Raw genomic sequence first — 922,746 nt, 5'->3', positions numbered from 1 at the left:
GAGCGCGGCGCGTTCGCCGCGCGCCGCATGCCTCCTGTATCGCATCGCGATCGTGCGGCCGCTCAGCGCGCCGCGGTCGGCAGTTCGTCCCAGACCTTGGGATCTTCGGCGCCCAGCACCCAGCAGCTGAAGCCTTCCAGGCCGTATTGCTTGGTCAGCTCGTAGCGGGCGCGGAAGCTGCGCGCGTCCGGGCGGAACACCCATTCGCGCATGTCGTCGCGGTAGAAGTAGAACCACGATTCCTGCTCCACCGGGTCCCATTGCACGGTGGCGTTCTGTTCCACCGCCAGTGGGAACGACTCGTCGGCGTCGATGTAGTCGGCGGTGATGTTGGAGGCTTCGGTGCCGTCGGGCTTGACCGGATTGCCGGTGTACCAGCGGTAGCCGTAGGTGGCGATGCCCAGCGACAGCTTGTCCTTCGGCACCTGGGTCAGCGCATAGTCCAGGTGCTTCTTCATCCACAACATGCCGTCGACCGGGCCGGGCGCGGTCCAGCGGGTGTGCTGGTCGTAGGTCATCAGGCTGATCAGGTCGGCCGAGGCGCTCAGCGCCTTGAGGTCGTAGGCGCCGCGCCAGTACTCCCACATCCACTTGGCGAACGCGCCGCCTTCGGCATAGCCGGGCGCGTTCGGCACCACCGCCACCGACAGCTTGAAGCCGGCCTTGTGCAGCGCCTCGGCGGTCTGCTTGACCATCAGCGAGTAGGCGTCGCGGTCGGTCCAGGCGATGCTCTCGAAATCGAACTGGAAGCCGTAGTAGCCGTGCTTGCGGCCGTGGATCAGCAGCGCCTGAATCATGCGCTGCTTGGCGTCCTCGTCGTGCAGCAGCTTGTGGAAGCCCTCGCGGCCGGCGGTCATCGACAGGATCGGCATGACCCGCAGCTTGTGCTGCTTGGCGATCTCGTACAGGTACATGTTCGGGGTGCCGTTGACCAGGCCGCTCTGGTCCACGCCGTACCAGGTCGGCACCACCACGTCGATCTTGTCGACATGCGCCAGGAACGAATTGGTCGATTTCTGCGTGTTCATCAGATAGAACAGCGCGGTCGGGTTCTTGGCCATGGCCGGCCCGCAGGCCAGGGCGAGGGCGAGGGCGAACAGCAGCCCTGCGAAACGCTTCATCATCGGGAGGGATCCGTTGGCGGAGTGGGGGAGGTCAGGTCGATGCGGAACACATAGGCGTGGTCGCCCACCGGCTTGGCCGGCAGGCGCAGGTGCAGGCCGTCGGCACGCTGCTCGAACGGCACCGGCTTGCCGCTGGCGAGCAGGGTGACGCCGCGCACGCCATCGGCCGGTTTCAGCGAGCGGATCAACGCCTGGCCGTCGGCCGGCCAGCCCAGCTCGATCGCATACAGTGCGCCATGGCCGATGGTGAAGCGGAAATCCTCGGCCGTGTACGGCTTGGTCTTGGTGTCCTGGAAGGTGCCGCCGACCACCTCCGTCGGGCCTTCGCCGTAGGTGCGCCACGGCGTGCTGTCGTAGATCGCCTCGCCGTTGGTCTTGAGCCACTTGCCGATCGACAGCAGGATCGCGCGTTCGGTGTCCGGGATCGAACCGTCGGCGCGCGGGCCGATGTTGAGCATCAGGTTGCCGTTCTTGCTGACCACGTCCACCAGCATGTGGATGATGAAGGTCGGGGTCTTGTAGGTGTCGTTCTCGACATAGCCCCACGAGGCATTGCTGACCGAGGTGTCGGTCTGCCAGTGGGTGGGATGGATGCCGGTGAGCTGGCCGCGCTCGATATCGAGCGTGCCGGCACCTTCGGCGAAGGCACCGAGCTTGTAGTTCACCACCACGCCGCCCTTGGCCGCGCCGTGGTTGTAGTAGTACGAGAGCATCGTCGGCAGGGTGCCGCGGAAGGTCGGGTGCGCGATCCACCAGTCGAAATAGATCAGGTCCGGGTCGTAGCGGTCGATCAGTTCGGTGGTGCGCGCCAGCCAGTCGTCCAGCCAGGCCTGCGACACCGGGGTCCAGTCGTTGGTGACGTCGGCGTCGTCCTTGCCCGGCAGGCGCACCTGCGCCGGGCCGTACAGGCCGGCGTAGCGCGGGTCGTTGACGTCCGAGTCGAACTGGCGGCCGCCGTCGAAGAACCAGTCGTGCTCGGCGCGGTGCGAGGACAGGCCGAAATGCAGGCCCTGTGCGCGGATCGCCTTGGACAGCTCGCCGAGCACGTCGCGCTTGGGTCCCATCTTGACCGCGGTCCAGTCCGACAGTTGCGAGTCGTACATCGCGAAGCCGTCGTGGTGTTCGGCCACCGGCACCACGTAGCGTGCGCCGGCGTCGCGGAACAGCGCGGCCCAGGCCTGCGGATCGAACTTGGGCGCGGTGAACAGCGGGATCAGGTCCTTGTAGCCGAAGCGCGACTGCGGGCCGTAGGTCTCGCGGTGGTGCAGGTAGTCCTTGCTGCCCTGCTGGTACATGTTGCGCGAATACCACTCGTTGCCGAAGGCCGGCACCGAGAACACGCCCCAGTGGATGAAGATGCCGAACTTGGCGTTGTCGTACCAGGACGGCGAGCGGTACTGCTTGAGCGAGGTCCAGTCGGGTCGGAACGGACCGCCGCGCGCGCCGTCTTTGGCTTCGCGCACCAGCCGCGCGCGTTCGGGCGCGTACTTGGCGGTGGCCTGCAGCCACTGCTGGTCGATCTGTTCCGGACTGAGGGTGGTGGCGGTGGGCGCGGTCGGCGACGGCGCATCCGCGGCGCCTGCCGGCAGGGCCGTCAGCGCGAGCATGAGGGCCAGCGCGCTGGCCAGGGTCTGGCGTGCGGCTCCGGCGTGGCGGGATCGGTCCGCACGGGGGCGGGTCTCGAACGTCATGGAACGGCACTCCTTGTTGCGGAAGACGATGCCGGCGCCGCCGCGCCGGACACGAAAAAGCGCGCCACCGTGGAGGGACGGTGGCGCGCCGGTGCTACATCAGAACTTGAAGTTCAGCTGCGCTTGGTAGCCGCGGCCGTTCTTGTACATGCCGATCGGCGCGTACTTGACTTCGTTGTACCAGTAGTAGGTCGAGTCGAGCAGGTTGGTCGCGCTGAAGCTCACGCTCATCCAGTCGTTGACCTCGTACGAGGCGGTCAGGTCCAGCTGCTTGTACTCGTCGGTGAACACCTGCGAGTTCAGGCGGCCGACCTGGGTGAAGTACTTGGAACGGTAGCTGTAGTTCAGGCGCACCATCCACGGACCGTTTTCCCAGTAGGGGATCACGTTGTAGGTGTTCTTCGACAGGTACGGCAGGTTCAGGCCGGTGCTGGCGTCGGCGGTGGCGTAGGTGTAGTTCGCCTGCAGACCGAAGCCGTAGCCGAAGGCCTGCTGGTAGTTCAGCGAGGCGCCCTTGACCTTGGCGTCGGAAGCGTTGATCGGCGAGCTCACCGAGTACAGGCCGCTCACCCCGGACACCGCGTCGGTCAGCTGCTGCTGCGTGGTGGTGGTGACGATGTACGAGCTGATGTCGCGGTAGAACAGTTCCGCCGACAGCATGCTGGACGGCGCGAAGTACCACTCGGCGGCCAGATCGTAGTTGGTCGACTCGTAGGGCTTCAGGTCCGGGTTGCCGCCGCTGGCGGTCAGGTTGCCGTTGCTGCTGTTGATGGTGAACGAACCGGCCAGGTCGCCGTAGCGCGGACGTGCCATCACCTTGGCCACGGAGAAGCGCAGCACCTTGTCGGTGTCCAGATCGTAGGCCAGGTTGAAGCTCGGCAGCGGCTTGTAGTACTGCTTGGTCACCTGCGTCTGATTGTAGGTGGCGCCGCCGTCATTGCTCTGCCAGTACAGCGACTTGTCCTTGGTGTCCACATAGCGCACACCCAGGTTGCCGCGCCACGCGCCCGACTCGAAGTTCAACTGCGCGTACAGGTCGCTGGTGATCTCCTTGACGTCGAACGAGGAGCCGTAGTCGATCTTGTACGGACCCTGCGGCTGGCCGCGCAGGTAGCTGATCACCGAGTTGAGGTTGGCGGTCGACCAGTTGGTCAGGTCGCCGCTGGCGCCCAGGCCGTCGTACAGGCCGCTCGGGGTGGTGCCGGGGCTGAAGTCGGTCAGCGAGATCGCATCGGTGGTGTTGATGCGGTTGCCGCGGGCGTCGACGCCGTTGTCGTGATTGATGTACTTGTAGCCGACCTGCAGCTTGTTCAGCGGACCCCAGTCCAGATCGCGCGCGGCATCGAACTGGAAGTACTTCTCCTTGTCCGTGCTCTTGGCGTAGTAGATGCCGCCGGCCTGCATCGCCGACGCATCGGTGGAGCCAGCGGCCAGGCCGGCCGGCGAACCGACCAGGCCCCAGTTGGCGGCGCTGCCGTTGTCGTAGTTGACGTCGGTGTGGCTGCCGTCGTAACCGAAGTTGTAGCCGCCGTCCTTCAGCAGGAACTTCATCAGGTACTCGGGGTTCTTGCCGCCGGTGGCCTCGGTGGTGCCGGCCTGGGTGGTGAACACCCACTTGTCGCCATAGAAGTCGTGGCGCAGGTTCAGGCTCTTGGTGGTGACGGTGCTTTCGCGGTAGTTGGTGTCCAGCTGCGCATACGGCTGCTTGCCGTTGCCGGCGCCGTCGGTGACCGTGGCCTGGGTGATGTAGCCGTTCTGCACCGTGGCGCTGGTGATCTTGTCCTGGTCGCCGCAGCCCGGGCAGACGTAGCGCGATTCGCTGAAGTTGTTGTACTTGCCCTTGATGTAGATGCCGGTCAGGTTGAACTCGTTCTGATCGTTCGGCTTCCACTGCAGCGCGCCCTGCAGGCCGTTGCGCTCGCGGGTCTGCTGGAAGAAGGAACTGTTGATGCCCACCGGGATCTTGGCGGTCGCGACGTTACCACCGTCGCCGGAGATGTTGGCGGTCGGCGAGATGCCCGAGCCAGTGTTGTAGCCGAAGAACTCGATGCCGGCGCGCGACAGGTCCTGCTTGTCGTGGGTGGCGGAGATCAACGCACCGAAGGTCTCGTCGTCGTTCTTCCAGCTCCACAGCGCCGAGCCGCGCGGATTGCCTTCTTCCGAACGGTCGTTGTAGTTGTAGCCGATCGAGCCGCGGATGGTGTTCTTCGGCAGGTCCAGCGGCTTGCGGGTGTGCACGATCACGGTGCCGCCGATCGAGCCTTCGTCGATGCGCGCTTCCGGGGTCTTGTAGACCTCCATCAGGCCGATGATTTCCGGCGACAGCAGGGTGTAGTTGAAGGTGCGGCCGCTGGTGTCGGTCGGGTTGCCGCCCCAGTCGCCCGAGGCGATGGTCTGGCCATTGAGCAACACGCGGTTCAGCGCCGGGTCGGTGCCGTTGATGCTGACCTTCTCGCCTTCGCCGAACTGGCGGTCCACGCTGATGCCCGGCAGGTGCGCCAGCGACTCGGCGGCGTTGGTGTCCGGGAACTTGCCGATGTCCTCGGCGCTGATCGCATCGACGATGGAGTTGGCCGAGCGCTTCACCGACTGGCTCTTCTCCAGCGACGCGCGGTAGCCGGTGACGGTGATGGCGTCCAACTGCTGGACGTTCTTGGAATCCGCGCTGGCGGAAGCGGGCGCTTCCTGCGCGGCGGCGTTACCGGACAGGTACAGCGCGGCCATGATGCTGATGGCTAGGGTAGTGGTGCGGCTATTCATTGGCTAAACCTCTGGGTGAGTACTTGGGCATGAGGTGCCAACCGATGTTCCGGTGTGCTGGCCGCTGCCCGGCCTTGTGGATGGCGCCGCGCCTGGTGGCGCTGCGCGGATCGCATCTCGATGCGCGTCGTCCGGTCGCTGACGCGGAAGTTAGCCAACCGGCGGCATCGAGGGCGCCGGTCCTTCCTGTGTTCCTGCAGGTAACAACCAAGTCCAGCAATACAGCAGTGCACCTTGTGGCCTGATCCGCACGCCGCTGCGTTCGGGCCCGGCTTGGGGCGTGGTCTCGTCGGTTCGGGGATGCCGGTCGCAGCGTCAGCGTGCGTCCTGCCACTTGGCGCGGGAGGAGCGGCAATGCGTCGCTGTTTCTGAATCCCCTGAACGTGGCATGTCTTGAATTTGTAAAACTTGTGTGAGCCGAGTCTGTCGTAGCGCTGACAGCGTTGTCAACACCCGTTTCACACACTTTTGACGATTGCCGTCAAGCCTTGCCTGGGCATCTTTCCGGAGCCTTTCCGGTCCCGCCGCAGACCCGGGCTAGGTGCTTGTCTACAAAAGAAAACATGGTGGAGGAGGGCGGCGGCGTGGGCATGGCGGCCGGGAGGCCCCGGTGCGGCAGGCGCTGCCGGCGTGACAGGCGTACGGCAAAAATTTGTGCGATGCGGCGAAATTTTGCGACGGGTGTTCACCAATGCAACGCGCCCTCGCGATCGACGCTCCGCGCCGACAGGCGACGCGCCGATGACGTCGGGGTGGTGAAGACAAAACGACAAACGGATGAAATTCATCTTGACAACGTTGTCAAGGTGGTCCGACACTCGATCGATCAATCTGCCGAATCGGCGTGCGCCTGCTCTGGCGCAACGGGAGAAGATGTGTCCGCAAGCAGTTCATCAGTGGCAGCGGCCGTGCCGCGCGCCGAGCCCTTCATTGCTGCCGATGTCGGCGGAACTCATGTCCGGATCGGCCTGGTCGCGCGCGCTGCCGATGTCGGCCCGGCGCCGTCGGTCGACGTGCTGGACTATCGCAAGTATCGCTGCGCCGACTATCCCGGCCTGGCCGAGATCATTGGCGAATTCCTCGAGCAGGTGCAGGGGCCGAAGCCGACCCGCGGGGTGATCGCCAGCGCCGGTTACGCGCTCGAGGATGGCCGCGTCATCACCACCAATCTGCCGTGGACGCTGTCGCCGCCGGAGATTCGCGAGCGTCTGGGTCTGAAGGCGCTGCATCTGGTCAACGATTTCGAAGCGGTGGCATATGCGGCCGCGTCGATGGACGCCAGCGAAGTGCTGCATCTGACCGGGCCGCGCAAGGCGCAGCGCGGGCCGGCGCTGGTGATCGGTCCCGGCACCGGCCTGGGTGCGGCGGTGTGGATTCCGACCCACGGCGGCGCGGTGGTGTTGGCGACCGAGGCCGGCCATGCCGCGTTGCCGGTCGGCAACGACCTGGAACTGGCGCTGGCGCAGCGCCTGTTGCGCGACCGTCCGTATGTGCCGATGGAACATTTCCTGTCCGGCCCGGGGCTGCTCAATCTCTATTGCGCGTTGTGCGACCTGCGTGGCGCCACGCCCGCGCTCGCCGCGCCGAGCGACATCACCGCGGCCGCGCTGGCCGGCGGCGACCCGCTGGCGCACGAAGCGCTGTCCGCCTTCTGCGGCCTGCTAGGCAGCGTGATTGGCGACATGGCGCTGCTGTACGGCGTGCAGGGCGGCGTCTATCTGGCCGGCGGCTTCCTGCCGCAGATCGGCGCGTTCCTGTCCGCCAGCAGTTTCGTCGAGCGCTACTTGAACAAGGGCGCGATGCGTCCGGCGCTGGAGCAGATCCCGGTGAAGCTGGTCGAGCACGGTCAGCTCGGGGTGATCGGCGCGGCGAACTGGTTCCTGCAGCAGCGCCACTGAGCGGCCCGGCGCGGCGATGGCCGCGCCGATGGGCGGCGTCCTGCGACGCGGACGCGGCGCGCCTGGCGTGCCGAGCGCGTCGACACATATATATGTCTATGCCATCAGCGCCTGCGTGGTGACGCCGCTGTCTGCAGCGTCATCGCGTGCGCGAACTCACAGGTCGCCGTGATGCGCCTGCAGCGCCGCGATCGCGGCCAGGCCGGCGGTTTCGGTGCGCAGGATGCGCGGCCCCAGGCGCAGGCCGACGAAGCCGGCCGCCTCCAGCGTGGCGCGGTCGCGCGGCGACCAGCCGCCTTCCGGGCCGATCGCGATCGTGGCCGCATCGCCGCCGATGGCCAGCGAACGCAGGCGCTGTTCGCCCTGCGGATCGAGGATCAGCCGGCAGGGGCTGTCCGCCGCGGCGCGTGCCGCATCGGCCAGCGCCAGCGGCGCGCTCAGTTGCGGCACGCGCGCGCGACCGGACTGTTCGCAGGCCGCGATCACCACGCTGCGCCAATGCGCCACGCGTTTGTCCACCCGCGCCGCATCCAGCTTCACTTCGGTGCGCTCGGCCCACACCGGCACGATCGCGGCGACGCCGAGTTCGGTGGCCTTCTGCAGGATCAGGTCCATCTTCTCGCCGCGCGCCACGCCCTGCAGCAGGGTGATCGCCAGCGGCGATTCGTTGTCCGCTGGCCGCGCCGCACCGATGCGCACGCTGGCGTTGCGCTTGCCGGCCTGCAGCAGTTCGGCGTCGTAGTCGCAGCCGTCGCCGTTGAACAGCACGCACGGGTCGCCCTCGCGCAGCCGCAGCACGCGCAGCAGGTGGTTGGCGACGTCCTCCGGTAGCGCCACTTCGGCGCCGGCATGCAGCGGCAGCTCCACGTGGCAGCGGGTCAGGCGCATGCCACGGCCTCGTCGATCGCCGCCAGCGTGGTCTCGGCCAGCAGCGCCAGTTGCGCGGCGTCCACGCAGTACGGCGGCATCCAGTACAGCACGTCGCCCAACGGACGCAGCACCACCCCGCGTTGCAACGCGGCACGATAGGCGTGCAGGCCGACGCGTGCCGATGCAGGGAAGGGCGTGCGCTTGTCGCCGTTGCGGGTCAGTTCGAACGCGACCACCATGCCGGCCTGGCGCACATCGGCCACGTGCGCATGCTCGGCGAACGGCGCCGACAGCGCGCGCATGGTTTCGGCGGTGCTGCGGTTGCGCGCGATCACGTCGTCCTCCTGCAGGATCCGCAGCGATGCCAGTGCCGCCGCGCAGGCCAGCGGGTTGCCGGTGTAGCTGTGCGAATGCAGGAAGGCGCGATCGCGGCTGTCGTCGAGGAAGGCGTCGTACAGATGCTGGGTGGCCAGCACCGCCGACAGCGGCAGGAAGCCGCCGGTCAGGCCCTTGGACAGGCACAGCAGGTCCGGCATCACCCCGGCCTGTTCGCAGGCGAACAGGGTGCCGGTGCGGCCGAAGCCGGTGGCGATCTCGTCGGCGATCAGGAACGCGCCGTTGGCGTCGCACAGCTCGCGCGCCCGGCGCAGATAGGCCGGATCGTGCATGCGCATGCCGCCGGCGCATTGCAGGCGCGGCTCCAGGATCACCGCGCAGATCTCGCCGGGATGGCGGTCGAACAGGTCGGCCAGCGCATCGGCGGCGGCATCGGCGCGTTCGCGCGCGCTCTGTCCCGGCTCGGCCTGGTAGGCATCGGGCGAGGGCGCGAACAGCGCCTCGGCCAGCAGCGGCGCGTACACCCGCCGATACAGCGGAATGTCGCCGACCGCCAGCGCGCCGATGGTCTCGCCGTGATAGCCGTTCTCCAGCGCGACGAAGCGGGTGCGCCCGGGTTCACCGCGGTTCTGGAAATAATGGAAGGCCATCTTCAGCGCCACTTCCACGCCGGCCGATCCGTTGTCGGCATAGAACACCTTGGCCAGCGGCGCGCGGCCGTCCTGGCGCGGCGCCAGCGCAAGCAACTGCTCGGCCAGCAGCACCGCCGGTTCGTGGCTGAAGCCGGCCAGCATCACCTGCTCCAGTTGCGTGGCCTGGGCGGCGATGGCCGCGGCGATGCGCGGTTCGCCGTGGCCGAACAGGTTGGTCCACCAACTGCTCACCGCATCCAGGTAGCGGCGGCCGCCGTGGTCGATCAGCCAGGCGCCTTCGCCGCGCGCGATCGGGACCAGGGGCAGGGTGTCGGGGTGCTCGCGCATCTGCGTGCACGGGTGCCAGAGCACGGCGAGGTCGCGCTGGCGCCACGCGTCGGCCATCTGTGCTGCGGTCAGGTCTGATAGCATTTCGCGCTCATGAACAGGTTCTTCGCTCCGCGCATTCTATCGACCGACGCCGCCCGGCGCCGCAGGGTGCCGGCGTGACCCGTCCGTTGCCGATCATCCACGCCGTGCGCGAGCGCAGCGAATCGGCCGCCGAGCGCCGGGTCGAGGAACTGGACCTGGAGTTCAGCAACGGCGAACGCCGCGTGTTCCACCGGCTCAAGGCGCCCGGCCACGGCGCGGTGGTGGTGGTGCCGATGCTGGATGTGCAGACCGTGCTGCTGGTGCGCGAATACGCCGCCGGCGTGCACCGCTACGAGCTGGGCCTGGTCAAGGGCCGCATCGACGCCGGCGAGACCCCGCTGCAGGCGGCCGACCGCGAACTCAAGGAAGAGGCCGGTTACGGTGCGCGGCAATTGCGCGTGCTGCGCGCGATGACCCTGGCGCCCACCTACATGAGCCACCAGTCGTGGCTGGTGCTGGCGCAAGATCTCTATCCCGAACGACTAGCCGGCGACGAGCCGGAGGAATTGGAAGTGGTGCCCTGGAAACTGGCTGAACTGGATCAACTGATGTTGCGTGAAGATTTTTCCGAGGGGCGTTCGCTGGCGGCGCTGTTCATTGCCCGCGAGTGGCTGGGTCGCGCCGAATGATCCGTCTCACCAGTGATTTGCGCGAAACCGTGATCGCCATCGCCATCGATGCCGCCGCGGCGATCATGTCCGTCTACGCCACCGGCTTCGAGGTGGAGCACAAGGCCGATACCAGCCCGTTGACCCAGGCCGACCTGGCGGCGCACCAGATCATCGTCGAGGGCCTGGAACGGCTGACCCCGGACCTGCCGGTGCTGTCCGAGGAATCGGCGCAGATTCCGTGGGAGGTGCGCGAGCACTGGACCACCTATTGGCTGGTCGACCCGCTCGACGGCACCCGCGAGTTCGTCAAGCGCAACGGCGAATTCAGCGTCAACATCGCGCTGATCCACCAGGGTGCGCCGGTGTTCGGGGTGGTCCAGGCGCCGGTGGACGGCCGCGTCTGGCACGCGGTGCGTGGCGAGCAGGCGTACCGCCGCGAAGGCTTTCGCGATACCGCGTTGAACACCCGGCGGCCGGCCACCGCGCCGCTGCGGGTGGCGGCGAGCCGCTCGCACCGTGATGCGCGCACCGACGCGCTGCTGCAACGCATGGGCGAGATCGAACTGGTCGCGCAGGGCTCCTCGCTGAAGTTCTGCCGCATCGCCGACGGCGACCTGGACGTCTACCCGCGTTTCGGCCCGACCTCCGAGTGGGACACCGCCGCCGGGCAGTGCGTACTGCAGGCCGCCGGCGGCGCGCTGCTGGCCGCCGCGACCGGCAAGCCGTTCCGCTACAACCGCCGCGAATCGCTGCTCAACGGCGATTTCGTGGCGCTGGGCGATCCGGCGCTGCCCTGGCGCGACTGGCTGGGCTGAGCCGCACCGCGAGCGCGCGCCGCACGGCGCGCGCTCTGCCACACTAGGCGGTGGCGGCAGCGGTGCCGTCGCACCGGAACCCGCCCGTGACTCCCACTCGCTACGATCTTCCCGCCCTGCTCGACATCATGGCGCGCCTGCGCGATCCCGCGCATGGCTGTCCCTGGGACCTGGAGCAGGATTTCGCCAGCATCGCCGCGTACACGATCGAAGAGGCCTACGAAGTGGCCGACGCGATCGACCGCCAGGATCTGGCCGGGTTGAAGGACGAGCTCGGCGATCTGCTGCTGCAGGTGGTGTTCCATGCGCAGATGGCACGCGAGCAGGGCGCGTTCGGCTTCGACGACGTGGTCGCGGCGATCTGCGACAAGATGGTGCGCCGCCATCCGCACGTGTTCGGCGACAGCCAGGTGGCCGATGCCGAGCAGCAGACGCTGAAGTGGGAAGAGATCAAGCGCGCCGAGCGCGCCGCCGCCGGCGAGCGCGATGCCTCGGCGCTGGCCGGCATCGCGCGCGGCCTGCCGGAATGGCAGCGCGCGCTGAAGCTGCAGTCGCGCGCGGCGCGGGTCGGCTTCGACTGGCCCGGCCCCGCGCCGGTGCTGGACAAGGTGCAGGAAGAGCTGGAGGAAGTGCGCGCGGAACTGGCGCATGGCGCTGCAGTCGATCCGGCACGGCTGCAGGACGAGATCGGCGACCTGCTGTTCGTTTGCGCCAACCTGGCGCGGCATGCCAAGGTCGATGTCGGTGCGGCGCTGCGCCATGCCAACCTCAAGTTCGAGCGTCGCTTCCGCGCGATGGAGCGGTTGGCGCAGCAGGACGGCGGCGCGCTCGACGGCCTGTCGCTGGCGCAGCAGGAGGCATACTGGCAGCGCGCCAAGGACGAAGAGCGCGCCGCGGCCGGATGAAGACGCTGCTGCTGTTCGTGCTGACCGCCGTCGCGGAAATCGTCGGCTGCTACCTGCCTTATCTGTGGTTGCGCGAACAGCGCAGCGCCTGGCTGCTGGTGCCCGCCGCGGGCAGCCTGGCGGCCTTCGTCTGGCTGCTGACCCTGCATCCCGCCGCCAGCGGCCGCGTCTATGCCGCCTACGGCGGCGTCTATGTCGCCGTCGCGTTGCTGTGGCTGTGGACGGTGCAGGGTATGCGCCCCACGCGCTGGGACCTGCTCGGCGCCGGCCTGTGCCTGGCCGGCATGGCGGTGATCATGTTCGCGCCGCGGCAGAGCTGATGCCGCTCCCACAGGCGCTTGCGGCGAACTCGGCAGGTGCACTGTGGGAGGGACTTCAGTCCCGACGCATTGCACCATCGGAGCCGCGCCACGTTGTGTGTTTTGGCCGCATGACCCCTGCGTGTCGCGTCCGTACGCAGCGCGCCACGCCCGCGCTGCCTGCGTATGCTGGATGCCTGCGTCGCCTCGGGAGGGCCATCGCATGCGCCGCTTCGCCAATTTCCGCGAGTTCTATCCGTTCTATCTGAGTGAGCACCGCCATCCGCTGTCGCGGCGGCTGCATTTCGTCGGCAGCCTCGGCGTGCTGGCGAGCCTGCTGCTGGCGCTGTGCACCGGCCAGCCGCGTTGGCTGTGGGCCGCGCCGGTCTGCGGCTACGACTGCGCCTGGATCGGTCATTTCGTGTTCGAGAAGAACCGTCCCGCCACCTTCAAGCACCCGCTGTACTCGCTTGCCGGCGACTGGGTGATGTTCAAGGACATGCTGCTGGGCCGCATCCGCTGGTAACCGGCGCCCGCGGCGGCGCTCGTTATACTGCGGATTCGATTTCTTTCTGGTTAATGGAGCAACCTGATGCCGTCCACGTTCTTCTTCGCGGTGGTGCTGCTGGCCGCCGGCGTGATCATTCTGTTCAAGACTGTGCGCATGGTGCCGCAGGGATTCCAGTGGACGGTGGAGCGCTTCGGTCGCTACACCCACACCCTGTCGCCCGGCCTGCATTTCCTGATTCCGGTGGTGTACGGGGTGGGCCGCAAGGTCAACATGATGGAACAGGTGTTGGACGTGCCCAGCCAGGACGTCATCACCAAGGACAACGCGGTGGTGCGCGTGGACGGGGTGGTGTTCTTCCAGGTCCTGGACGCCGCCAAGGCGGCGTATGAGGTGTCGAATCTGGAGATCGCCACCATCGCCCTGGTGCAGACCAACATCCGCACCGTGATCGGTTCGATGGACCTGGACGAATCGCTGAGCCAGCGCGAAACCATCAATGCGCAGCTGCTGAACGTGGTCGACCATGCCACCAATCCGTGGGGCATCAAGGTCACCCGCATCGAGATCCGCGACATCCAGCCGCCGCGCGACCTGGTCGATGCGATGGCCCGGCAGATGAAGGCCGAGCGCGAGAAGCGCGCGCAGATCCTCGAGGCGGAGGGCTCGCGACAGTCGGAGATCCTGCGCGCCGATGGCGAGAAGCAGGCCGCGGTGCTGGAGGCCGAAGGCCGCAAGGAGGCCGCGTTCCGCGACGCCGAGGCGCGCGAGCGCCTGGCCGAGGCCGAAGCGCGGGCGACGGCGATGGTGTCCAAGGCCATCGCCGAGGGCGATGTGCAGGCGATCAACTACTTCATTGCGCAGAAGTACGTGGAGGCGTTCAAGGAACTGGCCACGGCGCCGAACCAGAAGTTCGTGCTGATGCCGATGGAGTCCAGCGGCATCATCGGCTCGATCGCCGGCATCGCCGAACTGGCGCGCGAGGCGCTGAACAAGCAGGGCACGCCGCCGGCGGTACCGCGCGTTCCGCCGCGCAGCGGAGTCTGACCCATGCGCATCGAGGTGATGGCCTGGGGTGCCCTGACCTTGTTGCTGTTCGCGGCCGAAGCGCTGGCGCCGGGCGCCTTCATGCTGTGGATGGGCTTCGCTGCCGCGGCGGTCTTCCTGGCCGTGCTGGTGGTTCCGGACATGCCATTGCTGTTGCAGGTCGGCGCGTTCGTGGTGTTGAGCTTCGTCTCGATCCAGGTGTACCGCACCTGGTTCCGCAACCGTGGTCGCGCCAGCGACCAGCCGCTGCTGAACCGTCGCGCCGAGCAACTGATCGGCCGCGTGGTGACGCTCGACCAGCCGATCCACGGCGGCCGCGGCCGCGCCAAGGTCGACGACGCCTTCTGGGTCGTCGGCGGCCCCGACCTGCCGGTCGGCAGCACGGTGCGCATCGTCGGCGTGGACGGGATGACGCTGCTGGTCCAGGCGGCTTGAAAGCCGGGATTGGGGATTGGGGATTGGGGATTCGTAGGAGCGGCTTCAGCCGCGACCTGGGGCCGATGACGGGTCGCGGCTGAAGCCGCTCCTTGTATCTGGACATGTCGCCCCTAAACAGGCGTCATGTCTTCCGACTGATCATCGGAGGAGGTGTGGGAGGTCCAGTCGCTCCTTGTATCTGGACATGTCGCCCCTAAACAGGCGTCATGTCTTCCGACTGATCATCGGAGGAGGTGTGGGAGGTCCAGTCGCTCCTAAAGCTTCGAGCTTGCATCGTAGATCGGCTCCGCCCTCTACATGCTGGCCCTTGTGTGTCCGAACGGTATCCAGAGTCCGCCCCCGGGCGTGAACTCGCATCGACAAGGCAGGACCGGGCCCAGCGCCGATCATGACCCTGACACGATGGAGGAATCGCGTATGTCTCCCGTCATCGGCATCGACGTCGCCAAACGCAGTTTCGATGTGGCCATCGATCTGACCAATGGCAAGCACCGTACCAAGGCCAAGTTGTCCAACGATGCCAAGGGCTTCCAGGCCCTGCAGGCATGGCTGCAGACGCATGCGCAGCCCGATAGCTGGATCGCCATGGAGGCCACCGGCACCTACCACCAGGCGCTGGCCGAGTTCCTCCACGCACGCGGCTATCGGGTGTGCGTGCTCAACCCGGCGCAGACGGCCGCGTACGCACGCAGCCAGCTCAGCCGGGTCAAGACTGATCGCAGCGATGCCAAGCTGATCGCCAGCTATGCCTTGCGTCACCGCGAACAGTTACGCCGTTGGCACCCTGATCCGCCGGCGCTCAAGCAGCTCAAAGCGCTGGTGCGCCGGCGCCAGGACCTGCAACAGATGCTGCAGATGGAGCGCAACCGGCTGGAGGTCGCTCCGGCCCAGGTAAAGGACTCGATCCAGGTCCATCTGGCCGATCTGCAACACCACATCGCCCAGATCGAGCAGGCCATCGATGACCATATCGACCAGGATCCGACCTTGCGTGGGCAGCGCGAGTTGCTGGTGAGCATCCAGGGGATTGCCGACACCAGCGCGGCCTTGATGCTGGCCGAACTTGGCGATGTGAGGCGCTTCGCCGATGCCTCGGCGGTGACCGCCTTCGCGGGCCTGAATCCGTGCCTGCAGCAGTCGGGCGAGCGCAAAGGCCACGCCTGCATCTCGCGCACCGGCTCGCCCCGCCTGCGCGCGGGCCTGTTCATGCCGGCCCTGGTGGCCATGACCCACAACCCGATCATCCGGACGCTGAAACAGCGACTGAGCGAACGCGGCAAAGCCGGCAAGCAGATCGTGTGCGCCGCCATGCGCAAGCTCCTGCACCTGGCCTACGGGGTTCTCAAGTCGGGCACGGCGTTCGATCCGAAAAGGGGCCTTGCCTGCTAGGGGGTAAGACGGTATCTACGGCACTGCGCGATCAAGCGCCAACGTTTCGGCTCAAGACGGCCGCTCCTGCGAATCCCCAATCCCGACTCTCCAATCCCCGCCCCACCCAGCGATAATGGGGGACTTTTCTCACGGACCCGCGCCATGACCCAGAAGACCATCCTCAACGACAGCCACCGCGCCCTCGGCGCCAAGATGGTCGACTTCGGCGGCTGGGACATGCCGATCCACTACGGCTCGCAGATCGATGAGCACCACCAGGTGCGTCGCGACGCCGGCATGTTCGACGTCAGCCACATGACCGTGGTCGATCTGCACGGCGAGCAGGTCCGCGCGTTCCTGCGCCACCTGCTGGCCAATTCGGTGGACAAGCTGAAGGCGCCGGGCAAGGCGCTGTACACCTGCATGCTCAACCCGCAGGGCGGGGTGATCGACGATCTCATCGTCTATTACATGTCCGAGACGTTCTTCCGCCTGGTGGTCAACGCCGCCACCCGCGCCAAGGACCTGGCCTGGATCGGCGAGCAGGCGCAGGCCTTCGGCGTGCAGGTGCGCGAGCGCGACGACTTCGCGATGATCGCGGTGCAGGGGCCGAACGCGCGCACCAAGGCGATCGGCCTGCTGCGCGAGGAAGACCGCGCCGCCGCCCAGAAGCTCGGCCGCTTCGCCGCGATCGAGGCGACCTCGATCGACGGCGTGCCGCTGTTCGTCGCGCGCACCGGCTACACCGGCGAGGACGGCTTCGAGATCGTGCTGCCGCAGCAGCAGGCGCCGGCGTTCTGGGAGGCGTTGATCAGCGCCGGGGTCAAGCCGGCCGGCCTGGGTGCGCGCGACACGCTGCGCCTGGAGGCGGGCATGAACCTGTATGGCCAGGACATGGACGACAGCGTCTCGCCCTACGAGGCCGCGCTGGCCTGGACCGTCACCCTCGACGAGGGCCGCGACTTCATCGGCCGCGCCGTGCTGGAAGCGCAGAAGGCCGGCGGCGCGCCACGGCAGATGATCGGCCTGGTGATGGACGAGAAGGGCGTGCTGCGCCACGGGCAGAAGGTGCTGACCGCCAACGGCGACGGCGAGATCCTGTCCGGTACCTTCTCGCCGACGCTGGGCAAGGCGATCGCCTTCGCGCGGGTGCCGGCCGGCGAGCCGGGCGCGGTGCGCGTGGACATCCGTGGCAAGGAAGTGCCGGTGCGCGTGGTCAAGTTCCCGTTCGTGCGCGAAGGCCAGGTCCAGCCCGGCGTGCTCGGCTGAGTTCCATTCGCCGCGCGCGCGACTTCTTCCCCACGCGCGCGGTTCGCTACACTAGCCTCCCATCCTCGATACCGTCTTCTTCCGGAGCAGCCCCATGAGCGAGATCCCTGGCGACCTCAAATTCCTCAAGTCCCACGAGTGGGCCCGCGTCGAGGGCAACGGTCGCGTGACCATCGGCATCTCCGATCATGCCCAGGGCCTGCTGGGCGACCTGGTCTACGTCGAACTGCCGAACGTCGGCGATCACGTCGAGGCCGGCAACGGCGTGGCGGTGGTCGAGTCGGTCAAGGCCGCCTCCGACGTGTACAGCCCGCTCAGCGGCAAGGTGGTCGAGGTCAACACCGCGCTGAGCGACAAGCCGGAAACCATCAATGAAGACGCCTACGGCGAAGGCTGGATCCTGGTGCTGGAAGCGGACGACGCCGAGCAGTTGAACGAACTGCTCTCGCCGGACGAGTACGCCGAACTGCTCGAGGAAGACGGCCACTGAGCCGACCGCCCCGTCGCGACACCCGAACCGGCCGCCCAGTGCGGCCGGTTTCTTTTTGGGCAGCGCGCAGCGACCACGTCGTTCCGCATCGGCGTCGCCCTCCTCGGCATGGCCGTTGCGGCAACCCGTGTCGCAAGCGTCGCGCCGTGTGTTGATGCGAAGACGGCGTGAGGTTGTCGCCGGACTGCACTTCGAGCGCAGCGTGGTTGCCGCGTGGCGGTGTCCGATGCATTCGACGCGCATGCCCGGCGGCGCCGGTTTTCCGACGCGGCACAGGGTGCGGTGCGGTGTGGGGCGCGAGGAACAGCAGCGGCGACGCGGCGTGCGTCGCGCACGTCGTCGCAGCGCGCCGGAGCGGTGCGTGCCGGCGCCAGCCGGCGACCTGTGCGATCCGTGTCGGTCGATGTACCCGCGCGAAGCTGTCGGTGGCGGCATGGCGTGGAGGTGGGCGAGGTGGTCGCCTGCGTTGTGGCGTGGCGACGAGGTGAGTGCAGGTCGCGTCGCAGTGGCGCGATGCGCCTCGTCTCGACGACGCCTGGCGCGATGCATCGCGTGCGTCGCGACCGGCGCACGACGCAAAAAAGTTTGCGCACTTTTGCGCATTTGCACTTGTGCGATGCCGGAACCGCACGCGGTCGCGAAACTTTTTTTCAGCTAGCGGACAGCCTGGCGTGTGCTCCCGCGATTGCTGCCGACGCGTTGTCGCGACCCGTCCGCAACGCGATGGCCGCGTCGTGTCGTTACAGAAAACACGGAAATTTCCCTGCTTTTTTTGCGCGCGCCGTTTTCCCTGTGGTGCCGGCATCGGCGATCGGTGGCGTCGGCAAGGCGGCTGGCGCGGCATGCGGCGGTCGTGGAGTGCGCGCCAGCGAAAAAAAAATTGCGCGGAAGTGTTGACAGTAAAAAAAACCGTGATTAGGTTTCGCCCAGCAGACGTTGCTGCGCAAGCGAGTGAATCGGATCGACATCAAAACGCGAAGCACAACTTGGACATCCGCCAGGAACCCGAAGATGGTGGAGTTGGAGTCGCTTCCCTCCGAGAAACGCAACGTCTCCCCTGGCATCGCACCCGTATCGCTATCCGGTACGGGTGTTTCTGTATCCGATCCGGCCCGCAGCGCGCGCCGGCGGTTCCCGCAGGCGGAGCATCGCCGCGAGGTTGCTTTAACTGGGCATTTTCAATCCATAGTTCACTGACGAGGAGCCATCCCATGGCCACGAAAAAAGCTGCGAAAAAGCCGGCCGCTAAGAAGGCGGTCAAGAAGACTGCCGCCAAGAAGCCGGCAGCGAAGAAGGTTTCGGTAAAGAAGGCGGTCAAGAAGGTCGCCAAGAAGGTGGCCAAGAAGGTCGCCAAGGTGAAGAAGGCGGTCAAGAAGGCCGTTGCCAAGAAGGCAGTGAAGAAGACGGCGAAGAAGGCCGCCACCAAGAAGACCGCGAAGAAGGCCGTCGCCAAGAAGGCCGTAAAGAAGACCGCGAAGAAGGCTGCGACCAAGAAGACCGCTGCCAAGAAGACGGTGAAGAAGTCGGCTGCCAAGAAGCCGGCCGCGAAGAAGGCAACTGCGAAGAAGGCCACCGCCAAGAAGACCGTGGCGAAGAAGAAGCCGGCCGCTCGCAAGAAGAAGGCCGCTCCGGTCGCGCTGCCGGCCACGCCCGCGCCGCTGATCTGATCCATCCCGATCGCTGTTCCTAGACTCTCTCCCCGGTGCCCAGCGGGGAGGGAGTTTTTTATGTGCGGCATCCTGCCGCGCGCGATCGCAGCGCACCTCTCTGCCTGACGATGCCGGTGGCGTTCGTGTTCTCGACCTTCGAAGACTGCGCTCTGCGTCCAGCGTGCCAGGTCGCGACGTGCACATCGTGCCGGTGTGTCTCGCCCCACTGACTGGCGGCCGCCCGCCACGCCCGCCTGTTTCCAACCCACGTCGACTGTCCTCTTTGCCCCGACCGTCAGGTCGGCACCCAGGGATCTGCCTGTGTGTCTCGCATTGGAGCAGCCTGCATGGTGGGACCACCGCTCCGCGATCGGGTGCCTGCGGCGATGGCTGCGCATCCATCCGGTCTTCCCGACTGCGTTTGTCGCCCTGCCGATCACGCGCGCAGCACGCCTTGCCCGACGATCCACAGCGCATCGCTGTTTCCGCGCATTGCGTGGGCCGTAGGGAATATCGGATCACCTGCTTGGTCCCGCTCAGGCCGAATGCCGCATGCGCCGTAGGAGCGGCTTCAGCCGCGATGGGCTTTACCCAGAATGCGCGTCGCGGCTGATCCCCGAAAAGGGGACAAGAGTCGCTCCTACAGGATGTGTCTTGCCCTGCAGGTGCGGCTGCGCGCCGCTCAGCGCTCTTGTGCGACAGCGTGTCGAATCGCCAGCACGCCAGCCACGGTGTGCGGCGACGTGGCGTGACTGTCCACGGGGAGATCGTGGACGGCGGCGAGAACGTGCGCTGCGTTCCTTGTGCGCGATCCGTGGACGCGACGATGAGCGCCATCGGCGGGCGCTCCGGGCGCGCGCTGCTGTCGGGGCGAGGCGGGCGCTGACATTCCTTGGCGCGCTAGCTCGGCCGTTGCCGAGGCACCCGGGCGAGGCAATCGCGTCGTCGCATCGCTACGCGGTCACAACCGCGACAAGGCCGCATCGCCGCGACGGGGCAGCGTGACCGCACAACGCAGCGCAGGTCAGCGCCGCAGACAGCAGAAAGGCGGCTTGCGCCGCCTTCTGCGAGGGTGCTGCTGCTCGAAGACCGCGCTCAGTGCGGTGAGGCCACCGACTTGGACGAGGACGCGCCCTTCTTGTCCTTCGGGTCCGGACGTTCGGCCATCAGGTTGTCGCTGCCGAAGTCGGTGTCCACGTCCAGCCAGCGCTGCGCTGGCAGGCCGATGGCGCGGTCGAGCACGGTCGGCAGCAGGCCAGAGGGCAGGCCGCTTTCGCCGTTCCACAGGATCGCCACGGCGAAGTCGCGTTCCGGCACCAGCGCGATCAGGCCGCGGTAGCCCTGCACCGCGCCGGCGTGGAAGATCACCTGGTGGCCGGAGTAGTCGAACACGCGCCAGCCCAGCGCGTAGCTGGCCGAGTTGACGCGGGCGCGGCGCCAGCCCGAGCGCATCTCGCCCGGGGTGAGGATCAGCGGCGCGTGCAGGGTCGCCAGCAACGGCTCCGGCAACACGTCCGGGCGATGCCCGGTCTGCGCGATCAGCCACTGCGCCATGTCGCTGATGCTGGCATTGACGCCGGCGGCGGGCGCCAGGCGGTAGTAGGTCGGCTTGGGCGTCAGCGAGACCCAGCCGTTGCGGCTGCGCACGTGCGGGCGCGCCCAGCGCGGGCTGGCCTGGATGCCGGCCAGGCCCATGCTGGCGTCGTTCATGCCCAGCGGCTTGAAGATGCGCCGTTCCACCGACTGCTCGTAGAAGCTGCCGGACGCGGCGAACACCACGTCGCCGATCAGGCTGAAGGCGACGTTCTGGTAGGCGTAGCACTCGCCCGGCGCGCACTTCAGCGGCGCATAGGCCAGCTTGTGGCTGAGGGTGTAGTAGTCGAGGTTGGATTCGACGTCGCGGTCGTAGGCGTTGTAGGTCAGGCCGACGCGGTGGCTGAGCAGGTCGGCGACATTCAACTGGCGCGTGGCCACAGGATCGCTGAGCTGGAAGCCCGGAACGTAGTCGACGACCTTGCTGTCCCAGCGCAGGGTGCCGTCGGTGACCAGCAGGCCGGCCATGGTGCCGGCGAAGGCCTTGGACAGCGAGGCCAGGCGGAACACGGTATGCGCATCGACCGGCTCTGGGCGGTTGACGTCGGTGACGCCGTAGCCGCGCGCGCTGAGCACCTGGCCGTTGTGCACGATGGCCATCGCCAGGCCGGGCACACGCTCGCCGTAGGTGAGCTGTTCGGCTGCCGACTCCAGTGCGGCCACGTCGAAGTCCCTAGCCAGCGGCAGCACCTGGCTCTGCGTCAGCGAGGCGCGGTAGGGCAGCGGCTGGGTCGGCGAGGTGTAGCGCGTGGCTTCGGTGTGCAGCGGCGGCGGCAGCGGTTGTGCGGGCGCCGGCGTCTGTGCGGTGGAGGACATCGCAAAGGGCAGCAATGCCCCGAGCAACCCGGTTGCCACCGGTCGAAGGAGCCGGTGCCTGCTGTTCTGTGTCATTGCGCCTGAGGCCTGTGAGGTGCTGCCGGCAACGATTCTAGCGCCGGATTTCTCGAATGCACAAACTGGGAGAAGATGAATAGGCATCGCCTTGATCCTGCTGGGGATTTCCCGCGTCGGACGGTGGTGTGCAGGCCTGCCGGCGGAGCGGTGGCGAGGACTGCGGCGGATGCCCACGGACATGCAATCGCCGTGCCGCGCACGGCTTGCCTAGCCCCTCTCCCCCCGGGAGAGGGGTTGGGGTGAGGGTAGGTCACGCAGCAGCGGATCTACCGCCGCGATACTCGTGCGCTCGCCCCCTCCGCGCAGCGGCGCGCATCCGCCGCCTCACCCCTCCCGCAGCACAGCCCGCCCACGGATCAGATCCGCAGCACGCTCGGCGATCATCATCGTTGGCCCGTTGGTATTGCCGCTGACCAGGCGCGGCATCACCGAGGCGTCGACCACGCGCAGCCCGTCGAGGCCGCGCAGGCGCAGTTGCGGGTCGACCACCGCCTGCGCGTCGCTGCCCATGCGGCAGGTGCCGATCGGGTGATAGATGGTTTCGGCCTTGGCGCGGATGAAGGCGACCAGCCCGGCCTCGTCCAGGTCCTCGCGCGCCGGCAGCAGCGGCGCGCCGCGCCATGCATCGAACGCCGGCTGCCGGAGGATGTGCCGCGCCAGTCGCGCGCATTCCACCAGCATGCGCAGGTCGAAGCCGTCGGGATCGCTGAGGTAGTTGGCTTGGATCCGCGCCGGCGTGCGCGGGTCGGCGTCGTTGAGCGCGATGCGGCCACGGCTGCGCGGCTGCAGGTGGCAGGCGTGCAGGGTGAAACCGTCGCCGGGCAGGCGGTTGCGGCCGTGGTCGTCGAGCATGGCCGGCACGAAGTGCAACTGGATGTCGGCGCGCGCGTCCGGTGCCAGCGGCGAGCGGATGAAGCCGCCGGCCTCGGCGATGTTGCTGCTGCCGGCGCCGCGGTGCCCGCGCAGGAAATAATCGAAGGCGATCTTGGCCTGGTTGCGGCGGTCGTAGCTGATGCCGGGGCGGGTGCGGTACAGCGTGCACACGTCCAGGTGATCCTGCAGGTTGGCGCCGACCTGCGGCTGGTCCAGGTGCACCGCGATGCCGTGGCGGCGCAGCGCATCGGCCGGGCCGATGCCCGAGAGCATCAGCAACTGCGGCGAGTTCACCGCGCCGGCGCTGAGCAGCACCTCGCGCGCGGCGCGCGCCTGCACCTCGCGGCCGTCCTGCGCGTAGGCGACGCCGACCACGCGCCCGCCCTCGATCAGCAGGCGCAGGACCAGCGCGTCGGTGACGAGCTGCAGGTTGTCCCGCGCGCGCGCCGGCGCCAGATAGGCCACCGCCGCCGAGCAGCGTGCGCCGTCCTTCTGGGTGACCTGGTACAGGCCCACGCCTTGTTGCTGCGGGCCATTGAAATCGGAGTTGTGCGGGAAACCCGCTTCCTGCGCGGCCGCGATGAACACGTCCGAGAGCGGGTTGTGGTAGCGCAGGTCGGAGACGTGCAGCGGGCCGTCGCCGCCATGTAGCGCATCGCCGCCGCGGCTGTTGCATTCGCTGCGGCGGAAGTAGGGCAGCACGCCGCGCCAGTCCCAGCCGTCGGCGCCATCGGCCGACCAGTCGTCGTAGTCGGCGGGCACGCCGCGCACGTAGCACATCGCATTGATCGAACTGGAGCCGCCCAGCACCTTGCCGCGCGGCCACCACAGGCGGCGGTCGTTCAAGGCCGGCTCGGCCTCGGTCAGGTAGTTCCAGTTGATGCGGCGATTGGTGGCCAGGCGCGCCAGGCCCGCGGGCATGTGGATGAAGGGATTGCGGTCGCGCGGCCCGGCCTCGATCAGCAGCACCTTGCAGTCGCGGTCCTCGCTCAGGCGGTTGGCGAGCACGCAGCCGGCCGAGCCTGCGCCGATGATGATGTAGTCGTACACCCGCGGTGTCCCCTGAGTTCCTGGCGCCGACGCTAGTCGCCGAGGATAGAGCATATGCTCGGCGCGGCCGCCGCCGGGCGCGACGCGCGTACGGCGCGGGCTGCGGATCGCGCACGCGCTGGCGGTGTTGCGGTGCATCAGCTACCGTGCGCGTTTTCCGCCCCCCGAAAATCGCCATGTCCCGTTCCTGCGCCAGGGTCCGCCGCCGATGAGCGCCACCCCGCATGCCCCCGGCGCGCTGGCGCGGCTGCGTGGCGCCCTGCGCGATTCGCCGCCGCTGGCGTGGGCGTTCCTGTACTTCTTCTCGCTGCTCAGCGGCTACTACGTGCTGCGGCCGGTGCGCGAGGCGATGGGCGCCTCCGCCGACGTGGCCGCGGTGTTCCCGCCAGCGATGATCGCGTTCTTCGCGGCGCACGGCATGCCGCTGAAGGAGTTCGCGTTGCAGGTGCTGTTCACCTGCACCTTCCTGATCATGCTGTTGCTGCAGCCGATCTACGGCGCGCTGGTCAGCCGCTATCCGCGGCGGGTGTTCCTGCCGGTGGTGTACGGTTTCTTCATCGCCACGCTGCTGCTGTTCTACGTGCTGTTCGACAGCGGCGTGCCCGGGCGCGGCATGGCCTTCTTCCTGTGGATCTCGGTGTTCAACCTGTTCGCGGTGGCGGTGTTCTGGAGCTTCATGGCCGATGTCTTCAGCAACGCCGAAGCGCGCGCCTGTTACGGCTACATCGGCGCCGCCGGCACGCTCGGCGCGTTCCTGGGGCCGGTGATCGCCAGCAGCCTGGTCGAGCGTGTCGGCATCGCCAACCTGATGCTGGTGTCGGCCGGCTTCCTGGTGGTCAGCGTGGTGTGCCTGCTGCGCCTGCGGCTGTGGGCGGTCGCCCGCGAACGCGAGCGCGGCGTGGTCGGCGGCGAGGCGCCGATGGGCGGCGACGTGCTGGCCGGGCTGAAGCTGATCGCGCGCGAACCGTTGCTGCGCTGGCTGGCGCTGATGTCGGTGTTCGGCGTGGGCGTGGGCACCCTGCTGTACAACGAACAGGCGGCGATCGTGCGCCGCCTGTACACCGATGCGGCGGCCAGTACCGCCTTCTACGCCAACATCGACCTGGCGGTGAACGCGGTGACCCTGGTGATGCAACTGCTGGTCACCCGCGCGCTGCTGTCGCGCTTCGGCATCGGACCGGCGCTGCTGATTCCCGGCTGCGCGATCCTGCTCGGCTATTCGGTGCTGGCGGTGTCGCCGCTGCCGATGCTGGTGGCGGTGGTGCAGGTGGTGACCCGCGCCGGCGAGTTCTCCCTGGCCAAGCCAGCGCGCGAGACCCTGTACACCCGGGTCGGCCGCGAATGGCGCTACAAGGCCGGCGCGGCGATCGATACGGTGATCTATCGTGGCAGCGACCTCAGCTTCGCCTGGCTGTACAAGCTGCTGTCGGGGTTCGGCTCGCAGGTGGTGTTCGTCGCGGGCCTGCTGGCCGCCTCCGGCATGACCCTGGGCGCGTGGCGGCTGCTGCGCGAGGCGGCCAAGCTGCCGCCGGAACGCACGCCGCCGTCGCGCTGAGCCGTCGCCGCGCGGCCGAGGACTGGCCGCCCATCGGGACGCTGGCTATGCTGGCGCCCTGTCTCCTGTGCCGGATAGCACGATGATCCTGTTGGCTTCGATCCTGGTCGGCGCGGTCGCGCTGCTGCACCTGTACATCCTGGTGCTGGAAATGGTCCTGTGGACGCGTCCGCTGGGCATGAAGGTGTTTCGCAACAGCCCGGAGAAGGCCCAGGCAACGCGCGTGCTGGCGGCCAACCAGGGGCTGTACAACGGCTTCCTCGCCGCCGGCCTGGCCTGGGGCCTGGTCGCGCAGCGGGTCGACGTGATGCTGTTCTTCCTCGGCTGCGTAGTCGTGGCCGGCCTGTACGGCGGCTGGAGCGTCAGCCGCCGCATCGTGTTCGTGCAGGCGCTGCCGGCGGCGCTGGCGATCGCGGCGGTGCTACTGGCGTACTGACCGCACCCGCGCTGCAGACATGCAGCGCGGCGATCAGGCGGTGCTCGGCATGCGTGGCGACACCCACATGGCGATGCGCGCGACGCACACCACCTGTCCGCGCGTATCGCGGATCTCCACGCTGACCGGCAGGTCGTAGCCGCGCTCGGCGGCGACGATTGCCACGTCCGGCGTGGCCACCGCATGCATCGGACCCACCGCCTTGCTGCGGTATTCCACCTGCATGCCCTTGGGAATCCAGCGCATCGAGGGCGGCAGGCTGGCGTCGACCATGAGGCCGCCGGCCAGTTCCGCCAGGTTGCACAGGGCGATCGCATGCACGGTGCCGATGTGGTTATTGACCCGCCGCCGGTGCGCGATGCGCGCCTCGCAGCGGCCTGGCTGCAGGACGGTGATGCGCGGGGCGATACTGGCGAAGTAGGGCGCCTTGAAACACACCGCGCGCGCGAACAGCCATGAGCCGGCCGGCCAGCGTTGCATGCGGCGATAGAGCGAAAGCAGTTGGCTCATGACTGTGTCCTCAAACGCACGACGGCGGACCGAAGTCCGCCGTCGTGGGTGCCGCATGACCAGAAGGATCAGGCCGCTTCGCGCGAATGCCCGTCGTCGGCCGCGGCCGCTGCGCGCTGGTAGTAGCTGGCAGAGCGCAGTTCGTCGGTGTCGAAGTCGTCGACGCTGATCGTGTCCATGGTGATCTCGCGCAGCTCCTCCAACTGACGGCGCTCGTCGGCCGACAGCACGCCCTGGCGCACCGCCTCGTCCAGCTGCGAGGCGAAGTCCAGCGCCTCGATGCCCTTGCTCTTGAGCGCCTTCAGGAACTTGCGCTCCACCGGTTCGGCCAGCACCGCCTTGGTCAGGTAGCTGGCGATGCGGCCGCCGGGGTTGTTCTCGCACGGGGTCAGGAACACGCCCTGGCCCAGGCGATCACGGGCTTCGTTGGGGGTCATCAGCAGTGCGGCGACGCGGTGGCCCAGGCGGTCGCCCGGCGCCTCGGCACGGCGGCCCCACGGGAAGATCAGTGCCCACATCAACCAGCCGACCGGACGGATCGGGAAGTTGCGCAGCGCCGCCGACAGCGCCAGCTCGATCTTGTGCACGCTGTCGTGGAAGGCCCAGGCCAGCAGCGGCTGATCGGTGGCCGGCGCGCCGTCGTCGTGGTAGCGCTTGAGCATCGCGCTGGTCATGTAGATGTGGCTCAGCACGTCGCCCAGGCGCCCGGACAGCGACTCCTTGAACTTCAGCTTGCCGCCGAGCATCAGCATCGACACGTCGGCCATCAGCGCCAGGTTCGCCGAGTAGCGATCCAGCTTGCGGAAGTAGCGGCGGGTGTAGGCATCGCCCGGCGCGGCGCCAATGCGTGCGGCGGTCAGGCCGAACCACAGCGAACGCACCGCGTTGGAGATGGCGAAGCCGATGTGGCCGAACAGGTTGCGATCGAACTCGTCGACGCCGGCCTTGTGGTCCGGATTGCCGGCGGCCTTCATCTCCTTCATCACCCACGGATGGCACAGGATCGCGCCCTGGCCGAAGATCAGCAGGCTGCGGGTCATGATGTTGGCGCCTTCCACGGTGATCGCGATCGGCGCGGCCTGCCAGCTGCGGCCGGCGAAGTTGCGCGGGCCGAGGATGATGCCCTTGCCGCCGACCACGTCCATCACGTCGCTGATGACCTCGCGGCTCATCGTGGTGCAGTGGTACTTGGCGATCGCCGACGGCACCGACGGCACGTCGCCGCGGTCCACCGCCGCGGCGGTGGCCTGCGACAGCGCGCTGATCGCATAGGCCTTGCCGCCGATGCGCGCCAGCGCCTCTTCCACGCCTTCGAAGCGGCCGACCGACAGGCCGAACTGCTTGCGGATGCGCGCATACGCGCCGGTGACGACCGCGCCGAACTTGGCGCCGCCGCTGGCGGTGGAGGGCAGGGTGATCGAACGGCCCACGGCCAGGCACTCGTTGAGCATGTTCCAGCCCTTGCCGACCATCTCCACGCCGCCGATCAACTGGCTCAGCGGGATGAACACTTCGCGGCCGTGGATCGGGCCGTTCTGGAACGGCGAGTTCAGCGGGAAGTGGCGGCGGCCGATCTCGACCCCCGGGGTCTCGCGCGGCAACAGCGCCAGGGTGATGCCGATGTCCTTGGTGTCGCCGATCAGGCCCTCCGGGTCGTACATGCGGAACGCCAGGCCGACCAGGGTCGCCACCGGGGCCAGGGTGATGTAGCGCTTGTCGAAGGTCAGCTTGACGCCGAGCACGTTGGCGCCGTTCCACTCGCCCTTGCAGACGATGCCGTAGTCGGGGATCGAGGTGGCATCGGAGCCGGCGAATGGACCGGTCAGGCCGAAGCAGGGGACTTCCTGGCCCACCGCCAGGCGCGGCAGGTAGTAATCCTTCTGCTCCTTGGAGCCGTAGTGCAGCAGCAGTTCGCCCGGGCCCAGCGAGTTGGGCACGCCGACGGTGGAGCTGACCACGCTCGACACCGAGGCGATCTTCTGGATCACCTTGTGGTGGGCCAGCGCGGAGAAGCCGAGGCCGCCGTATTCCTTCGGAATGATCATGCCGAAGAACTTGTTCTTCTTGATGAAGCTCCACAGTTCCGGCGGCAGGTCGGCATGGACGTGGGTGATGTCCCAGTCGTTGGTCATCCGGCACAGTTCTTCCACCGGGCCATCGAGGAAGGCCTGCTCTTCGGCCGTTAGCTGCGGCTTGGGATAGTTCAGCAGCTTCTGCCAGTCCGGATCGCCGGTGAACAGTTCGCCTTCGAAGCCGACCGAGCCGGTTTCCAGGGCGATGCGCTCGGTCTGCGACAGCGGCGGCAGCACCTTGCGGAACACCTTCAGCATCGGCGCGGTGAGCAGCGGCTTGCGCACGAACGGCAACAGCAGCGGCACCGCGACCACCGCCAGCACGACGGCCGCGACGATGGTGGCGACGTGGTTGGCGCCGAGCAGCCAGCACGCGACCAGCAGCGTGGCGCTCAACGCGGCCCAGACGGCGAGCCGCATGCGGTGATAGGCGGCGAACGCGCCGGCCAGCAACAACACGAGGAAGGGGGCAATGATGCTCATGGGCGTGCTCCGGGGAGGTACTCGGTGACGGCGGACGATGCGCCGGCGCAGGCCGGTGGCAGGGCGTCCAGGTAGTGCAACACAGTGGCGGTAAATGCGGCGTTGTCGTCGCCGGCCAGCATATGCGTGGCCTCGGGCAGATGCGCATGCTGCGCATGCGGCACCAGCGACAGGAATTCTTCGATGGTCTGCGGCGTGACCAGGTCGCTGCGGCCGCCGCTGATCAGCAGCAGCGGACACTGCACGTGCGCGGCGGCCTGCGCGATCGCGCCCTGGTGCTGGTCGCTGTCGCGCGCCAGCTCTTCGACCAGACGCGGATCCCAGTGCCAGTACCAGCGGCCGTCGGCGTGCTGGCGCAGGACGCTGCGCAAGGCCTCGGGCGACTTGCGCGCGCGCTGCGGCAGGTAGGCGGCGATCGCGTCGCCGGCCTCGTCCAGGCTGGCGAAGCCCTGCGGATGCGCGGTCATGAAAGCGAGGATGCGTTCGACCCCGGCCGGTTGCCAGCGCGGGGTGATATCCACCAGCACCATGGCGCGAAACAGGCCCGGCCAGCGCGACTCGGCGATCAGCCCGAACAGTCCGCCCATCGACGCGGCAACCAGCACCGGCGGTGGCGACATCTCGCCGGCGACCACGATCAGATCGTCGGTGAACTGCTCGCCGCGATAGGGCAGATCCGCCGGGTTGCGTGCGGAGTCGCCATGGCCGCGCGCGTCGTAGGCGACGCTGCGGTAGCCGTGCGCCTGCAGCGCCGCGGCGGTTGCCGACCACGCGTGCCGGGTCTGGCCGAAGCCATGCGCGAACAGCACCGAGCCGGCCTCGCCGGGACCGGTGACGGTCGCAGCCAGCGCCAGCTCGCCGGCACCCGAGAGGGTGGCCGGGGCGGACTGCGCGACAGTGGCGGAAGCAGAAACCATACGAGATAGTATGGTCGCCCGGTGCGGCATGTCAATACGATGCAGTATGGGTACGAAAAGCCAATGCTGCCGGGCGTTTGCGCCCACCGCGCGAAGGCCACATACTGCAACCGACGTCCCCGTATGGTTAAATCCACGGATGAATACCGCGCCCGCTTCTTCCTCTGACGACGGCGCCGCTTCCGGCGGTGGCCGCAACAACCGGCTCAGTGCCGAAGACTGGGCGCAGGCCGCCCTGGACCTGATCGCCGAACAGGGCGTGAGCGCGGTGGCGGTGGAGCCGCTGGCGCGGCGCCTGGGCGTCACCAAGGGCAGCTTCTACTGGCATTTCCCCTCGCGCGATGCGCTGCTGCAGGCCGCGCTGGAGCGCTGGGAACTGGTCGAGCAGCAACAGGTGTTCGGCAGCCTGGAAGAAGTGCCGGATCCGCGCACGCGGCTGCGCGCGCTGTTCCAACTGGTCGCGCACGAGGTCAAGCCGCACGTCATCTACAGCGAGCTGCTGAAGGCGCTCGACCACCCCGCGGTGCGGCCGGTGATCGACCGGGTCTCGCAGCGGCGCATGGAGTACCTGATCGCCTCGTTCCGCCAGGCCGGGCTCAGCCGCACCGACGCCCAGCATCGCGCACGCCTGGCCTATGCCGCCTACGTCGGCTTCCTGCAGCTGTCGTTGCAACTGCACCAGCCCAAGCAGGCGCGCGAGGACTTCGAGGCCTACGTCGAGCACGTCATCGTGACCTTGATTCCCGGCTGATGGCGCAGGTGTCGGCCGCTGCCGAGGCGCTGGAAGCCGTGCAGCGGCACGTGGCCGACGGCGACTATCGCGCGGCGGATGCGCTGTGCGAGCGGGCCCTGGACGCGGCGCCTGCCGATCTGGCGTTGCGCCGCGCGCATGCGATGCTGCTGATGGACAGCGGCGCGTTCGCGCGCGCCGCACATGCCTGGGCGCTGGTGGCCGCCGCCGCCCCCAGCGTGGAGGCGTGGAGCCGCAGCGCGATCTGCCTGGCCCGGCTCGGCGAGCATGCGCAGGCGCTGCCTGCGTTCGAACACGCCTTGCAGTTGGCCGCCGACGCGTTCCTGGTGCGGTTGTGGTACGCCGAAAGCCTGGATGCGCTGGGCCGCCACGACGACGCGCTGCCGATGTACTTCGCGGCAGTACGCACGGCGCAGGCCAAGGGACGCTGGCTCGATCAGGATACGACCGCGCCCGAATTGCGGGCGCGCGTGGTCGCTGCGATGCGGCGGATCGACCAGGGGCGACACGCCGTGTTCGTCGCCGCGATCCAGCCGTTGCTCGATCGTTTCGGCGAGGCCGCGTTGCGCCGGGTGATGGCGGCATTGCGCATCTATCTCGGGCTGCAGCCACGGCCGGCGGACGATGGCCAGCATCCGACCTTCCTGTACATCCCGGAGCTGGACCCGTCGCCCTATCTGGGTGCCGCGCGATTCCCCTGGTACGACCACTTGCAGGACGCTGCCGCCGGGATCGTCGAAGAGGCGCACCAGGTGCTGGCGTCGCGGCAGTCGGTGCAACCGTTCCTGGATTTCAGCAACGGCGCGTCGCCGCAGGACTATCTCGTCGGCCAGCGGGGCGACGGCGCCTGGGATGCCTATTTCTTCTTCCGGCACGGGCAAGACTACCCGGAGAACCTGCAGCGCTGCCCGCGCACGGCAGCCGCGTTGGCGCAGGTGCCGCTGACCCGGATCGAGGGGCACGCACCGGAAGTGTTGTTCTCGATCCTGGCGCCCGGCACCACGATCAAGCCGCATTACGGCGTGACCAACGCGCGCGTCGTGACCCACTTGCCGTTGATCGTGCCGCCGGACTGCGCGCTCGAAGTCGCCGGCATTGCCCATGCCTGGGAGGTCGGTCGCCTGGTGACGTTCAACGACACCTGCCTGCACCACGCCTGGAACCACAGCGACCGGGTGCGGGTGGTGACGATCCTGGACACCTGGCACCCGGATCTGGACGAGGCCGAGACGCTGGCGCTGCGGCAACTGGTGGAGACGATCGGCGCGTTCAATCTGCGCGCCGGCGTCTGAGCCGCGCCTGCCGCGGCCTGCGCCCTGCAGTTCGCGGCGACGCTCAGCGCTTGAACATCAGGTAGGTCGACAGGATGTACTTGTCGTTGGACACCGGCGGCTCGCCGACGTGCTGGTACATCCAGTAGGGCGGGAACATCAGCAGCCGGCCGGCGCGTGGTGCGGTTTCCACGTCGAGGTCGCAGAAGCGGGTGGTGCCGCCTTCGCCGACGTCGTTGAGATACCACAGGAACACCAGGTAGCGTTCCGAGACCGCGTCGACCGCGTCGAAGTGCGGCTGGAAGCGATCGACACCGCCCACCTGGTATTTCTTCAGGATCAGCCGGTCGATGGTCGGTCGGTACGGAATGGGCAGGGTCAGGCCCAGCTCCTGGTTGTAGCAGGCCAGGTAGTGTTCGATCCGGTCCAGGAAGAAGCCCAGGAAGGCCGGATCGGCCAGTTTGCCGATGTCCAGTTCGGTCCAGTTGCTCTCGCTCAGCGCGGCGTGCAGCGTGCTACCGTTGCGCAGGTGATGCGCGCGGGACGCTTCGAATCCTTCGATCAACTGCTGGCAGAACGCGACGGGTAGGGCGTCGTCGTAGGTGCGGATGTAGTCGCTCAGCGCTTTCATGGGGTAGCGGCATCCAGGTCGTAGCCCCAGTGCGTGGCCACCGGCTGCAGGATCGGTAGCGCGTCGGCCAGCCAGGGTGCGTAGGGATGCCAGCGACCCACGGCGCGTTGGTTCACCGGCTCCACCACTTGCGCGTAGCTGGGGGTGCTGATGTAGCCCTTGCGTGCGGCATGCTGCGCGAAATCGGCCAGGAATCCGGCCTGGTCGATGCCCAGGAAGTCGCCGATGCGTTGCACTTGCGTGGGGAAATCGCGCACCGTTTCCTCGTACTTGAGGATCAGCAACTGCGGTTGCAGCAGCGCCTGATGGTGGATCCAGAAGCGCATCGCGTTCACGTAACTCTTTGCAAGGCGCTCGAGCGTGGAGCACAGCACCATGAAGGCCGGCGAGCGGAAGTTCTGCATGTAGCAGCTCAACAGCACGTCGCAGGGATGGCGCAGTGCGAGGATGATCTTGGCGTCGGGGAACATGCGCATGATCACCGGCAGGCGCAGCATGTTCAGCGGGTTCTTGTCGACCAGTTGCTGGCCTGTGGCCAGGGCCACGACCTTGGCGACCTCCGCCCAGTACACCTGGCGCATCGCCTCGACCTGGGCGTGGTCCAGCGCGTCCAGGTCGTACGGATAACGCTTGCCCTGCGCTTCCATCCATTCGATGCAACGCTGCAGGATCGCGCGCTCGTCCATCGACGCGTAGCGCGGATGCGCATCGAGCATCTGTTCCAGCATGGTGGTGCCTGAGCGGGGAAAGCCGACGATGAACACCGGTGACGCGTCGCTGTCCGGCGCCGTGGCGTGCGGGTCCACCGCGAACGGGGTTTCCAGCCACAGGCTGGAGATCTGCAGCGGTTCTTCGCCGGAGTGGGCGATGTCCGGCATGGTCTCTGCGGCGAGCTTGAACTGCAGGGCGTGCGCCTTTGCCAGCATGGCCATCGCCGCGGCAGGCTCGCCTTGCTTGTCATCGATGCCTGCCAGCGCAAAATAGGCGTTGGCTTCGATCTGCACCTGCGGCCGCAGGGCGAGCAATTCGGTATTGGCGCCGCGTGCGGCGGTGTAGTCCTTGCGGCGCAGTGCCAGCGCCGCCTGCAGTTGCAGCAGGTCGATGCGGGTCTGCCTGTCGTCCTGCACGGCGATGGCGCTCGCCTGCTGCCACAGCGCCTCCGCCTCGGGGATGCGGTTGGTGCGTTCGTGCAGTTGCGCCAGGCGGATCAGGTTGGAGAGCGACGGCGCCTGGCCGTGCTGGGTCTGCGACAGCAACGCCTCGGCTTCGTCGGTTCTACCGACCTGGATCAGTGCACCGGCCAAGTCCTCGCGCAGGTCGTCGGGCAGGTGCGGCCACACGGCGGGTGGTGGGAGCAGGGCGGCGGCGCGTTGCGCATCGCCGCACTCGAAGCAGGCGATCGCGGCGTGGATGCGCGCTTCCGGTTGCGCCGGATCCAGGTCGACCGCGTCGAGCAGGCGGTGTCGCGCGCGCGCGATGTCGCCCATGTCCAGCAACAGCAGGCCATGGTCGACGAGATAGTGATAGGTCTGCGGCGCCAGAGCGAGGGCCTGGCGGTAGGCCTGGTCGGCGTCGGCATGCTCGCCCAGGGTGCGCAGCGTCATGCCCAGATTGGCCCAGTGCGCCGACTCCTGCGGCTGCAGGCGGGTCAGGGTGCGGTAGTGCGTGGCGGCGCCGGCCACGTCGCCGCGCTGCTGTAGCGCCATCGCCAGCAGCGTGTGCCAGTTGGGATCGTGCGGCGTGGCGGCCAGTGCCTGCTGGCACAGCTCGGCGGCGGTTTCCGCGTTGCCTTGTTCGATGAGATAGATCGCGTGTTGCAGCTGTGGTGCGTTCATTCCGGTCTGCCAAAAAAGAGGGCCGCGCGAATGCGTCGCGCGGCCCTCGTCGTCACGTCAGGAGCGGACTGAGCGAACTCAGAAGCTCATGCTGTAGCGAGCCCACAGGTAGCGGCCAACGGTGTCGAAGCTGTTCACGTCCGTGTTGGCGTTCAGCACGTTGTTCTGATACAGCATGGGCGGCTGCTTGTCGAACACGTTGTCCAGGCCCACTTCCACCTTCGAATTGAACCACGGCAGCGCGTAGTTCACGCTGACGCTGTGCAGGAAGTAGGAACCGTAGGGGACCACCACGTTCGGATAGCCGGCGTCGGCGCTGCGGTTCTGCGCCGGATCGGCGCTGCCGACGTCGAACGGACCGACGTAGCGGATGCGCCAGCTGGCGCCGAGGTCGCCCTTCTGCCAGTTCACGAACAGGCGGCCGCGGACACGCGAGTACAGGCCGTAGCTCTTGTTGTACGTGCCAGCCACGTGGGTGACCACGCCCGCCGGATCGTCCGGGTTGGTCTTGTTGTCGTAGCGCGCGATGTAGGTGCCGTCCAGGCCGAAGGTGTAGCTACCCCAGGCGGTGTCGGGCAGACGGTAGCGCAGCGCCAGGTCCCAGCCCTTGGTGTCGAGGCGGCCCAGGTTGACGATCGGCTCGCGGATGAAGTTCACCTGGCCATCGGTATAGCGGTTGATGAAGCCGCAGAACGGGCTGTTGTTGTCGCTGTAGCAGATGTCGGCCACGGTCTGCGCATCGGCGCGGTTGATCGTGTCGTTCAGGTACAGGCGCCAGTAGTCCAGGCTGGCCGAGAAGCCCGGCAGCCATTCCGGGTCATAGACCACGCCCCAGTCGAACGACTTGCCCTGTTCCGGCTTCAGGTCGAAGCCCGCAGCGACCGAGCCCGACCACACGCCGGTGGTCTGCGACATGCCGCTCGGGGTGATGCCGGTGGCGCCCGGGATGGCGGTCGCGCCCGCGCCCGCGCCGCACGCCGCTTCATGGTCGCGCGGGGTGCCGGTGCGGCCGTAGCCGATGCAGGGATCGGCGAAGTTCGGCGCATCGCCGCTGGCGCCCGAGTACAGGTTCTCGATGGTCGGAGCGCGGAACACCTCGGCGACCGTGCCGCGCAGCAGCAGGTTCTGGATCGGACGCCATTCCAGCTGGACCTTGCTGTTGGTGGTGTTGCCGAAGGTGTTGTAGTCCGAATAGCGCGAGCCCAGGGTCAGCGCCAGCAGGTGCGCGAACGGGACCTCGGACAGCAGCGGCACGTACAGTTCGGCGTACAGCTCCTTCACGTTGTACTTGCCGCTCAGCGGGGTGCCGCAGGCTTCCTGCGAGATGAAGCAGTTGCCGTTCGCATTGGCGATGGCGATGTAGTCGACCGCGTTCTTCTGGTACTCCTCGCGCCAGGACACGCCCACCGCCAGCTGCGAGGCGCCGGCCGGCAGCGTGAACAGCTCGCCGTTGGCGTTGGCTTCGAAGCTGCGCATCTGGTAGGTGTTGGAGTAGGTCGGACGCGCCTCGTACTTGCCGAGGGTCGCGATCGTCTGCGGGTCGTTGATGTTGAAGATGTTCAACGGGGTGCAGCCGGCGATCACCGCACCGGCGCTGCCGCACTTGATCACGCCGTCGGTGTCGCGGAACGACGGGCCCAGCGCATCGCGCAGGCCGGCGTAGTACACGTAGCCGTAGCTGGTGTTCTCGCGGGTGTAGTGGCCGTAGTTCATGGCCGCGTCCCACTTCCAGGTGCTGTCGCCGACGAAGCCTTCCAGGCCCGCCACGACCTGGTCGGTCACGGTGCTGTAGTAGGAACGGCGCTGGCCGAGCGAGGTGAAGCGGGTCAGCAACTGGTTGTACTGGTTGCCGGCTTCATCGGCGCCGAAGTTGGTGCCGAACGGGTTGTAGAAGTTGTTGGCGGAGATCACCACCTTGTCGCCACGGGCGTCGAACGGCAGCGGCGCGATCGCGAAGTTGGAGCTGGTCTTGTTGTGGTAGACCTGGGCGAAGGCGTTGATGCTGTCGGTGATCTGATAGTTGGCCAGGAAGAACGCGTTGGTGCGCTCCTGCGGCGTCATGATCAGGTTGGTGGCCTGGTAGTTGAAGGAGTCGGTCGCGCCGGAGTAGCAGCGATAGTCGCCCTGCGAGGCGCCGGTCGCGCCGGGCTTCAGGGTGACGGTGGAGCAGCCGCCGTACTGGGGACGCAGGGCGGTCGGCACGGTGATGCGGCCGCGCGGGTTGCGGCTGGAGCCGAGCACGGTGACCGCGCCGCTGTACAGGTAGGTCGCGTCCTTGGAGTACTTGCGGTCGGCGGAGGAAATGCCGTCGAACTTGTTGTAGTTCAGGCCGACCATGATGTTGCCGCGATCGCCGACCTGACCGAAGGTCAGCGAGCCGCCGCTACGCGCACCGTCGCTCAGGTGGGTCGCCTGACCGTAGTCGACGCTGACCGCCAGGCCTTCGAAGTCCTTGCGTAGGATGAAGTTGACCACGCCGGCCACGGCATCGGAGCCGTACACGGCCGAGGCGCCGCTGGTCAGCACTTCGATGCGCTCCACGGCGCTGGCGGGGATCGAGTTGACGTCGTTGTTGACGACGCGACGGCCGTTGACCAGCAGCAGGGTGCGCTCGTCGCCGAGGCCGCGCAGGTCGACCGAGGACTTGCCGTCGCCGCCGCCGTTGTTGACCGCCGGGGTGGACGGCGCGCCGGACATCGCCGGCAGTTCCTGCACCAGGTCGCCGAGGGTCAGCTTGCCGGTCTGCTCGATCGCGGCGCGATCGATCACGACCACCGGACTGGCGGTTTCGGTTTCAACGCGGGCAACGCGCGAGCCGGTGACCTGGATGGTGTCCAGGGTCTTGGACGCATCGTTGGAGGAGCTGTCCTGGGCCGCGGCCGCGCCGGTGCTGAGCAGCGCGGTGGTGCCGGCAGCGAGTGCGAACGCGATCGCATCGCGCAAGCGGTGGGTCTTGCAATTCATTGGCTCTCTCTCCGAAAGGTGTATGTCAGCTGAAGTTCGCCTGCGGAGGCGCCGAAATGCGATGCCAAAAACCGCGGGGTAAGCCGATGTTAACTTTGTCTTCAGAGAAATTAAAGAGTCGTTAATGGCGTTGCAATTTGCGTGATGTATATCACCATTTGCCAGGCAACAAAAAAGCCTCCGCGGGGAGGCTTTTTCTTTGCGGAACAACGTGTTGCTGCAGGTCGCTAGAGGTCCTGCTCGTACCGTACGTAGGGGATGGTCCCCTCTTCGGTGCTGATGTTGTTCGGCGAGAACGGGTTCTTGCCGCGGGTGATGACGTTCTCGGCACCCACGGTCAGCTGGCCGCTCCACGGCGTGCGCCAGGTCAGGCCTACGCCCAGGCCGGTCCACTTGCCGGGCTGGCCGGGGGCGTCGACGACGCGGCCGATGACGTTGGCGCTGAACGAGCCGTAGCCGCCGCCGATGCTCAGGCTCTTGCTGTCCCAACGGTCGAGCATGGCCGGGGTGGCGTCGGCGATCGGCACCAGACGCGCCTTGGCGTAGGTGCCGCCGATCGAGACGAAACCCTCGCGGCCGATGTTCTGCTGCGCGAAGACGGTCAGGTCGTTCTGCTCCATCCGCATCGACGGCGTCTTGTTGGCGCCGGCCAGCCAGGCGGGGAGGTTCTCGCGGCCGGTGCCGGCCGACAGCGACAGGCGCCCGCCGGGGCGGTTGAAGGTGGTGGTGGCGGCGACGTGGTGGCCGGTGGTGCCGTCGTCGTCGCCCAGGCTGGCCAGCATGCAGTGGCTGGCCAGCCCGCTGATGCTGCTGCCGCTGGCGCTGTTGCACAGCAGGCCCAGCGAGTCGCCGGAGGACAGGCCGAACGCGGCATCCAGCGAGTTGCGGCCGAAATGCCAGCGCGCGCCCACGGCCTGTTCGCCGGTGGGTTCCAGATACAGCAGCGCCTCGACCTTGCCGCTGCCCTTGTTCCAGACCGGCAGCACGGTGCGGTCCTGGCCGTTGACCGGCTTGCTCTGCGCGTGCGCGCCCGTGCTCGCCGCAAGGGCGATCAACAGGGCGAGCGGTAGGCGCAGGAAGGGTCGCATCAGCAATCTGAGACTTGGGGCGGGAACGAAAGTTCCCGCCGGGCAGGGTGGTCGATGCTAGTGGGTTTATGTTTCTTTAACAAGTCGGACTCCCCGGTCGCGACGCGCATTTCAGCTAGTGCAAGCGCTCCGAGGATGCCGGTTCAGCCTGCGTTACGGCAAACAATACTCCGAATTCCGTCAAGGGGAAGTCATAGTGCCGGCCGCAGAACTCGCAACGGATCTCAACTTGGCCGGTGGCCTCAGCGGCGGCCCGCGCTTCTTCCTCGCCAAGCGAGCGCAGCATCGCCGCCACCCGCTCGCGCGAGCACGAGCAGCCGAAGCGCAGCGGGCGGTCGCCGAGCAGTTCCGGGGTCTCCTCGTGGAACAGCCGGTGCAGCAGGGTCTCGGCCGGCGTGGCCAGCAATTCGGCCTCGCCGACGGTCTCGAACAGCGCGCCGGCACGGTTCCAGCCGTCCTCGTCGCCGGCGTCGCCGGGCAGCTTCTGCAGCAGCAGGCCGGCGGCGTGCGTACCGTCGGCGGCCAGGATCAGCCGTGTCGGCAACTGCTCGGACTGGCGGAAGTAGTCCTCGAAGGCCTCGTCCAGCTCGGCCGAGGACATCGCCACCAGGCTCTGGTAGCGCTGCGGTTCGCGCGGATCCAGACCGGGGTTCTCGATGGTGATCGCCAGCAGGGCGTCGTCGCCGAGCGCGCGCAGGTCGCGCGGCGCGTCCTTTCCCTCGCCCAGCTGGACGATGCCGCGCAGCGTGCCGGCGGCGGTGCATTCGGCGAACAGGGTGCGCAGCGCGCCCTGGCTGCGCAACTGCACCGACAGGCGCCCGTCGACCTTGGTGTGGCCGGTGAACAGGGCCGCGGCGACGCAGGCCTCGCCCAGCAGTTCGGTGGCCGCGGCGGGATAGCTGGCCGGCGCCAGGATCTCGCGCCAGGTGTCGTGCAGGCGCACGTGCACGCCGCGCACGCCGGCGCCGGGGAGCAGGAAGCGGGTCAGACGATCATCGGAAGAATGCATTGCGGCCTCGCTGCGCATGGGAAGATGGCGACCGCACGAACGTGGATCGTCATGGTGGACCAGATCGAAGAAAGCATAGGAATGGGGGCGGGGCGTCGCGATGCAAGTGTCGCCGCATCGCCGCGTCCACGGGCCAGGCGCTGGCGCCGCTGGCTGCTGCTGGCGCCGTTGCTGTTCGTGCTGGCCAGCGTGTCGCAGGTGCTGCTGCTGCGCTTCGTCGATCCGCCGTTCTCGGCGATGATGCTGGAGCGCCAGCTCGGTGCCTGGGCCAGCGGCGACTGGTCGTACCGCATCGCCTACAACTGGCGCGATTCTGCGCAGATCGCGCCGAGCCTGCCGATCTCGCTGGTCGCCGCGGAAGACCAGCGTTTCCCCAGCCACCATGGCTTCGACCTGGATGCGATCGAGAAGGCGCGCGACCACAACGCCCGCGGCGGGCGCCTGCGCGGCGCCAGCACGATCAGCCAGCAGGTCGCCAAGAATCTGTTCCTGTGGCAGGGCCGCAGCTGGCTGCGCAAGGGGCTGGAGGCCTGGTACACGGTGTTGATCGAGGCGCTGTGGTCGAAGCAACGCATTCTCGAGGTGTACGCCAACGTCGCCGAGTTCGGCGACGGCGTGTACGGCGCCCAGGCGGCCGCGCGCAGCTTCTGGAACAAGGACGCGGCGCAGCTGACGCCGGCGCAGAGCGCGCTGCTGGCGGCGGTGCTGCCGGCGCCGCAGCGCTACAACGCCACGCGTCCCGGCCCTTACGTGCAGGGCCGCGCCAACTGGATCCAACGCCAGACCCGGCAACTGGGCGGCCCGGCCTACCTGCAGGCACCGTAGGCTTGAAGCCCCTCTCCCCCCGGGAGAGGGGTTGGGGTGAGGGTACGGCCGGCACGTGAGCGTGGTGGGGTTCGGCGGCAGACGTACCCTCATCCGCCCCTATGGGGCACCTTCTCCCAGTGGGAGAAGGAACTCAAAGCCCCTCTCCCGCCGGGAGATGGGTTGGGGTGAGGGTACGGCCGGCACATGTGCGTGGTGGGGTTCGGCGGCAGGCGCACCCTCATCCGCCCCTGCGGGGCACCTTCTCCCAGTGGGAGAAGGGAGGAGCTACCGCTTTTGCCAGGCGATACGCCCGCCGCTGGTGAACGTGCAGGCCGCTCCGTACCATCCGCCGATGGAATCCGAACGTCTCACCGTCGTCGTCACTGCGTTCAACGAGGCGCAGACCCTGCCGCTGCTGCACCCGCGCATCCTCGCCGCGCTCGACGCCGTGCCGGGGCTGGAGGGGCGGGTGCTGTACGTGGACGACGGCAGCCGCGATACCACCTGGGAGACGATCCAGGCGCTGGCCGCGTCCGATCCGCGGGTCGGTGCGCTGCGCCTGTCGCGCAATTTCGGCAAGGAACTGGCGCTGACCGCCGGGCTGGACTGCGTCGAGCGCGGCGCGGCGATGCTGCTGGACGCCGATGGACAGGATCCGCCGGAACTGATCGGACAGTTCGTCGCGCACTGGCGCGCCGGCTACGACGACATCTACGGCACGCGCCTGGTGCGCGAAGGCGAGGGCTGGCTCAAGCGCGGCACCGCAGCGCTGTTCTACCGGGTGATCGGGCGCCTGTCGAAGACGCCGATCCCGGCCGATACCGGCGATTTCCGCCTGCTGTCGCCGCGCGCGCTGGCCGCGCTGCGGCAATTGCGCGAGCGCCACCGCTTCATGAAAGGATTGTTCGGCTGGATCGGTTTCCGGCGCCTGGCGGTGCCGTACAACCGTGCGCCGCGGCTGGCCGGGCGCAGCAAGTTCAGCCTGTGGCGGCTGTGGAACTTCGCCCTGGACGGCATCACCGGATTCTCCACCGCGCCGTTGCGGGTGGCCACCTATCTCGGGCTGGCGACCGCGGTCGGTGCCTTCCTGTTCGCGATCTGGGTGGTGGTCAAGGCGGCGCTATGGGGCGATCCGGTGGCGGGCTGGCCGACGATGATGGCGGTCATCCTGTTCCTGGGCGGCGTGCAGTTGATCGCGCTGGGCCTGATCGGCGAATACCTGGGCCGGCTGTACGAGGAATCCAAACAGCGACCGCTGTACTTGGTGGAGACCTGGCGTGCACCCGGCGAAGGAGTATGCTCGGCCGTGCGATCCAGCGAACCGGGAGGCAGCGATGCGCACGGTACGGCAGGTCTTGAACGAAAAGGGCAATGAGATCCACGCGGTCGGGCCGGACACGGCGGTGATCGAGGCGCTGCGGCTGATGGCCGCCAAGGGTATCGGCGCGGTGCTGGTGATGCAGGACGGACAGCTGTCCGGGATCCTGTCCGAGCGCGACTATGCACGCAAGGTGGTCCTGCAGGACCGCTCCTCGGCGACCACGCCGGTGCGCGACATCATGAGCAGCAAGGTGCACACCGTGGATCCGGCGCAGAGCGTGCAGCAGTGCATGGAACTGATGACCGGGCAGCGCATCCGCCACCTGCCGGTGGTGGACGCCGGCCGCGTGATCGGCGTGATCTCGATCGGCGACCTGGTCAAGGCGGTGATCGAAGAGCAGCGCGAGGAGCTGGATCAGTTGCAGGAGTACATCAGGAGCTGAGATTCGGGAGTCGGGATTGGGGATTCGTAAGAGCGGGGCACGCGTGCGCCGGTTGCGCCGCGTGAATCACCCATCCGGATTTGGCGGTGATCCGGCCGCCTGCTTTTGCGAATCCCCAATCCCCGATCCCGAATCCCGCGGCTACTTGCCGCCGCACTGAATATCCTTGCCCGGCCCGGTCTCGATGGTCGCCAGCAGGGCGGCCGGCGGGGCGATGCTGCCGAGGGCGACGGCGATGGCGCCGCGCAGGCCCAGGGCCTTGAAGTCGGGGCGGAAGTTGGGGTCCTTGAAGGTGCCGCCGACGCGCAGCGGCGAGCGCAGGGCGAGGATGCTATGGTCCTTGGGTTGCGCCTTCAGCAGCAGGTCCAGGCGTTCCTGGCTCAGGTCGATGGTGCCGCTGCCGACCAGCAGGGTGTCGGTGCTGTCGAAGGCCAGGCCGCGCGAGGTCATCACCCCGTGCTGGACACTGAAGTCGCCGAACGCACAGCGCACCGGGATCTCGCGGTCCTTGGTCACCAGGTACTTCAGCGATTCGGCGATATCCAGGCCGGCCAGTTCCATCACCAGATTGCTGATGCGACCCTTTCCCATGCCGACGGCGACGCTGCCGTCGGCGCTGCCCAGCATCTGCGCGATCGAGTTGCCGCTGCCCGCCAACGCAATCTCGCCGCCGATCGCGCCCGCCGCTTCCTTGGCCAGTTTGCCGTCGGGGAACAGCTTGCCCAGTTGCACGCCGCGGATCGACACCTGCGCGCGGGTGAACAGCGTGGGCTTGCGCGCGTCCATGCGGATGTCCGAACGCAGGTCGCCACCGGCCACGCCGAAGTTCAGCGGTTGCATGAGCAGCACCCCGTCGTCGAGCTTCAGATGCGCATCCATGTCGTCCAGCGGCAGCGACGGCGCATTGATGCGTTGCGCTTTCCAGCGCACGTCGGCATCCATCGCGCGCAGCTTGCCCAGGTCGTACGGCGTGGACGGCAGCACCTTGTCGGTGGCCGCGAGCTTGGCTGCCTGCGCCTTCTGCTCGGCGTTGGCGGTCTCGCCGGCGCCGGTGCGCGGCGGCGCGCCGACGAAGCCGGCCAGGTCGTCGAAATCCAGCCGCTGCGAACGCAGGTCCGCGCGCAGGAACGGGCGTTGTCCGGCGGTATCGATCTGCACGGTGCCGGCCAGGTCGCTGTCGCCGGCACGGCCGCGGAAGTCCTGGTAGCGCCAGCGATCGCCGTCGCGCTGCAGGCGCCCATCCAGTTGGTAGGGCGGGGTGGAGGGAATGGCGATGCCCAGCAGCGGATACAGGTGCGCCATGTCGGTGCCGGCCAGTTGCAGTTGCAGGTCGAACACGCGCAACTGGAACGGGTTGGTCAGGGTGCCGCGCATGTGCGCGCGGGTGCTGCCGGCGCTGCCGCGCAGGTCGACGCGGAACGGATGGTCGCTCTCGCTCAGTTCCAGCGGCGAGGCGGTATTGCCCTTGAGGGTGAAGGGGTTGCCGCGCCAGCGGCCATCGCCGCTGACCGCGATCGGCGGTGCGGCATCACCGCGGCGGCGTTGTCCGACCTGGCTGTCGACGGCGATATCGATCTCGGTGCGCCCGACCGGATCCTGGAAGCGCAGGTGTCCCTGCTGCACCAGCAAGGCGCCCAGGACCGCCGGCTTGCCGCCGTCGTCGGACTGGCCGAACGCCCAGTTGCCGGGCTGTCCAGCCGGGCCGGTCTCCAGCAGCAGATCGGGCTTGGTCAGGCGGATCTCGGGGATGCGCACGCGGCCGCGCAGCAGCGGCCACAGCGCGATATCCAGCTCGGCGCGGTCGGCGCTGGCCATCTGCGGCTGCTTCGACCAATCGGCATTGGCGAAGCGCAGGCGATCGCCGCGCACGGTGATGATGCGGCCCAGGTCCACGTCGAGGTTGCCGTCGATATGGAAGGCGCGCCCGGTGCGTGCCTGCACCGCGCGTTCGACCGGTGCCTTGAACCAGTTCCAGTCGAAGATCAGGATGATGATGAGCAGGAGCAGCACCAGCGCGCCGAGCACGAACGGCCAGCGCCGCAGGCGGCCGTCGTTGCGCCGCCAGGGCCAGGAGCGGCGGCGTGCGCCGGATGCGGAAACGGGGTCGCGAGCCATGCGGCCATCCTAGGCCGCTGCTGTGCACGGGGTGCGAAAGCGGAAGGGATGGCGGGCCCGATGGGCGTTGTCCGCGTCCACACCGGGGATGCATGATGCCTGTGGGCTGGCCGCGGGATCAGACGCTGCCGCTCATGAGTCAGAGATCGCTGGCTGCGGTTCCAAGCTGCTGGATGTTGAAGGTGGCGTTCTGGTCGCCTATTGCATCGCAGTGCATCACCCTTGGTTCCGGTCAATCAGCGGTCGTCAGTGTTTTGACAGGGGGTGGGTGTGAGAAAGTCGGCCAAGCGCCTCGGCAGGTTTGCACCCGCCGTAGCTGCATTTTGTCTGGTGTCGTCGGTGAGTAGTGCGATTCAAGGGGATGTAGATCCGGCGCAGGTTGTGAGCATCGACGTCGGGAACGTCGATCCGATTGAAGTGGGCATTCTGACGCCGAGCGGAAGATTCCTTGTTCTGATGGACAGCGAGACCCAGTGCGAGGGCGTTTCGGCAACCGGTGGGCGCGTGGTTATTACGCCTGCCATCTCGGCCGGGATGTATTGGGATGCGGAAGGCAAGGAGCACGTGGTCGCCGCATTCTCGGAGGTTGGAACCTTCAGGATCTATGTCTCCGACAACCTCGAAACCGAACAGGATGGTGCGCTCGCGACGAAGCACCGCTATGTCAAGCAGCATCCATCGCACATGGTCGTCTCTGCTGGAGCGTGTCAGAAGCGCAAGAGCTGATCGCAGGTGCTACGGGCGAAGTCCATGCGCTCGACATTCCAAGCGAATGCCTGGGTAGGCGTTGCGATCGCAGAGCGGTCCGTCATGCCGCCCTGGGAGGGCGGGTGTTCGGGACGCCGGCGAACGGCCGATGGTCTGCCTACAGCACCTGGCCGGTCACCGCCACGAAGTGGCAGACGCTGCCGGCGAGGACGAACAGATGCCAGATGGCGTGGAAGTAGCGCACGGTGTCGCGCTGGTAGAAATATGTGCCCAGGGTGTAGAACAGGCCGCCGGCCAGCAGCCAGCCCAGGGTCCAGGCATCGATGGACCGCAGCAGCGGTTCGATCGCCACCACGATCAGCCAGCCCATGGCGATGTACAGGATGGTCGACAACAGGCGGAAGCGGCCGGTGAAGAACAGCTTGAAGATCACGCCGGCCACGGCGATGGTCCAGATCGCCGCGAACAGGCCCCAGCCCCACGGGCCGCGCAGGCCGATCAGGGTGAACGGCGTGTAGGTACCGGCGATCAGCAGGTAGATCGCGCAGTGGTCGAAGATCTGCAGGCGCGCCTTGGCCCCGGGATGCGGGATGGCGTGGTACAGCGTCGAGGCCACGTACAGCAGCAGCAAAGTGACGCTGAACACGATCGCGGTGGCGAGCTGCCAGCCGTCGCCGTAGATCGCGGCGAGAGTGATCAGCACCGAGCCGCCGGCCAGCGCGGCGATGGCGCCGAGGCCGTGGGTCAGGGCGCTGGCCAGTTCGTCGCGCCAGTCCGTGGAAGGCTGCGCGTCGGCGTTCGAGTAGGCGGGCGACCGGTCTGCATCCATGGGTCCGCACGGTAGCGCAATTGCGAGCGGTTCGCATCCGCTGCGGCGCCGCACTGCGACGCCGGTTGGGCGTGCGCTCAGCCGGCGCACGCCCGTGGTCACATGACGGTCATTCCACCGCCACGCTGTGCGCGTGTTCGCGGGTGGCGGCGAAGCGCACGTCCGGCGCGCGTTCCTGCGCCAGTTGCAGGTTGACGCGGGTCGGCGCCAGGTAGACCAGTTCGCCGGCGGCGTCGATGCCCAGGTTCATCGCGTTCTTCTCGCGGAACTCTTCCAGCTTCTTGGGGTTGTCGCAGTGCACCCAGCGCGCGGTGACCACGCCCACCGGTTCGAAGCTGGCGTCCACCCCGTACTCGTCCTTCAGCCGGTAGGCGACCACGTCGAACTGCAGCGTGCCGACCGCACCGAGGATCAGGTCGTTGCTCATCAGCGGGCGGAAGAACTGGGTGGCGCCTTCCTCGGACAGCTGCGCCAGGCCCTTCTGCAACTGCTTGAGCTTGAGCGGGTCGCGCAGGCGTGCGCGGCGGAACAGTTCCGGGGCGAAATTGGGGATGCCGGTGAACGACAGCGATTCGCCCTCGGTGAAGGTGTCGCCGATGGAGATGGTGCCGTGGTTGTGGATGCCGATGACGTCGCCAGGATAGGCCTCGGCGGCGATCTCGCGATCGCTGGCCATGAAGGTCAGCGCGTTGGCCAGCTTGACCTCCTTGCCGGTGCGCACGTGCAGGGTCTTCATGCCGGCGGCGAAGCGGCCGGAGCAGATGCGCATGAAGGCGACGCGGTCGCGGTGCTGCGGATCCATGTTGGCCTGGATCTTGAACACGAAGCCGGTGAGCTTGTCCTCGCCGGCCTGCACCTGGCGGCCGGTGGTGGCGCGCGGCTGCGGCGGCGGCGCGTGCTCGGCGAAGAAGTCCAGCAGCGGCTGCACGCCGAAGTTGTTGACGCCGGAGCCGAAGAACACTGGGGTCTGCCTGCCGGCGCGGTAGGCGTCCAGGTCGAAGGCGTGGCTGGCGCCCTGCACCAGTTCCAGTTCCTCGCGCAGTTCGGCCAGCATCTGTTCGCCGATCTTCTCGGCCAGGCCGGGCGCGTCCAGCGACGGGAAGATGGTCGAGTCCTGGCGGGTGAAGTTGCGGCCGGGCTCGTACAAGTGCACTTCGCCGGTCACCAGGTGCACCACGCCCTTGAGGCGCTGGCCCATGCCGATCGGCCAGGTCACCGGCGCGCATTCGATGCCCAGCACCGTCTCCACCTCGTCGAGCAGGTCGATCGGATCCTTGCCCTCGCGGTCGAGCTTGTTGATGAAGGTCATGATCGGCGTGTCGCGCAGCCGGCACACCTCCATCAGCTTGATGGTGCGCTCTTCCACGCCCTTGGCCACGTCGATCACCATCAGCGCCGAGTCCACCGCGGTGAGCACGCGGTAGGTGTCCTCGCCGAAGTCGGCGTGGCCGGGGGTGTCGAGCAGGTTGATGATCTTGCCTTCGTACGGGAACTGCATCACCGACGAGGTCACCGAGATGCCGCGTTCCTTTTCCAGCGCCATCCAGTCCGAGGTGGCGTGGCGTGCGGCCTTGCGGCCCTTCACCGAGCCGGCCATCTGGATCGCCCCGCCGAACAGCAGCAGCTTTTCGGTCAGCGTGGTCTTGCCGGCGTCGGGATGGGAAATGATGGCGAAGGTGCGGCGGCGCGCAGCTTCGGTGGCGACTTCGGACATGGGCGGCACGCCCGCAAGGGGCGTCATCGGCAACGGAGGAAGCCGCCGATTATAGCGGGCTTCCCGCAAGGGCCGTTCAGTTGAGCAGCCAGGGATGCGGGCGTTTGCTGGACTGGCGGGCCACCAGGTTGTAGGCGACGACCATGCTGAGCAGCAGCAGGCTCCAGGCCGGCGCCAGCCAGTGCGGCGCCACCGCGCCGGGCAGGCCGACCTGGCCGATGCTGATTCCGCCGAGCATGGCCAGGACGAACTGGGTCACGGTCAGCAACAGCGCGCCGCGCGGCCAGCGCATGCAGGCCAACAGCAGACTGCTGGCGGCGAGCGTCGCGGTCAGGGTGATCGACACGGTCAGCGGGTAATAGGCCGCCGGCGCATGCTTGAGCGCGCCTAGCAGCCAGGACAGGCCCAGCCAGGGCAGCATCGCCGCGAGCGCGCGCTTCAGGATCACCTGGTTGAACAGCTTGCCCGCCTGCCCGGGAGCGCCCAGGCCCGGCAGCAGCGCGCTTTCCATCATTCCCAGGTTGCCGTGCTTGCGCCATAGCCACAGCCGTTGCAGGAACTTCACGCTGGACAGATTGGCCATGACGTTGGCCATGACCAACGGCAGCGTCGGCGATTGCGCGCGCAGCAACAGGGGCGTCCACAGCAGCAGGAGCAGCGCCGGCGTGACCAGTGCGGCCAGGAAGGTGCCGGCGGCGTTGCCGGGGGCGAAGCCCGGGCCGAGGGCATAGCGCATGGCGCGTTCCGGTTGATGACGCAGATCGGTGGGAAAGGCGGGACGCGCGATGCCCTGGATCCAGCCCAGGCGCCCGCTCTGCGATTCGACGGCCTGCTTGGTGGTGCCGTCGCCGGGCTGGCGCTGCTGCAGGCCGATCCACATCGGGCGCGACCATGCCGACAGCGCATCGGCCGGGCGACCACGCAAGTATCGGTACGACCACAGGCTGATCAGCGCGCAGGCGAGCGCAGCGAGCAGCAGGCTGGCGCGTGGATGCAGGATCAGCGGCACGAAACTGGCCTTGGGCAAAAAGCCGCCGAATGTCCCCGGCAAGATGCCGATCAAGGGCGCACACCAGGCCGGCAGGGTGGCGACCAACATGCCGAAGCTTGCGCTGAGCAGCAGGACCGACAGGGACAGGCCAGGCTCGACGCCGCGCACGGCGAACAGCAGCGTCGGCAGCAGCACCGTCAAGGCCAGTGCGGCGCCGAACAGGTTGACGAAGCGCGCTGCCATGGACGGCAGACGTAGTTGGCGTCCTTGTTCCAGCAGACCCAGCAGGCGAGCGCCGAGCAACATCCACACGAACATCGCCAGGATCGCGGTGAGGACCAGCGGCAGCAGGTTGGTGGCTTTTTCAGGCAGCCAGGTGCAGGCGAAGGCGGCGGCGAGGGTGGGCGGATACAGCCATCCGGTCACGCCCGATGCGCGGCAGAGCAGGCGCAGATCTGCAGGAAGGCGGTTCATCCGACCACCTCGATGAACAGGTCTTCCAGGCCCAGCCGGTCGATGCGGATGCCGGGGACGGTCAAGAGCGCGGACGGCAGCTCGTCGGCATGCAGCACCACCACGACACCGCCGTCGGCGGCGTGGCGGCGCGCCAGTTCGCCGCGCAACGGCGCGTCCAGCGTCGCTGCTGCCGGCGCCGGGATGCCGATGCGCAGGACCCGGTCCTTGAGTTCGTCCAGCGGCTGGTCCAGCAACAGCCGGCCCTGGTGCAGGAAGGCCACGCGCGAGGCCACGCGTTCCAGGTCGCTGACGATGTGGCTGGAGAACAGCACGGTGGTGCCGGCGTCGCAGGTTTCGGTGACGATCTCGCGCATCAGGTCGCGGCGCGCCACCGGGTCCAGCGCCGAGGCCGGTTCGTCCAGCACCAGCAGCGCCGGCCGTGCGGCCAGCGCGCGCACCAGGGCCAGGCGCTGGGCCTGGCCGGGCGAGAGCGTGTCGATGCGCTGGCGGCGGTCCAGTTCCCAGCGCCGCAGCAGCGTGTCGGCACGCGGTGCGTCCCAGTGGGGGTAGAGCTGCGCGGCGAAGGCGAGCAGTTCCTCCACGCGCATCCAGCCGAAGGCCTGCGGCTGCTGCGGCACGAAGCCCAACTGCGCCTTGCGCGCATCGTCCAGGCGCAAAGCCGGGCCGCCGAACACCCGCGCCTTGCCGCGCTGCGGTTGCAGCAGGCCGAGCAGGCAGGCCAGCAGGGTGCTCTTGCCAGCGCCATTGCGTCCGATCAGGCCGACCACCTCGCCGCGCGCCACCTGCAGGTCAATGCCCTGCAGCACCGAGCCGGCGCCGAAAGCCAGGTGCAGGTCGTGCGCCGCCAGCGGCAGGTCCATGTCCAGGTCGGCCTGGATTGCGCTCTGCAGTACCACGCTACTCATCGCCAGGTTCTCCAAACAACTGTTCAAGACGTTCGATCACGGGAGGCGACGGCAGGCCCAGTTCCCGGCAATGCCGGACCAGTTCCTGCAGGCGCGGTTCGATCAACTCCAGGCGCTGCCCTTGCCGCTGTGGTGCGGCGGCGGTCGCGGCGATGGCCATGCCGCGGCCGCGCAGGCGTTCCAGCACGCCCTCGGCCTCGAGCTGGCTGTAGGCGCGCGAGACCGTCATCGGGTTGACCGCGTGGGTGGCGGCGACCTCGCGTACCGAGGGGAGACCATCGCCTGGGCGCAATTGCCCGGCGGCGACCAGGCGGCGGATCTGCTCGGCGATCTGCCGGTAGATCGGCTCGGGGGCGCTGGGCTGGACGTGGAGGTGGGTTGCATCCATGTGTATTAATACATCAATACACTTGGCAGATGTCAATGCGTCTGCCGACGAACGGTAGGCGCGCTCAGGGTGGGGCGGGATGGGCGAAGCGCAGTTCGCCCAGCGGGCCGGCCATCCGGAAAGGCACCGCTTCCAGGTGCAGGCCGCGATTGAGCTGGACGGCGAAATGCAGGTGCGGGCCACTGCTCAGGCCGGTGTTGCCGGACAGACCGAGGCGCTCGCCGCGCCGCACAGCCTGGCCGACCCGCACCTGCACGCCGCCGGCGGCCAGGTGCGCGTAGATCGCCATGCTGCCGTCGGCGTGCAGTACCCGCACCAGGTTGGCGGCCTGGCCCAGGCGCGGGTCGGTGCCGGACTCGCGGAAGTCGTCGCGCACCTCCATCACCACGCCCTCGCGTGCGGCCAGCACCGGCGTGCCTTCGGGCAGGGCGAAGTCCAGGGCATAGGCGTTGGCGGGATCGCGATGGCTGAAGGCGCCGCCGAAGCCTTGGTCGATGCGCACCGTGCGATCGGCGAAGGGCAGGGCATACAGCACCGCGTCGGCATGGGCGCGCGGCGAACCAGGCACCGCCTCGATGCGCAGCCGGGCGTCGCCAGCGTCGGTCTCGGCCAGGTCGCCGGACGGATACAGACGCGCAACCACACGGCGCTCGCCGGCGGCCAGTTCCACGGTCAGCGGCAGCGCGGGCACGGCAGTGAAGCCGGCGCGGTCGCCCAGCAGGCGGATCTGCACCGGGCCGCCGAGCGGATTGCCCAATGCGACCTCGCGCAGCCCGCTGTCGCGGGTGATCACCTGCAGCCACGCTGGCGGTGGTTGTGGTTCGAGTCGCGGGGCATTCCAGCGCAGCAGCGGCTGCGCGGGCGCACCGGTCGCCAGTGCGAACGACAGGACCACGGCAAGCCAGCGGCGGGGGCTGCGTCGGCGCACGGACAGGGGCAGCGATGGGGGAAGCGGAGTATGGCCGAGGCCAGGGATCGAAAAATCATATCGCTTCATCCGAATAAAGAGATTGACATTGCGGAAAATCGCTGGCATCGTGGCTCCACCATCGAGACCGGCGGAGGGACAGGCCCTTTGATGCCGGGGCAGCCAGCGGACGCGCAAGCGCCCGTGTAGGTGCCAAATCCTGCGGGGACCCACGCGTCCGCCGAAAGATGGTTCGATCCATGCCTTCTGCATGGCGAACGCGAGCTCCGCGAAGCTCGATGGCCGTTCCTCCCTGGATACCGCCATGCGCCTCGTGAACTCGCCTGATCGCCCCACCTCCGCCATTCCGTCCCACGACCGCGTTGCCGCGCCGGCCGACGGCGTGCACGCGATGCGTGGCGAGATCGCCGTCGCCTTGCCGCTGCGCCATGCCGGCGTGCAACTGCTGCGCCTGCGCTACGAACTGAGCGGCCCGGCTGCCGCGCCGGTGGTGTTCGTCGCCGGCGGCATCTCCGCGCACCGCCATCTCGCCGCCAACGCCAGCTTCCCCGAGAAGGGCTGGGCCGAAGGCCTGGTCGGGGCGGGGCGGGCGCTGGACCCCACCCAGCGGCGGCTGCTGGCGTTCGATTTCGTCGGCGCCGATGGCAGCCTGGACGCGCCGATCGACAGCGCCGACCAGGCCGATGCCATCGCCGCGCTGCTGGACGCGCTGGACATCGCGCAACTGCAGGGGTTCGTCGGCTATTCCTACGGCGCGCTGGTCGGCCTGCAACTGGCGGTGCGGCATCCGCAACGCGTGCAGAAGCTGATCGCGGTCAGCGGCGCGCACCGCGCACATCCGTACGCCGCGGCCTGGCGCGCGCTGCAGCGTCGCGCGGTGGCGCTGGGCCAACTGCAGTGCGCCGAGAGCCATGGGCTGTCGCTGGCGCGGCAGTTCGCGATGCTCAGCTACCGCACGCCCGAGGAATTCGGCGAACGCTTCGACGCGGCGCCGGAAGTGATCAACGGCCGCGTCCGCGTCGCCGCCGAAGACTACCTGGACGCCGCCGGCGCGCAGTACGTGGCGCGCACCCAGGTCAACGCCTACCTGCGCCTGTCCGAATCCATCGACCTGCACCGCATCGATCCGGCCGCCGTCGCCGTGCCCACGGTGGTGGTGGCGGTCGAAGGCGACCGCCTGGTGCCGCTGTCGGACCTGGTCACCCTGGTCGAAGGCCTCGGCCCGCGCGGCAGCCTGCGCGTGCTGCGTTCGCCCTACGGCCACGACGCCTTCCTGAAAGAAACCGATCGCATCGACGCGATTCTCGCCACCGCCCTTCGCCCCACCGGAGTTGCCGCATGAGCACTGCCCACGACACCGATCTGCCCTGTAGCGCCGCCACCGCCGCGGTCCGCGCCGGCATCGACCGCGACACCGCCTACGGCGCGGTGACCCCGCCGATCGTGCTGTCGTCGAACTTCAGCTTCGACGGCTTCGGCAACAAGCGCCAGTACGACTACACCCGCAGCGGCAACCCCACCCGCGACCTGCTCGGCGAAGCGCTGGCGGAACTGGAAGGCGGCGCCGGCGGCGTGATCACCGCTACCGGCATGGGCGCGATCAACCTGGTGCTGAACGCCCTGCTGCAGCCCGGCGACAAGCTGGTGGTGCCGCACGATGCGTACGGCGGCAGCTGGCGGCTGTTCAACGCGCTGGCCAAGAAGGGCCACTTCGAGCTGATCACCGCCGACCTGACCGATCCGCGCTCCCTGGCCGATGCGCTGGCGCAGGCGCCGAAGCTGGTGCTGATCGAGACCCCGTCCAACCCGCTGCTGCGCATCACCGACCTGCGTTTCGTCATCGACGCCACGCACAAGGCCGGCGCGCTGGCGGTGGTCGACAACACCTTCCTGTCGCCGGCGCTGCAGACCCCGATCGCCTTCGGTGCCGACCTGGTGATCCACTCCACCACCAAGTACGTCAACGGCCACAGCGACGTGGTCGGTGGCGCGGTGATCGCGGCCACTGCCGAACTGCACCAGCAGCTGGTGTGGTGGGCCAATGCGCTGGGCCTGACCGGCTCGCCGTTCGACGCGTTCCTGACCCTGCGCGGTCTGCGCACGCTGGACGCGCGCCTGCGCGCGCACCAGGAAAACGCGCAGGCGGTGGTGGAGCTGCTGACCACGCACGCCGCGGTGCGCCAGGTGTACTACCCCGGCCTGGCCTCGCATCCGGGCCACGCGGTGGCTGCGCGGCAGCAGCGCGGCTTCGGCGCGATGATCAGTTTCGAACTGGCCGGTGGCGAGGCCGAGGTGCGCGCCTTCGTCGATGGCCTGCGCTACTTCACCTTGGCCGAATCGCTGGGCGGCGTGGAGAGCCTGGTCGCGCATCCGGCGACCATGACGCATGCGGCGATGACCGCCGAGGCGCGCGCCAAGGCCGGGATTTCCGATGGCCTGTTGCGTCTGTCGGTGGGCATCGAATCCAGTGCGGATCTGGTCGCCGACCTGCAGGCGGGCCTGCAGCGCGCGCAGCGCGCCGGCGAGGCGCTGGCACGCAAACGGGTGGACGCGTGAGCAGCGGCCTGGCCGATGCGCCATTGGCGCCGCTGCGTGCGGCGCCCGTCGCGGCCACCGCGCGGCTGGGCCTGCTCGGCACCGGCACCGTCGGCCGCGCCTTCGTCGCGCGCTACCAGGCGCTGCAGCAGCGCCGCCCCGGCCTGCCGACCTTCGCCTGGCTGGCCAATTCGCGCACCGTTGCCGATTGCGCGGTGACGCCGGCGCAGGCGCTGGCCGCGGCCAATGCCGCCGCGCGCACGGCGCAGGCGGTGACGTTGCCGGAGGACCTGGGCTGTGGCGACATCGTGGTCGACGCCACCGCCAGCGAGGCGGTGGCGCAGCGCCATGCCGAATGGCTGCGGCGCGGCGTGCACGTGGTCACCGCCAACAAGCTCGGCCAGGGCGCCGCGCTGGCGCGGGCCGAACAGATCCAGGCCGCCCGCCATGCCGCCAGCACCCACTACGGCGACAGCGCCACGGTCGGCGCCGGGCTGCCGTTGCTGAGCAGCCTGCGCGCGCTGGTTGCCGGCGGCGACCATATCCACGCGGTGGAAGGCGTGCTGTCCGGCTCCCTGGCCTGGTTGCTGCATCGCTACGACGGCCGCCGTGCCTTCTCCGCGTGCGTGCGCGAGGCCGCGGCCGCCGGCTACACCGAGCCCGATCCGCGCGAGGACCTGTCCGGCGAGGACGTGCGGCGCAAGTTGCTGATCCTGGCCCGTGCCGCCGGCCTGCCGTTGCGTGCCGAGCAGGTGCAGGTGGAGTCGCTGGTGCCGGCCGCGCTGGCCACGGTGCCGCTGGCGCAACTGGATGCCGCACTCGAACAACTGGACGCGCCGCTGGCGGCGCGCCTGGCGCAGGCGCAGGCCGCCGGTGCCTGTCTGCGCTTCGTCGGTCGCTTCGATGCAAATGGCGCATCGGTGGGTCTGCGCGCGCTGCCGCTGACGCATCCGCTGGCCAGCGGCGCCGGCACCGACAACCGCGTCGCCATTCACAGCGACCGCTACCTGCAGCAGCCGCTGCTGATCCAGGGGCCGGGCGCGGGCGCCGATGTCACCGCGGCGGCCTTGCTCGACGACGTGCTGCGGATCGCGGTGCGCTGAGCGAAGCCAACGACGCCCGCCATCACGTGCGGGCGTCGCGTTTCGGACTGGGGCGATACCGACGGGCGGTCGGCGTGTGCGCGACGCTGCCTGCACGCCGATGCGTGCGGGTCACGCGGCGCGGCCGTCGCGCGTTGCACGTTGCGCGGCGGCCGGCGCCTCAGCTCATTGCAGACCTTGGCCCATGGTCTTCAGCAACTCGCCCTGGTAGTCGCCGCTGAATTCCCAGAAGAACGCGCCGCCCAGGCCCTGGGTCTTGACATAGTTCATCTTCTCGGTGACCAGCGCCGGGTTGTCGTAGCTCCAGAAGGTGCTGCCGTCGTACTTCCAGTGTGCGTGCGCCTGGGCGTCGACGTAGCTGGTGCCGGCGCGGCCGCGCAACACCTTGTAGTCCTCGATGCCGGCTTCGTAGGTGCCTGCCGCGGCGCTGCCGCTCTGGTACAGGCCGTGGTTGACGTTGGGCACGTTGGTCCAGCCGCGCCCGTAGAAGCCGATGCCGAGGTTGAGCTTGGCGGCGGGCACGCCACGGTCGAGGAAGGCCTGGATGGCGTCGTTGCTGTTGTAGTAGCGCTGGTCGCCGCTGGACGGATCGGCCGACGACTCGAACAGGGCGGAGTGGTGGTTGGTCTGCGGATCCCAGGCGCCGTGGAAGTCGTAGGTCATGACGTTGAGGTAGTCCAGGTACTGCGCGTACAGGTTCGGGTCGGTGACCCGGATCTTGTCGATGCCGGCGCCGACCGCCACGGTCAGCAGCAGCCCCGGCCGCACCTGGTCGAGTTGGCGGCGGAATTCGGCCAGCAGCGCGGTGAAGTTCTGCCGGTCCTCGGCGCTGCCGCAGGCGATGCCGCACGCCACCGGGTACTCCCAGTCGATGTCGATGCCGTCGAACACGCCGGCCGCGGCCGCTGCGCCGCCGGCGCCGTCGGTGACCGGCAGGTTGCCGCGGATGTAGGCGTCGATGCACGAGGCGACGAAGGCCTGGCGATTCTCGGCGCGCGCGGCGCTGGAGAAGCCGCGCGACCAGGTCCAGCCACCCAGCGAAATCAGCACCTTCATTCCCGGGTGTGCGGCCTTGAGCTTCTTCAACTGGTTCCAGTTGCCGCGCAGCGGCTGGTCCCAGGTGTCGCCCACGCCGTCCACGCTCTGCGCGGCGGAGAACGCCTTGGTGTAGTCGGCGAAGGCGTCGCCGCCGGCGCCGGTGCTGCTGTCCGACGGCTGGGTCACGCCGACTTCGCAGCGGTTGTTGCGGACGTTGCCGAAGGCGTAGTTGATGTGGGTCAGGTAGCCGGCGGCGCCGCTGGTCTGGATGTCGCGGACCTGGTAGTTGCGGCCGTAGATGCCCCACTGGGTGAAGTAGCCGATCACGCGCTTGCCGCCGCCGGCACTGGCGGGCAGGGTACGCACGTTCAGCGTGGCGCTGCTGGCCGAGACGTTGCCGGCATTGTCGCGGGCGCGCACCGCGTAGGCGTACGCGGTGTCGGCGCTCAGCGCCGAATCGGTGTAAGCGGTGGTGGTGGACGTGCCCACGCGATTGCCGTCGCGGACGATGTCGTAGCCGGCCAGGCCGCTGCCGCCGGCGTTGTCGGAGGCCGCGTTCCAGCTCAGGGTGATGGCGTTGCTGGCGCGCGTGGCCGCGGCCAGGCCGGTCGGCACGCTCGGCGCGGTGGTGTCGGTCGACGCCGCCGAGATACTGATTGCGACGACGGCCGAGGTGGTGCGGGCGCCGGCGTTGTCGGTTGCCACGGCGGTGAGGCTGTAGTCGCCGGCCGCTGCGCCGCTCCAGGACAGCGTGTACGGCGCGCCGCTGACGCTGCCGAGCGAGGTGCTGCCGCGGAAGAATTCGACCCGCGCCACGCTGCCGTCGGGATCGCTGGCCGACGCCTGCAAGCTGATGGTGGTGCCGACCACGAAGCGGGTGCCGCTCGTGGGCGCGGTCAGCGCCACGCTCGGCGGCTGATTGCTGGTGTTGCCGTCGCAGGTGCCCAGGTCCTGGTACCAGCCGCAACTGGTGCAGTAGGTCGGCGCGGTGTTCCAGATCGGACCATTGGCGCGGTACAGGTGGCCGGCGTAGGTCATGGTGTCGCCGGCGGCGTAGATGGTGGCCGGGTTCCAGGCGGCGACACCGCTGCACGCGGCGGCCGAGGCCTGGCCGGGCGCGAGGCCGGCGAGGACGAGACAACAGAACAGCAACCACGATCCAGCGGATTTTGTGTTCATGGTGACGCCTCCGATGCGGTAGGTAACGCGACTGAGGAGCGGCGGTTCGCCGCTGTCTGGTTCCTTGGATCCGATCACCCGGGAGCGCTTGGCGCCGACGTCGTGTGGCGTTCGTGCGCGGACCGGGCAGGCGCAGGGTTCTGGTCAGAAGACAACGTTGTCAACAGACAATTCGAGCGAATGCGAGATGTATCCAGAATCACTGCGATGACAACGTTTTCATGGACGGCCGATGCTGCAGCGCAATGACTGCAGCGTCGGGTGCATTCGCGTTTGCGCGGCGCGGGGCTGCTACGGCGCATGGCGGCCAGGTTCGTGCAGCGCCCTGGCGACGTGCTGTCGCCGCCGGCACGTCGCCCGATCACCCAGGCTGCGCGACAAGACGCGTTCGTGCCGCCGTGCAGGCACGACTGGCGTGGCGCCTGGGATCAGGGCGTCTTGCCCAGCGCCTCGAGCAGCGCGGCGTTGAAGCGCTGCGGCGCTTCCACCTGCGGCGAATGGCCGAGGTCGTCGAAGGCGACCAGATGCGCGCCGGGAATCGCCGCGGCCGCGCGCTTGCCCAGGGCCGGGTAGTCGCCCAGGGTCGCCGCCAGCGCCGGCGGTGCCAGGTCCTTGCCGATCGCGGTCCGGTCGCGCTGGCCGATGAACAGCGTGGTCGGCACGCGCAGTTGCGGGAAGCGCTGCACCACTGGCTGGTTGAACACCATGTCCGAGGTCAGCGCCTGGTTCCAGGCCACGCGATCGCCGCCGGGGCCGGCGTACAGGCCGGCCTGCATGCTCACCCAGCGGTCGTACTCGGGCTTCCACTGTCCGCCGTAGTAGGCGTTCAACTGGTACTGCTTGATCGAGGCCGCATCGGTCTTGCGCTCCTTGGCATACCAGTCATCGACGCTGCGCCACGGCACGCCGGCGGCCTTCCAGTCCTCCAGCCCGATCGGGTTCACCAGCAGCAGCTGGCTCACGTCCTGCGGGTACTGCAGCGCGTAGTGCGCGGCGAGCATGCCGCCCATCGAATGGCCGACGATCGCGGCGCGGCGCACGCCGGCCTGCTGCAGCAATGCATGGGTATTGGCCGCCAGTTGCGCGAAGGTGAACTGGTAGGCCTGCGGCTTGCTCGACTTGCAGAAGCCGATCTGGTCCGGCGCCAGCACCCGGTAGCCCTGTGCCACCAGCGCGGCGATGGTCGATTCCCAGGTCGCGGCGCAGAAGTTCTTGCCGTGCAGCAGCACCACCGTGCGGCCGTTCGGCGTGCCGGTCGGGGCCACGTCCATGTACGCCATCTGCAGCGGCTGGCGCTGCGAATCGAAGCGGTACCAGTGCACCGGGTAGGGATAGGCGAAGCCTTCCAGTTGCGCGCCGTAGCGCGGCGGTGCGTCGGTGGCGGAGGCGAGCGGCGACAGGGCGAGGGCGGCGAGCAGCAGGCAATGGCGCATGGGAGCGGGACGGCAGACGTGAAGGAGCACGACCTTAGCCCGGCGCGCGCTTGCCAGGCGTCAACGCGTCACGCGGGTGGCGGCAGGCTGCCGCCGTTGTGCACCAGGGTCAGGCAGGCGTGCCGCTCCATCTGCGCCAGCGGCTCCTGCAGCGCCGCCAGCACCTGTTCGGCCTGCGCGCCCAGCACCGGCCGGTACGCGGCCCAGCCGTTGCGGCCCTTGGCCTTGGCCTGGTACAGCGCGCGGTCGGCCAGCACCAGCAACTGCTCCCAGCCGAGCAGATTGTCGGGGTCGTGCACGAACGGGAATTCGGCCAGCCCGATCGAGCAGGTGACCCGGCCCTGGCGCCCGTGGTCGAACACGAACGGGTGCGCGGCGACCGAGCGGCACAGCCGTTCGGCGGCCATGGTGAGGTTCTCGCGCGGCGCCGAGCGCAGCACCAGCAGGAATTCCTCGCCGCCCCAGCGCACCACGTAGTCGCTCTCGCGGGTCAGCCGCACCAGCAACTGCGCCATCTGCTGCAGCACCGCGTCGCCGGTGTGGTGTCCGCCGCTGTCGTTGATCGACTTGAAATGGTCGATGTCGATCAGCGCGAACAGCATGCCCGAGGACAGCATGTCCTCGTCGTTGGCGGCCATGCGCCGGTACAGCGCGATGTCGCTGGGGATGTGCAGCGACAGGTAGCGGCGGTTGCGCAACTGGGTCAGCTCGTCGGTGAAGCTGGCCTCCTGCAGGCGCTGGTTGGCCGCCTGCAATGCCTGGGTGCGCTCGCGCACCTGGCGTTCGAGGATGTCGCGCTGGCGCCGGTTGTGCAGCCGTGCCAGGGCCACCGCGCACAGCAGCAGGGCGAACGCGCCCAGCGTCAGCAGCAGCTTGTAGAACGGCGTTTCCTGGAAGCGCAACGCGATCCGCAGCGGCAACTGCGCCGGCGCTGCCGCCCACACGCCGGCGTTGTTGCTGCCGGTGACTTCGAAGACGTAGTCGCCGCCGGGCAGGTTGGTGTAGCTGACCGAGCGCTGGCGGATGTCGTCGAGGGTGCGCCAGCCGCGGTCGTAGCCGCGCAGGCGGTAGCGCAGTTCGACGTTCTGCGGCGCCTGGAACGAGGCGGCGGTGAACTCGAAGTCGAGGTCGCGCGCGGCTTCCGGCAGCGGGGTGGGCAGCGCCTGCGGCGTCAGCCACAGGCCCAGCGCACGTACCCGCTCCACCACCGGCTGCGGCGCCACCGGATTCTTGACGATGCCGGCGGTGTCCAGCGCGACCACCCCATCGCGGCTGGGCAGCCACAGCGTGCCGTGCTCGATGAAGCCCTTGCCGTTGCCGGCGCCGTTGCAGCACATGCCCTGCACGCCGCCGTGGCGCTGCGCGCGCTCGGTGAGCATCAGTTCGGCATTCAGCGGCGCTTGCGGCGACGCCGCGTGGCGCTGCAGGTCGGCCAGGCGCACGCGGTAGACCCCGCGCAGCCCGGCCACCCAGATCGCGCCGCGGCCGTCGTCGGCGATGAAGAACGCGGCGTTCACCGGCAGCCCGTCCTGCTCGCCGAACGCGTACCAGTGCGTGCCGTCGAACAGCCACAACTGCTCGTTGAGGGTGCCGACCAGCCATTGCCCGCCGGGCAGTTCGTGGATCGCGGTGATGTCGGCGCTGGCCAGCGCCGAACCCGGCGGAGCCAGTGCCACCAGGCGCTCGCCGCGCAGTGCGTACAGGCCCGACTGCGCGCCGATCAACAGGCGCCCGTCGCGGGTCTCGTGGATCAGCCGCACGCGCGGATCGCGCAGGCCCTCGGCCGTGCCGTAGCGGCGCAGCCGCGTGCCGTCGACGCGGAACAGGCCGTCGGTGCTGGCGAACCACAGCCGCTGCGCGCGATCGCGGACGATCCCGCTGATCTGCAGGTCGCGCAGCGGTGCCAGCCAGTCCGGCTGGCCGAGCCGGCCGTCGCGGTACAGGGCGGCGCCGTGGCGGGTGCCGATCCACAGCTGTCCGGGCTCGGCCAGCAAGGTGTAGGGCGCTTCGTTGTGCAATTGCGCCAGCGTCAGCACCTGCTGGTAGCGGCCATCGCGCAGCTGCGACAGGCCGCTGTCGGTGCCGGCCCACAGCGATCCGTCCGGATCGCGCGCCAGGGTCCACACCAGCGCATCGTCCAGGCCCTCGTGCGTGCTGTAGCGACGCGTCCAGCCATTCCACAGCCGCGTGGCGCCGTTCCAACTGCTGCCCAGCCACAGGTTGCGCTCGCGATCCTCGAAGATCGCGTTGACACCGACGTTCGGCTTGTTTTCCGGGGTGCGTTCGACGATGGCGCCATCGCGCACGCGCAGCAGCGCGCCGGGCTGTCCCACCCACAGGTTCCGGTCGCTGTCCTCGAACAGGGCCAGCACGGCGCGCCGGCTGATCCCGTCTGCATCGGGCAGCCATTGCCAGCGCCCGTCGCGGCGCTGCAGCAGGCCGTCGCGGGTGCCGGCCCACAGCGTGCCTTGCGCCTCCAGCAGATGCTGCACCGACACCGCGGCGGCCTCCTGCGGCAACGGCAGCGACACCGGCGCGTCCTGGCCGGCGACGAAGCGCAGCACTTCGCCGCGCGTGCCCACCCACAGCGCGTCGGCGCGCGGCAACAGCGCAGAGGCGCCGCTGGCGATGCGGTGGCGCAGTTGCAGGCGATCGCCCTGTACCGCGTACACGCCATCCTGCGCCGCGACCAGCACGGTGCCGTGCGCATCGGTCGCGATCGCCTCGATGTTGAGCAGTGGCGCCTGCGGATCCTGTGGCAGCAGCGTGCTGAAGCGCCCGTCGCGGTAGCGCGACAGGCCGCGGTAGGTGCCGATCCACAGCGTGCCGGCGGGGTCGATGTGCAGCGCCTTGATCAGGTTGCCGGGCAGGTGCGCCGGCGCGCCCTCGTTGAACGAGGTCATGCGCACGCCGTCGAAGCGGGTCAGCCCGCCCATCGTGCCGATCCACAGATAGCCCTGGCGGTCCTGCGCGAACGCCTGCACGCTCAGCTGCGGCAGGCCCTGGTCTAGCCCCCAGCCTTCGCGCTCGTAGTGGTTGAACTGCTTGTCCGGCTGCAATGCCCGCGCCTGCGGCACACACGCGCTCCACGCTGTCGAGAGCATGGCCAGCTGTAGCGCCAGCAGGCGCCAGGAGGCGTATGGAAACCGCAAGAGCATGCCAATGCCGGATCGGCCGACGTCTTTGTCGTTAGCGGCAACGCCGCGCGGATCTTGATGCGCGCGGCAGTCAGGACGCTGGTGATCGGGTGGGCCAGCGTCCATCGGGGTGGCTCAGCACTCGATGACGTTCACCGCCAGCCCGCCGCGGCTGGTTTCCTTGTACTTGTCCTGCATGTCGCGGCCGGTGTCGCGCATGGTGCGGATCACCTTGTCCAGCGACACCTTGTGCTTGCCGTCGCCGCGCATCGCCATGCGGCTGGCGTTGATCGCCTTGACCGCGCCCATCGCGTTGCGCTCGATGCACGGGATCTGCACCAGGCCGCCGATCGGGTCGCAGGTCAGGCCGAGGTTGTGCTCCATGCCGATCTCGGCCGCGTTCTCGATCTGCCCCGGCTTGCCGCCGAGCGCAGCGACCAGGCCGCCGGCCGCCATCGAGCAGGCCACGCCGACCTCGCCCTGGCAGCCGACTTCTGCGCCGGAGATCGAGGCGTTTTCCTTGTACAGGATGCCGATCGCCGCGGCGGTGAGCAGGAAGTCGAATACGCGCTGTTCGTCGGCGCCGGGGCAGAAGCGGTCGAAGTAGTGCAGCACTGCCGGAATGATGCCCGCCGCGCCGTTGGTGGGCGCGGTGACCACGCGGCCTCCGGCGGCGTTCTCTTCGTTGACCGCCAGCGCGTACAGGTTGACCCAGTCCAGCGTGGTCAGCGGATCGCGCATCGCCGCTTCCGGCTTGGACGACAGCTCGCGGTACAGCGCCGGCGCGCGCCGCGACACGTGCAGGCCGCCGGGCAGCGTGCCTTCCTCGCGGATGCCGCGCGTCACGCAGGCCTGCATCGCGCCCCAGATCTCGCGCAGGCCGGCGCGGATCTCGTCCTCGCTGCGCCAGCACTTCTCGTTCTCGAACATCAGCGCGGCGATGCTCAGGCCGCTGCGCGCGGCCTGCGCCAGCAGCTCGTCGCCGCTCTTGAACGGGTAGGGCAGCGGCGTCTCGTCGGCGACGATGCGGTCGTCGGCGGCGTCGTCCTGGTTGACCACGAAGCCGCCGCCGACCGAGTAGTAGTCGCGCGTGGCGACGACTTCGTCGTTGGCCGCGTAGGCGGTGAAGCGCATGCCGTTGGTGTGGTACGGCAGCTTCTGCCGCTTGTTCATCGCCAGGTCGCGCTTCTCGTCGAAGGCGATCTCGTGCTGGCCGAGCAGGTTGATGCGCTTGCTGCCGCGGATGCGCTCCAGCGCGCCGGGGATGATGTCCGGGTCGATCAGGTTCGGGCGCTGGCCTTCCAGGCCCAGCAGCACCGCCTTGTCGGTGCCGTGGCCGCGCCCGGTCAGGGCCAGCGAGCCGAACACTTCGGCACGCACCCGCACCACGTCCTGCAGGCGGCCCTGGTCGAACAGCCAGCGGTGCACGAAGCGTTCGGCGGCGCGCATCGGCCCCACGGTGTGCGAGGAACTCGGCCCGATGCCGATCTTGAACAGGTCGAAGGTACTGACAGCCATGCGCGTGCCGAAGGGTGGGCGAAAGACCGTCTATTCTATGCTTCCGGCGCGCGGCACAGGTCCGCAGCGCAACATTGGACGCGAGCATGTCCTTGACCCTGTACCAGCGCGACGACTGCCATCTGTGCGACCAGGCCCTGCAGGTGCTGGCGCAGGCGCGCGTGGCCGACCTGGAAAGCGTTTTCATCGATGACGACGACGCGCTGGAGGCGCGCTATGGCGTGCGCGTGCCGGTGCTGCGCGCCGCCGACGGGCGCGAACTGGACTGGCCGTTCGATGCGGACGGCGTGCGCGCCTGGTTGGCGGCCGCGGCCGAACGCGTGTAAGACGCGCATAAAAAAAGCGGCGGACCCGACGAGGAAATCCGCCGCTCAGCGGCCGCGCGCCCGCGGCCTGTGGCGAATCACTTCGCCTTGAACACCACCTTGGTGCTGATCGCGGTTTCGTTGGGAATGGTCTTGGTATCGGCCCAGTCGCCGCCGCCCACGCCGAAGTCCAGGCGCTTGACCGTGGCCTTGCCGGCCAGCACCGGCTGCGCGCCCGGGGTCCAAGTGAAGGTCAGGGTCACCGGCTTGGACACGCCGCGCAGTTCCAGGGTGCCGTCGGCGGCGAACTGGTTGTTGCCCAGCGCGCGGAACTTGTCGGCGCGGTAGTGCGCGGTGGCGAACTTGGCCACGTCGAAGAAATCCGCGCCCTGCAGGGTGGAGTCGCGGTCGGTGTTGCCGCTCTTGGCGCCGGCCAGCGGGATGGTCACGTCGAGCTTGGCGCCGGCCAGGTTGGCCGGGTCGAAGCTGAGCTTGGTGTCGAAGCCGGGGAACTGGCCGGTGAACACTTCGCCGTCGTACTTGCTGGCGAACACCAGGGTGGAGCCGGGGGCCTGCACATAGTCGGCGGCCCGCACCGCGGGGGCGGCGGCGAGCAGGGCCACCAGGCTGGCGGCAACGGCGGCGGGGGACGCGAAACGGGTGGACATCGAAACAGCTCCTCAGGACTTGGGGGTGAGCCAGCCGCGCGGCAGCATCCGCGCCAGGGTGGCATCGCGTTGGAACAGGTGGTGGTAGAAGGCGGCGCCGGCATGCGCCAGGACCACCGCGATCAGCAGCCAGAAGCCCCATTCGTGCACCGTGTGCGACAGGTCGCGCAGGTGCTCGTTCGGGGCGCTGAGCTTGGGCACGGCGACCAGGCCGAACCAGCGGAACGGGCGCAGGCCGCTGGCCGAGTCGTACAGCCAGCCGGACAGCGGGATGGCGAAGATCATCACGTACAGCAAGGCGTGGGTGCCGTCGGCGATGCGCTCCTGCCAGCCGGGCGTGCCCGGCACCGGCTTGGGCGCGCCGGCGTACAGGCGCCAGCCCAGCCGCGCGATCACCAGCGCCAGCACGGTCAGGCCCAGCGACTTGTGCGCGGTGTAGACCCAGAAATACTTGGGCGTCTTCGGCAGCTCGCCCATGGTCAGGCCGACCACGCCGAGCAGCAGGATCAGCGCGGCGATCAGCCAGTGCAGGGTCTGGCTGACGCTGCCCCAGCGGTCGCGGGTATTGCGGGCGCTCATGGCGTGCCGTCCTGCGCATTCGGCGCGGTGGTGGTGTCGGTGGGAGCGGCGGGCGCGGTGCCCGGTGCCGGATCCGGCTCGGCCTTGGCGCCGCCTTCGCGGGTGGCCTCGGCCTCGATGCGCAGCTCCACCGTGCCGCCGATCACCGACGGCCAGGCACTGATGCCGAAGTCGGCGCGCTGCAGGGTCGTGGTGGCGGAGAAGCCGGCGGTGCGGCGGAACGGCGGCAGCGGATGGCGCTTGACCGCGTTCAGGGTCACGTCCAGTGTCACCTCGCGGGTGACGCCGTGCAGGGTCAACTGCCCGATCACCTTGGCGTGCTGAGCGTCGATGGGTTCGACGCGGGTGGAGACGAACTGCGCCTCCGGGTAGCGCTCGCCGTCGAGCAGGTTGTGCGCCAGCGCGGCGCGGTTCCACTTGGCATCGCCCAGATCCAGACGCTGCAACGGCACCCGCGCCTGCAGCCGCGCGCTGCGCCAGTCGTCCGGGTCGAACACCAGGGTGCCGGTGCTGCCGGACACGGTACCCAGCGCCTTGGAGAAGCCGGCGTGCTCGATCGCGAACAGCACCCGCGTGTGTACCGGGTCCAGCGCGTACTGTGCCGGCGCGGCCAGGGCGGCGCCCGGCAAGGCCAGCAGGAGTGCCACGAGAGAGGGTTTGAGCATGAAGCGGGCCGCGCTGGGAGGGTCGCCGGATTCTAGTCACAGTCCGGCCCGGCTGCGCACCTGCGCCACGTAACGGTTCGTTGCACGCCGCGACAGGTGTGATTTTTCCGCGGCCGCGCGGTATAAGAACGCTGCCGCGGCGAGCGGCACACGGAGCGGCCGCCCCGCGCGTCCGGCCCCGGCAGTGCGCCGGTGTTCATCCGCCGACGTCCTTTGCCGGAGCCGATGTCCATGCCCATCCCGCATCCCCCACGCCGGTGGCGCTGCTGGGGGCTGGCCTGCCTGTTGGCGTTGGCCGGCGTCTGCGCCGACGCCTGGGCCGGGGTGCCGCAACTGCCGCGCTTTCGGGTGTTCTCCAGCGAGCAGGGGCTGCCGTCCAGCGACATCTCCGGGCTGCAGCTGGACCGCGACGGGTATCTGTGGATCGCCAGTGGCGATGGCCTGGCCCGCTACGACGGGCGCGAGTTCCGGGTCTGGCGCCACGACCCGGCCGATCCGGCGTCGCTGCGCTGCAATTACGTGCAGGACCTGCACATCGACGCGCGCGACCGCATCTGGGTGGCCTGCGAGGGCGGTGGCCTCAGCATGCTCGGCGCGGACCGGCGCGGCTTCCGTCACTTCAACATGGCCACGCAGCCGGCGATGCGCAGCGACGAGGTGTTCGCTATCGCCAGCCGCGGCGATGCGGTGTTCTTCGGCACCTACCGCGGTGGCCTGTACCGGCTGGGCGACGATGGCCGGGTGCAGCGCATCCGTGCCGGCGACCCGAAGGTGGACGCGCTGCTCGACAGCGCGGTGCTGACCCTGGCCTTCGACGACGCCGGGGTGTTGTGGGTGGGCACCTTCAAGGGCCTGGTGCGCTACGACGGCCGCCACGCCAGCGCCTACCGCATCGACGACGGCATGCCGCAGGAGGAGCAGGTGATCATGTCGATCACCCGGCTCAGCGATGGCCTGTGGTTCAGCGGCAACACCGGCCTGTTCCGGCGCGACCGTGCCGGGCGCTGGTTGCGCGCGGACTGGATCGGCGCGCTGCACCGCGCCGCCAACGCGATCGCCGAGGACGGCGCCGGCGGCTACTGGCTCGGCAATGGCGAAGGCCTGTGGCACAAGCCAGCCGACGGGCCGGCGCGGCGGGTGGACACCGGCGGCGCGGCGGTGTCCGGCGCCAGCGTGGTGGAGACCCTGCTGCGCGATCGCGAGGGCGGCCTGTGGGTGCCGCTGCCGACCCGCGGCCTGGGCTACCTGCGTCCGGACTGGCGCCGGCTGGCGGTGCTGGGCACCGCGCAGGGCCTGCCCGCCGACCAGTACGTCGGCCTGGCGCCGGCGCGCGCGGGCGGGGTGTGGCTGCTAGGCGCCGGCGCCAGCGTGTTCCGCCTCGATACCACCAGCGGTGCGCTGAGCGCGCCGCACTGGTCCAACGGCGCGCCCAGCGGACGCACGCTGTCGGTGCTGGACGACCCGCGCGGCGCGCTGTGGATCGGCGGCAGCAGCGTGCTGTTGCGTGGCCCGCTGGACGGCGGCCCGCTGCAGCGCTGGACCCGCGCCGCCGGCGAGGCCGATGCGATCCCGGACGGCACGCTCGCCTGGCTGCAACTGGACGCGCGCCAGCGGCTGTGGATCGGCGCACCGGGCTATGGCGTGCAGGTGCGCGATGGCGACGGCCGCGTGCTGCAGAACATTCCCGGCGGCCAGCACGGCCTGGCCGGCACCGACATCGCGGCGTTGGCGATGGCGCCGGACGGCACGCCGTGGGTGGCCGCCGAACAGTTCCAGCAGTGGGACGACGCGGCCGGCCAGTTCCGCACGCCGCCGGAACTGGCCGGCGAGAAAGTGCAGTCGTTCGCCTTCGCCGACGCGCGCACGCTGTGGGTGCACCGGCTGTCCGGGCTGGAACTGTGGCGGCGCACCGGCGGCAGGTGGCAGCGCAGCCAGCGCTACGCGGTGGCCGACGGGCTGCCGGCCACCGAGTCCAGCGCACTGGTCGCCGATCCGCAGGGGCGCGCGTGGCTGGGCATGCGCCGCGGCCTGTTCCGGGTCGATCCGCGGCGCACCCCGGCGGTGCGCGCGTTCGGCACCCGCGACGGGCTCGGCAGCCAGGAACTGGTCCGGCGCGGCCTGCTGATGACCGCCGACGGGGTACTGGTGGCCGCGGCCGCCGACGGCAGCGTGGCGCTGCTGGACACCCAGCAGCCGGATCCGGTGCCGGTGCCGCTGGCGCTGAGCATGGAGAGCGTGCAGGTGCGGCGCGGCCCGCGCCTGCTGAGCCTGCCGACGCGCGGCGACTTCACCTTGCGCTCGGACGATCGCGACCTGCGCGTGGCGGTGCGGTTGCTGTCGTACATCGATCCCGAACACATCGTCTACCGGTTCCGCCTGCCGGGCTACGACCGCGACTGGGTCAGCACCGGCGCCAGCGGCGAACGCACCCTGCCGCAACTGCCCGACGGCGCGCAGGTGCTGGAGATCCAGGCGCGCACCCGCAATGGCGCGTGGTCGCCGACGCTGCGCCTGCCGTTCCAGGTGCAGCCGCCGTGGTGGCGCAGCGTCTGGGGCATCGTCGGGTTGCTCGCCGCGGCCGGCCTGCTGCTGCTGGTGTCGCTGCGCGCCTACCGGCGCCGCCTGGGCCGCCAGCACGCCTGGGAACTGGCCCTGCACAAGCAGGAACTGGCCGAACAGGCCTCGCTGGCCAAGACCCGCTTCCTGGCCACGCTGGGCCACGAGGTGCGCACGCCGCTGACCGGGGTGCTGGGCATGAGCGAACTGCTGCTGGCCACGCCGCTGGACCCCAAGCAGCGCGGCTACACCGAGTCGATCCGCCGCGCCGGCACGCACCTGCTGCACCTGGTCAACGACGCGCTGGACCTGGCGCGGATCGAGGCCGGGCGCCTGCGCCTGGAGTCGCAGCCGTTCGCATTGCAGGCGCTGATCGCCGAAGTGGTCAACCTGATGGCGCCGCTGGCGCAGGCGCGCGGGCTGCGCTTCGATCTGCACGACGCCATGCCCGGCCCGACCACGGTGGAGGGCGATGCGCTGCGGGTGCGGCAGATCCTGCTGAACCTGCTCGGCAACGCGATCAAGTTCACCAGCAGCGGTTCGGTTGCGCTGACGGTCGCGCCGACGCAGGACGGCCACGGGCTGTGCATCGAGGTCGCCGACACCGGCCCGGGCATCGGCGTCGAACAACAGGCGCGGCTGTTCCAGCGCTTCGAGCAGGGCGACGGGCCGCGCACCGCGGTGCGCCAGGGCGGTAGCGGCCTGGGCCTGGCGATCAGCCAGGAACTGGCGATGGCGATGGGCGGGCGCATCCAGGTCGAGAGCCGGCTCGGGCATGGCGCGCGTTTCCGCGTGGGCCTGCCGCTGCGCTGGCGCCTGGCGCAGGAGCCGGCGGCGCCGGCGGTGGCGCCGCGGGCGCGCACTGCGCTGCGCATCCTGCTGGTCGAGGACGAACCGACCGTGGCGCAGGTGATGATCGAGTTGCTGCGGGGCCGCGGCCACCAAGTGGCCTGGGCCGCGCACGGCCTGGAAGCGCTCACCGAAGCCAGCCAGGGCAGCTTCGACATCGGCTTGCTCGACCTGGACCTGCCGGCGCTCGACGGCCTGGCGCTGGCGCGGCAGTTGCGTGCGCTGGGCCATGGCTTCCCGCTGGTGGCGGTGACTGCGCGCTCCGACGGTGAGGCCGAGGCCGCCGCGCGCGCTGCCGGATTCGCCGGATTCGTGCGCAAGCCGGTCACCGGGCAGATGCTGGAAGCGGCCATCGACGCGGTGCTGGACGGCGCGCCACCGCCGGTCTGAGCCGATGCATGCCGCGGTTGCCAGCGCTGGCGTTTATCGCCGACGATGGCGCCGGTGACGCGGGACGGATGCCCGTCGGGGGGAGACAGAGGCGATGCGGTCGAGACGGATCTTGGGATGGCTGCTGCTGGCGTGGTCCGCGGTCGCCGGCGCGGCAGTGCCGCCGACGCCGCAGCCGCGCCAGCTGACCGTGGCCGACGGCCTGCCGTCCAACAGCATCAATGGCTTCGCCGAGGATAAGCTCGGCTATCTGTGGCTGGCCAGCGGTGACGGCCTGGCGCGCTTCGACGGACGCGGCTACCGCATCTGGCGGATCGAGGACGGCCTGCACGCCAACAAGATCTGGTCGGTGCACGTCGATGCGCAGAACCGGGTCTGGTTCGGTACCGACGGTGCCGGCCTGGGCACGCTCTCCGCCGATCGCCGCCAGTTCCGCTACTACGATCGCAGCACCTATCCGCAGATCGGCTCCACCACCGTGTGGGCCATCGCGTCCACGCCGGACGGCAGCGTCTGGTTCGGGACCGCCGCTGGTGGCCTGCACCAGTTGCAGCCGGACGGCCGCCTGCGCCGCTTCATGCCGATCCCCGGCGACGCGCACAGCCTGCCTTCGGCCAGCGTCACCCATCTGGCGACCACGCCGGACGGCACCCTGTGGGTGGGCACCCGCGGTGGTCTGGCGCGCTGGACCGGGCACGATTTCCAGCGACTCGATGCTGCCGCGCTGCCGCGGCCGGAGGTGCAGGGGCTGACCCCCGAACGCGATGGCACGGTGTGGGTCGCCACCACCGGCGGGGCGCGCCTGGTGCGCGCCGACGCCAGCGTGGTGGAGCCGTACTGGCGCAACATGCCCAGCGACAGCGTGCTGGGCATGCTGGTCCACGACCGCCACGGCACGCGCTGGTTCGACACCATGGACGGGCTGGGCCGCGAAAGCGAGTCCGGCGTGATCCGCAACGTGCCGCTGTACAGCAACTCCGCGCACGGATTGGTCAAGCCGAACTGGTCGCTGGCCTTCGAGGACCGCGAGGGCGGCCTGTGGTTCGCCAGCGGCAATGCCGGCCTGTGGCACTTGCCGGCCAACTGGCAGCAGTTCTCGGTGCTGTCCTACCGGGTGGACGACCCGGAGTCGATGGGCAATCCCTACGTGCTGGCCACCGCCGCTTCCCGCGACGGCGGCGTGTGGCTGGCGGGCACGCGCGGGGTGCTGGACAAGCTCGACCCGGCCACCGGTGCCGTGCGTCGGCACATGCGCGCGCTGTTCGGTCTGGACTGGACGCGGGCGATCGCCGAGGACCCGCAGGGCCGGCTGTGGGCGGCGGCCGCCGGAGGCGTGTTGCGCTACGACCCGGCCAGCGGCGAGGTCCGGCGCTGGGGCAAGGACGCCGGTGCCGATGCGCCGATGATGGAGCAGGTGGACCGGATCGTCTTCAGCAGCGACCGCCACCTCTGGATCTTCAGCGACATCAGCGGCGTGCAGGTGCGCGACCTCGATGGCCACGTGCTGCGCACCATGGCGCCGGGAAACGCCGGCCTGCCTGCGGATCTGACCGTGCAGGAGGCCAGCCTCGGGCCGCAGGGCCAGCCCTGGTTGCTGGGGCAGCACGGGCTGCTCGCCTGGAGCCCGGAGCGCGCGCGATTCGAAGCGGTGCCTGGCGCACCGCAGCGCCCGCTGAGCGCGCTGGCGATCAGCGACGGCAACGTGGTCTGGCTGGCCAGCGTCGGCTGCCTGGAGCGTTATCTGTGGGATGGCAGCCGGCTGAGCCTGCTCGACCGCATCGATGCCGAGCAGGAGTTCCCGGCGCTGGCGCCGAACGGCCTGGTGGTCGATGCCAGCGGCGTGGCCTGGCTGAGCAGCATGCGCGGCCTGATCCGGGTCGATCCGGCGAGCAAGGCGATCCGTTCCTATGGCGTGCACGACGGCCTGCCCAACCAGGAGTTCCAGACCCGCAGCCTGGTGCAGGCGCGCAGCGGGCAGATCCTCGGCGGCACCCCGGACGGGGTGGTGCTGTTCGAGCCGTCGCAGGTGGTGCCGTCGCAGCGGCAGCCGCCGCTGGTGATCGAGCACATCGGCGTGCGCCGCGGCGAGCGTGGGCTGGATCTGTTGCACGCCGACCACATCGTGCTGCAGGAAGGCGACCGCGATCTGCATGTGGTCGCGCGCCTGCTGTCGTTCTCCGACACCGACGCCAACACCTACCGCTTCCGCCTCAGCGGCTACGACCCGGACTGGGTCGACGTGGGCGCCAGCGGCGAGCGCCTGTTCTCGCGGCTGCCGTCGGGCCACTACACCCTGGAGATGCAGGCGCGTACTGCCGACAAGGTGTGGTCGAAGGTGGTGACGCTGCGCTTCCGCGTGCTGCCGCCGTGGTGGCGCAGCCCCTGGGGCCTGGCCGGGCTGGCGGCGCTGGCCGCCCTGGCGCTGTGGCTGCTCGCCTACCTGTACCGGCGGCGTTTGCGCCGCCGCGCTGCCTGGCAACTGGCCGTGCACAAGCAGGAGGTGGCCGAGCAGGCCTCGCTGGCCAAGACCCGCTTCCTGGCCACGCTCGGCCACGAGGTGCGCACGCCGATGACCGGCGTGTTGGGCATGAGCGAACTGCTGCTGGCCACCTCGCTGGATGCCAAGCAGCGCCGTTACACCGAGTCGATCCACGACGCCGGCTCGCACCTACTGCGTCTGGTCAACGATGCGCTGGACCTGGCGCGGATCGAGGCCGGGCGCCTGGAACTGGAGCAGCAGCCGTTCGACCTGGGCCGGCTGATCGCCGAACTGGAGGCGATGATGGGGCCGATGGCGCGCAGCCGCGGGCTGCTCTTCGCCCTGGACAACGCCATGCCGCCGCAGGTCACCGCGCGCGGCGACGCCACGCGGGTGCGGCAGATCCTGCTGAACCTGCTCAACAACGCCATCAAGTTCACCGAGCACGGCAGCGTGCAATTGCGGGTGGCGCCGTTGCAGCCGCAGCAGGGCGTGCGTTTCGAGGTCGCCGATACCGGGCCGGGCATCAATGCCGAACAGCAGGCGCGATTGTTCCAGCGCTTCGAGCAGGCCGACGGGCCGCGCACCGCCGCGCGCTACGGCGGCAGCGGCCTGGGCCTGGCGATCAGCCAGGAACTGGCGGTGGCGATGGGCGGGCGCATCGACCTGAGCAGCCGGCTTGGTGCCGGCACGCGCTTCGTGGTCGACCTGCCGTTGCCGTGGGCGCCGGTGCCGCTGCCGCAGGCACCGCGCGACGCCAGCGCGTCCGCCGGCGCCGCAGCGCCGCGGCGGATCCTGCTGGTCGAAGACGACCCGACCGTGGCCGAGGTGGTCGGCGGCCTGCTGCGCGCGCGCGGCCACCACGTCACCCACGCCGCGCACGCGCTGGCCGCGCTGACCGAAGCGGCGGCCGGCCCCTTCGACATCGCCCTGCTGGACCTGGATCTGCCCGGCCTGGACGGCCTGGCGCTGGCGCGGCAGTTGCGCGCCTTCGGCTACGTCATGCCGCTGATCGCAGTCACCGCCCGTGCCGACGCCGACGCCGAACCGCAGGCGCGTGCCGCCGGTTTCAGCGGATTCCTGCGCAAGCCGGTGACGGGCGAGATGTTGGCGAGGGCGGTGGAGGGTGAGCCGGGCCCGGAAGAAACACCGCAACCGGGGAAGCACGGCAGCGACGATCGCCCTTAGCGCGTTCGCCCCGCCACTGCCACCGTCGTAGGAGCGGCTTCAGCCGCGACCGGGCATTGCCGAGAACATCCGGTCGCGGCTGAAGCCGCTCCCACGCGTTTCAACGGATCCGGCAGGCCGCGATATCGCCGCCGTTGCGAATCCCCAATCCCGGCTCCCCAATCCCTGCTTTTCGGCTACTCCGCCACTTCCTCTACCTGCTTCGGCGACGGCCGGGTGTCCGGCAACTGCCAGAAGATCAGGGTCGAGGTCAGGGTGATCGCGCCGACGCAGACGAAGGTCGCATGCAGCGCCGCGGTGGCCCCGTGGGTATCGCCGAGGTGGGTGTTGAACGCGGCCAGCAGGCTGCCCGCGGCCGCGGCGCCGAAGCCGGTGGCCAGCATCATCACCATCGACAGCAGGCTGTTGCCCGCGCTGGCCTGGTCGCGGTCCAGGTCGCGCAGGGTCACGGTGTTCATGACGGTGAACTGCAGCGAGTTGACCGCGCCGAACAGGGCCAGCTGCAGCAGCCGCCAGCCCAGTGGCTGGCCGGCGTCGAACAGCAGGAAGCTGGCCATCGCCGTGCCGACCAGCACGGTGTTGGTCATCAGTACGCGGCGGTAGCCGAAGCGCTCCACCAGTTTCACCGCCGCGCGCTTGGAGGCCATGCCGGCCAGCGCCACCGGGATCATCATCAGCCCGGCGTTCATCGGACTCATGCCCAGGCCCACCTGCAGCAGCAGCGGGATCAGGAACGGCATGCTGCCGCTGCCCACGCGCGAGAACAGATTGCCGAGGATGCCGATGCGGAAGCTGGTGACCTTGAACAGATGCAGCGGGAACAGCGGCGCCGCCGCGTTGGCCGCGTGCAGCCAGTAGCCGATCAGTGCCGCCAGCCCGGCGATCGCCAGCAGCATCACGAAGGCGTGGCGCAGGCCCAGCTCGGAGATGCCGTCCAGCGCCAGCGACAGCGCGACCATGCCGAAGGCAAGCATCGCGTAGCCGATCAGGTCGAAGCGGGTGCGCTGCTCGCCGTAGAAGTCCGGCATGATCTTCAGCGCGGCGGCGAAGCCGATCGCACCGATCGGCAGGTTGATCAGGAACACCCAGTGCCAGGACGCCACCTGCACCAGCCAGCCGCCCAGGGTCGGTCCGACCAGCGGCCCGATCAGCGCGGGGATGGCGATGAAGCTCATCGCGCTGAGGAACTGCGCGCGCGACACCGAGCGCATCACCGCCAGCCGGCCCACCGGCAGCAGCATCGCGCCGCCGATGCCCTGCAGCACCCGCGCGGCCACCAGATACGGCAGCCGCGGCGCCGCCGCGCACAGCAGCGAGCCGAGGGTGAACAGCACGATCGCGGTCAGGAAGGTGCGGCGCGTGCCGTAGCGGTCAGCGATCCAGCCGGAGGCGGGGATGAACATCGCCACCGCCAGCGCATAGCTGAAGACCACCGACTGCATCTGCAGCGGGCTCTCGCCCAGGCTGCGCGCCATCGCCGGCAACGCGGTGTTGACGATGGTGGCATCGAGCATCTGCATGAAGATGGCCAGCGAGACCAGCCACAGCAGCGGACGGAAACTGCGCGCGTTGGGAACGGCGATCGGATCGGAGGAGGGCGCGGACATCGGCACGCAGGGTGACGCGGGGGGAGCACTAGGATCGCGCAGATCGCGTCGCCGTGTCGTGCAGTCGCGCGCGTTGCGCGCTTGCGATGCAGCGCGCGCTCAGCGATCAGCGCTGTCAACGCAGGGGTGGACGGCGCCTTGCAGGCGCCCACGTAGGAGCGGCTTCAGCCGCGACGGGCATTCCCAAAACGTCCTGTCGCGGCTGAAGCCGCTCCTACGCAAAAGCGCAGAAGATCGAGCGCACGGTCAGATCGCCGACCGTGCGCGAGACTGCAATCCCGAATCCCGGCGTTCAACCACGCCGACTATGCCGCTGCACCGCCTCCACCAGCGCGCCGACATGCTCGGGCTGCATGTCCGGCGACAGGCCGTGGCCGAGGTTGAACACGTGGCCGTCCAGCGAGCCGCCGTTGCCGTCGGCATAGCTGCGCAGCACGCGCTGCACTTCGCGGTCGATCGCCTCCGGCGCGCCGTACAGCATCGCCGGGTCCAGGTTGCCCTGCAGGGCGACGCGGCCGCCGGTGCGGCGCGCGGCGTCGGCCAGGTCGATGGTCCAGTCCACGCCCACGCCTTCCGCACCGGAGCCGGCCAGCTCTTCCAGGTAGGGCGCATTGCCCTTGCCGAACAGGATCAGCGGGGTGCGCTCGGCGCCGTCGCCGCGCGCCAGTTCGCGGGCGATGCGCTGCAGGTAGGGCAGGGAGAACTCGCGGTACATCGCCGGGCTCAGCACGCCGCCCCAGGTGTCGAACACCTGCAGCGCCTGCGCGCCGGCCGCGCGCTGCGCCGCCAGGTAGGCGATCACCGCGTCGGTGTTGACCGACAGCAGCGTGTGCAGCGCCGCGGGGTCGTTCAGCGCCAGCGCCTTGATCCGCGCGTAGTTGTCGCTGCCGCCGCCCTCGACCATGTAGCAGGCCAGGGTCCAGGGGCTGCCGGAGAAGCCGATCAGCGGCACGCTGCCGTCCAGTTCGCGGCGGATCACCCGCACCGCGTCCATCACGTAGCGCAGCTCGGTCTCCATGTCCGGCACGCCGAGCCTGGCGATCGCCGCGGCATCGCGCACGGGGTGGCGGAACTTGGGGCCTTCGCCTTCGACGAAGTACAACTCCAGGCCCATCGCATCGGGAATGGTGAGGATGTCCGAGAACAGGATCGCCGCGTCCAGCGGGAACCGCGCCAGCGGCTGCAGGGTCACCTCGCAGGCCAGTTCCGGGGTCTTGGCCATGGCCAGGAAGCTGCCGGCGCGGGCGCGGGTGGCGCGGTACTCGGGCAGGTAGCGCCCGGCCTGGCGCATCAGCCACACGGGGGTCTGGTCCACGGGCTGGCGGCGCAGCGCGCGCAGCAGGCGGTCGTTCTTGAGCATGGGGATTCCTTAGCGCGGCGCGTCGGCGCCACGGGTGAACATGACCTGGAAGCCGCGCTTGAGCTGGGCGTCGCGGGCTTTCTCGAAGGCGGCGTTGGCGTCTTCCTGCTGCAGGTAGAGCTCGCGCCGCAGCTGCGCACGGCCACCGATCTGGCCGCTCTCGCGCAACAGTTCCCAGCCGCCGAGCAGGTCCGGCTGCAGGGTCAGCTGCAGGTAGCGTGGCGGCTCGTTGCCGTCGGGGCGTTGCTGGAGGAAGACGCGCATGCGCCGATTGTAGCGGGTGCCGGTGCAGGCGACGTGGCCCGGTCGGCGGAACGCTGCGGCCGCTCAGCCGGCACGGAAGCCGCGGCGATACGCCGACGGCGGCAACCCCAGGTCGCGCGTGAACTGCAGGCGCAGCGCGCCGGCGCTGCCGAAGCCGCAGTCGGCCGCGATGCGCTCCAGCGCCAGGTCGGTGCGCTCCAGCAACTGCTGGGCGCGCACCAGCCGCTGGTGCGCCAGCCACTGCACCACGGTGGTCCCGGTCACCTGGCGGAACTGCCGGGTGAAGCTGCGCCGGCTCATCCGCGCGTGCGCGGCCAGCGCATCCAGCCGTTGGGGCTGGTCCAGGCGCTGCAGCATCCAGTCCAGGGTCGGGCCGAGCTGGGCGTCGCGGCGGCTGACCGGCAACGGTTGTTCGATGTACTGCGCCTGCCCGCCCTGGCGGTGCGGCGCCACCACCAGGCGCCGGGCGATGCGGTTGGCGACGTCGGCGCCGTGGCGGCGCCGCACCAGGTGCAGGCAGCAATCGATGCCGGCCACGGTGCCGGCCGAGGTCAGCACGTCGCCGTCGTCCACGTACAGCACGTCCGGTTGCAGCCGCACCTGCGGATGGCGCTGCGCGAAGCGCGCCAGCGCCGCCCAGTGGGTGGTGGCGGGGCGGCCGTCGAGCAGGCCGGCATCGGCCAGCACGAAGGTGCCCAGGCACAGCCCGACCACCTGCGCGCCGGCGGCGTGGGCGCGGCGCAGCGCCTGGCACAGCACCTCCGGTGCCGGCTCGGCAGCATCGCGCCAGGACGGCACGATCACCGTGTCGGCGCCCTCCAGCGCCTTCAGGCTGTGCTGCACGTGGATGGCGAAGCCGGCGTCGGTGCGCAATGGGCCCGGGTCGACCGCACAGACCCGCAGGTCGAAGGCCGGCAGGTCGGGGTCGGGCCGCGCTTCGAACACCTGGCAGGGCACCGCCAGGTGGAAGGGGCTGATGCGGTCGAAGGCGACCACGGCGATGCGATGCGGCGACATGGCCCGATTTTAGCGAAAACGGTGTTTCGGGCCACTCGTCGGCGCGGGTGCGGCCACCGACACTGGCTGCCCCTCGCCTCGGAGCCACCGCATGTCCTCTCCCCGCCGCGCCCTGCTGGTCATCGATGTCCAGAACGAGTATTTCGATGGCGCGCTGCCCATCGCCCATCCGCCGGTGGCGCAGTCGCTGCCCAACATCCTGCAGGCGATGGACGCGGCGCAGGCGCACGGCGTGCCGGTGCTGGTGGTGCAGCACACCGCGCCGGCGCAGTCACCGGTGTTCGCCGATGGCAGCGCCGGTTGGGCACTGCACCCGCAGGTCGCCGCGCGGCCGCATGCGCGTCTGCTGCGCAAGGCCCGGCCGAGCGTGTTCGCCGATACCGAGCTGGCCGACTGGCTGCAGCAGCACGCGATCGACACGCTGACCGTGGCCGGCTACATGACCCACAACTGCAATGCCTCCACCGTGTACGAGGCGTTCCACCGCGGGCTGGCGGTGGAAGTGCTGGGCGACGCCAGCGGCGCGCTGCCGTATGCCAACGCCGCCGGCCAGGCCAGCGCCGAGGAGATCCACCGGGTGTTCGGGGTGGTGTTCCACAGCAACTTCGCCGCGGTCGCCGACACCGCGCAGTGGATCGCGGCAGTGCAGGCAGGGCAGCCGCTGCCGCGCGACAACGTGCTGCAGTCCAACCGCCGCGCGCGGGGCCTGGCATGAGCGGCGTGCCGCGGGTGCTGCGTGCGCGCGAGTTCACCGGCAGCCGTGCCTGGGAGGCGCTGCCGGTGGCGTTGCTGGACGGGATCGGCGTGCGCATCCACTGGACTGATCAGCCATACGTTTGGCACGTCAACGACGGGGCGGAAGTATTCGTGGTGCTGGACGGGCAGGTGCAGATGCGCTGGCGCGTGCACGGCACCGAGCAGGCGGCGCTGCTGCAGGCCGGCGACGTGTTCCATGCGCCGGAGGGCACCGAGCACGTGGCGCACCCGCAGGGCGCGACGCGGGTGCTGGTGGTGGAGTGCGACGGCAGTCCGTGAGCGTTCGGGCGCACCGCTGGCCGGCCTGCGCCACCGTCCTCGCCCACGCGGTGGGCGGAGACATGGGTCCGTCGATGACGTGTGCACAGCGCGGCGCACACCGCACCTAAGCATGTGCGTTCTATCACGGAGCCATCACTGTCGATCTGGCGTCATTGGAACAGGCTATGCCGCAGCGTGCGCACAGAGATCCTGGTGTCACGGCATCGCCAATCACCACGAGTGCGGACGCGGCCGGCATGCGAAGCCAGAGCGATGGGCGGTTCCCTGGGCAGCACCCAAAGGTCGGCGCGGAACGCGATCACGCCGCGCGCCACGTTGCCATCCATGATGACAGTGCGGCGCCGCGCACAACACGCCGGCGCTGGGTGGGGTATGCGATGCCACAGACTGCGCGCGGCATGGGCCGGGTGGCGCTGCTGGCCGGACTGGCCGCGCTCAGCCTGCTGATCCTCGGCGTGTGGGTCTGGCGCGCACATCGCCAGCAGCCCGCGCCGGCGCCCGAACCCTTGCGCGTGCAGACCATGACGGTCGCGCCGCACCGGGTGCCGGACATCATCGAGACCTCCGGCACCCTGCTGTCGCCGCAGACCGTGGAGGTGCGCGCGCAGGCCGACGGGGTGCTGCAGTCGGTGCTGATCCATGACGGAGAACAGGTCCACGCCGGGCAACTGCTGTTCACCATCGACCCGCGGCCGCTGCGCGCGGCGTTGGCGCAGGCGCGCGCCACCCTGGCCCGCGACCAGGCACTAGCCGCGGATGCGGCCGATACCGAGGCGCGCTACGCCAAGCTGTCCAGGACCGGCGCGGTCGATCCCAAGACCTACACCACGGCGGCCGACACGCTGCGCTCGCTGCGCGGCACCGTCGCCGCCGACCAGGCGCAGGTCGAGCAGACCCTGCTGTCGCTGGCCTACACCCAGGTCCGTGCGCCCATCGACGGCCGCGCCGGCGCCATCGCGGTCAAGCCGGGCAACCTGGTGTCCAGCGGGTCCAGCACCGCGCTGGTCACGCTCAACGTCAGCACCCCGATCGAAGTGCGTTTCGCGCTGGCGCATGTACAGGTCGATGCCGTGCGCGCCGCGCCGCTGGGGCACCAGGGCCTGGGGCTGCCGGTGCTGGCGCTGGATGCGGTGAGCGGCACGCTGCTCGAGCGCGGCGAGGTGGCGTTCCTCGACAACGCCTTCGACACCAGCAGCGGCACGCTGGAGCTGCGCGCACGCTTCGCCAACGCCGGCGCCACGCTGTGGCCTGGGCAGTTCGTCACCGTGCGGGTGATCCTGGCAGAGGACCCGCAGGCGCTGTCGGTCCCCGAGAGCGCCCTGCAGCAGGGACAGCAGGGGCCGTACGTGTACTGCGTGGTCGATGGCCACGCCGCGGCTCGGCCGCTCACGGTGGCGCGGATGGTCGACGGGCAGGCGGTGATCGCCAAGGGCCTGCGCGCGGGCGACCGCGTCATCCTCACCGTGCCCAACGAACTGCGCGACGGCAGCGCCGTGCAATCCGGCAACCAGCACGCCACGCCAAACGCGGCGGCGACCGGACGGCCTGCGTGAACCTGTCGGCGCTGTTCATCCGCCGCGCGGTGATGACCTCGGTGCTGATGATCGGGCTGGTGTTGGCCGGCGGCATGGCCTACTTCGCGCTGCCGGTGAGCGAGCTGCCCGATGTCAGCTTCCCGACCATCACCGTCAACATGTCGCTGCCCGGCGCCAATCCCGAGACCATGGCCGCGGCGGTGGCGACGCCGCTGGAGCGCCAGTTCAGCGGTCTGCCCGGGCTGGACACGATGAGCTCGACCAGCAGCGTCGGCAGCACCCGCATCGTGTTGCAGTTCGCGTTGAGCCGCAATGTCGATGCCGCGGCGCAGGACGTGCAGAACGCGGTGTCGCAGGCGGCCGGCCTGTTGCCGCGCGAGATCAATCCGGCGCAGATCCAGAAGGAGGATCCCAGCGCCGCGCCGATCATGCACCTGATCCTGCGCTCCAAGACCATCGCGCTGCCGCTGCTCAACCAGTTCGCCAAGGACCGCGTGGCGCTGCGCCTGGCCTCGGTGCCGGGCGCCGGCCAGATCGACGTCAACGGCGCGCAGAAGTACGCGGTGCGCCTGTTCGTCAATCCGCACCTGCTCGCCGCCCGCCACCTGGGTTTCGACCAGGTGGTGTCGGCAGTGCAGGCGGGCAACAGCAATGCGCCGGCCGGCACGCTGATGGGGCGCGCGCGGTCCTACACCGTGCGTGCCGACGGGCAGCTCAAGCGCGCGGCCGATTTCGATGCCATGGTGCTGAGCTATGCGGACGGTGCGCCGGTGCGCCTGCGCGACGTCGGCCATGCCGAGGACAGCGTCGAGAACCTGCAGACCGCGGCCTCGCTCAACGGCCAGCGCGCGATCGAGATCAACATCCACCGCCAGCCGGGCGCCAACACGCTGTCGGTGACCCAGGGCATCCAGTCGGCGCTGCCGGGGATTCGCGCGCAGTTGCCCGGCGACGCCCAGCTCGACGTGCTCTACGACCGCGGCGACTACATCGGCGCATCGGTGGAGGACGTGGAGTGGACCCTGGTCGGCTCGCTGGTGCTGGTGATCGTGGTGATCCTGCTGTTCCTGCGCAGCTGGATGGCGACCCTGATCGTGGCGCTGGTGCTGCCGACCTCGCTGATCGGCACCTTCGCGGTGATGCGCCTGCTGCACTTCAGCCTGGACAACATCTCGATGCTGGCGCTGACCCTGTCGGTCGGCTTCGTCGTCGACGACGCCATCGTGGTGATCGAGAACATCGTCCGGCATGCCGAGCAGGGCGCCAGTCGGATGGACGCGGCCATCGCCGCCTCGCGCGAGATCGGCTTCACCGTGCTGTCGATGACGGTGTCGCTGTCGGCGGTGTTCCTGCCGATCGTGTTCATGGGCGGGCTGGTGGGGCGGCTGTTCTCCGAGTTCGGCATGGTGATCGCGATCGCGGTGATCCTGTCCGGCATCGTCTCGCTGACCCTCACCCCGATGCTCGCCAGCCGCTGGCTGGACCCGAAGAAGAGCACGGGCTGGGTGTTCGAGCGCTTCGACCGGCTGGTCGACGCCAGCGAACGCGGCTACGCGCGCTCGCTGGCCTGGGCGACCGAGCGCATCGGTCTGATGTGCGTCATCGGCGTGGCCACCCTGGTCGGCACCGCCGGCGTCTATGCCGTGGTCGAGAAGGGCTTCATCCCGCAGGTGGATTCGGGAAAGATCGACGGCGACACCCGCGTGCCGGAGGGCACCGCCTTCGCCGACTTCGTCGCCAAGCAGGCGGCGGTGGTGAAGATCATCCAGCGCAATCCCAACGTGGCCAACGTCGAATCGGTGATCGGTTCGGACAACTCGCTCAGCAACAGCGGGCGCCTGCTGATCGGGCTCAAGCCGCTGTCCGAGCGCAGCGGCAGCGCCGAGGAGGTGATCCAGGACGTGCGCAAGCAGGTCGCCGCAATCCAGGGCATCACCCTCAACATGCGCAATCCGCCGGCGATCGACATGGGGCCGACCGCCTCGAACGGATCGCTGCAGTACGTGCTGCAGTCCACCGACCAGAAGGCGCTGTACGCCCAGTCCGACACCATCCTGCAGCGCCTGCGGCAACTGCGCGACGTGCAGGATCCGCAGAGCGACCTGCAGCTCAAGAACCCGGAGATCGAGGTGGTGCTGCACCGCGAGCAGGCCGCCGCGCTGGGCGTCACCGCCGCCGGCCTGCAGGACACCCTGGCCAGCGCCTACGGCGGCCGCAAGATCAGCACCATCTACGGCGACACCGATCAGTACGAAGTGCTGCTGCAGGTCGATCCCGCGGCGCAGGCCGACCTCAACGGCCTGGATGCGCTGTCGTTCAACGGCAACCAGAATCCCGGCATCACCGCGATCGGCACGCAGACCTCCAACAGCAGCTCCGGCACCAGCGCGGTGCTGACCGCCGCCGGCGGCCCGATGGTGCCGCTGCGCGCGGTGGCCGACGTGCGCATGGGCGTGGGGCCGGTGGCGATCAACCATTACGCCGGCCTGCCGGCGGTGACCCTGTCGATGAACCTGGCGCCGGGCGTGTCGCTGGGCGAGGCCGCCGCCGGCATCGGCAACCTGATGGCGCAGACCCTGGGCAAGGACGACGCCCGCGCCATCAGCGGCCAGTTCGCCGGCTCGGCGCAGGCCTTCGAGAATTCGATGAAGACGCTGCCGATGCTGCTGCTGATCACCGTGCTGCTGATCTATGGCGTGCTGGCGATCCTGTACGAGAACGCGCTGCACCCGATCACCATCCTGACCTCGCTGCCGCTGGCCGGGTTCGGCGCCATCCTGATGCTGGTGCTGTTCCGCCAGGAGCTCAATCTCTTCAGTTTCGTCGGCCTGATCCTGCTGGTCGGGCTTGTCAAGAAGAACGGCATCATGATGGTGGACTACGCGCTGGACCTGGAGCGCTCGGGCGAGGAACGCTGGCAGCAGCCGCGTGCGGCGATGCTGGAAGCGGCCACGGTGCGCTTCCGCCCGATCATGATGACCACCCTGGCAGCGGTGCTGGGGTCGTTGCCGATCGCGCTGGGGTTCGGCGCCGGCGCCGAGGCACGGCGCCCGCTCGGCATCGCCGTGGTCGGCGGCCTGCTGTTCTCGCAGGCGTTGACCCTGTACCTGACGCCGGCCTTCCACATCGCGGTGGCCGAGTGGCTGGCGCGCCGCCGCGCACGTCGCAACGGCGCCGCGCCGCCGTCGGCGCCGACGCTGCCGGAGCCGGCCTGATGCGCGCGCTCACGTTCGGCGCCGTGTGCCTGCTGTCGGCGTGCAGCTTGACGCCGGCCTACGTGCGTCCCACCGCACCGATCCCGCCGTCGTGGCCGGTGGGCGACGCCTATCTGGCGCAGCACGAGGCCACGCTGCCGTCGCTGAGCTACCGGCAGGTGTTCGGCGACCCGCGGCTGCAGGCGCTCGTCGCGCAGGCGCTGGACCATAATCGCGACCTGCGGATCGCCCTCGCCGATATCGCTCAGGCGCGGGCGCAGTACCGGATCCAGCGCGCGGCCCTGCTGCCGGAGGTGGGGACCAGCGCGACCTACACGCGCTCCTATCGCGGCAAGGGCGCGGCCCCGGGCAACGACACGACCCAGGGCGGCAACGCAGCGGCTGCTCCGGCTGCCGGTTATGCCAGCAACTACGACCTGGGCTTAGGCGTCACCGCCTTCGAACTCGACTTGTTCGGCCGGCTGCGCGCGCTGAGCACGGCCGCGCAGCAGCGCTACCTGGAACAGGAAGCCGCGGCCCGGGCCACGCGCCTGACCCTGGTCGGCGACATCGCCACGACCTGGCTGACCTACGCCAGCGACCGCAGCCTGCTGACGCTCGCGCAGGACACCGTGCGCAGCGCCGGCGCCAGCGTGGCGCTGACCGCACAGCGGGTGGATGGCGGCATCGTGCCGCATTCGGATCTGGACCAGGCCAACCAGGTGCTGCATGCCGCGCAGGCCGACCTGGCCACGCAGACCACGGCGCTGGCGCAGGACGTCAATGCGCTGCAGTTGCTGGTGGGCGCTCCGGTCGATCCGGCACTGTTGCCGGGTTCGATCAAGGAGGTCGCGGCCAGCATCGGCGATCCGCCGGCCGGCCTGGACACCAGCGTGCTGTTGCGGCGGCCCGACGTGGTGCAGGCCGAATACGAATTGCGCGCGGTCAACGCCCAGATCGGTGCGGCGCGCGCCGCGTTGTTTCCCAGCATCAGCCTGAGCGGCCTGCTGGGCCTGAACAGCACCGCGCTGTCGCAGCTGTTCACCCACGACGCGCGCACCGCGTCGGTGGGCGCCGGCGTCGCCTACACCGTGTTCGATGGCGGCGCGGCGCGCGCCAATGTGCGCTACACCGAGGCGCAGCGCGATGCCGCGCTGGCCGGCTACGAAAAGACCGTGCAGACCGCCTTCAGTGAAGTGGCCGATGCCCTGGCCCGGCGCGGCACCATCGATGCGCAGCTGCAGGCGCAGCGCGCGCTCCTCGCCGATGCCGCCAACACCTACGACGCCAGCGCGCAGCGCTATCGCGAGGGTGTGGAAAGCGCGCTGTCCAACCTGGATGCGCAGCGCAGCTACTACGCCGCGCAGCGCAGTCTGGTGGCGGTGGAACTGACCGCGGCCACCAATCGGGTGGCGCTGTACCGCACCTTGGGCGGGGATGCGTCGCTGGAGGTGGCCCAGCCCTGAGTGCGCTCGGCGCGGGTGGGCGGCACGCTGCAGCCGGGAGCGCTGCAGGGCGTGCCGCCCAATGTGCGCTTACTTCAGGTGCTCGCGCAGGCCGTCGCCCGCCTGCTGGATGGCGGTCCGCACCGCAGGCACGTCGCGCAGGGCATTGAGCAGGCCGAAGTCATGGATCAGCCCGTTGTAGCGGGTCACCGTGACCGTCACCCCTGCCTGGTCCAGCTTGCGGCCGAAGGCTTCGCCCTCGTCGCGCAGCACGTCCAGTTCCGCGGTCTGGATGAGCGTCGGCGGCAGGCCGGCCAGTTGCGCCGGGGTGGCGCGCAGCGGCGAGGCGGTGATCTCGGCGCGGGCCTTGGGGTCGGTGGTGTAGTTGTCCCAGAACCAGGTCATCATGTTGCGGGTGAGGAAGTAGCCGCTCTGGAACTGCTGGTACGAGCCATCGTCGAAGCGGGCGTCGGTCACCGGCCACAGCATCAGGTCGTAGCGCAGCGCCGGTGTCCCCGCGGCCTTGGCCTGCAGCGCCACGGCCGCGACCATGTTGCCGCCGACGCTGTTGCCCGCCAGCGCCAGGCGCTTGCCGTCAACGCCGATCTGCGCGCCGTGCTCGGCGACCCAGCGGGTGGCGGCGTAGGCCTGGTGGATGGCGACCGGATACTGCGCTTCCGGCGACGGCGTGTAGTCCACATAGACGGCCACCGCGCCGGAGGCGTTGACCAGGTCGCGGATCAGGCGTTCGTGGGTCGGGAAGTCGCCCAGCACCCAGCCGCCGCCGTGGAAGAACATGAAGGCCGGCAACACCTGGCCGTCCGTGTGCGGTGGCCGCACGATCACCAGGTTCAGCGGCTTGCCGTCGGCCTGGATGGTGGTGCGGCTGACCTCGGCCGGCGGCAATGGCGTATTGGCCTGGGCATCGCGCAGCACCTGCCGCGCCTGCGCCGGCGTGAGCTGCTCGATCGGCTTGCCGCCGCTGCCGTTGAGCGCGGCGAGGAACGTCGCGACCGGGCGCAGCGGCGCGGGCTGGTCGGCCGGCGTCGCTGCGGTGGCGGTGCCGATCGCACCGGCCAGCAGCGAGGTGGCGAGCAAGGGAAGCAGGGTCTTCATGGCGGTTTCCTGGGGCATGCCGGGCGGTGTGCCGGCGACAGGAGTGACTTTGCGCGTCAAGGCGATACGATAGGTGGCGAATCGTCCATAAAACTTTCCCTGGAGTCCTAAATGGCCGACCGCTTGGCCGCCTTGCTGACCCACTTCTCGGTCAGCGCCGAGGTCTTCCACGCTGGCACGCTGTGCGGGCTGCACCGGCTCGACGACGGCGACCGCGGGCAACTGCACCTGCTGCGCCAGGGCAGCGTGGTCGTCCACAACGGTGACGGGACCGTGCTGCGGATCGACCGGCCGAGCCTGCTGCTGTACCCGCAGGCCATGCCGCACCGCTTCGAGACCGATGCGCAACGCGGCGCGGATTTCGCCTGCGCGCACCTGCGCTTCGGTGGCGGTGCGGCCAATCCGCTGGTGCGCGCCTTGCCGGCCTGCATCTGCCTGCCGCTGGACGCGCTGCGCCAGGGGGAGACGCTGCTGCAACTGCTGTTCGAGGAAGCGTTCGCGCAGCATTGCGGGCGCCAGGCGGTGTTGAACCGCTTGTTCGAGGTGGTGCTGGTGCACGTGATCCGCGAACTGATGGAGCAGGGGCTCGCCGACGGCGGCATGCTCGCCGGCATGGCCGATGCGCGGCTGCGGCTGGCATTGACCGGTATCCACGACGCCCCGGCGCAGCCGTGGACGCTGGAGAGCCTGGCCGCGTGTGCCGGCATGTCGCGCAGCGCGTTCGCGCGCAGTTTTCGCGAGACGCTCGGCTGCACCCCGGGCCAGTACCTGCAGGACTGGCGCATCGCCCTGGTGCAGCGCGGCCTGCGCGAAGGACGGCCGCTGAAGCAGCTTGCCGACGAGGTGGGTTATGGCAGCGAGGCCGCGGTGTCGCGTGTGTTCAAGGCGCAGGTCGGGCAGAGCCCGCGCGCGTGGCGGCAGGCACGCTGAGCGGGTGCAGTCGCGGGTGGCCGGGCGCGCGCGGACACGCGCTCGGCGGCCTGCTCGCTCAGCCGGCGGCGGCCAGCACCGCCAGCACTTCGGCCTCGTCCACGTCGGGCACGATCTCGGCGTGGCCGATGCCGCGCCACAGCACCAGCCGCAGACGTCCGGCCAGATTCTTCTTGTCCAGGCGCATGCGCGCCAGCAGCGCCTCCGGCGCCAGCCCGGCCGGCAGCGCGGTGGGCAGGCCGAAGTCCTGCAGCAGCGCGCGCAGTTTCTCCGTGTCCTGCGCGCTGGCCATGCCCAGCCGGGCCGACAGTTCCGCGGCCAGCACCATGCCCACCGCTACCGCTTCGCCGTGGTTGAGGTTGGCGTTGTCCGGAGCGCCGTAGCCCTGTTCGGTCTCGATGGCGTGGCCGAAGGTGTGGCCGAGGTTGAGCAGGGCGCGCTCGCCTTTCTCCAGTGGGTCGCGGGCGACGATCTCGGCCTTGTGCTCGCAACTGCGCGCGATCGCCTGCGCCAGCGCCGCCGGCTCGCCGGCCAGCAGCGCGCGGCGTTCGGCGTGCAGCCATTCGAAGAACAGCGGGTCGCGAATGGCGCCGTACTTGATCACCTCGGCCAGGCCGGCGCGCAGTTCGCGCGGCGGCAGGCTGCGCAGCGTGGCGGTGTCGGCCAGCACCGCGCGCGGCGGATGGAAGGCGCCGACCAGGTTCTTGCCCTGCGGGATGTCCACCGCGGTCTTGCCGCCGACCGAGGAATCGACCATCGCCAGCAGCGTGGTCGGCAGTTGCACGCAGTCCACGCCGCGCATCCAGCAGGCGGCGGCAAACCCGGCCAGGTCGCCGACCACGCCGCCGCCCAGGGCCAGCACGCAGGCGTCGCGGGTGGCGCCCAGCGCCGCCAGCGCGGCGATCGCCGCGGCGAAGTTGTCCAGGGTCTTGGAGGCCTCGCCGGCGGGAATCACGAACGCGCCGATCTGCAATTCCGGGCGTGCCGCCAGCAGCGCGCTGCGGACCTGCGCGGCGTACAGCGGCGCCACCTGACTGTCGCTGAGCAGCAGCACGTGGCGGCCGCGCACCTGCGCGGCGAGGGCGGTGCCGTCGTCGAGCAGGCCGGGGCCGATGCGGATGGTGTAGGCCGGGTCGCCAGCGACCTCGACCGTGCGCGATGTTGCGGTCATGCAGTGGGTTCCGGAAGTTTCCACGACGCGGCCAGGCGCACGACCAGTTGCGCGGTGGCCTCGGCCGGGGTGAGGTGGTCGGTGTCCAGGATCAGGTCGGCGACCTCGCGGTACAGCGGTTCGCGCACCGCGTGCAGGTCGCGCAGGACCTGCTCGCGGTCGCCACGCTGCAGCAGCGGGCGGCTGCGGTCGCGGTGCAGGCGCTGCAGTTGCGCGGCCACGCCGACCCGCAGGTACACCACGAAGCCGTGCTCGCGCATCTCGCGGCGGCTGTCGGCGTTGAGCACGGCGCCGCCGCCGGTGGAGATCAGGTGGCCGGGCGTGCTCAGGATGCTTTCCAGCACCGCGCGCTCGTGCTCGCGGAAACCGGCCTCGCCGGCGTGCTCGAACAGCGAGGCGATGCTGGCGCCGGTGCGCTCGACGATGGTCTGGTCGCTGTCGACGAAGACCAGGCCGAAGCGCTCGGCCAGGCGGCGACCGATGACGCTCTTGCCGGCGCCCATCGGGCCGACCAGCACCAGGTTGGGGGCGGGATTCATCCGCCGATGCTAGCAGACACCGACGCCGCCCCGCGCGCCGCGCAGGCGCGTGCGCGCGGCCTTGCGCGGCGAAGCGTGCGTCGCGCGGTGCATGGCGCGACAATGGCGCATCGTCCGCCGAGTGCCTGTCGCCATGCCCGATCTCTACGCCGAAGCCCTGTCCACGTTCGCCGACCTGTTCGCCGAGGCGCGCACCAGCGACGAGGCCGAATACAACGCCATGGTCGTGTCCTCGGCCACGCTGGAGGCGCGCCCGTCGTCGCGGGTGGTGCTGCTGAAGGCATACGACGCGCGCGGTTTCGTGTTCTACACCCACCTGGACAGCCAGAAGGGCCGCGAGCTGCAGGCCAATCCGCAGGCCTCGCTGCTGTTCTTGTGGCGGCGCATGCGCGAGGACGGGGTGCAGGTGCGCATCGACGGTGAGGTGCAGCTGGTCGCCGCGGCCGAGGCCGACGCCTATTTCGCCTCGCGCCCGCGCATGAGCCAGATCGGCGCCTGGGCCTCGGCGCAGTCGCGCACGCTGGCCTCGCGCGAGGAATTCGAGGAACGCGTGGCCAAGGCCGAGGCCACCTTCGAGGGCCGCGAGGTGCCGCGCCCGGACGGCTGGGGCGGGTTCCGCGTGGTGCCGCGCAGTTTCGAGTTCTGGTACGGCGCCAAGTACCGCCTGCACGAGCGCTGGCGCTACGAAGCCGACCCCGCCGGCCACTGGAGCAAGCGGATGCTGTTCCCGTGAGCGGTGCCGGCCCGGCCTGCCGCGGCGCTGCCGCCGCGGTCGACCCGTGCCCGCACGGGGCGCGGTGAGCATGGGCCCGCGGCGCATCGTCTGCCTGACCGAAGAGCCGACCGAAACGCTGTACGCGCTCGGCGAGCAGCAGCGCATCGTCGGCATCAGCGGCTTCACCGTGCGCCCGCCGCAGGCGCGCCGCGACAAGCCCAAGGTCAGCGCCTTCACCAGCGCCAAGATCGGCGAGATCCTGAAGCTGCAGCCGGACCTGGCGATCGGCTTCTCCGACATCCAGGCCGATATCGCCGCCGACCTGGTGCGGCACGGCGTGGAGGTGTGGATCGCCAACCATCGCAGCGTCGACGGCATCCTCGACTACGTGCGCCGGCTCGGCGCGCTGGTCGGCGCCGGGCCGCGCGCTGATGCCTACGCCGACGAGTTGCAGCGCGGCCTCGACGCCATCGCCGCACAGGCCGCCACCTTGCCGCGGCGGCCGCGCGTGTACCTGGAGGAGTGGGACGAGCCGATCATCACCGGCATCCGCTGGGTGGCCGAACTGGTGGGCATCGCCGGCGGCGAGGACGTGTTCCCGGAACTGTCGGTGCAGCCGCTGGCCAAGGCGCGGATCATGGCCAATGGCGACGAGGTGGTGCGGCGCGCGCCGGACATCATCCTCGGCTCCTGGTGCGGCAAGCGCTTCCGCCCCGAGCGCGTCGCCGCGCGGCCTGGCTGGTCGGCGATTCCGGCGGTGCGCGACGGGCAACTGTTCGAGATCAAGTCGCCGCTGATCCTGCAGCCGGGGCCGGCCGCGCTCACCGACGGCGTGCGCGCCATCGCCGACATCATCCAGGCATGGGCCAGGGGCGTGGGCGCGCGCTAGGGCGGGGCTGCCAGGCCACCATCCGAACGGGCGCAACGCGCATCCATGGCCGCGTCATCGTGCGGCCATGGACGGATCGCCACTTCCGCGATCCTTCTTGTCGCGCACGCCACCACGCCGCGGCAGGCGCCACACGCGGCGATTCCGTTAGCCAGGCGTGGGCTGGGTACGGCCGGCGATGCCCAGGCCGAGCAGCGCCATGAGCGCGGCGACGGCGAAGGTCGACAGGTAAGCCGCATTGGCCGAGTACGCCAGCAGCGCGGCGAACAGCGAACCGCCGACCGCCAGCGTGGTCGCCACCGCGATCGCCTCGCTCAACTGCAGCGCCGAACTGTTGCGGCCCTGCCGCGCCGGCGGCGACAGGGTCAGGGTCAGCACCGCCAGGGACGGATAGATCAGTCCCATGCCCAGGCCGGTAGCGGTCCAGCCGCCGATCGCCAGCGCGGCGGGCACCGCTGGCAGCAGTGCCAGCGTGGTGGTCGCGATGCCCAGCGCCATCAGCGTGCAGCCCAGGCGCAGCCGCCGCAGCCGGGTCGCGTCGCGGCCGTAGTGGCCCTGGTACCAGGAGCCGGCGAACCAGCCCAGCGCGCCGGCGCTCAGCGCCACGCCCGCCCACACCGGCGACAGCCCGCGTTCGCGCGACAGCAGCAGCGGCAGGAACGCCTCGCAGCCGAAGAACGCCGACCCGGCGACGCCACGCAGCGCGATCACGCTGGGCAGGCCGCGCGCGGCGCGTAGAGTGCCCGCAGGCAGCAGCCGCCAGGTGCACAGCACCAGCAGCGCCAATGCCGATGGCAACAGCAGTGCCGCCCACAGCCCGCGTTGCTGGCCACCCAGGTAGAGCAGACAGACACCGGCCGCCGCGCCCAGCGACCACAGCCGCGACGCGCCGCTGCTGCCGTCCGCGCTGGCGGCGGGCGGCAGGCGCCGCAATGCCGGCCACAGCAGCGCCGCCGCCGGCAGCGCCAGCAGCGGCACCGCCAGGAACACCCAGCGCCAGCCGACGTGTTCGACGATCAGCCCGCTGATGCTGGGGCCGATCAGCGACGGCACCACCCAGCCGGCGGAGAACGCGGCGAACATGCGCGGGCGGATCGCCTGCGGATACAGCCGCGCGACCAGCACGTACAGCACCACCGAGATCGCACCGGCGCCCAGGCCCTGCACCAGCCGGCCGGCCAGCAGGACGTCCATCGACGGAGCGAAGCCGGCCAGCAGCAGGCCGCAGACGAAGCAGGCCAGGCCGGCCCAGAGCGGCGCCGCCGGCCCGTGCAGGTCGCTCCAGCGCCCGGCCACGGTCATGCCGATCACACTGGTGGCCAGAGTGCCGCCGAAGGCCAGCGCGTACAGCCGCAGGCCATCCAGTTCGCGCGCCACGGTCGGCATCGCCGCGGCCACCGCCAGCGCTTCGAAGGCGATCAACGACACCAGCGCGACCATGCCGATGGTGGTGGCGCGATAAGCCGGCGCCAGCACGGAGCCGGCAGTGACAGGGGCGGGCGGGGCAGCGGCGGCGGTGGCGTGGTCTTGCATCGGGATACCTGGAAAAGCGGTTGGACGGCTGCCGGTGGCGACTTGCGTGGGCGCCTGCAGGCCATGCAGCATGCAACCTCAACCGGACTCGAGGTCAAGCGATGCAGGAAGAACTGAGCGTGGGGCAGGTCGCCGCGCGCAGCGGCGTGGCCGTGTCGGCGCTGCATTTCTACGAGAGCAAGGGCCTGATCCGCAGCATGCGCACCGCCGGCAACCAGCGCCGCTATACGCGAGACGTGCTGCGCCGGCTGGCGGTGATCCGCGTGGCGCAACGCGTCGGCGTGCCGCTGGACAGCGTCAAGGCCGCCTTCGCGCAGTTGCCCGACGCGCGCACGCCCACCCGCGCCGAGTGGGCACGGATGTCGGCGGTGTGGCGCGAGGAACTGGACGCACGCATCCTGCAGCTGACCCGCCTGCGCCACCAGCTCACCGACTGCATCGGCTGCGGCTGCCTGTCGCTGCGCCGCTGCCGGCTGAGCAACCCGGCCGACACCCTGGCCGCGCACGGCGACGGCCCGCAGCGCTGGGCGGAGGAGTGAGCGCTGTGTCCGCGCGCAGCAGCCGCGTGCAATGCCGCCACGTCCACCGTTACCGCGTCGGGACTGAAGTCCCTCCCACAATGGACCGCGCTCGCTGTGCGCCGGTCGGTCTGTCCAGCTTTCCGTAGGAGCGGCTTCAGCCGCGACGGGCTTTCCCGATAACGCCAGGTCGCGGCTGATCCCAAACGGGGGACAAGAGCCGCTCCTACGGCGGTTTGTGTTGCCTGCGCAGCGTGGGCGCGCGCTAGAAATTACGGGTGAAGCGCACCGTGCCGCTGCCGTCGGCGCTGCGCACCTGCACCACGAAGCGCAACTGGTCGTGGGCGCTGCTGCGCACGGTGCCGACGTAGTCGGTGTAGGCGTCGGTGCGGACCGCGCGCAGCGCCACCGGCTGGCGCTGGCCGCTGAGGTCGGTCGCCACCGCCTCCACCGTGCCCACCGCCGGCGCTTCCTCGCCACCGTGCAGCGTACGCAGCGCGATCATCACCAGGGCGGTGTCGGCTTCGCGGGCGATGCCGTAGCGGCGCGCCACGTCGTCGCTCATCGCCAATGTGGGCAAGGCGTTGTAGTGCACGCGCAGCGCGCCGAAATCGGCCTGCGCCGGGGTGGCGGCGAGCAGTGTCGCCGGACGTGGGGTGTCCTGGTCCGAGCAGGCGGCCAGGGCCAGGCACAGCAGCGCAGCGGGCAGGACACGCATCGGCGTTCTCCGGATCAGTCGTCGTTGGCGGCGGACAGGGCACGGCCGCGCGCGGCCGCCGCAGCGATCGCGGCGGCGGTCAGCGCCTCGAAGCCGCCGTGCTGGAAGGTCTCGATCGCGGCCTGGGTGGTGCCGTTGGGCGAGGTCACGCGGCGGCGCAGTTCGCTCGGCGCCTCGCCGGACTCGGTGAGCATGCGCGCCGCGCCGAGCACGGTCTGCAGGGTCAGGGTGCGCGCGGTGTCGGCGGGCAGGCCCTGGGCGATGCCCGCCGCTTCCATCGCCTCGGCGAGCAGGAACACGTAGGCGGGGCCGCTGCCGGAGACCGCGGTGACCGCATCGATCAGCGCCTCGTCCTCGACCCACACGGTGACGCCGGCGGCGGCCAGCACGCGCTCGGCGTGGGCGCGTTGGCCGGCATCGACGCCGGCGCTGGCCAACAGGCCGGTGACGCCGGCGCCGAGCAGGGCAGGGGTATTGGGCATCGCGCGGACCAGGGCGTGGCCGCCGCCGAGCCAGCGGTCCAGTTGCGCGGTGGTGATGCCGGCGGCGATGGACACCAGCAGTGGCCGCTGCGCCTGCGCCAACGCGGCCAGTTCGTTGCAGACACCGCGCAGCACCTGCGGCTTGACCGCGAACATCCACAGCGCCGCGCCGTCGGCGGCCTCGGCCGCGGAGGCGACCGCGTGGACGCCGTAGTCGGCGACCAGCGCCTCGCGCAGCGCCGCCACCGGCTCGGCCACGCGGATGCGGTGCGGATCGGTGCCTTGCCGGACCAGCCCGGCGATCAGGCTGCGCGCCATGTTGCCGCCGCCGATGAAGGCGATATCGGCCGCGTGGGAATCGGGAGAAGCGGAAGCCATGTGCGCACCGTCGCGAAGAGGGAGCGCCATGGTAGCGGCTGCGCCGCGCCGCGTTGCTGCGGTGCGGCGCGGCCCGGATCACGCTGCGGAAGAACGCGCCGGCCGCCATGCGGACCGGCGCGACGACTCAGTTGGACTCGGTGAAGGTGATCGACGGCGTGCTGCCGCCGGCCGTCGAGCAGCTGCCCAGGTTGAGGTTGTTGGTCTCGCCGGTGCTGCCGGCGTTGGCCGCGCAGGTCGGGGCGGCGGTGGAGCCGTTGGTGGCGGCCACCTTCACCGTGATCGACGAGCCGGAGTTGAAGTTGGCGCTGGAACCGCCGGCGTTGCCGACCACGTTGAACTCGGCGTCCTTCCACACCGTGGCCAGCTTGACCACGCTGTCCTTGGCGCTGACGCTGTAGGCGGTGCCGTTGTTGGTGAAGGTGATGGTGTCGTTGCCGTTGGCGGTGGCCGAACCGGTCAGCTTGAGGTTGGCCAGCTGCGTGGCCGGCACGTCCGGCGCGCTGACCGCGTTGCTGTTGCGGTAGCAGTCCGAGCCGCCGCCGCTCATCCAGCCGCTCGGGCAGCTGCTGCCGTAGCCGATCAGCCAGTACTGCATGAACACCGCGGCCTGGCCCTGGGTCTCGTAGTCGGTGGCGTAGACGAACTGCTGCCACACGGTGCAGCCGGAGCGGCCGCCGCAGACGCTGGTGGTGGCGTCGTAGTTGGAGTTGATCTGCAGCGAATACTCGTTCGGGCCGAGGATGCCGCCGCCGCCGAAGGCCGCCACGCCGACGCCTTTCTCCGACGTCACGCCGGTGACCTGCGGGAAGCTGCCCACGGCCTTGCTGATCAGGGTGCTGGAGCGCAGCGCGTAGTCGTAGCCGTTGCCGGTGGTTTCGGTGGCGCCGAAGCGGATCTTGTGCGGCACCGGATGCAGGTGGCGGGTCAGGGTTTTGCAGACGTCCGTTTGCCACTGCGTATCGGGGTAGCTGGCATGGAAGCAGCCTTCCGCCGGCGTCGGTTGATGCGCCATGGTTTCGCGCCAGGCGGTGCGCGCCTGGACTTCCGCCGGCGACATCATCGCTTCTTCGTTGGTCCAGGCCGGCGTCGCCGTCGGCGCGGCCATGGCCGCGGGGACGTGCAGCAGACCGATGAAGCAGGAAGCGAACAGCAATCGGGTGGATGCTTGCATCTGTGACCTCGTTCGAGCCGAGCGCATTCGGCGATGGACTGCGGAGGACCCGCGGTCGGCCGCCATGTGAAGCGAAGCGCCTACGTCTGAAACGTGACTGAATTAACGGTTCGCAACCGTGTCGCATGGTTCAGGAAGCACTGTCGGCGCGAACCTTTCATTCATCCTGAAACTCTATGCTTTTCAAGCAGATCGGCTACGACAGAATTCCGATGTTGGTGAATCGTTTTTGAAGGTGTCGTAGACAAATCATCACGATGTCACGGGCGATGCGGTAATGCGGCGCGGCAGCAGCCGGTTCAGCCGGAAACGCGCGGGCCGCGTGCGCCGAACAAGGCCGTACCGACCCGCACCATGGTGGCGCCGGCGGCGATGGCGTCGGCGAAGTCGCCGCTCATGCCCATCGACAAGGTGTCGACCTGCGGATGCGCGTCGCGCAGCCGCACGAACAGCGCATGCATGCGCGCGAATGCGTCGATGCGGCGCTCGGCCTCCGGCCACGGCGCGGGAATGGCCATCAGCCCGCGCAGGGCCAGCGCTGGCTGTGCGGCGATGGCCGCGGCCAGGGCGTCCACGGCGTCGGGCTGGCAGCCATGCTTGCTGGCCTCGTCGTCGATGTTGACCTGGATCAACACGTTCAGCGGCGCGCGCGCCGGCGCAGCCGCACGGCCCTTGGCCAGGGCGGCGATCAGCTTGGGCCGGTCCACCGTCTGCACCCAGTCGAACAGCGTCGCCGCCTGTTCGGCCTTGTTCGACTGCAGGTGCCCGATCAGATGCCACTCCAGTCCGGCCTCGGCCAGCGCGGCGATCTTGGCCGCCGCTTCCTGCACGTAGTTCTCGCCGAAGGCGCGCTGCCCCTGTGCGGCCAGCGCCGCCACGGCCTCGGCCGGCTGGGTCTTGGACACCGCCAGCAAGCGCGCGTGCGGGCGCCCTGCGGCGTCGGCGGCGCGGTCCATGTCCAGGCGGATCTGTTGCAGCGGCGAGAGGGGCACAGGCGGCGTTCCGGCAAAGGGAAGGGCGCTATACTGCCGGCCGGGGATTCATCCTTCCAGTCGCAGCCCAAGGGGAAAAGCAGCGTATGGATATCGCTGAACTATTGGCGTTCTCGGTCAAGAACAAGGCGTCCGACCTGCACCTGTCCGCGGGCCTGCCGCCGATGATCCGGGTCGATGGCGACGTCCGCCGCATCAACATTCCGGCGCTGGACCACAAGCAGGTGCACGCGCTTGTCTACGACATCATGTCGGACAAACAACGCCGCGACTACGAGGAATTCCTCGAGGTCGACTTCTCCTTCGAGATTCCCAGCCTGGCGCGCTTCCGCGTCAACGCGTTCAACCAGAACCGCGGCGCCGGCGCGGTGTTCCGCACCATTCCCTCGGAAGTGCTGACCCTGGAAGACCTCGGCTGCCCGCCGATCTTCCGCCAGCTGATCGACCAGCCGCAGGGCCTGATCCTGGTCACCGGGCCGACCGGCTCGGGCAAGTCGACCACGCTCGCCGGCATGATCGACTACATCAACAAGAACGAATACGGCCACATCCTCACCGTCGAGGATCCGATCGAATTCGTGCACACCTCGCAGAAGTGCCTGATCAACCAGCGCGAGGTGCACCGCGACACCCACGGCTTCAACGAGGCGCTGCGTTCGGCGCTGCGCGAAGACCCGGACATCATCCTGGTCGGCGAATTGCGCGACCTGGAAACCATCCGGCTGGCGCTGACCGCGGCGGAGACCGGCCACCTGGTGTTCGGCACCCTGCACACCAGTTCGGCGGCCAAGACCATCGACCGCATCATCGACGTGTTCCCCGCCGGCGAAAAGCCGATGGTGCGCTCGATGCTGTCCGAATCGCTGCGCGCGGTGATCTCGCAGGCGCTGCTGAAGAAGGTCGGCGGCGGCCGCACCGCGGCCTGGGAAATCATGGTCGGCACCCCCGCCATCCGCAACCTGATCCGCGAGGACAAGGTGGCGCAGATGTACTCGGCGATCCAGACCGGCCAGCAGAACGGCATGCAGACCCTGGACCAGCACCTGCAGGACCTGGTCAAGCGCAGCCTGATCACCCGCAACCAGGCCCGCGAATACGCCAAGGACAAGCGGTTGTTCGAGTGAGGCCGGGAATCGGGAATAGGGAATCGGGAATGGGAAGAGCAACGGCCCCATCCTTCCCGCTTCCGGATGCCCGCTGTTGCGATTCCCGATTCTCCATTCCCGATTCTCAGCTCCGAAGGAGCCGACCATGAGCACCATCGACTTCACCTCCTTCCTGAAACTGATGGCGCACCAGAAGGCGTCGGACCTGTTCATCACCTCGGGCATGCCGCCGGCAATCAAGGTGCACGGCAAGATCACGCCGATCACGCAGACGCCGCTGACGCCGCAGCAGAGCCGCGACCTGGTGCTGAACGTGATGACGCCGGCGCAGCGCGAGGAGTTCGAGAAGACCCACGAGTGCAACTTCGCCATCGGCGTGGCCGGGGTCGGGCGCTTCCGCGTCAGTTGCTTCTACCAGCGCAACCAGGTCGGCATGGTGCTGCGCCGGATCGAGACGCGCATTCCCAGCGTGGACGAGCTGAACCTGCCGCCGGTCATCAAGACTTTGGCGATGACCAAGCGCGGCATCATCATCTTCGTCGGCGCCACCGGCACCGGCAAGTCGACCTCGCTGGCGGCGATGATCGGCTACCGCAACCAGAACTCCACCGGGCACATCATCACCATCGAGGACCCGATCGAGTTCGTGCACAAGCACGAGGGCTGCATCATCACCCAGCGCGAGGTCGGCATCGACACCGACAGCTGGGAGAACGCGCTGAAGAACACCCTGCGCCAGGCGCCGGACGTGATCATGATCGGCGAGGTGCGCACCCGCGAGGGCATGGACCACGCCATCTCCTTCGCCGAGACCGGCCACCTGGTGCTGTGCACCCTGCACGCCAACAACGCCAACCAGGCGATGGACCGCGTGATCAACTTCTTCCCCGAAGACCGCCGCAGCCAGTTGCTGATGGATCTGTCGCTGAACCTGCGCGGCGTGGTCGCGCAGCAGCTGATCCCGACCCCGGACGGCAAGGGCCGCCGCGTGGCCATGGAGATCATGCTCGGCACGCCGCTGGTGCAGGACTACATCCGCGAGGGCGAGATCCACAAGCTCAAGGACGTGATGAAGGAGTCCACCAACCTGGGCATGAAGACCTTCGACCAGAGCCTGTTCGAGCTGTACCAGGCCGGCGAGATCAGCTACGAGGATGCGCTGCGCCACGCCGATTCGCAGAACGAGGTGCGCCTGCGCATCAAGCTGGCCCAGGGCGGCGACGCGCGCACCCTGGCGCAGGGCCTGGACGGGGTCGAGATCGCCGAGGTGCGCTGAGCCGTCCGGCAGGCGCGCGCAAGCGGGCGCTCGGCGTCGGTCACGGGTGTCGTGTTTCAGTCCAGCGTCTGCTTTCCGTCGATGGAGGACGGACGCTTCAGCCGAAGGGAGAAAGCCGCGATGAACGACGTGCCTGAACTGCTCTGGTCGACCCAGCCGCATGCCGGCTACTACATCAACTCGGTGGCGGTGTCCGACGATGGCAATGTCATCGTCGCCGGCACCTTTTTCCACCAGTACGGCAGCGTGTCGCAGATTCCCGGGCTGGAGGCGGTGCCGGTCGAGCAGCGCAAGATCTTCGAGCGCATCGCGCCTGCGGCCACGCGCAGCGACGTGGGCGGCAACCAGCAGGGCTGCTTCGGCACCTATGCCTGGGACCGCGCCGGCAACCGTCTGCTGACGAAGGAGTTCGACGGCTGGCAGGGCGTGTACTGGGTCGACGTGGCGGCGGACGGCGGCACCATGGCCAGCTGCGGCTGGAAGAGCCAGTCGCCGTATGCGGGCTTCGTCGGTGCCTGGGCGGTTCCCGGCGGCGACGAGCTGCTGTCCTTTGCGCTCCCCGTCCGCGGCAACATGGTGGCGCTGGACGCGGGCGGGCGGACCTTGCTGGCCGGCGCCGAGCAGGGCTATCTGTTCTACCGCGAGGGCGATGCGGTGTTCTCCGCCACGCCCGCGTGCATCGCGCTGACCGCCGGGGGCACCGGCGACAGCGCCGACAGCGTCATCGCCACCGGCATCGCCGCCGATGGCACGATCGGGCTGGTGGCCAGCGCGCAGGGCGAGATCATCCTGTTCCCGATCGCCGCGGGACAACCGGGGACGCTGACGCGCTGGCAGTTGCCCAAGCAGGCCCGCGTGCATGCCGCGGCGCTGTCGAGCGATGGGCGCCGGGCCTACGCCGGTGCCAGCGACGGCACGCTGTACGCGTTCGACGTGGCGGCGTTCCAGAAAACCCCTGGGCCGGCCTGGACCCAGACGGTGCCCGAAGGCGCCACGACCATCTACGGGGTGGCCTGCGATCGTGCCGGCGACAAGGTCGCGATCGCCGGCAATCTCAGCGGCGGTGGCATCGTCGCCGTGTACGCCGATGCCGGCACCGCCGCGACGCTGCAGTGGACCGCGCACAGCGCGCACTCGCCCAACGACCTGGCGTTCGACCCGGACGGACAGTGGCTGGGGCTGGCCGATGGCCATCCCGACGGCACGCCCGGCGCGTTCACGCTCTGGAACGCGGGCGACGGCACCCAGCAATGGTCCTATGGCACGGACGACATGAGCTGGCCGATCCGTCTGAACAGCGGTGCCACGGTGGTGGTGGGCGGCAGCGACGACAGCACGGTCACCGCCTTCGTTGGCCCCGGTTCGGCCATCGGCCGTGGCCGCGCGGAGTCGGATGGATGACAGGCAGGGACGCCGAGGCGCCGTTTCGCACGCGCGCCGCGGCGCCGCGCCGCCCTGGCGCGCTGGTGCTGCTGTCGGCGGTGCTGGTGGTGGCGTGGCTGGCGGTCTTCGACCTGGCGCGGGTGCTGGGTTATCAGCCGCACACCAGCCTGTGGTTCCCGCCGGTCGCGGTGACGCTGGCCACGTTCATGGTGTTGGGCTGGCGCGGCGCGCCGGCGATCGCCACGGCCTGCGTGCTGGCTACGCTGCTCAGTTTCTATCGTGCGAGCGACCACGCGGCCGTCCCCGACCGTGCGGTGCTGGCCTATGCGCTGCTGTTCACCGCGCAACAGTTCTGCATCTGGGGTGGGCTGGCCTGGCTGCTGCGCCGGGTCGGCCGTGGCGTGTCCTCGACCAGCCTGCCGCGCGTGGTCACCTCCTTCATCCTGGGTGGCGGCGTGGCCGCGCTGCTGTCCGCCTGCCTGGGCGGGGCCGGGCTGGCCGTCACCGGCGCCATCGATCTGCCGACCCTGCTTGCCCAGTCGATCCCATGGGCGATCGGCGACTACGCCGGCCTGCTGGCGCTCGGCCCGCTGGCGATCGTCGCGGTGCTGCGCCTGGCCGAGGCGCTGCGGATCGTGCCGCAGCCGGGCATCCCGCGCTTCTCGGGGATGATCGCGCCCACCGGCAGCGTGTCGGGCTATCTGGTCAAGCTGGCGCTGCTGCTCGGCGTCACCCTGGCGGTGATGGGGTTGGCCGCCGCGTTGCCGCGGCAGCCGGCGGTGGTGTTCGCGCTGTTCGTGGTGGTGGTGATCCAGTTGTGGATCGTGCATACCCACGGGATGCTGCAGGCGCTGGTGGCGATCGCCGCCTTCAGCCTGCTGATCGCCCTGGCCACGCCCTTGCTGCGGCTTGAGGCGCAGGCGCTGGCGCTGCAGTTCGCCATGATCAGCCTGGCGGCGAACAGCTACTTCGGACTCGCGGTCCCGGGGCTCTACGCCGACAACACGCGGCTGCGCCATGCGCTGGTACGCGATCCGGTGACCGGGGCGCTGTCGCGGACCGGATTCCTGGAGCAGGTACTCAACGATCTGCAAGTGGCCGCGCAGGACCCGCGTCCGCTGGCGGTGATCGTCGCCGACATGGACAACCTCAAGGCGATCAACGACCAGTTCGGACATGCCGCCGGCGATGCCGCCCTGCGCGCCTTCGTCAAACGCTGCCGGCGCTGCCTGCGGCCGGGCCAGTTGCTGGGGCGCCGCGGGGGCGACGAATTCGCGCTGTACCTGCCGCTGACCACGCCGGAGCGGGCGGACGCGCTGATCGACGCGTTGCGTGGGGCGCTGGCCAAACCCGGCGACGACGACGGCTTCGCCACCGCCCTGTCGGCCAGCTTCGGCCTGGCGCTGTGCAGCCTGCGGGATCTGGATGCGGAAGCGCTGGAGGAACTGCTCGCCCGCGCGGATGCGGAGATGTACGCGGACAAGCGGCAGCGCCGCGCCGTGGCGGTGCGCTGACGGTTCCGCTTGTCCCGTCTGGAGAAGGTGCCCCGGCAGGGCGGATGAGGGGTGGGGCGGAGCCTCGTGGTCTTGGTTCGGCGGGACGCTTCGCGCCGTACCCTCACCCCAACCCTTCTCCCGAGGGGAGAGGGGCTTTAGCCGTTCCTTCTCCCCTCGGGAGAAGGTGCCCCAAAGGGGCCGATGAGGGTACGGGCGGAGCCTCGTGCGTCCTGGCGCTGCGAGACGCTTCGCGCCTTACCCTCACCCCAACCCCTCTCCCGAGGGGAGAGGGGCTTTAGCCGTTCCTTCTCCCGCCGGGAGAAGGTGCCCCGAAGGGGCGGATGAGGGTGCGGGCGAAGCCTCGTGCGTCCTGGCGCTGCGAGACGCTTCGCGCCGTACCCTCACCCCAACCCCTCTCCCGAGGGGAGAGGGGCTTTGCCGTTCCTTCTCCCCTCGGGAGAAGGTGCCCCGAAGGGGCGGATGAGGGTACGGTGAGCCAGAATGTCATCCATGCAAACAGACAACCCCTACGCCGCTCCCGTCGCCACGCTGCCCGACACCGAGAGCGCTGCGGCGACCGCCGACCCTCTGTCCATGCTGTTCGCGCCTTCGACGGCCAAGCTGGCGTTGCTGTGCGCGACCAGCTTCGGCTGGTATGCGCTGTACTGGTTCTACCGCAACTGGCGCGCCTTGCGCCTGCTGTCCGGGCGCCGGCGCATCTCGCCGGTGTGGCGTTCGGTGTTCTCGTTGATCTGGGTGTTCGCCTGCTTTCGCGGGCTTGAACGCACCATCGGCGCGCAGCGCGGCGTGCTGGTCGGCTGGCTCGGGCCAGCGTTGGCCTATGTCTGCCTGAGCCTGCTGGGCGCGTGGCCGTCGGCGCTGTCGCTGTTGACGCTGCTGACGTGGACGCCGCTCCTGCTGGTCAACCAGCGCCTGGCGCGGTTCAAGCAGGCGCGCGGCCTGCCGCGCAGCGCCGCCGAACGCTTCACTGCCTGGACGTGGACGTGGCTGGCCATCGCCGGGCCGGTGGCGCTGCTGGTGGTGGTGGGAATGGTGATGGCGATCGTGGGGTCGCCGCATCACATCGAGGTCGACTTGCCGGCTCGCTAGGACGGCAGTGGGCCCGGCGAGGGCTGGCTGCGCGTTCGTCCATTCCTCTGCAGTCGTGCAGGTCGCCATCAAAGTTTCATGTGCAACCACTGCCTGGCTGGTGTCTAATACCGCCCCCCACGCTGTGCCCCTCCCGTGAGCCTTCCCGATTCCGATCTGCGTCCGGACTTGGACTTGGACCCATTGCCCGACGACGGCACCGTCGTCACCGCTGGACCGCTGACGCCGCCGCCGGATTCGGCCGGCACCGTGCAGGATGCGCGCGCGCTGCGCCACAGCGTGGCTGAGGACGTGCAGGGGATGGTGCTGGCGACCCTGGTGGCCTCGCTGGGGCTGGCGGTGTTCGCCCATGGCGGCCTGATGATCGGCGGCATGGCCGGCGTGGCCTTCCTGCTGCACTACGCGCTGGGCTGGAACTTCGGCCTGATGTTCGTGCTGGTCAACCTGCCGTTCTATTGGCTGGCGGTGCGGCGCATGGGCTGGGAATTCACCCTCAAGACCTTCGTCGCGGTCGCCGCCTGCGGCCTGCTGACCGATCTGCTGCCGCGCTGGGCGCAGTGGGCGAGGATGACGCCGCTGTTCTCGGCGCTGGTCGGCGGCGCGCTGGTCGGGCTCGGCATCCTGTTCTTCATCCGCCACCGCGCCAGCCTGGGCGGCGTCGGCATCCTTGCGGTCTACCTGCAGCGCAGCCGCGGCTGGAGCGCGGGCAAGGTGCAGATGAGCTTCGACGCGGCGCTGATGGCGGTGGCGTTCTGGCTGCTGGCGCCGCAACAGGTGCTGTACTCGGCGATCGGCGCGGTGGTGCTGAGCCTGGTGCTGATGTTCAACCATCGCGCCGGGCGCTACATGGGCGTGTGAGTCCACGGCCGGTCGCCGTCGCGCGATCGGCGACGTGCGCATCGCCGCACGCAGGTGTTCCTCACGGAGGCGCGAACGTCTCGCGATCTGCACGCACCGCATCTGGTTACGCATGACCTGCATGCACTGGCTGCAGGCCAACGACGCACCGTCGCGCCTTGCTGCGCGCGACAGTCGCCGCGCAGCACGGCAACTGTCTACGGAATCTCCGCGGTGTCTACGGAATTGTCTTGCTGTCCAAGTGTGACGCAGCGCATGCTGATGTCGAAGAAAGGGTGAGTGCGCACAGACGGCGCATGCGATCGCGGGGAGCGCGATCCACCTGCACGACATGACCACGATGTTCGACGCCGCGCCTGCGCGGCGGCGCGGTGCCGCCTGTCCGGTGCACTGCGGCGGATGCCGGCGCCTACAGCTTTTCCACGGAACGAGGACAGTGCGATGAAACGTGCGATGGGATTCGCGGCATTGGTCTGTGTGGTGGTCGCGGCATGTTCTGCCGTGAATCCGGGGTCCGGGCCGAAGCCCGGCAGCGGTGTCGGTACGCCCACGCCGGGGCCCGCGCCAGGGCCGGCGCCGAGCGCAGCGGCGTGCGCGCCACCGGCGGCGCCAGCGCCATCATGGTTTCCACATGCGCAGACGCCGGCACCGGATTCGGCGGGCTTCCAGTCCAGCAGCAACTGCGCCTTCCATCAGTGGTCGTGGAACGCTTTCCTGTGGTTGACCCAGGACGTGGGCGGGCAGCCGCGTTTCCTGACCATGCCCAGCGACGGCATCGGCGGCGTCGCCAACGGCGTGCTCGATCCGCTGATCGGTCGCTCGCAGCAGGCGCGCACGGTGGAGCTGATCGATCAGGCAGGCCCGGATGGCGTGCTGGTGGACCGGCATGGGCGCGCGGTCTATTACTCGATCCATTCCAACGACGTGTTCGGCCAGTTCATGGCCAGCAATCACCTGCAGGATCCCAAGGCGTTGCGTGCCTTCGATCCGAAGACGCCCTTCCCGGTCGGCAGCATGACCCTGAAGGCGGCATGGAAGGTGGTGCAGCCGGGCGAGGACGTGTCCACGTTCTATACCCGACAGGCCACGATCGCCAAGCTGGGCATGCGCAAGGGCAAGATCGTCGCCACCAGCGATACCGAGACCCAGACCGTGGCGCTGGTCGGCTTCCACATCGGCGGTACGGTCAACGGCCATCCGGAGATGATCTGGGCCACGTTCGAGCACCAGGACAACGCGCCGGACCTGCCGAAGCCGGCGGAGGAAATGCTGCCCAACGACGTCGTTTCCGCAAAGGACTGGACGTTCTACCAGGCAGGCACGCCGATGAAGCAATGCAACGTCAACGCGGCCGGTGCCGGTGCGCTGACCTTGAACGCGCAGACGCAGACCCTGAGCCCGGTCACGCAGGTGTGCCGCATGGTGCCGTTTGGCGGGCAGAAGCCGTGCCCGAGCGGTCAGGACTGCAACATCGCCAACATCCAGTCGATCAACGCGTCGGTGCAGGGCCAGTTGAACGACGTGTGGAAGAACTACTTCGAGGTCGGCGCGATCTGGTTCGTCGCCGAGGATGCCTTGGCGCCCAACTGCACGTTCCAACCGGGTTCGGCCCTGGAATGCATTCCCACGCCGACACCCGCAGGTGCGCCGCCGCTGCTCACCGGCTCGATCAAGCTGTCCAACTCCACCATCGAGACCTTCACCCAGGTGCAGAGTACGCAGAACAACTGCTTCGCCTGCCACAACACCACCCAGGTGATCTCGCCCGATCCGCGCGCGCAGTCGTTGCCGGGGCTGAACGTCAACATCAGCCACGTGGTGATCAACGACTACTTCCAGGCGCAGTTGCCGCAGAAGGCACCGCCGGCGGCGCGGCCGGCCACGCCGCGCTGAGGCGCGTCCCTCTCACCCGGATCAGGAGCAAGTCACCATGACCAGCAACGTGTTTCGCGTGCATCCGGCGATCGGCATCGGCCGCGTCGGCGACAGCCAGGAGTTCTATCTCGCGCCGGTCACCGCGGCCGGTACCCGCGATGCCGACGGCCGGTTCGGCGGACTGCCGGTGCAGCCGGAGACCGAATCCACGCCGATCACCGCCGCGCAATTCCGCGACGCCGACGGCAACGTCAAGCGCCAGGCCGCGCGCTTCCACATCTACGCCTACCCCAGCGGCAGTTCCGGCACCTATCCCAACGGCGGCGGCGTGCGCGTGGACGTGGGCAGCACGATCGACGGCAAGACGGTCAAGGACATCGTCTGGACCGTGCACCTGGCCAACAAGAAGCTCAACAACTATTCGACGGTGAGCCAGGGCGGCCAGTTCCGCGGCATCGGTGCCTACGAGGAGCCCGGCTTGCTGGAACTGCGCAACCCGAACTATCCCGATGCGGCCAATCCGGCCGATCCCAACGATCCGACGCGGTTGCGGCAGTTGGTGATCGATGCTGGCCCGCGCGCACTCAGCGCCGCCGCCGCGGGCAGCAGCGTGGTCGCCTTCGACATGACCACCACCGCCAGCTACGCCGATGCCGGCGGCACGATCCAGCAGCAGCCGGCCTATCCGGTCAGCTTCCCCTCGATGTTCCATACGCTGCACGAACCGCTCGGCAAGCTCGATTCGTTGGGCGACATGCGCGTGGAGGCCAACGGCGCGCTGATCGTGGCCGGCGGCTTCGCCCGGACCTCGGCGGTGATCGGGGCCGACGGCAAGTATCCGGAGTTGGGCGACCCGACCGAGAACGGCCTGTGGTACGACGATGCCGCCGATGGCCCGGTCAATGCCGTGTTGCTCTTCACCGACGGCAGCACCGCCAGCGTGCAGGGCGCGTGGTATGTCACCGGCGATCCGGGCTATGCGCCGCAGACCCGCAACGTGGTGTCCACCTGGGACGACGTCTACGACGTGTGGGTACGTACACTGGGCCTGGTGCCGTCGCTGTACGCCAACGGCGGGTTCCTGCCGACCTATAAGCCGTCCTTCAGCGACGACATCCAGCCGATCTTCCACGCGGCGATGCTGCAGCGGTGGAACACCAATCTGCCGTCGGGGGCGATCAAGGGCCACGACACGATCGGGCAGATCCAGCCCACCGACGATCCGGGCGCCAAGATTCCCAACCTGAAGACGCTGATCCGCGATCCGGCTTCCGCTGCGGACACCGAGACCGGCTCGCCGATGATGCCGCTGTCGCTGGGCGATGCGCAGAAGAGTTTCCTCAGCGTCAGTTCCACCCAGTACTTCCTGCTGAGCCAGTGGCACGGCAACAACTACGTGCAGGTGGGCGCGCCGACGCTGGGGCCGGGCGAAGCGCTGGATCGCGCCACGCTGCAGAACTGCCTGGGCGGCCGCTACAGCCCCGGCATCGAGGTGTCGTTCCCGATCCGCGACGTCAACCTCTACGTGCAGGACTGGCAGGCCAAGGACTGTGGTCCGTTCCGCATCAACCAGGCGCCGCTGGACTACGGCAAGGCGAGCAAGGACAGCGCGTTCCTGAGCTTCGGCTATGTGCCGCTGCAAACGCATCCGGTGGAGCCGGGCGATCTGTCCAAATTCATGTCGGTGCCCTGGCATACCGACTACAACTCCTGCGCCACCCATCTGCCCGATCCCAATCCCGGGCAGCAGACGGTCAATCCGAACAATACCCTGTTCTGGTCGTGGCCGGCGGAGCGGCCATTCGCCGTGTACCCGGCGGCGCTGTGCCAGGTCGATCCGGACGACGACACCTGGTACCTGGGGTCACAGGTCTACTCGGTGCGCGGCGCCGGCACCGACAGCGACTATCCGGCGCAGGCCGGGCGCTTCCAGTGCTACGAGGATTTCGTCGCCAACTGGGCCAAGGTCGGCTTCCTGATCAGCGGCAACCAGATCGCCGCACCGAACGGCATGCCCGACTATCCGCCGGATATGTTCCTGGAAGTGGCGAGCGGGTTCGACCCGGGCAAGGAATTCGTGGCGCCCTGGCCGATGGCGGACGTACCCGCCTTCACGTCCGCGGCGAAGCCGAAGTGCCCCAGTACCGAGGCCGAAGGGCTTGCTTCGTCCGGGTGACGCGGTTGCCGGCGACGCTCGCCACGCCGTGGTGATCGTCGGCGGCGGCGCCGCCGGCTGCGCCACCGCGCTGGCGCTGGCCGCGCGCGGGGTCGAGGACGTGGTCGTGGTGGACATGGGTCGCGCGGCGGGCTGGCGGCTGGGCGAGGCGCTGGCGCCGACCGCCAGCGCGGCGCTGCAGCGGCTGGGCGTGTGGGAGGCGTTCCTGGCGCAGCGGCCGCTGGCCTCGGCCGGCAGTTGCGCCAGTTGGGGCCGGCCGGAGTTGGGCTACAACGATTTCATCGTCGCCGGCCAGGGCAAGGGCTGGCACGTGGACCGCGCCGCCTTCGACGCGATGCTGGCCGCGGCGGTGCCAGCGCAGGGCGGCAGGCTGTTGCGCGGCCTGCGCCTGGGCGCGGTCGGCCGCGCCGCCGATGGCGATCACGTGCTGGAGCTGCAAGGCGAGCAGGGCGACGTGCGCCGACTGCGCGCCGGGTTCCTGGTGGATGCCAGCGGTATCGCCGCCGCAGCCGTGCGGCGGCTGGGCGTTGCCCGCAACGAGGTGGACTGCCTGGCCTTCGTCGCCGGCGTGTTCGCGCTGGAGCAGGCCGAGGCGATTCCGTCGCAGGCCTTGCTGGAGGCCTGCGCCGACGGCTGGTGGTATGCGGCGAAGTTGCCGGACCAGCGGCTGATGCTGGCCCTGGCGCTGGAGCCGCGCCGGCAACGGCACTTCCTGGACCGCGACGTGTGGCTGGCGGCGGCGCAGCAGACCCGGCATGTCGCGCAGTGGTTGGCGCAGGGCGCGGCGCGCGCGCCCGAGGCTGATGGCCTGATCGCGGCGCTGGGGCCGTCGGCGATTCTCAGTCGCGTGGTGGGCGCCGACTGGCTGGCGGTGGGCGACGCGGCCAGCGCCTACGATCCGCTGACCGCCCACGGCATCGTCAAGGCCTTGCAGGACGGCGAGGCGGCCGCGCATGCGCTGGCGGCGCATCTGCAAGGCGCTGGCCCGGCACCGCTGGCGGCGTACCAGGACGGCGTGTTCGCGCGCTTCCGCGCCTACCTGCGCGAACGCGGGGCCTTGTACGCGCGCGAGCGGCGCTGGGCGCAGGCGCCGTTCTGGCAGGCGCGGCTGGCGGGCTGATGCGGCGGCACTGGAGCACGGCGCCTGGCCCGCCCAGTGCGTCGGCAGCGCGTCTTTGAACACGATGGAAGAGGCAGGCACGTGCAGGCGTGACGTCCGCGATTCTTTCATCACGACGAAAGGCAGTGCGCAGGAGCGGCTTCAGCCGCGACGGGCACGGCCGGTAACACCGCGTCGCGGCTGAAGCCGCTCCTACGCGATAGCGGTCGGACAGCGCCCTGGCGTGACGTGCAGTTCCGACACAGCGGGCCGCTCAATCCTCGCTGTCGCTGTCGCTGTCGCTGTCGCCGCGCGCCGGGCACGGCGTCGGCACGCCCAGCCGTTGCGCCAGGCGCCGCGCGTCGAACGGCGCGTGTACCTTCATGTCGTTGTCGAAATAGCAGTACACGTCGCGGCGCACCCGCGTCGGGGCGCGAGGACCGACTCGCTGTGCGTCGGCCGGCTCGCCGCCGCGGTGCCAGGCGTCGATGCGCCTGGCCCAGGCGTCGAGCGCCTTGTCGTCGTAGCCGCTGGCATAGAGTTGCGCATCGCCGTGCAGGCGCAGGTACAGGAAATCGGCGGTCACGTCTTCCAGATACGGCCACTTGCCGGCGGTGTCGGCCTGCACCAGCGCCACCCGATGTTTCCGAAGCAAGGCCACCGCCTCCGGCGTGGCGAAGCTGGGGTGGCGCACTTCCAGCGCATGGCGCAGGCGCCGGTTGCGGTCGATCCGCAGCACGCTGCGTTCGCGCATGCGCGCAGTGTCGCGCTTGCGCGCCAGCGCCAGGGCGGCCTCGCTGGTGCGCGGCAGCAGCGTCAGGAAGGCATCCAGCAGGTCGTGATCGAAGGCCAGCGACGGCGGCAGTTGCCACAGCAGCGGACCCAGCTTCGGGCCCAATGCGAGCAGGCCGGAGGCGAAGAAATTGGCCAGCGGCTGCTCGCAGTCGCGCAGCCGCTTCAGGTGGGTGACGAAGCGCGGCCCCTTGACCGCGAACACGAAGCCGCGTGGCGTGGCGTCATGCCAGGCGGTGTAGCTCTTCGGGGTCTGCAGCGAATAGAACGAGCCGTTGAGTTCCACCGAGCGGAAGCATCGCGCGGCATATTCCAGCTCCCGCCGCTGGGTCAGCTCGGACGGGTAGAAGACGCCGCGCCAGCGCGGGTAGCGCCAGCCGGAAATGCCGATGCGCAAAGCCATGCGCCGACCATGCCGTCGCTGTCGTGCAGTTCTCGTGCAGGCCGCGCCAAGGCGGCGTCGTGCCGACTCTCGCGTGCCGTCGGCCTCAGCCGGCGCGCATCCACGGCGGATCCAACTGCGCGATGCGCGCGAACGCCGGACAGTCTTCGCGGTGCGCGCCGGGCAGGTAGCCCAGGCTCATCAGGAACTCGCCGGTGATCTCGCCGCCGGTGAAGCGGAAGGTGCGCTTGAACAGCTTGATCCACTCCGCCTTGCTGCGCGGATGCTGAGCGTCCAGCCACGCGGCGAAGCTGCCGTGGCTGGCCCGCAGCCCCTGGATCACCTGCGCGTTGTGGATCGCCGCCTGCACCTTGAGCCGGTTGCGGATGATGCCGGCATCGCCGAGCAGGCGCAGCACGTCGGCCTCGCCGAAGGCCGCCACCGTGTCCACGTCGAAGCCGGCGTAGGCGGCGCGGAAACCCGCGCGCTTCTTCAGCATCAGCTCCCAGCTCAGCCCGGCCTGGTTGATCTCCAGCACCAGCCGCTCGAACAGGTCGGCTTCGGTGCGTTGCGGCACGCCATACTCGTGGTCGTGGTAGTGGCCATGCACCGGATGGCCAGGGGCGATATCGCAATAGCTGCTCATGCGGCGGGTGTCCGTCAGTCGGTCTGGTCGTTGGGGTCGGCGGGGTACAGCTCGGTCCGCTGGGTGCCGGGAAGTTGCAGGTCGGGCCAGCGCCGCGGCAGCACCTGCAGCTTGCCGTCGCGCAGCGCCTGGTACAGCGCCTCGGCGTTGTCGCCATGACGCGGGAAGAAATGGGTCCGCGCCACGTCGCGCCAGCCGCTGCCCGGGTCGGTGTGGATGCGGCATTCGACGCCATAGCCGACGCTGGCATTGCACAGCAGCACGTCCTCGTGTCCATCGCCGTCCAGGTCGCGGCGTAGCGCCACGCAGTGCGCGTACGCGCGCCGACAGTTGGCGTCCTCGATGCGCCCGGCCAGCAGCGCCTGCCACCATGCGGCGTCGGGATCCGCGCTGCCGGCGGCCAGCACGATGCGCTGGCGCACCTGCAGCGGATCGTCGCTGCGCGGCGTTTCGTCGTCCTCGTCGCCCCAGCGCTTCTGGCGCTGCAGCATCCGCTGCAGGCGCTCGCGCTGCACCGGATCGTCGGCAAACGCGGGCACCTCGCGCAGCGCCTGCACCGCGCGGTAGCCACGGCGGCCGCTGTCGAAGCGCAGGTAGGCCAGGTCCAGTTGCGCGGCGCTGGTGCGGCCATCGGCCAGGCGCTGCAGTTGGTCGCCGACGACCAGGCGGTAGGGGTCCAGCAGCGGCGAACTGGTCGCCAGCGCCAGGCCGATCACCACCCACGACAACACCCGGTTCACCGGCGCCAGCGGCTGCAGCCAGCGTGCGCCCGGGCGCAGCACCGCCCAGGCATAACCGCATGCGTAGCCGCAGGCGACCACCGCGACCAGCACGCCGGCAAAGCGCTCGATACTCCAGCCGTACTGCGCGATGCGCAGCCACAGCGCGTACAGCGCGAGCCCCGCGTACAGCGGCAGGCTCAACAGCCCGGCGTCGATCACCCGTTGCAGCCAGGCCGGGTAGGGCGCGTCGGCGGTGCCGTCCTGGTACACCGCATTGACGAACACCACCAGCGTGACCACTACGGCGGCCAGGATGCTGGCTGCCGCACGGGTTTCCCACAGCGGCTGCAGGCCGGTGAACGGCAGGCTCAGCGCGAACAGCACCGCCACGAATGCCAGCAGCGGCAGCAGCCCGGTGCAGATCGCGAACAGGATCTGCCGCATCACCTGCACCGCGCGCTGCTGGGTGCGGCCGATCAGGATGCCCAGGCCGAACATGGTGCCGGTGGCCAGATAGACGAAGGCGGTCTGCCGAAACAGGTCGCGGAACAGGGTCAGCTTGACCAGCGTGAACAGCGCGCCCCACAGCCACAGCACCAGCCAGCAGATCCCCAAGAACAGCAGCGCCAGCGCCAGGGTCAGCGCGTTCTGCCAGGCGTGCTCGAACAGGTCGCGGTACGGCGCCTGCCAGCGCCCGTGCTGCAGCCGGCACTGCAGCCACGGCAGCAGCACGAACATCGCCAGCGCCAGGGTCGCGCCGAACGGGCCCAGCACCTCGCTGGCGCGCAGGCCGGGCGCGCCGGTGGCGTTCCACACCGCCCAGGCGGACAGGGCCGCCACCAGCACCGCCACTGCGATGGTGTGCTGCCACAGGCGCAGCGCGCCCAGGTGCCGCACCGACAGCAGGGTCATGGTCGGCACGGTCAGCACCAGGGTGTACCAGCACACCTGTCCGCCCAGCGAGCCGAACGGCCACAGGCCGCTCTCGGCGCCGCGCTGCGCCAGGTACAGCAGCGCGCCCTGCAGCAGGGCCACCAGCACGATGAAGGCGCGGGTCTGGCGTGGCAGGTCGGGGGGCGTGTCCATGCGTGCGAGCTCCTGAGCGACCGGTCGCGGCCGCGGTCGGGCGGATTATGGCAGCCCGCCGTCGCCCGGGCAGCGCGCACGCGGGAGGGACGATAGAATGGGGCCATGTCCGCTTTGCCCACGCCTCTGGCCAACCAACTGCTGATCGCGCTGCCGGCGCTGTCCGATCCCAACTTCGCCCGCAGCGTGGCGCTGATCTGTCAGCACGACGAAAACGGCGCGATGGGCGTGGTGGTCAACCGCGCCTCCGAATACACACTGGGCGAAGTGCTGGAGCAGATGGGCATCGAGACCATCGACGCCACGCTGCGTGAGCAGGTGGTGCTCAGCGGCGGCCCGGTGCATCCGGAGCGCGGCTTCGTCATCCACGACGGCGCGCACGGCTGGGATTCCAGCCTGGCGTTCGCCGACGGCCTGTACCTGACCACCTCGCGCGACGTGCTCGAGGCGATGGCGCGCGGCGAGGGCCCGCGCAACGCGGTGGTCGCGCTGGGCTGCGCCGGCTGGGGCGCCGGCCAACTGGAGTACGAACTGGGCGAGAACAGCTGGCTGACCGCACCGGCCGATGCCGAACTGCTGTTCGAGCTGCCGCTGGAGCGGCGCTGGCAGACCGCGGCCGGGCGCATCGGCGTGGACCTGTTCCGCCTCACCGACTACAGCGGGCATGCCTGAGTCCGGCCTGCCTGAGCCTGGTGCGCCGGCGCCCGCGACGATCCGCCGCGACGGCACAGTGCTCGGTTTCGACGTCGGCCACCGCCGCATCGGCGTGGCGGTCGGCAGCCCGTTCGGCACCGGCGCGCGCGCGCTGGCGGTGATCGACGTGCACGCGCAGGGGCCGGACTGGCCGGCACTGGACCGCCTGCACGCCGAATGGCGGCCGCACGGCCTGGTGGTCGGCGACCCGCTCACCCTCGACGGCGCCGACCAGCCCAACCGCAAGCGTGCGCACGCCTTCGCCCGCGAGCTCGGCACGCGCTACCGCCTGCCGGTGGTGCTGGTCGACGAACGCTCCAGTTCGGTCGAGGCCGCGCAACGCTTCGCGGTGGACCGCGCCGCCGGCCGCAAGCGCCGCCGCGACGCCGCCGCGCTGGACGCGGTGGCCGCCGCGGTGATCGTGGAGCGCTGGCTGGCCGCGCCCGACGACGCCATTCCCCTTTCCTGATCCATAGCCCGGACCCGCCATGACTGATCCGCAACTCGATTCGAACGGGCGCCTGCGCCACCTGCTGACCCTGGAAGGGCTGCCGCGGGCGACCCTGCTGCAACTGCTGGACCGCGCCGGGCAGATCCGCGACGCGGCGGTGGGCCGGGTCGGCAAGCGCAACGTGCTGGCCGGCACCGCGGTGTGCACGCTGTTCTTCGAGCCGTCCACGCGCACCCGCAGCTCGTTCCACTTGGCCGCGCAGCGGCTCGGCGCCGACGTGCTGAACTTCGACGCTTCCACCTCGTCCACGCGCAAGGGCGAGACCGCGCGCGACACGCTGAAGAACCTGGAAGCGATGGGCGTGCGCGGCTTCGTCGTGCGTCACCCCGAGGACGGCGCGGTGGAGCGCCTGGCCGAGGCGGCGGGCGAGGGCACCGCGCTGATCAACGCCGGCGACGGCCGCAGCGCACATCCCACCCAGGGTCTGCTCGACATGCTGACCCTGCGCCACGCCAAGGGCGGCGATTTCTCCAAGCTCAAGCTGGTTATCGTCGGCGACGTCAAGCACTCGCGGGTGGCGCGTTCGGACCTGCACGCGCTGCGTACCCTCGGTGCCGGCGAAGTGCGCGTCTGCGGCCCGCGTGCGCTGCTGCCCGACGACGGCACCCTGGACGGCTGCGTGGTCGGCGAGGACTTCGACGCCATGCTCGACGGCGTGGACGCGGTGATGATGCTGCGCCTGCAGCGCGAGCGCATGGAGGAAGGCCTGGTGTCCTCGCTGGAGGACTACCACGGCCAGTACGGCCTCACCGCCGAGCGGCTGCGCCGTGCGTCGAAGGACGCGGTGGTGCTGCATCCGGGCCCGATCAACCGTGGCGTGGAGATCACCGACGAAGTCGCCGACGGCGCGCAGTCGTGCATCCTGCGCCAGGTCGCCAACGGCGTGGCGGTGCGCATGGCGGTGCTGGAGACGCTGCTGGGCTGAGCCCGGCGCGCGCGTCTCCCTGCCGTCGTAGGAGCGGCTTCAGCCGCGACGGGCTTTACCGGGAATGCCCATCGCGGCTGAAGCCGCTCCTACCCCGTCCCGCCAGGTATCCGCTGCCGAAGATGGCGATCGGCACATCCGCGCCATCCCGATTCGGCCTACCATCGGTAGCGATCCTCCCCACGGACGCCACCATGATCCTTGTCCTGCGCCGTGCTGCGTTCGCCGCGGCCTGTGTTTCCCTTGTCGTCGCCGCCCAGGCCGACGCCGCCACTGCTGCTACGGCTGCCGCGGACAGTGCCGGCACCTACGATCCGCAGGCGCTGTTCGCACCGCTGCAGTTGCCGCAGCCGGCCAACGCCTACCGCAGCGGCGGCGGCGTGCCCGGCCCGCAGTACTGGCAGAACCGCGCCGACTACGACCTGCACGCCACCCTGGAACCGGCCACGCACACGCTGCGCGGCCAGGAGACCATCACCTACAGCAACCGCAGCCCGGACACGCTGGACGTGCTGTGGCTGCAGCTGGACCAGAACCTGTACCGCGCCGACGCGCGCGCTCGCACCCTGCGCGCCGCGCGTGCCGACCGGCCTGCACCGCCAACGACCGACGGCTACCGCATCGCCAAGGTCGAACTGGAGCAGGGCGGCAAGCGCGTGCCGGCCACCTTCCTGATCGACGACACGCGCATGCGCGTGGACCTGCCGCAGCCGCTGGCCAGCGGCAAGGCGCTGAAGCTGCACATCGACTACGCCTACACCGTGCCCGGTACCTGGGGCGGCCGGACCGCGGTCACGCCCACCGCCGATGGCGACATCTACGAGATCGCGCAGTGGTATCCGCGCATGGCGGTGTACGACGACCTGCGCGGCTGGGACACGCAGCCCTATCTGGGCGCGGAGTTCTACCTGGAGTACGGCGATTTCGACTACGCGGTGACGGTGCCGTGGGACTACCTGGTCGCCGGGTCCGGCGAACTGGCGAATCCGGCGCAGGTGCTCACCGCCACCCAGCGCCAGCGCCTGGCGCAGGCGGCCGCCAGCGACAGCACCGTGACCATCCGCGGCGCCGATGAGGTGGGTACGCCGGCCAGCCGGCCCAGCGCCAGCGGCACCCAGACCTGGCGCTTCCACATGGACCACACCCGCGACGTCGCCTTCGCCGCCTCGCCGGCCTTCGTCTGGGATGCGGCGCGGATCAACCTGCCCGAAGGCAAGCATGCGCTGGCGATGTCGGTGTATCCGCGCAGCGCGGTCGGCAGCGCCAAGTGGGGCCGCTCCACCGAGTTCGTGAAGGCCTCGATCGAGCACTTCTCGCAGTGGTATCCGTACCCGTGGCCGGCGGCGGTGAACCTGGGCGGCCACGGCGCCGGCATGGAGTACCCGGGCATCGTCTTCGACGACATGGAGGACGGCGGCAAGCAACTGTTCTGGATCACCGCGCACGAACTGGGCCACGGCTGGTTCCCGATGATCGTCGGCTCCAACGAGCGCCGGCATGCGTTCATGGACGAGGGCTTCAACACCTTCATCGACGTCTACGCCTCCGACGCGATCAATCACGGCGAATTCGCGCCCAAGCGCGACGGCGAGTACGCGCCCGGCGGCGGCAACCCGGTGGACGAGATCCTGCCGCTGCTGGCCGACGCGAAAGCGCCGACCCTGCTCGATCGCGCCGACGCCACCAGCGAGACCTACCGGCATCCGCTGACCTACTTCAAGGGCGCGCTGGGCCTGGTGCTGCTGCGCGAACAGATCCTCGGGCCGGCGCGCTTCGATCCGGCGTTCCGCAAGTACATCGCCACCTGGGCCTACAAGCACCCGACGCCGTCGGACTTCTTCCGGCTGATGGAGAGCGAATCGGGCGAGGACCTGAGCTGGTGGTGGCGCGGCTGGTATTTCAACAACTGGCAGCTGGACATGGGCGTGCGCGCGGCCGCCTACGTCGACCACGACCCGGCCAAGGGCCTGCTGGTGACCCTGCGCAGCCGCCAGAAGCTGGTGATGCCGGCGACCCTGCGCATCGACTTCGCCGACGGCAGCCACCTGGACCAGCGCGTGCCGGTGGAGACCTGGATGCAGCAGACCCAGCCGCAGATCCGCGTGCCGAGCACGCAGAAGGTGCTGCACGTGACCCTGGATCCGGACCACGTGCTGCCCGACGCCGACCGCAGCGACAACCGCCTCGATACGGTGAGCTGAGCCGCGCGCGGCGGTCCGCAGTACCGCCGCGCCCGCGCAAACGTGCTGCGGCCGCAACATTCGCGGCCGCCCGCCATCGGCGCGCGCCTGTCCCTGTTCGCCGCGCCGTTGGTGTTGGCGGCGCGTGCGATGCGCGTGCGTTCGCCGTCGTTGCCGGCGGCCGGCGCCCACCGTGGCGCGCGTGCAGACGGCCTGTCTCCGCCTGTCGCTGTCTGTCTCCTGCGGACCGTGCGTGTCCGCTTGTCCTGTCCTGTGCGGCGAACGGAGCGTGGGATTCCAGTTCGGCGTCGCGGCGATTGCGTGGGCCGCCGCGCGCATTCCAAGAATGCGCCGGCCCCCACGCCCCCGTGCCGGCGCATGCGCGCACTGCCATGCGGCCTGCACTCATTGCGACAGATGGGAGAGAGATCATGCAGCAGCAGTTCCGCAAGGGCGCATTGGCGCTCGCTCTGGCCTTGTGCGCCGCTCCGGCCTTCGCCGGCCCGGTCGGTTATGGGGCCAACACCACCGGCGGCGGCAGTGCCATCCCGGTCAACGTCGCCACGATGGAAGCGATGCAGGCGGCGATCGACAACTACGCCGGCTCCGGCGGCCTGGTGCTCAACTACACCGGCAGCTTCAACTTCGCCAGCATCACCGACGTGTGCACGCAATGGAAGCTGCCGGCCAAGACCGTGCAGATCAAGAACAAGCGCGACATCACCATCAAGGGCGCGAATGGCTCGTCGGCGAACTTCGGCGTGCGCGTGGTCGGCAACGCGCACAACGTCATCATCCGCAACATGACCATCGGCCTGCTGCCCGGCGGCGAGGATGCCGATTCGATCGCGCTGGAAGGCAATTCCAGCGGCCAGCCGTCCAACATCTGGGTGGACCACAACACCATCTTCGCCTCGCTGACCAAGTGCGCAGGCGCCGGCGACGCCTCCTTCGACGGCGGCATCGACATGAAGAAGGGCGTCAACCACGTCACCGTGTCCTACAACTACATCCACGATTACCAGAAGGTCGCGCTCAACGGCTACAGCGACAGCGACACCCAGAACGCCGCCGCGCGCACCACCTATCACCACAACCGCTTCGAGAACGTGGAATCGCGCCTGCCGCTGCAGCGGCGCGGCTTGAGCCACATCTACAACAACTACTTCAACAACGTCTTCACCTCCGGCATCAACGTGCGCATGGGCGGCGTGGCGCTGATCGAGGCCAACTACTTCGAGAACATCAAGAACCCGGTCACCTCGCGCGACAGCAGCGAAATCGGCTACTGGGACCTGATCAACAACTACGTCGGCAGCGGCATCACCTGGACCGTGCCGGAGAGCACCAGCAAGCCCTACGCCAACGCCACCACCTGGATTTCGTCCAAGACCTACCCGGAGCCGCTGGGCTATCTGTACACGGCGATTCCCGCCGCGCAGGTCAAGGCCAAGGTCATCGCCACCGCCGGTGCCGGCACCAATCTGGCCGAGTGAAACACACGGCCTCCGCTTGCCGTAGCGAGCGGAGGCCGTCGCTGGACGCGTCATGAAGATGTCGTATTTGTGCCGTTTGCAGCATCTTATGCTTCTAACCGAAATCCCCAAATTGGTGCGTGGTTGTGGGGCGGTTGCACCGGAAGGCGCCAAATTTATCGTTGTTTCACATGAGTTTGACGCGATCAGCGGCTTTCGCTGTGCGCGCGCAGCATCGTGCACGCCATGGTCACGATGCTGAGGAGGTCCTGAAGAGTGTGCTTAGTTACGCATCAAGAACGGCACGCCGCCGCCGTTATTTGAAACGAGTACCCGCAGGTGACATCCCCGATGCGGTCGGGGCTGGAAGTGGTTTCGTCTTCCTCTCCGTCGCATTGCGTCGGGCCACAGGCCTGCCGCTGTCTTGCGCGATCCCGGTCGTGGCGCGGGCTCCTCTCCTTTCCTTACTTGGTGGCCCCTCATGATCGGATTCCTTCAGCGCTACAACGTCGGGACGCGGCTCGCGTCCGCCTTCGGCGTCCTCATCCTGCTGTCCTGTGCGCTCGTGGTCGCCGGCTTGCTGACGTTGAAACAGGCACGCGCAATGATGGATACCATCGTCAATCGGCGCATGCAGATCCTCGATTACACCGGCGAAATGCGTAACGCCAGCGCGCAGGTGGCGGTCAATCTGCGCAACATCGTGCTGCCGACCACGCAGGAAGAGAACGAGCAGTTCGCCAAGGTCGTCGACCAGCAGCGCCGCTACTACGGCGAGATCCACGACAAGCTCTACGCGATTCCGGTCAGCGACGCCACCGGCGCGCAGATGCGCAAGGCCATCGACGACGCCTACGAACGGACCCGCCTCGCCAACCAGAAGGTCCTGGACCTGGGCATGGCCAACAAGGCCGATGAGGCATTGAAAGTGCTGATGACGGAGGCCGGGCCGGCGACCCAGCAGTGGCAGGAGGCGATCAATACCTATGCCAACCGCCAGCGCACGCGCGGCGCGCAGGCCTACGCCAGCGCCAACGTGGCAATGGACCGCGGCCGCAGCCTGCTGGTGGCCGGTGGCGTGCTGGTGGTGCTGGCCAGCGGCCTGCTGGCGTGGCTGATCACCCGCAGCCTGACCGTGCCGCTGACCCGTGCCACGCGCGTCGCCGAGGCCATCGCCAGCGGCAAGCTGGACAACGACGTGCGCACCGATGCCCGCGACGAGACCGGGCGCCTGCTGGTCGCGATGCAAGGCATGCAGCAGCAGGTCAGCAACCTGATCGGCGCGCAGCTGGAGATGGCCAAGCGCCACGACGCGGGCGAAGTCAGCCATCGCATCGAAGCGCAGGCCTTCCCTGGCGACTACGGCCGCATGGCCGCCGAGACCAACGCGCTGGTCGCCTCGCACTTGGCGGTGAAGACGCGCCTGGCGCAGATCATGGGCCGCTACGCGATCGGCGACCTGTCGCAGGACATGGACCGCCTGCCGGGCGAAGAAGCGGTGCTGAGCCAGACCATGGACGAGGTCAAGGCCAACCTGTCGGCGATGAACGGGCAGATCAAGCAACTCGCCACCTCCGCCGCGGACGGCGATTTCAGCGCGCGCGGCGACGCCGAGCGCTTCCAGTACGACTTCCGGGTGATGGTGGAGAGCCTGAACCAGCTGATGGCTACCGCCGACGGCAATCTGCAGGCGCTGTCGACGCTGCTGCAGGCGATCGCCGCGGGCGACCTGACCGCGCGCATGCACGGCGACTTCCGCGGCGTGTTCGCGCAGATGCGCGACGACGCCAACGCCACCGCCGAACAACTGGCCGGCATCGTCGGCCGCATCAAGCATTCGGCGGTGTCGATCAATGCCGCGGCCACCGAGATCGCCGCCGGCAACGACGACCTGTCGCGCCGCACCGAACAGCAGGCCGCCAGCCTGGAAGAAACCGCTGCCTCCATGGAGGAGTTGACCTCCACCGTGCGCCAGAACGCCGAGCATGCCCGCCAGGCCAATCAACTGGCGGTGGGCGCCGCCTCGGTCGCCTCGCAGGGCGGAGCGGTGGTCGGCCAGGTGGTGACCACCATGAGCGGGATCGAGGATGCATCGCGGCGCATCGCCGACATCATCTCGGTGATCGACGGCATCGCCTTCCAGACCAATATCCTGGCCTTGAACGCTGCGGTGGAAGCGGCGCGCGCCGGCGACCAGGGCCGCGGCTTCGCCGTCGTGGCCAGCGAGGTGCGCACCCTGGCGCAACGCTCGGCCAGCGCTGCCAAGGAGATCAAGGGCCTGATCGACGACTCGGTGAGCCGTGTCGCGGAGGGCTCGGCGCTGGTCGACCAGGCCGGCAAGACCATGACCGAGATCGTGAGCTCGGTGCAGCGCGTCACCGACATCATGGGCGAGATTTCCGCGGCTTCGCAGGAGCAATCCGCCGGCATCGAGCAGGTCAACCAGACCGTGACGCAGATGGACGAGAGCACCCAGCAGAACGCGGCATTGGTGGAAGAGGCCAGTGCGGCGGCGCGCTCGATGGAGCAGCAGGCGGTGGAACTGAGCCAGGCCGTGGCGCTGTTCAAGCTGGACGCCTCGGCAGCCACGCCGGTGGTCCAGGCGCCGCGTCAGCACGCCGCCCCGGCGCCCGCAGGCAAGCGCAGCGTCGGTCCGGCAGTCGTGAAGGCCTTGCCGGCACGACGTGCGGCACAGCCGGCAGCGGCGATGGCGCTGGACAAGGACTGGCAGGAGTTCTGAGCCGCACGAGGTGTGTCATCGGGCGGGGGGCGCAGTGCGCGCCGCTCGCTCTGTCGAATGCCGGCGGCCCTGGTGCCGCCGGCGTCGTATCCAGTCGATCCGGGCGCCGCGTGCGGCAGCCGAGCGACCGCACCCTGGTCGATGCGGCGACTGGCCGGAGGGCATCCCCACCGCGTGCCTCTGCGCCGTGCATCGCCGTCACGTTGCGCCCTGTGCAAGTGCGCGCGCAGCCTGCTCATGCGTCGCCCTCATCCGTGCATCCATCGCGTGTCACCGTCGACGTGCCTCCATGTCGCGCACGCGCTGAGCGCCGTCGCGCAACTCATCGTCTCCGACTGGTGCGGCAATGCGAACGCGATCGCATTCTTCGCCTGTGCCGCGCATCCGGATGGGGGCGTGCGCCATCGGATCGCTCCATTTTCCATTGGCCGCGCGTGTGTGCTGCATGCAAACGTCATGCCGCTTGTTGCAACAAGAAATGCACGCGCCTTTCACGCAAAACTGCCGGTCCGCGCGTCGCGCGCATGGGCTCTCCACACCCCTGTCATATGCCTGAGGGTGTTCAATAAATTGTCTGCAATCGCCTCTCAAGTCCGGCTACGGGGGGCCGTTACATCGCCCGCACATTGAGCGGGATGCGTCATCAAGCGTTTGATTCGAAACGATTTTTCACGATTTCTTCATCCCTTGCTCGATGCGGGCGCACACGACGGCCATTGCGTCGTCGTGCGTGATCCGGGGCGATCCGTCGCCTCTTTCATTCCCCCAGACAGGCCATTCCATGATTGCATTCCTTCAGCGCTACAACGTCGGTGCCCGGCTCGCCACCGCGTTTGGCCTCCTCATCCTGTTGTCCTCGGCGCTGGTCGTCGCCGGGCTGTTCACCCTGTTCCAGGCACGCGAGCGGCTGGACGGCATCGTCCAGCGCAACATCGCCGCGATCCGTGCTTCCAGCGAGATGCTCAACGCGAGCTCTGCCGTGGCGATCAATGTCCGCAACATCGTGTTGCCGACCTCCCAGGAAGACAACATCCGCTTCGCCAAGGTCATCACCGAGCAGCGCGCGCGCTACCAGGAGGCGCGCAAGCGGGCGGGCGCCATTCCCAGCGGTGCGCAGAGCCAGGCCGTGCTGGAGGAGGTCGATCGCGCCCGCGCGCTGACCGTGGACGTCAACAACCGCGTCATCGACCTGGGCATGCACTACAAGCCGGATGAGGCGCTGGCCCTGCTGATGGGGAAGTCTGCCCCGCTGACACAGAAATGGCAGGATGCGATCGCCCGCTACGCCGATCTGCAGGCTACCCGCAGCAACGAGGCCTATGCGGCGGCGACGGCGGCGATGGCGCGTGGGCGCGCCATGCTCATCGCCGGCGGCCTGGCGGTGGTGCTGGTCAGCAGCGTGCTGGCCTGGCTGATCACCCGCAGCCTGACCGTGCCGCTGAATCGCGCCACCCTTGCCGCCGAGGCCATCGCAGCCGGCCACCTGGACAACGACGTGGCCACCGACGCGCGCGACGAACCTGGCCGCCTGCTGCTGGCGATGAACGGGATGCAGATGCAGTTGCAGCGCTTCTCCCGCGAAACCGCGTTGATGATCGAACTGCATGCGGACAAGGACATCAGCCACCGCATGCCGCAGGACTTCCCGGGCGTGTACGGCGAGCTGAGCAAGGGCATCAACACCATGATGTTCGAGCACCTGGATGCCATCGTCGAGGCGGTGGAGATCCTCAACGAGTACGCCAACGGCGACTTGCGCCGCGACGCGCGTCGCCTGCCCGGCAGCCGTGCGGTGCTGCACGAGTCGATGGACGCGGCCAAGGCCAGCCTGCTGGCGATCAATACCGAGATCAAGCGTCTGGCGGCGGCGGCCGCGGCCGGCGACTTCAGTGCCCGCGGCGATGCGGCCAGTTTCCAGCACGACTTCCGGCTGATGGTGCAGGACCTCAACGCGATGATGGAGGTCAGCGATCGCAATCTCGGCAAACTGTCGGCGCTGCTGCAGGCCATCGCCGCCGGCGATCTCACCGCGCGCATGCACGGCGAGTTCCAGGGGGTGTTCGCGCGGATGCGCGACGACGCCAACGCCACCGCCGACCAGTTGACCGGCATCGTCGGCCGCATCCAGACCGCGGCGGTCAGCATCAATGCCGCGGCCACCGAGATCGCCACCGGCAACGACGATCTGTCGCGTCGCACCGAGCAGCAGGCTGCCAGCCTCGAAGAGACTGCAGCCTCGATGGAAGAGTTGACCTCCACCGTCAAGCAGAACGCCGAACACGCGCGTCAGGCCAACCAGCTCGCCAGCGGCGCGGCGTCGGTCGCCTCGCAGGGCGGCGTGGTGGTGGGCCAGGTGGTCGAGACCATGAGCGGGATCGAGGCGTCCTCGAAGAAGATCGCCGACATCATCGGCGTCATCGACGGCATCGCGTTCCAGACCAATATCCTGGCGCTCAACGCCGCAGTGGAAGCGGCACGTGCCGGCGAGCAGGGCCGCGGTTTCGCGGTGGTCGCCAGCGAAGTGCGCACCCTGGCGCAGCGTTCGGCCAACGCCGCCAAGGAGATCAAGACGCTGATCGACGACTCGGTGACCCGCGTTGCCGAGGGCTCGGCGCTGGTCGATCGCGCCGGCAGCACCATGCAGGAGATCGTCGCCTCGGTGCAGCGCGTCACTGACATCATGGGCGAGATCTCCGCGGCCTCGCAGGAGCAGTCGGCCGGCATCGAGCAGGTCAACCAGACCGTCACCCAGATGGACGAAAGCACGCAGCAGAATGCGGCGCTGGTGGAAGAAGCCACCGCGGCCGCGCGTTCGATGGAGCAGCAATCGGTGGAGCTGACCCAGGCGGTGGCGCTGTTCAAGCTGGACGGCGCACCCGTTGCCGCGCCGTCGCCAGCACCGGTGCAGGCGCGTGCCAGGACTGCCGTGCCGACGGCCGTGCGCAGCCCGCGCCCGCTGGCCGCGGCCGCACCGGCACGACGCGCGCCGGCGTTCGCCGCGGCGGTGGCGCTGGACAAGGACTGGCAGGAGTTCTGAGCCGACGCGGTCCGGTGTCCCGGACCGCTGGTGTGCGGCCGTCTTCCTCGGAAGGCGGCCGCTTGCGTTTGTGCATCGCTGCGCGATGTGCGCGATTCGGCTGCTGTGTGCGAGCAGGCGGCGGCTGGTGCGGAGACGTGTGGGGCGAAGCTTCGGCTCGCCCGTGGCCAATGTCCCCCTGCGCAAGAGGGAGCAGCGCGAATGCAGAAGGCATCGCCCTCGCCGGGCGCTGCAGTGCCGGTCCTGATCGGGCGGCCAGGTCATCGACGGCCACAGTCAAATCGCGCTGCGGCCGCAGTGGGCGGCCGCAGCGCGTAAGCGGCACTTACTGCGGCGGCTTGGTCTGCGGGGTCTTGATCACGTACGAGGTGATGTACTCGCCGTTGGAGCCGTAGACCACCACGATGGTGGTGGTGGCGTCGCGGTAGACCACGGTGGCGTTGCACGGGCAGCTGGCCGCGGCGGTGACCATGCCCAGCGGCTGGTTCTTCGCGTCGTTGACCGCGATCATCTGCTCCTCGGCGGCGCTGCCGATCGGCAGCCGCGTGTCGGTGCCGGGCGTGGCGCTGAGCACGGTGATGACCTCGTCCTGCAGCGAGTTGATCTGCACGAAGCGCAGGCCGGCCTTCTCGAACGTGTAGACCTTGAACAGCGGCGACAGGCTGACGTTCTGCTTGCCGATGGGCAGGCGTTCGCCCATGCCCTGGATCGCGTCGGCGGCGTTGAGCGGCGCGCGCTGGGCGGCCTGCAGGCAGGGCGCGGCCAGCGCGGCCGCCAGCATGGTGAGGGTCAGCAGCGGTTTGATCATGGTGTCTCTCCTTGTCTGGATGTACGGACCTGTACGCCATGGGACGAGCGACAGCCGTGGTCCTTTCCGGCCGGGGCGCCCGCAACGGGCCGTCTCCCGGTCCGTCGTCGCCTGCGGTCCTCCCGGCTCCGCGTTCGCCCTCATCGGCTGGTGCGGAAATAGGAGACTTTGCAGGCGTCGAGTTCAGTATTTCTGACGTTAGTAGCGCTGTCAACAAGCAGAATCAACCATGTAAGCGAAAATGGCGTTGGTGTCTGATGTAAGGAGATACCGTACATTGGCAGGGTTGGGCCGTTCCGCCGTGTCGTTTGCAGCGAAAGGCGGCCGTCGGCATCCCGCGCGGTGTCGCTGGCAACCGCGTGCGCGGATCCGCGCTGCGTTGCAGCAGCCACCCCGCTGCGGCGCGCCGATCCGCGCTAGCAAGCGGCCAAACACGCGTGCAGCCGCACCTCTCGGCCTTCAGCCTGTATCGTGTCGCGTTTTCCGCACCCGACCGAGCCGATGCCGCATCCGTCCGCGCCTGTCCCGTCCGCCGCCGCTCCCGCCCTGCGCCACGCGCTGAAACCACGGCAACTGATCATGATGGGCTTGGGCAGCGCGATCGGCGCCGGCCTGTTCCTGGGCTCCGGCGTCGGCGTGCACGCGGCAGGGCCGGCGGTGTTGATCTCCTACCTGGTCGCCGGCGCGCTGGTGATCATCGTGATGAACGCGCTGGGCGAGATGGCGGCGGCCAAGCCGGCCAGCGGCGCGTTCTCGGTCTATGCCACCGACGCGATGGGGCCGACCGCCGGCGCCACCGTGGGCTGGCTGTGGTGGCTGCAACTGGTGATCGTGATCGCCGCCGAGGCGGTGGGCGCGGCCGGCCTGCTGGCGACGGTGTGGCCGGGCTTGCCGGTGCCGGCGGCCGCGATCGCGTTCATGGCCGCGTTCACCGCGATCAACCTGCTGGGCGTGCGCAACTTCGGCGAGTTCGAGTTCTGGTTCGCCATCCTCAAGGTAGCGGCGATCGTCGGTTTCATCCTGGTCGGCATCGCCTTGCTGGCCGGCTGGCTGCCTGGTGTCCCCTCGCCGGGCCTGTCCAACGTCACCGGCAACGGCGGCTTCGCGCCGAAGGGCCTGGCCGGCATCGGCGCGGCGCTGCTGGTGGTGGTGTTCGCCTTCGGCGGTACCGAGATCGTGGCGGTGGCCGCGGCCGAGACCGCCGATCCGGAGCGCAGCATCGCCCGTGCCATCCGTACCGTCGCCTGGCGCATCCTGGTGTTCTACATCGGCTCGCTGAGCGTGATCATCGCGGTGGTGCCATGGCAGAGCAAGGCGCTGAGTTCGCCGTTCGCCGCGGTGCTGCAGGTGGCCAACATCCCCGGCGCCGCCACCGGCATCACCCTGATCGCGGTGATCGCGTTGCTGTCGGCGCTCAACGCCAATCTGTACGGCGCTTCGCGGATGATCTTCTCGCTGGCCCAGCGCGGCGAAGCGCCGCGCGCGCTGGCCGCGTCCAGCCGCCAGCAGGTGCCGTGGCTGGCGGTGCTGGCCAGCGTGCTGTTCGGCTTCGTCGCTGCGGTGCTGGAGCTGCTGTATCCCAACCGGGTGCTGCCGGTGCTGCTGAACATCGTCGGCGCCACCTGCCTGCTGGTGTGGACGATCTCGCTGCTGTCGCAACTGATCCTGCGCGCGCGCGCCGACCGCGCCGGCACCCGCCTGCCGTTCCGCATGCGCGGCTATCCGCTGCTCACCGTGCTGGCGCTGGCGATCCTGGCGCTGATCTTCGGCCTGCTGGTGGCCTCGCCGGACACCCGCACGCAGTTCCTGTCGATGGCGGCGCTGACCGCGGTGATCGCCGTGGTCAGCGGCGTGGCGCGGCGGCTGCGCGCGGGGTAGGGCGCGCGCTCCAGCGGTGGCGGCATGCCGTTGTGGGAGGGACTTCAGTTTCGACGCGTGAGGGTATCGGACGGCGTTTGCTTCGTTCGTCGCGGCTGCATGACAGCGCTTTGCGCGCGTCATGTGTGTCGCCGCAGCGGTCGCGCGTGTTGCTTTTCATGGAGCAACCGCGACAGGTGTCGCGGCAAGGCCTGTCGCGGCTGAAGCCGCTCCTGCGACGGCACCGACAGCTCGCGGACCTGCCTCTTGTAGGAGCGGCTTCAGCCGCGACGCGTTGCGATGGAAACCACCGCGGCCGAATCCACGACGTGCACGCGCGCCGCTCAGCCCAGCAGCAGGCGTGCGCCCAGGGCGCACAGCAGCGCCGGCGGCATCACCAGCGCGCCGACCTTGAGGAAGCGCCAGAAGCCCACGTCCTCGCCTTCGCGGCGGATCGCGGTCAGCCACAGGATGGTCGCCAGCGAGCCGGTGATCGACAGGTTCGGCCCCAGATCCACGCCGATCAGCAGCGCGTCCACCACCAGCTGCGGCGGCTGCGCCTGAGCGACGGTGGTGCTGGCGATCAGGCCGGCCGGCAGGTTGTTCATCAGGTTGGAGCCGAACGCCAGCAGGGTGCCGGCGACGCCGGCGGTGGCCTGCGGCGAGTGCGCGGCAGCGTCGGCCAGGGTGCGCGCGAGCAGGCCGATCACGCCGGTGCGCGACAGCGCCTCCACCAGCACGAACAGGCCGGCCACCAACGGCAGCACCGACCACGACACCGCCTTGGCCATCGGCAGCGGCGACTGCCGGCCGCCCAGGCAGACCACGCCCAGCGTCGCCAGGCCGGCCAGGCAGGTCGGCAGGCCCAGGTCCAGGCCCAGCGCGGAGACGCCGACCAGCAGCACCGCGGTGGCGAGGATGCCGACCAGGGCGAAGGTGCCGCCGCGGGTCAGCGGCACCGTGTCCACGCGCGCGGCGCAATGGCCGGTCAGGTCCTTGCGCTCGGCCCAGCGCAGCATCACGAAGGTCACCCCGATCGCCAGCAGCGACGGCAGCGCGAACGCGGCCATCCACGCGCCCAGGGTCGGCATCTTGCCGCCGTACAGCACCAGGTTGGCGGGGTTGGAGATCGGCAGCACGAAGCTGGCGGCGTTGGCGATCAGCGCGCAGGCGAACAGCAGCGGCAGCGGCTTGGCGCCGGCCTTGCGCGCGGCCGCGTACACCGCCGGGGTCAGCACCACCGCGGTGGCGTCGTTGGACAGGAACGCGGTGACCACGATGCCGACGCCGAACACCAATGCGAACAGGCGCTGGGTCGAGCCCTTGGCCAGGTTCACCGCATGCATCGCCACCCAGTCGAACAGGCCTTCGGCGCGTGCGGTCTCCGACAGCAGCATCATGCCGATCAGGAACAGGTACACGTCCAGGCCCTTGAGTACCGCCTGCCACGCCTCGCCGCCGGGCATCAGCCCCAGCACCATCAGCAGCAGCGCGCCGCCCACCGCCCAGCACGCCTCGGGCAGCTTGAACGGCCGCGCGATCACGCCGGCGGTGGCCAGCGCGCAGATGCTCCAGGTGGCGAGATTGGCCGTATGCGCGACGGGCATGCTCATGCCGCCGCTGCCGTGGCACGGGCGCCGAGGCACGCGCGCGAAGAGGCCGCTGGAACGAGGCAGGGGAGGGCGATGGTGGAGGGCACGGGCATGGGGCGGCGGGCAGCGCAGTCCGAGGGGCGTGCAGGATAGCAGCGGGGCAGGTGCAGGCCGGGCCGACATGGGCGCTCCGGCGCCCGCGGTTTAGTTTGCGTAGACACGCGTCGCGGGGCTGCCCGCACATCCCTGCACGCCAGGGCCGCGCGGCACCGCGGTGCCGCTACCCCAGATGGCGTGCGATCCACCCTTGCACGAACGCCACCGGTCCGGTCCGTGGCGGCGGCGTCAGCCCGGCGCTGCGCACGAAGCCGGTGGCGGCCTGGGCCAGTGACTGGTTGGCGCGACGCACGGCCTGCTGCGCGGCCGCCTGCTGCTGGCGCAACTGCACCAGGTGCAGCGACGGCCGCCCGGGCGGGGCGAACTTCTGGTCGCGACGCAGCGCATCGGCGGACAGGCGGCTGGCCTGCGCGGCCTGGTGCAGGGCGTCCAGTGCGTCCAGCACCTGCAACAGCCAGCGTCCGCTGTCGCTGAGCTGCAGGGCCGAGGGGGCGTCGCATGCCGGCACCAGCAGCGGTGGAATCACCGTGCCGGCGATCGCCGCCACGCTCGGGTCCAGGCCGCGCAGGCGGGCCTGGAACGCGGTCTGTGATGAGGAAAGGGCGGCGACCATGCCTAACCTATGCGCGACGAAAGCGCGGACTGTACGCGGTTTGGCTGGGCGCTGCGCAGGCAGCGACAACGCGTCGGCGCGGATCGCCGTGGAGGCCCCTGTCGGCGAACGCTGAGCCTGGCGTCGGTGCGGCCCAGCTCGCGCAGCCTGGCGTCGGGCCCACGCCGTGTCGCACGCCGCGCTCGATGGGCTTTTTTGTGGGAGGGACTTCAGTCCCGACGCGGTGAGGGTGGGGCGTCGGGACTGAAGTTCCTTCCTGGAGACGGCTTACTTCTCGGCGGTGGTCTCGTTGCCGGCGTCGCTGCGCTTCTGCGCGAACAGCCACTGCCACATCTTCGGATCGCGGTAGGTGGCATCCCAAGCGTTGTGGTTGCCCTGCGGGTATTCGGTGTAGCGCACGTCGGCGTCGAGGTTCTTGAACGCACGCACGATCTTGCGGTCGTCGTGCGGCAGCACCACGTCGTCCTGGGCGCCGTGGAAGATCCACACCGGCACGTGCCGCAGGCGCTGCGCCAGCGCGCTGTAGGGATCGGCCAGATAGGCCACCGGCGTCACCACCAGGTATTCGCGGTCCTCGTGCGGGGACAGGATCGCGCCGCAGATCGGCACCAGCGCGGCGAAGCGCTGCGGCTGCTTCAGGGCAATCTCCCAGGTGCCGTAGCCACCCATCGACATGCCGGTCAGATAGGTGCGTTGCGGGTCGCCGTTGAACTCGGCGCTGCTGTCGTCCAGCGCCTGCAGCGCCATGGTCGCGTTGGCGCCGTTCCATTCCTCGCCGTCGGGCGCCTGCGGCATCACCACCAGGGCCGGGAAATCGGCCAGGTGGCGGCGCAGGTAGGGGCCCAGGCCGGACGTGGTCTGGTCGCGGCCGTCGTCGCCGCGCTCGCCAGAGCCGTGCAGGAACAGCACGACCGGCACCGGGCCCTGGCGATGCGCCGGCGCCGGCACGAACACCTGGTAGCGGTAGATGCGTCCATCGAGGGTGAGCTGGCGGCTGACGAAGTGGCCGGTGGCCGGGTCGCTGGGCAAACTGCTGCAGCCGACCATCGACAGGCACAGCAGAAGCAGCAACGAACGCATCGACATGGCTGGCCCTCGGGTGGTGAGCCCGCAGTATCGTGGCCTTGGCGTCTTTCCGACAACCCGGGCAGCGGCGGCGGACATGCGCCAGTCAGCCGGCGGCCAAGGCGCGTGCCGGCGCGTCGTGCGCGTCGTGCCGGGGTGGTTGCGGCGACGCGTGCAGTCGCCGCGCACGCGCACGTTCTACAGCAGAACCAGGGTGGCCAGGCCGAGGAAGCTGAGGAAGCCCATCACGTCGGTCAGCGTGGTCAGGATCACCCCGCCGGCCAGGGCCGGGTCGAAGCCCAGGCGCTTGAGCGTCAGGGGCACCAGCACGCCGCCCAGCGCGGCGGTGAGCAGGTTGATGGTCAGGGCCGAGCCGATCACCAGTGACAGCAGCGGCTGCTTGAACCACAGCAGCACGATCAGGCCCAGGCCGATGCCCAGCGCCAGGCCGTTGATCAGCGCCACCGACAGCTCCTTGCGCAGCAGCACGATCACGTTGGAGGCGCCGATCTGGCCCAGGGCCAGGCCGCGCACCATCAGCGCCAGCACCTGGGTGCCGGCGTTGCCGCCCATGCCGGCCACGATCGGCATCAACGCGGCCAGCGCCACCAGCTTGGCGATGGTGCCTTCGAACTGGCCGACCACGCTGGAGGCGATGAAGGCAGTGCCGAGGTTGATCGTCAGCCACAGCAGGCGGCGCCGGAACGCGCGCCGCACCGGGCTGAACAGGTCTTCGTCCTCGTCCAGGCCGGCCGCGCTCATCGCCTGGTGCTCGGCCTGGTCGCGGATGATGTCGACCACGTCGTCGATGGTGATGCGGCCGAGCAGGATGTTGTTGTCGTCCACCACCGGCGCGGAGATCCAGTCGTGGTCGGAGAACTGCCGCGCGACCTCGTCGGCGCCTTCGCCGACGTCGATGGCCGGCTGCTCGTCGTCGATCAGCCGGTTGATCGGGGTGGAGTCCTCGTGGGTGACCAGTGCCGCCAGCGACACCCGCCCCAGATACTGGTGGCGGCGGCTGACCACGAACAGGTGGTCGGTGTGGTCCGGCAATTCGCCGCGCAGGCGCAGGTAGCGCAGCACCACGTCGACATTGACATCGGCGCGCACGGTGACCACGTCCGGGTTCATCAGGCGCCCGGCGCTGTCCTCGGGATACGACAGCACCTGCTCGAGCCGCTCGCGGTTCTCGCGGTCCATCGACTTGAGCACTTCGTCGATGACCGTGTCCGGCAGGTCCTCGACCAGGTTGGCGAGGTCGTCGATGTCCAGGTCTTCGACCGCGGCGACGATTTCGTCCGGGTCCATGTCCGCGAGCAGGCTCTCGCGCACTTCCTCGCCGACGTGGACCAGCACCTCGCCGTCGTCCTCCGGATCGACCAGCCCCCACACCACCTCGCGCTTGCCCGGCGGCAACGACTCCAGCAGGTTGCCGATCTCGGCCGGCGCCAGCGTATTGACCAGGCGCCGCACCGGGCCGAGGCGCCCGCTGTCCAGCGCGTCGGACAGCATGCGCAGCTGCCGCGCGGTCTTGTCGTGGCGGACGGCGTCGGCCATGCGCTGCTCCCTTCGGGTGAGGCCGCGCTCCGGAGAAACGCGGTCGGTCAGATGTTCATCCCAACATTATCGCCTGCATGTTGCGGGAAGCACAGTGTTGGTGGAGCCGGGAGTGGGGAATTGGGAATCGGGAATCGCAAGTGCAGAGCGGAGCCGGGGCAGTGCGCTCGGAGAGAAGCGACGGGGGTAGCAAGCGAAAAACTGCTCTTGGGGAAGCGGGCGAGAGGCAAAGGGCAGGGGGCAGGAACAGGGGAGCAGGGGAATAGGTAGCACCGAGAAGGAAGCAGAGAGCAGTGCAGAAGCCAGGAAAAAAGAAGGCAGAAAGCCAGGGAGAGGAATGTCGATGGGAGTGACGCATCTACGCCGGCACGCGGGCGACGGTTTTTTTGTGGGAGGGACTTCAGTCCCGACGCGATAAGGGTTCGGGCGTCGGGACTGAAGTCCCTCCCACAAGGTGGCAACGTTGATTGGCCCCGGCCTGCGCGCGCGGCGGGCCGGTTTTCTGTAGGAGCGGCTTCAGCCGCGACGGCGGTACCGATCAGGTTTGTCGCGGCTGAAGCCGCTCCTACGAGAGCCAACGCAGCGCACGCACGGGAACTACCCGATCGCGCAGCCCAGCCAACGCTCGATGCCCTTGCGGTCGCGGGCCTGCAGCAGTTTGGCGCCGCGCTGGCGCAGGGCCTGCAGGTCGGTGTCGCGGATCACCTGGCGCACTTCCAGCATCGTCGCCGGGTGCAGGCTGAACTCGCGCAATCCCAGCGCCAGCAGCATCGGCGTCAGCGCCGGGTCGCCGGCGATCTCGCCGCACACCGCCACCGGTTTGCCGTGGGCTTGGCCGGTGGCGATCACCTGCGCGATCAGGCGCAGCACCGCCGGATGCAGCGGCGAATACAGCTCGGCCACCGCCTCGTTGTTGCGGTCGGCGGCAAGCAGGTATTGCACCAGGTCGTTGGTGCCGATCGACAGGAAGTCGATGACGTCGATGAAAGTGTCCAGGGCGAGCGCCGCCGCCGGTACCTCGATCATCGCACCGAGTTGCACCTGCTCGGCGATGGCGTGGCCGTCGCGGCGCAACTGCGCGGCGATGCGCTTGAGATGGCGGCGCATCGCCAGCAGTTCCTCGCGCGCGCTGACCATCGGCACCAGCACCCGCACCGGCCCGTACGCGGAGGCGCGCAGCAGCGCACGCAGCTGCGTGTCGGAGACCTTAGGCCGGGCCAGCGACAGGCGCACGCCGCGCAGCCCCAGTGCCGGGTTTTCTTCGTTGCTCATGGTCAGGCCGGTGCGATCGGCCTTGTCCGCGCCCAGGTCCAGGGTGCGGATGGTGACCGGCCGCCCGCTCATGCCCAGCACCGCGTCGCGGTAGGTGTGGAACTGTTCTTCCTCGTCGGGCAGGGCGTCGCGCTGCAGGAACAGGAATTCGGTGCGGTACAGGCCCAGGCCGTCGGCGCCCAGCGCATGCGCGCGGGTGACGTCGTCGCGCGACTCGGCGTTGGCCAGCAAGGTGATGTCCACGCCGTCGCGGGTGCGGCTGGGCTTGGAGCGCAGCTTGCTCAGGCCGCGCTGCAGCCTGGCCTGCTCGCGCACGCGGCTGCGGTAGTCGCGCAGGTCGTCCGGGGTCGGGTCGACCAGCACCGCGCCCTGGGTGCCGTCGACGATCAGCACGTCGCCGTCGTTGATCTTCTGCAGCGCGTCGGCGACGCCGACCACCAGGGGCAGGTGCAGGCTGCGCGCCAGGATCGCGCTGTGCGACAAGGTGCTGCCGGCGCTGGTGACGATGCCGACCACGCCTTGCGCCTGCAGTTGCGCCAGTTCCGACGGCGCCACGTTCTCGCACACCAGGATCTCGCCGGCCAGGCCTTCGCTGTCCGGTTGGCGTTTCTGCAGGAACGCATGGATCCGCCCGATCACATGGTCCAGATCATCCATGCGGCTCTTGAGGTAGGCGTCCTCCATGTCGTCGAACACGGTCGCCAGGCGGTCGCGCTGCAGACGCAGCGCGTAGTCGGCGCTGTATCGGCCGGTGCGGATCAGTTCGTCCAGGCCGTGCAGCAGTTCCGGGTCGTCGAGCAGCAGCGCGTGCAGGTCGAGGAATTCGCCGACCTCCTTGGCCAGGGCGCCGTGCAGGCGCTGGCGCAGGCCGTGCATCTCCTCGCGCGCGGCGTCCACCGCGCGGTGCAGGCGATCGAGTTCTTCGGGGATCTGCGCGGCGCCGATGCGTTGCTCGGCCACCTCCAGCGCATGCGGCAGGCGCACCCGCGCCCGGCCCAGGGCATTGCCGCGCGAGGCGCCATGGCCGGCGATGCGCACGCTCACCGCGCGTGCCCCGTGCGGCGGCACCGCGTCCCTGCCTGCGGCCGCCGGCGGCGCATGCTCAGCTGTCCTCGTCGAAGCGCCGCTCGAACAGGTCGACCACGGCCTTGAGCGCCTCGGCTTCGTCGGCGCCGTCCACCCGCACCGTCACCGGCGTGCCTTGCGCGGCGGCCAGCAGCATCACGCCCATGATGCTCTTGGCGTTGACCTCGCGGCCCTTGGCCGCCAGCGTGGCATTGCAGCGGAACGAAGACAGCGTCTGCACCAGCTTGGCAGTGGCGCGGGCATGCAGGCCGAGGCGGTTGGAGACCAGCAGTTCGCGTTCAAGCATCGTCGATCACCACGCCGTTGCGCGAGCCGGCGGCGGCGGTCGCGGGCAACTGCTCCAGTCCTTGTTCGGGGTAGTTCATGATCCGCAGCAGCATCGGCAGGCTCAATGCCGAGACGCGCCGCACCGGCGTGCCCAGGCGCGCCAGCCGCGCGGCGAGATTGCTCGGGCTGGCCCCGTACAGATCCGTCACCACCAGCACGCCATCGCCATCGTCCACCCGCCGCAACGCCGCAGACGCCTGCGGCAGCAGCGCGTCGAGGTCGGCATCGAACGGCACGTCGAACGCTTCGGTTTTCAGCGGCAATTGCCGCAACAGCCGGGTCGCCACGCTCAGCAGCGCGGCGCCGATCCCGGGGTGGGTGATGAGGAGAATGCCACAGGCCATGGGAGAACGTTAACAGGTCAGGCAGGGCGCAGGGAATGCCTGTGGGGAGCTGGGATTGGGGATTCGGGATTGGGGATTCGCAAGAGCCAGAGCAATGCCGCTTCTGCCAATCCCGAATCCCCAATCACCAATCCCGGCTTTTCGATCAATCCTGCTCGCGATGGAAGGTTGCCACTTCCGGCCAGCCCTGTTCGCGGGCGTGGCGGGCCAGGCGTTCGGCCAGGTACACCGAGCGGTGCTTGCCGCCGGTGCAGCCGAAGGCGATGGTCACGTAGCTGCGGGTGTCGTTGCGCAGCCGCGGCAGCCAGGTGTCGAGGAAGTCGATCAGCTGCGCGGTGTAGCGCTGCACGTCCGGTTGCGCGTCCAGGTACTCGCGCACGCCGCTGTCGCGGCCGGTCATCGGGCGCAGCTCCGGGTCCCAGTGCGGATTCGGCAGCACCCGCGCATCGAACACGAAATCCGCCTCGGCCGGCACCCCGCGCTTGTAGGCGAAGGACTCGAACAGCAGCGACAAGGTGTTCTCGGCGGACAGCGCAAACTCGGTGGTGACCCGCCGGCGCAACTGGTGCACGTTGAGCGTGCTGGTGTCTATCACCGCATCGGCCGCCTCGCGCAGCGGCTCGGTCAGGGCGCGCTCGCGCTCGATCGCCTCCGGCAGCGACAGGCCCTGGTGCGACAGCGGATGACGCCGGCGGGTGTCGGCGTAGCGCTTGATCAGCGCCTCGTCGTTGGCGTCGAAGAACAGCAGCCGCGCATCCAGGCCGAACTGCGCCACCGCCTCGCGCCAGCGCGAGAGCTGGGTCAGGTCGCTGTGGCGGCTGCGCACGTCGATGCCCACCGCCAGCTTGCTGGGGCCGGCGTCCTCGCGCACCAGGCTCTTGACGAAGGCCGGCAGCAATTCCACCGGCAGGTTGTCGACGCAGTAGTAGTCCAGGTCCTCGAAGGTCTTCAGCGCCACCGACTTGCCGGAGCCGGACAGGCCGCTGACGATGACCAGGGTGGAGGTGTTGGCACCGGCGGTCATGGATTGCGCCGCTCCAGCAGGTTGCTGTGGCGGGCGATGAACATCGCCGCCGGATCGATGCCCTTGGTGCGCAGGATGTGCAGGCGCGTGGCGGCCTCGGTCAGCACCGCCAGGTTGCGGCCGGGCATCACCGGCAGGGTGATCAGCGGCACGTCCAGGTCCAGCACGTGGCGGGTGCCGGAATCGCCGGTGAGGCGCTCGTAGCCGTGGGGCGTGGGCTCGGTCATGGGCCGGGTCAGGTGCACGATGAGCCGAAGGTACTTGTTCTTCTTTACAGCCGTGTCGCCGAACATCTCGCGCACGTTGAGCACGCCCAGCCCGCGCACTTCCAGCAGGTCCTGCAGCAGTTCCGGGCAGGTGCCGTCGAGCACGTCGGGGGCGATCTGGGTGAATTCCGGGGCGTCGTCGGCGACCAGACGGTGGCCGCGGCTGAGCAGTTCCAGCGCCAGTTCGCTCTTGCCCGAGCCGGCCTCGCCGGTGATCAGCACGCCGATCGAGTAGATCTCCATGAACACGCCATGCAGGATCACCCGCGGCGCCAGCGTGCGGGCCAGGTGGTAGGAGAGGTGATTGAGCAGCTCGTGGCCGCGCTTGGGCGAGACCCACAGCGGCGTATCGGATTCGTCGGCGGCCGCGCGCAGGTCCTCCGGGCACGACTGGTTCTTGGTGACCACCAGCGCCAGCGGCCGCACCTGCACGATCTTCTCGATGGTCTCCCAGCGCTGGCGCGCGTCCAGCGAGTCCAGCCAGGCCAGTTCCTCGGTGCCGAGGATCTGCACCTTGTTGGGGTAGATGGTGTTGAGGTAGCCGGCCAGCGACGGCCGCCGCGAGACCGCATTGCCGGCCTCCAGCACCCGGTGTTCGCCCTTGTGCCCGGCCAGCCAGCGCAGGCCCAGGCGGTCGCGCTGCTGGTCGAACAGTTCGCGTGCGTCGATGCTGGTGTTCATGCGGCGGCCCGTGGCGCGCCGCCGAGCAGCGCATACAGTGCGGCGGCGTCCGGCGCACTGCGCAGGGCGTCGCGGAATTCCTCGATGGAGAACTGCTCGGCCAGTTCGGACAGCAGCATCAGGTGTTGGTGGGTGTAGTGCGCCGGGACCGCCATGGCGAAGATCAGGTCGACCAGGGTGCCCTGGCCGTCGAAATCGATCGGCTGTTGCAGGCGCAGCAGTGCGCCGCGTGGGGCGTCCAGGTCCGGCGCACGGCCGTGCGGGATGGCGATCCCATGGCCGATGGCGGTGCTGCCGAGCTGTTCGCGCTCGCGCAGGCTGGCGAAGAGTTCATCGGCGCCGGCCTGCTGGCAGGCCAGCAGACCGGCGGCGGTGTGCAGCAGGGTGTCGCGATCGGCGGCCGGAAGCACCTGGGTGCTGACGGCCGCCATCAGATCGGTCAAGGGCATGGCGGCGCAACGTGGGGAGGATCACGCGAGATTGTCGCGCACCTCGGCCGCATGATGGTCGTGCTTCTTTTCCTTGTGCTTGATGATCAGCCGGTCCAGCTTGTCGGCGAGCAGGTCGATCGCCGCGTACATGGTCTGCGCGCTGGCGTCGGCGTGCAGGGTGCGGCCGGGGACATTGACGGTGGCCTCGACGTGGTGGTCGGGCTTGCGCAGCGCCAGTTGGGCGCGGACCTCGATGGTTTCTTCGTAGTGTCGCTTCAGCCGTTGCAGCTTGGTCTCCACATACTCGCGCAGGGCGGGGGTGACTTCGATCTGCTGGCCGTAGGTCTCGATACGCATCGGATACTCCTTGGTTCGGGTTTCACACCTATGACCCATCGCCGCCGCCGCTAGCCGATTCGAACGCGTTCGTGGGAGGCGGAAATGTTCATGGCCTCACGATACTTCGCCACGGTGCGGCGCGCTACAGGCACGCCGGCACTTTTCAGCAGGTCGGCCAGCTTGGCGTCAGAAAGCGGCTTGCGCGGATTTTCCGCCTCGATCAGCCGCCGGATCATCGCCTGGATCGCCGTGCTGGACGCCTCGCCGCCGCTGTCGGTGTCGATGCCCGAGGCAAAGAAGGCGCGCAGCGGGATGGTGCCGCGCGGGGTGCGCACGTACTTGCGGGCGATGGCGCGCGAGATGGTGCTTTCGTGCAGGCCCAGTTCGCCGGCGATCTCGCGCAGGGTCAGCGGCCGCAGCGCCTGCTCGCCGAACTCCAGGAAGCCGGCCTGCTGCTTGAGCAGGCACCGGGTCACCTTGAGCAGGGTCTCGCCGCGTGCCTCCAGGCTCTTCAGCAGCCAGCGCGCTTCCTGCAGTTGCCCGCGCAGGTAGCCGGCGTCGCTTTCGCCGCACTGGCGGATCAGCCGCTCGTAGCCGCGGTGGATGGTGACCTTGGGCTGGGCGTGCGCCGACAGCGCCGCATGCCACACCCCGCGCTGACGCCAGACCACGCAGTCCGGCACCACGTAGGTGTCGCTGCCCAACTCGCCGATCTGCTTGCCCGGGCGCGGGTCCAGCGAGCGCAGCAGCGCGACCGCGGTGTCGACCTCCGCCGCCGGGCGCTTGAGTTCGTGGGCCAGCCCGGCCACGCCGCTGCGCGGCAACCGCTCCAGCGGACCGTTGGCGATGATGCGGGCCAGCGCCAGGCCCGGCGTGTCCTCGGGCAGGGTGTCCAACTGCAGAGTCAGGCACTCGCCCAGGCTGCGCGCGGCGATGCCGGCCGGGTCGAAGCGCTGGATCTGGTGCAGCACGGTGAGGATCTCGTCCTCCTCGGCGGCGATGTCCGGGCGCAGGGTCTCGGCGATCGCGGCCAGCGGCTCGCGCAGGTAGCCGTCGTCGTCGAGCGCGTCGATCAGCGCCGCGCCGATGCTGCGGTCGCGCGCCGACAGCGGCGACAGGTGCAACTGCCACAGCAGGTGGTCGATCAGGGTGTCCGGCTCGGCCACGCGCTCGGCCGCGCTGCCCAGGTCGTCGTCGTCGAACGAACCGCCGCTGCCGCCGGCCCAGGCCGGTTCGGCATCGGCCCAGTCGGCGCCGTCGCTGGCCGGCGCGGATTCGCCGCGGTCGCCATCGCCGTCGTTGCGCGTCTCGGACGTTGCGTGGTCGTGGTCGTGGCCATGGTCGGCGCTATCGCCGCGTTCGAACGCGGGTGCAGCGTCCTCGGACCATTCCAGCAGCGGATTGCTCTCCACCGCCTCGGCGATCTCCACTTCCAGCTCGGCGCTGGACATCTGCAACAGCTTGATCGCCTGCCGCAACTGCGGCGTCATGACCAGGTGCTGTCCCAGCGATGTCTGCAGCCGTGCTTTCATCCTTCGTGTGTACTCAGCAGTGAAGCGGTTCTGAATCTTAGCGTTGTCTCGGAGAAGTTACTTGCGCTCGGCGGCAGGGCCCCGCTGTAACGGTGTTTGACATTTGTGTTGACGTTGAATTGATTGGTGTGATATGTATCACGAGCGTCAGCTTTGCAATGGAGCTTTCGCGGATAACCAATAGGCTAATACAAAAAGGAGTTTGTTATCATGGCCGTACCAGCTTTTGCTAAGAAATTCGCTGGAGTGTTATTGCTTGCGGTCACAACGGCCGCATTCGCAGATTCGGTTACTATTAATGGGGTAAACTACAGCTGTACTAATAGTTGTGTCGTTACTATTAGTGGTGGAAGTTTTCAAGTCGCTGATTGTTGCGGCGGCCAAGTCACTATGAGATTTAGTACTCCCGGCACTCCCAAGCCCGGAAATTGATATAACGGTAATTGCGCTTCCGAATGAGGCGTCAATACAAATGTTCTAATTGGGGGTGCGATGAAAAAGGTGCTTTTTATTTTCTGTTCCATCGCACTTCTTTTTGTGGTGGCTTTTTATTTTTTTGGGTCCTCTCGCATCGGAAAGATGGTTGGTAGAGATGAGGATGGGGGCGTTGCGCTGCCCGCTGATAAGGACAAGGTGGCGGAAAATAATTCCGCTAGATCGGTGGCTAACGCTTCTGATGACTCTTTAGTCAAGGGCGATGTGCTTGCTGATGCTGATGGTGCGAATAAGGTGAGTGGAGCTGAAGCTCCGATCGGGGAGAGTTCTTTACTCTCTGGCGATGCTCTGTCTTTAAGCAAGGCCAAGAAGCTTCTCGATAGAGATAATTTTCCGGCTCTACTCCGTGGTTTCGCGGGTAAGTATGCCGGCGATCCGGAGGCTCAGGAGTTAAAGAAAATTTATCTATCTGCGATGAAAGAGAAGCTTGCAGCGCGCAATGATGTCAGTGGTATCGATTTTGAGTGTGGCACATCTGTCTGCGTTGGTAAGGTAAATATGTCTGGAAATAAGGATGATGAGGGTCTTGTTTCTGGAATTTTTGGTCCTCCTACTCCGGCTTATGGGTTGTTGGAAACGTCTGAGGTCGTTGGGGGAGGGGTGGAAAAAAGGTTTGTTTTTTCCACCGATCCTAAAGTCAATGCGATATCCTCAAACTAACATCAAAGTTTGAATGTTTCTCCGAGGTAAACTCTTCTCACCTCTGAGTTCGCAAGAAGCATTTCCGGGGAGCCCTGCGCCAACACGCTGCCCTCGTTGAGGATATACGCCCGGTCGCAGATTCCCAAGGTTTCGCGCACGTTGTGGTCGGTGATCAACACGCCGATGCCGCGCTGCTTGAGGTGGGTGACGATGCGCTGGATTTCGCCGACCGAGATCGGGTCGACGCCGGCGAAGGGCTCGTCGAGCAGCATCAGCCGCGGCTTGGCCGCCAGCGCGCGGGCGATCTCGCAACGGCGGCGTTCGCCGCCGGAGAGGCTGGCGCCGAGCTGGTCGGCGACGTGGCTGATCTGCAGTTCGTCCAGCAGCGCCACCAGTTCGCGTTCCTGCCCGGCGGCGTCCAGGTCCTCGCGCAGTTCCAGCACCAGGCGGATGTTGTCGGCGACGCTGAGCTTGCGGAACACGGACGGTTCCTGCGGCAGGTAGCCGACGCCGAGCTTGGCGCGCTTGTACATCGGCAGCGCGGTGATGTCGTTGCCGTCGAGCACGATGCGCCCGGCATCGGCGTCGACCAGGCCGACGATCATGTAGAAGCAGGTGGTCTTGCCGGCGCCGTTGGGGCCGAGCAGGCCGACCACTTCGCCGGCCTCCAGGGTCAGCGCGAAGTCGCGCACCACTTCGCGCTGCTTGTAGCGCTTGCGCAGGCCTTCGGCGAGTAGCATCACTGGCCTCCTTGCTTGGCCGGCTTGGCGGGTGCCGCGGCCGGCTTGGCGGCGGGCTTGGCGCCGTTGGCAGGCGTGGCGCCCGGAGCAGCGCCGGCGTTCTTCGGCTGGATCACCGTGTGCACGCGCGTGCCGTCACCACCGCCCTGCATGTCGCCGGTCTTGGTGTTGTAGACCATGCGCTGGCCGGCATTGGTGCCCTTGGGCGATGTCATGCGGTAATTGCCGGTGAGGATCACCGTGTCGGTGGGCACCTTGTAGTCGATGTTGTCCGCGACCGCGTCCATCGGCGAGCCGTCGTCCAGTTCCTGCTTCAGGGTGGCCTGCTTGCCGGTCAGCACGACGCGATCGATGTCGCCGTTCTTGCGGAACAGGTCGGCGGTATCGGCATGGATCTCCAGCGTGCCCTGGATGATGACGACATTGCCGAAGAAACGGACCTTGCCGTCGTCGGCCATCATGTTGCCGTCCTGCGCGTCGGACTTGATGTCCATCGGCTGGTTGCGGTCGGTCGACTTGGCCAGCGCCAGGGTCGGCAGCAGCAGGGCGAGCAGGGCGAGCTTAGCGGGCAGCATTCGGTTCATAACGGGACTTGACCTGTGAAAGGAGCTTGTACTGCCGGGATTTCAGGTCGACCTGGAAGCCGACGCCGGTCTGCATCATACCGGGCCGGGTCATCGTGACCGGGTCGGCGGTGCGCGCGCTGTTGGTCTGCGGGAAGACGTCCAGGCTCTGGGTACGGAAGGTGGTGGGCGGGATGCTGGGCACCTTGGGGCTGTCGCCGGCGACGTCGCCGCGCAGGCGCAGTTCGTCGCCGTCGGCGCTGACCCAGCCGGTCTTGCTGCGCATTTCCCAGTGCTGGCCGTTGGCATCCGGCAGCAGGAACAGCGGGGTCACGATCGCCATCGTCTGGTCGGCGCGGCTGCGTTCCATCTGCGGCGCGCGCAGGGTCATCGCTTCCTTGCCCTGCTTGTCCAGGCTGACGATCTCGAAGTCGCGGGCGATGTAGTCCACGCTGGCTTCGTCGGAAGGATTGCGGCTCGGCTTGCTGCGCTGGTTCCAGGCCGACCAGCCGCTGATCAGCGCCCCGACCAGCAGCAGGCCGCCGAGAGTGGTGCGCCAGTTCATGCGCCGTGCTCCTGCAGCAGTGAGGGGACATGGCCCTGTGCGGCCAGCAGGACGTCGCACAGTTCGCGCGCGGCGCCTTCGCCGCCGCGGGCGCGGGTGGTCCAGTGCACGTGTTCGGCGGTCCAGGGGTGGGCGTTGGCCGGGGCGACGGCCAGGCCGACCACGCGCAGCGGCGCCAGGTCGGGCAGGTCGTCGCCCATGAAGCAGACCTGCTCCAGGCCGATGCCGCGCTCGTCGCACAGGGCCTGCACGCCGGCACGCTTGTCCTTGACCCCGATCTGCACCAGCAGGCCCAGCTCCTGGCCGCGCTTCTCCGCGGCCAGGCTCGGCCGCGCGGTGATCAGCGCCACGTTGATGCCGTGCCGGCGCAGCTGCACCAGGCCCTGGCCGTCGAGCACGTTGAAGGCCTTGCTCTCGTTGCCGTCGCGGTCGTAATACAGGCGGCCGTCGGTCAGCGTGCCGTCGACGTCGAAGCACGCCAGGCGGATCCGGGCGGCGCGGTCGATCAGGTCGGCGGGAAGGTCGGCCAGCGGGGAATAGGGCATGTTCGGGATATCGGGGCGGGGAGGCCGGCTTTCCAGCGGCCAGGGCCAGCGGCGTGAGGCACCGCGGGCAGTGAACGGGTTCAGCCTGTTAAACCACTCTGGCGCGCAACAGGTCGTGAATGTTGAGCGCGCCGACCGCGCGGCCGGCCGCATCGACCACGATCAGGCCGTTGATCTGGTGGGTCTCCATCAGCCGTGCGGCCTCGGCGGCGAGCTGGTCGGCGCCGATGGTGCGCGGCTTCCGGGTCATCACCTCGGCGATGCGGGTCTGGCGCACGTCCAGCGCGCTGTCCAGGGCGCGGCGCAGGTCGCCGTCGGTGAACAGCCCGAGCAGGCGGTCGTCGGCGTCCACCACCGCGGTCATGCCCAGGCGCTTGCGGCTCATTTCCACCAGCGCCTCGCTGAGGCTGGCGTCCTCGCGCACCTTGGGCAGTTCGTCGCCGCGGTGCATGACGTCGGTGATGTGCAGCAGCAGGCGGCGGCCGAGGCTGCCGGCCGGGTGCGAGCGGGCGAAGTCGTCGGCGGTGAAGCCGCGTGCGTCCAGCAGCGCCACTGCCAGCGCATCGCCCAGCGCCAGCGAGGCGGTGGTGCTGGAGGTCGGCGCCAGGTCCAGCGGGCAGGCCTCGGCCGGCACGCTGACGTCCAGGTGCAGGTCGGCTTCGCGCGCCAGCGTGGACTGCGCGCGCCCGGTCATCGCGATCACCGCATTGCCTTGGCGCTTGAGCACCGGCAGCAGCATCAGGATCTCGTCGGACTCGCCGGAGTAGGACAGCGCCAGCACCACGTCGGCGTCGGTGATCATGCCCAGGTCGCCGTGCCCGGCCTCGCCCGGGTGCACGAAGAACGCCGGGGTGCCGGTGGAGGCGAGGGTGGCGGCGATCTTGCGCGCCACATGGCCGGACTTGCCCATGCCGGTGGCGACCACGCGCCCGCGCGAGCCCAGGATCAGCCGGCAGGCGGCCGCGAACTCGGCACCGATGCGGGCGCCGACCGCCGCCAGCGCGGCCTGTTCGATCTCGACCACGCGACGGCCGCTGGCGACCAGGCCGGCGTCGTCGGGCATCGTGGGAGACAGGGGCGATACATCCATGCGGGTGCCGGTCGGAGGGTAGAATGGCCGATCATTTTATTAGGAAAGCCCGGTGGACGCCGAAACCATCCGTAAACTCATCGAGGCCGGCCTGCCGGACGCGCAGGTGCAGGTGCAGGGCGACGACGGCGTGCACTTCGAGGCCACCGTGGTCAGCGCCGCCTTCGCCGGCAAGCTGCCGCTGGCCCGCCACCGCATGGTCTACGCCACCCTGGGCGAGCTGATGGGCGGGGCGATCCACGCGCTGGCCCTGAATACCCTGACCCCCGAGCAGGCCGAGCGCGCCGCCGGCTGAGCCGCCGCGCGCCCGTTTCTCCCCTTTCAATTCCCCCACGAGACCCATGGCCAAAATCGTAGTGACCGGCGGCAACGCGCTGCACGGAGAAGTGAACATTTCCGGCGCCAAGAACGCCGTGCTGCCGATCCTCTGCGCGACCCTGCTGGCCGATGCGCCGGTGGAGATCACCAACGTGCCGCAACTGCACGACGTGATCACCACGGTGAAGCTGCTCGGCGAACTGGGCGCGGAAGTCACCATCGACGAGGGCACGCTGTCGCGCGGTAGCGCGATCACCGTCGACCCGCGCAAGGTCCACCAGCACGTCGCCCCGTACGAGCTGGTGCGCACCATGCGCGCCTCGATCCTGGTGCTGGGACCGCTGCTGGCCAAGTTCGGCGCGGCCGAAGTGTCGCTGCCGGGCGGTTGCGCGATCGGCTCGCGGCCGGTCGACCAGCACATCAAGGGCCTGCAGGCGCTGGGCGCGGAGATCAGCGTCGAGAACGGCTACATCAAGGCCAGCAGCAACGGCCGGCTCAAGGGCGGCCGCTACGTGTTCGACATGGTCAGCGTCACCGGCACCGAGAACGTGCTGATGGCCGCGGCCCTGGCCGACGGCACCACCGTGCTGGAGAACGCGGCGATGGAGCCGGAGGTCAGCGACCTGGCCGACTGCCTGATCGCGCTGGGCGCGAAGATCGAAGGCGCCGGCACCTCGCGCATCGTCGTGCACGGCGTGGAGCGCCTGTCCGGCGGCCGTCACGCGGTGCTGCCGGACCGCATCGAGACCGGCACCTTCTTGGTCGCCGCGGCGATGACCGGCGGCAGCGTCACCGTGCGCCGCGCGCGCGCCGATACCCTCGACGCGGTGCTGGACAAGCTCACCGAGGCCGGCGCCAGCATCGAGACCGGCGAAGACTGGATCCGCCTGGACATGCACGGCAAGCGCCCGCGCGCGGTCAGCCTGACCACCGCGCCGTACCCGGCGTTCCCCACCGACATGCAGGCGCAGTTCATGGCGCTCAACTGCGTGGCCGACGGCGTCGGCGTGATCAACGAAACGATCTTCGAGAACCGTTTCATGCACGTCAACGAACTGCTGCGGCTGGGCGCGGACATCCAGATCGAAGGGCACACCGCGATCGTGCGCGGCGCCGAGCGGCTCAGCGGCGCGCCGGTGATGGCCACCGACCTGCGCGCCTCGGCCTCGCTGATCCTGGCTGGCCTGGTCGCCGACGGCGACACCACCATCGACCGCATCTACCACCTGGACCGGGGGTACGAGAACATCGAGGAGAAGCTGGGGGCGCTGGGCGCGTCCATCCGGCGCGTCGCATGATCCTCAGCGGCCGCTTCAGCCGCCGGCGCAAGGTGTTGCTGGCGATCGTGGTGGTGCTGCTGGCCTGGGTCGGCTATGCCTGGTACACCGGCATCGCCATCACCCAGGGCATCGAAGAGCGCGACATGGACTGGAACGGCGACGGCCAAGTCACCCGCGACGAGATCTGGCAGTCGTTCTACGCGGTCGGCGTCAGCCGCACCCAGAACGGCCCGCGCGAGTGCAGCACGTTCTACTGGCGCAGCACCGGCGCGCAGATCCGCGTGGATTGCCGCACCACCTTCAAGGCCGCACCGGCGGAGAAGAAGTAACGGCGTGGGGCAGGGCGCCGCCCAGTCGGCGCCCGCGTGGGGAGTGCTGCAGAGAAAGGCCCGTCGGTCGTCACGGTCCATGTGCCGTGGATAGGAGTCGACGCGCGCCGCTTGGGGTCTGCCGCAAGTCGCTAGCGGTTTCCGCAAGACGATTCGCATCCGCGCGTCGGGGCTGAAGCCCCTCCCACATGGGAAGCACCACGGGCAGGGAATTGCTATTGCGATTCCCGAATCCCAAATTCCGGCTCACCGCGTCGCGGCTGAAGCCGCTCCTACATGGGAAAAATCCCGGCGGGGAGCCGCTGTTGCGATTCCCAATCCCGGCTCCCCAATCCCAGCCCTCACACGGGAACGATCACGCCCAGGGAACCGCTTTCACGATTCCCCAATCCCCATTCCCCAATCCCGGCTTCTCAGCGCAACGCCTTGATCGTCAGGTCCAGCGCGTCCTGGCCGTTCTCGCGTTGCAGGATGCGCACCGGCACCGGCATGTCCGGCACGATCCAGGCCACGATTTCCTTGGAGCCGTCGGTGCGGCTGACCTTGGTCGCCTGTTCGGTCTTGCCGTTGACGGTGACCGCTTCCTTGCCGGCGATGCGGTAGGTCATCGGCTTGGCGCGGCCCTCGTCGACCATGCGGTAGCTCGGGGTCTTGCCGGCGTTGACGTCGCGCGCGATCGCCAGGTTGATCAGCAGCGCGTCCATGTCGCCCGGCTGCAGTTTCACCGGGCCGCGGCGGTCGGCCTTGAGGTCGCCGCCCCAGGTCGCCTGGCCGGTACTCCAGTCGTAGTTGGCGGTCACCGCCTTCTTCTTGATCAGGAACACCGAGCGGTCGTCGCTGCTGAGCGGACGCAACTGCCCGCCCTTCTCCTCGAACACGGTGCTCTGGCTGAGGTCGGCGACCTGGTTCTTGATCGCCAGGCTGTAGCGCCAGCGGTCGCCGCCTTGCTTGGCCAGGGTCATCACGCCGTTGGCCTGCATGCCCATGTAGCTGGCTTGGTAGTCCGCGGTGAACGGCTCCAGGGCCAGGGCGGGCAGGCTGGCGGTGGCCAGCAGGGCAGCGGCGAGGGCGGTCAGCGGGCGGGCGATGCGGGTCATGGTCAGGCTCCTTGGTATTCGGTCAGGCGCAGGTCGATGCGGTCTTCGCCGTCTTCGCGCTGCAGGATGCGCACCGGCGTCGGCACGCCGTTGGCGATCCACAGGATGGTCTCATTGCGGCCGCCGTTGGTGCGCGACACCCGCAATGCGTCGTAGCTGATGTCGCCGACCTGCACGGTCTCGGTCTGGTCAGCGGCGCGGTACACATGTTCGCGTACCCGGCCGACGTCGACAAAACGATAGGTCATGGTCTTGCCGGGTTGCGCGTCGCGCATCAGCGAGAGGTTGAGCAGCAGCGCGCTCTGGTCGCCGGGCTGCAGCGGGATCGGCGCCTGCCGGTCCTTCTTCAGGTCGCCGTCCCAGCGCGCCACGCCCTGCTTCCAGTCGTACACGCCGGTGACCTTCTTGCCGAAGAACACCGCCTTCTTGACCGTGCTCTGGCTCTGCGGGACGTAGCGGCCGTCCTGCACGGTGAACACCGTGCTCTGCTCGATGTTCAGGCCAAGGATGCTGGCGAAGCCGCTGCGGCCGTGCACGCCCAGGTCGACCCGCCACTGGTCGCCGCCGGTATGCACCACGTCCATGCGCGCGTCGCCGGCCGGCTTGCCCTTGTACAGGGCATCGTAGGTGGCGACGAAGGGCTGCAGCGGCGGCGGTGTCCAGGCCTCGGCAGGCAGCGCCGGCGCCGCTGCGGCGGACGGCGCGGGCGTGGCGGTTGCGGGCGTGGTCGGAGCAGGAGCGGTCTGCGGCGCCGGCTGCGCGGCCGGCGCCGGCGCGACCTGCGCAGCGACGATGGGCGCCAGCAGGCCGAGGCCGGACGCGACGAGGAGGGCGAACGGACGCGGAGCGAGCTTCATGGGATCGGCTGGCGTGAGCGGAAGGGAAGAAGGGGGAGGGGCCGCGGACAGGTGCGGCAGCGCATTCAGGGAAGCAGCACGTCGTCGCAATCTAGGCGCAGCGGACTAAACCGGCACTGACCGTCCAGCCACACCTTGCCGTCCCGTTCAGCCAGGCGGCCCGCGGCCGCCAGCCGCAGCACCGCGCACAGCAGCCGGTGCTCGCGCGGCAGCAGGCGCCGCGCCAGGTCGTCCGGGCCTTCGCCGGCCTGCACCGGCACCCGTACCTGCGCGATCACCGCGCCGGCATCCAGTTCCGGCACCACGAAATGCACGCTGGCGCCGTGCTCGGCGTCGCCTGCCGCCAAGGCCTGGGCGTGGGTGTGCAACCCGCGGTACTTGGGCAGCAGCGAGGGGTGGATGTTGAGCAGGCGTCCGCCGAAACGCTGCACGATGCCGGCGCCGAGGATGCGCATGTAGCCGGCGCAGACCACCCAGTCCGGCTGCGCCGCGGCGACGGCGTCGCCCAGCGCCTGGTCGAACGCAGCGCGGTCGGGGAAGGTCTTGGGCTGGGCCGCCCAGCGGCGGTCCGGCGCCACCATCGCCAGCGCCGGCGCTTCGGGGCGATCGCCGAACACGCCGACCACCTCGGCATCCAGGGTGCCGGCGGCGATCGCGGCGAGGATGGCCTGCAGGTTGGAGCCGCGGCCGGAAGCGAGCACGGCGAGGCGAAGCGTCATCGGACAGGGTTCCGGAACAGGGCGCCCACCGCGGGGCGTTGCAGCGTCAGCAAGGTGGCGATGCCCAGCGCAGTGCCCAGCGGGAAGCCGAAGCAGGTGATCGCGGCGCCGGCATAGCACAACCGCAGCCGGCGACGCTGGCGCAAGGCCTGCGCTACCAGGATGTTGAGGACCAAGGAGAGCAGGATGACGCCCAGCAGGAACGACAGCATCGCGATCGCGACGACGCCACCCTGGGCCTCGTCCGGGCTCTGGCCGACGGCGTTGAGCTGCGCCTCCTCGTGCACGCCGTAGGCCAGGACGGCGCCCACCAGCAGCATCGCCACCATCTGCATTCCCGCCATCACGCCATACAAGGTCGACAGGGTGTTCAAGTCGAAGTTGGCGCGCGCCACCTCGGTGTCGGGGTGGCCGCGTGCGGGAAGAGGCGGTGGCAGCGACATGGTCGGTCTCAGCGCGGCGTGGAGGGGAGGGGTGGCGCGGCACGTCGCCATGGCCAGGCGCTGGCGCAGCCCAGCGTGGCCAGCAGCATGTCCATGTGCGCATCCCAGGGGTCGCCCTGCTGGCCGTTGTAGGACTCGGCCTGCTGCGGCGACAGCAGCAGCGCGATCAGCCACTCGAGCCATTCGTAGACCAGGCTGGCGCACATGATCGTCATCGTCGCCAGCACGAAGGCCTGCCGCGCCGACAGCGCCGGCCAGCGCTGGCGCGCGTGGTCGCGCAGCGCCGGCGCGAAGCACGCCCCGAACAGCAGGTGGATCAGCCGGTCGGTGTGATTGCGCTGCCAGCCGAACGCCGCGCTCGGCGACCAGCCACCGGTCAGCGCGCGCAGCCACTGGTCGTAGGGCACATTGGAGTAGAGCCAGTGCGCGGCGATGTTGTGCACGCTGATGAAGAGGCAGATGGCGGCGAAATGGCCGGTGCGTAGCGGCCAGCGCCGGTCGTGCCAGACCAGCCAGGCCAGGCCCAGCACCGCCAGGGAGCTGTGCATGGCCTGTTCCGCCGGCCACAGCGGCCGCAGCCAACTGGCGGCGAACACCGCCAGCGCCAGCGTCAGCCAGGCGCGCTTGGCCGCCGCCATGCGGCTCAGCCGATGTGGACGCGTTCGCCAGCGTCCGCGGCGGCCACCACCGCGCCGATCTGCCAGTGCGCCAGGCCCAGGGTGTCCAGGCTGCGCTCCATCGCGGCCACCTGCGCCGGCGCGGCGACCAGCACGAAGCCGATGCCGCAGTTGAAGGTGCGCCACATCTCGCTGTCGGCCACCGCGCCTTCGCGCTGCAGCCACTCGAACACCGGCGGCAGGGTCCAGGCGCTGGCGCGGATGTCCAGGCCCAGGCCCTCCGGGATGACGCGGATGATGTTCTCGGTCAGGCCGCCGCCGGTGATGTGCGCCATGGCATGGATGCCTTCGCCCTGTTCGCGCAGCAGCGACAGGATCGGCTTGACGTACAGCGCGGTCGGCGCCATCAGCGCATCGGCCAGGGCCACGCCGCCGACCTGCAGGTCGGCCGGGCGCCCGGCGCGGTCGTAGATGCGGCGGATCAGCGAGTAGCCGTTGGAATGCGGACCGGAGGAGGCGATGCCGATCAGCACGTCGCCCTGGCGCACGCGGGCGCCGTCGAGCAACTGCGACTTCTCCACCGCGCCGACGGTGAAGCCGGCCAGGTCGTACTCGCCCGGCGGGTACATGTCGGGCATTTCCGCGGTCTCGCCGCCGATCAGCGCGCAGCCGGCCAGTTCGCAGCCGCGGGCGATGCCGCCGACCACCGCCACGGTGGTCTCCACGTCGAGCTTGCCGGTGGCGAAGTAGTCCAGGAAGAACAGCGGCTCGGCGCCCTGCACCAGCACGTCGTTGACGCACATGCCGACCAGGTCGATGCCGATGGTGTCGTGGCGGCCGAGCTGCTGCGCCAGCTTCAGCTTGGTGCCGACGCCGTCGGTGCCGGACACCAGGACCGGCTCGCGGTACTTGCCGGACAGGTCGAACAGCGCGCCGAAGCCGCCCAGCCCGCCCATCACCTCGGGGCGGAAACTGCGCTTGACCAGGGGCTTGATGCGTTCGACGACGGCGTTGCCGGCATCGATGTCGACGCCGGCGTCGCGGTAGGTCAACGGGGCGGCGGCGGGGGGCTGGGAAGTGGTCACGGGCGGCGGGGTCGGCGGAAAGGCGGCGATTTTAACAGGCCGCATTGGCGCTAGGCCCGCATTCGGGCAACAATTCGCCCCGGATACGTCGAGTACTGGACCCTTCATGCGCCGCAGCCTTGCCTTCCTCCTGTCTTTCGCGCTGTGCCTGCCTGCCGTGAGCGCCCTGGCCCAGGCCGAGCTGCGCACCGAGGGCGACGTGGCCGGCGCCACCGGCCCCTACGACGCCGAAGTGCCGGTCAACAGCCAGAGCGAGGCCGACCGCAACGGCGCCCTGTCCCGCGCGCTCGGCGTGGTGCTGGGCAAGATCTCCGGCGACAAGGGCGTGATGTCGCGGCCCGGGGTGACCCAGGCGCTGCGCAACGCCAAGAATCTGGTCGACACCTTCGACTACCGCCAGGACCAGGGCACCTCGCCGAGCGGCGCGCCCACCTTCCGCACCATCCTGGTGGCGCGCTTCCGCCCGCAGGACGTGGACGGCCTGGCCGCGGCGCTGGGGCTGCCGGTGTGGCCGCAGCCGCGGCCCAAGCCGGTGGTGTGGCTGGCCATCGACGACGGCAGCGGCCCGCGCCTGGTGGGCGTGCAGCAGTCCAACGCCGCGCGCAGCCTGCTCGATCGCGCGATCGAGCGCGGCTTCCGCCTCGGCTTGCCCACCGGCAACGCCGCCGAGCAGGCCCTGGCCGGCGCGATCTGGCGCCAGGACACCGCCGCGGTGGCCAGCGCCTCGTCGCGCTACAGCCCGCCGATGCAGCTGATCGGCAAGCTGTACCGCGGCAAGGCCGGCGGCTGGACCGCGGACTGGACCTTCGTCGATGGCGGCAAGGTGCTGTCGACCTGGTCGGCCAGCGACGCCGATGCCCGCCGCGCCATGGCCAGCGGTGCCGACGGCGCCGCCGACGCCCTGGTCAAGCGCTACGCCAAGGCGGTCAGCGCCGGCCCGGCCGGCATCTACCGGGTGGTGATCACCGGCATCCGCAGTGCCGACGACTACCTGCGCGCCTCCGCCGCGCTGCAGAACGCCTCGGTGGTGCGGCGCATCGTGCCGATCCGCGCCGATGGCGATCGCCTGGAACTGGATCTGGACCTGCTCAGCGGCGTGTCCGGGCTGAACCGCATGCTCGGCCCGGACGCCGCGCTGCAGCCGGTGGTCGCGCCGGTCGAGGGTCCGGTGATCCTCAACAGCGAGCCGACGGAGTACCGCCTGAAATGACGTTGTCGCCCGAAGCCGAGATCGCGCTGTTCCTGCGCCGCCTGAAATGGACGGCGGTGATCGTCGGCGTGCTGTGGGTGGTATGGCTGCTGGCGCCGATCCTGACCCCGTTCGTGCTGGCGCTGCTGCTCGGCTGGCTCGGTGACCCGCTGGTGGACCGCCTGGAACGCGCCGGGCGCTCGCGCAACATGGCGGTGACCCTGGTGTTCGTGCTGATGGTGCTGCTGCTGGTGCTGGCGCTGGTGATCCTGGTGCCGATGCTGGAGCGGCAGATCGTCACCTTCATCGACGTGCTGCCGCAGGCGCGCGACTGGTTCATCGGCACCGCGATTCCGTGGGCCGAGCAGAAGACCGGGCTGGAACTGATGGCCTGGCTGGACCCAGAGCGGCTGATCGACTGGATCCGCGGGCACTGGCAGCAGGCCGGCGGCGTCGCCGCGACCTTCTTCGGCTACCTGTCGCGCTCGGGCTTTGCGATGGTGACCTGGGTGGTCAACCTGGTGCTGCTGCCGATCCTGACCTTCTACTTCCTGCGCGACTGGGACCTGCTGGTCGCGCGCGTCGCCGCCACCATCCCGCGCAACCACGTCGCCACGATCACCCGCCTGGCACTGCAGTCCAACGAGGTGCTGGGCGCGTTCATCCGTGGCCAGTTCCTGGTGATGCTCGCGCTGGGCGTGATCTACGCCGGCGGCCTGACCCTGGTCGGGCTCAAGCTCGGGCTGTTGATCGGCATCGTCGCCGGTCTGATCAGCTTCATTCCCTACCTGGGCGCGACCACCGGCATCCTGCTGGCGGTACTGGCCGCGCTGGTGCAGGCCAAGGGCTTCGACCTGCAGTTGCTGATCCTGGTCGGCGTGGTGTTCACCGTCGGCCAGTTGCTGGAGAGCTACGTGCTGACCCCGCGCATCGTCGGTGACAAGATCGGCCTGCACCCGGTGGCGGTGATCTTCGCGGTGATGGCCGGCGGCCAGCTGTTCGGCTTCCTCGGCATGCTGCTGGCGTTGCCGGTGGCGGCGGTGGCCAACGTGCTGCTGCACTACCTGCACGAGCAGTACCGGCAGAGCGATCTGTATGCGGGCGAGAAGTCGGCGATCCTGCTGGATACCGCCACCGAGCGCACCACCATCATCGAACTGCCGCCGCGCAGCCCCGACCAGCCGTGAGCGTGCCGCAACTGCCGCTGGCTTTGCGCTATCCGCCGGAACAGCGCCTGGACCGCTATCTGGGCGCGCCGGACGGGCTGCTGGCGCAGCTGCAGGCGGTCGCCGACGGCGCCGCCGACGACTGGGTGTACCTGTCCGGCCCTGCCGGCACCGGCAAGACCCACCTGGCCCTGGCGCTGTGCGCGGCCACCGAGCAGGCCGGGCGCAGCGCCGCCTACCTGCCGCTGCAGGCCGCCGCCGGCCGCCTGCGCGATGCATTGGAAGCATTGGAGGGTCGCGATCTGGTCGCCCTCGACGGCCTGGAAGCGATCGCCGGGCAGCGCGAGGACGAGGTGGCGCTGTTCGATTTCCACAACCGTGCGCGCAGCGCTGGGGTGACCCTGCTGTACACCGCGCAGGCCATGCCCGACGGCCTGGCGCTCAGCCTGCCGGACCTGCGCTCGCGGCTGTCGCAGTGCACCCGCATCGCGCTGGCGCCGCTGGACGACGCCGGCCGCGCCGCGGTGCTGCGCGAGCGCGCCCAGCGCCGCGGCCTTGTGCTGGAGGATGCGGCGATCGACTGGCTGCTGACGCACGCCGGACGCGACCTGGCCGGCCTGATCGGCCTGCTGGAACGCCTGGATCGCGAATCGCTGGCCGCGCAGCGGCGGGTGACGGTGCCGTTTTTGCGTAGGGTGGGAATCGGGAATGGGGAATCGGGAATGGGGAAAAGCTGAAGCGCGAGAACTCACGCGCTACGCAGAAGCCGGAATAGCAAAAAAGCAGCATGCAATCGATGCACCGGTTGCCGCAGCTGACAAAGATGTAGCGGGGCGGGATTTGAACCTGTGGCCTGTGGTGGGCGAGGACGTCTGCGGTGGTTGAGGTTGCCGAAGCTCGCGGGAAATCAGCTTTTCCCCATTCCCGATTCCCGTTTCCCCATTCCCAGCACCTCATCCAACTCCGCCAACCGCTGCGGCGTCCCCACGTCCGTCCAGCGTCCGTGGTGGCGCAGACCGTGGAGTCGCCCCTGTTCGGCCTGCGCGCGCAGCAGCGGCACTACCGAGAAGCGGGGCGGCACGCCCGGCGCGGTCGGCGCCGGGGCGGCGATGGTCTGCCAGTCGCGCAGCAGGGCAGGTCGGTACATGCCAATGCCGGCGTAGGTGAGCAGCGGTGCGCCGGCGTTGTGCACGTGCCCGTCGTCCTGCAGGACGAAATCGCCGTGCGCGGCATAGGCCGGCGGATCCACCAGCACCAGTTGCGCCAGGCCGGGCGGCTCGGGCGCGAGCCGGGCGAAATCGAAGTCGGTCCAGATGTCGCCGTTGACCAGCAGGAACGGCGCCTCGCCGAGCAGCGGCAGCGCGTGCAGCATGCCGCCACCGGTTTCCAGCGGCGTGGCGCCTTCGTAGGAATAGGCGATGCGCAGCCCGAACGCGCTGCCGTCGCCGAGCGTCTGCGGGAACTGTTCGGCCAGCCACGAGGTGTTGATCACCACCTCGCGCACGCCCAGCGCAGCGAGCTTGCGCAGGTGCCAGACGATCAGCGGCGTGCCGCCCACCGCCAGCAGCGGCTTGGGCGTATGCGCGGTCAGCGGCCGCATGCGCTCGCCGAGGCCGGCGGCGAAGATCAGCGCCTTCATGCGCCGGCCGCCGCGCGCTGCGCCAGGGCCGGCTTGATCCGCGTCTGCAGCAGCTGTGCCAGCGGCTGCAGGCTGGGGTGCCGCGGGAACGCCTCGTCGAGGTAGACGATGAAGCGCGGCACGTTGTCCAGGTACCAGGCCTTGCCGTCGCGGTAGTTCAACCGCGCGAAGATGCCCAGGTTCTTCAGATGGCGCTGGATGCCCATCCACTCGGCGTCGCGCAGGAACTGCGCCAGCGGCGGCACCGGAATGCCGGCCCGCAGCGCGCGTGCGTGATAGCCGGCCAGCCAGGCGTCCACCCGTGCCAGCGGCCAGCTGACCGTGGTGTCCTTGAACAGGCTGACCGGGTCGTAGGCCACCGGCCCGATCACGCAGTCCTGGAAATCCAGCACCGCCGGGCCATCGGCCACCGGCATCAGGTTGCGCGGCATGAAGTCGCGATGCACCAGCACCTGCGGCTGCGCCAGCGCGTTGTCCATGAGCTGGCGCTGCACGCCGTGCAGGGTTGCGCGCTCCTCGTCGTCCAGGCTGATCCCCAGATGGCGTTGCAGGAACCAGTCCTCGAACAGCCCGGCATCGCGCTGCAGCAGCGCCTCGCCGAACACGCCCATGCCCGGTGGCGGCGCGATCGCCTGCAGCCGCAGCAACTGGCCGAGCGCGGCATCGAAGTGCGCGTCCGCGGTGGTTGCGTCCAGGCGTTGCGCCAGAGTCGGTTGCCCCAGGTCTTCCAGCAGCAGGAAGCCGGCCTCCGCGTCCTGCGCCAGGATTTCCGGAACCCGCACGCCGCCGCCGTGCAGCAGGGCGTGCATGCGCAGCCACGGCCGCACGTCTTCCAGGTCCGGCGGCGAATCCATCACGATGCGGCTGACGCCGTGGCCGTGACTGCGCCAGTAGCTGCGCTGGCCGGCGTCCACCGAGGCGCGCTCCAGCGTCGCCTGTGCATCGCCCAGCGCCGTGCGCGCCCAGGCCAGGCGGTGTGCGGCGCGTGCCGCAAGGACATCGGGAACGGTCGGACTGGCGCTCATCGGCAGGTTGCGGCGGAAACGAGCCGCACAGCGTAAACGGGCGCCGCCGCCGTGGCGAGCGGCGCGCCGCGCCTCAGCGCTTGCTGGAGAACAGCCGCAACAAGGCGAGCAGGGCGATGGCGCCGAGCAGCGCACCCAGGAAGCCCGCCGGCTCGCCGCGGCTGTACCAACCCATGTAGTGGCCGAACCAGCCGGCCAGCAATGCACCGGCGATGCCCAGCAACACGGTGAACAGGCAGCCGGAGCGCCCGCTGCTGGGGCCGAGGAAACGCGCCAGCAGGCCGACCACGAAGCCCACCAGGATGATGTAGAGCCAGCTGTCGCTGCCGAACAGAGTGTGCATGGGAAGCGTTCCGGAAGCGGAAGGGAATCAGCGTCGGATCGTGCCAGATCGACGGTGATGGCGTCGATGCTTGCGTGAGCGGCGCAGGCGGCACGCCCGTGGAGGGCGGCCGCCCGCGCTGCGCGGATGACACTATCGGAAAGGCGCCGCGTCGGAGCCGACGCCTCTCCCCCCGCAAACAGGGGACGGATCAGTCACTAAGGAAACCGGCTTCGCCAATCCCGAATCCCGAATCCCCCATCCCGGCTCCATCAACAACAGCCGTGCCCGCCATGCTGCTCGCCGCCGGCCACCGCCGCGCTGCCGGTGGTCTCGCCGCGGAGGCTGGCGGCATGGTGGGCGGCGATCACCCGCGACACGCACGCGGTGACCCGCTTGCCCATCGGGATGTGCAGGAACTCGTTGGGGCCATGCGCGTTGGAATGCGGGCCGAGCACGCCGGTGATCATGAACTGCGCGCCGGGGAACTTTTCGCCGAGCATGCCCATGAACGGGATCGAGCCGCCTTCGCCCATGTACATCGCCGGCTTGCCGAACGCCGCCTGCGAGGCCGCTTCGATCGCGTCGGTCAGCCACGGCGATTGCGCCGGCGCGTTCCAGCCGGAGGAGGATTTCTCCAGCGCCAGCGACACCTCGGCGCCGTACGGCGGGTCGCGCAGCAGCACCTCCTTCAGCAGTTCGCCGGCACGCTTGCCGTCCAGCGTCGGCGGCAGGCGCAGCGACAGCTTCACCGCGGTCTCCGGGCGCAGCACGTTGCCGGCCGAGGCCAGCGGCGGCAGGCCGTCGGCACCGGTCACCGACAGCGCCGGGCGCCAGGTGCGGTTGAGCACCAGCTCGGACAGGTCCTCGTGCATCGGACGCATGCCGGGCAGGAACGGGAACTTGCTGTAGACCTCGTCGCCCAGCACCTCGGCGACCTTGCGCGCCTGCGCCAGCCGCTCCTCGGGGATGTCGGCGTACAGGCCGTCGACCTTGATCTTGCCGGTGGCCTCGTCCTCCAGCCGCGACAGCAGGTCGCGCAGCACGCGGAAGCTCGACGGCACCACGCCGGAGGCATCGCCCGAGTGCACGCCTTCGCTGAGCACCTTGACGCTGAAGTTGCCGCCGGCCAGGCCGCGCAACGAGGTCGTGCACCACAGTTGCTCGTAGTTGCCGCAGCCCGAATCCAGGCACACCACCAGCGAGGGCTTGCCGATCCGCGCCGCCAGGTGGTCGACGTAGGCGGGCAGGTCGTAGCTGCCCGATTCCTCGCAGGCCTCGATCAGCACCACGCAGCGCGCATGCGGGATGCCCTGATCCTGCAGCGCCTGGATCGCCGCCAGCGAACCGAACAGGGCATAGCCGTCGTCGGCGCCGCCGCGACCGTACAGGCGGTCGCCCTTGAGCACCGGCGTCCACGGGCCCAGGTCGGCGTCCCAGCCGGTCATTTCCGGCTGCTTGTCCAGGTGCCCATACAGCAGCACGGTGTCCTCGCCGGTGGCGTCGCTGCTGGCCGGGACTTCCAGGTAGATCAACGGGGTGCGGCCTTCCAGTTGCACCACCTCCACCTGCAGGCCGGGGATCGCCTGCGCCCGCGCCCAGCGCTCCATCAGCGCCACCGCATCGGCCATATAGCCGTGCGCGACCCAATCGGCGTCGAACATCGGCGATTTGTTGGGGATGCGGATGTAATCGACCAGTTGCGGGACGATGTCGTCATCCCACTTTTCGCTCAGGAAACGGTCGATCTTGGCACTGTCCATGAAAAAGCTCCGAAGTGATTGCACACGTGTGCAGCCATTCTACGCCCGGGTGCCCGTGTAGGGTTTTTCCTACACGGCGACGCGCCGTTTACCTGCTGTTTGTGACGCGCTCCGACGATAGGCTGTACCCATGTGGCGAGCGATGCTGACCACGCCGGCAGGAAAGGCCGGCGAAGTCCCCATCCAAGTCACAAGGAGCGTTGCCATGCAGTCTTTTATCGTGGTCCTGAAGTCGCTGGTCGTTGCCCTGATGCTGTCCGGTTCCGCGCTCGCCGCGGACAAGGTCAACATCAACTCCGCTGGAGCGGAGGAAATCGACCAGGTGTTGGTGAACGTGGGAGCCGCCAAGGCTCAGGCGATCGTCGACTACCGACAGGCGCACGGACCTTTCAAGAGCGCCGAGGAACTGGCACTGGTGAAGGGCATCGGGCTCAAGACGGTCGAGCGGAACCGCGACCGGATCGATGTGGGCGCCACGAAGGCACCCGCGCCGACAGCCGCCAAGCAGGCAGCTGCCAAGCCGGTGGAAAGGCGTTAAAGGGATTTGCAACGAAAGGATAGGGCCGGCGCTGGATGCGCGGCCGCAGCCTCACTGAGCAGGACGCGAAGGGGGAAGGCAGGAAGCCGACAAGGAGGTACATCGTCGCCCGGCGTTGCACAGTGACGTGCAGCCGGGCGATGTTTTTTTGGGGCCAGGGCGCGTCTTGCGTTGCCCCCGCGTCCCCGTGGGCGGGCCGGGGAACCGGCGCCATCGCCGCGATCGTGCAGAATGTGCGGATGGATGGGTGCACGCTGTCTGCGCGGGTCATTCCCGCCAACGAGTATCGCCGCGAACGCTGGCGCAACGGCCTGGGCTGGACCCGGGAGATCCTGCGACTGCCGGCGGTCGGCGACGACTGGCTGCTGCGCCTGTCCATCGCCGAGATCGAGCAGGACGCCGCCTTTTCACCGTTTCCCGGGATCGACCGCGAACTGGTCCTGCTGCGCGGCAACGGCGTACGCCTGCGCTTCGACGACGGCGAGGAGCAGGTGCTGCAGGACCCGTGCGCGCGCCTGCGCTTCGCCGGCGAGCGGCCGCTGCGCGGCGAGTTGCTGGATGGGCCGACCCACGATTTCAACCTCATGTGGCGACGCGACCGGCTGCGCACGCAACTGCTGCACCGGCCGCTGGTCGGGCCGATGCTGTTCTTCGCCGAACCCGGTGTCGCCTGGGCCGTTCATCTTCTGGCAGGGCAAGCGCAGTTCGATGCGGCCAGCGGACTGCCGCCATTGGCGGCCGGCGACAGTGCCTGGTTGGCCGCCGATGCCAGGCGCCGCTTCGCTTTGAGCGGGGGCGGGGAGTTGCTGGCGATGCGCATCGAGGCCTTGGCGACCCCCGCCGACTGAGCCTGCGACGCCGTGCGCGCGGGTCTTGCGGCGTCGGCGCCGACCGCGTCCAATGCGCGGACGCGGCCACCCGGGCCGAACAGCGGAAGCCGACAGGTGGTCTCGGATAACAGGTGGATGGCGAAAATTCTGGTGGCGGACGCGGACGCGGCCTTGCGCGACCGGATCCGCGGTTACCTGGCCTGTTTCAACCTGCAGACCCACGACGCCGACAGTGCGCCGCAGCTGCAGGCGCAACTGGCGGCCGGGCATTACGACGCCGTGGTACTCGATGCCGGCCTCGACGGCGCCGAGGGCCTGCGCCTGTGCCGGCATCTGCGCGACCGCGGCGACATCGCCATCGTGATGATGGCCGATCGCGCCGAGCCGGTGGATCGGGTGATCGGGCTGGATCTGGGCGCCGACGACTTCCTGGTGCGGCCGCCCGACCTGCGCGAACTGGTGGCGCGGCTCAATGCGGTGTTGCGCCGGGTCCGTGCCACGCAGCCGCCGCCGGCGGCGCATGGCGGCTGGCAGGTCGATGCGGCGCGTCACCAGGCGGTGGCGCCGGACGGGCGGACGATTCCGCTGTCGCCCGGCGAACTGCGATTGATGGCGGTCTTCCTCGAGCAGCCCGGCGAGGTGCTCACGCGCGAGACGCTGCGCACCGCACTGGGCGATGGCGAGGCCAGCGCCGCGGCGGGCAGCCGCGGCATCGATCTGCAGGTCTCGCGGCTGCGCCAGAAGCTCGGCGACGACCCGCTGGTGCCGCAATGGATCCGCACCGTGCGCGGCAAGGGGTATCTGTTCGAGCCGCATCAGGTGGGGGCGCCCGCCGTCCGCTGAGCGGGGCCGGCCTGGCCGCGTGCCCACAGCGGCGTGCCGGTCTTGCCGGACCTGCGTTTTCCGCCCCGCAGCGTTGCTGCCTCACCGGCGGCCGGCGTCGTCTGGCCCGGGCATGCGCCGGTGCGCGGGTGCCGCGCGACATCAGCCGCTGGCACGCTCCCCCTGCACGCTAGATGTGAATTCAGCGTGTGTTTCAGTTCTGATACAAAGCCGATATCTTGCTGACAACCCATGCCTCGACACTGCTGGCGTCGGGTTGACCCGTCGGAGCAGCCATGACCGCAGCGATCGCTGCATTCCACGACTGCACTTCATGACACTAGGGGGTTCGCATGATCAGCAGCATCAGCAGTGGCAGTTCGGCCTATGCTGCCAGCCGCTTCAGTACGGCCAGCAGTGCGTCCGCGCAAACGACGCAAACCGCGGAGCAGAATCCGCTGCAGAAGTTGTTCAAGAGCATCGACAGCGACAACGACGGCAGCCTCAGCAGTTCCGAGTTGAGCGCGGCGCTGAAGTCCAGCGAGAGCGACAGCAGTTCCAGCATCGACATCGATGGCCTGATGAGCATGCTGGATCAGGACGGTGGCGGTACCGTCAGCGAGAGCGAGTTCTCCCAGGCCCTGGCGCCGCCGCCGCCGCCGCAGGGCGGTGCAGACAAGGACGCCAAGTCGATCCTGAGCAGCCTGGATACCGATGGCGACGGCGTCATCAGCAGCAAGGAGTTGAGCGCCGCCGCCAATGGCAGCGACAGCAGCGACCTGTTCGCCAAGCTCGACAGCGACAAGGACGGCGGCATCAGCCTGCAGGAACTGAAGAGCGGCATGCGCCCGATGGGGCCGCCGCCGCCGCGGGGTGGCGAGGGCGGTGCCAGCGCCAGTGCCACTGCCAGTACCAGCGGTGCCAATAGCAGTGCCGCCAGCAGTTCGAGTTCCAGTTCTGCCAGCAGTTCCGATTCCAGCTCGGCCTCCAGTACCAGCAGCGCGCAGGATGCCTACGCATTGCTGCTCAAGTTGGCGTCGGACCAGTATCGCAGCTACGGCAGCAACGCCAGCGCGTCGACCTCGTTCTCGGTCGCCGCGTAACCGCGACGGTCCGCCTTCGCGGCGGACCGTGGCCATCGGCGCGCGATGCGCGCCTCCCGCGCGGCGCGAGGCGGGAGTCGCTGTCGAGCCTCCCGCTACACCCGCATCCGGCCGGCACGCGACGGCCCGACACGGTGCGCCGCCTGCGCTGTACCCGATGTCGCGCGATCACGCCTTCGAGCATCGCGCGGTGGAGGCGGGGTGCGATCGATGCGGTCGCGATGACACTGCAGACATTGGTGGCAGAAAACGGCGGCAGGCAGCGGCTGTCTGCGCACTCGTGCCGAAGCGCGGCCACCGCACCGGCGCACGCTCATGCGTCGAGCAACGTGGCGAAGGCGCTGCTGAGCCGTTCCTGCACGCCGTCGGCGTGGCGCAGCAGGAAGCGCACCGCCAGCCCCTCGCGCTCGGCGCAGGCCAGGCCGGCCTCGACCCCAAGCACGCCCAATGCCGTGGCCCAGGCATCGGCGCGCATCGTATCGGCAGCCGCCACCGTGACCGCGGCCAGCGTCGCGGCGATCGGGCGGCCGCTGCGCGGGTCCAGCAGGTGTCCGTAGCGCCGGCCGTCCTGCTCGAAGTGGTGCCAGCGATCGCCGGACGTGGCCACCGCCAGGCCGTCGACCGCGAGTGCGCGTGGCGCCACGTCGCCACGTCGTTCCTCTGCAGGCGCAGCCTCGATCAGCACGCGCCACGCCTGTCCATCCGGCTTGCGACCGAAGCCGTAGAGGTCCCCGCCGACCTCGACCAATGCGCTCTCCACGCCATGCGCACGCAGTGCCGCCGCCGCCAGGTCGACACCGTAGCCCTTGGCGATCGCCGACAGATCCAACTGCAGCCCACCCGGCTGTTGCCAGCGGCCAGCGCCGTCGACGTGCAGCCGGCGCCAGTCGCCGGCGGCGCGGGCCTGTTGCAGTGCCGCGACGCCGGGCACCCTTCGATCGCCGGCCTCGGCGCCGAACCCCCACAGGCCGACCACGGCGCCGATGGTGGGGTCGAAGGCGCCGTCGCTGCGCTGCGCCACCTCCAGCGCGCAGCGCAGCACCGTGTCCAGCGCGGCCGGCAAGGCGTGCCAGCTGTCGGCGTCGGCACGGTTGTAGCGGACGAGATCAGACTGCGCGTCCCAGGTGCTCATCTGCGCGACGACCAGATCGAGCCGGGCCTGGATCGCGTCGCGCAGCATCGGCAGGTCATGCGCGCGCGGTGCGACCAGTCTGGCGCTCCAGTGCGTGCCCATGCTGCGGCCGTGCAGGGTGGCGATGCCGGCACTGGTGTGGGAGGCGGCGGTCATGCATCGACCACGGGCTGCGCTGCATTGTCGGGACGTCGGCACCCGGCGCTGCGCGCGCGCACGCTGGCGCTGCGGGTCGCGTCCGCGTCGCCGCGCACGCTCAGGTCTCCGACCAGTCGCGCAGCAGGTTGTGGTAGACGTTGGTCAGGCGCAGCAGCGCCGCCGCGTTCGCGCCGCTGGCGGTCAGCGCCTGGATCGCGGTGTCCAGGTCGAACAGCGTCTGCCGGCGGCCGGCGTCGCGCACCAGGCTCTGCACCCAGAAGAACGAAGCCAGCCGCGCGCCACGGGTCACCGGCGCCACCCGGTGCAGGCTGCTGGACGGGTACAGGATCAGGTCGCCGGCGGGCAGCTTGACCTCGTGCTCGCCGTAGGTGTCGTGGATCAGCAGTTCGCCGCCGTCGTACTCCTCCGGCGCACTGAGGAACAGCGTGCAGGACAGGTCGCTGCGCACGGTCAGCGCCGGCTGCGCGGCGGTGGCGGCCTGGGTCATCACCGCGCCATCGACGTGCAGGCCGTAGCTGCCGCCGCCGGCATAGCGATTGAAGCGCGGCGGGATGGTGCGCAACGGCAGCGCCGCGGCGAAGTACAGCGGGCTGCGCGCCAGCGCGCTCAGTACCGCCTGGCCGAGTTCCTGCTTCAGCGGCGAGGCATCGGCCAGTTGCAGGTTGCGCTTGACCTGCGCACCCTGCGCGCCGACGGTTTCGCGGCCGTCCACCCAGTCGGCACTCTCCAGTGCCTGGCGGAACCGTGCGACCTCATCGGCGCTGAGGATGTCGGGAATATGCAGCAGCATGCGGCGCTCCGGCGGTGGACGCCCAGGATAGGGCGTCCACCGCGCATTGGCAGGCGCGGTCGGTCAGAACCGGACCTCGGCGGTCAGCAGCACCGAGCGCGGCGCGCCGGGGGTGTAGCGGAAGCCGCTCTTGTTGATCGCGGCAACGTAGTCCTTGTCGAACAGGTTGTAGGCGTTGAGGCGCAGCGCCACGTGGTCGTTGACCGGGTAGCTCAGCACCGCGTCCCACACCGTGTACGACTTCACGAACGCCGGCGTGCCGACCGCGCCGTCGCGCCCGCGCTTCATCTCGCCCGAGTAGCGCACGCCACCGCCGACGGTCAGTCCGAACGGCAAGGTGTAGGTGGTCCAGGCGGTGAATGCGCTGTCTGGGGTATAGGCCAGGTCCTGGCTGCCGTCCTGCGAGACCGTCGTGCCTTGCCGCACCCGCGCATCCAGCTTGGTGTAGCCGCTGGACACGGACCAACGCTCGGTCAGCTTGCCCACCGCCGACAGTTCGACGCCTTGCACGCGCTTTGCGCCACTCTGGTAGTACAGCCCGTCGCTGCCCTGCACGATCTCGTTGTTCACGTCGGTGCGGAACAGCGCCAGCGTCGCGAACAGCGCATCGTCGAGGAAATTCCATTTCGTGCCGACCTCGGCGGTCTTGGCCTTCTGCGGATCGAAGCGCGGATTGTTGGCGTTGTTCGCCGAGGCGCTCAGTTCCAGCGTGCTGCCGCCAGGCGGCTGCTGCGAGGTGGCGAAGTTCGCGTACACGCTCACGTCCTCGTTGGCCTTGTAGACCGCGCCGAGTTTCCAGCTGAACAGCGTGTCGGCGATGTCAGTGTCCAGGCCGACCACGGTGGTGCAGGGCGCGGCGGTGGAGGTGGCGGAACTGCACACCAGGCTGTCGAAGTCGGTCTTGTAGCGGTCCGCGCGCACCCCGGCGGTGACCAGGAAGCTCTCGCCGAACTTCAGCGTGTCGAAGGCATAGGCCGAGTAGGTGGTGGTGGTGCCGTGGCTGCGCGCGCCGTTGCGTGCGGTGCGCAGCGGCGTGGTGTTCCAGTCCGGCGCATACAGGTTGGCCGGATTGGCCGCCAGCCAGGCCGCACGGTCGACGAGGTTGTGCCCCCAACTGCGCAGTTCCTCGCGCGAGGCTTCCACGCCGGTGCTCAGGTTGTGCCGTACCGCACCGGTGGCGAAGTCCACGCGCAGGTTCAACTGGTCGGCGAGCAGGGTGTATTGCTGGTCCTTGAAGGTCGGCAGGCTGCGCGCCACCGTCCAGGTTGCCGGATCGGCCGGATTCGGCGTGCGCAGGTTGGCGGCGTTGGGCATGAACGCGAACAGCAGGTAATCCTGTTCGTTGCGGCCCCAGCGCGCGGTGTTGGTCAGCTTGACCGTGTCGGAGACGTCGTGCTCGATGCGGAAGGTCGCCATCTTCGCGGTCACGTCGTCGTGGTCGGCGCGGGTGCCGTAGAAGCTGCTGCGGTCCACGCGCGCCGCGCTGCCGAGCCACGGCCGTGTGGGATCGGGCGAACTGTAGCCGGGCAGGCCGATGGTCGGCACGCCGCCATCAGGTACGTTGTCCTGCTTCACGTACAGCAGGTCGAGCAGGTAGCGCGTGTCGGTACCCAGGCCGAACGCCAGCGACGAGGCCAGGCCCCAGCGCTTGTTGGCGACATGGTCGCGGCCGATGGCGTCGCTGTCCTGGCCCATCACGTTGACCCGCAGCGCGCTGCTGGCGCCCAGCGCCTGGTTCCAGTCCGCGGTCGCGCGGCGCTGGCCATGGTCGCCGCCGGACAGCGTGGCGCTGCTGGCGTTGTCCAGGTGCGCCTGCTTGCTCACCAGGTTGATCGCGCCGGTCGGCGCACTGCGGCCGTTGTCGGTGCCGGCCGGACCCTTCTCGACTTCGATCTGCTCGATGTTGAACACGTCGCGCGAGATCGAACCGAGGTCGCGCAGCCCGTCGACGAAGATGCTGCTGGAGCTGTCGAAACCGCGCATGTAGATCGCATCGCCGGTGCTGGTGTTGCCGTTCTCGCCGACGTAGAACGTGCCCACGCCCGGGCTGTTGCGCAGCGCTTCGGTGAGGGTGGTGGCGCCCTGTTCGTTGAACAGGTCCTTGCCGATGATGTTGAGGGTCTGCGGGGTGTCGATCAGCGGCTGGGTGAACTTCGGCGAGTCCGGCACTTCCACCAGGTAGCGCTTGGCGCGCTGCGCCTGCACGTCGACCTTGTCCAGGGTGGTGGGCTGGTCGCCGGTCTCCGCATGCGCGGGGGAGAGCAGACTCAGCCCGCCGAGCAGCACGGCGGTGGTGAGGGTCGGTGCGGCGGCCTGACGGGTCACGGTGTGTTTGCGGCGCTTGATCGGAGAGGTCATGGGCGGTTCGGTTGCAGGATGGATGACGCCCCGGCCGCGGACACCGGCCGTTCCTCACTAGGAGCGGGCGCGGCGCCAGGGTCGGGCGGCAGTGCGAAAGGGTGTCTGCCGCGGGTGCGATGCGGACAGTGTGTTCATTTTCCATGCAAATGCGAATTGTTTGCAATATCTTTGTCGTTTTGCGCCGACGATTTCACTGCCGCATGGTCGTTGGCACTTGAGCAGGTGTCCGCTGCCCGGTCGGTTGGACGTGCCCGGTTCGGGTTCGGTCGGCGGATGGAGTGCTGCCCGGAAGGGCGAGGCCGGACAACGTGTCCGTGGCTATGTTCGCCCTACGCTCGACAGCGGGGCGGGGCCAAGGTGCGAACGCCGCAGGATGGCGCGTCGCTACGAGGGATGGCCGGCGACACCGCCGGCGTCAGAGTACGCAGGCGTGTCGTGGAGAAATGCGTGCCGGCGACGCGCGGTGATGGGAAGATGCCGGCATGACGCAGCCTCGGGATGCGCTATCGGGTCGATCACCTCGACCCGAGCGCGGTCTCAAGGCGAAAACGCGCTAGTCGAGTTTTCCCTCGGACCAGCAGATCTCCCAGGTGTTCGGGTCGCCGGATCCGCTGCACCCATAGCGAATGGAAATCGTGGGCAGGATTCCGTCCAGGCTGCCGTAAATGTTGGTCAAAAAGCCGGGTTCGACTTCCACCGGCTTGATGTGCGCGCTGTCCAGCACCTTGGTCCAGGTGCCGGTAAACGCGTCCTCGCCTTCCGCGCGATACACGCAGACGCCTTTTGCCGTACCCCACTCGGGATAGGCGGGGCCATAGCTGGAGTCCAGATGCGCCTCGCAGACGCTGGCCATGTAGTAAAAATAGTGCCCGTTGTAGGATCCTGGCGCAAAGCCGAGCGCGGGCTTGGCATGCGATATGCCGCTTTGCCCGTTCAAGGTGAGGCCTTTCTGGCTGAGCTTTCGCTTCTCGCCGAAGTTGATGGCGTCCGGCGATTCCCGGTAGAAATAAGTGATGTCGCCGTTGCCATCCACATAGGTGTAGATGGTTCTGATGCCGGCTGCGCCGTCCGCGCTCCAGGCAACGGATTGTCCTGTGCCATAGGTGCCAGGGTCGCCGTCATGGATCACGGGCGCGTCGTGCTTCTTCCAGTTGATGCCATCGTTGGAAAACGCCACGGCGATGCGATTGTCGATGCCGTTGCTGCCAGGCCGCTCCGTGGTGTAGTACATCACGTAGGTGTAGTCCTGGCCTTGGTAATTCCACCGTCCACGGGTCACTGTGGGGTCGCAGGTGTGGACGCCTTCCCAGGTAAGCGGGCGAGCGCCGCGCAAGAACTGATTGGCTTGAAGGACAATCACGGGAGCGCTCCAACTGCCCGTTCCCGTGCGCTCGCGGTATTTGACGACGTCATGGCCATTCAGATGGCCGCACCACCACACTTTCTCTTTTCCATCCAGATCGATGAGCGAGCTGGGGGAGTAGTCCCATCCGGGCTGGTCGAATAGCAGTTCGCCTTCGGAAAAGGCAGCGGCGTGCGCCGAGGGATGAGCGGCTGCGAAGAGCAGGCCCATGGAAAGAAGAAGAGGGGTGCGCATTCGCTGGACCGTGCCTGAAGACGAATCAGTATAGGTGATTCGGCGCAAGCGAAGGCTGGCGAACCCACCAATGCGGTACGCGGATGTCTTGCGATTGTCACAGTTCGCGAACGCCCTCAATACAAGCGCATGGCGGTCGCGCATGCGCTTGTATTGGGGGGCGAGCGAATCGCCTCCCCGTGCTGCCTGGTCGTGGTGCCGCGGTGCTTGCAGCGTCGAGCGAACTCAGGCCGCCGCGGCTTGCGCCACGCGCGGGCCTTCGCGCAGGGCGCGGCCGATCAGCCCGACCAGCAGGTCGAGCTCTTCGCTGTCCATCGCGAAGTGCGGGGTGAAGCGCAGCGAATTCTCACCGCCGTGGATCACGTTGACGCCGTGCTGGCGCAGCCACTCCTCGGTGGAGCCGGCGCCGTAGCACTTGTACTGCGGGGCCAGTGCGCAGGAGAACAGCAGGCCGGTGCCCTGCACCTGGGTGATGGCGCCGCCGAGCTCGGCCTTGAGCTTCTCCAACTTCTGCACCGCCTCGGCGCCGCGCTCGCGGATGTTGGCGCGCACCTGCGGGGTCAATTGCGCCAGGGTCGCGGTCGCCACGTCCAGCGCGCGCGGGTTGCTGGTCATGGTGTTGCCGTAGGTGCCCTTACGGTACACCTGCGCCGCGTGCTCGGTCACCGCCAGCACCGACAGCGGGTACTGCGCGGCGTTGAGCGCCTTCGAATAGGTTTCCAGGTCCGGCGGGTCGAGCTGCTCGAAGCCGGGATAGTCCACCACCGACAGCACGCCATGCGCGCGCAGCCCGGCCTGGATCGAGTCGACCAGCAGCAGGCTGCCGTGGGTGCGGGTCAGTTCGCGCGCAGCGGCATAGAACGCCGGCGGCAGCGCGCGGCCGGGGTCGCCTTCGCCCATCACCGGCTCCAGGAACACCGCCTCGATGAAGCAGCCGTGCTGCTCGGCCTCGGCGAAGGCGCGGCGCAACGCCTCCACGTCGTAGGGCGCGATGGCGATCAGCGCATCGTCGCCGCGGTAGCTGGCCAGGTGCTGCAGATAGGTCTTGCGGCTGGAGTCGGAGTACATGCCGGGCCGGTCGGTGCGGCCGTGGAAGCTGCCCTTGACCACCAGACGCTTGATCTTGGCGCCGGCATGGCGCGCGCCCGGGTCGGTCTGCAGCTTGGCGTTGATGTCGACGATGCGCGCGGCCAGGCCCACCGCTTCGGAGCCGGAGTTGAGGCACATGAAGCGGGCGTACGGACAGCCGCCGCGGCGGTGGCCGATCTCCGCGCGCAGCGCGCGCTCGAAGCGCAGCTGCGACAGGTTGGGGGTCATCACGTTGGCCATCACCTGCGGCCGCGCCATCGCCTCCAGCACCGCCTCCGGGGTGTGGCCGAAGCCGAGCATGCCGTAGCCGCCGGCGTCGTACAGCACTGCGCCCTTCAAGGTCACCACCCACGGGCCGCTCGCGCTCAGCGCCACGTAGGGGGTCACCGCGTCGTCGGCGTAGAAATTGACGAACCCGGCCTGCAGGCGGCGGATCTGCTCGGCTTCGTCCAGTTCCAGCAACTCGCCGAATTCGGCAGCGATGCGCGCGTAGTCGTCGCCTGCCGCCTCGATCGCGGCGCGCAGCGCCGGATGCGAGGCCGCCAGGCGTTCGATGCTGGCGTCGTCCAGGCCACTGGTCAGGCGATCGCCGGCATGGGCACGGAGCGGGGCGAGGGGGCCGAGTACGGTCATGGGCAATCTCCTGAAGGCGGGCTGTCTGGTGACGATCCTGTCTATTATCGGGACAGGATCGTCGAATGGCAGCGTGAATCCGTGCGGGAATTGACGCGATTTCGTCGATTCGACGAAAATCGCCGGCCATGAAGATCACTGCTTCCGACGACGCCCTGCTGTCGCTGCTGCGCGAGGATGCGCGCGCCTCCACCGCCCAGATCGCCCGACGCCTCGGCCTGTCGCGCACGACGGTACAGAGCCGGATCGAGCGCCTCGAGCGCGAGGGGGTGATCTGCGGCTACACCGTGCGCACCCGCGACGACTACGAACAGGGCCACATCCGCGCGCACATCCTGATCACCGTGCTGCCGAAGAAGATGACCTCGGTGGTCAAGGCGCTGCGCGAGATCGATGCGGTGCGCGTGCTGCATTCGGTCAGCGGCTCCTTCGACCTGATCGCGCTCGGCGTGGTGCCGGGCGTCAACGACATGGACGAACTGACCGACCGCATCGGCGCGCTGGACGGGGTGGAGCGCACCACTTCGTCGATCATTCTGTCCACCAAGTTCGAGCGCTGAGGGGCCGGGATTGGGGATTCGGGATTGGGGATTCGTTGAAGCAAAAGCGGGATCGCCGCGCTCTTGCCAATCCCCAATCCCGAATCCCCAATCCCGGCGCCGCTACAATGGCCGGCCCCGTTCCTGATCGTCCCGGCGCCTTGAAAAAGTCCGATTTCCACTACGACCTGCCTGAAGACCTGATCGCGCAGGAGCCGCTGGCCGAGCGCTCGGCCAGCCGGCTGCTGCTGGTACCACCGGCGCCGGCGCTCTTCGCCGATCGGCATGTGCGCGACCTGCCCGAGTTGCTGCGTGCCGGCGACCTGCTGATCTTCAACGACACGCGGGTGATCCCGGCGCGGCTGTTCGGGCAGAAGAGCACCGGCGGGCGGGTCGAGATCCTGATCGAGCGGCTGCTCGGCGGCCAGCGCGCGCGGGCGCAACTGGGCGTGAGCAAGTCGCCCAAGGCCGGTGCACACATCGCCCTGGATGCCGGCGGCGAGGCCGAGGTGCTGGGCCGCGATGGCGAGTTCTACCAGTTGCAGTTCCATGTGGACGGCGCGCTGGAGCACTGGCTGCAGCAGGCAGGACGCTTGCCGTTGCCGCCGTACATCCGCCGCGAGCCGGGCCTGGACGACCGCGAGCGCTACCAGACCGTGTTCGCGCGCGAGGCCGGTGCGGTCGCCGCGCCGACCGCCGGGCTGCATTTCGACGCGCCGTTGCTGCAGGCGCTGCAGCAGCGCGGGGTCGAGGTCGGGCACGTGACCCTGCATGTGGGTGCCGGCACCTTCCAGCCGGTGCGGGTGGAAGCGCTGGAGCAGCACCAGATGCACCGCGAGTGGCTCAACGTCGGTGCAAGCCTGGTCGAGCAGGTGCGGCGCACGCGCGCGGCTGGCGGCCGCGTGATCGCGGTCGGGACCACGGTGGTGCGCGCGCTGGAGAGTGCGTCCAAGGACGGCGAGCTGCATCCGTTCGCCGGCGAGACGCAGATCTTCATCCTGCCCGGCTACCGCATCCGCAGCGTCGACGCGATGGTGACCAACTTCCATCTGCCCGAGAGCACGTTGCTGATGATGGTCTCGGCCTTCGCCGGCCGCGAGCGCATCTTCGCCGCCTACCGCCACGCGATCGCCCAGCGCTACCGCTTCTTCAGCTACGGCGACGCGATGCTGCTGTGGAGCAGCGAGACGCCGGCAGAACGCGTCGGATAACGCGCCGCGTCGCCGCGCCCGCACACGGGCGCGCTGCGACGCCTCGTGCCTTGGATCTGCGCATGCCAGGCATCGCGCATGCGCACAGGATTTGCGTCATCGCATCGCGACATCGGTGCCTACTCTCTATCGCCTTGCCGACGCTGCCGCAGCGATGCGACACATGCGCGGACTGTGATGCGCAGCGTGCAGCGTCTGCCTGAGTAGACGATGCCGCGCATGCGGTAGGGGAGGTGCGCATGCCTCTCGTCCTTGATGGGTGGAACCCCTGTTCCGGTGCCCCGATGAGCGGGGCATCCCCCAGTCAAAGGATGAGTTCATGAAGAAGACATCGACCGAACTGCTGCTGGCCGCGCTGCTGGCGAGCCTGGCCGTCGCCTCCGCGCACGCGCAGCCGCAAGCGGCCGGCGGCGGCAAGTTCCCGGCCAGGCGCATGCTGCAGGAAGCGACCATGCCGCGCACCGATACGCAGGGGCGACGCCTGTATGCGATCGATCTCAACCCGTTCGTGCTGCAGGAGACCACGCGCCTGTACGCCAAATCCCGTCCCTCGGACTACCGCACGCTGGATCCGGCGATCCGCGCGCACGAGAACAGCACCGGCATGGTCCACTTCGCCGACCAGATCGCGCAGTTGCCGGGGGTGAAGATCGAGCGGGTGCTGTCCACGGTCTCCAGCACCGTCTATGCCTGGATGCCGGAGCGCACCGCGGCGCAACTGCTCAAGGCCGACTGGGTGGTGTCGGTGCGCGGGGTCGAGGCGGCGCACGCCACGTTCTCGGCCGCGGGCGACATCGTCAATGGTGGCGAGATCACGTCGTGGGCATTGCCGTATACGCAGACCAATGATGGATTCACCACCTCCAATCCCGCCTATCTGCTCGATGCGGTGCTCGACAATCCGCCGCATTCCGAGCTCAACGTGGTGTATCGCCAGGACTTCCCGACGCTGTCGCCCAACCCGCTGCACAGCACCGCGACGGCCGGCCTGATCGGTGCCAGACAGAATGGGCAACTGGTGCGTGGCGTCAATCCTGGCCAGCCGATCAAGGCGTTCGGCCTTGCCGATCTGAACGAAAGCACCGTCGCCACGGCACTGGATGCAGCAGTGCGCTACGCCGAAGCGTCGGGCGAATTCGCCGTCCTGAACATGTCGTTCAATCAGAGCCCGGGCGGAACCTACAACCCGTTCAACGCCAGCAATCGCTGGGGCCGCCGCATGCGCGCGGCGAGCAATCGCTTCTTCATCACCCAGTCGGCGGGCAATGCCTACACCGTTGGGCTCTCGCCGCTGGAGCAGGATGCGTGCAAGGTGGCGTTCGGCTATGTCGATCCGCAGACCCAGCAAGGGTCTGCACGCGACATGGACGGCATCGTCGTGGTTGGCGGATTGCAGCGCGATGGCGCGCGCTTCGGCGGTGCCCAGAACAGCGATCGGTGGGGCGGCTATGCCAAGGGATCGACGGTCGGGCCCTGCATCGAGGCGTGGGCACCGGCGCACGAAATCACCAACCTCATCTACGACGGCGGTACCGAAGCGGTTTCCGGCACCTCGTTCGCCGCACCGATCGTCGCTGCGATCGCCTCGCGCTACGGCAACACCCAGACGCGGCCGATCGAGCGCGAGGCCTACATCAAGGCCGGCCTGAGCAACACCGGCTACAGCGAGGCGGGCCTGCCGCTGCGCAAGGTGCAGTATGTGGCGCCGTCCTCGCTCAACCTGATCAAGCGCCTGCCGATCATCGGTGCGACCTCGCCGACCAATTCGGACAACCTGGCCTCGCTGTACGACGGCCGCTTCTTCAGCGACACGGATTACTGGAACGCGCGCACCAACTGGGGCAGTGTCACCGTGAACCTGGGACAGATGCGCAAGGTCACCGGCGTGCGCATCACCGTGCGCACCGCAGCCAGCGAAACCGCGGGCACGCCGCAGCCGATCGACTTCGCCGTCTCCGCTGGCCGTCACGGCGCGGTGTTCGGCGGGAGCTCCAGCCCGGGACCGGTGTACTTCGACAATCCGCAGTACTACACCGAGCCCGACCAGTCGGACGTGGCGCCGGTGTACATCGCCCTGGATGGCAGTGTCTCGCAGTACCTGAAGATCGAGGCCAACAACCTGTACTCGTGGCTGGCCTACTCGGAAATCGAGGTGTACGGCGAGTGAGCCGCGCAGGCGTCGCCGCTGACGGCGGCGCCTGGCAAAGCGCCTTGGCGCTACTGGTCACGCATCGGCTTGACGCGATCGCGGTGCGATCGCAGCAAGATGGCTGCTTGCGCTGCGACCATCAGCTCCAGCCACACAATCCGGACCGCACGTTTTTCGCCGCTTGCGGCAGCCCCCTCAAGCGAGGGGGCTTTTTTCTCTGAGCATGTCAGCAATGCCGCCGTTGCCAATCCCCAATCCCGACTCCCCAATCTCGACTACTTGATTGGCTCGTCCAGCATCAGCTCGCGCACGAACCGCACCGGTGGCGCGCCGTAGGACAGCACCTGGTCGTGGTAGGCCTTGAGGTTGAACTTGGCGCCGAGCTTGTCCTGCATCGCCTTGCGCAGGTCCAGGTGCTCCTGCACGCCGACGAAGTAGGTCGGCAACTGCGCCGAGGTCAGCTGTGCGCGCACCCACTTGCCCTCGGCCTCGCTCTGCTGCTGGAAGGTGTCGTGGACCATCAGGTGCAGCGCCTGTTCCTTGCTCCAGCCGTCCACGTGCACGCCCTGGTCGAGCAGCGCGTTGGCGATGCTGCGCAGATAGAACTTTAGCTGCACCAGGTGGAACAGCGGGTCGTTGTCCAGGTAGCCCTGCTCCTGCATCATCCGCTCGGTGTACACCGCCCAGCCTTCGGCGAACACGCCCGAGCGCAGCACGCCGCGCAGCGTCGACGGGAACTTGGCCGAGTGCCAGCCTTCCACGTAATGCCCGGGCACACCCTCGTGGATGCTCAGCAGGTGGATCATGCGGCTGTTGTATTCGCGCAGGAACGAGTCGGCCTGCTGCGCGGTCCAGTCGTCGGGAATCGGCGACACCGCGTAGAAGGTCTTCAGGTTCTTGTCCAGCGGACCGGGCGAATCGCAGTACGCCACCGCCACGCCGCGCTGGAATTCGGGCATGAGGATGATGTCCACCGGCGCATCGGGCAGGGTCACCAGATCCTTCTTGCGCACGAAGTCGGTGGCATCGGCCAGCGAGGCCTTGGCGGCTTCGACCACCTTGTCGCGCGCCGGATGCTGCGCATAGGCCAGCTCCAGCGCCGCCTCGATCGCCTTCTGCTGCTGTTCGTCGCTGGGCGCATCGACCAGCGCCGGCGCGCCGGGCTTGTCTTTCAGCACGGTGCGGGCGATGCCGTACATGTCCTGGCGCACGCGCGTGAGCTCGGCTTCGGCGCGCTGTTTGATCTCGGCGCGCGACAGCGAGGAGTTGAGCGCGAACTTCAACTTCTGGTCGTACTTCTCCGCCCCAAGGCGGAAGTCGCCCTTGGCGTTGGGCACCAGGGTCTGGTCCAGCCAGGTCTGCTGTTCGGCCACGGCCTTCTTCAGGCCCTCGATCGCCGCCTGCAGGCGCTGCGCGTCGGCCTGCGGCAGTTCCTGGATGTGCGGGACGATGAAGCTGTCGACGATGCTGAGGATGCCGCGGTTCTGCTTGGCCACGGTCTTGGCGCTGATCTCCGACACGCGGGCCGGGTCGAGGTTGGCGCGCGCCTGCGCGAACAGCGCCGGGATCTTCTCCATGCGCGCAGTGGCCGACTTCAGCCGCTCCGGCAGCGGCGCGAACTCGCGCGCCATCAGTCCGTAGATCGCGCCGCCGGCCAGGCCGTTGTAGACCTGCGGGTCGGTCGCCCAGCCCTGCGCCACCTCGCTGTTCCAGATGTCCGATTGCAACTGGTTGCGCAGGATCGCCGCGTCCACCTGGTTCTCGCGCGAGAGCTTGGCCACGTCGAGCTTGTCCAGCTCGGCCAGCAACTGCTTGCTCGCGTCCAGGCTCTTCTGCCGGCCGGCGGCGCTGAGGTCGTCCAGTTCGCTGTCGTAGCGATGGTCGCCGGTCTGGGTGGCGCCGACCGGGGACAGCTGCATCCAGGTGTCGACGGCGCGCTTGGACAGCGCGGCGAAGCTGGCGTCGGCGGCTGCATCGGGCGCGGCCGCGGCCTGGCTGGGGGCTGCGTTGCTGGCGGCGGGCGCGTCGGCGGGTTTCTGGCAGCCGGCGAGGGCGGCGAGCAGGGCGGCGGCGAGCAGGTGCTTGCGCATCGGGGTTCCTGGAGTGGGTCGATCCGCCAGGGTAGCCGTGCCGTGCTGCCAGCGCCCCTGCCATTGGATTACCCTGAAGGCTTTCGCCAATCAGGAGCACTGCAATGCAGGACAAGGGACGTCGCCATCATGGCCATGTCGTGCGCGACACCGCGATCGATCCGGAGGGCGTCGCAGCAGCGGATGGCACGGTCGATGTCGTCGCGCCTGCGCGTCGGCGCTGGTGTCGCTGGGGCGCTTCCCTGGCGCTGGCGGTGTCCATCGCTGCCTGCAGCCGCGGCGGCGAGAGCGCGGCGCTGCCGGCCGCCCATCTCTATTCCGCCGATGCCGCCAGTAGCGCGGCCAGTGCCGCCGAGGCCGCCGTCGCAGCGCCCCCGCCGAGTGGCGAGGTGAACGCCGCGCCGTCCCTGGCCTATGAGCATGAGGTCGATGTGGCGCTGCCGGCAGCGCAGATTCCCGCACGGCTCAAGCAGTTGCAGGAACGCTGCCGGACATCCGGTTTCGGCGCGTGCACGGTGTTGCAGGTCGAACAGCGCGGCGGCGAGCGGCCGCGCGGCGAACTCAGCGTGCGGATCGCACCCACCGGGGTCGAGCCGTTGATCGCGGAGGCGGGCCAGGGCGGCCAGATCGAGAGCCGTACCACCCATGCCGAGGACCTGGCGCAGGCGGTGCAGGACAATGACGCGCAGCGCCAGCGCCTGCAGGCCGAGCAGCGGCGCCTGCAGGAGTTCCAGCAGCGCCGCGATCTCAGCGTGGCCGACATGATCGCGCTGTCGGAGAAGCTGGCCGCGGTGGAGACGCAACTGCTCGCCACCAGCCAGGAAGCCGCACAGCAGCGCCGGCGCCTGGATACGCAGCGGGTGACCCTGACGTTCTCGGCGCCGACCGCCGAGCGGAGCCGCAGCGACATCGGCGAGGCGCTGCACGACAGCGGCGAAATCTTCGCCGGATCAATCGCCTGGGCGATTCGTGCGGTGGTGGGTCTGGCCCCGTTCGTGCTGCTCGGCTATGCGCTGTGGCGGCTGATCGCCTGGCGCCGACGTCGACGTCGTTCGGCTTAGCGGAGGAGGCGGTTCCCATCCGACGGATCGGGCGGGGAACGGATGGAGGTGATGCGCGAGCAGCGGTGCTGCCACGCGTTGCCGACGGAACAGTGACACGTCATTCAGCAGCCGTGGACGATGAGGGGTTGCGGGTCGCGGCTGAAGCCGCTCCTACCGTTCTTCTTGTCTGACACTCAAGCTTGAGCGATAGCAGGACGACTCCTGCTGGGGCTCGCGATACATTGACTGGGTGCACTGTGGGAGGGACTTCAGTCCCGACGCTTTAAGGTCGGGTACCTGAGACACGGCTGACGCCGCTGGAAAAGGATGCTGGCCATAGGCATGCCAGGACGCAGCGCCACGCGGCGCAACGCCCCGGATGCAGGCCTCAGCCTTCGTCCTGTTCGAACTCCACGACCACGTCCAGCTCGAACGCCAGCGCTTCCACGGCCTCGCGCACCTTCTGCGCGGTGGCGGCGTTGCCGGCGTCCACTTCCACTTCGTGGGTCCCCGGTCCCTGGTCGTCGGGCAGGCCGGCGGAACTGGAATCGTCATCGTCCATGTGCGGCATCAGATCGTCGATTTCCTCGACGTGCTCGATGCCGTCCAGGCTCGACAGCAGATTGATGATGGCGCGGGCGTCGTCCTCGCTGCCGGTGATGCGGATGCGGAGCTGGGGCATGGTCCTTCCTCTTGGGGGGAAGGCGCAGGCTAGGCAGGCATCGGCTAAGGCGGAGTGATGACGCGCTCAGCGCACCGTTGCCACCACGTCCGGGCCGGCATGCTCGGCCACCGGCAGCAGCAGCGCCTCGGCGGCCGCGCGCAGCATGGTCGGGGCGATGTAGCGGCGATGCGCGGCGGCGATCAGCATCATGTACAGGTGCCCGAAGCGGTTGCGGCAGGCCACACGCGTTTCCAGGCTCAGCTCGGCGCTGCCGTCTTCGCGCAGCGTCACGCCGACGCAACTGCGGAACACCAGGTGGCGGTCGTCGGCACCGAGCAGCACTTGCACGCGTCGCGCCTGTGCTGACGATGCCTGCGCCAGCACCGGGAAGCGCCCAGCGAATAGCTGATCGCGCTGCGGCGACAGCAGCGAGGACACTGGGCAGCCCAGTGGCGAGGTGCGCAGCCGCAGCGGCGCCACCAGCACGTTGCGCAGGCGCATCAGCCAGGTCACGCCACGCGGCGGGTGTTGCAGGAAGCCGCCCAGCAACGCCGTCATCAGCGCGTGTGCGCCCAGCGGCCGCAGCGCCTGCGCCGGCATCGTCAGCCGCACGCTGTCCTGGTGATCATGCGCGGGTAGCTGCGGTTCGAGCAGCGAGCCGGGCAGCAACTGCGGTGTCACCTGCGCACGCAACAAGCGTGGCGCCAGCGCCGCGAAGCCGGCCGGATGCCGCCAGCCGCCCAGCCGCTGCCGCAGGCGTCCGCTGAGCGCGCGCAGGCCGGCGCACCAGGCCAGGCGCCGGCTGCCCGGCGAGGCCGCCAGCGATAGCCGCACTGTCGGCACGGATCGCGCCTGTGCCTGCGGCGAGACCAGCAGCGCCGCGACCGGGGCCGGCAGCAGTTCGGTGAGGGTGGCGATATCGGCGGTGCCGGCCAGCACCTGTGCGCGCACGTCGTCGGTCAGCGCGCCGCCGGCTTCGTCGCTGTGGCAGGACAGGGCGAAGAACGCCGGGTGTCCGGACCGCGCGCGCAGCGGCGCGAACTGGTGCCAGGTGCCGCCGCCGAAGCGCACGCTGAACAGGCAATCGGCGGGCAATTCGACATGGCGCAGCGCGGCGAGGAAATGCTGTGGATCTTCCGCCAGCTGTGCCGGTGAGGCGGTACTGAAACGCAGCAGCGCGCCGCCGCTGCCGGTGATCGCGGTGAACATGCGATGCCCGGCATGGCAGTGGAACGGATGGCCGCCGGCGCCGACCGCGAACGAATACAGCGCGGTGGACTCGCCGTTGCCGAAATCGGTGCTTGCCAGGCGCGCCGAGGGTTCGTCCAGGGCGTCGCGAAATTGCGGATGCGCACGCTGCCGCAGGCAGGCCTGGGCGATCAGCGGATCGCCGGCGCCGACCCCGAGCTGGGCGATCAGGATGACCTCCACCGGCAGGCCGCCGCTGTAGGAGGGCAGGCGCACCGAGGGAAATCCGGTTTGCGCGGCGGCGTGTTCGCTGAGCGGTGCGGCGGTCATCGGCGGACTCCTGTTGCCGTGGCGGAAGGATCAGGTGGTGCGCTTGGCCTGCCTGCGCGACTCGCGCTTGAGCGGGCCGGCGCTGGGGCAGATCTCGAAGGCGAACCCGCTGAGGGTGTTGACCAGGTTGTCGGGGGTGAGCCGGTAGACCACGAACTGGCCGCGGCGCTCGCTCGCCACCAGCCCGGCCGCTTCCAGCACCGACAGGTGCCGCGAGATCGCCGGCGCGCTCATCGCGAAGCGCTGCGCGATCTCGCCGGCCGTGAGTTCCTGTGCCGACAGGTAGGCCAGGATCTCGCGGCGCGGGCGCGAGGCGAGGGCTTCGAAGACGCGGTCGATGGACATCGGGGCTTAGCTAATTAACGAATTAGTTAATTAATGACGTGGTGTGTGTCGGTTGTCAATGGTGTTGGCTGGCAGCCCTTGGTCCAGTCGATTCGCGTGGTCTCCCGTAAGAGCGGCTTCAGCCGCGACGGGCTTTACCGGTAACGCCGCGTCGCGGCTGAAGCCGCTCCTACGATCCGATCGACACGGGGTGCCGCTGCATCGCATGCGCTGCGGCGCGCGGCAGCGCTAGCCCGCCGTCGGCGGCAACCCGAGCAGTTCCGCCGGCAGCGCCGGCAGCGGTGTGCGTTCGTCCAGCGCCTCGCGCTTGAGCCAGTCGATGAAGTGGCTGGCGGCCGGGCTGAGCAGGCGGTGGGTGGGATGCACGATGTAGTAGGAATAGCGCGCAGTCAGCGCCGGCCCGGGCAGGCGCACCAGTTCGTAGCGCTGCAGGTAGGGCTGGGCGATGTGCTTGCGCGCCAGCACCGCGCCCACGCCGTAGACCGCCGCGCGCATCGCATCGGTGCTGTCGTTGAAGGTGTGCATCGGCGGCAGCGCCACGCCGCGCACGCCGGCGGCACGGAACCAGTCGCGCCAGCCCTGTGGCGACATGTCGGTGAGCAGCGGCAATTGCGCGATCTGTTCGGGCCGGTGCAGCGTCGCCAGTTGCGGCAGCGCCGGCGAGGCCACCGGGAACAACGCATCGTCCATCAGGTGGTGCGAGGTCAGGCCCGGCCAGGCGCCCTGGCCGTAGCGGATGCCCAGATCCGGGCCACCCTCCTCGAAGCGCGAGAACGCCGCATCGGTCTGGATGTCCAGCCGCACGTGCGGATAGGCTTGGCAGAAGCGCGGGAGACGCGGCAGCAGCCAGCAGTACGAGAGCGAGCGCAACGTGGTGAGGCGCAGCGGCGCGGTGTCGGCCTGCGGATGCAGGTTGCCGGCCACTGCGGCGATGTCGGCCAGCGCCGCGCTGGCGGCATCGGCCAGTTGCCGGCCTTCGGCGGTCAGCTTGACCCCGCGCGCGTGGCGCTGGAACAGCGTGGCGCCGAGCAGGGCTTCCAGCCGCCGCACATGGTGGCTGACCGCACTGGCGGTGAGATGCAGTTCCTCCGCGGCATGGGCGAAGTTCTGGTGGCGCGCCGCGGCGGCGAACACGCCGAGCGCGGGCAGCAGGGACGGGCGCAGTTGCACGGTCAGACACGCGGCAGATTTGTGGCTCGCGACGATACTACGCGCTTGTCGGCCCCACGGTACGGGGCAATGCTGGCAGCCGAACACGACATGCGCGGCCGGGGGCGATGCGAGGTCGGTGCAGAGGCGCCGACCGGCGTCCGCAACCGGCAGCGAATGCGTGGCGTCGCACGATCGCTGCGGCGCGTTGCCGATCGACCGCGAGCCTCCTCCATGCCTACCTCCGAACCCTCCCTGCAGCCAGCCATCGCCTCGGCCTCTCCCACGCCCGTGTCCGATCCCGCGGTAGCGCGCGACTGGCGCACACCCTTGGAGCTGGGGTTCCTCGGCGTCGTCTGGGGCTGCTCGTTCCTGTTCATGCGCGTGGCGGCGCCGCAGTTCGGCGCCTATGCGCTGGTGGAACTGCGCCTGGCGCTGGGCGCGGCGGTGCTGCTGCCGTTCCTGTGGCTGGCGCGGGCGCGCTTCCCGCTGCGGCGCTGGCCGACCCTAGCGGCGATCGGCGTGCTCAATTCCGCCTTGCCGTTCCTGCTGTTCGCGTGGGGCGCGCAGCATGCGCCGGCGGCGATCGGCGCGATCTGCAACGCGATGACGGTGCTGTTCACTGCGTTGATCGCCTTCCTGTTCTTCGGCGAGCGCATCGGTACCCGGCGTGCGCTGGCATTGCTGATCGGCTTCATCGGCGTGCTGGTCCTGGCCACCGGCAAGTCGGCCGGGCTCAGCGTCGGTCCGTCCGCCTTCGCCGGCGCCACCGCCTCGCTGCTGTACGGCATCGGCTACAACCTGGTGAAGCGGCACATGGGCGATCTGCCGCCGGCCGCGTCGGCGGCGGCCACGCTCGGCTGCAGCGCGCTGCTGCTGGCGCCGCTGGCGTGGACGCATTGGCCGGCCGCGCCGGTGTCGGCGCTGGCCTGGGCCTGCGCGGGCGGCCTGGGCGTGGTCTGCACCGGCCTGGCCTACCTGATGTACTACCGGCTGATCCAGCGCATCGGCCCGGCCCGCGCCTCGACCGTGACCTACCTGATCCCGGTGTTCGGCGCGCTGCTGGCTTGGTGGTTCCTAGGCGAGCCGCTGACCTGGACCATGCTGTTGGCCGGGGCGCTGATCCTGGGCAGCGTCGCCTTCAGCCAGCGCGCACGCTAGCAACGCAGCTTGCAGGCGTGCGCGAGGATGCCGATGCTGGTGTGCGCCGCACCTGCGGTGCGGCACATTCCCTTGGCCTGGAGAACGACGCAATGACCGATTCCCTGCTCGCATCGCAGTTCGCGTTCAAGGCCTGGGCCAACGCCGAGATGCTGCAGGCGCTGGCGCAGATCGATGCGGTCGCGTATCCGGCGCAGCGGCAGCGCGCGATCCGGCTGTTGAACCACACCTACGTGGTGGACCGGATCTTCGCCGCGCACCTGGAGGGCGGCACGCACGCATACGCCGCGAGCAACACGCCGCAGACGCCGGAGCTGGAGGCGCTGGGTGCGGCAGTAGCCGAATCGGACCGCTGGTATGCCGACTATGTCGCCCGGCTCGACGCGCCCGCCTTGCAGCAGACGCTGGCGTTCCGTTTCACCGATGGCGATGCCGGCCGCATGAGCCGGCAGGAAATGCTGTTCCACGTGCTCGCGCATGGCGCCTTCCACCGCGGCAACATCGCCATGCTGCTGACCGAATGCGCCGTGGAGCAGCCGCGCGAACTGTTCACCCGTTTCCTGCACGCGCAACAGCCGCAGCGGCGCAGCGTCGGCGGCGCCTGAGCGCGCGCCGTCCGGCGCGCGCATGACGCGTCACTTCGGCGGCGTGCGCACCGGCAGCGGCACGTTGCACAGGTCGATGTGGCCGGCCGGACGCTTGTAGAAATCGTCGCGGCGGTTGCGCCGCGCCTCGGCCACCTCGCGGAAAGTGCGGCTATCGGTACGCAGCAGTTGCAGCGGGGTGCGCTCGGCGTCCGGCACGTCGCTGGCCAGGCGGATCGCGCGGATCGGCGTGCGCTGCTCGGGTTTTTCGTAGAAGCCCATCGGGTCCGGCCCGCGCGGGATCACGCTGAGCAGTTCCATCCCCTTGACCACGCGGCCGACCACGGTGATGTTGCGGTCCAGTTGCCGCGGCGACTGCCCGGTGACCACGTACAGTTCGGCGCCGATGCTGCTGTCTTCGTCGTTGTTGCGGCCGGCACCCACGGTGCCGTAGCAATGCGCCAGCCAGGCGGTGCCGTCCTTGGGATCGCGCGCCACCGGAAAGCCGTCGACGAAGCCCACCTGCGGCGCCCAGCCGTCGCGGTCGGGCAGGGGCTGGAACGCCAGTCCCGCGGCCGGGCGCTGGAATTCGGCGGGCAGGTGGGTCTTGGCACTGCCCAGCGACTTGGCCTTGCCCGGTTCCTCGCCATCGGGATCGCCGAACTGCACCACGAAATTGTCCTGCGAGCGGTAGATGCTCAGGCCGTCCCAGAAGTGCTCGTGGGCCAGGGTGCGGATGTTGCCGACATGCTGCGGCGCGAACGCCGGCGCCAGTTCGATGATCACCCGGCCGGTGTCCAGCTCCAGGTACAGCGTGTTGGCCGGATCCAGCGTGCGCCAGTCGCTGGGCTTGGATGCGTCCAGGATCTGTTGCGGGCTGCGGTACGGCACGGCCGGCGGTGGTGCCCCCGCCCATGCGGCGGAGGCGGGGAGCGACAACGCGAGGGCGAGCAGGGAAGTGCGCAACGGCATGAGGGCGGCCCGGTCGGTGAGCGCTCGATTCTCACCGAAGCGGTGGCCGCTGCCAATGCACCGGTGGCACGGCGCGATCGCCGTGCCACCGAGAGGTCCGCCTACGACAGCGCGCGCTTCTGCGGTTCCTGCGTCTCCTGCACTGGCGCCTGGGTCGGCGTCGGTGGCAGTGCGGCCAGTTGCCTGGCGCTTTCGGCGGCCGGGATGGTCGCCGCCTGCGCGGCGTCCACGTAGGCCACGCGCTTGTCGGCGGACATCGGGTCGCCCTGTACCGCGAACACGCGGCCGTTGTCGTTGCGCAGGACGTGATCGACCTGGGTCAGGCCATCGCGCCGGGCCGCCAGCAGCAGGCCGCTCGCGACGTTCGCGTCGTAGGGCGTGAGCTTGCGTTCGATCGCCTGATGCATCGCCTGCTGTTGCGGATCGGCGGCGGCGCGCGCATCGGGCGGGGCGGCGGTGGTTGGGGCGGCGCGCGTGGGCGCTGACGGTGATGGCGGGTCGGCGCGGTCGACCTGCGCGTCGATGCGCACAAGGTCACCGCCCGGCGTGCCGCCGGCGCTGCTGGACACGCGGAACAGGCGCTCGCTCAGGCCGTACTGGGAATTGCCCAGGTTGCGCGCCAGGCCGATCGCGAAGTCCTGCGGACTCTGCTTTGCATACTCCGCAGCCTCATGCGCGGTCATCGGACTGGCCTGGGCGGCGCGCTGGTACTGCTGGCGCAGCGCGTCCATCTGCTGTTCGGAGAAGCGCAGGGTGGCGGTCTGGCCGGCCGCGATCGGCGTATCGGTGGAGGCGGTGTCCTTGCCGGTGAGCGCGGCGTTGAGCAGTTGCGCCTGATTGTGGTCGACCTTGTCGAAGGTGAACTGATAGCTGCGTTCGTCCACGCGCTCCTTGCCCGCCGGGTCGAACTGGCGGGTCAGGGTCATCGGCACGTTGCCGGCGTACTGCACCTTGCCGACCACGCTGGAACTGCCGTCGGCATAGGTGGTGCGCACGTTCTCGCCAGTGTTGCGCTGGCCGCCCAGTTCGGCCTTGAACGGGCCCAGGCCGAGATTGGCACGGGTCTCCGAACTCATGGTCAGGCTTTCGACCTTTTGCACGTCGGTGACCCCTGGCGTGTTGGCGGCGAGTCGGCCGCTGGCCAGGAAGTCGCGATAGGCGGCCTGCGCCTGCGGGTCGCGCAGGTCGAAGGTGGCGGTGCGCATGGTCGCCTGGCCCAGCGCATCCTGGCGGCCGAGCATGGCCTGGGCGACGTCGGTCTTCAGGCCCACGGCCTCCAGCCGCTCCACCGCCTGGGCCGGGCCGACCGCGACGCGCACGTGATCGGCATCCACGCGTTGCACCGCATAGCTCACGCCGGCCGCGTCGGTGCGCTCGCTGGACGTGGCGACGCCGCGGAACGCGGCCTCCATCGAGGTCTTGGCGAACACCTGGCCGTCGAGCTTGACGCTGCCGCCTTCCGGAATGGTGCCGGGGTCGAAGGGATTCACCCGCGCAGCGGCGTCGGCCGTGGCCTCGCCGCGCAGCCGGACCTCGTAGCGGCCACGCTCGCCGGTGGCCTGGGTCAGGCTGCCGTCGGCGGCCAGGCGCCCGGCCTTGAAGTCGCCCTGGATGCGATGGCCCTGGGTGAATTCCATCTCGACGTTGAACACCGTGTCGCCGTTTTCCTGCTTGCGGCCGGCGCCGACCTTGCCGGTATGCACCGCCGCGTATTCCAGCGGGCCGTACTTGGCCTCGGCGGCCGTGCGGCTGTACTCGACCGAGGCCGAACCGGCTTCTGGATCGCGCTTGAACGCGCCGGTCGAGAACTGATTGCCGGACCCGGCGAAGCTGGCCTCGGTGGCCTGCCCGGGCTGTGGGGTGGCGGGCGTCGAACTCATGCGTGACCTCCTGGATGGCATGCACAAAGGAAGGTCCCGCAGTGTAGTCAGCGCGGTGTTGCCGAAACGTTTGTCGCCGGGAACGCCAGCGGGAGCGGTGCCTATGACCAACGGCACAGGGACTATGTCGAACTCTGCACTAGTATCCACTTCAACCTAGTGAGGGGCGCCATGGTCGAGCCGGATGCGCAGCTGAAGAAATTCCAGAAGGAGCTGAGCGCCGGCACCGTGTCGCTGGCCCTGCTGGCGGTGCTGGCCGCCGCCGAGGCGCCGCTGTACGGCTATCTGATCGCCAAGCGCATGGAGCAGGTGGGCGAGGGCGTGCTCAGCGGCAAGCAGAGCGCGCTGTACCCGGTACTGCGCAACCTGGAGGCGGCGGGGTTGCTGTCCAGCCATGTCGAGCCGTCGGTGGCCGGGCCGCCACGGCGTTACTACCGCATCACCGCGGTGGGTCTTTCCACGCTGCGGCAATGGGCCGCGGCGTGGCGCGCCACCCGCGATTCCGTCGATTCCGTGCTGAAGGGGATTTCAGAATGAGCAGCGCACACACCGCACCGCGGCCCTTGCCGACCACCATTCCCGACTACCTGGCGCAACTGCGTGCGGCATTGGGCGGCGCCGACCCGGCGCTGATCCAGGACGCGCTGTACGACGCGGAGGAATACCTGCGTTCGGAACTGGCCGAGCAGCCGGGCAAGAGCGAGGCCGAGGTCATCGCCGGCGTCGCCGGCAGCTACGGCGCACCGGAGGAGGTGGCCGAGATCTACCGCGATACCGAGGTCACGGTCAGCCGCGCGCTGAAGCCGCCGGCGCCGCCCAAGCGCAAATCGTTGCTCGGCCGCTTCTTCGGCGTGGTCGCCGACCCGCGCGCCTACGGCAGCCTGTTCTACATGCTGCTGTCGCTGGTCACCGGCATCTTCTACTTCACCTGGCTGGTCACCGGCGTCAGCGTGTCGGCGGGCTTGCTGATCCTGATCGTCGGCGTGCCGCTGCTGGTGCTGTTCTTCGGTTCGGTGCGGCTGCTGTCGCTGGTGGAGGGCCGCGTGGTGGAAGTCCTGCTGGGCGAGCGCATGCCACGCCGGCCGCTGTACAGCGCCCCCGAACAGCCGTGGCTGCAGCGCATCGGGCAGATGTTCACCGATGCGCGCACCTGGACCACGATGCTGTATTTCCTGCTGATGCTGCCGCTGGGGATCTTCTACTTCACGGTCTTCGCGGCCTTGCTGAGTACCTCGCTGCTGATGCTGCTGGCGCCTGCTGCGCTGTTTGCCCCGGATGTCGCGGATCTGACCGTTCATGTCGGTCCGCTGCACTGGATCGGCAGCGAGGCGTGGCTGCCGTTGCTGCTGGCCAGCGTGCTGGGCGCAGCGCTGTTCTTCGTCACCCTGCACCTGTCGCGCGGCTTCGGCAAGGCGCATGGCCTGCTCGCCAAGCACCTGCTGGTGCGCAGCGAGGCGCCCTGATGTCCTGATGCACGATCGCCCGCGGCGGGGTCGCCGCGGGCGAGATGCCGCTCAGCCCGCCTTGCGGCTGCTGCGGCGCTTGAGCGGGGTGACGTTGCCGGCCGCCGGCGCGCGGCTGGCGCCGGCATTGGCGGCGATGAAGCTGCGCACCTGCGGATACACGATGTCGCGCCAGCGGCGGCCGCTGAAGATGCCGTAGTGGCCGGCGCCTTGCACTTCCAGATGCTGGCGGCGCGCGGCAGGGATGCCGGTGCACAGGTCGTGCGCGGCGGCGGTCTGGCCCAGGCCGGAGATGTCGTCCAGTTCGCCTTCGATGCTGAGCAGCGCGGTGTCGCGGATCGCGGCCGGGTCGACGCGTTCGCCGTCGATCACCCATTCGCCGCGCGGCAGCAGGAACTCCTGGAACACCACGCGAATGGTGTCCAGGTAGTAGGTGGCCGGCATGTCCAGCACCGCGTTGTACTCGTCGTAGAAGCGGCGGTGCGCCTCGGCGTCCTGCAGGTCGCCCTTGACCAGGTTGGCGTAGAAATCCCAGTGCGACATGAAGTGCCGGCTGGGGTTCATCGCCAGGAAGCCGATGTGCTGCAAAAAGCCCGGGTAGACGGCGCGGCCGTGGCCGGGATAGGCCGGCGGCACGGTGTGGATGACGTTGTGCTCGAACCAGGACAGCGGATTGCGCGTGGCCAGGTTGTTGACCTCAGTGGGGCTGCGGCGCGCGTCGATCGGCCCGCCCATCATCACCAGCGAGCGCGGCGTGGTCTCGCCGCGTCCGGCCATCAGCGACACCGCCGCCAGCACCGGCACGGTCGGCTGGCACACGCTCATCACGTGCAGTGACTCGGCGCCGATGTGGCGGATGAAGTCCTGCACGTAGCGCACGTAGTCGTCGAGGCCGAAGTCGCCTTCGGACTGCGGCACCATGCGCGCATCGATCCAGTCGGTGACGTAGACCTTGTGGTCGCGCAGCAGGGTGCGCACGGTGTCGCGCAGTAGCGTGGCGTGGTGGCCGGACAGCGGCGCCACCACCAGTACGGCCGGCTGCTTCTTGAGTCCGTCCACGACCTTGGCGTCGTCGCTAAAGCGCTTGAAGCGCAGCAGGCGGCAGAACGGCTTGCGCAGCACTTCCTGCTCGACGATCGGCAGCGCGTGGCCGTCGACCTCGACATGGTCCAGCGCCCATGCCGGCTTCTCGTAGTCCTTGCCCAGGCGGTGCATCAACTCGTTGCTCGCGGCCAGACGCTCGGCGCCGGGCAGCGTCGACCACAGGCTGTTGGGGTCGGAGAAGATCTTGGCGTTGGCTTCGGCCTGGTGCACCCAGGGGGCGAGCAGGTTACGGGTCAGTTCGTGCCACTGGTAGAGCATGCCGGTGTTTCCATTCTGAGCGTATGCTGCCGTGCAGCATAACGCATCCGCGCGGTTTGCACCTTAATGGGGCACCAGACCAATCGTCTCCAGGGCCGCCGCATCCCCCGCCAGCGCTGGCGCCAGCCAGCAATGACTGCCCACCGGGCGCAGCCCGAGCGCACCGAACTGGCGCCGGTACCAGCGCGCCGCGCGGGGCTGGAAGCCGGCGTGGTCGCCGTCGAAGTCGTCTTCGGCGGCGAAGGTCTCCAGGAACGCCACGCCGCCGCACAACTCCACCAGGCCGGGCAGGCCCTGGCGCAGTTCGCGGCTGGGCACGTAGTGCAGCACGTCCGAGCACACCAGCAGGTCCACCGGCGCGCACGGCCGCAGCCAGGCGAAATCGCCGAAGCGCGCCGGGTGCAGGTTGCGGTGGCGGCCGTAGCGGGCAACGGCGTAGTCGCTGCTGTCGAAGCCGAGATAGCGCAGTTTCGGCCGCAGCTTGAGCAGCGGCGCGCGCCAGGCGCCCTCACCGCAGCCGATGTCGAGCACGCTGCGGATCGGCCGTTCCAGGTAGTACTCGGCCTGGGCCACGGCGAGCGCGACCTTGCGCGCCAGGCGCGCCGCGTCGCCGATGCCGTCGCGGCGATACCAGCGTTGGAAGTAGTCGGCGTCGTACTGTTTGTCCATGCGGGCGTGTGGTCCGTGCGGGCGCCGGACGAATCGGCGAAAATGGCCGCACATCCTACGCCAGCAACCTGGAGCCAGCGCATGCAACTCTACCTGTGGATCAAGTCCCTGCATCTGCTGTTCGTGATCGCATGGATGGCGGCGGTGTTCTACCTGCCGCGGATCCTGGTCAACATCGCCGAGAGCGCGGGCCAGCCGCAGGTGCAGGAGCGCCTGGCGCTGATGGGACGGCGCCTGTACCGCTTCGGCCACAGCATGTTCGGCCTGGCGCTGCTGCTGGGGCTGACCCTGTGGCTGGGCTACAAGGTGCTGCCGGACTTCCCGACCATGGTCGCGCCCGGCCACAGCGGCTGGCTGCACGCCAAACTCGGCCTGGTCGCGTTGATGCTGGCCTACTACATCTTCACCGGCCGCTGGCTCAAGCGCGTCGGCCAGGCCGGCGCGCTGCCGTCCTCGCGCGCCCTGCGCCTGTTCAACGAGGTGCCGGTGCTGGCACTGCTGGTGGTGATCTGGCTGGTGCTGGCGAAGCCGTTTTGATTGAGGCCGGGAATGGGGAATGGGGAGGCGGGAATCGGTAAAGCGGCGCAACGCTAGCTGTTAGCGCGCGAGCCGGATTTGCCCTCACGTGTCACAGCCGAGGCGGCCGGCTTTTCCCATTCCCCATTCCCGATTCCCCCGCAGCGGCTACGCCGCTGCGATCACGCCGTCTCGTAAGCGCCGTAGCTACGCAGGCGCTCGTAGCGCTTCTGCAGCAGTTGCGCGATCGGCAGCTGTTCCAGGGCGTCCAGTTCGTTGAGCAGGACCGCCTTCAGGCGCTTGGCCATCTGCGTGGGGTTGCGGTGGGCGCCGCCGATCGGTTCGCGGATCACCTTGTCGACCAGGCCCAGCGCGGACAGGCGCTTGGCGGTCAGGCCGAGTTGCTCGGCGGCGTCCTTGGCCTTGGACGCGTCCTTCCACAGGATCGAGGCGCAGCCTTCCGGCGAGATCACCGAGTAGGTGCCGTATTCCAGCATCAGGGTACGGTCGCCCACGCCGATCGCCAGCGCGCCGCCGGAGCCGCCTTCGCCGATCACGGTGCAGATCACCGGCACCTTCAGTTCGGCCATTTCCAGCAGGTTGCGCGCGATCGCCTCGCTCTGGCCGCGCTCCTCGGCGCCAATGCCGGGGTAGGCGCCGGGGGTGTCGATGAAGGTCAGCAGCGGCAGCTTGAAGCGCTCGGCCAGCTTCATCAGGCGCAGCGCCTTGCGGTAGCCCTCCGGGCGCGGCATGCCGAAATTGCGCGCGATCTTGCTCTTGGTGTCGCGGCCCTTCTGATGGCCGATGATCACCACCGCGCGGCCGTCGATGCGGCCCAGGCCGCCGACGATGGCCTTGTCGTCGGCGAACGCGCGGTCGCCGGCCAGTTCCTGGAACTCGTCGCAGAACACGTTGATGTAGTCCAGCGTGTACGGGCGCTGCGGATGCCGCGCCAGCTGCGAGATCTGCCACGAGGACAGGTCGCGGAAGATCTGTGCCGTGCGCACCCGCAGCTTGTCTTCCAGCGCGCTGACCTCGGCATCGACGTTGACCGCCGGACCGGTGCTGGCACTGCGCAGTTCCTGGATCTTGGCTTCCAGATCGGCGATGGGTTGCTCGAAGTCGAGGTAGTTCGGGTTCATTGGAAGCCGTGGAGAACGTGAAGCGGAGGAGTTTAGCCGAATGCGGGTGTGTGGCCCGTACGGGGGGGAACGGGGGAAAAGCCGTGAATGGGGAATCGGGAATGGGGAATCGGAAGAGCGGGGCGATTCCTTGCGATCCTCACCATTGCCGGGAGGCCGGCTTTTCCGATTCCCGATTCCCGATTCTCCATTCCCGGCTCACGCCCATGGCGGGCTGTACTTGACCTTCACCGCGCGCACCGCCGGGTCGCCGCGCAGGGCGTCCAGCAGTTGCGGGTCCACGCGCACCGAATGGCTGCCGTTGAGGTCGAGCATGCCGGCGATGCCGCCCTGCGCCGACTGCAGCAGCAGGTCCAGGCGCAGGGGGGTCTTGCCCGGGCGGTGGCGGGCGAGCAGGCCGTCGATACGCGGCCAGGCGCTGCGCTGGCGCAGGTCCAGGCGCAGCGACAGGCGCTGCGCGTGGTGCGTGCAGATCTGTTCGTAGTCCCAGCACTGGCGGATGCGCATCGCGTAGCCGCCGTTGAATTCGTCCTCGCGCACGCCGCCCTTGACGATGAGGATGCGGTCGCGGGTCAGCAGGTGGCCGAACTCGGCGATGGCGTCGGAGAACGCGCTGCACTCGATGCGGCCGCGGCCGTCCTCCAGTTGCACGAACACCTGGCTGTCGCCCTTGCGGCGCACGCCGACCACCTGGCCGGCGAGGATCGCGCTGACCTCCGGGCGCCACGCGCGCTTCTCGCCATCGCCGCCGCCACCGCGACCGCCGCCGGATTGCGCGCAGATCTTCTCCAGCGCGCTCAGGTCGCAGCCGACCAGTTCGCGCACTTCGTCGCGGTACGGATCGAACGGATGGCCGCTGAGGTAGAAGCCCAGCGTCTCGCGCTCGCCGGCCAGCAACTGGCCCAGCGGCCATTCCTTGCTTTCCGGCAGGTCCAGGCGCAGCGCCGGGGCGCTGGTGTCGGCGCCGCCGAACAGCGAGTTCTGCCCGGAAGCGCGCTCGCGCGCCATCTGCTCGGTGGCCTTCATCACCTCCGGCAGCTGCAGCATCAGCGTGGCGCGGTTGGCGCCCAGCCCATCCATCGCGCCGGCGTTGATCATCGCCTCGAGGGTGCGCTTGTTGAGCTTGGCCGATTCCACGCGGGTGCAGAAATCCAGCAGCGAGGCGTACTCGCCGCCGCGCTCGCGCTCGGCCACGATCGCCTCGCAGGCGCCGCGGCCCACGCCCTTGATCGCGCCCAGGCCGTACTGGATGGTGTCCGGCGTGGCCGCCTCGAACATGTAGGCCGAGGCGTTGATGCGCGGCGGCAGCACGGTCAGGCCGAGGTTGCGCACCTCGTCGAGGAAGCCGACCACCTTGTCGGTGTTGTCCATGTCCGACGACAGCGTGGCCGCCATGAACTCAGCCGGGTAATGGCGTTTCAGCCACGCGGTTTGGTAGCTGACCAGCGCGTAGGCGGCGGCGTGCGACTTGTTGAAGCCGTAGCCGGCGAACTTCTCCATCAGGTCGAAGATTTCGTCGGCCTTGGCCTCGCCGACGCCGCCCTTGGCCGCACCCTCGCGGAAGATCTCGCGGTGCTTGGCCATTTCCGCCGGCACCTTCTTGCCCATCGCGCGGCGCAGCAGGTCGGCGCCGCCCAGCGAGTAGCCGCCGACGATCTGCGCCATCTGCATCACCTGCTCCTGGTACACCATGATGCCGTAGGTGTCCTTCAGGATCGCTTCGGTGCGCGGATCGGGATAGACGATCTCCTCCTGCCCGTGCTTGCGCGCGTTGAACGAGGGAATCAGGTCCATCGGGCCGGGGCGGTACAGCGACACCAGCGCGATGAGATCCTCGAAGCGGTCGGGGCGGGCGTCCTTCAGCAGCCGGCGCATGCCCGAGGATTCGAACTGGAACACCGCGCCGGTGTTGCCCGAGGCGAAGATGCCCTTGTAGGTCGGCGCGTCGTCGAGCGGGATCGCGGCGATCTCCACCGGCGGAATGCCGGCGCGCGCGTGGCGCACGTTGATCGCCTTCACCGCCCAGTCGATGATGGTCAGGGTACGCAGGCCGAGGAAGTCGAACTTGACCAGGCCGACCTGCTCGACGTCGTCCTTGTCGAACTGGGTGACCGGGTTCTTGCCGAAGTTGTCGACGTCGTGTTCGGCGAACAGCGGGCAGAAATCGGACAGCGGCGTCGGCGCGATCACCACGCCGCCGGCGTGCTTGCCGGCGTTGCGGGTCAGGTCCTCGAGCTGCCGCGCCAGGTCCATCAGATCGCGGACGTCGTCCTCGGCCTGGTAGCGCTGGATCAGCTCCGGCGAGGCCATCTCGCTGTCCTTGCCTTCGCCCATCGCATCCTTCAGCGTGATGCCGAGGATGTTGGGGATCAGCTTGGCGACGCCGTCGACCAGGCCGTACGGGAAGCCGAGCACGCGCCCGCAGTCGCGCACCACCGCCTTGGCCGCCATGGTGCCGTAGGTGATGATCTGGCTGACCCGGTCGCGGCCGTACTTGCGCGCCACGTAGTCGATCACCTCGTCGCGGCGATCCATGCAGAAGTCGATGTCGAAGTCGGGCATCGACACGCGTTCCGGGTTGAGGAAGCGCTCGAACAGCAGGTTGTACGGCAGCGGATCCAGGTCGGTGATCTGCAGCGCCCACGCCACCAGCGAACCGGCACCGGAACCGCGGCCCGGGCCGATCGGGATGCCCTGATTCTTGCCCCACTGGATGAAGTCGGCCACGATCAGGAAGTAGCCGGGGAAGCCCATCTTGATGATGGTGTCCAGCTCGAACTCGAGCCGGTCCACGTAGTCCTGGCGGGTCTTGCCGGGCGCCAGCGGGTTCTTCTCCAGGCGCGCGGCCAGGCCGTCGCGCGACTGGCTGCGGATCCAGCTGTCCAGCGTCTCGTCGTCGGGCACCGGGTAGGCGGGCAGGAAGTAGGTGCCCAGCTGCATCTCGATGTTGCAGCGTTGCGCCAGCGCCAGGGTGTTGTCGATCGCGTCGGGGATGTCGGCGAACAGCGCGGCCATCTCTTCGGCCGACTTCAGGTATTGCTGGTCGCTGTAGTCGCGCGGGCGCTTGGGGTCGTCGAGCACGCGGCCGGAGGAGATGCACACACGCGCCTCGTGCGCGGCGAAATCGCTGGCGTACAGGAAGCGCACGTCGTTGCTGGCGATCACCGGCAGGCCGCGGGTGCCGGCGGCGTGCAGGGCGAACTGGTTGAACGCCTCCTCGCCGTCGCGGCCGGTGCGGGTCAGTTCCAGGTGCAGGCCATCGCCGAAGATGCGCTGCCAGTCGGCCAGTTGCTGCTCGGCCAGGTCGTGGCGGCCTTCGCTGGCCAGGCGCCCGGCCAGGCTCTCGCGGCCGGCCAGGGCGAACAGGTTGTCGCTGCCGGTCTGCAGCCATTCCGGGCGCAGCGCCACGCCGCCTTCGCTGCGGTGGCCTTCCAGCCAGGCGCGGGTCAGCAGCCGCGACAGGCTGAGGTAGCCGTCGCGGTTGCGGCACAGCACGGTCAGCCGCCACGGCGCCTGGGTGCCGTCGGCGATCAGCAGGTCGGCGCCGGCGATCGGCTTGATGCCCACGCCTTCGGCGGCCTTGTAGAACTTGACCAGCGCGAACAGGTTGTTGAGGTCGGTGACCGCCAGCGCGGGCAGGTCCAGCTCCACCGCGCGGCTGAGCAGGTTGGCCTGCTTGGCTTTCTTCGGGTCAGCCTGATCCGGTTTCTCGGGCACACGGATGGTCGAATCCGCCAGCGAGAACTCGGTGTGGATGTGCAGATGGGCGAAGCGGGAAGTGGACATGCGGAACCAGAGCGATGCCCGGGCAGGGTAGCGGCGGGGGGCGAGCCGGGCAAGGCTTGACAGCGAGGGGCGGGGATTGGGGATTCGGGATTTGGGATTCGCGGCGGTCTCACTGATTCCTGAGCCGCACGCGATGCTGACGGTGCCGTGCGCGCGTCTACGCGAGCTGCAGCGACTCCAGCGAATCCCGAATTTCCACGGCCGGCTCCCGGCCCGCCAGGGCCATGCGCACCGGCGCGAAGCTGCGCCGGTGGTGGATGCAGGGGCCATGCGCGGCCAGCGCCGCCAGGTGCGCCGGGGTGGCGTAGCCCTTGTGCAGGTCGAAGCCGTAGTGCGGGTGTTCGTCGTGCAGGCGCTGCATGATCCGGTCGCGGGTGACCTTGGCCACGATCGAGGCGGCCATGATCGCGCGGTCGCGGGCGTCGCCGCCGACCAGCGCCTCGGCGGCGCAGGGCAGGCCCTTGGGCACGCGGTTGCCGTCGATGCGGGCGAAACCGGCCACGTGGGCCACGCCTTCGACCGCACGGCGCATGCCCAGCATGGTCGCCTGGTAGATGTTCAGCCGGTCGATCTCCTCGGCCTCGATCAGCACCACCTGCCAGGCCAGCGCGCGCTCGACGATGCGCGCGTACAGCGTTTCGCGGCGCGCCGCGGTCAACTGCTTGGAATCGTCCAGTCCGTTGATGCGGGTGCGCGCCGGATCGAACACCACCGCCGCCACCGCCACCGGCCCGGCCAGCGGGCCGCGGCCGGCTTCGTCGACGCCGGCATAAAGCCGGGAATCGGGAGTGGGGAATGGGGAATGGGACAAAAGCGACTGCTGCAGCGACGGCCGGGGAAGGGAGCGCTTCATGCCGTTGCTCCTGTCGATTCCCGATTCCCGGTTCCCGATTCCCGGCCCTCCAGCAATTCGAGCACCGCATCGGCCGCGCGCGCCGAGGCGTCCTGGCGCAGCAGCAGGTGCAGGCGCTCGTATTCGGGCTGCAGCGCCGCCACCGCTTGCGGGTTGCGCAGCCAGTGCAGCAGCGCGGCGGCCAGCGCGTCGGGGGTGCAGGCGTCCTGCATCAGTTCCGGCGCCAGGTCGTGGCCGGCGAGGATGTTGGGCAGGGCGTAGCGGTCGACCTTCAGCAGGCCCAGCGCCTTGACGATGCGGTAGGTGAGCGGAGCGACCTTGTAGCCGACCACCATCGGCCGCTTCACCAGCATGGCTTCCAGGGTCGCGGTGCCGGAGGCCAGCAGCACCGCGTCGGCGGCGAGCAGCGCGGCGCGCGCGTGGCCGTCCAGCACCTTGGTGGCGGCCGGCGGCAAGACCGAACGCGCGAGTTGCGCTTCGATCAGCGCCTTGCACGCGGCATTGGCGGCCGGCACCAGCACGCGCGCATGCGGAAGCTGCTGCAGCACCTGCGCGGCGGCGGCGAAGAAGGTGTCGCCGAGCTTGCCGATCTCGCCCAGGCGGCTGCCCGGCAACACCGCCAGCACCGGCACGTCGGCGGCCACGCCCAGGGCCGCACGCGCCGCGCCGCGGTCTTCGTGCAACGCGATCGCATCGGCCATAGGGTGGCCGACGAAGCGCGCGTCCACGCCGTGCCTGGCGTAGATCGGCGGCTCCATCGGGAACAGGCACAGCACCCGGTCGGCGCTGGCGCCGATCTTGGCCGCGCGCTGCTCGCGCCAAGCCCACACCGACGGGCTGACGTAGTGCACGGTGCGCAGCCCGCGCTGCTTCAGCCAGCGCTCCACGCCGAGATTGAAATCGGGGGCGTCGATGCCGACGAACACGTCCGGGCGCCAGGCCAGCAGCCGCTCGCGCAGCGCGCGGCGCAGCTTCAGCAGGCGCGGCAGGTGCCGCAGCACTTCCAGCAGACCCATCACCGCCAGCTCGCTGGCGTCGAACCAGGTCTGGCACCCGGCCTGGCGCATCGCCTCGCCCCCGACCCCGGCGAACTCCGCGTCGGGATAGCGCGCGCGCAACGCCTCGATCAGCCCCGCGCCCAGCAGGTCGCCGGAGGCTTCGCCGGCGACCAGGGCGATGCGCAGCGGTGTTGCGCGGGGATTGGGGATTGGGGATTGGGGATTTGCAACAGCGGACGCGGCGCTATCGGTACCGGCAATGCTGCCGTTGCCAATCCCGAATCCCGAATCCCGAATCCCGGCCGTCATCGCAACAACGGCCGCTCGCTGGATTCGATGAATTCCAGCATCGCGCGCACGTCCTCGCTGCCTTCGGCCAGCACCGCCAACTGGTGCTTGGCCTCGGCCAGCGGCAGGCCGGCCACGTACAGCGCGCGGTAGGCACGCTTGATCGCGGCCACGCGTTCGGGATCGAAGCCGCGGCGCTTCAGCCCTTCGCTGTTGATGCCGCGCGGGCGGCCCAGCGAATTGCCGCCGACCATGGTGAACGGCGGCACGTCGCCGTTGATCAGCGCGCCCATGCCAAGGAAGGCGTGATCGCCGATGCGGCAGAACTGGTGTGCGCCGGCGAAGCCGCTGATGATGACGTGGTCGCCCACTTCCACATGGCCGGCCAGGGTGGTGTTGTTGGAGAACACGCAGTGGTTGCCGACGATGCAGTCGTGGGCGACGTGGGTGTAGGCGAGGAACCAATTGTCGCTGCCGACCCGGGTGATGCCGCCGCCGCTGCCGGTGCCGCGGCTGACGGTGACGAACTCGCGGATCACGTTGCGGTCGCCGATCACCAGTTCGGTGCGTTCGCCGGCGAACTTCTTGTCCTGTGGGTCGCCGCCGAGCGCGACATGGCCGACCAGGCGGTTGTCGCGGCCCAGCCGGGTCGGGCCGACGATGCTGCAATGCGAGCCGATCTCGCAGCCTTCGCCGATCTCCACTTCGGCGCCGATCACGGTGAAGGCACCGACGCGCACGTCGGCGGCGAGTGTCGCGCCCGGGTCGATGATCGCGGAAGGGTGAATCAGGGGAGCGTTGGCGCTCATTGCAGGTCTCCTGCCAGGGTCATTCGCGGGTGCCGGCGCACAGCACTTCGGCGCAGGCCACGACCTTGCCGTTGACCTTGGCCTCGCCGTAGTACACCGCCATGTTGCGGATCACCCGCTTGATCTCCACGTGCAGCTCCAGAACGTCGCCGGGCACCACCTGGCTGTTGAAGCGGGCGTTGTCGACCTTGACCATGTAGAACAGCTTGGACTGCGCGTCGCGGCCCATCGCCAGCTGGGTCAGGATGCCGCCGGCCTGCGCCAGCGCCTCGATGATCAGCACGCCCGGCATGATCGGCTGGCCGGGGAAATGGCCCTGGAAATACGGCTCGTTGATGCTCACGTTCTTGTGCGCGACGATCCGGCGGTTCTCGAAATCCAGCGAGACCACCTTGTCCACCAGCAGGAACGGGTAGCGATGCGGAAGCAGTGCGCGGATCTGGTTGATGTCCGGCAGGGTGGCGTCCGGCAGGGGCTGATCGTGGCTCATTCCTTCTCCTTGCTGACAGACAGGATGCGACGGGCCAGGGCATCGAGCTGTTTGAAGCGCGCGGCGTTCTTGCGCCACGTGCGGTTGTCGGTCAATGGGGTGCCGGACGAGTACTCGCCCGGCTCGTGGATGGAGTTGCGCACGACCGACTTGCCGGTGACCACGACCTTGTCGCAGATCTCCAGGTGGCCGACCACGCCGACCGCGCCGCCGAGCATCACGTAGCGGCCGATCTTGGCGCTGCCGGCGATGCCGGTGCAGCCGGCGATGGCGCTGTGCGCGCCGATGTGCACGTTGTGCGCGACCTGCACCAGGTTGTCCAGGCGCACGTCTTCTTCGAGGGTGGTGTCTTCCAGCGCACCGCGGTCCACGCAGGTGTTGGCGCCGATCTCGCAATCGTCGCCGATGCGCACGCCGCCCAGCTGCGGCACCTTGATCCAGCGGCCGGCGTCCATCGCCAGGCCGAACCCGTCGGCACCGAGCACCGCGCCGGGATGCACGCGCACGCGCTGGCCCAGGCGCACCCGGGTGACCAGGGTGACGCGGGCGATCAGTTCGCTACCGGCGCCGACCTGGCAGTCCTCGCCGATCACGCAGCCGGGGCCGATCACGCAGCCCTCGCCGATCACGCTGCGCGCGCCGATGCTGACGAACGCGCCGATATGCGCACTGGCCGCGACCTGCGCGCTGGGATCGATGCTGGCACTGGGATGGATGCCGGGCGGCCGCAGCGGTGCCACGTCGAACAGCGCGGCGATCTTGGCGAAGGCGACATACGGGTCGCGCGCGATCAGCGCGGTACCCGGCGCGGCCTCGGCGTCGTCGGCGCGCAGCACCACGATCGCCGCGGTGCTGTCGGCCAGTTGCGCGCGGTAGCGGGGATTGGCCAGGAAGCTGAGCTGTCCCGGGCCGGCCTGCGCCAGCGTGGCCACGCCATGCACCGCGACGCTGCCGTCGCCATGCACCTGCAGGCCGAAACGCTCGGCGATCTCGTCAGCGGTATAGGTCGAAGTATTCACCGGGAGATTCTACCGTGTGCCATCAACACGGTCATACGTACGCCCGCGTAGGGCGCGCTGACACAGCGTGCGCTGCCCGACCCTCATCCGCCCCTATGGGGCACCTTCTCCCGGTGGGAGAAGGGAGTCGCGTCAGCCCCTCTCCCACCGGGAGAGGGGTTGGGGTGAGGGTACGGCCACAAGCGACAGACTCCCAGGCGCGGGATTCCGAAGGCAACGAACCATGGCTTGCGATTTGCAGGGCGAGGCGCGCGCCGACAGGCGCAGTGATGTGGAAGGCCAAGGCCCGGCATCGGGTGGGCAGTCGGACGGCCGCGTAGGGCGATCGCATGCGGCCGCGCAACAGGCCACGACCACCTGTCAGGAACGATCAACCGACTGGAGCAAAGCCCCCTTTGGTAAAGGGGGCGCGCCGAAGGCGCGGGGATTCGGAAGGCCAAGCCCCGGCCAGGTTTTCGTGTAGCGAAAGCCTGGGCTGCCAGGGTGAAACCCTGGCAGCGGGCGGGCAGTTCTTTAGAACTGCCCACCGAACGTGAACTGCAGACGCTCGATCTCGTCGTTGTCTTCCTTCTTCAGCGGAATCGCGTAGCTGATCGAGATCGGACCGACCGGTGCGCGCCACAGCAACGCGATACCGGTGGAGGCACGCAGCTGGTTGGTCTTGAAGTTGTCCACGCCGTTGAACACGTTGCCGAAATCGACGAATGCCGAAATGCGCGCCGAGGGGCTGTCGAACAGCTTCGGGAAGTACATCTCGAAGGAGCCGACGGTCTTGAACGAGCCACCCAGCGGCTGGCCGCGACTATAGGAAGCAGTGGCCTCCGAGCGCGGGCCGAGGGTGTTGTCCTCGAAGCCGCGCACCGAGTTGGTGCCGCCGGCGTAGAAGTTCTCGTAGAACGGCAGGCCCGACGCCGTCACGCGGCGGACCAGGTTGGTGCCGTCGCAGGCCTGCGCCGTATACACCGGCGTGCCGGAACTGTTGGTGGTGGTGGTGCCGCAGATATCGCGCGACACGTCGCTGCCGTAGCTGTCGCCGTAGCCGAATTCCGCACGCGTATTCAGCACCAGCGACGAGGACAGCGGCCAGTACTTGGAGATCTGGTAGTTGAGCTTCCAGTACTCCACGGTCGAGCCGGGCAGGGTGGCTTCCAGACCCACACGCTGGTACATGCCGCGGGTCGGCATGAAGTACTGGTCGCGCGTGTCGCGGGCCCAGCCCAGTTCGCTGCGCCAGGCGTGGAAGGTCTTGGTCCCCATCGCATCGATGTAGTTGATGATCGCCTGCGGGGTATAGCCGGGGTAGGTGGTGATCTGGTTGCTGTCCACGCCGAACATCAGCGAGACGCTGTCGGTCTCGGTGATCGGCACGCCGAAGATCACCTGCGCCGCGCCGTTGGTGCTGTTGTACTGCGCGGTGCCGAAGTCGGAGTAGTCCAGCTTGCGCCACGACAGGTTGTAGCCCAGCGACACGCCGTCGTCGGTGAAGAACGGGTTGGTGTAGGAGAACGCGTAGCGCTCCTGGTAGCTGCTGCGCGAGGCGTCCACGGCGACGCGGTTGCCGCCGCCGAGGAAGTTGTTCTGCGACAGCTGCACCGAGGTGGTGACGCCGTAGGTCTGCGAGTAGCCCAGGCCGAAGGTGAAGCTGCCCGAGGTGGTCTCCTTGACGTTGTAGACCACGTCGACCTTGTCGTTGCTGCCCGGCACCGGCGGCGTTTCCACGTCCACCGACTCGAAGTAGCCCAGGCGCTGCAGGCGGATCTTGGAGCGGTCGATCGCTGCCTGCGAGTACCAGGTGTCCTCGAACTGACGCATTTCGCGGCGCAGCACTTCGTCGGAGGTGCGGGTGTTGCCGCGGAACACGATGCGCCGTACCGATACGCGCGGGCCCGGGGTCACCTGCAGGTTCACCGCCACCGTGCGCTTCTCGCGGTCGGTGGTCGGGATCGGGGTGACCTTGGCGAAGGCGTAGCCGATGTTGCTCAGGGTGTTGGTGATCGCGTCGGAGCTGTATTCCAGCAGCGCGCGCGAGAAGGTGTCGCCGGCCTTGGGGATCACCAGCTTCTCGATCTCTTCCTGCGGCAGGATGGTGTCGCCGGTGACCTTGATGTCGGAGATCTTGTACTGCTCGCCTTCGGTGATACCGGCGGTCAGGTACATGTCGCGCTTGTCGGGGCTGATCGCCACCTGGGTGGAGTCGACGCTGAAGTCGACATAGCCGCGGTCCAGGTACCAGGAGTTGAGCTTCTCCAGGTCGCCGGAGAGCTTTTCCTTGGAGTACTGGTCGTCGCGGCGGTACCAGGACAGCCAGTTGTGCTCGCGCGACTCCCAGTTCTCCAGGATGTCCTTGTTGAGGAACTTCTCGGTGCCGATCAGGTTGACGTGGCGGATCTTGGCCGCCTTGCCTTCCTTGATCGCGATTGCCACGTCGACGCGGTTGCGGTCCAGCGGGCTCACCGTCGGGGTGATCTCGACGTTGTACTTGCCGCGGTTGTTGTACTGGCGGGTCAGCTCCTGGGTCACCCGGTCCAGGCTCAGCCGGTCGAAGGTGCCGCCCTCGCTGAGGCCGATGTCGGACAGGCCCTTGAGCAGTTCCTCGCTCTTGATGTCCTTGTTGCCGGTGACGGTCAGCTTGTTGATCGCCGGACGTTCCTTGACCGTGACCACCAGGATGTTGCCCTGGCGGTCGACGCGCACGTCCTCGAAGAAGCCGGTGCGGTACAGCGCACGGATCGCCTCGGCGACCTTGGCCTCGTCCACGGTGTCGCCGCGCTCTACCGGCAGGTAGGTGAACACGGTGCCGGACGAAATGCGTTGCAGCCCGTCGACGCGGATGTCGCTGGCGGTGAAGGGCTCCGCTACCTGGGCCAGGGCCGGCAGGCTGAGGCTGGCGGCGAGGGCGAGGGCAAGCAGGCGGCGAGTGGGAAATCTCGTCATGTCACGTCCGGTAGAGGTCGATATCGTTGTTGCATGGGCGCCGGCGCAAGACGACAGCGGGTCGAGTGGATCGGCGCGGGTCATCGCAGGGCCTGCCCGAAGAGGTCGTTGTAGAACGCCAACCCCATCAGTCCTGCCAGCAACGTCAGGCCCACGAACTGCCCCGCCGCCATGGCGCGCTCGCTCAGCGGGCTGCCCTTGACCAACTCGATAAGGTAATACAGCAAGTGCCCGCCGTCCAAGATCGGGATCGGCAGCAGGTTCATGATCGCCAGGCTCAGCGACAGCAGCGCCAGGAAATTCAGGAATCCGTCCGGCCCTTCCTTGGCCGAGATGTTGGCGACCTTGGCGATGGTGATCGGGCCGGACACGTTCTTCAGCGAGGCCTCGCCGGTCAGCATGCGGCGCAGGATGCCCAGGGTGTCGCCGGCCAGCCGGCCGGTCTCGCCGAAGGCCATCGGGATCGCCGCCAGCGGGCCGTAGCGCAGGGTGGCGTCGTAGGCGGGGCGGCGCTGCTCGCCGATGGCCACGCCCAGCTTCCAGCTCGGCGCGCCGGGGCCGGCGGCCTGCTTGAGATGGACCTCCAGCGCCAGCCGCTCGCCGTTGCGCTCGACCTCGATCAGGCCGTTGCCGCCCTCGCGGCCCAGCGCCTGGACCCGCGGCGCGACCTGGTCGGCGCTGGTGATCGGGCTGCCGTCCACCGCCAGCACGCGGTCGCCCGGGCGCAGCACGCCGTCGGCGGCCGAGCCGGGGTCGACGTTGGCGATGACCGCCGGCTGCAGGGTGAAGCGCCAGGTCAGGCCGGCCAGCGCCGGCACCTGCCGCTCGTCGAAACCGACCGGGAGCTGCGACAGGCGCAGGGTCCGGGTATGGTTGGTACCGTCCTGCGCGTCCTCGGTCTGCACCGGCACGTCCTCGCGGTCCATGGCGGCGACGGTCAGTTGCATGGCGGCCTCGCTCCAGGTCGCGACGTCGCGGTCGCCGACGCGGACGATGCGCTCGCCGGCCTGGAACCCGGCCTGCTGCGCCAGGCCCTCGGCGCGGCCGACGATGGGCGCGTAGTCCTGCTTGCCGATGACGAACATCGCCCAAAGGAACGCCACGCACAGGATCAGGTTGGCGATGGGGCCGGCGGCGACGATGGCGATGCGCTGCCACACGCTCTTGTTGTTGAAGGCTTGCGCGCGCTCGGCCGGGTCGACCTCGGCCTCGCGTTCGTCGAGCATCTTCACGTAGCCGCCGAGTGGGATCGCGGCGATCGCGAACTCGGTGCCGTGGCGGTCGTAGCGCGACCACAGCGGCTTGCCGAAGCCCACCGAGAAGCGCAGCACCTTGACCCCGCAGCGGCGGGCTACCCAGAAATGTCCGAACTCGTGGAATGTCACCAGGATGCCCAGGCTGACCAGCATCCACCAGATGGAGCCAACGAAATTACCCATGCGCGTGGCTCATGGCGGCGTGGGCATCAAGCATGGGCGAAGTGGCGGGCAATGGCGAGTTCGGTGATCTTGCGCGAGTGCGCATCCGCCGCCAGCAATGCGTCCAGGGAATCGGCCGCGACCGCAGGCAGCTCGGTCAGGGCGTTCTCGACCAGCGCAGGAATCGATAGGAAACCGATTCGGCCCTGAAGAAAGGCTGAAACAGCCACTTCGTTGGCCGCATTCAGGATCGCCGGGGCGCTGCCGCCGGCCTGCATCGCGCGCCAGGCCAGGGCCAGGCAGGGAAAGGCGTCCAGATCCGGTGCCTCGAAGTCCAGGCGGCCCTGCGCCAGCAGGTCCAGCCCGGCGACCCCGGAGGCGATGCGCTCCGGCCAGCCCAGGCCCACCGCCAGGGTGGTGCGCATGTCCGGCAGGCCCATCTGTGCCAGGGTCGAACCGTCGATGAACTCGACCAGCGAGTGCACCAGGCTCTGCGGGTGCACCAGCACCTCGATGCGCTCGGGCGCCAGCGCGAACAGGTGGTGGGCCTCGATCACTTCCAGGCCCTTGTTCATCAACGTCGCCGAATCGACCGAGATCTTCGGCCCCATCGACCACTTCGGGTGCGCCACGGCCTGCGCCGGGGTCACCGCCTGCAGGCGAGCGCGGTCCCAGCCGCGGAACGGGCCACCGGAGGCGGTCAGCAGCACCCGCCGCACCTCGGCGCCGGTCTGGCGCGAGCGCAGGCACTGGAAGATGGCGTTGTGTTCGCTGTCGATCGGGATGATCTCGGCGCCGGCCGCCGCGGCGGCGGCGGTGACCAGTTCGCCGGCCAGCACCAGCGCTTCCTTATTGGCCAGCAGCAGGCGCTTGCCGGCGCGGGCGGCGGCCAGGGTCGAGGCCAGGCCGGCCGCACCGACGATCGCGGCGACCACGCTGTCGCAGGCGTCGCTGGTCACCAATTGGTCCAGTGCGGCGTCGCCGGCATGCGCCTGGGTCGACAGCCCGGCCGCGCGCAGGCCGTCGCGCAGCGCCGGGTACAGCGCCTGATCGGCGATCACCGCATGCGCGGGGCGGTGCGTGGCGCACAGCGCCAGCAGCGCGTCGACGTTGCGCCCGGCCGCCAGCACGCCGGCGCGCAGGCGCTGCGGATGGCGCGCGATCACGTCCAGCGCCGAGGCGCCGATCGAGCCGGTGGCGCCGAGCACGGCGATGGTGCGGACCGCCGGGTCCTTGCTGTGTTGCGTGTTCACTGGCTTCAGAACCCGAAGATATCCTTGCCCAGCGCGAAGATCGGCAGCGCCGCCAGCACGCCGTCGATCCGGTCCAGCACGCCGCCGTGGCCGGGAATCACGTTGCCCGAGTCCTTGGCGCCGACATGGCGCTTGAGCAGGCTCTCGAACAGGTCGCCGACCACCGAGGCCAGCACGGTGACCGCGGCCACGATCAGCAGCCCGGGCAGGTGCGGCAGGGTCACCCCGGCCAGCCAGCCGAAGCCGGCGGCCACCAGCAGGCCGGCCAGCAAGCCGCCGACCAGGCCTTCCACGGTCTTGTTCGGGCTGACCCGCGGCGCCAGCTTGTGCTTGCCGAACTGGCGGCCGGCGAAATAGGCGCCGGAATCGGCGGCCCACACCGTCGCCAGGGCGGTCAGCAGCCAGCGGTGGCCGTTCGGCTCGCTGGCGTGGATCAGGCCCAGCGCGGCCCAGGCCGGCACGATCGCCAGGGTGCCGGCGGCGAGCTTGAACACCCGCGCGTAGGTGGCGTGGTCGGAGCCGAAGCGGTAGAAGCCCAGCCACAGCAAGGCCACGCACCACCAGCCGGCGCCGATCAGGGTGGTCAACTGGAACAGCACCAGCGAACCGGCCGAGGCCCACACCAGCAGCACCATCAGCAGCAGGTTGAGCATCAGCAGGATGGTGCGCGGCAAGGTGTCGTCGACCTCGGCCAGCTTCAGCCATTCCCACAGGCCGATCAGGAAGATCAAGGCGGCCAGCGCGACCAGCCACTGGGTCGGCAGCAGCAGGATGGCGCAGATGGCCAGCGGGGCCATGATCAGCGCAGCGATGACGCGGGTACGGGTCATGCGGAAACGTTCTCCGTCGCCGCTTCGGCGACCTGCGCGCTGGTGAGGCCGAAACGCCGCTCGCGGCGGGCGTAGTCGTCCAGGGCTTGTTGCAGCACCTCGGGGCCGAACTCGGGCCAGAGGGTCTCGGTGAACCACAGTTCGGTGTAGGCCATCTGCCACAGCAGGAAGTTGCTGATGCGCAGGTCGCCGCCGGTGCGGATGAACAGGTCCGGCGGCGGCAGGTCGGCCAGCGCCATGCGCGCCGACAGCGCGTCCTCGTCGATCTGCTCCGGGCGCAGGCGTCCGGCGGCGACGTCCTCGGCCAGCGCGCGCGCGGCCAGGGCGATGTCCTGGCGGCCGCCGTAGCTGGCGGCGATCGACAGGTGCAGGGCCTGGTTGTCGCGGGTGCGCGCCTCGGCCTGGGCCATGCGCTCGCACAGCGACGGCGCGAAGCGCGAGCGGTCGCCGATGAAGCGCACGCGCACGCCGCGCCGCTGCAGCTCGTCGACCTCGCGGTCGAGCGCGTGCAGGAACAGCTTCATCAACGCGTCCACTTCCTCCTGCGGGCGCCCCCAGTTCTCGCTGGAAAAGGCGAACAGGGTCAGCGCGCCGATGCCGCGCTCCAGGCAGAAGTCGATGGTGCGATTGACCGCACGCGCGCCGGCGCGGTGGCCGATCACGCGCGGCCGGCGGCGGCGCTGCGCCCAGCGGCCGTTGCCATCCATGATGATGGCCAGGTGGCGGGGCAGGGACATGGGGATGGGGTCGGAAGGCATGGCCGGCAGGCGCAGGCTCAGACCGCCATCAGTTCCTGTTCCTTGCCCTTGACCACGTCGTCCACGTCCTTAATCGCCTTGTCGGTCAGCTTCTGGATGTCGTCCTCGCTGGCGCGGGCCTCGTCCTCGGTGACCTTCTTGTCCTTCAGCAGATCCTTGACCTGCTGGTTGGCGTCGCGACGGATGTTGCGGATCGCGACCTTGGTGTCCTCGCCTTCGCCGTGCACGACCTTGGACAGCTCGCGGCGGCGCTCCTCGGTGAGCGCGGGCAGGTTGAGGCGGATGGTGGTGCCGGCGGTGTTCGGGGTCAGGCCCAGGTCCGAGGCCAGGATCGCCTTCTCGACCGCGCCGACCATCTGCTTTTCCCACGGGGTGATGGTCAGCGAGCGGGCGTCGGCGACGGCCACGCTGGCGACCTGGCTCAGCGGCATGTCCGAGCCGTAGTAGTTGACCTTCAGGTGCTCGACCAAGGCGGTCGACGCGCGGCCGGTGCGCACCTTGATGAGCGCATGACGCAGCGCGTCGATGCTCTTGGCCATGCGGGTCTGTGCGTCTTGCTTGATTTCGTTGAGCATCGCCGGTGTCCGTGCTGAATCTGAATCGGACGATTATAGCCGGGAAAGGCGTGGGGCCGGGATTGGGGATTCGGGATTGGGGATTCGCAAAAGCGGCGCTTCAGGCGCAATGAGATGCGATAACGCGCCCGTGCCCGCAATGCTGCAGCGCGCAACGCCTTCGCGAATCCCCAATCCCGAATCCCCAATCCCGGGTCGGGGCATCAGCCCCGACCTTTGACCAACGTGCCGATCTCGGCGCCGCGGAGGATCTTCAGCAGTTCGCCGGGCTGGCCCATGTTGAAGATGCGCAGCGGCAGGTCGCTGTCGCGGGCCAGGGCGAAGGCGGCGGTGTCCATCACTTCCAGGTTGCGGGCGATGACCTCGTCGTAGGTCAGGCTGTCGAAGCGCACGGCGTCGGCGTGCTTCTTCGGGTCCTTGTCGTACACGCCGTCGACCTTGGTCGCCTTCAGCAGCAGGTCGGCGCCGATCTCGATCGCGCGCAGCGCCGCGCCGGAGTCGGTGGTGAAGAAGGGGTTGCCGGTGCCCGCGGCGAAGATCGCGATGCGGCCCTTTTCCAGGTGGCGGATCGCACGGCGCCGGATGAAGTCCTCGCACACGTCGTTGATCTTGATCGCGCTCATCACCCGCACCTTGGCGCCGAGCTTTTCCAGCGCGTCCTGCATCGCCAGCGCGTTGATGACGGTGGCGAGCATGCCCATGTGGTCGCCGGTGACCCGGTCCATGCCGTTGGCGGCAAGGCCGGCGCCGCGGAAGATGTTGCCGCCGCCGATCACCAGCGCCACTTCCGCGCCGGCCTGTTGCGCCTCGATCACTTCATGGGCGAGGCGGTTGATGATCTTGGGGTCGATGCCGTAGTCCCCGTCTCCCATCAGCGCTTCGCCGGACAGTTTCAACAGGATACGGCGATAGGCAAGCTGGGACATGGCGACCTCGTTGGGGGATGACGGGCAAACCACACGATTTTAGCCGATGCGCGCCAGTGCGTCTGCGCCGTCGGCGATGCTTCAGCGTTGCGCCTCGCCGCACGAGCGCGCGGTGACGCGATTGCGGCCGCCGTGCTTGGCGCTGTACAGCATGTCGTCGGCCGCCTGCAGCAGTTCCTGCGCGCTGTTGAAACGCTCGCGGCCGCCCTGGGTGGCCACGCCCGCGGAGAAGCTGATGTGCAGCGGCCCCTGCTTGGTGTCGGCCATCGGCCGCTGCGCGATCTCGGCGAGGATGCGCCGCATCACGCCCAGCGCGGCCTCTTCGCCGGTGTTGGGCAACAGCACCAGGAATTCCTCGCCGCCGAAGCGCGCCACGGTGTCGCTGGCGCGCAGCATCGGCTGCAGGGTCTGCGCGAATGCGCGCAGGACCTGGTCGCCGACCAGGTGCCCGTGCGCGTCGTTGATCTTCTTGAAATCGTCCAGGTCGATGAAGGCCACCGACAGCGGCCAGTCGTGGCGATTGGCCAGTTCGAACTGCTGCTTGAGCAAGGTGTCCAGCTGGTGCCGGTTGAACACGCCGGTGAGCGCGTCGCGGCTGGCCTGTTCGGCCAGGCGCCGTGCGTGCTGCTCGTATTCGTCGGCGCGCTGGCGCACGCGGTTGGCTTCCTGCACTTCGCGCAGGTTGCGCAGCACCATCAGTTCGCGGGCATGGCTGATGATCGCATCGACCCGCTCCGGCTGGGCGATGCGCACATCGAAGATCGGGCTGACCGCCGGCAGCGCCTCGGCGATGTGGCCCACCACCTCGTCGAAGCGGCGGCTGTCCAGTTGCAGGTCGCGATAGGCGCACTGCATGGCGTGGGTGCGCGCGGCTTCGGGATCGTCGCCGAGCCAGATGTCGGCGATGGTGCCGGACAGCCGCACGCAGATGTCGAAGGGCTCGGTCGCGGGGCTGGTATCGCCGCCGCTGCCGATACTGCGCTGCAGGTAGGTGGGCAGCTTCCACTTGTGCGCCAGCCAGGCGCCGACCTCGGCGCGGTCGGCGCCCAGGTGCTCGCGCTCCAGCGCGCTCAGTCGCTGCGGGTCGCCGGCGGCCTCGTGCAGCAGGGCGGCGTAGCGGTCGTGGCAGACGTGCAGCAGGGCCAGTGCGCCCATGTCCTGCAACAGCCCGGCCAGCATCAGCTCCTCGTGCTTGCGCAAGCCCGCAGCCTGGCCGAGCAGGCGGCTGGCCAGCGCCGCCAGCACGCTGCGTCGCCACAGCCGTTCCTGCGGCTCGCCGCTGCCGCCGCGCAGGCTCTGCACCATCGAGAAGCCCAGCGCCAGGCTCAGCGCGGCGTTCAGGCCGAGCATGGTCAGCGCCTGGCCCAGGTTGTCGACGCGGCGCCGGCTGGCGTACAGCGGGGAATTGGCGATGCGCAGCATGCGCGCGCTCAGCGCCATGTCCATGGCGATGGCATCGGCGGTGGCGGCCAGATCCACGTCCGTATCCTGTGCCAGTTCGATGATGCGCAAGGCCACGCCGGGCGGCGAGGGCAGGTCGCGGGAGTGGCTCAGGATCGCTTCGAGTTCAGGATGCATGCACTTCCGATACGGCATGGAATGAGAGGTGGGGGAGCGGCCTGTCCCGGCCTGTGCAGCGTACACCCGTAAAAAAAAAGCCGCGACAATGCGCGGCTCTTTTCTTCCCGGGCGCGGGATCAGGCCAGGCCGGCCTGCTTCATCACTTCGGCGGCGTAGTCTTCCACCACCTTCTCGATGCCTTCGCCCACGGCCAGGCGCTGGAAGCCGACCACGTCGGCGCCGGCGGCCTTCACCGCCTGCTCCACGGTCTGGTCGGTGTTCAGCACGTAGGGCTGGCCGTACAGGGTGACTTCGTTGACGATCTTGGCGATCTTGCCGCTGATGATCTTCTCCAGGATGTCGGCCGGCTTGGCCTTGTCCTTCTCCGACATCTTGGCCAGCTCGATTTCCTTTTCCTTGGCCACGAACTCGGCCGGGACGTCGGAGGCCTTGACGTGCGGCGGGTTCATCGCCGCGATGTGCATGGCGATGCCGCGGGCCAGGTCGGCGTCGCCGCCCTTGACCTCGACCAACACGCCGATGCGGCCGCCGTGCACGTAGGCGGCGACGTTGTTGGCGCTGTCGATGCGCACCAGGCGGCGCACCTGCACGTTCTCGCCGACCTTGGCGATGACCGCGGCACGGGCTTCCTCGACGGTCTCGCCGCTGGGCAGCTTGGCGCTCTTCAGCGCCTCCACGTCGGCGGCGCCGGAGGCCAGGGCGGCCTGGACGACGGCGTCGGTGAAGGCCAGGAAGTTGTTGTCCTTGGCGACGAAGTCGGTCTCGGAGTTGATTTCGACCAGGACCGCCTTGCCGCCGTCCTGGGCCATCGCGATGCGGCCTTCGGCGGCGACGCGGTCGGCCTTCTTGTCGGCCTTGGCCAGGCCCGACTTGCGCAGCCACTCGGCGGCGTTGTCGATGTTGCCGGCGTTCTCGGTGAGCGCCTTCTTGCACTCCATCATGCCGGCGCCGGTGCGCTCGCGCAGTTCCTTGACCAGGGAAGCAGTGATTTCCACGGGATGTCCTCACGAAAGGTGGGAAAAGGCCGGCTTGCGGCCGGCCGGTAGATCTGGGAAGCGGGCGCCGCAGGCGGCGCTCGCGAAGCCGGGCGCGCCGAACGCGCCGGGCGGCGGCTGCGCATGATCGCGCAGCCGCATGGCGCGCCGGTTACTCGGCGGCGGGAGCGGTCTCTTCGGCCTTCTTGCCGTTCTTGCGCGGGCCGCGGCCCTTGTCGTCGCCGCCCTCGGCGAACTCTTCCTCGCGCACGCTGGCGGCGTTCGGCGCAGCGGCCTTGCCTTCCAGCACGGCGTCGGCGGCGGCACGGGCGTACAGCTGCACGGCGCGGATGGCGTCGTCGTTGCCCGGGATGGCGTAATCCACCAGGTCCGGGTTGTAGTTGGTGTCGACCACCGCGATCACCGGAATGCCGAGCTTCTTGGCTTCCTTGATGGCGATGTCTTCATGGCCGATGTCGATGACGAACAGCGCGTCGGGCAGGCGGGTCATTTCCTTGATGCCGCCCAGCGAGGCTTCCAGCTTGTCGCGCTCGCGGCGCAGGGTCAGCACTTCGTGCTTGACCAGCTTGTCGAAGGTGCCGTCGGTTTCGGCCGCTTCCAGCTCCTTCAGGCGCGCCACCGACTGCTTGACGGTGCGGAAGTTGGTCAGCGTGCCGCCCAGCCAGCGCTGGGTCATGAACGGCTGGCCGCAACGCTCGGCTTCTTCCTTCACCGCGTCGCGGGCGCTGCGCTTGGTGCCCAGGAACAGGATGGTGCCGCGCTTCTGCGCGACGCTGGAGATGAAGTTCATCGCGTCGTTGAACAGCGGAACCGTCTTCTCGAGGTTGATGATGTGGATCTTGCCGCGCGCGCCGAAGATGTACGGCGCCATCTTGGGGTTCCAGTAGCGGGTCTGGTGGCCGAAGTGGACGCCGGCTTCCAGCATCTGACGCATGGTGACCTGGGGCATTGCAGTGACTCCTGATGGGGAACCGGCCGTGCGCGGGCAGGAATGGGTGAAGCGCGCGCATGACGGCGGCCTTGCGGGCCGCGCGACGATTCCGGGGTTGGGCCTCCCTGCCGCCTCCGTGGCCGAACTCCTTGCGGAGCACCCCGGCACGGGCGATGGCGGCAGGTGTGAATTCGCCGGTGCGTCCGGCGTGGACGGTCCATCGGCCCATGACGGGCACGACGAAGCCGCGCACTATACCTGGCGGGGGCCGCTGGCGCAATGCGCCGGGCGGTTCACTCGGCGGGCAGCGCCTGCAGCGGCGCCTCGTCGTCGAGCCTGGCCGCGAAGTGGCCGCCGGGCGCGGTTGCGGCGGCCGGCAGCGGCCAGCGTTTGTAGGCGCCGGCCAGGACATAGCCGGAGAGACTGGGGAACAGGGGCAGGGTGCGGCCGTCGACGCCGACGAAGCTCAGGTCGCTGAGCCGGGCATGGGCGCTGCCGCGGTTGTGCACGACCAGCTCCGGCCCGCGCGCGCCGGCGCTCAGGTGGGCGCTGAGGCGCGGCGCGGCTGCCGGGTCCGCGGGGCTCAGGAACACCGGGGTGGAATAGCGCAGCAGCAGGGGTGGGGCTGGCGTGGCGGGCGCCGGTGCGGCCGGGTCGGCTGGGGCGGGGCGTTCCTCCAGCACCAGGCGGTAGGCGCCTTCGTCGGCGCTGGCCGGTCCGGGACGCACCAGCCGCAGCAGTTGCCGCCCCTGCGCCGGGATGTCGATCGATTGCGGGCTGGTGCGGACCTCGTCGGTGCTCTCCAGGTCGTCCATCCCGTCGGTCTGCCGCCACCGGTACACCTTCACCTGGGCCTGCCAGGGGCGGTCCTGGGTGTTGCTCAACCAGATCTCGGTGCTGGTCTCGCCGGGGGCCAGTTGCACCAGGGTCGGGCTGATCCGCACCCCCGCCGCGTCGGCACTGCCGGCAAGCGCCAGCAGCAGCGCCGGCAGCAGGTGCGCGCGCATGCGGCGGGCATCGCCCACTAGAACGCGACCGTGGCGTAGCGTGCCGGGATGCGCGGCGTGGCGCCTGCCGTAGGCACGCTCAAGGCCAGGGCGGTGGCGGCGTCGGGCGCGGGTATGCCGTCGATGCTGACCTGGTAGGCCAGCGGGCGGTTGCAGGCGACCGTCGGCAGCGCCCCGGGCTGCGCACGCGCCGCGGCGCCGATTTCGCAACTGCGCTCGATGCGGATACCGATCCGCAGCATGGCGGCGCCGCTGCCGGCCCCCGGCTGCGCCGCCGCGTCGACGCCGGCCACGCACAGGCTCGCCAACAGCAGCGGTCGTAGAAACGGCAGGCGCATCGATCGGCACTCCGAAGTAGACACAACCGATAACGGCTCCCATCCCGGCAACTTGACCGGCACCGCGGCACCGTTCAGGCCTCAGTAGGTGACGGTAACCTTGACCACGTCGCTGTAGCTGCCCGGCGCGGGGGTCTGCCGCGCGGGAACCTGCCCGTACAGGGTCAGCGACTGGGCGATGCCGGTCCCGATGCCGGTCAGGGTATCGGTATTCAGGGTGCTGCCCCAGCGCTGGGTGCGCGCGGCGTCGCGATACAGCTCGTAGGTCAGGTACTGGCCGCTGGCGCTGCGCATGCGCCGCACGTTGCCGCTGGCGTTCTGGCCGTTGTCCAGGCTCACCTGCCAGGCGGTGCGGGCGCGGCAGTTCATGCTGAGCGTGGTGGTGTAGTTCAGCGCATTGTCGATCAGGCCCGATTGGGTGCCGAAATCGAGGTCGGCGATGCTGGCGATGGTGCAGGTCGGCGCGGCGGTGGCGCTGGCGACGAACGGGAACTGCACCGAGGTGCCGCCGCCCTTGCCGCCGGTGGTGCAGGAGGTGGGAATCACCGCGGGGTTGCCAACCAACGGCTCGTCGTAGCGGTACTGCAGGTTGGTGTACACGCCGCTGAAACTGTTCTGGTAGGTCCCGGTGGCGATGCCGCTCTGCAGCGGGACGCGCGCATAGATGGTGTAGGTCGCGGTGCCGGTGCCGCCGGTCGCCAGCGACGCGTAGGTCAGGTCCACCTGCAGTGGGGTGGAGCCGCTCAGGGCGCTGCCCCAGATCAGACTGCGCGCGCTGTCGCGGTAGAGCTGGAATCCCAGGATGTCGTTGAGCGGGTTGAGCATGCGCCGCGGGGTGATGCCGAAGCCGGCGCCCTGCGCGCCCTCGCCGATGTTCAGGCACATGCGCACATAGATCGTGCCCAGCACGCTGATCGCGCCGGTCTGGCAGGTCACCAGGATCTGCGCGGTGGTGTCGGTGGCGGCGGTGTCGGAGAGGGTGCCGAAGCTCGCCGCCGTCGCCTGCGCGGTACAGGTGGTGGTGGCCGCGGCGCGCTGCGGCAGCAGCGCCACGGCCGCCAGCAGCAGCGCCGTCAGCGCCATCGGCCAGGCACGCGCGCTCATGGCGCCGTCTCCGGCACGCAGCGCAGCGGGCCCAGCCGGGTGGGCGGCGCCTGGATCGGGCGTTCGATCCGCAACCGGCAACGGCTTCCTTGCATGTCCACCTCCAGGTCGTTGCGGCCGGGCGCGAGCCCTTCCACATAGGCCTGGCCATCGTAGCCCACCACCGTGTCGACGCTCGCGCCGCGCACCCGGCTGCCGACCGGCAGCGGGAGGTCGGCGGCATCGTGCAATTGCACCAGCACGCCGTCGCTGCGGCGGATCGGGAACGCCACCACCACCCCGGTGCGGTCGCGCGGCACCACGATCTGGTCGACCTGCTCCGGCCGCAACTCGGGCGGCAGGCGCATCGGGTCGATCGACAGGCGGTTGTGCTGCCAGGCCAGCAGCGGCGTGACCAGCAGGAAGCCGCGCGCATCGGTGCGGCCGATCGGCCGGTTCTCCAGCAACACCGGCACGTCGGAGACGCCGCCGGTGGAGACCAGGGCGAAGGCCTGGTCGAGATCACGGCCGCGGAACCAGCCGCCGCCGATCCAGGCCAGGCCGCCCGAGGCTTCGGCATAGCCGTAGGTCTGGCCGCCGGCGCTGGCGATGCCGCCGGCGTAGCGGGCGCTGTCGCCGCGCCAACTGGCTTCGGCCAGGCCGCCGCCGCCGTCCTGTCCGCCGCGCGCCTGCAGCCGCCAGCCGCTGCCGCCGTCGGCGGCGGCTGCCTGGCTGAGGTCCGCCGTCGCACTGGTGCGCGCGCCGATGCGCTGCATGGCCACCCCCGCCTGGCGGCGGCCGTCCAGGGCGATCGACCAGCCCAGGTACACGCTGCGGTCGCTGGCCTGGTCCAGGTTCTGGTTGATGCTCAGGTTCAAGGACGATTGCCGCGGCAGGGTCCGGGTCCAGAACAGGCTGGCGTAGCGCTGGTCGCCGCTGTCGGGGTAGGCCAGGCGCACATAGCTCAGGGCGATGTTGCCGACGCCGTTCCAGGTGCTGCCGAACAGGGCGCGTTCGCTGACCCGCGGCGGCGCGGCGCCGTAGCGCGCGGCCACGTCGCGGTAGCCGGCCTGCGCGCGCTGGGTGTCCATCGCCAGGTTGAAGCGGCCGTTGTTCCAGCGGTAGCTCAGCGCGTACTGCAGGCCGTGCTGGCCGGCAGCGCCGCCGTGCGCCAGCGAGGCGCCGAACACGCCGGCGCGCGGCAGCAGCCACAGGCCGCCGACCCCGGCATTGCGCACGCCGGCCCCCGCCTCGGCGTGCGCCTCGGCCGTGAAGCGCGGGCCGAGGCCGCGCCGCCAGCTGGCGCTGCCGACGGTGTCGCCGGCATAGGCGAAGTCGGCGACGCCGTACTCCTCGCGCACCCGGCCCAGCGCCAGCGACCAGTCGGTCAGCCCGCTGGCCAGCAAGTCCTGGGTCGCATAGAACGGAAAGGCCAGCGAGCGGGTGCGGCCGTAGGCATCGGTGATCACCACCTGGGCATTGCCGGCGCCGTCCACGCCCGGCGCCGCGGATAGCTGGAACGGCCCGGCCGGCAGCTGCGCGCCGTACTGGCGGATGCCGTTGACGTACAGGTCCACGCTGGACGGCACGGCGACCTCGCCGAGGAATTCCGGCAACGGGGTGATCGCGCGATACGGCTGCAGGCCGAAGTCGCTGCCCACCCGCACGCCGCCCAGGCGCACGGTGCGGCTCCAACTGGTGCTGCTGCTGAAGGTGTCGCCCAGCACCACGCTGGTCATGCGCTCGGGCAGGGACCATTGCCATTGCGTGTCCAGGCGGATCGCCTGGGCGCGCCAGTCGCGCTGCGGTTCGCGATACAGGCGGCCGACGAAGGACTGCCGCAGCAGGCCCGGACCCAGGCCGAACACGCGCAGTTCGCCGCTGGCGGTGAGATTGCTGGCGCCGCCCTGGCGGCTGGCGTAGAGGTCGTAGTCGAGCAGGGCGCCTGGGGAACTGGTTGCCGGCAGCGACGGCACGCCACCGCGCGCGTCGATCCTGGTGGTGGCGACGTCGAGAAGCGCCACCGGTGCGTCGATCTGCAGCGTCTGCAGGTTGGCGTCGTAGCGGAAGCGCACGCCGTCCAGGTCGCCCAGGGCGATCGCCGCGCTGGCGTCGCTGCCGTCCACGCGCAGGCCGAGCTGGCGCAGCGTGGCGGCGCTGGCGCGCAGTTGCTCGCCGTCGCGCTGGAACTGGAACAGGCCGGGCTGGCGGGTCTGGTTCAGGGTGACCTCCAGGTACAGGGTCTCCTGCGCCGGTGCCGCGGCCTGGGGCTGGGGCAAGACCTGTGGCTGGGCGACGGCGAGCGCGGCAGTGCCGACCCACAGCGCCAGCAGCAGTTCAGGGTGCCGCGGTGTCCACGACCAGCGACTGCGCGTGCGGCTCGCCATTGATCCTTGCCTCGAACGTTCCCTGGGTCTGCGCCAGCGCCGCCGGCAGCGGCCAGCGCTTGCGCTGGCCCGGCAGCACGTAACCGGCCAGGCCTTCGGCGATCGCGGTGCGCCGGCCGTCGCCGGCGACGAACTGCAGGTCCACCAGTTGCGCGTGGCCGTTGCCCTGGTTGGCCACTTCCAGCGCCGCGGCGGCGCCGTCGCGGAGCAGCCGTGCGCGCAGTGTCGGCGCGGTGGCGACGGCGGGCTGCAGGAATACCGGCACCGAATAGCGCAGCACGAACTGCAACCCGGCGCTGGCGCCGCTGGCGGGATCCTGGCCGGGCAACTCGTCGACCAGGATGCGGTAGGCGTCCTCGCCAGCGCCGGGTGCGGGATCCAGGCGGATCACCCGCACCAGTTGCCGCGCGTGCGGCGCCAGTTCCAGCATCGGCGGGCTGAGCGCGATGCGGTCGCTGGGGTCGAGCACATCCTCGCCGTCGCGCTGCTGCCAGCGGAACACGCGCACCTGCGCGCGCAGCGGCACGTCGCCGCTGTTGCTCAGCCACAGGCCCTGCGCGGTCTCCTCGGCACGCAGCGACACCGAGGTCGGCGCCACCTGCAGACTCGCGGCGACAGCCGCGCCGGCCGCTGCCAGCCACAGCGCGGCGAGCGCCGGCAGGCGCAGGAAGGAAGGCAGTCGCAAACGCATGCAGGCGGCTCCGGTTACCAGGTGACGGTGGCGGTGACGACGTCGCTGTATGAACCGGCAGGGTAGTTGGTGCTGGCAACCTGGCCGTAGACGGTGATCGGTTGCACTGCACCATTGCCGGTGCCGGCCTGGGTGTCGGTGCCGATGGTCGAGCCCCAGTTCTGGGTGCGCGCGGCGTTGCGGTACAGCGCGTACGGCACGCGTGCGGTATTGCTGGCGTCGGCGCTGCCCATGGTGCGCGTGGTGACCGTGGCGCCGGAGCCGGAACCGGCATTGAGCGCGATGTTGTACGGCGTGCCGGAGGTGCAGCGCACGTTCAAGGTGCCGGTGCTGTTGATCGAGGTCTGGGTGGAATTGACGCTGCCGAAATCGACGTCGGTGGGCGCAGTCTGGATGTCGCAGACGCTGGTGATCTGGATCTTGACGTTGAAGGTGCGCGAGTCGGACTGGCCCCAGGCCAGGCCGGTCCCGGCGGCGAACAGCACGAGGAAGGCGAGAACGCGATGGAAGAGGTACATGGCAGGGTTCTTCGGTGATGGCGGACAACCGCCGGTGCCGCTGCCACTGCAAAATGCACGCCAGTTCACATTATTTTGGATCGCCATCCAGCTTTCACATGAGATGACCACCACGCCGCGCCGCGTTCATCACGGTGAAGGCGGGGATGGTCACGGAAGCGTGCCAAAAAGCCGCCAAAGCGCCCGGCGCGTTCAGCCAGCGCCGGGATGAGCGATAATGACGGCCATGACCGTCAATCTGAAAACTCCGCAGGACATCGAGAAGATGCGCGTGGCCGGCCGCCTGGCCGCCGAGGTACTGGACCTGATCGGCCCGTACGTGAAGCCCGGCGTCACCACCGCCGAGCTGGACCGCATCTGCCACGACCACATCGTCAAGGTGCAGGGCGCCGTCCCGGCCAACGTCGGCTACCGCGGCTATCCGAAAACCGTGTGCACGTCGGTGAACAACGTCATCTGCCACGGCATCCCCAGCGACAGCAAAGTCCTGAAGGACGGCGACATCGTCAACATCGACGTTACCGTGATCAAGGACGGCTGGCATGGCGACACCAGCCGCATGTACTGCGTCGGCACGCCCTCGGTGATGGCGCGGCGCCTGATCGAGGCCACCTACGAGGCGATGTGGCGCGGCATCCGCGCGGTGAAGCCGGGCGCCACGCTCGGCGACGTCGGCCATGCCATCCAGCAGTACGCCGAGAGCGAGCGCTTCAGCGTGGTGCGCGAGTACTGCGGCCACGGCATCGGCAAGGTCTACCACGACGAACCGCAGGTGCTGCACTACGGCCGGCCGGGCGATGGCCTGGTGCTGAAGCCGGGCATGACCTTCACCATCGAGCCGATGATCAACGAGGGCACGCGCTACACCCGCGTGCTGCCGGACGGCTGGACCGTGGTGACCAAGGACCGCAAGCTGTCCGCGCAATGGGAGCACATGGTCGCCGTCACCGACGATGGGGTGGAGGTCCTGACCCTGTCGCCGGGCGGCCTCGGCGAGCCGTGAGCCTGCTGCCGGCCGGCGCCGATGCCGGCATGCCCGGCGCCGGTGTCGACGACGCCGGCTGGGCGGCCGCGGTCCGGCAACTGCTGGCGCAGACCGATGCGCGGCTGAGCAAGCGCTTCGACCAAGGCGACGATATCGACCGCCTGCTGGCGTTGCGCGCCCGCGCCCTGGACCAGTTGATCCGCCATGCCTGGAGCCGCTGCGTGCCGCGCGAGGCCGGGCTGGCCCTGTTCGCGGTCGGCGGCTATGGCCGTGGCGAACTGTTCCCGCGCTCGGACATCGACCTGCTGGTGTTCGGCGAGCTCGATCCGGCGCACGAACCGGCGCTGGCGCGGCTGTTCCCGCTGCTGTGGGATGCCGGCGTGCCGGTCAGCCATGCGGTGCGCTCGGCCGCGCAGTGCACCGCGGCCTGCGCCGACCAGACCGTGCTGACCGCCTTGATCGAGGCGCGCCCGCTGCAGGCCGACGCCACGGGCAAGGCGGCGCTGGCGGCGGCCATCGCGCCGCAGCGGGTGTGGCCGCCGCGCGAATTCTTCATGGCCAAGCGCGAGGAGTTGCAGGCCCGCCACCAGCGCTTCGGCGACACCGCCGACAACCTGGAGCCGGACATCAAGGACGGCCCCGGCGGTCTGCGCGACCTGCACACGCTCGGCTGGATGGCGCTGCGCGCGTTCGGGGTGCGCGATCTGGAGCCGCTGATCGGGCTGGGCCACGTCGGCGGCGACGAAGCCGCGGCGCTGCGCCGCGAGCGTCGCGAACTGGCGCGCTTGCGCTACGGACTGCACCTGGTGGCCAACCGCCCGGAAGAGCGCTTGCGCTTCGATTACCAGAAGGCGCTGGCGCAGCGCCTGGGCTTCTCCGACGACCCCGAGAGCCTGGGCGTGGAGAAGATGATGCAGCGCTTCTACCGCAGCGCGGCGATCGTGCGCCGGCTCAGCGACCGGCTGCTGCAACGCTTCGAGGAACAGTTCGACGGCGAAGCACAGCCGCAGCCGCTGCACGGCGGCTTCTCGCTGCGCCGCGGCTACCTGGCCGCCGACGACGAGCACTGGCCGCAGGCCGACCCGGTGCAGGTGTTCGCGTTGTTCGCCACCTGGGCCACGCACGGCGAGATCCGCGGCCTGCATTCGCTGACCGCGCGTGCGCTGGCCGAGGCGCTGCCGCACCTGCCGGCCTACGCCGACGCCACGACCACCGCGCGCGAGCGCTTCCTGGCGCTGCTGCGCGGCCCCCGCGCGGTGCAGACGCTGACCCGGATGGCGCGGCTGGGCGTGCTCGGGCAGTGGATCCCGGCGTTCGCGCAGGTGTCCGGGCGCATGCAGTTCGACCTGTTCCATGTGTACACGGTCGACCAGCACACGCTGATGGTGCTGAAGAACATGGCGGTGTTCGCCAACGCGCGCGCCGACGAGCGCTTCTCGATCGCGCATGAAGTGTGGCCGCGGCTGCGCAAGCCGGAACTGCTGCTGCTGGCCGGCCTGTTCCACGACATCGCGAAGGGCCGCGGCGGCGACCATTCGGAACTGGGCGCGGTGGATGCGCGCGCGTTCTGCACTGCGCACGCACTCAGCGCCGCCGACACCGACCTGGTCGCCTGGCTGGTCGAGCAGCACCTGCGCATGTCGGTGACCGCGCAGAAGCAGGACATCGCCGATCCGGAGGTGATCCATCGCTTCGCCAGCCTGGTCGGCGACCGCGAGCGGCTGGACTATCTGTACCTGCTGACCTGCGCCGACATCGCCGGCACCAGCCCCAAGCTGTGGAACGCCTGGAAGGACCGGCTGCTGGCCGACCTGTACTTCGCTGCGCGCCGCGCCCTGCGCGAAGGCCTGGAGCATCCGTTGCCGGTGGCCGAGCGCCTGCAGGAAGCGCGCGAGGCCACGCGCGCGCTGATGCACATCCAGGGCCACGACGACGTCACCATCGATCGCCAGTTCGCCGGCATGCCGGACGAGAGCTTCCTGCGCTTCCGCCCCGAGCAACTGGCCTGGCAGGCGACCTCGCTGATGGAGGTGGAACTGGGCGGCACCCTGGTCAAGGTGCGCCCGGTCACCCCCGACGACGCGGCACTGGAAGTGTTCGTGTACTCGCCGGACCGCGACGGCCTGTTCGCCGCGATCGTGATGACCCTGGACCGGCTCGGCTACGGCATCCATCGCGCGCGGGTGCTCGACGCTCCGCACAACGCGATCTTCGATACCTTCGAAGTGATGCCCGCCGATGCCTTCGCCAGCGGCGACCTGGCGCAGTTGCAGGCGGGGCTGCGCGAGGCGCTGGCCGGCGACCTGGCGCGCCTGCGCCCGGCGCGGCGGGTGGTGCCACGCCAGCTGCGGCACTTCCGCTTCGCGCCGCGCATCGAGTTCCGCGAGAGCCTCGATGGCCGCCTGACTCGGCTCGGCCTGGTCGCGCCGGACCGCCCGGGACTGCTGGCGGACGTGGCGCAGGTGCTGCGCCGGCACCACCTGCGCGTGCACGACGCGCGCATCGCCACCTTCGGCGAGCGCGCCGAGGACCTGTTCCACATCACCGACGAGCACAACCTGCCGTTGCCCGAGGCCGCCCGCCAGGCGCTGCAGGCCGCGCTGCAGGCGTGCCTGGACCCCGATACCCCGCCTGGAGACCCCCGCTGATGGCCACCAAGAAGCCCGCCGCCAAGAAGTCCGCTGCCAAGACGCCGGCGCCCGAGAAGACGGCCCCGAAGAAGACCGCCAAGCCGGCCGCTGCCAAGCCGGCGACGCCCATCGCGGCAGCCAAGCCGGCCAAGCCCGCGCCGAAGCCGCTGCGCGCCAAGCCGGTCGCCGTGCCCAGCGCCGACGAACTGAAGTTCACGATCGACAGCGCCTTCGAGCGCCGCGCCACGCTGACGCTTGACGAGATCGAGGGGTCGACCCGGCCGGTGGTCAACCGCGTCATCGATGGCCTGGAGAGCGGCGAGTTCCGCGTCGCCGAGCCGGACGGGCACGGCGGCTGGAAGGTCAACGAGTGGCTGAAGAAGGCGGTGCTGCTGTACTTCCGGGTCAACGAGATGGCGGTGGTGGAAGCGCAGCCGGCACCGTTCTGGGACAAGGTGGAATCGCGTTTCGCCGGCTATCACGAAGCCGAGTTCCGCAAGGCCGGGGTGCGCGTGGTGCCGGGCGCGGTAGCGCGTCGCGGCAGCTACTTCGGCAAGGACGTGGTGCTGATGCCGAGCTTCACCAACATCGGCGCGCACGTTGGCGAGGGCACCATGGTCGACACCTGGGCCACGGTCGGCTCCTGCGCGCAGATCGGCAAGCACTGCCACCTGTCCGGCGGTGCCGGCATCGGCGGCGTGCTCGAGCCGCTGCAGGCCAGCCCCACCATCATCGAGGACCACTGCTTCATCGGTGCGCGCTCGGAGGTGGTGGAGGGCGTGGTGGTCGGCCATCACAGCGTGATCGGCATGGGCGTGTTCCTGGGCCAGAGCACGCGCATCTACAACCGCGCCACCGGCGAGATCTCCTACGGTTACGTGCCGCCGTACAGCGTGGTGGTGTCCGGGCAGTTGCCGTCCAAGGACGGTTCGCACTCGCTGTACTGCGCGGTGATCGTCAAGCAGGTCGACGCCAAGACCCGCAGCAAGACCAGCGTCAACGATCTGCTGCGCGGGCTGGCCGACTGAGGATGGTGGGACCGGGCTCAGCCCGGTCTCGCTTTGGTGTGCTGCTTCCTCAATTGACGCTACATAGCCTTGAGCTCAAGGCAACAGCAAGGGCTTTCGCCTTGCGGCGAGTTACTTTTCTTTGCTTGTGCAAAGAAAAGTAACCAAAAGAAAGCACACCCTGCCTACGCGCCCTCCGCGCTGCGCGCTCCGGGTTCGCGGATGCACCGGGGATCCGCGGAAGGGGCATCCTGCCCCTGCCGCGGACGGCGCACATCCATGTGCGCCGCCCTTCGGGTGTTTCTCCGGTCCATCCGCCGCTGCGGAAGGGAGCCCGGTAGATCAAAAGCAAACGCAACGGCGGAAAAGCACACTGTGGCTTCCGTTGTCATCGGCATGCTGATGCCGAACCTCCAGCGAATCCAACGCCAGTGCCCCATCTGCGGGTAGCCCGGGCACATCATGTGGTTGTCGCACGGTGCGACGCGGCTGCCTCGCAGGGCCCGCGATCTCGCGGCCAGGGAAGGGCGCACACCCGACGTACATCGGCGCCTGGATATGCTGCCGCACGCAGGTCTGGGCGCTGTTGCGGCGGCGCGTATCGGACCCGATGTCCGGTGCAAACCGTCGCCGGGTGCTGCCACTGCCACTGTCACGACAGGAGACACCGATGCGCACGACCATGTGGGCTTGCTGGATGACGGCAGCGGTCGTGCTGTCAGGGTGCGGCCGTGAGGGCGCGCCGGCACCGACGGCGCCCAAGGATGGCGACACGCCAGCGGCGGCGGCCGCTGTGCCAAATCCCGCTTCGTCCGCGACACCTGCGCCTGCGCAAGCGCCTGCAACGACGGCGCAGAGCGCCAGCGCCGCAGGCGAGCTGCTGTCCTGTGCCGACGAGATCGGTGCCGACGCGGCGGCGGCGCGCGTGGACACCTGTCGCGCGGTGTCGCCGGCCAGGCATCCGCCCTGCAATGCCGCCAACAGCTGCGCGATGATCGACGACGAGATCGCCCGCAGTTGCGCGCTGCTTGACCGCGACGGACCGACCACGGCCGGCTGCGGCCCGGCCGCCGACAGCCCGCAGGCGGCGGCCGACGTGGTGCGGCGTTATTACGCAGCGATCAACGCGCGCGACTACGCCACGGCCTGGCAGCAGTGGGGCGAGGACGGGCGGCCGGGGCAGTCCTACGCCGCGTTCAAGGCCGGCTTCGCGCAGACGCGCGCGGTGAAGGCGACGATCGGCGCGCTGGGCCGCAGCGACGGCGCCGCCGGCTCGGTGTATCAATCAGTCCCGGTCACCGTGGAGGCGACGCTGGCCGACGGCACGCGGCAACGCTTCCGCGGCGACTACGTGCTGCGCCGGTTCAACGGCGTGGACGGGGCTTCGGCGGCGCAGCTGCGCTGGCGGATCGACTCGGCCAAGCTCCAGGAAGTGCCGGCGCAGTGAGGCCTGGCAGCTTCTTCTTGCGCCTGGGAAGCTGATGGCGCGCGCGGCGGGTAAGATCACGCGCGCTGCGGCCTGCCGATGACGGAGTGCCCGGTTCGTCTCGCCCGCCGAAAGGCTGTGTGCGGCGCTTTGGGGCGCGCTCTGTTCTGGGCCGACCGACCCTCACCCCAACCCCTTTCCCGGTGGGAGAGGGGCTTTATTCGCTTGAAGGGATGTTTCGATGACGACGTTGTACGGATTGAAGAACTGCGACACCTGCAAGAAGGCGACGAAGTGGCTGGACCGCTTCGGCGTGGCCTATACCTTCGTCGATTACCGCGAGCACAAGCCGACCCCGGAGACCCTGCTGGAGTGGGCCGGCCAGGCCGGTGGCTTCGACGCGCTGGTCAACAAGTCCTCCACCACCTGGCGGCAGTTACCCGACAACAAGAAGACACCCGGCTCCGATGCCGAGTGGAAGCTGCTGCTGCGCGAATATCCGCAACTGATCCGCCGCCCGGTGGTGGTGACCGATGACGGCAAGCTCAGCCAGGGCTTCTCCGACAACGGCTTCAAACAGCGGTTCGGGGTGGCGTGACCGTCCGGCCGTACCGGGCCGAGGACTGGGCGCGCCTGTGCGCCATCCACGATGCCGCGCGCCTGGAAGAATTGCAGGCGGCGGGGCTGGTGGAGGCGTTTCTGCCGCTGCCGATCGCGGCCGAGCGCGAAGGCCTGTTCGATTACCGCGTGCAGGTCGCCGAGTGCGATGGCCAGGTGCTCGGCTTCGTCGCCGATGATGGCGAGGAACTGGCCTGGCTGTACGTGGATCCGGCCGCGCGCCGGCGCGGCGTCGGCCAGGCGTTGGTGACCGCGGTGCAGGACGCTAGCCCGCCCGGCCTGACCCTGGAATTGCTGGAGGGCAATGCCGCGGCACTGGCGTTCTATCGCGCCTGTGGCTTCGTCGAAACCGGCGTGCACGGCGGGCGTATGCCCGGCAACGAGGCCTTCGCGGTGCGCGTGCAGTGCATGCGCTGGCCGGGCGTCGCGTCGTAGCCAAGCCGCGACCGCGCCGCACATCTGCCAGGCGACACTGGCAGACCCTTCGAATCCGCCAGCAGCGCTCGTACACTGCGTTTCCGGCGCCGCCCGCACGCGACGGTGTCGCTGTCGGTCCGCATCGCGTCTCCCTCGTGTCTTCCAACGGTGTCCTTGCATGTCCGATGTCCTTGAACTCGCCTGCGACCTGATCGCCCGCCCGTCGGTCACCCCCGACGATGCCGGCTGCCAGGAGTTGATCGCGCAGCGGCTGCAGCGCGCCGGTTTCGCCATCGAGCGGCTGCGCTTTGGCGAGGTCGATAACCTGTGGGCCACCCATCGCGGCGGTGATGGTCCGGTGCTGGCGCTGCTTGGCCATACCGACGTGGTGCCGCCGGGGCCGCGCGAGGCCTGGAGCAGCGATCCGTTCGCGCCGCAGGTCCGCGATGGCGTGCTGTACGGGCGCGGCGCCGCCGACATGAAGGGCAGCGTGGCCGCCTTCGTGGTCGCCGCCGAGCGGTTCGTGGCCGCGCAGCCGCAGCACCCGGGCACGCTGGCGCTGCTGCTGACCAGCGACGAGGAAGGCGATGCGATCGACGGCGTGCGCCATGTGGCGCGCGTGTTCGCCGAGCGTGGCGAGCGCATCGACTGGTGCATCACCGGCGAGCCTTCGTCCACCGAACGGCTCGGCGACCTGCTGCGGGTCGGCCGTCGCGGCAGTCTTTCCGGCGCGCTGCGCGTGCGTGGAGTGCAGGGGCACGTGGCCTATCCGCACAAGGCGCGCAACCCGATCCACCTGGCCGCGCCGGCACTGGCCGAGCTGGTCGCGCGGCACTGGGACGACGGCTACGAAAGCTTCCCGCCGACCAGCCTGCAACTCTCCAACATCCATGCCGGTACCGGCGCCAACAATGTGATCCCCGGCGAACTGCAGGTCGCCTTCAACCTGCGCTACACCCCGCACTGGGATGCGCCGCGGCTGGAAGCGGAGATCGCCGCGCTGTTCGATCGCCATGGCCTGGACTACGAACTGCGCTGGCACCGCAGCGGCGAGCCGTTCTACACCCCCGAAGGCACGCTGCGCCGGGTGGCGCGCGAGGTGCTGGGCGAGGTCGCCGGCGCGCCGCCGGAGGAGAGCACCGGCGGCGGCACCTCCGATGCACGCTTCATCGCGCCGCTGGGCGCGCAGTGCATCGAGGTCGGCCCGGTCAACGCCAGCATCCACCAGGTCGACGAGCACGTGCGCGTGGCCGACCTGGAGGCGCTGCCGGACCTGTACCTGCGCCTGATCGAACGGTTGCTGCGGTAACAGTTGCGCCGGCCCGCGCGCCGGGTTACGGTCGCCCCATGACCTCGCTGTCCGTCCTCCGCTCGAGCAACGCCAACGGCCGCAATAATGCGCTGGCGAATAATCGTGCGCGGCCGATGCGGGTCTGCGACTAGGCGCTACCAGAAACACCACGCCCAGCCACCAGAAAACCCGCATCGGCCGATGCGGGTTTTTTTGTGCCTGGGTATCTCCCCTCCGCAACCACCACCCCACGATCAGGAGCTTTCCCATGTGTTCGATCTTCGGCATCTTCGGCCTGCAACCGGGCGACGACCTGCAGGCGCTGCGGCGGCAGGCGCTGGACTGCTCGCAGCGGCAGCGCCACCGCGGCCCGGACTGGAGCGGCGTGTATGTCGACGACGGCGCGATCCTGGTGCACGAGCGCCTGGCCATCGTCGACCCGGCCGGCGGCTCGCAGCCGCTGCTCTCCGACGACGGGCAACTGGCGCTGGCGGTCAACGGCGAGATCTACAACCACCGCGAACTGAAGAAGCAACTCGCCCAGCCGTATGCCTTCCAGACCGGCTCGGACTGCGAGGTGATCAACGCGCTGTACCGCGAGACCACGCCGGAGGCGCTGCTGAACCGCCTCAACGGCATCTTTGCTTTCGCGCTGTGGGACAAGGCCGCCGGCCGCGTGCTGATCGCGCGCGATCCGATGGGCGTGTGCCCGCTGTACTGGGGCCATGATGCGCAGGGGCGGCTGCGGGTGGCGTCGGAGATGAAGTCGCTGGCCGACAGCTGCGCCGACGTCGCCCAGTTCCCGCCGGGCCACTACTACGACAGCGCCAGCGGCGCATTGGTGCAGTACTACCGCAAGCCGTGGCGCGACTACGCGGCGGTGCAGGGCGTGGAGGTGAGCAAGCAGGAACTGCGCGAGGCCTTCGAGCGCGCCGTGCATCGCCAGTTGATGACCGACGTGCCGTACGGCGTGCTGCTCTCCGGTGGGCTGGATTCGTCGCTGGTCGCGGCGGTGGCGGCGCGCTTCGCGCGCAAGCGCATCGAGGAGAACGACGAGGCCGAGGCCTGGTGGCCGCGCCTGCACTCGTTCGCGATCGGCCTGAAGGGCTCGCCGGACCTGGCCGCCGCGGCGATCGCCGCCGAGGCGCTGGGCACCGTGCACCACGGGTTCGAATACACCTTCGAGGAAGGCCTGGACGCGCTGCCGGAAGTCATCCGGCACATCGAGACCTACGACGTCACCACCATCCGCGCCTCCACGCCGATGTTCCTGCTGGCGCGGCGGATCAAGGCGATGGGGGTGAAGATGGTGCTTTCCGGCGAAGGCAGCGACGAGATCTTCGGCGGCTACCTGTACTTCCACAAGGCGCCGAACGCGCGCGAATTCCACGAAGAACTGATCCGCAAGCTCGACGCGCTGTACAACTACGACTGCCTGCGCGCCAACAAGTCGATGATGGCCTGGGGCGTGGAGCCGCGCGTGCCGTTCCTGGATGTGGAATTCCTGGACGTGGCCATGCGCATGGACGCCCAGTACAAGATGATCGACAAGGCCAGCGGCGCCGCGGTGCGCATGGAAAAAGGCGTGCTGCGCGAGGCCTTCGAGGGTTACCTGCCCGACTCGATCCTGTGGCGGCAGAAGGAGCAGTTCAGCGACGGCGTCGGCTATGGCTGGATCGATGGGCTCAAGGCGCATGCCGAGGCGCAGGTCAGCGACCGCGAACTGGCCGCGGCCGACAAGCGCTTCCCGGTAAACCCGCCGCAGACCAAGGAAGCCTATTACTACCGCAGCCTGTTCGAGCGCGCGTTCCCGACGCCGGCCGCGGCCGAGACCGTGCCCGGCGGCAAGTCGATCGCCTGCTCCTCGCCGGCGGCGATCGCCTGGGACGCCAGCTTCGCGGCCATGGCCGATCCGTCCGGTCGTGCGGTGGCGGGAGTGCACGCGCAGGCGCTGGGATGACCGCCGCCAGCCTGCTGGCGATCGCCGGCGTGCTGCTGCTGGGGGCGATCAGCCCCGGCGCGAGCTTCTTGCTGGTGGCGCGGCTGGCTGCTGGGCGCTCGCGCGCGGCCGGAGTCGCCGCGGCACTGGGCATGGGCGTGGGCTGCGCGCTGTTCGCGTTGGCGGCGTTGTTCGGCCTGCAGGCGTTGCTGGAGCGGGTGCCGCTGCTGCATCGCGCGTTGTCGGTCGCCGGTGCCGTCTATCTGCTGTGGCTGGCCTGGCGGGCGTGGCGGACGCCGGCGCCGGCCGTCGCGCCGGAACAGCAGGTCCCGGCGGTGCGTTCGGCCTTCGTCATGGGCCTGCTGACCCAACTCGGCAACCCGCAGACTGCGTTGGTGTTCGCCAGCCTGTTCGCCGCACTGCTGCCGGTGCAGCGCGTCGCGGCCGAGTATGTGACGCTGCCGCTGCTGGCCTTCGCCATCGATGCGGCCTGGTTCGCGCTGGTGGCCGGGGTGCTGTCCGCGCCGGCGCCGCGGCGCTGGTGGATGCGCGCGCGGCGGCCGCTGGACCGGCTCAGTGCGGTGCTGATGAGTGGCCTGGGCCTGCGCTTGCTGTGGCGGGCGGTGTAGCGACGGCACGCGGGGCACGAAGCAGGGTGGCGCTGCGCCTGCTGCATGCCGGCGCAGCTGCGCTACCGCCGCACTGCAGCCGGGGCAAGCACAGCGTCTGCCGCGGCTGCGGCGGGCGCCGCGCCCACGGCCGGCCCCGGCTTACAGCGGGGTGACCGCCGGCAGATCGGCGTCGCCCGCGAACACCGCGGACGTGCCGGGCGACGCGCTTGCGGCACCATCGAGGCGGAGGCCGCCGTGGCGGTCTTGCCGGGCGGCGGACAGCGCGCGGTCGGCGCGTGCGAGCAGGTCCGACACCTCGCCGCCGGCCGGCAGCGAGGCCAGGCCGACGCTACAGGTGAACGCGGCCCCGTCCACGCGCAGGTTGCGGATGCGCTGCTTCAGGCGCTGCAGCCGTTCGCTCGCCTTGGCCTGCGACACGCCCTCGAACAGCAGGCCGAATTCCTCGCCGCCGAGGCGGCCGACACGGCAGCGCGGATCCAGCCGCACCAGCTCCGTCGCCAGCGCCTGCAGCACCGCATCGCCGACGTGGTGGCCGTGCTCTGCGCCGATCCGCTCGAAGTCGTCGATCTCCAGCATGGCCAGCTGCACGGCATGCCGGGCGCCGACCGCTGCCTCCAGCTCGGCGATGAGCGCGCGCCGGTTAGGGAGTCCGGTCAGTGCATCGGTGGCGGCCAGGCGTCGATCGTTTTCCCGATGCGCGTAGTTGCTGCGCAGGGCGGTGACGACGACGTGGTTCATGGCCAGCCCGATGATCGTCACCGCCGCCACCAGCAGTTCCAGCAGCGGCAGGTCGGCCGCGCTCGGCACCAGGCTGTCGTGCCAGCCGAGCATGATCGCCCAGGTGCAGGCCAGGGCCAGCAGATAGTCGCGCGCGTGGCTGAACAGCACGCTGTAGCCCAGGCTCAGGGTCACCGCCACCGGCAGCATCCAGCTCACGCTGGCGCCGCCCATGTGATGCAGTTGCAGCCGGAACGCGGCATCGAATGCGATCACCGACAGAAAGCCGCCCAGCCGCCATTGCCAGGATTGCCTGGCCATGCGCATGACCGCACCGCTGCCGAGCATGGCGACGAACGCCAGCGCGTAACGCGGGTCCAGCGGATGGCGCAGGTAGGGGTTGCACAGCAGCAGCGCCAGCCAGACGCACAGGGTCAGGCCCTGGATCGCCAGGATCGGCCGGTCGAGGGTGCGGCGGACATGAAGGTGGTAGCTCATCTGCTCTCCCAGAGCACGCGGCGGCACTCCAGCGCCTGCGCGGCACGGCCGATCGGTGATCCAGCGCGGTCCGTCGGTCGCTGGGGCGTCGTCACCGGTTAGCGGCCGCCGCAGGGAGAGCTTGAGCGGCTTGCCGCGTTCGCCGGCGCACCCGTGGTCAGCGTGGCGGGCAGGCGTCCCGCGTCGGGCGGACGAAGCAGGTGACACCGGGCGCACAGACCCGGGCGCCGTCATGCGTAGGCGCGAAGCCTGGCGGGCGCCTGCCGCGCCAGGCCGCCACGCCACCCTGCCGAGGCAGCCAGTGGCGTGCCGCAGGTGCGGCGGCCGCGTGCGCTTACTCGAAGCGCACGCAGTGGCCGTAGCGTTCGGGCTGGATGTCGATGCCCGAGGCATCGGCCTGGTTGTTCTTGCGCCACAGGTTGGGGCGGAAGTCCGGTCCGGTGCAGTTGGCCGCGCTGTCCACGCCGATGGTGTAGGTGTAGGGGTTGCCGCGGAAGGTGTTGTTCTCGAAGGTGTTGTCCTGGCTCATGCTGTTGTCCCAGCACAGGATCTGCGGCGTGCGCTGGCGGATCGAGCAGGTCAGGTAGAGCCCGGCGCCCTTGTTGTCGATGAACTGGTTGCCCGCGAACAGGTTGCGGCGTGCGTCGGCCAGGTACACGCCCTGGCTGCCGTTGCGCTCCAGGCGGTTGTCGCGGATCTCGCTGTCTTCCAGGTGCTCGGTGGTGATGCCGGCGGCGACGTTGTCGTGGATCACGTTGTCGATCAGTTTGACCTTGGCAGTGCGGTTGAACGACACCCCGTCCCAGGTCGCGCCGGACACGTCGTTGTGCGCGATCAGCAGGTCGCGGCTGTCGAATTCGCTGAGCAGGCAGGCGCTGCGGCACTTGCTCACCCGCAGGTGGGTCAGCTGGATGTTCTGGCCGTTGCGCACCACCACTAGGCTGTTGCTCAGGTACGGGCGCTCGGGCATGAACTCCTTGTCGATGGTGCCGCCGACGATCTGCAACTGCTCCACGCGCACGTCGCGGATCGGCCGGATCGGACGCTCGTTCTGGTAGTCGCCGATCACGATGGTGGGTTGCTGCACGTGGTCGCGCATGCGCAGCACGGTGCTGTCGCCCTGGCCGCGCAGGCGCAGGCCGTCGCGCTGGATCGAGATCAGCTTGCTCACCGGGAACTCGCCCGCGCTCAGGCACACGGTGGCGGGCTTGCCGTCGTTGGGGACGCGGTCGATCGCGGCCTGCAGATCGTCGCCGGGTTCGGCGCGCACGCTGCAGTCGGCGGCGGCAGTGGGCGCGTCGGCGGTCGGCGCGGCGCTGGCGGAGAACGACACGGCCGCGGCGAGCGGCAGCAACAGGGCGAGCAGGGGAGGGCGCTTCATCGGTAGGCAGACTCGGCAGTGGGGGGAGGGAAGGCGGCAGGCCAGCGCAAGCGGACAGACGCCGGCGCGGACCGAGATCAGGTCATTGTGGTGCGGTCGGGCTTAATGTCAGCGTGTACCGGGTCGGGCCGGGCAGGAACTTTGTGGCTCGGCCCTGCACCCAGTCGGCGTGGCCGGCGCCCCAGAACGGCGACAGCGGGTGGCCGCTCTGGCCGCCCGGCATGTGCACGATGCCGTCGGCTTCGTGGCCGGGCGCCACCACCATGCGTTCGGAGGCGCCGAATTCCGGGCGCTGCACCCGTGGCATGTTGTCGTCGCCGGGGAGCGGGGTGTCCGGCATGCACAGCCAGCCGCGCAGCGGCCCGGGCAGGCCCTGCGCCAGCGGATGGCAGATCGCCGCGCGGTTCTCCAAGCCCCAGCGGCGTGTGTCCAGCGGGCCTTCGGCCTGCAGGTGCGTGCGCACCTCGGCGGCGGCGTCTTCCAGCAGCGCCTGCCAGCTGCCGTAGCGGCGCGGCAGCAGGTGCAGCGGCTGTTGCTGCAGCAGCGGCCAGGCCACGCCTTCCAGTTGCGGCAGCGCCGGGGGTGAGGCATCGGCGTCCGATCCTGTACGCGCCGGTGCGATCAGGCCGTCGCGGATCCGGGTCAGCACCGCCAGGCGCCAGGCGCGCACCACGGTGTAGCTCACCGAACCGGTGCTGGCGCGGCCTTCCCAATGCTTGGCCGCTTGCGAGACAGCGTGCAGCGCCGGCGTCGCCGCACCGGCATCGCGTTGCTGCAGCAGCGCCCACCAGCGCTGCAGGAACAGCGCGCGGTCGTCGAGCTGGATCGCCAGCAACTGCCGTTCGTCGAGGTGCGGATGCAGGCGCAGGTCGTCGCGGATCTGCTGTGCGCGTGCGCCCAGCGCGTAGCCGCCGTCGCCTAGCGGTGCCAGTTCGGCACCGCCGACCACGCGGGCATTGGCGGTCCACAGTTGCCCGTCGGCGGGATCGATGCGCTGCGGCGACTGGGTGGTGGATAGCGGCCACGGCGCGCAGCGCGCGTCCGCCGGCACCGACGCGCGCACGTCGTGCATCACCGGATCGGCTGCGCAATGCGGGCCGCGCAGCGGCAGCGGGCCGAGCACGCGCCAGCCGATATGGCCGTCGCGGTCGGCCAGCACCAGGTTCTGCGCGGGCGTGGCGATGCGTTGCGCGCGGGCGAAGGCATCGGGGAGGGACGTGGCGCGGGCGAAGTCGGCCAGGCCCAGGTTCAGCGCACCCGGCAGTTGCGCCGCCCAGCGCAATGCCAGGGCGCTGCCGTCGGGTTCATGCTGCAGGATCGGACCGTAGGCGGTGTCTTCCACCTGCAGCACGGTGTCGGGCGCGCCCGACACCCGGATCCGTTCGTTGTGTACGGTGACCGGCGTGCAGCCGGGTTGCGGCGTCGCGGCGCAGGGCGTGAGCCGGTACCAGTCGGCGGTATCGGCATAGCTGTTGGTGAAGCCCCAGGCGATGTGGCCGTTGCTGCCGACGATCACCGCCGGCAGGCCGGGCAGGGAGAACCCCGACACGTCCACGCGGCCGCCTGGCGCCTGCGCATCGGCATAGCGCAGGCGCACCCGGAACCACAGGCTGGGCGCGCGCAGGGCCAGGTGCATGTCGTTGGCGACGATGGCGCGGCCGTCGGCGGTGCGGCTGCCGGCAATCGCCCAGTTGTTGCTGCCGGGCGCGGCAGGAGCCACCGCGTCGGCGTTAGCCTGCGCGGCCCCATCCGGCAGCCTGCGCAGATCGACCTGACCGGCGTCGGGCAACACCGCGTCGCCGACCGCGCTGCCATCCAGCGCGGCGTCCCAACTGCTGCCGTCGTGGCGCAGCAGGGCGTACAGCGGCGCGGGCAAGCGCTGCTGCAGCCGGTACAGCTCCAGCTTGCGATCGAGCTGCTTGCCTTGCAGGTCGAAGTACATCGCCTGCCCGGCCAGCGCCGAATCCACCGGCTGCCAGTCGCGCGGCGCGGCGAACAGCAACAGGTACGGCCACGGCCGCACCCGCAGCGCGTGCAGGCCCTGGTTGACGCCGGCGCTGTAGGCCTGCAGCGCCGCCGCGTGCGTGCCGGCGAATGCGGCCAGTTGCGCGTTGCTGCGGGCCCGCAGGCGCTGCGCACGGCGCGCCTTGTCCACGCCCAGCGCGTGCGGGCCGACCAGCTCGGACAGTTCGCCGGCGGCGGCGCGGCGCAGCAGGTCCATCTCGAAGAAGCGCTCCTGCGCATGCACGTAGCCGAGCGCGCGCATCGCATCGGCTTCGTCGGCGGCCTCGATGGTGACCGTGCCCAGCGCGTCGCGCTGGATGCTCACCGGCGCCTGCAGGCCTTGCAGCGGCGCCTTGCCGTCCAGCGTGGCCAGGCTGCCGCGCAGCAGCAGCCAGACGCCCAATACAATGGCGACTGCCAGCAGCAGCGTGCCCAGCAGCAGGCGTTTCCATCGACCGCGCATTGTCTCTCTCCGGTGACAAGTCTCCGATTCTAGACACGCATGCGTGTCGTTCCCGCGTAGGCGCGGCGCGCTGTGCGCGGGGTCACGCATCGTGGGTGGTGCGACTCGGGATGTGAATGATTCCGATTGGAACGCGGCGCGGCGGCATCGGGCACTATGGCGCCCTCAGTCGACCCCACGGAGCCCGCCCATGAAGGGACACCCCGACGTTGTGCAATGCCTCAAGGAGCTGCTGCGCGGCGAACTGGCCGCGCGCGACCAGTATTTCATCCACTCGCGACGTTACGAGGACCAGGGCCTGCTGGCGCTGTACGAACGCATCAACCACGAGATGGAAGAGGAAACCGAGCACGCCGATGCGCTGCTGCGGCGCATCCTGTTCCTGGAAGGCGACCCGGACATGCGCCCGCATGCCTTCGAGCCCGGGCGCACGGTCGAGGAAATGCTGGAGAAGGACCTGAAGGTCGAATACGAAGTGCGTGCCAATCTGGCCGCGGGCATGAAGCTGTGCGAGCAGCACGGCGACTACGTCAGCCGCGACGTGCTGCTGGCGCAGTTGCGCGACACCGAGGAAGACCATGCCTGGTGGCTGGAGCAGCAGCTCGGCCTGATCAAGCGCATCGGCATGGCGCTGTACCAGACCTCGAAGATCGACGGGCACGTGTCCGGCAAGGACGCCTGATCCAGACGCGCGCCTCCCGCTTGCGGGAGGCGCCGATGCAGTGAGCGGGGAGTTCCCCGCCACCGCGGCAGTGCCATCGCCGGCTGCCTGCGACCGGCCGCTCGTGCCGGTCGCCACCTCTCGCACTGGCCTGCATCGGCAATGCCGCCCCGTGTGCGCGGCGGCCCCGCTTTCGATGCCGTGGCGATTGCCGCTGCAGTCTGCTGGCCGCAAACCCCGACCAGCGCTCTGTCCTCCTCGTTTTTTGAAACTGCCGATCGAGTCGGGCGGCGCGCCGCGCTCGGCTGTGGCGTTGGCTGGTGTGGCCGACGCGTTCGCCGCATGCACTGCGATGCCGTGACCGTGACGTGCGCCGAGGTGTTCGCTGTCGGCTGTTGCGACGCCGCAAAGACCGGCCGGCGCACGCAGGGTGCCGCTCAAATAATCCCTTTGAGTCCAGGCGCTTGCGCGCTTCGTCGCGCCCGCGGCGAACGCCGTGCGCACAATGCTTGCAAAACGGTAGTGATCGCTATACGGTAGTTTTCACTACTTAATTGCGCGATGGCGAGGGGGCGTTCGATGCAGGCGAGTCCGGGAATCAAGTGGTACGGCGTGGTCATTGCGGGGTGGTTGCTGGCGCCGGCTGCAGCAGGCGCTGCACCGGCCGCGGCGCAGGGGCTGTGGCTGACCGCGGCCAAGGACGCGGTGGTGGAGTTCGCGCCCTGTGCGGATGCGGCCACGGCCTTGTGCGGACGCATCGTCTGGGACAAGGACGCCGGCACCGCCACCGATACCTGCGGCGTGCAGATCGCACGTCTGGCGCGCGAGGACGGCGACACCTGGCGCGACGGCTGGGCGTTCGATCCGCGCAGCGGCAAGCGCTACAAGGCGACGTTGCGCGCCAGCGGCAAATCGTTGGACCTGCGCGCCTTCGTCGGCGTGGAAGTGCTCGGCGAGACCGAGCGCTTCACCCGCGTGCAGGCGCTGCCCAGCACGCCGGTCTGCGCCAAGTAGTCCACCTGCCGCGCGCGCAACGCGCCGGCGCCATCGACGTGCGGGGCCCGCGACGGCCGCCGCGCGTCCCACCTTCCTCAGCGAACAGGGGAGATTGAGATGACTGCAGTCCGCTTCATGGCGACCCTCGCGGGCGCACTGGCCCTGCACGGCGCGTGCTGCGCCCGGGCCGACGCCCAGCAGGCCGACGCCGATGGCATGGTCAACTACGAGTTCCAGAATCAGATCAAGCTGATGAGCGAGCAGCGCACGCGCGGCGTGTCCGACTCGCTGATGCGCCCGTCGCTGAAGTGGACCACCCAGTTCGTCCACGCCAGCGGCTTCGTCGCGCTGCTGGAGGTGGCCAAGGTCAGCAAGAAGCAGTTCCTCGATGGCGACGGCCTGGGCATCACTGCCGCGGCCGGCTATCGCTTCGGCAATCCCGATGCCTGGCATGCCGGCGTCGGCCTGGCCACCGAGCGCTTCCCGGGCGCCAGTTTCCTGGCCCCGCATCAGATCGATCTGCAGACCGGCACCCCGGCGGACATCCGCCGCACCGACTACGACAGCAATTTCGGCGTGCTCGAACTCGGCTACGGCGCGGTCGAGGGCCGCCTGCTGTACGTGTTCTCCAAGACCTACCGCGGTGCCGACACCGGCGGCGTATGCGCGCAGATCCTGCAGTTCGCTGCCGACCCGACGACGGCGTTGCGCTGCTTCGCCCGTGGCGAGCACGACTCGCGCGGCACGCTGCTGGGCGATCTCAACTACCAGACGCCGCTGCTGCCGTCGGTATTGCCGTCGACCACGCTGCGCCTGCACGCCGGCTACCAGAAGCTGCGCAATTTCAGCGAGGGCAGCTTCGCCGACTACCAGATCGGCATCACCCACAAGCGTTGGGGGCTGGACTGGAACCTGGACTGGGTCAGCACCCGGGTCAACGCGCACGAGCTGTACTGGGTGCAGGACGGCGCGCGCATCCGCAAGACCGATGGCGACACCCTGGTCGCCTCGATCGGCTACACGTTCTGACCGATGCGCAGCGAACTGCTCGATGCCGACCGGGGCGGCGACCAGCCACTGGTGCTGGCGGTGGACCTGGGAACCTCCGGCTGCAAGTGCGCGCTGGTCACCCTGGACGGCCAGGTGATCGCCTGGGCGTTCGAGCCGGTGCCGCTGCACGTGCATGGCGTGTGCGCCGAGCAGGATCCGCGCGACTGGTGGAACGCGCTGCTGGTCACCGCCGCGGCGGTGCTGCAGGGGGGCGAGGCGCTGCGCCGGCGGGTGACCGCGGTGTGCTGCTCGACCCAGGGCGAGTGCACCGTGTGCGTGGACCGTGACGGCCGCGCGCTGGGCAACGCGATGCTGTGGCTGGACATGCGCGGGCAGGCGGCGATCGCGCGGCGCCTGCGCGGGCGCTGGCTCAACGTGCGCGGCTATGCGCCGCTGAAACTGCTGCGCTGGCTGCGCCTGAGCGGAGGTGCGCCGGCCGGCAGCGGCAAGGATTGCGCCGGTCACATCGCCTACCTGCGCGACCACGAGCCGCAGCGCTACCAGCGCACGCACAAGTTCCTCAACGCGCTGGACTATCTCAACCTGCGCCTGACCGGGCGCTTCTGCGCCACCGCCGATTCGGTGCTCACCACCTGGGGCACCGACAACCGCGACCCGATGCGCATCCGCTACGACGACGGCCTGCTGCGGCTGCTCGGCATCGAGCGCGACAAGCTGCCGGACCTGGTGGCCTCGACCGAGGTGCTGGGGCCGCTGCTGCCGGGCGTGGCCGCACAACTGGGCCTGTCGCCGCAGACCCGGGTGATCGCCGGCGCCATCGACAACTCGGCGGTGGCGGTGGCCGCGGCGGTCGAGGACTACGCCGCGCATCTGTATCTGGGCACCTCGTCGTGGCTGGGCGCGCACGTGCCGCGGATGAAGACCGACGTGTTCAGCAACATCGCCGCGGTGCCGTGCGCGGTGAGCGGGCGCTACCTGGCCACCGCGCTGCAGTCCACCGCCGGCGCCAACCTCTCGTTCCTGCGCGACCGCATCCTGTTCCATCCCGACGAACTGCTGCGCGACGAAGAACGCCCGGACGTGTACGAGGTACTCAACGTCATCGCCGCGCGGGTGCCGCCCGGCGCCAACGGCCTGGTGTACATGCCGTGGCTGTTCGGCGAGCGCACCCCGGTCGAGGATCACAGCCTGCGCGCCGGGCTGGTCAACCTGTCGCTGATGCACACCCGCGAGGACATCATCCGCGCCTTCATGGAAGGGGTGGCGTTGAACACGCGCTGGATGATGGAGCCGTTCGCGCGGCTGCTCGGTCGCGATCCGGGCGTGATCGCCGCGGTCGGCGGCGGCGCGCAATCGGACCTGTGGTGCCAGATCATCGCCGACGTCAGCGGCCAGCCGATCCGGCAACTGCACAATCCGATCCAGGCCAACGCGATCGGCGCCACCTTCATCGCCGGCGTGGGCCTGGGCCGGCTGCGCTTCGCTGACCTGCCGGCGCTGCAACGCGCACGCCGGGTATACGAGCCGTCGCCGCTCACCCGCGCGCTGTACGACGACCGCTATGCGATGTTCCGCGAGTTGCAGCGCACGCTGGCGCCGATCTACCGGCGCATGAATCCCGTTCCCGAGTGCGTGCCGGAGGTTCCCCAGCATGTTTGCCCATGAACAACGCGCGCGTGTGGTCGCGCTGTGCGTGGAACTGTCGCGGCGCGGCTATCTGGCCGGCACCGGCGGCAACGTCGCCTTGCGCCTAGACGCCGAGCGCTTCGCGGTGACGCCCTCGGCCATCGATTACCTGGCGATGCGCGCCGAAGACATCTGCGTGGTGCGCCTGGCCGACTTGCGGCAACTGGATGGCGCCGCCACGCCATCGGTGGAGACTGGGCTGCATGCGCAGGTGCTGCGTCGCCGCCCCGACGTGGCCTGCAGCATCCACACCCATCAGCCGGTGGCCAGCGCCTGCGCGCTGCTCGGCGCGGCGCTGCCGGTCGAGGATCCGGCGTTGCAGGCGGCGATCGGCACGTGCGTGCCGATGGTCGGCTACTTCCCGTCCGGCACCGGGCTGCTGACCTGGCTGCTGGCACGCCAGCTGCGGCCGTCGAGCAACGCCTACCTGATGCGCAACCACGGCGTGCTGTGCTGCGGCCGCAGCCTGGAGCAGGCGGTGGCGGCGGTCGATGCGCTGGAGCAAGTGGCGCGCGAACACCTGACACGCCGCATCCGACGCCGCGCCCTGCACGACACCGGCCTGGCCGCGCCGTTGCGCGCCGTTCTCACTGCTCTGGAGGCCTGAGCGCATGCACGCCCTTTCCGTTTCCGTTCCCCCGAGCCCGGCACCGACCATGAGCCAGACCCCCGCCATTTCGCAATGGCCCGATGTGGACCAGTTGTACGCGCGCTTCCATGCGCTGGTGAACCAGCCGATGCGTCCGATCGGCGCCGCCGGCATGGCCAAGGTGATGCGCTATTTCGACGCGCGTTGCCAGGGCTCCAAGCGCCTGGGCGAGGCGGCCAAGCAGGTGATCCCCGGCGGCGTGCAGCACAACCTGGCGTTCAACCATCCGTTCCCGCTGGCAATGCACAGCGCCGAGGGCGCGTATCTGACCGACGTCGACGGCAACCGCTACATCGACTTCCTGCAGGCCGGTGGTCCGACCCTGCTCGGGTCCAATCCGCCGGAACTGCGCGAACACGTGCAGGCCGTGCTGGACCAGTGCGGCCCGGTGACCGGCCTGCTGCACGAATACGAGGTCAAGCTGGCCGAACTGGTCTGCGCCAGCATGCCGGCAGTGGAGATGCTGCGCCTGCTCGGCTCCGGCACCGAGGCGGTGATGGGCGCGGTGCGTTTGGCCCGCACCCACACCCGCAAGAAATGGATCATCAAGATCGGCGGCGCCTACCACGGCTGGAGCGACCAGCTGGTGTACGGCATGCGCCTGCCGGGCACCGGGCGCATGGAGGCGATCGGCATCCCGCGTGGCGCCACCGCCTACACCCAGGAATGCCACCCCAACGATCTGGAGGCACTGCGCCGCAAGCTGCAGTTCAACCGCCTGCGCGGCGGCACCGCGGCGGTACTGCTGGAACCGCTGGGACCGGAGAGCGGCACGCGGCCGGTGCACCACGACTACAACCGGCAGGTGCGCAAACTCTGCGACGAGTTCGGCGCGCTGCTTATCTTCGACGAGGTGGTCACCGGCTTCCGGCTCGGCCCGGGCGGTGCGCAGGGCTACTTCGGGGTCATGCCCGACATCACCGTGCTCGGCAAATGCCTGGCCGGCGGCTATCCGATGGCCGGCGCGATCGGCGGCCGCCGCGAGGTGATGATGAGCCTGGTCGGCGGCATCGGCACCACCGCGCGGCGGGCCTTCGTCGGCGGCACGCTGTCGGCCAATCCGCTGTCCTGCGTGGCCGGCTACCACGCCTTGCTGGAGGCGCAGCGCAGCGACGCCGCCGGCCAGGCCGGCCGCGCCGGCGATCGCCTGCGGCAGGGCCTGGAGGCGATCATCCGCCGTCTCGGCCTGCCGTACGTGGTCTACAACATGGGCTCGATCGTGCACCTGCAGACCTCCGGCGTGCTGCTGCTGGATACCGGCAACCTGTACAAGCTGTGGCGCGTGCGCAACGAGGCCAAGGAGCGCAAGCACATGATGGAGGAGATGGGCGCGGCGTATTCCGCGCACGGGCTGATCACCCTGGCGGGCAGCCGCATCTACACCAGCCGCGCCGATACCGATGCGGTGGTGGACGAGGCACTGAATCGCTTCGACGACGTGTTCAAGCTGGTGTAGCGCATGCCCACCCTCTCGCACATCGAAGCGCTGTGGCTGCAGACCCGCGAGCGGCTCGCCGCCAAGCGTCTGCTCGGCGACGACGCGGCGGCGCTGGCGCTGCGTTGTCCGGGCACCACGGCGATGTGCTGCGGTGCGCTCGATGCGGAGCGGCCGCAGTGGCTGGACTGGCGCGATCCGGCGCTGCCGCCCGCGGCGCAGGTGCACGCGCAGGTGTACGCGCGGCGTCCGGATGTCGGCGCCAGCGCCTGGTCGGCCGGCGTGTTCGGCTTGCGCCTGGCCGACGTCGGCGGCGTGCTGCCGCAGGTGTTCGACGAGCAGGCCCGGCACATCGGGCCGATGCCGGCGCCGTTGGCGGCTGTGGATCGGGTGACCAGCGGGCCGCCGCAGATCGGCAACGCCCTGCTGCTGGGCGGGCGCCCGCTGTGCCTGGGGACCAGTGCGCAGCGGCTGGCGTTGAACGTGGAGTTGTTCGAGAAATGCGCCAAGGCCTACGTCCTCGCCGCGGCCACCGGCGGCCGGGTGCGGGAGCTGCCCTGGTGGGTGCGGCGCATCGCCAACGGGCGGCTGCGCAAGGACCAGCGGCGTGCCGCCGCGGCCTTCGCCGCGGGCGAATTGCCGGCCGAAAGCAAAGGCTACTGAGGGTCCACTGCGATGACCGCCATGCCATCCCCGTCCTCCAGCGCGGCAAGCGCCGTCCAGGCCCCGCGCCCGCTTGCGGCGGCCTTGTCGATCGGCGCCATCGCCCTGCTGATCCTCGGCGTACAGCCGATCGTGCTCGGCGCGCTGGTCGAGCAACACCTGATCACGCTGCCCGGCGTGGGCGTGGTGGCGATGGGCGAGATCATCGCCCTGGGCATCGGCGTGGCATTGGGCGATGCGCTGCTGCCGGTGTCCTGGCAGCGCGCCACCGCGATCGTGGCGGCGTTGCTGGCCGCGGCGCTGAACCTGGCCACGGTGCAGGCGCAGGGCGATGCGGCTTTCGTCGTGCTGCGTGCGGCCGCCGGCCTGGCCGAAGGGTTGTTGGTCTGGGTGGCCACGGTCAGCATCGTGCGCGCGGCCACGCCGGACCGGGTCACCGCGGTGTTCATGGTGCTGCAGGCGCTGGCGCAGATCGCGCTGGCGGCGGCGCTGGCGCTGTGGGTGTTGCCGGCGGCCGGCTGGAAGGGCGGCTTCGTCGCCATGGCCGCGACCTGCCTGCTGGTGCTGCCGCTGGCGGCGGCCCTGCCGGCAGCGGCGAGCCAGGCCCCCGCCGCCGGCGTCCAGTGCGCGACGATCGCCACCGCCAGGCTGCGCTGGTCGCCGGCGACTCTGGCGCCGCTGCTGGTGGCGTTCCTGCAGATGTCGGCGATCGGCGCGCTGTGGGCCTACCTGGAGCCGCTGGCGCTGCGCGCGGGACTGGACGCGCACGCGGCGCAACTGCAGACCTCGTGGGTGCTGGGCATGCAGATCGTCGGCGGGCTGGCGGCGATCTATTGGGTGCGGCGGCTGTCGGTGTCGGCGACCCTGACCCTCGGCAGCCTGGCGCTATGCCTGGTGGCCGCGGCGATGTATCGGGTTCCTGGCGCGCCGGCACTCGGGTTCGCGGCAGTGTGCGTGGCGTTTGGCTTCACCTGGATGTTCCTGATGCCGTTCCATGTCGGCCTGGCGCTGCGCGCCGATGCGCAGGGGCGGGTGGCGGTGCTGGTGCCGGCCGCGCAATTGATCGGATCGGCCTGCGGGCCGTTGCTGGCCTCGCTGCTGCTGCACGCCGACGATCCGGCGCCGGTGCCGCTGGTCGGCCTGGGCTTTGCTTTCGCCGCGGCGCTGCTGGCGTTGTGGATCGGCCGGCGGCAACGCCATGCGACTGCCTTGCAGGCCGGCTCGCATGCTGGGTGAGCGGCGCCATGCGCGTGCGCTGATTGGGACTGCGATGCGTGCCGGCATGCCGCGCGTGGCGCAGGGCAGGGCGCTGCTGCGTGAAGCGGGGTCGCCGACCTCCGCCAAGCAGGAGAATGACGATGTCGCCTGAGCCCGTGCAGGACACCGCGCCGGACACAATCGCGGCACTGTTCGCCGCGCAGCAGGCCACCGCGCTGGCCTGGCGCGGCGCCTCGGCGAATGCGCGACGCGCCCGCCTGCGTGCGCTGCGCGATGCGCTGCTGGCGCGACGGCAGGCGCTGGTCGCGGCCTTCGCCGCCGATTTCGCCAAGCCGGCGCTGGAAGTGGAGTTGACCGAAGTGCTGCCGGTGGTCGACGAGATCGCCACCGCGATCGCACAGTTGCCGCGCTGGATGCGTCCGCGCAGGGTCTCGCCCACCTTGCTGGCCCTGGGTACGCGCGCGCGCATCGCGTTCCAGTCCAAGGGCCGCTGCCTGATCATCGGACCCTGGAACTACCCGGTGGCCACCGTGCTGGGGCCGCTGGTGTCGGCGTTGGCCGCCGGCAACACGGCGCTGATCAAGCCCTCCGAATTCACACCGCAGGTCAACGCGGTGCTGCAGGCAGTGCTGGACGAGGCATTCGCGCCGGAAGAGGTGGCCCTGGTGCAGGGCGGGGCGGCCACCGCGCAGGCCTTGCTGGCCTGTCCGTTCGACCATGTGTTCTTCACCGGGTCGGCGGCGGTGGGCCGGCAGGTGATGGCCGCGGCGGCGCGGCAGCTCACGCCGGTGACGCTGGAACTGGGCGGCAAGTCGCCGGTGATCGTCGACCGCAGCGCCGACCTGCGCCGCGCCGCCGAGGTGATCGTCTGGGCCAAGCTGGTCAATGCCGGACAGACCTGCATCGCCCCGGATACCTTGTTCGTGCATCGCGACGTCAGCGCGCGCCTGCTCGAACACTGCCGCGCCCTGCTGGTGCAACGCTACGGTGCCGATGCGCAGGCGGTCGCCGCCAGTCCGCACCTGGCGCGCATGATCCACCCGGCACATGCCGCGCGCGTGGCCGCGCTGATCGACCAGGCGCGCGCCAATGGCGCGCAACTGCTGGCCGGTGGCGAGCACGACGCGGCGCGGCGCTACGTGGCGCCGACGCTGCTGGCGCAGGTGCCGGCGCAGGCGCGCATCGCGCAGGAAGAGATCTTTGGTCCGGTGCTGCCGGTGGTCGAGTTCGAGCAGTTGGAGGAGGTGCTCGACCGACTCGATGCCGCGCCCAAGCCGCTGGCGCTGTACCTGTGGAGTCGCGACCGCGCCTGCATCGCGCGGGTGTTGGCGCGCACCAGTTCCGGCAGTGCGGTGGTCAACCACTGCCTGCAGCAGTTCGTGCACAGCGGCCTGCCGTTCGGCGGGGTCGGTGCCTCGGGATTCGGCAGTGCGCACGGCGTGCACGGCTTTCGCACTTTCTCGCACGAGCGCGCGCTGCTGCAGGGTGGGCGCCTGCCGATCGTCAAGGCGTTCTTTCCTCCGTACACCGCCCTGCAGCAACGCTTGGCGGCCGGCCTCAGCGGTTGGTTGGCGCGGCGCTGAGCGTCGTTGCCGATGGGCCAGGGACGCGCGCGGTAAGATGCGTTGTCGGCGCGTGCAGCGGCGCTGCGGCGCCGTCCGCGCGCGCAGGGCCGCGGCGATGCGCGCCGCAACGCGGCCTGTGCCGCTTCATCACCATCGAGATCCCATGCCCGCCGACACGCCGCGTTCCCCCGCACCGCACCGCCCGCGCCTGACCGGGAACAAGGTGCCGGCCCAGCATCGCGCCACCGAGACCTATGAACAGATCCTCTCGGTCACCGCGCAACTGCTCGGCGACGTCGGCGTGGAGCGGCTGTCCACCAACCTGGTGTGCGCGCGGGCCGGGCTGACGCCGCCGGCGCTGTACCGCTATTTCCCGAACAAGTACGCGCTGCTGTCGGAACTGGGCCGGCGGCTGATGGAGCGGCAGAACCAGCTCATCCCCAAGTGGATCACCCTGCAGGCGATGAGCGGCACGCGCGAGGCGTTGCAGCGCGCGCTGGCCGGACTGGTGCTGGATACCTACCGCGTCACCAAGGCGACCGAAGGCGGTGTCTGGGTGCTGCGCGCGCTACGCGCGGTGCCGGCGCTGCAGCAGGTGCGCCTGGATTCGCATGCGCAGGTGACCAAGGGCCAGGTGCGCTTCCTCAGTGAGGCCTTCCCCGACGCCGACCCGCGCCAGTTGCGCCTGGTCAGCCGCATCGTGGTCGACCTGATCTATGCCACCGTGGAGTTGCTGTTCGACACCCGCCTCAGCGCCCGCGCGGTGGCCGATACGGTGGCGGCGATGATCGCCAGCCATATCGAACAACTGCGCGATGGCGCGGCGGCGGATGACAGCGCGGAGCAGGCGTCGACAGACGCCGCCTGAGGCAGCAGCGACGCGTCCGCAGACAAGGCGCGGCACCCGCAGGAGGCTGTACATGCCGTGCAGACCGCGTGGCTAGGCAGCGAACTTGCCTGCGTCCAGATCCGCGATCAGCGTCGGGCCGGTCGGCGTCCAGCCGAGCCTGGCCTGGGTCAGCGCGCTCGAGGCCGGCATGTCGAGTTGCACGAACATCGCCATCCAGCCGAAATGCGCGGCGGCCTCGCTCGGCGCGATCGACACCACCGGCAGCCTCAGGCCGCGCCCCAGCGCCTCGGCGATCTCGCGGCTGCGGATGCCTTCCTCGCCCACAGCGTGATAACGCGCGCCCGGCTGCGCCCTCTCGATCGCAAGACGGTACAGCCGCACCACGTCGGACAGGTGGCCCGCCGGCCAGCGGTTGCTGCCGTCGCCGACATAGGCGACCACGCCCTTGTCGCGCGCGATCGCCACCAGCGGGGTGACCAGCCCTTGCCGATACGGGGTATGGACCTGCGGCAGCCGCATCACCGAGACATTGACCCCGGCCTCGAGCAACGCGTTGCCGGCCTGCTCGGAGGCGATGCGCGGATTCGGGTGGGAGGCGTTGAACACGTCCTCGCTGGCGGGCTCGCCGTGTTCGCCGCTGCCCACGCCGGTGCCCGAGGTGATCAGCAGCGGGCGATCGGAGCCGTGCAGCGCCGCGCCGAGGGCCGCGATCGCGCGTCTGTCCTTCTCGCAGTTCGCGGCGAAGTTGCTGAAGTCATGATCGAACGCCGCGTGGATCACCGCATCGGCCTGCGCGGCGCCACGCGCCAGGCTGTCCGGATCCTCGAGCGTGCCATGATGGACCTCGGCGCCGGCCGCGCGCAGCGCCTGCGCGCCGGCCTCCGATCGGGTCATGCCGAGCACGCGATGGCCGGCCTGGAGCAGCTCGGGAACCAGTGCCGAGCCGATGAAACCGGTCGCGCCGGTCAGGAAGATACGCATGGTGCACTCCGTTGTGTCGGTGCGATCGACTCTCCGGCATCGGCGTATCCCGTTAAAGTAGTGACGTCATCGTAGTAAAGCGACTAACAGGCTCGCCATGCATTCCGATCCAGCCCATTCCCTGGGCGACTTCCTGCGCAGCCGCCGGACCCGGCTCGATCCCGCCAGCTTCGGCTTCTCCGGCCGTCGGCGCACGCCGGGTCTGCGCCGCGAGGAGGTCGCGCAGCGCGCCAACATCAGCCCGACCTGGTACACCTGGCTGGAACAGGGGCGTGGGGGCGCGCCGTCGGCGCAGGTGCTGGAGCGCATCGCCGGCGCGCTGCTGTTGACCGAGGCCGAGCGCGACCACCTGTTCATGGTCGCGCTGGGGCGCCGGCCGGAGGTGCGCTACCGCGCGGTGGCGGGGGTCGACCCGCGGCTGCAGCGCGTCCTCGATGCGCTGGAAACCAGTCCGGCCATCGTCAAGACGCCGACCTGGGACGTGGTGGCCTGGAATCGCGCGGCGGCTGTGGTGCTGACCGACTACGGCCAGCTCCCCGTCGGCGAGCGCAACATCCTGCGCTTCCTGTTCTGTCACCCCGCCACGCGTGCCAAGCAGCACGATTGGGCGAGGGTGGCACGCTTCGTGGTGGGCGCGTTTCGTGCCGACGTGGTGCGTGCGGGCATCGCGTCGGACGCGGCGGCCCTGGTGACCGAATTGTGCGCGCGCAGCGCCGAGTTCGCGGCCCTGTGGCACGACCACGAGGTGTTGAGCCACGGCGAGGGCGATGGCGAAAAGCGTCTCAGGCATCCGCTGCTCGGCGAGATCGCGCTGGAGTACTCGGCCTTCGCCGTCGATGGCCGGCCGGACCTGGGCATGATCGTCTACACGCCCGTCGATGCCGGCGTGGCCGCGCGCATTCGCGCGCTGGCTGCCGCGCATGGTGCGGCCGAGGGTGCGCGGGAGGAGACGGCGCTGGCGCCAGGTTGAACAGCGGAGACCTGGGATAACTGGCGCGCGCCTCGTCGCGCCATCCTTGCGCTTGAGAACAGCGGTGGCGACCTGGAGTCTGGTGCCGTAGGAGCGGCTTCAGCCGCGACCTCGTGAGCTGTCGCGGTGAAGCCGTTCCTACGATAAAGAAGGTGGATCTGCTGGCCGAGGTGGACAGTTTCGATCGCCCAAGGCCTCACCAGGAGGCGACGACGCTGCCCTTCTTGACCAGTTCCACCTTGTCGCTTGAGCTGTTGTAGCGCAGATACACGCTGCCGTACTTCTCGAGGATGATGCGTTGATTGGCATTCATTCTCAGGCTGTTGTCGCCAAGGTCGATGCCCATGTTGTAGTTGGACTGGTCGAAGTTGATGCCGATGTTGCCGAGCGCGCCGCTGTCGAAGTGGATGCCGTTCTGCCAGCCGCGCGTGCCCGGCTGGATCTGGATGGCATGCGTGCCGGCGGTGCTTGAACCCGGGGTGTTGAGCAGATTGAGGCCGATGGTCGAACCGCCGTTGGTGTAGGAGGTCAGTTCGCCGTTGAACAGGATGCTGGTGCCATGCGTTGCGACGTTTTGTCCCGCGATCCCGTCGTAGCCGTGGAACAGCTCGCTGTGGAAGCCTGCCAGCCACGGCGAACCGGTGCTGCGCTGGAACGCACGGACGGTGGCGCCCACGCTTTGCGAACTGTCCTGGGTCGCGTTGGGATGTTTGGTCGCGTTGAGCTGGATGTACAGCGGCCAACTGAAGGAATTCTGCTGGTCGGACTCGGAGATCAGCGACAGGATCTCGTTGGTGTAGCCCGGGCCGACATTGGACGCATCGCGCCGGCCCCAGCGCACCGAGGTGTCCAGCGCTGGCGCGGACACCGGCGTGCTGGAGAAATCCATGTACTGGCTCAGTTGTTCGCCGACGCTGGTGATGGCGCCGGCGCTGGCGACCACCAGGGCGGCGACGCCGAACAGCAGCACCCGGTTGACCGTCACGGCGCGGCGCAGGCGTTGGTCCTTGGCCTGGAGCTGTTGCTCCAGCCTCTCCACCCTGGCCATCAAGGAAGCGTCGTTGCCGGCGTTGCTCACATTCTCGTTCATGGTTGCGTTCCTTCGTTGAGATGACTGCGATGCCGGCGCTGGCACTTGCCCAGCGACGTGCTTACTCCACCGCCAGATCGTCGACCTTCTGCCAGCCGCGCGGCAGCAATCCGCCGCGGCTGGCGCGGGCGCCGAGGTAGGCGTCCAGGTCCTTGAACGACAGCGACATGGTGCGCTGGCCGCTCTTGACCAGCAGCGTGTTGCCCGGCGCCACCGCGGCGATCGCCACCACCCGCTCGGTGCTGAGCTTGGCCTTGGGGATGTCGATGATCTTGTTGCCCTTGCCCTTGTCCAGCTCGGGCAGGTCGGCGACCGGGAACGCCAGCAGGTGGCCGGCGCTGGTGACCGCGACGATGCGGTCGCTGCCGGCGCCGCTCACCGGCGCCGGCGGCAGCACCTTGGCGTTCGGGGTCAGGTTGAGCATGGCCTTGCCGGCCTTGTTGCGGCTGGTCAGGTTCTCGAAGCGGGTGACGAAGCCGTAGCCGTGCGAGGACGCCAGCACCAGGCGGCTGTCGTTCTCGCCGCTGGCGATGGCCTGGAACGACGCGCCGGCCGCGGGCGAGAAGCGTCCGGTCAGCGGTTCGCCGTTGCCGCGCGCCGAGGGCAGGGTGTGGACCAGGGTCGAATAGGCGCGGCCTTCCGAATCCAGGAACGCCACCTGCTGCGTGCTGCGTGCGCGCACCGCCGCCAGCAGGCCGTCGCCGTCGCGGTAGGACAGCGCCGCCGGGTCCACGTCGTGGCCCTTGGCCGCGCGGATCCAGCCCTTCTCCGACATCACCACGGTCATCGGCTCGCTCGGCACCAGCTCGGTCTCGTCGATGGCCTGGGCCGCGCCGCGCTGCACCAGCGGCGAACGCCGCGCATCGCCGAACTTCTTGGCGTCGGCCGTCAGCTCGTCCTTGATCAGCTTCTTCAGCTTGGTCTTGCTGGCCAGCAGCGCCTGCAGCTGCTCGCGTTCCTTGGCCAGCGCGTCCTGCTCGCCGCGGATCTTCATCTCTTCCAGCCGCGCCAGCTGGCGCAGGCGCGTTTCCAGGATGTAGTCGGCCTGTTCCTCGCTGAGTCCGAAGCGCGCGATCAGCGCCGGCTTCGGCTCGTCCTCGGTGCGGATGATGCGGATCACTTCGTCCAGGTTGAGGAACGCGGTCAGCAACCCTTCCAACAGGTGCAGGCGGCGCTCGACCTTCTCCAGCCGGTGGTTGAGGCGGCGCACCACGGTGTCGCTGCGGAAGCGCAGCCATTCCTCCAGCAGGGTCTTGAGGTTCTTGACCTGCGGGCGGCCGTCCAGGCCGATCACGTTGAGGTTGACCCGGTAGCTGCGCTCCAGGTCGGTGGTGGCGAACAGGTGACCCATCAGCTGCTCGGCGTCGACCCGGTTGGAGCGCGGCACCAGCACCACCCGCACCGGGTTGGCGTGATCGGACTCGTCGCGGATATCTTCCAGCCACGGCAGCTTCTTGGCGCGCATCTGCTGCGCGATCTGCTCGATCACCTTCGACGGCGACACCTGGTAGGGCAGCGCCGTGACCACGATGTTGGCGTTTTCCTTCTGGTAGGTGGCGCGGGCGCGCACGCTGCCATGGCCGGTTTCGTAAATGGTGCGCAGGTCGGCGGCCGGGGTGATGATCTCGGCGGTGGTCGGGTAGTCCGGGCCGCGCACGTGCTCGCACAGGTCGGCGACGCTGGCATCGGGGTCGTCGAGCAGGCGGATCAGCGCGCTGACGATCTCGTTGAGGTTGTGCGGCGGCACGTCGGTGGCCATGCCCACGGCGATGCCGGTGGTGCCGTTGAGCAGCAGGTGCGGCAGCCGCGCCGGCATCCAGGTCGGCTCGTCCAGGGTGCCGTCGAAGTTCGGCGACCAGTCCACCGTGCCCTGGCCCAGTTCGCCCAGCAGCACTTCGGCGATCGGGGTCAGCTTGGACTCGGTGTAGCGCATCGCCGCGAACGACTTCGGGTCGTCGGTGGAGCCGAAGTTGCCCTGGCCTTCGATCAGCGGGTAGCGGTAGGAGAACGGCTGCGCCATCAGCACCAGCGCTTCGTAGCAGGCGCTGTCGCCGTGCGGGTGGTACTTGCCGATCACGTCGCCGACGGTGCGCGCGGACTTCTTCGGCTTGGCCGTCGCGTTCAGGCCCAGCTCGCTCATCGCGTAGATGATGCGCCGCTGCACCGGCTTGAGCCCGTCGCCGAGGAACGGCAGGGCGCGGTCCAGCACCACGTACATGGAGTAGTCGAGGTAGGCGCGTTCGGCGTATTCGCGCAGCGGCAGCTGCTCGAAACCATGGAAGGCGGGGCGGGCGAGATCGGTCATGCGCAGGAAGTACCTATAGGGGAACGCGGCGCCAGGCGCCGCAGGTCAGCCGGTCGATTATCCGGATGCGGCTGGCGATGCCAAGCCGCGCGTGCCGCCGGCGCTGGCCAGGTAACGGGCCGGAGGATGGCCGAAGCGGCCGCGAAAGGCGGTGACGAAGGCGCTGGGGCTGCTGTAGCCCAGGCGGAAGGCGGTGTCGGCGACGCTGGCGCCGTCGCTGAGCCGGCGCAGCGCCTCGGCCAGCCGCGCCTGCTGGCGCCAGCCGGCGAAGCCGAACCCGGTCTCGTCGCGGAAGTGCCGGCTCAGGCTGCGCGGCGACAGCCCGGCCCAGTGCGCCCATTGCGCCAGCGAGCGGTCGTCGGCGGGGGTCTCCAGCAACTGGGTGGCGATGCGCAACAGGCGCCGGTCGCGCGGCATCGGCAGGTGCAGGTGCTCAACCGGGGCGTTGCGCACCTCGTCCAGCAGCACCGCGCACAGGCGCTGCTGCTCGGCCTCCAGTTCCAGCGGCACGCCCCATTGGGTCATCCGCCGCAGCACCTCCCGGAACAGGCCGTTCATGCCGATCACGCAGGTCCGCGGCGGCAGGTCGGCGCAGACGTCGGGGCGGAGCAGCACCAGGTAGCTGCGCACCCGCCCGGACACCTGCACCGTGTGCAGTTCCTGCGGCGGCATCCAGCCGGCGCAGCCCGGCGGCAGCGACCACTGGCCGTGCGCGGTGCGGGTGCCCAGCACGCCGTCCTCCACGTAGATCAACTGGCCGCGCACGTGGCGGTGCCAGTCCACCTCGCGCCGCAGCGACACCGGCGAATGCGCCAGAAAGGCCAGCGCGGGTGGCCCATCGGCGCGTTCGAACCACTCCATGGCGCGCGGGTCCAGGGCACTGTCGGATCCGTTTGCGACCGGGGAGGGCACGGCGTGGGTTGGCGCGATTTCGATATCCATTGTCCCGATTGTAATACCGAGCCAGGCGCGGCCGCCGCTACAGTGCGCTCGCCGTCAGCGTTCCTCCGTTGCAACGCAGCATCTAATTTCCATGGGGATATTTTCTTGACATATATTTCTAAATGAAAATAATAGGCGCCCATGAACTGCGCTCCCTCCCTGCCTGGCCCGCCCTCGTTCGGCCTGCTCCTGCGCCAGGTGCGTGACGGCCTGATGCGCCGTCTCGACCAGGCCATGACCGGGTTGGAGCCGGAACTGGGCTTCAGCCACTACCTCGGCATGAAGGCCCTGGCCTACATGGCGCCATGCACCGCCAACGAACTGGCCCAGGCCATCGACCAGAACCCCAGCGCGGTGACGCGTCTGCTGGACAAGCTGGAAGACCTGGGCTGGGTGCGTCGCGAGGCGCATGCGCAGGACCGCCGCGCGCTGCAGATCGTGCTCACCGACGACGGCCGCGCGCTGTGGCAGCAACTCAAACAGCGCGGCGACGACGCCATCGCCGACGCGCTGCGCGATCTGTCCGCTGAAGAGCGCGAGCAACTGTTCTCGTTGTTGGCCCGCGTCCGCGACTCCCTCAATTCGCACTGAACCCGCCCACATGACTCTGTCTTCTTCTCCTTCCCGCCTGCGTCCATTCGCGGTCGCGGCCCTCACCCTGGCGCTGGCGGCCTGCGCCAGCAGCCGTGGCCTGGAACCGCAGGGGCGCCGACTCGATGCCGACCGCCAGCTGCACATCGACAAGACCCTGGCCGCCGACGCACTGGCGCCGGCGCCGTGGCCGCAGCAGGACTGGTGGAAGGCGCTGGGCGATCCGCAGCTCGACGCGCTGATCGCCGAGGCCCTGCAGGGCACGCCCAGCCTGGACGCCGCCGATGCGCGGCTGCGCCTAGCGCAGGCGCAGGCCGGCGCGGCCGATGCCGACCGCGGCGCCAAGCTGTCGCTGTCGGCCGGCTACACCGGCCTGCAACTGCCCAAGGGCCTGGTCGGCGACGAGATCGGCGGCAAGTACATCCACAACGAACAGGCGCTGCTGGACTTCAGCTACGGCTTCGACCTGTGGGGCGGCAAGCGCGCCTCGTGGGAGGCGGCGGTGGACCAGGCGCATGCGGCCGAGGTCGACGCGCAGGCCGCACGCCTGGACCTGTCGGCCGGCGTCGCCCGCGCCTACGCGCAGCTGGGCTACGCCTGGCATCTGTACGACCTGGCCGGCGCCGAACTGGCGCGCTCGGAGAACAGCCTGAAGCTGGTGCGGCAGCGTCGCGATGCCGGCATCGACAGCAACCTGCAACTGCGCCAGGCCGAGGCGCGGGTGCCGGCGGCGCGCCAGCAGCAGGCCGCCGCGCAGCAGCAGATCGACGAAGCGCGCACCGCGCTGGCGGCCTTGCTCGGCCGCGGCCCGGACCGCGGGCTGCAGATCGAGCGGCCGCGCCTGCTCGACCCCCAGGCCGCGCGGGTGCCGTCGGTGCTGCCCAGCGACCTGCTCGGCCGCCGACCCGACGTGGTCGCCGCGCGCTGGCGCGTGGAAGCCGCCTCGCAGGGCATCCATGCGGCCAAGGCGCAGTTCTATCCCAGCATCAACCTGAGCCTGCTGGGCGGCGTGGCAGCCACCAACCCGGGCGACCTGTTCAAGAGTTCCTCGGTGCTGGGCCTGCTCAGCCCCGGCGTGAGCCTGCCGCTGTTCGACAGCGGGCGGCTGCGCAGCCAGCTGGCCGAGCGCGATGCGCAATACGACCTGGCGGTGGCCAACTACAACCAGACCCTGGTGGCGGCGCTGCGCGAGGTGGCCGACCAGGTCAACGCGGCGCGTTCGCTGGCCGAGCAGGCGCAGCAGCAGGCGCAGGCGCTGGAGACCGCACAGGCCGCCTTCGACCTGTCGCAGCAGCGCTACCGCGCCGGCATCGGCAACTACCTGGACGTGCTCAGCGCGCAGCAGCAGTTGCTCGACGCGCAACAGCGCCTGGCGTCCCTGCAAGCCAATCAGATCCTGGTCTCGGTGCGCCTGAATCAGGCGCTGGGCGGCGGCTACGACGCCACCTCCGCCGCCGACGCGCCGAGCTCTTCTTCCGCACCTTCGCATTCCTGAGATCGCTGCAATGAATCAGACAACGACCCCCGCTTCCTCCGCTCCCGCCTCCAGCCGGCGCGGCAAGCTGCTGCGCGGCCTGGCCGTGGTAGTGGTGCTGGTGCTGATCGCGCTGGCGATCTGGTACTTCCTGGTCGGCCGCTGGCACGAGGACACCGACGACGCCTACGTGCAGGGCAACCTGGTGCAGATCACCCCGATGGTGGCCGGCACCGTGGTGCGCATCGATGCCGACGACGGCATGCGCGTGGAGCGCGGCCAGCCGCTGGTCAAGCTCGACCCGGCCGACACCGAGGTCGCGCTGCAGCAGGCCGAGGCCAATCTGGCGCGCACCGTGCGCCAGGTGCGCGGTCTGTACCGCTCGGTCGAGGGCGCCCAGGCCGAACTGTCCGCGCAGCAGGTGACCCTGCAGCGCGCCCGCGCCGACGTCGCCCGCCGCGCCAGCCTGGTCGCCACCGGCGCGATCTCCGCCGAAGAGCTGGCGCATGCCCGCGACCAGCTGGCTGCCGCCGAGGCCGCGGTCAGCGGCTCGCGCGAGACCCTGGCGCGCAACCGCGCCTTGATCGACGAGAACGGCGTGGCCGACCAGCCCGACGTGCAGGGCGCCGCCGCGCAGGTGCGTCAGGCCTTCCTCAACAACGCCCGCAGTGCCATCGTCGCGCCGGTGTCCGGCTACGTGGCGCGGCGCTCGGTGCAGGTCGGCCAGCGCGTGCAGCCCGGCACCGCGCTGATGGCGGTGGTGCCGCTGAACCAGGTGTGGGTGGACGCCAACTTCAAGGAAACCCAGCTCAAGCACATGCGCCTGGGCCAGCCGGTGGAACTGGAGTCGGACGTGTACGGCAGCGCGGTGACCTACCGCGGCACCGTGCAGAGCCTGGGCATCGGCACCGGCAGCGCGTTCTCGCTGCTGCCGGCGCAGAACGCCAGCGGCAACTGGATCAAGATCGTGCAGCGCGTGCCGGTGCGCATCGCCATCGACGCCAAGCAACTGGAGCAGCACCCGCTGCGCATCGGCCTGTCGATGAAGGCCGACGTCAACCTGCATGACCAGAACGGCGGGGTGCTGCCGGCCAAGCCGGCCAGCGGCACGCTGCTGGATACCGACGTCTATGCGCAGCAGCTGCAGCAGGCCGACGCGGCCGTGAAGCAGATCATCCACGCCAACCTGCCCGACGCCGCCAAGGCGAACTGAGCCCGGTCATGTCCAACCAAGCTGCCGCTCCCGCCGCGCCCGGGGCTCCGGGCGCACCGGCCGCCGGGTTCCGCCCGGCCAGTGTGGCGTTGTGCACGGTGGGCCTGGCGATGGCCTCGTTCATGCAGGTGCTCGACACCACCATCGCCAACGTGTCGCTGCCCACCATCGCCGGCAACCTCGGCGCCAGTTCGCAGCAGGCCACCTGGGTCATCACCTCGTTCGCGGTCAGCAACGCCATCGCGCTGCCGCTGACCGGCTTCCTCAGCCGCCGCTTCGGCGAGACCAAGCTGTTCGTGTGGGCCACGCTGGCCTTCACCGCGGCCTCGCTGCTGTGCGGCCTGGCCCAGAGCATGGGCATGCTGGTGGTGTCGCGCGCGCTGCAGGGCTTCGTCTGCGGCCCGATGTACCCGATCACCCAGAGCCTGCTGGTGTCGATCTATCCGCGCGAGAAACGCGGCCAGGCGCTGGCGCTGCTGGCGATGATCACCGTGGTCGCGCCCATCGCCGGGCCGATCCTCGGCGGCTGGATCACCGACAACTACAGCTGGGAATGGATCTTCCTGATCAACGTGCCGCTGGGCATCATCGCCGCGACCGTGGTCGGCTCGCAGTTACGCGATCGTCCCGAACCCACCGAACGCCCGCGCATGGACTACGTCGGCCTGATCACCCTGATCATCGGCGTGGGCTGCCTGCAGGTGGTGCTGGACCTGGGCAACGACGAGGACTGGTTCAATTCGACCAAGATCGTCGTGCTGGCCGCGATCTCGGCGGTCGCGCTGGCGGTGTTCCTGATCTGGGAACTGACCGACAAGGATCCGATCGTCGACCTGCGCCTGTTCCGCCACCGCAACTTCCGCGCCGGCACCATGGCGCTGATCGTGGCCTATGCGGCGTTCTTCAGCGTGTCGCTGCTGATCCCGCAGTGGCTGCAGCGCGACATGGGCTACACCGCGATCTGGGCCGGCCTGGCCACCGCGCCGATCGGCATCCTGCCGGTGATCATGACCCCGTTCGTCGGCAAGTACGCCTCGCGCTTCGACCTGCGGTTGCTGGCCAGCATCGCCTTCATCTTCATGGCCACCACCAGCTTCATGCGCTCGGACTTCAACCTGCAGGTGGATTTCCCGCACGTGGCCGGCGTGCAGTTGCTGATGGGCGTGGGCGTGGCGCTGTTCTTCATGCCGGTGCTGCAGATCCTGCTGTCGGACCTGGACGGGCGCGAGATCGCCGCCGGTTCCGGCCTGGCCACGTTCCTGCGCACGCTGGGCGGCAGCTTCGCCGCCTCGCTGACCACCTACCTGTGGGCCAAGCGCACGCAGCTGCACCATGCGCACCTGACCGAACACATCTCCACTTACACGCCGGGCATGCAGGAACAGGTGCAGATGATGGGCAACGGCAGCCTGCAGAACGGCGCGGCGTTGCTCAACAACACCATCAACCACCAGGCCTCGCAGATGGGCTTCAACGACATCTTCTACCTGCTGGGCTGGACTTTCCTCGGGATCATCTTCTTCCTGTGGCTGGCCAAGCCGCCGTTCGGCGGCGGTGGCGGCGCGGCGGCCGCCGGCGGCCACTGAGGCAGCGACGGCCGGCGACGTCGTTCGCCGGCCGGTCATGCAATGTGTCCTTTGTGCGGCGGCGTGTCGTCCCGGCACGCCGCCGCGATGCGGCCAGCGCGACCTGCGTGCCCGGCGTCGCGCTCCGGTGCCGATTTACTTGCCGCCGCTGCGGCCCGCGCACCAGAATCGGCGCTCCGCAGGCTTCGGCAGCCCCGCCCATGCAGCGTCTTCTCCGCGCCCTCGGCGCCCGCTTCGTCACCGCGTCTGCAGGCGCGACCGTCTTCGCGCTGCTGTGTCTCGGCGCGCCTCCTGCGCATGCGCAGGCCGCGGCGCCGCCCGCAGCATCGCCGGTGCCGGTGACCCCGGCCGACCGTCTGCACGAGGCCTGGTGGGCCGAGCGCCACCAGCAGGTGCTGGCGCAGGTGCGTGCGCAGCCGGAGACGCCGCTGCTGCTGATCGGCGATTCGATCACCCAGAACTACGAAAAGGCGCAGGCGCCGGACCAGGACTTTCAGTCGACCTGGCAGACCTTCTACGGCAGCCGCGGCGCGCTCAACCTCGGCTTCAGCGGCGACGCCACCGAGCATGTGCTGTGGCGCCTGCAGCACGGCGAAGTCGACGGCCTGCGGCCCAAGGTCGCGCTGGTGCTGATCGGCACCAACAACACCGGCCACGAGGGGCAGGGCGCGGCGGACACGGTGCGCGGCATCGAGGCGGTGGTCGCCACGCTGGAGCAGCGCCTGCCGCGCACGCGCATCCTGTTGCTGGGCCTGCTGCCCAGTGCGCTGTCGGCGCAGAAGAGCGCACGCGATGCCGAGGTCAATCGCGCACTGGCGGTGCGCTACGGCGACAACCCGCGGGTGACGTACCTGGACATCGGCACCGTGTTCCAGCGCGCGGACGGCATGCTGGATCAGGGCCTGTTCTACGATCCGCGGCAGCGGCCGGGCAGCGGTGCGCTGCACCCGGATACGCGCGGGCAGCGGCGCATGGCCGAGGCCATCGAGCCGACCCTGGCGAGGTTGCTCGACGACGCGCCACGGGTGCCGCTGGACGCGATGACCGACGTCGACACCGCGCGCATCGCGGTGCCCTGGCTGGAGCAGGATTCCTACGACTGGTACGGCCGCCACCATGCCGCGCTGGACGCTGCCCGCCAGCTGCAGCCGCAGGTGGTGATGCTCGGCGACTCGATCACCCATTTCTGGGCGGGCGCGCCGCAGGCGATCCGGGTGAACGGCGCGCAGGCCTGGCAGCGCACCTTCGGTGGCGCGCGCGTGCTGAACCTGGGCTTCGGCTGGGACCGCACCCAGAACGTGCTGTGGCGGCTGCGCCAGGGCGAGGTCGACGGCCTGGCACCGCGCTGGGTGGTGATCAACGTCGGCACCAACAATCTCACCGGCACCGAGCATGCGCGCGCCAACACGCCGCAGGAGACCGCCGACGGCGTCGCCGCGGTGGTCGCCGAGGTCCGGCGACGCCTGCCGCGCAGCCGGATCGTGCTGATGGGCATCTTCCCGCGCGGCTTCGCCGCCGATGCGCCACAGCGCGCGCCGATCCTGCAGACCAACCGCCTGCTGGCCGCGCGCTTCGGCCACGACCCGCAGGTGCGCTGGCTCGACATCGGCGCGCGGTTCCTGCAGCCGGACGGCACGCTGCCGGCGGCGCTGATGCCGGACAGCACCCATCCCAGCGAAGCCGGCTACCGCATCTGGGGCGACGCCTTGCGCGAGATCGGCGTCGGCGGCTGAAGCTCGCATCGAACGACGTGCTTTTGCTGCCACTCGGCAGCAGATGTCGTTGCTCTGGTAGGAGCGGCTTCAGCCGCGACGAGGCTCGTCGGTAGTGCCTGGTGGCGGCTGAAGCCGCTCCTACGGCATTACGCGAGGGCAACGCGCGAGCGCGCCTCAGCCGCTGCTGGGCTTGAGCAGTTGCAGTACCGCTTCGCGGTGGCCCGGCGGCGCGTTGCGATAGCGGGCCAGCAGTGCGCGTTCCTGCGCATCCTGCGCCAGCAACGGATAGTCGGAAGGCAGGTCCTGCACGCGCTTGCCCGGGCCCACGCCGCACACCAGCTCGTCAAGCGAGCGGTTCAGCACGCTGCGCAGCGTCGGCAGCAGGCGGAAGCTGGGCGTTTCGCGGTCGTTCTCCCAGGCCGAGACCGACGACTTGGTGACGTCCAGCGCGAAGCCCAACTGCTCCTGGGTGAGCCCTGCGGCTCTTCTGGCTTCGCGCAAGCGCTCGCCGAAGCTATTCATCGCGGTGGGCCTTGGGGGACGGCGGGCCTACCAAGATATGGAGCATCCGCCGGCTTGTCGTACAGCTGTGCTTGACTCGAATTGTTCGGAAATACAATACTCGTGCGGTGCGGAACGCACGGACGCGCGAGGATGCGCATGCAGCACAAGGACGTCATGGACACGAGGGCGTCGGCACAGCGGTGCGCCGCCGCGATGTGCCGGCCGACAGCGGCACGACACGGCGCCCGCCGGTACGTGGGGGAGGGCGCATGGCCACCTACGAAGTGAGACTCCGGCGCGTCGCGCAACTGGAGCCGTCCTTGCAGGTGCTGGTACATGCCGCCAATGCCTACCTGGCCGCGCGTGCGGCCGAGCGCCACAACCCGGGCTACCGTGCCTACAAGGTGGCGGTGTGGGTGAAGGGCGTGCGTGTGGACATCGGTCCGTTGCGTCCGCCGCAGCGCTGAGCGTCGCGGCCTGCATGCAGCCAACAAAAAACCCGCCGAAGCGGGTTTTGAGATCATGCTCGACCTGTCGGTCGTGGTGCCCAGGAGAGGACTCGAACCTCCACGGTTTTACCCGCTAGTACCTGAAACTAGTGCGTCTACCAATTCCGCCACCTGGGCAACTCAGAACGAGAATTCTGCGCGTGGCGGCGGGTGCTGTCAAGCGCTTTGTCGCGCCAATTCGGTCGGCAGGGATGCGCCCTTGATGGCGCTTGCCCCGGATCACAGCACCTCCGATGCGCGACGCCGCAGCGCGCGTCTCGTGCGATGGCTGCGCGTGCGTGCGCCTCGGCAAGCACGCAACTGACGTCTCAATAGCGCAGCACGGCTGCCCGGATGTTCGTTGCACGCGGCTCGGGCAGGTCGGCAGTGCGCTCGGTGATGGCATCCAGCAGCGCGCGCTTGCGTTGCTCGCCCAATGGCGTATAGGTGTCGCTTCGGTCGATCCAGTCGTCGATTGCCAGCAGCCACCAGTGACGGTCCGCTTCGCGCACATGCAGTGCCAGCAGCTGCGTCAGACCGTCCCAGAGGCTGCACATGCGCATGAGCCTGTGCAGCCGCGCGCGGCAAGCGGCGTCCGTCGCTGCATCGCCAAGGACGTGCAGGATCAGAGCAGCGTCGAGCGTCACCGCGCTGTTGCGGATGGCGTCGTTCAATGTCTCCATGACCCTGCCGCCACCCAGTTGCAGGAGCCGGCTGATGGTATCTGGGGGAATCGGTTGCCGGAGGCGCAACAGACCCTTCAGTGCCTGCTGGCGCACGCTCGCGCGCGTGGCGAGCAGGCGTGTGCGCAGGCGCGCCGCGTCTTCCGGCTCGGCGTCTTCGGCAAGCGATGTGAGCGCGCCGATCTGGGCATCCTGGCTGTCCTCGTCCAGTGCCGCGCGCCATGCGATGCGCGGGTCGGTGCCTTGTTCCCGCGTGAGATAGGCCGCAAGGCGGCGGACGCCGGACGCGCGATCCAGCAGGGCGCGCGGCAGCGCAGCGGCGGCGGTCGCCGGGTCCGCCGATGCAAGTGCGTGCAGACATTCCCGGCGCACAGCGGGGTGCGGCGCATGCAATCCGGCCGCGGCGATCGCCGCGATGGATGCCGCATCGAGCGTCTCCTGGGCATGGCGCAGCGCATGCAGACCGATGCGCGGGTCTTGCTGCATGAGCGCCTGCCCGTGCAACCGGGTGTTTCCGCGTTCGATCGACGCCCTGTAGGCCCAGGCGCGCAGCGCCGGATCCGTGGACGCATGTGCCCGCTGAAGTAGAGCGTCGTTGGACGGGGCCAGCATCCAGCCGTCCACGCTCGCTTCGAGCCATCCGTCGGATGCGCGCTCCCATCGCTGCAGCCGCAGGACCAGCGGCCACGCGTCCAGCACCGCATCGGCGCTGCAGCCGTCCAGCAGTCGCTGGACCGCTTCGCGCGCGGCGAAGCGCACTTGCGGTACCCAGTCGGCGGATCGCAACAGCGCAGCGACCAGGCTCAGATAGCAAGGGAACTGGCCGAGATTCCAGACCGCCTTCTGCCGTTCCCGACCATCCGGATGCGCGCATGCCAGGAACAGCAACGACTGCCGCGCGTCCTCGCGCATCGGACACATCAGGATGCTCCGCAGCGTGTCGGCCGACCACGTTGCGTAGGCAGCGCTGGTCCAGGTACGCAGCCGTTGGTCGATGATCGCCAGGCCGTTCGCGCTGGTCGTGGGCAGGAACGTTTCCGTGACCTCGGGGCGACGGTTGCCCATCAGCGGAGCTAGCGCCTGCAGCAGGAACTGCGGCAGTCTGGCGCAAGCCGTGGCAGGCGCAGGTGGCTGTTTGGAGGTCCGGAACAGGGCGGCCACCAGGGGCGGAAGCGAGGCAGGAAGTCTCGCACCGGCGGAGACGGCTGCCAAGTTCACGGGCCGCCCCTGAGATGAGGTGGCCCGCGTGTCTGCGGCAGGCATCCTCCAGACGCCTGTGCAGTGGCTGCTGACCGAGCGGGTCAGTAGCCGACGTTGAAGCGCAGGCCCTGATTGATCGCGCAGCGATAGCCGAGGGTGCTGCCGGTCTGCTGGTAGCTGGGCAGGGCGAACACGAACATGGTGAAGTCGATGCTGTTGTCCGGATGCACCTGGTAGCGCAGGAACTGCTGGATCGGCTTGCCGTCGCGGCCGACCGTCACGTGCTCGTCGGCGAAGGACAGGGTGCCGTCGGCGGTGACGCGGTAGGCGCCGATGCGCAGGCCGCCGCGGGTCTGGCTGGGCGTGGCGCCGCCGGAAATGGGCGTGCACTGGCTCAGGTCGAGCGCCACGGCGACCGAGGCGCCGCTGTCCAGGGCGCGCTGGATCTCGGTGAGGGAATTGAGCGTGGCGTCGTCGGCGCCCGCGGTGGCGGCGGAGGCGCTGGTGGCGCTGGCGAACAGGGCAGCGGCGAGCAGGGAGGCGGACAGGCTGTGCATGGGGATGCTCCGGAGCGTGGGGGAGGGCGACGGATTGCCGGATGCAAACTAGCGGGGCGCCGATCCGGGTCAACCGACAAAATCGCGAACTTCCGCTGCCGTCACGCCGGATCTTCGAAGCGGGTCCGCTTGTGACAGCGCCGTGTCGGAATCCGCAGTGCACCTGCGGTTTTCCGCCGACTGCGTGCGCCGCCGACGCGCGCGCGGTGCGGCTGCTTGCCCCGAAGGGGTCGTGGCATCGGCGCAGGCGATCGCGAGCGAATGCGAAATAGGCGTTGACAAGGTCGCGCGGGCACCGCAGAATTCGCGGCCTTCAGCGCCCAGGTGGCGGAATTGGTAGACGCACTAGTTTCAGGTACTAGCGGGTAAAACCGTGGAGGTTCGAGTCCTCTCCTGGGCACCAAAAGCAAGATCGCGAGAGCGCTGAACTCTCGCACCGACCGGCCCGCTGACGCGGGCTTCGTCGTTTCTGGGGGACGCGCTCGCGGGGCGCGCACCGCCCGGTTCGGGTGGTGACCACCCGCATGGGAGTACCATGCCCGGATGACAACCCGCAAAAGCAAGTCCGGCAAGCCCGGCAAATCCGCCTCCAGCGACGCTTCCACCCCCGATACGCCGAAGAAATCGCGTCTGCCCGCCTGGATGCCCAGCTTCCTGCGCCGCGGCCCCAAGCCGCCGCTGCAACCGCTGCACCCGCCGTCACCGCCGCGGGGTGGCACCCCTGAGACCGCACCCGCGGCCGCCGCGCCGATCCAGGACCCCTACGCCGCGCGCGAGGCCGAGCGCTATGCGCAGCCGATCGCCAGCCGCGAGGCGATCCTGCAATTGCTCGAACGCTGCGACGGCCCGCAGACTCTGGACGAACTGGCCGAACAACTCGGCCTGACCGAGCCGACGCGCAAGGAAGCGCTGAGCAAGCGCCTGGGCGCGATGCTGCGCGAGGCGCAACTGGTGCAGAACCGTCGCGGCGGCTACGCGCCGCTGCAGCAGACCAACCTGATCCCCGGCGTGGTGATCGCCAATCCGGACGGATTCGGCTTCCTGCGCCCGGACGAGGGCGGCGACGACCTGTTCCTGCCGCCTTACGAAATGCGCAAGGTGCTGCACGGCGACCGCGCCCTGGCCAACGTCACCGGCATCGACCGCCGCGGCCGCCGCGAAGGCAGCATCGCGCGCGTGCTCGAGCGCGGCCTGACCCGGATGATCGGTCGCTTCAGCCTGGAAGCGGGCATCGCCTTCGTGGTACCCGACGACAAGCGCATCCAGCGCAATGTGCAGATCCCCGCCGACGCCGTCGGCGAAGCCCGCGACGGGCAACTGGTGGTGTGCGAACTCACCTCCGCGCCGGATGCGCGGCGCCCGCCGATCGGCAAGATCATCGCCGTGCTGGGCGACAAGCTGACCCCGTCGCTGCTGGTGGAAGCGGCGATCCACGGTCACGAGCTGCCCTACGAATTCCCGCAGGAGGTGCTGGACGAAGCCGCAGCGGTGCCGCTGACGGTGGAACCGGCGGCGATCAAGGGCCGCGTTGACCTGCGGCAGACGCCGCTGGTGACCATCGACGGCGCCGACGCCAAGGACTTCGACGACGCGGTGTTCTGTGAGCCTAACGCCGACGGGTTCCGCCTGGTGGTGGCGATCGCCGACGTGTCGCACTACGTGCGTCCTGGCACGCCGCTGGATACCGAGGCGGTCAAGCGCGCGACCTCGGTGTATTTCCCCGGCTTCGTGGTGCCGATGCTGCCGGAGACGCTGTCCAACGGCATCTGTTCGCTCAACCCCAAGGTCGACCGCATGTGCTTCGTCTGCGACATGCAGATCGATCGCCAGGGCGAGGTGGCCGGTGCGCGCTTCTATGAGGCGGTGATGAACTCGCACGCGCGGCTCACCTACGAACAGGTGTGGCAGGCGGTGGGCGAGAAGGACGAACAGGTGCGCAAGGACGTGGCGGCGGTGCTGCCGCAATTGGAGCGGCTGCACCAGCTGTACCAGATCCTGGCCAAGGCGCGCGCGCGCCGCGGCGCCATCGAGTTCGAGTCCTCGGAAGTGCGCTTCGTGCTCGACAACACCGGCGAGGTGACCCAGGCCGGCATGCTGGTACGCAACGACGCGCACAAGCTGATCGAGGAATGCATGATCGCCGCCAACGTGGCCGCGGCGCGCTACCTGCTGGAAACGCATATCCCCGCGCCGTTCCGCGTGCATGAGCGCCCGCCGGAATCCAAGTACGCCGACCTGCTGGAGTTCCTCAAGGAGTTCAAGCTGAGCCTGCCGGCGTGGAGCAAGGTGGTGCCGGGCGACTTCACCAAGCTGCTGAAGAAGGTGCGCGAGCGCCCGGACGCGGCGCTGCTGGAATCGGTGCTGCTGCGCAGCCAGAGCATGGCCGTCTACTCGCCCGACAACGCCGGCCACTTCGGCCTGGCGCTGGAGGCGTACGCGCACTTCACCTCGCCGATCCGCCGTTATCCGGACCTGCTGGTGCATCGCGCGATCAAGTACGCGCTGACCCGTGGCGCGCCGGACAAGTACCTGTACGCGCCGCGCGCGATGGCGGCGCTGGCGCTGCAGTGCTCCGAGCGTGAGCGCCGTGCCGACGAGGCCGAGCGCGAGGTCGACGAGCGCTACCGCGCCGCGTGGATGGAGAAGCACGTCGGCGGGCAGTTCGACGGCGTGGTCAGCGGCGTGACCAGCTTCGGCCTGTTCGTCGAGCTGGACCAGTCCAAGGTCAACGGCCTGATCCACGTGACCCAGTTGCCGCAGGACTATTACCACTTCGACGCCACCCGCAAGACCCTGACCGGCGAGCGCCGCGGGCGCGAGTTCCGCCTGGGCGACCGCGTGCGCATCCTGGTGTTGAAGGCGAGCATGGAGGAGCGCAAGATCGACTTCCGGCTGGTCGAGGAAGGCGCACCGGCACACGACGAGTTGCCGCCGCCGCCACCGCGTGGGCAGCCGGCCAAGCGCAAGAAAAAGAAGTACTGACGGCGTGCGTCGCGGCGGTCGTGACAACCGCCGCTGCGCCGCCCCGCATGCACGGGAGGAGTGGCCATGGAGCAGGACCATTACAGCGGCGGTTGCCAGTGCGGCGCGGTGCGCTTCCGTGTGCGCGGACGGCTGCACGACGCCTCGATCTGCCATTGCCGGATGTGCCAGAAGGCCTTCGGCGCCTACTACGCGCCCTTGGTCTCCACCCGCGGTGCGGAACTGACCTGGACCCGCGGCACGCCAAAGCGCTTCGCCTCGTCCAACCTGGTGCAGCGCGGCTTCTGTGCCGACTGCGGTACGCCGCTAACCTACGAAGCGCCGGACGGCGTCGCCGTGGCCGCTGGCGCCTTCGACCATCCGGAGGCCTTGCCGCCGACCATCCAGTACGGCATCGAAGCGAAGCTGCCGTTCGTGGACGACCTGCATCGTCTGTCGGCGATCCGCACCGAAGGCGATCTGGCCAACGCGTCGTTCCTGGCCGATGTCGTCTCGCGCCAGCATCCGGACCACGACACCGAGCACTGGCCGGCTTGAGGTAAGACCGGCGGTGCCGACGTCGCGCGGAGCGTGTCGGTGCCGGTAACCTCGGGTCATCGGCGCGCCAGGCAGCAGGCCGGGGTTCCCCAGTTCACCGCGTCGGGACTGAAGTCCCTCCCACAAGGCTGCGCCGCGCCCTGACTGGATGACTCTGCGTCGGTGGTCTTGCCGCCGCGGCACGCATGCCCCGGGCATCGCAGGAAAGCACGACGTCGCGGCCAAGCCGCTTCTACCATTCCCAATTCCCCATTCCCAGCCCCCAGGCATGACGCCAGCGGCCACAACCCCTACCATGCCCGCTTTCCTTTCGCGTAGTCCCGCCTCATGAGCAAGCAGAACCAGTGGATCGTCGGCGTCAATGCCGTGGCCTCGTCGATCGAGAACGACGCGGACAACGTGCGCGAGGTGCTGGTGGAGGCGGGCAGCAAGAATCCGCGCCTGCAGGAGATCGAGGAGAACGCGCGGCGCAAAGGCATCGACGTGCGGCGGGTGAACACGCAGGCGCTGGACGGCGTCGGCGGCGCGGTGCGCCACCAGGGCGTGGCCGCGCGCTACGCCGCGGCGCGGACCTGGTCGGAGAACGAGTTGGAAGGCCTGGTCAGCGCCGCCGAAGGCCGCGCCCTGCTGCTGGTGCTGGACGGCGTGCAGGACCCGCACAACCTCGGCGCCTGCCTGCGCAGCGCGGCCGCGGCCGGGGTGACCGCGGTGGTGATTCCCAAGGACAAGTCGGCGCCGGTCAACGCCACCGTGCGCAAGACCTCGGCCGGCGCCGCCGACCGCCTGCCGATCGTGGCGGTGACCAACCTCGCGCGCTGCCTGCGCGACCTGCAGAAGCAGGGCGTGTGGATCTATGGTCTGGCCGGCGAGGCCGAGACCTCGCTGTACGCGCAGGACCTGCGCGGCAACGTGGCGCTGGTGCTGGGCGGCGAGTCCGACGGCCTGCGCCGGCTGACCCGCGAGCATTGCGACGGCCTGGTCCGCATCCCGATGCCGGGCGAGATCGAGAGCCTCAACGTCTCGGTCGCCGCCGGCGTGACCCTGTTCGAGGCGGTACGGCAACGCATGGGCTGAGCGCCCCTTAAAGCCCCTCTCCCCCCGGGAGAGGGGTTGGGGTGAGGGTACGGGGGCGAAGCCTCTCGCGCATCAAGGCGACGCCAAGCTTCGTTCTTTACCCTCAACTGCTGCTGCAATCGACGTTTCCCCAGGCTTCGCCCGTACCCTCATCCGCCCCTTCGGGGCACCTTCTCCCGACGGGAGAAGGAAGCGCGCGGCGCCGGAGCCCCTCTCCCTCCGGGAGAGGGGTTGGGGTGAGGGTCCGAGGGCGAAGCCCCTCGCGCATCAGGGCGACACCAAGCTTTCGCGCTTCACCCTCATCCGCCGCTGCAATCGCCGTTTCCCCAGGCTGCGCCCGTACCCTCATCCGCCCCTGCGGGGCACCTTCTCCCGGTGGGAGAAGGGAGGCGCGCGGCGCCAGAGCCCCTCTCCCTCCGGGAGAGGGGTTGGGGTGAGGGTCCGAGGGCGAAGCCCCTCGCGCATCAGGGCGACACCAAGCTTTCGCGCTTCACCCTCATCCGCCGCTGCAATCGCCGTTTCCCCAGGCTTCGCCCGCACCCTCATCCGCCCCTGCGGGGCACCTTCTCCCGGAGGGAGAAGGGAGGCGCGCGGCACCAGAGCCCCTCTCCCCCCGGGAGAGGGGTTGGGGTGAGGGCACGGGGGCGAAGTCCCTCGCGCATCAGGGCGACACCAAGCTTTCGCGCCTCACCCTCATCCGCCGCTGCAATCGACGTTTTCCCAGGCTGCGCCCGTACCCTCATCCGCCCCTGCGGGGCACCTTCTCCCGACGGGAGAAGGAAGCGCGCGGCGCCGGAGCCCCTCTCCCTCCGGGAGAGGGGTTGGGGTGAGGGTCCGAGGGCGAAGCCCCTCGCGCATCAGGGCACACCAAGCTTCGCTCCTTCTCCTCAGCGGTTGCGGCAATCGACGTTTCCCCAGGCTGCGCCCGTACCCTCATCCGCCCCTTCGGGGCACCTTCTCCCGATGGGAGAAGGGAGGTGCTGCGCTTGCACGGGCCAGCCCGGCTTAACCGTCGCGCAATCTTCACGCGTTCTTTTTCGGTGACCTGCTAACGCCTGCACCCGCAGCGCCTTGTTTTTGCCTACCATGGGCGCTCGTCCCGTGTTCTGTTCCGGTAATGAGTCTGCGTCGCCCCCGTCCCCTTGACGCTGGCTCCCCGCGCCAGGGTCCTGTCGCGCCCCGTCTGCGTCGGATCGGGTCGGGACAGTGAACGTTGCCAGGGGGAGGGGGGACGCGGTGCTCGCATGCGGCCGCGGGCGCGCGTGTCTGGTGCTGCTGGTCCTGCTGCTGGCGCTGGGCGCGGCCTGGCGCGCCGTTGCCGCCGACGCCGACGCCGCTGCGAACGGCGTGCCCCCGCTGCGCGATTACGCCGTCGATTCCTGGACCTCGCGCAACGGCCTGCCGCACAACTCCCTTCGCGATCTGGCGCAGACCCCGGATGGCCGCCTGTGGTTCGCCACCTGGGAAGGACTGGTGCGCTACAACGGCCTGGACTTCACCGTCATCGACCGCAGCACCCGCCCGGGCCTGCCCGACAACGGGGTCGGCTCGCTGTACGTGGACCGCGCCGGCGCACTGTGGCTCAGCGATTCGCGCGGCAACCTCGGCCGCCACGATCCCGCCGGCCACTGGCGGTTCTGGCGACAGCCGCCGGGCTGGCCGCACGCGCTGATCCACGCGATGACCCAGGACCGCGACGGCCGCATGTGGCTGCTGTTCGAAGGCAACGGCCTGGGCTGCCTGTGGCCCGACGGCCGTTTCGATTACCAGCCGGCGCCGCGTGACCTGCCGTTGGCGGCGAGCTTCCCGCACCTGGCCGCAGACGACCAGGGGCGGATCTGGATCGGTAGTCTCGATGGCTTGCTGTATCGCGACCCGCAAGGCGTGCTGCGCCGCGCGCCGGCGGCGTTCGGCCTGCCACCCGGGCTGGCCTGGCCGTATCGGGCACCGGACGGCTCGCTGTGGCTGGTGGCGGGAGAGAACCTTTACCGGGTGCAGGGCGAGCGCGCGGTGCTGGTGCAGCACTTGCCGGGCTATGGCCATTTCACCTCGATGCTGCGCGATCGCGATGGCGCGATCTGGCTCGGGACCGAGAACCAGGGGCTGCTGCGGATCAGTACGCATGGCATCGAGCGCATGCTGCCGGGCGACGTGCTGCCCAACGGGCGCATCGTCAGCCTGCTGCAGGATGCCGAGGGCAGCATCTGGATCGGCGCCAACGGCGGCCTGTTCCGCCTGCGCGAGACCTTGTTCGCCGGCTATACCCGCCGCGATGGCCTCAGCGGCGACTACGTACGCGCGCTGCTGGAGACACCGGACGGCGCGCTTTGGATCGGCAGCGCCGCCGGGCTGGACCGGATGGCGCCGGAAGGCCGCATCGCCCCGGTCGCGCTGCACGATGCGCCCTCGGTGCTGAGCCTGGCGCGCGGCAGCGACGGCGACCTGTGGATGGGTACCTATGCCGATGGCGTGTTCCGCCTGCGCGATGGTCGGGTGGTGCGCCACTACGGGACGCGCGAGGGCTTGCCCAGCGGGCAGGTGCGTGCGCTCAGCGTCGATGCCGCCGGCACGGTCTGGATCGGCACCCGCAGCGGGGTGATGCGCATCGATGGTGACCGGCTCTCGGTGCCGGACGTGCCCGGCCTGCCGCACGGCCTGATCACCGCGCTGGCCAGTGTCGACGGCGCGCTGTGGATCGGTTCGGTGGAAGGCGCGGCGGTGCTGCGCGACGGCCGGGTACGGACGCTGGCGTTGGAGCCGCTGGGCGGCGCGCGTACCGTGTTCGGGTTCCAGGCCTTGGGCCGCGACATGTGGATCTCCACCGACCGCGGCCTGCACCGCGACCGCGACGGTCAACTGGCACGGGTGGGACTGGAGCAGGGCATGCCGGTGGATACGGTCTTCCAACTGGTCCGCGACCGCCTCGGCAATGTCTGGATCAGCAGCAACCGCGGCGTGCTGCGCACCACCGCGGCGGCGCTGGACGCGGTCGCCGACGGCCGCCAGCCGCGGCTGCAGGTGAGCCGCTACGACGAGATCGACGGCATGTCCAACGCGCAGGGCAACGGCAGCTCCGGGCCGTCGATGATCCTGCGCCACGACGGCACGGTGTGGCTGGTCACCGCCGGCGGCGTCAGCATGGTCGACCCGCGGCGCCTGGCGCGCTTTCGCGATCGCCTGCCGCCGCCGGCAGCGATCGAGAGCGTGTTGTTGGACGGCCAGCCCTTCCCGTGGCAGACCAGGACGGAACTTCCTGGCGCCAAGCGCATCAGCGTGTCTTACGTTGGCCTGAGCTATCTGCTGCCCGAGCGCATCCGCTACCGCACTCGCCTCGACGGCCTGGACAGCGGGTGGATCGACCGCGGCAACCAGCGCAGCGTGGAGTTCATCGGCCTGCCGCCGGGCGACTACACCCTGCACGTGGCCGCGGCGCATCCGGATGGCGCCTGGAGCACCCGCGAGGCCGTGTGGCGCTTCAGCGTGGCGCCACTGTGGTGGCAGCGGCACAGCGTGCATGCGGCGGCCGTGGCGGTGCTGGTGCTGGCGTTGGTGCTGCTGTACCGCTACCTGATCGCGCGCTACAAGCGGCGCGCGCTGCGCCTGGAGCGGCTGGTGGAGCGGCGCACCAGCGCGCTGCGGCTGCAGACCGAACGCCTACTGCAGGCCGATGCCGAAAAGAGCCAGTTGCTGGCGGAACTGCAGCGCCAGGCCACCGCGTTCGAGCGCTTGGCGCACGAGGACGCATTGACCGGCTTGCCGAACCGGCGGCACTTCGACGAGGTGCTGGAGCGCAGCATGCAGCGTGCGCAGCACAGCGGCGCGCCGCTGTGCCTGCTGGTGATGGACATCGACCGCTTCAAGCAGATCAACGACGGTTACTCGCATGCCACCGGCGACGCGGTGCTGCGCGAGGTCGGGCAACTGCTGCTGGGCGCCTGCCGCACTACCGACCTGCCGGCGCGCCTGGGTGGCGAAGAATTCGCGATCCTGCTCGGCGACACCCCGCTGGCCGAGGCCGAGCGCCTGGCCACGCGCCTGCGCGACCTGTTCCATGCGCGCCTGCAGTGGGCGCCCGAGGCCCCGGCGCTGCGCGTCACCTTCAGCGGCGGCCTGGTCGCATTGCGCGCGGACGAGACGCCGAGCCAGTGGCTGGAGCGCGCCGACGGGGCGCTTTACCGCGCCAAGGGGCTGGGGCGCGATCGGGTGTGCGTGGGCTGAGCACGCGTCCGGGCATGCCACTCGGTGCTGTCGTTCTACCTTGCAGCGTGCATCGTAGGCGCACGCGGTTCAGCGTGTGGCGTGGCGATCCAGCATCTCCAACGCCATCTCCGCTGCCTCACGGACGTCCGGATGCGCCGACCGCAATGACCGCGCCAGGCCCTCGCGCAAGGTCGAGTCCGGAAAGGCCGCCGCCAGCTGCGTGACCCAGTAGCGGCTCCCGTCGGGCAGCGTGGGATCTTCCAGCGCCTCCCGGATCGCGGCGACGGTGTCGCTGCGGTCGCAGGCATGGAACACGTCCTCGACCAACGGATAGACGCCCCAGCCGTCGCCGGTGCCGAAGGAGCGCAGGAACAGCGAGAGCGCGGCGCGATCGGGATCGGCGACAAACAGCCGTCTCGCCACGTCATAGGCGTCGATCAGGTCCTGGCTGAGCTGGTCGTCGTCGGGCAGCGGTTGCTGCGCGCGCAGGAACGCCATCGAATCGGTCTTGTTCACTGGCGCGCGTTTGCCGTCATGGCTCGCCATGATGTGCGTTGTCGTGCGGTGGCGCAGCGCCTGCTTTCGTCGTTGCGTCGGCGCCGCGGCGCAGGTGTTGCGCAAGGACGAAGACGACCGCCAGGGCGAACAGGTTCAGGCCGAAGAACGTCGCGGTCTCCGACGGAAACAGGGTGAACGCGAAGCGGCTGCCGAACAGGAAGTTCGCGCCGAACTTGAACGGCGCGAACTGCACGCCAGCGGTGAAGTGGAAGCCGCAATTGAATACGTAGCTCACCAGGGGCGTACTGAAGGTCGGCACCTGCGCCAGCCAGAACGCCAGATTGGCGCGCACTGCGTTGCGGCGACCTTCCAGCAATTGCGTACCGCAGTGGATGCCCCAGGCATAGAGCGCGACGAACGCGGCGCCAATGATCCAATCGGCTGGCTGTCGCAGGTTCGGAAACTGGCTGACGATGGCGATGATGCCCACGCCGGCTCCGCCAATATCCAGAATGCCGATGCTTCGGTGCTTCCATGCTTGCATGAGGCGGTCGTCCTGGGACAGGCGCCTTGGCCGGCGCGGCGGCGAGCGTAGCACGTGTGCCGGCGTGTTTCGGAAGGGCGGTCGAGGACCAGGATCAGCGCACGGGCAGGTGCCGCGACACCTTCGCGGTCAGCACCTGCACCAGCGCCGGATCCATGTAGCCGTAGTCGTCAGGGATGTCGAGGCAGACGATGCGTGCACGGCCGAGATGGCGCCTGAACCGGCGCGACAGCTTTGTGCGATGCATCGGTTCCATCACGAAGACGATGTCCGCCCACTCCAGCAATTCCGGGGTGACCGGGGTGTCCGCATCGTGATCGACGCCGGCCGAGGCGGTTTCCACGCCGGGCCAGGTGGCGAACACCTGTTCGGCGGTGGGGCTGCGCAGCCGGTTGCGGCTGCACACGAACAGCAGGTGGCGGGTCATGCGAGCCGCTGCCGGCGAGTGCGCGGCGCTAACACCGGCGGTTCGCTGGCAGTGCCGCTGCGCCGACGCCACGGTGTTGCGCGTGTGCCACGCAACGCGCGCCACGGCTCAAGGCGCCACGCCGACCTGCGGCGCCGGCCAGGCGTTGGCGATCTTGCAGAACAGGCGGGCGGTCTGTTCGGTGTCGTAGACCGCGCTGTGCGCGTCGGCGGCGTTCCAGTCGAAGCCGGCGGCCTGCACCGCGCGCGCCAGCACGGTCTGGCCGTAGGCGATGCCGGCCAGGGTGACGGTGTCGAACACGCTGAAGGGATGGAACGGGTTGCGCTTGTGGCCGCAGCGGGCGACCGTGGCGTTGAGGAAGTTGAGGTCGAAATGGGCGTTGTGGCCGACCAGGATGGCGCGCTGGCACCCGTACTTCTTCACCGCCGCGCGCACCGGCGCGAACACGTGGTCCAGCGCCTCGCGCTCGGGCTTGGCGAAGCGGAACGGGTGGTCCAGGACGATGCCGGTGACCTCCAGCGACTTCGGATCGATCAGGGTGCCGGGCGCCGGCACCACGTGCGCGCTGGCGGTGACGCCGGGATAGAGCTGGCCGAAATCGTCCATCTCGATCGGCACCACCGCGATCTCCAGCAGCGCATGCTTGTTCCAGTCGAAACCGCCGGTTTCCACGTCCACCACCACCGGCAGGTAGCCGCGGAAACGCCGCGACATCGGGGTGATGACCAGGGGTTGCGAGGGGCTGTCGACCGAATCGTTCATCCGCCAAGGTTAGCAGAGCGCGGCCGCCGGCCGCCGCGGCGTCACTCCGGCAGGCGCGTGCCGAGCACGCTGCCCTGCGCGCGCAGCCGTTCCAGCAGGGCCGCGCCCTCGTGCAGCAGGGCGTCCGGCGCAAGGCCGTGCGCGGCGGCCAGGTCCACCAGCAGCGCCCGCCCGCTGCGCGTGCCCGGCTGCAGCGCCGCCAGCACGGCGTAGGCCAGCGGCGCCAGTTCGGCGAAGCGGACCTGGCCGTCGGGCTCGCGCCGCGCCAGCAGGCAGGTCGGCTGCGCCGGGGCCGTGTCCGGCTGCCAGGCCGGGCCGATGCGCTGCACCGGCCAGCGGTAGCGCAGCAGCCGCAGCCACGGCGACAGCAGCGGGATGCCGTCGAGCAGGTCGCCGCGCGGATCGTGCGGCGGCAGCGCCGCATCGTCGATCTGCACCTGCAGTTCCACGGTTTCGTAGTGCGCCAGTTCGGCCAGCCAGGGACGCTGCGGATCGGCTGCGCGCTGCTGCAGGAACGCCACCAGCTCCTCGCCCAGGCGCGGGAACAGCGGTGTGCGGGCGCGGTGCTCGGCGCAGAACGCGCGCAGCAGCGCCGTCCAGTCGGCGTCGCCAAGGGTGGCGCGCAGCACCGGGAACTGGCCGCTCAGCAACTGCGCCAGGTTGTCGAAGAACAGCGCCCGATACAACGCCAGGCGCTGCGGTGGGATGTCCGCCGGCGCCGGGTAGCGCTGCGGATCGCGCAGGTGCCGGGTCAGGGCGAATTGCTGCGCGCGCAGGGTCTCGCTCATGCGTCGCGCGACTGCGCCTGCGCGGCGCGGATGCACTGCACCTCGTCCAGCAGTTCGCGCAGCGGCGGGAACTGGCCGTCGCGCTCGAGCACGGTGGGGCGCACGCCGTGCAGGCGGTAGGCGGCGGCGAGTAGGTCCCACACCGGGTCGGCCACCGGCGCGGCGTGGGTGTCGATCTTCAGCCCGCTGGCGGCATCGTCGCGGTGGCCGGCGACGTGGTAGGAGGCGATGCGCGCGCTGGGCATGGCGGCGAGGAAGGCCAGCGCGTCGTCGCCATGGTTGCTGGCGTTGACGTGCACGTTGTTGACGTCCAGCAGCAGGTCGCAATCGGCCTCGTCCAGCACTGCGGCCACGAACGCGGCTTCGCTCATCGCTTGGCCCGGGGCGGCGTAGTAGGAGACGTTCTCCACCGCGATGCGCCGGCCCAGCATGTCCTGCACCTGCGCGATGCGCGCGCCGACGTGGCGCACCGCCTCCTCGGTGAACGGCAGCGGCAGCAGTTCGTAGAGTTGGCCGTCGTCGGCGCTGTAGCTGAGGTGTTCGCTGTACAACGCGACCCGGTGCCGGTCGAGGAACTGGCGGGTCTGCTGCAGCAGGGTGGTGTCCAGCGCGGCCACGCCGCCCAGCGACAACGACAGGCCGTGGCAGCTGAGCGGATGGCGCGCGCTCAGCGTCTGCAGCAATTCGCCGGGGCGGCCGCCGACGCCGATCCAGTTGTCCGGCGCGCATTCGAGGAAGTCGAACGCATCTGCCGGCGCCTGCAGCAGGTCCTGCAGCAGGCCGCGACGCAGTCCGAGGCCGGCACTGGCCGCGGCCAGCGGCCGGGCGTCGTACCGGGGTGGTTCAGAGGCTGCCACCGCACTTGCCCTCGCCGCACTTGCCTTCGGCCATGGCCTTGTCGTCGTGCTTGGCCGCGGGCGTGGCGGCGCCGGCCGCCGCGGGCTTGGCCGGCGTCGCCGCCGGGGCGTGCGCTCCGCAGCTGCCGTCGCCGGCCTTGGCGCCGCAGCCACCTTCGCTGGCCTTGGCCGGGTCGGCGGCCTGCCCGGTGTGCGCTGTCGGCGCAGGCGTCGGCGTTGCTGGCGTGGTCGATCCGGTGTCCTGCGTCGGGGGGACGGCGGCCTGTGCGCCCAGCGCATAGCCCTGGGCGAGGTCGGTCATGGCCAGGGCGGAGGTGGACAGGCCGATCCCGCCGAGCAGGACCGCACCGGCGAGGACAGAAGACGAACGGGACGCGTTGGACATGCGCAGGCTCCTGGCGATGGGCGGACGCCGGCCGTGGTGGCCGGCGCTGCGCCAAGCCTACTCGCTGGCGCACGCCGTTGCATGCGGCAGTGCGTGGCGACAAAAAAGGCTCCGCTGTGCACGGAGCCCGGGATGCCGCGACAGCGGAACGGCGCAGGGCCGGTCCGCAGGGCAGGGGTCAGATGCCGCTGGTGGAGCTGGTTTCGTCGCGCTTGTCGCGCGGCGGCAACGGCTCGTCGCCATGCACCAGGAACCACACGTTCTCGGCGATGTTGGTGGCGTGGTCGCCGATCCGCTCCAGATTCTTGGCCATGAACAGCAGATGCGTGCACGGGGTGATGTTGCGCGGGTCTTCCATCATGTAGGTCAGCAACTCGCGGAACAGCGCGGTGTACTGCGCATCGAGCTGCGCGTCGCCCTGGCGCACCCGCAGCGCGGCGTCGGCGTCGTTGCTCTGGTAGGCGGCCAGCGCGGCGCGCACCTGCTGGGCGGCGAGCTTGCCGAGCTGGCGCAGGCCCAGGGTCTGCGGCATCGGCGGCGACATGTTCAGCGCGATCGAGCGCTTGGCCACGTTGGCGGCGTAGTCACCGATGCGTTCGACGTCGGCGGGGATGCGCAGGCCGGCCAGGATCTCGCGCAGGTCGCGCGCCATCGGCCCGCGCAGCGCCAGGCGCATCACGTCGTGGCTGATGGAGTGTTCGAGCGCGTCGATCGCTTCGTCGTTGACGACGATGCGCAGCGCGGCGTTGTCGTCGCGGCGTTCGACCACGTCCAGTGCCGCCTCCAACTGCGCCACCGCGGTTTCGCCCATGCGCACGATCTCGGCGGCGAGGCGATGCTGTTCTTCGTCGTAGCTCTTCACGATGTGCTCGTTGGGCTGAGTGTTCATGTCGTAGGTCCAATAAGTGCGTTGGTGTCGCCGCGGCCATGCCTGGCGCTGCGGTGCTGGCGTCGCCGGGCGCCCGCCCGAAGGGCGACGGGCGCAGCCGCTGCGGCGAGGCAGCGGCGGCCGCGGCGGCTCAGCCGAAACGGCCGGTGATGTAGTCTTCGGTCTGCTGCTTGTTCGGCTGCGAGAAGATGATTTCGGTGCGGTCGTGTTCGATCAGGTCGCCCAGATACATGAAGGCGGTGTAGTCGGACACGCGCGCGGCCTGCTGCATGTTGTGGGTGACGATGACGATGGTGTAGTCGTTCTTCAACTCTTCCACCAGTTGCTCGATGCGGCTGGTCGAGATCGGGTCCAGCGCCGAGGTCGGCTCGTCGAGCAGCAGCACGTCCGGACGCAGCGCCACGGCGCGGGCGATGCACAGGCGCTGCTGCTGGCCGCCGGACAGGCCAAGCGCGCTCTGCCCGAGCTTGTCCTTGACCTCGTCCCACAGCGCGCCCTGGCGCAGCGCCTGCTCGACGCGGTCGGCCATGTCGGCCTTTGACAATTTCTCGTGGTGGCGGATGCCGTAGGCCACGTTCTCGAAGATGGTCATCGGGAACGGCACCGGCTTCTGGAACACCATGCCGACCTTGCTGCGCAGGCGGTTCATCGGGTACTTCGGCGAGAGGATGTTCTCGCCGTCCAGCAGCACCTCGCCGCGCGCTTCCAGCTTCGGGTACAGCGCGTAGATGCGGTTGAAGATGCGCAGCAGGGTGGACTTGCCGCAGCCGGAGGGGCCGATCAGCGCGGTGACGCGCTTTTCCGGCACTTCCAGGTTGATGCCCTTCAGCGCGTGGTACTTGTCGTAGTAGAAGTCCAGGCCGCGCGCGGCGATCTTGACCGGCGACGGCGCCAGCGCGGTGTGCCCGTTGGGCATGGCGATGCGGTGCATCGGTGCGGCGTTGTGGTGATCGTTCATGGCCGGGTCCATAGGGGGTTCAATCGTTGGAGATCTTGTTGCGCACCAGCAGGGCGCGCGCGCCGAGGCTGACCAGCAGGACGAACACCGTCAGCACCAGCGCGCCGGACCAGGCCAGCAACTGCCAGCTCGGGTAGGGGCTGCCGGCGAAGGAGTTCATCACCACCGGCACGCTGGCCATCGGTTGGAAGATGTTGTTGTTCCAGTACTGGTTGCCGAAGGCGGTGAACAGCAGCGGCGCGGTCTCGCCGCTGATGCGCGCCAGCGCCAGCATCACGCCGGTGACGATGCCGGCCGAGGCGCTGCGGTACAGCACCTGCATGGTCACCTTCCACTGCGGGATGCCCAGCGACAGCGCCGCCTCGCGCATCTGCGCCGGCACCAGCCGCAGCATCTCGTCGGTGGTGCGCACCACCACCGGCAGCACGATGAAGGCCAGCGACAGCGCACCGGCCATCGCCGAGAAGCGGCCGCCGGTCTGCATCACGTACAGGGTGTAGACGAACAGGCCGAGCACGATCGACGGCGCCGACAGCAGGATGTCGTTGACGAAGCGCACCACCTGGCCGGTCTTGCGCGCGTTGCCGTATTCGGCCAGCCAAGTGCCGGCGGCCACGCCGAGCGGGGTGCCGATCAGCAGCGCCAGGCCGCACATCACCGCGCTGCCGAAGAACGCGTTGGCCAGGCCGCCTTCTTCGCCCGGCGGCGGGGTCATGCGGGTGAACAGGTCCAGGTTGATGCCAGAGATGCCCTTGGCCACCAGGGTCCACAGGATCCAGGCCAGGAACACCAGGCCGAACAGCGCGGTCAGGCAGGACAGGGTGAGCGCCACGGCGTTGACCACGCGGCGGCGGTTGTACAGGCGGTGGGCGACGTCGGCGGCCATCTCAGTTGCCCTCCTTGCGCGAGAGTTGCGCCAGCATCAGGCGGGCGATCGCCAGCACGATGAAGGTCACGATGAACAGGACGAAGCCCAGCAGCAGCAGCGCCGAGCGGTAGGTCTCGGTCGCCTCGCCGAAGTCGTTGGCGATCAGCGCGGCGATGGTGGTGCCCGGCTCCAGCAGCGAAGGCGAGAGGCGCACCGTGTTGCCGACCACGAAGGCCACCGCCATGGTCTCGCCGAGCGCGCGGCCCAGGCCCAGGAAGATTCCGCCGATCACCGCCGAGCGGGTATAGGGCAGCACGATGTCCCAGCTCACTTCCCAGCGCGTGGAGCCGAGCGCGTAGGCCGATTCCTTGAGCCGGGTCGGCACGGTCAGGAACACCTCGCGCATCACCGAGGAGATGAAAGGGATCACCATGATCGCCAGCACGAAGCCGGCGGTGAGCAGGCCGATGCCCAGCGGCGGGCCCTGGAACATCGGGCCGATCAGCGGCAGCGTGCCGAGATGGTCGTTGAGCCAGGGCGTGACGTACTCGGTCATCATCGGCACCAGCACGAACAGGCCCCACATGCCGTAGATGATCGAGGGAATGCCGGCCAGCAGTTCGATCGCGGTGCCCACCGGCCCGCGCAGCCAGCGCGGCGCCACTTCGGTCAGGAAGAAGGCGATGCCGAAGCTGACCGGTACCGCGATCAGCATCGCGATCAGCGCGGTCACCAGAGTGCCGTAGATCGGCGCCAGCGCGCCGTACTTGTTCTCGACCGGGTTCCATTCGCTGGAGTAGAAGAAGCTCAGGCCCTGCAACTGCAGGGCATGGCGGCCGCCCCACAGCATCGACAGCGCCGCGCTGCCCAGGGCGACGAGCACGAACACGACGGTGGCAGTGAGGATCCAGCGGAACACTCGGTCGGCGCGGGCGTCACGCAGGTCGCGTCCGCGTGGCGCCGACATCGCTTCGGGAAGGACAGTGCTGTTCATGGGCTCGGTCGTCGCCGGAGCGCGCGACTGCGCGCTCCGATCGTGGCCGCGGCGCGGTGAGGCGCGCGCGGTGGGTGGTTGCATCGCTCCCGCACAGGCGGGAACCCGAAAATCCGGATCAGAAGGTGCCGAGACGGCGACCGGCGGCGCCTGGAGCGCACCGCCGGTCGCCGGGTGCCGCCGCGGTGCGCGCAGGACGCACCGCAGTGGCGCTTACTTGAATTCCTTGCTCCAGTAGGACTCGATCTGCTGCACCAGTTCCGGCGGCAGCGGCACGTAGTGCAGGGCGTCGGCCTGCGGCTGGCCCTTCTCGAAGGCCCACTTGAAGAACTCCAGGGTCGCCTTGCTGCGCGCCGGGTCCTTGGCCTGCTTGTGCATCAGCATGAAGTTGGTGGCGGTGATCGGCCAGGCCTGCGCGCCCGTGGCGTTGGTGATGACCAGATTGAAGTCCTTGGCGTTGGCCCAGTCGGCCGACGCGGCGGCCGCGGCGAAGCTCTCGGCATTGGGCTGCACCCAGTTGCCGGCGGCATTCTGCATCGACGCGTACGGCATCTTGTTCTGCAGCGCGTAGGCCAGTTCGACGTAGCCGATCGAGCCCTTGATCTGCTGCACGTACGAGGCCACGCCTTCGTTGCCCTTGCCGCCGACGCCGCCCGGCCACTGCACCGAGGTGCCTTCGCCGACCTTGCCCTTCCACTCCGGGCTGACCTTGGACAGGTAGTTGGTGAAGTTGAAGCTGGTGCCCGAGCCGTCGGAGCGGTGCACCAGGTTGATCTTGGTGTCGGGCAGGGTCACGCCCGGGTTCAGCGCCGTCAGCGCCGGGTCGTTCCACTTGCTGATCTTGCCCAGGAAGATGTCGGCCAGCACCGGGCCGGTCAGGCGCAGCTTGCCCGCGTCCATGCCGTCCAGGTTGACCACCGGCACCACCCCCCCAATCGCCGAGGGGAACTGGCCGAGGCCGGCCGCGGCCAGTTCGGCGCTGTCCAGCGGCTTGTCGGAGGAGCCGAAATCGACCGTGCCGGCCTTGATCTGGGCGATGCCGCCGCCGGAGCCGATCGACTGGTAGTTGATCTTGTTGCCGGTGGCCGCGTTGTAGTCGGCCGACCACTTGGAGATCAGCGGATAGATGAAGGAGGCGCCGGCACCGGAAATCTCCGCCGCGGTCTTGGCACCGGATGCCGGAGCGGCAGCGGGCGACCCGCCCGCCGCGTCGGCGGCACCCTGCTTGTCGCCGTTGCCGGGCTGGCAGGCGGTGACGGCGAAGGCCAGGGCGAGGGACAGGACGGCAATGCGCGCCGGCTGCAGTTTCATGGGGGTCACTCCGTAGCGAAGAGCGCCGGGACATCCGGCGGATGCTCGCTATGAAATGATATTTTTGTTACAGCCAGATGACTTGCGGACTGGTTGGCGGACGCCATCACGGGATGCGGCGTTCGCGCCGTGCTCCAGGGGCTGCGCGGGGCAGGGGGACTGCCACCCGTCGGCGTCGTTGCGGTGCCGCCAGCGGGCACAAAAAAAGCGCGGACCCTGCGGTCCGCGCCTTGGAGTATCGCCGTGCCGGGCGAGCGCGCCGGCACGGACGAGACGCCGGCTTACTTCATGTTCTGCGCCCAGTAGGCTTCGATCTGCTTGACCAGCGGCTCCGGCAGCGGCACGTAGTCCAGCGCCTTGGCCTGCGCCTGGCCCTGCTCGAACGACCACTTGAAGAAGTCCAGCGCGGCCTTCGACGACGCCGGCTTCTTGGCCTTCTTGTACATGATGGCCCAGGTGGTGGCGGTGATCGGCCACGCGTCCTGGCCCGGCGCGTTGGTCATGATCAGGTTGAAGTCCTTGGCCGACTTCCAGTCCGCGGTGGCGGCGGCAGCGGAGAAGGTCTTGTCGTCCGGCATCACGAAACGGCCGGCGGCGTTCTTCATGCCGGCGTAGCTGAGCTTGTTCTGCAGCGCGTAGGCGTACTCGACGTAGCCGATGCCGCCGCGGATCTGCTTGACGTAGGCGGCCACGCCCTCGTTGCCCTTGCCGCCGATGCCGGCCGGCCACTGCACGGCGGTGCCTTCGCCGACCTTGCTCTTCCACTCCGGGCTGACCTTGGACAGGTAGTTGGTGAAGTTGAAGCTGGTGCCCGAACCGTCGGAGCGGTGCACGATGGTGATCTTCAGATCGGGCAGGGCCAGGCCCGGGTTCAGCGCGGCGATCGCCGGGTCGTTCCACTTGCTGATCTTGCCCAGGAAGATGTTGGCCAGCGTGGTGCCGTCCAGCTTCATCGCGCCCGGGGCCACGCCCGCCACGTTGAACACCGGCACGATGCCGCCGATCACGACCGGGAACTGGCCCAGGCCGAACTTGTCCAGCTCCGCGCCGCTGAGCGGCTTGTCGGACGCGCCGAAATCGACCGTGGCCGCCTGGATCTGCGCGATGCCGCCGCCGGAACCGATCGACTGGTAGTTGACGCGGTTGCCGCTTTTCTCGGCATAGGCAGCCGACCACTTCGACAGCACCGGATAGACGAAGCTGGAGCCTGCGCCGGTGACATCGGTGGCTTGCGCCGCGAGCGAAAACGTAGCGACCGCGGCGGCTGCCAGCAGTCGGAGCTTGAGGGAACGCATCGGGAGAACTCCTGGAATAGGTGGGAAGCCGGCACCCCTGCCGGCATCGAGTGCATTCCAAGACTTTTTCATGAACGTCTGAAGAAAATCAGATGTCAGTCCGGTGACAGCCTTCCCGGGCGCGGATGCCTTCGTTTCGACACGAAGCTGACTCAAAACCGTCATGTCTTTGACGGAATCTTTACAAATGGTCGGGCCGTCGCACTGGGGCCGCACCGCACCCATCCCACCCTGCCACCACCCATCGGAGACATCCTAATGCGTTCTCATGTTCTCGCCACGGCGATCCTCGCCAGCCTCGGCCTGGCGGCCGCGCCGCAGGCGTTCGCGGCGAAGGCCAAGGCCAGCAGCAACCCGCCCGCCGTCAGCGCTGCCCAGTTGCAGCAGCTGCAGGCCCAGATCGAAGCGCTGCAGACCCAGGTCCAGCAGCTGCAGGCGCAGTCGGAGGCCTTGCAGGCGCAGTCCGACGCGCAGTCGGAAGTGAATGTCGTGCAGGCCCAGGCGACCGAAACGGCGCAGGCCAGCGCCGCCAAGGTCGACAAGCTCGCCAAGCTGGTCAACGACAACAAGATCGGCGGCCGCATGTTCTTCGACCTGACCAACATCGACCGCACCAGCGGCGGCGCCAAGACCGCCGCCAGCGGCACCGGCCTGGACGTCAAGCGCTTCTACCTGACCGTTGACCACAGCTTCAACGAGATCTGGTCGGCCAACCTGACCACCGACTTCCAGTACAGCTCGGCGCTGTCCAACACCCAGCTGTTCGTCAAGAAGGCCTACGTGCAGGGCAAGTTCGACGACGCCTTCGCGCTGCGCATCGGTGCCGCCGACATGCCGTGGGTGCCGTTCGTCGAGAAGTACTACGGCTACCGCTACGTCGAGAACACCCTGACCGACCGCCTGAAGTACGCCAACTCCTCCGACTGGGGCCTGCACGCCTTTGGCGACCTGGGCTCGCAGGTCAACTACGCCATGTCGGTGGTCAACGGCGCCGGCTACAAGAACCCGACCCGCGGCAAGGGCATGGACGTGGAAGGCCGCGTGGCCTACATGCCGATGCAGAACCTGGCCATCGCCGTCGGCGCCTACTCGGGCAAGCTGGGCAAGGAAACCGACATCCTCGACGCGCAGCACGACTACACCCGCGCCGATGCGATGGTCGCCTACGCCGATTCCAACTTCCGTCTGGGCGGCGAGTACTTCCAGGCCAAGAACCTCAACAACGTGCTGACCGCGGCCACCGACAAGTCCAGCGGTTGGTCGGTGTGGGGCAGCGTGGCGCTGACCGACGGCGGCATCAACGCCTTCGCCCGCTACGACAAGACCGACCTGAGCAAGACCATCGACCCGACCCTGGCCGACAAGTACTGGAACGTCGGCGTCGAGTTCCCGGTGCTGAAGAACCTGAAGCTGGCGACCGTGTACAAGTACACGCACCAGGACAACGCCAGCAAGAAGACCGACGTGGAAACCAAGGAATTCGGCGTCTGGGGCGACCTGTCGTTCTGATTCGCGGACGTTCCGCACGGTGTACGAAAGGCGGCGCAGTGCGCCGCCTTTCTTTTTTTGCGGCGTGATCGCCAAGGCCCACGCGATGGCGCCGTGCCGGGGTGGCTTTCACGGTTCGTGTCGACGGCCGTGGACGATGCAGTGAATTGTGCGGCGCAGCACTTGTCATCGCCGATGCGCCTTCCTACTGTCGAAGCATGCTCGCCCGTCTGTCCATGTTGATGTTGACCGCGTTGCTGGCGCTGTCCGCGATCCGTGCAGGATCGGCCGCGGCGGCGGTACCGGCGGCGCTGTGCGCGAGCGTCTGCGCCAGCGATGTCGACGCCGACCTGGATGGGGTCCCGCCCGCGCTGGAAGCGCCCGCCGCCGATCCCGATCCACACGACGCACCGCTCGCGGTCGCATCCGCGTTGTTTCCGCCGACCCTGCTGATCCAGTCGGTCCTGCCGACGCCACCGGCAGCGCCTTGCCGCAGCTATCGCCGCCCCGCGCTGCGTCCTCCATCCCGGGCCTGACGCCTGCATCGCCGCTGGCGGTGCGGATCCCTCGCTTCTGCTGCTTGCGTCTGCGTCGTACCCATTGCGGTGCGGCCTCTCTCCCCCCGTGCCTGGAGATATCCCATGCAACGTCTGCTCGACGGTTTCCGCCATTTCCGCAACGAGGTCTATCCGCGCCAGCGCGGGCTGTTCCGGCAACTCGCCGCCGGCCAGACCCCGCACACGCTGTTCATCACCTGCGCCGATTCGCGGGTGATGCCGGAACTGATGTTCGCCGCGCAGCCCGGCGAGCTGTTCGTCTACCGCAACATCGGCAACGTGGTGCCGCCGTACTCGCAGCACGTCAGCGGCGTGGTCGCGGCGATCGAGTACGCGGTGGCGGTGCTGCAGGTCGAGCACATCGTGATCTGCGGCCATACCGATTGCGGCGCGATGAAGGCCGTGCTCAATCCCGCGTCGCTGCAGGACGTGCCGACCGTGGCGGCCTGGCTCAAGCACACCGACAGCGCGCGCCAGGTCGCCGCGCAGCACGGCCATGCCGCGCATGCCGAGGATGCGCTGCACTGCCTGACCGAGGAGAACGTGGTGGCGCAACTGGATCACCTGCGCACGCAGCCGGTGGTGGCGGCGCGGTTGGCGCGCGGCGCGCTGCGCATCCACGGCTGGATCTACGACATCGGCCATGGCGAGATCCGCGCCTTCGACGCCGCGCAGGGGCGGTTCCTGCCGCTGCTGCCGGAGGCCGGCCGGCGCCCGCCCGATGCCACGCCGCCGCCGCGCCTGGCGCCGGTCCTGCGCAACGTCGCCGTCTGAGGAGCCGCCCATGCACACCATGACAGAGCACGCTCCGGCCGGCGCTTCCGCGCTGGCCCGTTACCTGCGCGGCGGCGCCTTCGGCCGCGACCTGCTGGCCTCGGTGGTGGTCTTCCTGGTCGCCTTGCCGCTGTGCATGGGCATCGCGATCGCCTCGGGCATGCCGCCCGCCGCCGGCCTGATCACCGGCATCGTCGGCGGCCTGGTAGTCGGGTTGATCGCCGGCTCGCCGCTGCAGGTCAGCGGACCGGCGGCGGGACTGGCGGTGCTGGTGTTCGAACTGGTCCGCGCGCACGGCGTGGCGGCGCTGGGACCGGTGATCCTGCTGGCCGGCGCGATCCAACTGTTGGCCGGGCTGTGCCGCGCCGGCGTGTGGTTCCGCATGACCTCGCCGGCGGTGGTCGCCGGCATGCTGTCGGGCATCGGCATCCTGATCGTCGCCTCGCAGGTGCACGTGCTGCTGGACGCCGCACCGAAGGCACGCGGCCTGGAGAACTTCGCCGCGTTGCCGGCGGTGCTGTGGCGCGCGCTGGACGCCGGCGTGGGCCGCGCCGCCCTGCTGGTCGGCCTTGGCACCATCGCGATCATGCTGGCGTGGGAGCGGCTGCGCCCGCAGCGCCTGCGCTTCGTGCCCGGCGCCTTGCTGGCGGTGGTGGCGATGACCGCGCTGGTGCAGGTGCAGGCGCTGGACGTGCGCAAGGTGGACGTGCCGGCCAACCTGCTCTCGGCGATCCGCGTGCCGAGCCTGGACGACCTGCTCGGCGTGCTCGATGCCACGCTGCTGCTGTCGGCGCTCACCTTCGCCTTCATCGCCAGCGCCGAGACCCTGCTGTCGGCGGCGGCGGTGGACCGCATGCACCAGGGGCCGCGCACCCAGTACGACCGCGAGCTGGCCGCGCAGGGCGTGGGCAACATGCTGTGCGGCTTGCTCGGCGCGTTGCCGATGACCGGGGTGATCGTGCGCAGCGCGGCCAACGTGCAGGCCGGCGCGGCGACGCGTGTGTCGACCATGCTGCACGCGGGGTGGCTGCTGGTGTTCGCGCTGTTGCTGCCATGGCTGCTGCGGATGACGCCGGTGGCGTGCCTGGCCGGCATCCTAGTTTATACCGGGCTGAAGATGGTCAAGCTGGGGCAGGTGCGCGAACTGGCCGCCTATGGTCGCGGCACCGCCGCCATCTACCTGGCGACGACCTTCGCCATCGTCGCCACCGACCTGCTGACCGGTGTGCTGATCGGCTTTGCGTTGTCGCTGTTGCGGCTGGCGCTGCAGCAGTCGCGGCTGACGGTGGGGGTGCATGCGCATGAAGATGCCGGCGACGCGGGCGCGGGCGAGGGGGCCGGCAAGCTGCGCCTGTCGCTGGAAGGCTCGGCCACGTTCCTGCGCGTGCCGACGATGGCGCGGACCCTGGAGCGGCTGCCGCCGAATACCGAGCTGCACCTGGACGTGGCGCGGCTACGCCATGTCGACCACGCGTGCCTGGAACTGCTGCGCGACTGGAGCCGCAACGCCGCGGCCCGCGGCTGCGCGCTGGTGGTGGACTGGAAGGAACTGGACAGGCGCGTGGAAGGGCAGCGTGCGGCGTAGTCGGTGGCGTGGCCGGCGGTGCCTCCGGTGAGCGATTCGAAGATCTGTAGGAGCGGTTTCAACCGCGACGCGCAGGCGAGGCAGTGTCGGCGGCGGAGACTGTCGCGGCTGAAGCCGCTCCTAAAAGTGCTGCATCCAGCGAGCGCTTCGGTGGAGGTGTAGGAGCGGTTTCACCGCGACGGGCGCAGCGGCGGACGTCGCGTGTCGTACGTTGCCGGGGCCGATGACCAGAAGCTCGCGCCGGACAAGGCTCAAGACCATCCTGCACGCCGCTCAACCCGGCGTCTTGTCCTTGTACCGGCACAGGTCGCGGATCGCGCACTGCGGGCAGTCGGGCTTGCGCGCCTTGCACACGTAGCGGCCGTGCAGGATCAGCCAGTGGTGCGCGTCCTGCAGGAACTGCGCCGGCACCCGCTTGAGCAGGGAGTCTTCGACCGCGCGCACGTCCTTGCCCGGAGCCAGCCCGGTGCGATTGGCGACACGGAAGATGTGCGTGTCCACCGCCATGGTCGGCTCGCCGAACGCGGTGTTGAGCACCACGTTGGCGGTCTTGCGGCCGACCCCGGGCAGCGCTTCCAGCGCGGCGCGCGCACGCGGCACCTCGCCGCCGTGCTGCTCGACCAGGATGCGGCAGGTGGCGATGACGTTCTTGGCCTTGGCGTTGAACAGGCCGATGGTGGAGATGTAGCGCTTCAGCCCGTCCTCGCCCAGCGCCAGGATCGCGGCGGGCGTGTTCGCCACCGGATACAGGCGACGGGTGGCCTTGTTGACGCCGACGTCGGTGGCCTGTGCCGAGAGGATCACCGCGATCAGCAGTTCGAACGGGGTGCTGTATTCCAGCTCGGTGGTCGGGCTGGGATTGAGTTCGGACAGGCGCGAGAACAACTCGTGGATCTCGTCCTTGCTCAGCAGGCGTCCGCGCCGTGCAGGCGTGCTTGCGCTCGTGCTCGCGGTCGCACTCATCGGTCGCCTCGCTGCGCCGCCTTGGCCTTGGCGCGGGCCAGGATCGCCGCCGCCGCGGCGGGCAGCGCCGGCGTGCCGGGTGCGGACGTGGTCGCGCAGCTGGCGGTCGCTGCAACGCTCGCACGCCGCGCCTGGCGCGCCGCGGCACGACGCTGCAGCCGCGCGGTGCGCGCCCGATAGCGTGCGCGCGCGGCCCAGGCGTCGCGCAGGCGTTGCTGCGTGGCGAGCAATTGCGCGCGCAACTGCGGATGCGCCGGGTCCAGCGCGTCGTCGCCGGGATCGGTGCCGCGGTAGTCCATCAGGCCGCCGTCGATCGCGGCATCCAGATCGTCGTCCAGGATCCAGCGCAGCAACTGCAGCGGCGTGGCGGGAGTGGGGGCGTGCGACATCGTGCGCGGGCTCAGCGGTTGCGGAACTGCGGCGGGCGCCGCTCCAGGAAGGCGCGGGTGCCTTCGCGCATGTCGTCGCTGGAGAACAGCAGGCCGAATTGCGCGGTCTCGTACTCCAGTCCCTGCTCGATCGCGCTTTCGCCGCCGATCTGGATCGCGTCGAGGATGCCGCGCAGCGCCAGTGGCGCGGCATCGGCCAGTTGCTGCGCCAACTGCAGCGTGGTCGCCTGCAGGTCGCCGGCGGCGACCACGCGGTTGACCAGGCCCAACTGCAGTGCGCGCGCCGCGTCGATCGGCGCGCCGAGCAGGCACAGTTCCAGCGCCGCGGCGCGGCCGACCAGCCGCAGCAGGCGCTGGGTGCCGCCGAAGCCGGGGATCAGCCCGAGATTGATCTCCGGCTGGCCCAGGCGGGCGCCGTCGGCGGCCACGCGCAGGTGGCAGGCCATCGCCAGTTCCAGCCCGCCGCCGAGGGCGAAACCGTTGACCATCGCCAGCACCGGCTTGGGCATGCGCTCGATCCGGCGCATCAGGCGCTGGCCCAGTTGCGAGAAATCGCGGCCCTGCACCGGTGTCAGTTCGTTCATTTCGGCGATGTCGGCGCCGGCCACGAAGGCCTTCTCGCCGGCGCCGGTCAGCACCACCACGCGGATCTTCGGGTCGTTCGCGGCGTCGGCGAAGGCCGCATCCAGCGCCTGCAAAACCTGGCGATTCAAGGCGTTGAGCTTGTCGGCTCGATTCACGGTGAGGATGCGGATCGCACCCTGGGTATCGGCGAGGACCGGCGTGCCGGACATGTGCATTCCTGGTTGTTAAAAAAAAGTAATGGGAACTCTGGGCGGGCCGCACCAGTCAGAGCAGCGTCGTCGGTAGCGGTTCCGCGCCGCGGCGGCTATCCTAACGCGTCATCTCAGGCGGCACGGGCCGCCCTGTGCCACCACCCTGGAGAATTGTTTGATGAAGTTGCGTTCTATTGCGGTCGCTGTCGCGGCCCTCGCCCTGAGCGGCAATGCGTTCGCCCAGGACACCTCGTCCGAGAAGGGCAAGCTGAGCTATTACTTCGGCTACGACTACGGCAACAACCTTGCCGAACTCACCGGCCGCGGCGAGCAGCTCGATATCAATGCGGTGGTGAAGGGCTTGCAGGACGCCTACGCCAAGAAGCAGCCGGCGGTCAGCGCCGACCAGCTGAAGCCGGCGGTGGAAGCGTTCCAGAAGCGCGAGCAGGCCCGCGCCCAGCAGGCCAAGGCCGACTACGAGAAGGCCGCTGCCGAGAACAAGACCAAGAGCGACCAGTTCATGGCTCAGAACAAGGCCAAGGCTGGCGTGCAGACCCTGCCCAGCGGCGTGCAGTACCGCGTGATCGAGGCCGGCACCGGCGCCAAGCCGACCCAGGCCAGCACGGTGCAGTTGGAAGTGGCCGGTCCGTACCCGTTCGGCCAGCGCCCGGCGCAGGCGCGTCCGGCTCAGCAGATCCCGGCGATCAAGGTCAGCGAAGTCGAGATGCAGGCCATGCGCGACACGCTGCTGCAGATGCCGGCCGGCTCCAAGTGGGAAGTGACCCTGCCGCCGGACAAGGCCTACGGTGCCGACCCGCGTACGCCGTTCCCGCCGAACGTGGCGGTGCAGTTCGAGATCAAGCTGGTCAGCGTCAAGTAAGCACGCTGGTTCAGTGCACGACGATTGCGCCGGCAGCGATGCCGGCGCAATTTTTTTGGGCAGGCGACGACGGCGCCGACGAATCGCGCTAGGCTGGCAAGGTGTCGAATCCGATGGATCCCGTTCCGCATGCCCCGCTCACGCCCTGCATCGGTATCTGCCGTCTCGATGCGCAGGGCTATTGCACGGGCTGCCTGCGCAACGGCGACGAAATCGCAGGCTGGCGCCGCATGAGCGACGCCGAACGCCGCCGCTACATGGACGAGGTGCTGCCGGGCCGCGGCTGGTCGCCGTCGCCGGGGCAGCGCCTGGCCGAACGCGCGCATCTGCTGCGCGCGCTGCATCCGTTGCAGCAGCCGCCGACGGGGCCAGGCTGGAATCACCACGAGTTGCAGGATCTGTTGCCGGACGGCGCGCCGGTGGAAGCGGCGGTGCTGGCCGGCCTGGTGCCGCGCGCCGACGGCACGCATGTGCTGCTGACCCGGCGCACCGACAGCCTGCGTCACCACGGTGGCCAGGTCAGTTTTCCCGGTGGCCGCATCGAGGCCAGCGACGCCGATGCGGTGGCCGCGGCGCTGCGCGAGAGCGAGGAAGAGATCGCGCTGGCGGCGTCCCAGGCCGAGCCGTTGGGCTATCTGGATCCGTTCGTCACCATCAGCGGTTTCCGGGTGATGCCGGTGGTCGCGGCGATCGATCCGCGCTTCGTGCCGCAGCCGCATCCGGGCGAAGTGGCCGAGGTGTTCGAAGTGCCCCTGGCCTACCTGATGGCGCCGGACAACCTGCGCAGCATCGAGACCGATTACCGCGGACGCCCGCGCGTGGTGCTGGAGTACGGCTGGCCCGGCCAGCGGATCTGGGGCGCGACCGCGGCGATCCTGCTCAACCTGCGCCGCCGACTGGAGCAAGCCGCATGACCGCAACTTCCCTCGAATGGCACACCCTGGTCGAGGCGCCGGCAGTGGCCGCCGCGCTCGGCGATCCCGCGCTGCGCCTGGTCGATGCGCGGTTCGTGCCGGCGGCGTTGCTCGATCCTGCCGCGGCAGCGGCGGCGCGCGCGGCCTATGCGCAGTCGCACCTGCCCGGCGCGGTCTACGCCGATCTGAACGCCGATCTGTCCGATCTCGGCCGTCCCGGCCTGGGCCGGCACCCGTTGCCGGACGACGCCGCGTTCGCCCGCACCCTGGGGCAATGGGGCATCGGCCCGCAGCACCAGGTGGTGGTCTACGACGCCGGCGACGGCAGCATGGCTGCGGCGCGGTTGTGGTGGATGCTGGGCCTGCTCGGCCATCGTCGGGTCGCCGTGCTCGACGGCGGCCTGGCCGAATGGCGCCGGCTGGGCCTGCCGGAAACCGACGCGGCCTCCGCGCCGTCGCCGCTGCCGCCGTATCCGCAGGCGTTCGATGCGGCGCGCATCGTCTCTGCCGAGGAGGTCGCCGCGCGTCTGCACGAGGCGCCGGGCTGGTTGCTGGATGCGCGCCCCGGCGAACGCTTCCGTGGCGAGGTGGAGCCGATCGACCCGCTGCCCGGGCACGTGCCCGGCGCGCTCAACCGGCCGCTGGCGCAGAACCTGCGCGACGGCCGCCTGCGCCCGGCGCAGGAACTGCGCGCGGAACTTGAGCCGTTGCTGCAGGGGCGCGATCCACGCGAGGTGGTGCTGATGTGCGGTTCCGGCGTCACCGCCTGCCATCTGCTGCTGGCGCTGGAGCATGCCGGCCTGCACGGCGCGCGCGTGTACGCCGGCTCCTGGAGCGGCTGGATCGCCGATCCGGCGCGGCCGCGCGCCGTCGGCTAGGGCCGCGGCGCACACCGAACGCATGCACGATGGCGCGCGACAGGGGCCGCACCATGCGCTGGCGTGAGGCCTGCGGGCTGGCGTTGATGCTGGGCCTGGCGTCCTGCGGCGAGCGACGCACGTCGGCCGATGGCGCCGATGCCTCGCCGCGCGCGCAATCGGCCACGCATTATCGCGAGGAGGTGGAGCGCAACCGTGCGCAGCGCCTGGCGACGTTGCGCGCGCCGTCGGGCTGGTTGAGTTTCACCGGCTCCGGGCGGTTGCACAGTGGTGTGCACCGGGTCGGCAGCGCACCGGACAACGACGTTCAGTTGCCGGCCGGCCCGGCGCATCTGGGCATGCTGCAGGTGGATCTGCAGGAGGGCGTGCACTTCCAGCCCGCCGCGGACGCGACGGTGCAGGTGAACGGCCAGTCGTTCGCCGGTGGCCGCCTGGAGACGGACGCGGCGCACGACACCCAGACCCGCTTGGCGCTGGGGGCGCAGGAGTTCTACGTGGTGCGCACCGGCAACCTGTTCGGCTGGCGCTTCCGCGATCCGCAGGCGCCGGCGCGCGCGCGCTTCCGCGGCATCGATTACTTCCCGATCGATCCGCAGTGGCGGGTGGTGGCCGACTGGCATCCGGTGCCGGCGCCGCAGGCGATGGTGCTGCTCACCTCGATCGGCACGCCGCAGCCGCTGGCCCTGGTCGGCAGCGCCGAGTTCGTGCTGCGGGGGCGGCGCTACAAGCTGCAGGTCCTGCGCGACGGCGCCAGCCAGCGCCTGTTCCTGCCGTTCTCCGACCGCACCAGCGGCCGCGAGAGCTATGGCGGCGCTCGTTATCTGTTCGTGCCGGCGCCGCAGGGCGAGCGCATCGTGCTGGACTTCAACCTGGCGCAGAACCCGCCGTGCGCGTTCACCCCGCACGTGGTGTGTCCGCTGGCGCCGGTGGGCAATCGCCTGGACGTGCCGGTGACCGCCGGCGAGAAGAACTACGTCGGCGCGCATTGAGCGCGTGCGGCACTCTTGTTGGGTTGGTTCTCGGTCGCTTTGCGGGATCGGCCGCGACCCGATGCGATCGGCAATGCCCGGCCGCGGCTGAAGCCGCTCCTACGACAAGGCTTGATCAGCGGGCGGCGCATACGGCGCCAGCGCCACCGCCTCCAGTACTTGCGGCCAGGGGAAGCGCGGTCCCGGATCCAGCTTGCGCTGCACCTGCCGCGTCGGATCGTCGCTGGCCGGTTCCAGGCTGCGGTCCAGCGCCTCGTGTCCGGCGATGTGGCGCAGCTGCGGCAACTCCGCGCGCAACTGCTGCAGCAAGCGGATCAGGGCCTGGATCTGCGCCGGGGGGTAGTCTTCGGGCATCGCCTGGTGGCGCGAATCCAGCCACAGCGGATAGCGCCCGCGGTTGACCAGTTCGATGCCCAGCGACTGCGGGTTGTAGCCGCGCACGTGATGCGCGATGCGCTCCGCGGGCACGTAGCGATGCACGCTGCCGTCGCGGTCGATGTAGAAGTGGCCGCTGTTGCCGGTACCCGATGGATACAGCACACGCTCGCCGTACAGGCGCGCGCTGGCCAGGTCCGGCAACTCGGTGCAGTGGATCACCGCCAGCGTGATGCTGTCCGGCGCACGCTCCTGCAGCAGGCCGACGTAGGGCAGGGGCGCATCGTGGATCGGCAACGGCGAGGTGGGCGACATGCGCGGATGCTAGCATTCGCCGATGACCCTGAATTCCGAAAGCCCGCTGGCGACTCTGCTGGCCACACTGCCGCGCGCCGGACGCGTGGAATGGATCGGCCTGCGCCCGGCGCGCGACGTGCCGATGCACGAAGTCGACGCCGCCACCGCGCAGACCGAGGGCGGCCTGCACGGCGACCGCTACGCCGGCCGCAACGGCAAGCGCGGCGTGACCCTGATCCAGGCCGAACACCTGCCGGCGATCGCCGCGCTGGCCGGCCATGCTGCGGTGGCGCCGGCGACCCTGCGGCGCAACGTGGTGGTCTCCGGCATTCCGCTGATCGCCCTGAAGGGGCGCCGCTTCCGCATCGGCGAGGTCGAACTGGAAGGCATCGCGCCATGCGATCCGTGCTCGCGCATGGAGCAGGCGCTGGGCCCGGGCGGCTACAACGCCATGCGTGGCCACGGCGGCCTGTGCGCGCGCATCGTGCAGGGCGGCACGCTGCGCCTCGGCGATGCGGTGGTGGCGCTGTGAGCCGCGGTCACTGCATTCTGTCGCACGGCTTCGAGAGCGGGCCGGACGCGATCAAGGTGACCGCGCTGGCCGAGGTCGCGGAGCGCCTGGGCTGGAGCCACTCGCGCCCGGACTACACCGACCTGGACGCGCGCCGCGACATCAGCCCGCTCGGCGACGTGCCGACGCGCCTGCAGCGCCTGCTGGAACTGGCACAGGCGGCGGCGCAGCGCGGGCCGCTGGTGCTGGCCGGGTCCAGCCTCGGCGCCTACATCGCCGCGCAGGTGTCGCTGCACGTGCCGGTGCGCGGCCTGTTCCTGATGGTGCCGCCGACGCGGATGGGGCACATGCCGGCGCTGGACGCGGCGCCGGTGCCGACCTCGGTGGTGCACGCCTGGCGCGACGAACTGATCCCCGCCGCCGAGGTGATCGCCTGGGCGCAGGCGCGCGCGGCGCGGCTGCTGCTGGTCGACGACACGCATCGCCTGGGCGAGCACGTGGCGACCTCGGCGCAGGCCTTCGCCGAGCTGCTGGAGCGCCTGTGAGCGCAGCCGACGCCATGCTGTTGCGCGCCGAGCGGCCGGCCGACGCGGCAGCGATCGAGGCGCTGACCCTGGTCGCCTTCTTCCGCGTCGCGCACAGCCGCCACGACGAGCAGGACATCATCGAACGGCTGCGCGCGGACGACGCGCTGACCCTGTCGCTGGTGATCGAGCACGAGGGCTATGTGGTCGGCCACGTCGCGGTGTCGCCGGTGAGCCTGTCCGACGGCAGCCGCGGCTGGTATGGCCTGGGCCCGCTGTCGGTGGGGCCGGGCCACCAGCGCCAGGGCCTGGGTGCGCGGCTGGTGCGCGAGGCGCTGGCGCAGTTGCAGGCGCTGGGCGCTGCCGGCTGCGTGGTGCTGGGCGATCCGGCGTATTACGCGCGCTTCGGGTTCCGCCCGGAACCGGGGTTGACCCTGCCGGGCGCGCCGGTCGAGGCCTTCCAGGCGCTGGCCTTCGGCGAGCGTCTGCCGCCGATGGCCGAGGTGGAATACCACCCGGCCTTCCTGTCCGCACCCTGAGCCGCGCGGCGCGATCTCGCCCGGCGCGGGTCGGATGCGCTAGCATCGTCCCGCCCCTTCATCGAGGATCTACGCCGATGCGCCATTGATGCCGCCGTCTTCGCGACGGCCTTTGTCCTTCCTGCCGAGCGATCGGCGGGCACGACCGGCATCCATGGAGGTTCCCATGACGCATCCGCTGCTTGCGCTGGACGGCGCGACGTACCTCCTGCCCGGTGGCAGGACCCTGTTTTCCGATCTGCACTTCGCGCTCGATGCGCGGCCTACCGGCCTGGTGGGCCGCAATGGCGTCGGCAAGAGCATGTTCGCGCGCCTGCTCGCCGGCGAACTGACACCCAGCGCCGGGCGCTGCGTGCGCCACGGTCGCCTGCATTACTTGCCGCAGCAGATCGCGCCGGCGCCGCACGCCACCGTCGCCGATCTGGCTGGGGTGGGCGCGGCGTTGCGGGCGTTGGCGCGGATCGAGGCCGGCAGCGCCGACGCGGCGGATTTCGACACGCTCGGCGAGCGCTGGGACATCGCCCAGCGCCTGCAGGCACAACTGCACGCGCACGACCTGGGCGCGCTGGAGCCGCACCGCCTGGCCACCACGCTCAGCGGCGGCGAGGCGATGCGGGTGGCGCTGATCGGCGCCTGGCTGGCCGAGGCCGATGCGCTGATCCTGGACGAGCCGACCCTGCACCTGGACGCGGCGCAGCGGCAGCGCCTGCGCGAGGCGCTGCAGCGCTGGCCGGGCGGCCTGCTGGTGATCAGCCACGATGCGCTGCTGCTGCAGGACATGCAGCGCACGCTGGAACTGTCGCCCGGCGGGCTGCGCGACTACGGCGGCGACTACGCGTTCTACCTGCAGTGCCGGGCACGCGAGCGCGACGCCGCGCAGGCCGAACTGGCCCAGTACAAGCTGCAGCACGCGCGCGACAACGCCGCCTGGCAGGCGCAGCACGACCGGCAGCAACGGCGCAGTGCGCGCGGGCGGCAGCAGGCCGGCGCGGCCAATCAGGCGCCGATCCTGCTCGGCCGGCAGAAACAGCGCAGCCAGGACAGCGCCGGCAAGCGCGTGCGCGACCATCAGGCCACCCAGGCGCGCAGCCTGGCACGCATCGCCGAGGCCGCGCGCCATGTGCAGCCGGACGCGCCGGTGGCGCTGTTCGCGCCGCCGTCGGCCGAGGCGGCCAGCCGTCGCCTGGTCGAGCTGCAGGCAGTGCGGCTGCCGTTCGCGCCGGCGACGCGGCAGCCGCTGGACCTGGTGGTGCAGGGTGGCACACGCATCGGCGTGGTCGGGGCCAACGGCAGCGGCAAGTCGACCCTGCTGCGGCTGCTGGCCGGGCAGGTAGCGGCGCTGTCCGGCACCTGCCGGGTGCGCGCCGCCAGCGCCTACCTGGACCAGTCGTTGGCGGCGCTGGACCCGGACGCCACCGCGCTGGCGCAGGTGCAGGCCGCCGCGCCCGGCATCGCGCTCGCCGACTTGCGCACGCGGCTGGCCCTGCTCGGCCTGGACGCGCAGCGCATCGGCGTACCCTGCGCCCAGCTCAGCGGCGGCGAGCGGCTGAAGACCGCGCTGGCCTGTGCCTTCTACCGCACGCCGCCGGCCGAACTGCTGTTGCTGGACGAGCCGGACAACCACCTGGACCGCGAGGCCCGCGACGCCTTGCGCGCCGTGCTGCTGCAGTATCCCGGCGCGCTGCTGGTGGTGTCGCACGATGCGGACTTTCTCGACGCATTGCGCCTGCAGCAGCGCTTGCAGGCCGACGCCGAGGCGTGGCGGCTGACGCCGTGGTGAGCGGATACGGCGCCGTTGTCGTGGTCGGCCATGGAGGGCGAGCGTGGCGGGCGGGGCAGGGGGCGACCGTGCTCGTCGGGGCGCGCGCTCATCGGTCGTCGTCTTGGCGCGGCCGGGGCGGCCGGAGCCGCTGTGCTATTCTGCGCCGCGTTTCGATGGCGTGCGTGGGCGTCCTGTCGCGCGCCTCCGCGACGCGCCATGCCGTCGCAGGCGCTGCGCAACCGCCCGCAGTCTGTCGTGTGCCTTGGATGGCCCCTGCGGCCGTCGTGCCCGTGGCGCCCTTTCCTGTCCCTTGTGGTCCGCCTTCCGTGAAATTCTTCGTCTCCTGCGCCAAGGGCCTGGAATACCTGCTCGTCGATGAACTGCTCGCGCTCGGCGTGGCCAAGGCCACCGCCACCGTCGCCGGGGTCAATGCCGAAGGCAGCCTGCAGGACGCGCAGCGCGCGGTGCTGTGGTCGCGCCTGGCCAGCCGCGTGCTGTGGCCGTTGCAGTCCTTCGACTGCCCCGACGAGGCGGCGCTGTACGCCGGCGTGGCCGCGCTGCCGTGGCGCAGCCATCTGGCGCCGCAGCACACCCTGGCGGTGGACGCGCATGTGTCCGGCACCGGCATCACCCACGCGCGCTTCGCCGCGCAGCGGGTCAAGGACGCGGTGGTGGACACGCTGCGCGGCGAGGGACTGGAGCGGCCGTCAGTGGATGTGGAGCACCCGGACCTGCGCTTGAACCTGTCGCTGCGCAAGGGCCGCGCCACGCTGTCGGTGGACCTGGGCGGCGGCTCGCTGCACCGGCGCGGCTGGCGCCAGGCGCAGAACGAGGCGCCGCTGAAGGAGAACCTGGCCGCGGCGGTGCTGCTGCGCGGGCAGTGGCCGGCGCTGTATGCGCAGGGGGGCGGGCTGCTGGATCCGATGTGCGGCAGCGGCACGCTGCTGATCGAAGGCGCGCTGATGGCCGCCGATGTCGCGCCGGGCCTGCTGCGCGGCGAGCTGGCGGCGCAGCAGCGCGGCGACACCGATGCCGACGCCACGCCGAGCCGCTGGCTGGGGTTCGACGTGGCGGCCTGGCGCACGCTGCTGGCCGAGGCGCGGCAGCGGGCCCAGACCGGCCGCGCCGCATTGCGCCCGGTGCTGTACGGCAGCGACCTTGACCCGCATGCGCTGCGCGCGGCGCGCGAGAACGCGCAGGCCGCCGGCGTGGCCGAGGCGATCGCCTTCGCCGTGCACGACGTCGCCGCGTTGCCTGCGCCGGCGCAGGCGTTGGGCACGGTGGTGTGCAACCCGCCCTACGATGAGCGCCTGGCCGCCGACGCGGCGCTGTACCGGCGCCTGGGCGATGCGCTCAAGCGCGCGGTGCCGCAGTGGCGCGCCAGCCTGCTGTGCGGCAGCGACGAACTGGCCTATGCCACCGGCCTGCGTGCGGCCAAGAAGTACCAGATGTTCAACGGCGCGCTGGAGTGCCCGTTGATCGTCTGCGACCCGATCGCGGTCGCGCCGCGCGCCGGCGCCACCGAGGAGCCGCGCGCGCTCAGCGACGGTGCGCAGATGGTGGCCAATCGCCTGCGCAAGAATCTGCGCAAGTTCAAGACCTGGCGCGCGCGGGCGGGGATCAGTTGCTACCGCGCCTACGACGCCGACCTGCCCGAGTACGCGGCGGCGATCGACGTGTACCAGGAGGACGGCGGCCAGGCGCGCACCTTCCTGCACGTGCAGGAGTACGCGGCGCCGGACAGCATTCCCGACGCGGACGTGCGGCGCCGTCGCAACGAACTGCTGGCGGCCGCGCGCGAGGTGTTCGCGGTGCCGGCCGAACAGGTGGCGCTGAAGACCCGCGAGCGCGGCAAGGGCGGCAGCAAGTACGGCCGCTTCGAGCAGCGCGGCGAGTTCCTGGTGGTGCGCGAGCACGATGCGCTTCTGCGGGTGAACCTGTTCGATTATCTGGATACCGGGCTGTTCCTCGATCACCGCCCGCTGCGCGGGGTGATGGCGCAGCAGGCGCGCGGCAAGCGCTTCCTCAACCTGTTCTGCTACACCGGCGTGGCCAGCGTGCAGGCGGCGGTGGCCGGCGCCGATTCCACCACCAGCGTGGACCTGTCCGGTACCTACCTGCAGTGGTGCGCCGACAACCTCGCGTTCAACGGCAAGGGCGGCGCCCAGCACCGGCTGGTGCAGGCCGACGCGCTGAGCTGGCTGGAGGCGGAGAAGAACCGCTACGACGTGATCTTCTGCGACCCGCCGACCTTCTCCAACTCCGCGCGCGCCGAGGATTTCGATATCCAGCGCGAGCACGTGCGGCTGTTGCGCGCGGCGGTGGCGCGGTTGATGCCCGAGGGCGTACTGTACTTCTCCAACAACTTCCGCCGCTTCAAGCTGGACGAGAACGCGCTGGCCGAGTTCGCGGTGTGCGAGGAGATCAGCGCGCAGACCATCGATCCGGATTTCGAGCGCAACCCGCGCATCCATCGCGCCTGGCGTCTGCAGCGGCGCTGAGCGCGCGGCGCTTCGTGTGCTTTTCTGTAGGAGCGGCTTCAGCCGCGATGGGCGTTACCGGTAACGCCCATCGCGGCGCGTAGTGCGCTGTTCCTTCTCCATCCGGGAGAGGGTGCCCCGAAGGGGCGGGCGAGGGGACGGGCGAAGCCTCGTGTCCTCAATCTCTGCGCGTCGCTTCGCGTCATCCCCTCACCCCAACCCCTCTCCCGGGGGAGAGGGGCGTGTATCAGCCGCCGTGCTGCCGCAACGCGGCCTGCGCCTTGCCGCGCGGCGGCGGGTCGTCCTCGCCCTCGCGTTCGTTCCAGTACGCCTGGATCTGCAGGATCTGCGGCAGGATCGCCTCGAACAACGCGACCAGGCGTGGCTCGAACTGGCTGCCGGACTTGTCGCGGAACAGTTCCATCGCCTGCTCCAGCGTCCACGGCGCCTTGTACGGGCGCGGCGAGGTGAGGGCATCGAACACGTCGGCCACTGCCACGATCCGCGCCGATTCGGGAATCTGCGTGCCCGACACGCCGGCCGGGTAGCCGCCGCCGTCCCAGTGCTCGTGGTGGTACAGGGACACCTCGGCGGCGAGGCGGAACAGTGGCGCGCTGCTGCGGCTGAGGATGTCGTAGCCGATCCGCGGGTGCCGCTTCATCACCTGCCACTCGTCCGCATCCAGCGGCCCGGGCTTTTTCAGCACCGCATCGGGGATGCCGATCTTGCCGGTGTCGTGCATCGGCGCGGCCTGTTCCAGCAGGTCGGCGTCCTCGCGCGACCAGCCCGCGGCCAGCGCCAGCGCGCGGGCGTAGGCGGCCATGCGCCAGATATGGGTGCCGGTGTCCGAGTCGCTGTAGTGGCCGGCCATGCCCAGCATCTCGATCGCGGCGCGGTGGCTGTCGGCGAGGCTGGCGGCGCTGACCAGCGACAGGTGGGTGCGCACCCGCGCGCGCAGAATGCTCGGCGAATACGGCTTGGTGATGTAGTCGACGCCGCCGGCGTCGAAGCCGATGCTCTCGTCGGCGTCCTTGTCCTTGCCGGTGACGAAGATGATCGGGATCGCCGCGCTGCGCGCATCTTGCTTGAGCGTGCGGGCCAGGGTGTAGCCGTCGACGTCGGGCAGGTCGACGTCGAGCAGGATCAGCGCCGGGCGATGCTTGGCCACCCCGCGCAGCGCTTCGGCGCCGTTCTTTGCGAACACCAGCGCATAGTCCTCGCGCAGCAACTGCCGGATCAGCGCCAGGTTGCTGGGTTCGTCGTCGACACAGAGAATGCACGGCTGGGTCATGGTGGTGTCTCGTTACGCGCTCAGTCGGTTGCCTCGGCCAGCCATTGCCTGACCTTGGCCTCGGCCTCACGGAAGGAAAAATTCTCCAGCAACTGCTGCAGTTCGGCGGTGTGCGCCGCCGGCAGGACGGCGGCCAGTTGCCGCAGCGTGTGGTCGATGCGGTCCGGATCGTCGCTGTCCAGCACCTGCAGCACCTGGTACCAGGACGCCTGCAATGTCGCCGGGTCCACCGCTGCGTCGGTTGCCGCCGCAGGCGCCGTGGCGATCTGGGTGGCGTCGGCGAAGCGCAGCACTTCGGCGGCGGTGTCGGCCATCGCCGCGGCCAGCGCCGCGATCTCCCCCGCGGCCTCCGCTGGCGCCGTGCTCAAGCGTTCCTCGAGGGCGGCGCTGGCGACGCTCAATGCCGGCAATGCCAGCGATCCGGCCGAGCCGCGCAACTTGTGCGCCAGCGAGACCGCTTCGCCCGGTCGCTGCGCGTCCAGCAGGGCGCGCACGCTCGCCGCCGGGTCGGGATATTCCTGCAACAGCTTCAGCAGATAGCGCCGGTACGGATCGCGCTCGCCCCAGAGCCGCTGCGCCTGGACGGTATCGAGCAACGCCGGATCGCTGACCGGCCAGTCGTCCGACGGCAGCACCGACGGTGGCAGCGCCAGCGGCAGCAGCGGCAGCGCGGCCAGGTTCGGCGGCAGATAGCGGCGGATGATCGCGATCAGGTCCTCGACCTGGAACGGTTTGGCGATGAAATCGTTCATGCCGCTGGACAGCGCCATTTCCTGCTGCTGGCGATAGGCGCCGGCGGTGAGGGCGATCACCGGCACGTTGGCCAACTCCGGGTCGGCGCGCAGTTGCCGGGTGGCTTCGTAGCCGTCCATGGTCGGCATCTGCACGTCCATCAGTACCACGTGGAAACGGCCGGGATCGCGCCGTAGCCGCTGCAGTGCCTGGGCGCCGTCCTGCGCCAGGTCGACCACCGCGCCTTCGCCTTCGAGGATGCGCTGCGCGACCTCGCGATTGATGTCGCTGTCGTCGACCACCAGCAAGCGGGCCCCGGCCAGGCGCGCGACGCTGTCGCCGGGCGCTGCCGCGGGCAGCTCGCCGTTGCGGCGCGCCAGCAGCATGGCGATGGTGCGCTGCAGGGCCGAAGCGGTGACCGGCTTGGTCATCACCGCATCCACGTCGGCCACGCCGGGCTGCTGCTCCTGGATCATGCGCCGTTCGTAGGCGGTGACCATGACGATGATCGGCTGCCGGTCCGGCGCCGATTGCGCGCGAATGCGCTGGGCCACGCTCAGTCCGTCCAGGTCGGGCATGCGCCAGTCCAGCAGGATCACGTCGAACTCGTCGCGTTCCGGCGCGGCCGCGGCCAAGGCGGCAGTGCCGCTGGACACCGCTTCCACCTGCCAGCCGAACCCGTTGGCGATGTCGGTCAGGCTGCGCCGCACCAGCTCGTGGTCGTCGGCGATCAGCACCCGTCGCGCCTGTGCCGGTGCGTCGTCGTCGGCCGGTGCCGGCGCCACCGCGAACGGAATGACGAAGTAGAAATCGCTGCCCTGGCCGGGGGCGCTCTGCACTTCCAGTTGCCCGCCCATCAGCTCCACCAGGCGCCGGCTGATGGTCAGGCCCAGGCCGCTGCCGCCGTAGCGGCGGCTGGTGGAGGTGTCGGCCTGCAGGAACGGCGAGAAGATCAGGCTCTGCTTCTCGCGCGCGATGCCGATGCCGGTGTCGCGCACCGAGAACAGCAGCTTGAGCTTGCCGGGTTCGGCGCCAGGGAAGGCGCGCACCGACAGCACCACCTCGCCCTGTTCGGTGAACTTGATGGCATTGCCCACCAGGTTGATCAGCACCTGGTTCAGGCGCAGCGCGTCGCCTTGCAGCCAGCGGCAGCCCGGCGGCAGCGGCTCGACGATCATCTCCACCGGCTTGGCGCTGGTCGCCGAGGTCATCAGCGCGGCGATGTTCTCCAGCAGTTCGTTGAGGTCGAACGGCGCCGATTCCAGGTCGATGCGCCCGGACTCGATCTTGGAGAAGTCGAGGATGTCGTTGATGATCTCCAGCAGGTTGCGTGCCGACAGCTCGATCTTCTGGATCATGTCCTGCGCCGCCTGCGACAGGGCGCTGTGCCGCAGCAGGTACAGCATGCCCAGGATCGCGTTCATCGGCGTGCGGATCTCGTGGCTCATGTTGGCCAGGAAATCGCTCTTGGATTGGTTGGCGGTTTCGGCCGCGTCGATGGCCAGGCGCAGCTCGCGCTCGTGGCGCTTCTGCTCGGTCAGGTCGACGGCGATGCCGAGATAGCCGATCACCCGGTCGTCGTCGTCGCGCAGCGTGCTCAGGGTGAGCAACACCGGGAAGGCATGGCCGTCCTTGCTCAGGTATGTCCATTCGCGGGTATCGCTGCGTCCCAATGTGGACAGCGCCGCCACCGATTCGAACGAGGGCTGCACCGGCATGCCCGACTGCGTGGCCATGCGTTCGGCACGCGCGGCCAGTTGCTCCGGATCCAGGAACAGGCCGGTGGCCTTGCGTCCGATCAGTTCGTGCGCGGCGTAGCCGAGCAGGGTCTCGGCGGCCGGGTTGAACAGGGTGATGACGCCGTCCGGGTCGGTGGCGACGATCGCGTAGCCGGCATTGGCCAGGATCGCGCGCTGCAGCGCCGAATAGGTGACCAGTTCGCTGGTGCGCTCGGCCACCTGCTGTTCGAGCGTGGCATTGAGTTCCAGCACCCGCGCCTGCGCGCGCACCTGCTCGGTGACGTCGTGCAGCAGGTGCGAATGGCCGATGGTGCCGCCGCCGGTGCCGACGATCGGCGAGACGCTGGCCAGCACGCTGACCGCATGGCCGTCGCGGTGGCGCAGTTCGCGCACGCCGTCGCCGCCATTGGCCGGATCGCGGATCTGCGTGCCCAGCAACTGCTGCAGCGGCTGGCCGATGGCCTGCTCCGGGGTGTAGCCGAAGATGCGCATGGCTGCCGGGTTCCAGTGGGTCACCCGGCCGTGCAGGTCTTCGGCGACGATCGCCTCGCTGGTGCCGGCGACCAGCGCGGCCAGTTGGCTCTGCTCGCTGAGGATCAGGTCGCGGCGGCGCAGGCTGGTCAGGAACACGTACAGCAGCGCGGCCAGCAGCAGCGCGATGCCGGCGGCCAAGCCGCCGGCGAGCAGCGGGGAGATTTGATCCAGCGAGCGCACGAAGCCCGGCGTGGCGTGCACCCCGATCCGCCACTGGCGTCCGTAGACCTGGAGAGTGCGCTCGGCGGCCGGCCCGCCGGCCAGGATCGGCGTGGCGTCGTCGCGGTAGAACGGCTGTGCCGGGTTCTGGCTGTCGGCCAGGCGCAGGCGCAGCTCGTTGCTGTGATCGTCGGAGGAGGCCAGCACCTCGGCGATGTTCAGCGGTGCATAGGCCCAGCCGGTGGTGGCCTGCCAGCGCTGCTCCGGGGTCTGCAGCGGCATGCCTTCCCGGTACACCGGCAACAGCAGCAGGAAACCGCCCTGGCCCAGCCCCGGCGTCTGCACCAGGCGGATCGGCGCGGTGATGGTGGGCGCACCGGAGCGCGCCGCGGCGATCGCCGCGGCCCGCCGAGCCGGCTCGGAGGCGATGTCGAAGCCCTCGGCGGCGTTGTTGGATCGGAGCGGCTGGATATAGACGATGACGAAACGGTCGCCGTCGTGCGGGGCCAGTTCGACGATCCGCAGCGACGGCGCGCCGTCGGCGTGGGCCTGCTGCAGGAACGCCGCCTCGTCCGCGCGCGGCACCCGCTGGATGTAGCCGAAGCCGCGCACGCCGGGGAACTCGCGCAGGTAGTCGCGCGAGGCGCTGTAGCGGGCGAAACGCTCGCGCGAGATGTGCTCGCCGCCAGCGGCGATCACCGCGCCGCGCGCGCCGCGCAGGCCGTGCTCGTACATGTCCAGGCGTTGCCGCAGGTCGCTGGCCACGTGCGAGGCCAGTTGATCGAAGCGCGCCTGTGCCTGTGCGCGATTGCGCTGCTGCACGCCGTGCGCGATCAGCAGCGCGGCGAGCAGCCCGACGGCCAGCACGGCCAGGGCGGCGAGCCGCGCTAGACGCGCAGGGCCGGCGACGGGTGTCCGGCGTTGATTCGACATGCTCCCCCTTCCTTTGGCGAACGCACGAGCGGCACGCGGCACGGCTTCCCCGGTTGGTTGCGGGACGGCGTTCACGGTGGTGGCGAACGTCCCGCGGGTCGTCCCTCAACGCTAGCGCGGGCGCGGCGGTCGCGCCAGCCCTCCAGGCCGAAGAGCCGAGGCGTGTCTACACCTTGCTGCGCGGCTGGCAGGTCTGCCGCGAGCGCGCGGTCCGCCAAGCGGGGCGTCCGGCTGGCGTGGTGCGTCGGCGGCGGGCCGGCCGCTCACGCAGCGCAGTGCATCCTTGCCAGCCACGCTCAGCCAAGCAGCGTGACGGCAGCGTGCAGCGCCAGCCCGATCAATCCGCCGACCAGGGTGCCGTTGAAGCGGATGTACTGCAGGTCGCGGCCCACGCTCAGTTCCAGTTGCTCGACCAGGTGGCGTTCGTCCCAGCCCTTCACGGTCTGCGCGATGTGCTCGGTGACGCCGCTGCGCAGGCGCTGGGTCAGCCGCTCGGCGCCGCCGAGCAGGTGCTGGTTGAGCGCCTCGCGCAGGGCGGGATCCTGCGCCAGCGACTGGCCGAGCGCGCCGAGCGCGCGCTGCAGATGCTGCACCAGCGCACCGTCCTGGCGCGACAGGTCCTCGCGCAGCGCAGCATGGATCTGGTCCCACAGGCCCTGCACGTACGCCTGCACACCGGGGTGGTCGATCAGCCGCTGCTTCAGCGCCTGCACCTTGTCGGCGGTGGCCGGATCGGTGCGCAGCCGTTCCACGTAACCGCCGAGCCAGCGCTCGTAGTCCTGGCGCAGCGGGTGCTGCGGCTGCGACAGCACCTCCTGCAGTTCCTCCAGCAGCGCATGCGCCAGGCGCTCGGCGAGGGTGTCCGCGATGCCCTCGACCGGCTTCACCCACTCCACGGTGCCGACCAGCTTGGGCCACTCGCGGCGCGCGTACTTGACGATCATCGCCGACACCCGCTGCTTGACCGCGGCATCGTCCAGGTGCCGGCCGAGCCGGGTCAGCGCTTCGTCGAGCAGGGCATGGTGGCGGCCGTCGGCGGTGAGCAGGCCGAGCAGCTCGCCGGCGGTGGCGGCGGCGTCCCAGTCGCGCAGCCGCGCCACCACGAAGCCGTGGATGCGACGCCGCACGGCCGCTTCGTCGAGCAGATCCAGCGCCTGCAGCGCCCAGCCGCGGGCGAGGTCGGCCAGCCGTGCGGACTGCGCCGGTTCGGCCAGCCACTGGCCCAGCCGTGCCGCCGGATCGAAGGCGCTGAGCTTGGCCAGCAGCGCGGCCGGCTCCAGGAACTGATCGCGCACGAACACCGCCAGGCTGTCGGCGATGCGCGCCTTGCCGTGCGGGATGATCGCGGTATGTGGAATCGGCAGGCCCAGCGGGTGCCGGAACAGCGCCACCACCGCGAACCAGTCGGCCAGCGCACCGACCGTGGCCGCTTCGCAGAAGGCGCCGACCCAGGCCCACACGCCGTGCAGGCCCATGGCATGGCTGAGCAGGAAGCCGCACAGCATCGCCAGCAGCAACAGCGCCGCCAGCAGCTTCATGCGCCGCAACTGTGCGCGGCGCGGATCGGGGGGCAGGGGAAGGCCGGGAGACACGCTCATGCGGCCGAGTCTACGCAGTGCGCGGTGAGCGCGGTTGCATGCGCGGCGGCCGCAGCGGCGGCGGACGCTGCTTGCCGGTGCCCGACGCCAGCCAGGACGCCCAGGGAATCCGGACTGCGACGCACGGCAGCGGGCCATCGCCGGCCCGACACGCATACGTACGTCGGCGCGCGGCATTGGCCGCGCACGCCAGCGCGTGGATCAGCCCGACAGCTGCGCGCGCAGTGCCGCCAGTTCCTCGCGCAGCGCCTGGTTCTCTGCTTCCAGTTCGGCAACGCGCTGACGCAGCGCCATCGTGGCGTCGCCCGCGGCGTCCTGCGCTTGCGCGTCGGCGTGGGTGTCGGCATCGGTATCGGCCGCTTGGGTCTGCTTCGGCTTGCGCTTGGACTCGCGGGCGCGCTTGGCGGCCTGCTTCAGTTCGTCCTTGCCGGCCATGGCCGCGGCGCGCTGTTCCTCTTCGGGCAGGCTGGCCACCGCCGCGGCGGCGTTGATCGAGATCGCACCGGACTTGACCGCTTCCACCACCTCGGCGGCGGCCTGCTTCTGGATCTTCTCGATCTGCACCACCTGGCTGTTGCTGAGCCGCGCCACGCGCGCCAGTTCGGCGCGGCTGAGCGGTGCCGGTGCGTCGGCCCAGGGCGGCGTGTCGGTGTCGTTGGCGGCCTCGGCAGCCGCATCCGGGTCAGTGGCGTCGGCCGCGGGAGCATCCACGGCGGCCGCGCTGGCGCGCCGCTCGGCGAGGATCTCGCGCTTGCGCAGCGCCAGCACGCCGCGCTGGAAGTCGGAGACGCTGCGCCGGCCCAGGTGCTGGTCGATCATCCACAGGTGCACGTCCTGCAGCGACTGGAAGCGGGTGTTCTGCACGGTCTGGAACGGCAACCCGTGCTTCTGGCAGATGCCGTAGCGGTTGTGCCCGTCGACCAGGATGTCGCCCCACAACACCAGCGCGTCGCGGCAGCCCTCGGCCAGCAGGCTGCGTTCCAGGGCGGCGTATTCGTCGGCGGTCAGCGGATCGATATAGGCCTTGAGGTCTTCTTTGACAACGATGTTCATCAACGGGCGGTGCGGCGTGGCGACGGGGGCGGCATTGTAGAGGGCAGGGATTGGGGATTGGGGATTCGGGATTCGCAAGAGCGTCGAGCTGCCTGTCCGACGCTGCCGCGCGCTGTCCGAATCCCTACTCCCGAATCCCCAATCCCGGCTCGCGCAGCGAGCCTTACCCCACCACCACCTCACTGATCTGCATCACCGGCGTCAGGTCGGTGTAGTTCTTGATGTCGCCGAGGATCTCCTCCGCGTGCGGGCCGAAGCCGGCTTGGAAGGCCTCCACCGAGTCGCTGAAGATGTGGCACATGCCGACGTAGGTCGGGTCGCTGCCCGGGGTGCCGCCGGACAGGCCCCTGTCCACGGTGTAGCGCAGGCAGGCGGCGCCCATGCGCGCCTGCAGCAGCGGCATGTGCGTATCGCGGTAGTAGGCATGGTCGAAACGGGCGCCTGGCGTGTACGGGTACATCACGCTGACCTTGATCATGGAGCGGCTCCTGTGGCGGCGGCGGACCCCGGCCGGGTGCCGGGGTGGCGCAAGGCTACACCCGGGTAAGGCCGGCGCGTGTTGCGCTGCGGCGGGCGCTTGGTCGGGAATGGGGAGTCGGGAATGGGGAATGGCAACAGCAACAGCAACAGCAACAGCAAGGGATGCGCCTGCCCGTCGACCGGTGCGCGCCGGGATGCTTTTGCGATTCCCTATTCCCGATTCTCCATTCCCCTCTACCGCATCGTCGGCATCGCGAACTCGGCGCCGCCCGCGGCCTCGGGCCAGCGTGCGGTGACGGTCTTGAGCCGGGTGTAGAAGCGCACCCCGTCCGGGCCATGCACGTGCAGTGGCCCGAACAGCGAGCGCTTCCAGCCGCCGAAGCTGTGGAAGGCCATCGGCACCGGGATCGGCACGTTGATGCCGACCATGCCGGCCTGCACCTGCCGTGCGAACGCACGCGCCGCGCAGCCGTCGCGGGTGAACACCGCCGCGCCGTTGCCGTAGTCGTGGTCGGCGATCAGGCGCAGCGCAGCGGCGGCGTCGGCCACCCGCACCACGCACAGCACCGGGCCGAAGATCTCCTCGCGGTAGATGCGCATGTCGCTGCGCACGTGGTCGAACAGGCTGCCGCCGAGGAAGAAGCCGTCCGGGTGGCCGGCCGCGCCCGCCGGGCGGCCGTCGACCACCAGGCGTGCGCCCTCGGCCACGCCGCTGTGGATGTAGCCGAGCACGCGCTCGCGGTGCGCTGCGCTCACCAGCGGGCCCATGTCCGGCTCGTCGCGGCCGGCGTCGGCCTGGCCGGGGCCCAGGCGCAGCGCGGCCACGCGCGGCGCCAGTTTGGCCACCAGCGCGTCGGCCAGCGCATCGCCCACGCACACCGCCACCGAGATCGCCATGCAGCGTTCGCCGGCCGAGCCGTAGCCGGCGCCGAGCAGGGCGTCGGCGACGTCGTCCAGGTCGGCATCCGGCAGCACCACCAGATGGTTCTTGGCCCCGCCCAGTGCCTGCACGCGCTTGCCCAGCGCACTGCCGCGCGCGTACAGGTCGGCCGCCACCGTGGTGGAGCCGACGAAGCTCAGCGCCTGCACCTGCGGGTGCGTCAGCAGCGCATCCACCGCCGGCTTGGCGCCGTGCACCACATTGCACACCCCGGCCGGCAAGCCGGCCTCGTGCAGCCATTCGGCCAGATGCAGCGACGCCGACGGCGCGTGTTCGGAGGGCTTGAGCACGAAGCTGTTGCCGCAGGCCAATGCCACCGGCAGCATCCACAGCGGCACCATCGCCGGGAAGTTGAATGGGGTGACGCCGGCGACCACGCCCAGCGGTGCGTACTCGCTCCACGCATCCACGCCGCGACCGACGTCGTGCGAATGCTCGCCCTTGAGCAGGTGCGGGATGCCGCAGGCGAACTCCACCACCTCCATGCCGCGCACCACTTCGCCGCGCGCATCGGTGACGGTCTTGCCGTGCTCGGCGCTGATGCAGCGGGCCAGGGCGTCGGCATGGCGTTCCAGCAGCTCGCGGAAGCGGAACAGCACCCGCGCGCGCTGCAGCGGCGGCGTCGCCGCCCAGCCGGGAAAAGCGGTACTGGCGGCGCGCACCGCCATCTCCACCGCATGCGCGGCGCCCAGCGGCACGTGGCGCTGGACGGCGCCTGTCGCCGGGTCGAAGACCTCGGCGTGTTCGTCGCCCCGGAACGCGACGGGCTGGCCATCGATGTAGTGGGACAGGATCTCGCCCATCGTGTTCGGTCCTTGCATTGAAATCGTCAGCCCAGCGCGTCCAGCGGTCGCACGAAGTCCTGGCCCAGGGCCTGCGCCACCGCGCGGTGGGTGAGCTTGCCGGCGTGCACGTTGAGGCCGTTGCGCAGGTCCTGGTCGTCGCGCAGCGCCTGCAGCCCGTGTTCGGCCAGCAGCAGCACGAACGGCAGGGTGGCGTTGGTCAGGGCGAAGGTGGAGGTGCGGGCGACGCCGCCGGGCATGTTGGCCACGCAGTAATGCACGATGCCGTCGACCTCGTAGGTCGGCTGCTGGTGCGTGGTCGGGTGGCTGGTCTCGAAGCAGCCGCCCTGGTCGATCGCCACGTCCACCAGCACCGAGCCGGGCCGCAGCAGCGCCAGTTGGTCGCGCGACACCAGCTTGGGTGCGGCGGCGCCGGGGATCAGCACCGCGCCGATCACCAGGTCGGTGTGCGGCAGGCACTGCTCGATCGCATCGCGGGTGGAGTACAGCGTGGTCAATTGCTGGCCGTAGAGTTCGTCCAGATATTTGAGCCGCTCCAGCGAGCGGTCCAGCACGGTCACCCGCGCGTGCAGGCCCATCGCCATGCGCGCGGCGTTGATGCCGACCACGCCACCGCCGATCACCAGCACCTGCGCCGGCTTGACCCCGGGCACGCCGCCGAGCAGCACGCCGGATCCGCCCTGCGCCTTCTCCAGCGCATGCGCACCGGCCTGGATCGCCATGCGCCCGGCCACCTCGCTCATCGGCGCCAGCAGCGGCAGGCCGCCGTGGCCGTCGGTGACGGTCTCGTAGGCGATGGCGGTGCAGCCGGAGCGCTGCAGCGCCGCGGCCTGCTGCGGATCCGGCGCCAGGTGCAGATAGGTGAACAGCAATTGCCCGGGGCGCAGCATCGCGCATTCCTCCGGCTGCGGTTCCTTGACCTTGACGATCATCTCGGCCTGCGCGAACACGCTGGCCGCATCCTCGGCAATGCGTGCGCCGGCGCGTTCGTATTCGGCGTCGGTGAGGCCGATGGCCTGGCCGCCACCGCGCTGCACCAGCACCTGGTGGCCGTGCAGCACCAGTTCGCGCACCCCGGACGGGGTCAGCCCGATCCGGTATTCGTGGTTCTTGATCTCTTTCGGAACGCCGACCAGCATGAGAGGTTCTCCAGGCAGACGCGGCGCGTGGGGAGCGCGGGCGGTGGGTTGGGTGGGGATGGGTCAGGGCGTGCTGCGGATCATGTCCGCCAGCACCGCGAAGATGCGCTCGATGTGCACGGGCTCGACGATCAGCGGCGGCGACAGTGCGATGGTGTCGCCGGTGACGCGGATCAGCAGGTCGCCTTCGTGGAAGCAGCGCTCGAAGATCTCGTAGGCACGCGCGCCGGGCGCGCCCTTGCGCGGCGCCAGTTCGATCGCGCCGATCAGGCCGAAGTTGCGGATGTCGATGACGTGCGGCAGATCGCGCAGCCGGTGGATGGCTTCCTCCCACACCGGGCCCAGTTCGATCGCCTTGTCGAACAACTGCTCCTCGGCATAGGTGTCCAGCGTCGCCAGCGCGGCGGCGCAGGCCAGCGGATGGCCGGAGTAGGTGTAGCCGTGGAACAGGTCGATGGCGTTGGCCGGGCCGTGCGCGAACGCCTCGTGGATGGCGTGGGACACGAACACCGCGCCCATCGGCACGCAGCCGTTGGTCAGGCCCTTGGCGGTCGTCATCATGTCCGGGGTCACCCCGAAGCGCTGCGCGGCGAAGGCGTGGCCGACGCGGCCGTAGCCGGTGATGACCTCGTCGAAGATCAGCAGGATGCCGTGCTTGTCGCACAGTTCGCGGATGCGCTGCAGGTAGCCGTGCGGCGGCAGCACCACCCCGGCCGAGCCGGAGATCGGCTCGATGATCACCGCGGCGATGGTGGAGGCGTCGTGCAGCGTCACCAGTCGCTCCAGGTCCTCGGCCAGTTCCGCGCCATGCGTCGGAAGGCCGCGCGAGAACGCGTTGCGCTCCAGGTCGAGCGTGTGCCGCAGATGGTCCACGCCCGGCAGCAGCGGACCGAACGCCTTGCGGTTGTTCGGCAGGCCGCCGACCGAAATGCCGCCGAAGCCGACCCCGTGGTAGCCCTTCTCGCGGCCGATGAAGCGGGTGCGCTGGCCCTCGCCGCGGGCGCGGTGGTAGGCGAGTGCGATCTTCAGTGCGGTATCCACCGACTCGGAGCCGGAGTTGGTGTAGAACACGTGGTCCAGGCCGGGCGGCGCCAGTGCCACCAGGCGTTCGGCGAGCACGAACGGCAGTGGCGAGCCCATCTGGAAGGTGGGCGCGAAATCCAGCGTGGCGATCTGCCGCGCCACTGCCTCGACGATGCGCGGCCGCGCGTGGCCGGCGTTGCAGCACCACAGGCCGGCGGTGCCGTCGAGGATCTGGCGCCCGTCCACGCTGCGGTAGTGCATGCCCTCGGCCGAGGCCAGCAGCCGCGGCCGCGCCTTGAACTGGCGGTTGGCGGTGAACGGCATCCAGAACGCCTCCAGCGTGTCCGGCTCGCGTGTGGCCTGCGCGGCGTAGTGGTCGGACAGCGCCTGGGACGAGAGGGGCGGCTGAGGGCGCATCGCAGGCTCCACGCGAGGGATGTTGAAAAAACTTTACACCATGCCGCTGTGCCGGGGGTGACCCGGCATGGCCCAGTTCGCGCGAGCGGTGCCGGCATTTCCTGGTTGCGCCGCAGCACGGGCGCGCTGCACGAAATTGACCGTCCGGGGCGGGTGTGTAAAGTATCCGGCAACACCGTCACCGGCGTTCCCCCGCGATGGACATCGGCGCCCGCCTGCATCGGGTTCGTACCGCCCATGGCCTGAGCCAGCGCGAGCTGGCCAAGCGGGTGGGCGTGACCAACAGCACCATCTCGCTGATCGAGCAGAACAAGGTCAGCCCGTCGGTGAGCTCGCTGAAGAAGGTGCTGGACGGCATCCCGATCTCGCTGGCCGAATTCTTTACCCAGGACCTGGACCCGGGCGAGGCCGATGCGCCGTTCTACCGCGCCGACGAACTGCCCGATGTCGGCAGCGACGGCATCCATTACTACCTGGTCGGCCAGCATCGCCCGCAGCGACAGATGTGCATCCTGCGCGAGGTGATGCCACCGGGCAGCGACACCGGCAGCGCGATGCTGGTGCACGACGGCGAAGAGGGTGGGGTGGTGGTGGCCGGCGAGGTGGAGATCACCGTCGGCAGCCAGGTGCGGGTGCTGCGCGCCGGCGAGGGCTACTATTTCGAAAGCCGGGTGCCGCACCGGTTCCGCAACGTCGGCCGCGACACCGCGGTGCTGGTCAGCGCCAATACGCCGGCCACCTTCTGAATCGCATGCGCGCCGCGCCGCCGCCCGCCGTCGCGTCCTTCCGATCCTTCCGTCGCCGCAGGAGTTCCCGATGACCGCACCCCGCACCCGCGACGCCTGGCAGGCGCTGGCCGACACGCTGCGTCCGCGGACCCAGGCCTTCATCGACGGCCGCTACGTCGACGCCGCCAGCGGCAAGACCTTCGACTGCGTCAGCCCGATCGACGGGCGCCTGCTCGGCCACGTGGCCGAGGGCGAGGCCGCGGACATCGACCGCGCGGTGGCCGCGGCGCGGCGCAGTTTCGAGGCCGGGCACTGGTCGCAGGCCAAGCCGGCGCAGCGCAAGAAGACCCTGTTGGCGCTGGCCCAACTGGTCGAACGCCATGCCGACGAACTGGCGTTGCTGGAATCGCAGGATATGGGCAAGCCGGTGCGCGATGCGCGCGCGGTGGACCTGGCGGCGACGGTGCGCTGCCTGTCCTGGACCGCCGAAGCGGTGGACAAGCTCTACGGCGAAGTGGCGCCGACCGGACAGGACGAACTGGGCCTGATCACCCGCGAGCCGCTGGGCGTGGTCGGCGCGATCGTGCCGTGGAATTTCCCGTTGCTGATGGCGGCGTGGAAGATCGCCCCGGCGCTGGCCGCGGGCAACTCGGTGGTGCTCAAGCCGTCGGAGAAATCGCCGCTGAGCGCGCTGCGCCTGGCCGAGCTGGTCGCCGAGGCGGGCGTTCCCGACGGCGTGTTCAACGTGGTGCCCGGCTTCGGCAAGGGCGCCGGCGAGCCGCTGGCGCTGCACATGGACGTGGACGGGCTGGTGTTCACCGGCTCCACCGCGGTCGGCCGGCGCCTGCTGCAGTGCGCCGGGCTGTCGAACATGAAGCGCGCCTACATGGAATGCGGCGGCAAGAGCCCGAACCTGGTGTTCGCCGATGCGCCGGACCTGGAGCAGGCGGCGCAGGCGGCGGCTGCGGCGATCTTCTACAACCAGGGCGAGGTCTGCACCGCGGCCTCGCGGCTGCTGGTGGAGCGTTCGATCAAGGACGCCTTCGTCGAGCGCGTGGTCGCCGCCGGCCGCGCGCTGCAGCCGCGGCATCCGTTCGACGACGACGCGGCGATGGGCGCGCTGGTGGACGAGACCCAGACCCACCGCGTGCTCGACTACATCGCCCGCGGCAACGCCGAAGGCGCGCGCCTGCTGCTCGGCGGCAAGCGCGTGGAGGTGGTGCCCGGCGGCTGCTACGTGGAGCCGACCATCTTCGACGAGGTCGGCCACGAACACACCATCGCCCGCGAGGAGATCTTCGGCCCGGTGCTGTCGGTGATCGCCTTCGACGACGAGGCGCACGCCCTGCGCATGGCCAACGACAGCGACTACGGCCTGGCGGCGGGCGTGTGGACCCGCGACATCGGCCGCGCGCACCGTGTGGCGCGCAAGCTGCGCGCCGGCAGCGTGTGGGTCAACTACTGGGACGGCGGCGACATGACCGCCCCGTTCGGCGGCTACAAGCAATCGGGCAACGGCCGCGACAAGTCGCTGCATGCCTTCGACAAGTACACGGAAATGAAGGCGACCTGGATCAATCTGGGTGAGTAGCCAGGAGCGGGGATTGGGGATTGGGGATTCGGGATTGGTGAAAGCGGAGCTGCGGCTGTGGATGTCGTAGGAGCGGCTTCGGCCGCGATGGGCGTTCCAGGTAATGCTCATCGCGGCTGAAGCCGCTCCTACGGAACAGGTGGTGTTCTAGAGCGCGGCGCAGCCCCTCATCCCCAATCCCGGCTCCCGCTCCACCCGGCACGCAAAACAGCCTTGCCGCGCATGATGCAGGTGCAGGTAGCGCACCTGCGGGTCGGCGAAGGCGCAGGCGATCGCGGTGGCGATGCGCTCGCCGGGCTGCACGTCGGCGGCGATCAGCATGTCGTCGGCGTCGTAGGCGCGCAGCGAGATCAGGCGGCGGACGATGGCATCGGGCACCTCGCCCGGCGCCGGCGTGGCGGTGGCGACGTCGCGGCGTACGTAGATCGGGCCGGCAGCGCGGTACGGCGTCTGCGCGGGCTGGTGCAGGTAGTGCAGCAACAGCAGTTCCTCGCCGGGCCGCGCATCCTCCAGGCTGATCCTGCACGGATAGCCGAGCGCGCTGTCGGCGCGCAGGCGCCGCGCGTGGCGCGCCTGCAGGTGCGCGTCGTCGAGGTCGAACAGGGGGGCGAACTGGGCGGCGGGCAGGCCGACGCAACGGAAGCTGGACATGGCGGCTCCGGAAACGGATGGAGCGCGCAGCGTGCCGTTCGCGGTGACCGCGTGCCGGCCGCATTCGGACGCGGCATTGGCCATGTGCGGTGTGCGGTGCGTCGTCGCCAGGGTCGGCGACACGCCACGCTGTCGCGGACGCGCCGACGCGCCGACGCGCCGACGGGACGGCGCGCCTTGCGGCTTCAGCGCGGAACGTAAGCGGCGAAATCGACCGGATGCCGCGGATCGGCCGACTGCACCTGGTCGCCGTCCTTGACCAGTGCCTCGGCGTCGGGCGCAGGATTCGGGTTCATCTCCCAGCGCTGCTGGATGCGCTTGTGGAACAGCCACTGCTTGCGCTGCGCGTCGTAGCGAAAGGTGATGAAGTCGGTCCAGTGCTGGCCGCAGGAGACCCCGTTCTGCACGGTGAAATAGCGGCCCTTGGCGGCGAACGGGTCCTCGCCATCGGTGAACGGGTCGCACTGGCCACCCTCGTCGCGCTTGAGGATCACCCGGTCGTTGCGCGCCGCCAGCCGGTAGTGGCCATCGCCCTGCTGCACGAAGATCAGCAACGGTCGGGCCGGCGCCGGATCGCGTTGCGCCTCGCCGCGCTGCTGCAGCGCGAGCAGGTAGTCGGCGCGGCCGTCGCCATCGAGATCGGCCTGCAACTGCGCCAATGGCTGGTAGCCGGCCGGCACCTGGCGCAGCACGTCGGCGGGGAGGTCGGCGGCATGGGCGAGATGGCTGCCGAGCAGCAGGGTGGCGGCGACGCCGAGGCGGGACAGGACGGGCATGGATATTTCGCAGGCGAAAGGGGGCGCAAGCCTAACCGACCGGCTTGCAGGAGCGGAATCACGCATCGGCCGGCGTCCTGTGCGCTGGTGGATCGTGGGGCACGCGTCAACCCTCGTGCGCCAGCGCACGGCGGGCGTGTGCTGGCGGGCGCGGCGGCGCTGCGCGTTTTGTAATACCCTCGGTCCGTCCGGTCGCCCGTTCTGGCGCCGTTCAGCAAGCGGTAGGGTGGAGATGCCGCAGGCGCTCCACCGCAACCAGGGGCCACGTCTCGGAGGAAACAACTGCATGAATGAACCGCACCGCATCGTTGGCTCCGTGCCGGCCGATCACGCCGGCCTGCTCTCGAAGGAACGCATCGTCGCCCAGCCCGGATTCAACCGCTGGCTGGTGCCGCCGGCGGCGCTGGCCATCCATCTGTGCATCGGCATGGCCTACGGCTTCAGTGTGTTCTGGTTGCCGCTGTCCAAGGCGCTGGGCGTCACCGCGGCGGTGGCCTGTCCGCCCGACATGGGCTTCCTGGCGCGCATCGTCTCGGCCAGTTGCGACTGGAAGATCAGCGAGCTGCAGTGGATGTACACGCTGTTCTTCGTGTTGCTGGGCTGCTCGGCGGCGCTGTGGGGCGGCTGGCTGGAACGCGCCGGCCCGCGCAAGGCCGGCGTGGTCGCGGCGCTGTGCTGGTGCGGCGGCCTGGTGATCTCGGCGCTGGGCATCCACCTGCATCAGATCTGGCTGCTGTGGCTGGGTTCGGGCGTGATCGGCGGCATCGGCCTGGGGCTGGGCTATATCTCGCCGGTGTCCACGCTGATCAAATGGTTCCCGGACCGCCGCGGCATGGCCACCGGCATGGCGATCATGGGCTTCGGCGGCGGCGCGATGATCGGCAGCCCGCTGGCCGACGCGTTGATGCGGCATTTCGCCGGCCCCGACTCGGTGGGCGTGAAGGAAACCTTTCTGGTCATGGCCGGGCTGTACTTCGTGTTCATGATGGCCGGCGCGTTCGGCTACCGGGTGCCGCCGAGCGGCTGGACCCCGGCCGGCTGGACCGCACCGACTGCCAGCGCCAATGCCATGATCACCGCCCACCACGTGCACGTGCGCAAGGTCTGGGGCATTCCGCAGTTCTGGCTGCTGTGGGGCGTGCTGTGCCTGAACGTGTCGGCCGGCATCGGCGTGATCGGCATGGCCTCGCCGATGCTGCAGGAAGTGTTCGGCGGCCGCCTGATCGGCGTCGATGCCGGTTTCGCCAGCCTCGACACCACGCAGTTGGCGGCCATCGCCGCCATCGCCGCCGGGTTCACCGGCCTGCTGAGCCTGTTCAACATCGGCGGGCGCTTCTTCTGGGCCAGCATGTCCGACAAGCTCGGCCGCAAGCACACCTACACGGTGTTCTTCGTGCTCGGCATCGCCCTGTACGCGGCCGCGCCGTGGGCCGGCAAGGTCGGCGGCAGTGCGTTGTTCGTCGGCATCTTCTGCGTGATCGTGTCGATGTACGGCGGCGGCTTCGCCACCATTCCGGCCTACCTGGCCGACCTGTTCGGCACGCAGATGGTCGGCGCCATCCATGGCCGCCTGCTGACCGCCTGGGCCACCGCCGGCATCCTCGGCCCGGTGGTGGTGGGTTACATGCGCGAGTACCAGTTGGGCATGGGCGTGCCGCCGTCACAGGTGTACAACACCACCATGTACATCCTTGCCGGGATGCTGGTGCTGGGCCTGATCTGCAACCTGCTGGTACGGCCGGTCGCGGCCAGGCACTTCATGACGCCGGAGGAACTGGCGGCGGAGAAGCGGCTGGCGCACGAGCGGGTCGGCGGCAGCGGCCAGACGGCGCCGGACGCGGCGCAGCTGGCGCAGGTCGGCCGCGGCGGCAACCCGTTGTGGCTGGTGCTGGCCTGGCTGGCGGTCGGGGTGCCAATGCTGTGGGGCATCTGGGTCACCCTGCAGAAGGCGTTCGTGCTGTTCCACTGAGTCCGGAGGGTCGCGATGTATTCGGGTGCGTCATCCAGGCCAGGTGCGGTCGCGCGCGGCGTGCGTCGCCACCGCGACGGGCGCACGGCCGTCGCCCAGGACCTGGTCGCGGCCGAGGTGCCGGTGGCGTTCGCCTACAACGACACGCCGTTCGTGGTGATGATGGCCACGCCGGAAGACCTGGAGGATTTCGCGCTGGGCTTCTCGCTCAGCGAGGGCATCGTCGCGACGCCGGCGCAGTTGCGCATCGAGGCGGTGGAGACGTATCTGGAAGGCGTGTCGCTGCGCCTGCGGATCCCGCCGGCCCAGGCCGCCGCGCTGCAGGCGCGGCGCCGCAACCTGGAGGGGCGCAGCGGCTGCGGGGTGTGCGGCAGCGAGTCGCTGGAGGCGGTGCTGCGCACGCCGCGTGCGGTGCCGGCCGGCGTGCCGATCGCGGCCGAGGCGCTGGCCCGGGCGCTGCGCGACCTGCGCGCGCGGCAGACGCTCAACGCGCTCACCGGCGCGACCCATGCCGCGGCCTGGGCCGATGCGCAGGGCGAGCTGCAGTTGATCCGCGAGGACGTCGGCCGCCACAACGCGCTGGACAAGCTGATCGGCGCGCTGGCCGGCGCCGGCCTCGACCCGGGCGCCGGCTTCGCGGTGGTCACCAGCCGTGCCAGCTACGAAATGGCGATGAAGGCCACCCAGGCCGGCATCCCGCTGCTGGCCGCCATTTCCGCACCCACCGCGCTGGCCATCGCGCTCGCCGACAACGCCGGCCTGACCCTGATCGGCTTCGCCCGCGATCACGATTACGTCGTCTACAGCCATCCGCAGCGCCTAGCGCAGACCGAACCCGCCGGAGAGCCCGCATGAGCAAGAAGACCATCCAGCCCTACACGCAACCGGCTGGCGGTTGGGGCGCGTTGCGCGCCGTGGCCAAACACCTGATGGAGCAGGACGTGGCGGTGCAGGGCGCCAAGACCCTGCTGCACGCCAACCAGCCCGACGGCTTCGACTGCCCCGGCTGCGCCTGGCCCGACCGCGACCACACCTCGACCTTCGAGTTCTGCGAGAACGGCGCCAAGGCGGTGGCGGCCGAATCCACCGCACGCCGCGCCACGCCCGAGCTGTTCGCCCAGCACAGCGTGGCGCAACTGGCCCGCTACAGCGACTACTGGCTGGAAGGGCAGGGCCGGCTGACCCAGCCGCTGCGCTACGACGTCGAAACCGATCACTACGTGCCGATCGACTGGGACGCGGCGTTCGCGCTGATCGCCCGGCATCTCAATGGCCTGGCCTCGCCGGACGAGGCGATCTTCTACACCTCCGGCCGCACCAGCAACGAGGCCGCCTTTCTGTACCAGCTGTTCGTGCGCGAGTTCGGCACCAACAACTTCCCGGACTGCTCCAACATGTGCCACGAGCCGTCCGGCACCGCGCTCAAGGCGCAGATCGGGGTCGGCAAGGGCACCGTGTCGCTGCAGGATTTCGAGCTGGCCGATGCGATCTTCATCTTCGGCCAGAACCCCGGCACCAACCATCCGCGCATGCTCGGCGAACTGCGCCAGGCGGCCAAGCGCGGCGCGGCGATCGTCTCGTTCAATCCGCTGCGCGAACGCGGCCTGGAGAAGTTCGCCGATCCGCAGGACAAGCTGCAGATGCTGCACAACGGCTCCACGCGCATCTCCTCGGACTACTTCCAGCTCAAGATCGGCGGCGACCTGGCGGCGGTAAAGGGCATCATCAAGCACGTGCTGGAGCGCGACGCCGAGGCGGCCCGCGGCGGCCAGCCGCGGCTGCTGGACCTGGAGTTCATCGCGCGCCACACCGTCGGCTTCGAGGACTTCGCCGCCGAGGTCGCGGCCGAGCCGTGGGACACCATCGTCGAGGAGTCCGGGCTGAGCGAGGCCGCGCTGCGCAAGGCCGGCGAGATCTACCTCAAGGCCGAGCGGCTGATCGCCTGCTGGGGCATGGGCATCACCCAGCACAAGCATTCGGTGGCGACCATCCAGATGATCGCCAACCTGCTCCTGCTGCGCGGCCATCTGGGCCGTCCCGGCGCCGGCGCCTGCCCGGTGCGCGGCCACAGCAACGTGCAGGGCGACCGTACCATGATGATCTACGAGAAGCCGCCGGAGGCGTTCCTGGACCGGCTGCAGGCGGTGTTCGGCTTCGCCCCGCCGCGCGCGCCCGGCTACGACACCGTGGGCGCGATCGAGGCGATGGCCGACGGTCGCGCCAAGGTGTTCTTCGCCATGGGCGGCAACTTCGCCACCGCCACGCCCGATACCGACGCCACCCACCGCGCGCTGCGCCGCTGCGAACTCACCGTGCACGTCACCACCAAGCTCAACCGCAGCCATCTGGTGCACGGCCGCGACGCGCTGATCCTGCCGTGTCTGGGCCGTACCGAGATCGACATCCAGGAGGGCGGGCCGCAGCACGTCAGCGTCGAGGATTCGATGAGCATGGTGCACCTGTCCGGCGGCATCAATCCGCCGGCCTCGCCGCACCTGCTGTCCGAGCCGGCGATCGTGGCGGGCCTGGCCGAGGCCACGCTCGGCGCGCGCAGTGCGGTGCGCTGGCGCTGGCTGGTGGCCGACTACGATCGCATCCGCGACCTGATCGGACAGATGTTCGACGACTTCGCCGACTTCAATGCGCGGGTGCGGGTGCCGGGCGGCTTCCGCCTGTCCAACGGCGCGCGCGATCGCGTGTGGGACACGCCCGAAGGCCGCGCGGTGTTCAAGGTACATGCGGTGCCCACCGATAACCCGATCCACCGCGCGCGCCGTCAGCATCCCGGGCAACTGGTGTTCACCCTGGCCACCACGCGCTCGCACGATCAGTACAACACCACGATCTACGGCCTGGACGACCGCTACCGCGGCGTGTTCGGCGAGCGCCGGGTGCTGTTCATCAACGCCGCCGACATCGCCGACCTGGGCATGCGCGCCGGCGACTGGGTGGACCTGCACAGCCTGTGCGAGGACGGCGTGCCGCGCCAGGCCAAGCGCTTCATGCTGGTCGAGTACAACATCCCGCGCGGCTGCCTGGCGGCGTATTACCCCGAAACCAATGCGCTGGTGCCCCTGTCCAGCTTCGCCGACGAGGCGCGCACGCCGACCTCCAAGTCGATTCCGGTGGTGGTCACTGCGCATCTGGCCGACGCCGCCGCAGCGGCCCCGCGCGACATCGGAGTCGCGCTTGTCCGCTGATCCACTGCTGACCGCGCGCCTGCTGCACCTGCTGGCCGAGGCGCCGGAGGGCATGGCACTGGCGCGCGTGTGCAAGCGCCTGGACGTGCGCATGAGCGTGCTGTTGCGCACCCTGGCCTGGCTCGGCGATGCCGAACTGGCCGGGCAGGCGGGACCGGGTTGGGTGCGGGTGGAGCGGGCGGGCGAGCGCGAGCTGGCGGTGCTGACCGCTGCCGGTCGGGCGGCGGCACAGACGCTGCATGCGGAGGTTGGGCACGACTGAATCTGCAGGCGCGCGCCGTCTCTGCCTCGCCCTGCGGCGTCGACAGACAGCGCTGCCCGGCGAGCTGCTGGCGTCGCGCCACGCCCCGCAAGCGCGCGATGTGGCCTGTGATGTTCACCACAGCATGCGCGAAAAGCCCTTGGTTTCTCGCATTTCGGCCGGCATTCGCGCCTGCTGACGGTCAAGTTCGCCCGGCCCACGCCGATCACGCCAGCAACGACTGCAGCTTCCGCGACATGCCGGGCGGAAGGCACGTCGGGCGTCGGTCACGCTGCCGCGGGCAGCCGCCGATGCCGCACCGGGGACACGCATGGCGAAGCGGCGCATCACGCGCTGGCCGTTCTATTGGGCGGGCAGCGTCCTGTTGTTGGGAATGGCGGCGACGGCGATCGTCGCCATGCAACTGCATCGGGCCAATGCGCGCCACGTGCATGTGCGACTCGCCGCGGATGCGCGCGCCACCTTCGACGAGATCGAGGAAGTGCTGTACCGCTACCAGTACGGCTTGCGCGGGATGCGCGGCGTGGTGCTGACCGCCGGCGATGGGTTGAGCCAGGCGCAGGTACAACGCTATACGCGCAGTCGCGACTTGCGCAAGGAGTTTCCGGGCGCGCGCGGCTTCGGCTTCATCCGCCGCGTCGCCGAGGCCGGGCAGGACGCCTTCGTCGCCGCTGCGCGCGCGGAAGGACGGCCGGGCTTCGACATCCGCCAACTGGCGCCGCACGCTGGCGACCGCTTTGTCATCGAATACATTGAGCCGCTGGCGGACAATGCCGCCGCGGTCGGCCTGGACATCGCCTCGGAGTCCGCCCGCCGCACCGCCGCGCAGGCGGCCGCGGACAGCGGTGCGCCGCGGCTGACCGCGCCGATCACCCTGGTGCAGGCCGGCGCGCAGCGTGCGCAGTCGTTCCTGATGCTGCTGCCGGTGTACCGCGATGGCGCGACGCCCGCCGCGCCGGCGCAACGCCAGCGCGAGCTGCTTGGCTGGACCTATGCGCCGCTGCTGATGTCGCAGGTGATGCAGGCTCTGCATCCGGATCCGCACTGGTCGGGGCTGGCATTGCGCGACCTCGATGCCGCCGATGCGGGCACCTTCTATGCCAGTGCGGCGCAGCCGACCGACGCGCCGGCGCCCGTTGTGGCGTTGCAGCGAGAGGTCATGGGGCGGCGCTGGCAGTTGCGCGTGACCGCGGGGCCGGCATTCCTGGCGGCCAACACGCCGTGGTCGCTGCGCACGGCGCTGTCGCTGGGCGCCGTGCTGAGCGTGCTGGCGTCGGCGCTGGCGTTCGCGCTGTGTAGCGATCGCGTGCGTCGCCGGCAGATCGCCCGCGACCAGGCGAACCTGGTCGCGGTCGTGCAGAGCTCCGCCGACGGCATCATCGGCAAGACGCTTGAGGGCGTGGTCACCAGTTGGAACCGCGCCGCCGAGCAACTGTTCGGCTTCAGCGAGGCCGAGGCGATAGGGCGGCGGCTGGGCGAGCTGATCGTGCCGCCGGACCTGATGCACGAGGAAGAATCGGTGCTGCGGCGGATCGGACGTGGCGAGGAGGTGCCGTATTTCGAAACCGTGCGCCGGCATGCCGACGGACGCCTGCTGGACGTGCTGGTCAGCGTATCGCCGATCTACAACGCCGAAGGCCGGCCGATCGGCGCGTCCAAGACGGTGCGCGACATCTCCGAGCAAAAGGCCGCGCGGGCGCAGATCCTGGCCTTGAACGCGACCCTGGAAAGCCAGGTGGCGGCGCGGACCGCCGAGTTGAGCCGCAGCACCGCGATGCTCGAAGGCGTGCTGAGCGCCGCCTCGGAAGTGTCGATCATCGCCACCGACCGCGACGGCACCATCACCCTGTTCAACACCGGCGCCGAGCGCCTGCTTGGTTACCGCCGCGAGGAGGTGGTCGGCACGCTGACGCCCGGCGCGTTCCACCTGGCCGAGGAGGTGGCCGCCCGCGGCGCGATGCTGGCCGCCGAGCTGGGGCATCCGGTGCAAGGTTTCCGTGTGTTCGTGGAAAAGGCCGAGCGCGATGGTGCCGAGATCCGCGAGTGGACGTATGTGCGCCGCGACGGCACGACCCGCCAGGTGAGCCTGGTGGTGACGGCGATCCGCACCGGGCAGGGCGAACTCTCCGGTTACCTGGGCATCGCCCTGGACATCAGCGAACGGCAGGCGGCCGAGCGCTCGCTGGCGCGCAGCATGGCCCTGACCCAGGCGATCCTGGACACCGCGGTCAACCCCATCATCACCTTCGACGCGCGCGGCAAGGTGCGCTCGGTCAATCGCGCTGGCGAACGCGTGTTCGGCTATGGCGCCGACGAACTGGTCGGCGAGGACGTCAGCCGGCTGATGCCCGAGGCGGCGTCCAGCCTGCACGCGGCGATGGCGGCCGACGTGCCGCCGACGGGCGCGTGGCCGGAGCGCGTCGACAGCGCCCGCGAACTGCAGGCGCTGCGCAAGAACGGCGATGCGTTCGCGATCGAGATCAGCCTCGGTTCGATGTGGATCGACGGCGAATGCCTGCTGGTCGGCGTCATCGCCGACATCACCGACCGGCATCGCCAGCGCCAGGCGCTGACCCGCGCGCACGACCAACTGGCGATGGCGGCCGACACCGCCGAACTCGGCATCTGGACCTGGACCCCGGGCGACGACGCGCTGGAATGCAACGAGCGCATGTACGAGCTGTACGAGTGGCCTGCAGCGCTGCGCGAACGCGGCCTGCGCTATGCCGACTGGCGGGTGAAGGTGCATCCCGACGACCTCGCGATGACCGAGGCCAGCCTGCAATCGGCGGTGGCGCACGGGACGGTCTACGACCCGGTGTTCCGCGTGCGGCGCAGCGACGGCGGCCTGCGGCATATCCAGGCCGGCGCGCACACCGAACGCGATGCGCAGGGCCGGGTCACTCGGGTCATCGGCATCAACCGCGACATCAGCGCGCAACTGCAGGCCGAGCAGGAACTGCGCCAGGCCAAGGCGCGCGCCGACGAGGCCAGCCAGGCCAAGTCCTCATTCCTGGCCAACATGAGCCACGAGATCCGCACGCCGATGAACGCGGTGCTGGGCATGCTGCAGCTGCTGCAGCGCACCGCGCTGGACGCACGCCAGGACGATTACGTGGGCAAGGCGCAGAAGGCCGGCAAGTCGCTGCTGAGCCTGCTCAACGACATCCTCGACTACTCCAAGATCGAGGCCGGCAAGCTGCAGCTGGACCTGCATCCGTTCCGCATCGAGGAACTGCTGCGCGACCTGGCGGTGGTGCTGGCGGGCAATCACCAGCGGCCGGAAGTGGAGATCGTCTACCAGCTCGATCGCGGCATCCCCGACCGGGTGATCGGCGACGCGCTGCGCCTGCAGCAGGTGCTGATCAACCTGGCCGGCAACGCGCTCAAGTTCACCGAGCACGGGCATGTGCGCTTGCGCGTGGAACTGCTGCAACGGCAGGCGCAGGCGGTGACCCTGCGGATGATCGTGGAGGACACCGGCATCGGCATCAGCGCCGAGCAGCAGCAGCGCATCTTCCACAGCTTCACCCAGGCCGAGGCCTCGATCAGCCGCCGCTTCGGCGGTAGCGGCCTGGGCCTGGTGATCAGCCGGCGCCTGATCGGCATGATGGGCGGCGAGCTGCAGGTGCACAGCGTGCTCGGCGAGGGCAGCCGGTTCTGGTTCGACCTGCCGCTGGCGCTGGACGCGAACGCCGAGGCGGGTACTGGATGCGGCTGCGCGCGCCCGCGGCATGTGCTCGTCGTCGATGACAGCGCGCTGGTGCGCGAGGTGCTGATCGATGCGTTGGGCGCATGCGGCTGGCGGGTGGACGGCGTCGCCAGCGGCGAGGAGGCCGTGGCGCTTGCGCTCGCGGCGGAGCGCAAGGGCGCACGCTACGACGCCGTGTTGATGGACTGGCGCCTGCCCGGCATCGACGGCGTCACCGCGGCGGCGCAACTGCGCGCGATGTGCGCCGTGCCGCCGCTAGTGCTGATGCTGACCGCCTACCAGAGCGAACTGCTGGGCCAGACGCAGGGCCACGTGTCGCCGCCGTTCGCCGATCACCTGGTCAAGCCGGTGACGCCGTGCCAGGTGATCGAAGCGCTGGAGCGGGCCTGGAACGGCGGCGCCAGGATCGCCGCGCCAGCGACGGTGCCGCAGCGTGTGGCGCGCCTGCCCGGGCTGCGCGTGCTGGTGGTCGAGGACAATGCGCTGAACCGGCAGGTGGCCGAGGAACTGCTGTGCGCGGAGGGCGCGCAGGTGGCGCTGGCCGAGGACGGCCTGTCCGGTGTGCAGTGCGTGCGCGAGAGCGGCCAGGTCTTCGACGTGGTGGTGATGGACATGCAGATGCCGCGCGTGGACGGCCTGGAGGCGACCCGGCGCATCCGCGCCGACGCGCGTTTCGCGCGGTTGCCGATCCTGGCGATGACCGCCAACGCCGCGCAGGACGACGTCGACGCCTGCCTAGCGGCGGGCATGGACGCGCATATCGGCAAGCCGATCGATCTGGAACAGATGGTGGAAGCACTGCTGCGCCTGAGTGGACGTGCCGCTGCGCCGGCAGCGCCGGCCCCGCAGCCGGCGCCGCCTGCACCGGCGGCGCTCGATGCGATCCTGGCCCGGTTCGGCAACAACGCCGGCCTGTTCGTGCGCATGCTCGACGCTTTCGCCGAAGAGCACCACACGCTGCTGCAGCGGGTCGACGAGGCGTTGCGGCAGGGCGATGCCCGTGCCAGCGCCGATGCCGCACATGCCTTGAAAGGCAGCGCGGCGACGCTGGGTGCCGCCAACCTGGCGCAGGCCGCCGCCGCGTTGGAGCAGGATGCACGCGGCGGGCAGCTGCCCGACGCGGCGGCGACCTTGGCGGCGCTGCATGCGGTGGCCGCACAGGATCTGGACGCGCTGCGCGCCGCGGCCGCGCCGCTGCGCACGCCCACGCCCACGCCGCCTGCCGCGACGGACGCCATGAGCGAAGCGCCCCTGCAGCCGTGGTTGCGTGCGCTGGAACCGCTGCTGCGTCAGTCCGACCTGGCCGCGTTGACCCTGCTGGCCCAGGCACCGCCGGCCATCGCCGGTGCCCAGGCCGGCGACGCGCTGCGGCTGCGCGAGCAGGTGCAGGCGCTGCGTTTCGACGACGCCCTCGTCACCCTGAACACCCTGTTGGAGACCGCTTCCCCATGAGCGATTTCGCTGCCTACCGACGCCTCGCCCCGCAGGGACGGCGCCCGCGTGTGCTGATCGTGGACGACCAGCCGATCAACATCCACGCGCTGCACGAACTGCTGCGCGACGCCTGCGAGGTCAGCATGGCGCTGGATGGCGCGCGTGCCCTGGCCTTGTGCCAGCAGCAGCCGCCGGACCTGGTGCTGCTGGACGTGATGATGCCGGAACTGGACGGCCTGCAGGTCTGCCGCCGGCTCAAGGCCGACCCGGTGACGGCGGACATTCCGGTGGTGTTCGTCACCGGGCAGGATGCGCCGGAGGACGAGGTCGCCGCGCTGGAGGCCGGGGGCGCCGATTTCATCAGCAAGCCGGTGCAGCCGGTGGTGGTGCGGGCGCGGGTGCAGAACCATCTGATCATGAAGCTGCAGAGCGACCTGTTGCGCGAGGTCGCGCTGCTGGATGGGCTGACCGAGGTGGCCAATCGCCGCCGGTTCGACGAGGCCCTGGGCACGCACTGGCAGGCCTGCCTGCGCGAAGGCAAGCCCTGCGGCGTGCTGATGATCGACGTGGACTACTTCAAGCGCTACAACGACCACTACGGCCATCAACTCGGCGACGGCTGCCTGCGCGCCGTCGCCCAGGCGCTGGCCGGCTGCGTTTTGCGCCCGCACGATCTGCTGGCCCGCTACGGCGGCGAGGAATTCGTGGCGCTGCTGCCGGGCAGCGAGGCCGAGGGCGTGCGCGAGGTGGCGCAGCGCATGCTGCACGGGGTGGAAGCATTGCAACTGGCGCATGCGGCCTCGCCGCTGGGGCCATGCGTGAGCATCAGCCTGGGCGGTGCGGTGGCGCTGCCCCAGGCCGAGACCAGCGCCGCACAGTTGCTGGCGCAGGCCGATGCACAGCTGTATCTGGCCAAGCAGGGCGGACGCGCGCGGGCCAGCGTGGCGTGAGGCGCCTCGCTGGCGATCGTTGCCGGCGCAACCAAGCGCGTCGCAGCTTCGCCGATCTGCCAGAATCGGCCGATTGCCTGTCGATGTCGCCTCCATGACCGTTGCCGCGTCTCCCGTTCCGCCCGTCAATTCGCCGCGTCGCGTGCTGCTGGCCAGCCTGGTCGGCACCACCATCGAGTTCTTCGACTTCTACATCTACGCCACCGCCGCGGTGCTGGTGTTCCCCAAGCTGTTCTTCCCCGAAGGCGATGCCGATGCGGCGCAGCTGCAGTCGCTGGCGACCTTCGCCGTGGCCTTCGTCGCGCGGCCGCTGGGGTCGGCGCTGTTCGGCCATTTCGGCGACCGGGTCGGGCGCAAGGCCACCCTGGTGGCGGCGCTGCTGACCATGGGCCTGTCCACCGTGCTGATCGGCCTGCTGCCCAGTTACGGGCGCATCGGCCTGTGGGCGCCGGCGCTGCTGGTGCTGTGCCGCTTCGGCCAGGGCCTGGGCCTGGGCGGCGAGTGGGGCGGGGCGGTGCTGCTGGCCACCGAGAACGCGCCCCCGGGCAAGCGCGCCTGGTACGGCATGTTCCCGCAGTTGGGCGCGCCGCTCGGCTTCCTGCTGTGTTCGGGCATCTTCCTGCTGCTGGGCGCGCTGCTGGACGAGGCGCAGTTCCTGCACTGGGGCTGGCGCATCCCGTTCGTCGCCAGCGCCCTGTTGGTGATCACCGGGCTGTGGGTGCGCCTGCGCATCCACGAGACCCCGGACTTCCAGCGCGCCCTGGACCGCAACGAGCGCGTGCGCCTGCCGATGCAGACGGTGCTGTCGCAGCATGTCGGCGCGACGCTGCTGGGCACGTTCGCGGTGCTGGCGACCTTCGTGCTGTTCTACCTGATGACGGTGTTCGCGCTGGGCTACGGCACCGCTACGCTGCACTACAGCCGCGAGCAGTTCCTGCTGCTGCAGATGGTCGGCATCCTGTTCTTCGCCGCCGGCATTCCCTTGTCGGCCTGGTATGGCGACCGCCGCGGCACGCGCCCGGCGATGCTGGTGGCCACCGTCGCGATCGTCGCGTTCGGGCTGCTGTTCGCGCCGCTGTTCCAGGCCGGGCAGCCCTGGCAGGTGCTGGGCTTCCTGGCGCTGGGCTTCTTCTTCATGGGCCTGACCTACGGCCCCTGCGGCACGCTGCTGGCCGAACTGTTTCCGGTGCCGGTGCGCTACACCGGCGCCTCGCTGGCGTTCAATCTGGCCGGCATCCTCGGTGCGGCGCCGGCGCCGTATGTCGCGGTGTGGCTGGCCAAGCAGTACGGCCTGCCCTGGGTGGGCTACTACCTCAGCGCGGCGGCGCTGCTGACCTTGCTGGCGCTGCTGGCGATCAGGCGGCCGCGTCGCTGAGCGCCGACTCCGGCGGCGGCGCGCATTCGACCCGGTTGCGGCCGCCGGCCTTGGCCAGGTAGAGATACTTGTCGGCCTCGGTCAGCAGCGGATGCAGGGTCTGGCGCTGCGGGCCGCTGCTGCTGACGCCGATGCTGATGGTCAGGCGCAGGGTCTGCGTGCCCACCGGGATCTTGAGGTCGGCGATGCGCGCGCGCAGGGTCTCGAAGTAGTCGGCGGCCGTGGTCGCGTCCAGGCCCGGCACCAGCATGCAGAATTCCTCGCCGCCGAAGCGCGCCACCATGTCCTGCGGGCGCGCGTGCGCGGCCAGGGTCGCGGCGACCGCGCGCAGCGCCTCGTCGCCGGCCTCGTGACCGCAGGTGTCGTTGATGTGCTTGAAGTGGTCGATGTCGAGCATCGCCACGCTGACCGGTTCCTGCCGCGCCAGCCACTGCGGCAGCGCGCGCTGGCTCTGTTCGAGGAAGTGCCGGCGGTTGGGCAGGCTGGTGAGGAAATCGCGCGTGGCCAGGTCCTGCAGCGTGCCGATCAGCTCCAGCTGGTCCACGTTCTGCGAGACCCGGCAGAAGAACTCCTCGCGCGAGAAGGGCTTGCGCAGGAAGTCGTTGGCGCCGTTCTTGAGGAAGCGCGGCACCAGCGAGGGGTCGTTGTTGCCGGACAGGCCGATCACCGCCAGCATGTCGCGTGCGCGCAAGGTGCGCAGCCGGCGGGTGAATTCCACGCCTTCCATGCCCGGCATCTCCTGGTCCACCACGGCCAGGCGGATCGACGGATTGGCCTCGATCGCGCGCAGCCCGGCGGCGCCGTCGGCGGCCTCGACCACGCGGTAGCCGTACATCTTCAGCAGCGAGGCGGCGTAGGCGCGCGCCGACGGCGAGTCGTCCACCACCAGCGCGGTGATGGCGCGGTTGCGCGCCAGCCGTTGCACCAGCCAGGCCAGGTAATCGATGCTGTCCGGCGCATTCTTCAGCACGAAGTCGATGATCTGCTGGGTCAGGATGCGCTTGCGCAGGCTTTCGTCGTAGACCCCGCTGACCACCACCGTGGGCAGGCCGCGCGCGACGAAGAAGTCCACCACGGCGTCGCGGTCGCCATCGGCCAGCACCAGCCCGGTCAGCGCCAGGAACCAGGAGCCGCCGTCGTCCAGCGCGGCGGCCGCCTCGGCCAGGGTGGAGACCACCACGACCGGCAGTTCGACCCGTTGCGCGATCGCCGCGCGCAGCAGGTCGGTGAAGGTTCGCGAGTTTTCCACCAGCAGGATGCGCTGCTGTGCGGGGCTGCCGTCGGGGGCGATCGGGGCGATCGACAACGGGTGCGACATGCGTGCCTCGCGGGCGGCAATCCAGGGGTGGAACCCGGTTAGCGGCCGCGCGCGCGCAAACTTGAGGGTGGCGCGACGGCTACCACAGCGCGTCGCGCAGCTTGTACCAGGACATCGCCGCCACCAGCAGCGGCGTGCGCAGCAGGCGGCCGCCGGGGAAGGGCGCGTGCGGAATCCGCGCGAACACGTCCAGCCGCTGCGCCTGTCCGCCGATCGCCGCGGCGATGACCGCGCCGGCCAGGCCGGTGGCGGCCACGCCGTGGCCGGAGAAGCCCTGCGCGAAGTACACGTTCGGGGTCAGCCGGCCCCAGTGCGGGGCGCGGTTGCGGGTGATGTCGACGTAGCCGCCCCATACCGACTCCATCTCGACCTGGCGCAGTTGCGGAAATACCCGGCGCATGCGCCGGGTCATCACCCCGCGCAGGCCGGGCGGCGGCAGCGACGAATAGCTGGCGCGGCCGCCGAACAGCAGCCGGTGATCGCGGCTGAGGCGGAAGTAGTCCAGTGCCCAGTTGACGTCGGCCACCGCCATGTCGTTGCCGATCAGCTCGCGGGCCAGCGCCTTGCCCAGCGGCGCACTGGCGCCGATGTAGGTGCCGACCGGCATGATCCGCGATTCCAGCTCCGGGGCGATGCCGCGCAGCCAGGCATTGCCGGCGAGGATGGCGAACTCGCCCTCGACCTCGCCATGCGCGCTGCGCAGGATCGGCCGCGCGCCGCGCACCAGTTGCGTGACCGGCGTCTGCTCGTGGATGCGTACGCCGGCCGCCAGCGCCGCCCGCGCCAGGCCGCGCGCGTACTCCAGCGGATGCAGGTGGCCGCTGGCGGCGTCGTACATCGCCCCCAGATAGCGCGGGCTGCGCAACTGCGACTGCAGCTGCGCGCGGTCCCACCATTGCAGCGGATAGTCGTAGCGCTGCGCCATCTCGATGATGCCGGCGCGCAACGCGCGTTCCTGCCGCGGCTTGATCGCCACGTGCGCATGCCCGTCGCGCCAGTCGCAGGCGATGCCGTGGCGGGCGATGCGGCTGCGCAGCAGGTGCATGCCGTCGCGCGAGAAATCGAACAGCAGCCGCGCATCGTCCTGGCCGAGCAGGGCTTCGAGGGTGTGCTGCTCGCAGCCGTAGCCGACGATGGCCTGCCCGCCGTTGCGCCCGGACGCCCCCCAGCCGACCCGCTGCGCCTCCAGCACCACCACCCGATACCCGGCCTCGGCCAGAGCCAATGCCGCACTCAGCCCGGTGTAGCCCGCGCCGAGGATGCACACGTCGGCGCGTACCTTGCCTCGTAATGGTTCCTGTTTCGGGAACGGTGCGGCGCTGTCGAGGTACCAGGACGCGCCGGGAATGGCGACTCGGGAACGGGGAATGGGAGAAGCTCCGGTCATGGCGGCGAACCGTTGTGACGACCCAGGCACACCACGCGCCGGGCTGCAGGCGCATTCGCGGTGCCTGCTTTCGATTCCCGATTCACCATTCCCGATTCCCAGCCTTCAAACCGTGCGCAAATACCAGCGATAGTCCACATCGCTGACCTGCGCCTGGAAGTCCAGCAGCTCGCGGCGCTTCTGCTGGCCGTAGATATGCCGGAAGCGCGTGCCGAAGGCGGTGGCGGCGAAGTCGCTATCCAGGAAACGGGCGATCGCGCCGCGCCAGTCCGGCTCGCGTGCGGCGTGTTGCGCGTAGGCGTTGCCCTGCGTCGGCGGGCCCGGATCGAGACCCTGCGCCAGGCCGTGCTCGATGCCGGCGAGTACCGCCGCGGCGACCAGGTAGGGATTGGCGTCGGCGCCGGCGATGCGGTGTTCGATGCGGGTGTTGGCCGGGTCGCTGTGCGGCACCCGCATCGCCACCGTGCGGTTGTTGAAGCCCCAACTGTCGTTGAGCGGCACGAAGGCGTTGGCGACGAAGCGCCGGTAGCTGTTGGCGTGCGGGGCGAACAGCAGCAGGCAGTCCTCGGCGCTGTGCTGCAGCCCGCCGATGGCATGGCGCAAGGGCGTGGCCGGCGCCTGCGGAGTGCAGGCGAACACGTTGTCGCCGGCACCGTCCAGCAGGCTCACGTGCAGGTGCAGGCCGCTGCCGGACTGCGCGGCGAACGGCTTGGCCATGAAGCTGGCGAGCAGGCCCTGCTGCTGCGCGATCGCCTTGATCGCGCGCTTGAGCAGCACTGCATCGTCGCAGGCGGCCAGCGCATCGGCGCGATGCTTGAGGTTGATCTCGAACTGGCCCGGCGCGTATTCGGCGACCGCGGTGTCGGCCGGGATGCCCTGCGCGCGGCAGGCCTGCGCGACCGCGTCGGTGAAGCCGCGCTGGTCGTCCAGTTCCTGCATGTAATACACCTGGGTGCTGTCGCTGCGCAGCCCGCTGTGGGCGTGCAGCGGCGGCTGCGGGCGGCCGTGCGCATCGGCGTGCGGGTCGAACAGGTAGAACTCCAGTTCCACCGCGATCACCGGCGTCAGCCCGCGTGCCTGCAGCCGCGCCAGCACCTGCGCCAGCACTTGGCGCGGGGCGAAGTCGAGCGCGCCGCCGGCGCCGTCCTGCATCGTCAGCAGCAACTGCGCCGACGGCACTGGCGCCCATGGCACCGGCCGCAGGCTGCCCGGCACCGGAAAGCACAGCCGGTCCTCGTCGCCGATGTCGTAGCCGAGCCCGGTTTCCTCGACGGTGTTGCCGGTGATGTCGGTGGCGATCAGCGACATCGGCAGGCACACCCCGTCGCGGTAGACCTTGTCCAACGCATCGCGGGCGATGCGCTTGCCGCGCAGCAGGCCGTTGCAGTCCGGCAGCAGCAGGTCGATCTGCTCGCAGCCGGCGATGCGCTGCAGGGTCTGGGCGTCGTCCGGGGGCAGCAGCGGAACATCGTGCATGCGGGTCATCGCGGCGGACTGCGGGAGTGCTTCGAGCTTAGCAGAGCGCCATGGCGTCAAGAATACTCAACAGCCGCAGGGCGCGCTGTGCCAACGGTCGGCCGCACTGTCGTCATGCTGCGGCAAGATTTCACGACCTTGCGTGCGCAATGTGGGCGCGGCGCATGCAGTCTGTGCCGCGTTCCGCAGTGCGTCGTGTTGTAAAAATAAAACGCCCGCGGTAACTTGCGACGACGCCACACGAGTTCTTCGCATGGCCGTATCGCCCCTGGTCGGCGTACCGACCGACCGCAAGCTCATCGGCCAGCATCCGTTCCTGGCCGCGGGCGAGAAGTATCTGCGCGCCGCCGTCGATGGTGCGGGGGTGACCCCGGTGCTGCTGCCGTCGCTGCAGCCGCCGGTCGACGCCCGCGCGTGGTTGACCCGGCTCGATGGCCTGCTGCTGACCGGCGCGGTCAGCAACATCGAACCGCATCATTACAGCGACGAGCCGAGCTGGCTCGGCAACCTGCACGACCCGGCGCGCGACGCCAACACGCTGGACCTGATTCCGCAGGCGATCTCGCTGGGCCTGCCGATCCTGGCGATCTGCCGCGGCTTCCAGGAGATCAACGTCGCCCTCGGCGGTACCCTGCACCAGAAGGTGCATGCGCAGCCGGGGCTGTCCGATCATCGAGAGGATCCGCAGGCGCCGCTGGAGGCGCAATACGCGCCGGCGCACGAGGTGACGCTGAGCCACGGCGGCTGGCTGGAGGAGATCGCCGGCCGCGACCGGGTGCGGGTCAACTCGCTGCACGGGCAGGGTGTGGCCCGGCTCGGCGGCGACCTGATCGTCGAGGCGCTGGCGCCGGATGGGTTGATCGAGGCCTTCCGCGGCATCGGCCCCGGCTTCCTGCTCGGCGTGCAATGGCATCCGGAGTGGCGGGTGCTCGACGACGCGTTCTATCTCGGCATCTTCCAATCCTTCGGCGACGCCTGTCGCCACTATGCGGCCACCCGCAGGCACTGAGTCCCATGGCCAGTCGACCCCGATCGCGCAAGCACACGCCGGAGCAGCAGGAAAGCTCGCTGCGGCGCTGGCTCAAGGAACGCCACATCACCGAGGTCGAATGCCTGGTGCCGGACATCACCGGCAACGCCCGCGGCAAGATCATTCCTGCCGCCAAGTTCTCGCACGACTACGGCACGCGGCTGCCCGAGGGCATATTCGCCACCACCGTCACTGGCGATTATCCGGACGACTATTACGACCTGACCTCGCCGTCGGATTCGGACATGCAACTGCGCCCGGACCCGGACACGGTGCGCATGGTGCCGTGGGCCGCCGACCCAACTGCGCAGGTGATCCACGATTGCTACACCAAGGAAGGCAAGCCGCACGAACTGGCGCCGCGCAACGTGCTGCGCGGGGTGCTGGCGGCGTATGCGGCGATCGGCTGCAAGCCGGTGGTGGCGCCGGAGCTGGAGTTCTTCCTGGTGCAGAAGAACACCGATCCGGACTTCCCGCTGCTGCCGCCGGCCGGCCGCTCCGGGCGGCCGGAGACGGCGCGGCAGTCGTACTCGATCGATGCGGTCAACGAGTTCGACCCGATCCTGGACCTGATGTACGACTATTGCGACGCGATGGAATTGGACGTGGACACGCTGATCCACGAATCCGGCGCGGCGCAGCTGGAGGTCAACTTCACTCACGACGACGCGCTGTCGCGTGCCGACCAGGTATTCCTGTTCAAGCGCACCATGCGCGAGGCGGCGCTGCGCCACGGCGTCTACGCCACCTTTTTGGCCAAGCCGATGGAGAACGAGCCGGGCAGTGCGATGCACATCCACCAGAGCCTGGTGGACAAGCACGGCAAGAACGTCTTCAGCGGCCGCCGCGCCGGCGAGTACAGCCGCACCTTCGCCCATTACCTGGCGGGCCTGCAGAAGTACGTGCCGATGGCGATGGCGTTCTTCGCGCCCAATGTCAATTCCTACCGGCGGCTGATGTTCGGCGAGGTGTCGCCGAGCAACGTGCTGTGGGGCTTCGACAACCGCACCTGCGGCCTGCGCGTGCCGATCGACACGATCGAGAACATGCGCGTGGAGAGCCGCTTCGCCGGCTCCGATGCCAATCCCTATCTGGCGATGGCGGCGACGCTGGCCTGCGGCCTGCTCGGAATCCGCGAGAAGCTCGAGCCAACCGAGCCGACTACCGGCAGCGGCAAGGAGATGGGCTATCAGTTGCCGCGCTCGCTGGGCGAGGCGCTGGACGAGTTGGAGCGGTGCGGGCCGTTGCAGGAGTTGCTGGGGCCGCGTTTCGTGCGGGCGTACATTTCGGTCAAGCGCAAGGAATACGAGACGTTCTTCCGGGTGATCAGTTCGTGGGAGCGGGAGTTTTTGTTGTTGAACGTGTGAGTTCCTGGTGCCTTTCGTGGCTCGCGTGATGCCTACGCTCTGCAGCAAATTCGATCTTGCCGTTGCTGTTGCCGTTGCTTTTGCTGTTGCTTCGGTTGTTGCTTTTGACTTACCGGGTTCCCTTCCGAAGCGGCGGCCATCGCGGGGAAACACCCGAAGGGCGGCGTACATGGATGTACGCCGTCCGCGGCAGGGGCAGGATGCCCCTTCCGCGGATCCCCGTGATGGACGCGGACCCGGAGCGCGCAGCGCGGAGGGCGCGAAGGCAGGGCGCGCTTTCTTTTGGTTACCTTTTCTTTGCGCGAGCAAAGAAAAGTAACTCGCCCGCAAGGGCGAAAGCCTTTAAAGCTTTTGCTGTTGCTATTGCTGTTGATTGAAATTTTTCTGTCGGACGAGAAGATCTGTAGGAGCGGCTTCAGCCGCGACAGACACAATTGGCTCTCGCTGTCGCGGCTGAAGCCGCTCCTACGATTCAGCGGCCACCGCCGTAGCAGCAAGTGCAAGAGCAAAGCTTTCGCCTAGCGGCGAGTCACTTTTCTTTGCTTGTGCAAAGAAAAGTAACCAAAAGAAAGCACACCCTGCCTCGCGCCCTCCGCGCTAACGCGCTCCGGGTCCGCGTCCATGCCGGGGGATTCGCGGAAGGGGCATCCTGCCCCTGCCGCGAACGGCGCACATCCATGTGCGCCGCCCCTTCGGGGTTTTTCCCCGGCACGGCCGCCGCTTCGGAAGGGAACCCGGCAAGTCAAAAGCGCCGGCAACAGCAAGAACAACAGCAACAGCAACAGAACGAGCAAGAGCAAAGCTTGGCCGCGTTTGCGGCCTTGGTAACAACATTGGAGTGGACATGGACCCGATCGACACGCGCGCCCTGCAGGACCTGGATGCCGCGCACCACCTGCACCCGTTCAACGACAACGCCGCCCTGGCGCAGAAAGGCACCCGCATCCTCACCCGCGGCCACGGCGCCTATGTCTGGGATGCAGACGGCAACCAGTTGCTGGATGCCTTCGCCGGCCTGTGGTGCGTCAACGTCGGTTACGGGCGCAAGGAACTCGGCCAGGCCGCCGCGCGGCAGATGGAACAGCTGGCGTACTACAACAGCTTCTTCCAGTGCACCACCGAGCCCACCATCTGCCTGGCCGCCAAGCTCGCCGAACTGGCGCCGGGCGACCTCGACCATGCCTTCTTCACCAACTCCGGCTCCGAGGCCAACGACACCATCCTGCGCCTGGTGCGACACTTCTGGGCCGTGCAGGACCAGCCGCAGAAGAGCATCTTCATCGGTCGCCACGACGGCTACCACGGCACCACCATGGCCGGCGCCAGCCTCGGCGGGATGAAGGGCATGCACCGCCAGGGCGGTCTGCCGATCCCCGACATCCACCACATCGATCCGCCGTACTGGTTCGGCGACGGCGGCGACATGGACCCGGAGGAATACGGGCTGCTGGCCGCGTGCAGGCTGGAGCACAAGATCCTGGAATTGGGGCCGGAGCGGGTCGCTGCGTTCATCGGCGAGCCGATCATGGGCGCGATCGGCGTGTACATCCCGCCGCGCAGCTACTGGCCGGAGATCGAACGCATCTGCCGCCGCTACAACGTGCTGCTGGTCGCCGACGAGGTGATCTGTGGCTTCGGCCGCACCGGCGAATGGTTTGGGTCGCAACACTTCGGCTTCCAGCCGGACGTGATGACCATCGCCAAGGGCATCACCTCCGGCTACATCCCGCTCGGGGCGGCGATGTTCGGCACGCGCGTGGCCACGGTGCTGAAGGAGCAGGGCGGCGAACTGGCGCACGGTTGCACCTATTCCGGCCACCCGGTGTGCGCGGCGGTGGCGCTGGAAAATCTGCGCCTGCTGCAGGACGAGGGCATCGTCGAACGCGCACGCAGCGAGATCGCGCCGTACCTGGCGCAGCGCTGGGCCGAGCTGGGCGAGCATCGGTTGGTCGGCGAGGCGCGCATCGTCGGCATGATCGGGGCGCTGGAACTGGTGCCGGACAAGCCGCACCGGCACTACTTCCCCGAGCGCGGCAAGGTCGGTGCGCTGTGCCGCGACCATGCGCTGCGCCGCGGCCTGATCCTGCGCGCCACCCACGACGCGATGCTGCTGTCGCCGCCGCTGATCCTCAGCCGCGCCCAGGTCGACGAACTGTTCGACAAGGCCTGGCGGGCGCTGGAGGACACCGCGCAGGCGCTGGGCAAATAGCCCGGCGCTGGGTAGTCTGGACCGTCCCCCCGGATCGGCGCGCGGCGCCGATCCTTCCCCCTCTTGCCCATGGACCCGCGGAGACCTGCCATGACCTTGCGACTGCTCACTCTTTCCCTGGCCACGGCGTTGCTCGCCGGCTGCGGCGGTTCCGGCGGCGACGCGGACAAGGCGGGGCAGGGCGAGGCGAAGGTGCTCAACGTGTACAACTACTCGGACTACATCGCCGAGAACACGATTCCCGACTTCGAAAAGCAGACCGGCATCAAGGTCACCTATGACGTCTTCGACAGCGACGAGATGGTGGAGACCAAACTGCTGGCCGGCGGCAGCGGCTACGACGTGGTGGTGCCAACGCTGAACTTCTTCGGCCGGCAGATCCAGGCCGGGGTGTTCCTGCCGCTGGACAAGAGCAAGATCCCGAACCTGGCCAATCTCGATCCGCAGATCATGCAGCGCATCGCGCAGCAGGATCCAGGCAACAAATACGGCGTGCCGTACATGGTCGGCACCACCGGCATCGGCTACAACGTGGACAAGGTCAAGGCCGCGTTCGGCAGCACCGACATCGCCAACAGCTGGGACCTGGTGTTCAAGCCGGAGAACCTGTCCAAGCTCAAGGACTGCGGCGTGACCCTGCTGGATACGCCCTCGGACCTGATCCCGATCGCGCTGCATTACCTGGGCGAGGATCCGCACAGCACCGATCCGGCCAAGATCGAGCAGGCCGCGGCGCTGATCAAGCGCATCCGCCCCTACGTGCAGAACTTCCACTCCTCGCAGTACGTGACCTCGCTGGCCAACGGCAGCACCTGCCTGGCGGTGGGCTGGTCCGGCGACATCATCCAGGCCCGCGACCGCGCCGAGGAAGCCAAGAACGGCGTGCACGTGGCCTACTCGATTCCCAAGGAAGGCGCGCCGCAGTGGTTCGACATGCTGGCCATCCCCAAGGACGCCAAGCACCCGGACAACGCCTACGCGTTCATCAACTACCTGCTGACGCCGAAGGTGGCCGCGGCCAATACCGACTTCATCCACTACGCCAACCCGGTGCCGCAGGCGACCCCGCTGGTGGACGCGGCCATCCGCAACGACGCGACCATCTATCCGCCGCCGGAAGTGGCCGCGAAGATGTTCACCTACTCGATCAACCCACCCGAGGTGGACAAGCTGTACACCCGCCTGTGGACGGAGATCAAGACCGGCCGCTGAGCCGCTGGTCTTTGCTGTCCCGGGCGATGCGGTGTCGTTGATCCGGGTGGGGCAGCACGACACGCTTGCCCGAGTCGGCCACGCCAAGTGCAAGCGGCTGTTGTGGGAGGGACTTCAGTCCCGACGCGATGCTGCCTGGCACGCATCGCGTCTTCGCCCGTTGCGGCTGAAGCCGCTCCTTCCCCTTTTGCCGGTGCACGCAGGTACCGCGCCGGCACGCTCTCCCGGTCGAGATCGGAGCGGGCAACACCCTCTCCCGTAGGAGCGGCTTCAGCCGCGACAGGCCTTCCCGATAGCGCCCTTCGCGCGACCGAAGGGCGCCTCCGCGCATGGCGCCCCATCGGGCTGAGCGACCGGCAAATCGCTCCCTCGACGCAAGCGGCCGGGTCTGGCGCCGCACAGCATCCGCACTCGCAGAGACGCCGCAGCGCCACCGCCACGCGATGCTCACACACTCTGTACTCGCCGGTACAAATAATGCGCCGGCGGGCGTACGCTACCGTTTGGTGGCGTCGCCGTCCCGACCCGGCGACGTTCTTCCTCTCCCCAGGAATCAGCGACTTGAGCAACCACGACCCAGACTCCTCGCAGGCGCCGCGGCAGGCCGCCGCGCCCGACGCCCACGCCGACCAGGGCCAGGCCGGCAAGCGCCGGGACGACGCGCGCGGCGACGACACCGGCAAGGCCGACACCCCGTCGCCGCTGAAGAACCCCAAGGTCAAATGGACCCTGCTGCTGATCGGCCTGCTGGTGGTGATCGGCCTGGTGGTGTGGCTGATCTACTACCTCACCACCGGCCGCTACCTGCAGGAGACCAACAACGCCTACCTGCAGGCCGACACGGTGGCGGTGGCCCCACGGGTCAATGGCTATGTCACCGCGGTGTACGTGCGCGACAACCAGACAGTGACCGCCGGGCAGCCGCTGCTGGAGATCGACCCGCGCACCTACCGCGCCACCCTGGAGCAGGCGCAGGCCGCCATCGCGGTGCGCCAGGCCGACATCGCCGCCGCCGAGGCCGGGCTGCAGGCGCAGCGCGCCAGCCTGCTGCAGGCGCGCACCCAGGTGACCGCGGCCGCCGCCAGCCTGCGCTTTGCCCAGGGCGAGGCCAAGCGCTTCGGGCCGTTGGCCGCGTCCGGTGCCGACACCCACGAACACTACGAAAGCATCCTCCACGACCGCGACCGCGCGCAGGCGCAGTTCGACGCGGCCAAGGCCCAGGTTGTCGCCGCCGAGAGCCAGGTGCAGGGCACCAGCGCCCAGCTCGACCAGGCGCGGGCCGCGCTGGTGCAGGCGCAGGCCGACGCCGCGCAGGCGGAGGTGGCGGTGGAGGATACCCGCCTGACCGCGCGCATCGCCGGTCGCATCGGTGACAAGACCGTGCAGGTCGGCCAGTTCGTCGCCGCCGGCACCCGGCTGATGAGCGTGGTGCCGGTGGAGGCGCTGTACCTGAGCGCCAACTTCAAGGAAACCCAGGTCGGGCTGATGCGGCCGGGGCAGCCGGCGCGGATCGAGGTCGATGCGCTGTCCGGGGTGGAACTGGATGGCGTGGTCGAGAGCATCGCCCCGGGCACCGGGTCGCAGTTCGCGCTGCTGCCGCCGGAGAACGCCACCGGCAACTTCACCAAGGTGGTGCAGCGGGTGCCGGTGCGGGTCCGCCTCAAGGCCGGCGCCGAGGCGCGCAAGGTCCTGGTGCCGGGCATGTCGGTCACGGTGACCGTCGACACGCGCAGCGCCAAGGACGCCAAGGAGCGCGTGGAGGAAGAAGACGCGCAGGGCCAGGATGCGGTCGCCCCGCGCGGGCGCACCCCGTGAGCGAAGCGGCCGCGGCGGCCGGCGCCCAGGCGCCGCAAAAGGCCGACACCGGCGCGTGGCTGGCGGTGGCCGCCGGCACCATCGGCTCGTTCATGGCGACGCTGGACATCTCCATCGTCAACGCCGCGTTGCCGACCATCCAGGGCGAGGTCGGCGCCAGCGGCACCGAGGGCACCTGGATCTCGACCTCTTACCTGGTCGCCGAGATCGTGATGATCCCGCTCACCGGCTGGTTCGTGCGCACCCTGGGGCTGCGCAACTTCCTGCTGATCTGCGCGCTGTTGTTCACCTTCTTCTCGGTGGTGTGCGGGCTGTCCAACAGCCTGACCATGATGATCCTCGGCCGGGTCGGCCAGGGCTTCGCCGGCGGCGCGCTGATCCCCACCGCGCTGACCATCGTCGCCACGCGCCTGCCGCCGGCGCAGCAGACCCTGGGCACGGCGCTGTTCGGCATGACCGTGATCCTCGGCCCGGTGATCGGCCCGTTGCTGGGCGGCTGGCTCACCGAGAACGTGAGCTGGCACTACGCGTTCTTCCTCAACGTGCCGGTCTGCGCCGGCCTGGTGGCGCTGCTGCTGCTCGGGCTGCCGCACGAGCGCATGTACCTGCGCGGGCTGCTCGACGCCGACTGGCTCGGCATCTTCGGCCTGACCGCGGGGCTGGGCGCCTTGACCGTGGTGCTGGAGGAAGGCCAGCGCGAGCGCTGGTTCGAGTCCACCGAGATCGTGCTGCTGAGCGTGGTGTCGCTGGTCGGCTTCATCGCCCTGGTGGGCTCGCAGTTCCTCAGCCGGCAGCCGGTGATCCGCCTGTCGATCCTGCTGCAGCGCAGTTTCGGCGCGGTGTTCGTGATGGTGATGGCGGTGGGCATGATCCTGTTCGGGGTCATGTACATGATCCCGCAGTTCCTGGCGGTGATCTCCGGCTACAACACCGAGCAGTCCGGCTACGTGGTGCTGCTGTCGGGTATCCCCACGGTGTTGCTGATGCCGATGATGCCCAAGCTGCTGACCACGGTGGACGTGCGCGTGCTGGTGCTGGGCGGGTTGAGCTGCTTCGCCGCGGCCTGTTTCGTCAACATGCATCTGACCGCCGAGTCGGTCGGCATGCATTTCGTCGTAGGGCAACTGCTGCAGGGCTGCGGGCTGGCGCTGGCGATGATGTCGCTCAACCAGGCGGCGATCTCCTCGGTGCCGCCGGACCTGGCCGGCGACGCCTCGGGCCTGTTCAACGCCGCGCGCAACATGGGCGGCTCGATCGGGCTGGCGCTGATCTCCACCTTCCAGGAGCGGCGCATGGTGTTCCATACGCAGATGCTCGGCAGCGGCACCACCGCCAATTCGCCGCTGGCGCAGGACTACCTGCACGGCATCGCCGCGCAACTGCAGTCGGCCTCCGGCGCCGGCGCGGCGATGCAGTCGCTGGCCCAGCTGGCGCGGCTGGTGCAACAGCAGGCGCTGGTGATGACCTACAACGACCTGTTCTGGATCTTCGGGGTGATCGTGGTGTGCACGATCCCGCTGGCGTTCCTGCTCAAGCCGCTGCCCAAGGGCGGCGCTCCGCTCGCGATGCATTGAGGATTCCATGGCCCTGCGTTTCTCCCGCGTTCTCGTCGCCGCCGCGCTGCCCTCACTGCTGTCGGCCTGCATGCTCGGCCCGGACTACGTGAAGCCGCCGTCGGTGGCCGAGGCGGCGCTGGCGCAGCCGCGGTTGCACCGCGCCGATGCCACGGCGGCCGCCGCCGGGGTGGTGCCGGCACCGCCGCCGCAGCGCTGGTGGGACACCCTGCACGACCCGCAGTTGAGCATGCTGGTCGATCAGGCGCTGCAGCACAGCCCCAACCTGCGGGTGGCGCAGGCGCGCCTGCGCGCCTCGCGCGCGCTGGTCGACCAGCGCCACGCCGAGCAGTTGCCCAGCGTCGGCGCCAACGCGGCCTACCTCAACGCGCGCGCGCCGGATGCGCTGACCGACCGCCTGGGCAGCATCGCCGCCGGCACCGGCCAGCCGGTGGAGATCGATCCGCGCATGCAGCTCTACAGCGTCGGCATCGACGCCAGCTGGGAGCTGGATTTCTTCGGCCGCCGCCGCCGCGCCAGCGAAGGCGCACTGGCCGACGCCCAGGCCGACGAGGCCGACCTGGCCGACACGCAGGTGCAGATCGCCGCCGAAGTGGGGCAGGCCTACCTGGGCTACCGCAGCACCCGTGCACGCATGGCCATCGCCCAGCGCAACCTGGAGGCCGCGCGGCAGACCCTGCAACTGACCCGCCAGCGCCGCGAGCGCGGCGCCGATGCCGACCTGCAGGTGGAACGCGCGCAGGCGCAGCTGCAGCAGCAGGAAGCGGTGTTGCCGGACCTGCAGGCGCAGGCGCAGGTGGCGCTGGACCAACTGGCGCTGATGATCGGCCGCGAGCCGGGCGCGCTCGACGCCGAGCTGGCCGCGGACCGGCCGTTGCCGACGCTGCCGGCGACGGTGCCGGTGGACGATGCCGGCGCGCTGATCCGCCGGCGCCCGGACGTGCGCCGCGCCGAACGTCAGCTGGCCTCGTCCTCGGCGAAGATCGGCGAAGCGCTGAGCGCGTATTTCCCGCAAGTGCGGCTGCTCGGCAACATCGGCATGGCCGCGACCTCGCCGGGTGATCTCGGTCGCGATGCGCTCAACAGCGTGGTGGCGCCGTTCCTGCAATGGTCGATCTTCGATTTCGGCGGCACCCGCGCCAAGGTCGAGCAGGCCCGCGCCGGCAATGAAGCGCGGCTGGCGGCGTATGAGGGCACGGTGCTGGCCGCGTTGCAGGACGCCAACGGCGCACTGGCGCGGTTCGGCGCCGCGCGCCAGCAGGCGTTGGCGGCGGACAAGGCCGCCGCCTCGGCGGATCGCTCGGCCGCGCTGCTGCAGCAACGCTATGCCGCCGGCGCCTCGTCGCTGATCGATGCGCTGGACGTGCAGCGCCAGCAGGCCTCGGCCCAGGACAGCGCGCTGCAGGCGCACACCCAGGTGCTGCTGCGCTACGTGGCCCTGCAGAAGAGCCTGGGCCTTGGCTGGGCGGCACCTCCGCCACCGGCGTCCGCGCCAGCGCCAGCTACGGCGCAGTAAGCGCGCGCCGCTTTGACGAATCCCCAATCCCCACTCCCGAATCCCACGCCGTCACAGCTACACTGACGATCACCGCGCCACGGTCGCCGCCGCATCGGCGCTGCGCACGACGGCGTGCTTCATGGGGAATCACCGATGGCGTTGAGCGACGCGAGAACCGACCATCTGCCGGCGCCGCCGCCGGCCAAGGGCGCCGGCTATGTGTCCATCGCCGGGCTGCGCAAGGAGTTCGACGGCTTCGTTGCGCTGGACGACATCGACCTGGACATCGGCCAGGGCGAGATCTTCGCGCTGCTCGGTGGTTCCGGCAGCGGCAAGTCCACGCTGCTGCGCTGCCTGGGCGGGTTCGAGCAGCCCAGCCGCGGGCGCATCGTGCTCGACGGCCAGCCGCTGGATGGGCTGCCGCCGTACCAGCGTCCGCTCAACATGATGTTCCAGTCCTACGCGCTGTTCCCGCACATGAGCGTGGAGCAGAACATCGCCTTCGGGCTGAAGCAGGACGGGCTGTCGCGCAGCGCCATCGCCAGCCGCGTCGGCGAGATGCTGGAACTGGTACGGCTGGGCACGCTCGGCAAGCGCAAGCCGCACCAGCTCTCCGGCGGCCAGCAGCAGCGCGTGGCGCTGGCGCGCTCGCTGGCCAAGCGGCCCAAGCTGCTGCTGCTGGACGAGCCGATGGGTGCGCTGGACAAGAAGCTGCGCTCGCAGATGCAGCTGGAGCTGGTCTCCATCATCGAGACCTCGGGGGTGACCTGCGTGATGGTCACCCACGACCAGGAGGAGGCGATGACCATGGCCACGCGCATCGCGCTGATGGAGCAGGGCCGCATCCGCCAGGTCGGCACGCCGGGCGACATCTACGAGTCGCCGAACAGCCGTTTCGTCGCCGAGTTCATCGGCTCGGTGAACATGTTCGAGGGCCGCATCGGCGAGGACCATCCCGACCACGTGACCGTGCTCTGCCCGCAGTTCCCGGTGCCGATCTACATCAGCCACGGCATCACCGGCGTGGAAGGGCAGGAGGTGGCGTTCGCGGTGCGCCCGGAAAAGGTCTGGATCACCAAGGGCGAACCGGAGCAGACCTACAACAAGGCGCGCGGCACCATCGAGGACATCGCCTATTTCGGCAGCCACTCGATCTTCCACGTGCGCCTGCCCAGCGGTATCCGCGTGCAGTCCAACTTCGCCAACCAGAAACGCTGGGACAGCGAAGGCATGACCTGGGGCGACACGGTGTGGGTGTCGTGGGACGACAACGACGGCGTGGTACTGACCGCATGAGCGCGCCCGTCGTGCCGGTGCCGCCCGAGCCGACGCCGCGGCGGCGTCTGCCGCAACGCGTGCGCCTGCGCTCGCTGCCGGCCATGCGCTGGCTGGTGATCGCCGCGCCTTACCTGTGGCTGCTGCTGTTCTTCGCGATCCCGTTCCTGATCGTGCTGCGCATCTCCTTCGCCGAGCAGGCGATCCGCAGCCCGCCGTACAGCGCACTGCTGGAGTTCCGCGACGGCGTGCTGACGCTGAAGCTGACCCTGCAGAACTACCTGGCGCTGCTGCGCGACCATCAGTACATCGAGGCCTACTGGGGCTCGATCAAGATCGCCGGCATCTCTACCGTGCTGACCCTGCTGATCGGCTACCCGATGGCCTACGCGATCGCGCGGCTGTCGCCGTCGGCGCGCAACATCGCGATGATGCTGGTGGTGCTGCCGTCGTGGACCTCGTTCCTGATCCGCGTCTACGCCTGGATCGGCATCCTCGACAGCAACGGCGTACTCAACCGCGCGCTGCTGGCGCTGGGCGTTATCGATGCGCCGCTGCACATCCTGTACACCCCGGTCGCCGCCTACATCGGCATCGTCTACTGCTACCTGCCGTTCATGGTGTTGCCGCTGTACGCGACCCTGGTCAAGCTCGACCAGCGCCTGCTCGAGGCCGCCTACGATCTCGGCGCGCCGCCGTGGAAGGCGTTCCTGACCGTGACCCTGCCGCTGTCGCGGCCGGGCATCGTCGCCGGGTGCATGCTGGTGATGATCCCGGCGGTGGGCGAGTTCGTGATCCCGGAGATGCTCGGCGGCCCGGACACACTGATGATCGGCCGCGTGCTGTGGGGCGAGTTCTTCAACAACCGCGACTGGCCGACCGCCTCGGCGGTGGCGATCGCGATGCTGGCATTGCTGATGGTGCCGATCCTGATCTTCAATCGCTACCAGCAGCGCCAGCTCGAAGGTGGGCAGGCATGAGCGGCGCGCGCGGCGGCATGGGCGCGGTGCTGCGCTGGGCGGTGCTGGGCGCCGGCTTCGCCTTCCTGTACCTGCCGATCCTGCTGCTGATGGTGTATTCGTTCAACGCTTCCAAGCTGGCGACGGTGTGGGCCGGCTTCTCCACCAAGTGGTACGGCGAGCTGCTGCGCGACCGGCAGATCCTGCAGGCAGCGTGGATCAGCCTGAAGGTGGCGTTCTGGACCGCCACCGCGTCGATGGTGATCGGCACGCTGGCGGCGATGGCGATGACCCGCTTCCGCCGCTTTCCCAGCAAGAGCCTGTTCGGCGCCTTGGTGACCGCGCCGCTGGTGATGCCGGAAGTGATCATCGGCCTGTCGATCATGATGATGCTGGTGTCGATGGGCGGCGTGCTCGGCATCCCGCCCAAGGGCGTGATGGCGATCTGGGCGGCGCACGTCACCTTCACCCTGTCCTTCGTCACCGTGGTGGTGTCCTCGCGCCTGCAGGAGCTGGACCGCTCGCTGGAAGAGGCGGCGATGGACCTGGGCGCCAACCGGCTGAAGGTGTTCTTCCTGATCACCGTGCCGATCATCGCGCCGGCGCTGGTGTCGGGCTGGCTGCTGGCGTTCACCCTGTCGCTGGACGACGTGGTGATCGCCAACTTCGTCGCCGGCCCGGATTCGACCACGCTGCCAATGACCGTGTTCTCCTCGGTGCGTATGGGCCTGAAGCCCAAGATCAACGCCCTGGCCACGCTGATGGTGCTGGCGGTCTCGATCGCCGCGTTCGTCGGCTGGTGGCTGATGGCGCGCAGCGAGAAGCGCCGCCAGCGCGATATCCAGCTTGCCCAGCAGCAGGTTGGTTAAAGCGTGCTGCTTTGCTCCACGTAGGAGCGGCTTCAGCCGCGACCGGGACCTTCCGATAACGCCCCGTCGCGGCTGATCCCGAAAAGGGGACAAGAGCCTCTCCTACGGAAATGGCGGAACACTGTGAGCCATCGCACGCGGCGCCATCGCCACGTCGCGGCAACGTCCACGGCGCTAGGCTGACCGGACATTTTTCCAGGAGTCCGCGCGATGCCTTACGACACCGTCAATCCGGCCAATGGCCAGGTCGAATACAGCCTCGAGCTGATGGATGCCGCCGCCGTCGAACAGCGCCTGGCCGCCGCGGCGCAGGCATTCCCCGGCTGGGCGGCGACCCCGCTGGAACAGCGCGGCGCGCTGCTGCGCAAGGCCGGCGCGCAATTGCGCGAACAGCGCGACGCGATCCAGCGGGTGATGACCGCGGAAATGGGCAAGCTGCGCAAGGAGGCCCTGGCCGAACTCGACAAGTGCGCCGCCGCCTGCGACTACTACGCCGAGCACGCGGCCGAGTACCTGCGCGAACAACCGGTGGCCACCGATGCGCAGCGCAGCTACGTGCGTTACGAGCCGCTGGGCTGCGTGCTGGCGGTGATGCCGTGGAACTTCCCGATCTGGCAGGTGTTCCGCTTCCTGGCGCCGGCGCTGATGGCCGGCAACGTCGCCCTGCTCAAGCACGCCAGCAACGTGCCGCGTTGCGCCGACGCGATCCGCAAGGTGCTGGCCGACGCCGGCGTGCCGGACGGGGTGTTCGACGTGCTGCACATCGACAACGACCAGGCCGCCGAGGTACTGCGCGATGCGCGCGTGGCCGCGGTCACCCTGACCGGCAGCGAGCGCGCCGGCCGCTCCATCGCCGCCAATGCCGGTGGGCAACTGAAGAAGTGCGTGATGGAGTTGGGCGGCAGCGACGCCTTCGTGGTGCTGGACGACGCCGACCTCGATACCACCGTCGCTGCGGCGGTGAAGTCGCGCTTCGACAACGCCGGGCAGACCTGCATCGCGGCCAAGCGCTTCGTGGTGGTGGAGGCGATCGCCGATGAGTTCGTGCGCCGGTTCGTGGCCGCCGCGGCCGAACGCCGCCTGGGCGATCCGCAGGACGAGGCGACCACGCTGGCGCCGATGGCGCGGCAGGATCTGCGCGATGAACTGCACAAGCAGGTGCAGGCCAGCATCGCCAAGGGCGCAAAGCCGCTGCTCGGTTGCGAGCCCGAGCGCGGCAGCCACGCCGGCTATCCGGCCTCGATCCTCGACCAGGTGGCGCCGGGCATGCCGGCCTACGACGAGGAACTGTTCGGCCCGGTCGCGGCGATCCTGCGCGTGGCCGACGAAGCCGAAGCCGTGCGCGTGGCCAACGACACCACCTTCGGCCTCGGCGGCAGCGTCTGGACCGCCGACCGCGCCCGCGGCGAACGCGTGGCTTGCCAACTGCAATGCGGCGCCGCCTTCGTCAACGCCATCGTCAAGAGCGACGTGCGCCTGCCGTTCGGCGGCATCAAGCGCTCCGGCTTCGGCCGCGAACTGGCCGAGCATGGCATCCATGAGTTCATGAACATCAAGTCGGTGTATGTGGCTTGAGTTGGGAATCGGGAATGGAGAATTGGGAATGGGAGAAGCGGCGGGGCCTGATGGCGCCGTCTGTCACGGATGATTGCTGCACGCCTAACGATGCAGCGTTACATCATGCCTGCGGCGCGCCGCCCATTCCCGATTCCCGTTTCTCCATTCTCGCCGCCGCTGCGCGGCGGCTCACAACCACCTCGCCCGCTTGAACGCCACATACAGCGCCACGCACACCGCGGCCACGCCGCCGACCATCAGCGGGTAGGCCCAGGGCCATTCCAGTTCCGGCATCTGCTTGAAATTCATGCCGTACCAGCTGGTGATCAGAGTCGGGGCGGCGAGTAGGGCGGCCCAGGCGCCGAGGCGCTTGACCGTTTCGCCCTGGGCCAGAGTGACCAGCGACAGGTTCACGCTCAGTGCGGTGCCGAGCATCTCGCGCAGGGTGTCGATGGCGTCGTTGGTGCGCACCGCATGGTCGAGCACGTCGCGCACGTACAGCCGCACTTCCTCGGCGATCAGCGGGCCGGGGTGGCGCTTGAGGTGCGCCAGCACGTCCTGCAGCGGCGCCACCGCCAGGCGCATCTGGTTGAGTTCGCGCTTGAGTTCGTACAAGCGGATCGCGGTGTCGCGGCGGTACGACTCGGCGAAGATGTCGGCCTCCAGCCGTTCCAGGCTCTGCCGGAAGGCATCGAGGATCGGCTGGTAGTTGTCCACCACGTAGTCCAGCACCGCGTACAGCGCGTACGACGGGCCCAGTTTCATCAGCGAGGCCTCGCGTTCCAGCCGCTCGCGCACCGGCGCGTAGGGCAGCGAGGCGCCATGGCGCACGGTCAGCAGGAAGCGCTCGCCGAGGAAGGCGTGGGTCTCGCCGTAGACGATGCGCTCGTCGATCACCTGCGCGGTATGCACCGCCAGGAACAGCGAGTTGCCGAAGGCCTCGACCTTGGGCCGCTGGTGCGCCTTGCGGGTGTCCTCGATCGCCAGTTCGTGCAGCTGGAATTCCTCCTTGAGCTGCTGCAGCACCGCGTCGCCGGGCTCGTACATGCCGACCCAGACGAAGCCGTCGTCGTGGCCGGCCAGCACGTCGCTGATCTGTTCCAGGGCGATATCGTGGCGGCGGCCGTGGCCGTCGTAATGCACGCAGTTGATGACGCAGGCGGGATTGGCGGTCGCGGAGGCCATGGCGGGAGCGGGTTCGGCGGAGACGCGCGGGGCGAGTGGCGTCGACGGTATCAGCGCTGCGGGCGAGGGCGGGTGAGCGCCCAGGCCAGCGCCGCGTGCACCGGCAGCAGCAGCGCGATCCATTGCAGGTTGAACTGCGGCTGCAGCATCGACAGCCAGTGGATCAGCAGCGCGGCGCCTGCCAGCGCCACCACCAGCCACAGCAGCACGTCGAACCAGCGCCCCGGGCGGCGCCCGCGCAGCAGTGCCACGCCCCCGACCAACAGCGGCAGGCACAGCGGATCCAGCAGCAACAGGTTGCGGTTGCCCCAGGCGGCGCGATGCTCGCTGAAGCCCCACAGATAGAGCAGGACCGCGCCGCCCAGCGCGCACAGCAGCCAGAACGGCAGCGCCAGCGCGGCCAGCCAGCGCGGGCGGCGGCCCAGCGCCAGCACGCCCGCTGCCGCGGCCAGCCCGACCAGCAGCCACGGCCACCAGTGCCGCAGCTGTTCCGGTGGCTCCGGCGGCAGCCGCTGCGGCAGCAACTGCTGGCGCGCCTGCACCAACGGGCGGCCTTCGCTGTTGCGCACCTCGTTCAGGCTCTCGGCCAGGCGCATCGGTACGAAGGCCTCTTCCCAGCGCGACAGCGGCTTGTCGGCGTACGGGCCCAGGCCCAGGTCGAAGCCCAGCCACATCCACGGCGCCGGCGAGGCCAGGCGCACCGATTCGCTGCGGTAGGTGTTGCCGCGCGAGCGGCCGGACAGCTGCGCGTGCAGCGCCCCGCCCATGGCCCGGTCCAGCGCATCGCGGACCATCGTGGCGCAGTTGGCGGTGTAGTAGTCGTAGCGGTAGCGGGCGTTCTCCGGGCGGGCGCGCCAGGCCAGCGCCTGCTGCAGCGCGCGTGCCTGCGCCGGGGCCAGGTCCAGCCACTGGATGTCGACGCCGCGGCCGGCCTCGCGGTACTGCTCCAGGTCCTCCTGCAGCGGCAGCGCGACCAGGTAGTAGCGCATGTCGCCGGTGGCGAAGCGGCCGACGAAGCCCGGTTCGCTGGGGTCGAAGAAGCCGAAGTTGTACGAGGTGGCCTGGCCGCTGCGCGGATCCAGCACCACGATGGCGTCGTGGCCGAAGCGCTCGAAGAACACTTCGCCGGGCTGCATCGTGGCCACGCCGATGCGCGGCGCCGGGTCGCTGGCGTCGGCTGGCGATCCTGTCGGTGCGGGCGGGGCGGCCAGCGGCGGCGGGGCCGCCGGATCCGCGGACGGGGTCTGCGCAAAGGCCAACCCGGCCCACAGCGCCAACAGCAATCCCAGCCAGTACGCCGCGCGCGTGCGCGGCACGGTGCGCGCGCTCAAGCGCCGTCCTGCTCGGCGGGTGGCAGGATGGTGACGTGGAACGCCTGCACCCGGCGCGCGTCGGCCTTCGCCACACGGAACGCGAACCGCCCCAGGGTCAGTTCCTCGCCGGTCTCGGGCAGGTGGCCGATCGCCTCGGTGACCAGCCCGCCGACGGTGTCGTAGTCGTCGTCCGGGAAGTCGGCGCCGAAGCGCTCGTTGAAATCCTCGATCGGGGTCAGCGCATCCACCACGTACTGGCCGTCGGCCTGCGCGGCGATCAGCGAGGCCTCGTCCTCGGCATCGTCGTGCTCGTCGTCGATGTCGCCGACGATCTGCTCCAGCACGTCCTCGATGGTCACCAGCCCGGCCACGCCGCCGTACTCGTCGACCACGATCGCCATGTGGTTGCGCGAGAGGCGGAACTCCTTGAGCAGCACGTTGAGCTTCTTCGACTCGGGAATCAGCACCGCCGGGCGCAGCAGTTCGCGCACCGTGCCCGGGCCGTGGTCGGCGACCACGCCGCGCAGCAGGTCCTTGGCCAGCAGGATGCCGAGGATGTCGTCCTTGTTCTCGCCGTGCACCGGGAAGCGCGAGTGGCCGGATTCGACCACCTGCTTCATCAGGTCGAGGAAGCGCGACTCCACCGGCAGCGACACCATCTGCGCGCGCGAGACCATCACGTCGCCGACGGTGAGTTCGGAGACCGACAGCGCGCCCTCCATCATGCGCAGCGTATCGGCGGCGATCAGGCCGTCGTGCTGCGCGTCGCGCAGCACCTCGACCAGATCGTCGCGGGTGTGCGGGTCGCCGGAGAACACCGAGGTCAGGCGTTCCAGCCAGCCGCGGCGCTTTTCGTGGGGTTCGGGGGAGGAGCTACTCGGTCCGTCTTCAGACATGTTCTGTGGTCAGGCGCCCGGTCGAACGGGCGGTAGCCGCAAGTCTAGCAGGGCGGTCGCGACAGCATCGCGACGCCGGCGGCGCGTGCCGGCAAGCCCGCCGGCGCGGGTTCAGCCGCCCTTGGGCGGCGTGTGCAGCGCGTCCGGCGCCGGGGGCGCGCCCGGCTCCTCGGGCAGGTCCAGGCTGTAGCTGCAGCCGGCCAGGGTCTTGCCGGGGTGCGATTTCACCGTGGACACGCTGAGGATGATCGACTCGATCATCGGCTCGCCGGTCTTGGGGTCGTGCACGTCGCGGCTGAGCACCTCGCGGCCGAACATGGCCTTCTCCGGCGTATCCACCGCCGCTTCCAGGTTCAGGCGCTTGGCCAGCGGCCGCGGGTCGGGCAGGTCCAGGATCGCCATCACGCTGGTGCCTGAGAAGGCGATCTGCTCGCTGCTGTAGCCGAACACCTGGATCGGCCGGACCAATGCGTACTCGGTCATGAACGGGTTGGACTGCGGCAGCGGCCGCCAGCCGTGCGCCACCGCCTTCAGCGGATCGGCCAGCAGCGGCGCCAGCGCGGCGAAATTGGCCTCATGCTGGCGGCATTCCAGCAGCGCCGGCAGGTCGATGGCCGGATCGGCGGTTGCGGCAGGCGCCGCAGTCGGTGGCGCGGCAGGCGCGGCGACGGCAGCGGGAACGGCGCAGGCGAGCGCGAGCAGGACGAGCGAGGGACGGATCAACGCACGGAACCTCGAAGCAGAACGGGGCTGCGGCGATCGCCGCGCGGCCACGTTACCGCCGGGGCTCGCGCTTGACCAGCGCGGGGCGGTGGGGAACACACTAAGCCCCTCTCCCCCCGGGAGAGGGGTTGGGGTGAGGGTCGGTCGCGGTAGCGGGCGTGGGATCTCGGATCAACGCTCGCCGGCGTAGGGGTCGGAGACGCCGAGGTCGGCCAGGATCTCGCGCTCCAGCTGCTCCATCGCCTCGGCTTCCTTGTCGTCCTCGTGGTCCCAGCCGAGCAGGTGCAGCACGCCGTGCACGGTCAGGTGCGCGTAGTGCGCGTTGAGCGGCTTGTCCTGTTCGGCGGCTTCGCGCGCCACCACCGGCGCGCAGATCACCAGGTCGCCGAGCAGCGGCAGCTTCACGCCCTTCGGCAGCCCCTCCGGCAGTTCGGCCGGGAAGCTGAGCACGTTGGTGGCGTAGTCCTTGCCGCGGTAGTGCTGGTTGAGGGCGCGGCCTTCGCGGTCGTCGACCAGGCGGATCGCCAGGTCGGCCTCGCGGATGCGGCCCTTCAGCGCCGCGGCGACCCATTTGCGGAAGCTCGTCGCCGCCGGCAACCCGGCACGGGGCAGGGCGTAGCTGACGCCGACATCGAGGCGGACGGGACCTTTGGTCATGGCGGAACGGCCGGGTGCAGCGGTGGGGTGGACAGTATCGCGCTAACGCACGCTCAGGGCGACGCCCAGTCGCCGGCGTCGTAGGCGATCTCGATCACAGGGGCGTTGCCTGCCGTGCGATCGATGCCGGCGTCCGCGGCGGATTTGCTGCAGTTGAAGCCTTGGTAGAGGGTGCTCTGGCGAACGAGCTGCAATGCCATCTGGTCCGGCTTGCCGTTCGGGTCGATCTGGAGGGTCGGGGTCGCGCAGCCGCCGACATTGGTCACCTGAATGGCGGGCACGAGCGTGCGCGCTGCCTGGTCGGCGAGGGTATCGAAGGCATCCGGTCCGATGTCCTGCGCAGCGGCCGACACGCGCACCTTGAAGTAGTAGAGCTGTTTGTAGAACAGATAGCCGTTGGAGCGGGCCGGTGCATCCTCTGGGTCGAGGCGCAGTTCCATCCGCAGCTTTTCTCCGGGCACCCGTTGAGCCTCTGCGATCGCCGCGACCAGCGCCTTGTCCATGGCGCTGGCGGCCTTCGGCGCCGGTTCGACGACGATGCCCAGCTCGAATCGTTGCGTGCCCAGTTCGTGCAGTTCCGCGTAGGTGCCGCTGGAGACCGCTGCGGCCAGATCGGCGCGGAAGCCCGCCATGCCGTCGGCGATGGCACGCGCCGACTCCTTTTGCCCGGCGGGATAGACGAACACGTTGATGGTCAGTTCCGGATGGCCTTTCAGCACGTAGAGGAAGCCGGCACCGGCGGCCTTGGCGGCCGGGTCGTACTTGCTGCTGCGCAGGCTGAAGTCGTCCACCGTGTCGGGAGCGACCACGTAGCTGGTTTCGACGAAGGGCCGCGCCGGCGTTGCCGCGGGCGGCGTGGCCGCGGCGGCAGCCGCTGGCGCGGCGCAAGCGGCCAGGATCGGCCAGAGCAGACAGGCGAACGACGACGATCGCTGGAACATGGCACCTCCCCGTGCACGGCAGCAGCATCGCAGTGTACGTCGCTCACTGCCGTGTGGTGCGTGCGATTGCTACGAAGCGCCGCGACAGGCGCGCAGCAGCAGGCTCAGGTCACGCATGCGACCAGGAACAGCAGCGGGGTTTTTTCGTCGTCGACGCGGTAGGCCAGGCTGCCCATCGGGCCTCGCTGGCACTGCGGATTGTCGCGCCGGATTTCCACCGTGGCGGCGAAGCGCCCCGACGCGGGCAGCCACACCGCGGCCTGGCCGTGTTCGAGCAGTTGGCCGACGAGGTAGAAGCTGTCCGCTGGCACCTTTGCGTAGGCCAGCGCATTGCAGCCGAAGCGGTCGCGCGTCACGCCGGCGCCTTCGGCCGCATCCAGCAACGCCTGCGCCCGGGTGCCGGCGATCCAGGCCAGGCGTTGCGCTTCGTTGCCGCGCGGCGCAGTCGGCGAAGTGCGGGCGATCGCCGCGGCGCGCTCAAGCACATCGCGCGGCAGGCCGATGCTGGCGGTGTCCTGCACGATCGACAGGCAGGGCGGGGTCAGCGATTGCGCCAGGGCGCTGCGCTGCGGCGCCGGATCCGGCGCTTGCGTTGTGTCGGGCGTCTGGCCGCCGGCACTGCCGGCCACGCCGAGCAGCGTTGCCAGCACGGCGGGCACGACGCGGATCACGCGGTGGGGCCGCTGGCGCGGTCGACGACGTCGCGTTTCTCGTAGGCGTTGACGATGCGCGCCACCAGCGGATGCCGGACCACGTCGCGCGCCTCGAAGAAGGTGAAGCTGACCCCGTCCACCTCGTGCAGCACCTCGATGGCATCGCGCAGGCCGGACTTGACGTGCTTGGGCAGGTCGATCTGGGTCAGGTCGCCGGTGACCACCGCGGTGCTGCCGAAGCCGAGGCGGGTCAGGAACATCTTCATCTGCTCGATGGTGGTGTTCTGCGCCTCGTCCAGGATCACGTAGGCGTCGTTGAGGGTGCGTCCGCGCATGTACGCCAGCGGCGCGATCTCGATGACGTTCTTCTCCAGCAGCTTGACGACCTTCTCCACGCCGAGCATCTCGTACAGCGCGTCGTACAGCGGGCGCAGATAGGGGTCGACCTTCTGGCTGAGATCGCCGGGCAGAAAGCCCAGCTTCTCGCCGGCCTCCACCGCCGGGCGCACCAGGATCAGCCGCTGCACCCGCGATTCGTTCAGCGCTTCCACTGCGCTGGCCACGGCCAGGAAGGTCTTGCCGGTGCCGGCCGGGCCGATGCCGAAGTTGATGTCGTGGGTGGCGATCTGGTGCAGGTACTTGGCCTGGTTGGCGCCGCGGCCGCGTACGGTGCCGCGCTTGACCTTGATCGCAACCTCCTGCGGCTGGTAGGCGCGCTGCGCCACCTGGTCGACGTTGGACTGGTTGAGCCGCAGGTGGATTTCCTGGTCGTCGAAGGCGACGTGGTTGGCCTCGGCGTACAGCGCCTGCAGCAGGCGCTCGGCCGCCGCCACCGCCGGCTCCGGCCCGGTCACCCGGTACACGTTGCCGCGGTTGGAGATCTCCACGCCCAGGCGCAGTTCGATCTGCCGCAGGTGCGCATCGAACGGGCCGGCCAGGTTGGCCAGGCGCTCGGTGTCGGCGGGATCCAGGGTGAAGTCGCGTTGCGCAGGGGTGGTCATGGCGGGCGCGCGCCGCCAGCGGCGACGTCGAAAAAAAGAGGGGCGCAAAGGGTAGCGCGCAGCGCGTAGCCGAGCCAGTGAAGGGGGCGCGGCGGCGGCGTGGGCGTGTGCACGCCGAAGTCGCCGCCGCGCAGCTCGGGGGGGCAGCGCCGAGCACCGCCCCGCCACTTGTGCGGTCACCGCGGCTGCAGGGATGGCAACGTTGTCCACAATGGATGTGGATCGATTGTCCAAAAGCCTGTGGACAACTGCGTGGACGCCTTGCCCGGCAAGGCGCGACCCTGTGGTGGCGAAAAAAATCGCACCTGCCGGCCAGCGCCGGGAGTTCCGCCGCTTGTCCTCCGGGAATCGGCTGCGGCGCGCCTATCGATGTCCACCGCCGCCGCGCGCGTCGCGGGCCTGCATCCACGCGTCCGCGATCGCCCGTGCGCCGGCAAGGTCGTCCACCACCAGCACCAGTTGACCGTGGTGATCGCTGTACTGCACGGCGATGTCGATGCCGGCGTCGCCGAGCAGGCCGGTCAGCAAGCCCAGTTGGCCCGGCGTGTCCTGGTCCAGGCGCAGCAGTACGGCGGGGCGCTCGGCGGCCACGCGCATCCCGTGCGCCTGCAGTGCGTCGCGCACCGGCGCAGCGGCATCGAACAGGAAGTGCGCGACCGCGCGGCCGCCCACCCGCCACGCGCCGCCACCTTCGATGCTGATGCCGGCCGCGCCCAGCGCCTTGGCCATCGCCGCCAGTGCGCCGGGGCGATCGTCGAGATGGATCTCCACGTCCTTCATCGCAGCGCCTCCGCCGTCGCCTCGCCGTGCACGATCGTCGCCTCGCAGCGCACCGCCACCGCGCAGCTGTTGGCGATGAAGCACTGCGCGTGCGCCTGTGCGTGCAGCGCGTGCGCGCGGGCCGCATCGCTGTCCGCGGCAATGGTCACCCGCGGCGCCAGCGCCACCTCGCGGAAGCGCCCGCCGCGGCCGGGATGCAGCTCCAGCCAACCTTGCGCTTGATCGTGGTAGGCCAGGACCCGGATGCCGGCATGCGCGCACAGCGCCAGGTAGGTGAGCATGTGGCAGGCGGCGAGGGCGCCGACGAACAGGTCTTCCGGGTTGTGCAGCGCCGGGTCGCCGCGGAACGCCGGATCGGCGCTGCCCGTCAGCGCCGCTTTGCCGGGGACCTGCAGCGTGTAGTCGCGGCCGTAGCCGGCGTAGTCGGCGGTGCCGTTGCCGCGGTTGCCGGTCCAATGCAACTGCGAAGCGTAATGGTGCAGCGTGTCGGCCATGTGCCTGCCTCGTGTGGGAAGCGGGCACGGTAGGCGCCAGCGCGGCGTCATGCTTCGTCTAGAATCGAAGCATGAGCGAAGCCACACCGCTGTCCCGTGTCGCCTTCCTGCTGGGCGACGCCGCGCGCAGCCGCATGCTGGCGGCGTTGATGAGCGGACAGGCGCGCACCGCCACGGAACTGGCCCTGGACGGCGGCGTGGCGCCGTCCACCGCCAGCCAACATCTGACGCAACTGGTCGAGGCCGGCCTGCTCGCGGTGGTGCGCCAAGGCCGGCACCGCTATTTCCGCCTCGCCGATGCGCAGGTTGCCGCGGCAGTCGAGGCGATGATGGGGCTCGTGCCGCCGCAGACCCGGCGGGTCGGCCCGGCGGATTCAGGCCTGCGCCGGGCGCGGGTGTGCTACGACCACCTCGCCGGCGAACTGGCGATCCGCTGGCGCCAGCAGATGGAGGCGCGCGGGCACCTGCTGTGCACTGACGGCATGGCGCTGAGCGCGTCCGGCACGGCCTGGTGTACGGCGATCGGCATCGACGTGGCGGCGCTGCGTGCGTCGCGCCGGCCGGTGTGCCGGCCGTGCCTGGACTGGAGCGAGCGCCAAGACCATGTCGCCGGTGCGCTGGGCAGCGCCTTGCTCCGGTATCTGCTCGACACCGGCCTGGCCCGGCGCGTGCCGGATTCGCGGGTGGTGCAGATCGGCCCGCGTGGCGAGCGCTTCCTCAGCGCGCTCGACTAGCGCGCGCCCGGCGCCGCTCAGGCCGCGGCGTCGTCCTCGGCCAGGTGCAGGCGGCCGCGCAGCGAATTGCTCAGCGCCTCGGTGATCGTCACGTCGACGAACTGGCCGATCAGGCGCGGGTGGCCGGGGAAGTTCACCGAGCGCATGTTCTCGGTCTTGCCGGTCAGCTCGGCCGGGTTCTTCTTCGACGGGCCTTCCACCAGCACGGTCTGCACGCTGCCGATCATCCCTTGCGAGATCGTCTGCGCATGCGCATTGATGTGCGCCTGCAGCCGCGCCAGCCGCGCGTGCTTGACCGCCTCGGGGGTGTCGTCTTCCAGGTCGGCGGCGGGCGTGCCCGGGCGCCGCGAATAGATGAAGGAGAAGCTCTGGTCGAAGCCCACGTCCTCGATCAGCTTCATGGTCTTGTCGAAGTCGGCGTCGCTCTCGCCGGGGAAGCCAACGATGAAGTCCGAGCTGATCGAGATGTCCGGACGCACCGCGCGCAGCTTGCGGATCTTCTGCTTGAACTCCAGCGCGGTGTAGCCGCGCTTCATCGCGCTGAGGATGCGGTCGCTGCCGGCCTGCACCGGCAGGTGCAGGTAGTTGGCCAGCTGCGGCACGTCGCGGTAGGCCTCGACCAGCGAGTCGCTGAATTCCAGCGGATGCGAGGTGGTGAAGCGGATGCGGCCGATGCCCTCGATCTGCGCGATGCTGCGGATCAGCAGGCCCAGGTCCGCGTGCTGCGTCTCCTCGCCGGCCTCGGCGTCGGCATAGGGGCCACGGTAGGCGTTGACGTTCTGGCCGAGCAGGTTGATCTCGCGCACGCCCTGCGCGGCCAGTTGCGCCACTTCCACCAGCACGTCCTCGAACGGCCGGCTGATCTCCTCGCCGCGGGTGTAGGGCACCACGCAGAACGAGCAGTACTTGGAGCAGCCTTCCATGATCGACACGAAGGCCGACGGGCCTTCGGCACGCGGTTCCGGCAGGCGGTCAAACTTCTCGACCTCCGGGAAGCTGATGTCCACCTGCGACTTGCCCGATTCGCGCCGCGCACGGATCAGCTCCGGCAGCCGGTGCAGGGTCTGCGGGCCGAACACCAGGTCCACGTAGGGCGCGCGCTTGACGATGGCTTCGCCTTCCTGCGAGGCGACGCAGCCGCCGACGCCGATGATCACCGGCTTGCCGCCGGCCTTCAGCGCCTTCCAGCGGCCGAGCTGGCTGAACACCTTTTCCTGCGCCTTCTCGCGGATCGAGCAGGTGTTGACCAGGACCACGTCCGCTTCTTCGGGGTTGTCGGTCAGCTCCAGGCCTTCGGACGCGGCGAGTACGTCGGCCATCTTGGCCGAGTCGTACTCGTTCATCTGGCAACCGTGGGTCTTGATGTACAGCTTGCCGCGCACCGGCGCGGGTGCGGCGGCGGTGCCGGCAGAGGGCAGGGGATGCAGGACGGTCCCGGGCATGGCGCTTAATCCAGGCGGGTGGAAAGGAAGCCGGCTAGTCTACCCCTGCCGGCGCGCGGGCGCAGGTCCAAGCGTGGCCGACAAAACTACTGCGCAGCCGCCAGGCGGGCGCGGACGGTGCTCGGAATCCTCATGTACCACTCGTACACTGCGGTTCCTCCGCGCCGTCCGCACCCACCTGGCGACTGCTCGCGACGTTTTTTCAGCCACGCTTAGCTCGCTGCGGCATCCACCGCCAGCGCGCGCTGCACAGCCGGCCGCGCGGCCATGCGCGCGGCGTAGGCGCGGGTCGGCGCCGGCGAATCGAGCAGGCCGAACTGCAGCATCCAGCCCAGCGCGCTGCCCCACAGCACGTCGGCGGCGCTGCAACGCGCGCCGAGCAGGTAGTCGCCGCGCGCCAGTTGCGCGTCCACCACCGCCAGCACGGTATCGCAGTCGGCATAGGGCGACATCGCCCGCGGCGGCGGTTCGCGCTTGAGCGCGCGGTCGACCAGCGCCGGTTCGAAGCAGGCGCCGTAGAACGCCAGCCAGCGCAGGTAGGGGCCGCGCAGCGGGTCGCCGATCGGCGGCGCCAGCCCGGCTTCGGGATACAGGTCGGCCAGGTAGGGGTAGATCGCGCCCTGTTCGGTCACCACCGCGCCGGCGTGCACGATCGCCGGCACCTTGCCCATCGGGTTGATCGCCAGGTAGTCCGGCGCCAGTTGCGCCTGCCGGTCGAAGTCGATGCGCTGGATGGCGTAGTCGGCGCCCAACTCCTCGAGCAGGATCAGCACGCCGCGCGAGCGCGAACGCGGGTTGTGGAACAGGGTGATGTGGCGGTCGCTGGTCATGGGCGGCTCCTGGCTGGTCGGTGCGAACACCCTAGACCCCATTGCGGACAGATCCTGTCCGCAATAGCGTGCAGCGATGTCATCGCCCGCTGCCCGCCTGTTGCGCCTGATCGCCCTGCTGCAGACCCGCCGGCTGTGGTCCGGCGCCGAGTTGGCCGAGCGGCTCGGCGTGGACCGGCGCAGCCTGCGCCGCGACGTGGAGCGGCTGCGCGCGCTGGGCTACGCCGTGGAGGCTGCGGCCGGGGTCGGCGGCGGCTACCGGCTGGCCGCCGGCGCGCAGATGCTGCCGCTGCTGTTCGAGGAGGACGAGGCGGTGGCGGTCGCGGTGGCGCTGCGCGCGGCCTGCGCCAGCATGGCCGGCCTGGAGGACACCGCGGTGCGGGTGCTGGCCAAGCTCGAACCGCTGCTGCCGGCGCGGGTGCACCAGCGCGCCGACGCCTTGCAGGGGGCGACCCTGGCGCTGAGCCAGGACCCGCTGCGGCCGGACACGCGGGTGCTGATCGGTGTCGCCAGCGCCTGCCGCGACCGTCGGCTGCTGGGGTTCGCCTATCGCGATCACGGCGGCCGCGCCAGCCAGCGCCTGGTCGAGCCGCTGCGCCTGGTCAACGCCGGCCGCCGCTGGTACCTGCTGGCCTGGGACCGTGACCGCGGCGACTGGCGCACCTTCCGCGCCGAGCGCATCGTGCCGCCCCTGCAGCTCGGCGCGGCGGTGGCATTGCGCCTGCCGCCGCAGGACGCAGCGGCCATGGTCGATGCGGCGATCCGCTACAGCCCGCAGGCGCTGGGCTACGCGCTCAGCGTGCGGCTGCGCGGTAGTGCCGCGGAGCTGGGGGCGCGCATTCCATTGTGGTGCGGCACCCTGCAGGACGAGGCCGATGGCCACTGCCGGCTGTCGCTGCTGGCCGACGCGGTGCCGTGGCTGGCGGCGCAGCTGCTGACCATCGGCGTGCCGTTCGCCGGGCTGCAGGCCGAACCCGACGTGCTGGCGGCGCTGCGCAGGACCCTGAACGCGTTGCTGGAGCAGCTTCAGGCGCCGGTGCCCGAGGAATAGGCACCTGGGCCCGCCGGCGACCATGCCTTGCGGCGGTGCAGAGATGGCGCGCACTTGGCAAGCGCCGGGGAAGTTGGGACACTCGCCGCCATGAAGGGGATGCTGTGGCTCCTGGGGCTGGGATTCGCCACGTTGACGGCTGCGCCGGCCAGCGCCGGCACCCTGTACAAGTGCACTGGCAGCGACGGCGTGCCCAGCTACGGCAGCAAGCGCGTGTCCGGCGCCAGTTGCAGCGTGATCGGCCGCTACACCCCCGACCGCCGCGCCGCGCGTGCCACTCCGGCGCCTGCGCCGGCCAAAGCCAGTGTCGAGCGCTCGAGCCGCGGCGTCATCGCCACTGCCGGCACGGTGGCGCCGGCCACCCTGATCAGCGCCACGGTCGCCGCGCCGGCCACGATTACCGCCAACGCCGTGCCCAACCAGGTCGCCCCGGTATCGCCCGTCAGCAATGGCGCGCCGCGGCGCCTGGTCAGTGGCCAGCTGTATTCGTACATGAAGGACGGCGTGCGCCATTACACCAGCGCGCGCCCGACCCAGGTCGCCAATCTCGGTGCGGTGCGCACGATCCGCTACAGCTTCATGGAGACCTGCTACGCCTGCGCCAATCCCGGGGTCAACTTCGGTGCGGTACGCCTGAACACCACCGCCTACCAGAGCGAGATCGCCGCGGCCGCGCGCGAGTACGGCGTCGACGAGGCGGTGGTGCGCGCCATCATCCATGCCGAGTCCGCCTACAACCCGATGGCACTCAGCCGCGCCGGTGCGCAGGGGCTGATGCAGTTGATGCCGCCGACCGCACGCCGCTTCGGCGTCAACGATTCGTTTGATGCAGCGCAAAACATTCGCGGTGGCGTGCAGTACCTGGCGTGGCTGCTGAAGCGCTTCAACGGCAACCTCAGCCTGGCCGCGGCCGGCTACAACGCCGGCGAGGGCGCGGTAGACAAACACGGCGGGATCCCGCCGTACAGCGAAACCCAACGCTACGTGCAACGGGTGGGCGTGCTCGCCGAGCGCTATCGCGGCGTGCTGGCGACCGCGCATTGAGCCGTCGCCGCGGCCCGGCAGGAGGCGTCGCGCGTCCATTGTCGTCGCGTTAAGGGTTCCGCTACACTGCAGTGGATTCAGTGCGGCTCGACCCCCACCGAGCTGCTGGCAGCCTCACGCTACCCAATCACAGATCGGAGTGCCGGATGGCCAACGATGGGGTCAACGATTCTGTAAACGCAGGACGCCGCCGCTTTCTCACCGCCACTACGTCCGTCGTGGGCGCGGTCGGTGCGGGGTTCGTGGCGGTTCCGTTCATCAAGTCCTGGAATCCGAGCGCAAAGGCCAAGCTGGCCGGCGCGCCGGTCACCGCCGACATCAGCGCCCTGCAGGAAGGCCAACGCCTGATCCTGGAGTGGCGCGGCCAGCCGATCTGGATCGTCAAGCGCTCCAAGGCGATGCTCGATGCGTTGCCGTCGCTGGATAGCCGGCTCAAGGATCCGGAGTCCACCAACAAGGACCAGCAGCCGGACTACGTGCTGAAGAACCCGGAGTACCGCTCGATCAAGCCCGACGTCTCGGTGCTGGTCGGCCTGTGCACGCACCTGGGCTGCTCGCCGGAAATGGTCGCCGAGATCCGCCCCGAACCCTACGACCCCGACTGGAAGGGCGGCTATTTCTGCCCCTGCCACAAGTCGCGCTTCGACATGTCCGGCCGCGTGTTCCAGGGCGTGCCGGCGCCGATCAACCTGCTGGTGCCGCCGCACCACTACCAGGACGACAACACGCTGGTGATCGGCGTGGACCCGAGCGCGTCCGCGAAGGGAGGGGCGTAAGTCATGGCCGACAACATCCTCACCCGCACCGCGGGCAACGTGTTCGACTGGGTCAACGAGCGCGCCCCCGGGCTGATGCCGTTCTACCGCAAGCACGTCACCGAGTACTACGCGCCGAAGAACTTCAACCTCTGGTACTACTTCGGCTCGCTGGCGATGGTGGTGCTGGTCAACCAGATCGTCACCGGCATCTTCCTGACGATGCACTACAAGACCAGCGCGGCCGAGGCGTTCAACTCGGTCGAGTACATCATGCGCGACGTCGAGTGGGGCTGGCTGATCCGCTACATGCACTCCACCGGCGCCTCGCTGTTCTTCATCGTGGTGTACCTGCACATGTTCCGCGGGCTGATGTACGGCAGCTACAAGAAGCCGCGCGAGCTGGTGTGGATCCTGGGCATGCTGATCTACCTGGTGCTGATGGCCGAAGCCTTCATGGGCTACGTGCTGCCCTGGGGGCAGATGTCGTTCTGGGGCGCCAAGGTGATCATCTCGCTGTTCGGTGCGATCCCGGTGATCGGCAACGGCCTGACCGAGTGGATCATGGGCGACTACCTGCCGTCCGACGCCACCCTCAACCGCTTCTTCGCCCTGCACGTGATCGCGCTGCCGCTGGTGCTGCTGTTGCTGGTGGTGTTGCACCTGGGCGCGCTGCACGAGGTCGGTTCCAACAATCCCGACGGCGTGGAGATCAAGAAGGGGCCCAAGGGCAACCGCTGGAACCCGAACAAGCCGGCCGACGGCATTCCGTTCCATCCGTACTACACGGTCAAGGACCTGGTCGGCGTCGGCTTCCTGCTGATGATCGGCGCCTTCATCATCTTCTTCGCGCCCGGCTTCGGCGGCCTGTTTCTGGAGCACGACAACTTCACCGAGGCCAACCGCCTGGTGACGCCGGAGCACATCAAGCCGGTCTGGTACTACACCCCGTACTACGCGATGTTGCGGGTGGTGCCGAACAAGCTTGGCGGCGTGCTGGTGATGTTCTCGGCGATCGCGATCCTGTTCCTGGTGCCGTGGCTGGACCGCGCCAAGGTCAAGTCGATCCGCTACCGCGGCTGGATCTCGCGGGTGATGCTGGGGATTCTTGCGGTGTGCTTCGTCTGGCTCGGCGTGATCGGTTCCGGTCCCGGCACCGAGATCATCGAGACCTACATCGGTCGCGTGCTGACCGTGCTGTATTTCGCCTTCTTCCTGACGATGCCGATATGGACTTCGCTGGATCGAACCAAGCCGGTGCCGGAGCGGGTGAGCAGCCATGACTAAGCGCCTGATCGCCGTGCTCGCCGGCTTTGCGTCGGCCTTGCTGCTGTCCGCCTCGGCCATGGCCGCCGAGGGTGCCGCCACCCTGCAGGCCGGCAACGACCTGGGCGACCGCGCCTCGCTGCAACGCGGCGCCAAGCTGTTCATGAACTACTGTTCCGGCTGCCATTCGCTGAAGTACCTGCGCTACCAGCGCATGGCCGAGGATCTGGGCCTGAGCGAGGACGAGGTGATGCACAACCTCAACTTCACCGGCGCCAAGATCGGCGAACACATCGAGACGGCGATGCCGCACGATGCGGCGACCAAGTGGTTCGGCAAGGCGCCGCCGGACCTGAGCCTGATCGCCCGCGTGCGCGGCACCGACTGGGTCTACACCTACCTCAAGTCCTTCTATCTCGACCAGTCGCGGCCGCTGGGCTGGAACAACAAGCTGTTCGCCAACGCCTCCATGCCCAATCCGCTGTGGGATCTGCAGGGCCTGCAGCAGCCGGTGTACGGCAAGGCCGAGCAGCCGGGCGTGGACAAGCCGGTGGAGCGGCTGCAACTGGCCACGCCGGGCAAGCAGAGCCCGGCCGAGTTCGACCAGACGGTGCGCGACATCAGCAATTTCCTCGAGTACGCCAGCGAACCGGCGGCGCTGAAGCGGCAGAACCTGGGCGTGTGGGTGGTGCTGTTCCTGGCGCTGCTGACCTTCCTGGCCTATCTGCTCAAGAAGGAATACTGGAAGGACGTGCATTGAGCGGCGGCCGTTCCGGCCGCATCCCGGCTGCACCGTTGCTGAGCCGATCCCCTGTTCATCCTATTGGCTTTTGTGAGCGAGGGTTGCACACTCAGGGGCCGTGACGACCGTCCGCAATGTGCGGGCGGCGTCGATGCGGCCGGCGGATTCCGGCCGTCGGAGAGCCTTGAATGGCGGCGAGTTTGCGCATGCGAAATACCTTGACGTTGTTTTCCTCCACGGATGATGTCCTGTGCCACCGCGTCCGCCTGGTGCTCGCGGCCAAGGGCGTGACCTACGATTTCGTGGCGGTGGATCCGCAGAATCCGCCGGAAGACCTGATCGACCTGAATCCCTACCACTCAGTGCCGACGCTGGTGGAGCGCGAGCTGGTGCTGTACGCCGCCTCGGTGGTCAGCGAGTACCTGGACGAACGTTATCCGCATCCGCCGCTGATGCCGGTCGACCCGCTCTCTCGCGCGCGCCTGCGCCTGGCGATGCTGCGCATCGAGCACGACTGGGTGCCGCAGGTGCAGGCGATCCAGCTTGGCAACAAGGCCCAGGCCGAGGCCGGGCGCAAGCGCCTAAAGGAACTGCTGACCGCCTCGGTGCCGCTGTTCAAGGCCAGCAAGTTCTTCCTCAATCCGGAGATGAGCCTGGCCGATTGCGCGATGGCGCCGATCATCTGGCGCCTGCAGGCGCTGGATATCCCGCTGCCGAAGGACGGCAAGGCGATCGAGGATTACGGCAACCGCATCTTCCGCAATCCCGGTTTCATCCGCAGCCTGACCGACCAGGAAAAGAAACTGCGCGACCTGCCGGCATGATGCCGTGCGTCGCGCCGTCCCCGCTGTGTTCCGAGCTGTACCGGCGTTGCGCGCCGGCACGTAGAATGGGCGCATGACCGAAGACACTTCCCGCATGACCAGCCATCGTCCGTACCTGTTGCGGGCGCTGGTGGAATGGATCAACGACAACGGCATGACCCCGCACATCCTGGTGGATGCGGGCCTGCCCGGCGTGCAGGTGCCGCCGAGCGCGGTCAAGGACGGGCGGGTGGTGCTGAACATCGCCGAGCGCGCCGTGGTGCGCCTGCAGATCGACAACGACGGGGTCAGCTTCACCGCCCGCTTCGGCGGCGTCAGCTACCCGGTGCAGGTGCCGATGTCCGCGGTGCTGGCCGTGTATGCGCGCGAAACCGGGCAGGGCATGGCGCTGCCGGACGACATCCACGGCGCCAGCGAGCCGCCGGGCGACGACACCCCGCCACCGCCGCGGCCGGGCGGTTCCGACGACGCCGGCAAGCGTCCGCGCCTGCGCGTGGTCAAGTAAGTCAGGAGGCGTGGCCTCTGTGGCCGCGCTGCGCCCAGCCAAGCGTTGGCGTTCGCGATGTGCGGACATCGCACGCACCGCGTTCTGCCGTAGGAGCGGCTTTAGCCGCGACGGGCATTACTGGTAATGCCCGTCGCGGCTAAAGCCGCTCCTACGACGGGCGGATAGATCCCGGCAGTTGCCGTCCATTCGAGATGGCATGCGAAGCAGTTTCCCACTCACCTTGTCAGTCGCCACGAGGCCGCGTGCCATCGATGCGCAGCCGTGGTGCCTTGGCTCATTCGCGCTGCGCGCGCGCTTCCTGCAGGCTGCTCACGCTGGCCACCGACGGCCCGCTGAAGGCGATCAGCTGGTCGCCGAGCAGCACCAGGCGGCCGCTGTGGCGGTCGCTGCCGTCGTAGGAATAATCGAAGCGAAAGCTGCGTTCGAAGCCGAGCCAGCCGTTGGGCAGGCGCCGCAGGCGCAGGCCGGTGCCGTGCACGCTCTGGTCCAGCCACTGCACGTCGGCAGCCTTGCAGGCATTGCGGCCGAGGATTTCGGCGCGTTCGGCGGCGGCGCGCGAGGCGTTCCAGAACGCGAACACCGCCGCGCCGGCGATCATCAACAGGATCAGGCTGGGCATGGCGCCACTGTAGCGAGGCGCCGGTGGGTGGGCAATCTGGTGTGGGGCCGGGATTGGGGATTCGGGATTGGGGATTGGCAGGTGGGTCGGCGGCTGTTGGGGCGGTGTACTGCCGGACGATGCCGCGTGGTCGCGCGCCTGCTGATGGCTTTGGGTGCTGAGCCGAAGTGCTGTAACAGCCACCATTCTCCTGCGCATCGCTCGCACATTGTCTTGATTGCACGATGTGCCTACCAGCAGGAATCTTTTGGGCCAACCTTGCGGTGAGACGCACGCGTTTCGGCTAGGACTGCTGTTCGGTCTTGGGCGTGTCTTTGCCGGAAGGGGTGGCGGGTTGTGGCGGAGCAGGTGCTGCGGCGGGTGCCGGTGGCGGGGCCGGCGGGTTCGGCGCGGTGGGCGGTGCTGGCGGGACGGCGGGCGTGCCCGGTGTCGCGCTTGCTGGCGTCGCGGGCGGCGGCGTGATCGGCATGGAGGCAGGCACGGTGGGCGGGACGGGCGGCAATAGCTGCGCCTGCGGTTGCAGCTTCAGCAGGGCCGACCAGTCCTGGCGGTTGACGTCGCACAGCTCCTCATGGCCGGGCGTGCATTCGAGGGCGGCGCCTTCGTCGTTCTGCTCCTGCGCCAGCGGCGCGTCCAGTTGCAGGCGTCCGCTGCGGTCCAGCTTCAGCTTGCGCATGGTCACCGCGTTGAACACGTTGCCGCCGATCAGGTACAGGGTCTGGTCGCCGCCGACGTTGGCCGCGACCACGATGTCGCAATGCGATTCCCACGGCAGCGGGCGGCCGCGCGCCAGCGCCTCGCGCAGGCCGGCGGCGCCGACCGGCTGCCGGCGTCCGCGCAGGAAGCACAACAGGTCGCCGGGGGCGGGTTTTTCCTGCTGCGGGTCGGCGTAGCGGTAGGGCAGGCCGTCGGCGCCGGCCTGGTAGGCGGCGCGGATGTAGTCGATATGGCGGATCGAGGTGCGGAAGCCGGCCACGCCGGCGCGCACCATCACGTAGGACACGAAGGCCGCCGACCACGGATTGTCGACGATGAAGGCGCGGCAGTCGTTCTCGCGGTAGCGCGATCCGTCCAATTGCTGGCAGCTCACGGCGCCGTCGATTTGCCCCATCGCGCCCAGTGTGCCGCTGTCGCGCCAGTAGGCGGCGACGCGCTGCCAGGCTTCGATGCCGTCGTCGGCAAGGTCGGCGCGTTCGGCTTCGGTGACGCGCAGGCCGGCCAGGCGGCCGTCGCGATCGATGAACGGGCGCCACCACAGCCGGTGTTCGTTGCAGGCGGTGCGCACGATCGCCACCGCTGCCGGGGTCAGGCCGAAACGCGGCGGCAGATCGCAGACTTCCGCGGCCGCGGCGCGGCCGGCGGGAAACAGGGCGGCGGCACACAGCAGCGCGAACCAGGGGCGGAACATCGGCGAACTCGGCGGGGAGAGGAACGCGCAGCGTCGCAGAGCGGCGTCGGCGGTGCCGTGAAGTGTAGGGAGTCTGTTCGGCGATGGGTCGATCGCGTGTGCCGCGTCGGCCTGACACCCGTGCATGTGGCGCGCCGCGCCGTTTCGCGGCCTGATTGGCGGGCTGCTGGCGCGATCCCGCGGCGGCTGGAGGCGTCGACGTCGGTATCGCGGCGCGCTGCGAGGGTGCGCGTTGCTGGCCTGGGAGGTGCCGCAGCGGCGGCTCCCAGGCCAGGTGCCGGTCGTTACTGCGGCGGCGTTCCAAGTTTCAGCGACAGATCCACGGCCTGCACATGCTTGGTGAGTGCACCGATGGAGATGCAGTCGACGCCGTCCTGCGCGATCGCGCGCACCGCCTCCAGGTCGACGCCGCCGGAGACTTCCAGCGGAATCGCACGGTTGAACGGTGCGGCTGCGGCGATCGCCACCGCGGCGCGGCGCTGTTCCGCGGTGAAGTCGTCGATCAGGATGCGGTCGCAGCCGGCCTGCAGCGCTTCGCGCAACTGCTCCAGGGTTTCCACCTCCACCACCAGCGGCAGCGCCGGCCACTGCGCGCGCGCGGCGGCCACCGCCGCGGGCAGCGAGCCGGCGGCGTGGATGTGGTTTTCCTTCAGCATCACCGTGTCGTACAGACCGATGCGGTGGTTGTCGCCGCCGCCGCAGCGCACCGCGTACTTCTGCGCCAGGCGCAGGCCGGGCAGGGTCTTGCGCGTGTCCAGGATGCGCGCGCCGGTGCCGGCGACCGCGGCCACGTAGGCGGCGGTGGCGGTGGCGGTGGCCGACAGGGTCTGCAGGAAGTTCAGCGAGGCGCGTTCGGCGCTGACCAGGGCGCGGCTGCGCCCGTGCAGCAAGGCCAGCACGGTGCCGGCGGCCACGCGCTGGCCTTCGGCCACCTGCCAGTCGATCCGAACCTGCGGGTCCAGCGCCTGGTGGCAGGCGTCGAACCAGGGCCGGCCGGCGATCACCGCGTCCTGCTTGCAAAGCAGGTAGGCGCGGTCGGCGCGGTCGGGCAACAGCGCCGCTGTGACGTCGCCGCTGCCGAGGTCCTCGGCCAGCGCACGCGCCACATCGGCGGCGATCAGGTCAGCGGCGGGCGCCTGCGGCGGCGCCGTGTCGCGGCTCATTTGGCCGGGAAGTCGGCGAGCTGGGCGGTGCCGATGGCTTCTTCGGCCAGCAGCACCGGGATGCCGTCGTCGACGCGGAACACCTGCTTGCGGTCGCGGGTGATCAGGGCTTCGCGCAGCGGTTGCGCCTGCGCACTGCCGTCGGCGCGCTGCACGCCGCCGGCGGCGATGGCGCGGTTCAACGCCTCCAGGCCGCGCGCCTCCAGCAGCGCCAGCGGTTGGCGGGTGTCGGGCGAGCACAGCAGGTCGAGCAGTTTGCGGTCCATCCGGTCTTCGTCTTGCGTGGAAGACGGCTAGAATACGTCTTTAAGGCAGGGGACGGCCATGACCTCCAAGCAAACCGCGCCGCTCGTCGGCATCGTGATGGGTTCCCGCTCCGACTGGGAGACCATGCAGCATGCGGCGCAGAAACTCGATGCGCTGGGCGTGCCCTATGAAGTGAAGGTGGTGTCGGCGCACCGCACCCCCGATGTGTTGTTCTCCTATGCCGAGCAAGCGGCTGGGCGCGGCCTGCGTGCGATCGTGGCCGGTGCCGGCGGCGCTGCGCACCTGCCGGGCATGCTCGCGGCCAAGACTGCGGTACCGGTGCTGGGCGTGCCGGTGCAGTCCAAGGCGCTCAACGGCATGGACTCGCTGCTGTCGATCGTGCAGATGCCGGCCGGCATTCCGGTGGCCACCTTCGCGATCGGCAATGCCGGCGCGGCCAACGCCGCGCTGTTCGCCGCGGCGATGCTGGCCCACGACCACGCCGAGATCGGCACCGCACTGGGCGACTTCCGCCAGCGCCAGACCGACGACGTGATGGCCAAGGACGATCCGCGCCAATGACCACCGTCGGCATCCTGGGAGCGGGGCAGTTGGCACGCATGATGGCCGTGGCCGGCGTGCCGCTGGGCCTGCGCTTCGCGCTGCTGGATCCGGCCGCCGATGCCTGCGCCGGGCAGATCGCGCCGCTGCGGGTCGGCGACTATGCCGACGAGACCGCGCTGGCCGCGTTTGCGGACGCGGTCGACGTGGCGACCTTCGATTTCGAGAACGTGCCCGCGGCCAGCGCCGGTTGGCTGGCCGGGCAGGTGCCGGTGTTCCCGAGCCCGGATGCGCTGGCCGTGGCGCAGGACCGCCTGGCCGAAAAGACCCTGTTCCGCGAGCTCGGCATCCCGGTGCCGGCCTTCGCCGCGATCGAGACGCGCGCCGATCTGGACGCGGCGCTGGCGCAGGTGGGCACGCCCTGCATCCTCAAGACCCGCCGGCTCGGCTACGACGGCAAGGGCCAGTTTCGCATTGCCTCCGCCGCCGATGCCGATGCGGCCTGGGACGCGCTGGGCGCGCAGGCGGCCAGCGTGGGCCTGATCGCCGAGGCGTTCGTGCCGTTCCAGCGCGAAGTCAGCGTGGTGGCGGTGCGCGGCCGCGACGGCGAGTTCCGCACCTGGCCGCTGACCGAGAACTGGCATGTGCACGGCGTGCTGTCGGCCAGTCTGGCGCCGGCGCAGGCCGATGCCGCGCTGGAGCAGGTGGCCGTGGCGCATGCGCGTGCCCTGGCCGAGCGGCTGCAGTACGTCGGCGTGTTCGCGCTGGAACTGTTCTGCCGCGACGGCGAACTGCTGGCCAACGAGATGGCCCCGCGCGTGCACAACTCCGGCCATTGGACCATCGAAGGCGCGGAGACCTCGCAGTTCGAGAACCACCTGCGCGCGGTGCTGGGGCTGCCGCTGGGCTCCACGCGCATGCGTGGCCATGCCTGCATGCTCAACTGGATCGGCGCGATGCCCGACGCCGCAGCGGTCCTGGCGCAGCCCGGCGGGCATTGGCACGACTACGGCAAGGAGCCGCGCGAAGGCCGCAAGGTCGGCCACGCCACCCTGCGCGAGGACACGCCTGAGGCGCTGGCGCAGGCCCTGCAGACCGTGGGCGCGCAGTTGCAGCGCGAGACCCAGGTCGCCCCGGTGATCGCCGCCCTGCGCGGCGAGCGCTGAACCAGCAGCACGCGGCCCAGGCGACGCCTGGGCCAGGCAGCGGCGGCCGCCGCTCCTGCGACTCCCCAATCCCGACTCCCCAATCCCCGCTCACCGCAGATTGGACGCCGCGAACTCCCAGTTGACCAGCTTCCAGAACGCCTGCAGATAGCGCGCGCGGTCGCCGGGATGGTCGGTGTAGTAGGCGTGTTCCCAGACGTCGCAGGCCAGCAGCGGCGTGTCGTCGCCGGTCAGCGGGGTGCCGGCGTTGGCGGTGCTGACCACGGCCAGGCTGCCGTCCGGACGCTGCACCAGCCAGATCCAGCCGGAGCCGAACAGCGCCAGCGCCATGCGCTCGAACTCGGCCTTGAACCGGGCCACGTCGCCGAAGCTCTTGGCCAGGCGCTCGCCGAGCGCGCCGCCGGGTTCGCCGCCGCCGCGCGGGCGCAGGCCGCGCCAGTAGAACGCGTGGTTCCAGACCTCGGCCGCCTCCTGGAACAGGCTGCCCTGGGCGCGCCGCAGCAGGTCCGGCAGCGCCAGCTCGGCCAGGTCGCTGCCGGCCAGGCGCGCATTGAGCCGTTCCACCAGGGCGCGCTCATGGGCGTGGTGCTGTTCCACCGCGGCGGCGGACAGATGCGGGGCCAGCGACGCGGCGGCGTAAGGCAGGGGAGCGAGTTCGATGGGCATGGATCCTCGGGAGGTTTCGGGTGCGTGTCGCGGTACTGCCGCGCGCAGGGCTTACACTATGCGGCTACGCGAGAGTCTAGCCGACCGCCAAGGTCGTTCTTTCGCCCCAGCAGGAGAGAACCCGCATGCAGGTGATGGAGCGCATCCAGGCCGACGTCGAACGCCATCCCATCGTGTTGTTCATGAAGGGCACGCCGCAGTACCCGATGTGCGGCTTTTCCAGCCGCGCGTTGCAGGCGCTGCTGGCTGCCGGCGCCGACCGCCTGCACACGGTCAACGTGCTCGACGAGCCGGAGATCCGGGCCAATTTGCCGCGCTATTCGAACTGGCCGACGTTCCCGCAGCTGTTCATCCATGGCGAGCTGATCGGCGGCTGCGACATCACCATGGAGCTGTTCGAGTCCGGCGAACTGCAGCGCATCGTCACCGAGGCCTACCAGTCGTGAGTGCGCCTGCGTCGCCGCAGGCCGGCGCGCTGGCGCAGCGGGTGATCCTGGTCAGCGGCGCCGCCGGCGGGCTTGGCAGCGCCGCGGCGCTGGCCTGCGCCCAGGCCGGGGCCACCGTGGTCCTGCTCGGACACAAGCCGCCGCGCCTGAACCGGGTCTACGACGCGATCGCCGCGGTGGGTGCCGCGCCGCTGCTGTATCCGCTGGACCTACTCGGCGCCACCCCGCCGGACTACGCGACCCTGGCCGAGCGCCTGCAGGGCGAGCTCGGGCGCCTGGACGGGCTGCTGCATTGCGCGGCGGACTTCGCCGGGCTGACCCCGTTCGAGCATGCCGATCCGGCGCAGTTCGCGCGCGCCCTCCACGTCAACCTGACCGCGGCGGCCTGGCTGACCCAGGCCTGCCTGCCGTTGCTGCGGCAGGCCGAGGATGCCGCGATCGTGTTCGCGGTGGACGATCCGGCGCGGGTCGGCCAGGCCTACTGGGGCGGCTACGGCGCGGCCCAGCACGGCCGCCGCGGCCTGCTGGCGAGCCTGCACGGCGAGCTGGCGGCCTCGCGCGTGCGCGTGGCCGGGCTGCAGCCGGGCCCGATGCGTACCGCCTTGCGCGCCCGCGCCTACACCCATCAAGAAGACCGCGACGCGGTCGACCCGGCGCGCTACGCCGGGGCCTGCGTCGAACTGCTGTCGCCCGCCGGCGCCGCGCACCGCGGCGCGATCTGGAATCCCCTGGCATGACCATCCTGTCGGCAGCGCTACTGCTGTTCCTGATCCTCGACCCGCTGGGCAACATCCCGGTGTTCCTCAGCGTGCTCAAGCCGCTGCCGGCGCGGCGCCAGCGCATCGTGCTGGCGCGCGAACTGTTGATCGCGCTGGGCGTGCTGATGGGCTTCCTGTGGGGCGGCAAGTACGCCCTGGAAGTGATGCACCTGCGCCAGGAATCGGTGGCGATCGCCGGCGGCATCGTGCTGTTCCTGATCGGCATCCGCATGATCTTCCCGCGCCCGGAAGGGCTGATGGGCGAGATTCCCGACGGCGAACCCTTCATCGTGCCGCTGGCCATCCCGCTGGTGGCCGGCCCCTCCGGCATGGCCGCGGTGATGCTGATGGGCAGCAACGAGCCGACCCGGCTGGGCGAATGGAGCCTGGCGCTGATCCTGGCCTGGCTGGGGACCTCGGCGCTGCTGTTCTCGGGCACGCTGCTGTACAAGCTACTCGGCATGCGCGTGCTGACCGCGGTCGAGCGGCTGATGGGCATGTTGCTGGTGGCGATCTCGGTGCAGATGTTCCTGGACGGGATCAGCGCCTACCTGAAGCTGCCGATCGCCGGCTGAGCGGGCGCGCCCGCCGCCGCGCGTCTCCGCTCGCTGACGCGTCTTGCCTGTCGCCGTGCGTCAGCGCTGCGACGTACCGCGCGTCTGCGGCAGTCCGATGACATGCGCGGCGCTTTTTTGTGCCCGCGCGTGTCGGGGCGTGGCGGCACATTAAGTTCTCGTCAACGCCCTGGGCATATGCGGGCGAAATAGCCTGCTTACCCTGGCGCCTTCCGATGCGGTAGGGGACGGTGCGCCAAGGGCGCGCCGGGTCGCCTGCCGTCTCTGCCGCTCCCCGCTTGGTCCCAGAGGCGCTTGCCCGATGACGTTCCGTTCCACACCGCGTGTTTCCCCTCTTTCCCTTGCGCTGGCCACGGCGTTCGCGGCCCATTCCGCCTTCGCCCAGGACGCCGGCAGCGAGTCGGCGCAGCGGGTCACCGCCTCCAGCACGTCCAATACCACCGCCGCGTACGAGACCAAGCGCGTGCAGCAACTGGACAAGGTCAACGTCAGCGCCGACAAGAGCAGCTACGTCCTCGGCGGCGGCAACATGACCGTGCAGACCGCCAGCAAGGCGATCTCCACGGTGACCCGCGAGGCGATCGCGCAGGCGTCCGGCGGCAGCAACTTCACCCAGATGATCGATGCGATCCCGGGCGTGGACGCCTCCACCAGCGACGTGACCGGCCTCAACAACGGCAACTACAGCCTGCGCGGTTTCGATTCCTCGGCGATCGGCATCACCGTCAACGGCGCCCCGGTGACAGACAGCGGCAGCTATTCGGTGTATGCCACCGAATACGGCGATGCCGAGAACTACAACGACATCACCGTCACCCAGGGCACGCCGAACGTGGACCAGCCGGAGATGGGCGCCACCGGCGGCCAGATCGCCTGGTCGACCATCGATCCCAGCCATGCGTTCGGGGTGGATTTCAACCAGAGCTTCGGCAGCAACGACTACCGGCGCACCTTCGTGCGGGTCAACACCGGCGATACCGGTCCGCTGCGCTCGTGGGTGTCGTATTCGACCAACAGCGCGGACAAGTGGAAGGGCAATGGCGACATGTCGGTCGCAAAGATCGACGGCAAGAGCGTGTGGGACATCAGCCCCGGCAACTCGATCAGCGCCTCGTTCCAGTACAACCGGCAGTCCAACTACTCCTACAACACCGCCAGCAAGGCGCAGCTGGCCAGCGACTACGCCTACGACTACAACGACACCTGGGGCGGTGGCACCACCTCCGCCGACCAGTCCTACTGGAAGCTGCGGCGCAATCCCTACAGGAGCCTGCTGGTCAGCCTGGATGGCGAGTTCACCCTCGGCGACACCCTGCGTCTGTCGGTGGTGCCCTACGTGTGGTGGGGCGAGGGCGGCGGTTCCAGCGCCGCGTCGGTGTATCCGTCCACCAGCAGCAGCAACGTCTATGGCTACGCCAGCGGCGTGAGCGGCAGCCGCGACGTCGACTACACCTACTCCTACTCCGCGACGGTGCGCCCGGGCGTGGTCGCCAAGTTCTTCCAGGACATCGGGATGGACCACAACCTGGTCTACGGCCTGTGGTACGACCGCTCGCGCAAGAGCCAGAACAGCAGCATCGTCAAGACCGATCAAAGCACCGGGCAGCCGTGCGATGTGTGGGCCGAGAGCGAGGGCTGCTTCCTGACCTATGCCGACGGCCAGGTGCAGCAGAGCTACCGCACCTACACGGTGACCGACGTGCAGAAGTACTTCATCCAGGACAACTGGACCCCCGCCGACGACTGGGCGGTCAACTACGGCGTGTCCTGGATCCATGCCACGCGCAAGGGCCACAACTACCAATGGCCCGACAGCACCAAGGAGATCGGCGTGGACTTCGACAGCAGCTACAGCAAGCTGCTGCCGGCGTTCGGCATCAAGTACGCGCCGGACAGCCGCTCCCAGTTCTACTACGGCGTCGCCAAGACCTTCCGCGTGCCGGCCACCAACTCGATCTCGATCAACCTGTCGGCGGCGCAGGAGATCCCGCAACCGGAATCGGCCTGGACCAACGACCTGGGCTGGCGCTACTACGGCGACCGCTTCTCGCTGTCGGCGATGCTGTACCAGAGCAACTACCGCAACAAGCAGATGTCCAGCTACGACCAGGCCACCGCGCTGACCACCTACATCTCGATCGGCAAGGTACGCATGCGCGGCTTCAACGGCGAGGCCAGCTACAACATCACCGACAACCTCAAGCTGTACGGCTCCTACACCTATACCCAGGCCAGGATCCTGAGCGACAGCCTGGCGGTGGGCACGTCCAAGGGCATCTACGACTATGCGGTCGGTGGCAAGCAACTGGCCAATACGCCGAAGAACCTGGCCAATCTGCGCCTGAGCTACACCATCGGCGATTTCTGGGTCGCGCTGAAGGGCCGTTACTCCGGTCCGCGCTACGGCGACTACATGAACACCGAACGGGTGGGGGGCTACACCACCTTCGGCGCCGACGCCGGCTATACCTTCGCCGACTGGGGCTGGCTGAAGAAGCCGTCGATCAAGCTCAACCTCTACAACCTGACCGACAAGCAGGCCGTCACCTGGGTCAGCACCAGCCAGGTGCTGGCGGCGTCCGGCGCCAGCGACTACCCGGACGTGGCGGCTACCGGCACGCCGTACTACTCCGTGCTGGAGCCGCGTGCGTTCGCGGTGACCGTCGGCGCCTCGTTCTGAGGCACTGCCAGCCCGCACCCGGGCTGGACCAGGCAAGACGCAAACGGCCGGGGCCATTGCCCCGGCCGTTTGCGTTTGCGGGCATGCGACGTCGGGGAACGTCGCCGGCCTGATCATGGGCGTGTGGATCCCGGGCCGGCATGCCGTCGGCCGCCCGGCGCCGGTTCGGCGGAATCCAGGGTGCCTCCTCAGGGCCAGGGCCACGGGGAGCAGGGTCTGGCGCCGGGCGCCGCCCGAGGACCGGATCGCGCCGGCCTCCCGAAACTGCCTGGTCGGTGGCCGAGCGGGGCGGGGGGGTATGGCACGCGGAAGCAGGGTGGGGCTGACGCCACCGCGCCGCCGACGCCTGGGGAGTTGGAGAGTGGGGGCCGCTCCGGTCACCGCGCTGCTGGCGTCGCGGCGCCACGCTCGGCCCAGCTGCCGCGCGCGGCGGCCTGGCGGGCGGCAAGCCCGTGCGCCTGTGCCAGGGCATGACCGGATGCGGTCAAAAAACTGGGATCCATGGCAAGTCATGTCCATTTGTGCCCGGTTGTCACGTTTCGGCAACAAATTGGCCCTATGGTGTTAAACTCATGTTAACCCTTGCGGGGAATCGGCAAGGGTGACCAGCCCCCATCCCGCGGCCGCGCGCCCGTACTCGCGCGGCACTGCCATGCGCATTTCGTCAAACTCCATCGAGGCTATTGCAATGATTCAACCCCGTCTGCGGATGTCCAAGCTCACCCTGGGCCTCGTTGCGGCGCTGGCCGCGGCGCCGGTGTTCGCCCAGAGCACCTCCGCCGGTGTCGGCGGCGTGGTGACCCATGGCGGCCAGCCGGTCGCCGGCGCCGAGGTGACCATCACCCACGTCGAGTCGGGCACGGTCAGCCGCGCCACCACCGACGCCGCCGGTCGCTACAACGCGCGCGGCCTGCGCGTCGGCGGTCCGTACAGCATCACCATCACCAAGTCGGGCGACGGCACCAAGACCGAAGATGGCGTGTACCTGAGCGTCAACCAGAACGCCACCATCAATGCCGACCTGACCGGCGACATGGCCGCGCCGACCACCCTGGAGACGGTCAATGCCGTCGCCGTGGCCACCGGCTCGGAAGTGTTCAGCGCCACCAAGACGGGCTCGGGCACCAACATCGGTCGCGAGCAGATCGAAGCGCTGCCGTCGATCAACGGCAACATCCAGGACTACATGCGCCTGGATCCGCGCGTGGCCTTCGTCGATCGCGCCTCGGGCACGATCAGCGCCGGCGGCCTGAATCCGCGCTACAACTCGATCAACATCGACGGCGTTTCGGCCAGCGACACCTTCGGCCTGGAAGGCAACAACATGACCACCCGGCGTCAGCCGGTGTCGATGGAAGCCATCGAAGCTATCGACGTCAACCTGTCCAACTACGACGTCAGCATCGCCAGCGCCGCCGGCGCCACCGTCAATGCGGTGACCAAGTCCGGTACCAACGAGTTCCACGGCTCGGTGTACGGCAGCTATCGCGATGGCGACTGGTTCGGCGACAACCCGGACGGCACCAAGTTCAACGGCTTCACCAAGGAGAAGACCTACGGCGCGACCTTCGGCGGCCCGATCGTCAAGGACAAGCTGTTCTTCTTCGCCAACTACGAGAAGTTCCAGCAGGATGCGCCGGGTGTCGACCTCGGCAGCACCGCGCTGGGCAAGGCCAACGCCAAGTACGGCATGGCCGACGTGACCCGCGCCCAGCAGATCGCCAAGAACTACGGCTTCGATGCCGGCGGCCTGGACAGCGACGGCAACACCGACCTGAAGGAATACGCGCTCAAGCTCGACTGGAACATCAGCGACAACCACCGCGCCAGCTTGCGCTACAGCAAGCTCGACCAGAGCAAGCTGCGCATCAACGGCGCCGGCAGCTCCAGCCAGGCCTCGCTGAGCTCGTACTGGTACCAGCACGAGAAGTCGGTCGAGAGCTATGTCGGCCAGCTGTTCAGCGACTGGTCCGAGAACTTCTCCACCGAGTTCAAGGTGTCCTACCGCGACTACTCTGCAATCCGCGTGGTGCCGACCAATGCGCCGAGCATCGCCGTGTACTTCGACGGCTCGGTCGCCAACCCGACCGGCGACGTGCTGTTCCTGGGCACCGAGACCAACTCGCAGGGCAACATCCTCACCACCAAGACCTGGAACTACTACGGTGCGGGCACCCTGACCCTGGACAACCACAACCTGAAGTTCGGCGTCGACTACAGCACCAACGACATCTACAACCTGTACGGCCGCAACAGCTGGGGCGTGTACACCTTCTTCGGCCTGGACAACTTCGCCAGCGGCCGCTGGAGCTCGTACCAGCTCAACCAGGAGCGTAGCCCGGGTTCGATCGCGGCCGACTACAAGAACAGCAACCTCGGCCTGTTCGTGCAGGACACCTGGTACGTCAACAACAACCTGACCCTGACCCTGGGCCTGCGTGGCGACCGTCCGCAGGTGAGCCCGGATCCGACCTACAACGCTGCGGCACAAGCCTACTTCGGCTACGACAATAGCAAGATCTTCGAGAGCGACTTCCTGATCCAGCCGCGTTTCGGCTTCAACTACACCTTCGACACCGACCGTCCGACCCAGCTGCGCGGTGGCGTCGGCCTGTTCCAGGGCGATGCGCCGCAGGTGTGGATCGGCAACAGCTACTCCAACACCGGCTTCAACTACAACGCCTACAGCTTCACCGCCTACAACCCGGCCCTGCCGTTCAGCGCCAACAAGGACACCCAGCCGATTCCGACCACGCCGGGTTCGGCGACCCAGGGCGTGAGCTTCGTCGGCAACGACTTCAAGCTGCCGTCGCTGTACAAGGCCAACCTCGCCCTGGATCACGAACTGCCGTGGTACGGCATCGTCGCCTCGGCCGAGTTGCTGGTGACCAAGGTCAAGGATGGCCTGTACTACAAGAGCCTGAACATCGGTCGCGTCAACAGCCCGGGCCAGGATCCGAGCCCGGCCTACTATGGTCCGGACGGCCGCGCGCTGTACTGGAACCCGGCCCGCACCGGCCGCCCGTGGGCGACCAGCGACAACCGCTACAACCGCAACAGCGCGTACAGCGACGTCTACCTGATCGACAACACCGACAAGGGCAAGACCCAGCAGTTCACCGTGTCGCTGTCCAAGCCGTTCAGCGAAGGCGGCGACTGGTCCTGGACCCTGGGCTACACCTATACCCACGCCACCGAAGTCGGCCCGCTGACCAGCTCCACCGCCAGCTCGGGCTGGGGCTACCAGTACGCCTTCAACGCCAACTCGGAAACCGAGAACCGCTCGCGCTACGAGATCAAGGACCGGATCTCCGGTTCGCTTGACTGGAAGCACATGTTCTTCGGCGACTACGAGACCCGCGTGGGCCTGGTCTACGAAGGTCGCAGCGGCCGTCCGTACAGCTACGTGTTCAACGGCGACGCCAACGGCGACGGTCGCAGCACCAACGACCTGTTCTACGTGCCGAAGGGTCCGGGCGACGTGCTGTTCGGCACGCTGAGCAGCACCGGTGCGTTCACCGCCAACCCGGCGCTGCAGCAGCAGTTCTTCGACTGGCTGGCCAAGAACCCGCAGCTGGCCAAGTACGCCGGCAGCTACGCCCCGGCCAACGGCTTCCGTTCCGGCTGGATCAACACCTTCGACGTGCGCATCACCCAGCAGCTGCCGGGCTTCTACAAGGGCCACAAGTCCGAGATCTGGCTGGATATCCAGAACGTGGGCAACCTGCTGAACAAGAAGTGGGGCCGGATCGAAGACTACGGCTTCTATGCCGATGCCCGCGTCGCCAACCTGCAGGGCATCTATCAGGGCAAGTACGTGTACAACACCCTGTACACCGACCAGCCGACGGCCGCCAATGCCGACGCCGACGGCTTCAACATCGGTGTGTCGCAGTGGTCCATGCAGCTGGGCTTCCGCTATCAGTTCTGATCGCGGCGCAAGCTGAAGCGTTGGAAACGGCCGGGGCGACCCGGCCGTTTTCTTTTTGCGGGGGCTGACGTTAAAGTCGCCGGCTGACGACACCGACAAGACATCCGATATGACGACCAGCAATACGGCGGCGCGCGCGCTGCCGGTAGTGGATGCGCGGATCTACCCGCGTGGCGGCCTGGACATCCTCTCGCGCGTGGAAGTGGCGCGCCTGCGCGATGCGTCCAGCGGCGGCCTGCACGAGCTGCTGCGGCGCTGCGCGCTGGCGGTGCTGACCAGCGGCAGCGCCTCGGACGATCCGCGTGCGGCGCGCGACCTGTATCCCGACTTCGACATCCAGGTGGTGCAGCGCGACCGCGGCGTGCGCATCGATCTGCTCAATGCGCCGGCGATGGCCTTCGTCGACGGCGAGATCATCAACGGCGTGGCCGAACTGCTGTTCGCCGTGGTCCGCGACCTGGCCTACATGGCCATCGAGCTCGGCCCGGAGTCGACCACCGACCTGCAGTCCAGCGAAGGCATCACCAACGCCGTGTTCGGCCAGTTGCGCAACGCGCGCATCCTGCAGCCGAACGATCCCAAGCTGGTGGTGTGCTGGGGTGGCCACTCGATCTCGCGCGACGAGTACCTGTACACCAAGCAGGTCGGCTACGAGCTGGGCCTGCGCGGGCTGGACATCTGCACCGGCTGCGGCCCGGGCGCGATGAAGGGGCCGATGAAGGGCGCCACCATCGCCCACGCCAAGCAGCGCAAGCACGACAACCGCTACATCGGCGTGACCGAGCCGGGCATCATCGCCGCCGAATCGCCGAACCCGATCGTCAACCACCTGGTGATCATGCCGGACATCGAGAAGCGCCTGGAGGCCTTCGTCCGCATCGGCCACGGCATCATCGTGTTCCCGGGCGGCGTCGGCACCGCCGAAGAGATCCTGTACCTGCTCGGCATCCTGCTGCGCGAGGAGAACCGCGATCTGCCGTTCCCGCTGATCCTCACCGGCCCGACCATCGCTGCGCCGTATTTCGAGCAGATCGACCGCTTCCTGCGCCTGACCCTGGGCGAGGTGGCGACCTCGCGCTACGAGATCGTGGTCGGCGACCCAGTGGCGGTGGCGCGCAAGATGGCGGCTGGCATCCAGGAGGTGCGCGCGCACCGCAAGGAGCAGAAGGACGCGTTCTACTTCAACTGGTCGGTGGACATCCCGCTGGAGTACCAGCGTCCGTTCGAGCCGACCCACGAGGCGATGGCCGCGTTGGATCTGCACCATGGCCGCCCGCCGCACGCGCTGGCGGCGGACCTGCGCCGCGCCTTCTCCGGCATCGTCGCCGGCAACGTCAAGGAAGACGGCATGCGCCGTATCGAGCAGCACGGCCCGTTCGAGATCCATGGCGATGCGGACATGATGCAGGCCCTGGACGAACTGCTGCGCGCCTTCGTCGAACAGCGCCGCATGAAGATCTCCGGCGAGTACCGGCCCTGCTACCGGGTCATGGCCTGAGCCCGATCCGGATCGTCGCGACGAACCAGGCGCCATCGCTGTCGGTGTGCAGCGAGGCGCCTTCCAGGTTTTCCAGGCGCGTACGCAGCGCCGACAGCCCCACGCGGTGACCGCGGCCGATGTGCGGCGACAGACCGGTCCCGGGGACCGTGTTGCGCACCCGGATCTCCAGGGCGCCGGCGCGCTCGCCGATGGCGATGCCGATCTCGCCGCCCTCGGTGCTGCATTCGATGCCGTGGTGGACCGCGTTTTCCAGCAGCGGTTGCAGCGACAGCCGCGGAATCCGCACGGATACCGGTGTTTCGGGCACGTCCCAGTGCACGCGCAGGCGCGGCCCGAAGCGGATCGCCTCGATGTCCAGGTAACGCCGGGCCAGGTCGATCTCGTCCTGCAGGTCGACCAGGTCCGGCGCCGCCAGTGCGGCGCGGAACAGGTCCGACAGATCCATCAGCAACTGTTCCACCTGCTGCGGTTGCCGGTGCACCAGCATCACCGCGGTGTTGAGCGTGTTGAACAGGAAATGCGGCTGCACGCGCGCGGTCAGCGCGTCGATCTCGGCTTGCTTGGCGCGCTCGACCAGTTGCTTGATGCGCACATGATTGTGCAGCGCGGCCATGCCGAGCAGGCCGATCAGCAAGGCGATGCCGGACAGCTGCAGCGACAGCGCCAGCCACGCACGGCTGGAGAGCTGCCAGTAGTCCCCGAAGGCATAGAGAATCACGCCGCTGATCAGCCAGGTCAGCGCCTGCATCAGGCCCAGGGTGGCCACGGTGATGGACAAGAAGCCGCGTCCGGCCAGTGCCCGGCGCAGCAGCAACAGGCTGGCCAGGGTCAGCAGTGCGACCCACTGGATGCCCAGCGACGCCAGGCCGAAGTAGACCCAGCGGCTCCCGGCCATGCCCGCGCCCGGGACCGGGGTCAAGGCCAGGATGGCGGCGATGCATTCGCCGGCCATCACGATCCAGATCAGGGTCGAGGGTTGCTTGAGGACCTGCAACTGGTCGTTGGAGTAGGCGGAGGCAGGCATCGGGGCGGAAGGCGGGTGGGGCAGGGCCGAGGTGCATCATGCCGGCTGGGGGCGGGTCGCGCACGGTCCGTCCACGCCTCCATATCCGCCATCCGTCGGCAATGGCTGGCGCGGGGGGCAGTCCGGCCGCTAGCGTGGCGATCGGGAGAATCTGGGGAAGACGATGGCGGTTCCTTGCGTGCGTGGCCCTGCCAAGCGGATGCAGCGTGGTTTCACGCTGGTGGAATTGATGGTCACGGTTGCCGTGCTGGCCATCATCATGGCGCTCGCGGTGCCAAGCTTCACCGGCCTGATCCGCAGCAGCCGCCTGACCGGTGCCGCCAACGAGCTGGTCGCTTCGGTGCAACTGGCGCGCTCGGAAGCAGTGCGCCTGAACGGCGGCGTCAGCCTGTGCCGCAGCGACGACGGCGCGACCTGCGCCAGCGGCGGCAACTGGACGCGCTACCTGACCGTCACCCGCGACGGCACCGTGCTGCGCACCACCACCCTGCGGACCGGCCTGCTCGTCACCAGCAATACCCTGGACGCCATGGGCGACAAACTGACCTTCGGCGCAGACGGCATCGCGCGCAACAACAGCGGCACGCCCGTGACGGGGGGCATCGTGGTCTGCATGGCGGTCACCAACCCATCCAACAACGTCCGCAGCGTCAACCTGATGGGCGGCAGCCGCAGCCAGGTCACGTCGACGTCCGACGGCGGCAAATGCACCACCACCGGCTAGGCCGGTTCCGGCAAGCGGAGACAGCATGAAGCGGTACGACAGTGGCAGACACATGGCAGGCATCACCCTGATCGAGGTCATGATCTCGGTGCTGATCCTGGGGGTGGGCATGCTCGGGGTGGCGGCGATGCAGACCACCGCGCTGCGCAACAACCAGAGCGCGCTGCAGCGCAGCCAGATCGTCATGCAGACCTATACGATCCTCGATGCGATGCGTGCCAACCGCAACGCGGCGATGCTGGGGGCCTACAACACCACCGGCATGCTGTGCACGGCGCCGGCAGCGGGCGACCTGGTCGCGTCCGACAAGGCGATGTGGCTCACCGGCCTGAAGAATGCGATCGGCGGCGACCCGGCCTCGACCTGCGGCTCCATCGCCTGCAACGACGGCAGTTGCACCATCGCCGTGCAATGGGACGACAGTCGCGGACTGAACGTCGGTGCGAACGGCAACACCAGCGGCAGCACGACCCAGACCCTGAGCACGACGGCCCAGCTGTGAACACATCCATCACGCTTGCGCCGTCCCGGCGCCAATCCGGCTTCAACCTGATCGAGCTGATGATCTCGATGCTGCTCGGCCTGCTCGTGGTCGGCGCGGCGATCGGAATCTTCCTATCCAACCGCCAGACCTATACGGCGACCGAAGGCTTGAGCCGGATCCAGGAAGCCGCCCGCACCGGCTTCGAGATGATGGCCCAGGATATCCGCGAGGCCGGCGGCAACCCCTGCGATTCCGGACTGCCGGTGGCGAACGTGCTGAACAATCCCACCGCGACCTGGTGGACGAACTGGGCGCTGCCGCTGACCGGCTACGAGAACAGCAATCCGTCCAATCTCACCGTCACCGCGGGTACCGACGCGATCCAGATCCTCTCCGCCGGCACCGGCGGCGCGACCGTGACCGCGCACAATGCCGCGACCCAGACCCTGACGCTCAACGCCGCCGCCCCCGACCTGCACAGCAACGCGATCATGCTGCTGTGCGACCGCCAGCAACTGGCGGTGCTGCAGATGAACAGCGTGTCCGGTACCAGCGCCAGCTATTCGAGCGGTGGCCTCAATGCCTGCAACCGGCTCGGGCGCCTGCCGGGCGTGTGCGTCGCCGGCTCGAACAACTATACCTACGAGATCAACTCCATCCTGACCGAGGTGCGGGCCGTGCGCTGGTACATCGCACCCAGCAGTGGCGGAGCGGCGGGCGCCACGTCCCTGTATCAGGAAGTGATCGCGCCCGGCGGCACGAGCCAGAAGAACGAAATCGCCGATGGCGTCACCGGCCTGCAGTTCAAGTACCTGTCCACCGGCGGCACCGCCTATGTCGATGCCAACGCCGTGGCCAACTGGGCCAATGTGATCGCGGTGCAGGTCAGCATGACCGTCAGCTCCACGACCGTGGCCGGCGCGGGCAAGCCGCCGGTGACGCGGACCTTCAGCACGATCGTGAGCATCAGGAACCGGAACCCGTGAACACGTCTCCGTCGCCCCGCCGGCAAGCCGGCATCTCGCTCATCGTCGTCCTGCTGCTGTTGCTGGTGATGACCCTGCTGGGTCTGGCCGTGCTGCGCGGGACGCTGCTGCAGGAGCGCATGTCCTCCAACATGTATGACCGCAGCCTGGGCTTCCAGGCCGCCGAAGGCGCCTTGCGCGATGCGGAGAAGGTCATCCAGAACGCCGCCGCCGGCGGCAACACGGTCGGCTTCAACTGTTCGTCGGGCCTCATCGTCTGTCCTGCGGTGCCCAGCAACACCTACACCGGCAACGCGTCGTCCGGCTGTGCGCTCGGCACCCAGGAATGCTGGGTGAACGGAACGGTGACGCCGACCGGCCAGGCAGTGCCTGCGCAGTATTACATCCAGTATCTCGGCCAGCGCACCAGCGAGGATCAACTGGGCCTGGGCTCGAGCATCAATCAGAACCAGTACGGCGGTACCGGCGGCACGTCCCTGGAAAAATACTACCGGGTCATCGCGCGCAGCGGCGATCCATCCGCGACCAATGGCCGCGCCATCGTCGTGCTGCAGACCAACGTGACCGTCAAGTAAGGAGCCCTCTATGACCAGTCGAGCGAAGAAGACGACGTACCGGGATTGGCTCCTTGCAGTAGTGGCCGGCCTGTTCATCGGTACCATCGGCGGTGCCGGCGCAGATGTGGACGTCTCGCAATCGCCGCTATATGTCGGCAGCGACGTGCCGGGCAACCTGGCGTTCGTGCCGTCGGTGGAATTCCCCACGGTGATCAGCAAGGCGAATTTGTCCGATACCTATTCGGCGTCGAGCAAGTTCGTCGGCTATTTCGATTCCAAGAAGTGCTACAAGTACCACTACAGCGACACCGAAAGCGATCGCTACTTCTATCCGGTCAGCCTGCTTGGCAACAGTCCGAGCAGCTACGTCTGTAGTGGCGCGGGCGTGTGGGCGGGCAACTTCCTCAACTGGGCCGCGACCCAGACCATCGACCCGTTCCGCTCGGCATTGACCGGCGGCTATCGTGTGCGCGACACGACGACCGAGACGATTCTCGAGAAGGCGATCGCCGATCGCGATGCAACCAGCAATTTCCCTCGGCGCTACATCAGTAACAACGCCACGCTCATCGCCGGCGGTACCGCCGCGAGCTGGCAGAATTTCGGCATGCGCATCGATGGCCTGGGCGCACCGGCGGTCGGGCGCGGCCACACGATGAACTTCGCTGCGTACAATCTTCAGAATGCTTCGACGGATGCGATTCCCTACGATCCGAGCAAGCATTCGCTGGATGGCAGCTATCTCAAGCCTGACGGCTCTCCCTGCAACACGCCGTTTAACATCGGCTGCGTGCGCGACACGACCTTGACGTTCCAGGTCGCGATCCGCGTCAAGGTGTGCGATGCCAGCCTGGGCACCGCATATCTGGAGGACAACTGCGTCGCCTACCCCAGCGGCTACTACAAGCCCGAAGGCCTGATTCAGCAGTATTCCAAGCGGATCCGCTACAGCATTTTCGGCTACAAGAACGTCGACATCCAACAGGGCGCCGGCGCCGACAGCGGCATCCTGCGCGCCAAGCAAAAGTTCGTCGGGCCTTACACCTACAATCCCGATGAGGGCCGGCTGGCCAATACTGCCAGCGAATGGGACCCGCAGACCGGTGTCATCTACCAGAATCCGGATACTGCCGATGCGGCGGCGACCTCTGCGGTGATCGGAAGCGATCCCAATTATCAGATCGTCAACAGCGGCGTCATCAACTACCTCAACAAGTTCGGACAGCTCAAGACCGGCAAGAACGTCAAGTCGTACGACGACGTCAGCGAGCTGTACTACGCCGCGATCCGTTACTTCAAGCACCAGGGCAACATCGCCGCCTATTCGGCGCTGAGCGGAAGCGCGCAGACGAGGTATCAGCAGGCCGACGGTTTCCCGGTCATCACCAATTGGAACGACCCGATCTCCTACCAGTGCCAGGTCAATGTGATCCTGGGGATCGGCGATACCAATACGCACTACGACAAGAACCTGCCGGGCAATACCAGCAATCTCAATGGCGAGCCGACCAAGCCGCAGGAAGTGACGAGTGACGCGTCGGTCGACGTGCTGGCGCGCATGCGCCAGATCTGGCAGAAGGAGGGCTTCAACGCAACCGATGCGGCGAACCGGGCGACTGCCAGTTCGTTCAATGGCAACGGCAATTCCGCCTATATCGCGGCACTCGCCTACGACGCGCACACCAAGGATCTGCGTCCGGACACCGCCAGCGACGGCTTGCCTGGCAAGCAGACCCTGTCCACGCATTGGGTCGACGTGGTGGAGTATGGCGATTACAAGTCGCCGAACACCAATCAATACTGGCTGACTGCGAAGTACGGTGGTTTCCGGGTGCCGGAAGGCTACGATCCGGAGACGAACATCGGTGCGTTGGCAGACTCCACCTGGTGGGATGGAAGCTCCTACGTCAACGGCAATACCAGCTACAAGAAGCCGGACAACTACTACATCGCCGCCGACGCGGAAAAGATGGTGGCCAGCCTGCGCCAGGCGTTCGAGCGCATCCTGGAGGAGATGAAGGGATCTGCGGCGTCGCTGGCCAGCAACACGACCAAGCTCGAAGCTGGTGCGCGGACCTACCAATCCGTGTTCTACAGCGGAAGCTGGCGTGGCGATGTGGTGGCGTACGACGTCGACCAGACCACCGGCGCACTGACGCAGGCGTGGAGTGCGAACGGGCAGTTCCCGGTCTGGAGCAACCGCACGATCAAGTTCGTCAACTCGGGCGGGACGCTGGATAATTTCGCATACGGCAAGCTCGCCGGGACGCCGCTATCGTCTGCCACGCAGAACCAGATCAACTACCTGCGTGGCGATCGTTCGCAGGAAAAGGCCAACGGCGGTACGCTGCGCACCCGCACCGGCATCATGGGCGACATCGTCAATTCGCAGCCTGTGTACGTCGGTTCGCCGAATCCGCGCCTCTACACGACGGCGACGTTCACCGGTGCAAGCGCCTATGCCACCTTTGCAGCGAGCAACGCGCAGCGTGCACCGATGCTGTATGTCGGCGCCAATGACGGCATGCTGCATGCGTTCGACGCGACGACGGGTGCGGAAAAGTTCGCCTTCGTGCCGAAGGCGGCGATGACCGGCTTGCTCGACTACACCGATCCCAACTATCAGCACCGGTACTACGTGGACGGCGAACTCACCGTCTCGGATGTCTACATCGGCGGCAGTTGGCGGTCCGTGCTGGTCGGAACGATGGGGCGTGGTGGCACGGGCATGTTCGCCCTCGATGTCACCGATCCCAACAACATCTCCCTGCTGTGGGACAAGACCTCTACGGATGTTACCCAACTGGGCAACAATCTCGGCAAACCGATCATCGGGCAACTCGCCGACGGTCAGTGGTACGCGATGCTTGGCAATGGTCCCAACAGCACCAGTGATTCCGCTTACCTCATCCTGGTCAATATCTCTGGCGGAGCCACCACGCAGATTGCCGCGGGAACTGGTACCAGTAATGGCCTGTCGGGCGTGCTGGCTTGGTCATCCAACAACAATTTCATCGTCGATCGACTGTATGCCGGCGACCTTGCAGGCAATCTGTGGGCGTTCGACATGTCCGGCGTCCGCAGTACCGCGCGCAGGCTGTTCTCCGCCAGCTATGCGTCCAAGGCGCAGCCGATCACCGCGGCGCCCACGGCGGCGAAGGACCCGTCGACAGGCTTGACCTGGGTGTTCTTCGGCACCGGCAAGTACCTGTCCAGCGGCGATCTGGGCAACAAGGACGTGCAGAGCTGGTACGGCCTGATCGATCGCGGCAGCACCATTCCCTCGACGCGCGCCACGCTGGGCAAGGTCAATATCCTGCAGGAGGGCACGGTCAACGGGTACGCGGTTCGGGTCATCGACGACAAGCCGAGCGCAGGGCAGGACGGGTGGTACATGGACCTGGTGTCGCCGCCCGGGACGACGCCGCAGGGCGAGCGCATGGTGGTCTCCAACTTCTTCCAGGGTACTGCGCTGATCGGCACCACGCGCATTCCGGATTCGGGCGATGTCTGCAGCCCCAGCGGCAAGGGCTTCGTGATGGCGATCAATCCATTCACCGGCGGACGGCTGGCGCAGTCCTTCTTCGATCTGGACGGTAGCGGTGGCTCGAGCACCGGCGATACCCTCAATGGGGTGCCGGTCTCCGGCATCGGCCTGAACAGCAGTCCCAATAATCCGATCTTCATCGGCAACCAGATGCAGATCGCACTGGACAACGCGAGTACGATCACGCTCGGTACCAACAGCAGCGCGCTCAGCATGAAGCGCGTGTCCTGGCGCGAACTCCTGAGGAACAATTGATGCGATCCCTGTCCTTCCCGGCCCGCCGGCAGCGTGGTTTCACCCTCATCGAGCTGATGATCGTGGTGGCGATCGTGGGTGTTCTCGCCGGCATCGCATTTGCCAGCTATCAGTCCTATGTCGTCAAGTCGCGTCGCTCCGCCGCCTCCGTGTGCCTCCAGCAAGGTGCCCAGCTGATCGAGCGCTACTACACGGCCAACATGACGTATGTGGGCGTGAACAAGCCGCAATGCGCAACCGATGCCGTGCAGTTCTACACCGTCGACTTCACCGGAACTCCCACTGCCAACGCGTTCAAGTTGACTGCGACGCCTACCGGCCCCCAATTGGCCAAGGACACCCAGTGCGGCGCGCTCAGCATCGACCAGAAGGGCGCGCGCACCACATCCACCGGCGCAGGCGAGGGCACGTGCTGGTGAGGTCGGGGGAATAGGGCGCAGCGACAGTCGGAAAAGCGCGCTCTTCACCCCTTGCGATTGTCATGGGGGCTCTATACAATGCGCCTCCCCGCCCGAATAGCTCAGCCGGTTAGAGCACTTGACTGTTAATCAGGGGGTCGTTGGTTCGAGTCCAACTTCGGGCGCCAAATCCGCAAAGGCCGCGAGCAATCGCGGCCTTTGCTTTTGCGCGTCAGTCCGGTGCCCGGCAGGGCATCGGTTCGGTCGCTTTTCGCGTGCGGATGCGTCCGGTGTTGTTCACCACCACCGCTGCGCGTAGCCGGCCGCGCTCGCAGATATTGACGGTCAGATTGCTGCCGGCGCTGCGTCCATCGGGCAGGAAGCGGATCGAGGGGCGGCCTTGGTTGGAGCGCAGCACCAGTTTGCCGGCGCCCGGCGCGCTGCCTTCGCTGAGGATGCTGTCCGGCGCGATCGGCTGGCCTTGCCGTTCCGGGTCGCGGAACACCAGCCAGCCCTGGCTCCAGTCGCTGTCGCCGCGGCAACTGCTGGCCCCGTTGGACGGGCAGGCGCTGACCGGGACGCCGGAACTGATGGCGCTGCTGCGCGCCAGGGCGAAGTGCGCGCTCAACTGGTGGGTCGCCGCCGTCAGGCGTTGGCTCGCCAGCAGCTCGCGGAACGCCGGCAGGCCGATGCCGGCGACCAGACAGAGCACCGCCATCACGATCATGGCCTCGAGCAATGTGTAGCCTTTGATTGCAGCGTTCCGCATGTCCGTCGTCTCCCGGTGCGAGGTCGCCAGTCTCGCGGCGGGACGGCAGGGCTTGAATGAGGGGGTTGTGCGTTCCCATGTAGGAAATCTCCCCGGCGCGGGGTCAGCCCCGTTCCCCACCTTGAGGCTTGTGCATGTCCGACCGTTTCCAACTCGTATCGCCGTATTCGCCGGCCGGCGACCAGCCGCAGGCGATCGAGAAGCTGGTGGCCGGCTTCGAGGCTGGCCTGGCCAAGCAGACCCTGCTCGGCGTGACCGGGTCGGGAAAGACTTACACCATCGCCAACGTGGTCCAGGCGATCCAGAAGCCGACCCTGGTCATGGCGCCGAACAAGACCCTGGCCGCGCAGCTGTACGGCGAGTTCAAAGCGTTTTTCCCCAACAACGCGGTCGAGTACTTCGTCAGCTACTACGACTACTACCAGCCCGAGGCCTACGTGCCGTCTTCGGACACCTTCATCGAGAAGGACAGTTCGATCAACGAGCACATCGAGCAGATGCGTTTGGCTGCCACCAAGACCCTGCTGTCGCGGCGCGATGCGCTGGTGGTGGCCACGGTCTCGGCGATCTACGGCCTCGGCGCGCCGGAGGACTACCTGTCGCTGCGGCTGATCCTGTCGATCGGCGAGCACGTGGAGCAGCGCCAGCTGATCCGCCACCTCACCGACCTGCAGTACACCCGCAACGAGTACGAGCTGCACCGCGGCAGCTTCCGCGTGCGCGGCGAGGTCATCGACGTGTTCCCGGCCGAATCCGACAGCGAGGCGCTGCGCATCGAGCTGTTCGATGGCGACGTGGAGCAACTGACCCTGTTCGATCCACTGACCGGCGAAACCCTGCGCAAACTGCAGCGCTACACCATCTACCCCAAGACCCACTACGCCACCACGCGCGAGCGCACCCTTAGCGCAGTGGACACGATCAAGCTGGAGCTGAAGGACCGGCTCGAGCAGCTGTACGCGCAGAACAAGCTGGTCGAGGCGCAGCGGCTGGCGCAGCGCACCCAGTTCGACCTGGAGATGATGGCCGAGGTCGGCTTCTGCAACGGCATCGAGAACTACTCGCGGCATCTCACCGGCAAGGCGCCGGGCGAGCCGCCGCCGACCCTGTTCGACTACCTGCCGCCGGATGCATTGCTGGTCGTGGACGAGTCGCACGTCACCGTGCCGCAGATCGGCGCGATGTACAAAGGCGACCGTTCGCGCAAGGAGACCCTGGTGGAATTCGGTTTCCGGCTGCCGTCGGCGCTGGACAACCGGCCGCTGCGCTTCGAGGAATGGGAGGCGCGCTCGCCACGCAGCATCTATGTCTCGGCCACGCCGGGCCCCTACGAATTGCGCGAATCGGCCGGAGAAATCACCGAGCTGGTGGTGCGCCCGACCGGCCTGATCGACCCGGAGGTGGAGATCCGCCCGGTCGCGACTCAGGTCGACGACCTGCTGTCGGAGATCAACCTGCGTGTGGCCGATGGCGACCGCGTCCTGGTCACCACGCTGACCAAGCGCATGGCCGAGAACCTCACCGAATACCTCGGCGAGCACGGGGTGAAGGTGCGCTACCTGCACTCGGACATCGACACGGTCGAACGCGTGGAGATCATCCGCGACCTGCGCCTGGGCAAGTTCGACGTCCTGGTCGGCATCAACCTGCTGCGCGAAGGCCTGGATATGCCGGAGGTCTCGCTGGTCGCGATCCTCGACGCCGACAAGGAGGGCTTCCTGCGCTCCACCGGCTCGCTGATCCAGACCATCGGTCGTGCCGCGCGCAACCTGCGCGGCAAGGCCATCCTCTATGCTGACAAGATGACGCGTTCGATGCAGGCCGCGATCGACGAGACCGGGCGCCGCCGCGAGAAGCAGGTGGAGTACAACCTGGAGCATGGGATCGTGCCGAAGTCGGTGGCGCGTCCGATCGTGGACATCCTGGAGGGCGCGCGCGACGACGTGGCTGAGGCCAAGTCGGGCAAGGGCAAAGGCAAGGGCAAGGCGCGTCGGGTCGCGGAAGAGCCGGCCGACTACCGGGCGCTGGCGCCAGCGGAGGTCGCCGCGCGGCTCAAGGCCCTGGAGCAGGAGATGTACCAGCATGCGCGCGACCTGGAGTTCGAGGACGCGGCGCGGGTTCGCGACCAGATCAAGAAGCTGCGCGACGCCAGCCTGGTTGGCTAGGCCGGCCGCCGTGGGGTGATCACACGGTGGGTATTGTTCTTGTCCGCCAGGTGGGCTAAGATTCGCGCCCCTGCAGCGGTGCGCCGCGGCAGAGAAGGGCGGTTAGCTCAGCGGTAGAGCACTACCTTGACATGGTAGGGGTCACAGGTTCGAACCCTGTACCGCCCACCACTCGAAACCAAGCGTCCCAGCGGTTTCGGTGGATCGATCAACAGCGCGAACATCCTCGACTGACCCCGAACTGACCCCAAGGGGGCGCAGTCGGGGCACGTCGAGTGGAAGCTCTTCCGCGATCGCCTGCGGCGCCTTGCGTGCTTCGCCGAGGTAGGCCTGGTTGAGCTTGGCGTAGGCGTCCGTCGTCCTGCCGGCGTGGTGCCCAAGCAGGCCCGCACCTCCCACCCATGAGCGCCGCGCTGGCGCAGCCAGGTGGCCACGGTGTGGCGAATGGTCTTCGGGACGAACCAGGCCGGCAGCAGCGCCGCGCGCCGCAGCTTGCGCCAAGTCGTCGAGGCCACCGGCCGCTGGTGCCAGTGGACGAAGTAGGCCGACGGCTTCGACCGGTCCGGTGCAGGGTAGCGCTCAACGTCGGTAGCGACCGGCTCCGGTTACAGTTCTTTAGCGCTGCCGCCGACGGGGTGCGGTACGTCGAAGCGTGGGCGACGAAATGGGTTGACCAGCTTCGGGAATTTTACGGCGAAGGCCGTGGTCTGTTGTTTCGACCTTGACGAAAAACACAAGCGTCGCCCGGTCGTCACACAGTGTTCGCCTCCTCGTTCTAGCTTTGGGTGTACGTTAAGGCGATTGTAGGGTGGGTGGTAGCGGAAGAATGCGGCAGGATGCGTTAGCGCAGTTCGTCCTTTCAGATCCTCGTCAGCATGCCGATATGCATCGTAAGGCAACGCAATGAACCTTTTCGTTCATATCGTAACTTGTTGTTTCTTTTGATTTAGGCCGCCGTTTTGGCGCCGTTTCAGCTTTTCCTGGCGGATTAGGGAATTTACCTACTAGAAATCACAGTAAGTCTGTTGCACCATCCGCCCGGGCGTAGGGTACCGAACCTACTGAACTGAAACACGGCGGCGCCGTAGGGTAGCTTGGCAAGGAAGAACCGATGAGTGATGGATCGCGTGGGGTGGAGCCTTCTCTGCCAGAGTTGCTGTCCCAGATCTGGGCCCGGGTAGTAGTTCAGGTCAACAAGTTGATTGCTGCCCATGAGCGGTTTGGGTTTGTGAAGTTCAGTGAGGTGCTGAACCCCAGTCTTCCAGATGTGCTTCAAGGCTTTGAGTTCATAGATTTTGCCCTCATCCAACTGGTTGATAGTGGGTTGTTGGAATACGACGAGACGCGCAACGCCCTTAACTCGCGCCAGTGCATCCTCAAGATGAGGCAGCTTGCAGCCGCGCTTGAAAGCAATGAGCACGCTGAGGCCGAAAGAATCATGGTGGAACTGCGTCAGCAGTCACAATTTTGAAGCAAATGTATGGAGAAGGTCATGAACAGCACTAGCCTGAACTTTGATTTGCTCGCTCTAGCAAGTCCGAAGAGCCGGGCAGATCTGATCGCGTTGGCCAACGAAGCCATAGCGGAGTTGCGCAGAATCGACGACCATCTCGATTCGGCGTTTGCTGGCTGCGAGGAGCTTTCGCCAGCCTGACCTCCGGTTCTGCGAACGAAAGAAGGCCCTTCGGGGCCTTTTTTTGTGCCCGCGTGACGGCGACCGGCTTCCCTTCACGAGGCGCTGTTCCCGCGCCCGGGCTTGCTTTAGCATCCGAGCGGACGATCAGGCGAGGAGGCCAGGCGCATGGTGGAATACCATCATACGGTGCAAGTCAAAGGACGCTACCAGCTCGTGGCGTTGACCCGGGAGCCGGAATACAGCCCGGCCAACGTGGTCGGCTATGCGGTCACCACCGACGGCGGCGCCCGCATGGATCCGCACGACATGTCCTGGGACGAGGCACGGGTCTTCCTGGACAGCCTGGTCGAGCGCGATCGGGACGCGGTCAGTGCGGAAAAGAAGCCTTCGCGGAACAGGCCGAGCACGCGGCAGCGCCGCTGAAACGCAATACCCCCATCCTAGGCCGTGGCGCCGCCCGCACAGGCTGGCGGGCGAGGCGAGCCGCAGTTACGGGGTGCCGGTGCCATCGTGGTCATGGCTGCCTGGCGATGCCGCCCTTCAACGACGAGCCGTTCCGGCCGAGTCTGCGCCAGGCACTCCCGCTCGCCTCGCAGACTGTCGACACGGGGCGTCTCAAAATACGGAACTCGCTCTAGAATATTTGCCAGGATGGATCAGGGAGGATAGGGCTTGTCGAATCGTAAACTCGTTGCGGCGGCGCTCGTCGTCGTGCTCACGGCCGTCTGCGGCTATTTCCTGTCCGGCTACCTGGTCCTGCTGCTGTTGAAGCTGGACACGCGGATGTTCGGGCCTGGCACCTACTACCAGTACGTCCACGCCATCGGCTTGCCGGAGGTGGCTCCCTACGTCGGCAAGATCAAATGGGCCGGCTACCTCGGCTTCGGCTTGCCCGGCCTGGTGGCCCTGCTGATCCTGGTGCTGATGTTCAAGCCGGCCAAGCGCAGCCTGCACGGCGACGCACGCTTTGCCGGTGCGGCCGACCTGTCCAAGCACGGGCTGTTCAAGACCAGCGGCGACGGCATCGTGGTGGGCAAGTTCCGCGGCAAGCTGGTGCGCCTCAGCGGCCAGCAGTTCGTGATCCTGGCGGCCCCGACCCGGTCGGGCAAGGGCGTCGGCGTGGTCATTCCGAACCTGCTCGAGTACCAGGAATCGGTGGTGGTCCTGGACATCAAGCAGGAGAACTTCGACCTGACCAGCGGCTGGCGCGCCAGCCAGGGCCAGGAAGTGTTCCTGTTCAATCCCTTCGCCGAGGACCGCCGCACCCACCGCTGGAACCCGCTCAGCTACGTCTCCGACGACCCGGCGTTCCGCGTGTCGGACCTGATGAGCATCGCCGCCATGCTGTACCCGGACGGTTCGGACGACCAGAAGTTCTGGGTCAGCCAGGCGCGCAACGCGTTCATGGCGTTCTCGCTGTATTTGTTCGAGAACTGGGACGACGAGCGCAACATAGGCTTCCCCGGCGGTCTCGGCACGCCGACGCTGGGCGCGATCTACCGCCTGTCTTCCGGCGACGGCACCGACCTGAAGAAGTACCTGAAGTCGCTGTCGGAGCGGCGCTTCCTCAGCGGCAATGCCAAGTCGGCGTTCTCCAACCTGCTGTCGCAGGCGGACGAGACCTTCGCCTCGATCATGGGCACGCTCAAGGAGCCGCTCAACGCCTGGATCAACCCGGTGCTGGATGCGGCCACCAGCGACAACGACTTCCTGCTCACCGATCTGCGCAAGAAGAAGATGACCATCTACATCGGCATCCAGCCCAACAAGCTGGCCGAAAGCCGCCTGATCATCAACCTGTTCTTCAGCCAGATCATCAACCTCAACACCAAGGAACTGCCCAAGAGCAATCCGGCGCTGAAGTACCAGTGCCTGCTGCTGATGGACGAGTTCACCGCCATCGGCAAGGTCGACATCATCGCCTCGGCAGTGTCATATATGGCTGGCTACAATGTCCGCCTTCTGCCGATCATCCAGAGCATGGCCCAGCTCGATGCCACCTATGGCAAGGACATCTCGCGGACCATCATCACGAATCATGCACTGCAGATTCTCTACGCTCCGCGCGAGCAGCAGGATGCCAACGACTACTCCGAGATGCTCGGCTACACCACCTTCCGTAAGAAGAACGTCACGCGCGGCAAGGACGTGACCCGGAGCGTGTCGGAGGAGAAGCGGGCGCTGATGCTGCCGCAGGAGTTGAAGGCGATGGGCAACGATCAAGAGGTGTTCTTGTACGAGGGCATTCCGCACCCGGTGAAGTGCGACAAGATCAAGTACTACAAGGATCGCCACTTCACCGCGCGACTGCGGCCCAAAGTCGACATTCCGACGCTCTCGATTTAAAAGTGTGACGAAAAACACCTATTTTTTGGGCGTATTTATCATTTGAACGTTTTTTTGCCAAATGCTTGACGTGAGCATGCCCCTCCGGCACATTCTCGCGAGTATGGCGATGCGTTGGTAACAGAAACAGGTACAGGAACAGGGGCGTGAGCCGAACAGGCGCACGTAAGGGGTGACATGGAAGGTTTGTCGTCAAATTCCGTTTTCTTCGGCGCCGATCGCGCGGCCTCGGGAGCATCCCGTTGCCTGCCGCGGATCCGTGTCCGTGTCGTTCCCGGCAGCTTCCTTCTTGCGACGCCTGTGTCGCGTCGTTGCGTCGAATTCCGCCATCCAGCAGTGGGCCGCCTGCGCGCCGCCCGCTCTCTACACGTTTCCGTAATTCAGAGGCTCGCGTGAAAAGAACGCATATGTTTCGGCTGATCGCTACGTTGAGTGCCGTCGCGCTGTTGAGCGCCTGTGCAACCAGGCCCGCGCCCGACTTTCGCGGCAAATGGAAGCCGGTCAACCGTTTTTCCGAGTCGACCATGGAGATCCCGCTGTACTCGTCGTACGTGTACCAGGCGATTCCGATGGACGGCACGCTGAAGACGATGCTCGAGCGCTGGGCCAAGGATTCGAACATGCAGCTGTCCTACGGCATCCAGTCCGACTACACGCTGTATGCGCCGGTCGCAAAGATCAACACCACCAGCATCCAGCAGGCAGTCGCCGAGCTGAGCGTGGTCTATGCACAGGAAGGTCTGAGCGTGACCGCTGCGGGCAATCGCATCCTGGTGCAGCCGTCGTCGTCGGTGAGCGGTACGCCGGCGACCAGCGACAGCGCGAAGTGACGTCACCGCCGGTGCGCACGCTGCGCGCCGGCAGCCATATTACGAACCTGGTGAAGTCTGATGTTCGGTAAAAAGCAGGCCGAAAGCGAAAACGTCAACAAAGCGGTCGCGAAGGCGGTCAACTACGAGATCAGCATTGCGGATCTGGCGCGCCGCAGCGAGCGCCGCGCATGGTGGGTCGCCTTCGGTGCGATCATCATGTGTCTGCTGCTGGGCGGCGGGTATTACTACATGCTGCCGCTGAAGGAAAAGGTGCCGTATCTGGTGATGGCGGATGCGTACACCGGCAATTCCACGGTGTCGGTGCTGCGCAACAGCGGCGATGTGCAGAGTGTCACCAACAGCGAGGCGCTGGCCAAGAGCAACGTGGCGCGCTTCATCACCGCGCGTGAGTCCTACGATTCGGAGATGATGGGGCTCAACGACTGGAATACCGTGTTCTCGATGGCGCCGCGGAACTCCGCGGTGGGCGCGGAGTATTTCAATCTGCACGCGCCGAACAATCCCTCGGCTCCGTATTACACCTACGGCAAGGCGCGTTCGATTCGGGTCAAGATCCTCAGCATCAACCTGCTGGGCGGCGGCGGCAAACCGTATACCGGTGCGAACGTGCGTTTCCAGCGCAGCATCTACGACAAGAAGACGGGGCAATCCACCTTTCTCGACAACAAGTTCGCCATCCTCGGCTTCAAGTACAACAGCAATCTGGCCATGGAAGACGATCTGCGGGTGCAGAATCCGCTGGGCTTCCTGGTGACCGATTACCGGGTCGACAACGACTACTCGGCGATGCCGGTTCCGCCGTCGCCCGCTGTGCAGGCACCTGCAACCGGCGCGGTACAGCAGCCGGCCGCCGCACAGATGCCGGCCGCTGCGGGACAGGCACCCATGCCGCAGCAGATGCCTGGTCAGCAGACGATGCCCGGTGCGAACGGCACGATGCCGGTTCCGCAGCAGGAGCCGATGGCCAATCCGGGGAGCGCGCCCGTCTATCCGGGGGCGCAGCCCGCTGCGGCCCCTCCTGCACCCAACGTTGCACCTCAGCACAATGGTAATGGAGCGAACGTTCGATGAGTTTCCTGACGAAAACCGGTTCGGCGCATATTGCGTTGCTGGCTCTGGGCCTGTTCGCGCCGATCGCGTCGGCCCAGGTGGTCCAGCAGTACGAGTACGAGCCTGACAAGATCTATCAGGTGCGTACCGGCCTGGGCATCACCACCCAGATCGAGCTGAGCCCGAACGAGAAGATCCTCGATTACAGCACCGGTTTCACCAGTGGCTGGGAACTCAGCCGTCGCGAGAACGTCTTCTATCTGAAGCCGAAGAACGTCGACGTCGACACCAACATGATGATTCGCACCGCGACCCATTCCTACATACTGGAATTGAAGGTGGTGGCCACGGATTGGCAGCGGCTGGAGCAGGCCAAGCAGGCCGGCGTGCAGTACAAGGTCACCTTCACCTATCCGAAGGACACCAGCTTTGCCGCGGCCAGCGAAGAGGTGAAGGACGAGTCGCAGCTCGATACACGGCTGACCAAGGACCGCCATTACTACTTCGATTACGACTATTCCACGCGCTCCAAGCAGATGTGGATCGTGCCGAGCAGCGTCTACGACGATGGCAAGTTCACCTACATCAAAATGGATCTGACGCGTTTCCCGACAGGCAATTTCCCGGCCGTGTTCGGCCGCGAGAAGGAGAGCGACGAGGATTTCCTGGTCAATACCACCGTCGAGGGCAACACCCTGATTGTCCACGGGACCTATCCCTTCCTGGTCATCCGCCACGGCAAGAATGTTGTCGGCTTGCGTAGGAACAAGCAAAAGTGAACTCGAATCTACCTCCGTCTGACGAAAACTACGGCCGCGATAACGGCCAGCCGCGCAATCCGCAAGCGGACGACGCGCCGCGCGAGAATCCCTATTTCGCTCGCCAGCAGCAGACCGCCGACCCGGATCTGGATGCCAACGAGCCGGTGCTGCGCTCCAGCGACCTGAAGAAGCTCAATCGCAAGGCGCTGGTGTTCCTGGCCGGTATCGCCGCGCTGCTGATCGTGGCGATCTTCTGGCTGGTGAGCGGCAGCAGCACGCCCGAGCCGGCGCCGAAGCCGCGCCAGGAGGCAGTGGTGGCGCCTGCGCTGCCGCAGACCGCGGCGGCGCCGCCGGTGCAGCCGGCCGAGCCGGTGCAGCTGGCCGAGCAGCCGAGCCTGCCGCCGTTGCCGCCCATGCCCACCGATACCGACGCGCAGATGCAGTCGGCACCGCGACAGGAGCGTGGGCCGTCCTTGCTGGAGCGGCGCATGGCTGGCCTGCAGCAACAGGACGCCGGCGGCCAGGGTCTTGGCGGCATGATGCCGGGACAGGAGCAGGGCGGTGCGCCGATGCAGCAGGAGCAGGAGACCTCTGCCAAGCCGATCGCCAACCCGGACGGTCTGCTGGTGCGTGGCACCTATATCCGCTGTGTGCTGGAGACGCGGATCATCACCGATTTCCCCGGCTTCACCTCCTGCATCATCACCGAGCCGGTGTACTCCATCAACGGCCGCCGCCTGTTGCTGCCGAAGGGATCGAAGATCCTCGGCCAGTACGGTCCCGCGGAACCGACCGGCCCGCGCATGCAGGTGGTCTGGGACCGCATCACCACGCCGACCGGCATCGATGTGACCCTGGTCGGTCCCGGCGTCGACAACCTCGGCAGCGCCGGCCACCCGGGCCAATACAGTGCGCATTGGGCGAGCCGCATCTCGTCCGCGCTGATGATCAGCTTGCTCAGCGACGCCTTCAAGTGGGCGGCGGCCGAGCATGGCCCGAAGACCACGACGACCGGCCTCAATTCCGGCATCGTCACCGAGCAGCCGTACGAGAGCAACACGGCGCAGTCCATCCAGCGTCTGGCCGACCAGGCCCTGGATCGTCGCCGTCCCGCCACCGTGACCATCAACCAGGGCACCATCGTGAATGTCTACGTCGCCAAGGACGTCGACTTCACGGCCGTGTTGCCGCGTTGACCGAGATCGAGACAGCGACGTGACGTTCGACGACTCTCCGACCGCGCAGATCTCCACGGACTTCCTGGATTACCAGTATTCGGTGCTGGGCATCCTGGATTATCTGAACTCGCCGGAAGTGACGGAAATCTGCATCAACCGTCCCGGCGAGCTGTACCTGGAGACCCTGCGCGGCTGGCAGCGGATGGACATCCCGTCGCTGACCTTCGATCGCGCCCGGCAGTTCTGTACGGCAGTGGTCAACGAGAGCAATACCGGTCAGCGCATCACTGATGCCGATCCGGTGGTGTCGCTGACCTTTCCCACCGGGCAGCGCGCGCAGTTCGTGATTCCGCCGGCCTGCGATGCCGGCAAGGTGTCGATCACCATCCGTCTGCCGTCCAAGCACACCAAGACCCTGGAGCAGTACAAGGAAGATGGCTTCTTCCAGGAGATTCTGGAGGTGCAGTCGGGGCTCAGCGAGCAGGACCTCGAGTTGCTGGAGTTGCGGCGGCAGCGCGATTACGCTGAATTCTTCAAGAAGGCGGTGCTGTTCAAGAAGAACGTCGTCGTCGCCGGCGCCACCGGCAGCGGCAAGACCACCTTCATGAAGTCGCTGGTGAATCACATCCCGCACGAAGAGCGGCTGGTGACGATCGAGGACGCGCGCGAACTCTTCATCAGCCAGCCCAATTCCGTGCATTTGCTCTACTCCAAAGGTGGACAAAGCACGAGCAACGTCACCGCGAAGAGTTGCATGGAAGCGTGCCTGCGCATGAAGCCCGACCGCATCATCCTTGCGGAGTTGCGCGGCGACGAGTCGTTCTACTTCATTCGCAACTGCGCCTCCGGTCATCCTGGTTCCATCACCAGCTGCCATGCTGGCAGCATCGGCCAGACCTGGGACCAGCTGGCGTTGATGGTCAAGGCCTCGGCCGAAGGCTCAGGCCTGGAATTCGCCGTCATCAAGCGGTTGCTGATGATGACCATCGACATCGTTGTCCATATCAAATCGCATGCGGGCCGGCGCTATATCACAGGTATCGATTTCGATCCGGAGCGCACGCATTCGGGTGGAGGGTGAATATGTTCATTGAGGTGATAAGGCGAAAATCCGCCGATTGACTTTGAATTTTTCTTCCAACACGATTGATTTGCGACACTGCGGCGTTCCGGGCGATTGCCATGACGCCGATGCATAGGGAGTAACCACGGCATGTTGCCAGGCATGGAATTACTCAGCTGTCCCGAAATGGCGGTTCCGGCTGAGGTCATGCAGCACGTTGTGCGCGTCGAGTCGTCGCACAACCCGTTCGCGATCGGCGTGGTCGGCGGTCGCCTGGTGCGCCAGCCGCAGAACCTGTCCGAAGCGGTGGCCACCGCGCGGATGCTGGAAGAGAAGGGCTACAACTTTTCCCTCGGCCTGGGGCAGGTCAATCGCTACAACCTGATCAAGTACGGCCTGGATACCTACGAAAAGGCCTTCAAGACCTGTCCCAACCTGCAGGCCGCGTCGAAGATCCTGGCCGAGTGCTACAGCCGCTCGGGCGGCAACTGGGGCAAGTCGTTCAGTTGCTACTACTCCGGCAACTTCGAGACCGGGTACCGCCACGGCTACGTGCAGAAGGTCTACGCGTCGATCAACCAGGGCAGGGCGCTGGCCGCGTCCACGGCTGGTGCGATTCCGGTGATCCCGGCCGGAGGCGTGCGTCGTGCGGTCAACGACTCGGTGAAGGCCGCGGCGGTGCGCGAAGTCGATTCGATCGTGTCGCGGCGCATCGACTCGGCGGCCGATCGACTCGCCAACGGGCTCGCTGCGCAAGCCCAGCCATCGATGCGTCCCCAGGCCGCCGTCGCGGCGCCGGGGCAGCAGACGGCTGGCGCAGTGGCGGCCGCGGCGGCGCAGCCGACAGCGGCAGACGCTGATCTCTACGTAATACGACCTACAGGCGCCGGCAAAGGAGTGGCGGTTCCTGCAGGTGGCGGGGCGCCCCCAGCTCCGCACGTTGCCGCACACGCGCCCCAGGCCGTGGCGGGAGCGGCCGTTCCTGGCTCAAGTACGCCGCCGCCGACGTCTGGCGACGGGGCCTTCGTATTCTAGCCAGATGCAGTAGCGCGGCCATGCAAGTGGCTTTTTGATCACCCCCTGTTTTCCAGTCAAGGAGATACCCACGATGTTCAAGAACAATCAGATGAAGTCGAACGCCAAGGTCATCGGCACGGCGGCGTTGCAGGCGGCGGTGTTCACCGTGGCCCTGCTCGCGTCCAGCTTCGCGATGGCGCAGGACTATGCCGGTGCCGATACCAAGGTCTGCAACTTCCTCGGCAAGACCAACAACATCCTGAACATGGCATCCATCGTGGTGGTGACGATCGCGGTCGTCTTCGCCGGTTACCAGATCGCATTCGCGCACAAGCGCGTTTCCGAAGTGGCGCCGGTGCTGCTGGGTGGCGTGCTGATCGGCGCGGCCGGCCAGTTGGCCAAGATGCTGATCGGCGATACCGGCCAGAAGGAGTGCACGGCCACCGCCGCGATCCAGATGATCCAGCACGTTCTGCACTATGCATAAGAACGTACTTTTCCGGGGCTGCACCCGACCGGCGATGTTTTTCGGGGTGCCTTACATCCCGTTCTTCATCGGCGCGGGCGGCGGCTTCCTGATGGGTATCTATTTCGATATGTGGCTGCTGCTGCTCATTCCCGTCATCGTCTTCGTCATGCAGCAGATGACCAAGCGGGACGAGATGATCTTCCGCATGCTCGGCTTGCGCTGGATGATGAGGATGCGCGTGCGCAACCTGCAGCGCTATTCCGGCATGTGGGTGTTCTCGCCGAATGAGTACAGGAAAGAGGTGCCGGGCGCCAAGCGCTAGCTTGGAACTGCGCGCCGTGTCTCAACCCCATGCACGACGCCTGTGTCGTGCATGGGGTTGTTCGGTTTTTCATGTCGACTCGCCGGCAATGCTGGTGTGAGCGAGGTCGGCGGTTCCCGGTGCATGTGCGCCGGGCCTTGGCAAGACGAAACGGATTCTGAGTCACTTCATTATGTTCATCCCCGATACTTCGATCAGCGAGTTCATCTCCATCTCCACACATGTGGCGCCGTCCGTGCTGAAGACGACGGGAGGGGATTTCATGCTGGTCTGGCACCTGGGCGGGCTTCCGTTCGTGGGCCGCGAAGAGTGGGAGATCGAACACCGGCACAACACCTTCAACCGCATGCTGCAGACGCTGCGCGCTCCGGACTTCGCCAACGTGGCGTTCTGGGTGCACGACGTGCGTCGCCGCCGCCGCATCAAGAACACCGGCAAGTTCAAGCAGGCGTTCAACCAGGAGTTGTCGGACCAGTACTACGGTGCCCTGTCCTCGCAGAAGATCATGCAGAACGAGCTGTATCTGACCATGATCTACCGTCCGGTGGTGACGGGTAAGCGGCTCATGGACAAGTCGTCGAGCATTCCCCAGTTGCAATCCGAGCAGGACCAGGCGATTGCCAAAGTCATCGAACTGGCAGGCAACGTCGAAGCCGTACTGAAGGACTACTCGCCCTACCGGCTGAGCATGTATGAGGCCAGCAACGGCGTGGTGTTCTCCGAGGCGCTGGAGTTCTTCGGTTATCTGATCAACCGCATCGACGAGCCAGTGCCGGTGCTGCAGGCGCCGGTGCCCGCCTATCTGCCGGTCAGCAAGCATATGTTCGCCAACAAGACCGGCGACTTCGTGATCAAGACCCCGGAGGGCGTCAATCATTTCGGCGCCATTCTGAACATCAAGGAATACACCGACGGGACCTATCCGGGCATCCTCAATGGTTTGAAGTATCTCGACTTCGAGTATGTGGTGACCCACTCCTTCAGCCCGATGGGACGGCACGACGCGCTGAAGGTGCTTGATCGCACCAAGGGCATGATGGTGTCCTCCGGCGACAAGGCGGTCAGCCAGATCCACGAGCTCGACCTGGCGATGGATCAGCTGTCGTCGGGTAATTTCGTGTTGGGCGAGTACCACTTCACCATCGCGGTCTATGCGGATACGCAGGAGAAGCTTGCGCAGCAGATCGCGACCACCCGTGCGGAACTGTCCAATGCCGGTTTCGTCTCGACCAAGGAGGATCTGGCGGTCGCGTCCTCCTTCTACGCCCAACTGCCGGGCAATTGGCGTTACCGCACGCGTATCGCCAATGTCAGCTCACTGAACTTCCTCGGCCTGTCGCCGCTGCACAATTTCGCCCAGGGCAAGCGCGAGAACAATCCGTGGGGCGAGTGCGTCACCACCTTGCAGACCACCAACGGCCAGCCGTATTACTTCAATTTCCACGCGACGCATCCGGCGGAAAACTCGCTCGGCGAGAAGGCGATCGCCAATACCATGGTGATCGGCAAGTCCGGTACCGGTAAGACTGCGTTGATCAACTTCCTGCTCAGCCAAGTGCAGAAGTTCGATCCGATTCCCACCATTTTCTTCTTCGACAAGGACCGCGGCGCCGAGATCTTCGTGCGTGCCTGCGGCGGCAACTATCTGGCGCTGGAGAACGGCAAGCCCACCGGCTTTAACCCGTTCCAGTGCGAGCGCACCGAGGCGAACGTGCAGTTCCTGGCCGACCTGATCAAGGTCCTGGCCGGCAAGATCGAATACACCTCGCGCGAGGAGGAGGACATCTTCCGCGGTGTGGAAGGCATGCTCGATACGCCCATGCACCTGCGCAGCATGACCAACTTCCGCAAGAGCCTGCCCAACATGGGCGACGACGGCCTGTACGCGCGCATGCGCAAGTGGACCGCCGGCAACTCGCATGGCTGGGTGTTCGACAACCCGGTCGACACGATCGATCTGGAGAAGGCGAGTATCATCGGCTTCGACTACACCGACGTCATCGACAACCCGGAAGTGCGCGTTCCGGTCATCAACTACCTGCTGCATCGATTGGAAGCCTTGATCGACGGCCGGCCGCTCATCTACGTGATGGACGAGTTCTGGAAGATCCTCGATGGCAAGGGCGGCCTGAAGGAATTCGCCAAGAACAAGCAGAAGACCATCCGTAAGCAGAACGGCCTGGGCATCTTTGCCACCCAGAGCCCGGAGGATGCACTGGCTAGCGACATTTCCGCCGCCTTGGTCGAACAGACTGCGACCATGATCCTGCTGCCCAATCCAAATGCCAGCAAGGAAGACTATATGGACGGCCTCAAGCTCACCGAGGCCGAATACCAGGTCGTGGTCAGCCTGGACGAGCGCTCGCGCTGTTTCTTGGTCAAGCAGGGCCACGGCTCGTCGGTGTGCCAGCTCAATCTGCGCGGCATGGACGATGCCCTGTCGGTGATCTCGGCGTCGACCGACAATATCGAAATCATGCATCAGGTGCTGGAGCGCAAGGCCAAGGAACACGGCATCGCGCCGGACGATCTGACGCCAGAACAATGGTTGAACGAGTTCTATGCAAGGCGCAAAGGGTCCGGTAAATCGGGGCCGGCGAAGTCGGTGTCTTCGGATAATCGGGGGGCGGCGGCGGTCAGCTGACTGTCTCGCCTGGGTCACGCATGGGAATGCTGCTACGAGATCTATGTTGAGGTGTGTATGGACAAGATGACGAAAGCCTTCAGTCGTGTTCGCGTCGTTGGTGCAATTGTGCTGCTCATGCTGTTGCCAGCGACTGCTTTTGCGCAGTGGGAAGTGATCGACAATAAGCAAATTGACGAGAACAAACAGAATACAAAGACGCTGGATGAGAAGCTGGACAAGATCCGCGGCGACAATGAGATCGGCAAGGCCGAGAAAGAGAAGTCCAGCGGCGACGAGGTCGACAAGCCGAAGGAGAAGCTGGTCAAGGTTGACGACAACTACGGCGTCTCCGACTGTGCAGCCAAGACCTCGGGAACGCCCGTGTCGCAGGAACAGCAGCAGACCTGCGAACTGATCCAGCGCACGCGCAACTCGCAGTTCAATTACATGGTGGCGATGTACGACATCACCGAGAAGCGGCTGCAGCGTCTGCGCGACCTGGAACAACAGCGGGCGAAAATCGACACGAACCAGATCGGCTTGCTGGAAGACAATACCAACAAGCTGATCGCGTTGCGGGCGCTGATGGACATCGATCGCCAGCAGACCGAAGCGGCGATGTTCGCCTATGAGAAGCGGCTGTCCTACCTGACCCAGGTGCAGTCCGCTGGTGCCTGGGCGGCGATGCGCGGCAAGAAGGCGCCATCGGCGACCGATACCGGCAGCAGTGGCAGCCTGTTCGACGGCTTCTCCGGGTTGAGCGACTTTGCGAGCAAGATCGCTGCAGGCGCCGCGATGGGCGTCGCCCTGGAGGCGGTCAAGTCGTCCAGTCCCAAGAATCTCGAGCGTCTGAGCATCGCGAAGTAAGACCCACGTGTCGCCGCTTCCGTCCGATCGGAGCGGCGACACCTGCTAAAGCTCAGTGATGAGCGTGCGCGTTATGGAGCAGTCATGGATTTTTTGCAGAACTACGCCAATTACCAGTTCTTCATCCTCATCAACAATTTCTTGCGGGATGAGATCGACTACTTTCAGTGGGCCTTGTTGATCCGCATGTCGTGGTGGGTGACGGTGACGGCGATGAGCGCGCTGACGCTGTGGATCCTGCTCAAGGGGTACCGCGTCGCCACCGGGCAATCGCGTGAATCGGCGATGGAGCTGGTGGTGAGTTCGCTGCGCTCGGCGCTCATCATTGGTGTGGCCATGAGCATGGTGTCCGCTGCCAGGCCTGGGGCCACCACGGGCGATCAGCAGATGAACGGCCTGTATTGGCGGCTCACGGACGGACTCAGCAGCGCCATCGTGGAGACTGTGACCGGCGACTCGGAGAGCGCCTATCAGGCGATCGACAAGAACCTGGCGTTGATGCAGATCGCGATGACGAGCATCGATCAGATCGATACGGCGAGCAATCCCCAGCTGGAAGACGAAAAAAGCCGCGCGCGTTGGTTCACCGGCTTGGGCATGGCAGGCCCTGGCGTAGTGGGCGGATCGTTGTTGCTGCTGAACAAGCTGGCGATGGCGCTGTTCGTCGGCTTTGGGCCGTTGTTCATTCTGTGTCTGCTATTTGATGCCACCAAGTCCTTGTTCCAGAAGTGGCTGATGTATGGAATCGGGACGGTCTTCTCGCTGGCCGTGCTGAGCTTCACGGTCGGTCTGGCGACGAAGGTGGTGGCGGCGGTCGCAGCCGGGTTCCTGGCCAAGTGGGCGCTTCCCGGCGGCTCGACCGAGGGTGTCAGCAGCATGGCATTGCAGCAAGGAGGAATCGGCTTGGTCTTGAGCACGCTGATCATCACGGCCCCGCCGATGGCGGCCTCGTTCTTCCAGGGCACGCTGGGTCAGTTCTCGCCGTACTCGGGCTTTGGCGCGGTTGGCAAGGATCCGGCGTCTGGTAGGCCTTACTCGCCAACTTCGCCTGGATACAGCCCATCTTCAAGGACGGCGCCGGATGACTACAATCCTTCTTCTCACTCCACAAATACGCATGGCAATAGGCAGCCGAATTTTGCTTCCGATTCTGGATCTCAAATGGGTGATGGAAGGTTGAGAAATTCCGGCTTGAGTTGATCAACTCTTGAGTGGCGCATGTTGAAATATATTATTTCATTTTTTTTGTGTCTCCTCTGTGCGGGAGCGATAGCGCAAACGGCTTGCCCTACCGGCGTTACTGCCGGTAGTGCCCAATGCCTACCTGATTCTGATTCGTCCAGTGGTGCTGCGCGTCCTACAGGTGAGTGGATTAAGACCTGGGGTGCGATCGCAACTGCGTCCAATGGAGATATCGGGAGCAGCACTGGGAAGTTTTCTGAGCAGGAAGCTGAGGAGAATGCTCTCAGGTTGTGCAGCAATCTGGGTAATTCGGATTGCAAAATTATGATAACTTATAAAAATCAATGTGTGGCAGTTGTAAAGGCCGCTGAGGGTCGTACTGGCGGGAAGGTGGTTACCGGGGGGGGCGAAGAGAAAGCTAAGAGTGAGGCTCTGAGGCAGTGCAAGAAGTCTTCCGGTGCTGAGTGTTCCGTGGTGGGAGTGGATTGCTCTAAGCCTTATTTTAAAAAGTATTGAGGGGTTATTCCCTTTTTCTTGGTTGAATAATTCGTAATATTTCCTGATGTTTTGATGGATATGTTTTCTCGAAAATCTATGTTATTTGCTAGATATAAAGGCCTCTATTAGTAGCTTTCTGGTGCTACGTTCTTTGCTGAATACGTATGCAGGCATGACGCATATTCCTGCATCAACGCTACTCTAACGCAGCGTTTCGCGTGCCCGTCGCACGCGCGATCTCTGCCCGAAGGGGGGCGTTGCATGTCTCAGGCTCCATGGTGGCGCGGTGCCGTCATCTATCAGATCTATCCGCGTAGCTTCCTCGACGCCAATGGCGACGGTATCGGCGATTTGCCCGGCATCGTGCGCAAGCTGGACTACATCGCGGCCTTGGGCGTGGACGCGATCTGGATCTCGCCGTTCTTCAAGTCGCCGATGGCCGATTTCGGCTACGACATCGCCGACTACCGCGAGGTCGATCCGCTGTTCGGCAGCATGGTCGACTTCGATGCGCTGCTGGCCAAGGCGCATGCGCTGGGCCTGAAGGTGATGATCGACCAGGTGCTCAGCCATACCTCGGTGGAGCACGACTGGTTCAAGGAGAGCCGGCAGAGCCGCGACAATCCCAAGGCCGATTGGTACGTGTGGGCCGACGCCCGCGAGGATGGGACTCCGCCGAACAACTGGCTGTCGATCTTCGGCGGTGTGGCGTGGCAGTGGGAGCCGCGCCGCGGACAGTACTACCTGCACAACTTCCTGGCCTCGCAGCCGGATCTGAACTTCCACAATCCGCAGGTGCAGCAGGCGACGCTGGACAATGTGGAGTTCTGGCTGGCGCGCGGCGTCGACGGCTTCCGCCTGGATGCGATCAATTTCTGCTTCCACGATCCCCAGCTGCGCGACAACCCGCCCAAGCCGCCGGAAAAGCGCGTCGGCCGCGGCTTCAGCCCGGACAATCCGTACGCGTTCCAATACCACTACTACAACAACACGCAGGCGGAGAACCTGCCGTTCCTGCAGAAGCTGCGCAGCCTGCTCGATCGCTATCCGGGCACGGTGAGCCTGGGCGAAATCTCGTCGGAGGATTCGCTGGCGACCACGGCCGAATATACCCGGGCTGGGCACCTGCACATGGGCTACAGCTTCGAACTGCTGACCGACGATTTCAGCGCCGCCTACATCCGCGAGACGGTCTCGCGCCTGGAAGCGGCGATGACCGAGGGCTGGCCGTGCTGGGCGATCTCCAATCACGACGTGCAGCGCGCGGTGACGCGATGGGGGCAGGGCGCGGAGACGCCGGCCTTCGCGCGGCTGCTGATCGCGATGCTGTGTTCGCTCCGTGGTTCGGTGTGTCTCTACCAGGGCGAAGAGCTGGGTCTGGGCGAGGCGGAGGTGCCGTTCGAGGCGCTGCAGGATCCCTATGGCATCGCATTCTGGCCGAACTTCAAGGGCCGCGACGGATGCCGGACGCCGCTGCCGTGGGAGGCCGGCGAGCACGCCGGTTTCAGCACTGGTATGCCGTGGCTACCGGTCTCGCCGGCGCATCGCACGCAATCGGTGGCGGCGCAGGAGGCAGACCCGGATTCGGTCCTGCTTGCGATCCGCCAGTTCCTGGCCTGGCGCAAGCGCCATCCCGCGCTGCGCGAGGGCGACATCTCTTTCCACGAAACAGCCGAGCCGGTATTGATGTTCGAGCGTCGCCACGCCACGCAAACCTTGCTGCTGGCGTTCAACCTGTCCGCCGAGGCCGTCGACGTGGCCATGCCCGAGGGGCGTTGGCAGGCGGTGCAGGTCCCGGGTGTGGTGCCTGGCGCCGTCGGTGAGCGCTTGCGCTTGCCTGGCTATGCGATGGTGTGCCTGCAGGGCGCGTGAGCGCGCAGGGCGACGGCTTTGCCGAGCCGCCGTTGATGCATCTGCGGCACAGCAAGCATGCCGTTGGGTGAAGAGACAATCCGGCGACGCATTGCGCTGGATTGGTCAGCGTGCTGGTGGTGGCGACGCCTGTGCCCGATCAAACAGCGCTCGTCCGGCATGCCACGTCCTGTTGGTGGCGTCCGCCAGTCGCCACGAGAGCGTGGCAGTTAGCCGGCTGCGGTCAGAGCCAATCCACAGACTGCGTTGCTGGCCCGCACGATAAACGGTCTCGTCATGCCACGTTGCCGACGCTGCGTTACTGCCACGAAGCTCCAAGGGACGTGTGCTGCACTGTCGGTCATCGCCAGGAAATCGCCAAGCGCGCGCGTCGCCAGGCCAATGCGGTTCCCTCCAGCAGCGCCAGTGGCGCATCTGCCGCCTCTTGGCTGCAAGCCATGCATCGGCGCTGATGTCCCTATCTGATCGGCGGCCTTAGCGCCGCTTTTTTCCGGCGCCGATGGCCCGGAGGACGACCAGCGTCGGTGATTCGGATCGTCGATCGGGCGTGTGGAGATGGAACTGTCCCACCTTCGCGAAGCGTAGCGGCGATTTCCTGCAAACCACGCATCTTCCGTCTGCTTCGCAAAGCAGACCGCTATCGCAATGCGATCGCAATTCCGCTTCGCCGCTCGATATCCGGGTGCTCGGCAGCACCACAGCCGGCAATCGCCCAAAGAAAACGCCCGCCGGGTGTGCGCCGGCGGGCGTCGTCTGCGTGCTCTACGCCGGGCTCAGAACTTGTAGTTCACGCCGAGCATGTAGGTGCGTCCCCATTCGACGTACTCCAGCGGGCGATCCTTGGTGCCGGCGTAGGTGCGGTAGGGCGAGTTGGTCAGGTTGCTCGCCTGCAGCAGCAGGCTCAGTCCGGCCAGGGTGCTGCCGTCGGCGAAGGTGTAGCTGACCTGGGCATCGGTGACGTTCTCGCCGACCACGTAGCGCAGCGTGCGGTTGCCGTTGAAGTTGCCGATCTCGCCGATGAAGTCCGAGCGCCGCCGCTGGCTGACGCGCGCCTCGAAGCCGTTGCGCTCGTAGTAGGCGGTGAAGTTGTACACGCGCTTGGACAGGCCGGGCAGGTCGATCGGCGCCGAGCCCACGCTGGAGGCGCTTTCGGGATCGACGATCTTGATGTCGCTGTCGTTGAACGTGGCGCTGGCCTGGATGCCGAAGCCGCGCAGGCTGTCGGTGAACATGTCCAGCGGCAGCGAGGCGGTTAGCTCGAGCCCGCGCAGGGTGCCGCCCTTGCCGTTCTGCGGCGAGGAGAAGGTGCCCGTTGTCTGCACCGGCACGGTCATGTTGGGCGGGCGCACGTAGCTGGCGAGCAGGGCGGAGAAGTCGTAATCGTCGCGCGATTGCGTGTAGATGTAGCTCTTCAGGTCCTTGTAGAACACCGCCGCGGCGACATAGGCCTTCTCGCCGAAGTACTTTTCGTACGACAGGTCCAGCGCGTTGGCGCGCCACGGGTCGAGCAGGGGATTGCCGCCGCTGCCGCCGGGCTTGCCGGTAGAGGTGTCCACGCCGAAGTCCAGGCCGGCGCGCATCTGGTCCACGCGCGGCCGCGCCACCTGCTTGGCCGCGGCGAAGCGCAGGGTCTGCTGGTGCGGGAACAGGAAGGCCAGGTTGAGGCTCGGCAGCCAGTCGTTGTAGGTCTTGCCGGCGTCGATCGGCAGCACGTTCTGGCCGGCCGGACGGGACTGGTCGAAGTAGCTGGACTGCGAGCTCTGATCGGCATGCTGCAGCTGTACGCCGATGTTGCCGCGCACGCCGACCTCGCCGATGTCGGTGTTGATGTTGGCGCGGAGCCAGGCCGTGGTGATCTTCTCCTGCACGGTCCACGACTTCGGAATCAGGTAGTCCAGGTTGGTGACCGGATTGAAGGTCATGTAGCGCGAGACCGCCGCCGGCACGTTCCAGGCCGGGATGGTACCGATGCCGGCGAAGCCGAGGTTGACCGGGTCGTACTGCAGATCGCTGGCGATGCTGGTGTCGCCCTGCGCGCCGAGCAGGATGTTGCCTTCGGCCTGGGTCTTCTGCTTGCGCCGGTCGGCGTAGTTGACGCCCACGTCGATGTCCGAGAACCAGGTCAGCGCCTGCGGTGCCGGCAGCGTCGCTGCCAGGCGGCCGCCCTTCAGCCTGTCCTCGACCTCCGGCACCTTGCCGTAGCCGGAGCCGTAGATGGTGTTGGTCAGGAACAGGTTGTTCGGGTCGGAGTAGTCGCGGCCGGGGGTGATCTGCGAGAAGCCGTTGGGCTTGATCACCAGGCCGACCGTGTCCAGCTGCGGCATCGGCACCAGCTGCAGGTTGTTCTCCAGGTTCAGCTCCTTGCGGGTGGCCTTGGAGTAGTTCAGGTCGGCCATCAGGCGCACGCTGCCGAGGTTGAACTCGTTGTTCCAGCCGAATGCGTCGATCTTGTCCTTGCGCTTGTTGTACATGCCGCGCACCAGCGGGTACACGCCGCTGGCGGTGCCGCCGGTGAAGCTGCCGCTGGCGTCGACCTGCGGGTTGGTGATCAGCAGGCCGGGCGTGTAGCCGCCGTTGTAGTTGCTGAGATTGACCTCGAACTGGTTGGCGGTGTCGATCTGCTCGGCTTCGGTATGGAACGCGTCGAAGGTGCTGGTCCAGGCGTTGGACGGGCGGAACTGCACGGTCGCCATCACGCCGTCGCGCTTGTTGTTGCCGGTGCGGCGCAGCGCCTTGATGCCGTCGGAGAAGTAGGTGCCCGGGGCCACGCCGGGGCGGCTGCCGTTGTCGGTGTTCTGCGTGGTCCACGGCTCGTACAGGCCGACCTGGTTCTCCTGGATGGGCATGTCGCTGTGGGCATAGCCGATCGAGAAGCCCAGGGTGTTGTCCAGGAACTGGTCGATGTAGCTGGCGCTGAAGCGGTTGCCGAAGGCGTCGACGTTGGCGGCCTTGCCGAGCGAGCTCTTCTGCAGGCGGCCGCTGACGGCGATCACCCGGTCCGGAAAGCTCAGCGGACGCACGGTCTGCATGTCGATGGTGCCGGACAGGCCCTGTCCGACCAGGCCGGCGTCGGGCGTCTTGTACACAGTCACGCCGTTGACCAGTTCCGACGGGTACTGGTCGAACTCGACGCTGCGGTTGTCGCCGGTGCTGACCACTTCGCGGCCGTTGAGCAGGGTGGTGGCGAAGTCGGGCGACAGGCCGCGCACGCTGATCACCTGGGCGCGGCCGGCGACGCGCTGCGCGGCCAGGCCGGGCAGGCGGCCGAGTGATTCGGCGATGCTCACGTCCGGCAGCTTGCCGATGTCTTCGGCCGAGATCGCTTCGACGATGGACGTCGAATCCTGCTTGATCGCGATGGCGTTCTCGATGCCGCGGCGGATGCCGGTGACCTGGACCTTGTCCAGTTCGGTGACCGGATCGTTGGATGTGGTGGCGGTGGTCTCGGACTGCGCCGCAGCCAGCATCGGCGTCATCGCGACGGCCAGCGCCAGCGTCAGCGCGTTGCGCTTGTGGTTCAACATTTTCCCCTCCCAGGCAATGTTGTCTTGCGAATATCTGAACCGGCGAGGCGGCCGGATGTGCGTGTCGCGCAGCCGCAGGGCGGTGTCGCGATTGCGCTGTATGGTAGACACGCGGCTTCGTCGCGAACGCCCGCTGCATACGTATTCACTGGCCTGCATCGCATTGGAAGCGCTTTCAGGATCGCAATGTCGTGCATGCAGCGGTATGCCGGTGCGACTGTGAACATCTGCGTCGATGTCGACGAGGTCGTCCATCGCGAACGCTCGGTGCTGCCCGCCAGGACGAGGTCGTTCCGCACAGGGCTACGCGCTCTCTGCCGCGCTGCCGCGACCCGGCGCAGTCACGGGTTCGTCCCATGCGAATGCCGTGCGCCGTGGCGCTGTCCTCGGCGCAGTGATCAGGCACCGAGCGTCTTCATCGCGGGGGTGCGCCGCTGGCGTCGAGCCAGCGGCATGGCGGCGCAGCGACGCCTCAACGCGTCAATGCGACGCAGCCGAGCCCGCCGAGGCCGGCACCGGGTCCAGCGGCACGAAACGGATCGCCTGACCGCCGCCAGGTGCCAGCTTCAGCAGCAACTGATCGCGGCTGGTGACCTCGCGCTGTTCGCGGACGAAGTCGAACGGGTTGTGCTGGTAGTCGGCGGCATCGCCGTCGCGGTAGATTTCGGCGCGGTAGCGCACGCCCGGTTCGAGGAAGCCCAGCGCGATCGGCAGCACGCGGCCGTGTTCGTCGGTGATGCTGCCCAGGAACCAGTCGCGGCTGTGGCGGTCCTTGCGCACGATGGTCACGTACTCGCCGATCTCGCCGTCGAGCACGCGGCTGTCGTCCCAGTCCACCGCCACGTCCTCGATGAAGCGGAAGGCGTCGCGGTGCTGCAGGTAGTGCTCGGGCAGGTCGGCCGCCATCTGGATCGGGCTGTACAGGGTCACGTACAGCGCCAGTTGCCGCGCCAGCGTGCTCGGAATCGGGCGTCCGCCGCGGCCCTTCAGGCTGAGGATGCCGGGGGTGTAGTCCATTGGCCCGGCCAGCATCCGTGTGAACACCAGGTTCACTTCGTGCTCCGGCGGGTTCGGCGGCTCGCCCCAGGCGTTGTACTCCATGCCGCGCGCGCCTTCGCGCGAGAGCCAGTTCGGGTAGGTGCGGCGCAGGCCGGTGTCCTTGATCGGTTCGTGGGCATTGACCGACAGGTGGCGCCTGGCCGCTTCCTGCACCACCTTGAGATGGTGGCGGGCCATGAACTGGCCGTCGTGCCATTCGCGCCACAGCGGGCCGCCGGCGGGATTGCGCCGGTCCACCTGGCCATCGTCGCAGACGTAGCCGGTCTTGAAGGTGTCCACGCCCAGCCGCGCGTACAGGCCCAGCGCCGCATCGAGCTGGTCTTCGTAGTGCTCCACCGCGCAGCCGGTCTCGTGGTGGCCGATCAGGTGCACACCCTTTTTCGCCGCGTAGGCGCTCAGGGCTTCGATGTCGAAGTCCGCGGTGGCGTGGGTGAAGTCGAAGTCGTCGCCGTGGCCGACCCAGTTGCCGTCCCAGCCGGGGTTCCAGCCTTCGACCAGCACGCCACGGAAGCCGTGCGCTGCGGCGAAGTCGATGTAGCGGCGGGTGTTGGCGGTGGTGGCGGCATGCCTGGGGCCGCGCGCCCAGATTTCCTGGTTCAGGTGCATCGACCACCACACGCCAATGTACTTGGCCGGGTGCACCCAGCTCACGTTGCCGAGGGCATTGGGTTCGTTGAGATTGAGGATCAGGTTGGAATCGACCAGGCCGCTGGCGGTGTCGCTGATCTGCAGCGTGCGCCACGGCGTGTCGAAGGGCAGGGACCGGCGTACCTTCCAGCCTTCTGCCGACGGCGATAGTTGCGCATGCAGGCGCTGGGCTTCGCCGCGGCGCAGCCACATCCCGGCGTAGTCGACCAGGGCCGCCTCGTGGATGGCCAGGTGCAGGCCGTCCTGGCTGCGCAGGGTGAACGGCGTGTGCGCCAGCGGCACCTCGCGCAGCGGCGTGCGTCGGTACAGGTATTCGTAGTGGATGGGTGCGCCGGCGGGAATCCACCAGGCGGTCGCATCGGGGACGATGTCGAACTCGGTGAGCTCTTCGTCGATGACGGCCTCCTGCATGCCGGGCTGCTGCGGAAAGCTGTAACGGAAGCCGAGCCCGTCGTCGTAGACCCGGAACACCACCGCGAAGCGACGCTGGCGGCCGCCGCGCTCGCCCAGGTCCACGCGCAGCTCGTTGTAGTGGTTGCGCACGTAGCGGCGCTCGCCCCACGGCTGTTCCCAGGTCTCGTCGACGTCGCGGCTGTGCTGGTCCAGCACCGCCAGGTCGCGATCCAGGGCGCCGTCGCGCAACTGAAAGCCCAGCCGCGATTCGCCGATCACCGTCTCGCCCAGCCGCTGCACGCGATAGCTGGGGCGGCCGTCGTCCAACTGCAGGGAGACGCGCAGGATCTTGCCCGGCGAATCCACGCTGGCCACCGTCTGCGGCGCGGCGTGCAGGCATGGCGCAACGCACCACAACACGCTCGCCAGCAACGACGGCACACGCAGGCGCGACAGGACCTCAAACAGCGGCATATCCCCTCCCAGGGCGACCGTGGCAGCGCATCGACTATAGCGAGGCGGTCCGCGGCCGCCGTGGCGCATGCGATGAATACGTATGCAACTGCACGCGTTGCGGTGCCGCCCGTCTACCATGTCCGCAGCGCCCCGCGATGCGGAGGCGGCGACTGCAGCGCCGGCGTGCCGGCCTGCGCTTCCACCATGCAGGCAAAGAGGGAGGGAGGTCGATCGGTGCGAGCCGGTCTGCCGCTTCGATGCTGAAGATGATTTGCTTGGCCGCCACCTTGGGTGCCGCGGCGTCGGCGTCTGCTGGACAGACGTCATTGCAATGGCGTGGCCAGACCGCGCAGGCCGAGGCCACGGCCGACGGCGGTTTCGTGCTGCACGCGGCGCAGGGCACGCGCACGGTGCCGGCACAGCCGCTGCGTAGCGAAACCGACAGTCCGTTGTTCGACGCGCTGTTCGCGCTGGCGCAGCAGGAGCTGCACGACGACCAGGTGCAGGCGATCCGCGACCCGGCGTTCGATCACGGCAAGCCGTTGCCGTGCGATTGCTACCAGACCGGCGAGCGCTGGCCCTACGTGTGGACCCGCGATGTCAGCTATGCCGCGGACCTGGCCCTGGCGCGGCTGGATCCGCAGCGCACGCGCCGCTCGCTGCGCTTTAAGCTGTCGCCGATGCGCGGCACCGACGCGCTGCCGGAGCTGTTCGTGGCGCAGGACACCGGCTCCGGCGGCAGTTGGCCGGTGAGCAGCGACCGCGTGGTGTGGTTCCTGGCCGCGCGCCACCTGCTGGACGATCCGGTCTTTGCCGCCGATACCCGCGCCGCGCTCACGGCCACGCTGGCGCAGGATCGCGCGTTCGCGTTCGACCCGCGCATCGGCCTGTACCGCGGCGAGACCTCGTTCCTGGACTGGCGCGAACAGACCTATCCGGCCTGGACGCGCGAGGATGTCGGCTTCATCGCCAGTTCCTTCGCGCTGTCCACCAACGTGCTGCATTACCAGGCGCTGCGCCTGGGCGAGCATCTGGCCCGGGAGCAGGGCGACACGCAGGCGGCCGCGCGCTATGCCGGCTGGGCCGACGCGCTGCGCCAGGCCATCGCGCAGCGGTTCTGGCGCGAGGACCGCGGCACCTACGTCAGCTACATCGGCACCGCCGAGCATCCGGTGCGCTACGAACGCTACGACCTGTTGGGCCTGTCGCTGGCGGTGCTGGCCGACGTGCTGCCGCCCGCGCGCGCGCGTCAGGCGCTGGCGCGCTATCCGGTGGTGGAGGCGGGCAGCCCGGTGGTGTGGCCGCAGCAGCGCGACGTGCCGATCTACCATAACCGGGCGATCTGGCCATTCGTCAGCGCCTACGCGCTGCGTGCGGCCCGGCACACCGACGACAGCGCGCGCATCGACCTGGAAGTGCGCTCGCTGCTGCGCGGCGCCGCGCTGGCCGGCTCGAACATGGAGAACTACGAGTTCCTGAGCCAGGCTGTGCATGTCGACGACGGTCCGCTGAGCGGCCCGGTGGTCAATTCGCCGCGGCAGCTGTGGTCGGTGGCCGGCTATCTGGCGATGGTGATCGAGGGCGTGTTCGGCGTGGAGGACGACGGCCGCGTGCTGCCCAAGCTGCCGACCAGCCTGGTGCCGCTGTTGTTCGGCGAGCGCCAGGAAATCGCGTTGCAGCTGAAGGACCGCCGCATCGTGCTGCGCCGCCCGGCGCAACTGCAGGGCGACCTGCTGGTCGCCGGCAAGACCAGTAGCCAGGACAGCACCACCACCGTCGACCTGGTGGCGCGCCACAGCGGCAGCGCACCCTTGCAGATGCTGGCGGCGGAAGACGCCTTCGCGCCGCTGGCACCGCCGGCACCGCAGGTGCGGCGCGAAGCGCAAGGCTGGCGGGTGCAGGCGGCTACGGACACGGTGCTGTACGTCGATGGGCAGGCGCACACGGGGCACGCCGACGGCGCGCTGTTGCCGCTGGCCGAGCGTGTGCAGTGCCTGAGCCTGACCCGGCAATTGGGGCGCTGGGAATCCCTGCATAGCCCCACCGTTTGCGTCGGCGACGTTGCGCGCGTGGACGGTGCCGACGACTGGAGCTGGACCGCGCCGCACGATGGCGCCTACCGGCTGAGCGTGCGCTACGTCAATGCGCATGGTCCGATCAACACCGGCGTCACCGCCGCGGTCAGACGCCTGCAGGTGCAGTGCGGCGCCGCGCCAGCACAGTCGAAACCGCTGGTGATGCCGCACAGCGTCGGCGAGCAGACCTCCACGGCGGCGCTGTTCGTGCTGCAGGCCGGGCAACGTTGCGTCGCGCGCTTGCTGCCAGCGGCGAACATGAGCGCACTGCAGCACTTCGCGCGCTACACCGGCGGCCAGGGCGGCGCCGATGGCGTGGTCAATGCCGCCGATGTCGCCGCGCTGCTGATCGCGCCGGCCGGCCCGATCGAGGACCGCCCATGAGCGCCGTGCCACGCGCCAAGCCGGCGCTGTCGTTCTGGCAGATCTGGAACATGTGCTTCGGCTTCCTCGGCATCCAGTTCGGCTTCGCGCTGCAGAACGCCAATGCCAGTCGCATCTTCCAGACCCTGGGTGCCGACATGGAGCAGGTGCCGGGACTGTGGATCGCCGCACCGCTGACCGGCCTGATCGTGCAGCCGATCGTCGGCTACCTGTCCGACCGCACCTGGAACCGCTTCGGCCGGCGTCGCCCGTACTTCATGGTCGGCGCGCTGTTCGCCACGTTGGCCCTGCTGGTGATGCCGAACTCGCCGGCGCTGTGGGTGGCGGCCGGCACGCTGTGGGTGCTGGACGCCTCGATCAACATCTCGATGGAGCCGTTCCGCGCCTTCGTCGGCGACCAGTTGCCGACGCGCCAGCGCGCCGCCGGCTATGCGATGCAGAGCTTCTTCATCGGCGTTGGCGCCGTGGTGGCGAGCATGCTGCCGTGGCTGCTGGCGCACTGGGGCGTCAGCAATACCGCCGCCCCCGGCGAGGTGCCGGCGACGGTGCGCTACGCGTTCTATCTCGGCGGTGTGGTGCTGTTCCTGTCCATCGGCTGGACCGTGCTGCGTACCCGCGAATATCCGCCCGAAGCCCTGCACGGCTTCGACGGCGCCACACCGGCCGCCACGGCGGCGCAGCCGCGCCGTGCCGATGGCGCCGCCGCGTTGTGGTGCGCGGTGGGCATCGCCGGGGCGGCGGCGATCGCCTTCAGCGGCGGCGACCGCATGCTGTACGTGCTGGCCGGCCTGTGCCTCGGCTACGGCCTGCTGCAGGGTGTGGCGCCGCGCCTGCGCCGCGGATACATGCTGGCGGCGATCGTCTGCGATCTGCAGACCATGCCGCAGGCGATGCGGCGCCTGGCCTGGGTGCAGTTCTTCTCCTGGTTCGCGCTGTTCGCGATGTGGATCTACACCACCGCCGCGGTCACCCAGACCCACTACGGCACCCACGACGCGACCTCGGCGGCCTACAACGACGGGGCAAACTGGGTCGGCGTGCTGTTCGCCGCCTACAACGGCTTCGCCGCACTGGCCGCGATCGCGATCCCGCTGCTGGTGCGCGCCTGCGGGCTGCGCATGAGCCACCTGCTCAACCTGTGCCTGGGCGCGGCCGGCCTGCTGTCGTTCCTGTGGATCCGCGATCCGCAGTGGCTGCTGCTGTCGATGGTCGGCGTGGGCTTCGCCTGGGCCTCGATCCTGTCGCTGCCCTACGCCTTGCTGTCGGACAGCGTGCCGGCGGCGAAGATGGGCGTGTACATGGGCATCTTCAATTTCTTCATCGTGATCCCGCAGTTGGTCGCGGTCAGCGTGCTGGGCTTCGTGCTCACGCACTGGCTCGGCGGCCGGCCGCTGTACGCGCTGGCGATCGGCGGCGGCAGCCTGCTGGTGGCGGCGCTGTGCGTGCTGTGGGTGCCGTCGGATTCGGGAGCGAACGCATGATCGATCGGATGTCGCTGTTGGCGCTGGCTCTGCTGGGGGCCTGCGCCGCGTCGGCGCAGGCCCAGGCGCCTGCGCAGGAGGAGTTCTACGGCACGCTGGAGCCGTTCGCCAGCGAGGCGGTGTACTTCGTGGTCACCGACCGCTTCGTCAACGGCGATCCGGGCAACGATCACCGCGACCAGGGCGGCGCGCACCGCACCTTCGATATCCCGATCCCGGCGCCGCCGGGCGAGAGTGACAACATCGGCTACCTCGGCGGCGACTTCAAGGGCGTGGTCGACAACGCCGGCTACATCCGCGACCTGGGCTTTGGCGCGGTGTGGATCACCCCGATCGTCGACAACCCGGACGAGGCCTTCACCGGCGGCAAGCCGATCACCTGGGGCAGCTCGCTGAGCGACCGCGGCAAGACCGGCTACCACGGCTACTGGGGTGTGAACTTCTACAAGCTCGACGAACACCTGCCGAGCCCCGGTCTGGATTTCGCCGGCTTCACCCAGGCGATGCACGCGCAGCAGCTGAAGGTGGTGCTGGACATCGTCGGCAACCACGGCTCGCCGGCCTGGACCATGCCCAAGCGGCAGCCGATGTTCGGCCAGGTGTTCGATCGCGACGGCAAGCTCATCGCCGACCACCAGAACCTGCCGCCGTCCAGGCTGGACCCGGCGCACAACCCGCTGCACGCGTTCTACAACACCGGCGGTAACCTGGCGCAGCTGTCGGATTTCAACGAGCGCAACCCGGCGGTGATGGAGTACCTGGTCGGCGCCTATTCGCAGTGGCTGGGGCAGGGCGCCGATGCGTTCCGCATCGACACCATCGGCTGGATGCCGGACAGCTTCTGGCATGAGTTCGTGCGCCGCATCCGCGCGCAGCGCCCGGGCATGTTCATGTTCGGCGAGGACTTCGACTACAACGCGCACAAGATCGCCGGCCACACCTGGGCCAGCAACGCCGGCGTCAGTGTGCTGGATTTCCCGCTCAAGCAAGCACTGGCGGCGACCTTCGGCCACGCCCAGCGCGGCTACGAGACGCTGCAGCCGGCGCTGTACCTGGAGCGCGGCCCGTACGCCAATCCGTACGAGCTGATGACCTTCTACGACAACCACGACATGGCGCGGCTGGACGCCAGCGACGCCGGCTTCATCGACGCGCACAACTGGCTGTTCACCGCGCGCGGCATCCCGGTGATCTACTACGGCTCGGAGACCGGCTTCATGCGCGGGCGCGCCGAGCATGCCGGCAATCGCAACTACTTCGGCCAGGAGAGGGTGAACGCGGCGCCCAGCAGCCCGATCTTCGCGCCGCTGCGGCGCATCGCCACGCTGCGCCAGCGCAGCCCGGCGCTGCAGCGCGGCCTGCAGCTCAACCTGCAGCTGTCCGGCGACGAGGCGGTGTTCTACCGGGTGTTCCAGCATGCGGGTACAACCCAGACCGCGCTGGTGCTGCTGAACAAGAGCGACGCGCCGCGCACGCTGGAAGTGCGCCGCTACCTGCAGCCCGGCACCTGGCACGACGGCTTCGATGGCAGCGCCACCGAGGTGACCGAGGCGCTGCGCGCCGAGGTGCCGGCACACGGCGTGCGCGTGTTCCTGTCCGATGCGCCGATCGTGCGCCCGGACCTGCGCGCGCGGCTGCGCTGGCTGATGGCGGCCAAGGACGGGGCCGCGCCGACGCCGTGAACGCGGCGCTGCCGGTCGGCGTCAGCGCGCCGGCCGTCGGCGCGTCGGCGCCCGAGCAGGGGTCAGTTGCGCAGCAGCGACGAGCCGCGCAGCGCCAGCGTCACCGGCAGGGTGCGGCTGCTCACCGGCTGCCCGGCGATCTGCGCCAGCAGGGTGTCCACCAGCACCGCGCCGGCCAGCTTGGTGTCCTGCTGCACCGTCGACAACGCCGGATCGACGCTGGCGGCCACCGGAATATCGTCGAAGCCGGCCAGGGCCACGTCCTCGGGCACGCGCAGGCCGTGCTCGCGCAAGGCCTTCAGCGCGCCGATGGCGATCAGGTCGCTGGCGGCGAACAGCGCATCGAAGCGTTCGCCGCGGCCGAGCAGGGCCAGCGCGGCCTCGTAGCCGGACTGCTCGGTGGTGATCGCATCGACCTGCAGCGCCGGCGTGGCCTCGGCGCCGGCCGCGCGCAGCGCCTGCAGGTGGCCGCGGTAGCGTTCCAGGAACTCGGGGTAATGGTTGGAGGCGTCGCCGAGGAAGGCGATGCGGCGGCGGCCCTGCGCCAGCAGGTGCGCGGTGATGTCGTGGCCGCCCTGGAAGTTGTCGCTGCCGATCGACACCCCCGGCTGCCCGGGCAGCACCGCGCCCCAGCGCACGAAATGCGTGCCCTGGTCGACCAGGTGCTGCAGCCGCTGCTGCGCCTGCAGGTAGTCGCCATAGCCGAGCAGGATCAGCCCGTCGGCCTTCTGGCTGTCGCCATAGTCGGCGCGCCAGTTGTCCGACAACTGCTGGAACGACACCAGCAGGTCGTAGCCATGGCGGGCGCAGGCGCGGGTGATCGACCCCAGCATCGAGTGGAAGAACGGGTTGATCAGCGAGTCGTCGGTGGTCGGGTCTTCGAAGAACAGCAGCGCCAGGGTCCCGGCGTTGCGCAGGCGCAGGCTGGAGGCGTGCTTGTCGACTTTGTAGTTCAGCTCGCGCGCGATCGCCAGGATCTTGCGCCGGGTCTGCTCGTTGACCGCCGGGCTGCCGCGCAGCGCGCGCGAGACGGTGGGTTGCGACACGCCTGCCAGGTAGGCGATGTCCAGCGATGTGGCCTTGCCTTTGATGACGGCGCGTCCGGTGCGGAGAAAACGTCGGCGAAGCATGCCATGGCGGCCGCTGTAGCTCTTGCTGCGGCGCAGCGAAGGCGAGAGAGTGGCGGCGTGACCTGTCCTCTTCCTCTTGTCCCCAACATCGTTGTGTCTCCAATATCGGTCAATACCGATGTTTACCGTTTTGGTAAAGATTGGTTTACCATCTTGCCCCACCACAAGATCCGGACATGGGTGGCCCGCGGCAACGCCGGCCGAGCGTGCGACATGAGCACTACCACCGCCCTCGCTTGAGTTCCCGCCCAAGGCTGTCCGAGCAGGCGCCCTTGTGGCGCCTTCTTTCTGTCCCGCACCCAGGCTGGCCTGCCGCCGAGGTGGCGCGGACGTCATCCCCCAGTTTCCCTTTCCGCCGACTCCCATGATCACGATCACGCTCCCCGACGGCAGCCGCCGCGAATTCGAACATCCCGTCAGCCCCATGGACGTGGCCCAGTCCATCGGCCCCGGCCTGGCCAAGGCGACCATCGCCGGCCAGGTCGACGGCCGCCTGGTCGACGCCTGCGACCTCATCGACCACGACGCCAGCCTGCGCCTGATCACCGCCAAGGACGCCGAGGGCGTGGAGATCATCCGCCACTCCTGCGCGCACCTGGTCGGCCACGCGGTCAAGCAGCTGTATCCCGAGGTCAAGATGGTGATCGGCCCGGTCATCGCCGAGGGCTTCTACTACGACATCTACAGCGAGCGCCCGTTCACCCCCGAGGACATGGCGGCGATCGAGAAGCGCATGCAGGAGCTGATCGCGCAGGACTACGACGTGATCAAGAAGGTCACCCCGCGCGCCGAGGTGATCGAGTTGTTCAAGCAGCGCGGCGAGGACTACAAGCTGCGGCTGATCGAGGACATGCCCGAGGACGTCACCGCGATGGGCCTGTACTACCACCAGGAATACGTGGACATGTGTCGCGGCCCGCACGTGCCGAACACGCGCTTCCTCAAGGCCTTCAAGCTGACCCGCATCTCCGGCGCCTACTGGCGCGGCGACGCCAAGAACGAACAGCTGCAGCGCATCTACGGCACCGCCTGGGCCGACAAGAAGCAGCTTGAGGCCTACATCCTGCGCATGGAGGAGGCCGACAAGCGCGACCACCGCAAGATCGGCAAGCAGCAGGACCTGTTCCACCTGCAGGAAGAGGGCCCGGGCCTGGTGTTCTGGCACCCCAAGGGCTGGTCGATCTGGCAGGTGGTCGAGCAGTACATGCGCAAGGTCTACCGCGACAGCGGCTACGGCGAGGTGCGCTGCCCGCAGATCCTGGACGTGTCGCTGTGGCAGAAGTCCGGTCACTGGGACAATTACCAGGACAACATGTTCTTCACCGAGTCGGAGAAGCGCACCTACGCGGTCAAGCCGATGAACTGCCCCGGCCACGTGCAGGTGTTCAACCAGGGCCTGCACAGCTACCGCGACCTGCCGATCCGCTACGGCGAGTTCGGCGCCTGCCACCGCAACGAGCCGTCCGGCGCGCTGCACGGCATCCTGCGCGTGCGCGGCTTCACCCAGGACGATGGCCACATCTTCTGCACCGAGCAGCAGATCGAGGCCGAGGTCACCGCCTTCCACCAACAGGCGCTGAAGGTGTACGGCGACTTCGGCTTCGACGACATCCAGATCAAGATCGCCTTGCGCCCGGAAAAGCGCCTCGGCGACGACGCCACCTGGGACAAGGCCGAGGCCGCGCTGCGCGCCGCGCTCGGCGCCTGCGGCGTGGAGTGGCAGGAGCTGCCGGGCGAGGGCGCCTTCTACGGCCCGAAGATCGAGTACCACCTCAAGGACGCGATCGGCCGCACCTGGCAGCTCGGCACCATGCAGGTGGATTTCATGATGCCCGGCCGCCTCGGCGCCGAGTACGTGGACGAGCACAGCCAGAAGAAGCATCCGGTCATGCTGCACCGGGCCATCGTCGGCTCGATGGAGCGCTTCATCGGCATCCTGATCGAGCACCACGCCGGGATGTTCCCGGCCTGGCTGGCGCCGGTGCAGGCCGTGGTCATGAACATCACGGACGCGCAGGCAGACTATGTAGACAACGTGCGGAAACTCCTTGCAAATCAAGGCTTCCGCATCGAGGCCGATTTGCGGAACGAAAAAATCGGTTATAAGATTCGCGAACACACGCTGCAGCGGGTGCCGTACCTGTTGGTCGCGGGCGACCGCGAGACGGAGAACGGCGCGATTGCGGTCCGTACGCGGTCGGGGGAGGATCTGGGCACCATGTCGGTCGCCGCCTTCGCCGACCGGCTGCGCGCCGAGCAGTTGGCGTGACACCACCCTGGCGCGGACGGAGCCTCCGTCCGCGCCAGTCCGATTCCCCTGGGAGATTGCAACATCAGTACCCCTGACAACAAACAGAATCGCAAGAACCAAGAGATCCGCGTGCCGCGCGTGCGCGTGATCGGCGCAGACGGCGAGATGGTCGGCGTGTTGAGCCGCGACGAAGCGCTGGCGATGGCCGAGGAAGACGGCCTGGATCTGGTCGAGATCCAGCCGCAGGCCGATCCGCCGGTCTGCAAGATCATGGACTTCGGCAAGTTCAAGTTCGAGCAGCAGAAGAAGGCCAACGAAGCCAAGAAGAAGACCAAGCAGGTCGAGATCAAGGAAATCAAGTTCCGTCCGGTCACGGACGAAGGCGATTACCAGATCAAGCTGCGCAACATGCGCCGCTTCATCGAGGAAGGCGACAAGGTCAAGGTCAACATCCGCTTCCGCGGTCGCGAGATGAGCCATCAGGAGCTCGGTCGCGAAATGGCCGCGCGGATCGAGGCCGATCTGGGCGAGGACATCGTCATCGAATCGCGTCCGCGCCTGGAAGGCCGGCAGATGGTGATGATGATCGCGCCGAAGAAGCGCTGACCCAGTCCAGGATCGCGCCCCGCCCCGTGCGGGCGCGCGGCCGCACGGGCGCCAACGGCGCCCTCTGTCATGGTCATCCCGGCTTTTTTGCCCCGGCGCAGACTGCGTGGGGATGCCGTGCGCGCCGTTTTCGATTCCCCATTCCCCATTCTCGATTCCCGGCGCGCCAATGCGCGCCCACCGAACCGCATGATTTGCAAGGCATTCCAAGCCCTGGCATAATGCGCGGCCCAGTTCATCGGGTTTGCCGCTCCGGCGGCAATAGGACCCGCCCGGATCCTCAGTGGATCAAGGGCTTACAAGCAGGTAAGGGCACGGACGGAAAGTGTGGCGCAGCCACCGCCCTGACCAGTGACAAAACACCATCAAGGACATTGCAATGCCCAAGATCAAGACCAACCGGGCGGCGGCCAAGCGTTTCCGCAAGACCGCCTCCGGCAAGTACAAGGCCGGCCACGCCAACCGTAGCCACATCCTCACCAAGAAAGCGACCAAGCGGAAGCGCAACCTGCGGCAGACGAACCACGTCCGTGCCGAGGACGCAGGCCGTCTGGACCGTATGCTTCCCTACCTCTGAGGACTGAACCATGGCTCGAGTCAAGCGTGGCGTCCAGGCGCGCCGTCGTCACAAGAAAGTTCTGAACCTCGCCAAGGGCTACTACAACGCCCGTCGCAAGGTTTTCCGCGTCGCCAAGCAGGCGGTGATCAAGGCGCAGCAGTACGCCTACATCGGCCGCAAGCAGAAGAAGCGCAATTTCCGTTCGCTGTGGATCACCCGCATCAATGCGGCGGCCCGCATCAACGGCATGAGCTACAGCCGTTTCATGAACGGCCTGCTCAAGGCCGGCATCACCCTCGACCGCAAGGTGCTGGCGGACATCGCCGTGCACGACGCGCAGGGCTTTGCCGCCCTGGCGGAGAAGGCGAAGGGCGCGCTGGCGGCATAAGTTTGCGAGTCCCTGCAGAAACCCGCGCGTCCACGTGCGGGGTTTCGGCGGGAGCCATCGCAGGCATGCAGGGGAAGGGCGCAAGTCCTTCCCCTTTTGCGTTTTTGGGGCGTCCCGATGCGGGGTGCCTGCCGGGTAGGTGAGGTCCCGCATCGGTGGGACACGGTGGCCACGGTTCGGCCGGAGCAGTGAGGCGCGAGTGCAATGAGTGAGATCGATTCCCTGAGCGGGCAGGCGCTGGCGGACATCGCCGCGGCGCAGAGTCCGGAGGCGCTGGAGCAATTGCGGGTCGCGCTGCTCGGCAAGAGCGGCAGCATCACCGCCCAGCTCAAGCAGCTCGGCGCGCTGGCGCCGGAGCAGCGCAAGCTGGCCGGCGAGGCGATCAACCGGGCGCGCGACACGGTGTCCGCCGCGCTGGCCGAGCGCCGCACGCTGCTGGAAACCGCGGCGCTGGACGCGCGCCTGGCCGCCGAGCGCATCGACGTGACCCTGCCGGGCCGGCGCGGCGAACGCGGCGGGCTGCATCCGGTCACCCGCACCCTGGAGCGCATCACCGAGATCTTCGCGCGGCTGGGCTACGAACTGTCCGACGGCCCCGAGATCGAGGACGACTGGCACAACTTCGAGGCGTTGAATTTCCCGCCGCACCATCCGGCGCGGGCGATGCACGACACCTTCTATTTCGGCGACGGCCGCCTGCTGCGCACCCACACCTCGGGCGTGCAGGTGCGCTACATGGGTGAGCATGCGCCGCCGCTGCGCATGATCGCCGCCGGCAAGGTCTACCGCAGCGACAGCGACCAGACCCATTCGCCGATGTTCCATCAGGTCGAAGGCCTGCTGGTCGACGAGCACGCGACCTTCGCCGACCTCAAGGGCACCCTGGCCGAGTTCGTGCGCGCGTTCTTCGAGCGCGATTTCCAGATGCGCTTCCGTCCCAGCTACTTCCCCTTCGTCGAGCCCGGCGCCGAGGTCGACATCGCCTGGCAGCAGCCCGACGGCAGCACCCGCTGGCTGGAAGTGCTCGGCTGCGGCATGGTCCACCCGAACGTGCTGCGCAACGTCGGCATCGACCCCGAGCGCTACACCGGCTTCGCCTTCGGCATGGGCGTGGAGCGTTTCGCGATGCTGCGCTACGGCGTCAACGACCTGCGCGCCTTCTTCGAGAACGACGTGCGGTTCCTGCGGCAGTTTGCTTGAGGGCGGGGATTCGGGAGTGGGGATTGGGGATTCGTTGAAGCGAGTTCCCCTCCAATCTTCCGGTCCCACGCGTATCCGCTCCTGCGAATCCCCAATCCCGAATCCCCAATCCCGGCTCTCCAATGAAATTCAGCGAAAACTGGCTGCGTAGCCACGTTCCGACCCAGGCCTCGCGTGAGCAGCTCACCGCGACCCTGACTGCCATCGGCCTGGAGGTCGAGGAGGTCGTGCCGCTCGGCGACGGCCTGCAGCAGGTGGTGGTGGCGCGGATCGTCGAGGCCGCGCCGCATCCCGAGGCCGACCGGTTGCAGGTGTGCCGGGTCGATGCCGGGCAGGGCGAGCTGCTGCAGATCGTCTGCGGTGCGCCGAACGCGCGCGCCGGGCTGGTCGCGCCGCTGGCGCTGGTCGGCGCGCAGGTCGGCGGCATCGCGATCAAGCCGGCCAAGCTGCGTGGGGTCGCGTCCAACGGCATGCTGTGCTCGGCCAAGGAACTGGGGCTGGACAGCGATGCGTCGGGCCTGTTCGAACTGCCCGACGATGCGCCTGTCGGCCAGGCGCTGACCGAGTACCTGGGGCTGCCCGACGCCAGCATCGAGATCAAGCTCACCCCCAACCGCGCCGATTGCTTCGGCGTGCGCGGCATCGCCTACGACGTGGCCGCGGCCTGCGGCAGCGACGTGCTGCCGTTGGCGGTGACGCCGGCGGCGGTGAGCAGCGAGCGCACGCTGGCGGTGACGCTGGACGCGGGCGCCGACGCGCCGCGCTACTGCGGCCGCGTGGTCGAGGATCTGGATCCGGCGGCGAAGACGCCGCTGTGGATGGCCGAACGCCTGCGCCGCAGCGGCGTGCGCCCGGTGTCGCTGCTGGTGGACATCACCCAGTACGTGATGCTGGAACTGGGCCAGCCGATGCATGCCTTCGACCTGGACACCTTGCAGGGCCCGGTCGGCGTGCGCCATGCGCGCGACGGCGAGACCCTGACCCTGCTCGATGGCCGCGAGGCGGCGCTGGATCCGGCCTTCCTGCTGGTCACCGACGCCGATCGGCCGGTGGCGCTGGCCGGGCTGATGGGTGGCCACGCGACCCGCGTCACCGAGACCACCCGCCACGTGTTCCTGGAGGCCGCGCATTTCGCCCCGGCGGCGATCATGGGCCGCGGTCGCAAGCTCGGCCTGCACACCGATGCCGGCCACCGTTTCGAGCGCGGCGTGGACCCGGCGCTGCCGCGGCAGGCGCTGGAACTGGCCACGCGGCTGGTGCTGGAGCTGGCCGGTGGCCGCGCCGGCCCGGTGGTCGAGGCCGCCCTGCCCGAATTCCTGCCGGCGCCTGCGCCGATCGCGCTGCGCCGCGCGCGCATCCTGCGCGTGCTCGGCATCGAGATCGCCGACGCCGACGTGGAGCGCATCCTGCGCGCGCTGGGCATGGAGGTGACTGCATCGGCCGATGGCTGGCAGGTCACCGCACCCAGCCGCCGCTTCGACATCGCCATCGAAGAGGACCTGATCGAGGAACTGGCGCGCATCCACGGCTACGACCGCCTGCCGACCACCTTGCCCGGTGGCGCCACGCGCATCGCCATGGACAGCGAGACCCAGCTGGACGAGCGCAGCGTGCGCCGGCAGTTGCTGGCGCGCGAGCTGCTGGAAACCATCAACTACGCCTTCGTCGACGCCGCGCTGCTGGACCAGTGGGGCCTGCACGACGGGCGCGTGGCCCTGGCCAATCCGCTCAGTGCCGAACTGGCGGTGATGCGTCCGTCGCTGCTGCCGGGGCTGGTCGCGGCGCTGGGCCGCAATGCCGCGCGCCAGGCCGGGCGCGTGCGCCTGTTCGAACTGGGCAAGGTGTTCGCCACGGCGGCGGAAGCCGGTGCCGCGCCGACCGAGACCCAGCGGGTGGCGGCGGCGGTGTGCGGCGATGCCGACGCCCTGCAGTGGGGTCTGCCGGCGCGCAAGGTCGATTTCCACGACCTCAAGGGCGATCTGGAGGCCCTGGCTGCGGCGTCCGGCGCACGCCTGGACTATCGGCCGGCGACGCACCCGTTCGCGCATCCGGCCCGATCGGCCGACGTCTATCGCGACGAGGCGCGGATCGGCTGGATCGGGCAACTGCATCCGCGGCTGCTGCAGGCGATGCAGATCGACGTCGATGTGCTGGCGTTCGAGCTGGACCTGGCGCCGCTGGCCGCGCGTGCCTTGCCGCGCGCCGCCGAGCTGTCGCGGTTCCCGTCGGTGCGCCGCGACCTGGCCTTCGTGGTGCCTGACGCGGTGAGTTGGGCGGCGCTGGCGCGCAGCGTGCGCGCGGCGGTGGGGCCCTTGCTGCGCGAGGTCGTGCTGTTCGACCGCTACGTCGGCGCGGGGGTCGAGGCTGGTTGCAAGAGTCTCGCTATGGGCTTGATTTTGCAGGACAACACGCGCACTCTGACAGACCGCGACGTGGAGGCGGTGGTCGCCGATGCGGTGGCCGCGCTGGCGCGGGAACACGACGCGCGGATGCGTGGTTGAGAAGCACAGGGGATAGCAGGGCAATGGCGTTGACCAAAGCGGAAATGGCCGAGCGGTTGTTCGACGAAGTCGGGCTGAACAAGCGCGAGGCCAAGGAATTCGTCGATGCGTTCTTCGACGTGCTGCGCGACGCGCTCGAGCAGGGGCGGCAGGTGAAGCTGTCCGGTTTCGGCAACTTCGACCTGCGCCGCAAGAACCAACGGCCCGGCCGCAATCCCAAGACCGGCGAAGAGATCCCGATTTCGGCGCGGACGGTGGTGACCTTCCGTCCCGGACAGAAGCTCAAGGAGCGAGTGGAGGCATATGCTGGACCCGGGCAGTAACCGCGAACTTCCGCCGATTCCGGCCAAGCGCTACTTCACCATCGGTGAGGTCAGCGAGCTGTGCGACGTCAAGCCGCACGTGCTGCGCTACTGGGAGACCGAGTTCCCCAGCTTGGAACCGGTCAAGCGGCGCGGCAATCGCCGTTACTACCAGCGCCACGACGTGCTGATGGTGCGACAGATCCGCAGCCTGCTGTACGAACAGGGCTACACCATCGGCGGTGCGCGGCTGCGCCTGGAAGGCGAGGGCGCCCGCCAGGAATCGGCGCTGAGCAACCAGATCATCAAGCAGGTGCGGCAGGAGTTGGAAGAAGTCCTGCAGCTGCTGCGGCGTTGAACCAGGGCGGCCACCGCCGCTAGGAATGCCAGCGGCAAACCCGCTATAATCGCCAACTCGCCGCGAGGCGGGTCCGCCATGACGGCGGAGACGCAACACATCGGGGTATAGCGCAGCCTGGTAGCGCACTAGTCTGGGGGACTAGTGGTCGTCGGTTCGAATCCGGCTACCCCGACCATCTTTCGAAGGCCCATGTCTGCGACATGGGCCTTTTTGTTTGGCCAGGCTGGGCTGCCGGCCTCCACGCGCCGGTAGACGGGCACGGCCCCCCGAGGCGAGCGCCGCTCATGGCAGCGGTGCCGAAGCCGACGATCCGTAACATTCGTTTGGGGCCGAACGCATTGCCGTAGACAAAATTCGCAGGAATGCGCCATGGCTGCGCGCCGGCGCCGCCGCGTCAGATCGGAAAGCCGCGCCAGAACTGGGAGCGATGCAGCGTCAATGCGTTGACATTGATCACGTTAACATTGCGTCGATGGAACGTTTACCGGCCCTTGCTACGCTGAATCGTCGGACATGTAGTTGAACCCTCCTGTTACTGCGTCAAAAAAATGTCGGGTAACGCCTTGGTGACGGCAGATGGCTGTGCCATAGTGCGTTGCAACACGAAGCTTCGCTGTTGGCCAGGGCCGTTCGTCCCGGGCAGGAATTGACACCGTAATCATCCTCTGGCCGGGACGGAGCCCTGGCCGGTTGGACGAGTGCGGCGCTTCGAAAACCATTCGACAGAGGGCATCAGCATCGCGCATGGGTAAACTTTCCGTGACCTTCCACTGGGCGCTGGCCCTATTCTGCCTGGGGCTGCTGTCTGCATGCAGCAGTGGGCCGGCGATGCGTACCGACCTGCCGGCGGGCGATCCGCTTGCCGCTTCAATGGGCAAGCCGGAATACCTGCTCGGCCCGGGCGACCTGCTGACGGTCAAGGTGTTCCAGGTCGACGACCTGGAGCGCCAGGTGCGGGTCGACAACGAGGGCCGCATCTCGCTGCCGCTGATCGGCGACGTCAAGGCCGCCGGCTCCAGCGTCAATGCGCTGCAGAAGGAGATCGCCGACCGCTACCGCAACGGCTATCTGCAGAACCCGCAGGTGTCGGTGCTGGTCGACGAGTTCACCGGCAACCGGGTCACGGTCACCGGCGCGGTCAGCGAGCCGGGCATCTATCCCATCCAGGGCTCCGCGCTGACCCTGCAGCAGGCGCTGTCGCTGGGCAAGGGCGTCAGCGACGTGGCCAGCCGCGGCAACGTGGTGGTGTTCCGGACCGTCGGCGGGCAGAAGATGCTGGCCCGTTTCGATCTGCGCGAGATTCAGAAGGGCGCCGCGCCGGACCCGGCGATCTACGGTGGCGACATCGTGGTGGTGTACCGCTCCGATGCGCTGGTGTTGCTGCGGACCGTGGTGCAGCTGACCCCGTTCGTGATGGTGTGGAGGGCCTACCGATGAGCGCCTCCACCTTGCCTCCCGCCTCCGCGCCGCGTGCGCGCCCCGTGGGCACGCCGCTGAGCCCGGCCGACATCGGCCTGCTGGATTACTGGAATGCGCTGTACCGCCAGCGTTGGCTGATCGTCGGCATCACTGCGGCGGTGGTGCTGCTGGCGCTGCTGGCCCTCCTGCTGATGACGCCGAAGTACCGCGCCACCAGCGTGCTGCAGATCGAGCGCGAATCGCTCAACGTCGCCAATGTCGCCAACCTGATGCCGGTGGAATCGCCGCAGGACCGCGACTTCTACCAGACCCAGTACGAGCTGCTCGGCAGTCGTTCGCTGGCGCGGCAGGTGATCCGCGAGGCGAAGCTGACCGAGGCACCGGCGTTCAAGCCGCTGGTCGACGAGGCTCTGGAAAAGCTGCAGGACAACGGCGACGGGCGTGCGCCGACGCCGCAGGCGCGTGCCGCCGCGGCAGAGAACGCGCTGGTCGGCCCGGTGCTGGATGCGTTGACCATCGAGCCGGTGCGCGACTCGCGCCTGGTGCGGATCAACTTCGATTCGCCCGACCGGGTGCTGGCCACGCGCGTGGCCAACACCTACGCCAAGATGTTCATTGCCTCGACCCAGGAACGCCGGCTGCAGGCATCCTCGTTCGCCGCGCGCTATCTGTCCGAACGCCTGGCGCAACTGCGCGACAAGGTGGAGGAGTCGGAGAAGAATGCCGTCGACTATTCCAGCCAGGAACAGATCGTGTCGATGGGCGACGACAAACCGTCGCTGCCCACGCAGAACATGAGCGAACTGAATGTGCGCCTGGCCGCCGCGCAGGAAGCGCGGATCAAGGCCGAGGCGGCCTGGCGCCAGGCCGGCATCGGCGACGGCATGGGCCTGCCGCAGGTGGTCAGCAACCCGTTGATCCAGAATCTGCGCGCCGAGCAGGCCAAGATGACCGCCGACTACCAGCAGAAGCTGGCGACGTTCCAGCCGGGCTACCCGGAGATGCAGCGCCTGCAGAACCAGATCGCCGAGACCAAGCGGCAGATCGCCGACGAGGTCGCCAACATCCGCAGCGCGCTGAAGAACGACTACGAGTCGGCGCGTCAGCAGGAAACCTTGCTGGCCGACCGCATCGCCGCGCTGAAGAACGACGAACTGGACCTGCAGACCCGCAGCATCCGCTACACCATGCTGCGCCGCGAGGCCGACACCAACCGCCAGCTCTACGACGCGCTGCTGCAGCGCTACAAGGAGATCGGCGTGGTCGGCAACGTTGGCACCAACAACATTTCGATCGTCGACCGCGCCGATGTGCCCGGCAAGCCGAATTCGCCGAAGAAATTGCTCGGCCTGGCGCTGGCCTTCGTGTTCGGCCTGTTCCTGGCGGTGGCGGTGGCGCTGGTGCGCTATTTCATCCGCGAGGCCGAAGCCGCGGCGGCGGCCTCGGCATGAGATGTCGCAGCGCCATGGCGCGCCGCACAGCGCAAGGCGCGAGCGCGTGCCGCAACGCACACATCGGCATCGGTTCGACGCACAGTCTTCAGTGAGGTGATACGTGGTTCAGCTAGGCAATGAGGTGCTCCATTATTTTCCAGCGCGGTTGTACGAAGACGTTCTTCTGTTGAAGTAATCACGGGCTGCCGTGGACCTGGGGTCGGCGAGGGAGGCGCCGCAGCGGTCCACAGGCAGGCGAAATCGAGGCCCGGCGGCGTCGCATGTTCCCCCGCATGCCGATCGACCGGGTTTGGATAGGAATCCCGATCATGCTTTTGGCAGACCTGAGTAGCGCCACCTATACGACCTCCTCGCCGCGCATGCTGTCCAAGTACGCGGCCGCGGCAGACATCCTGTTGCGCGTGTCCGACCTGACCGTCATGGTCGGCGGCGCGTTGCTGACCCACCGGCTGCTGTTCGGTACCTGGATGCCGGAACCGGCATATCGGGTGGCGATCGGCACCACGCTGCTGTACGCGGTGATCTGTTTCGCCCTGTTCCCGCTGTACCGCAGTTGGCGCGGGCGCGGCCTGTTGCGCGAGATGATGGTGCTGAGCCTGGCCTGCGGCGGCGTGTTCGCCCTGTTCGCCATGCATGCCTTCGTGGTGCAGTTCGGCCAGCAGGTCTCGCGGCTGTGGATTGGCACCTGGTTCGTCACCAGCCTGGGAACGCTGCTGCTCTCGCGCACGGTGGTGCGCGGCGTGCTCAACCGGCTGCGCTCGGAGGGCGTGGACGTGCAGCGCGTGGTGGTGGTCGGGTTGCGCCATCCGGTGGTGAAGATCCATAACTACCTGAGCCGCAATCCCTGGGTGGGCATGCAGGTGGTGGGCTACTTCAGCAGCGACTACGACCTGTCGGTGGCCGACCATCCGCAGAAGCTGCAGTGCCTGGGCGAGGGCACCGCCGACGCGCTGATCGACTACCTCGACGACCACCAGGTCGAGCAGGTGTGGATCTCGTTGCCGCTGGGCGAGCGCGACCACATCAAGCAGCTGCTGCAGCGCATGGACCGCTATCCGATCCAGGTCCGGTTGATTCCCGATCTGTTCGACTTCGGCATGCTCAACCAGTCCGGCGACCAGATCGGCAACGTGCCGGTGATCAACCTGCGCCAGGGCGGGGTGGACCGCAACACCTACTTCGTGGTCGCCAAGGCGTTGCAGGACAAGCTGGTGGCCCTGGCCGCACTGGCGGTGCTGTGGCCGCTGATGCTGGCGATCGCGGTGGGCGTGAAGCTGAGCTCGCCGGGCCCGGTGTTCTTCCGCCAGCGCCGCCATGGCCTCGGCGGGCGCGAGTTCTACATGTACAAGTTCCGCTCCATGCGCGTGCAGCAGGAGCCCAGCGACGTGGTGGTGCAGGCCACGCGCGGCGACAGCCGGGTGACCCGATTCGGTGCGTTCCTGCGCCGCACCAGCCTGGACGAGTTGCCGCAGCTGTTCAACGTGCTCGGCGGCAGCATGTCGGTGGTGGGGCCGCGTCCGCACGCGGCGCAGCACAACACCCACTACGAGAAGCTGATCCACCATTACATGCAGCGGCACTACGTCAAGCCGGGCATCACCGGCTGGGCGCAGGTGAACGGTTTCCGCGGCGAGACGCCGGAACTGCGCACGATGAAGAAGCGCATCCAGTACGACCTGGATTACATCCGCCGCTGGTCGTTGTGGCTGGATACGCGGATCATCGTGCTGACCGCGTTCAAGGTGCTCGGGCAGAAGACCGCCTACTGATGCGCCCGATGCGTCTTCTTCCCGCCGACCGTGTGCAGCGTCGGCGTCGCTTCCGCGTCGCCGTCGTTCCTGCACTGCCTGCACCGAATGGGCTGGCGTGCCACATGCCGGCGCCACGCCCGGCACGCGCCCAGCGTGGCGTCGTCGCGCGATGCGCCGTCGCCGCCGTGGGGTGCGCATGCTGAGCATGCCGGACATGCCGCTGCGCGAGCAGCGTCGCAACTTGCTGATCGAGCTGGTGCTGTTGTTCGCCGTCGGCTACAACTTCGTGCTGGCGGTGATCAACGCCAAGGTGTTCCGGGTCAGCCCGGCGATGACCTACGCGGTGGAACTGGCGGTCTATGCGGCGTGTTTCCTGCTTGGCATGCGCGCGCTGGACCGCAAGCGCATGGCGATGGTGTTCACCGGCATCGCCCTGCTGGCGCTGCTGATGCTGGTGCGCCTGTTCATGGCGTGGACGCTGGATCCGAAGTTCTTCCGCGATGCGCTGATCCCGTTCGCCTTCCTGATGCTCGGCGCGGCGTATACCGGCTCGCTGCCGCGCATGTTTGTGCGCATGGCGCTGCTGGTGTCGCTGGTGGCGGTGTTCGAGCTGGCCCTGCCCAAGGTCTACGGCGACGTGGTCAACCCCAAGAGCTATTTCGTCAACGCACGCGGCGCCAGCGCGTCGAGCTTCTGGAACCAGGACAGCAATCTGTTCGTCAGTGCGACACGGCCGGGGGCGCGCAACTTCCTGCCGTCGTCGAACCTGCCGCGCGCCTCCTCGGTATTCATCGAGCCGGTGACGATGGGCAACTTCATCATCTTCTTCACCGCGATCCTGCTGACCTTCTGGCGCTGGATGCGGCCGCTGGCGATCGTCGCCTCGGTAGCGATGATCGGCTTCCTGATCGTGGCCTCGGACGGGCGCCTGGCCGCCGGCACCTGCGTGATGATGGCGCTGCTGAGCCCGTTGCTGCTGCGCACCGACCAGCGCCTGGGCTTTTTGATCTTCTTCCTGGTGATGGGCGGGGCGTGGCTGCTGGTCTGGGCCTCGGGCATCCAGAGCTACGAGGACACCACCCTGGGGCGGGTGTTCTTCACCGTCGATTCGATCCGCAGGATGAGCGCCGATGCGTGGATGGGGCTGGACGTGGACCAGCCATACCGCTACTTCGACAGCGGCATCGCCTACTTCATCTCCTCGCAGTCGGTGCTGCTGGTGCTGGCGTTCCTGCTGGCGTACTCGTTCGCGATGCTGATGCGCACCATCGAAGGGCAACTGTTCAAGAACCTGTTGATCTTCGCGTTCTCGCTGAGCCTGCTGGTCTCCAACGGCTATTTCTCGATCAAGACCGCGGCGCTGTGGTGGTTCGTGTGCGGTTGCCTTTGGCAGATGACGCCGCGCCTGCGCGATGCGCCGGCGACCGCGACGACGCCGGCTCCGCGTCTCCCGGCGGTGCCGGCATGAGCGCGCCCGCAACGGCTGTTTCCGCGTCGGTGCCGGCGCAGGCGCGCACCGCGCGGGCGAGCGCGCCGCGCGACATGCGCATCGATGCGGCCAAGGCGCTGGCGATTCTGCTGGTGGTGTTCGGCCATGCCAAGGGCATTCCGCACGCCTATGTGATCCTGGCCTACAGCTTCCACGTGCCGATGTTCTTCCTGTTGTCGGGCTGGGTCGGCGAGGCCTTCGGCAACCGCCCGCTGACCTTGGCCACGGTCGGCAAGCTGGCGCGCAGCCTGCTGCTGCCGTACGTGGCGTTCTTTTTCGTCGCCTACGCGTACTGGATGCTGACCCGGCATATCGGCAGCAAGGCGCAGCTGTGGGGCGACCGGCCGTGGTGGGAGCCGCTGCTGGGCCTGGTCAGTGGCATCGGCCCCAAGCTCTACGTGATGCCGGCGCTGTGGTTCCTGCCGGCGCTGTTCGTGACCACGCTGGCGTATCTGGCGCTGCGTCGGACGCTGTCGTTGCCGGTGCTGGCCGGGCTGTCGTTGCCGCTGGCCTGGGGCTGGGCGTGCTGGTTCCCGGGGCAGGACATGCGCCTTCCGTTCTCCCTGGACGTGCTGCCGGTGGCGCTGTGCTTCTTCGCGATCGGCGCGCTCGCCGCCACGCGGGCGCAGTGGTGGCCGGCGCGGCCGGCCGGCAATGCGCTGGCGGCGCTGCTGCTGGGTGCGGCCTGGTTCGCGATCGCCTGGCACAACGGCCGCGTGGACGTGAACATGCTCAAGTTCGGCGATTCCCCGCTGGGCTTCCTGGCCGCCAGCCTGCTCGGCAGCGCCATGGCGCTGTGCATCGCCGGGCTACTGCAGCACTGGGCCTGGCTGCAGTGGATCGGACGCAACACCTTGCTGATCCTGTGCACGCATACCTTGTTGTTCTCGGTGATGGCCGGCGTCGCCGCCCGTACCGGCCTGGTCCGCGGCGATGCGTGGGGACCGGCCTGGGCGGTGTCGGTGAGCGTGCTGGCGGTGCTGGCCAGCGTGCCGATGCGCGCGGTGCTGGTGCGGATCGCGCCGTGGATGATCGGCGTGCGCCGCAGCGTGGTCGCGGGAGCGACGGCATGAAGGTGGTGCATGTGGTGCGCCAGTTCCATCCGTCGGTCGGCGGCATGGAGGAGGTGGTGCTGAACATCGCGCGCCGCCATCTGCAGCAGGGCCGCGACCAGGTCGAAGTGGTGAGCCTGGAGCGGGTGTTCACCGATCCGCAGCAGCGTCTGGCGTCGCGCGACAGCCACCAGGGCGTCCCGATCGTGCGCTTGCCGTATCGCGGTTCCTCGCGCTATCCGCTGGCGCCGTCGGTGCTGTCAGCAGTGCGCGGCGCGGATCTGCTGCACGTGCACGGCATCGATTTCTTCTACGACTTCCTGGCCCTGACCCGGCCGCTGCACCGTGTGCCGATGATCGTGTCCACCCATGGCGGTTTCTTCCACACCACCTATGCCTCGCGCCTGAAGATGCTCTGGTTCAAGACCCTCACCCGCACCTCGGCGCTCGCCTATGCGCGGGTGGTGGCGACCAGCGAGAACGATGGCCGGCTGTTCTCGCAGGTGGTCGCGCCGCAGCGGCTGCGGGTGATCGAGAACGGGGTGGACGTGGACAAGTTCGCCGGGCAGGGCAGCGCCACGCCCGGACGTACGCTGATCTACTTCGGGCGCTGGTCGGTCAACAAGGGCCTGCTGGAGACCCTGGATCTGGTGCGCGCGCTGGCCGCGCAGGATCCGGCCTGGCAATTGATCGTGGCCGGGCGCGAGTACGACTTCAGCGTGGCCGACCTGCAGCAGGCGATCGCCGAGCGCGGCCTGCAGCAGCGGGTGCGCCTGCAGGTAGCGCCGACCCAGGCGCAACTGGCGCAGTTGCTCGGCAGCGCGCAGTACTTCGTGTGCCTGTCGCGGCACGAGGGATTCGGCCTGGCCGCGGTGGAAGCGATGAGCGCGGGACTGCTGCCGATCCTCAGCGACATTCCGCCGTTCGCGCGCCTGCAGCGCGAGTCGGGGCAGGGCGTGCTGGTCGACCCGGCCGATCCGCAGGCGGCCGCGGCCACGGTGCGCGCCTTCGCCGCCGGCACCGATGCGGACTTCGCCGCGCAGCGCGCCGCGGCGATGGCCTATGCGCATCGCTACGACTGGGACCGCGTGGTCGGCGCCTATCTGGACGAATACCGCCTGGCGCTGGCCGGCGCGGAGGGCGGCCGATGAGCGGCGAGCGCCAGCGCCACGGCGCGGCGGAGCAGACTGCGCCGGCAGTCACCGTGCTGCTGTCCACCGAGCGCCCGACCGCGACCACCAATCCCTACCTGACACAGCTCTACGCGGCGCTGCCGCCGCAGGTGCAACTGCGCTTCTTCTCGATGCGCGCGGCGCTGCTGTCGCGCTACGACGTGCTGCACCTGCATTGGCCGGAGTACCTGCTGCGGCATCGCACCGCGCTCGGCACGCTGGTCAAGCAGGCCTGCGTCGCGCTGTTGCTGCTGCGCCTGCGTGTGGCAGGCGTGCCGTTGGTGCGCACCCTGCACAACGTGGCGCCGCACGAGGACAAGGGCTGGCGCGAACGCCTGCTGCTGCGCTGGATCGACCGCCAGACCGCGCGCTGGATCCGCATCAATGCGACCACGCCCGAACGCGCGCCGGCCACCGACACCATCCTGCACGGCCATTACCGCGACTGGTACGCGCCGCTGCCGCAACCGCCGCGAGTGCGCGGGCGCTTGCTGCACTTCGGGCTGCTGCGCCCATACAAGGGCGTGGAGACGTTGATCGCGACGTTCGGTGCATTGCCCGATCCCCAGCTCAGCCTGCGCATCGCCGGCAACCCGATCGATGCGCAGATCCGCGGCGTGGTCGAACGCGCCTGTGCCGCGGACCCGCGGATCAGTGCACGCCTGCAGTACGTGGAGGACGCGGTGCTGGCGCAGGAGGTCGGCGAGGCCGAACTGGTGGTGCTGCCGTACCGGCAGATGCACAACTCCGGCACCTTGCTGCTGGCGCTGTCGCTGGCGCGCCCAGTGTTGGCGCCGTGGAGCGAGGCCAATGCCGCCATCGTCGACGAAGTCGGCGCGCAGTGGGTGCAGCTGTACCAGGGCGAGCTGGATGCGGCGCAACTGGCGCAGGCCCTGGCGCTCGCGCAGCAGTTGCCCGCCGACGCCGTGCCGGACCTGTCGCGGCGCGACTGGAACGGCATCGGTCTGCAGCATTACCGCAGCTATCTGCAGGCGCTGACCGCGCGCCGCGGGGAGGACGCATGAGCAGCGCCGAGACCCCGCGGCCGGCAGCGCCGCAACCCGGATTGGGCGCCCGCGCCGCCGGCGGCGCAGCGGTGACCATGGCCGGGCAGCTGGCCAAGATGGTGGTGCAGTTCGGCGGCATCATTCTGCTGGCGCGGCTGCTGACGCCCTACGACTACGGCCTGATGGCGATGGTGACGGCGATCGTCGGCATGGCCGAGATCCTGCGCGACTTCGGCCTGTCCTCGGCGGCGATCCAGGCCAAGCACGTCAGCCGCGAGCAGCGCGACAACCTGTTCTGGATCAACAGCGGCATCGGTCTGGCGCTGGCGATCGTGGTGTTCCTGTCCTCGTCGTGGATCGCGCACTTCTACCGCGAGCCGGCCCTGCTCGGCATTTCCCAGGCGCTGGCGGTGACCTTCCTGCTCAACGGCATGACCACGCAGTACCGCGCGCACCTGAGCCGTGCGCTGCGCTTCGGTCAGGTCTCGCTGAGCGACGTCGGCGCGCAGGTGCTGGGCCTGCTGGCCGGCGTCGGCGTGGCCCTGGCCGGCTACGGCTACTGGGCGCTGGTCTGGCAGCAGGTGGTGCAGGCACTGGTCAATCTGCTGATCGCTGGCGCCTGCGCGCGCTGGCTGCCGCGCGGCTACCGGCGCGATGCGCCGATGCGCACCTTCCTGAGCTTCGGCTGGAACCTGATGGCGGCGCAGTTGCTCGGCTACGCCAGCCGCAACGTCGGCCAGGTGATCATCGGCCACCGCATCGGCGCCGAAGCGCTGGGCCTGTACAACCGCGCGTTCCAGCTGTTGATGATGCCGCTGAACCAGATCAACGCGCCGGCCACTTCGGTGGCGCTGCCGGTGCTGTCGCAGTTGCAGGACGATCCGCCGCGCTTCGGCAACTTCCTGCTGCGCGGGCAGACGGTGATGGTGCACCTGATCGTGGCGCTGTTTTCCTGCGCCTGCGCGCTGGCGATGCCGCTGATCGTGCTGGTGCTGGGCGAACAGTGGCGGCCGGCGGTGCCGCTGTTCCAGGTGCTGACCCTCGGCGGCATCTTCCAGACCGCATCCTACGCCACCTACTGGGTGTTCCTGGCGCTGGGCCTGATGCGCCAACAACTGGTGTACTCGGTGGTGGGGCGGGTGATGCTGATCGCCTGCATCTTCGCCGGCTCGCTGTGGGGCGTGATGGGCGTGACCGTGGGCTACACGCTGGGTCTGCTGGTGATGTGGCCGCTGTCGGTGATCTGGATCGCGCGCATCGCGCCGCAGATTCCGGCCTGGGAGCTGTTCAACAACGCCTTGCGCGCGGTGCTCGGCTATGGCGTCTGCGGCGTCGCCGCCTACCTGGCCGCGCAGCAGTGGGGCGGCGCGTCGCTGTGGATGCAGCTGATCGTCGGCGCCGTGGCGATGGCGCTGTCCGGCTTGCTGGTGTTCGCGCTGTGGCCGGCGTTCCGCCGCGACGTGTTGGCTATCCTGCAGATGCGCACGCTGTTGCGCCAGGCACGGGGAGCCCGATGAGCGTCGGCCGGCCGCGTCTTTCCTTTCCTTCATTCCGCGCAGGAGCGAGCGCATGAGCGATTCTTCCGCAGCGGCGCTGCCCGCATCGGCACCGGCCGCGGCCACCAGCGGGCGTGCGCCGTGCTATCTGGTGCTGTCGGCGCACGACTACCGCACACCGCGCCGCGCCAACATCCATTTCATCGCCGATGAACTGGCCAAGCGCGGCACCACGCGGTTCTTTTCGCTGCGCTACAGCCTGCTGTCGCGGCTCAAGGGCGACCTGCGCCTGCCGCTGGACGCCACCGCCAACCAGGTGGTCCGCCACAACGGCGTGGACTGCTACCTGTGGCGCGCGCTGCTGCATCCGTTCAACACTCGGCGGCGCTGGCTGCGGCCGCTGGAAGACCTGATGTTCAAGGTCTACGCGGCGCGCGCGCCGGCCACGCTGATCCGCTGGATGCGCGAGGCCGACGTGATCGTGTTCGAGAGCGGCATCGCGGTGGCCTTCATCGCGCTGGCGGCGCGGATCAACCCGACCGCACGCAAGGTGTATCGCGCCTCCGACGGCTTGAGCACGATCAACGTCGCCGACTACATCGAGCGCGAGTTCGACCGCGTGGCGCCGAGCCTGGACGTGATCGCGCTGGTGTCGCCGGCGATGGCCGAGGAGGTCGCCAGCCGCCACAACGTGTACCACGTCGGCCATGGCGTGGACCACGACCTGCACACGCTCGGCGACCCCTCGCCGTACGGCGAGGGCATCCATGCGGTGGCGGTGGGCTCGATGCTGTTCGATCCCGCGTTCTTCGTCGCCGCCAGCCGCGCCTTTCCGCAGGTCACGTTCCATGTGATCGGCTCGGGCATGGGCCGCGCGCCGGGCTATGGCGACAACGTGGTGGTGTACGGCGAGATGAAGCACGCCGAGACCATCCGCTACATCAAGCACGCGCGCTTCGGCATCGCCCCGTACGCGTCCGAGCAGGTGCCGGCGTATCTGGCCGACAGTTCGATGAAGCTGCTGCAGTACGACTTCTTCGGCCTGCCGGCGGTGTGCCCCAATGCCGTGGTCGGCCGCTATCCGTCGCGCTTCGGCTACACCCCGGGCGATGAGGCGTCGATCGTCGCCGCGATCGGGCAGGCGCTGCAGGCGCCGCACGTGCGCCATCGCCAGTGCCTGAGCTGGTCCGACACCACCGACCGGGTGCTGGACCCGGCCGCCTACCCGGAGACACGCCTGTTCGCCGACCGCACTGCCTGAACACACGCCGCCGGCGTGTCTGCCTTACATCCCGCGCAACCAAGGAGGACCGATGTCCGCATTGCAAAAATGGATCGATTACCAAGAGCGCCGGGCGCTGTTCTGGTGGAAGCCGAAGAATGGCGAGATCAACGTCGGCGATCATCTCTCCAAGATCATCGTCTCCAACGTGCTCGGCCAGCGCGACCGTACCCTGCTGGACAAGCGCGACAAGCGCACGCGGCTGATCGCGATCGGCTCGGTGCTGCATTTCGCCCGCGACGGCGACACCGTGTGGGGCAGCGGCGTCAACGGCAAGATCCCCGCCGACCGCCATACCTTCCGCCAGCTCGACGTGCGTGCCGTGCGCGGGCCCAAGACCCGCGCTTTCCTGCGCGAGCGCGGCCTGCAGGTGCCGGAGGTGTACGGCGATCCGGGCCTGCTGATGCCGTTGTTCTTCCCGCGCGAGGCGCTCGCGCCGCCGCCGGCACGGCGGCCGGTCATGGTGGTGCCGCACTTCAACGAATCCCTGGACAAGTATGCGCAGTACAAGGAACACCTGGTGCTGCCGAACCGCCAGCCGGCCGCGTTCGTGCGGCAACTGCTCGGCGCCGAACTGGTCGTGTCCAGTTCCCTGCACGGGCTGATCCTGGCCGAAGCCTATGGCGTGCCGTCGGTGTACCTGGACTGGGGCAACGGCGAGGACCGCTTCAAGTACGACGACTATTACGCGGGCACCGGCCGCAGCCGCTGGCATGCCGGGCAGACGGTGGAGGAATGCATCGCGCTGGGCGGCAATACCGTGTTCGACCTGGCCGCGGTGCAGCGCGGCCTGCTGGAGAGCTTTCCGCATGACCTCTGGTGAGCGCGCGGCGGGCGAGGTGTTGGCACTGGGCGGCTATCCGATCCTGCGCAGCACCGAAGCCGATTTCGTCGCCAGTTTGCTGCAGGCGCTGGCGCGTGGCGAGCGCCGCCAGGTGTTCTTCGCCAACACCAACTTCGTGGTGCAGTGCCAGGCCCTGCGTGCGCAACTGGCCGCGCCGGAGGTGTGCATCGTCAACGACGGCATCGGCATGGACCTGGGCGCGCTGCTGGTGCACGGCCGCCGCTTCGCCGGCAACCTCAACGGCACCGACCTGATTCCGGCGCTGTGCCGGCAGAGCCCGCGGCCGCTGCGCTTCTTCCTGCTCGGCGGCCGTCCCGGCGTGGCCGACACCGCGGCGCAGACCTTGCGGCAGACGCTGGGGCAGGAGGTGGTCGGCACCTGCGACGGCTATGCCGAGTTCGCCGCCGCCGGCGCCGGCCTGGCCGCGCGCATCAACGCCAGCGGCGCCGACGTACTGCTGGTGGCGTTCGGCAATCCGCTGCAGGAGCGCTGGCTGCTGCAGCACGCGGCGCAACTGCAGGTGCCGCTGGCGTTCGGCGTGGGCGCGTTGCTGGACTTCCTGTCCGGCACCGCGCGGCGCGCGCCGGCCTGGGTGCGCCGGCTGCGCATGGAATGGATCTATCGCCTGCTGCGCGAGCCGCGGCGCCTGCTCAAGCGCTACAGCTGGGATCTGCTGGTGTTCTTCGCCGTGTGCCTGCGCCACGGCCGACACCTGGGCGCCACGCCGCCTGTCCGGGACTCGCTGCGCCCCTCGTGACGCCGACCGGCTGTCGCCGACAAAAGGGCGTTGCCTGACATTCGCATGGCCATGCCCGGGATTAGACTGGACGCATGTCCAGCGCCGCCGCCTTCCGAATCGCCGCCCTGGTGCGCGACCTGTCGCTGCTGCCGCACCCGGAGGGCGGACGCTATGCGCGCGTGCATACCTCGGCCCTGACGGTGCAGCATGCGCAGACGCTGCGCCCGGCCTGCACCGCGATCCGCTTCCTGCTGGAGCGCGGCGAGGTCAGCAACTGGCACCGCATCGATGCCGACGAGACCTGGCAATGGGAAGAGGGCGGGGCGCTGGAACTGTTCGGCTTCGACCCGAACCACGGTCTGCAGCGCTACCGGCTGGACGCCAGCGAGCGCGGCGGCATGCCCTCGGTGGTGATCGCAGCGGGCACCTGGCAGGCGGCGCGGCCGCTGGCCGACTATTGCCTGGTGCGCTGCGTGGTGGCGCCGGGCTTCCTGTGGGAGCGCTTCGAACTGTTGGCCGCGGCCGATCCGCTGGCGGCGCACCTGCCGAAACTGGCGGACTGATGCCGGGACCGAGCGCGGCGCGCGCGGCGATTGTCCAGAGAACCATCGCGCGCCGGCGCGGCCCGGTGGTGTGCCTGGTCGCGGCCTTGCTGGCGGCAACTGTGCCCATCGTGCAGGCCCAGACCGCGCAGCCGGTCGCGCCGGCGAACCCACCGGTGGTCGACCTGGAAGCGGTGCTGGTGAGCGGGCGCCAGCCCGGCCCGGGCCTGTGGCAGGTCCGCCGCGGCGATCACGTGTTGTGGATCCTCGGCACGGTGTCGCCGCTGCCCAAGCGCATGCAGTGGGAATCGGGCGAAGTGGAGCGGGTGATCGCCCAGTCGCAGGAAGTGATCGCAGCGCCGAGCGTCACCCTGGACTCGGGCCTGGGCATGTTCCGCAGCTTGATGCTGCTGCCGTCCCTGCTCAAGGCGCGGCGCAATCCCGATGACCGCACCCTGCAGCAGGTGCTGCCGCCTGACCTGTATGCGCGCTGGCTGCCGCTGAAGGCACGTTACCTGGGCCGCGATGCCAGCGTGGAACGCTGGCGGCCGGTGTTCGCGGCGCAGGAACTGTACGAGGCGGCGATGCGCACCTCCGGCCTGAGCCAGGGCAGCGTGGTGCAGCCGGTGATCGAGCGAGCGGCCAAGCGCGCCAGGGTGCCGATCGTGCCGGTGGTGGTGGAGGTCAAGATCCCCGACGCCAAGCGCGCGCTGCAGGAATTTCGGGCGACCTCGCTCAACGACAGTGCCTGTTTCGCCCGCACGCTGCAGGTTATCGATCGCGACCTGGAGACGATGCGCCAGCGCGCTAACGCCTGGTCCGAGGGCGATCTGGATACGCTGGCCACGCTGCCGGCCAACGACCAGTACCGGATCTGCCTGGATGCGGTCGGCGAAGCGGCGATCGCGCGCAAGCTGGGCCTGGGCGATGTGCGCCAGCGGGCGATGGCGGCCTGGCTGCGCGAAGCCGAGCGGGCGCTGGCGCAGAATCGTTCCAGTTTCGCGGCGTTGCCGATGCAGACCCTGCAGGAGTCGGGTGGGCCGCTGGATCGGCTACGCGCCAGCGGCGCCGAGGTGATCGCGCCTTAGCGTGTACGCGAGACGTGTCGACCCATGGGACGACACGTCTCGTGGTGGGCATGCAGAGCCGTGCGCGCAGGCGCAAACAAGCGGAGACGGCATGCGCTGACGCCGTGCCGTCTCCGGTGACCGCGGCGGTCAGCCTGCCGCAGTGCGCGGTGCGCTGGCGCTGGTGCCCAGTTGCGGCCAGCGCTTCAGTACCGCGGCGCGGATGCCGGCGGCGTCGATGCCGGCTTCGGCGAGCAATTGCTCGCGGCTGGCGTGGTGCTGGAACGCGTCGGGCAGGCCCAAGTGCAGCACCGGGCGCAGCACGCCTTCGGCGTTGAACAGTTCGGCCACGCCGGAGCCGGCACCGCCGGCCACCACGTTGTCCTCGATGGTCACGAAGCCTTCGTGGCTCTGCGCCAGTTCCAGCAGCAGGGTGCGGTCCAGCGGCTTGACGAAGCGCATGTTGACCACGCTCAGGCCGAGCTCGCGGCCGACCTGTTCGGCCGCCGCCAGGGTCGCGCCGAACGCCAGCAGCGCCACGCTGTGGCCCTGAGCGCGCAGCTGGGCCTTGCCAATCGGCAGGGTGTCCAGCGTGCTCCCCGGCGCGATCCCGGGGCCGGTGCCGCGCGGGTAGCGCACCGCGGCCGGACCGGGATGGCGCAGGCCGGTGCTGAGCAGTTGCCGGCACTCGGCTTCGTCGGCCGGCGCCATCACCACCAGGTGCGGCACGCAGCGCAGGAAACTCAGGTCCAGGTTGCCGGCATGGGTGGCGCCGTCCGGGCCGACCACGCCGCCGCGGTCGATCGCGAACAGCACGTCGAGCTGCTGCACCGCAACGTCGTGCACCAGCTGGTCGTAGCCGCGCTGCAGGAAGGTGGAATAGATCGCCACGACAGGCTTGGCGCCGTGCACGGCCATGCCGGCGGCCAGGGTCACCGCATGCTGCTCGGCGATGGCCACGTCGAAATAGCGCTGCGGGTATTCCTTGCTGAAGCGCACCAGGCCCGAGCCTTCGCGCATCGCCGGGGTGATCGCCAGCAGCGCCGGCTCGGCCGCGGCCATGTCGCAGATCCAGTCGCCGAACACGTCGGTGTAGGTCGGCGCCTTGGCGCCCGGCTTGGCCACCAGGCCCTTGCTCGGATCGAACGGGCCGACCGCGTGGTAGCCGATCTGGTCGCCCTCGGCCAGTTCGTAGCCCTTGCCCTTGGTGGTGATGACGTGCAGCAACTGCGGACCCTTGAGGGTCTTGAGCGTCTTCAACGCGCCCAGCAGCGCCGGCAGGTCGTGGCCGTCGATCGGGCCGGTGTAGTGGAAGCCCATTTCCTCGAACAGCGTGGACGGCACGAACATGCCCTTCCAGTGCTCTTCCCAGCGGCGCACGAAGCGTGCGGTGGGGTTGCTCTTCTTGTCGCCGAGGATCTTCTTGCCGCCCTCGCGGATGGCATTGAGGGTCTTGCTGCCGCTCATCCGGCCCAGCATCTTGGTGACCCCGCCGACCGCCTCGGAGATCGACATGCGGTTGTCGTTGAGGATCACCAGCAGGTTCGGTTCCGGGTCCATGCCGCCGGCGTGGTTCAGCGCTTCGTAGGCCATGCCCGCGGTCATCGCGCCGTCGCCGATCACCGCCACCACCTTGCGTTCGTCGCCCATGCGCTGCAGCGCCACCGCCATGCCCAGTGCGGCCGAGATCGAGGTGGAGGAGTGGCCGACGCCGAAGGTGTCGTACTCGCTTTCCTCGCGCTTGGGGAACGGCGCCACGCCATCGGCCTGCTTGACGGTGTGGATGCGGTCGCGGCGCCCGGTCAGGATCTTGTGCGGATAGGTCTGGTGGCCGACGTCCCACACCAGTTGGTCGACCGGCGTGTCGTACAGGTAGTGCAGGGCGACGGTGAGCTCGATCACGCCCAGGCCGGCGCCGAAGTGGCCGCCGCTCTTGCCGACGCACTCGATCAGAAAGGCGCGCAGTTCCTCGGCGATGGCCGGCAGCTCCGATTCATCGAAGCGACGCAGTTCTTCGGGGACCTGGATGCGCGAGAGGCGCGGATAGCGGGTGGGGTCGATCATCGGAATGGAGGTTCAGCGGACCTGTCATTTTCCTCTCCATTCCGGGCACACGCAATCAACCCGTGCGGTCGCGGGCGCGTGGATGGGCTGTTTTGCCCGGGGTGCGGCAATCCGTCGCAGCGGGCGTGACGGCGGCGTGAGGCCGCGCGGCTATAACGAGAGCTTGGAGCGCTTCGGCAACTGCGCCTTCAGGAACGACATCTGGTCGGCCAGGATGTTGCGGTTGGACAGGATCAGATGCTCGATCCAGCTTGGCCGATACGGCACCGCCAGCAACGGCATCGACGCCTGCTGCGGGGTGCGGTTGCCCTTGCGCGAATTGCAGTGGAAGCACGCGGTAACCACGTTCTCCCAGATGTCGCGGCCGCCCTTGGACACCGGCAGCACGTGGTCGCGCGTCAGTTGCGGGCGGCTGAACTGCTGGCCGCAATACAGGCACAGCTGCGCGTCGCGGGCGAACAGCGCGGTATTGGTCAGGGTCGGAGTGGGGTCGAGCGCACGCGCATGCGCGTGGCCGCGCGCGGCGATGATCGGATGCAGCTCCAGCACGCTGCGCTCGCCGCTGGCGCGGCTGATGCCGCCATGGATGTGCATGCACGGCTCGCCGAGGGTCCAGGCGACCGCGCCACGCGCATACAGACAGGCCGCGTCCTGCCAGTTGATCCAGTCCAGCACGCGGCCATGCGCGTCCAGCGACAGCAGCCGGACCGAAGGCAGGTGGGAAGGGGACGCCGCAGGCGACGGGACCGCGGCCGAGGCGCCGCAGGCCCCGGTATCGATCAGACCAAGCGTTGTTGTGTCTGTCTCCATCGGGAAGACAGCTTATACCCGATTGGTGACGGTTTGTGTATCGGCCGTGGCGGGCGTTGCAACCCCGGCACGGCGTGCGTGCCGGGGCTGCGTTCGGACCTGGATGTGCGACTCAGAATTGCGCGTCGGCCAGCGCCATCAGCGGCGCGGCGCCGCTGTCGATGGCCGCGGCGTGGGTCAGCGTGCGCGGCAGCAGGCGCGCGTAGTAGAAGCGCGCGGTCTCGCGCTTGGACTGCTTGAACGCCTCGCCGTGCGCTGAGGCCTCGGCCGCGGCGACGCTGCGCGCCCACCAGTAGGCCAGCACCACGTAGCCGGAATAGAACACGTAGTCGTAGCTGGCCGCGCCCAGTTCCTCGGGATTGCCGGCGGCGCGCTGCAGGATGCGCTTGGTCAGCGCCGCCCACTCGGCGGCCTTCTCGCGCAGCGGGGCGATGAACTCGGCCACCGCCGGGTTGTCGGCGTGCTCGGTCAGGAAGGCCTCGATCTGCGCCAGGAACAGCTTCAGCCCGGCGCCCTGGCTGGACGCGGTCTTGCGCCCGATCAGGTCCAGTGCCTGGATGCCGGTGGTGCCTTCGTACAGGGTGGTGATGCGCGCATCGCGGGCCAGCTGCTCCATGCCGTGCTCGTGGATGTAGCCGTGGCCGCCGAAGCACTGCAGCGCGTGGTAGGTGTTCTCCACCGCCCATTCGGTCTGGCAGGCCTTGGAGATCGGGGTGAGGAAGCTGACCAGCACATCGGCCTGCTCGCGCTCGGCCGGATCCTGCGCGCTGTGCGCGATGTCGATCAGGGTGGCCGCGTGCAGCGCCAGCAGGCGGCTGCCTTCGGTCAGCGCCTTCACCGTCAGCAGCATCCGGCGCACGTCCGGATGCACCAGGATCGGGTCGGCGGGTTTCTCCGGCAGCTTGGCGCCGCTGAGCGAACGCGACTGCAGGCGCTCGCGGGCGTAGCGCAGCGCGTTCTGGTAGGCGCGCTCGGACAGGCCGATGCCCTGCAGGCCGACCCCGAGGCGCGCGGTGTTCATCATGGTGAACATGGCCTGCAGGCCCTTGTGCGGCTGCCCGACCAGGTAACCCTGGGCGCCGTCGAAGTTCATCACGCAGGTGGACGAGCCGTGGATGCCCATCTTGTGTTCCAGCGAGCCGCAGCGCAGCGCGTTGCGCTCGCCGACGCTGCCGTCGCGGGCGACCTTGAACTTCGGCACCACCAGCAGCGAGATGCCCTTGGCCCCGGCCGGAGCGTCCGGCAGCCGTGCCAGCACCAGGTGCACGATGTTGTCGGTGAAGTCGTGCTCGCCGGCGGTGATGAAGATCTTGGTGCCGCTGACCGACCAGCTGCCATCGGCGTTGGGTTCGGCGCGGGTCTTGAGCAGCCCCAGGTCGGTGCCGCAATGCGGCTCGGTCAGGCACATGGTGCCGGTCCAGCGGCCGTCCACCAGCGGCTTCAGGAACACCTCCTGCTGCCAGGCCTCGCCGTGCTGCTTGAGTGCCTCGACCGCGCCGTGCGACAGCAGCGGGAAGTTGCCCCAGGCCAGGTTGGCGGCGTTGACCATCTCGTTGAGCGGCACGCCCAGGGTGTGCGGCAGGCCCTGGCCGCCGAACTCGGCGGCGGCGGTCAGCCCGGTCCAGCCGCCCTCGGCGAACTGCTGGTAGGCCTCGCGGAAGCCGGGGGCGGTGGTGACCGCGCCGGTGGCCTTGTCCAGGGTGCAGCCGTGCTCGTCGCCGACCCGGTTCAGCGGCGCCAGCACGGTGCCGGTGAAGCGCGCCGCTTCCTCCAGCACCGCGTCGATCAGTTCGGCATTGGCGTCGGCATGGCCGAGGCGGGCGAACAGCGCCTCCACCTGCAGCACGTCGTGCAGCGCGAAGCGGAGATCGGTCAACGGGGCTTGATAGGTGCTCATGCGATCGCTCGTGGCTAGGGCCGCGGCGCGGCCGAGGGCGTCAGGATACTATGGCGTATGGAGTATGCGCAGCCGCGGCGAAGGCGCGCCTGCGTGCGGCCGTTCAGTCGAGCAGGCGGTGGCGCACGGCGTAGCGCACCAGTTCGGCGGTATTGCGCATGCCCAGCTTGTTGAGCACGCGGAAGCGGTGGTTCTCGGCGGTCTTGACGCTGATCTGCAGCACCCGCGCGATTTCCTTGGTGGTGCGGCCTTCCACGATCAGGTGGAACACCTCGCGCTCGCGCGCGGTCAGGCTGCGGTAGGGGTCGGGCGGCAGCGCCTGCGGCTGCTGCATCTGCGTCACCAGCGCCTGCGCCGCCTGCGGCGAGAAGTGGCCGCGGCCGGCGTGCAGGTTGCGCACGGCGGCGATCAGGTCGGCGCTGGCGCTGTCCTTGAGCAGGTAGCCGGAGGCGCCGGCGCGCACCGCGTGCAGCACGTACTCGTGCTCCTCGTGCATGGTCAGCACCAGGATCCGCGCAAGCGGCACGATCTCGCCCAGCCGCCGCACCACGTCGATGCCGTTGAGCCGCGGCATGGAGATGTCCACGATCGCCACGTCCGGGCGGGTCGCCTCGGCCTTGGCCAGCGCCTCGATGCCGTCGGCGGCCTGCGCCACCACCTGGATGCCGGCCACGGCGTCGAGCACAGCGACCAGGCTTTCGCGCACCAGGGTGTGGTCGTCGGCGATGAGGACACGGATCGGGGCGTTCATGCCGGTGTGCGTCCGTGGTGGTTGCCGGGGCGGGCGGCAGCTTGTTGCGGCGCCGCCGATCGCGTTGCCTGCAGGGCCGTGCGGTTGCCGGCATGGGGGAGGGCAATGACGTTCAATCGGCCTCCAGCGGGACCCGGATCTGCACGCAGCAGCCTTCGCCCGGCGACGATTGCAGGCGCAGGCTGCCGCCGCTCAGGCGCAGGCGTTCGCGCAGTCCGCTCAGGCCGCTGCCACCGGCCGCCAGCGCCTGCTGCGGATCGAAGCCGCGGCCGTCGTCGAGTACCTGCAACTGCGCCCAGCCGTCGCGGGCGACCAGCCGCAGCAGCACCGACTGCGCAGCCGCGTGCTTCAGCGCATTGGTCAGCGCCTCCTGCGCGCTGCGGAACAGCAGGGTCTGCAGCGCTTCGTCCAGCGCCGGCAGCGGGCCGATCTCGACCGCGACCGGGATGGCGCCGGCGGCGGACTGGCTGCGGCCGAGCCAACCCAGCGCGGCCTCCAGCCCCAGGTCGTCGAGGATCGGCGGGCGCAGCAGCCGCGACATCTGCCGGGTGTCTTCCAGTGCCTGCGTGCACAGTTGGATGGCCTCCTCCAGCGGTGTGCGCAGCGCCGCCTCGGCGCTGCCGAGCGCCGCGCCCAGTTGCGCCAGCCGGTGCTTGAGCACGGTGAGGTTCTGGCCGACGCCGTCGTGCAGCTCGCGCGCCAGGCGCCGACGCTCGTCCTCCTGGACCTTGACCACCGCGCGGCCGAGGCGGCGGAACTCGCGCTCGTTGGCTTCCAGGCGCTGCAGCAGCAGGCGGTAGCGGTCGGCGGCGGTTGCGTCGGTCATGGCGTGGTGCCCGCGCGTGCGACAGACGAACCGTCGGCGGCCTGCGCCGCGGCGCGGCGGGCGCGTTGCGCGGCGGCGTGGTCGCCGAGCGCCTCCAGGCGTTGCGCGGCCTGTGCGTGCAGCGTCGCGGCGAACAGTGGGCTGCCGCGCAGCAGCAGGGCCTGAGCCTGCGCGTAGCGCGCCGCCACCTGGTCGGCCGCACCGTAGCGCAGCGCCTGCTGAAGATAGCGCAGGCGCAGCCCGGCGTTGCCCAGGCGGGCGACGTCGCCCTCCAGCGCGGCGAGCGCGGGTTCGTCGTGCGCCGCACGCACCTGCACCTGCAGTTGCAGCAGGCGGGTGCCGCTGGCGCGCGCCAGCGCCTCGGCCTGGCGCAGCGACGCGGCGGCTGCAGCGGCATTGCCGTCGCGCTCGTCCAGTTGCGCCTGCAGCAGCGCGGCACCGGCGCGCTGTTCGCTGGACACCGAGGCGGGCGCTTGCCGCTGCACCTGCTGCAGCGCCAGCCGCGCCTGCGCCGGGTCGTCCAGCGCCAGCCACACCTGCGCGCGCAACAGCGCGATGTCGGTCTGGCCGCGCTGGTCGCGGCTCTGCTGGAACAGCCGTTGTGCCTGGTCCAGTTCGGTCAGCGCCACCGCGCGCTGGCCCTGCCAGAACGCCAGTTCGGCCAGGTTGCGCCGGCTCACCGCCACTTCCTCGAGCATCTGGTGGCGTTCGGCCTCGCGCAGGGCCTGGGTCAGCAAGCTCTGCGCCTGCGCCCAGTGGCCGCGCGCGGTGGCGAGCAGGCCGAGGTTCTGCGCGGTGCGCACGCGGCCGGTGGCGTCGTTGAGGTCGGCGTAGGCGCGTGCGGCCTGTTCCCAGAACGCCTGGGCGCTGTCCAGGTCGCCCAACTGGAAGTGCGCGAAGCCGATGTTGTTGAGCGTCTCGGCGACGCCGTGCGCATCGCCGAGCGCGCGCCAGGCCGACAGCGCACCGCGGAACGCCTGCAGCGCCTGCGGATAATCGCCGCGCTCCTCGGCCAGCAGGCCGAGTTCGTTGGCGGCGGCGGCCTGGCCATCGCGGTCGCCCAGCTCGGCGTACAGGGCCTGTGCCTGCTGCAGCTTCTGTTCGGCTTCGGCGAAGGCGCCACCGATGCTCAGCGTGCCGGCCAGGTTGCGCAGGCTGGTGGCGACGCCACGGCGATTGCCGACCTGCCGGCGCAGCTCCACGGCGCGCAGATACTGCGCCTGCGCCTGCTGCGCCAGGCCGAGACGGCCATAGCCCACGCCCAGCGCGTTCACCGTTTCCGCTTCGCCATAGAGGTCGCGCCCGCGGCGGAACAGCAGTTGCGCACGCAGCAGGTCCTCGTCCACCGCGGTGGCGGCGTTGCCGCTGAGGATCGCCAGCTTGCCCAGCGCCAGCCACAACCGTGGGTCGTCGGGATCGCGCTGCGCCAGCGTGCGCAGGCGGTCGCGCGCTGCGTCCAGGTGGCCTGTCTGCGCCTGGACGCGTGCGACCTGCAGTTGCACCACGCTGTCGTCGGGCCGGGCCGTGGCCAGCACCTGCCAGGCGCGGTCGGCGGCGGCGAGATCGTCTTCGGCCTCCAGGCGCAGCGCCGCCAGCAGCGCCAGCGTGCGCCGCCGTGCCGGCGCCACGGGCGCGCGCGCATCCAGTGCCTCACGCGCCTTCTGTTCCTCGCCGATGGCCTGCGCCGCGACCACCTCGGCCAGGCGCAATGGTGCCGATTGCGGTGCCTGTGCGCTGGCCGCGGCGAACTGCTGCAGCGCCTGCGCGCTGTCATCGCGTTGCCGCGCCGCCAGGCCGCGCGCATAGGCCTGCAGGGCGGCGGGCGCAGGCAGGTCGTCGGGCAGGGCAGCGCCGTCGGCGAGCAGCGCCTTGGATGCGATCGGCAGCCAGGCGGCGTAGGCCGCGGCCGGATCGGTGGCGGTCGGTCCGTCGATGTGCTGCGCCGCGCCGCTGGGCGGATGCAGCAGCGCCTGCAGGCGCCAGCCGGCGCCCTGGCGTTGCAGGCTCGGCTGCAGCACGCGCTGCGCCGAGGCGAGCCGGCGCAGCGCCTTGACGTCCAGCGGCGCCTGGCCGGTGGGGTCGTACTGGCGCAGGGCCTGGCGGGTGCGTTCGTCGTCGACCACGGTCAGCGTTTCGCCCAGGCTGCCGCGCAGCCAGGCGCCCAGCGCCAGGCGTTGTTCGGCGCTGGCCGGGTCGCCGGCCAGCGGCAGCACCAGCAGGCGCGGCAACGGCTCCACGGCCGCCAGCGGCGGCGCACTGGTGCGTTGCGCCTGCCATTGCCAGGCGCCGGCGCCGAGCAGGGCGGCGCCGGCCAGGGTCGCGGCCAGGCCCAGGCCGACCCGGCGCCAGCGACGGCGATCGCGCGGCAGTTGCCGGCGCTCGATCGCCACGATCACCTCGCCAGCATTCTGCAGCCGATCGCGCGGCTGCGGGCGCAGCAGCCGCTGCAGCAGCCGCACCAGCCAGGCCGGTACGTCCGCGCGCAGCCGGTCCACTGGCGGCGGCTCGCGCAGCATGCGCTGGGCCAGGGTCTCGGACAGGGTGCCGCCGGCGAACGGCACCTGCCCGGCGAGCATCTCGTACAGGATCAGGCCCAGCGCGTAGAGGTCGCTGCGCGGGTCGAGCGCATCGCCGCGCGCCTGTTCCGGCGACAGGTAGGCGGGCGTGCCGATGACATTGCCCAGGGTCGCGCCGAGGCCGCTGCTGGCCATCGAACAGGCCACGCCGAAGTCGCTGATCAGCGCATCGCCGTCGCGCTGCAGCAGGATGTTGGCCGGCTTGAGGTCGCGGTGCACGACGCCGCGCGCATGCGCCGCCTGCAGGCCGCGGGCGATGCCGCCGGCGATGCGCAGGGCGGTGTCGACATCCAGCCGTTCCTCGCGCTGCAGCCGCGCTTCCAGCGATTCGCCGTCCACGTAGTCCATGCTGATCAGCCAGCGCCCGGCGTGCTCGGCCAGGTCGTGGATGCGCACCACGTGCGGGCTGGACACCTGCCGTGCCAGCAGCAGTTCCTGGCGGAAGCGGGCGAACGCCTGCGGCCGTTGCGCCAGTTCCGGGCGCAGCAGCTTCACCGCCACGTCGATGCCCAGCGCCTGGTCGTGGGCCAGGTACACCAGGCCCATGCCGCCGATGCCGAGCAGGCGTTCGATGCGGAAGCGGCCGGCCAGCACCTCGCCCGGGGTCAGATTTTCCTGCGCATACAGGCCGGTGGCGGTGGCCGCGTCGCTCATGCCGGCCCGACCTCGGCGCCGCTGTCGCGCAGCGCCTGGCGTGCGGCGATCCACAGCGCGGCGCGCTCGCAGAAGGCCTCGAGCAGCTGCATGTCCAGCGCGCCGATGGCGCTGCCGGCGCGGCGGCTGTCGGCATAGATCGCGCCGAGCACGCGCGTGCCGTCGCGCAGTGGCAGGCACAGCATAGTGCGCAGGCCGGCGGCGCAGACCGAGGCACGCTCGGCCAGCCAGGGCACGCCGCCGACGTCGTGGGCCACGGTGGCCCGGCCGTCGCGCAGGGCCCGTTGCAGCGCCCCCTCGCTGCCGGCGAGGCCGCGCTGCAGCGGCATCGGCCCGGTGCCATGGCTGGCGGCGATACGCGGGCCCTGCGGTTCGGCCAGGACCAGCACGCCGCGTTCGGCCTGGGCCAGTTCGACCACCGCGTCCAGGCTGGCGCCGAGCAGGTCGTCGAGTCCACCGACCTGGGCCAGCCCCTGGGTGAGCGCGGTGGCGCGATCGCAGCGGGCGCGCTGGCGGCGCTCGGCCTGTTCCGCATCGGCCGCGCTGAGCGGGGCGAACTCGGCGTAGATGTCGCCGAAGCGCAGCCAGGTCGCCGTCTCCAACGCGATCGGTGCGGCCACGCGCACCCCGTCGCGGAAGCTGCCGTTCTTGCTGCCCAGGTCGTGCAGCTGCCAGTGGCCGTCGGCCTGCGGCTGCAGCCGCGCATGCCAGCGCGACACCGAGGGATGTTCCAGCGCCAGCGCGTTGTCCGCCGCGCGGCCGATCGCCAGCGTCTGCCCGGCGGTGAGCAGCAGCGTCGGCGCCGGCGCGTCGGGCAGGTAGGCGGTCAGGCGCGCGGGCATCGCGGGATGTCCTTCGTGGAGTCGTGCGTGACCGGTCCCGCAGCGCTCAAGGCGCGTAGAGGCGTTGGTAGTCGATGGAGAAGCGCAGGGTCGCCGCGCCGGCCAGCAGTTCGCCGGCGGGGTTGCCCTCGCTCATGCCGGCGTTCCAGGTCTGCGCGATGCCCTGGCCGGCGCGCGCCGACACTTGCTCGCGGAACCCGTCCAGCGCCACCGTGGCGGCGGTGTAGTCGGCATTGGCCAGGGTGCTCTGCACGCTGTTCAGCATGCTCGCCAGCGGTGCTGCCTCGCTGGCCGGCAACTGCGCCACCAGCGTTTGCAGACGGTTCAATTTGGCGGCCACCACCGTGGCGGTCGGGCGCAGGTCGTGGATCACGATGAACTGCGAGAAGCCGCCGGTGGTGCCGCGGGCGCGCACGCTGCCGGGCGCGATCTCGTCGGTGATGTCGCGGAAATCGCCTCCCAGCGGCGCTTTGACCAGGCGCAGGGTGCTGTCGGCGGTGTAGGCCAGCGCATGCGTGTGCAGTTCCACATGCACGACCCGGCGGAACGACAGGCCACCGTTCGGCGGCGGCGTCACCGTGATCAGCAGCGGCAACTGCGCTGGCACCTGGCCGGCTTGCGTGCTGGGCAGTCGCGGCAGCAAGGCAGTGACCTGTGCCGGGGTCAGCAGCTCTGCGCTCAGGCCCAGGCTACCCGGGTTGAGATCGCTGGCGCTGTCGAATTCCAGCGTCACCTCGGCCAGCGGGTGCGGAGCGGCGCCGATCGCCGCCGTCGCCACGTTGCCGCTCACCTCCACCTGCACCGGCAGCGGTTGCGCGGCGAGCCCGCCGGGCGCCGCCACGGCGCAGAACAGCAGGCAAACCCTTGCGAACATCGTGTGCATCTGAAACCCCCTGTTGCATGTGCCGGCACCGCGCACCGCACCCGCGTTCCGCCCGGCGACGCGGCGAGGCAGCGGCCTACGCCTGGATCATACCGATCCGTACGGGCGATGCACGCGGCCCTGGGTGTTTCCACTCACGACGGCTAGGGGCGATCCCGGATAGGCGCCGCCGTGCCGCCGCGTCAGGCTGCAGTCACCCGCCCATCCTGGGCCCACTCACCGGAGATTCCAGATGCCTATCCGTCGTCCCGCTCTCGCCATCGGCATTTGCGCCGTCCTCGCCAGCGGTATCCTGGCCGGCGGCAAGGCCGAAGCCGCCGCGCATCTGGACAGCCTGCTGGAGTCCAAGCTGGCCAATGCGCCGCTGACCGACGAACTGCAGATCGTCATCACCTACAAGCAATCCAAGCCGGTCTCGGCGGCGCAGCTGACCGCGCTGAAGGCGCTGGGCATCACCCGCGGCGTCAGCATGCAGACCCTGCCGATCGCCGGCGCGCTGGCCACGCCCGAAGAGATCCTGGCGCTGGCCGAGCGCGACGACGTCGCCTCGATCTACTACAACGCGCCGCTGCGCTACTTCAACCAGGACGCGCGCGAGGCGACCGGGGTCGACCGCGCGCAGAGCAATCCGGGCGACTTCGGCCGCACCGTGCCGTACACCGGCCGCGGCGTCGGCGTGCTGATCAACGACTCGGGCATCGACGCCACCCACCGCGACCTGGCCTACGGCGACCGCGTGGTGCAGAACGTGCTGGCCAACACCAACCTGCACAATCTGAATTCGATGCTGCCGGTCACCTACGTGGAAGGCGTGCCGAACACCGACGCCGGCTCCGGCCATGGCACCCACTGCGCCGGCACGGTCGGCGGCAGTGGCGCGCAGTCCGGCGGCAAGTACCGCGGCGTGGCCACCGGCGCCAGCCTGGTCGGCTACGGCTCCAGCGGCGTGCTGCTGGTGCTGGACGCGGTGGGCGGCCTGGACTACGCGGCCTCGCACCAGAACAGCTTCAAGGATCCGATCCGCGTCGTCAGCAACTCCTGGGGCACGTCCGGCAAGTTCGACCCGGCCGACCCGGTCAACGTGGCCACCTACGAGCTGTACAAGCGCGGCATCGTCAGCGTGTTCGCCGCCGGCAACGACGGTCCCAAGGAGGACACCCACAATCCGTACGCACAGGCGCCGTGGGTGATCTCGGTCGCCGCCGGCAACGTCGACGGCACCCTGGCCGACTTCTCCTCGCGCGGCAAGGCCGGCGAGCGCGATACCTTCACCACCGCCGACGGCAAGAGCTGGACCCACATCAACGAGCCCAGCATCACCGCGCCGGGCGTGGACATCATCTCCACCCGCGCCTCCACCGGCCTGCTGCCGCCGCTGGCGGCACAGAAGGACGAGAAGCTGATCGCGCCGGCGCAGCTGCCGTTCTACACCACCATGAGCGGCACCTCGATGGCCACGCCGCATGTGGCGGGTGTGGTGGCGCTGGTGCTGGAGGCCAATCCGAACCTGACCCCGGACCAGGTCAAGGACCTGATCGAGCGCACGGCCACGCCGATGGCGGGGCGCGCCTCCTGGGAAGTTGGCGCCGGCTACCTCAACGCCTACTCGGCGCTGCGCGAGGCCAGCAAGAAGTGACCGGATCGGGCGGGCGCCAGCGTCCGCCCGATCCGCCGCAAGCGCAGTCGACCGCCGAGTCGGTGCTTGCGATGCAGTCCGGACGCCGCCGTTCTTCGACGAAATGAAGCGCCGTCCGATCGACTGATGTCGTTGACGTTTTCGCGGTTGCCTTCGATCACGCCGTCGCCGTTCGGCGGCGTGGTCGGCAGCCACCGCGATCCCCCGTGCTGGACGTGCGGGGTTCCACCGCTCCCCGGAATGGCGTCCGGGAATCGGAACGGGCCCCGCACGTCCCGCATCCCGCTCGGCCGCACCGCGCGCCGAATGCGTCGGATCAGGCACGCCGCTGCCGCTGCCGCACCCTGTCTTTGCCGCATGTCGGCGCCTTCTGCCTGCAATGCACTCTGTTGCCGTTCCAGCCGCGGTGTTCGCTGGATCGGGTGGCATGCCCCGGCGTGTGGCGCGCCGTGCGACGCCGACTGCCGCGCGCGCGGCGACAGGAGAGCGCACCCTCCATCCCGTGGTGGTTGCATGCGCCGCGGCTGAGTGTTTCCACCCGGCCGGCATGGGTGCGATACCGGATTGGCCGCGCATCGGCGCGCCCCGCACGCTGCGGCGACCGCCCGTTCCGGGCTTCCACGATCCGGAGACTCCGCAATGTCCATTCGTCGTCCCGTTCTTGCCATCGGCATCTGCGCCGTCCTTGCCGGCGGCACCTTCGTCGTCGGCGACGCCGTGGCCGCCGCACATCTCGACCAACTGCTGGAGGCCAAGCTCGCCGCTGCGCCTGCGGCAGACGAGCTGCAGATCGTGATCACCTACGATCAGTCCGGGCCGGTGTCGGCCTCGCAGCTCACCGCGCTGCATGCGCTGGGCATCACCCGCGGGATCACCATGCGCACGCTGCCGATCGCCGGCGCGCTGGCCACGCCGGCCGAGATCCGCGCGCTGGCGCAGCGCGACGACGTCGCCTCGATCTACTACAACGCGCCGCTGCGCTATTTCAACAAGGAAGCGCGCGAACTGACCGGTGTGGACCGCGCGCAGGGCAATCCCGGCGATTTCGGCCGCGCGCTGCCGTACAGCGGCCGCGGCGTCGGGGTGATGATCAACGACTCCGGCATCGATGCCACCCATCGCGATCTCGCCTATGGCACCCGCGTCGTGCAGAACGTGCTGGGCACCACCAACCTGGCCAACGTCGACGCGATGCTGCCGATCACCTATGCGGAAGGCGTGCCCAACACCGACCTCGGCTCCGGCCATGGCACCCATTGCGCGGGCACGGTTGGCGGCACCGGTGCGCAGTCCAACGGCGCCTACCGCGGCGTGGCGACCGGCGCCAGCCTGGTCGGCTACGGATCCGGCGCGGTGCTGCTGATCCTGGACGCGGTCGGCGGCCTGGACTATGCCGCCACGCACCAGTTCAGCTTCAAGGATCCGATCCGCGTCACCAGCAATTCCTGGGGCTCGTCGGGCAAGTTCGATCCGCAGAACCCGGTCAACGTCGCCACCTATGAACTGTACAAGCGCGGCATCGTCAGCGTGTTCGCCGCCGGCAACGACGGCCCCAACGAGGACACGCACAATCCGTACGCGCAGGCGCCGTGGGTGATCTCGGTGGCGGCTGGCGAGAAGGACGGCACGCTGGCCGACTTCTCCTCGCGCGGCAAGCGCGGCGAGAGCGGCAGCTTCACCATGGCCGACGGCAAGACCTGGACCTATCTCAACGAGCCGACGATCACCGCGCCCGGCGTGGATATCGTGTCCACCCGCGATTCCACCGGCGCGTTGCCGCCGCTGGCCGCGGACAAGGACAGCAAGCTGATTGCGCCCGCGCAATTGCCGTTCTACACCACGATGAGCGGCACCTCGATGGCCACGCCGCATGTGGCCGGCATCGTCGCGCTGCTGCTGGAGGCCAACCCGGACCTGACCCCGGACCAGGTCAAGGATCTGCTGGAACGCACCGCCACCAACATCCCCGGGCGCACCTACTGGGAGGCCGGTGCCGGTTACGTGAACGCCTATGCCGCGCTGCTGGAAGCGAGCAAGCAGCGCAGCGGCTTCGGCAAGACTGTCAATTCCCTGCATCCGTTCTACAGCAACGCGCTGGTGCTGCCCGGCGGCAGCCAGCCGTTCGAGGTGGCGTTCTCGCCGGTGGGCACGCCGCAGACCCAGGCGTTCACCGTCGGCAAGGACGTCGCCTGGGTCAGCGCCAAGGCCACCATCGACGCCAACACGCAGGCATTGGTGCTGACCGATCCGGACGGCGTCAGCCACGGCTCGCCGGTGGCGCTGCCGTTGCTGGGCAGCACGGTCAGCGTCGGCGCGCCGGGCAAGCCGGGCACCTGGACCATCAGCGTGCGCGGCATCGGCTCGATCAGCGGTGTCCCGGTGGCCCCGAAGGGCAGCAATGGCCTGGCGGCGCCGGGCACGGTGCGCGGCACCCTGGATTTCCTGCTCAGCGGCGGCTACACCGGCCTCAACGATGTCGCCAGTGGCGACCGTGATCGCGGCGCGGTGGAGTACGCGGTCGCCAACCGCCTGATGGACGGCTACGCCGACGGCCTGTTCCGTCCGCAGAATCCGCTCAAGCGCGCGGAATTGGCGCGCTATCTGGTGATGGGCGCCGGCGTGCGCCAGGCGCTGCCGTCCACGCCCAGCTTCAGCGGGCTCGGCCGCAACGACCCGGCCTATCCGTTCGCCGAGGCGGCGGTGGGCAAGGGCGGGGCGCTGCGCGACCTGCAGCAGAACCAGGCGGCGGTGCTGGGGCTGGTCGCGGGCGATTTCCGCCCCAACGACGCGGTCAGCAAACTGCAGTTGGCGTATTCGCTGGTGCAGGCGCTGGGCCTGCAGACGCAGGCGCTGGCCTTCGACGGCACGCTGTCGGTGAGTTACAACAACCAGCGCCTGCCGATCGAGGACGTGGCGGCGATCCCGAGCAACCTGCGCGGCTACGTGCAGCTGGCGCTGGATGCCGGCATCCTCAACGCGCGCTTCGCGGTGACCCAGGGGCCGCAGGACCTGCAGCCGACTCTGCATGCCTACTTCGATCCGGGCAGCACGGTGTCGCGCAGCGGCTATGCGGTGATCGCGGGACGCTTCCTCGGCGTCAATCGGCAGGCGAAGGACTGAGGGCCGGTCGCTGCAACGACGGCACGCGCGCAGGTGCGAGGCCTGCGCCGTGCATTGATGCCGTTGCTGCGGATCCTCGGTGTCTGCATCCTGGTAACGCGTCGCCGCCACCGCTTCGCGGGATCCATCGTTGCAGCAGTAGGGGCGGCTTCAGCCGCGATGGGCGTTGCCGAGCAAGCCCGTCGCGGCTGAAGCCGCTCCTGCAGACGCCGCATCACTCCTGCCGCGGATGCACGCTGACCGTGGCGGTCATGCCGGCCGCGAGCAGGGTGCCCTGCGGCACGCTGGCCGGATCGATGCGGATGCGCACCGGCACGCGCTGCGCCAGGCGGATCCAGTTGAAAGTGGGGCTGACGTCGGCCAGCAGCGAGGTGCCGGTCGGGTTGTCGCTGTCGGCGATGCCGCGGGCGATGCCCTCTACCTGGCCGTGCAGCATCAGCCCGCCGCTCATCAGGCGGATGTCGGCACGATCGCCGACGTGCACCCGCGGCAGCTTGGTTTCCTCGAAATAGCCGTACACCCACATCGCATCGTCGCGCACCAGCGCCAGGCGCGCGCCGCCGGCCTGGGCGTAGTCGCCCACGCGCACCTCCAGGTTGGTGATGTAGCCGTCGGCGGTGGCGCGAACCTGGGTGCGCTGCAGGTCCAGCTCGGCCAGGTCGAGCGCAGCCTGCGCCTGTTCCACCGTCGCCACTGCCTGCGCCTGCGCCGCGGTGGCCTGCCCGCGCAGCGCCGCGCTGCGGTGCACGTCGGCCTGCGCCGAACGCGCGGTGGCTTCGGCATCCGAGCGTGCCTCTGCGGAGATCACCGCAGCGGCGCGCGCGCGCCGTTCGGCCTGGGCGCGCCGCATCTGGAACTCGGCTTCGCTGGCCGCCTGGGTGGCCGCCGCAGCCGACAGGCTGGCACCGGCCGCACGTGCCTGCGCCTGCGCAACCGCGAGGTTGGCGCGGGCCTTTTCCAACGCCAGTTCATAGCGCTTGCGGTCCACGCTGAACAACAGGTCGCCGCGCTTGACGTGCTGGTTGTCGCGTACCGCCACCGCATCGACCAGGCCGGACACGTCGGGCGCGATCCGCACAACTTCCGCGCGCACGCGGCCGTCGCGGGTCCAGGGCGAGAGCATGTAATGGCGCCACAGCGCATGCGCCAGCAGGGCGGCGACCAGCACCACGATGGCGGTCAGGGCGAAACGGATCAGGGCAGGGGTCTTCATGGCGGGACTCAGGGCAAAAGGAGCAGGCCGAGCGCGGCGAACGCGCCGACGTAGATGGCCAGACGGAACAGGGACGGGTGCCAGGCATGGCGGTACAGGCCGGCGCGGCCGGCGACCGCGTCCAGCGCCCAGGCCACCAGCAGCAGGGCCAGGCCCAGCACCAGCAGGCCGGGCACGTACACCCCGGCGATCGAGATTTCAGCGGGCAGCAGCATCGTCGGCTCCTGGCGTGGTGGTGGTCGGCGCAGGCGTATCGGCCAGCGCGGCGAGAACGGAATCGGCGTCGAGCAGCGCGCCGCGCAGCAGCAACAGGTGCTCGCGGGTGGGCTTCCAGCGCAGCGGCACTGCGCCTTCCACCTGGCTGGCGGCCAGCGCGGCCTCCACCCGCTGCAGGGCCTGGCGGTGCCGCTGCGGGCCGGGGTCGAGATACAGGTCGGCCAGCGCCTGCACGGCGGCGTCCACCGCGGTGGCCAGTGGTGGCGACAACGTGCCTTCGGCGGCGTCGCGGCGCAGCTCGACCAGGGTGCGCCCGGTTTCGTGCACCGACAGCGCCCAGCCGAGCAGGTCGCGCAGTTCGTCGCTGCCCGGCGGGGTGTGCGCCACGATCTGCTGGAACAGGTCGCGGTTGACGCTCTCCAGGCGCAGCGCCAGCCCCGGCAGCGGCGCACGCGCGGCCAGCGTGGTCTGCCGCCGCAGCCGCTCCAGCAGGCGCCGGCGCTGCCAGCGGGTGCCGATCACCGGCGGCACGAACACGAACGTCGCGCTCACCGCCAGGGTGCCCAGCAGCAACGGCACCACGCTGTTGAAGGTGGCCGCGGCGTTGAAGGTGGGCGTGGGCTGGACCGCCAGGATCGAGACGAAGGCCAGGTTGGCGCCGGTGGCGAAGCCGTACAGCGCCGGTTTCGAGGCCAGGTACAGGGTCACCAGCAGGAACGGCAAGGTGCCGGCGACGAACAGGCCGTAGCCGTCCATCTGCGGCAGCACCAGCAACTGACAGACCACGCCCAGTGCGATGCCGAACACGAACCCATTGAACAGCGAGCGCGCGGCGGCCGGTGCATTGGCGCTGGACGACAGGATCGCGCTCAGCGCCACCGCCTGGAACACCGCCGTGGCGCCGCTGATCCAGCCGGCCTGGATCCACAGCCAGCACATCGTCGCCACCAGCAGCGCGCTGCGCAGCGCGGTCAGCGCCGCCGCGGCGTAGTCATTGCCGCGCACGAACACCGCGGTGTCGCCGCGGTCCTGCGGTGTGCGCCACTGCTGTGACGCGACCAGGGTCGCTTCGGTGGCCACGTAGTCGTGCAGGTCGGCGAAGAACCGCTGCAGCAGCGACACGCCGGTGTCGAAACCCTCGTGCTGCGCCGTCGGGAGCGCCTCGCGTGCCGCGGCCGCTCGCGTCGCCAGCGCATCGCGGCAGGCGGCCAGCTTGCGCGCGGTCGCGGCGGCGCCCTCGCGTCCGCCGCGGTCGCTGAGCGCGGCCTTGAGTGGCCGGTACAGGCCGATCAGCGCCTCGGCCACGTTGCCATCGCCGCTGCGCAGCAGCCGGTTGGTGTAGTGGTGCAACGCCTGGAAGCTGGTCGACACCGCCATGAAGCGCTGGTTGAGCAGGCGCAGGCGGCCGCTGCGGGCCCGCGCTTCCGGATCCTCGAACACCACCGAACTGCGCAGGTCCTCGATGGTCACCGCGTCGCGCACGAAACGCAGGTGCGCCTGCTCCATCGCCTCGCGCGGCAACTGGCCGCCGGTGGCGTCGCGGACGAAGTCCAGAAAGCCGTCGGAAGCGCGGCGCACCGTGTCGCGCAGGGTCTGGCGCAGCCGGCTGGGAAACACCACGTCGCTGACGATGCCGGTCACCAGCAGGCCCAGCACCACCTCGGTCACCCGCGCCACCACCAGGTTGAACACGTTCTGCGGCTGGTTCACTGCCGGCAGCGCGATCAGCGCCACCGTGTAGCCGGACAGCACGAAGGCGTAGGCCTTGAAGTTGCGGTACAGCAGCGCGCCACCGGTGCAGGCGCCGATCCACAGCGACAGCACCAGCACGAACAGCACCGGCTCCTGCGGGAACAGCGCCACCATCGTCAGCGCGGCGACGCTGCCGATCAGCGTGCCCAGTATCCGGTAGAAGCCCTTCGCGAAGACCATGCCGGTCTGCCGGTGCATCACCACCACCACCGTGATCATCGCGGTCATCGGCGAGGCCAGGTCCAGGCGCAGCGCGATCCAGCCGGCCAGATAGATCGACAGCAGGGTGCGCAGCACGAACAGCCAGGCCTCGCCTTCGCCGCGCAGGGCGTCGGCCAGCAGCGTGCGCAGGCCGGGTGCGGCGTCGGCAGCGGCGGTCGCGTTGGGCTGCGGTGTGCTCATGCCGCGTCCTCGACGCCGCGCAACAAGGCCTTCAACAGCGTCTGCAACTGCGTCATCGCCGCCGGATCCAGATGTCGCACATAAGCGTCGAGCTGGGCGCACAGCGCCGGGATCAACGCATCGATCAGGCGCTCGCCGGCGTCGGTCAGGCGCAGCAACAGCATGCGCCGGTCCTCGGCGCTGGGCGTGCGCTGGATCAGGCCCTTGTCGACCAGTTGCGTGGTGAGGCGGGTGATGTTGGCGGACTTCTCGCCGGCCGCGTCGCCGAGCTGGGACGGGTTCAAGGTTCCGTCCGGACTGGCGTCGATCATCATCAGCACGTTGTATTCGGCATAGCTCAGGCCGTAGGGCCGCAACACCTCGTTGCTCTGGTCCAGGCTCAGCTTGTGCAGCAGCTTGATCAGCCGCAGCAGCAGCGCGGCTTCACGCGGGAAGGGCGGATGCTTGCGGGCAGTCACGTCCAGGCGCTGCTCGGTGGCGGCAAAGCGACTCATGGCCGGCTCGGGATCTTATACATATGTAGATAATACATTTATGTATTAATTTTGCGGTAATCCAGGCTGAACGAGGTCGGTCAAGACAGGAGCGGGAAGGCGCACGCGCGGGCGGGCGCCGACGGGGCGATGCGCCAGCGTGCCAAAGAGAAGGTCGAGGACGCGCCTGGATGCGGTGAAGCGCAGGTCGACGCACAGGCGTGCTACGCCCCCGAAGCCGAGGGCGGCGCTTTCGAGACAGGCGGGGCGGAGTGGCGCTTCAGCGCCACCGCGTGGTCAACGCAGCACGCCGTCCAGGCCGGGCGCCGGCGAGAGCATGTTGCGGGCGTCGATGTCGAAGCTGCGCTGCTTCTTGTCCTCGGGCGTGGCGGCGATGCTGCCCTTGAGGGTGTACTCGAGGCTGCGGCGGCCGGCCAGGGCATCGGCGACGGCCATGCGCGCGCTGGAGCTGGGGCGAAGCGCCACGCTCACCACATCCGCCGTCTCCGGGCCGATCGAGATGCCGGGAGCCGCCTGCAGGGTGCCGGCCGCTTCGCCGCCCACCCCCAGGTCCAGGCGCAGGCTGTCGTAGCGCATCGGGATGCTGCTGTAGTTCTGCAGGCGCAGGTCCACCTTCCAGCTGCCGTCCATATTGACCGTCAGTTGCTGCACGCTGGCGGCCGGGTCGGACACCCGACGCACCATGCCGTCGCTGCAGGCGCCGAGCAACGCGGTGCACAACACAAGCAAGCCGAGGCGGAGCGGGTGACGCATGAGCGCAATCCATGGAGGGGAAGACCGGCGAAGACTACACCACGCCCCGGGATGCGATGGTGGCGCAGCGATGGCAGGCCCGGAGTGCCGCAGGGCGCCTGCCCCTGAGCGGTCCTCGGCGATCCGGCCGGCGGCCATCACCGTGCGTCCCTGCCGTGCGCCAGCCGGATGCCGAGGACGCGCTCAGCATCGCCGGTGCAGGATTCGGGCGCCGTCGGTGCGGGCCTCGGCGGTGGGTAGGAAAATTCTGCAACATTGCGCTTGCCCAATCCCGATCGCCTCGCTATGATGCGCGTCCTCGCACCGGTCCTGCCGCGTTGCGCAGTGGCCGAGTAGCTCAGTTGGTAGAGCAGGGGATTGAAAATCCCCGTGTCGGCGGTTCGATTCCGTCCTCGGCCACCATTCATATCAAGGCTCTACAGCGATGTAGGGCCTTTCTTTTTTCAGGCTTGCGCCAGTGTTGAACCATGCCGCGTGGCGGGTCGACGGATCGTGTCTGCGGCGCTGCGCCTGGGGGAGGTGCGGATCTGCGCGCTATGCAGATTTCCGCATGCGTGCCGCCCGCCATGACGGCCTCCTGGACCGATGTCGCGTGAAGAAGGTGTGTCCACGGTTGTAGACAAACGTACCCAGTTCACGTTTTTTCGGGATCTTCCGCTCAATCAATGACGCTGCCTGTCGTAATCATAGGCACGGGCGATCGGGGGGACCTGCCAATGACCAGCGGATTCGGACGGAGATGGAGCGGCGTGGCGCTGCTGTGGGTCCTGGCTGGCGCGGCCATGGCGGCCCCCGCCGAGCAGGGGGAGCATGCGGGCGAGCAGGGCGGTCCCGGCGCCGATGCGCCTTACATCGAGCAGGTCGGCGCCGAGTGCGTCATGGTCAACACCTATCTGCAGCGGCACGACGGCGTGGTCGAGCGCGTGGTGCTGCGCGAGCCGGTGCAATGTGCCGGCCAGCCGGACCAGCGCGCCATGGTCGACCTGAGCCACTGACCATCCACGCCATCGCCGCCGGCGTCTCGCGCCGCGCTTTACTTCGCTGCGCAGCTCCTGCATAAGCTGCTGTTTCCCGTCCATCGGAACCTGCGCATGCGTCTTTTGCCGATCGCGCTGCTGTTGCTGGCGTGCCTGTTGTGCCTCGCACCGCCGCTGCGTGCCGCGCAGCCGGTCAGTTCGGTCGCCGCGTTCGATCTCGGCCGCTATGCCGGGCAGTGGCACGAGATCGCGCACCTGCCGGTCTCCTTCCAAAAGAAATGCGTCGGCGACGTCACTGCGGCCTATGTGCTGCGCGACGACGGCCAGATTGGCGTGCGCAACGCCTGTCGCACCGCCGACGGCACCACCCTGGCAGCCGAGGGCGTGGCACGGCGGGTGGAGGGCCATCCCGGGCGGCTGCAGGTGCGCTTCGCGCCGGATTGGCTGTCCTGGCTGCCGATGGTGTGGGCCGACTACTGGGTGATCGCGCTCGATCCGGATTATCAGTGGGCGCTGATCGGCGAGCCGGGACGCAAGTACCTGTGGGTGCTGTCGCGCTCGCCGCGCATGCAGCGCAGCGTGTTCGAGGCGATCAAGGCCAAGGCGGTGGCGATGGGCTACGACCTCGACCCGCTGCTGGTGGTCGCGCCGTTGGAGTGAACGGCGCTGATCGGCGACGCATCGCGCAACTGAGGCAGTACGTTCTGGGGCAGGGGTGACGGGCGCCTGGGCCGATCGGCCTCAGACGGGAAACGCCGCCAACGCGGTGACCAGCAGCGTCGCGCTGTCGCCGTCGCGCAGCGCCTGCAGGGCGCCGCGGCCGTCGGTCAGGCGCATCTCCCGCAACCACTGCGACAGCGTCGCCAGATCGCTGCCGCAGCCGTTCCAGGCCACGCAGATGGTGTCGCCGACATTGTGCAGGTCGGCGTGGTTCAGATGCTCCAGGGTGCCGTCATGCGCCAGCCAGGCGAGTGCCCGTTGCGCATCCTCCGGGGCGCCATAGGCGGCGCCGTCGATCAGCGACAACAGGTCGCTGTTGCCGGCGCGTTGCTCGGCCCGACGCCGTTCGGCGCGGCGCATGCCGTGCAGGATCGCCTTGATCCGGTCTTCGTGGAGGCTGTCGGTCATGCGCGCGGGGACGAGGCGGGTAGCGGCATCATTCTTCGCCCTCGGCACGCAGTTGCAGTTCGCCGTCCGCCAGGCGCGCGCGCAGCCGATCGCCGGGCGCCACCTGGGCGGCCGAGCGCACCACGCTGCCGTCGTCGACGCGGGTCAGGATGCTGTAGCCGCGCGCGACGGTGGCCAGCGGGCTGACCGTCTCCAGGGCGCGCGCCAGCGCGCGCAGGCGCTGCGCATCGGCCTGCAGTTGCCGCGTCATCGCCGCCTGCGGACGCCGGCCCAGCGCCAGCAGCCGCACCCGCAGCATCGCCAGCCGTCGTTGCGGCTGTGCGGCGCGCAGCACCGCGGCGGCATGGCGCAACTGCGCATGGCGGCGTTCTTGTTGCTGCCGCCACACCGCCGCCAGCCGCCGTCCGATCTCGTGCTGGCGGCGCTGCAGCAGTTGCAGGCGCATTTGTGGACTCTGCGCCTGCAGGCGCAGCAAGGCGCGGTCGGCGCGTTGCTGCGCTTGCCGCAGCCGGTGCTGCTGCCAGCGCAGCAGCGCGGCGTGCTGGGCACGCAGGCGCGCGCCGAGATCGCGCTGGTCGGGCACCAGCAATTCGGCGGCGACCGACGGGGTGGGTGCGCGCAGGTCGGCGGCGAAATCGGCCAGGGTCACGTCGGTCTCGTGGCCGACCGCCGACACCACCGGCGTGACCGCGGCAGCGATCGTGCGTGCCAGCTGTTCGTCGTTGAACGCCCACAGGTCCTCCAGCGAGCCGCCGCCGCGGGTCAGCAGGATCGCGTCGTAGCGGCCGCTGGCGTCGGCCTGGCGCAGCAACGTGGCGATCTGCGCCGCGGCGCTGTCGCCCTGGACCAGGCTCGGCAGGATGTCCACCTGCAGCAGCGGCATGCGCCGCCCGAGCACGCTCAGCACGTCGCGCACGGCAGCGCCGCTGGGCGAGGTGATGACTGCCAGGCGCCGCACGAAGCCGGGCAGGGCGCGCTTGCGCTCGCTGGCGAACAGGCCCTCGGCGGCGAGCCGCGCCTTGAGCTCCTCGAACGCGCGGCGCAGCGCGCCTTCGCCGGCTTCCTCCAGATGGTCCAACACCAGTTGGTAGTCGCCGCGCGCTTCGTACAGGGTCAGGCGCCCGCGCGCCAGCACCCGCAGGCCTTCGCGCGGCACGAACCGCAGCCATTGGCTCTTGGGCTTGAACATCGCGCAGCGCACCTGCGCGCGCGCGTCCTTCAGGGTGAAATACAGGTGGCCGGACGAGGGCCGGGTGACATTGCCCAGTTCGCCCTCCACCCAGGCCAGCGGGAAGGCGCTCTCCAACAGGTCGCGGGCCAGCGTGTTGAGCTGGCTGGGGCTGAGGATCTGGTCGGCGCGATCGGACATGCGGGCAGTGCAGGGCGTACGGGCGCCTATCCTCGCACGTCGGCAGCTGCGTCCGGCTGCGTCGACGTGGCTGCGTGCCGGGCCAGCGCCCACTGCACGTGCTCGCGCACCAGCGGCGAGGGATGCTGCGCGCGCGCGCCGAGCGCGGCCATTACCTGTGGCGTGGTCGGCGCGTTGCCCAGCGCCACGGCGATATTGCGCAGCCAGCGTTCGTGGCCGCTGCGGCGGATCGCGCTGCCTTCGGTACGGCGCAGGAATTCGTCTTCCTCCCAGGCGAACAACTGCGCCAGCGTCGCCTTGTCCAGGTCGTTGCGCGCGCGGAAGTCCGGCTCGTCGCTGCGCTTGGCGAACTTGTTCCAGGGGCAGATCAGCTGGCAGTCGTCGCAGCCGAAGATGCGGTTGCCGATCGCCGGGCGCAGTTCCTCGGGAATCGCGCCATCGTGCTCGATCGTGAGGTAGGCGATGCAGCGGCGCGCATCGAGCCGGTACGGCGCGACGATCGCCTGGGTCGGGCAGACGTCGATGCAGCGCGTGCAGGTGCCGCAGTGCGCGCTGGCCGGCGGATCGATCGGCAGCGGCAGGTCGACGTAGATCTCGCCGAGGAAGAACCAGGAACCGCCGTTGCGGTCGATCAGGCAGGTGTGCTTGCCGATCCAGCCCAGGCCGGCGTCGCGCGCCAGGGCGCGTTCGAGCACCGGCGCCGAATCGACGAACACGCGGTGGCCGAACGGGCCGATCTCGTCCTGGATGCGCTCGGCCAGCTTCTGCAGGCGGTTGCGCATCAGCTTGTGGTAATCGCGGCCCAGCGCATAGCGCGCGACGTAGGCGCGCTCGCCGTCGTGCAGCGTGTCCCAGGCCGAATCGTCGTCATTGCGGCCGTAGTCCAGGCCCACCGAGATCACCCTCAACGTGCCGGGGATCAGCTCCGCCGGGCGCGAGCGCTTGTCGCCGTGCTGGGCCATCCAGTGCATCGTGCCGTACAGGCCCTGTTGCAGCCAGTCGCGCAGATGCGCCTCGTCCTGCTGCAGTTCGATGCCGGCGATGCCGCAGCGCTGGAAGCCGAACGTGCGCGCCAGCGCGCGGATGCGCGCGGCGGCGGCGTGGGGATCGGCGATGTCGAGACGGGCGGACATCGCGCAAGTATAGAATCCCGTGCATGTACGACTGCTTCGATCTCTATGCCACCGCGGCCGCGCGCCGCATCGATGCGCAGGCCACCGCGCTGCTGGGCGGCGACGGCTACACGCTGATGCAGCGCGCCGGCCAGGCCGCGTGGCAGACGCTGCTGCAGCGCTGGCCGCAGGCACAGCGCATCCTGGTGGCCTGCGGCAGCGGCAACAACGGTGGCGATGGCTACGTGCTGGCGCGGCTGGCGCATCGCGCCGGACGCCAGGTGCGCCTGCTGCAGTTGCCCGGGCGCGGTCCGCAGTCGCCGCTGGCGCAGCGCGCCTGCACCGACTACATCGGCGTCGGCGGTCGCATCGAGGAGTTCGACGCGGCACTGGCGCCGGCCGAAGTGGTGGTCGATGCGTTGCTCGGCATCGGCCTCAATCGCGCGCCGGACGCCGAACTGGCGGCGCTGCTCGGCGCGCTGGGCGGACTTGGCGCGCCGGTACTGGCGCTCGATGTGCCCAGCGGCGTGGACGCCGAAACCGGCAGCGTGCCCGGCGCGGTGTTGCCGGCGACGCTGACCTTGCAGTTCATCGTCGCCCATGCCGGCCTGCATACCGGTGCGGCCTTGAACCATGTCGGCGAGCGCGCACTGGCGACGCTGGAGGTGCCGCCGGCTGCGTTCGCCGGTTGCGCGCCGCGCGCACAGGCCTGGACCGTCGGCGCCTTGCGCAGCCGTCTGGCGCCGCGCCGGCAGGACAGCCACAAGGGCGATTCCGGCCATGTGCTGTGCGTCGGCGGCAACCTCGGCAGCGGCGGGGCGGTGATGCTGAGCGCCGAGTCGGCCCTGCGCAGCGGCGCCGGCCTGGTCAGCGTCGCCACCCGTGGCGCGCACGTGGCGCCGCTTCTGGCGCGCTGTCCGGAGGCGATGGTGCATGCGATCGACGATGCAGGGACACTGGCGCCGTTGCTGCACAAGGCCAGTGTGGTCGCGCTCGGCCCCGGACTGGGTCAGGACGATTGGGCGCGGGCGCTGTGGCAGACGGTCCTGGCCGATTCGGACCGCGCGCTGATCCTGGACGCCGATGCATTGAACCTGCTTGCGCAGTCGCCGCGGCCCGTCCCGCAGGCGGTACTGACCCCGCATCCGGGCGAGGCCGCGCGCCTGCTCGGTATCGCCACCGCCGAGGTGCAGCGCGATCGCTTTGCGGCCGCCGCGACCTTGGCCGAGCGCTATCAGACGGCGGTGGTGCTGAAGGGTGCCGGCAGCCTGGTCGCCGCGCCGGGGCAGACGCCGCGGGTGATCGCCGCCGGCAATCCGGGCATGGCGGTCGGCGGCATGGGCGATCTGTTGACCGGGGTGGTCGCGGCGCTGCGCGCGCAGGGCCTGTCGGCGTTCGAGGCGGCCAGCGTCGGCGCACTGCTGCATGCCGGCGCCGGCGATCGCGCTGCTGCCGCGGGCCAGCGCGGGCTGCTGCCGACCGATCTATTGCCGGCGCTGCGGCGCCTGTCCAATCCGGAATCCGAATCATGAGCCTCATGTTGTTCCTGCCCGACAGCGACGCCACCGAACGTCTCGGTCGCGCGCTGGCCGTGACCCGCCCGACGCAGGCCTCGGTACATCTGCACGGGGATCTGGGCGCCGGCAAATCGACCCTGGCGCGGGCGCTGCTGCGCGCACTCGGCGTGCAGGGGGCGATCCGCAGCCCCACCTATACCTTGGTGGAGCGTTACCCGCTGGCCGATGGCGAAGCCTGGCATCTGGATCTATACCGCATCGGCGCGGCCGGCGAGCTGGATTTTCTGGGGTTGGACGAGGGCGGGGCCACGCTGTGGCTGGTGGAATGGCCCGAACGCGGCGGCGACGTGCTGGCCCCGGCCGATGTCGAGGTGCGGTTGGCAGCAGTGCGAGGCGACGGGCGCAGCGTCGCCCTGCAGGCGCGCACTGAGGCGGGCGCCGCATGGCTGGCCCGGGTGGGTGGACAGGCCGACTTGCAGGGACTTTTTGCCGGCTGACGCTAGAAAGTGAAGGCAGGTTATGGATTATTAAGGGAAAACCGCTTGCCTTTGACTCCCGGCGATGTTTGAATCGCGTTATGCGCCCGGGGACCCGTTTTTTCGCCAGTTTCGCCGCTGCCGCAGGCTGGTGCCTGGCGGCGCAGATGGCGTTTGCCGGACAGGTGCAGTCGGTCTCGCTCGACAACGGCGCCACCGGCACCCGCGCCGAGATCCGTCTGCAGGGCAGCGGTGGCTTCAGCACGCTGTCGCTGGCCAACCCCAACCGCCTGGTCGTCGATCTTCCCGATTCCTCCGCTGCCAAGGGCCTGAAGCTGCCGGCCGGCGGCGGCGTGGTGAGCGCGGTGCGGACCGGGCATCCGGTGCCGGGCACCTTGCGCATCGTCTTCGACCTGAGCAGCCAGGTGGTGGCGTTCAAGCCGCAGATGCAGACCATCGGCGGCAGTTCGGTGCTGGTGATCGAATGGCCGGGTGAAGCGCCAGCAGGCAAGGCGGTCGCCGGCGACGCGCCGACAGCCGCTACCCCGCTGCCCCAGGCCGCGCCGATGCCGACGCCCAAGCCGGCAATGGATGCGCGCGCCGAAGCGGCGCGCGCGACCGCGGCGCTGACCTCGTCGGTGGTGCAGCGTGCCAGCCAGCCGGCGCCGACCCCGGTGCCGCCGCCGGCCGCGCCCACGCCTGCGCCCACCGTCGTTGCATCTGCGCCGAGCGTTGCGGCGGCGCCCGGCCATCCTGCGCCTGGCAGCGTGCCGTCGCCTGCGCCCGCGCCAGTCGCGCCGCCGGCGAACGCGCCCTCCGAGCGTGACGACGCGGACGACGATGCGGCGGTGGCCGCGGCCGCCGAAGCGCGCCCGGTGATGCCGAGCGCCGCGGCGCGAGTGAAGATGGCGCCGGGCATGCGCCCGCTGATCGTGGCCATCGATCCCGGCCACGGCGGGCAGGACCCCGGTGCCAGCGGCCCGAGCGGCAAGCACGAAAAGGACGTGACCCTTGCGATCGGTCGCGAGCTGGCGCGCCAGATCAACGCCACGCCGGGCATGAAGGCGTACATGACCCGCACCACCGACGTGTTCATTCCCCTGCCGATGCGTGCGCAGAAGGCGCGTGCGGCCAAGGCCGACATCTTCATCTCGATCCACGCCGACGCCGCCGAGAACCGCAGCGCCACCGGCTCCTCGGTCTACGTGTTGTCGACCAAGGGCGCGTCGTCGCAACGCGCGCGCTGGCTGGCGGACAAGGAAAACGCCGCCGACCTGATCGGCGGCGTGCGCTTGCAGAAGACCGATAGCACCCTGGCCAACGTGTTGCTGGACCTGGCCCAGAGCGGACATATGAAGGCCTCCGAAGACGCGGCCGGGCATGTGTTGGGCGGGTTGAAGCGGATCGGCAACAACCACAAACCCGAGATCGAGCGCGCCAACTTCGCGGTGCTGCGCACTTCGGACATGCCGGCGATGCTGGTCGAAACCGCCTTCATCTCCAACCCAGACGAAGAGCGCCGGCTGACCGATCCTGCCTACCAGCGGCGCATCGCCGGCGCCGTGCTCGACGGCGTCAGCACCTTCTTCACCCGGCAGCCGCCGCCGGGCACGCTGTTCGCCGCGCGCGCGCAGGCCGAGGCCGAAGCGGCCAGCACCGTGGCCGGCGGCAGCCGCTGAGGCGCTATCATTAACGGCTGATCCTCGATGACGGCGTCCGCGCCGCGAGCCGTGCCGATGTTCTTTGCCTGCTGTCGTTTCCCTCCCGTCGCCAAGCCCGGTGCGCGCCTGCGCATGCATGGAGCGAACACGGCATGAGCATCCGCCAGCTGCCCGAGATCCTGATCAACCAGATCGCTGCCGGCGAAGTGGTCGAGCGGCCGGCCTCGGTGGTCAAGGAACTGGTGGAGAACGCGCTGGACGCCGGCGCGCACCGCGTCGACATCGATCTGGAAGAAGGTGGTGTGCGCCTGATCCGCATCCGCGACGACGGCGGCGGCATCGCGCCGGAGGAACTGCCGCTGGCCATCTCGCGGCACGCGACCAGCAAGATCGCCTCGCTGGACGACCTGGAATCGGTGGGCACGCTGGGGTTCCGCGGCGAGGCGCTGCCGTCGATCGCCTCGGTCAGCCGCTTCACCCTGGCCTCGCGCCGTGCCGGCGACGAACACGGCGCTGCCCTGCAGGTCGAAGGCGGCAAGGTCGGCGAGGTGCAGCCGCGCGCGCTGCCGCCTGGCACGCTGGTCGAGGTTCGCGAGCTGTTCTACAACGTGCCGGCCCGGCGCAAGTTTCTGCGTGCCGAGCGCACCGAACTGGGCCACATCGAGGAGTGGCTGCGTTCGCTGGCGCTGGCGCGCCCGGACGTGGAGCTGCGCGTCTCGCACAACGGCAAGCCATCGCGGCGCTACAAGCCGGGCGACCTGTACTCGGATGCGCGCCTGGGCGAGACCCTGGGCGAGGACTTCGCAAAGCAGGCGCTGCGCGTGGACCACAGCGGTGCCGGCCTGCGCCTGCATGGCTGGATCGCGCAGCCGCATTACTCGCGCGCCAGTGCCGACCAGCAGTACCTCTACGTCAATGGTCGCTCGGTGCGCGACCGCAGCGTCGCCCATGCGGTGAAGATGGCCTACGGCGACGTGCTGTTCCATGGCCGGCAGCCGGCCTATGTGCTGTTCCTGGAACTGGAGCCGGCGCGGGTCGACGTCAACGTGCATCCGGCCAAGCACGAGGTGCGCTTCCGCGACGCGCGGCTGATCCACGACTTCGTCTATCGCACGCTGCAGGACGCGCTGGCGCAGACCCGCGCCGGCAGCCTGCCCGGCGCGATCGGCGCCGACGCGGCGCTGCCGCCGCCAGCCGCGGGCGCTGCGGCCTGGGCGGGTGCAGGCGCGCCGAACGGCGGCGGTACGGGTGGTGGCGGCGGGCAGGGCTACGGTTACGGCGCGCAGTGGCGCCCGGCGCAATCGCCGCTGGGCTTGCGCGTGGAAGAGGCGCCGGCCGCCTATGCGGCGCTGTACGCGCCTGCCGCGGAAGCGGGCAGTGCCGCCGGTCTGCCGCGGCAGACCCAGGACCCAGCCGGCGGCCTGCCGCCGACCGCCGCCGACAGCGGCGTGCCGCCGCTCGGCTATGCCATCGCGCAGTTGCACGGCATCTACATCCTGGCCGAGAACGCCGATGGCCTGATCGTGGTCGACATGCACGCCGCGCACGAACGCATCGGCTACGAGCGCCTGAAGACCGCACACGACGGCATCGGCCTGCACGCGCAGCCGCTGCTGGTGCCGATCACCCTGGCGGTCGGCGAACGCGATGCCGATACCGCCGAACGCGAGGCGGAGACGCTGGCCGCGCTCGGGTTCGAGATCACCCGCAGCGGGCCGCAGTCGCTGCACGTGCGCAGCATCCCGGCGCTGCTGGCGCAGGCCGAGCCGGAGGCCTTGCTGCGCGACGTGCTCACCGACCTGCGCGAACACGGCCACAGCGGCCGCATCGCCGGCGCGCGCGACGCGTTGCTGTCGACCATGGCCTGCCACGGCGCGGTGCGCGCCAACCGTCGCCTCACCGTGCCGGAAATGAACGCCTTGCTGCGCGACATGGAGGCCACCGAGCGCTCCGGACAATGCAATCATGGGCGTCCGACCTGGGCGCGGTTCACCCTGGGCGAGATCGATCGTTGGTTCCTGCGGGGGCGGTGATGGACAAGCAAGTGTGGACGACGGCGCTGCTGGTAGCGCTCGTCGCCTTGGGCGGATGCGGCAAACAGGCGCCGGCGCCGGCCGCGCCGAAGGCGATGGACGCGCGCTTCGTGGCCGACGAACAGGCCTGGCGCGCGCAGCGCCAGCGCGAACTGCAGGCGCCGGATGGCTGGACCAGCCTGGTCGGCCTGCACTGGCTGGAACTGAAGGAGCACTACGTCGGCAGCGGCCCGGACAGCGGCATCCGCCTGGCGGTCGGGCCGGCGCGAATGGCCCTGGTGTCGCAGGTGCGGCGCGAGGTGTACCTGACGCCCGAACGCGGCGCCGCGCTCAGCGTCGCCGGTGCGCCGGTGCAGGGGCGCATCCGCCTGTACAGCGATCATGACCCGCAGCCGACGGTGATCGACTTCGACGACGGCAAGGGCAAGCTCAGCCTGATCGAACGCGGCGGCCGCTACGCGCTGCGGGTCAAGCACGCCGATGCGCCGACCCGGCGCAGCTTCACCGGAGTGCCGTACTGGCCGCTGGCCGAATCCTGGCGCGTGCGCGGGCGTTTCGTGCCCAACCCGCCGGGCACGACCCTGCCCATCGTCGACATCATCGGCGTCACCACGCCATCGCCCAATCCCGGCGCGCTGGAGTTCGAACGCGGCGGCAAGCGCTACCGCCTGCAGGCGATCGGCGAACCCGGCCAGCCGCTGTTCGTGGTGTTCGCCGACCGCACCAGCGGCCGCGGCAGCTACCCGGCCGGACGCTTCCTGGACGTGGACGCCCCTGCGGCCGACGGCAGCGTGGTGCTGGATTTCAACCGCGCCTACGACCCGCCGTGCGCATTCACGCCCTTCGCCACGTGCCCGCTGCCGCCGCCGGAGAACCGCCTCGACCTGGCGGTGGACGCCGGCGAGAAGGCCTACGCCGCTGCCCATTGACCCGAGGATGCCGATGACCCCGTTCCCGCGCCCGTTGCGCCGCCTGCTGCTGGGGCTTTCGCTGTGCCTGGCCCTGCCGGCACTGGCCCGCACGCCGCCGCCGCCGGTCGCTCCTGCCGCCGCGCCCGCGGTGGCGCCGCCGACGCCGCTGTTGTGGAAGGTCAGCGGGACGCGCGGCACGCTGTACCTGCTGGGCTCGTTCCACATGCTCAAGGCCGACGACTATCCGCTGGCCCGCGAGGTCGATGCGGCCTATGCGGCGTCGCCGCGGTTGCTGTTCGAACTGGCTCCGAAGGACGTGGACGCGCCGCAACTGGGCGCGCAGATGCTGCAGGCGGCGCAGCGCCACGACGGCAAGCGGCTGCAGGACGACCTGGACCCGGCCATCTGGGAACGGCTGCGTCGCTACGCCGCCGGCCACGGCCTGCCGCTGGCGCAGATGAGCGGCTTCGAGCCGTGGTTCGTCGGCCTCAGCATCAGCATCGCCGACATGCAGACGCAGGGCCTGCAGGCCGATGCGGGGCTGGATCGCCACTTCATGACCTTGGCCCAGCAGGACGGCAAGACCGCCGAGGGCCTGGAGACCGCGCAGGCGCAGATCGACCTGCTCGACGGCATGGACCCGGTGGAGCAGAAGCAGATGCTGACCGAGGCGCTGGACGATGCCGAGCAGGGCGCGGCGCAGACCCTGCGCCTGCACGACGCCTGGCGTCGCGGCGACGAGCGCCAGCTATGGCAGGAGATCGGCGCGCAGATGAAGCGCGACTATCCGCGGCTGTACCAGCGCATCGACGTGGAGCGCAACCAGGCCTGGCTGCCGCGCCTGGAGCAGCGCCTGAAGGACGGTGGCGGCGACACCCTGGTGGTGGTCGGCGCGCTGCACCTGCTGGGGCCGGACGGCGTGGTCGACGGCCTGCGTGCGCGCGGTTACAAGGTCGAGCGGATCTGCGCGAGTTGCAAGTCGGCGAAGTCGCGCTGACACACGCCTGCGAGGCTTCGCCCGTACCCTCATCCGCCCCTGCGGGGCACCTTCTCCCAATGGGAGAAGGGAAGAGCAAAAGCCCCTCTCCCGCCGGGAGAGGGGTTGGGGTGAGGGCAGGGCGCGCAGCGCCCCGCCGAACCCACCCGGTCGCAATCCTCAGCGCGGACGCGACTTCGGCGCGGCACCCGCCGGCGGTTCGCCGGGCTTGCCGGTACCGGCGGCCGGGCGGCCGAAGCCGGCGCCGAGGTTGCGCTGGAACTCCTGCCACAGTTCCAGGTTGCGCTCGGTGAGCTGGTTCATCATCGTCCACGGGGTCTGTCCCAGCAGGTTGCCCATCTGCTGGCGGAACTGCTGCTGCTGGTCGAGGAACACCTGCATGCTGCGCTCCAGGTAGTTGCCCATGAAGCCCTGCAGCGAGTCGCCATAGAAGCGGATGATCTGGCTGAGCAACTGCGTGGACAGCATCGGTTCGCCGTCCTGTTCCTGGTCGGCGATGATCTGCAACAGTACTGCGCGGCTGAGGTCTTCGCCGGTCTTGGCGTCGCGGACTTCGAATTCCTCGCCGTCGATGATCAACTGGCGGACGTCTTCGATGGTGATGTAACTGGAGATCTCGGTGTCGTAGAGGCGGCGATTGGGATACTTCTTGATGATGCGAATCTCAGCCATGAAGCGATCGCTCTGTGACGGTAGGCGCGCAGCATGGCGCAGCGCAGCAGGGCTTGCAACCGCCGAAAGTACCTGAACACGCGGGTGCAGCAAAAAAATCATGCTGCGCAGCATTCGCAGCGCAGCAAACGTCCGCAGGCCGCCGTGGCGGCCAATGCGGGATAGCGTTACCTCGCGCGAAAGCCGCCGCCCGAGCGATTCAGCCGCTCACCACCCCATGTGGTGGCCGCCGTTGATGTCTAGGTTCGAACCGGTGATCCACGCCGCTTCCTCGGCCACCAGGAACGCCACGGCGTAGGCGATCTCCTCCGGCTTGCCGAGACGCCCGGTGGGAATGTCGGCGGCGATCTTGGCGCGGACTTCCTCCGGCACCGCCATCACCATGTCGGTGGCGACGTAGCCGGGCGAGACCGTGTTGACGGTGATGCCGTAGCTGGCGTTCTCGCGCGCCAGGGAAATGGTGAAGCCATGCATGCCGGCCTTGGCCGCGGCGTAGTTGGCCTGGCCGTACTGGCCCTTGAGGCCGTTGATCGAGCTGATCTGGATGACCCGCCCCCAGCGCTTCTGGCGCATGCCCTCGATCACCGGGCGGGTGACGTTGAACACCGAGTTGAGGTTGGTGTTGATGACCTCGTGCCATTGCTCGGCGGTCATCTTGTGGAAGGTGGTGTCGCGGGTGATGCCGGCGTTGTTGATCAGGATCTCGACCGGGCCGAGCTGGCGTTCGACCTCGCGGATGAGGCGCTGCGCGTGTTCGGGCGAGGCGACGTCGCCGGGGACGATGGCGACCTCGTGACCACGCTCGCGCATGCGCTGCTGCCAGGCCAGGGCCTTGGCCTCGTCGCGGTAGTTGCTGGCCACGCGGTGGCCCTGTGCGGCCAGCCGCTCGCAGATCGCGGTTCCGATGCCGCCGGTGCCGCCGGTGACCAGCGCAACGCGTGATGTCATGGATGTCGCTCCGGATAGAGAAAGAAGGAGGGCGGCCGCGGCGCGGCCCAGGGTGCGATTCTAGTCAGCCTTGATGTCGCTGGGGATAGCGGGCGCGGCCGGTGCTGCGGCGTCCACGCGTCGGTCCTGCGCCGGCAGCCGTGCCGGGTCGAAGCTGCGCAGCGCGCAGTCCAGCAGCGCCCGTACCGATCCGGCGCCTGCCAGCGCGGCCGGCGGCTGGCCCAGCGTCGCCCAGGCCAGGCGCAGCGCCGGCAGCGGGTCGGCGTCGTCCAGCGGCAGCGCGGCATGCGATTTGGACAGCTTGCGACCGTCGGCGCCGAGCAGCAGCGGCAGGTGCAGGTAGCGCGGCGTCGGCAGGCCCAGCGCGCGCTGCAGCAGGATCTGCCGCGGCGTGGAATCGAGCAGGTCGGCGCCGCGCACCACGTCGGTGATGCCTTGTGCAGCATCGTCGACCACCACCGCCAGTTGGTAGGCCCAGCAGCCGTCGGCGCGCAGCAGCACCACATCGCCGACCTCGCTGTAGACGTCCTGGCGCAGCCGGCCGCGGACGCCGTCGTCGAAGGCGACCACGCTGGCCGCGCCGGGCGGCACGCGCAGGCGCAGCGCCGGGTGCGCGCGGACCTGGGTCGCCACGCAGGCATGGTGCACGCCGCCTTGCGCCGCCAGGTCGCTGCGGCTGCAACTGCAGGGAAAAGCCAGGCCGGCCTGCAGCAGTCGCTGCGCCGTCTCGCGGTAGACCGGGTCGCGCTCGCTCTGCCGCAGCACCGGGCCGTCGGCCTCCAGGCCGCAGGCGCGCAGGCTGGCCAGTTGCCGCTCGGCGGCGCCGGGCACGCTGCGCGGGCGGTCCACGTCCTCGATGCGCAGCAGCCATTCGCCGCCGGCGTGGCGCGCCAACAGCCAGCTGCCGAAGGCGGCGAGCAGCGAACCCAGGTGCAGCGGGCCGGTGGGCGAGGGCGCGAAGCGGCCGCGGTAGAGAGGCGAAGACATGGGCAAGCTGAATCCTCGGTCAGGTAAGCGCTTGAATTCAAGCGGCCAACACCGCAGATTCGAGCCAATCCCTACCATTTAATCAGTGCGGAGCCCACGCTCACATGTTCAATCGCATCGTCCTGTTCCTCATCACCAACCTGGCGGTGCTGGTCCTGGCCGGCATTGTCATGTCCGTGTTCGGGGTCAACCCCAACCAGATGGGCGGCCTGCTGGTGATGGCCGCGATCTTCGGCTTCGGCGGCTCGCTGGTGTCGCTGCTGCTGTCCAAGTTCATGGCCAAGCGCGCCACCGGCGCGCAGGTCATCACCGAGCCGCGCAACCACACCGAGCGCTGGCTGCTGCAGACCGTGCAGCGCCAGGCGCAGGCGGCCGGCATCGGCATGCCCGAGGTCGCCGTGTACGACGGCCCGGAGATCAACGCCTTCGCCACCGGCGCCAACCGCAACAACGCGCTGGTCGCGGTCTCCACCGGCCTGCTGCAGAACATGACCGAGGACGAGGCCGAGGCGGTGCTGGGCCATGAGATCAGCCACATCGCCAACGGCGACATGGTGACCATGGCGCTGCTGCAGGGCGTGCTCAACACCTTCGTGATCGTGCTGGCGCGCGTGGTCGGCGGCGTGGTCGACAGCTACCTGTCGGGCAACCGCGACGGCCGTCGCGGCCTGGCCTACTACGCGATCGTGATGGTGCTGGAACTGGTGTTCGGCCTGTTCGCGACGATGATCGCGATGTGGTTCTCGCGCTACCGCGAGTTCCGCGCCGACGCCGGCGGCGCCAGCCTGGCCGGCCGCGCCAAGATGATCGCGGCGCTGCAGCGCCTGGAGCTCAACCATGGCCAGAGCACGCTGCCGTCGCAGGTGCAGGCGTTCGGCATCGCCGGCGGCCTGGGCCAGGGCCTGCGCAAGCTGTTCATGAGCCACCCGCCGCTGGCTGAGCGCATCGCCACCCTGCGCGCCTCGCACGTCAACGCGACAGTGAGCTGAGGTCGACCGCTACAGGCGCAGGCAAATACCTGCGCCTGTAGCGGCTTTTGCCAATCCCCAATCCCGAATCCCCAATCCCGGCCCCTCAGGCAAAATCGAAGTTCATCCCCGGCGCCGCCAGGCCGACGAACTCGCCCTGCACGTAATCGACGCCGGCGCTGAACAGCAGGCTCATCGAGGTGGCGTCGGAGACGAACTCGGCGATGGTGCGGATGCCGGCAGACTGCGCGCGCCCAGTGATCTCGCGGATCTTGTCCTGGTGTTCGCGGGTCTGGGTCAGGTCCTGGGTGAAGCCGCGGTCCAGCTTCAGGAACGAGGGCTGGAAGTGCGCCAGCAACTGGAACGAATCCAGGCCGGAGCCGAACTGTTCCAGCCCGACCTTGCAGTCCAGGGCGGTGGCGTCGGCCAGGAATTGCTGGGCATTGCGCAGATGGGTGAACACCTTGGCTTCCGGCGTCTGCAGCCACAGGCGGTCGCCGGGCACGCCGTGCGTCGCCAGTTCGCGCCGGATCAGGTCGACCATCTGCGTGTCGGCGAAGGCCTCCGGGCTGACCTTGACCAGCAGGCTGGTGGCATGGCCGGCGCGCTGGCGTTCGCCGATCACGGCGATCGCACGAGAGACCACCCAGCGGTCGATCTCGGCAGTCAGGCCATGCTCGGCGGCGATGCCGAGGAAGGTCGACGGGCCGATCAGCTCGTCGTTGCGCTCCAGGCGCAGGTATGCCTCGTACAGCTCGTGCTGGTCGCCCTGCAGGTTCAGCACCGGCTGGTAGTGCAGCAGGAAGCCGTCGCCGGCCAGGGCCTCGCGCAGGTGCTGCACCCAGCGCTGCACGCGCTCCTCCTCGAGGCGATCGGCCGCGCCCGGGTCGAAGATCTTGCAGGCGTTGCCGCCCAGCTCCACGGTCGCCTGCACGTTCTCGCTGGCGCGGGCCAGGACTTGGCCGACGCTGGCGATCTTCTCGCCGATCTGCACGCCGCCGATGCTGACGGTGACCGTGGCCGAGCGCTCGCCAACACTGAACACATGGCTGGCGTAGGCCTGCAGCAGGCGCTCGGCCAGTGCCGCGGTACGCGCGTAGTCGCCTTCCAGCAGCAGCGCGAAGTTGTGCTCGCCGAAGCGCGCCGCCTGCACGTCGCCGTCGATGGCCGCGGCCAGGTGCTGGGCCAATGCTGCGACCAGCGCGTCGGCCGAATCCAGGCCGATGTCGGCCAGCAGCCGCGCGTAATGATCCGGCTCGACCAGCAGGAAGCCGTACTGGCCCTCGCCGCGGCCGACCTGGGCCACGGCGGTTTCCAGCGCCAGCATGAAGGTGGGGCGGTTGAGCAGGCCGGTGACCTGGTCGCGCTGGCGCAGGTCCTCGACCTCGCGCGCCAGTTCCGGGTCGAACTCCTCGCGGCGGCGGAACACCACCTGCACGCAGGCCTCGCCCTCGTAGCTGGCGGTGGCGAATTCCATCGTCGCCGGGAAACTGTCGCCTTCCAGGGTGCGTGCGTCCACCTGGTACTGCGCCGGCGGCGGCTCGCCCTTGCTCAGCGATTTCAGCACCTGCTTGAAGCCTTCCACGTGCTGCGGGGCGACCATGTCCAGCAGCGACACGCCTTCGACGTCGTCGAACGATGAGAACCCGAACATCTCCAGGTAGGCGTCGTTGGCGCGGATGTGCATGCCTTCGTGGATGTAGGCGATCGGATCGCGCGAGGAGGCGATCAACGCGTCGCAGCGGCGCTCGGTCTCGCGCATCTGCGCCTCGATCCGGCGCAGCCCTCGCCGCGCCTGCAGATCGGCCCAGGTGGTGCGGACCACCGCCAGCAGGTGCTCGGGGCGCTGCCGCAGCGCGATCGCGCGTGCGCCACCGGCCACCGCCTCCAGCCATTCGTTCTCGTCGATGCGCTCGGCCAGCACGATGACCGGGATGTCCTTGCCGCTGGCCGCGACCCGCTGCAGCACCTGCGGCAGCGGGATCGACTGGGCCTGTGCGCTGAGCACCAGGTCGATCGGCTGCGCGGCCAGCATCGCCGACAACTCCTCGGCGTGCTGCGGCCGCGACGGGCGCACCGCGATGCCGCTGTTGCGCAGGCTGCTGACGATCGCCTCGGCGTCTTCGCCGCTGTCGTCGACGATCATCAGGCGGAGGGTGATGTCTTTGCCTGTGTGCATGAAGCCTCCCGGGGACGGGGTTTAATACACGATGCCCGCTGTCGCGTCCATGTTGTTCGGGAATGGGGAATCGGGAATGGGGAGTCGCAAGAGCGGACTATCGTGTCTGAACGTTCGCGGGCGGACCGAGACGCGCGCGCAACGAGCGGTGTTTCGAGTCCCCATTCCCGAGTCCCCATTCCCGGCCGCTAGGCCGCCAAGCCCGCCGCATGGCCCGAGGCCCAGGCCCACTGGAAGTTGTAGCCGCCCAGCCAGCCGGTGACGTCGAGCACTTCGCCGACGAAGTACAGGCCGGGCACGCGTCGCGATTCCATGGTCGAGGACGACACCTGGTCGGTGTCCACGCCGCCCAGGGTGACTTCGGCGGTGCGGTAGCCCTCGGTGCCGCTGGCCACCAGCGGCCAGGCGCCGAGCAGCTCGGCGGCGGCGCGCAGCTGCGGCTCGTCCAGTTGGCGCACCGGCTTGTCCGGCAGCCACACCTCGCACAGGCGTTGTGCGAAGCGGCGCGGCAGCGTCTCGCCCAGCACTGTACGCAGTTCGCTGGCGCCGCGCAGGCGCTTCTGTTCGCGGAGCCAGGTCGCCGCGTCCTGCCCCGGCAGCAGGTCCAGGCGCAGGTCGTCGCCCGGCTGCCAATAGGAGGAGATCTGCAGGATCGCCGGGCCGCTGACCCCGCGGTGGGTGATCAGCATGAAGTTGCGGAAGCTTGCGCCGTTGCAACGGGCCTCCACCGGCAAGGCCAGGCCGGACAGGTCGTGCAGGCGTTCCTGGTGCTTGCCGCTCAGGGTCAGCGGCACCAGGCCGGCGCGGGTCGGCAGCACGGCGTGGCCGAACTGCCGCGCCAGGTCGTAGCCGAAGCCGCTGGCGCCGAGGCTGGGGATGGACAGGCCGCCGGTCGCCACCACCAGCGAATCCGCCTGCACCGGGCCGTCGTCGGTGTCCAGGCGGAAGCCCTCGCTGCCGCGTTCCACCGCGCGCACGCTGCAGTCGGTGCGCACGGTGACGCCGGCTGCGGCGCACTCGTCCACCAGCATGCGCACGATCTGCTTGGAGGAGATGTCGCAGAACAACTGCCCCAGTTCCTTCTCGTGATAGGCGATGCCGTGGCGCTCGACCAGGTCGATGAAGTCGGTGGGGCGGTAGCGGGCCAGCGCCGACTTGCAGAAGTGCGGGTTGGCCGACAGGAAATTGCCCGGCCCGGTACCGGTATTGGTGAAATTGCAGCGGCCGCCACCGGACATCAGGATCTTCTTGCCGACCTTGTTGGCGTGGTCGATCACCCGCACCCGGCGCCCGCGTTGGCCGGCGGCGATCGCGCACATCAGCCCGGCGGCGCCGGCGCCGATCACCACGACATCGGTGCGGAGGGGGGCGGTCCCGGCGCTCATGCCGCGGCTTTGCGCACCGTGGGCGTGAAGGCGAAGCTGCCGCTGTCGCCCAGCCACTGCACCTCGCCGTCCTGGATCACCACGTCGAAGCGCATGCTGCGCTGGATCAGCTCGGCCGCCGCGGCCACGGCCTCGGCCGGCAGGTCGATCACCTGCACCTGCTTGAGCTTGCCCAGCGCCGAGGCGTTCTTGTCCCACCAGATGTCCGCGGCGCGGCCGCCGTAGTTGACCACCACCACCGAACGCGCCCGCCCGCAGGCCTTGCGCACCCGCGATTCGTCGGGCTGGCCGACCTCGATCCATTGTTCGATCGCGCCGGTGTAGTCCATCCGCCACAGGTCGGGCTCGTCGTCGCTGCTCAGGCCCTTGCCGAACAGCAGGCGCTCCTCGGCGTACAGGGCGAAGGTCAGCAGGCGCGCCATCAGCCGCTGGTCGGTCTCGGACGGATGTTGCGCCAGGGTCAGGGAGTGGGCAGCGTAGTAGCCGCGGTCCATGTCGGAAATCTGCAGCTCCGCCTTGCGGAGGGTGGCGGTGAGGGCCATGCGGCTACCGGGATCGAGGGCGCAATAGGATACGGTGTGCGGGGCTGCCGCCGACCCGTGCCGCGGGTGGGGCCCGAGGATCGCTGCCGGGTCGGATGGCAGAGGCGAGAGGGGAGCGCTGGGTGGATGCGGCGGTGTCTGCGGCACTCAGCGCCTCAGTCGCCGTTGCCCGGCAGGCGGCAGATTTGCGCAGTTTTTGCGGATCGGCAGCAGGATCGGCCGCGCCGGCACTAACTTTAGGGTGAGGTTCAGCTTCCTTGTGGTGGATCCCGGTTTGTCTACATAAAGATGTCGCTTTTTGATCGCGACCCGCGTATGGTGGCCCCACTGTGTTTGCTAGAGTCACCGTGAATCGTGGCTTGGTGCAGTAGATCTCGCGATCCACTTCATCGTTCCGCTCGCTTTACTAACGCCTGCAACTCAGTCTCGGCCTCGATCTCCGATGGCTGCGATTTCTTCAATTCAATGTTTCAGGAGTTAGCAAATGTCTGATCGTCAGAGCGGTACCGTGAAGTGGTTCAACGATGCCAAGGGCTTCGGCTTCATCACCCCGGAAAGTGGCCCGGACCTGTTCGTGCACTTCCGCGCGATCCAGGGCACCGGCTTCAAGTCGCTGCAGGAAGGCCAAAAGGTGACCTTCGTCGCCGTGCAGGGCCAGAAGGGTATGCAGGCTGACCAGGTGCAGGCCGTCTAAGGACGCCCGCCACCGCAAGGTGCCGAACGCCGGAAGCGCAAGCTTCCGGCGTTTTTGTTTTGGGCGATGCTGGCGTCGGGCGCGTGTTCGCGCCAGCTGTGGCCATTCGCGGCGTGGCGCCGAGCGCTGCGGCGATGTCCATGCACACGCCGGTTCACACCCGCATCCGGCTACGATGGCGGCCCCCAGTCGCCGGAGCCGCCGCCATGATCACCGTGCATCACCTCAACCAGTCCCGGTCGCAGCGCGTGCTGTGGTTGCTGGAGGAACTGGCGCTGCCGTACCAGGTAATCAAGTACCAGCGCGACCCCAAGACCATGCTGGCACCGCCGGAGCTGCGCGCGATCCATCCGCTGGGCAAGTCGCCGGTGCTGGTGGACGACGGCCACGTGCTGGCCGAGTCCGGAGCGATCCTCGACTATCTGGTGGACCGCTACGACACCGGCTGCACGCTGTCGCCGGCGCCGCAGCCGCTGGATTCGCCCGAGCGCCTGCGCTACCGCTACTGGATGCACTACGCCGAAGGCTCGGCGATGCCGCCGCTGCTGATGAGCCTGGTGTTCGGGCGGATCCGCTCGGCGAAGATGCCGTTCTTCGCCCGGCCGATCGCCAAGGGCATCGTCGACAAGGCGATGCGCAGCTTCGTCGGGCCGCAGGTGCGCCTGCACCTGGACTGGATGGAGCGCGAGCTGGCGGCCACCGGCTGGTTCGCCGGCGACCGCTTCACTGCCGCGGACGTGCAGATGAGCTTCCCGGTGCAGGCCGCGGCGGCGCGCATCGGCCTGCAGGCGCATCCGAATCTGGCCGGATTCGTGCAGCGGATCGAGCAGCGCCCCGCCTACCAGCGTGCGCTGCAGCAGGGCGGCCCGTTCGAGTTGCTCGGCGGCGCGAACGACTGAGTCCGCCGCGCGCGGGCCGCGCCTCCCGCGTGGTCAGCGGACGGCGGGGCGTGCCGGGCAGGTGCGTACGAAGGCGATGCTGTCGGCCATGACCGGGAGCGCCGGGTCGTCCTTGCGCAGCGCCAGCACCAGGCGCATGTGGCCGACGCCGGGATAGGTCTTCAGTTCCGCCGGCACGCCGACACGCTGCAGCGCGGCCTGCAGCGATTGGCTGTTGTGCGGCTCCACCACGGTGTCGGCATCGCCGTGCAGCAGCAGCGCCGGCGGCTCGTCGCCGTCGACGAAGTTCACCGGCTGCGAACGCCGCTGCTGCGCCGGGTCCTGGCCGAACATGCCGATCAGATCCGGGTCGGTCAGCGGCAGGAAATCGTAGGGGCCGGCCAACCCGACCAGGCCGCACAGTTGCCGCGGCGACAGGCCCTGCGCCTGCAGCCAGTGGCCGTCGGTGGCCAGCAGTGCGGCGATGTGCGCGCCGGCGGAGTGGCCCATCAGCACCAGTCGCTGCGGATCGCCGCCGTACTCGGCGGCATGGCGCTGGCTCCAGGCCACCGCGGCGGCAGCGTCGCGCATGAAGCCGTCCAGGGTCACCTGCGGATACTTGCGGTAGTCCGGCACGATCGCGACCACGCCGTGCCGCGCCAGCGCTTCGCCGGCCCAGCGGTAGTTCTGGCGGGTGCCGGTCTTCCAGGTGCCGCCGTGGAAGAACACCACCACCGGCGCGTGCTGCACCCCGGCCGGGCGGTACACGTCCAGCGCCAGGCCGTGCGCGGCGTCGTAGACGATGCCGCGCTGCTCGCTGAGGCCATGCCGCGAGGAGCCGGCGTTGAGGCCGCCGAAGAACAGGCTGCTGCAGGCCGAGACCAGCAGCGAGGACAGGGCGATCAGGGCGTTGCGGGGCCAGCGGGGGCGAGAGGGACGGTCGGACATGGGCGATCCCGGAGAGGAGCGCGGAGCATGCCGGATGGGGGTGTCGGTGGCGAGTGGAGGTGGGGCGGGGATTTGGGATTGGGGAGTGGGGATTCCGCAGAAGCGCGGCGTGTTGCGCTTGCGCCTTGATTTCGCGGTGGGCGGACCCTCACCCCAACCCCTCTCCCGGGGGGAGAGGGGCTTTCAGGCCCAGGGGATACCTGACGTGCACTGGATGCTCACCTTGCGGACTTTCCAATGAAGCCTGCGACTTCTACGCTGTCTGCCATGTCCTCCTTGCGTTTCGACAATCGTTTCGTCGCCGAGTTGCCTGGCGACCCGGAAACCGGGCCGCGGCGCCGCGAGGTGCTGGGCGCGCTGTGGTCGCCGGTCCAGCCGACGCCGGTGGCGGCGCCGCGGCTGCTGGCGTACTCGCCGGAGGTGGCGGCCTTGCTCGGGCTGTCCGAGCAGGAAGTGCGGGCGCCGCAGTTCGCCGCGGTGTTCGCCGGCAATGCGCGTTATCCGGGCATGCAGCCCTACGCGGCGAATTACGGCGGCCACCAGTTCGGGCATTGGGCCGGGCAACTCGGCGACGGCCGCGCGATCTCCCTGGGCGAGGCGCTGGGCGTGGATGGGCGGCGCTGGGAGCTGCAGCTCAAGGGCGCCGGACCCACGCCATATTCGCGCGGCGCCGATGGGCGTGCAGTGCTGCGTTCCTCAATCCGTGAGTTCCTGTGCAGCGAGGCCATGCATCACCTGGGCGTGCCGACCACGCGCGCGCTGAGCCTGGTCGGCACCGGCGAGACGGTGGTGCGCGACATGTTCTACGACGGTCACCCGCGCGCCGAACCGGGCGCGGTGGTGTGCCGGGTGGCACCCTCGTTCGTGCGCTTCGGCAGTTTCGAACTGCCGGCCGCGCGCGGCGACATCGCGTTGCTGCGGCGCCTGGCCGATCTGGTGATCGCGCGCGATTTCCCGGAATTGCCGGGAACCGGCGGCGCGCGCGACGCGGCCTGGTTCGCCGAGATCTGTGCGCGCACCGCACGCATGGTGGCGCACTGGATGCGGGTCGGCTTCGTGCACGGGGTGATGAACACCGACAACATGTCGATCCTGGGGCTGACCATCGACTACGGCCCGTATGGCTGGGTCGACGACTACGACCCGGAGTGGACGCCCAACACCACCGATGCGCAGGGGCGCCGCTACCGCTTCGGCACCCAGCCGCAGGTCGCGTACTGGAACCTGGGTCGGCTGGCGCAGGCGCTGGCGCCGCTGTTCGACGACGTGGCGCCGTTGCACGACGGCCTCGAGCGGTTCCGTTCCGAGTATGCGCAGGCCGAGCGCGACAACATCGCGGCCAAGCTCGGCCTGCAACAGTGCGGCGATGACGATGTGGCGCTGATGCGCGACGTGCTGGATCTGCTGCAGCAGGGCGAGGTCGACATGACCCTGTGGTTCCGCGGCTTGAGCGCATTGCCGCTGCAGCCGTGGACGCCGGCGCAGGCGCTGGCGGCGCTGGCCGACGCGTTCTACGACCCCGCCAAGCTGGCGGCGCAGGCGCCGGCGTTCGAGGCCTGGCTGGCCCGCTATGCGCAGCGCCTGCAGCCGGATCCGCTGCCCGCCGCCGCGCGTGCGGAGCAGATGCGCGCGGCCAACCCGCGCTACGTGCTGCGCAACTACCTGGCGCAGCAGGCGATCGACCGCGCCGAGCAGGGCGACACCGGCGGCATCGACGAGCTGCTGGAGGTGATGCGGCGTCCCTACGACGAGCAGCCGGGACGCGAGGCCTTCGCGGCGAAGCGTCCGGACTGGGCGCGGACCCGGGCCGGCTGTTCGATGCTGTCGTGCAGTTCCTGAGCGGGGGCGGCGCGTGCGCTCAGGACGCGGTCGCGCCGCGGTAGCGCCAGGCGGCCAGGAAGGTCGCCACCACTTCCTCCGCCAGCGCCTGCTGGGCGGCCGCGTCCGGCGCCTGTCCGTTGAGCATCGCGCTGGGATATGCATAGCCGAAGGTGGCGCCGATGAAGGCGGTGGCGGCGAGGAAGGGCGCATCGACCTGCACGTCGCCACGCGCGTGCAGGGTCTGCAGCAGGGCGCTCAGGCGCTCGCGCAGGCGGCCGGCGCGGCGCAGGTGCAGCGATTGCAGCAGGTCCGGCATCTGCGCGCTGGCCTGCACCAGCAGGCGATGCAGGCGCAGGGCGTCGGGCGCGTACAGGTGCGCCGGCACGGTCACCGCGATCTGCCGCAGGGTCGCCGGCAGGTCCTGCGCGGTGGCGCTGCCGATGTTTTCGAAGCGCGCCTGCAGTTCCTCGTTCAAGGCCTCGAACACCTGCATCAGCAGCTCGGCCTTGCTGGAAAAGTGGTTGTACAGGCTCTGCCGGGTCAGCCCGGCCTGGCTGGCGATCTGTTCCAGCGACACGTCCAGCCCATGCTCCAGCAGCAGCGTGCGCGCCGCCGCCAGCAGCCGCGGGCGCGCCAGCGCCGGCCGGCCGCGCGGCCGAGCGGGCGCGGCCGCCGCCGCCATCTCGGGCGTCGCGGTCGTTGCTTGCGCACCCGGCTGGCGAAGGGTTGTGCTTCCCTTCATGAATGTTTTTTTGTCTTTGAGTAAATTAAATGATCCCCCTCGCCGTCCCCAGGATCAAGCGCATGCCCGCGCCTCTCGTCCAGCGCCGCCGCGCGCTGCCGTTGCTGCTGTCCGTCGTCGTGCTCGCATTCGCCGGCTGCAAGGGCGGAGGCAAGGCGCCGGCGCCGGCAGCGAAGACGGTGGAGGTGATGGTCCTGCAGCCGCAGAACGTGCCGCTGAGCGTGGAACTGGCCGGGCGCACCGTGGCGTCGGAAGAATCGGAGGTGCGGCCGCAGGTCAGCGGCATCCTGCGCCAGCGGCTGTTCGAGGAGGGCGCCGTGGTGCGGGCCGGGCAGCCGTTGTTCCAGATCGAGCCGACCCTGTACCAGGCCGCCGCCAACCAGGCGCAGGCCAACCTGGCCACCGCCGAGGCCACGCTCGCCGCCGCCACGCTGCGCGCCGAGCGTTACCGCACCCTGGGCAAGACCCAGCTGGCCGCGCAGCAGGACGTGGACGATGCGCAGGCCGCCTACAAGCAGGCGCTGGCCAGCCGCGACGCGCAGCGCGCGGCGCTGGACACCGCGCGCACGCAGCTGCGCTTCGCCACGGTGCTGGCGCCGATCGGCGGGCGCATCGGCCGCGCGCGGGTGACCCCGGGCGCGCTGGTCACCGCCAACCAGACCGACGCCATCGCCAAGATCCAGCAACTGGACCCGATGAACGTGGACATCACCCAGTCGGGCAACCAGTTCCTGGCGCTGCGCCGGGCGATCGCTGCCGGCGGCGTGCAGCCGGCCAGCGCGCAGGTGCGGCTGACCCTGTCCGACGGCACCGAGTATCCGCTGCCGGGCACGCTGGAGTTCGCCGACATCGACGTGGAGGAGACCACCGGTGCGGTGACCCTGCGCGCGCGCTTCCCCAATCCCGATGCGCAACTGCTGCCCGGCATGTACGTGCGCGCGCTGGTCGGGCAGGGCGTGCGCCAGCAGGCCCTGCTGGTGCCGCAGTCGGCGGTGGATCGCACCCCGCGCGGCGAGGCGGTGGCCTGGGTGGTGGGCGCCGACAACGTGGTGCGCCAGCGCGAGTTCACCACGCTGCGCGCGGTCGGCGACCGCTGGCTGGTCGGCGATGGCCTCAAGCCCGGCGAGCGGGTGGTGGTGGCGGGCCGGCAAGGCCTCAGCGACGGCGCCAAGGTGACGGTGAAGACCGCCGCCACCGCGGCCGCGCCTGCCGCCAGCCAGGGCTGAGCCGGCATGCTGCCGCGTTTCTTCATCCACCGCCCGATCTTCGCCTGGGTCCTGGCGATCTGCATCATGGCCGCCGGCGCCATCGCCGTGTTCACCCTGCCGATCGAGCAGTACCCGGACATCGCGCCGCCTTCGGTCAACGTCACCGCCACCTACAACGGCGCCTCGGCGCAGACCGTGGAGGACAGCGTCACCCAGGTGATCGAACAGCAGATCAAGGGCATCGACCACCTGCTGTACTTCTCCTCGACCAGTTCCTCGTCGGGGCAGGCGCGGATCAGCATCACCTTCGACCAGGCGGCCAACCCGGACATCGCCCAGGTGCAGGTGCAGAACGCGGTCAACCAGGCGCTCAACCGCCTGCCGCAGGAAGTGCAGCAGCAGGGCGTGACCGTGGCCAAGTCGCAGGGCGACAGCCTGATGGCGGTGGCGATCTACGACCGCACCGACCGCATGGACAACGTCGACATCTCCGACTACCTGGTCAGCACCCTGCAGGACCCGATCAGCCGCATCAACGGCGTCGGCGAGATCAACGTGTTCGGTGCACAGTACGCGATGCGGGTGTGGCTGGACCCGCACAAGCTCAATGCCTACCAACTGATGCCGGGCGACGTGCGCAGCGCGATCCTGGCGCAGAACACCCAGGTCACCGCCGGCGAGCTCGGCGCGCTGCCCACCGGTGCCGAGCAGGAGCTCAATGCCACGGTCACCGCGCAGTCGCGGCTGCAGACCCCCGAGCAGTTCCGGCAGATCATCCTGGCCACGCGCGCGGACGGTTCCAGCGTGCGCCTGGGCGATGTGGCGCGGGTGGAGATCGGTGCGGAGAACTACCAGAACAACGCCACGCTCAACGGCCACCCGGCGTCGGGCTTCTCGGTGACGCTGTCGGCCGGCGCCAATGCGATCGCCACCTCCGATGCGATCCACGCCACCATCGAGCGGCTCAAGCCGACCTTCCCGCCGGGCCTGGACGTGGCCTATCCGCGCGACAGCACGCCGTTCGTGCGGATCTCGATCGAGAACGTGGTGCACACCCTGGCCGAGGCGATCGTGCTGGTGGTGGTGGTGATGTTCCTGTTCCTGCAGAACTGGCGCGCCACGCTGATCCCGGCGATCACCGTGCCGGTGGTGCTGCTGGGCACCTTCGGTATCCTCGCCGCGGCCGGTTTCACCATCAACACGCTGACCCTGTTCGCGATGGTGCTGGCGATCGGCCTGCTGGTCGACGATGCCATCGTGGTGGTGGAGAACGTCGAGCGGATCATGCACGAGGAACACCTGCCGCCGCGCGAGGCCACCGAGCGCTCGATGGCCGAGATCACCGGCGCGCTGATCGGCATCACCGTGGTGCTGGGCGCGGTGTTCCTGCCGATGGCGTTCTTCGGCGGCTCCACCGGCATCATCTACCGGCAGTTCTCGATCACCATCGCCTCGGCGATGGCGCTGTCGGCGCTGGTCGCGCTGACCCTGACCCCGGCGCTGTGCGCGACCCTGCTCAAGCCGGTGGAACAGGAGCGCAAGCTCGGCCGCTTCTTCCAGTGGTTCAACCGCAGCGTCGAGCGCGGCCAGCAGGCCTACCAGCGTCGCCTCGGCGGCGTGCTGCAGCGGCCGCGGCGCTGGCTGGCGCTGTATGCGCTGGTGGCGCTGGCGATGGTGGTGCTGTACATGCGCATGCCCACCGGCTTCCTGCCGGTGGAGGACCAGGGCCAGGTGCAGATCCAGTTCACCACGCCGGAAGGCACGCCGCTGGCCAAGACCCAGGCCCTGGGCGAGCGTATCAGCGACTACTTCATGACCCACGAGAAGGCCAATCTCACCGCGATCTTCATGGTGGTGGGCCGCAACAACGCCGGCACCGGGCAGAACGCCGGCCAGGCCTTCGTGGCGCTCACGCCCTGGGGCGAGCGCAACCGCGACAACACCGCGCAGGCCATCATCGACCGCGCCAACGCGCATTTCCGCGGGGTCAGCGACGCCAAGATCAGCGTGCTGTCGCCGCCGGCGGTGCGCGGCCTGGGCCAGTCCAGCGGCTTCGAGCTGTGGATCCGCGACAGCGACGGCGCCGGCCGCGCGGCGCTGCTGAAGGCGCAGCAGCAGGTGCTCAAGGAGGCCGGCGACGATCCGCAGCTGACCGCGGTGCGGCTCAACGGCCTGGGCGACAAGGCACAGTTGCAAGTGGACATCGACCACGCCCAGGCCAGCGCGCTGGGCCTGGCGCAGAGCGACATCAACGCGACCCTGGCCACCGCCTGGGGCGGCAGCTACGTCAACGATTTCATCGACCGCGGCCGGGTCAAGCGCGTGTACGTGCAGGGCGATGCGCCGTACCGCGCGCTGCCGGAGGACATCGCGCAGTGGTACGTGCGCGGCAGCGGCGGGCAGATGGCGCCGTTCGCCAGTTTCGCCAGCACCCACTGGACCCGCGGCCCGCAGCTGCAGCAGCGCTTCAACGGCTTGCCGGCATCGCAGATCCAGGGCGGCGCGGCGGCCGGCAGCAGTTCCGGCGAGGCGATGCAGCGGATGCAGGCGATCGTGGCCAAGCAGGACGGCTTCGACCTGCAGTGGAGCGGGTTGTCCTACCAGGAGCAGTTGTCCAGCAACCAGACGCTGTGGCTGTACACGGCCTCGATCCTGTTCATTTTCCTGTGCCTGGCGGCGCTGTACGAGAGCTGGTCGATCCCGGTGGCGGTGCTGCTGGTGATCCCGCTGGGCGTGGTCGGCACGGTGCTGGCGACCACGCTGGCCGGGTTCGTCAACGACATCTATTTCCAGGTCGGCCTGCTGACCACGATCGGCCTGTCGGCGAAGAACGCGATCCTGATCGTCGAGTTCGCCGAGGCGCGGCAGCGCGCGGGCATGCCCTTGCTGGAGGCGACGCTGGAAGGCGCGCGGCTGCGCCTGCGGCCGATCGTGATGACCTCGCTGGCGTTCGTGGCCGGCGTGCTGCCGCTGGCGCTGTCGACCGGCGCCGGCGCCTCCAGCCGCCGCGAGATCGGCGTGTGCGTGATCGGCGGTATGGTCACCGGCACCGCGCTGGCGGTGTTGCTGGTGCCGCTGTTCTTCGTATTGGTGCGCCGTCTGTTTCACGGTCCGGCGCAGCAGGACGCGAGTGCTGCAGCGGCGTAAGCCGTAGACCGACGAGGCGGCCCCGCGACGCGGTGCCGCCTTGCGACTAGACTTTGCGGTTCCCCACGCCATACGACCGCGCGATGAACGATTCCTCCTGTTGCGGCGCGCCCAGCGACGCGCCAGCCCATTGGTCCGACCGCATCCGCGATATCGCCGATTTCCCGAAGCCGGGCATCGTGTTCAAGGACATCACCCCGCTGCTCGCCGACGGCCCGGATTTCGCATCTGCCGTGGATGCGCTGGCCCAGCCCTGGCGCGGCACCCCGCTGGACGCGGTGCTGGGCATCGAGGCGCGTGGCTTCATCCTCGGCGCGCCGCTGGCGCACGAACTGCGCACCGGGTTCGTGCCGGTGCGCAAGCCCGGCAAGCTGCCGGCGCAGACCCTGGCCCAGGATTACGGCCTGGAGTACGGCCGCGACCGCATCGAGATCCATGCCGATGCGCTGCAGCCGGGCATGCGCGTGCTGCTGGTCGACGACGTGCTGGCCACCGGCGGCACCCTGCTGGCGGCGCTGGCGCTGGCGCAGCGGATGGGCGCCGAGGTGGTCGCGGCGACGGTGCTGGTGGAATTGGCCGGGCTCGGCGCGCGGGCGCGCTGGCCGGCGGACATTCCGCTCACCGCGCCGCTGCGTTACTGACGCCACGCATGGGCGAAGCCGGGATCGCGGTGCCCGCGACGGGCGGCTCAATGCGGGTAGATCACGTCCTCCAGCGCCGGGTCGGCATGCGCGGCGGCGTGGCTCAGCTGGCCATCGAACGGACCGACCTTGCAGATCCGCCCGTCGTCGGCGAACACCAGCTGCAGTCCGTGTTCCGTTTCCCAGTCGCAGTTGCATTCCAGGCTGATGCGCAGGCGGCCGTCGCGATGGCGGTCAACATACGCCTCGCTGCCGAACTGCACGTGCGCCCACACCTCGGTGGGGCCGGCGATGTCCGGCGAAGGCCATCCGTATTTGGCGCACAGCGCCTGCGTGTGCCGGTAGTAGGCGAACACGTGCGGCGCCGCCGAGTCGAAGACCGCGGCATCGAGCTGCAGGAAGGTCTCGATGGCGGGCGCCGCGTCGGCCGGAACGTCGCCAGCCTCGCAGCCCACCAGCACGAAGCAGCAGCTGCCGCGCATCCACGGGACCGGCACCGCCTCGCTCCACAGGTTGCCCTCCTCGTCCGGCTGCAGCGACGCCAGGACCTGCTGCGCCGCTCTCACAGCTTGGCGACCCGGAAGCGGCGGCCCTTGATCTTGCCGGCCTGCAGCTGCGCCAGCGCCTTCCCGGCGTGGGCGCGGGCGATGGCGACGTAGGAGCGGGTGGGGTAGATGGCGATCTTGCCGATCGCCGCGCCGGACAGCCCGGCATCGCCGGTCAGCGCGCCGAGGATGTCGCCGGGACGCAGCTTGTCGGTCTTGCCGCCGTCGATGCGCAGGGTGACCATCGCCGCCTGGGGCAACTGCGCCGGCCGTGCGGTGGCCAGCGGCGCGCGCGACCAGCGCAGCGGCTGGCCCTGCTCGGTTTCCAGCGCCTGCGCGCGCGCGGTCTCGCGCGGCGCCACCAGGCTCAGGGCCAGGCCATGCTTGCCGGCGCGCCCGGTGCGGCCGATGCGGTGACGGTAGGTCTCGGTGTCGGTCGGCAGTTCGTAGTTGATCACCGCCGCCAGGTCTTCCACGTCCAGCCCGCGCGCGGCCACGTCGCTGGCGACCAGCACATTGCAGCTGCGGTTGACGAAGCGCACCAGCACCTCGTCGCGGTCGCGCTGTTCCATGTCGCCATGCAGCGCCAGCGCGGAGAAGCCGAACTGCTGCAGCGATCCGGCGACTTCGTCGACCTCCTTGCGCGTATTGCAGAACACCACGCTGGACTCGGGGGTGAAGCGCAGCAGCAGGCCTGCCACCGCCTTCTGCCGGTAGGTCGGGTCGACCTCGAAGAACTGCTGGTCGATCTCCGGCGCGCTGTCGGCGCCTTCGACGGTGATTTCCACCGGTTCCTTGAGCAGGTCGCGCGCCAACGCGCGAATTTCCTCGGGGAAGGTGGCCGAGAACAGCAGGCTCTGCCGGTGCTTGTCGCAACGGCTGGCGATTTCGCGGATCGGCTCCTCGAAGCCCATGTCGAGCATGCGGTCGGCCTCGTCCAGCACCAGCGTGCGCACCCCGCCCAGGTGCAGCGCGCGCTTGCGCGCCAGTTCCTGGATGCGGCCGGGCGTACCGACCACCACCTGCGGGTCGTGCGCCTCCAGCGAGGCCAGTTGCGGCGCCAGCGGCATGCCGCCGGTCAGCACCACCAGTTTCATGTTGGGAATGCCGGTGGCCAGCTTGCGCAACTGCTTGCCGACCTGGTCGGCCAGTTCGCGGGTCGGGCACAGCACCAGCGCCTGCGCGCGGCTCAGCGCCGGATCCAGCTTGTGCAGCAGGCCCAGGCCGAACGCCGCGGTTTTGCCGCTGCCGGTGGGCGCCTGCACGATGACGTCCTGGCCGGCCAGGATCGGCGGCAGGCTCTGCGCCTGCACCGGGGTCATGCGGGTGTAGCCGAGGGCGTCGATGCCGGGCGCGAGCGCCGGGGAGAGGGAGAGGGTGGCGAAGTCGGTCATGCGGCATTTTAGCCGGTTGAAGGCGGGGATTCGGGAGTGGGGATTCGGGATTGGGTAGGGTCTGCGCGAGCGCTGAGCATCGCGGACTGCCCGTTGCGCGTCGTAGGAGCGGCTTCAGCCGCGACGGGCGTATCTCTGAACCTCGTAGGTCTAGTTGCAGACCAAAGGAGACTGCATCTGCATCGGTTCGACAGGCGGGCGCCCGCTCAGCCCACCGTGGTCAGCCAATCGGCGATGGCGCGCGTGCTTGCAGCAGGGGCGGTCTGCAGCAGCAGGTGCGGACCGGGCAACTCGACGCAGCGGGCGCCGGCAATGCCGGCGAGGATCGTGGCACCGGCCGTGCGATGCATCAGCCGGTCGTGGCTGGCGCGCAGGTACAGCGTCGGCACGGCGATGTCGGCCAGGCGGGCGCTGACGTCCACGCGCAGGGCGGAGGCCGCGCGATCGCGCAGTACCGCAGGGGCGATGCCGCGCAGCGTGCGTGCCAGTTGCGTCTCCAGCGCCGGCGTGGACCAGCGGCCGAGCAGCGACCAGCGCAATGCGGCGGTGGGCAGGCGATGTGCCGGTGCGAAGCGCGCCAGCGTCGCGAACGGTGCCAGTGCCGGGACAGGGTTGCGGGCAAAAGTGGTGGACAGGACCAGGCCAGCCAGCCCGGCGGGGCGCTGCGCCGCAAGCGACACGGCGACGGGCCCGGAGAACGATTCGCCGAGCAGGACGAAGCGCTGCTGCGGCAGCGATTGCCGTGCCAACTGCTCCAGTTCCGCGTACGAGGCCAGTCGGTCGCGCGGATAGGTCACCACCGTCACCTGCGCGAAGCGCCGCCGGGCTTCGGCGACGAAGTCGCCGAGCAGTTCGCTGGTGCCGTCCAGGCCGGGCAGGATGACGAGTGCCGTCATTGCAGCGTCGGGCGCGGGCAGGCGGCCGCAGCGCGGCGGCCAGGGCATGAGGGCATGGCGAACAAACGGGCAAGGTCCAGGTGCAGGGTGGGCGCGGCAGTCGGCGTCGGCGCAGGGCGCATCCACGTACAATAGCGCGATGCCTCTTATCACTCTGCAGAACCTCGACTACAGCGTCGGCGGTCCCTTGTTGCTGGAAAAGACCGACCTGTCGATCGAGCCGGGCGAGCGGATCGCCCTGATCGGCCGCAACGGCGCCGGCAAATCCACTCTGATGAAACTCATCGCCGGCGAGCTCAAGCCCGACGACGGCGAGGTCCGCGTGCAGCAGGGCGTGCGCATCGCCCGGCTGGAACAGGAGGTGCCGCACGGCGCCGCCGGCAGCGTGTTCGACGTGGTGGCCGACGGCCTGGGCGAACTCGGCCATTGGCTGGCCGAGTTCCATCGGCTCAGCCATGCCGCCGAATTCGACGGCGATGCGCTGGGCGCGGTGCAATCCAAGATCGATGGCGCCAATGGCTGGGCGCTGGACCAGCGGGTCAGCGAGACCCTGACCCGCCTGGAGCTGGACGGCGACGCCGAATTCGCGCGGCTGTCCGGCGGCATGAAGCGCCGCGTGCTGCTGGCGCGCGCGCTGGTGTCGGCGCCGGACCTGTTGTTGCTGGACGAGCCCACCAACCACCTCGACATCGAGGCCATCGACTGGCTGGAAGGTTTCCTCAAGGGCTGGAACGGCAGCGTGGTGTTCGTGACCCACGACCGGCGTTTCCTGCGTGCCCTGGCCACGCGCATCGTCGAGATCGACCGCGGCCAGGTCAGCAGTTGGCCGGGCGACTGGGCCAACTACGAGCGCCGCCGCGAGGAGCGGCTCAATGCGCAGGCGCAGGAGAACGCGCGCTTCGACAAGCTGCTGGCGCAGGAAGAAGTGTGGATCCGCCAGGGCATCAAGGCCCGGCGCACCCGCGACGAGGGCCGGGTGCGGCGGCTGGAGGCGATGCGCCGCGAGCGCACCCAGCGCCGCGAACTCGGCGGCAACGTGCGCATGGAGGCCGCGCAGGGCGAGTCCTCCGGCAAGAAGGTGATCGAGGCCAAGGACCTGAGCTTCGCCTTCGGCGCGCGCAGCATGGTGCGCGACTTCTCCACCACCATCCTGCGCGGCGACCGCATCGGCCTGATCGGCCCCAACGGCAGCGGCAAGACCACGCTGCTGAAGCTGCTGCTGGGAGAACTGCCCCCGGACGGCGGCGAAGTGCGTGCCGGCACCAATCTGCAGGTGGCGTACTTCGACCAGTACCGCGCCACGCTGCGCGAGGACTGGAGCGCGATCGAGAACGTGGCCGAGGGCCGCGACTTCATCGAGATCAACGGCAAGCGCAAGCACGTGCATGCCTACCTGCAGGACTTCCTGTTCACCCCCGAGCGCGCACGCGCGCCGATCACCCGCCTGTCCGGCGGCGAGCGCAACCGCCTGCTGCTGGCGCGGCTGTTCGCGCAGCCGTCCAACCTGCTGGTGATGGACGAACCGACCAACGATTTGGACGTGGAAACCCTGGAGCTGCTGGAAGAACTGCTCGGCGACTACAGCGGCACGCTGTTGCTGGTCAGCCACGACCGCGACTTCATCGACAACGTGGTCACCTCGACCATGGTCATGGAAGGCGATGGCCGCATCGGCGAATACGTCGGCGGCTACAGCGACTGGGTGCGCCAGCGCCCGGCGGTGCCGGTCAGCGCGATGGCGGTGGCGAAGGCCTCGGCTACCGCCGCGGCGACCGCGCCGGTGGCGGCGACTACAGAGGCCCCTGCGCCCGCGCCGGCCAAGCGCAAGCTCAGCTACAAGGACGCGCGCGAACTGGAACAGTTGCCGGCGCGGATCGAAGCGCTGGAACAGCAGGTCGCGGCGCTGACCGAGGCGATGACCGATCCGGCGTTCTACCAGCGCGACGCGGCCGCGGTGAACGCGCACACCCAGGCGCTGAGCCAAGCGCAAGCCGACTTGGATGCGGCGTATGCGCGGTGGAGCGAGCTGGACGGTTGAAGAGCCGGGGCTCGGGACAAACATCCTGGGCCCGGAGCGGCAACGACCACGGCGGCCGCTTTGCCGCGATCAAAGACCGGATGCGTGAGCGTTGGGGCGTATCGCGTCGGGGCTGAAGCCCCTCCCACAAGGGGGTACGTGCGGCGGCCCTGTTTGTGCGAGCGGTTCGACGCAGCGCGGTCAGGTCAATCCTGCTCGGCGGGCGCTTCCGGTTCCTCGCTGCCGCCCACGAACGCGACGAAGCTGACGCCGTCCTGCGCCCACTCGCGGGCGACGTCGTCGAGGATTTCCAGCAACACGTCGAAGGCTGGCTGCGCCACCGCCTGCAACTGCGCGGCGTCCTCCAGCAGCAGCGCATAGCCGCGCGGCGAGGGCAGCCAGGACAGGTCGCGCAGGCCGTCGGTGAGCGCGTCCCAGTTGCGGCCGAAGCCGGGCGGGAAGTCCAGTTGCGCGGCCAGGCGCATCAGCAGCATGGCCTTGCCGGTGCAGCCGTGCAGGTCGATCCGGCACAGCCGCAGGCCGGCGTCGCGGGCCAGGGCGGCGACGCTGTCCAGGTCGCGGTTGGCGACGCGGTAGACGCCGGAGGCGGCCGGCTCGGCGAGATTCAGCGCGAACGGGAAGCCGCTCATCGCGTCGGCCTCGCCGTGCCGACCTGGAAGCTGCGGAAGCTGGCGTAGTGGTCGTCGCTGTAATACCAGACCTGCGGCGGCGTGCCGCCGGTGATGATGCGGCGCGCGCCGCGATGCGACAGGCCCGGCGTATCGACGGTGTATTCGCGGTAGTAGCCGCGCGGTTGCGCCGGCAGCCGGCGCTCGCGGTTGCCGAACACGCTGCCGTCCTGGCGGTGCGGGAACGGCCCGCCGCGCAGGATCAGCGCCACCGTGGCGCGCGCTTCGGGCGGCAGGAACGCGGGAAGGTCCGGTGTTGCCGCGTCGGTGGCGGGCGTTGGCTTGCCGGGCGCGGTATACGGCGCCTGCGCGGCCGCGTCGAGCGAGGGCGCGAACTGCTGGTGCGGCGGATGCTGCAGCCCGCGGATGCCCCACAGCCCGCCCACCAGCAACACGATGGCGGCGATCAACAGCATGGGCTTGCGCATGGGCTCTCCTGCAGGAACGGCGGCGGCGCGCAGCGAGGCGCCCTCGCACACAGTATGGGCCGGCCTGCCTGTTCCCGCTCTAAACGCCGCCGGTCACGCCGGTGACTCAGGCGATTCACGCTCGACTAACCGGGGCGTGGGGCATGGTAGGCGCCGATTCGCTAGGCCGGCCGGCACCGCCGCCGCGGGATGGGACGATGTTTCCCCAGCCGCGCCCTTGGTAAGGTCGCCGACCGTCCCTACCATTGCTCACGCAACGCTCGTCCTTTCGACGGCGAAAGTCCAGGAGAACCGCATGGCCTACACCCTCCCCAAGTTGCCCTACGCCTACGACGCGCTGGAACCGCACATCGATGCGCAGACGATGGAGATCCATCACACCAAGCATCACCAGACCTACATCAACAACGTCAATGCCGCGCTGGAAGGCACCGAGTACGCCGACCTGCCGATCGAGGCGCTGGTGTCCAAGCTGAAGTCGCTGCCGGAGAACCTGCAGGGTCCGGTGCGCAACAACGGCGGCGGCCATGCCAATCACTCGCTGTTCTGGACGGTGATGGCGCCGAATGCCGGTGGCACCCCGAGCGGCGACGTCGGCAAGGCGATCGACGCCGAACTGGGCGGCTTCGACAAGTTCAAGGACGCCTTCACCAAGGCCGCGCTGACCCGTTTCGGCAGCGGCTGGGCCTGGCTGAGCGTCACCCCGGACAAGAAGCTGGTGGTCGAGAGCACCGCCAACCAGGACAGCCCGCTGTTCGAGGGCAACACCCCGATCCTGGGCCTGGACGTGTGGGAGCACGCCTACTACCTGAAGTACCAGAACCGCCGTCCGGACTACATCGGCGCGTTCTTCAACGTGGTCGACTGGAAGGAAGTGGAGCGCCGCTACCACGCCGCGATCGGCTGATCGCGCCAGCGCCGTACTAGAAAAAGGCCGGGTTCGCCCGGCCTTTTTTTGTGGGTGTGCCATGCGAAAGCGCTGTCGGTGCAGTGGCGGGGCGTGGGAGAGGAAGGCGCAACGTGTTTCCCTGCGCGTGAGCCGCGTGCTGCGCGGCGATGGCGGCCTGCGCTGACGGGCCCCGTTTGCGTCGCTGCGTCGTAGCCCGGCGGTGCGGTGCATCCGTAGGAGTCAACTGTCATGCACCTGCGATGACAGGAGGAGCATATGGTGCGTGATCGCGCACGATGGCGTTGAGCCAGCGCAGGAACTTGTGCATACAGGCGACGATGGCGACCTTGGCCGGCTTGCCCGCTGCGCGCAGGCGCGCGTAGGTGTTGGCCAAGGGGGATTTGGCACGGATGCTGGCCCAGGTGGCCATGTACAGCACGCGCCGCACGTCGGCACGTCCGCCTTTGATGCGGCGTTGGCCTTTCCAGCAGCCGCTGTCGTGATTGAACGGGGCCAGCCCGACCAGGGCAGCGAGCTTGCGTGGCGGCAGCGTGCCTAGTTCTGGCAGCCGCGCGGCCAGAACCGCGCGCAGGATCGTGCCGAGCCCAGGCACCTTGGGTAGGCTCGAGCAGGTCTTGCCCTGCTGCTCGATCTCCTGCGTCAACGTCTGGATCTGCTGGTTCAGTAGGGCGATCACCTCTCGGCAGCGGTGTTGCACTTTGGCGCTGGTGATGTGCTCCAGGCGCCGCCGATGGACATCGCGCTGGCCCACCAGGGTGGCACGCAGGTCCAGCAGTTCGCGAAGAGATTGCTGGTGCTCAGGCACCACGGGCGTGAGGGTGGTCGGGATGTGCTGGGCGGCGATGGCCAGCAGGCGCGCGTCCAGGACATCGGTCTTGGCATGCAGGCCCAAGGCCTGGGCTAGTTTGCGCGGACGATCGGCGGCCATCCGCACTGCCGGCAGGTTCGCCTCTCGGAGCACCTGCAGCACGGCATGTTCGTAGCCGCCACTGGCTTCCAGCACGATCCGCTCGCAGCCCAACTCGGCCAGGCGTTGGGCCAGCGCACGCTGCCCCTGTGGCGTATTGGGTTGGGTCCAGGTCTGCTCGTCCGGCAGTACATGAATGACCAGTTCGGCCTTGGATACATCGATCCCGATATAGCGTCGCATAGACGTTCTCCGCAGTAGACTCAGGCACGAGAGCACTCCTGCCGACGCCCATGCTTGTGGAGTTCGAGCTCGCGACTCGGGCAACTGTTCGGGCTGATGAGGCAGGAGACACGGGGTGCGGCGGCGCTGACTCCTACTCGTGCTTGCTGGCACCACGGCTAAACGGCCTGCCGCACTCCGCTCTCACCTGCAACGATAGACCCTCATTTGACACAAGCGGCTTCAGCCGCGATGGCCTTCCACGGAACGCCTCGTCGCGGCTGAAGCCGCTCCTAGCAGATGGGTGATGCGTGACGAATCAGGGAAGGTGCGCTGCCCGGTCGTCCCGGGCCGATGGCATGCCATGCCGATCCATCCCAGGCGGCATCGATTGCACGCGCACGAACGCGCGCACGCCGTCGTGTCCTACTGCAACGGCGGAAGCGGATCCGGCGTCGGGTCGAGCGGTTGCAATGCCATCAGCAGGCCGCGTGCGCCCGCCGCGGGCAGTTCCCGCGCCGGTGCGAACAGGCGTGCGCCGTGCAGCGGGCGGAAGTGGCCGCGTTCGAAGAATACATGGTCGGCCGCGGCCGCGGTGCCGGGCGCACGCACGTCGATCCGGTTGCGCGTCGATTCGCCGCGCACGCTGCCGTCCTCGAAACGCGTCGCCAACGGCGCCAACTCGGGCGCACGCGCCGCGGCGAAGAAGCCGCCCGCCAGCAGCGAAGGCACACCCTCGGCGGTGGCGTCGATCCATGCCATCAGGTCCTCGGCCTGTCCGCGGCGGCTGGCGCCACCGTCGCGCGCGGCATGCAGGCGGGTGAAGTACAGGTTCACCGGCTGTCCGTGCAGATCCACCCGTACCAGGCCGGCCACGCTGTAGTCCTCCAGCGGATGCAGCAGAGTCTCGGCTTCCTCCAGCACCGGCAGGCGGGTCAGCAGCGCGTTGCCGCGGCGTTGCGGCCGGCTCGGCGGGTCGGGGCTGATGAAATGGCAGTGGTAGCCCAGGCGCGCGGCCAGCCATTGCGCCTGGTTCGGGATCTCCGGCGTCTGCACCACCTCCTGCAGCGCGATGGCGTCGGGATGCAGGCGTTGCAGGGCCGCAACGATGCGCTCGCGGCGTGCGTTCCAGTCGTCGCCGTCCTGCGGCGCGCGCGGATCGCCGGCCAGCGTGAGGGTGACCACGGTGAGCGGGCTGTCCGCGGGCGCCGCGATCGTCGGCATCGCGTCCGGTAATGCCTGCGCGTGTGCCAATGCCGCCACGGCCAGCAACAGCCAGCCGGTGCGATGCCATTGGAAGACGCGCAGGTTCATGCGGACGATGCTACGGCGCGGGGCCTCAGAGGGACGTATACAGTCGGCGGCGCTGCGGCGTCCGCCACACAATCGATGTTGCGCAGGTGACAACGACGACCATCGCCCCGCCTCCGATGCGCACAGGCGCGGAGGCGGGGCATGGCCGCAGCGCGCACGCCGCGGCCCGCGCTCAGGGCTGCAGCACGCCGTCCTTCAGGTGCAACGGCGCGCGCGCCTCCAACTGCGTCGCCGAACGGCCGAGCAGCAGTTCGTAGTCGCCGGCGACGATGTGCCAGTGGCGCTTCTTCGGATCGTAGTCGGCCAGGGTCTTGGGCTCGGCGACGATGCTGACGTGGCGGCTCTCGCCCGGCTTGAGCAGCACCTTGTCCCAGCCGACCAGGCGGATCGGGGTGTGGTGACCCTGCGGCAGGCGCAGGTACAGCTGCGGCACGTCGGCGCCTTCGCGGTCGCCGGTGTTGCGCACGTCGAAGCTGGCGACGACATGGCGACCGTCGGCCTGCACCTTGAAGTTGCTGTAGGCGAACGTGGTGTAGGACAGGCCGTAGCCGAACGGATACACCGGCTCCAGGCCGCGCGCGGCGAACCAGCGATAGCCGACGTTGGCGCCTTCGATGTTGTAGTCGACGTTGCTGCCGGCCGGTTGCGCCGGCTTGAAGCCCAGGCCGGGAATCGACGGGCGCGGCAGTTGCGACACGTCGCGCAGCCAGGTCACCGGCAGGCGGCCGGACGGATTGACCTCGCCCAGCAGCAGTCGCGCCAGGCCTTCGCCACCGCGGATGCCCGGGTACCAGGCTTCCAGCACCGCCGGCACCTGCTGCAGCCACGGCATCGCGACCGGGCCGTTGGTCTCCAGCACCACCACGGTCTTCGGGTTGGCCTTGGCTACGCCGGCGATCAGCGCGTCCTGCTTGTCGGGCAGGGCGATGTCCGGCAGGTCCACCGACTCGGCCGACCACTGCGTGGCGAACACGATGGCCACGTCGGCCTCGCGCGCCAGCTTGGCCGCCGCCGCCGGGTCGTCGCCGCTGGCGTAGTCGATCTGCGCGTCGGGCAGGGCCTTGCGCAGCGCCTGCAGCGGCGAGGACGGATGGAACATCACCGGGCCGGGCCAGGTGGTCGGGGCGATCCCCGGCACCGCGTTGCCGCCGTTGACGGTGACGCCGACCATCGACGAGCCGCCGCCGCCGATCACGCCCTTGTCGGCATGGCCGCCGATCACCGCGATGCGGCGCACGCTGCGCGACAGCGGCAGCAGCTTGCCCTCGTTGCGCAACAGCACCGTGCCTTCCTCGACCACGCGCTGCGCGGCCAGGCCGCCGGCCGCGTCGTCGATCGGCTGATGCTGCGGCGGATTGTCGAAGCTGCCGGTGGCGAAGAACGCGCGCAGGATGCGCTTGACCATGTCGTCCAGGCGCGCCTGCGGCACGGTGCCGGCGGCCACCGCCATGCGCAGCGGCTGGTCGAAGTACACCGCCTTGTCGAACACTTCGCCGGCCGACTGCTGGTCCAGCCCGGCCAGCGCCGCCTTGGAGCCGCTGTGCACGCCGCCCCAGTCGGACATCACGTAGCCGGGGAACTTCCATTCCTGCTTCAGCACCTTGTTGAGCAGGTAGTCGTTCTCGCAGCCGTACACGCCGTTGATGCGGTTGTAGGAGCACATCACCGAGCCGGGCTGGCCGATCTTCAGCGCCAGCTCGAAGGCCAGCAGGTCCGACTCGTGCATGGCCTGCTCGCCGATGTCGGCGCTGTGGGTGTTGCGCCCGGTCTCCAGGTCGTTCATCGCGAAGTGCTTCATGGTCGAGACCACGTGCTGGCTCTGCACGCCGCGGATCGATTCGCCGACCATCGTGCCGGCCAGCAGCGGATCCTCGCCGGCGTACTCGAAGTTGCGGCCGTTGCGCGGGTCGCGCTGCAGGTTGACGCTGCCGGCCAGCAGCACGTTGAAGCCCTGCTGCCAGGACTCGCGGCCCATGGTCGCGCCGCCGGCGAAGGCCAGTTCGCGGTTCCAGGTGGCGGCGGTGGCCGGGCCGGACGGCATCGCGGTGGCGTGGTCGCCGGGGCGGATGTTGCCGGGATTGGTCACGCCGAGACCGGCATCGGCCAGTTGCTGCGACGGGATGCCCAGGCGGTCGATCGCCGGCACGTAGCCGGCCGAGCCGAGCGCGCCCGGCGGGCGCGGGCCGCCGTCCTTGCCCAGGCCGAAGTAGCTGTGCAGCATCTGGAACTTCTCGTCCGGGGTCATCGCCTGCACCAGCAGCGCGGCGCGACGGTCCGGCGACAGGCTGCGGTCGTTCCACGGACGCTGCGCAGCGGCGCTGGCGTTCGGGGCGGAGGCGGCGTTCTTGGCCGTCGCCGGCGGTGCGGCGGTGGCGGGCGCGGCCAGCGCCAGGGTCAGGCAAAGGGATCCTGTAAACGTTTTCATATCGGGGCGTACAGCCTCTCTAAGCAGATGAAGGGATGGCGCATCGGGGGAGTCGGGGGGAGGGCGGAACCGCGCGTCAGGACGGGGCTTCGTCGCTGCGCATGACCGGGTACAGGCGGTAGCGCTCGTCCCAGGAACTGTGGCGGTGGTAGAAGAACTCCAGCCGCGCCTGCGGATCCTTGGCGAAGTCCGCGTCGTGTTCGAGCTTGTCCTCGAACTCCGCCTTGAGCGCCGGGTCGCTGGCCAGCATCTGCCGCGCCACGTCCTCGGCGACGTAGTCTTCCATGTACTCGGCGCGCTCGAACGCGCTGTTGAACTCGCCCCATTGCAGCAGCGAGTCCGGCGCCTGCGGTTCCAGCAGCGTCATCAGCAGGCGTGCCTTGGGCTGGGCGATCGGCACGAACAACGCGCCGGCGCCGACCGCGCGGGTTTCCGCTTTCCAGGCGCCGGTGACGCTGAGCCGCTGGTGGCCTTCGGACGAGCGGGCGGCGAAGCTGGCGGTGTCGGCGCGGAAGGTCTGCACCGGCAGGGTGGCGTCGTGGTCCAGGGTGCGGAAGGCGATGCCGTGCTGGCGCAGCTTGGCGCCGACCAGGGCGGCCTGCGCGGCCGGCACCAGGTAGCCGGCGCGCGGCGCGGCGACTTCCACGCTGGGCACGACCTGGTCGCGCAGCGGCACCCGCCAGAGTTGTGGGGTGCGCTCGTCATAGCGGGTCATCAGCGCGCCGGACACGGGCGAGGGCGTGCGCGTGTAGGCATAGCCGCGGAAGTCCACCAGATGCGAGGCGTCGGTGGTGCGGTAGTCCAGTGCCACGGTCTTGCCGCCCAGCGCCTGCGCGCGGACGTCGGCGGCCAGTGCGTCGGCGCGCCACTGCGCCCCGTGCCGCGCCACCTGCTGCAGCACCGAGACGATGGTGTTGCGGGTGATGCGCACGCGCTCGGGGTAGCGCTTCCACGAGTGCGTCTCGACCAGCATGCCGAAGCGGTTGCGCAACTGGAAATAGCCGTGCGAGAAGCGCGGCGTCGGCACGCCGTCCTCGAACCCGGAGGCCGGGTCGTCGTTGACCACGAACGAAGGGTAGTAGGGCAGCGGCAGCGAGCCCTGCCGCTTCAGGTCGGCGAGCACGGCGTCGCGCAGGCGCAGGCCGTCGCCGCGCAGCGCGGTGTCGCCGGCGTGCAGCGGTTCCACCTGGATCGACACGTCGTGCTCGAACTGCGCGCCATCGGTGACGTGCAGGTCCACGTACAACAGCGGATCCCACTGCTCGACCAGGCGCAGCATCGCCTGCATCTCCGGCGCATCGGCCTTGACGTAGTCGCGGTTGAGGTTGAGGTTCTGCGCGGTGGTGCGCCAGCCCATCTGCTCCGGGCCGCGCTGGTTGGGCCGGTTCCAGGCGCCGAAGCGCTCGTGCCCGTCGACGTTGAACACAGGCACGAACAGCCACACCTGCCTGTCCAGCGCGCCGCGTGCGGCCTGGCCGTCGAGCAACTGGCGCAGCGCCAGGAAACCGGCGTCCTTGCCGTCGATCTCGCCGGCATGGATGCCGCCCTGGATCAGCACCACCGGCAGCGTGCGTGCCTGTGCGGCCGCCGGATCCAGCGCGCCGGAGGTGGATACCGCCAGCGCCTTCATCGGCCGGCCTTCCGGCGTGGTGCCGAAGTCGAAGCAGCGCACCGCCTGCGGATAGTGCTGCGCGAACGCATCGCACAGGGCGATGGTTTCGGCGTAGCGGCCGGTGCGCGCAAACCCGCTGCGCTCGGCTTCGGTGGACAGGCCCGTCTCGCTGGCCAGCGACGGCATGCTGCACAGCAGCATCGGCAACAGCAGGGCGGCCAGCCAGGGTCGGATCATCTCGGCACCGTCTCGGGACAGGCCACCATGATGCGGGCAGCGCGCCGATTGCGAAAGCACCTAGGGCGTGTCCTAGCGGTTCGATTCGCCGGAACGATCGGGTAACCTTCTGAAAATTTTGCCTGGACGAGGGCCCGTGAGCAGCCAAGCCACCACGAGATACGCCGCATGAGCGCGGCGCAGGAGCGCACCGCCGCGCGGATGCCGCGGCAGATTCCGTACATCATCGGCAACGAGGCCTGCGAGCGCTTCAGCTTCTACGGGATGCGCAACATCCTGGTGCAGTTCCTGATCACCTCGCTGCTGCTGCAGGAAGTGACCGCGCCCGGCCGCGAGGCCGAGGCCAAGCACATCATGCACAGCTTCATGATCGGCGTGTATTTCTTCCCGTTGCTCGGCGGCTGGCTGGCCGACCGCTTCTTCGGCAAGTACAGCACCATCCTCTGGTTCAGCCTGGTCTATTGCGCCGGGCACCTGTGCCTGGCGCTGTTCGAGGGCCATCGCACCGGCTTCTTCCTCGGCCTGGGCCTGATCGCGCTGGGTGCGGGCGGGATCAAGCCGCTGGTGGCCTCGTTCATGGGCGACCAGTTCGACCAGGGCAACAAGCACCTGGCCAAGGTGGTGTTCGACGCCTTCTACTGGATCATCAACTTCGGTTCGCTGTTCGCCTCGCTGCTGATTCCGCTGGCGCTGAAGAACCTGGGCCCGGCGTGGGCGTTCGGCATTCCCGGCATCCTGATGCTGGTGGCCACGCTGGTGTTTTGGGCCGGGCGCCACCGCTACGTGCGTGTGCCGTTGCCGCCCAAGGATCCGCACGGCTTCGCCCAGGTGGTGTGCACTGCGTTGCTGCGGCAGGCGCCGGGGCAGGGCCGCCCCGGGCTTGCCCTGGCCGGCGTGGCGGTGCTGCTGGCGCTGGCCACCTTCGCGTTGGTGCCGACGCTGGGCCTGGTGATCTGCCTGTGCCTGGCACTGGTGTTGCTGCTGGCCGGCATCGGCGGCGGCACCTGGTGGCAACTGGACCGCGCCCGCGCGGTGCATCCGGATGCGGCGGTGGACGGCGTGCGTGCGGTGCTGCGGGTGCTGGTGGTGTTCGCGCTGGTCACCCCGTTCTTCTCGCTGTTCGACCAGAAGGCCTCGACCTGGGTGCTGCAGGGCCAGCAGATGCAGATGCCGGACTGGTTCAGCGCCTCGCAGATGCAGGCGCTGAATCCGGCGCTGGTGATGCTGCTGATCCCGTTCAACAACCTGGTGCTGTACCCGCTGCTGCGCCGGCGCGGCTACGAGCCGACCGCGCTGCGGCGGATGACCGCCGGCATCGCCTTCAGCGGCCTGGCCTGGATCGTGGTCGGGACGCTGCAGGTGATGATGGACGGCGGCGACGCGCTGTCCATCGCCTGGCAGATCCTGCCGTATGCGCTGCTGACCTTCGGCGAAGTGCTGGTCTCGGCGACCGGCCTGGAGTTCGCCTACAGCCAGGCGCCGCAATCGATGAAGGGCGTGGTGATGAGTTTCTGGAACCTCACCACCACCGTCGGCAACCTGTGGGTGCTGCTGTCCAACGCCGCGGTGCGCAATGACCGCGTCACTGCGCACATCGGCAGCACCGGGCTCAGCGATACCGCCTTCCTGATGTTCTTCTTCGCCGCCTTCGCCTGCATCGCCGCACTGCTGTTCGGGCTGTACGCGCGCCGCTACCGCATGGTCGACCACTACCGCCCCGCCTGAGACCCCGCATGCCCTCCGTCACCCCCGTCAACCTGATCCTGATCGTCCTCACCGTGCTGGTGTCGTGGGCGGCGTTCAACAACCGCCGGCTGCTCGACCGGCTGATCCTGTGGCCACCGGCGATCGACCGCCACAAGCAGTACGACCGGCTGGTGACCTACGGCTTCATCCACGCCGATTTCCCGCACCTGTTGTTCAACATGGTCACGCTGTACTTCTTCGGCGGCCCGATCGAGGTGCTGATGGAGCGGCACACCGGCAACATGCTGGTGTATCCGCTGTTCTATCTGTCGGCGCTGGTGGTCTCGATCCTGCCCAGCTACCTGAAGAACCAGAAGAATCCCAACTACATGAGCCTGGGCGCCTCCGGTGCGGTGTCGGCGGTGCTGTTCGCCTTCATCCTGATGGCCCCGTGGACCGGGATCTTCTTCTTCTTCATCCCGATTCCGATCCCGGCCATCCTGTATGCCGTGTTCTATGTCGGCTACAGCATCTGGATGGACCGCCGCGGCGGCGACAACGTCAACCACAGCGCGCACCTGGCCGGCGCGGCGTTCGGCGTGATGTTCCTGCTGATCATGGAGCCGTCGGTGCTGCAGCACTTCCTCGACGAGCTGGCCAACCCGCGCTTCGGCCGCGGCTGATTCGTGGCGCCGCGGCGCCTGCACGGGACGGGAGTGCGGCGCCGGATCGCGCGTGCCTGCTTCGCTGCGCGGGCTGGGCGCCGTGGCGTCGATGCGGTCGTGGGCACGCATCGCGCCTGGGAAGGAGGCGGTCCGTTGGGCCGCCCTCTGGGTTCAGCGGGTCTGCTGCCCGCGCAACTGCACCTTGGCGCTGCCGATGGCGGCATTCTCGTAGGTGTGCTTGAGGCGCTGGTAGACCTCGTCGTCGAGCTGCTGGAACTCGCCGCCCTGGTGATCGCCGCTGACCGACAGTTGGAACAGCCCTTCCAGCAGGGAGGCGTTGTGGTCGCCCGGGTCGTATTTGCTCTCGTTCTCGCTCATGCGCGTGGTTTCCTGTTGGATCGCTGCGTGATGGGAGGTGCAACTCCCATGCCAGGTTTTCGGCCTGTCTTAGGGTTATCGGCGGCGCGCGGCACGACTTGAGCGGCACGATGTGAGCGGCGGACGGCTGACGCGCCGCGTCGGCGGCGTGACGCGCTGGGGCAGGTGCTTCACACGGCCGCGGCAAGCGGCAGCGGACACTGCGTGCTCCGCGCCACACCCAGTTCCCCATGTCCGCAGCCAACGTCCCGATCGCGCACGATCCGCAACAGCGGCGTTTCACCCTGGAGGTCGACGGCCACCGCGCCGAGCTCGACTACGTCCTGCAACAGGAGCGCATGGTCATCACCCACACGGGGGTGCCTGGCCCGATCGGCGGGCGCGGCCTGGCGGCGCAACTGGTGACCGCCGCGCTGGACCACGCGCAGGCGCAAGGCTGGAAAGTGGTGCCGGCGTGTTCGTACGCGGCGGTGTTCATCCAGCGGCATCCGCAGTACGCCGCGCTGCTCGCTTGAGCGGGCGGCATCGCAACGGCGCGATAATGCGCGCCACTTCCATAGGCATTGCAGGAACAGGGGCAGTCGACGTGAGCAGGGCAGAGACGAAGGGCAACGGGCGGATGGCATGGACGGCACTGGCGGTCGCGGCGGCACTGGCAGTGGCCGGCTGCAAGCGCGAGGAACCGGCCGCCGCACCGGCGCCCGCGGCAGCACCGGCACAGGCCGAAGCTGCCGCGCCTGCGGCGCCGGAGCAGGCGCAGACCGCGCCGCCGGAACTGAAGGACATCGTCGAACACAGCCCCAGCTATGTGGTCGGGATCACTTTCCCGCCCTCGATCAACCGCTACCCGGGGCTTGCCGACGCGGCCAACCGCTACGCGCAGCGCGCGCGCAGCGAACTGATGGAAGCGGTCGACGGGCTCGGCAACGATCGTCCGCGCGCGCCCTACGAACTGTCGCTGCAGTTCGAGATGCTGCTGGAGCGCCCGGATCTGGTCGCGCTGAGCGCCGACGGCAGCCGCTACACCGGCGGCGCGCACGGCGAACCGCTGGTGGCGCGCTGGGTGTGGCTGCCGCAGCAGCAGCGCATGCTCACCGCCGAGACGCTGATCCCGGATGCGTCGCATTGGAAGCCGGTGGCCGGCTATGTCGCCGCGCAACTGCGCCAGGCGGTGCAGACGCGGGTCGATGCCGAGCAGGTGCCGCCGGAGGATCAGGACGAGCAGGTGCGCAGCGCCAGCAAGATGATCGCCGAAGGCACCGAGCCGCAGCCCAGCAACTTCAGCCAGTTCCAGCCGCTGGTCGATGCGGCGGGCAAGATCACCGCGCTGCGCTTCGTGTTCCCGCCGTACCAGGTGGGGCCATATGCCGATGGCACGCAGACCGTGGACGTGCCGGCCAGCGTGCTGCGCGAACTGGTGGCGCCTGAGTACGCGCCGCTGTTCGCCACCTGATCGATCGCCGGCACGCTCGCGCGCGTCGGCAACGGCGTGCGGTGCATCGTGTCGACAGCGTGCGGGAACGCAACGCATGCCCTCGTCGGGGCGATGCGCAATGGGTAGCATTGGCGGCTACCCCACTTGCACGCGATTTCCTCATGGGCAGTTTCGATCAGACCGAGCGGCGTGTCGCGCACACCTGCGCACGCTATCCCGCGTTCCCGCGCGAGCCCGCCGTCCTGGTCCGCCTGGTCAAGCATCTGTACAAGCGCGTGCATGCCAACGCCAGCGGCATGCTCAAGGCGTACGGCATCAGCCCGCCGGAGTACGAGATCCTGATGATGCTGTACGGCACGCCCGAGCAGTGCATCACCCCCACCGAGGTGGCCGAGGCCGCCAGCGAGAAGCCGGCCAACATCACCCGCCTCACCGACAGCCTGTGCAGCAAGGGGCTGCTTTTGCGCACAGCCAGCCCGGAAGACCGGCGCAAGGTCACGCTGACCCTGCAGCCGGCCGGCATCGCCCTGATCGAGCGGCTGCTGCCGGACGTGTGCGCGTTCCTCGATGCGGAAACCGCGGCACTGGATGCGGGCGAGCAGCAGCAGTTGGAGGCGCTGCTGAAGAAGATGCTGGCTGGCATCGACGGTCTCGACGCGGCCGCCGGCGCGAAGTGAGGGCACCTCGAAGACATTGCGTCCGCGGCAATCTAACGGGATGCGATGTGCGCCGTAGGAGCGGCTTTAGCCGCGGCGGGCTCCTCGGAAACGCGCGTCGCGGCTGAAGCCGCTTGTGTCAAATGAGGGTCTATCGTTGCAGGTGAGAGCGGAGTGCGGCAGGCCGTTTAGCCGTGGTGCCAGCAAGCACGAGTAGGAGTCAGCGCCGCCGCACCCCGTGTCTCCTGCCTCATCAGCCCGAACAGTTGCCCGAGTCGCGAGCTCGAACTCCACAAGCATGGGCGTCGGCAGGAGTGCTCTCGTGCCTGAGTCTACTGCGGAGAACGTCTATGCGACGCTATATCGGGATCGATGTATCCAAGGCCGAACTGGTCATTCATGTACTGCCGGACGAGCAGACCTGGACCCAACCCAATACGCCACAGGGGCAGCGTGCGCTGGCCCAACGCCTGGCCGAGTTGGGCTGCGAGCGGATCGTGCTGGAAGCCAGTGGCGGCTACGAACATGCCGTGCTGCAGGTGCTCCGAGAGGCGAACCTGCCGGCAGTGCGGATGGCCGCCGATCGTCCGCGCAAACTAGCCCAGGCCTTGGGCCTGCATGCCAAGACCGATGTCCTGGACGCGCGCCTGCTGGCCATCGCCGCCCAGCACATCCCGACCACCCTCACGCCCGTGGTGCCTGAGCACCAGCAATCTCTTCGCGAACTGCTGGACCTGCGTGCCACCCTGGTGGGCCAGCGCGATGTCCATCGGCGGCGCCTGGAGCACATCACCAGCGCCAAAGTGCAACACCGCTGCCGAGAGGTGATCGCCCTACTGAACCAGCAGATCCAGACGTTGACGCAGGAGATCGAGCAGCAGGGCAAGACCTGCTCGAGCCTACCCAAGGTGCCTGGGCTCGGCACGATCCTGCGCGCGGTTCTGGCCGCGCGGCTGCCAGAACTAGGCACGCTGCCGCCACGCAAGCTCGCTGCCCTGGTCGGGCTGGCCCCGTTCAATCACGACAGCGGCTGCTGGAAAGGCCAACGCCGCATCAAAGGCGGACGTGCCGACGTGCGGCGCGTGCTGTACATGGCCACCTGGGCCAGCATCCGTGCCAAATCCCCCTTGGCCAACACCTACGCGCGCCTGCGCGCAGCGGGCAAGCCGGCCAAGGTCGCCATCGTCGCCTGTATGCACAAGTTCCTGCGCTGGCTCAACGCCATCGTGCGCGATCACGCACCATATGCTCCTCCTGTCATCGCAGGTGCATGACAGTTGACTCCTACGGGACGCGTCACGGCATGACCCAGAGGTGCCAAGGCGCGTTGTCCCGCCGAGCAGGCACGGCGTCGCGCTGTTGCTAGCGCCAGCCGTGCGCGCGTGCTTGCTGTTCGCCGTCGGCATCCAGCGCTTCGCCGGCGATGCGCGCATCCACCGCCTGCAGCACGGCGGCCGGCATCGGGCTGGCCGCCATGCGCATGCCGCTGCCGTCGTTGTGTTCGCCAGCGGGCACCAGCAATTCCACCCGCCATGCGCTGTCGCGCTGGCAGGCCAGGCCGGCGCTGGCGCGCGGCATGGCGAAGGTGCGGCAGTAATGGCCGTCGCGATCGCGGAAGCTCAGGCCGATGCGCACGCTGCTCTGAGGCTGGCCAGACAACTGCTGCGTCAGCGCCTGCGCCAACGCGCCCTCGGCGACGCCACCCTGGGTGGCCGCGACCGTGGGGCCCGGCGCGGCGCCCTGCGGCAATTGCCGCTGCGCGATCCACAGCCCCAGCAGCAGCGCCGCCGCCAAGCCCGCCGGCAGCGCCCAGCGGCGGCGCGCGCGTGGCCGCAGCGGCGTCGGTCGGCTTGCCTGCGCGGTCGCATGGATGGGCGAGGGCGGCTTCGCTGCGACAGCGGCGTCCTGGTCGGGCGCGTCAGTCGGCCGCGCGCGCGCCGCGGCGAGCAAGCGTGCGGGCACGGCTTCGTCCAGCACCGGCGCGAAGCCGGCACGCAGCCGCACCTGCAGGCTGCGCAGCCGCTCCAGGGCCTGCGCCAACTGCGGGTCGGTCCGCAGCGCCGCTTCCACTTGCGCGGCCTGCACTGGGTCCAGTTCGCCGTCGGCGTAGGCCTGCAGGGTGAGTGAATCGATCGTGGTGGTCATGCGGTCGCCTCCAGTGACGCCTGCAGGGCTTCGCGTCCGCGCGCGAGCCGGCTGGTGAGTGTGCCCAGCGGAATCTCCAGCACCGCCGCGGCATCCTTGTAGGACAGGCCTTCGATCAGCACCAGCGCGATCGCCAGGCGTTGTTCCTCGGGCAGGCCGGCCATCGCGGCCTGCACCGCCATCCAGTCCTGCTGCCGCTCCAGCGGCGTGTCGCCGACGTGTTCGCCCTCGGCGGCATCGACGAACACCTGCCGCCGTCGCCGCTGCGCCCGCACCTCGTCGATCCAGGCGTGGCGGATGATGCCGTACAGCCAGTACTGCAGCGGCGTCTCCGGCCGCCATTGCGCGGCGCGGCGCAGGGCGCGTTCGATCGCGATCTGCAGCAGATCGTCGGCGTCCTCGCGATGCCCGGCGACGGCACGCGCGAAGCGCCGCAACTGCGGCAGCAGGGTACAGATGCCGTCGCCGACGGCGGCCGTGGGATCGGCGTGCATGTGGGGGATACGTTCGGCGGAGGCGTTTTCTTCCATGGGCGCGGCGCGGCGTTCACGGTGGGTCGGGATGGCAGGATTAGTGTGGCACGCCAACAGGGGCGGACAACGGAGCGGGACATGGCGACGGGCAGGCGAATGCGCTGGATGGCCGTGGCATGGCTGGCGGTGGCGACACCGGCGTTGGCGCAACTGGCGTTGCCGTCGGCGGGCGGGCTGGTGCAGGACGTCACCCAGGGCATGCAGGGCGGCATGAATCGGTTGGGAGAATCGCTGCAGGATGCGCGCGGCGATCTCGAACGGCTGCGGCTGAAACGCCTGCAGGCGCTGCTGCGCAGCGATCCGCGCGGGCTGGAGCGCGACGAAGGTGGCGCGGTGGTGATGCGCGGGCAGGTGGTGGCATTGGAGCCGGAGCCGGCGGCGCTGCAGGCGGCGCAGGCGGCCGGCTTCGTGGTACTGGAGCAGCGTAGCTTCGGCGAATTCGGCCTGCGCCTGGTGGTGCTGCAGGTGCCGTCGGGCCTATCCACGCGCCGCGCCCTGCAGCAACTGCGCGAGCGCGATCCGCAGGGCGAGTACGACTACAACCACGTCTACAGCGGATCGGCGGCGGCGCCACCGACGCCAGACAGCGCGTCCGCCGTTCGCGCAGCCGAGGGTGCCGCGACGGGCGGATTCGTGGTCGGGCTGATCGACAGCGGCGTGGACGCGGCGCATCCGGCGCTGGCCGGCGTGCAGGTGCAGACCTGGGGCTGCGACGGGCAGGTACGCGCGCAGCCGCACGGCACCGCCGTCGCCTCGCTGCTGGCCGGACGCGCGGTGGCGCACGGGCCGTTCGCACGCACCCTGTATGCGGCCGACATCTATTGCGGCCAGGCCGATGGCGGCACCGTGGTCGAGCTGGTCGGGGCACTGGCATGGATGGCGCAGCAGCAGGTGCCGGTGATCAACATCAGCCTGATCGGCGGCCCCAACCGCGCGCTGCAACTCGCCGTGCAGCGCATGCTCGCGCGCGGCCACGTGCTGGTCGCGGCGGTGGGCAACGACGGCCCGGCGGCACCGCCGCTGTATCCGGCGGCCTATCCCGGCGTGATCGGTGTCACCGCGGTGGATGCGCGTGGGCGGGTCTTGCCGGAGGCGGGGCGTGGGCCGCAGGTGGCCTTCGCCGCGGTCGGCGAATTGATCGCCGCCGCGCCGCAGGGCCGCTGGCAGGCGCAACGCGGCACCTCCTTCGCGGCGCCGCTGGTGGCGCGGCTGGCGGCGCAGGCACTGTCACAGCCGAATCCGCAGGCGGCCGCGCAGGTGCGCACGCAGTTGCAGGCGCAGGCGCGCGATCTCGGTGCGCTCGGCGCCGATCCGGTGTACGGCGCCGGCCTGCTCGGTGCGGACCTGGCGCTGCAGCGCGCGCCGGGCGGCTGAACGCATTCTGTCTGCGTCCCGCCTGCTCGGGATGTTCTGCGTCGCTCGATTCGTAGGGAGACATGAGAGCCGCAGATGGCCTGCGGCGACACGAGGAGAATGCGATGAACGGCAAGACTCTGTTGGCGAGCGCGGTGCTGGCGGCGTCGGTGGCGCTGATCCCGGGCGTGGCCGGCGCGCAGTTGCTGGGCGGTGCGGGCAGCGTGGGCGGTGCCGTCAATGGCACCCTGGGCGGCCTGGGGGGCGGCAGCCTCGGCGGCAACGGCATGGGCGCCGGCCGCCTGGACGCCGGAGTGCCGCTGGATGCCGCGCGTAGTGGCATCGAGCAGTCGTCGCAGCGTGCGCGGATGGCGGCGCAGCGGGCGGCGGCGCGTGGCGCGGCCACCGCCGAGGGTGCGGCGCAGACCGCCGGCGCTGCGGTGAACCAGGGCCGCACACTGGCCGGCAATGCCGCGGCCAGTGGCAGTGCCGCGGCACGCAGCGCGGCCGGTAGCGCGATGGGCCAGGCCGATGGCGCGCTCGGCGCGGCGACCAGTGCCGCCAATCCCACTGCGGCGCTGTCGACCGCCGGTACTGCCGCCGGTGCAGTCAATGGCGTGACCGGTAACGGTGCTGCGTCGAGCGCGGCCGGCACCGGCAGCGGCAACGGCGCCGCCAGCGGCGGTAGCCTGCCGGCGGTGCCGGCGGTGCCGGCGCTGTCCGGGAGCGGGAGTGCCAACGGTGCGGCCAGCGGCAGCGCCTCGCACAGCGCGGGCACGCATGGCGGGTCGGTGTCGGGCCAGGCGGGTGCGGGCGGCCAGGGCGGTGCGCAGGCCGGTAGCGGTCAGGCGCAGGGGCAGGCCGGCGGCAATGCCTCGCTGGGTGCCAGCATCAACGCCTCCAGCGACGGCCAGTAGTAAGCCTTTGACGGCCACGCGCGGCGTACCGCGCGTCGCCATCGAAGCCACTGGCTGAAAAAACACGACGCCCGGCTGAGCCGGGCGTCGTGCGTTTCGCTTCATGCGGCGGGTTGGTCGTGGGAGCGTCCCAACGACGTCGTCGCGACGTCGCGGCACGGCCGGGGCCGTGCCGCAGTGCCCTTCAACGTGCGCTCGGCGTCGCCGCCGGCGTGGCGTTGAGGCCGCGCTTCTCCAGCAAGGGCTCGATCTGCGGCGCGTGCCCGGCGAAGTCCTGGAACAGTTGCATCGCATCGACGCTGCCACCGCGCGAGAGCAGGGTCTTGCGGAAGCGGTCGCCGTTGGCGCGGCTCAGCCCGCCGTGCTGCTTGAACCACTGCTGGGTGTTGGCGTCCAGCACCTCGGACCAGATGTAGGCGTAGTAGCCGGCCGCGTAGCCGCCCATGATGTGGCTGAAGTACGGCGTACGGTAGCGCGGCGGCACCGGCGGGTAGGCGATGCCGTCGGCCGCCAGCGCCTTGGCCTCGAAGTCCATCACGCCCGAGGCCGGCGGCACCTGGCCGGGGCTGAGCTGATGCCAACGCTGGTCGAGCATGGCCGCGCCCAGGTACTCGGTGGTGGCGAAGCCCTGGTTGAACTTGGCGGTGGCCACCACCTTGTCCAGCAGCGCCTGCGGCATCGGCGCGCCGCTCTGGTAGTGCTTGGCGTAGTGCTTGAGGATGGCCGGATCGTCCGCCCACATCTCGTTGACCTGCGAGGGGAACTCGACGAAGTCGCGCGGCACGCTGGTGCCGGCGAAGTAGGGGTACTTCACGTTCGAGAACATGCCGTGCAGCGCGTGGCCGAACTCGTGGAACGCGGTGGTGACCTCGTCCCAGGTCAGCAGGGTCGGTTGGCCGGCCGGCGGCTTGGGGATGTTGAGGTGGTTGGCGACCACCGGCTTGTCGCCGGTCAGCGCCGACTGCGACACGTAGGAGCTCATCCAGGCGCCGCCGCGCTTGGATTCGCGTGCGTACATGTCGGCGATGAAGATCGCCAACTGGCTGCCGTCGGCGTCGAACACGTCGTAGACCAGCACGTCGTCGCGGTAGGTCGGCAGGTCGGTACGCTGCTTGAAGGTCAGCCCATATTCCTGGTTGGCGGCGTAGAACACGCCGTTTTCCAGCACGTTCTTCAGTTCGAAGTAGGGCTTGAGCTGGGACTCGTCGAAGTCGTACTTGGCCTGGCGCACCTTCTCGGTGTAGTAGGCCCAGTCCCAGGCCTCGAGCTTGAAGCTGGGCTTGCCGGCGGCCTTCTGCTCCTGGTCGATCATCGCCTGCAGGTCGGCGGCCTCGCGCTTGGCGTTGGCCACCGCGGCCGGGGCCAGCTTGCCGAGCATGGCGTTGACCGCTTCGGGGGTCTTGGCGGTCTGGGTTTCCAGCGAGTAGGCGGCGTGGTTCGGATAGCCGAGCAGCTTGGCGCGGTCGGCGCGCAGGGTCATGATCCGCGACACCAGCGCGGTGTTGTCGTACGGGCCGCCGTGGCTGCCGCGCGACACCGAGGCCTCGTAGATCTTCTGCCGCAGCGCGCGATCCTTGAGCTGGGCCAGCGGCGGCTGGCCGGTGGTGTTGAGCAGGGCGATCACGTACTTGCCGTCGAGCTTGCGCGCCTTGGCCGCTTCGGCGGCCGCGGCGATCTGCGCGTCGGACAGGCCGTCGAGCTGCTTGACGTCGTCCACCACCACCGCCGCGGCGTTCACTTCGGCCAGCACGTTCTGGCTGAACTTGGTGCCCAGTTCGGCCAGTTCGGCGTTCATCGCCTTGAGCTTGGCCTTGTCGGCGTCGTTGAGCTTGGCGCCATCGCGGACGAAGTCGCTGTGGTACTTCTCGATCAGGCGCACGCCTTCCGCGTCCAGGCCGAGCTGGTTGCGGGTGTCGTACAGGGTCTGGATGCGCGCGAACAGCTTGGAATTGAGCGCGATCGCATCGCGGTGCGCGGCCAGCTTGCCGGCGTACTCGGCCTGCAGTTTCTTGCGGGTGTCGTTGGTGTCGGCGCCGACCAGGTTGAAGAACACGGTGGTGGCGCGGTCCAGGACCTGCCCGCTCTTCTCCATCGCCACGATGGTGTTGTCGAAGGTCGGCTTGGCGGTCTGCTCGGCGATGGCCTGCACTTCCTGCAACTGCTGCGCCATGCCGGCGTCGAACGCGGGCGCGAAATCACTGTCCTTGATCTTGTCGAACTGCGGGTAGTGCAGCGGCAGCGGGCTTTCGGCGAAGAACGGGTTGGCCTGCGTGGCGGCGGTTGCAGCGGTGGGCGTGGTGGCCGGAGCGGCGTAGGCGGGCATGGCGAGTCCGAGCGTGGCGGCGAGGGCAAGGGCGAGGCGAGAGGTCATCAAGCGGTATCCGCAATCATGGTGATCGGGCAGGCTACCCCAGGCCGGCAGGCGTGACCCGTGACGAAAGCCATGGGAGCGCTGCAGCATAGGCGCTTGTTTCCCAGGGCTTTGCGGCATCTGGCGTGAACCTTGATGCAGTGCGCTCTCCTGCGTGGTTGTGCCTGTGCAGGCACGCATCGGTGGTGCGCTGGCGGTGTGTTGGCTGGTTCGCGCGGACGTCTGCCAGGCGGCCTCGCACATTGGCTCCGGCCTGCTGGCGACGCCTGCGGCCACCGCGTAGCATCGCGTCGAACCAGCGCCGCTGTGGCGCGCCGCGCCACGAGGACCCATGGACACGCCGACCACTGCCTACGCCTTCACCGCGACCACCTTGGACGGGCAGGAGCAGCCGCTCGACGAGTACGCCGGCAAGGTGCTGTTGATCGTCAACGTCGCCTCCAAGTGCGGTTTCACCCCGCAGTACGCGGGGCTGCAGGCGCTGTGGCAGCGCTACCGCGAGCGCGGGCTGGTGGTACTGGGCTTTCCCTGCGACCAGTTCGGCCATCAGGAGCCGGGCGATGCCGCGGAGATCCGCCAGTTCTGTTCGCTCAGCTACGACGTCGATTTCCCGATGTTCGCCAAGGTCCAGGTCAACGGCGACGGTGCGCATCCGCTGTGGCGCTGGCTCAAGCAGCAGAAATCCGGGCTGCTCGGCATCGCCGCGATCAAGTGGAATTTCAGCAAGTTCCTGGTCGGTCGCGACGGCCAGGTGCTGGCGCGTTATGCGCCGACCGACAAGCCGGAGGCGCTGGCCGACGCTATCGAGCGGGCGCTGGGATAACGATTCGGCCGAGGACGCTAGGCGTGGTCTTGAATGCTGGATGCTTGCTCTTGTGGGAGGGACTTCAGTCCCGACGCCTTTAACTCGAACGCGTCGGGACTGAAGTCCCTCCCACACACGATTTCGCCACTATTTCTCCTTGACCTGCCGCCGTATCGCTGATGCGGGTAGGAGCGGCTTCAGCCGCGATGCTTTACCGGTAACGCCCGTCGCGGCTGAAGCCGCTCCTACGACGGGAGAAGCGCGGCGGCTTTACTTCTCGACGAAGGCGCGCTCGAACACGTAATGCCCCGGCGAGCCGATGCGCGGCGAGGCGACGAAGCCGCGGGCGTCCAGGGTCTGGCGCAGGTCGGCCAGCATCTGCGGGCTGCCGCAGATCATCGCGCGGTCGTGTTCCGGGTTCAGCGGCGGCAGGCCGAGGGTGCGCTGCATCTGGCCGCTCTCGAGCAACTCGGTGAGGCGGCCGCGATTGCGGAAATCCTCGCGGGTCACTGCGGGGTAGTACAGCAGCTTCTCGCGGATGGTCTCGCCGAGGAACTCGTGCTGCGGCAGTTCCTTCTCGAAATAGTCGCGGTAGGCCAGGTCCTTCTCGAAGCGCACGCCGTGGGTGAGGATCACCTTGTCGAAGCGCTCGTAGGTTTCCGGATCCTTGATCACCGACAGCCACGGCGCCAGGCCGGTGCCGGTGCCCAGCAGGTACAGGTGGCGGCCCGGGTGCAGGTCGCTGATCAGCAGGGTACCGGTGGGCTTCTTGCCGACCAGCACCGAATCGCCGGGCTTGATGTGCTGCAGGCGCGAGGTCAGCGGGCCGTCCGGCACCTTGATGCTGAAGAACTCCAGTTGCTCTTCCCAGTTGGCGCTGGCGATGGAATAGGCGCGCAGCAACGGCCGCGTCTCCGTTTCCAGGCCGATCATCACGAACTGGCCGTTGTCGAAACGGAAGCCATCGTTGCGGGTGGTGGTGAAGCTGAAGTAGTCCTCGGTCCAGTGGCGGACATCGAGCACCGTTTCGGGGCCAAAAGCGGAAGACATGCCGTTGATCGTGATGGGGAAGGAACGGAGATCATTCTACCCCATGCCGGTTCAAATGAGATCAAATCTCATTTGTGGTGCGGTGCCGGTCACGGAGATGGCTCACTTCTCGAACGAGACCTCGTAGGACAGGTACAGCGGCGCCTGCGGCGGCGCCAGCAGCGGGCGCTGGCGCAGGAAGCGCTCCAGGCAAAGGGCCAGCGGCGTGGTGCCGTTGCGCCAGCTGGCGCCGACGCTGCCGTCGGCCTGCACCTGCACCACCACGGTGAACGGCGAGGTGTCCGGGCGCGGCGTGGCGCAACTGGCCACGCCCTCGTCCAGCGCCGCGCGTTGCAGGGTCTGCAGGCGTTCCTCCATCGCCGCCGGCAGGCTGGCTTCGTCGCGGTCGGCCAGGGCCTTGGCCGCGGCGTAGTCGGATGGCGCCGGCGTGTCCGCGGCGGGAGCGGCGAGCGCCGGGACGGCGAGGGCGGCGGCGAACAGACAGGGCAGGGTGCGGAGCATGGCGGCGTCGGAAGGGGCGGACGGGCTAACGATACCCAGCGGCCTGCAGTTCGAACAGTTCCGCGTAGCGGCCGCCCTGCGCCATCAGTTCGTCGTGGGTGCCGCTGGCTTCGATCCGGCCGTCGGCCAGGACCAGGATGCGATCGGCCATGCGTACGCTGGAGAAGCGGTGCGAGATCAGCACCGCGGTGCGGTTGTCGGACAGCTCCTTGAAGCGCTGGAACACCTCGAACTCGCTGCGCGCGTCCAGTGCGGCGGTCGGCTCGTCGAGGATCATCACCTGCGCGTCGCGCATGTAGGCGCGGGCGATGGCGATCTTCTGCCACTGCCCGCCGGAGAGGTCCACGCCGGTCTTGAAGCGGCGCCCGATCACCTGCGCGTAGCCCTGCGGCAGGCCGTCGATCAGCTCGGCGGCCATCGCCCGCTGCGCGGCGGCGCGGATCCGCGGCGCGTCGTCCAGCGCGTCGACCTGGCCGACGCCGATGTTCTCGCCGGCGCTGAAGTGGTAGCGCACGAAGTCCTGGAAGATCACGCCGAGGTTTGCGCGCAGATCGTCCAGGTCGTAGTCGCGCAGGTCGCGCCCGTCGAGCAGGATGCGGCCCTCGTCCGGGTCGTACAGCCGCGCCAGCAGCTTGACCAGGGTGGTCTTGCCGGCGCCGTTCTCGCCGACCAGGGCCAGCACCTCGCCGGCGCGCAGGGCGAAGTCCAGGTGCCGCACCGCCCACTGTTCGGCGTCCGGATAGCGGAAGCCGACGTTCTCGAACACGAAGCCCTGCCTGATCGGCCGCGGCACCGGCACCGCACCGGGGCGGGTGCGGATCTCCGGGACGATGCGGAAGAACGAATACAGGTCGTCCAGGTACAGCGCCTGCCCGGCCACCTGCGAGAAGCCGATCAGCAGGCCTTCCAGCAACTGCCGCAGGCGCAGGAAGCTGCCGGCCAGGAAGGTCAGGTCGCCGATGCTGAAGTCGCCGCGCACGGTGCGCCAGGCGATGTAGCCGTAGGCGCCGTAGTAGCCCAGCGTGCCCAGCGCCGCCAGCAGCGTGCCCCACAGCATGCGCTTGCGCGCCAGCGCGCGGTTGGCCTGGAAGTAGCGGTCGGCCAGGGCGCGGTAGCGCGCAATCAAAAAGTTGTGCAGGTTGAAGATCTTCACTTCCTTGGCGGTCTCGACGCTGGCGCCGAGCTGGCGCAGGTAGTCGAGCTGGCGGCGCTCGGCCGTCCACTGGAAGTTGAGCGAGTAACCCAGCGCGTTGAAGTGCGCCTCGCCGATGAAGGCCGGCACCAGCGCCACCGCCAGCAGGGCGATCAGCCAGGGCGCGTAGACCAGCAGGCCGACCGCGAAGCTGACCACGGTGATCGCGTCCTGCACCTGGCCGAACAGCTGGCTCATCAGGTTCATCCGGCCCATGGTCTGGCGCCGCGCGCGGTCGAGCCGGTCCTGCTGCTCCGGGTCCTCGAAATCCTCCAGGTCCAGTTGCGCGGCATGCTCCATCAACTGAACGCTGGTGGTGTTGTTGAACAACTCCGACAGCAGCGTGTCGGCGTAGCTGACCAGCCGCCCGAGCAGGTCCGAGGCGATCGCCAGCGCCAGCTCCAGGCCCAGCAGTTCCAGCAGTCGGTTCAGGCGGCCGCTGGCCAGGGCCTGGCCCAGCGAATCGAAGCCGGGCGATTGCGCCACCAGGTGAATGGCCTCGTCGATGATCAGCTTGCCGACGTACAGCGAGGCCACCGGCAGCAGCGCGCGTAGCACGCGCAGGCCGATGCTGCTGAGGGTCAGCCAGCGGCTGGTCTGCCAGATCTGGCGCAGGAACGGCGGCAGGTTGCGCATCGCGTCGAAGCGTTCGCGCAGGCTCGGGCCGGTGCGGGACGCGGCGCGGGCGCCGCCATGAGAGGGGGAGGTGGAGGCCATCGGCGCATTGTGCCGGGGGCGGGTGTGGGCGGGGAGTGTGGGCTGCGCCGCGACGAAGGCTGCACCGTCGCTGACCCGGGTGGCTGGCGCGCGCTTTCTGAGGGCGGGGCATGAGGTAGCCTCGTCGACGTCCAGCCGAGGCCCTTGCCATGTTCGATCCCGTCGCGCGTGCCGTCGCCCGCCTGTGCGCGCACCTGCCGTCGTGGCGCGAACTGCTCGGTTGCGCGGTCTTCGTCCTGGTCGCCGCCGCGCTGCTGCGGTGGGGCGAGGCGACCATGGTGGTGTTGACGCTGTCTTATGTCGTCTTCGCGATCGGCTACAGCCTGTTTCGCCTGTTCGGCGGTCGCGGCAGCATCGACCTCGGTCAGCTATGGCGCGATGTGCTCGATGCGGTGCTCAGTCTGGGCTGATGTGTTGGAGGCGATAGGTCTGCTCGGCGCGACGGTCGCGACATGCGGCGTCTTCGTACCCTCACCCCAACCCCTCTCCCGGTGGGAGAGGGGCTGATTCTGTGGCTCGCGGGAGCCTTTCGGCTTACTCGTCCAGCCGCAAGGTCAGGCACTTTGCGGCGCCGCCGGCCTTGAGGAATTCGTCCAGCGGGGTCTGCACCACGCGGTAGCCGATCGCGGCCAGGGCCGCGCACAGCGCCGCTGAGGCGCGGTTGAGCAGCAGGGTGTCGTCCAGGTCCACCGCGTTGCAGGCGAAGGCGAGGGCGTCGGCCTCGCCGACGACGATGCGCCGTGAGGCCGGGATGTGCTGGGCGATCGCCTGCTGCGCGGCGGCGTCGAACGCGGCCGGGTAGTACAGCAGGTAGCCGTCGCGCAGCGGGCAGAAGCAGGTGTCCAGGTGATAGAAGCGCGCGTCGACCAGGCGCAGCGGCACCACCTCGATGTCCAGCAGGTCGGTCAGCTCGTGCGCGGCGGCCAGGTCGCTGCGGTGGCCGTGGCCCATCCACAGCCGGCGCGCGCCGCGGTCCAGCAGCGCGTCGCCAGCGCCTTCGAAATACACCTGCTCGGGCAGTTCCTGGATGCGCAGGCCGGCCTGGCGGCACCAGGCGGTGAACAGGGCTTCCTCGCCGCGGCGCTCGGCGTGGCGGAAGCGGCTGGGCACGAAGCGGTCGCCGAGCACCAGGCCGGCGTTGGCGCTGAACACCATGTCCGGCAGGCCCGGCGCGGCGGCGATGCAGTCGACGCGGGCGCCTGCCGCCTCGGCGGCGGCCACCAAGGCATTCCACTGCGCCTGCGCGCGCTCGCGGCTGGCGGCGTGCACGTTGCCTTCCATCCAGGGGTTGATCACGTAGTCCACCGCGAAGTGCTGCGGCGCGCACATCAGCAGGCGGTGGCGGTAGCTGGCGCCGGCGCGGGAGTGCGGTTCGGGGGAAGCGAGGGTCAGGTCGGTCTCATCGGCCAGGCCGACAGCAAGGACATTCTCGATCATGCGCGCGCTCCGCGTCGGGGATGCGCGCCACGCTAGCGGCGGCGTGTTGCGGGGACATGTCGGTGGATTGGTGGAGGGATTGGGGATTCGGGATTGGGGATTCGGAGGCAGGATCGCGCAACCGGCGGGATGCATAGCGCTTCCGGATTCTGAGCGCTGGCAGTTGGACGTACTGCCCACACGCCAACGACAGGCAGGCCCGCCGCGTGCGCGGTTCTGCTTGCACGAATCCCCAATCCCGGCGCGCAGCGCCCTTACGGCAGCGTCGGCTGCAGGCCCACGCCCAACCGGTTCCAGGCGTTGATCACCGCCACCGCCATGGTCAGCGCGCTGATCCCGGCCGGGTCGAACTGCGCCGTCAGTGCGTCGTAGATGGCCTGCGGCGGCGCGCCGGCGGGTAGCGTGGTCAGCGCCTCGGCCCAGTCCAGCGCGGCGCGCTCGCGGGCATCGAAGAAGCGGCTGTCGCGCCAGGCGGCGAGGGTGTCGAGCTTGCGTGGTTCGGTGCCGGCCTTGCGCAGGGCGGTGGCATGCATGTCGATGCAGTAGGCGCAGCCGTTGAGCTGGGAGACGCGCAGGAACACCAGTTCGGTGAGGGCGCTGCCGAGCGTGCCGTCGTGGACCTGCTGGCTGGCGCCGAGCAGGGCGCGGTACGCCTCGGGTTCGTGGCGGGTGTAGTCGATGCGGTGGAAAGGCATGGTGGGTCCGAGCATGGCGGCCACCATGGCCGCCTTCCCCTCCAGGACGCGGCGGCGCGTCCCGGCGTGACAGCGCCAGCGCAGGTCAGGTGCGGCTGGCTGCAGGTCGCGCCGTCGGCACCGGCAACTTGTCCGGGTTCATCAGTGTCAGCACCTCGGCGATGCGCTCGCCGTCGATCACCAGCACCGTCGCCGAGTGCAGCCGTGGCCCCAGGAAGCGCAGGATCGCCGGTTCGCCGTTGACCGTGCCGATCCGCGCCTGCAGGCCCAGGCTGCGCCGCGCCACGGCCCAGTACAGCCGGCCGATGCGCTCGGCGCCGTGCAGCGGGCGCAGGCTGGCGGTGACCTTGCCGCCGCCGTCGGAGCGCAACTGCGCGTCGGCATGCAGCAGGGCGGCGATGGCGGCGCGGTCGCCGCGCTGCGAGGCGTGCAGGAAGCGCTCCAGCAACTGGCGGTGACGCTCGGGCGTGACCGCGAAGCGCGCCTGGCCCTGGCCGAGCCGTTCGCGCGCCCGGTGCACCAGTTGCCTGCAGCCGGCCTCGCTGCGCTCCAGGGTGCGGCCGATCTGCGCGTAGTCGTAGTCGAACGCTTCCTTCAACAGGAACGCCGCGCGCTCGTGCGGGCCGAGCCGCTCCAGCAACGCCAGGAACGCCAGCGACACCTGCTCCGCGCGGTCATGGCGCTCGGCCGGGTCGGCGTCTTCTGCGTCGGCGATCTCCAGCGGCTCGGGCAGCCACGGCCCGACGTAGTGGACGCGGGCGCTGCGCGCCGCGCGCAAGCGGTCCAGGCCGAGCCGGGTGGTGGCGGTCACCAGCCAGGCTTCGGGGTCGCGGATCGCGCTGCGGTCGCTGGCCTGCCAGCGCAGCCACGCGTCCTGCACGGTGTCCTCGGCGTCGGCGCGGCTGCCGAGCAGGCGGTAGGCCAGGCCGAACAGCCGGGGGCGGTGGGATTCGAAGGTCGGATCGTGGGTCATGACGACCAGGACGGAACAGGGCGTGCCGGCGTGACAGCGGGCGGGGCCGCCACTTTGCCCTAAAATGGGCGGGTTTCCCCCCGCCAGCCGCAGAGCCAGCCGTGACCTCGATCAAGCAGGAAGACCTCATCCAGTCCGTCGCCGACGCGCTGCAGTACATCAGTTACTACCACCCGGTCGACTACATCAAGAACCTGTCCGCTGCCTACGAGCGCGAGCAGTCGGCGGCGGCCAAGGACGCCATCGCGCAGATCCTGATCAATTCGCGCATGTGCGCCGAGGGCCACCGGCCGATCTGCCAGGACACCGGCATCGTCACCGTGTTCCTCGAGATCGGCATGAACGTGCGCTGGGACGACGCCACCATGGGCGTGGAGGACATGGTCAACGAGGGCGTGCGCCGCGCCTACAACCATCCGGACAACAAGCTGCGCGCCTCGGTGCTGGCCGACCCGGCCGGCAAGCGCCAGAACACCAAGGACAACACCCCGGCGGTGGTCAACGTGAAGGTCGTCCCCGGCGACACCGTCGACGTCATCGTCGCGGCCAAGGGCGGCGGCTCGGAGGCCAAGAGCAAGTTCGCCATGCTCAATCCCTCCGATTCCATCGTCGACTGGGTGCTCAAGACCGTGCCGACCATGGGCGCCGGCTGGTGCCCGCCGGGCATGCTCGGCATCGGCATCGGCGGCACCGCCGAGAAGGCGATGCTGCTGGCCAAGGAAGCGCTGATGGAGCCGATCGACATCGTCGACCTGCAGGCCCGTGGCGCGTCCAACCGCGCCGAGGAACTGCGCCTGGAGCTGTACGAAAAGGTCAACGCGCTGGGCATCGGCGCGCAGGGCCTGGGCGGCCTGACCACGGTGCTGGACATCAAGGTCAAGGATTACCCGACCCACGCTGCCAACCTGCCGGTGGCGATGATCCCCAACTGCGCGGCCACCCGCCATGCGCACTTCACCCTGGACGGCAGCGGCGCAGTGATGCTGGATCCGCCCTCGCTGGAAGACTGGCCCACGCTCACCTACAACCCGACCAATGCGCGCCGGGTGAACCTGGATACCATCACCCGCGAGGAAGTGGCCAGCTTCAAGCCGGGCGAGACGATCCTGCTCAACGGCAAACTGCTGACCGGCCGCGACGCCGCGCACAAGCGCATGATCGACATGCTCAACCGCGGCGAGACGCTGCCGGTGGACTTCACCAACCGCTTCATCTACTACGTCGGGCCGGTCGATCCGGTGCGCGACGAAGTGGTCGGCCCGGCCGGTCCCACCACCGCCACGCGCATGGACAAGTTCACCCGGCAGATGCTGGAGCAGACCGGCCTGCTGGGCATGGTCGGCAAGTCCGAGCGCGGCGATGCGGCGATCGCCGCGATCCGCGACAACAAGGCGGTGTACCTGATGGCGGTCGGTGGCTCCGCCTACCTGGTGTCCAAGGCGATCAAGGCCAGCAAGGTGCTGGCGTTCGAAGACCTGGGCATGGAGGCGATCTACGAGTTCGAGGTCAAGGACATGCCGGTGACCGTGGCGGTCGATGCCAGCGGCGAGTCGGTGCACAAGACCGGCCCGCGCGAGTGGCAGGCGCGCATCGGCAAGATCCCGGTGGTGGTCGAGGCCTGATCGGCCGCGACGCGAACGCCGGTGCGAGTGCCGGCGTTCTGCACCGCGCTGGCGGCTTGCCGGCGGCGCGGCAATAATCGGCGCTGGTTCCGTCTCCGGGGAAAGCGTCGTGTCCATCGTCCTTTACGGTTCGCCCAGTACCGCCTCGTTCGTCGTGCACTGGTTGCTGATCGAACTGCAGGTCGATTTCGAACTGCGCATGCTCGATTTCGACCGCCAGGAGCAGAAGAGCCCCGAGTACCTGGCGCTCAACCCGCAGGGGCGGGTGCCGACCCTGGTGCTGGACGGGCAGGTGCTGACCGAATCGGTCGCCATCGCCATGCACCTGGCCGACCTGTATCCGCATGCCGGCCTGGCGCCGCCGCCCGGCACGCCCGAGCGCGCGGCCTACTACCGCTGGATGCTGTTCGGCGCCTACACCCTGATGCCGGCCTACCGCGATTGGTTCTATCCCGACGAACCGGCCGGCGCCGACAACGCCGAGCGCGTGCGCGGCAACGCCCGCGCATTCCTGGAAAAGGCCTGGGACGAGGTGGCGACCCACCTGGAGCAGGGCGGCCCCTACCTGCTCGGCGAGCACTGCAGCGCTGCCGACTTCGTGCTGGTCATGCTGATGCGCTGGTCCCGCAACATGCCGCGGCCCACCGACACCTGGCCAGCGCTGAAGGCGCTGGCCGACAGGATGAAGGCGCGCCCGGCGTTCCACGAGGCCTATCGGCGGGAAGGGATTACCGACTGGATGTGAGTGGCGGCGCGGGGCGTCGCGCCGGATGTCGGCGACCGCGTTGTCGGGCGTCGCGATTGCCAAGCCTTTTGCGGCGCTCTCGGGGCATTGCGCCGGCGCTCTCACCATGCGCATTGGCGCACGCTTTTTCGTGGCCGTCGACCTGGGAGTCGCACCGGCGCCGCATGGATCGAAGGCGGACGCACTGACCGTTTGCATGGTTTGCACCGCACGCATGGACGCGGCGAGTAGCGCTGAGCAACGCACGGCCTTGCTGCCTGCGTCACGTTGTCGCACCCGCTTCCCCGGTCCGTTCGCTGCCGCCAGTGCCCCCTAGAATGGCGCGGTGTCCGCCCTCCGTGCTCCCGCCCGACTGCGCCGCCTGATGCGTTGGCCCGCCTTGCTGGCCACGCTGTTGCTGGCGGTCGCGCCGGTGGCCAGTCGCCTCCTCGAGGCGGTGGCGCTGCCGGTGCCGTTGTGCACCGCGGCCGGATTGCAGGCCGACGCGAACGTGCCGCCGCAGCACGGCGCCGTCCATGCCGGCCACACCGATGCATCGGGCACGCAGCGCGGCCATGGCCCGGCGCATGCCGCCTGCGATTACTGCCTGCTCGCCGCGCGGCTGCTGCCGTGGCTGGCGATCGTGCTGCTGCTGGCGGCGGGATTGCCGGCGCCGACGGCCGCGACGCCGCTATGCCACCGTATCCATGCCGCCGTGCGCTGGCGCGCGCACGCCGCACGCGGACCGCCACTCAATCTCCAGAACGCCCTCCTGTTTCCGGTGCGCTAGGCGCGTCGGCGCCGTTCTTTTCTGGAGTCCAATCCATGTCCCAGTTCCTGCCGTCGCCCGCGCGGGCGGCGTTGTCGTGCTGCATTCTCGCCAGTCTGTTTCCCGCGTCCGGCCATGCCGAGGCGCCCGACGCCACCACCCTCGACCGGATGCAGGTCACCGCCACCGCCCCGGTCGCGCCGCTGACCTGGACGGTGGATCCGAAGCTGCCGCGGCAGCCGGTGCCGGCCAGCGACGGTGCCGACTATCTGAAGACCGTGCCCGGCTTCGCCGCGATCCGCAACGGCGGCACCAACGGCGATCCAGTGCTGCGCGGCATGTTCGGTTCGCGGCTCAACGTGCTCAGCAACGACGGCACCCTGGTCGGTGCGTGCCCGGCGCGGATGGACAACGCCTTGTCCTATATCGCCCCGGAAACCTTCGACCGGCTCACCATCGTCAAGGGCCCGCAGACCGTGCGCTGGGGGCCTGGCGCCTCTGCCGGCACCGTGCGCTTCGAGCGCGACACACCGCACTACGCCGCGCCGACCCTGGAAGGCGAGGCCAGCACGCTGGTCGGCTCCTGGAACCGCAACGACCAGAACCTGGACCTGCGCGGCGGCAATCGCAGCGGCTACGCGCGCGTGGACGCCAACCGCTCCGAGTCCGGCGACTACCGCGACGGCGATGGCGCGGTGGTGCCCTCGCGCTGGCGCAAGTGGAATGCCGATGCCGCGGTCGGCTGGACTCCGGACCCGGACACCGTGCTGGAGCTCTCCGCCGGCAGCGGCGACGGCCTGGCGCGCTACGCCGGGCGCAGCATGGACGGCATCCAATTTCGCCGCACCAGCTATGCCGCGCGCTTCGAGCGCACCGATCTGCCCGGCGCCTGGGAGGCACTGCGCGCCAACGCCTACGTCAACGACGCCGACCACGTCATGGACAACTACACGATGCGCCGGCCCAATCCGCAGTCGGCGATGCCGATGCCGATGGCCTCCAACGTGGACCGGCGGACCCGCGGCGGACGTGTGGAATCGGAGTGGCGCTGGGATCAGGTCGTGGTCCAGGCCGGCGTCGATACCCAGCAAAGTCGCCACCGCGACCGCAGCGCCAGCGGTGAGGGGGTGTACCGGAGCGTGCCGTGGCGCACCGACGCGCGCTTCGACAACCTGGGTGCCTTCACCGAACTCACCTTCGGTGCCGGCACCGCACAACGCTGGATCGCCGGTCTGCGCCTGGACCGCGCGCAGGTCGAGGACACCCGCCGCAGCGTCGGCATGATGAGCATGCCCAATCCCACTGCGGGACAGACACGCCGCGAAGACCTGGGCAGCGGCTTCCTGCGCGTGGAGCGCAATCTCTCGGCCGACACCGTCTGGTATGCCGGCCTGGGCCGCAGCGCGCGCATGCCGGACTATTGGGAATTGTTCTCAGCCGACATGGGCCCGATGGGCGCGGCCAACGCCTTCGCCGGGCTGCACCCGGAGCGCACCACCCAGCTCGATCTCGGCCTGCAGTACCGCGGCGCGACCGTGCAGAGCTGGGTCTCGGCGTACGCCGGGCGGGTGCAGGACTTCATCCTGTTCACCTACGCCGACGGCGGCATGATGGGCACCACCACCCGCGTCGACAACGTCGATGCGCGCATCGCCGGCGCCGAGGCGGGACTGGACTGGCAGCCGCTGCACGGCCTCACCCTCGGCGGCACGCTGGCCTATGCCTGGGGCGAGAACCGCAGCGACGGCACGCCGTTGCCGCAGATGCCGCCGCTGGAATCGCGGTTGCGCCTGGACTGGGAAGGACAACGCTGGTCGGCCGGGGCGCTGCTGCGCGCGGTCGCGCGACAGGGACGGGTGGCGTTGGATCAAGGCAACGTGGTCGGCCGCGATCTTGGTCGCAGCGCCGGTTTCGCCACGCTGGGGCTGAGCGGCGGCTACCGGGTCAGCGAGGGGCTGCGGCTGAGCGCCGGCATCGACAACGTCTTCGACCGGCGTTACAGCGAACATCTCAACCTGGCCGGCAGCGCCGATTTCGGCTTCCCGGCCGACCCGGTGCGCATCGCCGAGCCGGGCCGCAATCTGTGGCTGAAGGGCAACTACCGGTTCTGAGCGACCGACGCACGCGACGCCCAGGCGGGCGCCGCGTGCGTCGCTCAGGCGTGGCCGCTCAGAACCACTCCAGCAGCGAGATGCCGACGCCGACGTAGGTGGCGCGGTGGTTGTAGTCGATCATGCTCTCGCCGTAGCCGTCGAACACCTGCACATGGCCGCGCAGCAGGTTGCTGATCGGGAAGCCCCAGTCCAGCTGCACCGCGCCGTGCGAGCGGTCGCCGCCGCGCAGCGAATGCCGTGCCATCAGCGCCACCTCGTGGCCGTTGCGGTTGTAGATCAGGGTCGCGTCGCCGCGGCCCATGTAGTCCTCGATGTCCGGATTGTTGTCCTGCTTGCGGCTCTCCGGGATGCGGTACCAGGGGCGCAGCACCAGCGCCCAGTTGTCGCGGTCCAGGCCGATGTTGAGCATCGCCCGGTTCCAGCTGCGCGACAGCGGATCGCTGCGGCCGTTGGACTGGTGGGTCAACTGGATGCCGGTCATCCGTCCCTTCCAGCCGAACAGGCTGTAGTTGTTGCGGAACACCAGCATCAGTTCCGGCTCGTAGTTGGTCTCGCGGAACGGCCGCGACTGCTCGGCGTTGTAGACCTGCCAGCGCGAGCTCTGGGTGTAGGCGCCCCACAGGTCGCCGTTGTCGCCGAAGATGTTCTCCACGATCTTGGTCTTGAAGCTCAGCTGGAACTTCGCCTCCACGCTGTCCAGCGGCTCGGCGGTGGTCACCGTATTGACCGGGTTCGGCGAGGACGGCAGCTCGTTCTTCTTGCTGGTCCAGAACGCCGGCAGCAGGTACACCGGCTTGTAGGCGCGCAGCTGGAAGGTGCCCAGCTTGGAGTCCTTGGCCAGTTCCCAGCGGCTGTCCAGCAGCGAGCCCTTGCCGGCATTGGCGATGGTGCTGTCGTAGCGGTCCTGCTTGAAGATCGCGGCGGCGCGCTGGCGGGTGCGCTCGGCGACGCCGGCATCCTCCGGCACGCTGGCGTCCAGCTGTTGCTTCTGGCGTTCGCTGGCGGCCTGCGCCGCGGCGTCGGCGGCCTGCGGGTCGGCGGTGCGGCGCGACAGCGCCTGGTCGTAGCAGGCCAGGCGGGCGGCGTCGCTGGAGATGGCCACACAGGCTTCCGGCGAGGCGGGGGTGGGCAGGACTTCCTGCGCGTGCGCAAGCGGCGCGGCCGCGATCGACAGCAGCAACAAGGGACGGACCTGACGATGGGACATGCGGTTCTCGCTGCAACGGGCGGCGCGGGCGGGTGGTGCGCTGCCGGGGTGAATGGCCGGCAGGGAAAATACAGGAAGTGACGACAACAGGGTCATCACACGTTCATGCTGTCGCCGCGACGTCGTCTTCAGGCGTCCTGCTTCAGAGCAGCCAGGCCACCGCGAACACCGCCAGCATCGCCAGCGCCAGCCCGAGCTTGGCGGCGGTGCCCAGGACGATGCCCAGCCAGGTGCCCACACCGACCCGCGTCGCCTGGCGCAGCTCGCGCCCATGCCAGTACTCCCCGGCCAGGGCGCCGACGAAGGGGCCGACGAACAGCCCGATCGGCATGAAGAACATGCCGGCGATCCCACCCAGTACCGATCCCCACAGCGCCTTGCGGCTGGCGCCGACTCGTTGCGCGCCGAACGCGGTGGCCAGCAGGTCGACCAGCAGCGACAGCGCGGTGAGCACACCGAGCACGGTCAGCGTCGGCCAGCCCAGCCGCTGGAATCCGTCGGCCCAGGCCGCCAGCAGCATCCCGGCGAACATCAGCGGGGTGCCGGGCAGGGCCGGCAGCAGCACGCCCGCCAGTCCGACCAGAACCAGGAGACCGGCACAGACGTAATAGATGAACGCAGGGTCCACGTGGCTCACCGTAGGGGAGATTTGGGGGTTGACAGATGGGGTCTTTTTGCTGATTGCATTTTCATTTTGACCGGGGTAAGTTGCAGCCGCTGCGTTTGCAAAGGTCACCGTGAATCGTGGCCTGATGCGGTAGATCCACCGATCCGCTACATCGTTATACCTCGCTTCCTCCTTGCAACCAGCCGCCGCCCCCACGGCGTACCCACCCCTGAGACGAGTTCCAAGGAGTAAGTCCATCATGAACGGCAATCGCGAAAACGGCACCGTGAAGTGGTTCAACGATGCCAAGGGTTTCGGTTTCATCAGCCGCGAAAACGGCGAGGACGTGTTCGTGCACTTCCGGGCGATCCAGACCCAGGGCTTCAAGAGCCTGAAGGAAGGCCAGAAGGTCAGCTTCACCGTGGTGCAGGGCCAGAAGGGCCTGCAGGCCGACGCGGTGCAGCCGCTCTGAGTCGTTGTCGCGCGGCATCGCGCCCAGCGCAGCAAAAAGGCCCGCAGTGCGGGCCTTTTTGTGTTTCAGGCAGGTCGGCGAGGCCGATGATCAGCGCGGTACGACGCGCCCGTTGACCACGCGGACATAAGTGTTCTCGCGCACGCCGGCCAGGTCGCGCTGGTTGACCACGATCACCCGGCCGTCGTCCATCTGCACATGCACGTCGTAGGTGTCGCTGGTGACGTTCTTCTGGATCTCGTTGCCAGCCAGCGCGCCAGCGGCCGCACCGGCCACCGCCGACACGTTCTGGTTGCCCTTGCTGCCGCCGGTGTGATCGGAAATCTCGTGGCCGGCGACCGCGCCGACGATGCCGCCGAGGATCGCGCCAGTGGCCGACGGCGCAGTGCGGCCCGACGGCACGGTGTCGATGCGGGTGACGATGCCGCAGTCGGCGCAGCGGGTCTGGGTGTAACCGCCGCGCGCCGGCTGGCTGTAGCCGCCGCCGTAACCGCCGCCATAGCCGGGGGACGTGGCGCAGCCCGCCAGCGCCAGGGTCGCCACGGCAGCGGTGGCCATCAGTTGGATCTTCATGGGTGCTCTCCTCGACAGACAGTGATGGAGCGCGGCGGCAGCGCCGCGTTCGCACGCATCCTGTCCACCCCTGCGTGAATGCAACGCCAATCCTGGCAGGCGCCGTTCAGCCTCGCGGGGGCCGGCGTCAGCGGCAATTCATGCAAGGTCGTTCATCGGACAGCGCGATGCGGAACAGCGTGAGACCGCCGCCAGCGGAGCATCGAACCAGCGCGATCACACATCGTCAGCCAGCGGCGTCGTCAGGCTTCGACAACGGGATTTCAGCCAGGCGCCGGCACGCACGTCGGCATCGATGACGCCAGACGCTCAGCGGAAATCGCGGTGACAGGCGTCGCAGCGTTCGTCGATCTGCTGGCGCGCCTGCGCCAGTGCCGCGCAGTCGGCCGGCGGCTGCGCCAGCGTTGCCTCCACGCTGGCGCGCAGCGCATCGGCGTGCTCGCGGAAGCGGCTGTCGTCGGCCAGGTCGGGGAACGCCGTGCCCAGCTCGTCGCCGAGCAGGCGCAACGTGCGCAGTCGCGCCTGCGGACCGGCGCCGCTGCATTGCCGGTGCGCGGCATCGCGTTCGAGCAGCGCCAGCTGCTTGCCCATGACCTGCATCAGGCTGCGCGGGAACGGATCCTGCCGCGCCTGCACTGCACGCAGCGCCATCACCGTCAGCACCAGGCCGAGCAGCAGCCCGGCCAGCAACACGAACAGATAACGGGACGCGGAAGTGGGCGGGGATGAGGGCGGCTTGGCCATGGCAGGCATGCGCGGCAGGAAGGAATGCCGATGGTACGCCCGCCGTCGCCACCGGCGTCGCCCACGCAGACCAGCTGCGTAATCCCCAATCCCGAATCCCGAATCCCGAATCCCGGCCTAAAATAGGCGGATGAACGAACAATGGCGCGAGCGCTTCGCCGGCATCGACCGGCTCTACGGACAAGGCACGATCGCGCGGCTGGCGCAGTGCCGGGTGGCGGTGGTGGGTATGGGCGGGGTCGGCTCGTGGGTGGTGGAGGCGCTGGCGCGCTCGGCGGTCGGGCATCTGACCCTGATCGACGCCGACGACATCTGCGTGTCCAACACCAACCGGCAGCTGCCGGCGCTGGTGGGGCAGTACGGGCGCAACAAGGCGGTGGCGATGGCCGAGCGCTGCGTGGCGATCAATCCGCAGATCGAGGCGGTGGCGGTCGAGGCCTTCCTGACCCCGGCCAACATCGCCGAATTGCTCGACGCCGGCTTCGACCTGGTGATCGACGCCTGCGACAGCTTCCGGGTCAAGGTCGAGACCATCGCCTGGTGCCGCCGGCGCAAGCTGCCGCTGCTGACCGTCGGCTCGGCCGGCGGGCGTACCGATCCGACCCTGGTGCGGATCCGCGACGTGTCGCGGACCGAGCACGACGCGATGCTGGCGCTGATCCGCAAGAAGCTGCGCAGCGAATTCAACTTCCCCAAGAACGCGCAGCGCTATTTCGGCGTGCCGGCGGTGTACTCGCTGGAGAACGTGCGCTACCCGCAGGCCGACGGCAGCGTCTGCGGACTGCGGCCGGCGCTGGGGCCGGATGCGGCCTTGAACCTGGACTGTGGCGCCGGGCTGGGCGCGGCCACCCACATCACCGGGGCGTTCGCCTTCGCTGCGGTCGGCAAGGCGCTGGAGATGCTGTTGAAGCGCGCCGCGGCGCGCGAGGCCGCGGCCGCCTAGCGCCTGCCGGTGTGCGGCTGCGGCGCATCCGCTGCGGGGGGCGCCGCGCCGCTCATCAGGTTGCGCTCGGTGCTGGCCTGCAGGAGCGCCAGCCGTTCCAGGTCCTGCGCCGGCTGCGGCCGGCCGAACAGGAAGCCCTGGAAGTGCCGGCAGCCCATCGCCGAGAGCATCTCGCACTGCTGCGCATCCTCGATGCCTTCGGCCAGCGCGACCATGCCCATCACCTCGGAGATCTCCACGATCTTGGCCAGCAGGCGCCGCGAGGACTCGTCGGCCCTGGCGTCGTTGACGAATTGCCGGTCGATCTTGAGCTTGGTGACCGGCAGCGTCCGCAGCATCGCCAGCGACGAGAAGCCGGTGCCGAAATCGTCCAGCGCCCAGCCGATGCCGAACGCCTTGAGTTCGTGCATCTTGGCGCGTACCCCGGCGGTATCCACGTACAGCGCCGATTCGGTCAGCTCGAATTCCAGCGACGCCGGCGCCACGCCTTCGCTGGTGATCACCTGCTTCACCGTGGACACGAAATTGGGGTCGAGCAACTGCACGGGGCTGACGTTCACTGCGACCACCAGCGCACGCAGGTCGGGGTCGTGCGACCAGCGTCGCAGCGTAGCGCAGGCCTGGCGCAGCACTTCCAGGCCCACGTCGCGGATCAGCTGGCTCTCTTCGGCCAGCGGGATGAACTTGTCCGGGGTCAGCAGCTTGCCGCTGGGATGGCGCCAGCGCACCAGCGCTTCGGCGCCGAGCATGCTGCCGTTCGCGCTGACCTGCGGTTGGTACAGCACCTCGATCTCGCCGTTGCCGACCGCGCGCGCCAGTTCCCGCTCCAGCGAGATGCGTGCGTTCACGTCATTGCGGTAGATGTGCAGGATCGCCGCCAGCAGGCCGGCGGCGCAGGCCATGTTGCAGATGGCGCCGAGCCTGCGCATCCGCTGCGGTGGCGAGTCATGCGGCGCCAACCAGTCCAGTTCGCCCGAGCCGAAGGCGACGAAGGCGGCCAGGCACGCCATGGGAAACACCAGCGCGCGGTAGCGGCGGCTGCGGTCGAACACGAACAGTGCGCCGGCCGCCAGCGGCAGGAAGAAGGTGTGCACGGACCGCGGCACCGTGCCGATCGGCGCGTCGATGATCGAGATCACCAGGACCACGACGAAGACGCCGTGCGCCACCAGCGACAGTGAGCCCTCGTCGCAGTGGCGACGGCGGCCCAGCGCGAGCAGGCCGACCGCCGTCAGCCCGACGAAGGCGATCGCCAGTTCCGGCCGGCCGTAGTACAGGTAGCACACGGTCCACAACGCGCCGAGCGAGGTGCACGAGACCCCGGCCAGGGTCATGGTGCTGCGCATCTTGCGGCTGCGATTGCTGTCGCGGAATTTCAGCGAGACCCAGCTTTCGCCGTTGGAGGCGTGTTTTTCCGAAGCGGCGCCGCTCTTCATTGCCGAAGCGCTCGCATGCGCGACGGCGCCGTTCGCGCCGGAGCGGCCGCGGAGGAGGCGATCGCACGCGGGCGCCGCGCGCTGGGGAGAAGCGGGTAGGGAATGCGGCTTGCCGACTGTTTCACGCCAGGATGATCCGATCTGCCAGAACGCGTGCCATCGAGCCGGCCGCCGAGCCTTCGCTGAGAGCGAACGGGTTCACACTCCGATACCTGGCGGACAAAGCGCCGCTCGCCGTTTCAGCGCGGTGCACAGTAGCAGAAGCAAGTGCGCCGAAACCCGGTCGAAAGGCGTGCATCCGCCTGCCCAGGTCACAGTTTCGGACGAAAGCCGTTTTGCCAGGCGATGTGCCGCATCCACCGCCTTGCAGGCACGCATTGCGCGGCCGACGTATGGCGTCTGTTCCTGTGTCGGCGCGTCAAAAAGCGACGCGCAGCGTCGGAATGTGCGGTGTGCAGAAACGCGCTGGGTCAGGCGATGACGGGCGTGCCGGCTCGCGTGTCGGGCAGGCCGAACAGGCGCCGCGCGTTGGCCGTGGTCTGCGCGGCGATGGCGGCGGCAGGTGCGTCGCGCAGTTCGGCGATGGTGTCCAGCACCGTGCGCAGCCGCGCCGGTTCGTTGCGCTGCCCGCGGATCGCCGCGTCGGGTTGGTCCGGCGCATCGGTTTCCAGCAGCAATTGCTCCAGGGGCATCGTGGCGGCGAGCCGACGCAGGCGCTGCGCGCGTTCGTAGGTGACCGGCCCGCCGAGACCGATCAGGAAATCCAGCGATCGCAACTGTGCGGCCTGTTCGGCACTGCCGGCGAAACTGTGCACCACGCCACGCAGGCGCCCGACCTTGCGGATCGCCAGGATCACCGCATCAACCGCCCGCCTGGCGTGCACGATCACCGGCAGGTCGAATGTGCGCGCCAACTGCAGTTGCCCGACGAAGTAGCGGTGCTGCTCGGCCGCGTCCAGGCCCTTGATGAAGAAGTCCAGGCCGCACTCGCCGATCGCGCACGGCCGCTCGCGTGCGATCCAGTCTTCCAATGCCTGCAGGTCGTCAGGGCGATGCTCGGCCAGGAACAGCGGATGCAGGCCATACGCCGGGTACAGCCCGGGCGCGGATGCACAGACCTCGCGCAGCTTGGGCCAGGACGCCGCGGTCACCGCCGGCAGCACCTGCGCCTGCACGCCTGCCGCCTGCGCGCGCGCGATCACCGCATCGCGGTCGGGGTCGAACTCCGCCGCGTCCAGGTGGCAATGGCTGTCGATCAACTGCATCTGCGCTCAGCGGCGCACGCGTCGGGCGGTGGAGGTCAACGGCTCGGTAGCCGGCGCCGGTGTGCGGGTCTTCCAGTTGGCCAGCAGCAGCGTGCCCAGGCCGAACACGATCTCGTCGATGAAGGGCACCGGGTCGGGCAGCAGCACGCTCAGCACGAACAGGCCGGCGGTGATCTTGAACAGGGTCGGGTAGCGCAATTTGCCCGCCCAGCGCAGCAGCGGATAGACGATCGGATTGGGCACGGCACATCCTCCGGGGAGCGGTGGAAACGCTAACAGCCTCGACATGGCGACGTTCTTCGCGCGTTACCAGCCATGTGTACGGCGTGTCACTGAATAGGGAGCGGATCGGTTCAGCTTCAGCATGGTAATCACAGCACCGTAGACAACGCGGTCAGCCCGCAGGAGAGCACACATGAAAAGCACTACGACAACCGTTCTGGTCGCGGCTGGCGCCTTGCTGGTCGGCGGCGTCGCCACCGCGGCCTTCATGAACAATCGCGACAAACCGGTGGACGTCGGCAGCAGCGACGTGCGCCCGGCCCTGGACAATACGCGCGGCGACAGCGCGATGGACAACAGCGTCGGCGGCAAGCTCGAGTACGCCGACGTGGTGCGGGTCGATCCGATCACCCAGAAGCAGCAGCGCTACGCCGAGGTGATCGGCGCCGAGCCGCTGCGCGAGACCTCCACCACGACCACGCCGCGCCAGGTGTGCAACGACGTGGTGGTGCAGGAGCGCCTGCCCGAGCGCGACGGCAACGTCGGCGGCACTGTGGTCGGCGCGGTGGTCGGCGGCCTGCTCGGCAACCAGATCGGCCACGGCAACGGCCGCAAGGCCGCGACCGCGGCCGGCGCGGTGGCCGGCGGCTTCATCGGCAACCGCATCGACCAGAACCACGTCGGCGGCCGCGTGGTCGACCGCACCGAGCGCCAGTGCCACACCGAGAACAGCACCGCGCAGTCCTCGACCATCACCGGCTACAACGTGACCTACCGCAATGACGACGGCACCACCGGCACCATGCGCATGGACAGCAAGCCGGGCAACCGCATCGCCATGGGCACGCAGGACGTGGTCAAGGGCTACGACGTGACCTACCGCTACGACGGCCAGGAAAAGACCGTGCGCATGGACGACCGCCCGAACAGCGACCGCCTGCCGGTGCTCGATGGCCGCCTGGTCACACAGACCGCCTCGGCCGGCGACGTCGCCGTCAGCCAGCGCTGAGTCGCAGTTTCGTTGCACCCCCGAAGGCCGGCGCTTGCGCCGGCCTTCGCCTGTGCGGCGGCGGCAGGGGCGGGGCCGATACAATGCGGTTTTCGCCGTGGACGCCGCCATGCCGTTGCCTTGCGATGATCTGTTTAACGTTGCCGCGCTGCTCAGCGAAGAAGAGCGCGCGATCCAGCAGGCGGTGGCGCGCTTCGTCGACGCGAAGGTGCTGCCGGTGATCGGCCAGGCCTTCGACCAGGGGCGGTTCCCACGCGAATTGGTGCCGGACCTGGCGGCACTGGGGTTGCTCGGCGCCAGCCTGCCGGTGGGGCAGGGCGGCGGCGGCCTCAACGCGGTCTGCTATGGGCTGATCTGCCAGGAGCTGGAGCGTGGCGACAGCGGCCTGCGCAGCTTCGTCAGCGTGCAGTCCTCGCTGTGCATGTACCCGATCCACGCCTACGGCAGCGACGCGCAACGCCAGCGCTGGCTGCCGGCGATGGCCGCCGGCAGCGCGATCGGCTGCTTCGGCCTGACCGAGTCCCAAGGCGGCTCCGACCCGGCGGCGATGCAGACGCGTGCCGTGCGCGACGGCGACGGCTGGCGCCTGAGCGGCAGCAAGATGTGGATCACCAACGGCAGCATCGCCGACGTGGCGATCGTGTGGGCGCAGACCGACGACGGCATCCAGGGCTTTCTGGTCGAGGCCGGTACGCCGGGCTTCGGCACCCAGGACATCGCGCACAAGATGAGCCTGCGCGCCTCGGTGACCTCGGCGCTGTTCTTCGACGACGTGCGCCTGCCCGACAGCCAGCGCCTGCCCGGCGTGCGCGGGCTGAAGGGCCCGCTGGGCTGCCTGACCCAGGCCCGCTACGGCATCAGCTGGGGCGCGATCGGCGCGGCCATCGCCTGCCTGCGCGAGGCGCTGGCCTATGCCGGCGAACGCATGCTGTTCGGACGGCCGCTGGCGGCGACGCAGAGCGCGCAGATCAAGCTGGCCGACATGGCGCGGCGGATCGCCGCCGCGCAGTTGCTCGCGCTGCAACTGGGCCGGCTCAAGGACGCTGGCACGCTGCAGCCGGCGCAGGTGTCGCTGGCCAAGTGGAACAACGTGCGCATGGCGCTGGACATCGCGCGGGAGTGCCGCGACCTGCTCGGCGGCGCCGGCATCACCACCGACTACGGCGCGATCCGGCATGCGCTGAACCTGGAATCGGTGATCACCTACGAAGGCACCGAGACCGTGCACCAGTTGGTGGTCGGCCGCGAACTGACCGGCATCAACGCGTTTTGAACCCCTGGCCCGCGTGCGGTTGCGGGCCCGTTTTGCAGGAGGACCGACGATGAGCGTGTTCGATGTACGTGTGGAGACCGAGCGCCTGTTGCTGCGCCCGCCCACTGCCGAGGATTTCGCGGCGCTCTGCGCGTTTTCCGCCGATGCGCAGACCATGCACCACCTCGGTGGCGTGCAGGTGCCGTCGGTGGTCTGGCGCAGCCTGACCTCGCTGGTCGGCAGTTGGCAGTTGCAGGGATTTGCGATGTTCTCGGTGATCGAGAAGCGCAGCGGGCAGTGGATCGGCCGGGTCGGCCCCTGGCAGCCGCACGACTGGCCGGGCCCGGAAGTCGGCTGGGGCATCGCGCGTGCGTTCTGGGGCCAGGGCTATGCGCCGGAAGCGGCGACCGCGTCGATCGACTGGGCGTTCGCGCAGTTGGGCTGGAGCGAGGTGATCCACACTATCGTGCCGGATAACGCCAACTCCAAGGCGGTGGCGGCCAAGCTGGGCTCGCGCTACCTGCGCCAGGACCGCCTGCCCGAGCCGCTGCAGGCGTTCGATGTGGAGGTGTGGGGCCAGTCGCGCGCGCAATGGCAGGCGCGGCGCTGAACCAGCACGACAGCGGCATTCGACACAGGAGCGGCGCATGGCATCCGAACGTTTTCCCCTGACCGTGTACGGCATGGCGCTGTCCGGCAACTGCTACAAGGTGCGGCTGCTGCTGGACCAGCTCGGCTGCGGCTACCGCTGGATCGAGATCGACAGCGCCAACGGCCAGACCCGCACTCCGGCGTTCCTGGCCAAGAATCCAAACGGCAAGGTGCCGCTGCTGGAGCGCGAGGACGGCCGCGTGCTGGCCGAGTCCAACGCCATCCTGTGCTGGCTGGCCGAGGGCACCGGCTATCTGCCCGCCGATCCCTGGCAGCGCGCGCAGGCGCTGAGCTGGCTGTTCTTCGAGCAGTACAGCCACGAGCCCTACGTGGCGGTGGCGCGCTTCGTCTGCGGCTGGACGCCGCCCGATTCGCCGCGGCGCGCCGAACTCCCGCGCCTGCGCGAGGGCGCGATGCGGGCGCTGGCGGTGATGGAGCAGCACCTGCAGGCGCAGGCCTGGTTCACCGGCCCGGCCTACGGCATCGCCGACATCGCGTTGTTCGCCTACACCCATTGCGCCGGCGATGCCGGCATCGCGCTGACGCAGTATCCGGCGCTGTGCGACTGGCTGCAGCGGGTGCGCGCGACGCCGGGTTTCGTGGCGCTGCCGCCGCTGCCGGAGGACGTGCAGGCACGTTTGGCGCAGACCGGGACGTCAACGGCGTTCACCTGACTGCCGCGCGGCGGCGGCTAGCCTGAAGATCCATTCAGTCTGGAGCAACGCCATGAGCCAGTACCGCATCGCCGTCTTCGTCGGCAGCCTGCGCAAGGAATCGTTCAACCGGCGCCTGGCGCACGCGCTGGAGCGACTTGCCGGCGACCGTGCGCGCTTCGAGTACGTCGAGATCGGCGACCTGCCGCTGTACAACCAGGACCACGACCACGACTATCCGGCGCAGGGCCGGCGCCTGAAGACGCAGGTCAGCGGCGCCGACGCGGTGCTGTTCGTCACCCCGGAGTACAACCGCTCCATCCCCGGCGTGCTCAAGAACGCCATCGACCTGGGCTCGCGTCCGTACGGCGAGAGCGCCTTCACCGGCAAGCCGGCGGCGGTGTGCGGCACCTCGCCCGGGGCGATCGGCACCGCCCTGGCGCAACAGCACCTGCGCAACGTGCTGGCCTACCTGGACATGCCGGTGTTGGGGCAGCCGGAAATCTTTCTGCAGTTCAAGGAGGGGCTGATCGCCGAGGACGGCGCGATCGACGACGAGCGCACCCGCAAGTTCCTCGCCGGTTTCGTCGACAAGTTCATTGCCTGGATTGACGAGCTGCAGGCCTGAGCGCTGCGCCGGCGCTCGCGGTCGGCGATGCGTGGATTGGGCAGGGTGGGCCTTGTGCCGCAGGGGTTCGGCGAGGTTCTCAACCGGTTGTCCCCAGACTTGTCCCCAGGGTCGGCCGACCGCAGTAAGGCGCGCTGCCGTTCGGCCGGCGTCTCGCCCTAGCCCCCGCCGGGCGCGGCGACTAAAATCGGTGCCCGGGCCGCGGTGAGGCCGCGCCCGGCGCCCGCGCCCCACAGAGAAGATCCAGCCTATGTCCGCCCGTCCCGGCTACCGCGGCGATCGCAAGAGCGAGCGCAGCGAACGCAGCGAGCCGCGTCTCGACCAGTTGCGTGTGCCGCCGCACTCGATCGAGGCCGAACAGGCCGTGCTCGGCGGCCTGATGCTGGCGCCAGACGCTTACGACCGGGTCAACGATCAGTTGACCGAAAATGATTTCTACCGGCGCGATCACCAGTTGATCTACCGCGCGATCCGCGAGCTGGCCGAAAAGGGGCGCCCGTTCGACGCGGTGACCCTGGGCGAGTGGTTCGAATCGCAGGGCAAGCTGGAGATGGTCGGCGATGGTGCGTACCTGATCGAACTGGCCAGCACCACGCCCTCGGCGGCCAACATCGTCGCCTACGCCGAAATCGTCCGCGACAAGGCGGTGCTGCGGCAACTGATCGAGGTCGGCACCACCATCGTCAACGACGGCTTCCAGCCGGAAGGGCGCGAGAGCTCGGAACTGCTGGCGTCGGCGGAAAAGGCCGTGTTCCAGATCGCCGAGGCCGGTGCGCGCGGGCGCAGCGACTTCGTGGCAATGCCAGGTGCGTTGAAGGACGCGTTCGAGGAACTGCGCAACCGCTTCGAGAACGGCGGCAACATCACCGGCCTGCCGACCGGCTACACCGACTTCGATGCAATGACCGCCGGCCTGCAGCCGACCGACCTGATCATCCTCGCCGCGCGTCCGGCGATGGGCAAGACCACCTTCGCGCTGAACATCGCCGAGTACGCGGCGATCAAGTCGAAGAAGGCGGTGGCGGTGTTCTCGATGGAAATGTCGGCCTCGCAGCTGGCGATGCGCCTGATCTCCTCCAACGGCCGCATCAACGCGCAACGCCTGCGTACCGGCCAGCTCGAGGACGAGGACTGGGCGCGCGTCACCGGCGCGATCAAGATGCTCAAGGAGACCAAGATCTTCATCGACGACACGCCGGGCGTGTCGCCGGAAGTGCTGCGCTCCAAGGCGCGCCGGCTCAAGCGCGAGCACGACCTGGGCCTGATCGTGATCGACTACCTGCAGCTGATGTCGGTACCCGGCAACAGCGAGAACCGCGCCACCGAGATCTCGGAGATCTCGCGCTCGCTCAAGGGCCTGGCCAAGGAGCTGGGTGTGCCGGTGATCGCGCTGTCGCAGCTCAACCGCTCGCTGGAAACCCGCACCGACAAGCGTCCGGTGATGGCCGACCTGCGCGAATCCGGCGCGATCGAGCAGGACGCGGACATGATCGTGTTCATCTACCGCGACGACTACTACAACAAGGAAAACTCGCCGGACAAGGGCCTGGCAGAAATCATCATCGGCAAGCACCGCGGCGGCCCGACTGGGTCGTGCAAGCTCAAGTTCTTCGGCGAATACACCCGCTTCGACAATCTCGCCCACGACTCGGTGGGCGCGTTCGAGTAAGCCGCCGCCCGCACCTGCGGGCAGCGGTCGCGACGCGCGGCGCCCGCGAGGCTGCGGACGCCGGCGTGCGTGCGGAGGCAGCGAGGATCAGTAGGGAATGTCGATCTGGGCGTTGCTGGTGGTGTCGTAGGTGTTGGCGCCGTACTCGGCATGATGGGTGCAGACCACGGTGATCTTGCGGTATGCGCCGTAGACGAAGTTCGACGTGAAGTGCACGTCGACCAGGGCGCCGTTGCCTTCCTCGTCGTAATCGGTGGTGTAGCCGTTGCCGTACGGGTCGTAGGCGTTGCAGCGCACGTTGATGTAGTTGGCGTCGACGCGGTCGTTGTTGGCGTTGGCGAAGCGCGAGTAGGCGCGGATCTTCAGGCGCTTGCCGCCGGCCGGCCGGTTGTCGGACTCGTAGCCCTGGTTCTGGATCACGCCCTGCAGCGTGTAGACCGGCGTGCTGCCGCCGCCGCTGCCCGGCGGTTGGTAACCGCACGATCCCGGGCCTTCCTCGATCTCGGTGCTGCAGGCCATCGCCAGCGGGGCGGCGAGGCTCAGCGCGAGGGTGAGGGCGGCTTTTGCGATGCGCTTGTCCATGGGTCTTGCTCTCCTGAGGGTGTTGCGGATGTCGGCGATGGGCATGACCGTGTTGCGCCGTCGGCTGCCCGCAGCGCGGCGCGGTCCTGGCGATGCAGGTCCGGGCGCGGGCGGTTCGGGCCGCACGCCGCCACGCTCGCCGGCCGTGGTGGCCGTGAGGTCGCAGAAGCGATGGCGGATGTTCCCCGTGCGCGCGAGACGGCCGTGGCCGTGTCGTGCGCGGTGCAGCGAAAGCATGGAGGACGTCCTTCCCCGGAACGTCATCCAACAGCAGCGGTCGCGGCGCCGCTTCGACATGACGGCGCCCGCCTCGGCGTTATAGCAGGGCAGGCGAGGCGCACGTGCGTGGCGCGTGGCGATGTCTACGAAATCCGGTCAGTGCGGCCCGCATCGGGCCAGGCACAGCAGCGCGCAGGCGCATGCCGTTGCGTTGCCGCATGCTCACCTGGCCGCTGCACCCGATCCGTATCATGGCGCGTCCTTCGCTGCGTCCCCTCGCATGAGCTACGCCATCGTCTGGTTCCGGCGCGACCTGCGCCTGCACGATCAACCCGCCTTGCAGGCCGCGCTGGATGCCGGGCACACGCCGGTGCCGGTGTACCTGCACAGTCCGGAAGACGAGGGCGCATGGGCCGCGGGCGCGGCCTCGCGCAGTTGGCTGCAGCGCTCGCTGGCGGCGCTGGACGCGCAACTGCGCGCGCGCGGTTCGCGCCTGATCCTGCGCCAGGGCCCGGCCGAGGCTGCCTTGCGCCAGGTGATCGCCGACTGCAGCGCGGAGGCGGTGTACTGGAACCGCCGCTACGAGCCGGCCACGCAGCCGCGCGATGCGCGGCTCAAGCGCGAACTGCGCGAACAGGGGCTGGAGGTACACAGCCATAACAGCGCGCTGCTGTTCGAGCCCTGGCAACTGGCGACGCAGCAGGGCGGCCCGTACAAGGTATTCACGCCGTTCTGGCGCAGCGCGCTGAGCCACTGGCAGGTGCCGGCGTTGCAGGCCGCGCCGAAGACGCTGCCGCCGCCGCCCGCGACGCTGGACAGCCTGCCGCTGGAGCGGCTCGGCCTGGCGCCGACGCTGGAGTGGGACCGCGGTTTCTGGGAGGTCTGGCAGCCGGGCGAGGCGGGCGCGCACGAGGCGCTGGACGTGTTCGTCGACGGCGCGCTGCGCGACTATCTCGACGGTCGCGACCGCCCGGACCAGGTCGGCACCTCGCGGCTGTCGCCGCATCTGCATTTCGGCGAGATCGCTCCATGGCGCATCGTCGCCACCCTGGAGCGCCATCGCCGTGCCGCCACCGCCGCGGCGATCGACGGTTACATCCGCCAGCTTGGCTGGCGCGACTTCGCCCATCACCTGCTGCACCATTTTCCCGACACGCCCGAGCGCAACCTCAATCCGCGCTTCGAGCGCTTTCGCTGGGCCACGCCCGATCCCGCGCAGTTGCACGCCTGGCAGCGTGGACGCACCGGCGTGCCGATCGTCGATGCCGGCCTGCGCGAGCTGTGGCACACCGGCTGGATGCACAACCGCGTGCGCATGATCGTCGCCAGCTACCTGTGCAAGCACCTGCGCGTGCATTGGTCCGAAGGCGCGCGCTGGTTCTGGGACACCCTGGTCGATGCAGACCTGGCCAACAACACCCTGGGCTGGCAGTGGGTGGCCGGCACCGGCGCCGACGCCGCGCCGTATTTCCGCGTGTTCAATCCGGTGACCCAGGCGCAGAAGTTCGATCCGAAGGGCGAGTACATCGCGCGCTGGGTGCCGGAGCTTGCGGCGCTGCCGTTGGCCGATCGCTTCGCGCCCTGGCAGGCGCCGCAGCGGCTGGCGCAGGCTGCGCCGCAGTATCCGCGTCAGCCGATCGTGGACCTGGCCGCCGGCCGCGACGCGGCGCTGGCCGCGTACCGCGAGACCGCCGCCGGTTGAACATCGCGCCGTGTTGCGCGGCGCAGCCCGGGCGCAGGCGCGATTGACGCCCTTCGCGGGGCCATGATTCACTCCGGGCTCGGACAGGAGCCCGCATGGCCACCAGCTCAGCTCGCCGCAAGCCGCAGCGCGAACCGATGTCGCGCGTGGACACCGCCTGGTTGCGGATGGACCGGCCGACCAATCCGATGATGATCACCGGCGTGCTGATGTTCGACGAGCCGCTGACCCTGCCTGCGCTCAAGCAACTGGTGCGCAAGCGCTTCCTGGCGTTTCCGCGGTTCCTGCAGAAGCCGGTGGAGACCGCCACCGGCGCCTACTGGCAGCGCGACGACGATTTCGATCTGGACTGGCACGTGCGCCTGTCGGCCTTGCCCGGGCGCGGGCAGAAGAAGGCGCTGGAGCGCTTCGCCGGACAGATGGCGTCCACGCCCTTGGACAAGACCAAGCCGCTGTGGCAGTTCCACCTGATCGAGCGCTACGAAGGCGGCTCGGCGCTGGTGGCGCGGATCCACCACAGCTACGCCGACGGCATCGCCCTGGTGCAGGTGCTGCTGTCGCTGACCGATACCCAGCGCACTCCGGAGCCGTCGGCGCAGCTCGAGCGCGCCTGGCTCAAGGACGACGGCAAGGAAGTGGTGCGTCGGGTCGGTGCGGTGGACCGCTACCTCAAGCTCGGCGGGCGCATGCTCGACAAGGGCAGGGCGATGGCGCAGGACCCGAACCTGCCACAGATGCTGGCACGCGAAGGTGGGCTGATCGGCCGCGAACTGGTCAATGCCTTGCTGCTGGCCGACGATCCGCCGACGCTGCTGCGTGGCCGCCTCGGCGTCAGCAAGCGCGTGGCCTGGGCCGAGCCGCTGGACCTGGACGAGGTCAAGGCGGTCGGCCGCGCCTGCGACTGCACGGTCAACGACGTGCTGATGGCGACCATGGCCGGCGCCTTGCGCGACTACATGCTCGAACGCGGCGAACGCCTGGACGGGGTGACCCTGCGCGCCACCGTGCCGGTCAACCTGCGCCCGCTGGAGCACGCGCGCAAGCTCGGCAACCACTTCGGCCTGGTGTTCCTGGACCTGCCGGTGGGCGAGGCCAATCCGGTGCGGCGGCTGCAGTGCGTGGCCGAATCGATGCAGCAGCTCAAGCAGTCGCGGCAGGCGATGGTGGTGTTCGGTCTGCTCGCGGCGGTGGGCATGGCGCCGGCGGCGCTGCAGTCGGCGGCGCTGGACCTGTTCAGCCGCAAGGCCACCGCCGTGGCGACCAACGTGCCGGGGCCGCAGCAGCCGCTGTACCTGGCCGGCAGCCGCGTGCGCGAGATGATGTTCTGGGTGCCGCAGACCGGGTCGATCGGCGTCGGCGTGTCGATCATGAGCTACAACCACCGCGTGCACTTCGGCCTGATCGGCGATGCGCGCCTGATTCCGGATCCGGACGCGGTGATGCGGCGGGTCGGCGCCGAATTCGAGAAGCTGCTGTACCTGGCGCTGATGAGCGATTGGGAGCAGCCGTTGAGCGCGGCCGACGCCGAGACCCTGTTGCCGTCTTCCTGAACCTGGCGCATCGCGCGCCGCGCCGCGTTCATCCGCGCCTCGCGTGGCGCTGTTTATGCTGCGGCCACGTCCATCCAGGTTCGGGAGAGAACACGATGAAAACGACCGCCCTCCGCGGTATATCCGTTGCCCTGGCCAGCGCGCTGGTGCTGTCCGCCTGCGCCACCGGCGGCTCCTACGTGCAGCGCGACCAGTACGGCAATCCCACCGAGCAGCAGAACCGCACCGGCCGCGGTGCGCTGATCGGCACTGCAGTCGGCGTGGCCGCCGGCCTGCTCAGCGGCAGCAGCGCCACCGAGCGCCGCCAGCACGCAATGATCGGCGCCGGCATTGGCGCGCTCAGCGGCGCGGCGATCGGCAACTACCAGGACCGCCAGGAGCGCGCGCTGCGCGAGCGCACTGCCAACACCGGCATCGACGTGCGCCGCGACGGCGACAACATCACCCTCAATCTGCCCGACGGCATCACCTTCGATTTCAACCAGTCCACGCTCAAGCCGCAGTTCTATTCGGCGCTCAACGGCGTGGCGCAGACCCTGGGCGAGTACAACCAGACCATGATCGAAGTGGTCGGCCACACCGACAGCATCGGCAGCGATGCGGTGAACCAGCGCCTGTCCGAACAGCGCGCGTCGTCGGTGGCCGCGTACCTGACCGCGCAGGGCGTGCAGCCCGAGCGCATCCAAACCCTGGGCGCCGGCAAGAAGTATCCGATCGCCGACAACAGCACCGAGGCCGGCCGCGCGCAGAACCGCCGCGTGGAGATCCGCGTGGTGCCGCTGCGCTCCTCCGCCGGCTGACCGACCCGCCGGCCGCAACGACGAACGGGCCGCACTGCGGCCCGTTCGCGTTTCCGTGCTGCCGATGCGAAGCGCCGTGGGCCGCGCGGCTCAGACCAGCGCGGCGTCCTCTTCGTCCTCGGCTTCGGTTTCCGATGCCGCATCCGCTGGTGCAGGTGCGGCGGCGACGCGCGGCAGGGTGGACAGCGACTGCGTGTTCATCGCCACGCCGCTGCACAGGGTGAACTCGGCGCCGTCCTCGGCCTGCTGCGTGGCCAGCTTGGCCGGGCACTGCGCCATCATGTAGCTGACGTCGAAGTTGAGCTTGTCGACCAGGAAGTCGACGAAGGCGCGCACCTTCGGCGAAAGCATGCGCCCGCCCGGGAACACCGCGTTGAAGTCCAGGTCGGGCCCGACCCAGCCGCCGAGCACGCGCCGCGCCTTGCCGGCCTCGATCAGCGGCTTGATCGTCGCATCGCTGGCCAGCACCAGGCCTTCGCCGCAGACCAGGCCGCCGATCAGCGCTGCCGAATCGTTGGCCAGCAGGATCGGCTGGACCAGGAACTCGCCGCTCTGCTTGCCGTTGCGCAGCGGCCAGCACAGCCGGGTGCCGCCGCCGCGGCCGTTGCTCAGCGCCAGCGTGCGGTGGTGCTGCAGGTCGTCCGGATGCAGCGGTTCGCCGTGGCGTTCGATGTAATAGGGGCTGGCGAAGACCTGGGTGCGGAAGGTGGCGAGCTTGCGCGCGACCATGGTCGAATCCGGCAGCGTGCCCATGTGCAGGGCCACGTCCACGCCTTCGGCGATCGGGTCGACCTTGTCGCTGGTCATGATCATCTCCAGCCGCACTTCCGGATGCTGGCGGTGGAATTCGCCCAGGATCGGCGCCACCCAGGAGATGCCGGCCGAGTAGGGCACGCTGAAGCGCAGCCAGCCGCGCGGGCCGGCCTGCAACTGGCCCACCGCGCTCTCGGCTTCCTCCAGTTCGCGGGCGATGCGCTGGCAATGCTCGTGGTAGACCGCGCCGGCCTCGGTCAGCCCGAGCCGGCGCGTGGTCCGGTGCAGCAGGCGCGCGCCCAGCCGCGCCTCCAGGTCCTGCACCTTGCGGCTGACGGTGGTCTTGGGCAGGCCGAGGGCGTTGGCCGCGGCGATGAAGCTGCCTTGTTCGACCACCTTGACGAAGATCAGGGTGTCGTTGAGATCGTGGCTCATGGCGGTTCCTTGGGGTGGAGACGATTGGACCGATAGCGGGACGATTATTCCCCTTAATTCGGACTAATCAAGTGCGGCTTTGGCGCCTAATTTGTCCGCATTCGCCATCACCGACGGTCTTTGCCCATGTCGATGCGCACCCTGTTCCAATTTTTCGCATGCCCCGATCGCCAGCCGCGGCGCCGTTCCGCGTCCATGGCGACGGCGCAATCCCTTTATCCGAAAGCGTTTCGCGAGTTCACGCCGCCGCCGCGGCGCCAGAGCGGCAGCAGTTTGCGCCTGGGCGCGTCCGGCACCGACCGGCTGGGACGCATCGCGATTGTCCCGTCGGCGGGAGGAAAAGTCCCGTGAGCGGGACGTTGGCCCCCGAGGTCCTGGTCCTCGGCGGCAGCGGCACGGTCGGGCAGGGCGTGGTGCAGGCGCTGCTGGAGGCCGGCAGCCCGGTGCTGGCGGTGGCGCGCGACCGCACCCGCCTGGCCGCGCTGCGCGAACGCCACCGCGACGAACCCGGCCTGGACGTGTTGTCCGGCTCGGTCGCCACCGATGCGGCCGCCGCGGCCCTGGTGGCCGAGGTCGCGCAGCGGCCGCGGCCGTTGGCCGGGGTGGTCGCCGCGCTCGGCAGCCCGCTGCGGCCGGGGCGCCTGCTGGAGCGGCCGCTGGGCGCGCTGCGCAAGCGCCTGGATGCCGACCTGCTGCCGCACCTGGCTGCCGCCCGGCATCTGCTGCCGCTGCTGGCGCAGCACGAGCGCGGCGCCCGTTACGTGTTGCTGGGCAGTCCCTGCGCGCTGCGCGCCTGGTCGGGGCATGGCGACAGTTCGGTGGCGGCGTCGGCGATCCGCATGCTCGCCCAGGTGCTGCACGAGGAAGCCAAGCCGCTCGGCGTGCATGTGCATCTGCTGTCGCTGTCCGAGCCGGTGTGCCGCAGCGATGCCGCCATCGACGACTGCCCGGAGTGGTTCACCACCCTCGGCGTCGGCCGCGCCGTGGTCCACCTGCTGGCCGAACCGCAGCGGCCGGACCGTGCGCTGGTCGAGATCGACCGTCGCCACTTCGCCCAGCCGCGCAGCGCCTTGCTCACCCCCTTGCCGTTTTCCTTCTCCACCCACGAGGTCTCTCCATGAATCCGATTCCGATGCCGTCGCGCCTGCTGCCGGGCGCCCTGCGCCCGCTTGCGGTGGCGCTGCTGGTCGCCACGCTGGCCGCCTGCGGCAGCCAGGCCAACGAACAGGGCGCGCCGCCGCCGCCGAGCGTGGGCGTGGCGCCCGCGCTGCAGAAGCAGATCAGCCAGTGGGATGAGTTCAGCGGCCGCGTCGAGGCGGTGGAGCACGTCGACCTGCGCCCGCGCGTGTCCGGCTACATCGACAAGGTCGCCTACGTCGAAGGCCAGGAAGTGAAGAAGGGCCAGGTGCTGTTCACCATCGACGCGCGCAGCTACCGCGCCGAGCTGGCGCGCGCCGAGGCCGATCTGGCGCGTGCGCGCACCCAGGCCAAGCTCAGCGCCAGCGAGGCCGCGCGCGCCAAGACCCTGTCCGAGCAGCAGGCCATCTCCACCGAGAGCTGGGAACAGAAGCGCGCCGCCGCCGAGCAGGCGCAGGCCGATGTGCTGGCCGCGCAGGCGGCGGTGGACAGCGCGCGCCTGAACCTGGAATGGACCCAGGTGCGCGCGCCGATCGACGGCCGCGCCGGCCGCGCGATGGTCACCGCCGGCAACCTGGTCACCGCCGGCGACAGCGCCAGCGTGCTGACCACGCTGGTGTCGCTGGACAAGGTGCACGTGTATTTCGATGCCGACGAAGGCACCTTCCTGCGCTATGCGCAGATGGCGCGCGACGGCCAGCGCCCGAGCGAACGCGACGGCAGCCTGCCGGTGCAGGTCGGTCTGGTCGGCGAGGATGGCTATCCGCACGCCGGCAAGGTCGATTTCCTCGACAACCAACTGGTGCGCAGCACCGGCACCATCCACGTGCGCGCGCTGCTGGACAACGCCGACCGCCGCTTCACCCCCGGCCTGTTCGCGCGGGTGCGGCTGCTCGGAAGCGGCCGCTTCGACGCGGTGCTGATCGACGACCGCGCGGTGCTCACCGACCAGGACCGCAAGTACGTCTACGTGGTCGACAAGGACGGCAAGGCACAGCGGCGCGATGTGCAACTCGGCCGCAGCGCCGAGGGCCTGCGCATCGTGCGCAGCGGCCTGTCCGCCGGCGACAAGGTCATCGTCGACGGCGTGCAGAAGGTGTTCATGCCCGGCATGCCGGTGCAGGCCAAGCCGATCGCGCTGCAGACCACGTCCCCGGCCGCACCGCGCCAGGCCGTCGCCCTCGACTGAGTCGCGGGCGCCGACGCAGCACCGGCTGGCCAGTGCCGGCCGTCCCCGCCGGGCCCGCAACGGCCCGGCGCCGCCACCGGCATGCCTGCGTCCGCGCCCGGCCCCCCGTTTCAACCGTTTCCAGGACCACCACCCATGGACTTTTCCAGATTCTTCATCGACCGGCCGATCTTCGCCGCCGTGCTGTCGATCGTCATCTTCGCCGCGGGCCTGATCGCCATCCCGCTGCTGCCCATCGGCGAATACCCGGACGTGGTGCCGCCTTCGGTGGTGGTGCGCACGGTGTATCCGGGCGCCAACCCCAAGGTCATCGCCGAGACTGTCGCCACGCCGCTGGAGGAAGCGATCAACGGCGTCGAGAACATGATGTACATCAAGTCGGTCGCCGGCTCCGATGGCGTGCTGCAGATGACCGTGACCTTCCGCCCGGGCACCGATCCCGACGATGCCGCGGTGAAGGTGCAGAACCGCGTCGCACAGGCGCAGGCGCGCCTGCCCGAGGACGTGCGCCGGCAGGGCGTGACCACGCAGAAGCAGTCGCCCACCTTCCTGATGGTGGTGCACCTGACCTCGCCCAAGGGCAAGTACGACAGCCTGTACCTGCGCAACTACGCGCGCCTGCACGTCAAGGACGCGCTGGCGCGGATCCAGGGCGTGGGCGATGCGCAGGTGTTCGGCGGCGGCGACTACGCGATGCGCGCCTGGCTGGACCCGGAACGGGTGGCAGCGCGCGGGCTCACCGCTAGCGACGTGGTCGCGGCCATGCGCGAGCAGAACGTGCAGGTGTCCGCCGGCCAGCTCGGCGCCGAGCCGATGCCGCAGAGCAAGTTCCTGACCCTGATCAACGCGCAGGGCCGCCTGCGCACCGAACAGGAGTTCGGCGACATCGTGCTCAAGGTCGGTGCCGACGGCCAGACCGTGCGCCTGTCCGACGTCGCCCGCCTGCAACTGGGCGCCGGCGACTACACCCTGCGTGCGCAGTTGGACGGCAAGAACGCGGTCGGCATCGGCATCTTCCAGGCGCCGGGCGCCAACGCCTTGCAGATCCGCGACCAGGTCATCGCCAAGATGGACGAGCTGACCAAGCAGTTCCCGGACGACGTGAAGTACGAGGCGGTGTACGACACCACCATCTTCGTGCGCGACTCGATCAGCGCGGTGGTGCACACACTGCTGGAGGCGGTGCTGCTGGTGGTGCTGGTGGTGATCCTGTTCCTGCAGACCTGGCGCGCCTCGATCATCCCGCTGATCGCGGTGCCGGTGTCGGTGGTCGGCACCTTCGCCGCGCTGTACCTGCTGGGCTTCTCGATCAACACGCTGACCCTGTTCGGGCTGGTGCTGGCGATCGGCATCGTGGTCGACGATGCGATCGTGGTGGTGGAGAACGTGGAGCGCAACATCGAGGAGGGGCTGAGCCCGCTGGCGGCGGCGCACCAGGCCATGCGCGAGGTCTCCGGGCCGATCATCGCCATCGCGCTGGTGCTGTGCGCGGTGTTCGTGCCGATGGCGTTCCTGTCCGGGGTGACCGGGCAGTTCTACAAGCAGTTCGCGGTGACCATCGCCATCTCCACGGTGATCTCGGCGATCAACTCGCTGACCCTGTCGCCGGCGCTGGCTGCGCGCCTGCTGCAAAGCCACGACGCGCCCAAGGACCGCCTGTCGCGCGGCATGGAGCGGCTGTTCGGCAACTGGCTGTTCCGCCCGTTCAACCGCTTCTTCCACCGCAGCTCCGACCGCTACCAGGGCGCGGTGTCGCGCATCCTCGGCCGCCGCGGCGCGGTGTTCGCGGTGTACGTGGTGCTGCTGCTGGTCACCGGGCTGATGTTCAAGGCGGTGCCGGGCGGCTTCATCCCGACCCAGGACAAGATGTACCTGATCGCCGGTGTGAAGCTGCCGGAAGGCGCCTCGATCGAGCGCACCGACGCGATGCTGCGCAAGGTCGCCACCATCGCCATGCAGACCGATGGTGTGGCCCACGCGATCTCGTTCCCGGGCCTCAACGCGCTGCAGTTCACCAATACGCCCAATACCGGCGTGGTGTTCCTGCCGCTGAAGCCGTTCGCCGAGCGCCACCGCAGCGCATTGGAGATCAATGCCGAGATCAACCAGCGCATCTCGCAGCTGGGCGAGGGCATGTCGTTCGCCTTCATGCCGCCGCCGATCCTCGGCCTGGGCAACGGCAACGGCTACCAGCTGTTCATCGAGGACCGTGCCAACCTCGGCTACGGTGCGCTGCAGAACGCGGTCAGCACGATGCAGGGTGCGGTGGCGCAGACCCCGGGCATGAGCTTCCCGATCGGCACGTATCAGGCCAACGTGCCGCAGCTCGACGCCGAGGTCGACCGGGTCAAGGCCAAGGCCCAGGGCGTGGCCCTGACCGATCTGTTCGATACCTTGCAGACCTACCTGGGCTCGACCTACGTCAACGACTTCAACCAGTTCGGCCGCACCTGGCAGGTGATCGCCCAGGCCGATGCACCGTTCCGCGAGAGCGTGGAGGACATCGCCCGTTTGCGCACCCGCAATGCCAACGGCGAAATGGTGCCGATCGGCTCGATGGTCACCATCAAGCAGACCTACGGCCCGGACCCGGTGCTGCGCTACAACGGCTATCCGGCCGCCGACCTGGCCGGCGAAGCCGATGCGCGTGCGCTGTCCTCGGCCGAGGCGATGGCCAAGATCACCCAGATCGCCAAGCAGGTGCTGCCCAATGGCATGGAGATTGAGTGGACCGACCTGAGCTACCAGCAGGCGACCCAGGGCAATGCGGCGCTGGTGGTGTTCCCGCTGGCGGTGCTGCTGGCGTTCCTGGTGCTGGCTGCGCTGTACGAGAGCTGGACGCTGCCGCTGGCGGTGATCCTGATCGTGCCGATGACCCTGCTGTCGGCGTTGTTCGGGGTGTGGCTGAGCGGCGGCGACAACAACGTGTTCGTGCAGGTGGGCCTGGTGGTGCTGATGGGCCTGGCGTGCAAGAACGCGATCCTGATCGTCGAGTTCGCCCGCGAACTGGAGCTGCAGGGCAAGGGCATCGTCGAATCGGCGCTGCAGGCCTGCCGCCTGCGCCTGCGCCCGATCGTGATGACGTCCATCGCCTTCATCGCCGGCACGGTGCCGCTGGTGTTCTCGCATGGCGCCGGCGCGGAAGTGCGCTCTGCCACCGGCATCACCGTGTTCGCCGGCATGCTGGGCGTGACCCTGTTCGGCCTGTTCCTTACCCCCGTGTTCTATGTCGCCCTGCGCAAGCTGGCCGGGCGGCCGCTGGTCTCGCATGCGCCGGCCCACGCCGACGCGCCGGCGCACGGCTGATTCCTTCTCCATCCTTCTCAGGAGTTTCGCAATGAACGCAGCACACAAGATCGCCCTGGTCACCGGCGCCACCCGCGGCATCGGCCTGCACACCGTGCGCCAGCTGGCCGAAGCCGGCGTGCACACCCTGCTGGCCGGGCGCGACGCGACCCGTGCCAGCGCCGCGGCGCTGGAACTGCAGGGCGAAGGCCTGCCGGTGGAGCCGCTGACCCTGGACGTCACCGACGCCGCCAGCATCGCCGCCGCGGTGGAGACAGTGCGCGCACGCCACGGGCGGCTGGACATCCTGGTCAACAACGCCGGCATCCTGCGCGACGACCTGCGCCTGAGCGTGTCGCAGCAGTCGCTGGAGTCCTGGCGCGAGACCTTCGACACCAACCTATTCGGCCTGATCGCCGTCACCCAGGCGTTCCTGCCGCTGCTACGCGAGGCTCCGGCCGCGCGCATCGTCAACGTCTCCAGCCTGCTCGGCTCGCTGACGCTGCACAGCCAGCCGGGCTCGCCGATCTACGACTTCAAGGTGCCGGCGTACAACGTGTCCAAGAGCGCGGTGAACGCCTGGACTATCCAGCTGGCCTACGAACTGCGCGAGACCCCGATCAAGGTCAACACCATCCACCCCGGCTACGTGAAGACCGACATGAACGCGGGCGAGGGCGAGCTGGAGGTGGCCGACGGTGCGCGCAGCAGCGTGATGATGGCGCTGCTCGACGCGGACGGCCCCACCGGCAGCTACACCCATGTCGGACAGGTGCTGCCATGGTGATCCGGCCCGCACTCGGCGCGCTGGCGCTGGCGCTGCTCAGCGCCTGCGCCAGCGTCGGCCCCGACTACCATGCACCGGCGCAGCCGCCGGTGACGCTGCAGGGCACGGCGTCGCCGGTGTTCGCGACCGAGTCGCCGGTCGCGTCCTGGTGGGCGCAGTTCGACGATCCGGTGCTGGAACAACTGGTGCACGACGGACTGGTCGCCAACCTCGACCTGCGCATCGCCCTGGCGCGCGTGCACGAGGCGCGCGCGGTCTTCGCCGAGCAGCGCCTGGATCAGGCGCCGCACGTCACCGCCGGCGGCGACTACACCCGCGGCAAGGCCCCGGATGCCGATGCCGGCGGCGCGCGCGTGCTCACCGAGAGCTACCGGCTCGGTTTCGATGCCGGCTGGGAGCTGGACCTGTTCGGGCGCCAGCGCCGTGCCAGCGAGGCCGCGCGCGCGAACCTGGAGGCCGAGCAGGCCGGCCTGGCCGACGCCCAGGTCACTGTGGCCGCGGAGATCGCACGCAACTACTTCGCCCTGCGCGGCACCCAGAAGCGCATCGCCCTGGCGCGCACCACGCTGGACAACCTGCGCGACACCCAGCGCCTGACCGAGACCCGCTGGCGGCTGGGCGCGGGCAGCGAACTGGACGTGCAGAGCAGCCGTGCGCGGCTGAAGGCGATCGAGGCCGACATCCCGTTGCTGGAAGTCGACGCCGCGCAGGCGCGGCACCGGCTGGCGGTGCTGCTGGGCAAGCCGCCGGGCACGCTCGACGCGTTGCTGGCGCCGCAGCCGACCCCGGCCTATGCGCGGGCCTTGCCGCTGGGCGACACCACGCAGTTGCTGCGCCGGCGTCCCGACGTGCGCATCGCCGAACGCCGCCTGGCAGCGGCGACCGCGCAGGTCGGCGTGGCCACCGCCGACCTGTTCCCGCGGATCAGCCTGTCCGGCTTCGTCGGCTTCCTGTCCGGCGATGCCGGCGCCTTGCTGCACGGCCGCAGCAAGGCCTGGTCGCTGACCCCGTCGATCCAGTGGGCGGCGTTCGACCTGGGCAGCGTGCGCGCACGCCTGCGCGCGAGCGAAGCACAGGCCGACGGCGCCGCCGCCGACTACGAGAAGACCGTGCTCGGCGCGCTGGAGGACACCGAGAACGCCTTGACCGCCTACGCCCACGAACAGGCGCGGCTGGCGATCGTGGCCGAGCAGACGCAGGCCGCGCAGCGGGCCGAAGCGCTGGCGCAGATCCGCTATCGCGAGGGGTCGGAGGATTTCCTGACCCTGCTCGATGCGCAGCGCACGCAACTGACGGCCGAGGCCGACCTGGCCGACGCCGAGGCGGCGGTGAACATCGGCGTGGTGCGGGTATACAAGGCGCTTGGCGGCTGGGGCCAGGATGCGGGCACGGATGCCGGCAGCAGGGACGTTGCGACCACCGCGGGGGCGGCGTCGGCGGTGCAGGCGCGCTGAGCGGGCGGGGTACTCAAAGGCCGCGGTGCGGGCCGACTGCACGCACCGCGGCCTTCTCGGCACCTCACTTCATCTGCTTTTTGTCAGCATCAGGCTGGTGCGGGCTTCCTGTAGGAGCGGCTTCAGCCGCGACGGGCGTTCCCGGTGAAGCCCGTCGCGGTTGCATGACAGTTGACTCCAACGGCTTGCGGCGAGCCGTCCGTGTGCACTGTGGGAGGGACTTCAGTCCCGACGCATTGCGCCATCGGAACGCTCACCACCTCGCGCGGCATGACAGTTGACGCCCACAGAGGGTTTCCTGCCATTAGAGCCCTCCTGATTGCGGCGACCGGATCGCAGACCAGCCGGGCACGCGGCAGATCGCTGCCGATGCCCGCCGCTCAATCCTGCGCCACGTCCTCGGCGATCACGTAGCGGTCGCGTCCGTTGTTCTTGGCCTGGTACAGCGCGGTGTCGGCGCGCGAGAACCAGTCGTGCCACTGCGCCTCGTCGCAGAGCATGGCCGCGCCCAGCGACACGGTGATCGTGCCATTGGGACCTTGCAACGTGGTGCGTGCGGCGTCGTGCAGGCGCCTGGCGAAAGCGGACAGTTCGGTCGCCGACTGCAGCCGTGCGACCACCACGAACTCCTCGCCGCCGAAGCGGAACACCTCGTCCGGCGCGCGCACCTGCGCACGCAGCAGCGCAGCCAGCTCGACCAGCACCCGGTCGCCCTCGGCATGGCCGTAGAGGTCGTTGACTTCCTTGAAGTGATCGATGTCGAGCACGATCAACCCATGCCGGCGGGTCGCGCGGCGCGGATCGGCCACCCGCTGCGACAGGCTTCGCTCGAGCATGCGCCGGTTCGGCAGCCCGGTCAGCGAATCATGCGATGCCAGTTGCTCCAGTTGCACGCGGTCGCCTTCCAACCGCAACGCCAGCATGTAACCCAGCCCGGTGATCAGCAGCGACACCGACACCATCGAGAAGAAATGCTCGGCGCCGAGCGCGGTCGGCGTGACCACCAGCAGCACCGCGATCAGGGTGGCGTTGCAGGCCAGCGCGACGTTGCGCGTCACCGCAAAGAAGTTGCTCATCATCACCAGGTACAGCCATGGCACCGCGGCATGCCGTAGCGCATGGCAGGCCAGGGCGCTGCCCAGCAGCCAGCTCAGCGACAGCAACGGATCCATGCGGCCATCGCCGCGATGCAGCGCCAGCCAGGTCGCCAGCGCGGCCAATCCGGCCAGCGCGGTGCCGGCCAGGGCGGTCGCCGGCGCGCCGATCGCCATCTGGTAGACGGCGAACAGCAGCAGCACCGCCGCCGTGGACGGGCCCAGGACCTTGATGATGCCGAGCCGGAAGTGCCGGCGCAGAGTCAGGCCCGCGCTCACGGAGAAGCGCTCCGGCACGGCGCACGGTCATGGCGGGCGGGTGAAGCGGGGCGGGCGACGAACATGGCGACGTCAGAATGGCGGAAGAGTGTTGCAATGCCAGAGGCAAGTTCCATGCCTGGATTTCTTTTGTGGTGTGTATCCCGTGCTGACACGGGAAAGGCGGCAGTACCCACACCAAGGGCGCCGCAACGGCGTCGCGTTGGCGCGGGGAGTGGCGTCGTACCGATGGCCTTGCGTCACGCGGCAGGCGCTGTCTGGCCGCGACGAACAGAGCAGCGTTGCTGAAGCAAGCTCGCCTGGTGCTTTTTCCCAAACTCTTCCCGCGTGAGAAGCGCCGTGCATCGCCGGATGGAGCGTTCGGGCGAAGCCTGGCGTGCACCGGGATGCATGCCGCGGTCGCATCGGGGTCGATTGCATGCACGACGGTGCAGGCTTCGGCGCTGGCGTGCCACGCCGGCACCGGTCGCGTTAGCAGCGAGGGGATGAGCGCAATCTGCCCGCCAGGGACGGCTACGCTTCGCTGCCGTCGATGGCCTTCAGCCCTTTCTGGCTGAGCGCGAGATCGCCATCCTCGCCTTGCGCCGCATAATTTTCGCGCACCGCCCAGTTCGCTTCCGCTTCGCTGACCGGTGTGGTGGCGTGGATGTCCTGCAGGATGCGCAGTTGTTCCTGGGTCAAGGGCATGGCGCGAAGTCTCGGATCGGAAAGGGCATTCCACCCTACAGACCGCCGGTGACGGACATGTCGGTGCGTTGCCGGGGCGTCACGATTGCCGACGCCTGTGCGCATGATCGCGGCGAGGAAGGACGGCGTCGGTCTCGTCGCACGGCCACGACGCCGCCGACATCATTCCGCAACGCCTCGAGGACGCCGGCGTAACGCACCCCCACGCATGATGCGCCTACCAGCTGTGCGGCCGGGGCGATGCCTGGGGCTGCTTCAAGGATGCAGGCATCCGCGGCTGGACCACCTTCTCCCGCATCGGCAGGCCCAACGGCCTGCCGATGCTGTTTTGTGCCAGCGCGTCGAGGACAAGCCGCCCGCCAGACACGCAATGACGCGCCTGGGCGCGCCATCGCGTAGAGGATGTGTCGATCTCGCCAGACCTCAGGCGACGCCGGCCCCACCGGTCGCGCCGAACACTTCGCCGGTCAGGTAGCTGCCTTCCTGGCTGGCGAGGAGCACGTACAGTGGTGCGATCTCGACCGGCTGGCCCGGGCGCTTGAAGTGCGTCTTCGAGCCGAACTGGGTGACCGCCTCCATCGGTTGACCGCCGGAGGACTGCAGTGCGGTCCAGAACGGACCCGGGGCCACCACGTTCGCCCGGATGCCCTTTTCGCTCAACTGCGCCGCCAACGCCTTGGTGTAGGCGACGATGCCGGCCTTGGTGGTCGCGTAGTCGAGCAGGATCGCCGACGGATCGTACGCCTGGATGGAGGCGGTGGTGATCACCGCCGCGCCCGGCGGCAGGTGCGGTACCGCGGCGCGGCAGATCCAGTGCATGGCATAGAGATTGGTCTTGAGCGTCTTGTCGAAATCCTCGTCGCTCACGTCGCCGATGGCTTCGCGATATTGCTGCCGCCCCGCGTTGATCACCAGGATGTCCAGGCCGCCCAGGCCGGCCACCGCTTTATCGACCAATTCCGCGCACCACTGCCGATCGGTGATGTCGCCCGGCAGGCTGATCGCCTTGCGCCCTTCGGCTTCGATGAGGGCGATGACCTCCTGTGCGTCCGACGCTTCCTCGGCAAGGAAGGAGATGGCCACATCGGCGCCCTCGCGCGCAAACGCGATCGCCGCGGCGCGGCCGATGCCGCTGTCGCCGCCGGTCACCAGCGCCCGGCGGCCCGCCAGCTTGCCCGATCCGCGATAGCTGGTCTCGCCGTGGTCGGGCACCGGCTCCATCTCCGAGGCCTTGCCCGGCACCGGTTGCGGCTGCGGCGGGAACGGCGGCTTGGGGTACTGTTCGCGCGGGTCCTGCATCTTCAGTCGATCGTTCATCGCGTCTTCCTCTTCTTGGCGTGTGGTTGCAGTTTTACCGGGTTGGTTTTCGTGTTCTCGATGCTCGACATCGCCATGATCTGCGCGAGATGGCTCAGTCCTTGCGGAAAGTTGCCGAGGAATCCGCCGGAGTGCGGATCGACCATCTCGCTCAACAGGCCATTGCAGCGATCGAGCGCGTCGTTGAGTTGCGTCAGCCGTTTTTTGGCTTTGGCTTTCTGTCCCAGGCGGGCATAGGCTTCGGCGATCCAGTAGGAGCAGGCGACAAAGCAGCCTTCTTCCTGCGCCATGCCGGAGTAGCGGTAATGGAACGCGCCGGCACCCAGCATGCGGTCGATCGCATCCAGCGTCGCCAGCAGGCGTTCCTTGCCGTCGAAGCGGAAGCGTGCAGCCAGCGCCACCGACGCATCCAGCTTGTCGCTGCCCGGATACATCACGAAGGCCTGTTGCGCATCCGACCAGCAGTGGACTTCGATCCAGTCCTTGATCCTGTCGCGCTCGCGTTCCCAGCGATCGCGACACGTTGTTGGCAGTTGTCCCTGGTCGGCCAGTTCGACGGCCCTGGCCAGCGCCTGCCAGCAGCTGACCTTGGACATGGTGTAGTGCTGCAGTTCGGGCAACTCCCAGATCCCCGAATCGGCCTTGCGCCAGCGATCGGCGCATTGGTCGGCGAGCCGGGACAGCAGTTCGGCGCTGGAGGCGTCCAGGATGTTGCCGCGGCTCACGAAGCAATAGGCGGTCTCGAAGATGTCGCCGTAGATGCCGTGCTGGTGCTGCCCGCCGGCGAGATTGCCGCGCACCACCGGCACGGTGTTGCGGTAGCCGGCGGCCTCCAGTTCGGTGACGTCGGGCACCAGTCCGCCATCCAGGGTGAACACCACTTTCGGCCCGTGCTGGCGCAGTTGCCGGATCAGCCAGGTGAACGCGGCCTTCGATTCCGCTTCCAGACCCGCGGCCAGAAACGCCTGGATGGTGTAGCCGGCATCGCGGACCCAGGCATAGCGATAATCGAAGTTCTTGTCGCCGCCGATGCGTTCGGGCAGCGACGTCGTCGCGGCAGCGGCGATGGCGCCGGAGGGCGAGTAGAGCAGCAACTTGAGCGCAAGCGCGCTGCGCACGAAAAAATCCCGGCCCTCGCGCGGGAAGGTCACGTTCTTCGACCATGCCCGCCATTCCTTGTCGGTCAGATCGATGCGGCTGTCGATCTCCTCGATAGTGGGCGCAACCAGCGGCTCGTCCTCGCCGACGACCAGGGCGATCGTCGCGCGTTGTCCCTTCGCGACGGTGATGTCGCCGCGAACGCCATGGTCCGACCACACGCAGCGCAGCCTGTCGTCGTGGATCATGACGCCAAGCAGGCGGTCGACATGGAATACGGTGTGAGGACCGATCGCCGCGCAGTAGGGGCTGGCGTTCTGCGCCCGCAGGCTGAATTTCAGCTCCAGCCGGAAGCGCACTTTCCCGCGCTGGCATTCGATGCGTCGCGCAAGCTCGCACCAGGGCAGTCGGCCCGCATGCCCGCTGTTGAGCGACTCGGTCAGCGTCGCCTGCCCGGAGGCGGTGGTGAAGGTGGTGACCAGGACATTGCTGTCCTTGCGATAGTGCCGTTCGGTGCGGAATGGCTGGTCCGGGGCGAGGACGAAGTAGCCGCCTTGCTCGGCATCCAGCAGCCGGTCGAACAGCGGCGCGCTGTCCATGTTGGGCGCGCACCACCAATCGATCGATCCATCCGTCCCGGTCAGGGCGACCGAGCGTCCTTCGCCGAGTGCGCCGTAATGCTCGATCGGCAGTACGCCCTCGCTGCGGTCGACGTTGGAGGTTGAGCGGCGTGGCCGGGCGGTCGTCGGCACGTGCTCAGGCTCCACGCCAACACGTGCCAAGGCCGCGCTGGGGCGTCGTCGATTCCAGCATGACGTGTCGAGCAAGCATGGGGGCAGGTGCGAAGGGAAGGGCAGCCCGACGGTAGTGGCCCCTCTGCCGAGGCCCGGTGAAGACGGCACGCGGCTACGTCGGCCTGCACGTGGCGTGGACGAGGGCTGTTCCATCGTGCGTGACCGTCATCGAGGTGCGCCATGGCAACACCGGTCCTGTACTTCCTGCACGCCCTCGGTTCGAGCAGACGCGAGTGGTCTTCGGTGATCGATCTCCTGGGCGCGCGCTTCGATTGCATTGCACTGGATATTCCCGGCTTCGGCGATGCGCCGGCGTTGGACCGTCCCGATGTCACGGCGCTGGTCGATTGGTTCGCAGGCGAGGTCGCGCGGGACAGGCCGGATTGCTGGTATGTGGTGGGCCACAGCATGGGCGGAAAGATCGCCACGCTGACCGCCGTGCGCGCCCGCGATGGCGTGGCCGGACTCGCCGGCTTGGCCGGCGTTGTGCTGGTGGCCGCATCGCCTCCCGCGCCCGAGCCGATGGACGAATCCCGGCGGCAGACCATGTTGTCGTGGTTCGACGGTGCCGGCCCCACGCGGCAGCAGGCCGAGCAGTTCATCGATGACAACTGCGCGGCGCCGTTGCCGACGCCCCCGCGCGATGGTGCCGTCGACGACGTCCTGCGCAGCAGTGCGCGCGCATGGAACGCCTGGCTCACCCATGGCAGCCGCGAGGATTGCGCGGCGCACGCCGGCTGCATCGAGGTGCCCGCGCTCGTTGTCGCCGGCAGCGAGGACGGCGATCTCGACGAGGCAGCGCAGCGGCGCTGGAACCTCCCGCATTACCGCGATGCGCGCCTCACCGTGGTGGCGCAGGCAGCGCACCTGATTCCCTACGAGCGACCGCAGGCACTCGCGGCGCTGATCGCCGCGCATGTCGATGGCACCGCGGCACGCCGGCTGCCCGACGACTTCGTGGCATTGCTCAACGCCGAGCGTGTCGCCCCGAGGATGCGCAAGACGCTGCTGCATCGCCATGCCGGGCCGTCCCGTGCGGCGAACGGGATCTTGAGCGCGCATCAGTCCGGCACGCTGGCCGCGGTGATCGAGCGCGTGCTGGATGGTGCGGGCGACGCCGGCGATATCGCACGCCGCATCGACGTCGATCTCGCCAACGGGGTGGGAGACGGGTGGCGGTTCGCCGACCTGCCGCCCGATCGTCTCGCCTGGCCGACGGGGCTGGATGCGCTGGACGCATTGTCCGGCGGCTTCGCCGCCTTGCCCGCCCAGGACCAGGACCACTGGCTGCACGCCATCTCCGTGCACGGGGCAGGCGACTGTCGCGAGTGCGGATGGAGCGCGGCGCAACTCGCCGCCTGGTTCGAAGACGTGCGCGCCGAGACGGTGCGGGTCTGGACGAGCCTTCCCGCCACCATGGCGGCCTTGAGTTACGACGGGTTCGCCGTGGGTGGATTGGGTGCGGGCAGTCCCGGCTATCAGGAGACCGCCGCCGATCGGCGCGAGGCCTGGCAACTGCTGCCCAAGGCGCATCCATGACTGCCGCATCGGCTGCTGCGGTGGATGCGGTCGTGGTCGGCAGCGGCGCCGGCGGCGGTCCGCTGGCCGCGCGACTGGCACAGGCTGGCGTCTCGGTGGTGGTGCTGGAAGCCGGCGCCGCATTCGGTCCGCACGCGCACCGCGCGGACGAGCTGGCGACGGATATCTACTGGATGGAAGAACGCCTCAGCGGCGGGCGCACGCCGACGGCGTTCGGTCCGAACAACTCCGGGACGGGGCTCGGCGGATCGACGCTGCACTGGGGCGCGTTCTGCCCGCGCCCGGACCCGCGCGATCTGCAGCTGCGCACGCAGACCGGCCAGGGCGAAGACTGGCCGATTCCGCACCAGGAACTGCTGTCCTACCTGCAGCGCGTCGAACGCTTCATCGGCGTGTCCGGGCCGGCGGTCTATCCCTGGGACAGCGAGCGCTGCTATGCGTTCCCGCCTGCCCAGCGCAACGCGCCCGCCGAGGCGATGGAGCGCGGCTGCCGTGCCCTCGGCATCACCGCCGCCGATGCGCCAGCGGCGCTGGTCACCCGCACGCACGAGCAGCCGCATTGGGGCACGCGCGTGGCCTGCAACAACTGCGGTGCCTGTCATCAGGGCTGCAGCAACGGCGCCAAGGTCAGCGTGGACACGACCTGGCTGCCGCTGGCACGCGCGCATGGTGCGGACCTGCGCAGCGAGTGCCGGGTCGTCGGCATCGAGCGCAACGGCCTGGGTGCCGTCACCGGCGTGGTCTACCGGCAGGGCGAGCGCGAGTTACGCCAGCGTTGCGCGGCCTTGTTCCTGTGCGCCGGCGGCGTGGAAACGCCGCGCTTGCTGCTGAACCTGGGACTGGCCAATTCCAGTGGACAGGTCGGGCGCAATTTCATGGCGCATATCGCGACCCAGGTCTGGGGCACGTTCGACATGGACATGCGCATGAACCGCGGCTACCCCTCCTCGCTGATGAGCGAGGACATGCTACGCCCCGCGCAGGCCGATTTTGCCGGCGGCTATCTGATCCAGAGCCTGGGCGTGCAACCCGTGACCCTGGCCAATACGCTGGCGCGCGGTGCCGGGCGCTGGGGCGCGGCGCTGGTGCAGACCATGACGCGCTACAACCGTCTGGCCGGTATCGGCATCAATGGCGAATGCCTGCCGCAAGACGCCAATCGCCTGACGCTGGCCGACGAGTGCGATGCCTTCGGTCTGCGCAAGGCTCGGGTCGACTTCAGCTACGGTCCCAACGAACAGGCGATCGATGCCCACGCCAGGCGCACGCTGCAGGCGATCTGGGAGGCGGCCGGTGCCGAGGACATCTTTGCCGCCGCGCGCTCGGCGCACACGCTCGGCACCTGCCGCATGGGCCGCGATCCCGCGCAGGCCGTGGTCGATCCGGATGGCCGTTCGTTCGACATCGGCAATCTCTACGTCTGCGACAACTCCGTCTTTCCCAGCGCCTTGGCGGCCAATCCGGCCCTGACGCAGATGGCACTCGGCCTGCGCACGGCCGAGCGGTTTCTCGCCCACTAGGCGATTGCGTCCCCCCTTTACCCAACGAGGAAAAACGACATGGACCTTGGAATCAACCAGCGGATTGCCCTGATCAGCGGCGCCGACTCGGGCATGGGCAAGGAGACCGCCCGCCAACTGCTGCAGGCCGGCGTCCGTGTGGCGATCACCGACCGTGCGGACGGCACGCTCGATCAGGCGCTGTCCGAGCTGTCGGGCCTGGGCGAAGTCATCGCCGTGGCGGGCGATGTGACGCGTGCGAACGATGTCGCGGAGATCTGGGCGCAGGTCCGGGCGCGACTGGGCGATCCGGACATCTACGTCAATGCGGCCGGTGTCACCGGCGCGACCGGCGACTTCCTCGACGTGAGCGATGCCGGCTGGCTGGAAACGCTCGACATCAACCTGATGGGCGCGGTGCGGATGTGCCGCGAAGCTATTCCCGCGATGCGCCGAAATGGCTGGGGGCGGATCGTCCTGTTCGCGTCCGAGGACGCCGTGCAGCCCTACGTGGACGAACTGCCCTACTGCGCGTCGAAGGCGGGCATCCTGAGCCTGGCCAAGGGCCTGTCCAAGGCCTACGGCGGCGACAACGTGCTGGTCAACACGGTGTCGCCCGCGTTCATTCATACCCCGATGACCGACGCGATGATGCACAAACGCGCCAATGAGAAGGGGATGACCTTCGATGAAGCAGTGTCTTCTTTCCTGGACGAAGAGCGTCCCGGCATGGTGCTGAAGCGGCGCGGCCGGCCGGAAGAGGTGGCGGCGGCGGTCGCGTTTCTGTGCTCCGAGCGCGCCAGCTTCATCAATGGCGCCGGGATCCGGGTCGATTCGGGATCGGTGCAGACCATCGCCGGGTGAGTTGGAGGAGGAACACTGCGTGAACGCTGCTGTCGACGCGGCTAGCGCGACAGCAGTTTTGCCTTCTGCGCCTGGAACTCGGCATCGGTGAGCAGGCCTTTCTTCCGTAGGTCGTCCAGCTTCAGCAGTTCGGCGTAAAGATCGGGCTGCGCGCCGAGAGCGCGTGGCGCGTCGCCGGTTGCGGCCGGCGATGTCGCGCTCGCGTTCACCTCGATTTGCATGTCGGCTCGTGGCTGCAACCCGACGGTCTCATCGGAACCTTGCGAAACTAGACGAAACTGATACTCGACGTATGGCCACTGGCCCGGTCCGCCTGCGTCCACCGTTTCCATTGCCACCGGTACCGCCTGCATGTTCTTGGCGGCGGCGAACGCGTTGGCGGCGAGAAGCGCTTTGCGCTTGGTCGTCGCAGCGCTGGCGAAGATGCCGGCATGGTTCTTGACCGTCACCATCCACACGCCGGGTGACACCTGCGCAAACTCTGGTTCACCGGCCTGCGCGGTGCCGGCCAGCGCCATCCATAGCATGGACACGAAAAGAATGCGTTTCATGGGCCTTCCTCAGCGAGTGATCGCGGCGCCTGGTAATCCTGCTGGGTCGTTGGCGTCCCGCTCATCATGGCATGCGACCGCGTGATCGACCGAGCCAAGGTTGGCAGACGGGCGCTTTGCGTAGGGCCCGGTCCGCGTGTTGCCGGCCAGCATCAGACACAAAAAAAGCCGGAAACCTCGATGCAATCGGGATTCCAGCTTTGTTTGCACGTCCATGGACGTTTGGATGGTGGAGGTGGGCGGAATCGAACCGCCGTCCGAAGGCACTCCATCCCCGGCACTACATGCTTAGCTCATCGTTGGATCTCGCCCCGGAACAGCACGATGTGCGAAGCGCATCCCGGGACCAGCCTGCTTGATTTAGCCAATGGCTGACAGGCAGCCACCACCGGCGATTCCGTGATAATGACCCTACGTCGCGAGCACGGACACAAGCGATTTCGGGGCTAGGCCTTAAGCGGCCAGAGCGTAGTTGTCGTCGTTGGCAACTATAAGTTTGCGGCTGGATTTACGAGGAAAGCTGCCCCCTCGGCATGCGCCAAGCGATTTTGCAACCCCCGTCGAAACCAGTGCACCCCCGGGGACAACGTCAAACGCTGACCTGCACAGTGTAGGGATCGGGGAGGGCAGTCACAAGTCTTGAGACAGGCCGCGCTTAAGCTGGCTTCACTGCGACGCCGGCCCGTCACGCCGCCGTCCCCAGGCATTCCCCCAGGCATGGAGCAGCGCAATGGCAAGCAGACAGCCGCGTGGCCGCAGCAGCGGGCGCGCGCCCAAGGCACCCGTCACGTCCCCGACCTCCAAGCCCGGCAAGACGCCGGTCAAGGCGCAGGCGCCATCCGCCGCCAAGCCGAGGGCGGCAGCGCGCAAGACGGCGGCAGGCGGCGCACGTGCTGCCAAGCGGGCGCAGAAGACGACGCCGGCAGGAGCGGCTGCGTCGGCAAGGCCCGCAACAGCGTCCAGCTCCAACGTCTCGGCTCCCGACACCAGCAGGCCTGCCTCGGCGACGCGTGCCGCGCCACCGCCACCGCCAGCGCGCACCGCGCTGCGGCCCAAGGCCACCGGCGAAGGCTCGCTGGCGCAGGGGCAGGCGCGCACCGTCGTCTACATCCATGGCATCGGCAACAAGCCGCCGGCCGAGGTGTTGCGCTGCCAGTGGGATCGCGCCCTGTTCGGCCGCGCGATGGGCGAGCGCACGCGCATGGCCTATTGGGTCAATCGCGAACGCTATCCGTCGCCGGAGCCGGGCGATTGCCAGGATCAGGACCGCGGCCCGGTATTGAACCAGGTCGAGCAACGCATGCTGAGCGCGCTCGGCGTGGCGCCGCAACTGGCTGATCTGCGCCAGCTCGCCGACACCCTGGCCAGCAGCGACGCCGAGCGCGCGCGCTTGCACCAGGTGCTGGACGAGGTGGAGACGGCGGCGCCGCCACCGGCGGCGGGGACGGCCGAGGTGCATGCGCAGGGCGTGATCGACGTGTTCAACCGCGCGCTGCTCAAGCTGATCTCCGCGGCGCTGCTGCAGGACGTGCACGATTTCTTCTTCGTGCCGGCGCGACGTGAGCAGATGCGCGACAACCTGCTGCAACGCATCCGCGCCGGCGGCGGCCCATTCGTGATCGTCGCGCACAGCCAGGGTTCGCTGATCGCCTACGACGTGCTGCGCGAACTGCAGCCGCAGGACTGCGAGGTGTCGCTGCTGCTCACGCTCGGCTCGCCGCTGGGGCTGCCGGTGGTGCGCAGCATGTTCAAGGAGTGGACCGGGACCCCGAAGCTGCCGTTCCCGCCCTGCGTGACGCGCTGGGTCAACGTCGCCGAGCGGCGCGACCCGGTGGCCCTGGACGCCGATCTCAGCGATGACATCGCTGATGCCGGCGAGCGCTTCCACAACATCGCCGGATCGAAGATCAACCCGGATTGGCAGCACAACCCGCATTCGGCCGCCGGCTACCTGTCCATCCCCGACGAGCGGGCCGAGGTGAGGCGTGCGGTGGGGGTGGGCTTCGATCAGCCGATCGCGCACCCCGTATTGATCAAGGACCTGTCCGACCAGTTGGAAGCGCGTGCGCCGGACTATCGTCACGAGGTGCTGATCGAACTCGAGCGGTTGTCCGACGCCGGCGATCCGGCGCAACGCAAACATGAGTTGATCGCCGCGTTGCGCGCGCTGACCGAGGCCTCCACCGGCCTGCACGGCGAGGCGCTGGATGCGCAGATCGAACTGGAAGACACAATGCAGCGCTACGTGTCGGCGCGGCTGACCCGGTTCGAGATCGAGAGTCTGCGCGAGCGCTATCGCGACCTCAATCTGAAACGCCTGTGGCGCGATGCGGGCAAGCGCGCGCTGATCTACCAGTCGCGCAGCACGATCCAGGTGGACGCGGCGCAGGTGGCCTATCGCGCACTCGGCGCCGGGATCGGCTGGGCGGTGCTGGACAGCGGCATCGCCGCGGCGCATCCGCACTTCCACGCCGCCGGGCAGCCGCCGACCGTGCTGGCCCAGTGGGACTGCACCCAGCGCGGGCGCCCGCGCGCCTTGCGCCCGGGCGAGGCCGGCTTCGATGCGCTCGACGGCAACGGCCACGGCACCCACGTGGCCGGCATCATCGCCGGACAATGCGAGGCGCCGCTGCCCGGTTTGCCGGCCACTGCGCCGCTGCAGTTCGCCGGCATGGCGCCGCTGGCGCGGCTGTACGGCCTGAAGGTGCTGGACGACGACGGCAACGGCCGCGACTCCTGGATCATCAAGGGCGTGCAGCAGGTGGCCGAACTCAATGAGCGTGCCGGCGAACTGGTGGTGCATGGGGTCAACCTGAGCCTGGGCGGCTACTTCGATGCCGAGAGCTACGGCTGCGGCTTCACCCCGCTGTGCAACGAGTTGCGCCGGCTGTGGCGACAGGGCGTGGTGGTGGTGATCGCGGCCGGCAACGACGGCCTGGCCTGGCTGATGCAGGGTGACGGCGAGGCCTACCCGCTGAACCTGGACCTGAGCATCGGCGACCCGGCCAATCTGGAGGAGTCGCTGGCGGTGGGTTCGGTGCACAAGAGCAGCCCGCACAGCTACGGCATTTCGTATTTCTCCTCGCGCGGCCCGACGGCCGATGGCCGCTACAAGCCCGACCTGGTCGCGCCGGGCGAAAAGATCCTGTCGGCGCATCACGGGTTTGTGGTCGAGGATCCCGGCACCTGGATGGTGGAGATGAGCGGTACCAGCATGGCGGCGGCGCATGTGTCCGGGCTGATCGCTGCGTTCCTGTCGGTACGCCGCGAGTTCATCGGCGCCCCGGATCGGGTCAAGCAACTGGTGCTGGCGCAGTGCCTGGACCTGCAGCGCGATCGCTACATGCAGGGCAGCGGGTTGCCGAGTTTGATGCGGATGCTTGGCGGGACGTGAGGGGGGCGGGGATGATCAGCCATTCGGCTGCTGAAAAGCCGGGGATTCGGGATTGGGGATTCGCAACGGCGGATCCCCGGCGCCCCGCATTTCCTGTAGGAGCGGCTTCAGCCGCGAGGCGGTGAGGCGAGATTGGCGATTGGGGATTCGCAACAGCAGCTCCCAGTCCGCATGCTCTTTCATACGGGAGTCTGCTGGCGCCCTGATGGCTGAACACCAACGTTTGAGGAACACCGCTTGAGATGGCTGGCGTGCCCTGTACGGCGGGCGCTTTGGAATCACGTCGAGATTCCGGCGTCATCGCGTCGCGGCTGAAGCCGCTCCCACAAGGGCATTCATGCACAGCGGCGCGCTCTTGCGGCTGCCGTGCCACGGTGTTGCGGCGTCGCACTTGCGGCAGAGCTTGTGGGAATGGCAGCCGCGGTTGCGACTCTCCAATCCCCAATCCCGGCTTCACCGGGTCGCGGCTGAAGCCGCTCCTACAGGAAAGGCGAGGCGGGCAAGAGTGCTTAGGCGGGGCAGGAGACTCGCTCTTGCGAATCCCCAATCCCGAATCCCCACTCCCAGCCCCTCAGGCATTCTTGTTGTGCCGGCGCATGATGCGCTGCTTGTCGCGGGCCCAGTCGCGGTCCTTGGCCGCGTTGCGCTTGTCGTGGTCCTGCTTGCCCTTGGCCAGTGCGATCTCGAGCTTGATCTTGTTCTTGCTCCAGTACATCGCGGTGGGCACGAGGGTGTAGCCGTCGCGTTCGACGCGGCCGATCAGCTTGTCGATCTCGTTCCGGTGCAGCAGCAGCTTGCGCGTGCGGCGGTCGTCGGCCACCACGTGGGTGGAGGCCTGGATCAACGGGGTGATCTGCGCGCCGAACAGGAATAGCTCGCCCTGGCGCACGAAGGCGTAGCTCTCGCCGATGTTGGCGCGGCCGGCGCGGATCGACTTCACCTCCCAGCCCTGCAGGGCCAGGCCGGCCTCGTAGCGGTCCTCCAGGTGGTATTCGTGGCGCGCGCGCTTGTTCAGGGCGATGGTCTTGTTGGCCGTCGCGCCGTTTGCTTTATCCTTGGCGGGTTTCTTGCTCATCTTGCTATTGTCTCCGATTCGGGGCCTCCCGAACGTCTTGGTCCCACTTCCGTCCCGAATGCCTATCATCCGCCGCAGCGCTCTGGTCGAACACGCCGCAACGCGCATGTTCGATCTGGTCAACGACGTCGCCGCCTATCCGCGCCGGTTCGCCTGGTGCGATGCGGCGCATATCCTCGAGCAGAACGACCGCATCCTGGTCGCGCGGCTGGACCTGGGGTTGGGTTCGTTCCGCACCTGGTTCACCACCGAGAACAGCCTGCAGCGCCCGGATCGCATCGATATGCAGCTGCGCGACGGCCCGTTCAAGCGCCTGCAGGGGCAGTGGACCTTCCAGGGTTTCAACGACCATGCCAGCAAGGTCAGCCTGATGCTCGACTTCGAACCGGCCTCGCGCCTGCTGGGGCCGGCGCTGGCGCTGGGCTTCCAGAGCCTGGCCGATCGCATGGTCAACGACTTCGTGCGCGTGGCCGACCGGGAACAGGCCTAGCCGCCATGCAGATCGAGGTGGTGCTGGCCTGGCCGGAGCGCTTCGTGTCGCAGCGGCTGGATCTGCCGGAAGGCGCGACCGTGGCCGATGCGCTGGCCGCCGTTGCGTTGCACGGAGCGACGCCCGGTATGCCGTGCGCGGTCTACGGCGAAGTCGCCGCACCGACGCGGCTGTTGCAGGACGGCGACCGGGTGGAACTGCTCAGGCCGCTGCTGATCGACCCCAAGGACGCCAGGCGACGCCGCGCCAAGCCGCGCTGAGCGGCGGGGCGTGACGCGGCCACCGGCTCATTCGCCGCGGCGCTGCTTCTTCTTGTCCTTGGCCAGGTTGCGGCCGAACTGGCGCACGCTGTTCTTGGCCAGCTCTTCGTCCTGATCCGGGAAGTAGTCGCCTTCCCAGCGGGTGACCATGTCGTTGTCGAAGAACACGACGAAGTTCTTGATCTCGGTATGGCCGACGCGATCGATCCGCTCGGTGGAAGTGTAGTCCCAGCGCTGCGCGTGGAACGGATCCGGAATCGAGGGGCTGCCCAGCAGCGCGCTGACCTGCTGCTTGCTTTGCCCGACCTTGAGCTGCTCCACGGCCGACGGCTTGATCAGATTGCCCTGGTAGATGGGCTGCTTGTAAATGATGCCGCAGCCAGCGGTGGACAGGGCAACAGCGGCGACCAGCAGGAGATTGCGCATCGGGGACATGGCTGAATGAAATCACGTCGATGATACACTCCCGGCGACCGCCGCGACCCATTCCCAGGCAGCTGGCGATAAACCAGCTATGAACGGAGACGCCATGGAATCCCACGATCTGCGCAAAGTCGGCCTGAAGGTCACGCACCCCCGGATGCGCATCCTCGAGCTGCTGGAGCAGAAATCGGCGCGGCACCACATGACCGCCGAGGAGATCTACCGGCAACTGCTGGACCACGGCGACGAGATCGGCCTGGCCACCGTGTACCGCGTGCTGACCCAGTTCGAGGCGGCCGGGCTGGTGCTCAAGCACAACTTCGAGGGCGGCCAGGCGGTGTATGAACTGGATCGCGGCGGCCACCACGACCACATGGTGGACGTGGACACCGGCAAGATCATCGAGTTCGAAAGCGCGGAGATCGAGGAATTGCAGCGCAAGATCGCCGCCGATCACGGCTACGAGCTGGAAGAGCACTCCCTGGTGCTGTACGTGCGCAGCAAGCGGCCTGGCGGCAAGAAGGGCTGAGGCTTCTCCCTTCTCCCGCCGGGAGAAGGTGCCCCGCAGGGGCGGATGAGGGTGTGGGGTGTCGCCGTGTGGATCACGTCAGCGGGTTGCTCTGCGCCTGACCCTCACCCCAACCCCTCTCCCGGTGGGAGAGGGGCTTTGATGCTTTCAGTGACCTGCGGCGCTTGGTCAGGGTCGCACGGCCAGGTGCTGGCAGCGCTGCCCGATCGCCAGCCGTTCAGCCCGCGCTGAGCAGCAGGCGCTTGGCCGCGGCGCGGGCTTCCTTGCTGACCTCGACCCCGCCCAGCATCCGTGCCAGTTCTTCCTCGCGCTGGCGTGGGGCCAGCAGTTCCACCGAGCTCTGGGTCATGCCCTCCACCGGTGCCTTGCTGACCCGGTAGTGGGCGTGGCCCTGCGCGGCGACCTGCGGCAGGTGGGTCACGCACAGCACCTGGCGCTGCTCGCCGAGCGCGCGCAGCTTCTTGCCGACGATGTCGGCGACGGCGCCGCCGATGCCCGAGTCCACTTCGTCGAAGACCATGGTCGGCACCGCGTCCAGGCCCAGCGCGGCGACCTCGATCGCCAGCGAGATGCGCGACAGTTCGCCACCGGAGGCGACCTTGCGCAGGGCGCGCGGCGGCTGCCCGGCGTTGGCGGCGACCAGGAACTCGACCCGCTCGGCGCCGGCCGGGTCCGGCCGCTCCGTCTCGTGCGGTTCCAACTGGATCAGGAAGCGACCGCCGCCCATGCCCAGTTCGCCGATCAGCGCGGTGGTGTCGTGCGAGAGCGCCTGCGCGCCGCGGTCGCGGGTGGCGGTCAGGGCGGCCGCGGCGTCGCGCCAGGCCTGGGTGGCCTGGGCGATCTCGGCGTCGAGCACGTTCAGCCGCTCGCCGGCGCCGCGCAGGCTCTCCACTTCGGCCAGCAGGGCGTCGCGGTGCCCGGCCAGCGCGTCCACCCCGATCCGGTGCTTGCGCGCCAGGTCGTGCAGGCGGCCCAGCTTGCGTTCCATCTCATCGAACTGCGCCGGGTCGGCATCCAGGTCATCGCGGACCCGGTCGATCAGCGCCAGCGCTTCCTCCAGCTGGATGCCGGCGCTGTCGATCAGCGCCTGCACCTCGGCCAGGCGCGGGTCGTACTCGCCGACCTTGCCGAGTTCGTGGCGGGTCTGCTGCAGCAGGTCCAACACCGCCGGCGCCTCGTCGCCGTTGAGCCGCTGCGCCGCGCCTTCGCAGGCGCCGATCAGCGCGGCGGCGTGGGCCTGGCGGCGGTGGTTGGCGTCCAGGGCGGCGATCGCCGCCGGGTCTAGGTCCTCGCGCTGCAGTTCGGCCAACTGGTGCTGCAGGAAACCGATGCGGTCGCTGACGTCACCCTGCGCCAGCAGGGTCTCGCGCTCGCTGAGCAGGCCCTGCCAGCGGGCGGCGGCGGCGCGCACCGCGGCGCGTTCGGCCTCGTTGCGGGCGTAGGCGTCGAGCAGGCCGAGCTGGCTGCCGCGCGAGAGCAGGGCCTGGTGTTCGTGCTGGCCATGGATCTCGACCAGGTGGCCGGCCAGCTCGGCCAGTTGCGACAGGGTCACCGGGCGGCCGTTGATCCAGGCGCGGGAGCCGCCGTCGGCGCGGATCACCCGGCGCAGCTGGCAGTGTTCGTCGTCGTCGAGTTCGTTCTCGCGCAGCCAGGCGCGGGCCTGGTCGGGGGGCACGAACTCGGCCGACAGTTCGGCGCGGTCGGCGCCGTGGCGGACCACGCCGCTGTCGGCACGCAGCCCGGACAGGAAGCCGAGCGCGTCCACCATCAGCGACTTGCCGGCGCCGGTTTCGCCGGACACCACGGTCATGCCGTGGCCGAATTCCAGTTCGGTGCCGCGTACGACGGCGAAATCCTTGATCGAGAGATGTCTGAGCATGGGGTCTGCATCCGGAGCCGCGCAACGCTAGCATGCGCGGGTAGGTGGGCCAATGACTTGCCAAGCCGGCGTGCAGACATTATCTAAGGACCAGTCTCACGGGTTGATTCCATGCGCGCCTCCCCGGTCCATTCCAGCCTCGATCCGCGTGCCCGGCAGCTGCTGCGCACGCTGATCTCGCGCTATATCCGCGACGGCGAGCCGGTCGGCTCGCAGACCTTGGCCCGGCATGCCGGGCTGGATGTGAGCCCGGCGACGATCCGCAACATCCTGGCCGACCTGGAGGACGCCGGGCTGCTGAGCTCGCCGCACACCTCGGCCGGACGCGTGCCCACCGCCACCGGCTATCGCGTATTCGTCGACAGCCTGGTGCAGATGCGCCCGCCGGCCGAGGGCGAGGTGGCGCGGCTGCGCGCGGAGATGGCCAATGCCGCCGGCACCCAGGCCTTGCTGGGCAGCGCCTCGGAGCTGTTGTCGGCGATGACCCACTTCGTCGGCGTGGTCAGCGCGCCCAAGCGCGAGCAGTTCGCGTTTCGGCACATCGACTTCGTGCCGCTGGATGCGCGGCGGGTGCTGGCGATCCTGGTGTTCGCCGACAACGAGGTGCAGAACCGGGTCATCGAGCCGCGCAAGGCCTACGAGCCGGGCGAGCTGGAGCGGGTGGCCAACTATCTGAACCGGCATTTCGCCGGGCGCGCCCTGGCCGACATCCGCGCCAGCCTGCTGCGCGATCTGCGCCACGCGCGCGACGAGATGGAGCAGCTGCTGGCGCACAGCGTCGAGCTGGCCGAGCAGGCGCTGGCCCCTGCCGGCGACGACATGGTGCTGGCCGGGCAGACCAAGCTGATGGGCGTGCAGGACCTGTCGGACCTGGAGCGGCTGCGCGAACTGTTCGAGGTCTTCGCCAGCAAGCGCGAGATCCTGCAACTGCTCGAACGCACCATCCGCGCGCCGGGCGTGCGCATCTTCATCGGCGAGGAGACCGGCATGGTGCCGCTGGAGAGCGTGTCGCTGGTGACCGCTCCGTACATGGCCGGCGGCCAGGTGCTGGGCGTGCTGGGCGTGATCGGCCCCAAGCGCATGGACTACGACCGGGTCATCCCCCTGGTCCAGACCGCCGCCGACGTCCTCGGCGCCCGCCTGGACCCGTCCCCGCCCAGCGACCGCTGAGCCAGCACTAGCAAAGCGCCGCCGCGCCCGGGCGAATCCCCAATCCCGAATCCCGAATCCCCGCTTTTCAGCAGCCGAATGGCTGATCATCCCGGCCTCACTTGAATCCGCCCGCACCGCCCACATAGGTGGTCCGGTAAGGCGGGACGTACCCCGCCAGGGACCCGGACATGACGCAAGAGCACCCTGAATTCGATTCCGAACACCTGACCGAGGCGCAGCAGCCCTCGACCGATCCGCTGCAGGCGGAGATCGAGACGCTGCGCAGCGAACTGGCCCTGGTCAAGGCCGACGCCCTGCGCGAGCGGGCCGACCTGGAGAACCAGCGCAAGCGCATCGCCCGCGACGTGGAGCAGGCGCGCAAGTTCGCCAACGAGCGCCTGCTCGGCGACCTGTTGCCGGTGTTCGACAGTCTGGATGCGGGGCTGAGCGCGGCCGGCAGCGAGCCCAGCCCGCTGCGCGACGGCCTGGAGCTGACCTACAAGCAGTTGCTCAAGGTCGCCGCCGACAACGGCCTGACCCTGCTCGACCCGACCGGCGAGCCGTTCAACCCGGAGCATCACCAGGCGATCAGCCAGGCCGAGGCCGAGGGCGTGGCGCCGGGGCACGTGATCCAGGTGTTCCAGAAGGGCTACCTGCTCAACGACCGCCTGCTGCGGCCCGCCCTGGTGGTGGTGGCCAAGCACGACTGAGCGCCGGCCGCCGCGCCTGAACCCGGCGCGGCAGCCGTGGAACGCTAATTTGCGGCGATGGCTTGAATGACCCGCAGCCATCCCTATATCCGAACCAGATCCCGGCACTGGCCGGCTACACGACCTTTCAGGAGTCATTGCAATGGGCAAGATCATCGGCATCGACCTGGGCACGACCAACTCGTGCGTGGCGATCATGGACGGCGGCAAGGCCCGCGTCATCGAGAATTCCGAGGGTGACCGCACCACGCCTTCGATCGTCGCCTACACCAAGGACGGCGAAGTGCTGGTGGGCGCCTCGGCCAAGCGCCAGGCCGTCACCAACCCCAAGAACACCTTCTACGCGGTCAAGCGCCTGATCGGCCGCAAGTTCACCGACGCCGAAGTCCAGAAGGACATCGGCCTGGTGCCGTACAGCATCGTCCAGCACGACAACGGCGACGCCTGGGTGGCCACCGCCGACGGGCGCAAGCTGGCCTCGCAGGAAATCTCCGCGCAGGTGCTGGAGAAGATGAAGAAGACCGCCGAGGCGTTCCTGGGCGAGACCGTCACCGAGGCGGTCATCACCGTGCCGGCGTACTTCAACGACAGCCAGCGCCAGGCGACCAAGGACGCCGGCCGCATCGCCGGCCTGGACGTCAAGCGCATCATCAACGAGCCGACCGCGGCGGCGTTGGCCTACGGCCTGGACAAGGGCCAGGGCGGCGACCGCAAGATCGCCGTGTACGACCTGGGCGGCGGCACCTTCGACGTGTCGATCATCGAGATCGCCAACGTCGACGGTGAGAAGCAGTTCGAAGTGCTGGCCACCAACGGCGACACCTTCTTGGGCGGCGAAGACTTCGACAAGCGCGTCATCGACTACCTCGTCGAAGAGTTCAACAAGGACCAGGGCATCGACCTGCGCAAGGATCCGCTGGCGCTGCAGCGCCTGAAGGATGCCGCCGAGCGCGCCAAGATCGAGCTGTCGTCCTCGCAGCAGACCGAAGTCAACCTGCCGTACGTCACCGCCGACGCGTCGGGCCCGAAGCACCTCAACATCAAGCTGACCCGGGCCAAGCTCGAGGCGCTGGTGGAGGACCTGGTCAAGCGCACCATCGATCCGTGCCGCACCGCGCTGAACGACGCCGGCCTGCGCGCCAGCGACATCACCGAGGTGATCCTGGTCGGTGGCCAGACCCGCATGCCGAAGGTGCAGCAGGCGGTGGCCGAGTTCTTCGGCAAGGAGCCGCGCAAGGACGTCAACCCCGACGAGGCCGTGGCGCTGGGCGCGGCGATCCAGGGCGGCGTGCTGGCCGGCGACGTCAAGGACGTGCTGCTGCTCGACGTGACCCCGCTGAGCCTGGGCATCGAGACCCTGGGCGGCGTGTTCACCAAGATCATCGAGAAGAACACCACCATCCCGACCAAGGCCTCGCAGGTGTTCTCCACCGCCGAGGACAACCAGTCGGCGGTGACCGTGCACGTGCTGCAGGGCGAGCGCGAACAGGCCCGCTTCAACAAGTCGCTGGCCAAGTTCGACCTGTCCGGCATCGAGCCGGCGCCGCGCGGCCTGCCGCAGGTGGAGGTGTCCTTCGACATCGACGCCAACGGCATCCTGCACGTGTCGGCCAAGGACAAGAAGACCAACAAGGAACAGAAGGTCGAGATCAAGGCCGGTTCCGGCCTGTCGGACGACGAGATCCAGCGGATGGTCGCCGACGCGGAAGCCAACCGCGAGGAAGACAAGAAGTTCCACGAGCTGGTGCAGGCGCGCAACCAGGCCGACGGCCTGATCCACGCCACCCGCAGCGCGATCACCGAGCACGGCAGCAAGGTCGGCGGCGACGTGATCGGCAAGGTCGAGTCGGCGCTGGCGGACCTGGAAACCGCGATGAAGGGCGACGACAAGGGCCAGATCGAGGCCAAGACCAAGGCGCTGGAAGAGGCCGGTCAGTCGCTGTACGCGGCCGCGGCGGCGGGCGAGCAGCAGCCGGGCGGCAACGCCGGCGGCGCGCATGCCTCCTCGGCCTCGTCCGACGACGTGGTCGACGCCGAGTTCACCGAGGTCAAGGACGACAAGAAGTAAGCCGGGATTGGGGATTTGGGATTGGGGATTCGCGGAGGCCTTGGCCTGTTGGTTCCCACTCCCATCCCTGTCCATCAAGTTTGTAAAAGCGGAAGAGCTGACGCTCTCCGCTTTTGCATTGAACGAATCCCGACTCCCGAATCCCCAATCCCCGCCCTATGAGCAAACGCGACTATTACGAAGTGCTGGGTGTGGCCCGCACCGCCAGCGACGACGAGCTGAAGAAGGCCTATCGCCGTTGCGCGATGAAGTACCACCCGGACCGCAATCCCGGCGACCACGCCGCCGAGGCCGCGTTCAAGGAATGCAAGGAAGCCTATGAGGTGCTCTCCGACGGCAACCGCCGGCGCATGTACGACGCGCACGGCCACGCCGCGTTCGAGCACGGCATGGGCGGGATGGGCGGCGGCCCTGGCGGCCCGGACATGGGCGATATCTTCGGCGACATCTTCGGCAACATCTTCGGTGGCGCCGGCGGTGGCGGGCGTGCGCCGCGGCGTGGTGCCGACATCGGCTACGTGCTGGAGCTGGACCTGGAAGAAGCGGTGGCCGGCATCGAGCGCCGCATCGAGATTCCGACTCTGAGCGAGTGCGAGCACTGCCACGGCAGCGGCTCGGCGGATGGCAAGGTCGAGACCTGCGGCACCTGCCACGGGCGCGGCCAGGTGCGCATCCAGCGCGGCATCTTCGCCATGCAGCAGACCTGCCCGCATTGCGCCGGTCGCGGCCAGATCGTGCAGAACCCGTGCGGCGAGTGCCATGGCGCCGGGCGTGTGGAAGAGACCAAGGTGCTGTCGGTGAAGATCCCCGCCGGCGTCGACAACGGTGACCGCATCCGCCTGTCGGGCGAGGGCGAGGCCGGTCCCGCCGGTACCCCGCCTGGCGATCTGTACGTGGAAGTGCGGGTGCGCGAGCATCCGATCTTCCAGCGCGACGGCGACGACCTGCACTGCGAGGTGCCGATCCGCATCTCGCAGGCGGCGCTGGGCGACACCGTGCGCGTGGCGACCCTGGGCGGCGAGGCGGAGATCCGCATCCCGGCCGAGACCCAGACCGGCAAGCTGTTCCGCCTGCGCGGCAAGGGCGTGCGCTCGGTGCGCAGCCGCAGCGAAGGCGACCTGTACTGCCGCGTGGTGGTGGAGACCCCGATCAACCTCACCGCCGACCAGCGCAAGCTGCTGGAGCAGTTCGAATCCACCTTCACCGGCGAGGATGCGCGCAAGCATTCGCCGAAGTCGGCGACCTTCATCGATGGGGTGAAGGGCTTCTGGGACCGGATGACGTCGTGACGTGAGCCGGGATTAGGGATTCGGGATTAGGGATGACCAGTCTGCGGCTGTTGAGAGCCGGGATTCGTGATATTTCCGGTGTTGTTCGCCACCGCAACGCTCTTTGTGGGAGGGGCTTCAGCCCCGACGCTTTACTGTCAAAGCGTCGCGGCTGAAGCCGCTCCTACAAGTGGAATGTTTCGCCGCTGAGCCCAGTGGGAAGTAGAAATTCTTGATTCCGGATGCGTGGACTTCTTCGAGCATCCTGACTCCATGTTGTGTAGGAGCGGCTTCAGCCGCGACGCTTTCTCGTCGGAGCGTCGCAGCTGAGGCCGTTGTTGCTTAAAGCCATGCAACGCACCGGCACGCGCGCATCCGGGTGCCCTTGCGCCGGCGCTACACTACGGCGATGAACGCTTCCGCCGACAACGCCACCGAAAGTCATCTCATCCATGGCCGCCGCCAGCGGCCCGACGGACCGGTGCCGGTCGACGTCATTTCCGTGCAGTCGCAACTCGTCTATGGCCACGCCGGCAACAGTGCGGCGGTGCCGCCGTTGCGCGCGCTGGGCCTGCGCGTGGCCGAGATCCCGACCACCTTGCTGAGCAATGCGCCGTTCTATGCCACGCTGCGCGGCAAGGTGCTGCCGTCGGACTGGTTCGCCGATCTGCTGCTCGGCGCCAGTGAACGTGGCCTGCCGCAGCGTGCGCGCATGTTGGTGTCCGGCTATTTCGGCAGCGTCGGCAATGGCGCCGCCTTCGCCGACTGGCTCGACGCCACGCTGCCGCAGTGCCCGACGCTGCGCTACTGCCTGGATCCGGTGATCGGCGATACGCACACCGGCCCGTACGTGGAGCCGGGCCTGGAGGCGATCTTCGCCGAGCGCCTGTTGCCGCACGCGTGGCTGGTGACGCCGAATGCGTTCGAGCTCGGTCGCCTGACCGGCATGCCGGCACTGGTGCAGGACGACGCGATCGCCGCAGCACGCGTGTTGCTGGGGCGCGGTCCGGAATGGGTGCTTGCGCACAGCGTCGGCGGCGATGCCGGGCAACTGGTGACGCTGGCGGTGAGCCGCGAGGCGGTCTACCGCTGGTGCTCGCCATTGCTGCCGGTGGATGTCGCCGGCACCGGCGATGTGCTGATGGCGCTGCTGGTGGCCTTCCTGCTGCGCGGCGACAGCTTCGAGGCGGCGATCGGCCGCGCCATCGCCGGCGTGCACGCGGCGCTGGAGGCGACCCTGGCCGCGGACGTGGAAGAACTGGACGTGCTGGCGGCGGCGCCGGCTGCGCTGGCCACGCCGCTGCGCTTCGTCGCCGAGCGCCTGGCGTGAGCCTGCGCCCGGTCGTCGGCATCGTCGGCAGTGCCGGCGCCTATGGTCGCTGGCTGAGCCGCTTCTTCCGCGAGCGCATGCAGTTGCAGGTGATCGGCCACGATCCGGCCGACCCGCAGTCGCTGGCGCCGGAGGCGCTGCTGCAGCAGGCGCAGGTGCTGATCTTCTCCGCGCCGATCCGGCACACGCCGGCGTTGATCGGCGAGTACGTGCGGCGCGCCGGCGGCCGCGAGCGCGACCAGCTCTGGCTGGACGTCACCTCGGTCAAGGCCGCGCCGGTGGCGGCGATGCTGGCCTCGCGGGCGGAAGTGGCCGGGCTGCATCCGATGACCGCGCCGCCCAAGTCGCCCACGCTCAAGGGCCGCGTGCTGGTGGTGTGCGAGGCGCGTGTGGCGAAGTGGCAGCCCTGGCTGCACACCATGTGCGCCGCGCTGGAAGGCGAGTGCGTCCACACCACGCCCGCGCACCACGACCAGGTGATGGCGCTGGTGCAGGCCATGGTCCACGCCACGCACCTGGCCCAGGCCGGCGTGCTGCGCGAACATGCGCCGGCGCTGGGGCCGTTGCAGGCCCTGCTGCCGTACCGCTCGGCCTCGTTCGAACTGGATACCGCGATCATCGCGCGCATCCTGGCCCTGAATCCGGCCATCTACGAAGACATCCAGTTCGGCAATCCGCATGTGGGCGATGTGCTGGACGGGCTGATCGCGCAGCTGTCGCGGCTGCGCGACCAGGTCGGTCGCGGCGACGATGCTGCGCGCGCGCAGTTCCGCGCCGAGTTCCTCGACGCCAACCGGCAGGCCTTGGGCGAGGCGGCGATCGCCCAGGGCAACTACAGCTACGAGCGCATCGGTTATCTGCTGGCCGATCTGACCGAGCAGTCCACGCTCAGCGTCTACCTGCCGGAGGACCGCGCCGGCTCGCTGCGCGCGCTGTTGCACGTGTTCGAGCGCCATGGGGTGAATCTCGCTTCGATCCATTCCTCGCGCACGCAGGCGGGCGAATTGCATTTCCGGCTCGGCTTCGACCCGGCCAGCGATGCGAGGGCGGTGCGCGGCGCGGCGGCGGAGATCGATGCCAGTGGGATCGGGCGGGTGCTGGCGGGGTGAATTGCATCGCACGCCGTCGCGGCTGAAGCCGCTCCTACAGGAACTTGCGGCGAGTGGGCTGGGGCATTGTGGGATGGACTTCAGTCCCGACGCGGTGCGCCATCGGAACGCGCGCCGCTTCGCTCGTCGCGGCTGAAGCCGCTCCTACGAAAGCACGCAACACCCGTCGTAGGAGCGGCTTCAGCCGCGACCGTGCAACTCGCCAGACGCGTGCACGGGAACCACCAACGCCTGCCGCAATTCATCCACAGCGCATGTGGATGGCCACTGCGCAAACATGTGGATAACTGTCGGCGCGCCTTGCGGGGCAAGCCTGTCAAGCCGGGTGGCGAAAAATTCACCAGCTTGCCGCCAGCACCGCGAACGCCATTGGCGATGACACGGTACGGCGGCACACTGGGGTGGCGACGCTAGACCGCGGTCAGGGTCAACTCGCCGCCGGTGGTGACGAACTGCTGGCCGCGGCGGATCAGCTTGCGGCCGTCGGCCAGTTCGTAGCGCAGTCCGCTGTCGGCGTGCGGGTCGTGCTGCGCCTGCTGCTGGCGCGGCGCATCGTCCTGGAACTCGGTGATCAGATAGGCCTCGCCGTCGGGACCGAGGGCGGGCAATTGGCGAAAGGACATCGGAAGCCTCCTGTCGAACGCTGCATCGAATGCGGGACGCCGGAGCGGCGGCCGCGGGCGCGCGGCCGCAGCGCAGACGCGGTCCGACCGTAGTCCCGCTGTCGTTAGCTCGGCGTGCTCAGTCGATGAATTGCAGGCGAGCGAGTTCGGCGTACAGCCCGTCCTGCGCCAGCAGCTCCGCATGGGTGCCCTGGGCGACGATGCGGCCATGGTCCATCACCACGATGCGGTCGGCCTTCAGCACGGTGGCCAGGCGATGCGCGATCACCAGGGTGGTACGCCCGGCCATCAGCCGCTCCAGCGCCTGCTGCACGGCGTGTTCGCTCTGCGCGTCCAGGGCGCTGGTGGCCTCGTCCAGCAGCAGGACCGGCGCGTCCTTGAGCAGGGCGCGGGCGATGGCGATGCGCTGTTGCTGGCCGCCGGACAGGCGCGCGCCGCGTTCGCCCAGTTCGCTGGCATAGCCGTCGGGCAATCGCCGCAGAAACGCGTCGGCTTCGGCCGCGCGCGCGGCGGCCTCGACCTCGGCCTCGCTGGCCTCGAGCCGGCCGTAGCGGATGTTGTCGGCGGCGCTGGCGGCGAACAGGGTCGGGTGCTGCGGCACCAGTCCGATCGCCGCGCGCAGTTGCGACGGGTCCAGCGTGCGCAGGTCCAGGCCGTCCACCTGCACGCTGCCCGATTGCGGATCGTGGAAGCGCATCAACAGTGCCAGCACCGTACTCTTGCCGGCGCCGGAGGGGCCGACCAGGGCCACGCTCTCGCCGGGCCGCACGTGCAGGTCGAAGCCGTCCAGCGCCGGCTGATCGGGGCGCTGCGGATAGCGGAAGCTGACGTTGTCGAAGCGCACCTCGCCGCGCAGCGGCTGCGGCAGCGCGCGCGGTTGGGCCGGGGCGACGATCTCGGGACGTTCCTGGAACAGTTCGGCGATGCGGCCCATGCCGCCGGCCGCGCGCTGCAGGTCGTTCCAGACTTCGGCCAGCGAGGCCACCGAACCGCCGCCGAACATCGCGTACAGCAAAAACTGGCCGAGCGCGCCCGCACTGAGTTCGTGGGCGGCGACCTCGTGCGCGCCCAACCACAGCACCAGCACGATGGCGCCGAAGACCAACACGATGGCCGCGGCCGTGATCAGCGCCTGCGCGCGGACCCGGCGCCGCGCCACCGCCACGGTCTGCGCCAGCGCCTCGCCGAAGCGGCCGCGTTCGTAGCCTTCGCGCGCGTACGCCTGCACCGTGCGCACCGCGCCCAGGGTCTCGGCGGCCAGGGTGTTGGCGTCGGCGACGCGGTCCTGGCTGGCGCGCGAGATCTTTTGCAGGCGCCGCGCACCGAGCACGATCGGCAGCACCGCCACCGGAATGCCGAGCAGGGTGTAGGCGGCCAGGTGCGGGCTGGTCACGCACAGCATCACCACGCTGCCGACCGCGGTCACCGTGCTGCGCAGCGCCACCGACATGGTGCTGCCGATGACCCCGCGCAGCAGTTCGCTGTCGGCCGACAGGCGCGAGACCAGTTCGCCGCTGCGGTTGCGGTCGTGGAAACCGGCATGCAGGCCGATCAGATGCGTGTACAGACGTTCGCGCAGGTCGGCGACCACCTTCTCGCCGAGCAGCGACACGAAGTAGAAGCGCGTGGCGGTGGCCACCGCCAGCACCACCGCGACCGCGAACAACAGGGCGAACGACTGGTTGATGAGGCCGACGTCCTCGAAGCCGTGGTCGATCATCTGCCGGACCGCGACCGGCAGGCTCAGCGTGGCACTGGAGGAGATCGCCAGCGCCACCAGCCAGGCGATCAGCAGCCCGCGCCGGCGACGCACGAACGGCCACAGGGTGCGCAGGCTGCCGAGTCTGCGCAGCGACTTGGCCTGGTCGGCCGAGGGGGTGTTCATGCGGGGGCGGGTTCCGAACAGCGGACCCGATTGCGAGTGGCGTCGCGCAGGCGGGTTTTCAAGGCGTCGACGCGATCGCGGGGCAGGCGCAGGCGCAGTTCGGCGCCGCCGGCATCGAAGCGTTCATCGAGTTTTTCTGCGGCGCAGGCGCTCAGCGCGGCATACACCGCGCCCAGGTCGTCGAAGCCGCAGTGCAGGGTCAGCAGGCTCAAGGCCAGCAATGGTTGCCGCGGTGCCAGACGCAGGCATTCGGCCGCGCTGCCGCCATAGGCGCGGACCAGGCCGCCGGCGCCGAGCTTGATGCCGCCGTACCAGCGCGTGACCACCACCACCACGCGGTCGAAGCCCTGGCCGTCGATCGCCGCCAGGATCGGCCGGCCGGCAGTGCCGGCGGGCTCGCCGTCGTCGCTGGAGCGGTATTCGTCGCCATGGCGGTAGGCCCAGCAATTGTGGGTGGCGTCGGCCACCATCACCTGCTGCACGAACGCCAGCGCCGCGCCGGCGTCGGCGATCGGCGCGGCGTGGGCAATGAAGCGGCTGTGCTTGATCTCCACGCTGTGGCTGACGGGGTGCGGGAGCGTGTCGGGCATCGGCGGCATTGTAGACGAGGTGCGGCCTCGGCCCGCCGTGGCGGTCGCGGCCCAGCTCAGTCCGGCAGCAGCGGGCGCAGATCTTGCGGGATCGATCGCTGCGGATGCGCACGCTGGAAGCGCAGCAGGCTGGCGCGTGCGGTGTCGAGTTCGCCTTGGTCGCGGCGCTCACGGATCCGCTGCAGCCAGCGGCGCGGCGATAGCTGCGCATCGGCCTCCAGCGCGGCCGCCAGGGCGTTGCTGTCGGATTCCGGCAATGCCGCGGCGGGGGCCGCAGCGGATGTCGAAGGGCGCAGCGAGAGGGTGTCCGACGTCTCGTTCGCAGCGGCCTTCGCGCGCGCGGAGGTCGCCAGCCTGGACGGGGTGGCGGTGTCGGCGGGCGCATTGCGCGCCAAGGCGTCCTGCGCCGTTTCCGCGCGCGTTGGTGCACGCAGCGGCATTCCGGTCGGCGCAGCTTGCTGCTCGGCGGCGGACGCATTGCTGTCGGCCGCAAAAGCCTGCGGTGGCGGGGCCGGAGCCGGTGGAGCGGCGGGCGCCACCATGACCGCTGGCGCGGGAGGAGGCATGCTGCGCGTGGGCGCTGGCTTGTGCATCGGCGCCTGCGCACGCTCGGACAGCGGCGCGTCGGCTGTCTCCGTCGCGATGCGCGCGGAGGCCGCAGGGGCGGGTGCCGCTGTCTCAGCGGCTGCCGGCGCAGCGGTCGCCGGTGCCGGCTCCGTGGAGGGCGGTGCCGGGGAGGCGACGGGTGTGGCGGGGGCGTCGGCGGCGGAAGTCGCCGCCGGGGTCGGGGCAGGTGCTGCCGCCGGCGTGGGCGTGGAGGGCGTCGGTGGACGTGCGCGCCAGGCGATGCCGGCCACCAGCACCAGCGAGGCGGCCAGGCCAAGCCAGGTCGGCCAGCGTGCACGCGACGCCGGCGGGGCGGCACGCGATGCAGGCGCCGGATCTGGCTCGGCCGGGTCGGCGGTCGCGATGGAGGCGGGCGCGGACGTGGGCATCGCCGCGGCGGCCTGCGCCCGCGCGCGCTCCGCGGCGCTGCTGGGGTACTCCGGGACCTCGGCGGCCCCCGGTGCGACTGCCGCACGCGCGGCAGCCAGGATCGCCGCATCCAGCGCCGGCGGCGGCAATGCCTGCCGGCCCAGGCGCAGGCGTTCGGCCAGCGCGCGCTCTTCCGGCGTCAGCGGTTCGTCGGCGCTCATCCGCCCAACCTCGCGCGCAGTTTGTCCATCGCATAGCGCAGCCGCGACTTGACCGTCTCGCGGCCGACGCCGGTGATCTGCCCGATCTCGTCCAGGCTCAATTCCTGCTCCAGGCGCAGCAGCAGCACGTCGCGTTGCTCCTCGGGAAGCGCATCCAGCGCCAGTTGCAGCTGGCGCCGCTGCTCGAAGGCGGACAGTTGCCGCTCCGGCGTGTCGGGGTCCTGCACGCGTGCGGTGCGCAGGTCGGCGTCGGCTGGTGCCGGCGGGCGATGCTTGGCCGCGCGCCAGTGGTCGCCGAGCCGATTGTGGGCGATGCGCAGCAGCCAGGTGGTGAACGCGGCCTGCGGCTGCCACTCCAGGCGTGCGGCGATCACCCGCTGCCACACGTCCTGGAACAGCTCTTCGGCCAGCGCACGGTCGCGCAGTTGTCGCAGCAGGTACTGGTACAGGCGGCCACGGTGGCGCAGGTACAGGGTCTCGAACGCGCGCGCGTCGCCGGCCGCGTAGGCCAGCATCAGGGCTTCGTCGCTCGCTTCGACCGGGGCGTCCACGGCGGCAAGCCTAAGCGTTCGCCGGGCCGCCGCATAGTCGGGAGGCAAGGTGCCGGGAGAGGGTGGCGAGGGCGGAAATTCTGACAACATGTGTAGACAAACGCCTATCTCATCGCGTCGGGGTCGATCGGCCGTCGATCGGTCCATGCAACAGGTATGCTGATGATGAAGGGCGAGCGTGGAGCGGTTCCGGGGGGCCCTGCAGGAGAATCGTTGTCGATGCTGTTCAATTCGTCCGCCACCGCCCGCGAAGACGCATCCGGCGGCCATGCGCCCGCCCGCACGGCGCAGGCCTTGTGCGGGCTGCTGCCGCCCGGCAGCGCCGTGGTGATCGGCTGCGGCGACGGCGTGGTCGGGCGCCTCCACGGCGCCAGCGCGGACGCGCCGGAGTGGCTGCAGGCGCTGGTCGCGCAGACGCTGGCCGCCACCGAGTTGCCGCCGTCGACGACACCGACGGTGCTGCACGTGCACCGCACCGCCGAGGGGGCCTGCGTGGTCATCGGTGCGCAGGCGAAGCAGCCGCTCGATGCGGCGTATCGCGCGGCCTGGTGCGAGGCCGCGGTCGCGTTCGGTCTCAACCTGCTCGACACCGAGCGCATGCGCGCGCGCATCGCGGGCCTGGAAAAATCCAAGCAGCTGCAGCAGGCGCTGTACGAGATCGCCGACCTGGCCGGTGCCGATCTGGAAATGGGCCAGATGCTGCAGCGCGTGCATGCGGTGCTGGAATCGCTGATGTACGCGGAGAACTGCTACATCGTCGAATACGACGAAGACCAGCAGAGCATGCGCTTCCTGTACTTCTCCGACCGTCACGACGACTTCGTCGCCGATCCGGAGAAGACCTACCTGCTGCGCGACATGCCGAACAGCCTCACCGTGGGGCTGCTGCGCCACGGCCGTGCGGTGCGTGGGCCGTCGGAACAGGTGCGCGAACGCCTGCAGGTGGGCTACAACGCCGAACACGGCCCGGACAGCCGCGACTGGCTGGGCGTGCCGATGTTGCGCGAGGGCCGCGTGTGCGGGGCCATCGTGGTGCAGAACTACGACTACGCGTTGCGCTACACCGATGCCGACCGCGCCTTGCTGGCCTACGTGGCGCAGCACGTGCAGACCGCGATGGACCGGCGGCATGCGCAGGTGCAGCTGGAGCGGCGCGTGCACCTGCGCACCCAGGAACTGCAGCGTGCCAACCACGACCTGCAGGAGGAGATCCAGGAGCGCAAGCGCGCCGAGACCCTGCAACTGGCGCTGTTCCGCATCGCCGAGCTGGCGATCCGCTCGGAGAGCCTGCAGCAGTTCTACACCGAGGTGCACGCCATCGTCGGCGGGCTGATCGACGCGCGCAATCTGTACATCGCCCTGCTGTCCGACGACGACACCATGCTGGAATTCGTGTACTCGGTGGACGAGTTCACCCCGTACCGGCCGCAGCGGCGCCGCGGCCGCGGACTGACCGAATACGTGATGCGGGTGCGGCGCCCGCAACTGCTGGAGCTTCCCGACATCGACGCCTTGCTGGCGCAGGGCGAGGTGCAGGAATACGGCCAGCGCCCCTACAGCTGGCTGGGCGTGCCGCTGTTCGACGAGGGGGAGGTGATCGGCGCGATCGTGGTGCAGAGCTACATCGCCAAGGTACGTTTCACCGAACACGACCAGCGCCTGCTGACCTTCGTCGCGCACAACGTCGGCAGCGGCCTGGCGCGGCAGCGCGCGCAGGAACGGCTGCGGCTGGCCCACGCGGAACTGGAACAGCGCGTGGAGGAGCGCACCCGGGAACTGGCCGAAGTCAACGAGCAGTTGCTGGCGCAGATCGCCGAGCGCTGGCGCGCCGAGCAGCGGCTGACCCACCAGGCGCTGCACGATGCGCTGACCGGGTTGCCGAACCGCTCGCATCTGCTGGACCGGCTCAGCGAGGCGATCTCGCGTGCCCGCGGCGGCGGCAAGACCTTCGCCGTCCTGTTCCTGGACTTGGACCGGTTCAAGCTGGTTAACGACAGCATCGGCCACGCCGCCGGCGACGAGATGCTGGTGCAGGTGGCCAAGCGCATCGTCTCCACGATCCGCGGCCAGGACGTGGTGGCGCGCCTGGGCGGCGACGAGTTCGCGGTGCTGACGCCGAGCGAGCACGGCCTGGACGGTGCGCGCGAACTGGCGCGGCGCCTGCTGCATGTGCTAGGCCAGCCGATGTGGGTGGCCGGCCGCGAACTGTTCCCGTCGGGCAGCCTGGGCATTGCGGCCTGGCATCCGCGCTACCACAACGGCGAGGAGATGCTGCGCGACGCGGACGCGGCGATGTACCGGGCCAAGGCGCAGACCCAGGACCGCTGCGTGGTGTTCGACGAGGCCATGCGCGAGGCGGCGCTGCGCAGCCTCGATCTGGAGGCGGACCTGCGCCGTGCGATCAACAACCGCGACTTCGAGCCGTTCTACCAGCCGATCGTGCGCCTGCACGACGGCGAGGTGATCGGCCACGAGGCCCTGTTGCGCTGGCGCCACGAAAGCCGTGGGCTGCTGGTGCCGAGCCAGTTCATCGATCTGGGCGAGGAGAGCGGCCTGATCGAGCAGGTGGACTGGCTACTGTACGCGCAGGTGATCCGGCGCCTGGCGCAGAGCGAGGGCGGCTACGTCTCGGTGAACGTCTCGCCGCGGCATTTCCGCTCGCCGGACTTCACCGAACGGCTGTTCGGGCTGATCGACAGCGCCGGCGCCGACCCGCGCCGCCTGCGCGTGGAGATCACCGAGGTGGCGCTGCTCGACGACGCCCCGCGCACCCTGGCCATCCTGCAGGCATTGCGCGAGCGCGGCGTGCTGGCGCAGCTGGACGACTTCGGCACCGGCTTCTCGGCGCTGTCCTACCTGCATCGCTTCCCGATCTCGGTGCTGAAGATCGACCAGAGCTTCGTCGCCGGCCTGCAGGACGAACGCGGCACCGGCAGCCACGCGCTGGTGCGCGGCATCCTTGCCCTGGCCAGCACCCTGGGGATCGAGACGGTGGGCGAGGGCATCGAGACCGAGCAGCAACTGGCGACATTGCGCGAACTGGGTTGCAATTACGGGCAGGGTTATCTGCTGGGGCGTCCGGCCGCCGCACCGCAGCAGCTTTGAGGCGATCGAACGTGGAGTGCGGCGCCATGCGCCCGGAGCGCGCTGTCTCCATGCGCTAGTTGGGCGCAGCGCGAGGTGCCGCCATGGCAGCGCCTCGCGTAGGAGCGGCTTCAGCCGCGATGGGCTTTACCGAGAACGCCCGTCGCGGCTGAAGCCGCTCCTACAGGACACGTCCTGTCGGTATGGGCGGGTCGCCACCCCAACGCTTGTCGCGGATCCGATGCCTTTGGCGCAACGCGCTGCGCCGCTTTTCGTCGATCCGCGCCGCGGGAACAATCGGGCGCCAAGATGGATGACGCGTCGCCACGCGTCATGACATTGCCGCTCTCGGAGTCTCAGCGCAACGCGTTGCGTCGCTTCTCGTCGATCCACTTCGACGCCTGCGCAGGCGTGTAGTCCCGCATCCAGCCCAGCATCGTGTCGATGTCGCTGCCGTACCACAGGTCGGCACGCTGGTCCGGGTGCAGGAAGCGCTCTTCGACCATGCGATCGATCATGCCGATCAGCGGCGCGTAGAACCCTTCCACGTCGAGGAAGGCGCAGGGCTTGTTGCCGATGCCGAGCTGGCGCCAGGTCAGCATCTCGAAGATTTCCTCCATGGTGCCGAAGCCGCCGGGCAGGGCGACGAAGGCGTCGGACAGGTCGAACATGCGCGACTTGCGCTCGTGCATCGAACCGACGATCTCCAGTTCAGTGAGGCCGCGGTGCGCCACTTCCCAGTCGGCCAGTTGCTTGGGAATCACGCCGGTGACCTCGCCGCCGGCAGCGAGCACCGCATTGGCCACGGTGCCCATCAGACCGACATTGCCGCCGCCATAGACCAGGCGCAGGCCTTGCTCGGCGATGCGTGTGCCCAATTCGGTTGCGCGCTCGACGTAGGCCGGCTTGTTGCCGGCGTTGGAGCCGCAGTAGACGCAGATGCTTTTCATCGGGAATGGGGAGTCGGGAATGGGGAATGGGGAAAATCCAAAAGCCGAAACGCATAACGCCGGACCTGGGTCCGGCGCTATGCGATGGGAGTGGAGTGCCCGGAATGCGCTTTGCCCATTCCCGATTCTCCATTCCCGTTTCTCGGCCTCAGTTAGCCTTATGAATCGCCCGCTTGCTCACCGCCATGGCCGCGTCGTGGATTGCTTCGGACAGGGTGGGGTGGGCGTGGCAGATGCGCGCCAGGTCGTCGGCCGAGCCGTTGAACTCCATGGTCAGCACGCCTTCGTGGACCAGTTCGGAGACGCCGACGCCGACCAGGTGCATGCCCAGCACGCGGTCGGTCTCGGCGTGGGCGATGACCTTGACGAAGCCTGCCGGCTCGCCCATCGCCACCGCACGGCCGATCGCCGCGAACGGGAAGCTGCCGGCCTTGTACGGCACGCCCTCGGCCTTGAGCTGCTGCTCGGTCTTGCCGACCCAGGCGATTTCCGGCTCGGTGTAGATGACCCACGGGATGGTGTCGAAGTTGACGTGGCCGGGCAGGCCGGCGATCAGTTCGGCGACCGCGATGCCTTCCTCGAAGCCCTTGTGCGCCAGCATCGGCCCGCGCACGCAGTCACCGATCGCCCACACGCCGTCCACGCCGGTGTGGCAGTGCGCATCGACCTCGATCTGGCCGCGCTCGTTGACCTTGACGCCGGTGCCGTCGGCCAGCAGACCCTTGGTGGCGGCGCGGCGGCCAACGGCCACCAGCAGCTTGTCCACGTTGAGGGTCTTCTCGCCTTCGCCATCGCTGTAGGTGACGACCACTTCCTGCTTCTTGCCCTTGCCGGTGACTTCGGTCTTGGAGACCTTGGCGCCAAGCTTGATGTCCAGGCCCTGCTTCTTGAATTCCTTCAGCGCGGCCTTGGCCACTTCGGCATCGGCCAGGGCCAGGAAGTCCGGCAGCGCCTCGAGGATGGTGACCTCGGCGCCCAGGCGCTTCCACACGCTGCCCAGTTCCAGGCCGATCACGCCGGCGCCGATCACCGCCAGGCGCTTGGGCACTTCGGTGAAATCCAGCGCGCCGACGTTGTCGACGATGGTCTCGCCGTCGAACTTGGCAAACGGCAGTTCGATCGAATCCGAGCCCGCGGCCAGGATCACGTTGGTGCCCTTCAGCTCGACTTCGCTGCCGTCGTGCTGCTTGACCTTGACCACGTTGCCCGGCTGCAGTTCGCCGAAGCCGTAGTACGGAGTGATCTTGTTCGCCTTGAACAGCATCGCGATGCCGCCGGTGAACTGCTTGACGATCTTGTCCTTGCGCCCGACCATCGCCGCGACGTCGATCTTGGCATCCTTGAAGCTGATGCCGTGCTCGCCGAACAGGTGGCCTATGTTCCAGAACTGGCGCGAGGAATCCAGCAGCGCCTTGGACGGGATGCAGCCCACGCGCAGGCAGGTGCCGCCCAGCGCCGGCTTGCCGTCCTTGCCCAGCGCCGCGTCGATGCACGCGGTCTTCAGACCCAACTGGGCGGCGCGGATGGCCGCGTGATAGCCGGCGGGACCGGCTCCGATGACGACGACGTCGTATTGTTCGCTCATTTCATTCGCTCACACGGGAATGGGGAATAGGGAATGGGGAATCGCAAAAGCGCATGCGCCTGCCGCCTCCCATCCAGGTCCAGGCGGGAACAGGGCAGGGAAATGGGCGCTTGTCCCATTCCCCACTCTCCATTCCCGATTCCCGGCTTTTACAGACCGAACAGCATCCGGCCCGGGTTTTCCAGCTGGTTCTTGATGTCGACCAGGAACTGCACCGAGTCCTTGCCGTCGATGATGCGGTGGTCGTAGGACAGTGCCAGGTACATCATCGGCGCGATCACGACCTGGCCGTTTTCGGCGATCGGACGCTCCTTGATCGCGTGCATGCCCAGGATCGCGCTCTGCGGCGGGTTGATGATCGGGGTCGACAGCAGCGAGCCGAAGGTGCCGCCGTTGGTCACGGTGAAGGTGCCGCCCTGCAGTTCTTCCAGGCTCAGCTTGCCGTCGCGCGCCTTCTTGGCGTAGTCGGCGATGCCCTGCTCGATGTCGGCGAAGGACTGCCGCTCGACGTTGCGCAGCACCGGCGTGACCAGGCCCTTGTCGGTCGACACGGCGATGGAGATGTCGCTGTAGCCGTGGTAGATGATGTCGTCGCCGTCGATCGAGGCGTTGACCAGCGGGAAGCGCTGCAGCGCGTTGGCCGCGGCCTTGACGAAGAAGCTCATGAAGCCGAGCTTGATGCCGTGGGCCTTCTGGAACTCGTCCTGCAGTTCCTTGCGCGCCGCCGAGACCTTGGCCAGGTTGACCTCGTTGAAGGTGGTCAGCATCGCGGTCGAGTTCTTCGACTGCATCAGGCGCTCGGCGATGCGCTTGCGCACGCGGGTCATCGGCACGCGCTCTTCCGGACGCGCACCGCTGGCCTTGCCGGCGCCGCCGTTCTTGGCGTAGTTGAGGATGTCTTCCTTGGTCACCGCGCCGCGGCGGCCGGTGCCTTCGACCTGCGACGGATCCACGCCTTCGGTGATGGCGCTGAAGCGCGCGCCCGGCGGCAGGCTGGACACATCGCCGGCGGCCTTCGGCGCGTCGGCCTTGGCGGCCTTCGGCGCTTCCGCGGCGGCGGCCTTGGGCGCTTCGGCCTTCGGGGCCTCGGCGACCTTGGCCTCGGCCGGCGCCGCAGCGGCGGCCGCGCCTTCCTCGATGATCGCCAGGATCTGCGAGCTGGTCACGGTGGCGCCGGTCTCGAACTTGATCTCCTTCAGCACGCCATCGACGGGCGAGGGCACTTCCAGCACGACCTTGTCGGTCTCCAGGTCCACCAGGTTCTCGTCGCGCTTGACCGCCTCGCCGGCCTTCTTGTGCCAGCTGGCGATGGTGGCATCGGATACGGATTCGGGCAGTACCGGAACTTTGACTTCGGTGGCCATTGCGGGGGGCGTCCTAGTGGTGTCTTTTTTGAAGTGTGAAAGGGTGTTTATTCAGCGACTTGGTCGTTGAACGGATTCAACAGCGCATCAGCGACCAGCTTCAGCTGCTCTTCCACGTGCTCGGCGAAGTGGCCGGCGGCGGGAGACGGCGAACGGGCGCGGCCGGCGTAGTGCAGGCTCTGTCCGTCGGCCAGGCAGGCCTGCAGGTGGTGCTTGATCTGATACCAGGCGCCTTGGTTCTGCGGCTCTTCCTGGCACCAGACCAGGTCGGTGGCATTGCCGTAGCGCTTCAGTTCGGCCGACAGCAGCTCGCGCGGGAACGGATACAGCTGCTCCACGCGCAGGATGGCGACGTCGTCCTGGCCGCGCTTGGTCTGGTCCTCGAGCAGGTCGTAGTAGACCTTGCCCGAGCACGCGACGACGCGCTTGACCTTCTTCGGGTCGGCCTTGGCGTCCGGGATCAGGTGCTGGAACTCGCCGTCGGCCAGTTCCTCCAGGGTCGACACCGCCAGCTTGTGGCGCAGCAGCGACTTGGGCGTCATCACCACCAGCGGCTTGCGCGTGGACATGCGCATCTGCCGGCGGATCATGTGGAAGGCCTGGGCCGGAGTGGTCGGCACGCAGACCAGCATGTTCTCCAGCGCGCACAGCTGCAGGAAGCGCTCCAGACGCGCGGAGCTATGCTCCGGGCCCTGGCCTTCGTAGCCATGCGGCAGGAACAGCGACAGGCCCGAGATACGGCCCCACTTGGCTTCGCCGGCGGCGATGAACTGGTCGATCACCACCTGCGCGCCGTTGGCGAAGTCGCCGAACTGCGCTTCCCAGATGCACAGCGCGTTGGGATCGGTGGTGGAGTAGCCGTACTCGAAGCCCATCACCGCCTCTTCGCTGAGCAGCGAGTCGATCACGGTGGCGTCTTCCGGGTTCTCCACCAGCTGCCGCAGCGGCAGGTAGTAGCTGTCGGTCTTCTGGTCGTGCAGGATCGCGTGGCGGTGGAAGAACGTGCCGCGACCCGCGTCCTGGCCGACCAGGCGCAGCTTGTGGCCTTCGCCTAGCAGGGTGGCGTAGGCCAGGTTCTCGGCGAAGCCCCAGTCGCCCGGCAGTTCGCCGGCGGCCATCTTCACGCGGTCCTCGTAGATCTTGGCCACACGCGGGTGCAGCTCGACGCCGCCCGGGATGGTGGTGATGATCTTGGCCAACTGGTCCAGGGTCTTGCGCTTGACCGTGGTGTCGACCTTGTCCGACAGCTTGCCCGACAGGTACTTGGACCAGTCGATGGCGAATTCGTCGGGCTTGCGGGTCGCCAGCTCGGTGGTGTACTCGCCCGAGTCGAGCTTGTTGCGGTAGCCGTCGACCAGCGCCTGCGCCTCGCCGGCCTGCAGCACGCCTTCGCTTTCCAACTGGGCGGCGTACAGTTCGCGGGTGGTCTTGTGCTTGCGGATGGTTTGGTACATCACCGGCTGGGTGGCCGCCGGCTCGTCGGCCTCGTTGTGGCCCCAACGGCGGTAGCAGACCAGGTCGATGACCACGTCCTTGTTGAACTGCTGGCGGAAGTCATAGGCCAGGTTGGCCACGAACGCCACCGCGTCCGGATCGTCGCCGTTCACATGGAACACCGGCGCGCCGATCATCTTGGCCACGTCGGTGCAGTACAGCGTGGAACGGGCGTCGTCGCGGGCGCTGGTGGTGAAGCCGATCTGGTTGTTGACCACGATGTGCACGGTGCCGCCGACCGCGAAGCCGCGCGCCTGCGACATCTGGAACAGCTCCATGACCACGCCCTGGCCGGCGAACGCGGCGTCACCGTGGATGATCACCGGCAGCACCGACTTGCGCGCGGCGTCGCCGTAGCGCTCCTGGCGCGACCGCACGCTGCCGACCACCACAGGGTCGACGATTTCCAGGTGCGAGGGGTTGAACGCCAGCGCCAGGTGCACCGACTTGCCGTCGGCCACCGCCACGTCGGCGGAGAAGCCCATGTGGTACTTCACGTCGCCGGTGTGGGCGCGGTCGTCATGGGCGTGCTCGAACTTGCCTTCGAACTCGTCGAACAGCTTGCGCGGGTTCTTGCCCAGAGTGTTGACCAGCACGTTGAGGCGGCCGCGGTGGGCCATGCCGACCACGATGTCCTTGACCGCGTCGTTGCCGGCGCGCTGCACCAGCACGTCCATCATCGGGATCAGCGAGTCGCCGCCTTCCAGCGAGAAGCGCTTCTGGCCGACGTACTTGGTGTGCAGGTAGCGCTCCAGGCCCTCGGCGGCGGTGATCCGCTCCAGGGTGCGGCGGCGGCTGGCGGCGTCGCCGGCGATGTTGCCGCCCGCGTTCTCCAGGCGCTGGTAGATCCACTGGCGCTGTTCGAACTCGGAGATGTGCATGAACTCGCTGCCGATCGACCCGGTGTAGGTCGCCTTCAGCCGCGCCAGCAGGTCGCGCAGTTTCATCCGCGGCTGGCCGCCGAGGCCGCCGGTGCTGAACTCGCTGCCCAGATCGCTTTCCGACAGGCTGTGGAACGGCAGGCCCAGGTCCGGCGGGTTCACCGGCGGGGTCAGGCCCAGCGGATCCAGGCGCGCGCCGAGGTGGCCGCGCGAACGGTAGGCGGTGATCAGGCGGCCGACATGGCGCTCGCGCTCGTCGCCGCTCGGGCCGGTGCCGCTGTTGGCGGCCTGGCGCGCGGCGCTGGCGATGTGGGCGATGACCGCAGAGTGGGGAACGTCACCGGCATCGCGGCCCTGGAAGCCGTCGAAGTAGGTTTTCCACTTGGGATCGATGCTGTCGGGAGAGACCAGATACTGTTCGTACAGGTCTTCGATATAGGCGGCATTGCCGCCGGCGAGTTGCGATGACTGCGCAAACTGCTTGAGTAGATTGTCCACGATGGTGGGGTGCGGTCGCTTTGTTTGGGGTGGCTTGCGGTAGGAACCGGCGGACGCGAGGGCCGCGCGGGCGTAATCAAGCGCAAAAATTATACCCCCATGAACCAGCCGGGGTGTGCATTCGGCGTGGTCAAGGCCGATCCCGGTTCATCCGTGGCAGTTGCGGCGGCGTGGTCGCGGCCGCCTCACCAGCCCAGTGCGCGCAGTTCGCTGCAGGGCCGGGCGCGCTCCCAGACCCGGTCGAAGGTGGCGCGCAACTGGCGCGCGCGGCCGCCACCGAGCAGGTCGGTCTCGCCGTCGTAACGGTGACCTAGTCCACGGAAGTAGTAGCCGCCGCCGTCGTCGACCAGATAGGCGGTGGCGTCGCTGCGGTCCACCGGGTCGCTGACTTCGCGGAACTGGAACACGCTGGGCAAGCGCTGTGCCAGGGCCAGCAAGGGGGCGCCGGCACGATGCGGCGCGGCCGCGTCGTGCAGCAACACGCGCACCTGCTTGGCATGCGCGGCGACCGCGAAGCGCCGCACCTGTTCCACCACGCGGGCATCGTCGAGCAGGCCGGGATCCAGCATGCGGCTATGGATCAGCACCTGGCGGCGGGCCTGCGCCAGCACCGCGATGCTGGCGGCGATCGCCATCGCCGCGTCCTCCACCGCCACCGCGCCGTCGAAGCGGCGGCGCAGCGGCACCGCCTCCGCGGAGGCGGTCACGCCGCTTGGCGGCGGCAGGAAGCCGTGGCGGGCATGGAATGCCAGTGTCGCGGCGGGCGCATGCAGTTCCAGCTGCGGCCAGCCCCGCTGCTGTGCCTGCGCGATCAGGCCGCGCAGCAGCGCGCTGCCGACGCCGCGCCCACGCCAGGCCGGCAACACGGTCAGCGCGGCGATCCGCCGGTCCGCGCCGAGCCGGGCCGCACCCACCATCTGGCCGTCGTCGCTGCGCGCGATCAGGTGCTCGCCCAGCGCGTCCTGCGCTTCACGTGTGGGGTCGGCCGGGTCCGCGACGGTGCCGGCCGCGGCACGCAGCGCACGCAGTTCGGCGCCGTCGTGGACGGGATCCAGCGCAGCGATGCGGAAACCGGGGCCGGGCATTGTCGGATCAGGCCGCGTCGGCGTCCTCGTCGGTGGCGTCCTCGGCCTCCAGCGGCTGGTAGAAGCCGCCTTCGATCAGTTCCAGCAGGGTCTGCCTGCCGGCCGCCGACAGCGCCGCGTAGTCGCTGCCGTCGATGTGCTCGGCCGCGGCCAGGCGCTTGGCGTCCTTGACCGGCAGCGCGAACTCCAGGCCGCTGCAGAACAGCATGGCGCCGCGGCTGGCGCGCCGCCACGCCGGCCGCGCCCAGGGATGCCGCTGCAGGACCAGGCCCTGTTCCAGCGCCGCGGCGATCTCCGCCGCCGGCGGCAGCCCAGCCGGCGGCAGGATCTCGCCGGCGGCACGGTAGGTGGTGATGAAGCGGCCGAACCAGGCACCCAGCTTGTCCGGGTCGTTCATGCGCAGCGCGTTCAGCGCCTCGACCACGCGGCCCATCGCCGCCGCATCGATCTCGTAGGGATCGGCGGGCGCCTGCAGGTCTTCGTCGTGGTAGCGCAATGCCTCGTCGGCGCCGTCGATCAGCGTGTCCAGGTAATCGGCGATCAGCTCGGCCGAGGACGGCGCACGCATGCCCACCGAGAAGGTCAGGCAGGCGTCCTCGGCGACGCCGTGGTGCGGCACCAGCGGCGGCAGGTACAGCATGTCGCCGGGCCCCAGCACCCAGTCGTGGGTCGGCTCGAACTGCCGCAGCAGCTTCAGTTCCACGTCGTCGCGGAAGTCGGTCGGCGGCGCCGGGCGGCCCAGCGCGACGCTGGCGTCGATCTGCCAGCGGCGGTGGCCGTGGGCCTGCAGCAGGAACACGTCGTAGTGGTCCACGTGCGCGCCGACCGAGCCGCCGCGCGCGGCGAAGCTGACCATCACGTCGTCCACCCGCCAGCGCGGCAGGAAGCGGAACTGCTCGAGCAGGGCGCGGATGTCCGGGTCCCACTTGTCCACGTCCTGCACCAGCAGGGTCCAGTCGTGGTCGGGCATGCCGGGGAACTCATGCTCCTGGAACGGGCCGCTGCGCACCCGCCAGCGGTCGTTGTCGCGGTCGTGCTCGACCAGCCGCGACAGCGCCGCCTCTTCGCAGGCCAGGCCGGCCAGGTCGCCGGGCTCGATCGGCGAAACGAAGTTGGGGAAGGCGTTGCGGATCAGCAGCGGGCGCTTGTGCCAGTAGTCGCGCAGGAAGGTCGCGGCGGGCATGCCCAGCGGTTGCCCGGGGCGGGCGTGGAGTTCGAAGGCGGGAGCGGCGGTCTTGCGGGCAGCCATGTGCGGTGGGGTCCTTGCAACGCGGAAGGAAAGGGCGGGCGCGCGGCGGCGCCGGCCGGACCCGGCCATTGTCCGCCGGTTTGGCCCGTGGGGCCATCGCGGCAGGCTTGGCAGATCGCCGTCGGCCAAGGCGGTGGCGATCCGGCGATCCGGGTCTGGCGCATGCGTGCATGCAGGGTGCGCGCCGCCGGCGGTTCGGGACGTCCGCGGCGCGTGGCGGCCGCGTCGCAGCGGGCGAGGCGCTGGGCGTTACTGGTCGAGGATACGGTTGTCGCGGCCGCTGTCGTCGACCTGGGCCGTGCCGCTGCGCTGGACGATGGCGTTGTCGTTGCCCTGCAGGGCGATGGCGCCGATCGCGCTGGCCTGCAACTGGTTCTGGTCGCCCGACACCTCCAGCGTGGCGATGCGTGCCATCTGCAAGCGGCCGTGGCGGCCGAACAGCGCGACCTGGCCGGCGTCGCCGTGTACCGTCACCTGCGCGTTGTCGCCGAGCACGCGCAGGGCGTCGGCTCGTTCGATCTGCAGGTTGCCGTTGCGGCCGAACAAGCTGACGGTGGCGCAGTGCCCGTGCAGCACCAAGGTGGCGTCGCGGCCGACGATGTTCAGGTCGCGGCCGTCGCAATCGATGTCGCCGCTGGCCGAGGCGGCCATGCGGATCGGCGCCTCGGCGTCGCGCTCGTCGCCATCGGCAATGTCGCCGGCCGACGGCGCCGCCGCGATCGGCGGCGCGGCCTGCATGACCACGGTGCGCGGGGCGGCGGTGTGCGCGCCATCGCCGGCCGGCGGGCGTGGCGCCTGCGCGCAGCCGGCCAGGGCCAGCAGCGGCAACACAAACAACGGGGTGCGTTTCATCGCGGGGCTCTGCTGTGAGTCACCAGCATGCCCCTGGCCGATTAACCCAGGATGGACGGGACGCGGCTCAGATGTCGCGCGCCAGCCGCTCGGCCAGGCCGACGTAGCCGCCCGGGGTCAACTCGCGCAGGCGCTGCTTGGCGTCCTCGGGCAGGTCCAGGGTCTCGACGAAGGCGCGCATCGAGTCGGCGGTGATGCCCTGGCCGCGGGTCAGCGCCTTGAGCTGCTCGTAGGGGTTGGGCAGGCCGTGGCGGCGCATCACCGTCTGCACGGCTTCGGCCAGCACTTCCCAGGCCGCGTCCAGGTCGGCGTCCAGGCGCTCGGGGTTCACGGTCAGCTTGCCCAGGCCCTTGGCCAGCGAGTCCAGCGCCACCTGGGTGTGGCCGAAGGCGGTGCCGAGCGCGCGCAGCACGGTGGAGTCGGTGAGGTCGCGCTGCCAGCGGCTGATCGGCAGCTTGGCCGAGAAATGCTCGAACAGGGCGTTGGCGATGCCGAAGTTGCCTTCGGCGTTCTCGAAGTCGATCGGGTTGACCTTGTGCGGCATGGTCGAGGAGCCGACTTCGCCTTCCTTGAGCTTCTGCTTGAAGTAGCCCAGCGAAATGTAGCCCCAGATGTCGCGCGCCAGGTCGATCAGCACGGTGTTGGCGCGGCGGGTGGCGTCGCCCAGTTCGGCGACGTTGTCGTGCGGCTCGATCTGGGTGGTGTAGGGGTTGAACACCAGGCCCAGGCTTTCCACGAAGCGCTGCGCGAAGCCCGGCCAGTCGACGTCGGGGTAGCTGGCGACGTGGGCGTTGTAGTTGCCGACCGCGCCGTTGATCTTGCCGGTCAGCTCGACCGCGGCGATCTGCCGGCGCTGGCGCTCGAGGCGGGCGACCACGTTGGCGATCTCCTTGCCCAGAGTGGTCGGCGAGGCGGTCTGGCCGTGGGTGCGCGAGAGCATCGGCTGCGCGGCCTGCGCATGGGCCAGGGCGCGCAGCGTCGCGATCACCGCGTCCAGGGTCGGCAGCAACACCTCGCGCCGGGCCTGCTCCAGCATCAGCCCGTAGCTGAGGTTGTTGATGTCCTCGCTGGTGCAGGCGAAATGCACGAACTCCAGGGCCGGGCCGAGTTCGGCGTCGTCCTTGAGTTGCTCCTTGATGAAGTACTCCACCGCCTTGACGTCGTGGTTGGTGGTGCGCTCGATCTGCTTGACCCGCGCCGCGTGCTCCACGCCGAAGCCCTCGGCCAGCGCGCGCAGGCGCTGCGCCGCTGCCGGCGAGAACGCGGCCAGCTCGCCGATGCCCGGCTCGGCGCCCAGCGCCAGCAGCCATTCGATCTCCACCTTCACTCGCGCCTTGATCAGGCCGTATTCGGAGAAGATCGGCCGCAGGGCGTCGACCTTGCCGGCATAGCGGCCATCGAGCGGGGACAGGGCGAGCAGGGCGGAATCGGACATGGCGGGGCGTGGGGTGGTGTCGGCGGGGGCGCCATTCTACGTCGGCGCGGCCTCGGCCGGCGCCAGGCGTACGGTCACCGCCTGGATGCGGTGACGGGCCATGCGCTTGACCGTGAACAGGTGGCCGTCGATCTCCAGCCGCTCGCCTTCCTCGGGCAGGCGCTGCAGCTGGTGCACGATCAGCCCGCCGACCGAGTTGAGGTGCTCCGGCGCGCGCAGGTCGCGGCCGAGCAGGCGTTCGAGGCGGAAGATCGAGGTCGAACCGGCCACCAGCACGCTGCCGTCGGCGCCGCGGGTCGGCGCGTCCTTGACCACGTGCGGGTGCTCGTCCTCGATGTCGCCGACCACCACTTCCAGCAGGTCTTCCAGGGTGAAATAGCCGAGGATGCGGCCGTGCTCGTCCACGCACAGCGCCATGTGCGTGGCGCCGGTGCGAAAGCGCTCCAGCACCAGCGGCACCGGCGTCTCCAGGGCGATCAGGTTGGCCGGGCGCAGCAGCGGGCGCAGGTCGTCGCTGGGGCGGCCGCGGGCGATCTCCACCAGCAGGTCCTTCATGTGCAGGATGCCCAGCACCTGCTCGCCGTCGCGGTCGAACCACGGGTAGCGGCTGTAGCGGCTGTCGGCGAACTCGGCCATCACCGCGTCCAGCGGCATGCCGTCGCGGAACCCGCGCAGATGGTCGCGCGCCCGCATCAGGTCGCCCGCCACCAGTTCCGGCAGCTCCAGCGCGTGGCTCATCAGGGTCAGTTCGTGGTCGGGCGCGCCGCCGGCGGGGTGCTGGCGGCCGACGATCAGCTTCAGTTCCTCGCGCGAATAGCGGTGCGAGGCATGCTCGACCTCGCCCCAGCCCACGGCTTTCAGCAAGCCGTTGGCGCTGGTGTTGAGCAGCCAGATCGCCGGATACATCGCCCAGTAGAACAGGTACAGCGGCGCCGCGGTCCACAGCGACATGCGCTCCGGGCGGCGGATCGCCATCGACTTGGGCGCGAGTTCGCCGAGCACGATGTGCAGGAACGAGATGACGCTGAAGGCGATGACGAAGGCGCTCAGGCGCGCGGCCTCCGCGCTCAGCCCCAGCAGGTCGAACAGCGGCTGCAGCAGGTGTGCGAAGGCCGGTTCGCCGACCCAGCCCAGGCCCAGCGAGGACAGGGTGATGCCGAGTTGGCAGGCCGACAGGTAGGCGTCGAGGTGGCCATGCACGTTGAGCAGCAGGCGCCCGCGCCAGCCGTGGTGCTCGGCCAGGCCCACGGCCTGCGTGTGGCGCAACTTGACCAAGGCGAACTCGGCGGCGACGAAGAAGCCGTTGAGCAGCACCAGCAGCATCGCCAGCGCCAGCAGCAGGAGGTTGCCGATCATGTGCGTTCCCCGGCGCGCGTCGCTGGGGCGTCAGAGCGCCAGGCGGGCAGGATGGAAACGGCGGGGAGGGTGGCCCGGCGCAGCGTGCGCCGGCATCTACAGTCTGAATCGTCGCCCATGGCGGCGTGGAAGTTCCATCGGTGATACGTCATCGGAGTCTAGCCGATGCGCCGCGATGGCGGCGCCCGCACGCGCCGTCTCGCGCATTCGGTCACAAGGCAGCGCAGCGACATGCACCATGGATCAGCGCGCAGAACCGATGTTACCAATCCCCAATCCCTACTCCCGAATCCCCGCACTCAACCATCACGCCGCGCCGATCTTTTCGTTTGCTAGACTTTCTGTAACCGTTTTCAACCTCGCTATTTCCCCATGACATCTTCTTTGCGTCTTGCGGCGCTGGCCGCCGCTGTGTCCGTTTTCCTCACCGCCTGTGGCGGCAAGCCCTCGGCCACGCCCACCGACACCGATGCCAGCCATGCTCCCGCAGACGCCGCCGCCGACGAAGCGGACCAAGCGTTGACCCGCAAGCTCAACGCCTACATCGAGTGCTTCAACAAGGTCGACGGGTCCATCCACGAAGGCGCGCAGCAATACATCGGCTGGATGGCCGACCCCAAGGCCGGCCCCACCGGCAAGGAAACCAGGGTGTACGGGCCCGCCCCGATCGACGACTACGCCATGAAGCAGTGCGACGCGCCGATGACCGAGGCGATCGCGGCCAAGCCGGCGTTGCCGGCGCTGGATGCGGCGGCCAAGCGCTATCTGGCCGCGTTGAAGACGCTGCAGCCGCTGGCCAACCAGGCCCGCGACTACTACGACCGCGAGGACTACCAGGACGATCAGTTCGCCAAGGGCAAGCAACTGCATGCGCCGCTGATGGCCGCGCTGTCCGAGTTCCACGAGGCCAGCGACGCCTTCAGCCACGAACTGGAGGCGCAGAACGACGCCGCGCAGCGCGAGCAGTTGAAGGCGATGGAGAAGGCCGAGGGCCGTACCCGCGACTTCTACCGGCTGTCGATGATGCTCGAGGCCAAGGATATCGTCGGGCTGATGCAGGACGACGACTTCGACACTGCCAAGGCCACGGCGCTGGTGGCCGATTTCAACCGCCTGTCCGACGAGGCGCACGCCAAGGTCGCCAACCAGGAGCCGGGCAAGTCCGACTGGAGCGGTTTCGAGAGAGCCGCGGAGGATTTCCGCAAGGAATCCAAGGCACGGATCAAGCGGGTGGCGGACAAGGTTCCGTACAGTGCCTTCGAGCAGCGCGCGCTGGCCAATCCGATCGTCGCACCGGAAGGCTCGCCGGTACGCCTGATGAAGAGCTACAACGACCTGGTGTTCCAGAGCAATCGTCAACGATAAGCGTCCTGGCCGGCGGCGCAATGCCGCCGGTCCTGCCGCGGCGGTCGCCATGGCCGCCCGAGTGTCGCCGCGTCTTGCCGGCGCTTCGGCCGGCCACTGCGGACCGTCGGCGGGCACCGCGTTGGCTGCCTGCATCCGCCGATCACCGCGGGCGCGCACCTGGCACGCCTCCAGACATTCCTAACATCCGCCGGCGCACACTGCTGACGCCGGGCGCTGCGCCGCGGATAATGCGTGCGCCAGCCGCCATCCCGCCAGCCTGCCTCCCCGGACGTCCGACGACGGCGCCGATGGATTCCTTTTTGCAGATGCGGAGATTGCGCGATGAGTGACACATTCAGGGTCGAACACGACAGCATGGGCGAACTGCAGGTGCCGGCAGAGGCCTTGTGGGGAGCGCAGACCCAGCGTGCGGTGCAGAACTTTCCGGTGTCCGGGCGCCCGATGCCGCGCGGCTTCATCCGCGCGCTGGGTCTGATCAAGGCCGCCGCGGCCGGGGTCAACGCCGACCTTGACCTGCTGCCGAAGGCGGTCGCCAAGGCGATCCATGCCGCGGCGCTGGAGGTGGCCGACGGCCGCCACGACGCGCATTTCCCGATCGACATCTACCAGACCGGGTCGGGCACCTCGTCGAACATGAACGCCAACGAGGTCATCGCCACGCTGGCCAACCGCAGCGCCAAGGGCGAGGGCAAGAACGGCAGCAAGGCGCTGCCGACAGTGCACCCCAACGACCACGTCAACCTCGGCCAGAGTTCCAACGACGTGGTGCCGACCGCGATCCGCGTCGCCGCGCTGCTGGCCGCGCGCGAGCATCTGCTGCCGTCGCTCAAGCACCTGCGCAAGACCATCGACAAGCGCGCCAAGCAACTGCAGGGCGTGGTCAAGACCGGGCGCACCCACCTGATGGACGCGATGCCGCTGACCTTCGGCCAGGAATTCGGCGCCTGGTCGGCGCAACTGGTGTCGGCGCAGGCGCGCATTGACGACAGTCTCAAGCGCCTGCGCCGGCTGCCGCTGGGCGGCACCGCCATCGGCACCGGCATCAACGCCGATCCGCGCTTCGGCGGCAAGGTCGCCAAGGCGCTATCGGCGCTGACCGACGTTACCTTCGAGAGCGCCTCGAACAAGTTCGAGGGCCTGGCCGCGCAGGACGATGCGGTGGAACTGTCCGGGCAGCTCAACGCGCTGGCGGTGGCGCTGATCAAGATCGCCAACGATCTGCGCTGGATGAATGCCGGGCCGCTGGCCGGCCTCGGCGAGATCGAATTGCCGGCGTTGCAGCCGGGCAGCTCGATCATGCCGGGCAAGGTCAATCCGGTGATTCCCGAGGCCACGGTGATGGTCTGTGCGCAGGTCATCGGCCACCACACCGCGATCACCGTGGCCGGGCAGACCGGCAACTTCCAGTTGAACGTGACCCTGCCGCTGATCGCCGCCAACCTGCTGGAGTCGATCCAGTTGCTGGGCAACGTGTCGGTGCTGCTGGCCGATTCGGCGATCGCCGGGCTCAAGGTGCGCGAGGAGCGCGTGCGCGAGGCGCTGGACCGCAATCCGATCCTGGTCACCGCGTTGAACCCGATCATCGGCTACGAGAAGGCCGCGGCGATCGCCAAGCGCGCCTACAAGGAGAACCGCCCGGTGCTGGAGGTGGCCAAGGAGGACAGCGGCCTTGGCGAGGACGAACTGCGCCGGTTGCTGGATCCGGCCGCGCTGACCGAAGGCGGCATCCACGCCGGTGCGGGCGGCGGTGGTTGAGCGGTGACGGAGCGCATGCTGGCGGTTGAACCTGGCAGCCGTCGGGACTGAAGTGCCTCCCACATCGCGCCCAGACACCGCATCGCGAGCCCCTGTGTAGGAGCGGCTTCAGCCGCGATGGGCTTTACCGATAACGCCCATCGCGGCTGAAGCCGCTCCTACAGGAAGGGCCCACTCGTTACTGGAGGCTCTCCGTGCCGACGCATGCGCGCGCCGGCACGCCTCAGCGGCGCTCGGCCTGCAGGTTGCCGAAGCTGTCGCGGTAGGGCTGCAACGAGGGAATGTCGCGCAACACCGCCGCCTGCGCTTCGGTGATCTCCGGGGTTGGCGCGAAGCCCACCGAGCGCATGTTCGGGTCCGGCGCCGCGGTCTCCAGGGTGCGCTGGCGCTGCATCTGCAGGTGCATGAACAACTGCTGCAGTTCGGTGCGCTGCGCGGCGGGCAGCGGCAGTTCGATGTCGTCGATGCGCAGGCTGCCGTCGGGCCCGATGGTGGCATTGGCGGCCGGGGGGCGGCGCAGCATCACGTTCATGCTGTCCACCGCCACCCGCGGCTTGCTGCGCTCGGCGCGCGAGGAGGCGGTCTCGCCGCCGCGTCCGCCGCAGGCGGCGAGCAGCAGGCACAGCGACAGCAGCGAGAACCAGGCGAACAGCGTCTTCTTCATGGAGGCGATGCAGTGGGGGAGTGCGGGCATTCTAGAACGTGCGGCGGCTGCGGTCGTGCCGAGGCGCGCGGGCCGCGCATCAGCTGCGTGAGTTCGAAGCGGACTGCATGGCGCGCGCGAGCACGCTGAACATCCGCTCGTCGGTGGATTGCGCGACGTTGAAACGCAGGAAATCGCCCGCGCTCAACGACTGGCTGAAGGCATTGCCCGGCGCCAGCACCACGCCTTCCTGCAGGCAGGCGTGCGCGATCGCTGCGGCCTCCATGCCCGCGGGCAGCCTGCACCAAAGGAACAGGCCTGCCTGTGGAATCAGCCAGGGTCGGATGCCGAGACCCTGGAGCCGCGCCACCGTCCTGGCCATCTGCTCCGCCAGGCGCCGCCGCAAGGTCTCCAGATGCCGGCGGTAGCCGCTGTCGGTCAGGGCGATCAGCACGGCCTCGGCCGCCAGCCGGCCGCCGCCGAAGCTGGTAGCGATCTTCAGGTCGGCGAGGCTTTCGATCCAGTCGCCACGTGCGGCGATGTAGCCGCAACGCAGCGACGCCGACACCGTCTTGGAAAAGCTGCCGATCTGGATGACCCGCGCCAGGCCGTCGAAGGCCGCCAGCCGCGGGGCGGGGCTGGTCTCGAAGTCGGCGAAGATGTCGTCCTCGACGATCACCAGGTCCGAGCCCTCGGCCAGGAGCAGCAGCCGGTGCGCCGTCGTCGCGGACAGGGTCGCGCCGGTGGGGTTGTGGATCCCCGAGTTGGTGATGTACAGCCGCGGCGCATGCGCCCGCAGCGCCGCTTCGAAGCGCGCCACGTCCGGTCCGTTCGGCGTATAGGGCACGCCCACGACCTGCACGCGATGCGCCTTGAGCAAGGCATGGAAATTGAAGTAGCACGGGTCGTCGACCAGCACCGTGTCGCCGGGCGAGAGCAGGAAACGGCCGATCAGGTCGATCGCATGCGTGCCCGATTCGGCGAGCAGGATCTGTTCGGGCGGCGCCTGCACGCCATTGCCCGCCAGCCGTCGCGACAGGAACTGGCGCAAGCCGGGGTGGCCCAGGGGCGTGGCGTACTCCGTCAGCTCCTGCGTGTCGGCGCGCGCCAGCGTGCGCAGTGCGCGGCGCATGCCCGCGCCGTACAGCCATTCGGGCGGCAGCCAGCCGCAGCCGGGCTTGAGCACGCGCGCATCCGCTTCCAGCGACTGCCGCGATACCCACAGCGGATCGATCTGCCGGTCGAGCTTCGGGCCGAGTTGCGCCAGCGCCAGTGGGGCCACCGACCCGGCCACATAGAAGCCCGACCCTGGGCGCGCCGCGATCGCGCCCTCGGCCGCCAGCCGCTCGTAGGCTTCCACCACCGTCGACACCGACACCCGCAGCGCGCGCGCCTGCGCGCGCACGGAGGGCAGGCGCGCTCCCGGCAGGCTGGTGCGGTTGGCGATGCGGGCGCGGATGTCGGCCATCACCGCATCGATGCGCGTGCCGGGTGCTGCGGGTCTGTCCACTTTCGTCAGCTGTACTGGGTCTTGAACCATAACAGTAATGCGAAACCGTATTGGATCGTATCTGGCCGGATCGGTCCCGCGAGGCGTCTACTGCAACGGCGATGCAGAAGGAGAAGCGCATGGAAAAAACCACCGGTGGCTGGATCAATGGATGTATCGGCGTGATGATTTTTGCGGGGTCGTTGCCCGCAACGCGCGTCGCGGTCGCCGATTTTTCCCCCGTGTTCCTGACCTGTGCCCGCGCCAGCATTGCCGCCGCGCTGGGGCTGGCGCTCCTGCTCGGGTGTCGGCAACCGCGTCCGCACCGCGCCGAGCTCCCCGCCTTGGCGATGACGGCGCTGGGGGTCGTGGCCGGATTTCCCCTGCTGACCGCACTGGCGCTGCAGCATGTGACCTCGGCGCATTCCATCGTGTTCGTGGGCCTGCTGCCGTTGTGCACCGCCGTCTTCGCCGTGTTGCGCGCCGGCGAACGCCCGCGTGCGCCGTTCTGGGTGTTCTCGCTGGCCGGTGCCTGCAGCGTCGTCGGCTATGCGGCGATCGGCGGGATCGACGCCTCGTGGCAGGGCGATCTGCTGATGCTGGCCGCGGTGGTGCTGTGCGGGCTGGGCTATGCGGAGGGCGCTCGCCTGTCGCGCATGCTGGGCGGATGGCAGGTCATCTGTTGGGCGCTGGTGCTGTCGCTGCCGCTGATGATGTCCCTGGCCTTGCTGACGCAGCCCGCATCGTTCGGCACTGTGCGCATGCCGGCGTGGCTCGGCCTTGGCTATGTCTCGCTGTTCAGCATGTTGATCGGCTTCGTGTTCTGGTACCGCGGCCTGGCGCAAGGCGGGATCGCGGCGGTCGGGCAACTGCAGTTGTTCCAGCCCTTCATCGGCTTGGGCCTGGCCGCGCTGCTGCTGCACGAAACGGTGAGCTGGACGATGCTGGCGGTGACCTTGGTCGCGATGGTCTGCGTGGCCGGCGCGAAACGCTACGCCCGTTGAGACCGCGACCCGCCCGGCGATTGCACGACTGCCGGGTGGAGCGCGGACTCAGCGGGCGCTCGTGGACGATGGTCGCGGCAGCGTGGCTGCCGCCGATTACGCCGCCGAATGCTTGCAGTCGCGCACGTCGCTGTCTTCCAGCGTGGAATACGGACGGAACGCCGGCACCTTCTCCATCAGCGCATCCTGCGCGGCGCGCAGCGCGGCGACCTGGTCGCAGATCTTCAGCGCGGCCTGCTTGATCTTATCGGCCTGCGCCTCCACCCGCTCGCCGATATGGTCGGTGTCGCCGCTGAGCACGCCGCTGATCGCATCGCCGGCCGCTTTCACGCCCAGCGCCGCACCGGCCTTGCCGACCTCCACGCCTTGCTTGCCCACCGCTTCGATCTGGCTGCGGTAGGCCAGCAGCAGGCGCTGTTGTTCGGCGTCCAGAGCGACAGGCTTGCCGTCGATCAACAGCTTGCCGTCGCGGGTGATGGTGGCCGGCGGCTGGCCATTGGCCTTCAGGGTGAGGTCGCCGTTGAGGAAGGTCAGGCTTTGCGCGCCGCCGTGGTCGACCACGACGCGGTCGTTCGACGAGGCCGAGCGCTGGCAGGCGCTGAGCGAGAACAGCACGGCCAGGGCGACACCGGCCAGGGACAGGGAACGGAATTGCATGGGCGTGTCCTCGTGCGGAAGGGAGAAAAGTGGCGCGTCGGATCAGCGCGGCTTCGGCAGGTTGATGCTGCCGCGCACGCCGTGGTGGGTGACGTCGCCGCTGCCGACCTTCTGCACGCTCAGGTTGCCGCCGACGGTGCCGACATCCAGGTCGCCGGAACCCACGGTCTGCACCGCGACGCTGCCGCTGACATCGCGCAGTTGCACGTCGCCGGAGCCGACGCTGTCGACCTGCACGCTGCCGCGCACGCCGTGCACGGTCAGGTCGCCGGAGCCGACCGTGCCGACCTTGACGTCGCCGCCGACCTGGTCGGCCTTGACGTCGCCCGAGCCCAGCGTCGGCAGGGCCACGCTGCCGACATTGCGCAGTTCGATGTCGCCGGAGCCGACCGTGGCGCTGACCGCACCGCGGATGTTCTGCGCATGCAGGTCGCCGGAGCCGATCTTGGCGTCGAGCGAGGCCACGCCGCTGATCTCGGCATCGCCCGAACCCAGTTGCAGCTGCACCGGCAGGTTGGCCGGGATGCTGCCGGCGACGTTGAGATAGGCGTAGCGGTTGCCGACGCTGATGCCGTGGATCTTGCCCTCGTGCTTCAGCGTCACCACCAGGGTGTCGCCGTCGTGGCGCTGGCGCAGGGTCAGCTCCTTGAGCATGTCCGCGTCGGAGGCGCAGGCGCGGCCGCGCAGGGTGGAGTCGCCGCCGCTGGCGCCGGTGAGCTTGAGGTCGTTCTGCTGCACGTCCAGCAGCACCGACTTGACGCCGGCCAGGTCCAGCTTCAGTTCGCGCGGTTCGGAATACTTGCAGTCGTCGGCCATGGCGACGGCCGGCAGCGACAGCAGGGCACACAGGGCGAGGGTCTTGTGCATCGGGAAACTCCTTGCGAAAAAGGGAAGGGAGGCGGCGTTGCGATCAGGCTTCGTCGCGCCAGCGGCGCACGTAGATCGCGGCGACGATGAAGGCCACGCCGACAGCGGCGCCGATCCACAGGTCGGGATCGCGGAACAGCACCCAGGTGTCGCCGAGATGGATCGCGTTGACCAGGTCCTGCGGGCCGCTGATGTGGGTTTCGGCCACCTGCTCGTTCAGCACCGGACCCCAGCTGCCCGGCAGCACGCTGAGCAGGCCGCGATAGACCACGGTGTACCAGATCAGGTTGTGGTTGACGTTGAGCATCGGCAGGATGCCCATCATGCTGGCGGTCACGCAGCCCAGGATCGGGATCAGCACCGCCCACAGGAACGGCTTGCTGCGCGCCCAGGCCGAGCACAGCATCAGCCAGCCGATCGCCGGCAACGACCACAGCACCTGCACCGGCAGCGCGGCCAGGACCATGCCGATGATGCGCAGCGGGTGCGATTCGGTGAACACGGCGGTGCTCTGCGGGATGCCGTTGACCGACAGGGTCAGCGCGGTGACCACCCACAGCGCCAGGCCGATCAGCAGGCCGACCCCGATCGCCAGCAGCGGCGCCAGCAACAGCGCCCAGGCGGCCTTGGACAGCACGGTGCTGGTGTCCGACAGCGGCAGCGACTTCCAGAACAGCACGCTGCGGTCGCGACGGTCGTCGTACAGCGCGCCCAGCGCATAGAAGAACACCACGAAGCCGACCACGATGCAGGCCAGGACCACGCCGGCGAGCATGGTGCCGTCGCCGACCGCGCCGATGATCTGGTGGGCGTTCGCGGCCTGGCCATCCCACTGCATGTCGTTCAGGCGCGAGCTGCCGCCATGGTTGCGGCCGGCGATGCTGCCGATGATCGACAGCACCGTGTACAGCGTGGCGACGATGCCGCCGGTGATGACCGGCGCCCACAGGAAGCCGCCGCGGTGTTCCCAGAATTCGCGCTTGAGCAGCCACTTGAAGGTGGACACGGGAGAGATTGTCTTGGCGGGAGCGTTCATGCGTAGGTGCCCTTCATGATGGCGACGAACAGGTCGGCCAGGCCGGGAGTGCGGGTTTCGCCGAGTGCGGCCAGCTGCGCCTGCGGCACGCCGTCGTACAGGAACACCGACTTGCCGAACGGCAGGCCGCGTTCGTCGATCGGCTGCAGCGCGCGCGCGGCGTCGATGCGCTCGGCCGGCACCAGCAGTTCGGTGTAGCGGGTGGCCATGTGCTCCATGTCGGCGCTGAGCACGATGCGGCCGTCGCGGATGAACAGCACGTCGGTGAGGATGTGCTCGATCTCCTCCACCTGGTGGGTGGTGATGACGATGGTCTTCTGCTCGTCGAAGTAGTCTTCCAGCAGGCGCTGGTAGAACTCCTTGCGGTACAGGATGTCCAGGCCCAGGGTCGGCTCGTCCAGCACCAGCAGGCGCGCGTCGATCGCCATCACCAGCGCCAGGTGCAACTGCACGATCATGCCCTTGGACATCTCGCGCACCCGCAGCTTGGGCGAGAGCTTGGTGTTGGCCAGAAAGCGCTCGCACTTGGCGCGATCGAAGCGCGGATGCACGCCGGCGACGAAGTCGATCGCCTCGCTCACCCGCATCCAGCGCGGCAGCACCGCCACGTCGGCGATGAAGCACACCTCGTTCATCAGCGCGTCGCGCTGCTTGCGCGGGTCCATCCCCAGCACGCGCAGTTCGCCTTCCACGGCGGTCAGGCCCAGCACCGCCTTCAATGCGGTGGTCTTGCCGGCGCCGTTGGGGCCGATCAGGCCGACGATGCGGCCGGGCGCGATGGTGAAGGACGCATCGGCCAGGGCCGGCTTGTGGTTGTAGGTCTTGCGCAACCCCTGCGCGTAGACGACGGATTCGGATGCGGCGACAGCGGCAGTCATGGCGTTTTCCCCGGTGGCAACAAGTCTTCCAATGTCAGGCCCAGGCGCTGGATGCGTTCCAGCACCAGGGGCCACTCTTCGTTGAGGAAGCGGTCGCGCTCGCTGCCGCGCAGCTTCTGCGCCGCTTCCTCGGTCATGAACATGCCCAGCCCGCGCCGCTTCTCGACCAGGGCCTCGTCGGCCAGTTCCTGGTAGGCGCGCGAGACGGTGATCGGGTTGAGCTGGTATTCGGCGGCCACCTGGCGCACCGAGGGCAGGGCGTCGCCGGGCTTGAGGATGCCGTCGAGCATCATCGCGATGACCCGGTCCTTCAGCTGGCGGTAGATCGGAGCGCCGTCGCTCCATTGGATATCGCTCATGGTCAGCTCCGTGGGCGCAGGGTGCGCGCGAAGGAGAAATAAGGCACGGACAGCGAGGCCCGCAGACGCCGCACCGCCGGGACGGTAGAAGGTGCGGCGCCGGCGGCGCTGTCGTCGTGCGGCGTGCTGGCGCCATAATCCAGCGGCCGTCCCTGGTGGCGTTGGGCGCCGATCCAGCTCGCGCAGAGCAGGGTGCCGACGATGACCAGGGCCGGAAGACTGCGCTGGAGGCGTTTGAGGTTCATCGTGGGACCTGCTCTGGGTGAGTGGTGTTGTATTTAACTATAACACCGTTACACGGCATGTCAACACGCTGCAGACCCAACTTCCGACCTGGTTGCCCGCGACTTCTCCTTTTCTCTGACGGTGCCTCATGAAAATTTCCAAGCGTCTGTTTTTCCTCGCGATCCTGGCCGCTGCCGGCACCGTCGGCAGCGCCTGGGCGGGCTCCTTGCTGGACCGGGACTACCGCCCGCTGGCCGGCAAGGACAAGGTGAACCTGAACAAGACCTACGGCGGCAAGGTGCTGCTGGTGGTCAACACCGCCAGCAAGTGCGGCTACACCCCGCAGTACGACGGCCTGGAGAAGCTGCAGCAGCAGTACGCGGCGCAGGGCTTCAGCGTGCTCGGCTTCCCGTCCAACGACTTCAAGGGCCAGGAGCCCGGATCGGAGAAGCAGATCCAGGAATTCTGCACGCTCACCTATGGGGTGAAGTTCCCGATGTTCGAGAAGGTGCATGTGATCGGCGACGACGCGACGCCGCTGTACAAGCAACTGACACAGGCCACCGGCGTGGCGCCGGGCTGGAATTTCCACAAGTATCTGATCGCGCGCGACGGACGCGTGGTCGCGCAATTTCCGAGCAAGGTCACGCCCGACGATCCGGCCTTGCGCAGTGCCATCGAACGCGAACTGAAAGCGCAGCCGGCGTCGCACTGAAAGCGGGTCAACATCTCGGCCGCGCGTGCGACAATGCCGGCCTCCGCGCCACCCCGGCGCATCCAGTACACAGTTCACTTCCAGGGAAAGTAGCGAATGAAGATGGGAATGCGCGGCGCCGTGGCGTCGCTGGTGGTGGGGATGGCGATGGTCGCCGGTCATGCGTCCGCGCAGGCGCCGGCGGCCGGCAGCACGGCGACGACGCTGAGCACGGAAAAGCAGAAGGTCAGCTACGCGATCGGCATGGATGTGGCGCGCTCGTTCGAGCCCATCGCCCAGGACATCGACGTGGACGCGATGCAGCGCGCGATCGAGAACGCCTTCAAGCAGGGCAAGCCGCTGCTGTCCGATGAGCAGACCCAGGCCACCGACACCGCGCTGCGCACGCAGCTGGCCGCGCGCAACGGCCAGCCGGTGCCGGGCATGGCGCCGGGCACGCAGCCGCCGCCGGTGTCCAAGGAGAACGTGGGCCTGATGCTGGGCGACCGTGCGGTCGGTCCGTCGCTCGCGCGGATCCAGAACGACATCGATCTGCCGACGCTGATGGGCGCGGTGCGCACGGTGTTCGCCAAGGGCCAGACCGCGATGACCCAGGAGCAGGCGATGGCCACGCTGCAGGCCTTCGGTGCGTCCAAGCAGGCTGCGGTGGCGACCAAGAACAAGCAGGAAGGCAATGCCTTCCTGGCGCAGAACAAGAACCAGAAGGGCGTGATCACCACCCCGTCAGGCCTGCAGTACATGGTGCTGCGCGAAGGCAGCGGCCCGCGGCCTACCTCCACCAGCAAGGTGCGGGTGAACTACGAAGGCAAGCTGCTCGACGGCACCGTCTTCGACAGCTCGTACAAGAACGGCCAGCCGGCCGAGTTCGCGCTCAACCAGGTCGTGCCGGGCTGGAGCGAGGGCGTGGCGCTGATGCCGGTGGGATCCAAGTACCGCTTCTGGATTCCGTCCAACCTGGGCTACGGCCCGCAGGGAACGCCGGGCGGCCCGATCGGCCCGGATGCGATGTTGACCTTCGACGTGGAACTTTTGAACATCCTTCAATAACCGAAAGGAGATTACATGCGCGTAGCGATATTCGGCACCGGCTATGTCGGGCTCGTCACCGGAACCTGTCTGGCCGAAGTCGGCCACCACGTGGTGTGCGTAGACATCGACCAAGCCAAAGTGGATGGGCTCAACAAGGGCGTGGTCCCGATTTACGAGCCTGGCCTCTCGCCGATGGTCAAGGCCAACCACGCCGCACGGAGGCTGTTCTTCACCACCGATGCGGCCAGCGCCATCGCGCATGGGGATATCGTGTTCATCGCCGTCGGTACGCCGCCGGACGAGGACGGTAGCGCAGATCTGCAGTACGTCCTGGCGGTGGCCCGCACCATCGGCCAGCACATCCAGGGGCCGACCATCGTGGTCAACAAATCCACGGTGCCGGTGGGCACCGCCGACAAGGTGCGCGCGGCGATCGCCGCCGAGCTGGAAGCGCGCGGTGAGGCGATCGAGTTCGACGTGGTGTCCAATCCGGAGTTCCTGAAGGAAGGCGATGCGGTCGCCGACTGCATGCGTCCAGACCGCATCGTCATCGGCAGCAGCAAGCCCGGCTCGGCTGCGCGCCTGCGTCGCCTGTACGCGCCGTTCAACCGCAACCACGACCGCATCGTGGAGATGGATGTGCGCTCGGCCGAGCTGACCAAGTACGCGGCCAACGCGATGCTGGCGACCAAGATCAGTTTCATGAACGAGATCGCCAACATCGCCGAGCGCGTCGGCGCCGACGTGGAGAAGGTGCGCCAGGGCATCGGCTCGGATCCGCGCATCGGCTGGCACTTCATCTACCCGGGCGCCGGCTACGGCGGCTCGTGTTTCCCCAAGGACGTGCAGGCCCTGGCGCGCACCGCGCAGCAGTACGGTCACGCGCCCAGGCTGCTGGATGCGGTGGAGGCGGTCAACGAGGCGCAGAAGGGCCATCTGTACGAACTGATCCAGCGCCACTACGACGCGGCGCAGTCGCTGAAGGGCAAGACCTTCGCGGTGTGGGGCCTGGCGTTCAAGCCCAACACCGACGACATGCGTGCCGCCTCCAGCCGTCGCCTGCTGGCGCAACTGTGGGAAGCGGGCGCAACGGTCCGCGCCTACGATCCGGAGGCGACCGACGAGGCCAAGCGCATCTTCGGCGAGCGCGCCGATCTGCACTTCTGCAGCGATGCCTTCGATGCGCTGGAAGGCGCCGATGCGCTGGCGGTGGTTACCGAGTGGAAGCAGTTCCGCAGCCCGGACTTCACCCGCATGAAGGAGCTGATCGGCGATGCGGTGGTGTTCGATGGCCGCAATCTCTACGATCCGCAGGAAATCGAGAGTTTCGGCCTGGCGTACTACGGCATCGGCCGCGGACGTTCGATCCATGCAGCATGATTTTTCCACCCAGGATCGGTTGCTGGAGAACCGCCTGATCGAGCTGGAAACGCGCCTCTCCTTCCAGGAGCAGGCGCTGGCGGAAATGAGCGATGCCCTGGCCGAAGCGCGGATCGAAAGCCAGCGCAACGCCGAGTTGCTGCGTCACCTGCTCGAGGATCTGGGCAAGGTGCGCAGCACGCTCTACGCCGACCCGGCCGACGAACCGCCGCCGCCGCATTACTGATCCCCCGAACCGACCGATGCCGTCCCGATGAGCGATACCCTCCGCGAGCAATTGCTGGGCCTGGGCTTCAAGCCTGCGCCGAAACCCGAACGCAAGGCCCCGCCTGCCGCGCCGCGGCCGCAGGGACGGCCGGGCCAGCGCCCGGCACCGGCGGGGGCGCGCGGCGAGCGCGCTCCCGGCGGCGCGCCCAATGCCGGCAAGCCCGGCAGCGGGCGTGGCCGTCCGCACGGCAATGGCCACGGCAAGCCGCAGGGCGCGGCTGGCCAGCCGGCGCGGCCGCCGCGCAGCCGCGAAGACATCGATCTGGCCAAGGCCTACGCGATCCGCGCCCAGCGCGAGAAGGACGAGCGCATCGAGGCCGAGCGGCAGAAACAGGAAGAAGCGCGCCTGCGCCGTGAGGCGCGGGCCAAGCTCGACGAACTGCTCAAGGGCCAGGCGCTGAACCACGCCGAGGCCGACATCGCCCGCCATTTCCCCTATGGCGGCAAGATCAAGCGCATCTACGTCACCGCCGACCAGCTCAAGGCGCTCAACGCCGGCGAACTGGGCGTGCTGCAGCAGAACGGCCGCTATTTGCTGGTGACCGCGGCGCTGCTCGACCAGGCCGAAGCGATCTTCCCGGCGGCGGTGGCGCTGCGGGTCGACCCGAACGCGCCGGCTGAGGAAGACCCCTACGCCGATCCCAAGTACCAGATCCCCGACGATCTGGTCTGGTAAGCGTGGCGCTGCCAGGGATGGGCACGCAGGACGCCGGGCGTCTGCGCACGCCGCCGCACGCGGGCGGCTACCTGCCGTACGTGGACGGGCTGCGCGCGATCGCGGTGTTGGCGGTGATCGCCTACCACCTCGATCCGGCGTGGCTGCCGGGCGGGTTCACCGGCGTGGACATGTTCTTCGTGATCTCCGGCTTCGTGGTCAGCGCCTCGCTGCAGCGCCTGCCGGCGGCCGGGCAGTTGGGCGTGTTCGCGCAGTTCTACGCGCGGCGCATGCGCCGCATCGCGCCGGCCCTGGTCGCGTGCCTGCTGGTCACGGCGTTGGCCAGCGGCCTGTTCATTCCCGAGTCCTGGCTCAGCGAGACCAGCGCCAAGACCGGGCGCATGGCCTTCGTCGGCCTCAGCAACTGGGTGCTGGCCGCGACCGGCAACGACTACTTCTCGCCCAAGGCCGAATTCAATCCGTACACCCACACCTGGTCGCTGGGCGTGGAGGAGCAGTTCTATCTGCTGTTCCCGCTGCTGTTCCTGGCCTGGAACCGCGGTGGCCGCGGCCGGCTGTGGTCGACGCTGCTGGTGGCGCTAGCCTCGGCTGCCTCGCTGGCGTTCGCCTGGCTGCGCAGTCGCGATGCCGGCGATGCCGCAGCGGCGTTCTACCTGACCACCGCACGCTTCTGGCAACTCGGCAGCGGCGTGCTGCTGTACCAGGTGCTGGCATTGCGCGGACGCTTCGACGCCGGCACGCAGGCACCGCCGCCGGGCGCCTGGACCTGGCGCTCGCCGCTGCTGGCGGTGGCGCTGGGCGCGGTCGCGGTCGGCCTGTGGCGTGCGCGTCCCGGCCACTCGCCGTGGCCGGATGGGCTGTGGCCGGTGCTGGGCACGCTCGGCCTGCTGGCGTTGCTGCACGGTGGCCCCGCCGGCTGGACCCGCCGCGCGCTGGCCCATCGCGTGCCGGTGGCGATCGGCCGCGTGTCCTACTCGCTGTATCTGTGGCACTGGCCGGTGTTCGTGCTGTTCCGCTGGACGGTGGGCCTGGACTCGGTGCCGGCCAAGGCCGTGGCGCTGCTGCTGGTAACCCTGCTGGCGCTGGCCTCGTACCGCTGGGTGGAGTTGCCGTGGCGGCATGGCCGGATCGGCCGCGCACGCACGCCGACGCGGACCATCGTCGCCGGATTGGGGCTGGTGTTGCTCGCCGCCGGCATGCAGGCGCTGCTGCAGGACACCCAGCGTTACTACGGCTTGAGCACGGTCAGCCGGCATCCGCTGGACTGGTATGCGTATGCCAAGGGCCTGCGCCGGGAGTTCCCGCAGTGCACGCTGCAGACGCGCCAGGTGCCGGTGCAGGTGGGCAGCGCCAAGCTGTTCGAGCGCGGTGCCTGTACGCTGCACAAACGCGATGGCGGCCAGTTGTTCGTCGCCGGCGACTCGCATGCGCTGGCCTACAACGAACTGCTGCGACGCTTCGCGCTGCAGAGCGGGGTGCCGGTGCGCCTGTACGGCGTCGGCGGTTGCCCGATCGTCGGCCTGCAGGCCTGGCAGGCCGGCAATCCCGGTTGCCAGGCCTACGAACGCAGCACCCTGGCCGACGTCGCCGCGCACGCGCGCAGCGGCGACGTGCTGTTCCTGCCCGCGCTGCGGGTGCTGCGGCTGGCCGACCAGGATCGCCTGTTCGACGAGACGGCGGTGATGGCCGAGCAGGAAGGCGCCGCCGCGCAGGCCGCGCGCAGCGCGGGCGAAACGGCCGCGGTGGCGCTGTTGCAGCCGCTGGCGCAGCGCGGCGTGCGCATCGTCTTCGAGGCGCCCAAGCCGGTGCTGCGCGCGCCGCCGTACCGCTGTTCGGACTGGTTCAATCGCGGCAATCCGATCTGCGCGCACGGCATCCCGATCCCGCGCGCGACCATGGAGCGCTACCGCGCGCCGGTGCTGCAGAGCCTGCAGCGCATCGCCGCGCAACTGCCGCATGCCTCGGTGTGGGATCCGCTGCCGCTGCTGTGCGACGCGCAGCAGTGCAGCGGCCGCCGCGACGGGCGTCCGCTGTTCTTCGACGCCGACCACCTCAGCGGCTACGGCAACCGCGTGCTGCTGCCGGGCTTCACGTCCCATTTCGCTGCGATTCAGGCAAACTCGCCGCCGGTGCCCTGAGACGCAGCCCTGCGCCTCCCGCGTCGCAAGGAGTTCGCGCATGCCCGTTCCACGTTTCGTCGCGCTGCGGCTATCGCCGGTCGTCCCGCCATCCGTTGCCTGTCGCCGGGCGCGGTTGCGCCGCCGCGGCGATGCGCTGCTGCGCGGGGCGCTGCTGCTGGCCGCGCATGCCGGTGCCGCCGGTGTCGCCTGCGCCGAGGACGCGCCCGCGTTCGACCGGCCCGGCATCGGCTTCGCCTCGACCACCCTGCAGCGCGGTCAGGTGGCCTGGGAGCAGGCGTTCTTCGACGGCAGCTACGACCGCGACGGCGACGTGCGCAGCACCGAGTACGTCGCCAACAGCCGCCTGCGGTTTGGCCTGAGCGCGAGCACCGAATTGCAGCTGGCGATCGACAGCCAGGTCTGGCAACGCGTGCGCGGCGGCGGGCAGGATCGGCGCGGGCACAGCGGTGGCGACGCCAGCGTCGGCATCAAGCAGGCGCTGCCGAGCGCCAGCGACGGCTTCACCTGGGCGCTGCTCGGCAGCGCCAGCCTGCCGGTCGGGCGCGCGCCGTACGGCGACGCCGGCCACCGCTACGACCTGGGCGTGAGCACCGGCTGGGACCTGCCCGAAGGGCGCAGCCTGGCGCTGTACGGCAATGTCAGCGACAGCGAGGACGGCTCCGGCTGGAGCGTGTCGCCGAGCTATACCTTCTACGCCGGAGACACCCTGAGCGCCTACGTCGAGGCCGGCATCGGCGGCGGCGAGGACGACATGCGCGCGCTCGGCAGCGGCGTCACCTGGCTGTTCGCCAAGCGCGTGCAACTGGATGTGTCGGTGCTGCGCGGCCTGTCGTCGCAGACCCCGGACTGGCAGGGCGGCCTCGGCATTTCGGTGTTGCTGCGCTGAGCCCGAAGCCCCTCTCCCGTCGGGAGAGGAGGTGTGGTGAGGGTAGGCGCGAAGCGTCTCGTGGTGTCTGGAGTGACGTGGCTGCGCCCGTACCCTCATCCGCCCCTTCGGGGCACCTTCTCCCGAGGGGAGAAGGGAGGAGCGGTAATACGCGTGCCCCTCTCCCGTCGAGAGAGGGGTTGGGGTGAGGGTAGGCGCGAAGCGTCTGGTGGTGTCTGGGTTGACGTGGCTGCGCCCGTCCCCTCATCCGCCCCTTCGGGGCTCCTTCTCCCGAGGGGAGAAGGGAGCAGCGGTAATACGCGTGCCCCTCTCCCGTCGGGAGAGGGGTTGGGGTGAGGGTTGGCGCGAAGCGTCTCGTGGAGCTGGAGCGCGCGAGATTCTTGCGCCTACCGACATGCATCTACTCGCGCGCGGCCGCGCCATCGCCGGGCGGCAGGACCTCCGGGACGTGCTGGTCGTACTGCACCAGCACCTCCGCGAAACCGTAGCGCGGTCGCCAATCCAGCGCCTGCATCGCGTGCTGTGCCGAGTAGACGCGGTCGATCCGCGCCGGGAGCGTCCAGCCGCGTTGCTTGAATGCATCCACCAACTCGGGTGCACGACGTCGCAGGACCGCCGGCGCCGTGCGGTGCAGTTCGGCGCAATCCTCGCGCTGGAACGGCGTGGCGCCGGAAATCACGAACGTCGCGCTCGCCGGCCCGGCATGCCGCAATGCCGCGGCATGGGCCTCGGCCACGTCGCGCGCGTCGATGCCGCGATGCAGGCGGAACGCGGCCATCACGTTGACCGGCTCCGGGAAGCAGCGCGACATGCGCAGGATGCGCACGCTCGGACCGCCCTGGTCGGCGGCCTCGCGCAGCAGCGCCTCGGCCTCCAGCTTGGTGTGGTGGTAGATGGTCTGCGGCTGCGGCGCCAGCGTCTCGTCGACCCAGGCCGCGGTGCCCTCGGGCGTGGCGGCGCTGCCGTACAGCGCGGTGGTGCTGGTGAACACGATGCGGCGCACGCCCGCCGCCGCGGCGGCATCCAGCACGCGGCGGGTGCCGTCGACGTTGACCTGGCGGAAGCGCGCCGCCGGCACGTGCGCGACGTGCGGCGCATGCAGCGCGGCGGTGTGGATCACCGCGTCGGCGCCCTGCAGCGCCCGCGCCAGCAGCGCGACATCGTCGAGGTCGCCGACCCAGTCGGCGGTGGAGCAGGGCGTGCGGTCGAAGCCGCTGACGCGGTGTTCGCGGGAGAGCCGGATGTGGATCGCGCGGCCTACCCGGCCGGCACTGCCGGTGACCACGATCTTCAGCGGGGATGCGATGGGCATTGGCATCGGCGATGGGCGCGAAGGCGGTTGGGGAGTGCCGAGGCGGGCGATGGTGCGCGCAGCGGCGGGGCGTCCCGGCTCACTCCGGATCGTAATCCAGGTTCGACGCCAGCCAGCGCTCGGCCTGTTGCAGCGAGACGCCCTTGCGCCGGGCGTAGTCGGCGAGCTGGTCCTTGCCCAGCCGGCCGACCACGAAGTACTGGCTCTGCGGGTGGCTGAAGTAGTAACCGGACACTGCCGCGGTCGGCAGCATCGCGAAGCTCTCGGTCAGCGACATGTCGGCGTTGCGTCCGGCGTCGAGCAGCGCGAACAGGGTCTGCTTCTCGCTGTGGTCGGGGCAGGCCGGGTAGCCGGGCGCGGGACGGATGCCGCGGTAGCGCTCGGCGATCAGCGCCTCGTTGTCCAGCGCCTCGTCGTCGGCGTAGCCCCAGAACTCGGTGCGCACGCGCTGGTGCAGGCGTTCGGCCAGCGCCTCGGCCAGGCGGTCGGCCAGCGCCTTGAGCAGGATCGCGTTGTAGTCGTCGTGCGCCGCCTCGAAGCGCGCCACGTGGGGCTCGATGCCGATGCCGGCGGTGACCGCGAAGGCACCGATCCAGTCCTGCTTGCCGCTGTCGCGCGGGGCGATGAAGTCGGCCAGGCAGAAGTCCGGGCGCTCGGCGGGCTTGTCGACCTGTTGGCGCAGGAAGTGCAGGGAATGGGGAATGGAGAATCGGGAATGGTCGAGCGACGCAGTCCCACTCGACGATTCCCCATTCCCGTCTCCCGATTGCCGGTCCGTCAGGACCACAACGTCATCCCCGACCGACTGCGCCGGCCACAGCCCGAACACGGCCTTGGCGGTCAGCCATTTCTCGGCGACGATCCGCTGCAGCATCGCCAGCGCGTCCTGGTACAGCTCGCTGGCCTGCTGGCCGACGATCTCGTCGGTGAGGATCGCAGGGAACTTGCCGGCCAGTTCCCAGGCCTGGAAGAACGGGGTCCAGTCGATCAGCGGGACCAGGTCGTCCAGCGGGTAGTCGTCGAACACGTGCAGGCCGGGCTGCCTGGGCGCTGGCGGGGTGTAGGCGTCCCAGCCGCCGTCGAAGCGCTGGCCGCGCGCGTGGGCCAGCGACACCAGGCGCTTGGCGTCGCCGCGGTTCTTGTGGCGCTGGCGGATCTCGGCGTAGTCGGCGTCGTTGGCGGCGACGAAGGCCGCGCGCAGGTCGCGCGAGATCAGCGATTGCGCCACGCCGACCGCGCGCGAGGCATCCTTCACCCAGACCGTCGGCGCCGCATAGTGCGGGTCGATCTTCAGCGCGGTGTGCGCGCGCGAGGTGGTGGCGCCGCCGATCAACAGCGGCATCGAGAAGCCCTGCCGCTGCATCTCGCGGGCGACGTGGGTCATCTCTTCCAGCGACGGGGTGATCAGCCCGGACAGGCCGATGATGTCGGCGTTCTCGGCACGGGCGCGGTCGAGGATGGTCTGGGTGGGTACCATCACCCCGAGGTCGATCACGTCGAAGTTGTTGCAGGCCAGGACTACGCCGACGATGTTCTTGCCGATGTCGTGCACGTCGCCCTTGACCGTGGCCATGATGATCTTGCCGTTGGACTTGCCGGTGTCGCCGCTGCGCAGCTTCTCTGCCTCGATGTAGGGCAGCAGGTAGGCGACCGCCTTCTTCATCACCCGCGCCGACTTCACCACCTGCGGCAGGAACATCTTGCCGGCGCCGAACAGGTCGCCGACCACGTTCATGCCGTCCATCAGCGGACCTTCGATCACGTCCAGCGGGCGCGCGGCCTGCTGCCGCGCCTCTTCGGTATCGACCTCGACGAACTCGTCGATGCCATGCACCAGCGCATGGCTCAACCGCTCGCGCACCGTCTTCTCGCGCCACGCCAGCTTTTCCCGATTCCCGGTTCCCGCATCCCGATTGCCCGCTTTTTTGTAACGTTCGGCGATCTCCAGCAGGCGCTCGGTGGCGTCGCGGCGGCGGTTGAGGATCACGTCCTCCACGCGCTCGCGCAGTTCCGCATCCAGTTCGTCGTAGATCGGCATGCCGCCGGCGTTGACGATGCCAATGTCCATGCCCGCGGCGATGGCGTGATACAGGAACACCGAATGGATCGCCTGGCGCACGGTCTCGTTGCCGCGGAACGAGAACGACACGTTGGAGACGCCGCCGGAGACATGGCAATGCGGCAGGGTGCGCTTGATCTCGCGGGTCGCTTCGATGAAGTCGACCGCGTAGTTGTCGTGCTCCTCGATGCCGGTGGCCACGGCGAAGATGTTCGGATCGAAGATGATGTCTTCCGGCGGGAACCCGACCTGCTCGGTGAGGATGCGGTAGGCGCGGGTGCAGATTTCCACCTTGCGCGCGCAGGTGTCGGCCTGGCCGACCTCGTCGAACGCCATCACCACCGCCGCGGCGCCGTAGCGCAGCACCTTGCGCGCGTGTTCGACGAACTGCGCCTCGCCTTCCTTGAGCGAGATCGAATTGACCACGCTCTTGCCCTGCAGGCACTTCAGCCCGGCCTCGATCACGCTCCACTTGGAGGAGTCGACCATGATCGGGATGCGCGCGATGTCCGGCTCGGACATGATCAGGTTGAGAAAGCGCACCATCGCCTTCTCCGAGTCGATCAGGCCCTCGTCCATGTTGACGTCGAGGATCTGCGCGCCGTTGGCGACCTGCTGGCGCGCCACCTCCACCGCCTCCTCGTAGCGCTCTTCCTTGATCAGCTTGCGGAACTGCGCGCTGCCGGTGACGTTGGTGCGCTCACCGACGTTGACGAACAGCAGGTCCGGGGTCAGCAGCAGCGGCTCCAGGCCGGACAGGCGGGTGTGGCGGGCGGAGGACATGATCAGCGTTCCGGAAACAGGGAGGTGCAGGCGCGCACGCGGGTGGCGACGGCGAGGGTGCGCGCGGCGTTCATCAGGCGGCCTGCGCCTGCGCCGCCAGCGGCACGCGCGGCGCCAGCCCGCGCACCGCCTCGGCGATGGCGCGGATGTGCGCCGGGGTGGTGCCGCAGCAGCCGCCGACCAGGTTCAGCAGCCCGGACTCGGCGAACTCGCGCAGCGTCGCCGCCATTTCCTCCGGCGTCTCGTCGTATTCGCCGAAGGCGTTGGGCAGGCCGGCGTTGGGGTGGGCGCTGACGTAGCCGTCGGCGATCCGCGCCAGGGTCTCCACGTGCGGGCGCAGGTCCTTGGCGCCGAGCGCGCAGTTCAGCCCCACCGACAGCGGCCGCCCGTGCGCGACCGAGGCGTAGAACGCCTCGGCGGTCTGCCCGGACAGGGTGCGGCCGGAGGCGTCGGTGATGGTGCCGGAGATCATCACCGGCAGGCGCCCGCCGCGCGCGTCGAACACTTCCTCGATCGCGTACAGCGCGGCCTTGGCGTTGAGCGTGTCGAAGATGGTCTCCACCATCAGCGTGTCGGCGCCGCCGTCGATCAGGCCGTCGATGGCCTCGCGGTAGGTGGCGCGCAGTTCGTCGAAGCTGGTGTTGCGGAAACCGGGGTCGTTGACGTCCGGGCTGATCGAGGCGGTGCGGCTGGTCGGGCCGAGCACGCCGATCACGAACCGCGGCTTGTCCGGCGTCAGCGCTTCGACCGCGTCGCAGCAGGCGCGCGCGACCTGCGCGCCGGCCTTGTTGAGTTCGTAGACCAGGTGTTCCAGGTGGTAGTCGGCCTGGCTGATCGACGTCGCGTTGAAGGTATTGGTTTCGAGCAGGTCGGCGCCAGCATCGAGGTAGGCACGGTGGATCTCGGCGATCACCTCCGGCCGGGTCAGCAGCAACAGGTCGTTGTTGCCCTTCAGGTCGTGGCCCTGCGGCGCGTGGTCGCAGCCAGGGCCGTGCACGTGCCCGGCCTGCGCGTCGTAGCCCTCGGCGAAGCGCTCGCCGCGATAGTCGGCTTCCTGCAGCCCATGGCGCTGGATCATCGTGCCCATCGCGCCATCGATGATCAGGATGCGCTTGGAGAGGGCCTGCAGCAGTTTCTGCGTGCGCTCCGGGTTCAGCCAGGGCAGGCCCGGGAGTGGGGATTGGGGATTGGGGATTGGTGAAACCGCCGCGCCACTCATGCTCCGGCCTCCGCCTTGGCTTTTGCCTTCTCCACTCCCGAATCCCCATTCCCGATTCCCGGCTTCCCAGCAATCAACGAAATCACTTCGAAGTGCGGCGGGCGCTTCTCGCGGGTCACGGTTTCCAGGCTGGAGACCTCGAGCCCGGCCTTGCCGACGAACTTGCGCAGTTCCTTGGCCGAAAAGCCGAGGTTGACGTGGCCGTAGGCCTGCACCGCGGCCTTGTGTTCGTGGCGCGCCAAACTGCACAGCAGTAGGCGCCCGCCCGGGCGCAGCACCCGCGCCGATTCGCACACCGCCTGCGCCGGCTTGGTGGCGTAGGTCAGGGCGTGCATCATCACCACCAGGTCGAAGCTGGCGTCGGCGAAGGGCAGGGCGTGCATGTCGCCCTCGCGCACTTCCACGTTGCCGAGCCGGCGCAGGCGCTCGCTGGCCGCGGCCACCACCCGCGCGCTGGTGTCGATGCAGACGTAGCGGCGCGCGTGCGGCGCCACCAGTTCGGCCAGCACGCCGTCGCCGGAGGCGATGTCGAGCACGTCGCCGGTTTCCAGCAGCGGCAGGGCCGTGCGCGCCAGCGCTTCCCAGGTGCGGCCGGGCGAATAGTGGCGTTCCATGTCGCCGGCCACCGAGTCGGCCCAGTTCTGGTCGGCGGCGCGGTTGGCCAGCACCGCGGCCACGCGCTCGGCGTCCTGGCGCAGCAGCGGGTCGTCGCTGCCTGTGCTCAGCGCCAGCCACAGCGCACGCTGGGCCGGGTCCAGCAGGGTCTCGTCGAAGCGATAATAGGCCGACACGCCGGCGCGGCGGTCGCGCACCAGCCCGGCTTCCTTGAGTTTGGCCAGGTGGGTCGAGACCCGCGGCTGCGCCAGGCGGGTGATGGCCGACAGCTCGGCCACGGTCAGCTCCTCCTGCTCCAGCAGCGCCAGCAGGCGCACGCGGGTGGCGTCGGCGAAGACCTTCAGCCGGGACGACCAGTCCTCCAGATCCATAAATATCTTCCTATCGCGATATAGAGATATTTTGGTCCGGGCGGCGGTTCCGGTCAAGTTGCACACGCCAGCGTATGGTCGGCACGGCTACAATGGCCGCACCAACAAGCCCGGGAGGGGTTCGACGTGGATTTCAGCTTTACCGAAGAGCAATTGATGATCCAGGACGTGGCGCGGCGCATCGCCCAGGAGCGGATCGCCCCCAGCGCCGAGCACCACGACCGTACCGGCGAATTCCCGCTGGAGAACATCCGCCTGCTGGGCGAGAACGGGCTGATGGGCATCGAAGTGCCGGAGGAATACGGCGGTGCCGGCATGGACCCGATCGCCTACGTGCTGGCGATGGTCGAGATCGCCGCAGGCGATGCCGCCCATTCGACCATCATGTCGGTCAACAACTCGCTGTTCTGCGCCGGCATCCTCAAGAACGGCAACGAGGAGCAGAAGCAGAAATACGTGCGCGCCATCGCCGAGGGCCGCGAGATCGGCGCCTTCGCGCTGACCGAGCCGCAGTCCGGCTCCGACGCCACCGCGATGCGGTGCCGCGCGGTGCGGCAGGACGACGGCAGCTTCGTCATCAACGGCAAGAAGAGCTGGATCACCTCCGGCCCGGTCGCCAAGTACATCGTGCTGTTCGCGATGAGCGAGCCGGACAAGGGCGCGCGCGGCATCACCGCCTTCGTCGTCGACACCGACAAGCCGGGCTTCCACCGCGGCAAGACCGAGCCCAAGCTGGGCATCCGCGCCTCGGCCACCTGCGAGATCGAGTTCCAGGACTACGTGGCCAGCGCCGACGAGGTGCTTGGCACGCCGGGCGAGGGCTTCAAGATCGCGATGAGCGTGCTCGACGCCGGCCGCATCGGCATCGCCTCGCAGGCGATCGGCCTGGCCCGCGCCGCCTACGAGGCGACCCTGGAGTACGTGAAGGAGCGCAAGGCGTTCGGTTCGCCGATCGGCGCGTTCCAGATGACCCAGGCCAAGATCGCCGACATGAAGTGCAAGCTGGACGCGGCGCTGCTGCTGACCTTGCGCGCGGCCTGGCTGAAGGGGCAGGGCCAGCGCTTCACCACCGAGGCCTCGGTGGCCAAGCTGACTGCCTCCGAGGCGGCGATGTGGATCACCCACCAGGCGGTGCAGATCCACGGCGGCATGGGCTATTCCAAGGAGATGCCGCTGGAGCGTTACTTCCGCGATGCCAAGATCACCGAGATCTACGAAGGCACCAGCGAGATCCAGCGCTTGGTGATCGCGCGCAACGAGACTGGGCTGCGGTGAAGCCGTGAGTCGGGAGTCGGGATTTGCCGGTTCCCGAATCGGTTGAGGGATCAGGAGAAGCGGCCGCGAGGCCGCTTTTTCTTTTCGCGGAAAAGGGATGAGCGGCGTTCGGGCTGCAATGCGTCGGGACTGAAGTCCCTCCCACAAGGAGCGCTCAGCCTTCAATGAGCGCTCCGCCTGCATGGGGTGTTGGGTCGCGCTTCCCGACCAGATTCCCGGACAACAAAAAAGCGGCCTTGCGGCCGCTTTTGTTTGTTTCTACAGAGAGGCATCAGGACCGGGAGTGGGGCTCGCCTTACGAATCCCCACTCCCGAATCCCCAATTCCCGCCCCTCAGCGATCCGGCTGATGCCGCGACAGGCCCGCTTCCTGCATCTGCGTGAACTCCTTCGACGGCTCGTCCAGCTTGTCGCCGAGCATGCGCCGCACCATCACGAAGAACAGCGGGATGAACAGCACGCCCAGCACGGTGGCGAACAGCATGCCGCCGATCACGCCGGTACCGATGGCGTGGCGGGCGTTGGCGCCGGCGCCGGTGGAGATCGCCATCGGCAGCACGCCGAGGATGAACGCGAACGAGGTCATCAGGATCGGGCGGAAGCGCAGGTGCGCCGCTTCGGCCGCGGCCTCGCGCAGGGTCTTGCCCATCGCCCGCTGCTCCACCGCGAACTCGACGATCAGGATCGCGTTCTTGGCCGCCAGGCCGATCACCGTGATCAGGCCGATCTTGAAGTAGATGTCGTTGGGCAGGCCGCGCAGCAGCGAGAACGCCACCGCGCCGAGCACGCCGATCGGCACCACCAGCAGCACCGACACCGGGATCGACCAGCTTTCGTACAGCGCAGCCAGGCACAGGAACACCACCACGATCGACAGCACCAGCAGCAGCGTCGCGGTATTGCCGGCGATGATTTCCTGGTACGACATGCCGCTCCAGTCGAAACCGAAGCCCGGCGGCAGGTCGTTGTTGACGATGTCCTCCATCGCGCTCATCGCCTGGCCGGAGCTGCCGCCCGGCGCCGGGTTGCCGACGATGTTGACCGCCGAGTAGCCGTTGTAGCGGCTCAGCGAGGGCGAGCTGTAGATCCAGTCCGAACTCACCACCGTGCTCAGCGGGATCATCTGCGGCAGGCCGCTGCTGTCGGTGGACGTACTGCTGGGCACGTAGAAGTTGCGCAGCGACTCCGGACCGGTGCGGAACGGCGCGTCGGCCTGCATGTTGACGCGCTTGATGCGGCCTTCGTAGAAGAAGTCGTTGACGTACACCGGCGCCAGCATCAGCTGGATCGACTGATAAATGTCGCTCACCGACAGGCCCATCGACTGCGCCTGCACGCGGTCCACCTTCAGCTGCAGCTGCGGCGAGTTCTCCAGGCCGTTCGGACGCACGCCGGCCAGCGCGTTCTGGCGCTGCGCGGCCTTGCCGAGCACGATGTTGCGCGCCTGCAGCAGGGCTTCCTCGCCCTGGCCGCTGCGGTCCTGCAGCCACATGTCGAAGCCGCCGAACTGGCCCAGGCCCTGCACGGTCGGCAGGTTGACCACGAAGATCTGCGCGTCCTTGATCCCGTAGAACATGCCGTTCAACTGCTGGATCAGGTCGCCTGCGGCGATGTCGCGCTCGTCCCAGGGCTTGAGCCGGATGAAGCCCATGCCCACGTTCTCGCCGCGGCCCAGGAAGCTGAAGCCGGCCACCTGCAGCATGCCTTCGACCGCCTTCTGCTGCTGCAGCACGCCGCGCATCTGCGCGAACACCTCGTTGGTGCGGGTCTTGGTCGCACCCGGCGGCAACTGCACGATCGCCAGCGCGAAGCCCTGGTCCTCTTCCGGCAGGAAGCTGCCCGGCATGCGCGTGAACAGGAAGCCGCACAGCACCAACAGCAGCGCGAACACCGCCATCCAGCGCGGCGCGCGGCGGATGGTGCTGCCGACCGCGCCGACGTAGCGATGCGACAGCTTGTCGTAGTACTTGTTGAAGGTGCGGTAGACCCAGTTCGGGTTGTCGTTGTGGGTGGGCTTGAGGAACGCCGCACACAGCGCCGGGGTGAAGCTCAGCGCCAGGAACGCCGAGAACGCCATCGACATGGCGATGGTGATCGCGAACTGCTTGTAGATCGCGCCGGCCGCGCCCGGCTGCATCGCCGAGGGGATGAACACCGCCGCCAGCACCACGGTGATCGCCACCACCGCGCCGGTGATCTGGGTCATCGCCTTGTGCGTGGCCGCCTTCGGTGCCAGGTGCTCCTCGGACATGATGCGTTCGACGTTCTCGATCACCACGATCGCGTCGTCGACCACGATGCCGATCGCCAGCACCATCGCGAACAGGGTCAGCTGGTTGATGGTGAAGCCGATCGCCCACATGCCCAGGAAGGTGCCCAGCAGCGCCACCGGGATGACCAGGGTGGGGATGATGGTGGCGCGGAAGTTCTGCAGGAACACCAGCATCACCAGGAACACCAGCACGATCGCCTCGGCCAGGGTCTTGACCACTTCCTCGATCGAGATCTTGACGAAGGTGGTGCTCTCGTACGGCGTGAACCAGGTGACGCCCTGCGGGAAGCTGGGCTGCAGCTCGTCCATCTTGGCCTTGACCGCCGCCGACACGTTCAGTGCGTTGGCGCCCGGCAGCAGCTGGATGGCGAAGGCGCCGGTGGGCTTGCCGTTGTACTGGGTGTCGAAACCGAAGTTGGTCGGGCCGAACGCGACCCGGGCCACGTCCTTCAGCCGCACCACGGTGCCGTTGCCGTCGGCGCGCAGGATGATGTTCTCGAACTGCTCGGGCGAGGTGAAGCGGCCCTCGGCGCTGACCGTGGCGGTGAACGACTGGCCCTGCGGCGCCGGATCCGAACCCAGCGAACCGGCCGCGAACTGCACGTTCTGCGCGCGGATCGCGGTGTACACGTCGTTGGCGGACATGTGGTAACCCTGCAGCTTCTCAGGGTTCAGCCAGATGTCCATGGCGTATTCGGCACCGAACTGCTGGGTGCTGCCGACGCCGGGCACGCGCGAGATCTGCTCCAGCACGCGCGACCCGACGATGTCGTTGAGCGCGTCGCGGTCGATCGACGGGTTGTCCGAACGCAGCGCGATCACGCTGAGGAAGCCGGCGTTGGCCTTGGCCACCACCACGCCCTGCGCGGTCACTTCCGAGGGCAGGCGCGGGGTGGCCAGCGACACCTTGTTCTGCACCTGCACCTGGGCGATGTCCGCGTCGGTGCCGGTCTCGAAGGTCAGGGTGATGGTGGCGGTGCCGCTGGAGGACGACGACGAGCTGAAGTACAGCAGGTGATCGATGCCGGTCAGCTGCTGCTCGATCACCTGGGTGACCGAGCGTTCGGTGGTGCTGGCGCTGGCGCCGGGATAGGTGGCGGTGACGGTGACCTGGGGCGGGGCGATCGAGGGATACGACTCGACGCCGAGATTGAGGATGGCGATCACGCCGCTGAGCGAGATCAGGATCGCCACCACCCAGGCGAAGACCGGGTGTTCGATGAAGAACTTAGGCATGGGGGGAGTCCGTTACTGCTTCGGCTGGTCGGAATGCGAGGCGGCGTCCGGCGTGTCGCCGTGCGCTGCGCCCTGCGCCGGGGCGGCGCCCTTGGCCGGCGCCGCGGCGCCTTGCGCGCCCTGGCCGGGAGCCGCGCCGGCACCCGGGCCCTGGCCCTGGGCGGCGGCGTTCGGGTCCCACGGCTTGGCCACGGCCGGTGCGCCTTCCTTGACCTTGGGCAGGCCGCTGACCACGACCTGGTCGCCGCTCTGCAGGCCGCCGCTGACGATCCACTTGTCGCCCTGCTGGCCGGCCGTGGTCAGGTCCTTGCGCACCACCTTGCCGTCCTTGCCCACCACCATGGCGTAGGGGCCCTTGGCGTCGCGCAGCACGGCCGCCTGCGGGATCAGGTACACGTCCTTGCGCTCGCCCAGATTGGCCGCAAAGCTGACGAAGGCGCCCGGCAGCAGCACCCGGTCCGGGTTCGGCAGCAACGCGCGCAGCGTCACCGAGCCGGTGCTCGGGTCGACCGCGGCGCCGGAGAAGTCCAGGGTGCCGGCATGCGCATAGGTGCTGCCGTCGCCGAGCTTGATCTGCACGGTGGACTTGTCCTCGGCGTTGAGGGCGACGTTGCCCTCGGTCTGCGCCTGGCGCAGCTGCGCCAGTTCGTCGGCGCTCATCGAGAAGTTGACGTACAGCGGGTCGAGCTGGTCGATGGTGGTCAGCAGGGTGCTGTCGCCCTGGCCGACCAGCGCGCCCTCGGTGACCTGCTGCTTGCCGGCGCGGCCGGCGATGGGCGCGGTGACGGTGGCGTAGCCGAGGTTGATGCGCGCGGTTTCGACCGCCGCACGGGCCTGCTGCACCGAGGCGGCGGAGCTGCGCTCGGTGGCCTCGGCGTTGTCCAGGTCGGACTTGGACACGTAGGCCTGCGGCGCCAGGCTGCGCGCGCGGGCGGCGGCGGCCTTGGCATTGGCGTAGGTGGCTTCGGCCGCGGCCAGCTGGCCCTGTGCCGAGGCCAGGGTCGCCCGCAGCGGCGCCGGGTCGATCTGGAACAGCGGCTGGCCTTCCTTGACGTCGGTGCCTTCGGTGTACAGGCGCTTTTCCAGCACGCCGGCCACGCGGGCGCGCACATCGGCGCTGCGGAACGCGGACAGGCGGCCGACCAGGTCGCGCTGCAGCGGGACGGTCTGCGGCTGTGCCTGCAGCACGCCCACTTCCGGCGGCGGCATGGCCTGCTGCTGCTCCTGTTTCTTGCAGGACGCCAACACCACCACGACGGCGCAGGCCAGGGCGAGAGAACGCAACGGGGAGGTCATCGGGTGGTACTCCGGTCTGGTTTTGTAGAAGGAAGGGAAGGGGTGGCGGCGAACGCGCGCAAAAAGCCGTCCACGGCGAACTCGGCCCAGGCGCGCTGTGCGGCGGCGTCGCCGCGATGCGCGCTGTGGAAGCGCTGACGCTCGAAATCCATGCCGACGATCATGCTCAACAGCAGTTCGGCCATGAAGTGCGGATCGTCATGCCGGAGCTGGTCGCGGGCCATGGCGCCGCGCAGGCATTCGCCCAGGCGCTGCATCAGCGCACCGGCGCTGTCGCGGAACATGGCGCGCGCTTCGTCGGGGAAGTGCCGCGACTCGGCGGCGATCAGCTGGCAACTCTGCAGCACTCGCGGTTCCGACAACTGCTCCAGGTATTCGCAGGCGAAGCGCAGCAGGCTGCCGCGCAGGTCGTCCTGCACCGGCTCCAGGTGCGCGGTGGCCAGGTCCAGGTGATCCTGCATCGCCCGCCGCAGCAGGCCCTGCTTGCTGCGGTAGCGGCTGTACAGGGTCTGCTTGGAGCAGCCGGCGCGTGCGGCCACCGCCTCCATGCTCAGGCCCATGCCTTCCTCGGCCAGCAGCTCGCGCACGGCGGCGTACACGCGCTGGTCGCGCGCTTGGCGCTGTGCGGCAGAGGCGAGGGGGGTGTTCATCGATTGTGGACTATACCGTCCAGTTTAGAATTGGAACAGCCTTGACACCGGCGCGTTCTTGTTGACAACAGCCCGGTCAGGGAAAGCATGGTGACCGCCGCGTGACGACGATGTTTGTAGACACTTTGCGTGATCTGGCGCGTCGTCTTCGCCACGCCCTCGGTTTGCGATGCAGCAAGGTAGTTGAACGAGGCACCGGTACAATTCGCGCTTTCCCATCGAGCATCGCTGCTGCTCTCCGTCATGAAACCCAAACACGCCGCTTCCCGTTCCAAATCCTCGGCCGCCACCCGCACCTCCGCGACCCCGTCCGCCACCAAGCCGGCCAAGGCGCCTGCCAAGACCAAGGCGGCCGCCAAGCCTGCAGCCAAGCCCGCCGCCCCGCGCAAGGCCGCGACGCCGCCCAAGCTGGCCGCGACCGTTCCGGCCACGGCCAAGGTGATCGACGCGGCGCCGGTCGCTAGCGGTTTCAGCCTGACCCCGGTGTTCGCGGCGCTGCGCAAGCGCTATCCGGCCGCGCGCCAGGACGAGGCGCAGACGTTCGCCGAGGAGTTCTACAAGCGCATGGAGGAGGACGAGTTCCCCCACCACAGCGCGCAGGAGTGGGCGGCGCTGGCCGCGTCGATGCTGGAATTCGCGCGCAAGCGCAAGCCGGGCACGGTCAACGTGCGGGTGTTCAATCCGAACCTGAAGGACGACGGCTGGGAGTCGTCGCACACGGTGCTGCAGATCGTCAACGACGACATGCCGTTCCTGGTCGACTCGGTGAGCATGGCGCTGGCGGAACTGGGCATCGGCGTGCACGTGCTGGGCCACCCGGTGCTGCGCATGCAGCGCGACAAGGGCGGCACGCTGGAAAGCGTGGGCGAGGGCAAGCCGGAGTCGCTGATGGCGCTGGAGATCGACCGCCAGCCGCCGGAGGACATGGCGCAGGTGGAAGCGGCGATCCGACGCATCCTCGGCGAGGTGCGCAACATCGTGCGCGACTGGAGCAGCATGCGCGAGAAGATGCTGGCGCTGGCCGACGACCTGACCACGCGGCGCCTGCCGGTGGACGACAAGGGCCGGCGCGAGGCGCAGGAATTCCTGCGCTGGGCCGCGGCCGACCATTTCACCTTCTTCGGCTACCGCGAATATCGGGTGGAGAAGCAGGGCGGCGAAGACGTGCTGGCGCCGCTGGAGGACAGCGGCCTGGGCCTGCTGCGAGGGCAGGACAAGTCGCCGGCGCGGCCGGTGCGCACGCTGGCCGCGCATGGCCTCAGCGAGTCCGGCACCAAGGAAGCGCTGATCCTGACCAAGACCAACGCGCGCTCGCGGGTGCACCGCAGCGGCTACATGGACTACATCGGCGTGCTGGAGTTCGACGCCAAGGGCCGCATCGTCGCCGAGCAGCGCTTCCTCGGCCTGTTCACCTCCAGTGCCTACAACCGCCGCCCGTGGGAGATCCCGTTGGTGCGCGAGCGCTTCGACTCGGTCATGCGCAAGTCCGAGCTGACCCCGAGCAGCCACAGCGGCAAGGCGCTGCGCCACATCCTGGAGACGCTGCCGCGCGAGGAACTGTTCCAGTCCAACGAGGACGAGCTGTACCGCACCGCGATGGGCATCCTCGGCCTGCAGGAGCGGGTGCGCAGCCGCCTGTTCCTGCGCCGCGACAAGTACGGCCGCTTCATTTCCGCGCTGGTGTACATCCCGCGCGAGCGCTTCAACACCGACGTGCGCCTGCGCATCGAGGCCTTGCTGAAGGACGCGCTGCACGGCGAGTACATCGATTCCAACGTGGTGCTGGGCGAGTCGCCGCTGGCGCAGCTGCACATGATCGTGCGGCCCAAGCCCGGCGAGGCGCTGGAGTTCGACACCACCGAACTGGAATCGCGCCTGGCGCACCTGCTGCGCAACTGGCACGACGACCTGCGCGAGGCGCTGGTGGCCAGCCGCGGCGAGCGCGACGGCCTGCGCCTGGCCGCCGGCTATGGCCGCGCGCTGCCGGCCGGCTACATCGAGGAGTCGACCGCGCAGATCGCCGCGCGCGACGTCGAGCGCCTGGCCGCGCTGCGCGGTCCGGAAGACCTGCACCTGAGTCTGCAGGCCCTGCGCCGCGACGGCGCCGACAGCCTGCGCCTGAAGCTGTACCGCCAGCATGACGACCTGCCGCTGTCGGACGTGCTGCCGATGATGGAAAACCTGGGCCTGCGGGTGATCTCCGAGCGCCCGTACCGGTTGGTGGTGGATGGCACGCCGCTGTCGATCCAGGATTTCGAGGTCGAGCCGCTGGCCGGCAGCATCGACGTGGAGGCCGCCGACGCGCCGCTGTGCGAGGCCTTCGTGCGGATCTGGCGCGGCGATGCCGAGAACGACGGCTTCAACCGCCTGATCGTCGGCGCCAGCCTGAGCTGGCGCCAGGTCGCGGTGCTGCGCGGCTACTGCAAGTACCTGCTGCAGACCGGCGTGCCGTTCTCGCAGGCCTACGTGGAAGAAACCTGCAACCGCTATCCGCTGCTGGCGCGGCTGCTGGTGGAACTGTTCGAGGCGCGCTTCGACCCGGCCACCGGCAGCGAGAGCAAGGCGCAGATCGCCGAGGGCCAGGCCGCGCTGGCGGCGCAGCTGCGCCTGCTGGCCAACGGCGACGAAGCCGCGCTGAAGGCGCTGCAGCCGGTGATCGATGCGCGCAGCGGCAATCGCGAGGCGCAGCTGGAGGCGGTCTCGGCGGCGCTGCTGAAGCTGTTCGACCAGGTGGCGAGCCTGGACGAGGACCGCATCCTGCGCAGCTTCAAGGGCGTGATCGAGGCGACCCTGCGCACCAGCCACTACCAGCGCAGCGCCGACGGCGGGCTGGGCCACTGCATCAGCTTCAAGCTGGATTCGGCCAAAGTGCCGGACCTGCCCAAGCCGCGTCCGTACCGCGAGATCTTCGTGTATGGCCCGCGCGTGGAGGGCGTGCACCTGCGCTTCGGTGCGGTGGCGCGTGGCGGCCTGCGCTGGTCCGACCGGCGCGAGGACTTCCGTACCGAGGTGCTGGGCCTGGTCAAGGCGCAGATGGTCAAGAACACGGTGATCGTGCCGGTCGGCGCCAAGGGCGGCTTCTTCTGCAAGCGCCCGCCGGTCGGCGGCGACCGCGATGCGGTGCTGGCCGAGGGCATCGCCTGCTACAAGCTGTTCATCCAGGGCCTGCTGGACATCACCGACAACATCGTCGGCGGCAAGATCGTGCCGCCGCCGCAGGTGGTGCGCCACGACCAGGACGACCCGTACCTGGTGGTCGCCGCCGACAAGGGCACGGCCACCTTCTCCGACATCGCCAACGGCCTGGCGCTGGACCACGGCTTCTGGCTGGGCGATGCGTTCGCCTCCGGCGGCTCGGTCGGCTACGACCACAAGGGCATGGGCATCACCGCGCGTGGCGCCTGGGAGTCGGTCAAGCGCCATTTCCGCGCGCTGGGCCGCGACTGCCAGAACGAGGACTTCACCTGCGTGGGTATCGGCGACATGTCCGGCGACGTGTTCGGCAACGGCATGCTGCTGTCGCGCCATATCCGCCTGCTGGCCGCGTTCGACCACCGCCACATCTTCCTGGACCCGAACCCGGACGCGGCGGCGTCCTTCGCCGAGCGCGAGCGCCTGTTCAAGCTGCCGCGCTCCAGCTGGGCCGACTACGACGCCAAGCTGATCAGCGCTGGCGGCGGCATCTATCCGCGCACGCTCAAGTCGATCGAGATCAGCGCGCCGGTGCGCGAGGCGCTGGGCCTGGAGCCGGGCGTCAAGCAGCTCTCGCCGAACGACCTGATGAACGCCATCCTCAAGGCGCCGGTGGACCTGTTCTGGAACGGCGGCATCGGCACCTACGTCAAGGCCGCCAGCGAAACCCACGGCGACGTCGGCGACCGCGCCAACAACGGCCTGCGCGTCAACGGCGGCGAACTGCGCTGCAAGATCGTGGGCGAGGGCGGCAACCTCGGCCTGACCCAACTCGGCCGCATCGAGGCCGCGCAGGTCGGCGTGCTGCTCAACACCGACTTCATCGACAACTCGGCCGGCGTGGACACCTCCGACCACGAGGTCAACATCAAGATCCTGCTCAACGACGTGGTGCAGGCCAAGAAGCTGACCCTGGAGGCGCGCAACAAGCTGCTGGCGTCGATGACCGACGAGGTCGCCGAGCTGGTGCTGTGGGACAACATCCGCCAGAACCAGGCGCTGAGCCTGATGGAGCGGATGAGCGTCAAGCGCCTGGGCTCCAAGCAGCACTTCATCCGCACCCTGGAAGCGCAGGGCCTGCTCGACCGGCAGATCGAATACCTGCCCTCGGACGCGGAGATCTCCGCGCGCAAGGCGCGTGGCCAGGGCCTGACCCGGCCGGAACTGGCGGTGCTGCTGTCCTACTCCAAGCTGGTGGCGTTCCAGCAGTTGCTGGAATCGGACATCCCCGAGGACCCCTACCTGTCCAAGGAACTGCAGCGCTACTTCCCGCAGCCGCTGCAGAAGAAGTACGCCGACGCGATGGAGCGGCACCGCCTCAAGCGCGAGATCATCGCCACCGCGGTGACCAACACCACCATCAACCGCATGGGCGCCACCTTCCTGATGCGCATGCAGGAAGACACCGGCCGCAGCATCGCCGAGGTCGCCAAGGCCTACACCATCAGCCGCGAGACGCTGGATGCGCGCGCGCTGTGGACCCAGATCGACGCGCTGGACGGCAAGGTGCCCGAGTCGGTGCAGATCGACGCGCTGGAAGTGATCTGGACGCTGCAGCGCGCCTTCGTGCGCTGGCTGTTGTTCCGTCCGGGCCCGATGCCGGGCATCACCGCGGCGGTGGAGCGCTACTACGAGCCGTTCAACGACATCCGCGTCGCCTCCGGCGTGCTGCCCGATTCGCAGCGTCCGCGCTACGAGGCCCTGGTGCAGGAGTGGCAGGACAAGGGCCTGCCGCCGGCACTGGCGCAGCAGCTGTCGGAACTGCGCTTCCTGGAGCCGGCGTTCGACATCATCGAAATGGCGCGCACCCGTAAGCTCAAGCCGGTGGAAGTGTCCAAGGTGCACTTCCGCCTGGGCGAGGCGCTGCAGTTGCCGTGGCTGTTCGAGCAGATCGACGCGCTGGAGGTCAACGGCCGCTGGCATGCGGTGGCCCGCGGCGTGCTGCGCGACGAACTGGCCAAGCACCACAGCGCGCTGGCCGGCCAGGCGCTGAGCCTGCCGGGCGGCACCGCCGAGGCCAAGGTGCAGCACTGGCTGCAGCGCGACGACAGCAGCCTGCGTTTCACCCTGAGCATGCTGCAGGAGCTGGCCGCGCAGAAGACCCTGGACTACCCGACGGTGTCGGTGGCGGTGCAGCGGTTGGGCCAGTTGGCGGCGCACGGCGTCTGAGGTCGTGTGTCGATGGCCAGGTCCGCGCTCGCGGACCTGGCCCACGGCGGTACTGCGTCATCGCGTGGTACCGCCTGGCGGGTCGCCTGCGTCCGCGGCGACACGCCCTTGTCGGATGCGCCGCATTGCGCTGTTGCTCGCGTCGATTGCCAGATCGGCAACACCCCGCTGCTGTCGACCGCGCTGCGCACGGCAGGGCGATTCTGTAAAGCTAGCCGATCCCATCCGTGTCATGCGGCGCGCATTCGCCCGCAGCGCCTTCTTTCGAGACGCATCATGTGGTTCCTGGCCATCCCCGCGCTGATCCTGTTGTGGATCGTCATCCAGGCACGGCAGCCCCCGCTGGAGGTGCGGCTGCAACAGGCAATGCAGCAGGCGCGACAGGGCGACCTGAGGCGCTTGCGCGCCCTGTCCAGGGCATCCGTTGGCGATGCGGCCTATGCGCTGTTTCTGCAGCTGGACGCCCAGGGCGAGCAGGCCGCGGCGCTGGCCGCACTGAAGCGCGCGGTGCATGCCCGCACCTGGCTGGACATCTGTGGCTGCAGCGTGGCCTTGCGCGAGTATGGCCGTCGTCGTTTTCTGGGCGTGGGCGCCACGCCTGACCACGCCGCGCTGCTGGCCGAATGGAGCCGTCCCGGCTGGTGCGCGGGCGCTGGCTGGGAGCCCGAACTTGCCTGGATCCAGGCCTGCGGCCCGCAGGCGTGCCGGGACGAGGCACGCGCCTGGTACTGGCTGTGCCTGGCCGATGCGCGCAAGCAGGAGGGTATGGGCGAGATCAGGTCGGTGGAACTGGCGCAGCAGGTGCGGGCGCATCTGACCCCGCTGGTGCCGGCGCCGGTGCGCCAGGCGACGCAGGAGCAGGCCGCGCGCACCGCGCGCGACGATTACCTGTCCGGCAGATAGGCCGGACCGCGCGACAAGGCCCGGTCGCAGGCCCGGTTCGCAATCGCCGGGACTGCGGACGCGTTCTGGCGCAGGGGACGATCGCAAGCGCAGCGCAGGCGCACGCGCCATCCGCGGCGAGCGCAGACAGCGCCATCGCTGCGACCGCAAATAGGTGTCGCCGGTACGCTTGCGCGCGCCAGTCATGGCGCCGCGGGTATGATCGGGGCCATGAATGCTTCCGTCCTGCCGTCCTCGCCCCGCATCTGTTTCCTCGCCAGCGTCGCGCCGGAGGCGCAGCACGCGCGCGAACAGTTGGTGACACGCTACGGCGACTGCGAGCCGGCCGACGCCGACGTGCTGTGCGCGCTCGGCGGCGACGGCTTCATGCTGCAGACCCTGCATCGCCACGGCAGCCTGGGCAAGCCGGTGTTCGGCATGAAGCTGGGCACGGTCGGTTTCCTGATGAACCAGTTCCGCGACGACGACCTGGTCGCGCGCCTGGCGCTGGCCGAACCGGCCAAGCTGCGGCCGCTGGAAATGCTCGCGCAGACCGAATCCGGCGCCACCACCGGCTCGCTGGCCTACAACGAGGTTTCGCTGCTGCGGCAGACCCGCCAGGCCGCGCACGTGAGCATCGACCTCAACGGCCAGACCCGCGTGGACGAACTGATCTGCGACGGCGTGCTGGTGTCCACCCCGGCCGGCAGCACCGCCTACAACTCCTCCGCGCACGGACCGATCCTGCCGCTGGGCTCGCACACCCTGGCGCTGACCCCGATCGCCCCGTACCGGCCGCGGCGCTGGCGTGGCGCGATCCTCAAGGCCGACATCGAAGTGCGCTTCCGCGTGCTGGACCCGTACAAGCGCCCGGTCAGCGTCACCGCCGACTCGCACGAGACCCGCGACGTGGTCGAAGTCACCATCCGCGAATCCCGCGACCGCCTGGTCACCCTGCTGTTCGATCCGGAGCACAACCTGGAGGAGCGGATCTTGAGCGAGCAATTTATGGTGTAGGGGCGGGGATTCGGGAGTCGGGATTGGGGATTCGTAACAGCGCACCGCTTTCTCTGATTCCTCTGTGCACCTTCCGATCCCTTTGCCCGCTTTTGCCAATCCCCAATCCCCACTGCCGAATCCCTGCTCTCATGTCCGACAACTCCCCCCGTCTGCTCACCGTCGCGGTCACCTCGCGCGCCTTGTTCGATCTGGAAGAGGGCCATGCCCTGTTCGAGCGGGAGGGGGTGGAGGCGTACAGCGCGTATCAGCGCGAGCGCGAGGACGATGTGCTGACGCCCGGGGTGGCGTTTCCGGTGGTGCGCAAGCTGCTGGCGCTGAACCAGGGCACGCCGCCGGAGACGCCGCCGGTGGAGGTGATCCTGCTCTCGCGCAATTCCGCCGACACCGGGCTGCGCATCTTCAATTCGATCCAGCACTACGGCCTGGGCATCGTGCGTGCCACCTTCACCTCCGGCGAGGCGACCTGGCCCTACGTCAAGCCGTTCGGCACCGACCTGTTCCTGTCGGCCAACCCGGAGTCGGTGCGGCGCGCGCTCAGCCATGGCATCGCCGCGGCGACCATCCTGCCCAAGCCGCCCGGCGAGCACGCGCAGGAAGCGGCCGCGGCGGCTGGCGCGATCGACGCCGACCGCCTGTCCACGCAGCTGCGCATCGCCTTCGACGGCGATGCGGTGATCTTCGGCGACGAGGGCGAGCGGTTCTCGCGCGAGCAGGGCGTGGAGGCGTTCGGTCGCTACGAACGCGAGAACGCGCGCGAGCCGCTGACCGGCGGGCCGTTCCGCAATTTCCTGTCGGCACTGCATGCGCTGCAGTCCGCGTTTCCGGCCGGCGAAGCCTCGCCGATCCGCACCGCGCTTGTCACCGCACGCTCGGCGCCGGCGCACGAGCGGGTGATCCGCACCCTGCGCGAATGGGGCGTGCGCCTGGACGAGGCGCTGTTCCTCGGCGGCCGCCACAAGGGCCCGTTCCTGCAGGCGTTCGGCGCTGACATCTTCTTCGACGATTCGCAGCACAACATCGACAGCGCTGCCCGCGAGCGCGTCGCCGCCGGGCATGTGCCGCACGGGGTCGCCAACGACATCGCCAAGCCGTGAGTGCGGCGCCCGGCGGCGGCCGCTGGGCCGCGCTGCGCCGCCTGCTGCGGCAGGGAGCGGACGCGCCTGCCGACCTGCGTCCCGGACAACCCTACGTGCGTCATGGCTGGCGCTACACCAGCCTGCAGTTCAAGGGCGAAGTGACCCAGAGCCGCATGTACACCTGGTGGCCGGACGTGCTGCAGGTCGGCTACACCCGCAGCATGCTTGGCGCGCTGCTGCTGCGCCCGGATCCGCGGCGGATCGGCATCGTCGGCCTCGGCGGCGGTTCGCAGGCCAAGTTCTGCTATCGGCACCTGCCGCAGGCGCGGATCGAGGCGATCGAGGCCGATGCCGACGTGCTGGCCCTGCGCGCGGCGTTCCGCATTCCGGACGACGACGCGCGCTTCGAGGCCGTGCACGGCGACGGCGCGCGGTTGCTGCGGCAACGGCGCGACCGCTACGACCTGCTGCTGCTCGACGCCTACGACGCCGACGGCATCCCGGCCGCGCTGCTCAGCCGCGGCTTCTACAAGGACTGCCACGCGGCGCTGGTACCGGGTGGGGTGCTGGCGGTGAACCTGTACGATACCGACACCCGCCGCCATCTGACGCATCTGCGTGCGCTGTTCGGCGGCCGCGTGCTGCGCCTGGACGAGCCGCAGATGGACAACCACGTGGTGTTCGCCTGGACCGGCGCGCTGCCGGCTCTGGACGCGCACGCGGCCCTGGCACGCCTGCCGTGGTCGGCACGCTGGCAACTGCGCACGCCGTTCCGGCGCGTGCAGCAGGCGCTGGCGGGCAGGACGGGGTCGGGCGCGCCGCGCTAGGCGAGGACTGGCGGTATCGGGTCACTGGGTTGCGCCTGTATCGTTCGCACACGGCGCCTGCCTGACGTTGCACGCCATTGCTGGCAACACGTTGCGCTCAGGTGCGATTTGCAAGAATTCCCGCTCGTTTGATGGAAGAGTCCGCGCATCGATGCGTCCGCAACACGAGTCAGCTGTGTCCCCGCCTGCGCACGCGAGCGCAGATCCCGAGGCTGCCACGACTCTGTGGCAGACCACCGTGCCCGGCGTGGCCGCCCATCGACTCTGGCTGGATGAGCGGACCGGGCAGGTGCTGGTCGCGGATGGATGGGGCGTGAGCTTCGGCGCGCTGCGGGTGCGCGCGCTGTCCATGGCGACAGGCGACGAAGTGGCGTCGGTCGCCCTCGGCAACCAGGCGCGGGCCTTCGCCAGCGATGGCGAGGGCAGCGTGCTGGTGGCCACCGATACCAAGCTGTTCCGGCTCGAGGCCGGCACGCTGCGCGTCGCGGAAAAGTGGACGTCGCGCATTCCGCGGTATATCGATCGCCTGCTGCCGCTCGGTGGCCATGTGCATGCGGTCAATGCCCGCTCCGCACAGCTCAGCGCCATCAGTCTGGCGGATGGCAGCGTGCGGCGCAGGGCGCTGGCAGAGGAATTGCAACTGCACGCGACGCCCGATGGAAAGATCCTGGCGGTAGCGGCCGAGGGCAGCGTGTGGTTGGCTGAGCCGGGTCTGCCGCAGCCGCCCAAGCGCATCGCGCGGATACCGCCGATCTGCCACTCGGCGATGGACGGACACGGCCGCCTGTGGCTCTCGCTCGGACCCGGCCGCATCGTCGACGGCAACCGCGTGTCCTGGGCGGCACCGACCGCGAGCGCCGGCTTCATGGACCCGCCGTACACGTCGGTGACAGAGATCGACCTCGGCACCGACTTCTGGAACATCGCGGTCGCTCGCGATGGCCGCATGCTGTCGGTGGCCGCCACCACGGCGACGACGGGCGAGCAAGCGCGGCATGTCCAGACGGGTGTCGCGTCCTTCCGCACCGAAGAATGGGAGCCACACCGCTCGGTGCAGGCGCCGCCGGCGTTCGAGATCGCGCTGATGTTCCCGGACGCCGGATGCGCGTTCGCCACCCGAAGCCTGTGGCGTAGCGCCGGCGATCCGGAAGTGTCCGGGTTGATTTGCCTTCAGCTGTGGTGATTCTCACGTGGCGAGGCCAGGCAGGCAACGCTGGAGAACTACCTGTGTGCGCCTAGTCGAACGGTTGATCAGCCCTGCAGACAACGAAGGGCAGGGCGGCCAGATGTGCCTCTTGTGGGAGGGACTTCAGTCCCGACTGCATACTGCCTGATGAGACATCCGCGTTTCGATCGTCGCGACTGAAGGTCGCCTCTGATCAAGACAGGGCGCACCCGTAGGAGCGGCTTCAGCCGCGACAGCCACGCACGGGCTGCCTCGTCGCGGCTGAAGCCGCTCCTACTAGACAGGACGATGCCAGGCAAAACGGGTTGTTGGAGATGTTCTGAAAGGTGATCCCAGCCTAGCCCAGCCGCAAGCCGCCGCCATCGCCTACAGCGGCAGCAGGATGTTGCTGAGCTTCCAGCGCAGGCCGTCGCGGGTGAACACGAACGGCACCGCGGTGCCATCGGCGGTGTGCACGGTGGCGACGAAGCGCGTGGTCGATTCGAAGCGGTGTTCGGCCTGGCGCAGCGGTTGCGGCGGCCGCGGTGCGGCGTAGGTATCGCCGCCGATGGTGTCGCCGCTGGCGCGTTTCCACAGCGCGTCGCCCTGCATCAGCGCGCCGATGCCGGCCGGGGTGACCAGCGCATCCACGCTCATCCCACCGAGGCCACCGGCCAGCGACAGCAGTGCGCCGCCGAACAGGCTGGACTGCAGGTCGGGTCCGGCGCGGCGCACCAGCGCATCGTCCACCTGGGCCTTCAGGTTCACCCGCAGCGTGGGGAAGTCGACATAGCGCTCCAACGCAGCCGCATCGCGCTCGCGCAGCGCCTGGTCGATGCCGCGGATGGCCAGGTACGGCCCGGCCACGACGTAGCCGCCGAGGGCGAACAGGGCGAGGAACAGCAATGCCAGCCATTTCTTCATGGGATGCCCTCGGTTCGGAGCGGGTTCTCGTGGTTGTAGGAGCGGCTTCAGCCGCGACCGACGCGACCCATGACGCCCGTCGCGTAGGCGAAGCGCTGTCGTTTCAGAACTCCAAGTCCAGCGCAGCGCACAGATAGTCCACGAACGGGGCCAGCGTCTGCAGGTCGGCGGCGATCTGCGTGCGCAGCCGTGGGCCGGTCATGGTGGCGTCGTCGAGCTGGCGCCAGAACACCCAGTTCTTGTGCTTGAGGTCGTCGATGCACTCGAAGTCGGCCGGGAAACCGCGCGGCGGGCGCACCAGCATCTCGCTTTCCTCGAAGTCGAAGCGGCGGCGCAGCGCCGGCGCATGCGCGGCGGCCTTCCAACTGCCGGGATTGTCGAAGATGAACTGGCGCACCTTGCGCTGGGTGTCCGGCTCCGGATGCCACAGCCCGGCGCCGACGAAGCTCTCGCCCGGCTGCAGGTGGATGTAGAACGACGGCGCCGGCACCTGCTTGCGCCGCTCGTGGAACAGGCGCGCGCCCTGCCAGGTCTTGTACGGCGACTTGTCGTGCGAGAAGCGCGCGTCGCGGTGGATGCGGAACAGCGAGCCGCCGACCCCGCGCGGATCGGCGCGGAAGTGCTCGCTGACCTGGGCCAGGTCCGGCTGCAGGTCAGTGATCAGGCGCAGGAACGGCTGGCGCACGTGCTCTTCGTACTTGTGCCGGTTGTCGTTGAACCAGGCCTTGTCGTTGTGCCGCGCCAGGGCACGCAGGAACTTGAAACTGGCGTCGCTGAAATAGCTGGTCATAGGCTGCGTTGCAGGTCGTGGCCCCAGGCGGCCAACTGGTCGAGCAGGGCTTGCTTGGTAGCATCCTGCGGGTGAGCCAGGCGTAAACCGGCCAGTTCCGCGTAGAAGGTGTCGAAGTTCAGTTCGGACAGGCCGCTGTCCTGCTGCAGGCGCTGCCGCCGGTAGTCGTCCCAACGCGACTGCTCGGCGATGGACAGGCTCTGCGGCCAGTTGCGCGCGCGGTAGCGGAACAGCAGTTCGGGCAGGCGCGGATCGCGGAACTGGCCTTCGAGCGCGGCCAGTTGCGCCGGTGGGGTGGCGCGGACCTGGGCCATCGTGCGCTTGTCGCCATCGGCCAGGAAGCCGTCGTACAACGACGCGTCGGCATCCGCCGGTACCGCGGCGCGCTCGCTGGCGAACACCCGCCGCACCTTCTCCGCCAGCGCCGGGCCGGCCTCGCGCAGGCGCTCTGCCTTGGTCAGGAGGTGCGCGGGGTCCAGCCGCAGCCGGGCGAAATCCGCTTCGCGCAGGTGCGCCCAGGCGACCAGTGCGGGCGCCTTGTTCAGATGCACTTCCTTGAGCGGGATGCGCTGTTCGCCCTCGGGCAGGTCGGCCTGCGGGGTGTACAGGCGGTCGGCGATCTGTTCCGGCGAATAGCGCAGCAATGGCTCGATGTCGCCTTCCAGGTCGAACACCAGCACCCGGCTGTCGATGCGCGGGTGCCGCGCCAACGGCAGCACCGGCGCCGCGCACAGGCGCGCGGCCGGATAGCGCATCGACACGTGCAGCACCGGCTGCATCGCCACCGCGTCGAGCAGGCTGCCGCAGAAGCGCTTGTCGCGCAGCTTCAGCGCGTACTCCCACAACCGCGGCTGGCTGCGGCGGAAATGCCGGGCCATGCCGATGGTGGCGTACACGTCGGACAGGGCCTCGTGTGCATCGCCGTCGCGCACGCCGTTGGCCAGCGCCAGTTGCTCCAGCTTGAACGAGGTGGCGCCGTCCTCGCGCTGCGGCCAGACGATGCCTTCCGGGCGCAGCGCGTGCATCAGCCGCAGCATGTCCAGCAGGTCCCAGCGCGAGTTGCCGTTGCGCCACTCGCGTTCGTAGGGATCGTAGAAGTTGCGGAACAGGCCGTGGCGCACGAACTCGTCGTCGAAGCGCAGCGAGTTGTAGCCCAGCGTGCAGGTCTGCGGCCGCGCCATCTGCTCGGCGATGCGCGCGAAGGCCTCGGCTTCGCTGACGCCCTCGCGTAAGGCCTGCTGCGGGGCGATGCCGGTGATGAGGGTGGCGACCGGCGAGGGCAGCAGGTCGTCGGCCGGCTTGACGAAGAAACTGATCGGCTCCTCGATCACGTTCAGCTCGGCGTCGGTGCGCACCGCGGCGAACTGCGCGATGCGCGTACGCCGCGGATCGGCGCCGAAGGTTTCCAGGTCGTAGAAGAGGAAGCTGTCGGGCATGACGAATCGAATGGTGCGAGGCAGGCGAGGCTAGGAGCGTGGGAATGCGTGTAGGAGCGGGTGTCCGGATAGGCTACGCCGGTTCAATGCGCCCCCTCCAGCGGTTCCAGCCGCGCATGCACGATGCGCTCCAGCCACTGCCAGTCGATCCGCGACAGATCGCTGTGGCCCTGCGTGGCCTGGACCAGGATGTCGCGCTGCACCTCGCTGCGTTCCAGCGCCTGCGCGTATGGCGTGCGCAGGAAGGTGACCATGGTGTAGTGCGGCACGAAGCGGGTGGGATGCCGCGCCTGCAGCGCCTGGCCGAGTTCGCGCTGCAGCAGGAAGCCGGCATCGCCGACGCGGTCGCGCATTTCCACGTAGTTCTCCAGCGCCATCTGCTGGATGGCGCCGGCATTGGGCTTGCGCTCGGCCTCGAAGGCGGCATAGGCACGGGCCAGGTCCGGCTCGCGCTGCAGGTGCGCGGCCAGCGCGGCGCAATCCTCGAACGCGCAGTTCATGCCTTGCCCATGGAACGGCACCATCGCGTGCGCGGCGTCACCCAGCAGCACCGCGCGGCCGCCCAGGTGCCAGCGCTCCAGGCGCAGGGTGCCGAGCAGGCCCGGTGGGTGCTGCTCCCAGTGCTCGGCCAGTTGCGGCATCAGCGGCAGCGCATCGGCGAAATCGCGCGCGAACAGCGCCAGCGCCTCCTCGCCGTTGCGCACGGTGGCGAAGCTGGGCTCGCCCTTGTTTGGCAGGAACAGGGTGACGGTGAAGGTGCCTTCGTGATTGGGCAGGGCGATGCACATGTAGTGCCCGCGCGGCCAGATGTGCAGGGCGTTGGGCTCGATGCGGAAGCCGCCGTCGGCGCCAGGCGGGATCTCCAGTTCCTTGTACGAGTGGTCGAGGAACTCGATGTGCTCGGCCATCGGCGCCTTGCGCTGCATCGCCGCGCGCAGCGCCGAGCCTGCGCCGTCGGCGCCGATCATGCTGTCGAAGCGGATGTCGTGCGGCTGGTCGTCACGGTCGTCGATGAAACGCGCATAGCCGGCGTCGAAATCCACCGTGTGCAGGCGCCGGTAGAAATGGATGCGCGCGCCGGCCTGCTCGGCCAGTTGCAGCAGGGTGATGTTGAGGTCGTTGCGGTGTACCGACCAGGTCACCTCGCTGTCGTCGCGGCCATAGCGCTGCAGCTGCTGCTGGCCGTCGGCGAAATGCACCATGCGCCCGCGCATCATCACCGCCTTGGCCATCACCGCGGCATCGGCGCCGGCCTGGCGCAGCACGTGCAGGCCGCGCTCGGCCAGGGCCAGGTTGATCGAGCGGCCGCGCTCGTAGTCGTGCACCCGCGGGTCGCCGCGGCGCTCGTAGACGGTGACCTGCCAGCCCTGGCGCGAAAGCAGGATGGCGAGCAGGGAGCCGGCCAGGCCGGCGCCGATCAGGGTGATGCTGCGGGGGGATGCGTTCAATGCGGTGTCCGGAAGACGCGGCCGCTGGCCGCGCGAAGAAGGCGGCTCAGACGCCGGCCCAGGTTTCCACTTCCTCGACGAAGCGGTAGACGTCGCGGTAGCGGTTGTACAGCGGCACCGGGCTGATCCGGATCACGTCCGGCTCGCGCCAGTCGCCGAGCACGCCGACCGATTGCAGGTACTCGAACAGGGCGCGGCCGCGCTCGCGGCCGCCGGCCACGCGCAGCGACAGCTGGCAGCCGCGTTGCGCCGGGTCGGACGGGGTGATGATCTGCAGGGTATCGGCCAGGCGGGCGCGGATCAGCGTCTCCAGGTAGCCGGTGAGCTGCTGCGACTTCTGCCGCAGCGCGTCCGCCCCGGCGCGCTCGAACAGGTCCAGCGAGGCGCGCAGCGGCGCCATGCTCAGGATCGGCGGATTGCTCAGCTGCCAGCCGTCGGCGCCGGGCGCGGCGACGAACTCGGGCGCCATGCGGAAGCGGGTGCGCTTGTCGTGGCCCCACCAGCCGGCGAAGCGCGGGGTGTCGCCGTGGCCATGGCGCTCATGCACGAACGCGCCGGCGACCGCGCCGGGGCCGGCGTTGAGGTATTTGTAGTGGCACCACACCGCGAAGTCCGGGGCCGCATCGTGCAACTGCAGCGGCACGTTGCCAATGGCGTGGGCCAGATCGAAGCCGACCGCGGCGCCGGCCGCACGTGCCAGCCGCGCCACCGCGGCCAGGTCGAAGGCCTGGCCGGTGCGGTACTGCACGCCCGGCCACAGCACCAGCGCCAGGCGCGGGCCGTGCTCGGCGATGGCGCGTTCGATCGCCGCCAGCGACACGGTGCCGTCGGCGCCGTCGGGCTGCACTTCGATCAGGTCGGTGGCCGGGTCGAAGCCGTGGAAGCGGATCTGCGAGGCCACCGCGTGCTGGTCGGAGGGGAACGCGCCGGCCTCGATCAGGATCGCCGGGCGCTCGCGCGTGGGCCGGTAGAAGCTGACCATCAGCAGGTGCAGGTTCACCGTCAGCGTGTTCATCGCCACCACTTCGTGCGGATGCGCGCCGACCAGCCGCGCCAGCGGCGCGGCCAGCAGTTCGTGGTAGGTCATCCACTGCGTATCGCCGTTGAAATGGCCTTCCACCGCCAGCGACGACCACTTGTCCAGCACCTCCTGCACCGCGGCGCGCGCGCCGCGCGGCTGCAGGCCCAGCGAGTTGCCGACGAAATAGGCCTGGTCCGCGCCCTGGTGCTGCGGGAACAGGAACTCCTGGCGCAGGGCGCGCAGCGGATCGGCGGCGTCGAGGGCGATGGCGTGCTGGCGGGACAGGATCTCGTTCATCGGCATTGGTTCCGGGAAGCAGGGCGAGAGTCTAGAGCGTGAGGGACGACGTGAGGTGACTGCCGGGCGGCGTGGGCGGGCGCTGCCGCGCGGGCCTTGCCGAGCGCGCAGGCCGCGTCGGTGTTCACCCGCTGCGGTGCGCGGTCGCCGGTGGATGTTCCTTGTTGGCCGCGGTCGCCGGCAGCAGCGCACTGCGGACCAGGTGGGTGAGGGTGCCGATGCTGTCGGCGACGCGGTCGCTGGTGTCGCCCAGTGCGGACAGGGCGCCGCCGTCGCTGCCGTCCTGCGGCTGCGCGGCCAGCGCCTCGGCCAGGCGCCGCTCGTCCGCGCGCAGGCTGGCCTGCGGCGGTGGCGTGCCGCTGCGCAGGCCCTCGGCCAGTTCGGTCAGAGCGGCATGCGCCTGCTGCCGGAAGTGCCGCAGTTCCGGCAGCGGCGGCGGTGGCGGCGCATCGCGCAGCACCGCCTCCATCGCCAGCGAGGCGCGGATCAGCCGGTTGCCGTTGGCCAGCACCGATTCGGCCAGGGTCAGTTCGCGCAGGTTGCGCTTGCGCCGCGGCTCGCCGCGCAGGCGTTCGATCGAGGCCTGCGCGTTGGTGCGCGCGGTGCGCGAGGCCGCGCGGGTCTCCGGCAGCGCCTGCAGGCGGCCTTCCAGCACCGCGTCGAGATGGTCGCGGTAGGCGAGCAGCAACTGCGCCAGGATCGCGCGGATGTGCTTGCGCTCCCAGGTCGGCCACAGCGCGTAGGCGGCCAGCGCCAGCGCGCTGCCGAGCACGGTGGCCTGGATGCGCTCGCCGATCGCCTCGCCCGGGGCCATGCCTTCGAACGACAGCAACAGCACCAGCATGCCGGTCAGCGACGCCACGCCGAGCCCGTAGTTGACCTGAGTCAGCAGGCGAAACCCCAGGCAGAACACGGTCAGCAACAGCAGCCGGACCACCGCCCCATCCATCACGAAGTGGGCCAGCACGGTGGCCAGCAGCAGCCCGGCGAAGGTGCCGGCCACGCGTAGCGCGCCGAAGCTGAGGGTGCCGCCGAAATCCGGCTTGAGCACGATCGCAGTGGTCATCGGGATCCAGTAGCCGTGCGGGATCGCCTGCCAGCGCGCGAACAGAACCGCCAGCGCCAGGCATACCCCGCAGCGCAGCGCGTGGCGGAACGCCACCGAGGACAGATTCAGGTTCGCCCGCAAGGTCTGCAGCGGCGCCAGCGGGCGCAGTGCCGCCGGCAACTGCGCTTCGGCCAGTTCGGCCTGGATCTCGCCGCGGCTGCTGGCCCAGCGGCCATTGCGTGCCAGCGCGCGCAGCTGGCCGCCCAGGCCCTGCGCGCGTGCCACCGCGATGCGCAGCAGGCGGCGTTCGCGGGTGTCCTCGGCCTGCGCCTGCACTTGCGCCAGCGCGTCCACCAGATCGTCGAATCCGGTCATCGACGCAGTGGCCGCGTCCGGGTCCTCGGCGCTGTCCAGTGCGTGCGCGAGCTGGTCCAGCACCACCGCGCTGCGCTCGAGCACGCGTTCGATCGGCAGCCGCGCCGGCGACGCCGGCTCCAGGCGTCCGTGCAGGTCGGCCAAGGTCAGCAGTTCCAGCCGCGCGCGTTCGCACAATTCGGCGATGACCCGAAACGCCTGCACCGCACGCCCACGCGAGCGGTGTTCGCCGTGCAGCATCACCATCGCCTCGAGCACCGCCTCGGTGGCCGGCGGCGCCGCGGTCGCGCTCGGCCGCTGGCGGGCGATGCCGGCCAGTTGCCGCATCAGGTCGGCCAGCGCGAAGCGCTCCGGGCGGTAGCGCTGCAGCGGCCAGGCCGCCAGCGCCATCAGCATCTGCAGCACGCCGCCGGCGAAGATCAGCGTGGCCACGCCCACGCTCTGCAACGGCGGCAGGCGCACGTCGGCACTGACCACCAGCAGGATCATGCTGGTCAGCCCGACCCGCGCGGCCACCGGGCCCAGCGCCACCAGCAGGCCGCCGCCGAGGCCGAGCAGCAGCGCGCACAGCGCCAGCGCCACGGTATGCGCACCGATCAGCATGCCGAGCAGCGCGGCGATGCCGGCCGCCAGCGCCGCCATCAGCATGCGCTGCATCCGCGCCCGGTACGGGCCGGGCTGGTCGGAAAACATGGTGTTGAGCGCGCCGGTGGACACCGCCAGGCCCAGCTCGGCATGGCCGGCGGCCACGCCCAGCGCCAGCGGCGCGACCACCGCGGCGGTGTTGCGCAGAGCCACGCGCACCGGCACGTCGCGCGGCTTGAGCGCGATCAGGCTGCGCAGCATTGCGGTCCCGAGAGGCGCGGGCGCCAGGCGATCACGGCGCGGCGGCCGCCGGCAGCGGATGCACGTGGCCGCAGCGGGCGCAGGTGCGCAGCGCTTCGGAAGCATAGAAGCGCGCGAACACCGGTGGGAAGTCGGTCTCGATGTCCTGCAGCGGGAAGTAGGCTTCGTGCAGCAGGTGGTTGCAGCGCTCGCAGAACCACAGCAGGCCGTCCTGCTCGTGCGGCAGGCGTCGCCGCTCGATCACCAGGCCGACCGAGTCGGGCCCGCGCTGCGGCGAGTGCGGCACCTTCGGCGGCAGCAGGAAGGTCTCGCCGGCGCGGATCGGGATCTCGCGCACCGCGCCGTCTTCCTGGATCTTCAGCACCATCTCGCCTTCGAGTTGGTAGAACCACTCCGGGCCTTCGTCGTAGTGGTAGTCGCTGCGCGCGTTCGGCCCGCCGACCACCATGACGATGAAGTCACCGGCATACAGGCACTTGTTGCCCACCGGCGGCTTGAGCAGGTGGCGGTGGGCGTCGATCCAGGCGTGCAGGTTGAGCGGGCCAGGCAGCATGCGGGTTCCTTGCGGAAAGGGGCGGAGCGGCGGACCGCTCAGCGGTCCTCGCGGTCCTGGCCGATCCGCGCCAGGGCGGCGTCGTAGCGCGGGACCAGGTCCTCGATGCGGTCCAGTTCCATGCCCAGGTCGTGCACGCGGCCGTCGCGCAGGCTGTAGACCCAGCCGTGCACGGTCAGTTCCTGGCCGCGCGCCCAGGCGTCGAGCACGATCGAGGTCCGGCTGACGTTGACCACCTGCTCGAGCACGTTGAGCTCGCACAGGCGCGCATGCTGCACGTTGAGGTCGCCGGCCTGCTGCAGGCACTGCTCGTGCTTCTCGGCCACGTCGGTGACGTGGCGGATCCAGTTGTCGACCAGGCCCAGCCGCGCGCGGGTCAGGCCCGCGTGCACGCCGCCGCAGCCGTAGTGGCCCACGACCAGGATGTGCCGCACCTTCAGCACCTCCACTGCGAACTGGATCACCGACAGGCAGTTCAGGTCGGTGTGCACGACCACGTTGGCGATGTTGCGGTGGACGAACACCTCGCCCGGTGCCATGTCGATGATCTGGTTCGCCGGCACCCGCGAATCGGAGCAGCCGATCCACAGGTATTCCGGCGTCTGTTGCTTGGACAGACGGCTGAAGAAATCCGGGTCTTCGCGGCTGATGCGATCGGACCAGGCGCGATTGTTGCGCAGGAGTTCGGCGATTTTGCTCATTGCCGGCCATTATCCCAGAAGCCCGCGGCCGGCGCGCGGCCCGCGCCCATGCAGCGCCTGCATGCCTGGCTTGCGGATGCGCGCGGCGGCTCAGTGCGCAGGCGCCGCCGGATCGGGCTTTTGCCGATCCCGCCGACGCGGGCCGCTGCGCAGACTTCCTCCACGCCCACACCGGGCATCAGCGGAGGATCCCATGGCCGACTTCAACGCATTCTTTCCGACCCTGCTCAAGCACGAGGGTGGCTTCGTCAACGATCCGGTGGACCCGGGCGGTGCCACCAACAAGGGCGTCACCATGGCCACGTTTCGCCTGTACGCCAAAAGCCTGCTGCAACTGGAGCCGACCCTTGACAATCTGCGTGCGCTCACCGACGCGCAGGCCGGGGTGATCTACAAGACCTGCTACTGGAATGCGGTGCATGGCGACGAGATCGCGCTGCAGCCGCTGGCCAACATCCTGTTCGACTTCCAGGTCAACGCCGGCAACAACGCCATCAAGCTGCTGCAGCGCGTGCTCAACGCGCAGACGCCGGCGCTGAAGCTGCCGGAGGACGGCAAGTTCGGTTCGGCCACCCTGGCGGCGCTGAAGGCCGCCGACCAGCGCGATCTGTACGCACGCTACAAGCAGGGCCGGCGCGACTACTACCAGCGCCTGGTCGCGGCCAAGCCGCCGCTGGGCAAGTTCCTCAAGGGCTGGCTGGCGCGCACCGACTCCTTTCCTGACCTGACCTGAGCTGACCTGAGCGAGCGCGCCCGGCGCGCGCCGCCGATCCGCCGCCGTCGCCGACGGTGGCCTTCCTTCTCCCGGAGCGACCATGGCTGGACCGACCGCATTGAACGACCTGATCGAAGCGCTGGCCGGCGCGGTGATCGAGGCGCAGGACCGCATCGAGCAGCACCAGATGGCCAACCTCGGCGACTACTTCGACGAGTTCCACCGGCCCAAGAGCGTGATCATCCGCCTGCCGTCGCAGCACCCGCAGGCGGCCGAGGGCGACGAGGACTACTACCGCGCGCCGCTGCTGCCGCTGGTCTCGACCAACGTGCTGCGGATCAAGGACGTGGAGATCAGCTTCGATGCGCAGCTCGGCGACCTCGGCGGCCTGCAGTCCGCCGACGGCTTCTTCGCGCCGGAATCGCCCGGCCCGCAGGCGGCCTGGCAGGCCAAGCGCACCGCCACCCGTTCCAGCGTGCGCGTGGATACCAGCGCCAGCGCGCGGAGCCAGCGCCAGAGTGCCGTCCACGTCGTGTTGCGCGTGGAAGGCACCGAACCGACTGACGGAGCGGCCAGATTGCTCAACCATCTGGCGCAGACGCAGGGCGTGTTCAAGACGGTCATGGCCGACAAGCCGGACGTCGCGGGCACGGACGATGTAACCAATCCCACCAACTAAGGAGTCACTGCAATGGCTGACGAACTCGTCAACATGTCAAGTCAATTCAAGGGTCTGCCCATGGGCGACCTGATCGGCGGACCGCTGGATGCGGCCTGCGACGCGCAGGTCAAGCTGGCCCGCGCCACCGCCGATTTCATCCGCGTCATCGGCTTCCTGCCCCCGACCGATCCCAAGGATCCGCAGGGCACCGGCGCGACCCGCACCGCCAGCTTCCGCTTCAAGCGGCCGGTCGACGATCCGGACAATGCCGGCGGCATCGCCGAGGAAGAGGTCGAGCTGGAAGTACCGCTGCTGGCCATCGTCAACGTGCCCAGCCTGAGCATCCAGACCGTGGACGTCACCTTCGACATGGAAGTGAAGTCGTCCTTCTCCTCGAAGGAAAAGACCGATGCGTCGGCGTCGATGTCGGCGGACGTGGAATACGGCTTCGGCCTGTTCAAGGCCAAGGTGCACATCCAGGGCTCGGTGGCCACGAGCAAGGAGAACACGCGCAGCTCGGACAACTCGGCCAAGTACCACGTCTCGGTGCATGCCGCGGACAAAGGGCCGCCGGAAGGTCTGGCGCGGGTGCTGGACATCCTGCAGACCGCGGTGGCCCCGCGCAAGGTCGGCAAGCCGGTTGCGGTCACCCCGTAATCCGCTAGCGATCCGTTGAACCATCTCGTCGGGGGACTCGTCAACCATGTTCGACCTCACTGAAGTCAAGTTCGTCAAGCGGGTCGTGGTCGGTAGCGACAACCCGACGCAGATGCAAACGCCCGAGCAGATCGAAGCGGCCCGGGCCCTGCTCAACCGATGTCTGAGCGATTCGCCCAAGGGTGCGATCATCGGCACCGAGAAGAATTTCGCCGTGCTGCAGATCGGCGAGCACCAGGTGGTGATGCAGTGGCTGTGCTACCACGTGGGCTTCCCGCGCAAGCCCGGCTGGCTGACGGACGACTGATGGCCAGGCTGCGTTGCGACTTCGACCTGCTGCTGCAGGGATTGTCGGCGGCCTTGCTGGATGCGCAGCGGCGCTGCCGGGCGCGCCACGAGCGGGCGCTGCGCGCATGCTTCGGCGCCGCCGAGACCGTGCAGGTGGTGACGGAGGAGGCCGAGCCGCCGGCGTTGCAGATCCCGCTGTGGGAACTGCGTGCGTGGCAACTGCCGCAGATCGGCGAACTGGCCCTGTCCTTCGATGTGGAGCTGGAGGTGGTGGAGATGCCGGACGAGGCGCCGCGCCTGCTGCTGCAGGTGTCGCCGCGAAGGCCGCGCCGGCCCGGCCACCGCCTGCAGATCCTGTTCCGCGGCACCCATACCCCGGTCGGCGAGGTGCTGTTCGACGGGCAGCAACTGAAGCTGTGGCACCTGTCCGAACCGGCCACCCCGCACGACCCCGACCAGGAGACGGCGCATGCGTAGACACGGCTTTCTGCTGTCGCGGCACGACACCGACCTGTGGTGCCGAGAGCTGCACATCGACCTGCGCTCGCTGGCCCGCGCGCAGCGCTTGCGCCGGCGTCGACGGCGGGCGCTGTGGCTGCTTGCGGCCCTGTTGCTGGCGGCGGCCGTGGTGGCGCTGGTCTGGTTCGGCCTGCACTGACCGCACCGTTCGTTTCCCTTTCGTATTTCCAGAGGAGAGTCGCATGCGTATCCGTTCGCGTGGTGTTGCACATTTCCCGCTTTGGCTGGCGCTGTGCCTGGCCTTGCCATCCGCTGCCGACGCCGCGCCGCAGGCGGGCACTGCGGCCAAGCCGGGCGCGGCGGCCAACGCCGAGGCGCTGCCGGCTGGCCAGTGGAGCGGCACCCTGACGCTGGAGGCACAACCGCCCGGTGCGGAGAATCTGGTCGCGCTGCGCCTGATCCAGGGCAGCGGCCAAGCCAGGCTCGCCTTCGGCTCGCCGCTGAACTGCAACGCGCTGGTCAAGTCGCAGAGGGCTGGCGGCTTCGTCCTGGACTCGATCAACGGGGGAGCCTACTGCGACAAGTTGATGGGCAAGCCGCTGCGCGTGCAGCGCAGTGGCGACGACCTGCGGCTGTTCGTCGACGGTAAGGCCCTGCTGGTGGTGCTGCACACCGATCCTGGTCGGCCCAGTCCGCTGACGGGCACATGGCAGGGGCTGGACTCCGGCGGAAAGATCCTCGAAAAGCCGACCCTGGAGGTGACGGTCTCGTCCAGCCCGCAGGCGCCAGGCAGTCCCACGGTGGAGCTGCACTACGGCACGCCCTGGGGCTGCAAGGTGCAGGCGCGCTACGTTGGCATGCGCGCGGATGCGGCGGTGTATTCGCTGGACATGAACGACCAGGGGCACTGCGCGGAACTGAGCGACGGCCGTCTGGTCTTGCGTGCAACGCCGGACGGGGGCGTCAGTCTCCAGATCGCCGGCAAGGCCGGGAAGTCCCCACACGTCGTGCCGCTGAAGCGCGTGTCCGCCAGCCGGTAATCCGTGGCGCATGCGCGCCGGCCGTCGTTTCCGTCCAGGAGTGAAGCAATGAACGTCTGGATCAAGACACTGGCCGGCGCGTTGCGGCGCCGGCTGACCGCGGCCCGCAGTGGCGTGCCGCGGTTGCCGCCGCCGGGCATCCTGCCGCAGTTGCTCGCCGAGTGCGAAGCGATGGCGCGCTATGCGCTGGAGCACGGCTTGGCGGTGCCGCCGGAACTGATCGCGCGCCTGTCGGTGCTGGTGAGCGTCGGTTCAGCGGAGGGCGCGGCCGGCGACAGCGACATCGAGCCGCGCGCGCACGAACTGGCGGTGACCCATCGGCGGCTGGCGCAACTGATCCGCCCGGCGACACCGCAGGCGGTGTTCCTGCTCGATGCCGAGCGCCGCCGCCCGCACTGGGCGATCTTCCTCGGTCCGCTGCCGCTGGTGCGCGCGCTCACTGCCACCTCGCTCGTGTTCCTGTTCCTGGTGGTGGCCACGGCGTTGTCCAGCAAAGTCAGTGCGGACAACGTGCGCCTGGGATTCCTGGATTCGTCCGGCAGCGTGCTGCTGTGGAACGCGCTGTTTCTGTTGTTCTGCGCCGGCCTGGGCGCCTCGTTCTCCTCGCTGTTCCAGGTGCACCGCTACGTCGCCGACGCCAGCTACGACCCCAAGTACGACGCCTCCTATGGCGCGCGCATGATCCTGGGCCTGATCGCCGGCCTGATCCTGGTCGAAGTGCTGCCGCCGGACCTGTTCGAGACCGGCAGCATGCGCAGCTTCGGCAAGCCGACCCTGGCGATGCTGGGTGGCTTTTCCGCCACGGCGGTGTACCGCCTGCTGCAACGCCTGGTCGATGCCATGGAAACGCTGGTGCGCGGCGACACCTCGGCGCAGGCGCAGGCCTCGCTCGAGGTACAGCGTGCCAGCAACGACACCGAGCGCATGCGCTGGCAGGGCGAACTGGCCGCGCAACTGATGGCGCTGCAACAGTCGATCGAGGCGGGCACGCCGCCAGCGGCGGTCCAGCAACGTCTCGCCGAGTTCGCCCGCGCGATGCTGCAGGTGGAAGCCGCGCGGCTGCCGCCCCCATCAGCGTCGTCCGACTGAAGCGCGCCTCTCCTCGCGAACCGGACCACACGCAGGAACGGCGTGTAGCCGCGACCGGCGTGGCCGGGCAGCTCCATCGCGGCGGATCCCGCAGAACTGGACGCGCGCCGCTCCACAAGACCTCGTGTCGCGCGGCGAAGCCGGGCGTTGGACGTGCCCGGATGGCACTCGCGTGGCGTCCGCACCGCACGCGCCCTCAGCATCGATCGCGGCGCAGGACTTCGGTCTGCGTCACAGGCCGAGCGCGCTAGCACGAGATTCTGTCTACGAAACTGGACGAATGCGGTAATTCGCACAATTTCAGCTGTCCTCCTCGCCCATATCAGCCTGAACCCGATGGCTGCCATCGCGCAGCGTGACAAGCTGGGGGCGCAACGCAAGCGCGGGTTCAGCGCTGTCGCATCGGTTGAAGAAAAGGGGCGCGTCGCGCTGCATGGGACGCGGGTTACCGCGCGGTCGCGCGTTGGAGATCCATTGCGAACACAGGTAGAGAATGAACACACGTATCGTGATTGCCGCCGAACGCAGCATCGTGCTGGAGGGCATGGTCGCCCTGTTGAACAACACGTCGGGCATCGAAGTGGTCGGCCACGCGGTCGACGGATTGGAGTGCGTGCAACTGGTGACCCGACGGCAGCCGGACGTCGTGCTGATGGACGTGATGCTGCCGGGCCTCAACGGTATCGAGGCCACCCGCCGGCTGCTGCAGCGCAGCCCGCGCAGCAAGGCGATCTGCATCGCCGCCTCCGACGCCGCGGCCAACGTGCGCGCGGTCATCGATGCCGGCGCCAAGGGCTACCTGGCGCGCAACAGCACCTTCCACGAATTGCTGCGCGCGATCCAGCAGGTCGGCAACGACCAGTTGTACATCAGTCCTCAGCTGTCGCAGTCGCTGGTCAGCGAGTACCGCTGTCCGCCCGGCGATGCGGTCTCGGCCTACACGCTGCTGACCTCGCGCGAACGCGAGATCGTGCAGTTGCTGTCCGAGGGGCTGTCGACCAAGGAGATCGCCGCGCGCCTGCACATCAGCGTCAAGACCATCGGCACCCATCGCGAGCACATCATGCTCAAGCTGGGCATGCAGAGCATCGCGCAATTGACGCGCTATGCGATCCGCGAAGGCCTGTCGCCGCTGGAAGGCGGCAGGGCCAGTGCGCGTCGTGCCGAGCGCGACCGTCAGGGGCCGGCCAGCCGTTGTGGGTGAGGCGACGCGCGCCATGGCGGCGTAGCCGGCGACGACGCGCGTTCCCGTCGGCCACGCTACGTGGCGACGTGGGGTCAGTCCGGGCGACGCGCGCGCATCAGCGCCGCGACGGCTTGCGCGCCGGAGTTTTCCTGGGCCTGCAACGCCTCCCGCACCGCAGCCTGGTTCGCCGGCGGATGGTTCTGGCTGAGCTTGAACTTCAGCTCGACCCGCTCGACCTGGAAACGGAAACCGACGATGCCGCGCAACTGGCGTCGGTGCGCGTCGTTGTCCGGCTCGTAGCGCCAGTCGCTGCCCAGCGCGCGCTCGTGGCGTTCGCTCAGCCGCGCCACCACATCGGCCAGCAGCGCTTCGTCGTCGCTGGCGTGCAACTGCCCGTGCAGGTGCGCGGTGGCGTAGTTCCAGGTCGGCACCCGCGCCATCGCCTCCTTGTCCGGGTACCAGCTTGGCGAGACGTAGGCGTGCGGGCCGTGCACGATCAGCAAGGCCGGCCCGGCGTGCCGCGCCTGCGGGTTGGCGCGCGACCAATGGCCTTCGACCAGGATGCGTTCACCGTCGCGCCGGTACAGCACCGGCAACGGCGTGGCGCAGGGCAGGCCGTCGGCGACGGTGACCAGGGTGGCGAACGGGTTGTCGGCGATCAGCGCATCGAGCGCGCCCAGGTCGCGTTCGGCGAAGGCGGGTGGAACGTGCATCGCCGGATCAGGCGCGCGCGCCCAGGGTCTGGGTCATGCGCCCGCGCAGGCCGGCATCGTCGTCGGCCTGCGGCGGCGACACCTCGCCCAGCGAAAAGCCGCGCGCCCGCGCATCGTCCTCGTCCAGGCCGTCGAAGGCGACGAACTCGGCGTCGAACAGGGCCGCGCGGGCGGTGTCCTCGCTGTCGTAGCTGAGGGTGTTGCCATCGCTGTCCAGCACCTCGGCGGTGCCGGCGGCGCGCACGCGCAGGCGCGCCCATACCAGCAGGCGGCCGAGGCTGGCCAGGTACCACTGATCGTGGGCGGGAGAATCTGAAGTCATGGAATCACCAGGGAAAGCAGCCAGAGCAGGGCGGCCATGCCCAGGCCGAAAAAGATGGTCAGCAGCGACAGCCAGGCCGGCGTCGCCAGGCCGGACAGCCCGCGGTCGCCGAGCGGACGGTAGCGCCGCGCCAGCAGCCAGCCCAGCGCGACCGGCTTGAGGAAGGCGCCCGGCCCGAACGCCGCCACCAGCGGTGGATGGCGGTCGCGGATATGCACCAGGGTCAGCGGCCAGAAGATCAGGAACGCGCTGGCGCCGGCGATCGCCACGCCGACGAAGCACAGCGCGAAAAACAGGATCATGGCGTGCGCTCCCCGGCTTGCCTCAGAACTCGGCGCTGCCCGGCGCGCGCGGGTAGGGGATGGCGTCGCGGATGTTGCTCAGCCCGCACACGTACACCACCAGACGCTCGAAGCCCAGGCCGAAGCCGGCGTGCGGCACCGTGCCATAGCGGCGGAAGTCGCGGTACCAGCCGTAGTGCTGCGGATCCAGGCCGAACTGCAGCATGCGCGCGTCCAGCACGTCCAGGCGTTCCTCGCGCTGGCTGCCGCCGATGATCTCGCCGATGCCCGGCGCCAGCACGTCCATCGCCGCGACAGTCTTGCCGTCGTCGTTCAGGCGCATGTAGAACGCCTTGATGTGCTCGGGGTAGTTGGTCACCACCACCGGCCGGCCGACGTGCTGCTCGGTCAGCCAGCGCTCGTGCTCGGTCTGCAGGTCCAGGCCCCATTCCACCGGGAACTCGAACTTCTGCCCGGACTTCTGCAGCAGGCTGATCGCGTCGCCGTACTCGATGCGCTCGAACGGCGAGTTGATGAAGGTCTCCAGCTTGCTGATCGCGGTCTTGTCCACGCGCTCGGCGATGAACGCCAGGTCGTCGGCGCGCTCGTCCAGCACCGCGCGGAACAGGTACTTGAGGAAGTCCTCGGCCACGCGCGCATCTTCGGCCAGGTCGGCGAAGGCGATCTCCGGCTCGATCATCCAGAACTCGGCCAGGTGGCGGGTGGTGTGGCTGTTCTCGGCGCGGAAGGTGGGGCCGAAGGTGTAGACCTTGCTCAGCGCCAGGCAGTAGGCCTCGACGTTGAGCTGGCCGGACACGGTCAGGAAGGTCTCCTTGCCGAAGAAGTCGCGGCCGAAGTCGACCTGGCCCTGCGCGTCGCGCGGCAGGTTGGCCAGGTCCAGGGTGGAGACGCGGAACATCTGTCCGGCGCCTTCGGCGTCGGAGGTGGTGATGATCGGCGTGCTGATCCAGGAATAGCCGTTGCTGTGGAAATAGCGGTGCACCGCCTGCGCCAGGCAGTTGCGGATGCGCGTCACCGCGCCGAACAGGTTGGTGCGCGGGCGCAGGTGCGCGACCTCGCGCAGGAACTCCGGCGACATCGGCTTGGGCTGGATCGGGTAGGTCAGCGGGTCCTCGACCCAGCCCACCACCTCCACCGCGCTGGCCTGGATCTCGTACGACTGGCCCTTGCCCTGCGACTTCACCAGCACGCCCTTGGCGATCAGCGAGCAACTGCCGGTGAGCCGCTTGACCTCGTCGAAGTTGGGCAGCGCGTCGGTCGCCACCACCTGGATCGGGGCGAAGCAGGAGCCGTCGGTCACGTTGATGAAAGCCAGTCCGGCAGATCCGCGCAGCGTGCGCACCCATCCCCGCACCGTGACTTCGCCGCCTTCCGGGATCTTCCCGGCCAGCGCATGTGCAACGCTCACCACCGTCATGACTTGAATCCTCGCCGCAGCGACTCGATATGGAAGGGGCAAGTGTACTGGCTGAAGCGCGGCGCTTGCGAGGCATGCGGCGATCGGTCGCCGTCCTTCCTATAATGTCCGTTCGCAGTCGCCGGAGTTCGTCATGGCCATCCGTCTCACCCCCGTCGCCCACGCCCGCGTGCAGCGCTTCGTCGCGCAGACGCCAGGCGCCCTGGGATTGCGCTTCGGCGTCGAGCGCACCGGTTGTTCCGGCTGGGGCCACGTCACCGACCTGGCGCGCGAGGCGCGTGCGGACGATGCAGTGTTCGAGCAGGACGGCGTGCGCATCTACGTCGATGCGACCAGCCTGCCGCTGGTGGACGGCACCGAGATCGACTTCGCCAAGCAGGGCCTGGGCGAGACCTTCGTGTTCCGCAACCCGAACGCCACCGCCGAATGCGGCTGCGGCGAGAGCTTCACCACCGACGCCGCGCACGCCGGCGCACCCTGAGCGTCGCCGCTGCGGCCAGGCGGCCTCCTCCAGGAGGGCGCAGGGCAGGGCGGCATCGGTTCGTATTCAACTGCCTCAGTTCCTTCATCACCCAAGCGCCTCTGCGCTGTGCTTCGCGCAGGGAGACGGCGTCTGCGACTGCTGCGGTGAAACCCGCGCATGTGCTACCAGGGACCGTTCTACTGCGCCGGCGTCGCCCCGCAGTCTGTGTGTCCCTGGTGTATTGCCGACGGCCGCGCGGCCCGTTGGCTGCCTGTTCCGCTGCCTGCAGGGCAGCCAGCATCGCCTGTATGCACATGGACTGATCTAAGCCGTTGATTCGATTGGTTTCGTCCGCTGCAGTGGCGTCCCTGTCCCGCACCGGGGATGGCTGGCTTGTCGGTGAGTGGGCATCTCGGTCATAATGTGCGGCTTCCTGCCTTCCCGGCAGGAGTCCTTGCCCCACCGCCGTCGCACCGCGGGGGGCTGTCCGGCCGCAAGGCCACATCCGAAAGGTACACACCATGAGTCGTCATTACGAAATCGTGTTCCTGGTCCACCCGGACCAGAGCGAGCAGGTCCCGGCCATGATCGAGCGCTACAAGTCGCTGGTCGAGAACGGCAAGGGCACCATCCACCGTCTGGAAGACTGGGGCCGCCGCCAGCTGGCGTACCCGATCCAGAACCTGGTGAAGGCCCACTACGTCATGCTGAACATCGAAGTGGACCAGGCCGTGCTGAGCGAGCTGGTCGAGAGCTTCCGCTTCAACGACGCAGTGCTGCGCCACCTGGTGATCAAGCGCGACGGCGCCGACACCGAGCAGTCGCTGATCATGAAGAGCAAGGACGAGAAGGCCGACAAGCCCGAGCGCGGTGAGCGCCGTCGTCGCGACGACGAAGAGGGCGATGCGCCCGCCGCCGCCACCGAAACCGACGGCGACGCCGCCGAAGCCGCCTAAGGAGCATGCTCATGTCCAAGTTCTTCCGTCGTCGCAAGTTCTGCAAGTTCACCGCCGAGGGCGTCAAGGAGATCGATTACAAGGATCTCAACACCCTGCGCCAGTACCTCACCGAGAACGGCAAGATCGTGCCGAGCCGCGTGACCGGCACCAAGTCCAAGTACCAGCGTCAGCTGGCCACGGCCGTCAAGCGCGCGCGTTTCCTGGCGCTGATCCCGTACACGGACAACCACGACGTTTAATTCCGGGTTTCCCGGAGCGATACGGCCCGCACCCTCCGGTGCGGGCATTCAAGCGAAGTCTGGCGATTAGAAAAGTGCGGTGTCGATCGGGCGCAATCCCGATTCCCCATCCCCAATCCCGGCTTCTCCTATTCGGACAGCACCCGTTGCGGCGGCCGCGTGCCGACGCTAACGAATAACGGAGCAAGACCATGCAACTGATTCTTCTGCAGAAAGTGACCAACCTGGGCGGCCTCGGCGACAAGGTCGACGTCAAGCCGGGCTACGGCCGCAACTACCTGGTGCCGCAGGGCAAGGCCGTGCCGGCCACCGCCGCCAACATCGCCGAGTTCGAAGCCAAGCGCGCCGAGTACGAAGCCAAGGCCAAGTCGATCCACGACGACGCCGAAGCCCGCGCCGCCAAGCTGGAAGGTGCCAGCGTGACCGTCAAGGCCAACGCCTCCACCGAAGGCAAGCTGTACGGCTCGGTCGGCCCGCGCGACATCGCCGAGGCCTTCACCGCCGCCGGCATGCCGCTGGAGAAGGGCGAAGTGGTGCTGGGCGAAGGCGCGTTCCGCAACATCGGCGAGTACGAGGTGCTGGTGCGCCTGCACGCCGACGTGGAAACCACGGTCAAGGTCGTGGTCGAAGCCGACGCCTGATCCCTGCGTCATCGCTGTACCGACACGGGCACCGCAAGGTGCCCGTGTCGTTTTTGCCGACCTGCGCCACCTGAGTGTGCCGTGCTGCCCTGGCCGGTGGGTCGCGGTCGCCCGCGTATGCGACCGCCGTCGCATCGCCGCCGCCCGGCGCCGGCCGCCCCAGTGCCGCGCGGGGGCCGCTATACTCAGCGACTCGTGTCCGATGTCGGCCCAGCGGTGTAGCCGCATCAATGGGTTGGACGCAGGACCTCACCTGGATCTTCATTAGCGGCAGCGCAGCTCGGAATGCCGGCGGCGTCTGCCATGGATTGCCCGCACCATGCGCCTGTCGACCATCAAGCTGTCCGGCTTCAAGTCCTTCGTCGATCCGACCACGCTGCACCTGCCGACCAACATGACCGGCATCGTCGGTCCGAACGGCTGCGGCAAGTCGAACATCATCGACGCGGTGCGCTGGGTGATGGGCGAAAGTTCGGCCAGCCGGTTGCGCGGCGATTCGCTGACGGACGTGATCTTCTCCGGTTCCTCGGCGCGCAAGCCGGTGTCGCAGGCCACGGTGGAACTGATCTTCGACAACACCGACCACACCATCGCGGGCGAGTACGCCTCGTTCAACGAGATCTCGGTCAAGCGCCAGGTCAGCCGCGACGGCAGCAGCAGCTACTACCTCAACGGCACCAAGTGCCGGCGCCGCGACATCACCGATCTGTTCCTGGGCACCGGCCTGGGCCCGCGCAGCTACTCGATCATCGAGCAGGGCATGATCAGCCAGATCATCGAGGCGCGCCCGGAAGACCTGCGCGTGTACCTGGAAGAGGCCGCCGGCATCTCCAAGTACAAGGAGCGGCGCAAGGAGACCGAGACCCGCATCCGCCATACCCGCGAGAACCTGGAGCGTCTGGGCGATTTGCGCGAGGAGATCGGCAAGCAGCTCGAGCACCTCAAGCGCCAGGCGCGCCAAGCCGAGCAGTACCAGGCGCTGCAGGAAGAACGGCGGATCAAGGACGCGCAGTGGAAGGCGCTGGAATACCGCGGCCTGGACGGGCGCCTGCAGGGCCTGCGCGAGGCGCTGGGCCAGGAAGAGACGCGCCTGCAGCAGCTGATCGCCGAACAGCGCGATGCCGAGGCGCGCATCGAGACCGGCCGCGTGCGCCGCGAGGAGGCCGCCGAGGCGCTCAGCACCGCGCAGGCCGAGGTCTACAAGGTCGGCAGCACCCTGGCCCGGATCGAGCAGCAGATCCAGCACCAGCGCGACCTGTCGCAGCGCCTGCACAAGGCGCGCGACGAGACGCAAACGGCGCTGGCCGAACTTGGCCAGCACATCGGCACCGACGAGGCCAAGCTGGCGCTGCTGCGCGAATCGGTGGACGTTGCCGGCCCGCAGTTGGAGCAGTTGCAGGAAGACAACGAATACAAGCAGGAAGCGCTGCGCGAGGCCGAGGCGCGCCTGGCCGACTGGCAGCAGCGCTGGGAATCGCATCAGCGCAACACCGCCGAAGCCTCGCGTGCCGGCGAAGTGGAGCGCACCCGCGTCGATTACCTGGACCGGCAGTCGCTGGAGGCCGAGCGCCGCCGCGAGGCGCTGCTGGCCGAGCGCGCCGGGCTGGACCTGGACGCGCTGGCCGAGGCGTTCGCGCAACTGGAACTGCAGCACGAGACCCAGCGCGCCGCGCTGGACGGCCTGACCGAGCAGGTCGAGGCGCGCAAGCAGGCGGTGGCGGCGCTGCAGGACCAGCAGCGCACCGCGCAGGCCGAACTGGCCGACGTGCGCAAGCAGGCGCAGGCCGCGCGCGGGCGGCTGTCGTCGCTGGAAACCCTGCAGCAGGCTGCGCTCGGCCAGGAGCAGGGCGCGGCAGTGGCCTGGCTGCAGGCGCGCGGGCTGGATTCGGCGGCGCGCGTCGGCGAACGGCTCAACGTCGAGAGCGGCTGGGAGAACGCCGTCGAAGGCGCGCTCGGGCAGTTGATCGAAGGCGTGCTGGTGGAGGCGCCGGAACAACTGGTCGATGCGCTGGGCGAACTCGGCGAAGGCCGCATCGCCCTGGTCAGCGGCGAGGAGGCGGCCGAGACCTTCGCGCCGACCTCGCTGGCGGCCAAAGTGCAGGGGCCGATCGCGATCCGCCGGCTGCTGGCGCGGCTGCACGCGGCCGAGGACCTGGCTGCCGCGCGGGCGCTGCTGCCGCAGCTGGGCGAGGGCGACTCCATCGTCACCCGCGACGGCGCGCGCCTGGGCCAGGGCTGGTTGCGGGTGTCGCGCTCCGGCGCGGCCAAGCAGGGCGCGCTGCTGCGCGAGCGCGAGATCCAGAGCCTGCGCGGGCAGATCGAGACGCTGCAGGAGCGCGAGGCCGACCTCGAACACCGCCTCGGCGAGATGCGCGCGCAGTTGCTGGCCGGCGAGCAGCAGCGCGAGGACGCGCAGCGGCAGCTGTACCAGGCGCACCGCAGCGCCTCCGAACTGGCCGGACAGTTGCAGAGCCAGCAGGGCAAGGTCGACGCCGCGCGCACCCGCATCGAGCGCATCGAGCTGGAGGTCGCGCAGCTGCTGGAGACCTTGGACAGCAGCCGCGAGCAGGCGCGCGAGGCGCGCTCCAAGCTGGAAGACGCGGTCACCAGCATGGGCGACCTGGAGTCGGTGCGGCACGCGCTGGAAAGCGAACGTCGCCAGCTCACCGAAGCGCGCGACCTGGCCCGCGACGCTGCGCGGCGGGTGCGCGAAGCCTCGCACGCGCTGGCCCTGACCCTGGAGTCGCAGCGCACCCAGATCGCCTCGCTGAGCCAGGCGCTGGAGCGCATGGGCAACCAGCGCGGGCAACTGGACGCGCGCCTGGGCGAGCTCAGCGCGCAGTTGAACGAGGGCGACTCGCCGGTGCTGGCGCTGGAGGCCGAGCACCAGGCTGCGCTCAGCGAGCGCGTGCGCACCGATCGCGCACTCGGCGAGGCGCGCGCGCTGCTGGACGGCATCGACAACGAACTGCGCGCGCTGGAGCAGACCCGCCAGCAGCGCGACGAGCAGGCGCTGGCGCAGCGCGAACGCATCGCCCAGCGCCGGCTCGACCAGCAGGCGCTGGTGCTCAGCGCCGAGCAGCTGTCGGCGGCGGTGGTCAAGGCCGGCTTCGTGCTCGAGGACGTGATCAACGGCCTGCCCGAGCACGCCGACCCGGCCGAGTGGGAGCAGGCAGTGCAGCAGATCGACGCGCGCATGCGCCGGCTGGAGCCGGTCAATCTGGCGGCGATCAGCGAGTACGGCGAGGCCGCGCAGCGCGCCGAGTACCTGGAAGCGCAGGACGTCGACCTCAATACCGCGCTGGAGACCCTGGAAGACGCCATCCGCAAGATCGACCGCGAAACCCGCGGCCGCTTCAAGGACACCTTCGACCGGGTCAACTCCGGCGTGCAGGCGCTGTATCCGCGCCTGTTCGGCGGCGGCCACGCCTACCTGGAACTGACGGGCGAGGACCTGCTGGACACCGGCGTGGCGATCATGGCGCGGCCCCCCGGCAAGCGCGTGTCCAGCATCTCGCTGCTGTCCGGCGGCGAAAAGGCGATGACCGCGGTGGCGCTGGTGTTCGCGATCTTCCAGCTCAACCCGGCACCGTTCTGCCTGCTCGACGAGGTGGACGCGCCGCTGGACGAGGCCAACGTCGGCCGCCTGGCGGCGATGGTCAAGGAAATGAGCGAGAAAGTGCAGTTCCTGTTCGTCAGCCACAACAAGGCGACGATGGAGGCGGCGCACCAGCTCAGCGGCGTCACCATGCGCGAACCGGGCGTCAGCCGCCTGGTCAGCGTGGACCTGGAGGAGGCCGCGCGTTTGGCGGGCGCGGCCTGACGTGACATGCTAAAGGGCGTGATGCGCGTCGAGGCGCTGTCGCTGTAGGGACAGACCTCGTGCGCAAGCAGCTACGTTTCCCCTGTGTACCCTTGCCGGAGTAACCCCTGAATGTCCGACATGGCAATGCTACGCATCGGCATCCTCGCCGCCGGCTTGCTGTTGATTGCGGCGATCTTCCTGTTCGGCCGCCCCAAGAAACCGAGCCAGGGCCGGCGCGTGGAGCCGGCCGATCCGGCCGCGCCGCGCCGCGAACCCTCGCTGGGCGACGCCGCCCCGGCGGTCGGCGATGACGCGCTGGCCGCCGATGGTGTCGACGGCGACGCGCGCCAGCCCGAACTGGGCCTGCCCGCCGCGGAGGCGCCGGGCGCCGAACTCGGCAAGCGCCCGAGCCAGGATTTCGACAAGATCGTCTCGCTGTACGTCGCCGCCCGCGCCGGGCAGGTGCTGCGCGGCGAGGACATCGTGGTGGCGGCGGAGAAGACCGGCCTGACCTTCGGCCACATGAACGTGTTCCACCGCCTGGTCGAGGGGCATCCAGAGCGCGGCCCGATCTTCAGCATGGCCAGCATCATGAAGCCGGGCAGCTTCGACATGGCGCACATCCGCGAGATGGAGACCCCGGCGATCGCCTTCTTCCTGACGTTGCCGGCGCCGATGACCGCGCTCGACGCCTGGGAGAAGATGCTGCCGACCGTGCAGCGCATGGGCGAACTGCTCGACGGCGTGGTCCTGGACGACAGCCGCAACGCCCTGGGCCGCCAGCGCATCGCCCACATCCGCGACGACCTGCGCGCCTACGACCGCCAGCACCAGGCGCCGCCGTTGACGAAAGCACCACGCTGGTAGTTTGGTGCCGGGAATGGGGAAACGGGAATGGGGAATCGTAAAAGCGATTTCCTGGTGCTGATTGCCCCGTGCGTTTTTCCCTTCTCCCACCGGGAGAAGGTGCCACCGAAGGGGGCGGATGAGGGCGCGACCGCCGCCGATGCCAAAGCCCCTAGCTTTGGCTGTTGCGAATTCCCAGTGCCCTTCCCGAATCCCGACTCACCGCCAATCGAGCGTTGGCGCCGAGGCTAGCGAATCGCGAATTCGCAACGTGAATGCCAGGGCAAAACCAGGCACGCCTCAGCCGCACGACAACCCGCTTTTACGATTCCCGATTCTCCATTCCCGATTCCCGGCCCCCAAGCTACTTGCGCGCCTTCCCAAACGCCTCCCGAAACCGCAGCATCTCCGCTTCGGTGCCCACGGTGACGCGCACCAGCTTCGGCCAGATCGGCCAGCTGCGGCCGACGATCACGCCTTGCTTGGCCATCGCCGCGGCGAACGTGGCGCCGTCGCGCTTGACGTCGACCATGAAGCAGTTGGCCTGCGACGGCAGGCACTTGTAGCCCTTGCTCTGCAGCCAGGCGATGGTGGCGTCGCGGATGCGCGCGTTCTCGGCGCGGCGGGTCGGCACCAGTTGCAGGTCCTGCAGGCTGGCGATGCCGGCGGCCAGCGCAGGCACCGACACCGGATTCTCGCCGAACGCGGCCAGCTTGGTCTGCAGCCCCGGCGCGGCCACCGCTAGGCCCAGGCGCAGCCCGGCCATGCCGTACAGCTTGGAGAAGGTGCGCAGCACCAGCAGGTCCTGGCGCTGGCCGATCAGGTCGATCACCGACGGCTCCTCGCTGTAGTGCAGGTAGGCCTCGTCGACCAGCAGCACGCTGGAGGCGGGCTTGTTGGCCAGCAGCCATTCGATGTCGGCGCGCTTGGTGATCGAACCGGTCGGGTTGTTCGGATTGCACAGGTAGATCAGGCCGGCATTCGGGTCGACGCTGGCCATGGTCTTGACGTCGTGCGCGCCGTCGGCGCGCAGCGGCACCCGCCGCACCGGCGCGCCATGCGCGGCGGCCACGTCGGCGACCGCCTCGAAGGTCGGATCGGCCACCACCACGCCAGCGCGCGGCGTGGTGAAGGCGCGCGCGGCCCGCGCCAGCGGCTCGCTGGAGCCGGGATACACCGCCACGTGGTCGGCCGGCAGGCGCTGCTGGCCGACGAAGGCGGCGATCAGTTCGTCCGACAGCTCGAACAGATAGCGCCCGCTGCGCGGCAGGATCGCCTGTGCGGCTGCCAGCGCGGCGGGTGCCGGACCCAGCGGGCATTCGTTGAAGTTGAGGTAGACCGTGCCGGCGGCCGGCGCCACGCCGGGTGTCGCGGCTGCGGCGGCCGCTGCCTTGCGCCGCGCCGCCTCGGCAACGGGGGACAGGCCCACGGCGCCGAGCGCCAGACCGGAGGTGGCCAGGGACAGGAAGGAACGGCGCGAGACCGGTAGCGACACGTGGCTCTCCAGAGCGGGCGGGGGAGGTCACGTTAACGAGGTGTTAATGGCGCGGCAAGGGTGTGAGGGGGCGGGATTCGGGATTTGGGATTTCGGGATGGGCTTGAGGCCGGGATTGGGGATTGGGGATTGGCAAAAGCCGGGGTGGTGACGTCGATGGCGCTGCGCGCCCCGTACCCTCACCCCAACCCCTCTCCCGATGGGAGAGGGGCTTCACAGCTTCTCCCTTCTCCCTTTGGGAGAAGGTGCCCCGAAGGGGCGGATGAGGGTCCGACCGCCGCCGACACCAGAAGTCCGAGCTCGGCTCTTGCGAATCCCCAATCCCCAATCCCCAATCCCGGCCGTCCGGCCGTCAAGCCGACTCCCCAATCCCCGCCTTCCAGCTACTATCGCCCCCTCTCCGTTACCCGCCTTTCCGCTGCGCATGACCGTCACTCCCGATCCCCAGCAGCGTGTCGCCGACTTGCGTCAGCGCATCGACGACGCCAACCATCGCTACTACGTGCTCGACGACGCGTCGATTCCCGATGCCGAGTACGACGCGCTGATGCGCGAGTTGGAGGCGCTGGAAGCCGCGCACCCGGAGCTGGCCAGCGCGGATTCGCCGACGCGCAAGGTCGGCGCGCGGCCGGACGGCGGCTTTCCCGAGGTGCGCCACGCGATCCCGATGCTCTCGCTGGCCAATGCCTTCGAAACCCCGGGCGTGGCCGAGGACGCCGACGACCGCACGCGCTTCGCCGAGGTCGCCGATTTCGAGCGCCGTATCGAGCGCGAACTCGAACTGGCCGCGCCGGTGTTCTCGGTGGAGCCGAAACTCGATGGCCTGGCGATCAGCCTGCGCTACGAGGACGGCGTGTTCGTGCAGGGCGCCACCCGCGGCGACGGCAGCACCGGCGAGGACGTCACCGCCAACCTGCGCCAGGTACGTTCGGTGCCGCTGAAGCTGCGCGACCTCGGCGTGCCGCCGCCGGCGGTGCTGGAAGTGCGCGGCGAGATCTACATGCCGCGCGCCGCCTTCGCCGCGTGGAACGCGCAGGCGCTGGAGCGCAACGAGAAGCTGCTGGCCAATCCGCGCAACGGCGCCGCCGGCTCGCTGCGCCAGCTTGATCCGGCGGTGACCCGGCGCCGGCCGCTGGCATTCTTCGCCTACTCGGTGGGCGAGGTGCGCGGCCTGGAACTGCCCGAAACCCATTCGCAGACCCTGCAACTGCTGCGCGACTACGGCTTCCCCGTCGCTCCGGAGGCGGACACCGCCACCGGCTTCGACGGCCTGATCGCCTATTTCCGCCGCATCGGCGCCGCCCGCGACACCTTGCCGTACGACATCGACGGCGTGGTCTACAAGCTCGACGACTACGACCAGCAACAGGCCATGGGCTTCGTTTCGCGTGCGCCGCGCTGGGCGCTGGCGCACAAGTTCCCGGCGCAGGAACAATCCACCGTGCTGCGCGCGATCGAAGTGCAGATCGGCCGCACCGGCGCGGTCACCCCGGTGGCGCGGCTGGAGCCGGTGCAGGTCGCCGGAGTCACCGTCACCAACGCCACCTTGCACAACGCCGACCAGATCGCGCGGCTGGATGTGCGCGAGGGCGACACCGTGATCGTGCGCCGCGCCGGCGACGTGATCCCGGAAGTGGTGCGGGTGATCGAGGAACGGCGTCCGCCGGGGACCGCGCCGTGGACGATGCCGGCGACCTGCCCGGTGTGTGGCTCCGAGCTGGTCAAGGAAGAGGACGCGGTGGCCTGGCGCTGCAGCGGCGGCCTGGCCTGTGCGGCGCAGCGCAAGGAGGCCGTGCGGCACTTCGCCTCGCGCCGCGCCATGGACATCGAAGGCCTGGGCGAGCGCCAGGCCGATGCCCTGGTCGAGTTCGGCTTCGTGCAGTCGCTCGCCGACCTGTACGCCTTGAGCGTGGAGGATCTGGTACGGATGAAGACCGCGCTGGACGCGGTCACCGCCGCCGACCTGCTGCAGGCGCTGGAGGACAGCAAGGGCGCGTTGGCGCTGGATGCGGCCGGCCGCGCCGCACTCGAGGACGCGGCCATGCCGTGGCGGCGCGCCGACTTCCTGCGCGCGCATCTCACGGTGGACCTGGGCGGCAAGCTGGCGAGCAAGTGGGCGGAAAACCTGGTCGCCGGCATCGACGCCAGCCGCGCCACCACGCTGCCGCGCTTCCTGTTCGCGCTGGGCATTCCGCACCTGGGCGAGACCACGGCCAAGGCGCTTGCCTACTGGCTGGGCTCGCTGGCATTCGTGCGCAGCACCCCCGCGGTGCTGCTGCAGGCCTTGCCGGACATCGGCGGCGAGGTGGCGCGCTCGATCGCCACGTTCTTCGAGCAGCCCGGCAACGCCGCGGTGGTCGATGCGCTGATCGCCGCCGGCATTCGCTTTTCCGACGAGGGCGCACCGCCTGCGGAACTGCGCGAGCGCCTGGACCTGGCGCATCTGCTCGGCACGCTGCCGGTGGACAAGCTCGGCGGCAAGAGCGCGCAGCGCCTGGCCGCCACCTACGGCACGTTGCACGCGTTGCTGGGCGCCAACGAAAGCGGCTGGACCGGCGCCGGCCTGTCCACGGCCGGCGCCGCCAACCTGGCCGCGTACCTGGCCGATCCGCTGCAGAAGCAGGCGCTCCTGGATGCCGAGGCGGCGATGCAACGCCTGCTCGACGCCGCTCCGGCGCAGACCCGGCGCCGCGCCGGCCCGCTGGACGGGCAGACCGCGGTGCTGACCGGCACGCTGACCGCGCTGACCCGCGACGAGGCCAAGGCACGCCTGGAGGCGCTGGGTGCCAAGGTGGCCGGCAGCGTGTCGAAGAAGACCGCGTTCGTGGTCGCCGGCGAGGCCGCCGGTTCCAAGCTCGACAAGGCGCAGGAGCTGGGCGTGGCGGTGTGGGACGAGGCGCAGTTGCTGGCGTTCCTGCAAGCGCAGGAGCAGGGCGCATGAGTGCGCCCGGCACGCTGCAGGACGAGCTGCGCTGGCGCACCGCCGGTGTGGCCGACCAGCCGGCCCTGCTGGCGATGCTGCAGGCGTTCTACGCCGAGGACGGCATCGCGTTCGACGCCGAGCGGGTGACGCGTGGCCTGCAGGCGCTGCTGGCGCAGCCGGCGCTGGGCGAGGCGCTGCTGTGGCTGGCGCCGGACGACGCGGTCGTCGGCTATGCGCTGGTCACCGCGTGCTTCAGCGTCGAACTTGGCGGGCGCTATCTGCTGCTCGACGAGCTGTATCTGGGTCCGGCCGCGCGCGGTCGCGGCTGGGGACGGCGCGCGGTGGAGCTGGTCGAGGCACGCGCCCGCGCGCTGGGCGTGGATGTGCTGCGGATGGAGGTCAACCACCACAACGCCGCCGCCAAGCGCCTGTACCTGGGCCTGGGCTACCGCGACGACGCGCGCGACCAACTGAGCCGCCGGCTCGACATGGCGCCCTGATGGACCTGCTGTCCGTCCTGCAGTTGCGCGCCCGGCTCAACGCCGCCATCCGCAGCTTCTTCGCCGCGCGCGGCGTGCTGGAAGTGGAAACCCCGATGCTGTCGGCGGCCGGCAACACCGAGCCGAACATCGACAGCTTCCAGACCCGCTTCAGCGGCCATGTCGACGCCGGTCCGGCGCTGCGCTGGCTGCGCACCTCGCCGGAGTATCCGCTGAAGCGGCTGCTCGCCGCGGGCATCGGCGACTGCTACGAACTGGGGCGGGTGTTCCGCAACGGCGAGGCCGGCGGCCGCCACAATCCCGAGTTCACCATGCTCGAGTGGTACCGGGTCGGCTGGGATCACCGGCAACTGATCGAGGAGACCGTGGAGCTGGTGCGCACGGCGCTGGCGCTGGTCGGGCGCAGCGCCACGCTGCAGGTGCTCAGCTACCGCGACCTGTTCCTGCAGGGGCTGGGCCTGGATCCATTCACTGCGCCGTTGGAGGCGCTGCAGCAGCCGCTACGCGAGATCCGCATCGATGCCGACGGCCTGGGCCGCGACGACTGGCTGGATCTGCTGATGACCCATCGCCTGCAGCCGGCGTTCCCGGTCGACCGCCTCACCGTGGTCCACGACTGGCCGGCCAGCCAGTGCGCGCTGGCGCGCGTGCGCGACGGCGACCCGCCGGTGGCCGAGCGCTTCGAGCTGTACCTGGGCAGCTATGAACTGGCCAACGGCTACCACGAGCTCAACGATGCCGCCGAGCAGCGCCGGCGTTTCCTGCGCGACCACGCGCTGCGCCAGGCGCGCGGCGCGGTGCTGCCGCCGCTGGACGAACGCCTGCTGCAGGCGCTACCTGCCTTGCCCGATTGCGCGGGCGTGGCGGTTGGCGTGGACCGGCTGCTGATGGCGATGCGCGGCACCGCGCAGATCGGCGACGTGCTCGCCTACGATTTCGCGCATGCCTGAACCGGCCGTCACGTGTTTTCGCGGCGCCTTGTTGCGTTGTCCACACCGATGATGGTTTGATCGGGCACGGCATGCGCACGCCGCGCGCCAGCAGGTCTTCGTTGTTCAGGTTCTAGGCATAGGGGCAGAGCCAAGCATGAAGTGGGCGTACGGGCTCGGTGGCTGGTGTTGGCTGGGGTTGGCGGCAAGCGTGTGGCCAACGCCGTCGCCGGCGCAGGACACCGATGCGTACGATGCCGCGGTGGTCCGCTGCGAGTCGCGCGACATGACCTGGGTGCACTGTCCGATGTCCACCGACCAGGGCGTGCAACTGGTGCGGCAACTCTCCGACAACGACTGCATCCGCGGCAGCGAGTGGGGGTCTGACGCCACCGGCGTGTGGGTCACCCTCGGTTGTCGTGCCGAATTCCGTCCCAATCCGGTGGAAGCGCCGCGCAGCGCGATGCGCCGCGTGTTGCGCTGCGAGTCCGATGGTCGCCTGGAGAGTTGCCCGGTGATGCTGCGCGGGGCGCCGGTGCGGTTGATGCGGCAGTTGTCGTCGGTGCCGTGCCGCGAGGAGCGCAGCTGGGGCGTGCGCCGCAACGAGATTTGGGTCGCGCGCGGCTGCCGCGGCGAGTTCGAGATCGGCGCCGCCGACGGCTCCGGGTTTCCCGCCGGCCCACGGCCGGTGTTGTGCGAATCCAAGGGCAAGGCGCGGCGCCGCTGTGGCGTCAGTGTCCAGGACCATGTGCAACTGCGCCGGCAGTTGTCCGGCGCGCCTTGCGTGCAGAACGACAGCTGGGGCTGGGACCGCGACGGCATCTGGGTCGACAAGGGCTGTCGCGCCGAGTTCAGCGTCAACTGAGCGCTGGCACGGCGCTGCGACGCCGCGCGACGTCCTCAATCCGCAATCGCCGGCGTTTACAATGGGGCGATGAACGCCGCCCTCGATATTGATTACGCCCGCTACGACCATATCCGCCCGATCCTGTGGACCGGCGATGCGCTGGAACTGCTGGACCAGCGCAAGCTGCCGTTCGCGGTGGAACACGTGCGCTGCAGCGACAGCGACCAGGTCGCCGCGGCGATCCACGCCCTGGCCGTGCGTGGCGCGCCCGCGATCGGCATCGCCGCCGGCTGGGGCACCGTGCTGGCCGCACGCGAGGTGCAGGCCGAAGACGGCGCCGAGGCGCTGCTGAAGCTGGAGCCGGCCTTGCAGCGGCTCAATGCCGCGCGGCCGACCGCGGTCAACCTGGCCTGGGCGCTGGCGCGCATGCGCACGGCGCTTGGCGCGGCCGGCAGCGACTGGCGCTCGGTGCTGGAGCGCGAGGCGCAGGCGATCGCCGAAGAGGATCTGGCCGCCAACCGGCACATGGGCGCGCTCGGCGCCGGCCTGATCGCGCCCGGCAGCGGCGTGCTGACCCATTGCAACACCGGCTCGCTGGCCACCGCCGGCTTCGGCACCGCGTTGGGTGTGATCCGTGCCGGCGTCGCCCAGCAGCGCATCGCCAAGGTGTTCGCCGGCGAGACCCGGCCCTGGCTGCAGGGCGCGCGGCTGACCGTGTGGGAACTGCAGCAGGATGGCATCGATGCCACCCTGATCGCCGATTCGGCCGCCTCGCACCTGATGAAGACCGGCGCGGTGCAGTGGGTGATCGTCGGCGCCGACCGCATCTGCGCCAACGGCGACACCGCCAACAAGATCGGCACCTACCAGCTGGCGATCGCCGCGCGCCACCATGGCGTCAGGTTCATGGTGGTGGCGCCGTCGTCCACGGTGGACATGGACACAGCCGACGGCGCGCAGATCGAGATCGAGCAGCGCGATCCGGGCGAGCTGTTCGGCGTCGGCGGCACCCGCACCGTGGCCGACGGCATCGCCGCCTGGAATCCGGTATTCGACGTGACCCCAGCGGACCTGATCGATGCCATCGTCACCGAGCGCGGGGTCATCGAGCGCCCGGACCTGCCGCGCATGCGCGCCGCCTTCGGCGGCTGACCCGGGACACTGCGGCGGCGCCCGGCGGGCGCCGCCGAAGGCGCGCAAGTGCTTGTTCGCGCCGGCAAAACCGGGCAATCGGGCGCCCGTCATGATAGAATCCGGCGGTTCGATCGACCGCCGTGCGCCCTAGGCGTGCGGCCGCGGCGGGCCCGCCTGTCGCGGGCCGGCGTCGTGGTCGATCCGCCACCAGACTTACGGAACCCGAATGGCAGAATCCGCCAAGGAAATCATCCAGGTCAACCTGGAAGACGAGATGCGCAAGAGCTACCTCGATTACGCCATGAGCGTGATCGTGGGGCGTGCCCTCCCGGATGCGCGCGACGGCCTCAAGCCGGTGCATCGCCGCGTGTTGTTCGCGATGAACGAGTTGGGCGCGCACAGCAACAAGCCCTACTACAAGTCGGCGCGTATCGTCGGCGACGTCATCGGTAAGTACCACCCGCACGGCGACCAGTCGGTGTACGACACCCTGGTGCGCATGGCGCAGCCGTTCTCGCTGCGCTACATGATGGTGGACGGGCAGGGCAACTTCGGCTCGGTCGACGGCGATTCCGCGGCGGCGATGCGTTACACCGAGGCGCGCATGTCGCGGCTCGCGCACGAGATGATGGCCGACATCGACAAGGAAACCGTCGATTTCCAGCCCAACTACGACGAGAAGGAACAGGAACCGTCGGTGATGCCGACGCGCTTCCCGAGCCTGCTGGTCAACGGCTCGGCCGGCATCGCGGTGGGCATGGCCACCAACATTCCGCCGCACAACCTGACCGAGTCGATCAATGCCTGCCTGGCGCTGATCGACAACCCGCAGATCGACGTCGACGGGCTGATGGAACACATCCCCGGCCCGGATTTCCCGACCGCGGGCATCGTCAACGGCACCACCGGCATCGTCGCCGGCTACCGCACCGGCCGCGGCCGCGTGCGCATGCGCGCCAAGGCCGAGATCGAGATCCAGGACAACGGCCGCGAAGCGATCGTGGTCACCGAGATTCCGTACCAGGTCAACAAGGCGCGGCTGATCGAGAAGATCGCCGAGCTGGTCAAGGAAAAGAAGCTCGAGGGCATCAGCGAGCTGCGCGACGAGTCCGACAAGGACGGCATGCGCATCTACATCGAGGTCAAGCGCGGCGAAGCCGCCGACGTGGTGCTGAACAACCTGTACCAGCAGACCCAGATGGAGTCGGTGTTCGGCATCAACATGGTGGCGCTGGTCGACGGCCGCCCGCAGCTGCTGAACCTCAAGCAGATGCTGGAGGCGTTCGTCCGCCACCGTCGCGAAGTGGTCACTCGCCGCACCATCTTCGAACTGCGCAAGGCGCGCGCGCGTGCGCACATTCTGGAAGGCCTGACCGTCGCGCTCGCCAACATCGACGAGATGATCGAGCTGATCAAGACCTCGGCGAACCCGAACGAAGCGCGCGAGCGCATGCTGGCCAAGACCTGGCAGCCGGGCCTGGTCGGCGCGCTGCTCAATGCGGCCGGCGCCGAGGCCTCGCGCCCGGAAGACCTGCCCAGCGGCGTCGGTCTGGTCGGCGGCGGCTACCAGCTGACCGAAGTGCAGGCCACGCAGATCCTGGAAATGCGCCTGCACCGCCTGACCGGCCTGGAGCAGGAGCGCCTGACCGAGGAATACAAGCAGCTGCTGGAGGCCATCGCCGGGCTGATCCGCATCCTGGAAAACCCGGACGTGCTGCTGCAGGTGATCCGCGAGGAACTGGTCAACATCCGCGAGGAATACGGCGACGCGCGCCGCACCGAGATCCGCCACAGCGAAGAGGACCTGGACATCCTCGACCTGATCGCGCCGGAAGACGTGGTGGTGACCCTGTCGCATGCCGGCTACGCCAAGCGCCAGCCGGTCAGCGCCTACCGCGCGCAGCGTCGTGGCGGCCGCGGCCGCAGCGCGGCGGCGACCAAGGAAGAGGATTTCATCGACCAGCTGTGGCTGGTCAACACCCACGACACGCTGCTGACCTTCACCAGCAGCGGCAAGGTGTTCTGGCTGCCGGTGCACCAGTTGCCGGAGGCCGGGCCGAATGCGCGCGGCCGCCCGATCGTCAACTGGATTCCGCTGGAGAACGGCGAGCGCGTGCAGGCGGTGCTGCCGGTGCGCGAGTACGCCGAAGGCCGCTACGTGTTCTTCGCCACCCGCAACGGCATGGTCAAGAAGACCCCGCTGAGCGAGTTCGCGTTCCAGCGCAAGATCGGCAAGATCGCGATCAATCTGGACGAGGGCGACGCGCTGGTCGGCGTGGCGCTCACCGACGGCGAGCGCGACGTGCTGCTGTTCGCCTCCAACGGCAAGACCGTGCGCTTCTCCGAACGGCCCAAGGACGACGAGACCGATGATGCGGCCGTCGACGAGGCCGCTGCCGACGACGGCGCCGTCGCCGACGACGAGGCCGGTGGCGAGGAGGGCGACGACGCCCGCGGCGCGCGGCGCAAGAGCCGTGGCGGGGTCAAGCCGACCGGACGCAGCAGCCGCGGCGTGCGCGGCATCCGCCTGGCCAAGAGCGAGTACGTGGTCAGCCTGATCGTGGCCGAGCCGGCGGTGGGTCAGGACGAGGACGCCGAGGACGTCGACGCCGCGGCCGACACCGAGGTCGAGGCCGAGGCGCGCAACGGCGACGAGGCCGATGCCTACATCCTAACCGCGACCGAGAACGGCTACGGCAAGCGCACCCCGCTGGGCGAGTATCCGCGCAAGGGCCGCGGCACCCAGGGCGTCATCGGCATCCAGACCAGCGAGCGCAACGGCAAGCTGGTCGGTGCGGTGCTGCTGAGCACCCGCGACGAAGTGCTGCTGATCTCCGACGGCGGCACCCTGGTGCGGACCCGCGCCTCGGAAATCTCCCGCGTCGGCCGCAACACCCAGGGCGTGACCCTGATCCGCCTGTCCAAGGGCGAGAAGCTGCAGGCGGTGGAACGCCTGGACGGCTCGCTGGTCGAGGAAGACGGGTTGCCGGGCGAGGAGGGCGCCGCCGAAGGCGCTGGCGAGGCAGCACCGCCGCAGGCGTGATCCACGCCTGAGCGAACGACGACGCCGGCCTCGTGCCGGCGTCGTCGTTTTTGGAGTGGCCACCATGACGATGCTAGCGACCTGCTGCGCGTGCACGCTGGCGGCGCCACGACAGTCATGCGTTCTGCCGCCGCGCCACATCGCCTGTCTCAATGTCCTCGGGCAATCGCTGCTCTCCACTGCACATGCTGTGTGATGCCCAGGTCGGCGCCGGATCACGAAGACCGCAAGATTGCGTGTCACTGTGTGTCGCCCGGAAACGCGTGATGTTCACTTGCAGCCTGGGATAAACGCGAGGCGGCGCGCACGCGCCGCTGCCACGGCGGATGTTCCGCGTGGCCGTGTCCTGCGAGGAGTGGCAATGAACGAATTCGAACGAACCGAGCGTCGTGGCGGCTGGCCGCTGCGGTTGCTCGGCGGTGTCTGCGCGCTGATCGGCGCAGTGCTGACGATTGGCGGCGCCTGGCTGCTGGCGTTGGGCGGCTCCTGGTACTACCTGGTCGCCGGCCTCGGCCTGGCGATCTCCGGCGTGCAGCTGTGGCGCGCGCGGCGCAGCGGCGCGCTGTGGTTCGCCGCGACCTTCCTGCTGTCGCTGCTGTGGGCGGCATGGGAGTCGGGCACCGATTATTGGCGCTGGGTGCCGCGCATGGGCCTGATGGTGTTCCTGGCGCTGTTGCTGGCGTTGCTGCTGCCGCGGCTGGACCGGCCGTTCTCGCGCACGCTGTCGCGCACGCTCGCCGCGGTGCTGGCACTGGTGTTCGTCGGCGCGTTCGCGCTGGCGTTCCTGCCGTACGGCGTGACCGAGGCCGACGGCACGCTGGCGCATGCGGCCGGCATGGCCGCGGCGCTGGCGACCCCGCGCACCGGCGCGCAGCCTGCCGACGCGCCTGCCGATGCCGACTGGGCCGCCTACGGCCGCGACAACGCCGGCAGCCGCTATACGCCGCTGCGGCAGATCGCCCCGGACAACGTGGCGCAGTTGCGTACCGCCTGGACCTTCCGCACCGGCGACCTGCCGGACAAGCGCTGGGGCGCGGAAACCACGCCGCTGAAGATCGGCGACAGCCTGTACCTGTGCAGCGCACGCAACCAGATGATCGCGCTGGATGCGCGCAGCGGCCGCGAACGCTGGCGCTACGATCCCAAGGTGGCGGACAAGGCGATCCCGTATACCGCCGCCTGCCGCGGCGTCAGCTATTACGCGGTGCCCGACGCCCAGGCCTCGGCGTCCACGGCTTGCCGCCAGCGCATCATCGAAGGCACTTTGGACGGGCGCCTGATCGCGGTCGATGCGGCCGACGGCAAGCCCTGCGAAGACTTCGGCCAGCACGGCCAGGTCGACATCACCGCCGGCATGGGCTCCACGCCGCCGGGCTACGTCTCGATCAATTCGCCGCCGACCATCGTGCGCGGGGTCGTCGTCACCGGCCACCAGGTGCTGGACGGACAAAAGCGTTACGAGCCGTCCGGCGTGATCCAGGGCTTCGATGCGGTGACCGGTGCGCTGCGCTGGGCCTGGGACATGACCCATCCGGACTGGACCGGCGCGCCGCCGCCGGGGCAGACCTGGACCCGTGGTACGCCCAACATGTGGACCAGCGCGGCCGGCGATGAGCAACTCGGCTACGTGTACCTGCCGATGGGCAATTCCTCGGCCGACTACTGGAGCAGTTCGCGCACTCCGCAGGAAGACCGCTATGCGACCTCGCTGGTCGCGCTGGACGTCACCACCGGCAAGCCGGTGTGGAATTTCCAGACCACTCACATCGACGTGTGGGACTACGACCTGGGGTCGCAACCGACATTGCTGGATTTCCCGCACGACGGCACCACCGTGCCGGCGGTGCTGCTGCCGAGCAAGCAGGGCGAGCTGTACGTGCTCGACCGGCGCACCGGCACGCCGCTGGTCGGGGTCGAGGAACGCGCGGTGCCGGGCGGCGGTGTGGAGCCGCAGCGCCGCGCCAAGACCCAGCCGTTCTCGCTGTACCACACGCTGCGCAAGCGCGACCTGACCGAGCGCGACATGTGGGGCATGACCCCGATCGACCAACTGGTGTGCCGCATCCAGTTCCGCAGTGCCAGCTACAAGGGCATCTACACGCCGCCGGAAGCCGACCGCCATTCGATCGAGTACCCCGGTTACAACGGCGGCTCGGACTGGGGCAGCGTGGCGGTGGATCCGCGGCGGGGTGTGATCGTCGCCAACTACAACGACATGCCCAACTACAACCTGCTGGTGCCGCGGGCCAAGGCCGACAAGATGGGCTGGGCGCCGCGCGACCAGGTGCGCGGCGACAGCGGCGGCGCCGAGGGCGCCGGCGATCCGCAGGCCGGCACGCCGTACGCGATCAACGTCAACGCCGGCTGGCGCCTGCCGTTCACCGGGCTGCTGTGCAAGCAGCCGCCGTACGGCGGCATCCGTGCGATCGATTTGGCCAGCGGCAAAACGCTGTGGGACCGTCCGTTCGGCAGTGCGCGCGGCAACGGCCCGTTCGGCATCCACTCCGGATTGCCGATCGAGATCGGCACGCGCAACAACGGCGGCGCCGTGGTCAGCGCCAGCGGGCTGATCTTCATCGCCGCGGCCACAGACGACATGATCCGCGCGATCGACCTGGCCAGCGGCAAGACCCTGTGGCAGGCCAAGCTGCCCGCCGGTGGCCAGGCCACGCCGATGGTGTACGCGGTCGACGGGCGCGAGTACCTGGTCATCGTCGCTGCCGGCCATCACTTCATGGAGACCAAGCGCGGCGACTACGTGATCGCCTATGCGCTGCCGCCGGCAAACTGATGCGGGCTGCCGCTGCGAGGTCGCGATGCGGCGTAGCGGCGGCGGGGCGTGGCGGAGGCGGTGTCGCCGCTCACGCCCATCGCGTTGCGTGCGTCCAACCACGGGTGTGCGATGCGTCGTAGGAGCGGCTTCAGCCGCGACAGGCATTCCCGTGAAGGCTTGTCGCGGCTGAAGCCGCTCCTACGGGGTAGGGGTGAGATACCCTCAGCTTGCGACGGCGCCTACTCCAACTGATCCCGGGCGAACGCCGCGTCCAGGGCTTCCATCGCATCGCGCGGCTTGAGCTTGGCGGCTTTCTCGAAGGCCGCGGCGGCAGCGTCCTCGCGCTTGTCCCCATGCAGCAACAGCAGCACGTTGGCGTGTTCGACGTGGGCGATCGGGGCGTCCGGCACCAGTTTCAGCGCCTGCTGGATGTGCTGTTCGGCGGTGGCCGCCTTGGCCCCGTAGGTGAGGCCGCCGATCATTGCGCCGACCTTGCCGATGATCTCGGCGTGGTACAGCGCCAGCGCCATGTGCGCCTCGGCATGCTTGGGCTCCAGTTCCAGCGCCGCTTCCAGCGACGTGCGCACCTTGCTGGCGATGCCCTGCTTGAGCGCCTTGACGATGCTCAATCCCTGACTGTAGCGGCCCAGCGCGAAGGCGTGGCGGTAGTGGCTGTTGGCCTCATCCGGCAGCGTCGCGATCGCCGCTTCGGCCAGTGCCGCGGCCTGCTGCAGCCGCTGCAACTGCTCTTTTTCGTCATCGACCAGATAGCCGGCGTGGATGCCGATCGCCTTGACCGCGACCGAGGCACCGAACACGCCCAGCGCCTTGCCGGCCTCGTAGGCCTGCTGGAACTGCCCATGGTGGAAGGCCCGCCAGGCCTCGATCAACGCGGCCGAGAGGGTCTGCGCGTCGTGCCCCTTGCCGGCCTTGCCGGCGGCATCCAGCAGCGCCTGCGCGCGCGCCGGGTCCGGATAGGGTTCGCGGTCGCCGGCGTGCAGCTTGGGCCAGGCTTTCTTCAGCGCATCGCCGGCATAGGCGTAGGCCTTGGCGTCGTACGGAAACGGCGCCCAGGCGCCCGATTTTGCTGCCATGCGGATCTCCCTGTGCGGCGCCGGGCCACGGCGTCCGCGCCGAGCATGGCGCGGGCGCCGGCGCGTGGCAAGGGTGGTCGTGGATAGTGTGTTTGCTCAAGCCGCCGGCGCCAGCATGGCACGCATCGGGGCCACTGCCGGCCCTTCTGGAGATCGTGCGATGGCGACCAAGAAGCGTTCCACTTCCGCGCTGCGGCCGGATCGGCTGAACCCGCGGCACCTGTGGCTGGCCGGGCTGGGCGTGGTCGCGCTGACCCGCAAGCGCGCGCTGGCGGCCGCCGCCGATGCCGCGCAGGGCGCGGCGACGCTCAAGGCGCTGGCCACGCAACTGGCCGACGAGGCCGAGAGCAGCGTGCGCGAGGGCGCCGCGGCGCTGCGTGGCCAGGTGCAGCCGCTGAGCGCCGAGGTCGAGGCGCGCCTGCAGCCGGTGCTGGTCAAGCTGGGCTTGCAGGTGCGTCCGCAGCCGCGCAAGCGGGCCGCCGCCAGCAAGCGCGGCGGCAAGACGGCCGCAGCCAAGCGTGCGCCAGGCAAGCGCCGCACGCACGTCTGACGCGGCGCGGCCACACCCACGGTGCAGGGCCGCGCTCGGGCATACTCGCCGCTCGCTCTATGAACCGAGATGCCCACGCCATGCAGATCCGGACTGCGACGCTCGACGACGCCGAGGCAATGGTCGCGGTGCAGAACGCGATCTTCGCCGCCGGCCTGCGCAAGGCACCGACCGATCCGGCGACGGTGCGCGCGACCTATCTGCAGCATCCCGATCGCTTGCAGTGCGTGCTGGCGGAGGCGTCCGACGGGCGCGTCCTCGGTTTCCAGTCGCTGCGCATCGCACGTCCCGGCAATGCCTACGACGTCGCCGAGGGCTGGGGCATCATCGGTACCCATGTCGACCCGCGCGCGGCGCGCCGTGGCGTCGGCAGCGCGCTGTTCCGGGCCACCTGCGCGGCGGCGCGCAGCGCCGGGTTGACCAGGATCGACGCCAGCATCGCCGCCGACAATGCACTCGGGCAGGCGTACTACGAGGCGATCGGCTTTCGCACCTACCGCACGCCGCCGGGCCTGGTGTGCAAGGTCTACGTGCTCGACGGCGCAGCCGCCGACACCGCCACCGGGGCAAGCGCCTGACGCTGCGCAGGGCTGGGTGCATCAATCCAGGTAGGCGTCCATCAGTGCGGCTAGGTGCGCGCGTTCGGCCTCGCGCAGAAACGGGGCGATCAATTGCATCACCTGCACGATGCCGTGGCGGATCGCCACTTGCTCGTCCTTCTCGCCGCGCGCGGCCGCGTAGTTGAGCCAGAACGTGGCCACCACCAGCACGTTGGTGGCCACGCCGCTTCTTTCCTGGGCGCTGGCGCGCATTGTCCCGGTCTGCGCCAGGCCCTCGAACACCGCCTGCACGCTGGCGTCGGCGCGGCGCAGGATGCGCGCGAAGCGCAGGCGCAGGCGCCGGCTGCGGCTGAGGATCTCGACCAGGTCGCGGTACAGGAAGCGGTAGTCCCAGATGCACTCGAACACCAGGTGCAACTGCAGCCAGATGTCCTCCAGCCCCGGCAGGCGCGCGCTCGGCAGCGCCAGCGCCGCGTCCATGCGCTCCTCGTAGCGCGCGAACAGGTGCTCGATGATGTCGTCCTTGTTGCGGAAGTGGTAGTACAGGTTGCCGGGGCTGATCTCCAGCTCATCGGCGATGTGGTTGGTGGTGACGTGCGGCTCGCCCTGCGCGTTGAACATCGCCAGGGCGGTCTCGAGGATGCGCCGCCGGGTGTCGCGGGCCATCAGGCCAGCAGCTTCTTCACCAGGTCCACGTACTTCTTCTGCGCGTCGGCTTGCGGCATGCCCTTGAGCTTGGCCCAGGCCTCGTACTTGGCGGTGCCGACGAAGTCGAAGAAGCCCGGCTTGGCGCCGCTGACGTCGCCCTCCGAGCCTTGCTTGTACAGCGCATAGAGCCGCAACAGCGTGTCGTTGTCGGGGCGCTCGGCCCGTTGCTTGATGTCCTGGACCGCTTTCTCGAAGGCCGCCTTGCTGTCTGCCATGATCCCGCTCCGCCCTGACCGGCAGGCATCACAGCACGGGCGCGGGGCCGGGTCAACGCGGGGCGCGGCAGTCGGCCGGCGCGGATGGCGCCGTCACAGCATCGACAGTGCGTCGGCCTGGCGGCTGTCGGCGATGCGTTCGTGCGCATGCGCGGCCTGTTCGTGCGCGGCCTGCGCCTGCCGCGCCAGCGAGGCCTTGGCCGCGATGGAACGGATCGCATCGGTGACCTCGGCCAGCGGCACCTGGGTGCTCAGCCGCTGGAAGGTGTCGCGGCTGTTGTAGCCGGAACCGTCGCGCAGGTACTGCTCGTACATGGTCAGCAGCTCGGTGCAGGCGGCGGTGAGGGTTTCCATGTTGTTGCGGGCCAGGGCGTGGCCGACCTGGTCCAGGTTGTGCAGGCAGTCGGACAGCCAGTGCAGGTCGTAGCGCGCGCTGGCCGGCTCCGGGCCGTTGTGGCCGCGGCTGTAGGCGCTGTAGCGGCGGATGCTGCGCGCCACCCGCGCGACGTGCGCGAGCAGGGTGCCGACCTCGTCGGCGATGTCGATCTGCGCCAGGGCGATGGTCGAGGGCGGCGCGGCCGGGGTCGGCGCAGGCGCCGCCCTCGTTGCGGCCGGCGAAGGCGCATTGGCGGGCGCGGCGGTGGCGGACGCCGCTGCCGCGGGCGCCGCCTCGTATTCGAGGGTTGCGCGCAGGCGCTCGTGGTCCTGGCGCAGCGTTTCCAGTTCCTGCGCGCTGGCGGCGGCCTGCGCCTTCAGTTGGCTCAGCGCCGCCTGATACCGCGCGATGGTCTCCTTCGCAGTCGCGTCGCGCCGATAGGCGTGCCCCAGACGCTGGAACAAGCCATGCGCGAACGCTGTGGCAACGGCAGCCCACAGCGCCACGGCAGGAGTGAGGTAGATCAGGATGCCCATGCAGGCTCCTTGAAACGATGCATCCCTTGTCGGCGTGCGTCGGCCGATCTTGAGGGTGCATCGTGCGAGCGGTGACGCAGTTCCGGTTTGGCGCCTCGCGGGCCGCTCGCCGCCACCAGGCGACGGAGGCCGCGTCGGCCTCAGCGCAGGATGCCGGGCAGATCCAGCTGCTTGTCGCGCGCGCAGGCCAGGGCGATGGGATAGCCCGCGTCGGCATGGCGCATCACCCCGGTGGCCGGGTCGTTCCACAGCACCCGGGCGATGCGCTTGGCCGCCGCCTCGGTGCCGTCGCAGACGATGACCATGCCGGCGTGCTGCGAGAAGCCCATGCCGACGCCGCCGCCGTGATGCAGCGAGACCCAGGTGGCGCCGCTGGCGGTGTTGAGCAGGGCGTTCAGCAGCGGCCAGTCGGAGACCGCGTCGGAACCGTCAGCCATGGCCTCGGTCTCGCGATTGGGCGAGGCGACGCTGCCGCTGTCCAGGTGGTCGCGGCCGATCACCACCGGCGCCTTCAGTTCGCCGTTGGCGACCATCTCGTTGAACGCCAGTCCGAGGCGGTCGCGATCGCCCAGGCCGACCCAGCAGATCCGCGCCGGCAGGCCCTGGAACTGGATCTTCTCGGCGGCCATGTCCAGCCAGCGATGCAGGTGCGGGTTGTCGGGAATCAGTTCCTTGACCTTGGCGTCGGTCCTGGCGATGTCCTCCGGGTCGCCGCTCAGCGCGGCCCAGCGGAACGGGCCGACGCCACGGCAGAACAGCGGACGGATGTAGGCGGGGACGAAGCCCGGGAAATCGAAGGCATTGGCCACGCCTTCCTCCAGCGCCATCTGCCGCAGGTTGTTGCCGTAGTCCACGGTCGGCACGCCCAGCGCGTGGAAGCCGAGCATGGCGCGGATGTGATTGGCCATCGAGGCGCGCGCGGCCTGTTCCACCTCCTTAGGCGTGCTGACGCGCTTGGCGTCCCACTGCTCGACGGTCCAGCCCTGCGGCAGGTAGCCGTTGACCGGGTCGTGCGCGGAGGTCTGGTCGGTCAGCAGGTCCGGCTTGATCCCGCGCGCCAGCAGTTCGGCGAGCACGTCGGCGACGTTGCCGAGCAGGCCGACCGACCGCGGCGTCTTCGCCGTGCACGATTCGGCGATCAGGCGCAGCGCCTCGTCCAGATTATCGGTCCAGGTATCGAGGTAGCCGGTGCGCAGGCGCATGTCGATGCTGCTCTTGCGGCACTCCACCGCCAGGCACGAGGCGCCGGCCATCACCGCGGCCAGCGGCTGCGCGCCGCCCATGCCGCCGAGGCCGCCGGTGAACAGCCACTTGCCGGACAGATCACCGCCGTAGTGCTGCCGGCCCATTTCCACGAAGGTCTCGTAAGTGCCCTGCACGATGCCCTGGGCGCCGATGTAGATCCAGCTGCCGGCGGTCATCTGCCCGTACATGGCCAGGCCCTTCTTGTCCAACTCGTTGAAGTGGTCCCAGTTGGCCCAGCGCGGCACCAGGTTGGAGTTGGCGATCAGCACCCGCGGCGCGTCGGCATGGGTGCGGAACACGCCGACCGGCTTGCCCGACTGCACCAGCAGCGTCTGGTCGTCGTCCAGCCGCTTGAGCGTCTCGACGATGGCGTCGAAGCTTTCCCAGTCGCGCGCGGCGCGGCCGATGCCGCCGTACACCACCAGTTCCTGCGGACGCTCGGCCACGTCCGGGTGCAGGTTGTTCATCAGCATGCGCAGCGGCGCTTCGGTCAGCCAGCTCTTGGCGGTGAGGGTGCTGCCGGTGGGCGCTTGGATGGTGCGGGTGGCGTCGAGGCGGGTCATGCGGGAATCCTCAGGTGGATGCGCGGAAGGCGAAAGCGCGCTGCGCGCGCGTCAGTCGGCGGCGCGGGCGGATGCGGCGGGGCGGCGGGCGAAATCGAGGCAGGCCTGCAGCACCTGCTGCAGCACCGCGCGCAGCGGCGCGGCGTGGTCGGGTTGCCACGGCGAGGGCCAGTTGCTTTGGTCGACCGTGTCCGGCTCGTGCATGTAGCCGCGGCAGGCCAGTTCCATCTGGATCGCGTGCACGCCGTTGGCCGGCGCGCCGTGGTGGCGGGTGCTCCAGCCGCCCTTGAAGCGGCCGTTGCGCACGTGGCTGAAGCCGCTGCCGGCGCAGACGCGTTCGACCGCGTCGGTCAGCGCCGCCGCGCAACTGCTATCGACCGCGCCGGAGGCACCGGCGCTGCCGATGTTGAACTGCGGCAGCTCGCCGTCGAACAGGTGCGGAATGCGCGAGCGGATCGAGTGCGCGTCGTACACCACGATCGCCGGGTGCAGCGCGCGCAGGCGCGCGATCTCCGCGTCCAGTGCGGCGTGGTAGGGCGTGAACCAGCGCGTGCGGCGCGCGTCGATCTCGGTCGCGTCGGGTTCGGCGCCGGGCCGGTACAGCGGCTGCGCGTCGAAGGTGGTGAGCGGGCACAATCCGGTGGTGTTCTGCCCGGGATACAGCGACACCCCGGCCGGGTCGCGGTTGACGTCGATCACCGAGCGCGAGATCGCCGTGCGCACCGTGGTCGCGCCGAGTGTTTCGGCGAAGTCGTACAGCAGGTGCACCCACCAGTCGGCATCGCGCTGCGCCAGCCATGGCGAGACGAAGCGGTCGGCCAGCGCCTCCGGCAGTTCGGTGCCGGTATGCGGGAAGCTGAGGATCAGCGGCGCATCGCCGCGGTGCACAGTGAGCCAGTCGGGCAGGGATGTCATACGGCCTCGCGGGTTATGCGGTGTTGTAGGAGCGGCTTCAGCCGCGACCGGGCATTACCGAGAAAGCACGGTCGCGGCTAATCCCAGGGGGCGAGAGCCGCTCCTACGAGGGGGGCGTCGGATCAGGCGCTCGCCTCGGGCAAGCGCATCCCCACCGCCGCAGCCAGCGCGCCATCGCGCACCAGCGCGGTCGCGGCCAGCATGTCCGGGTGGAAGTAGCGATCGTCCTGCAGCGCCGGCACGCGGGCGCGCAGCAGCGCGCGTGCCGCTTCCAGCGCGGCACTGGAGCGCAGCGGCGCGTGGAAGTCGCAGCCCTGCGTGGCCGCCAGCAGTTCGATGCCGACCACGTTGGCCGCGTTCTCGGCCATCGCCAGCAGGCGACGCGCGCCGTGCGCGGCCATCGACACGTGGTCTTCTTGGTTGGCCGAGGTGGGGATCGAATCGACGCTGGCCGGATACGCGCGCTGCTTGTTCTCCGACACCAGCGCCGCGGCGGTCACCTGCGGGATCATGAAGCCGGAGTTGAGGCCGGGCTTGGGCGTCAGGAACGCCGGCAACCCGGACAGCGCCGGGTCCACCAGCATGGCGACGCGGCGTTCGCTGATCGAGCCGATCTCGCACACCGCCAGCGCCAGCATGTCGGCGGCGAAGGCCACCGGCTCGGCGTGGAAGTTGCCGCCGGACAATGCCTCGCCGGTGTCGCTGAACACCAGCGGATTGTCGGAGACGCCGTTGGCCTCGGTGGCCAGGGTGGTGGCGGCCTGGCGCATCACGTCCAGCGCCGCGCCCATCACCTGCGGTTGGCAGCGCAGGCAGTACGGGTCCTGCACGCGTACGTCGTTGTCGCGGTGCGAATCGCGGATCGCCGAGTCGCGCATCAATTCACCCAGCGCCGCGGCGGTGGCGATCTGCCCGGGCTGGCCGCGCAGCGCGTGGATGCGCGGATCGAACGGGGTGTCCGAGCCTTTCGCGGCCTCGGTGGACAGCGCGCCGGCGACCAGCGCGGCATGGAACACGCGCTCGATCTCGAACAGCCCGGCCAGCGCATAGGCGGTGGAGTACTGGGTGCCGTTGAGCAGCGCCAGGCCCTCCTTGGCGCCGAGCGTCAGCGGCTGCAGCCCGGCCTGGGCCAGCGCCTGCGCCGCCGGCAGGCGCGCGTCGCCGACGAAGGCCTCGCCGACGCCGAGCATCACCGTGGCCAGGTGCGCCAGCGGCGCCAGGTCGCCGGAGGCGCCGACCGAGCCCTGGCACGGCACCACCGGGATCACCTCGTGCTGCAGCAGTGCTTCCAGCATCGACAAGGTTTCCGGGCGCACACCGGAGGCGCCCTGCGCCAGACTGGCCAGCTTCAGCGCCATCATCAGCCGCACCACCGGCACCGGCATCGGCGCGCCCACCCCGGCCGCATGCGACAGCACGATATTGCGCTGCAGGGCGTGCAGGTCCTCGCGCTCGATGCGCACGCTGGCCAGCTTGCCGAAGCCGGTATTGATGCCGTACACCGGCGCGCCGGTGGCCACGATCGCCTCCACGGTCTGCGCACTGCGCAGCACCGCGTCGGCGCAGGCCGGGTCAAGCCGCACGCCGGCGCCGCGGTACACCGCGCGCCACTGCGCCAGGCTCACCGCGCCAGGGCGCAGCAGGATCTCGTCGTCGCTCATTGTCCTCTCCAGATACGCGCATGCAGCGGGTTGAAGCCCATGCGATAGACCAATTCGGCCGGTTCGGCGATGTCCCAGATCGCCAGGTCGCAGGCCAGCCCGGCGCGCAGCCGGCCGACCTGGTCGTGGCGCCCGAGCGCGCGCGCCGCCTCGCGGGTGAAGCCGGCGATGCATTCGGCCACGGTCAGCCGGAACAGCGTCGCCGCCAGGTTCATCGCCAGCAGCGGGCTGGTCAGCGGCGAAGTGCCGGGGTTGCAGTCGGTGGCCAGCGCACGTGGCACGCCGGCGGCGCGCAGTGCGGCGATCGGCGGCAGCTGGGTGTCGCGGGTGAAATAGAACGCGCCCGGCAGCAGTACCGCGACGGTGCCGGCCGCGGCCATCGCGGCGACGCCGGCGTCGTCCAGGTATTCGACATGGTCGGCCGAGCGCGCGCCGTAGCGCGCGGCCAGCGCCGCACCGCCCTGGTTGGACAATTGCTCGGCGTGGATCTTCAGCGCCAGGCCATGGTGTTGCGCGGCCTGGAACACCTGCTCGGTCTGCGCCGGGGTGAACGCCAGGTGCTCGCAGAACACGTCCACCGCCTCGGCCAGACCCTGCGCGGCGACCGCCGGGATCATGCGCTCGCAGACTTCGTCGATGTAGGCCTGCGCCTCGCCGCCGGGCGGCACCGCGTGCGCGCCGAGGAAGGTCGGCGACACCGCCACCGCGCGCAGTTCGCCCAGGCGGCGGGCCACGCGCAGCAGGCGCAGCTCGTCCTCCAGCGTCAGGCCGTAGCCGGACTTGATCTCCACCGTGGTCACGCCTTCGGCCAGCAGCGCGTCCAGCCGCGGCAGGCTGGCGGCGAGCAGGGCGTCCTCGTCGGCGGCGCGGGTGGCGCGCACCGTGGAGACGATGCCGCCGCCGGCGCGGGCGATGTCGGCGTAGCTGGCGCCGAGCAGGCGCTGCTCGAACTCGCCGGCGCGGTTGCCGGCATAGACCAGGTGGGTGTGGCAATCGATCAGGCCGGGGCCGATCCAGCGTCCGCCGCAGTCGATGCTGCGCTGTGCCGACAGCGGGCCGGGCAACTGCGCGGCCGCGCCGGCATAGACGATGCGGCCGTCGCGGCACGCCACTACGCCGTCGTGGACCAGCCCCAGGCCGCCGTCCTCGGCGTCCAGCGTCATCAGGTGCGCGTTGTGCCAGAGCGTGTCGCAGGGCATGGTCACGGGCAGGTTCGTCGGTTATTTTGTATATACAATATTGTGGTCGATGGAGGGTGTCCAGTGCAGACCCAGGTGCAGCAGCAGGCCAGCGGCAACGCGGGATCGGGCGAATTCTGGTGCGCGCACGCGCTGCTGCCGCAGGGCTGGGCGCGCGACGTGCGCATCGGCGTGCGCGGCGGCCGCATCGTCGCGGTCGAGAGCGGCGCGCCCGCGGCGCTGGGCGATCGACGCCTGGACATCGTGGTGCCCGGGCTGGGCAATCTGCACAGCCACGCCTTCCAGCGCGGCATGGCCGGGCTGACCGAGATCGGCGGGCGCAGCGGCGACAGCTTCTGGAGCTGGCGCGAGCTGATGTACCGCTTCCTGCAGCGGCTGAGCCCGGACGATCTGCAGGCCATCGCCGAGCAGGCCTATGTGGAAATGCTCGAGGCCGGGTTTACCCGGGTCGGCGAGTTCCATTACGTGCATCACGCCGCCGACGGCCGGCCCTACGCCGACCGCGCCGAGATGGCGCAGCGCCTGGCCGCCGCGGCGCAGACCAGCGGTATCGGCCTGACCCTGCTGCCGGTGTTCTATGCGCATGCCGACTTCGGCGGCGCTGCGCCGAACCCGGCGCAGCAGCGTCTGCTGCACGACGTCGACGGCTTCGCCGCGTTGCTGGACGGCAGCCGCCGCGCCCTGCAGGGACTGGACGACGCGGTGCTGGGCCTGGCCCCGCACAGCCTGCGCGCGGTCACCCCGGACGAACTGGCGGCGCTGCTGCCGCTGTGCGACGGCCCGGTGCACATCCATATCGCCGAGCAGACCCGCGAGGTCGACGCCTGCCTGGCCTGGAGCGGGCAGCGGCCGGTGCAGTGGCTGCTGGCGCACGCGCCGGTGGATGCGCGCTGGTGCCTGGTGCACGCCACCCATGTCGACGCCGCCGAAGTGCAGGGCATCGCCGCCAGTGGCGCCGTGGTCGGGCTGTGTCCGATCACCGAGGCCAACCTCGGCGACGGCCTGTTCCCGATGCAGGACTTCCTGCGCGTCGGCGGCCGCTTCGGCGTGGGCTCCGATTCCAATGTGCTGATCGATGCGGCTGAGGAACTGCGCCTGCTCGAGTACGGCCAGCGCCTGAGCCTGCGTGGGCGCAACGTGCTGACCGGCGACACTGCGCTGTCCAGCGGCCGCTTCCTGTTCCAGTCCGCCGCGCGGGGCGCGGCGCAGGCGCTCGGTGTCGAACAGGGCCTGTGCGAGGGCGCCCCGGCCGATCTGGTCGAACTGGACGCAGCGCATCCGGCCTTGCAGGCACGCCATGGCGACGCCTGGCTGGACAGTTGGCTGTTCGCCGCGCGCGGCGGCGCGGTGCGTTCGGTGTGGCGCCACGGTCGCGAACTGGTGCGCGAAGGCCGCCACCTGCAGCGCGAAGCCGTCGCCGCGCGCTATGCACGTGCGTTGACCCGGTTGCTGGACGCATGAGGCGCGCGCCTCGCGTCGCCTTGCGCAGTCGCCGCCGCAGCGCGGAGCGCCCGTGAGTCCCGCCGCGCCGACGCTGCCGCTCAACCAGCGCATCCGCCGCGACATCGAGGCGCGCATCCGCAGCGGCGAGTGGCCACCAGGCCACCGCATTCCGTTCGAGCACGAACTGATGGCGCAGTACGGCTGCTCGCGCATGACCGTCAACAAGGTGCTGGCGCTGCTCGCCGACGCCGGCATGATCGAGCGCCGGCGCCGCGCCGGCTCGTTCGTGGCGCGGCCGCATCCGCACATGGAGCAGGTCGCGCTGGAGATCCCGGACATCCCGGTCGAGGTCGCCGCGCGCGGTCATGTCTACCGTTTCGAACTGCTGGAGCGGCAGCAGCGTGCGCCGCGCGCGGCGTTGCCGCAGGAAGCCGAGGTCGCCGCGGACGGCAGCCTGCTGGCGCTGCAGTGCCTGCACTACGCCGACGGCCGCCCGTTCGCGCTGGAGGAGCGGGTGATCAATCCGGTGGCGGTGCCGGAGGCCTTGCAGATGGACTTCGCGGTCACCGTGCCCGGCAGTTGGCTGCTGCAGCACGTGCCCTGGACGCGCGCCGAGCACCGCATCAGCGCGGTCGGCGCCAGTGCCGCGCAGGCGGCGCGGCTGCAGGTGCCGGCCGGCACCGCGTGTCTACTGATCGACCGCCGCACCTGGCGCGGCGAGCAGGCGGTGACCTTCGTACGCCAGGTGTTTCTCGGCGACACCTACGACCTCGTCGCGCGCTTCTCGCCCGGCGCGCGCTGAGCCGGGCGCGCCCGGCGACTGCAGGCGATTCACGTACGCCGGGAAGCATCCTGTAGGAGCGGCTTCAGCCGCGACGCGCTTGTCCGTGCTGTCGCGGTTGACGGCGCTCCTTCACGACCACATGGCCCGAGGCGAACGCAGGTTGCTAGCGGTACCCGCCGTCGCCTCTGCGCTGCGCGATGTTGCGATGCCGCACGTTCGCCATACGCCAGCGTGCGTTTGTCCTGCCTGCCGCACTCTGGCAAGTTAGCGTCAGGGCCGGGCGAGGGGCCGTGGCCGCGGAACGAGGGATGGTTCGGCATGACGTATTTCGTGACAGGCGCCACCGGTTTCATCGGCCGTTACCTGATGGCCAAGCTGATGCGGCGCAAGGGCGTCGTGCATGTGCTGCTGCGCAAGGAGTCGCAGCGCAAGTTCGATGCGCTGGTGCGCGAGCAGGGCTGGGATCCCAAGCGCCTAGTGGTGCTGCACGGCGACGTCGGCACGGCGTACTGCGGGCTGACCGCGGCGCAGCGCAAGGCGCTGCAGGGCAAGGTCAAGCATTTCTTCCACCTGGCCGCGCTGTACGACCTCACCGCCAAGGCCGAGGACCAGCGCGTCGCCAATCTCGACGGCACCCGCAACGCGCTGGAACTGGCCGCGCAACTCGGCGCCGGCATCTTCCACCACACCAGTTCGATCGCGGTGGCCGGGCTGTACCCGGGCATCTTCCGCGAGGACATGTTCGAGGAAGCCGAGGGACTGGACGATCCCTATCTGCGCACCAAGCACGACGCCGAGGCGCTGGTGCGCGCCGAGACCCGCATCAAGTGGCGCATCTACCGCCCGGCGATGGTGGTGGGCGATTCGCGCACCGGCGCCATCGACAAGATCGACGGCCCGTACTACTTCTTCCCGCTGATCAAGAAGCTGCGCCAGCTGCTGCCGCCGTGGGCGCCGATGCTGGGCATCGAGGGCGGGCGGATCAACCTGGTGCCGGTGGACTTCGTCGCCGACGCCATGGACCACATCGCGCACAAGCCCAAGCTCGACGGCCACACCTTCCACCTCACCGATCCGGAGCCGCTGCGCGTGGGCGAGGTGCTCAACGTGTTCTGCCGCGCCGGCCACGCCCCGGAAATGACCTTGCGCGTGGACGCGCGCATGTTCGCGTTCGTGCCCTCCAGCATCCGCGCCGCGGTCGGCAGCCTGCCGCCGATCCGCCGCTTCACCGGCATGCTGCTGCGCGACTTCCGCATCCCGCGCGAGGTGCTGAAGTTCATCACCTATCCCACGCGCTTCGACAGCCGCGAGACCGAGCGCGCGCTCAAGGGCAGCGGCATTGCCGTGCCGCGGCTGGAAGACTACGCCTGGCGCCTGTGGGACCACTGGGAACGGCACCTGGACCCGGACCTGTTCGTCGACCGTTCGCTCAAGGGCAAGGTCCGCGGCAAGGTGGTGCTGATCACCGGCGGTTCCTCCGGCATCGGCCTGGCCACCGCGCAGCGCGTCGCCGAGGCCGGCGCCATCACCGTCATCGTGGCCCGCGGCGAACAGGAACTGCATGCCGCGCGCGATGCGATGAACGCCAAGGGCGGCAAGGTCTTCGCCTACACCGCCGACCTGTCGGACCTGGCCGACTGCGACCGCCTGCTCAAGACCGTGCTGGACGCGCACGGCCATGTCGACGTGCTGATCAACAACGCCGGCCGCTCGATCCGCCGCTCGATCGAACTGAGCTACGACCGCTTCCATGATTTCGAGCGGACCATGCAGCTGAACTACTTCGGCAGCCTGCGCCTGATCATGGGCGTGCTGCCGGGCATGACCGCGCGGCGCAAGGGTCACATCATCAACGTCAGCTCAATCGGCGTGCTGGCCAACTCGCCGCGCTTCTCCGCCTACGTCGCCTCCAAGGCCGCGCTGGACGCCTGGAGCCGCTGCGCGCAGGGCGAACTCTCGGGCAAGGGCATCAGCTTCACCACGGTCAACATGCCGCTGGTGAAGACCCCGATGATCGCCCCGACCAAGATGTACGACAGCGTGCCGACGCTGAGCGTGGACGAGGCCGCCGACCTGATGGTCAAGGCCATCATCGAACGCCCCAGCCGCGTGGCCACCCGCCTGGGCATCTTCGCCGCCCTTGTCAATGCGGTGGCGCCGAAGGCCTACGAGGTGGTGATGAACACCGCCTTCGAACTGTTCCCCGACTCGGCCGCGGCCAAGGGCGACCGCAAGGCGCTACGCGAGACCAAGCCGAGCCAGGAGCAGATCGCGTTTGCGGCGTTGATGCGGGGCGTCCATTGGTAGGAGCTGGGAATCGGGAATAGAGAATCGGGAATTGCAAAGGCGCTGGCTGCACGCAGCGCCGCTGCTGTGCCATTCAGGCAAAAAAGTCGCTCGTGCATGCTCGTCGCGCGCCGATAGCCCGCTCTACCGACTCCCCATTCCCGATTCCCCAATCCCCGCTCAAAACGTCCTACATTGCCGCCACCGCACCGGTTCCTCGTGGCCGGGGCGAGGGTTGAGCTGGATGCGGACGGTGCGCAGGGACGGGTAGCGTTCCACTTCCTTGCAGATGCGCGGCCACACCTGGGCGTCGTCGCCGCTGCGGTCGACCACCAGGGTCATCTGCGTCTGCCAGATGCCGCGGATCACCCCCGGGGTGCCGGCCAGGGTCTTGGAGAGATCCTGGCGGTGGCGTTGTTCGGTGGCGGGGTCGGGTTCGGCCAGGTCGCCGGCGTCGTCGAGCGTCGGCGCCGGCGCGGCAGCGCTAGTGCTGGTTGGCGTGGTTGCGGCCGGCGTAGGGGCGGCTGCGGCGGCGGGCGTAGGCGATGGCGTCGTTGCGGCCACGGCTGCCGGCGGCGCTTCGGGTTGCTGCAACGCCAACGCACCGACGCCGACCACCACGCCCAAGGCCAGCGACGCCAGGCCGGCGATGGCGATGTGGCGTTGCGCGCGGCGACGGCTGGCGCCGACCACGCCGTCTTCCAGTTCGCTGGGCAGGTAGGGCTTGAGCAGCGGCCAGATGCGCCGGCCGTCGAGGATTTCCACCGCCTGCTTCTCGGCCGCGGCGATGCCGTCGCGCTGCACCTTGCCTTCGGTGATCAGGATGCCGCCCTGCGCGCCCATCAGCCGCGCCGCCGCACCCAGTTCGTTGACCGCGGCCGAGCCGATCCGGTAGGCGCGGCCGTGCTTGCACGACAGCAGCCAGCGCGCGTCGCCGCGGGTCATCACGAAGTCGCTCTGCGGTTCCTGGCTCGTGTGCTCGTCGACGGTGGCGTCCTGCAGGTCGCGCTGTTCGCGCATCGCGCGCCGCACCATGTAGGAGAAATCGCGCCAGTGCAGGCCGGCCAGCGCGTGCAACCCGGCGCTGGTCTCGTTCTCGCGGCGCCGCACCAGCCACAGGTAGAGACTGGCCGCCAGCCATGCCGCGACTGCCAAGACCGTTGCCGCTATCCAGGAAAACATGCTCGCACCCGCACACGCGCCGAAAGAAGTCAGTGTATCGCCAGCGTGTCACGGCGCCGGCAAGGCGACAGCGGGGAACGGCGGACAGAAAAGACCCGCCAGTCCGAAGCCGAGAGGGGAGGGGAGCAAACGGTCTTCTGATGGACTGGCGGGTCCGCTTCGATTGTCTGGAAAAACGTGTTGCTTTGCAACAATTCCGTTACTCGGCCGCGGACGGGGCCTCGTTGCGCTTGCGGCTGGCGCGCTTGGGCGCGGCCGCGCGCTTGGCTGGCGCGACCTTGGCGACCACCGGGCCGGCAGGTCGGCGCGCCGGTGCCGCGCGCTTTGCGGCGCCGGCGGGCGACGCAGTGGTCTTCCTGGCGGCCTTCTTCGCCGCCGGCGCCTTGCCCGCGGCCTGCGTGGCACGGCCGCCGCGCAGATGGCGCAGTTCGCCGTTGAGCGCGTCCACGCGTTCGATCAGCGCACCCAGGTCTTCGCGGCTGGGCACTTCCAGGCGGCGCAGGGCACGCTGCACGCGGTCCTCGAACACCTTCTCCAGGCGGTCCCAGGTATCGGCGGCGCGCTCGCGGGCCTGGCCGACGCGGTTCTCCACCGCATCGCGCACCGCGTCGACGCCGCCGCCGGCTAGCTTGCGCGTGCTCTGCTCCAGGCTAAGGCCTTCCTTCACCAGGGTCTCGAACAGCTTGCCGCCCTCGGCCTGCGCACGGCCGAACGCGCCGACCCCGGCCAGCCAGACCTGCTGCGCCGATTCGCCCAGGCGCTTGGACAGCTTCTCCGCCTGCGCCTGCAGGGTGTCGTCGGCAGCGGCGGTGCTGCGCTTCTTGCGCGCGGATTTCTTCAGAGTGGCCATGACGGTGCGGTTCCTTCGGCGGGTGAGTGGCGGGATTCGAGACTCGGGACTGTGACTAGAGTAATCACACCAGCGCGCGCAGGACGTGCGCTGGGAGCGATGGCGACGTCGGCCGGCGCTGCACGCTACGCCTCCGGCGAACGCCGGGTGCGGCGCTTGGCGCGGCGGTTGGCGATGACCTGGTCGACGTCGTCCAGCGCACGCCGCAGGCGCGCGGTGGTCTCGGTCATGCGCCGCGGCTGCACGTCCACGCCATCGAGGAAGGTGCGCTTGCGGTCGTTGAGGATGTCGTGGCGCAGTGCGATGCCGTGCGCGGCCAGCAGCGGCTCCAGCGTCTGCGCGTTGCGGCGCAGGTCCGACAGGGTGTTGCGGTAGGCGAGCTGGCACACGCGGTGGCGCGCGGCGTAGCTGAAGAGATTGGTGAAGAACAGCTCGCCGTTGTCGGCGTTGGGCTCGAACACCAGTTGATCCACCTGCGGGTACTGCCGTGCGTACTTCTCCAGCCCCACCTGCATGCGCGATTGCAGCAGGGTGCGGAAGGTCTGCGACAGCACCGCCGGCAGGCCACCGGCGAGCAGCCGCGCGCGGTCGACGTGGCCATTGCGGCGCGGCGCGTGGGTGGCGTCGTAGGGCACCAGCGGGTTGATCCCGATCATCAGGTCGATACCGCGCTCCAGCAGGGTGGATGCGTGCATGGTGCGGCGCAGCGCACCGTCCACGTAGTGGTGGCCGTCGATCTGCACCGGCGGGTACAGCCCGGGCAGCGCCGCGCTGGCCTGGATCGCCAGCGAGATCGGCACGTGGTCCATGCCCGGCTCGCCGAAGCGCACCGTGCGGCCACTGTCCAGGTCCACCGCAACCACGAACAGATTGGTGCCCAGCTCGCGGAAATCGTTGCTGCGGCCACGACGGCTGAACACGTCCTGCAGGAAGCGCTCGACCCCGGCGTTGTCGAACAGGCCGCTCGGCACCAGCCCACCGAAGCGGGTGATCAGGTCGGACCAGCGGGTCTTGCGCGGTTCGGTGAGCAGGTCGTGCCACCAGCCGTAGGCCAGCCGCGGCAGGGTCGCCGCGCGGCGCAGGTATTCGTAGACGTTGGGCCGCAGGAAGTCTTCCGGGCGGAAGTGCGCATCGTCGCTGTTGCCGGTGACGAAGATCCGGCAGATCTCGGCGCTGCTGACCCGGTTGGCCAGCCCGGCGGTGAGGAAGGCGCCGGAGCTGACCCCGACGTAGCAATCCAGGCGGGTCAGGTCCAGTCCGTCCAGCGCCTCGTCCAGCGCGCGCAGCGCGCCGAGGCCGTACATGCCGCCGATCGGGCCGCCACCGGCGATGGCCAGGCCGATGCGGCCGTTGGAGTGGGGACGGGGCGAGGCGCTGTGGAGGGAAAGCATGCGCGGTCCGCAGGAGGCAGTGGCGCGAGTGTAGCCGAGCGCCGTGACGCTTGCGGTCGTGCCGGGCTGCGACCATCATCGGCGGCCATGGCGCGCAGCACTCCCGTCCTGGAACGACTCGGCCGCCGCCTGGCGTGGCACCAGGCGCTGCACGACCCCGTGCGCGAACCGCGCAACGCACTGCGCTGGCTGCAGGAACTGCGGCGCTGGCAATCGGAGCGGCTGGAGCGCAGCTTCGAGCATTTCCTGGAGGATCCGCAGCGGCGTCCGGCGGCGATGTTCTTCCTGACCGACGTCTATGGCGACCGCGACTTCAGCCGCCGCGACGCGGACATCGTCAAGGTGTTGCCGATGATGCAGCGGCTGATGCCGGCGTCGCTGCTGGACACCGTGGCCGACGGCATCGAACTGGGCGCGCTCACGCATGCCCTGGATCTGCGCATGGCCGAGGCGTTGCAGGCCCTGGCACCGCGGCGCAAGCGCCTGGACGAAGCGTTGTATGGCGACGCCTATCGGCAGACCGGGCTCCACCGGCTGCGCCAGCGCCAGATCGACCTGATCGCCCGCGTGGGGCTGGGCCTGGCCAAGGCGGTGCATACCCCGGGCGTGCGCATGCTGCTGCGCTTCGCCCGCGGCCCGGCCAAGGCGGCGGGGCTGTCGGAACTGCAGGGATTCCTGGAGCGGGGTTTCGACGCGTTCTCCAAGCTGGGCGACGCCGAGGGGTTCATCGGCGACATCGAGACCACCGAGCGCGCCGTGTCGGAACGGTTGTTCGCGGGCGATCCGGATCCGTTTGCGTTGGAGTGAGTGAGCGGCTGGACCCTCACCCCAACCCCTCTCCCGGTGGGAGAGGGGCTTTGGCTTCTCCCTTCTCCCCTCGGGAGAAGGTGCCCCGAAGGGGCGGATGAGGGTACGAGCGAAGCCTCGTGCAGCTGATCGCGTCAGCGCTTGGTACCGCACCCTAACCCCAACCCCTCTCCCGGTGGGAGAGGGGCTTTGGCTTCTCCCTTCTCCCGCTGGGAGAAGGTGCCCCGCAGGGGCGGATGAGGGTACGAGCGAAGCCTCGTGCAGCTGATTGCGTCAGCGCTTGACGCCGCACCCTCACCCCCAACCCCTCTCCCGAGGGGAGAGGGACTCGATGCACCGATCAGCCCAGCTTTTCCGACAGCACCCGCCGAATCTCGCTTTCCACCGTGCCCTTCATCGCCGACAGCAGGAAGCCCAATTCAGCGGTCACGTGCACCTGCTTGGGCAGCAGTTCGATGCGACCGTCCACGCCCGAGCGCGAGAACAGCAAGGAATCGCCATCCCAGTGCGATTCCAGGTCGAAGCGCTCGGCCAGTTTCTTGGCGGCGGTTTCGATGGCCTTGCGCGCCTGCGCGGGGGTCTTGTCGTGGTCGTGGCGGATGTCGATGCTGGACATGCTGGCTCCTGTGCGGGCGGGTGCCCGCGTGAACGATCAGGCATTGTGCGTATGCGCGGTGCATTGTCCAGCACGCGCGCTTCTGCGCGCGCAGGCAACCTGCTAGGCTGCCCGCCGTGCACGATCTGCTAGTCCATTTCAGCAACCGCCAACACCCCGACCGGCCCCTGCGCGCGGGCGTGCATCGCATCGTGCGGCTGGCCTCTGGCCAGGTCAGCGTGGTCGACGACACCCAGGGCGCATTGCTGCTGGCGCAGTTCTGCCTGGACCGGCGCGGTCTGTGGCTGCAGGTCGCCAACGGCAGCCGCGGTATCCACGTCAACGGCCGCCCGGTGCGGCGCATGGCGCTGCTGCGCGCCGGCGACGCGGTCTACGCCGATGGCGTCGAAATGGTGGTGCAGGGCAAGTGCGAGCCGCTGCAGCGCCTGCCCGAGGTCAGCGAGGCCGAACACGACGATCCGCGCCTGGTGCTGCGCGGCGTCGGCGGCCCGCACCATGGCCGCAGCTTCACCGTGGACCGCGTACGCAGCGTCGGCCGCCTGCGCGAGTGCGACATCCGCATCGACGATCCGGCCTGCGCCGAGCAGCACGCGCGCCTGGAACGGCACGGCGAGCGGGTGCTGCTGCGCGGCTTCGGCGAGGCGCAGACCCAGGTCAACGGCGTCGCCGTGCGCAGCTGCTGGCTGCAGCCCGGCGACCAGGTGGTATTCGATGCCCAGCACCGCTTCGTGCTCGAAGTCCCGCAGGTCGTCGGTGCCGAGCCGCTGCGCGACGACCCCGCCCTGGCCGCGCTCGCGCTGACCCCGGCGGTGGCGCCGCGTCCGGCCACCGCGCGACGCTGGCCGTGGCTGTTGCTCAGCGCCTTGTTGCTGGCTGCCGCGCTCAGCGGCCTGCTGTGGTTCGGCGCGCGCTGAGCGCCCGCCAGCCGCGCCAGCCCAGCAGCACCGCCAGGATCGCCGCGTACAGCAGCGGTTCGCGGATGTCCGACTTCACCAGCCACCAGAAGTGCAGCACGGCGAGCACGCCGATCGCATAGATCGCCTTGTGCAGCTTGCCCCAGTTGCGCTTGAGCCGGCGCATCCAGCCCTGGGTGGAGGTGATCGCCAGCGGCACCAGCAGCAGCCAGGCCAGGAAACCCACGGTGATGTACGGGCGTTTGACGATCTCCTCGAAGATCTGCGTCCAGTAGCCGCGCAGGTCCAGCCCCAGATAGGCTCCCAGATGCACGGTCGCGTAGAAGAACGCGTACAGCCCGAGCATGCGCCGGAAGCGCAGCAGCGCCGATTGCCCGGTCAGTTGCCGTAGCGGGGTGATGGCCAGGGTCAACAGCAGCAGCCGCAGCGCCCACAACCCGGTGCGATGCTCGACCTCGGCCACCGGATCGGCGCCCAACGCATCGCTGCCGGTCTGCCACACCTGCCAGAACTGCCAGCCCAGGTACGCCATCGGCGCCAGCGCCAGCGCATGCACCACCGCCTTGGCGGCGATCACTGAAGCGGAGGTCTTAGCCATGCAGTCTCAAACCAATGCGCACCAATGCTGCCAGAGAGGACGCGCAAACCCGCCGCGCGCAGCGACCGCTCCGCGAATCCCCAATCCCGAATCCCCAATCCCGGCTCAATACCATTTCTTCAGATCCATCCCCGCATACAGCGACGCCACCTGGTCGGCATAGCCGTTGAACGGGCGGGTGGGAATGCGCTCGGCGAACAGTTTGCTGGCCTTGCCGGCGATACGGCGCTCGGTCTTCTGGCTCCAACGCGGATGGTCCACCGCCGGATTGACGTTGGAGAAGAAGCCGTACTCGGACGGTTGCAGTTCGTGCCAGGCGGTCTCCGGCATGCGCTCGACGAAGCGGATCTCCACGATCGACTTGATGCTCTTGAAGCCGTACTTCCACGGCACCACCAGCCGCAGCGGCGCGCCGTTCTGCTGCGGCAGCGGCTTGCCGTACAGGCCGGTGGCGAGCAGGGTCAGCGGGTGCATGGCCTCGTCGATGCGCAGGCCTTCCTTGTACGGCCAATCGATCGAGCTATAGCGGACCCCGGGCATCTGCTGCGGATCGGCCAGGGTGGTGAAGGCGACATACTTGGCCTTGGAGGTCGGCGCGAAGCGCTTGAGCACATCGCCCAGCGGCACGCCCAGCCACGGGATCACCATCGACCAGCCTTCCACGCAGCGCAGGCGGTAGATCCGCTCCTCGGGCGTGTGGCCCTTGAGTAGGTCGTCCAGGCTCAGCGTGCCAGGCTTCTCGCACTCGCCGGACACCTTCACCGACCACGGCGAGGTGCGCAGGGTCTTGGCCGCCTTGGACGGATCGGTCTTGTCGGTGCCGAATTCGTAGAAGTTGTTGTAGCTGGTCACGTCCTCGTAGCGGGTCAGCTCCTCGTTGGTGCGGAACCCGCTGCGTGCCTGCTCCGGGGTCACCACGGTCTTGGGCGGGGCCGGTGGTTCGGCGTCGGCGCAGCCGACCAGGCCGGCCACCGGGGTCAGTGCCAGGGCCTGCAGCAGGCGCCGCCGGTCGCGGTAGACCGCCTCGTCGGTGATCTCGCGGCTGGGAACGGTGAGGGCATCGCGCAACGACATGGCGGACTCCTGGAGCGAAGGGGCGAGCAGTGGCGGGGACTTCAACACAGACTACGCATGCGCAGGGCGAATGGATGCAAATGCAACCTAAATTGCCCGGGCCGCAAGCTGTTGCGCTGCGGCATACTAGGGGTCCTGTCCGATAGGTGCCCCATGACGCGCGCGTTCAATTTCAGTGCCGGCCCCGCTGCCTTGCCGGAATCGGTCCTGCGCCAGGCGCAGGCGGAGATGTTGGAGTGGAATGGCGTGGGCGCCTCGATCGTGGAGCTGAGCCACCGCGGCGCCGAGTTCATGGAGGTGGCGGCGCAGGCCGACGCCGACCTGCGCCGGCTGATCGGCATTCCCGACGACTATGCCGTGCTGTTCCTGGCCGGTGGCGCCACCACCCAGCAGGCGCTGCTGGCGCTGAACTTCGCCGCGCCCGGGCAGACCGTGGACTACGTGGTGACCGGGCACTGGGGCAAGACCGCGATCAAGCAGGTCGGGCCGTACGTCGACGTGCACGTGGCCGCCAGCAGCGAGGCCGACGGCTTCCGCGACATCCCGCCGCGCGCCGCATGGCAGCTGCGCGAGGATGCCGCCTACGTGCACATCACCGCCAACGAGACCATCCACGGCGTGGAGTTCCGCGACACGCCCGACGTCGGCGACGTGCCGCTGTTCGCCGATTTCAGCTCCAGCATCGCCTCCGAGCCGATCGACGTCTCCAAGTACGCGCTGATCTACGCCGGTGCGCAGAAGAACCTCGGCCCGGTCGGCGTCACGGTGGTGATCATCCGCCGCGACCTGCTCGAACGCGCCGGCCAGCCGCGCGCGGACATCTTCGACTATCGCTCGCACGTGGCGCGCGACTCCATGCTCAACACCCCGCCGACCTGGAACTGGTACCTGGCCGGGCTGGTGTTCAAATGGATGCTGGCCGAGGGTGGCGTGGAGGCGTTCGCCGCGCGCAACCAGGCCAAGTCGGCGCTGGTGTATTCGGCGATCGACGCCTCCGGTGGCTTCTATCGCAACGAAGTCGCGGCGGCGGTGCGCTCGCGGATGAACATCCCGTTCTTCCTGCCGGACGAGACCCTCACCACGCGCTTCGTCGCCGAGTCCAAGGCGGCCGGATTGCTGGCGCTGAAGGGCCACAAGGCGGTCGGCGGCATCCGCGCGTCGCTGTACAACGCCATGCCGCTGACCGGCGCGCAGGCACTGGTTGCGTTCATGCGCGACTTCCAGCAGCGCCACGGCTGAGTCGCCGATTTTTGTAGGAGCGGCTTCAGCCGCGACCGGATCGCGCCGGCGATCCGGACCACCGAGGAACCCCCGATCCATGGCCGCAAAGCCGAAGAAATCTCCCGCCGCCGACGCCAAGCCGGCCAAGTCCGCGAAACCCGCCGCCACGCCGGCCCTGGCCGACGTGCGCGCCAAGATCGACGAGATCGACCGCAACATCCAGGCGTTGATCGCCGAGCGCGCGCAGTTCGCGCGCCAGGTCGGCAAGGCCAAGGGCAAGCTCGCCGCGGCGGTGGACTATTACCGCCCCGAGCGCGAGGCGCAGGTGCTGCGCATGGTGGTGGACCGCAACCAGGGCCCGCTCAGCGACGAGGTGCTGGTGCACGTGTTCCGCGAGATCATGTCCGCGTGCCTGGCGCAGCAGGAGCCGCTGAAGATCGGCTACCTGGGGCCGGAAGGCACCTTCAGCCAGCAGGCGGTGCTCAAGCACTTCGGTCGCTCGGCGGTGGGCCTGCCGATGGCCACTATCGAGGAAGTGTTCCAGGAAGTGGAAAGCGGCAACGCCGACTTCGGCGTGGTGCCGGTGGAGAACTCGGGGCAGGGCACGATCCAGGTCACCCTGGACATGTTCCTGACCTCCAACCTGAAGATCTGCGGCGAGACCGAGCTGCGCGTGCACCAGTTCCTGCTCTCGCGCAGCGGGCGGCTCGACGCGATCGAGCGGATCTATGCGCATCCGCAGTCGTTCGCGCAGACCGCCGGCTGGCTGCGCGCGAACCTGCCCAAGGTGGAGAAGATTCCGGTCTCCAGCAACGCCGAGGGCGCGCGCCGGGCGCGCAATGCCGACGATGCGGCGGCGATCGGTGGGGAAAGCGCGGCGCATGTGTATGCGCTGAAGAAGGTCATCATGAAGTCGATCGAGGACGACGCGGACAACACCACGCGCTTCCTGGTGATCGGGCGGCAGATCTTCCCGCCGTCGGGGCACGATCGCACGTCGGTGCTGGTATTCATCCACGACAAGCCGGGTGCGCTGTTCGATGTGCTCAGTCCGTTCGCGCGGCATGGGATCAGCATGAACCGGATCGAGTCGCGGCCGTCGCATCAGGCGAAGTGGGAGTACGGTTTCTTCATCGATCTGGCGGGGCATGTGGAGGATGAGGCGATGAAGTTGGCGTTGGCGGAGTTGAAGGCGCATTCGGCGCAGATCAAGGTGTTGGGGTCGTATCCGGTGGCAGTGCCTTGAGTTGCTCGCGCGGTTGTGTCGGCCCTGTCGTTGCGCGCTGCTTTGCTTACGAGGAGATGTGCATCTGTTGTAGGAGCGGCTTCAGCCGCGACGGGGCGTTCCCTGGAATGTGAAACCGCTTCTTCAGCAGCAACATCTTTAACGGCAACAGCTAACCGCAACAGCTTTCGCGCTGACGCGCGAGTTACTTTTCTTTGCTTGTGCAAAGAAGGGCTTTACAGCAGCCGGAGGCTGATCAAAGTAACCAAAAGAAACACACCCCCGGGCGGGCTGCCCCGCGCTGCGCGCGGGGTCCGCGGACACGACGGGAATTTTCGGAAGGCACATCCATGTGCCTGCCGAAAACGACGCGCATCCTGCGCGTCGCCCCTCATGGGGTTTTACCCGTCGTGTCCGCCAGCCCTTACGGGGGATTGAGAGCAACAGCGAAAGCAAGAACAACGGCAACAGCAACAACGGCAACAGCAACAGCAACAGCAACAGCAACGGCGGTGGCTGACTTGGTGTAAGCGTCGTGCCAGCAGCGTAAGCGCGCTTTAGCGGCGCCGATGTCGCCGGGTGATGGTGGATCTTCGGGTGGTTGGACTTTCAGGAACGATGATGAGCAACGAGCAAGGCTGGATCGCAACGCGCGGCACTGCGCTGCAGGGCACGCTGACGGTGCCGGGGGACAAGTCGGTGTCGCATCGGGCGGTGATGTTCGCGGCGTTGGCCGATGGGACGTCGCGGATCGAGGGGTTTCTCGAGGGCGAGGACACGCGTTCGACTGCGGCGATCTTCGCGCGGCTCGGGGTGCGGATCGAGACGCCGTCGCCGTCGCAGCGCATCGTGCATGGCGTGGGCGTGGATGGGCTGCAGGCGCCGCAGGGCGAGTTGGATTGCGGCAATGCCGGCACCGGCATGCGCCTGCTCGCCGGGCTGCTCGCGGCGCAGCCGTTCGACAGCGTGCTGGTCGGCGATGCGTCGCTGTCCAAGCGGCCGATGCGGCGGGTGACCGAGCCGCTGGCGCTGATGGGCGCGCGCATCGATACCGAGGCCAATGGCGTGCCGCCGCTGCGCATCCATGGCGGGCAGCCGCTGCGCGGCATCGACTTCGTCTCGCCGGTGGCCAGTGCCCAGGTCAAGTCGGCGGTGCTGCTGGCCGGGCTCTACGCCGAAGGCGTCACCTCGGTGCAGGAACCGCATCCCACCCGCGACTACACCGAGCGCATGCTGTCCGCATTCGGTGTGGACATCGCGTTCTCGCCGGGCCAGGCGCGGCTGCGCGGTGGTCAGCGCCTGCGCGCCACCGATATCGCGGTGCCGGCGGACTTCTCGTCGGCGGCGTTCTTCATCGTTGCGGCCAGCATCATTCCCGGCTCGGACATCACCCTGAAGGCGGTCGGGCTCAATCCGCGTCGCACCGGGCTGCTGGCGGCGCTGCGGCTGATGGGCGCGGACATCGTCGAGCACAACCACAGCGAGCACGGCGGCGAGCCGGTCGCCGACCTGCGCGTGCGCTATGCGCCGCTGCGCGGTGCGACGATTCCGGAGAGCGTGGTGCCGGACATGATCGACGAGTTCCCGGCGTTGTTCGTCGCCGCGGCCGCCGCCGAAGGCCAGACCGTGGTCAGCGGCGCGGCAGAGCTGCGGGTCAAGGAGTCGGACCGCCTGGCGGCGATGGCCACCGGATTGCGCAGCCTGGGCATCGTCGTCGACGAAACCCCGGACGGCGCCACCATTCACGGCGGCACGCTGGGCGCCGGGACCATCGAGAGCCACGGCGACCATCGCATCGCGATGGCCTTCGCCATCGCCGGGCAACTGGCGCAGGGCGAGGTGCTGATCGAGGACGTGGCGAATGTGGCGACGTCGTTCCCGGGCTTCGACGCGCTGGCGCGCGGCGCCGGCTTCGGATTGCGCAGCTCCTGAGTGAGCGCACCGCATCGGCCGCGTGCAAGCGCGGCCGACGGAACAAGCACGTCAGGCAGTCAGGAAGTCAGTGCGTCGGCTGCGGACGCGGCGGATCCTTGGCAGGTGTCGATGACGAGGTCTGATAGCCACTGGCGTCGTCGTCGCGGTCCAGCGCCAGCCACCAGCCGGCCACGGCCAGCGCCAGCGCGATCACCACCATCCAGGCCCAGGGCGATCCGTGGTCGGCGCGCGCATGCTGCTCCCCGCGGTCAGCCGGTCGCGCGGAAGAGCGCTTCCACGCATGGATCGGCTGTGTCGACTTGTAGGGGGTTGGCATGGCGGCAACTCCGGTGCCGTGGGTGCGGGGCCAGTGTCGCCCAGGACCCGTACCTGCAGTGTCACCCCCATGTGAACGCCGCCGGCGCAACCGGGCGGCGGTTCAGTTATTTCGGTTACGGTCCTGGCTTGAAGTCGAACGGGATCTCGATGCTGGCCGGCACCGCGCGGCCGTTCTGCTGCGCCGGGCGGAACTTCCAGCGGCGCACGGTTTCCATCGCCGCGCGGTCCAGGTCGCGCGAGCCGCTGCGCCGCACTAGGGCCACGCCGGCAGGCGCGCCGCTGGCATCGACCTCGACTCGCACCACCACGGTGCCGGCATCGCCGCGGCGCAGCGCCGCTGGCGGATAGCGCGGCGGCGGGGTCTGTCCTTCCAGCGGCACCGGGCGGTCGCCCGGGGCCAGCGCGGTGGCCGTGCTGCCGGCGCCATCGCTGCCTGCGGCAGGAGCCGGTGCTTCCGTGGTCGGCGGCGGGGTCGGCGCGGTCTCCACCAGCTTCGGTGCGTCGCCGGCGGGCGCCGGCTTGGCCTGCGGCATGCTGCTGGCGGCGCTGCCGGCGGGCAGCGGCTCGGGCAGCGGCTTCACCTGTTCGGTGTCCTGCTGCACCTGCTGCACCTGCTGCGCCGGCTGCGGCTTGTAGAAATCGTTGTCCTTGCGTCCGACCAGCCACACCACCAGGAACAGCAGCAGGCCGGCGACGAAGGCGATGCCGACGATCGCGAGCAGACGCCGCGGCAGATGCAGCACGATGCCGGGCTTGGAAGACGAGGGCGACGTGGACATGAGGCTCACCGTGGGGAACCGCCCGATTCTGGCATAGCCGCGGTGAATCGCGCGCCGCGGCGGGCGCGGGTCGGCAAAACCACGACGGACAGGCGATAATCCCAGGTTCGTTCCCCTGGCACCCCGCGCCCATGCTCGATCCCGCTCTGCTTCGCCAACAGCCCGCCGACCTCGCCGAGCGCCTGCGCACCAGCCGCGGCTATGCGCTGGACGTGGCCGCCCTGGAGGCCCTGGAGGCCGACCGCAAGCGCATCCAGGTGCGGACCCAGGAACTGCAGAGCCTGCGCAACAGCCGTTCCAAGGCGATCGGCCAGGCCAAGGCCAAGGGCGAGGACGCGAGTGCGCTGATGGCCGAAGTGGCCGGCTTCGGCGACGAACTGAAGGCCTCCGAGCAACGCCTGGACGAGATCCGCGCGCAACTGGAGACGTTGGCGCTGGAGATTCCCAACCTGCCGCAGGCCGACGTGCCCGTGGGCAAGGACGAAGCCGACAACGTCGAACTGCAGCGCTGGGGCAGCCCGCGCAGCTTCGATTTCGAGGTCAAGGACCACGTCGAACTCGGCGCCCGCCACGGCTGGCTGGACGGCGAGTCCGCGGCTAAGCTGTCGGGCGCGCGCTTCACCGTGCTGCGCGGGCCGATCGCGCGCCTGCACCGCGCCCTGGCGCAGTTCATGCTGGACCTGCACACCGGCCCGCACGCCTATCAGGAAACCAACGTGCCGGTGATCGTCAACGCCGACAGCCTGTACGGCACCGGCCAGTTGCCGAAGTTCGAGGAAGACATGTTCGCCACCGCGCTGGGCGAACAGAAGCGCTACCTGATCTCCACCTCGGAGATCTCGCTGACCAACCTGGTGCGCGACGAGATCGTCGAGGCCGAGCGCCTGCCGCTGCGCATGACCGCGCACTCGCTGTGCTTCCGCTCCGAGGCCGGCAGCGGCGGCCGCGACACCCGCGGCATGATCCGCCAGCACCAGTTCGAGAAGGTGGAACTGGTCAGCGTGTGCCGCCCGGAAGACAGCGCCGCCGAACACGAGCGCATGACCCGCTGCGCCGAAGTGGTGCTGGAAACGCTCGGCTTGCCGTACCGCAAGATGCTGCTGTGCACCGGCGACATGGGCTTCTCCGCCAGCAAGACCTACGACCTGGAAGTCTGGCTGCCCTCGCAGCAGACCTATCGCGAGATCTCCTCCTGCTCCAACTGCGGCGATTTCCAGGCGCGGCGCATGCAGGCGCGCTGGCGCAACCCGGCCACCGGCAAGCCCGAACTGCTGCACACGCTCAACGGCTCCGGCACCGCGGTCGGCCGCGCCATGATCGCGGTGATGGAGAACTACCAGAACGCCGACGGCTCGATCACCGTGCCCGACGCGCTGCGCCCGTACATGGGCGGGGCCGAGCGGATCGGCTGATTGCCGTCCAGCCCGGGGCATCCGCCCCGGGCGCGCCTCGCGTCGCCGTTGCTGCGGCGACGCACCCCTGTCCGTCCTTGCGCTCAGGCAAATTGTCCTGATGCGGGCAGTGCACCGCCTTGCGCCACAAGTGGGTATTCGACCCGGACGGGGCAGGGCGTTCGCATGCATTGCCCGCTGCAGCACTCGCCGCAGCGACGTTCCGCGTGCGCCGAACTCCCGTCCCCATCACTTCGTGCTAGCCAAGCCGGGGTTACCCTGCGTCCGTCTCTATCCGTGCCTGAGCCACCGCGCGAGCGCGACCGGCGTCCCTGCAGCGCAAATCGTTGTAGGAGTAGAATGAACCGGATCCGATTGTCCCCATCGTTCTAAATATCGAAAGAACATGCACGACCTCAACGATCTGTACTACTTCGCCATGGTGGTCGACCACGGCGGCTTCGCCGCCGCCGAACGCGCCCTGGGCATCCCCAAGTCGCGCCTGAGCCGCCGCATCAGCCAGCTGGAGAGCGACCTGGGCGTGCGTCTGCTGCAGCGCTCCACGCGCCGTTTCGCCGTCACCGACCTGGGCATGAGCGTGCATCGCCACGCCCAGACCATGCTGGCCGAGGCGCAGGCCGCACGCGAAGTGGTCGACCGGCTCAGCGCCGAGCCGCGCGGGCTGGTGCGGGTCAGCGTGCCGGTGTCGCTGGCGCAGATGCAGTTGCCCAAGCTGCTGCCGATGTTCCTGGACCAGTACCCCAAGGTGCGGCTGCAACTGAACATCAGCAACCGCCGCGTCGACATCATCAACGAAGGCTACGATGTCGCCCTGCGCGTGCGCTCTCGCCTGGACGACGACGGCAGCCTGGTGATGCGCAGCTTCGGCCAGGTCCAGGAACTGCTGGTCGCCAGCCCCAAGTACCTGGACCGCGCCGGCCGTCCCAAGGATCCCGAGGAATTGACCTCGCACGTCACCCTCAGCATCAGCGAGGACGAGGCGCGGCAGCGCTGGGAACTGCACGGCCCGGCCGGCGAAGTGCGCCGCGTCGACCTGCAGCCGCGCGTGGCGGGCTTCGACTTCCCGCTGCTGCAGTCGATGGTCAAGGACGGCTTCGGCATCACCCTGCTGCCCGAGACCGTCTGCGCCGAAGCGGTGCGCAACGGCGAACTGGAAGTGGTGCTGCCGGAATGGTCGCTGCCGCAGGGCATCTGCCATGCCGTGTTCGCCTCGCGCCGCGGCCTGCTGCCGGCGGTGCGCGTGTTCATCGACTTCCTCGCCGAACACCTGCCGCGCCAGATCGAAGCCTCGCGCCTGGACTGTGGCGGCAACTGTCCCGAACGCACCAAGGCTCGTCACTCGACCCTGGGCGCGATGGCGGTCGAGGCGGGTTGATCGCGACGCCGGCCGCGCACGTCGGTCGAGCAAAACCGCCGCGGGCGTGCGAAAATGCGCGCCCGTGCTGGTGGTCCTGGGTTCGGGGTTCATGTGGTGCCGTCATCGGCACCGATTGCTTCAGGCTGGACAGGCACTGCAGCGTCGCGCTTCCGCGGCGTTGTGCTTCAAGCGGCTGCGACGCTCTTCCGCAGTACCGCCGCGTTCGCAAACGGAGAGATGGCCGAGCGGTTTAAGGCACCGGTCTTGAAAACCGGCGAAGGGTCAAACCTTCCGTGGGTTCGAATCCCACTCTCTCCGCCATTCTTAATATAAATTTGATTGATGTTATGAAATTTTTATTTCTGGGCTCTAGGCAAATATCTAGAGTGGATATGGATGCTGCGGGCGTCTGATTTAAGTTTTTATTACTGGTCTGGCTGGTGGGTACGTCGCTTTTGGTCGTTTGAATGCCTTGCGTTTCATTTAAGCGGCGTGCCCCTATTGTCGCTCTCTATATTTAGAGTTTTAAATGTGCATGAGAATGCTTAAGTGGCATGGTTGGGGCTCTGCTTAATTATGTCTGGAAGCGATGAGTGAGTTTTGCCGCTACATATGCTTGCTGTAGTTTGCTGTGAGCTATTTTTTTTCTCGAAACTTGCGGAGTTTTTTGATTTCTTCTTCTAGGCGTTCATTTTCTCTTTTAAGCTCTCGGATCTGCTTATCTTGGCGTGTATCAATGGCTAGTGCGTCTAAAGAGTCTCTCAATATCTGGACGGTCAAATCTCTACTGTCTTCCTTCAGCGCATCTCTCTCCAACGTATCCATGTGTTGCTCGGCTCGAGGGCGTCCTTCCTGCTTCGCATTAGTAAGGAGGCGATCTCTGACATTGCGCATCAGTATACCGCGCTTTGCCCACGGCATCTCCAATTCGCGGCTTGATCGCACAATGCGGATGAGCTTCCGCTCGAATCCCGTAGTAAATCTATGGCGATGTTCATCAAATAGGAATGCTTTCATTTGTGAAAGTCCTAATGCAAGATTGGGTAGGAGCGAGACAAGTAAGAGAGTGCTTTGCACAGAAATGATCATTTGACGTTCGCCGGTCTCTTTGAAATGATCCTCAACTTGTGACAGACGTCGGCCCGAACTGACCAATAAACAGGAGGCGCCTGGATCAGCATCTCTTACGGAATTAACGTAATTCACAAATGCTGTATATAGCTCCGAGTCGCGGGCGGCTTTATCGCGCATTATTTTTGTAACTCTCAACTGGCTTTTTTCAAAGAGGTCTAGAGAGTACTTATAGACCTGCTGCGCGAGGTCGCCCTGAACCGATGACCTTCCCGGAAGTCGGAGAATCGAATAGTCGGCGGACAGAGTTTGCTGGATGGAGGTATAGTCATCCTTGTTCTTGCCTGCAAAGTGGAGGTAATAGGATCTCCAGCCATCTCTGCGAATGCCGTTTCGACTTAGAATCTCTGCGAATGATCGAACGAACACATTGTCAATAGAATTGAGTCGATCTTGAGGAGTTCCAGGTAGGAAGTGTTTTACTTCTTGGTAATCGTTATCCGCAATCCATGCATGATGAGCAAGTTCCTGCAGTACAGGCTCAGCAACAAGAATTGTGCCTTTGTTTTTTTTCCAATGCTTGACTATAGTCTGGACTGCATCATGATCCGGCTCACCTTCTCCCAGTAAAGATAAAACGACGTCAGAGTCCAGTACAATTGTCGTTCGAGCAAGTAGCTTGCCAATAGCATTTGCGCTTTTGTGCTCTAACCCCATAGTGCATGCTGCGATAAAACCCGCGCAAACCTGCACCAGCCAATCGGCTGCTGGGCCGACTCTGTTCGAGAAGAGATCCTTGATCGCCTGCTGGATCTCGGCTTGACGCTGTTGATGTCCTGCTACAGCTGAAACTGCTTCGGCGATATCCTCAACAAAGCTTAATGGCTCGATAACATCGTTGCCACTAGATGAATTTGGTTCAATTAATGCGCTAATCTCCGCAACTACTGAGGCTCCGCGTACATAAAGGGCATATGCGAGCTTTTCTTCGAAAACATTCCATATAGAAGCGAAGGCGTCAGGAAGCATTTTCATTCCGATGGCTGTTTCGAGCGCTATTTGAATTTTGGAGCGCCCCTCCATCAGGCTTTGAGCCGCAGATGTCTCTCTTTCAGTCAGTCTGTCGATGCCTAATTGTGTTATAGCGTATATGTCTTTGCTCTTTTCACGGTCGTGCCGGTGTAGCTCGATGAGTCCTTCTGCAGCCATTGGGCCAAGATAAGGTGCGAGTGTTTTTTCGTCGAGAGTTCCTGGGAGACGAAGTCGCTGTGAAATTGAGTTGCAGATCGTTCGTATGGTTTTTTTTGATTCATTTAGTGAATCAAGAATGGCTGCGGCATAGATTGAAGAGCGAATTTCTAGAGAATTCTCTGCTCCCGATGTCATGAGAGCAAGTCGAAGTCCCGCTGTTTCGGCGGAGTCATCATCCTCCGGTTCGATCGCTGCTTTACAATTTGCTATTTCTGCGGCGTATTTTGTCTTTATTAAATCTGGATCTCGAAGGCTTAGCTCTCTAAGTTGGTGCGCACCAAGTACTTCATATTCATATGTGCTGCCGTATTCCTGTATGAGTGCTGATGTGATTTTATTCCGAGCATGTTCCGTTAAGAGCTGACTGGAGCAGAAGTAAACTTTCTTGATTCCACACGTTTTATCTTCCAGGCGAGACATGTCTGATAACGCTTTTGCGTCAACGTCATCTCGTAGGCTGGCACAGACAAATATACCTTTACTTGCGCCGAACCCTACGCCGTCACGTCCTAGGTCCCATTTCGGTCTAGTAGTAAGGATAGAACCGTTTCCTTCAAGTTGAGAAACGACCCCGCAAGCGAAAGACTCGAATCGCCCGTCGTTCGTGTCTGTCTTTATGACTATCTCGTAGATGTTGCCGATCAATGGATTATTTTCAGAACTCATTTTCCATCCTCTGGAAGTCGCATTTGGGAATTCTTAACCAACCTTAGCGATTACGTTGTACGAAGCTTGATCGCTCGTTCTGAATCTGACTTTCCAGTGCGGTGCTACACCGTATTTCGCTTGATGTTGCATTTTTTTGCAACCCGGTGCTACCGTCCGGCCGAGCTTCCAAAAGGGTCACCCGGTTTGGCGAGCAAAGCGTCTCTAGGGCAATGGCGGACACGGATGCTGGCCGGGATCGGTGGCATTGCCGCGATCGTGGTGGGGTGGGGCATCGGCTTGTTCGAGGCCAAGGACGTGCCGGTGCCGCCCGCGCTGCAGGCCGGGAAGGACGTCGCCGCGGGCGAGTGGTCACTTCGCCTCGATCACGTGGAGACCAGTGACCGGCTACCGAATGGCGACACCGTGTCGCGCGACGGGCGCAAGGCGATCGTGCTGTATCTGCAGGCCACCAATCGCACCACGCAGACCAGCGGCTCGCTGGTGCAGGCGGTGGCGTTGAAGACGCCGCCGCGCGGGGCCGATGCGCGGCCGACTGCTTACCTCTTGCGCGATCACGCGGCGACCACCGAACTGCAACCGGGCCTGCCGGAACAGATCGCGCTGGTCTGGACCTATCCGGCGACGGAACAGGTGGCTGGCCGCCTGCGCTTCGAGATCACCGCCAGGACCTTCAAGGCCTTCGACAATCTCTACGCGCAGCCGATATGGACCGATCCGCATCCGGTCGGGGTCGTGCAGTTGCCGCTTGATGCGTCGCGTTCCAACACTGGGGCAGGTGCGCCGTGAAGCGACTGGCCGCCATTGCGATCCTGCTGCTCGGCTTCGTGCTGCTCGCCGGGATGCGCTGGACGATGCCGCGCTACGAGCGCATCACCGGCCCGATCGCGGTGTCCGGCGCGCCGGGCGGCTGGGTGCAGACCGACAATCTGGCCGTCGACGCCCGCACACCTCAGCTCGCGCGCAACATCCGCTTCAAGGCAGCGGGCGCGGCGCAGCAGCGCGACAGCGGCGGCCTGTGGTTGGTGGTGCCGGTACGATCGAAGGTCGCGCGCGCGACCGCACGCGTGTATGGCCGGGTCTGGGCGACGCCCGACGGCCGCCGCTACCGCGCCAGCGGCCGCGCCGAGATGGGCGACGCGGTGCTGTCGTCGATCAAGACACTGCAGCCCGGGCTGGAGCGCAAGGACGTGCTGGTGTTCGAACTGCCGTCCGCACTCGCCACGGCGGGCGGCACGCTGGTGCTGTCGGAAGACCGCGACCCGCAGCTGACGGCCGAGGCGCAGGTGCGCTATCCGCCGCTCCCACCCGCAACGGCGGTCACCGATGTGCTCGATCTGGATGCGCTGCATGCACGCCTCTGACCGCGACGTGCCCCCGGTCGTTTCCGAGCGGCGCATGCGCTGGCTCGCCCTGGCGGCGCTGCTGGTGCTGGTGCCATTCACGATGGCCGCGACCGGCTGGCGCGACGCGCGGGAACTGCTGCATGCACGCGAATGGCGACCGGTCGAGGGGGCGATGGCGCAGACCACGGAGTACGACGGTGCCGCCGTCCGACTGGTATCGGTCGACGTGCTGCCGTTCGAGCCAGGTCTGCCCGCCGACCGCACCTTCGTGCGCACGCGCCTGTCGCTGGTGCCTGGCGCCGCCGGCGCGCAATGGAGCGATTGCACACTCAAACTGGTCGATGGCACTGGCCGGTCGTGGGCTGCGATCGACACCGTGCCGGACCTGTTGCAGCGTGCCCTGGCCAAGCCGGGCGAACCACCCGGCGTGGCCTGCGATGGGCTGGCCGTGTCCGCGGCCAAGCCGGGCGTGCCCTTGGCGATCGACGGCTACTACCTGGTGCCGCGTGCGGTGGCCGCGCAGCTGCAACTTACCGTGAGCACGCGCGGCGGCCGTCCGCGTTACCTGCGCTTCGCGAGAGGAGCAACGCCATGACCGAGATGGCGCTGCGCGGCGGGTCGCTGGGGTTGATCGGCGACACGCTGCGGCTGTGGTTTCGCTACTTGCCGCAATTGCTCGCCGTGGCGCTGGCCGGCTTACTGCTCAACGAACTGCTGCTGCAAGCCGCGGTGTGGATCGGCTATCAGAACCGGCTCGCCGGCTTGCTGTCGCTGACCCTGGTGGTGCTGGTCAAGCTGGTGATCTTCGTCCTGCTGTTCGAAACGTTGCGCCCGGCCTTGCCGGGGATCGCCAGCGCGGCATTGGCCGAGCAGGCCGACGCGTCGGCAGCAGAGGACGCGGGTAGGGCGCGCTTGCGCCGCCTGTCTACGATCGTCTCGCAGGCGCTGGTGCCGTTCTTCGCCTACTACGCCGCCTGGGGCTTCCTCGGCGAGACCATCCGCGCCTATGGGCGCGAGGGGTTGGGGCAGTTCAATCCCTTCGATCCGACCTATCGGGGATCGCTGTTCGAGGTGTCCGGCGGCTGGTGGCTGGCGGCGTCGGTGGCACTGCTGTGGCTGATCCGGCGCGCTGCGAAAAAACAGAAGCAGCGTAGCGCGCATCCGGCATGGAACGTGCTGATCGTGCTGTGCGAGGCGGGCTGGACCTTCGTCGGCATGTACGTGCTCACCGAATGGAAGGGCGGGGTATTCCGCTGGCTGGCGCATCTGCGTATCGCCGATCTCGGCCAGCAACTCTGGCAGGGCATCAGCCATCCGATCGGCGTCGCCCACGCCGCGTTGCCGGGCGCGGTAGAGCAGGCACCGCCGGGCGTGGCGGACACGCTGGTGGCGATCTTCTTCTCGGCCTTGTTGCCGGTAGTCTGGCTGGCGCTGGCCGCGCTGATCTACCGCTACGACGTCCACAATGCCGAATGGAATGCGTCCGCCAAGTGGTCGAGCAAGGTCGACGGTACGTTGGGACTGTGGCGGAAACTGCCGACCTGGTTGCGCGACTTCATCGGCCATTTCTGGGCCGGCACCGTCTCGCGCTATCGCGCTGCGGCCAACAGCGTGCAGTTGGCCGGTGCGACCGGGCTGGCAGCGCTGGTGACGCTGATCGTGCTGTATCGCGCCCTGGACTGGGCCTCGGCCTGGGCCTGGATGGGCCTGACCCGGCTGATCGGCCCGCACCCGCAGGTGGTGTGGCAGGCGATCGCCAATCAGCTGTCGGTGGTGCTGGGCATGCCCAGCGACCCGGGCGAGGGCATCCTGCCGCAGACGCTGAAGATCTGCCTGCTCGCGGCGACGCTGGAGCGCGCGTTCCGTGCCGGGCGTAGTTGGCGGGCGTTGAAGTAGTCCGGCCTGTCTTGGGCTTTTGCCTCTAGCGGTCGACACGGACAGATGACGGCTGTGACGACTGCGTGGCGAATTCGTCGAACAGCGCTCGCAGCACCGGCGTCCTGGGCATCCTGTCCAGCGGGATCTCGGCCTCTTCGAACCAGCTCCGGTCTGCCTCGGGATGCGGACCGCTGAGGACGACGGTGCCGCGGCCGAAGCTGTAACGAGCCGCGGCCACGTCGCCGTTGGCGTAGGTGGCGAGCGCGCGGAAGCCACCCTGGGTGCTCTGCGGGAAGTAGGGGCCGTCCTGGAAGAACACGCTGTCGGGCCGGCCCTTCCAGCGAACCGCGACGGCGTCCTCATCGATGGTGGTGACAGGGAAGCCGGGCCGCCCGACCTCGCCATCGAGATCGTCGCCGATCAGGCCCATGTTGGTGTCGTCGGCGAGATACGCGCCCATGCACAGACCCAGATAGCCGCCGCCCTGCGCGACGAAGTCGCGGATGGCGGCGATGCGGCGCTCGCCCATCGCCTGCAGCGCGGCGGGGATGTCCTGCCCGCCGCCCGGTTGCACGTACACCGCGTAGCCGCGCAGGGTGGCAGGCGTGACGTCCTGCGCCTCCTTCGGGCCGATGATGTCGACCTTGTACTGCGGACTCAGTGCCTCGATCGCGTCCTTGGCGGTTTCCGAGCAGTCGTCGCAGCCGGCAGCGCCGCGATAGACCGCGACCCGGATCGGGGGTTGTGCGTTCGCCGCGGACACGCAGGCGAACGCCAGGCAACACAGCGCTGCCAGTCGCAATCGAAGTTTCATGGTTGGCACTCCTGGCGCACGTCGGAGATTCAGCGCTTGTGCGCACGCGGCAATGCAATCAATCGGGAGTCTCCATCGCCGATCGACGGCCCGATCTTGCAATCGGCGAGGCGCACCGCCTCGTGGCCGGCGACCTTGCGCGGCAGGCAACTGCCGCCATGCGTGCAGAACGCACTGCCCGACGGCGTGTCGCGCGCGATGTCCACCGGCACGGTCTGGCCCTTGTTCCAGGTGTTGTGCATGTCGTCCTCCACCGCGGCCAGCATCACCGCGTGACAATCCGACGCCGGTGTGCGCGCGCTCGCCATGGCGGGGGCGGCCACGAGCGCGATCAGCGTGGTGAGAAGGGCGTTGCGCATGGTGTCTCCTGTTGATTGTGGTTCGGCACGGTTCGCCGCGAGGGGTGGCAGTGGTGTGGGTGGAGACTGGCGTGGGCGATCTACATTCAGCCGATCCGCCTGCAACCAGGCATGAACAACCCATTGCCTTCGCTGCGCGGCCGCGCGTGGTCAGTGGTGGATCGAGCATCTGCAAGCGCGTGGACGCGCCCATGAAAAACGCCGCGACGGGTCACCATCGCGGCGTGTTGAACAAGCACAGGGACTTCCCGGAAAGCGGCGCCGGGCGCCGCCCTCAAGGGACAAGCGTACTCAGCCGGCAGCCGGCGCCTTGGTATCGCCGGCCTTGATGTCGCCCGGCTGGCACTCGCCCAGGCGCTTGCCGTCCATCTTCATGTGCGTCTTCATCGACATACCGCCCGGCAGGCCGGTGATCGTGGAGTGCGATTCGGACGCCATCTCGGTGGCGCTGAAGGTGCCGGTGCTGGTGCCGGCGACCTTGATGTCGCCCATCGTGCAATGCATCTTCGCGTCGATCTTGCCGTCCTTCATGCTGAAGGTGTCGTACACGCAGTTCTTCTGCATCGGCGAGGCGCTGCCGAAGAGGCTGGCGGGATCGTTGATCTGCTCGGCGGTGAGGCACACCTTGGCGGTGCTCGGCGGCATCTTCGGCATCTGCGGCATGTTGCCGGAACCGCCGCTGGTCTCGCTGCTCACCTGTTCGATCCGCATCTCCCACTGGCCGGGCTGCAGCTTGGCCGCCTGCACCTTGGCCACGTCGGCGACCGAGGCATTGGACATGGCGACGTTGTCGCCGTTCTTGTCGCCGCCCTTGCTGCAGGCGGCGAGCAACACACACACGGCAAGCGTTGCCGGCACGGTCAGACGCATGAACTTCTCCCTAAGTTATGTGAGGTGCGCGGAGCATAGCCGGGGGCGTGATTAAGATCGCGTCGACGCCGGACGCTCGCCGCCGACCCGCGCCTGGCGCCGCAGCGGCACCGGGGAAGCGGACGAACCGATCGCTGCAGGCTCGCCCAGCGGCTGCAACGGAACAGAGAAACCTTGCGAAGTCGCGCGATATCGCCGCTCGATTGCATGCGCCTCGAACGCGCGTGATCCGGAGACACGGAGCGCGTTGCCGCCGCGGCCGCCGTGCACGGACCATTCCGCTCGGCTCTGCTAGCGTCTGCGCCGCCGCGCGTGACCTCCACGCCCATTGCTTCGGTTCTCCCCGCCATGCCAAGCCTCGCCGAACGCCCCGCGATTCTCGAAGACAAGCGCACCCTGAAGATGGCCCGCTCCGCCCATGCCTACGTGCGCGGCAATACCGCCAGGTTCTACGAATGGCTGGCAGCGTCGCCAGCGGCGCGACGCGTGCCGATGGGGCCGGCGATCTGGATCTGCGGCGATTGCCACCTCGGCAATCTGGGCCCGGTCGCCGACGGTGAGGGGCGCGTGGAAATCCAGATCCGCGACCTCGACCAGGGCGTGATCGGCAACCCCGCGCACGATCTCATCCGCCTGGGCCTGTCGCTGGCCACCGCGGCGCGCGGCTCGGACCTGCCCGGCGTCACCACGGCGCGGATGATGGAAGCGATGATCGACGGCTACAGCGCGGCGATCGCCGACCCGACCCGCGAGCATCCGGGCGCCGAACCCGAGACCGTGCGCAGCATCCGCCGCGAGGCCTTCGGCCGGCGCTGGCGGCATCTGGCCAAGGAGCGTCTGCAGGCGGTGGAGCCGCGCATCCCGCTTGGCGAGAAGTTTTGGGCCTTGGCGCCGGAAGAGCGCGAGGCGCTGGAACGGCTGTTCGCCGATCCGAAGGTGGCGCAGATGGTGCTGTCGCTGAAGGGGAAACCCAAGGATCGCGAAGTGCGCCTGGTCGATGCGGCGTACTGGATGAAGGGCTGCAGTTCGCTGGGCCTGCTGCGCTACGCGGCGATCGTCGCGCTGAAGACCGGCAAGGGCCATTGGTCCTATGCGCTGGTCGATCTGAAGGAGGCGGTTGCGCCGATCGCGCCGGCGGCGCCCGACGTGCGGATGCCGGCGGACAACGCCGAACGCGTCACCGCCGCGGCGCGGGCGTTGTCGCCCTACCTGGGCAGCCGGATGATGCCGGTGCACATGCTGGGCCGCTCGCTGTTCATTCGCGAACTCTCGCCGCGCGATCTGAAACTCGAAGTCGACCAGTTCAACCACGCCGAGGCGGTGCGCTCGGCACGCTATCTCGCCTTCGTCGTCGGCAAGGCGCATGCGCGGCAGGTGAAGCCGCGGACGCGCGCCGGGTGGCTCCAACTGCTGAACGCCGATCGGCGCAAGGCCATCGACGCACCGTCGTGGCTCTGGGAGAGCGTGGTCGCGCTCGCCGGCCACCACGAGGCCGGCTATCTGGAGCACTGCCGTCGCTATGCGCTCGCCGCATGAGGACGAATGCGGCGCGGCGAAGAGCGGGGCCGCGTTCGACAGCGCGTGTCGACCCAACGAAGCGATCTGCGGACGTCGTTGACGGATAAATTTTACCCGGGTATAAATTGCCGAACGTTTCCAGCGTGTCTGCCATGCCCGATCCCCTGCAAATGCCCTGTACCGCCTTCGCCGGCCACCGCATGTGGATGGCCGGGCCGCTGGGCGAGGTCGCATTGGCTGCAAAGCGCGCGGTACTGGCGGGCGAGACGCTGCTGATCTTCGACGACGCCAGCGGCGGCATCGTCGATCTCGATGTGCGGGGCAGCGATGCGGAGGTTCTGGCACGGTGGTCGCGACCGCCGTCCTCCGCCACCGAACGCGACGGCTCTGGCGCCGTCGCCGCCGTCGTGCCGGACGCGGGGGGACACGGCAGAAGCCGCGGACGCCCCAAGCTGGGGGTCGTCGCGCGCGAGGTGACCTTGTTGCCGCGGCAATGGGAATGGCTGGCGTCGCAGCCCGGTGGTGCCTCGGCCGTGCTGCGTCGGCTGGTGGACGAGGCCCGCAAGGCAACGCAGCCACGCCAGCAGCGCCGCGCTGCGCAGGAGCGCGCATATCGTTTCATGCAGGCGCTGGCCGGCGATTTGCCCGGTTACGAAGAGGCGCTGCGCGCACTCTTTGCGGACGATCGCGCCGCATTGGAACACCGCATCGCCGGTTGGCCTGCGGATGTCCGCGCATATGCGTTGCGCCTCGCCTTCGATGCCCCCGCTGGCGCGTCTTCGCCCCCCATATCTGGAGCGCCGCATGCATGACCCGGGCCGCACGCGTTATCTCGAACCGACCCAGGACGCCGGTCGCAGCTTCCTGCAGAGCGGCATGACTGCGTCGCTGGTGATGCTCAACCTGCTGCGATTTCGCGAGGTTGCCGATTACGCGCAGCATCCGCAACTGGCACCCGCCGTGCCCATCAGCGGCGCGCAGGCGTTCGATCGCTACATCCGGCATACGTTGCCGCATCTGCGCGCGAGCGCGGGCGACCTGCTGTTCCTCGGTCGCGGCGGTCCGTTCCTGATCGGCCCCGACGACGAGCGCTGGGACATGGCGATGCTGATCCGGCAAGCTAGTCCGGCGGCGTTCGTCGGCTTCGCCAGCCATCCCGCGTATCTCGCCGGTCTTGGGCATCGCACTGCGGCGCTGCAGGACGCGCGCCTGTTGCCACTGTCCGAGTGTTCTGTCGGATGATCGGCGATGCTGGAGCGATCGGCACCGTACAACGCGTACGCGTCGAAGGCCTCGACATCGCCTGGGACAGCGTGGGCGATGCCGATGCCGATGCCGAGGCGGTGCTGCTGATCTCCGGATTGGGGACGCAGATGATTCGTTGGACCAGCTCCTTCTGCACGCGGCTGGCAGCCAGGGGCTATCGCGTCATCCGCTTCGACAACCGTGATGCCGGAGCCTCCACTCACTTCAGCACGTGCGCAGTGCCGGATTTCGCCGAACTCGCCGCCGCACTGCGGGCCGGGCGACGGCCCGAGACGCCGTATACGCTCGCCGCAATGGCCAGCGATGCGATCGGACTGCTCGATGGGCTGGGCGTGGCGCGTGCGCACATCGTCGGACGCTCGATGGGCGGCATGATCGCGCAGATACTGGCAAGCGATTATCCGCAGCGGGTGCTGTCGCTCACCTCGATCATGTCGAGCACGGGAAACCCCGCGCTGCCACAGGCGACGCCGGAGGTCATGGCGCTGATGTCGGCGCCTGAACCCGATCCCGCGCACGATCTGGACGGCTATCTGCGAGCGCGTCTGGCGTTCGCGCGCCGGCTCGCGGGCAGGCGGTATCCGTTCGATGCTCAAGCCCATCGCAAGCTGCTGCTGCAGGAACTGGCGCGTTGCCGTGGCACGGGCGGCACGGCACGGCAGATGGCGGCTGTCGCGACGGCCGGCGATCGGCGCGCGCGCTTGGCCACCATCGCCGCGCCCACGTTGGTCGTTCACGGCAGTGACGATCCCTTGATCCTGTCGGCCTGTGGCGAGGACACGGCGCACGCGATTCCCAGCGCCAGGTATCTGCCCGTGCCGGGTATGGGCCATGATCTGCCGCGCGGCTGCGAGCGCCTGCTGATCGAGGCGATCTGCGCGGTGGCGCGCGGCTGAGTGCGTGTGCGTGGGGGCGGCGGCGATCAGTGCATCGATCGGATGCGCCGAGCGCAGTGCGCCGCCTGCGTGTGTGCTTTTTCGTCCTGGTCGCAGGCCTTGCCTGCAGCGGGGCATGTTGCTGCTTTCGTCCTGGCCAAGGGCCGCCATGGCCGAGCGCACTGCAGCTTGGCGCATGCCGGTGGCCGCGGCGAGTCAGCAGGCGAGCAGGCGATCCAGGTCCAGCGCCATGTCCCAACGGTCCAGCCCCGGGCCATAGCCGTCGGCCATCACGCGTTCGACGCCGAAGCCGAAGCGCGCGTAGAACGCCTGGGTGTGCTGGCTTGTGTCCAGTTCGATCCGCGTTACGCCGGCGCTGCGCCGGCAGGCGTCGAGCCGTGCCTCGGTCAAGGCGCGGCCCAGGCCCTGGCAGTGCAGGAGGCGGTCGACCATGCCCCAGCCGAAGCTGGCGACGCGGCCGTCGGCGCTCAGCGCGTGGCCGCCGCAGGCCACGACCGCGCCCGCGCGCACGATGACCAGATAGTGCCAGGTGCCGACGTCCTGTTCGAGGAAGCGCTCGAAGGCGGCGCGTTCGCTGCGGTCAAAGAACTGCGGGACGTTGCTGTCGAACAGCGCCAGGCAGGCGGCGTGGTCCTGGGTGACGTAGGGGCGGATCATGTTCATCCGGGCAGTGTGCAGCAGGCGGCCAAGCGCGTCGTGGTCGTACTAAGTGCGATGGCGCGCGTCGGCCATTTCCCAAGCCGGTTGTCGGAAAATTTCGCCGGCTCTGTCCGGGAATCCGCGGTGGGGAGTGTCCGGGAGCGAGAAGGGCGAGGGTCAGATAATTCTGACGTGAGATCAGGATTGTCCTGATAACGCTTTCCCCTCCGCGCCAGCATACTGGCCTCGGCCTGACGCAGGGACCGTCGCGCGCCTTCCGAGGAAAGCGCAGGCAGGTCACTCGACCCTGCGTGCCGAGCCTTGAGTAAGCTCGGCAGGGTTTTGATGACGACATCATGACGTTTCGCGAGGTGTGAATGAGCACCCCGTGAAGCGTCGTCGTTTGTCTACGAATTCGTCTTGCCCTGAATAATTCACGCAGATAGGCTGGATGGTGCGGTATCCGCTGCGTTGGGGTTATACGAGATGGCCATCAGGGTTTTTCTGGTCGATGATCACGCTCTTGTCCGCACGGGCATGAAGCTGATCCTGTCGAATCAAACGGATATCGAAATCGTCGGCGAGGCCGACAGCGGCGAAAATGCGCTCCCGCAGATCCGCCAGCTGAAGCCGGACATCGTCCTGTGCGATCTGCACATGCCCGGCGTCAGCGGGCTGGAAGTCACCGAGCGCATCGTCAAGGGCGACCACGGCACCAAGGTCATCATCGTCTCGGTGCTGGAAGACGGTCCGCTGCCCAAGCGCCTGCTGGAAGCCGGTGCGTCCGGCTACGTGGGCAAGGCCGGCGACGCGCAGGAGTTGCTGCGCGCGGTGCGCGACGTGGCGATGGGCAAGCGCTACCTCGGCGCCAACATCGCGCAGAACCTGGCGCTGGCCAATCTGGAGGGCGGAGGTTCGCCGTTCGACGCGCTGTCGCCGCGTGAACTGGAAGTGGCCCTGCTGCTGACCCGCGGCCTGCGCCAGGAAGACATCGCCAAGCGCCTGAGCCTCAGCGCCAAGACCGTCAACACGCACAAGGCGCGGCTGTTCGAGAAGGTCGGGATCCAGGACAACATCGCCCTGGCGCGCCTGGCCACGCAATACGGGTTGCTGGATCCGGCGCACCCGCTTTAATCGCCGGGACTGGTCGGACTGCATGGGAGCGGCCTTCGGGCCGCTCTTGCGTTGTGCTTGCGCGAACGAGCAGGCCTGTTCGATGTGGATTGGCTGCGACCATGTGTCCGCCGGCTTCGCCGACGAATGGCATTCGCGAGTGTCGCGGTTGGAATGGCTGGGCCTACATGGAATGGCTTGGCGCAAGCGCGGTGGATGGAGGCGCGCCGCGCTGTGCGCGCATGCATCGCCCAGGACTTGGCGCGAGCCTCCCGCCGACACGCCTGTGTTGGTGCGTCTTCATGACACTCCGGTCGATCGCCTTCCACGCATCTCACGCGCCACCCATCACGCGGTCTCGTAGGAGCGGCTTCAGCCGCGACGAGGCGTTACCGGTGAAGCCTCGCGGCTGAAGCCGCTCCTACGGGATGGCAGAGCGAGCAGGAGGCGCTGAAGATCTCGCCATGCAGGCGATCGCCTTGAACTACCGCATTGCGCGCGCTGCGCACCGACCATGAAAAAAGCGGCCCGAAGGCCGCTTTTTTCATGCTGCAACGGAACGCGCTTGGATCAGCCGCGATCCTTGTGCTCGTCGCCGTCCGCCTTGTCCGCGGCATGCGGCGCATGCGTTGTGGCCTGCGCAGCTGCGGCGGCACGTTCCTTCTTGTCCGCCTCGTCTGCAGCCGCGACCTGCGCCTGCGTCGGCGCGGCTGGCGTGGCGACCGCGGCGCTGCTGTCGTTCGCGGAGGGCGCCGATGCAGGCTCGGTCGGCGTCGCGGCCGCTGCTTCGCCACTCTGCGAGACCTGCGCCGGTGCCTCGGCGAAGGCGTCGAGCAGGGTGGTCTGCACCGGCGCGTAGGCCGGCTTGACCGGCGCGGTTTCCTCGGCACGCGGTTCCGCGGAAACGGCGGGCGCGGTCGTCGGCGCCGCGCTCGGCGCGACGGTAGCCGTCGCCGGTGCAGTCACGCTCGCCGGATCCTCGACCGTCGCCGTGGCATCCGCGGCCTCCGGTTCCACAACCGGTGCCTTGGCGGCGGTGGCGGTCGGTTTCTCGACTGACGTGGCGACCGCCTGCGGCTGCTGCGGCGCAGCCGGCGCGACGGCCGGGCTTGCAGGCTCGGATGGCGATGCCGCGCGCTCGGCGGCGACAGTCTCCTGCGCAACCGGCGTGGTCGCGGCGACCGGAGCCGGTGCCGCAGCCACCACGGTATCGGCGTGGGCCACGGCGGCAGCGCTGACGCCCTGCGCTGCAGCGGTCGGTGCAGTCGGCGCAGGCGATGCGATCACGGCATCGGCAGCGGCCGGCTGCATCGGTGCGGTGGCCGGCGCAGGCACGGGGTCGGCGGTGATCGGCGCGGGGGCCTGGGCTGCGTCATCGGTCGGTGCTGGTGCACTGACAGCAGCCGGACGCTCACGACGCGGCTCACGCTTTTCCTGCGGCTCGCGCTTTTCCTGCACGGGCGACTGCGGCTTGGGCGCCGGCGCGTCGGAGGCAGCGTCGTCGTCGAAGTCGAACTCCGGCTGGCTGCGGCTCGGCGCCTGCGCGCTTTCGCCATCGCTGTCGCTGTCGCCGGCATCCAGGTCGGTATCGTCCAACCCGCTGGCATCGCCGGCAGCGCCGGCTTCGCCATTGCCACGGCGGCGGCGGCGGCCACCGCGACGGCCACGACGGCGGCGGCCGCCGGCGTCGCCGGTACCGTCCTCACCCTCGGCGCCTTCGCCAGCGGGCACGGCCTGCGCGGTTTCCGCGGCGCTTTCGCGCGCGTCGATGCTGTCTGCGGCGGCGGCCGGTGCCGGTTGCACCGGTGCCGGGGTGGCGGCCTCGACGGCCGCTGCCGGCTCCTGGGTCGCGGCGATCGCGCCACCGGCGACCGCCGCGGCGGCCAGGGTGGTGGCGTCCTGCGCCGGCGTCACCGGAGCGGTCGCGACAGGCGCGGCCTGCTGCTTGGCGACGGCCTCGTCGGCGCGCGGCTGGCGCTGCGGCTTGTCGCCCTGCGCGGCGGCCGGCACCGGCTCCTGCTGCGGCTTCGGCTGGCGCGGCGGGTTCTGCGGCTGCTGCTGCTTCGGCGGCTTCGGCGTTTGCGGCTGCTGCTGCGGCTTGGCCTGCTGCGCGGCCTGCTCGTTGCGCGGCGCCTTGGGCTGCTGGTTCTGCTGCCCGGCGGGCGCGGCGCCACCGTTGCTGGCGCGGCGCTCGTCGCGGCGCGCGTTGCCGCCACCGTTGTTGCCGATGCCGCGTGCGGCATTGCCGCCCTGGCCGCCGTTGCGGTTGCCGTCGCGGCGGGCGTTACGGTCGTTGCGATCGCCACGGTCGTTGCGGTTGCGGTTGCCGTCCTGCGGGCGCTGGCGCTGGGCCGGCTCGGCGGCGGCCGGAGCGGGGGCCGGGCTGTCGCCAGCGCCGAAGATGCGCTTCAGCCAGCCGACCACGCCGGTGGCCGGCGGCGCGACCGGGGCCGGTGCGACGACCGGCGTCGGAGCCGGTGCCGCCACCGGTTCCTCGACCACTTCGCGCACCGGGGCCGGCTGCGAGTGCTTCACATTGGTCACCGCGGGCGCCGGGATGTTCAGCTGCGCCTTGGTCAGCGCGTGCACCGGCAGCTTGCGCGGGGTGCCGCGCTGGTAGCTGGGCTTGGTGCTTTCCTCGCCCAGCTCGTTCTCGCGCAGGCGGGTCACTTCGTAGTGCGGGGTGTGCAGTTGCTCGTCGGCGACGATCACGATCGGCGCGTCGTGGCGCTTCTCGATCTCGCTGAGCGCGCGGCGCTTCTCGTTGAGCAGGTAGTTGGCGATCTCCACCGGGGCCTGCACCAGCACCTGCCCGGTGTTCTCCTTCATCGCGTGCTCTTCGGCGACGCGGATGATCGACAGCGACAGCGACTCGACGCTGCGCATGCGGCCGTGGCCGTCGCAGCGCGGGCAGACGATCTGGCTGGATTCGCCCAGCGACGGACGCAGGCGCTGGCGGCTCATCTCCAGCAGGCCGAAGCGCGAGATACGGCCGATCTGCACCCGCGCGCGGTCGTACTTGAGCGCGTTCTGCAGGCGGTTCTCGACCTCGCGCTGGTGCTTGTTGGAGGCCATGTCGATGAAGTCGATGACCACCAGGCCGCCGAGGTCGCGCAGGCGTAGCTGGCGCGCGACCTCTTCGGCCGCCTCCAGGTTGGTCTGGAACGCGGTGTCCTCGATGTCGCTGCCCTTGGTGGCGCGCGAGGAGTTGACGTCCACCGCGGTCAGCGCCTCGGTCTGGTCGACCACGATCGAGCCGCCGGAGGGCAGGCGCACGCTGCGCTCGTAGGCGGCCTCGATCTGCGACTCGATCTGGAAGCGGTTGAACAGCGGGATGTCGTCGGTGTAGTGCTTGAGCTTGCGCAGGCTCTGCGGCATCACCTGCTGCATGAACTCCTTGGCGTCGCCGTACATCTCCTCGGTGTCGACCAGGATCTCGCCGATGTCGGCGCGCAGGTAGTCGCGCAGGGCGCGGATGATCAGCCGCGATTCCTGGTAGATCAGGAACGGCGCCGGCTTGGCCAGGGCGGCCTCGGCGATCGACTTCCATACCTGCAGCAGGTAGTCCAGGTCCCACTGCAGCTCTTCGGCATCGCGGCCGACGCCGGCGGTGCGGATGATCACGCCCATGTCGTCGGGGATGTTCAGCTTGTCCAGCGCTTCCTTCAGCGCGGCGCGGTCCTCGCCCTCGATGCGGCGCGAGACGCCGCCGGCGCTGGGCGAGTTCGGCATCAGCACCATGTAGCGGCCGGCCAGGGAGATGAACGTGGTCAGGGCCGCGCCCTTGTTGCCGCGCTCTTCCTTGTCCACCTGCACCACGACTTCCTGGCCCTCGCGCAGCAATTCGCGGATCGTCGCCTTGTTGTGGTCGACGCCGGCCTGGAAGTAATCGCGGGAGATTTCCTTCAGCGGCAGGAAGCCGTGGCGCTCGCCGCCGTATTCGACGAAGGCCGCTTCCAGCGAGGGTTCGAGCCGGGTGATGCGGCCCTTGTAGATGTTGGACTTCTTCTGTTCCTTGGACGGCTGCTCGATGTCGATGTCGTACAGGGTCTGGCCGTCCACGATGGCCACACGCAGTTCTTCTGCCTGCGTGGCGTTGATCAGCATTCGCTTCATTGTTGCGTTCCTCGCGCTGCTACCGCGCGGAACGCCATGGGGTTTCGCTTCTGGTCACGCTTCGTCGCCCATCGCGCAGGCGCGGGGTGGGCGTCTTGGGTTTCCAGCGCTACGACACCACGGCGAGCCGCGGGAGCGCTTTTTGCTTTTAGGTGGTTCAGGACCGGCGGCGACTCCAGCCAGGCTGGGCGCCGCACGGGGCATGTTCAGCGCGGACGCTTGCGGCATCCGGCGATGGCCGGGTAGGCCGGTGAGCCGCTAACATGGCCGCCCCGGGGGCGGTGGTCGCGCACTGTGCCGGAATCGTCGTAAGCCGGGCTTCTGGCCCTCAACTAACTTCCAACGAAATCAAACCCTTATCTCGCCCCCCGAGTGTAACAGAATAAACTGCCTGATGACTTCCCCCCCGATCCCTCCGAAGCTGCGCGATGTCGCGACCAGCGCGGTGCGCATTCTCAAGGTCCCGGAAGACAGGGCCGGACAGCGCGTAGACAATTTCCTGCTCGGCCAGCTCAAGGGCGCGCCGCGCAGCCTGATCTACAAGCTGATGCGCAGCGGCCAGGTGCGGGTCAACGGCGGCCGCACCAAGGCCGAGCGCAAGCTCGAGGCCGGCGACGAGGTGCGCATCCCGCCGGTGCGGCTGACCGAGGAGGGCGAGAAGAGCGCGCCGCCGGACGCGTTCATGGCCCGGCTCGAGGCGGCGATCGTCTACGAGGACGCGCGGCTGCTGGCGCTGAACAAGCCATCCGGCGTCGCCAGCCACGGCGGCAGCGGGATCAGTTTCGGCGCCATCGAGACGCTGCGTGCGCTACGTCCCAATCAGTCGCTGGAGCTGGTGCACCGGCTCGACCGCGACACCTCCGGGCTGCTGATCGTGGCCAAGAAGCGCTCGGCGCTGACCGAACTGCAGGCGCTGATGCGCGAGGACGACCGGGTCCAGGGCCGCGGCATCAGCAAGCGCTACCTGACCCTGCTGGTCGGGCGCATGCCCGACGGCACCATGAGCGTGGACGCGCCGCTGCACATCGGCCTGCGCCAGGGCGGCGAGCGCCACGTGCAGGTGAACGCGGCCGGCAAGCCGTCGCTGAGCCACTTTCGGGTGCTGGAGCGGCGTGGCGGGCATTCCTATTGCGAGGTACGGATCGAGACCGGCCGCACCCATCAGATCCGCGTGCATGCCCAGCATCTCGGGCATCCGGTCGCCGGCGACGATAAGTACGGCGATCCGGCGGTCAACAAGCGCCTGCGCGAGCAGATCGGGCTCAAGCGCCTGTTCCTGCATGCCGCCTCGCTGGAGTTCAGCCTGGACGACGGCAAGACACCTTATCTATTGAACGCACCGCTGGCCGACGAACTGGCCGAGGCGCTGAACCGCCTCGGCTGAGCCAGGCCCGCGGGAGCGGCCTGCTGCCGCCCCCGCGCTGCGCTCAGCTTTCGTGATGGTCGTGATCGTGGTGCCCGTCGTGGTGCGCGGGTGCCGGACGTTGTGCCGGATGCGACTCGGCCGGCCGCTGCTCGGGCATGCGCGGCGGTGGGGAGAACCGGGCCACGCGCTGTTCTTGGTGCTGTTCCTGACGCTGCTCCTGGCGCGGTTCCGGCATCGGCGCGCGCATGGTCTCGCGCGGCATCTCCTGCGCGCGCGCCTCATGCTGGGGCGCCGGCGCATGCCAGGCCTGGGCGCGCGGGGCTTCGCTCGGCAGTGCCTGGCGCGGCGGCTCCGTGCGTGCCATCTCGCGGGCGAAACCGGACGGCTGCATGCCCGGGTCGCCGCGCCGCGGCGGTTCCGCAAATCGCGCTTCCGGCATGCCGCGATTGGCGATGGCCTCGCGCGGCGCTTGGTTGGGCGTCAGCGCCTGCGGCACCGGCCGGCCATGGAACTGCGGGACCGGCATCGACGGTGCCGTGCGTGGTGCATTCGGCTGCGCCATCGCCACGCTGTGTTGCGGTGCGGCGGCACGCTGGGCGAAACCGGGTAGCAGACGCTGGTCGCGCACGGCCGTCATCGCTGCCGGTGTGCCCGGCGCTGGCAGGCGCTGCACCGGCGGTGGCATCGCTGCCACCGGGCGGCCGGCCTGCAGCATCTGGTTGGTGAAATGCGGCATGGTCTGCGGCATCGCCGGGGGTTGGGCCCGCGCGGGTCCGAACGCAGCTGCCGGCGCACGCGCCGCCATCGCCGCGGCGGCCATCGCGGCGCCCGCCGGCGCACGCGCGCCAGCGAAGGCCTGCTGCCCGCCCGGACCTCCCATCGGCGCGGCCGGCGGTGGCGCACCGCGGTAGTCGTTGTGCACGTAGCTGCGGTTGTCGTAGTGGTTGTTGATGATGGTGGTGCGCGGCGCGTACACGCTGTTGCGGTAGACCACGTAGTTCGGTGCCGACGGCGGCGCGTTCCAGTTCACTCCCCAGTTGTTCCAGCCCCAGCTGTGCCACGGCGGCGCCGGTTCCAGCCAGCCGAACACGCTGTGGTGGTGATGTTCGAGCGCATCGCCGACCAGCACGCCGACGCCGAACGAAATGATGCCGGCGGTGACCAGGTCGCCGGTGTCGTAGTAGGGGCGCGGCGGGCGGTAACGGTACTCGCGATAGACGTTGACCGGTGCGCCGTAGACCACGTCGGGATCGTAGCGGGGCACGTAGACCACGTCCGGCTGCGCCGGTTCGATCACGATGGTGCGGGTCGGCGGCGGCACCGCGTCGGCATAGGCCGGGGCCGGCTCCACCACGGTGCGCTGCACCACCTGCACGCGCTGCTGCGGGGTACTGCGCAGGTGGCCCTGTGCCTGCGCGCGCTGGCGCATCACCTGCACCGCGTCCAGCACCTGGTTGGGATCGTGGGCGTAGGCGTCGCCCAGCGCGCGGGTCCAGTCGCCGTTGCCGGCCAACTGGTCGACCACGTCGGGGAAGGCGGTCAGCGCCTTGACGCTGGGATCCCAGGGCTGCGCCGCGGCCGCCTGCAGGCGGTCGGTGGCGGACAGGGTGCGGTTGTTGCGCAGCCAGTCCTGCGCGGACATCACCTGGTCCGGATACACCGAGGCGGCCAGGGTCTGCGCCAGCAGCTTGTCCGGGAACAGCGCGATCGGCGCGACCAGTTGATACAGCTGATCGGCGGTGGGCGGGACGTAGGGTGCAGGTGCGGGCGCTGCGGCGGGGGCCGGCGCATCGGCCTGGGCCGCGGGTGCGGGCGCATCCTGTCGTTGACAGGCGCCCAGCGCCACCACGCTCAGGGCGGTGAACAGGGCCAGCCTGGCCGGAGGACAGGGGCGGAGATCCATGCGACACCTCATCGAGCGGGGCGAAGGTGGCCGCAGCATGCGCCGCCTTGGGTGTCTGCGACCTTTCTGCGCAGCGCTGTCGCGCAGGCCAGCGAGCGCGCGTTCAGCCGGCGTCGGCCGCTGCCATCAGACCGGCGCGGACAGGCGGAACAGCACCAGGCTGAGCGCCAGCGTGGCCATGCCCGCGACCAGGCCGTACACCGTCTCGTGCCCCTGCGCGTAGCGCTTGGCCGCCGGCAGCAATTCGTCCAGGGCCAGGAACACCATCACCCCGGCGATCAGCCCGAACACCGCGCCGAACACCCCCTCGGACAGGACGTGCGCCAGCGCGACGTAGCCGATCAGCGCGCCGATCGGCTCGGCCAGGCCGGACAGCAGGCTGGCGGCGAAGGCATAGGACTTGCGCCCGGTGGCGTAGTGCACCGGCACCGCGATGGCGATGCCTTCGGGGATGTTATGCACGGCGATGGCGAAGGCTAGCGGCATGCCCACCGCCGGGCTCTCCAGCGTGGCGAAGAAGGTGGCCAGGCCCTCGGGGAAGTTGTGCGCGGTGATCGCCACCGCGGTGAGCAGGCCGACGCGCTTGACGTAGGCGCGGTTGTCGTCGCGAAACAGCGGATCGCGGCTGTTGAGGCTTTCGTGCGGATTGGGCACCAGCCGGTCGATCGCCACGATCAGCACCATGCCGGCCAGGAACGCCAGGGTGGCGTAGGCCTGGCCCAGGCGCGGGTCGAAGGCGGCGCTGAAGGCGGTGATCGACTTGCCGAGGATCTCGGTCAGCGACACATACACCATCGCGCCGGCGGAGAACGCCAGGCCGAAGGCGAGCAGGCGCGGATTGGGTCCCTTGCTGAACAACACCAGCACGCTGCCCAGGCCGGTGGCCAGGCCGGCGCCGAGGGTCACGGCCAGCGCGACCAGGACGTTGTGCAGTGGGATGTCCAGCATGCGCCGGCGGCTCCGAAGAAGAGGCGTCGATCAGACCTGGCGCGCTGCGGGTGTCGCGTGAAGGCGCGCGGCGCGCGCCCGTGGGTCAGCCGGCCTTGTGCGCCTGCGCGTCCAACGCGAAGCAACGGTCCGGGCGCGGTTGCGGCGGATTGAAGTTGACCGGCACCTGGATGGTCCACGGCACCGCCTGGCCGTTGCGGGTGGCGGGCTTGAAGGTCCAGCCGCGCACCGCCTCCTGCGCCGAGGCATCGAGCTTGGCCTGGCCGCTGCCGGTGACCACGTCCACCTCGGTCGGCTTGCCCTGCACGCCGACCACCACCTTCAGCACCACCGTGCCGCCGAGTCCGGCGCAGGCCACGTCGATCGGGTAGTCCGGCGGCGGTGTCTTCACCGCGGCCACCTCGGTCGGCGGCTGCGCCACGGTGTGTGTCTGGGATTGCTGGGATTGGCCGCAGGCGCTGAGCAGCACAGCGCTCAGGCAGGCCAGGGGGAGCAGACGGCGGGCGGTAGCGGTCATCGGGGTCATTCCGGAAGGGCGGACGCCTTGGCGGCGCAGATGAAGTCGTTCTCGCTGAGGCCGCCGACGTCGTGGGTGGAGTAACGCACCACCACGCGGTCGTAGTGCACGCCCAGGTCGGGGTGATGGTCCTCGCGGTGCGCGATCCAGGCCAGCGCGTTGACGAAGGCCAGGGTGCGGTAATAGTCGGGGAAGCGGAAGGTGCGGCTGATCGCAGTGCCGTTCTCCACGACCTCCCAGCCGGGCACCTGCGGCAGCAGTTCGGCGACGCGCGCCTGGGTCAGTTTGTACTCGCTGCCCTTGCAGGGCGAGCAATGGGCCTGGGCGAGGGGGATCAGGTCGTTCATGAAGGGTCTCTGCGGTGGAACGGACAGGGCCGGACAACATACCGCCCGCGATGAGCGCAGGGCGTGGAAGGGTCTAGAATAGCCGCATGATCCAGATCTCAGACAACGCACAGGCCCATTTCCGCAAGCTGCTCGAACGCGAGGCCGTGCCCGGCATGGGCGTGCGCCTGAGCGCGGTCGATGCCGGCACCCCGCGCGCGGATGCGCGGCTGGAGTTCGCCGAGCCGGCGGACCTGGCCGGCGACGAATGGGCGATCGATTGCGCCGGCTTCACCCTGTACGTGGCGGCCGACAGCGTCGGCTGGCTCGACGGCGCGGAAATCGACTACGTCACCCAGGGCACCGGCCAGCAACTCACCATCAAGGCGCCCAAGATCAAGGGCGAAGCCCCGGGCGAAGCGGCCTCGCTGGTGGAGCGGGTGCGCTGGGTGGTGGAGAACGAGGTCAATCCGCAGCTGGCCCAGCACGGCGGCCGCGTGGCGGTGCAGGAAGTGTCCGCCGATGGCGTGGTGCTGCTGCGCTTCGGCGGTGGCTGCCACGGCTGCGGCATGGCCGACGTGACCCTGAAGCAGGGCATCGAGAAGACGCTGATGGGCCGCGTGCCGGGGGTGACCGCAGTACGCGACGCCACCGACCACGACAGCGGCAGCGCTCCCTACATTCCGCGCGATTCGGCCGCCTGACGTCCCGCTGCCGGTGACGCGCGCCACCGACATCCTTGATGTGTTGTTGGCGCGCACGCCGCGCAAGCTGCTGCGCGACCGCCGCACCGGTCTGCCATACGCATGGGCGCACTGGATCGCGGCGCAACCCGCCGTGCCGCGGCCGTTCGCCGCCCCCGAGCTGATTGCGGCGCTGCCGCCGGCGCAGCCGCCGGTGACCACGCGTCTGCCGGCCTTGCCGCTGTGGCAGGCGTTCCGCCGCCTGTGGTGGCAGCACTGGGATCCGGCGCCGTACGACCAGCGCTGGTGGCGGCGCATCGCCGTGCTGCTGAGCCTGTTGCTGCATCTGCTGTTCGCGGTGTTCCTGCTGTGGGTGGCGTTCGTGCGCTGGCTGCCGCCGCTGACCGATGCGGACCAAGCCGGACGCGTGCAGGTCGAATTCGTCGGCCGCGGCACGCCCGCCGAGAGCGGTGGTGGTGCGCCGGCCGAGGCGGCCGCATCCACGGAGGCGACGTCGCCGACGCCGCCGCGTGCGCAGCGCGCCGCGTCCGCGCGTCCGCGCCCGACGCCGCCCGCCGCGGCAGCGCCTGCGCCGGCAGCGGCCGCAGCGCCGGCACCCGTTCCACCGGTGCCCGCGCCGACCACGGCCAGTGCGCCACCACCGCCGCCAGCGGAACAGCCGCTGCAGGTGACCGAAACGCCCACGCCCACCCGCGATTTCGTACTGCCGCCGCCGCCGAGCGTGCGTGTGCCGGTCCCGACGCCGCGCGCGGTGGTGCCGCCCGACGTGCAGGTGCCGGTGCGCGAGGTCGAGGTGGTCACCGACGTGCCGACCGTGGCGCAGCTGCGGCCGCGCGACATCGCGGTGCCGCGCCCGGCCGCGCCGCAGGTGCAGGTGCGCGAACGCGAGGTGCCGGCCCCGTTGCCGCAGGTGCAGGTTCCGGCGCCACAGCTGCGCACGCCGGTGCCGACACCGGTGCTGCGCAGTGCCGAGGTGCCGCAGGTGCGCCAGATCGAAGTGCCGACGACGACGAATACCGCCACCGCGAGCGCACCCACGCCGGCAGCGCCAGCTGCCCTGGTCGCCAGCCCGGACACCACGCCGGCGAGCGCGCCGACACCGCAGCCGGCGCCGACCCCGCAGCCGGCGCCGGCCGCCGCTGCCGGCGCTGCGGCCAGCGCGACTGCCAAGCCGACCGCCGCTGCGGCCGGCACCGCGCCGCCCGGCAGTCAGGCCGCAGCGCCTGGTAGTGGTCCTGCGCCGGTCGCCCGCGACGGCGGCTGGGCCACGCCGCAGCGCGGCGACGACTGGGGTGCGGCCGCCCGCAATCGCCCAGGCGATGCCGGTGCGGGCGCCAGCAAGGGCGGCGGCCTGTTCAATGCCGACGGCAGCGTGCGCCTGGCCGATGGCCGCGGCAACGACCAGGCGCCGGCGCGCAGCGCGCCCGGCTCGGAGACCGACACCTGGACGCGCGAGCGCATCGAAAAGGCGGGCGAGTGGCTCAAGCGCCCGCCGTACGACTACACGCCGACCTCGTTCGACAAGTACTGGCTGCCGAACGCGACGCTGCTGGAAGAGTGGGTGCGGCGCGGCATCAAGTCGGTGAAGATCCCGATTCCCGGCACCACCAGCAGCATTTCCTGCGTGATCTCGATCCTGCAGGTGGGCGGCGGCTGCAGCATCACCGATCCCAATCTCAACGAGCAGCCGGCCGGCGCACGGCCGCCGCCGAACGTCCCGTTCAAGCGCGAGCTGCAGGAAGATAACGGCAGTCGTTGAGTGGCGGGGTGCGGGCTTGGTGTCAGAAGAGGGCGCCGCATATCACCTGCTTTCAGCACATGCGAGCGACGCGGCTGCACTGAGTGAGCGGCTTCAGCGGCACGGCTTTCCATGAGCGGGCTCATTGCTGCGGAAAGACAACTCCAAACAACCTGTCGCGCACGGCGTGCTGTTTCGTAGGAGCGGCTTCAGCCGCGACGGGCGTTCCCGGTGAAGCCCGGTCGCGGCTGAAGCCGCTCCTATGTGGGGCCCTCGCGTTGGATGGCGCCGGAGCGACAGGATTGCGCGTGTGCGAACGCGCATCCGGAGTGCGCCGTGTGCGGCCGGGCCGCCGCTGCTCAGCAGCGCACCATGCAGGCAACCACGCACGTCACACGGCGTGCGTGGTCCCCCGCGCGTGGTGCGTTCAATTCACGCCGTGCAAATCGCGCAACTGGCTGCTGCGCGAGCCGAAGTAGGCGGCCAGGTCGGCGATGTCCTGGTCGCTCAACTGCGCCGCCTGCGGGCTCATCAGCGGATGCGTGCGGGTGCCGCCGCGGTAGGCCTGCAGCGCGTGCGCGAGGTAGTCGCCGTATTGGCCGCCGAGCTTGGGATAGGTCGGGTCGATCGGCGCGTTGCCGTCGGCGCCGTGGCAGTCGATGCAGCTCTGCCCGGTGGCCTTGCCCTTGGCGTGGGCCAGTTTGTCGCCGGCCTCGATGCGCCCGCCGGGCAGGCCGGCGGAGGAGCCGGAGCCGTGCTCGCCGCTGGCATGGCCGGGGTCGCCGGCGGAGGTGCTGGTGGATTCCACCTGCGATTGCGAACAGGCCCCCAGGCACAGGGCGGCAAGCAGGACGAGGGCGGGACGCAAGGCGTGCGCGGCGTTCGGCATGGGAGGCCTACTTGAGGGTGGACAGGAAAGCGGCGATGTCGGCGATCTCCTGGTCGGAGAAGCTTTCCGCCTGGGCCTGCATGGTCGGATGCTTGCGCTTGCCCAGCCGGTATTCGGTCAGCGCCTGGGTCAGGTACTGCGCCGACTGCCCGCCGATCTTGGGGATGCGGTAGCTGGGGTAGGCGTTCTTGTAGCCGGTGACGCCGTGGCAGCCCTGGCAGGTGTAGGTGAGTACCCGGCCGTTGGCGGCATTGCCCTGCACAGGGGCGGGCGCCGCGGCTGCGGCGGCGGGAGCGGCGGGCGCCGGCGCGGTCTGCGCCATGGCCGGGGCGGCCCCAACAGAAACGAGTACGGCCAGAGCAAAACAAGCGGCTAGCGGCTGCGTGCGCATGGTTTCGTGGTCCGGAGGACGGATTGGGGTTCCGGCGTGGGGGAACACGGAACGGCCCGAGTATAGCCTCACCTTTCGCGGCTCCGAAACTGGCGGCGGTGGGCGACCCGTGACCTTTGGGGCATACGGCACGACGTTGTTTGGTGATCTACTTATCTACAACACCATTCACGCCATCCACCAAGGACACGACGATGACGCGACCGCTGATGCGCCGCACTGCCACTTGCGCTGCCGCGCTGCTGGTCACCACCACGCTGCTGCTCGGCGGCTGCAAGCCAGCCGCCGAGGCCAAGGCCAAGGCCGCCGACAGCGAAAAGGCACTGGAGGCTGTGCCGGTGGAGGTGGCGGCGGCCAGTCGCCGCGCGGTGGCGGCCAGCTACAGCGGCACCGCGGCGCTGGAAGCGCGCGCCGAGTCGCAGGTGGTCGCCAAGACCTCCGGCGTGGCCCTGGCGGTGTTGGCCGAGGAAGGCCAGCAGGTGCGCGCCGGGCAGCCGCTGGTGCGGCTGGACCCGGATCGCGCGCGGCTGGCGCTGGCGCAGAGCGAGGCGCAGCTGCGCAAGCTGGAGAACAACTACCGCCGCTCGCAGCAACTGGTGGGCCAGCAACTGGTCAGCGCCGCCGACGTCGACCAGATCAAGTACGACCTGGCCAACGTGCGCGCGCAACACCAGTTGGCCGCGCTGGAGCTGTCCTATGCCACGGTGGTGGCGCCGATCTCCGGGGTGATCGCCTCGCGTTCGATCAAGACCGGCAACTTCGTGCAGATCAATACGCCGATCTTTCGCATCGTCGACGATTCGCGGCTGGAGGCCACGCTCAACGTGCCCGAGCGCGAACTGGCTACGCTCAAGACCGGGCAGCCGGTGACCCTGCTGGCCGATGCGCTGCCGGGCAAGCAGTTCCGCGGCCGGGTCGACCGCATCGCGCCGGTGGTGGATGCTGGCAGCGGCACCTTCCGCGTGGTCTGCGCCTTCGACGAGGGCGCCGAAGCGCTGCAGCCCGGCATGTTCGGCCGCATCCGCATCGACTACGACCAGCGCACCGATGCGCTGGTGGTGCCGCGGCTGGCGCTGCTCGACGATGGCGAGCCGGCGGTGTTCCGCGTGGTCGCCGGCAAGGTCGCGCGGGTGCCGGTGACGCTGGGTTATGCCGAGGGGCCGTGGGTGGAGATCCGCCAGGGACTGCAGGCCGGCGATCAGGTGGTCACCGCTGGCAAGGTCGCGCTGCGCGACGGCAGCCGCGTGCAGGTGATCGCCCCGCAACGCGAGGTCGCCGCTGCCGCACCGGCGACCGCTTCCGGAGCGCGCTGATGCACGGCGCCGGTCCCGACGCGCACGTCCCACCGCCAACTTCCGCTGCACACGGCGGCGGCCTGGTCGAATTCGCCACCCGCCGCCGCGTGACCATCGCGATGATCACGCTGACCATGCTGCTGTTCGGCGCGATCGCGCTGCACGGGCTCAAGGTCAATCTGCTGCCGGACCTGAGCTATCCAACGCTGACCGTGCGCACCGAGTACGCCGGCGCCGCGCCGTCGGAGATCGAGACGCTGGTGACCGAGCCGGTGGAAGAAGCCGTCGGCGTGGTCAAGAACCTGCGCAAGCTCAAGTCGGTCTCGCGCACCGGACAGAGCGACGTGGTGCTGGAGTTCGCCTGGGGCACCAACATGGACCAGGCCAGCCTGGAGGTGCGCGACAAGATGGAGGCGCTGTCGCTGCCGCTGGAGGCCAAGGCGCCGGTGCTGCTGCGCTTCAACCCCTCCACCCAGCCGATCATGCGCCTGGTGCTGTCGAGCAAGACCGCCGCGCACACCGATGCCGAGGCGGTGCGCGCGCTGACCCAGTTGCGTCGCTACGCCGACGAGGACCTGAAGAAGAAGCTGGAGCCGGTGGCGGGCGTGGCCGCAGTCAAGGTCGGCGGCGGGCTGGAGGACGAGATCCAGGTCGACATCGACCAGCAGCGGCTGGCGCAGCTCAACATGCCGATCGACACGGTGATCGCGCGGCTCAAGGACGAGAACGTCAATCTCTCCGGCGGGCGCCTGGAGCAGGGCACGCAGCGCTACCTGGTGCGCACGGTCAACCAGTTCGCCGACCTGGACGAGATCCGCAACCTGTTGCTGACCACTCAGGGCGCCGGTGGCAACGCGGCCGACGCGGCCCTGCAGCAGATGTATGCGATCGCCGCCTCCACCGGCTCGGAAGCGGCGCTGGCCGCGGCGTCGGCAGCGCAGAGCGCGACCTCCAGCACGACCACCACCGTCGCCGGCGGCATGCCGATCCGGCTCAAGGACGTGGCGCAGGTGCGGCAGGGCTACAAGGAACGCGAGGCGATCATCCGCCTGGGCGGCAAGGAGGCGGTGGAACTGGCGATCTACAAGGAAGGCGACGCCAACACCGTGGCCACCGCGGCGGCGCTGCGCAAGCGCCTGGAACAACTGCAGGCGCAGATTCCCGCCGACGCCGAACTGACCACGCTGGAGGACCAGTCGCGCTTCATCGAACACGCCATCGGCGACGTCAAGAAGGATGCGGTGATCGGCGGCCTGCTGGCGATCCTGATCATCTTCCTGTTCCTGCGCGACGGCTGGAGCACGTTCGTGATCGGGCTGTCGCTGCCGGTGTCGATCGTGACCACGTTCTTCTTCATGGATCGGATCGGCCTGAGCCTCAACGTGATGTCGCTGGGTGGGCTGGCGCTGGCCACCGGCCTGGTGGTGGACGATTCGATCGTGGTGCTGGAAAGCATCGCCAAGGCGCGCGAGCGCGGCCTGAGCGTGCTCGATGCGGCGATCGTCGGTACCCGCGAGGTGGGCATGGCGGTGGTCGCCTCGACCCTGACCACGATCGCGGTGTTCCTGCCGCTGGTGTTCGTGGAGGGCGTGGCCGGGCAACTGTTCCGCGACCAGGCGTTGACCGTGGCGATCGCCATCGCGATCTCGCTGGTGGTGTCGATGACCCTGATCCCGATGCTCAGCTCGCTGAAGGGCCGTGCGCCGCTGGCGTTCCCGGTGGAACCGGCGCCGCCGCACTGGCAGCCGCGGCGCGGCTGGCTGAAGCCGCTGGCCTGGAGCCGGCGCGGCGCCGCTGCGGCGGTGCGCGGGGTGTTCTTCGGCGTGGCCTGGCTGTGCGTGCGGCTGTGGCGCGGTGCGGTGGCGGTGGTCGCGCCGGTGATGCGCAAGGCCAGCGCCCTGGCGATGGCGCCGTACGCGCTGGCCGAGCGCGGCTACCTGCGGTTGCTGCCCGGCGCGCTGGCGCGTCCGGGCTGGGTGCTGGGACTGGCGGCGCTGGCCTTCGCCGCGACCCTGGCGGTGGCACCGCTGCTGGGCGCCGACCTGATCCCGCAGCTGGCGCAGGACCGCTTCGAGATGACCGTGAAACTGCCGGCCGGCACGCCGCTGCGGCAGACCGATGCGCTGGTGCGCGAACTGCAGGAGGTCCACGGCAAGGACGCTGGCGTGCAGGCGCTGTACGGGGTCAGCGGCAGCGGCACCCGACTCGACGCCAACCCCACCGAGAGCGGCGAGAACATCGGCAAGCTGACCATCGCCATGGCCGGCGGCGGCAGCGCGCAGTTCGAGGCGCAGCAGAGCGAGCGCATGCGCGCGACGATGCGCAACCATCCGGGCGTGCAGGTCGGTTTCAGCCGACCGGAGCTGTTCAGTTTCTCCACGCCGCTGGAGATCGAACTGCGCGGCCAGGACCTGCAGACCATTCAGCACGCCGGGCAGAAGCTGGCGGCGCTGCTGCGCGGCAACGGCCACTTCGCCGACGTCAAATCCACGGTGGAAGAAGGTTTCCCGGAGATCCAGATCCGCTTCGACCAGGAACGTGCCGGTGCGTTGGGACTGACCACGCGGCAGATCGCCGACGTGGTGGTGAAGAAGGTGCGCGGCGACGTCGCCACCCGCTACAGCTTCCGCGACCGCAAGATCGACGTGCTGGTGCGCGCGCAGCAGAGCGACCGCGCCAGTGTCGACAGCATCCGCCGGCTGATCGTCAATCCGGGCAGCAGCCGGCCGGTGACCCTGGACGCGGTCGCCGACGTGGTCGCCACCACCGGCCCCAGCGAGATCCACCGCGCCGACCAGATCCGCGTGGCGATCGTCTCGGCCAACCTGCGCGACATCGACCTGGGCACGGCGGTGCGCGAGGTGGGCGAGATGGTGGCGCGCGATCCGCTCGGCGCCGGCGTCGGCATGCACATCGGCGGGCAGGGCGAGGAACTGGCGCAGTCGGCACGCTCGCTGCTGTTCGCGTTCGGCCTGGCGGTGTTCCTGGTGTACCTGGTGATGGCCTCGCAGTTCGAATCGCTGCTGCATCCGTTCGTCATCCTGTTCACCATCCCGCTGGCGCTGGTCGGCGCGGTGCTGGCGCTGCTGCTGACCGGCAAGCCGGTGTCGGTGGTGGTGTTCATCGGCCTGATCCTGCTGGTGGGCCTGGTGACCAAGAACGCGATCATCCTGATCGACAAGGTCAACCAGCTGCGCGAGGAGGGCGTGGCCAAGCGCGCGGCGCTGATCGAAGGCGCACGCTCGCGGTTGCGGCCGATCGTGATGACCACGCTGTGCACGCTGTTCGGCTTCCTGCCGCTGGCGATCGCCAGCGGCGAGGGCGCCGAGGTGCGCGCGCCGATGGCGATCACCGTGATCGGCGGGCTGCTGGTGTCCACGCTGCTGACCTTGCTGGTGATCCCGGTGGTCTACGACCGCCTGGACCGCCGCGCCGACGCGTACTACGCCGAACGCGGGCGGCGTGCACGGCAACGCGAGGAGCGCCTGCAGAACGGCGAGGGCGCCCCGGCATGAGCGTCGCCGAGTTCAGCATCCGCCGTCCGGTCACCACCATCATGTGCTTCGTGTCGCTGGTGGTGGTCGGGCTGATCGCCGCCTTTCGCCTGCCGCTGGAGGCCTTGCCGGACATCTCCGCGCCGTTCCTGTTCGTGCAGTTGCCGTACACCGGCTCCACTCCGGACGAGGTCGAGCGCAACCTGGTGCGGCCGACCGAGGAAGCGCTGGCGACGATGACCGGGATCAAGCGCATGCGCTCGACCGCCACCGCCGACGGCGCCAACATCTTCATCGAGTTTTCCGACTGGGACCGCGACATCGCCATCGCCGCCTCCGATGCGCGCGAGCGCATCGACGCGATCCGCGCCGACTTGCCGACCGACCTGCGGCGCTACAACGTGTTCAAGTGGTCCAGCAGCGATCAGCCGGTGCTGAAGGTGCGCCTGGCCGGCGCGGCCGACCTGACCGGCGCATACGACATGCTCGATCGCGAGTTCAAGCGCCGGCTGGAGCGCATTCCTGGGGTGGCCAAGGTGTCGGTGTCGGGCGCGCCGCCGAACGAGGTCGAGATCGCCATCGCCCCGGACCGGCTCAGTGCGCACAACCTCAGCCTCAACCAGCTCAGCGAGCGCCTGGGCAAGCTCAACTTCTCGCTGTCGGCCGGGCAGATCGACGACAACGGCCAGCGCCTGCGGGTGCAGCCGGTCGGCGAACTGCGCGACCTGCAGGAACTGCGCGACCTGGTCATCGACCCCAAGGGCCTGCGCCTGGGCGACATTGCCGAGGTGCGGCTGAAGCCGACCCGGATGAGCTACGGCCGGCGCCTGGACGGGCGCCCGGCGGTGGGCCTGGACGTGTTCAAGGAGCGCAGCGCCAACCTGGTCGAGGTCTCGCGCGCAGTGCTGGCCGAGGTCGAGCAGATCCGCAAGCAGCCGGCGCTGAGCGACGTGCAGATCAAGGTCATCGACAACCAGGGCAAGGCGGTGACCTCGTCGCTGGCGGAACTGGCCGAAGCCGGCGCGGTGGGCCTGCTGCTGTCGGTGACGGTGCTGTTCTTCTTCCTGCGGCACTGGCCGTCGACCCTGATGGTGACCCTGGCGATCCCGATCTGCTTCGCGATCACCCTGGGTTTCATGTATTTCGCCGGGGTCACCCTCAACATCCTGACCATGATGGGCCTGCTGCTGGCGGTGGGCATGCTGGTGGACAACGCGGTGGTGGTGGTGGAGAGCATCTACCAGGAGCGCGAGCGCATGCCCGACCAGCCGCAGCGCGCCTCCATCGTCGGCACCCGCAACGTCGCCATCGCGCTGTCTGCGGGCACCCTGTGCCATTGCATCGTGTTCCTGCCGAACCTGTTCGGCGAGACCAACAACATCAGCATCTTCATGTCGCAGATCGCCATCACCATCTCGGTGTCGCTGCTGGCGTCGTGGCTGGTGGCGGTGAGCCTGATCCCGATGCTGTCGGCACGCATGCGCACCCCGGCGCTGCTGCATTCCCCGCACGGGCTGATCCCGCGCCTGCAGCGCCGCTACGCGCGGGTACTGGCCTGGTCGCTGGCGCACCGCGGCTGGAGCGTCTGCGCGATCGTGCTGATCAGCGCGCTGAGTGTGATCCCGATGATGCAGACCAAGAAGGACATGTTCGGCGGCGACGGCGGCGAGCAGGTCTTCATCGGCTACCAGTGGAAGGGCGCCTACACGCGCGAGCAGATGGCCGAGGAAGTGACCCGGCTCGAGCGCTTCATCGATGCGCGGCGCGCGCAGTACCACGTGACCCAGGTGTATTCCTGGTTCAGCGAGGAGGAGGGCAGCAGCACCACGCTGACCGTGGATCTGAAGCAGGTCCGCGACCTGCCGGCCCTGATGGAACGCATCCGCAAGGAACTGCCGCGTTCGGCGCGGGTGGACTTCCACGTCGGCAACAGCAACGGCGGCGATGGCGGCAACGGCGGCGGGCAGACCGTGCAGGTACAACTGGTCGGCGATTCCACCGAGGCGCTGCGCGCGCTCGCCGACGACGTGGTGCCGCTGCTGGCACGGCGCAAGGAACTGCGCGACGTGCGCGTGGACAGCGGCGACCGCAGCACCGAACTGGCGGTGCGGGTGGATCGCGAACGCGCCGCAGCGTTCGGCTTCAGCGCCGAGCAGGTCGCCAGCTTCGTCGGCCTGGCGCTGCGCGGCGCCTCGCTGCGCGAGTTCCGCCACGGTGACAACGAGGTGCCGGTGTGGGTGCGTTTTGCCGGCGCCGAGCAGACCTCGCCGGAAGACCTGGACAGCTTCAACGTGCGTACCCAGGACGGGCGCAGCGTGCCCTTGCTGAGCCTGGTCGAGACGCAGCCGCGCGCCGCCGCGACCCAGATCGCCAGGACCAATCGGCAGACCACGCTGACCATCACCGCCAACCTTGGTGCCAAGGTCACCGCGCCGGAAGCCAAGCAGGCGATCGAGGACACCCTCAAGGCGGTCGATTTCCCGGTCGGCTACCGCTACAGCTTCGACGGCGCGGACGGCCAGGACGACGATCAGGCCAGCAAGCAGATGCTGTTCAACCTGCTGATCGCGCTGGTGATGATCTACGTGGTGATGGCCGCGATGTTCGAATCGCTGCTGTTTCCCGTGGCGATCATGAGCGGCGTGCTGTTCTCGGTGTTCGGCGTGTTCTGGCTGTTCTGGATCACCGGCACCAGCTTCGGGATCATGGCCTTCATCGGCATCCTGGTGCTGATGGGCGTGGTGGTGAACAACGGCATCGTGATGATCGAGCACATCAACAACCTGCGCCGGCGCGGCCTTGCCCGCACCGAGGCGCTGATCGAAGGCTCGCGCGAGCGCCTGCGCCCGATCATGATGACCATGGGCACGGCGATCCTGGCGATGGTGCCGATCTCGCTGACCACCACGCAGATGTTCGGTGACGGCCCGGCCTACTACCCGATGGCACGCGCGATCGCCGGCGGCCTGGCGTTCTCGACCGTGGTCAGCCTGCTGTTCCTGCCGACCATCTACGCGATCCTGGACGATCTGAGCAACGGCGTAGCCAACCTGGTCCGGCGCGCGCGTGGGCGTCGCGGCATGGCCGCGCAGCTGGCGTCCTGATCCAAAGGCTTCAAACGACCTGTGGGAGGGGCTTCAGCCCCGACGCCGTACCACCGAGGCGTCGGGACTGAAGTCCCTCCCACAAAGGCGAAACCCGCGCGGTGACAGTTGCCGTCGCCGCGCGGCGGGTGTTCAACCCGCCAGCTTGCCGAAGATGCGGAAGCCGGCCAGCCACACGCCGAGCATGCTGCCCAGGTTGGTCAGCAGGAAGGTCAGCACCACCCGCGAGACGCGGTTGCGGTACCAGCCGCGCAGGTTCTGCGCATCGTCGCGCAGGGCCAGGAAATCGCCATAGGCCGGCTTGCGCATGTGCACCTCGACCAGGGCGCTGAACGCCCCGGCGGGCACGCCGGGGCGGAACGGCTTCAGCGGCGCGGCGATGGCGCCGGCGATCACGCTCAGCGGATGGCCGCCGGCGAGGATGCAGCCCAGCCCGGCCAGGCCGCCGGTGAACAGCACCCACTGCAGCAGCAGGTCGGTGCCCAGCGCGAAGCCGCCGTGCCAGTAGCCCCAGGCCACGCCGCCCAGCACCAGCGCGGTCAGGGTCAGGGTGATCCATGGCACCTTCTTCTTGGTTTGCACCTCTTCCAGCGCCTTGCGCAGCGTCGCCGGGTCGTCCTGGTCGCCCTGCAGATGCCGCGCCAGTCCGGCCAGGTGACCGGCACCGACCACCGCCAGCACCTCGCGCACGCCGGTCGACGGCGCGCCCTCCAGCGGTTCGGCATTGTCGGTCAGCGGCAGCGCGCGCTGTTGCGCCCGTTCCTCGCGCAGGCGCGTGGCCATGTAGCGGTCGCGCTCGGCGATGATGGTTTCGTACAGCGCCGGACTCTCGCTGGCGAAGTCGCCGAAGCTGGCCTCGAGCATGTCGCCCTGCTTGAGCTTCTCGATCTCCGCCTCGCCGACCTCGTCGGAGGCGAACAGGCCGCCGAGCAGGCCGCTGGCCAGCTTCAGCTTGCCGAAGAAGCCGAGCCGGCTGGACGCGCGCTTGAAGGTCAGGCCGACTTCGCGATCGACCAGGTACACCGGCAACTGCCGTTCGCGCGCCAGCAGCACCGCGCGCTTGAGTTCGGCGCCGGGTTCGATGCCCAGTTGCTCGGCCAGGCGCCGCTGGTAGGCGGCCAGCGCGAGGTTGGCGGCGAACAAGGCCACCCGGCCCTTGCGGATCACCTGCACCAGGTCCAGCTTGGTCAGTGCGTCCGGATCGGTCAGCGCCTGCAGGCGTTGCGGATCCAGTTCCACCGCCACCGCATCGAAACGGCCGCTGCCGATCGCCCGTTCCACGGCAGCGACGCTGGCCAGGGACACGTGCGCGGTGCCGAGCAGGGTGTAGCGGATGCCATCGCGTTCGACGATGCGGTACGGCTGGCCGTCGAACAGCGCATCGTCGCCGTCGGCCTGGGAAAGTTCGTTCATTCCATCACTCATCGGAGGGCGCCTCGTCGGCGCCGGGGCTAAGCGGGCATGGGGGGTGAGGGCATCGGCCGCGACAGGCATGGGCGCCTGCCGCCGGGGCGGGCTGCGTCGCAGCCCGCGGCGCGGCGCATGCGAGGACCGGGGCGGCGCTGCGGGTCAGTCGATGTAGCGTTTCAGCAGATCGCCGTAGGCATCGATGCGGCGGTCGCGCAGGAACGGCCAGATCCGCCGCACGTGCTCGCTGCGCTGCAGGTCGACGTCGCAGACCAGCACGGTCGGCTCGGCGCCGGCCTCGGCAATGAACTCGCCCTGCGGACCGAGCACATGGCTGTTGCCCCAGAACTGGATGCCCGATGCGCCCAGCGGCGACGGCTCGTGGCCCACACGGTTGCAACTCAACACCGGCACGCCATTGGCCACTGCATGGCCGCGATGGCTGAGGATCCAGGCATCGCGCTGGCGTTCCTGCTCGGCCTGTTCGTCGTTGGGGTCCCAGCCGATCGCGGTGGGATACAGCAGCAGTTCGGCGCCGGCCAGCGCCATCAGCCGCGCCGCTTCCGGGTACCACTGGTCCCAGCACACCAGCACGCCGAGGCGACCGACCGAGGTCTGGATCGGGGTGAAGCCCAGATCGCCCGGGGTGAAGTAGAACTTCTCGTAGAAGCCCGGATCGTCGGGGATGTGCATCTTGCGGTATTTGCCCAGCAGGCTGCCGTCCGTTTCGAACACCACCGCGGTGTTGTGGTACAGGCCGGCGGCGCGGCGCTCGAACAGCGAGCCGACCAGGACCACGCCATGGCGCTTGGCCAGCGCGCCCAGGCGCTCGGTGCTGGGGCCGGGAATCGGCTCGGCCAGGTCGAATTCGTCCACCGACTCGTGCTGGCAGAAGTACGCGCCGTTGTGCAGTTCCTGCAGCAGCACCAGCTGCGCGCCCTGCGCGGCAGCCTCGGCCACACGCGATTCGATCGCTGCCAGGTTCGCCGCGGCGTCGCCGTGGTTGCGCTCCTGGATCAGCGCGACGGAAAGAGTGTTTCGGCTCATTGCGGAATCAAGGTTCGCGGTAAACCGGCATGGTAGCGCGGATGGCCGCGCGGCAGGTTCCAGGGAGATGAATCCCGCGCCGCGCGTGGCCGCAGCACGGGCGTGGTCGGCGCTGCGCCGGCGTGCGGCGCAGCGGCGGCGGCTCAGTCCGCGAGCAGTCCGGCCGGCAACTGCATGGTGATGCAGTGCAGGCTGCCGTTCTGCCAGATCAGCGCACGGCAGGGAATCGGCACGATTTCGTGCTGCGGGAAGGCCTGCGCCATCACCGCCTGCGCCTGCGCATCGGCCGCGTCGCCGTAGGCCGGCATCAGCACCGCGCCGTTGACGATCAGGAAATTGGCGTAGGAGGCGGCCAGGCGCCGGCCCTCATCGATGACCGGCTGCGCCCACGGCAGCGGGAACAGGCGATAGGGCGCGCCCTCGGCGGTACGCAACGCCGCCAGTTCGGCGCCCATCGCCTGCAGCTCGGCGTAGTGCGAATCGCCGGCGTCGTCGCAGGCCTGGTAGACGATCGCGTCGGTCCCGGCGAAGCGGGCGAGGGTGTCGATGTGCGCGTCGGTGTCGTCGCCTTCCAGGTAGCCGTGGTCCAGCCACAGCACACGTTGCTGTGCCAGCCAGTCGGCCAGGTCGTGGCTGAGCGATTCGCGGCTGCGCTGCGGGTGGCGCTCGTGCAGGCATTGCCAGGTGGTCAGCAGGGTGCCGGCACCGTCGCAGTCGATGGCGCCGCCTTCCAGGGCGAAATCGATGCGGCGCACGGCGCTGTCGGCGAACAGGCCCTGCTCGGCCAGCACGCTCACCAACTGATCGTCGCGGCTGGCCTGGAACTTGCCGCCCCAGCCAGTGAAGCGGAAATCCAGCAACTGGAAGCCGCCGCCGGCGCGCGCCAGGGTGATCGGGCCAGAATCGCGCAACCAGGTGTCGTCGTACTCGGCCTCGACGAAGCGCACCCGCTGCATGTCCACCCGCGCTGAGCGCAGCCGCGCCTCGGCATAGATCTGCAGGTCGGCATCGGCCACGCAGATCAGCACCCGCTGGAAGCGCACGATCGCCGCGACCAGGGCGATGTAGGTCTCCTCGACCTCGGCCAGGCGTTCGGCCCAGTCGGTGCCGGCATGCGGCCAGGCGATCAGGATGGCGGACTGGGGCTCCCATTCCGCGGGAAGGCGAAGACGATCAGACATTGCGACCACTACTCACGTGTTGCCGGGGGACGCCCGGCGGTTATCTACGTCCCCGCACAGACATGTGCGGGTGTTTGCCCGGGACGCGCGCTAGCGGATCGCCGGCTTCGGGCCGATCTCGTTGGGATCGGCCTTGTTGGCGACCACGTCCACCACCTTCTGTTTCTCGAAGTACACGGTGAAGGCCGGATAGACCCAGCGGTTGATGGTCGGCCACTGCCGCTTCTGTCCGCCGCGCGGCTCCAGCTTCTGCTGCGGGGCGCCGTAGCGCGCCTGCACCTGGGCCATGCTCAGGCCGCGGGTCGGCAGCGCCGCCGCGGGTTCTTCCTTGACCCGGTCGACCAGCAGGGTCTCGGCGTGGGCGCCGCCGGCCAGGCCCAACACGGCCAGCAGCGGCAGGACGGACAGACGATGCTTCATCACGTGTACTCCCCAGAGGACGAACGCCGATTACAGCAAACTTCGGCAACAAAAAACCGCCCGAAGGCGGCTTTCGTCGACGACCGGCCACCGCTGCGCGCGGTGCGGCAGGGCAGGCCGGGTCGGATCAGCGCTGACGCGCCTTGAAACGGGGGTTGGACTTGCAGATCACGAAGACCTTGCCGCGGCGGCGGACCACCTTGCAGTCGCGGTGACGGGCCTTCGCCGACTTCAGGGAGGACAGGACTTTCATGGCACACCTCGGCGTAAACTTGTGGATTCGAAGGAGGGCGGCACGGCCGAAACCATGGCGCGGGATCAGTAAGCCGGCGATTGTAGCCTGGTTTTCTTCATGGTTTCAACTGCTTGCGCCAGCCCGGCCGGCGTCGGCGCTACAATGCGCCGCCCCCCGTCCGAGGAACCGCATGAACGAGCCCGCTCCCGTCCTGACCATCGATGGCCCGTCCGGGGCCGGCAAAGGCACCGTCAGCCGCATCGTCGCCGCCCGCTTGGGCTGGCATTACCTGGATTCGGGGGCGCTGTACCGGGCGGTCGGGGTCGCGGCCAGCTGGGCCAATCTGGACATTTCCGATGCCGCCGCCCTGGTGCGCTGCACCTTCGATACCCGTGTGGACTTCGACGAGGTCGCCGGCGGCGGTCTGCGGGTCCGGATCAACGGCGCCGACGCCACCGACGAGTTGCGCCTGGAGACCACCGGCGCGGTGGCCTCGGCGATCGCCGCCATCCCCGAGGTGCGCGCGGCGCTGAAGCAGCGCCAGCGGGCCTTCCGCACCCCTCCCGGGCTGGTCGCCGACGGTCGCGACATGGGGACGGTGATTTTCCCCGACGCCCCGTACAAGGTGTTCCTGACCGCCAGCGCCGAGGAGCGTGCCCAGCGCCGGCATAAGCAGTTGAAGGGAAAAGGGGTTTCGGTTATATTCGACGACCTGCTGCGCGAGATCATGGCCCGCGACGCACGCGATGCCCAACGCGCGGTGGCCCCGCTGAGGCCGGCAGACGATGCCGTCCTTCTCGATACCACCGGCATGGACATCGACCAGGTGGTGGGCCGCGTCCTGCAGTTGCTGCCGGTCTGAGCGGCACGCAGGCAGCAGCAGGGCGGCATCGTCATGGATGCCGCCGGTTCCTCGCAACACCCGCAACATCCATGTTCCACCGATAGCGTCAAAGGCTCCGCTGCGCAATCCCGCGCTGCGGTTTTTCCATTCCACACCCGGCCGCTGTTCGGGCCGACTAACAGGTGGACAGTCGCTGTTTTCCAGAAGAAAACGCCCTGTCCGTGTGTCCACTAGAGTAATTTCAAATGACCGAATCTTTTGCCGAACTGTTCGAAGCCAGCCAAGCCAACCTGGCCAAGCTGAAGCCCGGCGCCATCGTCACCGGTACCGTCGTGGAAGTCCGCGGCGACGTGGTGGTGATCAACGCCGGCCTGAAGTCCGAAGGCATCGTGCCGATCGAGCAGTTCCGTAACGACGCTGGCGAAATCGACGTCGCCGAAGGCGACCTGGTCAAGGTCGCGCTCGACTCGCTCGAGAACGGCTTCGGCGAGACCGTGCTGTCGCGCGAGAAGGCCAAGCGCGCCATGGTGTGGGACGAGCTGGAAGAAGCGTTGGAGAAGAACGAGACCATCACCGGCCGCATCAGCGGCAAGGTCAAGGGTGGTTTCACCGTGGACATCAAGGATGTCCGCGCGTTCCTGCCCGGTTCGCTGGTGGATGTGCGCCCGGTGCGCGACCCGGCCTACCTGGAAGGCAAGGAACTGGAGTTCAAGCTGATCAAGCTGGACCGCAAGCGCAACAACGTGGTGGTCTCGCGTCGTGCCGTGGTCGAGAGCGAGCACTCGGAAGAGCGCGAGCAGCTGATGGACAAGCTGCAGGAAGGCGCGATCCTGAAGGGCGTGGTCAAGAACCTGACCGACTACGGCGCGTTCGTGGACCTGGGCGGCATCGATGGCCTGCTGCACATCACCGACATGGCCTGGAAGCGCGTGCGCCATCCGTCCGAAGTGGTCAACGTCGGCGACGAGCTGGACGTGCGCGTGCTGAAGTTCGATCGCGAGCGTAACCGCGTCAGCCTCGGCCTGAAGCAGCTGGGCGAGGATCCGTGGGACAACATCGCCCGCCGCTACCCGGCCAACAGCCGCGTGTTCGGCAAGGTCTCCAACGTCACCGATTACGGCGCGTTCGTCGAGATCGAGCCGGGCGTGGAAGGCCTGGTGCACGTGTCCGAGATGGACTGGACCAACAAGAACGTCAACCCGTCCAAGGTCGTGCAGGTCGGCGACGAAGTCGAAGTGATGGTGCTGGACGTGGACGAAGAGCGTCGCCGCATCTCGCTGGGCATGAAGCAGGTCGCCGCCAATCCGTGGGAGACCTTCGCCGCCACCCACAAGAAGAACGACAAGGTGTCCGGCCAGATCAAGTCGATCACCGACTTCGGCATCTTCATCGGCCTGGACGGTGGCATCGACGGCCTGGTGCACCTGTCCGACATCAGCTGGAACACCACCGGCGAAGACATCGTGCGCAACTTCAAGAAGGGCGACACGCTGGAAGCCGTGGTGCTGGCGGTGGACCCGGAGCGCGAGCGCATCAGCCTGGGCGTCAAGCAGCTGGAGCAGGATCCGTTCGGCCAGTACATGGCCGCCAACCCGAAGGGCTCGAAGGTCGAGGGTGTGGTGCGTGAAGTGGATGCCAAGGGCGCCACCATCGACCTGGCCGACGGCATCGAAGGCTACGTCGCCGCACGCGACATCGCCAACGAGCGCGTCGACGACGCCAGCCAGCACCTGAAGGTCGGCGACAAGATCGAAGCCAAGTTCGTGGGCATGGACCGCAAGGGCCGTACCCTGCAGCTGTCGATCAAGGCCAAGGACGATGCCGAAATGCGTGAAGTGCTGGAGGAATACCAGTCCGCGTCGGGCGGCACCACCCAGCTGGGCGCGCTGCTGCGCGCGCAGTTGAACGGCAACAAGTCCGAGTAATCCGCCACACGCAGCGTTACTGGCACGGCCCGGTGTTCCCGGGCCGTGCCAGGTTGCGACCCCACTGCACGCATCCGTAAATGACCAAATCCGAACTGATCGAAATCCTGGCGCGCAAGCAGGCGCATCTGAAGTCGGACGACGTCGATCTGGCGGTGAAGTCGTTGTTGGAAATGATGGGCGGCGCCCTGTCCGGCGGCGATCGCATCGAGATCCGCGGCTTCGGCAGCTTTTCCCTGCATTACCGGCCGCCGCGCCTGGGACGCAATCCCAAGACCGGCGAGTCCGTCGCGCTTCCCGGCAAGCACGTGCCGCATTTCAAGCCCGGCAAGGAGCTGCGCGAGCGCGTGAGCGGCGTCGTCCCGGTCGAATCCGACACGCCCTGAGCCCGGCGTCCGGCGCTTGCCGGAATCCACGCCTGTTCGGCTAATCTAGTGTCTCCCGACGCTGGAGTTGCTCATGAAGATTGCACGACTGCTGATCCTGCTGGTGTTGCTGTTGGCCGGCCTGGTCATCGGGTCGCTCAATTCGCAGCCGATCCAGATCAACTTCGTGTTCTCCAGCATCGCCACCACCTCCGGCATCGCCATCATCGTCTCGCTGTTCGCCGGCGTGCTGATCGGCGCCTCGCTGGTCCTGGCGGCCCTGGTGATTCCCCTGTACGCCAAGCTGCGTCGCGCCAACAAGGCCGCGAACGCCGCTGCGCCGGCCGTCGCGCCGGTCTCCCCCCATGCCCACCAGCCCTTGGACGGACGCTGATCTTCGATGGACTTTCTGACCGAGTGGTTCTGGTTCTTCCTGTTCCTGCCGCTGGCGGCGCTGAGCGGCTGGGTGATCGGTCGCCGTGGCGGCCAGCGTCATGGCGATACCCAGGTCAGCCGGCTCTCCAGCACCTATTTCCGCGGCCTCAACTACCTGCTCAACGAGCAGCCGGACAAGGCGATCGAGCTGTTCCTGCACATCGCCGAACTGGACAAGGAAACCTTCGAGACCCAGGTCGCGCTGGGCCACCTGTTCCGTCGCCGCGGTGAGGTCGACCGGGCCATCCGCCTGCACCAGGGCCTGGTCCAGCGCGGCGACCTGAGCGACGCGCAGCGCGTGCAGGCCTTGCTGGCGCTGGGCGAGGACTACATGAAGTCGGGGCTGCTGGACCGCGCCGAAACCGTGTTCACCGAACTGGCGCAGATCGACCAGCGCGCGCCGCAGGCGCTCAAGCACCTGATCGGCATCTATCAGGCCGAGCGCGACTGGGAAAAGGCCATCGACAACGCCACCCGCTACGAAGAGGTGACCGGCGAGCCGATGGGCAAGCTGATCGCCCAGTTCGAATGCGAACTGGCCGATCGCTATCGCGCCTCTGGCAAGAACGACCTGGCGCGCGCGGCGATCGCACGCGCCTACCAGGCCGACGCCAAGTCGGTGCGCGCCGGCATCCTGGAAGGGCGCATCGATGTCGACGACGGCAACGACGAGGCCGCGATCCGCGCCTTCGAGCGCGCCGCCCGCCACGACCCGGACTACCTGCCGGAAATCATGCCGGCGCTGATGGAATGCTACCGCCGCGGCCAGGACCTCAGCGGCGCGCGCGCGTTCCTGTCGGAGATGACCGAGCACTACCGCGGCATCGCCCCGGTGCTGGCGCTGACCCGCCTGATGGAGTCGCAGGAAGGCATTTCCGCTGCGCGCTCCTATCTGGGCCGGCAGCTCAAGGACCGGCCGTCGGTGCGCGGCGAGTCCGCGCTTATCGATCTGACCTTGGCCGAGGGCGCCGATTCCACCGCGACCCTGCAGGATCTCAAGCACATCACCGACCAGCTGCTGGTGCGCAATCCCAGCTACCGCTGCACCCGCTGCGGCTTCGGCGCGCGCACCCATCACTGGCAATGCCCAAGCTGCAAGGAGTGGGGCACGGTCAAGCCGTTGCTCAACTACGCGGTGGTGTAGTGCCCATCGCAGGAGCCGCGCTGCTCTTGGCGCTCGGGGTGTTCAGCGCGGCCAGCACCTGGCTGTCGCGCCAGTACGCACTCAAACGCAAGTTGATGGATGCGCCCGGCGAGCGGCGCAGCCACACCGTGGCGACGCCGCGCGGCGGCGGTGTGGCGATCGTGGCGGCGGTGCTGCTGACCTGCGGCTGGGCGGCCCTGCAATGGCCGCAGCACGGCGCGGGCATCGCTACCGTCGCCGCCGGCATTGTTCTGGTCGCTGGCGTCGGCTGGTGGGACGACCACCGTTCGTTGTCGGCGGCATTGCGATTGCTGGTGCATATGGTGGCGGCGACTCTGCTGGCTGCACTTGTCTACAAGGCGAGCCAACCGCTGTGGGTGGTCGCGCTGGTGTGGTTGGCGGCGGTTTCGTTGATCAATATCTGGAATTTCATGGATGGCATCAATGGCCTGGCCAGTAGCCAGGCGATGTTCGCCGCCCTGGGATTCGCCTGGTTGCTGCCTGAGCCGCTGCGTTGGCCATGCTGGGTGCTGCTGGTGGCCTGCGCGGGATTTTTGCCGTTCAACTACCCGCGAGCACGCATTTTCCTCGGCGATGTCGGCAGCGGCGCGCTCGGTTACCTGATCGCTGCGTTGTTCGCCTGGTGCATCGTCGCCGGCGGGCAGGCACCCTGGCTGCCGGCCTTGCCGCTGTCGGCCTTCGCCATCGACGCAGGCTTCACGCTCGCCTCGCGCATGCTCGCCGGCGAACGCTGGTGGCAACCGCACGCGCAACATTTCTATCAGCGTTGGGTACACACCGGCAGTAGCCATACTGTCGTCACGCTCGCCTACGGTCTGTTCAGCATTGTCGCGATTACAATTGCGCGGCTGGGCAGACCGCTGGATGCGGGCCTCCAGGCCGGTCTGACGATCGCCTGGTTCTGTTCGGCAGGTGTGCTTTGGCTGGCTTTGCGCAACCGGATGCGCCGAACTCTTACGGATTACTGATGCTTTCCACGCGCGACCGAGTTACCGAGTTGTTTCCGAAGGCCTCCGTGGTCGTCCACGATCTGGCCATCGTCTGGGTCTGCTGGCAACTGCTGCACGCCGCGCGCTACACCATGCTCCCCGGCGAGCATCCGTTGCCGCTGTGGAACCTCAACACCGCCATCGTACTGGTGGCCCAGGGCCTGGTGTTCTGGAAGGTCGGCCTGTACCGCGGCCTGTGGCGCTTCGCCAGCGTTCCCGACCTGCTCAATATCTTCAAGGCCAGCTTCTATGGCCTGGTGGCGATCGTGCTTGGGCTGGCCTACAGCCGTTTCGATGCGATCCCGCTGTCGGTGCTGATGGTGTATCCGTTCGCGCTGTCGGCGCTGCTGGGCGCGCCGCGGCTGCTGTATCGCGCCTGGAAGGACTACCAGATCGCGCACTCGGACGACACCGCGCGGCGAGTGCTGATCGTCGGTGCCGGCCGTGCGGCCGAGGCATTGGTGCGCGACCTGCGCCGTTCCGGTGCCTACCAGCCCGTGGGATTCGTCGACGACGCCGGCCATCTGCACGGCGCCAAGCTGCAGGGCCTGCCGATCCTGGGCCGCATCGACGAGGCCGGCGCGATCGCCAAGGAGACCGCGGCCAAGCTGCTGGTCATCGCGATTCCGTCGCTGGACGCGGCCGGCATGCAGCGCGTGGTGGCGATCTGCGAAAGCACCGGCCTGCCGTTCCGCACCGTGCCGCGCCTACTCGACGTGCTCGACGGCCATTACCTGCCGGGCGAACTGAAGGAGGTCGCGATCGAGGACCTGCTCGGGCGCAAGCCGGTGACCCCGGACTGGAAGCTGATCAAGGGCTGGCTGTCGGGGCGTACCGTGCTGGTCACCGGCGCCGGCGGCTCGATCGGCTCGGAACTGTGCCGGCAGTGCGCGCGCCACGGCGCACGCAAGATCGTGTTGCTGGAGATCAGCGAACTGGCGCTGATCACCATCCATGCCGACCTGCGCCGGACCTTCCCCGATCTGGAGATCGACTGCGTGCTCGGCGATTGCGGCGATCCGGCGGTGATCCGCCACGCCATGCAGGTGGCCGAGCCGGACGCGGTGTTCCATGCCGCCGCCTACAAACAGGTGCCGCTGCTGGAGCAGCAGTGCCGCGAGGCGGTGCGCAACAATGTGCTGGCCACCGAGAACGTGGCGCGTGCCTGCGTCGCCGCCAAGGTCTCGACCTTCGTGTTCATTTCCACCGACAAGGCGGTCAATCCGGTCAATCTGCTCGGCGCGTCCAAGCGCTATGCGGAAATGGTGTGCCAGTCGCTGGACGACCAGGCGGTGAACACGCGCTTCGTGACGGTGCGCTTCGGCAACGTGCTCGATTCGGCGGGTAGCGTGGTGCCACTGTTCCGCGAGCAGATCCGCCAGGGTGGCCCGGTGACGGTGACCGATCCGCAGGTGACGCGCTACTTCATGACCATTCCCGAAGCCAGCCAGCTGATCGTGCAGGCCGCGGCTTCCGCGTCGCATGGCGCCATCTACACCCTGGACATGGGCGAGCCGGTGCCGATCCGTCTGCTGGCCGAGCAGATGATCCGCCTGGCGGGCAAACAGCCCGGGCGCGACATCGCCATCGTCTACACCGGCCTGCGGCCGGGCGAGAAGCTGCACGAAACCCTGTTCTACGCCGACGAGAACTATCGGCCCACCTCGCATCCGAAGATCCTGGAAGCGGGCGTGCGCAGCTTCTCGCGCGAGGACGTGCTGCGCGGCGTGCAGCAGCTGCGCACCGCGGTGGCCGATTACGACAGCGACACCATCGAGAAGGTGTTGCGCATGACCATGCCGGAGTTCGCGCCCTTGCGTCAGCAAGACGGTCACGACGGCTCCGCTACCATCGTTCCATTCCCCGCACGCGAGGCCAGAAGGCTCTGATGAGCAAGAGAATCCGCAAGGCAGTATTCCCGGTTGCAGGTTTGGGTACCCGCTTCCTTCCCGCCACCAAGACGGTTCCCAAGGAAATGTTGCCGATCATTGATCGGCCGCTGATCCAGTACGCCGTGGACGAGGCGATCGAGGCCGGTTGCGACACCCTGATCTTCGTCACCAACCGCTACAAGCACGCAGTCGCGGATTATTTCGACAAGGCCTACGAACTGGAGCAGAAGCTGGAGCGTGCCGGCAAGCACGAACAGCTGGAAATGATCCGCCACGTGCTGCCCGATGGCGTGCGCGCGATCTTCGTGACCCAGGCCGAAGCGCTGGGTCTCGGCCATGCGGTGCTGTGCGCCAAGTCGGTGATCGGCGACGAGCCGTTCGCAGTGCTGCTGCCGGACGACCTGATCTGGAACCGCGGCGACGGCGCGCTGAAGCAGATGGCCGATCTCAACGAGCGCAGCGGCGCCAGCGTGATCGCGGTGGAAGACGTGCCGCACGAGAACACCGCCAGCTACGGCATCGTCGCCACCGAGGCCTTCGACGGTCGCAAGGGCCGCATCGCGCAGATCGTCGAGAAGCCCAAGCCCGAAGACGCGCCGAGCGATCTGGCGGTGGTCGGTCGCTACGTGCTCAGCTCGAAGATCTTCGAACTGCTGGAAAGCACCGGCACCGGTGCCGGCGGCGAGATCCAGCTGACCGACGCCATCGCCGCGCTGCTGAAGAGCGAAGAGGTCGACGCCTATCGCTTCGAGGGCACCCGTTTCGATTGCGGTACCCACCTGGGCCTGGTCGAGGCGACCATCCGCTTCGCGCTGGAGAACAAGAAGCTGGCCAAGCCGGCGCGCGAGAAGCTGACCCAGATGCTTGCCGAGGAGTGAGCCTGGTGCCGCGCGTCGCTGTAGGCGGCGCGCTGGCCAAGAGCTTCAGGCACTGATTCGATCCAAATAGGTCGAATCAGGTGACAAACAGAAAAGGCAGCCGTGAGGCTGCCTTTTCTGTTTGTGCGCTGGTCTGTACAACAACGCGTGGTGCCGGACCCTCACCCCAACCCCTCTCCCGGTGGGAGAGGGGCTATGTGCTGCTCCCTTCTCCCATCGGGTGTCCGCAGGGCAGGATGAGGGTAGGGCGCTGCCGCGCGCTTACAGCGCCTCGATGATGCCCGCGGCGCCCATGCCGGTGCCGATGCACATGGTGACCATGCCGTACTTCTGCTTGTGGCGACGCAGGCCGTGCACCAGGGTGGCGGTGCGGATCGCGCCGGTGGCGCCCAGCGGATGGCCCAGGGCGATGGCACCGCCCAGCGGGTTGACCTTGGACGGGTCCAGGCCGCTGTCGCGGATCACCGCCAACGACTGCGCGGCGAAGGCTTCGTTGAGCTCGATCCAGTCCAACTGGTCCTTGCTCAGGCCGGCCTGCTTGAGCGCCTTCGGAATCGCCTCGATCGGGCCGATGCCCATCACTTCCGGACGCACGCCGGCGACCGAGAAGCTGACGAAGCGGGCCAGCGGGGTCAGTCCGTAGTCCTTGATCGCCTGCTCGGAGGCCAGCAGCACCGCACCGGCACCGTCGCTCATCTGCGAGGAGTTGCCGGCGGTGACGCTGCCGCCGAACTGGCCGTTGCGGAACACCGGGCGCAGCTTGGCCAGGCCTTCGATCGAGCTGTCCGGACGCGGACCTTCGTCGGTGTCGACCAGCTTCTTGCGCAGGGCGATGACGTTGCCGGCCAGGTCGGGCTGGTGCGAGACGATCTCGTACGGGCTGATCTCGTCGCGGAACTCGCCGGCGGCGATTGCGGCGATGGCTTTCTGGTGCGAGGCGAGGGCGAAGGCATCCTGGTCCTCGCGCGACACCTTCCATTCCTCGGCCACCTTCTCGGCGGTGATGCCCATGCCGTAGGCGATGGCGACGTGGTCGTCGGCGAACACGCTCGGCGACAGCGCGACCTTGTTGCCCATCATCGGCACCATCGACATCGACTCGGTGCCGCCGGCCAGCATCAGGTCGGCGTTGCCCAGGCGGATCTGGTCGGCGGCCAGCGCCACCGCCTGGATGCCCGAGGAGCAGAAGCGGTTGATGGTCTGCCCGGCCACCGAATTCGGCAGGCCGGCCAGCAGCACGCCGATGCGCGCCACGTTCATGCCTTGCTCGCCCTCGGGCATCGCGCAGCCGATGATCGCGTCGTCGATGCGCGAGGTGTCGATGCCCGGCGCCTGCGCCACTACCGCGCGCAGCACGTGCGCCAGCATGTCGTCGGGACGGGTGTTGCGGAACATGCCCTTGGGCGCCTTGCCGACCGGGGTACGGGTGGCGGCGACGATGTAGGCTTCCTGGATCTGTTTGCTCATGGCTTTCTCCGAAAGCCGGGATTGGGGATTCGGGATTGGGGATTCGTCAGAGCGGATCCCGGCGTCGAATGCTTTGCCCGGCTGATAAATGGTGGGAGGCGAGGGTGGCATCAGGTATTGGGGATCCGCCGTAACGAATCCCCAATTCCGACTCCCGAATCTCAGTTCCTCAACGGCTTACCCGTCTTGAGCATGTGCCCAATCCGCGCCTGGGTCTTTTCCTGCTGGGCCAGTTCGACGAAGTGCTTGCGCTCGAGCTTGAGCAGCCATTCCTCGTCCACCAGCGCGCCGCGGTCGACCTCGCCGCCGCACAGCACGGTGGCGATGCGGGTGGCGATCTCGTAGTCGTACTCGCTGATGAAGCGGCCTTCCAGCATGTTGACCAGCAGCATCTTGAAGGTCGCGATGCCGACGTCGCCGGCGACCTGGATGCGTCGGGCCGGCAGCGGCGGGCGGTAGCCGCCCTCGGCCAGGGCGCGCGCCTCGGCCTTGGCGATGTACAGCGATTCGTAGCTGTTGAACACCACCTTGTCGGTGCCGCGCAGCAGGCCCAGTTCCTTGGCGTTGACCGCCGAGGTGGAGACCTTGGCCATGGCCACGGTCTCGAAGGTCTTCTTCAGCTCGGCGAACACGTCGCCGCCCGGACCCGCGGCCTGCGCCGCGCGCACCGCGATCTCCTTGAGGCCGCCGCCGGCCGGCAGCAGGCCCACGCCGGCCTCGACCAGGCCGATGTAGCTCTCCAGCGCAGCCACGGTCTTGGCGCTGTGCATCTGGAACTCGCAGCCGCCGCCCAACGCCAGCCCGCGCACCGCCGCGACCACCGGCACCAGCGAATACTTGATGCGCTGGCTGGTGGCCTGGAAGTTGGCGACCATCGCCTCGAACGCATCGACCTTGCCGGCCTGCAGCAAGCCCAGCGCACCGGCCAGGTCGGCGCCGGCGGAGAAGGGTTCCTTGTGCTGCCACAGCACCAGGCCCTTGAAGTCCTTCTCGGCGCGGCCCACCGCTTCCTGCAGGCCGTCCAGCACCTGGTCGGAGACGGTGTTCATCTTGGTCTTGAAGCTGACCACGGCGATGTCGTCGCCGTCGTGCCACATGCGCAGGCCGTCGTTCTCGAACACGGTCTCGCCCTGCGCGAACTTCTCGCCCAGCAGCGGATCGGGGAAGCGCTGGCGCTTGTATACCGGCAGCGCCGAGCGCGGCAGCTTGGCGTCGCGCGCCGGGCTATACGAGCCTTCGGCGGCGTGCACGCCGTCGCGGCCGTCGAACACCCAGTTCGGCAGCGGCGCGCTGCTCATGCTCTTGCCGGCGGCGATGTCGTCGGCGATCCACTGCGCGACCTGCTTCCAGCCCGCGGCCTGCCAGGTCTCGAACGGACCCAGCGCCCAGCCGTAGCCCCAGCGGATCGCCAGGTCCACGTCGCGCGCGGTCTCGGCGATGTCGGCCAGGTGGTAGGCGCTGTAGTGGAACAGGTCGCGGAAGGTCGCCCACAGGAACTGCGCCTGCGGATGCTGGCTCTCGCGCAGCTTGGCGAACTTCTCGGCCGGGTTCTTGATCTTCAGGATCTCGACCACTTCCGGCGCGGCGGCGCGGTCGGCCGGACGGTAGTCCTGCTTCTGCAGGTCCAGTACCACGATGTCCTTGCCGACCTTGCGGAAGATGCCGGCGCCGGTTTTCTGGCCCAGTGCACCCTTGCCGATCAGCGCCTCCAGCCACTTCGGCGCCTTGAAGAAGGCATGCCAGGGATCGTTCGGCAGCGTGTCGCCCATGGTCTTGATGACGTGCGCCATGGTGTCCAGGCCGACCACGTCGGAGGTGCGGTAGGTGGCCGACTTCGGACGGCCGACCAGCGGGCCGGTGAGGCCGTCGACTTCGTCGAAGCCCAGGCCGAACTGCTCGGTGTGGTGGATGGTGGACAGGATCGAGAACACGCCGATGCGGTTGCCGATGAAGTTCGGGGTGTCCTTGGCGTAGACCACGCCCTTGCCCAGGGTGGTGACCAGGAAGCTCTCCAGGCCTTCCAGCACCGCCGGCTCGGTGTGCTTGGCCGGGATCAGTTCGGCCAGGTGCATGTAGCGCGGCGGGTTGAAGAAATGCACGCCGCAGAAGCGGTGGCGCAGCTGTTCCGGCAACACGTCGGACAGCGCATTGATGCCCAGGCCGGAGGTGTTGGAGGCCAGCACCGCATGGTCGGCCACGAACGGCGCGATCTTCTTGTACAGGTCCTGTTTCCAGTCCATGCGCTCGGCGATGGCTTCGATGATCAGGTCGCAGCCGCGCAGCTGCTCCAGGCCGGAGTCGTAGTTGGCCGGGGTGATGGCCTCGGCAAGGGCGGTGCTGGCCAGCGGCGCCGGGCTGAGCTTGGTCAGGTTGGCGATCGCCTTGAGCACCACGCCATCGGCGGGGCCTTCCTTGGCGGGGAGGTCGAACAGCACGGTGTCGACGCCGGCGTTGGTCAGGTGCGCAGCGATCTGCGCACCCATCACGCCCGCGCCCAGGACGGCGGCACGGCGGACGAGCAGGGGATTGGACATAGCGATCAGCCTCTGTGGGTCAACGTTTGCGGGATCAGGGAGCCGAGTGGGCGAGGAAGCCGGCTTCGGCGAAACGGATGAGTTCGCGGGCGGCGTGGGCACGGTGCGCGCCCTCGCTGACGCCGGCGGGGCGCTTGATCAGGCCGAAGTCGGCCATGGCGTAGGTCAGGGCGCCGGCCAGGAAATCCAGGCGCCAGTACAGTTCCTGCTTGCTCAGCCCGGGCACGCAGGCGGCGATGGCCTTGCCGAACTCGCGCAGCACGTGACCATAGTGGTCGGACAGGAACTGGCGCAGGCTGTCGTTGTTCTCGGCGTAGGCGCGGGCGATCACCCGCACGAAGGCGCCGCCGCTCTGCCGCTCCTGGGCCATCGCCAAGGCCGGCTCGACGAAGGCGGCTAGCACCGGGCCGAGCTGGCCGGGATGCTGCCGTTGCGCGGCTTCCAGTTGCGCCATGCGCGCGGCGGTCATTTCATCCATGCGCCGCCGGAACACCTCGTTGACCAGGTTTTCCTTGGACCCGAAGTGGTAGTTCACCGCGGCGATGTTGACGTCGGCCTGGCTGGTGACCTGGCGCAGCGAAGTGCCGGAAAAGCCGTGCTGCGCGAACAGTTCCTCGGCCGCGCTGAGGATGCGGTCCTTGGTCGAGAAGTGCGCTTGCTTTGCCATGCGGCCGCCAGAATCAATCAAACGATTGTTTGAGTCTAGGCCCGGGCGGGGAGGGCGTCATGCTGCTTTGCAGCACGATTCAGGCCCGACCGTGCAAAGCCGGCGCCGATTGGATAGAATTGTCCATCGCAATTCTGGCTAAGCCCGCGTTTTGACGCGGGTTTTTTTCATGTTAACCTCGGGCCTTCAGTGGCCCGCCCAACGGAGAACTTCCCATGGCGCTGGAGCGCACCCTGTCCATCATCAAGCCCGATGCCGTCGCCAAGAACGTCATCGGCGAAATCTACTCGCGCTTCGAGAAGGCCGGCCTGAAGGTCGTGGCCGCCAAGTACAAGCAGCTGTCGCGCCGCGAGGCCGAGGGCTTCTACGCTGTGCACCGCGAGCGTCCGTTCTTCAACGCGCTGGTCGAGTTCATGATCTCCGGCCCGGTGATGATCCAGGCGCTGGAAGGCGAGAACGCCGTGGCCGCGCACCGCGACCTGCTGGGCGCCACCAACCCGAAGGACGCTGCGCCTGGCACCATCCGCGCCGACTTCGCCGATTCGATCGACGCCAACGCCGCGCACGGCTCGGATTCGGTCGAGAACGCCGCCAACGAAGTGGCGTATTTCTTCGCTGCCACCGAAGTGGTTTCGCGCTAAGCGAGGTCGTCGTGAACGAGGTCGTCCATCCTCCCTTGGCCATCGCCGATCCCGTGCGGACCGGCGCGGCGGCCAAGCAGAATCTGCTCGACCTCGATCGCGAGGGGCTGGAGCGTTTCTTCGCCGAGACCCTCGGCGAAGCGCGCTACCGTGCCCACCAGGTGATGAAGTGGATCCACCACCGTTACGTCACCGACTTCGACCAGATGACCGACCTCGGCAAGGCGCTGCGCGCCAAGCTGCAGCAGCATGCCGAGGTCGTCGTTCCCAACATCGTGTTCGACAAGCCCTCCGCCGACGGCACCCACAAGTGGCTGCTGGCGATGGGCGTGGACGGCAAGAACGCGATCGAGACCGTGTACATCCCCGACAAGACCCGCGGCACGCTGTGCGTGTCCTCGCAGGTCGGTTGCGGCCTCAACTGCACGTTCTGCTCCACCGCCACCCAGGGCTTCAACCGCAACCTCTCCACTGCCGAGATCATCGGCCAGGTGTGGGTGGCGGCGCGGCATCTGGGCAACGTGCCGCACCAGATGCGCCGCCTCACCAATGTGGTGATGATGGGCATGGGCGAGCCGCTGATGAATTTCGACAACGTCGTGCGCGCGATGAGCGTGATGCGCGACGACCTGGGCTACGGCCTGGCCAACAAGCGCGTGACCCTGTCCACCTCGGGTCTGGTGCCGCAGATCGACCGCCTGTCCAGCGAAAGCGACGTGTCGCTGGCGGTGTCGCTGCATGCGCCCAACGATGCGCTGCGCGAGACCCTGGTCCCGCTCAACAAGAAGTACCCGATCGCCGAGCTGATGGCGGCCTGTGCGCGCTACCTGCGCGCCAACAAGCGCCGCGAGTCGGTGACCTTCGAATACACCCTGATGAAGGGGATCAACGACCAGCCCGAGCACGCGCGGCAACTGGCGCGGCTGATGCGCCAGTTCGACAACGCCGTGCAGGCGTCGAATGCCGGCAAGGTCAACCTGATCCCGTTCAATCCGTTCCCCGGCACGCGCTACGAGCGCTCCGGGGAGACCGAGATCCGCGCGTTCCAGAAGATCCTGCTGGACGCGCAGGTGCTGACCATGGTGCGGCGCACGCGCGGCGACGACATCGATGCGGCCTGCGGGCAGCTCAAGGGGCAGGTCATGGACCGCACCCGTCGACAGGCCGAGTTCAAGCGCGAATTGCAGACGCGAGCGGATCGGGATGCGGCGGCGTAGCCAAGGGCGTTCCCTCGCGATGCTGGCGATCGCAGTGCTGGCCTGTCCGGGCTGCAACTGGATCGCGGCCAAGACCGGCACGGTGCGCACCAGCGAGCAGGTGCAACCGCAGTATTCCTTCCGCGACAACCGTGCGGTGAAGGCGCGGGTGGCCTTGCAGGAACAGTTGGGTCTGGCCGCCAACGGGCTTGCCTCCGGCGACCTGGAGGCCGCGCAGACGCATGCGCGCAAGGCGCTGGCGCTGGATCCGCAATCGGTGGACGCGCTGACCGTGCTGGCGGTGCTCGCCGATCGCCGCGGCGACGCCACGACCGCCGGCGGGTACTACCGCAAGGCTGCGGAACTGGCGCCGAGCAACGGTGCGACCTTGAACAACTACGGTGCCTGGCTGTGTGCGAATGGGTCGCCGGCCGAGTCGCTGGCCTGGTTCGACCGTGCGCTCGCGCTGCAGGACTACGCCACGCCGGCTTCGGCGCTGGCCAACGCCGGCGGCTGCGCCTTGCAGGTCGGCCAGCGCGAGCGCGGCGAACGCGACCTGCGCAAGGCGCTGGATCTGGATCCTGACAACGCGTACGCGCTTGAGGCGATGGCCCGCAACGAGGTCGCGCAAGGGCGCTTTTTCGAGGCGCGCGCCTTCGCCGAGCGGCGTCTGGCGGCTGCGCCTGCCACCGCTTCCGTGTTACAACTTGCTATTCAGATTGAGCAAAGGCTGGGCGACAAGGCTGCCGCCGGCCGTTACCAACAGCGGTTGCGCAAGGAGTTTCCCGACGCCGCGACCACGACACCCGGGGCTAGTGCATTGTGATCAGTGATTCCAATCCGAACGCTTTCGATGGCGCCAAAGGCTGCGGGCAACAGCTCCGCGAAGCGCGCGAAGCGGCCGGCCTGAGCATCGACGACGTCGGCAGCCGACTGCGCATGCCGGTGCATGTGGTGCAGGCACTCGAGTCGGAGCAGTGGCAGCGCCTCGGCGCGCCGGTGTTCGTCCGCGGGCAGCTGCGCAGCTATGCGCGCCTGCTCGGCGTCGATCTGGAGCCGTTGCTGCAGACCGCGCAGATCGCGCCGGTGCAGCCGGTCGAATTGATCAGTCACACGCATACCCCGCCGCTGCGGCGCATGCTCGAAAGCGCCACCAGGCGCATGGTCTACGTGGTCATCACCGCCGGACTGGCGGTGCCGGTGTGGTACGCCACCCGCAGCCATTTCGCCGACGACAACGGCCCCAGCACCGCGTCGCTGGATGTGGTGCCGGGCACGCCCGGTACAACCCCGGCGGCAACGGCGACGCCGGCAAATGGCGCCGCTGCGGCCGCACCGGCCGCGCCGGCGCCCGCACGCCCTGCACCGAGCGCCGCGCCGTACATCGCGTCGCTGACGCCGATGCCGCGTCCGGCCGCAGAGCCGGAGAAGAACGCCCTGAGCCTGTCGTTCCAGGGCGACAGTTGGGTGCAGATCCTTGCTCCTGACGGCACGCCGGTGGAAAAAGCCCTGCTGAAGGCGGGCGAGACCCGCACCTATGCGCCGGGCCAGGTCGGGCGCGTGGTGCTGGGCAATGCCTCCGCGGTCCAGGTTCAGCAATCCGGGAGTACCGTGGATCTGACCCCGTTCAGGCGCGCGAACGTGGCGCGCTTTGCGGTATCCTCTGACGGTTCCGTGGTGCCCGCCTCCGAGTGACGGCGGCGCGGTTCCTCACTTTCAACATTCCATGTCCCGTCGCAGCGGCGGGGCGAGAGTACGCATGGCGATTGACGACCTGCTCGACGAGCACGAACAAAGCGAACGCGTCCGCACTTGGCTCAGGAAGAACGGCGCCGGCCTGATCGGCGGCATCGTCCTTGGCCTTGGCGCGATCATCGGCTGGCAGTGGTGGACCAAGCAGCGGTCCAACGATCTGGCCCAGGCCAACACCCGCTACGAAGCGGTGCTCAAGAGCATCCAGGCCAATCAACTGGACAAGGCGGCCAAGGACATGGCCGAACTGCAGCAGGGCTCGACCAACATCTACGCCGAACTGGCGGCGCTGCGCCTGGCCAAGGCGCAGGTCGATGCCGGTAAGTCCGATGCCGCGTTGACCACGCTGCGCGCGCTCAAGGCCGACGGCGAAATGAAGGTGCTGGTCGACCATCGTGTGGCGCGGTTGCTGATTTCCGGCGGCAAGCCGCAGGACGCGCTGGCGCTGGTGGCCTCGGCCACCGATTCGCAGGGTCTGGAGATTCGCGGCGATGCGCTGATCGCGCAGGGCAAGCGCGACGCGGCGCGCGATGCGTATGCCAAGGCGCTGACCAGTTTGGACGTGGCCTCGCCGCAGCGGCGCGTGGTCGAAACGAAATTGATGGATGCGGGCGGCAGCGTGCCGAATGCCGCGGAGCCGATCTGATGAAGGTAGTCATGTTCAAGCGTGTCGCCACCGTGGCCCTGCTGGGTCTGGCGCTGTCTGGCTGCAGCACCGTCAAGGGCTGGTTCGCGGGCAAGGATGCGGCCGCCAAGAAGGCCGCCGAGCCGGCCGAACTGGTCAAGTTCACCCCGTCGGTGAAGGTGGTGAAGCTGTGGTCCACCGACGCCGGCAAGGGCGAGCGCCTGATCGGCGTGCGCCAGCGCCCTGTGGTGGCCGACGGCAAGGTGTATGCGGCCGCGACCTCCGGCACGGTGTACGCGCTGGATCTGCAGACCGGCAAGACCATTTGGGAATACGACGCCAAGCAGGCGCGCAAGCAGCAGCTGTCGCAGGCCGAGGACCAGCCGAAGAGCCAGGTCGAGAGCGAGTCCGGCAAGAACCTGTCCAAGGACGAGCGTGCCGCCTACAAGCAGCGCCTGCGCAACGAAAAGCAGCAGGCCAAGGAACGCAAGCGGCTCGAGAAGAAGCGTCCGCTGCCGCGTTTCGCCGGCGGCCCCGGCGTGGGCGACGGCCTGGTGGTGGTCGGTGCGCTGGATGGCGCCGTGATCGCGCTCGATGCCGCCAACGGCACCGAGAAGTGGCGCGCCAAGGTGCCCAACGAAGTGATCGCCGCGCCGGTGATCGCGCAGAACATGGTGTTCGTGCGCAGCAATGATGGCCGCACCACGGCGTTCGATGCGGCCACCGGCCAGCAGCGCTGGTTCAATGCGCAGGAACTGCCGAGCCTGACCGTGCGCGGCAACGCGCCGGTGGTGGCGGGTCCGGGCGTGCTGTTCATCGGCAACGACGACGGCACCCTGGCCGCGCTGGCGATGCAGGACGGCCGCGTACTGTGGGAGCAGACCATCGGCGTGCCGGAAGGCCGCACCGAACTGGAGCGCATGGCCGACGTCGACGGCGCGCCGGTGCTCGACGGCACCACGCTGTATGCGACCAGTTTCAAGAACCAGACCGTGGCGCTGGAAGGCCCGAGCGGCCGCCCGCTGTGGAACCGCGATCATGGCGGCGCCGGCGGTGTCGGCGTGAGTTCCGGCAACGTGGTGGTGGCCGACAACGCCGGCACCGTGTGGGCGCTGGACAAGGCCTCCGGATCGGCGATGTGGTCGCAGCCGGGGCTGGCGCGCCGCTCGCTGACCGGCGTGGCGATCCAGGGCGATTACGCCGTGGTCGGCGACTACAAGGGCTATCTGCACTGGCTCCGGCTCGACAACGGCGAGTTCGCCGCGCGCGAGCGGGTCGGGCGCAAGCCGCTGGTGGCGCAGCCGGTGGTCGCGGATGGAATCCTGCTGATGCAGAACACGAAAGGCGACCTGACCGCGTTCCGGTTGGGTCAATAACAAGAGAAGGATGTCGCGATGCTGCCGCTGGTCGCCCTGGTTGGACGGCCGAATGTCGGCAAGTCCACGCTGTTCAATGCGCTGACGCGCAGCCGTGACGCGCTGGTCCACGACCAGCCGGGCGTCACCCGCGACCGCCACTACGGGGTATGCCGGCTGCAGCCGGAAACCCCATTCGTGATCGTCGATACCGGCGGCATCTCCGGCGAAGAGGAAGGCCTGGCCGGTGCCACCGCCGAGCAGGCGCGCGCCGCCGCCGGTGAGGCTGACCTGATCCTGTTCGTGGTCGACGGCCGCGAGGGATCGTCCGCGCTCGACGACGAGATCCTGGCCTGGCTGCGCAAGCTGGCGCGGCCGACCCTGCTGCTGATCAACAAGATCGACGGCACCGACGAGGACCAGGTCCGCGCCGAGTTCGCGCGCTACGGTCTCGGCGACGCCATCGCGGTGTCCGCCGCGCATCGCCACGGCATCGACGACCTGCTCGACGAGGTCCTGGAGCGGCTGCCGGAAGAGGGCGCCGGCGAAACCCTGGACACCGACCCGGCGCGCATGCGCATCGCCTTCGTCGGCCGCCCGAACGTCGGCAAGTCGACCCTGGTCAATCGCCTGCTGGGCGAGGAGCGCATGATCGCCTCCGAAGTGCCCGGCACCACCCGCGACTCGATCGCGGTGGACCTGGAGCGCGACGGCCGCCTGTACCGGCTGATCGACACCGCCGGCCTGCGCCGCCGCGGCCGCGTCGAGGAGGCGGTGGAGAAGTTCAGCGCGTTCAAGACCCTGCAGGCCATCGAGCAGTGCCAGGTCGCAGTGCTGATGCTCGATGCCGGCGAAGGGGTGACCGACCAGGACGCGACCGTGCTCGGCGCGATCCTCGATGCCGGCCGCGCCCTGGTAGTGGCGATCAACAAGTGGGACGGGCAGAGCGACTACCAGCGCGCCCAGGCCGAAGACCTGCTGTCGCGCAAGCTCGGCTTCGTCAGCTGGGCCGAGGCGGTGCGCATCTCCGCCAAGCATGGCTCGGGCCTGCGCGAGCTGTTCCAGGCGATCCATCGCGCGCACGCCTCGGCGGTGCGCGAGTTCAGCACCAGCGAAGTCAACCAAGCGCTGGAAATCGCCTACGAGAGCAATCCGCCGCCGAGCATCCGCGGTCACGTCTCCAAGCTGCGCTACGTGCATCCGGGCGGCAGCAATCCGCCGACCTTCATCGTCCACGGCACGCGCCTGAAGGTGTTGCCGGAGTCGTACAAGCGCTACCTGGAGAACTTCTTCCGCAAGCGCTTCAAGCTCGTCGGCACGCCGGTGCGCTTCATGTTCCGCGAAGGCGCCAACCCGTACGAAGGCAAGAAGAACGTGCTGACCGAGCGCCAGATCGCCAAGAAGCGGCGGCTGATGAAGCACGTCCGCGGCAAGTAGCCGCACGATGGACACGCGGCGCGCGATCACCCTCGGCATCCTCGCCGGCGGTCGCGCGCAACGCCTGGGCGGGTGCGACAAGGCCTGGCTGCAACGCGACGGGCAGGCGCAGGTGCAATGGCTGGTGCAGGCATTGGCGCCACGGGTGTCCGCGGTGCTGGTCAGTGCCAATCGCAGTTTGCCGCGCTATCTCGCCGTCGGCCTGCAGGCTGTGCCGGACCGTGTCGCGGCGCCGCCCGACGCCGAGCGTTCGCTGGGGCCGATCGCCGGGCTGGACGCGCTCGCCGCCCACTGCGGCACACCGTGGCTGCTGACCGTGCCGGTCGACCTGTGCGGGTTGCCGCCGGACCTGCCGGCGGTGCTCGCCGCGGCCGCTGTGGACCGCGATGGCGCTTGGGTCGAGGATGCCGCTGGCGCGCAACCGCTGGTGGCGCTGTACCGGGTGGCCGCGCTGCGTCCGGCGCTGGAGGAGGCGCTGACAGCCGCCCGCTACGCGCCGCGCGCCTTGCAGCAGCGCCTGCAGATGCGGCCGGTGGCGTTGCCGGAGATCGTGCTGGGCAATCTGAATACGCCGCAGGATCTGGTCGCAGCGGGTATCCTGCCGCCATCATGACCGACTATCCCTCCCGGATCGCCTACACCGACGCGCTGGCGATCGTCGCTGCCGCTGCGCGCGTCCGTCCCGTCAACAGCGAGCGCCTGGCGGCGTCGCGTGCCGATGGCCGCATCCTGCTCGAACCGCTGGATGCGCCGATCGACTTGCCGCCGTTCGCCAACAGCGCGATGGACGGTTTCGCGCTGCGCCATGCCGACCTGAAGCAGGGGGCGGCGACCGACTTGCGCCTGGCCGGAGAGCAGTTCGCCGGCACCGATCGGCAACAGGCGCTCGCGCCCGGCGAGTGCCTGCGCGTGACCACCGGCGCGCCATTGCCGGCCGGTGCGGATACGGTGGTGATCAAGGAGAACGTGCACGAGCGCGATGGCCTCGTGCAGGTGCCGGACGGGCTCGCCGCTGGCGCGCACGTGCGGTCGCGTGGCGAGGACGTGCGCGTCGGCGAGCGCGTGCTCGAGGCCGGCATGCTGCTGACGCCCTCGCGCATCGGCCTGGCTGCGGCCCTGGGCGTGGACCAGCTGACGGTGGCGGCACGGCCGACCGTGGCGGTGTTCGCCACCGGCGACGAGCTGGTCGAGCCGGGCCTGCCGTTACAGCCCGGGCAGATCTACAACAGCAACCGCGATATGCTGATGGCGCAACTGCGCCTGCTCGGCTTGGCGCCGACCGCCTGGCCGACCCTGCCGGACGATCCGCAGCGCATCCAGGCCATGCTCGCCGACGCGGCCTCGGCGTTCGACGTGGTGCTGACCTGCGGCGGCGTTTCCGCCGGCGAGAAGGACTACCTGCCGCGTCTGTTGGTCGAGCACGGTCGCATCCTGTTCTGGAAGGTGCGCATGCGCCCGGGCATGCCGCTGCTGTTCGGCGAGTGGGATCACGCCCTGTTCCTGGGCTTGCCTGGGAACCCGGTGTCGGTGCTGGCGACGTTCCTGGCGATCGGGCGGCCCTTGCTGGATGCATTGCAGCGGCGCAGCGAACCGCACCGGGCCTGGCGTGCGCGACTGGCGGCTGGCTGGGACAAGCGCCACGACCGGCTGGAGTTCCTGCGCGGACGCATGCGCTGCGACGCGCACGGCCAGTTGTGGGCGGAACCGAATCCCGCCGACGGCTCGCACCGCCTGCGCGGCGCCGCCGACAGCGACGTGCTGCTGCGGCTGGAGGAGGGTGCACGCCAGTTCCAGGCCGGCGACGTGGTCGAGGTGGTGCCGTATTGAGGGCACCCCTCAGCACCTGCATCCAACACCATGAAGCCGGATACAGGATGCCTGGGGAAATGGTTTCAGCGGGACGGGGCGTTCCCGGGCAAGCGCGTCGCGGTTGAATGAGGGGTTCCTTCAGCCGCGCCGTCGACTACGGACGCGGGCCCGGTTTGCGCCGATAATGCGCGCATGGGCATTCGAGAACTGACTCCTGCACAGGCGCAGGCACGGCAGGCGCAAGGCGCGCGGTTGATCGACATCCGCGAGGAGCACGAGCGTGCCAGCGGCATGGCCGCCGGCGCGCAGGGCGTGTCGCGCGGGCAGTTGCAGGCCGACCCGGCCGCCTATCTCGGCGCCGACACCGAGGTGCTGCTGATTTGCCAGAGCGGCAAGCGCTCGCACGATACCGCGGTGTTCCTGGAGCAGGCCGGCTATCCGCAAGTCGCCTCGGTGCTGGGCGGCACCACGCGCTGGCAGCGCGAGGGTTTGCCGCTGCAGCGACTGGCGCTGGAACCGGAGCAGGAAGACTTCTTCGACCGCTATTCGCGGCATCTGCGCCTGCCCGAAGTCGGGGTCGAAGGCCAGCGCAGATTGCAGGCCGCGCGCGTGCTGCTGGTCGGCGCCGGCGGCCTGGGCTCGCCGGCTGGTTTCTACCTGGCCGCGGCCGGGGTGGGACAGCTGCGTATCGCCGACGACGACGTGGTCGAGCGCAGCAACCTGCAGCGGCAGATCCTGCACGGCGACGCGCGGATCGGCCAAGCCAAGGTGGACTCGGCTGCGGCAAGTCTGGGCGCCTTGAACCCGGGTGTGCGGGTGGAGGCGGTGCGCGAGCGGGTCACCGCGGACAACGTCGAACGACTGCTGCAGGACGTGGACGTGGTGCTGGACGGCTCGGACAACTTCCCTGCGCGCTATCTGCTCAACGACGCCTGCGTGAAGCTCGGCAAGCCGTTGGTGTACGGCGCGGTGCAGCGCTTCGAGGGCCAGGTCAGCTTGTTCGACGCCGGCCGCCGGCGCGGGCAAGCACCGTGCTACCGCTGCCTGTTCCCGGAACCGCCGCCGCCGGAGTTCGCACCGAACTGCGCCGACGCCGGCGTGCTCGGGGTGCTGCCCGGCATCGTCGGGCTGCTGCAGGCCAACGAGGTACTGAAGCTGTTGCTGGAGATCGGCGAACCGCTGCGCGGCCGCCTGCTGCACTTCGACGCACTGGCGATGCGCTTCCGCGAAACCCGCCTGTCCGCCGATCCGCAGTGCCCGGTGTGCGCGCCGGACCGGCCGTTCCCTGGTTATATCGACTACGCGCAGTTCTGCGGCGCTGAGCGTTAGCTGCTACTAGGCGTCGTTGTTCGCGGCGGCGCCCGTACCCTCATCCGCCCCTTCGGGGCACCTTCTCCCGGTGGGAGAAGGGGGGAGGTCTCGATGGCTGAAACAGCATCGCGCACGCTCAAGCCCCTCTCCCACCGGGAGAGGGGTTGGGGTGAGGGTACGGCGCGAAGCGCCTCGCGATGTCTGGTTGCACTAGCTCGTCGATGGCGCAGCGGCGCTCGTACCCTCATCCGCCCCTTCGGGGCACCTTCTCCCGGCGGGAGAAGGGAGGCGGGTGCTCGATGGCTGACGCAGCATCGCGCACGCTCAAGCCCCTCTCCCTGCGGGAGAGGGGTTGGGGTGAGGGTACGGGCGCGAAGCGCTTCGCGATGCCTGGCTGCACTAGCTTTCGTTGTTCACAGCGGCGCTCGTACCCTCATCCGCCCCTGCGGGGCACCTTCTCCCGATGGGAGAAGGGAGGCGGGGCTGCGCACTGATCGCACACGATCGACGCCGTCCAACATGCGATCGCGTGCATGTCGCGCGAGAGGCATCTTGCGCGCAGCACGCAGCGCACCGCGTCTCACCTCGCATTCCGCTCCATATGGATGTCCGGACCTTGTGCGTAGAATCGGCGCATGACCAGTCCAGCCGACAGCAGCGAATTGATCAAGGTGGTGGCGCTGCTCGGCGCCGCCGTGGTGGCGGTGCCGGTGTTCCGTCGGCTCGGCCTGGGATCGGTGCTCGGCTACCTCGCCGCCGGCCTGGCGATCGGGCCGTTCGGCCTGGGTTGGTTCTCCGATCCGCAGGCGATCCTGCACGTCGCCGAACTGGGCGTGGTCATGTTCCTGTTCGTGATCGGCCTGGAGATGCGGCCCTCGCATCTGTGGAGCCTGCGCAAGCAGATCTTCGGCCTGGGCACCGCGCAGATCATCGTCTGCGCCAGCGTGCTGACCGGCGTCGGCCTGGCATTCGGTTTCCCGCTCCCGGTGGCCTTCATCGCCGCCTCGGGGTTCGTGCTGACCTCCACCGCAGTGGTGATGCAGTTGCTCGGCGAGCGCGGCGACATCGCCCTGCCGGCCGGGCAGAAGATCGTGGCGATCCTGCTGTTCGAGGACCTGTTGATCGTGCCGCTGTTGGCGGTGGTGGCGTGGATGGCGCCGGTGCCCGCGGATGCCTCGGCGCCGTCGCGCTGGGTCGGCATCGGCGTTGGCGCCGCCGCGATCGTCGGCCTGCTGGCGGCCGGGCGCTGGCTGCTCAATCCGCTGTTCCGGCTGCTGGCCGCGGCCAAGGCGCGCGAGGTGATGACCGCGGCCGCCCTGTTGGTGGTGCTGGGCGCGGCGCTGCTGATGCAACTCGGCGGGTTGTCGATGGCGATGGGCGCGTTCCTGGCCGGCGTGCTGCTGTCCGAATCGACCTTCCGCCATCAGATCGAAGCCGACATCGAACCGTTCCGCGGCATCCTGCTGGGGCTGTTCTTCCTCGGCGTCGGCATGGCGCTGAACCTGGCGGTGGTGGCCGCCAACTGGACCCTGATCCTCAGCGGCGTGCTCGCCTTCATGGCCGCCAAGGCCGCGTGTATCTATCTGGTCGCGCGGCTCACCGGCAGCGGCCATGCGCAGGCGCTGGATCGCGGCGTGCTGATGGCGCAGGGCGGCGAGTTCGCCTTCGTGCTGTTCGCCGCCGCCAGCGGCGCCGGTGTCATCGACGCGCAGATCAACGCCAACCTGACCGCCATCGTGGTGCTGTCGATGGCGCTGACGCCGCTGTTCGTCCTGCTGTACCGGCGCTGGGCGCCGGTGGAGGCGCCGTCGATGGAAGGCGTGGATGCGGCCGACGGCCTCACCGGCAGCGTGCTGATCATCGGCTTCGGGCGCTTCGGCCAGGTCGCCAGCCAGTCGCTGCTGGCGCGCGACGTGGACGTGACCATCATCGACAACGACATCGAGATGATCCAGAGCGCGGCCAAGTTCGGCTTCAAGATCTACTACGGCGACGGCACGCGTCTGGATGTGCTGCACGCCTCCGGCGCGCATAGCGCCCGCGCCATCGCGGTGTGCGTGGACAACCGCGAGGCGGCCAACCGCATCGTCGAGCTGGCCACCACCGAGTTCCCGCAGGCCAAGCTGCTGGTGCGTTCCTACGACCGCGAGCACGCGCTGGAGCTGATCGCCGCCGGCGTCGACTACCACATCCGCGAGACCTTCGAATCGGCGGTGGAATTCGGCCAGGCCGCGCTGATCGAGCTGGGCATGGACGAGAGCGAGGCGCGTTCCATCGCCCGCGAGATCCGCCGCCGCGATGCCGAGCGGCTGGAACTGGAGATCGCCGCCGGCGACGTGCGTGCTGGCAGGGGCCTGATGTACGGCAACATCACCCCAGTAGTGCCGACTCCGACGCCGTTCACGCCGCCGCGGCGCGAGAGTCGCACGCTGAACCCGGAAGGCGTGCCGGTGGCGGAGCCAGCGCAGGAGCGTGACGGCACATAGCCGCAATGGTTGGCGGGGAGTTGTAGGAGCGGCTTTAGCCGCGACAGTACGCCCGGTCGCGGCCAAAGCCGCTCCTACGACAGGCGCCCAGCCTCAGCGCAGGAACGCCTGCAGCGCCCGCACGTAGCCCGGATCGTCGCTGAGGTCGTTATGGTCGGCCTGCGCGAAGGCGACTACGGTCGGGCGATGCGGTAGGGCCTTGAGCAGGGCATCGGTGCTGGCCGGCGGCACCACCTGGTCGCGGCCGGCGCGCAGGATCAAGAGTGGGCCGCGGTAGGCGCGCAAGGCGCGCGCCGAGTCGTAGCGATCGCGCAGCAACCAGCGCACCGGCGCCCACGGGTAGTGCGCCTGCGCCGCCGACACCAGGCTGTCGAACGGTGTGACCAGCACCAGCCGCGCCACCGCGCGCCGTGCCGCCAGTTGGCTGGCCAGGCCGCTGCCCAGGCTGCGTCCCAGCACCGCGATCTGTGCCTGTGGTTGCGCGGCGTGGACGTGGTCGTACAGCGCCACCGCGTCGCCGACCAGGGCGTTCTCGCTGGGCTTGCCGCCGCTGGCTCCGTAGCCACGGTAGGCGAGCAAATAGAGGCTGTGGTCGGGCAGGGCGGTCTGCAACTGCGCGCGGGCGAAACGCAGATCCTCGGCATTGCCGCCGAAGTACAGCAGCACCTTGTCGCGGCCGGGATTGACCTGCCAGCCGCGCAGCTCCACGTCCGCACCGCGCCGCAGCGCGAAATCGGTCTGCGCCGGCGCTACCCGCGTGCCCTGCGGAAAATACAGCAGGTCGCGCTGGCCCAGGTAGAGCAGGGCGCAGACCACCAGATAGGCCGCGGCGAGAATGGCCGCCGCGATCGCGCTGTAGCGCAGCATCGCTAGCCGTGCTTGCGCTGCGCCTCGGCGAAGGCGGCCAGTTGCGCCGGGGTGGCCTCGGCCTGGTGCTGCGCCTTCCAGTCGGCGAACGGCATGCCGTAGACGCGCTCGCGCGCCTGCTCCTTGCTGAGGTCCTCGCCCTCGGCGGCCGCCGCTTCGCGGTACCAGTCGGCCAGGCAGTTGCGGCAGAACCCGGCCAGGATCATCAGGTCGATGTTCTGCACGTCGGGGCGGTCGTGGTTGAGGTGCTGCAGCAGGCGGCGGAAGGCGGCGGCCTCGATGCGGGTGATGTCGGTCATGGCGGAATCGGGGACAATGGACATCCCCCGACTCTACACCCGCCCGCCCCGATGACCGATTCCGTGCCCGTCTCTTCCGTTCCGGCCCGCATCCTCGACGGGCGGCGCATCGCCGAAGACCTGCTCGACGAGCTGAAGGCGCGGGTCGACGCGCGGCTGGCGGCCGGGCAGCCGCGGCCCGGATTGGCGGTGGTGCTGGTGGGCGGCGATCCGGCCTCGGCGGTGTACGTGCGCAACAAGCGCCGCGCGGCCGAGAAGGTGGGCATCGAGGCGTTCGACTACGACCTGCCGGCCGGGACCAGCGAAGCCGAGCTGCTGGCGTTGATCGACCGGCTCAATGCCGACCCCAAGATCCACGGCATCCTGGTGCAGCTGCCGCTGCCGGGCATCCCCGATGCCAGCCGGCTGATCCATCGCATCGATCCGCGCAAGGACGTGGACGGCTTCCATCCGGAGAACGTCGGCCACCTCGCGCTGCGCGAGTTCGGCCTGCGTCCGTGCACGCCGCGCGGCATCGTCACCCTGCTGGCGCACACCGACCAGCCGGTGCGCGGGCGCAACGCCACCATCGTCGGCGTCAGCAACCACGTCGGCCGGCCGATGGCGCTGGAACTGCTGATCGCCGGCTGCACGGTCAGCTGCTGCCACAAGTTCACCCCACCGGAGGTGCTGCAGGCGCGGGTGCGCGACGCCGACATCCTGGTGGTGGCGGTGGGCCGGCCGGGGCTGATCCCGGGCGAGTGGGTCAAGCCCGGCGCGGTGGTGATCGACGTCGGCATCAACCGTCTGGACGATGGCCGCCTGGTCGGCGACGTCGGCTTCGACGCGGCGGCGCAGCGCGCTAGCTGGATTACGCCGGTACCGGGCGGCGTCGGGCCGATGACCGTGGCCACGCTGATGCAGAACACGATTGAGGCCGCTGAGGCGGCCGGGATTGGGGATTCGGGATTGGGGATTCGTTGAAGGCTGCGCGGGAGTCGGGATTCGAGATTCGTTAAAGGCAGAGCAAAAAGCGCATGCACGGCCCTTCCGGTTTGCATGCGGGATCGGCAGGCCGTCGAGATTGCCCTGCTGAAAGACAGGCAAACGGCCCGACTGCACAGGGCGCCGCCTTGACGAATCCCCACTCCCGAATCCCCAATCCCCGCCCCAAATGCGTTAAAATGCCGCGCTTCCCCACACTCGGGTCCGCCGATGCTGCGCATCCAGGCTGAAGCTCTCACCTACGACGACGTCTCGCTCGTCCCCGCCCATTCGATCGTCCTGCCCAAGGACGTCAGCCTGGAAACCCGGCTGACCCGCGACCTGCGCCTGAAACTGCCGATCCTGTCGGCCGCGATGGACACGGTCACCGAGCACCGCCTGGCGGTGGCCATGGCCCAGCTCGGCGGCATCGGCATCATCCACAAGAACCTGACCCCGGCGCAGCAGGCGGCCGAAGTGGCCAAGGTCAAGAAGTTCGAGGCCGGTGTCATCACCGAGCCGTTCACGGTCGGGCCGGAGACCACCATCGGCGAGGTGCTCAAACTCACCCGCGCCCGCAACATCTCCGGCGTGCCGGTGGTGGACGGCAGCGAGCTGGTCGGCATCGTCACCAGCCGCGACATGCGCTTCGAGAAGAAGCTCGACGATCCGGTCCGCCACATCATGACCAAGAAGGATCGCCTGGTCACCGTGCGCGAGGGCGCCAGCGACGAGGAAGTGCTGCAGCTGCTGCACCGCCATCGCATCGAGAAGATCCTGGTGGTCAACGACGGCTTCGAGCTGCGCGGCCTGATCACGGTCAAGGACATCCAGAAGAAGACCGACAACCCCAACGCCGCCAAGGACGCCGCCACGCGGCTGCTGGTCGGCGCCGCGGTGGGCGTCGGCGGCGATACCGAACAGCGCATCGAACTGCTGGCCGCGGCCGGCGTGGACGTGGTCATCGTCGATACCGCGCACGGTCATTCGCAGGGCGTCATCGACCGCGTGGCCTGGGTCAAGAAGACCTACCCGCAGTTGCAGGTGATCGGCGGCAACATCGTCACCGGCGATGCCGCGCTGGCGCTGATGGACGCTGGCGCCGACGCGGTCAAGGTCGGCGTGGGCCCCGGCTCGATCTGCACCACGCGCGTGGTCGCCGGCGTCGGCGTGCCGCAGATCACCGCGATCGACATGGTCGCCGAGGCGCTGCAGGACCGCATCCCGCTGATCGCCGACGGCGGCATCCGCTATTCCGGCGACATCGGCAAGGCGCTGGTCGCCGGCGCCTCCACGGTGATGGTCGGCGGCCTGTTCGCCGGCACCGAGGAAGCCCCGGGCGAGGTCGAACTGTTCCAGGGCCGCAGCTACAAGAGCTATCGCGGCATGGGCAGCCTGGGCGCGATGGAGAAAGGCAGCAAGGACCGCTACTTCCAGGATGCCTCCGACGCCGACAAGCTGGTGCCGGAAGGCATCGAAGGCCGCGTGCCGTACCGCGGCCCGCTCAGCGGCATCATCCACCAGCTGATCGGCGGCCTGCGCGCGACCATGGGCTACGTGGGCTGCGCCACCATCGAAGAGATGCGTACCAAGCCGAAGTTCGTCACGATCACCGGTGCCGGCCAGCGCGAAAGCCACGTCCACGACGTGCAGATCACCAAGGAACCGCCGAACTACAGGATGGGCTGACGCCCATCCGGGAATGGGGAATCGGGAGTCGGGAATCGATGAACCAGCGTCTGCACCGCTTTGCCCATTCCCGATTCCCCGTTCCCGATTCCCGGCCCAATGACCAACATCCACAGCGACAAGATCCTCATCCTCGATTTCGGTGCGCAGTACACGCAGTTGATCGCGCGGCGCATCCGCGAACTGGGCGTGTACTGCGAGATCTGGGCGTGGGACCACGATCCGGCCGAGATCGCCGGCTTCGGCGCCAAGGGCATCATCCTCTCCGGCGGCCCGGAATCGACCACGCTGCCGGGCGCGCCGGCCGCGCCGCAGGAAGTGTTCGACAGCGGCCTGCCGATCTTCGGCATCTGCTACGGCATGCAGACCCTGGCCGCGCAGCTCGGCGGCGCCACCGAAGCGGCGGACCAGCGCGAGTTCGGCCATGCCGAGGTCGAGGTGGTCGCTGCCGATGCGCTGTTCTCCGGACTGACTGATCACGCAGGCGCGTCGCGTCTGAACGTGTGGATGAGCCACGGCGACCACGTGTCGCAGGTGCCGCCGGGCTTCACCATCACCGCCGTCACCGACCGCATCCCGGTCGCCGCCATGGCCAACGAGGCCAAGCGCTGGTATGGCGTGCAGTTCCATCCGGAAGTCACCCACACCCTGCAGGGCCAGACCCTGCTGCGCCGCTTCGTGGTCGACGTGTGCGGCTGCGCCACGCTGTGGACCGCGGCCAACATCATCGACGACCAGATCGCCCGCGTGCGCGCCCAGGTCGGCGACGACGAGGTGATCCTCGGCCTTTCCGGCGGCGTGGATTCGTCGGTGGTCGCCGCGCTGCTGCACAAGGCGATCGGCGACAAGCTGACCTGCGTGTTCGTCGACACCGGGCTGCTGCGCTGGCAGGAAGGCGATCAGGTGATGGCGATGTTCGCCGAGCACATGGGCGTCAAGGTGATCCGGGTCAACGCCGCCGACCGCTACTTCCAGGCGCTGGCCGGCGTCAGCGACCCGGAAGCCAAGCGCAAGATCATCGGCAACCTGTTCGTGGAGATCTTCGACGAAGAGTCGAACAAGCTCCGCAACGCCAAGTGGCTGGCGCAGGGCACCATCTACCCGGACGTGATCGAGTCGGCCGGCAGCAAGACCGGCAAGGCCCACGTCATCAAGAGCCACCACAACGTCGGCGGCCTGCCCGAGCACATGAAGCTGGGCCTGGTCGAGCCGCTGCGCGAACTGTTCAAGGACGAAGTGCGGCGCCTGGGCGTCGAACTCGGCCTGCCGCGCAGCATGGTCTACCGCCACCCGTTCCCCGGCCCCGGCCTGGGCGTGCGCATCCTCGGCGAAGTGAAGCGCGAGTACGCCGAACTGCTGGCCAAGGCCGACGCGATCTTCATCGACGAACTGCGCAAGGCCGACCTCTACGACAAGACCAGCCAGGCCTTCGCCGTGTTCCTGCCGGTCAAGTCGGTCGGCGTGGTCGGCGACGCCCGCGCCTACGAATGGGTGATTGCGCTGCGCGCGGTGGAGACCATCGACTTCATGACCGCGCACTGGGCGCACCTGCCGTACGACTTCCTCGGCACGGTGAGCAACCGCATCATCAATGAGCTGCGCGGCGTGTCGCGGGTGGTCTACGACATTTCCGGGAAGCCGCCGGCGACGATCGAGTGGGAGTGAGGTGACCTGCTTCTTGGGCGGCGCTGGCTGATCGGCGCGCCCCGGAAGCAGGCTTGGCATCGCGGTAGTGTTCCGGCTCGCCTTCCGGCATCGCGTCCAGCAGGTCCCTGTCCGTCAGCTCGGGATTGCGTCGCTCCAGCGCCTGATACGGCGTGTCTTTCTTCGAAAAACCTCTCGCACCGTCAGTCCGGATGCGGCGATCGGCTCCACAAGTCGCTGCCGGCTTGGAGGCGTCTTGAGGTATTTGATGACCTCTGGGTGTGCGCCTGCGTGGCGGATCAGGGCGAGGCGTTGCGCGAGGTTCCGCATTCCGGGTTGTGGCAGATCACGGCCTTCATGACGCGGTCTTTGCCGCCTGGGTGGCTTCGACCGCGCCTGCGGCCGTCGCCAGTGCAGCGGCGGCCTGCGTGTCCTTGCGCTCGCTGTAGCGGTCGACCAGGTAGTCGCTGCGACCGCGCACCAGATAGGTGAACTTCACCAGTTCCTCCATGACGTCCACCACGCGGTCGTAGTACGCCGATGGTTTCATGCGGCCATTGGCGTCGAACTCCTGCCAGGCCTTCGGCACCGACGACTGATTCGGGATGGTCACCATCCGCATCCAGCGCCCAAGCATGCGCAGCGCGTTGACCACGTTGAAGGACTGCGATCCGCCGCAGACCTGCATCACCGCGAGCGTGCGTCCCTGCGTCGGGCGGACGCTGCCTTCCTGCAGGGGCAGCCAGTCGATCTGGTTCTTGAAGACCGACGACACCGCGCCATGACGTTCGGGGCTCACCCAGACCTGGCCTTCCGACCACAGCGACGCGGCGCGCAGTTCCTGCACCTTCGCATGGTCCGGGCCGACGGCATCGACCATGGGCAGGTCGTGCGGATCGAAGACACGGGTCTCGGCACCGAAGTAGTCGAGCAGGCGTTGCGCCTCCAGTGCCAGCTTTCGGCTGTAGGACTCCGGGCGCAGCGATCCATACAGGATCAGGATGCGCGGCTTGTGCTCGGCATCGCCGGCGGCCAGGCGCGCGCGATCCGCTACGGGCGCAAGCGTTGGGTCCAGATTGGGAAGGTCCATGATCGATTGCCTGGGTTCATTAATTCAATTATTCTAAAATAATGGAACATTTGACCGCAACCAAGGCCTTGTCGGCATTGGGCCAGGAGACCCGCCTGGCCATCTTCCGGCTGCTCGTCCAGGCCGGGCCGTCGGGCAAGCTGGCGGGCGAGATCGCCAGCGCGCTGACCCTGCCGGGACCGACCCTGTCCTTCCACCTGAAGGAGCTGGCTGCTGTCGGAATGATCCGCGCTGAGCAACGGGGCAGGACGGTCTGCTATCGCGCCGAGTTCGACACGATGACGCGCCTGCTCGATTACCTGACCGAGAACTGCTGCGGCGGCGACGTGCGTTGCGAAGCAGGACGGACTTGCTGACGCTTGGCCACTCGATGCGAGATGGCTGCGACATGAGCTTGGACACGGCTCATGTCGCGCCGACGGCGCATCGCCAGGCTGCCGCCAACCGTCGTTTCGTGCTTCTGCACATACCGAGGTGATGTCATGGACGTCGTGATCAGCCTGGCGCAGTTCGATCAGCAGACGGAAGAACTGCTGAAGTCCTCGGGGTTGCCGACCTCGGACCTGATCGCCGGTCACGCGTCGCGACAGTTCCTTGCCGCGCGTCGGGGTGGGTTGGTCGGCACGGTGGCTGTCGAATTCCATGGCGAACATGGCGTGCTGCGGTCGTTATGCGTCGCGGAGGGGCATCGCGGTGATGGCCTCGGGCGTCGGCTGGTTCGGGAGGCAGAGCGCCTGGCTGTGCAGCGTGAGGTGCTTGCCTTGTATCTGCTGACCACGACGGCGCAGGATGTGTTCGCCGCCATGGGCTACGTACAGTGCGACCGACGGCAGGTGCCGCCGCTGGTCGGGGCGTCGAGCCAGTTCGAACGCCTCTGTCCGTCCAGCGCTGTCTGCATGTCGAAGCGCCTGTGATCCAGGCCTTGCCTTTCATCAACAAAGGAAGCCGGTGACCATGACAGCGACCGTCGTTTCGGCCAGTCCCGTGCATGCCCAGCGCATCGCGGACATCTACAACCACTACATCGCCAACACGTGCGTCACGTTCGAACTGGATCCCGTGACGTCGGCCGACATGGCCAGGCGCATTGAAGACGTCCAGCGCGTCGGCCTTCCGTGGCTGGTTGCGCTGGTGGGCGACGAGGTTGCCGGGTATGCCTACGCCACCCAGTGGAGAGCGAGAAAGGCGTACCAGCGTTCGGTGGAATCCACGATCTACCTGGCTGACGGGCATCGTGGGCGAGGGCTGGGCGCTGTCCTGTATGGCGCGCTGCTGGAAACACTGCGACGGCTGGAGTTGCACGCAGTCATCGGCGGTGTCGCTCAACCGAACGATGCAAGTGCCCGGCTGCACCAGGCGCTAGGGTTCAAGAAGGTCGCCCACTTCGAGCAGGTCGGCTACAAGTTCGGCCGTTGGGTGGATGTCGTGTACTGGCAGTTGCTTCTTCCAGCCACGCCCCACGAAAACGGGGTCTGACTAGCGACGCTGGTAGACGACGCCCTGAACCAAGACCTGATCTTGCTCCGGCGCATCGTCGAAACGTCGATGTGCTTCGGCGATGGCGCGTTGGTTCTCGTTCGCCCAATCGACCAGTGCCATGACCGGCTTCAATAGCGTGCGTCCAAGGTCGGTCAGTGCGTAATCGACGCGCGGAGGGATCGTCGGATACAGCGTGCGCGTGACCAGTCCGTCGCGTTCCAGTCCGCGCAGGGTCAGCGTCAGCATGCGCTGGGAAATGCCGTCGATGCCACGCTTCAATGCGTTGAAGCGCTGCGGGCCGTTCGCCAGCATCGCGATGATGTAGAGACTCCACTTGTCGCCGATGCGATCGAGGATTTGACGGGTCGCCAGACAGCCACCCGTATCAGGTGCAGGGACTTCGACAGGTGGGTCGATGTGACCAGGTGACATCCGTGTGCCTTCTTGTGGGGCGCCGGCAGGGACCATACCATCCTCTGTATGGATTGGTAAGTAACTTCTTACTTATTACTTGGTTCTTATTTTATACCTTGGAGCCCTCATGCGCCGTATCCTCCTTGTCACGTCCAGTCCGCGCCGCGCGGACAGTCTCTCCACGCGCTTCGCGACCGACATCGCCGAGGGTCTCCAGGCCCGCTCGGGCGGTCAGCTGACCGTGCGTGACCTCGCCGCGCATCCACCGCCGCACATTACGTCGGCCTATATTCATGGCCGGATCGCGTCGGCCGAACACCGCACACCGGAACAGGTCGAGGCGGTGGACATCGCCCAGGAGCTCGTAGACGAACTGAAGCTCGCCGACGTGATCGTGCTCGGTTCGGGGATGATGAACTTCGGCCCGTCCTCGCAACTCAAGGCGTGGTTCGATCACGTCACCTGGCCCGGTGTCACGTTCCGCTATGGCGAGCGCGGGCCGGAGGGGCTGCTGACCGGCAAGAAGGTCTATCTCGTCGCTGCCACGGGCGGCGTGTTCTCGGAGGGCGCATGGGCGCCGTTCGACTTTCAGACCAGCTACTTGCTCCATCTGCTGCGTTTCATCGGTCTCACCGATGTCGACGTGGTGCGCATCGAAGGCACGGTGCTCGGCCCCGATGCGGTGAACGCCGCCGTCGCCGATGCCACAACGGCCGTCGCCGCCTTGTTGGCGAAGGCGGCGTGAGCGCATGACCGAGCAACAGTGCGGCGCATTGTTCGGCGCGATCGGGCAACAAGGTGCCGAGACATGCCGATGCGGAGGAGATCGCGCCGGCCAGACAGGCAGCGTCCGGCGCGGTCTCTGTCTGCTTCGGTTTCCGGAGAGCACGCCCTTTGCGCTTGAGAGCGGCAGGATGGACCGGAGGTGAGTCACGCGTGTGCTGGCACGGCGCTGCGCCTGGACCGCGCATCGCCAGGACACGCCTCCCAGCGCAACTCGCCGTTGTAGCGCGACGCCATGCGGCCCTGGTCGTCCAGCGCGAACAGATGCAGCCAGCGATTGTCGAACAGCGCGCGAACCTGCGGATGGCGTTCGAGGATGTCGGTGATCGCGTCAGTCGGCGCTTCGATCAGCACCGACAGCCGCAGCGGTTCGTGGATGAGCCGTTCGCCGTCGTGGACCGATTGCCAGGGGAGTCCGCCGCGCAGCAGGCCGCCGTTGCCCTCGACCACGCCGATGCCGCCAGTGACGTTGTGCAGCAGCTTGTTGCCGGCGCCGAAGACCTCGGGCGCGACGGTCGAGCCGTAATACTGCAGGCTGATCCAGCTGGCGACCACGACCGGGGCGGTCAGGATCAATTCCAGCACACCGAAGCCCTCGTCGCGCCGCCAGTCGTAGTCGTGCAGGAAGGCGCGTCCGGCCAGGTCGCGCCCGGCCGTGCGCGCACGCGGGGCGGCGATGAAAGCCTGGCAGCCGGCCAGCGCCCATTCCGGACGCAGCTCGGCCCAGTCGCGGGCGCGAGGCGCGATGTCCTGGCTGCGCTGCGCGCGCGGCAGGCGCAGGGCGCGCTCGCCGCGCGCCAGCGCGCCGGCGGCGTGCAGCCAACGCGCCGCCTGGTCGATGTCGGCGGCATGGTCGGGCGAAGGATGGTCGGCGCCGTACAGCGTGACCGCATCGGTCGTGGTGTCGTGCAGGGCGCCGACGAACAACGTGTCGGCGGGGATCGCGATGCCGCGTTCGGCGAGACCGGCGCGTAGCTCGGAGTCGTTGAGCAGCGCGGCCAGCAGACGCGCGTTCACTTCGCCGGAGTAGCCGCCGCAGGCGCCGCAGTGCAGGGCGCTGGCATGCGGATTGTTGACCACGTTTGCCCCGTGGCCGGCGATCACGACAAGTCGCGCGAACCCGCTGGTGAGCGACATCGCGGTGAGGATGCGCGTGGCCATGGTCAGGCGCGTGTCGAGGTCGAGCGCGTCGGCCGGGCGCGGCGCGGGATCGTTCGGCGCCGCGCGGCGCGTCAGTCCCAAGCCATCGCGCAGCAGCTTGGCGACGTAGATCGGGCCGGTGGCCTCGACGAAGGCGAACGAGGAAATGGCGGCCAGCTTGAAGCGTCCCCAGGCACGCTTCGCACGCGCCGCGATCCGCGCGGCGAGGTCCGCCTCGGCCACCGAGGCCGTCGGCGCTTCCGCGCAGGTGTGCACCGCTGGTGTCAGCAGCACCGGAAGGCGTGCCTCGACCACGTCCGAGGCGAACCGCCGATGGCCGATGCCCAGCCCGAAGAATCCGGCGAATCCCAGGGTCTGGACGCCGGCATCCAGGCTTTCCAGCGCGCGGCGGAACACTTCCGAGCGCACGTCGATGCAGAAGGCCATCTGCAGCTTCATCCGCTCGGGCGCCGCCGGGAGCGAGGTGGGTGCCGCAAGCAGCGCGTCGAGCCGCCGCTGCGCCGCGCGTTCGGCCGCTTCCTGCAGGAGGCTGTCGACGACATCGTCCGGTGTCGCCGCCACCGGCGCGCTGTAGGCGTCGATGGCGCTTCGCCACTGCGGCGCGATCGCCGCACCGAACTTGCCCAGCAGCGCGGCGTCCCAACTGATGCGGATGGCGAGCAGGTCGGTGACGCAGGCATCGGTTCCGCCGCTCAACTCCGCTTGCCAGAGCCGATACCGCGCAACCTGGCTCCAGCCGCCCAGCGTGGTCAGCAGGCGGTGGAAATAGCCCTCCAGCGCGTCTGGCGCGAGGCCGAGGCGGGCGACCCCCTCGATGATCGCCTCTTCGGCAGTCGCTGGCGCGTCCGCCACCTGCTGGGCGAATCGGGCGAGTCCGGCGATTTCCGGCGTCAGATCGTGGGTCGCGACCAGTCGCCATGCGTTATAGGCGCCGCCGGATTGTCCGGCGACCCACAGCGCCTGGCCCTGATCGAAGTAGCTGGCGGCCCAGTGTCCGATGCGCTCTTCGACGATGCCCGGCCAGTCGACCTGCGACGCATCGCGTGCCAGATCGGCGACGGTCGGGATCGCCTGCGGGGCAGGGCACGTGGCTTCGATGGCAAGCTTCAGTGCGGACACGCTCGGCGGACGCAGGGCGGCCGGTGCGGCGTGCCAAGCTGCATGCAGATCCTCTTCGGCGATCTCGCCGGACTGCAGCCGCTGCGCATACCAGGCGCGCGGCATGGTCACGGCGATGCCGGCCGCGCGCCGCAGCCGCGCCGCCGCGATCGGCAGCGGTTCGCCGGTCTGGCCGAGGAAGGGATTGACTGCCACGCTCGAGGCGAGCGGCCACAGCGGGGGAATGGCGCGCGCCGCACGCGCGGCGGCGGCGATGATCGCAGCGTGGGACAGGGGCGACACGTCGGTGGTGGTCATCAGCATTGGGTGTCCTGGCGGTTAGGGAGTCACGAGGTCTTGCGGACGGACCAGCCGCCGAGCAGGCGATCGAGCGTGGCGTTGGCATACAGGCCATTGGAGAGATGCACGCGCAGTCCGGCGGCGGCCGGGTGCGTCGCCCACAGCGGGAACAGCGCCTGCGCCACCGCCACCAGGCCGAAGCTCAGCACCGCCAGCGCCATCAGCGTCCACTCCAGCCGACCCGGTGCCGGCGTTGCCGGCAGCACGCCCGCGGTCAGCCATTCGGCGGCGGTCTGCAGCGCGAAATAGCCGACCGCAGCGGCGCTGGCGTAGAGCGCGGTCCTGCGGGTGAGCGGACGCGGCGCGGCATCGGCCAGGCCCTGGGCCAGCAGGTACGCCACACCGAAGATCAGGATGGCGCCCAGGGCCAGCGCCTGTGGCGACTTGTGCCCGAAGCCGAAGGCGAACCCGAAGGCCGCGCCGATGCCGATGTAGATTGCCAGCGCGATCAGGAAGGCGCGGCCGACCGCGGCCCCATCGGGCACCGCCACCGGCCCGGGCCGGCGAATCGATGCCACCTGCTCGACCGCGCCGCCGGAGGCCAGGAAGGCATGCGCCTTGTACAGCGAGTGCGCGACGATATGCAGCAGCGCCAGCGGGAACAGCGCCAGCCCGCACTGCAGGATCATGAAGCCCATCTGCGCGACCGTGGACCAGGCCAGCGAGGTCTTGACCGCGGGCTGGGTCAGCATCACCAGCGCACCGAACAGCGCGGTGAACCCGCCCAGCATCGCCAGCACGGCGAGCACGCCCGGAGCGGCCAGCATCAGGTCGGCGAAGCGGATCAGCAGGAAGCCGCCGCCGTTGACCACCCCGGCATGCAGCAGCGCCGACACCGGCGTGGGCGCCTCCATCATCTCGGTGAGCCAGCCGTGGGTCGGGAACTGCGCCGATTTCAGCACCGCGGCCAGCGCAAGCAGGGCGGCGGCCGCGGTCAGCGACCAGCCGTGCTGGCCGCTGCGGGCCAGGGTGTTGATCGTGGCGATGTCGGTGGTGCCCAGGCTGTTCCAGACCAGCGCGGCCGCACCCACCAGGGCGATGGCGCCGATGCTGGAGAACAGGCGCTTCTTGCGTGCGGCGCGCTGCGCCGCCACGCGGTCGGGATAGAACAGCAGCAGGCGATTGAGCGCGATGCTGGTCGCGATCCAGGCCACCACGATCTGGACCAGGTTGCCGGCCTGCACGAGCAGCAACACCGCGGCGAGCGCGACGCACAACCAACCGGTGAAGTAGCCCTGGCGCGCCTCGCCATCGAGATAGGTGCGGGTGTAGCGCACCACGATCCAGCCGACGAAGGCGACCAGCAGCAGCATCGTGGTGCTCACCGCATCGAGCCGGACCGAGAGGCCGATGCCGTTCGCTCCGAGCAGTTCGCTGTCGCCGGCGCGCCGGGCGATCAGCAGCGCCAACGAGGCGATGGCGACGATCAATGCGCCGAACGCGGCACTTTCGGCGAAGGCGGGGAGGAAGCGGGGGCGTCGGCCGTTGCGGACAAAGCCGAACACGGCGGCGACCAGCAACAGCAATGGGGCAGAGAGCGGCAGCAGATAGAGCGACAAGGCAGTCCCCTCGGATCGGGCGCGGTGGCGGGCGGCGCCACGATAGCGATCGCTGGGGCCGAACAAAAATTCATTGTTTTCACGATATCGTTCGTTATTATCGAACGATGGCCGCCCTGAACTACAACCACCTGCGCTACTTCTGGGCCGTGGCCCACGACGGCAATCTCACCCGCACCGCCGAGCGGCTCAACCTCACGCAATCGGCCCTGTCGGTGCAGATCCGCAAGTTGGAGGAGCGTCTGGGCCACGCGCTGTTCGAGCGGCGCGGGCGGCAATTGCATTTGACCGAGGCCGGGCAGATCGCGCTGGACCACGCCGATGCGATCTTCGCCACCGGCGATGAGCTGCTGGGCACGCTGCGGCAGACCGGCGCCGCGCGGCAGGCGCTGCGGGTCGGTTCGCTGGCCACGCTGTCGCGCAACTTCCAGTTGGAGTTCCTGCGGCCGCTGCTCGGCCGCACCGATATCGACCTGATCCTGCGCTCGGGCAGCGCCGGCGAACTGCTGCGGGCGCTGGAAGCACTCAACCTCGACGTGGTGCTGCTGAATCAGGCGCCGCCGAGCGATGCGCTGACCCCGTTCGTGACCCATCGGCTCGCCGAGCGACCGGTCAGCCTGGTGGGTACGCCGGATCGGCTGGGCCATGCCGCCAGCGTCGCCGATCGGCTTCGCCAGCATCCCATCATCCTGCCGACGGTGGACAACAGTGTGCGCGCGGGATTCGATGCCCTGGCCGATCGCCTGGGCGTGCGCCCGCAGATCGTGGCGGAAGTGGAGGACATGGCGATGATGCGCCTGCTGGCACGCGAGGACATCGGCCTGGCCGTGCTCCCGCCGATCGTGGTCAAGGACGAGATCGCCGCGGGCGTGCTGGTGGAGGGCGATCAATTGCCGGACATCGTGGAGACCTTCCACGCCGTGACCATGGCGCGGCGGTTTCCGAATCCGTTGGTGCGGCTGCTGCTGCAGCCCACCGCTGCGCCAGCAGATTCCTAGTGCCAGCGGTGGGCGCGGCAATGCCGCCGCCGATCCGTCGCCGGCGGTCGCTAGGTAGGGGCGACCCGCCCAAGGCGCTGCGACAGCACATGCCGAAGTTCAGCAGTCACGCCGAGGAGCCCCGGAGGTGCGTCGGAGCGACACCACGTTGTTGTGAGTTATTTGACAACATGCTGTCAAATTGACAGGATGGTGCATGGCTACGGAAAACCTTCCCTTGCTGGTTCGCGAGCTGGTCCTTGCGGTGTTCGCCACCAACGGCCGCCTGGTCGACATGGGCAACCGGTTGGTGCGCCCGATCGGGCTGACCACCGCATGGTGGCAAGTGCTCGGTGCGCTGGGCTACTCGCCGGTGCCGCTGCCGGTGGCGCATATCGCCCGCAACATGGGCCTGACCCGGCAGGCGGTGCAGCGCGTGGTCGAGTTGCTGGCCGAACACGGGTTCGTCGTCTTCGAGACCAATCCGCACCATGCGCGCGCCAAGCTGGTGGTGTTGACGCCGGCGGGACGCGCAGCCTTGGGCGCCGCCGAAGCCGCAGTCGCGTCGCTCGATCAGCACCTGATCGACCGACTGGGTGCCGAGCGCGTCAGGACCGCCATCGCGGTGCTCCTGGACATGCGCGACGCCCTCGATCAGTCGCTGGCCGAATGAAGCGCGCAAGCCTGCGTGCCACACAACTCATCCCAAGGAGAGACCATGGCGCTTGCCTCGCATCCCGACGGCTTCGATACGGACGTCATCATCATCGGTGGCGGGCCAGTTGGCCTGACCAGCGCCTGCGCGTTGGCCCACCATGGGGTGCGATTCCGCATCTTCGAGCAACGCACGCAGCCAAAGCCGCATTCGCGCGCCAACAATCTCTGGGCGCGCCCGCAAGAGCTGCTGGCGAGCATCGGCATCCGCGATGCCCTGGCCGAGCAGGCGTACCGGATCACCCAGATCAACACCCTGTTGAACGGCAAGACGGTGGATCCGATCGCGATTGCGCAGGTCGCCAGTCCGTATCCGGAGGTGCTGTACAGCGGCCAGGACGTCATCGAGAACGTGCTCACCCGGCAGATCGAGACCGGCGGAGCTGCGCTCGAAAGCGGCCGCAAGGTAGTCGGCTTCGAACAGGATGCAAACGGCGTCAGCGTGACGGTCGCGACGGTGAACGACGACGGTGAGCCGGTCGAAGGGCGCCCGGTCGAGCGCCTGCGCTGCCGCTACCTGGTGGGCGCGGACGGCGCCGAAGGCTTCGTGCGCAAGCAGATCGGCGCGGACTTCGCGACGGAGAAGCTGCCCCACTGCATGAACCGCCAGCTCGACGCGAAACTGCGCTGGCGCCGCTCCACCGATTTCGATCACCTGTGGTTCTTCTATTACCCCAAGGGCTTCTGCGGCGTGCTGCCGGTGTGGGAGGGCTACCACCGGCTGTTCTTCCTGTCCGACGACGCGGGCATCCCCGATCGCGATCCGACCCTGGAAGAACTGCAGGCCATCGCGCGTGAGGTCACCGAAGACGAGACGCTGGAGCTCAGCGATCCGATCTGGATCACCCACAGCCGCTTCCAGCATGGCGTGACCTCGCGCTACGCCGAGGGACGCGTGTTCCTGGTCGGCGATGCCGGCCATCTCACCCTGCCCGCGGGCGGCCAGGGCATGAACGCCGGGCTGCAGGATGCGGTCGGCCTGGCATGGCGGCTGGCGATGGCGCTCGACGGCAAGGCCGCACCGGTGCTGCTGGAATCCTACGGGCTGGAACGCGGCGGCGAACACCGCCGTCTGGATGCGCAGCAGGAAAAGGGCTTCCGGAACAGCGTGTATCGCGGCGCCATCAAGGATACGGCCATGGGGATCGCCGCCAGTTTCCTGCCCAACATCGGCGCGCTGATCCAGGGCACTGACGATCTCCAGCAACTGTCCGTCGCCTATCCCGACAGCCCCTTGAACGAAGACCACCTCAAGGGATTGCGGGAGATCGTGCACCGACGCGTTCCGCATCCTGGCGACCGCGCACCGGATGCGACCGTCATCGCCCAGGACGGTGCGTCCACGACGCTGTTCGCGCATCTGTACAACCCCGATGGCGTGACCTGGGGCTGGACCTTGTTGCTGTTTGATGCCCGGCAGCAGGACGCCTTGATGGCGATGCGTGGTGCGTTGGCGCAGCTCCATGCGTGGGAGTGGGTCCGGCCGCGGTTGATCCTTGGCAAGGCGGTACCGCAGGCTGGCGACGCCACGGCGCTGTTCGACCTGGATGGGTTGGCACATGGTGCCTACGGCGTCGAAGGCGATCCCGCGATGGTGCTGGTGCGGCCCGACGGTCATATCGCCTTCCGCGGCCCGCTCGACGCGCCGCAACGGCTGCGCGCGTACTGCGCCAGGATCTTTAGAGAGTAGCGCAAGCGCCGACGCTTTCCGCATCTGCCGCTCCCTGCGTAGGCCGCGAGCGCTGTTCCAAAGTGCGCCTAGGGCGCGTATTCAAGGTGGATGAGTGGATAGGGCTTGCCCTGGTGGTCGCGCGGGGACTGGCCTGTGCGCCTGAAACCCATTCTTTCGTAGAAGCCGACAGCCTGATGATTCTGTTCGTTGACGTCGGTGGTCATGCGCGGATGCAGCGCGAGACCTTGCCGCACCAGCGCGGCGCCGACGCCGGTGCCGCGATATGCGGGGTCGACGAACAACGCCTGCATATGCCCGTCTTCGATGAGCATCAGCGCCAGTGGGCGGTCGTGCGCATCGACGGCAAACCACAGCGGCGCGCTGGGCAGGAATTCGCGCACCAGCGTCTGGATGGCGAGGCGATCCGGCGCCGACAGGAATTGGTGTGTCGCATCGACCGCCTCCTGCCAGATCTGGACTGCACGTGCTCCCTCATCGGCACGAGCGCGCCGGATCGCGATCGCGGTGTTGTCGGTTTTCATGTCTCGTTGCGCTTCAGGAGCGACTGCCGAAGCGTTGTCGTGCTTCGATGGCGCATGGCAGGGGATCAATCCGGGCGCTCGGGTCGAAGCGTCGGGTCGGCGAATTCGGTCTCGACATGGAGGCGTGGCACCGGTGCGACGCTGAGATCCGCCGGCGGCTTGGATAAATATGGCATGCAGGTCGTCAGGCGGGTCGTGCAACCCAGAGGGTCCATCGGTCTTTCTCGACGATTTCCCCGTGCGCGGGCAATCGGTCACGGAGGTAGTCGATCAGCGACTGCAGTTCGTCATCGCTCAGTTCGTGCAGGATCGAGCGACCGGTGCGTGCCCCCAGGTCGAGGGCCAGCGATTCGAAGTCACCATAGCGTTTGCGTGTCTCCCACAGCGAATGCTCGGCGATGTCGGTGAAGCCGGCAGCTTGCATTGCCGCCGCGACGGTCGCGTGCGTAGGTCGACGGCCGGCCTCGACGGCGCGAAGCCGCGGAAAGCGGTCGAAGAAGTAGCCACGCAGGTGCGTGCTGGATCCAGGCAGGTCGACGTCCTCGGGTGTGCGGTCCTGCACCAGCAGGCGGCCACCGGGCGCCAGCAGGCGACGCGCCTCGGCAAAGCACGCCGCGTAGTCCGGCAGGTGGTGAATCAATGCGCGCTGGAACACCACATCGCAGCTCGCCGCGGGAAGCCCCGTCGCGGTGGCGGTACCTTGTACGAAGCAGACGTTGTCCATGCCAGCGCCTCGCTCGCGGCTCGCAGCCACCATCTCCGCGGAGAAATCGACGCCTGTGACCTGGGCGGCGCCCAGCGCATGCCAGGCCAGCGCGTAAAGTCCGCCGCCGCAGCCAACGTCGGCAATCCGCTTGCCGGCAGGTTCGACAAGGGCGTGCACGGCGTTCATCCAGGCAGGATCGACGTCCCTGCCGGAGTACGTGTATCGGTTCTGGTGAGCGTGGAAATCGATGGGCATTGGCAGTGGACCATGGCTGGATGCACGGCCTGCGATGCTAGGCAGGGATAATCGGAATGTAAAATATCTGCTTGCTACCATGAGCAGATATTTTGAATATCATTAACGCCATGGAATTGCGCCATCTCCGTTATTTCGTCGCCGTGGCAGCTGCGCAGAGCGTGACCAGGGCGGCCGCACAGCTGGGCATTCAGCAGCCGCCGCTCAGCCAGCAGATCCGCGACCTGGAGCGCGAACTGGGTGTCGAACTGTTCCAGCGGACGCCGCGCAGCGTGCGCCTCAACGAGGCAGGCCGGGTGTTCCTGGCGGATGCGCAGGCCATTCTGGCCGCGGCCGACGACGCCGTCGTTCGCGTCCGGTGTGCGGCGCAGGGGCAACTGGGGCGGCTGGTAATGGGCTACACCAGTTCGGCTGCGCTGCATCAGCTGGTACCGCGGATCCTGCGGGCGTTCCGCGAACGCCATGCGCAGGTCGCGTTGGACGTACGCGAAAACACTACCGACAGCCTGTTTCGTGCGGCGAGGGCCGAAGAGATGGATGCGGCGTTCGTCCGCGCTCCCGCCGAGCGCTTTGCGCCGCTGTGCGCCGTCACCCTGTGCGAAGAAGCGGTGGTGGTCGCGCTGCCGCGTGGACACCGGCTGAGCGCGGCAACCGGTGCGTTGGCGCTGGAAGAGTTGGCGATGGAGGAGTTCGTGCTGTATCGCAGCCCGGACGGGCCGGGCATCCTGGACGTGCTGTCCGCTGCTTGCCACCGCGCCGGTTTCGCGCCGCGCGCTGTGGCCACCGTGCCGCGTCTGCTGTCTGCTGCCGCCATGGTGGCGGCCGGGCAGGGCATTGCGATCGTGCCGATGGCGCTGCAGTCGCTGCATCGCGAGAGCGTGGTGTACCGGGCGCTGGATCCGGCATCCGCGTTCACCGTTCCGTTGACCTTGATCTGGCGCGATGCGTCATCCGGCTCGCCATTGGCGCGTTTGGTGGCGTTGGCGAAGGACGCATGAGGCGGCGCGGCGCATCCCGCCCCGGTTTGCATCAGTAGTCGCTTGCGCGGACTTCGTATCGAGCGTCGGCGAACTGCTGCGGGCGCTGGAAGCGCTGAATCTCGACGTCGTCGTGCTGAATCGGGCGCCTCCCGGCGACCGGCCGCCGGTGTTGTGGCGAGTTCCTCCGGCATGGGCCGTCAGCGAGACCCTGCCGCGTTTGTCGCCAGCAGTTCTTTTGCCATCTCCAGCGCCTGCTCACGCGAGGCGGCAAGCAGCATGGGGTAACCCCAGAACTTGGCGAACAGCACCGCAAAAGCCTTGTATCCGACGCGTTTGGCCGAGTTGGGTTCGATCTGGATCATCGCCAGCACCAGCCTTCGCAGTTCGGCCTTGTGTTTTTTCATCCATAGCGCCGTGCGTTTCTTTTCTTCCGGCGTGTGGTCGTGGTCCTCGCTTGGCGTGCTGTCGCTCAGGATCACGAACGGCTCCCCGCGCCGCAGGTTCGCCTCGAACTCATCGAAGTCCTGCTGGTGGTCATGCCCGGGTTCCTGGGACAGGTTCATCCAGACCAAGGGGAAGTTCGAACTATTCATGGGCATGGCCAACTCCTTGACGCTTGATGTGGCGCCAGGTGATCGCAATGGCGAACGCACCGGGCAGGGTGATGAAGAGCACGGCAGAGAGCGCGACATACCAGCCGTCGCGCAGCCCGTCCGCGATTCCTCCGAGGGTATTCAGGACGACGAGCACGCTGCCGAGGACCAGGGCGATTCCTTGCGTCCGGCGGGTCCCGATCAGTGCGAGCAGCACCGTGACGATCCAGCAGCCGTAGAAGGCGGAAAACATCCACAGGATGCCGGGATCGAACGTGATGGCCGCTGTCGCTCCGTGCGCTCTCACGAAGGTATTGACGTAGAAGAACAACTGGAAGGTCACGAAAAGCACGACACCCGTCGCGGTCGTCAACCAGAACAATGCGACCCTGTTCGGGGCGTGCATGGTCGCCTCTTGAGTAGGGCGTAGTGGGGTGGCGGGCTGAAGCGGCATGGGTGGGTCCTCTGAAATCTTTGGCGGGATGACGGCGGGTGCTCAACCGAATGACGCATTGGCCTGCGAGCGCATCAATACACGTAGTTCAGCGTCAGCATCACGTTGCGCGGTGCGCCGTAACTCACGGTGTCGAAGTCACCCTTCTGCAGCGCGTACGTCCTGTCGAAGACGTTGTTGACGTTCACGGCCAGGCTGCTGTTCTTGCTGAGGGCGTAACGTGCCAGCAGGGAGGCGATGGCATAGGACCGCTGTTCCCCGCCCAGTGAACTGGTGCCGGTATTGGGCGCCTCGTAGATGCGGCTTTGCCATTTGGCGCCGCCGCCCAGCGTCAACTTGCTCCACGCACCCGGCAATCGGTAGGTGGTGAAAAGCTGGGCCGTGGCGCGCGGGAGTTGCGAATTCAGGCGGACGCCATCGCCGTCTTCCGCAGTGAAGTGCGCGATGCCTGCAGCGATGTTCCAGCCATGCGCCAACTCGCCTTGCAGGTCCAGCTCGATGCCGCGCGACTTTGTCCCGTCGGCGCCTTTGTAGGCTTGCGCGCCGCCCGGCGTATAGATCCCGGCGACGCTCTGCGCCGCGTTGTCCAGCGTGGTCTCGAACACGGCGATCGACGCATTCAGGCGTCCGTCGAGGTAGTTGCCTTTCAGTCCGGCTTCCTTGGTTTTTCCCTTGGACGGCGTGAGCACATTGCCCTTGATGTCGCGGTAATCCGTTTGCGGGTTGAAGATGCCGGTGTAGCTGACGTAGGCCGAGTAGGTCGTGTCGAGGTCGTAGATCAAGCCCGCATACGGGGTGAATTCGCCCGTCTTCTTGTAGTGCAGCCTGTTGTTGCCGGCGGTGTCGTCGATGTCGTAGTTGCTGACGCGGCCGCCGACGATGAATTTCAGTGGATCGGCCAGGGAAAAACGCGCCGCACCATAGACAGCGCTCTGCTTGACCCGGGTGCCGGTGGGTATCCACGTCATGCCCGCGAAGTCGGGCCGGGGGTAGGGTTGGCTCAGGTCATAGACATCGACCGGCATGAAGCCCGCATAGAAGGGCGCGATGTCCCGCTGGCTGGCCGTGCGACGCGAGCTCGTCGCCCCCAGCACCAGCTCGTGCTGACGGCCGAGCAGTTTGAATGGGCCGCTGGCCATCGCATCGACGGTGTTTTGCCTGCTCCGCCCGTCGGACGCCAGCGCGACCGGATAGGCTCCGTAAGGGTAGACGCCCAGTCCCGTGGCGCGATCGGGGCGGCCGACCAAGCCGAGCAGTTCGGCATCGTAGTCCGTGCGGTACTGGTCCGCGACGGCGCGGAGCGTCCAGCCGTTGCCGAAGCGATGGGCGATCTCGGCAAACCCGGTTTTGAGCGTGTTGTCCCAACGGCTCCAGTCCTGCGCATAGCTGCTGGAGCGCGGGTAGTGTGCTTGCGTGCCGTCGCTGAACCACAGCGGCAGGCCGCCCCAGGTGGCGCCTTTCGGCGTGATGTCCTGATAGTCGACGCCCAGACTCAGTGTCGTGTCCGCTGTCAGATCCGCCTCGATGATGCCGTAGAACGATTTCCTCTGCGGTGTGTAGCGGTCGAGGTACGAATGGCCGTCCTGGTACGTGCCCACCATCCGCGCGCGGATGCGACCGTCCTGGGTCAACGGCGTGGAGACGTCGGCCATTCCTCGGTAGGTGTCCCAACTCCCCGCGCCCAGCGAGGCGGACGCGGAGAATTCCGGGGTCGGGCGTTTGCGCACAAGATTGATTGCGGCCGAGGGATTGCCGGTGCCGGTCAGCAGGCCGGAGGCGCCGCGCACGACCTCGACACGGTCGTAGAACGCGGTATCGAGCGAACCGATGCCGCTGCCGTTGACGATGTTGCCGACCACCGTGGGAATGCCGTCGTACTGCAGGTTGTTGATCAGAAATCCGCGCGAGTAGAAACTCGTCCGTTCGCTGTCGGACTGATACGACGCGATCCCGGTGGCGTTCTCCAGCACGCCCTGCACCGACGTCAGTTGCTGGTCGTCCATACGTTGGCGCGTGATCACCGTGACCGACTGCGGCGTGTCCCGCAGCGACAGCGGCAGGCGCGTGGCCGCCGCCGTCTCGCCCGTGGTGTAGGAGCCGGTCCTTTCGGTCGCCGCCGCATCCGCGTGGTGCGTGACGTTGACCGCCGGCAAGGTCTGCGCGTCGTTGGACGCGTTTTCCCCAGCCTCGTTCGGTCGCTGCGCTGGCTCGGCGGCGCATGCGCCGTGCGTGCTGACGGCGATTGCCGCTGCGAGTGCCGAGCCCAACAGGCTGCGGGGTGAGGGCGTGTGCTGATGCGCCGGCGGACGCGGGGCACGCTGACCAATTTGCCGCTGGAGCGCGCCGACATCCGTAAGTTTGCACATCAAACGATACTCATTTGCGTTTGGATGCGCTATTTAACACCGGGGTTGCGCTGGCTCGATGGCGAATTCAGGCCAGAGTGTTTTTCAATTCGGTCAGCTAGTCACTGGGCGCACAGGGTGGCCGGAACGCGACATGCTCTGGCCTGATGGCGCAATGCGCGCTCTGCGCATCCACGACTAGTCTGTACAGGCGGCGCTGACGTCGCACTGGTGCGCAGCAGCGCGACGGCACTTGGCGCGCGTCGTCCGTGACAGCCGGAAGGCCACGCCGTTCCGAGGTTTCCATCTGGCGTGGCGAAGGGGGGGGAATGGAACCATGCGATGACGCGCTTGCGATCGTGGACCTGGCCGCATCCTCCGAGCGGCGCGCGAAATGGCTGTCAGGCAAACACAAACACAGGACGATGCGCAAAGCTGCAGCCAGCCTCGAGAGCGGATGCGTGGTGTCGAATCAGGATCGGCGCCTGATCGCGCACGAGCTGCGACCGACGGCCGCGCGTGCCGATGTCTTGCGCGCCTTGGAGCAGGCGGCGCCGAGTTGTCTCGATGCCAGCCGGGTGTACCGCCTCCTGAGCGGTCGGCGCGATCGCCTTACGCCGGGATCGGTGTATCGGGCACTGCACGATCTGTGGGGCGCCGGCTTGCTGGTTCGCACGGAAGGCACGCGTGGGCGTGCGTTCTACGCGATCAAGCCCGACCTGCTGACCACCCGCCACGACACGCTGCGCTGTCGCTGCGGCGCGCGACTGGTGTTCATCGAAGACCCGGTCTTGCGTGCGCACCTTCGGTCACTGGCCTGCGAGGAGGGCTTCGTGCTCGACGCGGAGACCGTCTTCACCATCACCACGACGTGCGCGCGATGCAGGCAACCCCGCACTGCGGCACATGGGGTGGCAGAGGACGAACGAAGGTCACGCACCAGGCGGGCCTGATCCGATCAAGGCGAGATGTCGTTGGGGAGCACGATGCCGGGCACGGGAGCAAGCTCGGCGCCGTTCCTGCGGGCGGACAGATAGCGCGCTGGCGGCTTGCCGACGGCCTTGCGGAACATGGTGACGAACCCGCTGGCGTTTTCGTAGCCCAGTTCCAATGCCACGGTCTGCACGCTATCGCCCTTGGTCATGCGTTGCAGTGCCAGGATGACGTGCAGTTGCCGGCGCCAGCGCCCGAAACTCATGCCGATTTCGTGCAGCAGCAGGCGGCTCATGCTGCGCTCGCTCATCCCGATGCGGGTCGCCCAGACGGCCTTCGAGGTCTTGTCGGTGGGGTCGGCAAGCAGCAGTTCCGCGAGGCGGCGCAATCGCGCGTCGCGCGGCATGGGCAGATGCAGATCCTCGACCGGCGCTTCCACCAACTCGTCGAGCAGTGCGGCAATCAGCCGATCTTCCCGGCCTCCCTGCGGGTACAGTGCGGGAAAACCAGCCACCTTCAGCAGCAGCTCACGCAGCAGGGGCGATACCGCAATGGTGCAGCAGCTTGTCGGAAGATCGGCGGCGGCATCGGGATCGACGAACAGGCAATGGCATTCGGTTTCGCCCGACCCGCGCGCCGCGTGGGGCAGGTCACCGGGGATCCAGATGGCGCACTGCGGCGGCACGATCCAGACGCCGTCTTCGATTTCGCAATTCAGGACGCCGCGAACGGAGTAGATCAGCTGCGCCTTGTGGTGCCGATGCCGCGCATTCTCCCAGTCCTTTGTCACCGAGGTGGCGCGCAGGGCGACGACGGGGCGAGGAACGCTGTCGACGTCCAGAGACTCGATGACGTCGGTGATGGCCACGCTCGACATGATGCGCTGGAACTCGTGTTGCCGTGGACTGCTGTCTGTTTTGAATAATACTATTAAAAAACTTTCCAATTGCATGCAGCCGTTGTTGCGGCAGGCTTCTTCGTGACGCGTAGGGCGCGCGGCAGCATATTGCCCCTGGCATGGCGCCAGCGAGCGCCTTCGACTGCATCAGCCGTGGCTGGGCATCGGCGCGCCTACCGCTTCGCGAATGGCGGCCGGCGCCGTGGACCAGGCGCCTGCATGGAACGGCGGCTTCGGGTCGTACTGGATCTTCAGCTGTGCCTTCATCGCTTCCGCATCCCCGCGCAGGTGGCCGATGAGTGCCAGCGTCATGTCCAGCCCGGCCGAGACGCCCGCGGAGGTCCAATACTTGTCGCTGATCACCCACCGCTCGTCTACATAGGTCGCGCCCTGGTCGTTCAGCATGTTCTGCAAGGCCCAGTGCGTGGTGGCGCGGCGGCCGTGCAGCAGCCCGGCGCGGCCCAGGATGAGGGCGCCGGTGCACACGCTTGCGGTGATCCGCGATGTCCTGTCGATCCGCCGGATCCAGCCCATGACGTCGGCATCGTTGGAAACCTCGCGCACGCCCATGCCGCCACCCGGGATGAGCAGGACGTCGGCCTTGTCGATGTCCTGGATCAGCGCATTCGCCTGATAGGTCACCATGCCACTGTCGCTGCGGTAGGGATCGCGGGTCTTGGCCGCCAGCACCAGGTCGATGCCCGGCACCCGATGCAGCAGTTCGTAGGGGCCGATCCAGTCGAGCATGGTGGTGCCCGGGAACAGCAGGATCACCACCTTCGTTGGCGCCGCGGCGTTCGGGGGCGTCGTGCTGTCCGGATGCGTCTTCGATGGCGAGCTCGCCGGCGTGGACGCCGCGGCCATCACGCGGGGGCGGCCAACAATGCGCCCAGGCCGAACAGCCCCAACTGGCTGACATAACGTCGCATCGCGTTGTGGTCCATGGGGTCTCCAGGCTGGGGCATGTCGTTCTCCTCTTGATGGCGGTAGGTGGTCGCTGGGCCGGCGGTTGCCGACGGGAACTGACAGGGGCCGACGTCGGCGCCGTGCAGGCTGCTCAGAAGCCCTCGAGCACGATCTTGCCGCGCGCGCGATGCGTCTCGATCCATTCGTGCGCACGCCGCAGATTGGCGGCATTCACCGTGCCGAAGTGTCCGGCGAGCGTGGTGCGCAGCACGCCGGCATCGATCAGCGATCCGACGCGAGTCAGCAGTTCGTGCTGGCGGATCTGGTCGGGCGTCGCGTGCATCGACCGCGTGAACATGAACTCCCAATGCAGCGACACGCTCTTGGTTTTCAGCTTGCGGACGTCGATGCGATCAGGATCGTCGATGAGCGCGATGTGCCCCTGCGGGTGGATCGCGGCGACGATCTCGTCGAAATGGCGGTCGGTCTGGTTCAGGCTCGCGATGTAATCGACCCCGGCGAAGCCGATGCGCCGCAGTTCTTCAGACAGCGGCTTGGTGTGGTCGATCACATGGTGCGCGCCGACGTCACCGACCCATTTGGCGGTTTCCGGACGCGACGCGGTGCCGATCACGGTGAGGCCGGTGAGCCGTCGCGCCAGTTGCACGAGGATCGAGCCGACGCCACCGGCCGCGCCGATCACCAGCAGCGTGGCGCCTTGCGATGGGTCGCCTTCCGGAATCTTCAGGCGATCGAACAGCAATTCCCAGGCCGTGATGGTGGTCAGCGGCAGGGCCGCCGCCGCCGCGAAATCGATGCGCTGCGGCATCCGTCCGGCGATGCGCTCATCGACCAGATGCAATTCGCTGTTGGTGCCGGGGCGCTGCAATGCGCCGGCGTACCAGACCTTGTCGCCGGGCTTGAAGCGCGTGACGGCAGTGCCCACGTCGCGCACCACGCCGGCTGCATCCCAACCGAGCACCTTGGCTTGGCCGGCTTCCGGCGCGACGTTTGCGCGGATCTTGACGTCGACCGGATTGACCGACACCGCGCGGACCTCGACCAGCAAGTCGTGTGCGCCGGGGACGGGGTCGGGCAGGGTCAGCTCGACCAGCGCGTCGGCATCGCTGATCGGCAAGTTGCGGTAGTAGCCAATGGCTTTCATGTGCGCTCCGGACTGAGGACAGGATCGAACCGGCGTGCGGCAGCAACGCGTCGTTGCCGCGGGCGGGTTCGGCTTACGCCATGATCGTCATGCGCCGCACGCGGTAACAGGCGCCATGCGCGATATCAGTTTCAAAATTATTTTGAAATCTTCCGATCCGGCGCGAGGTGCCCGTCTGCTTCACTCCAGATAGCCGTTGACCCTGTGCAGCAGGAAGTCGCGCAGTGCGTTGACCGTGGGAGACAGCATCGCCCGGTGCTCGCAGACCAGGTGCAGCGGCGCGCGTTCCCCCTCGAAGTCCGTCAGTGCGGCCTCGAGGCGGCCGGCGCGCAGGTCGTCCAGCACATCCAGCCTGGACTTGTAGGCGATGCCGAGTCCCGCCACGGCCCAGCGCCGGACCAGTTCCCCGTCGTCGCTGCTGCGGTCGCCGTGCACGGTCACCACCTCCGGCGTACCGCCGCCGAAGAAGGTCCAGCGATCGTGCAGGGCATCGCTCAGGGCAAAGCGCAGGCAGTTGTGCCTTGCCAGATCGGCCGGTGTCGTTGGCCGGCCGTGGCGCAGAAAGTAACCGGGCGACGCGCACAGCACGCGCCGGTTCTCGGGCGCCAGCGGCAGCGCGACCAGCGAGGAGTCCTCGGACACGCTGTAGCGGATCGCCACGCTGACCGGGGCGCGGATCATGTCGGTGATCTGGTCGCCGATGCGGATCTGCAGGGAGACGCTCGGGTACTGCGCCTGGAACGCGTCCAGCCATCGCAGCAGCACGGTGCGCCCCAGGTCGGACGGCATCGACAGCGACACCGCACCGCCGATCATTTTCCGGCCCTGGGCCACCGCATTGCGTCCGGCCTCGACCTGCTCCAGCACCTTGCGCGCGTACTGCAAGTAGCGTTCGCCATCCGGCGTCAGCCGCAGGCTGCGCGTCGATCGCGCGAGCAGCCGGGTGCCGAGTTCGGTCTCCAGCCGCTTCAGCGCCACGCTGGCGACCGCGGGCGTGAGGTCCAGTTGGCGGGCGGCCGCCGACAGGCTGCCATGGTCGGCCGCGGACACGAAGATCCGCACGTCTTCCAGTCTGATCATCCAAGTCTTTCCAGCAGATGCGCCGCGCCTTGGGCGCGGGATGCGACGGTGATGGGGTGATTTTCAAAATTATCACAAGACTGCTTGCCCCACCGGGTGCTGTTTCCGGACAGGTCCACTCACCACACTCCGGCAGGCCTGTCATCCACACGTCCTGCTGGAGAAACCCATGCCACACCACTTCGCCCCGCCTCGGTGGGTCCTGTTTGTCGCCGCCAGCCTCGCAGCTTGCGGTGCGTTCGCAGCGTCCATCGCCGCATCGGCGGCGGCACCCCCCGCAACGCTTGTCGTCGTGCGCGAGAGCCAGCAGATGCCGTGGAATGCGGCGGCGCTGGATGGACGAGGGCGCTTCATCGTCAGCACGCCGCGCTGGACGGGCAATACGGGCCCGGCCGTGGCCATCGCGCGCAAAGATGGCGCGCTCGCTCCCTATCCGGACGCCGGCTGGAACAGCTGGACGCCGGGCAGCGCCGCGGCGCACGCGTTCGTCAGCGTCAACGCGATCCACAAGGACGCGCGCGGCGATCTCTGGATCGTCGACACGGGCACGCCGGAGTTCGGCGGCACGCCGGTCGCCGATGGCGCCAAGGTCGTCCACATCGATCCGCGCACCGATCGCGTGGTGCGCGTCTACCTCTTCCCGAAAGACGCGATCCGCGATCACTCCTACGTCGACGACATCCGCATCCACGGTGGACATGCCTACCTGACCGATGCCGGCGAAGGCGCGGTGATCGTGCTGGACCTGGACAGCGGCAGTGCGAGGCGCCGCTTCGATGGCGCAGCGTTCGCCCGCGCCCGCGCCAACGACAGGATCATCGTCAATGGCAAGGTGCTGACCGGCAACGACGGCAAGCCGCTGCAGGTCAATGCCGATCCGTTGGAGTTGAGCCCGGATGGCCGCACCCTGTACTTCGGCCCACTGACCGGCCCGCTGTCGCAGATCGAGACGCGCTATCTGGACGATGACGCCATCGACGACGCGGCACTCGCGCAGCACGTGCGCCCGTGGTTCGACAATCCGCCGATCGGTGGCACCGCGATGGGCGCCGATGGCAGCCTGTACTACACGCCGCTGGCCGACAACACGCTGATGCGGCGTGCGCCGGACGGGACGGTATCGACGATCGCGCACGATCGCGATCTGCGTTGGGCCGATGCGCCGTTTCTCGATGGACAGGGCCACGTCTACTTGCCGGTTGCGCAGATCGACGGTGCGCCGGCCTTCAATCGGGGTACATCGACCATTCGCTTCCCGGTGAAGCTGTACCGGGTCGATCTGCCGGCAGGCCAGCGCTAGCTGCGCGTTAGGTGCGGCATGTTCGTCGCCGGGCGTGCTGCGCAGTCCTTCCGTCCATCAGAGAGCGCCGGGTGAATCGGCGCTTCTTTCCCCGGAGTCGAATTCCATGGCCCAGACCCTGCAGGTTCGTCTGCTGACGATCGATCTCTCGTTTCATCGTGCGGCCTCCGGTGTGATCCGGTCCGTTCTTGCCCGCCATGGCGTGGACGTGACGGAAACGCTCGCCCCGCATGCGCAGGCCTTCGCACAACTGCACGCGGGCGAGGCCGACATGCTGTGCAGCGCATGGCTACCCGACAGCCACGGCGTCTATTTCGCTCCGATGGCGAGCAGGTTCGAGAAGGTCGCCGTCCTCTACCGCCCCTATGCGTACTGGGGCGTGCCGGACTACGTACCGCAGGCCCTGGTGTCCTCGATCGAGGATCTGCGCAAGCCGGAGGTGACTGCACGCATGCACAAGCGCATCCAGGGCATCGGCGCGGGCGCGGGCATCAGCCGGTTCTCGCGCGCGGCGATGACGCAGTATGGCCTTGCAGAGGCCGGTTATCACTTCGAGAACGGCACGCTGGACGACTGCGTGGCGGCGTACGAACATGCGGTGCAGCACGGCCATTGGGTCGTGGTGCCGTTGTGGAAGCCGCAGTTCCTTCATGAGACATACGCGATCCGGCCACTGCAGGATCCGCTGGGAGTGATGGGCGGCGCCGACGAGGCGACGCTGCTCGCGCGCCATGAGGTGATGCACCGGTTGCCGGAAGCGGCAGCGGCCGCGTTGCGTAACACGTATCTGGGCAACGAAGCGGTGTCGCGGCTGGATGATCTCGTCTCGCGCGAACGGATGGATCCGCTGGAGGCCGCGCGTCGCTGGTCGCAGGCCACGAACTAGCGATGCCCTGTCGCCGCGCCAGGTGAGCGGGTTCGGGATCGGTGCCAGCGTGAAGGTCTGGCGCCAAGCGCTGCGGTTCGTCTCGCTGCATCCAAACGCCGCTTCGGCCGCAGACCTTGATGCACGTCGCACGCGCTTCACGCGGCACCTATGCCAACATGGTCTTCCGACGGACCGTGGCGGCCGCGCTTTCAGCGGATCTCGGTTTCATTCATGACGAATCGTCTCCAGTGTTATCCATTAACACCGCTGCGGCGATCGTAGATAGGTGCACGTGTACCGAGAACTGGCTCAGGCCCAGCGTGATGCGCAACTGGATGCGGAGCAGCGCAAGGCGCTGCTGATGATCGCGTCTGGGGCGCCCATGGCCGAGTGCCTGGATGCGCTCACCGATGCGGTCGGCCGGCTTGTTCCAGACGCCCGCGCCTGCGTGCTGCTGGCGAGCCAGGACCGCCGCACGATGGGCGATGGTTACTCGTCGCATTTTCCTCCTGCGTTCGCCGCGGCCATCCGCGGCCTGCCGATCGGGGAAGCGCTCATCGGCACCTGCGGCACCGCCATCCACGAGGGGCATCCGGTCGAGTGCGAGGACGTGGAGCATGCGCCGCAGTGGGCCGCGCCCTGGCGTTCGCTTTGCCTGGAAAACGGCATTCTGGCGTGCTATTCGCACCCGGCGATCGGGCAGGGCGGCAAGGCGGTCGGATCGTTTTTCCTGTGTCTTTCCGAAGCGCGGCAGGCCAATGCGTGGGAGCGCAAGGTCGCCGAATTCGGCGCACTGGCGACCAGCATTGTGGTGGAGCGGGAACGTGCAGCCGCGCATCTGCGCAAGGAAATGGCCGCGCTCGCCCGGTTGCAGGAGTTGAGTGCCGAACTGGTCGGTCCCGGGGAGTTCGAACCGCTGCTGCAGAAGATCCTCGCGGCGGCCGCCGACATCTCCGGCACCGACAAGGGCAACATCCAGATCTTCGATCCGGTCAAAAAAACCCTGCGGATCGTGGTGCACCAGGGCCTGGGGGCGCGGCTGGTCGAGCATTTCCGCGAGGACGGCTGGGACGCCAGTTGCGGGGAAGCGGCAAAGCAGGTGCAGCGTCTGGTGGTGGCCGACGTGGAGAAGCTGGAGGGCCTGCAGGGGACACTGGGCCTGGAGGTGGTGATGGAGGACCAGATCCGCTCCATCCAGTGCACGCCGTTGCTCAGCCGCGATGGGCGGCTGCTGGGCATGCTCAACAACCATTACCGCTGGCCGGGCGGCCCCGACCCGGACGCGCTGCGTTACATCGACCTGCTCGCCCGGCAGGCCGCCGAACTGGTGGAGCGCCATCAGATCGAGGCGGAGCTGGCGCAGGAGCGGCAACGCAAGGACGAGTTCCTGGCCATGCTCGCGCACGAACTACGTAATCCGCTGGCGCCGTTGCGCAACATGCTGGAAGTGCTCAAGCGCTCGCACGGCAACGAAGCGCTGTCGCGCAAGGCGCAGGAGGTCATGGAGCGGCAGGTACGGCACCTGGTGCGGCTGGTGGACGACCTGCTCGACGTCAACCGCATCAAACAGGGCAAGCTGGAGCTGCGGCGCGAGCAGTTGCTGCTGGCCGAGGTGATCCAGCAGGCGGTCGAGGTCTGCCGTCCTGCGCTGGACCAGCAGCGGCATCGGTTGCGTGTGGTGTTGCCGGAGGCGCCGCTGCCGCTGCAGGGAGACCCGGTGCGTCTGACCCAGGTGTTCGGAAACCTGCTCACCAATGCGTGCAAGTACACGCCTCCCGGGGGAGACATCGAAGTCCGGGTCGACGCGATCGAGGGCGGCGTCGAGGTCGTGGTGCAGGACAACGGTTCCGGCATCCCACCGGACAAGATCGGCGCCATCTTCGAACTGTTCACCCAGGTGGATCGCACGCTGGAGCGTGCGCAAGGCGGGCTCGGCATCGGCCTGATGCTGGTCAGACAACTGGTCGAGATGCATGGCGGCACTGTCGAGGCACGCAGCGAGGGAGCCGGGAAGGGCAGCACGTTCGTCGTGCGGCTCCCCTCCGACGCCGCGCCTGCCGCGGTGTCGGGCACGGGAGATGTCAGGCCGGCACCAACCGTGCGCCGGATCCTGGTGGTCGACGACAACGCGGATATCGCGCTGGCGCTGGCCGCGCTGCTGGAACTGGACGGGCATGACGTGCGCACCGCCGGAGGCGGCGAGGAAGCGCTGGCGATGGGCGCACGCATGCGCCCGGAGGTGATCCTGATGGACATCGGCATGCCCGGCATGGACGGGCGCGAAGCGTGCCGCCGCATCCGCGCGTGCGACTGGGGCAGGGACATCACCATCGTCGCGCTGACCGGCTGGGGGCAGGACGGCGATCGCCAGGATTCTGCGCGGGCCGGGTTCGATGCGCATCTGGTCAAACCGGTGGGCTTTGCCGAGTTGCATGGCCTGTTTGCCGGGCTGGACTGACCTGGTCAGGTTTGGCGCACGCGCACGTCGCGTCTAATGCGTCGCAGCCTACGGGGGCGATGCGCACGGCCAACACGGCTACGTGTGGCATGACGGCGTCCGCGCGATGTGCTCGGCGTAGCCCGCTACGGCCGCGGAATCCGAGAGGGCGTCATCCCGTGCGTGCTTATGCTGGCGGCGCGGCGAAGCTCTCCGGCCAGACCAGCGAACGGTGAAGCTGCGCGCCGGCCATGGCGCCGCTGCCCACGGCCAAGGACAGCGAATGCGGCGCTTTCGCCAGGTCGCCGCAGGCGAAGACGCCGGCCACCGAGGTCCTGTGCTCGGCGTCGATGCGGACCTGGAGGCCCATCGGCGTCTCTTCCAGCTGGCAGCCCATGGCTTCGGCGAGGGAGCCGGACGGGACGGTGCGCGGGGCCGTGAACAGGCCGGCGAAGGTCAGCCGGCGACCGTCGGCCAGGACCACGTCGGCATGCCCGTCGATCCTGTCGATGGGCGCCTCCTTGATCGCCACGCCGCGACCGGTCAGGCGAGCCCTGGCCGCTTCGTCCAGGTGCAGCGCGCCGTTGACGAGCAAGGTCACATCGCCCCATTCGGTGAGCAGTTCGGCCTGGTGCGCGGACAGCGGGCCGGCGCCGACGATGCCGATGCGACCCTGGTCCAGCTCGTAGCCGTGGCAATACGGGCAGTGGAAGACCGCCGTGCCCCAGCGTTCGGCAAGACCGTCGACGGCCGGAAGCCGGTCGGCGACGCCGGCGGCCAGCAGGATGCGACTGCCTTGGTGCGTGCCGCCATCGGAGGTGGTCACCTTGAAGGCGTCCAGGGAGCCGGTGACGGTCAGGGCGTGGGCGTCGAGCCAGGCCAGCGTCGGATACGCGTCGAGCTGCTGGCGCGCGGTCGCCGCGATGGCGTCCGGCGGCACGCCGTCCTGGCCGAGGAAGCCATGTGCATGGCGGGCCGTGCGATTGCGGCGCTGGCCCGCGTCGATCACCAGCACGGAGCGGCGTGCCCGCAGCAATTGCAGGGCGGCGGCCATGCCCGCATAGCTGCCGCCGATGACGATGGTGTCGTAATGCATGCTCAATTCCTCGTGCGTCGTGCCGCCGCATGCCGGCGCGCGAAGTCGGCGGCCAGGTCGGCAAGGGTGATCTCCGAAAACCGCTTCAACAGCAACGCCTCGGCTTCTGCGAACGTGCCTTCCAGTGCGGCATTCACCGCTTGCTCCACCAGGCACGCCGGGGATTCGTGGCGATTGCCGATGGCGAACAGGGCCGGTTCGCCCAGTGCCTCGTGCAACTGGCGCAGGGTGACCGTGGCCAGGTCGACATGGATGCGCCATCCGCCGGCGTGCCCGCGGTCCGAGGTCACGATGCCGGCTTCGCGCAGGTACCCCATCGTGCGCCGGACCACGACGGGGTTGGTGCCCAGGCACTGGGCCAGGGCGTCGGAGGTCATGGGGCCCTCGTGCTCGGCCATGTGCAGCAAAGCATGCAGGACGGAGGACAGGCGGCTGTCGCGCTTCATGTAACTAATGATGTTTCGAAATGCGTGGCGGGTCAAGCACGACCTGCATTCCGGCGTGGTCGATCGCGTGCAACCGGATTCGCTTTGATTGCGGATGCGCTGCTGTCGGCGGCAGGGCGTTTTTTCATCGTGGACAGATAACGACCTGGTCGGGCGCGATGGCCGCGGCGCTGTTTGTCGACCGCTTCACGCCCCGGACCACGTACCTTGATCCAGCCTGAGATGCAGGCGGAATTCCCCGGATGGGAAAGGAACATGGAATGAAGACGAAGGCGAAGGGCTTGGCGATCATGGCGGCAGCGGGGCTGGCGCTGTCCTTTCAGGCGCAGGCACAGTCCTGCTGTCCCTCTGGCGGGCATGGGGTGGTGGGCAAGGGACTCGGCGAAAGCGTGCCCAAGGCGCTGAATCTGGCCACGGACTCGGCCTGGCGCGTCTATGCGTTCTCGCGCGATGGCGTGAACTACCTGCAGATCAACGACGCCAGCGGTGTGGTGCGTGCCGCGGTCGGCCGCATCGGCAAGACCCTGTGGGTGCTGCCGATGGGCAGCGACGTGGCGCGGGTCTCGCTCACGGCATCGCCGGCGATGCCGGGTCGCGTGATCTATCGGACAGCGGATGTGGTGGTGCGGCTGCGCGAGGAAGCCAGCGGCGACGCCTGGGAGATCACCGCGTTGGAGTGAGGCCGGCGGCCTGGCTTTCGGACACCAGGAAGCTGAAGCTCAACGCATGGCGGCGCCGGCAGGTGCCGCCATGCGCCTGCAGGCGGACCGCCAGCTCGCGCTCCGGCGCCTCCGGGCGGCGCCGCAAGGCGCTCAGCATCGCGGCATCGGCGGTGATGCGGATGGCGATGCCCTGTCGCCCTCTGGCACGCCATACGCGCGCCTGCAGCAGATGGGTGTGGGCCACGGGCAGCGTCTCGATCGCGTCGAGGATGCAGCGATAGGCCACCAGTTGCAGGCCCAGCGACAGCCGCCGCGGATCACCATGCAGGCGGCAGCGGAACTCCGTCCCGCACAGGTTGGCGAAGGTCGGCGAGTGCAGGGTGGGGTACAGCCCATGCGTCTCGATGCCGAGCGGATACAGTGCAGTGACGTACTCGTCCAGCAACTGCGCCTGGATCACGCCGGTGCGGGTCATCTGCATGGCGGCGGCGTAATGGCCGCGCGCGCGCAGGTCCTCCACCACGTCGCGGCGCAGCTTGTTGATCTGGGTGCTGAGGTCGGTGTAGTCGACCACGCGCCGGCGCAGCGTGCGTTCGGCCGACAGATAGCCGGCCTGCGCGAAGGCCAGCGCCTGCTCGCGCAGGCGTCCGTCGTCGCGCATGTGCCGATAGGCCGCGGAGATGCGCGACCCGAACGCGAACATCACCGTGGCCGTGGCGGCAAGCAGGATCTGCACCACGAACGCGTCGGCGTCGTGCATGCCGGGTGCCACGACCCTGGGCATGGACAGCGCCACGGCGACGTTCGCCAGGACCACGCCGAGCGCCGCGCCCCGCCACCCATGTCGCAGCGTCAGCACGATCGCCGGGATCACCAGCAGGACCATCAGCAGTTGCCGCAGCAGCGCGTCGCCGGCCAGGGCGATCGATGCCGACAGCGCCACGACCACGCCGATCGACGCCAACCCCTCGCGCAGCAGCGAGGCCTGCATCTGCGCAGGCTCGTCGCGGCGCAACCACAGCAATGCCGGCAGCACGAACATCAGCGTGCCGAGGTAATCGCCAAGCCAGTAGCGCAGCAGCACGTCCAGTGGCGCGGGCCCTGCCGGCCCGCCAAGTGCGCTGTTGATCGCGATGTTGCACAGCGTGCTCCACAGCGCGGTCGCCAGTGTCAGCGGCAGCAGCCAGTGATCGTTGCGTGCCAGATCCGGAATGCGTTGACGCACGACGACCGGCAGCAGCGACACGGCCGGCATCAGCAGGAACGGACTCAGATATGCCCAGGTGGCGCTTGCGCCCCAGGCCTCGCTCATCGGAATGCGCAGCGTCAGCAACGCGGCGGCTTCGCCGGCCAGCAACCACGGCCAGCGCCGTGCGGGCAGGAACAGCAGGCTGGCGACGCGCACGCCTGCCGGCAGATACCACTGGTCCACGGAGCAGCGCCAGGCCAGCAGGAAGGCGCTGCAGTAGGCCGCGCTCAGTAGAGCGCCTTTGGCGATATCTCGTCCCGCGGCCATCCCCGCCATCCGTGGTGTGTCGCGGCTACTGTATAAGCCGGCTCGCTGCCGAAGGTAGACAGTTGGCGGCGGACGCGACAGTGTGAGACGCATCGCAGTGATCGACGGAGGCAGACGCATAACCTGCTGGTTTTTCCTGGCTGTGCGTTCGCGTTAGCGGTAACAACGCTGACGCTTCGTTCATTGGCTATCGCACGCTGTGTTCAGAGCGACCGGGCACGTCGTTGGATGGTCTACGTCTATGAGCGGGGAAGGCGTAGCATCGCGCCATGGCTTCCGTGCATCGGCCTCCGGTTCCGGCATTGCGCGGCCTGGTGACATCGGTGTGGGCATACGATCCAGCACCGATGTCGGCAGCCGAACGGGCGCCCGTGCGCGAGCATGTGCTGCCGACTGGCGCCACGCATCTCGCCGTTCGGGTCGGCGGCGCCCCGTTGCAGGTGTTCGACCACGCCGCCGACCTGCATGGCCATTGCCTGGGCCATGCGGTGGTGGGTGGGGTGCGCATGGCGTATCACGTGCGCGATGTCGCACAGCCCGCCGTCTCGGTCGGTGCCATGTTGCGTCCCGGCGCCACCGGCGTGCTGCTTGGCATGCCCGAATCCGCGCTGGCCGGGCATCACACGCCGCTGGAGCTGTTGCTGTCCGCCGGCGAGGTCGATGCGCTGCTGGAACGGCTGCAGGTGTGCATCGATGCGCCAGCGCGGCTGGCGGCATTCGAGCATTGGTTGATTGCGCGTGCTCGTGGCCGGCCACCGATGCTGCATCCAGCGTTGGAAAGGATGTTTGCGTGCGCCTGGCATCCAGGGTTGCGCGTGGAGACCATGGTGCGCGCCAGCGGGCTCAGCCATCGGCATTGCATCGCCATGTTCCGGCAAGCCACCGGTCTCGCTCCGAACGCCTGGCTACGGCTGCAACGGTTCTCGCATGCGCTGGAACTGGCCTGCGACCGATCGCGGGACTGGGCCGGGATCGCCGCCGCCAGCGGCTCCGCCGACCAGGCGCATCTGGCCAATACCTTTCGCAGCGTGGCCGGCGTGACGCCGTCTGCCTGGCGGCGGATGGCCGACCCGGCCGCACCGCGGCACGTGCCGCGCTGAGCGGGGTGCAGGTCAAATCCTTGCAAGACGCTGTGCATGCGCCGCGGCACACTAATGGCCTGTCACCACACGAGGCCTCGACATGGCGATCCACGAGCTCTATGCCTACCTGTGCGTGCGCGACGCAGCCGCCGCAATGGCGTTCTACGCCCGCGCCTTTGGCGCACGCGAACTGTTCCGCCTCACCGAGCCGGACGGCCGTATCGGCCATGCCGAGGTGGATCTGGACGGCCATACGCTGATGTTGTCGGAGGAGTATCCGGACATGGGCGTGCGCAGCCCGGAACACCTCGGTGCCACGCCGGTCACGCTGCACCTGCATGTGGACGATGCCGACGCGTTGGTCGCCCGTGCGGTCGCGGCGGGCGCCACGCTCGAGCGCGGCATGCAGGACCACTTCTACGGCGAACGCTCCGGCACCGTGCGCGATCCCTTCGGCCACCGCTGGCTGATCGGCCACGCGATCGAGTCGGTGACGCCGGAGGAGATGCAGCGGCGCTATACGGCGCTGTTCGCGAAGGCACAGAGAACCTGAGCAGGGAGTGGATGGCCGAGGCCTACCGGCAGCCGCCGCAGTTCGACGTGCGCAAGTTCATCGTCGGCAACGACCACGTCGTGGCCATCGGCCAGATCGCGCTCGCTATCGGCGATGCCGGGACGTCGCTGTTCTCCTGCTGCGACGTCTGGCGATTTCGCGATGGGCGGATGGCGGAATTGGAGGCGTACGTGGTGCCGCTGCCGGCAGCACAGGACCGTCAACCTCGGGCGCGCGCCCGGCCTATCGCTCAGTGCAGCACGGTGTCCGCCAGCAGCTTCAGGTTCAGCACCACGATCAGCGCGGCGATCGCCCAGGCCAGCCAGGCCAGGCCGCGCCGCACCACCAGCGGGCCCATGCGCTGCTTGTCGGTGACGAAGCGCACCAGTGGAATCACCGCGAACGGCAACTGCATCGACAGCACCACCTGGCTCAGCACCAGCAGCTTGGCGGTGCCCTGTTCGCCGTACAGCGAGGTCACCGCGACCACCGGCACGATCGCCAGGCCGCGGGTCAGCAGGCGCCGCGCCCACGGCGGCAGGCGCAGGTGCAGGAAGCCCTCCATCACGATCTGCCCGGCCAGGGTGGCGGTGACGGTGGAGTTGATGCCGGAAGCCAGCAGCGCCACCGCGAACAGGGTCGAGGCCAGGCCGACGCCGAGCATCGGCGCCAGCAGTTCGTGGGCCTGTTCGATCTCCTGCACGTCGGTGCGGCCGTGCGCATGGAACACCGCGGCGGCCAGGATCAGGATCGCGGCGTTGACGAACAGCGCCAGGCTCAGCGCGATGGTGCTGTCGGCCAGTGCCCAGCGCAGCGCCGAACGGCGACCCTGGTCGGTGCGCTCGTAGGCGCGGGTCTGCACGATCGACGAATGCAGATACAGGTTGTGCGGCATCACCGTCGCGCCGATGATGCCGATCGCCAGGTACAGCGCGGCCGGGTCGGTCACCACCTGCGCGCGCGGGATGAAGCCGGCCAGCACCTCGCGCAGCGGCGGCGCGGCCAGCACGATCTGCACCAGGAAGCAGGCGAAGATCACCGTCAGCAGGGCGATCACGAACGCTTCCAGCGCGCGGAAGCCGCGGCGCATCAGGAACAGCACCAGCAACGCGTCGATCGAGGTGATGATCGCGCCGGCGGTGAGCGGGATGCCGAACAGCAGCTTCAGCGCGATCGCCGTGCCGATCACCTCGGCCAGGTCGCAGGCGACGATGGCCGCTTCGCAGGCCAGCCACAGCAGGAAGTTCACCGGCTTGGAGTAGTGCGCGCGGCAGGCCTGGGCCAGATCCAGACCGGTGGCGATGCCCAGGCGCGCGGCCAGCCCCTGCAGCACGATCGCCATCAGGTTGGAGAGCAGGATCACCGATAGCAGCAGGTAGCCGAAGTGCGAGCCGCCGGCGATGTCGGTCGCCCAGTTGCCCGGATCCATGTAGCCGACCGAGACCATGTAGCCGGGCCCGAGGAAGGCCAGGAAGCGGCGCCAGCCCAGGCCGCTGCGCGGCACGGCGACGCTGGCGTTCATCGCCCCCAGGCTGGGGCGCGCCTCGCCACGGCTGGCGTGTTCGGCAGCGGAACGGGGCAGGGGCAGGGGGGCGGCCATGGCGACGACAGCGTGGGGCGGGGTGCGAACGAGTATATAGCAGGTGCTATATGGATTAGCATTGGCAATTCAAATCGCTGCGATAGCCCGGATTTCGGCCAGAATAGGCAGGTGGCCGGCGGGCGCCGGCACAGGACAAGGGCGTTGCGATGCAGAAAAGCGGGAAGTCGATGGCGCCGCCGGCGGTGCTGCTCGACGCCGAAGTGCAGGTCGAAAGCTTCCGCCAGGTGCGCGAGGCGCACCGCCTGGAGCTGATCGAGGACTATGTGGAGCTGATTTCCGACCTGCTCGCCGACGGCGGCGAAGCGCGGCAGGTGGATATCGCCGCGCGCCTGGGCGTGGCCCAGCCGACCGTGGCCAAGATGCTCAAGCGCCTGGTCAAGGGCGGCTGGGTGGTACAGCGTCCGTATCGCGGCGTGTTCCTGACCGCCGAGGGCGAAGCGCTGGCCGCGGCCAGCCGGCAGCGCCACCAGACCGTGGAGCAGTTCCTGCTGGCCCTGGGCATCGACGCGGACACCGCACGCCGCGATGCCGAGGGCATCGAGCACCACGTCAGCGAGGCGACGCTGGCGGTGTTCGCCGAGTTCGTGCGCAAGCACAGCGCGTCGCGATGAGCGCGAGCGACGACGCGCAACGGGCGCGCGACGCGCACTGGATGCGCCACGCGCTGGCCCTGGCCGAACGCGCCGAGCGCGAATTCGACGAGATCCCGGTCGGTGCGGTGCTGGTCTCGGCCGACGATGCGGTATTGGGCGAGGGCTGGAACCTCAACATCGCCGAACACGATCCCAGCGCGCATGCCGAGATCGTCGCGCTGCGCCAGGCCGGCCGCCGGCTCGGCAACCATCGCCTGGTCGGCAGCCGCCTGTACGTGACCCTGGAGCCGTGCGCGATGTGCGCGATGGCGGTGGTGCATGCGCGGGTGGCGGAACTGGTCTATGCCGCGACCGATCCCAAGACCGGCGCCTGCGGCAGTGTGTTCGACCTGCTCGCCGACCCGCGCCACAACCACCGCGTGCAGGTCCGCAGCGGGGTGCTGGCGGCGGAGGCCAGCACGCGCCTGACCAATTATTTCCGCGCCAAGCGCGGCAAGCCGCCGTTGGGCGCGTGAGCGGCCAGCCCCTGCCGGTTGCGCAGGCCGCGCGGTATCATTGAAGTCTGATACGACACTTCCGCGCCGGCCCCGCCGCCGCGAACGACAGGACGGTGATATGGCGCAAGCGCACGTGGCGAACGATCGGCTGATCTGGATCGATCTGGAAATGACCGGCTTGGATACCGATCGCGATTCGATCATCGAAATCGCCACGGTGGTGACCGACGCGCAACTCAACGTGCTGGCCGAGGGTCCGGAGTTCGCCATCGCCCATCCGCTGCAGACGCTGGAGGCGATGGACGAGTGGAACCGCAACCAGCACCGCCACTCCGGCCTGTGGCAGCGCGTGCTTGACAGCCAGGTCACGCTGGCCCACGCCGAGGCCGAGACCATGGCGTTCCTGACCCAGTGGTGCAAGCCCGGCACCTCGCCGATGTGCGGCAACTCGATCTGCCAGGACCGGCGTTTCCTGCACCGGCAGATGCCGCGGCTGGAGCGTTTCTTCCACTACCGCAACCTGGACGTGTCGACGCTGAAGGAACTGGCGCGGCGCTGGGCGCCGACGGTGTCGGCGGGGCTGACCAAGACCTCCTCGCACACTGCGCTCAGCGACGTGCACGATTCCATCGACGAACTGCGCTACTACCGCCCGTTCATGGGCAGGCTGGGCGGGCAGGGCGAGGGCTGATCCGCGATTCGGACGCCGTCGAGGCGCATGCGGAGAGCGCCCGACGATCGTCGGGCGGATGCACAGGCAGTACAGGAAATGACGCCGCCGCTCAGCGCGCCAGCGGCGGTCCCGGCTTGGTCTCGCCGTCGTCGGTGACGCCCTTGGTCAACAGCTCGGCGATCGGGCGGCCGTCGGCATCGTGGTGGTACACGTGCAGGTCGCGCTGCGGATACGGAATGCTGAGCCCGTTCTCCAGCAGCTGGTTGCGGATCTGCTCCAGCGTGCTGCTCTTGGCCGCGCCGAAATCGCCGTTCTTGGCGTAGCCGAACAGAATCAGGTCCACCGTGCTTTCGCCCAGGTTGGTGACCTGCACGAACGGGGCCGGCGTCTTCAGGATGTTCGGATTGTCCTGGGCGATCTTCAGCAACAGCTCCTGCGCCTTCTTCAGGTCGTCGCCGTAGCCGACGCCGACGGTGATCTCCAGGCGCCGGTTGGGCAGGGTGCTGTAGTTGACGATCGGCGCGGTGGTGATGGTGCTGTTGGGCAGGGTCACCATGCGCTCGTCGAAGGTGCGGATGCGGGTCTGGAAGATCCGGATCTCGTCGACCACGCCTTCCTGGCCGGCCACCACCACGTGGTCGCCGTCGCGCATCGGCCGCAGCACGATCAGCATGACCCCGGAGGCAATGTTGGACAGCGAGTCCTTCAGCGCCAGGCCCACCGCCAGGCCGGCGGCGCCGAGCACGGCGAACAGCGAGGTCGGCGGCACGCCGATCTTCTGCAGCGCGGTGACCAGCACCAGCACCAGCATCAACGCATAGGCGACGTTGCGCAGGAAATTGCTGAGGGTGGTTTCCACCCGTGCACGCAGCAGCGCACTGCGCAGCCATTCGCTCAGACGCTTGGCGATCCACATCCCGACCACCACGATCAGGATCGCCACGCCCCAGTTGAGCGCGTACTGCGCCCAGTCCAGGGTCCGCCAGTCGAACGGACGCGCCGCGCGCGTCGCCGGCGCAGCGGTCGTGGCCGCCGTCAGTGCCGTCAGCCACGACTGCATCGGCATCATCCCTTGCTCTTGAGCTTGGCCAGACGCAGCCAGGTGTCGACCACGGTGTCCGGGTTCAGCGACACCGACTCGATGCCTTCCTGCATCAGCCACTCCGCCAGGTCCGGGTGATCCGACGGACCCTGACCGCAGATGCCCACGTACTTGCCCTTGGCGCGCGCGGCCTTGATCGCCATCGACAGCATCTTCTTGACCGCCGGATTGCGCTCGTCGAACAGGTGCGCCACGATCGAGGAGTCGCGGTCCAGGCCCAGGGTGAGCTGGGTGAGATCGTTGGAGCCGATCGAGAAGCCGTCGAAGATCTCCAGGAATTCCTCGGCCAGCAGCGCGTTCGACGGCACCTCGCACATCATGATGATCTTCAGGCCGTTCTCGCCCTGGCGCAGGCCGTTGCTGGCCAGCACCTCGACGACCTTGCGGCCTTCCTCGAGGGTGCGCACGAACGGGATCATGACCCACATGTTGTCCAGGCCCATCTCGTTGCGGACCTTGAGCACGGCCTTGCATTCCAGCGCGAACGCGGCGGCGAAGCTCGGATCGACGTAGCGGCTGGCGCCGCGGAAGCCGATCATCGGGTTCTCTTCGTGCGGTTCGTAGTTGCTGCCGCCGATCAGGTTGGCGTACTCGTTGGACTTGAAGTCCGACAGGCGCACGATCACCGGGTGCGGCGCCACCGACGCGGTCAGCGTGGCGATGCCTTCGGCCAGGCGGTTGACGTAGAAGCTCACCGGGTCGGCGTAGCCGGCGATCTTCTCGTCGATCTTCTTCTTGGTCGCCGCGTCCTGCTTGGCGTATTCCAGCAGTGCGTTGGGATGGATGCCGATATGCGCGGCGATGATCATCTCCAGGCGCGCCAGGCCGATGCCGGCGTTGGGCAACTGGCCGAAGTCGAACGCGCGCTCCGGGTTGGCCACGTTCATCATGATCTTCAGCGGCGCCGGCGGCATGTTGCCCAGGTCCGTGGTGGTGCGCTCGAACGGCAGGCGCCCGCCGTAGATGTAGCCGGTGTCGCCTTCGGCGCAGCTGACCGTCACTTCCTTGCCGTCTTCGACCAGCTCCATCGCGTTGCCGGTGCCAACCACCGCCGGCACGCCCAGCTCGCGGGCGATGATCGCCGCGTGGCAGGTGCGGCCGCCGCGGTTGGTGACGATCGCCGAGGCGCGCTTCATCACCGGCTCCCAATCGGGATCGGTCATGTCCGCGACCAGCACGTCGCCAGGCTGCACCCGGTTCATGTCTTCCAGGCTGCGCACCACGCGCGCGACGCCGGCGCCGATCTTCTGGCCGATGGCGCGGCCTTCGGCGATCACCTCGCCGCGCTGCTGCAGCGCGAAGCGTTCGATCTGGGTCGCGTGGCCGCGCGACTTCACCGTCTCCGGGCGCGCCTGCACGATGAACAGCTTGCCGCTGACGCCGTCCTTCGCCCATTCGATGTCCATCGGCCGCTGGTAGTGCTGCTCGATCACCAGTGCCTGCTTGGCCAGTTCCTGCACGTCCTCATCGTTGATCGAGAAGGTGTTGCGCAGCTCGGCCGGGGTGTCCTCGATGCGCACGCGCTCGCCCGGCACGTCCGAATACACCATGCGGATCAGCTTGCTGCCCAGCGAGCGGCGCAGGATCGCCGGCTTGCCGGCCTTCAGGGTGGGCTTGTAGACGTAGAACTCGTCGGGATTGACCGCGCCCTGCACGACCATTTCGCCGAGGCCGAAGCTCGAGGTAACGAACACCACGTCGCGGAAACCGGACTCGGTGTCCAGGGTGAACAGCACGCCGGAGGCGCCGACGCCCGAGCGCACCATCAGCTGCACACCGGCCGACAGGAACACGTCCTCGTGCTTGAAGCCGTGGTGCACGCGGTAGGCGATGGCGCGATCGTTGTAGAGGCTGGCGAAGACTTCCTTGACCTTGTGCACGACGTCGTCGGCGCCGGTCACGTTGAGGAAGGTCTCCTGCTGGCCGGCGAAGCTGGCGTCGGGCAGGTCTTCGGCGGTGGCCGAGGAGCGCACCGCGACCGCGACTTCACCGCCGCCGTTCTCGTTGCACAGTTGCGAGTAGGCGTCGCGGATCGCCTGGTCCAGCTCCGGCTGCAGCGGCGCGTCGATCACCCAGCCGCGGATTTCCTTGCCGGCGGCGGTCAGCGCGCCCACGTCTTCCACGTCCAGCGTGGCCAGCTTGTCGAAGATGCGCTGGTACAGATCGTTGTGGGCGACGAAGGCCTTGAACGCTTCGGCGGTGGTGGCGAAGCCGCCCGGCACGGACACGCCGAGCCCCGCCAGATTGCCGATCATTTCGCCGAGGGAGGAATTCTTGCCACCGACGCGAGCCAGGTCGGCCAGGCGCAGCTCATGCAACCACAGGATGTTCTCGTTCAAGCGCGATGCTCCGTTAGGCCATCGCCCGAGGCGGGCTGAATGGCCGCGTCCGTGAGGGAAGAAGCCGATATGATGCAGTGCGCACCCGAGCCGGCACAAGCGAAGCGGGCGCATCCGTTGGGTTTCAGCCAGGAGAATGCAGGCAATGTCGACGATCAGACCCGTGTTCTACGTGTCCGATGGAACCGGTATCACCGCTGAAACCATTGGGCATAGCCTGCTCACCCAGTTCAGCGGTTTCAGCTTCGTCACCGACCGCATGTCGTTCGTCGACGATCCGGAAAAAGCCCGCGATGCCGCGCAGCGCATCCATGCCGCAGGCGAGCGGTATCAGGTCCGGCCGATCGTGGTCAACTCCTGCGTCGACCCGCAACTGAGCATGCTGCTGGCCGAGAGCGGGGCGCTGATGCTCGACGTGTTCGCGCCCTTCATCGAGCCGCTGGAGCGCGAGTTGAACGCGCCGCGACACTCGCGCGTGGGACAGGCGCACGGTCTGGTCGATTTCGAGACCTATCACCGCCGCATCAACGCGATGAACTTCGCGCTGGCGCACGACGACGGCATCGCGCTCACCTACGACGAGGCCGACGTGATCCTGGTCGCGGTGTCGCGCGCGGGCAAGACCCCGACCTGCATCTACCTGGCGCTGCATTACGGCGTGCGCGCGGCGAACTATCCGTTGACCGACGAGGACCTGGAGAGCGATCGGCTGCCGCCGCGGCTGCGCGCCTACCGCAACAAGCTGTTCGGGCTGACCATCGATCCGGAGCGGCTGCAGCAGATCCGCCAGGAGCGGCGGCCGAATTCGCGTTACTCCAATGCCGAGACCTGCCGGCGCGAAGTGGCGGCGGCCGAAACCATGTTCCGCATGGAGCGCATTCCCACCTTGAGCACCACGCACACCTCGATCGAGGAGATTTCCAGCAAGGTGCTGGCGACGCTGGGGCTGCAGCGCGAGATGTTTTGATCAGGGTGGTCGCGGGCGGGTCTGCGCCGGTCGGGGCGGGGCCGCTCCTGGCAGCGATGGAATTTCCGCACTTCGCCGCATGGATCTCCAAGGTAGGCCGCTGACGCCGATCCGTCAATGCTGCCGCCGGCGCGATGCAGCGTGTAGGATCGGCCCATGCAGCACGCCCTGACCCGCAGCGAACGCATCCCCCGGCTCAGCCGTTTCGGCTGGCTGATGGGGCTGTACGCCGAGAACTATCTGCACCTGAACCGCCTGTTCGTGCCGGCCGACCTGGCCGCCGGCAGTTACGTGTCCAGCATCGGCGACGGCCTGGACCTGCGCCTGGACGTGATCGAACGCCACCGCTACACCGTCGAGCTGCGCCTGACCTACGACCTGTGCGATCCGCTGACCGGCGAGCCGGACCCGTCGGCCTACGTGCGCCTGTACCTTGATGCGCGCCAGGCCGAGACCACGCATTGCTATGTCGGCCGCCGCTGGCAGGACGTGATGGGGCTGTACCCGCCGCCGGCGGAACTGATCAGCCACCGCATGCGCATGAACACCTTCCTCGGCAAATGGCTGGAATACCTGGCCGAGCGCGGCCACGGCGTGGCCACGTTGCGCTCGGCGCCGCCGCTGCCGCGCGCGGCGCAGGACGCGGTGACGCCCGCCGTCTAGCCACGGGCTAGACGAAGCGGCGGCGCGGTTACGGCATACTGCGCGCCCGTCGCCATCCGCATTCCCCGCATGCCTTACACCCCCATCGTCGCCACCTTGGGCTACGTGCTCTCGCCCGACCGCAGCCAGGTGCTGATGGTCCATCGCAATGCCCGGCCCGGCGATCATCACCTGGGCAAGTACAACGGCCTGGGTGGCAAGGTCGAGGCGGACGAAGACGTGCTGGCCGGCATGCGCCGCGAGATCCTGGAGGAGGCCGGCATCACCTGCGAGGCGCTGCAGTTGCGCGGCACCATCAGCTGGCCGGGATTCGGCAAGCACGGCGAGGACTGGCTGGGCTTCGTGTTCCTGATCGAGGCCTACAGCGGGGAACCGTTCGCCGAGAACGCCGAGGGCGCGCTGGCCTGGGTGCCGATCGCGCAGATGGACACGCTGCCGATGTGGGAGGGCGATCGCCACTTCCTGCCGCTGGTGTTCGATGGCGACCCGCGCCCGTTCCATGGGGTCATGCCGTACCGCGACGGCCGCATGCAGTCCTGGCGCTATTCGCGGGTCTGACATTAAGCCCCTCTCCCGCCGGGAGAGGGGTTGGGGTGAGGGTACGGCGCGAAGCGACCCGCGAAGTTTGGGTGAGTGGGGTGAGGGTACGGCGCGAAAGCGACTCGCGAAGTTTGGGTGGGTAGGGCAAGAGTACGGCGCGAAAGCGACCCGCGGAGTTTTGCTGCGCCAGGCTCCACCCGTACCCTCATCCGGCCCTTCGGGCCACCTTCTCCCGATGGGAGAAGGAACAGCCTCATCCTGCTCGCGCCCGGCTTGTCCACAGCGGCTGTGGATCGATCCTGCACAAGCCTGTGGGCAAGCGTGGCAAGTCGCTGAAATGCCTGCCCGATTTTGCCGGGTGGCGAAAATTTCAGCAGTCCCTGCCGCGCTTCTCCACAGCCGGTGTGGATGAAAGCGCACGAACGCTGTGGATAAGAGGCCGGTGGCGTTGTGCCGCAACGGTCACCGCCGCGCTGGCGAAAAATTCGCCAGCGTCGATCGCGCGAGCACGCAGCCGGACGTGCGTACCTGTCGCAGCGCTACTGCGCGGTCCAGCCGCCGTCGATGGCGATGGTCTGCGCGGTGATGTTGCGCGCCGCCGGCGAGGCCAGGAACGCCACGCAACCGGCCAGTTCGTCGTAGGCGATGAACACGCCCTTGGGCATCGGCTTGAGCATCACCTGGGCGATTACATCGGCTTCGGAAATGCCGCGGGTGCGCGCCTGGTCGGCGATCTGCTTGTCCACCAGCGGCGTCTTCACGTAGCTGGGGCAGAGCGTGTTGATGGTGATGTCGGTGTCGGCGGTCTCCAGCGCGATCACCTTGGAGAAGCCGACCAGGCCGTGCTTGGCGGCGACATAGGCGCTCTTGTACGGGCTGGCGACCAGCGAGTGGATGCTGCCGATGTTGACGATGCGGCCGAACCCGCGCTCGCGCATGCCCGGCAGCACCGCCTGGGTCAGCCGTGCCACGCCGGTCAGCATCACCTCCACCAGCAGGCCCCACTTGTCCATCGGGAACTCCTGCAACGGCGCCACGTGCTGCAGCCCGGCGTTGTTGACCAGCACATCCACCGGCCGGCTGACGGCCGCCAGCGCCGCGGCGATGCTGTCCGCACTGGCCACGTCCAGCGCCACTGCCTCGGCCGAGCCGCCGGCCTGGCGCAACTGCGCGGCGACCGCGTCGGCGGCGATCGGGTCGAGGTCGCTGACGACGACGTGGCAGCCGCCGGCGGCCAGTTCCTTGGCGATGCCGGCGCCGATGCCGCTGGCGGCACCGGTGATCAGGACGGTCTGCATAAGGCAATACCCTGCGCGAAAGTGGGGGGCGGTCAGCGTAGCAGCGCGCCGCGGCGCCCGGCAGCGGCCGCTCGCCAGTGCGGCGGCGCCACGCTACCCTGTGCCGTCGCTTGCCGCTCACGCCGGATCCGCCACGTTATGCCGATGAAACGCCACTTCTCCATGCTGCGCGAGTTCCAGCTGGCCGACTGGTTCACCCTGGCCAACGCCTTCTGCGGCACCGGCGCGGTGTTCGCGGCGATGCGCTTCCTGCAGGACGGCCGCCGCAGCGACCTGCTGTTCGGCATGGCGCTGATTCCGCTGGCGTTCGTGTTCGACGCGCTGGACGGCCGGGTGGCGCGCTGGCGCAAGTCGTCCTCGACCCTGGGCCGCGAGCTGGACTCGCTGGCCGACGTGATTTCCTTCGGCGTGGCCCCGGCCGCACTGGCCTACGCCTGCGGCATGCAGGGCGGTTGGGACTGGCTGGTGCTGAGTTTCTTCGTCTGCTGCGGGGTCAGCCGCCTGGCCCGCTACAACGTCACCGCCGAGCAACTGGCCGGCGACGGCGACAAGGTGCCGTACTTCGAGGGCACGCCGATCCCGAGCAGCCTGGGCCTGGTCATCGTGCTTGCGATCGCCGCGCACCTGGGCCACATCGGCGACGCCTTGTGGTGGGGCGAATGGCGGCTGGGACCGTGGCTGCTGCACCCGCTGGCGCTGCTGTTCGCGCTGTCCGGCTCGCTGATGATCAGCAAGACGCTGCGCATCCCCAAGCCCTGATCGCGGTGGGTTGCTATCATCGCGGGCCAGTTCGGGAGAGTGGCGATGAAGGCTAGCGGCGGCGGTGGCGCCGGCGATTTGGAGGCGATGACGCGGCAGTACTGGGAGGCCTGGAGCGCCGCGTTGCGCCAGGGTGCGCCGGGCTCCGCGTCCGCCGCGGCTGGCGACGGCGCCGGCGCCTGGCGCGAGGCGATCGCGGCCTGGAGCCAGTGGTTGCCGCGCGGCAGCGCACCTCAGGCCGAAGACGCGGTGGCGCAGTTCCAGCAGCAGGCCGGCGACTGGCTCGGCGCGATGCAGCAGGTGGCGGCGCAGTTCGCCGGCCGCGACGCCAGCAGTGCCGACGTCGCCGACGCGTGGAAGCGCCAGGTGCAGGGCCAGCGCGAACAATTGCTGCAGTGGCTGCTGGGCGCCGTGCGCGGCACCGGCCAGGCCGGGATCGACCCATGGTTGCAGCAGGCGGCGCAGTGGCTGCAGGGCCTGCAGCGCGACAGCGGGCCGTGGCTGCAGATGCCCGGGTTCGGCCCGGCGCGCAACCACCAGGCGCGCTGGCGGGCCCTGGCCAAGGCACAGCAGGACTACCAGGCGCAGTTGCAGGCCTATCTGGGGCTGCTGCAGGGCGCCATCGACCGCGCCTTCGGCCTGTTCGAGGAGAAGCTGCGCGCGCACGAGGAGCCGGGCCGGCAACTGACCAATGCGCGGGCGATGTTCGATCTGTGGATCGACGCGGCCGAGGAGGCCTATGCGGCGGCGGCGCTGTCGCCGGAGTTCCGTCAGGTCTACGCCGACGTCGCCAATGCGCAGATGCGCCTGCGCGCCCTCCTGCAGCGCGAGACCGAGCAGGTCTGCGAGCAGGTGGGCCTGCCCACGCGCACCGAACTGGACGCCGCGCACCGGCGCATCGCCGACCTGGAGCGACGGCTGCGACGGCTGGAGCGCGGCGAAGGGCAGGGAGCGCCTGCTGCGCCTGCGGCCGCGGCCCCGGCCACACCGCGGAAGCGCGCCAGAAAGACTGCGGCCAAGCCCGCCGCCGCAAGGAAAGCGGCGACGGCCGCGCCTACATCCAAATCCAAGCCCGCCAGGGCCGCGAAGGCGGTGCCTGTCGCCAAGCCGCGCCGTGGCGGGACCACGTCCTCCGCCGCCCGCAGGAGCCGCGCATGAAGGGGCCGCTGAGCTTCAGCAGCGACGATCTGGTCCAGGAAACCCTGGAGTTGCAGCGCAAGCTGCTGGAGGGCCTGCGCGTGCTGCCCGGCCTGGACACGGTCGACTACGGTGCCACCGCGCGGCAGGAAGTGTGGCGCGACGGCAAGGTGGTGCTGTACCGCTTCGTCGGCGAACGCCCGCCCACCGCCAAGGTGCCGCTGCTGATCGTCTATGCCCTGGTCAATCGCCCGTACATGGTCGACCTGCAGGCGGACCGCTCGCTGGTGCAGGGGCTGCTGGCGCTAGGCGAGGACGTCTACGTGCTGGACTGGGGCTACCCGGACCGCTCCGAGCGCTACCTGACGCTGGAGGACTACCTGCTGCGCTACATCGACGGCGCGGTGGACCACCTGCGCGCGGCCGGCGACGGCGCGCCGGTCAACATGCTCGGCATCTGCCAGGGCGGCACGTTCTCGCTGTGTTATTCCGCCCTGCAGCCGGAGAAGGTGCGCAACCTGGTCACCATGGTCACGCCGGTGGATTTCCACACGCCGGACAACATGTTGTCCAACTGGGCGCGCCAGGTCGATGTCGACCTGTTCGTGGACACCCTCGGCAACGTGCCGGCGGACCTGATGAACGTCAGCTACCTGATGCTCAAGCCGTTCCGGCTGAACCTGCAGAAGTACGTGGGCCTGCTCGACATCCTTGACGATCCGCGGGCGCTGGAGGACTTCCTGCGCATGGAAAAATGGATCTTCGATTCCCCGGATCTGGCCGGCGAGACCTTCCGCGAGTTCGTCAAGCAGTTCTACCAGGACAACGCGCTGATGCACGGACGCGCGCGCATCGGCGCGCATACGGTGGACTTGGGCAAGGTCACCATGCCGGTGCTCAACGTCTACGCCGAGCAGGACCACCTGGTGCCGCCGGACGCTTCGCGGGCGCTGCGCGGCGTGGTCGGCAGCCGCGACTACGCCGAGCTGAGTTTCCGCGGCGGCCATATCGGCATCTACGTTTCCGGCCGCGCCCAGCGCGAGGTGCCGGCGGCGCTGCACCGCTGGCTGGCCGAGCGCGATGGCGGGCACTGAGCGCCCGCTGCGGCGCGCCCTCACGCCGCGCCTGCGCCGGCGGGCGTAGAGTCGTTCCGCCGTCGTTACTGGAGCCCGTGCCATGTCGCAAGCCCGTTCGCTGTCGCGCTCGTTGAACGACCGCATGATCGCGGGCGTGATGGGCGGCATCGCCCATCGCTTCGGCTGGAATGCGACGCTACTGCGGGTGCTGTACGTGGTCGGCTCGATCGTCTCGGCCGCATTCCCCGGCATCCTGGTCTACCTGATCCTGTGGCTTTTGATTCCCAACGAAGCCGATTGAAGCGGCCGCTGCCGCTGGCGTTTCGCCGTGCCGGCATCGTCTTCGGCGTTCTGTGGACCTCGCCAAACACTGTGCTCGGCGTGCTCGCGGGGACCATTACGCTGGCATTCGGTGCGCGCCTGCGTTTCAGCCGCCGCGAGCTGGCGCTGGTGTTCGAACGGGTGCCGTTGCGGCCGCGCGGGGCGATGACCCTGGGCAACGTGATCCTGCTCAGCGCCGACGATCTGGACGTGGCCTGCGCCACCTACGAACACGCCGCCGGTCGCTGCCGGCATCCGGCGGTGCGGCTCGGCGACCACGAGCGCGCGCACGTGCTGCAGTACATGCTGCTGGGGCCGTTGTTCCTGCCGGTGTACCTGGCCTGCGGCGGGGTCAGCGTGCGCAACCCGCTGGAGCGTGCCGCCGATCGCTACGCAATGCACGGCCGCGGCTGGTGGCCAGGTACTGGCTGAGTGCATAGCGTTTGCCATTTCGCGATGCATCAGGTGCCACGTAGGAGCGGCTTCAGCCGCGACGGGCGTTCCACGAAATGCCGGGTCTCGGCTGAAGCCGCCCCTACGAGTGACCCACGTCCTTGCGAGCGGCTTCCGTCAATCCAGCCGTGAAAAACCGAACAGCCGCTTGAGCGGATGCGCATGCCGCTCGATCTGCGCGCGCAGCAGGCCGGCACCGATCATGCTGTAGGTGATGCCGTTGCCGCCGTAGGCCATGGCGAACTGCACGCGCGGGCCGTGCTGCGGATGCGGGCCGAAGAACGGCAGCCCGTCCTCGGTCTCGGCGAAGGTGCCGGCCCAGGCGAAGGTTGGCTGCAGTTCCAGCCCGGGCATCACCTTGGCGATCTTGCGCGAGAGCGTGCGCGCCTTGCTGTCCACGCGCGCGTCGCGACGCTCCGGCACGTCGACGCTGTCGTCCTCGCCGCCAGCGACGATGCGGCCGTTGCCGGTGCTGCGCAGGTACAGATACGGCCGCGCGCTTTCCCAGATCATGGTGTCGCGCAGCGGGCCGAGGACGGAGGGTTCCAGCGGGTCGCTGACGAAGGCGTAGCTGCTGCGGTTGCGCGCCACGCGCTGATCCAGCCAGTGTTGGTTGGCGTAGCCGGCAGCCATCACCACGTGGCCGGCGCGCACCTGCGCGCCCTGGTCGGTGTGCAGGGTCACGCCACGGCCGTTGACCACGATCCGTGCGATGCGGGTGCGGTCGTAGACGCCGACCCCGCGCCGGAAGGCGCGGCCGAGCAGGCGATAGGTGAGGCGGTACGGATCCACCCGCGCCGCCTGGTGGCTGAGGATGGCGCCATGCGCCTGGATGCCGTAGTCGGCGTCCAGCGCCTGCGCGTCCAGCCATTCCACCTCCAGGCCGTGCCGCGCGCGCACCTCCAGCTCTTCCTGCAGCACCCGCACGTGCCGGCGCTTGCTGGCGTAGTACAGGCTGTCGTTCCAGCCGAAGTCGACGTCGCGCAGCGGCCGCACCAGGTCGCGCAATTGCTCCAGCGCCTGCGCGCACGCGCCGTAGGCCAGCGCCGCGGCAGGTTCGCCATAGCGCTTGGCCAGGTCGATCAGGTGGGTGTCGATCTCGTACTGCAGCAGGGCGGTGCTGGCCGCGGTGCTGCCCCAGCCGATGTCGCGTTGCTCCAGGACCGTCACCGCGTGCCCGTGCGTGCTCAGTTCCTCGGCGATCAGGGCGCCGGTGATGCCGCCACCGACGACGGCCACATCGCAACGCACGTCGTCGCGCAGTTGCGGAAAACTCTGCATCAGGCCGTTGCGGACCGACCAGAAGGGATAACCGCTCTTGAGATCCATGGCGCCCCTGCGCGGAAAGGATGTGCGACTTACACGCAGGCCCGGTTAAGTCCGCGTGAGGCTGGGCGGACGTCATGTTCGGGCAAACAGCCGCGATTAACCTCGGTGCAGAAGTCCCTCACATGGCGCTGTGTATGGTGCGCGCCAGTTCCACGAATTCCCTGTAGAGGAAGCGTCATGTCGGTTGTTCTGTACATCGGTGGCAGCAAGGACGGAGAGAAGGGCGTGATGCCCTACGGTTTCCGCAAGTCCATGAAGGAAACCGAGGCAGGCCCGGAGATCTATGTCGAGCGCGTGCTGGCGCTGAGCGACCGGCAGGTGCGGATCATGGCGCTGGAATCGCTGCAGGACGATATCGTGGTAGAACGCTTGCATAGGTATTATTCGCGTTGACGCCGGCGTGCGAACCCCGGTGTGGTCGCCCGCTTAGGTGGGCCAGCGACGGTTCGCATCGACCTGCCATCGACCATGCCCGCACCAGAAACCAGCAACACCTCGGCGCCGCCGACGACCGTCGACCCGAACGCCCCCACCGACATGTCCAACCAGCGCAGCGATATCTTCTTCGCTGCGGTGCAGACCACGCGCATGCCGATGATCGTGACCGACCCGCGGCAGCCGGACAATCCGATCATCTTCGTCAACCGCGCGTTCCTGGAGATGACCGGCTACAGCCGCGATGAGCTGATCGGCAACAACTGCCGCTTCCTGCAGGGGCCGGACACCGACCGCGAGACCGTACGCAACGTCCGCGAGGCGATCGCCACGCACGACGAGGTGGCGGTGGAGATCCTCAACTACCGCAAGGATGGTTCCAGCTTCTGGAACGCGCTGTACATCTCCCCGGTCTACGACGACCGCGGCGAACTGGTGTACTTCTTCGGTTCGCAGTTGGACGTCAGCCGGCGCCGCGACGCCGAGGACGCCCTGCGCCAGGCGCAGAAGATGGAAGCGCTGGGCCAGCTCACCGGCGGCATCGCGCACGACTTCAACAACCTGCTGCAGGTCATGTCCGGGTACCTGGAACTGATCGAGCATGCTGTCGAGAGCGATCCGCTGAATCCCTCGCTGCTGCGCAAGAGCGTGGACCGCGCGCGCGACGCCGCCGGCCAGGCCGCGCGCCTGACCCAGCAGTTGCTGGCGTTCGCGCGCAAGCAGAAGCTGGAAGGGCGTGTCCTCAACCTCAATGCCCTAGTCGCCGGCATGAGCGACGTGGCCGAGCGCACGCTCGGCGACGGCATCGCGTTTTCGCTGGAACTCTCGCCGGATCTGCGCAATTGCCGGATCGACCCCACCCAGGCCGAAGTGGCGCTGCTGAACATCCTGATCAACGCGCGCGACGCCATGGCCGACCAGGCCGCGCCGCGCCTGGTGATCCAGACCCGCAATGTCTCGGTGCGCGCCGACGAACCCACCACCTACGACAACCTGCTGCCCGGCCACTACGTGTGCGTGTCGATCACTGACAACGGCAGCGGCATGCCGCCGGAGGTGCTGGCACGGGTGCTGGATCCGTTCTTCACCACCAAGGAAGAGGGCAAGGGCACCGGCCTGGGCCTGTCCATGGTCTACGGCTTCGCCAAACAGTCCGGCGGTGCAGTGCGGCTGTATTCGGAGGAGGGACACGGCACCACCGTGCGTCTGTACTTCCCGATCGACGACAACGTCGAGAACATGGCGCCGCGCGATTCGCGCACGCGCCGTCCGTTCGACCGGCAGGGCGACGAGACCATCCTGATCGTCGAGGACCGGCCGGACATCGCCGAACTGGCGCGCCTGTTCCTCGGCGACCAGGGCTATGCCACGCACGTGGTCTACAACGCCCGCGAAGCGCTGGAACTGCTCGACACCGGCGTGCACGTGGACCTGCTGTATTCGGACCTGATCATGCCGGGCGGCCTCAACGGCGTGATGCTGGCGCGCGAGGCGCGGCGGCGCCGGCCCAAGATCAAGGTGCTGCTGACCACCGGCTATGCCGAGTCCTCGATCGAGCGCACCGATGCCGGCGGCAACGAGTTCGAGGTGCTGGCCAAGCCATACAACCGCCAGGAGCTGATCCGCAAGGTGCGCATGGTGCTGGATGGGCCGAACGGCGTCACCTGACGCCGCCAGCTTGGCGCGCGCCTGTCAACGGGTTCCCCGGCGGCGCGCGCACTGCGAAAATGCGGGTTTTCCGCAAGGCGGCTTCGGCCGGACGCAATGCACGACACTCAGCTCGCCCAGCAGATCGCCAACACCATCGCCGCCGAGATCGGCGCGCAGCCGGCGCAGGCGCGCGCCGCCATCGCCCTGCTCGACGAGGGCGCCAGCGTCCCGTTCATCGCGCGCTACCGCAAGGAAGTGACCGGCGGGCTCGACGACACCCAGTTGCGCAATCTCGAAGTGCGCCTGACCTACCTGCGCGAGCTGGAAGAGCGCCGCGCCGCGGTGCTGGCCAGCATCGCCGAACAGGGCAAGCTCAGCGACGAACTGCGCGCGGAGATCGTCGCCGCCGACACCAAGTCGCGGCTGGAAGACCTGTACCTGCCGTACAAGCCCAAGCGCCGTACCCGTGCGCAGATCGCCCGCGAGGCCGGGCTGGAGCCGCTGGCCGACGGCCTGCTGGCCGATCCGGCGCTGGTGCCGGAGACTTTCGCCGCCGGCTTCGTCGATGCCGACAAGGGCGTGGCCGACGTCAAGGCCGCGCTGGAGGGTGCGCGCGCGATCCTGATGGAGCGCTGGGGCGAGGATGCCGCGCTGGTCGGCGAGCTGCGCAGCTGGCTGGGCGAGGTCGGGGTGATCCGCGCCCGCGTGGCCGAAGGCAAGGAGCAGGAAGGCGCCAAGTACCGCGACTACTTCGACCACGCCGAAGCGCTGGCCAAGATACCCTCGCATCGGCTGCTGGCGCTGTTCCGCGCGCGCCGCGAGGAGATCGTGTATCTGGAGCTGGATCCCGGCGCCGATGCGGAGGCCGGCCACCAGTACGCCGAGGGCCGCGTGGCGCTGCGCGCCGGCATCGCCAACCAGGGCCGCCCCGGCGACCGCTGGTTGCTGGATGCGTGCCGCCTGACCTGGCGCGCCAAGCTGCACATGCACCTGCTGCTGGACCTGTTCAACCAGGCGCGAGAAAAGGCCGAGGCCGAGGCGATCGCGGTGTTCGGCGACAACTTGCAGGACCTGATGCTGGCGGCGCCGGCCGGGCCGCGGGTGACCCTGGGCCTGGATCCCGGCATCCGCACCGGCTGCAAGGTGGCGGTAGTCGACGCCACCGGCAAGCTGCTGGCCACCGACACCATCTATCCGCACGAGCCGCGCAGGCAGTGGGACCAGTCGCTGCACACGCTGCGGCAGCTGTGCACGCAGCATGGCGTGGAACTGATCGCGATCGGCAACGGCACCGCCAGCCGCGAGACCGACAAGCTGGCCGCGGACCTGATCAAGCAGAATCCGCAGCTGAAGCTGGAGAAGATCGTGGTCAGCGAGGCCGGCGCCTCGGTGTATTCGGCCTCCGAATTCGCCGCCAAGGAATTCCCGCAGCTCGACGTGTCGCTGCGCGGTGCGGTGTCGATCGCGCGGCGCCTGCAGGATCCGCTGGCGGAACTGGTCAAGATCGAGCCGAAGGCGATCGGTGTGGGCCAGTACCAGCACGACGTCGACCAGTACCGCCTGGCGCGGGCGCTGGACGCGCGGGTGGAGGACTGCGTGAACGCGGTCGGCGTGTACGTCAACACGGCCTCGGCGGCGCTGCTGTCGCGCGTGTCCGGGCTGTCGCCGAGCGTGGCCGAGAACATCGTGCGCCATCGCGACGACAACGGCCCGTTCAAGCGCCGCAAGGATCTGCTCAAGGTGCCGCGGTTGGGCGAGAAGACCTTCGAGCAGTGCGCCGGCTTCCTGCGCATCGCCGATGGCGAGGAGCCGCTGGACGCCTCGGCGGTGCACCCGGAAGCCTACCCGGTGGTGGAGCGCATCGTCGGTGCCACCGGCAAGCCGATCAAGGCGCTGATCGGCGATGGCGGTTTCCTGCGCGGGCTCAAGCCGGACCAGTTCACCGACGAGAAATTCGGCCTGCCGACCGTGCGCGACATCCTCAAGGAACTGGAGAAGCCGGGCCGCGACCCGCGCCCGGAGTTCAAGGCGGCGCGTTTCGCCGACGGCGTGGAGGACATCAAGGACCTCAAGCCGGGCATGGTGCTGGAGGGCGTGGTCAGCAACGTCGCCGCCTTCGGCGCGTTCGTCGACATCGGCGTGCACCAGGACGGCCTGGTCCACATCTCCGCGCTCTCGGACAGCTACGTCAAGGATCCGCGCGACGTGGTCAAGGCCGGCGACATCGTCAAGGTCAAGGTGCTGGAGGTGGACGTGGCGCGCAAGCGCATCGCGCTGACCCGGCGCCTGGACGACACGCCGGCACCGGCGCGTCCCGCCGACCGCGACACTGGCGCGCGCGGTGCGGGCGGCCCGCCGCGGCGCGAACGCGACGGGCGCGGTGCCCCGGGCGGCGGCAACACCAAGCCGCGGCCGGCGGCCGCGGCGCCGGTCAACAGCGCGCTGGCCGACGCGTTCGCCCGCGCCAAGCGCGGCTGAGGTTCAAGGGGAAAGGGCAGCCGGCGCGCCTGCGCCGGTCCATCCGATGACGGCCGCACGGTGCGGCCGCGTGGCGCGCCGGATCAGGCCGATTCGGCGCGCGGGCTCTCGTCGGTGGCGAGCGTGGCCGGCGGCGGTGCCACCAGCGATGCGGCCAGTCCGAGCAGCTTGACCGGATCCACCGGTTTGCCCAGGTGGGCATCGAAGCCGGCTTCCAGGGCCAGCGCACGGTCCTCGCTGCGCACGTAGGCGGTGAGGGCGATGGCCGGGATGCGGCTGGCCGCACCGGCGCCACGGGCGCGGACGCTGCGGATCAGGCTGTGGCCATCGCGGCGCGGCATGCCGACGTCGCTGACCAGCAGCGCATAGGGCCGTTCGCGCAGCAGCGCTTCTGCATCGTCGGCGCAGACCGCGGCCTCGACCACGGCACCGGCTTCCTGCAGGAAGCGCTGGGTGACGCCGCGCGAATCCATGTCGTCGTCCACCACCAGCACGCGCACGCCGTCCAGGCGGATACCGCCACGCCGCCGCACGGCGCTGGACAGCGCCGCGTCCTGGTCGCGGTGGATCGGCTCCAGGGGCTGCAGATCGTTGCGCGGCAGCAGCAGGGTGAACGTGGCGCCGAGGCCGACGCCATCGCTGCTGACGGACAACTGGCCCTGGTGCAGTTCGGCCAGCTGCTTGGCGATGGCCAGACCCAGGCCGAGGCCGCCGGCACTGCGCGTGCTGCTCGCATCGGCCTGACGGAAACGGTCGAACACGTGGGGCAGGAACGCCGGGTCGATGCCGATGCCGGTATCGCTGACAGCGATGCGCACATGCGTGCTGGTGCTGTCCAGGGTCACCGTGACCGTGCCGGCGCTCGGGGTGAACTTGATCGCGTTGCCGATCAGATTGGTCAGCACCTGCTGCAGCCGCACCGGATCGCCCAGATAGGGCAGGGCGGTCGTGCCATCGGCGACCAGCACGATGTCGATGCCCTTGTTCTGCGCGCCGGGGCGGGCCGCGTCGATGGTGTCGCCGAGCAGCGTGCGCAGGTCCAGCTCGTCCGTATCCAGGCGCACCTTGCCGGACAGGATGGCGCTCATGTCCAGCAGATCGTCGATGATCTGCGCCTGCGCGTGGGCGCTGCGTTCGATCACCTCCAGCCCCTTGACCAGATCCTTCTCGCGCACCGATGCGTCCTGCATCAGCCGCGACCAGCCCAGGATCGCGTTGAGCGGCGTGCGCAGTTCGTGGCTGAGCGTGGCCAGGAATTCGTCCTTCATGCGGCTGGCGCGTTCGGCGTCGCCGCGCGCGCTCTGCTCGGCGGCGAGCAACTGCTGCAGGCGCAGGTCGGTGCCGCGGCGCTCGATGATGATGCCAGCCAGGTGCGAGGCCGAGCGCGCCAGGTCCTGTTCGTGCGGGTTGGGGTAATGCACGAATGGGTAATACATCGCGACCACACCCAGCACCTCGCCGTCGCTGGCCAGGATGGGGGTGGAGCAGCAGGCGACGATGTCCGCCTCCAGGGCGGTGGCGAGATAGTCCTGCCAATGCGGGTTGACGCGCACGTCGCTGCACAACACCTGCCGGCGCAGGTAGGCGGCGCGTCCGCAGCAGCCGGTGTTGGGATCGATCGGCAGGCGCTGCACGGCCTTGCGGAAGCTCTGCGGCATGCTCGGCGCTGCACCTTCCAGCAGGCACTGGCGGTGCTCGTCGACCAGCATGATGGTGCAGCGCAGGCCGACATCGCTCTGCGACTCGATGCCGCGTGCGATCGCCTCCAGCACCGCGTTCAGCGGCTTGCCGGTGGTGATCATCTCCAGCGCGGCGCGCTCGGCCGCGGTGGCGTTCTCGATGCGCTTGCGCTCGGCGATGTCCAGCAGGGAGCCGATGAAACCGAGGAACTGGCCGGACGAACTGAAGCGCGGCGTGGCGCTCGCCAGGCACCAGCGATACTCGCCATCGTGGCGGCGCAGGCGGTATTCCAGCGTGTAGGCGCGGCGGTCGGCGCAGGCGCGCGCCAGGGTGCGGCCGACCGAGGCCAGGTCGTCGGCATGGACCTGTTCCTGCCAACCACTGCCCAGCGCTTCCTGCTCGCTCTGCCCGGTGAACAGATACCACTGGCGGCTGATGTACTCGCAATCGCCGTCGGCATTGGACATCCAGATCATGACCGGCGCGTTGTCGCACAGCTGGCGGAAACGCAGTTCGCTTTCCTGCAGGCGCTGTTCCGTCAAGCGGCGGTCGTGGATGTCGGTATTGGTGCCGATCCAGCGCACGATGCGGCCGCTGTCGTCGCGGATCGGCAGGGCGCGGCCGAGGTGCCAGCGGTACTCGCCGTCGTGGCGACGCAGCGGATACTCGATTTCGTACGGCTTGCCGCTGCGCAGCGCCTCCGGCCACACCTCCATCACCCGCGCCAGGCCTTCCTCGGTGTGCACATGGCGCCAGCTGTCGTAGCCGGCCTCGCCAACCGGCAACCCGGTGTACTCGTACCAGCGCCGATTGAAGTAGTCGACGTGGCCGTCGGGCATGGCGGTGAACACGATCTGCGGCATCGCGTCGGCCAGTTCGCGCAAGCGCGCGGCGCTGTTGGCCAGTTCTCTCTGCGCGCCCGCGCGTTCCATCGATTCCCAGCAGCGTGCCGCCACCAGCCGCACCAGCTCGATCTCGGCCGACGTCCAGACCCGCGGCTGGGCTTGGTGCACGCCGATCGCAGCGACCAGGCGACCGGCCTTGTGCAGCGGCGCGGTGAGCACCGCGCGCAGGCCCAGGCGTTGGTAGTTGGGATCGTCCACGCGCATCGGAGGCTGGTGGATTTCAGTATCGTGCACCACCCACGGCCGGTTCTCGCGCATGCACTCCAACAGATCGCCACCGAAGTCGCTGAAGCGCGAGCGCCCGGTCAGGTGGGTGGCGCCGTCGACGTAGTCCGCTCGCACGTCGAACGCGTCCTCGTCGGCCTCGACGATCGCGTAGGCGCAGCGGTTGGCGCCCAGGTGCTGGCCGAGCAGGGCGGCGCCGGTCTCGCAGATCGCTTCGGCGCTGTGCAGGTTCTGCAGGGTGTCCTCGAGCATCAGCAGGAAGCTGTCGTGCGCCTGTGCGCGCGCCTGCTCGGTGCGGTCGATGCCATGCACCAGGATCCCGCTGACCTTGCCCTCGGCGTCGTGCATCGGCTGGTACACGCATTCCAGCGTGGTGTCCGAGGTCGCTTCGTGCGAACTGCGGCACAGCTGGAAGGTCATCGACTCGTCGATGAACGGCACGCCGCTTGCGCGGACGTTGTCGAGCAGGCGGATCACGCCTTGCTCCTGGATTTCGGGAATCGCTTCGATCAGCGGCCGGCCGACCACATCGCGCGGCCCGACCAATTGCTGGTAGCGCTGGTTGACGGTTTCGATCACGTAGTCCGGGCCACGCAGAATCGCCAGCGCCGCTGGGGATTGCTCGAAGGCATCGGCCATCTGCGCGCGTTGCGCTTCCAGTGCCTTCAGCAGCGCATCGCGCTCGCGCGCCAGGGTGATCCGCGCGGTGTCCTCGGTGCACACGCACAGCACGCCGGCGATGTCGCCTTCGTCGTCGAACAGCGGGCTGTAGGAGAAGGTGAAGTACACCTGCTCGCTATAGCCGTTGCGCAGCATGGTCAGCGGGATGTGTTCGTTCCAGGTCGGTTCGCCGCTGGCCATCACCTGGTCGGCCTGCGCCCTGACCTCGGGCCACACGTCCGGCCACACCTCTTCCATCGGCCTCGCGAACCCCTGTGGGTGCCGCAACCCGAGGATCGGCACGTAGGCGTCGTTGTACAGGTTGAACTGGCGCTCGCCCCAGCGCACCGCCATCGGAAACCGCGAGTTCAGACAGATAGACAGTGCGGTGAGCAGGCTCCGCGGCCAGTGCTCCATCGGACCCAGTTCGTGCTCACGCCAATCGATGGCGCGCAGCAAGGCCCCCGTGGCGCTGCCGGCGGGAAACCGGACAGGAGGCGGCGAACAGTCCTTGGCGTTGATGGCTGAGTCCCTCGAATCGTCCCCGCCAGGCGGCGGGCTTACGGCCGAGGATTCTCAGGGGCGTGCGGTCGTCTTGGCGTGAGCGTCCTGCAGCGCCTTGATCAGTTGCTCGGACAGGTAGGGCTTGGTCAGCACCACGCCGGCGGCGAAGCCGGGGGGTAGGGTGTCGGCGGCGACGCCGGTGGCGAGCACGAACGGCGTGCCGCGGTCGGTCAATGCCCGCGCCACCGGCTCGCTGGTCTCGCCGGCGGAGAGGCGGAAGTCGAGCACCGCCCGGTCCGGGCGTTCGCTATCGATCAGCGCAAGCGCCTGCTGCACGGAGGCGGCGACGCCGACCACCTCGGCACCGGCCTGGGCAAGCTGCAACTCCAGCAGCGTGGCGTTCATCTCGTCGTTCTCGACCACCAGGATACGCAGGCCCCGCAATGCCGACATCGCTTGCTCGTTAAGGTTTGGGAACAGAAAGTATAGCGGGACCGTCACAGCCGCCGCCTAGACAACCGACACAGGAAGATGAAGCGTTTACCTGTGTCTGTTTCACACGTGGTCGTCGCGCAAAAACAAACGGCAGCCGAAGCTGCCGTCAGTCCTGGTGCCGAAGGTGGGACTCGAACCCACACGCTTTTAAGGGCGGCGGATTTTGAGTCCGCTGCGTCTACCGATTCCGCCACTTCGGCGCGGCCGCGGAGTATAGCCGACACTTCGGCTCGGCCGCCAGCGCATTTGCGCTCGCGTTCCTTGGGCGGGCCAGGCTGGGGCGTTGAGCGGCGGTGCTGGCTGCCGAGCGTATGTCTATATAGATGGATTGGTAGGTCGGCGCCGCGTTCGGCAGCTACGTGCGAGCCGCGCGGGTAGGTGCGTTATGCGGATATCGGCAATTGCCGGCGATGGGTGCGCTGGAGGCTCTGCTAGGCGCTTTGGTGCTGCCCGCAGACTGCATCCAGCGCTCGGTGCGAGGTGCATACGCCGCGGAACGCAGGGACGCAGCGGATTTTGCGGGTCGCGGCGAGCGCCATTGCGACGTCGCGAACGTTCCGCAAAAAAACGCTTGCGTGTGCCGATCACGATCGTTAATATTCCGCTCCTCGCAGCACGTGGGGCCATAGCTCAGCTGGGAGAGCGCTTGCATGGCATGCAAGAGGTCGCCGGTTCGATCCCGGCTGGCTCCACCAACTTTTCGGACATAGGCCGTCCGCAAAAGCGACATCGTTAACAGCGTCCCCATCGTCTAGAGGCCTAGGACATCACCCTTTCACGGTGGCGACCGGGGTTCGAATCCCCGTGGGGACGCCATTTTTCAGCAGGAATTCCTCGCGCGCATCCGGGTTCGGCTCTGCCGAACGCAATGAGTGCGGGGTTTGTACATCGGAAGAAAGTCTGGTAAGATCCCGCTTCTGCCAGTACACGTGGGGCCATAGCTCAGCTGGGAGAGCGCTTGCATGGCATGCAAGAGGTCGCCGGTTCGATCCCGGCTGGCTCCACCAACTTTCCGGACATAGGCCGTCCGCAAAGCAACATTGTTATCCGCGTCCCCATCGTCTAGAGGCCTAGGACATCACCCTTTCACGGTGGCGACCGGGGTTCGAATCCCCGTGGGGACGCCACTTTTCGAAAACACCCGGCATTGCCGGGTGTTTTTTTATGTGTGCGGCGATCGTGTGCGGTCAAGGTCAGATGGCGGCAGTGCCGGTACTGGACGGCAGGTGGATCGCTGGCTGCTTCGAGCGAGCGGTGTTGCTGTTCCCTTCTCCCTTCGGGAGAAGGTGCCCCGAAGGGGCGGATGAGGGTACGGGCGTAGCCTCGCATGGCCAGAGTGGTGCAGGCGCTGCGCGCCCCGTACCCTCACCCCAACCCCTCTCCCGGAGGGAGAGGGGCTTTTGCTTCTTCCTTCTCCCTGCGGGAGAAGGTGCCCCGAAGGGGCGGATGAGGGTCCGGCCGCTCATGGCATTTGACCGTGCAGACGTGCGCCATGGCATTTCGACCGCACGTGGCTGCGGCCGTACCCTCACCCCAACCCCTCTCCCGGAGGGAGAGGGGCTTTTGTCCTTGTCCTTGAGAGATGGCTAGCGCTGCGCCAGCTCAATGCAGCAGCCGGCGGATCTGCAGGATCGCCTGCGGCGTGCGTTGCACGCTGTGTCCGGAGACGATGACGGTTTCCGAGGCCGCGCCGGGCAGGTGGGCGCTCCAGTACGGCACGATGCCGTCGCTGGACTGCGCCAGCGGCACGCGCGGATCCTCCTGCCCGATGATGGAGTGATAGGTCACCTGCGGCGAGATCGGCAACTGCGCCGCGGCGAGGATGAAGGGATCGTGGTCGCTTAGGCTGTCGATGCTGTTGGGCAGGGCGCCGAGCATGTCCTTGCCGGCGATGTCCTTGAATTGATCCAGCACGCGCCGGGGCAGGCCGATCACGGTGCGTGCCAGCTCGCCGAGCGTGCCGGCGGCCTCCGGGGTGCCGCGGTGCGGGGTGGCCAGGAAGATCGCCTCGGACACTTCCGGCATCGGCGCGAAATGCAGCATCGGTCCGAGCCTGGCCTGCAGCACCTGGCGCGCCTGCGGATCCAGGGTTGCATCGTCGAACAGAGTGCGCCACAGGTGGTCGCCTTCGCTGGAGGACACCATCAGTCGTGCCAGCACGCCACCCATGCTGTGCCCGATCAACACCATGTCATGCGCGGACACGCTGCGGCGTTGTGGATCGAGCCGGTCCAGCGTCTGATGCAGTGCCGAGCGAACCTGCAGATGAGTGTAGGGAATCGGCAGGTTGGTCGGGTAGTACACCAGCCAGATCTGGTAGCGCGCGCGGACCTGCGGATCGCCGAGCAGGTCGTTGGCCAAGTTGACCCAGGCCTCCGGGCTGCTGGCCAGCCCGTGCAGCAGCACCAGCACGCGCCGGTGCGGATCGTAGGGCTGGGTCAGGAACACATGCGGCCGGTCGATGCCGTGCCCGAGGCCGAGCAGGGTGCGCAGCGATTGCGCGGCGAAGCCGGCGCGCGCCATCCACACGCCATAGCCGGCGCTGAAGTTGGCGGCCAGCGGCACGTCGATACCGCCCATCGCCACGCGCTCGCCGAGTGAGGGGTCGTGGACCTCCACGTGCGCGCTGTGGCCGGACAAGACGTCCGTGAGGGTGCGGCCGTCGAAGCGCAGCAGCACTGTGAGATTGGGCGTGGGCATGTCGCTGTAGGCGGGAGCGGCGTCGGCATCGGCCATGGCGTGCGTCGCCGGCTGCGGCAGGACCGCGACCATTTCCGCGCCGAAGCCATCGCGCCGATACACGCTGCGTAGCCCGTCGAAGCGCAGGTCGCCAGCCGCCAGCATCGCCTCGGGCATCGGCATGTCCTGCGGACTGCCCACGCCGCTGGCATCCAGTGTCACTGTCCAGTCGGGCAGGGCGGCGATCTGCGCGCCGGCGTCTTGCGTGGCCGGCGGATGCCGCCGGTAGCGCGCGAACAAGGCGGTCACCACTTGCTGCACGGCGTAGTTGTAGTAGTCGCGCACCTGGGTCTGGCGTTCCTCGAAGGCGCGTTCGCTGGGCGTGCGTGCGCTGAAGAACAGGTAGGCGTAGGCATAGCGCGCGGTCTGCAGCCAGTCGGCCAGCGTGGCATCGCTGTCGGCGTGTTGCCTGGCGGCGCGTTGCGCGGCCAGCAGCGACAGCTCCGCCGCCGTCGCCAGGGCGCGTTCCTGGTCTATGTCGGCGTTGCCGAGCAACCGGTCGATGCACGGCGGCGCCTTCGCCGTGCAGCTTGCCGCGCCCAGGCCGGCGACGTTGAGCGTCTGCAGGGCGGCGTCGCTGGGGCGCGCGGCGCTCAGCGCGTCGCCGCGCTTGGCCTGGATGTAGTGCGCCGCATCCACCCGCTGCAGGGTGACGCTGGCGCAGCCGCCGGCGCACAGCGCCATGCACAGCACGGCGCAGGCCAGGATCGCGCGGTGCCAGCGCTGGCGCCTCACGCCGCGACCTTCGCCGGCCTGCCGGCGCGGCGTGCGAACAGCAGGTCGTACAGCACCGGGATCACGCCCAGCGTCACCAGCGTGCCCAGGGCCAGGCCGCCGATCATGGTGATGGCCATGCCGGTCCACAGCGGCCCGGCGAACAGCATCAGCGGGATCAGGCCGACGATGCAGGTCAGCTTGGTCATCACGATCGGGCGCAGGCGCTTGACCGCCGCGGCGATCACCGCCTCGTGCCGGCTCAGGCCATCGGCCAGTTCGGCCTCGATCCGTTCGAGCAGCAGCACCGCGTTGTTGACGATGATGCCGGCCAGCGCGAGCAGGCCGAAGGTGGCCATGAAGCCGAACGGATAGCCGGTGACCAGCAGGGCGAGGGTGGCGCCGATCAGCACGAACGGAATGCTGGCGACCACGATGAACAGCTTGCGGAACGAATTGAACTGCCACACGAACAGCAGCAGGATCGCGCCCAGCGCATGCGGCATGTATTGCAGCAGTGCCTGGTTGGCTTCGGCGGCGTCCTCCAGTTCGCCGCCCATCTCGATGCGGTAGCCGGGCGGCAGGCGCAGCGCCGCCACCTTGTCGGCCAGCGCGGCCACCACCTGATCGGTGGTCAGGTCCGGATTGCGGCCGGTGATGGTGATGGCGCGGCTGAGGTTGCGGCGCTGGATCGTCGAGGGCTCCGAACTCAGTTGGATGTCGGCGATCGCCGACAGCGGCAGCGGTGCGGCGCCGGAGGACGGATAGATCGGCGTGTCGCCGGGGTTGCCGCCGCGTGCACCCGGGCCGCTGTCGCCGCGCAGCACGATCGGCACGGAGCTGCCATCGTCGTGGATCACCGAGGCGTCCACGCCGCCGTAACGCAGTTGCAGCGCCTGGGCGATGTCCTCGCTGGCGACGCCGGCGCGCCGCGCCTTGGCCTGGTCCACCTGCACCACGTAGCGCGGAATGCGGCTGTCCCAGTCGTCGCTGACGTCCAGCGTGCCGGGCAGGGCGCGCAAGGCGTCGGCGATGCCGGCGGCGAGGCGGCGCAGTTGCGCCTCGTCCGGGCCGATCACCCGGTAGATGGCCACGCCGGATTCGGTGGAGCCCAGCGAAAAGCGCTTGGGCTCGGCGCGCACCGCCGGATAGGCCTGGCGCAGGTGGGTGCGCACCTTGGCGATCAGCGCGTCGATATCGGTGCTCGGCTGCACGCTGACGGTGAAGTAGGCGATGTTGGCCGCCGGCAGCGGCGGGTTCAGCCCGAGCACGATGCGCGGGCCGCCATCGGCGACATAGCCGATGCTGTCGACTATCTGCGGGTTCTGCCGACGGTCGGCCAGCCACTGGCTGATCGACTGCACGGTGCGAAGGGTCTCGCGCGCATCGCTGCCCGGTTGCAGGGTCACCGGCATCTGGAACTGCAGACGGTCGGACTTGGGCAGGAAGCTGTACGGCACCGAGACCAGCACAGTCACCGCCAGGGCGAGCAGGGCGAGCATGCTGCCCAGGAACAGTGCCTTGTGCGCCAGCAGCGCCTCGATCGTGCGCCGGTACAGGCGGTACGGCTTGGAGGTGTAGCTGTCGCCATGGCCGTCGGCCGGCGCGGCATGCGCGCGGGCGAAGTACATGCACAGCAGCGGAGTGATGGTGATGCTGAGCAGCCAGGAGCCGAGCAGGGTCACCGCCAGCACGATCGCCAGTGAGCGCATGTACTCGTTGGTGCTGGTCTGGCCGAAGAAGAACGGCGAGAACGCCAGCACGATCACCAGCGAGGAGGTCAGCAGCGGGATGGCCAGGCTGCGGCCGGCGGCCTCGCAGGCGGCGCGGCGTTCCTCGCCGGCGGCCAGGCGCCGCTCGATGTCCTCGGCGATGACGATGCCGTTGTCCACCAGCAGGCCCAGCGCCAGGATGATCGCGGCGATGGACACGGTCTGCAGTTCCACGCCCAGCACCCGCATCACGATCAGTGCGCCGAGGATGGTCAACGGCACGATCGCGCCGACGATCAGGCCGGTGCGCCAGCCCAGGAACAGCATCACCACCGCCATCACGATGACGATGGTCTCGCCCATGACGTGGTGCATCTTGCCCATCTCGCGCTCGACCACGTCGGCCTGGAAAGTGACCACGTGCTGCGCGAAGCCCACCGGCAGCGCCTTGGCGGTTTCGCCCAGGGTGCGGCGCAGCGCCTTGCCGACTTCGGCAACGTTGTTGCCGGGCGCCATCGACACCGCCACCACCACCGCCGGCTGGCCCTGGTAGATCGCGCCGGCCTCCGGCGGATCCACCGGCATCAGCTCGATGCGCGCCAGTTGCGCCAGCGGGATCTGCCGCGGGCCGTCGGCGCCCTGCGTGGCGATCGGGGTATTGCGCAGCGCGTCCAGGTCGCGAACTTCGCCGGAGGTGGTGACGGTCATCGCCATGCCCGACGCGGCGACCAGGCCGCCGCCGGCGACGACGTTCTGCGCGCGCAGTTGCTGCGCGACCGCGGCCGGGGTGAGGCCGGCCTCGCCCAGCCTGGTGCGGTCGAAGGCGACATAGACGCGCTCGTCCTGCAGGCCGTGGAAGGTGACCCGCTCGACGCCCGGCACGGCGTAGAGCTGCGCGCGCATCTGCCGCAGCGGTCCGAGCATCTCGGCGGTGTTGAAGCCGGGTGCGGTGACGGCGATCGAGGCGATGGCGACACGGCCGAAGTCGTCGTCCACCAGCGGGCCCTGGGTGCCCGCGGGCAGCTCGGCACCGGCTTCGGCGGCCTTGCTGCGCACGCGTTGCCACAGCGCCGGCAGGTCCTTGACGCTGTCCTGCGCGGTGACCTGCACGATGGCGCTGCCGGGATGGATGGTAGTGACGATCTTCTTCAGCCCGCTGACCTCGCGCAGGCGTTCCTCCAGCGGGCGCGCGAGCAGGTTCTCCACGCGTTCGCTGGGCATGCCGGGGAAGCCGACCTGCACGATCGCGTCGCGCACGGTCACGCTCGGTTCCTCCTGCGACGGGAAGCCGAGGAAGGTGACGATGCCGCCGATCAGGATCAGGGCGGCGCTGAACAGCGCCAGGCGGCTGGATTGCAAGGTGGCGCGGGTCAGGTTCATGGCGAGACGGTGCCGAGGCGGGTGGTGGGACGGAACGGCACGACGTGTTGACCGTCGTGGAGGAAGGCGGCGCCGGCGGCGACGACGCGCTCGCCCGGCGCCAGGCCACGCAGGATCTGCACGCGGCCACCATCGCTGTGCCCGGTGACGACTCGGCGGCGACGCACGCTGCCGCTGTCTTGGCGGTACACGAACACCATGGTGTGGCCATCGGCCATGCTCGGGAGCAGCGCGCTCAGCGGTACGCTCGGCGCCTGATCGGTGGCGCTGTCGGGCAGGGCCAACAGCAGCGATTCGCCGCTGCGCGGCTGCGCGGCATCGGCACTGTCGCTGTCGAACAGCGCCTGTACGGTTGCGCCGCCGTCCACGCGTTCGGAGACGCTGCGCAGGCGCAGCGGTAGGGCCTGCTGCAGTGCGTTGCTGCGGTAGGCGAACACGCGCTGGCCGGGTTGCAGCGCCGCCGCACGATCGGCCGGCAGTGTCGCCAGCACCTGCGCGCGATCCGCACCGTCCAGTTGTAGCACCGGCTGGCCGGCGCTCACGAGACTGTCGGGCTGCTGCAGCCGCGCCACCACGCTGCCGTCGAACGGTGCGCGCAGTTCCGACTGGCGCACCGCGCGGCGCGCCAGCGCCAGGTCCGACTGCGCGCTGCGGACCTTCGCCTGCGCCGCGGCGAAGGCGCTCTTGGCAGCGGTCAGGGTCGCCGCCGAGGCGGCGCCGTCGTCGAACATGGTCTGCTGCTGGGCGAGCTGGGTCTGTTGCTGCTGCAGCTCGGCCGCGGCGATGCCGACGCCGGCCTCGGCCTGCTGCAGGCGCAGGTTGTTCGGTTCCGGGTCGAGGCGGGCGAGCACCTGGCCGGCGTGGACGCGGTCGCCCACGTCCACGGCGATGGCGGCGATGCGGCCGCCGCCTTCGAAGCCGAGGTCGGCGCGCTGTTGCTGGCGCACCTGGGCGATGTAGCGGGTGCTGTCGTGCGCGGCATCGTTGCCGACGGTTTCCAGCTTGACCGCGCGTGGCGCGTCGGGGGGCGGTGCGGCCTCGCGGCCGCAGCCGGACAGCGCCAGCGCGGCCAGCGGCAGGCACAGTGAGAGAAGCAGGGTGGGGCGCAAGGTCATGGTCGGCGATGTCCCGAAAGCGATCAGAAGGTGTAGGTGACGGTGGCGCCGCCGCCGGCAGCGGCACGGCGACGCACCACCGGGCTGCCGTCGGCGGGGCCGACGTAGCGGGTGGCGTCGAGCAGCAGCGAGGCGGTCCAGTGCGGCGACAGGGTGTGATCCCATTCGGCGCCGACCGAATAGGCGTACACGCCCGCATCGGCGAGGTGCGGTTGCAAGCCGCTGGCCAGGCTTTGCGCCTCGGTGACGCCGAAGTACGCCTGGTTGAAGCGGTGGTCGCCGATGTGCGCGTCCAGGTCCAGGGTCACGTTGTCGGCCGCGGCCTGCAGCAGGGTGAAGCGTGCGCCGGCGCGGTAGCGGTTGCGGCGCGCGCCGTCCTTCAGCGCGAACTCCGCTTCGGCGTCCAGCGCCAGGTACGAGGTGAGTTGCTGCATGACCAGGCTGCGCGCGGTGATCGCGCCGGGGACGTCGCTCATGCCGGCCAGGCGGTTGGAGCCGGGACGCCAACTGCTGTTGCGTTGCAGGCGGCCCAGGTCGTAGCCGAACGACTGGCTGGCGGAGAAGCCGTGCGCGCTCTGGAGCTGCACGCCGGCGCCACGCAGCGTGTCCGCGAACAGGATGCCGCGCTGTATCGAAAACACCGGCACCGCCTGCACGCGGTCGTCGGCGGAGCCGGGATAGCGCGGGGTCAGCATGGCGCCGGCGCCCACGCTCACTTGGGTGCGATCGCCGAACAGGCCGGCGCTGGGCGTTGGGTCGGGGTCTGCGGCGTGCGCCGCTGGCGGCAGCGCCAGCACGGCGGCGGTCAGCGTCGGCGACAGAAGGGAGAGAACGTGCTTCATCGGGGCAACCTCGTGCGGGGGGAAAGATCAGGGCGCGTGCGGCAACGGCACGCCGTAGAACGCGCGGAACAGCGCGATGCGATCGAGCAGCAGGTCCTGACGCGCCTGCACATGCGCCAGTTCGGCCTGCGCGGCCTGGATGTCGCCGGTCAACAGCTCGGGGCGGTCCTGCAGACCTTGCGCGACGCGCTGCTGCAGGCGCGCCACACGCTGGCGTTCGCGTTCGAGATTGGTGCGTTCGCCACGTTCGCGCTGCTGCAGCGCTGGCAACGCATCCAGCGCATCGGCGACCTCGCGGAACGCCGCCTCCACGGTCTTCTCGTAGTCGGCCACCGCGCCGTCCTTGCGCAGCTGTGCGATGTCCAGGTTGGCGCGGTTGCGGCCGCCGTCGAACAGCGGCAGCACCAGTTGCGGCATGAAGCTCCAGGTGCGGCTGCCGGGCATGAACAGGCCGTTCAATGCATCGCTGGCGGTGCCCAGCGAGGTGCTCAGGCGGATCGACGGGAAGAACGCCGCGCGCGCGGCGCCGATGTCGGCATTGCGCGCGCGCAGTTCGGCCTCGGCCTGGCGCACGTCCGGGCGCTGCAGCAGCAGCTGCGAATCGAGGTCGCGCCAGGCGCGGCTGTCGTCCTGCTCGGCGCCGGGCAATAGCTCCTGCAGGGTGCCGGCGCCGTCCGGGGCGGCGTAGCCGGCGAGCAGTTGCAGGGCGCGGCGGGCGGCGGCGCGGTCGCTGGCGGCTTGTTGCGCGCGCGCCTGCGCCTGGTCGTCGTCGTGGCGCTGGCGGTCCAGCGCATCGCGGGAAATGAGCCCGACCGCCTGCTGGCGTGTGGCGATCGCCAGCAGCGCGGCACTGCGCTCGGCGATGGTCTGCGTCTGCTGCTGGCTCTGCAGGGCGGCGCGTTCCAGCGTGTAGGCACGCAGGACTTCGGCGATCAGCGCGCCGCGCGCCGCCTGCCGGCCCTCTTCGGAGGCCAGGTAGCGCTGCTGCGCCGCCGCCGACAACGAGGCCAGCTTGCCGAACAGGTCCAGTTCGAAGCCGTCCACGCCCACTGCGACGGTACTCAGCTTCTGGCCATAGCGTGCCTGCGTGGCCGCGTCGTCGTAGTCGCGGCGCGTGCCCTGGGCATCGAGGCCGAGCTGCGGCAGCTGCTGCGTGCGTTCGATGCGGTACTGGGCGCGGGCCTGTTGCACGGTCAGCACGGCGTTGCGGAAGTCCGGGTCGTGGGCCAGCGCCTGGGTGACGAGTGGGGTCAGGTCGTGCTGCGGCGAGAATGCGCGCACGAACTGCTGCTCCTGCTCGGTGAGCGCCGTGTCGCTGCGGTCCGGGGCGGCAACTGCGGTCGCGGTGCTCGCGCCCAGCGTAGGCGGCAGGACCGGCTGCGGGCGCTGGTAGACCGGCGCCAGGGAGCAGCCACCCAGGGCGAGCGCGAGCAGGCCGAGCAGGGCATTGGTGCGGCGCGGGCGAAGCAATCGGGACGGTAGAATCATGGCGGCGGTCGGGTGATCGAACTCGACTGCCAGCATCGGCGGGCATGTTCAAGCCGCCTTCTAGGAATCTTCAAGATTCCATCAAGACGCCAAACACGGGCACCAGGCAATGCACGCGAAGAAGATCCTGCTGGTCGAAGACGATGCCGACAGCGCCAGCATTCTCGAGGCGTACCTGCGTCGCGACGGCTTCGAGGTCACCATCGCCGAGGATGGACAGAAGGCGGTGGCGGTGCATGCGCAGTGGAAGCCGGACCTGGTGCTGCTGGACGTGATGCTGCCGCGGCTCAGCGGCACCGAGGTGCTGTCCACGATCCGCCGCAGCAGCGACACGCCGGTGATCATGGTCACCGCGATGGGCGACGAACCGGAGAAGCTCGGCGCGCTGCGTTACGGCGCCGACGATTACGTGGTCAAGCCGTACAGCCCCAAGGAAGTGGTGGCGCGGGTGTTTGCGGTGCTACGCCGCGCCGGGCCGGCACGCGCCAGCGAGGAGCCGCTGCGCCACGAACGGCTCACCGTGGACACCGCCGCGGTGCGTGCCACCGTGCGCGATGCCGACGGGCAGGAGGTGGCGCTGGAACTGACCCCGACCGAATTCAACATCCTGGCGACGCTGATGAAGACGCCGTTCAAGGCCTTCACCCGCAGCGAACTGTTGGAGATCTGCCTGCCCGACAGCGATGCGCTGGAGCGGGTGGTGGATGCGCACGTGCACAACCTGCGCAAGAAGCTGGAACACGAGCAGGTCACCGGGCTGCTGGTGACGGTGCGCGCCATCGGTTACCGCTTCCGATGAACTGGTCCTGGTTCCGCCGCAAGCCCCACGCGCCGCTGTGGCAGTGGGTGGGCCTGCGCATGAGCGCGCTGGCGGTGTTGACCATCATCGCGATCGCGCTGGGCATGGTGCTGCGCTTCGCGATCTGGGACGTTTCCACCCTGAGCCGTCTGCCGCCGCAGGCGCGGCAGGAGATGCTGCAACTGCGCGAGGATCCGCACAGCAATGCGCGGCGTCTGTGGGAACTGTTCGAGACCTATTACGACGTCGCCGATTTCCTGCCCGGACTGGCCAGCCGCGACTGGTGGCTGCTGGCGGGCATGGTGCTGGCATCGATCCCGGTGATCGTGGTCTGCGGCTTGCTCGCTTCGCGGCCGCTGTCGCGGCAGTTCTCCAACGTGGCCGCGGCGGCGCGGCGGATCAGCGATGGCGATTTCGCCGCGCGCGCGCGGGTGGTGCCCGGCGCGCCGGACGAACTGGCCGGCCTGGCGATTGACTTCAATGGCATGAGTGCGCAGCTGCAGCAGTACGAACGCGAGGTGCGCGAGTCCAGCGCGATGCTGGCGCACGAGTTGCGCACGCCGCTCAACGCAGCGATGGGACGGGTCCAGGGCATGCTCGACCAAGTGTTCCCGAGCAGCGAAGAGCAGTTGCGCATGGTCCAGCGCCAGCTGGAGCAGATCAATCGCCTGGTCGGTGACCTGCACCTGCTGTCGATGGCCCGTGCCAACCAGCTGATGCTGGAGCCGCAGCGGTTCGCGCTCGGCGCGCTGGTCCGCGAGCGCCTGACCTGGGCCGCGCAGCCGTTGCAGGAGGCCGGCATGCAGGTGCAGGTCCGCATCCCCGACCACCTGCACATCAGCGCCGACCGCGATCGCCTGGGCCAGGTGCTGTCGGTGCTGATCGACAATGCGCTGCGCTACGCCGCGGCCGGTGGCGAACTGGCCCTGGAGGCGCAGGCCGATGCCGAGGGTGTGCTGATCCGCGTCGCCGACCGCGGTGCCGGCGTCGACGAGGAGGCGCTGGCGCGGATGGGCGACCGCTTCTGGCGCGCCGACGACTCGCGTGCGCGCCATTCCGGCGGCAGCGGCCTGGGCCTGTCGATCGCCGCGGCGATCTGCCAGGCGCACGGCGGCGCGCTGGAATTCGCCAACCGCGAGGGCGGAGGGCTGTGCGCGCGGGTGCGCTTGCCGCATGCGCCTGCGGGCGATGCCGATGCGACGGCGACCAGTGCGTCGGCGGCGACGGCGCGCAAGCGCCACGCCTGATATCCGCGACGGCTGCGGAGCGTAGATGCGGTTCTGCATCCGGCCGTCCATGCGACACGCACCAAGGCAGACCACTTGGCGATAGAGTAGGGCGAGGCCGAGCGAGCAGCGGCCTGCCCAATGTCGCAACCGGACCTCGCAATGCGTGCAGCCAGCACCCTCATCCCGACCGGAACCACCGTCGCCGAATGGCGCGCCATCGAACAGGCCGCCACCCGGGAACTGCAACGCCGCACCGAGGGGGCGCATACCGCGGTGATCGCGCTGCTGCAGGCGCACGCCGCCGCGTTCAGCGCGAAACAGCGCGCCCAGATCCTGCGGCGGTTGGAGCGGGGCGGCTGAGCCACGGCCGCGGACCGATAGTCTGGGCGGGCAGGCGTTCGGCCCCGACGATGTCGCGGATTGCCATATAAGCTCGGCTATCATCGTCGCGACGCTGAGATGAGTACGGATATGGAAGTGCGACTCACCCGCGAGCAGGTCCTCGCGCTTGCGCCCGATGCGGCATCGGCCAAGGCGGCCGCGGGCCTGGCCACGGACGCGAAATGGGGCCTGCTCGGGGCCGATGCCGAGGTGCTGTGGGGAGAATGCCAGGGCAGTGGCGCCAAGCCCTACCAGACCCAGGTGGACCTGGCGGCGATGGTCAGCCGTTGCTCGTGTCCCAGCCGCAAGTTCCCGTGCAAGCATGGCCTGGCCATGCTGTTGCTGTATGCCGCCGGCAATCCGCGCTGCGTGCCGGGCACCCGTCCGGCCTGGGTCGACGAATGGATGCAGGGACGCCGCGAGCGCGTGGCGCGCAAGGAGGTCGCCGCCAGTGCGCCGCCGCCCGACCCGCAGGCCCAGGCCGCGGTGGCGGCCAAACGCGAACAGGCGCGCTGGGCGCGCATCCAGGCGGGCGCGATGGAACTGCAACGCTGGATCGCCGACCAGTTCCGCCAGGGCCTGGCCAACCTGGGCACGGAGTTCGCCCACGACGCGCGGCGCATGATGGCGCGCATGGTGGATGCGCAAGCACCGGGGCTGGCCACGCAGTTGGAGCGCGCCGTGGGCGAGGGCGGTCGCGATCTCGCGCAACTGGCCGATCTCGGCGAGCGCCTCGGCCTGCTGCAGCTGTTGGCCCACGCGGTGCTGCGGGCGGAGGATTTCAGCGCCACGCGGCAGGCCGATCTGCGCGCGGCGCTGGGCTGGCCGCTGGAGCGCGAGACGGTGCTGCGCGACGGCGAGGCGGTGCACGATCGCTGGCATGTCCAGGGCCAGCTCCTGATCGAGCAGCCGGGGAATCTGCTGGAGCGCCGCGTGTGGCTGCACGGCATGGATAGCGGTCGTCCGGCGTTGCTGCAGGACTACAGCCACGGTGGGCGCGGCTGGGAGCAGCACTGGCGCAATGGCGACGTGCATGTCGGCCGCCTGCACTTCCATCCGGGTACGGTGCCGTTGCGTGCCGTCCCGGGCGAGGTGGATGCCGGGGTGCAGGCAGCCGCCGCGCCGCCATGCACCGACACCCTCGACGCCGCCGCCCGCGCGCATGCGCTCAATCCCTGGCTGCCGCAGGTCCCCATGCGCCTGCAGGACGTTCACATCGCGCACGATGGCCGCAGCGCCTGGGCGCAGCACGCCGACGGCAGCCTGCCCCTGCAGGTGTCCGCGTTGCAGGGCTGGGCGCTGCTCGCGTTCGCGGGCGGCCATCCGTTGTGTCTGATGGGCGAGTGGGATGGCGATACGCTGTTGCCGCTCAGCGCCTGGAATGCGCAAGGCGAGCGTTGGGAAAGGAGCGCGGCATGAACGAAGTCTGGTTGAAGCCGGCGCTGTTGGGCATCGATCGTCCGCAACGGATCCCGGTCGACGGCGCGCTCGGCGAGGTGCTCGCTGCCATCGCCACGCAGGAGGACGCCGCACTGGGCTACAGCCTTCAGGTGGGCGCGTTGGCGGCCTGCCGGCGTGCGGCGCTGCGTCTGGGCGAGCCAATGCCGCTCGTGCCGCCTGCACAGCCGGATCCGCAGGTGCTGCCCGCCGATCATCCCTGGTTGCCGGTGTTGCGGGGGCTGTTCGCCGGCCAGCAGCCGCCCGCGTGGCTGAAGCGCCTGCGCAACGAGGCCTGCCTGCAGTTGGCCGCTCGCGGCCAGCATCTGCCGGTCGCGGTACTGCCGCAGGCATTGGATGCAGGCGCGCGCGTGGCTGCGTTGCGAAGCGCCTTGCGCCTGGTGCTGGGCATGCGCGGGCGTTGGCTGGCGGCGCGCAATGCGGAGTGGGCCTACGCCGCCGATGCGGTTGAGGCGGCGCAGACGCCTGCAGATCTGGAGCGCATGTGGAACGACGGCACGTTCGACACCCGGTTGCTGGCCTTGCGGCAGTTGCGCACGCAGGACGCCTCTGGCGCACGCTCGCGCCTGGAAGCCGCACTCAAGGATCTATCTGCGCGCGAACGCGCGGCCTGCGTCGAGGCCTTGCAGGCGCAACTGGGCGATGCCGACGCGCCCTTGCTGCAGCAGCTGTTGAAGGATCGCAGCCGCGAAGTGCGGCTGCTTGCCGGGCCGATGCTGGCGCGGCTGGCGAACACGGCGCATGCGCAATACCTGCGCACGCAGATGCTTGGCATGCTGCGGCAACAGCGCAGCGGCTTGCTGCGCCGGGTGAGCTGGACGCTGGATGCGCCGTCCGCCGCCGATCCCGGTTGGACCGACGCGGCCATCGACGGCAAGCGGCCGGATCACGACGCCCTCGGCGAACGCGCCTGGTGGCTCTACCAACTGGCGCGGCAGCTGCCGCTTGCCTGGTGGTGCGACACCCTGGAGAAGACCCCGGAAGAGGTGTTGGCCTGGGCGCGCGGCACCGAGTGGTACGACGCCTTGCTGCGGGCCTGGCTGGAACGCGTGGACGCCAGCGAACCGGCCTGGGTGGAAGCGCTGATCGGCGTGGAGCAGCGGTTGCTGAGTTTGGGCGACCTGCTCGCCCTGTTGCCGCCGGCGCAGCGCGAACGGCACTGGCCGGCCAGCGCCGCCGAGCTGCAGCAGCAGCGCCTGCTCGGCGACGTGCTGGCCAGCACCGTGCTTGGCCAGACCCTGAGCGCGGCGTATTCGCAGCGGTTAGCGTCGGAGTTGGGCGCGCTGTTCGGCGAGGCCACGCTGCGTCACGACTACACCCTGCGCGACGCGCTGCTGGAACTGCTCGCCGTCCTGCATCCTTCCGCGCTGCCGCAGGTGCAGCTGGCCGATCCGCCCGCGGACGCCACCGCTGCCATGCTCGATTGCGTGCAGCAGGCCCGCCAGCTCCTGGCCCTGCGCCAGACCCTGCACGCCGCATCCTGATCCTCACGCCTTTCACTGGAGACCTCATGAGCACTGCCGTCCTGCGCCAGCACGCCGAACACCAATACGCCGAGGAACTGGAGGAACTGCGTCGCCAGGACAGCCGCCAACGGCCCGCCAACTGGCTGCTCTCGCCCTGGGCCGTGGTCACCTATCTGATCGGCGGCACGCTGGAGAACGGCTTCGTGGTCAGCCCCAAGTACATCGGCGACCGCCGCCTGATGGAAGTGGCCGTGGCCACCATCGCCACCGATCGCGCCCTGCTGCTGTTCGGCGTGCCGGGCACCGCCAAGTCGTGGGTCTCCGAGCACATGACCGCGGCGATCAGCGGCGATTCCACGCTGCTGGTGCAAGGCACCGCCGGCACCAGCGAAGAGCAGATCCGCTACGGCTGGAACTACGCGCAGCTGCTGGCCAACGGCCCCAGCGAGAAGGCGCTGGTGCCGAGCCCGCTGATGCAGGCCATGCGCCTGGGCAAGATCGCCCGCATCGAGGAACTCACCCGCATTCCCGCCGATGTGCAGGACGCATTGATCACCGTGCTATCGGAAAAGACCCTGCCGATTCCGGAACTGGGCAGCGAAGTGCAGGCGGTGCGCGGCTTCAGCGTGATCGCCACGGCCAACAACCGCGACAAGGGCGTCAATGAGCTGTCCAGTGCACTGAAGCGCCGCTTCAACACCGTGATCCTGCCGGTGCCGTCCAGCGAGGAGGACGAAGTGGCGATCGTGCGCAAGCGCGTGGCCGAAATGGGGGCGGCGCTGGACCTGCCGGCCGAACCGCCGGCGCTGCGGGAAGTGGCGCGCGTGGTGCGCATCTTCCGCGAGCTGCGCAATGGCGTCACCGAGGACGGCAAGGCCAAGCTGAAGAGCCCGACCGCCACGCTCTCCACGGCCGAGGCCATTTCGGTGATCAACAACGGCATGGCCCTGGCCGGCCATTTCGGCGACGGCGTGCTGCGCCCGGGCGACATGGCGGCCGGCATGATCGGCGCGATCGTCAAGGATCCGGTGCAGGATGCGCTGGTGTGGAAGGAATACCTGGAAACCGTCGTGAAGGAGCGCGAGGACTGGAAGGACCTGTACCGCGCGTTCCGCGAGCAGGCCTGAGCGGGCCGGCGCCGATGAGCGACGCCATCTCCCTGTTCGGCATTCGCCACCACGGCCCCGGCTGCGCGCGCAGCCTGGTCGCCGCATTGACGGCGCTGCAGCCGGACTGCGTGTTGATCGAAGGGCCGGCCGGCACCGAGGCGTTGCTGCCGCACGTGCTGGAGGAGGGCATGCAGCCGCCGGTGGCCCTGCTGTCCTACTGCGTCGACGACCCGCAACTGGCGGTGTTCCATCCCTATGCGGCGTACTCCCCGGAGTGGCAGGCCATGCACTGGGCGCTGCACAACGGCGTGCCGGTGCGCTTCATGGATGTGCCGCCCGCCTTGACCCTGGAATGGCAGGCGCAGGCACGTGCCGAGCGTGCGCCTGCGCAGGCCCACGACATGCCGGAGCAGGCGGACACGCCGCTACCTGTGCCGGACGCTGCCGATCCAGACGGGGAGGGCAGCGCCGAGGTACGTCCGTCCGATCCGCTGGACTGGCTGGCGCGCGCCGCCGGCCATGCCGACGGCGAGACCTGGTGGAACCACATGGTGGAGGAGCGCGGCGACGGGCAGGGCCTGTTCGATGCCATCGCCGAGGCCATGACCGCGGTGCGCGCACACACGCCGGATCACCCCGGCCTGCGCGGCGAACACGAAGCCGTGCGCGAGGCCCACATGCGCAGCGCGCTGCGCAGTGCCGGCAAGACCTTCGCGCGCGTTGCGGTGGTCTGCGGCGCCTGGCATGTGCCGGCGCTGCAGCCGGACGCGTTGCGTGCCAACAGCGCCACCGCGGACAGCCGCCTGCTCAAGGCCATGCCCAAGCGTAAGACGCAGAGCACCTGGGTGCCGTGGACCTATCGCCACCTGAGCATGGACAGTGGCTACGGCGCCGGCGTTGAAGCGCCGGGCTGGTACGACCACCTGTGGCGCAGCAGCGGCGTCCACGACCAGCGCGCCGCCGGCTGGTATGCGCGGGTGGGGCGCCTGTTGCGCGAGCACGGACTCGATTGCTCGTCGGCGCACCTGATCGAGGCCACGCGCCTGGCTGACACGCTCGCCGCCTTGCGTGGCCATCCAGCCCCTGGCCTGGAGGACATCGCCGAAGCCAGCCGCGCGGTCATCTGCAACGGCGACGATGCGCCGATGCGGCTCATCCGCGAGCGCCTGATGATCGGCGACGCCCTGGGACAGGTGCCCGACAGCGTGCCGGCGGTGCCGCTGCAGCGCGACCTGGAGGCGCAGCAGAAGCGCCTGCGCCTGAAACCCGAAGCGTTGGAAAAGACCCTGGATCTGGACCTGCGCAAGGACACCGACCTGGCGCGCAGCCATCTGCTGCATCGGCTGCGCCTGATCGGCATCGAATGGGGCCGGCTGGCGCGCACCGGGCAGTCCGCACGCGGCACCTTCCACGAGATCTGGCAACTGGCCTGGCAGCCGCACTTTCTGGTGGACCTGGTGCAAGCCAGCCGCCACGGGCAGACCCTGGTCGATGCCGCGTCCAGCATGGCCATCGCGCAGGCACGCAAGGCCGAGGCGTTGCCCGCGCTGTCCGCGCTGGTGGACCAGGTGCTGCTGGCCGACCTGCCGCAGGCGGTCAGCGCGATTGCGGCCGAACTCGAGGCCCGTGCCGCCACCGATGCCGACCCGCTGGCGCTGCTCGGCGCACTGCCGCCGCTGGCCAACGTGTACCGCTATGGCAATGTCCGCCAGACCGAGGGCCACCAGGTCGCGCATCTGTTCGACAGCATGCTGGCGCGTGCGGTCGTCGGCCTGACCCTGGCGCTGTCCAGCCTCGACGAGGCCCGCGCCGAGCAGGCACGCGGCATCGTCCTGGACGCCGACCGCGCCATCGGCCTGCGCGGCGATGCGGACGGCAGCGGCAACTGGCAGCAGGCCTTGCGACGCGTGGCGCTGTCGCCGGCATGCAACGCGCTGCTACGCGGCGTCGCCCTGCGGGTACTGTTCGACACGCAGGCGGTGCAGGCCGACAGCGTGCACCTGCAACTGCAGCAGCAACTGTCGCCCGGCGCCGAACCGCTGCAGGCCGCACAGTGGCTGGACGGCTTCCTCAACCGCAACGCCACCGTGCTGCTGCACGACGACGCCGTGTGGCAGATGATCGACGCCTGGGTCGTGGCGCTGGACGAAGCACAACTGGTGCGCGTGCTGCCGCTGGTGCGTCGCACCTTCGCCGCCTTCCCGCCGGCCGACCGCCGCGATCTGGGAACGCGTGTGCGCCAGGCGCAGGTGGAGAAAACCGAAGCCGCTGTCGTCCCCGATTGGAACCTGGCCCGCGCCGAGCGCGCGGTGCCGACGCTGCGCGAACTGCTGGGATTGCCCGCATGACCGACACGCCATCCACACCCGACACGCCCACCTCGCGCGCGCAGCGCTGGCGCCTGATCCTGGGGCAGGAGGCCGAGTCGAGTTGCGGCGCCTTGCCCAAGCTGCTGCAGGGCATCGACCAGGCGCTGGGCGCGCTGTACGAACCCGATGGGCCGGGCGGTTTGGGGCGCCGCGGCGGGCGAGGGGCCTCCTCGCCCAATGTGGCCCGCTGGCTGGGCGACATCCGCCGCTACTTTCCGTCGTCGGTGGTGCAGGTGATGCAACGCGACGCCCTGCAGCGCCTGGACCTCACCCAGATGCTGCTGGAAAAGGAAATGCTCGAGCAGGTGCAGCCCGACGTGCACCTGGTCGCCAACCTGATCGGCCTGAGCCGGGTGATTCCGGCGCAGACCAAGGACACCGCGCGCATGGTGGTGCGCCAGGTGGTGGAGCGCCTGCTGCGCCAACTGGAGGAACCGATGCGCTCGGCGGTGACCGGCGCCCTGGATCGGGCCCGCCGCAACCGCCGCCCGCGCCTGGCCGAGATCGACTGGCACCGCACCATCCGCAGCAACCTGCGGCACTGGCAGCCGGACCTGCGCACCGTGGTGCCGCAGGACCTGGTCGGCTATGGCCGCAAGGCCAGGAAGCCGCAACGCGAAGTGCTGCTGTGCATCGACCAGAGCGGCTCCATGGCCGCCTCGGTGGTGTATTCCAGCATCTTCGGCGCGGTGATGGCCTCGCTGCCGGCAGTGTCCACGCGCCTGGTCGTGTTCGACACCGAAGTGGTCGACATGAGCGAGCAGCTGGACGACCCGGTGGACCTGCTGTTCGGCGTGCAACTGGGCGGCGGCACCGACATCCACCGCGTGGTGAGCTACTGCCAGGGCATCATCCGCGAACCGCACAACGCCATCCTGGTGCTGATCTCCGACCTGTACGAAGGCGGCGTCGAGGAGCGGCTGCTGGCGCGCGCCCGCGAACTGATCGAATCCGGCGTGCAATTCATCGTGCTGCTGGCCCTCAGCGACGAAGGCACACCGTCCTACGACCGCGCCCTGGCCGCCAAGCTGGCAGCGCTGGGCGTGCCGTCGTTCGCCTGCACGCCGGACGCCTTTCCGGGCCTGATGGCCGCGGCGATCCGCCGGGACGACATCCAGCAGTGGGCGGGGGCGCAGGGGTTGGTGACGGTGCGGTGAGGTTGGTGGGTGTGATCGTCGCTATCTGTGCAGTTCGATCACGCCGCACGCCATCCAGACTTGGACATCGGCGAGTGATTCGACGATGCCGTGCCAAGTCTCTCCCAGTAGCGGTCTCCATGCGAGGGCTTGCACAACACGCAAACGGGCATGATTGGCTGATGGAGACACACTGGCGGATCAGGTGAGCAGGTGGTTCAACGACATGCATCCTCTGCTGTTGCGTCTTAAGCAGCCGAGGCAAGCTAGCTGCTCGAGCGAGCAAGGGAGCCTTCGACCAGAGGCCGTTAGAAGCAGTATTCAAACCGTCACTCGCGGACGGGCCTGGAGCGCAATGCTGAACCGGCCGATCCCCGAGATGCTTGCGGTTGCAGCCTATAAATGGGCCTTGTACCGGTCCGTAGGATCGCCGATAACCCAAGCATGATGGCCATATATGGGCGCGCCTGACCTTGTTCATGTCGACACTTGCCGTCCAGAGAACCCGTGCAAAAAGGAATTCCTTGGCCCATCGTCGGGTCCGGGCTTCAAACTGGAGGCGCGGTTCCAAGGTTCGGCCCAAGGATCTGCACGGGTCGTACCGGGCCAGTGATCTCGCGGCTTCATCGAGAGTGTCCGCCCGGACAGCTCAGTGTCCGGGCGGACACTTACGCCATATATCTCATCTTTGCACATCGTCTACTTGTGACACACGCAAATAGTGCTTAATGTGAGGCGGGCAAACCAATGCAACGACGGCAGACGCATGGACGATCAACGCCGCATTCGCGCCTTTCCGGGCTTCGCAGATCGATTGGACGTGCCGGCTGCTGTCGGATGATTCAGCATGGGGGAGGTCCTGGCGTACGGGACGCCAGGAAGGAGCGAGTCGAGCAGGCAAGCATGTGCGCCAGGGGCTGGATCGGAAGCGCGTGCAGGGTCTTGGCGATGCGCGCGGTCCGGCGCGGAAGTGCCGGGAATGTGGCTCACGCCCAGGGAGGCGTGCCACGAACCCAGCTCTCGCGTACTGCCTCGGGAACAGGGAGGTGCAGGGGACTCGCTCCGCATGTGAGCCCCTCTTTCGGGCGCCCCTCATCCCATGCGGTAGCGCATTGGCAGTGCCCCGTGCGCGGGCGGCCATCGCTGCTGCTATGTCACGATCCACAGTGTGGGGCGCTTTGCGATGTGCCTTGCCTCCCGCACGTTTTTCCATGCAGGTGATGTCGCTCGATCTACCGCCAGGGAACCTACATGCTTGAGATGCGTCAGGTCAGCAAGGTCTATCGCAGGGAAATGGTCGAAGCGTATCCAGCGCGTCCGCTCGACCTGGATGCAAAAACGGAAGAGTTCATCGCCATCAACGGGCATTCCTGCTTCGGCAAGACGGCATTCTTGAACATCCCGGATTCGCATATGGCATGGGAAAACCTGGAGCTGATTGGGCAGATCCAGGCACTGGGCCCTGCCGTGGTCGTAGTGACGCGCGAGGCAGAACTGGTTGCCCGCGTGCAGCACGACGTCCACGTTATCAATGGCATTGCCACGGGTATGGCCGGAAAACGAGAAAGCCTCGCGGCGATTGCGCGGGAGCACATGCTCTGGTAACGGAGCGCTGGCAGCTGCCGCTTCATTGGATCGTTGCGGCGCCGGGAAATCGTCGCCGCCCTAGGGATAGCGCAAAGAGAGATCACATGTTCGGATACTACTTCGACCTGGCGCTGCGAAGCTTCAAGCGGAACCGGATGCTGACTGCGCTGATGGTACTGGCGATTGCGCTGGGTATCGGCGCGAGCATGACGACACTGACGGTGTTCTACATCCTTTCTGGTGATCCTTTGCCCGGCCGGAGCCAGACGTTGTTTTATCCCCAGCTGGATCCGGCCGACAAGGAAAACTTCATGCCTGGCGAAGAGCCCGAGGACCAGATGACGCGGTACGATGCGGAGACGTTGCTGCGCCAGGCGCGCGGCGACCGCCAGGCGGTGATGAAGCGCGGCAGCGTGGTGGTCAGGCCTGAACGTGTGGAGTTAGGTTCATTCTCGGTGGATGCACGTTACACGTCCGGCGACTTCTTTCCGATGTTCGCCACGCCATTTCTTTACGGCAATGCCTGGAGCAAGTCGGAGGACGACAGCCGCAGCCGTATTGTGGTCATCGCAAAGTCGCTCAACGACAAGCTGTTCGGCGGAAGCAACAGCGTGGGCAAGTCTGTCTGGTTGAGCCAGAACGAGTTCCGCATCGTCGGTGTTCTCAACGATTGGCGCCCCATCCCGAAGTTCTACGATCCGTACGGCAGCCTCTATGGCGAGACCGAGCAAGTGTTCATCCCCTTCTCGACGTCGCGCGACCTCAAGATGGACGCCTCGGGCCGCATGCACTGTTGGGGCGGCGACGACCTGGAAGAGGAACCGGAAGGTACGACAGGCGTCAATGCGCCCTGTGCTTGGCTGCAGTACTGGGTCCAGCTCGACTCGCCCGAAAAGGTGGCGGCGTACAGGCAATACCTCATCAATTACTCCAATCAGCAGCGGGCCGCTGGCCGCTACCAGCGGCCCACCAACGTGAGACTGCGTAGCCTGATGGAATGGCTCGACTACAAAAAGGTGGTGCCGAGCGATGTGCGTCTGCAGGTTTGGCTGGCCTTCGGCTTCTTGGTCGTGTGCCTGCTCAATACCAGTGGCCTGCTGCTGGCGAAGTTTCTTCGCCGATCGAGCGAGATCGCGGTGCGCCGCGCGCTCGGCGCATCGCATCGCACGATTTTCAGCCAATATCTGGTTGAAGCGGGCGTGATAGGGCTGGCCGGGGGCGTCCTCGGCTTGGGATTCGCGCTGCTGGGCCTGTGGGCCGTGCGCCAGCGCTCGGCAAGTTATGCGGAGTTGGCGCAGCTGGATCCCGCCATGCTGATTGTCACCTTTGTGCTCGCCATCGGCACTAGCGTCCTTGCTGGCTTGCTGCCTGCGTTCCGCGCATGTCAGATCGCGCCGGCAATCCAACTCAAGACCGACTAGCCGCCTGGCGGCCAGCAGAGTATCGGGCGAAAGGCCCGACGCAACCAGATCCAGCTCCCGGTCAACCCTGGGGCACGCCATCACCGAGGAACTCCATGGACATCCGCCCCATTTTCTCGGCACTACGCCGGCACAAGACGGCTGCGATGCTGATCGTGTTGGAGATCGCCGTCAGCTGCGCCATTCTGTGCAATGCGGTGTTCCTGATCCACAGTCGTTTGCAATTGATGGATCGCAAGACAGGGCTGGCGGAGGGCGAGCTGGTGCGTATCCAGTTGGCCAAGAGCGGGAATGACGATCAGGCAAGCGCACGCGCCAAGGAAGACCTGGCTGCCTTGCGCGCATTGTCTGGCGTCAAGCTTGCCGCAGTCTCGAACTCCGTGCCTCTGGGGCTGTTGGGCAGGAGCCTGGACGTCAAGTTGACACCCGACCAATCCCCGTTGTTCGAGACGGCCTACTACATCGGCGACAAACAGCTGCTGGACACGATGGGATTGAACCTGGTCGCAGGGCGGCGCTTCCTATCCGACGAGTTCATCGAATGGAGCGCGCTCGACGCCCCCAACAGCAACGTCGGTATCCCGTCAGCGATCATCACGCGGGCCATGGCCAATAGACTGTTTCCCGATCAGGATCCACTCGGGAAGTCCTTCTATGCGTGGAACGACGCGCCCATCAAGGTCGTCGGCGTGGTCGAGCACTTGGTGCAGCCGCATGGTTTCAACGATCCTTCTTCTTACGAGTACGCCATCATGCTGCCGGTGGAAGGAGGTTTCCCCACCTACTTGCTGCGCGTCGACGATCCTTCGCGCCGTGCCGAGGTGCTGCAACGCGCAGTGGACGCGCTGAAGCGGATAGATCCGAATCGGATCATCCTCAAGCAGGATACCGTGCAGGAAATGCGCGACAGCTACTACCAGCAGGACCGAGAAATGGCCTGGCTGCTGGTGATTGTCTGCGCGGCGCTGTTGGTGATCACCGCGCTCGGCATCATCGGACTTGCCAGTTTCTGGGTACAGCAGCGCACGCGCCAGATCGGCGTCAGACGCGCACTGGGAGCGACCCGTAGGCAGATCCTGCGCTATTTTCAGACGGAGAACTTCCTTCTATCCACGGTCGGCATCGTGCTGGGGATGTTCCTGGCCTATGCCATCAACTATCTACTGATGAGCAAGTACGAGTTGCCGCGTCTCCCACTAGGCTATCTGCCGATCGGTGCCATCGTGCTTTGGCTGATGGGCCAGCTGGCGGTGCTGGTGCCTGCGCGCCAGGCTGCGTCGATTCCGCCAGCAGCGGCAACACGCTCGATCTGAGCGAGTGCTGGAGGCGCCGGTGGGCGTGCCAAGCAATGATCTCCCTCGGGCGCTCCGCTGCGATCTTGCGCCCCGGCCGACGGGACGCTGTGTGGCTCATTGTTGGGCGTCTCACTGAATAGAGGAGTGGCTCCAACGAGCCTCAAGCTGCAGGATCGATGACGATGCCCACCCTACGGCACCACTGGTGCGGGCGATATCTGGGCGTCAATGGCGTGCGCGTGCTGACGGTCAACGCTGTTGACCCGTCCCTCACCGAGTACGATGACCTGGTCGGCGAGATGGAAGTAGCGATCGTCGTGGGTAATGACCACGATCGCTTTACCCCTTGCCTTCAGGGCCGGAAGTATCTCGTCGTAGAAGACCGACTTGAATGAGGGATCCTGGTCAGCCGCCCATTCGTCGAACAGGTAGAGTTCCTTGTCGTCGATCATCGCGACGAGCAAGGCCATGCGTCGGCGCTGGCCGTCTGACAACGAAAGGGTGGAGAATTTACCCTGCGCATAGGTGACCTTGCTGTCCAGTTGAAGCGCGCGCAGATAGTGTTCGACCATTCCCGCGAGTCCTTCGTCGCCGACACCGAGAATCTGATCGAACAGGTAGTAGTCGGAGTAGATCGCGCCGATGGCCTGTCGATACGTACCGATCGAGGCGTTGGTGATTGCATGATCGCCGAAGTAGATGGTTCCGCCATCGGCACGGTAATGAAGCGTCAATAGTTTGCCGAGCGTCGATTTCCCCGAGCCATTGCCGCCGACGATGAAAGAAATTTCGCCCTTGCGAAACTCCAGGTCCAGAGGGCCGACAGCGAAGCCCTGACCTGCACCGTCGTAGTAATAGCGCACATCTTCGAAGCGGACGCTGCTCCATGGCCGGGGTAGCTCCTGCCTTGGCTCGATGTCCTCGCCCGGAATCTCGCCGAACAGTTTGGCCACGCGCTGCATGGACACACGCGAGATGGCCAGCTGTGGTACGTAATTGAGGATGGCCGAGACCGGACCCGTCACGTACAGCAGCGCCATGATGACGCCGACCAGCTCCTGATTGCTGACCACCCGGTAGTTGACGAAGACGAAGATGATCGATCCGATGACGAAGAAGCTGAGCAGGTCGCCATAGTTGCTAGCAGTGCGCACGATGGTATGGCCGGCCTTCTCGTTGCGCTGAACCTCGCCCTCGTAGGCCATCAGCACGGCACTGAAGTAGGCCTCGCGCTTGCGATCGTTGAGCTTGAGTTCCTTGATGCCGCGCAACAGACCATTGATCGATTCCTGCAGGCCATCGAACCCTCTGCGCGCACGGATGAAATAGCGACGGCCGATCATCATCGGCACCTGGTAGGTCAATACGCCGAAGGCGATGCAACCCAGCACGAACCAGAACACGTCGGAATTGAGGACCAACAGGAATCCGAGCATGCCGATCAGGGTGACTATGTTGATCAGCAGGTCGGGAAGCATGCGTGCACCCAGGACGATGCGCGGTACATCCGTGGTCAGCGCGGTAAGAAGACGCGCCGACCCAATGCGCTCAAGCGCACGAAGTGGCGCGTCGGCGATCTGCCGATACAGCCCGGTCCGCAACTGCGACGCAACGTCGATGGCGACTCGGCTCAGCATTACCTGCGACAGCGTCCTGCTGACGAGGATGAAGAAGCATGCAACGCTGAAGACTAGTGCGAACGGCGCGTTGGAAATTTCCAGCGATAGCACGCGGGTTGGCTCGACCGCGATCTCGTCCAGGCGCGCATCGCCGGGTCTCAGCACGCTCATGATCAAGGGAATCAGCAGCGAGTAGCAGACACCGGAGAGACCGCCAAGCACGATCGATAGGAACACTTTGTTCGGCGCCTTGCGGGAAAACTCGGCGAACATGTTCATCTCGGGGTTCCTCGGGGCAAACGACGTCGTGGCTTACCAGATCAGGGCGCGACGGCAGCTCGCTTCTTGTCGAAGCTGCTGTCCAATGTGTAGTAGCGCACGTCGCGAAACGGCTTGACCATATCGTCGTAGTGCGGGCTTAGCACGTTCCCGGACTGGCCCGTCGAGTTCATGTAGTAATGCTCGGTGTGTTGACCGCGCAAGGCGATGATCTGTCTGAATCCTGCCCCGAACTTCTGCAGGTAGCCTTCGGCGCCGGCGAAGCTCGCGCCAGCCACATTGATCGTGTTCTCCGAGCCTCCATTCTCGATGCGGCGCTCGAACACCTTGCGGAGCGGCTTGGACTGGCTGAAGGGGAGGTGGGTGTAGACCGTTTGCTGGATGCCGCTCCAGTGCCAACTGGACATGCTCCAGTCGCCCTTCAGCTTGTGCAGCTCCCAGAGAGCGCTGTTCTGCGCGGCGGAGAGCTGGTCGTCGCAGGTTTCGCGGCCGGGCGCGGTGCTCTCGTTGCACCACAGGCCATCCTTGCGATGCAGCATCTCGTGTATGTAGGCCAATGAAACGTCGTCCTGCAGGTTGCGCAGAATCTTCGAGGCCTGTGGGGTGTTCCAGGATCCGCGCAGCGCCGGGCTGAAGACGCGCTGGCGGAAATGCCGCATCCAGACGGTGAAGATGGCGGCAGCCTGGCTGTCCCCGCGCATGTCGCCGTTCCAGGACGCCAAGTACTCGGCTGCCTGGGCGCCGTGCTCTCCCCGCGGCAACCGGTGCCTGAGTTCGCCCATCAGTTCGCTGGCCTCCAGGTCGACGGTGTCGGCCTGGATGTGTTGCATGTCGCCGACCGTCAACTTCTGTCCGGTGTCGATGCGTTGCCGCAACAATTGCTCGATTCGGCGCGCGCGTGCAGGAGACGCCCAGTCGTAGGAGATCAGATAGGGGTAGTCGTCGGATGTGACCTTGTTGTTCGCGTTGACGATGTAGCCGGCCGGCGGATTGTAGCTCTGTGGCCAAGCGGCGGCAGGTACCTGTCCGGACCAGTCGTTTGCGCTGTCCCAGCCGGGGGAGGGCAGCGTTCCTTGGCCTTGCTTGCGGATCGGAATGCGCCCTGCGCCCAGGTAGCCGATGTTGCCGTCGCGATCGATATAGAGGAGATTCATCGCAGGCGCGACGTGGTGCGCGAGCGCCGCCTTGAAGCTTGCCCAGTCTGTGGCGTAATTGAGCCGGAAGAACGCTTCGTAGCTGGAGTCGCCCGGGTCGAGCGCGGTCCAGCGCAGTGCCACTGGCTGATCGAACACCCCATAGTAGTCACTGATGACAGGGCCATGCCGCGTCTGGCGTACTTTGAAGGTCACTGGCGCATACTGTTTGCGCAGTTGCTGCGGGAAGTCTGCGCGAACATGCAGCGTCTCAGTGCGCGTACGGAAGGGCTGCCATCCGCCATCCACTTCGTAGCGTTCCCCGGACTGGTCGGACCTTTCGAAGAACAGATCCTGCGCATCGGCCATCATGTTGGTACCACCCCATGCGATATGCGCGTTTCTTCCCAGCACGGCCACCGGCAACCCGACCAGGCTCATGCCCGACACCTTGTAGGTCGGCGCGTCGACGCTGATCGCATACCAGAGCGACGGGATCTGCAGTCCCAGATGTGGATCGTTGGCAAGCAGGGCCATGCCATCCTTCGTGTGCCGACCAGCAACGACCCAGGCGTTGCTGCCGACGTTGCGCCCGCCGAGCGCGTACGCGCTTTCCAGGTGATGTTGGAACGTGGCGAGCGCCGCAAGGCGCTGCGGATCGCTCGACGCCGTCGCCGTGGTCGGCGCATCCGCGGGGTAGGAGGGGAAAAACGCCGCCAGTTGTCCGCTCGTCAATGCCTGGCTGGCAATGTAGCGATCGATTTCGCGGCGAAAGTTTCCGCCGAGGTCAAGCGCGAACACCTTGATCCAGGCCAGCGAGTCCAGTTCGGTCCACCGCTCGGGGGCAATGCCTAGCATGCGGAACTCCGCAGGTAGCGGGTGCCTTTCCGCGATCCATGCATTGACGCCGGCGGAGTAGGCCGTCAGAGATCGCTGCGCTTCCGGGCTGAGTGCGGGCCATGCCGACCGGGCCGATTCATACAACCCGAGCGTGCGGAACCAGACATCTGTCTCGATGCTCTCCTTGCCGAAGATCTCACTCAGGCGTCCGCGCGCCATGCGGCGCTGCAGTTCCAGTTGCCACAGTCGATCCTGCGCATGCGTGTAGCCCACGGCGAAGAACGCATCCATGTCGCTTGCTGCACGGATGTGCGGCACACCGTTGGTGTCACGCGTGATCGTCACCGGTGCGGAGACCCCGCGCGTGAGACGAAGCTCGCCCTCGGGGGGGAGGCTTGCCCGCAAGGAGACGAACAGCCATGCCGCACCGAGTAGCAACGGCAGCACGACAAGCGCCACCAGGCGCGTCGCCAGAGGAAACGATATCCGCGGCATCACGCGCTGCGGTTCGATGGCGCGTGCCGGCGTGCTGCCCTTTGATCGGTCTGCAGCCCGCCAGGCGGCATGTCGTTCGGGATATGTCCCGATTCTTTGCACAACGCCCGGGAGCGAGCACCAAATGCGTCTGGCGCATGAGCCATCAATGGGACGGCGCGTCCGCGCTCATCAGGATGGGACGTCAAGTGTGAATTCCATCTCGAAGAGCAACATGCAGAGCGTGTCATCTTCCGGTTCGTCCCTGTAGTTCCGTCGCGGTTATATACACGCAGCAGGCTTGACGAAGCAAGATATCGGTGGAAAAGTAAATCGCAGGGACGGTTGGCCTCTGATGTGCTGCGGGCCGCCACGAGGGGAAACATCGTTCAGCCATTTGCAATGCCGCTGATCAGCGTACAGACGCTGGCGGCCATCGATACGGCCGTCTGCGTGTCAGGGAATCTGGACTTTCTCAAGGAGGGGGTGGTTTTGCAGAGCTTTCCCGAGATCATGGCGCAGCGCGCCGTTGTCACCCCCGACGACGTCGCCTGTCGTTTTTTTCGAGGTCCCGCGCTGGAGCATGAGGTCATGACGTTTGCGGCGTTGTGGCGGCGCGCGGCAGCATTGGCGCAGCAGCTACAGGCATTGGGCCTCGAGCAGCAGCGTGCCCTGTTGGTATGCAAATCGCAGCAGCATTTCGTCGTCGCATTCTACGCGTGCCTGCTGGCGGGGGTGATCGCCGTGCCTGCGTCCCCGCCGCGCCGACAGATTTCTCAAAATCGTCTACAAATCATCGTCCACGATGCCGGCGCGCATGCGATGATCTTCGATTCCGCCGAGTTCATGCAGGCGGAATTGGTATCGGGGGCCGGGGCATTGTTGAGGATCGATATGCGCGAGCACGCGGACGCGTGCGCCGATAGCATGCTCGTGGCCCCATGGACGCCGGGGCGGGTGGATGCGTCGACGCCGGCGTTTCTTCAATACACCTCCGGTTCGACGGGAGATCCAAAGGGCGTGGTCGTGACCCATGGAAATCTCGTAGACAATTGCGCCTCGATTCAAGAAGGGATGCAAATCACAGGGCATTCCAGGTTATTTACTGCGCTTCCGTTGTTTCACGACATGGGACTGGTCGGGGGCGTTTTGCAATTCATGTACTCCGGCTGCTCGGCCGGCTTCTTGTCGCCTACGGAATTCGTGCAGTATCCGGAGCGCTGGCTGCGTGTCATTTCAGAGTTCCGCATGACGGTCAGTGGCGGTCCGAACTTCATGTACGACCTGGCGTCTCGCGCGGTCAAGGACGAGGCGATCGCGGATATCGATCTGTCTTCCTGGCGTGTCGCGTTCTGCGGTGCGGAGCCGATTCGCGCCTCCGTCATCGCGCGATTCATGCAGCGCTTCGCCGCCCACGGTTTGTGTGCGGAGGCGTTCTATCCTTGTTATGGCATGGCGGAGTCGACGCTGTTCATCACCGGGGTCGACGTTGGCGTTGTGCCGGCGACGCACGCGTACGCTGGAGTGGATGTCGTTGGCTGCGGCGCTGCCCGCGGGGACACCCACGTAGAGATCGTTGACCCGGACACGTCCTCCCGGGTTGCCGCCGGTGAGAGCGGCGAGATCTGGGTCCGGGGGCGCAGCGTGGCCCATGGCTACTGGATGCGCCCTGAACTGAGCCAGCGCGTGTTCCATGCGCAGATCGATGGAGTCGGCCCTGGGCATCTGCGTACCGGCGATCTTGGCTTCATTCTGGATGGTCAGTTGTACGTGACCGGACGGATCAAGGACCTGATCATCGTCAATGGCAGGAAGTACGCACCGCAGGATATCGAGGACAGGTGCGAGCAAAGCCATGAAGCCTTGCGCCAGGCCGGAGGTGCCGCCTTCGCCGTCAGCGATCAGCATGGCGAGCGATTGGTTGTGGTGTTCGAGCTCAAACGTGAGTGGTTGCGGCGCCATCCCGACTGGCCCGGGGTGCTTGGGTCGATGCGTGCCTCGGTTAATGCCGAATACGGACTGCCAGTCGCGGATATCGTGCTGATCAAGCCCGGCGCGTTGCCACGCACGTCCAGCGGCAAGGTGCGACGGGCGCAGTGTCGGATGGACTACCTGTCAGGTGATCTGGTGCGCGCTGCGGTGCATTGAGTCGATCATCGATCTGCCGTTTGCCGCTCGACCATGCAAGTGCGTCTCAAGGAGTTGCTGTTGTCACGTTGATGGGTGGCGTTGGCGGTTTTTCTCAAGGCTGAGGAGCTGTGATCGATGAGCGCGCGCGAGCTGTGGCTGAAACAGGCATTGTCGGAACTGCTGGAGGTCGATGCGGCGCAGATCTCGGTGACCCAGACCTTCGCCGAGCAGGGCGTGGATTCCTTGATCGGCCTGCGCCTGACGCGCAAGCTCGAGGATGCGCTCGGCGTCGAGGTCGATCTCGAATGGCTGTTCGATCATCCCAGCATCCACGCACTCGCGCAGTTCCTGGATTCGCGGTTTGGCGCGCTTGATGCCACGCCCTCGCGTATGGATCACCAACGAAGGATCGATGCATGAAGCTGGATGCTCAGGCTGGCCTATGGATGCCGCTGTCGGCCGCACAACGCAGCCGTTGGTTCCTGTACCGCCTGGCACCCGATGCCCGTGGTGAACATAACAATGCGTTCGCGGCCGTCATACATGGCACGTTAGCGGCGGACAGCTTGTTGTCTGCGCTACAGGCGCTTGTCCAGCGCCACCCGATGTTGCGTTTCCGTTTTCGGGATAACGGCGACGAAGTCGAACAGTCCGTATCCGCGTGCGCGGACGTGCCACTGATCCTCGACGATACCTGTGCCTTCTCTCCTGAGGCGCTGTTGCGTCGCGTGCGCAACGATGCCATCGAGCCCTTTGATCTTTTTCAGTGCCCCCCGATTCGGGCGGGGCTGTATCGGCGCGACGACGACACGCAGATCCTGATGCTGGCGTTCGATCACATTGCGGTCGATGGTTGGTCCTATTGGCGCTTGCTGGATGAGCTGGGCACGTTGCTCGGCGGGAAGATCGTGGCCGATCAGGCGGAAGCCGAGGTCGGCTACGAGGACTATGTTCGTTGGCAGGCGCAATGGTTGCAGAGTGGCCAGGCGAAAGCGCAGCGGGACTATTGGCATGCAGCGTTGCGGGGTGCTGCGCAGAATTTGCCGTTGCCAGCGGATCGGTCGACGTCACAGATGTCGGGCCGGTTCGGTGAGGTCGCGTTGACGATTCCGCCATCGCTGGCGCTCGACCTGCACGCACTTGGGCGGCGCCACGGGGGCTCGTTGTACACCACGCTCCTGTCCGCCTACATGATTCTGTTGCATCGCCACGGTGGTCAGGACGATATTTCGGTCGGATCGCCGATGCCGGGACGCACCCAGTCGGAATGGGACGCAGTGGTCGGCGATTTCGTCAATCCGGTGGTGATGCGTGCCGTATTCCAGAGCGCTGCGAGCCTGGCGGACGTATTGCGCATGGTGCGCACGACCGCGCTGCGTGGCATGAAGAATCAGGAGTACCCCTTCGCTTCGCTGGTCGAGGAACTGCAACCTGCGCGGAGCACAGGCCAGCATCCGTTCTACCAGACCATGTTCGTGTTCCAGAACGCCAGACACGGCGGCGGCCTGCGTCGCCTGTGGGACGGTACGCATGGTCGGGAGCTGGTCGCATGGGGCGGCGTCGGCCTCAGTGCCTATTCCGCATGCCGCAGCGGTGCAAACCATGGCATTCCGCTCTTGCTTGAGGTGATCGAGTTGGAGCAGGGCATCCGATGCGCATTCAAGTTCGACCATGGTGTGTTCGAACAGCAGACGGTGGAGCGTCTTGGCAAGGCCTGGCTGATTCTCCTGCAGGGGATGGTGGCCGACGATACGCAAGCCGTCTCGCGCCTGCCGTTGTTATCGCCGGACGAACGCGAGCAGGTATTGCACACGTTCAACGCGACGCGGATGGATGTTCCGCAGGACATGCCGATCCACGCCTTGTTCCAGGCGCAGGCATCGCGGCAGCCGCAGGCGCTGGCCCTGGAGTGCGGGGACCAGCAGCTGAGCTACGGTGCATTGAACGCCCGTGCCAACCAGCTGGCGCACCGCCTGATCGCACTGGGCGTGCAACCGGATACGCGCGTGGCGATCTGCCTGCCGCGCAGCGTGGAGATGGTGGTGGGGATCCTGGCGATCCTCAAGGCCGGCGGTGCCTACGTGCCGCTGGATCCGGCGTATCCGGCCGAGCGGCTGGCCTACATGCTGGCCGATGCCGAGCCGGTGGCGCTGCTGACGCAGGCCGCGCTGGCCGAGAAGGTCCAGCACCTGGATCCAACGGCGGGCGTGGCCCGGGTGGCCGTGGACGATGCCACATTGGCCCTCCAGCCGGTATACGATCCGGTCGTGGCCGGTCTGAGTGTGCGGCATCTGGCCTACGTGATCTACACCTCCGGCTCCACCGGTCGGCCCAAGGGGGTGATGCTCGCGCATGCCAACGCCGTCAACCTGGTGGCCTGGGCGCAGGCCAGCTTCAGTGCCGAGCAGTTGGCCACGACGCTGTTGTCGACGTCGATCAATTTCGACCTGGCCGTGTTCGAGCTGTTCGTGCCGCTGAGCAGCGGCCGCAGCGTGCGGCTGGTTGCGGACCTGGTGTCGGCGGGGCAGGCCCTGGACGGGACGACGCTGGTCAACACGGTGCCTTCGGCGATGGCCGCGGTGCTGGACGGCGCGGACCTGCCGGCCTCGGTGACGACGGTGAACCTGGCCGGCGAGCCGCTGAAGCGAGCGCTGGTGGAGCGGGTGTTTGCGACAAGCCAGGCGCAGGTGGTGGCGAACCTGTACGGTCCTTCGGAGACAACGACCTACTCGACCTGGACGACGATGACGCGGGAGACCGGGTTCGTTGGCCATATCGGCAAGCCGATCGCCAATACGCAGGTGTACGTGCTGGATGCGCAGGGTCAGCCGGTACCGATCGGGGTGATCGGCGAGCTGTACATCGGCGGTGCCGGTGTGGCCCGCGGCTACTTGAACCGCCCGGAGCTGACGGCCGAGCGGTTCCTGGCCGATCCGTTTGCGTCCGATCGCGATGCCCGCATGTACCGCACCGGCGATCTGGGGCGCTGGCGGCCGGACGGCAACATCGAGTATCTGGGGCGTAACGATTTCCAGGTGAAGGTGCGCGGGTTCCGCATCGAGCTGGGGGAGATCGAGGCGCGGCTGGCGGCGTGCGCGAGCGTACGCGAGGCAGTGGTGCTCGCACGCGAGGATGTGCCGGGCGACAAGCGGCTGGTGGCCTATGTGGTGCCCGACGCCGGCAATGCGTTGGCGGTGGCGTCGCTGCGTGATGCGCTATCGCAGGCCTTGCCCGAGTACATGGTGCCAAGCGCGTTCGTGATGCTGGAGAGCTTGCCGCTGACGCCCAACGGCAAGCTGGATCGTCAGGCATTGCCGGCGCCGGACCAAGCGGCCGTGGCCAGCCGGCAGTACGAAGCGCCGCAGGGGGAGGTGGAGCAGGTGCTCGCAGCGTTGTGGCAGGCGCTGTTGAACCTGGAGCGGGTCGGGCGGCAGGACCACTTCTTCGAGCTGGGCGGGCACTCGTTGCTGGCGGTGCGCCTGGTGACCCGGGTGCGTGCGACGCTGGGGGTGGAACTGGCATTGCGTGAGGTCTTCGCCCACCCAATGCTGGCCGCCTTGGCCGCACGCGTGGCCGCTGCCGGCGCCACGACGCAGGAGGCGATCGAGCCGGTGGAGCGGGGGGAGGGGACGTTGCCGCTGTCGTGGGCGCAGCAGCGGCTGTGGTTCCTGGATCAACTCGATCATGCTGCGGGCGCGGCCTATCACATCCCGGCCGCGCTGCGGCTGAGCGGTATGCTGGACCGCACCGCGCTGCAGTGCAGCCTGGACCGCGTGGTGGCGCGGCACGAGAGCCTGCGCACCACCTTCGCCAGCGTGGAGGGCGAACCGCGACAGGTGATCGCACCGGCAGATAGCGGCTTCCAGTTGATCGAGCACGACCTGCGCCATCTGCAGGGGGCCGAGCAGGAGGCGGCGGTCGCAGAACTGCGCCTGGCCGAGGCCGGCGCGCCGTTCGACCTGGCGCAGGGCCCGCTGGTGCGTGGCCGCTTGCTGGTTCTCGCCGAAAAGGAACACGTTCTGCTGGTGACCCAGCACCATATCGTCTCCGATGGCTGGTCGATCGGGGTACTGGTGGGTGAGGTCAGCGCGCTGTATGCCGCCTTCCTGACCGGCGCGGCCGATCCCTTGCCGGCACTGCCGGTGCAGTATGCGGACTATGCGGCCTGGCAGCGGCGCTGGTTGCAGGGGACTGTGCTGGACGAACAACGGGGGTTCTGGAAGGACCAGTTGCGTGATGCACCGGCACTGCTGGAGCTGCCGACCGACCACCCGCGGCCGGCGGTGCAACGCTACCGGGGCGCCCGCGTGGCGGTGCGGGTACCGCAGGCGCTCAGTACCCAACTGCAGCAGCTGTCGCAGCGCCACGGCGCCACGCTGTTCATGACGCTGCTGGCCAGTTGGTCGGCGCTGCTGGGGCGGCTGAGCGGCCAGCACCAGGTGGTGATCGGCAGCCCGGTGGCGAACCGGCAACGCGCCGAGATCGAGCCGTTGATCGGCTTCTTCGCCAACACCCTGGCCCTGCGCGTGGACCTGGACGGCGACCCGAGTGTGGCGGCGCTGTTGGCGCAGGTGCGTGCCAGGCTGCTGGGCGCCTATGCGCACCAGGATCTGCCGTTCGAGCAGGTGGTCGAAGCGGTGCAGCCGGTGCGCAGCCTGAGTCACAGCCCGGTGTTCCAGGCGATGCTGAGCTTGAACAACACCCCCGGCGAGGGGGCGTTGCAGCTGCCCGGCCTGCGTCTGGCTGCATTGGAGACGGGCACGCCGAGCGCGCAGTTCGACCTGTCGCTGGCGCTGAGCGAGACGCCGGATGGGCTCGTCGGTGGGCTGGTGTATGCGGCCGACCTGTTCGAGCCGGCGCGCATGGAGCGGTTGCTGGGCCAGTGGCAGACGCTGCTGGCGGCGATGGTGAGTGACGACACGCAAGCCGTCTCGCGCCTGCCGTTGTTATCGCCGGAGGAACGCGAGCAGGTATTGCACACGTTCAACGCGACGCGGATGGATGTTCCGCAGAACACGCCGATCCATGCCTTGTTCCAGGCGCAGGCATCGCGGCAGCCGCAGGCGCTGGCCCTGGAGTGCGGGGACCAGCAGCTGAGCTACGGTGCATTGAACGCCCGTGCCAACCAGCTGGCGCACCGCCTGATCGCACTGGGCGTGCAACCGGATACGCGCGTGGCGATCTGCCTGCCGCGCAGCGTGGAGATGGTGGTGGGGATCCTGGCGATCCTCAAGGCCGGCGGTGCCTACGTGCCGCTGGATCCGGCGTATCCGGCCGAGCGGCTGGCCTACATGCTGGCCGATGCCGAGCCGGTGGCGCTGCTGACGCAGGCGCGGTTGGTCGACACGGTGCGTGCTCTCGGCGGCGACGAGAGGGCCGTGGCAATCGTGGCCGTGGACGACGATGCCGCACTGGCCCGCCAGCCGGCACACGATCCGGTCGTGGCTGGTCTGAGTGCGCGGCATCTGGCCTACGTGATCTACACCTCCGGCTCCACCGGACGGCCCAAGGGGGTGATGCTCGCGCATGCCAACGCCGTCAACCTGGTGGCCTGGGCGCAGGCCAGCTTCAGTGCCGAGCAGTTGGCCACGACGCTGTTGTCGACGTCGATCAATTTCGACTTGGCCGTGTTCGAGTTGTTCGTGCCGCTGAGCAGCGGCCGCAGCGTGCGGCTGGTTGCGGACCTGGTGTCGGCGGGGCAGGCCCTGGATGGGACGACGCTGGTCAACACGGTGCCTTCGGCGATGGCCGCGGTGCTGGACGGCGCGGACCTGCCGGCCTCGGTGACGACGGTGAACCTGGCCGGCGAGCCGCTGAAGCGAGCGCTGGTGGAGCGGGTGTTTGCGACAAGCCAGGCGCAGGTGGTGGCGAACCTGTACGGTCCTTCGGAGACAACGACCTACTCGACCTGGACGACGATGACGCGGGAGACCGGGTTCGTTGGCCATATCGGCAAGCCGATCGCCAATACGCAGGTGTACGTGCTGGATGCGCAGGGTCAGCCGGTACCGATCGGGGTGATCGGCGAGCTGTACATCGGCGGTGCCGGTGTGGCCCGCGGCTACTTGAACCGCCCGGAGCTGACGGCCGAGCGGTTCCTGGCCGATCCGTTTGCGTCCGATCGCGATGCCCGCATGTACCGCACCGGCGATCTGGGGCGCTGGCGGCCGGACGGCAACATCGAGTATCTGGGGCGTAACGATTTCCAGGTGAAGGTGCGCGGGTTCCGCATCGAGCTGGGGGAGATCGAGGCGCGGCTGGCGGCGTGCGCGAGCGTACGCGAGGCAGTGGTGCTCGCACGCGAGGATGTGCCGGGCGACAAGCGGCTGGTGGCCTATGTGGTGCCCGACGCCGGCAATGCGTTGGCGGTGGCGTCGCTGCGCGATGCGCTATCGCAGGCCTTGCCCGAGTACATGGTGCCCAGCGCGTTCGTGATGTTGGAGAGCTTGCCGCTGACGCCGAATGGCAAGCTGGATCGTCAGGCATTGCCGGTGCCGGACCGGGCGGCATTGGCGAGCAGCGACTACATGCCGCCGGTGGGCGAGATCGAACAGTCACTCGCGACGATCTGGCAGGAACTGCTTGGTCTGGAGCGGGTGGGGCGGCAGGACCACTTCTTCGAGCTGGGCGGGCACTCGTTGCTGGCGGTGCGCCTGGTGACCCGGGTGCGTGCGACGCTGGGGGTGGAACTGGCATTGCGCGAGGTCTTCGCCCATCCGGTGCTGGCCGCCTTGGCCGCACGCGTGGCCGCTGCCGGCGCCACGACGCAGGAGGCGATCGAGCCGGTGGAGCGGGGGGAGGGGACGTTGCCGCTGTCGTGGGCGCAGCAGCGGCTGTGGTTCCTGGATCAACTCGATCATGCTGCGGGCGCGGCCTATCACATCCCGGCCGCGCTGCGGCTGAGCGGTATGCTGGACCGCACCGCGCTGCAGTGCAGCCTGGACCGCGTGGTGGCGCGGCACGAGAGCCTGCGCACCACCTTCGCCAGCGTGGAGGGCGAACCGCGACAGGTGATCGCACCGGCAGATAGCGGCTTCCAGTTGATCGAGCACGACCTGCGCCATCTGCAGGGGGCCGAGCAGGAGGCGGCGGTCGCAGAACTGCGCCTGGCCGAGGCCGGCGCGCCGTTCGACCTGGCGCAGGGCCCGCTGATCCGCGGCCGCCTGTTGGTGTTGTCTGCGCAGGAGCACGTGTTGCTGGTGACCCAGCACCATATCGTCTCCGATGGCTGGTCGATCGGGGTACTGGTGGGTGAGGTCAGCGCGCTGTATGCCGCCTTCCTGACCGGCGCGGCCGATCCCTTGCCGGCACTGCCGGTGCAGTATGCGGACTATGCGGCCTGGCAGCGGCGCTGGTTGCAGGGGACTGTGCTGGACGAACAACGGGCGTTCTGGAAGGACCAGTTGCGTGATGCACCGGCACTGCTGGAGCTGCCGACCGACCAGCCGCGGCCGGCGGTGCAACGCTACCGGGGCGCCCGCGTGGCGGTGCGGGTACCGCAGTCGCTCAGTGTCCAACTGCAGCAGCTGTCGCAGCGCCACGGCACCACGCTGTTCATGACGCTGCTGGCCAGCTGGTCGGCGCTGCTGGGGCGGCTGAGCGGCCAGCACCAGGTGGTGATCGGCAGCCCGGTGGCGAACCGGCAACGCGCCGAGATCGAGCCGTTGATCGGCTTCTTCGCCAACACCCTGGCCCTGCGCGTGGACCTGGACGGCGACCCGAGTGTGGCGGCGCTGTTGGCGCAGGTGCGTGCCAGGCTGCTGGGCGTCTATGCGCACCAGGATCTGCCGTTCGAGCAGGTGGTCGAAGCGGTGCAGCCGGTGCGCAGCCTGAGTCACAGCCCGGTGTTCCAGGCGATGCTGAGCTTGAACAACACCCCCGGCGAGGGGGCGTTGCAGCTGCCCGGCCTGCGTCTGGCTGCATTGGAGACGGGCACGCCGAGCGCGCAGTTCGACCTGTCGCTGGCGCTGAGCGAGACGCCGGATGGGCTCGTCGGTGGGCTGGTGTATGCGGCCGACCTGTTCGAGCCGGCGCGCATGGAGCGGTTGCTGGGCCAGTGGCAGACGCTGCTGGCGGCGATGGTGAGTGACGACACGCAAGCCGTCTCGCGCCTGCCGTTGTTATCGCCGGAGGAACGCGAGCAGGTATTGCACACGTTCAACGCGACGCGGATGGATGTTCCGCAGAACACGCCGATCCATGCCTTGTTCCAGGCGCAGGCATCGCGGCAGCCGCAGGCGCTGGCCCTGGAGTGCGGGGACCAGCAGCTGAGCTACGGTGCATTGAACGCCCGTGCCAACCAGCTGGCGCACCGCCTGATCGCACTGGGCGTGCAACCGGATACGCGCGTGGCGATCTGCCTGCCGCGCAGCGTGGAGATGGTGGTGGGGATCCTGGCGATCCTCAAGGCCGGCGGTGCCTACGTGCCGCTGGATCCGGCGTATCCGGCCGAGCGGCTGGCCTACATGCTGGCCGATGCCGAGCCGGTTGCGCTGTTGACGCAGTCAGCGCTGGCCGAGAAGGTCCAGCACCTGGATCCGACGGCGGACGTGACCCGGGTGGCCGTGGACGATGCCACATTGGCCCTACAGCCGGTACACGATCCGGTCGTGGCTGGTCTGAGTGCGCGGCATCTGGCCTACGTGATCTACACCTCCGGCTCCACCGGACGGCCCAAGGGAGTGATGATCGAGCATCGGCAATTGGTGGCGTCTACCCTGGCCAGAACGAACGCGTACGCTGGGTACGAGCGCTTTCTACTGCTGTCGTCCATTGCCTTCGACAGCTCGGTTGCCGGCATCTTCGGCACCCTGCTCGAGGGCGGGACGCTGGTGGTCCTTGAGCGCGATGCTGGGCATGACCCGCAGGCAATTGCGCGTGACATCAATCGGCATTGCATCACCACGCTGCTTTGCGTACCGTCGCTGGCGCGCCTGATCCTTGAGCAGATGGAAGAGAGCCACGAGCGAAGCCTCAAGGAAATCATCGTGGCGGGAGAGGTCTGCCCTCCCGCCCTGCAGAGGATGACGGAGCGCTTTGTTCCGGAGCTTGCGCTGTACAACGAGTATGGCCCCACCGAAGCGACCGTATGGGCGACGCTCCATCGCACCCAGGTTGGCCTGGTATGCGATCCGATGCCCATCGGTCGGCCGATCGCCAACACGCAGGTGTACGTGCTGGATGCGCAGGGTCAGCCGGTGCCAATCGGGGTGATCGGCGAGCTGTACATCGGCGGTGCCGGTGTGGCCCGCGGCTACTTGAACCGCCCGGAGCTGACGGCCGAGCGGTTCCTGGCCGATCCGTTTGCGTCCGATCCCGATGCCCGCATGTATCGCACCGGCGATCTGGGGCGCTGGCGGCCGGACGGCAACATCGAGTATCTGGGGCGTAACGATTTCCAGGTGAAGGTGCGCGGGTTCCGCATCGAGCTGGGGGAGATCGAGGCGCGGCTGGCGGCGTGCGCGGGCGTACGCGAGGCAGTGGTGCTCGCACGCGAGGATGTGCCGGGCGACAAGCGGCTGGTGGCCTATGTGGTGCCCGACGCCGGCAATGCGTTGGCGGTGGCGTCGCTGCGCGATGCGCTATCGCAGGCCTTGCCCGAGTACATGGTGCCCAGCGCGTTCATGATGTTGGAGAGCTTGCCGCTGACGCCGAATGGCAAGCTGGATCGTCAGGCATTGCCGGTGCCGGACCGGGCGGCATTGGCGAGCAGCGACTACATGCCGCCGGTGGGCGAGATCGAACAGTCACTCGCGACGATCTGGCAGGAACTGCTTGGTCTGGAGCGAGTGGGCCGGCACGATCACTTCTTCGAACTGGGCGGACATTCCTTGCTGGCCGTCCGGCTGGTGACGCGTCTGCGCGCGACGCTGGGCGTGGAACTGCCCGTGCACAGCGTCTTCGTTGCACCGATGTTAGCTGCCCTCGCCACTGTCATCGCTGCAGCGAGCCGGGCGTCCCACGCGATCATTCCGTTGACCGATCGCACCCGGCCGCTGCCATTGTCATGGGCACAGCAACGGCTTTGGTTCCTGGACCAGCTCGACGCGGCGGCGGGAGCGGCTTATCACATGCCGACGGCGCTACAGCTGAGCGGGCAGTTGGACCTCGCCGCGCTGCAGTCGAGCCTCGACCGGATCGTAGCGCGTCACGAAAGCCTGCGTACGACCTTCGTCAGCGTGGAGGGCGAGCCACAGCAGGTGATCGCGCCACCGGACAGTGGCTTCGCATTGATTACGCACGATCTGCGTGGGTTGGACGCTGCCGCCCAAGACGCAGCGGTCTCCGAACTGCGCCTCGCCGAGGCTGGCGCGCCGTTCGACCTGGCGAAAGGCCCGCTGATCCGCGGCCGCCTGTTGGCTTTGTCCGCGCAGGAGCACGTGCTGCTGGTGACCCAGCACCACATCGTCTCCGATGGCTGGTCGATCGGGGTGCTGGTACGCGAGTTCAGCGCGCTGTATGCCGCCTTCCATATCGGTGCGTCCGATCCATTGCCGGCATTGCAGATCCAGTACGCGGACTATGCCGCATGGCAGCGAATTTGGCTGCAGGGCGATCTTCTGCAGGAACAGATCGCCTTTTGGCGCGGGCAGTTGCAGGGCGCACCCGCGTTGCTGGAACTGCCGACTGACCGGCCGCGCCCAGCCACGCAGCGCTACGCGGGCGACCGCATTCCGGTTCGTGTGGACGTGGATCTCTTCAGCGCATTGCATGCCCTGTCGCAGCGTCATGGCGCGACCTTGTTCATGACCCTGCTCGCCAGTTGGTCGGTACTGCTTGCGCGCTTCAGCGGTCAGGACCAGGTCGTGATCGGCAGTCCCGTAGCAAACCGGGCGCGGGCCGAGATCGAGCCGCTGGTGGGCTTTTTCGTCAATACTCTGGCATTGCGGGTGGATCTGCGGGAAGACCCGAGCGTAGCAGCGCTGCTGGCGCAGGTCAGGACGACGACGCTCGCGGCTTATGCGCATCAGGACCTGCCATTCGAGCAGGTGGTCGAAGCACTTCAGCCAGCGCGCAGCCTGAGCTACAGCCCGATATTTCAGGCGATGCTCGGCCTGAACAACACGCCCGCGGACGGCGAACCGGCGCTGCCGGGGTTGAGCCTGGCGGTGCTGGACAATCCGCAGAACACCGCGCAGTTCGATCTCGCCCTGTCGCTTAGCGAAGCGGCGGGTGGCCTGGCAGGTGAGCTGACCTATGCCACGGATCTGTTCGATCGCCAGACCATGGAGAGGTTGCTCGGCTGCTGGAGGGCCGTGCTGAACGCCATGGTGGCCGACGACCGGCAGACGGTTTGCCGATTGCCCATCCTGCCGGAGGTCGAGCGCGAGACGGTGCTGGTCCGGTTCAATGCCACGCAGGCGGAGTATCCGTATCGGCAACCGGTGCACGCGGAGTTCGAGGCGATGGCCGCACAGCAGCCCGATGCCATCGCGGTGGAACACGCAGGGCAGCGACTGACCTACGGCGCATTGAACCGCTGCGCCAACCGGCTTGCGCATCGCCTGATCGCGCTGGGGGTGCGTCCGGACGACCGCGTCGCGATCTGCATGGAGCGCTGCCCGGAACTGGTCGTCGCCGTACTCGGCGCGCTCAAGGCGGGTGGGGCATACGTGCCTCTGGACCCTGCCTATCCTGCCGAGCGCCTCGCCTATCTTCTGCAGGACAGCGCGCCATCCGTTGTGGTGACGCAGCCATCGATAGCACTTCCGCTTGCCGCTTCTGTGCCGCGTTTGCATCTGGACGCGCAGGGCCTGGAAGAACTGACGGGGCAACCCGAAAGTAACCCCTTGCCGCGGGCAATCGGGTCGGACCACCTTGCCTATGTCATCTATACCTCCGGCTCGACGGGCAAGCCCAAGGGTGTCGCGATGCCGCATCGGGCGCTGCGCAACCTGTTGGCATGGCAGCAGGGTGCCTACCCGGGAGCCTGCTTGCCCGAACGTGTCCTGCAGTTCTCCGCACTGGGATTCGACGTCGCGTTCCAGGAGATCTTCCATACCCTGGGCACGGGTGGTTGTCTGCTGCTGGTGGACGACGCTATCCGGCAGGATCCTTTCGAGCTGCTGCGATTCCTCCAGGCGCAGCAGGTGCAGCGGATATTTCTGCCCTTTGTCGCGTTGCAGGGCATGGCCGCCGCGGCGCAGCAATCCGGGACCACGACGCCGGCCCTGCGTGGGGTGGTGACGGCTGGCGAACAACTGTTCGCCAATCCGGCGATCCGAGCGTTCTTTGATGCGAACCCAGGGTGCCGGCTGCACAATCACTATGGGCCGACGGAGACGCACGTGGTCACGGCATTGACCCTGGCGGAGGAGCCGGCGAGATGGCCGGCGCTGCCTCCGATAGGTAAGCCGATCGCCAACGTGCGCATTTACCTGCTGGATGCGCATGGCGCCCCGGTACCGATCGGTGTCACTGGCGAGCTGCATATCGGCGGAGACGCACTGGCGCGCGGTTACCTGCACCGCCCGGAGTTGACTGCAGAGCGGTTCCTGGCCGATCCGTTCTCGGACATGCCGCATGCGCGCATGTACCGCACCGGCGACCTGGGTCGCTGGCGGGCCGACGGCACCATCGAGTACCTGGGTCGAAACGACTTCCAGGTGAAGATCCGAGGCTTCCGCGTCGAACTGGGGGAGATCGAGGCCAGGTTGGCAGCCTGCACCGGCGTGCGCGAGGCTGTTGTGTTGGCAGGCGAGGACGCGACCGGCGACAAACGGCTCGTGGCCTATGTCGTACCCGAAGCCAGTATCGCGCCATCGGCGAGCGCACTGCGCGAGGTGCTGTCGCAGGCGCTGCCCGAGTACATGGTGCCTAGTGCATTCGTGACGTTGGAGAGCTTGCCGCTGTCGCCCAACGGCAAGCTGGATCGCCGGGCTTTGCCGACACCCGACCAGGCGGCGGTGGTCAGCCACGCATATGTCGCGCCGCAGGGAGAACTGGAACAGGCGATCGCCGCGCTTTGGGAAGAACTGCTGGGCCTGGAACGGGTGGGGCGACAGGATCACTTCTTCGAGCTCGGCGGACACTCTTTGCTTGCGGTGCGACTGGTGACGCGCCTGCGCGCGGCGCTGGGCATCGAATTGCCGCTGCGCGAGGTGTTCGCGCAGCCGGTGCTGGCACGCTTGGCCGCGCGCGTGGCCGGCGCGGGTGCCGCGACGCAGGACGCGATCGTGCCGGTGGACCGCAGTGGGACGCTGCCATTGTCGTGGGCACAGCAGCGGCTGTGGTTTCTCGACCAACTGGACCCTGCGGCCAGCGCTGCGTATCACATTCCCGTGGCGTTGCACCTGAGCGGCAGCCTGGACCGCGTGGCGCTCCAGGCCAGCCTCGATCGCCTGGTGGCGCGGCACGAGAGCTTGCGCACCACCTTCACCAGCGTGGAAGGGACGCCGCAACAATTCATCGCCGCCGCAGATGCCGGTTTCCTGCTGATCTCGCACGACTTGCGCGAGCGGGGCGCGGCGGCGCAATCCGCCGCGGTCGCCGAATTCAGCACGAACGAAGCACATGCTCCATTCGATCTGGCGCGCGGCCCCTTGATCCGGGGCAGGCTGCTGCAGCTTTCCGACGAGGAGCATGTGCTGCTGGTCACCCAGCATCACATCGTCTCCGATGGCTGGTCGATCGGGGTGCTGGTGGGCGAGCTCAGCACGCTGTACGCAGCATTCCGCCAGGGCGAGCCTGACCCTCTGCCGACATTGTCGGTGCAGTACGCGGATTATGCCGCCTGGCAGCGGCGCTGGCTGCAGGGTCCGGCGCAGCAGGACCAGCTCGCGTTCTGGAAGGAACACCTGCGCGACGCCCCGGCGCTGCTGGAGCTGCCGACCGATCGGCCGCGGCCGGCGGTGCAGCGCTATGCGGGCGACGAAGTAGAAGTCCGCCTCTCTGCAGCCCGTGTCGCCGAGCTGAACACGTTCTCGCGCCGGCATGGCGTCACCCTGTTCATGACACTGCTGACCGCGTGGACGGCGCTACTGTCGCGCTTGAGCGGCCAGGACGACATCGTCGTCGGTACCCCGGTGGCGAACCGCCCGCGTGCCGAGATCGAGCCACTGGTGGGTTTCTTCGTCAATACCCTGGCCTTGCGCGTGGGTGTGCAGGCCGACCCCACCGTGGTCGAGCTGCTGGAGCGGGTCAAGGCCGCAACGCTGGGCGCCTACGCGCACCAAGATTTGCCGTTCGAGCAGGTGGTCGAAGCACTCCAGCCCGAACGCAGCCTCAGTCACAGTCCCCTGTTCCAGGTGTCGCTGGACCTGCAGAACACGCCGCAGCACGCGTTCCATCTGCCGGGTCTGACCCTGGTGGCCCAGGAGACACGCAGCCCCACCTCGCAGTTCGACCTGTCGTTGGCATTGCTGGAAGAGGGCGATGCCATTCGCGGGGTGCTGAAGTACGCGACCGATTTGTTCGACCGCGAGCGGATCGTGCGCCTGGCCAGCCACTTCGATCTCCTGCTGCAGGCGCTGGTAAGCGACCCGCAGTTGCGCGTGAGCGAATTGCCTCTGCTCACCGATGCCGAGCGCCACCAGTTGCTGGTGGCGTTCAACGACACGGTGAGGCCATACCCCCGGGATCTCTGCATTCACCATCTGTTCGAGGCGCAGGTCGCTGCGCAACCGCATGCCATCGCGGTGAGGGACCACGGGCAGCAGCTGAGTTACGCGGAGCTCAATCGCCAGGCGAACCGCCTGGCGCATCGCCTGATCGAACTCGGCGTGAAACCCGACACGCGGGTCGCGATCTGTGCCGAGCGCAATGCATGGATGGTGATCGGCGTGCTGGGCATCCTAAAGGCCGGCGGTGCCTATGTGCCACTGGACCCGGCGTACCCGGCCGAGCGCCTGGCCTACATCCTGGAAGACAGCCGTCCGCTCGTGCTGCTGACGCATGCCGGTCTCGACGACATCGCGCAGCGTGCCAGCTCTGGCCACGCGCAGATTCCGCTGCTCACGCTGGACCGGGACCGGACACTGGTGCAACAGCCGGTGCACGATCCGCTGGTCGCCGATCTGACACCTCGCCATCTGGCCTACGTGATCTACACCTCCGGCACCACCGGGCTGCCCAAGGGCGTGATGGTCGAACATCGCGGCCTAGTCAACTACATCTTCGACGCGGTGCGCCTGTTCGGCATCGTGCCGAGCGATACCGTGTTGCAGCAGAATTCACTGAACTTCGACGTCTCGGTGGAAGAGATGTTCCCGGCCCTGTGCGGCGGCGCGACGTTGCTGCCGACCAGCCGCATCTTCGGCACAGCGGGCGAAGATGCGGGGCCGGCGCTGACCGTGGTACATATCACCGCCGCGCACTGGCACACCCTGGTCACCGAGTGGCAACGCGATCCTGACAAGGCGCATCGTGACCTGCACCATCTGCGCCTGCTCAACGTTACCGGCGACGCGCTATCGACCCAGAAGCTGCAAGCATGGGACGCGCTGCGTCCTGCGTCGCTCAAGCTCATCAATACCTACGGGCCCACCGAGACCACCGTCACCTGTACCGCAGCCTATGTGCAGTACGACGCGTTAAACGAGACGATGGCCAGCGCGACGATCGGGCGGCCCGTGGCCAATACTCAGATCTACATCCTGGACGCGGCATTGCAACCGGTCCCGCTCGGCGTTGCCGGCGAGATCTACATCGGCGGCGACGGCGTCACGCGTGGCTACCTCAACCGCGATGCGCTGACCGCCGAGCGCTACCTGCGAGATCCCTTCAGTACCATGCCGGGTGCGCGCATGTACAAGAGCGGCGATCGCGCGCGCTATCGCCAGGGCGGCCATATCGAGTTCCTTGGCCGCAACGACTTCCAGGTGAAGGTGCGTGGATTCCGCGTCGAACTGGGCGAGATCGAGGCAAGGCTGGCCGCGGCTGCCGGGGTGCGCGAAGCGGTGGTGGTTGCGCAGAAGGGAGCGTCCGACGAAAAGCGTCTGATCGCCTACGTGGTGCCGCAGGACGGTGTCGCACCGACGGTGGGGGCCTTGCGCGAAGCGTTGTCGAAAGACTTGCCGGACTACATGGTGCCCAGTGCATTCGTGACCTTGGAGGCGCTGCCACTCACACCTAACGGCAAGTTGGACCGCAAGGCATTGCCAGCACCGGACCTCGGGGCGGTGGCCAACCGTGTGTACGAAGCGCCGGTTGGGGAAGTCGAGCAGGCGATTGCGACGATCTGGCAAGAGGTGCTCGGCCTGGAGCAGGTCGGGCGGCAGGACAATTTCTTCGAACTGGGCGGGCACTCGCTGCTGGTGATCGGCATGATCGAGCGATTGCGCAGGAGCGGGCTGAGCGCGGACGTACGCAGCGTGTTCATGGCGCCGACGCTGAGCGCGCTGTCGGCACATCTGCTGCAGGCGTCGCCGGCAATCGTGCGCGGCGCCGTGCCCCACAACTTGATTACTCCATCGACCACGGCGATCGTGCCGGAGCTGCTGCCGCTGGTGAACCTGACCCAGGCGGAGATCGATCGCATCGTGGGCGGCGTGCCTGGCGGCACGTCCAATGTCCAGGATATCTACCCGCTGGCGCCCCTGCAGGAAGGCATCCTGTTCCATCACCTGCTGGAAAGCGGCAGCGGTGGCGACATCTACCTGCTTTGCACGATGGTGGCCTTCGACGGCCGCGCGCGGCTGGATGCGTTCCTGGACGCCTTGCAGCAGGTGATCGATCGCCACGACATCCTCCGCAGTGCGGTGCACTGGGAGGAACTGACCAAGCCGGTGCAAGTGGTGCAGCGCCGCGCGGTGTTGCCGGTTCACGAGCTGATGCTGTCGGCGGATGCGCCGGCACAGGCGCAGTTGCTGGCCCTGACCGACCCGCGGCGGGTACGGCTGGATCTGCGGCAGGCACCGATCCTGGCGGCCTACGTGGCGCGCGATCCGGCGACCGGCGAGTGGCTGCTGGCCCTGCTCAACCACCACATCGTCTGCGATCACATCGCCCAGGATCAGATCCTGTCGGAAATTCAGGCCGTCCTGCAGGGCCAGCAGGCCACGCTGCCGGCGCCGAAGCCATATCGGGATTTCATCGCACGGACGCTGGCGGTGTCCGAGGCAGAGCACGAGGCGTATTTCCGCGCGCAACTGGGCGATGTGGACGAACCCACGGCGCCGTTCGGGGTGCTGGACGTGCAGGCGGAAAGCGCTGGCGAAGTGCACGAAGCACGCCTGCGGCTGGATGACGCGTTGGCGCTGCGGCTGCGCGAGGTGGCGCGGCAACAAGGGGTGACCCCGTCGGTGCTGTTCCATCTGGCCTGGGCACAGGTGCTGGCCCGGTGCAGCGGGCGCGACGACGTGGTGTTCGGCACGGTGCTGTCGGGCCGCCTGCAAGAGACCGAAGGGACCGAACATGTGGTCGGGATGTTCATCAACACCCTGCCGATTCGCTTGCAGCTGGCGGAACTCGGCGTGGCCGAGGCAGTGCGTGAGACGCACCGACGCTTGAGCGCGCTATTGCTCCATGAGCAAATGCCGCTGGCCGTGACACAACGTTGCAGCGGCATCCAGCCACCGCTGCCGTTGTTCACCGCCTTGCTCAACTACCGGCACAATTACGACCACGACAGCGCCGAGGCACAGGCATGGTCGGGCGTGCGGGTGGTGAGCGACGAGATTCGCACCAATTACCCGCTGACCATGTCGGTTGACGATTTCGGGCGAGGCTTCGCCCTGGTCGTGCAGTGCAGCGCCAGGATCGATCCGCAGCGCGTCGTCCATTACCTGGGCACGGCCGTGACGGCCCTGGTTGCCGCGCTCGAAACGCAGCCCACCTTTGCGGTGCGCGCATTGCAGGTCCTGCCATCGGCCGAGCGTTCGCAGGTGCTGCACGGGTTCAATGCCACGCAGGCGGCGTATCCGCAGCAGGCGCTGATCCACGGCCTGTTCGCGGCGCAGGCGGCGCGGCAGCCGGACGCACCGGCCGTGGAGTGCGACGGCCAGATGCTGAGCTATGGCGAGTTGAACCGGCGGGCCAACCGGCTCGCGCACCGCCTGATCGGCCTGGGCGTGCGCCCGGACGAGCGCGTTGCGCTGTGCACCGAGCGCAGCGTGGACCTGGTGGTCGGCGTGCTGGGCATCCTCAAGGCCGGCGGCGCCTACGTGCCACTGGACCCGGCCTATCCGGCCGAGCGGCTGGCCTACATGCTGGCCGACAGCGCGCCGATGGCGGTGGTCACCCAGGCCACGCTGTATGCGCAACTGCCGATGCTGGCCAGCGCCGCCGCGCCCGTGCTGGTGCTCGAAGACCTGGCGCACGACGCCGCCACTGCCACGCACGACCCGGTGGTGCCCGGCTTGCACGCCCGGCACCTGGCCTACGTGATCTATACCTCCGGTTCCACCGGCCAACCCAAGGGCGTCATGGTCGAGCACCGCTCGGCGGTGAACTTCTGGCAGGTGATGACCCGGACCACGCACCGCCAATGTCCGGCCAATGCGCGGGTGGCATTGAACGCGGCGTTCTCCTTCGACATGTCGCTCAAGGGGCTGCTGCAGTTGCTGTCGGGCCACTGCCTGGTGCTGATCCCGCAGGCGCTGCGGGCCAATGCCGCGGCGCTGGTAGGATTCCTGGAGCAGCAGCGCATCGATGCGGTGGACAGCACGCCCTCGCAACTGGAGGCATGGCTGGCCGCCGGGCTGCTAGCGCCTGGGGCGCGTCGGCCGCGCAGCGTACTGTTGGGCGGCGAAGCGATCGGGCCGCACCTGTGGGAGCGGCTGCGCGCGTCCACGCAGGTGGGCTTCCACAACATGTACGGCCCCACCGAGTGCACGGTGGACGCGACGATCGAGGACGTGGCGGCCTCCACGGGCGGGCCGGCGATCGGCAAGCCGATCGCCAATGCGCGGATCTACCTGCTCGATGCGCAGGGGCAGCCGGTCCCGATCGGAGTGGCGGGGGAGATCCACATCGGCGGGGTGGGCGTGGCGCGCGGCTACCTGCACCGGCCGGAGTTGACCGCGCAGCGGTTCCTGGACGATCCGTTCGCGCAGGAGGCGGGAGCGCGGATGTACCGCACCGGCGATCTGGGCCGCTGGCGCGCCGACGGCACGCTGGAGTATCTGGGACGCAACGACTTCCAGGTGAAGGTGCGCGGGTTCCGGATCGAGCTGGGTGAGATCGAGGCGCGGCTGGTGGCATGCGCAGGCGTGCGCGAGGCAGTGGTGCTGGCGCGCGAGGACGTGCCGGGCGATCAGCGGCTGGTGGCGTACCTGGTGGCGGAGGTGGGCGTGGAGCTGTCGGCGGCGGCGCTGCGCGAGACGCTGGCGCAGGCCTTGCCGGAGTACATGGTGCCCAACGCGTTCGTGACGCTGGAGGCGCTGCCGCTCACCCCCAACGGCAAGCTGGACCGCAAGGCCTTGCCGGTTCCGGGCCAGGCGGCGGTGGCCAGCCGTGCCTACGAGGCGCCGGTGGGGGAGGTGGAGCAGGCCATCGCGACGATCTGGCAGGAGTTGCTGGGCCTGGAACAGATCGGCCGCCAGGACAACTTCTTCGAACTGGGCGGGCACTCGCTGCTGGTGATGCAACTGGTGATCCGGATCCGCGAGCAATTCCAGGTCGACGTGGTGCTGCGTGCGCTGTTCGAACGGCCGACGCTGATGGAGCTGGCCGCTGCCGTCGACGAACTGCAAAAGACGGTCTTTCTGGGCGACGAGCTCGAGCGCATGCAGCGCGAGCTGGACTCCCTGTCCGAGGAAGAACTACGCGAGATGCTGGATCGAGAGTCGATCAATGACTGACAACGCCGCCGCGCTGGAAGCGCTGAAACAGACCATCATCCAGAACCGGATGAAGCAACGCATTGCACTGCATGCCGAAGAAAGCAGGAAGCAGGGCATTCCGCGCGCCGATCGCAGCCAGCCCTTGCCATTGTCGTGGGCACAGCAGCGACTGTGGTTCCTGGACCAGCTCGATCATGCTGCCGGCGCGGCCTATCATCTGCAGGCCGCCCTGCGCTTGATCGGACACCTCGACCAGGCGGCGCTGCGGTCGACCCTGGACCGCATCGTGGCGCGGCACGAGAGCCTGCGCACGGTGTTCGTCAGTGCCGACGGTGAGCCGCGCCAGACGATCGTCGCCGCGGACGCCGGATTTGCCCTGGTCGAGCAGGACTGGCGCGCGCTCGATCCCGTGGCGCAGCGGGCAGCGCTGGACGCATTGCTCGCCACTGAGGCGCATGCGCCCTTCGATCTGAGGAACGGGCCGCTTTATCGCGGCCACCTGCTGTCGCTGTCCGAGAACGAGCATGTTCTGCTGGTGACCCAGCACCACATCATCTCCGACGGCTGGTCGACGGCCGTGCTGATCCGCGAGGTCGGCGCCCTGTACAGCGCGTTCTGCCGGGGCGAGCCCGATCCGCTTCCGCCGCTGCCGATCCAGTACGCCGACTATGCGGCCTGGCAGCGCCAGTGGCTCAAGGGCGAGGTGCTGCAACGGCAGCTCGATTTCTGGACCGGGCACCTGCGCGGCGCGCCGGCGCTGCTGGAACTGCCGACGGATCGGCCACGGCCGGCGTCGCAGACCTACGTCGGTGACGGCATCGACCTCAGCCTGACTGCAGAACTGAGCACCGGGCTGCGTGCGCTGTCGCAGCGTCACGGCACCACCTTGTTCATGACCTTGCTGGCCGCATGGTCGATCCTGCTGGCGCGGTTGAGCGGGCAGCACGACATCGTCATCGGCAGCCCGGTGGCCAATCGCGCGCGTGCGGAGATCGAGCCGCTGGTCGGCTTCTTCGTCAACACGCTGGCGCTACGCGTGGACCTGCAGGCCGATCCCAGCGTGGCCGCGCTGCTGGCCCAGGTCAGGTCGACGACGCTGGAGGCCTACGCGCACCAGGATCTGCCGTTCGAGCAGGTGGTCGAAGCCCTGCAGCCCGAGCGCAACCTGAGCTATAGCCCGGTGTTCCAGGTGTTGCTGAGCATGAACAATGCGGTCGGCGAGGAGGCCTTGCAGCTACCGGGGCTGACCGCTAAGAAGGTCGAGATGGCGCATGGCAGCGCGCACTTCGATCTGGATCTGTCGTTCATCGATTCGGGCAAGGGCCTGACAGGCAAACTCATCTATTCCACCAGCCTGTTCGATCACGAGACGATCTGCAGGTTCAATGCCTATCTGGTAGCCATACTGAACGCCATGGTGGCCGACGATACGCAGCCGGTGAGCCGCCTGCCGCTGTTGTCGCCGGCCGAGCGTTCGCAGGTGCTGCACGGGTTCAATGCCACACAGGCGGCGTATCCGCAGCAGGCGTTGATCCACGGCCTGTTCGCGGCGCAGGCGGCGCGGCAGCCAGACGCCCCGGCCGTGGAGTGCGACGGCCAGGTGCTGAGCTACGGGGAGTTGAACCGGCGGGCCAACCGGCTCGCGCACCGCCTGATCGGCCTGGGCGTGCGCCCGGACGAGCGCGTTGCGCTGTGCACCGAGCGCAGCGTGGACCTGGTGGTCGGCGTGCTGGGCATCCTCAAGGCCGGCGGCGCCTACGTGCCACTGGACCCGGCCTATCCGGCCGAGCGCCTGGCCTACATGCTGGCCGACAGCGCGCCGATGGCGGTGGTCACCCAGGCCGCGCTGCATGCGCAACTGCCAATGCTGGCCAGCGCCGCCGCGCCCGTGCTGGTGCTTGAAGACCTGGCGCACGACGCCGCCACTGCCGCGCACGACCCGGTGGTGCCCGGCTTGCACGCCCGGCACCTGGCCTACGTGATCTATACCTCCGGTTCCACCGGCCAACCCAAGGGCGTCATGGTCGAGCACTGCTCGGCGGTGAACTTCTGGCAGGTGATGACCCGGACCACGCACCGCCAATGTCCGGCCAATGCGCGGGTGGCATTGAACGCGGCATTCTCCTTCGACATGTCGCTCAAGGGGCTGCTGCAGTTGCTGTCGGGCCACTGCCTGGTGCTGATCCCGCAGGCGCTGCGGGCCAATGCCGCGGCGCTGGTAGGATTCCTGGAGCAGCAGCGCATCGATGCGGTGGACAGCACGCCCTCGCAACTGGAGGCATGGCTGGCCGCCGGGCTGCTAGCGCCTGGGGCGCGTCGGCCGCGCAGCGTACTGTTGGGCGGCGAAGCGATCGGGCCGCACCTGTGGGAGCGGCTGCGCGCGTCCACGCAGGTGGGCTTCCACAACATGTACGGCCCCACCGAGTGCACGGTGGACGCGACGATCGAGGACGTGGCGGCCTCCACGGGCGGGCCGGCGATCGGCAAGCCGATCGCCAATGCGCGGATCTACCTGCTCGATGCGCAGGGGCAGCCGGTCCCGATCGGAGTGGCGGGGGAGATCCACATCGGCGGGGTGGGCGTGGCGCGCGGCTACCTGCACCGGCCGGAGTTGACCGCGCAGCGGTTCCTGGACGATCCGTTCGCGCAGGAGGCGGGAGCGCGGATGTACCGCACCGGCGATCTGGGCCGCTGGCGCGCCGACGGCACGCTGGAGTATCTGGGACGCAACGACTTCCAGGTGAAGGTGCGCGGGTTCCGGATCGAGCTGGGTGAGATCGAGGCGCGGCTGGTGGCATGCGCAGGCGTGCGCGAGGCAGTGGTGCTGGCGCGCGAGGACGTGCCGGGCGATCAGCGGCTGGTGGCGTACCTGGTGGCGGAGGTGGGCGTGGAGCTGTCGGCGGCGGCGCTGCGCGAGACGCTGGCGCAGGCCTTGCCGGAGTACATGGTGCCCAACGCGTTCGTGACGCTGGAGGCGCTGCCGCTCACCCCCAACGGCAAGCTGGACCGCAAGGCCTTGCCGGTTCCGGGCCAGGCGGCGGTGGCCAGCCGTGCCTACGAGGCGCCGGTGGGGGAGGTGGAGCAGACCATCGCGACGATCTGGCAGGAGTTGCTGGGCCTGGAACAGGTCGGGCGCCAGGACAACTTCTTCGAACTGGGCGGGCACTCGCTGCTGGTGATCGGCCTGATCGAGCAACTGCGTCAACGCGGGCTGAGCGCTGACGTGCGCAGCGTGTTCATGGCGCCGACGCTAGGCGCGCTGGCGGAGCAAATAGTGCTGGCGGCGTCCGCGCTGCCGCGTGCCACGGTACCGCCGAACAGGATTACCACTGCGACTGTGGCGATCACGCCCGACCTGCTGCCGCTGGCGAGCCTGACCCAGGCCGAGATCGACCGCCTGGTGGAAAGCGTGCCTGGCGGCGTTGCCAACGTCCAGGATATCTATCCGCTGGCGCCCCTGCAGGAAGGCATCCTGTTCCATCACCTGCTGGAGCACGACAACGGCGGCGACACCTACCTGCTGTGCACCATGGTGGCCTTCGACGGCCGCGCGCGGCTGGACGCATTCCTGGACGCCTTGCAGCAGGTGATCGATCGCCATGACATTCTGCGCAGCGCGGTGCACTGGGAGGAACTCGCCAAGCCGATGCAGGTGGTGCAGCGCCGCGCGGTGCTGCCGGTCCACGAGCTGACCCTGTCGGCGGACGCGCCGGCGCAGGCGCAGTTGCTGGCCCAGACCGACCCACGGCGGATGCGGTTGGATCTGCGCCAGGCGCCGATCCTGGCCGCCTACGTGGCACGCGATCCGGCGACCGGCGATTGGCTGCTGGCCCTGTTGAACCACCACATCGTCTGTGACCATATTGCCCAGGATCTGATCCTGTCGGAAATCCAGGCCGTGCTGCAGGGCCAGCAGGCGACGCTACCGGCGCCGATGCCATATCGCGATTTCATCGCAAGGGCGCTTGCGATGTCCGAGGCGGAGCACGAGGCGTATTTCCGCGCGGAGCTGGGCGATGTGGACGAACCCACTGCGCCATTCGGGGTGCTGGACGTCCAGGCGGAGAACGCAGGCGAACTGGACGAGGCACGGCAACGGTTGGACGAGACGCTGGCGCAGCGGATCCGCGAGACAGCCCGGCAGCAGGGCGTGACTCCGGCCGTCCTGTTCCACCTGGCCTGGGCACGGGTGTTGGCGCAATGCTGCGGGCGCGACGACGTGGTCTTCGGCACCGTGTTGTCGGGGCGCCTGCAGGAGACCGAAGGCGCCGAGCAGGTCGTGGGGATGTTCATCAATACCCTGCCGATCCGGTTGCCGCTGGCAGGTCTGGGCGTGGCCGAGGCGGTCCAGGACACCTATCGCCGGCTCGGGGCATTGCTGCCCCACGAGCAGACGCCGCTGGCGCTTGCCCAGCGCTGCAGCGGCGTACAGTCCCCAGCACCGCTGTTCACAAGCTTGCTCAATTACCGCCACAGCCACGAGGTCAGCGAACCCGACGAGGTTGCGGCGAAGGTATCCGCCTGGGAAGGTGTGTGGGTGGTGGACGGGTTTGCGCGCACGAATTATCCGCTGACGGTCTCGGTGGATGACCTCGGGCAGGGATTCGGCCTGGCGATCTGGTCGGTGCCGGGCATCGACAGCGCACGCGTGCTTGGCTACGTGGAGCGGGCCATCGCGGCGCTGGTGCAGGCCCTGGCCGAAGACCCGCAACGCTCGCTTACGCAACTGGGCGTGCTCTCGCCGGAAGAGCGCGAACTGGTCGTATACGACTTCAACGCGACACAGGCGGACTATCCGCACGACCAGCCGATCCACGTCCTGTTCGAGGCGCAGGCGATGCGGCAGCCGCAGGCAGTGGCCCTGGATGGTGCCGGGGAGTTGGTCAGCTACGACGCGTTGAATCGACGCGCCAACCGCGTGGCGCAACGGCTGATCGCTCTCGGGGTCAGACCCGACGATCGCATCGCGCTATGCATGGAGCGCAGCGTTGGCATGGTGGTCGCCCTGCTTGGCATTCTCAAGGCAGGTTGTGCCTACGTGCCGCTGGACCCGTCGTATCCGGCCGAACGCCTGTCCTATCTGCTGGCCGACATCGCGCCCGCGGCGATCCTGGTGCAGTCGGCATTGCGCGAACGGCTTCCTTCCACGGCCGCGCATGCCAGCGTCCTGGTGCTTGATGAAATCGAGGCCGCTCCACTGCCTGCGGCTGTCCCCGATCCGATCGTGCCGTGCCTGACGTCGCGTCACCTGGCCTATGTTCTCTACACCTCCGGTTCGACCGGGCAGCCCAAGGGGGTGATGGTCGAGCACCGTAGCGTCGTGCGGCTCGCAGTCAATGCCTCCTATGCGCCGCTCAGCCCGGACGACTGCGTCGCGCACTGCGCGAATCCGGCATTCGATGCATCCACCTGGGAGATCTGGGGCGGCTTGCTCAACGGCGCACGCCTGCTGGTCGTGGCGCAGGAGGACGTGCTCGACCCACAGGCCCTCAACCGTGTGCTGGTCGAAGGCAAGGCTTCCGCGCTGTGGATGACCGCCGGCCTGTTCAACGAGTACGTCAACGTGCTGGGCCTGGCCTTCGCCGGCTTGAAGTATCTGCTGGTCGGCGGAGACGTTCTGGACCCGCGCAGCGTGGCGCGCGTGCTCAACGGCGCACTGCCGCCGCGTCACCTCCTCAATGGCTATGGTCCCACCGAGGCGACGACCTTCGCGACGACCTTCGAGATCGCGACGTTGCCGGACGCTGCCCGGACCATTCCCATCGGCCGGCCGATCGCCAATACCCGAGTGTACGTCCTGGGGCCGCACGGAGACCCGCTGCCGGTTGGGGTCGCAGGTGAAATCCATGTCGGCGGACCAGGCGTGGCACGTGGCTATCTGAACCAGCCGGAGCTGACCGCGCAGCGCTTCCTCGCCGATCCCTTTGCAACTGATCCCGAGGCACGGATGTACCGGACCGGGGATCTCGGTCGCTGGCTGCCGGACGGCACGCTGGATTACCTGGGACGCAACGACCTGCAGGTGAAGATCCGCGGCCTGCGCATCGAGTTGGGTGAAATCGAGGCCAGGCTGGTCGCATGCGACGGCGTTGCCAAAGCCGTGGTGATCGCACGCGAGGATGCAGGCGGCGACAAGCGGTTGCTGGCCTACGTAGTGCCGCAAGTCGGTGCAGAGGTAACGGCTGCCGCGCTGCGTGCGTCGTTGTCGCGATTGCTGCCAGAGTACATGGTACCCAGCGCGTTCGTGACGCTGGAGGCGCTGCCGCTCACGCCCAACGGCAAGCTCGATCGTCAGGCACTCCCGGCGCCGGACCAGGCGGCGGTCGCCAGCCTGGCTTACGAGGCGCCGGTGGGCGAGCTGGAGCAGGCGATCGCAGCGATCTGGCAGGACCTGCTGGGAATCGAGCGGGTGGGGCGCCACGATCATTTCTTCGAGTTGGGCGGGCACTCTCTGCTGGCGGTTAGGCTGGTCACACGGCTGCGCGCCGCGCTGGGCGTGGAGCTGGCGCTGCGCGACGTGTTCGCGCAACCAACACCGGCGACGCTGGCCCGTACCGTGCCCAACGCGGCCGCGTCGGCGCAAGGTGCGATTCTGTCGGTGCCGCGGGGCGAGGCGCTGCCCTTGTCGTGGGCGCAGCAGCGGCTATGGTTCCTTGACCAGCTCGACCATACGGCGAGCGCTTCTTACCACATCGTGACGGCGCTGCGTCTGACCGGTCTGCTGGACCGGACCGCACTGCAGGCCAGTCTGGATCGCATCGTGGCGCGGCACGAAAGCCTGCGTACGACCTTCGTCACCGTCGGGGGCGAGCCGTGGCAGCGCATCGCCGCCGCTGAAAGCAGCGGCTTCGCCCTGGCCGAACATGACCTGTGCGATATGGACAGCCCTGCCCAGCAGGCGGCGATCGATGCCTTGGGCGCCACCACGGCGCGCGCGCCCTTCGATCTGGCGCGCGGCCCGCTGATCCGTGGTCACCTGCTGGCACTGGGCGAACGCGAGCATGTGTTGCTGGTCAGCCAGCATCACATCATTTCCGACGGCTGGTCGATCGGCATCCTGGTGCGCGAGGTCGCGGCGCTGTATGCCGCCTTCTGCCAGGGCGAGCCGGATCCGCTGCCGCCACTGCCGATCCAGTACGCCGACTATGCCGTCTGGCAGCGTCGGTGGTTGCAGGGCGAAGTGCTGCAGACACAGCTGGAGTTCTGGTGCACGCATCTGGCTGCAGCCCCAGCGCTGCTGGAACTGCCGACCGATCTGCCGCGTCCGGCGGTGCAACGCTATCGCGGCAACCGCGTTCCTGTCCAATTGAGCGCCGACCTCAGCGCGGCGCTGCGGGCATTCTCGCAACGGCATAACGTCACCCTGTACATGACCCTGCATGCGGCCTGGGCGTCATTGCTGTCGCGCCTGAGCGGGCAACACGACATCGTCATCGGCAGCCCGGTGGCCAACCGCCCGCGCGCGGAAACGGAGTCCTTGATCGGGTTCTTCGTCAACACGCTTGCGCTACGCGTGGACCTACGGGCCGATCCCAGCGTGGCCGCGCTGCTGGCCCAGGTCAGGTCGACGACGCTGGAGGCCTACGCGCACCAGGATCTTCCGTTCGAGCAGGTGGTCGAAGCCCTGCAGCCCGAGCGCAACCTGAGCTATAGCCCGGTGTTCCAGGCCTGGTTGAACCTCAATAACGCGCCCGGCGCTGGCGAATTGGATCTGCCGGGCCTGACTCTTGAGAACCTCGACATCGAGCAGCGGACGGCGCGCGTCGATCTGTCCCTGTCGCTGACCGACATGCCCACGGGCTTGACCGGCAGCCTGGTCTACGCCACTGACCTGTTTGTGCACCAGACCGCACAGCGGATCGTCGCTCATTGGATGACCCTGCTCGCGGCCATGGTGGCCGACGATACGCAGCCGGTGAGCCGCCTGCCGCTGTTGTCGCCGGCCGAGCGTTCGCAGGTGCTGCACGGGTTCAATGCCACACAGGCGGCGTATCCGCAGCAGGCGTTGATCCACGGCCTGTTCGCGGCGCAGGCGGCGCGGCAGCCAGACGCCCCGGCCGTGGAGTGCGACGGCCAGGTGCTGAGCTACGGGGAGTTGAACCGGCGGGCCAACCGGCTCGCGCACCGCCTGATCGGCCTGGGCGTGCGCCCGGACGAGCGCGTTGCGCTGTGCACCGAGCGCAGCGTGGACCTGGTGGTCGGCGTGCTGGGCATCCTCAAGGCCGGCGGCGCCTACGTGCCACTGGACCCGGCCTATCCGGCCGAGCGCCTGGCCTACATGCTGGCCGACAGCGCGCCGATGGCGGTGGTCACCCAGGCCGCGCTGCATGCGCAACTGCCAATGCTGGCCAGCGCCGCCGCGCCCGTGCTGGTGCTTGAAGACCTGGCGCACGACGCCGCCACTGCCGCGCACGACCCGGTGGTGCCCGGCTTGCACGCCCGGCACCTGGCCTACGTGATCTATACCTCCGGTTCCACCGGCCAACCCAAGGGCGTCATGGTCGAGCACTGCTCGGCGGTGAACTTCTGGCAGGTGATGACCCGGACCACGCACCGCCAATGTCCGGCCAATGCGCGGGTGGCATTGAACGCGGCATTCTCCTTCGACATGTCGCTCAAGGGGCTGCTGCAGTTGCTGTCGGGCCACTGCCTGGTGCTGATCCCGCAGGCGCTGCGGGCCAATGCCGCGGCGCTGGTAGGATTCCTGGAGCAGCAGCGCATCGATGCGGTGGACAGCACGCCCTCGCAACTGGAGGCATGGCTGGCCGCCGGGCTGCTAGCGCCTGGGGCGCGTCGGCCGCGCAGCGTACTGTTGGGCGGCGAAGCGATCGGGCCGCACCTGTGGGAGCGGCTGCGCGCGTCCACGCAGGTGGGCTTCCACAACATGTACGGCCCCACCGAGTGCACGGTGGACGCGACGATCGAGGACGTGGCGGCCTCCACGGGCGGGCCGGCGATCGGCAAGCCGATCGCCAATGCGCGGATCTACCTGCTCGATGCGCAGGGGCAGCCGGTCCCGATCGGAGTGGCGGGGGAGATCCACATCGGCGGGGTGGGCGTGGCGCGCGGCTACCTGCACCGGCCGGAGTTGACCGCGCAGCGGTTCCTGGACGATCCGTTCGCGCAGGAGGCGGGAGCGCGGATGTACCGCACCGGCGATCTGGGCCGCTGGCGCGCCGACGGCACGCTGGAGTATCTGGGACGCAACGACTTCCAGGTGAAGGTGCGCGGGTTCCGGATCGAGCTGGGTGAGATCGAGGCGCGGCTGGTGGCATGCGCAGGCGTGCGCGAGGCAGTGGTGCTGGCGCGCGAGGACGTGCCGGGCGATCAGCGGCTGGTGGCGTACCTGGTGGCGGAGGTGGGCGTGGAGCTGTCGGCGGCGGCGCTGCGCGAGACGCTGGCGCAGGCCTTGCCGGAGTACATGGTGCCCAACGCGTTCGTGACGCTGGAGGCGCTGCCGCTCACCCCCAACGGCAAGCTGGACCGCAAGGCCTTGCCGGTTCCGGGCCAGGCGGCGGTGGCCAGCCGTGCCTACGAGGCGCCGGTGGGGGAGGTGGAGCAGACCATCGCGACGATCTGGCAGGAGTTGCTGGGCCTGGAACAGGTCGGGCGCCAGGACAACTTCTTCGAACTGGGCGGGCACTCGCTGCTGGTGATGCAACTGGTGATCCGGATCCGCGAGCGCCTGCAGGTGGAGGTGCCACTACGCGCGCTCTTCGAGCAACCGACCTTTTCGTCGCTCGCCGCGATGGTCGTCAATGAACAGCTGAAGCTCTTCTCGACATCGGACGTCGTAGCGGTCGAGGACGGATTGAGCGATCTCTCCGAGGAAGAACTCCTCGCCCTGCTAGCCAACGGTGTCGACCATGAGCGCTGATCAGAGCCAGACCTTGCAACACCTGCGGCGCGCGGTCGCGCTGCAGCAGCTGCGACAGCGCGGCGATGCCCCGCAGGCGCCTGCAGCGACGGAGACGATCCCATCGGCCGATCGCCAGGCTGCGCTGCCCCTTTCGTGGGCACAGCAGCGCTTGTGGTTCCTGGACCAACTCGATCATGCCGCGAGCGCCGGCTATCACATGCCGGCGGCGCTACGCTTGCGCGGCATCCTGGATCGTGCGGCGTTGCGGGCCAGCCTGGACCGCATCGTGGCGCGCCACGAGAGCCTGCGGACCACCTTCGCCAGCACGGACGGCACGCCACGTCAGGTCATCGCACCGGCAAACAGCGGCTTCACGCTCCACGAGCACGACCTGCGCATGCTCGACGCCGACGCGCAGCAGGCTGAAGTGGCCAGGCTGGGCAGCGACGAGGCGCTGGTGCCCTTCGACCTGACGAGCGGTCCGCTGATTCGGGGCCGCCTGTTACAGACGGCCGACGACGCGTACGTCTTGCTCGTGACCCAGCACCACATCATCTGCGATGGCTGGTCGATTGGCGTGCTGGTACAGGAAGTCAGTGTGCTGTATGCGGCCCTCAGCCAGGGGCGGCCCGATCCGCTCCCACCATTACCGATTCAGTACGCCGACTACGCAGCTTGGCAGCGCCAGTGTCTGCAGGGCGACGCGTTGCAACGGCAACTCGCGTTCTGGACGGCGCATCTGCGCGGCGCGCCGGCCTTGCTGACGTTACCGACCGACCGGCCACGCCCGGCAGCGCAAAGCTACAACGGCGATCGCGTGGAAGTCCGGTTGAGCATGGAACTGACCGCAGCGCTGCGTGCGCTGGCACAGCGCCATGGCGCGACCTTGTTCATGACACTACTGACCGGATGGTCGGCCCTGCTGTCGCGTCTCAGCGGCCAGGACGACGTCGTGGTCGGCAGTCCGGTGGCAAACCGGCAACGCTCGGAGCTGGAGCCCTTGATCGGCTTCTTCGTCAACACCCTGGCGCTGCGCGTGGATTTGAGCGCAGATCCCAGCGTCGCTGCCCTGCTGGCCCAGGTCAAGGCGACGACGCTCGATGCTTACGCGCACCGCGACCTGCCGTTCGAGCAAGTGGTGGAGGCCCTGCAACCAGAGCGCAGCCTGGATCACAGCCCGGTGTTCCAGGCCATGCTCGCCTTGAACAACACTCCGCGCGGCGGCGACCTGCAGCTTCCTGGCCTAGCATTGTCGGCGCTGCCGACCGTGCGCCAAAGCGCGCAGTTCGACATCGCGCTTTCCCTCTCCGATGACCCGGACCACGGCCTGTCCGGCAGTGCGATCTACGCGACCGATCTGTTCGATCGTGCCACGGTGGAGCGCATGCTCGGCTACTGGATGACACTGCTCACCGCCATGGCTGCTGACGACAGCCAATCCGTCGGGCGGCTGCCGCTGCTGGATTCCCACGCTCGCGCGCAGTTGCTGGCAGCGTCCACCGCCATCACCACTGCCGTGCCTGCGTCCCCGATGCTGGCGCATGCATTGTTCGAGGGACAAGCCGCCGCTCGCCCGGAGGCGCTCGCACTGCATTTCGATGGCCAGTGCTTCAGCTACGCCGCGTTGAACCGTCGTGCCAATCAGGTCGCCCACCTGTTGCGCACGCTGGGTGTACGGCCCGACGACCGGGTGGCGATCTGCATGGAGCGCGGCGTGGAGCTGCTGGTCGGCGTGCTGGCCACCCTGAAGGCCGGCGGCGCCTACGTGCCGCTTGACCCGGCCTACCCGATGGAGCGGCTGGCCTACATGCTGGGCGACAGCGCGCCGGTGGTACTGCTGACGCAGGCGAGGCTTGTCGACGAACTGCCGGCGGTCGGCCTGTTGCGCACCCTGGTCCTGGACCCGGACGGCGATGATGCGGCACTGATTGCGCGGCAGCCGGACGAGAACCTCGATGCCGGTGCCGTCGGGCTCGTTCCGACCCACCTGGCGTACGTCATCTACACCTCCGGCTCCACCGGACTGCCTAAGGGCGTGATGGTCGAGCACCGTAGCCTGTGCCATCTGGCGGCGGCACAGGCCGCGCTGTTCGATGTCGGCGCGCAGAGCCAGGTGCTGCAGTTCGCCTCGATCAGCTTTGATGCCAGTATCTTCGAGATCGTGATGGCCTGGTCCGCCGGCGCATGCCTGCACGTGGCATCACGCGAAGCCTTGCGCCCAGGTCCCGCATTGCTGGGTACCTTGCGCCAGCGCCGCATCAGCCACGCTACCTTGCCGCCATCCGCGTTGATGGCCTTCGCCGCCGAGGACCTGGCCGACGCGGACATGACTCTCGTGGTCGCAGGCGAGGCGTTCCCGCCCAAGGCCTGCCAGTGGGCAGGCGGCAACCGCGTGTTCAATGCCTACGGCCCCACCGAGACCACGGTATGGGCGACGGCGTATCGCTGCATGCCGCAGGACCGCTCGGCCTCGGTTCCGATCGGCCGACCGATCGCCAACACTTCGGTCTATCTGCTTGGCCGGGATGGCGAGCCGGTGCCGCTCGGGGTCGTCGGCGAAATCCACATCGGCGGCGCCGGCGTCGCGCGCGGCTACCTGAACCGGCCGGAGCTGACCGAGGAGCGCTTCCTGCGTGATCCGTTCGCCGACACTCCTGGAGCGCGGATGTATCGCACCGGCGACCTGGGGCGGTGGCGGCCCGACGGGACGATCGACTATGTCGGGCGCAACGATTTGCAGATCAAGGTGCGCGGTTTCCGTATCGAACCGGGCGAAATCGAGGCCCGGCTCATTGCCTGCGCCGGGGTGCGCGAAGCGGCGGTGATCGATCGTGCCGATGCGGCAGGAGGCAGTGCCTTGGTGGCGTACGTCGTACCGCAGGAGGGCGCCGTCCTGGAGGCGCTGCCATTGCGCGACCAGTTGCGGCGTGGTCTTCCTGACTACATGATCCCCAGTGCGTTCGTGACGTTGCCGGCGTTGCCGCTCACGCCCAACGGCAAGCTCGATCGCAAGGCGCTGCCGGCACCGGACCAGACCGCTGTCGCCAGTCGCCGCTACGAGGCACCGGTGGGGGATGTGGAACAGACGGTCGCCGCGATCTGGCAGGAACTGCTGGCGCTGGAGCGGGTCGGCCGGCATGACCATTTCTTCGAGTTGGGGGGGCATTCCTTACTGGTGATCAGCCTGATCGAGCGCTTGCACCAGGCCGGGCTGGAGGTACAGGTGCGCACCGTCTTCGACGCGCCCACGCTGAGCGCGCTGGCGGCACGGCTGCACCGTGGCGAGGGCGGCGCATCACCGCGGCAAGCGATCGCTAATCCGATCACAGCGCAGACCACCCGTCTCACGCCCGCATTGCTGCCGCTGGTGCAGCTGAGCCAGGACGCCATCGACCGCATCGTCGCCGGCGTCACGGGCGGCGTGTCCAATATCCAGGATATCTACCCGTTGGCGCCGCTGCAGGAGGGGATTCTGTTCCACCACCTGCTTGGTGGCGCTGGCGACACTTACCAACTGCGCCTGACGCTGGCATTCGACGATCAAGCGCGTATGCGCAGCTTCCTGGAACTGCTGCAAGTGGTGATCGACCGTCACGATATCCTGCGGACGGCGGTGTTCTGGGAAGACCTGCAGCAGCCGGTTCAGGTCGTGCACCGGCAGGCGCCGTTGCGCATCGTGGAGCTGACCACCGGCGCAGAAGCACCGGCATTGGCGCAGTTGCTGGCCCAGACCGATCCGCAACGGCTGCAGCTGGACCTGCGCCAGGCGCCGATGTTGGCCGCCTATGTGGCGTACGACGCATCGTCAGGCGATTGGCTGGTCGCATTGCTGAGCCATCACATGGTCTGCGATCACATCGGTCTGGATCTGGTGTTCTCCGAGGTGCAGCAGTTGCTGCAAGGCCACGGCGAACGCCTGCCCACGCCGATGCCGTATCGCAATTTCATCGCCCAGACCCACGCGCTGCCGGATACCGAACACGAGACCTATTTCCGCGAGCAGTTCGGCGACGTCGAGGCACCGACCGCACCGTTCGGTATCCTGGCCGCACGCGAGCATGGCGTGGCGCAGCAGGAGAGCAGCCTGCCGTTCGACGACGCGCTATCGCGGCGCATCCGCGACGCGGCGCGCGCGTCTGGCGTGACCCCGGCGGTGCTGTTCCACGTCGCATGGGCCCAGGTCCTGGCCGAGTGCAGCGGCAGCGACGATGTCGTGTTCGGCACGGTGCTGAGCGGGCGGATGCAGGGCTCCGAGGGCGCCGACCGGGTCGTCGGCATGTTCATCAACTCGCTGCCGATCCGCTTGCCGCTGGCGGCGCTCTCGGTTACCGAGGCCGTACGCGACACCTATGCGCGCCTGACCGCACTACTGGCACACGAACAGGCGCCGCTGGCGCTGGCGCAGCGCTTCAGCCGGGTACCGTCGCACCTGCCTTTGTTCACCGCGTTGCTGAACTACCGCTACAACCAGGGTAGCGGCAGTACGCAGAGTTCGGCGTTCGACCCGGCGGGCTGGGACGGCATTCGCTTGCTTGCCAGGAGCAAGACCCATGGCAGCTATCCATTGACGATGTCGGTGGAGGACTGGGGCCAGGCGCTTGGCCTGTCGGTGCTGTGCGTGCCCGAGATCGACGGGGAGCGTCTGATCCGCTACTTCGAGACGACAATACGTGCCCTGGTGGACGCGATGGCGAATGCGCCGTCGACTCCAGTCCGGCACCTGTCGGTGTTGCCGGCAGCCGAGGTCGCGCACATGCTCGCCGTCGGCCGGGGAGAATCGACAGCGCCCGCGCAGCGCGGACTGGTGCATGAGGCGTTCGAGGCGCAGGCGCAGCGCGCCCCGGACGCGACGGCGCTGATCTTCGGCGATTCGCTGCTCAGTTACGACGTACTCAATCGGCGCGCCAATCAACTGGCGCACCATTTGCGCTCGCTGGGCGTGAAGCCGGATGCGCGGGTCGCCATCTGCATGGAGCGCGGCATCGATATGGTGGTGGCGCTGCTTGCGGTGCTCAAAGCCGGAGGGGGCTATGTGCCGTTGGACCCGGCCTATCCGGCCGAGCGTCTGGCCGACATCCTGCGCAGCGACCCGCCCCTAGCTTTGCTGACCGTCTCCGCGGTCGAGGACAACCTGCCGGCGTTGAGCCTACTGCGGGTCGTGGTGATCGACGATGATGCAGCAATCGTGCGTCAGCCACAGCACGATCCGGAGCCGGCCGCCATCGGCCTGACCGAGGACCATCTGGCCTACGTGCTCTACACCTCTGGGTCGACCGGGCGGCCCAAGGGCGTGATGGTGACGCATCGCAACGTCGGCACCTATCTCGCCCACGCGCATGGCGCCTATCTGCATGACGACGTTTGCGGCGCGGTAGTCGCCACACCGCTGGGATTCGACGCGACGGTGACCACGCTGCTCGCGCCATGGCGAGTTGGCAAGCCGGTGGTACTGTTGCCCGAGGACCGCAAGCACTGCCTGGCCGAAGTGCTTCGCTACTGCCTGCGTCCCGAACCATGGCTTTTCAAGCTGACGCCTGCGCACCTGGACGTGCTGGCTGGCCTGAACAATGCGCCGACCGTGAGCACGCGCCACCGCCTGGTCGTCGGCGGCGAACAACTGAGCGTGCGTACCCTGCATCGGTTCCGCGAACGCGTGCTTCCTCATGCCATCGTCGTCAACGAGTACGGCCCGACGGAAGCGACGGTGGGCTGCACGACGTTTGTCAGCGATGGTCAGGGCCAGGATGTCCTGCACGAGGGCGTGCCGATCGGCCGTCCGATTGCCGACGCGCACATTTATGTGCTGAGCACGAGCGGCATGCCGGTACCGGCCGGCGTGGCCGGTGAACTGCATATCGGCGGTGCAGGTGTCGCGCGCGGGTATCTGAATCGGCCGGCGTTGACCGCCGAGCGCTTCCTGCCCGACCCCTTCGCCAGCGAGCCAGACGCGCGCCTGTATCGCACCGGCGATCTGGTCCGCTGGTTGCCTGATGGCAACCTGCAGTTTCTGGGGCGCAACGATTTCCAGGTCAAGATCCGCGGCTTCCGCATCGAATTGGGCGAGATCGAAGCCAAGCTGGTGGCCTGCACCGGTGTGGAGGATGCCGTGGTGGTGGCGCAGACCGACGGATCCGGCGATGCGCGCCTTGTGGCCTACGTCGTTGCCGCGGACGAGGGCGAGCTGCAGGCGACCGCGTTGCGAGCCACCCTGTTGCGCAGCCTGCCCGACTATATGGTGCCGGGTGCGTTCGTGACATTGGCAGCGCTGCCGCTGACGCCCAATGGCAAGCTGGACCGCAAGGCCCTTCCGGCGCCGGATCAGGACGCACTGGCCAGCCAGGATTACCAGGCTCCGATTGGCGAGGCCGAATCCACCATCGCCGCGATCTGGCAGGAACTCCTGGACCTGGAAAGGGTCGGGCGCCACGACCATTTCTTCGAATTGGGCGGGCACTCGCTGCTGGCGGTGCGCCTGGTGACGCGGCTGCGCACGACGCTGGGCGTGGATGTGACGCTGCGTGATGTGTTCGCGCAGCCGACGCCGGCACTGCTGGCGGGCAGCATCGCCTCTGCGGCAACGACGCCGCAGGCGGGGATCGTGCCCGTCGACCGCGAAGGCGCCATGCCGCTGTCGTGGGCGCAGCAGCGGCTGTGGTTCCTGGATCAACTGGATCATGCCGCGGGCGCGGCCTATCACATCCCGGCAGCGCTTCGCTTCAGCGGCGCCCTGAATCGCGCCGCGCTGCGCGCCAGCCTGGACCGGATCGTGGCCAGGCACGAAAATCTGCGTACGACTTTCGTCAGCGTGGAGGGCGAACCGCAGCAGGTGATCGCACCTGCGGAGAGCGGCTTCCTGTTGATCGAGCACGACCTGCGCCATCTGCAGGGGGCCGAGCAGGAGGCGGCGGTGGCCGAACTGAGCATGGGCGAAGCGCGCGCTCCGTTCGACCTGGCGCATGGTCCGCTGGTGCGTGGCCGCTTGCTGGTTCTCGCCGAACAGGAACACGTCCTGCTGGTGACCCAGCACCACATCGTGTCCGACGGCTGGTCGATTGGCGTGCTGGTGCGAGAGTTCAGTGCCTTGTACACCGCCTTCCACCGGGGCCTGACCGATCCGCTGCCATCGCTGTCCATCCAGTACGCCGACTATGCGGCCTGGCAGCGGCAGTGGTTGCAGGGCGATGTTCTGCAGGAGCAGATCGATTTCTGGCGCCACCACTTGTCGGGCGCGCCAGCACTGCTGGAGCTGCCGACCGATCGGCCGCGGCCGGCGGTGATGAGCTACGCGGGAGACAGTGTCCCGGTACGCGTGCCGCGCGATCTCAGCAGAGCGCTGCATGCGCTGGCCCAGCGCCACGGCGTCACCCTGTTCATGACCTTGCTCGCCGGATGGGCGGTGCTGCTGTCGCGGCTGAGCGGCCAGCACCAGGTGGTGATCGGCAGCCCGGTGGCGAACCGGCAACGCACCGAGATCGAGCCGTTGATCGGCTTCTTCGTCAACACCCTCGCGTTTCGCGTCGATCTGCGCGACGACCCGAGCGTGGCCGCGTTGTTGGCGCAGGTCAAGGCGACCACGCTCGACGCCTATGCTCACCAGGAACTGCCGTTCGAGCAGGTAGTCGAGGCGCTGCAGCCCGAGCGCAGCTTGAGCCACAACGCGGTGTTCCAGGCGGCGCTGAGCCTGAATAACACACCAGGGGACGACGGTCTGGACCGTCTGCCTGACCTGAAGCTCTCTGCGGTCGAAGGCACGCAGCGCAACGCGCGCTTCGATCTGTCCCTGTCGATGACGGAAACCGAAAGCGGTTTGGTGGGGGGCGTGGTGTACGCCACTGACCTGTTCGAACGCGACACCGTGCAACGCATGCTCGGCCATTGGGTGACGTTGCTGCAGGCCATGGTGGCTGACGATGCCAAGACGGTCAGCAGCCTGCCGCTGCTCACACCGGCGGAACGCACGCAACTAGTCGACCAGTTCAGTCCGGGACCGGTCCGCGCGCAACCGCGACTGCTGATCCACACCGCGTTCGAGGCGTGTGCCGCTGCGCAGCCCGAAGCGGTTGCTGTGGAGTTCGCTGGTCAGCAGCTCAGCTATGCCGAACTGAATGGGCATGCGAACCGAATCGCACACCGGCTCATCGCGCTCGGGCTCGCGCCGGACGATCGCGTTGCACTTTTCGCCGAGCGCAGCCTGGCGACATTCGCCGGGATCCTGGGCATCCTGAAGGCGGGTGGGGCCTACGTACCGCTGGATCCTTCGTATCCTGCCGAACGTGTGGCCTACATGCTCGCCGACAGCAAGCCGGTGGCAGTGCTGAGTTCCTCGGCGTTGCAGTCGCGCCTGCCGCTGTTGCACACGCTGGATGTGCCGGTGCTCGCGCTCGACGCCGAGCGCGACGCCGCATCGGTGCAGCACGCAGCCGATCCGCGGGTAGACGGGCTGACCCCGCGTCACCTGGCCTACGTGATCTATACCTCCGGCTCCACCGGCCAGCCCAAAGGTGTCATGGTCGAGCATGCCTCGGTCATGAACCTGCATTCGGAGCTGGAGCGTGCAATCTTTTTCGGGCTGGACGCCCAGGCGCGCGTGGGACTGAACGCATCGTTGTCGTTCGACGCCTCGATCAAATCGCTGCTGCAGTTGCTGTCGGGTCGTTGCGTGGTCCTGCTTCCCCAGGACGTACGCCTTGACGCGCTGGCCTTGCTCGACTTCCTGGGCTGTCACCGGCTCGATGCCTTGGATTGCACGCCGGTACAACTGGAGGCCTTGCTGGCCGAAGGCCTGCTGGACCAAACGACGTATCGGCCAAAGGTAATCATGATCGGCGGCGAGCCGATCCCCGCCAGCATCTGGCGGCGCCTGAACGGCGACCAGCGCACCCGGTTCTTCAATGTCTACGGCCCCACCGAATGTACGGTGGACAGCTCGCTGGCGCTGATCAACGGCAGCGGGGATCGGCCGCAAATCGGCCGGCCGCTGGGCAACGTGCGCATCTATCTTCTCGACCCGCAGCGACAGCCTGTTCCGGTCGGCGCGGCTGGCGAGCTTTACATCGGCGGTGCAGGCGTGGCGCGCGGCTACCTCGATCGTCCGGAGCTGACCGCACAGCGCTTCCTTGCCGATCCTTTCGTCGATGCCGCCGACGCCAGGATGTACAGGACCGGCGACCTCGGTCGCTGGCTGCCCGATGGCACGATCGAGTACCTGGGTCGCAACGATTTCCAGGTCAAGATCCGTGGCTTCCGCATCGAACTGGGCGAGATCGAGGCCAGGCTGGCGACCTGCGCGGGGGTGCGCGAGGCCGCGGTGGTGGCACGCGAGGACGCGATGGGCGAGACGCGCCTGGTCGCCTACCTGGTCCCGCACGCCGGCCACACGTGCGCGTCCGCCGCGCTGCGCGAGCGGCTGCTGCAGGAGTTGCCGGAGTACATGGTGCCGGCAGCGTTCGTGACCCTGGACGCATTTCCGCTGACCCCGAATGGCAAGCTCGATCGCCAGGCGCTTCCTGCACCCGACCAGGAGGCTGTGGCAAGTCGCCCGTACGAAGCGCCGATCGGCGAAGCCGAGCAGGCCATCGCCACGATCTGGGAGGAACTGCTGGGTCTGGAGCGTGTAGGCCGGCACGATCATTTCTTTGAACTCGGCGGGCATTCGCTGCTGGCAGTACGGGTCGTGGTCCGGCTCAAGGAGGCGCTGCAGGTGGAGATGGACCTGCGCGACGTGTTCATGTCGCCGCAGCTGTCGGCCCTGGCTGCGCTCATTGTGGAACGCCAGTTGGCACAGTTCGACCAGGTGGAGCTGTTGGACATGCTGGCCTCCATCGACGAACCACCGGCAGCGCCTTGAGCGCGTTCCGATGCTACGCATTCGCAAGGACACCTGCAGACAAGGTCGCTAGATGGAACGCACTGCGCTGAAGAATCTTTCCATTGCCGAAAAGGAACGCCTGCTCAAGCTGGCAAAGGCGAAGCTTGCGCCGCAGCCGGTTGGGAGCGCGCCGATCCAGCCGGTGGAACGAGGCGGCCTCTTGCCGGTGTCGTGGGCACAGCAGCGGCTATGGTTCCTTGATCAGCTCGACCACGCGGCTGGTGCGGCTTACCACATCCCGGCCGCGCTGCGATTGACCGGTACGCTGGATCGCACGGCGTTGCAGGAAAGCCTGGACCGCATCGTGGCGCGGCACGAAAACCTGCGGACCACCTTCGTCAGCGTGGAGGGCGAGCCGCGGCAGGTGATCGCCGCCGCGGACGTCGGCTTTGCACTGACGGTGCACGATCTGAGCGGCCTGGAGCCGGCCGCGCAGGACGCCGCGCTTGCGCACGTGAGCCTGCAGGAGGCCCGTGCGCCGTTCGATCTCGCGCAAGGGCCGCTGATCCGTGGCCGCTTGCTGGTAGTGTCCGAGCGCGAGCACGTGTTGCTGGTCACCCAGCACCACATCATCTCCGATGGCTGGTCGATCGGCGTGTTGGCAAAGGAAGTGGGCGCACTCTATGCCGCGTTCAGCCACGGCTTGGCAGATCCCCTGCCGCCGTTGCCGATCCAGTACGCCGACTACGCATCCTGGCAGCGCGGCTGGCTGCAGGGCGACGTGTTGCAGGGACAGCTCGACTTCTGGCAGAGGCAACTGGCTGGCGCCCCGTCATTGCTGGAGTTGCCCACTGACCGGCCGCGCCCTGCGGTGCAGAGCTATCGTGGCGATCGTCGGATGCTGCGCCTGTCGCACCGACTGAGCGAGCAGTTGCGCGCCTTGTCGCAGCGCCATGGCGCCACCTTGTTCATGACCTTGCTGGCAGGGTGGTCGATCCTGTTGTCGCGATTGAGCCGGCAGACCGACTTGGTGATCGGCACGCCAGTTGCCAATCGCCAGCGGGCAGAGATCGAGCCGCTGGTGGGGTTCTTCGTCAATACCCTCGCGCTGCGTGTGGACCTATCCGGTGCACCAACCGTCGCCCAGTTGTTGGCGCGGATCAAGGACACGACCCTTGGCGCCTATGCGCACCAGGACCTGCCGTTCGAGCAGGTGGTGGAAGCGATCCAGCCGGTTCGCAGTCTCAGCTACAGTCCGCTGTTCCAGGTGCTGCTGGCCTTGGACAACACGCCGGGCGTGGAGCCGCCGCCATCGTTGCCGCAGTCGAAACTAACCATGGCCGCGCTGGAAACGGTGCAGAAGACCGCGCACTTCGACCTTGCGCTCTCCCTGGTCGATGGCGCCGACGGGCTGGTGGGAGGGGCGATCTATGCCACAGACCTGTTTGATGGCAGCACGATCGAGCGGATGCTCGGGCATTGGGTGCGGGTGCTGGAGGCGATGGTGGCTGACGATTGTCAGGCGGTCACGCGGCTGCCGTTGCTGGCCGCCGCCGAGCGTGGGCAGGTCGTGTACGGCTTCAATGCGACGCAGCGACCGTCTCAACCCGAGGCCCTGATCCATGTCCTGTTCGAGGCACACGCGGCACGGCAACCGCAGGCGATCGCGATCGACTGCGACGGCCTGCGGCTCAGTTACGGCGAACTCAATCGCCAGGCCAACCTGATCGCGTATCGCCTGATTGCGCTGGGCGTGGGTCCGGACTGCTGCGTCGCGCTCTGCGCGCAGCGTGGGGTTGCGCTGGCCGCAGGCATGCTCGGCGTGCTGAAGGCTGGCGGCGCCTACGTTCCATTGGACCCCGCGCTCCCTGCGGAACGTCTGGCGTATATGTTGGAGGACACCCGGCCAGCCGCCGTGTTGAGCGAAGCCACGCTATTGGAGACCGTGCCGGTGCTGGGCACCGCGTCTTGCCCGTTGCTGGTCTTCGATCACATCATGGCTGTCGCCGGTGCCGGGGATGTCTCTAACCCCATCATCGATGGGCTGACGTCGCGTCACCTTGCTTACGTGATCTATACCTCCGGCTCCACAGGCAAGCCGAAGGGCGTGATGCTCGAACATCGCAACGTGGTGCATCTGACCACTGACAATCCGGCCGTGCCGATCTCTGCGGACGACTGTGTCGGCCATTGTTCCAACCCAGCGTTCGACGCAGCCACGTGGGAGGTGTGGGGAGCGCTGCTTAATGGTGCGCGCCTGCTGGTCATTCCCCAGCCGGTGCTCATGGACCCGCAGTCGCTCGGCAACACACTGCGCGAAGGAGCGGCAACCCTGCTGCTGCTTACGGTCGGGCTGTTCAACGAATACGTGAATACGTTCGGCCTGTCGTTTCCCGGGCTGCGCTATCTGCTGGTCGGAGGCGACGTGCTGGAGCCCCGCAGCGCTGCCCGGGCATTGCGCGGCTCCTCGTCTCCGGCACATGTGCTCAACTGCTATGGACCCACCGAGGGCACGACGTTCGCGACCACGTATCGTGTGGCGAATGTGCCCGACGGGGCACACATCATTCCCATCGGCAAGCCGATCGCCAACACACAGGTGTACGTGCTGGATGCGCAGGGTCAGCCGGTACCGATCGGGGTGATCGGCGAGCTGTACATCGGCGGTGCCGGTGTGGCCCGCGGCTACTTGAACCGCCCGGAGCTGACGGCCGAGCGGTTCCTGGCCGATCCGTTTGCGTCCGATCGCGATGCCCGCATGTACCGCACCGGCGATCTGGGGCGCTGGCGGCCGGACGGCAACATCGAGTATCTGGGGCGTAACGATTTCCAGGTGAAGGTGCGCGGGTTCCGCATCGAGCTGGGGGAGATCGAGGCGCGGCTGGCGGCGTGCGCGGGCGTACGCGAGGCAGTGGTGCTCGCACGCGAGGATGTGCCGGGCGACAAGCGGCTGGTGGCCTATGTGGTGCCCGACGCCGGCAATGCGTTGGCGGTGGCGTCGCTGCGCGATGCGCTATCGCAGGCCTTGCCCGAGTACATGGTGCCCAGCGCGTTCATGATGTTGGAGAGCTTGCCGCTGACGCCGAACGGCAAGCTGGATCGTGCGGCGCTGCCGGCCCCGGACCAGGCGGCCGTGGCCAGCCGCGCCTACGAGGCGCCAGACGGCGAGACGGAGCAGGGAATTGCCGCGATCTGGCAGGAACTGTTGAACCTGGAGCGGGTGGGGCGGCAGGACCACTTCTTCGAGCTGGGCGGGCACTCGTTGCTGGCGGTGCGCCTGGTGACCCGGGTGCGTGCGACGCTGGGGGTGGAACTGGCATTGCGCGAGGTCTTCGCCCATCCGGTGCTGGCCGCCTTGGCCGCACGCGTGGCCGCTGCCGGCGCCACGACGCAGGAGGCGATCGAGCCGGTGGAGCGGGGGGAGGGGACGTTGCCGCTGTCGTGGGCGCAGCAGCGGCTGTGGTTCCTGGATCAACTCGATCATGCTGCGGGCGCGGCCTATCACATCCCGGCCGCGCTGCGGCTGAGCGGTATGCTGGACCGCACCGCGCTGCAGTGCAGCCTGGACCGCGTGGTGGCGCGGCACGAGAGCCTGCGCACCACCTTCGCCAGCGTGGAGGGCGAACCGCGACAGGTGATCGCACCGGCAGATAGCGGCTTCCAGTTGATCGAGCACGACCTGCGCCATCTGCAGGGGGCCGAGCAGGAGGCGGCGGTCGCAGAACTGCGCCTGGCCGAGGCCGGCGCGCCGTTCGACCTGGCGCAGGGCCCGCTGGTGCGTGGCCGCTTGCTGGTTCTCGCCGAAAAGGAACACGTTCTGCTGGTGACCCAGCACCATATCGTCTCCGATGGCTGGTCGATCGGGGTACTGGTGGGTGAGGTCAGCGCGCTGTATGCCGCCTTCCTGACCGGCGCGGCCGATCCCTTGCCGGCACTGCCGGTGCAGTATGCGGACTATGCGGCCTGGCAGCGGCGCTGGTTGCAGGGGACTGTGCTGGACGAACAACGGGGGTTCTGGAAGGACCAGTTGCGTGATGCACCGGCACTGCTGGAGCTGCCGACCGACCACCCGCGGCCGGCGGTGCAACGCTACCGGGGCGCCCGCGTGGCGGTGCGGGTACCGCAGGCGCTCAGTACCCAACTGCAGCAGCTGTCGCAGCGCCACGGCACCACGCTGTTCATGACGCTGCTGGCCAGCTGGTCGGCGCTGCTGGGGCGGCTGAGCGGCCAGCACCAGGTGGTGATCGGCAGCCCGGTGGCGAACCGGCAACGCGCCGAGATCGAGCCGTTGATCGGCTTCTTCGCCAACACCCTGGCCCTGCGCGTGGACCTGGACGGCGACCCGAGTGTGGCGGCGCTGTTGGCGCAGGTGCGTGCCAGGCTGCTGGGCGCCTATGCGCACCAGGATCTGCCGTTCGAGCAGGTGGTCGAAGCGGTGCAGCCGGTGCGCAGCCTGAGTCACAGCCCGGTGTTCCAGGCGATGCTGAGCTTGAACAACACCCCCGGCGAGGGGGCGTTGCAGCTGCCCGGCCTGCGTCTGGCTGCATTGGAGACGGGCACGCCGAGCGCGCAGTTCGACCTGTCGCTGGCGCTGAGCGAGACGCCGGATGGGCTCGTCGGTGGGCTGGTGTATGCGGCCGACCTGTTCGAGCCGGCGCGCATGGAGCGGTTGCTGGGCCAGTGGCAGACGCTGCTGGCGGCGATGGTGAGTGACGACACGCAAGCCGTCTCGCGCCTGCCGTTGTTATCGCCGGAGGAACGCGAGCAGGTATTGCACACGTTCAACGCGACGCGGATGGATGTTCCGCAGAACACGCCGATCCATGTCTTGTTCCAGGCGCAGGCATCGCGGCAGCCGCAGGCGCTGGCCCTGGAGTGCGGGGACCAGCAGCTGAGCTACGGTGCATTGAACGCCCGTGCCAACCAGCTGGCGCACCGCCTGATCGCACTGGGCGTGCAACCGGATACGCGCGTGGCGATCTGCCTGCCGCGCAGCGTGGAGATGGTGGTGGGGATCCTGGCGATCCTCAAGGCCGGCGGTGCCTACGTGCCGCTGGATCCGGCGTATCCGGCCGAGCGGCTGGCCTACATGCTGGCCGATGCCGAGCCGGTGGCGCTGCTGACGCAGGCGCGGTTGGTCGACACGGTGCGTGCTCTCGGCGGCGACGAGAGGGCCGTGGCAATCGTGGCCGTGGACGACGATGCCGCACTGGCCCGCCAGCCGGCACACGATCCGGTCGTGGCTGGTCTGAGTGCGCGGCATCTGGCCTACGTGATCTACACCTCCGGCTCCACCGGACGGCCCAAGGGGGTGATGCTCGCGCATGCCAACGCCGTCAACCTGGTGGCCTGGGCGCAGGCCAGCTTCAGTGCCGAGCAGTTGGCCACGACGCTGTTGTCGACGTCGATCAATTTCGACTTGGCCGTGTTCGAGTTGTTCGTGCCGCTGAGCAGCGGCCGCAGCGTGCGGCTGGTTGCGGACCTGGTGTCGGCGGGGCAGGCCCTGGATGGGACGACGCTGGTCAACACGGTGCCTTCGGCGATGGCCGCGGTGCTGGACGGCGCGGACCTGCCGGCCTCGGTGACGACGGTGAACCTGGCCGGCGAGCCGCTGAAGCGAGCGCTGGTGGAGCGGGTGTTTGCGACAAGCCAGGCGCAGGTGGTGGCGAACCTGTACGGTCCTTCGGAGACAACGACCTACTCGACCTGGACGACGATGACGCGGGAGACCGGGTTCGTTGGCCATATCGGCAAGCCGATCGCCAATACGCAGGTGTACGTGCTGGATGCGCAGGGTCAGCCGGTACCGATCGGGGTGATCGGCGAGCTGTACATCGGCGGTGCCGGTGTGGCCCGCGGCTACTTGAACCGCCCGGAGCTGACGGCCGAGCGGTTCCTGGCCGATCCGTTTGCGTCCGATCGCGATGCCCGCATGTACCGCACCGGCGATCTGGGGCGCTGGCGGCCGGACGGCAACATCGAGTATCTGGGGCGTAACGATTTCCAGGTGAAGGTGCGCGGGTTCCGCATCGAGCTGGGGGAGATCGAGGCGCGGCTGGCGGCGTGCGCGAGCGTACGCGAGGCAGTGGTGCTCGCACGCGAGGATGTGCCGGGCGACAAGCGGCTGGTGGCCTATGTGGTGCCCGACGCCGGCAATGCGTTGGCGGTGGCGTCGCTGCGCGATGCGCTATCGCAGGCCTTGCCCGAGTACATGGTGCCCAGCGCGTTCGTGATGTTGGAGAGCTTGCCGCTGACGCCCAACGGCAAGCTGGATCGCACGGCGCTGCCGGCCCCGGACCAGGCGGCCGTGGCCAGCCGCGCCTACGAGGCGCCAGACGGCGAGACGGAGCAGGGAATTGCCGCGATCTGGCAGGAACTGTTGAACCTGGAGCGGGTCGGGCGGCAGGACGACTTCTTTGAGTTGGGAGGACATTCCCTGCTTGCGATCAAGCTAGTGCATGCGCTACGGATGCGCTTCGATGCGGACCTGCCGATCGCGGCGATATTCTCGGCTTCGCGCCTTTGCGACCTCGCCGCCATGGTCGAGACCGGCCGCCAAACGCAGACAGTGATGGTGCCGCTGCAAAGCGCAGGCGAGGACAGGCCACTATTCTGCCTCCATCCAGTCGGCGGACAGGTATTCTTCTATCGGGCGCTGGCGCGACACCTGGCGCCACGGATTCCAGTTCATGGCATCCAGGCACCTGAGGCGAACGGGGCGCCGCACAAATTTGAGACCATCACGGACATGGCCCGCGCATACGCACAGGCCATACGCATCGCGCAACCGTCGGGGCCTTACCGTCTGCTGGGGTGGTCGACGGGCGGCGTCATCGCGGCCGCGGTGGCAGCGCAGTTGATCGGGGAGGGCAATGAGATCGAGTACCTCGGCCTCGTCGACGCTCGCTCCTACGTCGACGATGCATGCCTGGATGACGATGCCCTGCTGCTCAAGGCCGCACTGGTGGAACTGCGTGGAAGCGGGTACTCCTGGAAGCAGGGCGGCCGGGAGAACGCGATACCGGGTTCCAGCGAAGTCGCCGCGCTGTTGCAGATGACGTTTTCCGACGCGGGGCCATTGCTGAGTCAATGGCTGACGCCGGACCTCGATGCCGCTGCCTTCTCCCATTTCAAGGCGCAAGTGCCTGTCACCCATGGACACCTGCGATTGCTCGCAGGCTACCGTCCCAGCCCCGTGCCGGCCCCTGTGCAGACATTCTGGGCGATGCGCCAGGACCCCGCCGCTCCGATGGATCCGCCAATGCGCGCTTCCGAGCCGTGGACCAGTGAGGGCAGGAGCCATCACCTCGAGACGGATCACTACGGTCTGATGAGAGACCCCCACGTGCAGTGCATCGCCGAGGCGATCGAGAACGCTCTGGGGCATGGCAGTGCACCGCCGGACCGAACGTGCCTCCACATGGCAGCCTCCCCACGGGCGGCCGCACCTGAGGGAGTTTGACGTCATGCACCACACCCCCTGGGTCGTCCACATGACCGCCGCGCCGCCACGGATGCGGCTGTTCTGCTTCGCCTACGCAGGTGGAAGCGCCTTCAATTTCGCTGCGTGGCGTCCCGCGTTGCATCCATCTGTCGAGATCTGCGCCCTGCAGCTCCCTGGACGGGGCGCACGCATCGCGGAGGCTCCGATCGCTTCGATGCAGACCTTGCTTAGGGCGATGGCGCCGGCGATCACACAGCAGGGCTGCTTGCCGTTCGCCTTCTTCGGCCATAGCGTCGGGGCGCTGATCGCATTCGAACTGGCGCGCTATCTGCGTCTGCACGGCATTACGGGCCCACGACACTTGTTTGCCTCGGGATGTCAGGCGCCGCGGTTCCGTAGCCCCTCCAGGCAGTTGCGGCAGCTGTCGGATGCCGACTTCATCAAGGAATTGCGTCACTACAACGGAACGCCTGCCGAGGTGCTGGAGAGTCGCGAACTGATGGCACTCATGCTTCCTGCAATCCGCGCCGACTTCACACTGGCCGAGGACTACGCGTATCGCCCAGGCCCTCTGCTGCAAATTCCGATCAGTGTCTACGCCGGCCGGCAAGACGACAACGAGGGCTACGGCCAGGTCGAAGGATGGGCGAAGGAGACATCCGCCGCGTGCCGCACCACGTGGTTCGACGACGGCCACTTCTTTATCAACACACAGCGCAGTGCCGTGGTGGATCAACTCAACAGCGAGTTGGAGGACATGATCAAGCAGTTGCCTGCGCGCAGCCCAACCACCGCAGACCCAGGGCGCAGCACGCATGCCGCCAGTACCAGCAGCCCACGCATGCTCTAGCCAGACCAACACCGCATGTTTCACTCGCCGCATCGGCATCGGCGCGGCCCGTACATCGCATCACACCGCATGGAGACCGGTTTATGAAAGTGAGTTCCCTGTTTTCGACCTCGGACCACCACCCGGTGGTCGTGACGCCAGAGGCGGACGCCAGCCTGGACACGTTGCAGGGCTACCTGGCGCATGAAAGCGCCAGAATCGAGGAACTGTTGTTGCAGCATGGGGGGATTCTCTTCCGAGGCTTCACTCTGAAGGGCGCGCAGGACTTCCACAACTGTGCCGAACGTCTGGGAGGCAAGCCGTTCGGCTATGTGGGCGGCGATTCGCCGCGCAATCGCGTGGTTGCTGATGTCTTCACCTCTACCGAGTATCCGGCCACCGAGGTGATCTCGCTGCACAACGAGATGTCCTATCTGCCCGACTGGCCGACGCGCCTGTTCTTTTACAGTCTGACCCCGGCCGCTTCGGGCGGACAGACATCGCTTGCCAGTAGTCGCGACATCCTGCAGCAGCTGCCGCAGGACATCGCTGACAAGTTTCGAGAGAAGAAGATCAACTACATCCGCAACTTTCAGCCGAACATTCCGTTCGGGAAGAGCTGGCAGGCGACCTACCAGACCGAGGACCGTGCCCAGGTGGAGAAGATCGCCGCCGAACAGGGATCGGTCTGCACATGGTCGGCCAACGGCATGCTGCGCGTCTCCACCCGCTGCGAGGCCGTCACGACGCATCCCCGCACAGGCGAGGAGGTCTGGTTCAACCAGGCCGAGCAATGGCATGCGTCGGCGTTGAATCCCGCCATTCGCGGCATGTTCGAGCAAATGGTGGGGAAGGGCAATCTTCCGCATGAGTGCGAGTACGGCGATGGCGAGGCCATGGAAGAGGATGTGCTTGCGCAGGTGCGAAAGGTCCTGAACCAGAACAAGTTGCTGTTCGATTGGCAGCGCAACGACCTGCTGATGATCGACAACGTCCTGATGATGCATGGCCGCGAGTCGTTCAAGGGCGAACGTAATACGCTCGCCTACCTTTCCTCCACCTGAGCGGGCCGCTGCCGCGTCTCCATGCGTAGAACCTCTATAGGGATATTCGATGCTTCCAACCGATACCGTTTTTCTGAAATCTGGGACAAAGATCGAGCCGCTGGTATCGGGCTGGTACGCATGGCCGTACCTGATCGCCCCGGCGCAGCTGGCGATGAACCTCAAGTTCCGCCTGCTGCCGCTGATGGAATCGTTCGTGACCAATCCCGCCGCGCACCTGGCCGCGAGTAGCGATCCGGCAATGTACGGCGGCCCGTTCGTCAGCCTGGCAGTGGAAGATGTCCCTGCGGTAGAGCAGTTGATGGCACAGACACAGGAGCAGTGCGCGCCTCTTTTGACCTTCGCCGAGGATCTGAAGAACTTCAGCGCCACGCTTCAGGCCGAAGCCAACGGATTCTCGCTTAACGGCTTCTACTCCAAGCTGCCGCCATCGCTGCGCGGCCTCGTCGAGTGCCTGTACGACACCAACGACCATCCGGGCCTGCGCCTCTTCGAGGATCTGGTCTACGACGAAGGCATGGGCGGCAAACAGGAAATCCTGCTGCAGTTGATCGGCGAGCAGGACCGCCACTTCTTCATGAGCACGCCCCGCCTCGACGGCAAGAATTCCTATCGTGTCGCAATGCAGTTCTCCGATAAGCGGATGGACGTGCTTGCGGGCATGCGCACCACGCCCAGGCCGTTCCAGGAAATCGCGGCATTGTTCGAGGTGGGCGCCGACGCCGCGCCAGCCTTCGCCGAGTTCTTCACTACGATGCCACCGGCAACGAACGGAAACGCCCACTATGCCGGGGACGAAGTACGCATGCGCTATTTCGGCCATGCCTGCGTCCTGTTTCAGAGCAGCCAGGTCTCGGTGCTTTTCGACCCGATGGTGGCATTCGAGACGAAAGACGATGGTCGGTTTACCTACAACGACCTTCCCGAGTTCATTGACTATGTGGTGCTGACGCATTCCCACCAGGACCACTTTTGCGCGGAGATACTGATCCAGCTGCGACACCGGATCGGCAAGGTAATCGTGCCCTCGAACAACAGCGGCAATATCGCCGATCCATCCATGAAACTCATGCTGCGCTCGTTGGGATTCGAGGACGTCGAAGTGCTGGATGCGTTCGAGCGTGTCGAGATCCCGGACGGAGAAATCCTCAGTTTGCCGTTCACCGGCGAGCACGCGGATCTCAGCATCTACAGCAAACATGCCATTGCGCTGACGCTCAAAGGCCGCAAATTCATGTTCCTGATCGACTCAGATGGCGTCGATGGCATGCTCTACCAGCGCATGATGCGCCGCGTCGGCCGGATCGACGCGCTGTTCCTGGGAATGGAATGTCACGGTGCGCCGCTGGCCTGGCTGTACGAACCGTTGCTCGGCAAACCAGTCAGCCGCAAGAACAATGAGTCACGGCGCCTGTCGGGAGCCAACTGCGAACGCGCCTGGAACGTACTGAGCGAGGTGCAGCCGCCGCGGGTCTTCATCTATGCGATGGGGCAGGAGCCTTGGCTGCAGTACATGATGGGCCTGAAGTACGAGCCCGACAGCATCCAGTTGGTGGAGTCGGACATGTTTTTGGACAAGTGCAGGCAGGCGGGGATCCCGGGCGAGCGTCTATTCTGCAGCAGAGAACTGGAGTTCTGAACGGGACGGGCGTCGTGCCCACAACCGGACGCCGTGCGGTGTCAATCCAATCGAATCAAGGAGCGTTCAATGTCTGTCTGCGCAGTCGTCGAGCTTGAAGAAACTTCGGCCGTCCAAGACTCTTTTCAGATCTTCGCGGAGGTCGAATCCGGCGTCAGAAGCTATTGCAGGAGATTCCCCGCGATGTTCGCCACAGCGCGTAACGCGGTCCTGGAGGATGAGGCAGGGCGGACGTATATCGATTTCCTGGCTGCAGCCGGCTCGCTCAACTACGGGCACAACAATCCGTTGGTACGCGACAGGCTGATCGCCTATCTGTCGAACGATGGCGTAATCCAGGCGCTGGATCTGCATACACTCGCCAAGCGCGATTTTTTGCGGGAGTTCAAGCGCGTCATCCTGTCACCAAGAGGCTACGACTACCGAGTGCAGTTCACCGGACCGACCGGCACCAACGCGGTAGAGGCCGCATTGAAGCTGGCACGGAAGGTGACCGGGCGGCGCAATGTCGTCGCCTTCACCAACGCCTTCCACGGCATGACACTGGCGTCGCTGGCCGCATCAGCGAGGGCGTCCAAGCGTGCGGCGGCCGGTGTTTCCCTGCACGACATCGTACGCATGCCCTACGATGGCTTCCTGGGCAAGGACCTCGATACGCTGGATGTAGTCGAAGCGTTGTTGCTGCGGGGCGGATCGGGCATTGATCTGCCCGCCGCGTTCATCGTCGAGACGGTGCAGGCTGAAGGCGGGATCAACGTGGCGTCTTCCGCGTGGCTTGTGCGTCTGGCCGAGCTGGCCAGGAAGCAAGACATCATGCTCATCGTAGACGACATCCAGGCCGGCTGCGGCCGCACCGGGGCGTTCTTCAGCTTCGAGCGCGCCGGAATCTGCCCCGACATCGTGTGCTTGTCAAAGTCGATCTCCGGCTATGGTCTGCCGATGTCCCTGGTATTGATGAAGCCCGGCCTGGACTCCTGGGAGCCGGGCGAGCACAACGGAACGTTCCGCGGCAACAATCTCGCCTTCGTGGCCGCGACCGCCGTGCTGAGCTACTGGGAAGACAGCAGGTTTTGCAATGCGATCGACCACCGGGCAAGACTGATCAGGGAGGCTCTTCGTTCCATCCAGGCGTCCGCGCCGGAGCACATTAGCGAGGTGCGGGGGATCGGCATGTTGCAGGGCTTGGTTTTCCTGGACCGGCACATCGCCGACGCCGTCTCACGGACCGCATTCGAACTGGGACTGATCGTCGAACTCTGTGGCCCGGAAGAGAATGTCGTCAAGCTGATACCGCCCCTGACCATCGAGGACACGGTGCTGATTGACGGGCTTGAACGCCTCGCTGCCGCTGTCCAGGCACAATGCGAAAAGGCCGCCCAGCAGAGGCGCTAGCCATAGGGTGCGGCAACTGCAGATTCCTGATCCTTGGTTCGCGGGAACTAGGGCCGGCGATGTCAGTGTTCCCAATTACTGTCACTCGGAAAAAATAGTTTGGGAAACAAAGAATTAGCAGCGCCATCAGACCACTGGCCGGGCAGTACGGAGGCAGGTTGAACTGGCAGCGACATCATCTTGGCACAGACGCGCTGATAGGGACACCATCTTAGGACCCAGCGAAGTTTAGGTCTTGCGTAGTCGCACTACCCATTTCCTGCCCTGAAAAAACGACAGCATTTTCGGAAAAACGTAGCAAAAATTCATGCGCTTCAATGACTTGCATTGATGCCGCGTGCACTGTGTGCTATCACCCCGGAACCTAAGGCGTCGGGAGTCATTAGCGTGGCTTGATTCGGCAACCGCCCAGGCTGAAACGACGAATGGCACGGGTTGGCGCCCGTGCCATTCAGGAAATGATCGGTTGGTGCCCGATTTGTTCAGCCTCCCACTTTACTCTCCCGTCGTCAAGAGGGCTGGGCGGTTGCTGTCTTCGGCCGGAGGTTTGGGCGATGGCTGCAACAAAAAGATTGGCTGGAATTGTCCCTGATTTGCTAATCAAGGAGGGGTTGCTGGCGGTATGTGGTGGCCGGGCAGTAGTAGTTGTGGGCATCCACTCTGAAGGGCGGATTCATCTGAAGGTCGAGGGCACGTCCGAGTTCATTTGGGCGGACGTCAGCATGATCGAGCCTTTTCGAACCGAACGTCAGGAAAAAAGCATTCGAGATATAAGCGCCTCGGATCCGAAAACTGAACAGGAGGCCCTCCGATGGTATGAAGCGCTCATGAGCCTCGGGCGCAAGGGGACCGGTGCCGTCAAATTGACCGACTGCATTGAAGTCGCACGAAAAATGGGTGTTCATCCACGTACGGTGAGGCGGCGGCTGCAAGTTCATCGCGAAAATCCGATGCCGGGTTCGCAGCTGCCATCTATCCCAGGGCCAAGCCCGGGAAGTCGTCGCCTAGCTCCGGTCGTAGAGAGCTTGATCAACAAGGCTATCGAGGAGGTCTACCTAACCCGCGAAAAGCGCCCCGTCGTTGCTGTCGTTCGGCGCGCTGCAGAGCTCGCCCGTGAGGCTGGGGTTTGTGCTCCTGGGAGGAAAGCCGTTCTCGCACGGATATCCAGCCGGGATCCTATGTATACCGCGAAAAGGCGCCTAGGATTTCACGATGCTCATGCACTACAGGCCCCTTCAAACGCGAGATTAAAGGTATCAAGATCACTTGAGGCTGTTCAGATCGA

Annotated in this window: 746 protein-coding genes, 12 tRNA genes, 2 other RNA genes, 3 pseudogenes and 1 riboswitch (1 of these 764 cut by a window edge); of the genes and pseudogenes, 416 read left to right on the top strand and 347 right to left on the bottom strand. The window is 68.8% G+C overall.

Annotated features, from left to right (window positions below):
* Positions 1 to 62: 62 nt before the first annotated feature.
* The 3 genes from RAB71_RS15185 to RAB71_RS15175 all read right to left on the bottom strand — a co-directional run bounded on the left by RAB71_RS15185 (position 63) and on the right by RAB71_RS15175 (position 5,575).
* Positions 63 to 1,124: a glycosyl hydrolase family 18 protein gene (locus RAB71_RS15185; protein ID WP_029562121.1), complete on the bottom strand. Its 1,062-nt coding sequence runs from the start codon at positions 1,122 to 1,124 to the stop codon at positions 63 to 65.
* A complete protein-coding gene (locus RAB71_RS15180) occupies positions 1,121 to 2,815 on the bottom strand; it encodes an alpha-L-fucosidase (RefSeq protein ID WP_010343199.1) in 1,695 nt (564 codons plus the stop codon). Before RAB71_RS15180 ends, RAB71_RS15185 begins: the two co-directional genes overlap by 4 nt.
* 99 nt (positions 2,816 to 2,914) lie before the next feature.
* Complete coding sequence (locus RAB71_RS15175) at positions 2,915 to 5,575, bottom strand: TonB-dependent receptor (protein ID WP_029562120.1); 2,661 nt, start codon at positions 5,573 to 5,575, stop codon at positions 2,915 to 2,917.
* Positions 5,576 to 6,450: 875 nt separating this feature from the next.
* On the opposite strand from RAB71_RS15175, the gene RAB71_RS15170 reads away from it, so the two are divergent.
* Positions 6,451 to 7,473, top strand: coding sequence for a glucokinase family protein (locus tag RAB71_RS15170; protein ID WP_029562119.1), 1,023 nt, complete (start codon positions 6,451 to 6,453; stop codon positions 7,471 to 7,473).
* Positions 7,474 to 7,629: 156 nt separating this feature from the next.
* On the opposite strand, the gene RAB71_RS15165 is transcribed toward RAB71_RS15170, so the two are convergent.
* A complete protein-coding gene (locus RAB71_RS15165) occupies positions 7,630 to 8,361 on the bottom strand; it encodes a 16S rRNA (uracil(1498)-N(3))-methyltransferase (RefSeq protein WP_041500387.1) in 732 nt (243 codons plus the stop codon).
* Entirely contained in the window at positions 8,352 to 9,743 is a 1,392-nt protein-coding gene (gene bioA, locus RAB71_RS15160; RefSeq protein ID WP_029562118.1) for an adenosylmethionine--8-amino-7-oxononanoate transaminase, read from the bottom strand. The genes RAB71_RS15165 and bioA overlap by 10 nt, the downstream gene beginning before the upstream one ends.
* Positions 9,744 to 9,817: 74 nt before the next feature.
* On the opposite strand from bioA, the gene nudE reads away from it, so the two are divergent.
* The 12 genes from nudE to RAB71_RS15100 all read left to right on the top strand — a co-directional run bounded on the left by nudE (position 9,818) and on the right by RAB71_RS15100 (position 19,163).
* Positions 9,818 to 10,372, top strand: coding sequence for an ADP compounds hydrolase NudE (gene nudE / locus RAB71_RS15155; RefSeq protein ID WP_010343193.1), 555 nt, complete (start codon positions 9,818 to 9,820; stop codon positions 10,370 to 10,372).
* The gene (gene cysQ / locus RAB71_RS15150; RefSeq protein WP_010343192.1) at positions 10,369 to 11,169 is read left to right on the top strand and encodes a 3'(2'),5'-bisphosphate nucleotidase CysQ; all 801 of its coding nucleotides are present in this window, start codon (positions 10,369 to 10,371) and stop codon (positions 11,167 to 11,169) included. Before nudE ends, cysQ begins: the two co-directional genes overlap by 4 nt.
* 128 nt (positions 11,170 to 11,297) lie before the next feature.
* Positions 11,298 to 12,074, top strand: coding sequence for a nucleoside triphosphate pyrophosphohydrolase (gene mazG / locus RAB71_RS15145; protein ID WP_010343191.1), 777 nt, complete (start codon positions 11,298 to 11,300; stop codon positions 12,072 to 12,074).
* Complete coding sequence (locus RAB71_RS15140) at positions 12,071 to 12,394, top strand: YnfA family protein (RefSeq protein WP_010343190.1); 324 nt, start codon at positions 12,071 to 12,073, stop codon at positions 12,392 to 12,394. Before mazG ends, RAB71_RS15140 begins: the two co-directional genes overlap by 4 nt.
* A gap of 202 nt (positions 12,395 to 12,596) precedes the next feature.
* Complete coding sequence (locus tag RAB71_RS15135; protein ID WP_010343189.1) at positions 12,597 to 12,899, top strand: DUF962 domain-containing protein; 303 nt, start codon at positions 12,597 to 12,599, stop codon at positions 12,897 to 12,899.
* A gap of 66 nt (positions 12,900 to 12,965) precedes the next feature.
* Positions 12,966 to 13,928 carry an SPFH domain-containing protein gene (locus tag RAB71_RS15130; protein WP_010343188.1) on the top strand — a complete coding sequence of 321 codons (963 nt, stop codon included), beginning with the start codon at positions 12,966 to 12,968 and terminating at the stop codon, positions 13,926 to 13,928.
* A 3-nt stretch (positions 13,929 to 13,931) separates the two neighbouring features.
* A complete protein-coding gene (locus tag RAB71_RS15125) occupies positions 13,932 to 14,363 on the top strand; it encodes an NfeD family protein (protein ID WP_010343187.1) in 432 nt (143 codons plus the stop codon).
* Positions 14,364 to 14,783: 420 nt separating this feature from the next.
* On the top strand, positions 14,784 to 15,755 hold the full coding sequence (locus RAB71_RS15120) for an IS110 family transposase (protein WP_353940054.1): 972 nt from the start codon (positions 14,784 to 14,786) through the stop codon (positions 15,753 to 15,755).
* A 144-nt stretch (positions 15,756 to 15,899) separates the two neighbouring features.
* Positions 15,900 to 17,006: a glycine cleavage system aminomethyltransferase GcvT gene (gcvT, locus tag RAB71_RS15115; RefSeq protein ID WP_010344202.1), complete on the top strand. Its 1,107-nt coding sequence runs from the start codon at positions 15,900 to 15,902 to the stop codon at positions 17,004 to 17,006.
* Between the two features lie 94 nt (positions 17,007 to 17,100).
* Positions 17,101 to 17,496: a glycine cleavage system protein GcvH gene (gene gcvH, locus RAB71_RS15110; protein WP_010344201.1), complete on the top strand. Its 396-nt coding sequence runs from the start codon at positions 17,101 to 17,103 to the stop codon at positions 17,494 to 17,496.
* 513 nt (positions 17,497 to 18,009) lie between these two features.
* Positions 18,010 to 18,393 carry a hypothetical protein gene (locus RAB71_RS15105; RefSeq protein WP_138985779.1) on the top strand — a complete coding sequence of 128 codons (384 nt, stop codon included), beginning with the start codon at positions 18,010 to 18,012 and terminating at the stop codon, positions 18,391 to 18,393.
* A 314-nt stretch (positions 18,394 to 18,707) separates the two neighbouring features.
* Positions 18,708 to 19,163: a hypothetical protein gene (locus RAB71_RS15100; protein WP_010344200.1), complete on the top strand. Its 456-nt coding sequence runs from the start codon at positions 18,708 to 18,710 to the stop codon at positions 19,161 to 19,163.
* Between the two features lie 1,077 nt (positions 19,164 to 20,240).
* Here RAB71_RS15100 and RAB71_RS15095 read toward each other — a convergent pair.
* Entirely contained in the window at positions 20,241 to 21,593 is a 1,353-nt protein-coding gene (locus tag RAB71_RS15095) for a serine hydrolase (RefSeq protein WP_175300616.1), read from the bottom strand.
* A gap of 363 nt (positions 21,594 to 21,956) precedes the next feature.
* Positions 21,957 to 23,555 (bottom strand): GMC family oxidoreductase, encoded by a 1,599-nt coding sequence (locus RAB71_RS15090; protein ID WP_010344198.1) that lies wholly within the window; start codon positions 23,553 to 23,555, stop codon positions 21,957 to 21,959.
* A 208-nt stretch (positions 23,556 to 23,763) separates the two neighbouring features.
* On the opposite strand from RAB71_RS15090, the gene RAB71_RS15085 reads away from it, so the two are divergent.
* The gene (locus RAB71_RS15085) at positions 23,764 to 25,110 is read left to right on the top strand and encodes an NTP/NDP exchange transporter (RefSeq protein WP_010344197.1); all 1,347 of its coding nucleotides are present in this window, start codon (positions 23,764 to 23,766) and stop codon (positions 25,108 to 25,110) included.
* Positions 25,111 to 25,192: 82 nt separating this feature from the next.
* Complete coding sequence (locus RAB71_RS15080) at positions 25,193 to 25,546, top strand: DUF1304 domain-containing protein (RefSeq protein ID WP_010344196.1); 354 nt, start codon at positions 25,193 to 25,195, stop codon at positions 25,544 to 25,546.
* Between the two features lie 33 nt (positions 25,547 to 25,579).
* Here the strand turns inward: RAB71_RS15080 and RAB71_RS15075 are convergent, their stop codons facing one another.
* The 3 genes from RAB71_RS15075 to RAB71_RS15065 form a co-directional block, all read right to left on the bottom strand.
* A complete protein-coding gene (locus RAB71_RS15075) occupies positions 25,580 to 26,056 on the bottom strand; it encodes a hotdog fold domain-containing protein (RefSeq protein WP_010344195.1) in 477 nt (158 codons plus the stop codon).
* Positions 26,057 to 26,124: 68 nt separating this feature from the next.
* The gene (locus RAB71_RS15070; RefSeq protein ID WP_010344194.1) at positions 26,125 to 28,611 is read right to left on the bottom strand and encodes an acyl-CoA dehydrogenase; all 2,487 of its coding nucleotides are present in this window, start codon (positions 28,609 to 28,611) and stop codon (positions 26,125 to 26,127) included.
* Positions 28,608 to 29,528, bottom strand: coding sequence for an alpha/beta fold hydrolase (locus RAB71_RS15065; RefSeq protein WP_010344193.1), 921 nt, complete (start codon positions 29,526 to 29,528; stop codon positions 28,608 to 28,610). The genes RAB71_RS15070 and RAB71_RS15065 overlap by 4 nt, the downstream gene beginning before the upstream one ends.
* Before the next feature lie 139 nt (positions 29,529 to 29,667).
* On the opposite strand from RAB71_RS15065, the gene RAB71_RS15060 reads away from it, so the two are divergent.
* On the top strand, positions 29,668 to 30,279 hold the full coding sequence (locus RAB71_RS15060) for a TetR/AcrR family transcriptional regulator (protein ID WP_010344192.1): 612 nt from the start codon (positions 29,668 to 29,670) through the stop codon (positions 30,277 to 30,279).
* Positions 30,279 to 31,571, top strand: coding sequence for an aspartyl/asparaginyl beta-hydroxylase domain-containing protein (locus RAB71_RS15055; RefSeq protein ID WP_010344191.1), 1,293 nt, complete (start codon positions 30,279 to 30,281; stop codon positions 31,569 to 31,571). The genes RAB71_RS15060 and RAB71_RS15055 overlap by 1 nt, the downstream gene beginning before the upstream one ends.
* Positions 31,572 to 31,614: 43 nt before the next feature.
* Here the strand turns inward: RAB71_RS15055 and RAB71_RS15050 are convergent, their stop codons facing one another.
* The 5 genes from RAB71_RS15050 to RAB71_RS15030 form a co-directional block, all read right to left on the bottom strand.
* Entirely contained in the window at positions 31,615 to 32,181 is a 567-nt protein-coding gene (locus tag RAB71_RS15050; protein WP_010344190.1) for a 2OG-Fe(II) oxygenase, read from the bottom strand.
* A complete protein-coding gene (locus RAB71_RS15045; RefSeq protein WP_010344189.1) occupies positions 32,178 to 34,016 on the bottom strand; it encodes a sulfotransferase in 1,839 nt (612 codons plus the stop codon). Before RAB71_RS15045 ends, RAB71_RS15050 begins: the two co-directional genes overlap by 4 nt.
* A 78-nt stretch (positions 34,017 to 34,094) precedes the next feature.
* Positions 34,095 to 36,980 carry a TonB-dependent siderophore receptor gene (locus RAB71_RS15040; protein ID WP_010344188.1) on the bottom strand — a complete coding sequence of 962 codons (2,886 nt, stop codon included), beginning with the start codon at positions 36,978 to 36,980 and terminating at the stop codon, positions 34,095 to 34,097.
* A gap of 227 nt (positions 36,981 to 37,207) precedes the next feature.
* A complete protein-coding gene (locus tag RAB71_RS15035; protein ID WP_041500384.1) occupies positions 37,208 to 38,068 on the bottom strand; it encodes a hypothetical protein in 861 nt (286 codons plus the stop codon).
* Between the two features lie 115 nt (positions 38,069 to 38,183).
* Complete coding sequence (locus tag RAB71_RS15030) at positions 38,184 to 39,077, bottom strand: Hsp33 family molecular chaperone HslO (RefSeq protein ID WP_029562279.1); 894 nt, start codon at positions 39,075 to 39,077, stop codon at positions 38,184 to 38,186.
* 81 nt (positions 39,078 to 39,158) lie between these two features.
* Here RAB71_RS15030 and mtgA point away from each other — a divergent pair, with 81 nt between their 5' ends.
* The 3 genes from mtgA to RAB71_RS15015 all read left to right on the top strand — a co-directional run bounded on the left by mtgA (position 39,159) and on the right by RAB71_RS15015 (position 41,647).
* On the top strand, positions 39,159 to 39,902 hold the full coding sequence (gene mtgA, locus RAB71_RS15025; RefSeq protein WP_010344185.1) for a monofunctional biosynthetic peptidoglycan transglycosylase: 744 nt from the start codon (positions 39,159 to 39,161) through the stop codon (positions 39,900 to 39,902).
* A 334-nt stretch (positions 39,903 to 40,236) separates the two neighbouring features.
* Positions 40,237 to 41,259, top strand: a complete 1,023-nt coding sequence (locus RAB71_RS15020; RefSeq protein ID WP_029562278.1) for a glycosyltransferase family 2 protein — start codon at positions 40,237 to 40,239, stop codon at positions 41,257 to 41,259.
* Positions 41,219 to 41,647, top strand: a complete 429-nt coding sequence (locus RAB71_RS15015; RefSeq protein WP_010344183.1) for a CBS domain-containing protein — start codon at positions 41,219 to 41,221, stop codon at positions 41,645 to 41,647. Before RAB71_RS15020 ends, RAB71_RS15015 begins: the two co-directional genes overlap by 41 nt.
* A gap of 141 nt (positions 41,648 to 41,788) precedes the next feature.
* Here RAB71_RS15015 and RAB71_RS15010 read toward each other — a convergent pair whose 3' ends face one another.
* Entirely contained in the window at positions 41,789 to 43,762 is a 1,974-nt protein-coding gene (locus RAB71_RS15010) for an AsmA family protein (RefSeq protein ID WP_010344182.1), read from the bottom strand.
* A 381-nt stretch (positions 43,763 to 44,143) separates the two neighbouring features.
* On the opposite strand from RAB71_RS15010, the gene RAB71_RS15005 reads away from it, so the two are divergent.
* A complete protein-coding gene (locus RAB71_RS15005; protein ID WP_010344181.1) occupies positions 44,144 to 44,488 on the top strand; it encodes a hypothetical protein in 345 nt (114 codons plus the stop codon).
* A 139-nt stretch (positions 44,489 to 44,627) separates the two neighbouring features.
* Here RAB71_RS15005 and RAB71_RS15000 read toward each other — a convergent pair whose 3' ends face one another.
* From RAB71_RS15000 to RAB71_RS14975, 6 genes are all read right to left on the bottom strand, one after another.
* Positions 44,628 to 45,299 (bottom strand): hemolysin III family protein, encoded by a 672-nt coding sequence (locus tag RAB71_RS15000; protein ID WP_010344180.1) that lies wholly within the window; start codon positions 45,297 to 45,299, stop codon positions 44,628 to 44,630.
* A 109-nt stretch (positions 45,300 to 45,408) separates the two neighbouring features.
* A complete protein-coding gene (locus RAB71_RS14995; RefSeq protein WP_010344179.1) occupies positions 45,409 to 47,013 on the bottom strand; it encodes a peptide chain release factor 3 in 1,605 nt (534 codons plus the stop codon).
* Positions 47,014 to 47,089: 76 nt separating this feature from the next.
* Positions 47,090 to 48,478, bottom strand: a complete 1,389-nt coding sequence (locus tag RAB71_RS14990) for a hypothetical protein (protein WP_010344178.1) — start codon at positions 48,476 to 48,478, stop codon at positions 47,090 to 47,092.
* Positions 48,475 to 49,386: an ABC transporter ATP-binding protein gene (locus tag RAB71_RS14985; protein ID WP_010344177.1), complete on the bottom strand. Its 912-nt coding sequence runs from the start codon at positions 49,384 to 49,386 to the stop codon at positions 48,475 to 48,477. The genes RAB71_RS14990 and RAB71_RS14985 overlap by 4 nt, the downstream gene beginning before the upstream one ends.
* Positions 49,379 to 49,774, bottom strand: a complete 396-nt coding sequence (locus RAB71_RS14980) for a GntR family transcriptional regulator (RefSeq protein WP_010344176.1) — start codon at positions 49,772 to 49,774, stop codon at positions 49,379 to 49,381. Before RAB71_RS14980 ends, RAB71_RS14985 begins: the two co-directional genes overlap by 8 nt.
* Positions 49,775 to 49,838: 64 nt before the next feature.
* The gene (locus RAB71_RS14975; protein ID WP_316685596.1) at positions 49,839 to 50,573 is read right to left on the bottom strand and encodes a M23 family metallopeptidase; all 735 of its coding nucleotides are present in this window, start codon (positions 50,571 to 50,573) and stop codon (positions 49,839 to 49,841) included.
* A gap of 244 nt (positions 50,574 to 50,817) precedes the next feature.
* Positions 50,818 to 50,936, top strand: a riboswitch (SAM riboswitch).
* A 70-nt stretch (positions 50,937 to 51,006) separates the two neighbouring features.
* Here RAB71_RS14975 and RAB71_RS14970 point away from each other — a divergent pair.
* From RAB71_RS14970 to RAB71_RS14960, 3 genes are read left to right on the top strand one after another with little or no spacing between them, the layout of a single operon-like run.
* Positions 51,007 to 52,044 (top strand): homoserine O-succinyltransferase, encoded by a 1,038-nt coding sequence (locus RAB71_RS14970; protein ID WP_010344174.1) that lies wholly within the window; start codon positions 51,007 to 51,009, stop codon positions 52,042 to 52,044.
* The gene (locus tag RAB71_RS14965; RefSeq protein ID WP_010344173.1) at positions 52,041 to 53,258 is read left to right on the top strand and encodes an O-succinylhomoserine (thiol)-lyase; all 1,218 of its coding nucleotides are present in this window, start codon (positions 52,041 to 52,043) and stop codon (positions 53,256 to 53,258) included. Before RAB71_RS14970 ends, RAB71_RS14965 begins: the two co-directional genes overlap by 4 nt.
* A 23-nt stretch (positions 53,259 to 53,281) precedes the next feature.
* Positions 53,282 to 54,340 carry a homoserine dehydrogenase gene (locus RAB71_RS14960; RefSeq protein ID WP_029562275.1) on the top strand — a complete coding sequence of 353 codons (1,059 nt, stop codon included), beginning with the start codon at positions 53,282 to 53,284 and terminating at the stop codon, positions 54,338 to 54,340.
* 165 nt (positions 54,341 to 54,505) lie between these two features.
* On the opposite strand, the gene RAB71_RS14955 is transcribed toward RAB71_RS14960, so the two are convergent.
* The 5 genes and pseudogenes from RAB71_RS14955 to RAB71_RS14935 form a co-directional block, all read right to left on the bottom strand.
* Positions 54,506 to 55,798 (bottom strand): glycoside hydrolase family 18 protein, encoded by a 1,293-nt coding sequence (locus tag RAB71_RS14955; RefSeq protein ID WP_029562274.1) that lies wholly within the window; start codon positions 55,796 to 55,798, stop codon positions 54,506 to 54,508.
* Between the two features lie 345 nt (positions 55,799 to 56,143).
* A pseudogene (locus tag RAB71_RS14950) lies at positions 56,144 to 56,416 on the bottom strand (Ig-like domain-containing protein); the annotation flags it as partial.
* 569 nt (positions 56,417 to 56,985) lie between these two features.
* Positions 56,986 to 57,990, bottom strand: coding sequence for an alpha/beta fold hydrolase (locus tag RAB71_RS14945; RefSeq protein ID WP_010344170.1), 1,005 nt, complete (start codon positions 57,988 to 57,990; stop codon positions 56,986 to 56,988).
* 68 nt (positions 57,991 to 58,058) lie between these two features.
* A complete protein-coding gene (locus RAB71_RS14940; protein ID WP_236614905.1) occupies positions 58,059 to 61,148 on the bottom strand; it encodes a ligand-binding sensor domain-containing diguanylate cyclase in 3,090 nt (1,029 codons plus the stop codon).
* A gap of 114 nt (positions 61,149 to 61,262) precedes the next feature.
* Positions 61,263 to 62,645 (bottom strand): L-serine ammonia-lyase, encoded by a 1,383-nt coding sequence (locus RAB71_RS14935; RefSeq protein ID WP_010344168.1) that lies wholly within the window; start codon positions 62,643 to 62,645, stop codon positions 61,263 to 61,265.
* An 86-nt stretch (positions 62,646 to 62,731) separates the two neighbouring features.
* Here RAB71_RS14935 and RAB71_RS14930 point away from each other — a divergent pair, with 86 nt between their 5' ends.
* Positions 62,732 to 62,971 (top strand): glutaredoxin family protein, encoded by a 240-nt coding sequence (locus RAB71_RS14930; protein WP_029562272.1) that lies wholly within the window; start codon positions 62,732 to 62,734, stop codon positions 62,969 to 62,971.
* Between the two features lie 77 nt (positions 62,972 to 63,048).
* Here RAB71_RS14930 and RAB71_RS14925 read toward each other — a convergent pair whose 3' ends face one another.
* The 3 genes from RAB71_RS14925 to RAB71_RS14915 are packed head-to-tail and all read right to left on the bottom strand — an operon-like array spanning position 63,049 to position 64,862.
* A complete protein-coding gene (locus RAB71_RS14925; RefSeq protein ID WP_010344166.1) occupies positions 63,049 to 63,618 on the bottom strand; it encodes a YceI family protein in 570 nt (189 codons plus the stop codon).
* Between the two features lie 12 nt (positions 63,619 to 63,630).
* Positions 63,631 to 64,197 (bottom strand): cytochrome b, encoded by a 567-nt coding sequence (locus RAB71_RS14920; protein WP_010344165.1) that lies wholly within the window; start codon positions 64,195 to 64,197, stop codon positions 63,631 to 63,633.
* Positions 64,194 to 64,862 (bottom strand): YceI family protein, encoded by a 669-nt coding sequence (locus RAB71_RS14915; RefSeq protein ID WP_029562271.1) that lies wholly within the window; start codon positions 64,860 to 64,862, stop codon positions 64,194 to 64,196. Before RAB71_RS14915 ends, RAB71_RS14920 begins: the two co-directional genes overlap by 4 nt.
* 231 nt (positions 64,863 to 65,093) lie before the next feature.
* Here RAB71_RS14915 and RAB71_RS14910 point away from each other — a divergent pair, with 231 nt between their 5' ends.
* Both RAB71_RS14910 and RAB71_RS14905 read left to right on the top strand, forming a co-directional pair.
* Positions 65,094 to 68,657, top strand: coding sequence for an ATP-binding protein (locus RAB71_RS14910; RefSeq protein WP_010344163.1), 3,564 nt, complete (start codon positions 65,094 to 65,096; stop codon positions 68,655 to 68,657).
* 94 nt (positions 68,658 to 68,751) lie between these two features.
* Positions 68,752 to 72,324 carry an ATP-binding protein gene (locus RAB71_RS14905; RefSeq protein ID WP_081482007.1) on the top strand — a complete coding sequence of 1,191 codons (3,573 nt, stop codon included), beginning with the start codon at positions 68,752 to 68,754 and terminating at the stop codon, positions 72,322 to 72,324.
* Positions 72,325 to 72,500: 176 nt separating this feature from the next.
* Here RAB71_RS14905 and mdtD read toward each other — a convergent pair whose 3' ends face one another.
* The 4 genes from mdtD to RAB71_RS14885 all read right to left on the bottom strand — a co-directional run bounded on the left by mdtD (position 72,501) and on the right by RAB71_RS14885 (position 76,572).
* Complete coding sequence (mdtD, locus tag RAB71_RS14900; protein ID WP_010344161.1) at positions 72,501 to 73,931, bottom strand: multidrug transporter subunit MdtD; 1,431 nt, start codon at positions 73,929 to 73,931, stop codon at positions 72,501 to 72,503.
* A gap of 292 nt (positions 73,932 to 74,223) precedes the next feature.
* Positions 74,224 to 75,291, bottom strand: coding sequence for a uroporphyrinogen decarboxylase (hemE, locus tag RAB71_RS14895; RefSeq protein WP_010344160.1), 1,068 nt, complete (start codon positions 75,289 to 75,291; stop codon positions 74,224 to 74,226).
* 9 nt (positions 75,292 to 75,300) lie between these two features.
* Positions 75,301 to 75,555, bottom strand: coding sequence for a WGR domain-containing protein (locus RAB71_RS14890; RefSeq protein WP_010344159.1), 255 nt, complete (start codon positions 75,553 to 75,555; stop codon positions 75,301 to 75,303).
* Positions 75,556 to 75,618: 63 nt separating this feature from the next.
* Positions 75,619 to 76,572, bottom strand: a complete 954-nt coding sequence (locus tag RAB71_RS14885; RefSeq protein ID WP_010344158.1) for a GlxA family transcriptional regulator — start codon at positions 76,570 to 76,572, stop codon at positions 75,619 to 75,621.
* A gap of 91 nt (positions 76,573 to 76,663) precedes the next feature.
* Here RAB71_RS14885 and RAB71_RS14880 point away from each other — a divergent pair, with 91 nt between their 5' ends.
* The 5 genes from RAB71_RS14880 to RAB71_RS14860 all read left to right on the top strand — a co-directional run bounded on the left by RAB71_RS14880 (position 76,664) and on the right by RAB71_RS14860 (position 83,805).
* Positions 76,664 to 77,287 (top strand): cysteine hydrolase family protein, encoded by a 624-nt coding sequence (locus tag RAB71_RS14880; RefSeq protein ID WP_010344157.1) that lies wholly within the window; start codon positions 76,664 to 76,666, stop codon positions 77,285 to 77,287.
* The gene (locus RAB71_RS14875; RefSeq protein WP_010344156.1) at positions 77,284 to 77,607 is read left to right on the top strand and encodes a cupin; all 324 of its coding nucleotides are present in this window, start codon (positions 77,284 to 77,286) and stop codon (positions 77,605 to 77,607) included. The genes RAB71_RS14880 and RAB71_RS14875 overlap by 4 nt, the downstream gene beginning before the upstream one ends.
* A 380-nt stretch (positions 77,608 to 77,987) precedes the next feature.
* Entirely contained in the window at positions 77,988 to 79,163 is a 1,176-nt protein-coding gene (locus RAB71_RS14870; RefSeq protein ID WP_234006590.1) for an efflux RND transporter periplasmic adaptor subunit, read from the top strand.
* The gene (locus RAB71_RS14865) at positions 79,160 to 82,360 is read left to right on the top strand and encodes an efflux RND transporter permease subunit (RefSeq protein WP_010344154.1); all 3,201 of its coding nucleotides are present in this window, start codon (positions 79,160 to 79,162) and stop codon (positions 82,358 to 82,360) included. Before RAB71_RS14870 ends, RAB71_RS14865 begins: the two co-directional genes overlap by 4 nt.
* Positions 82,360 to 83,805 (top strand): efflux transporter outer membrane subunit, encoded by a 1,446-nt coding sequence (locus tag RAB71_RS14860; protein ID WP_041500886.1) that lies wholly within the window; start codon positions 82,360 to 82,362, stop codon positions 83,803 to 83,805. The genes RAB71_RS14865 and RAB71_RS14860 overlap by 1 nt, the downstream gene beginning before the upstream one ends.
* Before the next feature lie 69 nt (positions 83,806 to 83,874).
* Here RAB71_RS14860 and RAB71_RS14855 read toward each other — a convergent pair whose 3' ends face one another.
* Positions 83,875 to 84,900, bottom strand: a complete 1,026-nt coding sequence (locus tag RAB71_RS14855; RefSeq protein WP_041500377.1) for an alpha/beta hydrolase — start codon at positions 84,898 to 84,900, stop codon at positions 83,875 to 83,877.
* A gap of 111 nt (positions 84,901 to 85,011) precedes the next feature.
* On the opposite strand from RAB71_RS14855, the gene RAB71_RS14850 reads away from it, so the two are divergent.
* Positions 85,012 to 85,830, top strand: coding sequence for an AraC family transcriptional regulator (locus RAB71_RS14850; RefSeq protein ID WP_010344149.1), 819 nt, complete (start codon positions 85,012 to 85,014; stop codon positions 85,828 to 85,830).
* Between the two features lie 58 nt (positions 85,831 to 85,888).
* Here RAB71_RS14850 and aroB read toward each other — a convergent pair whose 3' ends face one another.
* Positions 85,889 to 87,001 (bottom strand): 3-dehydroquinate synthase, encoded by a 1,113-nt coding sequence (gene aroB, locus RAB71_RS14845; RefSeq protein WP_010344148.1) that lies wholly within the window; start codon positions 86,999 to 87,001, stop codon positions 85,889 to 85,891.
* Positions 86,998 to 87,540: a shikimate kinase gene (locus RAB71_RS14840; protein WP_010344147.1), complete on the bottom strand. Its 543-nt coding sequence runs from the start codon at positions 87,538 to 87,540 to the stop codon at positions 86,998 to 87,000. Before RAB71_RS14840 ends, aroB begins: the two co-directional genes overlap by 4 nt.
* A gap of 133 nt (positions 87,541 to 87,673) precedes the next feature.
* On the opposite strand from RAB71_RS14840, the gene pdxH reads away from it, so the two are divergent.
* A complete protein-coding gene (pdxH, locus tag RAB71_RS14835; protein WP_010344146.1) occupies positions 87,674 to 88,273 on the top strand; it encodes a pyridoxamine 5'-phosphate oxidase in 600 nt (199 codons plus the stop codon).
* 70 nt (positions 88,274 to 88,343) lie between these two features.
* A complete protein-coding gene (locus tag RAB71_RS14830; RefSeq protein ID WP_010344145.1) occupies positions 88,344 to 89,144 on the top strand; it encodes a cobalamin-binding protein in 801 nt (266 codons plus the stop codon).
* A gap of 147 nt (positions 89,145 to 89,291) precedes the next feature.
* On the opposite strand, the gene RAB71_RS14825 is transcribed toward RAB71_RS14830, so the two are convergent.
* Positions 89,292 to 90,677 (bottom strand): MFS transporter, encoded by a 1,386-nt coding sequence (locus tag RAB71_RS14825; RefSeq protein ID WP_010344144.1) that lies wholly within the window; start codon positions 90,675 to 90,677, stop codon positions 89,292 to 89,294.
* A gap of 101 nt (positions 90,678 to 90,778) precedes the next feature.
* On the opposite strand from RAB71_RS14825, the gene soxR reads away from it, so the two are divergent.
* Entirely contained in the window at positions 90,779 to 91,216 is a 438-nt protein-coding gene (gene soxR / locus RAB71_RS14820) for a redox-sensitive transcriptional activator SoxR (RefSeq protein WP_010344143.1), read from the top strand.
* 244 nt (positions 91,217 to 91,460) lie between these two features.
* Here soxR and RAB71_RS14815 read toward each other — a convergent pair whose 3' ends face one another.
* The 4 genes from RAB71_RS14815 to RAB71_RS14800 all read right to left on the bottom strand — a co-directional run bounded on the left by RAB71_RS14815 (position 91,461) and on the right by RAB71_RS14800 (position 94,903).
* Positions 91,461 to 91,913, bottom strand: coding sequence for a DUF4426 domain-containing protein (locus RAB71_RS14815; RefSeq protein ID WP_010344142.1), 453 nt, complete (start codon positions 91,911 to 91,913; stop codon positions 91,461 to 91,463).
* Positions 91,914 to 91,927: 14 nt separating this feature from the next.
* Positions 91,928 to 92,773 carry a pyrroline-5-carboxylate reductase gene (gene proC, locus RAB71_RS14810; RefSeq protein ID WP_029562266.1) on the bottom strand — a complete coding sequence of 282 codons (846 nt, stop codon included), beginning with the start codon at positions 92,771 to 92,773 and terminating at the stop codon, positions 91,928 to 91,930.
* A 127-nt stretch (positions 92,774 to 92,900) separates the two neighbouring features.
* Positions 92,901 to 93,929: a hypothetical protein gene (locus RAB71_RS14805; RefSeq protein ID WP_010344140.1), complete on the bottom strand. Its 1,029-nt coding sequence runs from the start codon at positions 93,927 to 93,929 to the stop codon at positions 92,901 to 92,903.
* 317 nt (positions 93,930 to 94,246) lie between these two features.
* A complete protein-coding gene (locus RAB71_RS14800; protein ID WP_040902274.1) occupies positions 94,247 to 94,903 on the bottom strand; it encodes a YggS family pyridoxal phosphate-dependent enzyme in 657 nt (218 codons plus the stop codon).
* A 122-nt stretch (positions 94,904 to 95,025) separates the two neighbouring features.
* Between RAB71_RS14800 and RAB71_RS14795 the strand changes: the two genes are divergently transcribed.
* From RAB71_RS14795 to RAB71_RS14755, 9 genes are all read left to right on the top strand, one after another.
* Positions 95,026 to 96,063 carry a type IV pilus twitching motility protein PilT gene (locus tag RAB71_RS14795; RefSeq protein ID WP_010344138.1) on the top strand — a complete coding sequence of 346 codons (1,038 nt, stop codon included), beginning with the start codon at positions 95,026 to 95,028 and terminating at the stop codon, positions 96,061 to 96,063.
* Positions 96,064 to 96,190: 127 nt separating this feature from the next.
* The gene (locus RAB71_RS14790; protein WP_010344137.1) at positions 96,191 to 97,321 is read left to right on the top strand and encodes a PilT/PilU family type 4a pilus ATPase; all 1,131 of its coding nucleotides are present in this window, start codon (positions 96,191 to 96,193) and stop codon (positions 97,319 to 97,321) included.
* A 120-nt stretch (positions 97,322 to 97,441) separates the two neighbouring features.
* Positions 97,442 to 98,722, top strand: a complete 1,281-nt coding sequence (locus RAB71_RS14785) for a WD40 repeat domain-containing protein (RefSeq protein WP_010344136.1) — start codon at positions 97,442 to 97,444, stop codon at positions 98,720 to 98,722.
* Positions 98,719 to 100,218 (top strand): diguanylate cyclase, encoded by a 1,500-nt coding sequence (locus RAB71_RS14780; RefSeq protein ID WP_010344135.1) that lies wholly within the window; start codon positions 98,719 to 98,721, stop codon positions 100,216 to 100,218. Before RAB71_RS14785 ends, RAB71_RS14780 begins: the two co-directional genes overlap by 4 nt.
* 492 nt (positions 100,219 to 100,710) lie before the next feature.
* Positions 100,711 to 101,310: an MFS transporter gene (locus tag RAB71_RS14775; RefSeq protein ID WP_010344134.1), complete on the top strand. Its 600-nt coding sequence runs from the start codon at positions 100,711 to 100,713 to the stop codon at positions 101,308 to 101,310.
* Positions 101,311 to 101,493: 183 nt separating this feature from the next.
* Positions 101,494 to 102,168, top strand: a complete 675-nt coding sequence (locus RAB71_RS14770) for a YitT family protein (RefSeq protein ID WP_010344133.1) — start codon at positions 101,494 to 101,496, stop codon at positions 102,166 to 102,168.
* A 720-nt stretch (positions 102,169 to 102,888) separates the two neighbouring features.
* Positions 102,889 to 104,061 carry a hypothetical protein gene (locus tag RAB71_RS14765; RefSeq protein WP_010344132.1) on the top strand — a complete coding sequence of 391 codons (1,173 nt, stop codon included), beginning with the start codon at positions 102,889 to 102,891 and terminating at the stop codon, positions 104,059 to 104,061.
* 37 nt (positions 104,062 to 104,098) lie between these two features.
* Positions 104,099 to 106,219, top strand: a complete 2,121-nt coding sequence (locus RAB71_RS14760) for a LodA/GoxA family CTQ-dependent oxidase (RefSeq protein WP_010344131.1) — start codon at positions 104,099 to 104,101, stop codon at positions 106,217 to 106,219.
* Positions 106,203 to 107,339, top strand: a complete 1,137-nt coding sequence (locus RAB71_RS14755; protein ID WP_138985778.1) for an FAD-dependent oxidoreductase — start codon at positions 106,203 to 106,205, stop codon at positions 107,337 to 107,339. Before RAB71_RS14760 ends, RAB71_RS14755 begins: the two co-directional genes overlap by 17 nt.
* Positions 107,340 to 107,592: 253 nt before the next feature.
* Here the strand turns inward: RAB71_RS14755 and RAB71_RS14750 are convergent, their stop codons facing one another.
* The 3 genes from RAB71_RS14750 to RAB71_RS14740 all read right to left on the bottom strand — a co-directional run bounded on the left by RAB71_RS14750 (position 107,593) and on the right by RAB71_RS14740 (position 110,946).
* On the bottom strand, positions 107,593 to 108,513 hold the full coding sequence (locus RAB71_RS14750) for a DUF72 domain-containing protein (protein ID WP_010344129.1): 921 nt from the start codon (positions 108,511 to 108,513) through the stop codon (positions 107,593 to 107,595).
* An 85-nt stretch (positions 108,514 to 108,598) separates the two neighbouring features.
* On the bottom strand, positions 108,599 to 109,138 hold the full coding sequence (locus tag RAB71_RS14745; protein WP_010344128.1) for a DNA-3-methyladenine glycosylase I: 540 nt from the start codon (positions 109,136 to 109,138) through the stop codon (positions 108,599 to 108,601).
* Between the two features lie 14 nt (positions 109,139 to 109,152).
* Entirely contained in the window at positions 109,153 to 110,946 is a 1,794-nt protein-coding gene (locus tag RAB71_RS14740; protein WP_010344127.1) for a DUF4153 domain-containing protein, read from the bottom strand.
* Between the two features lie 105 nt (positions 110,947 to 111,051).
* On the opposite strand from RAB71_RS14740, the gene RAB71_RS14735 reads away from it, so the two are divergent.
* The 7 genes from RAB71_RS14735 (at position 111,052) to RAB71_RS14705 (ending at position 122,507) form a co-directional block, all read left to right on the top strand.
* Positions 111,052 to 111,618, top strand: a complete 567-nt coding sequence (locus RAB71_RS14735; RefSeq protein WP_010344126.1) for a YqgE/AlgH family protein — start codon at positions 111,052 to 111,054, stop codon at positions 111,616 to 111,618.
* On the top strand, positions 111,611 to 112,108 hold the full coding sequence (ruvX, locus tag RAB71_RS14730; RefSeq protein WP_087943492.1) for a Holliday junction resolvase RuvX: 498 nt from the start codon (positions 111,611 to 111,613) through the stop codon (positions 112,106 to 112,108). Before RAB71_RS14735 ends, ruvX begins: the two co-directional genes overlap by 8 nt.
* Positions 112,109 to 112,127: 19 nt before the next feature.
* A complete protein-coding gene (locus RAB71_RS14725; protein WP_010344124.1) occupies positions 112,128 to 113,075 on the top strand; it encodes an aspartate carbamoyltransferase catalytic subunit in 948 nt (315 codons plus the stop codon).
* Positions 113,076 to 113,269: 194 nt separating this feature from the next.
* Complete coding sequence (locus tag RAB71_RS14720) at positions 113,270 to 115,276, top strand: M1 family metallopeptidase (protein ID WP_010344123.1); 2,007 nt, start codon at positions 113,270 to 113,272, stop codon at positions 115,274 to 115,276.
* Between the two features lie 410 nt (positions 115,277 to 115,686).
* Complete coding sequence (locus tag RAB71_RS14715) at positions 115,687 to 116,751, top strand: polysaccharide lyase family 1 protein (protein WP_010344122.1); 1,065 nt, start codon at positions 115,687 to 115,689, stop codon at positions 116,749 to 116,751.
* A gap of 460 nt (positions 116,752 to 117,211) precedes the next feature.
* Positions 117,212 to 119,470, top strand: coding sequence for a methyl-accepting chemotaxis protein (locus RAB71_RS14710; protein WP_010344121.1), 2,259 nt, complete (start codon positions 117,212 to 117,214; stop codon positions 119,468 to 119,470).
* Positions 119,471 to 120,251: 781 nt separating this feature from the next.
* Positions 120,252 to 122,507 (top strand): methyl-accepting chemotaxis protein, encoded by a 2,256-nt coding sequence (locus RAB71_RS14705; RefSeq protein WP_041500369.1) that lies wholly within the window; start codon positions 120,252 to 120,254, stop codon positions 122,505 to 122,507.
* 325 nt (positions 122,508 to 122,832) lie between these two features.
* Here the strand turns inward: RAB71_RS14705 and RAB71_RS14700 are convergent, their stop codons facing one another.
* Entirely contained in the window at positions 122,833 to 123,315 is a 483-nt protein-coding gene (locus RAB71_RS14700) for a hypothetical protein (protein ID WP_041500367.1), read from the bottom strand.
* A gap of 501 nt (positions 123,316 to 123,816) precedes the next feature.
* On the opposite strand from RAB71_RS14700, the gene RAB71_RS14695 reads away from it, so the two are divergent.
* Positions 123,817 to 125,193: an amino acid permease gene (locus RAB71_RS14695; RefSeq protein WP_029562263.1), complete on the top strand. Its 1,377-nt coding sequence runs from the start codon at positions 123,817 to 123,819 to the stop codon at positions 125,191 to 125,193.
* Positions 125,194 to 125,516: 323 nt separating this feature from the next.
* Here the strand turns inward: RAB71_RS14695 and RAB71_RS14690 are convergent, their stop codons facing one another.
* The 12 genes from RAB71_RS14690 to RAB71_RS14635 all read right to left on the bottom strand — a co-directional run bounded on the left by RAB71_RS14690 (position 125,517) and on the right by RAB71_RS14635 (position 137,418).
* Entirely contained in the window at positions 125,517 to 126,785 is a 1,269-nt protein-coding gene (locus tag RAB71_RS14690; protein ID WP_041500366.1) for an arsenic transporter, read from the bottom strand.
* Between the two features lie 259 nt (positions 126,786 to 127,044).
* Complete coding sequence (locus RAB71_RS14685) at positions 127,045 to 127,494, bottom strand: hypothetical protein (RefSeq protein ID WP_010344114.1); 450 nt, start codon at positions 127,492 to 127,494, stop codon at positions 127,045 to 127,047.
* A gap of 267 nt (positions 127,495 to 127,761) precedes the next feature.
* Complete coding sequence (locus tag RAB71_RS14680) at positions 127,762 to 128,580, bottom strand: prolyl oligopeptidase family serine peptidase (RefSeq protein WP_010344113.1); 819 nt, start codon at positions 128,578 to 128,580, stop codon at positions 127,762 to 127,764.
* Between the two features lie 177 nt (positions 128,581 to 128,757).
* Positions 128,758 to 130,116 carry a magnesium transporter gene (gene mgtE, locus RAB71_RS14675; RefSeq protein ID WP_010344112.1) on the bottom strand — a complete coding sequence of 453 codons (1,359 nt, stop codon included), beginning with the start codon at positions 130,114 to 130,116 and terminating at the stop codon, positions 128,758 to 128,760.
* 597 nt (positions 130,117 to 130,713) lie between these two features.
* The gene (gene ptsP / locus RAB71_RS14670) at positions 130,714 to 132,432 is read right to left on the bottom strand and encodes a phosphoenolpyruvate--protein phosphotransferase (RefSeq protein ID WP_010344111.1); all 1,719 of its coding nucleotides are present in this window, start codon (positions 132,430 to 132,432) and stop codon (positions 130,714 to 130,716) included.
* Positions 132,433 to 132,490: 58 nt separating this feature from the next.
* The gene (locus RAB71_RS14665) at positions 132,491 to 132,760 is read right to left on the bottom strand and encodes an HPr family phosphocarrier protein (RefSeq protein ID WP_010344110.1); all 270 of its coding nucleotides are present in this window, start codon (positions 132,758 to 132,760) and stop codon (positions 132,491 to 132,493) included.
* Positions 132,753 to 133,145, bottom strand: coding sequence for a PTS sugar transporter subunit IIA (locus RAB71_RS14660; protein WP_010344109.1), 393 nt, complete (start codon positions 133,143 to 133,145; stop codon positions 132,753 to 132,755). The genes RAB71_RS14665 and RAB71_RS14660 overlap by 8 nt, the downstream gene beginning before the upstream one ends.
* Positions 133,146 to 133,290: 145 nt before the next feature.
* Entirely contained in the window at positions 133,291 to 134,169 is an 879-nt protein-coding gene (gene rapZ / locus RAB71_RS14655; RefSeq protein ID WP_010344108.1) for an RNase adapter RapZ, read from the bottom strand.
* On the bottom strand, positions 134,166 to 135,116 hold the full coding sequence (hprK, locus tag RAB71_RS14650) for an HPr(Ser) kinase/phosphatase (protein ID WP_010344107.1): 951 nt from the start codon (positions 135,114 to 135,116) through the stop codon (positions 134,166 to 134,168). The genes rapZ and hprK overlap by 4 nt, the downstream gene beginning before the upstream one ends.
* Positions 135,113 to 135,565, bottom strand: a complete 453-nt coding sequence (locus RAB71_RS14645; protein WP_010344106.1) for a PTS sugar transporter subunit IIA — start codon at positions 135,563 to 135,565, stop codon at positions 135,113 to 135,115. Before RAB71_RS14645 ends, hprK begins: the two co-directional genes overlap by 4 nt.
* 21 nt (positions 135,566 to 135,586) lie before the next feature.
* Positions 135,587 to 135,904, bottom strand: coding sequence for a ribosome hibernation-promoting factor, HPF/YfiA family (gene raiA, locus RAB71_RS14640; RefSeq protein ID WP_010344105.1), 318 nt, complete (start codon positions 135,902 to 135,904; stop codon positions 135,587 to 135,589).
* A 50-nt stretch (positions 135,905 to 135,954) separates the two neighbouring features.
* Entirely contained in the window at positions 135,955 to 137,418 is a 1,464-nt protein-coding gene (locus tag RAB71_RS14635; RefSeq protein ID WP_010344104.1) for an RNA polymerase factor sigma-54, read from the bottom strand.
* A gap of 492 nt (positions 137,419 to 137,910) precedes the next feature.
* Here RAB71_RS14635 and RAB71_RS14630 point away from each other — a divergent pair, with 492 nt between their 5' ends.
* Complete coding sequence (locus RAB71_RS14630; protein ID WP_138985777.1) at positions 137,911 to 138,573, top strand: hypothetical protein; 663 nt, start codon at positions 137,911 to 137,913, stop codon at positions 138,571 to 138,573.
* Positions 138,574 to 138,575: 2 nt separating this feature from the next.
* On the opposite strand, the gene lptB is transcribed toward RAB71_RS14630, so the two are convergent.
* From lptB to RAB71_RS14605, 5 genes are all read right to left on the bottom strand, one after another.
* A complete protein-coding gene (gene lptB, locus RAB71_RS14625) occupies positions 138,576 to 139,295 on the bottom strand; it encodes an LPS export ABC transporter ATP-binding protein (RefSeq protein WP_010344103.1) in 720 nt (239 codons plus the stop codon).
* Positions 139,295 to 139,879: a lipopolysaccharide transport periplasmic protein LptA gene (lptA, locus tag RAB71_RS14620; protein ID WP_029562261.1), complete on the bottom strand. Its 585-nt coding sequence runs from the start codon at positions 139,877 to 139,879 to the stop codon at positions 139,295 to 139,297. The genes lptB and lptA overlap by 1 nt, the downstream gene beginning before the upstream one ends.
* Positions 139,857 to 140,423, bottom strand: a complete 567-nt coding sequence (gene lptC, locus RAB71_RS14615) for an LPS export ABC transporter periplasmic protein LptC (protein ID WP_010344101.1) — start codon at positions 140,421 to 140,423, stop codon at positions 139,857 to 139,859. Before lptC ends, lptA begins: the two co-directional genes overlap by 23 nt.
* On the bottom strand, positions 140,420 to 140,968 hold the full coding sequence (locus tag RAB71_RS14610; protein ID WP_010344100.1) for an HAD family hydrolase: 549 nt from the start codon (positions 140,966 to 140,968) through the stop codon (positions 140,420 to 140,422). The genes lptC and RAB71_RS14610 overlap by 4 nt, the downstream gene beginning before the upstream one ends.
* Before the next feature lie 88 nt (positions 140,969 to 141,056).
* Positions 141,057 to 142,058: a KpsF/GutQ family sugar-phosphate isomerase gene (locus RAB71_RS14605; protein WP_029562260.1), complete on the bottom strand. Its 1,002-nt coding sequence runs from the start codon at positions 142,056 to 142,058 to the stop codon at positions 141,057 to 141,059.
* 52 nt (positions 142,059 to 142,110) lie between these two features.
* On the opposite strand from RAB71_RS14605, the gene RAB71_RS14600 reads away from it, so the two are divergent.
* The 3 genes from RAB71_RS14600 to RAB71_RS14590 are packed head-to-tail and all read left to right on the top strand — an operon-like array spanning position 142,111 to position 143,985.
* On the top strand, positions 142,111 to 142,353 hold the full coding sequence (locus tag RAB71_RS14600; protein WP_010344098.1) for a BolA family protein: 243 nt from the start codon (positions 142,111 to 142,113) through the stop codon (positions 142,351 to 142,353).
* A gap of 46 nt (positions 142,354 to 142,399) precedes the next feature.
* On the top strand, positions 142,400 to 143,674 hold the full coding sequence (murA, locus tag RAB71_RS14595) for a UDP-N-acetylglucosamine 1-carboxyvinyltransferase (RefSeq protein ID WP_010344097.1): 1,275 nt from the start codon (positions 142,400 to 142,402) through the stop codon (positions 143,672 to 143,674).
* On the top strand, positions 143,671 to 143,985 hold the full coding sequence (locus tag RAB71_RS14590; protein WP_010344096.1) for a hypothetical protein: 315 nt from the start codon (positions 143,671 to 143,673) through the stop codon (positions 143,983 to 143,985). Before murA ends, RAB71_RS14590 begins: the two co-directional genes overlap by 4 nt.
* Before the next feature lie 413 nt (positions 143,986 to 144,398).
* Here the strand turns inward: RAB71_RS14590 and RAB71_RS14585 are convergent, their stop codons facing one another.
* From RAB71_RS14585 to purM, 6 genes are all read right to left on the bottom strand, one after another.
* Positions 144,399 to 145,082: a DUF3108 domain-containing protein gene (locus RAB71_RS14585; protein WP_010344095.1), complete on the bottom strand. Its 684-nt coding sequence runs from the start codon at positions 145,080 to 145,082 to the stop codon at positions 144,399 to 144,401.
* A gap of 2 nt (positions 145,083 to 145,084) precedes the next feature.
* Positions 145,085 to 145,939 (bottom strand): DUF3108 domain-containing protein, encoded by an 855-nt coding sequence (locus RAB71_RS14580; protein WP_041500362.1) that lies wholly within the window; start codon positions 145,937 to 145,939, stop codon positions 145,085 to 145,087.
* 65 nt (positions 145,940 to 146,004) lie between these two features.
* Positions 146,005 to 146,658 (bottom strand): phosphoribosylglycinamide formyltransferase, encoded by a 654-nt coding sequence (gene purN / locus RAB71_RS14575; RefSeq protein ID WP_010344092.1) that lies wholly within the window; start codon positions 146,656 to 146,658, stop codon positions 146,005 to 146,007.
* A complete protein-coding gene (locus tag RAB71_RS14570; protein ID WP_010344091.1) occupies positions 146,655 to 147,101 on the bottom strand; it encodes a hypothetical protein in 447 nt (148 codons plus the stop codon). Before RAB71_RS14570 ends, purN begins: the two co-directional genes overlap by 4 nt.
* A gap of 8 nt (positions 147,102 to 147,109) precedes the next feature.
* Positions 147,110 to 147,739 carry a DUF2238 domain-containing protein gene (locus tag RAB71_RS14565; RefSeq protein ID WP_010344090.1) on the bottom strand — a complete coding sequence of 210 codons (630 nt, stop codon included), beginning with the start codon at positions 147,737 to 147,739 and terminating at the stop codon, positions 147,110 to 147,112.
* Between the two features lie 5 nt (positions 147,740 to 147,744).
* Positions 147,745 to 148,803 carry a phosphoribosylformylglycinamidine cyclo-ligase gene (gene purM / locus RAB71_RS14560; RefSeq protein WP_010344089.1) on the bottom strand — a complete coding sequence of 353 codons (1,059 nt, stop codon included), beginning with the start codon at positions 148,801 to 148,803 and terminating at the stop codon, positions 147,745 to 147,747.
* 106 nt (positions 148,804 to 148,909) lie between these two features.
* Between purM and RAB71_RS14555 the strand changes: the two genes are divergently transcribed.
* Genes RAB71_RS14555 through hda form a run of 3 tightly spaced genes read left to right on the top strand, consistent with a single transcriptional unit; the run spans position 148,910 to position 151,895 of the window.
* On the top strand, positions 148,910 to 150,013 hold the full coding sequence (locus tag RAB71_RS14555; protein ID WP_010344088.1) for a DUF2066 domain-containing protein: 1,104 nt from the start codon (positions 148,910 to 148,912) through the stop codon (positions 150,011 to 150,013).
* Positions 150,010 to 151,179 (top strand): AI-2E family transporter, encoded by a 1,170-nt coding sequence (locus tag RAB71_RS14550; protein ID WP_010344087.1) that lies wholly within the window; start codon positions 150,010 to 150,012, stop codon positions 151,177 to 151,179. The genes RAB71_RS14555 and RAB71_RS14550 overlap by 4 nt, the downstream gene beginning before the upstream one ends.
* Positions 151,176 to 151,895 (top strand): DnaA regulatory inactivator Hda, encoded by a 720-nt coding sequence (gene hda / locus RAB71_RS14545; RefSeq protein WP_010344086.1) that lies wholly within the window; start codon positions 151,176 to 151,178, stop codon positions 151,893 to 151,895. The genes RAB71_RS14550 and hda overlap by 4 nt, the downstream gene beginning before the upstream one ends.
* Before the next feature lie 170 nt (positions 151,896 to 152,065).
* Here the strand turns inward: hda and murU are convergent, their stop codons facing one another.
* The 4 genes from murU to RAB71_RS14525 all read right to left on the bottom strand — a co-directional run bounded on the left by murU (position 152,066) and on the right by RAB71_RS14525 (position 155,907).
* Entirely contained in the window at positions 152,066 to 152,797 is a 732-nt protein-coding gene (gene murU, locus RAB71_RS14540) for an N-acetylmuramate alpha-1-phosphate uridylyltransferase MurU (protein ID WP_010344085.1), read from the bottom strand.
* Positions 152,794 to 153,822, bottom strand: a complete 1,029-nt coding sequence (locus RAB71_RS14535) for an aminoglycoside phosphotransferase family protein (protein WP_010344084.1) — start codon at positions 153,820 to 153,822, stop codon at positions 152,794 to 152,796. The genes murU and RAB71_RS14535 overlap by 4 nt, the downstream gene beginning before the upstream one ends.
* A gap of 73 nt (positions 153,823 to 153,895) precedes the next feature.
* Positions 153,896 to 154,165 (bottom strand): GlsB/YeaQ/YmgE family stress response membrane protein, encoded by a 270-nt coding sequence (locus RAB71_RS14530; protein WP_010344083.1) that lies wholly within the window; start codon positions 154,163 to 154,165, stop codon positions 153,896 to 153,898.
* Positions 154,166 to 154,416: 251 nt separating this feature from the next.
* Positions 154,417 to 155,907 carry a M20 family metallopeptidase gene (locus tag RAB71_RS14525; RefSeq protein ID WP_010344082.1) on the bottom strand — a complete coding sequence of 497 codons (1,491 nt, stop codon included), beginning with the start codon at positions 155,905 to 155,907 and terminating at the stop codon, positions 154,417 to 154,419.
* 205 nt (positions 155,908 to 156,112) lie between these two features.
* Here RAB71_RS14525 and RAB71_RS14520 point away from each other — a divergent pair, with 205 nt between their 5' ends.
* From RAB71_RS14520 to RAB71_RS14505, 4 genes are all read left to right on the top strand, one after another.
* A complete protein-coding gene (locus RAB71_RS14520) occupies positions 156,113 to 156,445 on the top strand; it encodes a ComEA family DNA-binding protein (protein WP_010344081.1) in 333 nt (110 codons plus the stop codon).
* A gap of 239 nt (positions 156,446 to 156,684) precedes the next feature.
* Positions 156,685 to 157,293 (top strand): HutD family protein, encoded by a 609-nt coding sequence (locus RAB71_RS14515; RefSeq protein ID WP_010344080.1) that lies wholly within the window; start codon positions 156,685 to 156,687, stop codon positions 157,291 to 157,293.
* A 117-nt stretch (positions 157,294 to 157,410) separates the two neighbouring features.
* A complete protein-coding gene (locus tag RAB71_RS14510; RefSeq protein ID WP_010344079.1) occupies positions 157,411 to 158,118 on the top strand; it encodes a response regulator transcription factor in 708 nt (235 codons plus the stop codon).
* Between the two features lie 332 nt (positions 158,119 to 158,450).
* A complete protein-coding gene (locus RAB71_RS14505) occupies positions 158,451 to 159,200 on the top strand; it encodes an EF-hand domain-containing protein (RefSeq protein WP_010344078.1) in 750 nt (249 codons plus the stop codon).
* Positions 159,201 to 159,513: 313 nt separating this feature from the next.
* Here the strand turns inward: RAB71_RS14505 and RAB71_RS14500 are convergent, their stop codons facing one another.
* The 5 genes from RAB71_RS14500 to RAB71_RS14480 all read right to left on the bottom strand — a co-directional run bounded on the left by RAB71_RS14500 (position 159,514) and on the right by RAB71_RS14480 (position 166,961).
* Positions 159,514 to 160,434: an FAD:protein FMN transferase gene (locus RAB71_RS14500; RefSeq protein WP_040902266.1), complete on the bottom strand. Its 921-nt coding sequence runs from the start codon at positions 160,432 to 160,434 to the stop codon at positions 159,514 to 159,516.
* Positions 160,435 to 160,588: 154 nt separating this feature from the next.
* A complete protein-coding gene (locus tag RAB71_RS14495) occupies positions 160,589 to 161,281 on the bottom strand; it encodes a Fe2+-dependent dioxygenase (RefSeq protein WP_010344076.1) in 693 nt (230 codons plus the stop codon).
* 63 nt (positions 161,282 to 161,344) lie between these two features.
* Positions 161,345 to 163,639 carry a catecholate siderophore receptor Fiu gene (locus tag RAB71_RS14490; RefSeq protein ID WP_010344075.1) on the bottom strand — a complete coding sequence of 765 codons (2,295 nt, stop codon included), beginning with the start codon at positions 163,637 to 163,639 and terminating at the stop codon, positions 161,345 to 161,347.
* A gap of 556 nt (positions 163,640 to 164,195) precedes the next feature.
* The gene (locus tag RAB71_RS14485) at positions 164,196 to 165,383 is read right to left on the bottom strand and encodes a hypothetical protein (RefSeq protein ID WP_234006584.1); all 1,188 of its coding nucleotides are present in this window, start codon (positions 165,381 to 165,383) and stop codon (positions 164,196 to 164,198) included.
* Between the two features lie 81 nt (positions 165,384 to 165,464).
* Positions 165,465 to 166,961 carry an aminotransferase class III-fold pyridoxal phosphate-dependent enzyme gene (locus RAB71_RS14480; protein ID WP_010344073.1) on the bottom strand — a complete coding sequence of 499 codons (1,497 nt, stop codon included), beginning with the start codon at positions 166,959 to 166,961 and terminating at the stop codon, positions 165,465 to 165,467.
* 128 nt (positions 166,962 to 167,089) lie between these two features.
* On the opposite strand from RAB71_RS14480, the gene RAB71_RS14475 reads away from it, so the two are divergent.
* The 3 genes from RAB71_RS14475 to RAB71_RS14465 all read left to right on the top strand — a co-directional run bounded on the left by RAB71_RS14475 (position 167,090) and on the right by RAB71_RS14465 (position 170,878).
* Positions 167,090 to 167,521: an Lrp/AsnC family transcriptional regulator gene (locus RAB71_RS14475; RefSeq protein ID WP_010344072.1), complete on the top strand. Its 432-nt coding sequence runs from the start codon at positions 167,090 to 167,092 to the stop codon at positions 167,519 to 167,521.
* A 140-nt stretch (positions 167,522 to 167,661) separates the two neighbouring features.
* On the top strand, positions 167,662 to 168,711 hold the full coding sequence (queA, locus tag RAB71_RS14470; protein WP_010344071.1) for a tRNA preQ1(34) S-adenosylmethionine ribosyltransferase-isomerase QueA: 1,050 nt from the start codon (positions 167,662 to 167,664) through the stop codon (positions 168,709 to 168,711).
* Positions 168,712 to 169,030: 319 nt separating this feature from the next.
* The gene (locus RAB71_RS14465) at positions 169,031 to 170,878 is read left to right on the top strand and encodes a S8/S53 family peptidase (RefSeq protein ID WP_010344070.1); all 1,848 of its coding nucleotides are present in this window, start codon (positions 169,031 to 169,033) and stop codon (positions 170,876 to 170,878) included.
* Positions 170,879 to 171,135: 257 nt separating this feature from the next.
* Here the strand turns inward: RAB71_RS14465 and RAB71_RS14460 are convergent, their stop codons facing one another.
* Positions 171,136 to 172,950, bottom strand: a complete 1,815-nt coding sequence (locus RAB71_RS14460; protein WP_010344069.1) for a DUF885 domain-containing protein — start codon at positions 172,948 to 172,950, stop codon at positions 171,136 to 171,138.
* Between the two features lie 104 nt (positions 172,951 to 173,054).
* Between RAB71_RS14460 and RAB71_RS14455 the strand changes: the two genes are divergently transcribed.
* Positions 173,055 to 174,011, top strand: coding sequence for a DUF4349 domain-containing protein (locus RAB71_RS14455; protein ID WP_010344068.1), 957 nt, complete (start codon positions 173,055 to 173,057; stop codon positions 174,009 to 174,011).
* 370 nt (positions 174,012 to 174,381) lie between these two features.
* Here the strand turns inward: RAB71_RS14455 and RAB71_RS14450 are convergent, their stop codons facing one another.
* The 4 genes from RAB71_RS14450 to RAB71_RS14435 form a co-directional block, all read right to left on the bottom strand.
* Entirely contained in the window at positions 174,382 to 174,675 is a 294-nt protein-coding gene (locus RAB71_RS14450; RefSeq protein ID WP_010344067.1) for a hypothetical protein, read from the bottom strand.
* A gap of 66 nt (positions 174,676 to 174,741) precedes the next feature.
* The gene (locus RAB71_RS14445; RefSeq protein ID WP_041500331.1) at positions 174,742 to 176,175 is read right to left on the bottom strand and encodes a DUF2867 domain-containing protein; all 1,434 of its coding nucleotides are present in this window, start codon (positions 176,173 to 176,175) and stop codon (positions 174,742 to 174,744) included.
* Positions 176,176 to 176,205: 30 nt separating this feature from the next.
* Positions 176,206 to 176,520: a metalloregulator ArsR/SmtB family transcription factor gene (locus tag RAB71_RS14440; protein ID WP_010344064.1), complete on the bottom strand. Its 315-nt coding sequence runs from the start codon at positions 176,518 to 176,520 to the stop codon at positions 176,206 to 176,208.
* 228 nt (positions 176,521 to 176,748) lie between these two features.
* Complete coding sequence (locus RAB71_RS14435) at positions 176,749 to 177,690, bottom strand: LysR substrate-binding domain-containing protein (protein WP_010344063.1); 942 nt, start codon at positions 177,688 to 177,690, stop codon at positions 176,749 to 176,751.
* Between the two features lie 213 nt (positions 177,691 to 177,903).
* Here RAB71_RS14435 and RAB71_RS14430 point away from each other — a divergent pair, with 213 nt between their 5' ends.
* Together RAB71_RS14430 and RAB71_RS14425 are read left to right on the top strand one after the other, a co-directional pair.
* Positions 177,904 to 178,830, top strand: a complete 927-nt coding sequence (locus RAB71_RS14430) for a DMT family transporter (RefSeq protein ID WP_040902265.1) — start codon at positions 177,904 to 177,906, stop codon at positions 178,828 to 178,830.
* Between the two features lie 92 nt (positions 178,831 to 178,922).
* Positions 178,923 to 179,435 (top strand): DinB family protein, encoded by a 513-nt coding sequence (locus RAB71_RS14425; RefSeq protein WP_010344061.1) that lies wholly within the window; start codon positions 178,923 to 178,925, stop codon positions 179,433 to 179,435.
* A gap of 30 nt (positions 179,436 to 179,465) precedes the next feature.
* On the opposite strand, the gene RAB71_RS14420 is transcribed toward RAB71_RS14425, so the two are convergent.
* Positions 179,466 to 180,386: a peptidylprolyl isomerase gene (locus tag RAB71_RS14420; protein ID WP_029562255.1), complete on the bottom strand. Its 921-nt coding sequence runs from the start codon at positions 180,384 to 180,386 to the stop codon at positions 179,466 to 179,468.
* Positions 180,387 to 180,487: 101 nt separating this feature from the next.
* Positions 180,488 to 182,266, bottom strand: coding sequence for an XVIPCD domain-containing protein (locus tag RAB71_RS14415; protein ID WP_010344059.1), 1,779 nt, complete (start codon positions 182,264 to 182,266; stop codon positions 180,488 to 180,490).
* Between the two features lie 171 nt (positions 182,267 to 182,437).
* Between RAB71_RS14415 and RAB71_RS14410 the strand changes: the two genes are divergently transcribed.
* Positions 182,438 to 182,803 (top strand): PadR family transcriptional regulator, encoded by a 366-nt coding sequence (locus RAB71_RS14410; RefSeq protein ID WP_010344058.1) that lies wholly within the window; start codon positions 182,438 to 182,440, stop codon positions 182,801 to 182,803.
* Positions 182,800 to 183,729, top strand: coding sequence for a sensor domain-containing protein (locus RAB71_RS14405; RefSeq protein ID WP_010344057.1), 930 nt, complete (start codon positions 182,800 to 182,802; stop codon positions 183,727 to 183,729). The genes RAB71_RS14410 and RAB71_RS14405 overlap by 4 nt, the downstream gene beginning before the upstream one ends.
* A gap of 51 nt (positions 183,730 to 183,780) precedes the next feature.
* Here RAB71_RS14405 and phaZ read toward each other — a convergent pair whose 3' ends face one another.
* Together phaZ and RAB71_RS14395 are read right to left on the bottom strand one after the other, a co-directional pair.
* A complete protein-coding gene (gene phaZ / locus RAB71_RS14400) occupies positions 183,781 to 185,091 on the bottom strand; it encodes a polyhydroxyalkanoate depolymerase (protein WP_010344056.1) in 1,311 nt (436 codons plus the stop codon).
* Between the two features lie 63 nt (positions 185,092 to 185,154).
* Positions 185,155 to 185,760: a class I SAM-dependent methyltransferase gene (locus RAB71_RS14395; RefSeq protein WP_010344055.1), complete on the bottom strand. Its 606-nt coding sequence runs from the start codon at positions 185,758 to 185,760 to the stop codon at positions 185,155 to 185,157.
* Between the two features lie 81 nt (positions 185,761 to 185,841).
* Between RAB71_RS14395 and RAB71_RS14390 the strand changes: the two genes are divergently transcribed.
* Positions 185,842 to 186,297 carry a CopD family protein gene (locus tag RAB71_RS14390; RefSeq protein WP_010344054.1) on the top strand — a complete coding sequence of 152 codons (456 nt, stop codon included), beginning with the start codon at positions 185,842 to 185,844 and terminating at the stop codon, positions 186,295 to 186,297.
* Positions 186,298 to 186,458: 161 nt separating this feature from the next.
* Here RAB71_RS14390 and RAB71_RS14385 read toward each other — a convergent pair whose 3' ends face one another.
* From RAB71_RS14385 to RAB71_RS14275, 23 genes are all read right to left on the bottom strand, one after another.
* A complete protein-coding gene (locus tag RAB71_RS14385; RefSeq protein WP_010344053.1) occupies positions 186,459 to 187,418 on the bottom strand; it encodes an acetyl-CoA carboxylase carboxyltransferase subunit alpha in 960 nt (319 codons plus the stop codon).
* 198 nt (positions 187,419 to 187,616) lie between these two features.
* Complete coding sequence (dnaE, locus tag RAB71_RS14380; protein ID WP_010344052.1) at positions 187,617 to 191,204, bottom strand: DNA polymerase III subunit alpha; 3,588 nt, start codon at positions 191,202 to 191,204, stop codon at positions 187,617 to 187,619.
* A 157-nt stretch (positions 191,205 to 191,361) separates the two neighbouring features.
* The gene (locus RAB71_RS14375) at positions 191,362 to 192,057 is read right to left on the bottom strand and encodes a ribonuclease HII (protein WP_010344051.1); all 696 of its coding nucleotides are present in this window, start codon (positions 192,055 to 192,057) and stop codon (positions 191,362 to 191,364) included.
* Complete coding sequence (gene lpxB / locus RAB71_RS14370) at positions 192,054 to 193,364, bottom strand: lipid-A-disaccharide synthase (protein ID WP_175300613.1); 1,311 nt, start codon at positions 193,362 to 193,364, stop codon at positions 192,054 to 192,056. Before lpxB ends, RAB71_RS14375 begins: the two co-directional genes overlap by 4 nt.
* Positions 193,361 to 194,152, bottom strand: coding sequence for an acyl-ACP--UDP-N-acetylglucosamine O-acyltransferase (gene lpxA, locus RAB71_RS14365; RefSeq protein WP_010344049.1), 792 nt, complete (start codon positions 194,150 to 194,152; stop codon positions 193,361 to 193,363). The genes lpxB and lpxA overlap by 4 nt, the downstream gene beginning before the upstream one ends.
* A gap of 19 nt (positions 194,153 to 194,171) precedes the next feature.
* Positions 194,172 to 194,642, bottom strand: coding sequence for a 3-hydroxyacyl-ACP dehydratase FabZ (gene fabZ / locus RAB71_RS14360; protein WP_010344048.1), 471 nt, complete (start codon positions 194,640 to 194,642; stop codon positions 194,172 to 194,174).
* Positions 194,639 to 195,661: a UDP-3-O-(3-hydroxymyristoyl)glucosamine N-acyltransferase gene (lpxD, locus tag RAB71_RS14355; protein WP_010344047.1), complete on the bottom strand. Its 1,023-nt coding sequence runs from the start codon at positions 195,659 to 195,661 to the stop codon at positions 194,639 to 194,641. The genes fabZ and lpxD overlap by 4 nt, the downstream gene beginning before the upstream one ends.
* Positions 195,662 to 196,174: 513 nt before the next feature.
* Positions 196,175 to 198,595, bottom strand: coding sequence for an outer membrane protein assembly factor BamA (gene bamA, locus RAB71_RS14350; protein ID WP_010344046.1), 2,421 nt, complete (start codon positions 198,593 to 198,595; stop codon positions 196,175 to 196,177).
* Positions 198,596 to 198,675: 80 nt separating this feature from the next.
* A complete protein-coding gene (gene rseP, locus RAB71_RS14345) occupies positions 198,676 to 200,034 on the bottom strand; it encodes an RIP metalloprotease RseP (RefSeq protein WP_010344045.1) in 1,359 nt (452 codons plus the stop codon).
* 26 nt (positions 200,035 to 200,060) lie between these two features.
* Entirely contained in the window at positions 200,061 to 201,221 is a 1,161-nt protein-coding gene (gene dxr, locus RAB71_RS14340; RefSeq protein ID WP_029562253.1) for a 1-deoxy-D-xylulose-5-phosphate reductoisomerase, read from the bottom strand.
* A 50-nt stretch (positions 201,222 to 201,271) separates the two neighbouring features.
* The gene (locus RAB71_RS14335; RefSeq protein ID WP_010344043.1) at positions 201,272 to 202,096 is read right to left on the bottom strand and encodes a phosphatidate cytidylyltransferase; all 825 of its coding nucleotides are present in this window, start codon (positions 202,094 to 202,096) and stop codon (positions 201,272 to 201,274) included.
* Positions 202,093 to 202,833: a polyprenyl diphosphate synthase gene (uppS, locus tag RAB71_RS14330; RefSeq protein WP_010344042.1), complete on the bottom strand. Its 741-nt coding sequence runs from the start codon at positions 202,831 to 202,833 to the stop codon at positions 202,093 to 202,095. The genes RAB71_RS14335 and uppS overlap by 4 nt, the downstream gene beginning before the upstream one ends.
* Positions 202,834 to 202,871: 38 nt before the next feature.
* The gene (gene frr / locus RAB71_RS14325) at positions 202,872 to 203,429 is read right to left on the bottom strand and encodes a ribosome recycling factor (protein ID WP_010344041.1); all 558 of its coding nucleotides are present in this window, start codon (positions 203,427 to 203,429) and stop codon (positions 202,872 to 202,874) included.
* Positions 203,430 to 203,632: 203 nt separating this feature from the next.
* Entirely contained in the window at positions 203,633 to 204,355 is a 723-nt protein-coding gene (pyrH, locus tag RAB71_RS14320; RefSeq protein ID WP_010344040.1) for a UMP kinase, read from the bottom strand.
* Between the two features lie 81 nt (positions 204,356 to 204,436).
* The gene (locus tag RAB71_RS14315; RefSeq protein WP_010344039.1) at positions 204,437 to 205,933 is read right to left on the bottom strand and encodes a GGDEF domain-containing protein; all 1,497 of its coding nucleotides are present in this window, start codon (positions 205,931 to 205,933) and stop codon (positions 204,437 to 204,439) included.
* A 119-nt stretch (positions 205,934 to 206,052) separates the two neighbouring features.
* The gene (gene tsf / locus RAB71_RS14310) at positions 206,053 to 206,931 is read right to left on the bottom strand and encodes a translation elongation factor Ts (RefSeq protein WP_017908840.1); all 879 of its coding nucleotides are present in this window, start codon (positions 206,929 to 206,931) and stop codon (positions 206,053 to 206,055) included.
* Positions 206,932 to 207,082: 151 nt separating this feature from the next.
* Positions 207,083 to 207,880, bottom strand: a complete 798-nt coding sequence (gene rpsB / locus RAB71_RS14305; protein WP_010344037.1) for a 30S ribosomal protein S2 — start codon at positions 207,878 to 207,880, stop codon at positions 207,083 to 207,085.
* Positions 207,881 to 208,155: 275 nt separating this feature from the next.
* Entirely contained in the window at positions 208,156 to 208,869 is a 714-nt protein-coding gene (locus RAB71_RS14300) for a molecular chaperone (RefSeq protein ID WP_041500873.1), read from the bottom strand.
* Between the two features lie 17 nt (positions 208,870 to 208,886).
* Positions 208,887 to 209,207 carry a hypothetical protein gene (locus tag RAB71_RS14295; protein ID WP_010344034.1) on the bottom strand — a complete coding sequence of 107 codons (321 nt, stop codon included), beginning with the start codon at positions 209,205 to 209,207 and terminating at the stop codon, positions 208,887 to 208,889.
* An 81-nt stretch (positions 209,208 to 209,288) separates the two neighbouring features.
* A complete protein-coding gene (locus RAB71_RS14290) occupies positions 209,289 to 210,311 on the bottom strand; it encodes a spore coat U domain-containing protein (protein WP_010344033.1) in 1,023 nt (340 codons plus the stop codon).
* The gene (locus RAB71_RS14285) at positions 210,308 to 212,569 is read right to left on the bottom strand and encodes a fimbria/pilus outer membrane usher protein (protein WP_146095602.1); all 2,262 of its coding nucleotides are present in this window, start codon (positions 212,567 to 212,569) and stop codon (positions 210,308 to 210,310) included. Before RAB71_RS14285 ends, RAB71_RS14290 begins: the two co-directional genes overlap by 4 nt.
* A gap of 58 nt (positions 212,570 to 212,627) precedes the next feature.
* Positions 212,628 to 213,368, bottom strand: a complete 741-nt coding sequence (locus tag RAB71_RS14280; RefSeq protein WP_010344030.1) for a molecular chaperone — start codon at positions 213,366 to 213,368, stop codon at positions 212,628 to 212,630.
* A 14-nt stretch (positions 213,369 to 213,382) separates the two neighbouring features.
* Positions 213,383 to 213,886, bottom strand: a complete 504-nt coding sequence (locus RAB71_RS14275; protein WP_010344029.1) for a spore coat U domain-containing protein — start codon at positions 213,884 to 213,886, stop codon at positions 213,383 to 213,385.
* Between RAB71_RS14275 and RAB71_RS14270 the strand changes: the two genes are divergently transcribed.
* From RAB71_RS14270 to RAB71_RS14225, 10 genes are all read left to right on the top strand, one after another.
* Positions 213,885 to 214,097, top strand: a complete 213-nt coding sequence (locus RAB71_RS14270) for a hypothetical protein (RefSeq protein ID WP_138985774.1) — start codon at positions 213,885 to 213,887, stop codon at positions 214,095 to 214,097. The genes RAB71_RS14275 and RAB71_RS14270 overlap by 2 nt on opposite strands.
* 15 nt (positions 214,098 to 214,112) lie before the next feature.
* Positions 214,113 to 214,889 (top strand): type I methionyl aminopeptidase, encoded by a 777-nt coding sequence (gene map / locus RAB71_RS14265; RefSeq protein WP_010344028.1) that lies wholly within the window; start codon positions 214,113 to 214,115, stop codon positions 214,887 to 214,889.
* A 29-nt stretch (positions 214,890 to 214,918) separates the two neighbouring features.
* The gene (locus RAB71_RS14260) at positions 214,919 to 217,519 is read left to right on the top strand and encodes a [protein-PII] uridylyltransferase (RefSeq protein ID WP_029562250.1); all 2,601 of its coding nucleotides are present in this window, start codon (positions 214,919 to 214,921) and stop codon (positions 217,517 to 217,519) included.
* Positions 217,519 to 218,529, top strand: coding sequence for a 2,3,4,5-tetrahydropyridine-2,6-dicarboxylate N-succinyltransferase (dapD, locus tag RAB71_RS14255; RefSeq protein ID WP_010344026.1), 1,011 nt, complete (start codon positions 217,519 to 217,521; stop codon positions 218,527 to 218,529). Before RAB71_RS14260 ends, dapD begins: the two co-directional genes overlap by 1 nt.
* Before the next feature lie 649 nt (positions 218,530 to 219,178).
* Positions 219,179 to 219,955, top strand: a complete 777-nt coding sequence (locus RAB71_RS14250; protein WP_201764396.1) for a hypothetical protein — start codon at positions 219,179 to 219,181, stop codon at positions 219,953 to 219,955.
* A gap of 220 nt (positions 219,956 to 220,175) precedes the next feature.
* Entirely contained in the window at positions 220,176 to 220,532 is a 357-nt protein-coding gene (locus tag RAB71_RS14245) for an arsenate reductase (RefSeq protein ID WP_010344024.1), read from the top strand.
* A complete protein-coding gene (locus tag RAB71_RS14240) occupies positions 220,529 to 220,987 on the top strand; it encodes a GNAT family N-acetyltransferase (protein WP_010344023.1) in 459 nt (152 codons plus the stop codon). Before RAB71_RS14245 ends, RAB71_RS14240 begins: the two co-directional genes overlap by 4 nt.
* Positions 220,988 to 221,147: 160 nt before the next feature.
* Positions 221,148 to 222,278, top strand: coding sequence for a succinyl-diaminopimelate desuccinylase (dapE, locus tag RAB71_RS14235; RefSeq protein ID WP_010344022.1), 1,131 nt, complete (start codon positions 221,148 to 221,150; stop codon positions 222,276 to 222,278).
* A 250-nt stretch (positions 222,279 to 222,528) separates the two neighbouring features.
* On the top strand, positions 222,529 to 224,220 hold the full coding sequence (gene asnB / locus RAB71_RS14230) for an asparagine synthase B (protein WP_010344021.1): 1,692 nt from the start codon (positions 222,529 to 222,531) through the stop codon (positions 224,218 to 224,220).
* Entirely contained in the window at positions 224,217 to 224,828 is a 612-nt protein-coding gene (locus RAB71_RS14225; RefSeq protein ID WP_010344020.1) for a LysE family translocator, read from the top strand. The genes asnB and RAB71_RS14225 overlap by 4 nt, the downstream gene beginning before the upstream one ends.
* Positions 224,829 to 224,969: 141 nt before the next feature.
* On the opposite strand, the gene RAB71_RS14220 is transcribed toward RAB71_RS14225, so the two are convergent.
* From RAB71_RS14220 to RAB71_RS14210, 3 genes are all read right to left on the bottom strand, one after another.
* Entirely contained in the window at positions 224,970 to 226,046 is a 1,077-nt protein-coding gene (locus tag RAB71_RS14220) for a diguanylate cyclase (RefSeq protein WP_010344019.1), read from the bottom strand.
* A 334-nt stretch (positions 226,047 to 226,380) separates the two neighbouring features.
* Positions 226,381 to 227,427, bottom strand: coding sequence for a right-handed parallel beta-helix repeat-containing protein (locus RAB71_RS14215; protein ID WP_010344018.1), 1,047 nt, complete (start codon positions 227,425 to 227,427; stop codon positions 226,381 to 226,383).
* 82 nt (positions 227,428 to 227,509) lie between these two features.
* Positions 227,510 to 229,894 (bottom strand): penicillin acylase family protein, encoded by a 2,385-nt coding sequence (locus RAB71_RS14210; RefSeq protein WP_041500326.1) that lies wholly within the window; start codon positions 229,892 to 229,894, stop codon positions 227,510 to 227,512.
* Between the two features lie 190 nt (positions 229,895 to 230,084).
* On the opposite strand from RAB71_RS14210, the gene bfr reads away from it, so the two are divergent.
* From bfr to RAB71_RS14160, 10 genes are all read left to right on the top strand, one after another.
* Positions 230,085 to 230,576, top strand: coding sequence for a bacterioferritin (bfr, locus tag RAB71_RS14205; protein WP_026143459.1), 492 nt, complete (start codon positions 230,085 to 230,087; stop codon positions 230,574 to 230,576).
* A 558-nt stretch (positions 230,577 to 231,134) separates the two neighbouring features.
* Positions 231,135 to 231,569 carry a DUF2147 domain-containing protein gene (locus RAB71_RS14200; RefSeq protein ID WP_010344014.1) on the top strand — a complete coding sequence of 145 codons (435 nt, stop codon included), beginning with the start codon at positions 231,135 to 231,137 and terminating at the stop codon, positions 231,567 to 231,569.
* Between the two features lie 117 nt (positions 231,570 to 231,686).
* The gene (locus RAB71_RS14195; RefSeq protein ID WP_010344013.1) at positions 231,687 to 232,580 is read left to right on the top strand and encodes a TorF family putative porin; all 894 of its coding nucleotides are present in this window, start codon (positions 231,687 to 231,689) and stop codon (positions 232,578 to 232,580) included.
* A 3-nt stretch (positions 232,581 to 232,583) separates the two neighbouring features.
* Positions 232,584 to 234,227 carry an FGGY-family carbohydrate kinase gene (locus tag RAB71_RS14190; RefSeq protein ID WP_010344012.1) on the top strand — a complete coding sequence of 548 codons (1,644 nt, stop codon included), beginning with the start codon at positions 232,584 to 232,586 and terminating at the stop codon, positions 234,225 to 234,227.
* Positions 234,214 to 234,855 (top strand): class II aldolase/adducin family protein, encoded by a 642-nt coding sequence (locus RAB71_RS14185; protein WP_010344011.1) that lies wholly within the window; start codon positions 234,214 to 234,216, stop codon positions 234,853 to 234,855. Before RAB71_RS14190 ends, RAB71_RS14185 begins: the two co-directional genes overlap by 14 nt.
* Before the next feature lie 49 nt (positions 234,856 to 234,904).
* Positions 234,905 to 236,353, top strand: coding sequence for an aspartate aminotransferase family protein (locus RAB71_RS14180; RefSeq protein ID WP_010344010.1), 1,449 nt, complete (start codon positions 234,905 to 234,907; stop codon positions 236,351 to 236,353).
* Positions 236,354 to 236,356: 3 nt separating this feature from the next.
* Positions 236,357 to 236,995 (top strand): hypothetical protein, encoded by a 639-nt coding sequence (locus RAB71_RS14175; protein ID WP_010344009.1) that lies wholly within the window; start codon positions 236,357 to 236,359, stop codon positions 236,993 to 236,995.
* An 84-nt stretch (positions 236,996 to 237,079) separates the two neighbouring features.
* Positions 237,080 to 238,231 carry a hypothetical protein gene (locus RAB71_RS14170; protein WP_041500325.1) on the top strand — a complete coding sequence of 384 codons (1,152 nt, stop codon included), beginning with the start codon at positions 237,080 to 237,082 and terminating at the stop codon, positions 238,229 to 238,231.
* A gap of 122 nt (positions 238,232 to 238,353) precedes the next feature.
* Positions 238,354 to 239,796 (top strand): aldehyde dehydrogenase family protein, encoded by a 1,443-nt coding sequence (locus tag RAB71_RS14165; RefSeq protein ID WP_010344006.1) that lies wholly within the window; start codon positions 238,354 to 238,356, stop codon positions 239,794 to 239,796.
* 145 nt (positions 239,797 to 239,941) lie between these two features.
* Positions 239,942 to 240,646 (top strand): TetR/AcrR family transcriptional regulator, encoded by a 705-nt coding sequence (locus RAB71_RS14160; protein WP_010344005.1) that lies wholly within the window; start codon positions 239,942 to 239,944, stop codon positions 240,644 to 240,646.
* A gap of 72 nt (positions 240,647 to 240,718) precedes the next feature.
* On the opposite strand, the gene RAB71_RS14155 is transcribed toward RAB71_RS14160, so the two are convergent.
* Positions 240,719 to 241,609: an SDR family oxidoreductase gene (locus tag RAB71_RS14155; RefSeq protein ID WP_010344004.1), complete on the bottom strand. Its 891-nt coding sequence runs from the start codon at positions 241,607 to 241,609 to the stop codon at positions 240,719 to 240,721.
* Between the two features lie 97 nt (positions 241,610 to 241,706).
* Here RAB71_RS14155 and RAB71_RS14150 point away from each other — a divergent pair, with 97 nt between their 5' ends.
* A complete protein-coding gene (locus tag RAB71_RS14150) occupies positions 241,707 to 242,579 on the top strand; it encodes a helix-turn-helix transcriptional regulator (protein ID WP_010344003.1) in 873 nt (290 codons plus the stop codon).
* A 196-nt stretch (positions 242,580 to 242,775) separates the two neighbouring features.
* Here the strand turns inward: RAB71_RS14150 and RAB71_RS14145 are convergent, their stop codons facing one another.
* The 3 genes from RAB71_RS14145 to RAB71_RS14135 all read right to left on the bottom strand — a co-directional run bounded on the left by RAB71_RS14145 (position 242,776) and on the right by RAB71_RS14135 (position 246,835).
* Entirely contained in the window at positions 242,776 to 243,669 is an 894-nt protein-coding gene (locus tag RAB71_RS14145) for a hypothetical protein (RefSeq protein ID WP_010344002.1), read from the bottom strand.
* A gap of 61 nt (positions 243,670 to 243,730) precedes the next feature.
* The gene (parC, locus tag RAB71_RS14140) at positions 243,731 to 245,974 is read right to left on the bottom strand and encodes a DNA topoisomerase IV subunit A (protein ID WP_010344001.1); all 2,244 of its coding nucleotides are present in this window, start codon (positions 245,972 to 245,974) and stop codon (positions 243,731 to 243,733) included.
* 57 nt (positions 245,975 to 246,031) lie between these two features.
* Positions 246,032 to 246,835: a helix-turn-helix domain-containing protein gene (locus tag RAB71_RS14135; RefSeq protein WP_010344000.1), complete on the bottom strand. Its 804-nt coding sequence runs from the start codon at positions 246,833 to 246,835 to the stop codon at positions 246,032 to 246,034.
* Between the two features lie 222 nt (positions 246,836 to 247,057).
* Between RAB71_RS14135 and RAB71_RS14130 the strand changes: the two genes are divergently transcribed.
* From RAB71_RS14130 to RAB71_RS14110, 5 genes are all read left to right on the top strand, one after another.
* Complete coding sequence (locus tag RAB71_RS14130) at positions 247,058 to 247,507, top strand: MarR family winged helix-turn-helix transcriptional regulator (protein ID WP_010343999.1); 450 nt, start codon at positions 247,058 to 247,060, stop codon at positions 247,505 to 247,507.
* Between the two features lie 10 nt (positions 247,508 to 247,517).
* On the top strand, positions 247,518 to 249,002 hold the full coding sequence (locus RAB71_RS14125) for an efflux transporter outer membrane subunit (protein ID WP_010343998.1): 1,485 nt from the start codon (positions 247,518 to 247,520) through the stop codon (positions 249,000 to 249,002).
* Between the two features lie 10 nt (positions 249,003 to 249,012).
* Positions 249,013 to 250,194 carry an efflux RND transporter periplasmic adaptor subunit gene (locus RAB71_RS14120; RefSeq protein ID WP_010343997.1) on the top strand — a complete coding sequence of 394 codons (1,182 nt, stop codon included), beginning with the start codon at positions 249,013 to 249,015 and terminating at the stop codon, positions 250,192 to 250,194.
* A gap of 8 nt (positions 250,195 to 250,202) precedes the next feature.
* Positions 250,203 to 251,780: a DHA2 family efflux MFS transporter permease subunit gene (locus RAB71_RS14115; RefSeq protein WP_041500323.1), complete on the top strand. Its 1,578-nt coding sequence runs from the start codon at positions 250,203 to 250,205 to the stop codon at positions 251,778 to 251,780.
* 200 nt (positions 251,781 to 251,980) lie between these two features.
* The gene (locus tag RAB71_RS14110) at positions 251,981 to 253,513 is read left to right on the top strand and encodes a GDSL-type esterase/lipase family protein (protein WP_010343995.1); all 1,533 of its coding nucleotides are present in this window, start codon (positions 251,981 to 251,983) and stop codon (positions 253,511 to 253,513) included.
* A gap of 156 nt (positions 253,514 to 253,669) precedes the next feature.
* Here the strand turns inward: RAB71_RS14110 and RAB71_RS14105 are convergent, their stop codons facing one another.
* On the bottom strand, positions 253,670 to 254,017 hold the full coding sequence (locus RAB71_RS14105; RefSeq protein WP_029562242.1) for a helix-turn-helix domain-containing protein: 348 nt from the start codon (positions 254,015 to 254,017) through the stop codon (positions 253,670 to 253,672).
* Between the two features lie 251 nt (positions 254,018 to 254,268).
* On the opposite strand from RAB71_RS14105, the gene RAB71_RS14100 reads away from it, so the two are divergent.
* Entirely contained in the window at positions 254,269 to 254,466 is a 198-nt protein-coding gene (locus tag RAB71_RS14100; RefSeq protein ID WP_010343993.1) for a hypothetical protein, read from the top strand.
* A 74-nt stretch (positions 254,467 to 254,540) separates the two neighbouring features.
* Here the strand turns inward: RAB71_RS14100 and RAB71_RS14095 are convergent.
* The 3 genes from RAB71_RS14095 to RAB71_RS14085 form a co-directional block, all read right to left on the bottom strand.
* A tRNA-Leu gene (locus RAB71_RS14095) sits at positions 254,541 to 254,625 on the bottom strand.
* A 191-nt stretch (positions 254,626 to 254,816) separates the two neighbouring features.
* On the bottom strand, positions 254,817 to 256,331 hold the full coding sequence (locus tag RAB71_RS14090) for a hypothetical protein (RefSeq protein WP_138985773.1): 1,515 nt from the start codon (positions 256,329 to 256,331) through the stop codon (positions 254,817 to 254,819).
* A 140-nt stretch (positions 256,332 to 256,471) separates the two neighbouring features.
* Positions 256,472 to 256,927 carry a VirK family protein gene (locus tag RAB71_RS14085; protein ID WP_010343991.1) on the bottom strand — a complete coding sequence of 152 codons (456 nt, stop codon included), beginning with the start codon at positions 256,925 to 256,927 and terminating at the stop codon, positions 256,472 to 256,474.
* Positions 256,928 to 257,245: 318 nt separating this feature from the next.
* Here RAB71_RS14085 and RAB71_RS14080 point away from each other — a divergent pair.
* The 5 genes from RAB71_RS14080 (at position 257,246) to RAB71_RS14060 (ending at position 265,738) form a co-directional block, all read left to right on the top strand.
* Positions 257,246 to 257,330, top strand: a tRNA-Leu gene (locus RAB71_RS14080).
* A 140-nt stretch (positions 257,331 to 257,470) separates the two neighbouring features.
* A complete protein-coding gene (rnr, locus tag RAB71_RS14075) occupies positions 257,471 to 259,909 on the top strand; it encodes a ribonuclease R (RefSeq protein ID WP_029562241.1) in 2,439 nt (812 codons plus the stop codon).
* A 66-nt stretch (positions 259,910 to 259,975) separates the two neighbouring features.
* Positions 259,976 to 260,446: a GFA family protein gene (locus RAB71_RS14070; RefSeq protein ID WP_010343989.1), complete on the top strand. Its 471-nt coding sequence runs from the start codon at positions 259,976 to 259,978 to the stop codon at positions 260,444 to 260,446.
* Positions 260,447 to 260,773: 327 nt separating this feature from the next.
* Positions 260,774 to 261,520, top strand: coding sequence for a 23S rRNA (guanosine(2251)-2'-O)-methyltransferase RlmB (rlmB, locus tag RAB71_RS14065; protein WP_010343988.1), 747 nt, complete (start codon positions 260,774 to 260,776; stop codon positions 261,518 to 261,520).
* A 1,356-nt stretch (positions 261,521 to 262,876) separates the two neighbouring features.
* A complete protein-coding gene (locus RAB71_RS14060; RefSeq protein ID WP_040902245.1) occupies positions 262,877 to 265,738 on the top strand; it encodes a ligand-binding sensor domain-containing diguanylate cyclase in 2,862 nt (953 codons plus the stop codon).
* Between the two features lie 69 nt (positions 265,739 to 265,807).
* Here RAB71_RS14060 and RAB71_RS14055 read toward each other — a convergent pair whose 3' ends face one another.
* The 13 genes from RAB71_RS14055 to pstS (RAB71_RS13995) form a co-directional block, all read right to left on the bottom strand.
* Complete coding sequence (locus RAB71_RS14055; protein ID WP_040902244.1) at positions 265,808 to 266,236, bottom strand: hypothetical protein; 429 nt, start codon at positions 266,234 to 266,236, stop codon at positions 265,808 to 265,810.
* A 16-nt stretch (positions 266,237 to 266,252) separates the two neighbouring features.
* Positions 266,253 to 266,762, bottom strand: a complete 510-nt coding sequence (locus RAB71_RS14050) for a hypothetical protein (RefSeq protein ID WP_138985772.1) — start codon at positions 266,760 to 266,762, stop codon at positions 266,253 to 266,255.
* 94 nt (positions 266,763 to 266,856) lie between these two features.
* Positions 266,857 to 267,189 (bottom strand): low molecular weight protein tyrosine phosphatase family protein, encoded by a 333-nt coding sequence (locus tag RAB71_RS14045; RefSeq protein WP_010343984.1) that lies wholly within the window; start codon positions 267,187 to 267,189, stop codon positions 266,857 to 266,859.
* A gap of 108 nt (positions 267,190 to 267,297) precedes the next feature.
* Positions 267,298 to 267,951 (bottom strand): ribonuclease T, encoded by a 654-nt coding sequence (rnt, locus tag RAB71_RS14040; RefSeq protein WP_010343983.1) that lies wholly within the window; start codon positions 267,949 to 267,951, stop codon positions 267,298 to 267,300.
* Between the two features lie 41 nt (positions 267,952 to 267,992).
* Positions 267,993 to 268,739, bottom strand: coding sequence for a DUF2063 domain-containing protein (locus RAB71_RS14035; RefSeq protein ID WP_010343982.1), 747 nt, complete (start codon positions 268,737 to 268,739; stop codon positions 267,993 to 267,995).
* Positions 268,736 to 269,596 carry a DUF692 domain-containing protein gene (locus RAB71_RS14030; RefSeq protein ID WP_104609464.1) on the bottom strand — a complete coding sequence of 287 codons (861 nt, stop codon included), beginning with the start codon at positions 269,594 to 269,596 and terminating at the stop codon, positions 268,736 to 268,738. Before RAB71_RS14030 ends, RAB71_RS14035 begins: the two co-directional genes overlap by 4 nt.
* Positions 269,583 to 269,981, bottom strand: a complete 399-nt coding sequence (locus tag RAB71_RS14025; protein WP_104609465.1) for a hypothetical protein — start codon at positions 269,979 to 269,981, stop codon at positions 269,583 to 269,585. The genes RAB71_RS14030 and RAB71_RS14025 overlap by 14 nt, the downstream gene beginning before the upstream one ends.
* Before the next feature lie 178 nt (positions 269,982 to 270,159).
* The gene (gene phoU / locus RAB71_RS14020) at positions 270,160 to 270,870 is read right to left on the bottom strand and encodes a phosphate signaling complex protein PhoU (RefSeq protein ID WP_010343979.1); all 711 of its coding nucleotides are present in this window, start codon (positions 270,868 to 270,870) and stop codon (positions 270,160 to 270,162) included.
* Positions 270,871 to 271,000: 130 nt separating this feature from the next.
* Positions 271,001 to 271,828, bottom strand: a complete 828-nt coding sequence (gene pstB / locus RAB71_RS14015; RefSeq protein WP_010343978.1) for a phosphate ABC transporter ATP-binding protein PstB — start codon at positions 271,826 to 271,828, stop codon at positions 271,001 to 271,003.
* Positions 271,829 to 271,847: 19 nt separating this feature from the next.
* On the bottom strand, positions 271,848 to 272,714 hold the full coding sequence (gene pstA / locus RAB71_RS14010; protein ID WP_010343977.1) for a phosphate ABC transporter permease PstA: 867 nt from the start codon (positions 272,712 to 272,714) through the stop codon (positions 271,848 to 271,850).
* 1 nt (position 272,715) lies between these two features.
* Positions 272,716 to 273,690, bottom strand: coding sequence for a phosphate ABC transporter permease subunit PstC (gene pstC, locus RAB71_RS14005; protein WP_010343976.1), 975 nt, complete (start codon positions 273,688 to 273,690; stop codon positions 272,716 to 272,718).
* A gap of 213 nt (positions 273,691 to 273,903) precedes the next feature.
* Complete coding sequence (gene pstS / locus RAB71_RS14000; RefSeq protein ID WP_010343975.1) at positions 273,904 to 275,001, bottom strand: phosphate ABC transporter substrate-binding protein PstS; 1,098 nt, start codon at positions 274,999 to 275,001, stop codon at positions 273,904 to 273,906.
* A 281-nt stretch (positions 275,002 to 275,282) separates the two neighbouring features.
* The gene (pstS, locus tag RAB71_RS13995) at positions 275,283 to 276,296 is read right to left on the bottom strand and encodes a phosphate ABC transporter substrate-binding protein PstS (RefSeq protein ID WP_010343974.1); all 1,014 of its coding nucleotides are present in this window, start codon (positions 276,294 to 276,296) and stop codon (positions 275,283 to 275,285) included.
* Between the two features lie 258 nt (positions 276,297 to 276,554).
* Between pstS (RAB71_RS13995) and RAB71_RS13990 the strand changes: the two genes are divergently transcribed.
* The 4 genes from RAB71_RS13990 (at position 276,555) to RAB71_RS13975 (ending at position 280,700) form a co-directional block, all read left to right on the top strand.
* A complete protein-coding gene (locus RAB71_RS13990; RefSeq protein ID WP_010343973.1) occupies positions 276,555 to 277,805 on the top strand; it encodes a porin in 1,251 nt (416 codons plus the stop codon).
* A gap of 197 nt (positions 277,806 to 278,002) precedes the next feature.
* Positions 278,003 to 278,320, top strand: a complete 318-nt coding sequence (locus tag RAB71_RS13985; RefSeq protein ID WP_040902238.1) for a hypothetical protein — start codon at positions 278,003 to 278,005, stop codon at positions 278,318 to 278,320.
* A gap of 105 nt (positions 278,321 to 278,425) precedes the next feature.
* Positions 278,426 to 279,115, top strand: coding sequence for a carbonic anhydrase (locus tag RAB71_RS13980; protein ID WP_010343971.1), 690 nt, complete (start codon positions 278,426 to 278,428; stop codon positions 279,113 to 279,115).
* Positions 279,116 to 279,134: 19 nt separating this feature from the next.
* Positions 279,135 to 280,700: a SulP family inorganic anion transporter gene (locus RAB71_RS13975; RefSeq protein WP_040902236.1), complete on the top strand. Its 1,566-nt coding sequence runs from the start codon at positions 279,135 to 279,137 to the stop codon at positions 280,698 to 280,700.
* A gap of 273 nt (positions 280,701 to 280,973) precedes the next feature.
* On the opposite strand, the gene nth is transcribed toward RAB71_RS13975, so the two are convergent.
* Genes nth through RAB71_RS13960 form a run of 3 tightly spaced genes read right to left on the bottom strand, consistent with a single transcriptional unit; the run spans position 280,974 to position 282,846 of the window.
* On the bottom strand, positions 280,974 to 281,663 hold the full coding sequence (gene nth / locus RAB71_RS13970) for an endonuclease III (protein WP_010343969.1): 690 nt from the start codon (positions 281,661 to 281,663) through the stop codon (positions 280,974 to 280,976).
* The gene (locus tag RAB71_RS13965) at positions 281,660 to 282,052 is read right to left on the bottom strand and encodes a hypothetical protein (protein WP_010343968.1); all 393 of its coding nucleotides are present in this window, start codon (positions 282,050 to 282,052) and stop codon (positions 281,660 to 281,662) included. Before RAB71_RS13965 ends, nth begins: the two co-directional genes overlap by 4 nt.
* A gap of 11 nt (positions 282,053 to 282,063) precedes the next feature.
* Complete coding sequence (locus RAB71_RS13960) at positions 282,064 to 282,846, bottom strand: enoyl-CoA hydratase/isomerase family protein (protein WP_010343967.1); 783 nt, start codon at positions 282,844 to 282,846, stop codon at positions 282,064 to 282,066.
* 160 nt (positions 282,847 to 283,006) lie between these two features.
* Between RAB71_RS13960 and RAB71_RS13955 the strand changes: the two genes are divergently transcribed.
* From RAB71_RS13955 to RAB71_RS13940, 4 genes are all read left to right on the top strand, one after another.
* On the top strand, positions 283,007 to 283,708 hold the full coding sequence (locus tag RAB71_RS13955; RefSeq protein ID WP_010343966.1) for an FKBP-type peptidyl-prolyl cis-trans isomerase: 702 nt from the start codon (positions 283,007 to 283,009) through the stop codon (positions 283,706 to 283,708).
* Between the two features lie 113 nt (positions 283,709 to 283,821).
* Entirely contained in the window at positions 283,822 to 284,622 is an 801-nt protein-coding gene (locus tag RAB71_RS13950) for a DUF1289 domain-containing protein (protein WP_010343964.1), read from the top strand.
* Complete coding sequence (locus tag RAB71_RS13945; protein WP_010343963.1) at positions 284,619 to 285,500, top strand: sulfurtransferase; 882 nt, start codon at positions 284,619 to 284,621, stop codon at positions 285,498 to 285,500. The genes RAB71_RS13950 and RAB71_RS13945 overlap by 4 nt, the downstream gene beginning before the upstream one ends.
* 53 nt (positions 285,501 to 285,553) lie before the next feature.
* Complete coding sequence (locus RAB71_RS13940) at positions 285,554 to 286,489, top strand: DUF1684 domain-containing protein (protein ID WP_029562238.1); 936 nt, start codon at positions 285,554 to 285,556, stop codon at positions 286,487 to 286,489.
* 99 nt (positions 286,490 to 286,588) lie between these two features.
* Here the strand turns inward: RAB71_RS13940 and RAB71_RS13935 are convergent, their stop codons facing one another.
* The gene (locus RAB71_RS13935) at positions 286,589 to 287,179 is read right to left on the bottom strand and encodes an N-acetylmuramoyl-L-alanine amidase (RefSeq protein WP_010343961.1); all 591 of its coding nucleotides are present in this window, start codon (positions 287,177 to 287,179) and stop codon (positions 286,589 to 286,591) included.
* Between the two features lie 22 nt (positions 287,180 to 287,201).
* Between RAB71_RS13935 and RAB71_RS13930 the strand changes: the two genes are divergently transcribed.
* The 5 genes from RAB71_RS13930 (at position 287,202) to rlmKL (ending at position 292,998) form a co-directional block, all read left to right on the top strand.
* Complete coding sequence (locus RAB71_RS13930; RefSeq protein WP_010343960.1) at positions 287,202 to 287,693, top strand: MOSC domain-containing protein; 492 nt, start codon at positions 287,202 to 287,204, stop codon at positions 287,691 to 287,693.
* Positions 287,690 to 288,217 carry an alpha/beta fold hydrolase gene (locus RAB71_RS13925; RefSeq protein ID WP_010343959.1) on the top strand — a complete coding sequence of 176 codons (528 nt, stop codon included), beginning with the start codon at positions 287,690 to 287,692 and terminating at the stop codon, positions 288,215 to 288,217. The genes RAB71_RS13930 and RAB71_RS13925 overlap by 4 nt, the downstream gene beginning before the upstream one ends.
* 14 nt (positions 288,218 to 288,231) lie before the next feature.
* Entirely contained in the window at positions 288,232 to 288,735 is a 504-nt protein-coding gene (locus RAB71_RS13920) for a GNAT family N-acetyltransferase (protein WP_010343958.1), read from the top strand.
* Positions 288,736 to 288,901: 166 nt separating this feature from the next.
* Complete coding sequence (locus tag RAB71_RS13915) at positions 288,902 to 290,515, top strand: ABC-F family ATP-binding cassette domain-containing protein (RefSeq protein ID WP_010343957.1); 1,614 nt, start codon at positions 288,902 to 288,904, stop codon at positions 290,513 to 290,515.
* 308 nt (positions 290,516 to 290,823) lie between these two features.
* Positions 290,824 to 292,998, top strand: a complete 2,175-nt coding sequence (gene rlmKL, locus RAB71_RS13910; RefSeq protein WP_010343956.1) for a bifunctional 23S rRNA (guanine(2069)-N(7))-methyltransferase RlmK/23S rRNA (guanine(2445)-N(2))-methyltransferase RlmL — start codon at positions 290,824 to 290,826, stop codon at positions 292,996 to 292,998.
* Between the two features lie 226 nt (positions 292,999 to 293,224).
* Here rlmKL and RAB71_RS13905 read toward each other — a convergent pair whose 3' ends face one another.
* The 8 genes from RAB71_RS13905 to RAB71_RS13870 all read right to left on the bottom strand — a co-directional run bounded on the left by RAB71_RS13905 (position 293,225) and on the right by RAB71_RS13870 (position 305,818).
* Positions 293,225 to 294,268 (bottom strand): two-component system response regulator, encoded by a 1,044-nt coding sequence (locus RAB71_RS13905; RefSeq protein WP_010343955.1) that lies wholly within the window; start codon positions 294,266 to 294,268, stop codon positions 293,225 to 293,227.
* A gap of 20 nt (positions 294,269 to 294,288) precedes the next feature.
* Complete coding sequence (locus RAB71_RS13900; RefSeq protein ID WP_052471000.1) at positions 294,289 to 298,365, bottom strand: CHASE domain-containing protein; 4,077 nt, start codon at positions 298,363 to 298,365, stop codon at positions 294,289 to 294,291.
* 296 nt (positions 298,366 to 298,661) lie between these two features.
* Positions 298,662 to 299,903, bottom strand: a complete 1,242-nt coding sequence (locus tag RAB71_RS13895) for a DUF445 domain-containing protein (protein ID WP_010343952.1) — start codon at positions 299,901 to 299,903, stop codon at positions 298,662 to 298,664.
* A 261-nt stretch (positions 299,904 to 300,164) separates the two neighbouring features.
* Positions 300,165 to 301,016 (bottom strand): hypothetical protein, encoded by an 852-nt coding sequence (locus RAB71_RS13890; RefSeq protein ID WP_010343951.1) that lies wholly within the window; start codon positions 301,014 to 301,016, stop codon positions 300,165 to 300,167.
* Positions 301,017 to 301,179: 163 nt separating this feature from the next.
* Entirely contained in the window at positions 301,180 to 301,494 is a 315-nt protein-coding gene (locus tag RAB71_RS13885; protein ID WP_010343950.1) for an EthD family reductase, read from the bottom strand.
* A 236-nt stretch (positions 301,495 to 301,730) separates the two neighbouring features.
* On the bottom strand, positions 301,731 to 303,239 hold the full coding sequence (locus tag RAB71_RS13880) for a CoA-acylating methylmalonate-semialdehyde dehydrogenase (RefSeq protein WP_010343949.1): 1,509 nt from the start codon (positions 303,237 to 303,239) through the stop codon (positions 301,731 to 301,733).
* A gap of 26 nt (positions 303,240 to 303,265) precedes the next feature.
* Positions 303,266 to 304,378 (bottom strand): alanine dehydrogenase, encoded by a 1,113-nt coding sequence (gene ald, locus RAB71_RS13875; protein ID WP_010343948.1) that lies wholly within the window; start codon positions 304,376 to 304,378, stop codon positions 303,266 to 303,268.
* Between the two features lie 63 nt (positions 304,379 to 304,441).
* Positions 304,442 to 305,818, bottom strand: a complete 1,377-nt coding sequence (locus RAB71_RS13870) for an aspartate aminotransferase family protein (RefSeq protein ID WP_010343947.1) — start codon at positions 305,816 to 305,818, stop codon at positions 304,442 to 304,444.
* A gap of 197 nt (positions 305,819 to 306,015) precedes the next feature.
* Between RAB71_RS13870 and RAB71_RS13865 the strand changes: the two genes are divergently transcribed.
* Together RAB71_RS13865 and RAB71_RS13860 are read left to right on the top strand one after the other, a co-directional pair.
* Complete coding sequence (locus RAB71_RS13865) at positions 306,016 to 306,564, top strand: cupin domain-containing protein (RefSeq protein ID WP_010343946.1); 549 nt, start codon at positions 306,016 to 306,018, stop codon at positions 306,562 to 306,564.
* 70 nt (positions 306,565 to 306,634) lie between these two features.
* Entirely contained in the window at positions 306,635 to 308,137 is a 1,503-nt protein-coding gene (locus RAB71_RS13860) for an aldehyde dehydrogenase (protein ID WP_010343944.1), read from the top strand.
* A gap of 147 nt (positions 308,138 to 308,284) precedes the next feature.
* Here RAB71_RS13860 and RAB71_RS13855 read toward each other — a convergent pair whose 3' ends face one another.
* Entirely contained in the window at positions 308,285 to 308,788 is a 504-nt protein-coding gene (locus RAB71_RS13855) for a DUF1203 domain-containing protein (RefSeq protein ID WP_040902233.1), read from the bottom strand.
* A 185-nt stretch (positions 308,789 to 308,973) separates the two neighbouring features.
* Entirely contained in the window at positions 308,974 to 309,564 is a 591-nt protein-coding gene (locus RAB71_RS13850) for a hypothetical protein (protein WP_010343942.1), read from the bottom strand.
* A gap of 286 nt (positions 309,565 to 309,850) precedes the next feature.
* Between RAB71_RS13850 and RAB71_RS13845 the strand changes: the two genes are divergently transcribed.
* The 7 genes from RAB71_RS13845 to RAB71_RS13815 all read left to right on the top strand — a co-directional run bounded on the left by RAB71_RS13845 (position 309,851) and on the right by RAB71_RS13815 (position 322,466).
* Positions 309,851 to 311,533 carry an OFA family MFS transporter gene (locus RAB71_RS13845; protein ID WP_010343941.1) on the top strand — a complete coding sequence of 561 codons (1,683 nt, stop codon included), beginning with the start codon at positions 309,851 to 309,853 and terminating at the stop codon, positions 311,531 to 311,533.
* A gap of 15 nt (positions 311,534 to 311,548) precedes the next feature.
* Positions 311,549 to 312,388 carry a formate dehydrogenase accessory sulfurtransferase FdhD gene (gene fdhD / locus RAB71_RS13840; protein ID WP_029562233.1) on the top strand — a complete coding sequence of 280 codons (840 nt, stop codon included), beginning with the start codon at positions 311,549 to 311,551 and terminating at the stop codon, positions 312,386 to 312,388.
* On the top strand, positions 312,385 to 314,733 hold the full coding sequence (locus tag RAB71_RS13835) for an FdhF/YdeP family oxidoreductase (RefSeq protein WP_010343939.1): 2,349 nt from the start codon (positions 312,385 to 312,387) through the stop codon (positions 314,731 to 314,733). The genes fdhD and RAB71_RS13835 overlap by 4 nt, the downstream gene beginning before the upstream one ends.
* Positions 314,723 to 314,995, top strand: coding sequence for a hypothetical protein (locus tag RAB71_RS13830; protein ID WP_010343938.1), 273 nt, complete (start codon positions 314,723 to 314,725; stop codon positions 314,993 to 314,995). The genes RAB71_RS13835 and RAB71_RS13830 overlap by 11 nt, the downstream gene beginning before the upstream one ends.
* A gap of 310 nt (positions 314,996 to 315,305) precedes the next feature.
* Positions 315,306 to 320,159 carry a PAS domain S-box protein gene (locus RAB71_RS13825; RefSeq protein ID WP_010343937.1) on the top strand — a complete coding sequence of 1,618 codons (4,854 nt, stop codon included), beginning with the start codon at positions 315,306 to 315,308 and terminating at the stop codon, positions 320,157 to 320,159.
* On the top strand, positions 320,156 to 321,091 hold the full coding sequence (locus RAB71_RS13820; protein WP_010343936.1) for a diguanylate cyclase domain-containing protein: 936 nt from the start codon (positions 320,156 to 320,158) through the stop codon (positions 321,089 to 321,091). Before RAB71_RS13825 ends, RAB71_RS13820 begins: the two co-directional genes overlap by 4 nt.
* A gap of 94 nt (positions 321,092 to 321,185) precedes the next feature.
* On the top strand, positions 321,186 to 322,466 hold the full coding sequence (locus RAB71_RS13815) for an MFS transporter (RefSeq protein ID WP_010343935.1): 1,281 nt from the start codon (positions 321,186 to 321,188) through the stop codon (positions 322,464 to 322,466).
* Here RAB71_RS13815 and RAB71_RS13810 read toward each other — a convergent pair.
* The 3 genes from RAB71_RS13810 to RAB71_RS13800 all read right to left on the bottom strand — a co-directional run bounded on the left by RAB71_RS13810 (position 322,447) and on the right by RAB71_RS13800 (position 326,656).
* Positions 322,447 to 323,784 carry a diguanylate cyclase gene (locus RAB71_RS13810; RefSeq protein ID WP_010343934.1) on the bottom strand — a complete coding sequence of 446 codons (1,338 nt, stop codon included), beginning with the start codon at positions 323,782 to 323,784 and terminating at the stop codon, positions 322,447 to 322,449. The two genes, RAB71_RS13815 and RAB71_RS13810, sit on opposite strands and share 20 nt — an antisense overlap.
* Before the next feature lie 79 nt (positions 323,785 to 323,863).
* The gene (locus RAB71_RS13805; RefSeq protein ID WP_050946596.1) at positions 323,864 to 325,171 is read right to left on the bottom strand and encodes an FAD-binding oxidoreductase; all 1,308 of its coding nucleotides are present in this window, start codon (positions 325,169 to 325,171) and stop codon (positions 323,864 to 323,866) included.
* Between the two features lie 105 nt (positions 325,172 to 325,276).
* Positions 325,277 to 326,656: a glutamine synthetase family protein gene (locus tag RAB71_RS13800; RefSeq protein WP_010343932.1), complete on the bottom strand. Its 1,380-nt coding sequence runs from the start codon at positions 326,654 to 326,656 to the stop codon at positions 325,277 to 325,279.
* Positions 326,657 to 326,900: 244 nt separating this feature from the next.
* On the opposite strand from RAB71_RS13800, the gene RAB71_RS13795 reads away from it, so the two are divergent.
* The 11 genes from RAB71_RS13795 (at position 326,901) to RAB71_RS13745 (ending at position 342,030) form a co-directional block, all read left to right on the top strand.
* On the top strand, positions 326,901 to 327,656 hold the full coding sequence (locus tag RAB71_RS13795; protein ID WP_010343931.1) for a gamma-glutamyl-gamma-aminobutyrate hydrolase family protein: 756 nt from the start codon (positions 326,901 to 326,903) through the stop codon (positions 327,654 to 327,656).
* 5 nt (positions 327,657 to 327,661) lie between these two features.
* Positions 327,662 to 329,044, top strand: coding sequence for a glutamine synthetase family protein (locus RAB71_RS13790; RefSeq protein WP_010343930.1), 1,383 nt, complete (start codon positions 327,662 to 327,664; stop codon positions 329,042 to 329,044).
* An 844-nt stretch (positions 329,045 to 329,888) separates the two neighbouring features.
* Positions 329,889 to 331,253 carry an aspartate aminotransferase family protein gene (locus tag RAB71_RS13785; RefSeq protein WP_010342152.1) on the top strand — a complete coding sequence of 455 codons (1,365 nt, stop codon included), beginning with the start codon at positions 329,889 to 329,891 and terminating at the stop codon, positions 331,251 to 331,253.
* A gap of 90 nt (positions 331,254 to 331,343) precedes the next feature.
* On the top strand, positions 331,344 to 332,465 hold the full coding sequence (locus RAB71_RS13780) for a polyamine ABC transporter substrate-binding protein (RefSeq protein ID WP_010342151.1): 1,122 nt from the start codon (positions 331,344 to 331,346) through the stop codon (positions 332,463 to 332,465).
* Between the two features lie 561 nt (positions 332,466 to 333,026).
* On the top strand, positions 333,027 to 334,280 hold the full coding sequence (locus RAB71_RS13775) for an HlyD family secretion protein (protein WP_010342150.1): 1,254 nt from the start codon (positions 333,027 to 333,029) through the stop codon (positions 334,278 to 334,280).
* Positions 334,281 to 334,372: 92 nt separating this feature from the next.
* Positions 334,373 to 335,854, top strand: coding sequence for a DHA2 family efflux MFS transporter permease subunit (locus RAB71_RS13770; protein ID WP_081481939.1), 1,482 nt, complete (start codon positions 334,373 to 334,375; stop codon positions 335,852 to 335,854).
* Positions 335,855 to 335,867: 13 nt separating this feature from the next.
* A complete protein-coding gene (locus tag RAB71_RS13765) occupies positions 335,868 to 337,370 on the top strand; it encodes an efflux transporter outer membrane subunit (protein WP_029561978.1) in 1,503 nt (500 codons plus the stop codon).
* A gap of 135 nt (positions 337,371 to 337,505) precedes the next feature.
* Positions 337,506 to 338,648: an ABC transporter ATP-binding protein gene (gene potA, locus RAB71_RS13760; protein WP_010342147.1), complete on the top strand. Its 1,143-nt coding sequence runs from the start codon at positions 337,506 to 337,508 to the stop codon at positions 338,646 to 338,648.
* Positions 338,645 to 339,607, top strand: coding sequence for an ABC transporter permease subunit (locus tag RAB71_RS13755; RefSeq protein ID WP_010342146.1), 963 nt, complete (start codon positions 338,645 to 338,647; stop codon positions 339,605 to 339,607). Before potA ends, RAB71_RS13755 begins: the two co-directional genes overlap by 4 nt.
* Positions 339,604 to 340,455: an ABC transporter permease subunit gene (locus RAB71_RS13750; protein WP_010342145.1), complete on the top strand. Its 852-nt coding sequence runs from the start codon at positions 339,604 to 339,606 to the stop codon at positions 340,453 to 340,455. The genes RAB71_RS13755 and RAB71_RS13750 overlap by 4 nt, the downstream gene beginning before the upstream one ends.
* 210 nt (positions 340,456 to 340,665) lie before the next feature.
* Positions 340,666 to 342,030 (top strand): NAD-dependent succinate-semialdehyde dehydrogenase, encoded by a 1,365-nt coding sequence (locus RAB71_RS13745; protein ID WP_010342144.1) that lies wholly within the window; start codon positions 340,666 to 340,668, stop codon positions 342,028 to 342,030.
* A gap of 171 nt (positions 342,031 to 342,201) precedes the next feature.
* Here RAB71_RS13745 and RAB71_RS13740 read toward each other — a convergent pair whose 3' ends face one another.
* The 10 genes from RAB71_RS13740 to RAB71_RS13695 form a co-directional block, all read right to left on the bottom strand.
* On the bottom strand, positions 342,202 to 343,197 hold the full coding sequence (locus RAB71_RS13740) for a magnesium and cobalt transport protein CorA (RefSeq protein ID WP_010342143.1): 996 nt from the start codon (positions 343,195 to 343,197) through the stop codon (positions 342,202 to 342,204).
* A 50-nt stretch (positions 343,198 to 343,247) separates the two neighbouring features.
* Positions 343,248 to 344,408: a DUF4105 domain-containing protein gene (locus tag RAB71_RS13735; RefSeq protein WP_234006657.1), complete on the bottom strand. Its 1,161-nt coding sequence runs from the start codon at positions 344,406 to 344,408 to the stop codon at positions 343,248 to 343,250.
* A 116-nt stretch (positions 344,409 to 344,524) separates the two neighbouring features.
* Positions 344,525 to 345,406 (bottom strand): HlyC/CorC family transporter, encoded by an 882-nt coding sequence (locus tag RAB71_RS13730; protein ID WP_019801191.1) that lies wholly within the window; start codon positions 345,404 to 345,406, stop codon positions 344,525 to 344,527.
* A gap of 111 nt (positions 345,407 to 345,517) precedes the next feature.
* Positions 345,518 to 346,129, bottom strand: coding sequence for a hypothetical protein (locus tag RAB71_RS13725; protein WP_010342140.1), 612 nt, complete (start codon positions 346,127 to 346,129; stop codon positions 345,518 to 345,520).
* Between the two features lie 171 nt (positions 346,130 to 346,300).
* Complete coding sequence (ybeY, locus tag RAB71_RS13720) at positions 346,301 to 346,786, bottom strand: rRNA maturation RNase YbeY (RefSeq protein WP_010342139.1); 486 nt, start codon at positions 346,784 to 346,786, stop codon at positions 346,301 to 346,303.
* A 53-nt stretch (positions 346,787 to 346,839) separates the two neighbouring features.
* Entirely contained in the window at positions 346,840 to 347,727 is an 888-nt protein-coding gene (locus RAB71_RS13715; protein WP_010342138.1) for a hypothetical protein, read from the bottom strand.
* Positions 347,728 to 347,831: 104 nt separating this feature from the next.
* Positions 347,832 to 348,386: a hypothetical protein gene (locus tag RAB71_RS13710; RefSeq protein WP_234006585.1), complete on the bottom strand. Its 555-nt coding sequence runs from the start codon at positions 348,384 to 348,386 to the stop codon at positions 347,832 to 347,834.
* An 8-nt stretch (positions 348,387 to 348,394) separates the two neighbouring features.
* Positions 348,395 to 349,381 carry a PhoH family protein gene (locus RAB71_RS13705; RefSeq protein ID WP_010342136.1) on the bottom strand — a complete coding sequence of 329 codons (987 nt, stop codon included), beginning with the start codon at positions 349,379 to 349,381 and terminating at the stop codon, positions 348,395 to 348,397.
* Positions 349,382 to 349,744: 363 nt separating this feature from the next.
* Entirely contained in the window at positions 349,745 to 350,161 is a 417-nt protein-coding gene (locus tag RAB71_RS13700) for a hypothetical protein (protein WP_010342135.1), read from the bottom strand.
* Entirely contained in the window at positions 350,158 to 350,655 is a 498-nt protein-coding gene (locus tag RAB71_RS13695) for an OsmC family protein (protein WP_010342134.1), read from the bottom strand. The genes RAB71_RS13700 and RAB71_RS13695 overlap by 4 nt, the downstream gene beginning before the upstream one ends.
* A 71-nt stretch (positions 350,656 to 350,726) precedes the next feature.
* On the opposite strand from RAB71_RS13695, the gene RAB71_RS13690 reads away from it, so the two are divergent.
* The gene (locus RAB71_RS13690) at positions 350,727 to 351,389 is read left to right on the top strand and encodes a helix-turn-helix transcriptional regulator (RefSeq protein WP_010342133.1); all 663 of its coding nucleotides are present in this window, start codon (positions 350,727 to 350,729) and stop codon (positions 351,387 to 351,389) included.
* Between the two features lie 17 nt (positions 351,390 to 351,406).
* Here RAB71_RS13690 and miaB read toward each other — a convergent pair whose 3' ends face one another.
* Positions 351,407 to 352,831, bottom strand: coding sequence for a tRNA (N6-isopentenyl adenosine(37)-C2)-methylthiotransferase MiaB (miaB, locus tag RAB71_RS13685; protein ID WP_010342132.1), 1,425 nt, complete (start codon positions 352,829 to 352,831; stop codon positions 351,407 to 351,409).
* Between the two features lie 132 nt (positions 352,832 to 352,963).
* Between miaB and RAB71_RS13680 the strand changes: the two genes are divergently transcribed.
* Positions 352,964 to 353,039: non-coding RNA, sX9 sRNA (locus RAB71_RS13680), on the top strand.
* Between the two features lie 4 nt (positions 353,040 to 353,043).
* Here RAB71_RS13680 and RAB71_RS13675 read toward each other — a convergent pair.
* On the bottom strand, positions 353,044 to 353,661 hold the full coding sequence (locus tag RAB71_RS13675; RefSeq protein WP_010342131.1) for a glutathione S-transferase family protein: 618 nt from the start codon (positions 353,659 to 353,661) through the stop codon (positions 353,044 to 353,046).
* Between the two features lie 76 nt (positions 353,662 to 353,737).
* Here RAB71_RS13675 and RAB71_RS13670 point away from each other — a divergent pair, with 76 nt between their 5' ends.
* The 7 genes from RAB71_RS13670 to RAB71_RS13640 all read left to right on the top strand — a co-directional run bounded on the left by RAB71_RS13670 (position 353,738) and on the right by RAB71_RS13640 (position 359,848).
* The gene (locus RAB71_RS13670) at positions 353,738 to 354,712 is read left to right on the top strand and encodes a YafY family protein (protein WP_104609468.1); all 975 of its coding nucleotides are present in this window, start codon (positions 353,738 to 353,740) and stop codon (positions 354,710 to 354,712) included.
* A gap of 90 nt (positions 354,713 to 354,802) precedes the next feature.
* On the top strand, positions 354,803 to 355,756 hold the full coding sequence (locus tag RAB71_RS13665; protein WP_010342128.1) for a lytic transglycosylase domain-containing protein: 954 nt from the start codon (positions 354,803 to 354,805) through the stop codon (positions 355,754 to 355,756).
* Positions 355,757 to 355,902: 146 nt separating this feature from the next.
* Complete coding sequence (petA, locus tag RAB71_RS13660; protein ID WP_010342127.1) at positions 355,903 to 356,532, top strand: ubiquinol-cytochrome c reductase iron-sulfur subunit; 630 nt, start codon at positions 355,903 to 355,905, stop codon at positions 356,530 to 356,532.
* Between the two features lie 3 nt (positions 356,533 to 356,535).
* Complete coding sequence (locus RAB71_RS13655) at positions 356,536 to 357,798, top strand: cytochrome bc complex cytochrome b subunit (RefSeq protein WP_010342126.1); 1,263 nt, start codon at positions 356,536 to 356,538, stop codon at positions 357,796 to 357,798.
* Entirely contained in the window at positions 357,791 to 358,537 is a 747-nt protein-coding gene (locus RAB71_RS13650) for a cytochrome c1 (RefSeq protein ID WP_010342125.1), read from the top strand. The genes RAB71_RS13655 and RAB71_RS13650 overlap by 8 nt, the downstream gene beginning before the upstream one ends.
* Positions 358,538 to 358,707: 170 nt before the next feature.
* Positions 358,708 to 359,343 carry a glutathione S-transferase N-terminal domain-containing protein gene (locus RAB71_RS13645; RefSeq protein WP_010342124.1) on the top strand — a complete coding sequence of 212 codons (636 nt, stop codon included), beginning with the start codon at positions 358,708 to 358,710 and terminating at the stop codon, positions 359,341 to 359,343.
* A gap of 73 nt (positions 359,344 to 359,416) precedes the next feature.
* Positions 359,417 to 359,848, top strand: coding sequence for a ClpXP protease specificity-enhancing factor (locus tag RAB71_RS13640; protein WP_010342123.1), 432 nt, complete (start codon positions 359,417 to 359,419; stop codon positions 359,846 to 359,848).
* 277 nt (positions 359,849 to 360,125) lie between these two features.
* On the opposite strand, the gene RAB71_RS13635 is transcribed toward RAB71_RS13640, so the two are convergent.
* The 4 genes from RAB71_RS13635 to RAB71_RS13620 all read right to left on the bottom strand — a co-directional run bounded on the left by RAB71_RS13635 (position 360,126) and on the right by RAB71_RS13620 (position 363,307).
* On the bottom strand, positions 360,126 to 360,470 hold the full coding sequence (locus tag RAB71_RS13635) for a DUF3301 domain-containing protein (protein WP_010342122.1): 345 nt from the start codon (positions 360,468 to 360,470) through the stop codon (positions 360,126 to 360,128).
* 283 nt (positions 360,471 to 360,753) lie between these two features.
* Positions 360,754 to 361,878, bottom strand: a complete 1,125-nt coding sequence (locus RAB71_RS13630) for a DUF2272 domain-containing protein (RefSeq protein ID WP_010342121.1) — start codon at positions 361,876 to 361,878, stop codon at positions 360,754 to 360,756.
* 284 nt (positions 361,879 to 362,162) lie between these two features.
* The gene (nadC, locus tag RAB71_RS13625; RefSeq protein ID WP_041500124.1) at positions 362,163 to 363,041 is read right to left on the bottom strand and encodes a carboxylating nicotinate-nucleotide diphosphorylase; all 879 of its coding nucleotides are present in this window, start codon (positions 363,039 to 363,041) and stop codon (positions 362,163 to 362,165) included.
* On the bottom strand, positions 363,038 to 363,307 hold the full coding sequence (locus RAB71_RS13620; RefSeq protein ID WP_010342118.1) for a Trm112 family protein: 270 nt from the start codon (positions 363,305 to 363,307) through the stop codon (positions 363,038 to 363,040). The genes nadC and RAB71_RS13620 overlap by 4 nt, the downstream gene beginning before the upstream one ends.
* Before the next feature lie 58 nt (positions 363,308 to 363,365).
* Between RAB71_RS13620 and purE the strand changes: the two genes are divergently transcribed.
* The gene (gene purE, locus RAB71_RS13615) at positions 363,366 to 363,869 is read left to right on the top strand and encodes a 5-(carboxyamino)imidazole ribonucleotide mutase (RefSeq protein WP_010342117.1); all 504 of its coding nucleotides are present in this window, start codon (positions 363,366 to 363,368) and stop codon (positions 363,867 to 363,869) included.
* Entirely contained in the window at positions 363,866 to 365,014 is a 1,149-nt protein-coding gene (locus RAB71_RS13610) for a 5-(carboxyamino)imidazole ribonucleotide synthase (protein ID WP_010342116.1), read from the top strand. Before purE ends, RAB71_RS13610 begins: the two co-directional genes overlap by 4 nt.
* 90 nt (positions 365,015 to 365,104) lie before the next feature.
* Here RAB71_RS13610 and RAB71_RS13605 read toward each other — a convergent pair whose 3' ends face one another.
* Positions 365,105 to 365,680 (bottom strand): superoxide dismutase, encoded by a 576-nt coding sequence (locus tag RAB71_RS13605; RefSeq protein ID WP_010342115.1) that lies wholly within the window; start codon positions 365,678 to 365,680, stop codon positions 365,105 to 365,107.
* A 125-nt stretch (positions 365,681 to 365,805) separates the two neighbouring features.
* On the opposite strand from RAB71_RS13605, the gene grxD reads away from it, so the two are divergent.
* The 6 genes from grxD (at position 365,806) to ppnN (ending at position 375,568) form a co-directional block, all read left to right on the top strand.
* Positions 365,806 to 366,126 carry a Grx4 family monothiol glutaredoxin gene (gene grxD, locus RAB71_RS13600; protein ID WP_010342114.1) on the top strand — a complete coding sequence of 107 codons (321 nt, stop codon included), beginning with the start codon at positions 365,806 to 365,808 and terminating at the stop codon, positions 366,124 to 366,126.
* Positions 366,123 to 366,863 carry an SDR family NAD(P)-dependent oxidoreductase gene (locus RAB71_RS13595; RefSeq protein ID WP_041500291.1) on the top strand — a complete coding sequence of 247 codons (741 nt, stop codon included), beginning with the start codon at positions 366,123 to 366,125 and terminating at the stop codon, positions 366,861 to 366,863. Before grxD ends, RAB71_RS13595 begins: the two co-directional genes overlap by 4 nt.
* The gene (locus RAB71_RS13590) at positions 366,860 to 367,459 is read left to right on the top strand and encodes a YhgN family NAAT transporter (RefSeq protein WP_010342112.1); all 600 of its coding nucleotides are present in this window, start codon (positions 366,860 to 366,862) and stop codon (positions 367,457 to 367,459) included. Before RAB71_RS13595 ends, RAB71_RS13590 begins: the two co-directional genes overlap by 4 nt.
* 301 nt (positions 367,460 to 367,760) lie before the next feature.
* Positions 367,761 to 370,139 carry a TonB-dependent receptor gene (locus RAB71_RS13585; RefSeq protein ID WP_010342111.1) on the top strand — a complete coding sequence of 793 codons (2,379 nt, stop codon included), beginning with the start codon at positions 367,761 to 367,763 and terminating at the stop codon, positions 370,137 to 370,139.
* Between the two features lie 709 nt (positions 370,140 to 370,848).
* Positions 370,849 to 374,070, top strand: coding sequence for a TonB-dependent receptor (locus RAB71_RS13580; protein ID WP_010342109.1), 3,222 nt, complete (start codon positions 370,849 to 370,851; stop codon positions 374,068 to 374,070).
* 109 nt (positions 374,071 to 374,179) lie between these two features.
* A complete protein-coding gene (gene ppnN / locus RAB71_RS13575; protein WP_010342108.1) occupies positions 374,180 to 375,568 on the top strand; it encodes a nucleotide 5'-monophosphate nucleosidase PpnN in 1,389 nt (462 codons plus the stop codon).
* Here the strand turns inward: ppnN and RAB71_RS13570 are convergent.
* Positions 375,558 to 376,595, bottom strand: coding sequence for a sensor histidine kinase (locus tag RAB71_RS13570; RefSeq protein ID WP_010342107.1), 1,038 nt, complete (start codon positions 376,593 to 376,595; stop codon positions 375,558 to 375,560). The genes ppnN and RAB71_RS13570 overlap by 11 nt on opposite strands.
* Before the next feature lie 178 nt (positions 376,596 to 376,773).
* Between RAB71_RS13570 and RAB71_RS13565 the strand changes: the two genes are divergently transcribed.
* The 7 genes from RAB71_RS13565 (at position 376,774) to RAB71_RS13535 (ending at position 383,734) form a co-directional block, all read left to right on the top strand.
* A complete protein-coding gene (locus RAB71_RS13565) occupies positions 376,774 to 377,319 on the top strand; it encodes a GspH/FimT family pseudopilin (protein WP_234006577.1) in 546 nt (181 codons plus the stop codon).
* 25 nt (positions 377,320 to 377,344) lie between these two features.
* Positions 377,345 to 377,821 (top strand): type IV pilus modification protein PilV, encoded by a 477-nt coding sequence (gene pilV / locus RAB71_RS13560; protein ID WP_029561975.1) that lies wholly within the window; start codon positions 377,345 to 377,347, stop codon positions 377,819 to 377,821.
* A complete protein-coding gene (locus RAB71_RS13555; protein WP_010342104.1) occupies positions 377,818 to 378,789 on the top strand; it encodes a PilW family protein in 972 nt (323 codons plus the stop codon). Before pilV ends, RAB71_RS13555 begins: the two co-directional genes overlap by 4 nt.
* On the top strand, positions 378,786 to 379,364 hold the full coding sequence (locus tag RAB71_RS13550) for a PilX N-terminal domain-containing pilus assembly protein (protein ID WP_010342103.1): 579 nt from the start codon (positions 378,786 to 378,788) through the stop codon (positions 379,362 to 379,364). The genes RAB71_RS13555 and RAB71_RS13550 overlap by 4 nt, the downstream gene beginning before the upstream one ends.
* 10 nt (positions 379,365 to 379,374) lie before the next feature.
* Positions 379,375 to 383,148 carry a pilus assembly protein gene (locus RAB71_RS13545; protein WP_029561974.1) on the top strand — a complete coding sequence of 1,258 codons (3,774 nt, stop codon included), beginning with the start codon at positions 379,375 to 379,377 and terminating at the stop codon, positions 383,146 to 383,148.
* Positions 383,148 to 383,567, top strand: a complete 420-nt coding sequence (locus tag RAB71_RS13540; RefSeq protein WP_010342101.1) for a type IV pilin protein — start codon at positions 383,148 to 383,150, stop codon at positions 383,565 to 383,567. The genes RAB71_RS13545 and RAB71_RS13540 overlap by 1 nt, the downstream gene beginning before the upstream one ends.
* 90 nt (positions 383,568 to 383,657) lie before the next feature.
* Positions 383,658 to 383,734, top strand: a tRNA-Asn gene (locus RAB71_RS13535).
* 44 nt (positions 383,735 to 383,778) lie between these two features.
* Here RAB71_RS13535 and RAB71_RS13530 read toward each other — a convergent pair.
* Complete coding sequence (locus RAB71_RS13530; RefSeq protein WP_010342099.1) at positions 383,779 to 384,315, bottom strand: Tfp pilus assembly protein FimT/FimU; 537 nt, start codon at positions 384,313 to 384,315, stop codon at positions 383,779 to 383,781.
* Between the two features lie 134 nt (positions 384,316 to 384,449).
* Between RAB71_RS13530 and uvrB the strand changes: the two genes are divergently transcribed.
* The 19 genes from uvrB to RAB71_RS13435 all read left to right on the top strand — a co-directional run bounded on the left by uvrB (position 384,450) and on the right by RAB71_RS13435 (position 404,200).
* Entirely contained in the window at positions 384,450 to 386,480 is a 2,031-nt protein-coding gene (gene uvrB / locus RAB71_RS13525) for an excinuclease ABC subunit UvrB (protein ID WP_010342098.1), read from the top strand.
* Between the two features lie 96 nt (positions 386,481 to 386,576).
* Positions 386,577 to 386,651 (top strand) — tRNA-Val (locus RAB71_RS13520).
* 940 nt (positions 386,652 to 387,591) lie between these two features.
* Positions 387,592 to 387,951, top strand: a complete 360-nt coding sequence (locus tag RAB71_RS13515) for a hypothetical protein (protein WP_050946553.1) — start codon at positions 387,592 to 387,594, stop codon at positions 387,949 to 387,951.
* Positions 387,952 to 387,972: 21 nt separating this feature from the next.
* A complete protein-coding gene (locus RAB71_RS13510; RefSeq protein WP_167397471.1) occupies positions 387,973 to 388,134 on the top strand; it encodes a hypothetical protein in 162 nt (53 codons plus the stop codon).
* A gap of 147 nt (positions 388,135 to 388,281) precedes the next feature.
* Positions 388,282 to 388,539, top strand: a complete 258-nt coding sequence (locus RAB71_RS13505; protein ID WP_010342095.1) for a hypothetical protein — start codon at positions 388,282 to 388,284, stop codon at positions 388,537 to 388,539.
* Between the two features lie 249 nt (positions 388,540 to 388,788).
* Positions 388,789 to 390,462, top strand: coding sequence for a type IV secretory system conjugative DNA transfer family protein (locus RAB71_RS13500; RefSeq protein ID WP_029561973.1), 1,674 nt, complete (start codon positions 388,789 to 388,791; stop codon positions 390,460 to 390,462).
* A 407-nt stretch (positions 390,463 to 390,869) separates the two neighbouring features.
* Positions 390,870 to 391,292, top strand: coding sequence for a hypothetical protein (locus RAB71_RS13495; protein ID WP_040901574.1), 423 nt, complete (start codon positions 390,870 to 390,872; stop codon positions 391,290 to 391,292).
* A gap of 60 nt (positions 391,293 to 391,352) precedes the next feature.
* Positions 391,353 to 392,366 (top strand): virB8 family protein, encoded by a 1,014-nt coding sequence (locus RAB71_RS13490; protein ID WP_010342091.1) that lies wholly within the window; start codon positions 391,353 to 391,355, stop codon positions 392,364 to 392,366.
* On the top strand, positions 392,363 to 393,124 hold the full coding sequence (locus RAB71_RS13485; RefSeq protein WP_010342090.1) for a TrbG/VirB9 family P-type conjugative transfer protein: 762 nt from the start codon (positions 392,363 to 392,365) through the stop codon (positions 393,122 to 393,124). Before RAB71_RS13490 ends, RAB71_RS13485 begins: the two co-directional genes overlap by 4 nt.
* Positions 393,121 to 394,302 carry a TrbI/VirB10 family protein gene (locus RAB71_RS13480; protein ID WP_041500288.1) on the top strand — a complete coding sequence of 394 codons (1,182 nt, stop codon included), beginning with the start codon at positions 393,121 to 393,123 and terminating at the stop codon, positions 394,300 to 394,302. The genes RAB71_RS13485 and RAB71_RS13480 overlap by 4 nt, the downstream gene beginning before the upstream one ends.
* A 19-nt stretch (positions 394,303 to 394,321) precedes the next feature.
* Positions 394,322 to 395,365 carry a P-type DNA transfer ATPase VirB11 gene (gene virB11 / locus RAB71_RS13475; protein ID WP_010340366.1) on the top strand — a complete coding sequence of 348 codons (1,044 nt, stop codon included), beginning with the start codon at positions 394,322 to 394,324 and terminating at the stop codon, positions 395,363 to 395,365.
* 132 nt (positions 395,366 to 395,497) lie between these two features.
* Positions 395,498 to 396,382: a lytic transglycosylase domain-containing protein gene (locus tag RAB71_RS13470; protein ID WP_316685641.1), complete on the top strand. Its 885-nt coding sequence runs from the start codon at positions 395,498 to 395,500 to the stop codon at positions 396,380 to 396,382.
* Between the two features lie 73 nt (positions 396,383 to 396,455).
* Positions 396,456 to 396,851 (top strand): TrbC/VirB2 family protein, encoded by a 396-nt coding sequence (locus RAB71_RS13465; RefSeq protein ID WP_010340364.1) that lies wholly within the window; start codon positions 396,456 to 396,458, stop codon positions 396,849 to 396,851.
* Positions 396,844 to 397,155, top strand: coding sequence for a type IV secretion system protein VirB3 (locus RAB71_RS13460; protein WP_010340363.1), 312 nt, complete (start codon positions 396,844 to 396,846; stop codon positions 397,153 to 397,155). Before RAB71_RS13465 ends, RAB71_RS13460 begins: the two co-directional genes overlap by 8 nt.
* 172 nt (positions 397,156 to 397,327) lie before the next feature.
* Positions 397,328 to 399,799: a VirB4 family type IV secretion/conjugal transfer ATPase gene (locus RAB71_RS13455; RefSeq protein ID WP_010340362.1), complete on the top strand. Its 2,472-nt coding sequence runs from the start codon at positions 397,328 to 397,330 to the stop codon at positions 399,797 to 399,799.
* A gap of 57 nt (positions 399,800 to 399,856) precedes the next feature.
* The gene (locus tag RAB71_RS13450; RefSeq protein WP_100223983.1) at positions 399,857 to 400,648 is read left to right on the top strand and encodes a hypothetical protein; all 792 of its coding nucleotides are present in this window, start codon (positions 399,857 to 399,859) and stop codon (positions 400,646 to 400,648) included.
* Between the two features lie 84 nt (positions 400,649 to 400,732).
* Positions 400,733 to 401,848 (top strand): type IV secretion system protein, encoded by a 1,116-nt coding sequence (locus RAB71_RS13445; RefSeq protein ID WP_010340360.1) that lies wholly within the window; start codon positions 400,733 to 400,735, stop codon positions 401,846 to 401,848.
* An 18-nt stretch (positions 401,849 to 401,866) separates the two neighbouring features.
* The gene (locus tag RAB71_RS13440; protein ID WP_082042411.1) at positions 401,867 to 402,346 is read left to right on the top strand and encodes a DUF4189 domain-containing protein; all 480 of its coding nucleotides are present in this window, start codon (positions 401,867 to 401,869) and stop codon (positions 402,344 to 402,346) included.
* Between the two features lie 243 nt (positions 402,347 to 402,589).
* Entirely contained in the window at positions 402,590 to 404,200 is a 1,611-nt protein-coding gene (locus RAB71_RS13435; protein ID WP_010342875.1) for an alpha-glucosidase, read from the top strand.
* A gap of 773 nt (positions 404,201 to 404,973) precedes the next feature.
* Here the strand turns inward: RAB71_RS13435 and RAB71_RS13430 are convergent.
* On the bottom strand, positions 404,974 to 407,724 hold the full coding sequence (locus RAB71_RS13430) for a TonB-dependent receptor (protein WP_010342874.1): 2,751 nt from the start codon (positions 407,722 to 407,724) through the stop codon (positions 404,974 to 404,976).
* A gap of 480 nt (positions 407,725 to 408,204) precedes the next feature.
* Positions 408,205 to 410,298 carry a glycoside hydrolase family 97 protein gene (locus tag RAB71_RS13425; RefSeq protein WP_010342871.1) on the bottom strand — a complete coding sequence of 698 codons (2,094 nt, stop codon included), beginning with the start codon at positions 410,296 to 410,298 and terminating at the stop codon, positions 408,205 to 408,207.
* Between the two features lie 239 nt (positions 410,299 to 410,537).
* On the opposite strand from RAB71_RS13425, the gene RAB71_RS13420 reads away from it, so the two are divergent.
* Genes RAB71_RS13420 through RAB71_RS13410 form a run of 3 tightly spaced genes read left to right on the top strand, consistent with a single transcriptional unit; the run spans position 410,538 to position 415,902 of the window.
* Positions 410,538 to 412,739: a Six-hairpin glycosidase-like protein gene (locus RAB71_RS13420; RefSeq protein WP_029562077.1), complete on the top strand. Its 2,202-nt coding sequence runs from the start codon at positions 410,538 to 410,540 to the stop codon at positions 412,737 to 412,739.
* Complete coding sequence (locus tag RAB71_RS13415) at positions 412,736 to 414,220, top strand: MFS transporter (protein ID WP_041500284.1); 1,485 nt, start codon at positions 412,736 to 412,738, stop codon at positions 414,218 to 414,220. The genes RAB71_RS13420 and RAB71_RS13415 overlap by 4 nt, the downstream gene beginning before the upstream one ends.
* A gap of 8 nt (positions 414,221 to 414,228) precedes the next feature.
* Positions 414,229 to 415,902, top strand: a complete 1,674-nt coding sequence (locus tag RAB71_RS13410; RefSeq protein ID WP_175300600.1) for an alpha-amylase family glycosyl hydrolase — start codon at positions 414,229 to 414,231, stop codon at positions 415,900 to 415,902.
* Positions 415,903 to 415,964: 62 nt separating this feature from the next.
* On the opposite strand, the gene RAB71_RS13405 is transcribed toward RAB71_RS13410, so the two are convergent.
* On the bottom strand, positions 415,965 to 417,032 hold the full coding sequence (locus tag RAB71_RS13405) for a LacI family DNA-binding transcriptional regulator (RefSeq protein WP_010342865.1): 1,068 nt from the start codon (positions 417,030 to 417,032) through the stop codon (positions 415,965 to 415,967).
* A gap of 364 nt (positions 417,033 to 417,396) precedes the next feature.
* On the opposite strand from RAB71_RS13405, the gene thrS reads away from it, so the two are divergent.
* From thrS to RAB71_RS13295, 22 genes and pseudogenes are all read left to right on the top strand, one after another.
* The gene (gene thrS / locus RAB71_RS13400) at positions 417,397 to 419,301 is read left to right on the top strand and encodes a threonine--tRNA ligase (RefSeq protein ID WP_010342863.1); all 1,905 of its coding nucleotides are present in this window, start codon (positions 417,397 to 417,399) and stop codon (positions 419,299 to 419,301) included.
* 63 nt (positions 419,302 to 419,364) lie between these two features.
* Positions 419,365 to 419,889: a translation initiation factor IF-3 gene (gene infC, locus RAB71_RS13395; RefSeq protein WP_316685644.1), complete on the top strand. Its 525-nt coding sequence runs from the start codon at positions 419,365 to 419,367 to the stop codon at positions 419,887 to 419,889.
* A gap of 379 nt (positions 419,890 to 420,268) precedes the next feature.
* Positions 420,269 to 420,466 (top strand): 50S ribosomal protein L35, encoded by a 198-nt coding sequence (rpmI, locus tag RAB71_RS13390; RefSeq protein ID WP_010342861.1) that lies wholly within the window; start codon positions 420,269 to 420,271, stop codon positions 420,464 to 420,466.
* A gap of 10 nt (positions 420,467 to 420,476) precedes the next feature.
* Positions 420,477 to 420,836 carry a 50S ribosomal protein L20 gene (gene rplT / locus RAB71_RS13385; protein ID WP_010342859.1) on the top strand — a complete coding sequence of 120 codons (360 nt, stop codon included), beginning with the start codon at positions 420,477 to 420,479 and terminating at the stop codon, positions 420,834 to 420,836.
* A gap of 204 nt (positions 420,837 to 421,040) precedes the next feature.
* On the top strand, positions 421,041 to 422,036 hold the full coding sequence (pheS, locus tag RAB71_RS13380) for a phenylalanine--tRNA ligase subunit alpha (RefSeq protein ID WP_010342858.1): 996 nt from the start codon (positions 421,041 to 421,043) through the stop codon (positions 422,034 to 422,036).
* 122 nt (positions 422,037 to 422,158) lie between these two features.
* On the top strand, positions 422,159 to 424,537 hold the full coding sequence (gene pheT, locus RAB71_RS13375) for a phenylalanine--tRNA ligase subunit beta (RefSeq protein WP_010342857.1): 2,379 nt from the start codon (positions 422,159 to 422,161) through the stop codon (positions 424,535 to 424,537).
* A gap of 23 nt (positions 424,538 to 424,560) precedes the next feature.
* Positions 424,561 to 424,860 (top strand): integration host factor subunit alpha, encoded by a 300-nt coding sequence (locus RAB71_RS13370; protein ID WP_003466661.1) that lies wholly within the window; start codon positions 424,561 to 424,563, stop codon positions 424,858 to 424,860.
* A complete protein-coding gene (locus tag RAB71_RS13365; protein WP_009597860.1) occupies positions 424,841 to 425,197 on the top strand; it encodes a MerR family transcriptional regulator in 357 nt (118 codons plus the stop codon). Before RAB71_RS13370 ends, RAB71_RS13365 begins: the two co-directional genes overlap by 20 nt.
* 101 nt (positions 425,198 to 425,298) lie before the next feature.
* A tRNA-Pro gene (locus RAB71_RS13360) sits at positions 425,299 to 425,375 on the top strand.
* 569 nt (positions 425,376 to 425,944) lie between these two features.
* Positions 425,945 to 426,637, top strand: coding sequence for a polysaccharide biosynthesis/export family protein (locus tag RAB71_RS13355; RefSeq protein ID WP_026143621.1), 693 nt, complete (start codon positions 425,945 to 425,947; stop codon positions 426,635 to 426,637).
* Entirely contained in the window at positions 426,634 to 428,070 is a 1,437-nt protein-coding gene (locus RAB71_RS13350) for a GumC family protein (RefSeq protein WP_010342855.1), read from the top strand. The genes RAB71_RS13355 and RAB71_RS13350 overlap by 4 nt, the downstream gene beginning before the upstream one ends.
* A 311-nt stretch (positions 428,071 to 428,381) precedes the next feature.
* Positions 428,382 to 429,842 (top strand): undecaprenyl-phosphate glucose phosphotransferase, encoded by a 1,461-nt coding sequence (locus RAB71_RS13345; protein WP_010342854.1) that lies wholly within the window; start codon positions 428,382 to 428,384, stop codon positions 429,840 to 429,842.
* 178 nt (positions 429,843 to 430,020) lie between these two features.
* Positions 430,021 to 431,214, top strand: a pseudogene (locus tag RAB71_RS13340) (polysaccharide biosynthesis protein GumE); the annotation flags it as partial.
* Between the two features lie 74 nt (positions 431,215 to 431,288).
* Positions 431,289 to 432,386, top strand: a complete 1,098-nt coding sequence (locus RAB71_RS13335) for an acyltransferase family protein (RefSeq protein WP_029562072.1) — start codon at positions 431,289 to 431,291, stop codon at positions 432,384 to 432,386.
* Entirely contained in the window at positions 432,383 to 433,516 is a 1,134-nt protein-coding gene (locus tag RAB71_RS13330; RefSeq protein WP_010342851.1) for a glycosyltransferase family 4 protein, read from the top strand. Before RAB71_RS13335 ends, RAB71_RS13330 begins: the two co-directional genes overlap by 4 nt.
* Positions 433,513 to 434,562: a GumI protein gene (locus RAB71_RS13325; protein ID WP_010342850.1), complete on the top strand. Its 1,050-nt coding sequence runs from the start codon at positions 433,513 to 433,515 to the stop codon at positions 434,560 to 434,562. Before RAB71_RS13330 ends, RAB71_RS13325 begins: the two co-directional genes overlap by 4 nt.
* On the top strand, positions 434,559 to 436,061 hold the full coding sequence (locus tag RAB71_RS13320) for a lipopolysaccharide biosynthesis protein (RefSeq protein ID WP_010342849.1): 1,503 nt from the start codon (positions 434,559 to 434,561) through the stop codon (positions 436,059 to 436,061). The genes RAB71_RS13325 and RAB71_RS13320 overlap by 4 nt, the downstream gene beginning before the upstream one ends.
* Before the next feature lie 52 nt (positions 436,062 to 436,113).
* Complete coding sequence (locus RAB71_RS13315; RefSeq protein ID WP_010342847.1) at positions 436,114 to 437,301, top strand: glycosyltransferase; 1,188 nt, start codon at positions 436,114 to 436,116, stop codon at positions 437,299 to 437,301.
* A gap of 52 nt (positions 437,302 to 437,353) precedes the next feature.
* Positions 437,354 to 438,145, top strand: a complete 792-nt coding sequence (locus tag RAB71_RS13310; RefSeq protein WP_010342846.1) for a polysaccharide pyruvyl transferase family protein — start codon at positions 437,354 to 437,356, stop codon at positions 438,143 to 438,145.
* Positions 438,132 to 438,923 (top strand): WecB/TagA/CpsF family glycosyltransferase, encoded by a 792-nt coding sequence (locus tag RAB71_RS13305; RefSeq protein ID WP_010342844.1) that lies wholly within the window; start codon positions 438,132 to 438,134, stop codon positions 438,921 to 438,923. The genes RAB71_RS13310 and RAB71_RS13305 overlap by 14 nt, the downstream gene beginning before the upstream one ends.
* Before the next feature lie 74 nt (positions 438,924 to 438,997).
* Complete coding sequence (locus RAB71_RS13300) at positions 438,998 to 439,468, top strand: cupin domain-containing protein (RefSeq protein WP_010342843.1); 471 nt, start codon at positions 438,998 to 439,000, stop codon at positions 439,466 to 439,468.
* Positions 439,468 to 440,535: a TraB/GumN family protein gene (locus RAB71_RS13295; protein WP_010342842.1), complete on the top strand. Its 1,068-nt coding sequence runs from the start codon at positions 439,468 to 439,470 to the stop codon at positions 440,533 to 440,535. The genes RAB71_RS13300 and RAB71_RS13295 overlap by 1 nt, the downstream gene beginning before the upstream one ends.
* A 129-nt stretch (positions 440,536 to 440,664) precedes the next feature.
* On the opposite strand, the gene dxs is transcribed toward RAB71_RS13295, so the two are convergent.
* The 8 genes from dxs to RAB71_RS13255 form a co-directional block, all read right to left on the bottom strand.
* On the bottom strand, positions 440,665 to 442,578 hold the full coding sequence (dxs, locus tag RAB71_RS13290) for a 1-deoxy-D-xylulose-5-phosphate synthase (protein WP_010342841.1): 1,914 nt from the start codon (positions 442,576 to 442,578) through the stop codon (positions 440,665 to 440,667).
* Positions 442,579 to 442,728: 150 nt separating this feature from the next.
* Positions 442,729 to 443,388 (bottom strand): HNH endonuclease, encoded by a 660-nt coding sequence (locus RAB71_RS13285; protein ID WP_029562070.1) that lies wholly within the window; start codon positions 443,386 to 443,388, stop codon positions 442,729 to 442,731.
* A 112-nt stretch (positions 443,389 to 443,500) separates the two neighbouring features.
* On the bottom strand, positions 443,501 to 445,285 hold the full coding sequence (locus RAB71_RS13280; RefSeq protein WP_010342838.1) for an acyl-CoA dehydrogenase C-terminal domain-containing protein: 1,785 nt from the start codon (positions 445,283 to 445,285) through the stop codon (positions 443,501 to 443,503).
* 103 nt (positions 445,286 to 445,388) lie between these two features.
* On the bottom strand, positions 445,389 to 446,036 hold the full coding sequence (locus RAB71_RS13275) for a response regulator transcription factor (RefSeq protein WP_010342837.1): 648 nt from the start codon (positions 446,034 to 446,036) through the stop codon (positions 445,389 to 445,391).
* A gap of 112 nt (positions 446,037 to 446,148) precedes the next feature.
* On the bottom strand, positions 446,149 to 446,862 hold the full coding sequence (locus RAB71_RS13270; RefSeq protein WP_010342836.1) for a sensor histidine kinase: 714 nt from the start codon (positions 446,860 to 446,862) through the stop codon (positions 446,149 to 446,151).
* Complete coding sequence (locus RAB71_RS13265; RefSeq protein WP_010342835.1) at positions 446,859 to 450,092, bottom strand: serine/threonine-protein kinase; 3,234 nt, start codon at positions 450,090 to 450,092, stop codon at positions 446,859 to 446,861. Before RAB71_RS13265 ends, RAB71_RS13270 begins: the two co-directional genes overlap by 4 nt.
* Positions 450,089 to 450,934, bottom strand: a complete 846-nt coding sequence (locus RAB71_RS13260) for an FHA domain-containing protein (RefSeq protein ID WP_010342834.1) — start codon at positions 450,932 to 450,934, stop codon at positions 450,089 to 450,091. The genes RAB71_RS13265 and RAB71_RS13260 overlap by 4 nt, the downstream gene beginning before the upstream one ends.
* 46 nt (positions 450,935 to 450,980) lie before the next feature.
* Positions 450,981 to 451,808 (bottom strand): DUF6689 family protein, encoded by an 828-nt coding sequence (locus RAB71_RS13255; RefSeq protein WP_234006679.1) that lies wholly within the window; start codon positions 451,806 to 451,808, stop codon positions 450,981 to 450,983.
* Between the two features lie 241 nt (positions 451,809 to 452,049).
* Here RAB71_RS13255 and RAB71_RS13250 point away from each other — a divergent pair, with 241 nt between their 5' ends.
* Positions 452,050 to 453,453: a S8 family serine peptidase gene (locus RAB71_RS13250; RefSeq protein ID WP_019802223.1), complete on the top strand. Its 1,404-nt coding sequence runs from the start codon at positions 452,050 to 452,052 to the stop codon at positions 453,451 to 453,453.
* A gap of 639 nt (positions 453,454 to 454,092) precedes the next feature.
* Entirely contained in the window at positions 454,093 to 456,573 is a 2,481-nt protein-coding gene (locus RAB71_RS13245) for a S8 family serine peptidase (RefSeq protein WP_010342831.1), read from the top strand.
* Positions 456,574 to 456,787: 214 nt separating this feature from the next.
* Here RAB71_RS13245 and RAB71_RS13240 read toward each other — a convergent pair whose 3' ends face one another.
* The 5 genes from RAB71_RS13240 to RAB71_RS13220 all read right to left on the bottom strand — a co-directional run bounded on the left by RAB71_RS13240 (position 456,788) and on the right by RAB71_RS13220 (position 461,403).
* Complete coding sequence (locus RAB71_RS13240) at positions 456,788 to 457,786, bottom strand: HlyD family secretion protein (protein WP_010342830.1); 999 nt, start codon at positions 457,784 to 457,786, stop codon at positions 456,788 to 456,790.
* 8 nt (positions 457,787 to 457,794) lie between these two features.
* Positions 457,795 to 458,001 carry a DUF1656 domain-containing protein gene (locus RAB71_RS13235; protein ID WP_010342829.1) on the bottom strand — a complete coding sequence of 69 codons (207 nt, stop codon included), beginning with the start codon at positions 457,999 to 458,001 and terminating at the stop codon, positions 457,795 to 457,797.
* On the bottom strand, positions 457,985 to 460,156 hold the full coding sequence (locus RAB71_RS13230) for an FUSC family protein (RefSeq protein ID WP_010342828.1): 2,172 nt from the start codon (positions 460,154 to 460,156) through the stop codon (positions 457,985 to 457,987). The genes RAB71_RS13235 and RAB71_RS13230 overlap by 17 nt, the downstream gene beginning before the upstream one ends.
* Positions 460,153 to 460,650, bottom strand: coding sequence for a MarR family winged helix-turn-helix transcriptional regulator (locus RAB71_RS13225; RefSeq protein ID WP_010342827.1), 498 nt, complete (start codon positions 460,648 to 460,650; stop codon positions 460,153 to 460,155). Before RAB71_RS13225 ends, RAB71_RS13230 begins: the two co-directional genes overlap by 4 nt.
* A 276-nt stretch (positions 460,651 to 460,926) precedes the next feature.
* On the bottom strand, positions 460,927 to 461,403 hold the full coding sequence (locus tag RAB71_RS13220; RefSeq protein WP_010342826.1) for an LEA type 2 family protein: 477 nt from the start codon (positions 461,401 to 461,403) through the stop codon (positions 460,927 to 460,929).
* Between the two features lie 326 nt (positions 461,404 to 461,729).
* Between RAB71_RS13220 and RAB71_RS13215 the strand changes: the two genes are divergently transcribed.
* The 3 genes from RAB71_RS13215 to RAB71_RS13205 all read left to right on the top strand — a co-directional run bounded on the left by RAB71_RS13215 (position 461,730) and on the right by RAB71_RS13205 (position 463,040).
* Positions 461,730 to 461,805 (top strand) — tRNA-Phe (locus tag RAB71_RS13215).
* A gap of 314 nt (positions 461,806 to 462,119) precedes the next feature.
* The gene (locus RAB71_RS13210; RefSeq protein WP_234006554.1) at positions 462,120 to 462,398 is read left to right on the top strand and encodes a hypothetical protein; all 279 of its coding nucleotides are present in this window, start codon (positions 462,120 to 462,122) and stop codon (positions 462,396 to 462,398) included.
* 96 nt (positions 462,399 to 462,494) lie between these two features.
* A complete protein-coding gene (locus RAB71_RS13205) occupies positions 462,495 to 463,040 on the top strand; it encodes a lipocalin family protein (protein WP_010342824.1) in 546 nt (181 codons plus the stop codon).
* 81 nt (positions 463,041 to 463,121) lie between these two features.
* On the opposite strand, the gene RAB71_RS13200 is transcribed toward RAB71_RS13205, so the two are convergent.
* Genes RAB71_RS13200 through queG form a run of 3 tightly spaced genes read right to left on the bottom strand, consistent with a single transcriptional unit; the run spans position 463,122 to position 466,010 of the window.
* Entirely contained in the window at positions 463,122 to 463,508 is a 387-nt protein-coding gene (locus RAB71_RS13200) for a hypothetical protein (RefSeq protein ID WP_010342823.1), read from the bottom strand.
* Positions 463,509 to 463,536: 28 nt separating this feature from the next.
* Positions 463,537 to 464,877: an exodeoxyribonuclease VII large subunit gene (gene xseA / locus RAB71_RS13195; RefSeq protein ID WP_010342822.1), complete on the bottom strand. Its 1,341-nt coding sequence runs from the start codon at positions 464,875 to 464,877 to the stop codon at positions 463,537 to 463,539.
* A gap of 26 nt (positions 464,878 to 464,903) precedes the next feature.
* Positions 464,904 to 466,010, bottom strand: coding sequence for a tRNA epoxyqueuosine(34) reductase QueG (gene queG, locus RAB71_RS13190; RefSeq protein ID WP_010342821.1), 1,107 nt, complete (start codon positions 466,008 to 466,010; stop codon positions 464,904 to 464,906).
* A 23-nt stretch (positions 466,011 to 466,033) separates the two neighbouring features.
* On the opposite strand from queG, the gene RAB71_RS13185 reads away from it, so the two are divergent.
* From RAB71_RS13185 to RAB71_RS13160, 6 genes are all read left to right on the top strand, one after another.
* Complete coding sequence (locus tag RAB71_RS13185) at positions 466,034 to 467,521, top strand: bifunctional ADP-dependent NAD(P)H-hydrate dehydratase/NAD(P)H-hydrate epimerase (protein ID WP_010342819.1); 1,488 nt, start codon at positions 466,034 to 466,036, stop codon at positions 467,519 to 467,521.
* Entirely contained in the window at positions 467,518 to 468,003 is a 486-nt protein-coding gene (tsaE, locus tag RAB71_RS13180; RefSeq protein ID WP_010342818.1) for a tRNA (adenosine(37)-N6)-threonylcarbamoyltransferase complex ATPase subunit type 1 TsaE, read from the top strand. The genes RAB71_RS13185 and tsaE overlap by 4 nt, the downstream gene beginning before the upstream one ends.
* Positions 468,004 to 468,083: 80 nt before the next feature.
* The gene (locus RAB71_RS13175) at positions 468,084 to 469,661 is read left to right on the top strand and encodes an N-acetylmuramoyl-L-alanine amidase (protein ID WP_104609469.1); all 1,578 of its coding nucleotides are present in this window, start codon (positions 468,084 to 468,086) and stop codon (positions 469,659 to 469,661) included.
* A 134-nt stretch (positions 469,662 to 469,795) separates the two neighbouring features.
* Positions 469,796 to 471,676: a DNA mismatch repair endonuclease MutL gene (mutL, locus tag RAB71_RS13170; protein WP_104609470.1), complete on the top strand. Its 1,881-nt coding sequence runs from the start codon at positions 469,796 to 469,798 to the stop codon at positions 471,674 to 471,676.
* Positions 471,676 to 472,605, top strand: coding sequence for a DUF1684 domain-containing protein (locus RAB71_RS13165; protein ID WP_010342974.1), 930 nt, complete (start codon positions 471,676 to 471,678; stop codon positions 472,603 to 472,605). Before mutL ends, RAB71_RS13165 begins: the two co-directional genes overlap by 1 nt.
* Before the next feature lie 13 nt (positions 472,606 to 472,618).
* Positions 472,619 to 473,584: a TraB/GumN family protein gene (locus RAB71_RS13160; protein WP_010342975.1), complete on the top strand. Its 966-nt coding sequence runs from the start codon at positions 472,619 to 472,621 to the stop codon at positions 473,582 to 473,584.
* A 159-nt stretch (positions 473,585 to 473,743) separates the two neighbouring features.
* Here RAB71_RS13160 and phaR read toward each other — a convergent pair whose 3' ends face one another.
* The 3 genes from phaR to gluQRS all read right to left on the bottom strand — a co-directional run bounded on the left by phaR (position 473,744) and on the right by gluQRS (position 476,191).
* Complete coding sequence (gene phaR, locus RAB71_RS13155; protein WP_010342976.1) at positions 473,744 to 474,256, bottom strand: polyhydroxyalkanoate synthesis repressor PhaR; 513 nt, start codon at positions 474,254 to 474,256, stop codon at positions 473,744 to 473,746.
* 207 nt (positions 474,257 to 474,463) lie between these two features.
* The gene (locus tag RAB71_RS13150; protein WP_010342977.1) at positions 474,464 to 475,204 is read right to left on the bottom strand and encodes a beta-ketoacyl-ACP reductase; all 741 of its coding nucleotides are present in this window, start codon (positions 475,202 to 475,204) and stop codon (positions 474,464 to 474,466) included.
* Between the two features lie 60 nt (positions 475,205 to 475,264).
* Positions 475,265 to 476,191 (bottom strand): tRNA glutamyl-Q(34) synthetase GluQRS, encoded by a 927-nt coding sequence (gluQRS, locus tag RAB71_RS13145; protein ID WP_010342978.1) that lies wholly within the window; start codon positions 476,189 to 476,191, stop codon positions 475,265 to 475,267.
* Positions 476,192 to 476,295: 104 nt separating this feature from the next.
* Between gluQRS and htpX the strand changes: the two genes are divergently transcribed.
* Positions 476,296 to 477,180 (top strand): protease HtpX, encoded by an 885-nt coding sequence (gene htpX, locus RAB71_RS13140; RefSeq protein ID WP_010342979.1) that lies wholly within the window; start codon positions 476,296 to 476,298, stop codon positions 477,178 to 477,180.
* 85 nt (positions 477,181 to 477,265) lie between these two features.
* On the opposite strand, the gene RAB71_RS13135 is transcribed toward htpX, so the two are convergent.
* The 3 genes from RAB71_RS13135 to RAB71_RS13125 form a co-directional block, all read right to left on the bottom strand.
* On the bottom strand, positions 477,266 to 479,338 hold the full coding sequence (locus tag RAB71_RS13135) for an EAL domain-containing protein (protein ID WP_010342980.1): 2,073 nt from the start codon (positions 479,336 to 479,338) through the stop codon (positions 477,266 to 477,268).
* A gap of 188 nt (positions 479,339 to 479,526) precedes the next feature.
* Positions 479,527 to 480,723: an NAD(P)/FAD-dependent oxidoreductase gene (locus tag RAB71_RS13130; RefSeq protein WP_010342981.1), complete on the bottom strand. Its 1,197-nt coding sequence runs from the start codon at positions 480,721 to 480,723 to the stop codon at positions 479,527 to 479,529.
* Complete coding sequence (locus RAB71_RS13125) at positions 480,720 to 481,265, bottom strand: YaeQ family protein (protein ID WP_010342982.1); 546 nt, start codon at positions 481,263 to 481,265, stop codon at positions 480,720 to 480,722. Before RAB71_RS13125 ends, RAB71_RS13130 begins: the two co-directional genes overlap by 4 nt.
* Before the next feature lie 484 nt (positions 481,266 to 481,749).
* Here RAB71_RS13125 and RAB71_RS13120 point away from each other — a divergent pair, with 484 nt between their 5' ends.
* Together RAB71_RS13120 and RAB71_RS13115 are read left to right on the top strand one after the other, a co-directional pair.
* Positions 481,750 to 481,959 (top strand): cold-shock protein, encoded by a 210-nt coding sequence (locus RAB71_RS13120; RefSeq protein WP_006451993.1) that lies wholly within the window; start codon positions 481,750 to 481,752, stop codon positions 481,957 to 481,959.
* Between the two features lie 206 nt (positions 481,960 to 482,165).
* Positions 482,166 to 482,858, top strand: coding sequence for a glutathione S-transferase family protein (locus RAB71_RS13115; RefSeq protein ID WP_010342983.1), 693 nt, complete (start codon positions 482,166 to 482,168; stop codon positions 482,856 to 482,858).
* Positions 482,859 to 482,891: 33 nt separating this feature from the next.
* Here the strand turns inward: RAB71_RS13115 and RAB71_RS13110 are convergent, their stop codons facing one another.
* Positions 482,892 to 483,785 carry an alpha/beta hydrolase gene (locus RAB71_RS13110; RefSeq protein ID WP_010342984.1) on the bottom strand — a complete coding sequence of 298 codons (894 nt, stop codon included), beginning with the start codon at positions 483,783 to 483,785 and terminating at the stop codon, positions 482,892 to 482,894.
* Between the two features lie 267 nt (positions 483,786 to 484,052).
* On the opposite strand from RAB71_RS13110, the gene RAB71_RS13105 reads away from it, so the two are divergent.
* Positions 484,053 to 485,624, top strand: coding sequence for a YdiU family protein (locus tag RAB71_RS13105; protein ID WP_010342986.1), 1,572 nt, complete (start codon positions 484,053 to 484,055; stop codon positions 485,622 to 485,624).
* A 19-nt stretch (positions 485,625 to 485,643) separates the two neighbouring features.
* On the opposite strand, the gene RAB71_RS13100 is transcribed toward RAB71_RS13105, so the two are convergent.
* Entirely contained in the window at positions 485,644 to 486,348 is a 705-nt protein-coding gene (locus RAB71_RS13100) for a TetR/AcrR family transcriptional regulator (RefSeq protein ID WP_244170789.1), read from the bottom strand.
* Positions 486,349 to 486,410: 62 nt separating this feature from the next.
* Here RAB71_RS13100 and RAB71_RS13095 point away from each other — a divergent pair, with 62 nt between their 5' ends.
* The 3 genes from RAB71_RS13095 to RAB71_RS13085 all read left to right on the top strand — a co-directional run bounded on the left by RAB71_RS13095 (position 486,411) and on the right by RAB71_RS13085 (position 491,344).
* Positions 486,411 to 487,574, top strand: a complete 1,164-nt coding sequence (locus RAB71_RS13095) for an efflux RND transporter periplasmic adaptor subunit (protein WP_010340232.1) — start codon at positions 486,411 to 486,413, stop codon at positions 487,572 to 487,574.
* A 6-nt stretch (positions 487,575 to 487,580) separates the two neighbouring features.
* The gene (locus tag RAB71_RS13090) at positions 487,581 to 490,703 is read left to right on the top strand and encodes an efflux RND transporter permease subunit (protein WP_010340233.1); all 3,123 of its coding nucleotides are present in this window, start codon (positions 487,581 to 487,583) and stop codon (positions 490,701 to 490,703) included.
* Between the two features lie 83 nt (positions 490,704 to 490,786).
* Positions 490,787 to 491,344, top strand: coding sequence for an adenine phosphoribosyltransferase (locus RAB71_RS13085; RefSeq protein ID WP_010340234.1), 558 nt, complete (start codon positions 490,787 to 490,789; stop codon positions 491,342 to 491,344).
* Positions 491,345 to 491,391: 47 nt separating this feature from the next.
* Here the strand turns inward: RAB71_RS13085 and RAB71_RS13080 are convergent, their stop codons facing one another.
* The 3 genes from RAB71_RS13080 to RAB71_RS13070 form a co-directional block, all read right to left on the bottom strand.
* Positions 491,392 to 491,910, bottom strand: a complete 519-nt coding sequence (locus RAB71_RS13080; protein WP_010340235.1) for a hypothetical protein — start codon at positions 491,908 to 491,910, stop codon at positions 491,392 to 491,394.
* Complete coding sequence (gene dbpA / locus RAB71_RS13075) at positions 491,907 to 493,283, bottom strand: ATP-dependent RNA helicase DbpA (RefSeq protein ID WP_010340236.1); 1,377 nt, start codon at positions 493,281 to 493,283, stop codon at positions 491,907 to 491,909. Before dbpA ends, RAB71_RS13080 begins: the two co-directional genes overlap by 4 nt.
* A gap of 206 nt (positions 493,284 to 493,489) precedes the next feature.
* Positions 493,490 to 494,179: an alpha/beta fold hydrolase gene (locus tag RAB71_RS13070; RefSeq protein ID WP_040900417.1), complete on the bottom strand. Its 690-nt coding sequence runs from the start codon at positions 494,177 to 494,179 to the stop codon at positions 493,490 to 493,492.
* Between the two features lie 139 nt (positions 494,180 to 494,318).
* Between RAB71_RS13070 and RAB71_RS13065 the strand changes: the two genes are divergently transcribed.
* The gene (locus RAB71_RS13065; protein WP_010340239.1) at positions 494,319 to 496,217 is read left to right on the top strand and encodes an ATP-binding cassette domain-containing protein; all 1,899 of its coding nucleotides are present in this window, start codon (positions 494,319 to 494,321) and stop codon (positions 496,215 to 496,217) included.
* A 185-nt stretch (positions 496,218 to 496,402) separates the two neighbouring features.
* Here RAB71_RS13065 and RAB71_RS13060 read toward each other — a convergent pair whose 3' ends face one another.
* The gene (locus tag RAB71_RS13060; RefSeq protein ID WP_010340240.1) at positions 496,403 to 496,846 is read right to left on the bottom strand and encodes a barstar family protein; all 444 of its coding nucleotides are present in this window, start codon (positions 496,844 to 496,846) and stop codon (positions 496,403 to 496,405) included.
* Complete coding sequence (locus RAB71_RS13055) at positions 496,843 to 497,313, bottom strand: ribonuclease domain-containing protein (RefSeq protein ID WP_010340241.1); 471 nt, start codon at positions 497,311 to 497,313, stop codon at positions 496,843 to 496,845. The genes RAB71_RS13060 and RAB71_RS13055 overlap by 4 nt, the downstream gene beginning before the upstream one ends.
* A 295-nt stretch (positions 497,314 to 497,608) precedes the next feature.
* On the opposite strand from RAB71_RS13055, the gene RAB71_RS13050 reads away from it, so the two are divergent.
* Positions 497,609 to 498,220 (top strand): superoxide dismutase, encoded by a 612-nt coding sequence (locus tag RAB71_RS13050; protein ID WP_010340242.1) that lies wholly within the window; start codon positions 497,609 to 497,611, stop codon positions 498,218 to 498,220.
* A 229-nt stretch (positions 498,221 to 498,449) separates the two neighbouring features.
* Here the strand turns inward: RAB71_RS13050 and RAB71_RS13045 are convergent, their stop codons facing one another.
* The 4 genes from RAB71_RS13045 to RAB71_RS13030 all read right to left on the bottom strand — a co-directional run bounded on the left by RAB71_RS13045 (position 498,450) and on the right by RAB71_RS13030 (position 504,940).
* The gene (locus RAB71_RS13045; RefSeq protein ID WP_104609622.1) at positions 498,450 to 499,373 is read right to left on the bottom strand and encodes a transposase; all 924 of its coding nucleotides are present in this window, start codon (positions 499,371 to 499,373) and stop codon (positions 498,450 to 498,452) included.
* 405 nt (positions 499,374 to 499,778) lie between these two features.
* On the bottom strand, positions 499,779 to 500,666 hold the full coding sequence (locus tag RAB71_RS13040) for an endonuclease/exonuclease/phosphatase family protein (protein ID WP_010343832.1): 888 nt from the start codon (positions 500,664 to 500,666) through the stop codon (positions 499,779 to 499,781).
* Between the two features lie 172 nt (positions 500,667 to 500,838).
* The gene (locus RAB71_RS13035) at positions 500,839 to 503,091 is read right to left on the bottom strand and encodes a beta-glucosidase (RefSeq protein ID WP_010343833.1); all 2,253 of its coding nucleotides are present in this window, start codon (positions 503,089 to 503,091) and stop codon (positions 500,839 to 500,841) included.
* A gap of 76 nt (positions 503,092 to 503,167) precedes the next feature.
* Positions 503,168 to 504,940: a M14 family metallopeptidase gene (locus tag RAB71_RS13030; RefSeq protein WP_010343834.1), complete on the bottom strand. Its 1,773-nt coding sequence runs from the start codon at positions 504,938 to 504,940 to the stop codon at positions 503,168 to 503,170.
* Positions 504,941 to 505,108: 168 nt separating this feature from the next.
* On the opposite strand from RAB71_RS13030, the gene RAB71_RS13025 reads away from it, so the two are divergent.
* Together RAB71_RS13025 and RAB71_RS13020 are read left to right on the top strand one after the other, a co-directional pair.
* Complete coding sequence (locus RAB71_RS13025; RefSeq protein ID WP_010343835.1) at positions 505,109 to 506,665, top strand: oligopeptide:H+ symporter; 1,557 nt, start codon at positions 505,109 to 505,111, stop codon at positions 506,663 to 506,665.
* Positions 506,666 to 506,673: 8 nt separating this feature from the next.
* Positions 506,674 to 507,309, top strand: a complete 636-nt coding sequence (locus RAB71_RS13020) for a rhomboid family intramembrane serine protease (protein ID WP_010343836.1) — start codon at positions 506,674 to 506,676, stop codon at positions 507,307 to 507,309.
* A gap of 153 nt (positions 507,310 to 507,462) precedes the next feature.
* Here the strand turns inward: RAB71_RS13020 and RAB71_RS13015 are convergent, their stop codons facing one another.
* Entirely contained in the window at positions 507,463 to 507,669 is a 207-nt protein-coding gene (locus RAB71_RS13015; protein WP_010343837.1) for a hypothetical protein, read from the bottom strand.
* Positions 507,670 to 507,899: 230 nt separating this feature from the next.
* Here RAB71_RS13015 and RAB71_RS13010 point away from each other — a divergent pair, with 230 nt between their 5' ends.
* From RAB71_RS13010 to RAB71_RS12995, 4 genes are all read left to right on the top strand, one after another.
* Complete coding sequence (locus RAB71_RS13010; protein WP_010343838.1) at positions 507,900 to 508,184, top strand: GNAT family N-acetyltransferase; 285 nt, start codon at positions 507,900 to 507,902, stop codon at positions 508,182 to 508,184.
* Between the two features lie 104 nt (positions 508,185 to 508,288).
* Positions 508,289 to 509,122, top strand: coding sequence for a DUF3298 and DUF4163 domain-containing protein (locus tag RAB71_RS13005; RefSeq protein ID WP_041500089.1), 834 nt, complete (start codon positions 508,289 to 508,291; stop codon positions 509,120 to 509,122).
* Positions 509,123 to 509,265: 143 nt separating this feature from the next.
* Entirely contained in the window at positions 509,266 to 509,781 is a 516-nt protein-coding gene (locus RAB71_RS13000; RefSeq protein WP_010343841.1) for a MarR family winged helix-turn-helix transcriptional regulator, read from the top strand.
* Between the two features lie 329 nt (positions 509,782 to 510,110).
* On the top strand, positions 510,111 to 511,034 hold the full coding sequence (locus RAB71_RS12995) for a transposase (protein WP_104609622.1): 924 nt from the start codon (positions 510,111 to 510,113) through the stop codon (positions 511,032 to 511,034).
* 88 nt (positions 511,035 to 511,122) lie between these two features.
* On the opposite strand, the gene RAB71_RS12990 is transcribed toward RAB71_RS12995, so the two are convergent.
* A complete protein-coding gene (locus RAB71_RS12990) occupies positions 511,123 to 511,905 on the bottom strand; it encodes an anti-sigma factor (RefSeq protein ID WP_244170791.1) in 783 nt (260 codons plus the stop codon).
* Positions 511,902 to 512,399 (bottom strand): RNA polymerase sigma factor, encoded by a 498-nt coding sequence (locus RAB71_RS12985; RefSeq protein ID WP_010344386.1) that lies wholly within the window; start codon positions 512,397 to 512,399, stop codon positions 511,902 to 511,904. Before RAB71_RS12985 ends, RAB71_RS12990 begins: the two co-directional genes overlap by 4 nt.
* A gap of 144 nt (positions 512,400 to 512,543) precedes the next feature.
* Here RAB71_RS12985 and RAB71_RS12980 point away from each other — a divergent pair, with 144 nt between their 5' ends.
* Positions 512,544 to 513,812 (top strand): S8 family serine peptidase, encoded by a 1,269-nt coding sequence (locus RAB71_RS12980; RefSeq protein WP_234006557.1) that lies wholly within the window; start codon positions 512,544 to 512,546, stop codon positions 513,810 to 513,812.
* Between the two features lie 104 nt (positions 513,813 to 513,916).
* Positions 513,917 to 514,708, top strand: a complete 792-nt coding sequence (locus tag RAB71_RS12975) for a hypothetical protein (protein WP_041500092.1) — start codon at positions 513,917 to 513,919, stop codon at positions 514,706 to 514,708.
* Between the two features lie 184 nt (positions 514,709 to 514,892).
* Here RAB71_RS12975 and RAB71_RS12970 read toward each other — a convergent pair whose 3' ends face one another.
* The gene (locus tag RAB71_RS12970; RefSeq protein WP_029562312.1) at positions 514,893 to 517,079 is read right to left on the bottom strand and encodes a M3 family metallopeptidase; all 2,187 of its coding nucleotides are present in this window, start codon (positions 517,077 to 517,079) and stop codon (positions 514,893 to 514,895) included.
* 331 nt (positions 517,080 to 517,410) lie between these two features.
* Between RAB71_RS12970 and RAB71_RS12965 the strand changes: the two genes are divergently transcribed.
* Positions 517,411 to 517,902 carry a glutathione peroxidase gene (locus tag RAB71_RS12965; protein ID WP_010344392.1) on the top strand — a complete coding sequence of 164 codons (492 nt, stop codon included), beginning with the start codon at positions 517,411 to 517,413 and terminating at the stop codon, positions 517,900 to 517,902.
* Positions 517,903 to 518,154: 252 nt separating this feature from the next.
* Here RAB71_RS12965 and RAB71_RS12960 read toward each other — a convergent pair whose 3' ends face one another.
* From RAB71_RS12960 to RAB71_RS12950, 3 genes are all read right to left on the bottom strand, one after another.
* On the bottom strand, positions 518,155 to 518,934 hold the full coding sequence (locus tag RAB71_RS12960) for a ferredoxin--NADP reductase (protein ID WP_010344393.1): 780 nt from the start codon (positions 518,932 to 518,934) through the stop codon (positions 518,155 to 518,157).
* Positions 518,935 to 519,036: 102 nt separating this feature from the next.
* A complete protein-coding gene (locus RAB71_RS12955; RefSeq protein WP_010344394.1) occupies positions 519,037 to 519,435 on the bottom strand; it encodes a hypothetical protein in 399 nt (132 codons plus the stop codon).
* Positions 519,436 to 519,460: 25 nt separating this feature from the next.
* Entirely contained in the window at positions 519,461 to 521,344 is a 1,884-nt protein-coding gene (locus RAB71_RS12950; protein WP_010344395.1) for an ABC transporter ATP-binding protein, read from the bottom strand.
* Positions 521,345 to 521,493: 149 nt separating this feature from the next.
* On the opposite strand from RAB71_RS12950, the gene RAB71_RS12945 reads away from it, so the two are divergent.
* On the top strand, positions 521,494 to 521,754 hold the full coding sequence (locus tag RAB71_RS12945) for a hypothetical protein (RefSeq protein WP_010344396.1): 261 nt from the start codon (positions 521,494 to 521,496) through the stop codon (positions 521,752 to 521,754).
* Positions 521,755 to 521,878: 124 nt separating this feature from the next.
* Here RAB71_RS12945 and RAB71_RS12940 read toward each other — a convergent pair whose 3' ends face one another.
* The 3 genes from RAB71_RS12940 to RAB71_RS12930 all read right to left on the bottom strand — a co-directional run bounded on the left by RAB71_RS12940 (position 521,879) and on the right by RAB71_RS12930 (position 524,449).
* Positions 521,879 to 522,781 carry a dimethylarginine dimethylaminohydrolase family protein gene (locus tag RAB71_RS12940; protein WP_041500093.1) on the bottom strand — a complete coding sequence of 301 codons (903 nt, stop codon included), beginning with the start codon at positions 522,779 to 522,781 and terminating at the stop codon, positions 521,879 to 521,881.
* Between the two features lie 254 nt (positions 522,782 to 523,035).
* The gene (locus RAB71_RS12935; RefSeq protein WP_029562314.1) at positions 523,036 to 523,476 is read right to left on the bottom strand and encodes a carboxymuconolactone decarboxylase family protein; all 441 of its coding nucleotides are present in this window, start codon (positions 523,474 to 523,476) and stop codon (positions 523,036 to 523,038) included.
* Positions 523,477 to 523,561: 85 nt separating this feature from the next.
* Positions 523,562 to 524,449 carry an RNA polymerase sigma-70 factor gene (locus tag RAB71_RS12930; protein WP_010344401.1) on the bottom strand — a complete coding sequence of 296 codons (888 nt, stop codon included), beginning with the start codon at positions 524,447 to 524,449 and terminating at the stop codon, positions 523,562 to 523,564.
* A gap of 101 nt (positions 524,450 to 524,550) precedes the next feature.
* Here RAB71_RS12930 and RAB71_RS12925 point away from each other — a divergent pair, with 101 nt between their 5' ends.
* From RAB71_RS12925 to RAB71_RS12910, 4 genes are all read left to right on the top strand, one after another.
* The gene (locus RAB71_RS12925; RefSeq protein WP_010344402.1) at positions 524,551 to 526,071 is read left to right on the top strand and encodes a fumarate hydratase; all 1,521 of its coding nucleotides are present in this window, start codon (positions 524,551 to 524,553) and stop codon (positions 526,069 to 526,071) included.
* Positions 526,072 to 526,180: 109 nt separating this feature from the next.
* On the top strand, positions 526,181 to 526,816 hold the full coding sequence (locus tag RAB71_RS12920; protein WP_010344403.1) for a glutathione S-transferase family protein: 636 nt from the start codon (positions 526,181 to 526,183) through the stop codon (positions 526,814 to 526,816).
* Between the two features lie 364 nt (positions 526,817 to 527,180).
* Positions 527,181 to 527,585, top strand: a complete 405-nt coding sequence (locus RAB71_RS12915) for a DUF2946 family protein (protein ID WP_010344404.1) — start codon at positions 527,181 to 527,183, stop codon at positions 527,583 to 527,585.
* Between the two features lie 35 nt (positions 527,586 to 527,620).
* A complete protein-coding gene (locus RAB71_RS12910) occupies positions 527,621 to 529,675 on the top strand; it encodes a TonB-dependent copper receptor (RefSeq protein ID WP_010344405.1) in 2,055 nt (684 codons plus the stop codon).
* Positions 529,676 to 529,733: 58 nt separating this feature from the next.
* Here RAB71_RS12910 and RAB71_RS12905 read toward each other — a convergent pair whose 3' ends face one another.
* A complete protein-coding gene (locus tag RAB71_RS12905; protein ID WP_029562315.1) occupies positions 529,734 to 530,885 on the bottom strand; it encodes a phospholipase A in 1,152 nt (383 codons plus the stop codon).
* Between the two features lie 142 nt (positions 530,886 to 531,027).
* Entirely contained in the window at positions 531,028 to 531,513 is a 486-nt protein-coding gene (locus RAB71_RS12900; RefSeq protein WP_010344408.1) for a DUF456 domain-containing protein, read from the bottom strand.
* 235 nt (positions 531,514 to 531,748) lie between these two features.
* Here RAB71_RS12900 and RAB71_RS12895 point away from each other — a divergent pair, with 235 nt between their 5' ends.
* Positions 531,749 to 531,964: a cold-shock protein gene (locus RAB71_RS12895; protein ID WP_029562316.1), complete on the top strand. Its 216-nt coding sequence runs from the start codon at positions 531,749 to 531,751 to the stop codon at positions 531,962 to 531,964.
* A 90-nt stretch (positions 531,965 to 532,054) separates the two neighbouring features.
* Here the strand turns inward: RAB71_RS12895 and RAB71_RS12890 are convergent, their stop codons facing one another.
* A complete protein-coding gene (locus RAB71_RS12890) occupies positions 532,055 to 532,537 on the bottom strand; it encodes a glycine zipper 2TM domain-containing protein (protein ID WP_010344410.1) in 483 nt (160 codons plus the stop codon).
* Between the two features lie 309 nt (positions 532,538 to 532,846).
* A complete protein-coding gene (locus RAB71_RS12885; RefSeq protein WP_029562317.1) occupies positions 532,847 to 533,281 on the bottom strand; it encodes a cytochrome c in 435 nt (144 codons plus the stop codon).
* A gap of 130 nt (positions 533,282 to 533,411) precedes the next feature.
* Between RAB71_RS12885 and RAB71_RS12880 the strand changes: the two genes are divergently transcribed.
* Positions 533,412 to 534,224: a ThiF family adenylyltransferase gene (locus RAB71_RS12880; protein WP_010344412.1), complete on the top strand. Its 813-nt coding sequence runs from the start codon at positions 533,412 to 533,414 to the stop codon at positions 534,222 to 534,224.
* Here the strand turns inward: RAB71_RS12880 and RAB71_RS12875 are convergent.
* The 3 genes from RAB71_RS12875 to RAB71_RS12865 form a co-directional block, all read right to left on the bottom strand.
* Complete coding sequence (locus RAB71_RS12875) at positions 534,221 to 535,660, bottom strand: bifunctional diguanylate cyclase/phosphodiesterase (protein WP_010344414.1); 1,440 nt, start codon at positions 535,658 to 535,660, stop codon at positions 534,221 to 534,223. The genes RAB71_RS12880 and RAB71_RS12875 overlap by 4 nt on opposite strands.
* A gap of 470 nt (positions 535,661 to 536,130) precedes the next feature.
* Positions 536,131 to 536,925 (bottom strand): TatD family hydrolase, encoded by a 795-nt coding sequence (locus tag RAB71_RS12870; RefSeq protein WP_010344416.1) that lies wholly within the window; start codon positions 536,923 to 536,925, stop codon positions 536,131 to 536,133.
* A gap of 6 nt (positions 536,926 to 536,931) precedes the next feature.
* Entirely contained in the window at positions 536,932 to 537,168 is a 237-nt protein-coding gene (locus RAB71_RS12865) for a DUF6116 family protein (protein WP_010344418.1), read from the bottom strand.
* Positions 537,169 to 537,340: 172 nt separating this feature from the next.
* On the opposite strand from RAB71_RS12865, the gene RAB71_RS12860 reads away from it, so the two are divergent.
* The 6 genes from RAB71_RS12860 to RAB71_RS12835 all read left to right on the top strand — a co-directional run bounded on the left by RAB71_RS12860 (position 537,341) and on the right by RAB71_RS12835 (position 543,009).
* The gene (locus tag RAB71_RS12860; protein WP_029562318.1) at positions 537,341 to 538,156 is read left to right on the top strand and encodes a glycine zipper 2TM domain-containing protein; all 816 of its coding nucleotides are present in this window, start codon (positions 537,341 to 537,343) and stop codon (positions 538,154 to 538,156) included.
* Between the two features lie 97 nt (positions 538,157 to 538,253).
* Positions 538,254 to 539,429, top strand: a complete 1,176-nt coding sequence (locus tag RAB71_RS12855) for an acyl-CoA dehydrogenase family protein (protein WP_010344421.1) — start codon at positions 538,254 to 538,256, stop codon at positions 539,427 to 539,429.
* Between the two features lie 49 nt (positions 539,430 to 539,478).
* Complete coding sequence (locus RAB71_RS12850; RefSeq protein ID WP_010344422.1) at positions 539,479 to 540,018, top strand: GNAT family N-acetyltransferase; 540 nt, start codon at positions 539,479 to 539,481, stop codon at positions 540,016 to 540,018.
* Positions 540,019 to 540,055: 37 nt separating this feature from the next.
* Positions 540,056 to 540,733: a glutathione S-transferase family protein gene (locus RAB71_RS12845; protein WP_010344423.1), complete on the top strand. Its 678-nt coding sequence runs from the start codon at positions 540,056 to 540,058 to the stop codon at positions 540,731 to 540,733.
* Positions 540,734 to 540,785: 52 nt separating this feature from the next.
* Entirely contained in the window at positions 540,786 to 541,340 is a 555-nt protein-coding gene (locus RAB71_RS12840; RefSeq protein WP_010344424.1) for an NADPH-dependent FMN reductase, read from the top strand.
* A gap of 250 nt (positions 541,341 to 541,590) precedes the next feature.
* Positions 541,591 to 543,009 carry a replicative DNA helicase gene (locus tag RAB71_RS12835; protein WP_010344425.1) on the top strand — a complete coding sequence of 473 codons (1,419 nt, stop codon included), beginning with the start codon at positions 541,591 to 541,593 and terminating at the stop codon, positions 543,007 to 543,009.
* 87 nt (positions 543,010 to 543,096) lie between these two features.
* Here the strand turns inward: RAB71_RS12835 and RAB71_RS12830 are convergent, their stop codons facing one another.
* Positions 543,097 to 543,591, bottom strand: a complete 495-nt coding sequence (locus RAB71_RS12830; RefSeq protein ID WP_010344426.1) for a hypothetical protein — start codon at positions 543,589 to 543,591, stop codon at positions 543,097 to 543,099.
* A 499-nt stretch (positions 543,592 to 544,090) separates the two neighbouring features.
* On the opposite strand from RAB71_RS12830, the gene RAB71_RS12825 reads away from it, so the two are divergent.
* The 3 genes from RAB71_RS12825 (at position 544,091) to RAB71_RS12815 (ending at position 547,862) form a co-directional block, all read left to right on the top strand.
* Complete coding sequence (locus RAB71_RS12825) at positions 544,091 to 545,512, top strand: deoxyribodipyrimidine photo-lyase (RefSeq protein WP_010344427.1); 1,422 nt, start codon at positions 544,091 to 544,093, stop codon at positions 545,510 to 545,512.
* A gap of 95 nt (positions 545,513 to 545,607) precedes the next feature.
* Positions 545,608 to 547,062, top strand: a complete 1,455-nt coding sequence (locus RAB71_RS12820) for a wax ester/triacylglycerol synthase family O-acyltransferase (protein ID WP_010344428.1) — start codon at positions 545,608 to 545,610, stop codon at positions 547,060 to 547,062.
* 95 nt (positions 547,063 to 547,157) lie between these two features.
* Positions 547,158 to 547,862, top strand: coding sequence for an OmpA family protein (locus RAB71_RS12815; RefSeq protein WP_010344429.1), 705 nt, complete (start codon positions 547,158 to 547,160; stop codon positions 547,860 to 547,862).
* A 90-nt stretch (positions 547,863 to 547,952) separates the two neighbouring features.
* On the opposite strand, the gene RAB71_RS12810 is transcribed toward RAB71_RS12815, so the two are convergent.
* Positions 547,953 to 549,050 carry a LysR family transcriptional regulator gene (locus tag RAB71_RS12810; RefSeq protein ID WP_010344431.1) on the bottom strand — a complete coding sequence of 366 codons (1,098 nt, stop codon included), beginning with the start codon at positions 549,048 to 549,050 and terminating at the stop codon, positions 547,953 to 547,955.
* 126 nt (positions 549,051 to 549,176) lie between these two features.
* Between RAB71_RS12810 and RAB71_RS12805 the strand changes: the two genes are divergently transcribed.
* The 6 genes from RAB71_RS12805 (at position 549,177) to RAB71_RS12780 (ending at position 556,902) form a co-directional block, all read left to right on the top strand.
* The gene (locus RAB71_RS12805; RefSeq protein WP_081482012.1) at positions 549,177 to 549,401 is read left to right on the top strand and encodes a hypothetical protein; all 225 of its coding nucleotides are present in this window, start codon (positions 549,177 to 549,179) and stop codon (positions 549,399 to 549,401) included.
* On the top strand, positions 549,398 to 550,171 hold the full coding sequence (locus tag RAB71_RS12800) for an SDR family oxidoreductase (protein WP_208625095.1): 774 nt from the start codon (positions 549,398 to 549,400) through the stop codon (positions 550,169 to 550,171). Before RAB71_RS12805 ends, RAB71_RS12800 begins: the two co-directional genes overlap by 4 nt.
* A complete protein-coding gene (locus RAB71_RS12795; protein ID WP_010344283.1) occupies positions 550,168 to 551,376 on the top strand; it encodes an efflux RND transporter periplasmic adaptor subunit in 1,209 nt (402 codons plus the stop codon). The genes RAB71_RS12800 and RAB71_RS12795 overlap by 4 nt, the downstream gene beginning before the upstream one ends.
* 135 nt (positions 551,377 to 551,511) lie before the next feature.
* Positions 551,512 to 554,682 carry an efflux RND transporter permease subunit gene (locus RAB71_RS12790; protein ID WP_010344282.1) on the top strand — a complete coding sequence of 1,057 codons (3,171 nt, stop codon included), beginning with the start codon at positions 551,512 to 551,514 and terminating at the stop codon, positions 554,680 to 554,682.
* A gap of 31 nt (positions 554,683 to 554,713) precedes the next feature.
* Positions 554,714 to 555,448 carry an SDR family oxidoreductase gene (locus tag RAB71_RS12785; protein ID WP_010344281.1) on the top strand — a complete coding sequence of 245 codons (735 nt, stop codon included), beginning with the start codon at positions 554,714 to 554,716 and terminating at the stop codon, positions 555,446 to 555,448.
* Entirely contained in the window at positions 555,442 to 556,902 is a 1,461-nt protein-coding gene (locus RAB71_RS12780; protein WP_010344280.1) for an efflux transporter outer membrane subunit, read from the top strand. Before RAB71_RS12785 ends, RAB71_RS12780 begins: the two co-directional genes overlap by 7 nt.
* Positions 556,903 to 557,282: 380 nt before the next feature.
* Here the strand turns inward: RAB71_RS12780 and RAB71_RS12775 are convergent, their stop codons facing one another.
* From RAB71_RS12775 to RAB71_RS12760, 4 genes are all read right to left on the bottom strand, one after another.
* Positions 557,283 to 558,275: a GGDEF domain-containing protein gene (locus RAB71_RS12775; protein WP_010344279.1), complete on the bottom strand. Its 993-nt coding sequence runs from the start codon at positions 558,273 to 558,275 to the stop codon at positions 557,283 to 557,285.
* 513 nt (positions 558,276 to 558,788) lie between these two features.
* Entirely contained in the window at positions 558,789 to 558,956 is a 168-nt protein-coding gene (locus RAB71_RS12770; RefSeq protein ID WP_167397476.1) for a hypothetical protein, read from the bottom strand.
* 429 nt (positions 558,957 to 559,385) lie between these two features.
* Complete coding sequence (locus RAB71_RS12765) at positions 559,386 to 560,279, bottom strand: SDR family oxidoreductase (protein ID WP_010344277.1); 894 nt, start codon at positions 560,277 to 560,279, stop codon at positions 559,386 to 559,388.
* Complete coding sequence (locus RAB71_RS12760; RefSeq protein ID WP_010344276.1) at positions 560,276 to 562,129, bottom strand: glycoside hydrolase family 15 protein; 1,854 nt, start codon at positions 562,127 to 562,129, stop codon at positions 560,276 to 560,278. The genes RAB71_RS12765 and RAB71_RS12760 overlap by 4 nt, the downstream gene beginning before the upstream one ends.
* A 222-nt stretch (positions 562,130 to 562,351) precedes the next feature.
* Here RAB71_RS12760 and RAB71_RS12755 point away from each other — a divergent pair, with 222 nt between their 5' ends.
* Genes RAB71_RS12755 through RAB71_RS12745 form a run of 3 tightly spaced genes read left to right on the top strand, consistent with a single transcriptional unit; the run spans position 562,352 to position 566,073 of the window.
* A complete protein-coding gene (locus RAB71_RS12755; RefSeq protein ID WP_029562287.1) occupies positions 562,352 to 563,710 on the top strand; it encodes an alpha/beta hydrolase in 1,359 nt (452 codons plus the stop codon).
* On the top strand, positions 563,707 to 565,230 hold the full coding sequence (locus RAB71_RS12750; RefSeq protein ID WP_010344274.1) for a GMC family oxidoreductase: 1,524 nt from the start codon (positions 563,707 to 563,709) through the stop codon (positions 565,228 to 565,230). Before RAB71_RS12755 ends, RAB71_RS12750 begins: the two co-directional genes overlap by 4 nt.
* A 39-nt stretch (positions 565,231 to 565,269) precedes the next feature.
* Entirely contained in the window at positions 565,270 to 566,073 is an 804-nt protein-coding gene (locus RAB71_RS12745; RefSeq protein ID WP_010344273.1) for an SDR family NAD(P)-dependent oxidoreductase, read from the top strand.
* A gap of 41 nt (positions 566,074 to 566,114) precedes the next feature.
* Here the strand turns inward: RAB71_RS12745 and RAB71_RS12740 are convergent, their stop codons facing one another.
* Positions 566,115 to 566,624, bottom strand: a complete 510-nt coding sequence (locus RAB71_RS12740) for an SHOCT domain-containing protein (RefSeq protein ID WP_010344272.1) — start codon at positions 566,622 to 566,624, stop codon at positions 566,115 to 566,117.
* A gap of 227 nt (positions 566,625 to 566,851) precedes the next feature.
* Positions 566,852 to 567,203, bottom strand: a transfer-messenger RNA (tmRNA) gene (ssrA, locus tag RAB71_RS12735).
* 565 nt (positions 567,204 to 567,768) lie between these two features.
* Here ssrA and RAB71_RS12730 point away from each other — a divergent pair.
* On the top strand, positions 567,769 to 570,018 hold the full coding sequence (locus tag RAB71_RS12730; protein ID WP_029562285.1) for a S8 family peptidase: 2,250 nt from the start codon (positions 567,769 to 567,771) through the stop codon (positions 570,016 to 570,018).
* Positions 570,019 to 570,589: 571 nt separating this feature from the next.
* Here RAB71_RS12730 and smpB read toward each other — a convergent pair.
* Entirely contained in the window at positions 570,590 to 571,093 is a 504-nt protein-coding gene (gene smpB / locus RAB71_RS12725; protein WP_010344270.1) for an SsrA-binding protein SmpB, read from the bottom strand.
* Positions 571,094 to 571,151: 58 nt separating this feature from the next.
* Here smpB and RAB71_RS12720 point away from each other — a divergent pair, with 58 nt between their 5' ends.
* Both RAB71_RS12720 and RAB71_RS12715 read left to right on the top strand, forming a co-directional pair.
* Positions 571,152 to 571,583 carry a ubiquinone-binding protein gene (locus tag RAB71_RS12720; RefSeq protein WP_010344269.1) on the top strand — a complete coding sequence of 144 codons (432 nt, stop codon included), beginning with the start codon at positions 571,152 to 571,154 and terminating at the stop codon, positions 571,581 to 571,583.
* 5 nt (positions 571,584 to 571,588) lie between these two features.
* Positions 571,589 to 571,843, top strand: coding sequence for an RnfH family protein (locus RAB71_RS12715; protein WP_010344268.1), 255 nt, complete (start codon positions 571,589 to 571,591; stop codon positions 571,841 to 571,843).
* Positions 571,844 to 571,870: 27 nt separating this feature from the next.
* Here the strand turns inward: RAB71_RS12715 and bamE are convergent, their stop codons facing one another.
* Positions 571,871 to 572,269, bottom strand: a complete 399-nt coding sequence (gene bamE, locus RAB71_RS12710; protein WP_010344267.1) for an outer membrane protein assembly factor BamE — start codon at positions 572,267 to 572,269, stop codon at positions 571,871 to 571,873.
* Between the two features lie 103 nt (positions 572,270 to 572,372).
* On the opposite strand from bamE, the gene fur reads away from it, so the two are divergent.
* The gene (gene fur / locus RAB71_RS12705; RefSeq protein ID WP_010344266.1) at positions 572,373 to 572,795 is read left to right on the top strand and encodes a ferric iron uptake transcriptional regulator; all 423 of its coding nucleotides are present in this window, start codon (positions 572,373 to 572,375) and stop codon (positions 572,793 to 572,795) included.
* 217 nt (positions 572,796 to 573,012) lie between these two features.
* On the opposite strand, the gene recN is transcribed toward fur, so the two are convergent.
* A complete protein-coding gene (recN, locus tag RAB71_RS12700) occupies positions 573,013 to 574,674 on the bottom strand; it encodes a DNA repair protein RecN (protein WP_010344265.1) in 1,662 nt (553 codons plus the stop codon).
* A gap of 111 nt (positions 574,675 to 574,785) precedes the next feature.
* Between recN and hrcA the strand changes: the two genes are divergently transcribed.
* From hrcA to RAB71_RS12670, 6 genes are all read left to right on the top strand, one after another.
* A complete protein-coding gene (gene hrcA, locus RAB71_RS12695; protein ID WP_010344264.1) occupies positions 574,786 to 575,844 on the top strand; it encodes a heat-inducible transcriptional repressor HrcA in 1,059 nt (352 codons plus the stop codon).
* Positions 575,845 to 576,014: 170 nt separating this feature from the next.
* Positions 576,015 to 576,536 (top strand): nucleotide exchange factor GrpE, encoded by a 522-nt coding sequence (grpE, locus tag RAB71_RS12690; RefSeq protein ID WP_010344263.1) that lies wholly within the window; start codon positions 576,015 to 576,017, stop codon positions 576,534 to 576,536.
* 142 nt (positions 576,537 to 576,678) lie between these two features.
* Positions 576,679 to 578,604 (top strand): molecular chaperone DnaK, encoded by a 1,926-nt coding sequence (gene dnaK / locus RAB71_RS12685; RefSeq protein WP_010344262.1) that lies wholly within the window; start codon positions 576,679 to 576,681, stop codon positions 578,602 to 578,604.
* A 158-nt stretch (positions 578,605 to 578,762) separates the two neighbouring features.
* On the top strand, positions 578,763 to 579,893 hold the full coding sequence (dnaJ, locus tag RAB71_RS12680; RefSeq protein ID WP_010344260.1) for a molecular chaperone DnaJ: 1,131 nt from the start codon (positions 578,763 to 578,765) through the stop codon (positions 579,891 to 579,893).
* 388 nt (positions 579,894 to 580,281) lie between these two features.
* Positions 580,282 to 581,202: a pyridoxal kinase gene (pdxY, locus tag RAB71_RS12675; protein ID WP_010344259.1), complete on the top strand. Its 921-nt coding sequence runs from the start codon at positions 580,282 to 580,284 to the stop codon at positions 581,200 to 581,202.
* Entirely contained in the window at positions 581,199 to 582,311 is a 1,113-nt protein-coding gene (locus tag RAB71_RS12670) for a prephenate dehydrogenase (RefSeq protein ID WP_010344258.1), read from the top strand. The genes pdxY and RAB71_RS12670 overlap by 4 nt, the downstream gene beginning before the upstream one ends.
* Positions 582,312 to 582,721: 410 nt before the next feature.
* On the opposite strand, the gene RAB71_RS12665 is transcribed toward RAB71_RS12670, so the two are convergent.
* The 5 genes from RAB71_RS12665 to RAB71_RS12645 form a co-directional block, all read right to left on the bottom strand.
* Entirely contained in the window at positions 582,722 to 582,934 is a 213-nt protein-coding gene (locus RAB71_RS12665) for a hypothetical protein (protein ID WP_010344257.1), read from the bottom strand.
* 118 nt (positions 582,935 to 583,052) lie between these two features.
* Positions 583,053 to 584,819, bottom strand: a complete 1,767-nt coding sequence (locus RAB71_RS12660) for an ABC transporter transmembrane domain-containing protein (RefSeq protein ID WP_010344256.1) — start codon at positions 584,817 to 584,819, stop codon at positions 583,053 to 583,055.
* A complete protein-coding gene (locus RAB71_RS12655) occupies positions 584,816 to 585,409 on the bottom strand; it encodes a YigZ family protein (protein WP_029562284.1) in 594 nt (197 codons plus the stop codon). The genes RAB71_RS12660 and RAB71_RS12655 overlap by 4 nt, the downstream gene beginning before the upstream one ends.
* Positions 585,410 to 585,465: 56 nt before the next feature.
* The gene (locus tag RAB71_RS12650; RefSeq protein ID WP_041500229.1) at positions 585,466 to 586,605 is read right to left on the bottom strand and encodes a hypothetical protein; all 1,140 of its coding nucleotides are present in this window, start codon (positions 586,603 to 586,605) and stop codon (positions 585,466 to 585,468) included.
* Positions 586,602 to 587,156 carry an RNA polymerase sigma factor gene (locus RAB71_RS12645; RefSeq protein ID WP_010344250.1) on the bottom strand — a complete coding sequence of 185 codons (555 nt, stop codon included), beginning with the start codon at positions 587,154 to 587,156 and terminating at the stop codon, positions 586,602 to 586,604. Before RAB71_RS12645 ends, RAB71_RS12650 begins: the two co-directional genes overlap by 4 nt.
* Before the next feature lie 219 nt (positions 587,157 to 587,375).
* Between RAB71_RS12645 and RAB71_RS12640 the strand changes: the two genes are divergently transcribed.
* Positions 587,376 to 590,261, top strand: coding sequence for an EAL domain-containing protein (locus RAB71_RS12640; protein ID WP_010344249.1), 2,886 nt, complete (start codon positions 587,376 to 587,378; stop codon positions 590,259 to 590,261).
* Positions 590,262 to 590,596: 335 nt separating this feature from the next.
* Here RAB71_RS12640 and RAB71_RS12635 read toward each other — a convergent pair whose 3' ends face one another.
* The 9 genes from RAB71_RS12635 to RAB71_RS12595 form a co-directional block, all read right to left on the bottom strand.
* A complete protein-coding gene (locus RAB71_RS12635) occupies positions 590,597 to 591,190 on the bottom strand; it encodes a TIGR00730 family Rossman fold protein (protein ID WP_010344248.1) in 594 nt (197 codons plus the stop codon).
* A 148-nt stretch (positions 591,191 to 591,338) separates the two neighbouring features.
* Complete coding sequence (gene lpdA, locus RAB71_RS12630; RefSeq protein ID WP_010344247.1) at positions 591,339 to 592,775, bottom strand: dihydrolipoyl dehydrogenase; 1,437 nt, start codon at positions 592,773 to 592,775, stop codon at positions 591,339 to 591,341.
* A gap of 149 nt (positions 592,776 to 592,924) precedes the next feature.
* Positions 592,925 to 594,139: a dihydrolipoyllysine-residue succinyltransferase gene (gene sucB, locus RAB71_RS12625; protein ID WP_010344246.1), complete on the bottom strand. Its 1,215-nt coding sequence runs from the start codon at positions 594,137 to 594,139 to the stop codon at positions 592,925 to 592,927.
* Positions 594,140 to 594,186: 47 nt separating this feature from the next.
* Complete coding sequence (locus RAB71_RS12620; protein ID WP_010344245.1) at positions 594,187 to 597,012, bottom strand: 2-oxoglutarate dehydrogenase E1 component; 2,826 nt, start codon at positions 597,010 to 597,012, stop codon at positions 594,187 to 594,189.
* A 185-nt stretch (positions 597,013 to 597,197) separates the two neighbouring features.
* On the bottom strand, positions 597,198 to 598,097 hold the full coding sequence (locus RAB71_RS12615; RefSeq protein WP_010344244.1) for a GNAT family N-acetyltransferase: 900 nt from the start codon (positions 598,095 to 598,097) through the stop codon (positions 597,198 to 597,200).
* A 7-nt stretch (positions 598,098 to 598,104) separates the two neighbouring features.
* Positions 598,105 to 599,346 carry a cupin domain-containing protein gene (locus RAB71_RS12610; RefSeq protein WP_010344243.1) on the bottom strand — a complete coding sequence of 414 codons (1,242 nt, stop codon included), beginning with the start codon at positions 599,344 to 599,346 and terminating at the stop codon, positions 598,105 to 598,107.
* A gap of 249 nt (positions 599,347 to 599,595) precedes the next feature.
* Positions 599,596 to 600,198, bottom strand: coding sequence for a DUF3060 domain-containing protein (locus tag RAB71_RS12605; protein WP_010344242.1), 603 nt, complete (start codon positions 600,196 to 600,198; stop codon positions 599,596 to 599,598).
* Between the two features lie 67 nt (positions 600,199 to 600,265).
* Positions 600,266 to 601,633: an adenylosuccinate lyase gene (gene purB, locus RAB71_RS12600; protein ID WP_010344241.1), complete on the bottom strand. Its 1,368-nt coding sequence runs from the start codon at positions 601,631 to 601,633 to the stop codon at positions 600,266 to 600,268.
* Between the two features lie 36 nt (positions 601,634 to 601,669).
* Positions 601,670 to 602,989: a hemolysin family protein gene (locus RAB71_RS12595; RefSeq protein WP_010344240.1), complete on the bottom strand. Its 1,320-nt coding sequence runs from the start codon at positions 602,987 to 602,989 to the stop codon at positions 601,670 to 601,672.
* A gap of 372 nt (positions 602,990 to 603,361) precedes the next feature.
* Between RAB71_RS12595 and RAB71_RS12590 the strand changes: the two genes are divergently transcribed.
* Together RAB71_RS12590 and RAB71_RS12585 are read left to right on the top strand one after the other, a co-directional pair.
* A complete protein-coding gene (locus tag RAB71_RS12590) occupies positions 603,362 to 604,354 on the top strand; it encodes a YiiG family protein (RefSeq protein ID WP_029562283.1) in 993 nt (330 codons plus the stop codon).
* 324 nt (positions 604,355 to 604,678) lie between these two features.
* Positions 604,679 to 606,112 carry an aspartate ammonia-lyase gene (locus RAB71_RS12585; protein ID WP_010344238.1) on the top strand — a complete coding sequence of 478 codons (1,434 nt, stop codon included), beginning with the start codon at positions 604,679 to 604,681 and terminating at the stop codon, positions 606,110 to 606,112.
* 223 nt (positions 606,113 to 606,335) lie between these two features.
* Here RAB71_RS12585 and RAB71_RS12580 read toward each other — a convergent pair whose 3' ends face one another.
* Both RAB71_RS12580 and RAB71_RS12575 read right to left on the bottom strand, forming a co-directional pair.
* Positions 606,336 to 606,776 (bottom strand): hypothetical protein, encoded by a 441-nt coding sequence (locus tag RAB71_RS12580; RefSeq protein ID WP_010344237.1) that lies wholly within the window; start codon positions 606,774 to 606,776, stop codon positions 606,336 to 606,338.
* A 79-nt stretch (positions 606,777 to 606,855) separates the two neighbouring features.
* Positions 606,856 to 608,223 (bottom strand): PLP-dependent aminotransferase family protein, encoded by a 1,368-nt coding sequence (locus RAB71_RS12575; RefSeq protein WP_010344236.1) that lies wholly within the window; start codon positions 608,221 to 608,223, stop codon positions 606,856 to 606,858.
* 161 nt (positions 608,224 to 608,384) lie between these two features.
* Between RAB71_RS12575 and RAB71_RS12570 the strand changes: the two genes are divergently transcribed.
* Positions 608,385 to 609,248 carry a DMT family transporter gene (locus RAB71_RS12570; RefSeq protein ID WP_010344235.1) on the top strand — a complete coding sequence of 288 codons (864 nt, stop codon included), beginning with the start codon at positions 608,385 to 608,387 and terminating at the stop codon, positions 609,246 to 609,248.
* Between the two features lie 96 nt (positions 609,249 to 609,344).
* Here RAB71_RS12570 and RAB71_RS12565 read toward each other — a convergent pair whose 3' ends face one another.
* The 6 genes from RAB71_RS12565 to RAB71_RS12540 are packed head-to-tail and all read right to left on the bottom strand — an operon-like array spanning position 609,345 to position 613,290.
* Positions 609,345 to 609,905, bottom strand: a complete 561-nt coding sequence (locus RAB71_RS12565; protein ID WP_010344234.1) for a DUF2884 family protein — start codon at positions 609,903 to 609,905, stop codon at positions 609,345 to 609,347.
* A gap of 42 nt (positions 609,906 to 609,947) precedes the next feature.
* Complete coding sequence (locus RAB71_RS12560; protein WP_010344233.1) at positions 609,948 to 610,772, bottom strand: DUF4097 family beta strand repeat-containing protein; 825 nt, start codon at positions 610,770 to 610,772, stop codon at positions 609,948 to 609,950.
* Positions 610,773 to 610,815: 43 nt separating this feature from the next.
* On the bottom strand, positions 610,816 to 611,808 hold the full coding sequence (locus tag RAB71_RS12555) for a hypothetical protein (RefSeq protein ID WP_029562282.1): 993 nt from the start codon (positions 611,806 to 611,808) through the stop codon (positions 610,816 to 610,818).
* Complete coding sequence (locus RAB71_RS12550; protein WP_010344231.1) at positions 611,805 to 612,686, bottom strand: ABC transporter ATP-binding protein; 882 nt, start codon at positions 612,684 to 612,686, stop codon at positions 611,805 to 611,807. The genes RAB71_RS12555 and RAB71_RS12550 overlap by 4 nt, the downstream gene beginning before the upstream one ends.
* Positions 612,683 to 613,045: a GntR family transcriptional regulator gene (locus RAB71_RS12545; protein ID WP_010344230.1), complete on the bottom strand. Its 363-nt coding sequence runs from the start codon at positions 613,043 to 613,045 to the stop codon at positions 612,683 to 612,685. Before RAB71_RS12545 ends, RAB71_RS12550 begins: the two co-directional genes overlap by 4 nt.
* Before the next feature lie 2 nt (positions 613,046 to 613,047).
* On the bottom strand, positions 613,048 to 613,290 hold the full coding sequence (locus RAB71_RS12540; protein WP_010344229.1) for a hypothetical protein: 243 nt from the start codon (positions 613,288 to 613,290) through the stop codon (positions 613,048 to 613,050).
* 128 nt (positions 613,291 to 613,418) lie between these two features.
* Here RAB71_RS12540 and RAB71_RS12535 point away from each other — a divergent pair, with 128 nt between their 5' ends.
* The 7 genes from RAB71_RS12535 (at position 613,419) to RAB71_RS12505 (ending at position 620,364) form a co-directional block, all read left to right on the top strand.
* Entirely contained in the window at positions 613,419 to 613,985 is a 567-nt protein-coding gene (locus RAB71_RS12535; RefSeq protein ID WP_010344228.1) for a glutathione peroxidase, read from the top strand.
* Positions 613,986 to 614,081: 96 nt separating this feature from the next.
* Positions 614,082 to 615,032, top strand: a complete 951-nt coding sequence (locus RAB71_RS12530; protein ID WP_019799764.1) for an FKBP-type peptidyl-prolyl cis-trans isomerase — start codon at positions 614,082 to 614,084, stop codon at positions 615,030 to 615,032.
* A gap of 15 nt (positions 615,033 to 615,047) precedes the next feature.
* Positions 615,048 to 616,394: a UDP-glucose/GDP-mannose dehydrogenase family protein gene (locus tag RAB71_RS12525; RefSeq protein WP_010344226.1), complete on the top strand. Its 1,347-nt coding sequence runs from the start codon at positions 615,048 to 615,050 to the stop codon at positions 616,392 to 616,394.
* Positions 616,384 to 616,620 (top strand): SlyX family protein, encoded by a 237-nt coding sequence (locus RAB71_RS12520; RefSeq protein WP_010344225.1) that lies wholly within the window; start codon positions 616,384 to 616,386, stop codon positions 616,618 to 616,620. The genes RAB71_RS12525 and RAB71_RS12520 overlap by 11 nt, the downstream gene beginning before the upstream one ends.
* Before the next feature lie 27 nt (positions 616,621 to 616,647).
* Entirely contained in the window at positions 616,648 to 617,337 is a 690-nt protein-coding gene (locus RAB71_RS12515) for a DUF2058 domain-containing protein (protein ID WP_104609490.1), read from the top strand.
* A gap of 2 nt (positions 617,338 to 617,339) precedes the next feature.
* Positions 617,340 to 619,475 (top strand): acyltransferase family protein, encoded by a 2,136-nt coding sequence (locus tag RAB71_RS12510; RefSeq protein ID WP_041500222.1) that lies wholly within the window; start codon positions 617,340 to 617,342, stop codon positions 619,473 to 619,475.
* Between the two features lie 40 nt (positions 619,476 to 619,515).
* Positions 619,516 to 620,364, top strand: coding sequence for a transporter (locus RAB71_RS12505; RefSeq protein ID WP_236614880.1), 849 nt, complete (start codon positions 619,516 to 619,518; stop codon positions 620,362 to 620,364).
* Between the two features lie 400 nt (positions 620,365 to 620,764).
* Here RAB71_RS12505 and RAB71_RS12500 read toward each other — a convergent pair whose 3' ends face one another.
* The 4 genes from RAB71_RS12500 to RAB71_RS12485 form a co-directional block, all read right to left on the bottom strand.
* The gene (locus RAB71_RS12500) at positions 620,765 to 621,676 is read right to left on the bottom strand and encodes an NAD(P)-dependent oxidoreductase (protein ID WP_010341466.1); all 912 of its coding nucleotides are present in this window, start codon (positions 621,674 to 621,676) and stop codon (positions 620,765 to 620,767) included.
* Between the two features lie 79 nt (positions 621,677 to 621,755).
* Positions 621,756 to 624,518, bottom strand: coding sequence for a methionine synthase (gene metH, locus RAB71_RS12495; protein ID WP_010341465.1), 2,763 nt, complete (start codon positions 624,516 to 624,518; stop codon positions 621,756 to 621,758).
* 73 nt (positions 624,519 to 624,591) lie between these two features.
* The gene (locus RAB71_RS12490; RefSeq protein ID WP_010341464.1) at positions 624,592 to 625,737 is read right to left on the bottom strand and encodes a homocysteine S-methyltransferase family protein; all 1,146 of its coding nucleotides are present in this window, start codon (positions 625,735 to 625,737) and stop codon (positions 624,592 to 624,594) included.
* Positions 625,734 to 626,723: a metalloregulator ArsR/SmtB family transcription factor gene (locus tag RAB71_RS12485; RefSeq protein ID WP_010341463.1), complete on the bottom strand. Its 990-nt coding sequence runs from the start codon at positions 626,721 to 626,723 to the stop codon at positions 625,734 to 625,736. The genes RAB71_RS12490 and RAB71_RS12485 overlap by 4 nt, the downstream gene beginning before the upstream one ends.
* Positions 626,724 to 626,849: 126 nt before the next feature.
* On the opposite strand from RAB71_RS12485, the gene RAB71_RS12480 reads away from it, so the two are divergent.
* Positions 626,850 to 627,998 (top strand): acyl-CoA dehydrogenase family protein, encoded by a 1,149-nt coding sequence (locus RAB71_RS12480; RefSeq protein ID WP_010341462.1) that lies wholly within the window; start codon positions 626,850 to 626,852, stop codon positions 627,996 to 627,998.
* Between the two features lie 333 nt (positions 627,999 to 628,331).
* Here RAB71_RS12480 and RAB71_RS12475 read toward each other — a convergent pair whose 3' ends face one another.
* Genes RAB71_RS12475 through RAB71_RS12465 form a run of 3 tightly spaced genes read right to left on the bottom strand, consistent with a single transcriptional unit; the run spans position 628,332 to position 633,451 of the window.
* On the bottom strand, positions 628,332 to 631,505 hold the full coding sequence (locus tag RAB71_RS12475) for an efflux RND transporter permease subunit (RefSeq protein WP_010341461.1): 3,174 nt from the start codon (positions 631,503 to 631,505) through the stop codon (positions 628,332 to 628,334).
* Positions 631,506 to 631,517: 12 nt separating this feature from the next.
* Positions 631,518 to 632,801: an efflux RND transporter periplasmic adaptor subunit gene (locus RAB71_RS12470; RefSeq protein ID WP_104609489.1), complete on the bottom strand. Its 1,284-nt coding sequence runs from the start codon at positions 632,799 to 632,801 to the stop codon at positions 631,518 to 631,520.
* Positions 632,798 to 633,451, bottom strand: coding sequence for a TetR/AcrR family transcriptional regulator (locus RAB71_RS12465; RefSeq protein WP_010342499.1), 654 nt, complete (start codon positions 633,449 to 633,451; stop codon positions 632,798 to 632,800). The genes RAB71_RS12470 and RAB71_RS12465 overlap by 4 nt, the downstream gene beginning before the upstream one ends.
* A gap of 243 nt (positions 633,452 to 633,694) precedes the next feature.
* On the opposite strand from RAB71_RS12465, the gene RAB71_RS12460 reads away from it, so the two are divergent.
* The 6 genes from RAB71_RS12460 to RAB71_RS12435 all read left to right on the top strand — a co-directional run bounded on the left by RAB71_RS12460 (position 633,695) and on the right by RAB71_RS12435 (position 643,800).
* Positions 633,695 to 638,812, top strand: coding sequence for an NAD-glutamate dehydrogenase domain-containing protein (locus RAB71_RS12460; RefSeq protein WP_010342500.1), 5,118 nt, complete (start codon positions 633,695 to 633,697; stop codon positions 638,810 to 638,812).
* A gap of 12 nt (positions 638,813 to 638,824) precedes the next feature.
* The gene (locus RAB71_RS12455; RefSeq protein ID WP_316685592.1) at positions 638,825 to 639,715 is read left to right on the top strand and encodes a hypothetical protein; all 891 of its coding nucleotides are present in this window, start codon (positions 638,825 to 638,827) and stop codon (positions 639,713 to 639,715) included.
* A 225-nt stretch (positions 639,716 to 639,940) separates the two neighbouring features.
* Entirely contained in the window at positions 639,941 to 640,711 is a 771-nt protein-coding gene (locus RAB71_RS12450; protein ID WP_029562019.1) for an NAD kinase, read from the top strand.
* Positions 640,712 to 640,842: 131 nt separating this feature from the next.
* The gene (locus RAB71_RS12445; RefSeq protein WP_010342503.1) at positions 640,843 to 641,808 is read left to right on the top strand and encodes a 5'-nucleotidase; all 966 of its coding nucleotides are present in this window, start codon (positions 640,843 to 640,845) and stop codon (positions 641,806 to 641,808) included.
* A complete protein-coding gene (locus tag RAB71_RS12440) occupies positions 641,805 to 642,617 on the top strand; it encodes a fused MFS/spermidine synthase (RefSeq protein ID WP_010342504.1) in 813 nt (270 codons plus the stop codon). Before RAB71_RS12445 ends, RAB71_RS12440 begins: the two co-directional genes overlap by 4 nt.
* A gap of 175 nt (positions 642,618 to 642,792) precedes the next feature.
* Positions 642,793 to 643,800, top strand: coding sequence for a hypothetical protein (locus RAB71_RS12435; protein ID WP_146095604.1), 1,008 nt, complete (start codon positions 642,793 to 642,795; stop codon positions 643,798 to 643,800).
* Positions 643,801 to 644,169: 369 nt separating this feature from the next.
* Here RAB71_RS12435 and RAB71_RS12430 read toward each other — a convergent pair whose 3' ends face one another.
* The 8 genes from RAB71_RS12430 to can all read right to left on the bottom strand — a co-directional run bounded on the left by RAB71_RS12430 (position 644,170) and on the right by can (position 653,221).
* Positions 644,170 to 644,706, bottom strand: coding sequence for a DUF2939 domain-containing protein (locus RAB71_RS12430; RefSeq protein ID WP_010342506.1), 537 nt, complete (start codon positions 644,704 to 644,706; stop codon positions 644,170 to 644,172).
* A gap of 103 nt (positions 644,707 to 644,809) precedes the next feature.
* Positions 644,810 to 645,496, bottom strand: a complete 687-nt coding sequence (locus RAB71_RS12425) for a DUF2461 domain-containing protein (protein WP_010342507.1) — start codon at positions 645,494 to 645,496, stop codon at positions 644,810 to 644,812.
* Positions 645,493 to 646,932, bottom strand: coding sequence for an exodeoxyribonuclease I (sbcB, locus tag RAB71_RS12420; RefSeq protein ID WP_010342508.1), 1,440 nt, complete (start codon positions 646,930 to 646,932; stop codon positions 645,493 to 645,495). The genes RAB71_RS12425 and sbcB overlap by 4 nt, the downstream gene beginning before the upstream one ends.
* An 83-nt stretch (positions 646,933 to 647,015) precedes the next feature.
* Positions 647,016 to 648,380, bottom strand: coding sequence for an NAD(P)/FAD-dependent oxidoreductase (locus tag RAB71_RS12415; RefSeq protein ID WP_010342509.1), 1,365 nt, complete (start codon positions 648,378 to 648,380; stop codon positions 647,016 to 647,018).
* A 46-nt stretch (positions 648,381 to 648,426) separates the two neighbouring features.
* Complete coding sequence (gene kynU / locus RAB71_RS12410; RefSeq protein WP_010342510.1) at positions 648,427 to 649,698, bottom strand: kynureninase; 1,272 nt, start codon at positions 649,696 to 649,698, stop codon at positions 648,427 to 648,429.
* Between the two features lie 124 nt (positions 649,699 to 649,822).
* Positions 649,823 to 651,967 (bottom strand): FUSC family protein, encoded by a 2,145-nt coding sequence (locus RAB71_RS12405; protein ID WP_010342511.1) that lies wholly within the window; start codon positions 651,965 to 651,967, stop codon positions 649,823 to 649,825.
* Between the two features lie 31 nt (positions 651,968 to 651,998).
* Complete coding sequence (locus RAB71_RS12400; protein WP_010342512.1) at positions 651,999 to 652,520, bottom strand: 3-hydroxyanthranilate 3,4-dioxygenase; 522 nt, start codon at positions 652,518 to 652,520, stop codon at positions 651,999 to 652,001.
* Between the two features lie 38 nt (positions 652,521 to 652,558).
* The gene (gene can / locus RAB71_RS12395) at positions 652,559 to 653,221 is read right to left on the bottom strand and encodes a carbonate dehydratase (protein WP_010342513.1); all 663 of its coding nucleotides are present in this window, start codon (positions 653,219 to 653,221) and stop codon (positions 652,559 to 652,561) included.
* 193 nt (positions 653,222 to 653,414) lie between these two features.
* Between can and RAB71_RS12390 the strand changes: the two genes are divergently transcribed.
* The 8 genes from RAB71_RS12390 to RAB71_RS12355 all read left to right on the top strand — a co-directional run bounded on the left by RAB71_RS12390 (position 653,415) and on the right by RAB71_RS12355 (position 658,130).
* Complete coding sequence (locus tag RAB71_RS12390) at positions 653,415 to 653,954, top strand: glycoside hydrolase family 108 protein (protein ID WP_010342514.1); 540 nt, start codon at positions 653,415 to 653,417, stop codon at positions 653,952 to 653,954.
* Positions 653,955 to 654,036: 82 nt separating this feature from the next.
* Positions 654,037 to 654,615, top strand: coding sequence for a DUF2589 domain-containing protein (locus RAB71_RS12385; protein ID WP_175300594.1), 579 nt, complete (start codon positions 654,037 to 654,039; stop codon positions 654,613 to 654,615).
* A gap of 12 nt (positions 654,616 to 654,627) precedes the next feature.
* The gene (locus tag RAB71_RS12380; protein ID WP_010342517.1) at positions 654,628 to 655,254 is read left to right on the top strand and encodes a DUF2589 domain-containing protein; all 627 of its coding nucleotides are present in this window, start codon (positions 654,628 to 654,630) and stop codon (positions 655,252 to 655,254) included.
* A 46-nt stretch (positions 655,255 to 655,300) separates the two neighbouring features.
* Positions 655,301 to 655,561 carry a hypothetical protein gene (locus RAB71_RS12375; protein WP_010342518.1) on the top strand — a complete coding sequence of 87 codons (261 nt, stop codon included), beginning with the start codon at positions 655,301 to 655,303 and terminating at the stop codon, positions 655,559 to 655,561.
* Entirely contained in the window at positions 655,561 to 656,019 is a 459-nt protein-coding gene (locus tag RAB71_RS12370; RefSeq protein ID WP_010342519.1) for a hypothetical protein, read from the top strand. Before RAB71_RS12375 ends, RAB71_RS12370 begins: the two co-directional genes overlap by 1 nt.
* Positions 656,012 to 656,200, top strand: coding sequence for a hypothetical protein (locus RAB71_RS12365; protein ID WP_010342520.1), 189 nt, complete (start codon positions 656,012 to 656,014; stop codon positions 656,198 to 656,200). Before RAB71_RS12370 ends, RAB71_RS12365 begins: the two co-directional genes overlap by 8 nt.
* Before the next feature lie 43 nt (positions 656,201 to 656,243).
* Positions 656,244 to 657,041 carry a hypothetical protein gene (locus RAB71_RS12360; protein WP_010342521.1) on the top strand — a complete coding sequence of 266 codons (798 nt, stop codon included), beginning with the start codon at positions 656,244 to 656,246 and terminating at the stop codon, positions 657,039 to 657,041.
* Positions 657,042 to 657,212: 171 nt separating this feature from the next.
* Entirely contained in the window at positions 657,213 to 658,130 is a 918-nt protein-coding gene (locus RAB71_RS12355; RefSeq protein ID WP_199774658.1) for a hypothetical protein, read from the top strand.
* A gap of 300 nt (positions 658,131 to 658,430) precedes the next feature.
* Here the strand turns inward: RAB71_RS12355 and RAB71_RS12350 are convergent, their stop codons facing one another.
* Positions 658,431 to 658,631 (bottom strand): hypothetical protein, encoded by a 201-nt coding sequence (locus tag RAB71_RS12350; protein ID WP_138985740.1) that lies wholly within the window; start codon positions 658,629 to 658,631, stop codon positions 658,431 to 658,433.
* Here RAB71_RS12350 and RAB71_RS12345 point away from each other — a divergent pair.
* Positions 658,624 to 659,334 carry a response regulator transcription factor gene (locus RAB71_RS12345; RefSeq protein WP_010342523.1) on the top strand — a complete coding sequence of 237 codons (711 nt, stop codon included), beginning with the start codon at positions 658,624 to 658,626 and terminating at the stop codon, positions 659,332 to 659,334. The genes RAB71_RS12350 and RAB71_RS12345 overlap by 8 nt on opposite strands.
* A gap of 74 nt (positions 659,335 to 659,408) precedes the next feature.
* Here RAB71_RS12345 and RAB71_RS12340 read toward each other — a convergent pair whose 3' ends face one another.
* The 4 genes from RAB71_RS12340 to asnS are packed head-to-tail and all read right to left on the bottom strand — an operon-like array spanning position 659,409 to position 662,070.
* A complete protein-coding gene (locus RAB71_RS12340; RefSeq protein WP_010342524.1) occupies positions 659,409 to 660,029 on the bottom strand; it encodes an FMN-binding negative transcriptional regulator in 621 nt (206 codons plus the stop codon).
* A gap of 7 nt (positions 660,030 to 660,036) precedes the next feature.
* Positions 660,037 to 660,351 (bottom strand): hypothetical protein, encoded by a 315-nt coding sequence (locus RAB71_RS12335; RefSeq protein ID WP_010342525.1) that lies wholly within the window; start codon positions 660,349 to 660,351, stop codon positions 660,037 to 660,039.
* The gene (locus tag RAB71_RS12330) at positions 660,348 to 660,653 is read right to left on the bottom strand and encodes a hypothetical protein (protein ID WP_010342526.1); all 306 of its coding nucleotides are present in this window, start codon (positions 660,651 to 660,653) and stop codon (positions 660,348 to 660,350) included. Before RAB71_RS12330 ends, RAB71_RS12335 begins: the two co-directional genes overlap by 4 nt.
* Before the next feature lie 22 nt (positions 660,654 to 660,675).
* Positions 660,676 to 662,070, bottom strand: a complete 1,395-nt coding sequence (gene asnS / locus RAB71_RS12325) for an asparagine--tRNA ligase (protein WP_010342527.1) — start codon at positions 662,068 to 662,070, stop codon at positions 660,676 to 660,678.
* A gap of 133 nt (positions 662,071 to 662,203) precedes the next feature.
* Here asnS and RAB71_RS12320 point away from each other — a divergent pair, with 133 nt between their 5' ends.
* The 7 genes from RAB71_RS12320 (at position 662,204) to zipA (ending at position 669,044) form a co-directional block, all read left to right on the top strand.
* A complete protein-coding gene (locus tag RAB71_RS12320; RefSeq protein ID WP_010342528.1) occupies positions 662,204 to 662,551 on the top strand; it encodes an iron-sulfur cluster assembly accessory protein in 348 nt (115 codons plus the stop codon).
* A gap of 159 nt (positions 662,552 to 662,710) precedes the next feature.
* Complete coding sequence (locus RAB71_RS12315; protein WP_138985741.1) at positions 662,711 to 662,869, top strand: CbrC family protein; 159 nt, start codon at positions 662,711 to 662,713, stop codon at positions 662,867 to 662,869.
* 185 nt (positions 662,870 to 663,054) lie between these two features.
* Positions 663,055 to 663,489, top strand: coding sequence for a 30S ribosomal protein S6 (rpsF, locus tag RAB71_RS12310; protein ID WP_010342529.1), 435 nt, complete (start codon positions 663,055 to 663,057; stop codon positions 663,487 to 663,489).
* Positions 663,490 to 663,500: 11 nt separating this feature from the next.
* Positions 663,501 to 663,731: a 30S ribosomal protein S18 gene (gene rpsR, locus RAB71_RS12305; RefSeq protein ID WP_002804494.1), complete on the top strand. Its 231-nt coding sequence runs from the start codon at positions 663,501 to 663,503 to the stop codon at positions 663,729 to 663,731.
* A 191-nt stretch (positions 663,732 to 663,922) separates the two neighbouring features.
* A complete protein-coding gene (gene rplI, locus RAB71_RS12300; protein ID WP_010342531.1) occupies positions 663,923 to 664,372 on the top strand; it encodes a 50S ribosomal protein L9 in 450 nt (149 codons plus the stop codon).
* Positions 664,373 to 664,691: 319 nt separating this feature from the next.
* Positions 664,692 to 668,195, top strand: coding sequence for a chromosome segregation protein SMC (gene smc, locus RAB71_RS12295; RefSeq protein ID WP_010342532.1), 3,504 nt, complete (start codon positions 664,692 to 664,694; stop codon positions 668,193 to 668,195).
* Positions 668,196 to 668,306: 111 nt separating this feature from the next.
* Entirely contained in the window at positions 668,307 to 669,044 is a 738-nt protein-coding gene (gene zipA / locus RAB71_RS12290; RefSeq protein ID WP_010342533.1) for a cell division protein ZipA, read from the top strand.
* A 343-nt stretch (positions 669,045 to 669,387) separates the two neighbouring features.
* On the opposite strand, the gene RAB71_RS12285 is transcribed toward zipA, so the two are convergent.
* A complete protein-coding gene (locus tag RAB71_RS12285) occupies positions 669,388 to 670,518 on the bottom strand; it encodes a pyridoxal phosphate-dependent aminotransferase (RefSeq protein ID WP_104609488.1) in 1,131 nt (376 codons plus the stop codon).
* 424 nt (positions 670,519 to 670,942) lie between these two features.
* Here RAB71_RS12285 and ligA point away from each other — a divergent pair, with 424 nt between their 5' ends.
* The 7 genes from ligA to RAB71_RS12250 all read left to right on the top strand — a co-directional run bounded on the left by ligA (position 670,943) and on the right by RAB71_RS12250 (position 682,685).
* A complete protein-coding gene (ligA, locus tag RAB71_RS12280; RefSeq protein WP_029562022.1) occupies positions 670,943 to 673,459 on the top strand; it encodes an NAD-dependent DNA ligase LigA in 2,517 nt (838 codons plus the stop codon).
* The gene (locus RAB71_RS12275; RefSeq protein WP_010342537.1) at positions 673,456 to 673,941 is read left to right on the top strand and encodes a GNAT family N-acetyltransferase; all 486 of its coding nucleotides are present in this window, start codon (positions 673,456 to 673,458) and stop codon (positions 673,939 to 673,941) included. The genes ligA and RAB71_RS12275 overlap by 4 nt, the downstream gene beginning before the upstream one ends.
* A complete protein-coding gene (epmA, locus tag RAB71_RS12270; protein WP_010342538.1) occupies positions 673,941 to 674,891 on the top strand; it encodes an EF-P lysine aminoacylase EpmA in 951 nt (316 codons plus the stop codon). Before RAB71_RS12275 ends, epmA begins: the two co-directional genes overlap by 1 nt.
* 136 nt (positions 674,892 to 675,027) lie before the next feature.
* The gene (locus tag RAB71_RS12265) at positions 675,028 to 675,735 is read left to right on the top strand and encodes a DUF3011 domain-containing protein (RefSeq protein ID WP_040901717.1); all 708 of its coding nucleotides are present in this window, start codon (positions 675,028 to 675,030) and stop codon (positions 675,733 to 675,735) included.
* Positions 675,736 to 675,804: 69 nt separating this feature from the next.
* Complete coding sequence (gene mtnA, locus RAB71_RS12260; RefSeq protein WP_010342540.1) at positions 675,805 to 676,869, top strand: S-methyl-5-thioribose-1-phosphate isomerase; 1,065 nt, start codon at positions 675,805 to 675,807, stop codon at positions 676,867 to 676,869.
* A 208-nt stretch (positions 676,870 to 677,077) separates the two neighbouring features.
* Positions 677,078 to 679,894 carry a DNA gyrase subunit A gene (gene gyrA / locus RAB71_RS12255; RefSeq protein WP_010342541.1) on the top strand — a complete coding sequence of 939 codons (2,817 nt, stop codon included), beginning with the start codon at positions 677,078 to 677,080 and terminating at the stop codon, positions 679,892 to 679,894.
* A gap of 361 nt (positions 679,895 to 680,255) precedes the next feature.
* Entirely contained in the window at positions 680,256 to 682,685 is a 2,430-nt protein-coding gene (locus RAB71_RS12250) for a membrane-bound PQQ-dependent dehydrogenase, glucose/quinate/shikimate family (protein WP_010342542.1), read from the top strand.
* A gap of 221 nt (positions 682,686 to 682,906) precedes the next feature.
* Here the strand turns inward: RAB71_RS12250 and RAB71_RS12245 are convergent, their stop codons facing one another.
* The gene (locus RAB71_RS12245; RefSeq protein ID WP_010342543.1) at positions 682,907 to 683,761 is read right to left on the bottom strand and encodes a hypothetical protein; all 855 of its coding nucleotides are present in this window, start codon (positions 683,759 to 683,761) and stop codon (positions 682,907 to 682,909) included.
* Between the two features lie 160 nt (positions 683,762 to 683,921).
* Here RAB71_RS12245 and RAB71_RS12240 point away from each other — a divergent pair, with 160 nt between their 5' ends.
* On the top strand, positions 683,922 to 684,311 hold the full coding sequence (locus RAB71_RS12240) for a hypothetical protein (RefSeq protein ID WP_010342545.1): 390 nt from the start codon (positions 683,922 to 683,924) through the stop codon (positions 684,309 to 684,311).
* 80 nt (positions 684,312 to 684,391) lie between these two features.
* Positions 684,392 to 684,889 carry a GNAT family N-acetyltransferase gene (locus tag RAB71_RS12235; protein WP_010342546.1) on the top strand — a complete coding sequence of 166 codons (498 nt, stop codon included), beginning with the start codon at positions 684,392 to 684,394 and terminating at the stop codon, positions 684,887 to 684,889.
* Positions 684,890 to 684,910: 21 nt separating this feature from the next.
* Here the strand turns inward: RAB71_RS12235 and RAB71_RS12230 are convergent, their stop codons facing one another.
* The 7 genes from RAB71_RS12230 to hutI form a co-directional block, all read right to left on the bottom strand.
* On the bottom strand, positions 684,911 to 685,537 hold the full coding sequence (locus RAB71_RS12230; RefSeq protein WP_010342547.1) for a TetR/AcrR family transcriptional regulator: 627 nt from the start codon (positions 685,535 to 685,537) through the stop codon (positions 684,911 to 684,913).
* Positions 685,537 to 685,794, bottom strand: a complete 258-nt coding sequence (locus tag RAB71_RS12225; RefSeq protein WP_010342548.1) for an acyl-CoA-binding protein — start codon at positions 685,792 to 685,794, stop codon at positions 685,537 to 685,539. The genes RAB71_RS12230 and RAB71_RS12225 overlap by 1 nt, the downstream gene beginning before the upstream one ends.
* Before the next feature lie 93 nt (positions 685,795 to 685,887).
* Positions 685,888 to 686,706: a hypothetical protein gene (locus RAB71_RS12220; RefSeq protein WP_010342549.1), complete on the bottom strand. Its 819-nt coding sequence runs from the start codon at positions 686,704 to 686,706 to the stop codon at positions 685,888 to 685,890.
* Between the two features lie 140 nt (positions 686,707 to 686,846).
* Positions 686,847 to 688,514, bottom strand: coding sequence for a urocanate hydratase (hutU, locus tag RAB71_RS12215; protein WP_010342550.1), 1,668 nt, complete (start codon positions 688,512 to 688,514; stop codon positions 686,847 to 686,849).
* 51 nt (positions 688,515 to 688,565) lie between these two features.
* Positions 688,566 to 689,429: an N-formylglutamate deformylase gene (gene hutG, locus RAB71_RS12210; protein ID WP_010342551.1), complete on the bottom strand. Its 864-nt coding sequence runs from the start codon at positions 689,427 to 689,429 to the stop codon at positions 688,566 to 688,568.
* A 122-nt stretch (positions 689,430 to 689,551) separates the two neighbouring features.
* Positions 689,552 to 691,090 carry a histidine ammonia-lyase gene (gene hutH / locus RAB71_RS12205; RefSeq protein WP_010342552.1) on the bottom strand — a complete coding sequence of 513 codons (1,539 nt, stop codon included), beginning with the start codon at positions 691,088 to 691,090 and terminating at the stop codon, positions 689,552 to 689,554.
* Positions 691,087 to 692,289: an imidazolonepropionase gene (hutI, locus tag RAB71_RS12200; protein WP_010342553.1), complete on the bottom strand. Its 1,203-nt coding sequence runs from the start codon at positions 692,287 to 692,289 to the stop codon at positions 691,087 to 691,089. The genes hutH and hutI overlap by 4 nt, the downstream gene beginning before the upstream one ends.
* 63 nt (positions 692,290 to 692,352) lie before the next feature.
* On the opposite strand from hutI, the gene RAB71_RS12195 reads away from it, so the two are divergent.
* From RAB71_RS12195 to RAB71_RS12185, 3 genes are all read left to right on the top strand, one after another.
* Positions 692,353 to 693,750 (top strand): formimidoylglutamate deiminase, encoded by a 1,398-nt coding sequence (locus RAB71_RS12195; protein WP_010342554.1) that lies wholly within the window; start codon positions 692,353 to 692,355, stop codon positions 693,748 to 693,750.
* A gap of 52 nt (positions 693,751 to 693,802) precedes the next feature.
* Complete coding sequence (hutC, locus tag RAB71_RS12190) at positions 693,803 to 694,534, top strand: histidine utilization repressor (RefSeq protein ID WP_010342555.1); 732 nt, start codon at positions 693,803 to 693,805, stop codon at positions 694,532 to 694,534.
* 300 nt (positions 694,535 to 694,834) lie between these two features.
* Positions 694,835 to 696,823 (top strand): SDR family oxidoreductase, encoded by a 1,989-nt coding sequence (locus RAB71_RS12185; protein ID WP_010342556.1) that lies wholly within the window; start codon positions 694,835 to 694,837, stop codon positions 696,821 to 696,823.
* A 159-nt stretch (positions 696,824 to 696,982) separates the two neighbouring features.
* Here the strand turns inward: RAB71_RS12185 and RAB71_RS12180 are convergent, their stop codons facing one another.
* From RAB71_RS12180 to RAB71_RS12170, 3 genes are all read right to left on the bottom strand, one after another.
* Positions 696,983 to 697,984 carry a restriction endonuclease gene (locus RAB71_RS12180; protein ID WP_029562025.1) on the bottom strand — a complete coding sequence of 334 codons (1,002 nt, stop codon included), beginning with the start codon at positions 697,982 to 697,984 and terminating at the stop codon, positions 696,983 to 696,985.
* 199 nt (positions 697,985 to 698,183) lie between these two features.
* Positions 698,184 to 698,834, bottom strand: a complete 651-nt coding sequence (locus RAB71_RS12175) for a phasin family protein (protein ID WP_010342558.1) — start codon at positions 698,832 to 698,834, stop codon at positions 698,184 to 698,186.
* A gap of 125 nt (positions 698,835 to 698,959) precedes the next feature.
* Positions 698,960 to 700,225, bottom strand: coding sequence for a patatin-like phospholipase family protein (locus tag RAB71_RS12170; RefSeq protein ID WP_010342559.1), 1,266 nt, complete (start codon positions 700,223 to 700,225; stop codon positions 698,960 to 698,962).
* Positions 700,226 to 700,312: 87 nt separating this feature from the next.
* Here RAB71_RS12170 and RAB71_RS12165 point away from each other — a divergent pair, with 87 nt between their 5' ends.
* Positions 700,313 to 701,032: a hypothetical protein gene (locus RAB71_RS12165; protein WP_010342560.1), complete on the top strand. Its 720-nt coding sequence runs from the start codon at positions 700,313 to 700,315 to the stop codon at positions 701,030 to 701,032.
* 340 nt (positions 701,033 to 701,372) lie between these two features.
* Here RAB71_RS12165 and RAB71_RS12160 read toward each other — a convergent pair whose 3' ends face one another.
* Positions 701,373 to 701,648 carry a polyhydroxyalkanoic acid system family protein gene (locus RAB71_RS12160; protein WP_010342562.1) on the bottom strand — a complete coding sequence of 92 codons (276 nt, stop codon included), beginning with the start codon at positions 701,646 to 701,648 and terminating at the stop codon, positions 701,373 to 701,375.
* Between the two features lie 116 nt (positions 701,649 to 701,764).
* On the opposite strand from RAB71_RS12160, the gene RAB71_RS12155 reads away from it, so the two are divergent.
* A complete protein-coding gene (locus tag RAB71_RS12155; RefSeq protein ID WP_010342563.1) occupies positions 701,765 to 702,562 on the top strand; it encodes an FHA domain-containing protein in 798 nt (265 codons plus the stop codon).
* On the opposite strand, the gene msrQ is transcribed toward RAB71_RS12155, so the two are convergent.
* Positions 702,531 to 703,160 carry a protein-methionine-sulfoxide reductase heme-binding subunit MsrQ gene (gene msrQ / locus RAB71_RS12150; RefSeq protein ID WP_029562026.1) on the bottom strand — a complete coding sequence of 210 codons (630 nt, stop codon included), beginning with the start codon at positions 703,158 to 703,160 and terminating at the stop codon, positions 702,531 to 702,533. The genes RAB71_RS12155 and msrQ overlap by 32 nt on opposite strands.
* 105 nt (positions 703,161 to 703,265) lie before the next feature.
* Positions 703,266 to 704,234 (bottom strand): protein-methionine-sulfoxide reductase catalytic subunit MsrP, encoded by a 969-nt coding sequence (gene msrP, locus RAB71_RS12145; protein ID WP_010342565.1) that lies wholly within the window; start codon positions 704,232 to 704,234, stop codon positions 703,266 to 703,268.
* Between the two features lie 153 nt (positions 704,235 to 704,387).
* On the opposite strand from msrP, the gene serC reads away from it, so the two are divergent.
* The 3 genes from serC (at position 704,388) to aroA (ending at position 708,612) form a co-directional block, all read left to right on the top strand.
* Positions 704,388 to 705,473: a 3-phosphoserine/phosphohydroxythreonine transaminase gene (serC, locus tag RAB71_RS12140; protein ID WP_010342566.1), complete on the top strand. Its 1,086-nt coding sequence runs from the start codon at positions 704,388 to 704,390 to the stop codon at positions 705,471 to 705,473.
* A 79-nt stretch (positions 705,474 to 705,552) separates the two neighbouring features.
* Positions 705,553 to 706,701, top strand: coding sequence for a prephenate dehydratase (gene pheA, locus RAB71_RS12135; RefSeq protein ID WP_010342567.1), 1,149 nt, complete (start codon positions 705,553 to 705,555; stop codon positions 706,699 to 706,701).
* A 597-nt stretch (positions 706,702 to 707,298) separates the two neighbouring features.
* Positions 707,299 to 708,612, top strand: a complete 1,314-nt coding sequence (gene aroA, locus RAB71_RS12130; RefSeq protein WP_029562027.1) for a 3-phosphoshikimate 1-carboxyvinyltransferase — start codon at positions 707,299 to 707,301, stop codon at positions 708,610 to 708,612.
* A 67-nt stretch (positions 708,613 to 708,679) separates the two neighbouring features.
* On the opposite strand, the gene RAB71_RS12125 is transcribed toward aroA, so the two are convergent.
* The gene (locus RAB71_RS12125; RefSeq protein ID WP_138985742.1) at positions 708,680 to 708,931 is read right to left on the bottom strand and encodes a hypothetical protein; all 252 of its coding nucleotides are present in this window, start codon (positions 708,929 to 708,931) and stop codon (positions 708,680 to 708,682) included.
* A gap of 115 nt (positions 708,932 to 709,046) precedes the next feature.
* Positions 709,047 to 709,712: an energy transducer TonB gene (locus tag RAB71_RS12120; RefSeq protein ID WP_041500240.1), complete on the bottom strand. Its 666-nt coding sequence runs from the start codon at positions 709,710 to 709,712 to the stop codon at positions 709,047 to 709,049.
* Positions 709,713 to 709,843: 131 nt separating this feature from the next.
* On the opposite strand from RAB71_RS12120, the gene serS reads away from it, so the two are divergent.
* From serS to RAB71_RS12105, 3 genes are all read left to right on the top strand, one after another.
* A complete protein-coding gene (serS, locus tag RAB71_RS12115) occupies positions 709,844 to 711,124 on the top strand; it encodes a serine--tRNA ligase (protein ID WP_010342571.1) in 1,281 nt (426 codons plus the stop codon).
* A 385-nt stretch (positions 711,125 to 711,509) separates the two neighbouring features.
* Positions 711,510 to 712,499, top strand: coding sequence for a LysR family transcriptional regulator (locus RAB71_RS12110; protein WP_010342573.1), 990 nt, complete (start codon positions 711,510 to 711,512; stop codon positions 712,497 to 712,499).
* Positions 712,500 to 712,712: 213 nt separating this feature from the next.
* Positions 712,713 to 712,802 (top strand) — tRNA-Ser (locus RAB71_RS12105).
* Between the two features lie 315 nt (positions 712,803 to 713,117).
* Here the strand turns inward: RAB71_RS12105 and RAB71_RS12100 are convergent.
* On the bottom strand, positions 713,118 to 715,469 hold the full coding sequence (locus tag RAB71_RS12100) for a PadR family transcriptional regulator (RefSeq protein ID WP_138985743.1): 2,352 nt from the start codon (positions 715,467 to 715,469) through the stop codon (positions 713,118 to 713,120).
* Between the two features lie 225 nt (positions 715,470 to 715,694).
* Between RAB71_RS12100 and RAB71_RS12095 the strand changes: the two genes are divergently transcribed.
* Genes RAB71_RS12095 through RAB71_RS12080 form a run of 4 tightly spaced genes read left to right on the top strand, consistent with a single transcriptional unit; the run spans position 715,695 to position 718,711 of the window.
* Positions 715,695 to 716,258: a hypothetical protein gene (locus RAB71_RS12095; RefSeq protein ID WP_010342574.1), complete on the top strand. Its 564-nt coding sequence runs from the start codon at positions 715,695 to 715,697 to the stop codon at positions 716,256 to 716,258.
* Positions 716,255 to 716,833: a hypothetical protein gene (locus RAB71_RS12090; protein ID WP_010342575.1), complete on the top strand. Its 579-nt coding sequence runs from the start codon at positions 716,255 to 716,257 to the stop codon at positions 716,831 to 716,833. The genes RAB71_RS12095 and RAB71_RS12090 overlap by 4 nt, the downstream gene beginning before the upstream one ends.
* Positions 716,796 to 717,410 carry a hypothetical protein gene (locus RAB71_RS12085; protein ID WP_234006575.1) on the top strand — a complete coding sequence of 205 codons (615 nt, stop codon included), beginning with the start codon at positions 716,796 to 716,798 and terminating at the stop codon, positions 717,408 to 717,410. Before RAB71_RS12090 ends, RAB71_RS12085 begins: the two co-directional genes overlap by 38 nt.
* Positions 717,407 to 718,711 carry a hypothetical protein gene (locus tag RAB71_RS12080; protein WP_010342577.1) on the top strand — a complete coding sequence of 435 codons (1,305 nt, stop codon included), beginning with the start codon at positions 717,407 to 717,409 and terminating at the stop codon, positions 718,709 to 718,711. Before RAB71_RS12085 ends, RAB71_RS12080 begins: the two co-directional genes overlap by 4 nt.
* A gap of 25 nt (positions 718,712 to 718,736) precedes the next feature.
* On the opposite strand, the gene RAB71_RS12075 is transcribed toward RAB71_RS12080, so the two are convergent.
* From RAB71_RS12075 to RAB71_RS12065, 3 genes are all read right to left on the bottom strand, one after another.
* Positions 718,737 to 719,456, bottom strand: a complete 720-nt coding sequence (locus RAB71_RS12075) for a BPL-N domain-containing protein (RefSeq protein WP_100224017.1) — start codon at positions 719,454 to 719,456, stop codon at positions 718,737 to 718,739.
* 80 nt (positions 719,457 to 719,536) lie between these two features.
* Positions 719,537 to 719,866: a hypothetical protein gene (locus RAB71_RS12070; protein ID WP_010342579.1), complete on the bottom strand. Its 330-nt coding sequence runs from the start codon at positions 719,864 to 719,866 to the stop codon at positions 719,537 to 719,539.
* Positions 719,867 to 720,157: 291 nt separating this feature from the next.
* On the bottom strand, positions 720,158 to 720,736 hold the full coding sequence (locus RAB71_RS12065) for a DUF3617 domain-containing protein (protein WP_010342580.1): 579 nt from the start codon (positions 720,734 to 720,736) through the stop codon (positions 720,158 to 720,160).
* Between the two features lie 348 nt (positions 720,737 to 721,084).
* Between RAB71_RS12065 and RAB71_RS12060 the strand changes: the two genes are divergently transcribed.
* From RAB71_RS12060 to RAB71_RS12045, 4 genes are all read left to right on the top strand, one after another.
* A complete protein-coding gene (locus RAB71_RS12060; RefSeq protein WP_010342581.1) occupies positions 721,085 to 722,272 on the top strand; it encodes a DUF2252 family protein in 1,188 nt (395 codons plus the stop codon).
* A 134-nt stretch (positions 722,273 to 722,406) separates the two neighbouring features.
* A complete protein-coding gene (locus RAB71_RS12055; RefSeq protein ID WP_029562029.1) occupies positions 722,407 to 723,066 on the top strand; it encodes a DUF2239 family protein in 660 nt (219 codons plus the stop codon).
* 64 nt (positions 723,067 to 723,130) lie between these two features.
* A complete protein-coding gene (locus RAB71_RS12050; RefSeq protein WP_234006574.1) occupies positions 723,131 to 723,496 on the top strand; it encodes a DUF1330 domain-containing protein in 366 nt (121 codons plus the stop codon).
* Entirely contained in the window at positions 723,493 to 724,416 is a 924-nt protein-coding gene (locus RAB71_RS12045; protein WP_010342584.1) for an alpha/beta fold hydrolase, read from the top strand. Before RAB71_RS12050 ends, RAB71_RS12045 begins: the two co-directional genes overlap by 4 nt.
* Before the next feature lie 195 nt (positions 724,417 to 724,611).
* Here RAB71_RS12045 and RAB71_RS12040 read toward each other — a convergent pair whose 3' ends face one another.
* Positions 724,612 to 725,079 (bottom strand): GNAT family N-acetyltransferase, encoded by a 468-nt coding sequence (locus RAB71_RS12040; RefSeq protein WP_010342585.1) that lies wholly within the window; start codon positions 725,077 to 725,079, stop codon positions 724,612 to 724,614.
* Positions 725,080 to 725,541: 462 nt separating this feature from the next.
* On the opposite strand from RAB71_RS12040, the gene RAB71_RS12035 reads away from it, so the two are divergent.
* A complete protein-coding gene (locus tag RAB71_RS12035) occupies positions 725,542 to 726,189 on the top strand; it encodes a response regulator (protein WP_010342586.1) in 648 nt (215 codons plus the stop codon).
* 549 nt (positions 726,190 to 726,738) lie between these two features.
* Here RAB71_RS12035 and RAB71_RS12030 read toward each other — a convergent pair.
* Positions 726,739 to 730,284 (bottom strand): Rne/Rng family ribonuclease, encoded by a 3,546-nt coding sequence (locus tag RAB71_RS12030; RefSeq protein ID WP_104609487.1) that lies wholly within the window; start codon positions 730,282 to 730,284, stop codon positions 726,739 to 726,741.
* A 394-nt stretch (positions 730,285 to 730,678) separates the two neighbouring features.
* Here RAB71_RS12030 and RAB71_RS12025 point away from each other — a divergent pair, with 394 nt between their 5' ends.
* Positions 730,679 to 731,668 carry an RluA family pseudouridine synthase gene (locus tag RAB71_RS12025; RefSeq protein ID WP_010343882.1) on the top strand — a complete coding sequence of 330 codons (990 nt, stop codon included), beginning with the start codon at positions 730,679 to 730,681 and terminating at the stop codon, positions 731,666 to 731,668.
* A 43-nt stretch (positions 731,669 to 731,711) separates the two neighbouring features.
* Here RAB71_RS12025 and RAB71_RS12020 read toward each other — a convergent pair whose 3' ends face one another.
* The 4 genes from RAB71_RS12020 to RAB71_RS12005 all read right to left on the bottom strand — a co-directional run bounded on the left by RAB71_RS12020 (position 731,712) and on the right by RAB71_RS12005 (position 735,365).
* Positions 731,712 to 733,553 (bottom strand): DUF3300 domain-containing protein, encoded by a 1,842-nt coding sequence (locus tag RAB71_RS12020; RefSeq protein ID WP_104609486.1) that lies wholly within the window; start codon positions 733,551 to 733,553, stop codon positions 731,712 to 731,714.
* Positions 733,554 to 733,679: 126 nt separating this feature from the next.
* Positions 733,680 to 734,501 carry a zinc transporter ZupT gene (gene zupT / locus RAB71_RS12015; RefSeq protein WP_010343879.1) on the bottom strand — a complete coding sequence of 274 codons (822 nt, stop codon included), beginning with the start codon at positions 734,499 to 734,501 and terminating at the stop codon, positions 733,680 to 733,682.
* Positions 734,502 to 734,586: 85 nt separating this feature from the next.
* Positions 734,587 to 735,018 carry an energy transducer TonB gene (locus tag RAB71_RS12010; protein WP_010343878.1) on the bottom strand — a complete coding sequence of 144 codons (432 nt, stop codon included), beginning with the start codon at positions 735,016 to 735,018 and terminating at the stop codon, positions 734,587 to 734,589.
* Between the two features lie 5 nt (positions 735,019 to 735,023).
* Positions 735,024 to 735,365, bottom strand: coding sequence for a 4a-hydroxytetrahydrobiopterin dehydratase (locus tag RAB71_RS12005; protein WP_010343877.1), 342 nt, complete (start codon positions 735,363 to 735,365; stop codon positions 735,024 to 735,026).
* Between the two features lie 86 nt (positions 735,366 to 735,451).
* Between RAB71_RS12005 and RAB71_RS12000 the strand changes: the two genes are divergently transcribed.
* Both RAB71_RS12000 and RAB71_RS11995 read left to right on the top strand, forming a co-directional pair.
* Positions 735,452 to 736,048: an NfuA family Fe-S biogenesis protein gene (locus tag RAB71_RS12000; protein WP_010343876.1), complete on the top strand. Its 597-nt coding sequence runs from the start codon at positions 735,452 to 735,454 to the stop codon at positions 736,046 to 736,048.
* 13 nt (positions 736,049 to 736,061) lie between these two features.
* Positions 736,062 to 737,807: a transmembrane repetitive protein gene (locus RAB71_RS11995; RefSeq protein WP_104609485.1), complete on the top strand. Its 1,746-nt coding sequence runs from the start codon at positions 736,062 to 736,064 to the stop codon at positions 737,805 to 737,807.
* A gap of 406 nt (positions 737,808 to 738,213) precedes the next feature.
* On the opposite strand, the gene RAB71_RS11990 is transcribed toward RAB71_RS11995, so the two are convergent.
* Together RAB71_RS11990 and RAB71_RS11985 are read right to left on the bottom strand one after the other, a co-directional pair.
* Positions 738,214 to 738,675, bottom strand: a complete 462-nt coding sequence (locus RAB71_RS11990) for a cytochrome c (protein WP_010342878.1) — start codon at positions 738,673 to 738,675, stop codon at positions 738,214 to 738,216.
* A 7-nt stretch (positions 738,676 to 738,682) separates the two neighbouring features.
* Entirely contained in the window at positions 738,683 to 739,066 is a 384-nt protein-coding gene (locus RAB71_RS11985; protein ID WP_026143839.1) for a cytochrome c, read from the bottom strand.
* A gap of 194 nt (positions 739,067 to 739,260) precedes the next feature.
* Between RAB71_RS11985 and RAB71_RS11980 the strand changes: the two genes are divergently transcribed.
* From RAB71_RS11980 to RAB71_RS11970, 3 genes are read left to right on the top strand one after another with little or no spacing between them, the layout of a single operon-like run.
* On the top strand, positions 739,261 to 740,379 hold the full coding sequence (locus tag RAB71_RS11980; RefSeq protein WP_010342880.1) for an efflux RND transporter periplasmic adaptor subunit: 1,119 nt from the start codon (positions 739,261 to 739,263) through the stop codon (positions 740,377 to 740,379).
* Complete coding sequence (locus RAB71_RS11975) at positions 740,379 to 743,876, top strand: efflux RND transporter permease subunit (protein WP_010342881.1); 3,498 nt, start codon at positions 740,379 to 740,381, stop codon at positions 743,874 to 743,876. The genes RAB71_RS11980 and RAB71_RS11975 overlap by 1 nt, the downstream gene beginning before the upstream one ends.
* Complete coding sequence (locus RAB71_RS11970) at positions 743,873 to 746,959, top strand: efflux RND transporter permease subunit (RefSeq protein WP_010342882.1); 3,087 nt, start codon at positions 743,873 to 743,875, stop codon at positions 746,957 to 746,959. Before RAB71_RS11975 ends, RAB71_RS11970 begins: the two co-directional genes overlap by 4 nt.
* A 132-nt stretch (positions 746,960 to 747,091) precedes the next feature.
* On the opposite strand, the gene RAB71_RS11965 is transcribed toward RAB71_RS11970, so the two are convergent.
* The 5 genes from RAB71_RS11965 to ykgO all read right to left on the bottom strand — a co-directional run bounded on the left by RAB71_RS11965 (position 747,092) and on the right by ykgO (position 751,267).
* Positions 747,092 to 748,372, bottom strand: coding sequence for a TraB/GumN family protein (locus RAB71_RS11965; protein ID WP_029562079.1), 1,281 nt, complete (start codon positions 748,370 to 748,372; stop codon positions 747,092 to 747,094).
* Between the two features lie 156 nt (positions 748,373 to 748,528).
* Positions 748,529 to 749,413, bottom strand: a complete 885-nt coding sequence (locus RAB71_RS11960; protein ID WP_010342884.1) for a carbon-nitrogen hydrolase — start codon at positions 749,411 to 749,413, stop codon at positions 748,529 to 748,531.
* Between the two features lie 143 nt (positions 749,414 to 749,556).
* Complete coding sequence (locus tag RAB71_RS11955) at positions 749,557 to 750,594, bottom strand: agmatine/peptidylarginine deiminase (RefSeq protein WP_010342885.1); 1,038 nt, start codon at positions 750,592 to 750,594, stop codon at positions 749,557 to 749,559.
* Positions 750,595 to 750,684: 90 nt separating this feature from the next.
* Positions 750,685 to 751,014: a hypothetical protein gene (locus RAB71_RS11950; RefSeq protein ID WP_010342886.1), complete on the bottom strand. Its 330-nt coding sequence runs from the start codon at positions 751,012 to 751,014 to the stop codon at positions 750,685 to 750,687.
* A 127-nt stretch (positions 751,015 to 751,141) separates the two neighbouring features.
* Positions 751,142 to 751,267: a type B 50S ribosomal protein L36 gene (gene ykgO / locus RAB71_RS11945; protein WP_010342887.1), complete on the bottom strand. Its 126-nt coding sequence runs from the start codon at positions 751,265 to 751,267 to the stop codon at positions 751,142 to 751,144.
* 172 nt (positions 751,268 to 751,439) lie between these two features.
* Between ykgO and cmk the strand changes: the two genes are divergently transcribed.
* From cmk to galU, 8 genes are all read left to right on the top strand, one after another.
* Positions 751,440 to 752,111, top strand: a complete 672-nt coding sequence (gene cmk, locus RAB71_RS11940) for a (d)CMP kinase (protein WP_010342888.1) — start codon at positions 751,440 to 751,442, stop codon at positions 752,109 to 752,111.
* A 227-nt stretch (positions 752,112 to 752,338) separates the two neighbouring features.
* Positions 752,339 to 754,018 (top strand): 30S ribosomal protein S1, encoded by a 1,680-nt coding sequence (gene rpsA / locus RAB71_RS11935; protein ID WP_010342889.1) that lies wholly within the window; start codon positions 752,339 to 752,341, stop codon positions 754,016 to 754,018.
* A gap of 80 nt (positions 754,019 to 754,098) precedes the next feature.
* Positions 754,099 to 754,404 (top strand): integration host factor subunit beta, encoded by a 306-nt coding sequence (locus RAB71_RS11930; protein ID WP_010342890.1) that lies wholly within the window; start codon positions 754,099 to 754,101, stop codon positions 754,402 to 754,404.
* 73 nt (positions 754,405 to 754,477) lie between these two features.
* On the top strand, positions 754,478 to 754,777 hold the full coding sequence (locus RAB71_RS11925) for a LapA family protein (protein ID WP_010342891.1): 300 nt from the start codon (positions 754,478 to 754,480) through the stop codon (positions 754,775 to 754,777).
* A gap of 6 nt (positions 754,778 to 754,783) precedes the next feature.
* A complete protein-coding gene (gene lapB / locus RAB71_RS11920; RefSeq protein WP_010342892.1) occupies positions 754,784 to 755,962 on the top strand; it encodes a lipopolysaccharide assembly protein LapB in 1,179 nt (392 codons plus the stop codon).
* Positions 755,962 to 756,951: a glycosyltransferase family 4 protein gene (locus RAB71_RS11915; protein WP_029562080.1), complete on the top strand. Its 990-nt coding sequence runs from the start codon at positions 755,962 to 755,964 to the stop codon at positions 756,949 to 756,951. The genes lapB and RAB71_RS11915 overlap by 1 nt, the downstream gene beginning before the upstream one ends.
* Positions 756,951 to 758,861, top strand: a complete 1,911-nt coding sequence (locus RAB71_RS11910; RefSeq protein WP_029562081.1) for a nucleoside-diphosphate sugar epimerase/dehydratase — start codon at positions 756,951 to 756,953, stop codon at positions 758,859 to 758,861. The genes RAB71_RS11915 and RAB71_RS11910 overlap by 1 nt, the downstream gene beginning before the upstream one ends.
* Positions 758,861 to 759,742, top strand: a complete 882-nt coding sequence (galU, locus tag RAB71_RS11905) for a UTP--glucose-1-phosphate uridylyltransferase GalU (RefSeq protein WP_029562082.1) — start codon at positions 758,861 to 758,863, stop codon at positions 759,740 to 759,742. The genes RAB71_RS11910 and galU overlap by 1 nt, the downstream gene beginning before the upstream one ends.
* Before the next feature lie 261 nt (positions 759,743 to 760,003).
* Here the strand turns inward: galU and RAB71_RS11900 are convergent, their stop codons facing one another.
* The 3 genes from RAB71_RS11900 to RAB71_RS11890 all read right to left on the bottom strand — a co-directional run bounded on the left by RAB71_RS11900 (position 760,004) and on the right by RAB71_RS11890 (position 764,410).
* Positions 760,004 to 761,209 (bottom strand): acetyl-CoA C-acyltransferase, encoded by a 1,206-nt coding sequence (locus RAB71_RS11900; protein WP_010342896.1) that lies wholly within the window; start codon positions 761,207 to 761,209, stop codon positions 760,004 to 760,006.
* Positions 761,210 to 761,370: 161 nt separating this feature from the next.
* On the bottom strand, positions 761,371 to 763,743 hold the full coding sequence (locus tag RAB71_RS11895) for a 3-hydroxyacyl-CoA dehydrogenase/enoyl-CoA hydratase family protein (RefSeq protein ID WP_010342897.1): 2,373 nt from the start codon (positions 763,741 to 763,743) through the stop codon (positions 761,371 to 761,373).
* Positions 763,744 to 763,777: 34 nt separating this feature from the next.
* On the bottom strand, positions 763,778 to 764,410 hold the full coding sequence (locus RAB71_RS11890; RefSeq protein ID WP_010342898.1) for a TetR/AcrR family transcriptional regulator: 633 nt from the start codon (positions 764,408 to 764,410) through the stop codon (positions 763,778 to 763,780).
* 215 nt (positions 764,411 to 764,625) lie between these two features.
* Here RAB71_RS11890 and ndk point away from each other — a divergent pair, with 215 nt between their 5' ends.
* The 11 genes from ndk to RAB71_RS11835 all read left to right on the top strand — a co-directional run bounded on the left by ndk (position 764,626) and on the right by RAB71_RS11835 (position 777,022).
* The gene (gene ndk, locus RAB71_RS11885; protein ID WP_002812972.1) at positions 764,626 to 765,051 is read left to right on the top strand and encodes a nucleoside-diphosphate kinase; all 426 of its coding nucleotides are present in this window, start codon (positions 764,626 to 764,628) and stop codon (positions 765,049 to 765,051) included.
* Positions 765,052 to 765,086: 35 nt separating this feature from the next.
* Complete coding sequence (gene rlmN, locus RAB71_RS11880) at positions 765,087 to 766,268, top strand: 23S rRNA (adenine(2503)-C(2))-methyltransferase RlmN (protein WP_040901919.1); 1,182 nt, start codon at positions 765,087 to 765,089, stop codon at positions 766,266 to 766,268.
* Between the two features lie 19 nt (positions 766,269 to 766,287).
* Positions 766,288 to 767,073 carry a type IV pilus biogenesis/stability protein PilW gene (gene pilW / locus RAB71_RS11875; protein ID WP_010342901.1) on the top strand — a complete coding sequence of 262 codons (786 nt, stop codon included), beginning with the start codon at positions 766,288 to 766,290 and terminating at the stop codon, positions 767,071 to 767,073.
* Complete coding sequence (locus RAB71_RS11870; protein WP_010342902.1) at positions 767,070 to 767,942, top strand: RodZ domain-containing protein; 873 nt, start codon at positions 767,070 to 767,072, stop codon at positions 767,940 to 767,942. Before pilW ends, RAB71_RS11870 begins: the two co-directional genes overlap by 4 nt.
* Before the next feature lie 64 nt (positions 767,943 to 768,006).
* The gene (locus RAB71_RS11865) at positions 768,007 to 768,645 is read left to right on the top strand and encodes a tetratricopeptide repeat protein (protein WP_010342903.1); all 639 of its coding nucleotides are present in this window, start codon (positions 768,007 to 768,009) and stop codon (positions 768,643 to 768,645) included.
* Positions 768,645 to 770,000, top strand: coding sequence for an outer membrane protein assembly factor BamB (gene bamB / locus RAB71_RS11860; protein ID WP_010342904.1), 1,356 nt, complete (start codon positions 768,645 to 768,647; stop codon positions 769,998 to 770,000). Before RAB71_RS11865 ends, bamB begins: the two co-directional genes overlap by 1 nt.
* A gap of 18 nt (positions 770,001 to 770,018) precedes the next feature.
* Positions 770,019 to 771,416: a ribosome biogenesis GTPase Der gene (gene der, locus RAB71_RS11855; protein ID WP_010342905.1), complete on the top strand. Its 1,398-nt coding sequence runs from the start codon at positions 770,019 to 770,021 to the stop codon at positions 771,414 to 771,416.
* A 7-nt stretch (positions 771,417 to 771,423) separates the two neighbouring features.
* On the top strand, positions 771,424 to 772,029 hold the full coding sequence (locus RAB71_RS11850) for a molybdenum cofactor guanylyltransferase (RefSeq protein WP_010342906.1): 606 nt from the start codon (positions 771,424 to 771,426) through the stop codon (positions 772,027 to 772,029).
* Positions 772,026 to 773,243, top strand: a complete 1,218-nt coding sequence (gene glp / locus RAB71_RS11845; RefSeq protein ID WP_010342907.1) for a gephyrin-like molybdotransferase Glp — start codon at positions 772,026 to 772,028, stop codon at positions 773,241 to 773,243. Before RAB71_RS11850 ends, glp begins: the two co-directional genes overlap by 4 nt.
* Positions 773,244 to 773,417: 174 nt before the next feature.
* Positions 773,418 to 774,554, top strand: a complete 1,137-nt coding sequence (gene moeB, locus RAB71_RS11840) for a molybdopterin-synthase adenylyltransferase MoeB (RefSeq protein WP_010342908.1) — start codon at positions 773,418 to 773,420, stop codon at positions 774,552 to 774,554.
* A gap of 617 nt (positions 774,555 to 775,171) precedes the next feature.
* Entirely contained in the window at positions 775,172 to 777,022 is a 1,851-nt protein-coding gene (locus RAB71_RS11835) for a monovalent cation:proton antiporter-2 (CPA2) family protein (RefSeq protein WP_010342909.1), read from the top strand.
* Positions 777,023 to 777,115: 93 nt separating this feature from the next.
* On the opposite strand, the gene RAB71_RS11830 is transcribed toward RAB71_RS11835, so the two are convergent.
* Together RAB71_RS11830 and RAB71_RS11825 are read right to left on the bottom strand one after the other, a co-directional pair.
* Positions 777,116 to 777,889, bottom strand: a complete 774-nt coding sequence (locus tag RAB71_RS11830; protein ID WP_010342911.1) for an alpha/beta hydrolase — start codon at positions 777,887 to 777,889, stop codon at positions 777,116 to 777,118.
* 2 nt (positions 777,890 to 777,891) lie between these two features.
* Complete coding sequence (locus RAB71_RS11825) at positions 777,892 to 778,188, bottom strand: DUF1244 domain-containing protein (protein ID WP_010342912.1); 297 nt, start codon at positions 778,186 to 778,188, stop codon at positions 777,892 to 777,894.
* Positions 778,189 to 778,239: 51 nt separating this feature from the next.
* On the opposite strand from RAB71_RS11825, the gene folD reads away from it, so the two are divergent.
* From folD to guaA, 3 genes are all read left to right on the top strand, one after another.
* A complete protein-coding gene (gene folD, locus RAB71_RS11820) occupies positions 778,240 to 779,151 on the top strand; it encodes a bifunctional methylenetetrahydrofolate dehydrogenase/methenyltetrahydrofolate cyclohydrolase FolD (RefSeq protein WP_041500189.1) in 912 nt (303 codons plus the stop codon).
* A 231-nt stretch (positions 779,152 to 779,382) separates the two neighbouring features.
* Complete coding sequence (guaB, locus tag RAB71_RS11815) at positions 779,383 to 780,840, top strand: IMP dehydrogenase (RefSeq protein WP_010342915.1); 1,458 nt, start codon at positions 779,383 to 779,385, stop codon at positions 780,838 to 780,840.
* A gap of 99 nt (positions 780,841 to 780,939) precedes the next feature.
* On the top strand, positions 780,940 to 782,505 hold the full coding sequence (gene guaA / locus RAB71_RS11810) for a glutamine-hydrolyzing GMP synthase (protein ID WP_010342916.1): 1,566 nt from the start codon (positions 780,940 to 780,942) through the stop codon (positions 782,503 to 782,505).
* Positions 782,506 to 782,650: 145 nt separating this feature from the next.
* Here guaA and RAB71_RS11805 read toward each other — a convergent pair.
* A pseudogene (locus tag RAB71_RS11805) lies at positions 782,651 to 782,843 on the bottom strand (arsenate reductase (glutaredoxin)); the annotation flags it as partial.
* Positions 782,840 to 783,574, bottom strand: a complete 735-nt coding sequence (arsH, locus tag RAB71_RS11800) for an arsenical resistance protein ArsH (protein WP_010342917.1) — start codon at positions 783,572 to 783,574, stop codon at positions 782,840 to 782,842. The pseudogene RAB71_RS11805 and the gene arsH, both read right to left, overlap by 4 nt.
* 41 nt (positions 783,575 to 783,615) lie before the next feature.
* Between arsH and RAB71_RS11795 the strand changes: the two genes are divergently transcribed.
* The 3 genes from RAB71_RS11795 (at position 783,616) to RAB71_RS11785 (ending at position 785,050) form a co-directional block, all read left to right on the top strand.
* Positions 783,616 to 783,930 carry a helix-turn-helix transcriptional regulator gene (locus RAB71_RS11795; RefSeq protein WP_029562086.1) on the top strand — a complete coding sequence of 105 codons (315 nt, stop codon included), beginning with the start codon at positions 783,616 to 783,618 and terminating at the stop codon, positions 783,928 to 783,930.
* A 126-nt stretch (positions 783,931 to 784,056) separates the two neighbouring features.
* On the top strand, positions 784,057 to 784,488 hold the full coding sequence (arsN2, locus tag RAB71_RS11790) for an arsenic resistance N-acetyltransferase ArsN2 (RefSeq protein ID WP_010342919.1): 432 nt from the start codon (positions 784,057 to 784,059) through the stop codon (positions 784,486 to 784,488).
* Between the two features lie 40 nt (positions 784,489 to 784,528).
* On the top strand, positions 784,529 to 785,050 hold the full coding sequence (locus RAB71_RS11785; RefSeq protein ID WP_010342920.1) for an arsinothricin resistance N-acetyltransferase ArsN1 family B: 522 nt from the start codon (positions 784,529 to 784,531) through the stop codon (positions 785,048 to 785,050).
* Here the strand turns inward: RAB71_RS11785 and RAB71_RS11780 are convergent, their stop codons facing one another.
* The gene (locus RAB71_RS11780) at positions 785,051 to 785,485 is read right to left on the bottom strand and encodes a helix-turn-helix domain-containing protein (protein ID WP_029562087.1); all 435 of its coding nucleotides are present in this window, start codon (positions 785,483 to 785,485) and stop codon (positions 785,051 to 785,053) included. It abuts the gene before it with no gap.
* Positions 785,486 to 785,594: 109 nt separating this feature from the next.
* Between RAB71_RS11780 and RAB71_RS11775 the strand changes: the two genes are divergently transcribed.
* Entirely contained in the window at positions 785,595 to 786,212 is a 618-nt protein-coding gene (locus RAB71_RS11775) for an FMN-dependent NADH-azoreductase (protein ID WP_010342922.1), read from the top strand.
* A 185-nt stretch (positions 786,213 to 786,397) separates the two neighbouring features.
* On the opposite strand, the gene RAB71_RS11770 is transcribed toward RAB71_RS11775, so the two are convergent.
* Entirely contained in the window at positions 786,398 to 788,833 is a 2,436-nt protein-coding gene (locus RAB71_RS11770) for a YbcC family protein (RefSeq protein ID WP_104609484.1), read from the bottom strand.
* A 23-nt stretch (positions 788,834 to 788,856) separates the two neighbouring features.
* Positions 788,857 to 790,428, bottom strand: coding sequence for a proton-conducting transporter membrane subunit (locus RAB71_RS11765; protein ID WP_010342925.1), 1,572 nt, complete (start codon positions 790,426 to 790,428; stop codon positions 788,857 to 788,859).
* Between the two features lie 107 nt (positions 790,429 to 790,535).
* On the opposite strand from RAB71_RS11765, the gene RAB71_RS11760 reads away from it, so the two are divergent.
* The 3 genes from RAB71_RS11760 to RAB71_RS11750 all read left to right on the top strand — a co-directional run bounded on the left by RAB71_RS11760 (position 790,536) and on the right by RAB71_RS11750 (position 793,809).
* Positions 790,536 to 791,426, top strand: coding sequence for a LysR family transcriptional regulator (locus tag RAB71_RS11760; protein WP_010342926.1), 891 nt, complete (start codon positions 790,536 to 790,538; stop codon positions 791,424 to 791,426).
* Between the two features lie 196 nt (positions 791,427 to 791,622).
* Positions 791,623 to 792,078 carry a MarR family winged helix-turn-helix transcriptional regulator gene (locus tag RAB71_RS11755; RefSeq protein WP_029562088.1) on the top strand — a complete coding sequence of 152 codons (456 nt, stop codon included), beginning with the start codon at positions 791,623 to 791,625 and terminating at the stop codon, positions 792,076 to 792,078.
* A gap of 45 nt (positions 792,079 to 792,123) precedes the next feature.
* Positions 792,124 to 793,809, top strand: coding sequence for an FAD-dependent monooxygenase (locus RAB71_RS11750; RefSeq protein WP_010342928.1), 1,686 nt, complete (start codon positions 792,124 to 792,126; stop codon positions 793,807 to 793,809).
* Between the two features lie 68 nt (positions 793,810 to 793,877).
* Here RAB71_RS11750 and RAB71_RS11745 read toward each other — a convergent pair whose 3' ends face one another.
* On the bottom strand, positions 793,878 to 794,333 hold the full coding sequence (locus RAB71_RS11745) for an acetyltransferase (protein ID WP_010342929.1): 456 nt from the start codon (positions 794,331 to 794,333) through the stop codon (positions 793,878 to 793,880).
* A gap of 184 nt (positions 794,334 to 794,517) precedes the next feature.
* On the bottom strand, positions 794,518 to 795,294 hold the full coding sequence (locus RAB71_RS11740; protein WP_010342930.1) for a class I SAM-dependent methyltransferase: 777 nt from the start codon (positions 795,292 to 795,294) through the stop codon (positions 794,518 to 794,520).
* Between the two features lie 110 nt (positions 795,295 to 795,404).
* On the opposite strand from RAB71_RS11740, the gene RAB71_RS11735 reads away from it, so the two are divergent.
* The gene (locus tag RAB71_RS11735; RefSeq protein ID WP_010342931.1) at positions 795,405 to 796,292 is read left to right on the top strand and encodes a LysR family transcriptional regulator; all 888 of its coding nucleotides are present in this window, start codon (positions 795,405 to 795,407) and stop codon (positions 796,290 to 796,292) included.
* Between the two features lie 179 nt (positions 796,293 to 796,471).
* Here the strand turns inward: RAB71_RS11735 and RAB71_RS11730 are convergent, their stop codons facing one another.
* The 3 genes from RAB71_RS11730 to RAB71_RS11720 all read right to left on the bottom strand — a co-directional run bounded on the left by RAB71_RS11730 (position 796,472) and on the right by RAB71_RS11720 (position 799,687).
* Positions 796,472 to 796,867 (bottom strand): hypothetical protein, encoded by a 396-nt coding sequence (locus RAB71_RS11730; RefSeq protein ID WP_199774629.1) that lies wholly within the window; start codon positions 796,865 to 796,867, stop codon positions 796,472 to 796,474.
* Positions 796,860 to 797,273, bottom strand: coding sequence for a hypothetical protein (locus RAB71_RS11725; protein ID WP_010342933.1), 414 nt, complete (start codon positions 797,271 to 797,273; stop codon positions 796,860 to 796,862). The genes RAB71_RS11730 and RAB71_RS11725 overlap by 8 nt, the downstream gene beginning before the upstream one ends.
* 122 nt (positions 797,274 to 797,395) lie before the next feature.
* Positions 797,396 to 799,687 carry a TonB-dependent siderophore receptor gene (locus RAB71_RS11720; protein WP_081481967.1) on the bottom strand — a complete coding sequence of 764 codons (2,292 nt, stop codon included), beginning with the start codon at positions 799,685 to 799,687 and terminating at the stop codon, positions 797,396 to 797,398.
* A gap of 338 nt (positions 799,688 to 800,025) precedes the next feature.
* Here RAB71_RS11720 and RAB71_RS11715 point away from each other — a divergent pair, with 338 nt between their 5' ends.
* A complete protein-coding gene (locus RAB71_RS11715) occupies positions 800,026 to 800,619 on the top strand; it encodes a Fur family transcriptional regulator (RefSeq protein WP_201764395.1) in 594 nt (197 codons plus the stop codon).
* Positions 800,620 to 800,624: 5 nt separating this feature from the next.
* On the opposite strand, the gene RAB71_RS11710 is transcribed toward RAB71_RS11715, so the two are convergent.
* The 4 genes from RAB71_RS11710 to RAB71_RS11695 all read right to left on the bottom strand — a co-directional run bounded on the left by RAB71_RS11710 (position 800,625) and on the right by RAB71_RS11695 (position 804,648).
* A complete protein-coding gene (locus RAB71_RS11710; RefSeq protein WP_234006572.1) occupies positions 800,625 to 801,551 on the bottom strand; it encodes a helix-turn-helix transcriptional regulator in 927 nt (308 codons plus the stop codon).
* Between the two features lie 93 nt (positions 801,552 to 801,644).
* The gene (locus RAB71_RS11705; RefSeq protein ID WP_158255545.1) at positions 801,645 to 802,244 is read right to left on the bottom strand and encodes a DJ-1/PfpI family protein; all 600 of its coding nucleotides are present in this window, start codon (positions 802,242 to 802,244) and stop codon (positions 801,645 to 801,647) included.
* 310 nt (positions 802,245 to 802,554) lie between these two features.
* A complete protein-coding gene (locus RAB71_RS11700) occupies positions 802,555 to 803,568 on the bottom strand; it encodes a zinc-binding alcohol dehydrogenase family protein (protein ID WP_010342938.1) in 1,014 nt (337 codons plus the stop codon).
* A 180-nt stretch (positions 803,569 to 803,748) separates the two neighbouring features.
* Positions 803,749 to 804,648 (bottom strand): LysR family transcriptional regulator, encoded by a 900-nt coding sequence (locus RAB71_RS11695; RefSeq protein WP_010342939.1) that lies wholly within the window; start codon positions 804,646 to 804,648, stop codon positions 803,749 to 803,751.
* Positions 804,649 to 804,817: 169 nt separating this feature from the next.
* On the opposite strand from RAB71_RS11695, the gene RAB71_RS11690 reads away from it, so the two are divergent.
* The 3 genes from RAB71_RS11690 to RAB71_RS11680 all read left to right on the top strand — a co-directional run bounded on the left by RAB71_RS11690 (position 804,818) and on the right by RAB71_RS11680 (position 809,274).
* Positions 804,818 to 805,948 (top strand): L-dopachrome tautomerase-related protein, encoded by a 1,131-nt coding sequence (locus RAB71_RS11690; protein ID WP_050946575.1) that lies wholly within the window; start codon positions 804,818 to 804,820, stop codon positions 805,946 to 805,948.
* A gap of 106 nt (positions 805,949 to 806,054) precedes the next feature.
* Positions 806,055 to 806,834 (top strand): glycine betaine ABC transporter substrate-binding protein, encoded by a 780-nt coding sequence (locus tag RAB71_RS11685; RefSeq protein WP_010342941.1) that lies wholly within the window; start codon positions 806,055 to 806,057, stop codon positions 806,832 to 806,834.
* A 343-nt stretch (positions 806,835 to 807,177) separates the two neighbouring features.
* Positions 807,178 to 809,274 carry an ATP-binding protein gene (locus RAB71_RS11680; protein ID WP_100224021.1) on the top strand — a complete coding sequence of 699 codons (2,097 nt, stop codon included), beginning with the start codon at positions 807,178 to 807,180 and terminating at the stop codon, positions 809,272 to 809,274.
* Positions 809,275 to 809,440: 166 nt separating this feature from the next.
* Here the strand turns inward: RAB71_RS11680 and RAB71_RS11675 are convergent, their stop codons facing one another.
* Both RAB71_RS11675 and RAB71_RS11670 read right to left on the bottom strand, forming a co-directional pair.
* A complete protein-coding gene (locus RAB71_RS11675; RefSeq protein ID WP_010342943.1) occupies positions 809,441 to 810,349 on the bottom strand; it encodes an NAD(P)/FAD-dependent oxidoreductase in 909 nt (302 codons plus the stop codon).
* Positions 810,350 to 810,351: 2 nt separating this feature from the next.
* Positions 810,352 to 810,795, bottom strand: coding sequence for an Rrf2 family transcriptional regulator (locus RAB71_RS11670; protein WP_010342945.1), 444 nt, complete (start codon positions 810,793 to 810,795; stop codon positions 810,352 to 810,354).
* Between the two features lie 260 nt (positions 810,796 to 811,055).
* Here RAB71_RS11670 and RAB71_RS11665 point away from each other — a divergent pair, with 260 nt between their 5' ends.
* Positions 811,056 to 811,475 carry a hypothetical protein gene (locus RAB71_RS11665; RefSeq protein WP_010342946.1) on the top strand — a complete coding sequence of 140 codons (420 nt, stop codon included), beginning with the start codon at positions 811,056 to 811,058 and terminating at the stop codon, positions 811,473 to 811,475.
* On the opposite strand, the gene RAB71_RS11660 is transcribed toward RAB71_RS11665, so the two are convergent.
* Positions 811,459 to 812,973, bottom strand: a complete 1,515-nt coding sequence (locus RAB71_RS11660) for an MASE1 domain-containing protein (RefSeq protein ID WP_010342947.1) — start codon at positions 812,971 to 812,973, stop codon at positions 811,459 to 811,461. The two genes, RAB71_RS11665 and RAB71_RS11660, sit on opposite strands and share 17 nt — an antisense overlap.
* Positions 812,974 to 813,320: 347 nt before the next feature.
* On the opposite strand from RAB71_RS11660, the gene RAB71_RS11655 reads away from it, so the two are divergent.
* Together RAB71_RS11655 and RAB71_RS11650 are read left to right on the top strand one after the other, a co-directional pair.
* Positions 813,321 to 814,073 carry an AraC family transcriptional regulator gene (locus RAB71_RS11655; RefSeq protein WP_010342948.1) on the top strand — a complete coding sequence of 251 codons (753 nt, stop codon included), beginning with the start codon at positions 813,321 to 813,323 and terminating at the stop codon, positions 814,071 to 814,073.
* A gap of 82 nt (positions 814,074 to 814,155) precedes the next feature.
* Positions 814,156 to 814,608: a VOC family protein gene (locus RAB71_RS11650; protein ID WP_010342949.1), complete on the top strand. Its 453-nt coding sequence runs from the start codon at positions 814,156 to 814,158 to the stop codon at positions 814,606 to 814,608.
* A gap of 250 nt (positions 814,609 to 814,858) precedes the next feature.
* Here RAB71_RS11650 and RAB71_RS11645 read toward each other — a convergent pair whose 3' ends face one another.
* Positions 814,859 to 816,130, bottom strand: coding sequence for an Nramp family divalent metal transporter (locus RAB71_RS11645; protein ID WP_010342950.1), 1,272 nt, complete (start codon positions 816,128 to 816,130; stop codon positions 814,859 to 814,861).
* 227 nt (positions 816,131 to 816,357) lie between these two features.
* Here RAB71_RS11645 and mntR point away from each other — a divergent pair, with 227 nt between their 5' ends.
* The 3 genes from mntR (at position 816,358) to orn (ending at position 817,992) form a co-directional block, all read left to right on the top strand.
* Complete coding sequence (mntR, locus tag RAB71_RS11640) at positions 816,358 to 816,822, top strand: manganese-binding transcriptional regulator MntR (RefSeq protein WP_029562095.1); 465 nt, start codon at positions 816,358 to 816,360, stop codon at positions 816,820 to 816,822.
* Positions 816,819 to 817,319 carry a tRNA adenosine(34) deaminase TadA gene (gene tadA, locus RAB71_RS11635; RefSeq protein WP_010342952.1) on the top strand — a complete coding sequence of 167 codons (501 nt, stop codon included), beginning with the start codon at positions 816,819 to 816,821 and terminating at the stop codon, positions 817,317 to 817,319. The genes mntR and tadA overlap by 4 nt, the downstream gene beginning before the upstream one ends.
* Before the next feature lie 100 nt (positions 817,320 to 817,419).
* Positions 817,420 to 817,992, top strand: coding sequence for an oligoribonuclease (gene orn / locus RAB71_RS11630; RefSeq protein WP_010342953.1), 573 nt, complete (start codon positions 817,420 to 817,422; stop codon positions 817,990 to 817,992).
* Between the two features lie 91 nt (positions 817,993 to 818,083).
* On the opposite strand, the gene RAB71_RS11625 is transcribed toward orn, so the two are convergent.
* Entirely contained in the window at positions 818,084 to 819,034 is a 951-nt protein-coding gene (locus RAB71_RS11625; protein ID WP_087943476.1) for a mechanosensitive ion channel family protein, read from the bottom strand.
* A gap of 5 nt (positions 819,035 to 819,039) precedes the next feature.
* Positions 819,040 to 821,415, bottom strand: coding sequence for a phosphoenolpyruvate synthase (gene ppsA, locus RAB71_RS11620; RefSeq protein ID WP_041500216.1), 2,376 nt, complete (start codon positions 821,413 to 821,415; stop codon positions 819,040 to 819,042).
* A gap of 145 nt (positions 821,416 to 821,560) precedes the next feature.
* On the opposite strand from ppsA, the gene RAB71_RS11615 reads away from it, so the two are divergent.
* From RAB71_RS11615 to RAB71_RS11605, 3 genes are all read left to right on the top strand, one after another.
* Complete coding sequence (locus tag RAB71_RS11615; RefSeq protein WP_010342958.1) at positions 821,561 to 822,382, top strand: pyruvate, water dikinase regulatory protein; 822 nt, start codon at positions 821,561 to 821,563, stop codon at positions 822,380 to 822,382.
* 156 nt (positions 822,383 to 822,538) lie between these two features.
* Positions 822,539 to 823,045, top strand: a complete 507-nt coding sequence (locus tag RAB71_RS11610) for a DUF1249 domain-containing protein (RefSeq protein WP_010342959.1) — start codon at positions 822,539 to 822,541, stop codon at positions 823,043 to 823,045.
* Between the two features lie 69 nt (positions 823,046 to 823,114).
* Complete coding sequence (locus tag RAB71_RS11605) at positions 823,115 to 823,603, top strand: 8-oxo-dGTP diphosphatase (protein WP_010342960.1); 489 nt, start codon at positions 823,115 to 823,117, stop codon at positions 823,601 to 823,603.
* Positions 823,604 to 824,124: 521 nt separating this feature from the next.
* Here the strand turns inward: RAB71_RS11605 and RAB71_RS11600 are convergent.
* Entirely contained in the window at positions 824,125 to 824,883 is a 759-nt protein-coding gene (locus RAB71_RS11600) for a 3-hydroxybutyrate dehydrogenase (protein ID WP_010342961.1), read from the bottom strand.
* 144 nt (positions 824,884 to 825,027) lie between these two features.
* Between RAB71_RS11600 and RAB71_RS11595 the strand changes: the two genes are divergently transcribed.
* The 5 genes from RAB71_RS11595 to RAB71_RS11575 all read left to right on the top strand — a co-directional run bounded on the left by RAB71_RS11595 (position 825,028) and on the right by RAB71_RS11575 (position 828,608).
* On the top strand, positions 825,028 to 825,642 hold the full coding sequence (locus tag RAB71_RS11595; protein WP_010342962.1) for a phosphatidylcholine/phosphatidylserine synthase: 615 nt from the start codon (positions 825,028 to 825,030) through the stop codon (positions 825,640 to 825,642).
* A 45-nt stretch (positions 825,643 to 825,687) separates the two neighbouring features.
* Positions 825,688 to 826,800 (top strand): class III poly(R)-hydroxyalkanoic acid synthase subunit PhaE, encoded by a 1,113-nt coding sequence (gene phaE / locus RAB71_RS11590; protein WP_010342963.1) that lies wholly within the window; start codon positions 825,688 to 825,690, stop codon positions 826,798 to 826,800.
* Positions 826,797 to 827,873: a class III poly(R)-hydroxyalkanoic acid synthase subunit PhaC gene (locus RAB71_RS11585; protein ID WP_010342964.1), complete on the top strand. Its 1,077-nt coding sequence runs from the start codon at positions 826,797 to 826,799 to the stop codon at positions 827,871 to 827,873. The genes phaE and RAB71_RS11585 overlap by 4 nt, the downstream gene beginning before the upstream one ends.
* An 82-nt stretch (positions 827,874 to 827,955) precedes the next feature.
* On the top strand, positions 827,956 to 828,156 hold the full coding sequence (locus RAB71_RS11580; protein ID WP_010342965.1) for a PspC domain-containing protein: 201 nt from the start codon (positions 827,956 to 827,958) through the stop codon (positions 828,154 to 828,156).
* Positions 828,153 to 828,608: a hypothetical protein gene (locus tag RAB71_RS11575; protein WP_010342966.1), complete on the top strand. Its 456-nt coding sequence runs from the start codon at positions 828,153 to 828,155 to the stop codon at positions 828,606 to 828,608. Before RAB71_RS11580 ends, RAB71_RS11575 begins: the two co-directional genes overlap by 4 nt.
* A 138-nt stretch (positions 828,609 to 828,746) precedes the next feature.
* Here RAB71_RS11575 and RAB71_RS11570 read toward each other — a convergent pair whose 3' ends face one another.
* On the bottom strand, positions 828,747 to 829,958 hold the full coding sequence (locus RAB71_RS11570; RefSeq protein ID WP_010342967.1) for an FAD-binding oxidoreductase: 1,212 nt from the start codon (positions 829,956 to 829,958) through the stop codon (positions 828,747 to 828,749).
* Positions 829,959 to 830,135: 177 nt separating this feature from the next.
* Between RAB71_RS11570 and RAB71_RS11565 the strand changes: the two genes are divergently transcribed.
* The 3 genes from RAB71_RS11565 to RAB71_RS11555 all read left to right on the top strand — a co-directional run bounded on the left by RAB71_RS11565 (position 830,136) and on the right by RAB71_RS11555 (position 834,521).
* A complete protein-coding gene (locus tag RAB71_RS11565) occupies positions 830,136 to 830,351 on the top strand; it encodes a hypothetical protein (protein WP_010342968.1) in 216 nt (71 codons plus the stop codon).
* 144 nt (positions 830,352 to 830,495) lie between these two features.
* Positions 830,496 to 832,061, top strand: coding sequence for a hybrid sensor histidine kinase/response regulator (locus tag RAB71_RS11560; protein ID WP_234006655.1), 1,566 nt, complete (start codon positions 830,496 to 830,498; stop codon positions 832,059 to 832,061).
* A 96-nt stretch (positions 832,062 to 832,157) separates the two neighbouring features.
* Positions 832,158 to 834,521 (top strand): Tex family protein, encoded by a 2,364-nt coding sequence (locus RAB71_RS11555; RefSeq protein WP_104609483.1) that lies wholly within the window; start codon positions 832,158 to 832,160, stop codon positions 834,519 to 834,521.
* A gap of 83 nt (positions 834,522 to 834,604) precedes the next feature.
* Here RAB71_RS11555 and RAB71_RS11550 read toward each other — a convergent pair whose 3' ends face one another.
* The 3 genes from RAB71_RS11550 to RAB71_RS11540 form a co-directional block, all read right to left on the bottom strand.
* Positions 834,605 to 838,408 (bottom strand): PAS domain-containing protein, encoded by a 3,804-nt coding sequence (locus tag RAB71_RS11550; protein ID WP_234006571.1) that lies wholly within the window; start codon positions 838,406 to 838,408, stop codon positions 834,605 to 834,607.
* Positions 838,409 to 838,567: 159 nt separating this feature from the next.
* Positions 838,568 to 838,948 (bottom strand): response regulator, encoded by a 381-nt coding sequence (locus RAB71_RS11545; protein ID WP_010341911.1) that lies wholly within the window; start codon positions 838,946 to 838,948, stop codon positions 838,568 to 838,570.
* Between the two features lie 155 nt (positions 838,949 to 839,103).
* A tRNA-Leu gene (locus RAB71_RS11540) sits at positions 839,104 to 839,190 on the bottom strand.
* Positions 839,191 to 839,609: 419 nt separating this feature from the next.
* Between RAB71_RS11540 and RAB71_RS11535 the strand changes: the two genes are divergently transcribed.
* From RAB71_RS11535 to RAB71_RS11520, 4 genes are all read left to right on the top strand, one after another.
* Positions 839,610 to 839,685, top strand: a tRNA-Ala gene (locus RAB71_RS11535).
* Positions 839,686 to 839,730: 45 nt separating this feature from the next.
* Positions 839,731 to 839,806: transfer RNA gene (locus RAB71_RS11530), tRNA-Glu, on the top strand.
* A gap of 115 nt (positions 839,807 to 839,921) precedes the next feature.
* A tRNA-Ala gene (locus RAB71_RS11525) sits at positions 839,922 to 839,997 on the top strand.
* A gap of 44 nt (positions 839,998 to 840,041) precedes the next feature.
* A tRNA-Glu gene (locus RAB71_RS11520) sits at positions 840,042 to 840,117 on the top strand.
* Between the two features lie 475 nt (positions 840,118 to 840,592).
* Here the strand turns inward: RAB71_RS11520 and RAB71_RS11515 are convergent.
* Genes RAB71_RS11515 through RAB71_RS11495 form a run of 5 tightly spaced genes read right to left on the bottom strand, consistent with a single transcriptional unit; the run spans position 840,593 to position 848,980 of the window.
* Positions 840,593 to 842,464 (bottom strand): triacylglycerol lipase, encoded by a 1,872-nt coding sequence (locus tag RAB71_RS11515; RefSeq protein ID WP_010341910.1) that lies wholly within the window; start codon positions 842,462 to 842,464, stop codon positions 840,593 to 840,595.
* Positions 842,461 to 845,535 (bottom strand): efflux RND transporter permease subunit, encoded by a 3,075-nt coding sequence (locus tag RAB71_RS11510; protein ID WP_010341909.1) that lies wholly within the window; start codon positions 845,533 to 845,535, stop codon positions 842,461 to 842,463. Before RAB71_RS11510 ends, RAB71_RS11515 begins: the two co-directional genes overlap by 4 nt.
* The gene (locus RAB71_RS11505) at positions 845,532 to 846,650 is read right to left on the bottom strand and encodes an efflux RND transporter periplasmic adaptor subunit (RefSeq protein ID WP_010341908.1); all 1,119 of its coding nucleotides are present in this window, start codon (positions 846,648 to 846,650) and stop codon (positions 845,532 to 845,534) included. The genes RAB71_RS11510 and RAB71_RS11505 overlap by 4 nt, the downstream gene beginning before the upstream one ends.
* A gap of 23 nt (positions 846,651 to 846,673) precedes the next feature.
* Complete coding sequence (locus tag RAB71_RS11500; RefSeq protein ID WP_041500202.1) at positions 846,674 to 847,492, bottom strand: MipA/OmpV family protein; 819 nt, start codon at positions 847,490 to 847,492, stop codon at positions 846,674 to 846,676.
* Between the two features lie 27 nt (positions 847,493 to 847,519).
* Positions 847,520 to 848,980 (bottom strand): efflux transporter outer membrane subunit, encoded by a 1,461-nt coding sequence (locus tag RAB71_RS11495; RefSeq protein ID WP_029561942.1) that lies wholly within the window; start codon positions 848,978 to 848,980, stop codon positions 847,520 to 847,522.
* Positions 848,981 to 849,089: 109 nt separating this feature from the next.
* On the opposite strand from RAB71_RS11495, the gene RAB71_RS11490 reads away from it, so the two are divergent.
* From RAB71_RS11490 to RAB71_RS11440, 11 genes are all read left to right on the top strand, one after another.
* Positions 849,090 to 849,779, top strand: coding sequence for a response regulator (locus tag RAB71_RS11490; protein ID WP_010341904.1), 690 nt, complete (start codon positions 849,090 to 849,092; stop codon positions 849,777 to 849,779).
* Positions 849,776 to 851,026: a cell wall metabolism sensor histidine kinase WalK gene (locus RAB71_RS11485; RefSeq protein WP_010341903.1), complete on the top strand. Its 1,251-nt coding sequence runs from the start codon at positions 849,776 to 849,778 to the stop codon at positions 851,024 to 851,026. Before RAB71_RS11490 ends, RAB71_RS11485 begins: the two co-directional genes overlap by 4 nt.
* 141 nt (positions 851,027 to 851,167) lie before the next feature.
* Positions 851,168 to 851,368: a hypothetical protein gene (locus RAB71_RS11480; RefSeq protein ID WP_010341902.1), complete on the top strand. Its 201-nt coding sequence runs from the start codon at positions 851,168 to 851,170 to the stop codon at positions 851,366 to 851,368.
* Positions 851,369 to 851,467: 99 nt separating this feature from the next.
* On the top strand, positions 851,468 to 852,808 hold the full coding sequence (locus tag RAB71_RS11475; RefSeq protein WP_236614886.1) for an SWIM zinc finger family protein: 1,341 nt from the start codon (positions 851,468 to 851,470) through the stop codon (positions 852,806 to 852,808).
* A complete protein-coding gene (locus RAB71_RS11470) occupies positions 852,805 to 854,331 on the top strand; it encodes a DUF5691 domain-containing protein (RefSeq protein WP_010341900.1) in 1,527 nt (508 codons plus the stop codon). Before RAB71_RS11475 ends, RAB71_RS11470 begins: the two co-directional genes overlap by 4 nt.
* Before the next feature lie 26 nt (positions 854,332 to 854,357).
* Positions 854,358 to 855,440, top strand: coding sequence for an AAA family ATPase (locus RAB71_RS11465; protein ID WP_010341899.1), 1,083 nt, complete (start codon positions 854,358 to 854,360; stop codon positions 855,438 to 855,440).
* 14 nt (positions 855,441 to 855,454) lie between these two features.
* On the top strand, positions 855,455 to 857,770 hold the full coding sequence (locus RAB71_RS11460) for a DUF5682 family protein (protein ID WP_010341898.1): 2,316 nt from the start codon (positions 855,455 to 855,457) through the stop codon (positions 857,768 to 857,770).
* Positions 857,767 to 858,948 carry a VWA domain-containing protein gene (locus RAB71_RS11455; protein WP_010341897.1) on the top strand — a complete coding sequence of 394 codons (1,182 nt, stop codon included), beginning with the start codon at positions 857,767 to 857,769 and terminating at the stop codon, positions 858,946 to 858,948. The genes RAB71_RS11460 and RAB71_RS11455 overlap by 4 nt, the downstream gene beginning before the upstream one ends.
* A 1,230-nt stretch (positions 858,949 to 860,178) precedes the next feature.
* Complete coding sequence (locus RAB71_RS11450) at positions 860,179 to 860,532, top strand: ABC transporter (RefSeq protein ID WP_010341896.1); 354 nt, start codon at positions 860,179 to 860,181, stop codon at positions 860,530 to 860,532.
* Positions 860,533 to 860,618: 86 nt separating this feature from the next.
* A complete protein-coding gene (locus RAB71_RS11445; protein ID WP_010341895.1) occupies positions 860,619 to 861,935 on the top strand; it encodes an ABC transporter permease in 1,317 nt (438 codons plus the stop codon).
* A gap of 95 nt (positions 861,936 to 862,030) precedes the next feature.
* Positions 862,031 to 863,248, top strand: a complete 1,218-nt coding sequence (locus RAB71_RS11440; protein WP_029561941.1) for an ABC transporter permease — start codon at positions 862,031 to 862,033, stop codon at positions 863,246 to 863,248.
* A gap of 173 nt (positions 863,249 to 863,421) precedes the next feature.
* Here RAB71_RS11440 and RAB71_RS11435 read toward each other — a convergent pair whose 3' ends face one another.
* Complete coding sequence (locus RAB71_RS11435) at positions 863,422 to 865,128, bottom strand: cyclic peptide export ABC transporter (RefSeq protein ID WP_010341893.1); 1,707 nt, start codon at positions 865,126 to 865,128, stop codon at positions 863,422 to 863,424.
* A gap of 41 nt (positions 865,129 to 865,169) precedes the next feature.
* Positions 865,170 to 867,596 carry a penicillin acylase family protein gene (locus RAB71_RS11430; protein ID WP_081481930.1) on the bottom strand — a complete coding sequence of 809 codons (2,427 nt, stop codon included), beginning with the start codon at positions 867,594 to 867,596 and terminating at the stop codon, positions 865,170 to 865,172.
* A 381-nt stretch (positions 867,597 to 867,977) separates the two neighbouring features.
* On the opposite strand from RAB71_RS11430, the gene RAB71_RS11425 reads away from it, so the two are divergent.
* From RAB71_RS11425 to RAB71_RS11375, 11 genes are all read left to right on the top strand, one after another.
* On the top strand, positions 867,978 to 869,723 hold the full coding sequence (locus RAB71_RS11425; RefSeq protein WP_010341890.1) for a fatty acyl-AMP ligase: 1,746 nt from the start codon (positions 867,978 to 867,980) through the stop codon (positions 869,721 to 869,723).
* Between the two features lie 117 nt (positions 869,724 to 869,840).
* Positions 869,841 to 870,125, top strand: coding sequence for an acyl carrier protein (locus RAB71_RS11420; protein WP_010341889.1), 285 nt, complete (start codon positions 869,841 to 869,843; stop codon positions 870,123 to 870,125).
* On the top strand, positions 870,122 to 889,444 hold the full coding sequence (locus tag RAB71_RS11415; RefSeq protein WP_353940050.1) for a non-ribosomal peptide synthase/polyketide synthase: 19,323 nt from the start codon (positions 870,122 to 870,124) through the stop codon (positions 889,442 to 889,444). Before RAB71_RS11420 ends, RAB71_RS11415 begins: the two co-directional genes overlap by 4 nt.
* Positions 889,437 to 899,303: an amino acid adenylation domain-containing protein gene (locus RAB71_RS11410; protein ID WP_353940049.1), complete on the top strand. Its 9,867-nt coding sequence runs from the start codon at positions 889,437 to 889,439 to the stop codon at positions 899,301 to 899,303. Before RAB71_RS11415 ends, RAB71_RS11410 begins: the two co-directional genes overlap by 8 nt.
* A complete protein-coding gene (locus tag RAB71_RS11405; protein ID WP_050946540.1) occupies positions 899,293 to 909,132 on the top strand; it encodes a non-ribosomal peptide synthetase in 9,840 nt (3,279 codons plus the stop codon). The genes RAB71_RS11410 and RAB71_RS11405 overlap by 11 nt, the downstream gene beginning before the upstream one ends.
* A gap of 52 nt (positions 909,133 to 909,184) precedes the next feature.
* Positions 909,185 to 916,555 (top strand): amino acid adenylation domain-containing protein, encoded by a 7,371-nt coding sequence (locus RAB71_RS11400; RefSeq protein ID WP_353940048.1) that lies wholly within the window; start codon positions 909,185 to 909,187, stop codon positions 916,553 to 916,555.
* A gap of 4 nt (positions 916,556 to 916,559) precedes the next feature.
* Positions 916,560 to 917,387 carry a thioesterase II family protein gene (locus RAB71_RS11395; protein WP_010340408.1) on the top strand — a complete coding sequence of 276 codons (828 nt, stop codon included), beginning with the start codon at positions 916,560 to 916,562 and terminating at the stop codon, positions 917,385 to 917,387.
* A gap of 89 nt (positions 917,388 to 917,476) precedes the next feature.
* On the top strand, positions 917,477 to 918,430 hold the full coding sequence (locus RAB71_RS11390; RefSeq protein ID WP_208625097.1) for a TauD/TfdA family dioxygenase: 954 nt from the start codon (positions 917,477 to 917,479) through the stop codon (positions 918,428 to 918,430).
* 49 nt (positions 918,431 to 918,479) lie between these two features.
* The gene (locus tag RAB71_RS11385; protein WP_029561742.1) at positions 918,480 to 920,069 is read left to right on the top strand and encodes an MBL fold metallo-hydrolase; all 1,590 of its coding nucleotides are present in this window, start codon (positions 918,480 to 918,482) and stop codon (positions 920,067 to 920,069) included.
* A gap of 69 nt (positions 920,070 to 920,138) precedes the next feature.
* The gene (gene ectB, locus RAB71_RS11380; RefSeq protein ID WP_010340405.1) at positions 920,139 to 921,461 is read left to right on the top strand and encodes a diaminobutyrate--2-oxoglutarate transaminase; all 1,323 of its coding nucleotides are present in this window, start codon (positions 920,139 to 920,141) and stop codon (positions 921,459 to 921,461) included.
* Positions 921,462 to 922,015: 554 nt separating this feature from the next.
* Positions 922,016 to 922,746, top strand: the start of a protein-coding gene (locus RAB71_RS11375; RefSeq protein ID WP_158255549.1) for a Mu transposase C-terminal domain-containing protein. Its footprint extends 1,102 nt past the window's final position; the window shows 731 of its 1,833 coding nt (coding positions 1-731); the start codon lies at positions 922,016 to 922,018; its stop codon lies off the right edge, out of view.

Origin of the sequence: Xanthomonas sacchari (genome assembly GCF_040529065.1) — a bacterium.
Classification (GTDB): domain Bacteria; phylum Pseudomonadota; class Gammaproteobacteria; order Xanthomonadales; family Xanthomonadaceae; genus Xanthomonas_A; species Xanthomonas_A sacchari.
This window is presented reverse-complemented; position numbering and strand designations above follow the sequence as displayed.

Coding starts and splice junctions, on each gene's coding strand:
- RAB71_RS15185 (WP_029562121.1), bottom strand. CDS start 1,124: ATGATGAAGCGTTTCGCAGGGCTGCTGTTCGCCCTCGCCCTCGCCCTG.
- RAB71_RS15180 (WP_010343199.1), bottom strand. CDS start 2,815: ATGACGTTCGAGACCCGCCCCCGTGCGGACCGATCCCGCCACGCCGGA.
- RAB71_RS15175 (WP_029562120.1), bottom strand. CDS start 5,575: ATGAATAGCCGCACCACTACCCTAGCCATCAGCATCATGGCCGCGCTG.
- RAB71_RS15165 (WP_041500387.1), bottom strand. CDS start 8,361: ATGCGCCTGACCCGCTGCCACGTGGAGCTGCCGCTGCATGCCGGCGCC.
- bioA (WP_029562118.1), bottom strand. CDS start 9,743: ATGCTATCAGACCTGACCGCAGCACAGATGGCCGACGCGTGGCGCCAG.
- cysQ (WP_010343192.1), top strand. CDS start 10,369: ATGATCCGTCTCACCAGTGATTTGCGCGAAACCGTGATCGCCATCGCC.
- mazG (WP_010343191.1), top strand. CDS start 11,298: ATGGCGCGCCTGCGCGATCCCGCGCATGGCTGTCCCTGGGACCTGGAG.
- RAB71_RS15140 (WP_010343190.1), top strand. CDS start 12,071: ATGAAGACGCTGCTGCTGTTCGTGCTGACCGCCGTCGCGGAAATCGTC.
- RAB71_RS15135 (WP_010343189.1), top strand. CDS start 12,597: ATGCGCCGCTTCGCCAATTTCCGCGAGTTCTATCCGTTCTATCTGAGT.
- RAB71_RS15130 (WP_010343188.1), top strand. CDS start 12,966: ATGCCGTCCACGTTCTTCTTCGCGGTGGTGCTGCTGGCCGCCGGCGTG.
- RAB71_RS15125 (WP_010343187.1), top strand. CDS start 13,932: ATGCGCATCGAGGTGATGGCCTGGGGTGCCCTGACCTTGTTGCTGTTC.
- RAB71_RS15120 (WP_353940054.1), top strand. CDS start 14,784: ATGTCTCCCGTCATCGGCATCGACGTCGCCAAACGCAGTTTCGATGTG.
- gcvT (WP_010344202.1), top strand. CDS start 15,900: ATGACCCAGAAGACCATCCTCAACGACAGCCACCGCGCCCTCGGCGCC.
- gcvH (WP_010344201.1), top strand. CDS start 17,101: ATGAGCGAGATCCCTGGCGACCTCAAATTCCTCAAGTCCCACGAGTGG.
- RAB71_RS15105 (WP_138985779.1), top strand. CDS start 18,010: ATGCGCCTCGTCTCGACGACGCCTGGCGCGATGCATCGCGTGCGTCGC.
- RAB71_RS15100 (WP_010344200.1), top strand. CDS start 18,708: ATGGCCACGAAAAAAGCTGCGAAAAAGCCGGCCGCTAAGAAGGCGGTC.
- RAB71_RS15085 (WP_010344197.1), top strand. CDS start 23,764: ATGAGCGCCACCCCGCATGCCCCCGGCGCGCTGGCGCGGCTGCGTGGC.
- RAB71_RS15080 (WP_010344196.1), top strand. CDS start 25,193: ATGATCCTGTTGGCTTCGATCCTGGTCGGCGCGGTCGCGCTGCTGCAC.
- RAB71_RS15075 (WP_010344195.1), bottom strand. CDS start 26,056: ATGAGCCAACTGCTTTCGCTCTATCGCCGCATGCAACGCTGGCCGGCC.
- RAB71_RS15070 (WP_010344194.1), bottom strand. CDS start 28,611: ATGAGCATCATTGCCCCCTTCCTCGTGTTGTTGCTGGCCGGCGCGTTC.
- RAB71_RS15065 (WP_010344193.1), bottom strand. CDS start 29,528: ATGGTTTCTGCTTCCGCCACTGTCGCGCAGTCCGCCCCGGCCACCCTC.
- RAB71_RS15060 (WP_010344192.1), top strand. CDS start 29,668: ATGAATACCGCGCCCGCTTCTTCCTCTGACGACGGCGCCGCTTCCGGC.
- RAB71_RS15055 (WP_010344191.1), top strand. CDS start 30,279: ATGGCGCAGGTGTCGGCCGCTGCCGAGGCGCTGGAAGCCGTGCAGCGG.
- RAB71_RS15050 (WP_010344190.1), bottom strand. CDS start 32,181: ATGAAAGCGCTGAGCGACTACATCCGCACCTACGACGACGCCCTACCC.
- RAB71_RS15045 (WP_010344189.1), bottom strand. CDS start 34,016: ATGAACGCACCACAGCTGCAACACGCGATCTATCTCATCGAACAAGGC.
- RAB71_RS15040 (WP_010344188.1), bottom strand. CDS start 36,980: ATGAATTGCAAGACCCACCGCTTGCGCGATGCGATCGCGTTCGCACTC.
- RAB71_RS15035 (WP_041500384.1), bottom strand. CDS start 38,068: ATGCGACCCTTCCTGCGCCTACCGCTCGCCCTGTTGATCGCCCTTGCG.
- RAB71_RS15030 (WP_029562279.1), bottom strand. CDS start 39,077: ATGCATTCTTCCGATGATCGTCTGACCCGCTTCCTGCTCCCCGGCGCC.
- mtgA (WP_010344185.1), top strand. CDS start 39,159: ATGGGGGCGGGGCGTCGCGATGCAAGTGTCGCCGCATCGCCGCGTCCA.
- RAB71_RS15020 (WP_029562278.1), top strand. CDS start 40,237: ATGGAATCCGAACGTCTCACCGTCGTCGTCACTGCGTTCAACGAGGCG.
- RAB71_RS15015 (WP_010344183.1), top strand. CDS start 41,219: ATGCGCACGGTACGGCAGGTCTTGAACGAAAAGGGCAATGAGATCCAC.
- RAB71_RS15010 (WP_010344182.1), bottom strand. CDS start 43,762: ATGGCTCGCGACCCCGTTTCCGCATCCGGCGCACGCCGCCGCTCCTGG.
- RAB71_RS15000 (WP_010344180.1), bottom strand. CDS start 45,299: ATGGATGCAGACCGGTCGCCCGCCTACTCGAACGCCGACGCGCAGCCT.
- RAB71_RS14995 (WP_010344179.1), bottom strand. CDS start 47,013: ATGTCCGAAGTCGCCACCGAAGCTGCGCGCCGCCGCACCTTCGCCATC.
- RAB71_RS14990 (WP_010344178.1), bottom strand. CDS start 48,478: ATGAACCGCCTTCCTGCAGATCTGCGCCTGCTCTGCCGCGCATCGGGC.
- RAB71_RS14985 (WP_010344177.1), bottom strand. CDS start 49,386: ATGAGTAGCGTGGTACTGCAGAGCGCAATCCAGGCCGACCTGGACATG.
- RAB71_RS14980 (WP_010344176.1), bottom strand. CDS start 49,774: ATGGATGCAACCCACCTCCACGTCCAGCCCAGCGCCCCCGAGCCGATC.
- RAB71_RS14970 (WP_010344174.1), top strand. CDS start 51,007: ATGCGCCTCGTGAACTCGCCTGATCGCCCCACCTCCGCCATTCCGTCC.
- RAB71_RS14965 (WP_010344173.1), top strand. CDS start 52,041: ATGAGCACTGCCCACGACACCGATCTGCCCTGTAGCGCCGCCACCGCC.
- RAB71_RS14945 (WP_010344170.1), bottom strand. CDS start 57,990: ATGCGCCATTGCCTGCTGCTCGCCGCCCTCGCCCTGTCGCCGCTCGCC.
- RAB71_RS14940 (WP_236614905.1), bottom strand. CDS start 61,148: ATGCTCTTGCGGTTTCCATACGCCTCCTGGCGCCTGCTGGCGCTACAG.
- RAB71_RS14935 (WP_010344168.1), bottom strand. CDS start 62,645: ATGGCTGTCAGTACCTTCGACCTGTTCAAGATCGGCATCGGGCCGAGT.
- RAB71_RS14930 (WP_029562272.1), top strand. CDS start 62,732: ATGTCCTTGACCCTGTACCAGCGCGACGACTGCCATCTGTGCGACCAG.
- RAB71_RS14925 (WP_010344166.1), bottom strand. CDS start 63,618: ATGTCCACCCGTTTCGCGTCCCCCGCCGCCGTTGCCGCCAGCCTGGTG.
- RAB71_RS14920 (WP_010344165.1), bottom strand. CDS start 64,197: ATGAGCGCCCGCAATACCCGCGACCGCTGGGGCAGCGTCAGCCAGACC.
- RAB71_RS14915 (WP_029562271.1), bottom strand. CDS start 64,862: ATGCTCAAACCCTCTCTCGTGGCACTCCTGCTGGCCTTGCCGGGCGCC.
- RAB71_RS14910 (WP_010344163.1), top strand. CDS start 65,094: ATGCCCATCCCGCATCCCCCACGCCGGTGGCGCTGCTGGGGGCTGGCC.
- RAB71_RS14905 (WP_081482007.1), top strand. CDS start 68,752: ATGCGGTCGAGACGGATCTTGGGATGGCTGCTGCTGGCGTGGTCCGCG.
- mdtD (WP_010344161.1), bottom strand. CDS start 73,931: ATGTCCGCGCCCTCCTCCGATCCGATCGCCGTTCCCAACGCGCGCAGT.
- hemE (WP_010344160.1), bottom strand. CDS start 75,291: ATGCTCAAGAACGACCGCCTGCTGCGCGCGCTGCGCCGCCAGCCCGTG.
- RAB71_RS14890 (WP_010344159.1), bottom strand. CDS start 75,555: ATGCGCGTCTTCCTCCAGCAACGCCCCGACGGCAACGAGCCGCCACGC.
- RAB71_RS14885 (WP_010344158.1), bottom strand. CDS start 76,572: ATGTCGCCGCATCGCATCGCCGTGGTCGCCTTCGACCGCATCAGCCCC.
- RAB71_RS14880 (WP_010344157.1), top strand. CDS start 76,664: ATGTCCTCTCCCCGCCGCGCCCTGCTGGTCATCGATGTCCAGAACGAG.
- RAB71_RS14875 (WP_010344156.1), top strand. CDS start 77,284: ATGAGCGGCGTGCCGCGGGTGCTGCGTGCGCGCGAGTTCACCGGCAGC.
- RAB71_RS14870 (WP_234006590.1), top strand. CDS start 77,988: ATGCCACAGACTGCGCGCGGCATGGGCCGGGTGGCGCTGCTGGCCGGA.
- RAB71_RS14860 (WP_041500886.1), top strand. CDS start 82,360: ATGCGCGCGCTCACGTTCGGCGCCGTGTGCCTGCTGTCGGCGTGCAGC.
- RAB71_RS14855 (WP_041500377.1), bottom strand. CDS start 84,900: ATGAAGACCCTGCTTCCCTTGCTCGCCACCTCGCTGCTGGCCGGTGCG.
- RAB71_RS14850 (WP_010344149.1), top strand. CDS start 85,012: ATGGCCGACCGCTTGGCCGCCTTGCTGACCCACTTCTCGGTCAGCGCC.
- aroB (WP_010344148.1), bottom strand. CDS start 87,001: ATGACCGCAACATCGCGCACGGTCGAGGTCGCTGGCGACCCGGCCTAC.
- RAB71_RS14840 (WP_010344147.1), bottom strand. CDS start 87,540: ATGAATCCCGCCCCCAACCTGGTGCTGGTCGGCCCGATGGGCGCCGGC.
- pdxH (WP_010344146.1), top strand. CDS start 87,674: ATGCCCGATCTCTACGCCGAAGCCCTGTCCACGTTCGCCGACCTGTTC.
- RAB71_RS14830 (WP_010344145.1), top strand. CDS start 88,344: ATGGGCCCGCGGCGCATCGTCTGCCTGACCGAAGAGCCGACCGAAACG.
- RAB71_RS14825 (WP_010344144.1), bottom strand. CDS start 90,677: ATGCAAGACCACGCCACCGCCGCCGCTGCCCCGCCCGCCCCTGTCACT.
- soxR (WP_010344143.1), top strand. CDS start 90,779: ATGCAGGAAGAACTGAGCGTGGGGCAGGTCGCCGCGCGCAGCGGCGTG.
- RAB71_RS14815 (WP_010344142.1), bottom strand. CDS start 91,913: ATGCGTGTCCTGCCCGCTGCGCTGCTGTGCCTGGCCCTGGCCGCCTGC.
- proC (WP_029562266.1), bottom strand. CDS start 92,773: ATGGCTTCCGCTTCTCCCGATTCCCACGCGGCCGATATCGCCTTCATC.
- RAB71_RS14800 (WP_040902274.1), bottom strand. CDS start 94,903: ATGGACCGCGCCGCCGACGCCGCAGGGCGCCCGCACGCGCGCTTGCTG.
- RAB71_RS14795 (WP_010344138.1), top strand. CDS start 95,026: ATGGATATCGCTGAACTATTGGCGTTCTCGGTCAAGAACAAGGCGTCC.
- RAB71_RS14790 (WP_010344137.1), top strand. CDS start 96,191: ATGAGCACCATCGACTTCACCTCCTTCCTGAAACTGATGGCGCACCAG.
- RAB71_RS14785 (WP_010344136.1), top strand. CDS start 97,442: ATGAACGACGTGCCTGAACTGCTCTGGTCGACCCAGCCGCATGCCGGC.
- RAB71_RS14780 (WP_010344135.1), top strand. CDS start 98,719: ATGACAGGCAGGGACGCCGAGGCGCCGTTTCGCACGCGCGCCGCGGCG.
- RAB71_RS14775 (WP_010344134.1), top strand. CDS start 100,711: ATGCAAACAGACAACCCCTACGCCGCTCCCGTCGCCACGCTGCCCGAC.
- RAB71_RS14760 (WP_010344131.1), top strand. CDS start 104,099: ATGACCAGCAACGTGTTTCGCGTGCATCCGGCGATCGGCATCGGCCGC.
- RAB71_RS14750 (WP_010344129.1), bottom strand. CDS start 108,513: ATGGCTTTGCGCATCGGCATTTCCGGCTGGCGCTACCCGCGCTGGCGC.
- RAB71_RS14745 (WP_010344128.1), bottom strand. CDS start 109,138: ATGAGCAGCTATTGCGATATCGCCCCTGGCCATCCGGTGCATGGCCAC.
- RAB71_RS14740 (WP_010344127.1), bottom strand. CDS start 110,946: ATGGACACGCCCCCCGACCTGCCACGCCAGACCCGCGCCTTCATCGTG.
- RAB71_RS14735 (WP_010344126.1), top strand. CDS start 111,052: ATGTCCGCTTTGCCCACGCCTCTGGCCAACCAACTGCTGATCGCGCTG.
- ruvX (WP_087943492.1), top strand. CDS start 111,611: ATGCCTGAGTCCGGCCTGCCTGAGCCTGGTGCGCCGGCGCCCGCGACG.
- RAB71_RS14725 (WP_010344124.1), top strand. CDS start 112,128: ATGACTGATCCGCAACTCGATTCGAACGGGCGCCTGCGCCACCTGCTG.
- RAB71_RS14720 (WP_010344123.1), top strand. CDS start 113,270: ATGATCCTTGTCCTGCGCCGTGCTGCGTTCGCCGCGGCCTGTGTTTCC.
- RAB71_RS14715 (WP_010344122.1), top strand. CDS start 115,687: ATGCAGCAGCAGTTCCGCAAGGGCGCATTGGCGCTCGCTCTGGCCTTG.
- RAB71_RS14710 (WP_010344121.1), top strand. CDS start 117,212: ATGATCGGATTCCTTCAGCGCTACAACGTCGGGACGCGGCTCGCGTCC.
- RAB71_RS14705 (WP_041500369.1), top strand. CDS start 120,252: ATGATTGCATTCCTTCAGCGCTACAACGTCGGTGCCCGGCTCGCCACC.
- RAB71_RS14700 (WP_041500367.1), bottom strand. CDS start 123,315: ATGATCAAACCGCTGCTGACCCTCACCATGCTGGCGGCCGCGCTGGCC.
- RAB71_RS14695 (WP_029562263.1), top strand. CDS start 123,817: ATGCCGCATCCGTCCGCGCCTGTCCCGTCCGCCGCCGCTCCCGCCCTG.
- RAB71_RS14690 (WP_041500366.1), bottom strand. CDS start 126,785: ATGAGCATGCCCGTCGCGCATACGGCCAATCTCGCCACCTGGAGCATC.
- RAB71_RS14685 (WP_010344114.1), bottom strand. CDS start 127,494: ATGGTCGCCGCCCTTTCCTCATCACAGACCGCGTTCCAGGCCCGCCTG.
- RAB71_RS14680 (WP_010344113.1), bottom strand. CDS start 128,580: ATGTCGATGCGTTCGTTGCTGCTTCTGCTGTGCCTGTCGATGGTCGGC.
- mgtE (WP_010344112.1), bottom strand. CDS start 130,116: ATGGCCGACGCCGTCCGCCACGACAAGACCGCGCGGCAGCTGCGCATG.
- RAB71_RS14665 (WP_010344110.1), bottom strand. CDS start 132,760: ATGCTTGAACGCGAACTGCTGGTCTCCAACCGCCTCGGCCTGCATGCC.
- RAB71_RS14660 (WP_010344109.1), bottom strand. CDS start 133,145: ATGGCCTGTGGCATTCTCCTCATCACCCACCCCGGGATCGGCGCCGCG.
- rapZ (WP_010344108.1), bottom strand. CDS start 134,169: ATGACCGCCGGTGCCAACACCTCCACCCTGGTCATCGTCAGCGGCCTG.
- hprK (WP_010344107.1), bottom strand. CDS start 135,116: ATGAACACCAGCATCGACGCACGCGAACTGTTCGACCAGCAGCGCGAC.
- RAB71_RS14645 (WP_010344106.1), bottom strand. CDS start 135,565: ATGCCCTTGACCGATCTGATGGCGGCCGTCAGCACCCAGGTGCTTCCG.
- raiA (WP_010344105.1), bottom strand. CDS start 135,904: ATGCGTATCGAGACCTACGGCCAGCAGATCGAAGTCACCCCCGCCCTG.
- RAB71_RS14635 (WP_010344104.1), bottom strand. CDS start 137,418: ATGAAAGCACGGCTGCAGACATCGCTGGGACAGCACCTGGTCATGACG.
- RAB71_RS14630 (WP_138985777.1), top strand. CDS start 137,911: ATGAAAAAGGTGCTTTTTATTTTCTGTTCCATCGCACTTCTTTTTGTG.
- lptB (WP_010344103.1), bottom strand. CDS start 139,295: ATGCTACTCGCCGAAGGCCTGCGCAAGCGCTACAAGCAGCGCGAAGTG.
- lptA (WP_029562261.1), bottom strand. CDS start 139,879: ATGAACCGAATGCTGCCCGCTAAGCTCGCCCTGCTCGCCCTGCTGCTG.
- lptC (WP_010344101.1), bottom strand. CDS start 140,423: ATGAACTGGCGCACCACTCTCGGCGGCCTGCTGCTGGTCGGGGCGCTG.
- RAB71_RS14610 (WP_010344100.1), bottom strand. CDS start 140,968: ATGCCCTATTCCCCGCTGGCCGACCTTCCCGCCGACCTGATCGACCGC.
- RAB71_RS14605 (WP_029562260.1), bottom strand. CDS start 142,058: ATGGATGTATCGCCCCTGTCTCCCACGATGCCCGACGACGCCGGCCTG.
- murA (WP_010344097.1), top strand. CDS start 142,400: ATGGCCAAAATCGTAGTGACCGGCGGCAACGCGCTGCACGGAGAAGTG.
- RAB71_RS14590 (WP_010344096.1), top strand. CDS start 143,671: ATGATCCTCAGCGGCCGCTTCAGCCGCCGGCGCAAGGTGTTGCTGGCG.
- RAB71_RS14585 (WP_010344095.1), bottom strand. CDS start 145,082: ATGACCCGCATCGCCCGCCCGCTGACCGCCCTCGCCGCTGCCCTGCTG.
- RAB71_RS14580 (WP_041500362.1), bottom strand. CDS start 145,939: ATGAAGCTCGCTCCGCGTCCGTTCGCCCTCCTCGTCGCGTCCGGCCTC.
- purN (WP_010344092.1), bottom strand. CDS start 146,658: ATGACGCTTCGCCTCGCCGTGCTCGCTTCCGGCCGCGGCTCCAACCTG.
- RAB71_RS14570 (WP_010344091.1), bottom strand. CDS start 147,101: ATGTCGCTGCCACCGCCTCTTCCCGCACGCGGCCACCCCGACACCGAG.
- RAB71_RS14565 (WP_010344090.1), bottom strand. CDS start 147,739: ATGGCGGCGGCCAAGCGCGCCTGGCTGACGCTGGCGCTGGCGGTGTTC.
- RAB71_RS14555 (WP_010344088.1), top strand. CDS start 148,910: ATGCGCCGCAGCCTTGCCTTCCTCCTGTCTTTCGCGCTGTGCCTGCCT.
- RAB71_RS14550 (WP_010344087.1), top strand. CDS start 150,010: ATGACGTTGTCGCCCGAAGCCGAGATCGCGCTGTTCCTGCGCCGCCTG.
- murU (WP_010344085.1), bottom strand. CDS start 152,797: ATGAAGGCGCTGATCTTCGCCGCCGGCCTCGGCGAGCGCATGCGGCCG.
- RAB71_RS14535 (WP_010344084.1), bottom strand. CDS start 153,822: ATGAGCGCCAGTCCGACCGTTCCCGATGTCCTTGCGGCACGCGCCGCA.
- RAB71_RS14530 (WP_010344083.1), bottom strand. CDS start 154,165: ATGCACACTCTGTTCGGCAGCGACAGCTGGCTCTACATCATCCTGGTG.
- RAB71_RS14525 (WP_010344082.1), bottom strand. CDS start 155,907: ATGGACAGTGCCAAGATCGACCGTTTCCTGAGCGAAAAGTGGGATGAC.
- RAB71_RS14520 (WP_010344081.1), top strand. CDS start 156,113: ATGCAGTCTTTTATCGTGGTCCTGAAGTCGCTGGTCGTTGCCCTGATG.
- RAB71_RS14515 (WP_010344080.1), top strand. CDS start 156,685: ATGGATGGGTGCACGCTGTCTGCGCGGGTCATTCCCGCCAACGAGTAT.
- RAB71_RS14510 (WP_010344079.1), top strand. CDS start 157,411: ATGGCGAAAATTCTGGTGGCGGACGCGGACGCGGCCTTGCGCGACCGG.
- RAB71_RS14505 (WP_010344078.1), top strand. CDS start 158,451: ATGATCAGCAGCATCAGCAGTGGCAGTTCGGCCTATGCTGCCAGCCGC.
- RAB71_RS14500 (WP_040902266.1), bottom strand. CDS start 160,434: ATGGGCACGCACTGGAGCGCCAGACTGGTCGCACCGCGCGCGCATGAC.
- RAB71_RS14495 (WP_010344076.1), bottom strand. CDS start 161,281: ATGCTGCTGCATATTCCCGACATCCTCAGCGCCGATGAGGTCGCACGG.
- RAB71_RS14490 (WP_010344075.1), bottom strand. CDS start 163,639: ATGACCTCTCCGATCAAGCGCCGCAAACACACCGTGACCCGTCAGGCC.
- RAB71_RS14485 (WP_234006584.1), bottom strand. CDS start 165,383: ATGCGCGACCGCCATGCGCTTGTATTGAGGGCGTTCGCGAACTGTGAC.
- RAB71_RS14480 (WP_010344073.1), bottom strand. CDS start 166,961: ATGACCGTACTCGGCCCCCTCGCCCCGCTCCGTGCCCATGCCGGCGAT.
- RAB71_RS14475 (WP_010344072.1), top strand. CDS start 167,090: ATGAAGATCACTGCTTCCGACGACGCCCTGCTGTCGCTGCTGCGCGAG.
- RAB71_RS14465 (WP_010344070.1), top strand. CDS start 169,031: ATGAAGAAGACATCGACCGAACTGCTGCTGGCCGCGCTGCTGGCGAGC.
- RAB71_RS14460 (WP_010344069.1), bottom strand. CDS start 172,950: ATGCGCAAGCACCTGCTCGCCGCCGCCCTGCTCGCCGCCCTCGCCGGC.
- RAB71_RS14455 (WP_010344068.1), top strand. CDS start 173,055: ATGCAGGACAAGGGACGTCGCCATCATGGCCATGTCGTGCGCGACACC.
- RAB71_RS14450 (WP_010344067.1), bottom strand. CDS start 174,675: ATGCCCCAGCTCCGCATCCGCATCACCGGCAGCGAGGACGACGCCCGC.
- RAB71_RS14445 (WP_041500331.1), bottom strand. CDS start 176,175: ATGACCGCCGCACCGCTCAGCGAACACGCCGCCGCGCAAACCGGATTT.
- RAB71_RS14440 (WP_010344064.1), bottom strand. CDS start 176,520: ATGTCCATCGACCGCGTCTTCGAAGCCCTCGCCTCGCGCCCGCGCCGC.
- RAB71_RS14430 (WP_040902265.1), top strand. CDS start 177,904: ATGCCTACCTCCGAACCCTCCCTGCAGCCAGCCATCGCCTCGGCCTCT.
- RAB71_RS14425 (WP_010344061.1), top strand. CDS start 178,923: ATGACCGATTCCCTGCTCGCATCGCAGTTCGCGTTCAAGGCCTGGGCC.
- RAB71_RS14420 (WP_029562255.1), bottom strand. CDS start 180,386: ATGCCGTTGCGCACTTCCCTGCTCGCCCTCGCGTTGTCGCTCCCCGCC.
- RAB71_RS14415 (WP_010344059.1), bottom strand. CDS start 182,266: ATGAGTTCGACGCCCGCCACCCCACAGCCCGGGCAGGCCACCGAGGCC.
- RAB71_RS14410 (WP_010344058.1), top strand. CDS start 182,438: ATGGTCGAGCCGGATGCGCAGCTGAAGAAATTCCAGAAGGAGCTGAGC.
- RAB71_RS14405 (WP_010344057.1), top strand. CDS start 182,800: ATGAGCAGCGCACACACCGCACCGCGGCCCTTGCCGACCACCATTCCC.
- phaZ (WP_010344056.1), bottom strand. CDS start 185,091: ATGCTCTACCAGTGGCACGAACTGACCCGTAACCTGCTCGCCCCCTGG.
- RAB71_RS14395 (WP_010344055.1), bottom strand. CDS start 185,760: ATGGACAAACAGTACGACGCCGACTACTTCCAACGCTGGTATCGCCGC.
- RAB71_RS14390 (WP_010344054.1), top strand. CDS start 185,842: ATGCAACTCTACCTGTGGATCAAGTCCCTGCATCTGCTGTTCGTGATC.
- RAB71_RS14385 (WP_010344053.1), bottom strand. CDS start 187,418: ATGAACCCGAACTACCTCGACTTCGAGCAACCCATCGCCGATCTGGAA.
- dnaE (WP_010344052.1), bottom strand. CDS start 191,204: ATGTCCACTTCCCGCTTCGCCCATCTGCACATCCACACCGAGTTCTCG.
- RAB71_RS14375 (WP_010344051.1), bottom strand. CDS start 192,057: ATGAAGCGCTCCCTTCCCCGGCCGTCGCTGCAGCAGTCGCTTTTGTCC.
- lpxB (WP_175300613.1), bottom strand. CDS start 193,364: ATGACGGCCGGGATTCGGGATTCGGGATTCGGGATTGGCAACGGCAGC.
- lpxA (WP_010344049.1), bottom strand. CDS start 194,152: ATGAGCGCCAACGCTCCCCTGATTCACCCTTCCGCGATCATCGACCCG.
- fabZ (WP_010344048.1), bottom strand. CDS start 194,642: ATGAGCCACGATCAGCCCCTGCCGGACGCCACCCTGCCGGACATCAAC.
- bamA (WP_010344046.1), bottom strand. CDS start 198,595: ATGACGAGATTTCCCACTCGCCGCCTGCTTGCCCTCGCCCTCGCCGCC.
- rseP (WP_010344045.1), bottom strand. CDS start 200,034: ATGGGTAATTTCGTTGGCTCCATCTGGTGGATGCTGGTCAGCCTGGGC.
- RAB71_RS14335 (WP_010344043.1), bottom strand. CDS start 202,096: ATGACCCGTACCCGCGTCATCGCTGCGCTGATCATGGCCCCGCTGGCC.
- uppS (WP_010344042.1), bottom strand. CDS start 202,833: ATGTCCCTGCCCCGCCACCTGGCCATCATCATGGATGGCAACGGCCGC.
- frr (WP_010344041.1), bottom strand. CDS start 203,429: ATGCTCAACGAAATCAAGCAAGACGCACAGACCCGCATGGCCAAGAGC.
- pyrH (WP_010344040.1), bottom strand. CDS start 204,355: ATGTCCCAGCTTGCCTATCGCCGTATCCTGTTGAAACTGTCCGGCGAA.
- RAB71_RS14315 (WP_010344039.1), bottom strand. CDS start 205,933: ATGCATCCTGAACTCGAAGCGATCCTGAGCCACTCCCGCGACCTGCCC.
- rpsB (WP_010344037.1), bottom strand. CDS start 207,880: ATGCCCCAGGTCACCATGCGTCAGATGCTGGAAGCCGGCGTCCACTTC.
- RAB71_RS14300 (WP_041500873.1), bottom strand. CDS start 208,869: ATGCGCGCGCACCTGCTGCCGGCGCTGCTGCTGGCGCTTGCCGGCAGT.
- RAB71_RS14295 (WP_010344034.1), bottom strand. CDS start 209,207: ATGCGCCTGCCGTTTCTACGACCGCTGCTGTTGGCGAGCCTGTGCGTG.
- RAB71_RS14290 (WP_010344033.1), bottom strand. CDS start 210,311: ATGAGCGCGCGTGCCTGGCCGATGGCGCTGACGGCGCTGCTGCTGGCG.
- RAB71_RS14280 (WP_010344030.1), bottom strand. CDS start 213,368: ATGCGTTTGCGACTGCCTTCCTTCCTGCGCCTGCCGGCGCTCGCCGCG.
- RAB71_RS14270 (WP_138985774.1), top strand. CDS start 213,885: ATGGCAGGGTTCTTCGGTGATGGCGGACAACCGCCGGTGCCGCTGCCA.
- RAB71_RS14275 (WP_010344029.1), bottom strand. CDS start 213,886: ATGTACCTCTTCCATCGCGTTCTCGCCTTCCTCGTGCTGTTCGCCGCC.
- map (WP_010344028.1), top strand. CDS start 214,113: ATGACCGTCAATCTGAAAACTCCGCAGGACATCGAGAAGATGCGCGTG.
- RAB71_RS14260 (WP_029562250.1), top strand. CDS start 214,919: ATGCCCGGCGCCGGTGTCGACGACGCCGGCTGGGCGGCCGCGGTCCGG.
- dapD (WP_010344026.1), top strand. CDS start 217,519: ATGGCCACCAAGAAGCCCGCCGCCAAGAAGTCCGCTGCCAAGACGCCG.
- RAB71_RS14250 (WP_201764396.1), top strand. CDS start 219,179: ATGCGCACGACCATGTGGGCTTGCTGGATGACGGCAGCGGTCGTGCTG.
- RAB71_RS14245 (WP_010344024.1), top strand. CDS start 220,176: ATGACGACGTTGTACGGATTGAAGAACTGCGACACCTGCAAGAAGGCG.
- dapE (WP_010344022.1), top strand. CDS start 221,148: ATGTCCGATGTCCTTGAACTCGCCTGCGACCTGATCGCCCGCCCGTCG.
- asnB (WP_010344021.1), top strand. CDS start 222,529: ATGTGTTCGATCTTCGGCATCTTCGGCCTGCAACCGGGCGACGACCTG.
- RAB71_RS14225 (WP_010344020.1), top strand. CDS start 224,217: ATGACCGCCGCCAGCCTGCTGGCGATCGCCGGCGTGCTGCTGCTGGGG.
- RAB71_RS14220 (WP_010344019.1), bottom strand. CDS start 226,046: ATGAGCTACCACCTTCATGTCCGCCGCACCCTCGACCGGCCGATCCTG.
- RAB71_RS14215 (WP_010344018.1), bottom strand. CDS start 227,427: ATGAAGCGCCCTCCCCTGCTCGCCCTGTTGCTGCCGCTCGCCGCGGCC.
- RAB71_RS14210 (WP_041500326.1), bottom strand. CDS start 229,894: ATGCGCGGTCGATGGAAACGCCTGCTGCTGGGCACGCTGCTGCTGGCA.
- bfr (WP_026143459.1), top strand. CDS start 230,085: ATGAAGGGACACCCCGACGTTGTGCAATGCCTCAAGGAGCTGCTGCGC.
- RAB71_RS14200 (WP_010344014.1), top strand. CDS start 231,135: ATGCAGGCGAGTCCGGGAATCAAGTGGTACGGCGTGGTCATTGCGGGG.
- RAB71_RS14195 (WP_010344013.1), top strand. CDS start 231,687: ATGGCGACCCTCGCGGGCGCACTGGCCCTGCACGGCGCGTGCTGCGCC.
- RAB71_RS14190 (WP_010344012.1), top strand. CDS start 232,584: ATGCGCAGCGAACTGCTCGATGCCGACCGGGGCGGCGACCAGCCACTG.
- RAB71_RS14185 (WP_010344011.1), top strand. CDS start 234,214: ATGTTTGCCCATGAACAACGCGCGCGTGTGGTCGCGCTGTGCGTGGAA.
- RAB71_RS14180 (WP_010344010.1), top strand. CDS start 234,905: ATGAGCCAGACCCCCGCCATTTCGCAATGGCCCGATGTGGACCAGTTG.
- RAB71_RS14175 (WP_010344009.1), top strand. CDS start 236,357: ATGCCCACCCTCTCGCACATCGAAGCGCTGTGGCTGCAGACCCGCGAG.
- RAB71_RS14165 (WP_010344006.1), top strand. CDS start 238,354: ATGTCGCCTGAGCCCGTGCAGGACACCGCGCCGGACACAATCGCGGCA.
- RAB71_RS14160 (WP_010344005.1), top strand. CDS start 239,942: ATGCCCGCCGACACGCCGCGTTCCCCCGCACCGCACCGCCCGCGCCTG.
- RAB71_RS14155 (WP_010344004.1), bottom strand. CDS start 241,609: ATGCGTATCTTCCTGACCGGCGCGACCGGTTTCATCGGCTCGGCACTG.
- RAB71_RS14150 (WP_010344003.1), top strand. CDS start 241,707: ATGCATTCCGATCCAGCCCATTCCCTGGGCGACTTCCTGCGCAGCCGC.
- RAB71_RS14145 (WP_010344002.1), bottom strand. CDS start 243,669: ATGAACGAGAATGTGAGCAACGCCGGCAACGACGCTTCCTTGATGGCC.
- parC (WP_010344001.1), bottom strand. CDS start 245,974: ATGACCGATCTCGCCCGCCCCGCCTTCCATGGTTTCGAGCAGCTGCCG.
- RAB71_RS14135 (WP_010344000.1), bottom strand. CDS start 246,835: ATGGAGTGGTTCGAACGCGCCGATGGGCCACCCGCGCTGGCCTTTCTG.
- RAB71_RS14130 (WP_010343999.1), top strand. CDS start 247,058: ATGAACTGCGCTCCCTCCCTGCCTGGCCCGCCCTCGTTCGGCCTGCTC.
- RAB71_RS14125 (WP_010343998.1), top strand. CDS start 247,518: ATGACTCTGTCTTCTTCTCCTTCCCGCCTGCGTCCATTCGCGGTCGCG.
- RAB71_RS14120 (WP_010343997.1), top strand. CDS start 249,013: ATGAATCAGACAACGACCCCCGCTTCCTCCGCTCCCGCCTCCAGCCGG.
- RAB71_RS14115 (WP_041500323.1), top strand. CDS start 250,203: ATGTCCAACCAAGCTGCCGCTCCCGCCGCGCCCGGGGCTCCGGGCGCA.
- RAB71_RS14110 (WP_010343995.1), top strand. CDS start 251,981: ATGCAGCGTCTTCTCCGCGCCCTCGGCGCCCGCTTCGTCACCGCGTCT.
- RAB71_RS14105 (WP_029562242.1), bottom strand. CDS start 254,017: ATGAATAGCTTCGGCGAGCGCTTGCGCGAAGCCAGAAGAGCCGCAGGG.
- RAB71_RS14100 (WP_010343993.1), top strand. CDS start 254,269: ATGGCCACCTACGAAGTGAGACTCCGGCGCGTCGCGCAACTGGAGCCG.
- RAB71_RS14085 (WP_010343991.1), bottom strand. CDS start 256,927: ATGCACAGCCTGTCCGCCTCCCTGCTCGCCGCTGCCCTGTTCGCCAGC.
- rnr (WP_029562241.1), top strand. CDS start 257,471: ATGACAACCCGCAAAAGCAAGTCCGGCAAGCCCGGCAAATCCGCCTCC.
- RAB71_RS14070 (WP_010343989.1), top strand. CDS start 259,976: ATGGAGCAGGACCATTACAGCGGCGGTTGCCAGTGCGGCGCGGTGCGC.
- rlmB (WP_010343988.1), top strand. CDS start 260,774: ATGAGCAAGCAGAACCAGTGGATCGTCGGCGTCAATGCCGTGGCCTCG.
- RAB71_RS14050 (WP_138985772.1), bottom strand. CDS start 266,762: ATGCAAGCATGGAAGCACCGAAGCATCGGCATTCTGGATATTGGCGGA.
- RAB71_RS14045 (WP_010343984.1), bottom strand. CDS start 267,189: ATGACCCGCCACCTGCTGTTCGTGTGCAGCCGCAACCGGCTGCGCAGC.
- rnt (WP_010343983.1), bottom strand. CDS start 267,951: ATGAACGATTCGGTCGACAGCCCCTCGCAACCCCTGGTCATCACCCCG.
- RAB71_RS14035 (WP_010343982.1), bottom strand. CDS start 268,739: ATGAGCGAGACCCTGCGCGCGCAGCAATTCGCCCTGACCCGGCACCTG.
- RAB71_RS14025 (WP_104609465.1), bottom strand. CDS start 269,981: ATGTCCAACGCGTCCCGTTCGTCTTCTGTCCTCGCCGGTGCGGTCCTG.
- phoU (WP_010343979.1), bottom strand. CDS start 270,870: ATGAACACTCAGCCCAACGAGCACATCGTGAAGAGCTACGACGAAGAA.
- pstB (WP_010343978.1), bottom strand. CDS start 271,828: ATGAACGATCACCACAACGCCGCACCGATGCACCGCATCGCCATGCCC.
- pstA (WP_010343977.1), bottom strand. CDS start 272,714: ATGGCCGCCGACGTCGCCCACCGCCTGTACAACCGCCGCCGCGTGGTC.
- pstC (WP_010343976.1), bottom strand. CDS start 273,690: ATGAACAGCACTGTCCTTCCCGAAGCGATGTCGGCGCCACGCGGACGC.
- pstS (WP_010343975.1), bottom strand. CDS start 275,001: ATGAAACTGCAGCCGGCGCGCATTGCCGTCCTGTCCCTCGCCCTGGCC.
- pstS (WP_010343974.1), bottom strand. CDS start 276,296: ATGCGTTCCCTCAAGCTCCGACTGCTGGCAGCCGCCGCGGTCGCTACG.
- RAB71_RS13990 (WP_010343973.1), top strand. CDS start 276,555: ATGCGTTCTCATGTTCTCGCCACGGCGATCCTCGCCAGCCTCGGCCTG.
- RAB71_RS13985 (WP_040902238.1), top strand. CDS start 278,003: ATGCTCGCCCGTCTGTCCATGTTGATGTTGACCGCGTTGCTGGCGCTG.
- RAB71_RS13980 (WP_010343971.1), top strand. CDS start 278,426: ATGCAACGTCTGCTCGACGGTTTCCGCCATTTCCGCAACGAGGTCTAT.
- RAB71_RS13975 (WP_040902236.1), top strand. CDS start 279,135: ATGACAGAGCACGCTCCGGCCGGCGCTTCCGCGCTGGCCCGTTACCTG.
- nth (WP_010343969.1), bottom strand. CDS start 281,663: ATGAGTGCGACCGCGAGCACGAGCGCAAGCACGCCTGCACGGCGCGGA.
- RAB71_RS13965 (WP_010343968.1), bottom strand. CDS start 282,052: ATGTCGCACGCCCCCACTCCCGCCACGCCGCTGCAGTTGCTGCGCTGG.
- RAB71_RS13960 (WP_010343967.1), bottom strand. CDS start 282,846: ATGTCCGGCACGCCGGTCCTCGCCGATACCCAGGGTGCGATCCGCATC.
- RAB71_RS13955 (WP_010343966.1), top strand. CDS start 283,007: ATGAAGTTGCGTTCTATTGCGGTCGCTGTCGCGGCCCTCGCCCTGAGC.
- RAB71_RS13950 (WP_010343964.1), top strand. CDS start 283,822: ATGGATCCCGTTCCGCATGCCCCGCTCACGCCCTGCATCGGTATCTGC.
- RAB71_RS13945 (WP_010343963.1), top strand. CDS start 284,619: ATGACCGCAACTTCCCTCGAATGGCACACCCTGGTCGAGGCGCCGGCA.
- RAB71_RS13940 (WP_029562238.1), top strand. CDS start 285,554: ATGCGCTGGCGTGAGGCCTGCGGGCTGGCGTTGATGCTGGGCCTGGCG.
- RAB71_RS13935 (WP_010343961.1), bottom strand. CDS start 287,179: ATGTCGCCCACCTCGCCGTTGCCGATCCACGATGCGCCCCTGCCCTAC.
- RAB71_RS13930 (WP_010343960.1), top strand. CDS start 287,202: ATGACCCTGAATTCCGAAAGCCCGCTGGCGACTCTGCTGGCCACACTG.
- RAB71_RS13920 (WP_010343958.1), top strand. CDS start 288,232: ATGCTGTTGCGCGCCGAGCGGCCGGCCGACGCGGCAGCGATCGAGGCG.
- RAB71_RS13915 (WP_010343957.1), top strand. CDS start 288,902: ATGACGCATCCGCTGCTTGCGCTGGACGGCGCGACGTACCTCCTGCCC.
- RAB71_RS13905 (WP_010343955.1), bottom strand. CDS start 294,268: ATGACCCAGCCGTGCATTCTCTGTGTCGACGACGAACCCAGCAACCTG.
- RAB71_RS13900 (WP_052471000.1), bottom strand. CDS start 298,365: ATGTCGAATCAACGCCGGACACCCGTCGCCGGCCCTGCGCGTCTAGCG.
- RAB71_RS13895 (WP_010343952.1), bottom strand. CDS start 299,903: ATGAAGCTGCTGGCGGCGCTGTTGCTGCTGGCGATGCTGTGCGGCTTC.
- RAB71_RS13890 (WP_010343951.1), bottom strand. CDS start 301,016: ATGAACATCGTTGTCAAAGAAGACCTCAAGGCCTATATCGATCCGCTG.
- RAB71_RS13885 (WP_010343950.1), bottom strand. CDS start 301,494: ATGATCAAGGTCAGCGTGATGTACCCGTACACGCCAGGCGCCCGTTTC.
- RAB71_RS13880 (WP_010343949.1), bottom strand. CDS start 303,239: ATGGGCGAGATCCTGTCCCACTACATCGATGGCCAGCCCGTCGCGTTC.
- ald (WP_010343948.1), bottom strand. CDS start 304,378: ATGCTGGTCGGCGTTCCGAAAGAGATCAAGAACCACGAATACCGGATC.
- RAB71_RS13870 (WP_010343947.1), bottom strand. CDS start 305,818: ATGCGCCCTCAGCCGCCCCTCTCGTCCCAGGCGCTGTCCGACCACTAC.
- RAB71_RS13865 (WP_010343946.1), top strand. CDS start 306,016: ATGGACATCGGCGCCCGCCTGCATCGGGTTCGTACCGCCCATGGCCTG.
- RAB71_RS13860 (WP_010343944.1), top strand. CDS start 306,635: ATGACCGCACCCCGCACCCGCGACGCCTGGCAGGCGCTGGCCGACACG.
- RAB71_RS13855 (WP_040902233.1), bottom strand. CDS start 308,788: ATGTCCAGCTTCCGTTGCGTCGGCCTGCCCGCCGCCCAGTTCGCCCCC.
- RAB71_RS13850 (WP_010343942.1), bottom strand. CDS start 309,564: ATGCCCGTCCTGTCCCGCCTCGGCGTCGCCGCCACCCTGCTGCTCGGC.
- RAB71_RS13845 (WP_010343941.1), top strand. CDS start 309,851: ATGAATGAACCGCACCGCATCGTTGGCTCCGTGCCGGCCGATCACGCC.
- fdhD (WP_029562233.1), top strand. CDS start 311,549: ATGTATTCGGGTGCGTCATCCAGGCCAGGTGCGGTCGCGCGCGGCGTG.
- RAB71_RS13835 (WP_010343939.1), top strand. CDS start 312,385: ATGAGCAAGAAGACCATCCAGCCCTACACGCAACCGGCTGGCGGTTGG.
- RAB71_RS13825 (WP_010343937.1), top strand. CDS start 315,306: ATGGCGAAGCGGCGCATCACGCGCTGGCCGTTCTATTGGGCGGGCAGC.
- RAB71_RS13820 (WP_010343936.1), top strand. CDS start 320,156: ATGAGCGATTTCGCTGCCTACCGACGCCTCGCCCCGCAGGGACGGCGC.
- RAB71_RS13815 (WP_010343935.1), top strand. CDS start 321,186: ATGACCGTTGCCGCGTCTCCCGTTCCGCCCGTCAATTCGCCGCGTCGC.
- RAB71_RS13810 (WP_010343934.1), bottom strand. CDS start 323,784: ATGTCGCACCCGTTGTCGATCGCCCCGATCGCCCCCGACGGCAGCCCC.
- RAB71_RS13805 (WP_050946596.1), bottom strand. CDS start 325,171: ATGACCGGAGCTTCTCCCATTCCCCGTTCCCGAGTCGCCATTCCCGGC.
- RAB71_RS13800 (WP_010343932.1), bottom strand. CDS start 326,656: ATGACCCGCATGCACGATGTTCCGCTGCTGCCCCCGGACGACGCCCAG.
- RAB71_RS13795 (WP_010343931.1), top strand. CDS start 326,901: ATGGCCGTATCGCCCCTGGTCGGCGTACCGACCGACCGCAAGCTCATC.
- RAB71_RS13790 (WP_010343930.1), top strand. CDS start 327,662: ATGGCCAGTCGACCCCGATCGCGCAAGCACACGCCGGAGCAGCAGGAA.
- RAB71_RS13785 (WP_010342152.1), top strand. CDS start 329,889: ATGGACCCGATCGACACGCGCGCCCTGCAGGACCTGGATGCCGCGCAC.
- RAB71_RS13780 (WP_010342151.1), top strand. CDS start 331,344: ATGACCTTGCGACTGCTCACTCTTTCCCTGGCCACGGCGTTGCTCGCC.
- RAB71_RS13770 (WP_081481939.1), top strand. CDS start 334,373: ATGGCGACGCTGGACATCTCCATCGTCAACGCCGCGTTGCCGACCATC.
- potA (WP_010342147.1), top strand. CDS start 337,506: ATGGCGTTGAGCGACGCGAGAACCGACCATCTGCCGGCGCCGCCGCCG.
- RAB71_RS13755 (WP_010342146.1), top strand. CDS start 338,645: ATGAGCGCGCCCGTCGTGCCGGTGCCGCCCGAGCCGACGCCGCGGCGG.
- RAB71_RS13750 (WP_010342145.1), top strand. CDS start 339,604: ATGAGCGGCGCGCGCGGCGGCATGGGCGCGGTGCTGCGCTGGGCGGTG.
- RAB71_RS13745 (WP_010342144.1), top strand. CDS start 340,666: ATGCCTTACGACACCGTCAATCCGGCCAATGGCCAGGTCGAATACAGC.
- RAB71_RS13740 (WP_010342143.1), bottom strand. CDS start 343,197: ATGGCCTCCGCGACCGCCAATCCCGCCTGCGTCATCAACTGCGTGCAT.
- RAB71_RS13730 (WP_019801191.1), bottom strand. CDS start 345,406: ATGTCTGAAGACGGACCGAGTAGCTCCTCCCCCGAACCCCACGAAAAG.
- ybeY (WP_010342139.1), bottom strand. CDS start 346,786: ATGACCAAAGGTCCCGTCCGCCTCGATGTCGGCGTCAGCTACGCCCTG.
- RAB71_RS13715 (WP_010342138.1), bottom strand. CDS start 347,727: ATGTTCCAGCGATCGTCGTCGTTCGCCTGTCTGCTCTGGCCGATCCTG.
- RAB71_RS13705 (WP_010342136.1), bottom strand. CDS start 349,381: ATGACCACCCCTGCGCAACGCGACTTCACCCTGGATCCCGCCGACACC.
- RAB71_RS13700 (WP_010342135.1), bottom strand. CDS start 350,161: ATGAAGGACGTGGAGATCCATCTCGACGATCGCCCCGGCGCACTGGCG.
- RAB71_RS13695 (WP_010342134.1), bottom strand. CDS start 350,655: ATGGCCGACACGCTGCACCATTACGCTTCGCAGTTGCATTGGACCGGC.
- RAB71_RS13690 (WP_010342133.1), top strand. CDS start 350,727: ATGAGCGAAGCCACACCGCTGTCCCGTGTCGCCTTCCTGCTGGGCGAC.
- miaB (WP_010342132.1), bottom strand. CDS start 352,831: ATGCCCGGGACCGTCCTGCATCCCCTGCCCTCTGCCGGCACCGCCGCC.
- RAB71_RS13675 (WP_010342131.1), bottom strand. CDS start 353,661: ATGACCAGCGACCGCCACATCACCCTGTTCCACAACCCGCGTTCGCGC.
- RAB71_RS13670 (WP_104609468.1), top strand. CDS start 353,738: ATGTCATCGCCCGCTGCCCGCCTGTTGCGCCTGATCGCCCTGCTGCAG.
- RAB71_RS13665 (WP_010342128.1), top strand. CDS start 354,803: ATGAAGGGGATGCTGTGGCTCCTGGGGCTGGGATTCGCCACGTTGACG.
- petA (WP_010342127.1), top strand. CDS start 355,903: ATGGCCAACGATGGGGTCAACGATTCTGTAAACGCAGGACGCCGCCGC.
- RAB71_RS13655 (WP_010342126.1), top strand. CDS start 356,536: ATGGCCGACAACATCCTCACCCGCACCGCGGGCAACGTGTTCGACTGG.
- RAB71_RS13650 (WP_010342125.1), top strand. CDS start 357,791: ATGACTAAGCGCCTGATCGCCGTGCTCGCCGGCTTTGCGTCGGCCTTG.
- RAB71_RS13645 (WP_010342124.1), top strand. CDS start 358,708: ATGGCGGCGAGTTTGCGCATGCGAAATACCTTGACGTTGTTTTCCTCC.
- RAB71_RS13640 (WP_010342123.1), top strand. CDS start 359,417: ATGACCGAAGACACTTCCCGCATGACCAGCCATCGTCCGTACCTGTTG.
- RAB71_RS13635 (WP_010342122.1), bottom strand. CDS start 360,470: ATGCCCAGCCTGATCCTGTTGATGATCGCCGGCGCGGCGGTGTTCGCG.
- RAB71_RS13630 (WP_010342121.1), bottom strand. CDS start 361,878: ATGTTCCGCCCCTGGTTCGCGCTGCTGTGTGCCGCCGCCCTGTTTCCC.
- nadC (WP_041500124.1), bottom strand. CDS start 363,041: ATGAGCCGCGACACGGCGCCGCCGCAGGCGCCCGCCGCTGACCTGATC.
- RAB71_RS13620 (WP_010342118.1), bottom strand. CDS start 363,307: ATGGACCGCAAACTGCTCGACCTGCTGTGCTCGCCCGACACCCGCCAA.
- purE (WP_010342117.1), top strand. CDS start 363,366: ATGACCTCCAAGCAAACCGCGCCGCTCGTCGGCATCGTGATGGGTTCC.
- RAB71_RS13610 (WP_010342116.1), top strand. CDS start 363,866: ATGACCACCGTCGGCATCCTGGGAGCGGGGCAGTTGGCACGCATGATG.
- RAB71_RS13605 (WP_010342115.1), bottom strand. CDS start 365,680: ATGCCCATCGAACTCGCTCCCCTGCCTTACGCCGCCGCGTCGCTGGCC.
- grxD (WP_010342114.1), top strand. CDS start 365,806: ATGCAGGTGATGGAGCGCATCCAGGCCGACGTCGAACGCCATCCCATC.
- RAB71_RS13590 (WP_010342112.1), top strand. CDS start 366,860: ATGACCATCCTGTCGGCAGCGCTACTGCTGTTCCTGATCCTCGACCCG.
- RAB71_RS13585 (WP_010342111.1), top strand. CDS start 367,761: ATGACGTTCCGTTCCACACCGCGTGTTTCCCCTCTTTCCCTTGCGCTG.
- RAB71_RS13580 (WP_010342109.1), top strand. CDS start 370,849: ATGTCCAAGCTCACCCTGGGCCTCGTTGCGGCGCTGGCCGCGGCGCCG.
- ppnN (WP_010342108.1), top strand. CDS start 374,180: ATGACGACCAGCAATACGGCGGCGCGCGCGCTGCCGGTAGTGGATGCG.
- RAB71_RS13570 (WP_010342107.1), bottom strand. CDS start 376,595: ATGCCTGCCTCCGCCTACTCCAACGACCAGTTGCAGGTCCTCAAGCAA.
- pilV (WP_029561975.1), top strand. CDS start 377,345: ATGAAGCGGTACGACAGTGGCAGACACATGGCAGGCATCACCCTGATC.
- RAB71_RS13545 (WP_029561974.1), top strand. CDS start 379,375: ATGACCAGTCGAGCGAAGAAGACGACGTACCGGGATTGGCTCCTTGCA.
- RAB71_RS13540 (WP_010342101.1), top strand. CDS start 383,148: ATGCGATCCCTGTCCTTCCCGGCCCGCCGGCAGCGTGGTTTCACCCTC.
- RAB71_RS13530 (WP_010342099.1), bottom strand. CDS start 384,315: ATGCGGAACGCTGCAATCAAAGGCTACACATTGCTCGAGGCCATGATC.
- uvrB (WP_010342098.1), top strand. CDS start 384,450: ATGTCCGACCGTTTCCAACTCGTATCGCCGTATTCGCCGGCCGGCGAC.
- RAB71_RS13515 (WP_050946553.1), top strand. CDS start 387,592: ATGAGTGATGGATCGCGTGGGGTGGAGCCTTCTCTGCCAGAGTTGCTG.
- RAB71_RS13510 (WP_167397471.1), top strand. CDS start 387,973: ATGAACAGCACTAGCCTGAACTTTGATTTGCTCGCTCTAGCAAGTCCG.
- RAB71_RS13505 (WP_010342095.1), top strand. CDS start 388,282: ATGGTGGAATACCATCATACGGTGCAAGTCAAAGGACGCTACCAGCTC.
- RAB71_RS13495 (WP_040901574.1), top strand. CDS start 390,870: ATGTTTCGGCTGATCGCTACGTTGAGTGCCGTCGCGCTGTTGAGCGCC.
- RAB71_RS13490 (WP_010342091.1), top strand. CDS start 391,353: ATGTTCGGTAAAAAGCAGGCCGAAAGCGAAAACGTCAACAAAGCGGTC.
- RAB71_RS13485 (WP_010342090.1), top strand. CDS start 392,363: ATGAGTTTCCTGACGAAAACCGGTTCGGCGCATATTGCGTTGCTGGCT.
- RAB71_RS13470 (WP_316685641.1), top strand. CDS start 395,498: ATGTTGCCAGGCATGGAATTACTCAGCTGTCCCGAAATGGCGGTTCCG.
- RAB71_RS13465 (WP_010340364.1), top strand. CDS start 396,456: ATGTTCAAGAACAATCAGATGAAGTCGAACGCCAAGGTCATCGGCACG.
- RAB71_RS13460 (WP_010340363.1), top strand. CDS start 396,844: ATGCATAAGAACGTACTTTTCCGGGGCTGCACCCGACCGGCGATGTTT.
- RAB71_RS13455 (WP_010340362.1), top strand. CDS start 397,328: ATGTTCATCCCCGATACTTCGATCAGCGAGTTCATCTCCATCTCCACA.
- RAB71_RS13450 (WP_100223983.1), top strand. CDS start 399,857: ATGGACAAGATGACGAAAGCCTTCAGTCGTGTTCGCGTCGTTGGTGCA.
- RAB71_RS13445 (WP_010340360.1), top strand. CDS start 400,733: ATGGATTTTTTGCAGAACTACGCCAATTACCAGTTCTTCATCCTCATC.
- RAB71_RS13440 (WP_082042411.1), top strand. CDS start 401,867: ATGTTGAAATATATTATTTCATTTTTTTTGTGTCTCCTCTGTGCGGGA.
- RAB71_RS13435 (WP_010342875.1), top strand. CDS start 402,590: ATGTCTCAGGCTCCATGGTGGCGCGGTGCCGTCATCTATCAGATCTAT.
- RAB71_RS13430 (WP_010342874.1), bottom strand. CDS start 407,724: ATGTTGAACCACAAGCGCAACGCGCTGACGCTGGCGCTGGCCGTCGCG.
- RAB71_RS13425 (WP_010342871.1), bottom strand. CDS start 410,298: ATGCCGCTGTTTGAGGTCCTGTCGCGCCTGCGTGTGCCGTCGTTGCTG.
- RAB71_RS13420 (WP_029562077.1), top strand. CDS start 410,538: ATGCTGAAGATGATTTGCTTGGCCGCCACCTTGGGTGCCGCGGCGTCG.
- RAB71_RS13415 (WP_041500284.1), top strand. CDS start 412,736: ATGAGCGCCGTGCCACGCGCCAAGCCGGCGCTGTCGTTCTGGCAGATC.
- RAB71_RS13410 (WP_175300600.1), top strand. CDS start 414,229: ATGTCGCTGTTGGCGCTGGCTCTGCTGGGGGCCTGCGCCGCGTCGGCG.
- RAB71_RS13405 (WP_010342865.1), bottom strand. CDS start 417,032: ATGCTTCGCCGACGTTTTCTCCGCACCGGACGCGCCGTCATCAAAGGC.
- thrS (WP_010342863.1), top strand. CDS start 417,397: ATGATCACGATCACGCTCCCCGACGGCAGCCGCCGCGAATTCGAACAT.
- rpmI (WP_010342861.1), top strand. CDS start 420,269: ATGCCCAAGATCAAGACCAACCGGGCGGCGGCCAAGCGTTTCCGCAAG.
- rplT (WP_010342859.1), top strand. CDS start 420,477: ATGGCTCGAGTCAAGCGTGGCGTCCAGGCGCGCCGTCGTCACAAGAAA.
- pheS (WP_010342858.1), top strand. CDS start 421,041: ATGAGTGAGATCGATTCCCTGAGCGGGCAGGCGCTGGCGGACATCGCC.
- pheT (WP_010342857.1), top strand. CDS start 422,159: ATGAAATTCAGCGAAAACTGGCTGCGTAGCCACGTTCCGACCCAGGCC.
- RAB71_RS13370 (WP_003466661.1), top strand. CDS start 424,561: ATGGCGTTGACCAAAGCGGAAATGGCCGAGCGGTTGTTCGACGAAGTC.
- RAB71_RS13365 (WP_009597860.1), top strand. CDS start 424,841: ATGCTGGACCCGGGCAGTAACCGCGAACTTCCGCCGATTCCGGCCAAG.
- RAB71_RS13355 (WP_026143621.1), top strand. CDS start 425,945: ATGGGTAAACTTTCCGTGACCTTCCACTGGGCGCTGGCCCTATTCTGC.
- RAB71_RS13350 (WP_010342855.1), top strand. CDS start 426,634: ATGAGCGCCTCCACCTTGCCTCCCGCCTCCGCGCCGCGTGCGCGCCCC.
- RAB71_RS13345 (WP_010342854.1), top strand. CDS start 428,382: ATGCTTTTGGCAGACCTGAGTAGCGCCACCTATACGACCTCCTCGCCG.
- RAB71_RS13335 (WP_029562072.1), top strand. CDS start 431,289: ATGAGCGCGCCCGCAACGGCTGTTTCCGCGTCGGTGCCGGCGCAGGCG.
- RAB71_RS13330 (WP_010342851.1), top strand. CDS start 432,383: ATGAAGGTGGTGCATGTGGTGCGCCAGTTCCATCCGTCGGTCGGCGGC.
- RAB71_RS13325 (WP_010342850.1), top strand. CDS start 433,513: ATGAGCGGCGAGCGCCAGCGCCACGGCGCGGCGGAGCAGACTGCGCCG.
- RAB71_RS13320 (WP_010342849.1), top strand. CDS start 434,559: ATGAGCAGCGCCGAGACCCCGCGGCCGGCAGCGCCGCAACCCGGATTG.
- RAB71_RS13315 (WP_010342847.1), top strand. CDS start 436,114: ATGAGCGATTCTTCCGCAGCGGCGCTGCCCGCATCGGCACCGGCCGCG.
- RAB71_RS13310 (WP_010342846.1), top strand. CDS start 437,354: ATGTCCGCATTGCAAAAATGGATCGATTACCAAGAGCGCCGGGCGCTG.
- RAB71_RS13305 (WP_010342844.1), top strand. CDS start 438,132: ATGACCTCTGGTGAGCGCGCGGCGGGCGAGGTGTTGGCACTGGGCGGC.
- RAB71_RS13300 (WP_010342843.1), top strand. CDS start 438,998: ATGTCCAGCGCCGCCGCCTTCCGAATCGCCGCCCTGGTGCGCGACCTG.
- RAB71_RS13295 (WP_010342842.1), top strand. CDS start 439,468: ATGCCGGGACCGAGCGCGGCGCGCGCGGCGATTGTCCAGAGAACCATC.
- dxs (WP_010342841.1), bottom strand. CDS start 442,578: ATGATCGACCCCACCCGCTATCCGCGCCTCTCGCGCATCCAGGTCCCC.
- RAB71_RS13285 (WP_029562070.1), bottom strand. CDS start 443,388: ATGGAGACAGACACAACAACGCTTGGTCTGATCGATACCGGGGCCTGC.
- RAB71_RS13280 (WP_010342838.1), bottom strand. CDS start 445,285: ATGAGCACCTATCAAGCCCCGTTGACCGATCTCCGCTTCGCGCTGCAC.
- RAB71_RS13275 (WP_010342837.1), bottom strand. CDS start 446,036: ATGAACGCCCCGATCCGTGTCCTCATCGCCGACGACCACACCCTGGTG.
- RAB71_RS13270 (WP_010342836.1), bottom strand. CDS start 446,862: ATGACCGACGCAACCGCCGCCGACCGCTACCGCCTGCTGCTGCAGCGC.
- RAB71_RS13265 (WP_010342835.1), bottom strand. CDS start 450,092: ATGAGCGACGCGGCCACCGCCACCGGCCTGTATGCGCAGGAAAATCTG.
- RAB71_RS13260 (WP_010342834.1), bottom strand. CDS start 450,934: ATGCCCGCGCGCCTGACCGCCTACCTGCCCGACGCGCCGGCGCCGACG.
- RAB71_RS13255 (WP_234006679.1), bottom strand. CDS start 451,808: ATGTTCGCAAGGGTTTGCCTGCTGTTCTGCGCCGTGGCGGCGCCCGGC.
- RAB71_RS13250 (WP_019802223.1), top strand. CDS start 452,050: ATGCCTATCCGTCGTCCCGCTCTCGCCATCGGCATTTGCGCCGTCCTC.
- RAB71_RS13245 (WP_010342831.1), top strand. CDS start 454,093: ATGTCCATTCGTCGTCCCGTTCTTGCCATCGGCATCTGCGCCGTCCTT.
- RAB71_RS13240 (WP_010342830.1), bottom strand. CDS start 457,786: ATGAAGACCCCTGCCCTGATCCGTTTCGCCCTGACCGCCATCGTGGTG.
- RAB71_RS13235 (WP_010342829.1), bottom strand. CDS start 458,001: ATGCTGCTGCCCGCTGAAATCTCGATCGCCGGGGTGTACGTGCCCGGC.
- RAB71_RS13230 (WP_010342828.1), bottom strand. CDS start 460,156: ATGAGCACACCGCAGCCCAACGCGACCGCCGCTGCCGACGCCGCACCC.
- RAB71_RS13225 (WP_010342827.1), bottom strand. CDS start 460,650: ATGAGTCGCTTTGCCGCCACCGAGCAGCGCCTGGACGTGACTGCCCGC.
- RAB71_RS13220 (WP_010342826.1), bottom strand. CDS start 461,403: ATGCGTCACCCGCTCCGCCTCGGCTTGCTTGTGTTGTGCACCGCGTTG.
- RAB71_RS13210 (WP_234006554.1), top strand. CDS start 462,120: ATGACCAGCGGATTCGGACGGAGATGGAGCGGCGTGGCGCTGCTGTGG.
- RAB71_RS13205 (WP_010342824.1), top strand. CDS start 462,495: ATGCGTCTTTTGCCGATCGCGCTGCTGTTGCTGGCGTGCCTGTTGTGC.
- RAB71_RS13200 (WP_010342823.1), bottom strand. CDS start 463,508: ATGACCGACAGCCTCCACGAAGACCGGATCAAGGCGATCCTGCACGGC.
- xseA (WP_010342822.1), bottom strand. CDS start 464,877: ATGTCCGATCGCGCCGACCAGATCCTCAGCCCCAGCCAGCTCAACACG.
- queG (WP_010342821.1), bottom strand. CDS start 466,010: ATGTCCGCCCGTCTCGACATCGCCGATCCCCACGCCGCCGCCGCGCGC.
- RAB71_RS13185 (WP_010342819.1), top strand. CDS start 466,034: ATGTACGACTGCTTCGATCTCTATGCCACCGCGGCCGCGCGCCGCATC.
- tsaE (WP_010342818.1), top strand. CDS start 467,518: ATGAGCCTCATGTTGTTCCTGCCCGACAGCGACGCCACCGAACGTCTC.
- RAB71_RS13175 (WP_104609469.1), top strand. CDS start 468,084: ATGCGCCCGGGGACCCGTTTTTTCGCCAGTTTCGCCGCTGCCGCAGGC.
- mutL (WP_104609470.1), top strand. CDS start 469,796: ATGAGCATCCGCCAGCTGCCCGAGATCCTGATCAACCAGATCGCTGCC.
- RAB71_RS13165 (WP_010342974.1), top strand. CDS start 471,676: ATGGACAAGCAAGTGTGGACGACGGCGCTGCTGGTAGCGCTCGTCGCC.
- RAB71_RS13160 (WP_010342975.1), top strand. CDS start 472,619: ATGACCCCGTTCCCGCGCCCGTTGCGCCGCCTGCTGCTGGGGCTTTCG.
- phaR (WP_010342976.1), bottom strand. CDS start 474,256: ATGGCTGAGATTCGCATCATCAAGAAGTATCCCAATCGCCGCCTCTAC.
- RAB71_RS13150 (WP_010342977.1), bottom strand. CDS start 475,204: ATGACATCACGCGTTGCGCTGGTCACCGGCGGCACCGGCGGCATCGGA.
- gluQRS (WP_010342978.1), bottom strand. CDS start 476,191: ATGTCTTCGCCTCTCTACCGCGGCCGCTTCGCGCCCTCGCCCACCGGC.
- htpX (WP_010342979.1), top strand. CDS start 476,296: ATGTTCAATCGCATCGTCCTGTTCCTCATCACCAACCTGGCGGTGCTG.
- RAB71_RS13135 (WP_010342980.1), bottom strand. CDS start 479,338: ATGCACACAGGCAAAGACATCACCCTCCGCCTGATGATCGTCGACGAC.
- RAB71_RS13130 (WP_010342981.1), bottom strand. CDS start 480,723: ATGAGCGCCGGGACCGCCCCCCTCCGCACCGATGTCGTGGTGATCGGC.
- RAB71_RS13125 (WP_010342982.1), bottom strand. CDS start 481,265: ATGGCCCTCACCGCCACCCTCCGCAAGGCGGAGCTGCAGATTTCCGAC.
- RAB71_RS13120 (WP_006451993.1), top strand. CDS start 481,750: ATGTCTGATCGTCAGAGCGGTACCGTGAAGTGGTTCAACGATGCCAAG.
- RAB71_RS13115 (WP_010342983.1), top strand. CDS start 482,166: ATGATCACCGTGCATCACCTCAACCAGTCCCGGTCGCAGCGCGTGCTG.
- RAB71_RS13110 (WP_010342984.1), bottom strand. CDS start 483,785: ATGTCCGACCGTCCCTCTCGCCCCCGCTGGCCCCGCAACGCCCTGATC.
- RAB71_RS13105 (WP_010342986.1), top strand. CDS start 484,053: ATGTCCTCCTTGCGTTTCGACAATCGTTTCGTCGCCGAGTTGCCTGGC.
- RAB71_RS13100 (WP_244170789.1), bottom strand. CDS start 486,348: ATGAAGGGAAGCACAACCCTTCGCCAGCCGGGTGCGCAAGCAACGACC.
- RAB71_RS13095 (WP_010340232.1), top strand. CDS start 486,411: ATGCCCGCGCCTCTCGTCCAGCGCCGCCGCGCGCTGCCGTTGCTGCTG.
- RAB71_RS13090 (WP_010340233.1), top strand. CDS start 487,581: ATGCTGCCGCGTTTCTTCATCCACCGCCCGATCTTCGCCTGGGTCCTG.
- RAB71_RS13085 (WP_010340234.1), top strand. CDS start 490,787: ATGAACGATTCCTCCTGTTGCGGCGCGCCCAGCGACGCGCCAGCCCAT.
- dbpA (WP_010340236.1), bottom strand. CDS start 493,283: ATGACCGACTTCGCCACCCTCTCCCTCTCCCCGGCGCTCGCGCCCGGC.
- RAB71_RS13070 (WP_040900417.1), bottom strand. CDS start 494,179: ATGACGGCACTCGTCATCCTGCCCGGCCTGGACGGCACCAGCGAACTG.
- RAB71_RS13065 (WP_010340239.1), top strand. CDS start 494,319: ATGCCTCTTATCACTCTGCAGAACCTCGACTACAGCGTCGGCGGTCCC.
- RAB71_RS13060 (WP_010340240.1), bottom strand. CDS start 496,846: ATGAGCGGCTTCCCGTTCGCGCTGAATCTCGCCGAGCCGGCCGCCTCC.
- RAB71_RS13055 (WP_010340241.1), bottom strand. CDS start 497,313: ATGCGCAAGCCCATGCTGTTGATCGCCGCCATCGTGTTGCTGGTGGGC.
- RAB71_RS13050 (WP_010340242.1), top strand. CDS start 497,609: ATGGCCTACACCCTCCCCAAGTTGCCCTACGCCTACGACGCGCTGGAA.
- RAB71_RS13045 (WP_104609622.1), bottom strand. CDS start 499,373: ATGCGACGCTATATCGGGATCGATGTATCCAAGGCCGAACTGGTCATT.
- RAB71_RS13040 (WP_010343832.1), bottom strand. CDS start 500,666: ATGAACCTGCGCGTCTTCCAATGGCATCGCACCGGCTGGCTGTTGCTG.
- RAB71_RS13035 (WP_010343833.1), bottom strand. CDS start 503,091: ATGAAAACGTTTACAGGATCCCTTTGCCTGACCCTGGCGCTGGCCGCG.
- RAB71_RS13030 (WP_010343834.1), bottom strand. CDS start 504,940: ATGATCCGACCCTGGCTGGCCGCCCTGCTGTTGCCGATGCTGCTGTGC.
- RAB71_RS13025 (WP_010343835.1), top strand. CDS start 505,109: ATGAGCGCGGCGCAGGAGCGCACCGCCGCGCGGATGCCGCGGCAGATT.
- RAB71_RS13020 (WP_010343836.1), top strand. CDS start 506,674: ATGCCCTCCGTCACCCCCGTCAACCTGATCCTGATCGTCCTCACCGTG.
- RAB71_RS13015 (WP_010343837.1), bottom strand. CDS start 507,669: ATGAGCGAGAACGAGAGCAAATACGACCCGGGCGACCACAACGCCTCC.
- RAB71_RS13010 (WP_010343838.1), top strand. CDS start 507,900: ATGTCCGCAGCCAACGTCCCGATCGCGCACGATCCGCAACAGCGGCGT.
- RAB71_RS13005 (WP_041500089.1), top strand. CDS start 508,289: ATGGCATGGACGGCACTGGCGGTCGCGGCGGCACTGGCAGTGGCCGGC.
- RAB71_RS13000 (WP_010343841.1), top strand. CDS start 509,266: ATGGGCAGTTTCGATCAGACCGAGCGGCGTGTCGCGCACACCTGCGCA.
- RAB71_RS12995 (WP_104609622.1), top strand. CDS start 510,111: ATGCGACGCTATATCGGGATCGATGTATCCAAGGCCGAACTGGTCATT.
- RAB71_RS12990 (WP_244170791.1), bottom strand. CDS start 511,905: ATGACCACCACGATCGATTCACTCACCCTGCAGGCCTACGCCGACGGC.
- RAB71_RS12985 (WP_010344386.1), bottom strand. CDS start 512,399: ATGCACGCCGATCCCACGGCCGCCGTCGGCGACGGCATCTGTACCCTG.
- RAB71_RS12980 (WP_234006557.1), top strand. CDS start 512,544: ATGGCCGTGGCATGGCTGGCGGTGGCGACACCGGCGTTGGCGCAACTG.
- RAB71_RS12975 (WP_041500092.1), top strand. CDS start 513,917: ATGAACGGCAAGACTCTGTTGGCGAGCGCGGTGCTGGCGGCGTCGGTG.
- RAB71_RS12970 (WP_029562312.1), bottom strand. CDS start 517,079: ATGACCTCTCGCCTCGCCCTTGCCCTCGCCGCCACGCTCGGACTCGCC.
- RAB71_RS12965 (WP_010344392.1), top strand. CDS start 517,411: ATGGACACGCCGACCACTGCCTACGCCTTCACCGCGACCACCTTGGAC.
- RAB71_RS12960 (WP_010344393.1), bottom strand. CDS start 518,934: ATGTCTTCCGCTTTTGGCCCCGAAACGGTGCTCGATGTCCGCCACTGG.
- RAB71_RS12955 (WP_010344394.1), bottom strand. CDS start 519,435: ATGCTCCGCACCCTGCCCTGTCTGTTCGCCGCCGCCCTCGCCGTCCCG.
- RAB71_RS12950 (WP_010344395.1), bottom strand. CDS start 521,344: ATGGCCTCCACCTCCCCCTCTCATGGCGGCGCCCGCGCCGCGTCCCGC.
- RAB71_RS12945 (WP_010344396.1), top strand. CDS start 521,494: ATGTTCGATCCCGTCGCGCGTGCCGTCGCCCGCCTGTGCGCGCACCTG.
- RAB71_RS12940 (WP_041500093.1), bottom strand. CDS start 522,781: ATGATCGAGAATGTCCTTGCTGTCGGCCTGGCCGATGAGACCGACCTG.
- RAB71_RS12935 (WP_029562314.1), bottom strand. CDS start 523,476: ATGCCTTTCCACCGCATCGACTACACCCGCCACGAACCCGAGGCGTAC.
- RAB71_RS12930 (WP_010344401.1), bottom strand. CDS start 524,449: ATGACCCACGATCCGACCTTCGAATCCCACCGCCCCCGGCTGTTCGGC.
- RAB71_RS12915 (WP_010344404.1), top strand. CDS start 527,181: ATGCGTTGGCCCGCCTTGCTGGCCACGCTGTTGCTGGCGGTCGCGCCG.
- RAB71_RS12910 (WP_010344405.1), top strand. CDS start 527,621: ATGTCCCAGTTCCTGCCGTCGCCCGCGCGGGCGGCGTTGTCGTGCTGC.
- RAB71_RS12905 (WP_029562315.1), bottom strand. CDS start 530,885: ATGTCCCATCGTCAGGTCCGTCCCTTGTTGCTGCTGTCGATCGCGGCC.
- RAB71_RS12890 (WP_010344410.1), bottom strand. CDS start 532,537: ATGAAGATCCAACTGATGGCCACCGCTGCCGTGGCGACCCTGGCGCTG.
- RAB71_RS12885 (WP_029562317.1), bottom strand. CDS start 533,281: ATGGCCAAGCCGCCCTCATCCCCGCCCACTTCCGCGTCCCGTTATCTG.
- RAB71_RS12880 (WP_010344412.1), top strand. CDS start 533,412: ATGAACGAACAATGGCGCGAGCGCTTCGCCGGCATCGACCGGCTCTAC.
- RAB71_RS12875 (WP_010344414.1), bottom strand. CDS start 535,660: ATGAAGAGCGGCGCCGCTTCGGAAAAACACGCCTCCAACGGCGAAAGC.
- RAB71_RS12870 (WP_010344416.1), bottom strand. CDS start 536,925: ATGCAGTTGATCGACAGCCATTGCCACCTGGACGCGGCGGAGTTCGAC.
- RAB71_RS12860 (WP_029562318.1), top strand. CDS start 537,341: ATGAAAAGCACTACGACAACCGTTCTGGTCGCGGCTGGCGCCTTGCTG.
- RAB71_RS12850 (WP_010344422.1), top strand. CDS start 539,479: ATGAGCGTGTTCGATGTACGTGTGGAGACCGAGCGCCTGTTGCTGCGC.
- RAB71_RS12845 (WP_010344423.1), top strand. CDS start 540,056: ATGGCATCCGAACGTTTTCCCCTGACCGTGTACGGCATGGCGCTGTCC.
- RAB71_RS12840 (WP_010344424.1), top strand. CDS start 540,786: ATGAGCCAGTACCGCATCGCCGTCTTCGTCGGCAGCCTGCGCAAGGAA.
- RAB71_RS12835 (WP_010344425.1), top strand. CDS start 541,591: ATGTCCGCCCGTCCCGGCTACCGCGGCGATCGCAAGAGCGAGCGCAGC.
- RAB71_RS12830 (WP_010344426.1), bottom strand. CDS start 543,591: ATGGACAAGCGCATCGCAAAAGCCGCCCTCACCCTCGCGCTGAGCCTC.
- RAB71_RS12825 (WP_010344427.1), top strand. CDS start 544,091: ATGAGCTACGCCATCGTCTGGTTCCGGCGCGACCTGCGCCTGCACGAT.
- RAB71_RS12820 (WP_010344428.1), top strand. CDS start 545,608: ATGGCCACCAGCTCAGCTCGCCGCAAGCCGCAGCGCGAACCGATGTCG.
- RAB71_RS12815 (WP_010344429.1), top strand. CDS start 547,158: ATGAAAACGACCGCCCTCCGCGGTATATCCGTTGCCCTGGCCAGCGCG.
- RAB71_RS12810 (WP_010344431.1), bottom strand. CDS start 549,050: ATGAGCCACGATCTCAACGACACCCTGATCTTCGTCAAGGTGGTCGAA.
- RAB71_RS12805 (WP_081482012.1), top strand. CDS start 549,177: ATGTCGATGCGCACCCTGTTCCAATTTTTCGCATGCCCCGATCGCCAG.
- RAB71_RS12795 (WP_010344283.1), top strand. CDS start 550,168: ATGAATCCGATTCCGATGCCGTCGCGCCTGCTGCCGGGCGCCCTGCGC.
- RAB71_RS12790 (WP_010344282.1), top strand. CDS start 551,512: ATGGACTTTTCCAGATTCTTCATCGACCGGCCGATCTTCGCCGCCGTG.
- RAB71_RS12785 (WP_010344281.1), top strand. CDS start 554,714: ATGAACGCAGCACACAAGATCGCCCTGGTCACCGGCGCCACCCGCGGC.
- RAB71_RS12780 (WP_010344280.1), top strand. CDS start 555,442: ATGGTGATCCGGCCCGCACTCGGCGCGCTGGCGCTGGCGCTGCTCAGC.
- RAB71_RS12765 (WP_010344277.1), bottom strand. CDS start 560,279: ATGAACGATCGACTGAAGATGCAGGACCCGCGCGAACAGTACCCCAAG.
- RAB71_RS12755 (WP_029562287.1), top strand. CDS start 562,352: ATGGCAACACCGGTCCTGTACTTCCTGCACGCCCTCGGTTCGAGCAGA.
- RAB71_RS12750 (WP_010344274.1), top strand. CDS start 563,707: ATGACTGCCGCATCGGCTGCTGCGGTGGATGCGGTCGTGGTCGGCAGC.
- RAB71_RS12745 (WP_010344273.1), top strand. CDS start 565,270: ATGGACCTTGGAATCAACCAGCGGATTGCCCTGATCAGCGGCGCCGAC.
- RAB71_RS12740 (WP_010344272.1), bottom strand. CDS start 566,624: ATGAAACGCATTCTTTTCGTGTCCATGCTATGGATGGCGCTGGCCGGC.
- smpB (WP_010344270.1), bottom strand. CDS start 571,093: ATGAGCAAGAAACCCGCCAAGGATAAAGCAAACGGCGCGACGGCCAAC.
- RAB71_RS12720 (WP_010344269.1), top strand. CDS start 571,152: ATGCCTATCATCCGCCGCAGCGCTCTGGTCGAACACGCCGCAACGCGC.
- RAB71_RS12715 (WP_010344268.1), top strand. CDS start 571,589: ATGCAGATCGAGGTGGTGCTGGCCTGGCCGGAGCGCTTCGTGTCGCAG.
- bamE (WP_010344267.1), bottom strand. CDS start 572,269: ATGCGCAATCTCCTGCTGGTCGCCGCTGTTGCCCTGTCCACCGCTGGC.
- fur (WP_010344266.1), top strand. CDS start 572,373: ATGGAATCCCACGATCTGCGCAAAGTCGGCCTGAAGGTCACGCACCCC.
- recN (WP_010344265.1), bottom strand. CDS start 574,674: ATGCTCAGACATCTCTCGATCAAGGATTTCGCCGTCGTACGCGGCACC.
- hrcA (WP_010344264.1), top strand. CDS start 574,786: ATGCGCGCCTCCCCGGTCCATTCCAGCCTCGATCCGCGTGCCCGGCAG.
- grpE (WP_010344263.1), top strand. CDS start 576,015: ATGACGCAAGAGCACCCTGAATTCGATTCCGAACACCTGACCGAGGCG.
- dnaK (WP_010344262.1), top strand. CDS start 576,679: ATGGGCAAGATCATCGGCATCGACCTGGGCACGACCAACTCGTGCGTG.
- dnaJ (WP_010344260.1), top strand. CDS start 578,763: ATGAGCAAACGCGACTATTACGAAGTGCTGGGTGTGGCCCGCACCGCC.
- pdxY (WP_010344259.1), top strand. CDS start 580,282: ATGAACGCTTCCGCCGACAACGCCACCGAAAGTCATCTCATCCATGGC.
- RAB71_RS12665 (WP_010344257.1), bottom strand. CDS start 582,934: ATGTCCTTTCGCCAATTGCCCGCCCTCGGTCCCGACGGCGAGGCCTAT.
- RAB71_RS12660 (WP_010344256.1), bottom strand. CDS start 584,819: ATGAACACCCCCTCGGCCGACCAGGCCAAGTCGCTGCGCAGACTCGGC.
- RAB71_RS12655 (WP_029562284.1), bottom strand. CDS start 585,409: ATGCCCGACACGCTCCCGCACCCCGTCAGCCACAGCGTGGAGATCAAG.
- RAB71_RS12650 (WP_041500229.1), bottom strand. CDS start 586,605: ATGAGCGCCGACGAACCGCTGACGCCGGAAGAGCGCGCGCTGGCCGAA.
- RAB71_RS12640 (WP_010344249.1), top strand. CDS start 587,376: ATGCTGTTCAATTCGTCCGCCACCGCCCGCGAAGACGCATCCGGCGGC.
- RAB71_RS12635 (WP_010344248.1), bottom strand. CDS start 591,190: ATGAAAAGCATCTGCGTCTACTGCGGCTCCAACGCCGGCAACAAGCCG.
- lpdA (WP_010344247.1), bottom strand. CDS start 592,775: ATGAGCGAACAATACGACGTCGTCGTCATCGGAGCCGGTCCCGCCGGC.
- sucB (WP_010344246.1), bottom strand. CDS start 594,139: ATGGCCACCGAAGTCAAAGTTCCGGTACTGCCCGAATCCGTATCCGAT.
- RAB71_RS12615 (WP_010344244.1), bottom strand. CDS start 598,097: ATGCCCGGCCCCGGTTTCCGCATCGCTGCGCTGGATCCCGTCCACGAC.
- RAB71_RS12610 (WP_010344243.1), bottom strand. CDS start 599,346: ATGGCTGCCCGCAAGACCGCCGCTCCCGCCTTCGAACTCCACGCCCGC.
- RAB71_RS12605 (WP_010344242.1), bottom strand. CDS start 600,198: ATGAAACGCACCCCGTTGTTTGTGTTGCCGCTGCTGGCCCTGGCCGGC.
- purB (WP_010344241.1), bottom strand. CDS start 601,633: ATGTCCGATTCCGCCCTGCTCGCCCTGTCCCCGCTCGATGGCCGCTAT.
- RAB71_RS12595 (WP_010344240.1), bottom strand. CDS start 602,989: ATGATCGGCAACCTCCTGCTGCTGGCGCTGGCGATGCTGCTGGTGCTG.
- RAB71_RS12590 (WP_029562283.1), top strand. CDS start 603,362: ATGACATCTTCTTTGCGTCTTGCGGCGCTGGCCGCCGCTGTGTCCGTT.
- RAB71_RS12585 (WP_010344238.1), top strand. CDS start 604,679: ATGAGTGACACATTCAGGGTCGAACACGACAGCATGGGCGAACTGCAG.
- RAB71_RS12580 (WP_010344237.1), bottom strand. CDS start 606,776: ATGAAGAAGACGCTGTTCGCCTGGTTCTCGCTGCTGTCGCTGTGCCTG.
- RAB71_RS12575 (WP_010344236.1), bottom strand. CDS start 608,223: ATGGCCGACATCCGCGCCCGCATCGCCAACCGCACCAGCCTGCCGGGA.
- RAB71_RS12570 (WP_010344235.1), top strand. CDS start 608,385: ATGGAAAAAACCACCGGTGGCTGGATCAATGGATGTATCGGCGTGATG.
- RAB71_RS12565 (WP_010344234.1), bottom strand. CDS start 609,905: ATGCAATTCCGTTCCCTGTCCCTGGCCGGTGTCGCCCTGGCCGTGCTG.
- RAB71_RS12560 (WP_010344233.1), bottom strand. CDS start 610,772: ATGCACAAGACCCTCGCCCTGTGTGCCCTGCTGTCGCTGCCGGCCGTC.
- RAB71_RS12555 (WP_029562282.1), bottom strand. CDS start 611,808: ATGAACGCTCCCGCCAAGACAATCTCTCCCGTGTCCACCTTCAAGTGG.
- RAB71_RS12550 (WP_010344231.1), bottom strand. CDS start 612,686: ATGACTGCCGCTGTCGCCGCATCCGAATCCGTCGTCTACGCGCAGGGG.
- RAB71_RS12545 (WP_010344230.1), bottom strand. CDS start 613,045: ATGAGCGATATCCAATGGAGCGACGGCGCTCCGATCTACCGCCAGCTG.
- RAB71_RS12540 (WP_010344229.1), bottom strand. CDS start 613,290: ATGAACCTCAAACGCCTCCAGCGCAGTCTTCCGGCCCTGGTCATCGTC.
- RAB71_RS12535 (WP_010344228.1), top strand. CDS start 613,419: ATGAAAATTTCCAAGCGTCTGTTTTTCCTCGCGATCCTGGCCGCTGCC.
- RAB71_RS12530 (WP_019799764.1), top strand. CDS start 614,082: ATGAAGATGGGAATGCGCGGCGCCGTGGCGTCGCTGGTGGTGGGGATG.
- RAB71_RS12525 (WP_010344226.1), top strand. CDS start 615,048: ATGCGCGTAGCGATATTCGGCACCGGCTATGTCGGGCTCGTCACCGGA.
- RAB71_RS12520 (WP_010344225.1), top strand. CDS start 616,384: ATGCAGCATGATTTTTCCACCCAGGATCGGTTGCTGGAGAACCGCCTG.
- RAB71_RS12515 (WP_104609490.1), top strand. CDS start 616,648: ATGAGCGATACCCTCCGCGAGCAATTGCTGGGCCTGGGCTTCAAGCCT.
- RAB71_RS12505 (WP_236614880.1), top strand. CDS start 619,516: ATGCCCGTTCCACGTTTCGTCGCGCTGCGGCTATCGCCGGTCGTCCCG.
- RAB71_RS12500 (WP_010341466.1), bottom strand. CDS start 621,676: ATGCCCATCGCATCCCCGCTGAAGATCGTGGTCACCGGCAGTGCCGGC.
- metH (WP_010341465.1), bottom strand. CDS start 624,518: ATGTCCTCCGCCCGCCACACCCGCCTGTCCGGCCTGGAGCCGCTGCTG.
- RAB71_RS12490 (WP_010341464.1), bottom strand. CDS start 625,737: ATGAGTGGCGCGGCGGTTTCACCAATCCCCAATCCCCAATCCCCACTC.
- RAB71_RS12485 (WP_010341463.1), bottom strand. CDS start 626,723: ATGGATCTGGAGGACTGGTCGTCCCGGCTGAAGGTCTTCGCCGACGCC.
- RAB71_RS12475 (WP_010341461.1), bottom strand. CDS start 631,505: ATGCCTAAGTTCTTCATCGAACACCCGGTCTTCGCCTGGGTGGTGGCG.
- RAB71_RS12470 (WP_104609489.1), bottom strand. CDS start 632,801: ATGACCTCCCCGTTGCGTTCTCTCGCCCTGGCCTGCGCCGTCGTGGTG.
- RAB71_RS12465 (WP_010342499.1), bottom strand. CDS start 633,451: ATGAACACCCCCCTCGCCTCTGCCGCACAGCGCCAAGCGCGCGACCAG.
- RAB71_RS12460 (WP_010342500.1), top strand. CDS start 633,695: ATGAAACCCAAACACGCCGCTTCCCGTTCCAAATCCTCGGCCGCCACC.
- RAB71_RS12455 (WP_316685592.1), top strand. CDS start 638,825: ATGGCCAGGTCCGCGCTCGCGGACCTGGCCCACGGCGGTACTGCGTCA.
- RAB71_RS12445 (WP_010342503.1), top strand. CDS start 640,843: ATGTCCGACAACTCCCCCCGTCTGCTCACCGTCGCGGTCACCTCGCGC.
- RAB71_RS12430 (WP_010342506.1), bottom strand. CDS start 644,706: ATGAAGAAATGGCTGGCATTGCTGTTCCTCGCCCTGTTCGCCCTCGGC.
- RAB71_RS12425 (WP_010342507.1), bottom strand. CDS start 645,496: ATGACCAGCTATTTCAGCGACGCCAGTTTCAAGTTCCTGCGTGCCCTG.
- sbcB (WP_010342508.1), bottom strand. CDS start 646,932: ATGCCCGACAGCTTCCTCTTCTACGACCTGGAAACCTTCGGCGCCGAT.
- kynU (WP_010342510.1), bottom strand. CDS start 649,698: ATGAACGAGATCCTGTCCCGCCAGCACGCCATCGCCCTCGACGCCGCC.
- RAB71_RS12405 (WP_010342511.1), bottom strand. CDS start 651,967: ATGCTGCGCAGCCTGATCGCGCTCAAGCCGCGCGACGTGCCGGTGCGC.
- RAB71_RS12400 (WP_010342512.1), bottom strand. CDS start 652,520: ATGCTGCCTGGCCCGCTCAACCTGCACGCCTGGATCGACGCCCACCGC.
- can (WP_010342513.1), bottom strand. CDS start 653,221: ATGAGCAAAATCGCCGAACTCCTGCGCAACAATCGCGCCTGGTCCGAT.
- RAB71_RS12390 (WP_010342514.1), top strand. CDS start 653,415: ATGGCCGACTTCAACGCATTCTTTCCGACCCTGCTCAAGCACGAGGGT.
- RAB71_RS12385 (WP_175300594.1), top strand. CDS start 654,037: ATGGCTGGACCGACCGCATTGAACGACCTGATCGAAGCGCTGGCCGGC.
- RAB71_RS12380 (WP_010342517.1), top strand. CDS start 654,628: ATGGCTGACGAACTCGTCAACATGTCAAGTCAATTCAAGGGTCTGCCC.
- RAB71_RS12375 (WP_010342518.1), top strand. CDS start 655,301: ATGTTCGACCTCACTGAAGTCAAGTTCGTCAAGCGGGTCGTGGTCGGT.
- RAB71_RS12370 (WP_010342519.1), top strand. CDS start 655,561: ATGGCCAGGCTGCGTTGCGACTTCGACCTGCTGCTGCAGGGATTGTCG.
- RAB71_RS12365 (WP_010342520.1), top strand. CDS start 656,012: ATGCGTAGACACGGCTTTCTGCTGTCGCGGCACGACACCGACCTGTGG.
- RAB71_RS12360 (WP_010342521.1), top strand. CDS start 656,244: ATGCGTATCCGTTCGCGTGGTGTTGCACATTTCCCGCTTTGGCTGGCG.
- RAB71_RS12355 (WP_199774658.1), top strand. CDS start 657,213: ATGGCGCGCTATGCGCTGGAGCACGGCTTGGCGGTGCCGCCGGAACTG.
- RAB71_RS12345 (WP_010342523.1), top strand. CDS start 658,624: ATGAACACACGTATCGTGATTGCCGCCGAACGCAGCATCGTGCTGGAG.
- RAB71_RS12340 (WP_010342524.1), bottom strand. CDS start 660,029: ATGCACGTTCCACCCGCCTTCGCCGAACGCGACCTGGGCGCGCTCGAT.
- RAB71_RS12335 (WP_010342525.1), bottom strand. CDS start 660,351: ATGACTTCAGATTCTCCCGCCCACGATCAGTGGTACCTGGCCAGCCTC.
- RAB71_RS12330 (WP_010342526.1), bottom strand. CDS start 660,653: ATGATCCTGTTTTTCGCGCTGTGCTTCGTCGGCGTGGCGATCGCCGGC.
- asnS (WP_010342527.1), bottom strand. CDS start 662,070: ATGACGGTGGTGAGCGTTGCACATGCGCTGGCCGGGAAGATCCCGGAA.
- RAB71_RS12320 (WP_010342528.1), top strand. CDS start 662,204: ATGGCCATCCGTCTCACCCCCGTCGCCCACGCCCGCGTGCAGCGCTTC.
- RAB71_RS12315 (WP_138985741.1), top strand. CDS start 662,711: ATGTGCTACCAGGGACCGTTCTACTGCGCCGGCGTCGCCCCGCAGTCT.
- rpsF (WP_010342529.1), top strand. CDS start 663,055: ATGAGTCGTCATTACGAAATCGTGTTCCTGGTCCACCCGGACCAGAGC.
- rpsR (WP_002804494.1), top strand. CDS start 663,501: ATGTCCAAGTTCTTCCGTCGTCGCAAGTTCTGCAAGTTCACCGCCGAG.
- rplI (WP_010342531.1), top strand. CDS start 663,923: ATGCAACTGATTCTTCTGCAGAAAGTGACCAACCTGGGCGGCCTCGGC.
- smc (WP_010342532.1), top strand. CDS start 664,692: ATGCGCCTGTCGACCATCAAGCTGTCCGGCTTCAAGTCCTTCGTCGAT.
- zipA (WP_010342533.1), top strand. CDS start 668,307: ATGTCCGACATGGCAATGCTACGCATCGGCATCCTCGCCGCCGGCTTG.
- ligA (WP_029562022.1), top strand. CDS start 670,943: ATGACCGTCACTCCCGATCCCCAGCAGCGTGTCGCCGACTTGCGTCAG.
- RAB71_RS12275 (WP_010342537.1), top strand. CDS start 673,456: ATGAGTGCGCCCGGCACGCTGCAGGACGAGCTGCGCTGGCGCACCGCC.
- epmA (WP_010342538.1), top strand. CDS start 673,941: ATGGACCTGCTGTCCGTCCTGCAGTTGCGCGCCCGGCTCAACGCCGCC.
- RAB71_RS12265 (WP_040901717.1), top strand. CDS start 675,028: ATGAAGTGGGCGTACGGGCTCGGTGGCTGGTGTTGGCTGGGGTTGGCG.
- mtnA (WP_010342540.1), top strand. CDS start 675,805: ATGAACGCCGCCCTCGATATTGATTACGCCCGCTACGACCATATCCGC.
- gyrA (WP_010342541.1), top strand. CDS start 677,078: ATGGCAGAATCCGCCAAGGAAATCATCCAGGTCAACCTGGAAGACGAG.
- RAB71_RS12250 (WP_010342542.1), top strand. CDS start 680,256: ATGAACGAATTCGAACGAACCGAGCGTCGTGGCGGCTGGCCGCTGCGG.
- RAB71_RS12245 (WP_010342543.1), bottom strand. CDS start 683,761: ATGGCAGCAAAATCGGGCGCCTGGGCGCCGTTTCCGTACGACGCCAAG.
- RAB71_RS12240 (WP_010342545.1), top strand. CDS start 683,922: ATGGCGACCAAGAAGCGTTCCACTTCCGCGCTGCGGCCGGATCGGCTG.
- RAB71_RS12235 (WP_010342546.1), top strand. CDS start 684,392: ATGCAGATCCGGACTGCGACGCTCGACGACGCCGAGGCAATGGTCGCG.
- RAB71_RS12230 (WP_010342547.1), bottom strand. CDS start 685,537: ATGGCCCGCGACACCCGGCGGCGCATCCTCGAGACCGCCCTGGCGATG.
- RAB71_RS12225 (WP_010342548.1), bottom strand. CDS start 685,794: ATGGCAGACAGCAAGGCGGCCTTCGAGAAAGCGGTCCAGGACATCAAG.
- RAB71_RS12220 (WP_010342549.1), bottom strand. CDS start 686,706: ATGGGCATCCTGATCTACCTCACTCCTGCCGTGGCGCTGTGGGCTGCC.
- hutU (WP_010342550.1), bottom strand. CDS start 688,514: ATGACCCGCCTCGACGCCACCCGCACCATCCAAGCGCCCACCGGCAGC.
- hutG (WP_010342551.1), bottom strand. CDS start 689,429: ATGACATCCCTGCCCGACTGGCTCACTGTGCACCGCGGCGATGCGCCG.
- hutH (WP_010342552.1), bottom strand. CDS start 691,090: ATGAGCGACGACGAGATCCTGCTGCGCCCTGGCGCGGTGAGCCTGGCG.
- hutI (WP_010342553.1), bottom strand. CDS start 692,289: ATGCCCTGCGACACGCTCTGGCACAACGCGCACCTGATGACGCTGGAC.
- RAB71_RS12185 (WP_010342556.1), top strand. CDS start 694,835: ATGACGTATTTCGTGACAGGCGCCACCGGTTTCATCGGCCGTTACCTG.
- RAB71_RS12180 (WP_029562025.1), bottom strand. CDS start 697,984: ATGTTTTCCTGGATAGCGGCAACGGTCTTGGCAGTCGCGGCATGGCTG.
- RAB71_RS12175 (WP_010342558.1), bottom strand. CDS start 698,834: ATGGCCACTCTGAAGAAATCCGCGCGCAAGAAGCGCAGCACCGCCGCT.
- RAB71_RS12170 (WP_010342559.1), bottom strand. CDS start 700,225: ATGCTTTCCCTCCACAGCGCCTCGCCCCGTCCCCACTCCAACGGCCGC.
- RAB71_RS12165 (WP_010342560.1), top strand. CDS start 700,313: ATGGCGCGCAGCACTCCCGTCCTGGAACGACTCGGCCGCCGCCTGGCG.
- RAB71_RS12160 (WP_010342562.1), bottom strand. CDS start 701,648: ATGTCCAGCATCGACATCCGCCACGACCACGACAAGACCCCCGCGCAG.
- msrQ (WP_029562026.1), bottom strand. CDS start 703,160: ATGGCTAAGACCTCCGCTTCAGTGATCGCCGCCAAGGCGGTGGTGCAT.
- msrP (WP_010342565.1), bottom strand. CDS start 704,234: ATGTCGTTGCGCGATGCCCTCACCGTTCCCAGCCGCGAGATCACCGAC.
- serC (WP_010342566.1), top strand. CDS start 704,388: ATGACGCGCGCGTTCAATTTCAGTGCCGGCCCCGCTGCCTTGCCGGAA.
- pheA (WP_010342567.1), top strand. CDS start 705,553: ATGGCCGCAAAGCCGAAGAAATCTCCCGCCGCCGACGCCAAGCCGGCC.
- aroA (WP_029562027.1), top strand. CDS start 707,299: ATGATGAGCAACGAGCAAGGCTGGATCGCAACGCGCGGCACTGCGCTG.
- RAB71_RS12125 (WP_138985742.1), bottom strand. CDS start 708,931: ATGCCAACCCCCTACAAGTCGACACAGCCGATCCATGCGTGGAAGCGC.
- RAB71_RS12120 (WP_041500240.1), bottom strand. CDS start 709,712: ATGTCCACGTCGCCCTCGTCTTCCAAGCCCGGCATCGTGCTGCATCTG.
- serS (WP_010342571.1), top strand. CDS start 709,844: ATGCTCGATCCCGCTCTGCTTCGCCAACAGCCCGCCGACCTCGCCGAG.
- RAB71_RS12110 (WP_010342573.1), top strand. CDS start 711,510: ATGCACGACCTCAACGATCTGTACTACTTCGCCATGGTGGTCGACCAC.
- RAB71_RS12100 (WP_138985743.1), bottom strand. CDS start 715,469: ATGAGTTCTGAAAATAATCCATTGATCGGCAACATCTACGAGATAGTC.
- RAB71_RS12095 (WP_010342574.1), top strand. CDS start 715,695: ATGCTGGCCGGGATCGGTGGCATTGCCGCGATCGTGGTGGGGTGGGGC.
- RAB71_RS12085 (WP_234006575.1), top strand. CDS start 716,796: ATGTGCTCGATCTGGATGCGCTGCATGCACGCCTCTGACCGCGACGTG.
- RAB71_RS12080 (WP_010342577.1), top strand. CDS start 717,407: ATGACCGAGATGGCGCTGCGCGGCGGGTCGCTGGGGTTGATCGGCGAC.
- RAB71_RS12070 (WP_010342579.1), bottom strand. CDS start 719,866: ATGCGCAACGCCCTTCTCACCACGCTGATCGCGCTCGTGGCCGCCCCC.
- RAB71_RS12065 (WP_010342580.1), bottom strand. CDS start 720,736: ATGCGTCTGACCGTGCCGGCAACGCTTGCCGTGTGTGTGTTGCTCGCC.
- RAB71_RS12060 (WP_010342581.1), top strand. CDS start 721,085: ATGCCAAGCCTCGCCGAACGCCCCGCGATTCTCGAAGACAAGCGCACC.
- RAB71_RS12055 (WP_029562029.1), top strand. CDS start 722,407: ATGCCCGATCCCCTGCAAATGCCCTGTACCGCCTTCGCCGGCCACCGC.
- RAB71_RS12050 (WP_234006574.1), top strand. CDS start 723,131: ATGACTGCGTCGCTGGTGATGCTCAACCTGCTGCGATTTCGCGAGGTT.
- RAB71_RS12045 (WP_010342584.1), top strand. CDS start 723,493: ATGATCGGCGATGCTGGAGCGATCGGCACCGTACAACGCGTACGCGTC.
- RAB71_RS12040 (WP_010342585.1), bottom strand. CDS start 725,079: ATGAACATGATCCGCCCCTACGTCACCCAGGACCACGCCGCCTGCCTG.
- RAB71_RS12035 (WP_010342586.1), top strand. CDS start 725,542: ATGGCCATCAGGGTTTTTCTGGTCGATGATCACGCTCTTGTCCGCACG.
- RAB71_RS12030 (WP_104609487.1), bottom strand. CDS start 730,284: ATGAAGCGAATGCTGATCAACGCCACGCAGGCAGAAGAACTGCGTGTG.
- RAB71_RS12025 (WP_010343882.1), top strand. CDS start 730,679: ATGACTTCCCCCCCGATCCCTCCGAAGCTGCGCGATGTCGCGACCAGC.
- RAB71_RS12020 (WP_104609486.1), bottom strand. CDS start 733,553: ATGGATCTCCGCCCCTGTCCTCCGGCCAGGCTGGCCCTGTTCACCGCC.
- zupT (WP_010343879.1), bottom strand. CDS start 734,501: ATGCTGGACATCCCACTGCACAACGTCCTGGTCGCGCTGGCCGTGACC.
- RAB71_RS12010 (WP_010343878.1), bottom strand. CDS start 735,018: ATGACCGCTACCGCCCGCCGTCTGCTCCCCCTGGCCTGCCTGAGCGCT.
- RAB71_RS12005 (WP_010343877.1), bottom strand. CDS start 735,365: ATGAACGACCTGATCCCCCTCGCCCAGGCCCATTGCTCGCCCTGCAAG.
- RAB71_RS12000 (WP_010343876.1), top strand. CDS start 735,452: ATGATCCAGATCTCAGACAACGCACAGGCCCATTTCCGCAAGCTGCTC.
- RAB71_RS11990 (WP_010342878.1), bottom strand. CDS start 738,675: ATGCCGAACGCCGCGCACGCCTTGCGTCCCGCCCTCGTCCTGCTTGCC.
- RAB71_RS11985 (WP_026143839.1), bottom strand. CDS start 739,066: ATGCGCACGCAGCCGCTAGCCGCTTGTTTTGCTCTGGCCGTACTCGTT.
- RAB71_RS11980 (WP_010342880.1), top strand. CDS start 739,261: ATGACGCGACCGCTGATGCGCCGCACTGCCACTTGCGCTGCCGCGCTG.
- RAB71_RS11975 (WP_010342881.1), top strand. CDS start 740,379: ATGCACGGCGCCGGTCCCGACGCGCACGTCCCACCGCCAACTTCCGCT.
- RAB71_RS11970 (WP_010342882.1), top strand. CDS start 743,873: ATGAGCGTCGCCGAGTTCAGCATCCGCCGTCCGGTCACCACCATCATG.
- RAB71_RS11965 (WP_029562079.1), bottom strand. CDS start 748,372: ATGAACGAACTTTCCCAGGCCGACGGCGACGATGCGCTGTTCGACGGC.
- RAB71_RS11960 (WP_010342884.1), bottom strand. CDS start 749,413: ATGAGCCGAAACACTCTTTCCGTCGCGCTGATCCAGGAGCGCAACCAC.
- RAB71_RS11955 (WP_010342885.1), bottom strand. CDS start 750,594: ATGTCTGATCGTCTTCGCCTTCCCGCGGAATGGGAGCCCCAGTCCGCC.
- RAB71_RS11950 (WP_010342886.1), bottom strand. CDS start 751,014: ATGAAGCATCGTCTGTCCGTCCTGCCGCTGCTGGCCGTGTTGGGCCTG.
- ykgO (WP_010342887.1), bottom strand. CDS start 751,267: ATGAAAGTCCTGTCCTCCCTGAAGTCGGCGAAGGCCCGTCACCGCGAC.
- cmk (WP_010342888.1), top strand. CDS start 751,440: ATGAACGAGCCCGCTCCCGTCCTGACCATCGATGGCCCGTCCGGGGCC.
- rpsA (WP_010342889.1), top strand. CDS start 752,339: ATGACCGAATCTTTTGCCGAACTGTTCGAAGCCAGCCAAGCCAACCTG.
- RAB71_RS11930 (WP_010342890.1), top strand. CDS start 754,099: ATGACCAAATCCGAACTGATCGAAATCCTGGCGCGCAAGCAGGCGCAT.
- RAB71_RS11925 (WP_010342891.1), top strand. CDS start 754,478: ATGAAGATTGCACGACTGCTGATCCTGCTGGTGTTGCTGTTGGCCGGC.
- lapB (WP_010342892.1), top strand. CDS start 754,784: ATGGACTTTCTGACCGAGTGGTTCTGGTTCTTCCTGTTCCTGCCGCTG.
- RAB71_RS11910 (WP_029562081.1), top strand. CDS start 756,951: ATGCTTTCCACGCGCGACCGAGTTACCGAGTTGTTTCCGAAGGCCTCC.
- galU (WP_029562082.1), top strand. CDS start 758,861: ATGAGCAAGAGAATCCGCAAGGCAGTATTCCCGGTTGCAGGTTTGGGT.
- RAB71_RS11900 (WP_010342896.1), bottom strand. CDS start 761,209: ATGAGCAAACAGATCCAGGAAGCCTACATCGTCGCCGCCACCCGTACC.
- RAB71_RS11895 (WP_010342897.1), bottom strand. CDS start 763,743: ATGTCCAATCCCCTGCTCGTCCGCCGTGCCGCCGTCCTGGGCGCGGGC.
- RAB71_RS11890 (WP_010342898.1), bottom strand. CDS start 764,410: ATGGCAAAGCAAGCGCACTTCTCGACCAAGGACCGCATCCTCAGCGCG.
- ndk (WP_002812972.1), top strand. CDS start 764,626: ATGGCGCTGGAGCGCACCCTGTCCATCATCAAGCCCGATGCCGTCGCC.
- pilW (WP_010342901.1), top strand. CDS start 766,288: ATGCTGGCGATCGCAGTGCTGGCCTGTCCGGGCTGCAACTGGATCGCG.
- RAB71_RS11865 (WP_010342903.1), top strand. CDS start 768,007: ATGGCGATTGACGACCTGCTCGACGAGCACGAACAAAGCGAACGCGTC.
- bamB (WP_010342904.1), top strand. CDS start 768,645: ATGAAGGTAGTCATGTTCAAGCGTGTCGCCACCGTGGCCCTGCTGGGT.
- der (WP_010342905.1), top strand. CDS start 770,019: ATGCTGCCGCTGGTCGCCCTGGTTGGACGGCCGAATGTCGGCAAGTCC.
- RAB71_RS11850 (WP_010342906.1), top strand. CDS start 771,424: ATGGACACGCGGCGCGCGATCACCCTCGGCATCCTCGCCGGCGGTCGC.
- glp (WP_010342907.1), top strand. CDS start 772,026: ATGACCGACTATCCCTCCCGGATCGCCTACACCGACGCGCTGGCGATC.
- moeB (WP_010342908.1), top strand. CDS start 773,418: ATGGGCATTCGAGAACTGACTCCTGCACAGGCGCAGGCACGGCAGGCG.
- RAB71_RS11835 (WP_010342909.1), top strand. CDS start 775,172: ATGACCAGTCCAGCCGACAGCAGCGAATTGATCAAGGTGGTGGCGCTG.
- RAB71_RS11830 (WP_010342911.1), bottom strand. CDS start 777,889: ATGCTGCGCTACAGCGCGATCGCGGCGGCCATTCTCGCCGCGGCCTAT.
- RAB71_RS11825 (WP_010342912.1), bottom strand. CDS start 778,188: ATGACCGACATCACCCGCATCGAGGCCGCCGCCTTCCGCCGCCTGCTG.
- folD (WP_041500189.1), top strand. CDS start 778,240: ATGACCGATTCCGTGCCCGTCTCTTCCGTTCCGGCCCGCATCCTCGAC.
- guaB (WP_010342915.1), top strand. CDS start 779,383: ATGCTGCGCATCCAGGCTGAAGCTCTCACCTACGACGACGTCTCGCTC.
- guaA (WP_010342916.1), top strand. CDS start 780,940: ATGACCAACATCCACAGCGACAAGATCCTCATCCTCGATTTCGGTGCG.
- arsH (WP_010342917.1), bottom strand. CDS start 783,574: ATGGACCTTCCCAATCTGGACCCAACGCTTGCGCCCGTAGCGGATCGC.
- RAB71_RS11795 (WP_029562086.1), top strand. CDS start 783,616: ATGGAACATTTGACCGCAACCAAGGCCTTGTCGGCATTGGGCCAGGAG.
- arsN2 (WP_010342919.1), top strand. CDS start 784,057: ATGGACGTCGTGATCAGCCTGGCGCAGTTCGATCAGCAGACGGAAGAA.
- RAB71_RS11785 (WP_010342920.1), top strand. CDS start 784,529: ATGACAGCGACCGTCGTTTCGGCCAGTCCCGTGCATGCCCAGCGCATC.
- RAB71_RS11780 (WP_029562087.1), bottom strand. CDS start 785,485: ATGTCACCTGGTCACATCGACCCACCTGTCGAAGTCCCTGCACCTGAT.
- RAB71_RS11775 (WP_010342922.1), top strand. CDS start 785,595: ATGCGCCGTATCCTCCTTGTCACGTCCAGTCCGCGCCGCGCGGACAGT.
- RAB71_RS11770 (WP_104609484.1), bottom strand. CDS start 788,833: ATGCTGATGACCACCACCGACGTGTCGCCCCTGTCCCACGCTGCGATC.
- RAB71_RS11760 (WP_010342926.1), top strand. CDS start 790,536: ATGGCCGCCCTGAACTACAACCACCTGCGCTACTTCTGGGCCGTGGCC.
- RAB71_RS11755 (WP_029562088.1), top strand. CDS start 791,623: ATGGCTACGGAAAACCTTCCCTTGCTGGTTCGCGAGCTGGTCCTTGCG.
- RAB71_RS11750 (WP_010342928.1), top strand. CDS start 792,124: ATGGCGCTTGCCTCGCATCCCGACGGCTTCGATACGGACGTCATCATC.
- RAB71_RS11745 (WP_010342929.1), bottom strand. CDS start 794,333: ATGAAAACCGACAACACCGCGATCGCGATCCGGCGCGCTCGTGCCGAT.
- RAB71_RS11740 (WP_010342930.1), bottom strand. CDS start 795,294: ATGCCCATCGATTTCCACGCTCACCAGAACCGATACACGTACTCCGGC.
- RAB71_RS11735 (WP_010342931.1), top strand. CDS start 795,405: ATGGAATTGCGCCATCTCCGTTATTTCGTCGCCGTGGCAGCTGCGCAG.
- RAB71_RS11730 (WP_199774629.1), bottom strand. CDS start 796,867: ATGAATAGTTCGAACTTCCCCTTGGTCTGGATGAACCTGTCCCAGGAA.
- RAB71_RS11725 (WP_010342933.1), bottom strand. CDS start 797,273: ATGCACGCCCCGAACAGGGTCGCATTGTTCTGGTTGACGACCGCGACG.
- RAB71_RS11720 (WP_081481967.1), bottom strand. CDS start 799,687: ATGTGCAAACTTACGGATGTCGGCGCGCTCCAGCGGCAAATTGGTCAG.
- RAB71_RS11710 (WP_234006572.1), bottom strand. CDS start 801,551: ATGCAATTGGAAAGTTTTTTAATAGTATTATTCAAAACAGACAGCAGT.
- RAB71_RS11705 (WP_158255545.1), bottom strand. CDS start 802,244: ATGCTCGACTGGATCGGCCCCTACGAACTGCTGCATCGGGTGCCGGGC.
- RAB71_RS11700 (WP_010342938.1), bottom strand. CDS start 803,568: ATGAAAGCCATTGGCTACTACCGCAACTTGCCGATCAGCGATGCCGAC.
- RAB71_RS11695 (WP_010342939.1), bottom strand. CDS start 804,648: ATGATCAGACTGGAAGACGTGCGGATCTTCGTGTCCGCGGCCGACCAT.
- RAB71_RS11690 (WP_050946575.1), top strand. CDS start 804,818: ATGCCACACCACTTCGCCCCGCCTCGGTGGGTCCTGTTTGTCGCCGCC.
- RAB71_RS11685 (WP_010342941.1), top strand. CDS start 806,055: ATGGCCCAGACCCTGCAGGTTCGTCTGCTGACGATCGATCTCTCGTTT.
- RAB71_RS11680 (WP_100224021.1), top strand. CDS start 807,178: ATGATCGCGTCTGGGGCGCCCATGGCCGAGTGCCTGGATGCGCTCACC.
- RAB71_RS11675 (WP_010342943.1), bottom strand. CDS start 810,349: ATGCATTACGACACCATCGTCATCGGCGGCAGCTATGCGGGCATGGCC.
- RAB71_RS11670 (WP_010342945.1), bottom strand. CDS start 810,795: ATGAAGCGCGACAGCCGCCTGTCCTCCGTCCTGCATGCTTTGCTGCAC.
- RAB71_RS11665 (WP_010342946.1), top strand. CDS start 811,056: ATGAAGACGAAGGCGAAGGGCTTGGCGATCATGGCGGCAGCGGGGCTG.
- RAB71_RS11660 (WP_010342947.1), bottom strand. CDS start 812,973: ATGGCCGCGGGACGAGATATCGCCAAAGGCGCTCTACTGAGCGCGGCC.
- RAB71_RS11655 (WP_010342948.1), top strand. CDS start 813,321: ATGTCGGCAGCCGAACGGGCGCCCGTGCGCGAGCATGTGCTGCCGACT.
- RAB71_RS11650 (WP_010342949.1), top strand. CDS start 814,156: ATGGCGATCCACGAGCTCTATGCCTACCTGTGCGTGCGCGACGCAGCC.
- RAB71_RS11645 (WP_010342950.1), bottom strand. CDS start 816,130: ATGAACGCCAGCGTCGCCGTGCCGCGCAGCGGCCTGGGCTGGCGCCGC.
- mntR (WP_029562095.1), top strand. CDS start 816,358: ATGCAGAAAAGCGGGAAGTCGATGGCGCCGCCGGCGGTGCTGCTCGAC.
- tadA (WP_010342952.1), top strand. CDS start 816,819: ATGAGCGCGAGCGACGACGCGCAACGGGCGCGCGACGCGCACTGGATG.
- orn (WP_010342953.1), top strand. CDS start 817,420: ATGGCGCAAGCGCACGTGGCGAACGATCGGCTGATCTGGATCGATCTG.
- RAB71_RS11625 (WP_087943476.1), bottom strand. CDS start 819,034: ATGCAGTCGTGGCTGACGGCACTGACGGCGGCCACGACCGCTGCGCCG.
- RAB71_RS11615 (WP_010342958.1), top strand. CDS start 821,561: ATGTCGACGATCAGACCCGTGTTCTACGTGTCCGATGGAACCGGTATC.
- RAB71_RS11610 (WP_010342959.1), top strand. CDS start 822,539: ATGCAGCACGCCCTGACCCGCAGCGAACGCATCCCCCGGCTCAGCCGT.
- RAB71_RS11605 (WP_010342960.1), top strand. CDS start 823,115: ATGCCTTACACCCCCATCGTCGCCACCTTGGGCTACGTGCTCTCGCCC.
- RAB71_RS11600 (WP_010342961.1), bottom strand. CDS start 824,883: ATGCAGACCGTCCTGATCACCGGTGCCGCCAGCGGCATCGGCGCCGGC.
- RAB71_RS11595 (WP_010342962.1), top strand. CDS start 825,028: ATGAAACGCCACTTCTCCATGCTGCGCGAGTTCCAGCTGGCCGACTGG.
- phaE (WP_010342963.1), top strand. CDS start 825,688: ATGAAGGCTAGCGGCGGCGGTGGCGCCGGCGATTTGGAGGCGATGACG.
- RAB71_RS11585 (WP_010342964.1), top strand. CDS start 826,797: ATGAAGGGGCCGCTGAGCTTCAGCAGCGACGATCTGGTCCAGGAAACC.
- RAB71_RS11580 (WP_010342965.1), top strand. CDS start 827,956: ATGTCGCAAGCCCGTTCGCTGTCGCGCTCGTTGAACGACCGCATGATC.
- RAB71_RS11570 (WP_010342967.1), bottom strand. CDS start 829,958: ATGGATCTCAAGAGCGGTTATCCCTTCTGGTCGGTCCGCAACGGCCTG.
- RAB71_RS11565 (WP_010342968.1), top strand. CDS start 830,136: ATGTCGGTTGTTCTGTACATCGGTGGCAGCAAGGACGGAGAGAAGGGC.
- RAB71_RS11560 (WP_234006655.1), top strand. CDS start 830,496: ATGTCCAACCAGCGCAGCGATATCTTCTTCGCTGCGGTGCAGACCACG.
- RAB71_RS11555 (WP_104609483.1), top strand. CDS start 832,158: ATGCACGACACTCAGCTCGCCCAGCAGATCGCCAACACCATCGCCGCC.
- RAB71_RS11550 (WP_234006571.1), bottom strand. CDS start 838,408: ATGGAGCACTGGCCGCGGAGCCTGCTCACCGCACTGTCTATCTGTCTG.
- RAB71_RS11545 (WP_010341911.1), bottom strand. CDS start 838,948: ATGTCGGCATTGCGGGGCCTGCGTATCCTGGTGGTCGAGAACGACGAG.
- RAB71_RS11510 (WP_010341909.1), bottom strand. CDS start 845,535: ATGAACCTGACCCGCGCCACCTTGCAATCCAGCCGCCTGGCGCTGTTC.
- RAB71_RS11505 (WP_010341908.1), bottom strand. CDS start 846,650: ATGACCTTGCGCCCCACCCTGCTTCTCTCACTGTGCCTGCCGCTGGCC.
- RAB71_RS11500 (WP_041500202.1), bottom strand. CDS start 847,492: ATGAAGCACGTTCTCTCCCTTCTGTCGCCGACGCTGACCGCCGCCGTG.
- RAB71_RS11495 (WP_029561942.1), bottom strand. CDS start 848,980: ATGATTCTACCGTCCCGATTGCTTCGCCCGCGCCGCACCAATGCCCTG.
- RAB71_RS11490 (WP_010341904.1), top strand. CDS start 849,090: ATGCACGCGAAGAAGATCCTGCTGGTCGAAGACGATGCCGACAGCGCC.
- RAB71_RS11485 (WP_010341903.1), top strand. CDS start 849,776: ATGAACTGGTCCTGGTTCCGCCGCAAGCCCCACGCGCCGCTGTGGCAG.
- RAB71_RS11480 (WP_010341902.1), top strand. CDS start 851,168: ATGCGTGCAGCCAGCACCCTCATCCCGACCGGAACCACCGTCGCCGAA.
- RAB71_RS11475 (WP_236614886.1), top strand. CDS start 851,468: ATGAGTACGGATATGGAAGTGCGACTCACCCGCGAGCAGGTCCTCGCG.
- RAB71_RS11470 (WP_010341900.1), top strand. CDS start 852,805: ATGAACGAAGTCTGGTTGAAGCCGGCGCTGTTGGGCATCGATCGTCCG.
- RAB71_RS11465 (WP_010341899.1), top strand. CDS start 854,358: ATGAGCACTGCCGTCCTGCGCCAGCACGCCGAACACCAATACGCCGAG.
- RAB71_RS11460 (WP_010341898.1), top strand. CDS start 855,455: ATGAGCGACGCCATCTCCCTGTTCGGCATTCGCCACCACGGCCCCGGC.
- RAB71_RS11455 (WP_010341897.1), top strand. CDS start 857,767: ATGACCGACACGCCATCCACACCCGACACGCCCACCTCGCGCGCGCAG.
- RAB71_RS11450 (WP_010341896.1), top strand. CDS start 860,179: ATGCTTGAGATGCGTCAGGTCAGCAAGGTCTATCGCAGGGAAATGGTC.
- RAB71_RS11445 (WP_010341895.1), top strand. CDS start 860,619: ATGTTCGGATACTACTTCGACCTGGCGCTGCGAAGCTTCAAGCGGAAC.
- RAB71_RS11440 (WP_029561941.1), top strand. CDS start 862,031: ATGGACATCCGCCCCATTTTCTCGGCACTACGCCGGCACAAGACGGCT.
- RAB71_RS11435 (WP_010341893.1), bottom strand. CDS start 865,128: ATGAACATGTTCGCCGAGTTTTCCCGCAAGGCGCCGAACAAAGTGTTC.
- RAB71_RS11430 (WP_081481930.1), bottom strand. CDS start 867,596: ATGCCGCGGATATCGTTTCCTCTGGCGACGCGCCTGGTGGCGCTTGTC.
- RAB71_RS11425 (WP_010341890.1), top strand. CDS start 867,978: ATGCCGCTGATCAGCGTACAGACGCTGGCGGCCATCGATACGGCCGTC.
- RAB71_RS11420 (WP_010341889.1), top strand. CDS start 869,841: ATGAGCGCGCGCGAGCTGTGGCTGAAACAGGCATTGTCGGAACTGCTG.
- RAB71_RS11415 (WP_353940050.1), top strand. CDS start 870,122: ATGAAGCTGGATGCTCAGGCTGGCCTATGGATGCCGCTGTCGGCCGCA.
- RAB71_RS11410 (WP_353940049.1), top strand. CDS start 889,437: ATGACTGACAACGCCGCCGCGCTGGAAGCGCTGAAACAGACCATCATC.
- RAB71_RS11405 (WP_050946540.1), top strand. CDS start 899,293: ATGAGCGCTGATCAGAGCCAGACCTTGCAACACCTGCGGCGCGCGGTC.
- RAB71_RS11400 (WP_353940048.1), top strand. CDS start 909,185: ATGGAACGCACTGCGCTGAAGAATCTTTCCATTGCCGAAAAGGAACGC.
- RAB71_RS11395 (WP_010340408.1), top strand. CDS start 916,560: ATGCACCACACCCCCTGGGTCGTCCACATGACCGCCGCGCCGCCACGG.
- RAB71_RS11385 (WP_029561742.1), top strand. CDS start 918,480: ATGCTTCCAACCGATACCGTTTTTCTGAAATCTGGGACAAAGATCGAG.
- ectB (WP_010340405.1), top strand. CDS start 920,139: ATGTCTGTCTGCGCAGTCGTCGAGCTTGAAGAAACTTCGGCCGTCCAA.